The following is a 922746-nucleotide window of genomic DNA, read 5'->3' as shown; positions in this document are numbered from 1 at the left end:
CAATTGTGAAGCAGTTGAAAGAAGAAGGAGCATTTGTTTTAGGAAAAGCGAATATGTCTGAGTGGGCGAACTATTTATCTTTTACAATGCCAAGCGGGTATAGCGGGAAGAAAGGACAAAATTTAAATCCGTACGGTCCGATTACATTCGATACTTCAGGATCAAGTTCAGGATCGGCTACAGTAGTTGCAGCAGATTTTGCGCCGCTTGTAATTGGAACAGAAACGACGGGATCGATTGTTGCACCAGCGGCGCAGCAATCAGTAGTTGGGTTACGTCCATCTTTAGGTATGGTAAGTAGAACAGGAATTATTCCATTAGCTGAAACTCTTGATACAGCAGGACCTATGGCAAGAACAGTAAAAGATGCAGCAACGCTATTTAATGCAATGATAGGTTATGATGAAAAAGATATTATGACAGAAAAAATGAAAGATAAAGAAAGGATTGATTATACAAAGGATTTATCAATAGATGGATTAAAAGGGAAAAAGATAGGGCTTCTTTTTTCTGTAGACCAACAAGATGAAAATAGAAAAGCAGTAGCAGAAAAAATTAGAAAAGACCTTCAAGATGCAGGTGCGATATTAACTGATAATATCCAGTTAAGTGCTGAGGGTGTAGATAATTTGCAAACATTAGAATATGAGTTCAAGCATAATGTAAACGACTATCTTTCACAGCAAAAGAATGTACCGGTAAAATCGTTAGAAGAGATTATAGCGTTTAATAAAAAGGATAGTAAAAGACGAATAAAATACGGACAAACATTAATTGAAGGGTCTGAAAAATCTGCTATAACGAAAGAAGAGTTTGAAAACGTAGTGCAAACGAGTCAAGAAAATGCAAGAAAAGAGCTAGATAGGTATTTAGTAGAAAAAGGTTTGGATGCTCTAGTTATGATTAATAACGATGAAGTCCTTCTATCAGCTGTAGCTGGTTATCCGGAATTAGCGGTTCCTGCTGGATATGATAAAAATGGAGAACCAATCGGTGTAGTGTTTGTAGGGAAACAGTTTGGTGAAAAAGAGCTTTTCAATATTGGATATGCGTATGAACAGCAGTCTAAAAATAGAAAATCACCTAGTTTATAAAAGATTATATGAAAAATAACTGGAATCCACCTAAATTATGTTGGTGGATTCCAGTTAAACGAATCTAACAATATGAAAAGAAAAAAAGGATTCTTCTCAATTAGTAAGAAAGATTGTCTATAGGAGTTCATAAAATGTAATATATTCAATTTCCATCCATTGAAGGGGGAGGTTAATTCTTAATGAATGAAGTAAAGAGTTTTTTTCGAAGTAGAGGGTTTCAACGGTTTCTCGTTTTAATAATAGTAGCGCTTGTATTATACGCATTAAAAAGTATGATTAATTTAATATTAATTACGTTTATACTGACGTTTTTAATGGATCGATTTCAACGTTTTATTTCAAGAAAATTGAAAGTAAACCGGAAAATTGTTATTGCATGTTTATATATAATACTAGTTTCCTTTATAGGCACAACATTATATAAATATTTACCTGTGCTGACGATACAAATTTCACAATTAATTTATCAATTTAAACTGTTTTTTCAAAATCCACCTGATAATGAAATCGTTAAATATGCACTTTCGACAATTAATGGGATGGAAGTATCAAAATATATAGAACAAGGTGTAGACGTCATATATCAATCAATAGCAAATATAGGGAAGGTAAGTTTACAAATATTATTATCTCTAATTTTAAGCTTATTTTTCTTATTAGAAAAAGAGCGTATTATTACATTTACATCTAAGTTTAAAGATAGTAAGTTAAAAATCTTTTATGAGGAAATTGCATATTTTGGTGAAAGATTTGCAAGATCGTTCGGCAAAGTAATTGAAGCTCAGTTTTTAATTGCCGTGGTAAATTGTATTCTTACTGTTATTGCATTAATCGTTTTAGGATTTCCACAGCTACTTGTATTAGCTGTTATGATTTTCTTACTAGGCTTGATTCCTGTTGCAGGTGTGATTATTTCTTTGTTTCCACTTTGTATCATTGCTTACAACGTAGGCGGAGTTATGTACGTAGTATACATACTCGTATTCATAACAGTAATCCATGCTCTTGAAAGTTATTTTTTAAATCCGAAGTTTATGTCTGCAAAAACAAATTTACCAATATTCTACACATTTATGATTCTTATCTTCTCAGAGCATTTCCTCGGAATATGGGGGCTTATTATCGGGATACCAATCTTTATCTTTTTATTAGATGTACTTGATATAAATAATGAGGATGCGACTAAAAAATAAGAAATGATAGAAAATCACAAAAAGTCATAGGAGATAATGAAAATAAAAAGCAATCCAAAATAAATTGGATTGCTTTTTATTTTCATTAAAGAACCGGAGCCATTGTTTCTTTCAATACTTGAACAGAGTGGTCGAATTTTAATTCTTCATCTTCACTTAATTCAACCTCTAAAATTTCACGAACACCGCCGCGATTTAAAACAGCAGGTACCCCGATATAAACATCTTTTTGACCGTATTGACCTTCTAAGTAAGCTGATACAGTTAATACACTATTTTCGTCGTTTAAAATTGCTTTTGTAACACGTAGAAGTGACATACCGATACCATAATAAGTTGCGCCTTTACGCTCAATAATATGGTAAGCTGCATCACGGACGTTTGTGAAAATTTTGTCTAAATCTTCTTGATTATACGTGTTGTCTTTTTCAAGCAGTGTTTGTAGTTTTTGGATACCAACGGAAACATGGCTCCAAACTGGAAGTTCAGTATCGCCGTGTTCTCCGATAATATAAGCGTGAATGTTGTGTGGACCAATATCGAAGTACTCACCTAACATATAGCGGAAACGAGCAGAATCAAGCGTTGTACCAGAACCGATTACACGTTCTTTCGGTAAACCAGATTCTTTCCAAGTTACGTAAGTTAAAATATCTACAGGGTTTGTTGCGATTAAGAAGATGCCATCAAATCCGCTATCCATAATACTGCGAACGATTTGTTTGAAGATTTTAGCGTTTTTCTCAACTAAATCTAAACGTGTTTCGCCTGGTTTTTGTGGTAATCCAGCTGTAATAACTACAAGGTCAGCATCTTTACAATCTTCGTAGCTGCCTTTCCATACTCTAGTTGGAGCTGGTGCGAATGGAACAGCATGACTTAAGTCCATTGCTTCCCCTTCAGCTTTTGCCTCATTTACATCGACTAAAACAAATTCTTCAGCTACAGCCTGGTTAATCATGCAGTAAGCATAACTACATCCAACTGCTCCTGTTCCTACTAATACAACACGGTTAATACCTTTTTTCATTTCAAAATTCCTCGCAATTTCATTGATTTTATTATGTAAGATAATACGTCTTACTTCTATAGAGTCATATCTAGTTTATTACATTTTATAAAAGATATTCAAGTATTTGAAAATGTATCCGTGCAAATCCGCGAACAAAACATAGGAATTCAGTGAACCGAATATAATTCAGTAAAATCCTTTGTAAAAGGGGAAATGGCATGGGGAATCCATTAGCAATGGAAGAAATGCTTCATATTATTCATGCAGGGCTTGTTAAAAAGAATAACCCAAAACGGATTACGATTGCAGGTGCAGGGATTTCTGGATTAGTTGCAGGTTCTTTATTAAAAGAGGCTGGGCACGAAGTAACGATTATAGAAGCAAATAACAGAATAGGTGGCAGAGTGTATACGATTCGGGAACCATTTAGTGTGGGTTTATATTTTAATGCGGGACCGATGAGAATCCCTGACACCCATAAGTTAACCTTAGCGTATATTCATAAATTTAAACTACCTTTAAACCTTTTTATAAATAAAACTTTTGCAGATATCATTTATACGAATAACATTCAAACGAGATTGAATGTGTTTGAAAATGATCCAAGTGTACTTGAATATCCGGTTTTGGATAAAGAAAGAGGAAAAACGGCAGAAGAGCTAATGATTGAAGTATTAGAACCAATACTAAATTACATTAAGAAGGATCCTGATAAAAACTGGCTTATCGTTGAAAAAAAGTATAAAACGTATTCGCTTGGTTCATTTTTAATGGAGTATTATTCAGATGGTGCGATAGATATGATTGGGGTACTTCTTGATATGGAAGCTTATATGGGAATGTCCTTAATTGAAGTATTACGTGAAATGATTTTCTTTACTTCAACAACGAAATATTATGAAATAACTGGTGGAATGGATAAGTTATCGAATGCATTCTTACCACAATTAAGGGAACATATTTTAATGCCGTATAAGGTTGATAAAATTATACAAGAAGATAATAAAGTAATGTTACAAGGAAATCATGAACAAACGTTAGAGCAATTTACAATAACAAGTGATTTTGCTATTATTACAATTCCGTTTTCAGCGTTAAGATTTGTAGAAGTTCAGCCATACTATTTATTCTCTTATTTTAAAAAAAGAGCAATTCGTGAATTAAATTATATTGCTGCAACTAAAATTGCAATAGAGTTTAAAAGTAGATTTTGGGAGAAAGCGGGACAGTGTGGCGGTAAATCTATTACTGATTTACCGATACGGTTTACATACTATCCGAGTTATGGCATTCATACTCCAGGACCAGCTATCGTTATAGCAAGTTATACGTGGGCAGATGAGGCGTTAACATGGGATAGTCTCCCGCAAAGAGATCGTATTCGGTACGCATTAAAAAATTTAGCGGAAATATACGGTGACATCGTCTATAGTGAGTTTGTCACTGGAACATCTTTTAGCTGGAGTAAAAATCCGTATTCTTGCGGTGCATTTACAGCTTTCGAACCAGGCCAAGAGCTCGAGTTATTTCCGTATATTACACCACCATCTGGAAAAGTACATTTTGCAGGAGAGCATACGACATTAACACATGGATGGATGCAAGGGGCAATTGAGTCTGGAGTTAGAGTTGCATATGAAGTAAATGAACAGTGAATCTCTTATATTTACAAATGGTCATTCTTTTAATAAAATGATAAATATAAATCGTAATTATTACGCTTTGAATACATTTGAAGTAAAGAAATGGATGGTCGGTTGAATGAATAAAGTGGAGATTCATATATTAGGTGGTTTTTTAGGTAGTGGAAAATCAACATTATTACAAAATTTATTGTTAGCAGAGAAAAAGAAGAATAGAAAAGTTGCAGTATTAATGAATGAAATTGGTGAATGCTCAGTAGATACAGATATTATTGGAAAAGAGAATGTTTTAAGAGAACTTCTTAAAGGATGTATTTGTTGTACGTTAAAAGAAGAGCTTGAAATACAATTACATTCGTTATACCAACAAGAAAGACCAGATGTAATTTATATAGAAACGACAGGTGTTGCGCATCCAATTGAAGTGTTAGACGCGTGTGTCTCGCCAATTTTAGCTCCTTTTCTGGAAGTGAAATCAATTGTAGTCGTTTTAGATGCAGTAAGGTGGTTAAATCGAAGTATATTAAGTGCAAATGTACAACAGCTATTGCATGAGCAACTGAAATTTGGTAGTCACATTCTTGTTAATAAAGCAGATTTACTAACAGATGAAGATAAGAATACAGTATTTGAAGAAGTAAAGGCAATAAATGATCATGCGAAAATGTATGAGACAAAGTATTGTAATATATCTTTAAAAGATATAGAAGAAGCAGAATTTCCAAATGATGAGGAACACGAGACACTACATGTCAAACAGCATTTACATATACAAACAATGACATATCAATTTACGAAACCGATTGATCAAGACAAATTATATGAATGGCTTTCGAATTTACCAGATAGTATTTATCGAGTGAAAGGTTTTGTGAAATTCCATGGAGATAAATACCCTCACCTATTCCAATATTCGTTCGGAGTACCAACTTTATTAGAACAAGACTTCGGTTTCCCGACAAACTTAGTAGTAATAGGAGAAGGACTAGATAAGAAACAATTGGCTGAAGGGTTAGAGAAAGTAGAACTTAACTCTAATTAAGGGGAAAAGACTAACTTAAAAATAAGTTAGTCTTTTTGTATGGTCATTACTGAAATGAAACAGTATTTTCAATTGGATTGCAGAATATATATTGATTGTATGTCCGTTTCCATTACATAGGAAGGTGATTATATATTTGTGCCGAATGTAGAGGGTACTACAAGAGTTTTCCATTATCTATCGAATTAGTTAGTCATGATTACGGACAGGGGATTTTGGCGTGTTTGATTCTATCAGAAAGTAAAGTATGGGGAGGATCACAATGTCGATGAAAAAACGTAAGTGGCTAAAAACAATGTTTACTGGTTGTGTTTTAGGTTCGTTATTAATAACGGCAGCTTGTTCAGGAAAGAAAACAAGTACAGAGGATGAAAAAACGATTAAGGTAGGAGTCCTTGCTTCTTTAACAGGACCGCTAGAATCGTATGGAAAACAAACAGTGAACGGATTTGAATTAGGGTTAGATTATGCAACTGGTGGAACTGGGAAAGTAGATGGGAAAAAGATTAAGTTTGTTGTAGAAGATACAGAAACGAAAGCGGATGTAGCAGTTAAAAAAGCTACGAAGTTATTAGAAGAAGAGAAAGTTGATTTTTTAGTTGGATCGTCTAGTTCAAGTGATACGTTAGCGGTTTTACCACTGGCTGAAGAATATGAAAAGATTATGGTTGTAGAACCGGCAGTTGCGGATAGTATTACCGGGAAGAACTGGAATAAATATATTTTTAGAACTGGAAGAAGTTCCTCACAAGATGCGATTGCAGGAGCAGCAGCAATTGCGAAAAAAGATGTAAAGATTGCAACATTTGCCCCAGATAACGCTTTTGGTCGTGAAGGGATTGCTGCATTTAAAGCGGGTGCGAAAAAATTAGGTGCGAACATTGTGAATGAGCAATACGCGGATACAAATTCAACAGATTTTACAGCGAATATTCAAAATATCATTAGTTCAAAACCAGATTATTTATTTATCGTTTGGGCAGGGGCAAATTCACCTTGGAAACAGTTGAAAGATATGAATGTGGAAGCGCAAGGTATTAAAATTTCTACAGGTGCGCCAGATATACCAGCATTAAAAACAATGGATGCATTAGTAGGTATGCAAGGTTTTTCTGTATATTATCACACACTTCCAAAAAATAAAGTGAATGATTGGCTAGTTGAAGAGCATAAAAAACGTTTTAATGGTGCAGTGCCAGATTTGTTTACAGCGGGAGGAATGTCAGCAGCAATTTCTATTGTAGAAGCCTTAAAGAAAACAAAAGGTGATACAGATGTAGATACCTTGATTAAGAAAATGGAAGGAATGGAATTTGATACACCGAAAGGAAAGATGAAGTTTAGAGAGAAGGACCACCAAGCGATGCAGACACTGTATTCTATCACATTGAAAAAGCAAGACGGTGTTGATTATCCGGTGCCAGTGTTAGAGCGAGAATTAACGATGAAAGAAACAGAACCACCAGTTCAAAATAAATAGACTGAATTTTCTGTTGTTTTTGTATAAAGAGGGGGGACCCTCTTTATACATATTTCTTTCATACTCACGGTTTTAAAGGGAGGGATTTCGTGACACATTTGCTAGAGACGAAAAATCTTAGTGTATCTTTTGGTGAACATCAAGTTATTAAAGATGTAAATTTAACTGTCCAAAAAGGAAAGCTCATTTCTATTATTGGGCCAAATGGTGCGGGGAAGACAACGTTATTTAATTTACTAAGTGGACAGATTTCACCCACAACAGGTGAAGTGTATTTTAAAGGGCAAGATATTACAAAACTATCGATTTCAGATCGAACACGCTTAGGAATCGGTCGCTCTTTTCAGCTTACAAACATATTCTCAGAATTAACGGTACTTGAAAATGTCCGTTTAAGTGTTCAATCATTCGTACAAGATTACTATAGTTTTTTCCCGAGTCCAGCAAAATTAAAGCAACAAGTTGGAGAGGCGAGACGTTTCTTAAAAACAGTATTACTTCATGAGAAAGAGAACGTATTAGCGAAAGATTTGGCACATGGAGAGAAAAGGAAGCTAGAACTTGCGATGTTATTAGCTTTAAAAACGGATGTGTTATTACTTGATGAGCCGACGGCAGGTATTTCGGTTGAGGAAGTCCCTGCTATATTACAAGTGATTGAAAATATTAAGAAACATCCAGAGAGCACAATTGTACTTATCGAACACAAAATGGATATGATACTAGGTTTGTCAGATCATCTTATCGTTTTATTTCATGGAGAGTTATTGGCTGAAGGATTGCCAGAAGAAATTATGAAAGATGAGCGTGTACAAAGTGCTTATTTAGGGGGATTATATAGTGGCACTATTACAAGTGAATAATATAGAAACGTATTTAGATCAGTTTCATATTTTGCAAGGAGTATCTCTTGCTGTTGAGAAAGGGACGATTACTGTACTGTTTGGTAGAAATGGGGCAGGAAAAACAACGACATTACGTTCAGTGATGGGGTTTCACCGCATTGCAGATGGTGAAATTTATTATGATAGTGCAAAAGTGAGTGGATTACCTACACATTTAATTTCAAGGAAAGGAATAGGGTATGTACCAGAAAATCAAGGTATTTTTCATGATTTGACAGTAGAAGAAACTTTCGCTCTTGCTAGGGGAAAAGGTGAGGAAGTAGAAGGGAAAATAGAGTGGATGCTGGAACTATTTCCGGATTTAAAGCAGTTTTGGAATAAGAAAAGTGGGCTCTTGAGCGGAGGGCAAAAGCAAATGTTGGCTATTTCAAGAGCGTTTATTAATAGTGATGGATTATTACTTATTGATGAACCGAGCAAAGGGCTATCCCCGATAATGGTGGAGAAATTAATGGTAGCTATTTTGAAGATGAAAGAGAAAACAACAGTTTTACTTGTTGAGCAAAATTTTATGATGGCCAGTCAAATTGGCGATTATTTTTACATTATGGATAACGGACGAATTGTTCATAACGGTTTTATGAATGAATTAAAAAAGGATAAGGAAATGTGTCATAAATATTTAGGAATCTCTTAACATGAATCCGAGGTGAAAAGGATGGATGTGTTAATCAATTTATTTGTAAATGGGATTTCAACAGGGATGCTCATTTTTTTGTTAGCATCAGGTCTTTCACTTATTTTCGGTCTAATGAGCGTTTTAAACTTTGCACACGGTGGTTTATTTGCATGGGGAGCATTTACAGGTGTTTGGTTATTTAATATGACAGGAAGTTATATATTAGCTTTAGTTGGAGCAGTAGCCATGGGAATGTTCCTAGGATTTATTTTAGAAAGGTTTCTTATTAGACCGGTATATGGAAATCATGTTCGACAGCTGCTCGTTACGCTTGGAGGAATGCTCGTTCTTAGTGAGTGTATTAAAATATTTTGGGGGCCAAACCCTATTAGTGCAAAATTACCGTTATGGTTACAAGGAAGTTTTACATTCGGAGGTATTATATTAATTAAATATCGTCTATTCGTTATTTTAATTGGGATAATTATTTACATTGCACTACTACTATTACTCAAAAAGACGAAGATAGGTCTTATGATCCGTGCAGGTGTAATGGATAAAGAAATGGTTCAAGCGCTTGGTATTAATGTAAAAGCGATATTTTCTTTCGTCTTTTTATTAGGGGCAGGGATGGCAGCTTTGGGAGGATTCTTATTAGCGCCGTATTCGGGCGTTATTTTCGCCGAGATGGGCATGCAGTATGCAATTTTAGCTTTTATAGTAGTAATTATCGGTGGATTAGGAAGCGTTCAAGGTTCAGCTATTGCTTCTTTAATTGTCGGATTAGCTGGTGCTTTTACAGCGTATTTTATACCAGATTTATCACTTGCAATTAATATGTTAATGTTACTATTTTTCTTAATAGTGAAGCCAACTGGACTTGTTGGTGAAAAGGGGTGAAATGGTGAACAACACATCGGACCGAATTAAAGTATACTTCGGAGTATGTATGCTCATTTGTTTAAGTGGATTTCCGTTCGTAAATGATTCACGGAGCCTGTTAATTTTGTTCACTCAAATCTTCATCTTTGCTATTTTTGCAATGAGTTTTGATGTATTGCTTGGGTATACAGGAATTGTATCGTTCGGTCATTGTATGTTCTTTGGGATAGGAGCATATGGGGTAGCGCTTTTATTTGATCGACAAGGCGTATCAATAACGAACTTTTTAATTGGAATAGTAGCTGCAATTATCGTTTCAGCAATCGTTAGTTATATAATTGGTTTGCTTTCTTTACGATTGAAAAGTCATTTTTATGCAATGTTAACACTTGCTATTTCACAGTTATTTTTCGTACTTGCTGAAAAATGGCGTGGGCTTACTCACGGAGGAGATGGTTTTACATTTGGGGTACCAGACGTATTCCGTGATCGTTTTACGTTTTATTATGTAACACTTATATGTTTACTTATCATTTTTGTTCTGTTACGTCTTTTCACCAAATCTTCTATTGGAAAAGTATTAAAGGCAATTTCCCAAAATGAGCAACGTGTTGAAGCACTAGGATATAAAGTGCTTCATTATAAAATTATTGCTAGCATTGTTGCAGGAGTAGTAGCTGCGATTAGCGGTGGTTTATTTGTTATCACATTGCGTTTTGTTAATACGACTGTATTTTCAATTGAAATGACATTAAATGCATTATTGATGACGATGATTGGTGGGGTTGGAACGTTAATTGGAGCAATTGCAGGAGCTGGAATTATTGAATCTCTAAAATATTATTTATCAGAACTAGCTACAGAGTATCCGATCTTTGAACGATGGACAATTATTCTTGGTTTATTGTACATTATCGTATTGCTAGTTTTCCCGAAAGGATTAGTTGGCACGGTTAAGGGACTGAAGAATATGAAACGGAATAAGAAGGAGAAAAGTGCAGAAGTGGAGCAAAATGTGTGAAAAATCAATTGTATAGAATATGAAAATCCCTCTTTTAGATTCATAAAGGAGGGATTTTTTATTAACCAAATAGTTCATCAGGGATTTGTTTGAAAGAGTTTTGATTTGTAAAAAAATGAACAGCTAATTTCTCAACTGGAACATCTTCAATTGGTACCAATTTATCATTTTTAATCGGCAAAAAGGCTATCCCTTTTCCGTCCTGAATAAACTCTTCCATAAGCGAATAAGAATCTAATTGTTGAAGTTGACGCTGAGATAAATTATTTTCTTTTAGAAATTGTATCGTCTTATTTCTAAAAGGGCACTTTTTGTCATTGCTAACGAAGAAAATTTCTTTTGAATAATCAATGGTACATTTTTCTTTCGCTTTTAATAAGCCTACAGAAATTGAGGTCGTGAACACTTTTTTAAACGATGCGTCAGGATAATCCTCATAAGTTATGACCATATCAACTTTTTGTTGCTGCAGTAATTTTTGCAAATGACTACTACTTTCTACATATATTTGATAATTTCTAAAGTTTTCTTCAATACGCTTACTTAAATAATTTGTCAAAATAGATTGTGACGTCGCTATTATATAAGAAGAACCACTCGTTTTAATTTCATCTTTTACTTCTTCTAATAGAGTTAATATTTTATTCGTGTAATCTAATAAAATGTCACCAGCAGGTAATAAGGAAACGCCTTTGTTATCTCTATGTAGTAAAGGTGTTTCTAACTCTTGTTCTAATTTTTTAATTCGCTCAGTTACGTTCGGTTGAACATATCCTAACTCTTTAGCAGCTTTACTAATAGAACCCTCACTAGCTACAGTTTTGAATATAATAAGATCATTTATTTCCAAGTATCTCAGCCCCTTATGCACTATCATTATAAATGATACCAAACATAATTTATACCTATTTTACGTTAGCCACTTATCGATTTATCATAATGTATATAAGATTGAAAGTGAGTGATAAACATGATTGGAATGCAATATAAGGTCATTCTTCCAAAGGATTATGACATGGAAATTATTAAGAAAAGGGTAAAGGATAATGGCTATAAAACTGATGGTTTCCAAGCACTAAATTTTAAAGCTTATTTAATTACGGAAACGGAGAAAGACGGGAATTTTTATAACTGCTATGCACCTTTATATATTTGGAATGGGCATGAAGGGATGAATAAATTTATCTTTGAAGGGTATTACGATAATATTTTACAATCGTTTGGTTGGCAACAAATACATATAGGTGTTCCATTAGTTGTTAATCTAAGTGATGATTTTAAGAAATGTAAGTATGTTGTTGAATACGTGGGGAGTATTTCTCAAAAGAATTCATTGATTGAAACTCAATTTAACTTTTTTAATAAGAATGTCCAGAATACAGAAAATTGTAAAGGGAATGTAATAGTGTATAACCCAGATAAGTGGGGATATAGTCAGTTTGAATTTTATGAAGTAAAGCCTGAAATTGAAGAGATAGAGGATATTACATTATATGAGGTTTTACACATTTCACAGTAGATGCGGAATTGAAATAGAAATAAATTATTTATAAAAAATCCATTTTGATTCAAGTAATAATGTTCAAAATGGACTTTTCTTAATTATCTTATGTATATTCAAAACAAATTACTGCTTTTCTTAATTCTTTATTAAAGAATAAGTAAATACGATCGGCACCATAAGCTTGAAAATAATATCCTGTAACAAATCCAACATATGTAAAGGGATGTCCATATTCATCTTTTGGTATATATAGAAGATTCGTAAAGTCAAAAATTTCGTCTTCGTTATCGCAGTCTTCTAATAATTCTTCACCTTCTTCTGTCATAAAACGAACATCATCTAGGATACCATTTACCACAGGATAATTTAATCCCCAGCCATTTGTTTGTTTTTCAACAAACTCTTGTTCTAATACTTCTACAGATGTTATTTCTTTTCCTAAGCTAGAATAAGGATAAATTTTTTGATTACGTTGAAAATACTCTTTACGGATTTGATAATCTCTTTTATTACTCTCATAGGCTTGTTCTATTATGTCAGAATTATTTTGTTCGATTTCGAAATAATTCCAATCCGCTTCAAATTTATATTTTCCATTAATGACATCGAATCCTAATGTATCTGCTTTCGTAAAATTTGTGTGAAATGGTTTGGTGAAATCACCCACGCAACCATCATGGATTTCTTTTGCTGACACAATATGTACCCATTCGTCCAATTCCGGTTCAATACATTGTAAGTTTATAGAACAAATGGGTAAAAAGTGCTTTTTATGTTGTTCCAAATCATCATAAAATATGTCTTCATATTCAGGGAATGGTTTTATAAATTGTTTAGAAATATGCATGTTCTGCCCACCTTTATATTAGTGATTTGTTTAATTTTATCATTTTATTTTAATTTTTTCTTATTTAAAAATTTATGATACACATAGTTATGGGAATAAAGAGTTCGTAAGTAAGGTGGATGTCTTATTGTTAAAATTTTATCATATGTCGAACAGTTGAGAGATGAAGCAAAGTAAGACTTCATACTTATACATAGCTTTATTACATTCGACACATAACGACAATATGCTGTTCATTTATCTGTTAGTATAATATATAGTTTTTGGGAACTTTTATCATTTTTACATTGGGGGAAGGGAATTTATGTTTAAAAAAATCGCGACAGTCACTTTAGCAGGGACGTTAGCTTTCAGTTTATCGGCATGTGATGAGAAGAAAGAAGTAGCTAAAACTGTATCAAATAATACGAAGGAAGAGCAAAGTAGTGCCAAAAAAGAAAATACGAAGAATGAAGATACAAGAGAATATAATGTTGAAAAAACTACTCAAATTAGAAATCAAAAATTAACAGTCCATAAAGTACAAATAGCACAAGTGGCAGAATATGATAAGCTGGAAAAAGGTAATGAGTTTGTTATTGTTCATGTTACAGTAGAGAATATTGGTAATCAAAAAGTTAGAATTAATCCATTAGATTTTTACCTTGAAAGAGGAGATGGAAGTATCGTGGACCATACATTTTCAACTAGTAATAAAAACGTTTTTAAAATTAAAGATGTAGATCCAAACGGTAAGATAACAGGAGCCATAACGTTTGAAGCGAAAAAAGGTGATTCTAATCTTGAATTAATTTATAGACCTGATGTTATGTCTAAAGAGGAAGTAAAGGTAGAACTTAAATGATATATCCTGTAAAAGCCCAATTGGTGTAAACAAGGTTTTTTATGCAAACTTATACAGGTTTTACATGAAGACGGTATGCTCAAATGAATTTACGTTACGATAAAAGAAAATAATAGATTAGATGGTGTGAATTTCAAACATACTGTTTTGAAAACAAAAAATAAATGCATGATAAGGATTGGCGTTGGAGCTTAATCCTTTTTTTATGAAGATGTAGAGAATGGCAAGTAGACCTAATACTACACGAGTGATGCCTTTAGTTAAGTAAAAGTAAGTTGAGTTATATAAAAAATGTGATTTTCTCTTGCATTACTATCACTTGCGTAGTAAAGTGATAGTAAGATTCACGATAGGAAGTGATCAAACATGCGTGATAATACGATAGGATCATTAATATGGTTACGTTTAATACGATTTACGAACCAAAGTAATCAAATGTCAAATGAGTTTTTAAAACGTTTTGATTTAACGACAGCTCAATTTGATGTGCTTTTGCAAATACGTACGTATCAACCACTAACACAAATGGAGTTAGCTGAAAAGGTAACTGTTACACAAGGTGGCATTTCTCGAATGTTAACTCGTCTTGAAAAGGAAGGGTATATTGTACGAAAACAAGATTGGAAAACGAAAACAATTAGTCTTACAGAGCAAGGAGAAGCAGCTTTAGAGAGAGCATTGCCAGAGCAACTTGCATTTCAATCATCGTTTTTTGATGATGTATTAAATGAAGAAGAGCAGAAAATATTATATGAGCTGATGACGAAAGTTCATAAGCATAGTGAAAAAAAAGAATTACCGCAAGAGTAATTTTTTTTACACTATCAATTGACTAATCAAGTGATGGTGTAGGTAATACGGAGATAAACTTGACTTACCAACGTTTTTAGAAAAAAACTAATACTACTTTATTAAAGGGGAGAGTAACTATGGAAAAATACCGTATAGATACAAGAAAAGGAATTGAGTTTGGATTATATTCAATTGGTGATCATGTTTTAAATCCACATAATGGGGACAAAATTACGCCAGAGAAAAGAATTCACGAACTAATTGAAACAGCTAAGTTAGCAGATGAGGCAGGGCTTGATGTGTTTGCTGTCGGTGAAAGTCATCAAACACATTTTACAACACAAGCTCATACAGTTATTTTAGGAGCTATTGCACAAGCTACGAAAAATATAAAAATTGCAAGTTCAGCAACGATAATAAGTACATCTGATCCGGTACGAGTATATGAGGATTTTGCTACAATTGACTTGATTTCTAATGGACGTGCAGAAATTGTGGCTGGTCGTGGATCTCGTATTGGAGGATATAGTTTACTTGGTTATGACGTGAATGATTATGAAGAATTATTCGAAGAGAAGATGGATCTTTTATTAAAAATTAATAACGAGGAACATGTAACATGGAATGGACAGTTTAGAGCACCGCTCGCACATGCATCGGTTATTCCAAGAGCGAAAAATAATAACTTACCAATTTGGCGTGCAGTTGGAGGTCCACCAGCTAGTGCAATTAAAGCAGGACGTGCAGGTGTGCCAATGATGATAACAACACTAGGTGGTCCAGCTATTAACTTTAAAGGATCAGTAGATGCTTATCGTGAGGCGGCTGCGCAAAGTGGATTCAATCCAACAAGTTTGCCAGTTGCAACAACGAGTTTATTTTATACGGCAAAAAATTCACAAGATGCACTTAGTGAATATTACCCTCACATTAATGCTGGTATGCTTACACTGCGCGGTGGTGGGTATCCGAAACAGCAATTTACAAATGCAATAGATTACCGTGATGCTTTAATGGTTGGTAGCCCACAACAAATCATTGAGAAAATGCTTTACCAATATGAATTGTTTGGCCAACAACGCTTTATGGCACAAATCGATTTTGGCGGTGTATCATTTGATAAAATTGAGAAAAATATTGAATTCATTGCTACTGAAATTTTACCAGCCGTTAGAAAACATACAGCAAAATAAATAAAAAAAACTGAGAGTTTAATCGACTCTCAGTTTTTTTATTTGTTCTGGAAACATGACAAAAAAATGAACTTTTAGTCGAGGAAGAGGGAAGTTATTTTCTATTTTTGAATAACATTATTTCGAGTTTGAATTTTGGAAATACATTTTTCTCTTGACAAAAAATAAGCATTTATCGAGGTTGCTTTCGAGGACATTTTTTCGGGTAAAAGTCAAGCGTATGAAGAAAAAACGATTGTTTTATAGATATAAAAGTAAGAAGTATATTGAAAAAACACATTTTGCTAATGAGAAAAATCTGCTTCAAAAAAATGACAAAAGACATATTTCAGACAAAATGATGTCAATAATACGTCAAAAATAACCTGAATTTACTATGCAGGTATATTATACAATTCGATTAACGAATAAAACACTACAGAAATAGTGAAAAGGTAAAAAATAGCATTACAATAGTTTGAAAAACTGAAACTTCATATTTTTCGACAATACATACAAAATGTTTTTGTCTTTTCGTATTTCTTAATAATTGAGTTTGATAAGATTGCTCAATTAACTTTTATTATAAAAACTATGAAGGAAGTGATTTTAGTATGGAAACGCTCGAATTGGCACGAATACAGTTCGCATCAACAACGATTTTCCATTACTTTTTTGTTCCGCTATCAATTGGTTTAGCTTTTATTATTGCGATCATGCAAACGTTGTATGTGGTAAAAGGGCAAGAAGTATATAAGAAGATGGCAAAGTTTTGGACGCAATTATTCCTTATTAACTTTGCAGTAGGTGTAGTAACAGGTATTTTACAAGAATTTCAGTTTGGTATGAACTGGTCAACGTATTCACGTTTTGTAGGTGATGTATTTGGTCCCTCGCTTGCAATTGAAGGATTACTGGCATTTTTCATTGAGTCTACATTCCTAGGTTTATGGGTATTCGGTGAGGACAAATTACCGAAGCGAATTCACTTAATGTGTATTTGGCTCCTTTCAATTGGAACGATGTTATCAGCATTCTGGATTTTAACTGCAAGTGCATTTATGCAGTCACCTGTCGGGTATGAAATGGCAGCTGATGGTCGTGCGCAAATGAATGATTTCTTAGCCATTATTCAAAACCCACAACTATGGGTACAATTCCCGCATACAATTACAGCGGCAATTGCAACAGGTGCATTCTTTATTGCTGGTGTAAGTGCATGGAAAATTACAAAAGGACAAGAAACTGTAGTATTTAAAAAATCTTTCCGAATTTCTATCATTGTTGGAACAATTACAACGGCGCTTGTATTATTCTTTGGTCATGCACAAGCGCAACAATTAATTAAGACACATCCAATGAAGATGGCGGCAGCTGAAGCGCTATGGAATACAAGTGAGGATCCAGCACCATTTACAGTATTTTCGAAAATTGATACAGAGAAGAAAGAAAATTCGTTTGAAATTCAAATCCCTTATATGCTAAGTCTATTATCGTATGATAAGTTTAGCGGTCAAGTTGAAGGGATGAATCAAATTCAAAAACAATATGAGGAAAAATATGGACCTGGAGATTATATTCCTCCAGTGCATACAATGTTTTGGAGTTTTAGAGCGATGGTAATGAGTGGAACATTCATGCTTCTTCTAGGAGCTTACGGATGGTTCTTATCAAGAAAAGATCGTTTAGCTGAAAAAACGTGGTATTTAAAATTAATGGTGTATGCAATTTCTCTTCCATTCATCGGTAATACAGTAGGGTGGATTATGACTGAAATGGGTCGTCAACCTTGGGTAGTATTTGGTGTAATGAAAACAGAAGATGCTGTATCACCAAATGTAACATTCGGTGAAGTATTATTCTCACTTATTTCATTCACATCAATGTATTTAATTATGGGTGGAATTTGTGTGTACTTATTCGTTCGTACCATTAAGGGCCACACGAATAAGAAAACGAAAAAGGATTATCAAAGCCATGATCCATTTGATAAGGAGGAAGAGTATGTTATCTCTTAATGAGTTGTGGTTTTTAGTTATTGCAATCTTGTTTGTTGGATTCTTCGTACTGGAAGGTTTCGATTTTGGTGTAGGAATGGTTTCGAGGTTTTTAGGAAAGAATGATTTTGAAAAACGAGTTTACTTAAATACAATAGGACCGTTCTGGCACGCGAATGAAGTATGGCTTGTTTGTGCTGGTGGAGCCATGTTTGCGGCATTTCCGCACTGGTATGCAACTTTATTTAGTGGTTTTTATATTCCATTTGTATTTATGCTTCTTGCTTTAATTTTAAGAGGTGTTTCCTTTAAATTTCGTGCGAAAATAGATAATCATAAATGGAAGAGTGCATGGGATTGGGGGATGTTTATTGGAAGTATGTTACCTCCTATCCTTTGGGGAGTTGCGATTGCAAACTTTATGGTAGGTGTACCTATTGATGAGAGTAAAAATGTTGTAGGTGGCTTCTTGCAATTACTTCATCCATTTGCGTTACTTGGAGGAGTAATGTTTCTCCTACTATGTATTGTTCACGGATTACAATTTCTTACGATACGTACAACTGGTAAATTGAGAGAACGTGCACGAATTGCTGCAATAAAAATTGCACCATTTTCATTACTTACACTTCTTGTTTTTGCTGGTGTGGGGTTATGGAAAACCGACATTTTCACTGCTCATGGAACAGAATGGATTATGGTACCAATCGGAGCTTTTGTAGCACTATTAGTGTCCACTTTATTAAATAAAAGAAGAAGAGATGGTTGGGCTTTCTTTATGACGAGTTTAACGATCATTTTACTAAGTGCGAGTGTATTTATCGGTATGTTCCCACGTGTTATGATTAGCTCTTTAGGAGCAATGAATGATTTGACAATTTACAACGCAGCATCAGGAGCTTATGCATTAAAACTTATGACTTACTTTGCGATTGCTATTTTGCCTTTCGTTATCGGAAGTCAAATATGGAGTTATTATGTATTTAGACAACCTGTTAAGTCAGACAACGATTTGGAGTACTAATGAAAAGAAAAAGAGGACTTCCGTCTTATCCCGGTAGCCGTATTTTATATGTAGCGTTAACGATTATTAGTATTTTAGAAGCTTTTAGTATTATTGCGCAAACAATCTTTTTAGCACGAGCTATTACGTTTTTATTTCATGGAGAGACAGTACAAACAATATTAAGTGAAGTTGTTTATTTTGGTATCGCGTTTGCAGCGCGTAACATAGTAGTTCGAACATCACAAATATTAGTGGAACGTTTTGCTGAAAAAACAGGGTCGTTACTAAGAAAACAATTGATAGAGGCATATTTCACATTAGGTCCAAGGTATGTTCAAACTGTTGGAACTGGTCATCTGGTTACCTTATCAATTGAGGGGATTGAGAAATTTAAAACATATATTGAATTAACGATTCCTAAAATGATTAGAAGTAGTATCGTTCCAGGTCTAATTGTACTATATGTTTTTACGCTAGATATTGAGTCTGGAATCATTTTAGTTGTAACGATTCCTATCGTGATCATATTTATGATTCTTCTCGGATTAGCAGCGCAAAAAATGGCAGATAGTCAGTATGAGATATATCGTGTACTTTCGAATCATTTTGTAGATACGTTAAAAGGTTTAGAAACATTAAAGTATTTAGGGAAAAGTGAACAGCACGAAGGAAAGATTGAAAAAGTAAGTAAAAGATATAGAAAAGCAACGATGCGTACTTTGCGAGTTGCTTTTCTTTCTTCTTTTGCATTAGATTTCTTTACGAGTTTATCAATTGCGTTTGTGGCAGTTGGATTAGGGATACGTTTAATAGATGGAACGATTATACTATTACCAGCCCTTACAATTTTGATTTTAGCTCCGGAATATTTTCTGCCGATTAAACAAGTGGGAGCAAATTATCATGCGACATTAGATGGACAAATTGCGATGGAGCAAATAGAAGAGATTTTGCAACAACAAAAAGGAATACAAAAGAAAGATTTAAATGAAGATATAGTATGGAATGCCTCTAGTAGCTTGAAATTACAAGATATCAAAGTTAATAATACTGAATCTGAAAAGGCTATATTAGAAGGAATTAATTTTACTTGGGAAGGTAACGGTGCTATTGGTGTTATTGGTGAAAGTGGTGCAGGGAAATCGACGTTAATCGACGTATTAGCAGGTTTTTTATCTCCTTCGAGTGGAAAGATGTTAGTAAATGGTGTAGAAGTTGATGGATCTACTCGTGAAGATTGGCAAAAAAATATTGCTTATATTCCGCAGCAACCTTATATTTTTCCGCTTTCATTAAAGGATAACATTCGTTTTTATGAAACAAATGCAACAGATGAAGAAGTTGAAAGAGTTATTAATGAAGTCGGCCTTCGTTCACTCGTTACATCACTTCCAAATGGGATACACGAAAGAATTGGAGAAGGTGGACGTATGCTAAGTGGCGGACAAGAACAGCGTGTTGCTATGGCGCGTGCGCTTTTAAGTAAAAAACCAATCATTTTATTAGATGAGCCTACGGCACATCTTGATATTGAAACCGAATTTGAAATAAAGCAAGCGATGTTACGTCTATTTAATGGAAAGTTAGTATTTTTAGCAACTCACCGTCTACATTGGATGAAACAAATGGACCATATTCTTATTCTAAATAAAGGGGAAATGAAAGAAAGTGGGACGTATGAAGAACTTTTAGAGAATGAGACATTACATTTTCATAGGGAAGAGAGGGGAGAGAAATGAGTAACTGGGTTAAACCTTATATAAAACAAAATAAAGGTAGAATGACTTTAACTATTTTCCTTGGTCTTCTTGGAGTTAGTTCAGGAGCGATGTTACTTTTTATTTCAGGTTATTTGATCTCAAAATCTGCCCTTAGACCAGAAAATGTAATGGCTGTATATGTTCCTATTGTTGCAACAAGAGCGTTTAGTATAGGGCAAGCTGTATTTCATTATATAGAGCGCCTAGTCGGACATGATGTCGTACTACGTATATTAGAAAAAATGAGAACGAGGCTATATAGAATAGTAGAACCACAGGCGTTATTTTTCCGTTCTCGATTTCAAACGGGTGATATGTTAGGAGTGTTATCCGAAGATATAGAGCATTTGCAAAACCTATATTTACGTACAATATTTCCTAGCATATTAGCGTTAGTTGTTTATAGTATCTTCGTACTTGTTATCGGTGCATTTGATTTTGTTTTTGCACTTATTGTAGGTTGTATGTTAGCTATTATCGTTTTTCTTCTTCCGTTTGTATCATTACTTTTGATGAAGAAACATCATGTTACTTTAAAGCAAGGAAGAAACCGTTTGTATCAACAACTGACAGATGCTGTTTTTGGATTATCTGATTGGCAAGCAAGTGGTCGTAAAGATGAATTTATTAATGAGTATGTAAAACAAAATGATCAGTTGTTAAAAATCGAAAAGAGAGTGAAACGCTGGTATCATATTCGGGACAGTATCATTCAATTAGTAGTAGGTATTGTAGTTATTTCGATGATCATATGGACTGGGAATGAAGCGGCAAGTGAACAAATTGCTCCTACAGTTATCGCAGCTTTCGTATTAATGACTTTATCTGTAACAAACGCGCTTATTCCTATTGCAGATGCCATCGATCGAATACCGTCGTACGTAGAATCTACCCATCGTCTTAATGGCGTAGAAAGTGATAGTGTTTTACATGATGAAACGGATTTGCATGGAGAGAAAGATTATATTGAACCAAAACATGTAGATATTGAACTGAATCACGTATCGTATAGTTATCCAGATAGTAATGAGATTGTATTAAAAGATGTATCATTACAAATAAAAGCAGGGAAGAAAATTGCTATTTTAGGGAGAAGTGGGACAGGGAAATCTACTTTACTAAAATTGTTAACAGGGGCGTTAAGCCCAGTAAATGGCCAAGTTGTATTGAATGGTGAACGAGCTCATACGAATCTTTTATCTAAATATATTTCTGTATTAAATCAAAAGCCGCATGTGTTTGATACGACAGTTGGAAATAATGTACGAATTGGCAAACCAGAGGCGACGGATGAAGAGATATGGAAAGCTTTAGAGAAAGCACAATTAGCTTCACATGTTACTTCTCTTCCGGACGGATTACAAACAAAAATGCATGAAATGGGAAAGCGGTTTTCTGGTGGGGAAAGACAAAGGGTTGCTTTTGCTAGAACTCTTATGCAAGAAACACCAATTATTGTACTTGATGAACCGACTATCGGTTTAGATCCAAAAACAGAATTGTCTTTAATCGAAACAATGTTTTCTGCAACGGAAGAAAAGACGGTTATTTGGATTACGCACCATCTTGTAGGAATAGAACATGTAGACGAAGTTATATTCCTTGATCGTGGCCAAATTGTCATGCAAGGTAGTCATAAACAACTTCTGAAAGAAAATGAAAAGTATCGTAAACTTTATGAGTTAGATAAAGGAATATAATTTGAATAAGCAATAATTGTAAAAATAGCTACGCCTAATGGTGGAGCTATTTTTTTGTTAGATTGCAGGTGTATATGATTGTTACGAATTAAAAATGAATTTCATATTATACATATAATGGAGGGGATGTGCATGAAGGAGCAATATAAAATCATTGTTTTAAGTGATGAATTATCAGGGGAGAGGATTCGAAATACGTTAGACAAAAATAAATGTAAAACAATAGTTCATGTTGTAGACGTTTCAGATGTTGTTCGTATAGAAAGTTCTTTTCAATATATAGTCATTTGGAGAGGGGACGCAGAAAAACTTACAAATGAATTGATAAATAGGGGCGTGCAAAGTTCAAAAATTATTAATTTAACAAAATACATGTATGAATGGAAGGATAAATTAATTTCTATCTATCAAATAAATCCGGATCTTATGTCTTTATACATTTCTATGAAAAAAGCAAAGAGTGATCCGACGTATGAATTGTTTGCTACCGGTTTGTCTTATCCACATTGTGGCATAAGTACGGAGCTTCTCTCAAAAAAGTCAATAAAATTAACACTTCCATCGCAAGATCTATACTATGATTATTTAATAGCGTCACAACTTTTATCAAACAATCATTCATTTCAATATTGTTTAATAGGAATAGCCTATTTCTCGTTTTACTTTGATATGTCGTTATCATCTGAATCATATAGAATTTACAAAGTATATTATCCATTGTTTCAAGATGGTCATCATACTGTAGTTCACTCTCCTCTACCCACTGATGGATTCTCACATCTAAATACTCCGAAATCACTTCTTTCTATTTTTAATTTGCATTTTGAATATATTTTATTAGACGAACTAAAAGATGAATCATTGATACTGCCTTGGATAAATGCTGAATGGAATACTACTTCTCTTCATATTCCTTTTGAAGAACACGGGAAAATAAGAGCAGCTTCACATGCTAAATTGGCGTATCCTCATACTTTAGTTGAAAATAAAATGATTTTTAAGAAATATTTAGAATTACTGTTGAAAAATGATATAAAGCCATTAATTGTTGTGTTCCCTGTTACTTCACATTATTTCAATTGTAGTAGTAAGAAATTAAAAGAAGATTTTTATAAAGTTATAAATGATTTTCAAACTCAATATTCTTTTCAAATTATAGATCTATTTGATTCACCATTATTTTGTGATGATGATTTTTATGATAGTGATCATATGAATAAAAAAGGTGCAAATAAAATGTCCGCGTTATTAAATATGTTTATTTAGGAACGAAAAGTATGATATTTTGTTTCATGTTTGCATAAAAGTATATAGGCTCCATACAGTTAAAATAATGTGATTTTTGTGTCGCGTATATAAATAATATGCGAAGAGGTGAGAGAGTTAAAATGAGAACTCGTATTGAAAGAAATGAAGAGGTGGTAAAGCAACTTCCGTTGGTAAGTGTATTAATTCCTACGTACAATCGTCCTCTTTACTTTGAAAAGGCGTTATGTAGTGTGTTAGAACAAACGTACCCTAATATAGAAATTATAGTTGGAGATGACAGCACGAATGATGAAACAGAAAAAGTGTTACAAAAATACTTATGTGATCATTCAAATATTATTTATATAAAAAATAGATCAACTCTCGGACAATTTGAAAATGCGCTAATGTTATTTAATGAAGCGAACGGTGAATATATAAATTTTTTAATGGATGATGATGTATTTCATGTGAATAAAATTGAAAAAATGATGAAGTATTTTTTCAATGATTTAGATAATGAAATTAAGCTTGTAACATCTCATCGTCAAGTCATTGATGATAAAGGGAAAGAGCTACGACATATTTATTCGACTGTCCGTTTATTTGAAGAAGATACGATTATAGAGGGAACAGAATTAGGAAATAAGGTAATTGTGGATCAAAAAAATTATATTGGAGAACCGACAACAGTTTTATTTCGTAAAAATGATTTACAAGAACCATATGGAATTTTTGATAAGAGGCGGTATTTATGTAACGTAGATATAGCTTCATGGTTATCTTTATTAAGTAAAGGAAAAGCAGTATATATAGCAGAAACGCTTAGTTACTTTCGATTACATCCAGATCAACAGTTAAATGAATCTAATAAAATGATGGATGGGTTAGAAGATTTTTCACACAGTATTATAGCAGGCGAAAAATATGGTTTCTTATCCACTGAAAAAGAGTTAGACAAAGCAATAACTAATTTTCTAGATTATGCAAGAAGGATAGTTCCATCATCGATATTATATACATTAGACTATTACCAAAAAATTAGAGCGAAGAAAATAAACATAGAAAAGAAAAAACAACATATAAATAATAATTCTTCATTACCGAAAGTAAGTATACTTATTCCTGCATACAATAGACCTTATTACTTGGAATTAGCACTCAACAGCGCTTTGAATCAAACATATGAAAATATTGAAATTATTATTTCTGACGATAGTACAAATAATGAAGTCAATGCTATGATTCAACCGTACTTACGTGAATATGAGTGTATTACATATGTTAAAAATGAAACGCCGTTAGTTGCCGAAAACTTTAATAAGTGTGTAGAACTTGCGAATGGGGACTATATAAACTTTTTATTAGATGATGATTTATTTCATCATGAAAAGATCGAGAGAATGATGAAATACTTTTTGACGTTAGAAAATATTTCATTTGTGACGTCATATCGTGAACTGATTGATGAGAATGGAGAGATATTACCACCTTCAACATTAAATATGAAAATCGCGAAAGAAACTACACTTTTTGAAGGAAAAGAATTAGGAAATTATATGTTAAAAAACTTAAAAAATGTAGTTGGTGAGCCGACAACTGTTTTGTTTAATCGGGATTTGTTTGACGGGAAGTTTGGATATTTTAAAGGAAAGGCTTATTCTGCTATTAATGACATTGCAACTTGGCTAGATATGATGAGGAAAGGAAAAGTAGTTTATATGCAAGAACCTCTTAGTTATTTTAGACAACATAGTGGACAAAATCAAAAACAAATGCATTTTATTTTAATGACAATTGAAGAGTGGATTGAATTAATTATAGATGCATATAATAGTGGATTTTTAAGCTCCGAAAGTGAGTATAAAGAGAGTTTATCTTATTGTTTAGAAAATGCGGGATTTATAGTTAAGGATGCAGTAAGAAATGGCGAACTAGATCAAATTTATAATGAAAAGATAAAAAAAGGGTTAAACAAGTTAGTTGCTCATATGTTTGAGAAAGAATCTTGTTATTGTCAATATTGCAATCAACAATTTGAAAAATTTTCACCTTGGCCAGCGCATTATGATTTTCCGAAATATAAATTTGAGATGTGGAATAAAGATACAGGGATATGTCCAGTTTGCAATTCGATGGATCGTGAAAGATTGTATCGTGCGTACATTGAAACGGAAACGGACTTGTTAAATAGAAACTATACAATGCTTCATATTGCACCTGAAGCGAAGTTAAGAGATTGGTTTAACGAGTATAAAAATATTACGTATGTATGTGGTGACTTAGAACCAAAGGATCCATTAATGAAGGAAATTGATGTTACAAGGATTACATATGATAGTAATACTTTTGATGTAATATTATGTAGCCATGTGTTAGAACACGTTCCTGATGATGACAAAGCAATGCGAGAGTTATATAGAGTGTTAAAGCCAAATGGATGGGGAATTATTCAAGTACCGATCGTAATGAATGTAGATTTTATTATAGAGAATGAATTAATTGTAACACCACAATTGAGGAAATTAGCTTTTGGTCAAGAAGATCATGTGAGAATTTACAATCAATCGGGATTTATTCAACGATTAATGAATGCAGGATTTAAGGTAGAATTATATAACATAGCGGAAAAACAAGGAATGAAAAGTGCTAGGAAATTTGGATTATCTGAAACAGATATGCTCTATATTGTCCGAAAATGATAGGAAGGAATAGATAGATATGGAGAATATTCCTTTTTTACGTGCTTCAACTGTACCTGTAAGTGAGTATTTGGACGAATTGAAGGAAATTGATACATCTCACATATATACGAATTATGGACCTATAAATCAACGTTTTGAGGAAACAATTATGTCGTCATTTTTTCAAAACAGGGGAGCTGTTACAACAGTAGCAAACGCAACGTTAGGGTTAATGGCGGCTATTCAACTAAAGAAAAGAAGAAAGGGAAAGTATGCTCTCATGCCTAGTTTTACATTCCCTGCGACTGCCTTAGCCGCTATTTGGTGTGGACTGGAACCTTACTTTATTGATATTTCAATAGATGATTGGTATATGGATAAAACCGTACTTTTGGATAAAATAGAAGAATTAAAAGAAGAGGTTGCGATTGTTATCCCGTACGCCACTTTTGGATCATGGATGAACTTAGAAAAATATGAAGAATTAGAGAAGAAGGGGATTCCGGTTGTCGTAGATGCGGCGCCGGGATTTGGTTTAATGAATGGAGGGATGCATTACGGTCAAGATTTTAGTGGAATGATCGTATATAGCTTTCATGCAACAAAGCCTTTCGGAATTGGTGAAGGAGGGCTCATATATAGTAAAAACGAAGAAGATATACAACATATTAAAAGAATGGGGAATTTCGGATTTGATAAAAATCGTGAATGCACGATGATGGGGTTTAATTGTAAAATGTCTGAATACGCAGCCGCTATTGGGATTGCGACTATAAAAAAGTGGGATCAAAAATTAAAAGAACGCAGCCGTATTTCTGAATGGTATAAACAGTTGTTACAAAATACTGGGTTAATGAAAAAAGGGTGGAAAGTCCAAAAGACAGAAGCAGTTATTCACCAATTTATGCCTATCATTTGTCCAGAAGAAGTTCGCAACATACAAGTAATAGAAGAACTGAAAAAACAGAAAATAGAAGCTAGATTATACTTTTCACCATCTTGCCACCAACAAGTTCTTTTTAAAAACTATAAGTCTACAGATTTAACAAAGACGAATAAAATAGCAAAACGAATCGTAAGTTTACCTTTATGGGAAGGAATGACGAAAGAACTAGTAGAGCAAATTGTAATCTGTTTAGAGCAGAAGGTGGTGTCGGTAGATGAATAGTTTTTATAGTCAAGAAGAACTAAAGCAAATTGGATTTTTATCTGTTGGGAAAAATGTATTGGTTAGTAAAAAAGCAAGTATATATAATCCGAGTGCTATATCAGTTGGCAATCATGTAAGAATTGATGATTTTTGCATTTTAAGTGGTAAAATCACAATTGGAAGTTATTCGCACATATCAGCGTATACAGCGTTATATGGAGGGGAAGTTGGGATTGAAATGCATGATTTTGCAAACATCTCAGCTAAAACAATCGTATATGCAGTACTTGATGATTTCAGTGGAAATACATTAATGGGGCCAACCGTCCCGAATCAATATAGGAATGTGAAAGCAGAAAAAGTTATTTTAAAAAAACATGTGATTATTGGTGCCAATTCTATTATTTTTCCAAATGTAATTGTAGGAGAAGGTACGGCAGTCGGCGCGATGAGTATGGTAAAAGAGAGTTTAGATGATTGGTATATTTACGCTGGAATTCCCGTAAGGAAAGTAAAACCTCGTCAAAAAAAGATGCTAGAGCTAGAAATTGATTTTTTAAAAAGCATTCATTCTTAACAAAAAAGAATGAATGCTTTTTATTTTTATCCCGCTATTTGCCGATAAAGATTCGACTGGTGAGGGCTAATTAAAGTTTCACTTTATGATAGAGCAGAGTGTATCTTAACTTATTATGTTTTAAATTTTGCTGACCAAGGCAATACTGAGCCATAGTGAATGTAAAGTTGGAGGGCGAGCGTATATGTTTGATGAGGATGGGATTGTTTTAATTATGGAACCAGCTGATGAAAGAAACTTGAGGAGATTTATTTTTTCAGTGCCAAAGTCAGTGTATGAAAAGAAGGGGCTTACATTACACTATGGAACAGCTATAGGACAAGGATATATGGATATAATTGAAGATATTATAAGCGTACATATAGAAATAGATGTTGTAACGATAATAGGGCATGTAAGAGGATAAATAGCTATTTGAAAAAGGTTATAAACAATTTAGCTAGAAGTTATGTATAGAGAAAATTACAGACAATGATAAAGACGAAGGGGGTCTAAAATGAAAATAAAATCAATTTTATTAGTATTTATAGTTTCAATTGGTTTAATGGGATGTTCAATAGTGGAAGAAGGAAAGAACTCCATAGATTATGCTCAAAAGGCGACAGACTATGTAAATGAAATAAGTGCATTTGCAAATGATGCACCAGCATTAGCAGAAAAGGCCGTTAATGATAGCGAGGCTCGAAAAGAATTAGAAACGAAGCTTAGTGAAATTAAACAAGATATACCCGCATTCAATGAATTAACGCCACCTGATGTAGCAAAGGATATTCATCAACAAATCGTCGGATATAACGAAAAGTTAAATGCGTTAATTGATACGGCGATGACAAAGATAGAAGAAGGAAAAGTGGATGTAGAGCAATTTAAAAACTCCGAGCTTATGCAGACGGTAGATCAAGTTCGAGATTTGAAAGATAAAGTGCAAAATTTAGGTCAATAGTAAAAAGCTCCGTTTGTGATAAACGGAGCTTTTTACTATTGGATACAATAAACGATTACACCAACGATAATAATCATGTTGCCGATGAGTTTACGTTTCGTTATTTTTTCTCCTAGGAAATACCAACCGAAAATTAATATGATGATATAACTTAAGGATTCTAATGCTGATGCTTGTTTTAATGCCATGCCCTTCATGGCGATAACATTTAATCCGGCGTTAATTACAAATAAAGAGTAGCCGATAATAACATAAGGATTCACATATTCTTTTATTCTAGAATCGTATTGTTGCAAAGTAGCTTTTTTTAATAATATTTGTGAGTAATTAGCTAAAATTATCCCGAAAATAAATAATAACATATAACTATTCATCTTTTGTCACCACCACAATTCCGACGATAATAATAGCTGCACCAAGTAAATGATTCCACTGAATCGTATCTCCAAATAGAAATACTGACCAAAGCATTGACCACAGTATAATAATCCCGCGATGTGAATATGCTTTTGAAATTTCGAAATGTTTAATTACTTGTTGCCATAAAATTGCATATCCGAATAAAAGTATAACTAATCCGAAATAAGCAACAAAAAATGAGATGGAAGCAATGGGGAATTTAGCTGCCCATTTCATGTAAACCATAATGATAGAATATATCAAAAAAGCTACATGTAAAAATACGTAATTTTTAATAGTTGGTTTCATTTATTCACTCTCTTTTGCATATAAATATATATTTATACCTAATTTTTCTAGTGTTAGATATTGGAACATATTTTGTTTAATCTTTCACATTCCAAATTATATAGTATCATGGCTTTTATTGTAAAACAATAGAAGCTATGCATTCATTTTTTCCAAGGTTCTACAATGTGTATCGTTTTATTTGTTGCATCCAACTCTACTTGAACACCGATAGGCATGGTAATCATTGGATGTGTATGACAACAATCGAAGTCAGCTAGAAAAGGAATTCTTTGATTTTGAAGTACTTCTAGTAGTATTTCAAAAGGTTTTCGATTTGTACCACAATCATCAAATTGCTCATGTTTTCCAAGAATGATACCTGAAATTTTATCGAATACACCGTTAATTTTAAGTAATGAAAAGCTTCTTTCAATAGTAGCTGCGTCTTTTGAACTGTCCTCAATGAAGAGAATGTCGCCTTCTTGAATATGTGGCATATAGGGGCTACCCCAAATTCCTTGTATCGTGTTTAAATTCCCGCCAATAATACGCCCAGTAGCTTTTCCATCAATTACTGAAATCCAATCGTTTGGTCGGAGTTCTTTCTCCTTTGTCTTTTCTTCCCAATTAATAAATTCATCTGACCAAAATAATGGTTGTTTTATATGATAAGGAAGAGAATGATCATGTAGTAAAGTTTCAGCGAAATATTTGTATGTGCAATCAACAAAAGGTTCAAATTCGCCAAAGGAAGGGACGAGAGCTGGTCCATAAAATGTAGGGATTCCTGTTTTGGCGTAAATTGCTAGTAATAAAGCAGTTGCATCTGAATACCCAATCATTATTTTAGGGTTATTTAGAAAAGCATCATAATCAATATAAGGTAATATTGAATTTGAATTCATCCCACCAATTGTTGACATAATACAAGAAATATTAGGATTTCTTATTAAGACATTTAGCTCCTCAGCACGCTCTTGTATACTACCAGAACGATAAAAATCATATCGACCTGTTAATGAACCTTCTAATATATGAAACCCTTTCTGTTGTAAGTAAGATTTTGCTCGTTCAAATCTTTTTGGAGAAGTGTAGGTTACTGGTGAAGAAGGGGAGTAAATCCCAATTGTGTCTCCGTATTTTAATGATTTTGGAAGTAGCATTTGTATGAATCCCTTCTATTAAATAGTTTATCTCGCTATTTGACGGGTAGCCCGATTGGGGGACTGATTAAAGTTTCGCTTTATTTACGAGATTTTATTATTAAATATTCTTACGTTTCAACATTGTAAGTTTAACATAAATAAATTAAAATAATCATTGCTGTATATGAATAAATATACCTTTTACCTTGACTATATAAAGGAATTGTTGATAAGGTTAAATGTGAGTGTATAAAAGGTTTGCTAAAGGAGTTTTGAAATGAATCGGTTAAAATGGGGAAGGATGACAGTCCTATTAGTCATTATTTTAGGGATATGTTGGTTCTTATTCCAAGGAAATCAAAAGAGCGTAGCGAATGTAGAGGGACAACCTTTGCAAGTGGCAGAACTACCTAAAGCAGGATTTACTGAAAAAGTAGTCCCGCCAAAGTACATCCCACCAGAAATTAACGCAAAAGCAGCTATGATTATCGATGCGAGTGATGGAGATATTATTTATCAATATAATGAAAATGAAGCTTTTGCACCGGCTAGTATGTCTAAGATGATGACAGCGTATCTTCTACTAGAGAGTATACATAACGGGAAAGTTCGCTGGGAAGATCCAGTGAAAATAAGTGCGAAGGCGGCACAAACAGAGGGAGCGAGAATCCCAGTACAAGTTAATGACACATTAACTGTTAAAGATTTATATCATGCATTAATGATTGAGTCAGCTAATAATTCAGCTGTGGCTTTAGCAGAACATATGGCAAAATCGGAGAAAGATTTCGTTCAGCTTATGGATGCAAAAGCGAAACAGTTAAAAATGTCGGAACATGCTAAATTTGCAAATGCTTCTGGATTACAAGAGCCAGATGGAAGTGAAACAAAAATGACGGCTGGTGATGTAGCACAATTGGCATATCATCTTATAAAAGATTATCCGGAAATATTAGAAGTGACTCACTTACGTCAAAGTCAGCTAGCATTTAATAATATTAATGTTATAAGCACAAACGACATGTTAAATAAAAATAATAAAAGTTTATATATAGAAGGAATGGACGGACTAAAGACTGGATTTACAGATAGTGCAGGATACTGTTTTACTGGGACTGCAAAGCAAGGCGATAATCGAATTATTACAGTGGTCATGGGGACATCAAGTAAAACAAAACGTTTTACAGAGACAAATAAGTTAATGTCGTATGCATTTGGATTAGTTAATTAAGTAAGTAAAATACGAATCTAGATCGCTACATAAGTAAGACTGTTTGTTGTTACTAATTTTAGATAACAACAAACAGTCTTTTTATTTTCATTTTAAAAAGGAAAAAGGCTCTAAATACAAGTGTTATCATTTGAGTTTATTTGTTGCTGTGATATTATAAAGTTATAAGCTTATTAATAATAAGTTTGAGGGGGCGTAATATGATATATACATATGAAATAGCCTCAATTGAAAATTGGAGGGAATTATGATGGCAAAAGATTTTTACTCAGCAATTGAAGACAGAAGATCTATTTATGCAATTAGTAAAGAGCAAGTAGTTTCTGATGAGAAAATTCAAGAAGTGATTTATCATGCTGTAAAACATACACCTTCAGCTGTTAATTCTCAAAGTGCTCGCATTGTTGTTTTATTAGGAGAACAACATGATAAATTATGGGATATTACGAAAGAAACGTTACGAAAAATTGTACCTGAAAATAACTTTGCACCTACTGAAGAAAAAATGAATGCATTTAAAAGTGGTTATGGAACGGTTTTATATTTTGAAGACAGTGAAGTAGTGGAAAGCCTTCAAGCTAACTTTGCATTATATAAAGATAATTTCCCAACTTGGTCTCAGCAATCATCAGGAATGTTACAATTTGCAATTTGGACAGCTTTAGAAATTGAAGGGTTTGGTGCTACGTTACAGCATTACAATCCGCTAATTGATGAAGAAGTGAGAAAAGAGTGGGATGTTCCAGAGAATTGGAAACTTATTGCGCAAATGCCATTTGGTAAACCGGTAGTACATGCTGGTGAAAAAGAATTCCAACCGCTAGAGGACCGTGTGAAAATTTATAAATAATTTAAAAAGGTGAACAGGAATATAACCTGTTCACCTTTTTTTATACGTAATAAGGGTTTTTTTGTCCTGCATTTTTCATCTGATTTTTTAATTCGTTTTTACGTGTTTCAATAGCTGATACTTTTTGTAATGTTATCATTGAAACGAATTGAATAAAAGCATAGTATAGCTCTATGTTTTTTTGTATTGGATCATCTATTATATTTCTCACAAATATGCCTCCTCTTTTTATTCCAATAAAACTCCGCATTAATGGGCAGCCCGAGTGGTGAGGGTTAATAATTAGCGGAGGATGTATAAAACCCTTCCTGATTAAAGTTTCATTTTATAAGGGAATGAAACTTTAATCAATTCGCTAAAATTCTTGTTTATTAAGATATGTATATAATACTATAAATATCCTATAAATATCCTATAAATTCCATTATAAGAAAAAGAGAACAGTTGATATAGTGTGTGTTTTCTTTAAAGGAGAAATGGCTTTTGTGAAATAAATCTTACAATTCGTCAAATTATTTCAAAATTGTAGATAGTATAGAAATTTAGTTTTCTAAAAATATTATACTATTGATAAATAGAGTGATTTTTGTCATGATGAAAGTATACTTTATGTAAGGAGCTTTATAAGGAAATACATACTTGAGTTTGTATTAGGTTAATAGAATTTTTTATAATAGATAGAAAAGGGATATTTTATATTAAAATATTAAATGGAATGTCGAATTTTCATGCGATATATAAGAAATTTGAAAAAACCATTGCAAAAACACTGTGTTTAATGATAAAGTTCACATGAAGTTCACACGGATTTCACTTTGTTCATTTAAAATGAACTCTGTGTGAAAAATAAAACTCTTGCTAAAAAATGGAACTGGATGAATATTTTACTTTGATAATATTGTAAAGTATTAAAGTTTTAGTTTTTTTTAAGAGGATAGTAGGGAAAGGAAGTAAAGACAACTTATGAAAAAAGTAATTGCAGGTTTAGCAGCAGCTTCTGTAGCTGGCGTTGCAGTTCCAGGAATGGATTCTGCTCATGCACAAGTTTCAAATGAAGCGCTAAAAGAAATTAATGGACAAACTCAAACTCAAACTCAAACGACTGTAACTGAAACAAAAACTGTAGAAACAACTTCTGAATTAAAATACACAGTAACTGCTGATGTATTAAATGTTCGTTCAGGTGCTGGTACAGGACATAACGTTATTTCTAAAGTAAAATCAGGCCAAGTGCTACAAGTAGTTGGACAAGAAAATGGTTGGTTCAAAGTAAACGTAAATGGTCAAACAGGTTATGTAAGTGGTGACTTCGTAACGACTGGTGGCAAAACAGGAACGACTGTTCAACAAGGAACAGGTACTTACACAGTAAACGTTTCTTCACTTAACGTACGTACAGGCCCAAGTACATCTCATACAGTATTAGGTTCTGTAAACAAAGGTAAAACAGTACAAGTTGTAGGTGAAGTACAAGATTGGTTTAAAATCAACTTCAATGGTGGAACTGGATACGTAAGCAAAGACTTCGTAACAAAAGGTGGTTCTGCTGTATCTAACGAAACACAACAACCAACTACAAACAACAATACTACAACAGTTCAAACTGGTGGTTCTTATGTTGTTAACACTGGTGCTTTAAAAGTACGTACAGGCCCAGCTACATACAACGCTGTAATCGGTGGAGTAACAAATGGTAAAGTATTAAACGTTACTGGTGCTGAAAATGGTTGGTACAAAATTAACCATAACGGCCGCACAGGTTACGTAAGTGCAGACTTCGTTAAGTTTGTAAAAGGCGGAGTAAACAACGTTACAAATAACAATAATGTTACAAATAACGTTCAACAACCAGGTAAAGACGTACAAAAACCAACAACAGGTGGAGATACATCTTCAATCGCTGGATTCGCTAGATCTTTAAATGGTTCACCATACAGAACTGCTGGTACAACACCTGCTGGTTTTGACTGCAGTGGATTCATTCACTACGTATTAAATCAAACTGGTCATAAAGGCGCTCGTCAAACAGTTGCTGGATACTGGAGCTCTAAAACAAAAACTAGCAATCCACAACCAGGTGATTTAGTATACTTCCAAAATACTTATAAATCAGGTCCTTCTCACATGGGTGTTTACTTAGGAAACGGTCAGTTCATTAGTGCAGAAACAGATGCAACTGGTGTACGTATTAGTTCTGTAAGTAACTCTTACTGGAGCAAGCACCTATTAGGTTACACAAAAGCATACTAAGAAAAAGTAGTTTTATGTACTTTTCGTATAGAGAAAAGGCTTTCCAAGGAAACTTGGGAAGCCTTTTTATAGTTGAATAAATTGGAAGTTTAATAGTTTTTATTTTAACTTTCCATTTAAAAATCGATCATATAAGTCATGGAAATAGTTAGGACGAAATAAGTTCGCTGCATGTCCCGCTAACGGTATTTCCTTATATAGAACGTTAGGCAAAATAGATTTCAAATCAAATAGACAAGATTTATAGAGATGATCATGCTCTCCCATTACCCATAGTATAGGGTGAGGAAGTGATTTTAATTTAGATTTTAAATCGAATTCTAACCGATGTCGTAATGACTGGGCAATTATGGATGAATGTAATTGTAATCCGAAACGGTAGTAAATATTTCTTGAAATGACTGCGAACGGATTTGCTTTTAGTATACCGCTTGGAAAAATAGTATTTGCGTATTGAGAGAGCCATTTAGAGTATTCATCTCCTCGCTTCTCCCAAAAATTTTGAAATACATTATATAAACGAGAAGGGTTATTGTAATGTCCCCCAATATGACAAATACTTAATACTTTTTCTGGATGCATTTGTGCAAAAATTGTAGAGATGTAACAGCCGTAACTTAGCGCACAAATATGTGCTTTTTTAATACCTTCTTGCTCATATAAGTTTAATAATTGATCTACGAGGCGCTGTAATGAAAAGTCAATTGCTTCTCCTTTATCATCACCGTGACCTAATAAGTCATAAGTTATAATGTTGTAGGAGGAAGAAAAACGTTTTTGCTCCTTTTTGAAGGCGCGACGATTGCCAACTAATCCATGAATAAAAATAATTGTTTCCTTTTCAGAATGTATATTTGTTTGCAAAAAGGATACTCCTTTCACTAACTGGAGATTTATATCGTGTTGTAAATTATTTATCTATAATTTACATAGAATAATATTAAGTACCAGGTAATAATATCAGATGTTTATATCTGTTGTAAAGATGAGTTTTTATGTATATTTTGTAAAAATAGAAAAAGTGTGTTTACATTCAGTTTACATTTGTATCGTATTCTAATTTTAGAAAGAACAGTTTTGTTTAACATGAGGAGATGAACAGGAATGGAAGTTAGAAATGAAATGAAGAAAAAAGGGAGTTGGAGGCAGTTTTTACGCCTTATTCAAGATACAAATCCTCCGAAAGGAATTTTAGTTTTTGCGTTATTAATGAGTTTGCTTTCTACGGGAGCGAGTTTATTTATTCCTATGCTTACAAAAGGATTAGTAGATAATTTTTCGCTTTCTTCAATTAGTGCAGGACAAATTGTTGGATTAGTTGCTTTCTTTGTAATGCAAACTATTGCGGCAGGGTTGTCTATATATTTACTAAATTATATTGGGCAGAAGATTGTAGCGGGACTAAGAGAACGTTTGTGGAAAAAGGTACTTATCTTGCCGGTATCTTATTACGATCAAAATAGAACAGGTGATACGATTAGCCGTATGACGAATGATACAGGTGTTGTGAAAACGTTAATTTCTGAGCATTTGTCAAACTTATTAACAGGCGGTATTTCAATTGTTGGATCGTTAATTGTATTATTTGTTTTAGATTGGAAAATGACTGCGTTACTTTTAACGGTTATTCCGTTGTCTGTATTAATTTTAGTTCCACTTGGACGAAAAATGTATAAGATTTCAAAAGCGCTTCAAGATGAAACGGCATCTTTTACAAGTGTGTTAACGCAAGTGTTATCAGAAATTCGTTTAGTGAAATCTTCAAATACAGAAAAAAGAGAATATGAAACGGGCAATACAGGTATACAAAAGTTATTACAATTTGGTTTGAAAGAAGGGAAAGTGCAAGCATTAATTTCTCCAGTTATGTCGTTTGTTTTAATGGCACTACTTGTTATTATCGTAGGATATGGCGGGATGCGAGTTTCTAGCGGTGCATTAACAACCGGTGAACTTGTAGCGTTTATTTTGTATTTAGTTCAAATTGTAATGCCGATGAGTCAATTATCTATGTTCTTTACACAATTCCAAAAGGCAATTGGTGCAACGGAAAGAATTAGTACGATTTTAGAATATGAAGTAGAAGATCATGAAACTGGTGTGAAAGTGACAAATGCTAAGCAACCAATTGTTCTTGAAAATGTACATTTTGAGTATAACGAAGAAGAGCAAGTTTTGAAAAATATTGATTTCACAATTGAATCTGGAAAAGTGACAGCGATTGTAGGACCAAGTGGTAGTGGGAAAACAACGTTATTCTCATTACTGGAACGTTTTTATGAGCCAACTAGTGGTGCCATTAAATTAGGAAAAGAATCAATTACGAGTTATTCATTAGAGTCATGGCGACGTCAAATCGGTTACGTATCACAAGATAGTCCGTTAATTGATGGAACGATTCGTGATAATATTTGTTATGGTGTCGAGGGCGAAGTAACGGATGAAGAAATTGAAAAAGTAGCTGCAATGGCATATGTTGATGCGTTTATTCATGACTTACCAAACGGTTATGCAACAGAAGTTGGAGAACGCGGTGTGAAGCTTTCTGGGGGACAAAGACAGCGAATTGCTATTGCCCGAGCGTTACTTCGCAATCCGCAAATTCTTATGCTCGATGAGGCAACTTCAAGCTTAGATAGTAAATCTGAGTCTGTCGTTCAAAAAGCATTAAATAACTTAATGAAAGGCAGAACAACATTAGTGATTGCACATAGACTTTCTACTGTTGTAGATGCAGATAAAATTATCTTTATTGAAAAAGGGAATCTTACAGGTAGTGGTACGCATGATGAATTATTACAGACGCATGATATGTATCGTGAGTTTGCAACGCAGCAATTGAAAATTAAAGAGGGGGCATTATAAAATGAATCATCAGTGGGATTTTACTCCACTGATGATTCATTTTTAAAAAATATATTAGATGCTAAATAGAAAGGAAATGGTTCCTTTGATACCTAAAATTTTAATAGTAGACGACGATCCACACATTAGAGAACTCGTTTCTGTATTTTTAGAACGAGAAGGTTTTCAAACATATGAGGCAATTGATGGAGTAGATGCACTTCAGAAAATGGATGACGTAAAAGTCGATATGGTTATTCTTGATATCATGATGCCAAATATGGATGGATTTGATGTATGTTTTGAATTAAGAAAATACTATGATATCCCGGTTCTGATGCTAACTGCCAAAGGAGAAACATCACAAAAAGTAAAAGGATTTCACCTTGGGACAGATGATTATCTTGTAAAACCATTTGATCCTATAGAACTAGTAGTGAGAGTAAAGGCATTATTGAAACGTTACCAAATTACAGTTTCGCAATCGATTCAAGTTGGAAATGTATTATTAAATCGTAAAACATTCGAAGTTACATCTGGAGAACAAACGGTTACGTTACCGTTAAAAGAATTTGAGCTGCTCTTTACTTTAGGGGCTAAATCGGGAAGAACTTGTTCGAGAGAGCAATTAATTGAAGAAATATGGGGATATGATTTTGAAGGGAATGAACGTACACTAGACGTTCATATTAATCGGTTACGTGAGAAGTTTCAAGAAGAGCAATCGAAATTTAGTATTAAAACAATAAGAGGATTAGGGTATCGCTTAGAGGTAAGTAAATGAGAAAAAGAAAACGAATGAGTAAGTTGAAGATGCTGAAAGTATTTGGAGCGGTATTAGCGCTCTTTTCTATTCTTACTATCATTTGGTCTATCGCATTTTATGTAGCAACTAGTTTATTGAATGCTTTTGACGTAAACGTATCGCCGTTTGTTGCCTTTCTAATTAGTGATATGGTCGGTTTTGTCTTTATTATTCTTATTTGGACATTGATTGGAATATTAATGAGACCAAAACGAGAGGCGATGATTTGGACTATTATTGAACCGATACAAAGAATTGCAAAAGGAGACTTCTCCGTAAAAATAAGAAATGAAGAAAAGTATGATGGTGAAATTGGCGTGCTCGTAAAAAGTATAAATGATATGACAGATGAACTGAATACGATGGAGAAAATGAGACAAGAGTTTGTATCGAATGTTTCTCATGAAATACAGTCACCGTTAACTTCTATAAAAGGATTTGCTAGAGCACTACAAGACGATAATCTTTCTGAGGAAAAAAGAAAGCATTATCTTACCATTATTGAAACTGAAACAACGAGATTATCTAAACTAAGTCAAAATTTACTAAAGCTAACTCTTTTAGAATCAGAAGAGTATACACCAGAAAGAGTGAGCTATCGATTAGATCAACAATTAAAGCAAATTGTGTTAAATAGTGAACCACTCTGGGCTGAAAAAGAAATTGAGTTAGAACTAGATTTAGAAAAAGTATATGTTATTGCTGACCAAGAAAGTATGAGTCAAGTGTGGATTAATTTAATTCATAATAGTATTAAATTTACTCCAAGCGGTGGTACGATTACTATTCAGTTAAAGGAACATGAGACAGTAGTGGAAGTGCGTATCCGTGATTCAGGAATTGGTATATCAGAAGAACAGAAACAACATATTTTTGAGCGTTTTTATAAAGCGGATTCTTCACGAAATCGTGCCTATGGAGGAAGTGGCTTAGGTTTAGCTATTGTAAAGAAAGTACTCGACCTTCATCATGGGGAAATAAAAGTTGAGAGTGAGGAAGGAAAAGGTACTGAATTTATTGTGCGTATGCCAAATCATGAAGAGAAATAGTGTTAGAGAGAACCTTCTAACACTATTTCTCTTTAAAAATGCATTTACCGTTACTGCAATTATATTGATAAGCTTTTCCTTCGCTTTTCATACTCATACACTCTCCTATGCTGGATTTGTTTTTATTTTACATGAATAATGGTAAAAAAATGAAACTTATAAATAAAACCTTTCTATAGTTACCTACAAGTAACCTACGCACATGAAAGTGCATCATTGCCTTTTTACATAAACATAGATACAATTTTAATATAATACATAACTGAGATGATTAAGGAGTGTTATACTTGGCAGAATTATTACAAGGTAAAAATGCTTTAATTACAGGAGCAGGTAGAGGGATTGGTCGCGCTGTAGCAATCGCATTAGCGAAAGAAGGCGTAAATGTAGGCTTATTAGCTCGTTCAGAAGAAAACTTAAAAGCTGTAGCAAAAGAAGTAGAAGCAGAAGGTGTAAAAGCTGTTATTGCAACTGCTGATGTTTCTTCATATGAAGAAGTAACAACTGCGATTGAAACGTTAAAAAATGGTTTAGGATCTATCGATATTTTAATTAATAACGCTGGTATTTCTAAATTCGGTAAGTTTTTAGAACTAGACGTTGCTGATTGGGAAAAAATCATTCAAGTAAACTTAATGGGTGTATACTATGCAACTCGTGCAGCTTTACCGAGCATGATTGAACAACAATCTGGTGATATCATTAACATTTCATCTACAGCAGGACAAAAAGGTGCACCTGTAACAAGTGCATATAGTGCTTCTAAATTTGGTGTCCTTGGCTTAACAGAATCGTTAGCGATGGAAGTTCGCAAACATAACATTCGTGTAACAGCTTTAACTCCAAGTACAGTAGCAACTGATATGGCTGTAGATTTAGGATTAACTGATGGAAACCCTGATAAAGTAATGCAAGCAGAAGATATTGCAGAATTTATCGTAGCGCAGCTGAAATTAAATAAACGTACATTTATTAAATCTGCTGGGCTTTGGTCTACTAATCCATAGGAATTAAATTTAACTTTAAAAGAAGGGATATCTATTCTATAAGGGGTAGATGTCCCTTCTTTATTTTTTGTATTCAAGACAGAATTTTCGGTATAATTAAAAGTGAATGGTAGAAAGCATTGGTAAATTGAAAGGAATGGCAGTTGTAAAAGAGTGATGTAAGGAGGGAAAAGGAATGAAAAAGAAGTTTCAAAAATTATAACGTGTAGCGTGTATAACGAGACTAGCTCGTGGACCTCCAATATACATAACACTATATTGTATATTAAAAAATTGGAGGCTATAAGTAGATGAGAACTGAAAAAGAAATGTTAGATTTAATTATAAATACAGCAATAGAGGATGAAAGAATTCGAGCTGTCATCATGAATGGATCGCGTGTAAATCCAAATGTGAAAAGAGATTGTTTTCAAGACTATGATATTATGTATGTTGTAAATGATATACAATCTTTTACGTCTAATCATAATTGGATTCATAGATTTGGAGAAATAATGATTGTACAAATGCCAGAAGAAATGTCGTTAGTTCAACCAGATGAAGATGGGAAGTTTCCATATTTAATGCAGTTCATGGATGGGAATCGGATTGATTTAACGCTAGTTCCAGTTGAGTTAATAAAAAAGTTCGTTGGACAAGATAGTTTAAGTAAACTGCTTCTTGATAAAGATAATTGTATGGAAGGATTCCCGCCAGCAAGCGATAAGGATTACTTAATAAAAAAGCCTACAGAAAAAGAGTTTTTGGATTGCTGTAATGAATTTTGGTGGTGTAGTACAAATGTGGCAAAAGGGTTATGGAGAGAGGAACTTTCTTATGCAAAAGGAATGCTTGAAGGACCAGTGCGAGATATGTTCATCGTAATGCTAGAATGGCATATTGGTATGAAAACAGACTTTACAGTTAATACAGGGAAGTTTGGAAAGCATTTCGAGCAATATATTGAAGAAGATATGTGGGAGCAATTTAAAAGGACATTTTCTAATGCAGAATATGAAAACATATGGGAGTCATTCTTTGTTATGGGTGATTTATTTAGGGAAGTGGCGAACGAAATCGCTAACACATATGAATATCACTATCCGCAAGATGAGGATGATAAAGTGACGAACTATTTAAAACATGTGAAAGCTTTGCCAAAAGATAGTACATCAATTTATTAATAATATAAAGTAGTAAGGCTTTCCTAATTAAGGACAGTCTTATTTTTGTTTATGAATAACAATTTCTCTAACAAAGTGCAGATGAATCACATATGAAAATTTAGGGAGGTTTTTTATCATGTATTATTTTTATTCGCCAGAAATGTTTGCTCCATATCAATGGGGACTAGAACGAGATGTTTCGTATGCTTATATGCCATATAACTCATTTTATTATGGAGACTATATAAACTCATTGCCATACGCATATATCCCTCAAAATTATGAAGTACAAATGAAAGCAGATGATCGTGGATCGTGGACACCATTTTCATGGGTTGAAAAATATGCGTACGCATTTTCAGGACCGTATAATAAAGCGGAAGTCGCTCTTACATTTGATGATGGACCAGATTTAGAATTCACGCCAAAAATATTAGATAAGTTAAAACAACATAATGTAAAAGCTACTTTTTTCTTACTTGGTGAAAACGCAGAAAAATTTCCGAACGTAGTAAAGCGTATTGCAAATGAAGGGCATGTAATTGGTAATCATACGTACAGTCATCCGAATTTAGCGAAAGTAAATGACGCTGAGTACCGTAATCAAATTATAAAAACGGAAGAAATATTAAAACGTTTAGCCGGCTATGCCCCGAAGTTTATACGTCCACCGTATGGTGAAATACTTGAAAATCAATTGAATTGGGCAACTGAGCAAAATTTTATGATTGTACAGTGGAGTGTTGATACAGTTGATTGGAAAGGTGTAAGTGCCGATACGATTACAAATAATGTGTTAGGGAATTCATTTCCAGGTAGTGTCATCCTCCAACATTCAACACCAGGTGGGCATTTACAAGGATCTGTTGATGCACTAGACAAAATCATTCCGCAGTTAAAAACGAAAGGGGCACGTTTTGTAACACTTCCAAGTATGTTCCAGACATCAAAAGAAAGAAAGTGAATGTGTTATAAATTGGAAAAATAAGGGTTGTGTCGTATAATGAAAGTGTAAGTTAGGGGGGGATATAATTGATTGATGCACTAGTAAACATAGGAATAAGCATATTGATTGGTATTATTTTTATACTTGCGGCAATTATTCTTCAAAAAAATCCACCGACCGATATTAATGCGGCATATGGTTATCGTACGAAACGATCTATGAAAAATAAGGAATTATGGGATGCGGGTAACAGGTATAGTGCAGAAGTGATGAAGCAAAACGGATTTATCATGATGTTAATTGGAAGTGTTATTAGTATACTGTTTAGATATCCACATACAATAATAGCGATTATAGTGGTTATGCTGTTATTAATCATTCGTTTATTTATACAAGTAGAGAGTAGATTAAAAATCCTTGAACAATAATAAAAAATAGGACTCTACGCAATATTATGCTAGGAGTCCTATTTTATTTATAAACTATTATTTTTTAATAATTCTTTTCCTTGCTCTATAACAAATTCATAGTATGCAAGATCATACGGATAAATATCTTCAAATGTTATCGTAATCGGTGTATTGTTTAAGACTGAAATAGTCGTTAAAGATGAAATCTCTCCTTTTAATAGTTGTAGAAAAGAAGTTGCATGTACTTTCATCACATCGTCTACTTCTTCACCTGGTGCGAATGGAAGTGGATTGATGACGTTGTGAAAATACATATGACAAAACTCGCGATCAGTAAGATTTGAAATTTCATAATCTATTTTAAAGATTCCCTTGTATGTTAAATCATTAGTTTGAAAGGAAAGCCCTAATTCTTCCTCAATTTCACGAAGACCACCAATTTGTACATCTTCATCATGCATAATATGTCCAGCTGAAGTAATATCCCATATACATGGAGCTTCTTTTTTATTTTTAGAGCGTAATTGGAAATATAAAAACATATCTTCAGTATCTTTTTCTACAAACCAGCAATGAAATGTCTCGTGCCAATCGCCGTCACGATGCACTTCATCACGTAATTTCTTCCCAAGTGTATTTCTTTCAGGATCAAATATTGTTAACCACTCTGTCATTTTAATTCCCCTTTCCTCAAATTTTATTATACAATATTTGTATTGAATTTTGGGAAAATAAAGAAAAAGGAGTGGTTATAAGTGGGGATAGAGCGTACGGAAATAAAATCGATTATTTCAACAGAGGAAGAGTTACGGAAAATATTGTGGCAACCAAGTGAGCGAGCGTTGAAAAAAGTCATTTCATCATTAGACCACCATTGCGTAGATTTTCTTTCTAAATCTCCTTTTCTAGTATTATCCACTGGAAATCAGTTGGGGGAGTGTGACACCTCGCCGCGAGGAGATGCACCTGGATTTGTATACGTACTCAATAATAATAAAATTATCATTCCAGAAAGACCAGGAAATCGTCGTATAGACTCCATTTTGAATATTATTTCAAATCCACGTGTAGGACTAATCTTTTTTATTCCAGGTCTTGGGGAGACACTCAGAATAAATGGCCGAGCGTATATTACAAACGACGAAGAAATTTTGAAAGAAATGCAGGCGAATGGACGCAATCCGTTGCTTGGAATTGTTGTTGAAATAGAAGAGTGTTATATTCATTGTGCAAAAGCGTTTATTCGTTCTAAGATGTGGGATCCAGAATCTTGGTTAAATAAAAAAGAGTTACCATCAGCAGCAAAAATGTTGCTGGAGCATGCGAAAGTGAATACTTCAGAAGAAGATGTTGCACGTTCTTTAGAAGAAAGTTATACAAAAAGATTGTATTGAAAATTTTATTAATATAGCTTTGTGGAGCGGATATGTACGGGTTTTAGAATGGGGGATTTATCCCGCATTAACGGGCAGTAAGACCCCTACCTCAAAATTCAGCGAAAACAAAGAAGTCAGGTGGGGATCAACTGCCCGTAAAAGCCCGATTGGTGAAGGCTAATAATCAGTGGGGATGAACAAAATCCCCACTGATTAAAGTTTCACTTTATATATGAACCGTTGATTTATAAACTGGAGAAATGACAAAATAGGTAAATTGAGTGGCAGTTGCATAATGCTATTGTGAAATATAATAAAAAGTTATTTTGAAAATAGTTAGTAAAAATAGGCTTGCTTTTTAAAAAGTTGATAACTATAATAAGTTAACAAATAGACATGAACGAAAAAGTAATGATAAGGACATGAAATCATTTTTACGGTTTACAGAGAGGGAAGTCAAGGGTGTGAACTTCCTAACACGAGAAATGATTTTACCACCTTTGAACTTCAATAGTGAACGAGTAATCTAGTAATTATTGACGGTATCAGCCGTTATCTGAACTTGAGCAATCTAGGGAGAAATACGTCTAGATTGGAACAAGGGTGGAACCACGAAAACACATTCGTCCCTTTCCTAGGGATGAGTGTGTTTTTTTATGGATTTAGAGATTGAAAATTTAAAATAATTAAAAAATAGTATTGATTTTGTTTTTTATGCGAGTATAATGAGTTAACAAATAAACATGAACGAAAAAGTAACGATAAGGACACGAAATCATTTTTACGGTTTACAGAGAGGGAAGCCAAGGGTGTGAGCTTCCTAACACGAGAAATGATTTTACCACCTTTGAACTTCAATAGTGAACGAGTAATCTAGTAATTATTGACGGTATCAGCCGTTATCTGAACTTGAGCAATCTAGGGAGAAATACGTCTAGATTGGAACAAGGGTGGAACCACGAAAACACATTCGTCCCTTTCCTAGGGAAGAGTGTGTTTTTTTATTACTTTGAAAGGAGGTGCGGTAATATGAAACGATTTATAAGTACGGAAATAACCACCACCTGCATGACAAAAAAGCAGAGTAAGGTGATTTATAGGTGTAACAATTAAACTTTTAGGAGGAGATTAGAAGATGAATAACGTTATAAATGTTGGAGTATTAGGTTTAGGTACGGTCGGAAGTGGTGTTGTTCATATTTTGAAAGAACATTATAAAAAAATCGCTCTTGATACAGGATACGAAGTGAAAGTGAAAACAGTCGTTGTACGTGATTTGGAAAAAGAACGCGATGTTTGTATTGACGGGATTGCAGTCACAAGTCATGCAGATGAAGTTCTAAATGATTCGAATATTGATATTGTAGTAGAGGTAATGGGCGGAATTGAAGAAGCGAAGCAGCATATTGTTAAGGCTTTACGAAATAAGAAACATGTCGTGACAGCAAATAAAGATTTAATGGCTGTATATGGTGCAGAGCTTCTTCAACTGGCGAACGATAATGATTGTGATTTATGTTATGAAGCGAGCGTAGCAGGCGGTATTCCAGTGTTAAGAGGACTAACTGACGGGCTAGCATCAGATCAAATTGAAAAAATAATGGGAATTGTAAATGGTACAACAAATTATATGTTAACAAAAATGAGTCAAAATGGATGGTCTTATGAAGAGGCTTTACAGGAAGCGCAAAAATTAGGTTTTGCAGAATCGGATCCGACAGCAGATGTAGATGGACTAGATGCGGCAAGAAAAGTAGCAATTCTTGCAAACTTAGGTTTTTCGATGAATGTTTCATTAGATGATGTGCAAGTAAGAGGGATTCGAAAGGTCGAAAAAGAAGATTTACAAATGGCTGAAAAGTTAGGATTTACTATGAAGTTAATTGGTAAGGCTGAAAAACAAGGACCAGCCATTCATTTAAGTGTAGAACCGACGCTTTTACCGAGCCAGCATCCATTATCAAATGTGAATAATGAATTTAATGCGGTGTATGTTCATGGCCAAGCGGTAGGAGAAGTGATGTTTTATGGACCCGGAGCTGGGAAGTTACCGACTGGTTCTGCTGTAGTAAGTGATATTATTTCCATCGTTAAAAATATGAATCAAGTTCCGAAAAATAAAAGTGCGTTAAAAGAACCAGTTCCTTATGAATTACAAGGTGATGAAGAAGTAGTTTCGAAATATTTCTTACGCATTTCATTACGAGATGAGCCTGGGATGTTACAAAAAATAACAGAATGTTTCGTTAATTACTCTGTAAGTTTAAAAGAAGTTATTCAATTACCTTTAAACCGTGAACTGGCAGAAGTCGTTGTTGTGACACATCGAACTTCCAAGTATCAATTTGAACGAGTTTTAGGAGCGATAGAAGCTGTCGCAAGTGAAATAAACAGTTACTACATTATTGAGGAGGAAAAACAATATGTATAAAGGACTATTAAAACAGTATGCTTCTTATTTACCGGTGAATGAAAATACACCTGATGTCAGCTTAATGGAAGGAAACACACCACTTATTCCATTATTAAACATATCAAAACAATTAGGGATTCAGCTATACGGTAAGTACGAAGGAGCGAATCCGACAGGTTCTTTTAAAGATCGTGGTATGGTCATGGCAGTTGCTAAGGCGAAAGAAGAAGGTTCAGAAGCAATCATTTGTGCATCAACAGGTAATACATCAGCATCAGCTGCAGCATATGCGGCACGTCTTGGGATGAAATGTATTATCGTAATACCAGAAGGAAAGATTGCACATGGAAAATTAGCGCAAGCGGTCGCTTATGGAGCTGAAATTATTTCAATAGAAGGGAATTTCGATGATGCACTTAAGGCTGTAAGAAATATTGCTGCAGAAGAGCCGATTACGTTAGTAAATTCAGTGAATCCTTATCGAATTGAAGGGCAAAAAACGGCAGCATTTGAAATTTGTGACCAATTGCAAAATGCACCAGATGTTCTAGCTATCCCTGTTGGGAACGCAGGAAATATTACAGCATATTGGAAAGGTTTCTGTGAATATGAGAAAGAAAAAGGTTATAAGAAGCCAAGAATCCATGGTTTTGAAGCGGAAGGAGCAGCTGCAATTGTAAAAGGGCATGTAATTGAAGAACCTGAAACAATTGCAACAGCGATTCGCATCGGTAACCCAGCAAGTTGGTCGTATGCAGTAGAGGCTGCCGAGCAGTCTCGTGGTGAAATAGATATGGTATCAGATGAAGAAATTTTACATGCGTATAGGTTATTAGCAAAAACTGAAGGAGTTTTCGCTGAACCAGGATCAAATGCTTCATTAGCCGGCGTAATTAAACATGTTGAATCTGGAAAAATCAAAAAGGGAGAAACAGTTGTTGCAGTATTAACTGGAAATGGTTTGAAGGATCCTGATATCGCTATTTCTTCAAATCAACTAGACATCGCAAGTGTGTCAAATGATATAGAACAAATTAAAGATCATATTAAAGGGGTGATTATGTCGTGATACCATTTAGCGTTCGTGTCCCTGCTAGTACGGCGAATGTTGGTCCTGGATTTGATTCAGTTGGAATAGCTTTGTCATTGTATTTAGATGTGGTGGTTAAAGAAAAAGCTGATAAATGGCAAGTGATCCATTCCTTTGAAGAATCAATTCCGACAGACGATAAAAATTTAATCGTTAGCACGGCATGTAAAGTCTGTCCTTCTATATCACCTCATATAATAGAAGTTACTAGTAATATCCCATTAACGAGAGGGCTAGGAAGTAGTGCATCAGCGATTGTAGCTGGGATAGAGCTTGCGAATCAACTAGGCAATTTGAACTTAACTGCTGATCAAAAAGTTCAAATTGCTACAAATTTTGAAGGACATCCTGATAATGTTGCTGCTTCTATATTAGGTGGAACTGTAATTGGAGCACTTGATGGAAAGGATGTTTCCGTCGTAAGAATTGAGAGCAAGGAATTAGGTGTAGTTTCTCTCATTCCGAATGAAGAATTAAATACAGATGAAAGTCGATCTGTATTACCAAAGATGTTTCCGTTTCATGAGGCAGTTAAAGCGAGTGCGATAAGTAACGTATTAGTAGCTGCATTATGTCAAAAGCGGTGGGAAGTTGTAGGTGAAATGATGGAGAGAGACCATTTTCACGAGCCATATCGTTTAGAACTCGTACCGTTATTACCATCTATTCGTAAATGCGCAAAAGAATTTGGTGCGTACGGCACAGCACTTAGCGGTGCGGGACCATCTATTTTTATATTAGCACCATATGAGAAACGTCAAGAAATCGCTGAGCAATTAGCGAGAGTATTTACAGATATGAAAGTATGTGAGCTTGAAATCGACCATAAAGGTATTATTGTAAATAAGGAAGAGCATATTGGATCATAAAGAAAGCTGGCATGGCTAGCTTTCTTTACGTTGCAAACCTATTTTAAATTAGGTTTTTTCGGAAAAAAATATAAAACAAATGTTGATTTTGAATAATGTAAGTAAAGAGTGCATTCATTTTGGAGGTGATTACATGAATAAAGAGTCACCAGAAGAAAAAAGAGAGCGTATGAGACAAAGTGAATTAAAAAGTAATCCTACGGGTTCTTTACATGACGGACTCAATAGAGCGGAAACAGGTAGTCCAGTTGATATAGCAGGCGGTATGAATTGGAAAGGTACAGGGATAATCATTTTAGTACTACTTTTAGGATACATTGTATACACTTATTTTTTCAGTTAAAGAATGCTTGTTAAAATTTTGATTTGTTTAGTTTCATAATTGTTGAGAAAAAATGCAGTTACTGTATTACATATCTTCTAAGCAAGTTATAGTTGTTCATATCAACTTTTAATACTCCAAATAGAGCTAGCAAAATGCTAGCTCTATTATTTTTTGCCACATTCCTGTAACAAAGCACCTGTATATTCATTGGTGGAGGTGCAGAGGATGAAAAAAATGATAGCGATATGTCTTCTTACAACTATGTCGTTTTCGACTTTAGTCGGTTGTGACGTAAAAGGTAGTAATGCTGTACAAGAGTCTAAAATAAAGAAATCGACGTATAAAGATTTTACTTATGATGTAAATCCAGAAACATTCACATTAACTGTAGAACATGAGGGGGTAAAGGAACAGGCATCACAACCCCTACCGAAAATGAAGGTATCGAATGTAAAAAAAGAAAAGGATCGTACATCGTGGGAATATCCAGATCAAAAAGTAAAAATAAAATTAGAAAAGAAAAAAGACCACTTAAACATTGAAGTGGAATCGACTGGTGCAGAAAGCTTTACATGGCCGAAAGTAGAAGCTGAAAATTATACACTTCCGTTATGGGAGGGTAAGCAAATTCCGAGCAATGATGAGAATTGGAAGAAGTTTTTAAAGGATGATGCATATTCATTTGCTGAATCATTTTCTATGAAGTTTTTCGCATTAAATGGTTCGAAATATTCAATTGTATATATTGCAAACAATATGTTTAATAATGAATTGAAGTTTCATTCGGATCCGAAAATAGGATTTGATTTTACACATGAATTTCCGAGCATAAATAAAAATAAAACATATGGATTTCAATTATATGTGACAAATAATGATGCGGTAAGCATTGCTAAACTGTATAAGGATGATATTGTTCGAAAAGGTGAATTTAAAACATTACAAGAAAAGGCTAGAAAAAATAAAGAAATCGAAAAGTTATATGGAGCGGCGCATTTTTATTTTTGGAATCAAAATGGTTTATCAGAAAATAATATAAATTGGCCAAAACTAAGGGAGCAAATAAATAGCCCGCTGTTTAGTCATATAAAAGAACTTATTCAAAAGAATAGTTCAGAGCCTGGGGAACTGAATGTATTAGATCAAGTAAGTAAACAAGATTTCATTGATAAGTATCAAAAAAATGTTATTTTACGTTATATAAACGAAGTATTATCCATGAAGGAATTTTATAAAGAGGATATTTTTCAAAACGTTGATCAGGAAGCTAGTGTGCTATTAAAGAAAGGTGTAGGTCACTTAACGAACACAGAATTGTATAGCTTAAATAAGCATTTATTAAAGTCGCTACTTGGTGATGCGGTTGAAGAGGTAAGTAAATGGGGTAATGCAGATGGAACGGACATACTAAAGGAAATGAAAGAGGTAGGAATAGAAAAAGCGTGGATTGGTCTGCCGAACTGGGAACAAGGATTTATGCAACCTAATTTCGTGACAAAAGCGAAGGAAATGGGGTATTTAGTTGGTCCGTATGATTCATATCATTCCATTCACGAAAAAAGTGATAAAAATTGGAACACAGCATCCTTTAATGACCCATCATTATATGAAGAGGCTACTGTAACGAAGAAAAACGGAGAAAAGGTGCAAGGCTTTTTAGGCAGAGGTCGCAAGTTAAACCCGACTTTATCGCTGCCTAGTGTAAAGGAACGCATGAATGATATATTACAAAATGGTCCTAAATATAATTCATGGTTTATTGATTGTGATGCGACAGGTGAAATTTACGATGACTATTCAGCGAAACATATAACGACACAAGAGCAAGATTTAAAAGCACGTTTAAAACGAATGGACTACATTGCGCAAGAAAAGGGTATGGTCGTTGGTTCTGAAGGTGGAAATGATTTTGCTAGTAGTACGATTGCATTTGCACACGGGATTGAAACACCTGTTATTAAATGGGACGATGAAGATATGCGGAAAAATAAAACAAGTCCGTATTATGTCGGTGGATATTGGTCACCAAATCAAAATGTGCCTGAAAAATATGCAAAACAAGTACCATTGAAAGAAGAATATAAACAAGTATATTTAAACCCAGTATATTCGGTACCATTATATAAATTAGTATACAATGATTCCGTTATTACAACGCATCATTGGGAATGGGGAAGTTTAAAGGTAAAAGATGAAGTTGGAAATCGAATGCTGTCTGAATTATTGTATAATGTTCCTCCGTTGTACCATTTAGATGAAGTAGAGTGGGATAAGCATAAAAAAGAAATTACAGAGCATCTAAAAGTTTGGAATGAAGTTCATGAAAAAGCAGTAAAAGAAGAGATGACGAATTTTGCGTATTTGTCAGAAGATAAGCTAGTACAATCTGTTTCTTATGGAAAAGATATTAAAATCATTGTGAACTTCTCAAATGAAGACATGGAAATAGAAAAAACGAAAATAAAAGCAAAGTCGGCTTACATTGATAATCAGGGGAAGAAAAGTGTGTATACACCGTTTGAGAAATAATAAAGTTAAATATACTGTATTCATAGAGATTTTATAATTAGCTGGATTCTTTATTCATATCGTTTGTTAGGAAAAAGACATTCTAATTTAAAATGAAAGAGTTAATAAATTTGTAAATCCGCATGTTGCGAAGTGCTAAATTTTTGAAATTGGTAAATAGTGACTTGCCAAAAATAAGTACGAGAGTATAATGTGAAATGGAATACGTATTGGGTTTAAGTAGTAACCTTACAAAATTGTAAGGTTAGTGAAAGGAAATTCAATATGAAGATAAATAGACTTACATTATACTTGGTAAAGAGAAAGAGAGGCGAATGGGTATGAGCTCTGAATTAGAACAAAATACGAGAAGTAATAAAAAGCGTTCTAAAAGAAAGTCAATAAAATGGTTCATATTAATTCCATTTTTCCTACTTATTTTTGGAGGAGTAGGATATGGTTCGTTTATATATAATAAAGCAAAAGCTGTTGTAAATGATGCGTATGCAAAAATTGATAAGTCATCAAAGCGTGATAAAGAAGTCGAACCTTTAAAGGATAATATTTCAATATTAATCATGGGTGTAGATGGAAGTGAAATGAGAAAAAGCCAATATGGCGAAGCAGTTCGAACAGATGCACTTTTATTAGCAACAATTAATAAAGATGATAAGTCTGTTAAGCTAGTAAGTATTCCACGTGATTCACGTGTTTACATTCCAACTAGAAAAAAATTAGATAAAATTACTCATGCTCACGTATTTGGTGGCGTAGAAAGCACACGCGATACGGTGGAAAGATTTTTGAATGTACCTGTTGATTATTATGTGAAGTTTAACTTTGAATCATTCGTACAAATTGTCGATTCAATTGGTGGTATTGATATTGATGTACCAGTTACTTTCACTGAACAAGATAGTAAAGACCAAGCTGGTATGATCCATTTAGAAAAAGGTTACCAACATTTAAATGGAGAACAAGCTCTTGCACTTGCAAGAACGCGTAAAATTGATAGTGACGCAATGCGTGGACAGAGACAGCAACTTGTAATAGAAGCAATTGCTAAAAAAGCGATGTCTGTTCAATCAATTAGCAAAATGGGCTCTTTACTGGATGCGGTTGATAAAAATATGAAAACGAACTTAACATTTGACGATATGCTGGCCATTACAAAAAATATGGCAGGATCTAATTTGGAAATGGAAAAAATGCAAATAGAAGGTACAGATAAACGTATCGGTGGTATTTATTATTACATTCCAAATGAAAAAAATGTAAAAGATATTTCAAAAAAATTAAATGATCATTTAGGTGTAACGCCAAAATCAGTCCGAAACGAATAATAAAAAAAGATTGGCTTTTGCCAATCTTTTTTTTTGGAATGTATTTGTAACTTTTCTGTAACGATTTTTTAGTTTAGAAAAATTATACTCATATGTATGAGTATAATGGATAGGTAAAAAAGTAAAAGGACATATTCAAAATTTGTGGTAAGGAAAGATATCATATGCAGAAATGGTTAAGCATGATGGGAATTATCTTTATATTGACTGGATGTAAAATGTCTGAAGCTCCAACAAGTCTAATGGAAGCTCCTACAAATGAAAAATGGATTAATGAATTAAAGGAACAAATTGATAAAGATTTACCTGTTAATTATCGCTTACTTACTCCAATGTCTAACAAAGATAAACAGATGATTTGGTCAATGAATTTTAAACAAGATAATAAGAAAGAAGCCATCTTATTTTATAAATTGCCGAATGAAGATCATAGCGTATATTTAGCCGTATATGAAGAAATCGGAAATGGCTGGAGAATAAAGTCCACACATAAATTTGATGGTGGAGATGTAGATATCGTTGAAGTCGGTGATTTTACAGGGAACGGGAAGAGAGAGTTGTTAATCGGAATCTCTGTAAATCGTGAATCGTTAGAACATGTTATGTATGTTTTTTCGGAAGAAAATGAAGAGATGAAGGAAATATATAATCGAAGTTATACGAAGTTATTCATAGAGGATCTAAATGAAAATGGACTGAAAGATATAAGCCTTGTTACATTTGAAAAAGATGAGAAGCTGACAGTTGAGTTCATGGAACAATTTAAGACTTTATCTGAAGTGTCATACGATCCATTTATAAATAGTATTCAAAGAATACAAATGGGGCGTATATCTAAATCACTAAAGGCGGTAGTAATTGATGCAGGAGTTGGCGCTCATTCAGGTATAACTTATGTAGCAAAATTTGATCAGGATCATTATGAAGTATTACCTATAGGTGGGAAAGAAGATTTATTTAATGAATATGTTGTAGAAAGTAAAGATGTTAATGAAGACGGCATTATTGAATTTGTTCGTACTGTACGTCCAAAAGGTTGGGAGGATAAATCACATGGTGATAGTCCGCTTTTTGAACGTTACATACAGTGGAGTGAATCTGGAATTAAACCAATTGAAGAACGATATATAGATATAGAAAAAGGGTATTATATGAAAATTCCTAAAGAGTTAATAGGGAAAATTACAATACCAGATCAGCAAAAAGAATCAAATTCTCAAAAGTTTTTGGATACAAGAACAAATAAAATATGGCTTGAAGTTCATATTTTTAAGCGGAAAGAATGGTTCAATATAAAAGGCTACAGCGCAGCAATTAAAACGGCTTCTCACGTATATGCAGTACCGAAGCAATCGGAATTTGAAAAAGTGAAAGCATATATAAAACCGCTAGCGGATTATCAACAAGAGTAGGAGGTGGGAATTATGTCAAAAATTTTAGTTTTAGAAGATGAATTAACGATCCGTAGCTTTATTGTTTTAAATTTAAAACGTGCTGGATTTTATGTAATAGAAGCTACTACTGGAGAAGAAGCATTACAGATTTTGAGTGAGCAAACTGTTGATATAGCACTGCTGGATGTAATGTTACCGGGGATTGATGGTTTAGAAGTTTGTAAGGCTATCAGGAAAGAAAATAAAAAAATGGGTATTATTATGTTAACCGCACGTGTACAAGATGAAGATAAGGTGCAAGGACTAGGAATAGGTGCAGATGATTATATTGCAAAACCGTTTAGTCCAGTAGTATTAACTGCACGTATACAGTCTTTATTAAGAAGAATAGAAGTACATGAAGAAAAAACGAATATTGTTACGTCAGGTCCATTTTCGTTAAATATTATAGAAGAAAGATTGTATAAAGATGGACAATTAGTCGATTTAACACCTACAGAGTATATGATATTACAGTATTTAATGAATCAGGCTTCAAAGCCAGTTTCGCGTGATGAAATTTTAAATATGATTTGGGGAACCAATTACGTAGGTGAGACGAAAGTAGTAGATGTAAATATGAGACGGTTACGTCAAAAGATAGAATGTAATCCATCAGAACCTGAATTTATTCTTACGGTGTGGGGAAAAGGATATGTGTGGAAGGAAAGTATGAGATGAAACGGAAAGTGACTTTATATTTTATGACGGTCATTACACTTATGCTTGTATTATTTGAAGTTGTATTTTCAGTCTCAATTTATCGATACTATTATAATGGTATTGTGCAATATATAGAGTCTCATGCGAAAACGAGTACACGTTTTTTTTCAGAATACAATTCACTATACTTTATTCGATTACAAGAATATAGTGGTGACATAATTAGTAGCTTTCAATTAGAAGGAACAGAATTACAGTTAATTGATCGTCACGGCTCGGTTATACAATCTTCAAGTGGTGAAAAGGTAGAAGGTAAAGTGAATATTCCACAATCATTATTAGAAGGTGAAATGTATAATCAAGTTACTACGAAAGGTAATAAAAAACAACTAGAGGTGCTAAGCCCACTTATACATCAAGGACAAACTATTGGTGTTTTAAAATATACGACTGTTTTAACAAATGTAAATAAAAAGATTATTGAAATTATTACGTTTACTATTTCTGTAGGTATTGTTATTTCGGGAGTCGCCTTCTTAATTAGTAGACGTTTGGCAAATTCATTTGTTGAGCCAATTGAATCCATTATTCAAGCCTCTTCACAAATTGCAGAAGGCACATTAAAGCAAAAAATTAAAGAAGATTATCCTGGAGAATTAGGTGAATTGGCACATAGTTTAAATTATATGGCCTATAAAATAGATAAGGCTGAGCAGATGAAAAATGAATTCATTGCTTCTATTTCGCACGAAATACGAACGCCTTTAACAGGAATTAAAGGTTGGAGTGAGACGTTAAAAACAGTAGATCATTTAACAGAAGAAGAAATAAAGCAAGGTATGGGCATTATTTCAGGTGAGACAGATAGATTGATTCATTTAGTAGAAGAATTGCTAGATTTTTCAAGATTACAATCAAATCATTTTAATTTATATAAACAAAAGGTGCAGTTGTACGATATACTAGAGGAGACGATTTGGCAATTAACTCCTAAATCGGAAGAGAAGGAAATTCAATTTATTACTACTATAGACCGAATTGAATTGATGGGAGATCGAAATAGGTTAAAGCAAGTTTTCTTGAATATTGTTCAAAATGCAATTAAGTATTCACATAAAAAAAGTACAATACACATTGAAGCGACTAAAATAGAAGGACAAGCAGTGATTAAGGTAAGAGACGAAGGGATTGGAATTGCTAAAGAACATTTACCATATATTGAGCAATCATTTTACCAAATTAATAATCATGCTGCAGGTGCAGGTATTGGTTTAGCTATCGTTAAAAAAATGGTAGAGCTTCATGGCGGTGTGCTTAGTGTTACAAGCAAAGAAGGAATAGGAACAACAATTTTGATAAAACTCCCATTATAATACAAATAAAATCTATTTATATGGTGAAATAAAAATAAATAGATGTATAATTATATTGGGCGATTTATATATAAGATTAATAGGGAGAGGAATTCGATAGAATGGAAAAAGCTTTAAAAATTAAACAAATAGTAGTCGTTTTAATAGCGATTGCCGCAGTAGCTATTGGGTATTACATGTTTCAATCAATTACTTCACCAGCAAAAGCTGTTGCGAAACAAGAAAATGTAGTGCAGCTTGCAAGTGAACAGCCGAAAGTTGAAATGAATAAAACGGCACCAAGTCGTTTTAATGGAAAAGAAAGAAAAGTTGCTTATCTTACATTTGACGATGGGCCAGGGAAATATACGGCTGAATTATTAAATACGCTAAAACAACATGATGCGAAGGCGACGTTCTTTTTAATTGGAGCGAATGTAAAAGAATTTCCTGATTTAGTGAAACGTGAAAATGCTGAGGGTCATTATGTAGGCATGCATAGTATGACACATAATTTCGCAAAGTTATATAAAAATGGCGAGTATGTAAATGAGATGAAAGAAGATCAAGGTTTAATCGCTAATATTATTGGGAAATCACCTAAATTAACACGTCCTCCATATGGTTCGATGCCTGGATTGAATGAAGGTCTTCGAAATAAAGTGGTAGAAGGCGGATTTAAAGTATGGGATTGGACAATTGATTCATTAGATTGGAGATACAATAAAATGCCAGTTGATGCAGCTGCAGCACAAATTGCTCAAAACGTATTAACAAACGCAACAAAACCACAAGAAGTAATTTTAATGCATGATATTCACCCGCAATCAGTTGCTGCTGTGCCAGCAATTTTAAAGGGGCTAAAAGAAAAAGGTTATGAGTTTGAAGCTTATCATGAAGAGAGTCACTTCCCAGTGAACTTCTGGCATGATAACCGTATGTAATGGAGGAATGAACGTTGAAGTATGGAAAAGTAGCAGTAGTTGGAGCATTATCAGTAGGACTTTTAACAGGTTGTTTCGGTGAAAAGCCAGAAGAAAATCTATATACAGCTTTTGAAACAGCAGCAACACAAGAAAAATCTTTAGTGGATGAAGCAAAAAAATTAGAGCAGTTAGAGAAACAAGGGCAAGAATTATATGCTCAAATTTTGCAAGAAGGTAAAGATCATAATGAAGCAGTTGTGAAGAAAATAGAGCAAGCTACTGCAAATGTAGATGATCGTGAAAAAGTATTGAAAAGTGAGAAAGAAATGCTAGAAAAAGCACAGAAGGAAACGAAATCTGTTCAAAGTAATATAGAGAAGATTGAAGATAAGAAGTTACAAAAACAAGCAAAAGCAGTAGAAGAGTCGTATAAGAATCGTTATGATGCATTCCAAAAGATGAATGAAAATTACACGAAAGTGTTAGCAACTGAAAAAGAACTGTATGAAAAATTAAAAGTAAAAGAAACGAAATTAAAAGAAATCGGTGAAAAAGTTAAAACTGTTAATGAATTAAATGTGGAAGCACAAAAGTCGAAAGAGCAGTTTAACAAATTTACAAAAGAGTATAATGACAGTAAATTAGCATTCTACAAAGGTGCAGAAATTAAGATTAAAGATCAGAAATAAAGAAGAATCTAAAGTGTAATAAAAAGCCGGAGAAACATCGTTATAAATGTTTTTTCGGTTTTTTACGTTAAATGAATAGAAAAGACTGGAATTGATATCATAAAAGAGTTATAGTGAGTTATTCTAAGGGAAACATTGTAAAGTAAGGAGAATAGGAATATGTCATATGAATTTTTACTCAAATTAGGTTTAGCACTCTTTTTAGGATTATTCATCGGGATAGATAGGCAGCTAAAGAATAAACCACTTGGTGTGAAAACAAGTATGGTTATTTCTGTAGCAAGTTGTTTAATTACGATGGTTTCAATTGAATCTGTGCATGTATATTCTGTTCCAGGACATACAAATATGGATCCGATGCGACTGGCCGCTCAAATTGTTAGTGGAATTGGTTTTCTTGGCGCAGGTGTCATTTTACGAAGAAGTAATGACGTTATTTCTGGATTAACAACAGCTTCTATGGTGTGGGCTGCTTCAGCTTTAGGAATCGCAATTGGTGCGGGATTTTATTTACAAGCGACAGTTGCTATGGTTTTAATTATTTTAGCGATTAATGTACTTCCGCAACTTGTGAAAATTGCAGGACCGTATTCATTAAGACAAAAGGATTTATCTATAAAAATTACTGTTAAAGAGCATCATGAGTTAGATGGTATATTTAAGCAAATTAAAAATTTAGGCATGCATGTGAAACGCGTGAAAATTAAAGATATAGATAGTGGAGCATTTCAGCAACTGGAGATGGTTATTTTAGCTCCAGAAGATTTATATACAACAGAGTTATATAGTTCCCTGAAAGAGATTGATCGAGTAGTTTCAGTTGAAGTGGAAAGTAGATAATTGTGATAAAAAAGAGTGAATTCACTCTTTTTTATTTGGATTTTTAAGGAATGAAATTGATATAATGATGAGTAATAAAGGGGGAGAAATGATGGGAATACATATTAGAAGAGCAATAAAGGATGATATACAAGGTATAGCAAAGGTGCATGTTGATAGTTGGAAGACAGCGTATAAAGGGATATTTGCTGACGAAATTCTAGATAATATAGCATATGAGAAACGAGAAAAACAATGGGAAGATATTTTTCAAAAAGAAGGTAATCATCAATTTAGATTTGTAGCAGAGAATTTAAATGGAGAAATAGTTGGATTCATCGATGGGGGAGTAGAAAGAACTGGTACATATAATTGTGATGGAGAATTATATGCAATCTACCTTTTACAAGAGTATCAAGGAATGAAAATAGGACAAAAGTTATTTCAAGCTTTATTATCGGATTGTATAAACAGTGATATGCAATCACTTTTAGTTTGGGTCGTTACGAAAAATCCTTCTAAAAAGTTTTATGAAAAATTTAACCCTGAAAAAATTGATACGAAATTTTTAGAGAGAGTAAGGGTAGAAGAAACAGCGTATTGTTGGAGAGATTTAAATTTGTTACAAAAACAAACAGCTATATAGATTTATACATATAATACTATTATGTAAACATATCATAGGGAAAGGTATACCTCATTTGGTGTACCTTTTTATTAATCCATCAAAAAATGGATTAATAAAAAATAGTAGGTAATTAGTTTGAAAGCAAGAATTTTTCTAGTGTACTTTTAACTAGATTAAAGAAAAGAAAGAAAAAAAGAAAAATTTAATTTGATAAAAAAATTCTGAAATATACTCTTGAATTGAATATTATTATCAATTAGAATCATAATTGATAACGACATTCAATTATCGTTTATTATATAAAATTTCGATAGCTTTAATATAAAGAGGAGGACCAACATGCAGCATGCGAAACAAATCGCAGAACATGCAACATTACAAAGCTTTTTAAACTGTTATTTAAGAGAAACAGGGAGTGGAGAATGGATTACAGAGGATGAAAGAATGAAAAGTATCTTCAGTAATACGTTGAATAGAGATACAGTCCCCACATATTTATGTTGTCGGCTATCGGCACAGAACGTTACTTTGTATGGAGAAGTTATATATAAATCATCAACAGATCGCCATTTGTTTGGAGAACAATTTTATTATCAAATTGGAGATAGTAATTCCGTTATTACAGCAGATTACGTTACAGTTATTACGTTTTTAATAAAAGAGATGTCGATCAACTACGGAGAAGGAACGAATCCTGCGGAACTTATGCTTCGAGTTATCCGTAGTTGTCAAAATATTGAGGAATTTACAAAAAAGAGAATAGAAGATACATCCGCATTATACGGTTTTCATACAACTTTTATAGAAGCGGAGCAGTCTTTATTATTTGGGCATTTAACTCATCCTACACCAAAGAGTAGACAGGGGATATTGGATTGGAAAAGTGCAATGTATTCTCCAGAATTAAAAGGAGAATGTCAGCTTCATTATTTTCGGGCACATAAAAGTATAGTAAATGAAAAATCATTATTATCAGATTCTACAACAATGATTATAAAAGAAGAATTAAGTAATGATGAGATGGTTAGTAAGGAATTTATAGCGAAGTACTGTAAGGAAGATCAATATGCATTAATTCCAATTCATCCGCTTCAGGCAGAATGGCTCTTGCATCAAGCTTACGTACAAGATTGGATAGTTCAAGAATTGCTTGAGTATATTGGTCCTGTAGGTAAGTATTATATGGCAACATCATCACTAAGGACGCTATATCATCCCAATTCGAAGTATATGCTTAAGTTTTCATTTCCGGTGAAAGTAACGAATTCAATGCGTATTAATAAACTGAAAGAACTTGAGAGTGGTCTTGAAGGGAAGGAAATGTTAAATACGGCTATTGGTGAAGTACGAGAAAGATTTCCAGGATTTGATTTTATTTGTGATCCAGCCTTTATTACATTAAATTATGGAACACAAGAATCTGGATTTGAAGTGATTATTCGTGAGAATCCTTTTTATAGTGAACATGCAAACGACGCAACATTAATTGCTGGGCTAGTTCAAGACGCTATACCTGGGGAGCGTACGCGGTTATCGAATATTATTCATCGCCTAGCAGATTTAGAAAGTAAAAGCTGTGAAGAAGTAAGCTTAGAGTGGTTTAGACGATATATGAATATTTCTTTAAAGCCAATGGTATGGATGTATTTACAGTATGGTGTTGCATTAGAAGCTCATCAGCAAAATAGCGTTGTTCAGCTAAAAGATGGTTATCCGGTCAAATATTATTTCCGTGATAATCAAGGATTTTATTTCTGTAATTCAATGAAAGAGATGCTTAATAATGAATTAGCTGGTATTGGAGAACGTACTGGAAATTTATATGACGACTATATTGTGGATGAGAGATTTCGTTACTACTTAATTTTCAATCATATGTTTGGCCTCATTAATGGTTTTGGCACAGCAGGATTAATTAAGGAGGAAATTCTTCTCTCGGAATTAAGGTCTGTACTTGAATCATTCCTTCCATATAACCGGGAACCTTCTACATTTTTAAGAGAATTATTGGACGAAGATAAGTTAGCATGTAAAGCAAATTTACTAACGAGATTTTTCGATGTCGATGAGTTAAGTAATCCATTGGAGCAAGCTATTTATGTGCAAGTACATAATCCACTCGTTAGAGAAGTGGCTGTTCGTTCATAAATAACGTTAAAATTTCACGTAATACAAATAATGGTATTTTGTCATAAGGTGGAGGGTTTTATGAGAGTGGACATGTATCATACGAAAGTATTGAAGGCGCTCGAATCAGAAGATTACATTTCAGTACGAAGAAGAGTGCTACGTCAATTAGTAGAATCGTTAATTTATGAGGGGATTATTACACCGGTTCGCATAGAAAAAGAAGAACAACTTCTTTTTCTAATACAAGGACTTGATGAAGAAGACAAAAGTGTCACGTACAAATGCTATGGCAGGGAACGGATGACATTTGGACGTATTTCGTTAGACTCATTAATAGTAAGAGTTCAAGATGAACAGCAAGAAATACAGTCTGTCTCACAATTTCTAGAAGAAGTTTTTCGGGTTACTAGTGTAGAACAAGCTAAATTAGATTCTTTTATGCACGAATTAGAACAAACAATATTTAAAGACACGATTGCACAATATGAAAGAAATAATAAGAGAGAATATACTCAAAAATCTTACGATGAGTTTGAAAGCCAATTAATAGATGGCCATCCATATCATCCTAGTTATAAAGCACGTGTTGGATTTCAATATCGTGACAATTTTCAATATGGTTATGAATTTATGCAGCCAATAAAACTCATATGGATTGCAGCACATAAGAATTATGCGACTGTAGGTTATGAGAATGAAGTGATGTATAACAACCTTTTAAAAGAGGAGATTGGCGATCGTAAATTAGAAGAGTTTATGGAACGAATTCGTAATAAGGGATGTAATCCAAAACAGTACGTGTTTATACCTGTTCACCCATGGCAGTGGGAGAATTTCATCATTTCAAATTATGCGGATCATATACAGGGTAAATTTATTATTTATTTAGGAACATCAGAGGACGATTATTGCGCGCAACAGTCAATGAGAACGTTAAGAAATATTACGAGTCCAAAGAAACCGTACGTTAAATTATCGATGAATTTACTCAACACTTCAACACTTCGTACGCTGAAACCATACTCTGTTGTGAGTGCACCAGTAATATCAAATTGGTTAAATGATGTTGTAAGTAATGACGCCTATTTAATGGATGAAGCACGTTTAATCTTGTTAAGTGAGTTTTCAAGTGTAACGTATGACATGAATAAGAAAGCTATATATGGTTCATTAGGATGTATTTGGCGCGAAAGCGTTCATAAGTATTTAGATGTACAAGAGGATGCAATTCCTTTTAATGGTTTATACGCTAAAGAGAAAGATGGTACACCAATTATTGATGCGTGGTTGAATAAATATGGAATGAAGGATTGGCTACAATTACTTATTCAAAAAGCGATAATACCAGTTATACATCTTGTTGTAGAGCATGGCATCGCACTGGAATCACATGGACAAAATATGATTCTAGTCCATAAAGAAGGGGTGCCTGTTCGTATTGCGTTAAAGGATTTTCATGAAGGGCTTGAGTTTTATCGTCCATATTTGAAAGAAGTTGACAAATGTCCCGACTTTACTAAAATGCATAAAACATATGCGAATGGAAAAATGAATGATTTCTTTGAAATGGATGGCATTGAATGTTTGCAAGAGATGGTGTTAGATGCACTATTCCTGTTTAATTTAGGAGAATTAGCATTCGTACTTGCGGATGAATATGGATTGAAAGAAGAACATTTTTGGATGATGGTTGTTGAAGAAATTGAAGATCATTTAAGAATATATCCACATTTGAAAGGTAGATTTGAAAATATTCAATTATATGCACCTACATTCTATGCTGAACAATTAACGAAACGTCGATTATATATGGATGTGGAATCGCTTGTTCATGAAGTTCCAAATCCATTGTATAGAGTAAGAAAACTTATGAAACAAAAATCAATTGTTACAGGGGGAAATTATGCTAATCGTTAATAAACAAGAGTATAGCAAAAGTGATTTTAATTTGAGATTACAAGTTTATGAGGAAATGGAACAATTTCAAGAAGCAGAAGGAAATAGATTTGCACTTTGTCTGAAAGATCCATTCGATATTATTACGCTTGTGTTTTTCTTAAAAGAAAAGAAATCATCAGTATTACTTATACATGAAGATACGCCAAAAGAAACGGCTATTGAAATGGCAAAGCGTGCAAATTGTGTAGGAGTTTTATATGGAGAATATGGCGATTTTACAAAATTAGAAGTAGGGAACTTTTTACTAGAAGAGCCTTCTTTATTGCAATATAGTTCGGGAACTACGGGAGAACCGAAACTGATTCGTAGAGCATGGACGGAAGTTGATACAGAAATTACTGTCTATAATGAAGCTTTAAACTGTGAAGTAGATGAAGTGCCAATCGTTATGGCTCCTGTTTCACATTCATACGGACTAATATGTGGTACGTTATCAGCAATTACGAGGGGGAGCAAACCTGTAATCATTACGAACAAAAATCCTAAATTCGCATTAAATATAGTTCGCAATACAGAAAAACATATCATATATGCAGTACCACTTATGTTACACATTATGGGGAGTTTTCCATTAGGAACGTTCCAGTTTCATAAAATTATGACATCAGGATCGCCTTTGCCAGAAGCGCTATTTTATAAACTAAAAGAAATGACAACATATATGATGCAGCAATACGGTTGTTCTGAAGCAGGTTGTATTAGTATATGTCATGATATGAAGAGCCATTTAGATTTAGGAAACCCTCTACCTCATGCAAGTATTAGCATAGGTTCAGATGAAAATGCACCGGAAGAAATCGTCGTGAAAATGAATGATAAGGAAATCTTCACGAAAGATTTAGGGTATAAATCTGAGTGTGGCATTCATTTTATGGGGCGTATGGACGATGTAATTAATGTTTCGGGATTAAAAGTCTTTCCTATAGAGGTAGAAGAAACGATGCTTCGATTGGAAGGTGTGCAAGAGGCAATTGTATATCGAGGGAAACATCCTGTGATGGGCGAAATAGTTAAAGCGAAAGTGATCTCTCATGTTGATCCAGTGAAAATAAGAGAATGGTGTATTCAGCACTTACCTTCTTATAAAGTTCCGTATGAAATTGAAAGTGTAAATGAAATTCCTAAAAATAAAACCGGAAAAGTAAGTAGAAGGTTATTAGAGATGGGAGAGGTTACAACATGAGACGGGAAGCGTTAAAGAATGCGGTGTTAAAAATTATGATAGAAAAAATGGAACTGAAAAATGTAACGCATTTAGAAGAAACGATGCGCTTAAATCAAGATTTATATATAGATTCGGTAATGATATTACAGCTTATTGTATACATAGAAATGGATGTAAAGCTATGCGTTCCAGAGGATGAGGTAGATCCAAAGGCATTTCTTACTGTAGGATCTTTGCTTGATTTTATGGAGGAGTTAGAGCCGTTACAGGAAGTAAATGTGAATAACTAACCTTTAGGAAAGTGGATGAGAGTATGACTTCAATTAAAGTGCACTGTTTAGTGAGTTGTTTTTGTGAAATTATAAAAAGGCGTAGCGACATTGATTTTCGTCCATTTTATTTTGGACTATGGGATGGAGATTTTGATATAACAGAAGGCGGAATTATTTCATATCACTCTGAAAACATTAACCATGATCATTATTTACTTTGGTTTGAAAAATTGTACGGTATTAAAGTAAACGAATGGTATGATCATGCAAAAGATAAAGATAGCAATGTAGAAACGTTTTTAGAATTAGTAGAAAACAAGCCAGAAAATCGTTATGTCATTGTAATGGTTGATATGTCTCTATTACCAGAGAGGGAAAATAAATTTCATCAAAAACCGTTTCCACATTATTTAATGATATCAAAAACAGAGAAAGAAGAAGAGTGGTTCATGCTAGATCCTGATTTTCGTTGGGAAGGAAATATGGAAAGAGAAAAAGTACTTCACTCTATTCAAGATAACCCATTTGGTGGAGGTTATTTCATTGATATAGAAGGAATTGGGGAGCCAACGCAAGAAACAGTAGCTAGTTATTTCACAGAAACATTCAAAAAGAACGACAATGAACTGACTATGGAACTGAAAAATTTAATTGTAAAAATGGCAAATGAGGAAGAAGGATATGCGCTTTCTGGACTTGTAGCAGCAGTAAAACAAATACCAGTACTTGCAATTCGTAAATATAGCTATGAGCATGCCTTTGCATACTTCCGTGAAACGTTGCAATATTCGGAGCAAGAATTTGATTATTGGTGTGATCGGGTAGAGGATATTGTACAAGGATTTACAAATGTACAGTATCGTGCAATTAAAATGGCAATGACGAATAATAAAGGTATGCTAGTATCGATTATTGAAAAACTGGATGAAATGAATGCAATTGAACTGCAAATTAAGAAGGAATTAGAGAGACAGTTTCTATCATGGAAAGGTATGAAAACAAATCAGTCTGTCGCAACTTTTTAATAAGCTAACTGAATTTAAGATAGGGGAGTTTAATGCTATGAAATATTCGCTATGTACCATTTCATTTCGTCATCAATTAATTTCATTTACTGATATTGTTCAATTTGCATATGAAAACGGTTTTGAAGGAATTGAATTGTGGGGGACTCATGCACAAAATTTGTATATACAAGAACGCGAAACGACAGAACGAGAATTGACTTTTCTAAAGGATAAAAACTTAGAAATTACGATGATAAGTGATTACTTAGATATATCATTATCAGCAGATTTTGAAAAAACGATAGAGAAAAGTGAACAACTTGTAGTACTAGCTAATTGGTTTAATACGAATAAAATTCGCACGTTTGCTGGGCAAAAAGGGAGCAAGGACTTCTCGGAACAAGAGAGAAAAGAGTATGTGAAGCGAATACGTAAGATTTGTGATGTGTTTGCTCAGCACAATATGTATGTGCTGTTAGAAACACATCCCAATACACTAACGGACACATTGCCTTCTACTATAGAACTATTAGAAGAAGTAAATCATCCGAATTTAAAAATAAATCTTGATTTTCTTCATATATGGGAGTCTGGCGCAGATCCAATAGACAGTTTCCATCGATTAAAGCCGTGGACACTACATTACCATTTTAAGAATATATCTTCAGCGGATTATTTGCATGTGTTTGAACCTAACAATGTATATGCTGCAGCAGGAAGTCGTATTGGTATGGTTCCGTTATTTGAAGGTATTGTAAATTATGATGAGATTATTCAGGAAGTGAGAGGTACGGATCTTTTTGCTTCCTTAGAATGGTTTGGACATAATTCAAAAGAGATATTAAAAGAAGAAATGAAAGTATTAATAAATAGAAAATTAGAAGTAGTAACTTCGTAATGTGAAATGATGTGAGAGTCTCGTTTTAGAGGCTCTTTTTTTATGGTAAAAAATAACCAAAAATTTCCATGTATTTTAATTTGAATTTAACACAATTTATATATAAATAAGGAGGTGATTGGTAATGGCTAGAAATCGTAATTCTAATCAATTAGCATCACATGGAGCACAAGCAGCTTTAGATCAAATGAAATATGAAATTGCACAAGAGTTTGGTGTACAACTTGGCGCTGATACTTCTTCACGTGCAAACGGTTCTGTAGGCGGTGAAATTACAAAACGCCTTGTAGCGATGGCAGAACAACAACTTGGTGGCGGATATACTCGCTAATTGTAGAAGGTTATAGGAGAAAGGAAGGATTCTTCCTTTCTTTTTTTTTCAATTAATTGGTATGGATATATTGTGAACTGGATTCAAAGAATAGGAATAATACTATAATTTCCCCAATTTCTTTTGTTGTGAATGGGAAGTAGTAAAGATGTAATAGCCCTGGTGGAATGAAAAGTTACGTTCCAGCGGGGCTATTATATGGTAAGAAATATATGATGAAAGGTTTCGAAGCCAACATGTTAAAAAAAGAAAACTGTTGTTTAATTGCGCTTGCATCAGTTCCACTTGTTATGACATTAGGGAATTCAATGCTCATCCCAATTCTGCCGACTATTGAAAAGAAATTACATATTTCATCGTTTCAAGTATCCATGATTATTACAATTTACTCTATCGTAGCTATTCTACTTATACCGATTGCTGGTTATTTATCAGATAGATGGGGACGAAAGATGGTAATGGTTCCGAGTTTGCTGATTGCAGCTATAGGAGGAGCGATAACTGGTTGGGTATCTTGGAAAGTTGATAATCCCTACAATTGGATATTGATTGGTAGAGCGATTCAAGGTATTGGTGCTGCTGGTGCAATGCCAGTTGTTATACCGTGTGTTGGTGATTTATACAAAGACGAAAAACAAGTTAGTACAGGTTTAGGAATCATAGAAACATCCAATACATTTGGGAAAGTACTGAGCCCTATTTTAGGGTCTGCTCTTGCTGCCGTTGTATGGTTCTTACCATTTTGGGCGATTCCAATTTTATGCGTAGTATCAATTGTTTTATTACTTGTTCTAGTAAAGGCAAAGAAACAAGAAGGAGAAGTCCCACCACTTAAAGAGTTTATAAAATCTATTCTGTCTACGTTTCGAGAAAAAGGAAGATGGTTAATTGCCATTTTTGCATTAGGTGCAATTATTATGCTTATTTTATTCGGAATTCTCTTTTATTTGTCGACTATACTGGAATCAAAGTATGACATTCATGGTATATGGAAAGGGTGTGTGCTTGCTATCCCGTTACTTGTACTGTCACTTAGTTCATATATGGCCGGTAAAAAAATTGGAGATAATCAAAATGTTATGAAGAAGTGTATCTATATTGGTTTTTTAATGGCAGCTGCATCAGTCATCATTCCTTTATTTATAAAAGGGATTTATTTACTACTTCTTTGTCTCGTTATTATGGGGATAGGGATTGGTATGGCACTCCCATGTTTAGATGCCCTCATTACACAAGGAATTGAAAAGGAGCAAAGGGGAACAGTTACGTCATTTTACAGTTCAATGCGATTTATCGGTGTAGCAGCTGGACCACCTTTATATTCTTTTTTCATGAAAGGGGCGGACCATGAAGTGTTTTATTTGACAAGTATTTTCGCTGCCATTGGTGCTGTCATAGCAATCATTTGGATTAAACCAGCAAAGGATGCAAAGGCGGTAAAACAGAAACCGGAACCTACTTCATAATTTGTAAGAGAATTGCATGATGTTTTGAGTAACATGCAATTCTCTTTCGTTCATTAAGAATAAATAACTTGTTTTAACATATAAAGTGCGACACCCCATATGATGAGACCAGAAAATTTATTTAATAATAAAATTGTCTTTCCGGTTGAGTCTAGTCTTTTTAGAAATTTCCCCGCTAAAGCTAAGCTTATAAACCAAATCCAAGAAACGATAATAGTTGCAAGTGTGAAAGCCCACTTTTCACTTCCTATGTATTGAATAGAATTTGTTCCAATTACACCGATTGTGTCTAAAATAGCATGTGGATTTAATAACGAAACTGATGCTGCGAAAAGGATTTGCTTTTTTAAGGGCATACTTTTTTCTTGTGTTACATCGTTGGAAGGGCTACTTCTCCAAATAACAAAGCCCATGTATAGGAGAAAGAAAAATCCAATTATATATAATGAGTTAGTTAGCCAAGAAAAAGTAAGGAGTATAAGGGAGACACCTTGCACTGCAATCAATATGAGTAACGTATCACATATAGAGGCAGTTAATACTACAGGGGCTGCCCTCCAAATGTTTGGTTGGCTCGCACCTTGGTTAAAGACAAAAACATTTTGTACACCTAATGGAATGATAAGTCCAAATGCAAGAATGATACCATGAATAATTGCTTCACTCATCATATTACCTCCTATTTTAATTCATTATGATAGTGTATATTGTATAGAAGAAATGAAAATTTGTATCCATCCATATGGTTGGGGAGGTTACCAACCAAAAAGAATATAAGGTGATATGATGGAAAGATTCGTTTGGAAACCGGATATGTCTCTAGCGACGCCGCTGTATAAACAAATAGAAACGTATATAAAAGAAAAGATCGTTAATGGAGAATGGACCGTTGGAACGAAATTACCTTCACAAAGAGATTTGGCCCATACATTTGGTGTGAATCGAAGCACAATTGTAATGGCTTTCGATGAACTAGTTGCAAAGGGATACATTGAAGGGAATGGCAGGAAAGGAACAATTGTTGTAAATAATAATGAGAATGTTTCAACTTACGCACCCCCGCCTAATTGGCAGTCTTATGTAGAAACAGGACTTCATTATCCGAATCTCCCAGCTATTCAAGAGATTAATCAAGCTGAATTTTACCCACATGTAATTCGGTTAGGAACAGGTGAGCTCGCGCCGAGTCTCTTACCTGAGAAAAAGATGAAAGAAATTATGAATAACCTTTTAAAGTCAAATGTGACGCTTGGGTATGAAGAGCCGAAAGGAAATCTTTATTTAAGGGAAAAGATTTCCGAATACTTAAAGGAGCATGGCGTATATGTATCTACTGACTCTATATTAATTGTTTCAGGAGCAATTCAAGCGCTGCAACTTATTTCTATGGGGCTTCTTTCGAAAGGGGCATCAATCTTATTAGAGAAACCATCCTATTTATATTCGCTTAATGTTTTTCAATCAGCAGGAGTACGTTTAATTGGAATCCCAATGGATGAAAGCGGGTTACATACATCATATATTAAGAAATATAAGAAGCAATTTAATGCCTCTATTTTATATACAATCCCGTCTTTTCATAATCCAACGAACTTTAGTATGAATGCGAAGAAACGAATAGAAGTGATGGAAATATGTAATGAAATTGGATTACCTATTATAGAGGACGCAGTGTATCAAGACTTATGGTTTGATGCACCTAGTTCGAAACCTTTAAAAGCCTATGATAAAAATGGAATCGTACTACATATTGGAAGCATGTCCAAAGTAATTAGTCCAGGGTTAAGAATTGGATGGATTGTTGGACCTGAGCCAGTAATTCAAAGATTGTCAGACATAAAAATGCAAACAGATTATGGTTCAAGCACTATATCCCAGCAAATTGCAGCAGAGTGGTTTACAAATGGTCTATATGATGAGCATTTGCGCTTTGTAAGAAGTGAATTGAAAAAACGAAGAGATTTTATGTTACTAATGTTAGATAAATATCTTCGTGAAATAGCAACTTGGCATGAACCAACAGGGGGATTTTATATATGGGTACATATAAAAGTAACCATTTCATATCGCAGTTTATTTGATAAAGCTCTGCAAGAAAAGGTTTTATTAAACCCAGGTACTTTATATGATAGAAGTGCAAATCAATTTTTGCGCCTATCGTATTCATACGCAACGTTAGAAGAAATTGAAATAGGTATAAAAAAACTTGCACAACTAATGAAAAAGTAAGAGGAGAAAGTAATGAAACAATATGTAATTTGCCAAATGATCAATGGAGAAAAATATTTAGCTGCTTATGCGGAGACGAAGCAAGAAGCGATTGAAAAAGCAGAACTGTTAGGATTAAGAACGGGAAATCGTTACATAGTTATTACTGCAGAGGAAACCGAAGGGTTAACGTATCCTTAAACAATGTACGAGATTATATAATAATAAATAAGTCTAGTAATATAAGAAATTACTAGACTTATTTATTATTAAGTTGTTAAACGTTCTCGTATTTATACGCAAAGTAATAATATTATGAGTCAAGTTGACGAAAAAATCGATTTGTCTTTCGGTCTTGATTTCCTTTTCTATATTCATCGATATATTGCCTAAAGTTCCAAGCTTGTAAAAATTTATTAGCAGAGTTATAACCAGAATTGTAAAGCCATTCTTTTTCTTCCTTTGTCAGTTCAAAATTAGTACTTGTAATCGTTCCTGTTGGAATTGTAATCGTTCTTGCTTTTGATTCCTTATCTAAATGACGTAAATCATGAGCTTGCATCATTGTTTTAAATAGTCCTTTGAACATGGAAATAGGCTCGTTATAGTGAGCAGGATCAGCTTGAATCTCATCTTTTACAAAATGAAATCCGAAAGTCGGCCAGCGAGGAGTGGTAGGTGAATCGAAGATCCAAATTGGATAATTACTTAGAATTCCTCCATCAACCATATAACAAGGCTGCTTCCATTTTGGAGTTCTCCATTTTACGGGTTCAAAGAAGAAGGGGATTGTACTACTCATTCTTACCGCTTTAGCGATAGAGAAGCGATAATTTAAAAATCCGTAGTTTGGTAAGTCGTCAGGAAAGACAACCATTTTACCATTACTAATATCAGAAGCGATGATTTTGAGTTTGTTTAGATCCGGTAAATCAGTAAATAAATGAACACCTTTTTTTCGAAGTAATTCTTCAATCCATTCTTCTATAAATACATTAGAGTATATACCTAGAGTAGTCCATGCACTTAGTCCTTTTCCGATAAAGGGGATTTTGTCAATAAAGGTTTTCTTCGTAAATTTGTTATAATCGATATCAGTTATAATCGTTTTTAGCTCTGAACAAGAATATCCTGCCGCTACAAGTGCCGCGATAATTGCACCAGCTGATGTTCCAGCTACACGTTCCCATTCATAACCTTTTTCGGCTAATGCGCAAATTGCTCCAACATGTGCAATACCGCGTACACCGCCTCCTTCAAAAACACCATCGATCTTCATTAAACATACTTCCTTTCAAATAAAAGATTTGGAAATGGCAAAAAAGCACGTATTGTACGTGCTTTTTTACAATGGTTTTTAAGTTTACTAGCAGCCTATAAAGCCGCCCCAACAGCTAGCTCCGATGATGATTAGAAGGATGAATAAAACGATTAATAAAGCGAAACCTCCGTAACCACAACCACCACAGCTACCGCCGTAACCGTAACCGCCGCAACTATATCCGTAACCCATGTGGAATTCCTCCTTATATTAAAAATAAAAATGAACGAGGGGAAAATGTACTGGAAGAACTAAAGAACTATCGTGTTTGTAGGAACAATGTATAGTATGCTTTTTTAAACTTGTTCGCGTACGAAGGATAAGCCCGTTTTTGGGAGGCTTGTTGATTTTGTAAAGAATGAAGTATAATCTTTGTACTATGATATAAATAAGTATGTAAATGTAAGGAGAATTTATGAATAAAAAAATTGAAGTATTAATTGATAAATATGAACTAACACACTTGAAAGAAGAACTTATTAATACTGTATTTCCTTGTATAAAAGTTGTGCCAAAGCAGCAGGGAACTGTTGCGATAGGTAGTTCGAAAATGGGAGGAGTTCCTGATCTACCAGCTTTATTTGAATATCCAAAGCATAAAGGAAATCCACTACAATTTATCGCGCAATTTAACTTAAGTGATTTACAAAACGTTGGTATGAATCACAATCTTCCTAAGACGGGGATACTGTATTTCTTTTGCATTGAAAATTATTTTGAAGAAAATGTGAATCTAACAGAAGCTGGGCGTGTACTTTATTATGATGTTCCTGTAGAGCAATTACGAAGAGAAAATGAAATACAAGCGAAATATAACCAGTGTGCAATTACTTTTGAACTGACATACAAATTACCAGAACTTTTCATTGAAGATGAGGCTGATTCAGATCGTTTCTTGCAATTACTTGAAGAGCTAATTCCAGATAACTACGATAACCATCAAATGTTTGGTGAGCCATTCTCTGTACAAGAAGAAGTGTTATATGAGACAGGAGAATATATGGGAGTAGACCCGCAGCAAATGACTCTTTTATTCCAAATTGATTCAGATCATAAAAATTGTAATATGGTTTGGGGAGAACTAGGGATGCTATATTTCTGTATTAGTAATGAAGATTTGAAAAATCAACGTTTTGAAAATACATGCTGTGTATTACAAACATGCTAATGAAAAAAGGTTGTTCTTTTAAAAAGAACAACCTTTTTATGTGAATTAGTTAATATGCATAATCTCATATGACCTATACGAAAAAGTATTGTATACTCTGAAACTATACGATACTTTTTCGTATAGTTATAGAATATAAGGAGTGACAAGATGGGAAAGACAAGTAAGTATGTGACAGCTGCCGCACTTTGTTCAACTATAGTAATGGGAGGCTTGCAAGCGTCATCTGTATCTTATGCAGCTACAAATCCGACTACAGTGACAGCACAATCAGATGTAAAGTTATTAGATGATTTCAGAAAAGAATTAAAAAAACAGATTGATAATCGAGAAGAAAATATTACAATCACATATAAAACAAAAGATAGAAATGCTAGAAATATTATGGATCAATTGTATGGTGAGTTTAATAAAATTGTAGATGCTGATGAGTACGTAAAATATAATGTAGCGTCTACTAGATATTCTATTAAAGGAATGCCAGGGGACTATACGTTTACACTGCAAGTAAAATACCGTGAATCAAAAGAACAAACTCAATATGTAAAAGCTCAGGCGAAATCAATTGTTGGATCAATTGTAAAACCAGGGATGGATGAGCATGAGAAAGTAAAAGCTATTCACGATTACGTTGTTAAGCATGTGTCTTATGATACGTCTTATCAAGCGTATACAGCATATGAAGCATTAGCGAATCGTTCTGCCGTTTGCCAAGGATATACATTATTAACGTATGAGTTGTTAAAAGAGGCAGGTATTCAAAACCATATTGTAACAGGCACAGGAAACGGACAAGCTCACGCGTGGAATTTAGTGAACATTGAAAACAAATGGTATCACCTAGATACTACATTTGATGATCCAGTACCAGATAAAGCAGGGCGTGTAACTTACTCATATTTTAACATGTCTGACGAACAGTTAAGTAAAGATCACGACTGGGATCGTAGTAAATATCCAGCAGCAACTACAAGTTATTTTGGTGAATTAACAAACAAAATAAAAGCTGGTAGCTCAAAAACTGTCGTATATGAGCAGATGTTAAAAGAAACAAATTTACAATACTTATCTGCAGAATACGGAGCAGAAAATTATAATGAATTTAAGCAAAAGTTGCAGCAACAGTTTGCAGCCAAACCAGAAAAAGTAGAAGTGCGATATAAGCAGTCCATGGATGGGACGATGCAAGATATAAAGAAAGTATTAAATGAAATAAATTGGCCAAAAGGTGCAAAGCGTGTGTCTTATCAAGTAGCGCCTTATAGTGCATTGGCGGGTTATTCATTAGCGACAATTACATTTACGTATTAAGCAATGGGAAAAAGCACCTGTAAAAGGTGCTTTTTTTATTTATTGATTGATTACTTTTGAATATTAAGAATTATGTGATAAAATAAAAGGATAAGGATGTGAATGTGGAATGAACTTGTTCGAAAGCGATATTTTTACATTGATATATACTTGTTTAGTAATCGGACTTATCGTTTTGTTTTTCATATCATTTACTTTGTTTATTAGAAGAGTATTACAAAGCAGTGCTGCAAAGAAACACCACGTGATTAATATGAACCAGAAGCTAGATCGAATCATTGAATTGCTTGAAAAAGATAAGAAATAGCGATAGAAGAGGTATGAAAAGGGGAATGAGAATGGCGAATTATATAAAAGAATTACGTGAAAAAGTAGGACATGATTATGTTTTCTTAAACTTTGCCGGTGGTTGTGTATTTAATAAAGAAGGAGAAGTATTACTGCAAAAAAGAGGAGACTTTAACGCTTGGGGCTTTCCAGGTGGTGCAATGGAGATAGGAGAATCAGCTGCGGAAACTGCAATCCGGGAAATAAAAGAAGAAACCGGGTATGATGTAGAAATAAATGAGCTTATTGGAGTGTATACAAAATATTTTCAATCATATCCAAATGGAGACAAGGCCCAGTCAATTGTGATGTTCTTTTCATTCTCAATAGTTGGAGGTGACAAAAAAGTAGATGGTGATGAAACGTTGGATTTGAAGTTTTTCCCGTTAGACGACATGCCACCGTTATTTTGTAAACAACATGAAGATTGCCTGCAAGATTTATTGGAGAAAAGAGTAGGGGTATATCGTTAACATATAAAAAAGAAGCTAAATGAAGATTAGCTTCTTTTTTATGTTTAATTTATTTCCACCAATCATCAAACATTGACGCTGGTACTTGTCTTTTATGCTCACTCACTGTGTAACGTTTTTCAATTTTCTCTGCAACGTCAGCTGGAACTGCTTTACCTTCTAAATAATCATCTAATTGATCATAAGTAATACCTAACTCTGTTTCATCAGCTTGACCTGGTTTTTCATCTAATAAATCAGCTGTTGGCATTTTTAAGTACAGTCGCTCGTCTGCGCCTAACTCTTGTAATAATGCACGTCCTTGGCGCTTCGTTAATCCCGTTAATGGTAATAAATCTGCACCACCATCTCCGAATTTTGTAAAGAACCCTGTTACAGCTTCTGCAGCGTGATCTGTTCCGATAACAAGTAGCCCTTTTTGTCCACCAATTGCATATTGAGTAACCATACGGATACGTGCTTTCACGTTACCTTTATTGAAATCTGTTAATGATTCACCCAATAAGTTTTCATATTGATTTGAAAAAGCATCAACAGTTGAAGCAATATCAAATGCAACAGATTGATCTGCTTGAATGAATTGTAATGCTAATTGTGCATCATCTTCATCTTTTTGTACTTTATAAGGAAGACGCACGGCGATAAACGTTGCATTACCACCTTCGTTACGAATTTCTTCAACTGCAAGTTGTGCTAAGCGTCCTGCTAATGTAGAGTCTTGTCCGCCGCTAATACCAAGTACAAATCCTTTTGCACCTGTTTTTTTTACATAATCCTTTAGGAAATCAACTCGTTTACGAATTTCAACTTTTGGATCAATTACAGGCTGAACATGTAATGCTTTCATAATCTGTTCTTGTAATGTCATTATGTTTTCCTCCTATTCATATTAAAGCGGTAAATAAGTTTATATGTATAATGGTACATACTTCTATCCTTTATTATTTCGCAAAACTAACGAATATACAATAGGATGTGTGTATGAATATGAATGTAGTCATTATAAATAAAGTGCTACGTATAAGCAATTTTTTTAAACCTTTCAAAAATGTAAGGTTTTTGTCATTTGAATCGATGGAAGGTATTTCCGCACTTTACTAATATAAAAACATAGATAGTAGAAGGGCGGAGAAGTAATATGAACATTAGAGAACTAGCATATCGGAATGTAACCCGAAATAGACGGACATACTCAGCCTATTTTTTGAGTAGTGCATTTGCAATTATGGCCTTTTTTGTGTATTCATTTTTTGCGTTTCATCCGGCATTAAGTGCAGGAGAATTAGGTCAGTACGTATTCGTAAGTATGTCTTTTGCACAGTCTATTATTTACTTATTTACATTCTTCTTTATTTTATATTCGATGGGAATGTTTTTAAAAACGAGAAAGCGTGAACTAGGAATTTTAATGATGCTAGGTATGACGAAATATCAATTAAAGCGTCTGATCTTTTTTGAAAATATTATGATTGGAATAGGGGCAATTATTTTTGGTATTCTTTCAGGTATGTTATTTTCAGGGGTATTACTATTTGTCGCTCCGATGATATTGAAACTAGATATCTCCTTATCCTATTACATACCGATGAAAGCAATTGTTGTAACGGGTATTATGTTTTTTATTTTATTTATGATCATATCATTGTTTAGTGCAGGAATGATTCGTAAAAATAAGATTATGAAGTTGTTTAGAGGATCAGCAGAGGCGAAACCGGAACCGAAAGCATCAATCATTTCTTCAATATTAGCAGTAGTATTGCTTAGTGCTGGCTATGTAGGAGCTCTTCTATCACATGGAGCAATGGTATTTATTATGATGATTCCTGTTACAACGGTAGTTATTATCGGGACGTATTTGTTGTACAAGCAGCTGAGTGTCTTTATTATTCGATTATGTAAAAAAAGTAAACGTTTCTATTGGACACAGACTAATATTATTACGTTATCAGATTTAGCGTATCGTATGAGAGATAACGCAAGAATGTTCTTTATTGTAACCATTATTTCTACTGTAGCATTTTCCGCAATAGGGACATTAGTAGGCTTCGCATCCATGACGAAAGGTATAATGGAGAGACCAATTGCGTTTCATTACCATTCTAAGCAAGGGAATAGTAACGAATCACAACATATACAAATGATTGACAAAGGATTAAAGAAACATAATATAGCAGCTTCAAAAACTAATATTTCGACAAAGAAAACGGAGGAACAGTCGTTAAGAAGCGCCACTTTTATAAAAGAATCAGATTATAAGGAATATGCAAAGTTAACAGAAGAACCATTTAATACTGTAGCAAATAAAGAGGTTGTATTTTTGTCAGCTGATATACCAGGGCCAGCGATGAAAGAAAGAAAAGAAATTACTTTACCCAATATGAATGAAAGTTTAAAGGTGAAAAAAGTTACTTCATCTTCATTGGGGAAAATATTAAGAGGAAATGTTTATGTAATCTCTAATAATCAATATGATTCATTACAAGATGGATTTATAGAGACAAAAGATTATATGTATAAAACTGAAAGAACGAAAGATGAGATTGAAATTGGTAAAGAGCTTACGCATCAAATTAAACCGTATCAAGAACAGTCAACGTTTAGTGCGGAAGAGTACGAACAAAACCAAAGTTTACAAATTGCAGGACCGATTTTATTTGTAGGTTTCTTTATTGGTATAGTATTTTTCGTTTGCGCAGGAAGTTTCCTTTACTTCCGTTTATTCTCCGATTTGGAGGATGATGTTCGCTTGTTCGAAATGATTCGAAAAGTTGGATTGACGAGTAGGGAATTATCGAAGGTAGTTACAATTCGATTGGCGCTTTTATTCTTCGTTCCAATTGGTGTTGCAACATTACATGGGGCAGTAGCCTTAACGGCGTTAGGGCAAATGTTTGAGTACTCATTGTTTAAAGAAAATACAGTTGTATTAAGTATTTTCATAGGTATTCAAGTTGTATACTTCTTACTTATAAGATCCCGTTATGTAAAACAATTGAAAGAGAGATTACGTATGCATTAAATGTGTTTTTTTAACTCGAGTACAAAATTTTCTAAAAAGAGGCAAGTATTGCCAAAAAGTGATAAAATGGAAAAAGCGAGGTGAAAAAAATTAATAGAGAGAAAGGGGGGAGAAATATGAAAGCAACAGGAGTTATTCGAAAAGTAGACGAATTAGGACGAATTGTTATCCCTAAAGAATTACGCGATGTATTGGGAATACAAATCAAATCACCGCTTGAAATTTTTGTAGAAGCAGATAAAATCATTTTACAAAAATATCAACCTTACAATGCTTGCCAAATCACAGGTGATGTTTCAGAGCAGAACATATCATTAGCAAATGGAAATATTACTGTTGGGATAGAGGGAGCGGAATATTTAGTAAAAGAAATAGAAAAGTTTTTAAACAAGAGTGAGGTTTAGTCTTAATTTATATTATTTTTCAAATTACATATCATTCTTTTAAAAGACTGTAAGAGGACCATTAATTGGTCCTTTTATTTTGGTTATTAGTTGAATGACCCAGGCTGTTATTTCCTATAAATCATAGGGGAAATACAAAAGTAGTATAGAGTTAGTAAATGATGTTGAGAAATATTTGAAAAGAAGGAAAACAAAAAGAATAAAACGAATGTTACATTTACACGTATTCAAAAGTGGTCTGAAATGAAAATAATACATTTTCAGGAGGGATTACGATGAGTAGTACAGTGAATAAACAAAAAGGTATACAATTGATTCCATTTATCGTAAATAAGGTTGTAGAACAAGTAAATGAAATTCCACCAGGTGTACAACTGATTCACGCTCCACAAGTATGGGAAAAGAGTGTGAAGGGGCAAGATGTAGTCGTTGCCGTATTAGATACAGGGTGTGATACTAATCATATAGATTTAAAAGATCGTATTATCGGCGGAAGAAATTTCACAAAAGATTATGAAGCTGATCCAAATGTGTATCTTGATAATAACGGACATGGTACTCATGTCGCGGGGACGATTGCAGCAACTGAAAATGGTGTCGGTGTATTAGGAGTTGCACCGCTTGCTAAAATGTTAGTATTAAAAGTTTTAGCGGGAGATGGTTCTGGAAGTTACGAGCAAATTATTGAGGCAATTCATTATGCTGTAAATTGGAGAGGGCCGAATCAAGAGAAAGTGAGAATTATTTCAATGTCACTTGGTGGTCCGCAAGATGTTCCAGAATTACATGAAGCAATTCAAAAGGCGGTAAAGCAGGATGTTCTCGTTGTATGTGCTGCTGGGAATAATGGAGATTGTAATGATAATACAGAGGAACTAGATTACCCAGGTGCTTACTCGGAAGTAATTGAAGTCGGCGCTGTCAATTTAGAACGGAAAATCACATGTTTTAGTAATTCAAATCAAGAAATTGATCTAGTAGCGCCAGGTGATGAAATATTATCTACGTATCCAGATGGGAAATATGCAGTGTTAAGTGGAACTTCCATGGCGACGCCGCATGTTGCTGGAGCGCTTGCCTTGCTCATTAAACAGTGTGAGAAAGAATACGGTCGAAAGTTATCAGAGCCGGAAATATATGCACAACTTATTAAAAGAACTGTACCTTTAGGGTATGAACGTACATCCGAAGGTAATGGATTATTAGATTTATTAAAAGAATAGCCATATTAAAAAAACATCTCATATGAATATGAGATGTTTTTTTAATATGGCTCTGTCGCATGTAATACAACTTGTAATAAACCTGGGAATCTAGCATTTAAATCTTCTTCACGAATTGAAATGAAACGTTGTGTTCCTTCAAGGCGCGTGTACATAACACCTGACTCACGTAAAACTTTGAAATGGTGAGATAAAGTTGATTTTGCAACAGGGATGTTTAAAGCACCACAAGATTGTTCATTTTTCTCTAGTAACATATTTACAATTTGTAAACGAATTTGATCGCTAAGTGCATATAAGACAGAAGAAAATTGAATTTCTTCTCGATTTGGATGATAGAGTGTACGCATATTTCACCTACTTGTATAAGTTAAGATATTTGCACTATAACATATAAAGTGGTATATTTCTATTGTTCGAATATGTTCGAACAATAGAAATATAGGGGGAGAAAAAATGAAGTATACAAAATTGCAAAAGGCAGGATTAAATATTTCAAAGTTGGGTTTAGGTACAAATGCAGTAGGGGGACATAATTTATATGCTGATGTGAATGAAGAAGAAGGAAAGCGATTAGTAGAAGAAGCTATTCAGCAAGGGATTACATTTTTTGATACAGCAGATTCATATGGTTTCGGTAGATCAGAGGAATTAGTAGGAGAAGTATTAAAGGGAAAACGTCATGAGTTTATACTTGCTACAAAAGGTGGAATTCAACCGTTGTTAAATGGAGAAACTTATATTAACAATGAACCAAGTTATTTAAGGAATGCTGTGGAAAATAGCTTAAGAAGATTACAGACTGAATATATTGATTTATATTATTTACACTTTACAAATCCTGAAACAAGTTACATAGATTCAATCGGAGAGCTTACTCATTTAAAAGAAGAAGGGAAAATTCGTTCAATTGGAATATCGAACGTAAACATAGAACAATTAAAAGAGGCGAATCAACATGGTCATATAGATGTTGTACAATCTCCATACAATATGTTAGAACGTACAGCTGAGGAAGAACTGTTGCCGTATTGTATAGAAGCGGGTATTTCATTTATTCCATATGGGCCTCTTGCTTTTGGAATATTAGGCGGAAAATATACAGAAGATTTTAAATTAAATGAAGTCGATTGGCGTCAAAATGTAAATCTATTTGAAGAAAATACATATAAGAGTAATTTTAAGAAAGTGAATAAGTTAAAAGGGCTAGCTAAAGAAAATGATATTGAAGTGTCTCATTTAGCGTTAGCATGGTTATTAAATAAAGAAGGAATTGATACTGTTATACCTGGTGGAAAGCGGGCAGAGCAGGTAAGAGAAAGTGTGAAAGCGGTAGACGTTGCATTGAATGAAAGAGTCATGAAAGAAATCCAATCTATTTTAGAAGATTAGTTAAACAGAGGGAGAGTACCCTCTGTTTATATAAGGAGAAGGTCTAAATGAACAGAGTACTAGCTGTATTTTTTATGATAATGTTTATGATCGGTACAGATACTTTCTTAATTTCACCACTGTTGCCGACATTGCAACAGGTGTATCATGTTTCAACTGAGTTGTCAGGATGGATGGTGAGTTCGTATGCTTTAGGGTATGCTGGATTTGCGCTTATTGCTGGTCCTATATCAGATGGATTAAACAGAAAAAAAGTGATGGTACTAGGTATGAGTTTTTTTGCAATAAGTACGTTTTTGTGTGGAATTGCACCGAGTTTTTTATGGATGCTAACATTTAGATTTTTAGCAGGTGTAAGTGCAGCTTTTGTATCTCCACAAGTGTGGGCATCTATTCCGCTCCTTATAGAGAAGAAGCAAATTGTGAAAGCAATTGGGGTTGCAACAGCAGGGTTATCAATCTCTCAAATTTTAGGGCTGCCACTGGGAGCTTATTTAGCAACGATACATTATACAATCCCATTCTATTTCATTGGTATATTATCAGCACTACTTGTCATTCTTATTTATGTTGTATTACCAGAAATACAGTCGGTTCATATAGGTGGAAATAAAAAAGCGATTTTACAGCGTTATAAACAATTACTTACAGATTCAAAGGTTTCACTTTCTTATTTTGCATACTTTGTTTTTCAAACCGGAAATTTTGCTGCATTTTCATTTTTTGGTGTATGGCTTTCCATTCAATTTGGCTTACAAGTTCATGAAGTAGGTACAGCTATGCTCGTATTAGGGTTAGGAAATTTAACTGGTAATATTTTTGGTCCTAGAATCGTAAATAAAATTGGTTATAACCTTTCTTTCTATGGTGGAATTATATTTACAGCAGTGCTATATGTATTACTTCCACATGTAAAGAACATTGTATTGGTGGAGTTATCGTTCTTTGCTTTGTTTTTTTGGACAGGAATTTTGTTTGTATTAATGATGAGGCACTTACAAAACATATCTAGTGCAGCAAGAGGAACAGGAGCCGCGCTTGCAAATGCTTCTATGTATATTGGTCAAATGATTGGTGCGGCAATAGCAGGAATGTTATTTGCAGTATCTCACAATTTTATACTTATAGGTAGTTTTACTGCGTTACTATATATAGGAGCTTTATTTTTGTTTAGAAAAAGTGAAAAACTTACTGAAAATAGTGAAACAGGAATTGCATCATAAAGCTTGTATAAATATTTCGCAAATCAGAATTAATAAGAGTGTGAATACATGAATGTGCTTTTAATTAAAGTAGTTACTAAAAGTATAGAAATAGTAGAAGAAATGTATTGTAACAAAGTTATGAGGAATCAAAAAATAAAAATCCCTATAAAGATAGGGATTTATATATCGGCATATAGTTCCTTGGAAAAGGATATACTTAGTTTAGCATATCGGACTACTTATATTTGTGAAATAGATGTGAAAGTAATGTGAAAAATGCCGAAGGAAAAAACTATTTAAATAGAGGGCAATTTAGATGGGGATATGGATTTTACATAAATGTTGTGTTATATTTCTACTTATCTGTTAATAATTACATATTTTAATTTTATTAGGGATAAAAGGGAGAGGTTTAAATGCAATGGTATTTGAAAGCTCTAAAGAATTATGGGAATTTTAGTGGTAGAGCTACGCGAAAAGAGTACTGGATTTTTAGTTTATCCAATATCGTAATTTTTTGGCTACTGTTATTTTTATCATCATTTTCAGAGGTGTTAGTTGCTATTATTGCGTTGCTATTTATGTTAGTAATGATTATACCAAGTTTTTCGGTTGGTGCACGACGATTACATGATATTGGGAAAACGGGATGGTGGCAACTATTAAATTTTGTACCGTTTGGTAGCGTTGTTTTACTTGTATTTTTTATCATTGAAAGTGAAGAAAATGACAATCAATACGGACCAAATCCGCATTCAGATTTAAAAGAAGCGATTTAATAAACTTATTTAGTTTGTAGTATTACTAGTTCAATTATTTTATCTATTATTAAAATGGTTTGCGTGGGCTAATATTATTAGGTTGATCTTTAGGTCTAGATGACTTTTGAAACTGTAAAAATGGAAAGATAAAGGCGGAGAGAATATAGCATGGAAAGAAAAAAATTCTAAATAAAAAGCACTGTTTTAGCTAATGTAGCTAAAACAGTGCTTTTCTCTTTGATTGAACAGTTGCAGCATTTTCATCATGTATACCTGCATCTTTAATAATTCGTTGTTTTGCTTTATTTAATAGATGGTTTACTGCTTCACCAAAATAGTTAGCTTCGCTTTTTGTGCGGGCTTCTCGTAAACATTTATAGTTTTCTAGCAGTTCCTCTTTTTCGGAGTTTGTTAAGAAATCTTCTATTTTCTTTTTTGTCATACGAAACACCCTTTCTCCTGACAAACGACGCAATAGAAAATATTTATTTCTCATTATAACAATAATTTTAAAAGAAAGTATACACTAACGTCGCAATAATTTGTCAATTTCTTGAATCTTCTCATCAGCTTTCCCAATTTGCGTATTTTTAGCCTGTTCGCCACCAAGAGCTTGATGTAGTAAGAAAGTTTGGCCAGAAATAGCAGTTACAATGGATACTTTTATAATTTCTTTTATCGCGGTGACATCGAATAAAACGAGCCCAAGAAGTGCGGCTAGGCTACCAGTAAAAATATCAGTTAAAAATCCAAAATGAAAAAATGTTTTCAAACGGCGTGGAAGCAATAACTTACCTTGGTTATTGATTAGATGGGAAACGAAGCCGGTAATGCCACCAACGAGAACAGCGGTTAGCCATTGATACATTTCCATCGAATCCACTCCTTTTAGTGAATAAGATTCGATTATTTTATATTGATTCCTTTTAATATTTCATATAAGCATATTGAGAAAGTTTGTTTGGGTATATTTTGTATTCAATTTAATTATAACAGAAAATTTCGAAAGGTTTCAGTCTATTATATGAATCATTTTTACAATAATATGAATGCAGAAAGGGGTGCGTGATATGAAGATAGATTATCGAATAAGAAGTGTAGATGGTTATACAAAAAATATAGGGGAATTAGTAAGCATGCTGGAGCATACGAGAGCTGTAACATTAGGCGAAGTAAAAAATTTATCAGTTGAGCAATTAGATTTAATTATGCAGAGCAGCGGAAATTCAATTGGCGCCTTATTAAAGCATATAGCAGCTATTGAAAAAGTTCATCAGCTTATTTCATTTCAAAATCGTGACTTTACAAAAGAAGAATTAGAAATATGGGAAGATGCACTGTATTTAGGGGAAGCGGGTAGAGCGATCCGTGGTCATGAAATACAGTATTATGTACAACTTCTACAAAGTGTTCGAGAAGAATCTCTGAAGTATTTAAGTGAACAAGGTAATGAGTGGCTCATGTCAGAAAGAAAGTGGCCTAACGGTGTAGTATATAACCAGCACTATCTTTGGTTTCATGTGCTAGAAGATGAAATTAGTCACCGAGGACAAATTAGAATGCTCAAAAACAAGTTGTTTGAAAATTACGTTAAATGATGTAGCTTTTTATAGGAGAATTCCATATAATGAGGGTAATTAAAATAAGAACGGGGTGATGTATTATGGCGAAAATAACTTATATGAATAATAAACCAAATACAAAGGTGGATGGAAAGGGCGAAACGATATAAGTGAGCGCACTATCCTTCCACTTAGCTTACACTAGGGAGGATATCAATTTGAATCAAAATATTTTAGAATCGTATGGCTGGGATTCTTTTTTTGAGGAACAAGCTGTAGAGAACTTTGAAGTAGGGCGTATTTTACTTGAGCATAAGCATATATATCGAATTATTTGTAATGATGGTGAATATATGGCAGAACTGTCTGGGAAGTTTCGGCATGAAGCAGTTACGAAAGGCGATTATCCAGCAGTTGGTGATTGGGTGTATATAAAGAAAATAGAAGATGAAAAGAAAGCGATTATTCATCGTATTTTCCAGCGAAGAAGCTCTTTCTCAAGACAAGAGGCTGGAACAAGAACAGAAGAACAGATTATAGCAGCAAATGTAGATTATTTATTTTTAGTGAATGCACTTAATCATGATTTTAATGTTAGAAGGATGGAACGTTATTTATTATTAGCGTATGAAAGTGGCGCTATGCCAGTTATTGTTTTAACAAAGAGTAGTATATGTAATGATATAGAACAAAAAATTGTAGAAACGGAAGCTATAGCAATTGGTGTTCCTATTTTTGTTGTTGATAGTTTAGAGCATACAGGTATTGATTCGTTGAAACAATTCGTTTCTTCAGGGAAAACAATTGCTTTAGTTGGGTCATCAGGGGTAGGAAAGTCAACTTTGTTAAATGCGCTAATAGGAATTGAGGTAGCAAAAACGGGAGATATACGTGAGGAGGATAGTAGGGGAAGGCATACGACAACGCATCGAGAGTTATTTCAATTGCCAAGTGGCGCTCTCGTAATTGATACTCCCGGTATGAGGGAATTGCAACTTTGGGAAGGAAGCGAAGCGATTCAAACAACATTCTCTGATATTGAAGAACTTGCGACAACATGCCGTTTCCGTGATTGTAAGCATGAGAATGAACCAGGGTGCGCGGTGTATAGTGCAATTGAAAACGGACTTATTACGATAGATCGTTTGAAAAGCTATAAAAAATTACAAAGAGAACTGGCGTATTTTATAAGAAAACAAGATGCAATCCTTGCCAGAGCAGAGCGTGATAAGTGGAAAAAACTTTCTAAACAACATAAAAAAATGTAAAAACCAAAGGGTGCCCCTTTGGTTTTTTCTATTTGTAAATTTTATAATAATATTATTTATATATATAGACAAAGGGAAATTAATTGTTTAAACTTTACAAAGTATTCATCATAATAGGTTATGAAAATAATAATTAGGGATTGGGAAATATTCATAATTAACTCAATTTAACTTTTAAATTTGAAAATTAGGAGGTTCATAATGGGTAAACTATTAAATTTGTTTCGTGATATGAAAGTAGCAAAAAAGCTATTAATTTCATTCTTTGTAATTTTAATTGCGGCTGTGTCTATTATCGGAGGCATGTCTTATCAAACAGCCAAAAAGAATTTTGAATCGCAAATTAAGAGTAGTGCCAACGACAATATAAAAATACTGGATAATTTAATCAATCAAATGATTGATGCAAAATTTAATGATGTGAATAATTTTGCACGGGTGATTCAGGGGAATATGTATCAAGGAGATAATCAGGATGAATTAAGAAAAATGTTATCTCAATATATAAATTTAAATAAAGATATTGAACAAGTATATGTTGCCGGAAATGATAAAAAATTTGTACAAGAACCAAATATACAAATGGCAGCAGACTATGATCCAACAGAGCGTTCTTGGTATAAAGATGCGGTTGCAAAACAAGGTGGTATTGTTGTTACTGAGCCATATAAGGCAAAAGGAAATGGACATATTGTCGTAACAATCGCAAAACAAACAGAAGATAAAAATGGAGTTGTTGCGCTAGATTTAAGTTTAGATAATTTATTAAAAACATCAAAGTTAATTAATATTGGTAAAAAAGGATATGCCTTCATTTTAGATGGAAAGCAAAAAATAATTGCTCATCCACAAGAAAAATCAGGGGAAAAAGCGGCTGATTCTTGGGCAAAGAAAATTTATGAAGATAATCACGGTGCTTTTTCATATTCTTATGGCGGTAGTGAAAAGAATATGGTATTTGCTACAAATGTAAAAACAGGTTGGAAAATTGGTGGGACGATGTACTCAAGTGAAGTAATTGAAGCTGCTCAACCTGTATTTTATAATATGTTAATTGTTATGCTTATCTCATTAGTAGTAGGCGGGGCACTTATTTATTTTGTAACACTTTCAATTACGAAGCCTTTAAAGAGATTAGTTGTTACCTCTAAAGAAATAAGCGAAGGGGATTTAACGCAAACAATTGAAATTCATTCTAATGATGAAATCGGCCAACTTGCTAAAGGCTTTAATGAGATGACGAATTCGTTACGGACGTTAATTGGAAGAATTAACGATTCAGCTGGGCATGTTGCAGCGGCATCAGAAGAGCTAACTGCAAGTGTAAGGCAAGCGAGTGAAGCGACTGAGCAAATCACAATCGCAATGGATGAAATATCAAGTGGGGCAACGACGCAAACAACAAGCGTAGAAAATGGCGCTATGTTACTGTTTGATGTAACGGAAGGAATTCAACATGTAGCAAATAGTTCATCATCTATTAATACGGCTTCTGCACATACTCGTGAAAAAGCAGAAGATGGTGGGAAACTAGTAGGAAGAACAGTAAACCAGATGCAGTCTATTGCAGAATCGGTTTCACAATCAGATGCAGTTATACAATTACTAAATAATAAATCAAAACAAATTGGTGATATTTTAGAAGTAATTCAAAATATTGCAGATCAAACAAACCTTCTAGCTCTAAATGCGGCGATTGAAGCCGCAAGAGCCGGTGAGCATGGAAGAGGTTTCGCAATTGTTGCAGATGAAGTGCGTAAATTGGCAGAGCAGTCTAGCGTATCTTCTAGTGAAATTAGTAAATTAATATGTGAAATACAAGATGATATGGGTAAGACAGTCAAATCTATGAATCATGTAAATGAGGAAGTTCAATCTGGACTTGTTATCGCAAATGAAACGAAGCAAAACTTTGCTGAAATCTTACAATCTACAAATGAAATAGCTAATCAAATTAAGACGATGGTTGAAACGGCTAATGGAATGTCAAAAGGGGCAAATGAAGTATCTATTTCGGTAGGACAAATTGCAATGACAGCACAAAATAATGCGACAAGCACACAAAATGTTGCGGCTTCAGCTGAAGAACAGCTAGCTTCGATGGAGGAAATTGGATCTGCAGCAGGCACGTTATCTCAAATGGCTGAAGAGTTGCAAGGACTAATTGACAGATTTAAAGTTTAATAGAGAACAGACTATCCCCTAGTAGCATTATGCCAATAGAGGGTAGTCTGTTTTATTGTGTAAAATCAAATGGAGATGTAAACTTCCTTTATGACGTTTAAAATGGTATTTTGCATAATGTTTGTCGAAAAATAGAGGTATTTGTTAGCTTTGTGTATAATTATTAACGTATAGAATACAAATAAAAGGAGAGTATTATGGGAGTGTATTGGGGGACAAAAAGACATTCTTGGCTTAGTTACGTCTCATTTTGGCTAAGTATTTCATTTTTTATTGTTTTTCTAATTGAAGTGTTTATATTAAAAACACTTTCGAATAGCTCGGTGCAAATTGTTAAATATTTTTATTTTATATTTGTACCAGTAAATATTTTTCTTAGTTTAAAGTTACTATTTAAGAAGAATGAAAAGAAAGCGTTACCTATTTTTAGTTTCATTGTCTCATTATTATTTGCAATTTTAATAATCGTATTAGTTTTAGCAGCTATAGGGAAGGTCTTTTGAGGGGAGTGGTATAAGTCACTCTCCTTTTTTATTTGTGGTAGTCTTACTATATATAAAAGTGTGAATGCTGTGAACTAATAAAAGCAGAGAGTAGACAATATTTGCATGGATTAAAGTCTGTCGTTATTTGAACTTGTAAGAGTGTATGGAGTAATGAGGTAATATACATAATAATGGAGATAGAATTAGTTATTTTATAAGTATGTATGAAGCAAATGAATACGGTAAGAACGTTGATATATGGTACAATAGCTATGGATAGTGATAGAGATAAAGGGTATATAAAATACTCATCGTTTTTTAGTAAGAGAGGGGTTATCTTATGCTATACGAGGATTTGGAGACATTATTTCAAACAGCTCCGAAAGAAGATAGAGGCGGATGGAAATATATAATCCAAGAACAAAATAATACATTTAAAATTGTTGATGAAATACTGAAAAATCAAATGAGTGTCGAATTATATTTTAATGAATACGATGAGGTGAAAATCACTTTATATAAAGATGGAATTCCCATTACGACTATGCAAAGAATTGCGATTTCAAAAGTTGAATTAGACGAAGATGAAGAAGGTATTCACTTTGTTTTAGAGCGCATGCCTAGTCGAATGATTCGGTTGCAGTTAAAGCCATATTTAGCATTAGAAATGGGACCGTATTGGGAAGTATGTGATGATTGTGAATGAGCATAAAAAAGCATCCAATAACATGGATGCTTTTTTATGTTTTTTGAAGTTGTTTAAACGCAATGATTGGCAGTATAACAATACTTACCCATCCGATGATAGGATATAGAATGTGAAGTAAGTCACTGTAACCGATGTAGCTAAAGCAATAACTAATTAGTAAAATGAAGAAAATAATATTGTTATTTTTCCACCCAGTAATAGATTGCATCTGTTTTGTCATTCCGAACACATTACCAACTAAAGTTGTGAAAACTTCACCGAAAATAATGAGAACGAAAAAGAAGTGAAAAGTTGCATTAAATCTTCTTATGACTTCAGCCATTGGGATGTTATATTGGTAAAATTGATCGACTGATAAGATTGCTAAATGGCTGCATAATAAAATTAAAGAAAGTCCAGCACCACCTAAAATCCCACCCCAAAAAATAGCTTTTCGATCCTTTACTTCACTGGCTAATGGGACGAGAACACTTTGGGCGAGAGAAAGATTTAAGGCGACATATGTAATAGGGCTAGTAATCCATTTCATATTCCAGCTCTCTGCAGGAATAGTGTTGTTAATAGGAGTTGTACCGTGAAAAAAGGTTGTAATAGCAAGTCCGATAATAAAAATCATCATAATAGGTACGACAAGTGTATTTACTTCAAAAACACCTTGTAATCCGCGGCTACTTATAATGAGACAAGCGATAACTGTAATAAGAATACCGAGTTGTCTTGGTAAGCGAAGTTGCTCTTCAAATACTGCACCAGCCCCTGATAACATAACGCTCGTTACGCCGAATAAAACGAGTAATAATAATGTGTTTACAACATTCCCAAATACATCCCCAAATAAATATTTGTTAAATTCTTGCGCTGAAAATGCCCCGATTTGTGATGAAAGTAACATCATCTTTGTGCCAAGCCAAATAAAAAAAAATCCACTTACACATATGCCAATTGTCCCGTATAATCCATTCACTGTGAAAAATTCAACAATTTCTCGTCCAGTAGCAAATCCAGCTCCAACGACAGTTCCGATATAAGTAGCGGCTACTTTCTTTGCTACTTGCCATTGTTGATTGTCCATGTTATCCCTCTTTCTACTATGATGAGCTTGATGTACTATTATGCATATGTATGAGCTTGGACAATTAGACGTATGAAGTGTTTGAAAAAATACATGAATTTAATGATATTAGGGAAGCATTAAAGGTGTTAAAACTTTGTTACATATAAGCCAATTGTTCGAAAGGAAAGGGAATGTATGGTAAAATGTAATTAGGTTATTAAAAGATAAACATTACAAAATGATAAGAGGAGTGATTGTATGAGTACGAAAACAAATGTTGTTGAAGTATTAAACAAGCAGGTAGCAAACTGGAATGTGTTATATGTGAAACTACATAATTATCACTGGTATGTGACAGGGCCACACTTCTTTACATTACATGAGAAATTTGAAGAGTTTTATAATGAGGCTGGAACGTATATTGATGAGTTAGCAGAACGTATTTTAGCTTTAGAAGGTAAACCATTAGCGACAATGAAAGAATATCTCGCAACATCTAGTGTCAGCGAAGGGACAAGCAAAGAATCTGCAGAAGAAATGGTGCAAACATTAGTGAATGATTATTCTGCACTTATTCAAGAATTAAAAGAAGGTATGGAAGTTGCAGGTGAAGCTGGCGATGAAACATCAGCTGACATGCTGTTAGCAATTCATACAACATTAGAACAGCATGTATGGATGCTAAGTGCATTCTTAAAATAACGATAAATATAATAGAAACCCATTGAAAAATTATTTCAATGGGTTTTTTTATGATTTTTCAGTTTTCTTTTATGCTATAATATAGTAAAAAGGAGGCGATGCGATGTTTCGCTTTTTCAGAACTGGAAAAGAAGAGCGGGAAATTACGAAAGATGAATTAGAACAAGCGATGGCTCAGTTTTTAGAAACGAATGCTAATATCGTTTATACAGTATTAGTAAATGAAGATTATACAGTAAATTATGATTTGTTAAAACCGTATTTACCTGCATTTCCAACAAATGATTTTCTCATAACGAAGGAAACGCTTGAGGTATTTGAACATACAGCAGAAAATTTAAGCCTAGTGAAAGAAATTGATGTCGTACAAAAAGCAGTAGACCAATACGTAACAGAAAAAGAAATGTTCCCAATTGTTGAAGGTAGCGAAGATCGCCTCATATGCGGAATGAAGCTAGGACCTTACTTAAATCGTAGCTTAAAAAGAGACTTATATATTTCAGAAAAACATTATTTAGTTTCAAGTAAACCAGATAGAAAAAAACAAAAGAGCGGGTAGATGTAATGAAAACAACAATACATATATTGTTGTCTTTTTTTGTTTGTTAAAATATTGATTTTTCAGTCTATTATTATTTATACTAAATGTATTGGACAGGGAAGAGTAACTATTAAGCATCATTTTGAGAATAAGGTATTGTTAGCGTGGGTTATACAAAGTGGTATAAAGATTCGCAAAAAATATTATAAAAGGTTTCGGGGGAATTGGTACATGAAAAATAGCATGACTTACATTCAATTATTAAATGAAACGTTACGTTGTTATGCAAATAAAGGAAGTTTTGAAGCGTACAATTATATAATGGAAAACGCTACAGGTGTAATAGGGAATGAGGCGCAAATATATAATTTTAAGTATGCACTCGCAAGTGCATCGGGACTTGAAAAAGAAGCATTACATTTAATGAGAGAGGCCATTATAGAAAAGGGATTCTGGTATGGAAATGAGTATTTAATTTCCGACGAAGATTTAAAATCACTACATAAATTTGAAGAATTTCATACAATGGTGCAATTATGTAAAGAAAGAGAAGAATTAGCACATAAAAAGGAAAGACCAGATGTGAAATATATATACAGCAAGAAAGAGGGAAATCTACTACTTACATTGCACGGTGACCAAGAAAATATACAAATAGTAGAACCATATTGGAATTCTGTGTTGACACAAGATTATATGTTAGCTTTACCACAGTCTTCACAAATTGAGTTTTCAGATGGATTTGTTTGGGATGATATAGAGAGAGGAAAAGAGGAATTAAAAGAGCATTACAATAAGTTTATAGAAAATCATACAGTAGAAAGTGTAATCATTGGTGGTTTTTCTGCAGGGGCGAGAGTAGCTTTATATACGATTTTACAACAAGATATAAATGTAGATGGTTTTGTTTTTATGGCACCATGGCTTCCCGAGATTGAAGAATGGGATGAGTTGTTAAGAGTGCTGCAGGATAAACATATAAAAGGATATATAGTATGCGGGGATCAAGATGAAGATTGTTTCGAATCCACGCAGCAATTTGTACAACTATTAAGAGAGAAGAATATAGAACATAAGTATAAAGTTGTGCCTGACTTAGATCATGATTATCCTATTAACTTTGAAGAGCTATTAAAAGAAGCTATTGAATATATAGGAAATGAAAACAATAAGTAGTAAGAAAAAGAGATGCATCACATGTGATGCATCTCTTTTTAGAATTATAAATTAAAAGCATTTGCTAATAAGCGATAAGACTTTAATTTATGTTCAAATTGATGAGTAATCGTGACAATCATAAATTCGTCAGTATTGTATGCTTTGCTTAAGTTTATTATTTTTTCTTTTACAGAAGACGGATCACCAACAATCATACGTTGACGATTTTCTTTTATACGGAATAAATCATAAGCGCTGTATGAATAATTTTGAGCAGTTTCAATAGAAGGTGTACCAGTAGTTCGTTTTCCTTGCTCTAATAATAAGATTGATAAATCTAAACTAGAAGCAATTTTTTCCGCTTCTTCATTTGTTTCTCCGCATATAACAAAGATGGCAACGATTGAATTAGGCTTATCTCCTAAAAATGAAGGCTGATATTGTTCTTGGTAAGCCCTCATAACTTCAGGGCCTCCGAAGCCGTTAATAAATTGTGCAAATGCGAAAGAAGCTCCGTTGTTTGCAGCAATTTTAGCGCTCTCTCCGCTAGAACCGAGCATCCACATTTCAGGAGACGTTGGGATAACTGGAGTGGCTTTTAAGTTTGCATAGTGATGGTTTTCTGGTACTTGATCATGTAAGTACATTGCAACGTCTGCAATTTGTTCTGGATATTGATCAAGTGAGACCATTTTCCCTTCTTGAAGTGCGCGAGTTGCTATTGGCATACCACCAGGAGCTCTACCAACACCGAGATCGATGCGGTTCGGATACAATGCTTCTAGAACACGGAAATTCTCAGCAACTTTATATGGGCTATAATGCGGTAACATAACACCACCTGAACCGACTCTAATACGGTCCGTTTTTGCGGCAATATGAGAAATAAGTATTTCTGGACTTGAACCAGCTAAGCTTACGGAATTATGATGTTCGGATACCCAAAAACGTGTGAATCCGAGTTTTTCAACTTCTTGTGCAAGCGTAACTGTATGTGAAAAAGCTTGGGCTGCTGTGCTACCATCTGAAATAGGTGATTGGTCTAATACACTTAACTTGATCATAGAATATACCTCTCAATCTTAATGTACATCCTATTATATATTTACTTATGAAAAATGCGTAGTGAAATGCTCAAAATGAAAAGCGGATAATCTTATTTCCGCTTTTAACGAGAAAATCCGCGTTCATAATGATTCATTTCGACTAGATTTAAAATATATTCATAGTTGTCAATTTCACGTTTTAGTTGTTCACGTTCTTTTTCAGATAGTGTCATATTGCTAAGTTTTTTACATAAGTTTTGTTTCTTTAATTCTAAATGTTTTTTTGTAGCATCATAGTCATAGGTATGTTTCATTTTTAACCACTCCTTCTTTGTAGTTGCTATATTATACGAAGTATAAAGAAAAGTGAGATCTGTCTCTTATGTACTTTTAGTGAATATTCAAATTGCAATGGTGTTATGTTTATGGGGATGTATGAATAAAATGCACTAAACCACTAACGTCCATTTGATGAAGTAAGGGGTGGAATTGTGCAGAAAGATATAATGTATAACACTGAAATGGATGAAGCGTTAAAAGTTATAGATAAAGGATTGAATAAGACGACAAGCCCAAAACAGATTATTGTAGTGGGAGCTGGTATGGCTGGGTTAGTTTCAGCCTCTTTATTAAAGGCTGCAGGACATGATGTGAAAATTTTTGAAGCAAATAACCGGGTAGGTGGCCGTATAGAAACGGTTAGAATGGAAGATACCGGATTATATTTAGATGTTGGAGCAATGAGGATTCCATATTCGCATACATTAACGATGACATATATAAGAAAATTTGGGCTACAGGTGAGACCTTTTATTAATAGGAATGAGACGGATATTATATACGTAAATGGACGGAAAACGACGTTAAAACAATATGAAAAAGATCCAAGTATTCTAAGATATCCTGTGGAAATGAATGAAGTTGGAAAAACGTCAGAGGAATTATTATTGTTAGCGGTACAGCCCATTATAAATTTTATAAAAAAGAACCCAGAAAAAAATTGGGACGTTGTAGTAAAGGATTTTGGAAGATACTCTACTGGGCAATTTTTAAAGTATCATCCTTATCAGTATAATACTTACTTTTCGCCAGTAACAATTGAGATGATTGGTGTTCTATTAGATTTAGAAGGTTTTTTGGAACGATCGTTTGTAGAGACTTTACGCTTTCTATACATTATGCAAGAGGAGAGCGGATTTTGTGAAATTGTGGGCGGGAACGATAGATTGCCAAAGTCATTTTTACCGCAATTAGAAGAGAATATTATATATAATCAAAAATTAATGAAGCTACATCAACACGATAATGGTGTGACAGCTTTCTATCGGAACGAGGAAACTTTTGAATATAGTAGTATTACAGGAGATTTAGTTATTGTTACCATTCCGTTTTCGACAATGCGTTTTGTAGAAGTAGATCCGTTTGATTCTATATCTCATGAAAAATGGAAAGCAATTCGTGAATTACATTATATGCCTGCGACGAAAATAGGAATTCAATTTAAAAGCCGATTTTGGGAAGAACAAGGACAATTAGGCGGCAGAATTATAACAGATTTGCCAATTCGTTATGCCTATTATCCAAGTTATGGAATTGGGCAGAAAGGACCGGCTATGATGTTAGGTAGCTATACATGGTCTTATGACGCGTTGTTATGGGATGGTTTATCAAAAGGTGATCGTATTTATTACGCATTACACAACTTAGCAACAATATTAGGTGGTCAAGTGTATGATGAGTTCATATCTGGAATATCAAAAAGCTGGACATTGGATCCGTATGCGCTTGGAGGATTTGCACTTTTTCAAGCAGGTCAAGAATCTGAGTTGCAACCAGCGATTGTCAAACCAGAGGGGAGAATATTCTTCGCTGGAGATCATACAACGCTATATCACGGATGGATTCAAGGTGCGATTGAATCTGGAATTCGTGTAGCGGTGGAAGTGAATGAGTAAAAGGTTTTCAATTCAGAAAATTCTTTACTATATAACTTGAGATGGATATTATTATATATAAAAGAAATATAGGGAGTGTTTACAGTGAATCCGTTATTATTCGATTTTCCTTCTGAATTTTATACTGACAGGCTTTTTATTCGAATGCCGAAACCAGGAGATGGTAAAGTTGTATATGATGCAATTCAGGCTTCAATAGAAGAACTAAAACCTTGGATGGTGTTTGCACAAAAAGAGCAAACAGAGCAAGAAGTAGAAGAAAGTATTAGAAAATCACATATTCAATTTTTGCAACGTGAGGATTTAAGATTACTAGTATTTTCGAAAGAAACAGGTGAATTTATTGCTTCAGCCGGATTACATCGTATTAATTGGGATATACCTCAATTTGAAATCGGATATTGGATTGATACAAGGTTTAGCGGAAAAGGCTATATGGTAGAGGCTGCGAAAGGTATAACGGATTACGCTTTTTCTGAATTGAAAGCAAACCGTGTAGAAATTCGTTGTGATTCTTTAAATAAGAAGAGTAGAGCGATACCTGAGAAATTAGGTTTTAAGTTAGAAGGTACGTTAGAAAGTGCGAGTGTTGCGGTAGATGGAAACGGATTAAGGGATATGTGTGTATTTGCCATGACTAGAAATACATATGAAAAAGAAGAGCTGTAAGAAAATAGCTCTTCTTTTTATGCATTATGGTACAGGATGTCCATTAGAGCTTTCGAAAATTGTAAACCATTGTTGACGGTCTAAGTTAACTTTTGTAGCAAGAGCGGCAGTTTTTACGCGATCTAATTTACCAGAGCCAACGATTGGCATCATATTAGCTGGATGAGCAAGTAACCAAGCATACATAACCGTATCGATATTAGAAACACCTAGCTCAGTAGCAACTTTTTGCACAGTTTCGCGTACACGTACAGCACGTTCTGATTGACCAGTAAAGATCTCACCACCAGCAAGAGGTGACCAAATCATTGGATTGATTCGTTTTTCTTGGCATAAGTCAATTGTTCCTTTTTCAAAATGCTCAAGCTGCAATGCAGAAACTTCAATTTGGTTCGTAATAAGTGGAAAATCTAAGTACGAATTTAACATATTAAATTGTGAAGGTAAGAAGTTAGATACACCGAAGTGACGAACTTTTCCTTCTTGTTTTAATTGTGAAAATGCCTTTGCCACTTCATTTGGATCCATAAAAGGATCGGGACGATGAATAAGTAATACGTCAATATAATCTGTATGTAAATTGTTAAGTGATGCTTCTACACTTTGCATAATATGCTCTGTACTAGTATTGTAGTGAGGAACATATCGTTCTGGAAATTTCGGTGATGGGGGAGCGATTCCACACTTTGTAATAATTTGCATGTTTTCTCGTAAGGAAGGCTTTAATTGTAAAGCTTCGCCAAATAACCCTTCACACGTATATGCGCCGTAAATATCAGCGTGATCAAAAGTAGTAATTCCCATATCCATACAATCTTCAATGAAAGAAAGTAATTCTTGTTTTGTCATATTCCATTCTGCTAAACGCCAAAATCCTTGAATAATACGAGAAAATTCTAGCGTTTCAGCCATTTGAACTCGCTCCATTATAAGTACCCCCTTGATGAATAATAATGTTTTGAAAAGGCTTTCTTACTACATATTATTATATAGTTAATTAGGTGTACAGACAATAAATATGTTTTGCTACAAAAATGATTTTCTCTATATGTTATAATGTAGAAACATATAGCTATAAGGAGATGTACGAAATGATTCCAGTAACAATATTAACTGGTTTTCTTGGATCGGGGAAAACGACATTATTAAATCGTATTTTATCAGAAAATCACGGTAAGAAATTAGCGGTGATTGTAAATGAAATAGGGCAAATTGGCATTGATAATCAGTTGATTATGAATGTGGAAGAAGAAATTATGGAAATGACAAATGGCTGTTTATGCTGTACTGTACGTGAAGACTTACTTGTTGCTTTAAAACAGTTATTGGACGTAAAAGCAGAAGGGAAAATGGATTTTGATGGTTTAGTAATTGAAACGACTGGCCTTGCAAATCCAGGCCCGATTATTCAAACATTCTTTTTAGATCCAGTCATCCAATCTGCTTACCAAATTAACGGTGTTGTAACGGTGGTAGATAGTTATCATATACATAAACATTTTGAAAAAGGATTAGAAGCAAAAGAGCAAATTGCGTTTGCTGATGTTGTTTTAGTAAATAAATTAGATTTAATTGAAGAGAATGAGAAAGAAAATCTCTTGCATGAAATTCAAGGAATTAACCCGACTGCAAAGTTAATTGAGGCGACTAACTGTGAGGTAGATATACCATCTTTATTACAAATCCAAACGTTTAAAACGAAAGATACGTTGCAAATTTACCCTCATAAAGAACATAACCACTTAGAAGGTGTGAAATCATTTGTATTACGTGAAGAACGTCCGCTGGATTTACAAAAGCTTAATGAGTGGATGTCAGCTGTCGTGCAAGAGCTAGGGGAATATTTATATCGTTACAAAGGAATTTTATCGATAGACGGAGTAGATAAACGTATCGTTTTCCAAGGCGTACATACGTTATTTGCTGCTTCGTACGATAGAGAGTGGCAAGAGGGCGAAGAGCGAGTAAGTGAAGTAGTTTTTATCGGAAGAGATATTAATAAAGAGTGGTTCCAAGAACATTTCGAGGAGTGTGTGAAATAAGTCTGCGTAAATTGTAGGCTTATTTTTTATGAGCATTCTATTAGATTGTAAAACAGAATTAAATAAGGGAAAGAAACTAAAAATTGATAACTGTATAATAAAAAGCCTGTTTTCACAGGCTTGTATTTTCGTCTATTAGTAACTCCATTACAACACCTACAACTGGACCTTCATCATCAATATCCCCATTTAAGCGGAAACCAAATGATTCATACAGTCCCATTGCAAGTTTGTTGTCTGGATGTAAACTTAAGTAAATTATTTTACATTCAAATTTTTCTTGTAAGAATTGAATGAGTAAGCGAAGGAAACGTTTTGCGTATCCTTTTCCTTGATATTGTTGGTCAATCATAAAGCGATCGAGCCATACACTTTTATGTTTTACTGAATACCATCCATACATTGCGTATCCTACAATTGTTTCGCCATCATATAAACCTACTGACGTTCCGTTTCCTTCATATAATGATTCTGCTAAAGAAAACGCGTTACTTTCAATAAATTGTTGCTGATCTTTTGCGACGTCTAAAGCAACTACTGAACGCCAATTTTTTGCTGTTACTTCACAAATGTGAAGATTCATAATTCCAACTCACCTTCTAAATTAATATAGCTTTCAAGCTAATATGGATAATTTTACTTGTTATTTTGGTCAAGTCAAGGATAAATACATAAAAAGGCAGCTGAATAACAGATTCAGCTGCCTAGAAAATATAATGGATTAGTTTGTTGCTTCTTTCAATGTATTTACGTTTTCTTCCATTAAAGTGAAGTAATCTTTATTATTTTTTGCATCATCTTCAGAAATAGTAGCTAAGTGATTTAAGCGTAAAACTTTTGTACCAGTTTCTTTTTGAATTACGGATGCTACTTTTGGAGTAGAGAACGTTTCGAATAAAATATATTTTAGATTATGTTCTTTTACTGTTTTTGTAATGTCAGCAAGCTGCTTTTGAGATGGTTCATCAGAAGCTGAAATTCCAGCGATAGGAATTTGTTTTAGGCCGTATCGTTGTTCCCAGTAACCATAGGCAGCATGAGAAACTAAAATTTCTTTCGTTTTTGCGTTCGCTACAGCTGCCTTAAATCCATCGTCTAAATCAGTAAATTTAGTTTGAAGTGCTGCAAAGTTTTTTTCGAATTCTTTTTTATGTTCAGGTTGTAATTCTACAAGTGCATTTTTAATTTTTTCTGCTTGTTTCATTGCTAGAGTAGGATCTAACCAAACATGTGGGTCTTTATCGTGATGATGTTCATCTTCTTTATGGCCATCTCCATGATCATGATGCTCTTCTTCAGTAGAAGCACGAAGCTCAATACCTTTAGATGCATTTACAATTTTAACATTTTCTTTTTGTAATGTTTTTTCCATTTTTTCAGCAAATGGTTCTAATTCAGCGCCGTTATAAACAAATAAATCGGCTTTTGCAACTTGTACTGTTTGTTTTTGACTTGGTTCAAATGTATGTGAATCTGCACCAGGTGGGTAAATTGCTTCAACATTTACATAGTCGCCACCAATTTTCTTTGCGAAATCAGCAAGTGGGAAAATCGTTGTATAAACTGTTAGCTTTCCATCTTTCTTGGCATTACTTTCTTTTTTATTTGAGCAGCCAGCGAAAATTAAGGTAAAAATAAGTAAGAATGAAAATATAGTCAATCTTTTAGGCATGAAGTTCTCCTCTTTTCTTTTTTACGGATATATTTTCCCCAATTATAGAAGAAAAATATCATTTTAATACAAAACGGAATAATTACGTTTTAGTTTGCGAACTTAGTATAATACATCTTTAATAAAGTTGCAATAAATAATAATCATTCCGATTTGTTTTTGTTATAAAGTTGTCAAATATAGGTGTATTATTTTGCAAATGCATGCATATGTGACAACGCTGTTTTCATATATTGAAAAGGAGGTAAAGAGGGGGATGAGCGCTTGGGTTACTTAATGGAAGCTATTTTATTAATATTAGCGGTAGTATTGCCATTATCTTTCGTATTAATTTTTTTAAGAAGATTAATAAGTAATTTAGGGGACGCTACAACAATAACGAAATTACAAGAGAGAAATGAGAAAAAAGAGTGAGTAAAGCACTATGCGTACGCATAGTGTTTTACTTGTGGTAAAATAAGAGCAGGAAACTCCTAAAGGTTGTATTTTACTGAAGGAGAGAAAAGTAAAATAAGAGGTATATGTATATATGAATAAGCGAACAGCGTTAATACTTGGTGCAAGTGGTTTAGTTGGACAAGAGATAACGCGTCTATTACTTGAATCAGATTACTACGATTCGGTTACTATTTTTGTAAGAGAGCCAATGCAATTGCAACATGAGAAGTTACAGCAGAAACAAGTTGATTTTTCGGTATTAGAGGAATATAAAGAGTTCTTTGCTGTGGATGATGTTTTTAGTTGCTTAGGAACAACAATAAAAAAAGCAAAAACAAAAGCAAATTTTAAAAAAGTAGATTATGAATATACGTTACGAGCTGCTTGTTTAGCTGAAAAACAAGGGGTACAAAATTTCCTTGTCGTGTCTTCTATGGGAGCGAATCCTAAATCATTTTTCTTTTATTCACAAGTGAAAGGGAAAATGGAAGAAGAATTGCAAAAGTTAGTGATCGGTGGTATTCACATTTTTAGACCATCATTATTAGTAGGAAATCGACAAGAATTTCGTTTCGGCGAACAAATGGCTGAAAAGTTATCTCGTATTATTCCTTTTATCTTTAAAGGGGCTTTCAAAAAGTATAAACCAATTTCAGCTAAAGATGTGGCGAAAGGGATGTATATAACCGCGCTGCGAGAAGAATCGGGTATCCATACTTATAATTCAAATGAAATTACAACGATAGAATAAATAAAACCGAGAAGAATGACTTCTCGGTTTTATTTATTCGTATGAATTTTCCCTGGCGCTCGCTCATATTGATACGGTTCTTCTAACTCAAAGCCAAGTTCATTGGCGGCTATTCGTGGGAAGTAAGGATTGCGAAGTAACTCACGTCCGATAAAAATTAAATCTGCTTCGTTATTGTTTAAAATTTGCTCTGCTTGTACTCCGGTCGTAATTAATCCAACTGCACCAGTTGCAATGTTAGCATGCTCTTTAATATGTTTAGCATATTGTACTTGATACCCAGGATAAACATCGATGCTTGCAGGGACAACAGCTCCAGAGCTACAATCGATTAAATCTACTCCTTGTTCTTTCATCCATTTTGTATACTGAACATAATCTTGAACTGTTAACCCTTCAGGATGATAATCATTTGCTGAAATACGGACAAATAACGGTCCGTTCCAAACTTCATTTATCGAGTCAATGATTTCGCGTAAGAAACGATAGCAGTTTTCAGGTGAGCCGCCGTATTCATCCGTCCGTTTATTAGTAAGTGGTGATAGGAATTCATTGATAAGGTAACCGTGAGCGCCATGTATTTCAATAACATCAAATCCAGCTTGTTTTGATCGTACTGCAGCTTGCTGAAAAGCTAATACAGTATTTTTAATTTGGTGTTTGCTCATTTCTATTGGCATTTTCATTGTTTCATTAAATGGAATGGCTGAAGGAGCTAACGCATCTGTTTCTAATTCTGCTTTTCTTCCGGCGTGAGCGAGTTGAATGGCAGCTTTTGCGCCGTTATCATGTATAAAAGTAGTCGTTTTATGTAAGCCTTCAATTAGGTTGTCATCCCAAATACCTAAGTCTTTGTTAGAAATTCGTCCTTCAGCTAACACCGCAGTTGCTTCAACCATAACTAAACCTACTTGGCCAGCAGCGCGAGTTCCATAATGAATGAGATGAAAATTCGTAACGCTGCCATCCTCATTCCCCGAGGAATACATACACATAGGCGACATAACGATACGATTTTTTAGTGTAACGTTCTTAATTGTATAAGGTGAAAAAAGCTTGGAATTCATCAAATAGCCTCCTTGATTGAATTTTCTTATATTTTACCATTCTCTTTTTTGTTTCTCTATTAAAACGCTTATACGAAAAATTTTGTATATTCGTGTTACAATGACTAATATGAACTGAATTGGAGGATGGCATATGTACCAGGCTTATTATGAAAGCGAATTAGGTTTGCTTGAAATTACAGCGAATCAAGAAGGAATTACGTCTGTTATATTTGTTGATGAACGACAAGAAGAAAATAAAAATGAAATGATAGAACAATGTATAAATGAGTTAGATGAATATTTTAAAGGGAAAAGAAAAGAGTTTACGGTCCCGCTGTCTGCGGAAGGAACAGCATTTCAAAAAAATGTATGGGATGCACTTTATACTATTCCATACGGCGTAAGTGCTTCATATTTAGATATTGCAGAGAAAGTTGGAAATATAAAAGCTGTACGGGCAATAGGAGGGGCAAATAGTCGGAATCCAATTTCAATAATTGTTCCATGTCACCGTGTAATAGGAAAGAGTGGAAAGCTTGTTGGATATGCTGGTGGTTTATGGAGGAAAGAGTGGTTATTAAAACACGAAGGTATTTTGAAATGACGTATGGATGGGAAGAGGGATTGTTTTGAAATGTATAAATTGTGGGCAACCTTGCGAGGAGGAACAGTTAAATTGTGCAAGTTGTCAGCGAAACTTGGATAATGAACAAGAGGAAGGTAGCTCGTTAATAGATAAAGAACTGGAAGTATATGTAGGGAGACAATATCCGTATTACAAAAGGAAATGGGATCTTGAGAATAAGCGGATTGCTAGGTGGAGCTGGAATGGTTGGGCTGCTATTTTCAATATAGGCTGGCTAGGATATCGTAAGTATTATGTACCAGCTGCTTTATTTATGTTGTTATTAGTAGCGTGTGATGCATTTTCGTATTATATGGGATTTAATGTAGCGTTGCCAATCATTAATATGGTGCCTCTTACGTTTTTATTACTCATTTTTATTCTGTTTGGAATGGGGATTTTTGCAAATGGATTATACTATCAATTTGCGGAAAGACGTATATACCGAATAAAAGCAAGAGAAATAAAAGATAAATCAGTTGAAAACTATCTAATCAATGATAGCGGCGGAACGAGCAAAATGGGAGCGACAATTGTTACTATTTTAGCAGTTGCTAGCATATTTTTTAGTCATTTCTTTTTTCCGACTGATCGAGACGTTATTCAAAAGGTTCGTACAAGCTCGCTTTATGAATATCCTTTCTTTTCAATAGGTGAATCTTTCGAAAATTATTTTCAAAATTCAGGTTGGATATATTATCGTGGAACGGAAGGGTTAGAATTAGTAGAATTCCAAGGATATAACACCGGAACGCCAAGACAAAAGGTGAAGATTCAATTTGTTGTCGATTATAAATTAGGTGAAGTGGAACCATACTCACTTATGGTTAATGGTGAATCTAAAACTGAAGAAGAGTTTTTGAAGCTGATGGAAGAAATATTTAAAGTTCAAAATCCATTTGATATAGAGGATGGATTACAAGTAAATGCTATTCAAGAAAGCGGCTGGAAAGAAATTTCCGATCGCTTTTTTCTATGTTTGTTAAAATAAATATTTAAAATAATCAGAATCTTTTGTATAATGAAATATATTATATAGGATTTAACTTATACATATAGATTGGGGGAAGGAAGAATGAAGAGAAAGACAACAACAATTGCTGCACTTGCGTTAACGACAAGTGTATTGGTTGCAGGATGTGGGAATGGTGAGAAGGCTTCGACAACGAAGAAAGAATCGAATAAGGGAATGGCCGATAAACAAGTTTTAAATTTGCTAGAAACAGCTGAAATTCCTTCAATGGATACATCTAAATCAACGGATTCTGTATCTTTCCGTGTATTTGTAAATGCAATGGAAGGTTTATATCGTCTAGATAAAGATAATAAACCAACACCAGGTATGGCAAAAGATGTGAAGATTAGTGAAGATAAAAAGACATATACATTTGAATTACGTGATGCGAAATGGTCAAATGGTGATCCAGTTCGAGCACAAGATTTTGTATATGCATGGCAACGTACATTAGATAAAGCATTAGCGGCAGAATATGCATTCATTTTATTTGATGTGAAAAATGCACAGAAAGTAAATAAAGGTGAATTACCAGCAGATCAATTGGGTGTTAAAGCGAAGGATGATAAAACGTTGGTAGTAGAATTAGAGCAACCAGCACCTTATTTTCTTGAGCTTACGTCGTTCCCTACATTTTTCCCATTAAATGAAAAATATGTGAAAGAGCAAGGAGATAAATACGGATTAGAAGCAGATAAATTAGTATATAATGGACCATTTACAATGAGTCAATGGAAACATGAACAAAATTATCAGTTGAAGAAAAATCCTAATTATTGGGATAAAGATACTGTAAAATTAGACGAAATTAATGTAAGTATTGTGAAGGAAACAAGCACGGGAGTAAATTTATATGATAGTGATCAAGCAGATCGAGTTATTTTAACTTCTGAATTTGTTGATAAATATAAAAAGAATAAGCCAGATGAATTTAAAACGAAGTTAGATCCACGCATATATTTCTTACGTTTTAACCAAAAAAATGCAACATTTAAAAACCAAAAAGTACGTGAAGCGATTGATTTAGCATACGATAAAAAAGGAATTGCTGATGTCATTTTAAATGACGGTTCATTGCCAGCATATTTCTTAGTACCTGAAAAATTCACGACAGGTCCGGATGGAAAAGATTTCCGCTCTGTAAATAAAAACTTCCGTGATAGTAAAGATAATGCAGAGAAAGCAAAAAAATTATGGGAAGAAGCGAAGAAAGAGCTTGGTCAAGATACAATTACGGTTGAATTACTAAACGATGATAACGGTAGCCGGAAAAAAGTAGGCGACTTTATTAAGGAAGAACTAGAGAAAAACTTGCCTGGTATTAAAGTAAATTTGAAACAGCAACCATACAAGCAGAAGCTAGATTTAGAAAAGAAATTCCAATACGAATTCTCATTATCTGCATGGAGCCCTGATTATCCGGATCCAATGACTTATATTGATATGTTTGTTACTGGAAGCTCATTTAATGAAATGGATTATTCTAATCCGAAGTATGATGATTTAGTAGCGAAATCAAAAGGAGAGCTATTAAAAGATGATAAAGCACGCTGGAATGCACTTGCGGAAGCTGAAAAAATCTTAATTGGTCAAGACGCAGCAATTTCTCCTACGTACCAACAAAGTACAGCTTATTTAGAGAAGCCGTTTGTAAAAGGCATTGCTAACCATACGTTTGGCGGGGACTTCAGTTATAAATGGGCATATATTACAAAAAAATAGTATAATGAAAGGTGAGTGAATTTTCGCTCATCTTTTATTTGTATAAGGAGGAATTATAGTTGTTAAGGGGAATCAATCATATTTGTTTTTCGGTATCTAATTTAGAAAACTCTATTATGTTTTATGAAAAAGTATTAGAAGGAGAATTATTAGTTAAAGGAAGAAAATTGGCTTATTTTAACATATGTGGAGTATGGATAGCGCTTAATGAAGAGACGCATATTTCGAGAAATGAGATTCATCAATCTTATACGCACATTGCATTTTCTGTTGAACAAGAAGACTTTAAATGTCTAATACAGCGATTAGAAGAAAATGATGTTCATATTTTACAAGGAAGAGAACGTGATGTAAGAGATTGCGAATCTATATACTTTGTTGATCCTGACGGTCATAAATTTGAGTTTCACTCAGGGACACTGCAAGACCGTTTAAATTATTATAGAGATGAGAAACCTCATATGACATTTTATTAGGGAGGGATAGCATTTGCATGCACTTGTAATTGGTGGAACAGGAATGCTAAAGAAAGTTTCTATGTGGCTTTGTGAGAAAGGATTTTATGTTTCTATTATCGGCGAGATGAAGTGAAATTAGAAAATGTTAAGCAAATGAGTTCTGCACCAGAAAATATTACATGCCTTTCGTTAGATTATCATAATGATGAAGATGTAAAGTTAGCTACTAAAAGTACAATTAAGAAAAATGGCCCGATCACATTAGTTGTTGCATGGGTACACACAAGTGCAAAGCATGCACTATCAAATATTTGTAAAGAACTAGATTTGTCGTCTAAAACATATAGTTTATTTCATATTTTAGGTAGTAAAGCATCACGTATGCCTGCACAAAAAATAGGGAGTACGCGATGTATTTATCATAGAATTATTTTAGGTTTTATTTTAGAAGATACATATGGAAAATGGCTTACTCATGAAGAGATAGCTGATGGAGTTATAAAAGGGATTGAAAGTAAACGAGCGGAGTGGATTGTAGGGAGAGTTGAACCGTGGGAATTACGACCAACATGGTGAGGGGGAGTAAGAAATGAAAACAACTATATATGTAACAAGGCATGGTGAAACAGAGTGGAATGTAGCGAAGCGAATGCAGGGACGAAAAAATTCTGCTTTAACTGAAAATGGTATAGTTCAGGCGAAACAATTAGGAAATCGAATGAAAGATTTACCAATCCATGCGATCTATAGTAGTCCGAGCGAAAGAACACTTCATACGGCAGAGTTAATAAAGGGGGAACGTGATATACCCATTATAGCGGATGAGCATTTCTATGAAATCAACATGGGTATATGGGAAGGAGAAACAATCGCGGATATAGAAAAGCAATTTCCAGAAGAAGTACATCTATTTTGGAATGAGCCACATCTTTTTCAGTTAACATCAGGCGAAAATTTTGAGGCCGTTTATGAAAGAGTAATTGAAGGGGTGCATCTTCTTTTAGAGAAGCATAAAGGACAAAACATATTGATTGTTTCTCATGCGGCAGCAGCAAAATTACTTGTAGGGCATTTCGCGGGAATTGAAATAGAAAATGTGTGGGATGATCCATTTATGCATAGTGCCAGTTTGAGCATAATAGAATTTGAAGAGGGTATTGGTAAAGTGAAACAATTTGCAGATATAAGTCACTTTCAATAAATGTAAAAAAGGCCGCAAAACGGCCTTTTTTGGGTGGTATAAAAACTAGCAGTTACGTTTTTTATACCAGAAGTGATCAAATTTCTTATTTTTGCAAGATGGGAATTTATGTCCGCCTTTGCAATCATTCCATTTGTGTCCGCTATCGTGACAGTCTTTACCATGATCACATGAATCATCGCAAGAGCCACCGTGTCCGTGAGGGAAGAACTCGCATTTTTTACAGTAACATCGTTTAGTCCAGTAAAATTTCTTTTCAAAGCGTACACATTTTGTAACGAAAGTACAATGTTTTCTACGCGTACGTTTTGTAACTAAAACGCATTCTTTTCTACGCGTTACTTTCGTAACGAACGTCCATTTTTGAACGCGTACGCGAGTACATTTCGTAACAAATGTCCATTTTTTTACATGAGTACATTTTGTAACGAAAGTACAATGTTTCACACGAGTACATCTTGTTCTTGGGCAATTACAATCATCGCTACATTCAACTTTTGAAGAGCAATCATCATCGCATTCAAAAGTACTTGGATCTTGGTGTAAGAAATCCTCCATCCCAGCACTTTTGATTTCTTCAACAGCTTTTCTAATATCACGTTTCATAGAAATCCTCCTTATCATGTATTAAAGTGAAAAGGTATTCTTTTTCCTTAACATGATATGTATGTAGGCATCTTTCTGAACAGGACAAGAGTGTAATTTTATATAAATAGATGATTGCGGATGTATGGACAAGACAAGGCGCATACATTGAATGAAGAGAACTGAGAAGGGATGAGAAAACATGCTGCCTTCATATGATTTTTTTGTTCATCCAATGTACTTAGTGGAATTGAAAAAGGACATTTGGTCAGATAGTCCAGTGCCAGCAAAATTAACTTATGGAAAAAAGAAGTATGATATTGATATCGTATACCGAGGAGCTCATATTCGCGAATTTGAGAAAAAGTCTTATCATGTTATGTTTTATAAGCCTAAAAAATTTCAAGGTGCGAAAGAGTTTCATTTGAATTCGGAGTTTATGGATCCGTCTCTCATACGAAATAAATTATCTTTAGATTTTTTTCATGATATTGGTGTACTTTCGCCAAAATCACAACATGTATTTATAAAAATTAATGGTCAAATTCAAGGTGTGTATTTACAGTTAGAATCGGTTGATGAAAATTTTTTGAAAAATAGAGGATTACCGAGTGGTTCTATTTATTATGCGATAGATGATGATGCGAATTTTTCATTAATGAGTGAACGAGATAAAGATGTTAAGACAGAGCTCTTTGCGGGTTATGAATTTAAATATTCGAATAAAAATAGTGAAGAACAACTGAGTGAATTTGTATTTCAAGCGAATACTTTGACGAGGGAAGCCTATGAAAAAGAAATTGGGAAGTTTCTACATGTAGATAAATATTTACGATGGTTAGCAGGAGTTATTTTTACGCAAAACTTTGATGGTTTCGTTCATAACTATGCACTATATCATAACGATGAAACAAATTTATTTGAAGTTATACCGTGGGATTATGATGCGACTTGGGGGCGAGATGTACAAGGGAGACCACTTAATCATGAATATATTCGCATTCAAGGGTATAATACGTTAAGTGCAAGATTGCTAGACATACCTGTATTTAGAAAGCAGTATCGAAGTATTTTGGAAGAAATATTAGAAAATCAATTCACAGTTTCGTTTATGAGGCCGAAAGTAGAAGGGTTGTGTGAATTGATTCGCCCATATTTACTACAAGATCCATACATGAAAGAAAAATTAGAAACATTTGATCAAGAGGCTGATATGATTTATGAATATATAAATAAAAGAAGAAAGTATATACAAGACCACTTACATGAATTAGATTAATTTTGAAAGAGATTGAAACGTTATCAATCTCTTTTTTTTGTATAATAAAGATGTATCGATAAAAATGAAGTAATATATTTGATAGAGAATGGGGATGCGGATATATGACGATTAAATGGATTGATTGGGTAAAACAAATACAATCTATAGCTCAAGCGGGTTTAACGTATTCTAAGGATGTGTATGATATTGAGCGTTTCCAGCAATTACGAGATATTTCTATTTCAATGATGTCACATTACACGAAAACAGATTGGGAAGTCGTAGAGAAATTATTTGCACGTGAGACAGGCTATCAAACACCTAAAGTTGATATAAGAGCGGTTGTTTTTCAAAATGAAAAGTTATTATTTGTGAAAGAAAAAAGCGATGGGAAATGGGCATTGCCAGGTGGATGGGCTGATGTCGGTTATACGCCAACCGAAGTTGCAGCAAAAGAGGTTTTCGAAGAGACTGGTTATGAGGTAGATCATTTTAAGTTACTAGCTATATTTGATAAAGAAAAACATCAACCCTCTCCATCGGCGACGCATGTATATAAGATTTTCATTGGATGCGAGATTATTGGTGGAGAAAAGAAAACTAGTATTGAAACAGAAGAGGTGGAGTTTTTTGGTGAAAATGAATTGCCTAATTTATCAATTGCTAGAAATACAGAAGACCAAATTAAAGAGATGTTTGCCTACATGAAGGACCCGCAGAAAGAGAAATTAATAGATTAATCCTGCTTGAATTGTACATATTGTTAAAATGAAGATATTGGCAGATTGCAGCCTTTATGTAATAATGGGATGGTATGTGAAGAAAAAAGGAGATAAAAAAGAACATGTTAGCAAACATAATAGATCAGTTATTGCAATTTTTTGCAAGCTTAGGTTACTTTGGAGTAGCTCTTGCTTTAATGATTGAAGTAATCCCGAGTGAAATTGTACTTTCGTATGCTGGCTTTTTAGTAGCGAATGGTAAAATTAGTTTTGTGGGTGCAGTTATCGCCGGAACGATTGGTGGTACTTTAGCGCAAATCTTTTTATACTGGCTTGGATACTACGGAGGGCGTCCGGTTGTAGAGAAATATGGGAAATATCTACTTATTAATAAACATCATTTAGACATAGCGGAAGGTTGGTTTAAGCGTTATGGAGCAGGCGTAATATTTTCTGCGCGCTTTATCCCAGTAGTACGTCATGCGATCTCTATTCCAGCAGGACTAGCTAAGATGCCATTAAAACTATTTACACTTTATACGGTTGTAGCGATCATTCCATGGTCAATTCTATTTATATACTTAGGTGAAAAACTTGGTGGGAATTGGCGACAAATTAAAGAGTATGCATCTGATTACACACATTACATAATTATAGGAGCTGTTCTTTTTATTGCTCTATACTTTGGTTTAAAATATTTCAAAAAGAAAAAAGCAGCGCGTTAAAGTCAATGATTTTTCATTGGCTTTTTTTGTTTGTTTCGGTTCTAAAGAAAAGGAGTTGTCCATAATGTGTAATAATAAAGCGTAGCGGAGGAATGTGATGAAAGGGTCACCGTTTATACGTGGAACGATATTTTTAACGATGGCAACGATGATATCAAAAATGTTAGGGTTTATATATGTTATACCATTTACAGCGATGGTCGGTACGAGTGGTTACGTTCTATACACATATGCATATCGTCCTTATACCATCATGCTCAGTATAGCAACAATGGGATTACCGCTAGCTGTTTCAAAGATGGTATCAAAATATGATCAACTGAATGATTATCATACGGTTAAGAGAGTGTTGAAAAGTGGAATCGTGTTTATGTTTATAATGGGAGTCATTTCGTGTTTTACGTTATATATGCTAGCTCCGCATTTAGCTAAACTTGTCATCGATGGGAATGATCAAACGGGGAATAGTGTAGGAGCGGTTACTACTAATATTCGAATTGTAAGTTTTGCGTTAATACTTGTGCCAGTAATGAGTTTATTAAGGGGCTTCTTTCAAGGATTCCAATCGATGGGGCCTTCTGCATTAAGTGTAGTTGTAGAGCAATTTTTTCGGGTTTTAACCATTTTAATAGGAAGCTTTGTCGTTTTATATGTTTTAAAAGCTTCTGTTTCGCTAGCGGTTGGTATTTCAACGTTCGGTGCATTTATGGGAGCTGTAGGTGGATTAACTGTTTTAAGTGCGTATTATATAAGAAGGAGAAGGCACTTAAAGAAAAAAGAGATGGAAAGTATACCACAAACAACGAAATCTTTTTTCTCATTGTATAAGGAGCTCTTTACATATTCTATTCCTTTTGTTGTGGTGGGCTTAGCAATTCCGTTGTATCAGACGATTGATACATTTACAATTAATAAACTACTTATACAAATAGGGTATATGCAAGGAGAAGCGGAAAAAATTAATGCGATAATTGGTCTTGTTCAAATGGTTGTGCTTATCCCGGTATCCGTTGCGACAGCTTTTAGTATGTCTCTCGTACCAGAGATGACGAAAGCTTACACAGCAGGAAATACGAAGCTATTGTACAAACATTTTACGAGAACAAATGTATTAGTAGTAGCAATTACGGTACCGGCGGCAATTGGAATGATGGTGTTAGCCAAACCTGTATATACTCTTTTATTCGGTGCTGGAAATGATCCAGAAATGGGGAGAATCATTTTACAGTATTATGCTCCTGCTTGCATACTATTTTCTCTTTTTACAGTAACGGCTGCTATGCTACAAGGAATCAATCAACAGCAGAAGACGGTGCTAGGACTAGTGATTGGAATTATTGTGAAGATAGTTTTAAATATTGTATTGCTTCCGTATTTCGATTATGTAAGTTTTATCATTTCAACATACGCGGGCTATACGATTTCAGTCGGGTTTAACTTGTGGATGCTTTCTAAATATGTTATAAAGGCAACATAAGCTTTTAAGGCAGAGAGCACTCTGTCTTTTTCTATGTTTATCCCGCTTTAACGGGCAGTGAGACCCTCACCGCACAATTCAGCGAAAGAAAAGAAGTTTGGTTGGGGGCGGATAACCCGTAAAAGCCCGATTTGTAAGGGCTAATAATTAGTGAGGATGAAGCCCCCCACTGATTAAAGTTTCACTTTATAATATTTTTCTTATAAAAACGTTTTCAAAATAATTTTTCTATTGAAATTTAAACGTATGTTTCATATGCTGAGAATGGCGGTTTAAAAACTGTGATTTAAGAGAGGTAGATTCCTACATGTAAAAAGAATCGGGGTGATAGTATGTTAAATATATATTTAACAGACCGAAACGGAAAACTACAAGAGATTGAGGAAATGCAAAAGGGGTGCTGGATTAATGTACTTCATCCAACAGAAGAAGAAATTCAATATCTAGTACAAACTTTAAATGTAGACTTAGATTTCATTAAAGACCCTTTGGATGATGAAGAACGCTCTCGTATTGAAAAGGAAGACAATAATACTTTAATTATCGTGGATATTCCGACAGTTAGACATGATGAAGAAGGAAATTCGATTTATGACACGATTCCAATAGGTATGATTGTGATGCCGGATTGTTTTGTTACAATCTGCTTAGAAGAGAATCCAATTTTTGAACGTTTTATTAATCAACGTATTAAAGAATTTTATACGTTTAAGAAGACGCGCTTTGCACTTCAGCTCTTATATACGATTTCTACTTATTATTTAAGATACTTGAAGCAAATAAATCGAAAAACAATTGATTTAGAGCATCAATTAAATCAGTCAATGAAAAATAAAGAGATTTTCACATTGTTAGGCCTTGAGAAAAGTTTAGTATACTTTACAACGTCATTAAAGGCTAATAAAATTGTAATTCAAAAGTTAATGCGTAATAGTACATTTTTAAAAATGTATGAAGACGATCAAGATTTATTAGAAGATGTATTAATTGAAAATAAACAGGCTATTGAAATGGCGGAAATATATAGTCACATTTTAAGTGGAATGATGAATACTTTTAGCTCCGTTATATCAAATAATTTAAATAGTGTTATGAAACTGTTAACGTCAATTACGATCATTTTATCTTTACCGACGATGGTTTCTAGTTTCTTTGGAATGAACGTAAAGGTTCCGTTTGAAGGGGAAGCCCACGGTTTTGTAATTGTACTCATCATATGTGTAACACTATCTTTCACGTTAGCTTTTGTTTTTTGGAAGAAACGTTACTTTTAACGATAAGAAAGCTGCTCTAGCATAGTTATATAACTACGCTAGAGCAGCTTTTTTGCTATGAAATCTCAAATTTTGAATAGAATATAACTTGTACAATGTAATGTATATAAAGGGTATGTATGCCATATAAACCTTGTTCAATTAATGAAATGGGGTTAAAATTACATATTGTTAATGAAAAGTTGGAGGAAATACATCATGGAATTGTTTCAATTACCGAAAGCATTCCTGCAAATGAATACAATTTTTATCTCCATATTGATCGAAGCACTTCCTTTCGTGCTCATTGGTGTATTTATTTCAGGATTCATTCAAATGTTCGTGACAGAAGATATGGTGGCAAAATGGATGCCGAAGAACCGATTTCTGTCTGTTTTATTAGCTACTTTTTTAGGTATGTTGTTTCCAGGTTGTGAATGTGGAATTGTTCCGATTGTAAGACGATTAATTGGAAAAGGCGTTCCACCATACGCAGGGATTGCATTTATGTTAACTGGACCTATTATTAATCCAGTTGTATTATTTGCTACTTATGTTGCCTTTGGGAGTAGTATGCACATGGTATGGTATCGTTCTATTGTAGCGATTATCGTAGCCATTATCGTTGGAATTATATTATCCTTTATGTTTAAAGAACATCAATTAAGAGATGATCACTTCCCAGAAGTGAATAATAAGCGTCCACTGCGTAAAAAAATGTGGGATGTATGTACACACGCTGTTGAGGAATTCTTCTCAATGGGAAAATATTTAGTACTAGGTGCGTTAATTGCAGCAGCGGTACAAACGTTTGTACAAACTTCAACACTTCTTGCTATTGGACAAGGTCCGTTTTCTTCATCAGCTGTTATGATGGGACTTGCTTATATATTATCACTTTGTTCAGAGGCAGATGCATTTATCGCTTCTTCGTTCCAAAGTACGTTTTCAACAGCTTCACTTGTCGCGTTCCTCGTTTACGGACCGATGGTGGATATTAAAAATATGTTTATGATGCTTGCGACATTTAAAACTAAATTTGTAATTGTTGTTATAGTTACAGTTACTCTTGTTGTTTATGCAAGCTCACTACTCATTTATGCGATGGGGTGGTAGGTTATGTTTCGAGCATATATATTATTAGGTTTTACAATATTAATTGCGCAGCTTCATATTTCCGGTAACATTACGAAGTATATCAATATGAAGTATGCCTATTTATCAACAACAGCAGCAATTATTTTAGGTTTCTTAACCATTATACAAATTATCGTCGTTTTCCAAAAAGAGCACCAAAAGGAAAAAGAGAAAAATGATTGCAGTTGTGACCATAGCCATTGCGGGCATGATCATTCAAAAGATGAGAATACATGGTGGAAAAAAGCATTTTCGTACTCCTTGTTTTGTTTTCCAATTATCTCAGGGTTATTTTTCCCAATTGCGACGTTAGATTCGGATATTGTTAAAGCGAAAGGATTTCACTTTCCTGTTGCACAAGCAGAAAGTAAGGATCCATTTATGACAAGACAATTTCTAAGACCTGATACGAGCATTTATTACGGGAAAGAAGGATACCGTGGTGTAATGGAAAAAGGGAAGAAAGAGTTTGTTACGAAAGACAATATTAATTTGAAAGATGAAGACTTCCTAAAGGGTATGGAAACAATTTATAATTATCCTGGCGAGTTTACTGGGAAAAAATTATCTTTTAAAGGGTTTGTTTTTAGGGATGATTCTTCTAAAAAAGAACAATACTTCTTATTCCGTTTCGGTATTATACATTGCGTAGCAGATTCTGGTGTGTATGGTATGTTAGTGAAAAAGCCAGAAGGCGTAGAGTGGAATAATGATGACTGGATTCAAGTAGAAGGAGAGATAACTACTGAGTTTTATCAGCCGTTTCATGCGAATATTCCTGTATTAGAAGTAACAAAATGGAATAAAGTTGAACAGCCGAAAGAACAATATGTATTTAGAGGAGCCGATTGATAAAATCGGTTCTTTTTTGTGGACTAAAAGTTCTGAATGTTGTTAATATTAAACGTGTAGTTCATTTAGTATAGTGATTATTGAAATATTAGGGATAAATCATTAAAGGGGTGATAACAATGACAGAAGTAAAGGGGAAAACAGCCAATGAGTCAAGGGTGTTCAAAACGAGCCGAGTATTCCCAACAGATTTAAATGATCATAACACGCTATTTGGTGGGAAGATATTAGCGGAGATGGATATGGTTGCTTCTATTTCAGCATCCAGACATTCGAGAAAGGAATGTGTCACAGCATCTATGGACTGGGTCGATTTCTTACATCCTGTTCGTTCTTCAGATTGTGTTAGTTATGAATCTTTCGTAATTTGGACGGGAAGAACTTCGATGGAAGTGTTTGTGAAGGTAGTAGCTGAAGATTTAATTTCAGGTGAGAAGCGTATAGCGGCAACGTCATTCGTTACTTTTGTGGCACTTAGTAAGGAAAATAATCCAGTTCCAGTACCGCGTGTTATCCCTGAAACAGAAGAAGAGAAAGAATTACATCGTATTGCTGTGTTACGTGCAGAACAGCGTCATATACGTAAGGCAGAGAGTAAGAAAGTAGCCACATTGTTAACCTTTTGAGATGAATATTTAGCCATTTAAGTTACTATAGCAGTCGGAAATGGTTTTAAAATGAAAAGCGGACACCTAAAAATAGGTGTCCGCTTTTATAGTTTTTTCATCCACATATCATATGACAGTAGCTACTTAGCAGAAGCAAGCAGCACCGACGATGATTAAGAGGATAAATAATACGACTAATAGCGCAAATCCATTACCATGTGCGAAGCCCATTGTTATTTCCTCCTTTTATTTTAAGATACAACATACAATATGCAAATGAGCTATTGTTTGATATGGACATATATCATGCAATGACATATTTTCTTGAATGATAATGTAATAAAAAAGGGAAGATATAGAAATAACAGTAAGTGGAGAAAGGAATTTATCCATGAAGCACTTTTTCGCTATAATCCTTTGTTTAATAGGTGTATTCATTTGGATGAACATCGATGTGGAAATGGGGAAGGAAATGGCTAGTGAATATGAATTAGGACAAGTTCGATTAGGTGAATTTCAATTATATACGAACGGTGAAGAGTTATATAGAAAATTATTTGAGGATATAAACGATGCAGAAAAGTATATATATATCCATTTTTATATTGTAGGAAAAGATGAAATAAGCCAAGAGTTTTTACAGTTATTAGAGAAAAAAGCATCTAGCGGAGTAGAAGTGAAATTGTCAGTCGATCGGATAGGTGGATATAAGCTGAAGAAAAAGGTAATTAGCCGATTAAAGGAAAACGGTGTGAAGTTTACATTTAGTAAAAAACCGAAACTGAAAAATGTGTTCTATTCTTTGCATCAACGGAATCATAGACGTATTGTTACGATAGATGGAAAGGTATCATACGTCGGTGGCTTTAATATCGGAAAGGAGTACCTTGGACAAAATCCAAAGTTTGGGCCATGGCGTGATTATCACGTGCGTATCCATGGTGAGGGTGCAGCGGATATGGAAAGAAAGTTCGCCGAAGATTGGAAAGAAGATACAGGAGAAAAAATGCCTATACATGAAAGTATACCTACATTAGGGAATATAAAATATCAATATTTATTTTCAAATGGAAAAGGCTTATGGGAAAAGTATGGGGCACTTTTAAAAAAAGCTAAAAAGTCTTTAATTATCGCTACACCATATTTTGTACCAAGTAAAGAAATGGTGAAAGAGTTAAAAGCTGCATTAAATCGTGGTGTTAATGTGAAAATTCTCGTGCCATTTAAAAGTGATGCCATATTGTTAAAACAAGCTGCCTATCCATATTTGAAAGATATGTTACATGCTGGAGCGGAGATTTATCAATATCGAAATGGATTTTTTCATGGGAAAGTAACAATCATTGATGGAGAAATTGTTGATATTGGGACAGCGAATTTTGATAATAGAAGTTTTTATTTAAATTGCGAGTCTAACTGTATCATATATGATAAAACAGTTGTTGATGAAGTATGGAGTCGATTACAGGTAGACTTTCATAAATCAAAACGATTTTCTGAAGAAGATTTTGAGAAAATTAGTAGATGGGATTGGTTTTTAGCAAGAATAGCGAATGTTTTAGCATCATATTTATAGTATATGGACAAAAGAGAAGGGAGGCGCTTTAATGGACTGTATGAAAGAATTAATGAGATATAGTTATATGCTAATATACAAGGTTGGAGAGTATGCTGGAAAGGTCAGAGACGAAGAATTAAAAAATCTATTACAGCACCATTTACCATATATGTTACAAGCATATAATGAACAAGTAAATTTTCAAGAAGGAGAGAATGTGCAGCATATAACCTGTGAAACAACGGAGTTTGATTTGCATGAAATGGAAAAGGAAACAGTTAGTAAATATACAGGGGATATTCATATTGCAACCAGTTATATTGCGCACTTGAAACGATTAGCTTTAAAGTTTGCTCAAGTTGCAGTGGAAGTTGCTAATCCAGAGTTTCGCTCATTTTTGGAAAATTGTTTCCTGAAAATGAACCGTTACGCTTATAGTGTGTGGCAATATGTTATGAAGAAGGAATATAATATTACACATCTATATGAAAATGAAAAGTTTGCATGAGAAACTAAGGCGAAATGGTATGCGCCTTAGTTTTTTTACATCCATTGAGAGAAAAAACTAGTTTTATTGTGTATCGATTGGAAATGAAATAAAATCAGGTTTTGTTATCAGAAAATTTACAAAAATTTACCGTATATTTACTGTTTTTCAATCTCTCCTTTAAAAATAGAGAGTAATATGAGGTTGTACATATTCTATCACAAGGAGGAAACGCAAATGAACAAATGGGTTAAATCATTAACTGCTATGGCACTTGCAAGTTCTTTATTAATGGTAGGTTGTAGTAAAGGTGAGGACAAGAAGAAAGAAGACGACACAACAACACAACAAGAGGACAAAAAGGATAAAGAAACAAGCGGAACCGAGAAGTCTACTGATTCTAAAGAAAAGAAATAAAGTAATAATAAAGCTTCCTCTTATATATGAGGAAGTTTTTTTGTTGTAAATTGACTGAGATTATTGAAAAATAGAAAGAGAATGAAAGAGGGGGAAAACAAATGAAAGTATGTATATTGGGAGCAACAGGACGAGTAGGTTCAAACATAATTAATTTAGCATTAAAGGATTCAGCTGAAGTGACTGCATTAGCGCGTGATTTAAATAGAATAGAAATACAACATGAAAGGTTAAGAGTGATAGAAGGGAATGTATTGAACGAAAATGATATAAAGAAAGCGATAGAAGGAAGTGATATAGTAATTAGTGCACTTGGAACGGATCAAAATGGAACATTAGGGAAGAGTATGCCACAAATTATAAAGAAAATGGAAGAAGATGGGGTTCGTAGGATCATAACAATAGGAACAGCTGGTATTTTACAAGCAAGAACAGATCTAAATTTATATCGTTTTCAATCAACGGAATCAAAAAGGAAAACGACAACGGCAGCGGAAGATCATTTGGCTGCATATAAGGTACTAAGTAATAGTAATAATTTATGTTGGACAGTTGTTTGTCCGACACATTTAATAGATGGTGAGGCGACAGAGGTATATCGAACTGAAAAAGATATATTGCCAGAGGGTGGATCAAAAATTACAGTGGGTGATACAGCACACTTTGCATGGGATCTATGTAAGAAAAATATATATGAAAATAGTCGAGTAGGTATTGCATATTAAAAAACCATCCCGAAGTCGGGATGGTTAAAAGATGATATAACACAAGAAGATGATAATCATAATGATTTGGAGAATTGCTTTCGCTACTGTACTGCTTAAAAAACCAACTACAGTAGCGACTCCAACTAGAAAAGCATCTTTTGGCGATTTTTTATGTACTAGTTCTGTTATAAATACTGATAAGAACGGTATGATAATAAGTCCGAATGGTGGGAAGAAGAACGAGCCGACAATGATAGAAATCATTCCGACACGTTCACCCCATTTAGAACTACCGTATTTTTTTAAGAAATATCCATTTGCAATAAAATCAGCAACGAAAATGAAAAGAGTGAAAATGACTTGAATAATCCAAAAAGAAGTTGTTAATTCGCCTCCATTTATACCGAAATGGTAAATCAAATATCCAGCCCAGACAGCTAGTATGCTAGGGATAATTGGATAAATAAAGGCGAGAAATGAAACAACGAAACAGGCAATGATACAAATTGTTAATAAAACAGTCACTTTATAGCTCCTTTTTAATATCTAGTTTATGTACAGCAATTTTTTTGACTTGATGTCCATCAAGTTCTAATACTTTAAATTGAAAACCAGCATATTCAATGGAATAGCCAGCTTCAATATTTAAGTCAACTGCTTGAGAGAGAAGCCATCCTCCGATTGTATCTAAATCACTATCATCAATATGTAGGCCAAACATATCATTTACTTCAGAAATAAGCACCTTTCCATCTAAAACAGTAAGCTTAGGTGTACGCTTTTCAATCATAGGTGATTCATCAGCATCGAATTCATCTTGAATTTCTCCAATGATTTCTTCAAGAATATCTTCCATCGTTAAAAGTCCGGCAGTACCACCATATTCATCCATAACGATTGCCATCTGAACGCGATTTTTTTGAAGGTGGACTAACGTTTTACGAATTGGAACTGTTTCAAATACAGTTAGAACAGGATGTATATAAGATTCAAGTGGTTTATAAATACCTTTCGTTTGATCATGGAATACTTCTTTCGTATTGATCATTCCAATGATATCATCTTTATCTTTTTCAATGATTGGATAGCGTGTATATTTTTCAGTAGCGACGATATCCATATTTTCTTCTAACGTATTTTCAGTAGACAAGCAAATCATTTCGGTACGAGGAACCATAATTTCTTTCGCAACTCGATCATCAAATTCAAAAATGTTATTTACATATTTATATTCGGTTTGGTTTATTTCACCGCTTTTAAAACTTTCACCTAAAATGAGTCGCAATTCCTCTTCAGAATGAGCAAGTTCACTTTCCTTCGCAGGTTCTAATCCGAGTAGTTTTGTGAAAAATATAGCTGTACTATTGAGTAGCCAAATGAATGGATACATAATTTTATCAAATAAAATAAGCGGTCTTGCAAATTTGAGTGTGATTGCTTCTGCTTTTTGAATTGCGAAAGACTTTGGAACTAATTCACCTAATACAACGTGGAAAAATGTAATAACACTAAAAGCAATAACAAAAGATAAAGTGTTAGCCATTGTTCCAGTAATATTAATTTTTTCAAAGAGCGGTCGTAGTATATGTTCCACAGTCGGTTCACCAAGCCAACCAAGCCCTAAAGAAGTGATTGTAATTCCGAGCTGACAAGCTGATAAATAAACATCTAAATTAGATAGGACGCTTCTTGCAGCTAAAGCTTGTTTATTACCTTCATTTGCAAGTTGGTCAATTCGACTTTTTCGTACTTTTACAACAGCGAATTCTGATGCAACGAAAAAGCCAGAAATAAGAATAAGTACAAAGATGAGAAAAATATTTAATATGTCCAAGCGTGTTCTCCATTCCAAGGTTTGGAATAAAGATGTCACCTCCTGCAATTATGTTATACTTTTATAATAAATCCAAATGAAAAGAATAGTCAAAGGAAAAGGGTAAATATTGGTATGTTTCTGTAATAGTTTTTGAATTTGCTGTTATTTTGTCCGCTATACAAAAGGAATAACCCCCTACTTTTAGATTATAGAGGGTTATTTTAAATTAAGGTTTTGGAACACTTCTCGTTAAAGTGTATGACTGTTGCTTGGAGTAGTTTGTGGTCCATAGTGTTTGAAGGAAAGAAAGTATGCTATATGGGATATAGAGTAGTAATAAGCTGATTGTAACAATTATAGGTGAATTTCCGCCAAATTGAACGATAAATTGTAACAGTCCATTTGCATGAAAAACGCATTCCATAAAAACGAATGAAAGAATAATGGAACCTAAAATTGATTTATGATTTGAAGTAAGCGCTAAAAACAATGTGTCTACAAGAAAAGAATCATGTTTTATTTCATATTCATTTGTGTTTTTTAAGAAAGGAATCCATTTTTTTACTGCTTGCATAACGATAATCATGGAAGTACTACATACGATGATAAATGATGAGTAGTAAGGAAGGTTTATAAATTGTGCGATGTATAGAAGTAGTAATAAGACTGAACATTGTAATACTACAGTGCAAAAAGAGTAAGGTATCCATTTCAATACAGTAGTAAACTTTTTAAACGAGTTAGGTACCTTGAAAAATAAATGGCCGATACCCAAACTTATGAAAAATCCGATCGCAAGGGTAAAAGTAAAACGAACAATCGATATAAAATATATTTCCCATATGTAAGGGAATAATGGTGTTGAATGATTAGAAGTATGTATCATTTGGTTTGCTGAGAAAAAGATAGATTCATGCATCCAATCAACCTTTGGAATTGATATAGAAGAAAGCTGTGCGAAGTTTTGAAAAATGCTAATAAATCCATTTTGATAAGAGTAATTGTGTGTAATAAACAGAGCTGGAATAGGACTTATGGCAAAAATAAAAATAACACCAATTATAAATTTACATATATGTGAGCGTAATAAGGACATATAACCACCTACTCTTAGAATATTCAGAAAATTCTTATTCTTATTTTAGCTTTTTTTGAAAGAAGTTACAATATATTTTTCATTTAGTAATTCAGAGAGAAGATTTGATAGCAAAAATATACAAGTGAAGGATTCATGAATAAATTATGACAAGAAAATGAATAATTTTCAGAAAAATAAAATAAATTATTTATTTTTTTCTGAAAATATAATATAGTTATGGCACAGAAAGTATTTTAACATAAGGAGGCTTTTTATGAGGATTAAAGGGAATTACGTGCCGAAAAGGGAAGTTTTACTATGCTCAAGTTCGATTACGATTGGGGAAGCGTTAGAGCATTTAAATAAAACGGGGTATCGTTGTGTACCAGTTTTAGATGAAAAAAAAGAGAAATTTTTAGGGAATATATATAAAGTAGATATTTTAGAATATAAAGGATCACTTGATGAGAGTGTAATACAATTATTAAACGATAAAGAAGGATTTGTGAGAGAAGATTCATCTTTCTTTAAAGTATTTTTTACAATAAAAAAATTGCCTTATTTATCAGTAGTTGACGAAAAAGGGGTTTTCCTTGGAATTTTAACGCATAAAAAAGTTTTTGAGTTATTAGAGGATGCATGGGGCGTTCACTCTAGTAAATACTCTGTCATGATTGGAACGCAAGACTATAATGGAGCAATCCAAAAGTTATCGACAGTTTTAAAGAAATACACTGGTATTCAAAGTTTGATGACTTTTGATAATGATGCCTTATTAGTTCGTAGAATTATGTTTACATTAGGAGAAGAGTTTAACGACGGTGAATTAGAGACATTATTGAAAGATTTAGAAGATCACGGATTTAGAGTTGTGTATGTGGAAGAGATGAAAAATCCACGTGAAGTTGAAACGATAGAGTAACATACAAAAGCCATCTAAATTATATTAGATGGCTTTTGTATGTTACGTGTATAAAGTTATTTGAAAATAACGATTGAATAATAGGTGAGATTATAACAATATTTGTGTAAGAGAATAAAAAATGTAGATAATTTCGATTTTCAAAAAAATCAATTTGAAAATATGTTTTTATTTTGCAACTAAATATGTTACTATATGTGTGATAAAAACAAAGAGGTCTGACATCTACACTCCGCGTAATAACACTCTAATGATTTAAAAATTCAAAAAAATCAAAATTCAAAATAATAATTGTATTAATGATTAGAGTAAAAATAAGGGGAATGGAGAAATTATGGAGAAAGACACTGCTTTGTAAGGGGCATATTTTATCATCTTGAGCAGAGAGGAGGATGCATAGCATATTGTAAAATATAGAGATAAACAATGAAAAAGTGCTATGCAAATGAAGAGCATGAAGGGACGTTTAAGGCCAGGTGATACGGTAGCAATTGGTTTAATGCTATTTGCATTATTTTTAGGAGCAGGAAATTTAATTTTTCCGCCAGTTTTAGGTCAACAAGCAGGAGAGAATGTTTGGATTGCTACAATAGGATTCCTTGTAACGGGAGTCGGATTACCCCTACTAGCTGTAACAGCTGTCGCGTTTGTAGAGGGGGACTTGAAAGCGCTATCTTCTAGAGTCCACCCTATATTTGCGTTTATTTTCCCATTGATTAGTTATTTAGCAATTGGACCATTTTTCGCGATTCCTCGTACTGGAGCTGTTTCGTTTGAAATGGGTATGAAGCCGTTTTTATCAGAGGCAATGGTTTCAGAGTGGTACATGCTATTTCTTTTCACGATAGTTTTCTTCGGAATAACGTGGTATTTATCATTAAATCCATCTAAATTAGTGGATTGGTTCGGAAAGTTTCTTACACCATTATTAGTATTAATTGTCGCTGTTATTGTCGGAAAGGCAATTATTGATCCAATTGGAGAGCCAGCTGCGCCGTTAGCTGCTTACAAAGAAAATGCTTTCTTTGGTGGATTTATTCAAGGATATTTAACGATGGATGCAATTAGCGCGCTCGTATTCGGAATTGTCGTTGTACAAGTTATCCGCTCTAAAGGGATAAAAGAGAGTAGTCAAATTGCAAAAATAACAGTAGTATCAGGTATTATTGCTGTACTTGGTTTAACGTTAATTTATTTATCACTTGCTTATCTTGGTTCAACAAGTACATCACTTGGTATCTCAGAAAACGGTGGCCTTATTTTAACGAATGTTGTAAATGAGCTATATGGGACGAGTGGTAAAATTTTATTAGGGCTTGTTATTATACTCGCTTGTTTAACAACTTCTGTTGGGTTAACATCTGCGTGTGCAGGTTTCTTTACAAACTTATTCCCAAAACTTTCGCATAAAACGATTGTAACAATGGTATGTGTATTTAGTTTAATTGTATCTAACCTAGGTTTAACACAATTAATCGCAGTAACATTACCTGTGTTAATGATCATTTATCCAGTTGCAATCGTATTAATTGTACTTTCGTATTTCCATAAGTGGATTGGGAAGCGTAATACAATTTATATTGGAGCTATTTTAGGTGCATTGTTAATTAGTTTCTTTAACGGTTTAGAAAGTGCGAAAATTAAAATTGACGCGATTTCTAATGTACTACAAATGTTACCGTTATATAACGAAGGAATCGGATGGTTAATTCCATCATGTATTGGCGGGATTCTCGGTTTCTTCTTCTATAAATCAAATGAATCAAGTGAATTACAAAAGAAAGGTGCTTAAGCACCTTTCTTTTTTTGAAGGGGATTTTTGTATTTTGTCTAAGTAATAAGTGGGGGGGAATGATAAATGGCTAATTTTGAAGATTTTTTAAATTTGGATTTGAGAATTGGAACTGTAATACATGCAGAGGAATTTAAAGAAGCGAGAGTACCAGCGATTAAACTAGCAATAGATTTTGGAGAAATCGGGATAAAGCAGTCAAGTGCTCAAATTACGAAAAGGTATAGTCCAGAAGATTTAATCGGTCAACAAATCGTTGCTGTTGTAAACTTTCCACCAAAGCGTGTAGCTGGATTCAAATCAGAAGTACTTGTGCTTGGTGGTGTTCCTGAAGCTGATGATGTTGTGTTACTTCAGCCTAATATGGAATTGCCAAATGGAACAAAAATTAGCTAGGGTGAAGGTAGGGGCTAATATGGATATCGGACGAGAATATTTGCAATGTGCGATTTCGAACTTTAAAGCAACAAAGAAACAAGGGGAACGGGCACTTTCTCAATTATCATATGAACAAATACAATGGTCTTCTCATGAAGAAACAAATAGTATAGCGATTATTATTAAGCATCTGCACGGTAATATGCGTTCTAGATGGACGGATTTTTTAACGTCTGATGGTGAAAAAACAGATCGTAATCGAGATGGTGAATTTGAGGGATGCTATCATTCAAAAGAAGAAGCCCTTATAGCTTGGCAAGAAGGATGGAAATATGTTTTTAATACGATGAATACTTTAACGCCGGAACACTTATTGAAGACGGTATACATTCGCGGTGAAGCACATACTGTCATGCAAGCAATTGAAAGGCAAATTGCTCATTATGCATTGCATATTGGTCAGATTATTTACATTGGGAAGATGTTAAAAGAAAATGAGTGGGAATGTTTAAGTATTCCGAGAGGTCAGTCTGCGCGTTATGTAGAGAAAAAACGTTCAACATAATAATAAGAAAGAAACCGATAAAAAATAGGAAAAAAGAAAGTCAGCCAAATAATAGATGGTTCTGTAATCATAAGAATACTGCCAAAAATAAGTCCATATATAATAAGAAAGAAATTGAAAAGTGTATTCACAGGGAGAAATCGTGAGATAAACACTTGCTGTCGTTTAAAACAATCACTGTGAAATAAATAAAAGCGGAAGTACCATGTGGCTGTAATAAGGTCTTTCTTTCTCACAATTCTTTTTTTGCATGTATGACAGATAAATGGTGGTTGCATTTCATTACGCTCCATTTTTTATTTTCATAATAATGTGAGACAAAAGTAGGTACAAAGTGTATGTTCCTATATACGCTCCTGCAATAAGGAAAAATGGATTCAGTAAAATTCCATGAATGCTCGTCATGAAAACTAAATCTTGTATTAAAACATCGTATATATTAATGGAAATAATTGTACCAAGTACATATAGTGCCAAGTACGCAGAAATATGTAGCACAATAGAGATTTTTGGTTGCTTAGCGGACAAATAAAAAATGAATGATAGAGCGATTGGTAATATTCCTATTAATAGCTTCAATTCATTTCACCTCATTAACAATATAGCCGAAATTTTAACGGTCTATTCTCTAGGGCTTGTACATAACTTGAAATAGAGAGGTGATAGTATGAATCGGGGCTTTTTTTTTATGAAGTTTACAAATATGCGTAAGTTAGTTTTATTTGTTATTACTACAGTGCTAGCGACTTTTTTTCTTATTAGTCTGATGGTAACCTCTATGAAAGAGACAAAGTCAACGTATTTATATAATTGGTTAAATGAGTTATCGATGAATGGTTACATGTATGTACTTGGAAAAGAGAATCATTATTTTACACAGGAGTATCGAAATTTGAATCAAGATTTTTCAATTTCTTCTTTTCTCTTTTCTATGGCTACAAATATTCGCTTTAATGATGTACGCAGTTTTGTCGGGAAAGAGCTCCCGGGATTTGGTAAGTACGATACAGAAATTGTTATTGCGGGTGAGGGTACAAATTATTCTAACTTACCGATAGAGTCGAGTGTTCCTCTTGAAGAAGTAGTGAAGGAACGGACTAGTGGAACTGGACAAGCACCTAAACAAGATACGAATAAAGAGAAAAAACAGCCGTCCCAAACGACTGGGAAGAGACAAGTTGCGTTTATTTATCATACACATAGCTGGGAATCTTATTTACCTTTACTTAACTTAACGAATGACCCGAATCCGAATAAAGCAACGAGTTCTGTGTCGAATATTTCTATATTAGGAGATCGTTTCCGTGAACAACTAGAAGGTGAAGGGATTGGAGCTACTAACGATAAGAGTGATGTTGGTCAAAAGTTAATAAGTAAAGGTTTAAATAGTAATAGTTCGTATAAAATGTCACGGGAAATTGTGCAGCAAGCTATGGCTGGAAATAAAGATCTTCAATACTTTTTTGATTTGCATCGTGATAGTGCCCGAAAGAATGTAACGACAAAAACAATTGGAGATAAATCATATGCAAAGCTTGCATTTGTAGTAGGGAAAGGAAATAAAAACTATGAAAAAAACTTACAATTAGCGACAGCTTTACATGAGGCGATTAATAAGAAATATCCAGGAGTGAGCCGTGGGGTCATTCAAAAAGGGTTCCAGACAGGAAATGGAATCTATAATCAAGACCTATCAGGACAAGCGATATTAATAGAAGTTGGCGGTGTAGATAATACAGAGGAAGAATTGAATCGATCAATTGATGCACTTGCTAAAGCATTTGGTGAATATTTTTGGCAGGCAGAAAAAGTGAATGGATAAAGTGAAATTTAAATTGGTGAGAGACCTCACCTGATGAGGAGGAATTCACAGTATTTTTGAAAAAACGTAAGTGTAATGCTTGCGTTTTTTCTTTGTAATGATGAGACGTCACAGAATAGACATAATTTGTCGTTGTTATAGTAATATCGAAATTTGTCAATTTATAGCAGGAGATTTACAAAGGGATTTTCAGGAAAGTAGAGAAAATCTTTTTATAAGGAAAACTTTTTATTATGAAACTGGTAGGGTGATTGAAGTGATTAGGGAGATCGAAATAGAAGATGCATCATCATTTTTGCAATTAAGTAAGCAATTAGATGAAGAAACGAAGTTTATGTTATATGAACCAGGAGAAAGAAAAACTACAGCTGAGCAACAAGAAAAAATGATCCATCGCTTTATAGAAAATGAATATGCAACAATATTCGTAGCAGTTGAAGATGAGAGGATAGTAGGTTTTATATTAGTGAATGGAAATAACATTCAAAGAAAGAGGCATGTGGCAACCATTGTAATTGGTATTTTACAAGAGTATAACGGGCGAGGTATTGGGACGAGATTGTTTAAAGAGGTTGAGAAGTGGGCAAAATTACATGATGTATGGCGTTTAGAATTAACAGTAATGGCCCACAATACAAGAGCTCAGGCACTATATAAAAAAGCTGGATTTGAGAAAGAAGGTGTCAAAAAAGCTGCTCTTATTATCGATGGAAAGGGCATCGATGAGTATGAAATGGCCAAATTATTAAAATAAGAGGTCGTTATATGAAAAAAAGATGGGCACTACTTGGTATTGTAGCTGCAATAATTATTATTGGAGTAGCAGGAATCAATTATAAAATGTATAAGGATAAGCAGGCGCGGGAAGTAAGTGTAAATAGCATATTTCCGAAAGCGAAAGAAACGATTGCTAATATGGATGGGGATATTGCGGTAATTAATAATCCGAATTCAATGCTTGTACTTGTAAATAAAAGTAGGCGTTTACCAGATGGGTATAGACCGCCAGATTTAGTTATTCCGAAAGTGCGCTACTCTAGTGAAGGTGATCAAGAAAAGAAAAAGATGAGAAAAGAGGCTGCGAGGGCGCTTGAGGATATGTTTCAGCAGGCTGACAACGAGCGTATTTTTCTTTTTGCAGTTTCTGGATTTAGATCTTTTGATCGACAAAAAGCATTAAATACGATGTATAAAAAACAAGACGGGGAAGCAAAAACAGCAATGTCTAGCGCGGTTCCTGGCACAAGTGAGCATCAAACTGGACTAGCTATGGATATTACGTCTCAATCTGCTAAATTTCAGTTAGAGACAGTTTTTGGGGAAACGAAAGAAGGTCAGTGGCTTTCTGAAAATGCCCATAAATTTGGTTTTGTTGTTCGATACACAAAAGCGAAAGAAACAATTACGGGCTATCGGTATGAACCATGGCACGTAAGGTATGTGGGAAATCCACAAGCTACATATTTGTATGATAATCAACTGACGCTTGAAGAAGTAACAGAGTGAACAATTGAGGGGAGAGACGTACAATGACGATGTTATATAAGAAAAAAGTACATGCATATATTACAAGAGAACAAGAGGGGGTTATGCAATTACTTGTTTTTAAACATCGTGATATATATGAAGCTGGTATTCAAGTGCCAGGGGGAACGGTTGATGAAGGTGAAACGTTAGAAGCTGCTATATTGCGTGAAGTACAGGAAGAATCCGGATTGCGTCATTTATGCATAGAGCGTTTTTTAGCAGATTACATTATACATATGAAAGAAAAACAGGAGTATGAAAAACGCCACTTTTTCCATGTAACTTTACTAACAGATGTAAAGGATACTTGGGAACATATTGTAAGTGCTGGTGAGGAAGATAAAGGATTGGTATTTTGCTACGAATGGGTTGATATTGCAAAATGCCCTGAATTAGCTGGGAAACAAGGTGAGTTTTTACATTTGTTAGATGAAGTATACGCACAGTAATGTAAGAGTCTGAAGCGAAGTTTAATCCGTTTCAGACTTTTTTTATTTTTCGGGAAATTAAAGGTGTTTAAATAAGGATATTGAATTTCTTTAAAGGGATATTAATTAAGCTAGCTTATGCTTTTGAACAAGCGACAAAGCATAGAAAGATCCCCAACTTATCATGAATAGAATAAACAAAGAGGACAGGAATCTCTGTCCTCTTTGTTTTAGTGCTTAAAGTGAAATATCGTTCTGTTCTGTCTTATGATACTTTAATAAACTAAAAGATAAACACGCGGAACATAAAATAAGAATAGAAGCGATGATATAAATTGTACGAACACCGAACATATCAGTAATAATGCCAATGCTAAGCATAGATAGTCCAGAGGCTGTTGAAAGAAGTGCGCCATGTGCTGTATGCATTTTGGATAATAAAGCAGGGGCGACACTTGATTGTAAAACAGTCGTTTGGGAAATATCTCTAATTTGATAACATGGTCCCATTAGAACACATAGAAAAAGCGCAATAAATCCGCTGCTTGTCATACCGTATAAAAATGTAAGAATACTAAACATAAGAGAGCCAATCGACATAGATCGTATTAAATTGTTTTGAATATAGGAACTCATTTTCCATGCTAATAGACCACCGATTAACGTGCCAACATAATAACTTGTATTAATATATCCCCACCATTCTTCGCCCTTATGAAGGATAGTCGTAACGTATGCCATCGTAATAGCACCAATCCATATTGTCCCTGCGAAAGTTTCGATTAAGTCCATATATGTAACGGTACGGAGAGAAGGATTTTGAAATAGGAGTTTCCAACCTTCCAATAAAACAGTACTTTTGGAAGAGGGAGAATCTGCTATTCTTTCAGTATGTATGGAACGTAATGAAAAATGTAATGCAATGCATCCGAAAATCATTAAAATGTTATTAATCATGAGTGTAGAAGTAGCGCCAATGAGAAGAACGACAATACTCGTAAATGAATAAGCAACGGCTTGCACAATTTGTGTTGAAAAGGAAAAGATACTATTTACTTTTACTAATTTTTCTTTCGGTGTAAGGCGCGGGAGAATACCGTATAATAACGGAGCACTCCACCCACTACATAATGAAATGACAAAAATAAAAGTTAATAGAGCTATAATGTTTGTGGATAAGACCGGGAACAAAATCATTAATAATAGTAAAAAGACTGTTTTCAGCCATTGGAGCGTATATAACAGCGTATAAGATGGAAAACGATTTATTATAAGTGGTGCAGAGATGTTAGCAATTAGATTTGTGATAACTTGTAATAATGGAAAAAGAGCAGTAATAGTAGCTGATTTAGTTGCTATATAAATATGAGTTGTAATAATCATTACATATACGATGTCAGCGAGAGTAATGCATATTTTGGAACCTAAATAGTAGATTAGTGACAGGTTTCTCAATAAGATTATCACCTCTATAAAAAATAGTATTTAGTAATTAGAATAATTGTAATTTAAAAATTAAAATTTTTAAAGAATTTAATTTTTTGTCACTTTTTGAAAGGGATTTTCATGTATAATGAAGAATATATTGATATAGTATTATATTAATAATCATTGTAACAGTGAGTATGTACAATAGCTTGTAGCAAACGCCCAAGTGTAAGAAAGGGCGGATAAACCATTCTTTTCTTCATATACATATAGAAAATGAGAAAGAAAGTGAGGGTTGCATATGGCTGCTTGGGTAATTTGGTTTATAATAGCTGGTATTTTATTTATCGCAGAAATGTTGTCGATTACATTTTACATGCTTTGGCTTGGAATTGGAGCTGTTGTCGGAGGTCTTATTGCTTTGTTTGCTCCTGATGCACTACTGTTACAAGTTACTGTTGGTGCAATTGTAAGTTTAACTTTGACATTTTTTACGAAAAGAATTTCCAAAAACTTTCGAGAGGCAAAAGGTTTTACTGATACAGTAGATATGCTTGTTGGTAAAAAAGGGATTGTTATGCAAGCGATTACAAATGAAGCGAATGGTATTGTGAAGGTGGATGGAGATACTTGGACAGCTATTGCAGATTCTTCAATTGATGCTGGAGAAAAAGTCGTTGTTATAAAGAGGCATAGTACTATATTACAAGTAAAAAAGGAGAGTGAATAAATATGGTAGCATTAACGTTAACGATTATATTCGCGCTAATTGTAGTTACATTTATCGCATTAACAATTAAAATTATTCCTCAGCAAAAAGTTGGGGTTGTTGAAAGATTTGGTAAGTTTCAACGTATCATGCACCCAGGGTTAAATATTTTAATACCAATTGTAGATCGTGTTCGTGTATATCATGACTTACGTATTCAACAAACGAATGTACCACCGCAAAAGGTAATTACGAAAGATAATGTTCAAGTAGAAATTGATACAATTATTTTCTATCAAATTGTTGAACCAGAACTTGCGACATATGGTATTTCAAACTATGAATATGGTGTTCGTAATATTACTTCAGCAACGATGCGTCAAATCATCGGTAAAATGGAACTGGATGAAACGTTATCTGGTCGTGAAAAAATTTCAACAGAAATCCGCTTAGCGCTTGATGAAGCAACAGAAAAATGGGGCGTACGTATTGAACGTGTCGAAGTTGTTGATATTAACCCGCCAAAAGATGTGCAAGCATCAATGGAAAAACAAATGAAGGCTGAGCGTAATAAACGTGCGATTATTTTAGAAGCTGAAGCAGCAAAACAAGATAAAGTCCTTCGCGCTGAAGGGGAAAAGCAAAGTAAAATCTTGATGGCTGAAGGGGATAAAGAAGCGCGTATTCGCGAAGCTGAAGGTATAAAAGAAGCAAAAGAATTAGAAGCACAAGGGGAAGCACGAGCAATTGAAGAAATTGCAAAAGCAGAACAAAATCGTATTGAATTGCTTCGTGAAGCGAATTTGGATGAGCGTATACTTGCTTACAAATCATTTGAATCATTAGCTGAAGTTGCAAAAGGACCAGCAAATAAAGTCTTTATTCCGTCTAATGCAATTGAAACACTTGGTACTCTTGGGGCAATTGGAGAAATATTTAAAGAAAAACAAGCGAAGAAACTACCTTCAAATGATACAGGAAAAGAACAATAAAAGTGAGGAAGAGAAATGGGATACCATTTCTCTTTTTTTGCGTATATTCCGAAAAGCTTGTACATATCCATGTATAAAGAAGGTGATGCAGTGAAAAAGTATGCAACTCGAATACATGGGAAGAAACTGATTTCGTTACTCCTTTTATATGCGCTAATAGTAATTATGATAGCGTCGATTTTGACGTCATTTTTACATACAATGAAATCGAATTATGCAAATCAATGGTTTGGAAAAGTATCGATGCAAGGTTTTGTTCAAATGATAGAAAGTGAGAATCGCTATTACGGATTTGATTATTTTAAGAAGAATAAAAGAGAGTCAGTTGGGAATTTAATGTTCTCTATCGCGACAGATTTGAAAATTAAAGATTTAAGAACATTCGTCGGTAAAGAAGTACCTGGTATGTCAAAGTATTATTCTAATATTATCGTAGCTGGGGAAGGGACAAACTTGACGAATATCCCAAATGAATCTAGTGTACCGATTGAAGAAGTAACGAAAGAACGGGAAATAGCAAAAGATAAAGTTACAGAAGCGGAAAAGAATAATCCGGTTCAGAAAAAGAACGGAGCGAAAAAAGGTGAAAGTGCAGTATATATTTATCATACACATAGCTGGGAATCCTTCTTTCCATTATTACCAGGGGCAACTGATCCATCTAGCCCAGATGTAAATGTGTCTTTACTAGGGAAACGTATGAAAGAGCAACTTGAAGGACAAGGAATTCCGGTAGTTCATGATAAAACGAATATGGGTGATTTATTAGCGAGTAAAAAGTGGGTATGGTATCAGTCATATAAAGCGTCTCATGAATATGTAAAAGAAGCATTAGCACAAAATAATAAAATTGCGTTTCCGATTGATATACACCGTGACGATCAGCGTAAGAAAGTAACAACAAAAGTAATTAACGGAAAATCGTATGCAAGATTATATTTTATAATTGGGATGGAAAATGAAGGCCGTGCTGAAAATGAAAAAATTGCAAGAGCGATCAATAGTTATTTAGATGAAAACTATTACGGATTAAGTAGAGGGATTTTTCCAAAGTATAAAAAAGATGGAAATGGCGTTTATAACCAAGATTTATCGAAAAATGCGATGTTAATTGAAGTTGGTGGTGTTGATAATACGTTAGATGAATTATATAACACAATTGATGTGTTAACAGAAGCGTTTAGTAAATATTATTGGAATGATGCGGAAAAAGTGAATGGATAAGGGACGGGAGACCGTTCCTTTTTTATTTTGGAATCTTAAAATGTGATATAATGGAATTTTATGAATGTTAAATAAAGGGAGAGAGGAACATGCAAATACTACTAATACGCCACGGAGAATCAGAAGCTGATATTTTACATGTGCATGAAGGTCGAGCTGATTTTGAGTTAACTGACAAAGGGAGACAACAAGTACAAAGACTTGTACAGAAAGTGAAAAAAGATTTTTCACCAGATTTCATTTGGGCAAGCACATTAAAACGCGCTCGTGAAACGGGTGAAACATTAGCAGAAGCAATTGGTTGTCCAATTCAATTAGAAGAGGAATTAATGGAGTTTAATAATGGAGTGCAAGCAGGCTTATCATTTGAAGAAGCAAAGAAATATCCAGAGCCAAAGTTTCTTCATGACCGTTTTGAAAACGGAGAATCGTTTATTGAGTTTCGAATGAGAATAGAAGGAATCTTTTCTAAAATCGTGACAGAGAATACATATGACCGAATTGCAATTGTTGCCCATGGAGGCGTAATTAATAGTCTATTACGTGCATTTTTCAAAATGCCAATTTCAATGGACTACTATTTCAAAATGGGAGATACGGGAATAAGTTTAATTGAAATTGAGGGTGAACAAAAAACGGTGCATTTCATTAATGATACGAATCATTTGGACGGGATGTAAAGACTTATGTACAAAGTTGTATTTTTCGATGTTGACGGTACGTTATTAAGTGAGATTGATAGAAGCATGCACGAAAGTACAAAAGAAGCGGTACGAAGGTTAATAGATAAAGGAATTCACGTAGTTATTACAACTGGAAGACCGTATAGTTTATGCTCACAATTTAAGGAACTAGGTATAAATACGTTTATTTCAGCAAATGGTGCACATATAAAATGTGGGGAAGAAGTTATACATAAATCAGTACTTTCAAGCGAAATCGTTCATGATATTTCAAATTTTGCTGAATTACATGGTCACAGTGTTTCTTACTTTACAGAAGAATTTGCAATGAATAATATTGCTTCCAAAGATGAACGTGTCATGCGAGCGTTAAATGAAACCTTAAATTTAGAGCAGTATCCTGACAAAGTTAGAAACTTATCAGATGAGATGTATTGCATATGTCTGTATGCTGATGATACAGAAGCTCAAAAATTCATTGAAAGATATCCAGCACTTACGTTTGAGCGTTTTCATGGTTACGTTATAAATGTATTGGAAGATAGTAAAGTATCGAAGCTAACTGCAATTCAAAAAGTATTGGAACATTTAAATATTAGTAAATCAGAAGCCATTGCTTTTGGCGATGGTGGAAATGATATTGAGATGTTGCAGTATGTAGGATTAGGAGTTGCGATGGGAAATGGTGGAGAGGAGTTGAAGAGAAGGGCTGATTTCCTTACAACGAAGGCGAGTGAAGGCGGAATTTCTTATGCCTTAAAGAAGTTGCGCATTATTTAAAACTAATAGTTAGTCAGTGTGAAAAATCCTGTTTTAATAATGGCTTTTGTTAATATGTATACTGTTTTAGGGAATTATTTGAGCTCTCCTACTTACAATTTAACTGCAGAACAAATCCTTTATTTTCGCTTAGCAGGGCTGTTTGGTATGTTGCTGTCACCACTTGCAGGTCTTTTAACAAAGAGGTTTGAAGTAAGGAAAGTTCTTCAAGGAGGATTGTTGATTGCTATTTTTAGTCTAAGTTCAATGGGCTTTGTTTCGGATCTATCTCTACTTGTAATGATGAGTGTCTGTTTTGTAATAGGTATTGCTATATCCGTTCCGTCTTTAGTTTCTCTTGGAGGTCAATTAGGAGGGAAAGCAAGGGGAATAGCAGTATCTATTTATACTTTTATTTTATTTTTAGGTACTAGTATAGGACCTATCATTTCTATTTATCTTATGAAAATAGGAGGTTATGCTCAAACATTTATTTTATTAGGAATGATACTTTTTATTGGTTTTGTAGCTAATTAATGAATGAGTGGAAAATCACTCAAATAAAGGAATGCGAGGATCTTTCATATGCTCGCATAATAAAATATGAATTTGTCCACGATGATGATAAAAGTGTGCAACGATTTCAACTAACCATTCAAAGCGCGAATAAGAAATACCCCAATAGGCAGTCATAACTTCTGCTAATTCTATTTGGGAGTAGGAAAGAAATGTTTTAGAGAGAAGGTTGTATCCTTCAATCATCGTTTGTTGCATGTGAGCAACTGTTACGGGCGTATGTTCTATATAAAAGGTATGTAATTCTTTTTCTGAAATACCATTTAAAATGAGTAAATCAGCATGACAAATAAGAGAAAGATGTGCATACATTTCAAATAATGATCGTTTTGAGTGAATGGGTTGTATTTTTAAATCGTTTTCACTATATTGGTTAAGCATATAAATAGAAGTATCAATAGCAACTTTTAGTTGATGCAATGCAGATTGAACAAACATTGTAATTCTCCTCGTCTCCGTATATAATAGTTTCTTGAGGATATTATATCATACTCAAAATTCCGAAAATTCTAGTAGTTTGACTAGCATAATGAAAAGTATTATATTGTAAAAGGTCATATGAAACGTGAAATAGAATGGAATGCAATTATTGAGTTAGGAGTTAGACCAATGAGTTTGAAATATGGAAGAGATACAATTGTAGAAATTGACTTAAATGCTGTAAAACATAATGTAAAAGAATTTAAAAAACATGTAAATGATGAAGAAATTAAGATGATGGCTGCTGTAAAAGCGAATGGGTATGGCCATGGGGCAGTTGAAGTTGCCAAAGCTGCAATTGAAGCTGGGATACACCAACTTGCAGTTGCATTTGTAGATGAAGCAATAGAATTAAGAGAAGCAGGAATTACTGTGCCGATTTTAATTTTAGGATACACACCAGTAGCGGCTGTAGAAGATGTAATTCAATATGACGTTATGATGACTGTTTATAGAGTAGAAGATTTACATGGTATAAATGAAATTGCAAACCGTCTTCAAAAGAAAGTACAAATTCAAGTGAAAATTGATACAGGAATGAGTCGTATCGGTTTACAAGAAGAAGAAGTTAAACCATTTTTAGAAGAATTAAACCGTATGGAGTATGTAGAGGTAGTAGGGATATTTACGCATTACTCTACGGCAGATGAAATCGATAAATCATATACGAATATGCAAACAAGTTTATTTGAAAAGGCTGTTAATACAGCGAAAGAATTAGGAATTCAAATACCATATATTCATAGTTCAAATAGTGCGGGATCAATGGAATTAAGTAACACATTTCAAAATATGGTACGCGTTGGAATAGGAGTGTACGGTATGTATCCATCAAAAGAAGTGGATCATTCAGTCGTTTCTTTACAGCCTGCGTTGTCGTTAAAATCAAAAGTAGCTCATATTAAACATGCGAAGAAGAATCGTGGTGTAAGTTATGGGAATACGTATGTAACAACTGGTGAAGAATGGATTGCGACTGTACCAATTGGTTATGCTGATGGTTATAATCGTCAATTATCTAATAAAGGCTATGCGTTAATTAACGGGGTTCGAGTACCTGTTATTGGCCGTGTTTGTATGGATCAGTTAATGTTGGATGTTTCAAAAGCGATGCCAGTACAAGTAGGAGACGAAGTAGTATTCTACGGTAAACAAGGTGAAGAAAATATCGCAGTAGAAGAAATAGCGGATATGTTAGGTACAATAAACTATGAAGTTACATGTATGCTAGATAGAAGAATTCCGCGTGTCTATAAAGAAAATGACGAAATAACTGCAGTTGTAAATATATTAAGAAAAAACTGAATCATTTCGATTCAGTTTTTTTATTCATATCAAATGCGAATATACCCTCGTTATGTAATACGGAGTAAACTTTGTGAAACACACTTTTTAGTTCATCTAAATTAAGCTATCACCGGCAGAGATGACCAGTCCCGCAACAAAAATCTAATATACGAGAGTAGGGAAGAGCATCTTGTAAAACGAGGCTGGATAGGAGTATTCAACAAAATGTCCCCAATGTTTATTATAGATGTCTGCTAAAATATCATAATTAGAATAAATTGTTTTTTTAACATATGTATTCACCTAAAAATTCATTAAATTATAATAGTCATGCCTCGTTTTAATTTCAAAACCACATTGCGTATATAGTTTTAAAGCGTGGATATTTTTCGTTTCGACGTCTAACTCAATTGTTGAAACTCCTTCTGTAATAAGGGTATGTACTATATTACAAAGAATATCTTTTCCGTATCCTTTACCTTGATAAGAAGGATGAACGGCGAATCCTGATAGTGTAGTAGATTGCTCTTGTTTAGAAACTGTAATTGTTCCTATCACTTTTCCAGCAATAAGGGCACTGTAAACTTGATGGGAAGATGAATTCATCATTTTTTGTAACCATGTAGCCGTATTTTCTACTGAATCACCAAAAGCTTTACTAGAAATTTCAATAAGATCAAGAAGTGATTCTGAAGGTGCAAGAGTAAGCTGTATATTATTATCTGTTGTTTTTTGAATTTCGTTTGTTTTGAACTCCATACTATATTCACTATATAAATATGGTAACTTCATATGTTTTACAAATTCATTCCCAGAAATAGAATCCCCATTAATAATAAGAAGAGCTTCATCTGTCTCTCTATTTTCTATTTCTTTTATTGCAGTTTGTAAAAGGATAGTTCCGAAACGTTGTTTTCTAAAATGAGGATGTACAAAGCCTATTAGTTCAAGCTTTGTTGGTCTTTCGAAATCATACATATTTAAAGCGCCAATTAATTGAGTACCGTTATAAAGAAGAAAAACGTTTATATAATCTTCATTTCGATTTTTTAAAAAGTTGATATGTAAATCTGAAGAGTAATCAAGGTTATCTTGTTGTCCGCAAATATAAGCTAAATCCTTCATTTGCTGTATTTCACTTTCTGTTACAGAACGCTTTTTCTGAATATCCATTGTATACTCCCTCTCATTCGTATTTAAAAATAGGATGGGTGACTTAACCATTTCTTTAATTCCACATTACCTTGCACAGATAACAGTCGGTATAAATAACGATAAGGCTGTCTATATTCTTCTAAGTGAGGAATAGACATAATTGTTTCGTAACCACTTTTAAAGGCATGTACTTCTTTTTCGGTAAGTACATATTCTAGTCCGATAAAATCAAGCTCTCGCGGAGCAACAGCGTAAGCTTCAGTATCTACTAAACCCGTAATAGTTGTACCGTCAGATAAAAATTGAGTAGGATCCATATCAATTAAGACGAGTGTAGATTCCTTTGGTACGGACAGGGAAGAAAGTTGTGATTCAAAGGTAGGGAATGCATTTTTTATGCTTTCATCATCGGAATAAAACATATTCACAAGCTCTTTACTCACGTTTAAAATATGTGATTGGAATTCATCTAGTGGAACTTGGAACGTGCCTGACGGATTTCCTATGAAATCGGCTTTAAATTTATGTATTTCTGCAAGTCCTTTTCCTAGGCTGAATAAAATAGAATCTGGTTGCTCGATAAAAGATTGAACTGTGTTACCTACTAATTTTTCGACCACCACAAATTCACGGCTATTTAAAACATGTTTTTCTAATATTGTTGGGATAGGAAGATTCGTATGTTCTTGCAGCAATGTATGTACAGTTTCTAAATGATGGACGTTCCTTGGATCAATTCCAAATAGATTTTTACATCCCCACCAAAAATCATTATTTGGTTCTTCATTCATTTTAGAAGCACGAACGATAACTTCTGTATCTTCTGTTTGAACGAGAAAAACATCACTTGCATGATCTTCATAACCTGGGTGCAAGGCTTGAACGGATAGAATAGGTGAATTGAATAGTTGTTGTAACATGAAAAGACTCATTTTTCTGTAAATTCCATAAATTCATTATATAACAGATGATGTGTTATGAGGATAAAGATAAAAAGATAGACAGCATACTTACATTTATAGTGAAAACTCATTAAAAATATTATATTTCTCTATTTTTGTATGAATTGTCTAAAAATAATGGTGGTAATACTTGAATGTAAGACTCATATCTTTAAATCTATGAAGAGTAAAAGTAAAATTAAGCATTCATTTATAAGATTGTGAATCACAATAATGTAGACTATAGAAAATATTTCTCAATAATAAAATGAAGAGAAAAGCATGAAGAAGTAGAATGCATTCATTTATAATAGACTTAAATTAATTAATATAATTAATTGTTAATTTTATTATATTAATTGGATAGGAGAGAATGTTATGGCAAATGTACTCGTAATAAATTTTCCTGGGGAAGGTCATATTAATCCGACTTTAGCTGTTGTAAGTGAGTTAATTCAGCGAGGGGAAACAGTTGTTTCTTATTGTATTGAAGATTATAGAAAGAAGGTTGAAGCAACAGGTGCGGAATTCCGAGTGTTTGAGAATTTTCTCTCTCAAATTAATATTATGGAACGAGTAAATGAAGGTGGGAGCCCTTTGACGATGCTATCTCATATGATTGAAGCATCAGAGCGTATTGTTACTCAAATTGTAGAAGAAACAAAAGAGGAAAAATATGATTATTTAATATATGATAATCATTTTCCAGTAGGACGTATTATAGCGAATATTTTACAATTACCAAGCGTTTCATCCTGTACAACGTTTGCTGTTAATCAGTACATTAATTTTCATGATGGGCAAGAATCGAGACAAGTAGATGAAATGGATCCATTATATCAATCTTGTTTAGCGGGAATGGAAAGATGGAATAAGCAGTATGGAATGAAATGTAATAGTATGTATGATATTATGAACCATCCTGGTGATATTACGATTGTATATACTTCAAAAGAATATCAGCCGCGTTCAGAGGTATTTGATGAATCGTATAAATTTGTAGGTCCATCAATTGCTACTCGAAAAGAAGTGGGGAGTTTTCCTGCCGAAGATTTAAAAAATGAAAAAGTGATTTTCATTTCTATGGGAACAGTTTTTAATGAACAACCAGCTCTGTATGAAAAATGTTTTGAAGCGTTTAAAGATGTTGATGCGACAGTCGTATTAGTCGTTGGTAAGAAGATAAATATAAGTCAATTTGAAAATATCCCGAAAAACTTTAAGTTGTATAATTATGTCCCGCAATTAGAAGTTTTACAGCATGCTGATGTATTCGTGACACATGGTGGTATGAATAGTTCGAGTGAAGCGTTATATTATGGTGTTCCATTAGTTGTAATTCCGGTAACAGGAGATCAGCCATTCGTTGCAAAACAATTGACTGAAGTAGGGGCAGGCATAAGACTTAATCGCAACGAGTTAACTTCTGAATTGTTACGTGAGACTGTAAAGAAAGTAATGGATGATGTGACGTTTAAGGAGAATAGTCGTAAAGTGGGAGAGTCGCTTAGAAATGCCGGTGGATATCAAAGGGCAGTTGAGGAAATATTCAAATTAAAAATGAAGCCGTACGTAAAGATTAAATAGATGTTAAAAACACACTTACTTTTAATTTGTAAGTGTGTTTTTAGTATTACGCGTTACATGTGTTACATAAAAATAGCGATAAAGGAGAAACTTTTGTGTATATAAATCGATACCTTTGAATTAGTAGTAAAATTACGTTAAAATAATACTAAGAAAATATATAAGTTTTGGGGGTAATGAATGAAGAAAGTATTTGAATACGTATTATTAACAATTGGCTCAATTATAGTAGCAGGTTCATTAGAGCTTATTTTAGCACCTAATGGATTAGTAGATGGCGGGGTAACGGCTATTGCTATTATGGCAAATAAAGTCGCAGGATTGCCGCTTTATGGTGTGTTCTTAGGAATTAATATCCCAATTTTATTATTTACTGCAAAAGTAATGGGAAAGAAATTTTTTATCCGTACATCTTATGCGAATGTAGTTACAACACTCGGATTAATTTATTTAAAACCATTTCCAGCAATTACGACTTCTGAGTTATTAATTGTACTTTATGGTGGAGTACTGTTTGGAATTGGTGTTGGGATTGTTGTTAAAATGGGTGGAGCAATTGACGGTTCGGAAATGTTAGCAGTTTGGATGAATAAACACTTTAATGTACCGATTAGTACATTTTTACTTGCAGTAAATGCAGTTATTTTCATCTTTGTTGCCATTTTATTTTCAATCGAACAAGCGATGTTCTCATTAGCAATTTTCTATATTGTTACGAAGATGATTGATTTTATATTAGATGGTATTAATCAAGGTAAGAGCGTTATGATTATTTCTGGTAAGAATAAAGAAATAGGCGATTTACTTATGAAAGAATTGCAACTATCTGTTACGTATCTACATGGAGAAGGTGGTTTTTTAGGGGAGCATAAGAGAATCATTTATTGCATTACAAACCGATTCATTTATCCGAAAATGAAAGATCTCGTTCTCTCTGTAGATCCAGCCGCTATAATCGAAGCTTCCTATTCAACAGAAACGACTGGTGTGAAACGTCCGGGAAGGAAAGCTAGGTCAGGTGAATAACTAGAAGAAGGCTGTCCAAAAAGTTATTTTGGAACAGCCTTCTTTTTTATTTTGTTGAATTGTTAACATGTTACAAGTTAAATCCACTGTTAAAAAGTTTCCTTGCAACTAGGAAACCAAGCGTCTTTTAATAATCTAGCCAACGTTTCAATTTTATTTTCTGGAATACTACCAAAGCCGAGTAATACGTATGATTCCTTACGTAAATCATTCACGAAATCATATGGAGAAAGTGGGTATAATTTAACGCTTTGTTTTTTAGCGGATTCAATCAGTTCATTTTCATTCATACTGTTATGGACACATAAAACAATATGAAGTCCGGACTGTTCGCCAAGAATTTGAACATTAGCCCCCATTTCTTTCATAATGGATTTTACTAACGCATGATGTTTTCTTTTATATAGTGTACGACTCCGATTAAGGTGACGTTCCCAATTCCCGCTTTGTATAAAGTTAGCAAAAGCAAGTTGTTGTATTGTAGCGACTGTTTGTTTGAAAATTCCATGCAGTTCTTGATATGTTTTTAAAAGGTGTGGTGGTAAAACAACATATCCCATTCGTAAAGAAGGTAAAAAAGATTTTGAGAAAGTCCCCATATAAATAACGCGTTCATTTGAATCAAGACTTTGTAAAGAAGGAATCGGCTTACCAGCGTAGCGAAACTCTCCGTCATAGTCATCTTCAATAATGTATCCATTGCAATCATTAGCCCACTTTAACAATTCTAATCTTCTAGATAAAGGCATAATAATCCCGAGCGGAAATTGGTGTGATGGTGTAACGTATGCGACATTGGAATTTGTATTGTATAAACTAGAAATATCAATCCCTTTTTCATCCAATGGTATGGAATGAATTTGTCTATCACAGCTTTTAATGATTGCGTGTATACGGTGAAATCCAGGGTTTTCAATGCCGTATTCTTTTGTAGGGCCAAGCAGTTGAAGTAGTAGCCACAGAAGTGGCTGCGTTCCGGCGCCAATCACAATTTGATCAGGTGAAGAATGGACACCGCGAGAATGATATAAATATGTTGATATATGCTCTCGAAGAGCGAATTCACCTTGAGGGTCTTCTTTGGCAAATAGTGCATTTTCGTATGTAAGTATGGATTCTTGTAATGCTCGTTTCCAATTTGTAATCGGAAATGTATTTTGATCAATAAGTCCTTGGCTACAATCATATTCAAATTTTTCGTCTATCAAATTGCTCGTCTTCTTTGCTGCATTTGGCTTTTTATTTGGGATAACGTCAATATCGAAATTTGCTACAAAAACACCACGTTTCGGTTTACTTTCTACATAACCTTCAGCTAATAATTGTTGATAAGCTGATTCAACAGTAATGCGGCTAATATTAAGTTGTGATGCTAAATTTCTGTGTGAGGGTAGACGTGTGCCGACAGAAATAGTCCCTTGTATAATTTCAGCTTTAATATATTCGTAAATTTGCAAGTAAATAGGTGTGTTACTTTGTAATTGCAATGGGATAGTAAAATCCATATAAAACTCTCCTTTAAAACTGGCCTTATAAAAAACACTTAAACTGTCACTTAAGTGAAGGGCAGTTACTTTCTATAATAATGATATAACATTTAGAAAATTAAATAAATAGTTAGAGGAGAGTTAAAAATGAATGTTAAAGAAGTAGTAACAGAAGAGCAATTACATGAAGTATTACCTGTTTTACAGCAATTAAGAACGAAACTTTCAAAAGAGGAAACAAGCTCTTTATTTCGAAAAATGAAAGAAGAAGATTATAAACTATTTTCGCTGTGTAATGAGAATGATGAAGTTGTTAGTCTTGCAGGTGTAGCAATTTGTACGAACTTTTATAATAAGAAACACGTTTTCGTATATGACCTTGTAACAGCAGAAGCACATCGTTCAAAAAGACATGGGAAAGTATTACTTTCGTATATAGAGAACTGGGGAAAGGAAAACGAATGTGAGTCTATCGTCCTCACGTCAGCATTTTCAAGAATTGATGCTCATCGTTTTTATGAAAGAGAAGGGTATGATAAGGTGAGTTATTCTTTTCATAAAGAATTATAAATAATAATAAGAAGAAGTTGTCCCGCAAAAGTTGGGAGCAACTTCTTCTTATTTATTAAGTTATTATTGAACCGTAAATAGGTTGTAAGTTATGGTATATGTATTTGAAAAAGTTATATAGTGTATTTTGTCGAATTGTTTTAATTTAATAAAGAGAATGATTGGAGCGCTTATACTTGAAAAAAATAAAGAAACTATCAATCCCTAATGATGCTAGAGTTATTGTCATATCTGATATTCATGGAGAATTAAATCTTTTAAAAGAAGCACTACATAAAGTTAACTTTAAAGATGAAGATTATTTAATTATTAATGGAGATCTTTGCGAGAAAGGACGAGATAGCGTAGGCGTAGTAAACTACGTTATGAATCTTGTAAAGAACAATTCAAAGGTTCACGTTGTTGAAGGGAATTGTGAAGTTTTAGTTGATGCTCTTCTAAATGAAAATCCTGGTCTTATTAATTATTTATGTACGAGGAAGCATTCAATTTTTAATGAATGGCTAGAGCAATTGGGTTTTTCAGTTCATGAGGGCACTTCAATTCGTGAAGTGAAAGAAGCATTGTTAAGTGAATTTTCACAAGAACTATATTGGCTAACAGAGTTGCCAACAGCGATTGAAACAGAAGATTATATTTTTGTGCATGCCGGTCTAGAAGATAGAGTAGATTGGAAAGAAACTGAGCGCAAAAATGCGATAGCAATGCCGGAGTTTTTCAATCAATCACATAAAGCAAATAAGTATGTAATAGTCGGTCATTGGCCTGTCGTGAACTATTCTGAAGAAGCACCGTCTAATAATCCAGTTATTGATAAGGAGAAAAAAATTATTGCGATTGATGGAGGAAATGCAATTAAAGAAGCAGGGCAATTAAACGTATTTATTATTCAGAGGAAACAAACGGACGATACGTTTTCTTATACATATGTAGACTATTTTCCAGAGTACGAAGTAATAGCGGATTTTAATGCGAATTCAGAAATGCAGGGCGGAGTGACATATCCGTATTATTACATAGAGCCTATCGAGAAGATGCAAGATTACACCGTATGTAAACAAAAGGAAACGAATAATGTGCTCACTGTAAAAAATGAATATATGAAACAACTTAAGTCAGGTGAATATACAGTGAAAACTGATATTTCTTGTGCGCAAATAAGCGTTAGGAAGGGAGATATCGTTTCTCTCATTGATGATAGCTGTTCAGGATATGATTTAATTAAAAAAGATGGCGTAGAGGGTTGGATAGAGAAAGGGATTTTAGTTGAGATAGAAAAAGTGAAAAATAAAACATTAAGCTGAAATAGGAGGGATATAACCTCCTATTTTTTTAAAGGAGTAGATTGCTTGCTGTCTTTAATAAGTAAATAAATCGTACTCGGCAGAATGATAAGCGTCATTCCTAAAAGAATTGCTAGTATAGCATAACCTCTATAGGGAGCAGAAACGATAAAAGGAAGTATCGCTAAAAAAATACCTGCTATCATCATTGAAATACTACTAATATTTGAAGCTCTTTTTTCAAGGTGCTTATCATTCCATTCTAATGAAACGGTTGATTTAGTCGTATCAATTTTGGAACTGAAATAACCTATTAATATAAATAAAAGCCCTAATGCTAAAAATATGAAATGATCAAGAGGAAGTGAAAAGCCAAGAGCGATGAGGGCGATGACAATATCGACAAAAAATAAGAATAGTAACATTGTGTTGCCGATCCAATGGAGAAATTTCTGGTTACTCGCTGCTTTAGATAAAGCTAAAAATACAAAGAATAAGAAGGAACATATAATTATATTTACGATTACAAAAGTGCTTTTATCCATTGTTGATGTAGGCGTTCCATTAAAGTCCCATTTCGTAACAATATTTGATGGTAAGAAGAAATATAGAATAATATTTGTCGTAACAATAGTGAGAAATAAAGCAATACTAAATCGATTCTTCACTGAATCACCAGCTTTCTAAATCAATAATTGGTATCTAATAACAAAATTATACAATATAATAAATGATATTAGTTTTGATTTTTCTGAAAAAATATTATAATTATATATGAAATAAAGAGGAATGCAGGAGGGAATTATGCAAAACGTTGTATTAAAGGGAAAGAAAGTTACAATTCGTACAATAGAAGAATCGGATATAAAAACATTATGGAATATCATATTTAAAGAAGAAAGCCCAGAATGGAAGAAATGGGATGCGCCATATTTCCCGTTCTCAATGCAAGAATACTCTTCCTATAAAGAGAAGATGCAAACTCGTTTGCAAGAAGAACCACTGTCAAATTTAATTATAGAAAATAACGGTCAAATTATAGGGACGGTCGGATTTTATTGGGAGCATAAACCGACGCGTTGGTTGGAGATGGGAATTGTTATTTATAATCCAACTTACTGGAATGGTGGCTACGGTACAGAAGCGTTAACGTTATATCGAGATTTATTATTTGAAAAGATGGAAATTGGTAGAGTAGGGCTCACGACTTGGTCTGGTAACGAACGAATGATGAAAGTAGCGGAGAAAATAGGAATGAGCTTAGAAGGTAGAATGCGAAAGTGTCGTTATTATAACGGAACATACTATGATTCTATTCGAATGGGCATGATTCGTGAAGAATGGGAAGCGCTATGTGTAACGAAGGGGTGAGAAAGATTGTACGCTATTATTGCTACATTTGATCGTGTGTTTACTAATAAAATTACAGAACTGCAAAATGAATTAACAAATGTAATTGGAACAAATCAACTAGCTGGAGTAGAACCTCATATAACGATTGCGGATTATAATGAGTTAGATGTTCATTTGTATACTGAGAAACTAGGGGAGTTTGTAGCTATTCAAGAAAATATGGACGCAGTAACTTTTCCTTCTGTTGGAATTTTTCCTACTAATGGAACGGTCTTTTTAGCGCCGACTGTTACCAATGAATTGTTAAAACTTCATCATTCTTATCATGATTATTTTAAAACTTTTCATGACAACCCAAATTCATATTACGTACCGGGAAAATGGGTACCGCATTGTACAATTGCAAATAGATTACATACAAAGCAGTTTTTAAGTGTAATGGAATATATTTATGAGAAATTTGATTTTGTAACAGCTTCAATTGAGAAATTAAAATTAATTAAGGTGAATTATGAAAATGGTTCTGCCATTTCTTCTAGTATATTAGCAGAATATAATTTAAAGAGAATGGAGACATCGAGATGACATATATAATTAGAGAAATGAAGCAAGAAGATATTCATGCTGTACAATCAGTAGCAAAAATAGCTTGGCATGATACATATGAAGGCATTATTCCGAGAGAAATTCAAGATAGTTTTTTAGACGAGGCATATTCTGATGAAAAAATGAAATATCGTCTTAAAAATACGCATTTATTCGTTGCGGAAGAAGAAGGAGAAGTAATAGGGTTTGCGAACTTTTCACCTGTTAGACTACAAAATGAAGCGGAATTAGGTGCGATTTATTTGTTACCAGATCAGCAAGGAAAAGGAATCGGAAGTGCTTTATTACAAAAAGGAATTAAAGCATTAAATGGGATACGGAAATTGTACATACATGTAGAAGCAGCAAATGAAAAAGGAAAACGCTTTTATGAAGCGAAAGGTTTTGCTGAATTAGAGCAATTTGAAGAAGACTTTGAAGGACATATGATGCAGACAGTAAGGATGGTTTTATACGTATAAGGAGAACTAGTAATGAAAATTTTTGATTTTAGTGAAAAAGTAGGAAAGCACCTATCAGTATTTCAATCTAATTTCATCATGTCGAAAATATTAAACCATCGAGGAAATATACATATTGGTGCTATGCATTTACACGAGAATGGAATCATCGGTTATCCCGCATTAACGGGCAGTAAGAACCCTGCCTCAAAATTCAGCGAAAGCAAACAAGTTAGGTGGGGGATCAACTGCCCGTAAAAGCCCGATTGGTTCAACTAATAATCAGTGGGGGATGAATAAAACCCCCACTGATTAAAGTTTCACTTTATCACGAAGCAGTTGTATCTCAACTGCTTCTTATTGTGGAAGGAGCTGGATATGTATGTGGGGTAAATAAAGAAAAGATAAAGATAGAGGCGGGACAAGCTGTGTTTTGGGAAAAGGGAGAGCTCCATGAAACAAGTACAGAACACGGATTAACAGCAATTGTTATGGAAGCGGAGAATCTTGAACAAGCGATAGCAATGCCTATTATTCAAGGGGAGTTGTAAAAATGATAATTAAGGCGAATCAAGAAGATACCAATGAAATATTAAAATGTGCGGCTCAATCGCTTTTTGAAGGGACGAGAGGCAATTGTCAATTAAGTACCGAGAAAGCGATTGAAATTACAAAGCCGATTGTAGAAAAAGGAGCATACTATTTAATCGTTAAAGAAAAAAATAAAGTAATGGGATGGATATTAATAGGGGAAAATACAGACTATTTTTCTCGTGAAAAACTTGGATTTATATATGAATTGTACGTTTTCCCAGAATATCGCGGGAGAGGATTATCGCGAGAACTGATGGAAGCTGGTATTAAGGAATTAAAGGAGAAGTATTTAGAAATTCGGTTGAATGTATTTGCTGGGAATTTTGCAAAAGAGATGTACGAAGAGTTTGGGTTTGTTGAAAGGCAGGTAATTATGACTTTGAAGTGAGTAGAATAGTCTGAATGAGTGAAGAGAAAATAATGATTTAGTGGCTATTTTATCGCTGGAATTTAAAGCGAATAAGTATAAAATAGATGGTTTGCCTTTATTTTATAGTAGATTTATAGAGTGTGCTTAAAAAACAAATAAATTAGTATTATACAATATATCGTTATTATAGTAAAAGAGAAATTTTGGAAAAATATCATTTTTTTGTTTAGAAATCTTTAAATTATTGATATAATCAATTTGTAGAATTGATTATTGGTTAATTTTACTATTTTTAAATTTTAAGGGGGATTTAATAATGGCAGGACAAATTCGTATGTCACCAGAGGAGCTTAAATCGAAAGCGACTCGATATGGACAAGGTGCAAATCAAATTGAGGACATTTTACGTCAACTACAAAACTTACAAAATGAATTAAGAGGAGAATGGGAAGGTCGTGCTTTCGAAGGTTTTGACCAACAGTTCAATCAATTAAAGCCAAAAGTACAAAACTTCGCACAGCTATTACAAGAAATTAATATGCAGCTTAATAAAACTGCAGAAGCTGTTGCTAGACATGACGAAGATCTTTCTCGTAATTTCGGTCTACAATAAGACAGATAAAAAGAAATATATAATTTAGCCATGCAACCATACGTTGTATGGCTAAATTACTTTAAAACTAGAGTAAGATACGAAGTCTTTCATTAGATAGACTCGCAGTCGCAGGAGTGATAAGTAGTGAAAAAGTTCAAATGGAGCATCTTGTTGTTTATTATTTTAGCTCTTGTACTATCAACAGGGGTCTCCTATTTAGCATTAAATCAAAATGTTAAGAAAGCTAATGAGAATACTACACCAAAAATGACAGTTGCGTTGGTAAATGAAGATCAGGGCACTGTATTTGAGGGCAATAAAATAGCGTTTGGAGATCAATTTGTTAAAAATGTAAATAAAAATACGAAACAAGAATGGTACGTAGTTAGCCGCGGGGTAGCGGAAAATGGATTGAAAAATAATAATTACAATATGATGATTGTTATTCCAAATGATTTTTCTAGGAAGGCAGTTGCGATTGATTCAGAGATTCCAGAGAAATTAACGTTAAACTACAAAGTAAATGCAACTGGGAATAAGGATTTGAAAGCTGAGGCAGAAAATACAGCTTCTGTTATTTTAGAAGATTTCAATAAGCAAATAATCGACGTTTATTTTGCGAGTATTATCGGTAAGCTACAAGGTGCACAAGATAATATAGGTAAAATAATTGAAAAAGGAAACGTTCAAACAACTATGTATAAAAAAGATATACATAGTCCGTTAGCAAATTACACAAATCAATTTAAAACAGTACAAGATTATACAGGTGTTTCTGTTAATAGTTTCAAAGGATTTCAGGATGTTTTAAAAGGTTTCGGTCAAGCGTTAGATGAAGGGAATAAATCTAACAGTACGTACTTAGATGGTTTTAATAACTTTCAAAAAATGCAAACTGATAACAATTTATTAGCGAATAATTTCACAAATCAATTTAATCAATATATGAATGATATGAATACAGGCGATGCTTTAAAGCAATTAAGTGCATTGGAATCCGCTAATAAAATTATTTCAAATCAATTTACGTTTTCAGAGAAAGAACCCAATATTTTAACTGATGCTTCAGCGATTCAAAAATATTTAGCAGATGTAAAAAAACAAGTGTCTGAATATGATACAGAACTTGCAGGAAAGTTAGAAAGTGATATTCAAGAGACGGTAATTAAGAAGTTAAAGCAATCTATGTCGAATGATGGAAAGCAAGAAATCTTCATAAATACATTAATGAAACAACCAGATGCTCGAATAAAGAAACAAATCGAGAATTTAATTGCGAAATTACCTAGTTTAAACATGGAAGAAATCGGTCAAAGTGATTTGCCAGATACAACGAAATTACAACTGCAAAATGTAATTCAATTTACAAAAAAATATAATAAAGAAAATAATTTTTATTATGATCCTGTAAATAAAATATCTTTAGGAAACGCAATTAAAGAAGTAAAGGATAGACTTTATACAGAGGGAATTACATTTAGTGATACTGCGAAAGTAATTAAAATGGAATCTGCACAAACTTTGAAGATAAGTATTCCGAAAGAGTTTGAACTATATGGAAGTACAGAAGCTTTGAAGATTGATGATGTGGATTACACAAGTATGTTTCTGGAGAAAAACGGAGAAATTACTATACCTCCTCGTAATGAAGGGGATATAAAAATTAATCTGAATGTGAAGTTAAAAGATCCAAACATCAATATAGATGTTTTCTCTCCTGTAACATGGCAGTGGGAATTGAGTGGGACTCATAAACCTGAAAAAGAAAAACCTAACAAAGAAGATAAAGGAACACAAACGGAAAATAGCAAGGTGGAAAATGTGGTTCATAAATCACAGTACGGCATAATGCCGTTAGTACACAATGCTAAAACGCCTATTATTCAAAAAACAGAACAGAGTAATAATGGTGACAGTGTCAAGCCTGATGCAGGAGGAAAACCTGATACGGGAGGAAATCCAGACACAGGAGGAAAACCTGATACAGGAGGAAAACCTGATACGGGAGGAAAACCTGATACAGGAGGAAAACCTGATACAGGAGGAAATCCAGACACAGGGGGGAAACCTGATACAGGAGGAAATCCAGACACAGGAGGGAAACCTGATACAGGAGGGAAACCTGATACAGGAGGAAATCCAGACACAGGAGGGAAACCTGATACAGGAGGAAATCCAGACGCAGGAGGGAAACCTGATACAGGAGGAAATCCAGACACGGGAGGAAACCCTGATACAGGAGAGAAACCTGATACAGGAGAAAAACCTGATACAGGAGAGAAGCCAGACACTGGGACAGATAACGGTAGCAATTCAAAAATTATTGAAAGTACAACGAATCAAGTTATACATCAAAAAACAGAAAAAATAACAGATATTACTTCTAGTGTATTAATAAAAGAAGCAGTAGATACAGTCGAAAGTTATCAAGGTTTAATGAGCCTTTACGAAATGTATTATGGGATTGATTTAAGAACGAAAGATGTAGGTCCTAAGTTAGAAGAGGGAAGTTTAGATGCAATTGCGACGGATCAATCTTTGTACTACGTATTAAATAAACAAAGTTTAATTGATTTAATTTCAAATCTTGTTTCATCAAGTATTACTACAGAAATAAAGCAAGATATGTCAGGTTTAAAACAAAAAATAAACTCTTATCAACAATCTATTACTAGTGCGGATCAAAATTCTATGCTACTAGCGGAGAAATTAAATGGAACGACGCAACAAGCAACTAGTATGAATGAAAATTTAGGAGAGTATTTAAAAGGTTTAGCGAAATGGCGTGAGAATAGCTTAAAGCTAGTTGAAGAGCAGCAAGTATTAACAACAAATCATGCTGGTGAGCAAACAGCTATTTTATCGTTAGATTCTGGTATTAAATCATTAATGATGCAAAGTCAGTCATTGGTCGAAAGTTCGAAGCATAGTTTAGCAACTTCAGACGATGTATATAAAACATTTGATCAAATTAATGGACAAGCAAAAGAAATTCAAGACAGCGGAACGACAATTGTTTCAAAAGCTGATCTATTATTAAATGACTTTACGAAGAAAATGGAAGATGATAAATCATTCTCCAAAAACTTTACGAAAATTTTAGCGAATAGCCGTATTGGAGATCGTCAAAATGAGATGCTATATGACTTTTTAGCTAGTCCAGTTCAAAAGCAAAATGATGGAGTAATTGTAGCAGGAAATGCTTTTACACCTTACTTAATTGTATTAACTTGTTTCATTGTTGCATTATTTACAGCATACGCAATTGCGAATCAAGAAAAGAAACGAATGCAATCAGATCATTTTGAAGAGAAATTCTCATTAATTGATATGAATGTACCAACTACAGTAGTAGCTTTCGGTATATCAATTGTGGAAGGGATTAGTATAGGTATCATTTCTGGGCGTCTTTTAAAGTTCGGTCAGGATCAAAGTTTACTATGGATTGCGTTCATCACATTTATTATGATGGCGTTTGTATTAGTCTCAACCTACTTATTACGACAAATAAAAATGGTAGGAATGTTTATACTATTAGTATTTTTAAGCATGTACCTATTTTTAACTGAGGCAGTTGGAAGTAAAGTAGATCAAATGTCGTCTGTCGGAAAGATACGTCAATTCTCACCGCTTCAGTATATAGAAAGTTTTCTAAATGATTTTATTAGTGGTAAAGATACTGGGAAAGTTATTTTTGTCGTATTGTTTGTAATTGCCATTATTGGATTGGTTAGTAATCTATTTGTATGGCATAAGAAATGGGAGGAAAAAGAAGTAAATGATCAAACAATGGAGCATAGTGGCTAAGTTATCATTTCTCTCTATCCTTTTACTGTTTGTCGCGCTACCGATAAGGAGCGCGGCTGACAGTTATCTTGGTGATGATGGGAAGATTAAGTTTAAAGTGGATCGACTTGAAGAAAGCGACCAAGAAAAAAATAAAAAGGAACATAAGGAAACAGAATTAGATAAAGCATCGATTGAATTATTTAACAAAGATATAGAAGAAGAAATTGAGAAAAAGAAAAAGAAAGAACAAAAAGATATGGAAGCTTTGCGAGATTCTCTTTTTATAAAACAAAAAGAGAATAATAGTGTTAAAGATACGAAAAATAGCTTGTTTAGCAGTGAATACATTGTCAGAAAAAGTGCAGATGAAGTAGCGAGTAATGAAACAATGAATGAAGAGCCAATTAGTATAACAATAATATTATTATTTGGCGGCGGCATTCTACTTATTTGCATCGGTATTTATACGGTTCTTCGTAAAAGTTGGAGGTAAAGTGATGGCAATACAAACACATATCAATGTGACAGTAGATTTTAGTAAATGGAATGGAAATACATATGATTTGCGTATTCCGAATCATCAATCTATTAAATATTTATTAAAAAACTTATTAGATACGCTAAAGATTGATAATCATGAAGGTTCACATTTTGTAATTAAAGTGAAAAATAAGTCAATTGTTTTAACAGATAATGATCGTTTAATTGATCACCAAATAACAGATGGAGATATTTTGCAAGTTTTATAAAGAATATTTTTTACTTTTAGTTATTTGAAAATAAGTTATTACGGGTTATAAAGAAAAGGAGAAGAGGATAAACATGACGGAAAAAATAATTCAAATTGATGCAATGAACTATCAATTTCAAATAGAAAAAGAAAATTGGAAATTGGAGATGACCAAATCTCAAACACGTATAAAAGACTTCCGTCAATTCGATATAATTACGGGCGAATCATCTGAATTTGTACCATTAACAATAGAAGAAACGGATGATATGTTTACGTTTCTATATCAAGTAGATAAAAAATTATATAAGTGGGACGATCTTAGCCGTTTTGGAAGAAATGAGAAATTAAGACTACTTCGGAATGTTGCGCAGTTTCGTAAATATTTAAATAAACGAATCACGTTCTTTTTACATCCAGACAATATAGTTTTTAATGCTAATTTAATACCAAGTATTATACATAGAGGAATTCGAGATATTGTTCCGCCAACCCCGTTATTAGAAGAGCAATTTTTAACACAATATAAGTGTCTAATTATTGCTTTATTCTCCCAAAAACATAACTTTGATGATTTGTATGCTGGGTTACTAAAAGATGCAAAAGAAACAACATTTGAACAGACCGTTGCTCAAATGGAAAGCTTAGATGCATTACTGCAGTTTCTTGATGACAGCTTTGAGAAGGAACAAACAAAAACAGAAAAAAATATGCAGTTAGTACCTAAAAAAAGCTATAAATCATTTAAATACTTAGCTTTTTCCTTCATAGCGGCGACAGTTATTTTAGCTGCTCCTTTAATATATTTCACTTTTATAAAATTTCCTTATCAAAATAAATTGTTAGAAGCAAATGCAAGTTTCATAGCAACTGATTATGACAAAGTCATTACGCAATTGAATGAGGAGGAGTTTGAATCATTACCGATTGCATCTAAATATGAGTTAGCATTTGCATACATTACAGCTGAAAAACTAGGTGAAGCTCAAAAGAAATCGATTATGAAAAACATTAGTTTGAAAAGTGATGAAAAGTATTTGCTGTATTGGATGTATAACGGAAAAGGTAATTTTGATAAATCATTAGATTTAGCTAAGACACTTGATGATCCTCAGCTTATTATGTACGGCCTTGTTAAACAAATTGAATCACTGAAAAATAATCCAGATTTATCAGGGGAAGAACGTGATCAAAAGTTAAAAACATATGAGCAACAATTAGATGAATATAAAAAGAAATATGGCAATTCATCAAACGATAAAAATTTGTCGGACACAGAGAAAAAAGAGTAAGCACTTGATGAGACAGTTGAAAAGGAGCAGTGAACACGGATGGAGCAACTATTAGTATTGACTTATGGAGACAAAATATATAAGTGCACATTACATCCAAATGAGCAATCAATAGTGTCGATTGGAAAAGAGTGGACAAATGATATTACGAATCCAAGTTTAGAACAAGAAGTAGAGTTAAAGTGGAATAATGAAGTAAATGCTTGGATGGTACAGGATCAATTAATAGAATTCAATAAGGAAATTGAGATTGGGAAAACAAGAGATGTGAGCTTGAAAATCTTTATATCTATTGTTGGCACAACTAAAGTGTTTGATATCGGAACGAAACATTCTCTTACAGTGAGTCAAAACGATTACGATGATATTTCTATTACCGGGACTAGTGTAGATTTAATGCTATCTCGCGAAACGTTGTACGATTCTTTTAAAGTGAACGTGTATGGCGGGGATGTATTTCATAATTATACGAAGTTAAAAGATAGCGTTATGTTGGAATCAGGAGACGTATTATATTTTGATGGTATTTTATTGGAGATTGGTAGTGAAGACATTCAAGTACTTTCTTCAGAAGATAAAGTGAAATCTGCGTTACCTATTTTAGTAGAATCAGAAACGAATTATCAAAGTGGTTATCCAGACTATCATCGTTCACCACGTATTATTTACCGTGAACCAGAAGAGAAAATGACAATTGCAAAGCCTTCAAGTATGCCATCAAAACCAACGGAGCATTTAGCAAGGATCATTGCACCTTCACTTGTCATGATTGTCGTAACTGTATTACTTGCTATTTTCATGAAATATGGAATGTTTATTATCGCATCGATTGCGATGACATTAGTAACAATCATTGTTTCTGTCACATCGTATATTAAAAATTTGAAGCAATATAAAGTCGACATTGTTGAACGAGATAAAAGCTATAGAGAGTATATAAAACAAAAAACGAAAGATTTACATGCAGAAAGTGAAAAACAGCGTCACGCATTACATTATCACAATCCAAATGTAGAAGTAATACGTAATATGGCAGTTCAAGTAAATCCTAGAATTTATGAAAAAACAATGTTACATCATGATTTCTTAACATTTAGCGTTGGAACAGGACAAGCTAATACGAGTTTTGAAATTCAATTTAATGAAGAAGAGTTTAGTCAAACGAAAGATGAATTAATCGATATAGCACGTGAACTAAGACAGCGTTATCTATCATTGGAAGATGTACCAGTTGTAACAGATTTAATGAATGGACCAGTCGGTTATATTGGCCAACGCTCTTTAGTGTTAGAGCAATTACAATTATTAGTTGCACAAACGGCTTTATTCCATAGTTATTATGACTTGCAGTTTATTACTATTTTTCCGGAAGAAGAAAAAGAAAAATGGGATTGGATGCGCTGGTTACCTCATGGAAGTGTTCGCGATATAAATGTACGTGGATTTGTATACCATGATCGTAGCCGTGATCAAGTGTTAAATAGTTTGTATCAAATATTGAAAGAACGAAAATTAAAACTAGATGAAAAAAGTTCTACTAATGAAAAAATGTACTTTGCACCGCACTATGTCGTTCTCATTACAGATGAAAAACTAATATTAGACCATGTTGTTATGGAATTCTTTAATGATGATCCGAGTCAATTAGGTGTATCACTTGTATTTGTACAAGATGTTATGCAAAGTTTACCGGAGCATGTGAAAACGGTAATAGATATAAGAGATGCAAAACAAGGGAACATCATCTTAGAGCAAGGAGAACTTGTTAACCGTCAATTTAAGCTAAATCATGTGCCAAAAGGATTCAATTTAGAAGATATTTCACGGGCATTAGCACCATTAAATCATTTGCAAAACTTAAAAAATAGTATTCCAGAAAGCGTAACATTTTTAGAAATGTACGGCGTTGAAAAAGTAAAAGAATTGAATATCACAAGTCGTTGGGAGAAAAATGCAGCGCATAAATCTTTAGCTGTACCACTTGGATTACGTGGTAAAGAAGATATCGTAAACTTAAACTTACACGAAAAAGCACACGGACCACACGGATTAATAGCAGGTACAACAGGTTCAGGTAAATCGGAAATTATACAATCGTATATTTTATCTCTAGCAGTTAATTTCCATCCGTACGAAGTAGCCTTTTTACTAATTGACTATAAAGGCGGCGGAATGGCGAATTTATTCAAAAACTTACCGCATTTATTAGGAACAATTACGAACTTAGATGGAGCACAAAGTATGAGAGCGCTCGCATCAATTAAAGCTGAATTACAGAAAAGACAACGATTATTTGGCGAAAATGATGTAAACCATATTAATCAGTATCAAAAACTGTATAAAGAAGGCTTAGTAAGTGAACCGATGCCACATCTATTTTTAATTAGTGATGAATTCGCGGAACTGAAGTCAGAACAACCAGAATTTATGAAAGAGTTAGTTTCAACAGCGCGTATCGGTCGTTCACTCGGAATTCATTTAATATTAGCTACGCAAAAACCGAGTGGTGTTGTAGATGATCAAATTTGGAGTAACTCGAAATTCAAACTAGCATTAAAAGTTCAAAATACGTCAGATAGTAATGAAATTTTAAAAACACCAGATGCTGCTGAAATTACATTACCAGGACGTGCTTATTTACAAGTTGGGAATAATGAAATTTATGAACTATTCCAATCAGCTTGGAGCGGAGCAGACTATGTAGAAAACAAAGAGGATAAAGAACATTTAGACGCAACAATCTATGCAATAAATGATCTAGGACAATATGAAATATTAAGTGAAGACTTAAGTGGACTTGGTAGCAGTAAAGAAGTAATAAGCGTACCATCTGAACTGGATGCTGTTATTGACTACATTCACGATTACGCAGAAATAAATGAAATTGAAGCGTTAGCTAGACCGTGGTTACCACCACTTCCAGAAAGCGTATATTTACAAGACTTACATGCAATTCAGTTCAAAGAAGCATGGACGAAAGAAAAGAAACCATTACAAGCAACAGTTGGTCTACTAGATCAGCCTGAATTACAATCACAAACACCATTAACATTAGATATTAGTAAAGACGGGCACGTAGCGGTCTTCTCAAGCCCAGGATACGGAAAATCAACATTCTTACAATCAGTCATTATGGATGTAGCTCGTCAGCATAGTCCGGAGCATTTGCATGTGTATTTAGTGGACCTTGGAACAAATGGTCTTCTACCTTTGAAAGGATTACCTCATGTAGCGGATACGATTACGATTGATGAATCTGAAAAATGTTTAAAGTTTGTTGAAAGATTAACTCAAGAAATGAAAAATCGTAAACGATTATTAAGTGAATATGACGTTGCAAATATTGAAATGTATGAAAAGGCAAGCGGGAAAGAAATACCACATATTATTATTGCAATCGACAATTATGATGCAGTAAAAGAAGCGAAGTTCTATGAAAGCTTTGAAATGCTAATTATGCAAATTGTCCGAGATGGTGCAAGTTTAGGAATTCATACCTTAATTAGTGCAGGGCGACAAAATGCACTTAGAATTCAATTGTACAATAATATTAAAATCCAAACTTGCCTATATATGATTGATCAAAGTGAAGTAGCTAGTATTGTAGGGAGATCTGATATAAAAGTGGAAGAAACAGCAGGAAGAGCGTTAATAAAACTAGAATCTCCTACATTATTCCAGGTTGCACTACCTACGAAAGCAGAAGATGAATTACAGCAAATTCAATTATTACAACAAGAAGCAAATGATATGGATCGAGAATGGGATGGAGAACGTCCGAAGGCAATTCCAATGATGCCAGAAGTGATTGATATTGCTACTTATCGTAAAAATAAAGACGTTACAAAAGCTCTACAAGCAGCAAGAATTCCAATGGGGCTTGATTTTGCAAACGTAGAAGTTGTAGCTCATGATATTGCAGTGAATGATCATTTAATGATTTATAGTGTAGATGATAGTATGAGAAAACAAATTGTATCTAGCATCCTATCTCAATTGAATAAAGATTATTTTGAAAGTGTGACGTTGGTGGATACAGCAGAGTATAGTTTCGTTCAATATAAAGACGATGTGACGCACTACATTGTAGACGAAAATGAAATCAATATGCATGCGAAGTATTGGATGGAAGTAATTCGCGAACGAGCTCTTGAATTAGCGCAAGCAAGACAAGAAGGTAGAGAAATTCCTGCATTCACAAAACAACTCATTATCATGACAAATGTTGAAGAGTTTAGTAAATTTGTTTATTTAGAAATGGAGGATGCAGCAACTTTAATTGATCTATCTCGTACAGTAGGCATTTACTTTGTATTAGCAGGTCACCACGACTACATGGACCGAAATCGTGAAGCTCTACCTATGAAAATGAGAAGTAAGCTAACAGCAGCAATTATCGCAATGCCATTAAATGATCAAAGTATCTTCAACATAAAATATATAAGCAACGAAGCGCCATTAGGTAAAGATGAAGTGTATTACTATCAAAAAGGGAACATAATGAAACTAAAAATGCCTAGAGTAACTAACGAGGTGACAGTATGAAATTAAAGAAGAAAGCTAAGGTGATGATAGTCGTGTCAATAGTGGCAAGTTTATTGAGTGGGTGTGGTTTTGGAGAGACAAAGATAGAGTATGAGAGATTTGTTAAGGCATTAGAAGAAGAGGATATGAGTACGGTAATGTCTGCAAGTGATGATGGGTATGCGTATGTGGCTCAACGAGGTATATATAGTACATTTGAACAAAAGGAAGATGGAGAGCATAGTAAAACAATTCGTCAAACTACGGAAGGTGTATATAATACAAAAGATAAAATTTTATATGGTGACACGATACAAACAATTGCTACGGATATAGAAGATAATAAGCAAAAAAGGACAAATGAAAATTATAAAAAGGAAACTATTTATAGTACTAATGTTAAGTATGAAAATGGCCAGGTGAAAAGTCCAAATTCAAATCTGGATGTTTCATATGTGAACGTAATTGTAGATCGTTTAAAAGGGATAGGGAAACTAAATATGAAACCAGGTGATAATATAAAGAAATTTGATCAGCCTAATACTGTTGGGTATAGACTAACTGAATCAGAATTTCAAAGTATTTTAAATGACAAACTAAAAATACAATATGATGAATATGAGGGAGCAACAATTGTAATTCATCTTGATTCTGCAAAAAAACCTAAACAAATATTACAAATAAGTATTGATATAGATTATAAGAAAAAGAGTGATGAGGGGAATTTATTAGAAAATATGGTTCAAATAAAAACGTATTTTGACAAAAAAGGAGATAATGAACAAAAAGCAAAAAATGAATATTCAGATTATAAAGCGAGTTACGGAAATATAAAGTGATTAAGAAACAGGGGGAACTGGAATGAAAAACAATGAGGAGCAAGATAAGGATTTAAAGATAGCTTCTGATTGGGGTAAATTAGAACTGTCTGGAACTGATATTTATTCTTTTAGGGAAGGAAGATATCCTTATGATAAATCAGACGAAAAAAATATAAAGAGATTACAAGAAAACTTTAACGCAAAGTATATAGATCATAAAGTGGATGAAAATACTGGATTTGCAGCGTATGCTTTTGAAGATAAAACAACAGGGGAAATTATAATAACGTACGTAGGAACAGAAGATGTAACGGATGCAATAACAGATGGTGAAATTGGAGGACATAATATAACAGGTGCAAATAAAATAGTGTTAGGTGATTTGGAACACGATTTTACAGTTAGACAGTATGATCAAGGAGAAGAATTTTATTTGAAGGTTAAACATGATAACCCTTCTGCCAAAATTAGTGTAACAGGGCATTCATTAGGTGGTGGTATAGCTAATACTGTATCGCTAAGACACCAAGAAGATAATATTGAATCATTAACATTAAATCCAGCACCTGTATTAAACCGTGATGTTGATAAATTTGGTAATGGATTTGATATGAATAATATTAGGAATGTTATTAACGAAAAGGATCCATTACATCTCGGAATAAAATTGGCGGACTTTACAATACCTGGGAGAATGTATATAATTCCAAACCAAGCATGGCATTCTTATGTTTTTTCTAAGAAAGATTATGATAATCATGGCAAGTTAATATGGTTTGATAAATTAACCAGTACTAATGATACTGGAGGGGATATAATTCCAGGTTTTGTAGAGTTTACCCAATCGGCAGGTGCTTTTTATACAGGACTTATAAATAAAAAGTTTGGAAGAAAAGTTTCTTTAGCGGAAGAACAAGTCGCAGGTATAGGAATAAACTTTATCATACAAGGAACACCAATTTCATCGATTTTATGGGCGGTACTTACCTATTCAGATGCTGTACAAGCTGGGAGAGAATATAGAAAAATAAAGGGTCAAGTGACAGAAAGTATTTATAATCTCAATAAAAAGTATGAAGGACTAAAGTCTCAAATTACAGCAGAAGCAATCCAATTTAGTATAATGGCTACAGTTGAAATAAAAGGAGCGGTAGATATCGCTGTAGAATGGATTGAAACAACTTTAGCGAAATGTAAGGAAAAAGTTTTAGAAGTATTAGAGTCTGTATTTAATACTGCTATAAATTTTTTAGCTGGAAGTGTTGTAGTATATATAGCTACAAGTGAAATTTTAGATATTGCAAAAGAAGTTGCAGCTTCTTACGTGCAAGATTTACTAGATTTGTTTAAAGGAGATTTTGTAGTTGATACAAATGTAGCTGCAATTGTATCTGAACATATATTAAGTCATCGTCACTCATTGTTAAATCTCTTTATGAATGATAACAGTAGGGGGATAAACCGTTCTTTATTAGGTGAAATTGCTAAAGATGTGAAGGAGTTATCAAAAGATTTAAAACAATTAAACGACGATGTTTCAGAAGCGGTATTTTCTATGTTTGCAAAAGACGAAGAATTAGGAGCAGTTTCATATTATTAAAACTCCAAGTTTATAAATTTAAAAGAGAGGGGTATGAAGGTGGATTTACATACGATAATGTCAAGAGTTCATAGTACATTTCCAGCTAGTGGTGGACGAGAACAAATTATAAACGTTGTAGTGCAATTGGAAAAAGCAGCTGCATCTTTAACGGGAGATATTAGAAGGTTAGAGAGTAGTATTGATAGTACATTACAAGGAAAAACACGTGAGGCATTTATTGATCGTATCCGTCAATTAGAGAAAAAAAGACAAAAAATAGAAGAGAAAATTAGCGTACTAAAAGGGACAGTGAATTAATATGAAAGACTATATGGATAAAGTATTACCTTTAGGCAGTGTTGTAAGATTGGGTCTTAAAGAAGAGGAAGATGTGGAGTATGTAATCACTACGAGAGGTTTATTACTTGATGAAAACACATTCTATGATTATGGTGGAGTGTTGCATCCAGTGGGTTTAACCGAAGAGACGTATAAATTATTTAACCACACGGATATTGCAGAGGTTAAATTTGAAGGGTATCGAAATAAAATTGAAGGTCAATTCGCAGCTAAGTTTAAAATGTGGCGGAATGAGTTTGTTGAAAAAGTAATTGAAAAAAATAAAAAGCAACAACAAGCACAAGAGTTAGAAATAAAGGGAAAAAAATAAATTTAAAAGGAAATAAGCTTTCCTCTTCCAAAATGGAAAGAGGAAAGCTTATTTTGATTGAATAAGGGTGTCAGTATGAAGTTCAAGAAGAAAGCTAAGATGATGATAGTACTGTCAATAGTAGCAAGTTTATTAAGTGGATGTGGTTTTGGGGAAAAGCAAATAGATTATAAGCCATTTGTCAAAGCTTTGGATGAAGGTGACATGAGAAAGGTTATGTCTGCGAGTGATGATGGGTATGCGTATGTGAAGGAACGGGTTATTGATTTTACGACAGAAAAAAATGGTGATGACAGAGTTCATAATACACTATATCAAACTACTGAAGGTATATATAATTTGAAAGAAAATTTATTGTATGGAGAGACCACTCAAAAAATAACAAGTGATATTAAGAACATAAAAGATAGACATAAGGATAATAAATATAAAGAAGAAGAAAAATATAGCACTAGGTTCATGTATAAAGATAGAAAGGGTTACAGTACTGATTCGAGCTTGGATGTTTCACATGTAAAACTAATTTTTAATAGATTGCAAGGTGTTGGGAGTTTGCAACTGAAAATAGATGGAAATAAAAAGAAATTTAATGAACCAAATACAGTTGGTTTTACGTTAACGGAATCACAATTTCAAGAAATAATTAACGATAAATTGAATTTGCAATATGATAGTTTTGAAACAGCATCAATTGTATTTAATTTTAACGATTCTAAAGATACGAAACAGCATCCAATGCAAATAATACAATTAATAATTTCAATTGTATATGAAAAGAAAAATAGTGAGGGAAAATTATTAACGCATACTCAGCAAATATCTGTGAATTTTAGTAGTAAAAAGGATAATGATCAGGAAGCTAAGCAAGATTATATGAATTATGAAAAGTCTTTTCAAAATAATAAATCATTCTAAGGGATCTGATTTGTTTTGAAGAATTGAAGGTCAATTTACAGCTAAGTTTAAAATGTGGCGGAATGAGTTTGTTAAAAAATAAAATAGATGTTTTGAAAAATGGTATTAATGAGAATTTATACTTTTTATCCTGTACGATGAAAATGGAGATCTTTCGGTATTTTTATAGTTAGGAAAAAGTTATTCTAAAAGGAGTAAGTTGGGTGAATCATAGACGCAAGAAAAAGAAACCGAAACAAATAAGAAAAGAAGCTGTTCAGATAAAACCGATAGTAGAAGAAAAACCACTAAAGAAGAGTAGCAAAAAGTTAGTTGATATTCTTCTAGGTATTCTTCTTTTTCCAATTTTTATATGGGCTGTCTTGGAAGGTTCTACAACACAAGTAAGCAAAGGGAAGACTTTCCTTATTATCGTTTTCTTTCTCTTAATTGCAATAGGGCTATCTATGATAGGAAACAAATAAGGGGGAGTGCAGATGTTTAAGAAGAAGGAGAAAAAAAACATTTACGTTAGATTGGTAAACACACAAGGGGAAATCATTCGAGAGTTTAATTGTACAGAAAAAGACTTGCGAAAAGTAAAAGAAAATGGTACTGAAATTCGTTTGGTTGGAGATAACTCATATGAGATGGTAGCAACCGATGAACAATTACAAAAACTAGCAAGAGCTGAAGCAGAAATCGAAGCGGAAATTAAGGCATGGGAAGATGCTTTAAATGAGAGTTTGGATGAACGCGAAGAAAGAGAAGCGAGACAGAAAGAATTGAAAGAAAAGAATAAATGGAGTACAAAGAAGAAAGTAATCGTATTTGGACTGATATTTTTTGTATTTATTGGATTACCTATTATCGAAGGGTATCAAAATAGTAAATTAGTTGAAGAAGGTACATCATTACATGCAGAAATTGTAGGTAGGCATGTAGAGAAGGAATTCATGTTTACACACCCCACATTAGTAGTTGAGGTAGATGGTAAAAAGCATAATGTATGGGTAAGTGAAGAGACATATAACGGAGCAGAGTGGTTAGGTAGACTAAAAGTCATCAAAACAAAAGATGGTAAAGTTGAGAAAGACCCTAGATATGAGGGGAAAGACTTAATTACGAGTTATTAAGCAGTATGTTTTTAGTATTCGCTTCTCTCAAATTAAATAACATTATTATTTGCAAAAATCGAATCCATTAAAATAAAAAACAAATTTTAAATAACTGTAATAACCTCCTAGCATATTGTTGATGGGAGGTTATCACCTTTCTGAAGATAAAATTAAAGCTATATTATCTCGATACAATTGTGATGACAGTAACGTTTTTACTAAGTGAGTGCAATTTCAGAGAAACAAAAATAGAGTATGAGGGATATGGTTAAGTGAAAGAGAGAAGAATATTTAGAGCTTTTGAGGAGAAAGAAGGCTATTTGAACTATCAAAAGTATTCTGATTATATACGGTAATTAATATAGAGATAATATTATCTGAATATAGTTACACAAAGATGAATGTACTTAAAAAGTTAGATTACATTGGTATATGTAGGTTTCTTATTTATAGGAGCAGTGATTGTTCATATTGTGACAACGATTGATACGTTTAATCAGGCAAGTGAAGGTGCATTTAGCATGAATGAAAGATCCGCTTCCTTTTTTAGTAAAACAAAAGGAACTATGATGAAAGTAACTTCAATATACGCATTAATCCTACTTATTTTGATTTATTTTCATAATGATTATGCGATTGATACTTTTATTGGATATGTAATAGGTACTGTTTTACTGTACAAAGTAGCCGTTGGTGCAGCAGAGTTCCAGTTATTGGTGTACTGTAGATTCAAATTTAAATCATTTAATATTACGTGGGAAGAGAATGAGAGAATGCGTGGGAGAATTCGAAAGCAAAATACAAAATCCAAAACGAAAAGTAAATAAAAGTGAAATGTATTACTTTCCAAAAAGGAACATAATGAACTTAAAAATGCCTAGAGAAATCAACGGGGTGTCAGTATGAAGTTAAAGAAGAAAGCCAAGATGATAATAGTTCTGTCAATAATAGCAAATTTATTAAGTGGATGTGGTTTTGGGGAGACGAAGATAGAGTATGAGAGATTAGTAAAGGCATTGGATGAAGGTGATATGAAGACGGTTATGTCTGCGAGTGATGATGGATATGCATATGTGAAAGAAGAGACTAGCGACAGTACTTATGAAGAAAAAGAAGATGGTGAACATAGCAGGATAATATATCAAACAACCCATGGAGTATATAATGTGAAAGAAGACGACTTATATGGGAAAACAACTCAAAAGGTTGTTACTGATATAAAAAATGATAAAAACGTTGGTAGTAATCAAAATTACAAAAAAGAAACGGTCTATAGTACAAATTTAAAAAATGAAAAATCCCGTTCAGTAGCCCAGGATCAAGCTATGAATGTTTCATATGTAAAATTAATGTTTAGAGGATTAAATGAACTTAGTAAATTGAAACCGAGTGAAGGTACAAAAAGATCTAGTGAACCGAGCATAATAAGCTATGATTTAACTGAATTACAGTTTAAAAACATCATGAATGATAAGTTAAATTTAAAATATGATAAATTTGATTCTGCAATATTGATGATTGAATTTAATACGCCTAATGATACAAAAGAAAATCAAATGAGAATAACACAAATAACAATATCGGTAAATTATGAAGAAAAAAAAGAAGATAAGCTTATAAAACGCAATCAAGAGATTTCAACATATTATCATACCAGGGAAGATAATAATCAAAGTTCCAAAAAAGAATATGTAAATTATGAAAAAGAGTATATAAATCAAAAATAATATATTTTAATTGAATTTTGAGAACGATAAATGTTGTGAAGATATGAGTAAAGGGGTAGTGAAAAATAGTTACTGTGATAACAGTTATGTTTTACTGAGCGCGTATAGTTTTGGTAAATCAAAATAGAGTATGAGAGTCTAATAAAGGCATTGGATGAAGGTGACAAGAAGACGGTTATACTTAATTGAAAGAAGAATATTTGGAACTTTTGAGGAAAAAAGACACTACTTGAACCATCAAAAAGCATTCTGATTAGATGATTATGGTAATTAATATGGTAATGATATACCTAAAAGATTATCTGAATTTAGTTGTACAAAAATCTATGTACTTAAAAATATTAAGAATGGAATAGAATTTTAGTGGATGAAAATTATTTAAACTGTATAGAAGGTAAAATGTCAGGGTGTGGAAAATAAAAGAAGAAGATTTAGATAAATTTCGAATAACATGTCAAGGCCGTTTAAGTCCTGAAGGTGCTACGGGTTTTATGCTTGGAACAATATTTTATATTTCAATATTTATGTTTATTATTTTTGTAGGTGATTTGAATTACTACAACAATTTTTTTGATAGAGCAATTGTTAAAACTGAAATTGTGTTATTTAGTATTCAAATTATATTTTTAATTATATATCTATTTCCGAAAGCATGTTTTAAATTTCAAAAGTTACAAACGCTCGTTATATTATTATATGCGTTTCAGCTTGGAACGATATTATTTGTAGTTTCGATTGTCTCTGAAATGGCTGACAATTCAACTGGTAGGATGTATACTGGGCTACTATTTGTAGGGGCAGTTATTATTCATATTGTAGCAACGCTAGATACATTTAAACAAGCAAGTGAAGGTGCGTTTAGTAGTGGTGAAAGATCCACCTCTTTTTTTAGTAAGACAAAAGGAGCTATGATTAAGGGGGCTATAATATATGTATTAATACTACTTATTTTGATGTATTTTCAAAATGATTATTCAATTGATTTTTTTGTTATGTATGGAGTGGGAACTGTATTAATGTATGCGGTTGCAATTGGAGCGGCAGAATTCCAACTATTGGCGTACTGTAGATTTAAATTCAAGTCATTTAATATGTCATGGGAAGAGAATGAGAGAATGGGTGGGAGAATTCGAAAGCGAAATAAGAAATTCAAAACGAAAAATAAAGTGAAACTTTAATCAGTGGGGGTTTTCTTCATCCCCCACTGATTATTAGTTGAACCAATCGGACTTTTATGGGCAGTTGATCCCCCACCTAACTTCTTTGCTTTCGCTGCATTTTGAGGTGGGGGTCTTACTGCCCATTAAAGCGGGATAAATAATATATTAATAGAATTTTAGTGTTCGAAAAATAATTGAAACGTATAGGAGGTGAAGAGCCAGGATGTGGAATATAAAAGAAGAAGATTTAGATGAATTTCGAATGACATGTAATAATCGTTTAAGTCCTGAGGGGGCTATGGTTTTCTTTATTGGAGGGATAGTTTATACTTCAGTATTTATGTTTTTTATTTTTATGGGGGGCTTGGAGTATTATAATACTTTCTTTGACAAAACAATTGTTAAAATTGAAATTGTTTTATATAGCTTACAATTCATCTTTTTAATTCTATATTCATTTCCAAAAGCACGTTATAAATTTCAAAAGTTACAAACGCTCGTTGTATTATTATATGCATTTCAATTAGGTACAATAACATTTACAGCGTTAGTTCTTCCTGGAATTTCGGAGGATTCAATTGACAGAATTACATTACTATATGTAGGTATGTTATTCCTAGGAGCAGCCATTGTTCACATTGTGACAACTATCGATACGTTTAAACAAGCGAGTGAAGGTGCGTTTAGTAAGGATGAAAGATCCATCTCATTTTTTAGTAAAAGAAAAGGAGATGTGATGAAGTGGGCTACAATATATGTGCTAATCCTGTTTATTTTGATATATTTTCATAATGGTTATGGAATTGATGTTTTAGTTCTTTATGCGGTAGGTATTGTTTTACTGTATACAGTAGCCATTGGAGCGGCAGAATTTCAACTATTGGTGTACTGTAGATTTAAATTCAAGTCATTTAATATGTCATGGGAAGAGAATGAGAGAATGCGTGGGAGAATTCGAAAGCGAAATACAAAATCCAAACCGGAAAGTAAATAAGAGTGAAATAGAATTGAAGTGAATGAAAATTATTTAAACTGTATAGAGGGTGAAGAGTCAGGGTGTGGGATATAAAAGAAGAAGATTTAGATAAGTTTAGGATGACATGTCAAGGACGTTTAAGTCCTGTAGGTGCTACGGGTTTTATGCTCGGAACGATATTTTATACTTCATTATTTATGGTTATTATTTTTGTGGGAGGAATGGATTATTATACTACCTTGTTTGATAAGGTAATTGTTAGGATTGAATTAGTGTTATATGGTTTGCAAGTAATGTTTTTAATTCTATATTTATTCCCTAAAGCACGTTATTTGTACTTTCTGGGATGATAGAGCATTCAATTGATCTCCATACACGTGTTTATGTAGGGCTATTAGTATTAGGTGGAATTATTGTTCATATTGTGACAGCGCTTGATACGTTTAAACAAGCGAGTGAAGGTGCGTTTAGTATGGATGGATGAAAGGTATGCTTCTTTCTTTAGTAAAACAAAGGGAAAGATGATGAAGGGGGCTACATTTTACGCAGCAACTAGTTTTATTTTGATATATTTTCATAACGATTATGGGTGGGATACTTTAGGTATGTAGTAGGGCCCCTTTTAACGTATTATCCGAAAGAAGTATCCTCCCAGAGGCGTGTGAAAGACGATAGTCTAGCGGTAGGTGGGGGATGAATGTCGATTTGGCGTAGCCAAACATTTGAGTTTCCTATTTATTTCGCCCCTGATATAATCAGTCTTATAAGAGGTAAAGTTTGGTATAACAATGAAAGTAGATAATAATCTTGTAGTGTTCAGGTTGTGTGATCACCGTCATAGCTTATGGGAAATGAAGCGGAAAATGAGGTGAATGGATATGCCAAAGCAGAATAAGGCGTATAAATTTCGTCTGTATCCAACAGAAGAACAAGCACATCTCATATGTAAAACGTTCGGATGTGTACGCTTTGTGTATAATAAAATGCTGGCTGAACGGAAAGAAATATATGAAAAACACAAAGCGAACAAGGAAGAGCTGAAGAAACAAAAATTCCCTACTCCTGCGAAATATAAAGTGGAGTATGAATGGTTGAAAGAAATTGATTCATTGGCATTGGCCAACGCTCAATTAAACTTGCAAACTGCGTATAAGAATTTTTTAGTGGTCAAAGTGAGTTTCCTACATTCAAAAATAAAAAGAGTAGAAAATCCTATACAACGAATCGAGTAAACGGAAATATTATGTTATTTCATGGTTATATCAAATTACCAAAATTGAAAATGGTGAAACTGAAGCAACATAGAGAGATCCTGCCAAATCATATCATCAAATCATGTACGATTTCGATGACACCAACTGGTAAGTATTACGTGTCTATTTTGACCGAATATGAAAAAGAAATCACTCCAAAAGAAGTAGAACGTGTAGTTGGATTAGACTTCGCAATGGCTGAATTGTACGTGAGTAGCGAAGATGAGAAAGCCAATTATCCTCGCTTTTATCATCAGATATTAGACAAATTAGCGAAGGCACAACGAGTATTAGCAAGGCGTGTGAAAGGTTCAGTGCGCTGGAATAAACAACGTATTCGTGTAGCGAAGTTGCATGAAAAGGTCGCCAATCAACGTAAAAATTTTCTTCATCACAAGTCTAAAGAATTAGCTACGAATTTTGAAGTTGTAGCAATTGAAGACTTACATATGAAAGGAATGTCACGAGCACTTCGCTTTGGTAAAAGTGTAGCGGACAACGGTTGGAGGATGTTCACGACATTTTTAGAATATAAGCTGCAAGAACAAGGAAAACAGCTTCTAAAAATAGATAAATGGTTTCCTTCTACAAAGATGTGTAGTCGTTGTAGAAATAAAAAAGAAATGCCATTATGTGAACGCATGTATGCGTGTTCGTGTGGACTCACAATCGGCCGTGATTATAACGCAGCTATCAATATCAAAAAAGAAGCCATACGCTTACTAGCGTTGGCATAAATAGTAACAAAATAACCTTTGGAACAAGGGAGTTAGCTCGGCTGTCCTAGGACAAATTCGTTAGCTATCAAAAGTAGCGATGAACCGAGAAGCCCCCACTTAGGGGTATGCTCATAAGAGATACTAAGTGGGGGGGAGTTCACTGTATACGATAGCCATCGCAGCAGCAGGATTTCAGCTATTAGCATATTGCAAGTTTAAATTTCAGTCATTTAATAAAACGTGGGAGCAACATAAAAGAGAAACTCCAAGATATCAAAGGAAAAATAAAAAAGGTATATCGAAACGTAAGGCATAAAGAAAGTGTGTATTGTAAGTTTTGGTGGTAAAAAAGTAATAATTTATAGGAGAGTATTTTAACTTCTAAAATAAAATTTAATTATGTAAGGTGATTAAAGTGATTAGTAGGTCGACCTCTTTTTTATTTTTCTAAATATTACAACTTAAGTTTTTTGAAATCAATATAAAATTTTATGTTTAGTTCACAAACTTTCGGAAAAACTAGGAAAGATATGACAAAGGAGGTTATGAACGGTGGATCATCCAATTCAAGGGTTAATGAAAGCAGCAATGGAAAATTTAAAAGAAATGGTTGATGTAAATACGATTGTTGGAGAGCCTGTTCAAACGGCTGACGGTGGTGTGGTGTTAACGGTTTCTAAAGTAGCGTTCGGTTTTGGAGCAGGAGGTTCTGATTTCCAAACGAATGATGGACAAAGAGCGAACGGTAACGCTGCATTTGGTGGCGGTAGCGCGGGTGGTGTTTCGATTACACCAGTAGCATTTCTTGTGGTGAATAAAGATGGAGTAAATATTCTTCATCTACAAAATGCGACACATTTAGCAGAAAAAATGATTGAATTAGCTCCACAAACAATTGATAAAATTCAATCGATGTTCCAAAAAGAAGAAAAGAAAGAGGGAAATCATCATCCTCAAAACCCAGATGAAATCCTTTAAAAACGCCTGCTTATGAGCAGGCGTTTTTTCTTGTAATCACTATGTAATAAAACACATGAAATTGTAAATAGTTTTTGAAGTTTTTTCTATGTTTCTAAAATTTTTCATGTTAAAATATGCTATAGAATTGAAACATATAAAACGAAGGTGGCTAGGTGCTTTGTCTGGAGGATCTGACCAAGTAAAGAATATGATATATATTAATGGTAATCGTCGAGGTCATTGTTTTATTACATCAGGAATTACGTTTAAAGAGTTTGCGAGTAACATCCCTTCACCGCTTCATCAAGTGTTGCTTTTGAAGCACAACTTTGAATGGACGGATTTTCATTATCATACTTTATTTGAATATGTTGAGGAAGAAAATATACATAAGTTAATTCAAGCAGAGATTGATGAATTTGATGAATTTTGTTGGGTAGATTTTGATGATGCAAGCGATTTAGATGAATTAGAGCCGAAAGAAATTGCAGAATTATTATATTTGGCTCACAAAAAAGAACCACTTGCAAGAACATTCTTTCCGCTGTTGAAAAATCGATTTGTTTATTTTTCACATGATGACGGATGGTACAACAAAGTGTATTATCGTAGAATTGCTGATTTTGTAGGAATGTTAAGTAAAGTTATTCCGTATAAACTCGGTGCTTTCGGTAAGAAACGTTTTTCTTTCTTCCAAAAATCAAAAATTTTCCCAGCAATTTCAAAAGAATTGATCATGGGACTGATTCCACTAATGGAAGATGGTCTTTACATAGATCTAGCAGGGAAGATTGAGTCAAGAAGAGGTCTTGAAATTCCGGTATATGTAGTTGGTTCGTATGAAAGTACGGATGAGGTGTTAGATAATATCGATGAATTGAAAGAGGAAGCAACAGAAACAGGTTGGCTCATTTTTGATAAGAAAGAACAAGAGTGGCAATGGGTTGTTGACTAAGAAAACTTGGCGTATGAAGTCAAGTTTTCTTGTCATTTGAAAGGAGTACAAATGAAGAAATATTATACAATTGTGGGTATTATAAGTATTATTCTCGTGGCAATATTACTTATAACTTGTCCGAAAGAATCAGATTTTAAAGTGTATGTACAGGATAAGTATGCATTGAAATGTGATGAGAGTAGTTTTGAATGCACACAAAATGTAGATGGTAAAAAAGAAAAATTAAAATTTGAAAGTACAGATGCACGAAATGGTGTATTCTTTATGACTGTAAAGCAAACATTTAAAACAGAAGCTGATGTTACGAAAGAATATAGCGGAGTAGGAATGTTTGGTACATTTCTTTTTGTTTCAGAGAAGACTTTCTAGTAATAGAAGGTCTTTTTCTTATGCTTATGTTCATATAGATGAAGTAAGACAAGCATAGGAGGGGTAGTAATGAAGAATACATGTATCGTTTGCGGTGGTGAGGAGTTTTTTTCCTCCACTTTGTATGCACGTACGAAACAAGATTGGGCATATGCACCAAACATGTATCGATTTGAAAAAGTATTTATTGAGCATCGAGATGAAGAGAATTATCCTGTTTTCCAAGAAATTACAGCGAAACATTGTTGTGGATGCGGTCATATTATGTTGTATCATGAATGAACACACCAAGTATAACTTGGTGTGTTTTTTTAAAACGCTGACAAAGCAAGCGGATAAAGTAAAGTAAATAAAACAGAAAAACTACCAAAACCAATTGCTGTATATCCAAGTGTTCTTGCTCCGAAATTGACAGCTAATAGGCCAACTAAAATTGCTAGGGAGCCGAGCGTAACGGGATAAAAAGCAATGGAGAATAACGAAAGAAATAAGGCGACATAGCCTACCATTGCGCCGGTATTTGTACCTTCTATCTCATTTGCAATTTCTTTACGCTTATGTCTAATTGGAATGCCAGCTGGTGATATTTCAGCAGCATACTCTTCGTTTTTTTCACCACTTTTAAAATGATGATTTCTCTTTCTTCGCATGTACATCCCTCTCTTTCAATTGGGTGTATCTATAGTATCTTTCAAAATGAGAAGAGCATGAGTATGAGTTAAACCCAAGTAAAGCAAAAAATGGAGAATACGTATTCCATCGTTAACATATCCATCTCCTATTGAAGATAAAGTGAGGGATTTTTTCCATCACGACTGATTATCAGCCAGTAACAATTGGATTTTTATGAGCAGTTCTCTCCCATTAACTGGTCCGCATCCATTGAATTTTGAGGTAGGTGTCTTACTGCAAGCGGGATAAAACAGGAATTTTGGAAAATGATGTAGAATGAAATGAGTGATAAAGCGTGAAGGTAGGGGAATGTATGACGAAATTTAATTGGCATGAATCAGCAGAAAAGAAATGGGATAGTAGCGCAGAGTTTTGGAATCAAAATAGTCAAGAGATGTGGGACAGTGGTAGCAGAAGTACAATTATTCCGTTTTTTGAACAATACGTGAAGAAAGAAGCACAAGTGCTCGATGTTGGTTGTGGTGATGGTTACGGTACATATAAATTAAGTCGCGCAGGCTATAAAGCAGTGGGAGTAGATTTATCGGAAGTGATGATTCAAAAAGGTAAGGAGCGCGGAGAAGGACCGAATTTATCTTTTATAAAAGGAGATCTTTCTGCATTACCATTTGAAAATGAGCAATTTGAATCAATTATGGCAATTAATTCTTTAGAATGGACGGAAGAGCCATTACGAGCGTTAAATGAAATAAAGCGTGTGTTAAAGAAAGATGGATATGCATGTATTGCAATTTTAGGGCCGACAGCAAAGCCACGAGAGAATAGTTATCCTCGCTTGTACGGAAAAGACGTTGTTTGTAATACAATGATGCCTTGGGAATTTGAACAGTTAGCGAAAGAACAAGGTTTTAAAGTTATAGATGGCATCGGCGTATATAAGCGCGGAGTAAATGAGAAGATGTTAGGTCAACTACCTACAGAGTTACAACAATCGTTAACATTCTTATGGGTATTTATGTTAAAAAACGTATAAAGAAATGAAAGAATTTTTAGGAGGTAAATAAGTGCAGAAAATACAAAAAACTGATACAATATCATCAGAACCAATTAAAGGGGGACTAGGGTATATGACAACTACTACAACAGTGAAATCCGATATTGAAATCGCACAAGAAGCGAGTATGAAGAAGATTCAAGAAATTGCAGCTGATTTAAATATTTTAGAAGATGAATTAGAGCCATACGGGCATTATAAAGGTAAGTTATCTCTTGATATTTTTAAGCGCTTACAAGATGAGGAAGACGGTAAAGTTGTTTTAGTAACAGCGATTAACCCAACTCCAGCTGGAGAAGGTAAATCAACAGTAACAGTTGGTTTAGGTCAAGCTTTTAACAAAATTGGTAAGAAAACAGTAATTGCACTTCGTGAACCATCTCTTGGACCGACGATGGGATTAAAAGGTGGAGCAGCAGGTGGCGGTTTTTCACAAGTCGTACCAATGGAAGACATTAACCTTCACTTTACTGGAGATATCCATGCGATCACAACTGCCAATAACGCATTAGCAGCGTTTATTGATAATCATATCCAACAAGGAAACACACTTGGAATTGATACGCGTAAAATCGTTTGGAAACGCTGTGTTGACTTAAATGATCGTGCCCTTCGTAACGTAGTAATTGGTCTTGGTGGACCTGTACAAGGTGTACCACGTGAAGACGGTTTTGACATTACAGTAGCATCTGAAATTATGGCCGTATTCTGCCTTGCAACAGATATTCAAGACTTAAAAGCGCGTCTATCTCGCATCGTAGTTGCTTATAACTTTGCAAATCAACCTGTAACGGTTAAAGATTTAGGTGTAGAAGGTGCGTTAACACTATTATTAAAAGACGCATTAAAGCCGAACTTAGTACAAACGTTAGAAAATACACCAGCTATCATTCATGGCGGACCATTTGCGAATATCGCTCACGGTTGTAACAGTGTTATCGCTACAACAATGGCAGCAAAATTAGGTGATTATGTTATTACAGAAGCTGGATTCGGTGCTGATTTAGGCGCTGAGAAGTTTTTAGATATTAAAGCTCGTGCAGCTGGCATTAAACCAGAAGCAGTTGTTATTGTTGCGACGATTCGTGCGCTTAAAATGCATGGCGGCGTTGCAAAAGATCAATTAAAAGAAGAAAATGTAGATGCATTAGCAAAAGGTATGGAAAACTTACAGAAGCATGTTGAAACAATTCAAAGCTTCGGTGTGCCTTTCGTAATTGCAATTAATAAATTCATTACAGATACAGATGCAGAAGTTACATACTTACAAGAGTGGTGTAATGAGCGTGGCTATGCAGTATCCTTAACAGAAGTTTGGGAGAAAGGTGGCCAAGGCGGAGTTGACCTTGCTGAAAAAGTACTAAAAGAAATCGAAAAAGGTGAAAACAACTACGCACCACTTTATGAATTAGAATTACCCTTAGAAGAAAAAATTCGTACAATTGCTCAAAAAGTATATGGCGCAAAAGATATTGAATTTGCTCCGAAAGCACGTAAGCAATTAGCTCAATATGAAGGAGAAGGTTGGAGTAACCTACCAGTTTGTATGGCGAAAACACAATACTCTCTTTCTGACGATGCAACAAAATTAGGTCGTCCATCTGACTTTATCGTTACAATTCGTGAGCTAAAACCATCTATCGGTGCAGGCTTTATCGTTGCGTTAACAGGTACAATGTTAACAATGCCAGGTCTTCCAAAACAACCAGCAGCACTTCAAATGGATGTAAATGAAGATGGAAAAGCAGTAGGTTTATTCTAAAAGGTTGTAATTCATCTCGTTTATCTGTAAACTATATATACATCAAGTGGCGCCTTTCCATCGAAAGGCGCCTGTTTTTTGGAGGAAATTATGTTTGATCCAACTGCTTTTGACAATTTAAAAGTAATCGTAGAAGGTGCTGTGTATGATTTTGATCTACATGGAGATATTCTTGTAACAGATCGAAAAGATATGATGGATCTTGCTTCATTAAGTCGTATATATCATATCTCATTTCAATTAACAGAACCGTTTGAACCATTAGTAGAAGCAACATTTTCATTATCTGTGGATGCAAAGAACTTGTCTGGTGAAATACTAGAAGTGCCTCAGTTTACACCAGGTTGTGAAATGAAGCTAGCATTTTCATTCCCGTTAGAACAACCAGAAGTAAAATGCGAAGAAATTGAAACATTAATGCGTTCTATATGGGGAAAAGAAAGAATGATTATGCAGAAAGTTTCATACGAATATAATAAGCGAGCGATTTCATATCATAATAAGGTAGAGGTTCTATTTCAAAAAGCGATTACAGAAGACCATGTTGATGATTTAATAGCTGTTATTTCACACATGATAGAAACGGTGCGAACAATACAGCATTTTCTTCAAAAATAGAGATAAAGGAGAAAAACAAATGATAAAAGATATGCAACCATTTTTACAACAAGCTTGGGAGAAGGCTGGTTTTAAAGAGTTAACTGAAATTCAAAAACAAGCGATTCCAACTATTTTAGAAGGACAAGACGTTATAGCTGAATCTCCAACTGGAACAGGAAAAACATTAGCGTACTTATTACCACTTTTACATAAAATTAATCCTGAAGTAAAACAGCCACAAGTTGTTGTTTTAGCGCCAACACGTGAACTTGTAATGCAAATTCATGAAGAGGTTCAAAAGTTTACAGCAGGAACTGAAATTTCAGGTGCATCTTTAATTGGGGGTGCAGATATTAAGCGCCAAGTTGAAAAATTAAAGAAACACCCAAGAGTAATTGTCGGTTCACCAGGCCGTATTTTAGAATTAATTCGTATGAAAAAGCTAAAAATGCATGAAGTAAAAACAATTGTATTTGATGAGTTTGATCAAATTGTAAAGCAAAAAATGATGGGCGCAGTGCAAGATGTAATTAAATCAACGATGCGCGATCGTCAATTAGTATTCTTCTCGGCGACAATGACAAAAGCGGCAGAAGATGCGGCACGTGATTTAGCAGTTGAACCACAATTAGTACGTGTAACACGTGCAGAATCAAAAAGCTTAGTTGAGCATACGTATATCATTTGTGAGCGACGCGAAAAAAATGATTACGTAAGAAGAATTATGCATATGGGCGATGTAAAAGCAGTTGCTTTCTTAAACGACCCATTCCGTTTAGATGAAATTACTGAGAAATTGAAATTCCGTAAAATGAAAGCAGCGGCTCTTCATGCAGAAGCAAGTAAACAAGAGCGTGAAGCGACAATGCGTGCTTTCCGCGGAGGGAAATTAGAAATTCTACTTGCTACTGATATTGCAGCGCGCGGTATCGATATTGACGATTTAACACACGTAATTCACCTAGAATTACCAGACACAGTAGACCAATACATTCACCGCTCAGGACGTACTGGACGTATGGGTAAAGAAGGAACTGTCGTATCTCTTGTAACTCCACAAGAAGAGCGCAAATTACTGCAGTTTGCGAAAAAACTAGGCATCGTATTTACGAAGCAAGAAATGTTCAAAGGATCATTCGTAGAAACGAAACCGAAAGCACCAAAGAAAAAGAAACCAGCATTTACTGGGAAGAAAAAGCCTAGATAAATGATAGGGAAGGCGTAACCATTTGTAGTTACGTCTTTTTTGTTTGTAAACAAGCGATAATGGGAATTGTATTAGTGTTTTTAATGTGCCTATCATATATATGCTTCTACTGGGAGTATCGAAAAAAGGGTAGTTTATTTATTTGGTTTATACGAGGAAATAATATAAAAAAAGTCGAATATTAAACTGACACGAAATAATAAAAAGAAGGTACACATATGGATAGGAAATTAGGAATGTTTTTAAATACGAAACATATTGAAGTAAACGAAGGAATACAAAAAGCAAGGGAATGGGATTTAGAATATATTCAATTATATGCTATGAATAAAAACTTTAACTTAGCTAATATCTCAATGGTAGAATGGAATGCTTTAAAGAAAAGCTTATCTTTTAATGGAATAAAGATTCCATCATTAGCAATTAGTTTTGGAGAAAATGGAATTATGGGAATAGAAGCTGAGAGTGCAATAGATCAGTTTAAATATATTACTGACAGAGGTTTGGGGCTTGGGGCAAAGATCATAACAGCTCATATTGGAAAAGTTCCAGATGATGAAAAAAGTGCCTACTATGATAAAATGGTACGGGTTTGTTATGAGATAGGGGAATTAGCGTTCAAATTTGGGGGATTCTTTGCTATTGAGACGGGATCTGAAAAAGCAATAGTATTAAAACGATTTTTAGAAACTGCAAACTCGAAAGGACTAGCTGTTAACTTTGACCCAGCAAATTTAATAAGTGATGTAAATGAAAATCCGGGAGAAGGTTTATTACTATTAAAAGATTATATAGTACAAACTCATATTAAAGATTGTAAAGAAGTGAAAAGTGATCGTTCAACTAAGTATATAGAAGTAGCAGTAGGGAATGGTGAAGTAGATTTCGATATATTCTTCAAAGTATTAGATAAAATTGGATTCGATGGATATAACATGATTGAAAGAAATGATTATTTTGATGAACTGGATGGGATGAGTCAGTCGATAAATTTTGCAAAGAAGTACATACCAACTCAAAAGGAATAACGATAGCATCTGTAGAAAGTTACATAGAATATAAAAACAATAGGAGGAATACAAATGATTCATAAGGTCGGACAAATTATGTTATATGTAAATAATCAAGATGAGGCAGTAAATTTTTGGACGGAAAAGGTAGGGTTTCATGTAGTAGCAGAGGAAGATAACAAACAAGGAATGAGATGGATTGAAATTGCTCCGACTAACGGTGCAGAAACGAGCATTATATTACATAATAAAGAAGTTATTTCTAAAATGAGCCCAGAATTGAATCTTGGTACACCGTCCTTAATGTTCTTCTCAGAAAATCTTGATCAATTATATACAGATTTAACAAATAAAAATGTTACTGTTGGAGAAATGGTAACTATGCCTTCTGGTAAAGTGTTTAACTTTGCTGATAGCGAAGGGAATTATTTTGCGGTTATGGAGAAGAACCAATAATAATATTGCTATGTGAAAATCCCCCTCAAATATATTTGAGGGGGATTAAATTTTTGAAGTGGATTTTTCATTAGAGAGTTGTTTAATAAAAAATACTCCTTTTTCAATCGCTGTCTCAATATAGCCAACGATTTGGTCAAACGTAAATACTTGTAAGTCTTCATGCAAATGTTGCTTTGGATATAACATATCTTCAAAAAGATACTTTCGAAATTCTAAAACGTTTTCTTTAGAAACCTCTTCAATATCCACAATGTGAGCCTCTTGATTGAGAAGAGAGAAAAGCTGTTGTTCTTGATCGTAATGATGAAGCAACTTTGCATTTAACAATTTAAAATCGTTATAGTACAGGGGGCGATAGTTTCGTCATTCTCTATTCTATTTTTTAGCCAAGGTAGAAAAAATCCACTTAGCCAATTATCATCGGCAATGAGATGGGTATAATAGCCTAAAATAAATGGGGAATCTATATGTGATTCATATTTATGAAAAAATGAATCATAATCTATTCTTCTCGTATAGTTCTTCGTTGTACCGGCATAAAAATGTGAGGTTCCTTTTTCTTTTTTTGAATGAACAGCATCAGGGGCTACAGCTCCAAGTAAGAAAGAAGTCTTATCGTGAATAGATAGTTTCTCAGCAATACCACTAGCGATAATAACATGCATAATTCGTGATCCCATGAATGCCACCTCTGTTTCCAGTATTCATTTCAGGAAGAGGACTAAACAGTTAGTATTACTTTCCCTGTACTTTTTCTACTTTCGACCCATTCATGTGCTTTCCCTGCATTTTGAAGTGGAAAAGATTTCGTAGCCTTAATTTGTAAACGTCCGTCACGCAAATAACGGAAAACTTCATTTGCAGTTTCTTGGAGCAGTTCAGGACGCTTTTTTCGTGTGGTTCCAAAGCTAAAACCGAGTATAGAGCGGCAACTTGCATGTAAATCTTTCGTTTGAAAGTTACCAATTTCACCGCTAGCATTACCGAAATGAACGAGGCGACCGTAATAAGCAAGGCAGTTTAAACTTCTTTCAGAAACCGTTCCAGAAATAGAGTCTAAAATTACATCAACCCCTTCACCATTTGTCAGTTCATTGACTTTCTCTACAAAATCTTCATCTTGATGACAAATAACATAATCAGCTCCAGCATCTAAAGCAATTTCTTTTTTTGCTTCACTTCCGACAGTGCCTATAACTGTTCCAGCCTCTAATAGTTTAGCAAGTTGAATAGCAGTAGTGCCAATTTCGCCAGTAGCCGCATGAATGAGTACAGATTCACCTTGTTGAAGCCTTGCAACATTTGCGAGTAAATTATAGCTTGTAAAAGATACGATTGGACAAGCGGCTGCAGTTTGAAAGTCAACTTCATGGGGTAATACGAAAGTAAGATTTTCATTTGCAACAACGTATTCTGCGTAAGATCCATTTTGAGGAAAAGCAATGACACGTTGTCCAGGGTGAATATTTTTCACATGAGAACCGACACGTTCTACAATACCAGTGGCATCTATACCTGGAATAAAAGGTAGTGCTTTATTTCCTTTTTTGCCATAACGTGATTTAATATCAGCGAAATTTACACTAGTAGCAACTACGCGAATTAAAACTTGATCTTCTGAAATAGCCGGTATATCAAAATCTGTATATTTCATCACTTCAGGACCACCGAACGACGTTACAACGATAGCTTTCATTATATGTCCTCCTAAATTTGACTATATAAATTATTTTAAATCTTTATCAGAAATTGGAAAATTATATAATAGTTATGTGTGGTTATAAGTGAAGCTTATGAACTCAGTGGATCATTATATTAATTTATATAAAAAACTTTTTCGGAAAAATCGAACGAAATATGAATTACCTACCAATATATAGTGTAAGACAAAGGAGGGCTGGAATATGAAGGGTGAAATAGATTACGCACATTTAATTCAATTAACTTTATCAGGCAATAAAGAAGCGTATAGCGAATTGTATGATGTAACGATTCAAGAAGTATATAAAACAGCACATTTTTTAATTGAAGATAAAACGGATGTAGATGATGTCGTTCAAGAAGTATACATACAGCTATATGAATCGCTTCGTAAATATGATAGCGAGAAGCCATTTCGCCCTTGGCTAATTGGGCTTGCGATTAAACAAATTCATTCTTATAGAAGAAAGAGGTGGATGCGACTAAGAATTATAAAAAAAGCAGAAGAGCAAAGAAAGCCAGTGCAAATTGATTTTTCTAACGATGTTGTAAGTAAAATATCAAACCAAAAACTAATCGAACTCATTCATAAATTACCGTATAAATTGAAACAAGTTATTATCTTAAGATACTTACACGATTATTCACAAGAAGAAGTAGCACAAATATTACATATTCCAATCGGTACAGTGAAATCTAGAATTCATGCGGCATTAAAGAAACTACGTCAAAAAGAGCAAGTAGAAGAAATTTTTTTAGGAGAGGTAGGGAATGTGAAATGAGTTTAGATTGTAGAGTTAGGGAATCTATACAAGAAGAAGCAAAGGGTATTGTTGCCCCGCCGGATTTAAAAGAAAAAGTAATCGTGCAAATAAAAATGAAGCACGGCGGGAGTAAGAGGAAGAAACGCCTTATCGCAGGAGTACTTGCAGCAGCTCTTTTAATCCCGACGACTGGTTTTGCGTATCAATCTATTATGGCGGATGGTATATACGGATCTTTCGAGAATTTAAAAAAACATGCCGGAACGATGACATTAGAGGCGTATATGCGTTTTAGTGCAAAATTATCAGAGGCGAAAGATGAAATGGGTACGAAGGAATATGAAGAGTTTACAAAAGAACTAAAAAAATTAACAAATGCAAAACTTACGTACGGAGATTCGAACGGTAATATTGATTATGATCAATTATTACCGGCTAAAAAAGAGGAATTGAAAAAGGTGGTAATGGAGCTTCATCCGTATTTTGATAAATTAAATGGCCATAAGTCTAGTAAAGAGGTATTAACTCCTGAAGAGTATGAACAATATATGGAAGCATTAATGTCATATCAAACCGTTTTAGTAAAAACGAAATCGAGTGGGGGGATAACAATAGAAGAAGTACCTGAAGCGTACAAAGAAAGATTTATTAAAGCAGAGCAGTTTATGGAATATGTAAATGAAAGGGTGCAATAATTAGAAAAGCTCATAGCCTTAGCTTTGAGCTTTTTTATTGAAACAAAAAAGAGTGTTCAATTATACTTTTTCATATTTGCATTATCTTTTTGTATAAAACAATCTAAAAGGGAATAACCAGCTATTAAACTAATTATCGTAACAAAAGTTGTATTTATTAGAATAATATTAACTAAATAAGGTAGGTATTCTGCAAGTGGTGAAAAGAGTAGTGCTGGGGAAAAGGAAATGAATAGTGTAGGCACTGTAATAGCAATAAATTTATCCGGTTGAAAGCTCCAGTTTTGTTTACTTGTTTCGCGATTAATAGATTGAAGGAATCGTAATAAAATGCCAACTATAAGAGGGAAGAGTGTAAAGTAGAATAATCTTGGATAAACGTTAAAGTTCACTTGCGTGTCTGTATCTAAATAAAATTGAATTTTTACTCCTACAAATAATAATAAGACGATAAATAATGTAAAGCAGAGGTATAGCATCACTTTTTGCATTATATTCCACCATCCTTTACTCAAAATATATTCAAAAAAAGAAGAGATATACAATAACTCCTGTTGTATATCTCTTCTTTTACTGTTAGTTAATAGTGGAGTTTGCTTTTTCTTGCTTCGTGAAATAATCAATAATGCCCATTGCACTAATTTCTATATCTAGATGTAAAATATTATAAACGGAATGATCTGATGGAACGTTTAACTTTGTAAGATGAGAAGAGATTTTATCCATTAACAAAGTTTGTAAAGCTTTAGTAGCTTCATCGAAATCATTATACTTTTCAAAGACTTCCTTACCAGTCTGAACGAAAATAGGTAGCCAATGTTCCAGTTGATTGTATACTTCTGTAACATGAGAGGATGCGCCGTAATGACCGAAATAAATAGTATCTACATCCATACTTTGAATATGATTTTTAGAAGCAATCATCGCATCTGGTTGAAATTGTGAAGGGGACGTTGATGGTAGATACAGTTCTACACCAACGTTTGCGAGTTCTCTATAATAAATTCCAATTGTATCACCAGTGAAAATCCCGTTTGTTAATGAATCGTGAATGCTAATATGGTGCTTCGCATGTCCTGGTGTATCGTAAAATGTAAGGGTGCGGTCTTTTGCAATTTTTAACGTATCACCATGTTGTACAATACGAACACGTTCTTCTTCTATAGGAAGAATTGGATCAAATAGTTTATCAAAATCTTCTTTGTATACAGCTTTTGCACCTAAAATGAGTTTTGTTGGGTCAATCATATGACGAGCACCGCGAGAATGCACATATAAAGTAGCATTTGGGCACTTTTCCATCATTAAACCAGCAGCCCCTGCGTGATCTAAATGAACGTGTGTAACGATAATGTTTTTAACATCGTTTAAATCAATATGTAATTGTTGTAAGCCTTCTAAAATATACGGAAGAGAAGGGGCTGCACAAGTTTCAATTAAAGTAATATCGTCACCTAATAAAACGTACGTACCAGTTCGTTCATTATGTTGTAAATCGAAATCATCAATCAGATATAGGTGAGAAGATAATTGCTCTACTTTTTTCATATTTACCACTCCTTATATACTGCATGTTTCTATTATACGCTAAAATAGAAAAAAGGCAGAAAACGAAGCTCGTCTTCTGCCTTTTTGTAATATTATTATTTCGTTTGTTGTTTATTAATAGACATAATGAACAGTCCAACAATCCCGCCTACTAATGGAAGCATAATTTCTCCTGCTAAATTAAAGTAGGAGCTTAAGAATAAACCATTTACATCGATTACCCAGCCAGTAACATACAATAACATCATATATAGTACGAAATAAAACTCGCGATTTGAAATCGTTTCATGTTGTGCAGTTTTCATAATGGACACCATCCTTTTCTTTTATAATGGAATATAAACTGTCACATTTTGTTCACATTTCAATTGTAAAACTTTCCATCATAAAAGTCTAGTAGTATGTGTCGAATTTTGAACGGAAATAAAGCGTTATTATTATATCTTATAAGTACGTAATAAGAGATGTATATTCACGAATGTAGTATAGTATAAACATAGAATGATAGTGAAGAGAGGGGCAAAGACAATGACAGTTTATGATTTTTCAGCTAAAACAATTACCGGTGAAGAAAAATCGTTAAAAGATTACGAAGGAAAAGCACTTCTTATTGTAAATGTAGCTAGTAAATGTGGTTTCACACCGCAATATAAAGGATTACAAGAGGTGTATGATAAATATAAAGACCAAGGACTTGAAATACTCGGATTCCCTTGTAACCAATTTGGAGGACAAGAACCAGGTACAGAAGCGGATATTACTAGTTTTTGTGAATTAAACTACGGTGTAAACTTCCCAATGTTTGCAAAGGTTGATGTGAAAGGTGATAAGGCTCATCCTTTATATACATACATGACAGAACAAGCACCAGGTTTACTCGGTATGAAAGCAGTGAAATGGAATTTTACGAAGTTTTTAATTGGAAAAGACGGGAAAGTAGTAGGGCGTTTTGCGCCACAGACGAAGCCGGTAGATTTAGAGGTTGAGATTGAGAAGGTACTTGGAGAATAATTAGGAGTTTCACTTTATTAAAAAACGTCTCAAAGAACAATGTAGTTCTTTGAGACGTTTTCTTTAAACTTACATTTTCAAGATTAAATTACTGTATCAAAGCCATCTGATTTAGGTAGAGAAGCTGCTTTTTTCATAAGCACTTCCCATAAGTGTACGGATTTCTTCCATTCTGCTGCAGCCTGCCCCTGTTTATACATAGCGTTCTCATAACTGGCAGTAAGTTGTTGCATATCGGCCGAGTTGTAAAGTGTATCGATATGGAGAGCGTATTCTCGGAATGTTTGACTTTCACCCCGTGGTATGCCAATTCTTGCAAATTGTTTTAAAAGTGCATCGTAAGCTTTTTGATAAACAGCATCATTTTTTCGGTATTTATAGAAATGAATAATAAGAAATGTCCTCCATATCATTCTAGTGGTGAAGAGAATGTATCCCATAATACTAATTAGTATCGTAGAGAGGAATACGTACCACCAAGAAAAACTAGTTTGAGAATTTGTGACCTTTTTAGTAGAAGCTTCTTCTGTATTTTTTATTAAACTTTTAAGTCTTGCTTCATTATTTCGTTGTTGTATTTGCGTGTTATTAGAATTATTTGCTTCGCTATTTTGTGAAATAGGAGCAGGCGTATTATTTATAAAATTATAGGGATTAGTAAATCCTTTTGTTGGTTCGAATGGAATCCATCCGTATCCTGGGAAATATACTTCGACCCAAGAGTGTGCGTTATCGTTCGTGATTGTATAAACATCCTCACCTTCTGCAGAGGTAAGTGCATTGTCAAGAGTTCCTTCTGTATAGCCTTTTACCCAGCGAGCAGGAATCCCGGCAGAACGAAGTAGTACAATCATAGACGTCGAAAAATTATTACAGTAGCCGCTTTTTGTATCGAAAAGGAATTGATCTACATAATCTTGGCTTTTGGCAGGGAATAAGACATTCGTTGATTCGTATGTAAAAGAGTTGTCTGTAAAGTAATTTTCAATAGCTAATACTTTATCATATCGGTTGTCTTTATCATTTGTAAGATTGACAGCCAAGTCTTTTACGCGCTGTGGTAATGACTTGGGAAGTTGTGTGTACTTTGTCATAAAATAAGGATTTGTTTCTTGACCTTCATTTGTTTTTACAGCTTTCAAGTTTTCTATGGAAAACTCAGGGATCTCATATGTTACTTTATACGAATGTAAAGTAGTAGAAGAGTCTCCATTCATTGTATAAATTTTTTCTGAAAACGGGTCAACACTGTATGATACATCAGAAGCAGCCTCAACTGATACTAATCCTGCTGGATAGGTAAGGTGAGGATAACTTTTTTGCATGGTAATTGTTGCCTCAGTCGTTTTCATTTTTGTATTTTGTTCGTACCAGCTTACGACGTCGTTTTTATTTTTAAAAGAAATCTTTTTCGGATTTTCAGAAATTTCCCAGCCTTTTCCTGTATAAAAATCTTTTGTTTCTACTCTCCAATATTGTTTGTTTTGCGTTCGTGCTGTGAAAACAACTGTAGGATCCGCCTTAAAAGGACCGCCTAATCGCGAGTCATCTAAACCATACCCAATTGTAGAAATTTTTTGTTCTTTACTTGCTTCAGATGTGTTGAATTTTAAAAAATCCATTGGGTTTGGCCATTGAGGGCCAAATTTTGGAGCAAAGTATGCAATGGTTGCTAATAATACGATAAATATTGTAAGTGGTCTAAGTAATTTTGAGATTTCTCTAGCATAATTTTGTAAGTGTTCACGTTCTTTTATTCGTTCTACTTGAAGAAGACTAAGCATAAAAAAGCCGATGACAACAGTACGAATAATAGCGTAGTTTGCATTGTATAAATGTAAGTTATGAAAAGTTGCGATATAAATAATAGTCAATACAAGGAATAGAAACCCACGTTTTTTATGAATAATCCAAAATGAAGTGAAAGAACTCAAAAACCAAAATGAGAGAAAAAATAAAACCGTCGGAAAAACTGGAGAAATATCTAGTAAATTCCCTTGGAAAAACAGGGAGGAATTTCGAAACATATCGGAAAAGAATGTTGTTAGCCAAGATGGATTTATAAAAGCATTTTTATAATATAGGGAATGAATGATAAATAAGACTGTGACAATTTTTATAGGAATCTGCCACCTCGTTTGAAAAAAAGAGAGAGCGAAGCAAATTCCTATAAATGTTACGAAAATATCTAATCTACCTACATTTGTAATACCTATAAGAGGTCTTAGCCATTCTAGTAAAAGAAGAAATACACATGCATGCATAAAGAATCTGTTCGTATCCCACTTGTATTTTGTTTGTAATGTTATCATTTGCTCACCTCAAAAAACACGTTTGTATACCGGTTTTCATAAACCGTGTTTACAAATATTTGTCGTTTTTTTAGAGTTTCTAGTATACTGAGTTCTCGGTGTGAAAGTTGATTCGCTTTTTCTTTCACGACAAAAACCATACATTTTCTATTTCTTATAGCAGCACAATCAGCCGCCTTTTGAATATCGGGAGAAAGATTACTGGTCACGAGTATAACCGTGACGGGCTCATAAATTTTTCTTAGTTCCATGTCTACACTCTGGGAGAGCGGGAATACACTGTCTGCTTGTACTTTTGCTAAATGACAAAGGATTTGTTGTAACTGCGTATCTCCATTGTCTAAAGGGAAAATAGTTTGTTCTTTTCCGATAGACACGAATGATGCTGGTGAATTTTGTTTCAAGACAGCCCTTACGATAGAGGCAGTAAATGTGACGACTGATTCGAATAGAGGAGACTCGGTTCTGTCTATGAATATCATGATATTATGGCTGCGCTGTTGTTCAAACTCTTTTGTCATAATATTGTTTGTTCGTGCAGTTGCTTTCCAATCGATCCATGAAAAGCGATCGCCAGGTTTATAGTCTCTGACACCGACCGAGATTGTAGAGTCTTTTGCTGAATTTATATTTGCTGAAAGCGCTCCTTGTTCGAAATGATTTTCCAATTGTCGATACGCTATATCTACATACTGGGGATAGACTAAAAATGTATTTGGAACTGAAAAAGTTACTTCTTTCTCCATCATGCCGAATAAATCGCCAGTTTTGACACGAACGCTTGAAAAAGTGTGCTCGCCTCTAGGGATTGTGTCAATAACATATTGAAACGAAATATTTCGTTTCAATCCTGGGAAGAGTACTACCTTATTCATCTTTATTTGTTTACAACTTATAAATTGTGGTGGCAGTTCATCTTCTATAACTAAATAAAGTAAGGGAAAAGGAAATTTTCTTTTTATTGTAATCGTGCTTACAAATTGTTCTCCTACTACATATCCATTTTGGTTTGTTATTCGCTTTACTTCAGCGTCCCGTAAAGCGTAGAAGGGGAGTAGTAGTGAATAAAGAGCAATGGGAATTATGCTGTAAAATAAAAACCAACTGACAAACCCTCCTTGAAACATAGCGTAAACAAATGTTAAGACTAGGCATAAAGGGAGTAGCAATAACTTCATAACGTGATATAGCGCTCGCAGCATTCGTTTCATCAAGGGTTCATCGCCCTTTGAGTAGGCACGGTAGTTCGTGCAACAATTTTTGCGATAACTTGTTCGCCAGTTATTCCTTCAAATTTTGCTTCCATTTTTAGAATGAGCCTATGCGCTAAAACGTAAGGAGCTAAAAGTTTAACATCGTCTGGAATAACATAATTTCTGCCATGGATAAATGCATAAGCTTGTGAAGCTTTCATTAAAGCAATTGAGCCACGTGGACTTGCACCTAGCTGTATAGAACTGTACGTACGAGTCTGATTAACAAGCTTTACAATGTAATGCTTAATTGCTTTGTCCATACTTACTACCCGTACGCTTTGTTGTAAATAAAGTAATTCTTCTATTGTAGTAATGGTCTGTAATTGAGAGAGTGGATTTGTTTTTTCCATCCGGTTTAAAATTTCAAATTCTTCTTCTGGTGTAGGATATCCCATTTTTAGTTTCAATAAGAAACGATCGAGCTGAGCTTCTGGTAGAGAATATGTTCCTTCATATTCGACCGGATTTTGTGTAGCCATGACAAAGAACGGCTTTGGTAAAGGTCTTGTAATACCATCTATTGTAATATTTCCTTCTTCCATACATTCAAGTAAAGCAGATTGTGTCTTTGGAGATGTACGATTAATTTCATCAGCAAGTACAAAATTCCCCATAATTGGTCCAGGCTTGAACTCAAATTGGAGCTCTTTCGGATTATAAATAGAAACTCCTGTTACATCTGACGGCAATAAATCAGGTGTAAATTGAATTCGCTTATAATCAGCATCAATGGATTTAGAAAGAGCACGTACTAGCATTGTTTTCCCGACACCAGGAACATCTTCTAATAGCACATGACCTTCAGCTAAGAGAGTTGTCAAAACTAAGATGGTTTCTTTTCGTTTTCCGACCATTATTTTTTCAATATTATTGATTATTTTTTCTACAGTGGGATGTAATGAATCAAGCTGGGGCATCGTAATCCTCCTAATGTTATTATCGTTTTCTAATCTATTTAGTGGACATATTTCTAATTCTATTTGTAGATAGTAAAACTTCTACCTTTAATTCTGAGAATATTCAGATTATTTATTTCGATTACATCTAGTATAATTGTTTCCGCAACTAAGGGCAATACAGTAAATAATGATTTGTAGTTTTATGTAAAATCAGACTCGATATAAAATAATAACATTGGGAAAAATTTTTTTACATACAATTTATACTCTTTTCCTTATGGCAGTTTTGAAATAATATCAAAACTCTTTTTCTTTTGCAAAATAGTCGATACCTCAAAATAGCATTCTCCTAATAATTAAGATTAACCATAATCTTCACAACGGAACACAAGATTTTCTCACAAACTTATTTTCTACTGAATTTTTGACAATCTCTTGAACTGTGCGAAATGTCACATCTGTATTTTATAACCTCTCTTATAGTAAGGGTATGTAAGAGAGACGTATTAAAGGAGTGAACAGTATGAAGAAAAAAACTTCAGCACTAATGAGACGTTTAAAATATTTTTCACCAATAGATCGTTATAACGATAATCATACACAAGAAACATATGAAGATCGCGAATGGGAAAATGTGTACAGAAAGCGTTGGCAGCATGATAAAGTAATTCGTTCTACACACGGCGTGAACTGTACTGGTTCATGTAGCTGGAATATATATGTGAAAGATGGAATTGTAACTTGGGAAGGGCAGGAGCTTAACTATCCGACTACAGGTCCTGATATGCCAGATTTTGAACCGCGAGGATGCCCACGTGGAGCAAGTTTTTCTTGGTACATTTATAGTCCACTTCGTGTGAAATACCCGTATGTACGTGGTGTTCTTTGGAATATGTGGCAAGAAGAATTGCAAAATAACGAGTCACCATTAGAGGCTTGGAAAAGCATTGTGGAAAACCGTGAAAAGGCACGTACGTATAAGCAGGCGCGTGGTAAAGGGGGATTCATTCGTGCGAATTGGGATGAAGTGTTACAACTCGTTTCAGCTTCATTACTGTACACAGTAATGAAATACGGTCCAGACCGAAATGTTGGCTTTTCACCAATTCCAGCTATGTCGATGTTAAGTCATGCTGCTGGTAGTCGCTTTATGCAACTTATGGGTGGACCGATGCTTAGCTTCTATGATTGGTATGCGGATTTACCACCAGCTTCTCCTCAAATTTGGGGTGATCAAACAGATGTACCAGAAAGTAGTGACTGGTATAACTCTGGTTACATTATGACATGGGGTTCAAATGTACCAATGACGAGAACACCAGATGCTCACTTTTTAGCAGAGGTTCGATATAAAGGAACGAAAGTCGTTTCTGTTAGTCCTGACTTCGCTGAATCTACAAAGTTTGCGGATGATTGGATTAGTGTGAAACAAGGTACAGATGGTGCACTTGCGATGGCAATGGGGCATGTGATCTTACAAGAATTTTACGTAGATAATCAAGTGGAATATTTCACAAATTATGCGAAGCAATATACTGATTTTCCTTTCTTTGTCACATTGAAACAAAAAGGAGATCAATTCGTTGCTGATCGGTTCTTAAATGCTTCTGATATTGGACGAGAAACGAAGTTAGGGGAATGGAAACCTGTTCTTTGGAACGAGAATACGAATGATTTTGCAACACCTCACGGCACAATGGGGTCACGTTGGGATAATGAAAAGAAATGGAACTTGCGTTTAGAAGATGAAGAAACAGGTGAAAAGATTGATCCACGTCTTTCTTTACTTGGAATGGAAGAAGCGATTGGAACTGTACAAATTCCGTACTTCTCTGATGATGGAAACAAAGTATTAGAACGTACGATTCCAGTGAAAAAGGTTATGACAGAAGAGGGCGAAATGTTCGTTACAACTGTATACGACTTAACGTTAGCAAATTACGGTGTGAACCGAGGGCTTGGCGGACAAGAACCGAAAGACTTCAATGATGACATACCGTTTACACCTGCATGGCAAGAGAAAATGACAGGAGTAAAACGTGAGCTTATTATTCAAATCGCTCGTGAGTTCGCACAAAATGCTGTTGATACGAATGGTCGCTCAATGATAATTGTCGGAGCGGGTATTAACCATTGGTTTAACTCTGATACGATTTATCGCGCCGTTTTAAATCTTGTTCTTCTCGTTGGAGCACAAGGTGTAAACGGCGGTGGTTGGGCTCATTATGTTGGTCAAGAAAAATTAAGACCAGCAGAAGGATGGCAAACAATCGCGATGGCAAAAGATTGGCAAGGTCCACCGAAATTACAAAACGGTACATCCTTCTTCTATTTCGTAACAGATCAATGGCGTTATGAAGATACACCTGTTGGACATTTAGCATCACCAGTTGAAGGTAACTCTCGTTATCAACATCACGGTGATTACAACGTATTAGCTGCACGACTTGGCTGGTTACCTTCTTATCCAACATTCGAGAAAAATGGAATTGAATTATATAAAGAGGCTGTTGCTGCTGGTGCAACAACGCAAGAAGAAATCGGAAAATACGTTGCACAAAAATTAAAAGAAAAAGAACTGAAATTTGCGATTGAAGATCCAGATAACAAAAACAACTTCCCGCGCAACTTATTCGTATGGCGTGCGAATTTAATTTCGAGTTCTGGTAAAGGACATGAATATTTCTTAAAACATTTATTAGGTACAACAAACGGGTTAATGAATGACGACAGTGATTCATTACGACCAGAAGAAATAAAGTGGCATGAAGAAGCGCCAGAAGGGAAGCTTGATTTACTCATTAATTTAGATTTCCGTATGGCTGGAACAGCACTGTATTCTGATATCGTCTTACCTGCTTCAACTTGGTACGAAAAACACGATTTAAGCAGTACAGATATGCATCCATTTGTACATCCATTTAATCCGGCAATCGGTTCACCGTGGGAAGCGCGCTCTGACTGGGATATTTTCACTTCTCTTTCTAAAGCAGTGTCTGATTTAGCGAAGAAAATCGATCTTGAACCAATGAAAGAAGTTGTGGCAACACCGCTTCTTCATGATACACCGCAAGAATTAGCGCAACCACTTGGCAAAATTAAAGACTGGAGTAAAGGCGAGTGTGAACCGATTCCAGGTAAAACGATGCCACAAATTCACGTTGTTGAAAGGGATTATAAAACGATTTATGACAAAATGACTGCGCTTGGACCAAATGCCGGAAAACAACCGATTGGTACGAAAGGGATCTCTTGGTCAGCAGAAAAAGAGTATGAGCAATTAAAGAGCAAATTAGGAGTCGTTCGAACGGATTCTATCGCGAAAGGTTGTCCAGACATCAAAGAAGCAATCAATGCTGCTGAAGCGGTATTAACACTATCTTCTACAACAAACGGTCATATGGCAGTAAAAGCATGGGAAGCACTTGAAAAACAAACAGATTTAAAACTACGTGATTTAGCAGAAGAACGTGAAGAAGAATGCTTTACATTCGAGCAAATTACAGCACAACCGAAAACAGTAATTACTTCTCCGGCCTTTACAGGTTCAGAAAAAGGTGGACGACGTTACTCACCGTTTACAACAAATGTGGAACGTCTCATCCCTTGGAGAACGATAACTGGTCGACAATCTTTCTACTTAGACCATGACATGATGAAAGAATTTGGTGAAACGATGGCAACATTTAAACCAATTCTGCAACATAAACCGTTCCGTAAATCACGACCTGAAGTAGAAGGGAAAGAAATTACATTAAACTATTTAACACCGCATAATAAGTGGTCGATTCATAGTATGTACTTTGATTCATTACCGATGTTAACGCTATTTAGAGGTGGTCCAACTGTTTGGATGAATAAAGAGGACGCTGCTGAAGCTGGTGTTGCAGATAATGATTGGATTGAGTGCTTTAATCGTAACGGTGTTGTTGTAGCGCGTGCTGTTGTAACGCACCGTATACCGAGAGGAATGGCATTTATGCACCATGCGCAAGATCGTCACATTAACGTACCTGGTACGAAATTAACAAGTAACCGCGGGGGAACGCATAATAGTCCAACTCGAATTCACGTAAAACCGACACATATGATTGGTGGATACGGTCAATTAAGTTATGGATTTAACTATTATGGTCCGACTGGGAACCAGCGTGATTTAAATGTTGTAATCCGTAAACTGAAGGAGGTAGATTGGCTTGAAGATTAAAGCGCAAGTCGGAATGGTAATGAACCTAGATAAATGCATCGGCTGTCATACTTGTAGCGTAACATGCAAAAACACCTGGACAAATCGTCCAGGTGCTGAATATATGTATTTCAATAACGTAGAAACGAAACCAGGTATTGGTTATCCGAAACAATGGGAAGATCAGGAGAAATATAAAGGCGGCTGGGAATTGAAAAATGGTGAAATTCAGCTAAAATCCGGTTCGAAAATGAAACGTCTTATGAATATTTTCTACAATCCAGATCAACCAACGATTGATGATTACTTTGAACCTTGGAACTATGATTATGAAACGTTAACAAATAGTCCGCAGCGTAAGCATCAGCCAGTTGCTCGTCCGAAATCAGCAATTACAGGCGAATTTATCGACAAAATTGAATGGGGTCCAAACTGGGAAGATGACTTAGCAGGCGGACATATAACTGGATTGCAAGATCCAAATGTAAAGAAAATGGAAGAAGAAATTAAAACAGATTTTGAAAACGTCTTTATGATGTATTTACCACGCATATGTGAACATTGTATGAATCCATCTTGCATATCATCTTGTCCATCTGGTGCGATGTATAAACGTGAAGAAGATGGAATTGTTCTTGTAGATCAAAATGCATGTCGCGCATGGAGATTCTGCGTATCATCTTGTCCATATAAAAAAGTGTATTTTAACTGGCAAACGAATAAAGCTGAAAAATGTACAATGTGCTTCCCACGTATTGAAGCTGGTATGCCAACAATTTGTTCAGAAACATGTGTAGGACGTATCAGGTATATTGGAGTAATGCTATATGACGCTGATAAAGTAAAAGAAGCAGCTTCTGTTGAAGACGAAAAAGATTTATATGAATCTCAGCTTACTGTTTTCCTAGATCCAAATGATCCAGAAATAGCAGCTGAAGCGAAAAAACAAGGCATTCCTGAAGAATGGATTAAAGCAGCACAACAGTCACCTATCTATAAAATGATTATCGATTGGAAAATTGCTCTGCCTCTTCACCCGGAGTATCGTACAATGCCGATGGTTTGGTATATCCCTCCGCTTAGCCCAATTATGAACATGGTGGAAGGGAAAGGTAGTAAATGGCAAGCAGAAGAGGTTTTCCCTGCAATTGATAATATGCGTATTCCAATTCAATATTTAGCGAATTTACTCACTGCAGGGGATGAATCACACATTCGTCTTACATTGAAAAAAATGGCTGTTATGCGAACATATATGAGAGCACTGCAAATTAATAAAGAGCCAAATGAAGCTGTATTAAAAGAACTTGGTTTAACAAAACAGGATGTAGAAGATATGTATCGTCTTCTTGCCATTGCGAAATATAAAGATCGCTTCGTTATCCCGACATCTCACCGTGAACAAGTGGCAGATTTATATAGCGAACAAGGAAGCTGTGGTTTATCATTCACAGGTGGTCCAGGCTCTTGTATGACAATTTCTTAAATAAAGGGGGCAGAAAATTATGAGACAAAGTTTACAAACAGCTTTTTCTTGTTCTTCTTTTCTTCTCTCCTATCCTGAACTAGGGTGGAGAGAAGCTGTAACTGAATTGCAAAAAGAGGTTGAAACAATAAAACAGGAAGACGTTAAAGCGTCACTTACAGCCTTTATAAAGCAAGTTCTAAATAAAACGAATGATCAACTCATTGATAGTTACGTATATACATTCGATTTTGGTAAGAAAACAAATATGTATCTTACTTATATGAACACTGGTGAACAAAGAGAAAGAGGTATTGAATTACTGGAGTTAAAACAGCATTATAAAAAATCTGGTTTTGAAGTAACAGATAAAGAATTACCTGATTATTTACCGCTATTGCTTGAGTTCTTTGCAAATGCAAATGAGATAGACAGTGAACCAATTATGAGTAAATACACGGAGAATATACAAGCGTTACACGTTCAATTAAAAGAAGCAGACAGTATGTATGAACCAATTCTTGCGGCTGTTCTACTCGCTATCGAAACATGGGGTGTACAGACAAATTAGAAAGGAGAGTTGTTAAAATGATGGATCAATTTCTATGGGTATTGTTTCCCTATATCATTTTTGCAATCTTTATCGGTGGACATATTTTTAGATACAACTATGATCAATTTGGATGGACATCAAAATCTAGTGAACTATTAGAAAAGAAGATGCTCCGGGTCGGGAGTCTATTATTCCACTTTGGGATCATGTTCGTAATTGGCGGTCATGTTATGGGAATTTTAATTCCAGAAGCTGTATACCGTTCAATAGGTATCTCTGAGCATATGTATCATGTAGTAGCAATTAGTTTTGGGCTTCCGGCAGGTGTTGCTTCTATTATCGGTTTAATTATATTAACGTACCGCCGCGTAACTGTAAAACGTATCATTGCAACGAGTACAAAGGGAGATTATATTGCGCTTATTTTATTACTTATCGTAATGCTAGCAGGACTTTCTTCAACATTTTTAAATATCGATTCAAAAGGATTTGATTATCGTACAACAATTGGCCCTTGGTTCCGAAGTCTCTTTATTTTCCAACCGAAAGTTGAATATATGATGGAAGTACCAGTATGGTTTAAAATTCATATTCTTGCAGGGATGGGTTTATTCGCAGTATGGCCATTTACAAGACTAGTACATGTATTTAGTGCCCCAATTAAATATGTAAGCCGTAGTTATGTAATTTACAGAAGACGTATTCCTAATGAGTTGAAAAAATAATACTGCTGTAAACGGATAGGAGCTAATGGTTAAAACGAAACGAGGTCTAATATGGAAGGCCTCGTTTTTGTTTACATAGGGAATAACCGTTAATAAATAGCTTAAATTGAAAGAAGATTAGCATCTAAATAAGATGCTAATCAATGCTACAAACAGAAGCAGAGCAATCTTCACAAGCAATTTCACATTTTAAAAATTGTAAATCGTGGATTGTAATCTTTCCTTTATGAATTGAAATTGTACCTTGCTTTTTTAATTCATTTAACATTCGATTTACACTTTCACGTGAAGTTGCACAGAAATTAGCGAGTTCTTGATTCGTTAATGGTAAATCGATGAGAATACCATTTTCTTTTAATACACCGTAACTATTTGTCATTCGTATAAGAGTAGAGTACAGGGCACCTTTTTTGCCGTGTAATACTAAATCTCGGAACTTCGTTTGCATTCTTCTTAAATGTTCACTAATCCATTTCATAAATTCAAATACAAGAGCGGGTTTTTGGAGTAATGCTTTTTCTAACGCTTCACGTTTTATTACACCTACTTCAACATCTTCAAGACATTTTGAGTTTAATAAATATTTTGCATTATCCGTGAACAATGTTAATTCTCCAATAATGTCATATTCCGAACAAATTCGAAGTGTTAATTCTTGTCCGTCAGCACTAAGTTTACTAATTTGTACTTTCCCTGAGTGAATGATATAGAGTTCTGTTGCCTCCATACCTTCTTGAAAAATAAAACTACCTTTTTTTATCTGCATTTTATATTCAACAGATGCAAGTAATTCTTTTAAGTCTTGAGATAATGTCATACTGTTTGCCACAGTGATCACCTTTCTTCTTATAAGCAATACATTTCCTATTTTGAGTGTAAGTATGATGAAAATGCAAGAGCTATTTAAAAATAAATTGAAATTTCAATGACCGTAAGGAGGAGTGGCTAAAGATGTGAACAAAATGCGAACGGATTTGTGAAAATTTTTTGAATGGGGAAAGTGATGTGAGAAAAGTCACATTGAATATGTAGCTTCTTTTTTATAATGAAGGCAAATAAAAAAATGAAAACTTACTAAGGATTGCAGCAGAAAAGAAGGGATATAGATGCACGAGAACATGAAAGATTCTTTAAAGCGGCCACTTCAAGATTTACGCATTTCAGTTATTGATCGTTGTAATTTTAGGTGCACATATTGTATGCCTGCTGAAGTGTTCGGACCTGATTATGCTTTTTTACAGGAAGAGTGTTTATTAACATTTAATGAAATAGAAAGGTTAGCTAGATTATTTATAAGTATGGGAGTTAATAAAATTAGGCTTACTGGCGGTGAACCTTTATTGCGTAAAGACTTACCGAAATTAATTGCAAGACTTACAAATCTAGAAGGCTTAAAAGACATTGGACTCACAACAAACGGAATTCATTTAGCAAAACAAGCTAAGGCGCTAAAAGACGCGGGATTAAAACGTGTAAATATTAGTTTAGATGCGATAGAGGACCATGTCTTCAAAAAAATTAACGGAAGAAATGTAAGTACAAAACCTGTACTGAAAGGAATAGAAGCAGCAAATGCTGCTGGATTAGAAGTAAAGGTAAATATGGTCGTAAAAAAAGGGATGAATGATAGTCAAATTCTTCATATGGCTCGTTATTTTAAAGAAAAAGAAATTCAGCTCCGTTTCATTGAGTTTATGGATGTAGGCAGTACAAACGGATGGAATTTTGAAGAAGTCATTACGAAGGAACAATTAATAGAGAAAATTAATCGTGTATATCCAATTGAGCCCGCTCAGCCTCGTTATTTTGGAGAGGTTGCGAAATTGTATCGATATGTAGGGAGTAATGCAGAAGTTGGATTTATTACTTCTGTTTCTGAGTCATTTTGTTCTTCTTGTACGAGAGCTCGTATTTCGGCAGACGGCAAGTTTTTCACATGCCTATTTGGAGCGAAAGGAACGGATTTGCGAACGCTTCTTCGAGAAAATATTTCTGATGCATCACTATTAAAAATTTTAAATGATACATGGCGATATAGAACAGATCGATATTCAGATGAAAGAACGGTTGAGAATACAAGTAAACGTCCAAAAGTTGAAATGTCTTACATTGGTGGATAGTGAAAGGAGGATTTCTTATGCAAGAGCGTTATTCAAGACAAGTGTTGTTTTCTGGAATTGGTGAAATGGGACAAAGAAAAATAAGAGAAAAGCATGTGCTCCTAATCGGTGCGGGTGCGCTAGGAGCTGCGAATGCAGAAGCACTTGCTAGGATGGGAATTGGGAAATTGACAATTGCTGATCGTGACTACGTCGAATGGAGTAATTTACAGCGGCAGCAGTTATATACAGAAGAAGATGCGCAGCAGTGTAAACCAAAAGCAATTGCAGCAGCAGAACATGTAAGGAAGATTAATTCTGAAGTGGAAATTGTACCAGTTGTAACAGATGTCACAATGCGAGAAATAGAAGAGTTAACAAAAGATGTGGATCTCATATTAGATGCGACTGACAATTTCGATACGCGTCTACTTATAAATGACATTTCACAAAAAGAAAATATACCTTGGATATATGGCGGATGCATTGGGAGTTACGGTGTAACGTATACAATTCTTCCTGGGAAAACACCATGTTTTCGCTGTCTAATGGATCATCCTATGGGCGGTGCAACATGCGATACAGCCGGAATCATTCAGCCAGCTGTACAAATGGTCGTTGCTCACCAAGTTACAGAGGCGATGAAAATATTGGTGGGTGATTATGAATCATTAAGAGGAACGATGTTGTCATTTGATATTTGGAACAATCAATATCTCTCATTAAAAGTAAATAGACAGAAGAAAAATACATGTCCATCTTGTGGAAATACACGCACGTATCCAAGTTTAACATTTGAAGCACAGATGAAAACGGAAGTGCTATGTGGACGGAATACGGTTCAAATCCGTCCAGGGATAAAACGTGTTCTTCATTTAGAGGAAGTTCAAAAACGATTACAAAAAAGTGTACTTGTCCAAAAAACGCCTTACTTACTATCATTTCTAATTGATGAATATCGTTTCGTTTTATTTACAGACGGTAGGGCATTTATTCATGGAACAAATGATGTGAAAATAGCAAAACGATTATACGCAAAATATATAGGATGAACAGAAAGAGAGTTGCCCCTTATTAAAACGAGGTGAAAAAGAATGTTAGAAAAACGTATACCAATTCCAGTAGCAGAAGCAGTTGCTCGTGTAATGAAATATGCCTACCAAGGTGAAATAGAAAAGGTTTCTCTTATAGAAAGCTACGGTAGAACACTTGGAGAAGATGTTATTGCAGATCATGATGTTCCGCATTTTGATCGCTCTCCGTACGACGGGTTTGCGATTCGAGCGGAAGATACAAAAGAAGCGAGTAGTAGTAACCCCATTCAATTTGAAGTAATTGGCGAAATTGGAGCAGGCTTTGTTTTTACAGAAGAAGTGAAAGAATTTCAAGCTGTCCGTATTATGACAGGTGCGGCAATTCCTGCGGGGTGTAATGCAGTAGTTATGTTAGAGCTAACGGAAGGATTTGAAGAAAACGAAAAGACTTATATGAAATTGAAACGCTCCTTTGTTGCTGGGGATAACATTTCTTTTAAAGGAGAAGATGTAAAACAAAATAGCATTCTGGTGAAAAAAGGGACTGTTATTAAACCTGGAGTTGCAGCGCTTCTTGCTACGTTTGGTTATAGTACGGTATATGTTGTAAAACAGCCAGTCATTGGAATTGTAACGACAGGAAGTGAACTGCTCGAAGTACATGAACAATTAAAGCCAGGGAAGATTCGAAATAGTAACTCTTATATGGTAGCTGCTCAAATTGAACGAGCAGGTGGAATTGTACAGTATTATGGGCAATTCGCTGACAATTTTGAGACGTGTTATAACACTATAAAAAAAGCGATAAAAGAAGTTGATATATTAATTACAACTGGTGGCGTTTCAGTAGGAGACTATGATTATTTACCGGCTATTTATGAGAGATTACAAGCTAATGTACTTTTTAACAAAATAGCGATGCGACCAGGAAGTGTGACAACTGTAGCTGAGTTAGAGGGAAAACTATTATTTGGTCTATCTGGTAATCCTTCTGCTTGTTATGTCGGATGTGAATTGTTTGTTCGACCTGTCATTGGAACATACTTGCATAGGAAAGATCCGCACATATATCGTGCAGAGGCAATATTACAAAAAGACTTTCCGAAAGCAAATCCATTTACTCGATTTGTAAGAGGGAAAGTAGAAATTGTAGATGGAACATTGCAAGCTATACCAGTTGGTTTAGATAAATCTAGTGCAATTTCTTCACTTGCAGAGGCGAACGCATTTATCGTCCTGCCAGGAGGAACGAGAGGATTTGAAGCAGGAATAACTGTTTCCGTACTGTTATTAGAATCAAACGCTGGAAGTGAGTGGCCGTGGGAAGAACCACTTCGATCATACAAATAATAGAAAAATAGATTACTAACTTATACAAAGATAAGAGGTGCAAAATGATACAAACGTATTATGAAGTAATTGATACACCTATTTCAATTGAGGAAGTTACAAACAAAGTAATTCGTCGTGAGTGTGGCGCAGTTACTACTTTCGTTGGTACTGTTAGAGAATTTACGAAAGGACGTCGTACGCTATATTTAGAGTATGTAGCATATAAAACAATGGCAGAAAAACAACTTGAGAGAATTGGTACTGAAGTAGGAGAGAGGTGGTCTGGGACATTTGTCGCCATTACACATCGCATTGGTACATTACAAATTTCTGATCTTGCTGTTGTCGTCGCTGTTTCTACACCACACCGGAAAGCTGCATATGAGGCGAACGAATATATTATGGAGCGTATAAAACAAATCGTTCCAATTTGGAAGAAAGAATTTTGGGAAGATGGTGAATCATGGATTGGTGATCAGTTAGAGAATGTAGCATATGAGAATGGTGAACCTGAAGAGGAGATGAGAATATGATTGAAGTACTATTATTTGCACATTTACAAGAAGAAGTAAGTAAGCCAGCATTACAAATCGATTGTGAAAATATTACAGTTGCTGAACTAAAGAAGGTACTCATTAAGAAATACAACGTAGCGATTTCAAATGAAATCATGGTAGCTATAAATGAAGAGTATGCAAATGAGAATGACATCATTCAAACTGGTGATACTGTGGCGATGATTCCGCCAGTAAGTGGTGGTTGATTCTTTTCGACTTAATCATGTTACGACGTGATTAGGCTGGAGAGAATGAATATAACTATGCATACATAGGAGGGAACAGGATGAAAAGTCCTAATTTTCAATTAAGTTTACAAACTTCTAATCTAATTATAGGTTTTATGGTATGGGTCATTTTATCATCATTAATGCCTTATATTAAAGTGGATATCCCATTAACTGCGGGGCAAATTTCTATGGTCACAGCAGTACCCGTTATTTTAGGATCTGTTCTTCGCATTCCAATTGGTTATTGGACAAATCGTTTCGGAGCAAGAAAATTATTCTTTATTAGTTTTATTCTATTATTACTTCCTGTCTTTTATATTAGTGTTGCCAATTCTATGATGGATTTAATTATTGGTGGATTATTTGTAGGAATCGGTGGTGCTGTATTCTCTGTAGGAGTAACTTCTTTACCAAAATACTTTCCGAAAGAGAGTCATGGTTTTGTAAATGGTATTTACGGTGTCGGTAACGCCGGAACAGCAATTACTTCATTTTTAGCGCCTGTTATCGCAACTTCAGTTGGCTGGAGAACGACAGTACAATGTTATTTAGTTTTACTTGCAGCATTTGCACTTATGAACTTTTTATTAGGTGATCGTAAGGAGAAAAAGGTGAATACACCATTAATGGAACAAATAAAAGGTGTATATAAAAATGAGAAACTTTGGTTTTTATGTATCTTTTACTTTTTAACATTCGGATCATTTGTCGCATTTACCGTCTACTTACCAAACTTTTTAGTATCTCACTTCGGATTAGAGAAAGTAGATGCTGGTATGCGAACTGCAGGATTCATTGTACTCGCAACAATTATGCGTCCGATTGGTGGTTGGCTCGGCGATAAGTTTAATCCATTTAAAATATTAATCTTCGTATTTATCGGTTTAACACTTTCAGGTATTATTTTATCATTCATGCCTAGTATGAACGTGTATACATTTGGTTGCTTACTAGTCGCATTTTGTGCAGGCATTGGTAATGGTACAATCTTTAAACTCGTTCCAATGTACTTCTCAGAACAAGCAGGTATTGTAAATGGACTCGTTTCAGCTTTAGGCGGACTAGGAGGGTTCTTCCCGCCCCTAATTTTAACATTACTATTCCAACTAACAGGCCATTATGCAATTGGATTTATGGCATTATCAGAAGTCGCACTTGCTTGTTTAATCATTACAGTGTGGATGTATAGTCAAGAAAAGCTGTTAGTGATGTTAAAGAATCATTAATAAGGAAAAAGAACCATCCCAAAGTATTTTGGGATGGTTCTTTTAGTAATAGGCTTCAACATGTTTTTATTGCTATCTCAATAAACGCTTGTTTTCTATAAGAATGTGTTTTTAAAATGAAAAACAGAAGGCTTATGGAATTTTATTTTAAAATATAGAAGTCAAAAGTTATTCAATTAAAGGGTAGATTAGTGAAGGAAATCTTAAATCTATTCTAAAGATCGAACTCATTTTTAGAATGCAAATATTTAATTGAATCGGGATGTTTAGATGAAAAAAATATAAGTCCACTCAAGATAAACAAGTATCAGGTGTGTTAGGTAGTTTAAGCGACAAGTATGGGATTGATGTAAGTATTCTTCGCATAGTAACTGCAGTATCAGATTTTTTTAGGGCCAAATTTTTTGGTAAGGCTAACGGATATTGTGAAAAAAGTACTACACTAAAGAATACAGTTTAGTTCGATAAGATAAAATTATGAATTTGTATAAATAATCCATAATTTTCTTTATGAGTTATATTTGATATGTTAAAGAAAAGAGAGGGGAGGGAAATGAAATAAGAATTTTTGATGAGCATTTTCATATTATCGATTTCAGTTTTCTGAGTATTGAGAACTAAGGGTGTTTTCCGATGAATGAAATGTGGTCCATATTTAGTAAAGAGTTTAATCCAACTATAATATATTTGGAATGAGGTTTTACATGTTTGTTTTTATTATATTAGACGTGATATTACCAATATTAATATTGATGCTAATTGGTGCAATCTTACAAAGAAAGTTTCAATTTAACTTAAAGCAGCTATCTACACTTATTACTTATTGCTTGATGCCAGCGGCTGTATTTGTGAATATATATGATATTCGTATAGAAACAGGTTTGTTGCTCCAGATAATATACTATTTAATGCTTTATAGTCTGAGTCTGATCATAGTAAGTCATTTCATTTCAAAAATATTAAAGTTAGAAAAAGGAGAAAGTGCAGCTCTAAAAAATAGCATTTCGTTAATGAATTCCGGTAATTATGGGTTACCAGTAAGTCAATTGATTTTCAGTCACAATCCAGTGGGGGTTTCCATTCAAATTTTTATTGTTATTTTCCAGAATCTTTTAACTTATTCATATGGGATATATAACTTACTATCAGCAACAAAAACAATCGGAGGTATTATTCAATCATTTCTAAGACTGCCTGTATTTCATGCACTCGTATTAGGGGTTTTCTTTCAATCTTTTACAATTCAAATACCTAATTCTATCTTTATTCCTCTTAATCAGCTTGCGAATGGTTTTGTTGCAATAGCACTCATATTGCTAGGGGCACAATTATCCAACATTAAGCTTAATTTTTTCCATCGAGTCATAACATGGGCTTTAATTGGAAGGTTACTGATGGGACCATTATTAGCACTTGCTATGATATATCTACTAAACATGGATGGTATTGTTGCACAATCATTATTTATTGCAAGTTCTTTTCCTACTTCAAGAAATACATCAACCATTGCTATGGAATATCAAATAGAGCCTGAATTACATGCACAAATCGTTTTATTTTCAACAATTTTCAGCATTATTACAGTAACTGTCGTTATTTATTTATCATATATTTTGTTTTGAATATACGTGCAAAAACGAAAAGATTTGAGGCGGTAAATGATGGACAGAAGTCCTATAGATATGAGAAGAAAACAGTCTTTCATATATTGGGTGTCGTTTACAATTGTACCATGTTTCATAATCTAGTGACTTAATTCAAAAAAAGAAACTTATTAGGGTTTATTTCGTATGGAAATCTTTAAAGTATTTACATATAGACTTGCGAAAAAAAGACACAATCTCGCTTATAATTAAAGTTATATGAGCTTAGGGTGATAGCGATGGGGTGGGAGTGTTATGCATAATTGCCACTAAGGGAGATGATTAAAAGTTGAGTAAACAGAATATCAGCACAATAGTTTCAGGAGATTTGATTGTTACCCATCTAATTGGCCAGATTAATACAGAGGATGTGTATGAATGGTTTAATGATTTTGAGCAGGTTTGTCAGCAATTTATTTCTGAGGGTCGGAAATACAAATTGTTGGTGGATAGAAAAGGGTATACCCCAAATCATTTTTCTGTTCAAAAAGTATGGAAAGATAAGTTTTTCAATGAAACCATTTTGAATCATAGTAAGGCAATTGCATTTCTTCTTGAAGAAGGAGAGATACTGAAGTATTTGCAACAATCCAATACAAAAGAATCCGTGGAGTTTTTTAATGATTATGAACAAGCGCTAATTTGGTTGAATGAATATCCAATATAAAAACTGAATAGAAAGAGTTGCTTGTAATGTTGCACTTGTCATGAAATTTACTTGTTTACAAGTTGCAAACACCATTTATTTTCTTCATAGATTGCTTGTGAAATAAAAGAACGGAACTACAACAAAAAGAACAAACATCCCCTAAAAAACGTTTGTCCAAAGGTAATTACTATTTTAACTAAGAAATAGATTACAATTTATGTGTACGAGAAATCTTTTTTATAAGTTTAGGGAGTATAGATATTAGTTCCTGCTTCAAACGCTTCGTAAACGATGGATCTTTACCTGAAGTTGAAATCGTTACAACATATTCATTATTTCGGATGACACCCGGTGTGTGAAACGATGATTCTGTACCATCACTTACAACGTTAATCCACTGGAAATCATGAGCGGCCTGTTTGACCATCATATTTACAGCGTGTTGATTTGTAGCTGCATAAATAAGGTGAGCATCTTTAATATCATCATTACTAAAAGCTTTTTGCTTCCAAGTAATATAAGAAAGTTCCTTCATTTCCTCGCAAATTTCTGGGCTGACAACAGTGACGAAAGCGCCTGTATCTTTTAATCCAGACGCTTTTCGATATGCAATTTTACCTCCACCAATGATAACAACCACTTTATTTTGTAGATTAAACATAAGAGGGTACATGTTATACATATATGCATTCCTCCATTCGTCTTAACAATGTTAACTTCATATATGGATCAAATTGTAGGCAGTTACAAGTCGTAACGTGATTGTATTTTTTCGTATGTAACTTAATCTTTTGAAGCAACAGTCCGGTAAAGAGAAGATACGGCATGACATATACATGGGGGGCAGTCGATGTTATATCCTTGAGCTCAACAGTAAAAGAGGGAGTTCCTTTCGTTAAAAAGGAACAGGATACTGGCATACCAAGTTTTCGTTCGACAGCTGCTCCGATTAGTTGTAACTCATGTATCGGTTGTGTATCACTACTGCCTCGTCCTACGAGTAAAATACTACTATTTTGCATTGGCATAGCTTCACGTATTCTTTTCACTACAAGTTCCACCATATGTGGATGTGTACTAAAAGGAGGTACAACTGAAAATGTTATTTGTGGATATTTCTTTTGTAGTTGTTCTATTTCAAAAGGAATATCACGTTTATAGTGAGCTGCTGCAAATAATAAAACAGGTACAATCATTATTTCAGTTACTCCCTCTATTATCGTTTCTGTAACTGCATCCCAAATAGTAGGTGTCGTTAGTTCTAGAAAAGCTATTTTTTGAATTCTTTCGTTTCGCTCTTTCATAACAGATTGAATAAATTGAATGAATTGTTTATTACCTTCTTGTAGCCGGCTCCCATGTCCAACATATACAATTCCTTTCATTGTCTCACCATGTCTTTCTTCATAAGAGTTTCTTGTAATTGATGATCTACGTTATGAAACCCAACTTTATTTGCATAGTATAAAGTTGGAACGTCGGTATACGAGAATGGGAGAGTAAGAATATTGATAAAGCCAAGGCGTTTTATTTCTGCTAGAAACGTATCAATAGAAGCACGACCTTCAAATACAATGCTATCCCATGAGAATTCAGAAAGCATACGTGAATGAATTTCATCGAAGCGATGATCAATTGTGTACTCATGAGTCATCATATAGGAACCAGCACCAATTTTTTCTTGAATAACAGCAATTCGGTTAATGTTTCGTCCTAAATAAACTGTTGTATTGGAAGAGAACTCTGCTTGTTTACTTAGTAGCCCATATTGCATAAGTTTTTCTTGAGCGGCAACGTTCATATGTTGTAGTTGCGCTTGTAAAGAACGAATATCTTTTTGGTGTTTACTACATGATTGCATCAATATTTCTACACTTTCAGGTGAACAAAAAACAAGACGATTAACGTTAAAAATTTCATTGATTTGTTCAAGTGTTAATGTGTATTCTACCTTTTTGAAAGTAGGAATTTGATATATTTCTGCACCGGCTTCTTGTAACTTTTGCTTCATTAAACTTGCTTTATTCGTTGCAGATGCAAATAAAACTTTTTTCTCGTGTAATGGTTTACGTTCTTTCCAAGCGATCTGATCCCGTAAGGAAACGACATCACCAATAATTGTCATAGAAGGATTAGAAATATTTTCGTTTTTGACAATAGAAACAATGGTAGACAGTGTCCCTGTGACAACGCGCTGTTTACCAGTTGTACCCCATTCAATGACTGCTACTGGCGTATCTTCTTTTTTTGCTGCTTGTAGTAAGTTTTCACAAATTGTAGGTAAGTTTTCTATACCCATGTAGTAGGCAATCGTGTCGCTATTGTGAGATGAATTATATTTTCCATGGTCGGTTAAAGGACCTTTTGCATGTCCGGTTAATAAAGTGACGCTATTACTGTAGTCACGATGGGTGAGGGGAATACCTGCATAGATACTAGCGGCGATGCTAGATGTAATACCTGGTACAATTTCATATGGAATATTTGCTGATGCTAAAGTCTCTGCTTCTTCACCAACACGGCCAAAAATAGATGGATCTCCGCCTTTTAAGCGGACTACGATTTTTCTCTCTTTCGCAAATTGAAGGAGGTGTGCGTTAATCATTTCTTGACGCATAGTATGATTCTTTGGCATTTTTCCGCAATAAATAAGTTCACATGTTTCTTTTGTATAATTAAGAAAGGAAGGGTTTAATAAGCGGTCATATAAGACGATATCTGCACGATTTAAGCACTCTATCGCTTTTTTTGTAATAAGCCCTTCATCACCTGGTCCTGCACCAACTAAATATACATATCCGTTCATATTCGCACCTCGTCTATTTTTATTTAAAAGGAAGCCAGGGGAGGCTTCCTTTTGTAAATTACATGTATATATAAATATCCCCGTCAATAACTTCTACTTCATACGTTTGAATACAACCATCATCAGGTTTTTGAACTTCACCTGTTAGTAGTGAAATTTTCCAATCATGTAGTGGACAAAAGACGAATTCTCCAGATACAATACCTTCCGCTAATGGCCCGTTTTTATGAGGACAACGATTTTCTGCAGCTCGAATATCGCCATTTGAAAGGCGGAATAGGGCGATAGACATACCTTTCATTTGTACCTCTTTACCGATTTGAATAGGAAGGTCTTCTGCACGCATAACTTTTATTTTTTCTTTCGTTTGTATCATATAGATCACAGCTCCTTATTTCACAGTTTCTACTTCATACATCGCTTTTAATGATTTCGTTTCTAGTGCTTGTCCCCATGCTTCTTTATATGTGCCACGAGCTTTTTGGAAACGTTCATTTAACTTAGTGACCATATTTGCATCTTGCAGTATTTCCTTTATGTAATCGAAGCCTAATCGTTCTGTCCAGTAGGCAGTACGCTCTCCATAAATACCAGTTTCACGATAATATTGCATGTAAGCTGTAGCGATGCGAAGGACATCATCTTCAGTAGGGACAATCATTACAAAATCAGCTTCGCGTACTTCCGTACCACCATTTCCGCCAATATAAAGTTGGTATCCATTTTCGACACAAACAACGCCAAAATCTTTCGTCAGTACTTCCGCACAGTTACGCGGACAGCCCGTTACACCCATCTTCATTTTATGAGGTGTATCTACCATTTCTAATGATTGTTCAAGCAACATACCAAGTCCTAATGAATCTTTCGTACCGAAACGGCAGAAACGAGAGCCAACACATGATTTTACATTACGAAGAGATTTTGAATACGCATATCCAGAAGCCATATTTAATTCAGCCCATACGTTAGGTAAATCTTGTTTCTTAACACCGTATAAGCCAATTCGGCTCGCACCTGTAATTTTCACAAGTGGAACATCGTACTTTTTCGCAACTTCAGCAATTTTCATTAAATCATCTGCTGTTGTAACGCCTCCGTACATACGTGGAATAACAGAGAAGGTACCATCGTGCTGGATGTTACCATTCATTCTTTCATTCACGAAACGGGATGATTTATCATCTTCATATTCTTCTGGAATCGCCATACGTAAATAGTAGTTTAAAGCAGGACGACATTTCGAACATCCATCTTCATGTACAAAACCAAGAACGTTTCGTACTTCTTTTGGAGATTTTAAACCTTTCTCATGAATGGCCGCTACGACTTCATCACGTGATAAAGGTGTACATCCGCACATACCGGTAGACTGTGCAGAAGCATCAAAAGCATCTCCAAGTGTATGAGATAAAACTTGTTCTACAAGCGGACGACATTTACCACAAGACCCTGCGGCTTTCGTACAGGCTTTAACTTCTTCAAAAGTCTTTAACTCCTGTTCTAAAATGGCGTGAACGATTGTGCCTTTCGTAACACCATTACATCCGCAAATTGTGTCATCCGCACTCATAGTAGCAACGTCAAGTTCACATTCTTCACCAGCTTTGTGAAGAATGGAAGCTGGTGTATATTCTTGTATATCTTCTTCTTTCTTTAACATGCTAAAGAGGCGGGTACCGTCAGCTGTATCACCGTATAAAACGATACCGACGACTTTATTATCACGAATTAATACTTTTTTATAGGAACGTTTACATTCATTAAAGATGGATATTGCTTTCGTTTGATCATCTTCATAAATTTGGCCAGCAGAGAATAAATCACAACCAGCAACTTTTAATTGTGTACCGACGATACTGCCCGAATATCCATCAGTTTGTAAATTTGTTATATGTTTTGCTAATATCGCACCTTGTTCATAAAGAGGAGCAACAAGTCCATATGCGATACCGTCATGCTCTGCACATTCTCCAACTGCATAAATGGACTCATCATTTGTTAGCATATAGTCATTGACTACAATACCGCGATTTACAATTAGACCAGCATCTTTTGCTATTTGCGTATTTGGGCGTATTCCGACAGCCATTACGATTAAATCACAATCTACAACTTCACCGTCTTCAAATTGAATGCCCTCAACATGGTCTGTACCAAGAATTTTTACAGTTTTCTTTTCCATTAAAAACTTCATGCCTTGTGCTTCTAAATCTTCACGCAGAAGAGCAGCTGCTTTCGTATCTAGTTGTTGCTCCATTAAGCTAGGCATTAAATGAACAACATGTACGTCCATTCCTAAATCAATTAGACCTCTTGCGGCTTCTAAACCGAGTAACCCGCCACCAATGACAACGGCCTTTTTCTTTTCTTTAGCGGTATCTATCATAAATTGTGTATCTTCAATAGTTCGAAATCCTGTTACACCAGAAAGTGCGGAACCTTCAACAGGTAAAATAAAAGCACTAGAACCTGTTGCGATAATGAGCTTGTCGTATGTAAGAGTACGCTTCTTTTCTGTAATAATAATTTTTTCTTCTCGGTTAATACTTTGAACTCTTTCATCCGTATACAAAGTTATTTCGTTTTCTTCATACCAACTGTATTCATTCATAATGATATCTTGCATATTTGTTTTGCCTTGTAAAACATGAGAGAGCATAATGCGGTTGTAGTTTGGATGCGGTTCATCTCCAAAAATAGTAATCTCATATGAATCACTATCATGTTTTAAGATTTCTTCCATACAGCGAATGCCAGCCATACCATTTCCGATCATAACTAAACGTTTTTTCATTTTCGTTTCCCCTTTTTATGTGAAATATTGAACAAAGGATTATATTTTTATTATAGAAAATCAAATAAGGGGGAGATGTGATATTTATCACATTTTTATAATGATTCACAAATTGTTAAAATTCGGTTTTATGTGAAGGGGATGTGAATATTTTTCGCGAAACGAAAAAGCAGGCCATAAGTATTTACACTCATGTCCTGCACTTGATTTATGCTTTCGTAATGGCACGCGGAAATAAAATATTATTTTCTAAATGAATATGCTCAAATAAATCAGACTCTAGCGCTTCGAGGCGTTGGTAAACAAGTCGATAAGTACCGCAAGCACCTTCTGGAGGAGTAAAGTCATTTGTCACTTTACGAAGTTCTTTTATAATATTTCCAGCATGATTGTGCTCATTTTCTAGTTCATTTACTACTTTACGTAACTTAGCATAGTTTTCATTAGTTGGATTTTGTTCAAATTCTAAAATTAAGGGAAAATCTTCCATTTCTTCTTTAATTAAATGCTGTTCTAATTCCATTTTAAGTTCATGAAATAGCTTATGAATTTGAGCTAAATGAGGCTGACTTGCCCCATGAACACGTAATACTTTTGTCACATATGGACTTAACTGTGGTAATTCTTCATTTAAATAGCGGTGATGCTTATTTATAACATAATCAATCAATTCACGATAAGAAGCATTTTTCCAATCAATTTCCGATTCATTTAATCGTTTCGTATTATGATAAAGCGTATTTAACTCTGTAAGCACTTCAGTAGCTGATAAATTTCTTTCATGAATTGCATCAATAAGTGGCTTATTACCGCCACAACAAAAATCTATTCTATATGATTTAAAAAGATCACTAGCTTTCGGAAATTGTGTAACAATCTCACCAACAATTGAAGTTTCAGTAAATGTATGTTCCATATGAATGCCTCCATAAAGTTTTAATGTAATATCTGAATTAAGAATAGCGATAAATTAAAATCTATGTAGTGATTGAAATCACTTATTCTGTGTCGTTTTTGAGAATAATAAGAAGAATGTTATTAAAATAAGGGGGAAAGTAATAAGTGGTAATATTTTACGTTAATAAAAAAGAAGCTTAGTAAAAGCTTCTTTTTTATTACTATTTTTCACATGCAATTCCATCGCCATCACGATCAAGATGAGAGCTATAACCTGGTTGCCCTTTATGTAAAGGAGCTTTCCCAGCTGCTCTAACTGCAGCACAATTTTTGTAGTATGCACTATCAGTATTACCATTAGCTGGTTGTGTTTGAGCTTGCTGTGCTTTTTGTTCTTCTTGTTGTTTACGAGCTTGTTCATCAGCCTGACGTTTTTGTTCTTCTTGTTGTTTGCGAGCTTGTTCATCAGCCTGACGTTTTTGTTCTTCTTGTTGTTTGCGAGCTTGTTCATCAGCCTGACGTTTTTCATCCTCTTGCTTACGAGCTTGTTCTTCGGCTAGACGCTTCTCATCTTCTTGCTTTTGAGTTTTTTCGTCCGCCTCTTTCTTTTCTAGCTCTTTTTTCTGTTCGCTATCTTTTGGCTCTTCATTATTAGAGGCAACTTTTGTACTAGTTGCTGTCGTTTTTTCAGAAGAAGGAGCTGAAATACCTAATAACGCAACAAAAATGACAAATAATACAGCTGTAATAATAAATTGTTTTTTCGCTACACCTGTTTTCTTAATAACAGATAAGATTGCTAGAACAAGGAAGAATATAAATAGAATGAAACTTAAAGTAGAAAAAAACTCGACGACGGGGTGTTCCGATTTTGTTGTACCGGCCGTTATTAATATAATAGAAATCATAAAAAGAATAACGGTAGGACGTCCATATTGTTTTGCTTTTCCATTTTTCTTAAAGAATGAAATGATACATAAGATTAAAAGAATAAAAGCAATAAAAAATAAAGCTGCACCAATATTACTTAAAATCGACATTTTCATACCTCCATTTGTAAGATTCTTCTTATTGATTATATAGGAATTTATTGGATATTACACGTTTTGTATAAATTTAGAAAATTAATATTTTTAATAGACTCATAAACATTTATTTTATATATAAGGAAAAATGGATATATTTCCTATTACTTTTTGAAAGAGATTTCATAAATTATAGTATATCGATTGAAAGGAGGAGATTTGAATGGAATTTCAATTGTTGGTAACTTGTATATTACAAGAAGGTAATGCTTACTTTTTAGTAACGAAGGTAGATGATGTTATTACGTTAAAAGTACCGATTACTGCGGGAGTAGCAGGTTTATTTTTAGCTTTAGGTGTACCAAGATGTTCTTAATTTAAATCTCTATAGTAGAAGAGGAAGGGACATGCCTTCCTTTCCTACTATTACATAATATAATTATGTAAACTTAAATATCATATTTGTGATAGCACGTTTGAAATGGACATGCATATACTATAATGTTTCATTGGATGTTAGCGGTGAAAGGTAGTTTTAATAAGTGCATCCAGTGATATTTTTAAGCTATGAAAATAAAAGAGGTGCTATTATATATGAAAAGAAAAACATTGGATATTCCAGTTACATTGCGAAGAGAGTGGTTTTTAATAGAGTTAGCTCATTTAACGAAAAAATATGGAATTGAAATTGCAACTAGTAAAATGGATGCTGCACCGTTTTTAAGAGATCAAGTTACGGAGTCAAAGATAGGGAAAGGGCTACAATACGATAAATATGATGATGAGTATATAATTGAAAATTAAAGGGTAACAACAAAATTAAATTAATTTATAACAAAATATAAAATAAAGCAGATTCTAAATATAGAATCTGCTTTATTATGAAATACTTGTAGTCAACTAGCCTCTTTCTAGTGTTTTTCCTACATATTTCTCTTGCGTTATTCCAAAAGAGTCACGAAGAATGCGAGCATAATCTTTAGATTCTATTGGTCGTTTATTTTTGGTGCCTTTAAAGGTTTCTGTATAATTTTTATTTGTTAATGATATGTGACCATAAGTAGTTAATTTACAAGTGATAGCTCCTTTATTAAAAGGAGATTCTTTATGCTCTACAATCACTTTTTGAATCTTATTCACTTTTTTCTCATCTATTGGATCTACAGTGAAAGCATAGCCTATTTTCCATTCGTTTGAAGGTTCAGATTGTAAGAAACTTGTAGATTCCCCGTTAGCTCCTTTTCTCATTTCTAAAATATGCGTACCTTTTCGAGTATTTCGCTTACGAATTCGATATTCTCCTGTTTGAGAGGAGATGACTTCTCCGTTAAAAGGGACTGGATGTAAAGGGAGATGAGATGCAAAACCTGCATCCACAACATAATCTTTATCCTCATGACTTAATATGATAATGACATGACCATCATCGGGTTTCCATTTATTATCGTAAAGGTCATAAACAGTACCGGCTACTTTGTATACTTGAAACCCACAATCAATTAAAAAATAATACAATAGGGAGTTTAATTCATAACAAAGTCCACCTCGTTTTTGAATAAGTAACTTTTCTATTAAGTTATCTTTTGAGATATTTTTAATAGTACCAGCCATAATATCAAGATTTTCATAGGGGAGAATCATTCCCATTTTTAAGAGAATTTCATCTAAATCATCAAATGTTATTTCTTTTGCAGGAATTTCTAAGCGTTTAAAAAACTCCTTTTGTAATTTGGTCATCATAAAGTATTCTCCTTTCTTTTTACAGAATTTTCTTCTGCTCACCGATAGGTTAGTACTTCTAAAAAGTTAATTCAAGTGTGCGGAAATTATCATAATATATGTTTCTGGAAATATGATTTTCTATTCGGAAATTTCAGCTTAATTTTTAATCGTAGGAAAGTCTTATAATACAAGCTCCTTTAAAATTAGTTTGTATTTAATGAAAAGAAAGTACATATCTTTATTATATTTTTAAATAACTAACTAGTAATAAAATGTTTTTTTACTAAAATTTTTTCAAGATTTGTATGCTTTATATAAACAATAATGATTTAAAAAATATCTGGGTGTAGCGAAGGTAACAATTATTGAGAAACTTTTTTGTCGTATTCTATCAAAAGGAAGAGGTAGAAACAAAGAGAATAACGAGAGTTAAGAAAGAGGGTATACAACTAGTAACCTTCTAAAAATAGGGCTAACATCTTTTTAAAATAAAAGATTAGCTATTATTAAGGAAGGGAAAATATAAAATATTATAAAGAACACCTTCTTTCAAAAAAATAGGGGGAGTAATATGCGACTGATGAGAAGATGTGTGGCCTTACTAATTGTATTTTTTATCATGGCTCCAACGATTAGCACAAATGTACAGGCAGAAGTTGTAAAAGAGCTTGGAAAGGGGTTTCCTGATACAGAAGTATTCACACCTGGAGAATGGTTTTTAGGCCAAAAACCTGCTAATTATGATGAGAATAAACCGCCAATTCTCTTTGTACAAGGAAGAAATGGTAATGCTGATAGTTGGTATGGAAAGACAGTATATCATGATATAAATGATATGTATGATTATGCTTTAAAAGCAGGCTATCAAACAGTGTTTATACAATTGTATGATGCAGCGGGGAAAGGTTCGGCTAGTCAGTGGGATAACGGAAAATTGTTGGCACAAAAACTTGAAGAAATATATAATCATTTCGGTAAGAAAGTTAATATTGTAGCGCATAGTAAAGGTGGAATTGATACACAAGCTGCATTAGTTGAATATGGTGCGAATCGATTTGTTGGAAATGTTATTACACTTGCTACACCGCATCATGGCTCAAATTTAGCAGATTTGTCATATAGTTGGTGGGCAGGGTGGCTTGCTTCTATATTAGGTCAAAAAGATGATGGTACGTATTCGTTACAAATAGGTGAAATGGCAAAGTTTCGTTCAATAATAGATAACAACCCAGCAGCTAAATTAAACCGTTACTATACGGCTACTGGGACTAGCTGGGGACCAACATTTTCTGCATTATCTATGGGCGGGTTATATTTATCATCGTACGGTTCAAATGATGGACTAGTAAATGAATGGAGTGCGAAGCTATCGTACGGTACACATTTATTTACAGATTCCAGATTTGATCATGACAATATAAGAAAAGGATCAGCTGTTTTTGCACGAATTGAACCATATTTACGTACGACAAATGTGGGGTTACCAGCTTTAGTAGCATCCAGCACTAGTTCAAATGAAAATCTAGAACAATTAAATACAACTTCAAATCAAAATATTTTAGGAGGCGAATTACCACAAAATCAGTGGATAGAGCAAAGTATTTCTGTTGATAAAAAGGCTGAAGGAATAGTTTCTGTACTAACTGCTTCTTCTGATGTAGAAGTACAAATGGTATCTCCAAAAGGAGAAATCTATGCAAACAAAGATAGCGCTATAACTACTGGTGAAGGCGAATCTTTCTTTAATGGGGCGACAATTAGAACATTTAAGTTTGATAAATTGGAAGTAGGCGAATGGAAAATCAAAATGATGGCGAAGCAGTCGAAAGATGCATATTTAGTTGTAAGCGATTACAATAATAGCGCGCCATTTGTTCTTCAAATGCCTACAAAAGTTAAAGTAAATAAACCTGAGTATAAACTGAAAAAATCACCAGTGGCACCTGAAATGAAAGGGGATCTTTCCATAACAGTAAGAGTCGTTAATAAAGAAGGTAAGTTAGTCTCTGAATTTAATGAATTACAAAATGTTAATACGAATACATTTACAGGTGCTTTGAAAGATATAAAACAACCGGGAGTATATAACGTTACGATGGATATAAAAGGGATGAATAAAGAAGGAAAACCATATAATCGTACGATTGTTAAGTCGGTTTATGTAGAGAAATAAGGAAGAATAAATAAGCATAATATAAAAGTGCAGAAATCTTGTGTTAGAAAGAATTCTGCACTTTTTTTGCGTGATGAAAGATAATAAAAGTCGAAGAAAACTGTTATTCAATAAAAAAAGATGCTGAAATAGCATCTGAATGTAAAGAAATAATATTAACTTAGTTTTGTAACTGTTAATTCAACTGAATTTATACCATTGTCACAAGTTACAATACTTTGACGATTAAAGCCACTATTATTTCTAAGTTGAAGAGTTGAATTAGCTGGCACTGTAACAATCGTTTCGCCAATGAGTTGAAGACATTCGTTATTTGATGAAGTATTCATTTGAATAGCGAAGTCACCTTGACTATTAGCAAGTGGATTGTTATTTAAAAATATAGTTATGACTGGGATATGTGGAAATACAGGATTTAAAGTAGTATTAATACTGGAAATGAACGAAACTCTATAATCACCAGCTTGTCTAAAGTGTATAGTAGTAGGATTTAGTAAGGAAACACCTCCTGCTAAAGGTCCAACGTGATTAAATGGAAAAGGATCGCCAAAAGGAACAGTTATAAATTCAGTTTGCCAAAAAGTTCCGTATGCAGGACAGCTTCGTTTATGTGAATGGTCACATGAACATTTTTTATTTGAACTGGAAGAAGATTTGCATGAGCATTTTTTATACGAGTTTGAAGAATGATAGTATGAACCCAATATATTACCTCCTATTCTTAATAAATTTAAATCACATAGTAGTTTATGAAGATGAATCACAATTGGCGTGTATGCTTGTACTATAAAAGGAGATAGATTTGGAATATAAAGTGGTCAAATGATGAAGTGTAGTATTTGGGTATTACCTGTAACACCTTTTGAAGATGACAAGGTTTATAATTTAATAGAAAAATAAATGGAATTTCTAAATAGATTGAAGTAATGAGGAAACGTTTATCCCGCTATTTTCCGAGCAGTAAGACTCCCACCTCAAAATTCAGCGAAAGCAAAGAAGTTAGGTGGGGGATGAATTAAACCCCCACTCATTAAAATTTCAATTTACTATATTTATTTAGTCTGACAAAACAGCAATATTATCTTTAGCTGTATGGATGTTATCATTTGGTGAAGTTATGACATTTAACTGTATGTATATTAGGTTATTCAGTTTATTTTTTTATTTGCGTAGCTGAGCAGGAAGAAGTCAGAAAATATAGAATAATGTACATATGAAGCATCGTTTGTTTTTGGTGTGAATAGTAATTAAAGATACGCTAAAATATTTAAAATTGTAACGAAAGAGAGATTAAATAATAGAGGGAGCAACTTACATGGAAAATATATTAAAGGTATCTTCAAAATCAAGCCCAAATTCAGTCGCGGGTGCAATAGCGGGTGTACTAAGAACAAGTGGTAATGTGGAAATTCAAGCGATTGGGGCTGGAGCTATAAATCAAGCGATTAAAGCAATTGCGATTGCAAGAGGGTTCGTCGCTCCAAGTGGTATTGACTTAGCCTTCGTACCAGCATTTCAAGAGATTTCTATCAATAATGAAGAAAGAACAGCGATTAAATTAATTGTAGGTCCTAGAAAGAAAAGGTCTTAGTAGAAGAGAGTGTTACTATAAGGGGAAAAGACCAATAGACTTCCCATGTTAGATACGTTATTTTATGTAACCGATCCTTGGGTGTGGACACGGCATTATGCCGGACGCATGTCTGTTAATTTCTCCTTAAATTTAGCGTGTGTTCTAGATACTTAAAAATGCCAAATCCTTTGTGATATAAGGGATTTGGTATTTTTGATGTTTTTAAAAATAAACAACCCTAAAACTGCTCATTTAGAAGATTTAGTTTTAGTAGCGGCCATTGAACGTTTTTATGATAGTTTACCTGATAAATAGAAGAGTTTACCAATGAAAAGTAACTGGGGGATTCAAAAAATGAATCAAACTATTTTAGAGAAAGTCCTAAAATTTCGGGATGATAGGAACTGGAAGCAGTTCCACAATCCTAAAGATTTAGCTATTTCTCTTTCTTTAGAGGCGAGTGAGTTGTTGGAGAATTTTCAGTGGAAAAGCAGTGAGGAAGCTGTAGAAACAAAAAAAGAAGACATGAAAGATGAGTTGGCAGATCAATTGGATATTGACTTAGAAGAGATTATTATAAACAAAATAGAAAAAATAATAAAAAATATCCAGTAGAGAAATCTCGAGACTCTAAAAAGAAATATAATGAAATTTAAAAAAGGTGGAATTAAATATAAAATGTACCCTATAGAATAGACACTTGAAAAAAGTCTATTCTATAGGGTATTTCTTGTATAATAAAAGGAAAATTGAGATCGGAGAATGTTGAAAATGACAAAAAAACTATTTACAGAAAGAGAAATTCAAATTCTATCAAATAACCTATACGTAAAATCTGTAAGTCAGAAAGGTATCACTTATACAGAGGAATTTAAGCATATTTTTATTGAGGAAAATGAAAAAGGAAAGCTACCTCGAAATATTTTTGAAGATTGTGGTTTTGATATAGATATGATTGGAATGAAACGAGTTATGTCATCGGAAAGTAGATGGCGTGCTGCTTATAGAAAAAATGGTGTATTGGGTTTAAGGGATACACGTATCGAAAACGCTGGCAGAACTCTTGAGAGAGAGCTTACGTTAGAAGAAAAGTATGCCCGTTTAGAAGCTGAACGAAACTTACTAAAGGCGGAAAACGAATTGCTAAAAAAAATCAAACTTATGGAAGGGAGGATGAGAAGGAAATAACACTACCACCTAGTCAGAAATTCATCTTGATTCGTTCTGTCATCATGAAATACAACGTAAGGAATATGGTCAGTCATTTGTGTAAAGTAGCTGGTGTATCCCGTTCGGGATACTATAATTACTTTTCAGTTTCATCTCAAGAACAACGGAAACAAAAGAGTGATCGAGATGAAATCTTGAAGGAAACCATATTAAAAGCACTTCGATTTAGAAATAGAAACAAGGGGGCTCGTCAGATAAAGATGACATTGGCGGGTCAGTTTCAAGTTGTCTACAATTTAAAGTGTATCCGTAGAATTATGAAGAAATACGAGATTATCTGTCCGGTTCGCAAAGCGAATCCTTATAAAAGAATGCTTAAAGCTACAAAAGAACATCGAATAGTACCGAATCAATTAAATCGGGAATTTAAACAAAATACCCTAGGGAAAACACTTCTTACAGATATCACCTATTTAGTTTACGGTAAGAATCAAAGGGCCTATTTATCTACAATTTTAGACGGCTCAACTAATGAAATTTTAGCTTACCATGTTTCAGAACAGATGACATTAGAGCTCGTAACCACAACTCTCCATAAACTAAAAAGGAATCCGCGGATTCGATTGACTGAAGGTGCTTATATTCATTCAGATCAAGGATCCCACACTACACAAGCCCTACCTATCAAAAGCTAGTTAAAAAGCTAAACCTTGGACAATCCATGTCAAGAAGAGGAAACTGTTGGGATAACGCCCCACAAGAATCATTTTTTGGTCATCTGAAAGATGAAGCTCATATAAAACCTTGCGTGTCCTTTAATGAATTGAAACAAGAGATTAAGAAATATATGACGTATTATAATCATTATAGATATCAATGGGATTTAAAAAAGATGACTCCTGTTGGATGGTCTTACCCCTGTCAAGTAGACAGTAATAGATTAGGTGTCTTTTCATTAAGCAGCCTTAGTTCCAAATTCAATAGGACTAAGGTTGTTTAATCTTTTTTGAAATCTTTTGTTATTGTAATAGCCCATATATCTTTTAGTAGCCTTAAAAACTTCTGCTTTTTCATGAAACGTATGTCTATAAAAGCATTCTGCCTTAAAATGACTAAAAAAACTCTCTATACATGCATTATCGTAACAATTTCCCTTCCTAGATATACTCACAGTTATTTTGTGCTTTTTAAGTAATTGGTTATATTTTTTTGACGTATACTGATAACCTCGGTCGCTATGTAATACTGTTTCGTGGACTTTTCTTTTTCTTAAGGCTTTATTGACTGTGTCTGTAACTAATTTTAAATTGTTGTATTCGCTCATTTGGTAGGCCACAACTTCGTTATTGTAAAGGTCTAGTATCACGGAAAGATATATGCGCTTATTGTTAAAGGTAAGATAGGTTATATCTGTAACCCATTTTTCATTTGGTCTTGTAGTTGAAAACTCTCTGTTTAACAGATTTTCCGACACGACGCATTGTTCTTTTAAACCAAAATGCCTCCACTTTTTCTTTCGAATCTTAGCTTGTATCCCCATTTTCCTCATTAAACGATATACTCTTTTGTGATTTATCTGTAAACCATAATACTTTTTAAGCCATATACAAATTCTTCGGTAACCATAGCTTCCATTTATATCTGGATCTCGTTCGCATTCTACTATTTTAGACATGATAAATTGATCCTCTTTCATCTTTTCAGAGGGATCGTTGATTCTTTTTTCCCACTTATAATATCCACTTCTTGAAACACCTGCAATTTCACAAAGCAATACAATTGAAAAGTTCTGTTTTAAGGTATGAATGACTTCGTATTCTACTGATTTACTTTTGTTGACCTCATCTCCTTTTTCGTAGCTAATAGCTTTTTTAAGTATGCGTTTTCCGCTTCTAATCGTTGTATTCTAGCGTCTTGACTGACTTCATTTGTTTGTTTAGATCTTCCACGTTTTTCTTGTAGGCCCAGAATCCCCTCATTTTCATATTTTTTAATCCATCTATCTATAACTGAATATGTAACTCCTAATTCCTTTCCAATTAATTTACTTCCAATTCCTCTATGTGAGTACAATTCAATAGCTTTCATTTTAAAATCAATTGAAAAAGTTCTTCTAATTTTCCCCATAAAAAATCCCCTCCATAATAAACAGTAAGTAACTTTCTTTCAACTGTCTACTATAAGGGGATCATATCAGGATACAGAAATCATCTTCTTGATGTTGCCTAACTTTTTTCAAAATGTCCTTTACAAAGGGTACAGATTATATGAGTAGACCTTTTTTATAAGTTTCAAGAAAATAACGTACTAATAACTATTTAGAATAATTTTCAAACCCCTTGCTAATAACTACAAGTCCTATTATGAAAGAAAGTGTTCTTATTATTAATTCAGCAACTAGCAAATCACCCATAGTCTTTGAAACATCATATAATTCACCAGTAATAATAATTGGTGCCATGATTATTAGTATTCCTATTAGAATTTGAATGAACAGAATATATTTAGGTTGCAGAGAGATCACCTCCATTAAATTAGCATGTATAATGAACTTAACATGTAATTAAGAAGTAATCGATCATTTAAAAATTTATCAACTTTAAAAATATACATATCCTTCTTTATAAGTATATTTATAGTGACTCGTCGCATAAGATGCACTAAAACCTACACTTCCTGTCTTCCCTACAGTAATGGATACATTGCCATTAAAAGTAGTTGTGCCATTATTATGAAAATCACCATTAACAATATAGAAAATTCTGTTAGGATCCTCTAAATTCGCTTGAACTGTACCACTGAACGTTTTAGAAAGACCATTTGCATCTCTATTCATATTGATATGTTTTATTTCCTTAATACCCCTGAAGCTTCCACCCCATTCATTTGTTTCACAATAAAACCTTAATGAAGGGCTATAGAAAGGTGTTACTGAAAAATTGGTTGTTAGTGTTCTGTACGTAGCGGCAAGTGTTGCAGCAGATGATTGTCCACGAGCTTTCCCCTGAGCCATGAGTTGCTGAGAAATTTCTTCTCTAGGTTTATTGGTATCTGCAGCAATTTGATTAACAAGTTCCCCAAACGTTAGTACCTCACCTATTTGTACATTCGATTGATCTGTTAAATCTAATACATTACCTTTTTTTATAGTAGAATCAACTGTGTTATTCTCAGCTGCGCTTGCAATTGTTCCTCCTCCGAACATAGCAAGAGATAATCCTGCAACACTTAAAACTTTACTAATCTTTTTCATTTTTCATACCTCCTAAAATATTAATTAAGACAATATCATGCTAATTTACCTTTATTTGTTAGCATAATTCAGATATTAACCCCGAAATGATGGGAAATAAATACTTTTAAACCAAATAATTACCAAAACTTTTCGACAAATAAGGTTCACGCTATACCATTACTAGCATTACAATTAGTTTTATATAGATAATTCTTTCTTTACAATCTAACGATTTACCGATGTTTTTACGTCAATTGATAAAAATAAAATTAAATATTCTGAATATTATTTATAAAATTGTTTTTTGCAACTTATTACAATTAAACTTTGTTATGATTGTTTTTATATAAACTAAATAAAGGAGATTGTGATATGATAATTCTGAATAATGAAAAAGTTACCAGACTATTAAATGAATGGTATAAGGTTATTCTATCTAAACAAATAACAAAGGCGACAAGAATGAAAGAAGAAGTTGATGAAAAGATTAGTGTCTTAATGGTCGAACAAAATCGAGATTTACAAGATCAAAATCTCTTATTGTACTATTCCTTATTAGATTATAGTTATAAAGTGTTAATAAATAAATCATATGTAACTCGTAGTGATTTTGATGCAGTTGAAAAACTTACAACAAAAACTATTGATGAGTATTTAAGATACTACTACCATTTCTATAAAGCTGTGCATAACACTATGATTGCTAACTATATGGAAGCGATGGAGCAATTTGAAGAAGCTGAACGACTTTTAGAGTATATTCCTAATGACATTGAAAAAGCTGAATTTAATTATAAACTTGGTGAACTATATTACCACCTTCAACAACCTTTATTAACAATTAAGCATGTTATGAAAGCAAAAGACATATACAAAAAACATGAAGATTATGTAATAAATCAAATTGAATGCGATACAATCCTAGGATTGGCAAGTGTCACTTTAAGTCAGTTTGAACAAGGAGAAGAGCTTTTTGTTAAGTGCTTGGATATGGCTAAAAAACATAACTGTACTCGACTAATTACCTTAATTCAATACAACTTAGGTTTTCTTTATGCAAAACAAGGTATATCCGCAACTGCAATTCGACATTTAATGGATGTGTATAAATCTGAAAAACCATATCATAAAACTGTATTCTTACTGGCTCGAGAACATTTCAAAGTAAATGAAATTGAAAAAGTACAAGAATTTTTGACTCAAGGCTTTGAATTAGCTGATGTTGAATATACACATCATTTACGAATACTTCGAGCACAATACGATGAAAATTATAAGCAGAATCTAGAAACAACGATTGCAGATGGACTAGATTACTTTGAATCCCAAAAACTTTATGGATTTATGGAAGAGTACTCTGGAATTTTAGCGAAAAAACTTTATCAAGAAGGTAATCATGAGAAGGCTAGCCAATACTTTAATATATCTTATGATGCTAAAGAATTACTTCAGAAGGGAAGTGCGTTAAAATGAAAAAAGTACTAATAGGATTTTTTAGTTTTGCTGCTGTTTTAACTATTGGAAGTTTTACAGAATCTTTTACATCACAAGCTGATCATGGTAGACCACCTGCACCACAAAGACCAGATTATATTTCTAATGTGGCCGATTTTGATCACGGTAGACCACCTGCGCCGGCATACGAATACGGCGATACTTATATTGATCATGGTGAGCATATCTAAAACAAAAAGAGGACGTGATATATACGTCCTCTTTTTGTTTTATTTTAATTACGACCGAATTATATTTGAAATAATATAAAGGATAATGTTCTAGTATATCAATTCCATCGATAATAATCTCTGCGTGTGGCTTGCTATCAAGAAACTGTCCAAGTGTCAACAGGAAAAAGTGTTAGTTTCTCATATAAATCTCATAATTGAGAATTGGTTTAAATAACCGGTGCAACAACAGCGAAATGCGATTCGTATATTTGCACACATTTTGCACACATTTTGTTCACGTACTATATAAAAAAGTATGAAAATCTATAAAAATAATTATTTCAATAAAATTTGTTTTAGATATTAAAAAGTGTCAAAACCCTTGTGGTATAAGGGGTTTGGCACTTTTGTGTTTTTTATATTTTATCAAATAAACAATTCTAAAACTGTTCATTCTTCTCCCAAGATTCAACGATATAATGTGCGATCGTCGGATTGAAGCCTTTACCAACTAAAAACATAATCGCAGCAACTTCTGTTAATGCGTGTTCATGTGATGTATGTTTTGCTTCATTTAAACCGTAATCTACCCATGGTTTTACGAAATCTAGTACGGGTTTCTTGAAAGGTAAAAACTGTGTACCGACAACTTGTTGAATTTGTTGTTGTGTTGGTTCAGTAATTGGTCCAGGTGGTAAGATTTGTGGTTGTGTAATGTCTAGTGTTGGTCCAGGTGGTAAGATTTGTGGTTGAGTTGTGTATGGGTTTTGTGGTGCTGCATATGGATTTTGTTGATATTGTTGTTCTTGGTTTTGTGGTGCTGCATATGGATTTTGTTGATATTGTTGTTCTTGGTTTTGTGGTGCTGCATATGGATTCTGTTGATATTGTTGTTCTTGGTTTTGTGGTATTACATATGGATTTTGAGGATATCGCTGTTCTTGATTTTGTGGTGCTGCATATGGATTTTGAGGATATTCATAATTTGGACGTGTGTCATATGGATTTTGTTGAAATTCAGTTTCTTGGTTTTGCGTTGTTGCATATGGATTTTCGTCATATTGTGGCTCTTGCTGCTGTAACTCTTGTTCTTCGTATTGTTCTGTGTATCTCTGTTCTTGTTGTTGAGGATACAATGGTTGCCTTGGATAAGGCGGTTGATTATTATAGAACATGTTTATTCCTCCTTCATGATGATGCCTACCACCTAGTGTATGGGCGGACAAGAAAATATGTGATGAAAAAATGCGGGCGTGTTACAATAAGTAACTGGGTGAAGATAAAATGACAAAACAAGAAAAAATTCAAAAAACAATTACTTTTGTAAAACATATTTTAGAAAAAGATGCGAGTGGGCATGATTGGTATCATATTGAACGTGTACATAAAATGGCGATTTCTTTATCTGAGCAAGAAGGTGGAAATCGTTTTATAATTGAAATGGCAGCATTACTTCACGATGTGGCAGATGAAAAGCTAAATGAAAGTGAAGAAGCAGGAATGAAAAAAGTTTCTGATTGGTTAGAAGAGCTACGTGTTGAAGAAGAGGAAAGTAAACATATTCTTCATATCATCGCCAATATGTCTTATAAAGGTGGCCATGGCGGCACAGTAGAGTCACTTGAAGGGAAAATTGTTCAAGATGCGGATCGTTTAGATGCTCTTGGTGCAATAGGAATTGCTCGTACATTTGCATATGGCGGGGCGAAAGGGAGATTAATGTATGACCCAACTATTCCGCCGCGTGAAGAAATGACGAAAGAAGAGTATAGAAAAAATAATGATCCATCTTTAAATCATTTTTATGAAAAACTTTTGAAATTAAAAGATTTAATGAATACGAATGCAGCAAAACAAGAGGCTGAAATTCGTCATCTTTATATGGAACAGTTTATTGAACAATTTATGAAAGAGTGGAATGCACAAATATGAAAATGTTAACTGTGGAGAACTTATCAAAATCATATGGAGAAAAGCCGTTATTTGATGGATTATCATGTAGTATTACAGAAGGACAACGTGTCGGAATTATTGGTGTAAACGGAACTGGTAAATCGACATTATTAAAAATTATTGCGGGATTAGAAACTCCTGATACAGGTGATATGACGCATTCACGTGGGTATACAATTAGTTATTTATCACAGCAACCAGAGTTTGATGAAAAACTGACAGTATTAGAGCAAGTGTTCCATGGCGATACACCTTTAATTCGTCTTCTTCGTGATTATGAAAAAGCACTATTAAATATTGAAAAAGATCCAAGTAATGAAAAAGTACAGGAACAATTATTTGCAGTGCAGCAACGTATGGATGCAATGAGTGCATGGGAAGCAAATGCAAATGCGAAATCTCTTTTAACGAAATTAGGAATTACGGACTTCACTGCAATTGTTGGGAATTTATCTGGTGGACAGAAAAAACGTATCGCAATGGCACAATGTTTTATTGAAACACCGGATTTATTAATTTTAGACGAGCCTACGAACCATCTTGACCACGAGACAGTTGAATGGTTAGAAGAATATTTAGCGAGATATACAGGTTCGGTATTACTTGTAACCCATGATCGTTATTTCTTAGATCGTGTGACGAATCGTATTTTTGAATTAGATAATGGTAAACTATATAGCTACGAAGGAAACTATAGTACATTTTTAGAAGCGAAAGCACTTCGTGAAGAGCAAGAATTGGCACAAGAATCGAAACGCCAAAATTTATATCGTCGTGAACTTGCTTGGATTCGTCGTGGTGCAAAAGCCCGTTCTACGAAACAAAAGGCGCGTATTCAGCGTTTTGATGAGCTAAAGGCACAAGAAGGACCAGCTGCAAAACAGTCAGTTGATATTGCACTAAGCGGAAGTCGTCTAGGAAAGAAAGTACTTGAGTTAAAAGATGTAACGAAAAAATTTGGCGATAAGACGGTATTACATAATTTTAATCATATTGTGAAACCGGGTGATCGTATCGGAATTATTGGGGCGAATGGAAGCGGGAAATCTTCCCTATTAAATATGCTTGCAGGTAAGTTATCTCCTGATAGTGGTGAAGTGGAAGTAGGACAAACTGTAAAAGTTGCTTATTATACGCAAGAAAATGAAGAGATGAATTTAAATCAGCGTATGATTGAATACATTAAAGAGATTGCAGAAGTTATTCATACGACAGATGGAAAAGTAATTGGTGCATCTCAAATGTTAGAACGTTTCTTATTCCCGACTCATTCACATGGTACACCGCTTGGTAAACTATCTGGTGGTGAAAGAAGACGTTTATATTTATTACGTATTTTAATGGGAGAACCAAACGTACTTTTACTTGATGAACCTACGAATGATCTAGATACACAAACATTAACAGTACTAGAAGATTATTTAGAAGATTTCCCAGGTGTCGTTTTAACTGTATCGCATGACCGTTACTTCTTAGATAAAGTAGTAGATGAACTGTTCATCTTTACTGGCGGAGGCGAAGTGCGTGAGTTTCTAGGTAGTTATACAGATTATTTAGAAATGGAAAAAACGAGAGAACTTATGGAGAAAGCGGAAGTTCAAAAAGAGAAAAAAGTTGTAGAAGAAGCGCCAAAACAACAACGTAAACGTAAACTTTCATACAATGAACAGCGTGAATGGGAAACGATTGAAGATACAATTGCCGAACTTGAAGAGAAAATTGAGTCAATTGGAGAAGAACTTGCGAAAGTTGGATCTGACTTCACAAAGGCACAAGAATTATCTGAAGCACAGCAGAAAACAGAAGAAGAGCTAGAAAAAAAGATGGAAAGATGGAGTGAACTATCAGACATCGTTGAAGGATTAAAATAAAAACAAGCTGCATATATTGAAAAGTAAAGAGAAAAACTTTACACTATTGGTAGAACCTATTTTAGGAGGGAAAAAATGAGAACATCTAATCCAATGTTGAAAAAAGAGGCATTCCGTAAAGAGGGAGCAAGTGCTTCTGCGATGACGATTGGCGGAACAGTAGGCAAAACGTTCATTATGCTTATCTTGCTACTTGCAACGTCTGTCTATTCATACATACAGATGATGCAGGGGACGATGAAGATGCCAGTATTAATTGGTGCTTTAATTGTTGCGGCAATCATCGCATTTGCGTCTATGTTCTTCCCACGTATTTCACCTTTTGGTGCACCAATCTATGCAGCGGTAGAAGGGGTTGTGTTAGGAAGTATTTCAGCAGTTTATACAATGAAATTTGGCGATTCTATCGTTTTAAATGCTGTATTACTAACAATCTCAATTCTATTTGCAATGTTAGTGTTATATGCAACACGCGTAGTAAAAGTAACGGATAAATTCCGTACAGGCGTGATGGCAGCAACACTTGGAATTATGGTTATGTATTTAGTCGTATTCCTACTAAATATGTTTGGTGTAACTGTTCCATACATTCACCAAGGTGGTACAATCGGTATTATTATTAGTGCAGTTGTTATTGTAGTTGCTGCATTAAACTTATTACTAGATTTCGATTTAATCGAAAATGGTGTACGTAGTCAAGCTCCGAAATATATGGAGTGGTATACTGCGATGGGACTAATGCTTACATTAGTATGGTTATACTTAGAAATTCTTCGTTTCGTTTCTTACTTTACGAAAAATGACTAATAAAAAAATCCTGCATGAAAAATGCAGGATTTTTTTATTTTCAAAGATATATTGAATGCATGGTATAATATGGATGATAGCAACTTGAAGTGAAGGAGATGGAATATGATGAAAGAGAAGAAGGGGATTATGAAAAAACTATTTTCTAAAAGTTTTTTCATAGAACTAGATGAAGCTTTAACGTATCCATCATCAAAAGTTATTACTTCAGCGATTGAAGGATATGCAGCTGAATGCAATGAAAGACTAAAATTTGAGAGTAAAGTTAAACCGATTACTTTCTACTTAGAAAATGCAATGTACCGTGCTGAAATAAAGATGGCTCGCGGAGGATATTACATATCTTGTACTGAAGTGTAATAAATTTTGAAACCATACATGTTTGAACTATGTATGGTTTCTTTTTTTGTTTTGTAAGGTCTAAAATAATACTTTTTACTTACGGATATATCATTTTGTGCTTTTTACCATTCAAACATTTCTCCTTACAATGAAGAAAAACATGTGAGGTGGTATAACTTATGATGAATCGAGTTGTATTAATCGGTAGATTGACAAAGGAGCCAGAATTATACTACACAAAACAAGGCGTCGCTTATGCACGAATATGTGTTGCGGTGAATAGAGGATTTCGAAATAGTTTAGGTGAACAACAAGTCGATTTTATTAATTGTGTCGTTTGGCGCAAATCGGCTGAGAATGTAACTGAATATTGTAAAAAGGGATCACTCGTTGGGATTACAGGGCGTATTCAGACTAGTAATTACGATAATGAACAAGGCAAGAGAATATATAGAACTGAAGTTGTGATTGAGAGTATTACCTTTTTGGAGAGAAGGCGGGAGGGGGCATCGTAATAAAAGGTGATTTGAAGTAATAGCTTCGGAAAAAATTGTGGAAAGTATTTTAATAAACTTAAAGAGGGGATACCGCCAGCTTTTTTGAAAAAACAAGTAAAGATTATACAAAATTTTATAACGTTTTTTGGCTAATCCAGTAACAAACGAGAACCGTAAAACCCATCACAGGATAGGAATGTATAAAAAGATGAATCGAGTGATAGAAAATAAAAAAGGGATTCCTTCTGAGAGTAAGGAATCCTCCTTTTTATTGTTTCTTGCAAGTGAATTATTTAAATTCTTGTCTATATAATTTAAACGAATAAATAGCTCCAACGAAGAATACAAAGGCTTCAAATAATATAAAGATTTGACGGAAATTCTCAATATCTTTACCAACTAAAGAAATGAATATGCAATTCATTAGAATTTGAGTAGTAAACATACAAGAAATAATTTTAAAATAAATAGGAGTTGTTCTTTCATCTGGTTTACCAATTTTTTTGTAAATAATAATAAGTGCAATTACTGAACCCAAAAATAGAAGTGCTGTAAGTCCTACAACGATATTGAAATTTCCTGTACTTTCTAACATCCATTTATTTAATAAATCAATCATTATTATCTTCCTTTCCTACATAAGAGAATATTTCGTTCTTCTTTTTCACTATAATAAAAAAAGAAAAAGGAAAACATCGAACTTTCTTACAAATACTCGTGTATTCTTACAGTTTTGTCATTTTGCAAATGTATTCATAGCCTTGTCTTGCACTATTTTCTTTGGAAAACATAGTGAATTACGAGAAAGAGCGCTACAAGATCAACTTCCGAGAACGAAAAATATGTAAATAAGCTGTCTATATGGACAGCTTATTATATTTTTTTGCTTAGCGTGTTTTTTCAAAAATACTGGCGGTACCTCAAGAAATGGGTAAAAAAATCATCGGAAACGAAAGCTTTTAAAATCCCGTTCCTAATTTAAAATGTAAAAAGAATGAAATAGTATGGTAGCGGGAAGAAAGTAGTAAAATTAAGCATCCCAGTAGGAGTATAGAGTGATAACATGTTACAATACAGCTAAGAACACGCAATAAAGGAGAGTTTTTTACGTGAAGATTAAAGCAATTGAACCGACGCCAAGTCCAAATACAATGAAAGTTATTTTGAATGAAGTATTACCATCAGGAGCACGTAATAATTATACAAATGAAAATAAAGAACAAGCACCAATGCAAGTGCAAGAAATTTTGAAAATTGAAGGCATTAAAGGTGTATATCATGTAGCCGACTTTTTAGCAGTGGAGCGAAATGCGAAGTATGACTGGAAAGTTTTATTACAACAAGTTCGTGCGGTTTTCGGCGAAGAAGTATTGGAAGAAAGTGAAGAACAACAACTGTCTCATTTTGGAGAAGTGAAAGTGTTTGTTCAAATGTTCTTTACAATTCCAATGCAAGTAAAGTTAACAGATGGAACATCGGAAGAACGTGTTGGCTTACCAGATCGTTTTAAAGAATCAATTATGAAAGTGCAAATGTCTGCACCAAACGTTGTAAAAGAGCGTAAATGGGTAGAACAAAGTACACGTTACGGTAATTTTGAAGAAATTGGGAAAGAAGTAGTGGAAGAGATTGTTGCTGCTTATTCAGAAGAACGTGTAAATGAAACGGTTAAAGAATTATTAAATCAAGCAGGTGCTGTTGAAGTAACGATTCAAAAGCGTGAGCCATATAAAGTAACAGAAGAGATGATGAAAGATTCTGACTGGAAAAATCGTTTTGCAGCATTAGAACAAATGGATCCTACTGAAGAAGATATTCCAGTGTTGAAGATGGCGTTAGATGATGAAAAAGTTTCAATACGCCGTTTAGCAACAGCTTATTTAGGTATGGTAAAAGGTGATGAAGTATTACCGTTATTATATAAAGCTTTGTTAGATCGCTCTGTAAGTGTTCGCCGTACTGCAGGAGATTGTTTATCAGATGTAGGTGATCCGGCAGCGATGTTCGTTATGATTAAATCTCTGAAAGATCCAAGTAAATTAGTACGCTGGCGTGCAGCGATGTTCTTATTTGAACTTGGAGATGAAAGTGCGATTCCAGCATTAAAAGCAGCGCAAGATGATCCAGAGTTTGAAGTAGCCATGCAAGCACGTCTAGCATTAGAGCGTATTGAAGGCGGAGAAGAAGCAAAAGGTTCTGTATGGAAACAAATGACGGAGTCTCGTAAAGGGGAATAATGTATGATTGTTTTCTATGATAGTTGGTGTCCGATGTGTACGGCCGTTGCAGAACGTACGAAAAAATTAGATAAAAAGGGTAAGATGAAATTTGTTTCATTTCGAAATGAAGATGTAGTTGAGAAGTATGAGCTTTCTCAAGAACTACAAAGTAAGATGGAACAAAGACTGTATATTTTTAAAAATAATAAGTGGTATGACGGTATTCAGAGCATAGATGTATTAGCAAAGGCCGTTCCATCTTATTGGTTTGCAGTTCCTTTTATAAAGCTATCTATCGTACTTGGTTTTGGAAGTAAAGTATACGATTATATCGCTAATAATAGAAAACTTGTTCCAGTGGGACATTGCCGCGGTGGGGTTTGTGAAATCCCTACAAAAAAATGAAATCATCGTTATCTTTCTTTTGCACCTATTAATAGAGCGTGATATGATGAATTTGGAATGAAAGTTGAAGGAGAGATTACAAGATGTCAAATGCTTATGAAGAATACATGCGCCAAATGGTAATCCCAATGCGCCAAGAGTTAGTGCGTTCTGGGTTTGAAGAGTTAACTACAGAAGAAGCTGTAACAGAATTTATGGAAAATACATCAGGTACAACTTTAGTAGTTGTAAACTCTGTTTGTGGTTGTGCAGCTGGTTTAGCACGTCCATCAGCAGGTCAAGCGGTTGTTCGTGCTGAAAAACAACCTGATCATCTTGTAACTGTATTCGCAGGTCAAGATAAAGATGCTACTGCAAAAATGCGTGAATACTTCGGAGAAATTCCTCCATCTTCACCATCTATGGCATTATTAAAAGGAAAAGAAGTTGTTCACTTTATTCACCGTCATGAAATTGAAGGTGCAACTATGGACGAAATTATTACGAACTTAGAACAAGCTTTCGAAAAGAATTGCTAAAGAAGGGGGAGAGTAAATCTCCCTCTTTTCTTTATATAGAGGTGAAACAATGATCGTAACAACAGCAGGAAGAACGAACAAAGAAATGACAGATTATGCAAACGAGGTAGCAGCAGAATTAAATGCTTCTTTCGTTAAACGTAATGACATACCGGTACATAAGCTACATGAGCAGTATGAACAAGATGTGCTTGTCGTAGGGAAGAACCGATTAGCTATTTATCCAAAAGGTACGGAAGAATCGTTTTTCTTTCATCCGAACTCAGCGATGTTTCGTGTGAAAAGGTTAATGCGTGGAGAACACGATCCGTTTGTACAAGCCACGCAATTAGAGAGAGGAATGACAGTGTTAGATTGTACGCTCGGGATGGCATCAGATAGTATTGTAGCTAGTTATGTTGTTGGGGAAAGCGGAAAAGTAACAGGACTTGAAGGCAATGAGTATATGGCTTATATTATGGAAAATGGTTTGAAAACATGGTCTTCATCTGTTTCTGAAATTGATGAAGCAATGCAAAGAATCCAAGTAAAGCAAACGGAGCATTTTTCATTTTTAGCGCAATGTGAAGACAATAGTTACGATGTCGTTTACCTTGATCCGATGTTTGAAGAAACTGTCATAGAATCCGATGGAATTAAAGGATTAAAACACTTCGCTTTGTATCATGATATTACTGACGAAACAATTGCGGAGGCAAAACGAGTGGCGAGAAAACGTGTCGTTTTAAAAGATCATTTTCGTAGTTCTAGATTTGAAAAACACAATTTTTATGTATACAAAAGAAAAAGTGCTAAGTTTCACTTTGGTGTAATTGACCCTTGCTAATTGTTTGAAAAGATGTATAATAAGCAATAATTAATTAAATATACTGTCTGTGATGAAGAGAGTAGTCTTTTTTAGAAGGAAAGCGAGCTAGGGATGGTGTGAGCCTAGTACGGAAGAAAAAGATGAAGCGCACTTCGGAGATGCTTCTTGAACGAATAGTAGAGAAAGCCGAGGCCCCCTGTCCTCGTTATAAACGGGAAAGTGGTTCGTAACGAACAACAAGGGTGGTACCACGGGTTAAAACTCGTCTCTTTTTTAGAGACGAGTTTTTTGTGTTTTAAAAAATAAGGAGGTTGTATCATGGATTATAAAATGCAGTTTGCGGAAAGTTTATCTAATATTTTCACGAATGAATTAACGCAAAAACAAATTTTAGATTTAATTGAAACACCGAAACAAGATGAATTTGGAGATGCAGCGTTCCCATGCTTTTCATTAGCGAAGCAATATAAAAAAGCACCAGCTCTTATCGCAAAGGAAGTTGCTGAGAAATTCAATGATCCGTTTTTTACGAAAGTAGAAGCCGTTGGTCCTTATGTAAATGTATTTTTCAATCGTGAAACTGTAAGTGATGCAGTATTAAAAACAGTTTTAGCGGAGAAAGAAGAGTTCGGTCAAAACCACTTTGGCTGTGAAAAAACAGTAGTAATTGATTATTCCTCTCCTAATATCGCGAAACCTTTTTCGATGGGGCATTTACGTTCTACAATGATAGGAAATTCGCTGAAACATATCGCTGAAAAATGTGGCTATGAAGTTGTAGGGATTAATTATATAGGAGATTGGGGAACACAGTTTGGAAAGTTAATTACGGCTTATAAAAAATGGGGAAATGAAGCAGTAGTTAAAGAAGATCCAATACGTGAGCTATTTAAGTTATATGTCCAATTCCATGAAGAGGTAAAAGACGACGAAGAACTAGAAGAAGAAGGACGTGCTTGGTTTAAGAAACTAGAAGAAGGTGATGAAGAAGCGGTAGAACTTTGGAATTGGTTTCGTCATGAGTCCCTTAAAGAATTTTCTCGCATTTATGAACTTCTCGGCGTAGAATTTACTAATTTTCAGGGAGAAGCATTTTATAATAATTTAATGGAAGATTTTATTGGGATTTTAGAAGAACATGAGTTGCTTGAACAATCAGAAGGTGCATTAGTCGTTAATTTAGAAGAAGAAGGAATGCCGCCTTGTTTAATTAGAAAATCAGATGGTGCGACGATTTATGCAACGCGTGACCTAACGGCAGCTTTATATCGTCAAAACACTTATGGGTTTGATAAAGCGCTATATGTTGTTGGTCCAGAACAAAGCTTACATTTCAATCAATTTTTCACCGTATTAAAAAAACTTGGCTATACTTGGGTTGATGGTATGGAACACGTACCGTTTGGCTTCATTTTAAAAGATGGTAAGAAAATGTCGACACGTAAAGGAAGAGTTATTTTACTTGAAGAAGTACTCGAAGAAGCAATCGAACTTGCAAAACAAAATATTGAAGAGAAAAATCCAAACTTAAAACAGAAAGAAGAAGTAGCAAAGCAAGTCGGTGTTGGTGCAGTCATCTTCCACGATTTAAAAAATGAGCGTATGCATAATATCGAATTCTCATTAGAAAATATGCTGAAATTTGAAGGAGAAACAGGACCTTACGTACAGTACACACATGCACGTGCTTGTTCTATTTTAAGAAAAGAAAGTGTAGAATTTGAAACATGTACATTTGCTTTAAAAGACGATCATAGCTGGAGTGTCGTAAAATTACTAAATAAATTCCCGCAAATAATTGAAGCAGCTTTCAATAAAAATGAGCCATCGATTATTTCGAAATATATATTAGATGTAGCACAATCATTCAATAAATATTACGGTAATGTTCGTATATTAGAAGAGAGCAAAGAAAAAGACAGCAGACTCGCATTGGTTTATGCTGTGACGGTTGTATTAAAAGAAGGATTACGTTTACTTGGGGTGGAGGCACCTGAGGAAATGTAACATAGTAGTAAACTGACAAACTGGGTCTAGTATAAACCTGGTTTGTTTTTTTATTGGATATATATTTTTTTTGCAAAATCAATTAAAATCTTTTTAGAGAGGGTGATTCATATTGATTCGAACTTTTATTTTACAAATTCCTTGTCATAGAAGATTAGATAGGAGTTTTTTTAAACTACAAAAGTACATACCTTTATGTGCGCGTTGTACAGGCATGCTTATTGGTATTTTAATGTTTCCAATTTATTTTTATATGACACCTTCATTTCTTTTGGCAATCATACTATCATTTTTCGCTCAAATTCCGTTACTTATCGATGGGTTCACCCAAAAGTGGAAATGGAGAAGTAGCTCAAATTTGCTAAGAATAACTACTGGTGTATTAAGCGGTAATGGTATGGGATTATTCATTTCCTCTAGTGTTATATGGATATTATCTTAAGATATATAGTAATGGAGGTATTTACATAGATGTTCTGGATTTACTTAATTCTAATTTTTATTTCAGGCGGAAGTGGAATTGGTTTTATGATTCAAAATAAGTATACAGAAGCAATAATAGCTTTTGTTATTTGTATACTATTGTTTGGGCTACTGTATTATTATCTTAAAAGAAACAAAAGAAAGAGAAAAGCAGATTGTGACGATTTAGACTGTACGGATTGTTTTGATTGTGATTGTACTTGTTAAATTTTTCTTCCAAATAAAAAGCTAGTGTATTATTAAAAATACACTAGCTTTTTTGCTTTGAAATTTTAAGAAAAGTGTAGGAATACGGCTATTATATAGAGAACTTTAGTTTTGTATATAATAGGAGGCGTTAGATGTTGGAAACGTATGATTGGAACAATAAACTAACATATTTAAAAAACACGAGAGATTTATATTACAACGACGATTATGTAAGCTTTTTAGTAAATACAGTTTGGAAGATTACTAAGCCTGTACATATCGTTGATTACGGTTGTGGATATGGTTATTTAGGATTAGTATTAATGCCATTACTCCCAGAAGGTTCAAAGTATACAGGTATTGATAGTGGAGAAACATTATTAGCTGAAGCCAGAGAGTTGTTTCGTTTACTTCCGTATGATTCAGAATTTCTTGAAGGAGATGCTACAGAAATTGAACTGAACGATAAATACGATATAGCAATCTGTCATGCTTTCTTATTACATATGACTACTCCAGAAACAATGCTAGAAAAAATGATACATTCAGTTAAAAAGGGTGGGAAAATAATCTGTTTTGAACCACATTGGATTTCTAATATGGCTTCTTATTTACTAGATGGGGAGAAACAATCGGAATTTATTCAGCTAGGTGTTTTGCAGAAATTATTTGAAAGTGATACGCAAAGAAATGGTAAAGATGGCAATATAGGCATGAAAATACCGATATATTTAAGTGAATTAGGTGTGAAAAATATTGAATGTAGAGTAAGCGATAAAGTGAACTTTTTAGATTCAAATATGCATCACAATGATAAAAACGATTTGTATCAATCATTAAAAGAAGAGGGGATTGCAGGTGATCCGGGTGATAAGCAACAATTTGTAGAACGTTTAATAGCCAGAGGATTAACATATGATAATGCGCTAGCTCAATATGAAGCTGAACTACGATTTTTTAACATATTTCATGTGTATTCTTCTTTTGTATACGCTCCCAATATGAAAATTACATTTGGTGACATAGTTTGTTAAAAGGTATGATGTATAAGGATTGTCGTTTAATGTCGATAAATCGATATTCGACATATAATCGCTGATAAATGTTAAGAATCGGTCGATATAATTTGAAAATCGCCGATAAAATGAAAGAATCGCTGATATATTTGAATTATCGCCGATATAATTTTATGTACTAATTTCAGCTTCTACAAGATAAAAACCGCATGTTACGTTATTCCATATAATTAAACAAAATACGGAGAAAAACAATTGTTTTTACTATATTTTGTTATAAATTTGAATAATATTAATTAATACCATCCATTTTAAGAGATTTTAGTTGAATACATACTATATGGTGTGTAAAATCTAAGCAAGTAGCAGTTTAAATATAAATTCGAGGTGAATGCATGCTAGATTTTAAGCAATTAGAAACTTGTTTAAAAGACAAGAGATTTGTAGATGGATTACAGGAAATAAATAATGAAATTGCATATATAAAAGAAACGAATACTTTATCCTATGTGAAGAATTGGCTTGCCAATATTCCTTCGCATAAGGAGTTCGATATATTAATTCGCCTTACTGATGAAGGGCTTATGCACCAATACAGTTCATTCCTCATTCGTTACGCTTATAAAAAATTCCCAAATATGAGAACGCTCTCTTTATATTGTGATGAGTTAATTGATGAGCGGAAAATTCTTGAAGCAGAGCAGTTGTTAAAATCTTCTTTAGAAGAGTTAAGTAAAGAAGAAATAGATGCAGATTTTTTAGCGAAAACATATTTTACGTTAGTACGATGTCTTTTAGAAATGAAACGAAACGAAGAAGCGTTAATGTATATGCAAAAAGCAGAGGAGTACAGTGCGCGCGCAGTGTTTGATAAATGGGGCTACGTTTATATGCATACAGGTGAATGGGAGAAAGCGGAAGAACAATTTATTGCTGGCATGCAGCATGAAGATTGTGAAGAGTTATCTACCTATTTATTATCACAATTGTATGCGAATAAAGGAGAACAAAAACGCGCGATACAGTTAATCGATGATGCGATTGTAAAATTCCCACAAGTACCATATTTTCATTTTGAGAAGATAAAGTATTTATTAGATTTAGAGCAATATGAAGAGATGTTAGCGGTAATAGATAACATAAATACTCAGCTGCCATATCATGCCTATAATACTTACTTTGTACATTTACGTGCAGAAGCACTGTACAAAATGAATAAATTTGCAGATTTACAAAAACTATTAAAAGAAGAAAAGAGTTTAAAAGAATCTTTATATCATAATTTAGAAAAAAATCCGGATGGAAAAAAGGTTCACTTGCCGATAGTTCCAATTGTACAAAAGGATAATTATTGTGTTCCGACAAGTTTAGAGATGATGTTGCGTATATGGGGAGAGAAACGTACACAAGATGAAATAGCAGAGTTTATTTTTGATATGACAGGATCGAAGTTTTCAGATACTGTTTCTTATTTAGAAGAATTAGGTTATGAATATCGTTATTTTAAAGGGAACGAAGAGAATTATAAGAGACTGATTGACGAAGGAATTCCTGTTTTATTAAGTATAGATATTGAGCATGCTTCACACGTACAAGTTCTATCTGGATATGATGATACATTGCAAGCTTTCTATGTTCAAGATCCAAACTTTATAGAACCAGTTCTTGTGGAATATAGTAAATTACAAGAAAAATATCGTTATACAGGCTGTTTAGCAATCACGTTTGTTCCGAAAGAAAAGAAGGAGCAACTAGCGTTTCTAAGTGAGGAAGAAAATCGTTACTTTAAATCTATTTTTTCTCTTACGGATCATTTAGATGAACATGACAAAGAGGGAATTAGTAACTTAGTACAATTTTTAAAAGAAACGAGTGATAATCCAAATACGTGGTTATATACGATAAAGCACTTAGATGTTGAAGTAGATAAAAAATTTATTTTATATTGTATCGATAAGTTAATGGAAAAGTTTCCGAACTCGGACTTTGTTAAATTGCATGGTGCACAATGTTTTATTCGTCTTCAAGAAGTAGAGAAAGCGGAGCAAATGCTGACAAGCGTTGAGAAGAAAAATAATCGTGCTTTATATCATTTAATAAACGGAAGATATGCGTTTGAACAGGAAAGTTATCTAGAAGCGATTTCAAGCTTTCGTTTATCGTTACAATTAGACGCAGATCAGCCTATTGCTTGGAGTTTTCTCGCTTTATCCTATATGTATATTGATCAATCTGAAAAAGCATTGCAATACTCTCAAGTTGCATTAGAGCGTAGTCCTGAAAGGTTCACTTTAACAAATCACGGTTTAATATTAATAGATTTAGAAAGATATGAAGAAGCATATGAAATCTTTAATGACTTGTTAAAAGAGTATAAATATGAAGCGCATGTATGGTATGAACGAGCGAGATGTGCACATCAACTAGGGAAATTATATTTAGCAATAAAAGGGCTTAAAGTAGCGATTCATTTGGATAGTAATGCACCTTACATTTATACGAAACTTTCGGAAATATACGAATCTGATTTGAAGGATGAGGAAAGTGCGAAAGAAATTTTATTAAACGGTATTGAGAATTGTGATGATAAAGCACCTCTTTACGTAAAATTAGGTGATTATCATTTTCAAAATGATAGCTTGGAAGAAGCAGAAGTATTGTATAAGCGTGCTTTAGAAGAAAATGATGAGGATGTTTATTCTCACTTCGGACTTACACAAGTTTATATGGCAAGAGAACAATATAAGGAAGCAAAAGAATATATACTTGGTCTTGAGAAGCAAATTGAAAAGAGCCAAGATTTCCTCATGAATGCAGGAATGGTTTTATGGGATGCTGAAATTGAACTTGGTGGAAATGAAGAAGGGTTTAAAGTAGCACTATCTAAGTTAGAAAATGGTATAAAGAAAAGTGATTATAATGTAGTAAGTGCGTTAGATGAATATGTGAATCGAATTAAAGGAACGGAATTTGTACAACGAGGTATAGCATTTTTAAGAACGTTACACAAAGAAAGAAATGAAGTAAGTGAGTACGGTTGTTATGCAGGTATTTTATATGAATCTATTGGACAGTACGGCCAAGCGATGAAAAGATATAATAAGGCGATAGAACAAATGGAAACGGCATTACCGTATTACCGAATTGGTGAAACACTTATGGCATTAGGGCAATTGACGGAAGCAAAACAAGCGTATGAAACATGTTTAGAGCTTGATGGGAATTTCGTAGGTGTACATTTACAGCTTGCGGAAATATACGAAAAAGAAGAAAACCGTTCTAAAGAACAAAGTCATATGGTTCAGGCGATGAAAGAAGAGCCGTTGCATATTAATATGGAATATTTAGCACAGCTTTCAGTAGATATGAATCTTCAGGAAGAATTGCTGACTGAACTAGAACAATTAGCGGACGAAGTACCTGAAATATGGCGTTTAGATGCGATTGCATATGTGTACGGAGCGATGAATGAAATAGATAAAGAACAAGCACAGGTTGAATACGCACTACAATTAGATGGTGAGCATATAGAAGTTCTATATCATTATGCAAAAGTCTTAGTGAAAAAAAGAAATGTAAAAGCAATTGAAGTTGCAATGAAAGTAATACAAAAAGATTTTGATAATGAACGTATATTTGATGTTTATGTAAAAGCAGTAGAGCAACATAAAAAATTGTCTAACATACGAGATTTTCTTCATACGTTAAAGGTCAAAAAAGCAGAAAGAAGTACAGCATTCATGTATGCTGCAGCTGCGGTTACGGAAATATGGATTGAACGCCAGCTGCATGAACAGCCGAAACGATCTATCATTACGAGAGCTTTTTATCGTATGAAAAATCGTGCGAAAGAAATTTCAATGGTTACTATGATAATTGATTTATATGAAATCTCTTTAAAGTTAAATCCGAAAAATAGTATGGCAGCACAGCGATTTGCGCTATTTTATGAGAATGTAGAGATGAATAAAGAAGCAATAGAGATTCTGCACACGTCACTAGAAAATAAATGGGATTATGACGTAGCGAAGCAACTTGTAAATCTTTTCGTTGAGTGCGAGGAAGAAGATATGTTAAGAGATGCTTTGGAATTAACGAAACAAATGGTTCGAGAACTACCAGATGATTATGATACTCTTCTTCTGCAAGCACAAGTATTCTTTAAAGCAGGGGAAGAAAGAAAAGCAGAAAAGATTATCTTACAATTAACAGAGCAAACACCGTTTGTAAGTAGAGCATTTCTTGCTTTAGGAGAAATATATCAAAGTCAAGAAAGGTTTGAAGAGGCAATTCATGTATTAGAAAATGCTTCTATACATCATCCAAATGAAACAGCAATTCTTCTTTCTTTAGCATCTTCATATCATGGTGCCGGCCAAACGATAAAGGCAGAAAAAATAACAAATGAAGTATTAATAATTGACGCGAGTGATTTGTTAGCAAGATATGATCGTGCTTGTTATTTAGCGCAGTTAAATAGAAATGAAGAGGCGAAGGAAGAGCTTGAATTTGTCCTTCGTGAGGATGAATCGGGATTCTTTACTGAACTTATTGAGGATGATGAAAATTTAGCAGCATTGCGAGAATTTGAAAAGTAATTGTATAAGAATAGGGAAAAAAAATAAGGATATATTTTGAATTAGTTGACAATTAGTTGCTAAATGGCATAAAATAACTTTTAACAAAGTATACAAATCTGAAGACGAGAAAGAGTAAAATAGTGAGCTGTTCTCCAGAGAGCCGGTATATTGCTGAAAGCCGGTGTGCAGACATTATTTGAAAATCATCTCCGAGGAGCCGAGGCTGAAAGTAAGTAAGCCCGGACGGATGTCTACCGTTACAAAGAACACGTATGATAGTACGTTGCTAAGTGCTATTAGTGAAAAAGCTAATAGAATTAGGGTGGTATCGCGGGTAAACCCGTCCCTACTTTATAGGGACGGGTTTTTTGTGTGCTTTAAAATATTCAAAGGAGTGATTGTATATGGAAAAAGTAGATGTAAAAGAATCAGCTGTAGGAAGAGAAATGCGAATTCGCAAACAGTGGAACGAACAAAATATTTTCGAACAATCAATTCAGAATCGAGAAGGCGCACAGTCTTTCGTATTTTATGAAGGACCACCAACGGCGAACGGACTACCGCATGTAGGTCATGCACTTGGACGAACAATTAAAGACTTAGTAGCAAGATATAAAACGATGGCTGGTTATAAAGTGTTAAGAAAAGCAGGATGGGATACACATGGTTTACCTGTAGAATTAGGCGTTGAGAAGCAACTTGGTATTTCTGGTAAACATGAGATCGAAGAATATGGCATTGAACCATTTATTCAAAAGTGTAAAGAGAGTGTTTTCACATATGAGAAGCAGTGGCGCGAATTCACTGAAAGTATTGGTTATTGGGTAGATATGGATGATCCATATGTAACTTTAAAGAATCCATATATCGAAAGTGTATGGCATATTTTGGGGACAATTCATGAAAAAGGATTGTTATATAAAGGACATAGAGTTTCACCATACTGCCCAAGCTGCCAAACCTCATTGAGCTCACATGAGGTTGCGCAAGGGTATAAAACAGTAAAAGATTTAAGTGCAACTGTGAAGTTTAAAGTGAAAGATAGTGAAAATGAGTATTTCTTAGGTTGGACAACGACACCTTGGACACTTCCAGCAAACGTTGCGCTTGCTGTCCATCCAAATATGGAATACGTTAAAGCAAAACAAGAAAGTCATGTATACATTGTTGCGAAAGAACGTGTACAAGAAGTATTAAAAGAGAACTATGAAGTATTATCTGTTCATAAAGGCGAAGAATTATTAAACACATCTTATACAGCACCATTTCCGATGAAAGAAGTTACAAATGGTTACCGCGTTATTGCAGCAGATTTTGTAACGGGAGATAGTGGTACAGGACTTGTTCATATTGCTCCAGCATATGGAGAGGACGATTATAGAGTTGTTCAAAGTGAAGGATTGTCATTCTTGCACGTTGTAGATGAAAAAGGTGAGTATACAGAGGCAGTACCATTTTTGAAAGGGAAATTTGTAAAAGATTGTGACGTGGATATCGTTCGTTATTTAGCGAAGGAAGGTTTACTGTATCATAAAGAAAAATATGAACATAGCTATCCGCATTGCTGGCGTTGTGATTCACCACTACTTTATTATGCAGGAGAAAGTTGGTTAATCCGAACAACTGCAATTAAAGATACATTTTTACAAAATAATGATTCTGTTACTTGGTATCCGGATCATATGAAACATGGACGTTTTGGTAAGTTTTTAGAAAATATGGTGGACTGGAATATTAGCCGAAATAGATATTGGGGAACACCATTAAACGTGTGGGAATGTGAAAGTTGCAATCATCAGTTCGCACCGAAGAGCATTGCCGAATTAAGAAAGTATAGTACGAAAGAAACACCGGAAGATTTGGAAATGCATAAGCCGTATGTAGATGAAGTGCAAGTCTGCTGCGGGAAATGCGGAGGCACAATGAATCGTACACCAGAAGTGATTGATGTTTGGTTTGATAGTGGTTCTATGCCATTTGCACAATATCATTACCCATTTGAAAATAAAGAGTTATTTGAAGAGCAGTTTCCAGCGGATGTTATTGCAGAAGGAATTGATCAAACACGCGGCTGGTTTTATAGTTTATTAGCAGTATCAGCACTATATACAGGAAAAGTACCGTATAAACGAGTGTTATCACTAGGGCATGTTTTAGATGAAGAAGGGCAGAAAATGTCTAAAAGCAAAGGAAATGCACTAGATCCAGTTGATTTAGTAGATAAATTTGGTGCAGATGCGCTAAGATGGGCTTTACTTGTTGATAGTGCCCCGTGGAATGCGAAGCGTTTTTCTGAAAGAACAGTACTGGAAGCGAAATCTAAATTTGTAGATACATTAGTCAATGTGTATAGCTTCTACGTTTTATATTCAAATTTAGATGAATATAATCCGAAAGAAACGTATGATGTAAAGCTTACAAAATTAGACGAATGGGTATTATCAAGATTGCATAGTACAACGAAAAAAGTAAGAACTGCACTTGATGATTATCAATTTACGAATGCAGCTCGTGAAATTGCAGCACTTGTAGATGAAGTGAGTAACTGGTATGTAAGACGCTCACGTAATCGTTTCTGGGAATCTGGTATGAACGCTGAGAAAGCAGCTGCGTATGAGACACTTCATGAAGTGCTTGTAACAATTAGTAAATTAATTGCACCATTTACACCGTTTGTCGCGGAAGACATTCATCTAAATTTAGAAGGAAGCAGCGTTCATTTAGCTGATTATCCAGTTGTAAATGAATCACTACTTCAACCGAAATTAGAAGCGGAAATGGATGCTGTTTTACAAGTTGTTGAACTTGGAAGAAGTAACCGTAATCAGCATTCTTTAAAAGTAAAACAGCCGCTAGCAGAACTTGTATTACTTGAGCATAACGAGAATGATATGGATTGGGAATCTTATCGTGATATCGTTATGGATGAGTTAAATGTAAAAGCATTCCATGTTGAACTCGATGAAACAAAATACACATCATATCAATTGAAGCTTAATTTTAAAACAGCGGGGCCGAAATTCGGTAAAAATGTGAATGCAGTGAATGGTTGGCTAAAACAATTATCACAAGAAGAAGTACAAAACTTTGTATCAACAGGAAGAGCAGTTTACGAAGCAACACCAGGAGAAGAAGTAGTTGTAACTGCTGAAGATGTGTTAGTTGAGAAAGTTGCAAAATCAGGATTCTCTAATACGACTAACGGACAATATACAGTTATGTTAGATACGAATGTAACGGAAGAATTGTTACAAGAAGGAGTAGCGCGTGAATTCATTCGTGCGGTTCAAGAATATCGTAAACAGTTGAATTTACCAGTTAATTTACGAGTCAATATTATTCTTGATACAGAAGAAGAACTACAGCGAACGTTAACGAACCATAAAGATTTATTGGAAGAAAACTTACTCGTTAAACAATTTACATTTGGTCACTTAATGAACGAAGACGATGAACTTTCTTTAGGTGAAACAAAACTTAGAATTAAATTAAGTGCAGCTAATTAAAGAAAAAAGGAAGTTGGAATGATTCCAGCTTCCTTTTTGTATGATTAGAATTTATTTGACTATACATTCGATAGGACCACTAGCAATTGTCTTTTTTCATAGCGTGCCGAACACAATACTGTAGAAATATATTTCTACAGTATTGTGTTCAATTTATACATAAATATTGAGAAAATTTCACTTACCCTAAATGGAAAGGTAATAGAAGTGCTCATAGAGAATTACTCGTAGATTCAATTTTTATCCATCCGTTTTGCGGGGAATGATTGCCTAGTGGTAATGGGATAAGGTTGAGCTACTTTATTAGGGGGAGTGGTTCTATGTTTAATAAAAAAATGGTGGCAATGGCAATGACTGTGCCGTTAGTAATGGGGACAATTTCTACGGTTTCGGCATTGGAAAAACAACAGCAAGTAAAGTTAGAAGCTTATTCACCACAGAAAAAAGCAACTGAATATTTAAAAGAAAATGCTGCGCAGTATGGACTGAAAACAGATCTTTCAGACTTGCAATATATTTCTACAACAGAAACGTCAGTAGCTTCATATGTTAGGTTCCAACAAGTTGTTAATGGTGCACCTGTATTTTCAAAACAAATAACAGTTACGCTTAACGGAGAGGGAAAGGGAGTACTCGCTGTTTCTGATTATCAGCCTGTTACAGGTGTGAAGGAAGTAACGACAAAAATTAGTGAAAAAGATGCAATACAAAAATCAATGGCGTATGTTGGAGAAGCAAGTGAGCAAAATTTATGGGCTCCTACAGATAAAGAGTTCGGATATATTGTTGAAGAAGGAATTGCTCGTCCAGTATATAAAGTTGTAGTCCATTCTAATAATCCATTTGGTGCATGGGAAACATTTATTGATGCAGAAAATGGAAAGTTAATTAAAAAGGTTGATATAAACCGAAAAGCTGAAGGGACAGGAAAAGTATTTTTACCTAACCCTGTCGTATCAAGCGGAAGTTTAGTGGGATTAAAAGATAATAATGATGCAGATTCTACAGCGCTAACGAACCAATTAAAAACTGTTACGTTAAAAGGTTTAGATGGGACAGGTTTTTTAATTGGAGAGTATGTAACGATTTCTTCAAAAGCGAGAACAAAATCTACAAACTTACAATTCAACTATACACGTGCAAATGATAGCTTTGAAGATGTGATGTCATATTATCATATTGATACATTGCAACGTTACATTCAAAGTCTAGGATTTAAAAATATTAATAATCGTTCGATTAAAGTGAATGTGAATGGAACAACAGCTGATAACTCATTCTATTCACCGACAACGAAAGCTTTAACATTTGGTACTGGCGGTGTTGATGATGCAGAAGATGCTGGAATTATCGCACATGAATACGGACATTCAATCCAAGATAACCAAGTTCCTGGCTTTGGTAGTTCAGCAGAAGGCGGAGCGATGGGAGAAGGATTTGGTGACTTCTTAGGTGCTACGTATGAAGATGCTGTATCGACAACAGGATACGGAAAAGCATGTGTTGGAGAGTGGGATGCGGTAGCTTATTCTAGTTCAGATCCGACGTGCTTACGCCGATTAGATACGAATAAAGTGTATCCGAAAGATATTACAAATGAGGTACATGATGATGGGGAAATTTGGGCACAAGGGCAATATGAAATGGCACAAGCTTTTGGCCGTGATGTAGCAACGAAAATTATTTTACAATCGCACTGGTCATTAACACCAAACTCTAAATTCAGTGATGGAGCAAAAGCGATTAAACAAGCGGATGCTCTTTTATATGGCGGACAACATGCTGCGGAAATTGATCGTATTTGGGCAGCTAGAGGAATTAGTACGAATTAATATAAAAAGTCGTGGCATTTTATAAGCCACGACTTTTTAATTTGCTTACGAACTGGTGCTAGTAAATAAAGCTATATCAATGATAGTGTGAATATATCCGTGTTCCATTTACTTTTTAGCTTCTTTAAAAACAAAATGCTCTTTAAATTTTCTAGGCTCCACTTTTTGACCATTTCGCATCGATCGGAATGGGTGTTCTTGCCATGTAATCATTACATCAACTTCATCTGCTTTTGTAGCAACAGGTAAATTAGCCTGTTCAAATCCAGTTTTTCCACTTGCCAAACGACTTTCCTTTAGGGAGAAGAGTTCATATTTCGTTTTTGTTTTTGGCTCGTTGCGGAATACTTCGACGTTTACATTATATACTTCACTATTCCCGACATTCTTTACTGAAAAATGATATGTTTGAAATTCATTTTTTTTAGCTTGAAGCATATTCTTGTTTGTTTTTTTCGGCTTATCAATATTCACTTGCCATTGATCAGAGTTTTGAGAGATTGGTAAAGATTTTGGTGAATAGGCATACGTTTCGTTTACTACAATTAAGCAAAACAAAAGGAGAAAGAAACTAATTGCTTTTTGCATATACACACCTCGCTTTAAAATTTTTATTAATATGCGTAAATGAATTAGTTTTTATGTAAAAATTGGAAAATATTAAAGGGGTAATTTTGGATGTAATACATAAGAATATGTATTACAAAATTAACTTTTCACACTTTAGAAGAAGTTAGGAGTTATAAAATCAGAATGTTTCAAAAAAAGCTTGCGTTTTGTAAGATAAGGAGTTAGAATACTCTGTAAATATAAAAAAGTGATGATCAGGAAAAGTACATGGTGCAAAGGTCTACAGAGAGTAGCCGGTTGCTGGGAAGGTTGCGATACCGCATGATGGAAAGACACCTGTGAGTGTTGCTTTGAACGTGATTATTAGTAAAAGCAAACGGTACCTACCGTTATCAGGGCTAAGATGGTCAGTATGACAATTTGGGTGGTACCGCGGAAAAAAATCCGTCCCTATTTATAGGGGCGGATTTTTGTATTCTTTGAAAGGGGGTGAGTGACCGTGGATGATGACGATGACAACAATAACGTAAATAAATATAAAATTACTGGAGGGAAAAATAATGGATTCAATAATGAAGCGTTCACTCACAAAAGAATGTACAAAGCAAAGTGGAAAGGTTGTATTACTTCAAGGATGGGTAAAAAAGATTCGACATCTTGGAAATGTTAGTTTTTTATTATTACGGGACAGAACAGGAGTAATTCAATGTGTATTAGAAAATGAATTGGCTGGATATAAAGTTGATGTAGAAAGTGTCGTCCACGTAATTGGTGAAATAGTCGAGACATCGAAAACAGAATTGGGTGTTGAAGTACTTGCTCATGAAGTGAAAGTAATAAACGGTGCAGAGCCACTTCCATTTGAAATAAATAAAAAGAAGTTACAAGTTGGCTTAGATCAACTACTTAATGAGCGAGTAATATCATTAAGGCATGAGCGAACCGCAGCAATTTTTAAAGTGAAATCTACACTCGTTCAAAGCTTTAGTGAATTTCTTATAGAGAACGATTTCACACGAATATTTACGCCGAAAATTGTTTCGCAAGGGGCAGAAGGAGGAGCAAATGTTTTTAAGCTTCCATACTTCCAAAAAGAAGCTTATTTAGCACAATCACCACAGTTCTATAAGCAAATGATGGTGGCAGGTGGGTTAGAACGAGTTTTTGAAATTGCACCTGTATATAGAGCGGAACATCATAATTCTTCCCGTCATTTGAATGAATATATATCGTTAGACGTAGAGCTTGGTTTTATTCATGATTTTTATGAAGTGATGCAACTAGAAACGGATGTTTTACGATATATGTTTCAACAAGTAGCGAAAAAATGTGAAATAGAACTACAACTATTACAAATAGAAGTACCTATTATTACTGAAATACCTAAAATTACATTGTTAGAAGCACAAGAAATTTTGAAAAGTAAGTATCGTAAAGAATCTCCTGTAGGGGATTTAGATACAGAAGGTGAAAAGTTACTAGGGAAATATGTAAAGGAAACATATAATAGTGAATTTGTTTTCATTACACATTATCCGAAAGAAGCGAGACCGATGTATACGATGCAAAATAAAGAGAATCCAGCTATTACTGAATCGTTTGACTTATTATATAAAGGGTTAGAAATAACGTCAGGGGCACAGCGAATTCATAATTATGAAATGTTACTCGCTTCGTTTAAAGAAAAAGGATTACACCCGGATAAATTTCAATCTTATTTAAATACATTTCGATATGGTTGTCCACCACATGGAGGTTTCGGAATTGGGTTAGAAAGGGTTGTATATAAACTTTTAGAATTAACAAATGTACGAGAGGCGAGTGCTTTTCCGAGAGATTGTACTCGTCTCATACCGTAAAAAGAATCTTCGCGATTATCGCGAAGATTCTTTTTTTATAGTTCGTTTAAAAAGGTGAAAATATAGACTCTTTCTTTTTCTAATAAGCTTAGTAAAAGTCAGTTGAAATATGAACCATTTCGACAAAAAAATCAATATACCCTTGACAGTTACAAATATAACAGATATACTTCATATTAATTTCAAAAGAAAATATATTCTAAATATTACAATGTGTTGAATAGGAGTAGTAAGGTCATGTATTTGTACAGAGAGCTATGGGTTGGTGTGACATAGTCAAATGACATCCTGAACTCGCCTAGGAGCAGTAAGGTGGAACGGAATTACATTCTTAGTAAATCTTAACGGTTAACCTTCGATATTAGGTTTGTAATCAAACGATTACTACTAAGGTGGATTCATAATGGAATCAATAAGGGTGGTACCGCGTTAAGTAAATGGCTTAGCGTCTCTTTATATAGAGATGCTAGGCCATTTTTTTATTATATGGAAGAAGAAATGGAGGGTTTATTTGAATAGGTTTATAAAATTTATTTATTTGTATAAAAAGATTTAATTAGGAGGAAAATGAGATGAAACAGACGGAGCAATGGACTTCGAAATTAGGTTTTATAATGGCGGCAGCCGGATCAGCAATTGGACTTGGTGCGATATGGAAGTTCCCTTATATCGCTGGGAAGAGTGGGGGAGGAGCGTTCTTTTTAATATTTATATTATTTACTGTTTTAATTGGACTACCGCTACTTATAGCTGAATTTATGATTGGACGCAGTACGCAGAAACAAGCAGTTGGAGCATTTAAAAGCATCGCACCAAATACAGGATGGCATTGGATTGGACGCCTTGGTGTTGGAACTTGTTTTATACTACTTTCGTTTTATAGTGTTGTAGGTGGATGGGTATTAATTTATTTATTCAGAGGAATAACTGGACAACTGATTACTCCAGGACAAAATTACGGTACATTATTTACTGAAACAATTGGGAATCCTGCTTGGGCTATTATGGGACATTTCGCTTTTATGTTCATTACGATATGGGTTGTATCAAAGGGTGTACAAAACGGAATTGAAAAAGCAAGTAAATATATGTTGCCAGCATTGTTCGTTTTATTTGTCGCTCTTATTATTCGTTCGTTAACACTTGATGATGCAATGAAAGGTGTGAAGTTTTTCTTACAACCAGATTTCTCAAAGATTACTTCGGAAAGTATTTTGTTCGCAATGGGGCAATCATTCTTTGCAATTAGTATCGGGATTTCAATTATGGTTACGTATAGTTCCTATTTAAATAAAAAAGAAAGTTTACCAAAATCAGCAATAACAATTGTTGGATTAAATTTATTTGTTTCATTATTTGCAGGTCTTGCTATTTTTCCAGCCGTATTTTCATTAGGAATGGAGCCAACAGAAGGACCTGGATTACTATTTATCGTATTACCATCTGTATTTAGTCAAATTCCATTTGGTGGGTTTTTCTTAACAGTATTTCTTGCACTATTTACATTTGCGACATTAACATCAGCATTTTCTCTACTAGAAACTGTTGTTTCAGCATTAGCAAATGGTGAACAAGAAAAGAGAACGAAATTATCATGGCTGATCGGTTTCGGCATTTTCTTAGTAGGTATACCATCAGCGTTATCATTTGGAGTATGGAGTGATATTACGATTTTCGGAAAGAATATTTTTGATGCAGTAGACTTTTTATCTAGTAATATATTAATGCCGCTTGGTGCACTATTTATTAGTATTTTCGTTTCATTCAAAATGGAGAAGAAGGTACTAGAAGCGGAGTTTTTTGTAGGTGGAAATTATGGAAAGAAAGTATTTACTTGTTGGGCATTTTTACTTCGATTTGTAGCACCACTTGCAATAATTATCGTCTTCTTAAATGTAATAGGGATTATTTAATATTAAATGTTATAATATTCAGTAAAAAAGAAGATGGGGATGTTTATGGCGAATTTGATAGAAACAGGAGAGTATATGAATATTAGAGGGAAAAAGCTATACGTTGAAACACATGGAAATCCTAAAAATAAGCCAGTCTTATACTTGCATGGTGGACCAGGAGAGAGTTGTTATGATTTTTCATTTCATCAAGCGGAACGTTTAAAAGGTTCTCTATATGTAATTATGATAGATCAAAGAGGTGTTTGTCGCTCAGAAGAAATTACTGAAGACGAAGCTTTTGGATTAAATGATTTGATTGAAGACTGTGAGGAATTAAAAAAAGTATTACAAATTGAGAAGTGGTCTATAATTGGACATTCTTTCGGTGGATATGTAGCATTGCTTTATGCGTCGATATATCCAAGTTCAATAGAGAAAATAATATTTGAAGGACCAACTTTTGATTTTGCATTAACAAGTAGAGCTTTGTTGCAAAAGACAGGGCATTTATTAAAAAAGTATGGAAAAGAAGAAGTAGCAAAAGAGTGCTTTGCTTATTCATCTAGCGATGCTAGTTCAGAAGAGTTGTTAGAAGCTTATATAAGATTAAGCGCTGAATTAGAAGAAAAAAGAATGGAGATTTACAATAATAAGGAAGATAGGACAGATGAGAGTTTATACAGTGATGAAGAGTGGGAAATATTTTCAAATCGCTCCAAAATTCACTTTGATAGATTAAAATTAGAGGGAGCATGTCATACATCATTATTATCAAAAATAAAAGATGTACAAAATCTAATGTTATTAATAGTAGGAAAACATGATGTAGTAACGTGTGAAGAACAAATTAAAACATTTAATAAAGATGCCCGAAACGGCAAGTATATCGTATTTGAAGAGAGCGGTCATTCACCTCATTATGAGGAAGCAGATAGATTTGCAGAAACAGTCATACATTTTTTGAAATGAAGAAAAGGGTGCTTCTATAAATGAGAGGCACCCTTTCTAAATTTCTGGATATGTGATTGTGATGTTAGGCCACTTACTTTGCCAATTCTTTTTTATAACTCTGTTTTTGTACATATGTAATCGTTCTTTTGATTCAAGAAAATGAGCTGTTGGTCTCACTTGTAAAGAAAGGACATCTCCAATACCACATGGGGCTGTTAAGATAACGTTGTTTAGTTCATCAAGTGTAACTCCTAAAGCCGTTGCTGTTTCAGGGAATTTAGAAATAGCATTAACAGAAGAAGAATATGGTGGCATATTATTCACTACATGCATACGAGCTTGATTTTTTACAGACCAAGGGATAGTAGCATCAATATTCATTAATTTCGTTTCTAATGATTGTTCGTATATCTCATCTTGATGTAGACTATCATAATAAATCACATCAACATCAGGCATAGCCGTTTTCGCTTCATAGTCATGTAAAGTATCCCAAATTTTAGAACGAACAAATCCGGCACAAATCCACCAATCAGGTAGCTCTAGTGATTTTGCCATTTGTAATACATTCATCATCCATTCGTCGTTTTCTATTAAGCGAATTATATCTTTCTCTGTTTTGATCTTCATTGATAAATTCACCTTTCTAGTAAATTAATGCATCAGTTCAATAATCCATAAAATCCAGTAAGCACCTGGTACAAATAGCAGTTGTGCTAATAATGTGCCGAGAAGTCTAGAAATCATTAGCCAACCATACATTTTACTCATAGATTCAGCACCGCTTTCTGATTGTAGAGCACGTTCTGTTAAAAGAGCAATGCGTGGATCGAGTAATACAGTTAATAAAATAGTGGCGAAACCATTTACAAGGCCAGAAGCTGTACTTGCATTTGTTGCATAATCTGGATTTAAAAAAGAAGCGTAAAGGGCTGAAAGTACCCCTGCTGTATAAATAGCAGTAGCAAACATGTTAATAAGCATAATACGCTTTGGAATACCACCGATACGCAGTCTATGAATCATTTCTAACTTTGGAAAACGGACATATTTTTTTGTGTACTTTAATTTTTGAATGTTATTCGTTTTCATCATTCGAATGAAAGAACCGTCTGTTTCAAAGTTTTGAATGACATATCCAAATAATTTTGTCAAAGTTGGATAAAGAATGATCGCGATTAATGTACCGATAGAAGCCGATAATAGTACGAGTCGTATAATATGCTCTAAATTAATAGAAGAATCTAGTTTTGCTTCATCGACAATACCACCGATTAAAAAGGCTTGTAGTAAGTTTGATGTTCTTGAAATAAGTAACACCATTCCTACAACAGACAGGGCAACCGCAATCTTCTTTAAACGTACTCCAGCTAATCGAATACTATAAGAGCTTGTTTCAACTGCGTGGATCACAATTGTGAAAGCCATTATAAAAATTAACGTAATTGACATTTGTTTCACCAGTTTCTATTAAAATAATTGTAACTTTTTTACTGTATCATATCTATCGTATTTTGTAACTGAAAGTATGTGACATATGGAAATTGATTTTTCGAAAAAATAGATAATGATAGTATAATAGGGAGAAGTGGAAGAGATGTTAGCACTTAGTTATACAGCAAATTAAGTGGAGGAATGAAGCATGTATAAAACATTTCTATTTGATTTAGATGGAACTTTAACGGATCCGAAAGAAGGGATTGTAAACTCGGTTTTATATGCATTAAAAAAAGTAGGAATTGAAGAAGTACATATAAGTGAGTTAGATTCATTTATAGGTCCTCCTATTCAGCAATCATTCATAGAGAGATATAATATGAGTGAAGGAGAGGTTGAACGTGCTGTTTTTTACTTCCGTGAGTATTTAAAGCAGCGTGGATTGTTTGAAAATAATGTATACGAGGGGATCCTGAAGCTCTTGCAACAATTAAAAAGTTCAGGGAATCGCATATTCGTAGCAACTTCAAAGCCCACTGTATTTGCGAAACAAGTTATAGAGCATTTTCAATTAACGAATTATTTCGAAGACATCATTGGAAGTAATTTAGATGGTACGAGAATAAAAAAAGAAGAAATAATTGCTCATATTTTACAAACAAATGAAGAACTAAATAAAGAAGAAATGATAATGATTGGTGATAGAAAGCACGATATAATAGGTGCAAATCAGAATGGAATTGCTTCAATTGGTGTTTTATATGGCTATGGCTGTGAAAAAGAACTGACTGAAGTTAGTGCGACCTACATAGTGAAAGATGTTGAAGAACTGTATCATTTTTGTGTAGAGAAAAATTTAATAAAGCAGTAAATATAGATTCTAGCAATCCCTTTATAACGTATGACGATGAATTCGTTTCTGTTTAAAGGGATTTTTCATATGTAATCGAATAATTATAATTAGACATTTTTAGCATAAAAATTTGTATGAATAAGAGGAGGGATGTCAGAATTAAAAGGTTAGTAGAAATTTATCAATAAAATTTAGAATATTCCGTTTAATGGAGGGGTAAAATTGGAGTTAGTTATTATATTATTAGCACTAAGTTTACTTATGTTCGTAGCATACAGAGGTTTTTCTGTTATTTTATTCGCGCCGATATTTGCATTATTTGCAGTATTTTTGACAGAACCTAGTTATGTATTACCTTTCTTTTCTAATATCTTTATGGAGAAAATGGTTGGATTTATAAAATTATATTTTCCTGTGTTTTTATTAGGAGCAATATTTGGGAAAGTAGTGGAAATGTCAGGAATTGCAGATTCTATCGCAAAAACGATTATTGAGTTAGTTGGTGAAAAACGTACTATATTAGCGATTGTATTAATGGGGGCTATTTTAACGTATAGTGGTGTTAGTGTGTATGTAGTAGTGTTTGCTGTTTATCCGTTCGCAGCTAAGTTGTTTCGACAAGCTAATATTCCAAAGCGTTTAATCCCTGGAACGATTGTTCTTGGAGCAGTAACGTTTACAATGGATGCGTTACCTGGATCACCACAAATTCAAAATGTAATACCTACAACATTTTTTAAAACGGATATTTATGCTGCACCGATACTTGGGATTGTAGGAGCAATTTTTGTTCTTACATTAGGTTTACTATATTTAGAGAGTAGACGTAAGAAGGCAAAAACGGCAGGTGAAGGATACTTTGGTTTTAATAATGGAAATACTGAAATGGCAGCATCTTTGCAAGTAGAACAAAAAAATATGCCATTAATTAATAACATTGAAATCACAAGAGCACAACAACTTATTGCATTTATACCACTTATTTTAGTAGGTGTAATGAATAAAGTGTTTACTATTATGATACCGAAGTGGTATCCAAGCGGTTTTGATTTTTCTGCAATTGGTATGAAAGCATTTGGAAAAGTAGAATTAAGTGCAGTAGTAGGAATTTGGTCTGTAGAATTGGCACTTATTATAGGGATCTTAACAACGTTATTATTATATTGGAAGCGAGTAGTAACAGGTTTCCAAGCTGGATTGAATACAAGTATTGGTGGAGCGCTACTTGCAACGATGAATACAGGAGCTGAGTTTGGATTCGGTGGTGTCATTGCAGCACTTCCAGGTTTCTCAATTATGAGAGATGGCATCTCTGCTACTTTCACAAATCCGTTAGTGAATGGTGCAGTAACGACGAATATTTTAGCTGGAATTACAGGCTCGGCATCAGGAGGAATGGGAATAGTATTAAGTGCAATGGGAGATAAATTTATTGCAGCGGCCAATCAATTTGATATTCCATTAGAAGTTATGCACCGTATCGTATCAATGGCATCAGGAGGAATGGATACACTACCGCATAACGGGGCTATTATTACTATTCTTACAGTAACAGGATTAACACATAAACAGTCCTATAAAGATATATTTGCTATTACAATTTTGAAAACGGTTGCTGTATTTTTAGTTATCGCGTTCTATACTTTAACAGGACTCTATTAAAAATTCGAATCGTAAAGATTCATCAAATCGATAATTTATATCATAAAATATTAATTAGGATAAGAAGGGGTGGAGTACTTGCAAGAAGTTTCTGAGTTTCGTATGCCAAAGTCGGTATTATATGGAAGGAATTCGCTTGAAAAACTGGGGGAACAATCAAAAAAGTTAGGGAAAAGAGCTTTTATAGTTACTGATACAATTATGGAGAAATTAGGATATGTTGAAAAGTGTATACAACAACTAAATAAGAAAAGTATTACTGTTAGTACATATAATAAAGTAGATGCTGAGCCTACCAATATACACGTGTTAGAAGCGTTATCTCTTTGTAAAGAGGAAAAGTGTGATTTTATTATCGGTATTGGTGGTGGAAGTTGTATTGATGCTGCGAAAGCAGTAGCGGTTTTATATACAAATGGTGGAGAAGTTGAGGATTATGTCCAAAAGGATATTGAAATAGAAAACAATCCACTACCACTTATTGCAATTCCAACAACTTCTGGTACTGGATCGGAAGTTACAAGTGTAGCAGTAATTACGAATAAAAAAACAGATGTAAAAATGATGATGAAGCATCCTAGTTTTATACCGAAAGTAGCAATTATAGATCCAGTTTTGACAAGTTCATTACCACCACAAATTACGGCAGCAACAGGAATAGATGCGTTATGTCATGCAATTGAAGCGTATATTTCTAAAGTTTCACAACCACTTACAGATGTACTTGCTCTTTCAGCTATTGAGAGTATTATGAAATATTTACGTATAGCATATGAAGATGGACGTAATATGGAGGCAAGAGAAGCGATGATGATTGCTTCCTTACAAGCTGGAATTGCATTTTCTAATGCATCAGTTACATTAGTTCATGGAATGTCAAGACCAGTGGGAGCATTATTTCATGTACCACATGGAATATCAAATGCCATACTATTACCTACAGTGTTAGAGTTTACAAAAACAAGTGCAATGAAAAGGTTAGCAAAAATTGGACGTAGTTTAAATAAGGATTTGTATTCGAATTCTGATGAGGAAGTAGCAGATTACACACTTGGTGAAATAAAAAAACTTTGCTTTGATCTTCGTATTCCAAATTTAAAAGAATACGGAATCGATGAAATTGAATTTGAAAATGCTATTTCTAAAATGGCATCAGATGCAATTGAAAGTGGTAGCCCAGCTAATAACCCACGTGTTCCATCATATGATGAAATCAAAGAGCTGTATCGAGAGTGTTTTAATTATAAGTATAAAGAATTTATAAAAACATCAGATCGTTAATTTCAGAATATTCTATAAAAATTTCCTTGGAAATGAAAGTAGAATTATTCTTTATTATTCCGTTAAAACAAGACTTTATATTCCAAACTTAAAGTCTTGTTTTATTGTGTATAATATACACAATAAAACGTTGTTATTAGTTTTATAAAAATAGTTTAGGTAGGTGTTTGTGTTTATATGAAAACGATAGGTCTTATAGGTGGCATGAGTTGGGAATCAACTTCTGAATATTATCGAATTATTAATGAAGAAATAAAAGAGAGATTAGGAGGGCTACATTCAGCAAAATGTTTGATTAATAGTGTGGATTTTGAAGAGATTGAACGATGTCAGTCTAGCGGAGATTGGGATGGTGCTGGAGAAATTCTAGGGAATACGGCATATTCATTACAAAAGGGGGGAGCAGACTTTATAATCATTTGTACAAATACAATGCATAAGGTAGTTGGAAAAATAAAGGAGAAAATTGATATTCCAGTCTTACATATTGCTGATGCAACTGCAAAAGAAATTAAAAGAAAAGACATTCAAAAGGTTGGTCTGCTTGGAACTAAATATACAATGGAGCAAGATTTCTATAAGTCACGTATAGAAAAAAATAATATAAAAGTAATAGTACCATCAGAAAAAAATAGAAAAGAAATAAATAAAGTAATATATACAGAATTATGTTTAGGAAAAATAGTATCTCAATCTAGAGAATATTATAAAAGAGTCATCGAAGAGTTAGTGCAAAAAGGAGCACAGGGAATCATATTAGGTTGTACAGAAATAGGATTATTAATAAAGCAAGAAAACGTATCTGTCCCGATATTTGATACAGGTCATATACATGCAATTGAAGCGGTCAAGGTAGCTCTAAATAGAGTATAATTATATTATGTAAACTCGATTCGTATATCTGGAAAACATTCAGAAAATATTTTATAATGTAAGTGGTTACATTTAAGGGGGAATGCGTATGTTTTCAGTTCAACCAATCGCATTTGTACATAATGAAAGAAAAGAAATAAAAGATGATGAGTGGGGAGAAGTAAGATCCCGTATAACTTTAACTGAAATGTATGCAGAAGAAAGTATACAAGGGATTGAAAATTTTTCTCATATTGAAGTTGTTTTTTATTTTCATAAAGTAACTGACGAGCAAATTCAGTATTTTGCTAGACATCCTAGAAATAATAAAGATTATCCTGAAGTAGGTATTTTTGCACAGCGCGGGAAAAATCGTCCGAATCGCATAGGTGTAACAATTGTAAAGGTGATCAAAAGAGAAGGCAAATCAATTATTGTTGAGGGATTAGATGCTATTGATGGCACTCCTATATTGGATATAAAACCAATAATGAAAGAGTTTATGCCGACAGAAGAAATACACCAGCCTAAATGGGCAACGGATATAATGAGACAGTATTGGAAGGGGAATGGAGTAAAATGAGAATATATGAGGCAACAATTGCAGATTTAGATGGACTGGCATCAGTTTTTAATAACTATCGTATGTTTTATAGACAAGATTCTGATTTAGAAGGGGCAAAAGTATTTTTACGAAATCGAATTGAGAGAAAAGAGTCCGTTATTTTCGTAGCAGTTGAAGACGGCGAATATATTGGGTTCACACAACTATATCCATCATTTTCTTCCATTTCAATGAAAGAATTATGGATTTTAAATGATTTATTTGTACAAGCGGCGAAGCGTGGAGCCGGAACAGGTAAAAAATTATTAGAAGCTGCTAAAGAATACGCATTAGAAAATGGAGCAAAAGGTGTAAAATTGCAAACAGAGATTGATAATTTATCAGCACAACGATTATACGCTGAAAATGGCTATTTGAGAGATAATCGTTATTTCCATTACGAATTAACGTTTTAAAAAATTAAGTTGAAAGAGGCATTTTCAAGAAAAAGAATTTCTTTGTAATGAGAAATTCTTTTTTATTTTTGTCTAAATTAAAAAATACATTAACAAAAACGATATTTATTTATTGTTAAACGATAAACATTGTGATAAAATTATGTTGCCATTAAATAAGTGAGGTATTGTAAATGAATCTTAAACGAAGTTCAACAACGTTCTTAAAAGTAATTATTTTTCTTGCTGGAATTTCAGTACTTGCTTTATGCATATTTTTAGTGCCGGAAATGGCGAATTTCGCAGCAAATTTGTATCCTAATATTGCTCCGATGAAATATCTTGTTTTCATTGTGATGTATGGAGCAGCTGTGCCTTTTTACGTTGCTCTTTATCAGGCTTTCAATCTTTTACAGTACATTGATGAGAACACAGCGTTCTCGGAATTATCAGTAAAGGCGTTAAAGAATATAAAGCGCTGTGCAATTACAATCAGTGGTTTGTATGTATTAAGTTTGCCACTTTTTTATTTTATAGCGAAAAAAATGGACCCTCCTATTGGGTTAGTGGGACTCATTATCGTTTTTGCTTCGCTCGTTATCGCCGTTTTTGCTGTTATCCTCCAACGACTTCTACAAGAGGCAATTCACATAAAATCAGAAAATGATTTGACGGTCTGAGGTGGCAGATATGACAATCATTATTAATATTGACGTCATGTTAGCAAAACGAAAAATGAGTGTAACGGAGCTTTCGGAGAAGGTTGGAATTACGATGGCGAATCTTTCTATTTTGAAAAATGGGAAAGCAAAAGCGGTTCGTTTTTCAACATTAGAAGCGATATGTAAAGCTTTGGAGTGTCAGCCAGGGGATGTTTTGGAGTATAAAAACGATGAGAATACTCAATAAAAACAGATAACAAATGTAAATAATAGAAGTCAATAAAGAAGGGATAGCCACTAAGCTATTCCTTCTTTACGTTAATTGCTGTTACTAATAAAAAATATAATTTGAATTGCAATGTTTGCGTATCAAAAGGGAACTTGCTACCTTTTGAGGTGATCCGTTTTGTGGAAGACAATTATTTGCCAAAAAGGCTATTTAAACTATGTTTTAAATTATTTCGAGTGAATCAAAATCTTCATTTGTATTATAGTTGATTTAAAACCCAGTTCGTTGCATCTTCAAAGTTATCTGCAATGTAGTTTGGTTCAATATGTGCCCATTTGTCTCGGTACGTATGCAAAGCATCATACCCAGCGCCTGTTCGGACTAGAATCGTAGTCGCATTTACTTTTGCTCCTGCAACAATATCAGTCCAACGATCACCAACTACAGCACATTGTGTTAAATCAAGTCCATGTTTTTTTGCTGCTTTAAGCAGCATGCCTGTACTTGGTTTACGGCATTCACAACCATCACCGTGTTTATGAGGACATACATAAATATCATCAAAACCGAAGCCTTCTAATTCTTGTACAAAATCGGCTACAGTTGCTATTCCATCTGCGATACCGGGTTGATTTGTGAAAGAGAAAATTTTTATATTTTTAGCTTTTAGTTTTTGCAAGGATGTTTTTGTGAATGGAAATAATGTAAAAGATCTTGGATAATGTATTGTAGTGTCACCACCAATTGTACCGTCACGATCAATGAAAATTGCTTTAATGTTTGTCATAGTTATAGTCCCTTCACTTTATAAAGTAGTTTAAAAATATTTTACAAATCGGTAGCCATTTACTTCATAACCTAATTTTTTGTAAAAAGGATGAGCTTCTACTCTTTTTGTTCCACTAACTAGCCATGTGCCAATGCAATTATGTTTCTTTGCTAATTGCTCGGCATAATCCATCAAAACTTGTCCAATGCCTTTCCGTCGTATGTTAGAATCAACGCTAATAATTGAAATCTCTCCATAACGTGTTACATCTTCTAAATTTTCACGTATACGAAATCCAAGTAATCCAAATATAGCTTCTTCTTCCTCGTAAACATATAAAAAATCAAACGGACTCATTTGTACGAATTGTAGGCGGTTGTTCATATCTTCATAGGAAATAGAGGAACCTTTTAATTCTTTCGTTAAAGAACAAAGTGCGTCTATATCATCTATCGTTGCTTCACGAATTTGAAAAGACATATTATCAACTCCAATAAAATGTAATCAAACATTTAATATTCTGTTAAAAAATGTTTTTTCCTGCTATGAAAATAAATATTTTATAATGATATATAGATAGTTATATGTTATTCTTTTCCTTGATTGTAATAGTTATACTTTCACAGTTTTATTTATTGCCAGCTGTGATCAGTGGCATTGTTTTTATTTTATTAATTGTATGGATTGTATTTCTACCATTAAAAAAGAGCCATTGACGGCTCTTTTTCTAGTCTGTAACACATTGATAAATAAAATATACTAAAACGAGTATGCTTGCGGCGGAATACATGACGTCTAAAGTCATTCAAGTGCCTCCTCAATATCGTGGTATTAATATTGTATGAAATCTTACAATTTCATATTCAAGTGAAAAATATGTGAACGTTAACAAAATTGTAAAGTGCAAAAATTACAATCATTTTGTATAATAGAAGAAACCACCGTTATATAAAAAATAATGAGTGAAAGGGGAGGGAACATAAATGCCAAATTGGTTTAGAAAAACCTTAGTCGCATTAATTACCGTATTTACATTTGGTTTAGTGACGCCTCCTTCCATATTGCTTGATAATGCCAAAGCTGCGGACAAGCCTACGAGCACAGCTGGGCAACAAAGTTTGGAGAGTACGTCCTATACATATGAAGAAACGAATGACAGGTTAACCACCGATACTTTTATTACTTATGCGATGCAAGAAGCAGAGAAGCAGTCGATGCAAAAGTTTGGTACTAAAATTGGTCCAGTAATTGAAGATGAATTTAAAGATGTAATATTACCAAAGATTGAAGAGGCAATTGCTGAGCTTGCTAGTGATGTACCAGAAGATTCACTACAATCATTAGCGATTTCTCAAAAACCAGCTGGTGGGAATAATGAAAAGATTTTTCACGTCTACGATACGAAATCAGGAAATGATTTATTGCGTTTCCATGTAAGAAGAGATCATCCACCGCAAGATGGTTATTATTTTAATTTCCATTATCATCGTTTTGATGATGGATACTCAGGACATCATGAGTTAGGAAATATTTATTGGAATACGAATGTACCGCCGAAATGGCTTTCTTAAAAAGAACAAGAGAAAATCTTGTTCTTTTTTATTTTTATAGAAGGGACAGACAACCATGTTGTTGAATAACATAGGTTTAGAAAAAAGAAGCAAAAGGAGTATGGGAATGCAAAAATATATTGTTTTTGACTTTGATGGCACATTAGTAGATTCACAAAATATATTTGTACCAATTTATAATCAAATTGCTGAAAAGCACGGATATAAAACGGTAAGAGAAGAAGAAATTGAGTATTTACGCAAGTTAACGATGGCGGAGAGATGTAAACAACTCGATGTACCACTGTATAAACTACCGATATTAGCGCTGGAGTTTTATAAATTGTATCAACCTGCTATAAAAAATCTCGTTTTGTTCCATGGGATGAAAGAAGTATTAGATGAACTACATAAAAAAGGCTACGGAATTGCAGTCATATCATCGAACTCAGAAGAGCATATTCGGGCGTTTTTACACAAGAATGGTATCGAAAATATTCAAGAAGTGTATTGTTCTAAAAATTTGTTTGGTAAAGATAAAATGATAAAAAGATTTTTGAAATCAAAAAAAATAACAGAGAAAGATATGTTATATGTCGGTGATGAACAGCGAGACGTAGCAGCGTGTAAAAAGGCTGGAGTGAACGTAATTTGGGTATCTTGGGGATATGATGTTATTGAAACAGTGAAAAAAGATGCACCAGATTACATGGTTCATAAGCCGATGGAAATTGTGCAAGTAGTACAAGGAGCGTATTCTTAATATGAATACACTGCGAGCAGGCATTCATCATATTGAATTTTGGGTAGCAAATTTAGAGGAATCCATTTCTTTTTATAATAAGTTGTTTTCCATAATTGGGTGGAGAAAGTTAAATGAAGTAGCATATAGCACAGGAGAAAGTGAAATATACTTTAAAGAAGTAGATGAGGAAATTGTAAGGACGTTAGGGCCTAGGCATATTTGTTATCAAGCTATTCATAGAGAAGTAGTTGAGGAAGTAGCAGATTTTCTTTCTAGTACGAAAGTGAAGGTAATACGTGGTCCAATTGAAATGAATCATTATTCGGAAGGTTATTATACGATTGATTTTTACGATCCGAATGGATTTATTGTAGAAGTTGCCTATACACCAAATGCAGAAATGTAAGGGGAATAGATATGAAGATAATTACAGCATGGCAAAATAATATACAAATAGTAAAAGATGCAGTGGATATTAAAGAAATTTCTAAAGGTTTTTCGCCTGATAAGAAATATATAATTACGAGTACGAATAATGAAAAATATTTATTGCGGACAGGCGATATAAAAGAGTATGAAAGAAAGAAAATAGAGTTTCAAATTTTAAATGAAATGCAAAATCGTAGTGTGCAAGCACAAAAACCAATTGAAATGGGTTTGTTGGCAGAAGAAGGTTTATGCTATGGCATCTTTTCGTATTTAGAAGGGGAAGATGCGAAGAAGTTATTGCCTACGTATTCACCAAAAGAACAATATGATATTGGTATAGAGGCAGGGAAAGATTTAGCAAAAATGCATACATATGAAGCTCCTAATAATATACTTCCATGGTATGAAAGAGCAATGAAAAAACATAGTAAATATTTAGAGGCATATAAAACATGTGGAATAAACATAAAAAATGATGATAAAATCATAAAGTTTATTGAAGAAAATGAAATATATTTAAAGAACCGCCCAAATCGATTTCAACACGATGATTTTCACTTAGAAAATATAATTGTACGGGATGGAAAATATGTAGGTGTTGTTGATTTTAATGGCTACGACTGGGGCGATCCACTTCATGATTTTGTGAAAATTGCACTGTTTGCAAGGGACATTAGTATTCCGTATTCAATCGGACAAATAGAAGGATACTTTAATAGAAAAATACCAGAGGAGTTCTGGAAATTATACACGGTGTACGTTGGTATGACAGTTTTCTCCTCAGTTGTCTGGACATTACGAGCAGCGCCGCATATGTTAGATGATATGTTAGAGCGCCTTACTATAGTTTTAGAGGATCATAATAACTTTGAGTTATCGAAGCCAAGTTGGTTTCAACCAGATAAGATTGATATGAAATAGAAAAGGTAGGTGTGATTCGCACCTACCTTTATTTTTTACCATTAAGATACTTATTTAATTTTCTTAAATGTAAGCGGCTGAGTACTTAATGTAGCTGGTACATGTAACTGAAGGGATGGGAATTCACCACTTACATTCATTTCATAAGCGAATAATAAGCTCATTTTCATTTGGAATAAGTCAACTTTTGCAGAGAAGATGTCGTAATGATGATGCCCTAATTGAATATCCATTTCCATAAATTGTACATATAACGAATCATCTCGTTTGTATACTTGTAATGTTCCGTATGCAGGATGTTCAAAAGTACCAGTATAATCCTCTAACTTGTGCGAAGGTGTAGTCCCTTTAATTTGTTCAGGGAGGGATTCAGTTGCTTCTTTCATCATTTCCTTCATTTTTTTAGTATCTTCTACAGCACGTTTATGCCAATCAATGGATTCTAATTCAAGTAGTTCGTCATAAATTTGATTAGCGAGATAAGTAGGAAGTAATGTTCCTCCAGCATTCGTTAAAATGACAACGCCTATGTTTTCTGTTGGTATGAATGAAACAAGCGCTGAAAATCCATCGATATTACCGCCATGATGAATCACTTTTTTACCACGATAAGCGCTAATAAACCAACCAAGACCGTAACTATTTAATGGAGATTCAGGGAGTGATAAAACCGGTTGGTCTGGAATTGAATTGTGTGGTGTATACATTTGTTGTAATAATTCAGAGGAGATTAATTCATGATCTCCAAATTTTCCTTCATTTAAGTGGAGAAGTACCCAATTTGCCATATCTTCAATTGTGGAATTAATACACCCAGCAGCGCCAACTGTATCGATGTTACGGAATGGAACTGCTTTTATTTCACCGTCATTTTCAATGTAAGGTAAAGCGTAATCATCTGTAGTTTGTGAATCGTTAACAGAGAAGTTTGTATGTCTCATATTTAAAGGTTCTAAAATATGTTCTGTAGTGTATTGCTCCCACGTTTGATTTGTAATGTTTTCAACAATGTAGCTAATTGTTGCATACATTAAGTTGTTATATAGAAATGCAGTTCGGAACGGTGCATCAAGTGGTAAATGTTTTATTTTTTCAACGAGATCTTTTCGAGATAAGGCAGAACTGTACCAAAGAGCCTCATGACGACTCACTCCAGTTCGATGAGAAGCTAAATCCCGTCCTGTAACTTGTGAGCTAGCAAGTAGTTCAGATAAAGTAAAGTTAGGTATATAAGACTGGATAGGGGTATCCCAATTAAACTTTTTTTGCTGTGCTAACAAGCTTAATGAAAGTGTGCCAAATGCTTTCGTTGAGGAACCGATTGCGAATCGAGTATTCGGGGTAACAGCCTCTTTTGTTTCTATATTACGATAGCCGAAACCTTCTGAAATAATAACTTCACCGTCTTTTATAACAGCGACAGCAGCACCAGGAACATTTAAATCCTTCATCATTTTTTCAGCCGTTGTTTGTAAAGAAGTCATAACAGGTGTTTCAATTTTAGACATATTTCTAACCTCCAAATATAAATTTTGATCTACCGCACTATACTTTCGGTAATAGAAAATGAAAACCTTTTAAAATATGGAAAGTTAATAATTTTGTAAGAATTAGCATAAGAAATTTTATTAATTAAGATTATTAAATTTACCATTTTTCATGTTATGATAAATTCCATATACGATTGAAAGAAGGTTTTCCTACATATGAAACATGCTGAAAATGAATACTTAAATTTATGCCGCCATGTAATGGAACATGGTACGAAGAAAGAAGATCGTACAGGGACAGGAACTGTATCTGTATTTGGATATCAAATGCGTTTTGATTTGAGCAAAGGATTTCCTTTATTAACGACAAAAAGAGTACCATTTCGCCTTGTAGCAAGTGAACTACTTTGGTTTATGAAAGGTGATACAAATATTCGCTATTTATTGCAGCATAATAATAACATTTGGAATGAATGGGCTTTTAAGAGCTGGGTAGAAAGTGATGAGTATACTGGTCCTGACATGACTGATTTTGGTCTTCGCTCACAACAAGATGAAGAATTTAAAGTACAGTACGACGAGCAAATGGAATTGTTTAAAAAGAACGTTTTAGAAGATGATGAGTTCTCAAATAAATATGGTTATTTAGGAGACGTTTACGGTAAACAGTGGCGTGCTTGGAAAACGACAGCAGGTGAGACACTTGATCAATTAAAAGATGTAATTGAAATGATTAAAAAAACACCAGACTCACGTCGTTTAATCGTTTCTGCTTGGAATCCAGAAGATGTACCAAGTATGGCCTTACCGCCTTGTCATACGCTATTCCAGTTTTATGTAGCAGATGGAAAGCTTTCTTGTCAGTTATATCAAAGAAGTGGTGACATATTCCTTGGAATTCCATTTAACATTGCAAGTTACTCACTACTAACACATTTAATTGCACATGAATGCGGACTTGAAGTGGGAGAATTTGTTCATACAATTGGTGATGCACACATTTATACAAATCATTTTGAACAAGTAGAAAAGCAATTGGCACGTGAACCACGTCCATTCCCGAAACTTACATTAAATCCAGATGTGAAATCTGTTTTCGATTTTGAAATGGAAGATTTAACGATTGAAGGATACGATCCGCATCCAGCAATTAAAGCACCGGTTGCAGTATAATTGTAGAGGAGATGAAAAAATGATTGTTTCATTTATGGTCGCTATGGACGAAAATAGAGTAATTGGTAAAGATAATAATTTACCTTGGCGTTTACCGAGTGAATTACAATACGTGAAGAAAACAACGATGGGTCACCCGCTTATTATGGGAAGAAAGAACTATGAAGCGATTGGTAGACCACTGCCTGGAAGACGTAATATTATTGTAACTCGTAATGAAGGGTATCATGTTGAAGGTTGTGAAGTTGTTCATTCTGTAGAAGAAGTGTTTGAACTATGTAAAAATGAAGAAGAGATTTTTATTTTTGGTGGAGCGCAAATTTACGACCTCTTTTTACCTTATGTAGACAAGTTATATATAACAAAAATCCATCATGCATTTGAAGGAGATACATTCTTCCCAGAAATAGATATGACAAATTGGAAAGAGATTTTTGTAGAAAAAGGTTTAACGGATGAAAAAAACCCATATACGTATTATTACCATGTATATGAGAAACAACAATAATAAAAAAGATTGATGTGAGAATTCGCATCAATCTTTTTATTTATATTCACCAATATAAGTTTATAGATGAGATTCGATAGTGCTATAATGATAGGTAGCATGTAAAAATGCTAAAATTTTCAAAAGTACTAATATAGAAAGAGGAGGAGAATCGATTGAGAAAGATATGGGGGATTCTTTTTCTTTGCTTAACATTCATGTTAGTTGGATGTGGTAAAGAAGAAAAACCACAAGAAGCGTTTGATACATATGTAAAAGCGTGGAATAAACAAAAATTTGCAGATATGTATGATCAACTATCAAAAAATGCAAAAAAAGATATTTCAAAGAAAGAGTTTACTGAGAAATATGAAAAAATTTATTCTGGTATCGAAGTGAAAGACTTAAAGGTAGAAACAGGGGAAGTAAAAGAAGATAAAAAAGATGAAGGCCCTGTTCCTTTTAAAGTAAGCATGGATACAGTTGGTGGTAAAATTACATTTGGTCATGAAGCAAAAATGGTGAAAGAAAAAGATGGAGATAAAGAATCTTGGAAAATAGATTGGACTCCTGATTTTATTTTCCCAGGCATGACGAAAGATAGTAAAGTGCGTATGCAGACAACACAGCCAAAACGTGGTGAAATATACGATCGTAATGGAAAAGGTCTTGCAACGAATGGGAAAGCTTCTGAAATCGGATTGATTCCTGAAAAGTTAGGCGATACTGCTCCGCAAACGAAAGAAACAGTAGCGAAGTTATTAAATATGTCTGTAGAAGAAATTGATCAAAAATTAGCTGCTAAATGGGTAAAACCAGGGTATCTCGTACCAATTGGAATTTTGCCTGAAGGGGCAACACAAAATACGTACATTGATTTACCAGGTGTTTCAACAAAACCTGTAAATGTTCGTACATATCCGTTAGGGGAAGCGGCAGCTCATCTGACTGGTTATATTGGAAAGGTAAATGCTGAAGATTTAAAAACGCTACAAAAGAAAGGCTATCAAGCTGATGACCCAGTTGGTAAAGCTGGTTTAGAGCAAGTATTAGAGGAAAAGCTACGCGGTAAAAAAGGTGGCCGTGTCTTTGTAGAAGATGCGCAAGGAAAAGAAATTAAAAACTTGGCAAAAACAGATGCTGTTGATGGAGAAAATGTAACTTTAACTATTGATAGTGTTGTTCAAGAAAAAACGTATAATGAAATGAAGGGCGAAGCTGGTTCAAGTGCAGCAATTAATCCGAAAAGTGGAGAAACAATTGCACTAGTAAGTAGTCCAGCATATGATCCTAATATAATTGCACGAGGGACATCGAAGGCACAACGCGAAGCTTGGAATAATGATCCGAAAAAACCAATGACAAATCGCTTTACACAATTGTCGGTACCAGGTTCTGTATTTAAACCTATTACAGCTGCAATTGGTCTTGAAACAAAAACGATTGATCCAAAAGAAGAGTTGAAAATTGAAGGATTAAAATGGACAAAAGATTCTTCTTGGGGTAATTACTATGTAACGCGTGTGAAAGATGCAAATCCGATTGATCTTGATAAGGCGATGAAATACTCGGATAATATTTACTTCGCACAAGAAGCTTTGAAAATTGGAAAAGACAAGTTTATGAGTGAAGCAAAAAAATTCGGATTCGATGAGAAACTACCAATTGAATATGGATTCCCTGCTTCTAAAATTGCAAATGACGGCATTAAAAATGATATTCAAATGGCAGATACGGGATATGGACAAGGACAAGTATTAATGACTCCTCTTCATTTAGCTTTAACGTATGCGCCAATTGTAAATGATGGAACGATTCCGTCACCGTATATTATTAAAACAGATAAACAACCAAAAGCTTGGAAAGAAAATGTAATTTCTAAAGGAAATCAGGATATATTAAAAACTGCAATGACGAAAGTAATTAATGATCCAGATGGTACAGGGAAAATTGCTAAAATTGATGGCATGACTCTTGCTGGAAAAACAGGTACAGCGGAATTAAAAGTATCAAAAGAGGCCGAAGGAAAAGAACTAGGTTGGTTCGCTGCATTTGATTTAAATTCCCCAGATATGGTCATTACAATGATGATTGAAGATGTAAAAGGTAGAGGCGGAAGTAATATTCCAGCTGAAAAAGTAAAACATGTATTTCAAAAATAATATGTAATAGTAGGCTATCTCTATAAGTTGTAGAGGTAGCCTTTTTATATGAAAGAGTTCTTAATATCTGTATACTGAATTTTAAGGAAACAAAGTAAATCATTAACTTACGAAAAAAAAGTAGCTATTTTTTATTGACATTGATTAAAACTTTTTGTATTATACTTACATAAGGTAAGTTATTAACTTTTAAAAAACAAATCTTGAATTAAAGATAAAGAGAAAAAGGGAGAGAATACAATGACAAAAGTACTATTTATCACAGCAAATCCAAATTCAGCAGAAGGTTCTTTCGGAATGGCAGTAGGGGAAGCTTTCATCGAAGCTTATAAAAACGAACATCCACAAGACGAAGTTGTAACAATTGATTTATTCAACACTACAGTACCAGCAATTGATGCAGATGTATTTGCTGCTTGGGGTAAATTTGCAGCAGGTGAAGGCTTTGAAGCTTTAACTGAAGTTCAACAACAAAAAGTAGCAGCAATGAACACAAACTTAGAAACATTTATGAATGCAGATCGTTATGTATTCGTAACTCCAATGTGGAACTTTAGCTATCCACCAGTAGTAAAAGCATACTTAGATAACGTAGCAATCGCAGGTAAAACATTCAAATATACTGAGAATGGTCCAGTCGGCTTATTAGAAGGTAAAAAAGCACTTCACATTCAGGCAACAGGTGGCGTATATTCTGAAGGAGCATACGCAGCTGTAGACTTCGGTCGCAATCACTTAAAGACTGTATTAGGATTTGTCGGTGTAAATGATACTGAATATATCGCAGTTGAAGGTATGAATGCAAACCCTGAAAAAGCACAAGAAATTAAAGAAGCAGCAATTGCTAATGCTCGTGAATTAGCAAAACGTTTCTAATATAGAATGCTTAAAAAGTCCGAACACTTGCTGTTTGGACTTTTTTTCTTCTTTTTCCTTCGTTTGTCTAGTATAATGAAGGTCGGAATGATAATAGGTGGGGGTTCTGTATGATTCAAACGTTTTTTAAAATCTTTTATTTAATTTTAATCGTAATTGCGATTACACCGAGAATGTGGCGTCTTAAAAGACAAGTAAATACGATGGCGCCAAAAGAAAAAGATAATGCTGTGTATAAAACGACAAATTGGTTTGGTAAGAAAATGGTACGTGTAGCTGGAGGGGCAGTAGAAGTGAAAGGACTTGAAAATGTTCCGAAAGACAAGCCAGTACTAGTTGTAAGTAATCACCAAAGTAATATGGATATCCCTGTTTTACTAGGTTACTTAAATAAACCAATTGGATTCGTTTCAAAAGCAGAGATTAAAAAGTTCCCAGTTGTACCAACTTGGATGGAACTTATGAATTGTGTATTTATGGATCGTAGCGATCGTCGTCAATCTCTTCAAGCGATTAAAGATGGAATTGAACTATTAAAGAATGGACATTCTATCGTAATTTTCCCTGAAGGAACGAGAAGTAAGGGTGGCGAAGTTGGAGAGTTTAAGGCTGGTAGTTTTCATCTGGCAGTAAAGTCAGGTGTAGCAATTTTACCTGTAACGTTAGATGGTACATATAAGATGTTTGAAGCGAATGGAAATCGTATGAAGCCAGCTCATGCAACAGTAACAATTTCTAAGCCGATTACACCTGAAGATTATGCGAATATGGATATTAAAGAATTAACGAAGCATACACAGGAAGTTATCGCATCACAATTACATAAGTAATAAAAAAGGATTCAGCTTACGATAAGCTGAATCCTTTTTTATTATGCTGTAGGTAAGACATAAAAGAGTACACAGAAGAACATCATCGCACTACCACCTAAAACGAACAGGTGCCATATAGCATGGTTGAAAGGTAGCTTTTCCCAAAGGAAGAATATAGCTCCAACAGAATATAAAATTCCACCTGCTAAAAGTAGTGAAAAACCATGTCCAGTTAGATTTTCATAAAGTGGTTTAATAGCAACGATTATGAGCCATCCCATAATGATGTAACATAAAGTTGAAGCCTTTATAAAGCGACGTACAAAGAAAATTTTGAAGACGATACCTCCGATTGCTAGTGTCCATATTATAGCAAGCAACGTCCATCCTAATGGGCCACGAAGTGTAATAAGTAGAAAAGGAGTATACGTGCCAGCAATCAATAAGTAAATGGCTGAATGATCTAAAATAGTAAATATTTTTTCTACTTTAGGATGATGAATGCTATGTAGCAATGTTGAAAACAAGTACAGTAAGAACATACTTACACCATAAACAGTAAATGCAACTACGGCTGATGCGGTACCGTGCTTAGAAGCATGAATAATCAATATGATTAAGGCAGGGATGCTTAAAATGGCACCGATACCATGTGTGATTGCATTTGCAATTTCTTCTTTTACAAATTGGGTCATTCGTGTCATTTTTTCAGTCATAATGCAAATCCTTTCTACTATCATAAAATAATATGTCATTTCCCTTACCATATCATACACAAGAGCAATAGAAAATGAAATTTGTATAATTGATTATATTTTTGAATTTTTTTGACAAAAGACAATGGATTTGTTGACGTTTTCAAACTTTTTTGACAAAATAAAATTATGTAATAGTAGGACAAGGAAACTACTAATAAAGGGGATGGGGAAATGTTTTCAAATATTGGCTTTCCAGGGTTAATTTTAATTTTAGTAGCAGTACTCATTTTATTTGGACCTAAAAAATTGCCGGAAATCGGGAAGGCTTTAGGGGAAACGTTAAAAGAGTTTAAAAAATCAACGAAAGAATTGACAGATGACGCATTTCAAGAAAAGGAAAAGAAAGAAAAAATGTAGTGTATTTTCCTTGTAATGGATAAATAAAGTGTGGTGAACGAGATGGAAAATCGGGAAATGAGCGTAGTAGAACATATTGTTGAGCTTCGAAAAAGAGTAATATATACGGTGTTATCCTTTGTACTATTTTTAATTATTGGATTTACTTTTACAAAGGATATTTATTTTTGGCTTGTAAAAGATTTACCAATGAAATTAACTGTTCTCGGTCCAAGTGATGTATTGTGGATTTTTTTCTCGATTGCTACAGTATTTGCTATCGTTTGTACAATTCCTTTTGCTGCTATACAAATTTGGTTATTTGTAAAACCGGGTTTACATCCAAATGAACAAAAGATGACAATAATGTATATACCGGTATTGTCTATATTATTTATCGCAGGTTTATGTTTTGGATACTTTATTGTAATGCCGTTTCTATTTCACTTTTTAACTACGATAGGTAATGAAATGTTTAATACGATGTTTACGACAGAAAAGTATTTTCATTTTGTACTTAATTTAACAGTTCCATTTGCTGTGATTTTTGAGTTGCCAGTCGTTGTAATGTTTTTAACTAGTATTGGAATACTTACGGCGGAATTTTTAATAAAAATAAGAAGGTATGCTTACGTAGCATTAATTATCATTGCATCTTGTATATCACCGCCAGACTTTTTATCTCATAGTTTAGTTGCAGTGCCGCTTATTTGTATTTATGAAGTAAGTATTGCGTTATCAAAGGTTGTTAGTAAGAGGAAAAAGAAAAGAGAAGAAATGCAGTCGAAAAGTGCCTCGTTATAAAGGCACTTTTTTATTTATTTGTTATACTATAGCTATAAACGTATACAATATATAGAAGAAAAAAATTATAGAATCTCCAAAATTTAGACAAACTTTGCGCTTTTATAAGCTTATACTAAATGTATTAAACAATTGATGGATAATGAGATTCCCGTCTCAGAGATATTTAGAACGGGAAGGTGAATTAGGTGGAGATGAATAGAGTATAAATCTTCTAGCCATAAGGACTACAGAAATCATATAAGTCTGATTTTACTCCACTTTAAACAACGTGTTACAGCGCAAAGTAGAGGAAGTTCAAAAATCCAATGAAAAAGAGGATTGATATTGTGATTACGAAAAGTTTTTATTTCACTCATTCAACAGGGGATTGCATTAAAATATTTGAAATCCCTGTCCTACAGGCACAGCATCCATTATCGTTTCTAATTCAGTCTCGTCTTCAATTATTTATTGCAAAAATTCAAAAACAAAAACACCCAAGATTTTCGTATTCTTTCCGTGAATATTTACAAAATTGTTTGAAGTGGAATGATTATTTAAATGTATATAAAACAAATACCCTTGAAAAAAATGCATGATACGAAGTACGGACAGGGTTAGTAAACTCTGTCTTTTTCATTTTAGATATGAAAATATAATTAATTTGATGAAATTTCGTTCCAAATTGTTGAAAGCAATGGGAATACTAGTATAATAACAAGGAGAGCGTATTGGAAAGGGAAGAAGTATAGTATGCAAAAAATTAAAATTGTAACAGATTCAACGGCAGATTTATCACAAGACGTAATCGAAAAGTATGACATTCATGTTTTACCATTATCAATCTCTGTAAATGGACAAACATATTTAGATCGCGTTGATTTACAACCTGACGAATTTATTGAAGAAATGATTAAATCAGAGGAATTACCAAAAACATCACAACCAGCTATGGGTACATTTGTAGAAATGTATGACAAGCTAGGGGAAGATGGAAGCGAAGTCCTTTCTATCCATATGACAAGTGGAATGAGCGGTACTGTAGCAACTGCAAATAGCGCTGCATCAATGACTGATACAAAAGTAACAGTTGTTGATTCTCAATTTATTACACATGCTTTAGCATATCAAGTAATTGAAGCTGCAAAAATGGCAAATGACGGACGCTCACTAGAAGAAATTTTAAAACGTGTAGATGAAGTAAGAAAGAATACTCGTTTATATGTAGTAGTGGATACATTAGAAAACTTAGTGAAGGGTGGACGTATCGGTAAAGGAAAAGCGTTTATCGGTTCGCTACTTAATATAAAGCCAATTGCTAGTCTTGAAGACGGTGTTTATAATCCTGTAACGAAAGTTCGTAGCCAAGGCCAAATTGTAAAAACATTAGCTAAGTTATTTGAGCAAGATACGGCTGGAAAAGTCGTAAAAGCTGTTGCAATTCCGCATGCGAAAGCAATTCCTTTAGCTGAAAGTATGAAAGCGGCGGTTGAAAAAGTGAGTGGATTTGCTCAATCAGAAATTTTCTATACAACGCCTATTATTAGTACTCATACAGGTCCGGGCGCAATCGGATTTATGTATTTAGCAGAGTAATAAAAAAGCTACTTGAAAATATATTTCAAGTAGCTTTTTTATGTAAATAGAAAGTAAGAAATAAGAAGAGCTACAAAGGCACTACCGCTAATGATATAGCGAGTCTGTAAATATTCATTCATAGAAAACACCCTTTATCCCGCTATTTGCGGACAGTAAAACTCTCTACCTTAAAATTAGCTGGAGCAAAGAGGTTAGGTAGCGGGCTGCCCATAAAAGCTTGATTGGTGAAGGCAAATAATTAGTGGGGATGAAGAAATCCCACTCATTAAAGTTTCACTATAGGATTTTCTATATTATATGTTGGATATAGAAAATCAGTCATTACGTTACACATGTAAAGTTTCAATTTTTTCATTTATTTGCTTATCATTTGTTGGGTTACTATAAATAAAAGTTTGACCTAAAAAGAGTACATGCAGTTGTTCCCAAGGTAACATGCGCAAATTCCAATTATTTCGAAGTCTAGTTATTGCTTCACGAGGTGTTTCATCGGCGAGTGCAAAAGCTCCGTAATGCATTGGTATAAAATGTGTAGCGTTTAAATCTAAATAAGCTTGCACGGCCTCTTCAGGTGAAACATGAGATACTTTCATAAACCATTCTGGTTCATAAGCGCCAATGGGCATAAGAGCAATATCAATTAAAAAGCGTTCACCAATTTCTTTGAAACCTTGGAAATAGCCACTGTCGCCACAAAAATATATGGTTTCCATAGTCGTTTCATTATCAATAATCCATCCGCCCCAGTGAGACGTATTCATATCAAATAAGAATCTTCTCGTCCAGTGCTGAGCAGGTACGAAGTGAAAAGAAACTTCGTTAATTATCGTACTTTCCCACCATTTATACTCTTCTACATGTTTAAATTTCTTACGAGTAAATAACTTTTTTAATCCAATAGGTACAAGATATAGAACATCATCATTCAACTGACGAAGAGTTGAAAAATCTAAATGATCATAATGACCATGTGAAATAAGGACAATATCAATTTTAGGTAGTGCTTCTATAGAGAGTCCAGGTTCTGTAAGTCTTGGAACTAGCTTTAATTTATTAGCCCATACTGGATCTGTTAATATATTAAGTCCATTCGTTTGGATAAGAAAAGTGGAATGCCCAATCCATGTGATAGTCGTTTTTTCAACATTACTTTGCAAAAATGCACTTTGTTTAACGGGTGATTGTTCTACTAAGAAAGAAAAATCTTTTTTGTTTTGCTTTCGTTCTTTACGCCAGCGTAAAAAAGAGCGAATTGATTTTTTTGTACTAACATTATCCATATTTTCATAGCGCTTTGCCATGAACATCACCTCATTTAAAATCGTTGTATTTGTATTGTACCGAAATGTTGTTAAGGAATACAGTGTAAAACATGGATTAATGTTTAAGGAATTGTTAAAAAATAGGGAGAGGTATTTACAAAAGTAACAATAAAATTAGTTTTATCACTTTTATTTAGAGAAATAATAGTAAAAAAATATATTTTGTCTAGTAATTCGCTTGAAATAAAGAAGTAACATACGTAAATTCGTACGATTTCGTGAACAAATGTAGTAAACAATTTTCTCGTAGTGTTAACTTTTGTTATTATAAACATAACCTATTTAAATTTAGGATAGAGAAAAGAGGTTTATAAATGAAGCGTTATCAAAAAATAATTGGTCTTATGGTTGTATTTTGTCTCTTTGTACTTGCTGGATGTAGTGAATCAGGTTCAAAGCTTCGTAAACCATTAAATTGGGATTTAGAAACCTTCCAATTTACAAATCAAGATGGAAAGAAATTTGGTACAAAAGATTTAAAAGGGAAAGTTTGGGTTGCAGATTTTATGTTCACAAATTGTCAGACAGTTTGTCCACCAATGACTGCAAATATGGCCAAGCTTCAAAAGATGGCAAAAGAAGAGAAATTAGACGTTCAGTTTGTTTCATTTAGTGTAGATCCAGACCTTGATAAGCCAGAAAATCTGAAAGCTTTTATTCAAAAGTTTACAGAGGATACTAGTAACTGGAATTTATTAACGGGGTATTCGTTAGAAGATATTACAAAGTTTTCAAAAGATAATTTCCAATCACTTGTAGATAAGCCGGAGAACGGTCAGGTCATGCATGGGACATCATTTTATTTAATTGATCAAAACGGAAAAGTAATGAAAAAGTATAGTGGCATTAGTAATACGCCATACGAAGACATTATACGTGATATGAAGCGATTAGTGGGTTAAAAATAAGGGTGCATAGCACCCTTATTTTTTTTTATTAGTCTATCGATAAAATGTCATGTTGCTGGGGAAGTTTCGGCGCACGAATTTCTAATACGCCGTTTTGATAAGAAGCTTTTGCCGCTTTTTTATTAATTGAATACGGCAATTTAATCAATCTTGATGCTTCTGAAATGGAACGTTCTCGGCGATAATAGTTATGGGATGTTTGTTCTTCTTCCTCTTCAAGTATCTCTTCTTTTACAGAGACTTTTAAGTATTCACTTTGTATTTCAATTTGGATTTGTTCTTTTTGTATACCTGGTAGTTCAGCTGTAACAACGAGTTCTTCACCAACTTCATATAAATCTACAGGGAATGTTAATAAACGGTTTCCTTTTTGGAAAAAATGATTTAAATCAGCGATTACATTGCGAAGAGGTGTTTGCTCGAAGAAATCATCAATTTGCTTTAAGTAATTACGAACCGGTGGGCGAGAAGAATCTTTTTTTTCTTCACTCATGGTATTCCCTCCTAGAAATCAATTTGCAATATCATATGACAAAAGCGGAGAAAGGTGAGTGCCTAGTTTTCATGTTTTCATAAAAAATTGTTAAAAATGTGAAATGGAGTGATTTTTTTATAGTTTTTGGTCGCCATATTCAGTTGATTATGCTAGTATAAATAGGGTTGATATAGTAGTATAGAGACAGAATGAAAACTGAAAGAGGGTAAGAAGTATGTGTGGTTTTGTAGGATGTTTATGTGAAAACCCTAGAGAGTTTTCAGAAACAGAAAAACATCAATTTGAAAATATGAACACGATGATTTTCCACCGTGGTCCAGATGACGAAGGATATTTTCGTGATGAACATGTACAATTTGGCTTCCGCCGTTTAAGCATCATTGACTTAGAGGCAGGACATCAGCCGCTAACTTATGAAAATGATCGATATGTAATTATTTTTAATGGTGAAATTTACAACTATGTAGAATTACGTGAAATGTTACTTGAAAAAGGTGCAACGTTTGCAACGCAATCTGATACAGAAGTTATCATTGCATTGTATGCACATATGAAAGAAAAATGTGTAGACTACCTTCGTGGTATGTTTGCATTTATGATTTGGGATCGTGAGGAAAAGAAACTTTTCGGTGCACGTGACCACTTCGGTATTAAACCTTTATACATCGCACAACAAGGTGATACTACATTCTTCGCATCTGAGAAGAAAAGTATTATGCATGTGATGGAAGATAAAGGCGTTAATCCAACGTCACTACAACATTACTTTACGTACCAATATGGTCCAGAGCCAGAAACGTTAACAATTGATGTTAATAAAATCGAGCCTGGTCATTATTTCGTAAAAGAAATCGGTAAAGAGATGGAAATCCATCGCTACTGGAAACCTTATTTCAATGCTTCAAGTGCAACGAAAGAGGAGCATATCCAAGCAATTCGTGATGTGTTATATGATTCAGTAAAAGTGCATATGCGTAGTGATGTACCAGTAGGTTCATTCTTATCTGGTGGTATCGATTCATCTATCATCGCTTCTATCGCAAGAGAAATGAATCCAAATCTTTTAACATTCTCTGTTGGTTTTGAGCAACGTGGTTTCAGTGAAGTTGATGTTGCGAAAGAAACAGCTGAGAAATTAGGCGTTAAAAACCATAACGTATTCATTTCAGCGAAAGAATTTATGGATGAGTTCCCAAAAATCATTTGGCATATGGATGATCCTTTAGCTGATCCAGCAGCTGTACCATTGTACTTCGTTGCGAAAGAAGCACGTAAACATGTAACAGTTGTTCTTTCAGGTGAAGGCGCAGACGAGCTATTTGGTGGTTATAACATTTACCGTGAGCCAAACTCACTAAAAATGTTCTCTTACATTCCTAGCCCAGGTAAGAGCGTTCTAAAAGCATTAAGTGGTGCTCTTAAAGAAGGATTTAAAGGTAAGAGCTTCTTAGAGCGTGGATGTACACCAATTGAAGAGCGTTACTATGGAAATGCTAAAATCTTCCGTGAAGAAGAAAAAGCTGAATTAATGAAGTATTACAATGAAAGTGTTAACTATATGGATATCACGAAACCATTGTATAACGAGATTAAAGATTATGATGATGTAAGTAAAATGCAGTACATTGACATGTTCACATGGTTACGCGGTGACATTTTATTAAAAGCTGATAAAATGACAATGGCAAACTCATTAGAACTTCGTGTACCGTTCTTAGATAAAGAAGTATTCGATGTTGCATCTAAAATTCCAACTGAATTTAAGATTGCTAACGGAACTACGAAAGCTATTTTACGTGAAGCAGCACGCGGAATCGTTCCAGATCACGTATTAGATCGTAAAAAACTTGGATTCCCAGTACCAATTCGTCACTGGTTAAAAGACGAAATGCATGATTGGGCTATAAATATTATAAACGAAAGTAAGACAGAGCATTTAATCGACAAACAGTATGTATTAAACTTACTGGAAGCACATTGTGCAGATAAAGGCGATTATAGCCGTAAAATTTGGACTGTACTTGCGTTTATGGTATGGCACCAAATTTATGTTGAGCATAAATACGATACGAATAAGTTCCATGAAGAAACAAAACGTGCGTATAGCTTAGTTTAATTAGAAAAACCTTAAGATCGCATACGGTCTTAAGGTTTTTTTCATAAATAGGAAGTATTATTGATACAATAATAGTAAAAGGATGGACAACATATGATTACGTTTGAGAAAGTTACTGTAGAAAATGAAAGCGTTGTTAAAGAAATGTTTAAATCGCATAGTTTAGGTGAGAAAAAGGTACAGTACTGTGTGAAAGTTGATGATACATATATTGGTGTAATAGATTATAGTGTACAAGAGGAACTGGCTGTTTTATCACAGCTAATTATTCATTTTGATTACCAAGGTTACGGTTATGGTACAAATACGTATTTTACATTTGAAGAAATGATGAAACAAAGAAATGTGAAAGAAATAAAAGTGCTACAAGAGAAATTAACAGAAAAGGCGAAGTTTTTCATAGAGAGTTTTGGTTTTGCTTCAGAAGGTGAAGAGTATGTAAAGAAAATATAACGATGATTATTTATGCGATACAATAAATATAAGGCAGGTGGATGTATGTCGATGACTTCTGGTCTTGTATTAATTGGAGGGTGCTTTATAGTAGCAGAATTATGTCATACAATCATTCGGAAAAGAATGAGTAAGAAAAAAAAACCGTATGAATTACAATACATCCCTGTCTTTTTCATTATGTTTTGTATGCTTAGTACATTACAAAATTTAATGAACTTTCCACCACTTGTAAATGTTTTTTTAAAGTTTGGTTTACTTTATAGTGGTGTTGGAATAGTACTTTTATTTATTTTATTTTGCATACGTTATGTTCACTATCAATCGTATATATTTATTTTAAATTGGTTAAAGCAAGATGATAGAAACCGCCTTACATAAAGCGGTTTTTTTATTTGCAATTGTAACAGAACTTGTACATTTCACATAAAATAGGACGAGTAGAAATGCAAACATATTACAAGAAAGGGGCGGGGCAATAAAATGAAACTTGTTATAGACGCAGGGCACGGTGGATATGATTCTGGTGCTGTTGGTAATGGTTTAGTAGAAAAAAACTTAACACTTCAAATTGCTAGACGTGTTCGAGACATTTTAGCGGTAAATTACCCAATTACAATTAAAATGACACGTGATAGTGATGTGTTTATTTCTTTATCGGAACGTGCTAATATTGCTAATGCTTTCAGTGCGGATTATTTTATTTCATTTCATATTAATAGCGGCGGGGGTACAGGTTTTGAAAGTTATATTTATAATGCGTTATCCAATAGCAGCACTGCATATGCAAAGCAACAAAAAATGCATACAGCTGTCAATCCTGTATTAACAAAATACGGTCTTCGTGATCGAGGTGCAAAAAAAGAAAATTATGCGGTATTAAGAGAAACTGCAATGGATGCAATTTTAACTGAGACTGCTTTTATTGATACAGCGTTTGATGCAAATTTATTAAAAAATCCACAATTTATTGAAGATCTAAGTCAAGCGTATGCAAATGGAATAGCAGCTATTTTGGGAGTAGCTCCAAATCCACAACCTCCTAACCCACAACCGAAGGGAATCGCTTATATTCTTGGGAAAAATGTAAATTTAAGAAATGGTCCATCAACTTCTTCCTCAGTTATTCGTCAATTAAATTCTCCAGAATCTTACGTGGTATATCAGGAAAGTAACGGATGGCTAGATTTGGGGAATGGACAATGGGTGTATAATGATCCTTCGTACATTAATTTTGTAAAGACAAGCAATAGTGATGGAAGCCCGATTGGGGTTGCATATATACAAGGGATGAATGTAAATTTAAGAAGTGGTCCATCAACTACATCTGCAGTTATCCGCCAATTAAATTCTCCAGAATCTTATTTAGTATATATAAATGAAAATGGTTGGTTAAACCTTGGTGGAAATCAGTGGGTATATAATGACCCAGCGTATATTAAATATACTCAATATTAGGAATTGAAATGATAGTGCAATATGGATGCGTATCCTTGTTATGTATAACAAGGATACGCATTTTAATAACAACATTTATTTTCATACTTATGCACTATGTTTTAAAAAGAAACATTAGAAAAGCGGATAGAATCTAAATAGTATATATTAAAAAAGTTTTCTTATATACATTGACAATGTATATAAGATACATTAATCTTTAAATGTTAATGATAATCGATTTCATCTAGGGAGGACATATGATACATACTAAAAAACTAATTATGTTCTGCATTATGATACTCATGGTTGTAATTGCAGGATGTAGTAAAGAAGAGAAAAAAGAAAATAATATATCAGCGAAAGCAAAAGATTCATATACGGTAAAGCATGCAATGGGTGAAACGACAGTAAATGGTACACCTAAAAAAGTTGTTGTTTTAACAAATGAAGGCGCGGAGGCTCTCCTAGCTGTGGGCGTAACGCCAGTGGGGACTACGAAACCACGTGCTGGTGATGAATGGTATCCTCATTTAGCGAAAGAGTTAAAAAACACGGAAGTTGTAGGAACTGAACGTGATATTAATTTAGAGGCTGTAATGAAGCTTAAGCCAGATTTAATTATCGGAAATAAAATGCGTCATGAAAAAATATATGATCAGCTAAAAGAAATCGCACCAACTGTTTATGCAGAAACATTACGCGGTGATTGGAAAGAAAACTTTACACTTTATACAAAAGCTGTAAATAAAGAAAAAGAAGGGCAAAAAGCTCTTGATGATTATAAAAAACGCATTGAAGGAATGAAAGAGAAATTAGGCGATAAATTGAATTCTAAAGTTTCTATTATTCGTTTCGTGCCAGGTGATGTTCGTATTTATCAAAAAAACTCATTCTCGGGCGTCGTTTTAAATGATATTGGATTTAAACGACCACCATTACAAGATAAAGATGATTTTGCGATAAAAGGAATTACAAAAGAGCAGATTCCAAATATGGACGGAGACTACTTATTCTATTTCACGTCTGATAAAGATGCAGATAAGAATAATGAAGGAAATTCGTTAGCAAAGGAATGGACAGAAGATCCACTCTTTAAGCAATTACAGGCTTCTAAAAATAATAAAGTATTCCAAGTAGATGAGGTAATCTGGAATACAGCAGGCGGTATTAAAGCTGCAAACCTTATGTTAGATGATATTGAAAAATATTTCCTTAAATAAATGATAAAATACATCACTTTTACGAAGTGATGTATTTTTTTATTTGTGAAAATACAGAAAATTCCTTCTTTCAGGGTGTCATAAGTTGTACAATAAAATCAATCATGTGATAAAGGAGTGGGGAAGAATGAAAGCTACTCATAAAGATTGGATCTTGTTTAATGGGAGAATGATTAATACGAAAGAAGAACAGCCGATGGTAGCATTAGAAGAGAGAGGCTTCCAATTTGGTGATGGGATTTATGAAGTATTTAGACTATACGATGGCAAGCCTCATTTATTAGATTTACATTTAGAACGATTCTTTAACTCTATGGCAGAAATAAAACTAATTCCACCATTTACGAAGGAAGAATTAGTAGAAGAGTTATATCAAATGATTGAAAAAAATCAGTTTCAAGAAGATGGGAATGTATATTTACAAATATCAAGAGGTACACAACCTCGCAATCATGTATATGAATCAGATTTACAACCGACATATTTTGCAAATCTTGTTTCGTTCCCAAGACCAGTTGCTTCAATGGAGGCAGGGATTAAGGTGACAGTAGAAGAGGACATCAGGTGGAAGTTTTGCCATATAAAATCTTTAAATTTGCTTCCTAATATCATGATCAAAAACAAAATAAATGAACAAGGGTATCAAGAAGCAATATTAGTACGAGATGGTATTGTGACTGAAGGGTGTCATTCCAATTTCTTTATCGTGAAGAATAATAAGTTGATTACACATCCAGCGGATCATTTCATTTTACATGGTATTACACGTCACTACGTAATTACATTAGCAAAAGAGTTACATATCGATGTAGAGGAACGAGAGTTTTCATTACAAGAAGTATATGACGCTGAGGAGTGCTTTTTTACAGCGACGCCACTTGAAATATTCCCAGTCGTTCAAATTGGTGATGAACAGTTCGGGGCTGGTGAAAGAGGACCAATTACGAAAAAACTACAAGCTGCATACGAAGAGAGTATTCGTTTGTTTAAAGTGACAAATTAATCATGAAGAAAAAAGCTGGTATTCTTCCGGCTTTTTTTCATGATATAATTCAAGCATAGGACAAGTTTTGAAAACGCTGTAAAAAGGGGATTTAATATATGAATTATGAAGATTTTAAAGAAGTAATTCACGGAAGACGAAGTGTTAGAAAGTTTACAGATCAAGAAGTATCTACTAATGATATAAAAGAAATAATTGATTGTGCTCGTTACGCACCGAGTGATACGAATTCACAAACGTGGGAGTTCTTAGTTATCATGAATCGAGAGAAGATTAAAGAAATTGAACAAATGACATGGGATGCATTACATAAACTCGCGGCAAAAGCAGCAGAAAATGGAGAAGAGAAAGCAGGGAAATTACTTACACGTTCTTTCGGACCATATGCAACAGCTTTCTCGGAGGCACCAGTATTAATCGTATGTTTGGCAACACCATATGAATCAAAGTTCCGTGAAAAGATATTTGATCCAATTGCTTTTGTTCCAGATTCAGTTTGGGAAGAAGAAGGCATTAAGAGTAGCTGTTTAGCGGCACAAAACTTAATGTTAGCTGCACATGCAAAGGGACTTGGTACTTGTCCAATGACAGGGCCAGTATTGCTAGCTCAAGATGAACTGCGCCAATATTTACAAATTGAGCCTGAAAAACAAATAAATATGGTTATTTCACTCGGATTTCCGAAAGATAAACCGAAGAAACTTCCAAGAAAAGAAGTAGATGAGATTACAACGTTTGTTTTTTAATTGCTGTATAGAAAAGACATTGAACTAACAATGTCTTTTTATTTTTGAGGGTATGTAATTCATATGTTGGGCTAAAATGATAGATAAGAGGGAATTACTATTTATTTCATAAAAAAAATTAATGTTCTATTAAGGAAAGTATGATACATTAATCGTGAGCAAGATTCTATTTGTTCATGAAAGTGTTGAAAGTAGTCTCAAAATTTAAAAGTTATTTTTGTATAATAAATTATAATGAAGTTACAGGGGGGATGAATTTTGAAAAAATTCATAATCACTGGATTGTCTGTATTGTTATTAGTTGGTTGCGGTGCTCCACAGGAAAAAGAGGACGCGCAATCAAAACAGGAAGAACAAGTTGTAAACGCAAGTGATGAGAATATGGTTGTATTTCCTGAAGGAGCAATGTCAATTGGAGAAGGGAAAGTAAAAGTTATTACTCCAGATGGTACTTCTGAAAACGGCAATATACCGACTGTATTCATCAAAAAGGATACGTTAATTCAGCAAGTTGAATTAGAACTTTCTAATTTTCAAAGTGATAAAGAAACATTCGTATTTGTAGATCAAATGTATACGGATAAACATCAAGTAACTAGTACAACGCAGACAACAGTGCAGTTAAAAGAAAAAACGCTGGAAACAGGTAGTCATACAATTACTGCAGTTCAGTATGAAAACAATGACCCGAAAGGAAAGGTTATTAGTTTTAATCAAGCAACATTTGAGACAAAACCAGCGTCTTAATATGAATAAAAAGTACATTACTCAAAAAGTAGTGTGCTTTTTTGTTTGGACTAGAGTGTGCAAGAGTGAATAACTTATTTCATTTTCTAATACAATTAAATAGGAAGAAATCACTTGTTACTTATGACAGAGAAAGAGGCTGAATACGTGAATCGGTGTATTCGTATCATTTTGATTAGCCTAATGATGGCAGTAATTTGGTTTACGATATAAGAGTTTATGCAAATAACGCTCAATTATCAAATTCATGACTTATTAATAGGAGCTATTTGTTTTACCATTGTTTATCTATTATATGATAAACTCGGACTAAGGTAAGTTTCAGAAGAAAAATGTAGGTATTTCATTTGAAATGTCGAATAGTACATACGATGTCGTAATAACAAATTTTCTATTGTTTACTGTGAAACAGAAGAAGGAGAGATAGTGGTTATGAAACGAGCTCTTATTAATATTGATTATACATATGATTTTGTAGCGGAAAAGGGTGCTTTAACATGCGGGAAACCAGGACAGGAAATTGAGAAGGAAATTGTACATATAACGAAGCAATATATTGAAAATGGAGATTACGTTGTCTTTGCTATTGATAAACATGAAGAAAATGATGTATATCATCCAGAATCAAAGTTATTCCCGTCTCATAATATAGCTGGTACAAGTGGAAGAGATTTGTTTGGTGAAATACAAGATGTGTACGAAACATATAAAAATGCAGAGAATGTATATTACATGGATAAAACACGGTATAGTGCATTTGCTGGAACGGATTTAGAGATGAAGCTAAGAGAAAGAGGAATTGAAGAGGTTCATCTTGTAGGGGTATGTACTGATATTTGTGTTCTTCATACAGCAGTAGATGCGTATAATAAAGGGTTTAAAATTGTTGTTTATGAAAAGGCAGTTGCATCTTTTAATGCACAAGGGCATGAATTTGCACTTGGACATTTTAAATCTTGTTTACATGCAGAAGTGAAATGAAAAAGAGGCCTTTAAAAAAGGTCTCTTTTATTTGTCCTTGTTCATTGAAAACAGCTACCGCAACGCCTAATAAATTGAGTGGTCTTGATTCGACAACTTTTCTAAGTTCTTCAATATATCCCATTGTATGTAACCTCCGTAAGAAAAAATAAGAGCAAATAAACTATTCGTTATTATGTAAATATATTCCTCTTTATAAGGGGAGAGATGACATATAACTTATTTGTTTTATTTGGTAAAATATACATCAAAAAAGGTCAAACAAAAACTTTGACCTTTTTTGACCAAATGTTATAATAAAGGCAGAAAGAGATAATCTTTCATTCATAAATAATAAGGAGGAAAAAATATGCGTAATTTATTTCCAGAGATAACAAAACGTCAAAATGGCATTTTTGATTTTGGGCCTTCTTTATTAGAAGGGATGACAGATGCTTTCTTTAAGCCACTGAACATGGATACTTTTAAAGTAGATGTTCATGAGCAATCTGATAAATATACTGTGAAAGCAGATTTACCAGGTTTTCAAAAAGAAAACATTCAAGTTGATTTTGAACAAGATGTATTAACGATTCAAGCAACTAACCATAATGAAGTAGAAGAAAAAAATGAGAATGGCACATATATTCGTAAAGAACGTTCTATAGGTTCTGTAACTCGACGCTTTAGTTTTAAACAAGTTGAGGAAGAAAATGTTAGAGCGAATTATAAAGATGGCGTACTGACAATTGAATTACCAAAATTGAAAGAAGAAAAGAGCAGTAAGACAACAATTAATATCGAATAAAAGAGCTGATAAATTCAGCTCTTTTTTACGTAGTTAATGAATAAATTAGTTGAAATCGTAATGACATGAATAAAGTTTTAACGTTTAAAAAATTTCACGATTTGCTCCCTTTAGATTATTAAAAAGGGTATATTTAAAGGGAAAGGAAAAAGAACAGCTAGACATACTGTTTAAAGTGAATTAGTAATAGAGTCAAAATACATAGTAAGGGTAGTGGCATTTTAGATTAGGATAATAGATTTTTCTGGAACAAACTTAGGCGATTATGAATTTTTTAATTAGTAAGGAAGTGGTTAGATGAGTTTATTAACGTATACGGAAGAATTTTTTAATTATGTAAGAGAGTTTTTACTTTTAAGATTTTTACTATTTGCTTTCGTTCTAATCATTATTTCATTTGTAATAAACCGCATTATTGATTGGTTTTTTAGGAAATCAAGCTTTTTTGATGAAGAGGTAGAGCAGACGATTCAAAGTGTAATTCGATCTATTTTTAGATATATCATTATCATCAGTCTTATCATATATTTAATTAGCCAATTTGTAGATATAAAAAGTATTATTGCAGGTGCAGGGATAGCTGGAGTTGTCATCGGTTTTGCTGCACAACAGATGCTAAAAGATGTTATATTAGGCTTTGCAAGATTAGCGGACAAAGAGTTTCGGGTTGGTGATTTTGTAACTTTTAACGGAACAAATTCAGGAACTATTGAAGAGATTAGTATTCGTTTTATGCAAATTCGTGAATGGTCAGGAAAACTACTTACCATTCCGCACGGAGAGATTAGAACGATACAAAATTTTAATAAAGGATGGATGCGTGTAATTGAACGCATCACGGTAAGTTATCAGGAAGATCCAACAAGAGTGAAGGAATTGTTAGAAGAAGTATGTATTATATGTAATGAAGAATTGAATCAAACTCTTTATAGAGTAGAGGATGAGGCTGTTGAACCATTTAAATACGTCGGTGTTACAGACTTAAATCCTAACTTGAAATATGTTGGCTATGAATTTTGTATTACAGGTTTAATAAAGCCAGAAGATTATTTTGAAACTTCTAGACAAGTAAGATTTGAATTAATGTCTATGTTTCATAAGAATCAAGTGCAAATGCCAGCAGCGAATATGGTTGTTACTACTGAAGGTTTACAGCATATCCATGGTGGACAATCTTTATCGGACAGCTAAAGTAGAATCGTTTGTTAACAAAAATTCTGCTTCCAACATTGGATAGAATAACAATAATAAAATGATTGATATAAAGAAAGGGCTGAAGGAATTCGGTTCTTTTTTTATTTATAGAATTTAGAAATTTCTTAATGTTATAATTGTAGTTGGTGATGAGAATGAACTTTGAAGAAAAAGAGATGCGTCGTTTAGAAGCATTAAAAGAAATTGCTGAATTATTAAATGAAGCAACAAACTTACAGCATATGTTAGAAAAAGTGTTGCATACATTGTTACAAGTAATGAATTTACAAACAGGGTGGATATTCTTTATTGATGAAAGTGGAAAGCACAGCATGCTTGTAGACGAAAATTTACCAGAGGCTCTTACGTGGAAAAAGAAGAAGCCGATGTGTGAAGGAAACTGTTGGTGTGTAGAACGTTTTGTGAATGGGAGATTGGAAAAAGCGACTAATATTATTGAATGTAAGCGAATAGAAGATGCAATTGAATGTAATTGGGGAGAGACAGAAGATGTTACACATCATGCGACAATTCCGCTTAGGTCTGGATCGGAAAAATTTGGTCTACTAAATGTGGCTGCACCTCATAAGACTCATTTTTCTGAGGAAGAGTTAGCATTATTAGAATCAATTGCATTTCAAATTGGAACGACAATACAACGTATTCAATTAGTTGAGAAAGAACGTAAATATGTAGTGGTAGCGGAAAGAAATCGACTTGCACGTGATTTACATGATTCAGTAAAACAATTGTTATTTTCTATTATGCTAACGGCGAAAGGTACTCTGAATATGACGCAAGATAGAGAATTGCAAGAGATGTTAAGTTACATTGGGGAATTATCACAAGAAGCATTACAAGAGATGACGCTATTAATTTGGCAATTAAGACCTGAAGGATTGGAGAAAGGATTAGCAGAAGCAATTCAAAATTACGGGAAGTTATTAGGAGTTCAAGTGGAAGTTCGAATTGATGGGATGGTTTCAATTGGGGATGAAATAGAAGAAGTTTTATGGCGTATTAGCCAAGAGGCGCTACATAATTGTAAAAAGCATGCTTCGTGTGAAAAGGTACATATTCTTTTGAAAATAGAAAATAACCAGTTACATTTTTACATAGAAGACAATGGAATAGGATTTATACAAGAACAAGTAAGGGAATCAGCACTTGGCCTGAAAAGTATGAAGGAACGTATTCAGTTAATGAAGGGATCGTTTCAAATTATAACAGAGCTGAAAAAGGGTACAAAAATAGAAATTCAATTGCCGATTTGAAGGGGAGAATAAGGTTGAAGATTAAACTGCTACTAGTTGAGGACCATCATATCGTTCGAAGAGGACTTGTATTCTTTTTGAAAACGAGAGAAGAATTTGAAATTATTGGGGAAGCGGAAAATGGCGAAGAGGCATTACATTTCATGCAAAAAGAAAGACCAGATGTCGTACTAATGGATGTATCGATGCCGAAAATGGATGGAATTGAGGCAACAAAACGTCTAAAGCAATATGATGAGACAATAAAGGTACTTATATTAAGTAGTTTTTCAGAGCAAGATTATGTTATACCAGCACTTGAAGCTGGAGCAGATGGTTATCAATTAAAAGAAGTACAACCTGAGCAACTTGTCGCTTCTATTATTGCAGTACATCAAGGAAATGCGAATTTTCACCCGAAAGTAACACCTGCATTAATGGGGCGTTCTGCAGTAAAGAAGGAAGTAGAAAATCCTTTTTCAATGTTAACGAAAAGAGAGCAAGAGGTACTTCGCGAAATTGCGAAAGGAAGAAGCAACAAGGAGATTGCAGCAGAACTTCATATTACAGAACAAACTGTGAAAACACACGTTTCAAACGTTTTAGCTAAATTGGAAGTGGATGATCGTACGCAAGCCGCATTATACGCAGTGAAACATGGAGAGAATTATTCATAAGCATGAATAATTCTGTTATATCGTATGACAGAATACATAGGAGCAATTAAAATTTATAGTAATCCCTAATATAGGTTTTTCTTCTTTCGATAATTAGGTACAATAAAGTGAAACTCTAATAAGTGGGGGACCATCCCCACTGATGATTAGTTTAACTAATCGGTTTTTACAGGATAAAGCTACGATGGAAGGGGAGGATATGCTATGCCTGGTACAAGAAGTGGGATTGGAAAGATTCAGGCTTCGTTAAATGGTTTATCACCGAAATTGCGAAGTATTGCCGAACATATTTTGAAACATCCACAAGATGTTGTACATAAATCTATTACAGAATTAGCTGAAGTTACGAATAGTTCCGAAGCTACGATATTCCGCTTATGTAAAAACCTTGGTTTGCAAGGTTTTCAAGATTTAAAGATTACATTAGCTCGTGAAATTGTACATACACCGATGCAAAATATTCATGAAGAGGTATCAGCAGAAGATAGTATGGTAACTGTTGCTAAAAAAGTTTTTCATTCGCATATTACAGGACTGCAAGATACTTTACATTTGCTTAATGAAACGGCACTTGAGCAGGCTGTACGAGCCTTACAAGAAGCAAGTCGAATTGAGTTTTATGGAAATGGTGGCTCTGGTATTATTGCAATGGATGCGTATCATAAGTTTATGAGAACAGGTATTTCTTGTATCGCTCATACTGATTCGCATTTTCAAATTATGGGAGCAGGTTTACTCTCGGAAAATTCAGTTGTTATTGGTATTTCTCATTCTGGTAGCAATAAAGGATTACTTGAAGCGTTAGAAGTAGCAAAAGCAAGAGGAGCCAAAATTATTGCGATTACGAGCTATAAGAAATCAGCATTAAGTCAACTTGCTGATATAACGTTATATACATCAACACGTGAGACTGAATTCCGCACAGAAGCAAGTTCATCACGATTAGCACAGTTAAGCTTATTAGATACTTTGTATGTAGGGTTGTCGTTGCAGCGACAAGAGGAAACTCTAAAAAATTTACAAAGTATACGTGAAACGATTTCGATGAAGCGAATATAAAAAAAGCTCTTCAAATGAAGAGCTTTCAGACTGTAGACAAACTATTTTTGGAGAGTTCAAATGCTAAAAATAGTTTGTTTCTTATTTTAGGGATAATTTATCCAATGGAATTTATATGTAGTGCTTTCTATACTATAATTTACTATAAGTGAGGAAGATGTCTTATGAAAATATCTGTTTATGTTGCAAGTGCATTTAGCAAGGATCATAAAGGCGGAAATAAAGCAGGAGTGGTATTTATTGAGAATACAAATACATTGACCACTACTCAAAAAATGACAATAGCCAAACAACTGGGTTATGCGGAAACCGCATTTATATCAGAATCTGAAATTGCTGATTATAAATTTGAGTATTTTACTCCAAAAGAAGAAGTTGATTTATGTGGTCATGCCACAATTGGCTCTTTCGCGATACTGATGCATTTAAATAAACTTTTCAGGAATCACTATACGATTGAAACGAACAGCGGTGTTCTTACTATTACCATAACAGATGACATTATATTCATGGAACAAAATAAACCGATATTCTATGATGTTGTATCTCCAAATGAGTTCACCGACTGTTTTGATAGTAAAGATATAGACAATAAATACCCAATTCAAATTGTCTCCACGGGCTTAAAAGATATTTTAATTCCTATAAAAAGCGAAATACAATTACATGCACTGCAACCTAATTTTGAAAAAATTAAAGAAATCAGCAAGTATTATAATGTTGTCGGGATGCATTTATATACTTTTAATGACAATCGAATTATATGCAGAAATTTTGCTCCGCTATACGACATCAATGAAGAAGCAGCGACTGGAACTTCAAACGGTGCATTAGCTTGCTATCTTTATGAACAGCACTATTTGCAAAAAGAAGTCTATGTATTTGAACAAGGTTATTCTTTACACTCGCCTTCCGAAATATTAGTTAAATTAGCAACCAATAGCAAAAATAAAATAGAAAAAGTTTATGTTGGTGGCAAAGGATATTACTGTGAAACTAAGTGTTTACATGTAGAAAATATTGAGTGAAGAGCTTTTTTATCGGTGAGAAGTTTGTTAATTTATTTTGTTTTAGAAATATGTGACTTACTTATAGTTAATGATAAACTCTCATTTTTAAAAATTTAAAATAAAGACCGATTTGTGTAATAATTCAAATATTGTTCATAATTTCACAAGTTGTTTATGAAGTGTCATGTTATGATGAAGATGTAATGATGATTGAACACTTAAATTTGGTACAATAACTAGCCAAAGTAGTGAAGAAAGTAGTTGTGAGATAAACTCATTAAAATGCTAAAACACTAAAGGGGAGATCACATATGAAAGCAGTAGTGGTTAATAAAAACAGCAAAGCAAACATCGAAGTGATTGAAAAAGAATTACGTCCGTTACACTCAGGTGAAGCGTTAGTAGATGTAGAGTATTGTGGAGTTTGCCACACTGATTTACACGTTGCGAATCATGATTTTGGTAACACTGATGGCCGTATTCTTGGTCATGAGGGTGTAGGTATTGTTACGAAAATAGCTGATGATGTTACTTCACTAAAGATAGGTGACCGTGTAAGTATTGCATGGATGTTCCAATCTTGTGGACGTTGTGAATATTGCGTAACTGGTAGAGAAACATTTTGCCGTGAAGTTAAAAACGCTGGTTATTCAGTGGATGGTGGTATGGCTGAACAATGTATCGTTACAGCTGATTATGCGGTAAAAGTACCAGAAGGATTAGATCCTGCTCAAGCATCATCAATTACTTGTGCTGGTGTAACTACATATAAAGCTATTAAAGTATCAGATATTAAACCTAGTCAACCTATTGTAATCTATGGCTGCGGTGGATTAGGTAACTTAGCTATCCAATATGCTAAAAATGTATTTGGTGCAAAGGTAATCGCAGTAGACATTAATGACGACAAATTAGCCTTAGCGAAAGAAGTTGGTGCTGATATGACTATCAATCCAATTTCTCAAGGTCCTGCTGATAAAATTGTGCAAGAGGAGTTTGGTGGCGCTTATGCTGCGGTAGTAACAGCAGTCTCTAAAGTAGCCTTTAACTCAGCAGTTGATGCAGTACGTGCTTGCGGTAAAGTAGTTGCAGTAGGGCTACCAGTAGAAACAATGGACTTAAACATCCCACGACTTGTACTGGATGGAATTGAAGTAGTTGGTTCTCTAGTTGGTACTCGTAAAGATTTGGAAGAGGCGTTTATGTTCGGGGCAGAAGGAAAAGTAGTGCCAGTTGTTCAAACTTGTTCTCTAGATAAAGTACAAAATGTATTCGAAGAAATGGAACAAGGTAGAATTCAAGGGCGTATGGTAATTGATTTTAAAACACATAATTGTGATTGCAAATAATTCACTTTAAATATAAAAAGCATGAGTCTAGCAAAGGACATGTAAAAAAGTTAGACAGCATAAGAAGATGATCCCTGTATTTAATAGGGATCATCTTCTTTATTTTCTACTAATATCGATGCCAATTAATACTTCATTAATGAGAAATGATTAAAGGTTTACTTTATTGGCAAACGAAAAGGAATCTTTATGTTTAACAAATTTTTTATGATCTGGAACGTTTTGAATTGCTACAATTTGCGAATCTCTTGCTTTCAGTGCATCTTGAATCCCGATGGTCATAAGCTTAATAAATAGAATCGTAATAAAGAATGAAGCGAGAGTATAAAAAATAATCCACCATGAAAGATTCATTTCATTACGATTTAATCCAATAAGACCTGCCCAATCATTAGATAGAGAAACAGGTTTGAGCACTCCGTCATAGAGTTCACGCATTTGTATGCCGCCAATTACAATGTTAAGCAGCGCTAAATGGATAACGAGTATGAGTGTTTGGACGATATGTTCCATAAATAATACAAATAAGCGGTCAAGTAATAAGACTCGTAAGTGTTTTTTAATAATATGAAAACGACTAGCCCCCAGTAATTGTGAACTTAAGATGTAATCTTGTTTCATAAATTCATCAACCTCTGAGGATATGTATAAAGAAAGTGTAGGCAGAGCGACGAAAATAAGTACGAGTACTTGATAAAACGTAAATGAAATATTTGGATCTACCCCATCAGCATTTGATGTGATTATAATATTAACGGGCGTGATGAGTATGAATGCGATAAATAGAGTTGGAATGTAATAAAAAACTTCTGAGCATGACTGGAAAAATCTTTTGAGTTTTGGAGCAAATAAACTTAAGAGGATTCCTATACATGTTCCGCATAAAATTCGAAAGAAGCTAATTGCCATGGCTAATAAAATAGTGAATTTTGCTCCTTCTACAATTTGTAAGAAAACAGACTCTCCAAAACGATCAGATCCAAAAGGTGGAATTAACGATGGCGGAAAGGGGGCCTTTCCAAGTAATTCGTTATTGTCATTGTAAAGTAACTGAGGAGGTTTTGGGATGTTATCTTTAAAGAACCAACTATAAATAAAACTAGCTGAAATAAGTATGAATAGATAAGTAAAGCCGATTAAAAAGCGTTTTGATTTCCAAATAGATTTCATAATGATACTCCTTTCAATTGCTTTTTCCATCTATTCATCATGAATGAGACTATTTGGAAAATAGCATAAAATGGTAAAATAATCATAACAAGTATGATAAATGCAGCTGGAGGTGAAACAAACGCCTTATTAAATAAAAATTGAATAATGCCTTCCATATTAAAAACAAATTCTAAAATGAATAAATTAGAAAGTAAGAAAACAAAAATCGTTTTTAAATGGTGGAAGAAGTGGATAGATATATTTTTGAATAAATGAATGCATAGTATATAACTTGATGAAAGGCCTTTTCCATATGCAACCTCTACGTAATGTTTTCCTTGCTCTTCTTTTATGTATAACACCATCATCCGAAACATTTGTAATGTAGGTAAGACAGCTAATGATAAAATAGGGAGTAAATAAGCTCGATTTTCATTAAAGGAAATAATAGTGACAGGAGATTCCCCAAATTTCTGAAGTACCCATATGAAAAAAATTTGCAAACAAATCATCATCATCATATCAGGGACAGCTTCTAATATGAACACAATTCGGTTTATCCATTTTTTTATATAATCTTTTGCTAAAAAATAAAAAAATGCCATGCTAGATGATAAAAAGAGAGCAAGAAAAAAGGCTAAAAATAATATAGTAAATGAATATAGGTAAGGTTCTAAAACAGTTGGAAATAATGGTGTTTTTTTGAAATGGCCAAACTTCGGGTCTGATCCTATAATTACTAATGATTCAGGGGAAAAAAACTGTTTTAACATAGTAACGGTCTGATTAAAAAAATAAATTGGTTGAAAGGTAAATCCTTGTTGAGTGATAAATAAATAAGGTAAATTTAATAATAGTAAGAGTGATAAAAGAATTGATGAAAGCTTAATTGTGAATTGAGATATTTTATTTAACATTAAATCCCTCCGACATCTTTTTACAACATTATACAATAAATTTCGTGTTATTGTTTTTATTTTTCTGAAAAATAAAAATACTTTTCAATTTTATAGTATGCAAGATATATTTACAAGATAAAAAAGTGATAGTAAGGGGCCACGCTCTATATTTATCAAGATAAAAGACTAGTGAACCTAAAACAATAAATATGAGTAAAATGCACAGAATTCTCATTCTGCGGTTAGTTACTTTTCTTGGCTTGATGGTGATGTTACGTGACCGCTAAAAATGAATATTGCTTTTCAACTTTTTCTTCAAGCAAATAAGTAGAACGTATGGAGGATTATGTATGTGTTGTTAATGAGAGGAAAGAGTGTATTGCGTAACGAATATAACGTAATTTTACCGCATGGAAAAGCTAAATTTAGTATATAAGTGAAATGGAATGAGGGGATTTATTTTTGGTATGAAAAAAATTTTCTTTTTATAACTTGATAAATGAAAAAATATTTTATATACTAATTCATGTAAACGGTTTACTAAATCGTATTTTGCTAGTAATGAAGGGAAGATTCGCATGGAAACAAGGGGGAGAGTAATCGGGATTGATATCGGTACCACAAGTACAAAAACGGTTGTGTTCACAGAAAAAGGAAAAGTCATTGCATCACATGCAATCGATTACCCAATTATTCAACCGAATGTAGGATGGGCTGAGCAAGATCCTGATGTAATATGTGCCGCTGTATACAAAAGTGTAAGCGTTGCCATTGAAAAAGGTAATGTATTACCAGAAGATATTTCTTCAATCGGTATTAGTACAGCTATGCACGCATTAATTGCAGTAGATGAAAATGGTGCGCCATTAACGCGTTCTATCATTTGGGCAGATAATCGAAGTACGAAGCAATCAGAAAAATTATTACAACAAATGAATGGGCATGAAATTTATAGACGTACAGGTACACCGATTCATCCGATGTCACCACTTTCTAAATTGTTATGGATGAAAGAAGAGGAACCAGAGTTATATACAAGTGCCTATAAATTCATTTCCATTAAAGAGTATGTGATTTACCAATTATTTTCACGCTACGTAGTTGATTATTCGATTGCTTCTGCTACAGGGTTATTTAATTTAGAAACATTAAACTGGGATGAAGATGTTTTAACTATGTTACATATGTCACCAGAACAATTATCAACCCCTGTACCAACTACATATATTTTATCAGGTATGAAGCCAGAGTTAGCACAGAAGATGGGGATAAGTGCAGAAACACCAATTGTCATCGGAGCAAGTGATGGGGTTCTTGCAAATGTAGGAGTTGGTGCGATATCACCAGGTGCGGCTGCAATTACGATTGGAACGAGTGGTGCGGTTCGAACAATCTCATCAAATATAAATACAGATGAGAAAGGGAGAACGTTTTGTTACGCATTAACAGATGAGCACTGGGTAATCGGTGGTCCAACGAATAACGGCGGAATATTACTGAGATGGTTACGTGATGAATTTGGTAGTCCAGAGCAAGAAGTAGCAAGAAAGCTCGGCATTGATCCTTATGATTTATTAATTAAATATGCAGAAAGCGTACCAGCTGGAGCGGATGGGCTATTGTTCTTACCTTTCTTATCTGGAGAACGCGCACCTTACTGGAATGCAAATGCTCGTGGTACATTCTTTGGAATCAATCTTCAACATAAGCGAGAACATTTTATACGTGCAGTGATGGAAGGTGTTTGTATGAGTGTATATTCAGTAGCACTCGCAATCAGGGATTGTACAGGGCCACTTACTGAAATACGAGTTTCAGGAGGGTTTGCAAAATCTGCATTTTGGAGACAAATGTTGTCCGATATGATGGGAAAAGAATTGCTTGTACCTGAAAGTCATGAAGCATCTGCGCTTGGGGCAGCGGCAGTTGCTTTATATGCTGTAGGAAAAATTGATTCTCTTGAAGAGGTAAAGGATTGGATTGATATTGTCCATCACCATGTACCGAATAAAGAAAATACGGCTATATATTTAGAAATGTTTTATATGTATGAACGACTTTACAATCGCTTGAAAGAAGAATTTGATTGTATAGCTGCTTTCCAACGTAAACAATAGGGGGATTGGGAGAAATGGTAGTTGGGATCGTACTAGCGGCAGTTGTCATACTACTTTTACTTATTACGGTAGTAAAATGGCATCCATTTGTCGCATTAATTTTAACAGCAATTGGTGTAGGATTAGCAATGGGAATGCCTTTAATTGGAACTTCACCAAAAGATCCAGGGATTATTGATTCTATTAAACTAGGGCTTGGTAATACATTAGGGTTTTTAGCAATAGTTTTAGCACTAGGAACGATGCTTGGAAAAATGATGGCCGAATCTGGTGGTGCTGAACGTATCGCTAACACATTAATTAATCGTTTTGGGAAGAAAAGAGTTCACTGGGCGATGATGTTCGTTGCATTTTTAGTAGGGATTCCGGTATTTTTCCAAGTTGGATTTGTACTATTAATTCCGTTAGTATTTACAATTGCGTTAGAAACTGGGGTATCACTTATTACAATTGGTATTCCGCTAGTAGCAGGACTGTCAGTCGTACACGGACTTGTTCCACCGCATCCAGCGGCAATGGCGGCAGTTGGTATTTTTAAAGCAGATGTAGGGAAGACAATTTTATATGCGTTAATTGTCGGACTTCCAACTGCAATTATTTCAGGTCCACTTTACGGGAAATGGATTGGTGCTCGTATACATAAGGAAGTACCATTAGATATAGCGGAGCAATTTGTTGAAAAAGATAATAAAAAAGAGCTTCCTAGCTTTTGGAATACATTGTTTACAATTTTACTTCCAGTATTTCTTATGCTTGGTGCATCAATAGCAGAAGTTGCATTAAATAAAACAAGTCAACTAGCACAAGTATTACACTTTATTGGAGATCCGATTGTGGCTTTATTAATTGCAACCATTTACTCTTTCTTTAGTCTTGGATATGCAAAAGGTTTCTCAAAAGATAAAGTGTTACAATTTACAAATGATTGCCTTGGACCTATTGCAAACATATTGTTAGTGATTGGTGCAGGCGGCGCATTTAATAAAGTATTATTAGATTCTGGAATTGGAACGACAATTGCAGATATGGCGAAAGAATCACATATTTCACCGATATTATTAGGGTGGGGAATTGCGGCACTAATCCGAATTGCAACTGGATCGGCAACTGTTTCTATGATGACAGCAGCTGGTATTGTTGCGCCGATTGCAGCAAGCACACCAGGTGTAAATGTTGAATTATTAGCACTTGCAACTGGTGCAGGGTCATTAATTTTATCACACGTGAATGATTCAGGATTTTGGATGATTAAAGAGTATTTCGGAATGACTGTGAAAGAAACATTATTAACATGGACTGCAATGGAGACTATATTATCTGTAGTAGCACTTGGGCTAATTTCGATATTAAATATATTTGTATAGAATAGGAGATTGATTAATATGAAACTAGGTTTAATTGGATTAGGAAAAATGGGATTTCCATTAGCTGAACACTTATATGAAGACAAGCATGAAGTAGTTGTATACGATGTAAATAAAGAGCTTGTTGAAAAGGCAGGAAAACTAGGAATTACTGCACGTCATACATTAAAAGAAATGATTGCTGAACTAGAAGCTCCTCGTACAATTTGGGTAATGGTGCCTGCAGGAGAAGTTGTAGAGTCAGTACTAAAAGATGTATATCCATTATTAGATGAAGGTGATATCGTTATTGAAGGCGGAAATTCATTCTATAAAGATACGTTACGCCGTGCTGAAGAAGCAAAAAGCTTCGGATTACATTATGTAGATATCGGTACATCAGGCGGTGTAGAAGGAGCTAGATACGGTGCTTGCTTAATGGTTGGTGGAGAAAAAGAAATTTACGACCAATTAGAACCTTTATTTAAAGATTTAGCAGTAGAAAATGGCTATTCTTATGCTGGCCGTGTTGGTAGTGGTCATTTCTTAAAAATGGTTCATAACGGTATTGAGTACGGCATGATGCAAGCAATCGCTGAAGGATTTGAAGTACTAGATAAGAGTGACTTTGATTTCAATTATGAAGATGTTGCAAAAGTATGGGCTAACGGATCAGTTATCCGTGGTTGGTTAATGGACTTAACTGAAAAAGCATTTGCAGAAGATCCGAAACTAGATGGCATTAAAGGTGTAATGAACTCTTCAGGAGAAGGAAAATGGACTGTTGAAACTGCACTTGAACTTCAAGCTGCAGCACCAGTTATCGCTATGTCATTATTTATGCGCTATCGTTCTCAGGAAGATGATACATTCCATGGAAAAGTAGTTTCAGCACTACGTAATCAGTTCGGTGGACATGAAGTTGTGAAAAAATAAGGATGTTTTTGAAAAGAAACTTGTGCATAAGCGCAAGTTTCTTTTTTATAGTTTAAGAAACTACTAATTTAAAAATACCAATCAATCATCGTTTTTTTTGTCACAAATGACACTAACCTCCTCTTAGACTTTGAAATGTACGGATTCCCGCATTATGTTTTTTGTATTGATTGTATCAAATATAAAGCGCTGCATGAAATATGTCCCAACATAAAAGTAAGAATAAATAAAATGAAGTTTTCATAAATAGTAAAAGGGTGCTTATGTCATCAGTATAGCTAAGAAGTGTTGTTACATATGAGAAGAGCGTGTTAATAAAATATGAGGTGGTTAAATGGGAAATGAGCAAGTGAAGTCTGTAAAGGAAGAAAAAAAGTTATGTCTTTGTATGATCGTTAAAAATGAGTCTAGAATTATGGAAAGATGTTTAAATGCAACAAAATCAATTGTAGACTTTGTTTCTATTTGTGATACTGGATCGACGGATAATACGCCTGAAATTATTGAAAATTGGTGTAAGGAAAATGAGATACCTGGGACGGTTCATCATGAGCCGTTTAAAAACTTTGGTTATAACAGAAGCTTAGCTGTTTCGTTAGCGCAAAAAACATACCCAGAAGCAGATTATTTATTAATATTAGATGCGGATATGATTTTAGAGGTTGATCCGAATTTCGATAAAACGAGCTTAACGGAAGATCATTATCTTACATTACAATATGATGTTCATATTAAATATTGGCTTACACGTCTTTTAAAAGCTTCTTTACCATGGAAATCTGTCGGTGTTACTCATGAGTATTGGGATATAGATCGTTCAAAAGTTGGAGCGAATTACAATACGAGGGTAGCTCGGTTAGAGACTCTTGTCGTGAATGATCCCGGAGATGGCGGGAGCAAAGCTGATAAATTTGAAAGAGATGAGAGGTTGTTGTTACAGGGAATAAACGACCCAGAAACAACGCCAGATTTGCATATAAGATATTTATTTTATTTAGCTCAGACTTATTTTCATTTAAGTCAATTTGAGAATTCAATTAAATGGTATAAAAAACGTGTGGAAGCAGGAGGATGGGTTGAAGAGGTATTCTATTCGTTATTGCGAATAGGATTTTGTTATGAGCAGTTAGCAAATCGTTCAGCAAATAAACAAAATGAAGTGACAGATGCTGATGAAAAAGAAACTGTTAAAGGGCAAGAAGAGCAATATTTAGCGTTAGCTGTTTTTTATTTTCAAAAAGCTTGGGAATATAGACCAACCCGGGCTGAACCATTATACCAACTTGCAAGGTTGTATCGATTACGATCTCAAAACAATATTGCTTTGATGTATGCTCTGCAAGGGAAGGAAATTCCTTTTCCAAAGGATGATCTACTATTTGTAGATTATCATGTGTATGATTACTTATTTGACTATGAAATTTCTATTAGTGCTTTCTATATACCTCATAAAAAACATTTAGGGGCGGTGTCGCAAAAGTATTTGGAATCGATAAAAGAAAAGATTCCATTTCATATAGCAAATATAGTAGAGAATAATGCGAAATTTTATTAAATACATTTTCGATTAAAGGAGTAGTGGAGTAATCATGGAATTAATACGATGGGCGATTGAACTAGGAGAATCGGTGCATGGAAATACGTATGAAGAATTGATGCCACTACTAGACTATTATTATGATCGTGATCATTTAAAAGCGTATTGTATTGCAAATCTTCTTTTAAACATGGATGTATTAGATGAGGACCGGGAAAGAATCGAATTAAGAAGATGCATCGCTGCTTATTATGCTGGATTATATAAAGTAGCAAGAAAACATGCAAATGAGTTGGTACTTAAACATCCGGATGTAGATCTATATAAAAATAATTTAAGATTAATGGAAGTTTATTTGAATAAAGAATATGATTATTGTCTTTTTATATGCCCAAAGACATACGGTAGTTTCATAGATGTTGCGCGAGCTTTAAAGTGGAGGTTGGAGCAGGAGGGAAATACAGTAATTATATCAGAAACAATACTGGAAAATGTAAAGAATACAGTTGTTTTTGGAGCACATACATACGCATATAACCCGAACCTTCTTCCGAAAGATGCAATTGTTTATAATTTAGAACAGCTATACGAAGGAAGTCCATATGCGCACCCCCTTTATTTAATATTATTAAAAGATAGAGTGATTTGGGATTATAGTAAACAAAATATAGAATGGCTTAAACAAAAAGGGGTAGGAAAAGAAATAAAACATGTAGAAATGAACTACGCTCCAACTTTGGAAATAAAAAAAGATGCGTTTGAAGATGAGATTATTGAAGATATTGATATTCTGTTTATTGGTGCTCTTAATCCGAGGCGACAAGCTATTTTTGATCATCTAAAAGCGATTGCCCCGAATTTAAATATAGTTTTTAAAAATAATGCGTGGGGAATTGTTAGAAATGAATTGATTGCTAGAGCTAAAATTATATTAAATATTCATTTTTATTTATCAGGAATTCTTGAAACACCTCGCGTGTCTTATGCAGTCGCAAATAAGAAATTTATTATTTCCGAAAATAGTAATCCAGAAGATGAGGTAGAGTGGCCAGGAATTGTGTTTACTCCGTACGAAAAAATAATTGAAAACGTAATGAAATATATAGAATTACCAGAAGAACGGAAAAGATTAGCGGAAAAAGCATATAATCATTTTGAAGCAAATGAAAGTTTAGGTACATTGAGCATGAGAGATGAAACAAAGTAATTGTACAAAACTCATACGAAAGTATGAGTTCTTTTTTGTTTATCATACTATTTTATGAAACAAGTTAACTCTTTATATTGTGTTTTGTATAGAAATTTCTGATAATATATAAGTAGAACTTGAAAACAAAGGGGAGAAATAATCATGAAACTAGTCGTTATTAACGGTACACCAAGAAAATTTGGTCGAACTCGTGTGGTGGCAAAATATATTGCGGATCAATTTGAAGGGGAATTATATGATTTAGCAATTGAGGAGTTACCTTTATACAATGGAGAAGAGTCACAACGTGATTTAGAGGCAGTAAAAAAATTAAAAACGTTAGTGAAAGCTGCGGATGGGGTTGTATTATGTACACCAGAATATCATAATGCGATGAGCGGTGCGCTGAAAAACTCTTTAGATTACTTAAGTAGTAGTGAATTTATTCATAAACCAGTTGCGTTGTTAGCGGTTGCTGGTGGCGGTAAAGGTGGAATAAATGCATTAAACAGCATGCGAACGGTCGCTAGAGGTGTTTATGCAAATGCAATTCCAAAACAAGTTGTGCTTGATGGATTACATGTGCAAGATGGTGAACTTGGGGAAGATGCAAAACCATTAATTCATGATGTAGTTAAAGAATTAAAAGCATATATGAGCGTATATAAAGAGGTGAAAAAACAACTAGGAGTGGAGTGATATGTCCTCACTTTATCATGATTCTCGCTTGTATTACATTCTAGGAGCCAATAGTCTATCTGCTATTGGTTCCGGAATTGTTATGATAACGATTCCTTGGCTGTTAATTAAAGAGAGTGGAGGAGAGACAACATTTGGTTATGTTTCTATCATTGCAACCCTCATTATGTTTTTATTAACACCATTCATTGGGCAAAGTATTGATCGTTTTTCAAGAAAATCTTTATTGCTATGTAACGAAGGAATCGGAATAGCCGTAATCGGAATAATGGTTATATGGGGATTTGCTGGGCAACCTTATCATTCTATTCACTATATTCTTATTTATATAGCCGGATCATTCTACTATTTATTGTTTTATCCTACAATATTTGCGTTCAACCAAGAGATATTTCAAGCAGAACATTATAAAAGTTTAAGTGGAACGATGGAAATACAAGGACAGTTAACACAAGTTATTTCTGGAGCGGCTGCGAGCTTCTTAATTGAAATTGTATCTTTGAAGTGGATTTTGTTAGTAGACATGTTAACTTTTGCTGGAGCATTTTTTCTTTTCTTATGTATACCGTACGTAAAGAAAAAAGAAGTGAAAAGAAAAATAACATTTAAGAAGCAATTGTTTGAAGGAATTCACTTTATGAAAAAACGTCCTAAGCTCTTTTGGTTCTTACTGGCCACTTATATGCCGTTTATAGGTGTTATGATGGCAAATTATTTAATACCAGTTTATATTTCGGATATACTAAAAGCCAATGCCTCTGTATACGCAATAGAGGGGATGATGTACGGTGTTGGAGCGGTTGTTGCAGGAATCTGTATTCCACTCATAATGAAATATATCAAAACAGAAGTTTCAATCGTTATGACGATGTTCATTTATGTAATTTCAATTACCGCAATGATTATTGAACCTTCCGTAATTTTCTTATATGGACTTGCAATTTTTCATGCAGTTGGAAATGCGGGTACAAGAGTGGCGAGAAATGTATTGATGATGGAGGAAATTCCAAACGAAGTAATGGGACGTGTAGACAGCTTATTTCGCCTAATTGGTACTGGAATACGAATTGTATTATTAATGCTGTTTACAGCGGGTGTATCTAAAGCCGGAGTAGTGCTTCCGTTTTACATATTAAGCTGCATATTGATCTTCTCATTAGGAATCGCTATTTATTATGTACTATCACAACGTAAAGTAGCGACGAATGTTTCTAATAAATCAATCGTTTAAAAAAACACTTCTGCCGCCCTTTCTTTTTCTGTATAATAAAAAGAAAGGGAGTGCAAACTTATTTATGAACAAATGGATCTTTCTTATCATTTTATTATTACCGCCACTATACATCATTTATATGACGTTTAGAATGAACAAAGTTGCTCGTGAAAAGTTGAGCTATCACTCTCCGTACGTTCTTATACTGGGTGCAAAGTTATTTGGAGATAGACCGTCTTTATCTCTTCAAAATCGTTTGGATGTAGCGTTGGAGTATTTATTTTCCCATCCTGAATCGAAAGTAATTGTTTCAGGTGGTCAAGGAGAAGATGAAGATATACCGGAAGCTCACAGCATGAGAAACTATTTAATGGCGCGCGGTATAGATGAGAGTCGTATTTTAATAGAAGATCAATCTACAAATACGTATGAAAACTTAAAGTTTAGTATGGATTTATATAATGTGAAACATGCAGTAGTTGTAAGTAATACGTATCATTTATATCGAACGAAAATAATTGCAAAGCGTTTAGGCATGAAGATGGAGGCATTAGCTGCTGAAACACCAATTCGTTCTAAGAGAAAAATGTATGTTCGCGAATATGCTGCTATTATGAAAACAATATTGTTCGACCGTTAGAGCTCAAATGTGAGCTCTTTTTTAATTTAAAAGCGTATCATTTGAAATGAATGCCATATTCCATCAAAATAAAGGAAACAACATTAAAGGAGTTGTATTTGTGATTCAATTTAATCATGTGTCAAAATCGTATGAAGATGGCACGAAAGCAGTGGATTCATTGCATTTAGAAATTAAAAAGGGAGAATTTTTTGTTCTCATCGGTCCGAGTGGATGCGGGAAAACAACGACAATGAAGATGATTAATCGTTTAATCGAAACGACTGAAGGATCGATTTTAATCGATGGAAAAGATATTCAACAATATAATATAAACGAATTACGTTGGGATATAGGATACGTGTTGCAACAGATTGCTTTGTTTCCTCATATGACAATTGCTGAAAATATTGCAATTGTTCCTGAAATGAGGCAATGGAGCAAAAAAGAAATTAAAGCACGCGTCGATGAATTGTTACATATGGTTGGATTAGATCCGGATATTTATCGAAATCGTATGCCTGATGAATTGTCAGGAGGACAAAAACAACGTGTCGGTGTCGTGCGAGCATTAGCTGCAAACCCGAAAATCGTTCTTATGGATGAACCATTTAGTGCGTTAGATCCATTAAGTAGGGAACAGCTTCAGAAGGATATTGTACAGTTGCAAAAAAAGATTCAAAAAACAATCGTATTTGTAACACATGATATGCAAGAAGCATTATCACTTGGAGATCGCATTTGTATTATGAAAGAAGGAAAAGTGGTTCAACTAGATACACCAGAAGGAATTATACATAATCCGAAAAATGAATTTGTAGAGGAGTTTATTGGAAATCGCGGACGAACTTGGTATCAGGGGAAAAGTATAGCAGATGTATTGCCGCTTGATCAAAGTGTGCAATTAGAAGGGCAGGCGCTATCATTACATTCTTCTTTACAAGAAGCGTTAGTTCGTGTGCGTGATGAGGAGGTCGTTCCAGTTGAAAAAAACGGTCAATATATTGGAGCGTTAACAAGTCGTCATATTGTCAATTACATTGTTGAACAAATGAAGGAAAGAGGCTAAACAGTGACTAATTTTATACAAACGTTCCAAGAACGAAAAATAGAATTACTAACTGCATTAAGTGAGCATTTACAAATATCGCTTATTTCATTATTTTTTGCAGTAATTATAGCGGTGCCACTTGGCATCTTATTAACAAGAAAAGAACGAATGGCTGAATTTATAATAGGAACTTCTGCAGTAATGCAGACAGTGCCATCACTTGCATTACTCGGACTATTAATTCCATTAGTAGGAATCGGAAAACTTCCAGCGATTATCGCATTAGTTGTGTATGCACTATTACCTATTTTACGAAATACATATACAGGAATAAGGGAATTAGATGAATCTCTAATAGAAGCCGCGAAAGCTATGGGGATGAATAGTTGGAGAAGATTGTGGAAGGTAGAACTTCCTCTTGCATTGCCTATCATTATGGCCGGTATTCGTACAGCGATGGTATTAATTGTTGGAACGGCTACATTAGCAGCTCTCATTGGTGCTGGTGGGCTCGGTAAGCTTATACTATTAGGTATAGATCGAAATGATCATGCACTTATCATTTTAGGGGCCGTACCAGCCGCGTTACTCGCTTTATTCTTTGATATAGTACTTCGCATACTTGAACGACCGAAACGCTCTTCTAAGCGTGTTATATTGACGATATGTATTGTTTGTATAATGATTGCTTCTCCATTTCTTTGGAGTACAGAAAAGAAAGATATTGTTATTGCGGGCAAACTTGGATCAGAACCTGAAATTTTAATTCAAATGTATAAGCAGCTTATTGAACAAGATACAGATTTACACGTACAATTAAAACCAGGTCTTGGAAAAACAGCATTTGTATTTGAAGCGTTGAAATCAGGGGAAGTAGATATATACCCAGAATTTTCAGGAACAGCTTTATCTACTTTCGTGAAAGAAGAACCAAAGAGTACAAATCGTGATGAAGTATATGAGCAGGCTCGCATTGGAATGGAAAAGAAATATAATATGATTATGTTGAAGCCAATGGAGTATAACAATACATATGCACTAGCTATGCCGAAAAAAATAGCAGATCAAAAGAATATAAATACAATTTCTGATTTAGGGAATGTTGCGCAGGAAGCTAAAGTAGGATTTACATTGGAATTTGCTGATCGTGAAGATGGTTATAAAGGAATGCAAAAATTATATAACTATAAGTTCTCGAATGTTAAAACGATGGAGCCGAAGCTGCGTTATAGCGCAATTGAATCTGGAGATGTTAACGTAATTGATGCATATTCAACAGATAGTGAATTGGAGCAATACGGACTGAAAGTGCTAAAAGATGATAAAGGGTTATTCCCACCTTATCAAGGAGCACCATTATTAAGAAAAGAAACGTTACAGAAATATCCTGAACTTGAAAAGGTATTAAATAAATTATCTGGAAAGATTACAGATGAAGAAATGCGAAAAATGAATTATGAAGTTAACGTAAATGGTAAAAGTAGTGAAGAAGTCGCAAAACAATTTTTACAAAAAGAGAAGTTACTTCGTTAAATTTACAAGAAATATACAAATTTATATGTTTGAAATGACCGTTCATTACAAAATGAGCGGTTTTTTTGTGCATACTTATACATTTTTTCAAAAAAGTATTCCATTTTTGCTCATTTTCTTTTAGAATAAGTAATGTTTTCCTGAAAAAATATAAGAGAAACGTCTATTAGAGAAAAAGGTGACTTTAATAGTTGAACGAACATAACACCTAGAATGACAGATGGGGTGGTACAAATAGAAAAGAAGTTAGGATTTTTTCCATTAATCGCATTAGTAGTTGGAACAATGGTTGGTGGCGGTGTTTTTAGTTTACCGCATGATTTAGCAGTAGGAGCAAACAGTGGTGCAATAATAATTGGCTGGTGTATTACAGCGATGGGAATGATTCCACTTGCGCTCGTATATCAAACGTTAGCAAGACAAAAACCGGAACTTGAAGGTGGAATTTATAGTTATGCACGTGCTGGTTTCGGTGAATATATTGGATTTAATAGTGCTTGGGGATATTGGCTAGCAGGAATCTTAGGTAATGTCGCAACAATTATGTTACTGTTTAGTACATTAGGTTATTTCTTTCCAATTTTCAAAGGAGGAAATAATGTTGCGTCTATCGTTGGGGCATCACTTTTATTATGGACACTTCATTTTTTAATTTTATTTGGAATCCGTGAAGCTTCTATTATGAATGTGATCGCAACAATAGGGAAGTTAGTTCCAATCGTTTTATTTATTGTTGTAATGGTAACAGCCTTTCGCTGGGACACATTTACACATGATTTTTGGGGAGAAGGAACGATCTCACTTTCCGCTATACTTGGTCAAGTGAAAAATACAATGCTTGTAACACTTTGGGTTTTCATTGGAGTTGAAGGAGCGGTTGTATTATCTGGAAGAGCGAAGAATAGTCGAGATGTTGGTAAGGCAACAGTATTGGGACTTATTTTAGTAATGTCCATTTATATTTTAATTTCTGTCCTGTCAATGGGAGCTATGACAAGAGGCGAACTTTCTGTGTTAGAAACTCCGTCCATGGGACATGTATTAGAGCACGTTGTTGGTCCATGGGGTGCAGTTGCGATTAACATCGGATTAGTTGCTTCACTTGTCGGTACATTAATTGGCTGGTTTTTACTTGTTTCTGAAATTTCTCATGTAGCAGGAAAAGATGGCGTATTTCCGAAAGTCTTTACGAAAACAAATAAGAAGCAAACACCGCACATGGCATTATGGATTTCAAATGGTGTTGCCCAAATTATATTTATCATCGTTTTGTTTTCGGAATCAACATATCAAATTATGTATTTCATTGCATCAACATCAATTTTATTACCATATTTATTATCAGCGTTATTCCAATTTAAATTAGTCATTACAAACGAACTAAAAGACGCTAAATTAAAAAACGGAGCTTTAGCTTTAATTGCTTCTATTTACTCTGTATGGCTTCTTTATGCAGCTGGTTTAAAGAATTTACTACTCGTTTCAATTGTGTATGGAATTGGAATTATTGTTTACACATTTGCAAGAAAAGAACAAGGGAACCGTTGCTTTGTAGGTGCAGAGAAGTATGTGATGTGGGCAATTATTGTTGCGGCTATCACATCCATATATATGTTATTAACTGGAAATATAAAAATGTAAAAAGTCCTTTTCATTTAAAGGGCTTTTTTCTTTGTTTAGAGAATATTTACTACATAAGATATTCAGGAGGGATGAGAATGGAAGAAAAAGAACAGTTGTCTAGAATAATTGATTTAGCTAGTGAGTTAAGGAAAGTATTAGTGCAAGAATCTTTTTTTAATCATCATCCTGAACTAAGAGGAGTCATTGAAAATTTAGCAAGTTCTGTTGAAAATTTGGCGGAATTACAAATAAGTAAAGATGAAAACGCTGAAGATCGATTACGTTACGTACTTGCGAAAATGAAAATTGCTCATAATGCAATTTTACAAGAGAAAAAAGCATTTCCTTCTCATTAATATAAGTTTTTATTTTGAACCTGGCGGATAACGTCAGGTTTTTTATTTCTAGTTTTTCGTTTCTTTCATACACTAAGAATAGTATGAAAAAAGAAGGTGACTAAGGTGAAATTACATAAAGCTCTTCAGCCAAGTTTTATAAAACGAATGTACTATATGAGATTTTTAGGGAAATTTACAAAAGCTGAGAAAGAGAAGAGTGGAGAGAATTTTTTTGTACAATGCTTATCGCCAATACCATTCACTTTACAGGAACAATTTATAAATGAACCATATGTATTTGAAGGGTTATGTAGCAATAAAAAGAATGAAAAAATCTTTTCGGAATTAAAGAAGAGGAAATTAGAAAAGCAACTAGTAATGTTTCGTCTTTATTATGAAAGAGGAAATGTATACGTGGAGTTAATATGTACAGAAGAACCGAAAGAAATAGCAAGCAGCTATAAAATGATTCCGGCACCTAAAGTTACAAATAATAAAAAAAGAGAATCTTTAGAACGAAAACTTAGCAACGGTTATTTATCATTTCTTATGCCAAAATTTCCGAAAGACTTTGAGCCTCCCGAATTATTGTGGCACGATGGAAGACTTTACGGAAACATATCCCTAAAGTCATCAATTAGCTCAATCGCCTATTTTGAACAGAAACGTGAATGTAAATATATAAACTGCAGTGACTGGACGAAGTATGTAGAAATAGCGGTAGAAGATCAATTATATTTTGTAAGTGATTATGTGTATGAGCAATTAAAAAAACGAATGCATGAAGAAGGTAAGCTAGTTGAAGTAGAGGATATAAAAGTACAAAAAGATGAATGGGAATGGGATGAGCGTGAATCGTCTTTTTTACAGTATGTACAAAGTATGGTGCATAATAAAGGGTTATATTTGGATGAAACGGATATTTATAATTTCCATATAAGTGTAAAAACAAATATGTTAACGATTCTTGGTGGTATACCGGGCGTTGGGAAATCACGGTTTGTGCAAACTTATGCAGAAGCATTAGGGTTACAGTATGGGGAAGAGTTGGTTTGGATTCCGATTTCGCCATCGTATCAAGAACCACATGATTTACTTGGTTACCTTCATCCAAATGGTACTTTTATTGAAAGTGAAACGAAGTTAGTTAGGACGTTAATGAAGGCGAAAGAAAATCCAAATCAACTGTATATAATCGTTTTTGATGAAATGAACATGTCTCATATTGAGCATTGGTTTACTCCGTTTCTATCTGTTCTTGAACTTGAAACAAAAAATCGTATTTTAAACTTGTATGAGGGTGTACAGGATATAGAGAATTCAATTCCATCAACAATTGAAATTGGAGAAAATATTATATTTGTAGGTACTGTGAATTTTGATGAAACAACAAAAGAGCTCTCTGATCGATTATTAGATCGAACGAACCTAATAACGTTACAGAAAATTCCGTTTTGTGAGATGGACATGGAACAGGGGAAAGTCGTATTACATCCACCTTTGAAAGTGACAGCGGGAGAATTTCGGATAAATTGGATGAGAAATAAAGCGATGATTGAAGTGTTTTCTGAAGAAGAATTAGAGCTATTAGATAAGTTGCATGTCGTATTGTCATCACATGACGCGTCTAAGGGAATTTCTTTCCGATGTGCAAATGCAATTGCGACTTATTTGCAAAACATACCGTTTCAAAATAACCATACCTATATGATTAGTAGAGAAGAGGGGTTTGATTTACAAATAAAGCAGCGTGTATTGACGAAAATCAGAGGGACCGAAATGATGGTTGGGCCTTTACTTTCTGAAGAAGCAAAAAGGGGGGCGACCTTAGTACCTCTTTTGCAATCTACACTTGCAAACAGAGTATCTACATTTGAACATTCTTTAGCATATATACGAGAAAAACGTAGAGAACTGGAGTTGTATGGATATGCAAAATGAAGGGCGTTATGAAACAAAAATCGTTGATACGAATGAAACGCTCCCTTTTGTATTAAAGTTAATCATTGGAAATGAGGGGAAAGGAGATTATATTTTATTAAATCGTCTTTGTACATCTACTACAGCATTAGTTCAATGTATTTATAAAGTACAAGAATTAAAACCAATAAGATTACAGTACAATTATGAAATTCCAATGAACATTACTTTTATATGGAATAAAGTATATGAGGGACAGAAAAATATAAAAGAGGCTCAATATGAAATAAATGAAAAAAAACAAAGAGTATTAATATATGAACATGGGAAAACAGAATTCTTTTATCCATGGCGCTGTGGTCTATACCATTTTGAAGTGCGTATAGAAGATACAACGTATTATGGCGCATTTCAAATCGTACCGAAAAACTTTTTTGATGATCAATTTGAAATGATTCAAGACTATGTGAAGTCAATTTTAAATGAGTTGATTTTGGATAGAGGTTACTATAAAAAGACCTTCTCTGCACTTAGCGATATTGAGGATTCTTCTTATTTAGTGTTACTTAGAAAGTTACCGCAAAAAATGAAAATGATAAAGCAAATCTTTAAGAAAATAGAATCAAGCTCAAAATTTATAAATGAATATAAATGGGAAGGAAAAGAGCGAAAGCCAACAAGAAAAGGAACTATAGTGGCAGAACGAAAACCTTATGCCAAACATTATAATCGTAAGTTTATGGAACAAAAAAATAGTAAGGAAAATGCATTTCTTAAATATAAAGCGATGCAATTTTATCATTATTTAATTGAAGCTAAAAGTTTTTTACGTCAAACAATTGAAATCTTAGAAAGAGAAAAAAAGAAAAAATCAGAAGAGTTTCAAGCTGTAAAAACGATTATACAAACAATTGAGCGTAATGGATCAGTAACCGATAGAGAGAAGCAAAAATATAAAAATATACATTTACTAAAAGAAGCCGATTTACGAAAGAGCTCAATGAAAATACAAGAATATAAAATATTGGCGCATATTGTGCATGAAAATGTACAATACTTTCAAATGTTAATGCACTCTTCATTTTGGAGGGAAGTTACTGAAACAAGTAACATGAACTTACATGATTTACCGATACCACATCAACAATTACTACATCATTTAGAAGTACTCCCGCAATATACGGATCAATCTCCATCATTATTATTTGTTTATAAGCCAACGTTTTTAGTGTATGAATATTACGCTTTTTTTATCGTTATTTCACTTTTAGAGCAAATTGGTTTTGAGGCTAGAAACTCCATCCGTGAACAAATACAAGAACATTTTTATGTAGATGGATTACAAGATGGAACGACAGTAGTTTTAGAACGAGATGATATAAAGGTGCATGTCGCATTTAATGACTTAATTGAAACACATCCTCTTATTGCATTAAGTAAAGGTAGTAATTTTTACAATGGTGAGGATACGAAGAAGCCAGATATTCGCTTAGACTGTTATGTAAAAGAAGATGGGAAATACGTATATAAATCTTCTATTATTATTGAAGTGAAGTATAGTCCAATGTACAATATTTTTCAGCACGTCGGAAATACGAAAGCAACTGAGCAAATGTATAAGTACTGGTCTATAAAGTATGTAGAAGAACAGGATGGAAAGCGAGTCTATTATCGAAGGTCAATTTATGAAGTCATTTGTGTATATCCAGGAAGCCATATGCATAGTAAAAAAATTGAGTCTGGATGCGGTGTTTTCTTGCAGTTATATCCATATAAGACGAAACAAGGGGAAGAGAAATTAGCTGGAAAACATGGGATGGTACAAATTTTTGAAAAATGGCTAAAAAGCATTAAGAAGTAAAAGAAATCCTTTTTCATAAAGGATTTCTTTAGATTAAGAAGAATTATATGCTGTATGGAAAGAAACGTAGTGTAATTTAGATTTGAAAAGTGCTACAAATGTGTTATTAAAAGGAATGTGAGCGCGGGATAAAAGTCGATTAAATTGGAATCTAATTCATTTTGCAGAATATAATAAGTCATAAATATTTTTAGTTGCATACGAAGATTTGTTCTTATATGATAGATAGTGAAAGCGTTATCAAAAAACAGAGCGGCGATGGGAAAGGCGGTTAAATATGTTCCAGCGTGTTCAAACAAAGGAAGAACATTTTGGGTTCGAGCAACTATGGGGAGATTTTTGTGAAGAAAGAAACTTAATGTTCGTAGAACGTAATTTAAATCCATCACGATTTTTATTAATAGAAGATGAACATCCTATTGGTACAGTAGAATGTATTAAGTATACGGTACCTGAACAATCAAATTCTGAGTTTTTCTATCCGTTTTCTAAAAATGATTTAGTAAAAGATTTGAAGAATGTATATGAAATAGGCAAGTTAAGTATTTCGAAAACGTCTCGTGGAAGAGGACATTTCAAAAGGCTAACAGCTATTTTATTTATACATGCGTTAGAAACAAAAGCTGAATGGTACATTGCAGCAGTAACAAAAAGAATGTATATGTATTTACTTACACTTGGTTTTCCAATTGAACCAATAGATAATCCTTTTCAGTTTCATGATACTTTACAAGGTGTACCAGTAAGAATTCATGCTCGAAAAGGGGTTACGCATTTGTATTCTTTAAAAGAATTTCGTGATGTGATTCAAGGGAATGCTCATGCACAGGCATTAATTACAGAATACAGTAAAAATATTATGTTAACGAAATAAAGCGAAGTGAATATGTATAATAAAGAGAATAATATTTGTATAGGATATAACTCTTCATTAAAAAAGACCCTTATTATTTTAATAAGGGTCTAAAAATTATAATCCAAATATACTAAAAATCATTTTGCGGCGCTTCGGTTTCTTTTCTCGTTCATATGTTGGTTTTGAATCCGGAGTAATATAAATGGGTTCTTCTTTCGTTAGGGCAGCTTCTAACTTTTGAATTCGCTCTAACATTTCCTCCATTTCACGACGGTGTTGTAAAAGTTGGTACGTGACGACATCATTTGCCTTATCTTGCATTTGTTCTTCCATTCGATCAAGTCTTCTCGTAATAGTGTTTAATTGATTAGCTAATTGCTCAAAATCATTCGATGATATGTTTTGAACAATTGTATTAACTTGAGTTTTTAATTCCTCAACTTCATTTGAGGAAGCCTTTTGAGTAGATTGAGAATTTTGAGATTGCTCTATTTGAAATCGATGGTGTTCTAACATTTGATCGACATCCTCTTGTGTGAAAATAAAGTGGCCATATTTGTTTTTCTCTATCGTAAGATTTAATTGTTGTGCGATCCGGACAACAGCCTTTGGGCTAACACCTAATTTCTTTGCGATAAATGGTGTTTTATATTCCAAAATAATCCCTCCTATATATATCCTGTTGAATGATTTCGAGCTATGAAGTAAGTTCCCTTCTAGTGCGACAAAAGAAGTGTGGAATCGGCAAAGAAAGTGTTTTTTCACGAAATTGAGTTGAGGAGAATAGTTCTTTTAAATAAAAATGTCTTATCGTAACATTTAGAATAATTTGACGAGTGTAAATGAATTAGATTATCATAATGATAAATATCTTTTTTATGTATGCATATAATATATAAAAAGGTGGTTGCTAATGTAGAATTTTGTTAGAGTATTAGAATGCTTACTTCACTTGAATAAAATTAAGTAGGAGGTGGCTTCCTTGCTTACAAAGTAAGTAAGGAAAAGTATTTGGACATATATAGTATAAGTATAGTGATTGTTTTAATTGCCTTAACGGCATTTTTCGTTGCAGCAGAATTTGCAATTGTTAAAGTGAGAAGTTCACGAATTGACTATTTAATTGCAGAAGGAAATAATCGTGCAACATCGGTCAAAACAGTCATTACAAACTTAGACGAATATTTATCTGCTTGTCAGCTAGGAATTACTGTTACAGCTTTAGGAATTGGGTGGTTTGGTAAACCTGCGTTAAAGCAAATGTTTGATACGCTTTTTGCAAATTGGAATATCTCTACTCAACTAGCAGACATTTTTGCTGTAATTTTAGTATTTTTGTTAATTACTTTTTTACATGTTGTAATAGGGGAATTGGCCCCAAAAACATTTGCAATTCAAAAGTCTGAACAAGTGAGTTTGCTTGTTTCTAAACCGTTAATTTTCTTTTATCGTATTGCATTCCCATTCATTTGGCTATTAAATGGTTCAGCTCGAATCATTACGAAGCTGCTAGGGCTGAAACCGCCGAAGGGGCATGATGAGGTTCATTCAGAAGAAGAATTACGGTTGTTAGTTTCAGAAAGTTATAGAAATGGTGAGATTAATCAATCTGAATATAAATATGTGAATAAAATTTTTGAATTTGATGATCGGATTGCAAAAGAAATAATGGTACCTCGAACTGAAATGAATATTATAAGTAAAGAGATGCCTGTTGAAGAAGCTTTGCAAAAAATGTCTCGTGAAAAATATACAAGGTATCCAGTTGTTGATGGCGACAAAGACCACGTAATAGGTTTTGTGAATTTTAAAGATATTTTTACTGAATTTGTACAACATAAAGCTGTTAATAAGAAGACAGTAGAGCAATATATGAGACCAATTATTTTAGTTATCGATTCTATTCCAATTCATGATTTGTTTTTGAAAATGCAAAAAGAAAGAACACATATTGCTATATTGATAGATGAATATGGTGGAACATCTGGACTTGTTACTGTTGAAGATATTCTGGAAGAAATTGTTGGAGATATTCAGGATGAGTTTGATACGGATGAGCAGCCAGAAATTCAACAAGTTAGTGAAACGAAGACGATACTAGAGGGAAAAGTACTTGTTAGTGAAGTGAATACGTTATTTGGTTTAGGGATTGATGATGATGGTGTTGATACAATCGGTGGTTGGATTTTAACGAAGAATATAGAGATTGCTGAAGAGGATTCCATTGAAATTGAAAATTATAAGTTTTGTGTGAAAGAATTAGATGGACATTATATAAAAAGATTAGAAGTTACAAAGATAGTAGAATCGATTGTTATTTTAGAAGATGAAAAACAAATTTCGTTACAAGAGCAAATTAGCTCGTAAACTCTGCTATATAGCAGAGTTTTTTTGAGCATAATGTTTTTTGAGGGATAAGGGCTATGATACAATGACATAAGTCAAACCTTTCACTAGGTGAAGTATTGTTGTATGCATATATTTGGAAGGAGCAGAAGTATGAAAAAGCATTTATATATAAATGGAGATTGGAAATCTGTAAACACGTATAAACCATTATACGCACCATATTCTGAAGAAACATTAGCGGAAATTGCACAAGGCACGGAAGAAGATGTAAAAGAGGCTGTTACCGCTGCAAAAAATGCAATGACAAAAATGAATACATTATCTGCATATGATCGTGCGACTATTTTAGAGAAAGTTGCACAAAAAATGGATGAAAGAAGAGAAGAATTTGCAGAGATTATTGCAAAAGAAGCTGCAAAACCAATACGTGCTGCAAGGGGAGAAGTAGATCGTACTGTTCAAACATACAAATTTGCAGCTGAAGAAGCGAAGCGTATATATGGTGAGACATTGCCATTAGACGCCGCACCTGGTGCAGATGGGCGTATTGCATATACAATCCGAAAGCCGATTGGGGTTATAGGGGCTATTACACCATTTAATTTCCCATTAAATTTAGTAGCGCATAAAGTTGGACCAGCAATCGCTGCCGGAAATACAGTTGTATTAAAGCCAGCTGATCAAACGCCATTATCATCTTATGCATTAGTTGAGTTATTTGAAGAGGCAGGATTGCCAAATGGAGCTTTAAATATCATTTCTGGCCCTGGCTCCACGGTTGGTGAGGCAATCGTCAAAAATGATTACGTTGCTTCTATTACTTTTACCGGAAGTCCAAAAGTTGGAATCGGAATAAAACAAAAGGCTGGGCTAAAACGAGTTACGTTAGAACTAGGCTCAAATGCTGCTGTTATCATTGATGAAGATGTAGAGTTAACAGATGAAATAATTGAACGTGTAAAATGGGGAGCATTTGTTAATAATGGGCAAGTTTGTATTTCAGTACAACGTGTTTTTGTACATGAAACGAAAATGCATGAATTTCTTTCGAAGCTAAAGAGAGCGATGGAATCAGTTGTTGTTGGTGATCCACTGCTTGAGGAAACGGATGTATCAGCTTTAATTTCAAAAAGAGATGTAGAGCGAATTGATATGTGGGTTCAAGAAGCAATTAAGGAAGGAGCAACTGTTTTATGCGGTGGTAAGAAGCGGGATGCAAGAATTTTTGAACCGACTGTATTAACAAATGTTCCAGATCATGTATCTGTGCAGTGCCAAGAAGTATTCGGTCCACTCATGACAGTAAATACATTTAAAGAATTTGATGAAGCGATTGGGCAAGTAAATAATTCGCGTTACGGCTTACAGGCAGGAGTATTTACAAATAATTTATTTAAAGCAATGCGTGCAATTGATGAGCTAGAGGTTGGTGGTGTCATGATTAATGATATTCCAACGTTCAGAGTAGATCATATGCCTTATGGTGGTGTGAAAGAAAGTGGCACGGGACGCGAAGGAATTAAATATGCAATAGAAGAAATGACAGAAATGAAATTAGTATGTATTAAAAAATAAAGTGGAAAAACTTAAAACTTGCACTAAAAAACGAGTAGGAAATGTTTACGATTCCATACTCGTTTTTTACGCTTCTAGTAACTATTTAATTAAGTGTAACTTTTACTTCATTTCTTGTTTGAAAATAGTATCTTCTACATAAATTTGTTCTTTATCTATAGCAGTAGCATGAGTTAATACTAAACCGATTGGTGTTTTTGTATCTTTATTTTGAACAATTGTAAAAGGAACATTTTTTTCGTTTGCTAATTTAATGTATTTTGATAAATGTGGGTAAGCAATGCCACCATTTAGGAGGAGTTGTAATGATTGAGAAGAGCGCATGCTACCCGCTACTTCAGAGTATACATTACTTTGCATTACTTGACCGATTGTTAAAGCGATTTCCACACGCTCACGTAATGTAGTTAAATACATATTACGTTCTTCTGGTTTGTTTTGCTTTTGGCCGTAAATGCCTTCTTGGAGATAATCTTCCACATTTTTATTTACCATATTTTTCACACCTTTCATTTTCTATTGTACGCAAGAATTAAAAATGATGCAAAAAAAAGTCGTTTTGATTACGGAAATAATGAAAATATGTGAAGGAAAAAGGGGATTTGTATACAATTAGTTAAATAAGAAAGAAAAAATAATTTTATCAACAGAAATTAACAAAATGTGACAAAAATCTATTAACGAATCGTATTTTTTGTGTTAATATTCAAAATATAAAGGGTATTCGTCGTATGGAAATGGAGGGAATGGAGGTTTTTCCAATCGATAAGGATATTAAAGAAATATTTTGTTCACACTTGAAAAACAATAGGCACCAATTCGTAGAGAACTGGAAAAACAAAATGATAATTTCCGAAAAAGATCCATTTAAACTAGAAGTAGTTCAAAATGGAGAGGATTTACTAGAGTTAATTATCGAACTTACTATGGAAGATAAAGATATAAATTATCTTCAACCGTTATGTGAGAAAATTGCTATTGAACGTGCTGGAGCAGATGCGAATATTGGAGATTTTGTTTATAACGCAAACGTGGGAAGAAATGAACTTTTCGAAGCGATGTGTGAATTAGATGTTAGCGCTCGTGAATTGAAACCAATTATGGCAAAAATACATACTTGTTTTGACAAATTAATTTATTATACCGTTTTAAAATACTCGGAAATTATATCGAAGAATTTAGAGGAAAAACAGCAATATATTAACGAAACACATAAAGAAAGGCTGACGATTTTAGGGCAAATGTCAGCTAGTTTTGTACATGAATTTCGTAATCCGCTTACTTCCATTATGGGGTTTGTTAAATTATTAAAGGCGGATCATCCGAGTTTATCGTATTTAGATATTATTTCGCATGAATTAGATCAATTAAATTTTCGTATTTCGCAATTTTTACTCGTATCGAAAAAAGAAATGTGGAATGAATCGGAACGGTTTTGGCTTAATGACTTGTTTCAAGACATTATACAATTCTTATATCCGAGTTTGGTCAATGCGAATGTTTTGATTGAAAAGAATTTACCGTATCCAATTCCGCTTGTTGGTTATCGGAGTGAAGTGAGGCAAGTATTTTTAAACATATTAATGAATTCAATTGATGCTCTTGAATCAATGAAAGAAGAACGAAAAATTATCATTGATGTATTTGAAGAAGATCAAGCTATTCGAATTGTGATAAAAAATAATGGACCAATGATTCCAGCTGAAAATGTAGAAACGATTTTTGAACCATTTGTAACTACTAAAAAGTTAGGAACTGGTATTGGATTATTTGTATGTAAACAAATTGTGGAAAAACATAATGGATCCATTATGTGTCGATCAGATAACGATTGGACAGAATTTCAAATTGCATTTCAAAAATAAACAGTCTACACCAAATGAATGGTGTAGACTGTTTTAATTTGTGAGTATAAGGGCTTCTAATTTAGGATCTTTAGTTGAATAACCTACTATTGAAATTGTATAAATAACATTTGGTTCAACATTGAATTTCGGTATAGTCAATAAAACGTTTTTATTATCTGCGAGTGAAATTTCAATATCTGCTGTACCAGGGCTAACTTGCAAAAAATCTGTTATTTGTTTAAAGAGTACATTTTCAAATAAATGATCCCCATCTTTTAAATCTACGTTTACAACAGGGGTATCTGGAGAGAAATGTGCAAACCGTATTTTGGCTTGACCAGCTGGTAAATGTGTATTATCAAGTATAGGCTGTAATTGTAGGTGATTATCACTATTTATTGCAGCGAGAGTATAAGTATGATTTCCCATTATTGGTACCAACGCTGAAAAGATTGGAGTTTCATTTCCGACAGGAACAATATCTATACGGTATTTACCTTGCACTAATGATAAATAAGGGCTGAATTGCTTAAATGAAATATTTTTAATAACCGTTTGTCCGTTTACTAAAATGTCAACCGCTGGTATATTTGGATCGGCATGAAAAATTCTTATATGTGACGGTAAAGCAGCTTCTTGTGAGTCTCTTGTTTCATACGCCTGTACAAGTTTTGATAGTGCATCGTAATATTTCATATATAATTCTATATATTTTTTAGGATTACGAAACTGATAGTAACGTGCGAGTTGTTCGTATTGTGTAACTTCTTGTCCATATTTTTCGATTTCAGATTGAGACATGAACATTCCTCCTTTGTCATCATTAAAACTATATGCGAAGCAAGAAAGCGGTTATGCAAAAAAAATGATTTTATAAAGGGAAAATTAAAAATTGACAACAAATATGTTTTCATAAAGAGGTGCTGGTGCTTACGAGAATTTCGCAGAGTAAAGCAGTACATATGACTGTACGAAAGTAAAATAAATGCCAAGTTGAAAGTGCATTTCAATTAACATATTGAATACATGTCCAAAAATCGCTAGAAAACTAGGGATTTTTTTAATTATAGGCAAATACACATACAAAGTGATAATTGTCCTACATAAATTATAAAGGAAAGATACTTTGAATCTGAGGAAAGGAGTGCCACTTCGGGATAGGGATATCCCGATAGTAATTGTGAATGAAGTTATGAAAAGGTTTTGTGTTATAGGCTGTAGGATGAATTTGTAAACTTCATTTTTCTATTTATTTTAGCAATTGACAGTATTAACCCATAAGAGAGCGTCATGACGAACTGATTAGTGTGGTTAATCGGTTCTTTTTTTATAGTTTAAAACTGAAAAGTTTACATAATGAATAGGAATCTGAATTGATTAGTAAGGTGGGTGTCGAAATTTGTTTTAAAATATGCAATTTAAAGTAGGATAATAGGAAGGAGTTTAACGGGAGTTCCGTCGAAGTGTACAGAATGTCGGCATTTAAGGACAGCTGGCATTATGCTATAAAAACATTTGGTGATGTACTCATTTCATATAAAAGGGAGGGGTATTTGGGCGTATAGAAAAGGATTGGTCTTCGTTTTTAGTTCTGAATTTTCTGTTTTATAAAAATTTTTAAGCACTCATTTGTATATTTTATAATAGTTTTTTGATAAATTCACTGCTTTTGCAGAGGATTCTTTTTTATGAAAGAAACGTCAATTTTCTTCATATATATATACAAATTGGAGAAATGGGGGAGCGCTATGCGCGATTACTTAATTAAACCACTTGTTGGTCAGCCGTATCCAATGATTTCACATGGAAAAGGTGTTTATTTGTATGATCAAAATGGCAATAAATATTTTGATGGTTCGTCAGGAGCAATTACGGCAGGTATTGGGCATGGCGTAAAGGAGATTGCAGACGTTATTAAAAAGCAAGCTGAGGAGATTGCTTTTGTTTATAGATCACAGTTTACGAGTGAACCAGCTGAAAAATTAGCGAAGAAGTTAAGTGATTTAAGTGTAGGAGATTTGAACTGGAGTTTTTTTGTAAATAGTGGTACGGAAGCGAATGAAACAGCTATGAAAATTGCAATTCAGCATTTTCAAGAGCGAGGTATTCAAGGGAAACATAAAATTTTATCAAGATGGATGAGTTATCACGGTATTACGATGGGTGCTTTATCGATGTCTGGGCATCCACTACGTAGACAACGCTTCGTATCTATTTTGGAAGATTATCCGACTATACCAGCTCCATATTGTTTCAGATGTCCTGTTCAAAAGGTATATCCAACTTGTCAGCTGGCATGTGCGACTGAACTAGAAAGATCAATTGAAAGAATTGGTGCAGAGCATATTGCTGCTTTTATTGCTGAGCCGATTATCGGAGCAGCTGGAGGCGCGGTTGTTCCGCCGAAAGACTATTATAAAGTCATTAAAGAGATTTGCGACCATTACGATATTTTATTTATTGCGGATGAAGTAATGACTGGGCTTGGTCGTACTGGAGCATGGTTTGCGATGGAGCATTGGGGCGTAGAGCCGGATATTATGACACTTGGTAAAGGGTTAGGAGCGGGATATACACCGATGGCAGCGACAGTTGTAAGTGATCGTGTTATGGAACCAATATTACGTGGATCACGTTCAGTAATGAGCGGTCATACGTTAAGTGCAAATCCATTGTCTGCAGCAACGGCTTTAGCTGTTATTGAATATATGGAGAAACATAATCTTCCTGAAAAAACAGCAGAAAAGGGAGAGTATTTAATAAAAGGCTTACAGAAAGTTCAGCAACAATCGACAATCATTGCTGATGTGCGCGGAAAAGGGTTGCTAATCGGAGTAGAATTGCAACCGTTTACAAAAGCGTCAGAGCTTATTTCAGTTGCAGCTAAAAATGGTCTGCTTTTATACCAAGCAGTTTCAGGGCAAGCAGGAAAAGAAGATAGTGCACTGCTTGTAGCACCGCCAATGACAACTACATATTCCGAGTTAGATGAATTACTTTCAATTTTCTCTAAAAGTGTGGAAGAGATGATGCAAAAAGGAGGGCATAGTATCGCATGACAACTATTACAAATACATTCGGTAAATTAAAAGAAATTGAGGAAGTAATTTCTTTGTTCCATGATGATATGACATTGATGTTTGGGGGATTTGGAGGGATTGGATCCCCTCCATCTTTAATACAGGCAATTTTAGAAAAAGGCGTTACAAATTTAAATTTAATTGGAAATGACACTGGATTTCCTGATGTAGGTATCGGTCGTCTTGTTACAAATGAAAGAGTTAAATCAATAATTACTTCTCACATTGGCTCCAATCCAAATGCAGGAAGGCAACTAAACGAGGGAAGATTACAAATTGAGTTTTCTCCGCAGGGAACATTAGCAGAGCGTATTCGCGCTGGTGGCGTTGGTCTTGGTGGTGTTTTAGTTGATGTTGGTGTTGATACGATTGTGGAAGAGGGAAAACGAACAGTTGAAATGAATGGTAAGACCTACTTAGTTGAAACAGCATTAACTGCTGAAGTTTCAATTGTATATGCGAAAAAGGCAGATCCGTTTGGTAATCTTGTATTTGACAAAAGTGCACGAAATATGAATCCCCATGTAGCTATGGCTGGGGATATAACAATTGTAGAAGCAGAAGAAATAGTCCCGCTTGGAAGTTTAGATCCAGAGGAAATTGTCGTTCCAGGTGTTTTCGTAAATTATATTGTACCGTCGGAAGGAGTGAACTGGAAATGGGTATGGGCGTAGAAGTGAGGGATAAGATTGCTAGGCGTGCGGCGAAAGAAATACAAAATGGTATGATTGTAAATTTAGGTATTGGCATACCATCGCTTGTACCAAATCATTTGCCTGACGACATAAATGTTATGTTTCATGCGGAAAATGGAATCGTCGGCATGGGACCAACGCCAAGTAAAGGGAATGAAGATGAAAATTTGTGTAATGCAGCAGGTTTACCAACTTCTCTTATAACAGGAGCGAGTTATTTCGATAGCTGCACAGCGTTTGGGATGATTCGAAAAGGTTTGCTAGACATAACGATTCTTGGTTCATTACAAGTAAGTGAAAATGGTGATTTAGCAAACTGGATTGTACCTGGAAAACGTGTTCCAGGTATTGGTGGAGCAATGGATTTAGCACAAAAAGCGAAGCGGGTCGTTGTTGTAATGAATCATGTTGATAAGTACGGAAATGCAAAAATTGTTTCAGAGTGTACATTGCCATTAACTTCAAAGAAATGTGTAGATTTAATTATTACTGATATGGCAGTCATGGAGGTAACTCCGAGTGGACTTATATTACAAGAATTAATGAGCCCATACACAGTAGAAGATATAAAACGACATACAGAAGCTGATTTTCAAATTAGTTCTAACTTACTAGTAATTGAATGAAGGGAGATGTAATATATGGAGCAATTAAAAAAGCAAGTTTGTGATTATATTGAGAGCCATGAAGAGGAAAGTGTGAAATTTTTAAAACGATTAATTCAAGAAAAGAGCGTATCTGGTGATGAAAGCGGTGCGCAGGCAATTGTGATTGAAAAATTACGTGAATTAGGTTTAGAGCTCGATATATGGGAGCCTTCTTTTTCTAAAATGAAAGATCATCCTTATTTTGTATCACCCCGTACAAGTTTTTCAGATAGCCCAAATATTGTAGCAACTTTAAAAGGAAGTGGCGACGGGAAATCTATGATATTGAATGGGCATATTGATGTAGTTCCAGAAGGGGATGTGAATCAGTGGGAACATCATCCTTATAGCGGTGAGAAAATCGGAAATCGTATATATGGCCGTGGAACGACGGATATGAAGGGCGGAAATGTCGCACTTATGCTTGCGATGGAAGCGATTATTGAATCTAACATTGAATTAAAAGGAGACATCTATTTTCAAAGTGTAATAGAAGAGGAAAGTGGCGGAGCAGGGACATTGGCAACTATATTACGAGGATATAAGGCAGATGGTGTCATTATTCCGGAGCCTACTAATATGAAGTTTTTCCCGAAACAACAAGGTTCTATGTGGTTTCGTCTACGTGTAAAAGGGAAAGCTGCACACGGTGGAACGCGCTATGAAGGGGTTAGTGCAATTGAAAAAAGTATGTTTGTTATAGAACATGTAAGAAAGCTAGAGGAGAAAAGAAATAGTCGAATTACAGATCCGTTATTTAAAGAAATTCCGATTCCAATTCCAATTAACATTGGGAAAATTGAAGGAGGGAGTTGGCCAAGTTCTGTTCCCGATGAATTAATTTTAGAAGGAAGATGCGGTGTTGCGCCGAATGAGACTATAGAGGCGGCAAAAGAAGAGTTTGAGAATTGGATTGCTGAATTAAATGATGTGGACAATTGGTTTGTTGAAAATCCAGTAGAAGTAGAATGGTTTGGAGCGAGATGGGTTCCTGGTGAACTAGAAGAGAATCATGAACTCATTACGACACTTCATCACAACTTTGTTGAAATCGAAGGGAACGAACCAATTATTGAAGCATCTCCGTGGGGGACTGATGGAGGTTTATTTACACAAATTGCAAACGTACCAACAATAGTATTTGGTCCAGGAGAGACGAAAGTAGCACACTATCCAAACGAATATATAGAAGTTGATAAAATGATAGCTGCCGCAAAAATTATTGCATGTACATTACTAGATTGGTGTGAGGTGAAAAAATGAAATACTATGAATCTTTTAGAGAACAGACGAATTGTTATACAGTAGAAGGTGTTTTAGATTATTTTAATAAGCGTATTCGGGTAGATCACTATACAGGAAATGTTGAAAGTATTATACAGACAATTGACGAACTAGCAGAGAAACATTCTTTCACTAAATGTATTATTAAAGGAAAGGGAGAGCATGTTTCAACATGGCTCTCTTTCGGTTTTTTGTTGGAAGCAACGATACCTCATTATTTTCAAGGACACGATGCATACTTTTTTGTGAAATATAATAATGATGAAAGACGAAATAGTATGCATTGGATTGAGGAAGATACTATATTAAGCGGTGTAAAAGGAAAAGAAATAAAAGAAAAAGTAGTTCCAGAGAAATTTTTGCTGAGAAAAGCGACTGAAGAAGATGCAGAAGAATTAGCAACTGTATTCGGAAAAGTATTTGAAGTGTATCCGACACCTTTAAATGAAGCGAGTTATGTATTACAGACGATGAAAGAAGACGATACAATTTACTACGTGTATGAATTTGAGGGGAAAATTATTAGTACAGCATCTGCAGAAATGAACATAAAGGAAGGGAATGCAGAATTAACGAATTGTGCTACTTTACCTGAATACCGTAAACATGGATTTATGAAAAGTTTACTAATTAAATTAGAGGAAGAACTTCAAGAAAGATCTATTTTCTGCTCCTATACAATTGCTCGATCGCTTTCTTTCGGAATGAATGCTGCCTTTCATCAATTAGGCTATACGTATACAGGAAGACTGGCGAATAATTGCTACATTTTCGATAAGTTGGAAGATATGAATATATGGGTGAAAGATCTATCTAGCTATTCGAAAGCAGTAAAACTTCCACCTCAAAATTTGGCTGTAAAGCAAAACAGTTAGGTGGAGCTGGGTGTTTGAAAAAGCCGTACTAATTAGAGTTTCGAGTTATCTAATGAAAATATAAAATTGATTAAAATTATAGAACGGAATCGTCATGCTTACAATCGCACATAGGTGTGCCGAAAATTCGGCATGTAATTGCTGGATTTTCGGCAAGAGGGGGGATGACATTGCTAGCAGTTTCGACACAAGAAGTCATTGAAGCGATTTTGGGCAGTATTGATGAGGCTATACACGCTGTAGATGAAAATGGAATTACAATATTTTATAATTCTGTAGCTGCAAAACACGATGGATCGAAGATTGAAAAAGTGTTAGGGAAACATCTGTTAGAAGCGTTCCCGTCTTTATCAAGGGAAACGAGTACATTGATGAAAGTACTAGATACAAAAAAACCTATCGTACATCAGGTACAACATTATCAAAATTTAAATGGTGAAGATGTTTGTACAGTAAATACGACGTTACCTATTTTTATAGATGGGAATATTGCTGGGGCTGTTGAAATTGCAAAGGATTACTCTACAATTCAAAAGCTTACTGACACAATTGTTGACTTACAGTCGAAAATAAAGCGATCATCTAGAAAAAAAGTGATTAAAAAGCACGCTGCATTTGAGACGATAGTGACAAATGATACGCGGTTTAAACAGACGAAAGAGTTAGCACAAAAAGTAGCACCAACAGACGCGAATGTTTTAATATATGGTGAAACAGGAACAGGAAAAGAACTGTTCGTACAAGCAATTCATGAAGCTTCTAAAAGAAAAAACAAGCCATTTATTGCACAAAACTGTGCAGCTTTACCAGAGTCGCTATTAGAAAGTTTATTGTTTGGAACGACAAAAGGAAGCTATACGGGAGCGATTGAAAGAGCTGGGCTATTTGAACTTGTTGATGGTGGTACATTATTTTTAGATGAACTGAATTCAATGCCTCTTGATTTGCAGGCAAAAATGTTACGAGTGTTAGAAGATGGAGTCATTAGAAGAATTGGTGATAATAAGACGAGAAAAGTAGATGTTCGTGTTATTACCGCGATGAACCAGCCTCCAGAAATATGTTTACGAGAGAATAAAATTCGCACTGATTTATATTATCGCTTAAACGTATTTTCATTATATATCCCACCGCTTCGTGAAAGAACTGAGGATGTACTATTATTAGCATCTTATTTTTTGAAAGAATATAATAAAAGTTATAAAAAAGGTGTACTTCAAATTGATGAGGAAGCGAAAGATAGACTGCAAGCTTATCAGTGGCCTGGAAATGTACGGGAGTTAAAACATACGATTGAACATGCTGTTATTATTGCAGAAGGGAATACATTAACAGCCAATTGTTTACCACGTACATTTCGGAAAGAGAAGTTTTCGAAGAAGAAGGGTATAATGCCACTTAGAGAAGCACTTCATCAAACAGAAAAAGAATTAATAGATCAAGCGTTGATTGAAACGGAAGGGAATATATTACAAGCCGCAAAAATGTTGGGTATCCCTCGTCAAACGCTTCAATATAAACTGAGCAAGTACGACAAAACCGCCGAATAATCGGCGGTTTTTGTGTGTTTGCACCAATAAAAGAGCGTTTACATATATAAAAAGTAATGAATATGATGTTAAGTATTGATTTCATACAACGCTTAAAAATATTTTTTCGCTTATGTAATAGGGTTCTCCGCACATTTACTTATCAACAATGTAAAGTTGGCATAACTATTGCTTATATAAAGGATGAGCGTATAAAAAGGGGGAATAGCAATGTTACATGATGTATACAAACCAAATCGTCACTGGAAGGATATCGAATTATGGAAAGATGTTACTGAAGAGCAATGGAATGATTGGGTTTGGCAATTAACGAATACGATCAAAACGTTAGATGACTTAAGAAAAGTGATTAACTTAACACCTGAAGAAGAAGAGGGCGTTAAAATTTCAACGAAAACGATCCCGTTAAACATTACACCGTACTATGCTTGGCTAATGAATCCTGATGATCCACGCTGTCCGATTCGGATGCAATCAGTACCGATTTCGGAAGAGTTATATAAAACAAAATATGATTTAGAAGACCCACTTCACGAAGACGAAGATTCACCAGTTCCAGGGCTAACACATCGTTATCCGGACCGTGTACTATTCTTAGTAACAAATCAATGTTCTATGTATTGTCGTTACTGTACACGTCGTCGTTTTAGTGGACAAATTGGAATGGGTGTACCGAAGAAACAATTAGATGATGCAATTGCTTATATTCGTGAAACGCCACAAGTACGAGATGTATTAATCTCCGGTGGTGACGGACTTCTAATTAACGATAAAATTTTAGAATATGTATTAAAAAATTTACGAGAGATTCCGCATGTTGAGATTATTCGTATCGGAACGAGAGCACCAGTAGTATTCCCACAACGTATTACAGAAAACTTATGTAACATTATTAAAAAATACCATCCAGTATGGTTAAATACACATTTCAATACATCTATTGAAATTACTGAAGAATCGAAAAAGGCATGTGAAATGTTAGCGAATGCTGGTGTTCCAGTCGGAAACCAAGCAGTAATTTTAGCTGGTATTAACGACAGCGTTCCAATTATGAAAAAACTTATGCATGACTTAGTAAAAATCCGTGTACGTCCATACTACATTTATCAATGTGACTTATCTGAAGGTATCGGTCACTTCCGTGCACCAGTATCTAAAGGTCTTGAAATTATTGAAGGTTTACGTGGACACACATCTGGTTATGCTGTTCCGACATTCGTTGTTGATGCGCCAGGTGGAGGCGGTAAAATTGCACTTCAGCCAAACTATTTAATCTCACAAAGTGCAGATAAAGTTGTACTTCGTAACTTTGAAGGTGTTATTACGACGTATCCAGAGCCAGAGAGCTATATTCCAGGAAGAGCGGAAGGATACTTTAAAGAGATTTATCCGAACTACGAAGAAAAACGTTCAGATGTTGGTATCGCAGGTCTTATGAGCGATAAGAAATTTAACCTCGTTCCAGACGACTTACAGCGTATGAACCGTCGTAAAGACTACGAAGATAATGATACTCATGCATCTTTAAAAGATAAACGTGATAAGCGCGATCAATTAAAAGATAAAAAATATCAAGCACAAATGGCTAAGTTAGAAGAAAACGACAAAAAAACTGAGGGTGATGCAGTATGAATTGTATGTGGTGTGACAGTACAGAAGCGAAAGAAAGCTTGAATACTGTATATTGGGAATTACCAGATGGTACGAAAGCCATTGAAATCCAAGAGACACCATGTATTTCTTGTTCCTCGTGCGGGATGGACTATCAATCAGACCATACAGTAAAAGAAATTGAAGATCAATTATTCTTAATTTACACGAAAGATTTACCAAAACAACTAACATATGAAGAATTAATGGGAAGACCGCGTCTATTAAAAAGAAATTATTTCGACTTTTAACCAGCTTTTATGCTGGTTTTTTTCTTTTTTGCCTTGTATAATGTACCCAAGTTAGAAAGGTAGGGAATATTTTTGAAAAAGACATTTTACCATTATATGATGAAGCATCGTGCAGCTTTATTTAGAAATGAAATTTCAGATTTAGCAGAGGCGATGTATGATGATTTAAGTTTTCCGAAGCAATCTGAAGACTATGATGAAATTAGTTCATACTTAGAGTTGAGCGGAATGCTAGAAAGTATGTCTATATTTGATGAAGCCTGGGATTTATACATACAAGATAGATAAAAACTATTTGAAAACATACAGAATACATTACTTTATTTAAAGTGAAGTATTCTGTATGTTTTTTATTATGAAATTTGTTGATTTGAAGCTAGTCTAGTTACTAGCTTTTTTTTGAGTGCAATGTAAATTTTATAAGATTATATTTTTTATTGAAAAAATTTATGAATATAAGCTTCTGTGATAAGCGTTTTTATGTAGGTTGCATATACTGATATCAAAATCACGACGTCAAAAAAAGGAGAGATAGAGATGGCAAGAAAAAAACAACCTAAATACAACGTAGGGGACATAGTCGTGATTACGCTATATGGAACCGTTGGGAAAATCACAAATGTTAATTTTCTATTTTTACTCGGTGGATATATGCATTTATTCTTAATACATATATTAAGAGGTGAAACAAATGGGCTTAGCTGCAATATATTTACGCTTATCGAGAAATGAAGAACAATTGAACATAAATGAAATTTTATTGAATCATCGAAATGCATTAACTAAGCTTGCCAAACAGCAAAAATTGACTTATGACATCTATCAAGAAATCTCAAGTGGAGTAAATACGGAACGACCAGAACTAAATTTATTGTTAAGTAGATTAGATGATTATGACGCTCTTCTTGTAATGGATATAGACAGAATTTCACGTGACAATGCTCATGCTGAAGAAATAAAGAAGATGTTGATCATCCACGATATTAAAATTTTGACTCCCCAAGGTGCAATTGATTTATCACAGGAAAGTAATGAAATGCTTTTTTCCTTCCAAGCAATGATGGCGAACTTTGAATATAAGCAAATTCGTAAAAGATTGGGAAGCGGACGATTAGCAGCAGCCGAGCAAGGAAAATGGACAATGAGTAACAGAGTTCCTCTAGGTTATAAAAAGAACGAAGAAAAGCGTTTAGAAGTAGTTGAAGAGGAAGCTAAAATAATTCGGTTTATTTTTCAAAAGACGTTAGAACGAGTTAGTGCAAATGAAATTGCGAAACAGTTAGATATACTTGGATGGAGAAGTAGACAGGGAAAAGTATTAACTTCGACGCACATTTCAAATATGAGAAGAAATGTTGTTTATTATGGGGTTGTAAAAGCAGGTAGGAAAGTAAATGGTAGAGTTGTTGATGAAGTGTTTGTTGAAGATGCTCATGAACCAATTGTAAGTAAGCAAATGTTTTTAGAAGTCCAAAAAATATTGGAGGAAAATACAACTGGGAATTTCTTTAATAAGTTAAAAGCGACAAGAAAACTCCAAAATCTAATTTACTGTAATTGTTGTAAAAGGAAAAGATACATACAATGCGACGGAAATGGTATTGATTATATAAAATCATGTATCTATAAAGTTGATAATAATAAATGTAGAGATCGTGGATACAAATATGAGCCAATTGAGCAATTTGTATTACAAAAGGTTAAAGAAAAGAAACCAGCTTTTGAAAAAGAGCTTCAAATGTTGAAAGCACTTGATACGACAGAGGTAGAAAAGAAACTATCAATTCAAAGAGAGTCTTTAGAGAAACAAATAAACAGATTTAATAAACGTCAACGGAATCTTAAAGAAATGCGGATGGATGGGGAGATTTCGAAAGCTGAGTTTTATGAAATGCGTGATGAAAACGAAGAACAAATCAAACAAGTTAAGCAACAGATGGAACTTATTGATATTAAACTCGAGAATCTATCTAATACTGATGAGGAACAAGCTAGATTGCAAGATGCTATTAAAAAGTTAGATAAATTGGAAGAGCTTAAAGCAGAATCATGTAATATATTTTTGAAAAAATTTATAAAAAAGATATGGTTCAGTAGTAACACAGAAGCTAATCATGATACAACAAGACCAAAAGAAGACGCTACAATAGAAATTGAATGGTTATAAATTGATGAGGCTTCAGAATAGCTCTTAGAAGGCTTTATGTGGCTAACTGTTGAATTGAAATGTAGGTTTAATATGTAAAATATGGAGGCTGGAGCATGAGCGCAGAGGACATTTTAAGACTCATTGAGGAGATGGAAAACGGAGAACGTTGGAAACTTCTTGATAAGATGTACGACTTATATTTCAACAAAAGTGGGAATTATGAACCGTTAGATGAAGATTATTGACCTGAATGAAATCAGGTCTTTTTTATTTGTTCACAAATTTGTCACATTTTTAACTTTAAAGAACATGCGTTCGAGGTATAAGAGTAGTGTAAACAAAAACACTACTGGAGGTAATTATTATGTACAATATGTACAATATTAATGAGTTGAGAAGTATGGAAGTTGAGCAACTTATTAAACTCTTTAACGAGTGATTCGAATACTTACAAAATTGCGAGCCAGGATTAGGCGAGAGTCGTTTTCATGAGTTTCTAGCGGAACTTGAGCATGGATTGACTGTTATGTTAGAAATCATTGAGGAAAAAGAAAGGTCTTAAGGCTTGGTCTTATAAATTCTTAAAATAACTACTGGAGGTTTTACAAATGACAAAAACAACTACTATTCAAATTTCTGTATTTGATTGGAGCAACATGGAAGAAATCGTATATGAGTCCCAAATTGGGAGTGTCGCGGATTTTCTTTCTTTAACTTATCGTTTCGGTAGGAAGGTAAAGTATAAGAAGCCAACAGATAAGAATTGGTATTATGGCAAGACAATGATAAAGAGACTGTTTAAAAAAGAAATAGCTATAAAGCCTACATTAAAATTTGTGACTACTAACGACTTAAATAAAATTGAAGAAGAAAAACGAAAAGATGCGGAAGAAATCAGATTAAAGGAAGAAGAAGAGATGAGGTGGGGGAAGCAAAATGCTAATCCAAAACTCGGTATTGAAGAAATCCAATCAATGTCTGAAGATGAGCTTGTAAATCGACTGTTTGAGCTATATGTTGAAGACTATTATATTGGAAAAACTGATTTTAATTCTTATACTGGACATTTTGAGTGTAATCTTACTGAAACAACTTACATTGAGCTTCAAGTATCTTCGGAATTGGCAGACCGAGCTTACTATAACGCTATGGAATGTCTTTGTGGGGGTAAACTTACATTTGAACCGAATCGACTTCCAATGTCTAGGATTTTTAGACTTACCAATGACTATAAACTTGTATCTATAAAGAAAGATAAAGATAAAGATTTTGTCTTATCTTTTTAATTATAAAATCTTTATTTTATTATTAACAATAAAAAGGACCTAAGTGGTCCTTTTGTGGCTTCTTGAACTAAAGCAGCCATTTGTTTAAGTACAATATTTTACAAACTTACTTTGAACAAGAATAGGGCTGGTTATACAGCCTTATTTTAAGCTATCTATTTCGTTCATTGTAATAACCTTGCTAGATTTTTTGAGATTGTAGGTTTATTAGCTGATTCTCTAAACATAAGTAAGATTTCATTTTTACATGTAGTTTGTTCTTTTAAGCACTTTAATAGGTGAGTATTTGTTAAAAGCTGGTTGAGTCTATCTTCGCTAATATTTATTGCTAAGAAGATTCCTTTTTTATATTGATATTTGTTTATGAACTGATCGATTTTTAATATATCCTTTTTCATATCCGCAACAGTAAGCCCAGGGTTAGCTTTAACTTCTATAATTAAGTCTTGATTATCGAATGTTTGGGGTTCATGTATTAAGAAGTCAGGATAATATACGCCATCAGTGCTTTGCATTCCATATAATTGTTCAATTTCACTGCCTACTTGAGCTTTGCGGAGTTCAGCTTGCAAAATCACCTTTTCATTCAGCTTATTTTGTTCCATGATTTTGCGGAGTTGATGATAAAGTTCATAGCAGAAGACTCGCTCGTGATGCATACTCAAATACGGTATTAACTCTTCTCGATTCTGAGATTCAACATTATGAACATTTAGCATAGAATCGATCCAATTCTGATTTCCAAAATAAACTTCCTCAACATTATTGAGTGCTTTTCGAAGGAAATCTATATATGTAGGAATATCCATGTGCCATTTCTCCCATATTAAATTTTGTAAAGTTTATTTCCAAATTCATTGGTCATAAATTAAGTATGGTGCATATCCACTATTTATTCAATCTATTTTTCTGGGGTATTAATATTCTAGGGTAGATGGGTTTAATCCTTCTTAAAGTAAACTGCCTATTAATTTAAGACTACTAACTTCATAAACTTTTGCGCCGAACATTGAAACAGGTAATAAAATTCTCATTTTATATATGAGTTCTTCTTGGGGGAACTTGAATATAAAGTGAAATAAAAGTGATATATGTCTTCGTTCAGTGAAACTGAACAGAAGACAACGAGGTAAAGAACGAGCATAGCTCAGTTCTTTACTCGGTAGTGTTACAATCCAGTATATGAGTATATATACTGATATACCGGTTTGTAACAAGATTTATTTTCTATTTCTAAAAAGTTTCGCTATTTGATTTACGTTTTTACGATGGCGTATAAAATAACAAAAATAAATCAAATTAATGGGGGAACTTATTATGAATAGAAAATCACATAATGAGATGTATTTGCAATCTTTGAAAGAGAAAAATGGAATTAGAGCAAGGTATGTATCGGAATTGGTTACGTACTCGAAAATTATAGATGGGATCATTAATTTAATTGAATCCCCTTGTGGTACAGGAAAGACTACATTTTTTATTGATGAAGTTGTTAAGAAGGCAAAGAATAAAGAAAGAATTTTGTATCTTGTTGATACTTCAGTTCTAGAAGAGTCATTGTTAAATAAATATGAAGAATTCTTGAAACCATACACTCCGTCTGTTAAAGGAACTATGAACTACAATCTAGAACAATTACCAGAGCATGGATTTGGCGCTCAAATTAAAGAGGAAGTAAAGAAAGATAACAGAGCAATCTGTATGACGTATGCAAAGTTTGCGAGTATTTTAAGCAACAGCAGTGATGATAGCTTTTTGAATAATATTAAATTCTTATGTTGTGATGAAGTTCATAACCTAGCAAAATATATTGGGTACGACCTTCAATTGGGTGCCAAGAAAGAAGAAACGAAATTATATAAAGCATTAGAAAAGATTGTTGGTGCCACGGATAAAGGAATATTCAAGACTTTATTTATGACAGCAACACCATTTAGGATTACTAAACTTTTAAAAGATAGCTTCAATTATAGATGTAATAAGATTGTAGCAGAAAATGAATTACGAGGATTTTTGTTCAACAGCCAAAAGGTCTACACAAACATAGATAATATTTTGAATGAACTAAGGAAAACTGATTTGTGTGAAGATAAAAAAATTCTAATGTATGTTGATACTATTAAAAAGTCATTAGAAGTTAGGGAGAAGTTGGAGTTAAATGGATTCAATGTTGCATGTTTATGGAGTATCAATAATGAACGTAAAATGGACAACCTTTCTAGAAAAGTTAGAGATCATATTGTTGAAAATGAGGAAATTCCACAATACGTAGATGTAGTAATAATCAATGCAGCATATGAAACGGGATACAATATTTTTGATAAAGAAAATATGGCTCAGACAGTTATTGTTCATAGTAGGAATTCAGAAGTGATTACTCAAGTTAGGGGAAGGATTCGCCATGACATAGAGAAGTTGGTTACTTTGAACCAAAGTGGTTCAATTGAAACGATTAAGAGAGATGGCTCGGTTGTAGAATTATGTCCTACTAAAATAGAAAAGTTCGTTGGAATACCATTGACGAAAGGGAAAAAGGATGAACTTGTTCTCGAACTCAATTTAATAAATAATAATGGCAGGCAAATGAAATGGCCAGCTATAAAAAAACTTTTGGTGGAATCAGGTTTTAAAATTGATAATGGAACAACTAGAATTAATGGAAAGCAAGTAAGGTTTGACATCATTGAGCAGAACAACTAAGGCGGCCTAAGATTGCCTTTCGAAAACAAATGAAACAATTTTCAATAATACGTACAAAAATGGGTTGGAATGTATATATATTATAGAGAGATAAAAAGTGTTATAAATGTTAGAAAAACTGTCTAAAAATCGGTACTTGTTTATATTATAAATAGAGAGTCATATAAGTAATAAAGCTTACTTATACAACTCTTTAATTTCCATTTTTCATTTTCCATATTAATCTCCTTTTTAATGTAAGTTAGGAAGAATCATTGTTACGTATGCAAGTAGTTCAATTAGAGATCCAATACGCTTTTATATTTCCTTAACTCGAACTTTAAAAGTTTATTGGATCTCGCTTCCTAAAAATTAAATAAAAGATTATTAGATAAAACATTTGAAAGCATCATTTTGAATGTTTTATTTAGTAATTTTGGTTATAGAACTTAGGCGATACTCTGGTATCGTCTATTTTATTTTTTTATATTTAACTGCTTTTAAAAGCAATTTTAAGAACTCGAAAGGAAGTAATAAATAATGAAAATGGAACTTCGTGTTGCGGTCTCTGAGTTACACGCAAATACTGATGGAACAATGACAGTTTCCGGTTATGTTAATAAAACTGGTCAACTGAGTAATGTATTAGGAGTTACGAAACGATTTGTTGAGAAGATTGCTAAAGGTGCTTTCTCTCGTGCAATTCAATCAACAAGCAAAGACATTGATTTTCTTGCGGAACACAAGGGTAGCTTAATTTTGGCGTCTACTCGCAACGGCTCTTTACGATTAACAGAAGATAATCAAGGTCTTTATATGGAAGCGACAATTGCTTCTACATCGTGGGGAAAAGATTATTACGAATTAATTAATTCTGGCATTCTCAGAAACATGTCATTTGGTTTCCGCACTATTAAAGATAGTTGGAGATTACTTGAAACAAATCTTTACGAACGAACAATTGAAGAGCTTGAATTATTTGAAGTCTCTGTTGTTAAAAATCCTGCGTATTCCCAATCAACAATCGCAGCTCGAGGTATTGACCTTGTTAACGATATTGAAATCCCCAAGGAAGTTAAAATAAACAATCAATTAAAGGAGAAGAGAGAAATGGAAAAGACAATAGTTAAATATGGCATTGAGGAACGAACAAACGAACAATTAGAACTAGAACAATTTGAGTCCTTTGTTTTAGGAAAACAAAATGGACAAGAAATAGCTGAAAATCGAAATAGTGAGGTAAGATTTAATACAACGGGAACAGCTGGTGGAGCCGTAATTCCTGAATCTGTTCACAATCAAGTAATTAAGAAAGTGGAAGAGCGTTCTCCTATTTTTGAAATGGCTCGTAAATTTCCATCAGTTGCAGGTACGTTAACGATTGCAAGGGAAGACAGCTTAGATGATGCAGGTTTTGTTGGTGAAGGAATTAATTTAAAACAATTAGCTATGGATTTTGAAACTGTTAAATTAGAACAGAAGAGAGCTGGAGCGGCTATTCGAGCTTCTAATCAGTTATTAAATGATACTGCAATTTCAACATCAGATTATATTGCAGACCTATTATCACGTAAATTAATAAAAGCGATTGAAAAATCAATTTTAGTTGGTACCGGTGGAAATGAATTTAATGGTATAGTAAACGATACACTTGTTCCAACTGTGAAGGTAAAGAAAGTTGAAATTGATGAACTAATGGATTTGCATAATAGTATCCCTTACGATTATGCAGATGGAAATGCAGCATTTATTATGGCACGTAAAACATATAACCAAATTGCTAAATTAAAAGATGCGTTAGATCATTCTTATGTACAAAATGGAGTAGTAAATGGAAAACCTACAAGAACGTTATTTGGTAAAGCAATTTATATTACTGATGTTTTACCTGAATCAACTCCAGTAATTTTCGCAAATTTTTATCACGCTTATGCAATAATGATTAAACAAGCTGCAAGATTACAACCAACAGTTGATACTGAAAACGCTTTGGCAGGAACAACTGCTTTTGTGTTGGATAGTTATATGGATGGAGCAGTCTATAATCCACAAGCTATTGCTAAAATAGTTATTGCTTAAATTATTCAAAACAAAGAGTAGATTAATTATTCAAGGGATCGGCATTCGCCGGTCCTTCTTTTTTTTATTTTAAGCACTATGAGATAACAGGTTGAAACATCCAAATGAAAGTAATATTTAAAGAAGGAAGATGACCATTATCTTTTATATACTGATAAGGTGCTTATATGAGGTGCTGTATATATACTTATAGGGTGCAGCATTATATACGAATGTGAGGCGTTATATATAAGCTTATGTATATGCATCTCTATCAGAAGGTATTAGCAGATTAATAGCAGATATAAACAGAATATAATCAGCAGTTATAACTGATATATAAACAGATGTGTGAGCAGATATATAAGCAGAATATAAAGCAAATACAACAGCATATTAAACTGCATTCATAACTGTTGTGTGAGAGATTAATAAATCAGATCCTAATGCAACACCAATCGTTGTTGAAGGCAGATGAAAAGAAGCAGCAACTACATCAGATGAAGCAATCACAATGAAGTTGTTGGAGTTGTTTGTGGTTGTTGTTAAGCGAGTTGGATAGATTGTTTGAGGAAGCAATGATGAGCAGAGTTTTGGAGACAAAGTTTGGGGTGAAAAAATTTTTGAAAAAAATAAAAAAAATTTTAAAAAATAAAAGTGAGAGAAGTATCGCCTCCCAATTTCAAAAAAAAGCTAAAATCACCAGTAATTACGAGGGGAGTGGTGTTTACATCAACGGTACCAATTGGCCTATAATAAGTAAAAGCCCTATCAAAATGATAGGACTAGTTATTTGAAGTATATTTAGTTTTTTATTTCTCTCTCTATTAATAATTATATACAGTTTATTCCAAATTGTAAACACGTTTATACATAAGTTTTTTAATACTATTTATTCCGGGGTTTGTTGAAACAGAGCAGACGGTGATACACAAACTTTGTCGGAATGTTTCAGATGATCAACATTTCTTTTATTATTTCTATTATGAATGTCTTCCGCTATTAAATTAATTATATTCAAAGTATTTTAGAATAGTTTATAGCTATTTTTGAATAAAACCTTCTTTAATCTGAAAAATGATGGTAAAATTTAGATTATATTATTTTTAAAGGTAATGCAGGAAAATAATCCTGTTAAATTGATTTAAGTCAGAAGAAGGTGAAATTTTTGGCGGAAGATTTGTTTAATAGTCAAATTATACATATAAATGAAAATGCTGAATTTCATTATATTGATATAAAGGAATTTAGTGAGAAATTTATTACTCATATAAATGATAATTTTGTGAGTATTTGTAAGGGGCAAAACAATAGGAGTTCTTTAGAAATTATAAAAAAGAGAGCCTTGAGATTTTTTGAAAAAAAAGATGAGAGAACAAGGAACGGAGCAACTGCTGAGTTTTTTTTACATTTGTATTTAAGAGGTAAGAATTATAAACAAGAGTGTATGTTTTTAAATATGGAAGAGACCTCGATAAAAAAGGGGTTTGATGGTTATTATTCAAAAGAGGACGAAGAATGGATTTTAGAAAGTAAATCTGGTAATGCAAGATCTGTAAATATATCTCATTCAGAGAAAATTAGAGAGGCTTATAATAGTTTGAAGCAGCAGTTGAGTGGCGGGTCGGGAAATGATCCTTGGCAAAATGCTTATCAGCATGCGAATTCAAGAGATGTTGGGACAGAAGACTCTATATTATCTATTTTACAAGATTTTTCAGATGATTACATGGATGAGAAATATCACTCTACAAAGAAATTTAATATTATACCTGCTGGAACAGTATTTCTTAATGGCGAGTGGCAAGAATTTGATGTAGATGAGATTTATCAGAAAATCTTAAAAATATATCCGAATTTTGAATATAAAAAATTAGTTATAATATGTTGTACAAAAAAGTCATTAGATTTATTTATGGATTTCTTAGGCGTTCCGAAAAGGGAGGATGGACATGGACAGCAAGGAAAAAGCACAATTAACTCGAATAAATAAAATTCCTGCTTTCAAAGAAAATATGGAAAAATTAACGCTAGGGAAGGAATTAACTAATGAAGAAAAAACTTATCTTCTATCAGTTGCGCTTCTCTTTATAAAAAGCTTTGAAGCAGATAAAAGACATACTCCCTATCTTGAATTTGCTTATTATATTTTCTTGAAATATTCAACTACATATCAAGACTATAGGCCACTTTATGATTTTGCAATTAATTTTGGATTCTATCCAATAGCAAAGGATATTCAAGAAAAAGGTTTAATACCGGAGATGAAATTAACTGATGAACTAGCAAGTATAAAATTAGAAGAATATAATCATGAAAATTACATAGAAACTTTCGAACAACAAAAAATGAGATTGAATTTACTAAAAGATGATTCTCAGAACATCAGTTATGTAGCACCTACTTCTTATGGGAAAAGTTCTTTAATTATAGAACATATAAAAAATAACTTAGATCAAAATCTTAAGGTGGGTATAATTGTACCAACAAAGTCTCTCTTGGTTCAGACATATAAATTAGTTAGAAATGCTGAATTAGATAGAAGAATTATCACTCATGATGAGATGTATCGAGAAGATACAAGCTTTATTGGGGTATTAACGCAGGAAAGGGCGTTACGATTATTAGAAAATAATGACGTTCATTTTGATATATTATACATTGATGAGGCGCATAACTTATTTGAAAAAGATATTAGGAGTATTTTACTTTCAAGGCTTATTAGATACAATGCGCAAAAAAATAAGAATCAAAAAGTAATTTATTTATCTCCACTTATAAATAACAGCAATAACCTTAGATTAGATTTCCAAAGTGAAATCGTAGAACAAAAAATTGCATATAATATGAAGGAACCGGAAATTTTTGAGTATAGGGAAAATAACCAAATACTTTTATATAATCGATTTGTCAATGAGTTTTATTCATATGGAGAGATAGTCACAAAAGGAAAAGAACCTGGATATATAACGTATATAACGTCTAATAAGAGAAATAAGAATTTTATTTATCATAAGGCGCCGAGAAGAATAGAAGAGTTTTCTAAAGAATTATTTCTTAATTTACCTTTCATAGAATTAAAGAGAGAGACAAGAAATTTAATTCGAGAATTAGAGGAATTAGTACATAAGGATTTTCAAATGATAGAATTGTTAAAAAAAGGGATTATATACTTGCATGGGAGATTACCGGAAGTTATTAAAGAATACTTAGAGTATCAATTTAAACAGAATACGGATCTGAATATTGTCATTGCAAATAAAGTAATACTTGAAGGAATAAATCTACCTGTAGATAATCTTTTTATTATGCATTCTAATGGCCTAAAAGAAAAAGAAGTAACTAACTTAATAGGTAGGGTTAACAGGTTGAATGAAGTATTTAAGGTGGAAACGAATCAATTAACTAAGTTATTACCATCAGTTCATTTTCTGAATAGCAAATACAACAAGAAAAATATTAAGATGGAAAATCTAATATGTAAATTAAGAAGCAATATTTTTTCAGATGAAATTAAAAATCCGATATTAGCGGAATACGATATAACTAAAGTTAAAGATGAAACTGCTCAAGAAAAAATCCAATTCATTAAAGAAAATGAAGATTTAATTTTAGCTGACTCATCCGATGAACTTGAAAAGTTAAAAAGGATCTTTATAAAATCTGGTTTGGAAAACATGTTATCCATAAAAGATAGCTATTTAAAAGAACTACAAAGAAGGATTGGAATTTTAAAGGGAAATAAAGCCTGGATAAAACTAGAGGTAGTAGATAAAGTCAATGCTTTTTATTTAGCTGGATTCGATAAAGATATTATTTCTGATTTTGAAATTGGGCGTCTTAGATTAGAAAAAGCCCGTAATTATTACCGTAGACATATTTTTGCAAGGAAAGTAAATTCATTAAGAGAAAACATTACTGAAACCTATGGTTATTTTAAAAAGCGTATTGCCACAAAGGAAACGGATATGTATATAGGTGCCAGCTATGGTGAAAAACCACTTTATACAGAGAATTATCAGGGTGGAAATCAAGACGTTTTTGTTGATTTAGCGACTAAGAGTGATGCGGAGCTAATAAATTTAGCCATCATAAAATTGAAGATAGAAGATGATTTTATTAATTATAAATTAAATAGGCTAATTATAGTTTTATTCGAATTAGAGCTAATATCTGAGGAAGAATATAATAACGTGGTTTATGGAACTAATGATCAAGATAAAATTGATTTAATTAAAACAGGCCTCTCATTTAATCTAATTGCAAAATTACAAAAGGATGATCAATTAAAAAATATTGGTTTAGATGAAAACAATAATTTGATAGTGAATGTAGACTTTTTAGAATATAAAAATAGCCTAAACGGATTTTACAAGTTTGAAGTAGATAAATACTTATAACCTATTAAGTTTAGTAATAAAATATCAATTTTATTATTTGTATTTTATAAAAAGGGGATTATATCTAAGCACTTTTGTAGATGTGATTTCCTTTTTATTTATTTTGTATGAGATAGTGTAAATGATGGACTAAATGTATTAAATTTATCGAAAGCTGGATCATTAATTTAATATTATTACATATATATAATACATTTTTTGGTATAATATTCTTTGTATTAGATGTTCAATGATTGTAATACTGGAAAGTGGATATGGCAAGGGAAGAAGTAAAGTAAGTAGGCATTGTTGTATTAAGAAAACTTAATGAGAGCGGTTGTTGAAAGGGGAAAAGGTGTGTTATGAAATTAAAAAAGCTGGTCGTAAATAATTTTAGAGGATTAAAGGGAAAGAAAAATATTATTGATTTTGAAGGGTCAGATATTATTTTCTTAATAGGAAAAAATAATTTCGGGAAATCTACATTTTTGCATGCGTATAATTTTTTTGTTGAGCCAAAAGTGAAGTCTACAATAGAAGATTTCTATAATAAAAATACTTCTCATAAAATTGAAATATCTGGGATTTTCACTTGCGAAGAAAGTGATGGACAGGATGTATTATTAAATCAAGCAGATCCAGATTGGATACACAAATGGGTAGATGAAGATGGATTGATTAGAATCAAAAAAGTTTGGTCTAGCGTTGGGGAAGAGGGAAAGAAACAGACCTACAATCCTAGCACAAAGGAGTATGTAGATGGCGGGTTTGGTGGATTTGACACATTGCTTAAACGATACGCCCCTACTGCAATTCCTATAAATGCAGTTACTTCAGCAGAAGATTTAGAAAAACAGATTAATGATATTATAACTAAAAAACATATAAAAAAGCTTGAAACAGATTACTCAGTAAAATACAACAGTATTATCGCTGGTTTGAATGAGTTAAAAGACGAGATTTCTAGTTCAAGTGACATTAGTAATATTAACGAAAAGATGAACCAGTTTTTTGCAGAAGTTTTTCCGCATTTAGCTTTACAAATTTATTCTGTCCCTGAATCAGGAATAGACATTGCAAAAACTTTAAAAGCTACACATGGAATAAGCGTTACAGATAGGGCTGTAGCAGAAGAGATGTACGATTTAAAGAAAAATGGACACGGTGTTATGAGACAAGCATTTTTTAGTTTCCTTTCAACGCTAGGAACAGATTTAGAAAAAACAAGAAAAGAATATTTAATTCTTTTTGAAGAGCCTGAATTATATCTACATCCTGAAGCGATTTTTTCATTAAGAGAACAGCTTTATAAATTAGCACAGGATAGCCCCTTCCAAGTGCTGTGTGCCACGCATTCGCCTTTAATGATTGATACATCAAAACCACATGCTTCTTTAGTAAGATTGACCAAAGATACTGAGAAGAACACTAGAACGTATCAAGTTAAGTTTGATGTATATGAAGGAGATGAAAAAAACTTCTTGCAAATGATAAATCGTTTTAACCCGCACATTTGTGAATGTTTCTTCGCAGATGAAGTAGTTCTTGTGGAAGGAGATACAGAGGCAGTTATTTATCGTGATTTAATTAGTAGATATTATAAGAATGAAAAAGAAGTATTCATATTAAATACTGGTTCAAAAGCAAATATGGTATTCTACCAAAAAATTCTTACTCACTTTGGTATTAAACATGTTGTGGTTCATGATGTAGATTCTCCAACATATGAAACAAGAGAGGGTGAAACAAGAACAAATGCAATGTGGAGTTTTAATCAGAGAATATGGGAACAAATAACTGAGTCGAATGAAGTTTTCCAAGGTATTTCAAGAAGATATACTCATTATTTGAATTTTGAAGTGGCACATGAATATGAAGAAAACAAGAGGAAAGGTAAGCCTTTAAGTGCTTACGAATTTGCACAAACGATTACTAATGAATCAGAACTCCCATGTATTGAATTTCTAAATGATTTATTCAGTGAAGGTCAGATTAATCATACTCAAGAAGAAATTGAAGCTTTTGCTTCAGCTGTGATTGCGTAATATTAACAATTGAAGTATACATTATAGAAAAATCACCTTGATATTTGAGTATCAAGATTAAAAAAGGCTAAATAATAGATTACGAAGAAGCTTCCCTTTAGGGAGGCTTTTTTTATGTTTTTATAGTTTTTGATTTACACTTTTCATTCTCTCGATAGAAAAACGATAGGGACAAAGAACACAGACAAAACGTCTCGCATATCATATCGGCAGAGGTGAGAGGCATCATGAATTTTAAATACAAAGAAATTGGAAAGTTTGATGCTCGTAAAGCAGCAAAAGCCCTCCTTGAATTGGCACAAGAGATAAAACTAGAAGATGAAAAAAAACGTAAAAGTGAAGATAAAAATGACAATGAGAAAGCAAGTTAAACCCGTACATATTCATTGTGTACGGGTTTTTCTTTCTGATTTATAATTATATAAAGGAGTGATATATATGAAGGTGAACGAATATTCCGTTGATTTAGAGGATGTAAAGAAGATGTTAGAACTTTACTCAAAATTAAAGGATACGGATATTTTCAAGGAGTTTTATGAAGAAGAACTTAAGCCGATAAAAATAGAAAGATTACAAATATGAAGGTTTTAGATGGAGTTTATGTATACGAAGTCAATAATCACGATGGATTTTACGTAGAGCAAACATTGCAGCACGTTACAGAGCAAGATATGAAAAAGGGCGATACGGAGTGGATTGAATTAAATTATAATTTCACGTTTGGTGATCTTGTGCAAGTAACTGGATATGATAAAGATGTTTTCCGTATTGTTGGTTTTCGTACAGAAGTATGGAGATATAAGAATGACGCATGGGAAGATACAATTTATGAATTGTCACGGATTACGGATGGTGAATGGTTAGAAGCGGATGAATCAGATTTAACGTTACTCGCCAATGCTCAAACGGCAAATGCAATTTTGAAGAAAATGAAACAAGATAAAGCAGGTATGAATAAATTAGATTTAGGAAAGTTAAAGTCAATTAACAACTCGAAAAAAGTGAGTGTTAAGACGAATCGTCAAGAAATCATTGATGGATTACTTGATATTTATAACGATTATCAATTATTGTTCGATACATTTAAAGATGAAGAATATAAAATTGTAATGGATGTTGTTCATAATTATTTAGTTAAATTGACAGAGAAAAAATAGTTAACTAGAAAGAGAGAATAAATTGAACAACAACATATGCAGTATAAGGTATGCCTACAACTATTAAAAAAATAAAAAGCCACTTTATAAGAGAGTCTGCCCATTGATCTTCATGCATGAACTCTTCTTTTGTTTGTCCTACTTCATATTGATTTTCCATTATTATTTCCCCCTTTGAATAGCTTGTACTACAATCGTATGCATCTCGTCCAAAGCTTATGACCTATAAAAAAATAAAATCTATTTTTCTAATCTCATATACATAATTTTGAGATTTTTTCATAAAACAGAAATAAAGGAGTGATGCTCATGAAGGAAATTGAAGTCGTGATTGATACGGAAGAGATTGCGGAGTTTTTTTATGAGCAACTAATTGAAAGAGGGTACGTCCCAAAACGAGAAGAAATTGAAGATCTCGCAGATATTACATTTGAGTATTTATTAGAGAAATGTATGATTGATGAAGTTTTTGATGAAGAGGATGAATGAAAGTAACGACGGGCATAACTCGTCGTTTTTTACTCTTTACAAACCTGTCACAAATATAGTCAATAATTATTGGTATAATGAAAAGGAAATTTTACTCAAGAGGTGAAGGAATGTTCAAAAAAATTATTGATTCTTTATTAGGAAAGAAAAAATATCGTTCGTATTCAAGTAGTGATTATCGTCGTAGAGGGCGCTCGTATTCAAGTAGCGACTATAAACGACGTTCATCTGGTTATGGACATCAACATTATAAAAGAAAACGTAAAAGCCGTAGCTTCTTTTCAAGTAGCTGATGAAATGGTGTCGTGTACTAGCATTATTTGATAGACCACTGCGAAAAAATACAATTGTTGCAGAACGTTATAAAATTGAATCAGTAATTGGAATGGGCAGTTATGGGGTTACATACGTCGTTAATGATTTACAAACAAATAGATATAAAGTCTTAAAACAATTAAGACAAAGTAAACAAAGATATGAGTCTGGTAGAAAATCATTTGAACAAGAGAAAATGATTTTACAAACATTAAATCATTATGCAATTCCTAGTCTATATGATCATTTCATATGGGAGAAAAAGAGCTTCTTTGTGATGGAGTACATGCCTGGTGAAAATTTTGAAGATTATATTTTCATAGATGGGTATGTATATACAGAACGTGAAGTTTTTAAGATTTTATATGAAATATTAGAAATTGTATCGGTGTTTCATAGTGAAGGCATTATTCATCGAGATTTACGCATTCCAAACATACTAATGAAAGAAAATCAAATTAGTATTATTGATTTTGGATTGGCTAAATGGAAAGGTGAGGATGATGAGCGAGCTACAACTTACGAAGGTGAACAAGCTTTGATGCGAGAAGTTCACTTTCGTAGCGACTTTTATGCGCTCGGTCATTTCTCATTATTTTTATTATATGCAGGATATGAATCTAATGAAAAACAGGAAAAACCATGGTACGAAGAATTAACTTTGGAACATTATAATCGCGAAATTCTTATGCGAATGTTACAAATAAAAACGCCGTACTATGAGAATGTACAAGATTTAAAACAAGATGTAGCTTCTGCTTTAGAAAGGATGGAGACTCCATGTTTCAAAAGTTTTTAGCAAGCGTTGGTATTGGAAGTGCAAAGGTAGATACTGTTCTTGAAAAAGATGAGTATATTGTTGGGGAAGAAATAGTTGGAAAGGTTCATATAACTGGAGGTTCAGTTAGCCAACAAATTGAAAGCATTTACTTAACATTATCGACGTCTTATGTACGAGAAGTGGATGATAAAAAAGTAACAGCAACGTATGATTTAGAGCGAGTACGCTTAACAGAACCTTTTTCTGTAGAACCGAATGAAAAAGTTGAAATTCCATTTTCTTTTCCAATGCCAATTGAAGCACCACTTACACTTGGTATGAAAACGGTTTGGATTCATACAGGTCTTGATATTAAACGTAGTATAGACCCAAGTGACCGCGACTACGTTCAAGTGTTACCCAATGCATTATTAAGTAGTGTTTTAGATAGTGTAGATGAATTAGGGTTTAAAGCACGTCATATAGAATGTGAAGAATTACCGCACCGATTACGTAAGCAAGTTCCATTCGCACAAGAATTTGAGTTTATTCCGGTTTCTGGAGAGCACTATGGGAAATTAGATGAATTAGAATTATTAATCTTGCCACGTGCATACGACCGACTAGAAATTATTATGGAAGTAGATAGAAAATCCCGTGGTTTAGCTGGATTATTCGCTGAGGCGCTTGATCTTGATGAGAAGGTGATTCGTTTTACCGTAACAAGAGAAGATATCCCTGAGATGAAGCGGAAAATTAATAATTATATTTTTTAATAAACTATGCATAAAAAAGAAATGGAGAGGAAAACTAAAACAACCGCTCCATTTTTTTGCATAGTGAGGTTATGTATGTGAAACGATATCGACATTTATACTTGCTAAGTTTTACGTTACTCATTTGTTTTGTCGTATTATCACTTTCGTATCATACCGCTTGTATTGAGAACTTTGACAATATAGTCGCACATTTTATTCAAAGCTTTCGAAACGATTATTTGACGACCTATTTTACTTGGGTGTCTTTTATCGGTTCCAAAAGAATATATTTTCCATTACTCATTATTCTTGTAATGTATTTTCTCGTTAGAAAAAAGTTGCTTAGTGCGTTACTTCTAACAATTAATTACTACGGATCTCGTTATTTAAACAGTATGCTTAAACTATGGTATGAACGAGCAAGACCTGATGTTACGCAGCTTGTTACTGCAACTGGATATAGTTTTCCGAGCGGTCATACGATGAATGCTACTGCTTTTTTAGGATTTATTGCATACGTCACAATTACTGAAGAGCGTATTTCGTTGCATAAAAAATTGTTAATTATTCTTATAGCAAGCTTTGTTGTATTATCTATTTCAGTTAGCCGAATATATCTTGGCGTGCACTATCCATCTGACATATTAGCAGGATGGGCAGCTGGCGGTAGCTGGCTCGTTTTATGTGTTATATTCCATAAAACGTTCATAAAAAAAGAACCTATGTCATAATAGGTTCTTTTTTCATTGGCTCAACATGAATGTGTGCATGGTAAATTCCAAATTTTTTGCGCAGCATAGCTTCGATGTTGTCGGTAATACAGTGACTTTCTCCAACATCCATGCGAGCATCTACTTCAATTGTAATATCAACGTACGTTTGATTCCCATACATACGTGCTCGAATATCTACAATGTTTTCCACACCGCCAATATGCTCAATAGCATCAGCGTATTCTTCCATTTTATCAGGATCAATTCCATCTGTTAGCATATGAGAAGATTCTACGAAAATCTCCCATGCAGTTTTACAAATAATAAGACCGACAATTAAAGCGGCAATAGGGTCTAAAATAGGCATTTGGAACTGAGAACCGACAATACCTACTACGGTACCAATACTTACGAGTGCATCTGATAAATTATCCTTTGCAGCGGCTTCTAATGATTTACTTTTTGTTCGTGCTGCAATTTTTTTCGTATACAAATACACGCAGTACATAACGACAGCAGAAAATAAAGCAACCCATGCAGCGAGTACATTAGGCGCTGCTTGTTTCGGATTTAAGAAAGATTGAATGGCACTAATAACAACTTCTAATCCGACTGTTGCCATAATGAAGGACGCAACAAGTGATGCGATTTGTTCGGCACGCGAATGCCCATACGGATGATCTGGGTCACGAGGTTTACGAGATATTTTTAGACCAATTAATATCGCTAAAGAAGCACCGATATCCGTTAAGTTATTTAAACCGTCAGCGCGTAATGCGCTAGAGAGGGTGATATAACTGATGATGATTTTCATAGAGGATAAAAATATGTAGGCCATAATGCTGACAATAGCACCTTTATCAGCTTCTTTATGAGAAAGAGTATCCATTTTAATCACTCACCTTTCTTTAAAGGAATTTCTTTCTATAAATAGAGTATCAAACGAAAGTCGTGTGGGTCTATACAAACATTGTTGACGTTTTATAGCTTTTTAAGAAGGGGATAACAAAGTTTCGTAAAGGAAAAATATGTTGAAAAGTACAAAGTCAAGGTGTGAACCTAATTGGAGTTTATTTACTAAAGAGATAGGAGGGTAGATGGATGAGGAAACGAATACTTTTCTTACTACGTATTATTCTTATCATGACAAGGTGTAATTCATTAAACGATGAAAAACTTCAAAAGATAATTGTGAAAATAGATGAAAACCCTCTGAAAAATATTTTCCAGAGGGTTTTCATTTTAGTATGCTTCTAAAAACTCAGTAACTTGCTCTTCTGTTTTTGCATTAGCACTATGTAAGTGGCCTAGCTTCTCACCATTTTGGTATACAAGTAAACTTGGAATACCCATTACTTGATACTCTTCAGCGATACTTGGAAACTCATCTTTATTAATAGAATACCATTCAAATTTATTGAACTCTTCCATTACATCTCCGATAAAGTTGTCCATACGTACGCAATCTGGGCACCATGTAGTAAAGAACTTAACAACTACAGGCTCCTCGCTTGCGATGATGTCTTTGAATTCTTGTTCTGTTTTAATTTCTTTCATAAGTAAAACTCCTTTCAATATCACACGAATTTATATGCAAAATTCGTATTTGCAAACATGTTGCAAACTTATTATTTGTTTTTTAGTTTTGTAGTTCGTTCACACTTATAAAATTGTATGTAACATGACTGCGCTACTAAGTGTGAAAATAACGAAACCTCACTTTTCTTTATAAGCTTTTTCCAGGATTGTGTCAAACTTTTGAATTTTATACAAAAATTAAAGAAGCCCACACTTTGATTGAGTATGGGCAGAGCGACTAAAATTAATCGCTTATTAATTTCGAATAGATATTTAAATCGATAAGCTTTCCAGCTGATTTTTCGCTCTTTCTCAGAATCCCTTCTAGATTAATTAACTTTTATTATACAAGAAAATTACTACATTGAACAAAGGCGTTAATTGGAGGTAACGAAATGACAAACTCATCAATTGAATATTGCGTTCAGTGTGATTAAGAAAGTGGTGTATAAAGATGGGACGAGATGAGAGTTACTTCCAAACTAAAAAAAGAGTAGATAATTTAAAAACATTTTACATTCATTTAACCATCTACATACTAGTCAATCTGATGCTTTTTTTACTTTTTAAGTAGTGAATTAGCTATTTTTTATTTTAATTACAAAAATTGAATAAGGTTAGAAATTATATGGTTGTAACGGGAATTAAGGGATATGAATAAAAAAATTTATCTCGCATTAACGGGCAGTAAGATCCTCACCTCAAAATTCAGCGGAAGCAAAGAAGTTAGGTGGAGTCGGGATGCCCGTAAAAGCCCGATTGGTGAGGGCTGATTAAAGTTTCACTTTATTAGGGATTTGCCTTAAACATTTATTGCAGTTAAGAATATTTATAATAATATGAACTAAAAAAGGTCCGATTTTTGTAATGTTGGAGGGGATTATTGTGGACATAACTCAAAGCGTATCAAGAATAGTGGTTAATGGAAAAGACCTTTCTTTCACTTCAGTTCAAACCTCTGCATGGAATCATGGACCTGTAAATGATTTAATCATTACGACGAATCAGAGGGTGAATGAGCTTTTTCAATTCATGTGGTCACAAGTACCGGTTACGATGTCGATATATTTTCTGCAAGGGGCGGATTTACTTAGGTTCGTCAGGGTTGCGGGAATTAATGAGCGTGTAACAGGAGAATATGTATATCATTTCATTTGGTAATAAGAAGGAGTCAAAGTAGTCTAGCAGCTACTTTTTTATTTTGTTATTTGAATATAAGCGAGTGGACTAGCTTTATAGTACCCACTGAAATAAAGAATCATAATATAATTTGTAATAACTTATACGGGAAGGGAGCTGAAAATCATGTTTTATTCATATTTTAATTCTGAAACTGGTATGCGACCAGCGTATGGTACATCTATAACGTATAGTGGAGCACAAAGTACAGTCCAAGCTATTCAACAAGCATTGCAAATGCAACAACAATTGCAAATGCAGCAGCAAGGTGTACAACCGTATTATTCATCCGTAGAGTATTTTTACCCAGTACATCATGTTACACCGTACGGAAGTTCTTTTCTTACTATTCCATATGGAACTGTATACAACTTATAACTAGTAAGGAATGAAGTGGTGTATATAAATAAGGGTGCAGGTTAATAGCGCCCTTATGAATAATAAAAATAGCTAGTCCAAACCTTATAAATCAATCTTACATAATATGTAGTAATAAGTTTGAAAGGGGAATTAGTATGTCTTGTTATTACTACTGTAAGTATTGTAAGGAGTATAAAAAGAAGCATCATGATTGTTGTAAGAACACTAGTAAGTGCCATGATAACAAGGACAATCTTGTTAGAGCATCCGCATTTAGAGCTAGAAATACTGTGAATCAAAATGTTCCTGCTAATACTTTTGTGAAAGTGTTATTTCAAAATGAACAATTTGATTTAGCGAATGAGTATAATCCAGCAACATCTATTTTTATGCCGAAGACTAAAGGTGTATATTCTATTATTGGAACGATTGGTTTCTTTCCAAACGATCCAACTTTAAATTATAGAGCGCGTGTAGAAATTCGTGTGAATGGAAACGCAGCGATAGCTATAGATAATGACTTTTTTGGTCCAATAAGTTTTGGAAATGTCGTAAGTGTTTCGACGATTGTTCAACTGAATGCAGGGGATGAAGTTGAGATTTATGCACAAAGTAGTATAGATGGAGTTTTAAGTCCTTTAGAAGATGGTGCACATTTTGAAGCAGCAAGATTTCCTTCTCCAACTAAATAAAACTGATCATTAAATGTTTTTTAGTAGGTTTAGTTAATCCCCTTACCAAATGGTAAGGGATTATTATTGTTTTTCTAAAATATATAAGTAAATAGGTAAAGCGTAGTTTAATTTGTAGGGGCTTCAACCTTCTTCAGATAATAAACAGAATAATAAGTAACATGCTTGTAAAAACGCATTGTTAGTAAGTTTACTAGTTTTCTTATAGAACAAGAAAGACGGAATACATAAAAGATCGTATCATTATGTTTTTTCTTTACTATATAGAAATTATATATTGAACATAGATTTGTGTAGGGAATGCTAATACACTGAAAAGAATAGCATAAAGGCGATTACACTATATAAAAACAAAATCAATCCTAAGATGAGTAGTATTGGATGCAACTTGAACATATTTGACCTCCTTGAGTATATAAAGAATTTTAATATATTGTTGGTCAATTTAGAAGGGGGACGGTTACATAAAAAAAGAGCATACATAAAAAGTACGCTCCAAAGAAAGATAGGTTTTATGAGTGGATAATCTCCATACGATAATATATGTTCTTTTCATAAAAACGTGTAAAAAATCAATGAATTATCAATGGAATATCATAACATGAGTAATTTTAGTCTAGGAATGCAGTTATTTTCTTTCTCGGTTATTTTAGGTAATAAAGTTGTGAAAATCGTGCATTATGCGGACTAACAACGGGATAGCGATCGTACTTCCGTTACATATTTCTTAAAGTCTGGGTATTGCGTGATAGTTTGACATTTAGGGGTGCATAGTTGATTAATTATAGACACATTTGTAATTACTTCGTTACAAGGACCGAAAAATGTAATTTTTAGCTTTGAATTTGGTGGGATTTTGAACACGATAGGTTTTTTTTCCATGAAATCAGCTCCTAATATTGAGTATTATAATTTAATGGATATAGAGTCGTATTAGTATAATATGAAATTTCAGTGGATTTGCTTATAATAAAGAATTTTATAGTAGTAAAAGTGCTTAAAGATGTAAAGGGGAAATTGAGAATGGGAAATAAAATGTTTAATTAATATAATCAATAAATACGGAAATGGTTAATATAACTAATGCATTTTTTTGTTTGTTACATATTATGTTAGTAAGAATGGTATAAGGAGGTAGTATAAAATAGTGGAAGAAAATGTACAAGCTCAGCTTTCGCCACCGTGGATCACATATTTTAATGAATTAAAAAATTCAATAGGTGCTGATCCAACTGTTACAGTTGGGCCGCTTATTCCTGTTGGTGGTAATTATATTATTTTAGTGCATGCGTTAAGTTTGGAAGTTTTAATTTAATAATGTAGGGGGATGTTTTCTAATATCCGTAAAAATGATTGATACCTGGATTGATAGGACGAGATTACATAACAAATGAATAGTAGGGTATATTTCGAATGTTTTATGTGGCATACATGTTAAAGTTGATAGAAATATTTCTGAAAGAGAATATATTTTGAAAAACAGTAAAGATTCTTTTTATTTATATTATAGATAGCTAGTTTTAGAGAGAGGAGGCTTACAATAAAACAAGCTATGAATAAGACATTCAAGAGGAGCTGAAATGTATGGGGTATATTGTAGATATTTCAAAATGGAATGGAACTATTAATTGGGATATTGCAGCATCTCAGTTAGATTTAGTGATTGCTAGAGTTCAAGATGGCTCTAATACGGTGGATTTTATGTATCAAAATTATGTTAGTGAAATGAAAAAGCATAGTATCCCATTCGGTAATTATGCTTTTTGCCGTTTTATATCTATTGCTGATGCAAAGAAAGAGGCACAAGATTTTTGGAATCGTGGTGATCAATCTGCTAAGTTTTGGGTAGCGGACATAGAAGTTCAAACGATGGTAGATATGCAAGGCGGGACACAGGCATTTATTGATGAATTACGCCGTTTAGGTGTGGAAAAAGTAGGATTATACGTAGGGCATCACACGTATTTATCATTTGGAGCATGTAATATTGAAGCTGATTTCATATGGATCCCTCGTTATGGAGGGAATAAGCCAGCATATCCATGCGATATGTGGCAATATACGGATTCAGGGAATGTTCCTGGTATTGGGAAATGTGATCTGAATCGATTAGTAGGAAATAAGTCACTTTCTTGGTTTATAGATTCCAACAAAGCAAATCAATCTAACATAGTGTATACACAGCAACCGAATGGCATTGGTATTGCAGTTTCGAAATATCCTGATGGACACGGAATAAATTTATATGAAACTCCCATGACCCCTCAATTTACAGGTGCACTCACTCAGAAAATTCCATATTTAATCTTAACAGGTTATTGGGGAGGCGGTGAGCAAGATATGATTTGTTTAGGGAACGATAAGCAGTGGGCATATTTAAAACATTTTAATGTGAAATGGTTTTATGCAACTTCGAAATATCCTGTCGGTTACGGAGTAAATTATTATGAAGAGCCTGAATGTATGAATTATAAAGGGGATATAGATGGATCGACATCTTTTCGAGTGTGGGGTAGAGTGGGAAATGCGGTAGATATCGGGCAGAATAGTTGGATACCTGAAAAACATGTAATTATTAAGTAACTATAGCGGCAGTATTGTTTTTAAGGAGTATGTAAAGAGTCTTCTTACTATACATAATAGTAAGAAGACTCTTTACGTTTAAAAATGAAAATACATGATACATAGTCTACTCATATGAAATGAATTACATGTAGAAAACACACTGTTTTCACAATGACTGTGTATAGTTAATTTGCATAATGATAAAAGTGAGGTATTTGAATTGAAAAAGAAAAAAATATTTATTGGAACAATTATTTCATGCGTGATGCTAGCATTATCTGCATGTGGTTCCTCAGACAACGTAGTAACATCAAAAGTAGGGAATGTTACAGAGAAAGAATTAAGTAAAGAATTACGACAACAATATGGAGAAAGTACTTTATATCAAATGATGTTAAGTAAGGCATTGTTAGATAAATATAAAGTTTCAGATGAGGAAGCAAAAAAGAAAGTAGAAGAAGCAAAAGATAAAATGGGTGAGAACTTTAAATCGACTTTAGAACAACTTGGGTTGAAAAACGAAGATGAATTAAAAGAAAAAATGAAGCCAGAAATTGCATTTGAGAAAGCGATTAAAGCAACAGTTACAGATAAAGATGTGAAAAATAACTATAAACCAGAAATGAAAGTAAGTCACATTTTAGTGAAAGATGAAAAAACGGCTAAAGAAATAAAGGAGAAAGTAAATAATGGTGAAGATTTTGCTGCCTTAGCAAAACAGTATTCAGAGGATACTGGTTCAAAGGAACAGGGCGGGGAAATATCTGGTTTTGCTCCTGGGCAAACAGTGAAAGAATTTGAGGAAGCTGCGTATAAATTAGATGCAGGCCAAGTAAGTGATCCGGTTAAAACAACTTACGGTTACCATATTATTAAAGTGACGGATAAAAAAGAATTGAAGCCATTTGATGAAGTAAAGGATAAAATTCGTAAAGATATAGAACAACAAAGACTACAAGATACGACAGGTAAATGGAAACAACAAGTAGTCAATGATTTATTGAAAGATGCTGATATTAAAGTGAATAATAAAGAATTTAAAGATACATTTAAATTTCTAGAAAAGAAATAATGACTGTAATCATAATTAGAAAAGGGAACTCATATAGAGTTCCCTTTTCTAATTAGTGTGTGAGTTATAAATAGATAGTAAGACAATACAATATTACATTTAAATATTAAGAATTACAATGGAAAATTATGGTTTATAATTATTTCAACGAAAGTGGATATTCTACGCTTTTCATTATGCAAGTTTATTACATATATTTACTCTTTAATAATGAATATCGAACATAATTTAAAAAATAATACATATAATGTTTTTGAATAAATATTTAACATGGATAATTAGTAAAAAGCTGAGCATTCGATTGGAAAGGATGCTCTTTTTGTTGTGAAAATTTTAGGATAAAGAATGAATCGTTTTAAACGCATCATTTACCACATCAATAAATTAAGGTGGGGAGAATATATGAAAGTAATCTTTCAAGGAGAGGGCGGAGCGAAAATTTTTGAGTCAAATGATGAAAATATAAGTGATTTATTAGCTATATTAAAAGAAACGAAAGGGATTAAAATCGGAATTGTTGAGTATAAAGTGTTAAAGTACGAACTTAATTATTTTCGTCATCCGAAAAAAGCGGATACAGAGAGAGAGTTACATATAATAGTACAACCTAAGTATATGTAATGAAATATAATAATAAAAATCACTGATTCAGTTTTGTAAAGTTCCATAGAGTATGTAAGAAAAGAGAGTGTTGTAAATGCTCTCTTTTCTTATGCTTTGTGAGTTCGTTCATCATAGTATATGTGTTCAGTTATAGATGGTTAATAAACGAAAAAATTTAAAACTTTTTTGTTTAGGCAGGGATTTTATATTTGAGTAAATAAATATACTATGAAGTATTTTTTATACGAATATTGGAGGAGTATAAAATGAGTTTAGCAAGTTACATAGGCTGTAATGTAGAAATTCCGTTAACGGAGCCCGATTCTAATGATGTAATTGTTTTTGGACCATGTTTTGCAGATGAAAGTATGCTTGAAATTGTACAAGAGTATCAATTCCAAAAAAATTACATATATGAGGTTTCAACTAGTTGGGGAATTGAACTTGTCGAGTGGCAAAACGTAAAGGAAAAAAAAGAAGCGAAAGAAAAACTTTTAACTTTATGCAAGATTATGGAAGGTTATTTGGAAGATGGAGACTATTTTGAATTATTCAGTTGTTGGGTTGGTGATGAAGATAAGGAACGAGTAGGGGAATTGAAATTAAAAATAAATCATTTTAATATAGATGAATTATGTATTCCAGAAAGAACATTAGTTAGGATAGAAAAATAAGCTTTGAATATTTTTTAGAAAAAGGCGATTTCACTTTGTGTGAAGTCGCCTTTTAGTTTTTATATGCATTTTATATAAGAAATGAAAAGTTTATTTGATAAAGGAAAAAATATGGAGATAAATAAAATTATGTTTTTTGTTAAGAAATAATAAGTATAGCTCTTCTCAAAGGAACGTAAGTTCGTGTATAATAAGAACGAATGTTCTTTTAAGAGGTAACCTAATTATAGTTTAGAAGTAAATTCGAGTTTAGTAAGTATTAAAAATAACTAAGGGATAGCATGAATAAATAAATGTATAAATGATCAAGGAGATAAAAAATGAACGATGTAAAGATACAAAAAGAAGAAAGAGAGTGGGTTCCGTTTACAGTAATGTCCGAACAACTTTTAAATATGAGAAAGATTATTGGAGAGAAATTAAAAGTACAAAAACCGCTTTTAACAAATGAAGCAAAAGAGAGGATTTCTGATAAATTATTAACGTCATTACTGTCTGAGAAAGAAATATTGGTAACATATTTTGAAGATGGTTACATATTAACAAGCTACATGACTGTTGTACATATCAATCCGGTAAAACAAATTGTAATTTGTACAGACGCCTTTTATAAAACTTACGTATTTAACGCTATGGATATTATTGAAATAATGTAAAAGAAGCTGAATATTAAATGGCAGCTTTTTTTATTTCTGATTTATGAGACAAATAATATAAGAAAAAGCAGCTAGCTTTGTGCTAGCTGCTGAGCCCCAGGGAAAGGGAGAAAAAGATAGGGTACTCCAAAATCGATAAGAGCTGTCAAACAGCCTGATTATAGTATAGACAAATTAAAATTTTCTATACAAAAAGTTGAACATAAGATTAGGCTGTACCCACTTGGTTTTGATCTGCAAGGTCAGAATCAAATGTATTGGTCGCGCTAACACCGCTAAAAGTATTAACAACAAAACCAACGTTTGATGCGCCGGAACCATTATAAGCTTTCGTATTTTCTTTCGGAGAAACGTTGTAGAAATCACCTAAGTTAAATGATCCATTACTATTTTGTACAACTAAATTTCCTACAACTGATGGCATAATTTTCACCTGCTTTATAATAAGTTGTTAACATTACTATATGGAGTTATAGTCCAGATGGTTCATATAATAAAAATTGTGGAATAGTAAAACGTTTGGAGCATGGATTTCAATAAAAGTGTGTTAAAATTAATATAATAAAGTTGAGTAATTTTTTAAAAAAATTTGTATAATTGATATATATGAAAATAAAGGAGGCAAAATGTAATGAAAGATATTATGAAAAAAGTTGATTTAACAGATGCCAAATCAAGTAATCTTGTTGCACTAATTTATAGTAATGAAGTTATATTAGTTGAAGACGCATTTTGTCCAAATGAAATAAAATTAAAGTTTAATGAAATTGCAATTTTATCTGCAATTAAAACAGCTCATATTGCGAAAGTGTCTATTAGGAAAGAACTTGAAGCGCTTTTTCATGATACGGGTGTTATATTAGTGAAACAAAATGTTGATTATGGTAGTAGCCAATCTATTACCATGCATTTTGAGCAATTTAAAAAGTTGCAAGATGAGATTGAACATTTAAATAAAAGTATGTAATAAAGCAGCTAAATAAAGGTTCTATCATAAAGGTGGAATGTGTTGTGTTGAAAAAGTGGTTTAAAAATTATTTGGGTGAATCGCATTGTAAACATAAATATATTTTTATTAAGATGCAGGATAATGAGAATTTTAAAAAAGGGACATTAGGTGTAGTTTATATTTACCAGTGTGAGAAATGTGGAAAAGAGAAGTTGAAATGTAAAAACAATAATGAAATAAACAATGAATTTTTAGATATATAGCAAAAAGTAACCATGATGGTTACTTTTTTGGTTTATGTATACAATATCAAAACCATTACTAAAGTATGAGTTGAGTTGATACTATAGTAAATCGCTGAATAAAAATGAAGAGAGTAAGATATAGGGAAGGAGGATGAGAGAAATGAAGCGAAAAGAAATTAGTAAATCTGTAATTATTACAGGCGTGACACAAGGGTTAGGGCGTGCGATGGTTGATCGATTTCATGAATTAGGGTGGAACATATATGGTTGTGGACGTTCAAAAGATAAAATTGAAGAACTAAAAAAGCAGTACAGTAAAATACATGATTTCCAAGTAATTGATGTTTCAGATTCTCAGCAAGTTAACAATTGGGCAAATTATATACTTAATACACATACAGCTCCCGATATGATAATAAATAATGCATCGATTGTAAATCAAAATGCACAACTTTGGAAAATTACGGCTCAAGAATTCGAAAATGTAATGAATGTAAACGTGAATGGTGTAGTAAATGTAATAAGAGCATTTGTTCCAGCGATGGTAGCTAGGAAAGAAGGAATTATCATTAATATGAGTTCTAGTTGGGGGAGAGAAGGTGAGGCTGAGCTTGCGCCATATTGTGCCTCGAAATTTGCTATTGAAGGTATCACTAAATCTATGGCCCTGGAATTACCCCATGGCATGGCTGTAGTTGCTTTAGATCCTGGAGGGAGTATTAGTACTCCAATGCTGAAGTCATGTGCGCCACAATATATAAATGAATCGCCTACACCTGAAACTTGGTCACATAAAGCAATTGAATATATATTGAATATAACAATAGATAAAAATGGAGATTCATTGACATGCCCAGCATGCATATAAAAAGCACCTTTAAGGTGCTTTTATATTAGTAGCACATTATATCATTCACAAAATTACATCTAAAAAATAAAATAAAAGATTAAGGGTGAGATTTGTTTGTTTTGAAAGCTTTAGAAAATATTTAAATAGGTGATAAAAATGAATCCAAGCAGTTTAAAAGTGACAGGGGCATGGTTTCAAGTGGGAGGGAATCTTACAGCTGCTATTGGAACGACAAGAGGATTTATTGGAGAAGAGAAAGTTGAATCGGATCTTGTTATTGTAGGAAGCTCATTACAAGCCCTCGGATATATATTACAAATCATTGCGAGCAATTATGATGATGGGGAAGAAAAAAGAGAAAATCAAAATATAGGCTTAGAGAATCAAAGTAAATTACTTGATCAAATAGGAATTGAGTTATTAGCATTAGGCAATATATCAAATGTAATAGGAACATATTTTAATATAAATGAACAATTGAAAGAAAATGATTATCTTATCATTACAGGGAACAGTTTACAATCGATCGGTGCTTTTTTAGGAGTAGAAGCAGCTTTGTTGGATATAAATGTATTACAGAAAATTATTATACTGGGTAACTCCATGCAAAGTTTAGGGGCTGGATTACAAGCGTATCAAGGTGTTTCAAATGTATTGAAAGATGAGAGAGAAAATGAAGATAGTATTTTTGATAAGAAGGATGAGAGAATCATTGCACTCATTGGTATTTGGATACAAGCGATAGGAACGTTAATTTCTGCAATTGGAGTAACTGCAATAGAGGAAGAAAATAGGCTAGAAAACAATAAAAAGTCTGAAATACTTATTTAAATAGAAGGAGATACATTGATTTTAGAGGTAGGTTAAGAATAAAATGGTAGTAGGTTTTTTTGCGTATAGATAGAATATATAAAGTAAGAGATGTTATATATACTTAATGAAAATTTATGTAATGCCAACATCATAAGATTTCTTTGCGTATATTTTGAAAAGTGATATATAAAATAAAAAATAAGGAGTTTTCAAGGGATGATGTATTTATTAGCAATTCTTCTTCCACCTGTTGCTGTATTATTTTGTGGAAAACCAATTCAGGCAATCATAAATTTTATATTAACATTAATATTTTGGGTTCCAGGGGTTATACATGCAATTCTTGTAGTGCATGATAAAAAAGCTGATCGGCGTTTGAAAAAACAAATTCAAGCATATGATGAAATTAATAAGAGGAATCGAAGATAATTCATCTGCAAAATGTTTTTAAAAGGAAGGAGGATTAACCTCCTTTCTTTTTTAGTGGGTGTTAAGTTTAGATTTTTGTGTGGCGGAAAGAATTTTTAATGTAAGTATTATGATAATAACTTTTAGATTGTGCATGTAATAGGCCAGTATAAATACTTTCTGGTACATTAAAGAAATCGTACATACCATTCTTTAATTGGATTCGCAAAATCATAGAAAAAGGATTGTAGCCAACAGCAACTATATTTTTTGAAATTACGGGAGATAGCTTCATCATTACACAACTCCTCACTTTTCATTTTTAATAATTTCTTGTAGATGTTGAGGTTGTGATGTTGAAATCCTTATAATTTAAGAGGTATTATACTTATATGCAATATATTAAATGTTTGTTATACGTAATTATAAGGAAGTTCACACGAAGTACATATCGTTGTGCTATTTTTATTTCACCTTTGATTTATAAATAAGAAAATATTGACCATTTGAAAAAAAGGTATATTATTTATACGAGGTATTAAAAATTCACTTTCTACATTCTATGCTTAAAGGGGCAGCGTTATTAGGAAAAATAGAAGTGAAAATAGTTTGTATAAGAAGTATTCTAAAATTTATAATCTGTGAATTAGGAAAATATTGAATGCTCCAGGTCAATATACTTTCTTAATCAAATTCATTTTAGAAAGTGACCTCAATATTTTTAAGTAAATCAACGGGAGAATTGAAAGGCAGGAGAAAGTAACATGTCAGAAAATTATCGTTCTCGAGAGGAACGACGACAAGTTAAAAAGAAAAAACAGCCAGCTTCTAAAACACAAAAACCAAAAGGTAAAACATCATTCTTTCGCAAGTTTTTAATTACTTGTTTATTACTTGGTATTGTTGGTTTAGTGGCGGGGGTTGCTACCTTTTTCGTAATGATTAAGGATGCACCAAAACTTGAGAAAGCAAAACTTGTTAATCCGTTATCCTCAAAAATTTATGATAAAAACGGGGATTTGGTATATGAATATGGAAAAGAAAAAAGGACGAATGTTACGTATGAGCAAATACCTAAATTAGTAGAAAATGCATTTTTAGCGACAGAAGATTCACGTTTTTATGAGCATAGCGGAGTAGATTTTAAAGGTACTGCCCGTGCTGTTCTAGTAAGTCTTAAAGGGGATTATGGTTCTCAAGGTGGGAGTACGATAACACAGCAAGTTATTAAAAACTACTTCTTATCAATGGACAAAACACCAAAGCGTAAGGCGCAAGAAATATATTTAGCTTATAAGCTAGAACAACAGTATTCAAAACATGAAATATTAGAGATGTACTTAAATAAAATTAACTTAGGAAACCGTTCATATGGGATCGCAACAGCAGCACAAAACTACTATGGTAAAGAATTGAAGGACTTAACATTACCAGAAGTTGCGATGCTTGCAGGTTTACCGAAAGCACCGAATAACTATGATCCAACGAAAAAAGAAAATGTTCAAAAAGCAACAGAAAGAAGAAATGTTGTTCTAAGTTTAATGAACCGACATGGATATATAACAAAACAGGAAATGGAAGAAGCAATAAAAGTTGACGTAGAAAAGGGACTCAAGCCTGCAACTCAACTACAAACAATGCCATACCCTGCATTTATGGATGCAGTTGTGAAAGAAGTAGAAAAAGAATTACCAGATGCTAATATCGGTTCTGACGGTTTAGAAATTTATACAACGTTAGATCCGAAAGCACAGAAACTTGCTGATAATATTTTAAATAATAATATCATTGATTATCCGAACGATAAATTCCAAGGTGCATTCACATTTATGGATACGAAAACAGGAGAAGTTCGTGCTATAGGTAGTGGCCGTGGAGAAAATAAAGCTGTATTTAAAGGGCATAATATGGCAATTGAATTAGATCGTGCAGCTGGTTCAACGATGAAGCCGATTTTCGACTACGCTCCTGCAATTGAATATTTAAAATGGGCTACGTACCATCAAATTGATGACTCTCCATTTAAGTATTCAACGGGACAAGAAGTACGAAATGCAGATAGAAGTCATATGGGTCCAATTACAATGCGTGAAGCATTAAAAATGTCGCGTAATATTCCTGCAATTAAAACTGCAAAAGAAGTAGGGATTAGTAAATCGAAAGAATTCTCTGAGAAACTAGGTATTACATTTAATACAGCACCGACAGAATCGACAGCGATTGGTACAAATGAAGTATCGCCAACTGAAATAGCGGGTGCTTATGCGGCATTTGGTAATGAAGGTAAATATACGAAACCACATTTTGTTAAGAAAGTCGTTTATCCAGACGGTAAGTCACAAAGTTTTGGACAAAAACCAAAACAAGTTATGACAGATTCTACCGCATACATGATTACTGATATGCTTCGTTCTGTAGTTACATCTGGTACTGGTACATCGGCAAATGTAGGCTCCTTAGATGTAGCTGGTAAAACGGGTACGACAAACTATTCATCAAAGCAATTAGCTCAATATAAAATTCCAGAAAGTGCAACTCGTGATAGTTGGTTCGCTGGATATACACCGCAATATACGATGGCAGTATGGACTGGGTATATGAAAGATGGTAAAGACGAGTATATTAGTAGTAAGAATACGAAAATTGCACAGTTGATCTTTAAAGAAATGATGAGCGAAATGGCTACAGATAAATCACGCTTTAAAATGCCAAGTAGTGTTATTCAAGAAGGTAGTGAGCTACGTATAAAAGGTGAAAAACGTGATTCATCGCCAAATACTAGCGTACCGGATACAACGGAGCAACCAAAACAAGATCAACAGCAAAAAACTGAAGAAGAGAAAAAGCAAGAAGAATTAAAGAAACAAGAAGAACTGAAAAAACAAGAAGAACAAAAGAAACAAGAGGAACTTAAGAAGCAAGAAGAACAAAAGAAACTAGAAGAGCAAAAGAAACAAGAAGAACAAAATAATGGAAATGGCCAAGGAACGACACCTCCAGCAAATAACGGAGGAGGTCAAGGAAATACGACACCTCCAGCAAATAATGGAGGAGGTCAAGGAAATACGACACCTCCAGCAAATAATGGAGGAGGTCAAGGAAATACGACACCTCCAGCAAATAACGGAGGAGGTCAAGGAAATACGACACCTCCGGCAAATAATGGAGGAGGTCAAGGAAATACAACTCCACCAGCGACCACACAACCAGAGACTGGCGGTAATGCAGGAGAGCCCCCTGCTAATAATGGGCAATAAGAAAAATTTATAAAAAATATTAAAAAGCACTTAAGATTTGTGAAAATTACAATCTTAAGTGCTTTTTTCGTTTAAATGTAGTAGCTATGAAATGATGTGTTTTAAATGTTAAACGTACCATAAAAATTTTGAAAATAAATTGATGGGAAATGATAAAAGACTTGAGCCTGAGGTAGTGGAGCGTGGCTAGGATGATAAAAGGTAGTGCTACTTGGATGGGCACCATGATGCCAAAATGAAGGGGTAGCTTGACCTGGTGATTGGTATTGTTGCCAAATTGCTGGAAGTTCAATGCCGACATCGGAACTTGCTGTATGAACGGCGGGGGCATGTATTTCGGGTATCGAAGGAACCGCGACAGTTACTCTTGATGATAATACCCACATAAAATAATCACTCCTAAGTTGTGATAATAAATTAGTATATTCTTTTCACACGTATAAAGGTACATATATAGGACTTTCGTTTAAAATATGCGTACAAAGTCTTAAGACTAATGTAAGCTAATGGTGGACTATTTAATATGAAAAGATACGTCTATTTGCGGAGGGAAAAGAGATCAATAAAATGTACAATGAGGGTGTTAATCGTAATATTTTACGAGTGTATGGAGGTATTTTTATGGAACGATTATGGACGAAATCATTTATTCAAATGACTTTCGCAATGTTATTTTTATTTACAGGATTTTATTTACTTGTTCCAACGCTCCCGCTCTTTATTAAAGAGATAGGTGGCAATGAATCGCAAGTTGGACTTATGATGGGGATGTTTACAATAGCTGCTGTTGTAATACGACCGATTATTGGAGGAATGTTAGATCAATATGGTAGAAGATCCTTTATTATTTTCGGACTCATCTTTTTTGGCTTAACGATGTACTCCTATAATATAGCATCGACTATTGTCCTTTTAGCTGTTTTACGTGTTATTCACGGAGTAACATGGGCTGTTTCTACAACAGCTGTTGGAACAGCAATAACGGATATTATTCCAGATTCACGCCGCGGTGAAGGTATGGGTTGGTATGGGATGGCGATGACAATTGCAATGGCGATTGGACCTATGATTGGATTATGGGTTGTGCAAAATTATTCATTTGATGGTCTATTTTTATTAGCGACGTTGTTATCTTTTATGGCAGTTGTATTATCATTAATAACGAAGATCCCATTTACGCCACAAAAAGAAAAAGGGAAAATTCAGCTATTTGAGAAATCCGTATTAACAATCACGATTGTAGTATTCTTTTTATCGTTTGCATATGGAGGAATAACAACCTTTTTACCGTTATTTGCATCATCAATTCATGTAAACCCGGGAACTTTCTTTCTTGTATATGCAATTGCATTAACAATTGTAAGACCAATTTCAGGGAAACTATTAGATAAGTATGGAGAAGTATTCATCATACTTCCAGCATTATGTATTACTATTTTAGCTATAGTTGTTTTAACTATCTCAAATGGTTTGATAGGTGTAATTATCGCAGCAACATTATACGGTATTGGATTTGGTTCAGCGCAGCCAGCTTTGCAAGCGGCAATGCTTACAATTGTCGATCCGAGTAAAAGAGGAGTTGCAAATGCTTCATTTTTTACAGCGTTTGATTTAGGAATCGGGTTAGGTGCTATTTTACTTGGAGTTGTTTCACAAATGTTTGGTTATCGTATTTTATTTTCAGGGAGTGCAATTTCAGCATTGATAGCCTTAATTATTTTCGTCTTCTTTGTAAAACAACGATTAGGAAAAAAAGAGTTTGCGTAAACTGGAGGAATAAAGATGAGAATTTCAATTGATCGTAAAGCTCTGCAATGGTTCCAGGAAGAATTACGTATAAAGCACGGTGAATCTGTACGTTTTACTGTAAGGTACGGAGGGGATAGTTCAATTCAGCCCGGATATTCTTTAGGGGTTGTTGCTGAGAAACCCGATGGCGAAATAGTGTCAGTTGAGAAGGAAGGTATTATATTTTTTGTAGATTCTGATGATCTTTGGTATTTTCAAAACTATGATTTATTTGTAAGTTATCATGAGGAAATGGAAGAAATTCAATTTAATTATGTAAAATAATAACTTTATTAAAAATGAATAAGTTTTATATAAAAATTATATTTAAGAGATAGTGAAATAAATATCATATAGTAACGAGCTGTATTTATGTACAGCTCGTTTTTTCTATTTCTCAAATAAAATTAGAATAATTGTATATTTGGCGGTGTTATATGAAAAATCTTTATATCTTGTTTTTGAAAATACGCAAAGAAGTCTATCCTTTCTTTATAAAATATAAGAATTATTTTCAAAAAATTGTATTGTTACAGTAAGAAAAGTGTAGGAAACTTATCATTATAAAATAAATTGAAATCTTCTAAAAACTCTGATACATTGAAATAGAAATGTAGTTTCACAGTATTGTAAAGGCTTACAGTTATGTGCACGAAGATCTATTAGGATTGGAGGAAATAATGATGAAAGCTGAAGAGAAATTTTCCCCGGGATTAGATGGTATAGTGGCAGCGGAGACGAAAATCTCGTTTCTTGACACAGTAAAAGGTGAAATTGTAATTCAAGGGTATGACTTAATCGAACTCTCAAAAACAAAAGAGTATTTAGACATTGTGCACCTTTTATTGGAGGAACACCTACCGAATGAAGATGAAAAAGTAACACTTGAAAAGAAATTAAAAGAAGAATATGCAGTACCAGAAGGTGTATTCAACGTACTAAAGGCATTGCCTAAAGAGACGCATCCCATGGATGGATTACGTACAGGTGTGTCAGCGTTAGCTGGTTACGATAATGATATCGAAAACCGCTCGTTAGAAGTGAATAAAAGCCGAGGGTACAAGCTGTTAAGTAAAGTGCCAAACATTGTAGCGAATAGCTATCATATTTTAAATAATGAGGAGCCAATTGAACCTCTTAAAGAATTATCTTATAGTGCGAATTTCTTCTATATGTTAACTGGTAAAAAACCAACTGAACTTGAGGAAAAGATCTTTGATCGTTCCCTTGTTTTATATAGTGAGCATGAAATGCCAAACTCTACATTTACAGCTCGCGTTATTGCATCAACACAATCAGATTTATACGGTGCTTTAACAGGTGCAGTTGCATCTTTAAAAGGAAGTTTACATGGCGGTGCAAATGAAGCGGTTATGTACATGCTTTTAGAAGCTGGTAATGTTGAGAAATTTGAAGAGTTATTACAGAAGAAACTATATAACAAAGAAAAAATTATGGGCTTTGGACACCGTGTTTATATGAAGAAGATGGATCCAAGAGCACTTATGATGAAGGAAGCTTTAAAACAGTTATGTGATGTAAAAGGTGATTATACACTATATGAAATGTGTGAAGCTGGAGAAAAGATTATGGAAAAAGAAAAAGGAATTTATCCAAATCTTGATTATTATGCAGCTCCAGTATATTGGATGCTAGGTATTCCAATTCAACTTTACACACCAATCTTCTTTAGCTCTAGAACAGTGGGGTTATGTGCGCACGTTATTGAGCAACATGCAAATAATCGTTTGTTCCGTCCTCGTGTAAATTATATTGGCGAGCGACATGTACTTAGTAAATAAGAACAACTGGGGAGTTGTTAGCGCCGCCCGCCAGATGGGTGTTTGACCGACACCCATCATTAATAATAACGAATTTTCGACAGAAAGGGAAGAATAGCATGATTAAAACAAATGAAATTAAGCAAAAAGATGCATTATTAGAAGAGATTACCGATTATGTATTAAATAAAGAGGTTACTAGTGCAGAAGCATTCAGTACAGCTCGTTACGTATTACTTGATACACTTGGATGTGGAATTTTAGCACTGCAATATCCAGAATGTACGAAATTACTAGGACCAGTTGTGCCAGGAACAATCGTGCCAAATGGTACACGTGTACCAGGTACGTCTTATGTACTAGATCCAGTAAAAGGTGCATTTAATATCGGATGTATGATCCGTTGGTTAGACTATAACGATACTTGGCTTGCAGCAGAGTGGGGACATCCATCTGATAACCTAGGCGGAATTTTAGCAGTTGCAGATTATATTAGCCGTGTTCGTATTTCAGAAGGAAAAGAAGCTTTAAAAGTACGTGAAGTATTAGAAATGATGATTAAAGCACATGAAATTCAAGGCGTGCTTGCTTTAGAAAACAGCTTAAACAGAGTTGGTCTTGACCATGTATTATATGTAAAAGTAGCAACAACTGCAGTAGTTGCGAAAATGCTTGGCGGAACACGTGAAGAAATCTTTAATGCATTATCACATGCGTGGATTGATAATTCTAGTCTTCGTACATATCGTCATGCTCCAAATACGGGCTCACGTAAATCATGGGCTGCAGGTGACGCAACGAGCCGCGGTGTTCATCTTGCAATGACTGCTCTAAAAGGTGAAATGGGTTATCCAACAGCATTATCTGCGCCAGGATGGGGATTCCAAGATGTATTATTCAATAAACAAGAATTAAAATTAGCAAGACCACTAGAGTCATATGTAATGGAAAATGTATTATTTAAAGTGTCATATCCAGCAGAATTCCATGCACAAACGGCTGCAGAATGTGCAGTGAAGTTGCATCCGGAAATTAAAGAGAGATTAGATGAAATTGACCGTATTACAATTACAACTCATGAATCAGCAATTCGTATTATTGATAAAGAAGGTCCATTAAATAACCCAGCTGATCGTGATCATTGCTTACAATACATTACGGCAATTGGTTTATTAAAAGGAGATATCGTTGCAGACGATTATGAAGATGCAGTAGCAAACGATCCACGTGTAGATGAATTACGTAATAAGATGGTTGTTGTTGAAAACAAACAGTACAGTTTAGATTACCTTGACCCGAACAAGCGCTCAATCGCCAACGCTGTTCAAGTTCACTTTAAAGATGGCACAGTAACAGAAAATGTGGAATGTGAATATCCGCTTGGTCACCGCTTCCGTAGAGACGAAGCAATTCCAAAAGTTGTTCAAAAATTCACTGCAAATATGGCAGGTCATTATTCTAGTAAGCAACAAGAACAAATTCATGAAGTTTGTTTAAATGAAGAAAAACTAGAAAATATGAATGTAAACGAATTTGTAGATCTATTCTTAATTTAATAATAGGGGGGAATTTAGAATGGCTTGGGTTGTGAAAAAGCAGTCAACACAAGAGGAGCTTGCGAATCGATTCCGAGCTTTAGTAGAAGCAAATGAAATTTTGCAAATTCCAGGTGCTCATGATGCAATGGCAGCTCTTGTTGCGAAAAATACAGGTTTTTCAGCTCTTTATTTATCAGGAGCTGCTTATACTGCAAGTAAAGGCTTACCAGATTTAGGTATCGTGACGTCTACTGAAGTGGCTGAGAGAGCAAGAGATTTAGTAAGAGCTACAGACTTACCTGTTCTTGTTGACATTGATACAGGATTTGGTGGTGTACTAAATGTGGCGAGAACAGCTGTAGAAATGGTGGAAGTGAAAGTAGCAGCTGTCCAAATTGAAGATCAGCAATTACCCAAAAAATGTGGACATTTAAATGGTAAGAAACTTGTTACTACAGAAGAATTGGTTCAAAAAATTAAAGCGATTAAAGAAGTTGCACCGAGCTTATACATTGTAGCACGTACTGATGCTCGTGGCGTTGAAGGATTAGATGAAGCAATTGAAAGAGCAAATGCATATGTAAAAGCAGGTGCAGACGCAATTTTCCCTGAAGCGCTTCAATCAGAGGAAGAATTCCGTCTATTTAATAGTAAGGTAAATGCACCTTTGCTTGCGAATATGACTGAATTCGGAAAAACTCCATATTATAGTGCAGAGGAATTTGCGAATATGGGTTTCCAAATGGTTATTTATCCTGTAACTTCACTTCGCGTTGCAGCGAAAGCGTATGAAAATGTGTTTGCTTTAATTAAAGAAACAGGTTCTCAAAAAGATGCACTTTCTAATATGCAAACGAGAAGTGAATTATACGAAACAATTTCATATCATGACTTTGAAGAGTTAGATACTGGTATTGCAAAAACAGTATTATCAGAAGATCAATAGATAAAGCAGCGAAGGCGATGAAAATACATCTTTGGCAAAATAAAATGCTTGATGTGAAAAATCATCGCCTTCTATTTTCAAAAAAGATATTCCACTCATCGTAGACGAGCATAAGCAAAAAGCTATGAAAGCCGAATGATAGGGGGATACATATGGAGAAAACGAAGTTACCATGGGATGAATTTTTTTCACTTAATAAAGATATAAATCATACTTACTTTACACCAGAAGATTTTTCAGGTGATGAAGATTTAATCGCAAAAACGACAGAACAATTCGTTAAACAAGAAATTGTTCCACAAATGGAGAATATTGAACAACATAACTATAAAGTTTCTCGTCAATTATTTGAGAAAGCTGGGGAACTTGGATTATTAGGCATTGAGGTACCAGAAGATTATGGCGGGTTCGAGTTAGGAAAGGCTGTCTCAGGTCTTGTAGCAGAGAAAATGGGTTACGCTGGTGCGTTTAGCGTTTCTTTTAATATACACGCTGGTGTCGGTACATTGCCTTACATATATTATGGAACGAAAGAGCAAAAAGAAAAATATTTACCGAAAATCGCATCGGGAGAATGGATTGGGGCTTATGCTTTAACAGAGCCAAATGCTGGTTCGGATGCATTAAGTGCAAAAACAAGCGCCGTATTGAATGAAGAGGGAACAGCTTGGAAGTTAAATGGTGAGAAGCAATGGATTACAAATGCTCATATGGCAGATGTATACGTTGTTTTTGCGAAGACAAATAAAGGAATGACAGCGTTTATTGTCGAAAGAACATGTGAAGGTGTATCTATTGGATTAGAAGAAAAGAAAATGGGGATTAAAGGTTCTTCAACAGCGACTCTTATTTTAGAAGATGTTGTCATCCCTGTTGAAAATGTTTTAGGGGAAGTTGGGAAAGGGCATCACGTAGCCCTTAATATTCTTAACTTTGCTAGACTTAAACTTGCTTTTGGAAATATTGGAACAGCAAAACAAGCAATTGGTTTGTCGGTTCAATATGGAAAAGAGCGAAAACAGTTCCAAACGGAATTAGTAGACTTTACGATGATTCAAGAGAAAATTGCAAATATGATCATTGCTACATATGGAGCCGAAAGTGCAGCTTATCGTACGGCAGGTGTAATCGATGAAGCAATTCATGAGAGCGATGAAGATCTTATGAAGAAAATGTCCCAATTTGCAATTGAATGTGCACTAAATAAAGTAAATGCTTCTGAAACACTTGCTTATATCGTAGATGAAGCTGTACAAATTCATGGTGGTTACGGTTATATGCAAGAGTATGAGGTAGAACGATTATATCGTGATGCTAGAATTAGTCGTATTTTTGAAGGAACGAACGAAATTAATAGATTAACAGTTGCTAAAATGCTAATGAAGCAAATCGAACAATTAGAAGATACTGAAGTAGAAAGTGATGTAGCAAATGTAGAAAGAAACCATCGTTACATTTTATTAGCGAAAAAATTGTTGAAACAATCTTTGAAAACGCTCTCTAAAACTCCAGGCCTAAAAATTGACCAAGAACAAGAATATTCACGTGTAATTTCAAATATGTTGACGGACGTGTACGTCATGGAATCAGCATTTTTACGTACGAGAAAAGCGGTACGTAAAAATGGTGAGGAAAAAGAACGTACGAAGCAATTAATAACGGATGTTATTTGTGAAGAAGGATACCGTAAAGTAGAAGAAGCGACGATTTCTGTACTTTCAGCAGCTGTCACAGAAGAACAAGATAGACATGTGATTTTAGCTGGAATCCGTCAATTATTAGTGCCTTTATACACGAACGTATTTACGAAGAAGAGAGAAATTGCGAAAGCTATTATAAATCGCGGGAAATATATTGTGTAAATAGGAGGAAAGCGATATGAAAAAGATTGGTTTTATCGGTTTAGGTAACATGGGCCTTCCAATGTCAAAAAATCTAGTTAAATCAGGTTACACAGTATATGGCGTGGACTTAAATAAAGAGGCGGAAGCGTCCTTTGAAAAAGAAGGCGGAATTATCGGTCTATCAATCTCAAAACTAGCAGAAACATGTGATGTAGTTTTTACAAGTTTACCTTCACCTCGCGCTGTTGAAGCGGTATATTTTGGAGCAGAAGGATTATTTGAAAATGGTCACTCGAATGTAGTTTTCATTGATACAAGTACGGTATCGCCGCAGTTAAATAAACAGTTAGAGGAAGCTGCAAAGGAAAAGAAAGTAGACTTTTTAGCAGCACCTGTGAGCGGTGGTGTAATCGGAGCCGAAAACCGTACATTAACGTTTATGGTTGGTGGATCAAAAGACGTATATGAGAAAACGGAATCTATCATGGGCGTACTAGGCGCGAACATTTTCCACGTTAGTGAGCAGATTGATAGTGGTACAACTGTTAAGTTAATTAATAACTTATTAATTGGTTTTTATACAGCTGGTGTGAGTGAAGCTTTAACATTAGCGAAAAAGAACAATATGGATTTAGATAAAATGTTTGATATTTTAAATGTAAGTTACGGTCAAAGTAGAATTTATGAACGTAATTATAAAAGTTTTATAGCACCTGAAAACTACGAGCCAGGATTTACTGTGAACTTATTGAAGAAAGATTTAGGATTTGCAGTTGACTTAGCTAAGGAAAGCGAACTCCATTTACCGGTAAGCGAAATGTTATTAAACGTATATGACGAAGCGAGTCAAGCTGGATATGGTGAAAATGATATGGCTGCTTTATATAAGAAAGTTAGCGAGCAATTAATTTCTAATCAAAAATAAATTATACAAAGGAGAGAATACAATGATTACAACTGAAATTAAACGAGTAAAAAATCACATTAACGGTGAGTGGGTTGAATCGACAGGTACGGAAGTAGAAGCAGTTCCAAATCCAGCGACTGGAAAAATTATCGCTTACGTTCCATTATCTCCAAAAGAAGATGTTGAAAAAGCTGTTGAAGCGGCAAAAGCAGCATTCGAAACATGGTCTAAAGTACCAGTTCCAAATCGTTCAAGAAATTTATATAAATATTTACAGCTATTACAAGAAAACAAAGATGAGCTTGCAAAAATCATTACGCTAGAAAATGGTAAGACGCTAACGGATGCAACAGGTGAAGTACAGCGTGGTATTGAAGCGGTAGAACTTGCAACATCTACGCCAAATTTAATGATGGGTCAAGCACTTCCGAATATCGCTAGCGGAATTGATGGATCGATTTGGCGCTACCCAATCGGAGTTGTTGCTGGCATTACACCGTTTAACTTCCCGATGATGATTCCGTTATGGATGTTCCCACTTGCAATTGCTTGCGGTAATACATTCGTATTAAAAACATCTGAAAGAACGCCACTTTTAGCGGAGCGACTTGTAGAATTATTCTATGAAGCAGGTTTCCCAAAAGGCGTATTAAATTTAGTGCAAGGCGGAAAAGATGTTGTAAATAGCATTTTAGAAAATAAAGATATTCAGGCTGTTTCGTTCGTTGGCTCTGAGCCGGTAGCTCGTTACGTATATGAAACAGGTACGAAACACGGAAAACGTGTACAAGCGTTAGCAGGTGCGAAAAACCATGCGATTGTAATGCCAGATTGCAATCTTGAGAAAACAGTACAAGGTGTAATTGGATCTGCATTTGCAAGTAGTGGAGAGCGCTGCATGGCATGCTCAGTAGTAGCAGTAGTGGATGAAATTGCTGATGAATTTATTGATGTATTAGTAGCAGAAACGAAAAAATTAAAAGTAGGCGATGGCTTTAACGAAGATAACTATGTTGGACCATTAATCCGTGAATCTCATAAAGAGCGCGTTTTAGGCTATATTAATAGCGGTGTAGCAGATGGGGCAACTTTATTAGTAGATGGCCGTAAAATTAATGAAGAAGTTGGAGAAGGTTACTTTGTAGGTGCGACAATCTTTGATGGCGTGAATCAAGAAATGAAAATTTGGCAAGATGAAATTTTTGCTCCAGTATTAAGTATTGTACGTGTTAAAGATTTAGAAGAAGGTATTAAACTAACAAATCAATCTAAATTTGCAAATGGTGCGGTTATTTATACGTCAAATGGTAAACATGCACAAACATTCCGTGATAACATCGATGCTGGTATGATTGGTGTAAACGTAAACGTTCCAGCACCAATGGCATTCTTCGCATTTGCAGGAAATAAAGCTTCATTCTTTGGTGATTTAGGTACAAATGGTACAGATGGCGTTCAATTCTATACACGTAAAAAAGTTGTAACTGAGCGCTGGTTTTAATATAGAGTAAACAACCAAATCAGTTATTAGATGAAAACCACCACTATTAATAGTGGTGGTTTTCGTCTTGTTAATTATTTTTTTCAAAAGCTAGTTTAATACCAAATCCAATTAGGACGACTCCTGTTAGCCCTTGAATATAACGTTGCGTCTTCGGTTTTTTCATAAAAGCACTAATTTTATCAATTAAAAATATATAAAATGCAAACCAAATGACTGTTAAAACGAGGTAAGTAAGGCCCATTACAAGAAGTTGAATAAATGTATTATGATTTGGATTTAAAAATTGTGGTAAAAAAGTTAAAAAGAAGATTGCTACTTTAGGATTTAATAAATTTGTAAGAAATCCTTGGCGAAAGCAAGAAGTATGTTCGTTTTCATTATTCAAAGATAGATCATTTGTATCTAAGTTTTCTTTGTTTCTTACTGCTAAAAGGGCTTTAATACCGATATATATTAAATAGAGAGCCCCAACGTACTTGAAAATAGAAAATAAAAGAGCTGACTTTACAATAAGTGCAGAAAGACCAATTACAGCAGCTAAAGTATGAATTAATAGTGCAATACATGTACCAAACACTGTTTTCACTCCACCGACTTTACCAGCAACCAATGTATTTTTCGTAGCCATTGCTGTATCTGGACCAGGTAAAATGATGAGGCAAATAGACATAATGATGAAAAGAAGATAATTTTCTATCATAGCCGTCCCTCCTTTTTATTTTTAGAATATTTGATTAAAATCAGTGTAGCACAAAAATGGATTTAATAAAATTAAATTTTATTAAAAATAATTAAATAAAAAAGGCTATATAGTAGCTCTAATTACACTACTATATAGCCTCGATTTTATACCGCTATTTGCGGGTAGTAAGATTTTCACCGCACAAGATTTAGCTGAAGAAAAGAAGTTAGGTGGGGGATGAACAAAACCTCCCCTCATGACAATTTCATTTTATGCATTAAGTAAGTTAAAGAAACGATTCACATCTTCTTCTGAAACGTCACTTAACTGTTTATATTTATAATTCGGATTTTGATCTTTATCAACGACAACGGAGCGTACTCCCTCGAAGAAATCTTCATGTCTCATGAAATTTTTAGCAAGTATAAGGTCCGTAGCGAAACATTCTTCAACGGATTTATCTTTTCCATCAATAAACTGTTTTAATGTTACTTTTAGTGAAATAGGGGATTTTGATAACAGTGTTTCTTTCGTTTTTAGAGCAAAGGAACTTTCATCTTTCTCCAATGAATGGATGATTTCTTCAATTGTATCGAAAGCAAAATGTGAATTGATTACTTCTAATGAAGGAGCAAGCTCGCTTTCTAAGTTTGGAGCAGTTGCAAATGTACGAATAACTTCTTTTAAATTAGTATGTACATCATCTTCTTTATGCCAATTTACACTTTCAAGTTCAGTAAGAAACTCTGGTAATGAATCAGATGTCATAAAGTAATCAGCAGCATTAATAAATAATACGTCAGAAGCTTTTAAAATAGATGCTGTTAAAGCAACGAATCGTCCTGTATATCCAGGCGCTTTATTTAAGAAATATGCAGCTCCGACGTCTGGGAAGAAGCCGATATTCATCTCTGGCATTGCCCATTTCGTACGCTCAGTTACAATGCGATACTTCGCACCATTTGTAAGACCGACACCACCGCCCATTACAATTCCATCTAAACAAGCAATAATCGGTTTTGTATATTGATAAATATATGTATCAATTTCATACTCTTCTTCAAAAAAACGTTCTGCATGTTGCAATGCCACTTCATTGGAACGCGCTTCATAAAGAGTTTTAATGTCGCCGCCTGCACAAAAACCTTTTGTGCCAGCTCCTTTTAACACGATAAGTGCAATACGCTCATCGTGTTCCCACTCTTTAAGTTTTTGTCCGATAGGTTGTAACATGTCATAAGATAAAGAATTAAGTGCTTTTGGACGGTTTAAAGTAATTGTCGCAACGCCGTTTTCACTAACAGAAAATAAAACTTGTTCAGTCATAATGCATCCTCCCTTACATATCTTCTTATTCTTAATTCTTGATATGTACTGAAATGTCCTTTATAAATTTTGTCAAAAGTTGACGGTAAATATTAATTTGGTCACTGCATATTTTGACGAGTTATCTTTGCAGGATTTCAGAGACTGAGGGGGAATATTACAACATTACTGTAAGTGTAATTATTTGAAGTTATAATGATAAAAGCGCTATTATATAGGTGTGAAATGTTCATTATCAATTCTAAAAGTGTGTTTGAAGAAAAAAGAAATCGTACAATTGTAATAAAAAATTTTACACTGAATTAGAAATAGAGAAAGGAGAAATCGGAATGCCAGGACCTTTACTATTGTCGGTTATTATTTTGTCTTTTTTAATGATAGGAATAACGCAGTATTTTCATCATACAGATACGACAGAAGAAGTGAAGGATAAAGTACGTCTCGTATTTCCGATTTTTATAATATCTATTTCATTCTGTATTTTATTAAATAAAGATGGCTACATTGTCGCAGTGTTCTCATTTTTCGTCGCAATCGTCTTAATTACCGTTTTATATTATGTAATGAAAGACTTTATACAAAAATAAAGATGTCACAATAGGCATTTTTATTTTGGGGAAAATGTAAAATTTCACATACCGTATTTTATATAAAATACATAAAGCATATAACAATAGAAAAGTGTGTACTTTGCTGTGTATGTACTTGTCAATCTTGCATAGCCACTATACTATTAAAATGTAGAGATTATAAAAAGGGGTTGTATCTATCATGAAATTTGAGATGCACACAAAAATTATTTCAAATGAAAAAGAAGTAAGATTACATATTGAAGAAAATATATTTCAATTAATATTGGATGGTTATCACTTATTTACAGTTCAAGAAATATTGCCTTTATATAAATCAAATGAAGAAAGAATTGGAAGTGCAACGATATTGAAGCTAGAGTGGGAGAACGGAAAAACTACAATAAACTATCAACTCGTTTCACTAAAATCAGTAAATTAAAAGGAGTAGAAAAATATGAAGTTATTTCATACAGCGGATTGGCATTTAGGAAAGCTTGTTCATGGCGTGTATATGACTGAAGACCAAAAGATTGTATTAGATCAGTTTGTACAGGCTGTTGAAGAAGAAAAACCAGATGCTGTAATTATTGCAGGGGATTTATATGACCGAGCAATTCCACCTACAGAAGCAGTAGACTTATTAAATGATGTGCTGCAAAAAATAGTTATTGATTTACAAACACCAGTTATTGCAGTAGCTGGTAATCATGATAGTCCGGATCGTATCCATTTTGGAAGTAGTTTAATGAAAAAACAAGGATTACATATTGCAGGTCAATTTCAATTCCCGTACGAACCTGTTGTACTAAATGATGAATATGGAGAGGTTCACTTCCATCTAATACCGTATGCAGACCCAAGCATAGTTAGACACGTGTTGAAAAATGAAGACGTACGTTCTCATGATGATGCGATGCGCATTTTTATGAATGAGCTCTCTGAAACGATGGATAAAGAAGCTAGACATGTATTTGTTGGACATGCATTTGTAACTTCTTCAGGAGAAGCGGAGGAGAATACAAGTGATGCAGAACGACCACTTTCAATTGGTGGTGCTGAATATGTAAATAGTCATTATTTTGATAAGTTTCATTACACAGCGCTTGGACATTTACATCAAGCGCATTTCGTACGTAATGAGACCATTAGATATTCAGGTTCACCACTTGCCTATTCAATTTCTGAAGAGAAACATAAAAAAGGTTATTACATTGTAGAACTGAATGAAACTGGTGAAGTAGCAATTGAAAAAAGGTTACTTTCACCACGTCGTAAAATGCGAACAGTAGAAGCGAAAATAGATGAATTATTACAGCACCCAGTAAGTGAAGATTACGTATTTGTAAAATTATTAGACGAAAACCCTGTCTTACAGCCAATGGAGAAAATACGATCTGTATATCCAAATGCAATGCACGTTGAAAGAGCGATGCAAAGGCGAGAACTCACAGATACAAATGAAGTAACGGTTTCAAGACATAAAACGGATGATTTATCTCTTTTAAAGGCTTTCTATAAAGAAATGAAAGGGTTAGATTTATCAGAAGAGAAAGAACGCCTATTTATAGATGTATTACAAACAGTGCAAGAACGGGAAGGTGAACGAGGATGAGACCGATTCAGCTTATTATGACAGCATTCGGGCCATATAAACAGAAAGAAGTAATCGATTTTGAAGATCTTGGAGAACATCGTATTTTCGCTATTTCTGGGAATACGGGAGCTGGAAAAACAACGATTTTTGATGCGATTTGTTATGTGTTATATGGTGAGGCTAGTGGAGAAGAACGTAGTGATACGAGCATGCTTCGAAGTCAATTTGCTGATGATAATGTTTATACAAGTGTTGAATTAACCTTTCAGTTAAAAGGGAAACGCTATGAAATAAAACGACAACTTGGACATAAAAAACAAGGGAATAAGACCATTACAGGACATGCAGTAGAATTATATGAAGTTATTGATGGAGAAAACGTTCCAGCCGTCGATCGTTTTCATGTAACAGACGTAAACAAAAAAGTGGAAGATTTAATTGGGTTAAGTAAACATCAATTTAGCCAAATTGTTATGTTACCCCAAGGGGAATTCCGAAAACTATTAACATCTGAGACGGAAAACAAAGAAGAGATTTTACGTCGTATTTTTAAAACGGATCGTTATAAATTAATGCGTGAGTTACTTGATCAAAAGAGAAAACAATGGAAAGATGTCTTGCAAGAAAAACAAAAAGAGAGAGAGCTCTATTTCCGTAATGTTTTTAAATTACCAATCCGTGATGGAGCATTATTAGAGACATTAGTGGCACAAGAACATGTAAATACGCATCAAGTAGTAGAAGCGTTAGAACAAGAAACAACCGTGTATAAAGCAGAGGTTGAGCAATTACAAGTAGAACAAGATGTTCAAACGAAGCAATTAAAGGATGCAGAAACACGTTTTCATGCAGCAAAATCTATAAATGAGAAATTTATAGATTTACAACAAAAGAATGAGAAATATAACACTTTACAAGAGAACCGTGCAGCAATTGAAAGGAAAGAAAAATCCTTTAAACGTGCGGAACAAGCAAAGCGCTTATTACCATTTGAACAATGGTATGAAGAAGCGATGGAAAATGAGCAGAAAGTTGAAAGTTTGTTAAAACAGATAATTGTCAAACAAGAACAGATAATGAACAGCTTTGAACTTGCTAAGGAGAAGTATGAAGTAGTAAAGAATAAAGAAGCTGAACGAGAAGAGGCTAAAAAACTTGTTCAAAGATTAGAAGAGTTACAAGCAATCATTGAATCATTAGCTGAGAGAAAGCTGAATTTACAAAATGCCGAAATTCAAATAGGGAAATTAAAAGAAAGTATGCAAAAGTTAGATCAACAACTAGAAGAGCATACAAACCAAAAACAGAGAATGTCTGATGAATTGCAGCAATTAGAACAAGCACTTGAGCAATATGTAGCTAAAGTAGAAGAACTAACGAATATGCGAGAAGATGCAAAAGTTTTAAAGCAAGCATATGATGTTTGGCAAGAAAAACAAAAATTCGAGCAAGAAAAAGAAGCGGCAACTAATAAAATGCAAGTGGCAGTTCGTGCATATGAAAACATGGAGCGCCGCTGGTTAAGTGAACAAGCTGGTATATTAGCTCTTCATTTACATGACGGTGAATCTTGTCCGGTATGTGGTAGTACGAATCATCCGCAAAAAGCTACAGAGCAAAGTAATGCGATCGATGAAAAAGAGTTAAACAATTTAAGAGATAAGAAGAACATTGCTGAAAAATTACATGTGCAAGTAGAGGAGAAATGGAATTTCTATCGACTACAATATGAACAAGTGATAGAAGAAGTTGTGAAGCGCGGCTACAATTCGGAAAAATTAGCTGAAACATATAGTGCACTTGTTCAAAAAGGAAAACAATTAGCTGCAGACGTGAATACGTTAAAAGCAAGTGAAGAAACACGTAAGCAGATTGCTGCGAACATGAAAAGCGTAGAAGAAAAAATAGAAGAACTTCAGAAACAAAAACGAGAAGTGGAAACAATGCAGCACCGTACAGAAATGGAGTGTATGCAATTTCGTACGTCATATGAACATGATAAACGAAATATTCCAGAAAACTTACAAACAGTACAAGCTTGGAAAGCACAGTTTGACCAAGCTATGCAGGAACTTAGGTTAATAGAAGACGAATGGAAGAAAGTCCAGGAAGCGTATCAGCATTGGCAAAATGAAAATATACGTATTCAAGCAGAACAAAAAGGTGCTTCTAATCAATTTGAAAGTGCAAAATTAAAGAAAGAAGAGACTTTCGCACGCTTTATGAAAGAGCTAGAACAAAGTGGGTTTACAGATGAATTCACGTATAAAGAAGCCAAATTAAGCGATGCCGAGATGGAGATGTTACAAAAAGAAATTCAAGGTTATTATTCATCGCTTGAAGTGCTTGCAAAACAAATCGAAGAGTTAAACTCAGAATTAAAAGATAAAGAGTATATGGATATTACATCTTTAGGTGAACACATAAAAGAACTAGAAATTAATCTCGATATCATTAAAGAAAAACGTCAACGTGCGCAAAATGCGGTAACATATATTTCGGATTTACATGAAAACATTAGACGTATTGATGAGCAAATTCATGAGGAAGAAAAAGCTTTCCAAGAACTTGTTGACTTATATGAAGTAATGAAAGGTGATAACGAGAGCCGTATATCATTTGAACGTTACATCTTAATTGAGTATTTAGAACAAATTGTTCAAATTGCAAACGAACGATTACGTAAATTATCAAACGGACAATTTTATTTAAAACGAAGTGAACGAGTTGAAAAGAGAAATCGTCAAAGTGGATTAGGCTTAGATGTGTACGATGCATATACTGGCCAAACACGCGATGTAAAAACACTATCCGGCGGAGAGAAATTTAATGCATCACTTTGCCTAGCGCTAGGAATGGCAGATGTCATTCAAGCATATGAAGGTGGTATTTCCATCGAAACGATGTTCATCGATGAAGGGTTCGGTTCATTAGATGAAGAATCATTAACGAAAGCTGTAGACGCCTTAATTGACTTACAAAAATCAGGCCGATTTATCGGTGTCATTTCACACGTACAAGAGCTGAAAAACGCAATGCCAGCTGTATTAGAAGTAACGAAGCAGAAGGATGGGTGTAGTCAGACGCGGTTTGTGGTGAAGTAAGCTTAAAAAATGGAGTAGGGAATCTACCGATACTTTTAGTGTCATATGTATGAATAATAAAACGTCGTCTCTTCATATTGGAGGCGACGTTTTATTTTATAAAATATCTATGAATTATCTGTAGAAGGCGGCGTATTCTCCAAACGATTATAAGCTTTAAAAGCTGAAATTGCTGAGATAACCCCGCCTACTAAAAATAAAGTCGATCCTCCAACTAAGATGATACGACTGACATATGTTTCCCGTGCTTCTTCGACTTCTTCTTGTAACGCTGTAGGCATATGAATCCTCCCTTTATAAAAGTTGTTTTATAAATAGTATATACAAACGCCTAAAATGTGTTAAAATAACTGATGATTTTATGCAGTGGGTAATTAGATGAGTAGGATGCGAGTGGCTAAGTAAATCTTCATCACAAATTTATGTGAACTTCACATAGAGCACATATTAACATTGTATTATGTATATGTACCAAATAAATAAATAAAGTAAATGTAAGTTCTGTTTTCAAAAATTTAAAATCCTTTTATTTCTATATGAAAGTTTTAATCAAGGGTTTTAAAAAATTTGGAAATAGATCTTATGAATATGGAATTCATATAAAAGGGGAATGTCTTATGACAACATATACGAGTGAAATGAGAAAAACTTTAGTTTCAGAAGAAGATGTAGATATTTTAAAAATTATGGCGCATCCAATCCGACTGCAAATTGTAAATGAATTAAGTACGAGAAAAACTTGTAATGTAACACAATTAACAGAGTTACTGAATATTCCGCAATCTACTGTTTCACAACATCTATCAAAAATGAAGGGTAAAGTGTTACGAGCAGAGAGAAGAGGTTTAGAAATTTATTATCATATTAACAATTTAAAAGCGAGTAAGATTGTTAATGTTTTAGGGTATATAAACTAGTGAAATATTTTTATATAAAATAGCCCCTGCTGTTGAGCAGGGGCTATTTTGTGTTGTTTTATGTATTTGTATTTAAAACTTTATAGTTTTTATGATTTACAATTGTTCGATCAAATTCAAAAGTACCACCGCTTACATTTGTAATTTCAACTAAGACCGATTCAGTATAAAGTTTTAATACAGATCCTGTAATCTTTAAATTATTTCGTTGAAAAAGTATAGTATCCCCTACGTTTGCTTTCATAGTACCTCCTCATTAAAGACAGAAATATTTTTTTATTATATATATTAAACCACGGATAGATATATTAGTGAATATTTAGTTTTATTTATTGGAAAAAAATTTGTTCTCTAATTGAAGAGTATAAAGTACTCCTGTGTTAAAAGTTATATTTTATTTAAGTTTATCCCGCTATTTGCTGGGCAGTAAGACCCCCGCCTCAAAATTCAGTGGAAGCAAAGAAGTTAGGCGAGGGCTGATTAAAGTTTCACTGTATTATAAGCAAAGTAAATTGTTTTCAGCATTAGCGAAACTAAATACTGTAGAGAAACAAATTATTCAAAAGACAGACACTATGTAGCACAAAACGTAAAGTAGATAAGTAAAGTTTTTTTCAGGAGTATAAGAAAAATATACGTTTATTAATAAGATCTCTAATTGGTAAAATTCCAATTAAAAACATAGGAAAACTTTAATATAAAAAGGTAATCAATTACAAATGTAGAAGTAATATATACGAAAGGAAAGATTTATATGTCTAAAGGGAAAAAACAAGTTAGTCAACTTAGTTTTCTGGTGAATTTTATGAACGACAAGGGGAGTCTTGTGAAAATTTAATAGTATTATAGTATCCCCTTGTGAAAAAATGGTTGGGGGAATATATAAATGATAACAGAAATGAATATTAAAGTAGTTTGTGAAGAATCGTTTTCAAAAAGAGAAATAAAAATTTTAGAGACGTTTCTTTCAACTTTATCGGGACATTCTAATGCTCTCGTTACAAAAGAGGGGATGTTTTTAAACCCATTAAGTAAAGAGAAGAGTGTGATTTATTATCACAACTTTGTATTTGTAAAATCACTTACAGAACAAATGTGTGCAGAATTAAAAGAAGTTTTAACAAGACGTATTAAAAATGCTTTCATTATGATGGAATTTGTAGAGCCAATTGTTACATTTGAAGAAACAATTATAAACGTATAAAGAAAGTCAGGCTTATGAATTGACCCAATAAAACCGTCTCTTTAATAAATAGTAAAGAGACGGTTTTATTGGGTCACTTTTTAAAAAAGAGTTCAAAAATAAATGTAAATCGATCTTATACAAAAACTACTTATTAAATAACTGTTACGTATTTAATAAGTAGTTTTTGTATTTCATCCTTCGTTTTTTGTAACTGATTCTACGTTTTTGACGCTCCGCCTTGTAAGTGCTTACATAAACGAAAACATCTTATACAATGAAGGTGTCAAATCAAAAGAGGTGACCAAAATGAACATAAAAAAAGTAAATTTAGCGAATAGCATTGAAATAGAAAGAGGAGGCGGAAAGGTATGAAAAAATCAACTGTTAATCCATGGTTTGTTGTCTTTGGCACAGTTATAGTACAAATGGGGCTTGGGACGATATATACATGGAGTTTATTCAATCAGCCTTTAGTTAGTAAATACGGTTGGAGTCTTAACGCTGTTGCGATAACTTTCTCAATTACTAGTCTTTCTTTAGCATTTTCAACTTTATTTGCGAGTAAATTGCAAGAAAAATGGGGACTTCGTAAACTTATTATGATAGCTGGATTAGCATTAGGACTAGGATTAATACTTAGCTCACAAGCGTCCTCATTAATATTACTTTATGTACTAGCGGGAGTTGTTGTAGGTTATGCAGATGGTACAGCATATATCACTTCACTATCAAATTTAATAAAGTGGTTTCCAGAGCGTAAAGGTTTAATTGCTGGTATTTCTGTCTCTGCATATGGTTCAGGTAGCTTAATCTTTAAATACGTTAACGCACAGTTGATTGAATCAGTTGGTGTATCGCAAGCATTTATATACTGGGGTTTAATTGTTACAGTTATGATTGTAATTGGTGCTTGTTTAATCCATCAAGCTGCAGATCAAGGAGCAGTTCATGAAACAAAAACTAAGGAATACACAACGAAAGAAATGTTAGGCACAAAACAAGTATACTTATTATTTATCATGTTATTTACATCATGTATGAGTGGCTTATACTTAATTGGTATGGTAAAAGACATTGGTGTTCAACTTGTAGGACTTAGCGCAGCAACAGCAGCTAATGCGGTGGCTATGGTTGCAATCTTCAATACATTAGGTCGTATCATTTTAGGACCATTATCGGATAAAATTGGGCGTTTAAAAATCGTTACTGGTACTTTTGTTGTTATGGCGAGTTCAGTCTTAGTTCTAAGTTTTGTAGATTTAAATTATGGTATTTACTTCGTATGTGTAGCAAGTGTAGCGTTTTGCTTTGGTGGAAATATCACTATTTTCCCAGCTATTGTTGGTGATTTCTTCGGTATGAAAAACCATAGTAAGAACTACGGAATTGTGTATCAAGGATTTGGATTTGGGGCGCTTGCAGGTTCCTTTATCGGTGCACTTCTAGGGGGATTCAAACCAACGTTCATGGTAATAGGTGTATTATGTGTCGTGTCATTCATTATCGCAATTTTAATTCAAGCACCTAAGCAGAAAAAAGAAAAAGAAGAAGAGTATCGCAGCGTAGCATAAGTATACAAATCTTCTATAACACTATGATTACGAAAAAGCATCCTATTCTATTAATTAGGATGCTTTTTTATGAGTTATTTTAACAAGGTTAAATTACTTTTGGGATTTTTATAGATGTAAAAGTGAGTGGAATACCCATTTGGAATATAATAAATTGATACATCGTATTCGAAATATATATTAAATCTTAAATGATAAAGAAGACATTCATTAGTATTTGTAAGATATATTTTCAGAAAAATATTGAGAAAATATATACTTGAATTTTTCATAAAGCATTGTAAATGAACGTATCTCTAGTTTAGTTTTTTCAATTTTAAAAAGAGGACTTTGAATTTTATTTATAATATAAGTACTTTTAATGCGTTTACATATGATTTTATTAAGAAGCATTAAAATGGTTTATCTGAAAAATAAAAAAAGATTGACAAGTTTATTGAGAAACATTATCATTTCGGTGTAAGATGGTAAATGAAAAACATTATCAATAAAATGGATTTTAAAGTAATGCGCACTTGACCAATTAGTTTAGTAAGTGTATTATTTTTTACAACACAACTGATAATGAAAATCAATATCATCGTTGTTACTTAATGAAATTAATGTTTATGTGAAAGGATAGAGAAAATGAACTTAGGGGAATTTGATGGGAAAACAGTTTTAGTAACAGGTGCAGCACAAGGCATAGGCAGTGTCGTTGCCAAAATGTTTTTAGAAAGAGGAGCCACAGTTATTGCGGTTGATCAAAATGAAGAGGGGTTAAATGTACTCTTAAATCAAAATGAATTAAACAATACACGTATGAAAACGTTTCGTTTAGATGTGAGTGATAGCGCCGCTGTTGAAGACATGGTAAATCATATTGCAAATGAAATAGCGCCAATAGATATTTTAATAAATGTTGCAGGGGTTTTACGTATGGGACCAATTCATTCGTTAAGTGATGAAGATTGGAATAAAACATTCTCTGTAAATACTACAGGGGTTTTTAATATGTCCCGAGCGGTAAGTAAAAATATGATGTTAAGAAAATCGGGGGCAATTGTTACAGTCGGTTCAAATGCGGCAAATACGCCAAGAATGGAGATGGCTGCGTATGCTGCGTCAAAGGCCGCAACGACGATGTTTATGAAATGTTTAGGACTAGAGCTTGCGGCATACAATATACGCTGCAACTTAGTTTCTCCAGGTTCTACTGAAACTGAGATGCAAAGATTACTATGGGCTGATGAGAATGGAGCTAAAAATATAATTGCTGGTTCTCAAAATACATATAGACTCGGAATTCCATTACAAAAAATTGCACAACCTTCAGAAGTTGCTGAAGCAGTGTTATTTTTAGCCTCAGATAGAGCAAGTCATATTACAATGCACAATTTATGTGTCGATGGCGGTGCTACGTTAGGAGTTTAATAAAAATTCAGGAGGTTATTATATTATGAATGAACATATAGCTGTAAAGGAATTGTCAGAAAAACTTTTAGAAGATTATAAGACTGAATCTTCATTCTTTTTCGCTTCACCAACTCGAACTATATTAGCAGAAGGAGAGTTTACTACAGTAAAGCATCGTGAAATTGAAAGTTTCTCAGAGCTTGTACAAGCGACATTAAGTAATGCGAAACAAGCTGGAAATCCAAATCCTATCGTTGTGGGTGCTTTGCCATTTGATCGTAGAAAAGAAGTCCAACTTATCGTACCAGAATATAGTAGAATTTCTCAGCGTTTACAATTGGATACAACAAATCAGCTTGAAACAAATGAGAACGCAACATTTGAAATGACGCCAATGCCAGACCCTGAAGTTTATATGAATGGTGTGAAGCAAGGAATTGAAAAAATACAGGACGGTGATTTAAATAAAATCGTTCTATCCAGATCGTTAGATGTTAAATCTTCCGAAAAGATTGATAAGCAAAAACTTCTGCGAGAATTAGCAGAGCATAATAAGCATGGTTATACATTTGCTGTGAATTTACCGAAAGATGAAAAAGAGAACAGTAAGACGCTAATTGGAGCAAGCCCTGAATTACTTGTTTCACGTAATGGTATGCAAGTTATTTCTAATCCGTTAGCTGGTTCAAGGCCACGTAGTGAGGACCCAGTAGAAGATAAAAGAAGAGCAGAGGAATTACTTTCTTCTCCAAAAGATTTACATGAACATGCGGTAGTAGTGGAAGCGGTTGCCGCTGGACTTCGTCCGTATTGTCATACATTACATGTTCCAGAAAAGCCATCAGTTATTCATAGTGAAGCGATGTGGCATTTGTCTACAGAAGTGAAAGGTGAACTGAAGGATCCAAATACTTCTTCTTTACAATTAGCAATTGCCCTTCATCCTACTCCAGCAGTTTGCGGAACTCCGATGGAAAAAGCAAGAGAGGCTATACAGCATATTGAGCCATTTGACCGCGAGTTCTTTACAGGAATGCTAGGATGGAGCGATTTAAATGGAGATGGAGAATGGATTGTTACAATTCGTTGTGCTGAAGTACAAGAAAATACACTTCGTTTATATGCAGGAGCTGGAGTTGTTGCTGAGTCAAAACCAGAAGATGAGTTAGCAGAAACATCAGCTAAGTTCCAAACAATGCTAAAAGCTTTAGGGTTAAGAGATAGTTCACTTAATGAAAAATAGGGGGAAGAAAGAATGCTAGTAGGTTATACAGAATGGCCAAAAGAATTTGCCGATCGTTACCGAGAAGAAGGATGTTGGCTTGGTGAAACATTTGGAGGAGTGTTAAGAGAGCGGGCTGAGAAATATGGAGATCAAATCGCGGTTGTAAGTGGTAAGAAGCATATAACATATAGTGAACTTAATAAAAAGGTAGATCGTTTAGCAGCAGGTTTACTGAATTTAGGGATAAAGAAAGAGGACAGAGTTGTAATCCAGTTACCTAACATTATCGAGTTTTTCGAAATATGTTTTGCACTATTTCGAATTGGAGCGCTTCCTGTCTTTGCGCTGCCGTCACATCGAAGCAGTGAAATTAGTTATTTTTGTGATTTTGGCGAGGCGAGCGCTTACGTTATTTCAGATAAGGCTCTCGGTTTTGATTATCGAAAACTAGCAAGAGAAGTGAAAGAGAAAGTGCCAAATTTACAACATGTAATTGTAGTGGGAGAAGAAGAAGAGTTTGTGAACATAAATGATCTGTATATGGATCCCGTCTCATTACCAGAAGTTCAGCCAAGTGATGTTGCGTTTCTCCAATTATCAGGAGGCACAACAGGTCTTTCTAAATTAATTCCTAGAACACATGATGACTATATTTATAGTTTACGTGTTAGCGCTAAAATTTGTAATTTGAATGCAGAAAGCGTCTATATGGCAGTTCTTCCAGTAGCACACAATTACCCAATGAGTTCTCCAGGGACATTTGGAACTTTCTATGCGGGTGGAAAAGTGGTGTTGGCAACTGGTGGTAGTCCAGATGAGGCATTTGCTCTTATTGAAAAAGAAAAAGTTACAATTACAGCGCTCGTTCCGCCATTAGCAATGATTTGGCTTGATGCTGCATCTTCCCGTAATGCCGATTTATCGAGCTTAGAGGTTATTCAAGTAGGTGGTGCTAAGTTTAGCGCTGAGGTTGCAAGACGTATACGCCCTACATTTGGATGTACGTTACAGCAAGTATTCGGTATGGCGGAAGGATTAGTGAACTATACAAGATTAGACGATCCGGAAGAAATTATTATTCATACACAAGGTAGACCAATGTCTGCACTTGATGAAGTACGAGTTGTTGATGAAAATGACAACGATGTACAACCTGGCGAAGTAGGTAGTTTATTAACACGAGGTCCATATACAATTCGTGGTTACTATAAAGCCGAAGAGCATAATGCGCGATCATTTACAAAGGATGGATTTTATCGCACAGGTGATCTTGTAAAAGTAAATGAACAAGGATACATCATTGTAGAAGGAAGAGATAAAGATCAAATTAACCGTGGTGGTGAGAAAGTTGCTGCGGAAGAAGTTGAAAATCATCTATTAGCACACGATGCGGTCCATGACGTAGCAATTGTATCTATGCCTGACGATTATTTAGGTGAACGCACCTGTGCTTTTGTTATAGCTCGCGGACAAGTTCCAGCAGTAAGTGAATTAAAAATGTTTTTAAGAGAACGTGGTATAGCGGCTTATAAAATTCCAGATCGAATTGAATTTATTGAATCATTCCCGCAAACAGGAGTCGGAAAAGTCAGCAAAAAGGAACTACGTAAAGTCATTGCTGAAAAACTTATTACAGTAAAACAATAATAAAAACCGGAAGGAAGTGATTAGATGGCTATCCCATCTATTTCAGTATATAAAATGCCAATTGAATCAGAACTACCAAAAAATAAAGTGAATTGGACACCAGATCCGAAACGTGCAGTGCTTTTAATTCATGACATGCAAGAATATTTTCTTGATGCATATAGCGATAAAGAATCACCAAAAGTAGAACTTATTTCAAATATTAAAGTGATAAGAGAAAAATGTAAGGAACTTTGTATACCAGTTATTTATACAGCACAACCTGGTGGGCAAACGTTAGAACAACGAGGTTTATTACAAGACTTTTGGGGTGACGGTATACCTGCTGGACCAGATAAAAAGAAAATTGTTGATGAACTTACTCCTGATGAGGATGATATATTCCTCACAAAATGGAGATATAGTGCATTTAAAAAGACAAATCTATTAGAAATTTTAAATGAACAAGGAAAAGATCAACTCATTATTTGCGGTATTTATGCGCATATTGGCTGTCTTTTAACAGCTTGTGAAGCATTTATGGATGGTATAGAGCCGTTCTTTGTAGCAGATGCAGTTGCTGATTTTTCACTAGAGCATCATAAACAAGCATTGGAGTATGCATCTAATAGATGTGCAGTAACGACATCAACAAACCTACTGCTAAACGATTTACAAAGTGTAAAAGATGATGAGAGTGAAGGAATCACTATACAGGAAGTGCATGAACTAGTTGCACAACTACTTCGTGAGCCAGTAGAGAGTATTGATATTGATGAGGACTTATTAAATAGAGGGCTTGATTCGGTCAGAATTATGAGTTTAGTAGAGAAGTGGCGTCGTGAAGGGAAAGAAATCACTTTTGCACATTTAGCAGAACGTCCAACTGTTGCAGGTTGGTACAGTTTACTATCTTCACAAACAGCACAGGTGCTGTAACAAATAGACTACATAATAAAGGGGTAGTAAAGAATGCCTAACAGTCAAAAGATTCGTCATTCGTTATCATCTGCGCAGTCTGGTATGTGGTTTGCGCAACAATTAGATCCGCTTAATCCGATATATAATACTGGGGAATATGTAGAAATAAACGGGAATATTCATCAAGACATTTTTGAATTAGCTGTACGTAAAGTTGTAATGGAAGCAGAAGCACTTCACGTTCGCTTCGAAGAGGATGAAATTGGCCCATGGCAAGTTATTGAAGAATCACAGTTTCATATGCATTTTATTGACGTTCGGAAAGAAGAAAACCCTGAAGAAGCTGCTAAAGTATGGATGAAAAATGATTTATCTATGCCAGTCGATTTGAAAAAAGATACTTTATTTACTGAAGCACTTATTCAAGTTGAAAATAATCGTTTCTTTTGGTATCAGCGCATCCATCACATTGTGATGGATGGCTATGGATTTTCACTTCTTAGCCAAAAAGTGGCGAATGAGTATACATCACTTATAGAAGAAACAAACAAGAATGAAAAGCCGTTTGGTTCTCTTACAAAAGTCGTGCAAGAAGATATTGAGTATCGTGAGTCTAAAAAATTTCAGGAAGATCGTACTTTTTGGTTAGAAAAATTTGCGGATGAACCAGAAGTTGTAAGCTTGGCAGAGCGAGCACCGAGAACATCAAATGGATTTTCACGAGAAACAGCTTATTTATCTAGTTCTAGCACGAAAACTTTATTAGAAGATATCAATATTTCGTTAACAAGTTGGCCGGAATTCATTGTCGCTGTAACAAGTATTTATATGCATAAGTTAACAGGTGCAAATGATATTGTTTTAGGTTTACCGATGATGGGACGTCTAGGTTCGGTATCTATTCATACACCAAGTATGGTAATGAATTTAGTGCCACTTCGTATTACAGTAACTCCAAATATAACTCTTGCGGAATTATTGCAGCAAGTTTCTAAAGAAATCCGAGATGTACGTCGCCATTATAAATACCGTCATGAGGAATTAAGAAGAGACTTAAAGTTACTAGGTGAAAATCAAAGGTTGTTTGGACCGTTAGTGAATGTTATGCCTTTTGATTACGGGCTTAATTTTGCTGGAAATCGTGGTATTACGCATAACTTATCAGCAGGACCTGTAGATGATTTATCGATAAATGTATATAAACGTTTTGATCAAAATGAGCTAATGATTCATTTTGATGCGAATCCCGAAGTATATAATGGCGCAGAGCTAGCATTGCATAAAGAAAGATTTATGAATCTATTTGAATTAGTAATAAATAATTATGAGAAAAACGAGCCGATTGGAAAAATAAACATTACTCTGCCTGAAGAAAATCATAAAGTTTTATTGGAATGGAATGAAACGAAGGAAGACGATGAGTTAATCAGTTTACCTATATCATTTGAAAAACAAGTGCAAAAAAATCCAAATAAACTAGCGATTACTTGTGACGGTGTAATCCTTACGTATAAAGAGCTAAATGAACGAGCGAATGAACTAGCACATTATTTAGTAGAAGAAGGAATACGACCAAATCAGTTTGTAGCTTTAGTATTCCCTAGATCAATAGAAATGGTAGTTAGTATGCTAGCAGTCTTAAAGGCTGGTGCAGCGTATTTACCAATAGATCCAGAATACCCAGCAGAAAGAGTTAATTATATAGTAAATGATGCAAAACCAGTTTGTATCATAACACATTCATCTGTTTCATCTAAGTTAGTTATAGAAAAGGATATGAAAAAAATTGTATTAGATGACGAAGAAACGAAACTAGCGTTACATACATATTCTCGTATGAATATAGCATGTAAGAATGATGTATCACTTTTAAACCCAGCCTATACAATATATACTTCAGGCTCAACAGGAAACCCAAAAGGTGTAATTGTTCCTATGAGAGGTTTAAGTAACTTTTTAATGGCTATGCAGCAAAAGTTTTCATTAAATGAAAATGATCATTTATTAGCAGTTACAACGTTTGCGTTTGATATTTCTGCTCTAGAAATTTATTTACCTCTTATTAGTGGTGCAAGTTTAACAATTGCGCAAAAAGAAGACATACAAGAGCCATCAGCATTAACGACACTTTTACAAGAAGAAAGAGTGACAATTATGCAGGCTACACCGACGCTTTGGCAGGCGTTAGTAATTGATTATCCAGAGAAGCTACAAGGGCTAAATATACTTGTTGGTGGTGAAGCTCTCCCAGCGCATTTAGCAAATAAATTAAAAGAATTAGGTTGTTCAATAACTAATTTATATGGACCAACTGAAACGACGATTTGGTCTACTTTCATGAACATTGATGAAGGTGAAAAGGGTATACCACCTATTGGAAAGCCAATTTGCAATACAGAAGTGTATGTATTGGATGCAGGGCTACAACCAGTTCCACCTGGAATTATTGGTGAATTATATATTGCAGGGGAAGGACTTGCAAGCGGATATTTAGGAAAACCTGAGTTAACAGCTGAACGGTTTGTTGCAAATCCTTATGGAGAATCAGGGAAGCGCATGTACCGTACAGGAGATCTTGTGAAATGGCGTAGTGATGGTGCGTTAGAGTACATTAGTCGCGCAGATCATCAAATTAAAATTCGTGGATTCCGAATTGAATTAGCTGAAATTGAAACGGTATTACAACGACATGAAAATATTCAACAAGCGGTAGTAATGGTACGAGAAGATCGTGCAAATGATAAACGCATCATTGCGTATATCGTTGCAGAAGAAAAGGAACCGATTAATCTTTCAGAAATTCGTTCTTATGTTTCAGAAAGTTTAGCGAATTATATGATACCATCGGCATTTGTTGTGCTAGAAGAATTACCATTAACGCCAAATGGTAAGGTTGACAGGAAGAAATTACCTGCTCCTAATTTTAATGGAATGAACAACGAGAGAGTTGCTAGAAATCCGAAAGAAGAAATATTATGTGATTTATTTGCAGAAGTACTTGGTGTTTCTCGAATTAGCATTGATGATAATTTCTTTGAAATGGGTGGACATTCACTTCTCGCATCTCGTTTAATGGCAAGAATTCGTGAAACGTTAAGTGTGGAATTAGGAATTGGGAAACTATTTGAATCACCAACTGTTGCCGAACTGGCGAAACAATTAAACCATGCAAAAAGCGCAAGACCAGCTATTCAGAAAGCAAGTAGGCCAAATGAAGTTCCACTTTCATTTGCACAGCGCAGGTTATGGTTCTTAAATTGTTTAGAAGGTCCAAGTCCTACTTATAATATTCCGCTAGTCATTCGTATGAATGGAATATTGAATCGGGAAGCATTACAAGGTGCTTTTTATGATGTAGTTGAGAAACATGAAACACTTAGAACAATTTTCCCTAACGTATTAGGTAGTTCCTATCAGAAAATTTTAGATATGGAAAATTTAAATCTAGAAATGGTTATAACTAATACATGTAAAGATGAATTAGAAAGTGTACTTTCAGAGGCGGTAAGATATAGCTTTAACCTCGATATTGAGCCGGCAGTTCGTTTGCAACTTTTTACAGTGAGTGAAAACGAACATGTATTATTAATTTTATTACATCATATTGTAGGTGATGGCTGGTCATTACAGCCGTTAACGAGAGATTTTACAGCGGCGTATAAAGCACGATGTCAAGGTGACAGAGTTCAGCTGGAGACACTACCAGTTCAATACGCAGATTATGCACTTTGGCAACAGCAATTGCTAGGTGATGAAACGACACCAGAGAGTCTTATTTCAACACAATTAGATTTTTGGAAAGAAGAACTTAAAGGTTTACCAGACCAAATGGAGTTACCTACAGATTTCCAGCGTCCAATTGAGACGAGTTACCGCGGGGAAACAATTCATTTTCATATAGATGAAGGTATGCATAGTAGGTTAGTAGAGCTTGCACGTAAAAATGGAGTTAGTTTGTTTATGGTATTGCAAGCAGGGCTTAGTGCACTATTTACAAGATTAGGTGCAGGCACTGATATACCAATTGGAAGTCCGATTGCTGGAAGAAATGATGATGTACTTTCAGATATCGTTGGTTTATTTGTAAATACATTAGTGTTACGTACAAATACGTCAGGAGATCCAAGTTTTAAAGAATTATTAAATAGAGTGAAGCAGGTAAATCTTGCAGCTTATGAAAATCAAGATGTTCCATTTGAAAGGCTTGTTGAAGTGTTAAATCCAGTACGTACTCGAAACAGCCACCCGTTGTTTCAAGTTATGTTAGCTTTTCAAAATACACCAGAAGCAACGTTTCATGTACCAGATTTAGAAGCGAGCCTTGAAATTCAAAGCGTTGGTTCTGCAAAATTTGATTTAACATTTGAAATTAGTGAGAGTAACAAGGTTGATGGTACTCCGAACGGTTTACATGGATTACTAGAGTTTAGTACCGATTTATATAAACGTGAAACGGTTCAAAAACTAATAGAACGATTCATTTTGTTATTAGATGATGCAGCTACAAATCCGGATCAATCAATTGGCAGATTAGAAATATTAACTGTAGCAGAGAAAAATACAGTGTTAGAAAAGTGGAATGGTGGTTTTCAAATTGCACCAGAAATGACATTGCCACAATTGTTTGAAAAGCAGGCTCATATAAATCCAAATTCTATAGCTGTTGTCTTTGAAGATAAGAAATTAATTTATGAAGAGTTAAATAGAAAAGCAAATAAAATAGCTCGATTCCTAATAGCAAAAGGGATTGGTCCTGATCAACTCGTTGCTTTAGCGATGCCAAGATCATTAAACATGGTTGTAAGCTTATTAGCTGTTCTTAAAGCTGGTGCTGGATACCTTCCGTTAGATCCAGATTACCCAGCAGACCGTATTTCATTTATGCTACACGATGCGAAACCAACATGTGTTTTAACGAATTCAGAAGTGGAAATTGAATGTGATGAGGCACTAAAAGTTTTAGTTGATGATGTAAAAGTAATAGCAGAAGTTGAGAAATATAGTGAAGAAAATATTGATGAAGTGGAACGCATTAAGCCATTATCTCCATCACATATTGCTTACGTTATTTATACGTCAGGCTCAACGGGTAGACCGAAAGGCGTTATGATACCTCATCAAAATGTAGTAAGACTTTTAGGAGCAACTGATCATTGGTTCCAGTTTGACGGAAACGATGTTTGGACGATGTTCCATTCATACGCTTTTGATTTCTCGGTTTGGGAAATTTGGGGACCTTTATTATACGGAGGGCGTTTAGTTGTAGTGCCACATACTGTAAGTCGCTCACCGAAAGAATTTTTACAGCTTCTTGTTAAAGAAAAGGTTACGGTTTTAAACCAAACTCCATCAGCGTTCTATCAATTGATGCAAGCAGATCGTGAAAATGAAGAGATTGGCCAAAAATTATCTTTACGATATGTTGTTTTTGGAGGAGAAGCACTTGAGCTAAGTCGCTTAGAAGATTGGTATAGTCGACATCCTCATAACGCACCAAAGCTTATTAATATGTACGGTATTACGGAGACGACAGTACATGTTAGCTATATTGAATTAGATGAAACTATCGTCTCTTTACGAGCAAATAGTTTAATTGGGTGCAGTATACCTGACCTTAAAGTGTATGTGTTAGACAACTATTTACAACCAGTGCCACCTGGAGTAGTTGGAGAAATGTATGTTGCAGGTGCAGGGCTTGCACGTGGATATTTAGGAAGAGCAGGATTAACGGCTGAACGCTTTATCGCAGATCTATTTGGAAAGCCAGGTACAAGAATGTATCGTACAGGAGACTTAGCTCGCTGGCGTAAAGATGGGACGCTAGATTATATAGGACGTGCAGATCATCAAATCAAAATTCGTGGATTCCGAATTGAATTAGGAGAAATAGAAGCAGTCATAATGAAGCACCCTAAAGTTGAGCAAGTAGCCGTTATTGTACGTGAAGATCAACCAGGGGATAAACGGTTAGTTTCTTATATCGTTGCATCAAATAATGAAGCGATTGATACGAATGAAATGCGTCAGTTTGCTAGTGGTAGTTTACCAGATTATATGGTTCCATACGCTTTTGTAGTAGTAAATGAGTTACCTTTAACTCCAAACGGTAAATTAGATAGAAAGGCATTGCCAGCTCCAGAATTTATCGCATCATCTTCTAGTCGTGGTCCAAGAACACCGCAAGAAGAAATGTTATGTGACTTGTTTACAGAAGTGCTAAGTGTACCTCAAATTGGAATTGATGACGGATTCTTTGATCTTGGTGGCCATTCACTCCTTGCAGTGCAGCTTATGAGCCGCATGAAAGAGGCGCTTGGAGTGGAACTAAACATTGGCACTTTATTTGCAGCACCGACTGTTGCAGGGTTAGCTGAAAGACTTGAGATGGGGAATGGTCAAAGTGCACTTGATGTGTTGCTTCCATTACGAGCAAGCGGGGATCAATTACCACTATTTTGTGTACATCCAGCAGGTGGATTAAGTTGGTGCTATGCAGGACTTATGAAATCTTTAGGAAAAGATTATCCAATCTATGGTGTACAAGCACGTGGTATTGCTAAAAATGAAGAACTTCCAAAAAGTTTAGAGGAGATGGCGGCGGATTACTTGAAACATGTTCGTGAAGTACAGCCTTATGGACCATATCGTTTATTAGGTTGGTCGCTTGGAGGAAATGTTGTGCATGCAATGGCGGCGCAACTACAAAATGAAGGGGAAGAAGTAGAATTACTCGTTATGCTTGATTCTTATCCTGGACACTTCTTACCGAATACGGAAGCGCCTACTGAAGAGGAAGCGTTAATCGCATTACTTGCTTTAGGCGGATATGACCCAGATAACATGGATGGTAAACCACTTACAATGGAAAGTGCAGTTGAAATCCTTCGTAAAGATGGAAGTGCATTAGCAAGTCTTGAAGAAGAGACTATATTGAACTTGAAAGAAACATATGTAAATTCAGTAGGGTTGTTAGGGAAATATGTACCGAAAGTTTATAACGGAGATATCTTATTCTTTAGATCTACTGTTATACCAGACTGGTTTGATCCTATTTCTCCAAATACGTGGCTAAATTATTTAGATGGGCAAATTGTGCAGCACGATATTGATTGTAGACATAAAGATCTATGTCAGCCAGGTCCACTTACGGAAATTGGACAAGTATTAGCGAAATATTTGCAGAATAAGAAAGGGGTAAGTAGAGTATGACGAATCCATTTGAAAATGATAATTACACATATAAAGTATTAATAAATGAGGAGGGCCAGTATTCTCTCTGGCCTGCTTTTCTCGATGTACCTATTGGCTGGAATGTCGTATATGAAGAAGCTAGTAGGCAGAGTTGCTTAGAATATGTTGAATATAACTGGAAAGATTTGAATCCACAAGGTAATCAAGTTCGCGAAAAAACATTAGTAGGAAAACGATAATGAAAGAAAAACTAAATCCAAAAGTAGTTGTAAGTATCGTTTATATAACTGCGATGTTTATGGCTGCGATGGACGCAACGATTGTAAATGTAGCACTGCAAACGATAAGTAGAGAACTACAAGTACCTCCATCTGCAATGGGGACGGTGAATGTTGGATATTTAGTTAGTTTAGCTGTTTTCCTTCCGATTTCTGGTTGGTTAGGAGATCGTTTTGGTACGAAAAGAGTATTTTTAATTGCTCTTTTCGTATTTACAATTGCATCTGCTTTATGCGGAATGGCTAACGATATTACTTCATTGAATATTTTCCGTATTATTCAAGGTGCTGGCGGAGGGCTTTTAACACCGGTTGGAATGGCGATGTTATTTCGAACATTTTCACCAGAGGAAAGACCGAAGATTTCCCGGTTCATTATACTTCCAATTGCTGTAGCACCAGCAATTGGTCCTATCATCGGTGGTTTCTTTGTAGATCAAATGTCTTGGCGTTGGGCATTTTATATTAATCTACCGTTTGGAATCGTTGCATTGCTATTTGGACTTCTATTTTTAGCAGAACATGTTGAAAAATCAGCTGGTCGCTTTGATTCGCTCGGCTTTATTTTATCAGCACCAGGATTTGCGATGCTCATATATGCACTCAGCCAGGGACCATCAAAAGGGTGGATTTCTTCAGAAATTATGAGTACTGGGATAGCTGGGGTTGTATTCATTACATTGTTTATAATTGTAGAACTGAAAGTAAAGCAACCGATGTTAGATTTACGCTTATTAAAAGAACCAGTCTTTAGAAAGATGAGCATTATATCATTATTTTCATCAGCTGGTTTATTAGGAATGTTATTTGTTTTTCCTCTTATGTATCAAAATGTGATAGGAGTTTCTGCACTGGAATCAGGACTTACGACATTTCCAGAGGCGATTGGATTAATGATTTCTTCACAAATTGTACCATGGTCATATAAGAAATTAGGAGCTCGAAAGGTAATTTCTATTGGATTAATATGTACGGCGGTTATATTTGTTTTATTGAGTTTTGTAAATCATGATACGAATCCGTGGCAAATCCGGGCATTATTGTTTGGTATCGGTATTTTCTTAGGTCAATCTGTCGGTGCGGTTCAATTTTCTGCCTTTAACAATATCACGCCGCCTTCTATGGGGAGAGCTACTACTATATTCAATGTGCAAAATCGACTAGGTTCAGCAATAGGAGTAGCTGTTTTAGCTAGTATACTAGCTGGTTTTGGAAGTAATAACGCTCAATCCGATTTTTTACCATATCAAGCAGCATTAATTGGATCAGCAATATTTTTGCTCATAGCACTACTATTTTCTTTACGTATTTCCGATAAAGAGGTAATGTCAAAGAAGAAAGAAAAAACATTATCTGTATCAGAAAAAGAGAAAGTACTTGTCAATGAATAACAATATACGCATGCTTTCTTATGAAAATTGATATTCGTTGAATAAAGGAGAGTTTACATGATAGAAAGTAAAGTTGTAGATTCTATTCCAACTTTGAATGAGAATGATTGTCAAATATGGTGGGCAAGAATTTCAGATTTACAATCATGGCATTACAATTTACTAAATGATATAGAGCGAGAGAAAGCAAATTCGTATCACCATTCGGCAGATCGAGCTCGTTTTATAATAGGTTGCGTAATAAGTAGATTAGTTCTCGGTAAGATACTTTCTATGTCACCAGTCCAAGTACCAATTGATCGAATGTGCTCAGTATGTAAATTGCAGCATGGAAGACCACAATTACCAGAAGGTATGCCGCAATTATCCGTTTCACATTCAGGTGAGTGGGTTGTCGTTGCTTTTACAAAATCTGCACCTGTTGGCATAGATGTAGAACAAATGAATCCAAGTATAGATGTTATGAAAATGGCAGAAGGTGTATTAACAGAAATTGAAATAGCGCAAGTTATGAAACTGCCAAATGAACAGAAAATAGAAGGTTTTTTAACATATTGGACTCGAAAAGAAGCGGTGCTGAAAGCGACAGGTGAAGGACTAATGATTCCACCAGTACATATTACAGTATCAGCTCCAAATGATCCTCCAAACTTGTTGGTTTTTAAGGATAGACAAGAGTTAGCAAGTAATACAATGATGGAAGATGTAAGGCCTAGTTTAGATTATAGGGCTTCTGTTGCAATATTCAGTAAGGAAGTGACTGAAATTACGCAATTAGACGCGGCAGCACTTTTAAATCTTAAATAAAAAAATTATAGAAGAGGTGTTCCTCATGTTAGTAGCGGAAAATAGAAAGAATGAATTCACTTATAACGTACAAGCAATTAACAATATTTTATTTTCTGGAGATACATCATCCATTCATGCTTTAGAAAAGCTTTTAAATGATACAGTTCAGTTTGATGTTCTTGAACAAGAGGCACTTGGTAGACAGTACATTCCGAAAGAAGCAAAGAATTTCTTTGATAAAGATGGAACATTTCTTTACCGTGTATCTAATGTTAGTTATAAAGGAAAGGTGTTATCTGAAAATCTAATTTTTGCAGACACTTCGTTTTTACCGGACTCAATAAAGAGTGAATTAGAGAGTGGAAATATTCCTGTTGAAAAGCTTATAGAAAAGATGGAAGTAAGAAGAAACGTATTATATGAAGGATATCAGCCATCTGGAAATATTATTGAATTGTTTGATGGATGTTCTGTTACAGCGAATGTGTATCCAACTAGAAAGTATCAAATTGTAAGTAACTGCAAATGTGTATTTTATATTTGTGAAGTGTATCATGCAGAGAATATAAAGCAATTGCTTAAATAAAAACAAGAAACCAGCCTATAAAATGGCTGGTTTCTTGTTTATTTAACAGCTTCTTTTAATTCTTTACCTGCTTTAAATGCAGGAACTTTACCAGCAGCGATTTGAATTTCTTCGCCAGTTTGCGGATTACGTCCTGTACGAGCAGATCTTTCGCGCACTTCAAAAGTTCCAAACCCGATTAGTTGAACTTTATCTCCAGATTGTAATGCATTAGCAATTGTGTCAAATACGGATTGTACAGCTGCAGAAGCGTCCTTTTGAGAAATATCAGCTGATTGAGCTACGTTTTTAATTAATTCTGTTTTGTTCATGTTTTCACCTCATAAAAAAATTTTTGGAATGAATGTTTTAGTATAATAGATAGTAAAGATAAAGCTATCACTATGATTAGAAAGAATACTATATAATTATGTTAATTTCGTTGCAAGAGACTGAATCCCTTCTATTATTTAGGGATTAATTAAGAATCGATGCATATAAAAAGCTTTAATATGAGGATGAGGGGGAGTATACGAATGATTTTTCGTGAAAAAAATGAGAAGGAAAGTATTTTAATTCGTCAACATGATCATGGTTTTTTAGCTGGAGAGATTGCAAAACATATAAAAGAAGACTTTTTTGAAGATAAAACATATTTAAAAGAAACAGTTGATGCAATATATGAGCATGACAGAGGATGGATAGAGCTTGATAAAGTACCAATTTTGAATGATGCTAAAAATATTCCATATACATTTATGGATTGTCCAAGCCCATTACGTTTTGTTTTTTATACGATTGGTTTAAATGAAATTGAAGATTTTAATCCATATGGGGCATTGCTTTGTAGTAAACATTTTTTATCATTTCCACTAAACGAGGAAGATGAAGAGATGATGTCATTTTATAAACATGAATTAGAACGACAAAAAAGAATTTTGAAAACGTTAACAAAGGAACAGTTTGTGATGTTCGATAAGCATTATAGATTATTAAAGTTTTGTGATGAACTTTCTTTATACGTATGTATGAATAAGCCTGGTGTCAAAAAGAAAGATGAAATTGACTTATTTAAAGATGGTTTTGAAGGAACAGAAATGTTTAATAGTAAAGAGGAGAAACTTATTCAAGCTGAATGGGTGGACGAGGAAACGATTCGGATTACACCATTTCCATTTCAAACGGAATTTTATACGTATGTAAAATATAAAACGATAAATAAGCATGAAATGAAAGAAAAAGGGATTGCAAAGGCTGATAGAGAATCAGAAATGAAGAAACAAACCATTCGTTTCATACAATAAGGAGGTAATATAAGTTGAAAGATTATATATTAAAACAGTGTGATTACCATGCTTGGGCTAATACTAGATTATTCAATCGATTAAAAGAGTTACCAAACTATGAGACGATTTTTAATGAGCAGATACAGAGTGTATTCCCATCCATTAAGGATACTTTTGTGCATATTTATATTACAGATCAAGTGTGGTTACATATATTGCATGGTAAAAGTATGAATGAAGCAATACAAGACCGAGAAGATTTACGAAAACAAATTGAAACTAAATCGTTACATGAATTAGAAAAAATGTTTGAAAACATGGCAAATCAATATAAAGAGTTTTTAATTACAATACAAGATGTGAATGCTGTATTTGTTATTGAGAATCCATATGTAGGGAAATTAGAAACTTCGATTTTAGAATTAGTGCAACATGTCGTAAATCATGGTACATATCATAGAGGAAATATAACAGCGATGATCCGTCAACTTGGTCATTCGTCGACAATGATGGATTTTGTACTGTATTTACATATGGTTAAAAAGCAGGGAGAGTAATATAGTTTGTAAGAAGGAGAGGCTTTAATTATAGAAGTCTCTCCTTCTATTTTATTCCGCATTCATGGTAGATCGACTAATTAAAGTTTTCTTAAGAAGCTTTATTTTCTTGTAATTGCTTAGCGTATTGTACAGCCTTATATGCATTGACTCTACCGTTTTTCCAGTACGTACCTGTACCACTAATTTTATCAGAAGTTGACTCAATAATTTGGCGAATTTGTGTATTACTATATCCTTGATTTGCTAAAAGAGCAGCGACTCCTGCAACATGAGGTGTTGCCATAGATGTACCACTTAATGATTGATACGTGCTTCCTTTATATGTTGAATATATATTTGAACCTGGTGCTGCAACATCTACCCAGCTACCATAAGTAGAAAATGAAGATTTTCTATCTGATTGATCTGTAGAAGCAACTGCAATTACTTCGCTGTAATAAGCAGGGTAATTAGCTTTTGTATTTCCAGCATTTCCAGCAGCTGCAACTATAACAGAGCCTTTATTCCATGCATATTGAACGGCTTGTTGTAATGCAGTACCACCATTTGGAGCTCCTAAACTTAAACTAATTACTTTTGCACCCGAATCAGCAGCTTCTCGAATACCTTGTGCTACAGCATCAAGAGTACCACTTCCTTGATTATCTAATACGCGGACAGCATAAATTGAAGTTTGTGGGGCAACACCAGCAATTCCGACACTGTTATTCGTAAGTGCGCCAGTAATTCCAGCGCAATGTGTACCATGACCATTACCATCATCAGATGTATTGTCGTTATCAACATAATCATGCCCGTAAATTACTTTCGAAGCCAAATCAGGATGTGAACCTTGAACGCCTGTATCAATAATAGCTACTTTTACACCAGGATCACTTCGTTGGCTATCCCAAGCTTGTGGAGCTTGAATCTTTTGTAATCCATATTGATTTTTAAAATATGGGTCGTTTGGAGTCCAAAAGGCGTGAACGTAATAATTCGGTTCTGCATATTCTACATCTGGATTATTTTTATAACTCTTTATTTTTTCTTTTACAGTACCCTTTGAAAATTGTACGACTTCAAAACCTAACTTATCATCTTTAGATAAGACATTAGCTCCGACAGATTTATGAAAAGATTGCACATTACTTAAAGATGCATTTTGTTTGAACTTAACGATTAATTGGTTAGGAACGTAATCAGTAGATGATGTTTCAGCGCTTGAAGTATTCGTGTTAAAGAAGAAACCACCAATAATAAATGACAAAACAGATAGGAAAACGATGATTTTGTTTTTCAAAAGATTTTTCCTCCCTTTTCTTGGATGAGTTTTTCAGTGACACCTTAATGTCGCATTCCTTTTCAACTATATAGTTAGACCATACGATTTATGACATTTATGTGAAAAACTTTTGAAGGAATAAAAAGGAGTAAATATTGATATAAATATATTTTTAATGATATTTACTGAGTAAGAAAACAAAAAAAGGAATGCTCATTATGTATGAGTCATTCCTTTTTTATTGATTAACTTGCCTGTTTTTTATGACTTTCTTTTAATTTCTCTGCTTGTAAAAAGCGATTCGTTTCAGCGACAACAATACTACTTAATCCAATTAGACCAATTAAGTTTGGAATTGCCATAAGTCCATTTGCAATATCCGCAAATGTCCATACGATGCCTAATTTTAAATTCGCACCAATAGCAATCATGACAATAAAGATTGCTTTATAATATTTAACTGCACTTTCTCCGAATAAATAAGCTACACATTTTTCTCCGTAATACGACCAGCCTAAAATAGTAGAGTAGGCAAATAAAATAATTGCGATACCGAGAATCATACTACCAGCAGTACCGAATACAGATTGGAATGCAAGTGTTGTAGCTTCAACGCCAGTTTTACCTGATTTCCAAGCGCCTGTAGTAATTAATACTAGTCCTGTAATTGTACATACAATAAACGTATCTAGAAAAGTACCAGTCATTGAAACTAAAGCTTGCTTTGCAGGCGAATCGGTTTTTGCCGCCGCCGCCGCAATTGGTGCACTCCCTAAACCAGCTTCGTTCGCAAATACACCACGCGCCATTCCGATTTGGATAGCTGATGCAACTGTTGCCCCAATAAAACCACCAGCAGCTGCCGTACCATTAAATGCACCAGAAAAAATAAGTGAAAAAGCTTCTGGAATTTGGTCGTAGTGATAGAAAATAATTATAAGACCAGCAATTATATAAAAGAAAGCTTTAATAGGAACGACATATCCCGTCACTTTCCCGATTTTTTTTACACCGCCTAAAATAACAATTGCGATTAAAAATGCCATTAGTATACCAGTTAAAGCAGGAGGGAAAGAGAAATTAATTCGCATTGCCTCTGCAACTGAGTTAGATTGCACCATATTACCAATACCGAAAGAAGCAGTTGTGCCGAATATAGCGAATAATACTGCCAGCCATTTCTTACCTAAACCACGTTCTAAATAATACATTGGTCCACCTGAATATTCACCATTTTCATTACTAACACGGTATTTCACTGCAAGTATTGCCTCGGCATACTTTGTTGCCATACCGAATAAAGCGGTAATCCACATCCAAAATATTGCACCAGGACCACCAATTGTAACAGCTGTTGCAACACCGGCTATATTACCCATACCAATCGTTGCGGCCATAGCTGTCATGAGTGCTTGGAAGTGACTAATATCTCCAGAAGAAGAAGTATCTTCTGATTTTTTAAACGCTAGTTTGTGAGCGTATAATAGTTTACTAAACTGTAAACCTTTCAAACGCACTGTGAGAATGATACCTGTTCCAACGAGTAGCAACAAAGTTGGTAATCCCCACACGTATTGATTCATTTGTTCTAATACTTTACTTACTGTCTCCATCTTTATTCTCCTTTTTTAGAAAAAATAAAAACCACTTCAAGTAAATGAAATGGTCTCTGGAGAAACAAGGGATAGAAAAATAAACCGATACAATCGGCTTTTTCTTTCGCTTGTCTCTGTCCTTTTACCTGAGAGATTATCCGCTAAAGTAGCGGATTTGCTCCTTCGGTGCTCGTTTTCCTCCGCGCTCTATGAAAGCGAGAGGGAGTCTCTCCAGAGATTCGTCCCCATGCAGTTCTACTTGTAACCAAGACCTGAGAGTTTCAAAGTTGGTATAACAACTTTTTGCCCCGTCGGTAGATCAATAGACCTTCTCCTGAATGGTTCATCCGAATTATAAAATTTATAAACACATTGATTGTAAATCAATAAAAACATTATAGACATACAAATTGTGAATTGCAATCATTTTTTATTTTAAAATAGTAAATAGTTTTATTTTTTTGTAAGTCCTAATTTATCTTCAACTTCATTTAAAGTAGATAAAGCGATGACAATATGTTGATCCGCAAGTCCTAAAGCTTGTTTTGTTTTTTCAATAGTTTCATCGGTTGGAGTAGAGTTATTTGCTCCGTCTATAATCAAATTTGCTGCATTTTTCATGAAATTTGATGCGGATTTAAACTGAGTTGTGAACTGAAGTAGTTGTTTTTGTATATCTATATCTGTTATGTTTTCTTCAATTTTAAGCGTGTCTATTTCGTTCATAATTGTTTCGTACTGCTTGGAAACAGCACTCATTGTAACTAATAGTTTATTTCGATCTACTGAATCTCCATTCGTGTTAATCTCTTCCCAGGCAGGTAACCAATCTTTTTCGATGATGTCATTATAATGAGTAGTCAATTCATTAATTTTAGGTTGTAATTTAGTTTTGAAAGTTTTTGTCTCCGCTGTTTCTACAGTTGCTTTTTCGTGGTTATTTTTAACATTAGTAACGTAGAAAATTGTACCAAAAATGATGAAAATAGAAATAACAACTGTCCATTTAGTAAAAAGTAATTTCTGCAATATGTAACGCCTCCAAAATTTAAAAACTTATAATTATAATATATAACAGTAATGTTGTTTGAAGTAGAGAAAATAGGTTAGAAATGATTTAAAATATATCTTTTCTATACATAAATAATTAAAGTTAGTAAAATGATGAAAGTTATATGTGAGAAAAGAGGGTTTTTAGTGAAAATGAATAGAAGAAAACTGGTTTTAAGTATTTCAATGGCTATGCTGTTAACTAGCTTATTAATTGCACTCATATATTTAGACAAAGAATCTAAAATTGAAGATTTTCCAGTGCCAATGTCAGCAATGCATATTAACGATGATAAGGAAGAGGACTATCAATATATCAGTGTAATGCCAATTACAAAGGCGAGTGGATGGGAGAACTTAGGGGAAAACGGGCATACTGTTAGTTTTAAAAAAGGGGAGCGGAAGGTAGCAGTTAGTACATTATCCGGGAGAAATTACGTATTATTTATTTGAAAAATAATTGATGATAAAAGAGATAGGGAGTAGATGATAATGTAAGATTGTTTACTTTCTATCTTTTTTAGGTTTTAATTCTGAATTGTTTGAATTAAAATTATTATGCGTATAGAATAAAATAGTATTTCTTATGGAAATGAGTTGCTAGTTTGCCAAGCCTAAAAATAGGACGTTTTTATCCCGCATTAACGGGCAGTAAGACCCCACTTCAAAATTCAGCGAAAGCGAAGAAGTTAGGTAGGAAATCAATTGCCCGTAAAAGCCCAATTGATTCAACTAATAATCAGTGGGGGAAGAACAAAACCACCACTGATTAAGGTTTCACTTTATTAAATAATGTAGATAATCAGTAATGTATAATTATATTATGTAAACTAGCGTTAGGATAAGAAAACAAAGCAAGAGATTTTAATTTTTATATTTTAGATGTATTTTTACACGGTAAGTATTCCAATAATCAACTTACAATATTTACGGAGGGCATCAAATTTTGAGTAAGTAATGGAGTTGATAACAAAATAAATTAACGTTTGTGTATATGGAAAAATAGAAAGTATGGCGAGTGGGAAATGTATCGGATCATAAGGGGGAATTAAAAATGTTACTAAAAACAATCTACTGTAAGGTGGAAGAAGAGAAAAAGGAATTGTTTTCAAATGCGCAAGGAAAATGGCGTGATATACGGCACCTAGATGGTTTTCATGGACAATTTGGTGGATGGTATGAAGATGAGGCATGTGTATTTACTTTATGGGAAGATAGAAGTACATATCAATCATTTATGAATGGTGCTCACGATACAATTTATTTAAATAGTAATCAAGAGGATACGTTTCTTTCATGTGAAATTGAATTATTTCAAACGTTGTATGATATAACTGATACGCATTTGAAAGACGTTGTTACAGAAGGATCCTTCGTAAGAGTTGCTATATGTGATGTAAAGATGGAAAAGGAAAATCATTTTTTACATAAGCAAGAAACAATTTGGAATAAAGGAATGGAAAAAGCAAAAGGAATGTTAGGTGGAGTAGTTGGGAAGTCTTTAAAAAATGAAAATCGTTACATAGTGTTAACGTATTGGAAAGATGAAAAGACGCACCAACATTATGTGGAAGAGATTTTCACAGATTTATATAAATTAGCTAATATTCATGAAGAGATAGAAGAGATAAAAGGAAAACAAGCTGTATGTAAGGAAGAATGGTTTGTATATTAAACGCTGAAAAAGTGCATAAATGAATGTATAATAAAGATATTTTCTTATAAACAAGTAATTAATAGAAGACGTTATATACCCTTTCATGTTAATATATTTAAGTTATAATAGGAGGCTTACCCTTTTGTATTGTACGGTAGAAGCAGTGTGAGCTTGAAATTTTTTTTAGAAAAGGATGTGCCTAATTTGCGTATCAATAAATTTATTAGTGAAGCTGGAAAAGCGTCTCGACGTGGAGCGGATAAACTAATTAATGAGAGAAGAGTAATTATTAACGGTAAGGTTGCAAAAATTGGTGACCAAGTGAACCCAGGTGATGATGTACGAGTCAATGGAGAGCAGCTTCGAATTGCTCGAGATCACGTATATATCGCTTTAAATAAACCAGTAGGTATTACATGTACGAGTGAAAAATCAGTAAAAGGTAATATTATTGATTTAGTGAATCATCCTTTACGAATTAGCCACATTGGACGTCTTGATAAAGACTCTGACGGTTTAATTTTGTTAACGAATGATGGCGATATTGTTAATGAGATTTTACGTGCTGAAAACAAACATGAGAAAGAATATATCGTTTCAGTAGATAAGCCAATTACACCTGATTTCTTAGAGAAAATGGCAGCGGGTGTTAAAATTTTAGGAACAAAAACGCTTCCTTGTGAGATTACACAGTTATCAAAATATGAGTTCCAAATTATTTTAACACAAGGGCTAAATCGCCAAATTCGCCGTATGTGTGAAGCTTTAGGTTATCAAGTATACACGTTAAAACGTACGAGAATTATGAATATTGAATTGAATAATTTACCAGTTGGGCAGTGGAGAGATTTAACGAAGAAAGAGAAAAGACGTCTATTTGCAGACTTAAATTACGAACCACAAGATTGGTAAAATTGTGAAGTGAAACCAAAAAAATTTGGTTTCGCTTTTTTAAATTAAATAAATAATTTTTTTAAACACTTGCAAAAATAAAATGAATAAGATATATTAAATAACAATAAATGGATGTTTTACAAAAAGCAAAGAAAAGGACACGAGTTATTTTCCCCGGTTATACAGAGAAGGAAGAAAAGCTGAGAACTTCCTAACGCAGAAAAATAACTTACCACCTTAGAGCTGCACTAGGGAAATGAAGTATCTAGTGCCGTGTATGCGACGTTATCGCAAAAGAAGCCATTATGTTTTTGTGATGGGAATCTGGGTGGAACCACGGATATAAGCATATTCGTCCCTATATTTAGGGATGAATATGCTTTTTTGCATTCAATTTCATAATAAGCGAAGAAAAGGACACGAGTTATTTTCCCCGGTTATACAGAGAAGGAAGGAAAGCTGAGAACTTCCTAACGCAGAAAAATAACTTACCACCTTAGAGCTGCACTGGGGAAATTAAGTATCTAGTGCCGTATAAACGACGTTACCGTAAAAGAAGCCATTGCATTTTGTGATGGGAATCTGGGTGGAACCACGGGTAAAAGCACGCTCGTCCCTATTTTAGGGATGAGTGTGCTTTTTATTATGAAATGGAGAGATGAAAAATGAAAGAACAAATGATTGAAATTAAATTTCCAGATGGTAGCGTGAAAGAATTTGTAAATGGAGTTACTTTAGAAGAAATTGCTGGATCCATTAGCAGTAGTTTGAAAAAAAAAGCAGTCGCGGGGAAAGTAAATGATGGATTATATGATTTACGCCGAAATATTGAAGAAAATGCGGAAGTGGAAATCATGACTATAGATTCAAATGAAGGGGTAGAAATTGCAAGACACTCCGCGGCACATATTTTAGCGCAAGCTGTAAAAAGATTGTATGGTGATATAAATCTTGGAGTAGGGCCTGTTATTGAAAATGGATTTTATTATGATATGGATCTTCCAAGTAGTGTAAACATAGAAGATTTACGGAAAATCGAAAAAGAAATGAAAAAGATCATAAATGAAAATATAAAGATAGAACGAGTTGAGGTTTCTCGAGAAGAAGCAGCTAAACTGTTTCAAGAAATGAACGACCGCTTGAAATTAGAACTTTTAGAAGCAATTCCTAGTGGGGAAAGTGTAACACTATATAAACAAGGTGAATTTGTAGATTTATGTAGAGGACCACATTTACCATCTACAGGTTATTTGAAAGCATTTCAATTAACTCACGTTTCCGGTGCATATTGGCGAGGTGATAGTAATAACCAAGTGCTTCAGCGCATATATGGTGTTGCATTCTCTTCTCAAAAAGAATTAGAAGAGTATTTACATTTCGTTGAAGAAGCAGCAAAAAGAAATCATCGTAAGTTAGGCAGTGAGCTTGAGTTATTTATGTTTTCTGAAGAGGCTCCAGGAATGCCGTTTTATTTACCGAAAGGACAAATGATTCGTAATGAATTGGAAGCATTTTTAAGAGAAATTCAAAAAGAGTACAATTATCAAGAAGTACGCACTCCGTTCATGATGAACCAAGAAGTATGGGAGAGATCAGGGCACTGGGGACATTATAAAGATAATATGTATTTCTCTGAAGTAGATAATAAAAGTTTTGCATTAAAACCGATGAACTGTCCAGGGCACATGCTTATGTTTAAAAATAAATTGCATTCTTATCGTGAATTACCGATTCGCATGTGTGAATTTGGTCAAGTACATCGTCATGAATTTAGTGGTGCGTTAAACGGATTATTAAGAGTACGTACTTTCTGCCAAGATGATGCACATTTATTTGTAACTCCAAAACAAATTGAAGATGAAATTAAATCAGTAATGGCGCAAATTGATTACGTATATAAAACTTTTGGATTCGAGTATGAAGTAGAGCTTTCTACTCGTCCAGAAGATTCAATGGGTGATGATAAATTATGGGAGCAAGCAGAAGCGGCATTAGAAAATGTATTACAATCGCTAAATTATAAATATAGACTAAATGAAGGTGATGGTGCATTTTACGGGCCGAAAATTGATTTTCATATTAAAGATGCTTTAAATAGAAGTCACCAGTGCGGAACAATCCAGCTTGATTTCCAAATGCCAGAGAAATTTGATTTAAATTATATAGATGAAAATAATGAAAAGAAAAGACCAGTTGTTATTCACAGGGCAGTTTTAGGGTCATTAGATCGCTTCTTAGCAATATTAATTGAGCACTTTGGAGGTGCGTTCCCGGCATGGGTGGCACCAGTTCAAGTGAAAGTAATTCCAGTTTCAAATGCAGTACATGAACAATATGCCAATGAGATTGCACATAAATTAGCACAAGCTGGAGTTCGTGTTGAACAAGATGCACGAGATGAAAAATTAGGATATAAAATAAGAGAAGCACAAATGCAAAAAGTACCGTATGTTCTTGTTATTGGGGATAAGGAAATGGAAAACGGAGCTGTAAATGTACGTAAATATGGGGAAGAGAAGTCAGAAGTTATTGCGCTAGATGTATTTGTGGCAAGTATTGAAGAAGAGATAAAGAATAGAAAATATTGATTGTAAAGAAAACACACTATTAGAAATTAGTGTGTTTTCTTTTTTATCTTACAAAAATGTAAGGTAAATGTAAGCGAAATCGAGGGAACGAGTTGTAGAAAAATGAGAATATGAAGTAGGAAAAAGGTTCATGTTACAGGTGTAACTCTTCTTAAATGAATAATTAAAAAATTTTTAAGGATTCACATGACAAAATAATAAGAAATATGTGAGAAATTAATTTTATACAAAAGGGATGGAGTGAAAGAGATGTCAACAAATGTAGTTACTGTAGAAAGTGTAGAAAAAACGTATGGGAAAAGAAATGAGAATCAGTCAAAAGCATTAAGGGGTGTATCGTTAAGTATTAAAGAAGGAGAATTTGTCGGAATCATGGGGCCTTCTGGATCTGGAAAAACGACTTTACTTAATGTGATAAGTACACTTGACCAAGCGACAGGTGGTAGTGTGACGATAGCTGGTACAAATATTACTTCTATGAAGGGCAATGCGTTATCTGATTTTCGCTCTCAAAAATTAGGTTTCATTTTTCAAGATTTTAATCTTCTAGAAAACTTATCAATTTATGAAAATATAGCTTTACCACTTTCTTTGCAAGGCGTACCGTCAAGTGAGATTACTGGAAAGGTAAATGACGTTGCGAAGAAATTAGGCATCACCGAAATTTTAACAAAATATCCGACGGCTGTTTCTGGAGGACAAAAGCAAAGAACAGCGGCGGCCAGAGCTTTAGTACATAATCCAGCAATTGTATTAGCAGATGAACCGACAGGTGCGCTTGATAGTAAAAACGCAAAAAGTTTATTAGAAGCGATGCAAGATTTACATGAAAATCACAATGTAAGTATTTTGATGGTTACACATGATGCATTTAGTGCAAGTTATTGTGAGCGTATTTTATTTATTCAAGATGGTCTTCTTTATAAAGAATTAAATCGTCAAGGCACTAGAGAGAATTTCTATCAAGATATTTTAGGTGTGCTCGCTCATATGGGCTCAGCTGCTGAGTCTAAGTAGGGGGCGAAACTATGTTATTTAAATTATCACGTCATAGTATGAAAAAGATGTTAAAAGATTATATGGTTTTACTTATTGGTCTCGTTATTAGCATTAGTATTTTTTACATGTTCCAAACGATGGCGATGAATAGTGAATTTACGAAGGATAATAGTCTTATTAGTAGTATTAGACTCGTATTCTGGGTAGGTGCAATACTATTATCTTTCATTACTGTATTTTATATTATATATGCCAACTCTTTCTTACTCACATTAAGAAGAAAAGAACTCGGTATGTACATGATGCTTGGTGCAAAAAAGAAAAAAGTAGCACAGTTATTATTTATTGAAACATTCGGTATGGGGATTGTCAGTATTATTATCGGTATTTTAGTAGGGATGTTACTTGCAAGTGTAGCAGGAAACTTTTTAATGAATGGAATGGAAATTTCAGCAAAAGGTAGTTATGCATCTGTATACACACCAGCAATTTTAGTTACAGCTATTTTCTTCTTAATACTATTTTTCATTACTGGCTTAATGAACAGTGTCCGATTGTTACGTAAAACTGAACTAGAGTTAATTCGTGAAGATGAAACACTAGATGAAGTGAAGAAAAGTAAAACTCGCATTATAATAATGACAGTACTTGGTGTATTACTAGTAAGTACAGGGTACTATTTTATGATCAATGTAAAAATATATGCTGAATTAGGTTTTATTATAGCAACCATCGTTACAACACTTGGAACATATTTTATCTTTAGTTCATTACTCCCATTTTTTGTGATGAAAATTAAGGGGAATAAAAAACGAAATGAAACGGGCTTAAATAGTTTTACATATGCACAGCTACGCTTTCGAGTAAATAGTTTATCGAGAGTATTAGGCACTGTAGCGATGTTAATTGCATTAGGAGCAGGTGCGATGACGGCAGGTATGGCTTTCCAAAAAAATGTAGGTATTATGACAGACCTTTCTCGTGTATATGATGTCGTAATTCATGATCCAAATGATCAAGATAAAGCTGCCTTAAAAGAAATGGAAATTGTTGAAGAAAGCAAGTACAAGTATAAAGTAGATGGGGAAGCGGTTTATTACTTACGTAATGATTTAACAGCGAAACCACCACTAATTTCCGAACGCTTTGATACGAAAACTTTAAAAGAGCCTGCGCGTAAACGGGTGGCTGAACCTTTAACTGAACCTATATATTCTGCTTTGGAAGCTCCTGAAGTAGCAAAATTTCCTCGTATGCCAAAAGATTGGGAAGATGCGATTGTAAGAGAGATACAAATTACACATAATCAATTCAACGGAAAACCTGTAAGAATTGCAGATGAAGCGCATTATAAAGGAATTCAAGGAACAGAACACACTGTAACATTAGCAAAAGTAGATGATATGAAAAAGTATAAACCGTTGTTGATTGAAATAGATAAGAGACAAAAAGAACAAATTGAAAAAACAACAGGTACAAAAGTAGACATATTTACAAAAATGACAATTTATCAGTTAACGAGCAGTTTCATGAGCGGAACAATGTTTATGGGATTTTTCCTCGGAATTGCCTTTTTAGCAATGATGGCGAGTTCCCTTATGTTCAAAATATTAACAGGTGCTTCTCGCGACGTACGCCGTTATGAAATGTTACGAAAAATTGGTGTGAGACGCAGTATGTTAACGAAAAGTATATATAAAGAAATTTCATATTTATTTATCTTCCCAGCGATCATTGGCATTTCCCACGTATTAGTAGGGCTTAACTTATTCAGCTTTATATTAGTTGACCCGTTTGTGAAAGTGTGGGTGCCAATAGGAATCTTCTTAGTCATTTATTTCATGTATTACTGGATAACTGTTCAACTTTATAAAGGTATGGTAATGCCGAAAGAAGAGGTAGCTAAATAGTTTATGAAAAGAGTCCTTGTGTTGAGAATAAGGGCTCTTTTTTTATGTTTTTTATTAAGAAGGAAAAGATTGGATAATGGTCGAAAAATATAATGTAACTTCCAAGAAATGACTAAAACAATACTATTTTGTCGAGAGAAAGGATACGAAGTATGAAAGAAATGCTACAGTTATTTCGCAACAAAGTGTATGCACGTTTTTTTTTAGCAAATATTTTAGAGCGACTCGGTTCTATGATTGCTGGAATTTCTTTAATGTTTTATTTGCTAGATCAATACGGAAAACAACCAGTTTACGCAACGATGACACAAATTATGATTGCATTACCTGCATGAATCTTTTTTCTATTAGTAGGGACAGTAGTGAATCGTTTTGATAGACAACGTATATGTACAGTAAGTAACATATGTTGTTCGCTCTGTAATATTGGAATCCTAATTTCGCTTTATTACGGGATGATTATACTTGTCTTTATATTTTTATTTTTGGAAAATGCATGTATACAATTTTTCTCTCCATTAGAACAATCGATGATACAGGGAGTAGTTGAATCAGACCAAGCGGGTATTAATCAAATGGTAAATAGTTTGTATGCTTTGTTTGGTGTAGGAATTGCAACGATGGTGTACTGGACTTTTGGAATTTATCGTGTTTGGTTGATTATTTTTGTTACGTGTTTATTCCAAGCTATTTTACTAAGTGGGAAAAAGCGAATTCAAGGTATGGTTGAAGAGGTTTGTTTTTTCTGAATATTCTTTTTTAAAGGGGTAATAGTTATGTTGATGCGAACTGCTAAGTGGTGTGGGATTACTTGTTTACAATTATTCGCTGCAATTCTATGTATAATCTGTTTAGGTGCGCTCCCTCGATTATTTAAGGGATTACAAATTGATTTAATTGGTTTTTGGAACACGATTGTGTTTATTGGAGGAAAGTTACTCCAACCTTGGGAAATTACATATGGATTTCGAGATTCGAGGAAATTATTTCCGCAAATATGGATTCATTATTTAGAGACAATGTTTGTATTTATTTCGGCATTTTTACTGTCATTACTTATTGCGTATGTCCTCGTTGTGTGGGTATTACAACGGTCTCAATCAAAGCAACGAATGTGGAATGGGATTTTTGTTGTACTTGAAAGCATCCCAGATATTTTAATAATTTTATTATCGCAACTTCTAGTCGTAATAATCTTTCAAAAGACAGGCTTTATGCCAGTAAAACTAGCGGGGATTGGGGAGGAAAGGGCTCGCCTATTGCCAATAATATGTCTAACTTTGCCTACAACACTATTATTTATTAAGCTACTACTATTACGTTTCAGAGAAGAATTAGAGAAAGATTATAGTATATTTGCTAAAAGTAAAGGGCTTAGTTTACGACATATTTTAACAAATCATATTTCAAGAAATGTTTTGTTAACAACAATCTATTATGCAAAAACAAATATTTTATTTATGTTATCAAATTTATATATTATTGAATGGATATTTAATACGTACGGTATGTTTGTTTTTGTAAAAGAAAATTCGAAATTAGAAATATTTACAGTAAGTTTAATTATATTATACGTACCGCTTTTTATACTATTTCGTTTATTACATACGTTTTTACAAAATGTAATAAAGGAGCGTGTTTAGCATGTGGCAAGTTGTAAAAAGAGATGTGAGATTTTGGTTTGGTGTTACTTTTTTAAGCGTACTTATGATTGTTAGTATTGGAAATACTTTATTTTTCGATGGGAATATCCGTGAACTTACGATGATGTATAACGAAAAAGGAGAACTAGAGGCTGCTCCATTTTCACCGTCGAATAAATTTTGGTTCGGTAGTGATGAGAAAGGACGCGATCTTTTCCAGCTAATAATAGAAGGAGCGAAATGGACAGTTGGTGCGAGCGTAATTATAGCGATTCTACGAGTTATAGTTGGAGGAGGTATTGGTTTGCTTCTTGGTATGTATAGCAAACGTTCTTTTCCAGTTATAGCATCTTTTTTTGATCCGTTCAGCATTGTACCTATGGTTATGATTTCTTTTTTTGTGTTAAAGGAAGTTTTAGTGTTTGAAAATGGGACAGTACCAGAGCCGTTTCATTTAAGGGTAATATTTCAAATGGTTATCCTTATATGTTTAGCGGTACCAACAATTATGTTATATACAGCGCAGGAAGTCCGTCGGATAAAAAGAGAAGAATTTATGATGGCAGCAACTGTGCTTGGGGGCAGTAAATGGCATAGAGTGAAAAATCACGTATGGCCACACGTATTACCATCATTTTTTTTACTTGTTGCTCAACAATTTGTGAGTACTTTATTACTTCTCTTGCATCTTGGCTTGTTAGAGTTATTTTTTGGTGGAACAATTATCTTTGGTACAGAGGCAGATAGTGTAACAAAAGAATGGACCGGCCTAATTGGTCAAAACTTCCGTCATTTAACTACTCATACATGGATTGTACTTATACCGATTGCTTTTTATAGTATGACAATTTTAGCTGGAAATCTAATTAGTAATAGCATGCAAGATGCGATTAAGTTAGGAAATGTGAGAAAGCTAGAGAGGGAAAGTAAAGAATTACAAGTAGAGAAACAAGTACAACCAACTATGAATGACTTTTCTTTTTATAAAGAGATACAAAAATAAAAAAAGATAGCTGAAGACAAATTGTTTTCAGCTATCTTTTTTCGCCTAAAGTGGAGGTAAATCAATCTTACCTTCTTCAAATAATTCTTTTATCATATGCTTCGTATAACCAGCGGCTTGACCAAATGTGATTTTTGCTGGCATTGGTGCTTCGTTAGCATCTACAACTACATCAATAATACACGGTTTATTTTGTTTTACTGCATTTTCGAAAGCGGGAAGGAGTTCATCTAAATTCTCAACACGGTATCCAATACCTCCACATGCCTCTGCATATTTTGCAAAATCAGGGTTCGTTAAATCTGTTTCGAATTCGATATTACCCATGACTTCTTGCTCGAATTTAATCATCGCAATTTTATTATTGTTTAATACGACGACAACGATTGGTAATTTATATTTTACAGCTGTTACGAAGTCATTCATCGTCATTCCAAATCCGCCATCACCACAAACTGCAAATACTTGTTTATCCGGGAATGCAATTTTTCCAGCAAGAGCACCAGGTAAACCGCAACCAAGTGTTGCGAGCCAGCTAGAAATGACAAATTGCTGGTTTGTCATACGGAAGTGTCTTGCGGTCCATACTGTTACATTTCCGACATCGACTGATAGAATTGCGTCATCATGTGCTACTTGCTGCAGAGCATGCATAACGCGTTGTGGTTTAAGTGGAATAGAAGAATCTTCTTCTTGATCGTGTAATTTTTCTTCCCACTTTTTCATCATTTCTTGATGATGTTCTAAGAAAGAATGGTCTGTGTGTTTTTCAACATTTTCAATTAACCATCGTAATGTTTTATCAGCATCACCAGCTAAACCAATATCTGTCGCATAACGTTTTCCGATTTGGGCAGGATCTGTATCGATATGAATTGTTTTTGCTTTTTCAGGTAAGAAACCAGTGAACGGATAAGAAGTACCAACCATAATTAAAGTATCTGCATGTTTCATTGCTTCATAAGAAGGTTTCGTTCCGATTAATCCTAATCCACCGATACAAAGAGGATGCTCATCAGGAATAATTCCTTTAGCAGGTAATGTAAGTACGATTGGAGCACCAATATGTTCTGCCAATGCAAGTAAAGATTCTCTCGCATGTTTTGTTCCTTTTCCAGCTAAAATCACAGGCTTTTTCGCTTCATTTATTGCGAGTTTCGCTCCATCTAAATCTTCTTTTTGTGGAAACAACTCAGGTAAAGTAAAAGAAGTATTTGTAACACGGGCACCATTTTTTACTTCGAATTTAGGGACATCATCTGGAATTGTAAGAACGGATACACCTTTTTTCGTATAAGCCATTCGAATTGCTTGATTCACTACGGCAGGTAGTTGCTCTGCTGACATAATACGCTGGTTATAAACCGCAACATCATCAAACATTCTTTCTAAATTTACTTCTTGGAAAAAGTCCGTTCCAAGTAAATCGGTTTCTACTTGACCTGAAATTGCTAGAACAGGGGCTTTATCGAGTTTCGCATCATATAAACCATTTAATAAATGAATAGCACCAGGTCCTGCAATTGCCATACAAACGCCAAGTTTTCCTGTTAATTTTGCATAGGCAGCCGCTGCTAATGCACCAGCTTCTTCATGGCGAACTTGAATGAATTTAATTTTATCTTGTTTTTTTCTTAAAGCTTCAATGATAGAATTGATGGAATCTCCAGGCATACCGTATATGTGTTCTACTCCCCAGTCAATTAATAAATCAACTAATGCTTCACCGGCTGTTTTCCCAAACATAAGTGTTCCTCCTTATAATAGGTAGATAACATTATGTTTTGGATAAAAAGGAAAAATATACAAATAAGAAAATTTATCTGGTTATTTGTAATCTAAGAATCAGTGTGGGAGGAACAAAAGTTTTACTTTAGCAACTTTAATGATGACCAACGAATAAAGTGAACACTGTTATTAGTAAAAAACCACTAGTTGCCCACATTAGAAATGTAAGGAAAGAGAGCTGTTTCTTAGCTTTCCAAAGCATTTCATGAATTGTGACATATCCAAGTGAACCAATAGCACTTCCCATAATGAGTCCTTGCAGGTGAAGAGCTTTTCCTTCCATCAAAATGCCAAAAACTGTGCCAGTACCGAGAATAAGAGAAAGTAATAAAGTCGTTAATAAAAAGGAAATATATTTATGTTTTGTAAAAAGAAATGGAATAATTAAAGCTAATCCTTCTGGAATATGGTGAACGACAATTGCTATTAAAAAGGGAATGGCAGAGTCATTATGATTTATAAAAGCTGTACCTAACGCAAATCCACTAGGTATATTATGAATAAATATAGCGAAAGAGAGAAAAAGGAAGGTTTGCCATGCTTGTTGATCTTTTTTATGTATCATTGGATGGTGACAATAGTTATCTAATAAGCTCATAACTAAAATACCGATGGCTATACCAAGTATAGGCCCAATCATTTCGTAGCTTGAAAATGTTTCAGGAATAATTTCAAGGGATAAAAGCCCAAGTAAAATACCGCCACATAATGCGTATAAACGATGCATCTTTTCTTCAATGAGTTGGCGTGTTGCTACTCCAACAGCACCGCCTAATAGTAATCCACCAAATGAAAAAAACGTAACAATCATTGGAATCCATAATCGTTCCATAGTATCACACTCCGATTCTTCCACTTATTTTTAGCTTACGAAAAGGAAAGTTAGAATAGTCCAAGTAATTGTGTTTGAGTATAGAGAAAAAAGTAGTGATTCGTTATAATCTATATATTAAACTTAAGTGAGGAAATGAAAAGGGGAATTGGTTATGCAACAAATTAAAAAAATAGGAAACTCATTTTGGTATATGACACCTGTTTCTGAAACAGATAGACCTATCTTAGGAATGGTCGTTGGACAAGAAAAAACGTTAATGATTGATGCAGGGAATTCAGAAGAACATGCACAATTATTTTTAGAAATGTTAAAAGAACAAAATGTATCGAATCCAGATTTCGTAGCACTAACCCATTGGCATTGGGATCATATTTTTGGATTGCCTGTACTACAAGATGCATTGTCTATTGCACATTCTGAAACGAAAAAAGAGATGCGTACACTTGTTTCTTATGAATGGACAGATGAAGCTTTGGACGCACGCGTAAAAGAGGGTACTGAAATTGCATTTTGTGCGGATTGCATAAAAAAAGAGTTTGAAGAAAAAGCGAGAAATATTAACATTATTCCTCCGACCTTAACGTTCCAGAATCAAATGGAATTAGATCTTGGTGAAGTGACATGCGTGTTAAAACATGTGGGCGGAGATCATGCACATGATTCAGTTGTTATTTACGTGAAAGAAGAAAAGATATTATTTTTAGGAGACTGTATATATGCAGATATTTTTTCTTCGAAGTGGAACTATACGACGAAAAGAATGTTTGCATTAATAGATGAATTAGAAAAATTTGATGCTGAGACATATATTCTTTCTCATGGAGAAGCGATAAATCGAGAGGAGTTTTTACAAGAGATTCGTATGTTAAAAACAGTAGGAACTTATACAGAAATGCATAAAGGCGATGAAGAGAAGATAAAGGCAGCGTATAAACAAGAACTAGAAAGAGAATTAAATGAAGATGAGTTAGAAACAATAACTTATTTTGTCAATGGTTATGAAATGAATAATCAATAAGACACTACATTAATCCAATATAATTAAATTGCACAAAAAGAGTATTGAAATTTAATTCAATACTCTTTTAAATATTAAGTCCCAAGCAATTTCTAAATTTTTTGGCTGGTTCATCATCTGGATTTATACCACTTTCAAAACTAGTAGTGAAAGGTAACCACTGCCAATCTTCGCATCCTACAAAAGCTACTCTTGACCAATTCTCAATGAATTCAATGAAATTATTCGCAATCTTATACCCATGTCCTTCTCCATCGTCGTGGCTTAGGTAAATTATTGGAGCATCTATATCATCTTTCATATCAAATGCTAAATAATCTCCATTTCCCACTTCACAAAATGCTAATTTGTTGTGCCAAACTACATCATATTCATCATCTAGATTTGAAAAAAACTCGTCAATCAAGTCTTTACGTTCTTTTTCGAATTCAGAAAGACTTTCTAAACTCCAGTGGGGTGTTCCGCAAAAAATATCAGTAAGTTCATTTGGTAGCTCTACATCGTCAGGTAAAAACCAGCGTAAGCTAAAATTTCCTGAGAACTCTAAAAGTACTTTTTTGAAGCTATTTGGTAGTTTAATACCCAGTTTTTCTTCTACTTGGATTATTTGTTCAAGGGAAGATGGTTCATCTATACAAACTTCTTGAACTTCACCACCTATGTATTTAATTCTAGAAGTTATAATTTCTATTCGTTCTTTTAGTAACTCATAATCCATCTTATCACCTCATGTTATATTAATTAAAGTATATCATTCTTAATAAATTTTTTTCGTGTTATTGAGGTTTCAAGTAGCAGCTTTTTTAGCTAATTTAGTAATATATTCAAAGAAAACATCGTGTTTTACATCGTAAACGACATTTACAGGTCGTCCATCAGCAGTTTCCTCTGTACGTCCTTGGCTTGGTCCGTATGTATGAACAATACTATTAATTGTTTCAGTTTTTGCAAGGTTAGTGTTTCCGACAAGCGCGGTAGTTAGTACATCCCATAAATAGTAGGTAGAGTTCGTTGAGAAGTGAACGAGAGGGGGAACCATTGCATAGCATTGACCAAGGAAATCCATACCAATATACTTTCGTTCTTTTGCCCATTGTTCACGTATGTTTATAGTTAACGGAACTTGGTTTGTACTTTCTAGTGTCACTAAGTCGATTTTAATTTTTGCATCCCATACACGAGCCACTGCTTCAGGGTCCCAAAACGAATTCCACTCAGCTGTTCCATCATGCTCTGGTTCATGTACATTGCCTGCTGTAAGAAATGTACCACCCATCCAAACGAGACGTTCAATTTTATCTTCTATGATGGGAGTTTCATATAATGCACGAGCAAGGTCAGTTAGGGGCCCGGTAAATAATAAAGTTGTTTTTCCTTCCGTTTGTAGAAGTGTTTCTATTAAATGGTGATGTGCAGGCTTTGCCACCACGGGTGTTACAACTTTTCCAGACTCATTTAAAATTGGTAAAGCATCTACATAAAATGCATGCATCCGCCAGTCTTTCGGAAACGGGTTTTGCCCGCGAGAGTTTGAAGCGGCTACGGCAATATTACCTTTGCCGAAACGATCGATAATTTTACGACTGGCAGACATTGCGGGTTCTAAATAGCAGTCTGCTGGGATAACAGATACACCGGTAAGTTCAACGTTTTCCATTTGAAGTAATAAAAATAATGAAATTAAATCATCTACGCCGCCATCATGATTGAAGTACACTTTTTTCTTCATTGTAATCTCCATCCTATATGATTTAGTTAGAAATTAAATATGAATTGGGGAGAAGTCATCAATAATTTCCACCACTTCAATTTCTCCATTAATCAGTAGCTCAGGAAGTTCATTTCTAATATTTCCTTTCCAATACTCTCTAGCTTGTTCGATTTTTTGAGAAAAAGGAATACCATCTTCTTTCGGTAAAAGATTACCGTCACCTTCAAAAGAACTTCCGATTACTCGTAGTTTAACAATCTGTAAAACTTCTCGATTGTAAGAATCAAATAATGCTTTCCATTTTAAAGCATCTTCATAGCTTTTTGAAGCGTATAAACAAGATAACCTGGAAGGGTATTCAGGGAATTCTTGTAGTCTAACCATTTCTACAATTGTTTCTCTAACTGCTCTAATTGTTTGATCCATATAACTTATAACTACTTTAGCATTTTCATTATTTATATGTAATTCGTCATTTTTATAGTGATTATTTAAAATTTGTATGCCATCTTCACCATTAGCATTTAATTGTTCTCTTTCAAAAAAGAAGTGATATAGAGTATTGTGTTGATTTTTGTTAAAAGGAATCATTTGTCCGATATGCATTTTTTTCCTTGTTACGATGTGATATGCGTAAAATTCTGCTTCATTCATGGTTATCCTCCTAGTAATAATGTAATGCAATGTTAAATTTAGTAATTCAACATTGAAATATATAAAACCTTTATAAGTAAAAGTGAGAATTTGAGTTGAAAGTAAAGAAAATACATGAAAACGTTTTAAATTTGTTCACAAAATGTTCACTTACGAAGGGGGTTCCAATATCGATATAATGACAAAGACTCAAAGAGAGAGGATGATGAAATTTGCCAACAACAAGAAAGGAAAACCTCCAATTTGGCATGATGATGTGCCTTGGAATGGTTATCGTAATGACGTTTTACAATTTACTAATGAATGAAACAGGAGGATCAATTTATATTAAAGAGATTGCATTAGAACTATTAATTGGCTTTATTATTGCGCTATTAATTGAAATGTGTATAGTTGGACCTTGTGCGAAAAAAATTGTATTCATGTTGCCATTTGATAAATCTAAGAAAATAAATATTATCGTTGCAATGGCGACAACTATGGTAATCGGAATGGTGTTCTTTATGTCATTTTTCGGTATGGCTATGATGCATTTACATGGTGGACTACAAGGAGATTCATTAGTTTCAATTTATTTTTCAATTTTTATTAAAAATTTCATAATGGCATATCCATTACAATTAATTATTATGGGACCGCTTGTACGTTTCTTATTTGCAAAGTTCGTTATGAAAAAGAAATCTTTTAATGTAGCGTAATTTTTATTTATAAAACATTATATATAAATAATTAAAAAACACATCTCGCATTTTTGAGGTGTGTTTTTTTTTTCATTCCAAGTTATTTTCATAGTGATGTGACATTTGTCCTTTTGCCATTATAGGATTATAGCTTTTAATTAAGTCAGAAATAAAAGATGAGGAGATGATTTTTTGAAAGGTATTCTATTTGCTGTTTTTGCGGGGATATTTATAACACTTCAAGGAACCTTTAATGCGAAACTTAGTTCACATATCGGTATATGGTCGACAAGTATTATAACTCATTTAATTGGATTCCTTATTGCAACAACTGTATTTTTGTTAAAGAAAGAAGAGAAAGTAACAGATTTAAAGAGTGTGAAAAAAGTATATTTAGCAGCGGGTTCATTTGGTGGATTCATTATTTGTGCAGAAACTATGGCGATATATTCATTAGGAGTTACATTGACAGCTGGTACACTAATGGTTGCTCAATTGTTAACGGCAACAGTTATTGAAATGAAAGGACTGTTTCATATAAAAAAGATACAGATGGAGAGATATCATATTGTGGGAACGATAGTAATGATTATAGGTATTGTTTTATTTAATATGTAAATGAAAGGGGGAAATGAATATGTGGGATAGATCAAGTTTAATTACGCATTATTTAAAAAACAATAAAACGCTCGAGGTATTTTCAGAAATAGATACAGCTTATTTTCAAATAAATCACTTTGAAAAAGGCGAGCTTATTTGCAATATAGATGACGAAATGAATCGTTTATATTTTGTTGTTAAAGGTAAAGTAAAAGTTTATACGATTACACCTGAAGGGAAGAAACTAATTCTTCGCTTTATCAATCCATTGGCCATTGTTGGTGATATTGAATTAATTCAAAATAGCAAAGCACATAATGTCGTTGAAGCTTGTTCAGATGTTGTAGCAATCTCTATTTCTAATACGGTTATTAGAAACAAGTTATTACATGATCCTATATTTATGAAGTTCTTGCTTGAAAACATTGCGAACACGTTAAAAATATCGACTCGTTTTACTGCTCTTAATTTACTTTATCCTGTAGAAGTACGTGTAGCTAGTTATTTGCTTTCAATTTCAACAGATAGTAACGGGAATATGTATAAAGGGGATTTGGATGCAACTTCAGTAACGAGTATTGCAGATTTTATAGGGGTAAGTTATAGGCACGTAATTCGGGTATTACAAAGATTTTATAATGAAAAACTAATTGAAAAGAGTAATGGAGTTATTGTAATTAAGGATTTTTCTAGAATGAAGGAAGTCGCTAAAGATAATATATATGAGCAATGAAAGGGAGAGGAAGATTTTGATTGGATTTAGTTTAGCCATATTAGCAGGAATATTAATTAGCGTACAATCTGTTTTTAATGCAAAAGTAAATGAAAATGTAGGACAGTGGTTAACAACTACATGTGTCCTTGGAATAGGTCTCATTAGTTCTATTCTATTTTATATCATTACAGAAAACAGTATTAGCATTCAGGTGTATACTGCAAATTATTTGTTTTATGTAAGTGGGTTGTTTGGTATCGGGTTAATTATTTGTATAATGGGTGCAATAAAGAGCTTAGGTCCAGCATATACGGTGCTAATTAGTCTTATTACTCAATTGGTCGTTGCGTTATGCATTGATACATTCGGATTATTTGGAATGGAGAGTGTTCCATTACAAGTAAATAAATTAGTTGGTATAGGTTTATTAATTGTGGGAGTAGGAATTTTTAAAAATCTATTTTTGAATAAGAAAGCTATTCTTATAAATGAGGATAGTGTCTAAAGAATATAAAGGGAAAAGTGTAAACGGTCAGAACTTATATATTTAGATAGTAATAAGTGAGCGATGAGGAGAGAAGATAAATGAATCAGTTAATGTTGCAAGATGGTATACACTATTTGAAAATCAATGGGATTATGCATTGGTGTAAAGTTGCAGGGACAGCTCATAATACAGTCCCTCTTATTATAGTACATGGTGGTCCAGGTGGTAATCATTATGTATTCGAAAGAACGCTTGGTTTGAAGTTAGAAGGAAATATGACTGTAGTTTATTACGAACAAAGAGGTTGCGGACGAAGTGAGGCACCACAAGATGACGGTGAGTACTCAATCAATACTCTAGTCGAAGATTTAGAGGAATTAAGAAAGCAATTACATGTAGAGAAGATAAATTTGTTAGGCTACTCTTTTGGTGGACAACTTTGTTTAGAGTATGCTTTGAAATATCCGAAAAATGTTGAACAAATGGTATTACAAGCACCATCGTTAGATGATTTAAATGATATGTATACTGTGCAGATAGAAGGTTTTCTACAAGTAACGAAAGGGGAAATGAAAGAAGAAATATTGATAATAAGTAAGTCAGAAATTCCTTTAAAAGAAAGGTATAATCAAGTTTGGAGTATAGTTGATACAAAAGCTGTAGATCGATTATTGTTTAAAAATGAAGAATTTGCAAAGCTAAATCGGAGTCTTTGGGAGGAAAGTCAGTTAAGTAATACAGGGAAGATGAGCAAAGTTATTTTTGGAACAAAATCATCTTTACCGCTTATTGAGCGTATTAAAGGTTTAGAAATTGATACGTGTGTCATAGTTGGAGCGCATGACTATAACACGGGTGTAGGAATGAGTTATAGAATAACGAGACAATTGAAAAATGGTAAACTTGTTATATTTGAAAATAGTGGACATTTCCCAGATATCGAGGAGACGGATAAAGTATGTGAAACGATTATTGAGTTTTTGGAACGATAGGGAGGATCGCTAGTATTTCAGAAAACCCTCAAGCTAAGAGTATACGAAATTTTATACAGTTTTTCGGATAATTCAATAACAAACGAGATCCATAAAATGGAACCAGAATAGAAATTTATAAAAAATGTATAGATCCCTAGAATAAAAAAGGAGGAATTCTTATGAGAGTAAGTGTTCCTCCTTTTCCTTGCTACCAAAAATGATACGTTATGTTAAACAGTCATGAATAAGTATTCATCCCTATTTTCATTGTTTATAAGTGTAATTGCTAATGGTACAATCAGGATGATATAGGAATATCATCCTGATTGTGTTTTATGGAACATCATTTCTGATAATCAGTACTGCAATGGGACAAAATAACTTTCTATGAAATTATTTATATTGGAGCTGAAACACATGGATTATATATGTTATTTAAGAAATATGGTTGGACATGAAAAAGTAATTATGGTGGTCGCAGGTTGTTTTGTGTTGAATGAAAAGAATGAAGTACTTCTGCAATTACGATCTGATAATGGGAAATGGGGACATCCTGGCGGGTTTATGGAATTTGGCGAGACAGTTGAAGATACAGCAAGAAGAGAAGTGTTTGAAGAAACTGGTTTAAAATTAGGAAAACTTGAATTTTTTAATGTGTATTCTGGAAAAAAATACGAAAAAAAGCTATCTAACGGTGATCAAGTTGCCTTAGTGAAATTAACTTATATTTGTAAAGATTTTCATGGAACATTACATACTGATAACGAAGAAAGCTTACAGCTAAAATTTTTTCCCCTAGATAACTTGCCTGAACTATGGCAAAATCAACAAGAAGTTTTCGATGATTTATTAAAGTTTATGAAAATAAAAAACTAATTCCCCCTCCTTTTTTGATATTATTTTACTGCCTATGACGATAATTAGATAAATAATCTATCCTTATGGGCAGCTTATTGTAATTTTTTATTTGGGTTATTTTTCTTCAAAAATGCATTGGATTTTCATAGAAAATTGTGATGTGATGAAAATTTTAGCTAGATGGTTATGAACTGGTACCCCATAATAAAAAAGCAGGAACATTTTGTACATATCAAATATGTTCCTGCCTTTTGTTTTATTAAGATTAACATCTATGACTTAAAAATAAATTTATTGATTTTGAAGTTATGTGGATTGAATTCGATGTGTTTGAGTAGTGGTTTTAGGCAACGAGAATATAACCGAAAATAAAATATTACTAAACGTATATAACTAATGAATACAATGTCTTTTTCAGTTATTAAGTTGTAAATCATTTTATGATAAAATCTTTTACATAATTTAATAAAGGGGTAGTATTCAATGGGTTATTTCTCAAATGGTTTATTAGTTTTGTTTGTGCTAATCGTATGCAGTTGTATATTTTTTGGTTGATAATATAATGAGAGTCTTATATAAAAGAAGTTATCTTAAGTGAGATAACTTCTTTTTATTTTATATTGAGAAGGAATTCTATCTTTCTTATTGAAGTTTATTCTAGTTATTTTTACATCGATCAGATTTGTGTAAAGGGAATTTTATGAAATAAAAACAAGCCTGAGAATAGGGAGTATTGACATGGAAAATAGTATACGCTACACAAGTGAACATCCTACAGATTTTAATGGATTATTATCCTTATACGAATCTTTAGGATGGAATTCTCTTAAATTAACGGTTAACGAGTTAGAACGAATGTGTAAGCAAAGTTGGTATGCAATTTATGTTTTTGATGATAAGAGGTTAGTAGGGATGGGGCGTGTCATATCAGATGGAGTCATAACAGGCATTATTTGTGGAGTTGGTGTATTGCCAAAATATCAGTCTAGTGGCATCGGAAAAGAAATAGTGAAACGATTAATCCAGCACTGTGAACAAAATAAGGTTATTCCACAACTTATGTGTGTAGAAAAATTGCAATCTTACTATGAATCTATAGGGTTTGAAGCATTCTCTATTGGGATGACAAAACATATTATAAGATAGAGGTGCTTTATCCCGCTATTTGTCGGGTAGTAAAACCCCACGGATTAAAGTTTCACTTTATATTTTCAGTTTACTCGTACATATTTTCAAACTTCAATATAAAGGAGAATGGCTGTATGGAGATTGCTAAAGGGATAGAAATGTTACAACTTGAATTTCAAGAATTTGTTATTCATCCAATTCTTTTATGGGATGATGAAATGGCAGTATTAATAGATACGGGTTTCCCAGGACAAATTGAAGATATACAAGTAGAGATGGAAAAGATTGGGGTATCATTTGATAAGTTAAAAGTCGTGATTTTGACGCATCAGGATATTGATCATATAGGTAGTCTGCCAGAATTGTTGCAGCGCTGTCGAAGTAATATTAAAGTTTATGCGCACGAACTAGATAAGCCATATATCGAGGGGGATTTACCTTTATTGAAGGACGGAAATGTAGAGAACCGACCAAAAGGAAAAGTGAGTGATACTGTGATTGACGGGCAAGAACTTCCGTATTGCGGTGGAATACTAATTCTTCATACTCCAGGGCATACTCCGGGTCATATTAGTTTATATTTGAAACAAAGCAAAATTCTTATTGCAGGAGACTCTATGTATAGTGTGAATGGGATGTTAGGAGGAATTCACGCCCCAACAACTATAAATATTAAGGAAGCAAAGCAGTCTTTGAAGAAGTATTTAAATTTACATATTGAATCTGTAGTTTGTTACCATGGGGGATTAAGTAAGGAGAATATAAATGTTCAACTTCAAAATTTGTAAAGTTAAAATGGAGTTTTTTGTTAAGTGACGTTGAAGTATAATCTGGTTATTAGTATATAAATAAATTATAGAAGAGCATGTTTGAAAAAATTAAACATGCTCTTTTATTAAAGTAAATCAGTTTAATATGAATGACCTAACCCATTCCAATAAAAAGAAACGATTTCTTGTGCTAATTCATCTATATTTGCCAGAATAGGATTGTGATTTTCATCTTTAAAATTCCCAATTGATAATAAAGATACGAAAGCATGAGCCGCAAATTTAGCGTTTCCTTTCGGAATTTCTCCGATGTGCATCGCATTATCGAGTGCTTTTTCTAGTACTTCATACATATTATCTTCAGCATTTTTTAATTGTTTCAATTGTTCTTCAGATAACGACAGTTTTGCATCTTTCATAAAATTTTTCATATCAATATCCATCGTTGCGTGTAAGTAAACTTTAGCGAAGTCTAATAATCTTTCTTCTAAAGTTTTGTTTGTAGAGAGTATTTGAGACATATTCTCTCGTATACGTATCATCATTTGGGTCATAGTAGCGGTAAATAAATCGGCTTTTGTTGAATAGTAATAGTAGACGGTTGCTTTCGTAACACCACAAACTTTTGCGACTTCATCCATAGAAACGACTTGATAATTTTGTGTAAGAAATAAGCGAGTTGCCACTTCTAAAATGGTTTCTTTTGTAGATTTTGTATTTTTATTTTGACGTGGCCTTCCGAGAGGACGTTGTTTTTGTTCCAAATCCATTCGCTCCTGACATTTATTCTTGAGATAATTATAACATAATTTTCAATCATTCTTGATTAATTAACCTACCAGTATATATAATTAATAATGAAGGAAAAAAGGAAGGTGGGTTTTTATGAAAAAGCACCCGTTACATATGTTAGGGAGGCTTGTAGCAGGGAGAAATACGCAATGGATCACTTTATCGGTGTGGGTTCTTATTACATTATTACTTTCATTTACGTTACCACAAGTAAACAGTACGAAAGAACCGAATCCAAAAAATTTACCTGAAACAGCTATGTCACAGCAAGCGGAAGCGCTTATGAAAAAAGAGTTTCCGAATAATGCAGGGAATCCGTTGTTAGTAGTATGGTATAGAGGTGGTGGATTACAGTCACAGGATTATAAACTCATACAAGACGTTTATAAAGAGTTAAAAGCTAGTCCTTTAAAAGAACAATCAACGTTACCGCCATTTGATACAATTCCAGAGCAAGTATTATCAAAAAGTGCATCAAAAGATGGTACATCATTTGTTACACCGGTATTCTTTAATAAATCTGCTGGTACGGATATATTAAAAGGAAATCTGGAAGAGTTTAGAAAAATAGTGAATAGTAAAGTGGATGAAGATCCATTTAAACAAAAAATAAGTGAATCTGGTTTACATGTTCGATTATCTGGGCCTGTAGGTATTCAAACGGATGCAGTTAGTTTATTTAGTCAAGCAGATGTGAAATTGTTAGTGGCTACTGTACTACTAGTGTTAGTTTTGTTAATTTTACTGTATCGTTCACCAATTTTAGCGATTTTACCTATACTTGTTGTTGGCTTTGCATACGGTATCATTAGTCCTACACTCGGTTTTTTAGCTGATCACGGATGGATTAAAGTAGATGCCCAAGCGATATCAATTATGACAGTATTATTGTTTGGTGCTGGAACGGACTATTGTCTATTTTTAATTTCGAGATATAGAGAGTACTTGTTAGAAGAAGAAAGTAAATATAAAGCATTACAACTTGCGATTAAAGCTTCTGGCGGTGCAATTATAATGAGTGCGTTAACTGTTGTACTTGGATTAGGAACATTACTACTTGCTCATTATGGTGCCTTTCATCGATTTGCAGTACCATTTAGTGTTGCTGTATTTATAATGGGAATCGCGGCTTTAACGATTTTACCAGCACTATTATTAATTTTCGGTAGGATTGCATTTTTCCCGTTTATACCGAGAACAACTTCAATGAATGAGGAGTTTGCAAGAAAGAAAAAGAGGGCTGTAAAAGTTGAAAAATCAAAAGGCTCCTTTAGTAAAAAACTTGGAGATGTAGTAGTACGAAGACCGTGGACAATAATTATGCTAACTGTATTTGTATTAGGTGGATTGGCTTCGTTCGTACCACGTATTCAATACACATATGACTTATTAGAATCGTTTCCAAAGGATATGCCTTCACGCGAAGGGTTTACGTTAATTAGTGATCATTTCTCAGCTGGTGAACTAGCACCAGTAAAAGTTGTTGTTGATACGAAAGGAAAAGAGCTTCCTATTAAACAAGAACTAGAGAAATTTTCTTTCATAAATACAGTGAAAGAGCCAAAAGAGGGAAAAGAAAATAAGCAAATACAAATGTATGAAGTTTCTTTAGCGGAAAATCCATACTCAATTGAAGCGTTAGATCAAATTCCTAAATTGAAAAGTAATGTAGAAAAAGTATTAAAAGATGCTGGGATTAGTAATGCTGAAGAGCAATTGTGGATTGGTGGAGAAACAGCTTCATTATATGATACAAAGCAAATTACGGAACGTGATGAATCAGTAATTATTCCAGTAATGATTAGCATTATCGCTTTATTATTACTTGTCTACTTACGATCGGTTGTTGCGATGATTTATTTAATTGTAACTGTTGTCTTATCATTCTTCTCAGCGTTAGGAGCAGGATGGATATTACTTCATTACGGTATGGGAGCGCCGGCCATTCAAGGTGCGATACCGTTGTACGCATTCGTATTTTTAGTTGCTTTAGGTGAAGATTATAATATCTTTATGGTTTCAGAAATATGGAAAAACAGAAAGACACAAAATCACTTGGATGCAGTAAAAAATGGTGTAATACAAACAGGTAGTGTTATTACATCGGCAGGTTTAATTTTAGCAGGAACTTTTGCAGTGTTAGGTACACTTCCAATTCAAGTATTAGTTCAATTTGGTATTGTAACTGCAATTGGCGTATTACTAGATACGTTTATTGTAAGACCGTTACTTGTACCCGCAATTACAGTTGTGTTAGGCCGATTTGCTTTTTGGCCAGGTAAACTTTCAAGAAAGAGTGAAGAAATACAAAAGGTGGATGCATAGTTAAAAAAGCCAAGGATATTTTCCTTGGCTTTTTCAATGTAGTTAATTAATTTTTTGAAGTCAAATCATCAGCTGCAGCGTGATCAGCATCTTCAATTGTTGTTTCGGGCATTCCGTATAAGCCGTTCATTGCTTGTTCTTCAATAGTAAGGTTTGCAGTATTATTATTTTGAATAGATGTAGTATTTTCAGTAATATTTTCTTTTTTATTCATATTTTTGTTATTCATGTATCTATCCTCCAAATTTCATTTGATTTATCTATAGTATGTGGATGGATTTCAAGAAATATGTGAATTGATTCTTACATATGTTATATAATTAAATAAATAATTAGGGTGAAATGTAAACTGTTAGGAGTGAACAATTATGGTGAAAGCAAGGGAAATAGCCTTCTAAAATAAAAAGAAAATTTTAGGAGGCTATTAGAATGAAGTTTCATGTAATTGATAGAGAAGATTGGAATAGAGAGCAGTATTTTGAGCATTATTTAAAGTTGAAATGTACATTTAGTATGACTGTTAATGTTGATATCACGATGTTATTAGAGGAATTATATCAAAAGGGAATAAAATTTTATCCCGTTTTTATATATTTAATTTCTAGAGTAGTAAATAATCATAAAAAATTTCGAACATGTTTTAACGATGAAGGAGTTTTAGGCTATTGGGAGGAAATGATACCGAGTTATACAATCTTTCATAAAGATGATAAGTCTTTTTCAAGTATATGGACGGATTATTCAAGTGATTTCCGCACTTTCTATAAGAATTATGAAGACGATATGAGATGCTATGCTAGTGTTCATGGTTTTTTCACGAAAGAAAATATTCCACCTAATGTATTTCCGATTTCTAGTATACCTTGGACTAGTTTTACTGGATTTAATCTTAATATTAATAATGATGAAAATTTTCTATTGCCAATTATAACTTGTGGGAAATATTTTAACGAAGGAAACAAGGTTATGCTACCAGTTTCATTGCAAGTACATCATTCGGTTTGTGATGGATATGATGCGAGTCAATTTATAGAAGATTTACAGCAGTTAAGTAATACTTGCAACGAGTGGCTTAAGTAATATCTAATTTTTAATTATATAAAGTGAAACTTTAATCAGTGGGGTGTCAGCCCCCGCTGATTATTAGCCCGAACCCCACCTAAATTCTTTGCTTTCGCTGAATTTTGAGATGGGGGTCTTACTGCCCGGCAAATAGCGGAATAAAATTGAAAATGAATAAAAGAAAAGACCATGTTGATATTACATGGTCTCTTCTTTTATTCATTAATACTAAGTAATTGTGGAAAATATAGGGTGATTTGTAGTTTAATAGTAAAGAGAGTGATTAGCATTAATTTTCTTTGTTTTTAAAATTTTAAGTATGTAAATGTTTAACAGGGGGGGAATAAAGTGAAATTCGTAAGCATTGAAAAAGATGAGATCTTAATTGGGAATATGGCAAATTTGTATTGTAAAGTATTTGATAAAACAAATTTCAATGAAATGATCGAGCGAATGAACAGGCATATAAAATATACAGGTTTTAAAGGTATAGTAGCAATAAATGATGAAAATGAAGTAGTTGGTTTTACTTATGGTTATCGCTCAATGGAGGGACAGTACTATAATCAATTAATGAGAGAAGCGTTACATCTAGAGCAAGTAGACGAATGGTTACAAGATTGTTTTGAATTTGTAGAGTTAGCAGTCCACCCACAATATCAAAATGAAGGTCTTGGAACGAAATTACATAATGAATTACTAGAAGGGATTCCAAATAGAACGAGTGTTTTAACAACACAAATAAACAATGAAAAAGCACGTTCGTTATATGAAAGATTAGATTGGATAAATGTATTGGAGCCATTTCATCCAAGTACAAATGATGTTCCATATGTAATAATGGGAAAAGCATTAAAAACAAAAGTGAATTGATAATTATGCCATTCACAAAAATGGTTGGTTTGTAATAATGAAGGGGAAAACGAAAATGACGAGAATATCTATAGAAAAAGCTACAATTTTAGATGCTGAGAGATTAACAGAAATAATGAAAAGAACATTTGATGCAGAAGCAAAACAATGGCTATACGGCCAAGATGATGTCATTGATTATAACATTCAACCGCCAGGGTATTCTTCAGTTGAAATGATGGAATATTCCATTGAAGAATTGGATTCTTTCAAAGTTGTAATGGATAAAGAAATAATTGGAGGGATAATAGTTACGATTTCTGGTAAGTCGTACGGTCGAATTGATCGTATTTTTGTAGCTCCTGTTTATCAAGGAAAAGGAATTGGATCACATGTTATGAAATTAATAGAAAAGGAATATCCAAACATAAAGATTTGGGATCTCGAAACATCTAGTAGACAAATTAATAATCATCACTTTTATAAAAAGATGGGCTACCAAATGATTTTTGAATCGGAAGATGAGTATTGTTACGTGAAAAGAATAAAAACAAGCTCAAACAAAGAGAGTGTAGTTACAAATAAAGATATGAAAAATAGTCAATACGAAAACTGTAATTTAGCAAATACAGAGTATTATCAAGTGAATTTAAAAAACAGTTCATTTGTTGGTAGCAATATAATGAATATGAAGATGAGTAATTGTAATGTAAGTCAATCCAAGTTTAGAAATATAAATTTTAGAAGGTCATCATATGCAGATTTAAATCTTTCTGGAAGTAAATTTAATTTGGTGACTTTAGGTGGAGTGCAATTTAAAAATACAAGTCTCGGAGATGAGAAGGAACCTATTGTATTCGATAAATGTGATTTGGAAGGTAGCACTATAAGTAATAGTAATCTGAAAAATATTGAAATAGAAAATTGTGATATAGTCAGCATGAAACTAAATGGTATTCTGATTGAAAATTTGCTTGATTTATATAACAAGGTGAAAAGTTAACCAAATCCATATGTCGTTAATATTTTTGGAAATTAAGTATTATATCGAAATAATTATGTAAAAATGACATAAAGAAATACGGGCGAGAAGTTCATTCGTGAACGTTTCTAGAATACACACAAATATATTGTTATTTATATGGAGGAGAAAAAGATGGGAATCAACGTTAGAGCAGTAGAAATACAAGATGCTAGAGCAATTCATCGTATATGTATACAGGATGACGTTTTACCGTATATGGTTTTCTTACCTAGCATGCGTGTAGAAGCTATGGAAAATAGAATTCGAAATTTAGCACCAAATCAATTTGAATTTGTTGCAGAATATGATGGAGAAGTTGTTGGATTTGTAGGTTTAACACAAAGTCCGGGCCGAAGATCTCATTCAGGCGATTTATTCATTGGGGTAGACAGTGAATATCATAATAAAGGAATTGGGAAAGCACTTCTTATGAAGATGCTTGATCTGGCTGATAATTGGTTAATGTTAGAGAGAGTAGAACTAGGTGTGTTAGAAACGAATCCAAAAGCAAAAGCTTTATATGAAAAATTTGGATTTGTAGAAGAGGGAGTAAAGATAGGGAATTTGAAAGCTCACGGAAAGTTTATTAATGAAATTATGATGAGTCGTTTTAGACCGAATGGTTTAATTGTACATAATGAATAGTTAAAAGCATGACAGTATACTGTCATGCTTTTTCATTAGAATTTGGCTGTAATAAAAATAATACTAAACCAATAAAAATAACGGTAATTCCTAGTCCTTGTTGTAAAGAAATAGTCTCATGTAATATAAAGTACGCTAGCATACAAGTGCCAATTGTTTCACCTAAAATACTCATTGAAATTACAGTAGCACTCATCCATTTTAATAACCAATTAAAAATGGTTTGTCCTAAAATTGTAGCAATGAAAGCTAATCCAATAAAGCACAACCAAGTTTGTGTAGAGTAATGGATGAAAGATTCTTGTTGCATGAAAGCAAATATGCTAAGAAAGCCAGCACTACTTCCATAACTAATTACCGAATAGGGTATAAGTGACAAATCTTTACGAACGTGTTGGCTAATGAAAAAATAAGCAGTAATGATACCGGCAGCGATAAATGCTAAAATATCTCCATATAAAGCTTCTCCACTAATTTTGAAATCTTGCCAGCCAATGATGATACTACCTGAAATAGCGATGAGGCAACCAATAACCGCTCCTTTCGTAAATCTCTCCTTAAATAAAAAATAACCACCAATCATTGAGAACAAAGGTTGTAACGTTACGATAACTGTAGAGCTTGCTACAGAAGTATATTGTAATGATTCAAACCATAGTACATAATGTGCAGCTAAAAATAGCCCAGATACGAATCCAAGTGTCCATTGTTTTTTCGTTAAAGTTTTTAGCTCATTTCGACTATTTTTATTAAATAGTAATAACGGTAACAGAATTAGTGTGGCAAAGAATAATCGGTAAAAAGCAATGATTGTCGCAGGAGCATCTGCCAATTTTACAAAAATAGCTGAAGTTGATAAGGCGAATACACCAAAAAATAAGATGCAATATGAAAGAATAGGTGATTTCAAAGTTTGTCCCTCCGATAGAATGTTTATTATAATAAACTTAATACGATATAATGTACAAAAGTAAGTATATAAGTCCCGGAGATAATAGGGAAGGGTTATTTGCCTTTGTTTAGTATGTCAGCACAAAGACAACGAAACATGCATTATGATGGACGAAAGGAAGTTTTACTGTGATACATGATAGGCTTGGACAAACGGTATTAAGTTATCGTAAGAAAAATAATATGACAATTCGTGAATTCGCTGATTATGCAGGGATTAGTACGTCGTTAATTAGCCAAATTGAAAGAGGACATGCTAATCCTTCTTTAAATGTTTTGGAATTAATTGCAAAAGCATTAAATGTACCGCTGTTTACACTTTTTATTAACGATATTGATACAGATTCACTCATTTCTAAGAAAAAAGATCGAAAAAAAGTATATCGGGAAAACAATGATCATATTGTATATGATGTATTAACACCTGATTTTATGAAAGCACGTATTGAAATGCTAATGATGGATTTAAATAAACAAGCAAACACAACAGAAAGCCATTATTCCCATGAAGATAAGGAAGAGATTGCTGTTATTATGAAAGGGGAAGTGTATGTGGAATTGGAGGGAAAAGAATATTTTTTAGAAGAAGGCGATGTTGTACGTATTCCACCGAATGTGAAGCATCGATTTTTGAATAAAAGTGATGAATCGAATCACATTTTATTTGTCCTGACACCATCTTTAGGATGAAAATATAGTGCTTTTTATTAGGGGAGGAAGAAAATGGAAAACAATAGTATTTTAAAAGGCGGCCTTTCAATTATTTCTCAATGTAAAAAAGAAACAAATGATATTTGGCATGCGCATTTTGGAGCAGCTGCAATTGCTAGTTATTTTTTTATGAAAGATAATAATATTGATGAAGAAACAGCTCGTAATATACATTCGCAAACAAGGATGATGCTAAGCAAGAAAAAAATTGGTGAGATGATTGATGATAAAAAAGAAATAGATTTTCAAATTGCGGAGAATATGATTATAAAATCTTTAGAACAAACGATTGATGAACTTCATTGGGTCGGGCATAACGTCATTTATGCGTCATTGAGTTTATTAGCTATGAAAGAGCTACAAAAATGGGGAGATAATCAAGCAATTGAAGGGATTACTACTCTTATTTTATCATTTCGAAAAACAATTCCAGGTAGATCGTGGATTGGTTATACGATGAAAGAAGTAAAAAAATTAAGTTTTGAAGATGAGATACAAAGTGAATTGAGTAATCCAACACAAGTATCTCGATTCGTTTTAAATGAGTTATCGAAATTTAATAGTATTTATCGAGCGGAATCACATCATGATTTAATTGGGCATTTGCTTACATACTCCCACGCAATTAATATAATGTACGATTTAGGACATATAGATCTATTTCAACGAGGGATACGTCCGCTTTTAAAACTAGTATACGTACTAAGAGCTAGCCAAAAGCTCAAGCTGAATACGGAAATAACTTTACACTCACCTATAGATCGATTACCTTTAATTCAATCTAAACGTGCAAATATTTTACCAACTGAAAATATATTTTGGATAAAAGACTATAGTGAATTCGATTGGGATTTTGGTCATGTATTTAAATTCTCATATAGTTATTTTAATCATATAAAGAGAGCTCCAAATTATAAAGATATAACATTAGAAAAATTCCGGTATGTTATTCATTCTTAATGAACGTCAATAATCTGTAAAAGGAAGCTTAATCTAGTTTCTTTTTTTGTTAGTAGTATATTATTTTTTCAAATATGTAAGATTTTACATGCGTATTTTACTTTTACTAATTATGTAAGTAGGCTATACTGAAATACATACATTTTATTTTTGGAGAGATGTAAAACGACATGGAACTAGCGAAATTGGAAAAAGTAATCGAAATAAAAAAAGAAGAACTTTTATATTTAGTATCGGATTATGGAATTCAACATGAAAAAGTATTGGCATTGAGTCAAGAACTAGACAAATTAATCAATTACTTTATGTTTTTAAAATAAAGAGAACTATGACGGGTTTGTAAATGTTATAGTTCTTTTTTATTAGGTAATTTGAAAATATATTCAAATATATTGTCTAATTTCTTACAGAATGCGCAACTTGCTAGTCGAATATAAGGACTTTTGGTTATAATAAAAAGGAATTATTAATTGTATCGGTTAGGAGCGCAGCACATATGAAAACAGTTGTTGTTATCGGTGGAGGTATAACGGGACTTTCTACTATGTTTTATTTAGAAAAATTAAAAAAGGATTATAATATCGATTTAAATTTAATTCTTATTGAGAAAGAAGAGTATTTAGGTGGTAAAATCCATAGTGTGGAAGAAAAGGATTTCATTATGGAGTCAGGAGCGGATTCAATCGTTGCTCGTAATGAATATGTTATGCCACTTGTAAAAGATTTAAATTTAGAAGATGAAATGGTATATAATGAAACGGGTATTTCTTACATATATTCTGAAAACATGTTACATCCGATTCCTTCTGATACTATATTTGGGATACCGATGAGCGCCCAGTCTTTGTTTAGCAGTACGCTAGTCTCAACGAAAGGGAAAATCGTAGCTTTAAAAGATTTCATAACGAAAAATAAAGAGTTTACGAAAGATACATCACTTGCTCTATTTTTAGAAAGTTTCTTAGGGAAAGAGTTAGTGGAAAGACAAATTGCTCCTGTACTTTCAGGCGTATATTCTGGTAAATTGAATGAGCTTACAATGGCATCTACATTACCGTATTTACTGGATTATAAAAATAAGTATGGAAGTATTATTAAAGGTTTTGAAGAGAATAAAAAACAATTTCAATCAGCAGGAAATAAAAAATTCGTATCATTTAAAGGTGGACTATCTACGATAATTAATCGCTTAGAAGAAGTGCTCACTGAAACTGTCGTAAAAAAAGGTGCTATAACGACGGCTGTAAGTAAACAAGAAGGTCGATATGAGATTTCTTTTGTAAATCATGAAACAATAAAAGCTGATTATGTTGTTTTAGCAGCTCCGCATGATATAGCACAAACTTTATTACAGTCTAATGAGTTAAATGAGCAGTTTAATACATTTAAAAACTCATCTCTTATAAGTATTTACTTAGGATTTGACATACTAGATGAACAACTACCAGCTGACGGTACGGGGTTTATTGTAACGGAAAACAGTGATTTACATTGTGATGCTTGTACATGGACAAGTCGAAAGTGGAAACATACATCGGGTAAACAAAAATTATTAGTAAGAATGTTTTATAAGAGCACCAATCCGGTATATGAAACAATCAAAAATTATAGTGAAGAAGAATTAGTACGAGTAGCTTTATACGATATTGAAAAGAGTCTCGGAATTAAAGGTGAACCAGAAGTAGTCGAAGTTACAAATTGGAAAGATTTAATGCCGAAATATCATTTAGAACATAATCAAGCGGTTCAAGCATTGCAAGAAAAAATGACAAATCTTTATCCAAATGTATATTTAGCTGGTGCCTCATATTATGGTGTCGGAATTGGTGCGTGTATTGGAAATGGAAAGAATATAGCCAATGAAATAATGGCTACATTAAATAAATAATACTGTAGAATAAATAAAAACTGTTCCTTCAGCAAAATGGAGGAACAGTTTTTATTTATTTTATTTGAATGGAAATTGTATTGTTTTTTACATTGTTTTCTTTTATTGTTAATGTTATTTCTCCAGACTCTTTAAATGAATACGGTGATAGTTGATAAATATCTTTTATATCATGTTTTTCTTGTAATTTATTTACCGGTATTGATACGATATTTGGCTTCCATGTTTCTTGTTTTCCTGAAGGATATTCTATAAGTATTACCGGATTTTTTAACTGTATTGTTTTCCAAGAGACGAAATATAGTTGTACTCCTGTATCTTTTTTTAATAATTCTTCGGAGAAATAACCGAATTCGCCTACATTACCGAAAACAGTATAGTTTTGATTTTTTAATTTAATATCTAAATAACTAGGTTGATATGTTACCGCATGATAAGTTCCATATGAAAGTGAGAGTATGGCAGCGATTAAAATACCGATTGAAAATGTCCTAAAGCTATTACCTTTAAAGCTAGTCATCATGAATGAGTTTGGTGTGAATTTTTTTGCTAATAAAAAAATAAGTAATATGAGTAAGAGGGATAAGCCGATGAATATATACATAGGAAATCTTCACCTCCACAATAAAATAATATATTAACTATATTTTACCATAAATGTATGGGGTAGGTTGGTTGTTTAGAAGGAGAAAATGAAGAAACAATTTCTTTACAGTTCTTGATAATTTAAAATTCGATTTATGGAAATTATAGCGTCATGTTTGAGGTGCAATCAGAAGGTATCTAATTCGTGTATATAGAATTAAGAGAGAATGTGCCATTAGAAATGTTTGATTTATGGAACAATAAGGACTTTACTAATTATACATATTTTTTCTGATATAATGAATGAGTAGAGAGAAAGGAGTGATCCTATGGCATTTCCTATACTAGAAACAGAACGCTTACGTTTAGTTGAAATAGAACAATCTTATTGTCAAAAAATATATGAAATCTTTTCATTGGATGAAGTGACGTGTTACTACGGTATGAATTCTTTTACGGAGTTTGGACAAGCTTCACGTATGATCGAATCTTTTTCAAAAAATTACTTTGAGAAAAAGGCAATACGATGGGGAATTGTGTTAAAAGAAACGAACGTTTTAATAGGAACAATTGGACTAAACAATTTACAATTATGGAGTAAACGATCTGAGATTGGATATGATCTGCATCCTCGCTATTGGGGAAATGGTTATGCTTCAGAAGCAGCTGGAGAAATTATTAATTATGGATTTAAAGATTTAGGTTTGTTTAGAATTGGAGCTATTACATATCCTGAAAATGTTACTTCTTGTAGAATGTTATCTAAAATTGGCTTCCAAAAGGAAGGGCTATTGCGCGGATATATTCATCAAGGAAATAAGCAACACGATGCATTATTGTATTCTATAGTGCGAACTGATATTGAGGACATAAATTTATAATAAAAAAAACCTCTTAATTAAAAGAGGTTTTTTTTATTATAAATTAACCTAATTTAGGTAATAAACGTTCTCCGCTTTTCATGCTACTTTTACATAAAGGGCATTTAGGCTCTTCTTCAAATGAAAAGTTCTTTCTCATCCATCCTAAACAATCCTCTGATTCACATTCCCAAACAGGGGTTTGTTCTGGTGGTACTTCTGCTACATCGTTCTTTCGATTGCGATACATGTAACCACTCCTTTTATGTAAAAAATTTTAGTTATATATTAAAAAGGTTGTTAACCTTGCTGGTAACAACCTTTTTATTGTTTGAATTATAGCTTTACAACGTTTTTAGCTTGAGGTCCGCGGTTACCTTCTTCAACTTCGAAGCTAACTTCTTGACCTTCGTCAAGAGACTTGAAGCCGTCGCCAGTGATAGCTGAGAAGTGAACGAATACATCGTTACCGTCTGCAACTTCGATGAAACCGAAACCTTTTTCGCTGTTAAACCATTTTACTTTACCTGTTAATGTCATGGTAATGCCTCCTAAAAGTAGAAAAATTACAATATGATCGGCCTTATTTGAATGAAAATAAAATTTCACATATTATCAAAAACCCATAAGGAGTACAAACTGTCCCTGATTGATACTTGATAATATGCAAAGAAAATATAGTGTTAAATTGACCTTAATTACTATCTTACAACAAATGGTGGGAAATAGCAAGTGCTGGTAATACCACTGAGTAATCTAGGTGATAATAGTAAAGGCACAAAGGCACCTCTTTTATTTATATATTATTCCTAATTGGGATTTATGCAAAATCATGTAAGAAAAACTTAGAGTAAATATTAATAATATATTTTCCGTGGTAAAATATGGTTGTTTACTGTTGGTAGTTAAATACTATAAAAGGAGAAAAGAAAGTGAAAAATAATTCATTTATAATAATTGAAGCAGCAAAAGCAGGGAGAAAAAAGGTCCATCCAGTCTTTGCTGTAATATTAGCCATTATATTTTTGACTTTAGGCGAACTTTTTATGTTATTTATGTTATTTTTACCGAAAGCTGAAACGATATTCATGAAAGGTATTTATGACAATGTTAGAATGGTGTTAACGTTTGGCGGAGCTATATTTATTTTATTTATATGGGTTCGTTTTGTAGAAAAAAGACCTTTTTCATCCATTGGCTTTTGGAAAGAGAAATGGATGAGAAAGTATTTAAAAGGTGCGTTAATAGGGTTTTTATTTATTTCAACGCCAGTTATTCTACTATTATTAATGGGGAGTGTGAAATTGCAAGTACAACATATTACCTCAACAGTAATAGTAGGAATAGTAGGATCTCTAGTTGCATTTTTAATACAAGGGGCAACGGAAGAAATTATTGTACGAGGTTGGTTATTCCCGGTTCTTTCTGTTAGAAGTCGTATATGGGTTGGAATAATTGTAACTTCATTTTTATTTGGATTTCTTCATCTACTTAATCCGGGAATTACAATATTATCTATATCGAATATAATATTAGTGGGTGTTTTCGCAGCTTTATACGTATTGAAAGAAGATGGTCTGTGGGGAATATGTGCATGGCACTCAATTTGGAACTGGGCTCAATATAATGTATATGGCTTTGCAGTTAGTGGCACAACTGTATATTCTACTCCAATTTTTAAGTCTATAACAAATGGACCAGAAACATTGCATGGAGGCACGTTCGGAATTGAAGGTAGTATCATTACAACAATCATGCTCACTATCGCTTCAATTGTTTTATGGAGAAAGTTATGGGGAAGAAAAGCGAAACAACGAAATTTTAGTTAATGAAAGAGGGGGAAACTATGGGGATAATAGCATTTGAGGGAGCAAGCGCTGTTGGTAAAAGTACCACGTGCCGTGAATTAGAAAAGAATTATGGTGCTTATATAATACCTGAAGTGAATTCTTTATTTGAAAGGCCAAAAAATGAACATAGAACATGGTATTTTGAAAAACAAGTTGAGCGCTGGAATATAGCTGTTCAGAAGTCAGAGCAATATGAATTAGTAATACTCGATGGGGATATATATCAACCACTTAGTTATAATTGGTGCTTTCATTTTGATATATTTAATCAGCCATTATCTTTAATAGAAAATTTTTATAAAGAAAAGATGATAAATAGGGAAATTGGCTTTCCGGATCAATATTTTTATTTATATACGAACGATGAAGAACTTAGAAAGCGGAAAGTATCTGATGAGACGAAAAGAAGAAGAAACTTTGAAAAACATTTACATATATCAAAATCGTTTCAGCGTTATTATGAAAATTTAAATACTGTTACAGATGGGTATTGTAAATTAATTGAGGCGAAAAGTGTAAGAAATAATGAATTAGAAATAGTGAGAAACTCACAAAATTTGAACGTGTGTGAAGAAAGACGTTTTGATGTTTCGAAGTTAGATGCTATTACGAAGTGGTTAAAAGAAAATCGTGCATAAAGTAAAAACAACGAGTGTTGTAGAACGCGCTCGTTGTTTTTTTGTTTCTTTATAAATATAAAGGAAAAATTTGTAGAATATTTTCATTATTTAACAGAATAATCTTTCAATTTTAAAGAAAAAGAAATACAATATGAGGAAGTATATATAAATAATATGATAGGGGATGCGATATTTTGAATGAAGGAACAGTTTTTATATAAGAAATAATTAGGTAGTCAGAACAGAGATATTTGGGAGGAAACAAGCGAGATGAAAACATTTTTGAAAATAATAGGTGTTATAGCTGGTATGGCGATAATCGGAGTAGGTTTAACATATGGTATGCTGCATTATTTAAATAATAGTAAACCAGCTGCGAAAAAGGCATCACCAGCTGCTCCAGCAGTAGAAGTATTAGCTGATAGTAACGTAAAAGCAGAAGATGCAAAGATTTTAGAAAATGGCAATTATTCATTGCCAAATAGTGGTTTTAATAAAAATTTTAAATGGACAGATGAGAACATACAGACAGCATTACATGAAATGGCACATCAAAAAGCGAAAGCTGATCAAAAGTGGGGCTATATTTTTATTACACAAGAGCGGATTGAAAGCTTAATTGATATTGTAAAGAGTAATGATCTTGTACAGGGAAGTACATATGTAGAAATTTTAGAACGATGGAAACAAGGAAAATATGAAAAAGTTGATGGGGATCATAATAAGATTTGGAAATTACAAAGTGGGAATTTAGGAGAAGGAAAAGGAGTAATGTCGGAAGCTGAGCAAAAAGAATTAATTAATCAAGTGTTTATGAACAAAGGTACATATTCAGGGAGTAAATTAATTGCAGGTGGCGGACAGACTAATAAATAATATACTAATTAATGTAAGAGAGTAATTGCTTATTAGGCAATTACTCTTTTTAAATGTACTTCTTAATATCTTAATCTCGTTCAAGTAAGGAAAGAAACGACTGTAACACCGGGGAAATCCATCTGGATTTATGATAGATTACATGACTTTGAATAACGGATGGAGTTTCGATAGGCTGAAAACATAGTTGTTCTTTTTGACAACTTTCCTGTACAACGATATAAGGAAGAATTGAAATGCCTAACTCACACATGACGGATTGTTTAATGACTTCAACATTGGAAGTTTCAAATGTTTTAGCTGGAATATTTCCGCTTTGACGTAAAAAACGATCTACCATTGTCCTATAGCCGCAGCTTTGTTCTGTAAAAATGAACTGGGTTTCCTGTAATAACTGGAATGGATTTGTATGTGCAGCGGAATAAGCTGGTAAAATCCATCCAAATGTTTCATTACTAAAAGTACGCGTAATAAAATCATTATGTTCTATACTTTCTCCAATTATGAAGACAACGTCTGTTTCTCCTTCACGTAATTTTTGTAATGCTTGTTCATTTGTGTTTGTTTCAAGTACGATATTTACTTTCGGATTTTTCTGTTTGTAAGTACGTAATAATTGTGGTAATCGGTATACTGCTAATGATTCATTAGATGTAATACTTAATGTACCTTCTAAATAATCTGTATTTTGGGGGATTTCTTGCGCTTTTTCATATATTGAAAGTAATTCTAATGCATAAGGATGAAATTGATGACCGGCTTTTGTAAGTAGCACTTTTTTCCCTAACCGATCGAAAAGAGGAATATGTAAATCGTTCTCTAAAGCTTTCATATGTGCTGTAACAGTAGATTGCGCATAACCTAGCGCGTGCGCAGCTTTAGAAAAATTACCATACTTCACAATGGCGCAAAATGTTTTAACATGTCTCATTTCCATAAGCGATCCCTCTTTTATTATCATGATTTGTGAATGATTATATCATGTATTTTAATTTTCCAAATGATTAAATTCTGTATAAAATGAAATTGTAGAAATATTCATTCAGGTAATATTGGAGGAGAAAAGATGATCAAAAAGGGCTATCATGTAGCTGTTGTTGGGGCTACAGGTGCGGTAGGGCAAAAAATTATTGAACTGTTAGAGAATGAAATGAAGTTTAATATAGTTGAAGTTACATTGCTTTCGTCAAAACGATCCGCTGGTAAGAAAGTAAGATTCAAAGGACGAGAGATAATTATACAAGAGGCAAAAACAACTAGCTTTGAAGGTGTAGATATTGCCTTTTTTAGCGCTGGGGGAGAAGTATCTAGACAATTTGTAACTCATGCAGTTTCTAGTGGTGCGATTGTAATTGATAACACAAGTGAGTACCGAATGGCACAAGGTGTACCGCTCGTTGTTCCGGAAGTGAATGCGCACACTTTAAAACAGCATAAAGGTATCATTGCAGTTCCAAATTGTTCAGCACTACAGATGGTAACAGCACTTCAGCCGATTCGAAAATCATTCGGTTTAGAAAGAATTATCGTTTCAACATATCAAGCTGTATCGGGTTCTGGCATTCATGCGATTCATGAATTACGAGAGCAGGCTAAGTCTATACTTGCAGGTGAAGAAGTGAAGAGTGATATATTACCGGTGAAAAAAGATAAAAAACATTATCCAATAGCATTTAATGTACTGCCTCAAGTAGATATATTTACAGACAATGATTTTACTTTTGAAGAAGTCAAAATGATTCAAGAAACGAAGAAAATATTAGAAGATGAAAACCTGAAAATGGCAGCTACTTGTGTACGTGTTCCAGTTGTATCGGGGCATTCAGAATCGGTTTATATAGAACTGGAAAAAGAAGCCAGCGTTGCGGAAATCAAGGAAATACTAATGGATGCACCAGGTGTTATTTTGCAGGATAACCCTAGTGAACAGCTGTATCCAATGCCATTATATGCAGAAGGGAAAATAGATACATTTGTCGGAAGAATACGTAAAGATCCTGATACGCCAAACGGATTCCACCTCTGGATTGTTTCCGATAACCTATTAAAAGGTGCGGCTTGGAATTCAGTTCAAATTGCAGAGACTTTAGTGGAAAAGGGGATACTTTAATATAGTTTAAAAAACTAGGGAATCGTTAATGATTCCCCAGTTTGTATTTCATAATTGTTTTCTTTATTTCGGCCAACTTTAATTAAAATTAGTCGTTATTGAATTTTTATAAATATCTACTTTATGTGCAGTGAAGCGTAAGGTTTTGGATTCTGCATGAATTGTAAGATTAATAATAATCGATAACGGCATTTCGACCGTTTTCACAATATCTTCTATAGCAATATACTCATTTTTTGCTTCCTTATAATAAACAACAGAACGAATTACGGCCTCGTCACCTTCAATATCAATTTCACACATCATAGGGAATTTTTCACCATTATGTAAGAATAATTCGCCTAGTACGATTGAACCGTTTAATTCTTCTGTAAAATTAGTAGTTGCCGCTGGTTTTACCCATGTTTCGTCATGTTCTTCGTTTTCCTCTTCATCTATTGCCCATTCCCAAATGGGGTTTTGTTTTAGGTCCTCAATAGTTAATTTATCAATTGGTTTGCAACTACTCATACATAAATTCTCCTTTTATTTTGATAAATAAGTTTTTTGATTTCATGAATTAGATGATTGCTTATAAGTGGGTTTAACAAAGTATTTTGCTCATTTGATATCCAAACTACTTTATTTTGAAATAAAGCTATTACAGCAATATTAACAAAACTTTAATTGTCTAGTAAATAATTATTAGTGGAGATATTAAAATGGGATGGTGTTAAAGAAAGATAGTAAAAAACATCAAGGATGAATGAGATCCATTTGGTAAGATATGGATATATCCAATGTGAGGGGGAGTTTGATGTATCAAGTAAAGGGGTATTTTTCATCATTAAAAGGAAGTTATTATGAGATTGGAAAGCAACAAGGGGAATTCGTGAAACAAAATCCGTATCTCATCCCGCAATTTATACACGAAGAAAATGTAATATCTAATAACCATTGGACAGAATCGAGAAATATACTAAACAAACATTGTCCAGGCATAAATGAAGAAATTGAGGGGTTTTGTGAAGTGTTAAAAATTCCTTCAAAAAATATGATGTATTACTATCAAACACTATTGAAAGCAGGTTGTAGTCATTGTGCAGTATTACCTAAAAAGACCGATTTAGAGCACACATATGTATTAAGGAATTATGATTTGTCACCAATAATAGATGATATGCGTTTTTGTTCGACGCATGTTGAAGGTGCGTATGCACATAGTGGTTTTTCTACTCAATATTTTGGTCGAACAGAAGGGATAAACGAACATGGATTAGCTGTTACATTTTCAGCATGTGGTCAACCAGTAGGAAATATTGCAGGTTTAAGAAAGCCAATGGTGAGTGGTTTACAATGTTTTGCGGTAATTCGATTGTTGTTGGAGAAATGTAAAAATGTGCAGGAAGCTAAGTTACTAATAGAAGAAATCCCAATTGCTAGTAATATTAATTTAATAATAGCTGATCCTTTAAATGCAGCATATATTGAAATATTTGACGGTCATGAATCCACAATAACGATTGATGGTGAAAAACAAGCTTTTATTGTATCAACAAACCATGCAGTTAGTTCATCAATTCAGAAATTAAATAATAGGAAATTAGAACAATCAACAAAAAGATATCACCTTTTACATGAGCATTTAAATAGATGTGAACAAGTAAGCATAGAGTCTTTAAAAAAGTTAGTAGAAGAAGAATATCCTGCTGGACTTACTGTGCATAACTATGAAGAATGGTTTGGAACTTTACATTCTGTATTATTCGATTTACATGATCGTACAATGAAGATTTGTTTCGGATCACCACTTTTAAACGACTGGTATTCATTGAAAGTTGGAGGAAATATGCCGTTTTCTGAGGTGAACGTGAACTTTAAAAATAAAACTTATACTGACTTTTGGAAGGAAGATAAGAATGAATTGATACCTAAAAGATAAATGGGATAAGATGGTGATGTAAAGAGTGCATTTATACTGGAGGGATTATCAATACTAAAAGTTATGTTACCATTTGTTCTTATCTTTTTTCTTGTTATTGCGATGTATATTGCTTATCAAAAGAGAAAAAAGTCTGGGATAAAAGGATTGAAAAGTGCGGTAACTTCTATTTGCTTCTTTTCACTTGCAATCTTAAATATGTTTGCATATTGGTTTCATTTTGGCGGTGCTTTTACATGGTTATTTTCAATTGTATTATGGCTAGTTGGTGCATATTTTACTAAATATATTCCAATATCTAAAAAGGTACATTAAAGTTTATAAGAGTTAAATATAATGTTTACTTTGTTTTGAAAAGAGATTATTCTACTAAATTGTTGTGAAACGGTTTCATAGGATAATCTCTTTTGTTTAGTTTTGGAAAGAACGTACTGTGATTTTTAGTTGCTCAATAAATTCTCGAGTTGCAGCACACATATATTTATCTTTTCTATAAATTAGCCCTATTTCAATTATTGGAGTAGGGTTTTCTATTTTAATAGCTTGAATGTTTTTATTTTGTAAAAAGTCTATATATGGTTTGGGTAACACTGTAATTCCCATTCCTTTGGAAACCATTTGGATTAAAGATTCCATCGTACTAATTTCTAAAATTGGCCTTGGTTTAAAGTTTAACTTTTGACAATGAGATGTAATTAGTTCGGTTAAAAAGAAATTTTTAGGTAAAAGAATTAAAGGGTAGTTCTGTAATTCAGCAATAGATACATGATTACGTTCAGCTAATCGATGACCAGTGGGCACGACCAATGTAAGATCGCTTTTGTATAGAGGGATGGAGATAATCTCTTTATCTTGCACCGGGAGAAATATAATTCCAATATCTAGTTCGTTTCGTAATAATTTTTCACGAATATCTCCTGTACGAAGCCCTAATACAGAAAGCTCTATATTAGGATATAAATTATTAAAATTTAAAATAGCTGGTGGTAGTAAATAATTTACGACGGTTAACAAAGCCCCTATTGTTAAGGAACCTTGCTGTAATCCGTTTAGGTCTTGAATAGCTGAACGAGCTTGTTCGACTTCATGAAAAATGGTTTTACTATGTGATAATAAAATCTTCCCTGCTTCAGTTAATGATATTTTTTTACCAATTCGATCGAAAAGTGGCATTCCTACTTCATGCTCTAATGCACGTATTTGTTGACTTAGAGAAGGCTGTGAAATATTTAATTTTTCAGCTGCTTTTGTGAAATGTAATTCTTTTGAAACAGCTAAAAAGTATTCAAGTTGTCGTAATTCGATTGGAATCACCTCAAGTATAATAATAGGTTATACCTATCATTATTATATAAATAATTGAATTGAACAATGGTTTTAGAGGTTTTATAATCATCTTTATATAACAGAGAGGTTTGTAAAAATTAATCGAGAGAAAATACATGTAACACCTGTAAAGGAGGAAATAGAATGGCTAATGAATATCAATTATTATCTTTAAATATAGGATTACCAAAAGAGGTTACATACGGCGGAAAAGTAATTCATACAGGCATAAATAAGAAACAAGTAAAGGAACCGGTATATTTATCCTTTGTAAAATTTAATGGGGATGGACAAGCTGACTTAGTTCATCATGGAGGAGTAGATAAAGCAGTTTGTGTTTATACTGGTGATCACTATCCATATTGGAAAAAAGAATTGAATCAAGATTTTGTATATGGGGCTTTCGGAGAAAATATAACAGTTAGTGGTATGCGCGAAGAGGATGTTTGTATTGGTGATACGTTTGAGCTAGGACAGGCAATCGTACAGGTAACACAGCCAAGGCAACCTTGTTTTAAATTAGCAAAAAAATATAATATTCCAAAGTTACCACTATATTTTCAAGAAACAGGATATACAGGATTTTATTTTCGTGTATTAAAAGAAGGATGGGTATCATCAGTCGATACCTTAAAAAAACTACAGTCTGATCCAAAAGGTGTTTCAGTAGCGTTTGCTAATCGTATCATGCATAAGGAAAAACAAAATATTGAAGGGGTAAAAAGGATATTAGAAGTAAATGCACTTTCAAATAGTTGGAGAAAGTCTTTTGAAAAGCGTATACGTGGAGAAGAAATTAATACGAAGGAAAGACTTGAAGGGATAAAAGAATAAAAATATTTTATTATAAATAGTGTATTTCTATTAGTAAAAGCTAATTAGAAAGCGCTATTTTTATAAAATAAACTAATTAATATCCGAAAATCTTAATATTTTTTTATTCGACTTATTTTCAAATAGTCAAAACATAAAATTAATTAGACTTTTTTTTTATGTTTTATGATAGTATATTGATTGGTAAGACCTCTATTTTTAAGAGTAGGTCATATAAGTATATCTAATTTAATGGAATTTAACATTTGGAGGTACAACATGGGGAATGTTGAAAAATTGGCAAGTCTTCTAATAGAAGAACCGAAAAGAGAACAGTTATTTCCTTTATTTGAAGAAGTGTTTGGAATTAAAACTCAAACATTGAATGATTTTTCGGATAAAGGATATTGGGATGATACATATAAAGCTTTATCGTTTTTACAAGAAGATAAAGTGATTGCAAATGTTGCGGCATTTTCACTCCCATTATTAATTAATGGTGAAAAAATAAATGCGGCGGGTATTCAATCAGTAATGACACACCCTAATTTTCGTAGACAAGGGTTAATGACACAATTAATGGGTAAAATGATAGAAGAAATCGATAAGAAATGTGAATGTGCATTATTGTTTACGGAAAACCCTGAACTATATACAGCATTTGGATTTAAAGTTGTGCAGGAATATTTGATGACTATACCATATGATAAAAATATTAATAATAACGATTCACTACTTAAAAAGTTAGATTACTATAATATAGAGAATAGACAGTTAATACATGAAACTATTGATAGTAGCCAAAGACTTTCAAATAGTTTTTCAACTTTAAACTTCCATCCTTCATTTTATTTGAATATGTATGATTCGGAATGGAATGAGAAATTGTATTATTCAGAGAAACTAGATGCTCTAATCGTTTATGAAGTAGAAAATGAAAAGTTGAAATTATTTGGAGTATTTGCGCCAGTACTTCCGGTTTTAGATGAATTATGTGGAGAAATCAATGAAAGGTTTACGGAAATCGAATTTTATTTTTCTCCGGATCAATTAGGGGTTGAGGAAGTACAGTTTACAGAAGTACAGTCTAGCAAGTATTTAATGGTTCGAAGTGATAAAGAGTTAGATTTTAAAGGTTATAAATTCCCAGTATTAGCGGAGTTTTAAATGTCTATATAAATGCTTTATTATGGAGGAGCTATGAATATATCGTATATACCAGAACATATTGAGCAACTCACTATAATGAATGTACCTGAATACTATAAAATTAATGATAATCATGCGTTTATTGTCCGTTCGAAAGCAGAAACTGATTTTTGGCTTAAAACACATTATGGTTTTGAAGTAATGAATGGTCATGTATTTTATAATGAGATGATGACAGACTTTCAAGCTGAAGTTCAGTTACGTATGAATCCAAATTCAAAATTCGATCAAGCAGGTCTTTTTGTTATGATTTCGGAGAACTGTTGGCTAAAAACATCTTTAGAATATATCCCCGAAGGGCCATCTCACTTAGGTGCTGTCGTAACGAATAATGGATATTCTGATTGGTCAACGCAAGATTATCCAACTGAAGCAGCTAAGCAACAACTTCGTTTTCGAATTATTCGAAAACGCGGTGATTATACAATATATGTGAAAAAGAGCCATCAATGGGAACAAATAAGAATCGCTCATTTAATGGAGGATATAGGAAATGAGCCTATTAAAATAGGTTTTTACACGTGTAGTCCTTCTAAAAATAAGGGATTTGAGACTGAGTTTTTAAATTTTACAATTGAAGAATTATAGATGAAAAACCGTATTCTTTTCATTAAGAATGCGGTTTTTGTATTTACATAATATAAAGCATATGTATTGACCAGAAAGTCATTAATACTTATCATTTAATAATGTTAAATATTAATTTACATAATATAATAGAAGTAATGAAGAAATTACAAAAAATATCGCTTAAATAAGGAGGGATATGAATTATTCAGTGGTAATTTCATGGGAAAAGGAGACTATGTATGAAATCATTTCGTAAGTTATTACAGTATTTAAAACCATACATGTTCTTCGCTATTATTGGACCGCTATTTATGGTACTTGAGGTTGCGATGGACTTAATTCAACCGACTATTATGCAACATATCATTGATGTTGGGATTGCAAATCGGGATTTAAATTATGTAATAAAAATGGGGCTTCTTATGATAGGAGCAGCAGCACTCGGTTTAGTTGGAGGGCTTGGGTGTATGATGTATTCTACAAAAGCAGCTGTTAATTTCGCTACTGACATAAGAAAAGATGTGTTTGCGAAAATAGAAACATTTTCTAGTAATAATCGTGATTCATTTGGAACAGGTAAATTATTAACGATCGTGACGAATGATATCACTTCCATTCAATCAGCAATGACGATGACATTACGTGTTCTCGTTCGTGGTCCGCTGTTATTTATCGGAAGTATAATTATTGTTTTTGTAACAGCAAGAGAGTTATTTTCAATATTACTTGTAGTTGTTCCGATTTTATTACTTGCGATTATTTTAATTGCAAGTAAAGCAAGTGGTACATTTAAAAAGGTGCAAGAGGCATTGGACAAAGTGAATACAAAGCTACAAGAAAATTTATCTGGTGTACGTGTTATAAAAGCGTATGTAAGACAAAAATATGAAATCGCTCAATTTGGAAGTGTAAATACAAATTTAACGAAGATAAATATTCGAGCTGTGCAGCTTATTTCTTTAATGATGCCAATCATTATGCTAGTTGTAAGTGGCGGGATTGTCGCAACATTATGGATTGGTGGAGAAAAAGTATTCAATGGAACGCTTCAAGTAGGAGCGATTTTGGCATTTATTAATTACTTGAATATCATTTTAATGTCACTTATGTCGATTAGCATGGTATTTATTCAAATTGCGCGAGCTTTTCCATCTGCGGATCGTGTACAGCAAGTGTTAAATACCGAGGTTAATATTATAAGCGCAGCTAATGCAATCGAACCTGAGAAAATCGAGGGGAATATCGAATTTAAAAATGTTAGTTATAGCTATACGAAAAATAATGAATACGTTTTAAAAGATATTTCGTTTAGCATACAAAAAGGTGAAAAAGTAGGGATTATTGGATCAACTGGAAGTGGTAAATCTACCTTAGCGAAACTGTTACCACGTCTATATGATGTGGATCAAGGTGAAATATGTATAGATGGAATAGATGTTAAAACATATGATTTGCAAAAACTCCGTGCTTCAATAGGGTTTGTACCTCAGAAGGCTTTGTTGTTCTCAGGTAGTATAGAAGAGAATTTACGTTATGGTAAAGAAAATGCAACACATAATGAGCTGGAAGTAGCAGCTGCATCAGCTTGTGCGACTGAGTTTATCAATAAGCTGGAAGAATCTTATCAATATAATTTAACACAAGGTGCGACAAATCTATCAGGTGGACAAAAACAACGTGTATCAATTGCAAGGGCACTTGTGAGAAAACCACCGATTCTCATATTAGATGATTCTACATCAGCAGTTGATGCAAAATCAGAGGCTACTATTCAAACAGCTTTAAAAACAAAATATAAAGGCTCAACGACTTTATTAATCGCGTCCAAAATTTCTTCCATAATGGATGCGGATAAAATACTTGTATTAGATAATGGTGAATTAGTTGGCAATGGTACACATGAACAATTGTTAGAACGAAGTGAGGTTTATCAGGAAATTTATCTTTCCCAAGGTGGTAATTTTCATAAAGAAGGTGGGGAAGAACATGCGTAATTTTCAAGGGCAATTTGCTAATAAAGGTGGACGAAACACGCCAAAGATGGGGAAAGCTAAAAATGCTCAAGGAACTGTAATGCGGATATGGAACTATATGGGCTACCAAAAAGCTGCTCTAATGTTTGTTATATTTCTAGTCGTTGTTACTACTTTACTTGGATTATTAGGTCCCTATTTTATGGGAGTCATTATAGATCAATATATTGTACCGAAAGATTTAAGTGGTACAGCAAGAATGTGTATGTTACTTATCGCAATTTACGGTGTAACTGTACTGTTAACATGGTTACAAACATTTGTCATGATTAACGTTGCATTAAAAACAATTCAAAAAATACGACAAGATATTTTTGAGAAAATCCAAACGCTTTCTTTACGGTTCTTTGATGTGCGTTCCCAAGGTGATTTAATGAGCCGTGTGACAAATGATATAGATAATTTGAATCAAGCTTTGACACAAAGTGTTGTACAAATTATTTCATCAGCGTTAACTTTTATAGGTGTAACGATTGCGATGTTCGCTTTAAATTGGATTTTAGCAATTGTAACTTTAATTACAGTACCTATTATGTTTTACGTTACAAAAAAACTAGTTGCATATAGTGGTAAAAACTTTGCGAAGCGTCAAAAAGATTTAGGTGAATTAAATGGATTTATTGAGGAAGCAATTACAGGTGCGGATGTTACAACGTTGTACGGAAAAGAAAAAGAAACTGTACAAAATTTCAATAAAATTAATGAACAGCTAAGAGTTTCAGCTACGAAGGCTGATACATTTTCAGCTTTTATTTTTCCAAGTATGAACTTTATTAATAACTTAGGTATGGGGCTTGTCATTGGGACTGGATCAGTTATGGTTTTAAACGGAATGACAACAGTAGGAGTTATTGCGGCTTTTATTAATTATTCTCGTCAATTCTCAAGACCGCTAAGTCAATTTGCGACTTTAATGAATACAATTCAAGCGGCAGTTGCTGGTGGAGAACGTGTTTTTGAGATTATGGATGAGGTACCAGAAATTCAAAACAAAAAAGACGCATTTGTTGTACAAAATTTACAAGGGCATGTTGCACTTGAGAATGTTTCATTTGGCTACGCAGAAAATAAAACAATTTTAAAAGAAGTGAGTCTTAAAGCGCAGCCAGGAGAGACAATTGCTTTAGTTGGTCCGACTGGATCAGGGAAAACAACAATCATTAATTTGTTAACTCGCTTTTACGATATACAGCAAGGACAAATTCATATTGATGGAAAAGATATAAAAGATTATGATATTAATTCTTTAAGAAGTAAAATTGGAGTAGTTTTACAGGATACGTATTTATTTGCTGGTTCAATTATGGATAATATCCGTTATGGACGCTTAGATGCTACTGATGAAGAAGTTATCACTGCAGCTAAGGCAGCATCTGCACATTCTTTTATTAAGCATTTGCCAAATCAATATGAAACAGAAATTGCTTCAGAAGGATCGAATTTAAGTCAAGGACAAAAACAACTTCTTGCGATTGCACGAGCAATTTTAGCAGATGCAGATATATTAATTCTAGATGAAGCGACATCTAATATTGACACAAGAACAGAATTACAAATACAAGCAGGACTAAATAATTTAATGAGAGGTCGCACAAGTTTTGTGATCGCGCACCGACTTAAAACAATTGAAAAAGCAGATCAAATCCTTGTTATAAAGGATGGAAGAATTTTAGAAAGAGGGGATCATGAGTCTCTCATGGAAGATAGAGGGTTTTATTTTGATCTGTATACGAGTCAGTTTAAAATATAGTAAAAGCATTGATATGTTGCGGTTTCTCTTGAGAGGAGAAACCGCATTTTTTATATTTTTAAATATTACTATTCAAATGGTCTTTCACTACATATTTTAACAGCATCCTCCTGCATTCCAGGCAAAACATGTGAATAGCGATTTAATATTATGAACATATCTTTATAACTGAAGTGTTCAATTACAGTCTTTGGATGTATACCTTGTTTCAAAAATAGCGTAGCATGTGTATAACGTAAATCATAAAATCGAACCTTAAAAATCGGAATTTAAATAAAAAGAACGCTGTTAAAAGCGCTCTGAGACAAAATATATATTTAGAGAGGAATCAAGATAATATATGGATATTGTTTGAGAATGTTGTAGGTTTTAATGAAAAATAAAGCACACATATAAGTGTGCTTTTATGAACGCTTTAGATTTGTATGACTATATAGTCATACAATAAAATATGCTTGTTTAATATAAATGTGTGTCAAATCCATAAAAAGATATTGTGTATAAGGAACAATAAATGTTAATTAGCCAAGTCTTTTGTTTTTATCCTGCTATTTGCCGGGTAGTAAGACCCCACCTCAAAATTCAGCAGAAGCAAAGAAGTTAGGTGGGGGCTGGACTGCCTGTAAAAGCCCGATTGGTGAGGGCTGATTAAAGTTTCACTTTATTAACGAATTTGCGCAACTGTTAACGCTGCAGAACGAATATCTACTGTACCTATTACTTCAACGGGGACAATTTGAATTAAATCACCTGGGTTTAAGTTAATTAGAATGACGCCACTTGATACATCGACTTCACCAGTTCCGATAATATTAGAACGGACTGCGGTTCCGGATCCTGCAATAACATTAGTCGATGAATTTAATGTCAAGAAAAAGCGTGCTGCTTCTGGGGCTACTGGAACGTTATCAAGACTAATCGTTAATGTATAGCTAATTTGATAAATACCAGCTACCTGAATTTTAATACCAGTTCCAGTACTAATTGTATCATTGATTACAGGGACAGTAATGTTAGGATTTGGGCCTGTACTAGGTAATAGTAGTGGTGTAAATAATGTTGCAAATTGAGGTGAAGTAGCATTGAAGGCAAAACCTAGGGCAGGTAGTGTACTAGGTGCTTGTGCTTCACAATTAAAATTAGTGAATTTACGAATGGATGAGCGCATATTTTCACTCCTTTCTTGTATTTAGATTTCGTGAGTATTAACTTCACATTTTGGACAAGCATAATACAATATATGAAAATTTATAGTAGATAGTGCACAAGCATTACTATTACGGATAAAGCTATGAATAATAATAAATACTATATGGAAAAAGCAGTTAGCTAATTTAACTAACTGCTTAGTCGGTTCTCCAAGAGCAAATAGGCGAAAAATTATTGCGCTATATAAAAGATCGCTATAGATAAGTGCTCTTTTTGAGAGTGAGTATAAAATTCTATCATTCTATCTAGTATGTGCACTGTATTATGTAGTTGCTACTAAAATTGATGTGAATTTTTTAAAATTAGAGGTTTCTTTCAATGAAACCTCTAAAAAGACAACTAAATTTACGTTATAGTAAATTCAATTGCGATAGGAGTGCCTCCATCTAGGACTGCTCCTCCTACAATAGTAGCAGCTGTAGTAGTCACACCAGTAATAGTATCACCTGTTTGAATAACACCATTAATATAAAGTGTTAAAAAGGCATAAGAAGCAGGGAATGTTGTTACAGCACCAGTGTCATCAGTGAAGTCTGTGTTAGCAAAAGTTAAATCTGCACCAGCAGCAGTTCCTGTTGCGGCTGTACTTACAAATCGTCTTCCGGCTATAAAAGGTTTAACGATAGGCATTTATATTCACCCCTTTTTGAGAATTAACTTAGACAAGTTTTTTGAAAGTTTTGTCCTGTATCGTATATTATGCTGTGCTTCTACTAAGAGATACGGCTTGTATACTAGTAAATAAGTATAATTATTATGCGTTTTATAAGTTAGGTTCTTATAAGTAATTAAGTGGTTAAGGTTGGATTTTGTATATGGTATGTTTATGTTAAAAAAGAGAGCTCTTTTAGAAAGAGCTCTTAATCAAATTATTATCTTAGTGTTGGAGGGAAACTGGCAGCCTCAGTGACAGATGGTAGAAATAATTTACGTGGTATTGTAATAAATTCAAGCGCAATTTGCTTTGGATAAAAAAGTATTTGAGTTAAATCTAGAGCATGTATTAATAGTATCATGAAGCTTGTAAGAATGATAAAACTACCCCAAAAGAAACTTTTTGAAGTGTTGCGAAAATCTTTTATTAAAGAAAAGAATGAAAAATTTATACTTATCAGCCATTGTGATCCCCCTAAAGAACAGTAACTTATATTATACCGTATTTTTCAATATTATTATAAAAAGATTTTAAAGTGAATAATAAGAAAAAATAAAGCTATAACTTAAAACATTAGTTTAGGTTCTATTGTTTGAATTCTTTGTTTTAGAAGGTATATAATCTGAAATTGAAAATTTTCCAAATGAATTACCATTTTTTATTTCTAATCCAACATCAGGTGCTCAATGAAATGGTATGAAAGATTATAGGCTAGTGATACGAGATTAAATAAGAGGAATCTGCGTGCAGCAAGAGTTCTAGCTCAGATTTCTACTAGAGAAAAGTATTTAGTTGGAGTTGGTATGTTAATAAAAAACGGATGGATGTCGAAACTAAATATTCATGACATTAAGGACAAAGATCAGGAAATATAATTTGGTATTCTGGGAATAACCGGAGATCCGTAGTTAAGGTTGCATAGTATTTGTATTTTTTTTCTAATTTTTCAATTGTTGTTAAGTGATGAGAACCTAATCCGCGTCGTACACTATGTTGAGAAAGAGTCGGCCCAATTTGTAATTTTCGTTTTTTCATCGCATCGTTCCATGGACTATAAAAAAATTTAAAAATAAAAGCAGGTTCCATGTAAATGCTATAAGGATAATGCGAACCATGTCTCCCGACTCTATAGTTCCCGTGCGAATTATTGTGAATTAATCTACCGTTAAGATATAGTTGATTTGGATTAGGTTGAATTATTATGCCGTGATAACGTTGTTTAACAAGCGGAGAGCTATATCTTGGATTAGTGTAGCCATAAGTCGGTTCATCAATCATCATAATCATTCTTATTGAAAACATATTGCCGTCCATAGTGCTAAGTGATTTAAAAAATTGTTCTTTATTATAACAGCACAGGAATTCTGTCGTATTCAATACCATTTTCCATCCTGTAATTTCTCTTTCAATTTCCATAACTTCTTGATCAACTAAATAAGCATCAAATTCGAGTGATTTTGAGTTTCGTATTTCCCAATTAGGAGCGAATGTTTTACAGATTTCAACTGAACGATCAGTGGATCCACGATTAATAAGAATGCCATGATCAAATAGCTTTGTATGGTGCATTAACCACCATGGAAGTAAATATTCTTCATTGTAAAAATGAGAAATTAAAGTAGTCTTAATCAAAATCACCTCCGTATTTAACCTGCTTCTTATTTAATATGATATGGAAGGAAACCTATTGTTAGAAGGTTTCCTCTTAAAAGTTTTAAACCACATAGGGTATGTGGATGGATTAGTATATAAAGTAGTCTGATTGATAAAGGGTGGTATTAAAAAGTACAAAATCTAAAATGAGCATCGAATTAGTGTATAATGATTGAAACCGCACTGAAAACTAATAAAACAGCCATAATGATGTTGAATAATTGGTGATGTTTTACTAATAATTTTTGGAACATGGAACCAAAAAGGCTCCAACTAAATGTACTCAGTAAACCGACTATACCTAGAAATAATGAGAAAAGTAGAAAACTTGAATATGAATTGTAGTAAGGGAGTATAAAAGTAGAGACTACTGTGAGTCCGAATAATATTCCTTTAGGGTTAATAAATTGAAGGAAAATACCCACTGTAAATAAGTTTTTATTATTTTTTTCATTGTGACCGGCACCGCCTTTACTAGTAATTATTTTAAAGGCTAAATATAGCATATACGCGACACCTAAAATTTTTAAAGGAAATTCAATTATAGGGATAATATTAATTAATACAATATTAAAGAAACTGCATAAAGAAGTGAGGATGAAAAAACCGAATGCTACTCCAAAACAAAAGTTTATGCTTCTCTTTAATCCGTGTTGATTTGCGTATGTCATAGCTAAGAAATTGTTAGGACCAGGTGTGAAGCTACTTATAAATACAAATAACAAAAAAGAAAATATAGGCATTTCAAAACCTCCTGATTTTTTGTATGTTATAATGACCAAAAAGAACAGTATAACGTGTGCTTTTTATTATACATAACGGTCGTTATATTGTATACAGTGTAGGAGTGTTTTTTATGGAAGAAATTCAACTTATTCTGGCAAAAAATTTAAAATCAATACGTGAAAAAGAAAAATTAAGTTTAGAAAAGGTCTCTCAATTAACAGGTGTAAGTAAAACAATGATTGGACAAATAGAAAGAGGAGATTCAAGCCCGACACTAACAACAATATGGAAAATTGCTAATGGTTTGAAAGTATCCTTTACCTCTTTAATCGATAATCCGCAGCCTGATACGAAAGTAGTTTTACGAAATGATGTTCAAGTATTGTCTGAGGACAATGGGAGATATAAGGTGTATCCCTCATTTCCTTTTCGAGATGATAGGAACTTTGAAATCTATATGGTTGAAATTGATACAGAAGGGAAATTAAGTTCAGAAGCGCATAAAGAAGGAACAGAAGAGTTTATAACGGTATTTGAAGGGGAATTGACAATTGACATAAATGATTGTCAATATACGTTAAATAATGGAGACTCAATTCGCTTTAAGGCGGATAGACCGCATACTTATACTAATTCAGGAAGAACATTAACTCGGTTAAGTATGACTATTTATTATCCAGCTTTATAAGCTGGCAATAATATAAAGAGTAAAAGTAAATGTGTATTGTTAAAACCATCTATAAGAGATGGTTTTGTTTTTTTGAATATAAAAAAAGACACTCAATTGAGTGTCAATATAGTATTGCTCTCGCGTATAGGATTGGAGATGTTCCTCAAATACATATTGAGATGGTCTGTAAAGAAGAAACAATCTTCATCTTTAATGTAACATCGACATGGGTGAAGTGTAAATTGATAATATATATACGGAAAATTTAGTATAGATGTTTTCTACTATGGATATAGTAAAATTTATTTTTATTACTTAATCACTATCGTAATATTTATCAATTGAGTATTTAGATTGTTTATTATAAAAAGAATGAATCATTTTTTAATCAATTCGTATAATTGTAAGAGAGGCACCTGTTGATCCGCCTCCAACTAAATTCACGACGGATAATATACCAAATAATTGTAGTGAGATTGTATTACCAGCATTTAAATTAGTAATTAAGTTATTACTATAATTTGAAGTAGATAAAGTGGGAGAAAAAATAGAGCCAGGAATTGGCGTAGAAGCGTTTAATAGTAGTCTAGTTCCAGCAAGTAGAGCGGTTGTCGTATTAACTTGATAGGTTAAATGATATCTTCCAGTTACAGGAATTGTAAATACGTCATTTGAAGCGTTAACTGTAAAATTACCGAGACTTTGGTTATTTGCAAGTGGAATGTTTGTTCCTCCTAATACGACTGAAACAGAACCACCTGATGTATTATTAGCGAACATAGAGTTTGTTGTAACGATTGAACCAGTACTCCCGGTAGGTCCAGTACTTCCGGTAGGCCCAGTACTCCCGGTAGGCCCAGTACTTCCAGTAAATCCAGTACTCCCGGTAAGCCCAGTACTTCCAGTAGGCCCCGTAGGTCCAGTAAGCCTGTAAGGGAAAATAATGTCAAGGGCCATTGACATTATTTCTTTTTTTCTAATTTCATTATTATCTTGAATATAAATCACCTCATCTTTTTAAATAAGAATGTAATAGATTTAGTACTTTTTAAATAGAATGATTAATTTATTATATTAATTAAAGCGGTTATAGCAACGGTAAAATGTTTAATATATGTAATAATTCTTTGGGAAGAAAAAAGAGAATAGTTATAAAGTTATTCTTTAATGATAGGGGTCATAATGATGTGTATGAATTAAAAAACATGTGGAATGAGGTATTAAATTGAAACGCAATGACAATTTATCATTGAATAAGGGGATGATAGGACCAGAAAATATTGGACCTACATTTCCGATTCTTCCACCAATTTATATTCCAACAGGAGCAACAGGCCCGACCGGAGAAACGGGGCCGACCGGAATAACAGGCCCAACCGGAGAAACGGGGCCGACCGGAATAACAGGCCCAACCGGAGAAACGGGGCCGATCGGAGTAACAGGACCGACTGGAATAACAGGACTAACCGGAGAAATGGGACCGACCGGAATAACAGGACTAACCGGAGAAACGGGGCCGACCGGAATAACAGGCCCAACCGGAGAAACGGGGCCGATCGGAGTAACAGGACCGACTGGAATAACAGGACTAACCGGAGAAATGGGACCGACCGGAATAACAGGACTAACCGGAGAAACGGGACCGACCGGAATAACAGGAGAAACCGGAGGAACGGGGCCGATCGGAGTAACAGGACCGACTGGAATAACAGGACTAACCGGAGAAATGGGACCGACCGGAATAACAGGACTAACCGGAGAAATGGGACCGACCGGAATAACAGGACTAACCGGAGAAACGGGACCGACCGGAATAACAGGAGCAACCGGAATAACGGGGTCGATCGGAGAAACGGGGCCGACCGGAATAACAGGCCCAACCGGAGAAACGGGGCCGACTGGAATAACAGGAGCAACCGGGGAAACGGGCCCAACCGGAGAAACGGGGCCGACTGGAATAACAGGAGCAACCGGGGAAACGGGACCAACTGGAGAAACCGGATCAATAGGGATAACGGGACCGACGGGAGCAACAGGTCCTACTGGGGGCACTGGTCCTATAACCACAACCAATTTGTTATATTACACTTTTGCAGATGGAGAGAAACTTATATATACAGATGCTGACGGGATACCTCAATATGGTACAACGAATATTTTGTCTCCTAGTGAAGTTTCTTATATTAATTTGTTTGTTAACGGAATACTGCAACCACAACCATTATATGAAGTGAGTGCTGGTAAATTAACTTTATTGGATACGCAACCACCATCGCAAGGATCTTCAATTATATTACAATTTATCATTATTAATTAAAAGGACAGTTCCTTAATGAAAAGGAATCTGTCCTTTTTGTTTTATATTTGAATAGTTAAAATTAAGTGAAGGTACATTCAATTTCTAGCTGTTATAAATGGTTGAATGATAGGAATTTTAACTTCAATCCTTTTCATAGTGTATTGGAATAAAATATAAAATGAATTTTTCAATATAGTATATGAGAGTTCTCTATAATACAAACGGCTTCATGTTTAAAAAAGAGAACACAATCTTAGTAAAGAAATAAGGTATATTTATATGAAAAAAATGGCACTGTTAATTGTTGAGTATATTCAAATTAATATGTGTATTTAAACCTAAGAGATAAACGTGGAAAAATAAAATAAACTCTTAAGTTTAGGTATTTAATCTAAGCAGTCAATTATTAAAAACATATAATTAATATGTGAGTCATGAACATAATTAAATAGCGTTTGCAAGTTTAATTATATTTCATGTTTCCTATTTTAAGTCAATATATAACACATACTCTTTTACAACTTTATGATCCTTATAATAGGAAAAACTCAAATATAAAACAAGTAAGGAGGACATAAATGACAAGTAATAATTGTTTCGGTCATAACCACTGCAATAATCCGATTGTTTTCACTCCAGATTGCTGTAACAATCCACAAACAGTTCCAATTACTAGTGAGCAATTAGGTAGATTAATTACTTTACTAAACTCTTTAATTTCGGCTATTGCAGCGTTTTTTGCAAATCCAAGTGATGCAAACAGATTAGCTTTACTCAATTTGTTTACTCAACTATTGAACTTACTAAATGAATTAGCACCTTCTCCAGAAGGGAATTTCTTAAAACAATTAATTCAAAGTATTATTAATTTACTACAATCTCCTAACCCAAATCTAAGTCAATTACTTTCTTTATTACAACAATTCTACAGTGCTCTTGCACCATTCTTCTTCTCTTTAATTATTGACCCTGCAAGCTTACAACTTTTATTAAACTTATTAACTCAATTAATTGGTGCTACTCCAGGAGGCGGCCCAACAGGTCCAACAGGTCCAACAGGTCCAGGAGGCGGAGCAACAGGATCAACAGGAGCAACAGGATCAACAGGAGCAACTGGTGCAACAGGAGCAACAGGTCCAACAGGAGCAGGAGTAACAGGAGCAACTGGAGCAACAGGTCCAACGGGAGCGACAGGTCCAACAGGCCCAACAGGAGCAACAGGCCCAACAGGAGCAACAGGATCAACAGGTCCATCAGGAGTAACAGGAGCAACAGGCCTAACAGGAGCAACAGGAGCAACAGGAGCAACAGGAGCAACAGGAGCAACAGGTCCAACAGGAGCAACAGGTCCAACGGGAGCAACAGGTTTAACTGGTGCAACAGGCTTAACTGGTGCAACAGGAGCAACTGGTGGCGGGGCTATTATTCCATTTGCTTCAGGTACAACACCATCTGCGTTAGTTAACGCGTTAATAGCTAATACAGGAACTCTTCTTGGATTTGGATTTAGTCAGCCTGGTGTAGCTTTAACTGGTGGAACAAGTATCACATTAGCATTAGGTGTAGGTGATTATGCATTTGTAGCACCACGCGCAGGGGTTATTACGTCATTAGCTGGTTTCTTTAGTGCAACAGCTGCTTTAGCTCCATTATCACCTGTTCAAGTGCAAATACAAATATTAACTGCACCTGCAGCAAGCAATACGTTTACAGTACAAGGCGCACCTCTTTTATTAACACCAGCATTTGCCGCAATAGCGATTGGTTCTACAGCATCAGGAATCATTGCTGAAGCTATTCCAGTAGCGGCTGGAGATAAAATACTACTGTATGTTTCATTAACAGCAGCAAGTCCAATAGCTGCAGTTGCTGGATTTGTAAGTGCAGGTATTAATATCGTTTAATTTGTTACAATGTTTAGTAGGAAATTAAACAGGGGTTTGTATATAGTCCTTCCTAATAAATTTAGGAAGGACTATATTTTTTGAGGAAATAAGTAATAAATCAATTGAACAATTACTCTTTATTAAGTTCGTATAAAAAAGTATAATTTACCCTTTCTCATTTAAGGCATAAGTTATGTAACTTTAAAAATTTCCGATCAGCAAAAAAAGATGAATTCTTTTAAAAAAGAATTCATCCATAAAATAAACTATTTATTTTTATTACAGTTACATCCTTTTTTCTTTACATAGCCTTGCTCGGCTAAGTCTCTTTGCGATTGGGAATTGGAAGATTGAGAATTGGAAGATTGAGAGGATGCTGAAGAGCTACTATTTTTATTATAAGAGTAGTTTTTTCGATAGTTATAATTACTCATAGTACTATCACCTCCAATTTAATATATAAATATTATATGTATGTACACTATCAATTGTTACTATTATTAATAGGAAGAGAACATACAATAAAAAAATCTCCTCGGTATTTTCCTAGGAGATAAATGATGATTCTTTTAAAAATTTACAAATTAATAGCCCCAGTAAAGAGGAAAGTAATAAGAATCTTGGGGATACGGATTATGTTGTTGAGGGAGGGGCTGGGTTGGGTAATTTTTCATTCCACGGTTTTGATTGCAGTTTGCCGGAGGGCCAATAACAGTAGTTGATTGAATAGGAGAAACCGCTTGTTTCCATTGTTGTTCATTGAGGCAGTAAGTATGGGCCATCATATGAGCCGGAGTTAATCTTAAAATATCAGAACCGAAAATAACTTCTGGCGCTGGGGCATTGAAAATAGCTAATAAATGAGTATTATCAGCTTTAGCAATTTCATAATGCCACCACGCTTGTGGAATGTTGGCAACTTGCCCCGGTTTTATCGGTAAGTTTAATATTTGATTCGTAAATGGATTAAGTAAAGAAACAACAGCAGAGCCTGAAATACAATAAACAAGTTCAGCTGCATTTTGATGAATATGTGGTTCTACAACATTTCCTGTACTTAAATAAATATCTAATAAAGAAGTATTTTCTAAAGTGTTTAATTGTTTAATACCAAGTACATTTATATAATTTTGGGCATCTTTCCGAAAAAAATTACTTTTATTTACATCATAAGTAAAATTGGTTGAGGGGGAGGTATAGTCGATGTTGGCAGTCAATTGTATTACCCGCCTTTCTATAGGTAAGTTAGGTTACAAAATTAGGATATGTGTCTAGTCTTTGTTTTGTGCTGTTGTCGGTAGCTTAATAAATTCACTTATTCCATAAAGAATAAAGTATAAAGATTAAACTATATTCGTATTCCCATTCATACTTTGGATTGATGGAAAAAAGTAATGAAAATGTTAATTTAAAAGTACATCAATCATTTATAAGGAGTGAATGTTCATGTCATTTAGTGAAATGATTAGAAATGAAGTACTCAGCTGGGCAGGTGTTTCTGAAAAACTGCATCGATTTGGTGGTATTGAAATAAATTATGGTAAGAAAGAACTTGGCCATCTTCATGGTGATAAATTAGCTGATTTACCATTTCCGAAGTTAAAGCGAGATGAATTAGTGAAGCAAGGATTGGTAAAACCACATCACGTATTACCTGAATCAGGATGGATCAGTTATTATATAAAGAGTGAAGAGGATATTCCATTTGCAATTGAGTTATTTCGTATGCAATATGACCGAATTAAAAAGTAATGAAATAAAGTAGGGTAATAAAAATTTATTTTCATGTCACATCCCTCCTTAATCGTTCGTCTTGTATGTAGGACGATAAGGAGGGATTTTATTATGAATACATTTGATGTAGCAATTGTTGGCGGTGGGCTTGCTGGATTAACAGCATCTATATATTTAGCGAAAGCTGGAAAGAAAGTGATTGTATTAGAAAAATCCAGTCAATTCGGTGGCCGAGGGATGACTATAAATAAAAATGGAATCTGCATGAATCTTGGTGCACATGCTTTATATAGAGGCGGGGCAGCGTTTATAACTTTTAATGAGCTCGGTTTGAATCTTCCAGGTGGAATACCATCTACAAAAGCACATGGAATATGGAAAGGGGATATATTCACCATCCCAACAGATTTTCGTTCAATTTTATCAACACCACTACTTTCGTGGTCTGCAAAAGTACAATTCTCACGTCTTATGATTCGTTTAGGAAATTTAGATGTAGGAGAAGTTCCGAAAATGAGTCTAACTACATGGGCAGAAAATGAAATAAAAGATCCAATGGTCCGTAATATATTTTATGCGCTATGCCGGACAACAACATATACGTTTGCTCCTACAATACAATTAGCATCATCTGTACTAAAGCAAATACAGCTTTCTATAAAAGAAGGAGTGCTTTATGTAGATGGTGGTTGGGAGACGATAATAACAAAATTAAGAGATTTAGCGAATGATGTCGGGGTAAAATTTTTGGCTAAAAAGCATGTTTTGGAAATAGAGCATTATGAAGATAAACAAAGAATACATTGTGTTGATGATGAGGTTTTTGCAGTAGATACAGTCATCGTGACGACTCCGCCAAAAGAGGCTTGCAAAATAATAAAAGGTGCAGAAGGAACAAGTTTGCATAGATGGAATGAACAATCGGTACCGGTTACTGTTGCTGCATTAGATATTGGCTTGAGACAATTACCCAATCCTACACATCAATTTGTATTAGGATTAGATCAACCTATATTTTTCACAAATCAATCGAGAGCAGCTAAATTAAGTGAAGATGGATCAATTGCAGTGAGTCTAATTAAGTACCATAATCCTATGCTAGAGATGAATCATATTCATGAAGATAAAGAACAGTTGGAAAGTACGATGGAGTTGTTACATCCAAATTGGAAAAGAGAAGTTGTTGCACAGCAATATTTACCGAAAATAACAGTAGTACATGATTTTCCTCATATTGACCGTGTTGAAAAGCCGGGTCCTAATATACCTGAAATGCCAGGTGTTTATGTTGTAGGAGATTGGGCAGGGCATGATGAAATATTAGCTGATGCTGCGGTAGCAAGCGGGAAACGAGCAGCGTTACACATTTTAAAGCAATATGAAAGTGAGGCAGTTCATCATGGAAACGGAGCAGTTATATGAAGCGTATCAACCATTATTATTTTCGTTAGCATACAGAATCCTTGGGAGTGTTATGGATGCTGAGGATATCGTTCAGGATGTATTTATCTCGCTAAATAATATAGAAGATCCTCAATCTATAGAAAATATGAAAGCATATTTATGTAAGATGGCGACAAATCGTTCAATTGATAAATTACGATCGGCAGCGCATAAACGTAACGTGTATGTAGGGATGTGGTTACCAGAGCCACTTGTAGACGAGAGTGATGAGCCATCAAAGTCATTTATAATGAAAGAATCCCTTTCCACCGCATATTTATTACTTTTACAACAACTATCTGAGGTAGAAAGGATTGTTTTCATATTAAGAGAGGTTTTCAGTTATGAATACGAAGAAATAGCTTCAATTGTTGATAAGAGTAGTGTGAACTGTAGAAAAATCTTTCAACGTGCACGAAAAAGCATGTTGGAGAAACCGAAGCAATCAAAATTAAGCACGGAGAAAATGGCTTCTTATGTTGAAAAGTTTGTAGCATCATTACAGTGTGGGGATACGGAAGGTATGTTGGAAGTATTAAAAACAGATGCTATATTCAAAGCTGATGGTGGCGGTAAAGTTACAACTGCGATCAATCCGATTTATTCTGCAGATCGAATTATTCGCTTGTTCTTTGGGATTGCACAACGATTGACAGAAGAGTACACTGTTGATTTTAAAATGGTAAATGGTATACCAGGAGTTATAGTTACAATAAATAATAAAGTAACGTATGTTCTTTCGTTTGCATTTGAGGATGAGAAGATTTCAAATATTTATATGATGGTTAATCCTGAAAAACTTATGCATTTAAATGTAAAAATATAAAAAAGCGCATTTCTTTAGAAATGCGTTTTTTTATTATTTTTCTAACATTTCAAGAGGTACATCTTTTTCGCCAGCTACCTCAAATTTAATTTCCCCGTCTTCTTCATAAATACGTGTAATAATCGGTATAGTAATCATTAATTTTTTATGCTGCTTTCGTTTTCGAGCAGCATCTAAGCTAATCACGTTCATTTGTAAGCATCCTTTCTTCTGGAAATATATAAACAAAGAAAATGCGTCCGAAAAGGGCGCTTAATTGAATTTGAAATACCGATTCATTTAAATGGGGTTTATATAATTTAATAACTGCAATTTTAATATGAAATAATATGAATGGAATAATTGCACGTAGAAATTAACTTTACCAAAAAACGAAACAATATGCTATAAAAAATTATAAATCTTTGTCATATAACAGGAAAAAGGTTTTTGTTTCGCATATAATAAAAAGTAGACGGGCAGCAAGAGCTTTTTCATCATATTGCTTGGAAAGGCGATGAAAAGAATGGATACAGTAGATTCATTATTATTGCAACTTGAACAATATGGAGAAGAGCATGATCGAAATAAAAAAACAAGGGAAGAAAAATTACGGAATGTTTCTCGTGAGATGGGGCAATTTTTATCAATTTTAGTAAAAGGGTGTAATGCAAAAAATATCTTGGAAATTGGAACTTCTAATGGTTATTCTACATTGTGGTTAGCTAATGCGGTAGAAGAAACAAATGGAAATGTAACAACTGTAGAGCTTTCTTCAGAACGAGTTGGAGAGGCACTTGTCAATTTTGAAAAGGCAAACCTGTTACAAAGAATCGATATTCATAATCAAGAAGCCGGGGCATTTTTAGATTCGCAATTAGATCATTCATTTGATTTTATTTTCCTAGATTCAGAACGCACGCAATACATGTGGTGGTTTGAGCATATAAAACGTATGTTACAACCAAAAGGTTTTCTTGTTGTTGATAATGCAACTTCTCATGCGAGTGAATTAGATGAGTTTATAAAAATGATTGAAGAAGATGATACGTTTGAAACGGTGTTATTAGCGTTTCAAAAGGGAGCATTTGTAGCTCGCAAAAATAAATAGAAGTGAGTGTAATAGAATTATCACATTGAAAACAGGTGAATGTCAAAAGATTGAGTGTAGCACGATTGAAAGAACGTAAATTATTTAGGAAATATATGAAGAATCCGCCTTCAGCATGTTGTTCTCTAGGTCTTAAGTCTGAGGAAAATTATGTTGATTACAGGTATACTTATAGTAAGAAACAGGGAATGACTGCATAAACAGGCATTTCTAAAAAAGTCGATTTCAAGCAGTCAGAATGTATATGAAATACGATATAATTGATGAAATATAGTGCATATAAATTCGCACATATAAATAAAGGAGCGATTTTGTTGACTGAACTCGAGAAAAAAGAACCTGTATCCATTGTGAAAGATAATAATGTAGAAGTAGTAGTTGATACAGTTATAAAAGATGCAGAATTAGAGGAACTAAATAAAGAAGCGGATCTTTATGTACAAAAGTTAAATAGCGAGCAAAATACAGATTTATCAAAAGTATTGTCTCAGCTAGGAGATTTAGGGGATAAAGAGCAACAAGCAGCAGGACAAACGTTATCAGCTTTAAAACGCCCTGTAACAGCGATGATGAATGGGAAAAATGAAGAAATTCCAAATACATTGTTAGAATTACGAAAAGTGGTATCAGAGCTTGATCCCAATTCACTTAAAGCAAGTGGTATGAAGAAAATAATGTTTAAAGTATTCAAGAAAAATCCACTTGAAACATACGTGCATAAATACCAATCTATAGATAAACAAATCGAGGAAATTATTAGATCCCTTCTAATTGGTCGTGATAACTTACAAGAGGATACAGTTGGTCTTGAAATGTTAAAAGAACAATCGCACGATAAAATTCATGCTCTTGATAAACAAGTATACTTAGGGAAAAAGCTTGCTGGCATGCTTGAAGCTGAGAAACAAAACCCAGAGCGTCAAAGGGATATTCCGTTAATTAACGATGCATTAGAAAAGATACTTGTACGTACACGTAATATGCAGCAAGCGAAAAGTGTATTATTACAATCTATCGCATCTGTAGACATTATTAAGAAAAATAATGAAAAGTTAACGGAGGCAATTCGTAATGCAATTACGATGACGCAAAACGTTGTAACGGTTTCAGCTGCTATTCAGCTAGCGTTAACAAATCAACGGAAAACAATCGATGCAGTGAATGCGACAAATGAAGCAATTGAATCAATGGTATTAAGCAATTCTCAAGCATTAAAACAAAATACAGAAGAAACAACAAAACTGCTTGAAAATCCTGCAATTAGCATGGATAAATTACGCGAGTCATTCCAAAACGTATTCGCTGCAATTGAAGCTTCTGAGAAATCGTCAGAACGTATTATCGAGTCAAGTAAGAAGTTTGTTATTGAACTAGACACATTTAATGATGAAATGAAACAAAAACTCATTCAGCGCCCAAGAAAATAGCAGACTTTTAGAGGAGGTGAAAAAATGAGTTTCATTCAAACTGTATTAGTACTATTAGGTACATTGCTTTTAATCGCATTTACTGTCGTTGTATTAGTTGTATATTTCGGACGTAAACTGTATTTTTCATGGACGAAGCCATATAAAAGAGCACACGATTCTTTAGATAAGTTATCGAATAAATCATTACCGTTTCTACAAGAATTTACACAACACCCTCTCTTTTATCGTTGGATTCGTACGGAAGGAAAGAAAGAACAACATACATTAAACACTCTTTTCTGTGCATCGGGTCAACGTACGAGAGAGCAAGTCTTCTCGATGTTACCGAAAGAAAAGCAGAAAAAAGTGCATGTAATGGCAAAAACTACGAAAAAGCTTACGAATGAAGATATTGATGTGGCTGCGATGAAAGTGAAAGATTTCTTAAGACAAGAAACGCAGCAAACTGTAAAACCGACAGACTTATCATTTTACAAATTGTATTTTTATGACCGTTATCCAGACGCATTAAATACAATTCAAGCGTATAAACGCTCAATAAATCCTTCATTACAAAGAACGGTTGATGATATTACAATTTCGGTATTAAATGCACTTCCGTACTATCAAGAGCAACGCATGTTTGAACAACAACATAAACTTGAAACATTCTTAATGAAAGATTTAACGGCCATGTTATCGTTGGTAGTACAATTACCACCTTCACAAAGACCAGAGAAGGAAGAAGAACTGAAGATCTACTTGGAAAATTTCAAAAAAGAAATGGAAGTAGTAGAGCGAGATATTCGCGACTCGATTGATCACGATTTAAATGTGAAGATGAGGGCAGCGACTGAGAAGTTTAAGAATAAATAACAAAAAGCGCCTTAAAAGCTAAGTATCACAGCTTTAAGGCGCTTTTTTTATGAGGTTTTATTTTGCACTAACGGTAGTATGACTAGAAGCCACACTTTCATTATGCAATCGATCAACTGCAGTTACGACATAGGTATACGTTTCTCCGGAAATAGCGGTTTTATCTACATAAATTTCTCCAAGTTTTGTTTTTCTTACAGTAGTAAGTAAATTTTTAGGATTTTGTATATCCACTTCATTTTTCCCATTCACGCGGTAAATAGCGTAATAAGCAGAATCATTATCTCTATTGTCAATGATACCGATTGCAATACCTTCATCTCTTGGAATGGCGCCTTTTAAAGTCGGTTGTTTTGGTGGATTATGATCAATCCAAGGCATAGGCGGGATTAATGCAGGGTGTTTATATATGTCTTTTGAGAGTCTATCTTTAACTCCAAGTGGATTGTTATTAATATCTTTTAAGCTAAAATGCATACTACCTTTGATTTCAGGATATAGCCGGTTTAATGCAATTTGTCTTGGATATTCTTCTGGATCAGACCAAGCAGGGACGGAGTTATTATTAATTTTATAGGCCGCTTGACCGATGTATAGGTGAATCGGTTTGTTATTTGTTTCTTTAACCCACCAATCTACTAATATGTCATATGCAGCTGGGGTGAAACCTATATTCCAATATATTTGCGGTGTAATGTAGTCAATATATCCTTTTTGTATCCACTCACGTGTGTCAGCATAAAGGTCATCATAGTTTCTTTGGCCTGCGGTTGTGTTAGAGCCAGTCGGATCGTCAGCTACATTTCTCCATACGCCGAACGGACTAATGCCAAACTTTACATATGATTTTTCTTGTTTTATAGCAGTATTTAAATCTTTTACAAGTTCATTTACATTATTACGTCGCCAATCTTCTATATTTGTAAATCTACTGTTATTATATGTTTCGTACGTTTTCTGATCTGGAAATTCTTCACCGGCTACTTTATATGGGTAAAAATAATCATCCATATGCAGCGCATCAATATCGTAATTTTGTACGATTTCTAAAGCGCCTTCTGTTATAAATTTTTTTACTTCCGGAATACCGGGATTGTAATATAACTTTCCGCCATAAGGGACAACCCAATCGGGATGTTGCCTTGCAGGGTGATTATTTGATAATCGATTTATATCGGTGTGATTCATCGTTATTCGGTATGGGTTAATCCAAGCGTGGAATTCTATATTTCTTTTATGAGTTTCTTCAATCATAAATGCGAGCGGGTCATAACCAGGATCTTTTCCTTGTGTTCCTGTAATGTATTCAGACCAAGGACCGTAATTTGAAGGATAGAAAGCATCAGCGGTTGGTTTAATTTGTACAACAACTGCATTCATACCAGTGCTTTTTACATCGTCTAATAATCTTATAAATTCTTGTTTCTGTTTTTCAATGGGTAAGCCAGTTTTTGAGGGCCAATCAATATTCAGAACAGATGCAATCCATACAGCACGTAATTCATGTTTTTTGTATGCAGTATTTACTTCAGCATAAGTAAAGTGAGGGGGAATGAAAGAGAAAAGGATGAACAAGATGACGATACAACATATCATTAATAAACGTTTAACGATCATTTATACGCCTCCCTATCATATGATTATTTAAAATAATATATGAGGCGAGGTTGATTTTGCAATAGAGAAAATTGCATATTGAAACATTAATTTAATAGGAAAAATATTTTTAATGAAATTTACTTTCATTATAACTAAATTCATTTACTACTTCATATGCTTGTTAGTAAAGTGAAACTTCCTTTCATTTGAAGGGTAATAAATTATAAGTATAGGAGGATTAATAAATGAAAGTCTTGTTCGTCTGTTCTGGAGGAATGTCCAGTGCAATTGTTGTAAACGCTTTAAAAAAAGAAGCGGAGAAAAATGGTGTGAACATGGAAGTGCATGCAATTGGAACGAATGAGGTAGAGGAAGAAGTAAAGAATGGCTGGGATGTCGTAATGGTGGCACCTCAAATAAGACACCGATTTGACTCTGTAAAAAAATTTGCAGAGGAGGAATCTATTCCGTGTGGCATCATACCGCCGCAAGCATACACACCGCTTGGCGGCCCGACTTTATTAAAAACTGTAAATGAATTAATCAGTTAGGGGGAAACGTTATGAATAAGTTTGTCACGTTTCTTGATAAAAACTTATCTGGACCGATGGCAAGGCTTTCTGAGCAGAGACATTTACAAGCAATCCGTGATGGAGTTATTTCGGCGTTACCATTTATTATAGTAGGAAGCTTCTTTTTAATAGTAGCATTTCCACCACTGCCGAAAGATAGTTTCATATCAGTTTGGGCATTAAAGAATCAAACAAGTATATTGATACCATATCGTTTAACCATGTTTATTATGTCCTTATATATCGCATTTGGAATAGGATATAATTTAGCGAAAAGTTATAAATTAGATGCTTTATCAGGAGCACAGCTTGCGGTATGCTCACTACTTTTAACATTAACGCCTGAGTTAATTGATAAAAAAGGATTCATGCTTCCGATGACAAATCTCGGAGGTCATGGATTATTTGTGACGATGATTGTTTCTATTTTATCCGTAGAGATTTTAAGGTTTTGTAAGAAGAAAAATGTAATGATTAAAATGCCAGAACAAGTACCGCCATCTGTATCGCGTTCATTTGAAGCACTTATACCTGCAGCGTTCGTTATTATTATAATGAGTCTAGTAACTGTCGTTTTTAGCATTGATTTACACCATGTTGTTGATAAATTAGCAGCACCATTAGTAAAAGCTGGAGATAGTTACTTCGGTGTAATGATTCCAGTGTTTTTAATTACGTTTTTTTGGTCATTCGGAATCCATGGTGTGTCGGTTGTTGGAACTGTTGCTCGGCCATTATGGGAAGTATACCTAGGGAAAAATGGTGAAGCAGTTGCTAGTGGAGCAGATCAGTTGCCATTTATTTCACCAGAGCCGTTATATCAATGGTTTATATGGATTGGCGGTTCTGGTGCGACGTTAGGGCTTGTATTAGCTATGATTGTATTTGGTCGATCGAAATATTCGAAAGCATTATCAAGAACTTGTATTGTTCCGGGTATTTTTAATATTAATGAACCAGTCATATTCGGATTACCGATTGTACTAAATCCAATTTTAATTATCCCATTTATCATTACACCACTTGTAACAGCAACTGTTGCATATTCAGCAACTGCGATGGGATTTGTAACACCAACGCATATTATGCCGCCATGGACACTACCTGCTCCAATTGGTGCATATTTAGCAACAGGTGGAGATTGGCGTGCGATTGTATTAGTTTTTATAAATATAGCAATATCGTTCCTTATTTATTTACCATTCTTTAAAATGTACGACAAAAATATGCTTGAAATTGAAAAAAATGGTGACGGGGAATCTGTTAATCCTTAATCTGCACGCTGTTATTTTGAGTGATAGACTTTTTGTCTATCACTTCTTTCACATTAAAACTAGAAAGGGGGAAATAGAATGAATATAAAATTTAGTTATAAAGGCGTATTTTTATTATTATTTGGAGTGATTTGTGCAAATTTACTTTTTGTCCCTTTATTAGGCATGCTAAATTTATCACAAATGCATAGTATTTGGCTCGTTACAAGTATTGCGGCAAGCGTTTTGCTTACGGTAGTTGTTTCTTTCATTGATGGATCGTTTGCATCGAAAGCGCAGTTGTTTTTTAGATTTATATTGTTTTCGATTGGTTGTACGTTCGTTACTTACATGATTGTTTTTTAGTAAATAGGAGGTCATGCACGTTATGTATATTGCAGGGGTAATGTCTGGTACTTCATTAGATGGAATAGATGTAGCGCTCGTTCATATAGAAGGAAGTGGTGTAAATTCTAAAATCGAACTCATCCATTTTACTACTGTTCCATTTTGTAATGATATGAAAAATGAGATCCAACAAGCGTTATCAATTGAAACTTCGAATGTCCAACTTATATGTAGTTTAAATTTTAAACTTGGTTTATGCTTCGCCAATGCTGTAAAGGAAGTTTGTAAAGAGGCCAATTTTCCTTTGAGACAATTAGATTTAATAGGCTCTCACGGACAAACGATTTATCATCAGCCAAAGCAAGAAGGGAATATTATTTCTTCAACATTGCAAATTGGGGAACCAGCAGTAATAGCATATGAAACGAACACGACGGTTATCTCGAATTTCCGAACGATGGACATGGCGGCAGGGGGACAAGGTGCACCACTTGTACCATATTCAGAGATTATTTTATATCGGCATCAAACTAAAAATAGACTACTACAAAATATTGGTGGGATTGGTAATGTTACAGTGGTTCCAAGTAAACGAAGTAAAGAGAGTGTTATTGCTTTTGATACTGGACCAGGCAACATGGTAATCGATGAAGTATGTCAAAGATTATTTCATGTACCATATGATCAAAATGGTTGGATCGCAAGTCAAGGGGTAGTTGTAGATGAAATTTTAACATACTGTATGAACCATCCATTTTTGAACGTGAAACCACCAAAATCAACAGGTAGAGAACAGTTTGGAGAAGCGTTTGTGACTGAATTATTAAATCGATTTGAAAAGCATAGTAAAGGAAATATATTGGCAACTGTCACGATGTTTACAGCATGTTCAATTGTTCATCATTATAAGGAGTGTATTTTACCGTATTATGACATTGATGAGGTGATTTTAGCTGGTGGTGGAAGTTATAATAATACACTTGTTGAAATGATACGGAATGGATTAAGAGAAGAGAAATGTAGTATATGTATACAAGAGGATATTGGTCATTCTTCAGCAGCGAAAGAAGCGATTGCATTTGCTATTTTAGCAAACGAAACGTATCATCGTAATCCGAGTAATGTGCCGAGCGCAACAGGTGCTAAGAATTCCGTGGTTTTAGGGAATGTAACATTCCCTCCAATATGTAAATGAAAATGAGGCGAACATATGAAGTATATGATTGGAGTAGATGGCGGGGGAACGAAGACAGAGGCAATTGCATTTGATCAAAATGGAAATGAAGTTGTAAGAGGTACGAGCAGATTTGGAAATGTATTAATAGATTTTGATCAGGCGCTTTTGCATATTATGCAAGCAATTAATCAATGCCAGAAGAATTTAATAAATGAGCATTGCGTTTGTATTTGTTTAGGATTAGCTGGTATAAGCGGAGCGAATACAAATGAATTAACATTACGTTTAAAAAAGAAATACGGAACAAAAATTGAAATTTTTAATGATGCAATGATCGCGCATGCAGCTGCTTTAAAAGGTAAGGATGGAATATTAACTATAGGTGGTACAGGTGCAATTTGTATAGGAAAGAAAGGAGGAGTATATCAGTATAGCGGTGGATGGGGACATATTTTAGGAGATGAAGGGAGCGGATATTGGATTGCATTACAAGCTTTAAAGAAAATGACAATTCAATTCGATCAAGGAATCAGCCTTTGTCCATTGAGTTTGAATATTCAAAGGCAGTTTCAACTTTTGACACCGTCTCATATAAAAAGCTTAGTATATACTTCTTCTAAAGATAAAATTGCAGCAATCGCGCCATTAATTATTCAGGAAGCGAGAAATGGCAATGATGATGCGCATGAAATTATGATGCAAGCTGGAAAGGAATTGGCAAGGATTACAGTAAGTGTTTATAACAAGTTGAACTTTAAGCACTCAACGCCAATTGCAGTAAGTGGCAGTATATTGCGTTTAGTTCCTGAAATATTTGCTGTATTTAAGAAATGCTGTGAAGATAGTATGAAAGAAATTACATTCGTATCACAAGCAGAAATGGCAGTGAAAGGAACATATTATTTAATGAGGGATATATATTTTTAAAAATAGTGTATGAGAATTTTTGTATGATTTGTAAAAATATGATGTTAAAATGTATAAAGGGATGTATGTTAAAAACGTACAATATACGTAGTAATTGAATATTGTATATGTAATCCCATGTAGAAAGTGAATGATTACATGATTAATAGTATGCAGTTTTTGTATTTGGTGGCTTCTTATTTAATTGGAAACATATTGACCGCTTATATAGTAACAAAATTGAGACATAACGTTGATATTAGGGATGAAGGAAGCGGAAATCCTGGCGCAAGAAATATGGGGCGTGTATATGGAAAAGGGTATTTCATCGCTACATTTTTAGGTGATGCGATTAAAGGGGCAATCGTTGTTACTGTTGCAAAATATCTTTTTGAAGATCCTACATTCGTAATGTTAACATTATTGGCCGTTATTATTGGACATATTTATCCAGTTTTATTTAAAGGCAAGGGCGGTAAAGGTATTTCAACATTTATAGGAGGACTAATCGCATTTGATTATTTGATAGCGCTTACCCTCTTAGGCATTTTTATTGTATTTTATTTAATATTTAAAGGGTTTACGAAGCCAGGACTAATTACAATTGCTTGTTTACCAATTTGTATGATTCTTTATTCTTATTCTATTGTTACCACTATATTAAGTGGAATGATTATTGTACTTATTCTATATGTGAATCGAGAATAAAATGAATGTTTAATAAGTGGGGATAATCTCCACTTATCATTTTTTATTAAATAGATAAAGGAGATAAGGCATGGGGTTAATTTATAAAGTTGCTGATCAAGATTGGGAATTTGAAAGTATACATAAATTAAATTATAAAACTTTTGTGGAAGAGATACCACAACATGAAGAAACGAAAGACCGGTTTCGTATAGATCGGTTTCATAAAGAAAATACATATTTAATTTGTTTAGATGAGGATAGATTAGTAGGTATGGTCGCAGTGCGGGGAAAACGACCATTCTCGTTAGATTATAAAATCTCAAATTTAGATGTTTATTTGCAAGAGCATGGAGAAAAAATGTATGAAATTCGTTTACTTTCAGTAGAACGTGAATATAGAAATGGAAGAGCGTTGTTAGGATTAATTCGTTTTCTACATCGTTATTTGCTTCTAAATGGATATGAATTAGCACTCATTTCTGCAACAACACGTGAACTAGCTTTATATGAGCAAATGGGATTCAAATCTTTCCATACGTTAGTTGGTACAGAAGAAGCAGCCTTCCAGCCAATGTATGTTACCCCTGCTATGTTTGAAGAGTCGAGTGTTGGGGGGATTATGACGAAAGAATATACGTTTTTACCTGGTCCAGTAGATATTGAAGAGAACGTTCGAAAGGCATTTTCTACGCGGCCTATTTCGCATCGCTCTAAGTCATTTCAAGTGATGATGGACAATGTGAAAAAACGGTTACTTTACATGACAAAAGCAAAACATGTACAGCTTATGTTAGGAACAGGGACGTTAGCAAATGATGCGATTGCTTTACAGTTACGCTCTTTAAAAGGGAAAGGACTAGTATTAACAAATGGGGAATTTGGTAATAGATTAGTTGGACATGCAAAACGAGCACGGTTACATTTTGATACGTATAAAAAGGAAATGGGAGATCCATTTATTTATACCGAATTAGAAGAAATCATGACAACTGGAAATTATGAATGGATTTGGTTTGTTCATCATGAAACATCTACTGGAATGTTAAACGATTTAAACGAGCTAAATACTCTTTGTAACGAGAATCAAATAAAACTATGTGTAGATTGCATAAGCTCAATTGGAGCAATACCATTAGACTTGAAGGATGTGTATTTTGCAAGTGGTGTTAGCGGTAAAGCGATTAAATCATATACAGGAATTTCTTTCGTTTTTCATAACCACATTGTAAAAATAAACGAGGCTGTGCCGGCCTATATGGACATTGGTATGTATGAAGAAAATGAAAGCATTCCATACTCACAATCATGGAATTTAATTTATGCATTGCAAGAAGCGTTGAAGCGATTTGAAGATGAAAAGGTATTTGTAAAAATTAAAGAGACATACGAGTATGTTGAAGAAGTTATTACTGATATGGGGTTAAAGCTTGTTTCACCTAAAAAACATGCCGCGCCAATTATACTTACTATTGTATTGAGCGAAGATTATTCTTCTAAAGTAGTAGGCGATACATTAGCATTACAAGGATACATCGTTCATTATGAGTCATCTTATTTACAAAAGAATAATTGGATCCAAATTGCATGTTTAAATCATTATAAAGAACGCGATATGAAGAGGATGTTAAATTGTTTGCAAATGTGTTTATTTCAGAGTGGGGTACATATATAAAGATTTTTTCTTTTCGTATAAAGGAGCTACGACTTACGAAAACTTAGAAATAGAACTTTGGAAGAGGTGTCAGTATGATAACTAGAAAACTACCATTACATATAGACGATATTAAAAAAGCTCACAAAATTCTAGATAGAAATGCTCGTAAAACGCCATTAGTAAAATCTTTTTACTTGACTAGTAAAACGGGCGGAGAAATTCATTTGAAATTAGAAAATATGCAATTAACGGGTTCTTTTAAATTTCGTGGCGCATTTAATAAAATGTCGCGGCTCACGGATCAAGAAAAAGAAAGAGGGGTAATCGCATGTTCAGCAGGTAATCATGCACAAGGAGTTGCATTATCTGCTCATTTACTCGGTATTAAGAGTAAAATTGTTATGCCAATTTCTGCACCGCAGGCGAAAGTTGAAGCAACTAAAGGATATGGATCTGAAGTGATTTTACATGGTGAAACCTTTGATGATGCAAAGGTAAAATGTGAAGAAATTATAAGGGAAACAGGTGAAACATATTTACATCCATATGATGATGTAGAGGTAATGGCTGGTCAAGGTACAATTGGATTAGACATTCTTGATGATATGTGGGATGTAGATACTGTCATTGTACCAATAGGTGGAGGCGGAATTATTTCTGGTATTTCTGTAGCATTAAAATCTTTTAATCCATCCATTAATATAATTGGTGTCCAAGCAGATAATGTTCATGGAATGAAGGCATCTTACGATAAAGGAGCAATCGTAGAACATTATGAGGCGCCTACTATTGCAGATGGTTGCGCAGTTAAAATACCAGGAAAATTAACATTTGAAATTGTAAAAGAATTAGTAGATGATATTGTAACTGTATCAGAAAAAGAGCTGGAAGTAGCGATGAAAGATTTATTACAACGTGGGAAAGCTGTTGTAGAAGGTGCAGGTGCATTAGCAACTGCTGCACTTCTTGCAGGAAAAGTTGATAGCTATATAAAAGGAAAAAAAGTAGTAGCGGTTATATCTGGTGGGAACGTAGACTTACAGCGCATATCAAGTGTATGTGAGCACTTTTTTGTCGCTAATGAAGTGAAATAGTTTTATGAAAGAAGAGCTAAGAGAAATAGTCTTAGCTCTTACTTTTTGTCTACTGTTTACTGTAAGTAGCAATAAGCTTGCAAAATTTGCTGTTTAAAAATTATTTTATTTAAGCGCCTATTTTTACCCATATCTTTAATGTTACAATAATTATTTCAATATTGTCGAAACGTAAGCAGAAATTTAATATAATAGTTTTAATGTGCTAATGAGCGGTGAGGAGGGCAGGTCATGAATAAAGAAGAACAGGTCATGAACGGTTTCAGGGAATTATATAATAAGCTGGTTTGGCTTAATAAAGATAAGATGGAAGAAGGTCTTAAAGGTTTTAAGTCTTCTGAAGTCCACTGCATTGAATATATTGAAAACAATGCAGATTCTAACGTGACGCAACTCGCAGAGGCTTTTTATGTGACTCGCGGTGCTATAAGTAGAATGACTAAGAAGCTCATACAAAAAGGCCTTGTTGAAAGCTACCAAAAGTCAGAAAATAAGAAAGAAATTTATTTTAAGCTTACCGAACAAGGGAAAGAAATTTATAAAATCCATGAAAATCTGCACAAAGAGTTTCAAGAGCGGGATAAAGCTGTATTTGAACAAGTAACTGAAGAAGAATTCGACAGTATAATTAGCTTTGTGGAAAAGTATAGTAGACATTTGGATGCAGAAATAAAGAAACAAGGTATACATATTAAATCGTAATACATTTTAATAATAAAATGGCAGCCTTACTCTAATATGAGAATAGGCTGCTTTTTTATTATTTCATCTTTGTTGACTAATCAACAAAACAGGGTTATCATTTTGTTGACAAAGCAACAAAACATTTTAAGGAGAGAAGTTAAATGTCTATATTTAGATCACAAAATGAAAGGGAAACTGAAAAAAGCATAGATAAACATGCGTTACTATTCGGACTTATTTCTGTATTTCTTTGTGGTATAGGTTTCAGTATCATCATGCCTGTAGTCCCATTCTTAGTACAGCCATATACAAGTAATCCGGAAGAACAAGCATTGGTTGTTACACTACTAACTTCCGTATATGCGGCCTGCGTGTTTTTAGCTGCTCCAGCACTCGGGGTTTTAAGCGATAAGTATGGCCGTCGTCCATTACTTTTAATATGCTTATTTGGTTCTGCAATTGGGTACTTGGTTTTTGGCATAGGAGGAGCTTTATGGGTATTATTTGCTGGACGCATAATAGAAGGAATAACAGGCGGAAGCATAAGTACTATCTTCGCATATTTTGCAGACATCATTCCGAAAGAGCAGAGAACGAAATACTTTGGATGGGTGAGTGCAGTTGTAGGTGCGGGAACTATTATTGGACCAACTCTTGGGGGCTTACTTGCAAAGTTTGGTCATTCTGTACCTTTATACTTTGGAGCGTTCATAACTTTATTAAATGTTTTATATGGTATGAAATACATGCCTGAGAGCCTTGACAAAAATAACAGGTTAAAAGAGATTACTTTTGTAAGGTTAAATCCTTTTGCACAGCTAGCAAATATACTTTCCATGAAAAATTTAAAATGGTTACTTATCTCAGCGTTTTTACTTTGGACACCTAACGGATCTTTACAAGCAATTTTCACGCAATTTACAATGGATACTTTCAGTTGGAAACCTACATTAATCGGACTTATGTTTTCAATTTTGGGCTTTCAAGACATTGTTTCACAAAGTTTTATAATGCCAAAGCTTTTAATCAAGCTTAGTGATAAACAAATAGCAATTCTTGGGATGGTTTCGGAGATTATAGGATACAGTTTTATTGCAGCATCAGCTGTATTTTCACTCTCTCCACTACTTATCGTTGGAATGCTAATGTTTGGTTTTGGGGATTCAATTTTCGGCCCTTCATTCAACGGGATACTTTCAAAGTCTGTCAGTTCTAATGAACAAGGAAGGATTCAAGGTGGAAGCCAATCTATTCAAGCTTTAGCAAGAATGATTGGTCCGATTATTGGAGGACAAATCTATGTATCACTTGCTCATGCCGCACCTGCTTTTATGGGTATGATTCTTATAGTAGCGGCAATAGCAGTTTTGTATAAGGGGACACATGCAACTGTATAACAGATAGAAATAAGAACAAATAAAAGGGTGCCAGAACTTAGGAATAAGTGCTGACACCCTATTTGTTTACGGTTTGAGGACTAAGAGAAATTCTTTTACTGTTTAGGAATTTATTCTGCAATGCTCTCATGGTAAATGAATAGATAGTTTAATTATGCTTGTGCTGAAGTAAATAATGACTCCATCTTTACTTTGCTCTTCTCTCGAATTTCAGCATCTGCGTGTCTCATAACGTATTTATGCGCTACAGCGATTGCTAAAACATCATCTAATAAGCCAATCCCAATAATAGCAGCTATATCTGGAATGAAATCGATTGTTAATACGTAATAAGATAAAGCGGCTAATATTATGAATTTTGCTTTAGTAGGTAATTCTTTCTTTTTCATTGTGTAGAATAAAATAATACTTTCATATACGCTGGATTTACCGAGGTTTACAGAGCTTTTTTTGAACTTTTTCCAAAGTGTCTGTTTCTCCATATAAACACTCCTTTTACAAAAACATAGATTTTTTAAAAGGATGGACAAAGAAGTGAGAGATTAATCAATTTTATTGTTTTTCTTAATTATATATTTCCATAAAAATAGGGGAATACCTGTTCAAAATAATATAATGTGGATTATGCAACGATTCACAGTGTACCGTTACATAGTATATATATTGTAAGATGTATGTGGGTGATTTAGTTATTATTATGCATTTTATAAGCGGTATGGGGGAAGAAAAATGAAAATAATAGAACTACCAATTGAATTCGAATTTAACGGGCAAACACAATGTGTTTATCCAAGTTTAATTATAGTACATAATGAATTAACGTTAGTCGATACAGGATATCCAAGTTTTTTACCTTTAATTGAAAATGCAATATTAAAACATGGATATGAGATGAAAAACTTAAAGAATATAATTATGACCCATTATGATGACGATCATATAGGGGCTGTATATGATTTTAAAGTGAAATATCCAAATATTAATGTTATTGCTAGTGAAATTGAATCTAACTATATTAATGGTGATATAAAAGCAGAGAGGTTAGTTCAAGCTGAAGAAATGTTAGAACGTATGCCAAATGAAGAAAAAGAATTTGGCAAATGGTTTATACAACAGTTAAAAAATATAAAACATATTTCCGTCGATGAAAAAGTGCATGATGGTCAAATGATTTTGAATAATGAATGTCAAATAGTAGCGACGCCAGGACATACTTCGGGGCATATTTCATTATATTTTCCGAATTTAGATTGTGTAATTACGGGAGATGCGGCTGTTCAAGAGAATCGTGAGTTAGTAATAGCTAATCCGAATTTTTGTTTGGATATAGAAAAAGCGAAACAGTCTTTAAACAGGATTAAAAGTTTTAAAGCAGCAGAGTATTATTGCTATCATGGAGGAAAGCTTACTGTATAAATTAATAAAAAAACGATCTTTCCTATATCGAAAAGATCGTTTTTTTAATTCATAGATTCTGCAATTTTAATTAAATCCTTTACGTTATGTTTTCCTTGTATATAGCGTTTGTTACCAATTGCAATTGTATATTGAAAACCATTCTTCTGAAAGATAAGTTCATATGCTGAATCAAAATGAGGATTATATAATGCGTTCATATTATTTTTTAAACTGTAGAACTTAGCTCCCCTATATGTACATAGAAGCCTAATTTATTTTGAACTGGTGAAACAGTGATTTTTAAAATCCCATTAATATCTTCATTGTAGTATTGGAGGTTTAAGTAATCGTTATAGATGTACCCTTGAAATTCGTGAATTTCGAATGGGAATTTTGTAGGAGTAAGTATATGTTCCTTACAATTCATTTCATATTCTTTTACAATGGAAACATTAATAAAATCCGAGAAAAAGCAAAAAGAATTTGTTCATCTAGTACACGATGAATATAAAAAAAGAAGATAAGAATTTTTTTATTTTTCATATTTGGCGAAACAAATGGTACAATGAAAGCTAATGTGAAAAATAAGGAAAAGAAGTGGTCTATTTGAAAAACTTTTTAGAATTAGGAATTAGTGAAACTTTTAATCATACATTACGTGAAAATGGAATTACAGAAGCAACACCAATTCAAGAGAAGGCAATTCCAGTTATTCTGTCAGGTAAAGATATTATTGGGCAGGCGAAAACAGGAACGGGTAAAACGTTAGCATTCGTGTTACCGATTTTAGAAAAAATCGATCCAGAGTCTAGTGATGTTCAGGCCTTAATTGTTGCACCAACAAGGGAACTAGCTCTGCAAATTACAACTGAAATTAAAAAAATGCTTGTTCAAAGAGAAGATATTAATGTACTAGCGATTTATGGTGGGCAAGATGTAGCACAACAATTGAGAAAATTAAAAGGTAATACACATATTGTTGTTGCAACACCAGGACGATTATTAGATCATATACGACGTGAAACAATTGATTTAAGTAATCTTTCAACGATTGTACTAGATGAAGCGGATCAAATGCTTTATTTTGGTTTCTTATATGATATTGAAGATATTTTAGATGAGACACCAGGTAGTAAACAAACGATGTTATTCTCAGCAACGATGCCAAAAGATATTAAAAAATTGGCGAAGCGTTATATGGATGAGCCGCAAATGATTCAAGTACAAAGTGAAGAAGTAACGGTAGATACAATTGAGCAGCGTGTCATTGAGACGACAGATCGTGCAAAGCCAGATGCACTTCGTTTTGTTATGGATCGTGATCAGCCATTTTTAGCTGTTATTTTCTGTCGTACAAAGGTTAGAGCAAGTAAGCTTTATGATAATTTAAAAGGACTAGGTTATAATTGTGCTGAACTTCATGGTGATATACCTCAAGCGAAACGTGAAAGAGTTATGAAGAGTTTCCGCGAAGCTAAAATTCAGTACTTAATCGCAACGGATGTAGCAGCTCGTGGACTTGATGTAGATGGTGTAACGCACGTATTTAACTATGATATCCCTGAAGATGTAGAAAGTTACATTCATCGCATTGGCCGAACAGGACGTGCAGGTGGATCAGGTCTTGCAATTACGTTCGTTGCAGCGAAAGATGAAAAACATTTAGAAGAAATTGAAAAAACGCTTGGTGCACCAATACAAAGAGAAATAATCGAACAACCGAAGATAAAACGTGTAGATGAAAATGGAAAACCGGTACCAAAGCCGGCTCCGAAGAAATCAGGTCAAAATCGTCAAAGAGATAGCCGCGAAGGTTCAAGAAGTGAATCAAGACGTGATTCGAGAAATAGCTCAAGAAGTGATTCAAGAAATAGTTCTAGAAATGAAAATAACCGATCATTTAATAAACCAAGTAATAAAAAAGGTAGTACAAAGCAAGGTCAGCAAAGACGTGGTCGTTAAATAGTTATAATTGTAAAAGAGTCGCAAAATATTGTGGCTCTTTTTTTGTTTGTATACAACAAGGATAATGGCAAGAAAAAACAAAAATTTCATTCACCGTATTTGAAATTTATAAAGGAAATTTTATAGTCCAAAACCAGTAGAGCAAGGGTATTACTACCATGTCGTCATTCAAGAACAAGTGCAACTTATGCATGAAAAATATTTAAGCGGAAAAATCGAGAGAAAGCAATTTGTAACATATTCAAACGGTACGGGAATGTTATGCAGTAGCAAAAGAGAAAGGAACTTATTATGTCTACTATTTCGGCAGAACACTTTGGTTGAAAGAAAAGGTATTAAAGTGAGCGAGTATTTTCATTACACGTTCCGCAATTATCGAAAGGGAACAAGAGAAGTTTATGAAGGATTAAACTCGTATTGGTTTACGATCGTTGGAAACTGGAAAACTAATTTGTTAGTTTTGATCAATGAGGAACTCGAGAAGCACCACTGCCATCCTTATAGGGAAATTGCTTATGACGATGAAGGTAATGTAGTGATAATATGCGAAATAAGAAAAAAGGACTAGCAGTCGTACCTGCCGTCCTTTAATAGGAGAAAAAGTAATCTTGTTTAGAACTACGCATAAACAGAAAATCTGCTTGTAATTAGTTTTACCCTAAATATACGTGTCTATACAAAAAAGGGATAAGTAAAAAATACTTATCCCCGGAAGGGAAATCCCAAGCACCAAAATGGCTCGTATTGGTCTGCAGGTTCAAAAGTAGTATATGTAAAACGAAAAATCTCATACAAAAAGCAGACAACGATTTTGGTTGTCTGCCAGTGAGTTCAATGAGTTAGCTAATTGTGATAATTTGCATCCCCATTGCGAGAAGAGTGAAGCTGCTAGTTCAAACAGCTTGTTGGTATTATTTTCGATTTCTTAAAAAATATACATCAAAAGAAAGAGGTATTAGCCATGGACACGGCAGCTTGAAAGTAGTATGTATTTTTATTTGAAAAATATTCAAGGGGTGAAGAAACATGGAATGTTTAATAAAGGTGTTTGTTTTATTAATCAGTTAATTAATAAAACAAAATAGTTATTTGGGAGAAAGGGAAAATGAATATGAGATGAATTGAAGCTGTTGAAAAATTACTTGAAGTGATGAAAGAATGCTTTTGGAACGGAACATCTTTAAAGGGTGAAGCTAATGATTTTAATATTGTATCTTGGCTGATTGAAGAAGCGACGCGTAAAACAAAATAAAAATTTCATTTTGTAGCAAAGGGGAATAGATATGTGTACTTATTGGGGAAAAGTAGATAAAGAGTTCTTTAAGAGGCAAGAACCGGAACAAAATAAAAGAGCAGCTAGCAAAAGCTAACTGCTCAATACAAGGAGATACAGAGAAGACTACTTTAAATGAATGTTGGCATACAGCCCACATTCAGTATTGACCGAATATTTATTTTAAATTCAATTTATTTAAAGTAAACATCCCAACAGATAAAATGGTTGCGCCTGCTACAGAACCTAGCCAGTCTCTCCAACTTAATGTATTTAAAGATGCATCTGTTAAATCCGTAATTAAGAAGATAGCAAACATTAATACACCAAATGCTAAGCATCCCCAAAATGTTTGCAAATATTTAATCATCTTCTTTCGGAACTTGCTCATATAAATCACCCTTATTAATAATTTATATTTTTATAAATAAATTATCACATATAAAAAATTAAAAGTGCGAAATATGCAATATTACATATTGGAACTCAACAAAATACTCCATTGATAAGTACATAGATCGAACGGAGGCATCGTTCTTTTCCTAAAATGAAAGGTGACGATAAGAAACATGAGATACGTTTTAAACAAATTGAGCGGACGTTAAAAAATAAAAATTTATAAAGGAAATAGAAAGTATGGTGTTGTATATGTACGATAATAGGAAACTTTTTACAAACTAAACATATAATTTTAATAGACCGACAGTCGGTCTGGTGGGAAGGAGAACTTGAATGCGAATTGTAAAGGAGTATGAGGAGCGTAGAAAGGAAATTTTAGAAACAGCTGAGCGTTTGTTTCTTACGAAAGGTTATACGAAAACAACCGTGAATGATATTTTAAAAGAAATTGGTATAGCAAAGGGGACGTTTTATCATTATTTTAAGTCGAAAGAGGAAGTAATGGATGAAATCATTATGAGGATTATTAAAGAGGATGTCACTAAGGCGAAAAGGATTGTCTCCAATCCCGATATCCCCGTTTTAGATAAGTTATTTAAAATTTTAATGGAACAATCACCAAAATCAGGAGATGTAAAAGAAAAAATGATTGAACAATTCCATCAACCGAATAATGCAGAAATGCATCAGAAAAGTTTAGTGCAATCCATTATACATTTATCTCCTATATTAACGGAAGTTTTAGAGCAAGGAATAGAAGAAGGCATATTTTCTACTCCATACCCACAAGAAACAATTGAATTATTACTCTCTTCAGCACAAGTCATATTTGATGATGGTTTATTCCAGTGGAAACCGGAAGAAATGATAAACAGAGCTAAAGCTTATATCAAAATGATGGAAGCATCTGTCGGAGCGAAAGAGGGATCTTTTGATTATATGATGGAAGTTTTAATTAAACAGAAATAGTGATTTTCTGTTTGAGTATTATCGACCGGCAGTCGGTCTAACTAAATGAAGGATGTGATGAGGATGCCAGCAAGTATTCAATCTTCCTTGAAAGATTTTCACTTAATGGTAAGTGGTCAAATTATTACTATTTTAGGTTCAACACTATTACGTTTTGCACTGTCTTTATATGTGCTAGATATAACAGGACGTGCCGATATATTTGCAGGGTTATATGCCGTAACGAGTATCCCGTTTTTGTTAGCTCCTCTTGGCGGAGCGATAGCAGATCGTTTCAACCGCCGTAATGTAATGGTCATTTTGGATTTTATAAACGCTGCTATTGTATTAAGTTTTATAGTTTTGTTATTAACTGAATCGATATCTATTTTATTGATTGGAACAATTATGTTTTTACTAGCAGTCGTTAGTGCAATGTACGCACCAGTTGTTATGGCAAGTATTCCGCAATTAGTCCCAGAGAAAAAGTTAGAACAAGCGAACGGTATCGTAAATGGTGTGCAAGCATTATCTAATATAGTTGCACCTGTACTAGGAGGACTATTATACGGCATAATCGGTTTGAAAATGCTCGTAATAACAAGTTGTTTTGCTTTCTTTTTATCTGCGATTTTACAAATGTTTATTACAATACCATTTATAAAAAGAATACAGGAAGGCCATATCGTACCGACAATTGTAAAAGATATGAAAGAAGGTTTTCTTTGTGTTTTAAAGCAACCTTTTATTTTGAAGGCTATGTTACTTGCAGCTTTACTAAATTTAATTTTGACACCGTTATTTGTTGTCGGAGGACCTATTATATTACGAGTAACTATGCAGAGTAGCGATATGATGTATGGAATTGGAATGGGATTAATTGATTTTGCAACCATATTAGGGGCATTGTCAATCGGTTTCTTTGCTAAAAAGTTACAGATGAAAACATTATATAATTGGATGCTTATCATAGCTTTATTAGTTATACCAGTGGCACTATCAGTTACACCGTTTACTCTTAATTTAGGATACTATCCACCATTTATCCTCTTTATACTTTCTTCTTTTCTAATCGCAATGATTATGACAATTGTATCCATCTATGTGATTACTGTAGTCCAAAAGAAAACACCAAATGAAAATCTAGGAAAAGTGATGGCATTTATAACAGCGGTATCTCAATGTATGGCACCAATTGGGCAAGTCGTATATGGTTTTATGTTTGAAGGATTCAGTACGGAAATTTATTTACCTATATTTTCTATTAGTTTCATTATGATAATAATAGCGGTGGTGACGAAGAAAATATTAAGAAATGAAGGGAACTAGCTTCATATGCTTAGGAGAATGTTAAAAAGAGATTTCTCTAAAAATAAAATGATAATTATCATTTTATTTATGTTTATCAAGTTATCAAGTTTTTAATGGCTAAGTGCTTCAAGTAACGTTATAAATCTATGATCGATTGTTTAAAGTATCAAGCGCACCGCACGTCGTACAGATTCATACCGGAGAAATAAATCAAAAGTCAATGGATTCATTTGTAGAAAAAACTCCTTTTGTAAAAAAGTAGCAAACGGCAGAGATGATCCAAGTACAAGTAAACGGGTATAACATTTTTATACAAAATAAAAATAAGGCGAACATAATAGCGTAATAGATATTAGTTCCGTGAAACAAAACGCTAATTTTGATTTTTTATTAGATTTAAATAATAAAGTGATACAGATTAGTAAAGGGGAAATAGGTGTACCGATTTATTTTATGCAAAAATACAATCTGCATATTGGAGATGAAATATGAATTATAAAAAATAATATAGAACAAGAATTTACGATATCAGCATGTGTTCATAATGTTCAAATGAATCCATCAATCGTTAGTTCAAAGCGATTTGTAATAAGCAATGAAGACTTAGAAAGATTAAAACGAAATTTGGGAGAAAGAGAATATCTTATTGAATTTCAGTTAACAGATGTAAATTAGATAAATGAATTTGAAGATTTATACCAGTCATCGAACTTACCTCAAAAAGGATTAGGAATTTGCTAAATAGGAAGGGGAAAATAAAATGAACGCTATGGAAAACGATGTATATGAAACAACCAGATTAGTTAGTGAATCAATGGAAGGACAAGCTGTAATGAATATCAATCAAATTTGTGAATTAGATCAATATCAAGAAGCGACATTACGTACATGGAATACAAATAACGATTTTGGTAGAGGTGTTTTAAATGCAGCATTAGGGCTTACGGGAGAAGCTGGTGAGGTTGCTGATGTTGTAAAAAAAGCAATTTTTCATGGTCATGGATTTGATCCAGCTTATTGTCCAGGAGAAGAAGGAAATACACATAAAATCGCTTTAGAGATAGGGGACATCTTGTACTACATTTCAATCATGTCTCACGAAAGGGGATATACCCTAGGAGATATTGCTCAAATGAATATATCTAAATTAGCAACAAGATATCCAGACGGATTTAGTCGAGAAGCTAGTCAAAATCGTGTAGATGTGAAATGAAAATCGTAATAAAAAAGAGCCATGAGTGGAAAGGCTCATGGCTCCTTATATAAGGGTAATGATTTTATAGGTAAATATTATCATGAAATCCCAAAAAATTAAATCTAAGTAAATTAATTGGTATGGGATTTGGATTTTATTTAAAAGAAGGAACGGGGGAATATGTAAAAGAATTTGAAAGGTCCATAAAAAAAGAATTCAGTAAAACTCTGAATTCTTCTACACGTGATTTTATTTGTTAATCCATTTAGAAATAATAGGATAATGAAACTCTTTTTCTTGTAGCGCATATAAAATCCCTTTTATAGGTCCGAAAATTAACAAAAGGAACAGTATTAGATATAAAGGAGCTATGCCGAAAATAATCAAAGTATTATTTGAAGTCAAGTCTAAATTAGACAAGGATAGCATTAAGATTCTTATTGCGAAAAGATTCCAAATTACTGTAATCATCCAAATGAATAGTTGATAAAACACAGCTTCAAGGATATTTTTTTGAATGTTTTGTGATTTGTATACAAAATAAAAAATCAACGGTATATAAAAAATTGTGATGCTAAAGAAAATAAGAAAAAAAAAGATAATAAGGTAAGAAAATACATAATTAATTTTATGTTCTTTTCTTGAGCTAGGATCATTAAGGTCCTCCTATATGTATGAGATTTGTTGTAGCTATTATATTTTAAGATTTTCATTATGGTAATAATGCGCCACTAAAAAAATTACTACTGCCTACAGTTAAAGTTCCGCTTTCTGCTGCAGAAAATTGTATATCTATTGTTTGGCCAGCTAATAAATCAATAATAGTTGTAATTTCAAGTTGAGGTGTACCACCAGTAGTAATTGTTCCTGTTTGGCTAGCAACGGATACTAAATTTTTTCTTATAGTTATTCTTAGAGTAGAAGTCGTACCTAAAGTTGGATTAAATCCTATACTGGCACTGAATAAATAGATACCATTTATAGGGGCTGTAAATGTATTCGTTACTGAAGAATACCCTCCACCATTATTAAATATTATATTACCATACGATACTTGAATATCTGCAGGAGGAGTAAAAGACTGTGCAACATTTTTTTCTGCACGAAAATTAATGTTAAAAGTAGGCCCGGTGCTGCCAGTAGGCCCGACTAGGTCGGGAGAAATTGAAATTTCAGATTTTATTTTAGGTGAATTGAATCTGTCTTTTCTAGACATATGTATATCATCCTCTCTAAGAATATCAGATTATATCCAGTAGATGCATGATATGAATTGGGTGTGATTGTATTTTGAGATAATAAGAAACAAATTTATCTAATCTAACTATAAAAATTAGAACTAAACAAAAGCGTTAATTTATTATAAAAAATGGGTGACTCAGCAATTGTGTCAGCCGAGTCACCCAATACTATTGATCTAGATAATAATCTTTTTCTATATGTAGTTATAGTGAGTTCTAAGAGGTTAACTCCAAACCGCAGTTAAAGGACAAAGAAATTTATTTTAGAAAGTATTAGATTTAACTATGTTAATGCTACAACAGCAAGAGTCAAGCCCAACGTATTTAATGTATTAGAATATGGTCCTACATTAACAGTAAGAGCACTTGTTATACCTGAAGGTGTAGTAAAAATTGCGGGTGCTGATACAGAAGTGAATCCTGCAGTATATCCCAGAGAAGTACCAGATCCAATGATTGGATTATTATTCAGATACATAGTGATACCTGCCGAATTACCTCCTGGTTGAATGATAACTTGCACTTCATAGATTGCTAAATAGGTTCTTCCACCTTCAAGTAAAACAGTTGTTGGTGGTGCGAACGAAATTGCCGTACCATTAGAATTTACCACGGTATCTAGTGGAATCGCGGAATTTACAGAAACTATTGATGGGGTAGTTTGAACAACATTTAAACTGTTAGCCGTGGGGGATGGACAAGAACAAGGTTTGTGAATGTTAGAGTTGTTATCATTTTGGAAATTCACAAATAATCAAGCTCCTTTGCGTAAAAAATTTTTTATCTTATATAAAACGTAGCTTTTTTGTATCTAAGTTATTTTTAATAAATTTTTAAAGATAAATCGAATATTGTTGGTCAGTCGACTCATAAAAGTATTCGATACTCTGGGATTTCAAAGTGCATCTGATAAATATATATGAATGTTTTTTAAGGACATTACTGTAAGTTAGGAAAACATAAATCTGGAAATAAAACTTGATATTCCGGGTTTAACCGAAGATCAGTAGTTGAGGTTGTAAAGTGTATATAATTTTTTTCTAATTTATCTAGTGTTGCCAGATGATGAGTACCTAAGCCACGCTGGATGCTATGTTTAGAAAGAGTAGACCCAATTTGTAATTTTCGGTTTTTCATAGCAGTATTCCAGGGACTGTAAAAGAATTTTAAAATGAAAGCAGGATACATGTAAATGATAAATGGATGAGGTGACCAATGTCGCCCTGCCCAATAGTTACCATGCGAATAATGGTGGATTAATCTACCGCCATAGTATGGAGCAGGTGGATTAGGAGGGATTATTCTCCCATGATAACGCTGTTTGACAAGGGGAATTCCATATCTGAGATTGGTATAACCGTGAGCAGGGTCATCCACCATCAGAATAGTTCTAATAGCATACATGTTTTGCCCTAAATTGGCAAGAGATGAGAAAAAGGCTTCCTTATCAACACAGCAAAGAAATTCAGTGGTATTTAGTACCATTTTTCATCCCGTAATTTCTTTTTCTATGTTCATTACTTCTTGATCAACTAAAATGGCATCAAACTCTAGTATCTTTGATTCACGGATTTCCCAATGAGGTGCAAATAATTTGCATAATTCAACCGAACGATCAGTAGACCCACGATTAATAAGAATGCCATAATCAAATAATTTTGTGTGGTGCATTAACCACCACGGAAGCAGATACTCTTCGTTATAAAAATGAGAAATTAAAGTAGTGTTAATAAAAAGTCTTCCTTTCAAAATTTTGTGGAATATATCCTTATCTAGTAAGATATGTTACTTGATCTAAAAAGAATGAAGAAAGATTTTTAACAAAATAGTTATTTTAATAAAAACCGGAAAATGAGGGGGAGTGAAAGGAAAAGAACCCTTTATATAAAGGGTTCTTCTGGTGATTTAATCTATCAATTACATTCGTGGTAATATTCATCACATGAATCGTTATTATCGTTACAGCATATACAGAATGTTTTTTGAACAAATAAACTAACTACACTAGTAGAACCTTCTTGCTTTGTAAGAGTAAGACTTTGAAAATCTTCAACTTGAAATATTTTTGTTTGAACAGGTTGTAATGTAGTAGTAATTGGTACGTTAGATCTTCTTGTTAGAATAGTTACTTGAACGGGTGCACTCATACCGACAACGAATAACTGAATTAATGTTTTATTATGATTGTTTGTAAAATCCTCAAATACAGTTTGTGGAGCGGTGGTTTCAAGGAAAACAGATACAGGTATATTTCCATTTGCATTTTCTGCAGAACCAGCTATCGTATGAGTTTCAATAAAACAGTTGTTTTTTTGATTGTTGGAATGCGATTGATTTTTATAATATTTTTTACCATCTTTATAAAAGTAATCAGCCATATGAATTTAAAGCTCCCTTCTTTTAGATATCTATATAGTCTATTTAATAAAGTGAAGTAGTGCTTGTACGACATAATAAAATCCGCTCTCGTAATTACCTGAAAATGTTATTTAGAAATTAAAGAGCGCCATTCAAGGCGCTCTCGGATAAAAAATAATCTTGAAAAAGAATACCACATTATATTTTATGCATGTTCTTAATAAATGTGCAGTTTTTAACAAAATCCTTATTTGAAAACAAGAAGCCCTAGAGTTAGGGCTCTAGGGCTTCTTGTGTTGGTATATCTCACACGATTTTATAAAAAGAATAGAACGTACTGAAGATAACACATGAATGTTTCATAAATGTATCAAAAAAGTGAACAAAATCGTTATTTTAATTAGTTCAGCCCCTTGAAGGGCACTCCAAGGGGCTAAGATTCGAGAACTTGTAAACTCTTATTTAATTACATGAAAACTCCCTAAGGAGAATCTATGATATTTTAACAATCAACTAACTATTTTGACAAATATATATTGATAAAAGAAACCCCGATTGTCCGCGGGGCTTCTAAGGGTAAGTGCCAAGTAATGACGTACTCGACTAATTAACCATATCATGAATTTTTTGGTAAAAATACTGGTAAATCCGTCCAATTGTATGATCGTTAATTTGAACAAAAACGCTATTTTGTAGAGCTTTAATTCCATGGGAAAGAGCACTTCGTAAAAGTGCTCTTCTGACCAAAATCCATTTTGTAAAAGAGAGGAATAATATCATATGAATTTATTTTTAAATGTGTTTAAAATCGTATAAAAACTTCATTTTGCACAACAAAGCAGCCAGCTTAATTAGCTAACTGCTTGTTGTACAAAAGAAAATTAGGCCCTACAAGTAAATGATATGTAACTTTAAGTTACAACTATATTATAAGCAGAATTAAACATGTTATGCGGGAGTAAAAATAAGCTTAATCAAACTTTCATTTTGTATTAAGTTGGAATATAAAAAGAGCACTTAGTAAAGTGCTCTCGTGACGAGTCTCATTTTATAACGACTATTTTATAAAGAAAGGAACTCAGGATATTATATGTGCGCCAGTCAATTGAGTACCTTGTACAAATAAAGAGCAGCTAGCAAAAGCTAACTGCTCATATAAGGAAATCGGAGAAAGATAACCATGTGTCTACAGTATTGACGGAATATTGGTTTTTATTCGTGAGGAACTACGATTAACTTAATGCATAGCCCATAATAAAAGTTAGTGTTAAAAACACTGATAATAACAGTGTTAGTAGAACTGTTACTATGCTTCTAAGCATTGATATCCAATTATCTATTTTAGAGAATCCTTTAATACCAGCAAAAAAAGTTCCTATTGAAAAAATGAGTACGAAAAATAAACGGCGTTTATAAAAGATGCATTTATTTCAGGTGTACATACTTCAAGATATAAAAGAAAAAAAGTAATGCAAACGAATGAAAAAATAAAGGACCATAGATTTATATTATGTTTCATAGGTTGCTCCTTTGTTATCGGAATATTTCTATTAAATTTTAATGGGAAATATAAGGAAAAGATAGTGTTTATAAATTAGAATGAATTTTTTAACAAAATAATCCTTTTAAAGTAAAACAAACAGAATATAGTCCGGCTAGAAAACTAGAGGGCACCAATTCATTAAAGCAGCAATTAAAGCTGTTTTAGGAATAGGTGTCCTTTTTATTTTGAAAAGAGGGATGGAGAAATATGAAGGCACTAAAAGAACAATTACGCGAGTGGAAAAAGCAATCCAAGCAAGGAAAGAAGAAAAATAAGAAAAAACAAAAAGAGAAATTAAGTACTCGTGAAATTGGGGATTTAATGGGGATGCATAGACCTTGTTATGAACGAAGACGCGGAGCAATAAGACAAAAGTAATTTAAAAATAAAAAGGAGTGGTCTTACATGAATAAACAATTATTTTTCTTACCAAAAATTGATATAGTAGCAACGCAGAAAAAATTAGAAGGTGTTCTGGAAAGTGTGCGTTTGTATAGGCAGTTTGGAATGATGCGTGAAGAAATGAAAGTCACTCCTTCTTATGAAATTGGATATCACGGGCCTACAAATGATATAGGGAAGCCACTAGAAGATATAGCGATGGCTAATATTCAACAAAGTAAAAGAGAAGAGTGGATTAAGCAAACATCATTTCGTATTGACCAGTTTCTTAGTCGTTTGGGTAATGGACGTGCAGGAAAGGATCAAAGAGACATTATCATTAAGCGTTATTTAGAAGATGAAGATGTATGTAATTATATGGTATATAACGAAATCGGCATGAGCGAGCGTACTTATCGACGTGTTAAGGCTAGAGTATTTTATAAACTTGCTTTTGCTCTTAGATTAGAAGTTTACGAGACAGAAGAAACTGGAGGTAATGAATAATGAATTTTGTTCAGCCAATACGTGATCCAGAGCAAATACAACAGCTTAAAGAATATTTTAAAGAAAAGTGCTTACGTAATTACATTCTCTTCATTATGGGAATCAATACAGGCCTGAGAATCTCGGACATTTTGAAATTGAAGGTAGGAGATGTCAAAGGTAGTCATATATCTATGCGGAGCAGCGGCAGAGTTTGGGTTAGATGAAATAGGGACACATACGTTGAGAAAGACATATGGGTATCATATGTATATGCAAACAAAAAACATAGCATTGCTCATGGGGATATTTAATCACTCGTCAGAGAAAGTCACGTTACGTTATATAGGTGTAAATCAAGATGCAATGGATAAGGCAATGACTAGGTTTAAAATTTAATCATTACTTTTTCTTTTAGGATAGTTTAAATTCTTAGTCTGATTGGGACGGGATCACCACAGCAAAAGATTTGCAGGTTACGTTAAGATCCATTTTAGGCAGAAAAATATTAGTTCTCTGAAGAACTATCATCATCACTCCTGTTCGATAATCTTGAGAAAATATTCATCTGAATAAAAAATTAACATTTTTTCAATTTCCTGTAATTATAATTAAAGGTATTCTGTTAGTGTTATACAAATGTATCTGTCGATCTATTCCATGTATGAATCTAGTCTGGCAATCAACAGAATATTCCACACACCATTGAAAAAGGGGGAAAGTTTATGCAAAGAATTTTAAAATTCCTGTTCATGTCCGTTTTTTCTTTGATTTGTGTTTTGTATGTTCAAACGAATGCTTTTGCCGCACCAGCATACGAGGGAGTTGTCAAAATGAAGCAGCCTTCAGGCGAATCTTTTGAGGGCACGTTACATGGAGATGAATGGTTCCATTGGGTAAGTACAAAGGATGGCGACGTACTTTTACAAGATCAGAAGGGGTATTGGAATTACGTGGAGCTTACATCAGATGAACTGAAATCGACGGGGAAAAAATATAAAATTGATAAGAAGCCTTCAATGGCGGTAAATGAGAACAATTTGAACAAATGGATAAAGAATTACAACCCTCAAGCAAAGAAAAAACAGGAGCACATGAATAAATTACAAAAAGAATCACCAAAAAATATTGATGGAACTGTCACTCCAGTTTTAGGAAACAAAAAATTACTTGTTTTGTTAATTGGGTTTACAGATGTTGATATTGCATATAACGATAACGATTGGAGTAACAAATTCTTTTCTACAAATCAAAAGTCAGTTAAGAATTACTATAATGAAGTAAGTAACGGAAAAGTACAGATAACTCCAGCTCCTGAAACATATGGTACTCAAAATGATGGAGTGGTTAAAGTGAAATTAGATTACGCTCATCCGAGTACATCGGGAAAAAGTATGGGTACGGTTATAACAGATGCACTGGCTAAAGCTGATTCTCAAGTGAATTTTGCTAGTCTTGATACTAATAATGATCAAGTCGTTGACTCTAAAGATGGCTTCTACATTGTAAGTTTTCTTGCTGGTAATGAACAGGCTAGTGGGGGGCCACTTCCAAACATTTGGGCGCATCAGTCATATGCTCCTAATACAAATCACGATGGTGTTACAGTATCAGGCATGTATACAGCGCAGGGTGAAAAACAATATGGTCATATGGCGACAATTGGTATACCTGCTCATGAGTTAGGGCATTCTTTTGGTCTTCCAGATCTATATGGTGACAATAACCGTGTAGGTAGTCTAAGTATAATGGGGAATGGAGCTTGGAATAGTCTTCAAGGGGAAGAGTATGGAACTACCCCAGATCATATGGATGCTTGGTCAAAGGTAAAACTGGGCTTTGTAACACCAACTGTAGTAAATACCACTAATAACTTTACTCTAAATGCAATCCCAAATAACTATAATGTGTTAAAGATTCCTTTAAAGGATAATACGTATTTTTTAGTTGAGAATCGCGCAAAGGTTGGGTATGATGCGAGCTTACCAACAAATTCTGGTGGTATTGCGGTTTGGCATATTGATGAATCTATGAATAATAATTCCAGTGATCCGCATCCTTTCATTGATATAGAGCAATCAGTCAGTGAATACCAAGACCCATTCTATTACACGAATCAAAATCATGCTGCTACCTTTGGTCCAGACACTAATCCGAATAGTAATACCTACACGGGAGAAAAAACAGGAGTAACGATTACAACGACAAGTACAAGTAATTCTGCTATGAATGTAGCAGTCACAACAAAAGAAGCTAGCTTAATTCCGCAAACAAACTGGACACTAAAATATGTAGATAGCTATAATTGGTACAATTTAGGTACGTATGCCTTTGATGGAAACAAAGACACATTTTGGCATACAAACTGGAGCCCTGTAGCTCCAATGCCACACGAGATTCAAATTGATTTAGGTGCAACTTATAACCTCTCCAAATTCAGCTACTTGCCAAGGCAAGACGGCCAAATAAATGGAACGATTAAGGACTATGAGTTTTACGTCAGTAGTGATGGAGTAAACTGGGGAACAGCGGTATCCATAGGTGCTTTTGCAAACAATACTAACTTGAAAGAGGTCAGCTTTGCAAACAAGACAGGTCGTTATATTAAACTACGTGCATTAAGCGAGGTAAACAACAATCCATGGACAAGTGCCGCTGAAATTAATGTATTTGGAGTGGTTCAATAATATATTTGTGAGGTTATCTAATTAAATCATTGATACGCTAGTCCAAAGGGTTATCATCTGCTGAGAGTTCGCTCGGCATTTGATAACCTTTTTGTTCTATACTAGCCAATATGCAAAAGAAAAAGATGGATTAATAAAATTCATATTCTTAGCTTGATAGCAATGTGGTGGTACTCCTTACAGTTACTCATAAATTTTGTACTATGTAACTCAAAAAAGAAAGTATTAGAAATTCAATGATACCAAGGGATTCAGCGAAGGGGGCAGTTACACACAATATAAGATATAGGTAAGTCATAGAGAACTTGAAATGATATATTAATTACTTTGTGAAAATAGTATGGATTAAGAAGATAATGATTTCAAATCGTCAAAGTAGAGAAAAAGATACGAATGATTAAATTCAAATGGGGGTTATAAAATTATTAATATAAATATAACGATTTTAAAAATGGTCAATGACATTTTCCTCAAAAATGGAAAAGTTGATATAAAAGCACATAACCGTTTACAGCCCAATACATATAGTGTCAGTGTAGTGATAAGCAAGTACAACATGACTGCAATGAAAAATCATTTTTCTGTTAGCTTGTTTTCATTACGAGTTAAATTAATAGAACTTCTGTTAGTTATTATGAAACGCATCTTTGTTATAGGATCGGGGGGGAATATCTTGGCTGCAGAAAAAGGATATAGAAGTGGTTGTGGTTATAGCGGAGGATTTGCATTACTAGTCGTATTGTTTATCTTGCTTATTATCGTTGGCGCTGCTTGTTTCTGCTAGTTTATGAACTTCTAGAGAGGAGGAGTGTATCTTGGCTGCAGAAAAAGGATATGGAAGTGGTTGTGGTTATAGCGGAGGATTTGCATTACTAATCGTATTGTTTATCTTGCTTATTATCGTTGGTGCAACTTGTTTTTGCTAGTTTATGAACTTCTAGAGAGGAGGAGTGTATCTTGGCTGCAGAAAAAGGATATGGAAGTGGTTGTGGTTATGGCGGAGGATTTGCATTACTAATCGTATTGTTTATCTTGCTTATTATCGTTGGTGCAAGCTGGTGCGGATATGGTGGTTTTTAAGTAACAACCTTCTTATATCACCAAGAATAAATAAAGGGTTGCTTCACGTAGTGTGAAGTAATCCTTCATTAATATAGTTTAATATATGTTTAGAATATATAATGTGTTCGTTATGAAAGGAGAAAAAAATGGGATCTAGCCCATATTTTAATAAAAATGTTTCGTATCAAACTTCATCTATTCCAATAACCGCAGTAACTCAGAAGAAAAGTCGAATAATAGCGGCTGAAGCTGTTACACTTCCCAAAACGAATAATGAAACAACCAATGAAGCAATCAATGGAACGACTGATGAAAAATTAAAAAAACAGAAAAATAATTCATCTGATTATTCGCCATTCCAAATTAACATTCCTTATTTTAATATAAAAATAACTTCGACAGAGATATTAGGTGTTGCTAAATCCGTATTTATGCAAGCTCTTATTCAAAAGGTTCAAGATCCGGTATTTTTAATGAATCTTTTGAATAGTGAAGGTGGAAAGAAACTACTTAATTTAGCAGGTGATTTTTTTAAAGATACTGCTACGAAATCAGAAAATGATAAAGATGAAAACTAACATCAGCCTTTATTATATACATCTCTTTGATAGCTCTAATTTCATAAATACTACAATCAAAAAAGATAGGGATTAAAAATAATCCCTTCTTTTTTGAGCATAATTGTATTTTTTTATTGTAATTATATGTAAATAAGATGATAAAAAGTGACAGGGTTATGGCCGTTTTTTTGGCAGGAAATGTGCCGGTCGTTTTGGAGTTAACGTGATATATTTGTATTGTGAGAAGTGATGGAAAACACAACTCATAATATACCTTTATAATCTATAAAATCAATTAATGGATAATATGAGCCGTATGATGGCTAGTTCCGCAAGCCAATTAGGAGGATTAAAGACCGTCATGAGTGGTGTATATGGAAGTATGTCAAACAGTAGACAAGCCATGACAAATAGTGTATCAAATCAAGTCATTAATAATTCTTTCGGATCATCTGGCGGTGGAGTTATTCCAATGCTTGGTGGAGATTTAGTTATTGAAGTACCCGTAAATTTAGAAGGAAGAGACGTGGCACGCGGTACTTATCGCTATACAACCGAGTATCAAGAAAGAGAAGAAAAGAGAAACTCAGCCTTTTAGGTTTGGGTTTCTTTTATTTTATAAAGAAACGGAGTGTCAAAATGAGCTCTTTTACATTCAACAATCAACGAAAAGAATATATCCAACTAGAAAAAGGATGGAGCCCGCCAACATGGGCACCTCTAAAACGTAAATTTTTAAACACGCCTGGATATCCAGGCGCAAGATTATTAGGAACGGAAACAGATCCTCGTCGACTTTCTGTCCCTGTGGTAATTATCGTTCCAGATGGAACAGATTTAGAAACGTTAAAAGAAGAAATAGCGACATGGTTAATTACTGAACAAGCAGCCGAGCTAACTTTTGATACAAAACTAGATAGGACATATATAGCTGTTATTGTTGAAGATTTTAATGTTGATAATTTTGTGAGTTTAGGAAAAGGCACCTTAAAATTCATTTGTCCAATGCCTTATAAACTAGGCCCAAGGAGAAAAATAGATTTCAAATTACAAGGAAGTAGATTAATTACAAATATATCGAATAATGGGAGTGAATATTCTGATCCTACGTTCACAGTTAAGGTAGAAAATCCCTCTACTTTTATTGATATTTCACGAAAAAAGGAAGAAGAAATTCAACATTTTCGTATGGGATACCCTGTTTCTGTGGAAGAACGAACAGTCGAGAAAGAACAGCTTGTTATGCACGATGAAATGAAAACAATGGTTGGTTGGACTCAAAATGGTCCAAATACTGACGAAGGTGAAAACACAGGAACTCTAAAGTCAGATAGTGAGCGCTTTGTTATAGATGACTTTGGGGCAGGTAGTAAATGGCATGGCGGAGTGGCTAGGAAAATGCTGAAAATTATTAAACCAACAAAAGCAAACGTTTTAGCTGTACCTTTCGGAGCAAAAATAGCTAAAACGATTGAGATAGGTATTAAAATTAAAAAAGGACCAGCAAAATATAGATTGAAAAATAAGAATCCAGTTAAAAACATTGAAATGAAACCAAAGTATTCTCTCATTGTGTTATCCCTTCTTAAAAAGTGAATTATGCAGATTATACCATTGCGAAAATGAATCAAAATGATTATGTAATAAAATTTTTATTTAGGGTAAATGGAATTGTTATAAATGTATTTCAGCTAGCCCAAAACATAGCCCCGATGATAGTAGCAATAATAATGGAAAAGAAGGGTTAGAAAATACTTACAAGTATAAAAACTATAATAGCAAAATTCCTTCCTATACCTTTTGGAGCAAAAATAATTAAAACCAGTGATACAAATATTAAATAAATTAAATTACTATATATGAATAAGATTGAAGTGGAATTTTAACAAAAGCGTTATTTTATTAGAAAAGTATGATTATATGAAATATCATGCATGAAAGAAGAGGCGTTAGCAAAAATACGCCTTAACGAAATCAGCTTGATTTTTCAGTAAAGTAATCTTCTTAAGTGACTCATGTTGTATAGGTAGCAGCGAAAACAGAAAGAGTTCTTTTTATGGCGGACGGAGAAGTTGTTAGTGAAATACAACTAGGTAAGTTTAGGAATGATGATTTAAAAGCGCGAGAAGAGAAGTTGTTAAAATGGTTAGCTGTACTCGTATTTTAAAGACAAAAACTCCTATTGAATGTAGGAGTTTTTTCTTTGTTTGAAAGTTCAAAAAGATATATAATAATTTTCTGACTATTAATTCGTGGAGGGGTATTAATGAAAAATGAAACGTTACACACACAAGAAGACATTTTAAAAATGCTTGATTCATTATTAAGACCTGCAGAACCATTTTGGAATGAATTTTATGAGAATAGAGAAAAGGATGTTCCATTTTTTGAAAATGTTCCAGATGAGAACCTAGTTTCGTATATACAAAAAGAGAGAGTTTCAAAAGGGAAAGTATTAGAACTTGGATGTGGTCCAGGTAGAAATGCCATTTATTTAGCGATTCAAGGATTTGATGTAACAGCAGTGGATTTATCTGTAGAAGGCATTAATTGGGCTAAAGAAAGGGCATTGGCAAAAGGGGTAGCAATTCATTTTATTTGTGATTCAATTTTTAATTTAGAGGTTCAAAACGAATTTGATTTTGTATACGATTCGGGCTGTTTGCATCACATTCCACCGCATAGAAGAATAAATTATGTGGATTTAATTAAAAACTCATTAAAATCGGGTGGTTATTTCGGATTAACATGTTTTGCGGCAGGCGATTTAGATGAGCGAAATGGATCGGAAATAACAGATTGGGACGTATATAGAGGATGGAGTCTACAAGGTGGTCTTGCATACTCGGAAGAAAAGTTAAGAGAGATATTTAAAGAATTTGAGGTAATTGAGATTAGAAGAATGAAACAAATGAAACAACCGAAAGAAATGTTTGGAGAATCATTTCTTTGGACAGCATTATTTAAGAAGAAATAATAAAGTAGATAATTGACAAACTCATCGTTTTTATAGACAATACACTTATAGGAATATACGTTCGGTTTTTGACCGACTTATGTTTTACATAAATATATAACAAGGGGCTGTCTCCATATGAGTAACACAAATCAAAAAATTACTACGTTTTTAATGTTTGAAGGCAAAGCTGAGGAAGCAATGAATTTTTATACGTCGCTATTTGATCAATCGGAAATTGTAAGTATTTCTCGCTACGATGAAAATGGACCTGGTAAAGAGGGAACTGTAATTCATGCAACTTTTACGCTAAATGGCCAAGAGTTTATGTGTATTGATAGTTATGTAAATCATAATTTTACATTCACTCCAGCTATGTCTCTTTATGTAACTTGTGAGACAGAAGAAGAAATTGATACGGTCTTTCATAAACTAGCGCAGGATGGAGCGATTCTTATGCCTTTAGGTTCTTATCCGTTTAGTAAAAAGTTTGGCTGGTTAAATGATAAGTATGGTGTATCTTGGCAGTTAACTCTTGCTGAATAAAAAAGAAAAAGCGTAGCTTATTTGTTTAATGGATTTAGTTAAAAGCTTGAAAAATGAAATAACATAAAAAAGCGTTCCAACTGTCAACAGATTTGGAATGCTTTTTTTATGTGGAAGTGAGTTGTTTAAAACTTACTAATTCTACGATTATTTTAAATGAATGGAATGGATGTATAATTTTTTGTCTTTTTAGAATTTTTAGCGATTATTAGCGTTTATCTGTTAATATAAATATGGACAACTATGTATGAACTATCAGGCGGGTTAATAGAAAAAGGAAAGCATAAATAGTTAATAAGTTTACACTTAAAATGCAACTAGATCGTTAGGAGGACTAATCGCAATGGATACTACACAACAAAACAGTAATGCATGGGATAAGAAGGTTGAAGAAGGTTCTAGATACACGCAGCCTGTAAGTAGCGAGGTTATTGAGAAAAGCAAATCAGGTGAATGGGAGATTACAGTCACTACGGAAAAATCAGTTCCTAGAAAGTGGTTTCCAAAGTCATTAGATGGATTAAAGATACTTTGCTTAGCATCAGGTGGCGGACAACAAGCACCTGTTCTAGCTGCTGCTGGAGCAGATGTAACAGTTACTGATATATCTAAGAAGCAATTGGAACAAGATGAAAAGGTAGCAAAACGGGATGGTTTGACTTTAAAAACCGTACAAGGAGATATGTCAGACCTTGGTGACTTTGAGGATGAATATTTTGATATTGTTGTAAATCCTGTCTCTAACTTGTTTGTAAAAGATGTTCATCTTGTATGGAATGAAGTTTCTAGGGTTTTAAAGAATAAAGGTGTTCTTATTGCTGGATTTACAAATCCGTTACTATGGATTTTTGATGATAACCAAGAGCAAAAAGGTATTCTGGATGTTAAACATTCAATTCCTTCATCAACATTGGATTATTTACCAGAGGATGAAGTTCAAGATTACATCGATTCAAATCAAACAATAGAATATGCGCATACTTTAGAAGACCAAATCCAAGGCCAAATTGATGCTGGTTTTGCTATAACAGGTTTTTATGAGGATGATTTTGGTGGAACAAGGATATTGGATAAGCATATTAAAACATTTATTGCGACAAAAGCTATAAAATTAAAGATGGATTAAGAATTTTTGCTTGTCGCACGGGGCGTTAGTCGAAGAAGGCTCTTAAAATAGAAAAGGATGGTACTTTCCATCCTTTTCCTTATGTATTTTGAGTGTCGAAACTATTCTCAAAACAAGTTTTACACTACTAGTTGTATAATTAGGTTATGCTTTTATATTAAGAATTTTGCTGACCGAATCTTTTCCCGAGTTTAGCTAACAATTCAGGTTGATCGCTTTGGCTCATTATAACTTCAATAAAGATAAGTTGATTCTTATTAAAAGTTATATTTGTTAAGACTTCTGCTAATTCTACTTCATTTTCTACTTTAAATGTTAGACTTTTTTCTTCGGATCCAAATACCATTGATAGTTTATTGTAATCCCACATCTGTATGTCATTATAAGGTTGGTTTTGGCCGTGAATGGCACGTTCAACAGTGTATCCGTTGTTATTGATTAAAAATATAATCGGTTTTAAATTTTGACGTAGTATAGTTGATAACTCTTGGGCAGTTACTTGGAAAGAACCATCACCAATAATTAAAATGTTGCGCCGTGATAAATTGGCGAGCTGTGTACCAAGTAGAGCGGGCAGTGTATATCCGATAGATCCCCATAACGGTTGACCTACATATGCAGTGTTATTAGGTAGAGGGATAGCGGCACTACCAAAGAAAGGTGTTCCTTGCTCTACAACTAAGACGTCGTTTTCTTGTAAGAAATGGTACATTTGCTGCCAAAAACGTTTTTGTGTGACCATTTGTGCTTTTGGATTGAACTCTTCAGTAAAAGGTGATGATTCTAAAATAAATGGCTTAACGTCAAGGGTATCTTTATTACGATGCTCAATTGAATCACTTAAATGTTGTAAAACATCCTGCATTACAACTGGACCGTATTTTTTATCTATAATTTTCACAGTGTAGGGATGGATTTCTATAACTTGTTCTTTTGTAAAACCTTGTGTGAAGCCGCCTGTAATAGTATCAGTTAACTTCACACCAATACTAATAATACAATCAGATTCATCAATTCTTTTTCGCAAGTACGGCGAACTTACATCACCAGTATAAACACCTATAAATTGAGGGTGTTTTTCTGGGAATATTCCTTTTCCCATACTGAACGTCGCGATGGGAAACCCAGTTTTTTCTACGAATTGATGTAAACTTTCTTTAGCATGAAATCGATCTACTTCAAAATCAGCTAAAATAACAGGTTTTTTGGCACTATTTATTTTTGAAATGGCATGTAGAAGCATTTTATTTAATGCTTCTTTATTACTTAAAATAGGTTTATTTATAATAGGTTCTGTCGGTTTATTAATTGGTTTATTATACACATCAATCGGCAAATTAATATGAACAGGGCGTTTTTCATTCCAACATGCACGTAAAACACGGTCAATTTCCTCAGCAGCATGCTCAGGTGTTACATTTGTTTGTGCTATAGTGATTTCTCGATACATATTGGAAAAGTGATCGAACTTTCCATCTCCTAACGTATGATGGACGATTGCTCCATTTTCCATTACTTTTGTTGGTGGCGTACCTGTAATTTTTATAACTGGCACGTTTTCCGCATATGAGCCAGCAATACCGTTAATAGCGCTTAATTCTCCGACACCGAAAGTAGTAATAAGAGCGGCGATTCCTTTTATGCGAGCGTACCCATCTGCTGCATATGCAGCATTTAATTCATTACAATTTCCAATCCACTTTAAATTTTCATGTGCTACTACATCATCTAAAAAGGCAAGATTATAATCACCAGGAACGCCAAATATATGTTCAATTCCTAATTCGTGTAGTCTATCCAATAAATATGCACTTATAGTATATTGTTTTTTCAAATGAATCATCTCCTAATTATGCAATGAATGTTTCAATAGACTAAATAAGTTCTAATGCGTTGATTAAAATATTCATTACTAGATTGTGGTATAATTTACATACAGGGGGAAAGTAGATGACACAACATAAAGAAGAACAGATGAATGAGGCATTAGCATTATTTTATTTTGCATATAAAACATTTACTGAAAAGCCAGATGAAATTATAAAAGAATATGGCATTCAACGAGTACATCATCGAATTTTATTTTTCATCGCACGTTTTCCAGGGATAAGTGTAAATGAGTTATTATCACTATTAGAAATAAGTAAGCAAGCGCTCCACGGACCGCTACGTCAACTTGTGGAAAAGGGCTTAATTGAGAGTAATGAAGCTATGCATGATCGACGTGTGAAACAGTTGTCTTTAACAGAAAAAGGTACAGATTTAGAGAAAAAACTGAGTGATGTACAAAGACAACAAATGGGTGCTATTTTTTCAAAATTTGGTGAATCATGTGAGGACAATTGGCACCAAGTTATGAATGAAATGGCAAATAGCCGATCAGGTTTTGATGCTTGGATATCGAAACGTGAAATACCAGTCGATCAAAAATAATGAAAAAACTTCTGTTTTTATCGTTTGAAAAAGAACAAATTTTATCCATACATTTGGCAACTATCGATTGGTCATAGAGTGAATGGATAAAAAGATACATTACTAGATACTTTATACGTGTACGCAATGGAACAATAAAATTCACATTTCCGAAAGGGGAATTATAATGATAAAACTTGTACTTATTCGTCACGGACAAAGCTTATGGAATCTTGAAAATCGCTTTACTGGATGGACAGATGTTGATCTATCAGAGAATGGATTAAGTGAAGCGAGAGAAGCAGGAGCAATATTAAAGAAAAACGGATATACTTTTGATGTGGCTTATACATCTGTATTAAAACGCGCAATTCGGACGTTATGGATTGTACTTCATGAGATGGATCTTACTTGGGTTCCAATACATAAATCTTGGAAGCTAAATGAAAGACATTATGGTGCATTGCAAGGGCTGAATAAAGATGAAACTGCTCAAAAGTATGGTGAGGAGCAAGTTCATATTTGGAGAAGAAGTGTTGATGTAAGACCACCGGCTCTTACTGAAGACGATCCTCGATATGAAGCGACCGATCCAAGATATAAAACACTCAAAAAAGGTGAATTTCCATTTACTGAATGTTTAGAGGATACGGAGAAGAGAGTACTTGCTTATTGGCATTCAGAAATTGCGCCGACATTAAAAAGTGGTAATAAAGTAATTATTTCATCACACGGTAACACAATTCGCTCGCTAGTAAAATATTTAGACAACCTTTCAAGTGATGGTGTAGTTTCATTAAATATTCCAACTAGCATTCCGCTTGTTTATGAATTAGACGAAAACTTACGTCCGATTCGTCATTATTATTTAAGTATGGATGGAGAAGTACCTGAAGGGGAAATTCCGAAACATATTTCTTTTTAATACGAAAATTTGAAATGAATGCTTGTCTACATATACAATATAGACTCATGGTAAAGTGAAATTTTAATCAGTGGGGTCTTACTGCCCACAAATAACAGGATAAAAGACGTGGTACTTTCTAATATATATGCGATGTAGCTAATTTTAGAAGCTTGTCCACGTCTTTTGTCATAAAGAGAGCAGCTTGCGCATGTAATGATATCGTGAGTAGTTTTTGAATGGAGGGTGATGTGATTAATGATCTCTAACATTCGAATTGGCTTATTTGTTTTAGCGATTGTCTTTGTAGTCCTTGTTTTCTTTTATTGGAAAAATGAGGAGTTGTACGAGGAGAAAAAGCAACGTATTAGAAAGACTTGGTATGGTTTGTTTATCATATCTGTCACCGTGTATTTCATGATAAAAGGAATTGATTTAACCCTCTGGAAAAATCTTTTAATGTTTACTGCAATGGCTATTTTTGTTGATATTGCGTTCATTTTAACACCTAATATTTCTGAAATATGGGGTGCGAAATTTAGCGATATTGGCAAGACAGTTCAATCAATAAAACGATCATTAATTGCATCTAAAGCGAGAGGAGAAATATACACGACAATTATTCAAAATGTTAATCCAGCAGTATTCGGTACGATGGAATGGCATACGGAAGAGGAATATACAAAGAGCTTAAATGCATTTTTAGATTCATATGGGGAAAAGATTGGCGCGAAAATTGTTGTTTTTGAAGCCTCGAAAGAGTTAAATACAAACTTTCGTGGTATTCGCTCGCAATTTAGTATTATCGTTCCGTTAGAACATATCGAGCAATTGAATGAGCAGAAAGCGGTGCAAGTAGAAAATGTCGGGATTATACCAGCAAAAATAGTAAGTGACGTTTTCATTGTTATTGATGGAAAGAAAAATAACCTGCAAGATCGGGATTTTGAAAATGTATATAATTTAACAATACATCATAGTTATTTTAGTAAATAAGGACAGAATCTTTTTCTGTCCTTTTCTTCTATACATAAATTAAAAACAAAATCCGACAAAGTTGAATAAAATTGGACAATCATTCCTACACTAGCATGTAGAGGTGATTGTAGTGGTAAAAGATTATGACAATGATTTTTTTAAAGAAGATAACGAAGATACAACAGATTTCTCTTTAATAAAAGGGGATACGTTGCAGCAAGTAGAAGAATTAGAAGAAGAATTAAAAAGAAAATCATAAGTGTACACTCTTTCTACATTTGCTATATAATATAAATAAAAGGTTGTATCTTTTTGAAAAGGGGGAGAAGAGATGGCTGAAGTCAATGTACAAAAGTCTTCGTTTTTTAAAGAAAAAAAAGAAGAATCAAATACAGATTTCTCTCTTGTGAAAGGTGCATTAACGGAGAATATAAATCGGTTAGAGAAACTGATGAATAATAGTAGTTCAAAATATATACAGGTGAAAAGAACAAAAGAAAATGCATAGAGCATTTTCTTTTGCTCTTTTATTTAATAGTAAACTTTTCTCTTATTTTTTCAGGCAAATCTGCTTTCTGAATCTCTTCATAGGACTTTACTTCAATTGATGATATTTCATTTTTATTATTATCATCTTGATCTACATAAAGGCGTAAAAACGCGTCTTCATTTAATTTATGATTGTTTTCTTTTTTTGTACTTCTAAATGTAATTTGTTTTTTGACGCCATCTTCATCATATGCGGGCAGCGTATAGTTTCGTAAGTTTCTACCATCTACCTTTTCGATAGTTTCTTCGCCTTTTATCTGCATGTAATATACATCTTTACCAATTCTATTTAGTGACGCTCTCTCACAGCCAATAGTAAAACTAAAAAATAATAAACATGGTGTAATAATTGCTAAAAACTTTTTCATTTTCTTTATCTCCTTTAATGTGTTTCTTTAAAAAGTATACGACTATTATTAAATGTGAAAAATCGATATAGCTTACAACGCCCTTACAATGTTGTAAGAGTGTTGTACATAAAATGAACAATAAAAGTTAAAAGAAAGGTAAAATAATGAATCGTGGTATAATGATATGAGACTTACATATTATTTTTTCATTTTGAGAGGAGCTTGAAAAATGTATTCTACTTTAGAACAATTAACAAAGCACCCTGTATTTTATCATTTTGCAGAAATTTCAAAGATTCCTAGAGGATCAGGTAATGAAAAGGAAATTAGTGATTATTTAGTGGGCTTTGCAAAAGAGCGTAACTTAGAAGTCATTCAAGATGAAGCATTAAATGTCATTATTAAAAAAGAAGCAACAGCAGGTTATGAAAATGTACCAGCTATTATTATTCAAGGTCATATGGATATGGTTTGCGAAAAAAATCAAGCAACAGTACATGATTTTGAAAAAGATCCAATTGAATTACGAATCATTGGGGACATGTTATATGCAAATCAAACAACTTTAGGTGCTGATAATGGTATTGCAGTTGCGTATGCATTAGCTTTATTAGATTCAAAAGAAATTCCGCATCCAGCACTTGAAGTCGTTATCACTACTGAAGAAGAAACGACAATGGGCGGGGCTTTTGCTATTGATCCAAATCATTTTGAAGGAAAGATATTTATAAATATTGATTCTGAAGAAGATCATAAATTACTTGTAAGTAGTGCAGGTGGTGCGAAAGCTGTTGAAACAATTCCCGTAATTTGGGATGAAACGCCAGCGAATATGGATGCATACGGTCTATATGTTGGTGGTCTAAAAGGCGGCCATTCTGGTATGGAAATTGATAAACAACGCGGTAATGCGAACAAAGTATTAGGACGAGTATTACGTGATTTATCAGCACATACGGAGTTTTACATAAGTGAAGTTCACGGCGGATTAAAAACGAATGCAATTCCGCGTGAAAGTGTAGCTACAATTTTAATTCGTACAGAAGATGTAGGACAAGTAGAAGAAAAACTAGAATCATGGACACGTGTATTACAAGAAGAAATGCGTGCTGTTGATCCAGATGTTCATGTTACACTGACAAAATTGGATGAAACAGTTGAAAAAGTATTTGCTAAAGAGACACAAAAGCAGCTTATTTCATCATTATTCTTAATTCCAAATGGCATTCAAAGTATGAGCATGGATATTAAAGGCCTTGTAGAAAGCTCAACGAATTTAGGTGTTATTGAAACGTTGCGAGATGAAATTAAATTACGTAACGAAGTGCGAAGTTCTGTAAGTAGTTTAAAACAACATGTTGCAGAAGAAATCAAATATATTGCTGAATTAGTTGGTGCTACATTTGAAATAGAGTCAGAGTATCCAGAATGGCCATACAATCCAAACTCACAAATTCGTAATTTATTTGAAAAAGTACATCAAGAAAAATACAATAAAGAAATTGAAATCTTCGCTGTACATGCGGGGATTGAGTGTAGCGCATTCGTTCAAAAGATGCCTGAATTAGATGCAATTTCATTCGGACCAGACATCTTTAACGTCCACACTCCAGATGAACATATCAGTATCTCTTCTGTAGTGAATAACTGGGGATTCTTCATTGATGTAATGAAGGGTACGAAAGAATTAGCTAAGTAATAACGACGAAATAAAAAGGAGCCTATAAAAATTTATAGGCTCCTTTTTTGTATTGGAATTTATCCCGCTATTTGCCGGGAAGCCCGATGGGTTCAACTAATAATCAGTGGGGGATGAATAAAACCACTACTGATTAAAGTTTTACTTTATGAGAAGTCATTTTTCGTTAGTATGTAATATTAAGCTTGAACAATTAATAAGGATGAATTGTTGATGTTTTTTAGTACTGATGAAGGGGTGGAGAAATGAAGGAAAGAAAGCATTTTATTGTTTGTATGTTTTTATTGTTCTTCACATTTAGTTTTATTGGTGTTCAGAAAATAATAGCAGAAGAAGTTGAATTTTCAGGAACAACAGCTCCATTGAATGTAAATGTTAGAGAGGCAAAAAGTTTAAATGCAAATATTGTAGATGTGATTCCCGGAAATACAAAAGTATCTTTTAAAGGATGGGAGTATGGTGAAGCGGTTAAAGATTACTGGATAGGAAATTTAGATAATCGTTGGTTTTATTATTTTAAAGATGGAAAAAAAGTATATGTAACGTCAGCGTATATTAATGGAAATCCTCCAAATACATCAATAGATCGTAAATTATCTGTACCTAACATATTACAAGAAAGGTCAAATTGGTGTTGGGCAGGCACTTCGGTTTCAGTTTTAAATTATTTTGGGAAAACTCCATCACAAGATCAGTACGTTAGGTATGTTAAGGGTGGATCATATAATAATCCTGCAACTTCACGTGAAATACAATATGGATTATCGGGATATGGTGTTAGCTCAGCTATAAGTTCTGGAGCAAAATCTTATGATTGGTTCAAAAGTCAAATTAATAGTAATCAGCCGATGATTGCACTCATTATGTGGCAAAATGGAGCTAACATCGGACACTTTCTAGTACTTGATGGGTTTTATAAAGGGACAAATGGAACAGATTATATAACATACATGGACCCTTGGTATGGTGATCATTATAATCATAATTTCAGTACGTTCCATAACAATAATAATTTTTGGTGGAGTGAAACTGTTTATAATATCCATGCAAACTAATAATATTAAAAGCGGGGGTTCATAAATGGGAAAACTACTTAAGCTTGTGATACCGTGCATGTGCTTAATGACTGTTATTATTTTTGCTAGTAAAATTAGTTATGCATCAAAAAATAAAAGTGAACCAGTACAATCGATTGCATTAAAAGATTATCAATATAGTAAGGGAGGTTCTTCAGAAAATTTAAGTTTTGAAAAAATAACAACATCTCCATTTTCGTTACCAATCTATGAAACAATTCCAGCACAGCAAATTTTAAATAGCTCTGAATTTAAGTATTTACTATTACCAACAAATGAAAAGCTATGGTTTATTATGAAGGATGAGCAGCCAGAAGGACTAATTGTTGCGAATGATACTGAACCGATTCGAACGGGCGGAGAAAATAGAAGTAAAGATTTATATGGATTATATAAAGCAATAAAAAATAATACAAATGAAATAAAAGATATTAGTTATTTCGAATTTGAAGGGCAAGGAATATTGGTAGTAAATCAAAATAATGATCAAGAAATATACCTTAGTAAAGGTGCCGCTGCCATATTAAAACTTCCTGCTGGTCAAAAAGTATTGAGCAGTGAAGTAATACAGAAAATGAAAGAGAGAATTGTAACTGCTTTTGAATAGTTAAATATAAACTGAATAAATATATATATGTATTTAATATGAAATTTCATGTACTGTATTATTTTCGAAAATAATACAGTACATGGTATAAAAAGGATAACAAAAAAAGAGTGTAAGATATTATGAAAAAATGATGATTATAGTAGGAATAGTTGATTCTTACTTATTTTGTATAGAGTTCGATTCAAATTGCACTTCACATTTAAAATATTTAAATAATTCAAACGGAAAAGCTTGACCTTCACACTATGTAAAGGTTTACAGTAAGACAGAAAAGGAGGTTAAGAAATGAAAAAGATAACGAATTTGTGTATGAGTGCTATACTAACCACATCTATTTTCAGTGGTTATGCTCTAGGGAAAGGGATTGAGAAAGTTCAGGCGAAGGAAATTGAAAAAACGCAAAGAAAAGATATGAAGAAAGTAGAGGTACGAAAACAAGTAGGAAAGTATACAATGCCAGATGAAAAAAGCAAACATGAAGGAACATGGCTACAATGGCCTCATGAATTTACATATGGGCAAAAATATCAGCAAGAAGTAGAGCCAATTTGGATTCAAATGACAAATGCTTTAAGCAAAGGCGAAAAAGTTCATATTGTTGCATATGATCAAGAAGAAAAAGAAAGAATTACTGAGGTTTTAATAGATCACGGGGTAAATATGGGAAAAATTGATTTCTTTATCGCACCTACTGACGATGTATGGGCGAGAGATACTGGACCAATTTTTGTTTATGATAATGACAAAAATCTAAAGATATTAGACCCAGGATTTAACGGATGGGGAAAGAAAACACCATATAAGAAAGATGCTCGTCTTCGTGAGAATCTTAGTAAACAGTTAGGAATTGAAAGAATTGATTGGAATAAATTTGTTCTTGAAGGTGGCGCATTTGAATTAGATGGTAATGGAACTGCTTTACTAACTAGAAGTGCTGTAACGAATAAAAATAGAAATGCAAAATTGTCAGAAAAATATATTGAAAAATATATTAGTGACCTTGAGGTAACAAATTTTATTTGGTTAGATGGAGTACCTAACTTAGATATTACTGATTTTCATATTGATGGATTTGCAAAATTCCACGATAAATCTACTATTATAACATTAAACAAAAAAGATTTAGCTGAATGGGGAACGTCTGATAAAGATATTAACAAGTTGTTGCAGGCAAAAGATGCTGAGGGTAATAAGTACAAGTATGTATATCTGCCGCTAAGCAAGAATAATGTTACATTAGAAAACGGAAAGCAACTTGATTATAAAGGTTCATATATTAATTATTATATAGCGAATCAAGTTATCTTAGTACCTAACTATAATGACCCTAATGATAAAATAGCAAATGAGACGATTCAAAAACTTTATCCTGATCGTAAAGTGGTGGGGGTTGATGTAAGAGAGCTTTATAAAAATGGTGGTATGATCCATTGTATTACTCAACAACAACCAATTAATTTAAAATAATATATTTATAGTGTTTAGGGAAGTTTTCTATTTCTTATGAGAACCTGTTTATCTATAGGATAGGTAAAGATGCGATGGCATTTTTACCTATTTTATTTTTTATCCTGCATTAACGGGCAGCTCGAATGATTAAAGTTTCAGTTTATAGGAAAGGTATACTTAACTTATAAACTGAAGAAACCCACCCTTTTTGAAAAAGCTTAATCAAAATGGATGGATTTTCTACATTAAAAGCTATACTTGCTGTTACGGAAGAAACATTGTCTAAAGGTATGTTTTTACCTTTTAAAAGTTCCTGGTACAATTAGTCTTACTAAAATATCTAAATACAATCTATATTTTTTCTTTTAGCAAGCCATACATGCCCATTACCTTCAGAATACAGAATTACCTTAAATAATAAAAGTTCAGCAACTTTTCTGTTTTTATTTGTAAATGAACCACATTATACTTGGTCAATTATTGTGCAACCTTTTCGAATAAATGATTTTCTTTATTTGAAAATAAGGGTGCATCTATAAAACCATAATGATAAACTAAAATACCTAATTCTACTCTAGAATTAATATGCCATTTTTCTTTAATATGATTAATTATCGTTGAAATTCTTCGAGGGGTAACATATATTTTTTTTGAAATTTCTACATCTGTAAATCCTTTTGCTACATAAATAGCCACTTCTAACTCTCTTTCGGTCAACATTCTTTTCATAAAATACGCTCCTTCGAAATGATTTATATAAAAATCAAAAGAAACTATTAAAAGAAATAAAGGTGGAAAATCATATTTAGTTCTTTTAATTTCGCTATTTGCGGACAGTAAGATACCCACCTCAAAATTTAGCTGTGGCAAAGAAGTCGGACTCTCTGTAAATGCCTGCCTGGAGTGGACTAATAATCAGTGGGCATGAATAAAACTCCCATTGATTATTAGTGAACCATATTTTAATAATTTCTCGTATTGTGATACAAGTTTGTAAAAGAAACTATAAATCCATATAATTAGTAATTGTAACTATATTAATTTTACATTACATTAAAAGTTGGAAAATATTCTTATACTCATAAAGTGTTACATTTGAGGGAGGAAAGATGGAATTCTACAATCTTGGTATTATTATTAAAGAACTTAGAAAGAAAAAAAACATGTCACAATCTGAATTATGCCATGGAATATGTTCACAAAGTCAAATTAGTAAGATAGAAAAAGGTATTATTTATCCATCTAGCATATTGTTGTATCAATTATCTGAAAGACTTGGTATTGATCCAAATTATATATTTGCACTAACCAAAAACAAAAAAATAAAATATATTGAAAATGTAAAATATGTAATGAGAGATTGTGTGAAACAAAAACAATATAATGAGCTTTACGAAATAGTGAAAAAAGAGAAAAACGAAAATAATTTCCAATCAAAAGAAGATAAACAATTTCTATTATGGCATGAAGCGATTGCTATATATTATGTAAATGGAGCAACAATTAATGCTTTTGACATTTTAAATAGAGCACTAAAACAAACCTTAAGTAGTAGTAACTTTTTATCAGAAAAAGAAATAAGCATAATGAATTCAATTGCTATAATACATGCAGAAAATAAAGAGTATGAGAAAAGTATAAATATATTAAAACAAAGTTTAATTAATTTTAATAAGATAGAATTTCCTAGAGAAAAAGAAATCAAATTAAGACTCATTCATACGTTAACAAAATGTTTACACCTTGCAAATCAATATGAAGAAGCAATAAAGTATAGTGAAATAGGCATAAAATTAGCCATAAATATGAATACTTTATACTTATTAGGTGAATTATTCTTTGAAAAAGGTGCAATTTTATTAAAAGTTCAGCACTCTAATGAAGTTGGTTTAACATACATAAAAAAGGCATTATTTATATTTGAATTAACAGAAAGAAAACAATATATAAAAATGATCAAGGATAAATATATTAAAAATCAAGAATAAACAAGAAATAATTCTAACATAAGTTATTCCTAAAAAAAGTGCTGTAATACGAACTATTCCTAATTGTTGTTTATTGCTAAAATAAGTACCGTAATATTAGATAAAAATAAAGGGTGGCATTTTATGAAAACAAGAGGGATTACTCGTAAAGCAGATAGCATGGGGCGTATTGTTATTCCAATGGAAATAAGACGGAGTTTAGGAATTGTAGAAAAAGATTCTCTTGAAATGTTTATAGAAGAGGATCAGATTATTTTACGAAAATATCAATCTCCAAGAGCTTGTGCACTTACAGGGGATATTTCAGACAGCAATATTTCGTTAGCGAATGGGAAGATTATTGTAAGTCCAAGCGGGATGGAACTGTTAATAAAGAAGTTACAGCAATATCTTTTAAAATAAAAGGTAAGTAAGAAATTTAAAATAGAATATACTTGGAAAAAGGTCCTCTATCACCATTTAGGGGACCTTTTTATTGTTATCAATAAAATTGAGAGGCCGTAGTTGGTTCAATGAAATACGAATTACCTTATAAATAGTCTGACTATTTTTTATAAAAAAACTATTTATTTACATTTTTTGGTTTCGTGTTATATTTTTAGTGTCAATATATTTATCTTGAAAATTCTGATTTTAAACTCGGGAAAACTTTAGAAAATGAAATACTCTTACTTGAATTGAAAATCATATAAACATAGTTTGAAAGTAAAGTATGAAAATGAATCAGATTTTCAAATTAAATTTGCCAAATCAATGGAGGTTCGTGGGGGAAATGTAACTAAGAAGAAATCTCTTATACTCCATGTTTTTTATTTGTAAATCGGTAATTCTAATAGCTCTGACGAAAAGTAAAGGAGTAAAAAAGAAGTGGATAGTTTGTTTAATGAAGATAGGGTGTAAAAAATAAAACAACGGAGGTTTTATAATGAATAAAGGAATACTGCAGATTACAGAAATTGAAGAAATTACTATTCCGAATCTATTGAAGGATAAAATGAAGAATCTGATAGAAAATGAATTAAAAACTCATAATCCTTATACTTGTGATCAAGAAATAGCAGCATATTTTTCAAAAGAGTGGCTTAATTGTTTGATTGACTATTCAAAGAAAAATCCGAATTCAGATATGAAAAACCTACTACATATGATAAAAATAGCGAATTGTGGTGGGAACGTACCGCCTATCCTTATTAAAAATACTCCATGTGATCCTATAGAAACACTATTACCTGGGGAAAATCGCAGAGGTTTTAATTATGGTGAAGACGAACACGATAGAATGAAAAAATATTTTTATGCAGAATGGGTCACATGGCTTTTTGCCACACTTTTTAATTATGATGCTTTAATTCACCCATCCGAACATGCAGGGAAAAATAGATTTCATCTTATTTCGCCTTTAAATAACGATGAAGTTTTGCGAAATGTCGGTGCAAGCACCGGTGGCGGGAACTTTTATCAACATAACGATGCCACAGTGTATACAGATATGAAAGACCAGTCAGATATTGAAGCGAGATTGAATACATTCAATACAAATTTAGAAATTGTATCAAATAGACTTAATAAATCCGTGGAACGAATAGTGTCTGAAATTACTTGTGGAAAATTTACTAGAGTTGATGCTCTTTTATTAAAAGGAGTGTTAAATTTAAAAACTCAAACTCATATTGGAACGCCAAAATTACTTCAAAAGCATCTTGAAGAAAATCACTTCAGTAAAGATGATATATTGGCGATAAGTAAAATGCCTATTGCTCATATCGCAGGAATGGCGGATGGTGAAATATCTGGATTTGTAGGGGAAATAAACCAAATTATATTTTTGGATGATAATGGTGATATTATTGCAACTTGTTTGAATGGAGCAGAAAATAGATTGATTTATGTGGGAGAAAGTGAAGAAGAAAAATTGAAATTTGACATGTTTTTAGAACTCTTACGAACAACGCCTACTTATAAGGTTCCACTTACATCTGAAGATTTATTAATTATCCCAAATTCATACTATGGTAAACAAACAAATGTAACTCATGGTAGGGAAAGGTTATCTGAGGAAGAATATAAAATCCCGATTGGAGATAATAAGTACGGAAGAAGAATTGTTTGCAGGCAGTACGTTTCCAGCCGATTACGTGATCAGAAAGAAAGTTACTTTACAGATATCATTAACTAGTTTAAAGAGAGGAGGGGCGATGGGGAGGTTTGGGTTATAATAGCTCAAGCCTGCCCCTATTCTTTGTATGGATTTTACTATTGAATTACTCATACTACTATTTTTAGTAGCTGTATTAGCAGGATGGATAGATACAATTGCTGGGGGCGGTGGTATGATAACTATCCCGATAATGTTATTAGTAGGTATGTCTCCTTCTGTAGCGATAGCAACTAATAAACTACAAGGGAGTAGCGGAACCCTCATGGCAACAATGATTTTTATTAAGAAGAAAGAAATTAATCTCAAAGATATGCGTTTGTCCATCTTAATGACCTTTTTTGGATCCGTTTTCGGTGGATGGCTTGTTTTACAGATACGAGCAGAATATCTAATTATGATATTACCTTTTTTACTTGTTTTTATTGGCATTTATTTTCTATTATCTCCAAATATAGCAAACGAAGATCGACCGAGAAAAATAAGTATGTTGTTGTTTGCGTTAACAGTGGCTCCGTTACTGGGATTTTATGATGGTTTCTTCGGCCCAGGAACAGGTAGTTTAATTGCTTTAGCATTCATTCTTTTATGTGGATATAGTGCTACACGGGCGACTGCAAATGCTAAGATTTTGAACTTTACAAGTAATTTCGCTGCTTTGTTGTATTTTATTATTTTTGGCCAAATCGATTGGACAATTGGATTGATTATGATGCTTGGTCAAATAATAGGATCATATATTGGGGCGAAGATGGTGCTTACAAAAGGGACGGCATTAATACGACCAATAGTGGTTATTGTTTGCTTTGTCATGGCAATTAAGATTTTTTTACAAAATATGAACTAAATGTAATCAATATATTATTTGTATCAAAGTTAGAGTGTTTTCATGTTCCTATTGCAGTATTACGCTGTTTAAGATGTGTTCAAAATTACACAATTTGACTAGTGTAATGTATTGCGTTATGCTTTTTTATAGTATAAAAGAAAGGCTTGAAGATAATGATTCGTCGTTTGAGAAAGCTAAAAAATGTAGCAGTCGTAGTAAGCTTCTAAGTAAATAGCAATATATATAATACTTAGAAGCGAGGAATAAAGTTATGAAGCATCCATTATTTAATCATTGGTCAGAAACAAAGTATATAAAAGATATAGTAACAAATCCACTCATTGAAGTAGGAGAGTACTCCTATTATTCAGGCTATTATAGTCATCAAAATTTTGAAGATGGCTGTGTAAGGTATTTGTGGGGAGATGCTAAGTCTCAAGCACTGTTCAATCCAATTGAACAGATGGGATGGCACCTTGACAAACTCATTATTGGGAATTATGTTTGCATAGCAAGCGGGGTAGTCATTTTAATGGGTGGTAATCATAATCATCACTCAGAATGGATTACAGTATATCCATTCGCTGAGCAAATTAAACAATCATATGAAGCTAAGGGAGATACAGTCATTAAAAGTGATGCTTGGATTGGAATGAATGCTATAATAATGCCTGGCGTTACTATTGGTGAAGGTGCAATTGTTGCTGCAGGATCAGTCGTAAGTAAAGATGTTCCGCCGTATACAATAGTTGGTGGAAATCCTGCTAAGGAAATAAAGAAACGATTCACTGATACAGAAATAAACATGTTAATGGAAATGCGTTGGTTTGATTGGGATAGGAAATTGATTGAGAAGGCAATTCCGCTGTTATCTAGTCCATCCATCGAACCATTATTTGCTTTTTATAAAAATGAAGTGAAAAATAAATAAATCAGTTAGAAAAACTACATCCAGTATAGGGTGTAGTTTTTTATTTTTTGTAAATGTGGAACAAATGTATTATTTAGATTGTCTATTAACTGTAATCCTAAAAAAATATGAAAGTGTGAATCATTTTGAAAAATATAAGGGGATTAAAAATAAGGATATGTGTGGGAATACAAAGTATTAGCGCACCTAAAAATGTCGGATGAGATGGTCTATATGAAAGCGATTCCAACGTTTTATATGTATATACAATTTGAGAACACTTTCTATTTTTTTGCGGGATTATGTTAGAATAACGCTTTTTTTAAGCACAAAGAAATTGGAGGTAACAGAAGTGAAAGGTATGTTTTGCAATAGAGTTATTGCAATAGTAACAGTGCTTACAATATTTTGTAGCATGGTCGTTACAATTGGAAAAGCAGCAGCGGAAACAGATCCTGCTATAGACGTAGAAGCAGGGTCAGCAATTTTAATAGAAGCAAATTCTGGAAAAATTTTATATGAAAAAAATGCAGATGAATCATTGGCAATTGCTAGTATGACAAAAATGATGAGCGAATACTTAGTTCATGAAGCGGTGGATAAAGGAAAACTTAAATGGGATCAAAAAGTTAAAATCTCTGAATATGCACATAAGATTTCGCAAGATCGTTCACTATCAAATGTTCCATTAGAAAATGGTGGCTCTTATACGGTAAAAGAGTTATATGAGGCAATGGCAATTTACTCTGCAAATGGTGCAACAATTGCTTTAGTTGAACAGATTGCTGGTAAAGAGGTCAATTTTGTAAAAATGATGAACGATAAGTCAAAAGATTTTGGTATGAAAGATTATAAGTTTGTAAACTCTACTGGCTTAACAAATCAAGATTTAAAAGGATATCATCTAGAAGGGACAACTCTAGAAGAGAAAAATAAAATGTCTGCAAGGGATTGTGCAATTTTAGCACAACGTCTTATTCAAGATTTCCCCCAAATATTAAATACAGCAAAAATTCCTAAAAAAACATTCCAAGAGGGTGGTAAATATCCAATTGATATGGCGAACTTTAACTGGATGTTAAAAGGCTTAATTAAGCAATATGAAGGTGTAGATGGTTTGAAAACAGGAACGACTCCAGAAGCGGGAGATTGTTTCACTGGTACAGTAGAAAGAAATGGTATGCGCCTAATTTCTGTAGTGATAAAAGCAAAATCTCATACGGCACGTTTTGATGAAACAAAGAAATTATACGATTATGGATTTGCGAATTTTGAAGTGAATAATGTCTACGGAAAAGATTCAGTAATAAAAGGACATGAAACAGTTCGAGTGGCAAATGCAAAAGACAAAGATGTAGTAGTTCAAACGAAGCAAGCTGTTTCACTTCCAATGCCGAAGGGCAATAAAGACATTTATAAAAAAGAATTTAAAGTATCGAATATGGAACAAGAAGCGCCTATTAAAGAGGGAGTAACTATTAGTAAAATGATTATCTCTCCTAAAGATAATACAGATTCTGGTTTCTTATCAGGTAAATCATTACAAATAGACCTTGTAACAAAATCTGATGTGGAACAAGCAAATTGGCTTACACGTTTTATACGTAAAACAGGATCTTTTTTTAGTGGTATGTGGGATAGTGCGATTGATATAGTAAAAAGCTAATTTTATAGGATACAACTAAATATTAGTTTGAAACAAAAGGTTTCAAAGCACTATAGATTCTTATGTGGATAGCTTGGAATGTCAGGGTGTAATTTTTTCTTCTCACTTTGTGCATTGCAATGACAATACTTTTTTCTATAGTTTCGTATCATGTAATCGAAAAGAAATCAACTGGGCAAAACAAAGAACAACAATTTTTTTGAAAAAAGTATAATTTCTAGATAGATTTTATTTCTTTAGTAAATATATGAATATGACCGATTCCTAAGTATACTTAGGAATCGGTCAATTTTAGATTCTAAATGTAAATATAGTAAAGTGGAATATAATTGAAATCGAAAACCACTTAGAAATAACAATTACGGTGTGAGCTATTGTATAGTATAGATATGGTTAACAATAAAGGGGGAATACATATGTGGAAGCGATTTGTAGCAATTGGCGATAGTTTTACAGAGGGGATAGGGGATGAAGTTGAGGGAATTGCATTAAAAAGCTGGGTAGATCATTTTGTTCAACTGTGTGAAAATGATATAGAATATGCCAATTTTGCAAAGCGTGGGTTAGTAACTAAAGAAATTCGATTGCAGCAATTGGAAAAGGCGCTAACTTTTAATCCAGATTTGGTTAGTCTCATTGCAGGGGCAAACGATGTTTTAAAAGGACGTTGGAATCATGATGCATATAAGAACGATATGGAATTTATGATAGATACATTAAGTAAAGCAGGGGCTGATATTATTATAGCAAACCTTCCAGATTTTACAGTTAGGCTTCCTTTTGCTTCTGAAAAAAAACAAGTAATAAAAGAACAATTATTAGAGGCAAATGAAGTTATACATTCACTGAGCAGAGAGTATAAGCTTCATCATGTTGATTTTTGGAATCATCATTTAGTTAATGACAATACGCTTTGGTCTAAGGATTTAATTCATCCAAACTCAAAAGGATATGTAAAAGTTGCTGAATTAATTTTTAGTAGTTTGCCTGTACAGAAGACAAAATAATAGTTTGCAATGTAACGAATATGATATTAAGTGTATGAAGCTATGTTTTTTAGTAAATGGAAAGAACTAAACATTTAGCAAACAAAGCGTTTCTACGATATATTTCTACAGTAGTGCACAAATACAGAATCACAAAGAAAGATCACTTATGGAAGTAGGTGGTCTTTAAATGTTTTTATAACTAAATTAGTATATACTGTATTACTAACAGTTTCATACTACATAAAAATTAAGTTCTCTTATAGAAAAACTAATTTTATATTATCTTAAAATATAATAAAACGTTCAAAACATATTTTGGGTATGTATCCTAATTGTTAATGATGTGTAATTTTTTTGAAGTATAAATATCCAATAAATAAAATAGGTAGTAGGTGCAGAAGTATTAATACTATATTATTCAATTCTTGTTAGGAGTACATTAGTGATTGGTAATATTATATTTTTATTATCAACTTTAGTTATTGGAATTAATTTGCATAGAAAATATGTAGGATAAGAAAAAAATATACTTTATTGTATATTTTTTTGTTTAGTAGGATTTACGGTCTCTTTAAACTATTATGTTAATAAAATTAAAAAACTTAATTCTTGATACACTTATGGTTAAAGCTATCTATAAAATGAAAATATAAATAAATAATAGTTTGTTATGATTTGTGGATTTGGTTTTTTATCCGAATTTTCTGATTCAAATATTTCAACTTTATGAATATAGTAGGTGAAATATTTGTGTGATAGTATTTGAGATAGAAAAAAGCCAACTTTAAAAAGGATGTGAATTGAATGTGTAAACGACTGTAAAGGGTTATATTAAGGCAACGTTTAGCTGTTATTAGTGTAAGGTAAAGATATATTTTGTAACAGTTGATATAAAAATGAAGAAATAGGTACGCTTTCGTTTGTCTGACTATTTTAAATATATGAAAAACAAGACTGGTTTGAGTTTTGACGAAGTTAAATTCTAGGTGAGATGTCAATAATGATTAATTAAGTTTAATAAAGAGGTACCTTATACGCAAAAGCGTTTATATTAGTAACCTAAGGAGCTTGCTTTTATGAAAACTACTGATTCAAAAGGCCTATTAGGAAATAGGGTTTATTTACAGGTTTTCTCTGCCTATTCATTGCTTATGCTTGGTGTTTTTATTGATATGTTAGCGATTATGACTATAGTTGGGTTTGAATGGGAAGTAGATCCTACTATGATTGGATTGATTCCTGTTGCATATGCACTTCCTGGAATTATTTTTGGCTCATGGGCAGGTGTTATTGCAGATCGTTTTAGAAAAATTCCAATTATGATGTTCTGTAATCTAATGGTTGGTCTAATAACAATTGCTCTTTTATTTGTACAAGATATCCACTGGCTCTTAGTAGCATTAATGATTCGTTCCATTTTTATTGTTTTCTATTATCCTGCACAGCAAACACTAACAAGACAGATTGTATCCCCGGACTTGCTTACTAAAGCAGTAAGTATCAACGGAATAGTAGAGCAGGGTACAAAGATAGTAGGCCCACTTATAGGGGGCATGTTGCTGAGCTGGTTTCAACCAGAGTTCTGCCTCATTATAAGAGCTATAAGTTGTTTATTAGCTACCTTAGTTCTCATACCCACAATAAAATTTAAAGAAACTATATCGAAAGAATTTGTTGAAAAGCAAAAACAAAGTACTTGGACCGCTTGGGTACAAGGGTGGGGTTATGTGTTATCTAATCGGATAATATTATCAACCATGATTTTCGTTACAATAGCCATGGCAGTATTACAATTAGTAGACTCACAATTCCCAACTTTATTTAAGAGCTTATTCCCACATGATAAAAGTAAAATGGGATATATCATTTCTATTATTGGTCTTGGCGGAATACTTGGTGCATTACTAACTCAGAAATTAAAACAATTTCAATATGGCTGGGTAGTATGTGGAGGTATGGTTTTAATGGGAATTGGTTTTGGGGGGATTGGTTTGATAACGCCCGGTACGGTCTTCGTTTTAGCCTATTTAATTAGTTTTATCGCTGGTATCGGAAGTGGGCTGATGCTTGTATCTAATCAAGTCATTTTACAAATAGAATCCGATCAAGATCAAGTAGGAAGAGTATTTGGTATACAAAGCAGTTTAACAAACGCAGTTCTAATTATTTCTCCTGCTATGAGTGGTCCATTAGTGCATTTATTTGGAGTAACTCAACTCTATGTTTATGGAGGGGTTGGGCTTGTTATTATTGGAGTAATTGGAGTTTCACTGCAGAAATATTTATGGGCTAAACATAAACACGAACCTATAAGAGCAAATAATTTTTGAAGGGAAGATTTTTATGACCAATGAGGAATGTTATCCATTAAGCCATCCGCAGCGAAGAATATGGTATACAGAAGTTATTCATTCTGATAAAGGAATATGTAATTTAAGATTTTTATTTAAACTTCATCGGAAAATGAATTATTCAAAATTAAACCAAGTTGTGAATCGCGTTATCAGCGAAAATGACGGTCTGTGCATTAGGTTAAAAGAAAATGGGCATCAGGAACCGAAACAATATTTTACTAAACATGAAGAACAAGAATTTGAGTTTTTTGATTTCAGTAATGTGGAGAATACAAATTTGCTTGAGGAATGGATTGAGCAGAAAACAAAAGAAACGTTTACATTATTTAATTCGAATTTATACTATTTCGCTTTAATAAAATTAAACGATAATGAATGTGCAGTCTTTGGAAATGTTCATCATATTATTATGGATGGTTTATCAATTCAAATATTTACTGAGCAGATTGCAAAATATTATTATGACATGCATAACGAGAATGAAGAAGGCGAAATTAAAAATTCATATGTTCAATTTCTGACCAATGAACAAACATACTTGAATAGTAGTCGCTTTCAAAAAGATCAAAAATTCTGGTTAGAGGAATTTAAAACACTGCCATCTGCGACTGGATTGAAGCCTTATAATACGTACCAAGTTAGTACCAAAGCATCACGTGAGACGTTTATATTAACGGAGCATTTGAAGAGAAAGACAGAAAAATTTTCTGAAGATTACAAATTTAGTTTATACACCCTTTTTGTTGCTGCTTTCTCGTTGTCCATGTATCGGTGGACCTCATCGCTTAATATTGGTTTAGGAATGGCTTACGGCAACCGTATGACTAAAATGGAACGAAAATTGATTGGAATGATGGTGAGTACAGTTCCTTTAAGAATGGATATTGATCCAGAAGAAGAAGTACTTTCATTTATTAGTAGGGTGTCCAGAAAACAAAGTAAATCATTAAGACATCAGAAATATCCATTTGATTTGTTATTAAAGCGGATTAATAAAGAGAATAACAGTAATGTGAGACTTTTCGGAACTACGATTGATTATAGGGATCGTGATGAAAGTGGTGACTCACTATGGATTCCAAACCGTGAAGAAGTACAAGATTTTGCAGTGCATATTGAAAATCTAATTGATATAGACTCTTTACATGTACATATTGATTATCGTGAGGAGCTATTTTCTAAGGAAGAGATAAAACAGTTTTTTAACGTGATGTTAGCGATAATGGAAAACACTTTTGAAAACCCAAAGCAGAAGGTGGCTGAAATAGAAATCATTTCTGAGGAAGATAAAAGAAAAAGTTTAGTTGAGTTCAACAATCCTAAACTGGATGTCCCGCCTCAAGTAACTATTCATGAAATGTTCGAACGGCAAGCGATGATTTATCCAAATGCTATTGCAGTTACGTATGAAAAAGAAAAAATTACTTATAAGGAGCTTAATGAACGTGCAAACCAGTTAGCTCATTATCTGCAGAAAAAAGGAGTAGGACCTGATACTTTAGTTGGACTGTGCGTTGAACGTTCCTACGAGATGATTGTAGGTATTTTAGGGATTTTGAAGGCTGGTGGGGCTTATGTCCCACTTGATCCAACATATCCAGAGCAACGACTTCAATATATTTTAGAAGATGCTAGCATTCAGTTATTCGTAACGCAAGAAAGTTTAAAAGAATTGAACTGGTTACCAGAAAATGTTGAGTCGATTTGCCTGGATCGTGATCAAGATGAGATGGGGAAAGAAAGTAAGACTTTGCCGGTTTCTAGTGTCGGTCCCCAAAATCTGGCATATGTAATCTATACTTCGGGATCAACGGGAAATCCAAAGGGCGTTATGATAGAGCATCACAATGTCATTCGGTTATTTAAATCGACGGATTGTTGGTATCAGTTTAATGAAAAAGATACTTGGACGCTTTTTCATTCGTATGCATTTGATTTCTCAGTATGGGAAATTTGGGGAGCATTATTATATGGTGGAAAATTAGTTGTTGTTCCGTACTGGATTAGTCGATCACCTAAGGATTTTTATCAATTATTGGTGGAGGAAGAAGTCACAGTTTTAAATCAGACACCTTCCGCATTTCGACAATTAATACGAGTGTGTGAACAAGAAGATAAGAATAAAAATTTGCAGCTGCGTTATGTCATATTTGGCGGAGAAGCGTTAGAACCTACTAGCTTGTTACCGTGGTTTCAAAGGTATGGGGAGAAAAATCCACAGTTAATTAATATGTATGGAATTACAGAAACTACAGTTCATGTTACATATTATCCAATTACTCTAGATGATTTGCAGCATGCTTCAAGAAGTAATATTGGAAAGCGGATTCCCGATTTAGAAGTGTATATATTAGACGCTTATCAACAACCTGTTCCTATAGGTGTCGATGGTGAACTTTATATTGGCGGGGCAGGGCTTGCACGTGGGTATTTAAATAGACCTGAATTAACAGCAGAGCGTTTTATATCTCATCCATTTAGTAGTGATCTGAAAGCAAGATTATACCGGACAGGAGACTTAGCGAGGTATTTGCCAGATGGGAATCTAGATTATCGTGGAAGAATTGATCATCAGGTTAAAATACGTGGTTTCCGAATTGAGATTGGGGAAATTGAGTCTACTTTACATACATATGCATATGTAAAAGAGGCAGTTGTAATTGTAAGAGAAGATCAGCCAGGCGATAAACGATTAGTAGCATATGTTGTAGGAGATGGAGATGGAAATGTAGATGCGTGGAGAGAGTATCTTAAAGCGAAACTACCAAGTTATATGGTTCCTTCGGGATTTGTGGCGATGGAAGCTATTCCACTTACAGCTAACGGTAAAGTTGATCGTGAGGCCTTACCTATGCCGGAGGAAACGCAGATTAATAGTGAATGTGTTGGCCCTCGGAATAGTAACGAACAGATACTAACTACCATTTGGAAGAGAGTATTAGGTGTTAAAAAGGTGGGAATCTATGATAATTTCTTTGAAATTGGTGGCGACTCGATTCTCAGTATTCAAATCATATCTCAAGCAAGTCAAGTGGGGTTAAAACTTACTCCAAAGCAAATGTTTGAATGCCCAACTATCGCTGAGCTGGCACAAGTGGCTATAGAAACGCAGGGAGTACAAGCGGAGCAGGGAATTGTGATAGGTGATGTGCCTCTTACTCCAATTCAGTGCTGGTTCTTCGAGCAAGAACATCCACATACAGAGCATTGGAATCAATCAATGCTTTTAAGAGTAAAAGAAAGATTGAATGTGAAATTACTAGAGGGAGCGATATTAAATTTACTGAAACATCATGATGCTTTACGTTTCCGGTACGAACAGTTACCAAACGGAACGTGGAGGCAGAGAAATGAAGGGACTGATGAGCTGTCAGTACTCCATGTTGTAAAACGTAATCAAGTTAATGAAAAAGAGTGGAATAAAATAATACAAGAAGAGATGAACATTAATCAAGCTAGTTTCAATTTAGTTAATGGTCCGTTAATGAGAGTAGTGTACTTTGAAGATAACTTGACTAGAAATGATCGAATATTCTGGGTGATTCATCATTTAGTAGTAGATGGAGTGTCATGGAGGATTCTATTGGAAGATTTACAGGTGGTATATAACCAGATGAAACAAGGTCAAGAAGTTCGCTTACCTGCGAAAAGTACATCTTTTAAAGAGTGGTCTGAACGACTCCAGACATACAGTGATTCGGGTATTTCAAAAGAAGTACAAAATTATTGGAATGAACAGGTAGAAAAAGAAACGATGAAAATTCCAATGGACTATCCAATACAAGAAACGACAGAAGAATCGATTGATCAAGTGACGAGGACTTTAGGAATAGAAGAAACACAAACATTGTTACACGAAGTTCTAGTCACTCATAAGACAAGGATTGATGAGGTACTATTAACGGCATTAGGACAAGCTATCGTCGATTGTACAAATCAGCAAACCGTTTCTATTCATCTAGAAGGACACGGAAGAGAAGAGATGATTGAAGGTATTGATTTATCAAGGACAGTGGGCTGGTTCACGAGTATTTATCCCGTTCATCTCAATTTTCAGGGAACTCAAACACCTATTGAAGGGTTAAAGGCTGTCAAAGAACAATTACGTCGAATTCCAAATCGCGGAGTTGACTATGGTATTTTACGTTACTTGAATAAAGGATTACTTCCGTTTTATCAGCAAAAGCCTTCAATAAGCTTTAACTATTTGGGCCAATTTGATCAGGTGTTTTCAAGGGACTCTTTGTTTATGCAAGAGACAGGATTTACATTTTTAGATCATGCTCCAGATTCCAAACTATCTCATCTAATTGAAGTTATCGGAATGGTGAAAGATGAAAAGTTACATTTTATTTGGATGTATAGTAGGGAACAGTTTTCTAAATTAAAAATTCAAGTGATAGCAGATGGTATGTTAAGGCATCTCCGTCAACTTATAAATAAACCAACAACAGAGTCTGCTTTTACGGTATCAGATTTTGCTGATGCAGAGGATCTTACGGAAGAAAGCTTAAGCAAAGTATTACTTAAATTAACAAAGAAGAGGGTGTAAAAATGGGAGACGTTATTGATATATATGGTTTATCACCTTTGCAAAAAGGAATACTGTTTCATACTTTATACGATCAAGATGATGAACATTCTTTTTCCTATATTGTACAAGTAGGTTTCTTGCTCGGGGGGCAATTGGATGGTGATACTTTTGAAAAGGCTTGGGAATATGTTATTAATCGACATGAGGTTTTACGTTCAGTATTTGTATGGGAGGAAGTAGAAAAGCCACTACAAGCAGTTTACGAACGTCTTCCTTTTACTATTCATCAAGAGGATTGGAGTGCCCATTCGCATGAGGAAAGGGAGGAGAAATTACAACAGTTTTTGACTGCAGATCGTAGGAAAGGATTTTTATTGGATGAAGCACCATTGATGAGAGTCGCTGCGATTAAAGAAGCAAAAGAGGAAACGAGAATTATCTGGACACATCATCATATTTTGCTAGACGGATGGAGTGTGTCACTGGTCTTTAGTGAAGTGATGGAAGTTTATCTCAAGATGATAAAGGGAGAATTATTGAATCCTCCTAAATCTCTTCCTTATAAAAAATATATCCAGTGGATAAATAAACAAGATCAAAGTCTAGCAGAGGAATTTTGGAAAGAAGAATTAAAAGGGTTCTATGCACCTACTCCATTAGCGATGGAAAGAAAGGATCAAGGACAAGAGAAGGGTTATGGGGAGTGTGCTTATCAAGTATCTGAGGAACTTACTGAGAATTTACAAGAGTGGGTACGAAATAGTCGATTAACGTTGAATACGTTAGTACAAGGTGCATGGGCTTATTTGATGAGTAGGTATAGCGGTGACAGTGACGTCGTATTTGGCGTAACTAGCGCTGGACGTCCTACTGATTTAATGGGAGCAGAGAATATGGTGGGGCTATTTATTAACACATTACCTACCAGAATCCGATTAACGGATAATACATCAGTAGTAGATTGGCTTCGTAAAATACAAATGAAAGAAATGGAACGAAGACAGTATGAGTATAATTCGTTGATAGATATTCAAGGCTGGAGTGAGGTTCCGCGAAATAGCTCCTTATTTCATACCTTGTATGTGTTTGAAAATTATCCAATTCAAGGTGAGAGAAATGATGATTTAAGATTACTAGATGTTACAAGCACGGAACAAACAAATTATCCTTTAACACTCATTGTAATGCCCGGTAAGAAAATTACTTTAAAGTTGATGTATGATCGAAGCTATTTTAATGAAGAAACAATAAATCTGATTCAGAATCACTTATTGCAAATATTAATTCAGATGACGAAGAGCCTAGATTCAAAACTATTTGAAATTACTCATTTAACAGAAGAAGAACAGATACAGTTACTAGAGGAATGGAATCATACTCAATTTAATTATTCGGCTAAAGGCATGATTCATACGATGTTTGAGGAGCAAGTTAAAAAAACACCGGAAGCAATCGCGGCTAGTTACGAAAATGAACAAATTACCTATAAAGAGTTGGAGAAGCGTGCAAATCAGCTAGCTCATTATCTACAAAAGCATGGTGTAGGCCCAGAGTCTCTAGTTGGGGTATATATGGAACGTTCATTACAAATGATGATAGCGTTATTAGGTATTCTAAAATCAGGAGCAGCGTATGTTCCACTTGACCCTACTTATCCAGAAAGTCGACTTCGATATATATTAGAGGATGCTGGAATCGAAGTACTAGTGACGGAAGAAAATTCTAAAAATTTGTTTGTATCTGAAAAAATAGAAACGATTTGTATGAATAAAGATTACACTGCAATTGAAAAAGAAGAATCAACCCCATGCATAAGTGGTGTAACAGGAGAAAATTTAGCGTATGTTATGTATACTTCAGGATCTACAGGGAATCCAAAGGGAGTAATGATTGAGCATCATTCAGTAATTAATTATCTAGAATGGATGCAACATAAATATCCGCTTTCTGAAAAGGATGTGGTCTTGCAGAAAACGCCATTCTCATTTGATGTCTCTGTTTGGGAATTGTTTTGGGGCATTCACGTTGGTGCAAGTGTATCTTTCCTACCTCCAGGTGGAGAAAAAGATCCTTCTATTATAGCTGAAGTGATTAAACAACATCAGGTTACTATAGTTCAATTTGTACCTTCGATGTTATCTGTTTTTTTAGACCACTTCAATCATATTGAATTGAACATGAATTGTTCATCCGTACGCCATGTATTTTCTGGTGGAGAAGAACTAAGTTCAGGGTTGGTTAGACGATTTCAACAGAAATGGAATTATAGTGGACAAGTGAAATTAACCAACTTTTATGGACCAACTGAAGCCACTATTTATGTGAATGCATTTGATATTCAGCCTAATCAAGAATTTGTTTCTATTGGACAGCCAATACAGAACACGCAATTATATGTATTAGACCAAAATCAACGCTTGCAATCAATAGGAATTGAGGGTGAGTTATATATTGGTGGTGCTGGTTTAGCACGTGGATACTTAAATCGTCCAAATCTTACTGCTGAAAAATTCGTTTCGCATCCATATCGATTTGGGGAACGACTATATCGAACAGGAGATTCAGTAAGATATTTAACTGATGGAAATTTAGAATTTATAGGTAGAATGGACCACCAAGTCAAAATGCGTGGTTTTAGGATTGAATTAGGAGAAATTGAAGCGACTTTAGAAAAATGTTCGTTTATTAAAGAGGCTGTCGTATTAGTTAGAGAAGATCGTCCAGGTGATCAACGATTGGTTGCATATGTAATAAGCGATGGAAATACTGAGGAGTGGAGAGAGTATTTACAAAAACAATTACCGAATCATATGATTCCAGCGCACTTTATAGAGTTAGAACACTTCCCGCTTACTCCAAATGGGAAAATTGACCGAAAGGCCTTGCCAGCACCTGATGAGCAAGCTATTGAAGATTTAAATGTGCTACCTCGGACGCCATCGGAAGAGCTTATTGCCTCGGTTTGGAGTCAAGTGTTAGGAACAGAAAATATTGGCATTCAGGATTCCTTCTTTGAACGTGGTGGGCACTCACTACTTGCTACTCAAATTGTCTCTCGATTGCAAGAAATGTTCCAAATTAAAATTCCATTACGTGAACTTTTCAAGCACGATACAGTGGAAGCATTGGCGAAACGAGTGGATCAGTTACGAAAAGAAGATAAAAAACGAGAGGTTGCTCCTCTTGTACCTATGAAACGAGAAGAAGTTATCCCACTTTCCTATGCGCAGAAACGTCTATGGTTTATTGATCAATTAATGCCAAATAGTGCTATGTACAATATTCATGCAGCGTGTCGCTTAACAGGTAAATGGTCAATTGAAGCATTGGAGGTCGGATGGAATCAATTGTTGGAGCGTCATGAATCATTAAGGACGACAATTCTAGAACAAGAGGGTGAACCTTTTCAACAAGTTCAATCTCATGTGTTCAGGCATATTCCTCAAACGAATCTAACAGATCTTTCTTTGGAAGATAGGGAAAGAGAAATGAAACGCCTTATTCAAAACGAGGCGGAGGAACCATTTCATTTTGGACAAGGTCCTCTAATTCGAACACGAATATTGAAAGTGGACAGGGAAGAATGGGTTCTCATTTGTACGATGCATCATATTATTTCAGATGGATGGTCAATGGGAATCTTACTTGAAGAATGGATGGCTTTTTATGAAGGAGCACTAACCGGAAAACCAGTGGAATTGAAGGAGTTATCTATCCAATATGCAGATTTTGTTATGTGGCAGAAGGAATGGCAAAAAGAGGAGAGTTTGAATCAGCATCTTCAATATTGGAAGGAAGAATTATCTGGGGAACTACCGGTTTTACAATTACCGATGGATCGTCCTCGACCTGCAGTTCAAACCCATCGTGGTGCAAGTCAGTCCTTAATAGTGGCGAATTCCTTACAGGAAAAGCTCAAAGATTTAAGTTTGCAAGAAGGATGCACTTTATTTATGACATTGATGGCAGCGTATCAAAGCTTCCTTTCTCGTTATACAGGACAGGACGACATTATAGTTGGAAGCCCAATCGCTAATCGAAATGTGAAAGAGATTGAGGGATTAATAGGATTCTTTGCAAATACGTTAGTTTATCGAGCTGATTTCAGTGGAAATCCGACGTTCCAAGAACTATTGTCGCAGGTAAGAAAAAAAGCGCTAAAAGCATTCGAGTATCAGGACATCCCATTTGAGAAAGTGGTAGAATCCGTAAAACCTGAACGGAATACAAGTCATTCACCAATATTTCAAACTATGTTTACTTTACAGAATATGAAACAAGAATTTCTTCAGTTATCTGAAAGACAAATGGAACTCATGGAAAGCCATGCTTCTGTTGCCAAATTTGATTTGAGTTTATTTGCTTCTGAGACGGAAGAAGGATTATCACTAACCTTTGAATATAATACTGATTTGTTTAATGATACAACCATTGAACGTATGGCAAGTCATTTTAAACATTGGTTAAATCAAATTGTCTCTCATCCAAAATGTATACTATCAGAACTGAATATGTTATCAAAAGTAGAATATAAGCAACTACTAGAGGACTGGAATGAATCAGCCGTTATAGATATAGAAGATAGTACGATTCATAAAATGTTTGAAGAACAAGTGGAAAAAACACCAGAAGCAATTGCAGTAGTGTGCGAAGAGGAAGAACTAACATATCGAGAGTTGGACGAACGCTCGAATCAGTTGGCACATTATTTACAAAAAAATGGTGTAACATGCGAATCATTAGTTGGGATTTGCGTTACACGTTCAGCCGAGATGATTGTCGGTCTCTTAGGAATTATGAAGGCGGGAGGAGCATATGTCCCAATTGATCCAGCGTATCCGGAAAGTCGACTGCAGTACATTTTAGAAGATGCTCAAATAAAGGTACTGGTGACACAGGAAAAGTTACAACAAAAAATGGTTATACCTACATTCGTCAACGTCATTTGTATTGATCGTAATCGAGCAGAAATAGAACAAGAAGTTACTACGGTATGCACGAGTGAAGCGACGGGTGATAACTTAGCTTATATTATCTATACTTCAGGTTCCACGGGAAATCCAAAGGGAGTAATGATTGAGCACAGAAATACAGTAACAATGATTCATTGGGCACATCATACGTATTCTCGAAAGGAATTAGCGGGAGTATTAGCTTCAACTTCACTATCTTTTGATTTATCCGTTTTTGAAGTATTTGTTCCCTTAACGATGGGTGGTAAGGTGATTGTCGCTGAAAATGCTCTACATCTAGACAAGTTGTCTACCAAAGGTGTGACTTTGGTTAATACTGTGCCATCGGCAGCAAAGGAACTGGTTCGAGCAAAAACAATTCCTTCTTCAGTAAAGGTAATGAATTTGGCTGGAGAACCGTTACCATATCCGCTTGTTCAAGATTTATACGAGAGAAGTACGATTGAGAAGGTGTTCAACTTATATGGACCGTCTGAAGATACTACGTATTCCACGTATATGGAATTAGAAAAGGGTGTCATGCATAGGGTACCACCAATTGGTAAACCAATCTTCAATACAGAAGTATATGTATTGAGTGCTGAACAAAAAATGGTTCCAATTGGTGTAGTTGGTGAGTTGTACATTGGTGGATCAGGGTTAGCACGTGGATATTTAAAACGCCCTGACTTAACGAAAAATCGATTTATAACGCATCCGTTTAAAGAAGACGAGCGAGTATACCGGACTGGAGATCTAGTAAGGTATTTGCCGGATGGAAATTTGGAGTATGTTGGACGAATTGATCATCAGGTGAAAATTCGTGGGTTCCGGATTGAACTAGGAGAAATCGAAGCGGTATTACAAAAGCATACATTAGTTAACGAAGCTATTGTGATGGTGCGGGAAGATTATCCTGGCGATCCACGTTTGATTGCCTATGTTGTAGGAGACGGGGATGCTCAAAAGTGGCGTGATTATCTCAAGGAACAACTACCAAACTATATGATTCCATCCTATTTTGTTGGATTAAATGCATTTCCACTTACTCCTAATGGGAAAATTGATAGGAAGGCTTTACCAGCACCAGAGAAGCAGGAGATAGCAAGTTGTTATATTGCTCCTCGTACGTCTACGGAAAAAACAATTGTTTCGATATGGCATGAAGTTTTAGGTATGGAAAACATCGGAATTCAAGATTCGTTTTTTGAAATTGGTGGACATTCATTACTTGCTATGCAAGCTGTTTCCAATCTTAAAGAGGCTTTTGGAATCGAGATACCATTGCATGATTTATTTATGTTTCATACGGTGCAGCAATTGGCAGAACAGATTGATCAATTGCTCGATAACAAAAATCAAGAAATGCAGAATGATAGTAAGGAGAATATAAGCCTTCAAGATTATATTCAAAAAGAAGCAGAAGTCAGTAATGATGAAGAATTACTGGAACTGCTTAAGCAATTAGAAGAGTTATCAGAGGAAGAAGCACAAGGGATATTTGAGAGTAATTTGATTGAGGAAGGGGTAAAAAAATGAGAAGTGATTTACTTGCAAAGCTGAGTTCACTTTCTCCTGAGAAGAGAGCATGGCTTCAGAAGCAAATGCAAAAAAAGGAGAATAAAGAAGCACTCCCGTTGTCTTATGCACAACAACGTTTGTGGTTTATGGACAGATTTAACCCAAACAGTTCTTTATATAATATTCCAACAGTATGGCATCTAAAAGGAAATTGGATACCTGAAGCATTAGAGAAGGGATTCAATCGACTCATTGAACGTCATGAATCATTACGAACTGTTTTTAAAGAAATAGGAGAACAGCCTGTGCAACAAATTGTCGAATTCCTTCCTAGAGCATTACCTGTAAGGGATTACTCTCAACTTCCTCTAGAAGTAAAAGAAAAAGAGGTAGATAGTTTAATTGCGAGAGAAGCGCAAGAACCATTTGATTTAATGAATGGTCCTTTAATTCGTAATCAGCTTGTTCAATTAGAGAAGGATGAATGGTTATTACTGTGTACGATGCATCATATTATTTCTGATGCTTGGTCCATTGGTATATTCATGAATGAATGCCTTGCTTTCTATGAAGAAGAAACGGGCGGAAATCCTGCTAAATTAAGTTCATTATCTATTCAATATGCAGACTTTGCGAAGTGGCAAAAGGGGTGGTTACAAGGTGATGTGCTAAATCGTCAGCTTACGTATTGGCAGGAAGAATTGTCTGGTGAGCTTCCTATCTTACAACTGCCAGTGGATCGACCTCGACCGGTTAAGCAGACTTACTCTGGGGCTGCGCATCATGTGATTTTTCCTTATAAATTGCTCAGTCAATTGAAGGATATAAGTCGACAAGAAGGGTCCACTTTATTTATGACTTTAATGGCCGCATACCAGAGCTTTCTTGCTCGTTATACGGGACAAAAAGATATTCTAGTTGGTAGCCCGATTGCAAATCGGAACCATAAGGGAGTAGAAGGATTAATTGGTTTCTTTGTTAATACGTTGGTTTATCGATCAGATTTGAGTGGCACCCCTACTTTTCGGGAGATTTTGAACCAAACAAAGAAAAAGGCGTTAAAAGCTTACGAATATCAAGATATACCATTTGAAAAAGTGGTAGAAGCTGTGCAACCTGAACGAAGCATGAGTCATTCCCCTATATTTCAGACCATGTTTACGCTACAGAATATAAAACAAGAACGACTAGATTTGCCTGATAGAAGTATTGAAATGGTAGAAAGTAATATGTCTATTGCTAAATTTGATTTGAGCTTAACTGCCTACGAAGTGGAAGAAGGTCTATTCGTCTCATTTGAATACAACACGGATTTATTTGATAGTAGTACCATTGCACGTATGGCAGGACATTTTGAGAACTGGCTAAATGAAATCACGTATCATCCAGATGAATCATATACAAAGCTGTCAATGTTATCGGATACTGAGCAAAAACAACTCCTAGAAGAATGGAATGATACGGACGTAGTTTATGGTCATGATTGTATGATTCATGAGCTATTTGAGCAGCAAGTTGCACGGACACCTGACGCAGTGGCGGTAGTTTATGAGGGTGGAAAGCTAACGTATCAAGAACTAAATGAAAAATCGAATCAATTGGCACATTTTCTACAAAAACGAGGTATCGGACCTGAATCATTGGTTGGTATATGTATTGAACGTTCTCCTGATATGATTATCGGTCTCTTTGGGATTTTGAAGGCAGGTGGGGCTTATGTCCCACTGGACCCAAGTTATCCTGAAAACCGCCTGAGATATATTTTGGAGAATTCACAAATTCAAGTGCTGTTAACAAAAGAGGCACTACAGGACTGGTTACCTAAAGATATTCAAGCAATTTGTTTAGACCGGGATCAAGTGATGATTTCTAAAGAGAGTAATTTAGCTCCGGTAAGTGGAGTAACAGCAAATAACTTAGCCTATATTATATACACTTCGGGTTCGACGGGAAATCCAAAGGGGGTAATGATTGAACATCATTCCGTTATCAACCGCCTACAGTGGATGCAGAAAAAATACCCATTGTCCGAGGAGGATACAATCCTACAAAAGACACCGTTTTCATTTGATGTTTCTGTATGGGAATTATTTTGGTGGTCATTTGTAGGAGCACGTGTTTGTTTACTTCCACCAGGAGGAGAGAAAGATCCTGCGGTGATTGAGGAGTATATTGAACGATATCGCGTGTCCACCATACACTTTGTTCCGTCGATGTTATCTACTTTCTTAGATTATATGGAACTATATAATTCGAAAAGGGATGTATCGTCTTTAATTCAAGTTTTTACTAGTGGAGAAGCGTTAAACACTGAGCATGTTCGCCGGTTTAAGGGGATCTTTTACAATGTTCAGCAAACAAAGTTAATTAACTTGTATGGTCCTACTGAAGCGACTGTGGATGTGACTTATTACGATTGTGATTTAGAAAAAGAAGCAATGATTATTCCGATTGGTCGTCCAATTGATAATACAGAGTTGTATGTGTTAGATCAATATCAACAAGTGGTCCCGATTGGTGTGGCAGGGGAACTTTACCTTGGAGGAGTAGGATTGGCACGTGGCTACTTCAATCGACCGGATTTAACTACTGAACGTTTTATTCCGCATCCTTTTAAGGACGGGGAACGATTATATCGAACGGGTGACTTGGTGAGATATATGAATGATCGTAACTTAGAATATATTGGAAGAATAGATAACCAAGTTAAAATTAGAGGATTCCGAATTGAATTGGGAGAAATTGAAGCAGCTTTACATGATCACTCATCTGTAAAAGAGGCAGTCGTGTTGGTGAAGGAAGAACGACCAGGAGATAAGCAGTTAGTAGCTTATGTAGTGGGTGAAGGGGATGCTGGAGAATGGCGTGAATATCTCAAGAAGCAATTACCACATTATATGGTTCCGGCATACTTTTTCCAAATTGAAGGTATGCCACTCACTCCAAATGGTAAAGTGAATCGGAAAGCATTATTGGAATTAGAAGAACAGTTCATAAGTGAAGATATTACTTCATCACGAACACCAGTGGAGGAGCTCATCGTTTCCGTTTGGAGCCAAGTGTTAGGAATAAAAAATATTAGTGTTCAGGATTCCTTTTTTGAAATCGGTGGTCATTCACTACTAGCTACTCAAGTAGTGTCACGTTTACAGAGAATTTTTCAAATCGAATTACCAGTACGTGAACTATTTGAATATACAACGGTGGAGTCACTGGCAAAGCGATTAGAACAGTTACGTAAAGGAGATAAAAAACGAGAGATTCCGCCACTAATACCAATGAAACGAGGAGAAGCTATTCCACTATCTTATGCCCAACAACGTTTATGGTTTATTGATCAATTTACACCTAATAGTGCCCTTTACAATATGCCAATGGTATGCCGTCTTACAGGGAATTGGCTACTTGAAGCATTGGAAACGGGATGGAATCAACTAATAGAACGTCATGAATCACTGCGGACGGTCTTTCAAGAGGTGAATGGTCAACCCGTACAGCAAATTGAACCGTATGCTTTTCAATCAATTCCGAAAACGGATTTAACTATGCTTTCTTCTGAAGACCGAGAAGAAGAAGTTAAACGTTTAATTCAACAAGAAACAGAAGTACCATTTGATTTAACAGAGGGTCCATTAATCAGGACAAGTATTTTGCACGTGGGAGAGGAAGAATGGATACTCCTTTGTACTCTACATCATATCATTTCAGATGGATGGTCAATGGGAATCCTACTTGAAGAATGGATGGCATTTTATGAGAAAGCAACGGATGGAAAGATAGCGGAACTTGAACCATTACCGGTTCAATATGCCGACTTTGCTCAGTGGCAAAAAGGATGGCTAAAGGAGGAGGTGCTTGATCAACAACTCCAATATTGGAGGGAAGAATTGTCTGGGGAGCTTCCTGTACTCCAACTTCCTGTGGATCGCCCGCGTCCCGCAATACAAACTTATCACGGGTCGACATACACTATGGTTCTGCCAAGCACGCTACATGATAAATTGAATGAACTTAGTCGAAAAGAAGGGGCTACGCTCTTCATGACGCTTTTAGCTGCATATCAAAGTTTTCTATCTCGTTATACGGGACAAGAAGATATTCTGGTCGGAAGCCCAATTGCGAATCGGAATTATAGAGAAATTGAAGGACTAATTGGTTTCTTCGTTAACACGCTGGTTTATCGAGCTAATTTGAGTGGTAGACCGACATTTCAAGATGTACTGTATCAGGTTCGTCAAAAGGCATTGAAGGCGTATGAATATCAAGATATTCCATTTGAAAAAATTGTAGAAGTTGTGCAACCGGAGCGAAGTACAAGTCATTCGCCAATCTTCCAGACTATGTTCATCTTGCAAAATATGAAACAAGAGTTACCGGTGTTATCTAGTAGAAGTATTGAAATGATAGAAAGCCATAGTCCAATTGCAAAGTTTGATTTAAGTGTAATGGCAGTTGAGACGGAAGAGGGATTACTTTTTACTTTTGAGTACAATAAGGATTTATTCAATGCTACTACTATTGAACGGATGGCAGGACACTTTGAGAAATGGCTACATGAAGTTTCTCATCGCCCACAAAATCCGTTGCATGACCTGAGCATGCTATCAGAACCCGAGCGTACTTTGTTATTAGAAACATGGAATGACACTGTAATAGAAATGTCTCATCAGGGTCTTATTTGCGACAAATTTGAGGAGCAAGTAGCAAGGCGTCCTGATGCGATTGCGATAGTTGATCAAACAAAACAGTGGACTTATGGTGAATTGGATACACAAGCAAATCAGTTGGCAAATGTTTTACAGCGAAAGGGAGTAGCCCCAGAGTCAGTGGTAGGGGTTTATTTTCCGAGATCAGCTGAGCTGATGGTAAGTTTACTAGGCATTTTAAAAGCTGGTGGAGCTTATGTCGTTTTAGATCCGTTGTATCCAAAATCAAGGTTAGAATACATGATTGAAGATGCAGGAATTCAATTTGTAGTGACGGCGGAAGGACAAGAAGGACATTTCGCACACGTCGAAATGGTGAGGTTAGAAGAATTGACGGTGGAAAGCGTAATCGCACCTACACGTCAAATAAATCCAGAGAACTTAGCCTATATTGTTTATACCTCTGGTTCTACAGGAAAACCGAAGGGTGTAATGGTTGAATATCGCTCATTAATGAATATGGTTTCTTGGCATCAGGAAGTTTATCATATTTCAGCAGAGGATCGTGCGACTCAAATTGCAGGGGTTGCTTTTGATTCGGCTGTCCAGGAGATCTGGCCGTATCTAACTGCTGGCGCAGCACTCTACTTGTCAACAGAGGAACTGAGAATTAATCCAGAAGCACTAAGGGACTGGCTCATTGATTCACGAATAACAGCTAGCTTTGCACCTACGCCTATTCTGGAAAGACTCTTGAAATTATCTTGGCCAGATAAAACGGATCTTCGTTTTATCATTACTGGTGGGGATCAATTAACGCAGTATCCATCTAACGATATTCCTTTTGCGGTAATTAATCAGTATGGTCCATCGGAAAATACCGTTGTTACCACAGATTGTTATGTACCTGTAGGAGTGACAACAGGTACGCCATCGATTGGCCGACCGATTGCGAATACAGAAGTTTATGTGTTAGATTCTCATCTTCAGCTAGTACCAATTGGTGTAATTGGAGATCTCTATATCGGAGGGAAGAGTCTTGCACGTGGATATGCTAATCGTCCGGATCTTACAAAGGAAAAATTTATTCCACATCCTTTCAAGTCAGGAGAACGTCTCTATTATACAGGAGACAAAGCAAGTTATCTTTCTGATGGTAATCTCCAGTTCCATGGACGTATAGATGACCAAGTAAAAATTCGTGGTTTCCGGATTGAATTGGGAGAAATAGAAGCTGTTTTGCAGGCGCATTCTTCTGTGAAAGAAGCTGTTGTATTGGCGCGAGAGGATAATCAAGGTGATAAGAGATTAGTAGCTTATGTAGTTGGTGAAGGAAGTGTCCATGAATGGCGAGAACATCTACAAACACATTTACCTAATTACATGGTTCCAACAAACTTTATTGAGATGGAATTTTTACCACTTACACCGAATGGAAAGCTTGATTTGAAGGCATTGCCTGTACTTAGTGAACAATCCGCTGAAAATACTGTATACCCAAGAACTCCGCTGGAAGAACTTATTGCTTCAGTGTGGAGTCAAGTGCTAGGAATAAGAGACATTGATGTTCAGGATTCATTCTTTGAGCTCGGTGGTCACTCTCTACTTGCTACACAAGTGGTCTCACGCTTACAGGAAGTCTTTCAAATCAAATTGCCAGTACGTGAACTGTTCGAATATTCAACGGTCGAGGCATTATCGAAACGAATAGATCAGTTACGTAAGGGGAGTGAAAAACGAGAAATTCCACCATTGATGCCGATGGAACGAGGGGGAAATATTCCACTGTCTTATGCCCAACAGCGCTTATGGTTTATTGATCAATTTGCACCTAATAGTGCACTTTATAATATGCCAATGGCATGCCGTCTTACAGGGAATTGGTTACCTGAGGCATTGGAGTTGGGATGGAATCAGTTGATAGAGCGTCATGAATCTTTGCGGACTGTATTTTATGAAGAGGATGGCCATCCTGTGCAGCAGATTCAACCGTACGTTTTCCGTCCGCTTCTACAAATGGACTTAACTAAGCTTTTATTAGAGGAGCGAGAAAGAAAGTTGGAGCAATGGATTCAAACTGAAGTCGAATCTCCATTTGATTTAGAACAAGGGCCATTATTCCGTGGGAAACTCATAAGAATTTCAGAAGAAGAATGGATTCTTCTGTGTAATATGCATCATATTATCTCGGATGGGTGGTCGATGGAAATCTTGCTTCAAGAATGGATGGCATTTTATGAGAATGCGATTGGTGAAAAACAAGCAGAGCTGGAACCACTACCAGTTCAATATGCCGATTTTGCTCAGTGGCAAAGAGACTGGTTGAAAGATGAAGTACTATATCAACAACTTGCATATTGGAAGGAAGAATTATCTGGTGAGTTACCAGTCTTAATGTTGCCAATGGATCGTCCGCGTCCGCCAGTGCAAACCCACCATGGATTAACTCATAATGTTTTGTTGTCACGCTCATTACTGGATAAATTAAATGAACTAAGTCGTCAAGAAGGGGCCACACTTTTCATGACCTTATTGGCATCGTATCAAAGTTTCCTTGCTCGTTATACGGGACAAACGGATATTATTGTTGGCAGCCCAATTGCAAATCGAAATTATCGAGAAATTGAGGGGCTAATTGGTTTCTTTGTCAACACCTTGGTTTATCGAGCTGATTTAAGTAATGCACCGGCATTTCAAGAGTTGTTATCTCAAGTACGGATAAAAGCATTGAAGGCGTATGAGTATCAAGATGTTCCGTTTGAGAAAATTGTAGAGGTTATCCAACCTGAACGAAATACAAGTCATTCTCCGATTTTCCAAACCATGTTTACTTTGCAAAATACAGGACAGAAGCTACCAGAACTACATGGAAGAAATATAGAAGTAATGGAAAGTAATGCTCCGATCGCTAAGTTTGATTTAAGTTTAACTGCTGCAGAAGTGGAAGAGGGTTTATTACTTACTTTTGTTTATAGAACTGATTTATTTGACAGCTTAACTATTGAATCCATGGCTGAACATTTTGGGAACTGGTTGAATGTAATCGTGGAGAATCCTGATAAATCATTAGCTAAGTTGCCTATATTATCAGGATTACAGCAAAAACAGTTGGAAGAGTGGAATAATGGTGCTGTAGCATATCCACAGGAAAGTACGATTCATCAGCTGTTTGAAGAGCAAGTAAATCGTACACCTGATGCGGTAGCAGTGGTAGATGAAAAACAGCAGTTAACATATCGAGAGCTGAATGAAAAAGCTAATCAATTGGCCCACTATCTTCAGCAATGTGGGATTGGGACTGAATCATTAGTTGGAATTTGCTTTGAGCGTTCAGTTGAGATGATTGTTAGTATTATGGGGATCTGGAAGGCTGGAGCAGCATATGTTCCATTGGACCCATCATATCCAGAAAGTCGCCTACGATATATTTTGGTGGACACTAAAATTCAAGTATTAGTTACGAATGAGTCATTAGAAGGTTGGATACCCAAAGAAGTCAAGGCAGTTTGTCTAGATAGGGATCAGGCAATGATTTCAAAAGAAAGCATTTTTTCACCAAAATGTGAAGTAACAGGAGAAAACCTAGCGTATGTTATCTATACTTCGGGATCGACGGGGAATCCAAAGGGTGTCTTGATACAGCATCATTCTGTAATAAACTTGTCTCATGGTTTACAAAAAGAGGTTTTCGAACATGAGATACCATCTAACATGCATGTCGGTTTAAATGCGTCAATTGCCTTTGATGCATCTATTCAGCAATTACAAATGCTGCTTTATGGTTCAAGTTTGTATATTATTCCGAATGAAGTACGAAGTGATCCGGAACAGTTTGTAGCTTATATTAGGGAGAACAAGTTAGCAATCTTTGATATAACGCCTTCAATGCTTCAATTACTTATAGATGCCGGATTGTTAGAAACGTACGATGGTGTTCATGTTCCAAGTAAGGTATTGGTTGGCGGCGAAGCGATTATGCCGTCATTATGGGAACAGCTAGTAGAGACTGATAAAATACAGTTTTATAATGTATATGGTCCTACAGAATGTACGGTTGATGCAACATGCTATCATATTAAAAAAGATAGTAAGAGAGTAACAATTGGGCGTCCATTGCCTAACGTCCAAACTTATGTATTAGATAGTAATAGGTTGCCAGTTCCAGTTGGTGTGATGGGGGAACTTTATATCGGAGGAGCAGGTCTAGCAAAGGGGTACTTGAATCGTCCAGAGCTAACATCCGAACGATTTATTTCTCATCCATTCAAAGAAGGCGAGAGGTTATATAGAACAGGTGATCTTGTGAGATATCTTCCTGATGGTAATATAGACTACTTAGGAAGAATGGATAATCAAGTGAAGATTAGAGGATTTCGAATTGAACTTGGAGAGATTGAGTCGACCTTACAGGAGCATTACTTAGTAAAAGAGGCAGTTGTAATGGTTAGGGAAAATCAGTCGGGAGATAAGAGGCTGGTAGCTTATGTAGTGGGCGAAGGCAGTTTAGAAGAATGGCGAGATTATCTTAAAACAAAACTGCCAATCCATATGATACCTTCCTACTTTGTTGAAATGAAAGAATTACCGCTAACCATAAATAGAAAGGTTGATCGGAAATCGTTACCTATACCAGATTATCAAGGAACAAAAGAAGGATACGTGGCCCCAAGAAATGAACGTGAACATAAGCTTTCTATCATTTGGGAACGTGTGCTAGGTTCAAAACGTATTGGTATGAATGATAACTTCTTTGAAATTGGTGGAGATTCAATTCTTAGCATTCAGATTGTCTCGCGCGCGAAGCAAGTTGGTTTACAATTGACACCAAAACAAATATTTGAACACCAAACGATTGCTGAGTTGGCGCAAGTAGTCAAAGAAGAACAAGGTGTACAAGCTGAACAGGGAATTATAACTGGAGAGACGATACTTACACCTATTCAGCAAAGGTTTTTTGCACAAAATCATCCTAACCCACATCATTGGAATCAATCCATGTTCTTTAGAACGAAAGAGAAATTGGACATAGGATCACTGGAAAAGGCGGCAGGTAACCTTCTACTTCATCATGATGCTCTGCGTTTAAGATATGAACGTTTGCCTAATGGGGTTTGGAAACAGTGGAATGAAGGAATAGAAGAACAATTGATGCTTACTGTCATTTCATTAGACGAAGTGCCGGAAGCTGATTGGCATCAGGTTATTCAAAAAGAGATTAATGTTGCACAAGAAAGTTTGAATTTACATGATGGTCCGCTAATGAGAATGGTGTATTTTGATGAAGGTGAGCACGCTGGCCGATTATTTTGGACAATTCATCATTTAGCCGTGGATGGTGTTTCTTGGCGAATTTTATTGGAAGATTTGCAAACAGCATATACGCAAGTAGTCCAAGGGCAGAAAATTCAATTACCTATGAAGAGTACATCTTTTAAAGAATGGTCGGAGAAATTACATCATTACGCTGAAACTGGACTATCAAAAGAAGTGCTACATTACTGGGAGGAGCAGGCTGAACAAGACGTAGTTAAATTGCCGGTAGATGGTACTATAAGTAATCCAGTAAGCGCAGTAACTGAGGAAATTACTGTGGTGTTAAATGAGAATGAGACCCGTATGTTATTGCAAGAGACTTTAAGCACTCACCGTGTCCAAATCAATGAAGTATTATTAGCAGCATTAGTACAAGCTACGGCAGCATGTATGGGGCAGCCGATATTGAGCGTAGATTTAGAGGGACATGGTCGAGAAGAGATTATTGAAGATGTTGATTTATCGAGAACTGTGGGATGGTTTACAAGTATTTACCCAGTTCATTTAAATATTACTAGTGCTCATACGCCAATTGCAGCATTAAAAGTAGTTAAAGAACAAGTTCGCAAAATTCCTAATAAGGGTGTTGATTATGGGGTGTTGCGTTACATGAACGCAACAATGTGTGAGCAATTAAGCTCCCAATATACACCGTCTATTAGTTTTAACTATCTTGGACAATTTGACCAAATGTTTTCTAGCGATGCAATGTTTATTCCGGAGAACGAATTTAAGCGTTTAGATCATGCAGCCGGTTCCAAGCGATCGCATGTAATTGATGTAATTGGGGTTGTAACGGATGGAAAACTTCAGTTCACTTGGGTATACAATGTTGGACAATTTGCCAAATCAACGATTCAAAGTATTGCACAGAATATGCTATATCAACTGAGTACATTGATTCAATTTTCAGATAGAGAATCTGCACTGACCATTTCGGATTTTGCAATGGCTAATCTTAGCCAAGAAGGTTTGACAAATGTACTAAACAAAATGCATCGCGGAAAGAACAATCAGATTACTGATTTATATCCACTATCACCTTTGCAAGAAGGTATGATTTTCCACACATTGCATGACCAAGGGGATGAACATGTTGCACCGTATATAGTGCAATTGAGTTTTATGATTCGAGGAAAAATGAATATTCCTACATTTGAGCAGGCGTGGAAATCTGTAATTCAGCGGCATGAAATTTTTCGTACAGCATTTGTATGGGACGAAATTGAAGAACCTGTACAAGTGGTGTATGAAAATATCCCATTTAAAGTGAACAAAGAAGACTGGCGTACAATGACAAGTGAAGAGATAGAGGAAAAAAGAAAAGTCTTTTTGGCATTAGATCGAAAACAAGCCTTCCAATTTGATGAAGCACCATTGATGCGGGTAACAGTCATTCAAGAAGGTGAGGAAGAATGTCGGATTGTTTGGACCCATCACCATATTTTACTGGATGGATGGAGTTTACCATTAGTATTTAATGAATTACTTACAGTCTATCAGAAGAGAATGAATGGAGAAGCTGTGAAGTTACCTAAGTCCTCACCATATAAGAAATATATCCAATGGTTAAGAGAGCAAGATAAGGAGCAGGCGGAACAATTCTGGAGAGAGAAGCTAAAAGGTTTTACTGCGCCAACTTTGCTGGGCTTAGAAAGTAAAGAGGAAGAAAAAGGTTACACAGAGAAGGTTACGTATTTATCAGAAGAGCAGACTCAAGCGTTACAAGGATGGGCGAAACGCAATAAACTTACTTTGAGTACAGTAATTCAAGGTGCATGGGCATATCTCATGAGCCGATATAGTGGAGAAAATGACATTGTTTTTGGTGTAACAAGCTCAGGGCGTTCTACGGAGATTATTGATGTTGAAAACATCGTAGGTCCTTTCATTACAACGTCACCGACGCGAATTCAATTGGTGGATGATATAAAATTAATAGATTGGTTACAGAAGATACAAGAGGAAGAGATAGAAAGAAGACAATATGAGTATGCTTCTTTGATAGAGATTCAGGGGTGGAGTGAAGTTCCTAGAGGAATACCGCTGTTCAATAGTTTATATGTGTTTGAAAATTATCCAGTGAAAGAGGAGTCTTCAGAAAATCTGGAAATTGGTGAATTGGAAGGGGTAGAACAAACCCACTACCCATTAGGGTTAGCTGTAGTTCCAGGAATCCAGTTATCGTTAAAGTTAATGTATGACCGTAGTAAGTTTAATAGAGTAACCATTGAACGAATGCTGGGTCATTTACACCAAGTGTTAATGCAAATGCTCAAAAACATTGATCAAAATCTATCAGAGCTAGTATATATTACGGAAGCTGAACAAAGAAAGCTATTGGAAGAATGGAATAATAATACTATATCCTATCCACGTGAGAATGCAATCCATCAACTATTCGAAGAGCAAGTAAATCGTACGCCTGACGCGTTGGCAGTGGTAGATGAAAAACAGCAACTAACATATCGAGAGCTGAATGAAAGAGCTAATCAATTAGCCCATCATTTACAGAAATGTGGAATTGGGACAGAGTCATTAGTTGGCCTTTGCTTTGAGCGTTCAGTTGAGATGGTTGTTGGTCTCATGGGAATTTGGAAGGCTGGAGCAGCCTATGTTCCATTAGATCCATCGAATCCGGAAAGCCGCCTACAATATATTTTAGAAGACACAGGAATTAAAGTGTTAGTTACAAATGAAGTATTACTAGGCTGGATACCTAAAGACATTAAGACAGTTTGCCTAGATAGGGACCAAGCGATGCTTTCTCAAGAAAGCAAACTTTCACCAATATGTGAGGTAACAGGGGAAAACTTAGCGTATGTTATCTACACTTCTGGTTCGACAGGGAATCCAAAGGGGGCTTTAGTACAGCATCATTCTGTAATAAACCTATCATATGGTTTACAAAAAGAAGTTTTCTCACATGAGATACCTAGTAATATGCGCGTTGGTTTGAATGCATCAATTGCCTTTGATGTATCTATTCAGCAATTACAAATGCTGCTTTATGGTTCAAGTTTATATATTATTCCAAGTGAAGTTCGCACTAATCCAGAACAATTTGTGTCCTATATTAGGGAGAATAAATTGGAAATGTTTGATATGACACCTTCATTACTTCAATTACTAATAGATGGAGGATTGCTAGAAATAAGTGCTGATGTTCATGTACCAAGTAAGATATTAGTCGGTGGTGAAGCAATCATGCCGTCATTATGGGAACAGCTAGTAGAGACCGAAAAAATTGATTTTTATAACGTATACGGTCCTACAGAATGTACGGTTGATGCAACATGCTATCATATCAAAAAAGATAGTAAGAGAGTAACAATTGGACGTCCGTTGCCGAACGTTCAAACTTATGTATTGGATAAAAATTTGTTACCTGTTCCAGTTGGTGTAACAGGTGAGCTATACATTGGGGGTGCAGGTATAGCGAGAGGATACTTGAATCGCCCAGAATTAACAGCAGAGCGATTCATCCGTCATCCATTTAATGAAGAAGAGCGTTTATATCGTACGGGAGATTTGGTTCGTTATTTACCTGATGGTAATTTAGATTACTTGAGAAGAATTGATAATCAAGTAAAAATTAGGGGCTTTCGTATTGAGCTTGAAGAGATTGAAGCGAGTATAGAGAGGCATCCACTGGTAAAAGAAGCAGTAGTTTTGGTAACAGAGGATAAATTAGGAGAGCAGAGATTGGTTGCTTATGTAGTTGGAGATGGTAGTATGCATGAGTGGCGTGAGTATCTCAAGACACAAGTACCAAATTATATGGTTCCCGCACACTTTATTAAGGTAGACGAGATTCCTCTTACAACAAATGGCAAAGTTGATCGAAAGGCATTGAACAATTTAACTATTCATAGAGAAAATAACTTCTCTACACCAATCATTCCAAGGGATGAAATTGAATATCAGTTGATTAAAATCTGGCAGGATGTGTTACAGATAGAAGATGTCTATGTAAATGATGATTTCTTTAATAGAGGAGGACACTCTCTCCTTGTAATTAAATTAGTTTCAAAAATTAGGGAGAAGTTTGGAAAAGAGATTAAGGTTTCAACATTGATTAAGAATCCAACATTGGAAGGAATCGCATGCCTTATTCGTGATAAGCATGATATGACGAAATCAGTAGCAGCGCTAGTTCCACTACAAGAATCAGAAAAAAGCCCTTTCTTCTGTGTTCATCCGTTTATGGGGAATGTATTCTGTTACATTCAACTAGCAAGATTACTTAAGAACCATTGTTCATTTTATGGTTTACAGAATCCTCTTATAGAAAAGGGAGAAATTGATGAATTGACCTTGCCGGAAGTAATTCAACTTTACATTGAAGAAATCAAACGTGTTCAGCCAGAAGGTCCATATCGTCTTGGAGGATGGTCTTTAGGCGGTGCGATTGCTTATAAAATCGCAACTGTACTAAAGAATCAAGGTGAGGAAGTTGAGTTGTTGATACTAATGGATACTAAAGTACCTTCAGAGCAGGACTATAAAACAACGGAGGATATGCTCTCATATATATATGAGCATTTCATTTCTAGAGGTTTTACTGAGCAGGGGGAAGGCCTCTTCCATGAACAAGATATGCTTGTAGAGCGATTAATTATGGAAGGAGTACTCCCGCCTGATGCAGATCTTATGAATTTGAAGCAAGTTATCAATGCTCATAGGAAATGCCTGAACATAATGGCAGATCATGATTTAATATCATACACTGGAGAAGTTCTCTATTTTAGTGCTGAGGAAGGAAAAGAGTTGTTTACAGATTGGGGACCTTTATTAAAAGGAAGAGTAAATAAGTATTCTGTCCCTGGATCACATGAGGAAATAGTAGACTTCCCCGCAGTTGAAAAGATAGCTAAGTACCTATTAAATGAATTTGAAGGGATAAAAGAAACATCCCTTTCATTAACCGAAAAGTAGAGAGTGCAAAAGATGCAACGCTATGAACAAAAAGGGCAGCCCAATAACTGCAAATAAAGTGTAGGCAATAATGAATATATCAAGAGTATTACTTTTTAAGAGGATAATGTAAAAAGTAATTGGTAGAGACATAGAAATCTTTGTAATAGAAGCGAATGCCTGATGATATTACTGAGGAAAGGTGCATATTTTCATTGATATGTAAATATGCACCTTTTCTATTGTATTTGCAATTTAATAAAGTTAATTTGAATTTATGTAACGCACATATATGAAGCCATCTTTTAAAAAAGGAAGTGATTTATCATACACATTCAAGCTGTGAAAATACCAAAGAATATTGAAAGTCATTTGTTTAAGCAACTTAGTAACTTGGTTTCAAATGAGAAGAAAGAACGAATGAAGCGTTTATTAAACTCATGCGACGTTAATAGGACCCTGATAGGGGATTTACTAATCCGATCTCTAATCTGCCAAAAGTATAAAATTAATAATGAAGAAATTAGATTTAAATATAATGAGTATGGAAAACCTTTTGTTGAAAATTTTTCTGACTTTCATTTTAATCTGTCACATTCAGGAGAATGGGTGGTTTGTACTACTGCTAATTTTAATGTGGGTATTGATATAGAAAAGATTTCAGAGATAGAGGCGCTTAAATTAGCAAAAGAATTTTTTTCAGCGGATGAATTTTATGATATATCTAATATGAATTCTGATGAACAAATTAATTGTTTTTTTGATTTATGGACATTAAAAGAAAGCTATATAAAAACGATTGGAAAAGGGCTTTATACCCCATTAAATTCATTCTCTATAAAAAAAGAATCACGAACTTTAATTTCATACAAGAATATACCTAAAAACTTTTACTTTAAACAATATAACATTGATCCAAATTATAAGTTATCTGCTTGTGCAACAAGGGATGAATTTCCGCAAGAGATAATAATTAAAGACATTTATGCAATTTGCCAAAATATATACAAATTTGAAAGTAAGGAGAAAATCAATGCAGAAGACTAAACTTTTTTGCTTTCCACATGCTGGGGGATCTGCTTTTAGTTACGCAAAATGGAAAAATCACTTTAATCCATATATTGAGGTAGTCCCGATAGAGTTAGCTGGTAGAGGATATAGAATTGAAGAAAACTTGTACGGAAGTATGGAAGAGGCAGTAAATGATGTCTACAATAAAATAGTTATGCAGATAGATGATTCGCCCTACATTCTATTCGGGCATAGCATGGGAAGTTTGATCGCCTATGAAGTAGCCAGAAAAATAAAAGATTCTAAAAACGTATCGCCTGAATTTCTTGTTTTGTCCGGTAGAAATCATCCAAATAGTAAAATAAAAAATATCCGACATAATCTTTCTAATGAGCAATTTAAAAGAGAAGTTATTGCAATGGGAGGTACACCATCTGGGGTACTGCAATCAGAAGAATTAATGGAGATTTTTCTCCCTATTCTAAGAGCAGATTTTAAAATCGTTGAGACGTATATTCATGACAAAAATACACAACCATGTGATATTGATTTTCTTATATTTAATGGGGAAAATGATGAATTTACTACATATGATCAAGTAATAAAATGGGAACGATACACAAGTAAAACGTGTACTTTTCATTCTTTTGAAGGTAATCATTTCTTTCTAAATGAAAATATTGAAGAAATAGCAAATAGTATTAAAAGAAAGTTAGATTCTAAAAGATTATCAAATAGTTTTTAGAGTTTTAAGTATACTCATAGCTAACAAAGAAAAATATGAAAGATGAAAAATACAGACATTGCTGAAATTTTATTGAATATATGCATAGAATTCTAAACGAACTGTTTAAAGGCAGAGACTCTAAGCAAAATGTATATGAATTAACTTTAGTTTAAGTTGGCTTTACCTATAATACCATTTAGAGTCTTTATTGTACTTAGTACAAAGTACATAACAGTTAGGGATGCTGTATGTAAAGCTAATAAATATGTGAAGTGAAAAGGCCGACTCTTATAATTATGAGTGGGCCTTTTGGTTTTATGGATATCAAATTAGTGAGCAACATTTCAAAGGGTATCTTGTGATATAACTAAGTAGAATTTTTTAAACAAGGGGATGATGAGATGAATAAATTGAAGGGGAAAATTGCATTAGTAACAGGGGCTAGTAGAGGGATAGGTCGAAGTATTGCCTTACATTTGGCACAGGCTGGTGCGTTAGTCGTTGTTCACTATAGTAAAAGAAAAGAAGAAGCAGAAAGTGTAGTGGATCAAATTAAACAAGATGGCGGTTCCGCATTTGCGATTCGTGCAGACTTAAGTACTTTTAATGGCATTAATAAATTGTATACAATGATGGATCAATCTCTTCAAAAATATATAGGTGATACTACATTTGATATCCTTGTAAACAACGCTGGAATTGGGCAGGTGTTAACGTTAGAGGAATCTACAGAGGAGTCTTTTGATGAGGTAATGAATATTAATGTGAAAGCTCCATTTTTCATTATTCAAAAGGCTTTGCCACGTTTAAGAGATGAAGGCCGGATTATAAATATTTCGTCTTTTGTCACAAGGGTAGCCTCCCCAAATGTTTTTGCCTACAGTATATCTAAGGGGGCAATAAATACACTCACTCATACTTTAGCTCAACAACTTGGTGTTCGTGGTATTACAGTAAATGCAATTCTCCCAGGCATAATTAACACAGAAATGAATGCTGAGACATTGGGCAACCAAGATGGACAAAAATATGCTGCAGGTTTATCGACCTTTAATAGGTGGGGAGAACCTAATGATATAGCTGATATTGTAGGTTTTCTTTCATCATCAGACAGTCGTTGGATAACTGGTGAGTTAATTGATGCAAGTGGTGGATCTTGCTTATAATATTAGAGGAAAAGCCAACTTAAATTAAGTTGACTTTGCAATTCTATTATTTGTTTGTTAAACCAGTGAACTATGTACCATTTTTTAGTTCTTAGAATAGTCACCTTGAGATGGGGCCAAATGTAGTAAGTCGATCAGGGGAGAGAACTAATTATGCTTTAGTATGATTTATGATAAGTATAAATGGTAAAAAGCAATGAATATGCACAATTTCATATGTAAATAGGTACTTTTTGTTAACTCTTTTAAAGGGAAGGAAATGTATGAAATTATTATGATAGAATCAATTTGTATTAAATCGAAAGGGGATGAGAGTATGCTAAAAAGAATGATTATAGGAGTTTCATCATTATTAGTGGGAGCAACAGTTGGTTTAGCGACTGATGTATCCGCAGCACCTGCACCACCATTAACATCATTAAATGTGGTAAAAGTTGAATCTCAATTAGGCGGGGTTGAATTTATTGGTCCTAATAATTTAAGTACAGCTAAAGATCACGGAGGGAGCTATTTATACATTTATACAAATGAAATGGGATATGGTAGAAATCCAATTGCTCAAATGAGTGGTCAAAAACTAAAAAAAGTAGATTCTAAGATGATTGATATAAATGGGGATAGAACAGTGGATGGATGGGAATATAAATGGGATGCTTCAGGACAGCAAAATGGGCAATTTAAATATCAAAATACATCTACAAATGCACCTTGGAATACATTATCTACGACATTAAATATTAAATAAACTAACAGAAGAATTCGATGTTATTTTTTTATGTTTGTTATATATGTAACGTTTGGATACCTAAAGGAGTCTACGTTTTTAAGTAGGCTCTTTCTAACTAATGATAAGATATCAGCAAATAGATAAACTATTTTTTCTAATCGACAAATTAAAAGTTTACATAACATTTTTCTGGTAAACAATTTTAGGTTTAATAGTGTAATCAATAAAGTAAGGAAATCTTTCATAAAATCAATTAAGTTATTTAATGGGTCTTTCATCATAAATATCTAAAACTACATATTTATGAAATTTTATAAAATTTTCACTTTATATTTAGTCCTAAATCATACGATTTTAATACAAAATACTATAATTTGATTAGTAATAGCAGTGAAAAAAACATTAAATATATCTAGATTTTAAAGCTAATGTTACTTTATTACGTAATTTGTTTAAAGGGATATATAGGGTTATTATTCAATGTAACTAAAATAATTTAAAAGGAGATAGGAAGTTATGTTTAAAGTAAAAACAAGGGGAAAAATAAAAGAAATTGTTATGGTTTCAACGGCTTGTACCATGTTGTCAATGTATGGAGCACCAATTTCTAGTACAGAGGCAGCAACTCGATCTCATGCCCCATCAGTTTATGTAACACCACAGAATACTGCTGCTTCAGATATTATTAGCATAGACTGGTCACCAGTCCAAACGGCACCTTATACATATTGGGCTGTGCATAACTGGAATCAGGGAGGAGAAGGTGGTGGTTATGCGGGCTTCCAACAACAAAGTGGTTTTGATCAATTCGGTAAACGTACCCTTCACTTTGCGCTTTGGGATCCAATAGCATCAAACCAAGCAATAAAAGCTGAATATTTATCGCCGACTTCAGAAGCCAGTAGATTTGGTGGAGAAGGAACAGGTCTAAAGGTACAAACAACTTATAATTGGAAAGATAGTGAATGGTATCGAATGACTCTACGTTCTTGGCAAGAAGATGGCCATACAAAGTTTGGCCAGTGGATAAAAGATAATAAATTAAATCAATGGAAGTTAGTTGCTATTATGGATCATCCAGTTGCAAATGTGGCATTTAACTATGGTTTATCGATGTTTCAAGAGGACTGGGCTGGTAATGGACAAGATGTAAGAGAAGCACGTCTTAAAAATGGATACAGCAGAAAAGTTTCAGATAAACAATGGAATTCTTGGAATAATCAGCGTATCTCTGGGCAACATGATACGTCCTATCAATACGATGGAGGAGCAACTTCAGAATATCTATGGGTTAGGGCAGGAGGAAATACTCAATCAACTATTGGTACTGGAAAAACCTTTAATATAAATCAGCCTAGTCAACCAGAAATGGGAAATTTAGATTTTGATATTCAAAATACTCGCTTTGAAGATGGAAAATTAAATGTTTCATGGAAATTGAAAGAACAAAGTACTCCACAGTTTAAAGGGAAAATTGAAATCTATGACAATGAAAAGTTAATGGGACAACCTTTGAAAGTAATCGATAATATTAAGTCTTACAAAACTGAGGTAAGTCAAACTATGCAATTGCCTCAAACGGCTTTTGCTAAAATTACATTAACAGACATATTTGATCGAACTGTAGAGAAAAAAGTAGAAATTACAAATGGAAATTCTGATATTTTAGTAGGGAACCAATTTGCATGGTCCCTAAAAGGATATAGTGATCGAGAAATTGCAAAAGTAGATTATAATAAAACAGCAGAAGAGCTGAAAATCAAATTAGAAGCTGGTGTGCCGCATTCTTATTTCAATAGCACATATGCAAGTATTAAAGTCCAGAACTCATCTGGTAGCGTTATGTACAATAAGGAAATTATGGGAAATAGACAACAAAATGCTGAAACCCAAACAGTACCTGTAAAAGTAGGAGATTATTTAGAATTCACTCATATAGAAGGGGAAGCAGCAAAGGAAAAAACGCGCGCAACATTAACGAATCTTGAAAATAACAAAAATGAGACTATTGGAAAGTCAGCAAGGTATGAGGTTACAAAAGAGGGATTAAAGAAAGTAGAAAAAATGCCAGAGACAACAATTCTAGATGGAAAACAATTTGCATGGTCCCTAAAAGGATATAGTGATCGAGAAATTGCAAAAGTAGATTATAATAAAACAGCAGAAGAGCTGAAAATCAAATTAGAAGCTGGTGTGCCGCATTCTTATTTCAATAGCACATATGCAAGTATTAAAGTCCATAATTCATCTGGTAGCGTTATGTACAATAAGGAAATTATGGGAAATAGACAACAAAATGCTGAAACCCAAACAGTACCTGTAAAAGAGGGAGATTATATAGAATTTACTCATATAGAAGGGGAAGTGGCGAAGGAAAAAACACGAGCGACTTTAACTAACCTTGAGAATGGAAAACAGGAATATATCGGAAAGAAAAGAACATATCGGGTTACATCTACAGGTTTAATCAGACAATAGACGTATTAAAAAGTTGGGGGAATCCCCAACTTTTTTTATCATTTTAGTCAAGAGGATTCCTTCTTCAAGGAATGCGAAGTGAGTAGGTGGAGATAAATTGGCTTCGAATAACGGATAGCAGGAAGCTTTATCAATAAGTATGCAAATATTTTAAAAACTAATTTTTATACAAAAAGTGTATACTTATGACAAAAAATTTTCATTAAACCAATAATTTTGTTTTGGGTAAATTTAAGGTACGTAATTAATATGCGTTTTTTGAGAAAAATGTATAATTATGTCAAATTTTCTTCATTTACATGACCATGAACGTGGTATAAAAATGAAGCATATCCAAAATTATTAAAGGAGCTGAAAAAATGATTAAAAAACTTATTATTGGTTCTATTTTTTTAGGAACAGCAATAGGAGTAAGTAAACCTACATTTGCTTCAACAAATGATTCTCCATCACAGTTTCAAGATAGGGGAAATGCCCAAGTTCAATCAATACCATCACCATGGCAGTATTTAGGGCAAACCTCTAGGGAACTTCAAATTAAAACTAAGGATCCAAAAGTGCTTGCTTTTGAATTAGCAAAAGAGGCTCCATTTTACGAAGATGAATTAGTGGATGTGTGTTCTGCAATCTTAAGAGAAAATGTAAATGTAGTATATTGGACAAGTAAGGAATGGGCTAGATTTGAAGTAGGAAATTACGAGTTTAAACATGAAATGAAAATTTATAGAGATAAAGAACGTCAGCAATTAATTACTTCACTAGAATCATAAAAAAATAGAAGCTATCTTTAGTAAGATATGCATCCAATGTAGACAGGAAAAGAAATCACATAAAACTGTTTCGATATTGGAAAGTAAACTAAAAAAACAAGTATAATTACTTGTTTTTTTTAGGTACAGTAATTATTTAGAAGGCTTAGCTTGTGCATGGTCACCTACATTAATTGGAAAACCATAATCCGCTCTACAACATGATTGGGATACAAAAGCTAGAAAGATATCAATCCATTTATTTTTAAATTGAATTAATATTCCTCCGTCATGGTATGATTCGTTATATTTTGAAAAATCATTTCACAAGCAATATGTAATACTTTATGGGAACATTATTAAATTTGAACGATATAAACAGAACTTTGTTGATAATTAGCTAAAAAAGTATTGTACGATTAAATGCATTGTGTTACATTTGTGTTACAAAACTATTACTTAATGTTATTATTGTTTCGGTAATGTTTCTTGTTGTTTCTGTAATGTTACGAAATTTATAGATGTTTTATGTGTATAGGAGTGTGTGTAGTAAAGAGTCTGAGTTGAAAATAAGTGCACACTTTAAATTTCCTTTCTGTCTGAATGAAGAAGACTACCAACTAATTAAGGGGTTTAAAGTAAAAACTTTAAATAAAATGTGCTTCCTTTCCCACACACAATTTAGTACATATTTAAAGTACAGTCTAGTTGCTACACAGACTCTTGTACATATAAAAATTAAGGTGAAATAGAGATAAGGATTTATTACATAAAAAGCATTACTTAGCTAAACGTAAAAATATTATCTGTGCATTTTGATAAAATGTTAAAATGCCTAGATGATATTTTTTAGAAGATTTCTTGGATATGTTTATGAATAACAATTTCTAATACTTAATGATTCTCTACTGCTAAAATATCCAATAATTTATGTAATTGGATTTATAAGGTGTATGTACATTCACTTATATAGGGAAAATGAGGTTTTTCATATGAAGTATAGTTATAAAGTTTTTATATTTATTTGGACAATTATTTTATTGTTTTTTCTACTTTATTATGGTTACAGTGAAGTTTCCGACACCGAGCAGGTGCCAGTCATAACAATCAAAAAATAGAAGTGAAAAATATTGAGAAAACCAAATGAGATAAAAATAGATACAGTAGAAAGACTACTACAGGAAGTAATTAATCGTACGAAGTTAGATGAAATATTGGAAATAAAAAACTTTAATGGAAAATATGTTGATTGCTGCTTGGGGAGAAAATTGTAGATATCACAATTGGTATAAAGATATTCATGAGTTATTCAGAGGTTACGATTTACACTGCCTTAGGAAAAAAAGGATAGGTTTCCGAGACACCCTTTATATTTAAGTAACGATTCAAGCTAATAGATTACATAAAATCAGAGCGGATTGTGCATCGTCTTATTCGAACTACAAGAAACCATAAACGAACAAGTAAAGCGGGACTTAGAGTAAACTGTAATGGTGAAACAGGAGGAGACGCATGGGTGTGGTGTTCAATTTGTCATGAAGAACATCCCGTTCTTTTCTGATATGTTTCAATATAATCAAGGAAACCCCTATCATTCTTTACCATTATGTCAGCACACATATATGGTATACGCTCATTTAACAGAGAATTATGTAGGGGAAGATTTATTTCTTCTGCAAAGTGCTGCAGCATTCCATGATACAGGTAAACCGTTTTGCCGTGTATTTAAAAAGCTCAAAGGGTACCATTCGTATTATGGTCACGAATATGTCAGTACTCACATCGCTTGCCACTTTTTAATGGAACTTGGTTTCGAATGGGAGTTTATTGAGAAAGTATTAATGATTACAGAGTTTCATATGAAGATGTTACATGGCGGGGAAGAGGCAGCACGTGAAATCTATCATTACTGCGGTGATGAGATGCTTACGAAATTATATTTTTTCCGAGATGCAGATGCATTTGTGAAGTAGAGAAGGGAAAAAATGCTTGTAAATATCCACGAACATTGCACGTTCCTTGGTCGATAGGGGTAACAAGTGATGACTGTGTTCTACAAAATATGGACGGATTTGAAACTCAAGAAGTAATCGTACTAGAAAAGTTAGATGGTGAAAATACATCCCTTTATAAAGATGCTATTCATGCAAGGTCGTTATCAAGTGGTCATCACCCATCGAGAACATGGGTAAAAACGTTACAAGGAAGTATGGGGTATAGAATTCCAGAAGGCTGGCGTATATGTGGTGAAAATGTATATGCTTGTCATAGCATTCACTACACAGCACTGACTTCCTATTTTTATGTCTTTTCAATATGGAATGAGAAAAATGAATGTTTATCGTGGGATGCAACAGTTGCATGGTGTAAAAAGTTAGGCCTTGCACACGTTCCAGTGTTATATCGTGGCCCCTATAATGAAAAGGTAATTCGTTCGTGCTACAACGGTACTTCACTCTTTGGAGGAATTCAGGAAGGGTATGTACTTAGATTAATGGATGCGTTTCACTATAATGATTTTTCAAAATCCGTAGGGAAATTTGTTCGAAAAGACCATGTGCAATCCAATCAGCACTGGATGACACAAGCGGTTATCCCCAATAAATTAGCAAAATAAAAACACGCAACTCCAAATGGAACTGCGTGTTTTTTCGTTTTCTAACATCATTTGACGTTCATGTATGGTTACTCTTATCAGAGAATATACTCCCTAACACGGAAAACTATTAATTTATTAGTTTTTATTCGTAACTTTTAAAGTATCTAATACGACTTTAGTCGCGTCAGCAATAAGCTTATCATCATATTCTGCATCTTCTTTATCATGATTAGAAAGGATGGCAAGAACAATTGGCTTTTTATTTGGTGGCCAAATAATCGCAATATCATTCCTTGTTCCATAAGATCCTGCGCCTGTTTTATCAGCTACTTCCCATCCTTTTGGTACGCCCGCACGAATCAACTTATCACCAGTCGTATTTCTCTTCATCCAATCTACTAATAATTCACGTTTCTCTGTTGGAAGTGCAGATCCTAATGTAAATGATTGAAGTGTCTTAGCGATCGCTTCTGGTGTACTGGTATCGCGCGTTTCTCCAGGATGTACTTCATTTAATTCAGGTTCAAATCGTTCAGATTTAGTAACCGTATCTCCCGTTTCTCTCAAGATTTTTTCAAATGCGGATGGACCACCTAATTTTTTAAGAATTAAATTATGTGCCGTACTGTCACTATATCGAACAGAAGCATCTGCAAGTTCTTTTAACGTCATTCCTGTATCCACATGCTTTTCTGTAATTGGATTATAATTAGAAAGGTCTTCACGCGTATACGTAATCCTTTCATCAAGAGCTTCTATTGAGTTCTGACGTAAAAGAGCTCCCGCTGCTAATGATTTAGATGTAGAGGCAAATGCAAAACGATCATTTGGATGATAAGCAACAGTTTGATTTGTACCTGTATCCAGAGCATAAATACCAAGCTTAGCATTATATTCTTTTTCAAGCTTAGCAAAAGAATCATGACGTGTATTTTCTTGTTTAATTTGCTTTATTTGTTTTGTTTGCTTAGGTAGTTCAGATGGAGTATTACTATTAGAACACCCTATTAGTGTTACACATGAAAGTAATACGACAGGTACAATCTTTTTGTAGGTAAAGAACTTGTTTAAAACGTACATGAATTTTCAACCTCTTTCAACGATATATGGATTTTGTTTTGGTATTTTAAATACCGATGTTAATTAAAGTGGGTGTTGGATACCAATACTTCTGAAGTTGAATTTTAACAGGATAAGCAGAACCAAAGCGTTTATATGAATGAACGGTTACTGTTTAGGGTGTTTCTTTTTTGCTTACACTCGTAATAGTTTACCTGTGAAAGTATTAAACTCGTAACGTTTAAATGAAGTATTTCAATACACACTTTTTTTACATCACTTTACTTTTGGGAATAATAAGTCCTTTCATATTTTTAGGAATACACATAATAGACACTCTAAGTAATAAATTTGTTCCATTTTAACTTGGTGAACGGTAAAGAAAATACAATGAATTGTAAATGAAACCTGTACGGGAGTATAGTACAGTGCATATGAAACCCCCCTCAATGCTATCTCTGAAAAAATCATAATTCTCGGCTTTATAAACTGTATTTTCAAAAATATTGCGAGCTTGTAAGAAAAATGAAAGGTAATTCAATATGAGATAAACAACCTTACTACTACAATGAAAAACAGAATTATTCTTAAAAATCATGAGATACGATATCAAGTTATTTGTGTGTTTAATATATTTGACCAAATATTCCAGTTTCAATAGGAAAAGTCGAGTCAGACCATTAACAAATGGTATATTATTCGTATTTTGGAAAAGTCAAAATGTAGACAAGCATCTTCTATCAAATCTCATTCTTAGTATGTACATTTGGAGGGGATTTCTCATATGAAATTAGTAAAAGTAACAGATGTTAGTTAGGAGAAAGATGATAATGTTAACAAATTCTATGGGAAGGTGAAGAAAGAAGGTAGCGTAGGTCTATTCCTACGTGTATATCATTTAGATAAAAAAGGTGTAACAGCTTGGGAGGAAGTGCAGGAAGACAAGCTTCCTAAGAAAGTAAAAGAAAAACTAGGTGTGAAATAATCATTTATTTGTGATGGTGGATTCTCCTACGTCGAGGGTTTGCCGTTTTTTATTATATGTTATGTTGTAATTTTTTATATGAAGTATATTGAAAAGATAGGGTAGATCTTCTGGAATGATATTTCCATAATTAATAATTTGTACGTTAACCTTTCCATTATTACTAATTCCTTTTATATCAACAAATTTCCCCACATATCCCTTTGTACCAATATCTTTTAAAGTACGTATAAAAAATGCCCTTTATCTTATCTTTATCTTATCTTTACCTTATCTTTAAATTTTTATATTAAACTTGAAACCTTAAAGTATTGATGTATGAGTCTAAAAGGGTGGGAGATAGATGTTCATTACATAGTTTGTAAATAACCAATTACCTTTGAAAAATTAAATTTTTTATACGAGGAGGAATATATGAAGGATACAAGTAAAAAACAAATTATAAAAGTGTTCCTTATTAGTATTTTAGGCTTAGGAACAATACTTGGAATGCTATATTTTAATCATAAAACCAATATTCAACAAAATAAAGCGCTAGCCACCGAAAAACGTGTATTGCAATATGAGTCTACCTTAAAAAAAGAATTAGAAAAATATAATTTAAGAGAGAAAACACCAATTTTATTAGGAATTATGTATCAAGAGAGTAGAGGTGAGGGAAACGACCCTATGCAGTCATCCGAATCACTTGGATTAAAGCCAAATGAAATTCAAGAGACAAGCTTGAGCATTAAACAAGGGGTAAAGCACTTTGTTAAAATGTACAAGTATGGAACGGAAAAAGATGTTAGCATGGATACAATTATTCAAAGCTATAATATGGGGCCAGGGTATATTGATTTTATTGCTAGTCAAGAAGTTAAACAACACTCGGAGGATTCAGCCAAAAAATTTTCTAAGATGAAAGTTGATCAAAATCCAGCAATGTACACTTGTGGTGGAAATAAAAATAATTTTAGGTATCCATATTGTTATGGTGATTTCAAATATGCCGCAAAGGTAAATGAAAAAACAAAACTTATTGAAGAACTTCTTCGAAATGTACATAGCTCTTCTAAATAAGTTGCAGAATGAAATATAATGATACCCAGTTATTAACAATAATATCTAAGAAAAAACTGTTTTATTTATTAATTCACATAATTTTCAAAAATAAATTCTGTAGATGTTAATATTTGTTATATAATATATTTGTCAAAGCATTACCCTTGAAGTTTCTACGGTCAATTTGTAAGATAGTTTGTTTGGTCCTTATATTCGCCTTAAACTAAAAAGAACTTGTAGAGATTCCTACAAGTTTTTTTGTTTTAAGGGGTAAATGTGGATTTCAAATATAGTTGTAATTTTTTGAGGGGGAAAAGTAAATGTTTATAAAAACAGAAAGGTTATTAATACGGAAATTTGAGTTCAAAGATTGGCAAGCTGTTCATGAGTATACATCAGATATCAATGTTATGAAATACATACCTGAAGGGGTTTTTACTGAAGAAAATACAAGAAACTTTGTGAATGAAAACATTGGTGAAAACGCTAAGAACTTTCCTGTAGTATTAATTGATAAAGATATCCTGATTGGTCATATAGTTTTTCATAAATATTTTGGTGAGCATACATATGAGATTGGTTGGGTGTTCAATCCTAAATATTTCAATAAAGGATATGCTTCTGAAGCAGCACAAGCTACATTGAAATATGGCTTTAAGGAAATGAAATTACATAGGATTATAGCTACATGTCAGCCACAAAATACCCCATCATATCGAGTAATGGAGAAGATTGGAATGAGAAGAGAAGGCTATTTCAGGAAGTGTATACCACATGGGAATGAATGGTGGGATGAATATTATTACGCTATTTTAGAAGAAGAGTAGTGTTTCAGAATGCATCATTTAAATTGACACTCTTATTCCTAAATAGGCAAGTTGACTATCTTTATTGGGGATTCTTGCTACTAAAGGCGAAGTTTATTTTCAGTATCGCTGACGTGCAAAACTTTGTATAATCTGATCTTATCTCTAAATCACAACTGTTACCCCATCACCATCAAGTTAAAGTTTCATTTTATTTTGCTAACTTGATCGTGACGTAACCTTAATTATTTAAAAATTTTAAAAAGGCCCCTTAGTCATGTTAAAGGGACCTTGATCACGCAAATGATCTGTAAACCAATTCATTTTTTATATACAGATCATTTGTATGATAATTTTTATAAATAATTGCTAAATAGTGAATTTACATAAATGCTTTTAGTAGTTCTTGAATTAATGGGATTGCTCCACCTATAAATTTTAAAACTGCCATTGCGATTTCCATATTATTCTCTCCTCTTTTTCGTATTAAGATGTAATAAATCTTTATAACCTTATTATAGTAAGCGCTTACAATTATAACAATATATTTTCGTATGCAATATTGCATATTTATACATTAGATCTCTATTATTCATTTTTTAATGGTACTATAGCGAGGTGAGAGTCTTTAAGGGTTCTGCTTAATAGGAGGAAATATGGAAAGAGTGCAAGCGATTTACAGTAATCAAAAATTTAAGAGTTGGGTTAAACAGGTATTAGCTGTAGGAGGAGTAATAGGGTGCTGTTATTTGGTGTTATATGTTTTCTGTTTCTTAGTTATCATGTAAATAGTATACAACTAAACTAGTAGAGTCTTGCCTAGAAAGGTAAGGCTCTTTTATTGTAGTACCTGGAGATGAGCAAACTACATACAATATCTCTCAGGTTTTTCAGATCACTTTGTACGGTTTCTTGTTTAGAACACTAATTCCTATCATTGAAAACAGAATTCTATGGATAAAAAATATGTTTTTACTAGATACCTATTAAAAAGACAAGCATAAATTATATTAGATTTTGACAAAGTCTTTTTGATTTCGAAAAGGATTTAAATCTTACTTATAGATTTCATTCCTTTTTATATAATATAATCCTTATATTGATACGTAAATATAATACAGTAATAATGATTTAAAAGCAAGAATTTTAGTAGCGGTACGTTCACACATCCATCAACTTAAGATTTTAAAGTAGCTCTTAAACAAAAAAATTCTTTTTTTAATTGATTAATAGTAAACAAGAAAGATTGGCAAATTAACAACTAAAGAGATTTATTCAGGTAAAATCTATCAAAAGGTCCTTTACAAAATTTATACATAATTCAATTACAAAATAATGTAAAAATTATGCATTTTTGTAAAAGAAATTCATTGACACTTGTGTATATAAGTAACTATACTCGTTACATCAAATTGAATGCGTGATAAAATGCGTGATAATACGATTTTATTATTATTACAAACATGTAAATATAAAAATAGAAAATTTCAATTTGATAAATACAATGGTAGAGGTGTTTATTTTAATGAAGCACAAATTAATTGCAACAGGTATCCTTGCAGGAGCTATATTATCCTATTCTTCTAATATTTTAGCAGATACTCATAAATTTCCTGATGTTCCTACATGGGCTGATAAATCCGTTAATTATTTAGTTGATAAACAGGTATTAAATGGTTATCCAGATGGAACTTTTGGTTCAAATGACTCATTAGACAGAGCTTCGGCTACAAAAATTATGACAAAAGTTTTAGGTATACAAATTGATCCTAATGCAAAACCATCTTTTTCAGATTCACAAAACCACTGGGCTACTCCTTATATTGCTGCTGCTGAAAAAGCTGGGATTGTTAAAGGTGAAGGTAATGGAATCTTCAATCCATCCGGAAAAGTAACTCGCGCTGCTATGGCTACGATGCTAGTAAATGCATATAAACTACAAAGCACACCAAATCATAATGATCAGGTTAGATTTGAAGATTTAAAAGGGCATTGGGGAGAAAAATATGCCAATATTTTAATAGATTTAAAAATCTCTAATGGTACCGAGAACGGTTGGCAACCAAATAGATTTATAACACGTGCTGAAGCTGCTCAACTTACTGCAAAAACAGATATGTTACAACAAAATTTAAACGATGAAAAAGAGGTTATTACTGCTACCTCATATGAAGATTTAAATTTAACAGTGGCTTCGAAAATTACAGCTCAAGAGATTGATAGGTTTATTGCGAAATATCACTCAGATAGTCCTTTAGTTGGACATGGGCAAGATTTTATCAATGCGCAAAATCAATATGGCGTGAGTGCTCATTATTTAGCAGCGCATGCGATTTTAGAATCTGGATACGGAAAATCAGAAATCGCATATCAAAAACATAATCTATTCGGTCTACGTGCATATGATGGAGATCCGTTTAAATATGCAAAATATTTACCAAGCTACGGGGATAGCGTTGCTTATAACGCTAATTATGTACGAGAAAGATATTTGGAAGAAAGTGGTATGTATTATAACGGCCCAACATTAACTGGCATGAATGTGAAATATGCATCAGATAAAGGCTGGGCTAAGAAAATTGCGGGTATTATGGAACGTATTAAACCGTTTCATGTAGAAGACTATACATATGCAAAAAAATTACCAAAGAATCCTGAAACATTAGATGTCGACGCGTTATCGAATGAAATTCCATATAAAATGTATGCAGACGGTTCAAGCTCAAATGTTGTATCATCAGCTGCTTACTACCAGGTACCTTATCCATTTAATTTAAAAATTAAAAGTAGACCAGATGTAGCTGTCGAGGAGAATAAAGTTGGTACAGTAACCCCTGGAACAACCATCTTTATTTATCGTGAAGATCCAAATGGATGGGTAGAATTCTCTTTTAAAGCTAATGGAGAAAAATATTGGACATTAAAAAATAAATTAAGTATGTAATTAAAAAGATCTATTGCACTAGTTTTAAAAGTATGGGATTGGACAATTGATTCTCTAGATTGGAAATACAGTAAATTACCCGTTGATGTAGCAGCTGCAAAGATTATTCAAAATGTCTTAGCAGGTGCGACATCCGCATGCTTTTTCGGGAAAATGTTGCGCAAAGTAGGTTCATTTTCAGCACTATCTCCTGGTTCACCGTAATCTTTAATGATGTAATATTCCTTATCTTAAATGTATATATTGAATATATGGATATATTGTGTTATGATGTGAATTAGAAACTCGCGTGTTTCAAATACAACATTTTTATTTTCTTGATGACCTCTTATCTTTCCGTAAGAGGTCCTTTTTTCTCCCTCCGTATTGCATAGCCGCTAAAATACTATGAAAAAATACTAGAGACTACTACAATGTGATATTCTCTAGTATTTTTTCTTTATCCATATTATCTATTGTTGGGTAATCGATGAATTATTAATTTTTGTATGATTTTCACAAAATAACTTTGAACCATTATTTATTTCAATATAAAATAATAAAGGGGTATATATGAATAGGTATGTCCTTTTTATGTGATGATAATGCGAATTGAAGCGTAATACTGAAACGGTAAACGAGAAGAAGCAGTGCCGAAACAGATAGTAAGGAAAGTAAAACAGTAACAGCAGACAATACTTATAATGAAAACGTTCATAATGGACTGTCTATGGATAGAGAAAAAATACGAAAAGATAAAAGGGGCAAATGAATATGAACAGAGCCTTTAAAGGTACCGTATTAGCAGGGATAAGTGTGGGTTTCTTGCTAGCTGGTTGTACAATAGAAACATATGTCCTAACGCAGTCCAGAATATAAGCAAGTAGATTAAGTATTCTAAGCAGATAAATGAAGACTATAGCGATGAAGAAATTGAAAGACAACTAAGAGGTATAGCATCCTGACTTTCTAAATAACATGAGTGTTTCTATAGAATGAATCCTTAGGAGGGCTATTGTGGAACCTTTAATCAATGCTATTTTATACTTTGTATTTTTATTTGGAGCACTGTTTCTTATACTGGGTACTGCATTGGTTTTATTAATCGCGGCTGCATTACCAGTAATCTGGAAGAATAATCTATCATTCCTAATGATTAGTTTAGGTATAAATATACTTGTCATTCCATTGTCTTTTTTTATTGGCGGGATGGCAACAGATTCCCCTGGTAGTACGATGCACGATTTTTGGGAAGTATTTTTCTTTATTCAGGTATTTCCGTTTCCCCTAGTACTGCTATCTTTAGTTTGGTGGCTTGTGCGTCGAAAAAAAGCAAAAGTTCATGTATAGTGTTTTTAATGCAAATAAGCTGTCCGTTTGGGCAGCTTATTATATTTATTACTAAGCGTGATTATTTCCAAAATGAATGCAATACCACTATACAGTTAAATTGAAGGTGAAACATATTGAAATCTTATCAAACTTTAGCCCACTTGTATGCATTAGGACTAGGCTGCGGACTTTGGAATAGAGAGGAGGTTATTTCATGGTGCGATAGGTTGATTGAAGCAAGTGATCACCCGCCATATGAAATTATGGAGATATCTTTAATGTCTAAAGCAAAGCTGATATATATAGAATCGGCTTTACTGTCATATAGCCGCATAGTTGATGAAAAACCCTTGGTAAACATCCTTCTTTCAGTCTTAAATGAAAAGTTAGTAGCTCAGAAATGGAATATTAAACAAGCGATTACTTGCTCTACTCGATTACTAGTAAATAGAGGCCTGTATTGGGAAGAAGAATATTTTGATTTATACAGCCTTAATGATAGCTATGACTTAGCACAGGAAGGTATCCATTTTAATGAAAAAGATGTGATTTCTGCTTATATCGATACATTAGATGTTTTTCGCATCCATTTTAACGAGTTTGAAGATCTCTATTTACAAGTCATGAAACAGAAGTGGCAAGGGGAGAAGGCAGGAAAAAGAATCATTGAATCGTAAGAGTTATTTCCTGTATTTATCACCAAATTTATCTAGCCAAGACAAATCTGTCTTCGTGTTGATGAATTTTTGTCTCTTAATAGCTTAATGCTATCGTTTTTAATTTTTCCGACAGCAAGCAAAGTTAGCATGTTTAATGCATAATCAGACGCCTGTAAATGAGCATTACTATTTAAATTTTTACCCGAGAGTAATTTAGTTAATTAGTAGAAAAAGGAAGGGGCCTATTTGGCTCCTTCCTTTTTCTCATACATACATAACGCTTGTTGACAACTTATGAAATAATAGCATTCATCGCTATTAAAATATAACATTAAAAGCAATTAATTAGATATGTAATTTTGCATATATTGTACTATTTCATGAATAGGAACAAAACTATTTATTCCTTTCTGTATGGAGACAAATAGATTTAGGTTTACTTAGGGTAAGAAGACCTGATCATTGATTGCTGGTTAAACCATATTTCTACGTATTTGAAACAAATTATTTCACTGAATTGTATGTTAAAGAGAGTGCGGGATTTATGAAATGTAGATTATTCCTTGATTTCTTACTCGTGATTTTACTTGGACATCGGAAAAGAAGTTACGTTATATACGATTTCAAAAGGGGATATTATTCAGTGCATCCAAAGATGCACTCCGTTTCCTGTTTCCTATCCTACTAAATTACCATTCCAAGCAAATTTCTTCTCTTTCAAACAATTCATCCATTGAATAAAGATAATTCGGCCATACGTATCGGAGGACATGAAACTTTCTTAATACCATTTGGAATATATTTCAATATACTTCCGATACTATAACAGATCGAAAATTTCTTTATTGGAGGTATATAATGGCATATCCATTTCGTAACTTAGTATTTGAAGGTGGCGGGGTAAAGGGAAGCGCTTATATAGGTGCCATCCGTGCACTAAATGAAGAAGGGATTTTACCAGAAATACAACGATTTGGAGGGACTTCAGCAGGAGCGATTACTGCATTACTTTTAGGTCTTTCCATTCCATTCGCAGATCTTGTAAAAATCCACAAAGACATGAATTTCAAAGCGTTTAAAGATGATGATTTTTCGATTGTACAAGATAACATTCGTTTGTTTTTTGATGGTTTTGGTATCTATAAAGGGGATTTCTTCACTGAGTGGGTAGGAAAGATCGTTGAAAAGTGGACAGGGAGTAAGGACACAACTTTTCAGCAGTTGTATGACAAAACAGGAAAAGACGTGTTTTTCCAAGGAACGAACGTTTCTACACACCAGCTTCGTACGTTTTCACGCGAAACGACACCTGATGTCCCGTTAGTAGTTGCTGTGCGGATTTCGATGTCCATCCCATTCTTTTTTAAATCTGTGGAATGGGATAAAGATTATTATGTAGACGGAGGTGTACTCGATAACTACCCAATTCGTTTATTTGATCGGAAAAGTTTTGTGAATAAAGAAGAACACTTCACGACCACAGATACGATTGACGAGGTTAATAAACTGATAAGCAATATAGAGGATCATTCTACACTAAGAAGCTTACACACGAAATACAATGCATCTTTCTTTGATCCTACAGATGAAATTGTCTACAACAAAGAAACACTTGGTTTCCGTTTAGAATCTCAGGCGGAGGTTGCCATGTTAAAACATATCGCAACCTCAACAGAACATCATATTGGCCATTCTCTTATTCATTTTGCATGGAATTTGTCTCAAACCATGATCAAAGGTCATGAGAGCGGAAAAACCACCAAAGAAGATGCTGCCCGCACTGTATTTATTAATACATTCTTTACGTCGTCGTTTAATTTTGATATCACAGAAGAAGAAAAGAAAACACTCATGAATTCAGGTTATACTTCTACTAAAGACTATCTACATCAGTTTAATACGTCTGAAGTAAAATTGTTTAATCGACCATAAAGCCGAGTGCAATGCACTTGGCTTTTTTTAATCGTCCTGTAAATTCTTTTTTTAGTAGCTAATAAAAATTTAGATAGACTATGCATAGAACAAGAGAGAGGAGATAACAGAAAGTAATAAATATAAGTTTTGATGACTTCTTATTTTGTAAAACTAGGGTGTAGAAAGGGTGAAACAGGTGGAAGAAAAACGAATTATGATTTATACAATTTTTTGGCTAACACAGTACAAAAGAGAACCTTAAAACGGTGGATAGGAATGTATCAAAAAATGAATAGAGTAGCAAGGCGGATTTATTGTGGAAGTAGGGATTTTCCTTTTTCTTTCTACTGATAATAAAGCGTTATGTAGACTGGGGATGTATAAGGTATTCATTGCTATTCCTTCAAAATGCTGATGTTACATCACATTAAAATAACCTCTAATTTAAGTATTGAAATTCTCTAAATCTCGATGTATTATATTCTTGTATTTTCTCACTTTGCGAAGCCTAGAAAACATCATCATTTCTGAAAGAACTCGAACTCTAGCCGGTTCTTTGAATTTACTTGAACTTATTTTTGAATCATTGTATTATATTTTCGAGTCTTACTCATATAAATCATTATCAGGAGAATCTGCAAATTTGCAGGTTCTTTTTTATTTTATTGAAAGTAAAATTTTAGCCAGTCGTTTATTTTCATATTGTTGGTTTTTATACGTGTTTGGTAAAAAATCAATGTGTTGCAAAAAAATACTATGCTGAAATCTAGTTCGGTATAGCAATGTGCATATAAAAGATCTCACTTTGCTATATCCCCTAAAAAGAGTCATAAAAATCTATATTTTTTTAATTCAGTTGCATACTACAAAACTTCTTTTAAAAGAAATGTATGTACATACACATTATATTTTGTTCTATAACTCTCTAACTTTTGTTCACGATAGTCTGTTAAGTACAGGATTATTGGCGGGTGGTGCAATAGGTGCAGAAGATGTGAAAACAAATGAAAAAGTACAAGTTGCTGTTGCAGGTAAAGAGGGAAATATGACGTATAAAGAAATTGATAAAGCAGAATCTCCATTGTTATTTGGAATGTATCCTTTATGTTAAGATCCTAATAAGAAGTTAGTTTTTTTTTGATAATTCATATTTATACAAAATGTATAATTAATATACTAAAACGTTTTTAAATTTTATTAATGTATTCCTTTTCATCTGAATGAATTATTTATTGCAACAGGTTTCCCGTTCAAAACAAGATGTTCAAACAAAAGACAATATAAGTATCTTTATAATGATTTTTCAATATAATCAATGTGTTTATGAAAGGAACTCTGTGTTATTTTTGCTTTTTTACTAACTAATACAGCTTCAAACAAAGGACACAATTGCTACATACTAAGTATAATTTATTACCTATTCAAAATTCTGTCTATTCGATCTTTCTAAAAATAAAAAAAGATTAAACTTATAAATATACAAGTTATAATGAGGGCGTCGAGACACAATTTATTACCTCTAGAGAAAATATCAAACCTCGTTTTGGATTAAAAATTCTAAACAACTTGCCAGTAATTTTTTAAAATTGGACATACTGATATGATTACTATACGGAGGATAGCGGATTAGAAGGGAAGTTTATTCAACTCAATAAAGAAAGCGTTATCAAACAAAACTTGTTTTGAATCGATCATTCTAATAACTTAGATTCAACTACAGCTAAAAATAATAAATTATGGGGGTGCTTATATGAACATGAATGTAGCATCTATTAAAGAAAAAAAGATTGTTAAATACAAAAGTTGTTTTGATGTGATTGGGCCCATAATGATAGGCCCTTCAAGTTCACATACTGCAGGTGCTTTGGCTATTGGAACAGTTGCTAATAAATTATTTCAAGGTCTTCCCAAAAAAGTTGTGGTAAAGTATTATGAATCATTCGCTGAAACCCATAAAGGTCACGGAACTGATTTTGCAATTATTGCTGGTATATTAGGCTTAGCTGCTGATGACAGCAAAGTGCCAGATGCTATTAAAATAGCAGAGTCTAAGGGAATTGACATTACCTTTATTGAACAATTGGGTAATAGTCCTGCTGGTCATCCAAATACGGCAGATGTATATGCAGAGGATGAAAGTCGAAGTATTAGAGTAATGGGTATTTCGGTCGGTGGTGGGTTGATTGAAGTCAAAAATGTTGAAATTGATGGATTTAGCTTAAATCTGCAGGGGCCATTGCCAGTTGTTATTGCGATTTCAGAAAGAGCTGACTTTGAATTTGTTTTACGCAGGATCTTTAAACAATATGATGTGGAAATTAACAACTTTCATAGTTTGGAAGATAAAACAAAATATTTATATGCATTCGCTTTGGATTCGATATTGCCAGGTAATGCTCAGAAGGAATTAGGAGATTTAAGCAATATAGCTAATCTTATTATTCTTTAGTCACATTAAGGAGTGAAAAATATGCATATGGCCATAAAAGAAATTGTGGATGCAGCTAATAAAAGCCAAAAGCAAATTTATGAATTAGCAATCGAACAGGAAATCAAACAAACTAAAACTTCTTATGAAGAAGTATGGAGTAAAATGGAACGAAATTTAGCGACTATGCAACATGCAATAAATAAAAGTATCGAGGGCGACGGTGTATTTTCTCCAACAGGTTTGACCGGAGGGGATGCTGTAAAAATTAAAAACTATCGAGAAAATAGGAAAACTCTTTCTGGAGATTTGATGGTGTTAGGGATTCAAAGTGCTATCGGTGTTAATGAAGTAAATGCTGCATTAGGAGCTATTTGTGCAACTCCAACAGCAGGTGCGAGTGGGACGATTCCGGGAGTCCTATTTAGTATTAAAGATACGTTGCAGTTAAGTCATGAAGATATGATTCATTTTCTATTCACTTCAGCGTTATTTGGAACGATAGTCGCAAACAACGCTTGTATTTCAGGAGCGTATGGAGGATGTCAAGCTGAAGTAGGAAGTGCCTCAGCGATGGCGGCTGCAGCTGCGGTAGAAGCTGCGGGTGGAACGCCACAGCAATCTTCTGAAGCTTTTTCGATTGCATTACAAAATTTACTCGGTTTAGTTTGTGATCCGGTCGCTGGTTTGGTAGAAATTCCTTGTGTAAAGAGAAACGCCATTGGAACGGCAAATGCTTTAGCAGCAGCGGACATCGCATTAGCTGGCGTAAACAATCTCATCAATGCTGACGAAGTGATTGAAGCCATGTATAGAGTTGGAAGACAGATGCCTCGCGAATTAAGAGAGACAGGTTTAGGTGGTATTGCAGCTACACCTACAGGAATTGCCATTAAAAATAAAATCTTTGGGGAGAAACAATCAAATCAATAAGTTATCGAATATATTGTGAAGTTTTTAACAATCTTTACTCTATTGTTCGCCTAAGGATGTCTGTATATTGGGGGAGTTATCAATAAAATATACTACTATATAATTAAAATATTTTATAAGTGGTAACAAACCCTTCAGGTTGATGCTTCGCTAATTTTTTGATTTTTATTAACCTAGAAGGGGGATATTCGTTGTGGGGCACTATATAAGCTATTCATTTTTCAAGAACGGTCTATATTCCTATATCTTAAAAAGAGAATTAAGAATAGGACACAAGGAGGAATTATTATATGGATGGGAATACTGCAAAAAACATAGAATTTCAAGCTGATAACACTGCAGTAAAAAATGAGAAATATTTAGACCCTAAAAAGTGGCATAAACAGGATACTACCTGGGCATTGAGCCTTTTTGGAACAGCAATTGGAGCAGGAGTACTCTTTTTACCGATTAATGCAGGTTCAGGTGGTTTATTATCATTGCTGTTAATTACCATACTTGCATATCCTGTTATGTATTATTCACATAGGGCGCTTGCTAAAATGATTTACGCTTCGAACTCTGCCGATGAGGGGATTACAGGTACAATAAGAGAGTATTTTGGAAATAAGGCAAGTATCATTTTTAATATTGTATATTTTGTCTCCATTTATACGATCGTGCTGATGTACTCGGTCGCACTTACAAATACCGCTAGTAGCTTTATCGTGCATCAATTGCACATGTCGGAGCCTCCAAGGTCCATTTTATCGCTTGTTTTAGTACTCGGTCTTATCGCTATACTAAATTTTGGTCAAGATATAACTGTAAAGATCATGAGCATGCTAGTGTATCCTTTTATAGCTTCTCTACTTTTTATCGCAATATCTTTGATTCCACAGTGGAATACGTCAATGCTTAGTTTTTCAAGTGTTTCTACTGCTTCAACAGGAACAGGATATTTAGGAACGATATGGATGATACTTCCAATCATAGTATTCTCGTTTAATCATTCGCCTATGATTTCGTCATTTGTTATGAAACAGAGAGCTACGTATGGAATAGATGCTACTGATGCTAAATGTGCTCAAATACAAAAAGTTTGTTATATTATGACATTCGCAGTTGTTATGTTCTTTGTTTGGAGCAGTACCTTAAGTTTGACTCCAAATGATCTTAAGGTGGCAAAAGAACAGAACTTGTCAATCCTATCATATCTTGCTAATGAGCTTAATTCGCCAGTAATCACTATTGCAGCTCCTATCATTGCTTTTGTGGCTATTACAAAGTCTTTCCTTGGTCATTATATAGGAGCGTATGAGGTAATGCGTGACATGATTATCAAGTCCAGTAAAAAACGTGGGAAAGATATAGGAGAAAAAACAGTTAAGACAATGATTCTTACTTTTGTCGTATTAACATACTGGTATGTTGCTTATACAAATCCAAGTATTCTTGGAATCATTGATGCCCTTAGCGGTCCGCTAGTTGCTGCTATCTTATGTATACTACCCATGTATGCAATCCATAAAGTATCAGTACTTGCTAAATACAAAGGGAAATCTAGCAATGTATTTGTCATTATTATAGGTATTCTTACTGTCCTAGCAAGTATTAAGTCATTATTCTAATCCACTATTGTTAGTATCGATGCAAAAACCGTGGGATATGGAAAAAAGAAAGATTCTTATCGGAACTGAATTCTATATTGTTAAACTAAAGAAATCATGGTTTTGGACAAACTCCTCACATTGGAGAGTTTGTCTTTTTTTATCATTTTAGCCAAGAAGCCCCCTTCCTCAAGGAACGCAAAATAAGTAGGTGGGAGATGAATTGGCTAAAATGATAAACTGGTGACCCCGTATGTAGAAGTAAAAAAGGGGGAAACTATTGTATAATTATCGATAATTTAGGGGGCGCCAAATGAAACATAATAAAGAAGTAACACTTGGGGATTACGTTGAATTTTCATATCGTAAAAATCACAATTTGAAATTAATGGGATTTGTGGTGAATGTTTTACAAAATACAATTGTTGTAGATATTGCGGAAAGAATGGATATCGAGGTAGATGATTTTAGGCAAGTTGTAAAGCATGGTTATTATAATAAAGTGGTTCATAAGCAAATAAAGAATAGTGTTTCATAAAAAGTGCTCCTATATATATAAATTTAGGAGCACTTTTTATGGAGAGAATTTTCGCAAAAATTTTTTTGTCTGAGGTATAAAATTTTCATATAAAAATACGTTTTGAAGATATTTTCTTATTTGTTAATTAATAATTTTTTCAATCTTTATAGCTGTTATGGATTTAAAATATTATTCATAAAAATTTCACATAATTTTATTAAAAAGAAAAATACTAATACTTGTTTTAATACTTTACTTCGAGTCATTAAAACAAATTTACTAACTACGAAACAAGGAGGCATCACTGTGGACATTCGTGAAGGATTAATTCCAACAGCTTTAGGTACAGCAGTGACAGCAGCAGGTTATGCTCTTAAACAAACTCGTGGAACTAATAAAATGATTGCAAATACAGTATTTGGTTTTGGTTTAGCACACGTCGTTTTAGGTGTAATCGATCTTGTTGAACATCGTCGTTAGAACGAAAGGCAAGCATTGATATATGCTTGCCTTTTTGGGAGTACATTTATTATTCATTTTTCAAAATATGTTTGTATGACGTAATCATTATCAATGTAATTAAATAGTTACACTACAAGAAAATTAGAAAGTAAAACTGTGAGCATTGAATTTTATGAAATGAGATGGTGATGGAATGGAATTTTCTTCTGAAAGTAATACGTATCATGCTGGTGACATTGTTTATATTTTTTACCGAAATCCTCATACTCAAGACGTAGCTAACATACAAGCTGCAGCAGTTGTAAATAATCCTGAAAGACCTAATGAATTAGCACTATTTCTTTACGAAACGTATTATCCACTAACAAATGAGATGGCTATATATGCTACCGAAGGTGAAGCAAACCAAGCTTACACTTACTATTATGGTGATATTTCAGAGGGGATGTTAGAATGAATAAGCCATTTATGCCTAAGCTCGTATATTTTGAACCGAAAGCATTAGATTATCCTTTGGGGAAAGAGCTGTTTGAGAAGTTTTCAAAGATGGATGTTGAAATTCGACATACTACTTCCCATAATCAAGTAAGAGATTTGCCAGGGGATAACGATTTTCAAAAGTATCGAGTAGCAAAATCCACGCTGGTTGTTGGTGTTAGAAAAACACTGAAATTCGATACTTCCAAGCCTTCAGCAGAGTATGCAATTCCTTTTGCAACGGGATGTATGGGACATTGTCATTATTGTTATTTACAAACAACGATGGGAAGTAAGCCTTATATACGAACGTATGTAAATGTTGAAGAAATTTTAGATGCTGCTGATAAATACATGAAAGAGCGTGCACCTGAAGTAACAAGATTTGAAGCGTCGTGTACTTCAGATATTGTAGGAATCGATTATTTAACGCATACCCTTAAACGGGCCATTGAGCATTTTGGAGAATCTGAATATGGGAAATTGAGATTTGTTACGAAATTCCACCATGTAGATCATTTACTTGATGCTAAACATAATGGAAAAACAAGATTTCGCTTTAGTGTAAACGCTGATTATGTGATTAAAAACTTTGAACCAGGAACTTCTCCCTTAGCTAAACGAATTGAGGCAGCAGGAAAAGTAGCTAGAGCTGGATATCCTCTTGGTTTCATTGTAGCTCCTATTTACCTGCATGAAGGCTGGAAGGAAGGATACTATCATATGTTTGAACGCCTAAATGCTGAATTACCTCTTGATGCACGGGATGATATTACATTTGAATTTATTCAACATCGTTTTACAAAGCCAGCTAAGAGAGTAATTGAAAAAAACTACCCGATGACAAAACTAGAATTAGATGAAGAGAAAAGAAGGTATAAATGGGGGAAATATGGAATCGGAAAATACATTTATCAAAAAGAAGAAGAAGAGGATATAAAAAACTATCTGTATTCCTATATGAAACAGTTCTTTCCTAATGCAAAACTAGAATATTTTACATAAAAGAAACGAAAAAAATTCATTACATTATCAATCTAAAAAATTACTCACTCAAAAAAGTGATATTGGTCAACAATTCGCTAATAAATCATTTGAAAAATTTATATACGAAAGTCTTTTATGTAAAAATATGTTTCATTATGAACTGAATCCCAACAGTTAAACAGAAAAATACAGCGGTTGTATGAATATAAGTCCGGTATTGTACCGGGCTCATTCTTTTTAACGTTGCATCAATTCTTTTGTGAACATATTAATTTGAACATGTTTAAAAACGAACCATCTTTTGACAATGGTATTAGCGCTTTAGAAAGAACTTTCATAAAAAATGGTACTAATAATCCCTCCAAGTATTACTCCCATAGTAGAACCTAATAACAAAAATCTAATTGTTTAATTAGTAATTCTAATCTACCATTTTTTGCTGTACTATCAACTAAAGAAACAGTAAATGGTTGTTGAAACATATTAGAAAATCGAGCAATTAAAGACATAATATTATATTTAGCAAAAGCCGATGCAACTAAAGCTAATTTCGCTCCAACAAGTTGAACTCCATATCCTAAAACTTCTATAGAAGTCATAAGCATTAAAAATAAAAAGATACAAATTACTTTAAAAGTAATAAACTCCATAATCATACCCCTTAAGTTTCTATAAATACATAACTCAATAATTATATTAAAAATATTCAATATTTTCATTAAAATATAAATCGATTTCTATTTTATAATCAAAAACTATACTCCTTTATTTTGAATGATGGCATCACCTTTTATTAGAATTGTCCCTTGGTTTAGCAAATGTTTTTTTGTAAATAATATATTTGTTAAACCATTAATTAAGGGGGACTAGTATGCCGCAGGATCGAAAAGAAGAAGTGCAAAACGATACATATGAAGGAAAAGAGGTTATGCCAGATAATCCACAATATCTACCGCGTCACGTGCAAATGGAGCTGCCTCCCGAATTTTCTATAAATCCTCTTTTTGCCCGCAAAGGAGAATCAGTCGTTCCGCGCTTTCACATGCCTGATGAAGGCATGTTACCAGAAACAGCGTATCAAATCGTCCATGATGAAATGACTCTTGATGGCAATGCACGCTTGAATCTTGCAACATTCGTTAGTACATGGATGGAACCTACCGCAGAGCACTTATATGCTAAATCATTTGATAAGAACATAATTGATAAGGACGAATATCCACAGACAGCTGAAATTGAGGAGCGGTGTGTCCGCATTTTAGCCAACCTCTGGCATTCCCCCAGCCCCCTTACAACTATGGGCGTTTCAACAACTGGATCGTCGGAAGCCTGTATGCTCGGGGGGCTTGCGTTAAAGAGACGCTGGCAAAATGCACGAAAAAGAGAGGGTAAGCCGGTGGATCGGCCTAATATTGTGTTTAGTTCTGCTGTTCAAGTCGTTTGGGAAAAATTTGCGAACTATTGGGAGGTTGAACCACGCTATGTGAAGGTTAGCCCTGAGCATCCCCGATTAGATCCTCAAGGGGTCCTTGCAGCCGTGGATGAAAATACGATTGGTGTGGTACCGATTCTCGGTGAGACTTATACCGGACTTTACGAACCGGTTGCCGCCATTGCAAAAGCGTTGGACGATTTACAGGAGAGGACGGGACTCGACATTCCTATGCATGTAGATGCGGCTTCGGGCGGATTTATAGCACCGTTTCTTCAACCAGATTTAGTCTGGGATTTTCAGTTGCCGAGGGTGAAGTCCATCAATGTATCGGGACATAAATATGGATTAGTCTATCCTGGCTTGGGTTGGATAATTTGGCGGGAAGCTGATGATCTCCCCGATGATTTAATCTTCCGCGTCTCCTATTTAGGCGGAAACATGCCGACTTTTGCCCTGAATTTTTCACGTCCTGGCGCACAAGTGCTCCTACAATATTACAATTACCTGCGTTTGGGGAAAAGTGGGTACTATGATGTCCAAAGGGCTTCTCAGAAGGTCGCTCTTTTTCTTAGCAAGGCAATTCAGGAGATGGAACCGTTCGAACTTTTGTCCGATGGTTCGGATATTCCGGTTTTCGCTTGGCAACTGAAAAAAGGTTACACATTAAACTGGAACCTTTATGATTTATCTCGACAATTGCGTGTGTTCGGCTGGCAAGTACCCGCATATCCATTGCCTCCAGACCTAGAAGCAGTGACGATTATGCGCGTTGTGGTTCGAAACGGGTTTTCTATGGATCTCGCGCATTTATTTTTGAGGAACCTCAAACAGGCCGTTGCCTTTCTGGATTCCTTGGATGGACCTATGCCACATGATACGAAATGTGATAATGGGTTTCATCACTAATTGGGGAGCAGCTCTCGTCGTCGTTAAGTTGAGCTCAACACTCATAACTTTTCGAGCTATCGACTGGGAAGAGGTACAGAAAAGCTGATGGTTTCAACCAAGGGATACATGATGATAGGTGATGAACAAATTGATGCCTGAGGGCTTTACAATATCAAATCATACGCCCAGTTTTCAGAAATCTATTGGCTTTTCTTCTGGTTTCGAAAGACACAATTCAAATCTGTTGAAGAGTTAAAGAAATTTGTAGCTAGTATTTCCTTTTGGGAGGTACCATTACCTGCTTTAGGAGTTACTCCACCATTACATTGGATTTTATCGGATAAATGGGGTGAATCTATTGTATTAGAATCGACAAGGAGTAGTGACTAATAGTCCTGAGTTTAATTGGCATTTACAAAATTCAAGACAATATATAGGTCTTAAATCGCAGCCATGCGAGGGGGATATACCATTAAGTACTTTTGGACAAGGTTCAGGTTCAATGGGACTTAATGGAGATTTCACCCCACCATCAAGGTTTATACGAGCAGCGTATGGTAAATAAAATATTCAGGGTATAGATAACGAAGAAGAGGGTATATCGGTCATTTTTCGTATTTTGTAAAATTGTGAGGTTCCAAAAGGAGGAGTAATAACGGAAGAAGATACATTAGATAATACTATTTATACAAGCGCAACGTGCATGGAGTCTGGTACATATTATTATCATATCTATGATTGTAGATAAATTATTGCCCTTCGATATTAGTAACAGGATAGCTGCTTAACGATAAAAATGAATTTGCCAATTTTCTTGCAAAATGTAACGGATGCTCTACCAATTGGATATGAATATACATAATTAAGGGATTCATGTATAACCAGTGATTATGTAAAGCACTGACAATAATTCCTTGTTGTACAATTGATTTCATAAATGCAGGGATCTCTTCTTGTAGAACCGCGATTTCTCCTAAATTTAATGCATTGCCATTTTGATCCAACGATTCAAAACTTACTCCGACGGGAACTACATAGGCACTTGGTTTTCCTTGAACCAGGACCTTAAAATTGCGGTGAAAAGACACCGAACAACCACCTTGATTTATTTTACTCTTTCCTTTAAGAATTGCAGCAAATTGATCAGAAATGAAATTTAAATTAGACATAAGTTCAATTCCTTTCCCGTGCTAAATTTATCCATTTAGAAATTTAATTTAAAAAATGTAGTTCCTTCTTTTAAAGAAAAGAACTACTTATAAACAACTTTTCTCTAAAATAAACAGGCTGATATGTGTAATTTGTACCCTGTTTATTTTAGAGGAAATATAAATGTTATTTCCCAACAAACATAACTTAATGAATCCTTTCTATATATCATTATAAAAAATTCATAAAGTAGGCAATTGTACATCTTTATTTTATGTAGGTTAGATAAATATGTGTCTTAATAAGTCTGTGCTTTCTTTATGAAATTCTTATTGGTAATTAATACAACAATAAATTTAATATATTTTAATGATTGTATAGGGTAAAACTTAAGTTGTTTTTTCATTTTCTCTTTTACAATTGCTTGTGGTCCTTTGTTAAAATTGTAGTAATATATTGAACTGTATATAAAGATAGATATTTTAAATTTTTCATCCTAAAATAACTTACTATATCTAGCTAAAAATGTTGTTTTTTCAATGAAGAAGTAAATTTTGGGTGTATGGTTTTATTGGTTATATTAAGTGTTTTGTTAATGTTAAACATAACTCTTATTGCACATACATTTTTTTAAATCGAAAAGAAGAATTTATTCGTCTGTCAAATTCTATGTTAACTGGTAAAACAGACTAATTTTAGATGAAAGATTCTATAATAAATCTGGAGAAACAAAAATAATTGAAAACATTTGAGCATGGAGATAAAAAACGCTTAACGAAGGATATTTCAAAAGAGATGGAGCAAAGGATTCAAAAATCAATAAAGCTTGTTCAAAAAAATATAAGGTGGATGCATTAGCATTAGGAGAAGTATATAAGCGGAATAATTATAAAGAATGAAAGAAAATAAGTAAGAATTGGGATCAAGGTGAAAATTATTTTAGTAATGCTGACATTAATGTTTATGTTCATCCAGTAATTGAACATTCAGGCTCAGCTTTACCGAAGAGAGTGAAATAAGGTGATTTAAGTCGTTAGCGGATTACAAATACGCTAAACGATATTAATGCTGGTTCTGCATTTTCAATCAGTGCAGACTTATGTACTTTAAACGTGATTAATAAATTATATTTGGCTTATTATGATCCTTTGGTTAGCACTAGTTAGAGTTATAGTAAAAATATTAAGTAGAAACGACTTATTTTTAATAATAAGAGGAAATATGTTACTGAAAAGTAAGGAGACAAATTATTACTTTTCTAAAGGGTAATTAGGTTCGTACAATGATGCATTAAAGTGATTCATAAGGGATTCTGAATGCTAAGAGAGTGAGAATGCATTACAAAAGAAAGGTGCATAGGCGCCTTTCTTTTTTGAAGGGATTTTTTGTTACGAGTTAGTACAAAATTGGGTTCAGGGGGTACTATAAAATTTTAGCTTGATGGCGATGGGGTAGCATCCACCGTCTATCAACATCACTACACCTATATTTAATACTGCGTTACGTGCCTTTAATCAAGTGAAAAACAAGACCCATTTTGTAAAAACTGAAACCAACGTTTTCTAAACTGAACTTGAGCCATATCTGCATGAACATGGGCCTCCATTTTTAAAGCTTCTGGTATAGGTCTAGGATGTTGACTTTCTACAATAATTTGATCCTCTTTTAGTACTCTTAAACTAAATTTAGCTAAAATTTGGTCTAGTAAAGGGAAGTACTTTAAAAATGTCCTTCCGGTATATCCCATAATTAATGTCTCTTCTTCATCAATTGGTGTAAACGTAATATACTGAATAAATGACTCATTCTCCTGTTTGCCACTGTGAAGCATCCACTGATGTGGGAATTTGTATTCAAGGTAAGCATCACCATTTGAGAATATAAACTGATCCAGTGTTCCCTCCAGCTTATAATTGGTTGATTCGGCTTTTGTTTTTCTACCAATCGTTTTTTTATGTACATAAGCAAGATGAGCAATATCCAGCACAGATTCGATTGATCGAGTAAGGTGTGCATTCCAAGTGGCGTGGAAGAAAGAGAGTTTAAAAGGAGTGTTCTCCATTACATGAAAAGTTTGCCATTCAGGTGGATTTTCCTCACTATCAGGGTATATCCAAATCAACCCAATCTTTTCTTTTACAGGGTATGAGAAGGTATGAGCAAATTTCGGGATAGGTTTATTGGGTTGGGATGGAATTCTTACACAAGTACCACAACTATCGAACTCCCAACCATGGTAGGGACAGACTAGTTTACCATTTACTACTTGTCCCAGTGATAAGTCAGCGCCACGATGAGGGCAGTAAGGTGATAGAGCCTGAACTTCGCCTTTTTCATCCCGATATAATACAAAATCTTTGCCAGCAACTCTTTTTTTTACTGGAATCTTTTTTATATCTTTTACATAACTCACAGCATACCAATTACGTGGGAATACTCTATTTATATTTAGAGTCATTTATTTTCTCCTTCTTTTTATTCACCTAGTAGATATTAGTGGTGTCTACTGTATACTGTCTATTCTATGCTATAAAATATTTTAAATGTTCGTTTAAAATTAATAAATCTACAGTTTGATCAAATCATTATGAAAGCCTGTATAATCTCTCTAAATGTAACAAAAATGACTATAGTACAATAGATTTTAAAAAGGAGAAAGTCTTATTTTATTGAAAATTGAGATATTAAGCAATATTCCTATTGCTATTAAATTCACCATTAAAGAACTTCCACCAAAACTTACAAATGGAAATGGAGTACCTGTAAGAGGAAATAGTCCCGTAATACCACCTAAATTTACAACTGATTGCATACCAATCATACATCCTATACCAATTGCTATAAAACTGCCGAATGGATCTACACATAATTGTGCAATTTTTAAGGAGCGAAGTACTATAGTCAAAACTCCAACCAATAGAATAAATACACCAATAAATCCTAGTTCTTCAGAAACTATTGCCATTATAAAATCAGTGTGTGGTTCTGGAAGATAACCTGTTTTTTGTATGCTATTTCCAAATCCACGACCAGTGATTCCTCCAGAGCCCATGGCAATAAAAGAGTTTACAAGCTGGTATCCATTTCCTTGCGCATCAAGAAAGGGATTGAAAATCGTAGTAATACGTGTCTTTTGAACTTCTGATAAACTATATTGAATCAAATAATATAAAATAGGTAACCATAAAATAGAACCGATGGTAGTTCTTTTGATTAGTAGATTTATATTTATTCCTGAACAAAGAAATATGCTAAAACCTATACCTAATATTAAAAGTGCAGATCCTAAATTTGGTTGTTTAAAGATAAGAAAAAAAATTGTAGCTAAAAAAAATAAAAGTTTTCCGATACCACTCCAGTTATTTTTAGCTTGTTCTTGTCGCAATGCAAAAAAACGGGCTGTTACAAGGATTGTTCCTAACTTAAGAAATTCAGCTGGCTGTATTCCAAAGATCCATGATTGAGCATTATTTACCACTTTTCCTTTCCATAAAACCATAATTAATAAAAAAATCCCCCCAACCATAATACAGATTGAGACTATTCGTTTTTTCCATATTTCATATGGGAGTAAAGCACAAATTATTAATCCTATTGTTCCTAAAAGTAGCTTTGTTAATTGAGAATCAACAAAATGTCTACTGTTATAACCGTAATGTTGAACAGCGACAATGGAGCTTGCACTATACATCATGATAATACCTAAAGTACATGTTATGAATAGAGGAAGGAGCAATAGATAATCGAGTTTTAATATTTTTTTCATTTTAATATCCTCCTGATTTAAAACAAAACATAATATTACATTTGCTAATGAATAGAATCTTGTTCTCGTTAATTACTAAATATGACTTTTGTTTAGGAAGATTCTATCGCTTATTCCCTGTTCTTTACGCAAAAAATCCCCCTAGTATGTAACTAGAGGGATTCAAAATGGCATGACTAAATAAGGCTTTTTTCCCTCTAGTAGAGCTTTGGCACTATACAACGTAAAGTAATGAAAATTCATTACTTAGCTATCTTAAGAAGAGCCTTAATCCGACAATTCCTGTTCTACCCATTGGCGTCTTTCGACATTTTTGGGCAATAGCCTGTGTTTGCATAGGAGCCTCACCTAACAGGTTAAGCAATATAAATTTTATGTGTTTGTTTCGTGTAGCAAGCATAAATATATTTTTTTTGCTTGTCAAGCAACCATATTGCTAATTTTATTTGTTTTCTTGCTTTATAGTCCTTTGAGAAATGATATGAAAAAATGTCTGTAATCATTCTGTATAAGTACATATTTTTGACTTGTAGTGTATCGTTTGATTAAGTAGTTTAACCATATAAATTTGATAAACAGTAAAGAAGATTTTAATCATAAAAGAAGATTTTTTTGTGAATGTTCTTTTGATATACAGAATGACTAATTATTCATCTTTTGTTATAAAGTTGGAATTTGATTAAAAACAATAAGTTTCATATGTTTTATTACGTTTCTTCGAATTAAATCTATTTGAATTCTATGTTTTTTAAGGGGAATTTTAAATTTATAATAAAATATAATTTCATTTTCTATAAAAGATTTTTTTATAAATGGAATTGAAAGTCAGTTGACAAATATTAAATTCTGGTTTAAATTTTGAAGTAATTCAATAAACTTTGTTAGGTGAGGCTCCTGTATAGAGAAACGCTGCTGCCCAAAAATGTCGAGAGACGCCAATGGGTCAACAGGAACGGTCGGATTAAGGCCCTTCTTAATGTAGCTGGTTATAAAAACCTATGCTATACAGTGCTAAAACTCAACGAGGGAGTGGTATACGATTTGATAGAAAGGCACCTCTGTGATTTCGGCAGAGCTGTCTTAATAATCATTTATTTGTATTGTGAAAAAACCTTTACTCCTTTTTGAGTAAAGGTTTTTCTGTTTAATGTTATTTATTTTTATCTTGTCTATATTCAAAAAGGAGGTAATTCTAACTAATGAATTGATTGCAATGTAACTATTATTGCTCTAATAAAAAATTTAAGACAGATAAAATAAAACAAAACCACTCATGAAACTCTAGAGTCTCCCTTAGCAATATGAGGAGGAGTTAACATGAAGAAATTATTAAAGGAATTACTTATAACCAAAAATAACTTGGATGCAGAGAAAGTTTTACGTCTTCCGTCGTATGATATTGCGCAAGAAGTAAAACAGTTTTCAATTGAAGATCAAGTCATATTACTAAATACGATTCCTGTATTAAAAAGCTCTAAAGTTCTTCAATATATGAGTGCAGAAGAAAAATATAATATCTTAATTCACTTATCTGAAAATAAAGCTAAAAAGTTACTGAATTTACAACCGATTGATGAATTAGTAGATTTACTTCTAGCGGTTCATCCGGAAGAACAGGCTAAATTAATGGCGTATCTAGATAAAATTACAAAACATAACGTAAAAAAATTAATGACTTTCAAACCTGAAACGGCAGGAAGTCTTGTTACAAGTGATTTTGTTGCAGTTAGAGGAAATTGGTCAGTAAAAATGACATTGAAGTACATTAGGGAACATTCTGAAAATGTAGAATCAATATCTTATAGTTATGTTCTTGATAGTCATGGTTATCTTGAGGGAATCGTTTCCATACATGAGTTATTACTAGCAGCAGATGAAGAGATATTATCTACTATCATGATGCCAGAGGTAATTTCAGTACACGCTGAAGTTGACCAGCAAGAAGTTGTAAAAAAGCTACTGAATTATAATTTAGCAGCAATACCTGTCACAACAGCAAATAATAAAATGATTGGTATTATAACATTTGATGACGTAATGAATGTTATGGAAGCAGAAGCTACAGAAGATATTCAAAAGTTAGGCGGAAGTGAACCATTGAATCAATCTTACTTTGAAGCTAGTATTTGGAGCATTTTCCTAAAACGTCTACCATGGTTATTACTTCTTTTTGTTGCTGAGGCATATACAGGTACAGTATTAAAGTATTTTGAAGACGAAATTGAAACTGTAGTTGCCCTTGCTTTCTTTGTTCCATTATTAGTAGGTACTGGAGGGAATACAGGAACACAGGTTGTAGCAACAATTACTCGTGCAATTGGTATTGGAGAGTTAAAATTTAAAGACATTTTCCGTGTAATGAAAAAAGAATTTGCAATTGGTATGCTTCTTGGACTTGCACTTGGGATAGCTGGCCTCACTCGTGCTTATATGTTAGGAGTTGGAACAGAAGTTGCGCAAGTTGTAGCAATTACTTTATTATTTATTGTTATTTGGGCCTCTCTTGTAGCAGCTGCTTTACCTTTAATTCTAAGAAAATTAAAACTAGATCCTGCAGTTGTTTCAGGTCCATTTATTACAACATTTGTTGACGGAACAGGATTAGTAATTTACTTCATGGTTGCAAAAACGTTATTAAATTTATAAATATACACTGAAAAAACGAAATCCGGAATAAGTATGTTGCCTTAATTGCTAAAACATAGTGGGGAATTCAGGCATGGGGAAATCAAACACTTTTGTCTTTAGATAAATAATATTTTAATGGATTTATTGAATGTAATGAATGCTGGAGGATAAAACTATGAAACATCTAAGAAAAATCTTCAAACGAATTTTGCTTCTATTTTCTATTTTAATGATTATTGGCGTAGGAATACTATTTGGTACTAGCTATGGCCGAGAGCTTCGTATAACAATCGCTGGGAGTATATTAACTTCTCAGCATCCACAATATGCGAAATATACATTCCTATCCCAAAAGGAACTAGATAAATTGCAAGATAGAATTAATCATCCGAAATGGTCAAATAGTGATGAGCATATTTATAAAAAAATAGCAGGAAAAAGATTAGAAGAATTTAAAAATCAGCCATTAGAAATTGATGTAGAAACGATTAAAAGTAATAAAGATAGTCGCTTTCTTTTCGAAGGAAAGTTAGTCACAATTAGTAATCCTTTCAATGTTAAACTTGTTAGCCATCAAGGAACACAGGGTGCTAACAGGGGAGAAAAAATTAGTGTAATGGCAAAGCGTAATCATGCACTTGTTGCTGTGAATGCAAGTGGATTTGCTGACGAAACAGGAAGGGGTGGAGGAAATGTTGCTACTGGAATTGTGATAGAAAATGGGAAAGCTATTGATACAAATATGGATAGAAATGCCCCTACAATTATTACGGGATTAACAAAGTTTGGTCAAATGATAACAGGAAATTATTCTACCCAACAACTGTTGGATAAACAAGTCGTTTCCGCAGCTGGATTTATGCCACAGTTAATTGTAAATGGAGAAAAAATGATTACAGAAGGAGACGGCGGTTGGGGGTCGGCTCCAAGAAGTATTATGGCCCAAAAAGAAGATGGTACAATTATGTTTCTAGTTATTGACGGTAGACAGACACATAGTATAGGAGCTACGTTGAAAGAGTGTCAAGATATTCTATATGAAAAAGGAGCTATAAATGCAATGGCAATGGATGGAGGTTCTTCTGCTACGCTATATTTAGGAGGAAAGGTTATAAATTCACCGTCTACATTATCCCATGAAGATCGTTATTTACCGAACGCTTGGGTGGTAACAGCAAACCAAAAACAAAAAATAAAGATGACAATTGATGGGAGAAAAATAGATACCAAAACATCAGATGAATTTGATGCGAACATTTCAACGAATTTATGAATTATTAAAAATAGAACAAATACAGGATTTTTATCCCGTTAGTCGGAAAATTAAAATTGTTTTTAAAAATTAGAAATTCTTATTTCATATTCATGATTTGCACAATATCAAATGAGAGTGATGAGGATTCCAAATTTACGGAATTCTTATCACTCTTTTTTAGTTTTTTGTAAATATGGAACAATATCATTACTTTCACTGTCTATTAAGCGTTAGAACATTTTTTATTAAATAAATTAAGAAAGGAATCATCATTTTTAACTAAGGGAGAAGATTGAATTGAAAAAATTATGGATGCTGCTTTTCGTTTGTTTTGCGGTTATGTTGGTAGGATGTAATAAAAACGAACCGCCAAAACAAGCATTTGAAGAATATATCAATTTATGGAATGATAGAAAATTTACAAATATGTATGATCATTTATCAGATCATGCAAAAAAATCAATTTCTAAAAAAGAATTCACAGAAAAATATCAAAAAATCTATGAGGGGATTGGAGCTAATAATTTAAAAGTTAAAATGAAAGGAGAGAATACGAAAGATAAAGAGCTTTTTCTTTTTGAAGTTAAGATGGATACGGATGTAGGATCAGTTTCATTCATCCATGAAGCAAAACTTGTGAAAGATAAAGAGTCTTGGAAAATAGATTGGACACCAGACTTCATTTTTCCAGGAATGAAAAAAGATTACAAAGTACGTATGCAAATAGAGCAAGGAAAACGCGGAGAAATATATGATCGAAATGGAAAAGGGCTTGCAACGAATGGTAAAGCGACTGAGGTTGGAATTATTCCAGAGAAACTAGGCGAAACAGCAGCGCAAACGAAAGAAATAGTAGCACAATTACTTGATATGTCTATAGAAGAGGTCGAACAAAAGCTCACAGCAAAATGGATAAAACCAGACTCCTTTGTACCAATGGGCATTTTAAAAGAGGGAACCAGACAGAATGATTATATTGAATTAGAAGGAGTTTCATCTCACCCAGTAAATATTCGTACGTATCCATTAGGTGAAGCAGCGGCACACTTAACTGGATACATAGGAAAGGTGAATGCGGAGGAGTTAAAATCACTTCAAAAACAAGGTTATCAAGCAGATGATTTAGTAGGTAAGACCGGTTTAGAGAAAGTGTTAGAAAATAAATTGCGTGGTGAAAAGGGTGGACGCGTATTTATAGAAGATGAGAAGGGGAAAGAGATTAAAAACGTAGCAAAAAAAGAAGCAAAAGAAGGAGAAAATGTTACGTTAACAATTGATGCTGCAATTCAAGAAAAAATCTTTAATGAGATGAAAACTGAAGCAGGGTCTAGTGCAGCGGTCAATCCTAAAACAGGTGAAACAATCGCACTTGTAAGTAGCCCTGCTTATAATCCAAATATAATAGTTAGAGGAGCATCGAAAGCCCAACGAGAAGCATGGAGTAACGACTCGAAACTACCAATGACGAATCGCTTTACACAAGCATTTGTACCAGGTTCCGTATTTAAAACGATCACAGGTGCAATTGGTTTGGAAACAAACACAATAAATCCGAAGGAAGAATTTAAAATTCAAGGATTGAAGTGGACAAAAGATTCGTCTTGGGGAAATTACTATGTAACGCGTGTAAAGGATGCAAGTCCAATTGATTTTGATAAGGCAATGAAGTACTCTGATAATATTTATTTTGCTCAACAAGCTTTGAAAATGGGAAAAGATCAGTATGTAAATGAATTTAAAAAGTACGGATTTCATGAAAAATTACCAATCGAATACGAACTTCCTATTTCAATCATTGCAAAAGATGGGATAAAAAACGATATTCAACTAGCAGACACGGGCTATGGACAAGGACAAGTATTAATGACACCACTTCATTTAGCATTAACATATGCACCGATTGTGAATGAAGGGAATATTCCGTCGCCACATCTTTTAAAAGAAGCAAAAGTAGCAGGGAATTGGAAAGAAAATGTGGTTTCTAAAAAGAATCAAGAGATATTAAAGAGCGCATTAATTAAAGTCATTAATGACCCTGATGGCGCAGGGAGAATTGCACAGGTTGATGGTGTGACGCTTGCTGGTAAAACTGGTACAGCAGAACTGAAAGAGTCGAAAGAAGCAGACGGAAAAGAACTGGGATGGTTCGCAGCTTTCGATGCAAATGCGCCAGACATGATTGTTACAATGATGATTGAAGATGTAAAAGGAAGAGGAGGAAGTAACGTTCCAGGTGAAAAAATAAAACATGTATTTCAGAAATAATACTTAATTATAAGGTGAATTTTTCACTAAATTTATTACATGTTTGCTTAACTCAAAGATATAGATTGGGGGAAATATAGAACAATTAAATTTCAAAAAAGCATTCTTTCTAATCGAGAATGCTTTTTTGCTGTCATTTTAGAAAAGTTGACATTGTTAATGGTAAATAGAAGGGAATAGCAAATTGAAATGGACAAGTAGAGTGTTACGTTAAATTCAAAAAATAGATTATTGTGAGTGGATTTTTATCATTGTATGCTTTACTTGTTTTTTAGTAGTATTATTCTGCCTGAAAAAAGATAAACAATGGAACAAATGAAACTTGTATTTTGTCTATATATTGAAACCATAATAAAAAAGTGAGGGCAGTTTTATGTTTATTCAAATAAGTTTGAGGTGTGGAAATGGAACAGACGTTTATTGAAAAGTGTAATCATGATGAGCTGGACTATGTTATAAAAGACTATTGGCAAGATGTATGGAATTATTCATTTATTATTACGAAAGATCCACACTTATCAGATGATATCACGCAAGATGTATTTATAAAGGTGTTTAAAAATTGGAATTCATTTCGAAAGGAGTCATCTATTAAAACGTGGATTTTAAAAATCACAAGAAATACGGCAATAAACTATTTGAAATCCTCCTATTTTAAAAGGATATCTTTAATAGGATTTTTTAGTGACGATAAGCAATCCTTGTCAGCAGAACAAGAATTTTTTAAGCAAGAAGAAATGAATGATGTGTGGAAGGTGGTATTAGAACTACCTAAAAAGCACCGTGAAATAATTATATTGGATGCAAAATATGAATTATCTTATGAAGAAATGGCTGAAACATTAGGAGTATCCATTGGAACTGTAAAATCGAGATTAAGTAGAGCGAGAAGTAAGGTTTCAAAATTAATAGGGGAGGGTAGTAGTGATGAACAATAAACAAAATCCTGACTGGTATAGAAAAATAAAAAAAGGCCCAATGGAGAATCGTAAAGATGAAGAAGAATTTATTTCTAAAATAAAGCAGTCTATATATGAAAATAATGAAGTGGATTTTGAAAAACATAAAAGACCATTTCGTAAAAAAGCATTACCTATTGTAGTTGTTTTGGTTTGTACAATGTTATTTTTCATTGTTCAACAACCTTGGCTTGATGATAATAAATCACCGGTACAAAGTAGTACTCAAATTAAGCCTAAAACAAAAGATGAGTCTGCTCAAGATCCATCATTAAAACAATTTATGAATGAACTATATCAAAGTACGAACTCAAAAAATGAAAATAACTTGTACAAAGCGTTAAATGATGAAGTTCTATTTAAAGGAAAGAGTTATAGGAAGGATGAACTGAAGTTTGATGAAGATATCTTTCATGAGTTGCAAGTCGCCCTTACAATGGGAGGAGAGTTTGCAAAAGATACAAAGCAAGTATATAAAGTACCAAGTGGATTGACAGAAAGTAACCAACCAAACCAAGCGCATTTTATATATGCAACTGTTACTGGAAATAAAACGAAAATTTTAGCTGAACCAAAGCGAGAATCACAAGTTTTATATGAAGTATCTAATGAAATGGTAAAAGCTTGGATTCCAGAAAAAGTACAGAATAATGGATATATAAAAATATCTACAATTAACGGTAATACTGGATATGTACAGAAAGAGTATGTTTTAACTGATATTAAATATTCATTTATGTTCGAAAAGAATAATGAAGGTATATGGAAAATAATAAATATAGATTCTATATGGTAAAAGAGGAAGGTTCATTAAAGTGAACCTTCCTCTTTATTTTTATTTTCGCTTTGAAGAGTATTCCAGTACTCTAAAATTTCTGATGTAACGAGAGCGGCAATGTTTTTTTCTGAATTACTACCAGGGATAACGACAGAAACGGCAATTTGTGGATCTTCCGTAGGAGCATATGCAATGAAAAGAGAGTGATTTATCATTCTTGCTTGCTCATTTGGAAAACCTGTAATACCTGTTTTACCTGCGACGTCAAAGGGCAACTTTTTAATTTCCTCTATATTTTGACTCATCCCACCTTGCACGACACTCCAAAAGTTCATCGGGTAACGATTTGAACTTTCTAAAATGGGTTTAAACTTTTTGGTTTCCTTACCATCTTGACCAATAATCGCACTTACGATTTGAGGTTTATATTTGTCGCCTTTACTTGCCAAAGTTGCTGCATATTGAGCGAGTTGAAGAGGAGTATGCACTTCATTTCCTCCCCAAGAGGCATTTAATAAAGCTGAAATCCCATTTTCAAATTTATTAGATGGATGGAATTCATATTGTCCGTCTTCTTCAAAGGGTAAATCAATCCCAGTTTTAGAACGTAGGCCGAATTGCATTAAATAATCTGTCCATATATGTGCCACTTTTTCTATATTTCCATTATTTTGGTTGAATAAGGGCAGAGCTACTTTTGCTGTCATAAATGTGTTAGATGAATTAATGATAGCCTGCCTCGGTGTAATCTCCCCTGTTGGTGTTCCAGGCGCATTCGTAATGTTATTTTGATTATCATACTGAAAAGTACCTTTATCTAAATAAGTATCTTCGGGTTGAAAGAGTTTTTCGTTTAATCCAATTAAAATAGTAAGTGGTTTTATAGTAGAAGCCATATTTACATAAGATTCACCATACTTTAATTTTTGAATCGCTTTATTTTGCGAAAGAGATTTAATATTTTCTTTTCTAGAAGATACATGTGTATTTAATATATTTGGATCAAAAACTGCCGAGTTGACCATAGTTAAAATTGCGCCAGTTTTTGCATCGCTCACTACAGCATAACCAGCTTTAGCATCAGGTGTTTTCTTAATTTGCGATCTTAATGCTTCTTCTGCCTTTTGCTGCAACTCAGAGTCTAAAGCTAGCCGTATATCTTTTCCTTTTTGTACTTTTTGAATGTTCCATAAGAACTTTTTATTATTCAATTTAAAAATAAGAGTTTTGCCTGGTTTTCCTTTTAAATCATTTTCATATTGCAGCTCAATCCCGCTTTTTCCAACAGCCATATGCTTGGACTTAAGGTCATTTTCTACATACCCAATTACTTGTGAACCAATTTCGTGTTTAGGGTAATATCGAATCCATTCATCTTTAATTATTACATTATTGGGTTTGTTTTTGTTTATGAATGCAAGTTCATTCTCATTTATATCAGAGTATAACGGTATATCATTCATAGTCTTCTTTTTACAAGATTGTTGTAATTGAGATTTTATGTTCTCTGTAGAAATATCATGTTGAAACTCGCTTGAAAATTGGTTAAAAAAAGCTAATGTGTTTGATGTATCTTGTTTCGATAGCTTTTCATCATTAGAAGTGCAATATAGAGACTTAACTTTCTTATTTGTAGCTAGCATTACACCATTTTTATCAAAAATCTTTCCTCTTTCAGCTGAAGAAGTTGCGATAGTAATTGAAAAGAAGTTGATTTTTAATAAAATTAGTAAAATCAAACCTACAATAGAAAGAACCGCAAAAAATCTCCATCTTCTTGTATGTAACATATAACCCTCCCTTATGTAGCCTATTTCATCTTATATTTAATTATTTTTTTTGTAAATGTGGAACAACTTTATTGTTTAGGTTGTCTATTAAGTATTACAGCATGAAGAAAGGAATAATTAGCATGAAAATTTACTAGCAAGTTTATATGTAAGTTTAATAAGAGTTATTATACAGTTTAGCACTTCTAATGCAAGTGGCAAAAAAAATAGAGAGAAAACAAGAAGGGAGAGTTATTAATTCCGTAGCTAAGCGAAAAGGAATGGTTGCTTACAAGGATTAAGCAAAAAATTGAGGCGATATTTATAACCGATTATCGGTATCTAATATATAAGGAATGCTTTTAGTATTTGTAGCAATTCCTGAAAGGATTAAATGGAGGATTTATGAAAGGACAAAAAGGCAAGAAGCAGAAGACATATATATCTATTCGATTAAATATAATGTTCCTTTGCATATTTGTACTATTCTCAGCTATTATTATGCAGCTAGGAAAGGTACAAATCGTTGAGGGAGAGGCTTATAAGAACCAAGTGGAAAGTAGTCAAAATGCAATAACTAGTATTCCAGTTCCACGTGGACAAATTTTAGATCGAGAAGGGAAAACAGTTGTTAATAATAAATCTCTTCGCACAATTACGTATACAAGGGTGAAGGGAATTACGAGTGAAGATATTTTAAAAACAGCAAAAGACTTGGCGAAAGTACTTGAAATGCCTGAACAAGATATAAATAAATTAACAGATATCGATAAAAAAGATTTTTGGATGCAGTTGAATTTGAAACGTGCGGAGACAAAGATTACTAAGAAAGATATAGAAAAGTTTAAAGAAAAGGGTATAGAGGGAAAAGAGTTAGATAAAAAAATAGAAGACTTAAGACGAGGTCGTGTTACAGAGGTAGAATTAGCAGAATTAACAGCACAAGATTTAAAGGTGTTAGCTATTAAAAGTAAAATGAGTTCAGGTTATCAACTAACACCACAAATTATTAAAAAAGATGTAACAGATGAAGAGTATGCGCGGATAAGTGAAAACCTTGCGAATTTTCCAGGAGTAGATGCAACTGTTGATTGGGAACGTAATTATGTAAATGGTAATTTATTTCGTTCTGTATTAGGAAATATTACGAGTAGTGAAGAAGGATTACCGAAAGAAAATTTAGATTCTTATTTAGTACGTGGATATAACCGTAATGATCGTGTTGGAAAAAGTTATATTGAACAACGATATGAAGATGTATTACACGGCACAAAAGAAGAAGTGAAAAATATTACTGATAAATCAGGAAACATTGTTAGCACAGAAATAATCTCTAAAGGAAAAAGTGGTAATAGTTTAACATTAACGATTGATATGGAATTACAAAAGAAAGTGGAAGAAAGTATAGAGAAAAACTTGAGAGCTTTTAAGAGTTCAGAGCCACTGCTCGATCGAGCTTTTGTTGTCATGACGAATCCAAATAACGGACAAATTTTATCAATGGCAGGCAAAAAGATTGTAGAAAAAGAAGGAAGAATAGAGGTTGAGGATTTGGCATTAGGTAACATGACAACTTCGTATGAGCTAGGGTCAGCTGTAAAAGGTGCTACTTTATTAACTGGATATGAGACAGGGGCAATACATCCAGGAGATCAATTTTATGACGCGCCGATGAAATTTAAAGGTACACAAGCTAAGAAATCGTGGAATGTATCCGGATTTGGTAATATTAATGATTTACGGGCTTTACAAGTATCTTCGAATGTATACATGTTCCAAACAGCTTTAAAAATTGCGGGAGTCAATTACGTACCAAATGGCTCATTGGATATTAAACAAGGAGCATTTGATACGATGCGCTATTATTTCAAGCAATTTGGTTTAGGTGTCCCAACAGGTATTGATTTACCGAATGAAATAATTGGACAAACGAGAAAAGTAGATAGTCAACCTGGGTTTTTACTAGATTTTTCTATCGGTCAGTATGATACGTATACGCCGTTGCAATTAGCGCAATATATTTCAACGATTGCGAATGGTGGTTATAGAATGCAACCTCAAATTGTACAAGAAATACGAGAACAATCAATAAAAGAAGAGGTTGGCAAAGTTATACGTTCCATAGAGCCTGTCGTATTAAATCGAATTGATATGAAGAAAGAACATATTGATCGGATAAAAGAAGGGTTTAGATGGGTATTCCAAGAAGGTGATGGAACTGGCGTGAAATATTTCAAAAACGCGCCATATAAACCAGCAGGAAAGACAGGAACAGCCCAAACTGTATATGGTGGAGATGACCCGATTGGTAGAAATGCAAAAGGAGAACGTATGGAATGTTACAACTTAACGTTAGTTGGATATGCTCCATATGATAATCCAGAAGTAGCATTTTCCGTAGTAGTTCCATGGCTTCATGATGATAAAAATGGAATTAATTCTATAATTGGAAAGGAAGTATTAGATGTATACTTTGATTTGAAACAGCAACGTATACATGGTGAAGCTACTAGTACAGGTAGTTCTAAGCAAAATTAGAGTACTTTTCTCAGGGAAGAGACCCTGTTCATATAAAGCCATTTATAAGTAAAAAAATGAAATATGAAATAAGAGATAGAGGCGTCGTAGCTACTATCTCTTATTTTGTTAATAACTCTCATACTAGCTATAATTTTTTTAGTTTGTGGAACAAATTTGGTTCGGTGATTGTCTATTATGTGTACGTATAAAAAGGTGCTAAAAATTTGGAAGGAATGATGATTTTGAAAAATAAGAGGATGCTAAAAATAGGAATATGCGTTGGTATATTAGGTTTAAGTATTACAAGCCTAGAAGCTTTTACAGGAGGGGCACTGCAAGTTGAAGCGAAAGAAAAGACTGGACAAGTGAAACATAAAAATCAGGCGACGCATAAAGAGTTCTCACAACTTGAGAAAAAATTTGATGCTCGAGTAGGTGTATATGCGATTGATACTGGTACAAATCAAACAATCTCTTATCGATCTAACGAAAGATTTGCCTTCGCATCAACCTACAAGGCTTTAGCAGCAGGAGTATTACTACAGCAAAACTCAATTGATACATTAAATGAAGTAATCACATTTACGAAAGAAGACTTAGTGGATTATTCACCTGTTACAGAGAAACATGTAGATACTGGAATGAAACTAGGAGAAATTGCTGAGGCCGCTGTTCGTTCAAGCGATAATACTGCAGGGAACATTTTATTTAATAAAATAGGAGGACCGAAAGGATATGAAAAAGCGCTTAGGCATATGGGGGATCGGATTACTATGTCTAATCGCTTTGAAACAGAATTAAACGAAGCTATTCCAGGAGACATTCGTGACACTAGTACAGCGAAAGCTATTGCTACGAATCTTAAAGCTTTTACGGTCGGAAATGCACTTCCAGCTGAAAAACGTAAAATTCTTACAGAGTGGATGAAAGGAAATGCTACAGGGGACAAACTTATTCGTGCAGGCGTACCAACTGAATGGGTAGTTGGAGATAAATCAGGTGCTGGTAGTTACGGGACAAGAAATGATATTGCTATCGTTTGGCCTCCAAATAGAGCACCAATTATCATCGCAATTTTATCTAGTAAAGATGAGAAAGAGGCAACCTATGATAATCAACTCATTGCAGAGGCAACTAAAGTTATAGTTAAGGCTCTTAAATAGTATTTTAGTTTTCGCATTTTTAACATGAAAGTATTAAAAGTATAAAGTTAGAAAACGACTCTTTTCTTGTGATAAGAGTCGTTTTTGTATTCTTATTATTAAAAAGGTAAAAGTAAAAATATAACGAATATATATGACATATCTCATACGAAATTTCATGTACTGTATTATTATATTGATTTAAATAAATTTCAAGAAAGTATAATATAATTCAGTTAGCATATAGAAGTGTTTGATGAGAATGTAAAGGAGAAAATATGAAAAAGAAAATTAATAGAATTGTAATGATTATTTGTATATTAGTAGGTTTTACAATCTTTTTATATTTACAGAACAATTTAATAAGTATAACTGAGATTAAAATAACCTCTAGTAAAATACCATCCTCTTTTAAAGGGTATAAAATTCTACAAATTTCAGACTTACACAATAAAAAATTTGGCGATAATCAAGATGTGTTAATTCAAAAAATAAAAAGTATAGACCCAGATATTATTGCGATTACGGGTGATTTAATTGACAGTAAATCATACGATGCAGAAGTTAGTATGCAATTAATACGAGAAATGGTAAAGAAGTATCCTGTATATTTTGTGACAGGAAACCATGAACAATGGTCTGGAAAGTATAACAGTTTAGAAAAAGAGTTGAAGAAATATGGTGTCAATATTTTAAGAAATGAACATGTAGGCATTCGAAAGGGTGAGCAAGAGATAAACTTGCTAGGTATTGATGATCCAGAGTTTGGTACTGGAAACCGTGATGAAGGAAATATTATAATAGATGAAATTAAAAAAGCAAAAATTGAAATGCAGCCAGATAGATATAATGTATTATTATCCCATAGGCCTGAATTTATAAAGGAATATACGAATGAGAGGTTGGATTTGGTTTTATCGGGACATGCTCATGGAGGGCAAGTTAGATTGCCATTTATCGGTGGATTAGTTGCTCCAAATCAAGGTGTTTTACCTAAATATACAGCAGGTTTATATGTAGAACAAAATACATCAATAGTAGTGAGTAGAGGATTAGGGAATAGTATCATTCCGCAAAGAATTTTGAATAGACCAGAGATTGTAGTCGTGCAGTTAAATTAAGCTGTACGATTTTTTTATACAATAATGAGTAAAGGGGCTTTATGTATTTTGCAGGAGTTAACATTACAATTTTGTTAAAAATTTTCTACGTTACATAAAGTAACAAAATTTGACCCTGATTGTTTGTTATAGTGTAAATAATCAAAAAACTTAAAATTTGTCGAGTGAAAATTGTGATAAGTAATTCATGTAAAAAACTTAAAGGGGTGTACACATGCATAAAGAATATGAAATTGAAGAATACACGGCGATTGAGGAACAAATACATTATTATTGTAAATGTTTATTAGTAAGTCATCCTGATCAAATAATAAAGTATTTAGAAAAAAGGTTAGAAAAATATGCAGAAACATTACAATATGCACATTTATATCCTGACACAGTTATTTTACCGTTACAGCAATTAGTTATTGAATATTCTTTAGATGTTGCTAGAATTCGGAAGTATATGAATTTAAAGACGTAAAGTGAAATTTATAGTTTAAATGAAACAGAGTCGACTTTAGGAAATGAAATTCTAATGTCGACTCTGTTTCATTGTTTAATATCGTTGATTGAACATACATACTAATCAATGAAGTTTGACATATAATTAAGCAAGGGTAAAATAAAAGTGAGTACTCACTCATTTTATTGGAAAAGGAGGATGAAACATGCAACAACCTTCAATTATTTTACGGACTGTATCAAAAAGTTTTGGAAAAAAAGAAGTGTTACACAATCTTTCATTGCAAGTTGAAAAAGCAGAAATTTTTGGTTTTGTTGGACCTTCTGGATCGGGGAAAACAACGCTCATTAAAATGATTGCAGGTATTAATGAGGCAACGAAAGGTGAAGTGCTTGTTAATAATACTAATATGCCTAATTTAAATGAAATGAAAAGAATTGGTTATATGGCTCAGGCGGATGCATTATACGAAGAATTGTCAGCATATGAAAATGCAGATTTTATAGCAACGATGTATGGACTAAAGGGAAAACGTAAAAAGACAAGAATTGCAGAGGTTTTTGAACTTGTACAATTGTCTCAGTATATGAAAAAGCAAGTACAACAATTTTCAGGTGGAATGAAAAAACGCTTATCATTAGCAATAGCGCTCCTTCACGAACCAGAAATATTAATTTTAGATGAGCCTACAGTGGGGATAGATCCGCTTCTTAGAAAAACGATTTGGGAAAAATTTTATGATCTTAAAAAGAAAGGCACAACGATTATTGTAACGACGCACATTATGGATGAAGCTGAATTTTGTGAGCGTCTAGGGTTAATTAGAGAAGGGAAACTAGTTGCGGTTGGAACAACTGAAGAATTGAAAAAACGCGTGTCATCTGGACGGATTGAAGATGTCTTTTTGCTAGAAGAGGTGGTGCCATCATGAGAGTTACTGGTGTAATTATACGTATTATTCGTCAATTTTTTCGAGATAAGCGTTCGTTAGCAATGATGTTTGGAGCACCGATGTTATTACTTTGGCTTTTGTCACTAGTGTTTACACAGAAAGACTATATACCGCAAATTGCTGTTGTTGATATGCCCGCTCAAATAGTAAAAATGATGAAAAATCAAGAAGCGTCAATTTATGAATACAGTAAGGAAAAGGCGATTTCTGAGTTGGAAAAACAAAAAGTAGATGCAGTATTTCGTATAGAGAATGGAAAAATGAAACTTCTGTTGGAAGGTAGTGATTCGTCAAAAAATCGTGCTGTACTTCAAGTATTGCAAAAAAGCACAGAGAAGAATGATGTATCGATTATGAAACCTGAAGTAAATTATTTACATGGCTCTAAAGACTTTACGATGTTTGATGGGCTTGGTCCTGTATTAATTGGTTTCTTTACATTTTTCTTTGTATTTATATTATCAGGTGTATCTTTCGTAAGAGAACGTTTAAGTGGTACGCTAGAAAGGTTATTATCCACCCCAGTAAGAAGATGGGAAATAGTCGCAGGTTATATTATTGGTTTTGGAATCTTTGCCTTTATACAATCCATTATTATCGTAAGCTTTTCCGTTTATATTTTAGATTTATACGTAGCTGGCTCCATATGGCTAACGCTACTTATTACATGTATGCTCTCTTTAACTGCACTAACATTAGGTACGTTTTTATCGGCATACGCAAATAATGAATTTCAAATGATTCAATTTATACCGCTTGTTATAGTGCCACAAATCTTCTTTTCTGGATTGTTTCCAATGGAATCTATGAATAAGTGGCTCCAAATGTTAGGGAAAGCATTTCCACTCACATACGGCGCTGACGCAATGAGACAAGTGATGATTCGGAATCAAGGGTTTACAGAGATTGCATTAGATCTTACTGTGTTATTACTTTTTTCACTATTATTTGCAGTAGGAAATGTATTTGCTTTAAAGAAACATCGCAAAATATAATAATGACAAAAAGGAGCTTTATAAATGCAGAAGGATTGGCTGGAGGAATTAATAGCTGCAACTAATACGGATAAACGAAATGAACGTCAAATGCGAATATTAGAGGCGGCTGTTGATATGTTTGGAGAAAAAGGATACGCTTCAACTTCAACAAGTGAAATTGCAAAGCGTGCTGGTGTAGCGGAAGGAACCATCTTCCGCTACTATAAGACGAAAAAAGATTTATTACTAGCGGTCGTAATGCCAACTTTAACTAAGTTCGCTGCACCATTTTTCGTACAAACCTTTGCAAAAGAAATATTTAAATCAGAGTATGAATCGTATGAAGGACTTTTAAGGGTTGTAATTCATAATAGATTTAAATTTGCTCAAAAACACTTTCCTATGATAAAAATATTAATTCAAGAAGTACCATTTCAACCAGAACTAAAAAATGAAATACAGCAATTAGTAGAAACAGAACTGTTTTCACATTTCAAAAAGTTGATTGTGAAATTTCAAGAAGAAGGAGAGATTATTGAGATACCACCATCTTCCGTACTACGTCTTACTTTATCAGCTGTATTAGGTTTATTATTAACACGATTTTTATTATTGCCTGAAGAAAAATGGAATGATGAAGAAGAAATTGAAAATACGATTCAATTTATATTGTATGGATTAACTCCACGAATTTAATCGTCGAAGTGTGAATTACATGCATTACTTTTTAAGTAAAAATAAATCGCCTTTAAAAAGGCGATTTATTTTCGTTATATATTTTTGATAAATAAGTACTTGTTTATTAAAAACATTCTAAATCAGCGTGTTTCTTTGTCTCTTCTTCTAAGACCTAATAATCCTGCTAGTCCTAATAAACCAAGCCAAGCCCAATTATTATTTCTATCACGATTATCATTTAAATCATTTGTTGTATTTACATTTCGAGTTCTTACATCATTATTAACTCTGTCTAAATTATTGTCATTTACTCGAGTTGAAATATCAGTGTTATTCACTCTATTCATATTATTTCCATCGTATTCAGCTTGCGCAGATGTACCTAAAAACATAATAGAGAGTGCTAAAACACTTAAAATAGATGATAATTTCTTTTTCATAACAATTCCCTCCTTTCTTAATCATTAATTTCTCCGGAGCATCTGTGTATTATTCATTTCACAATATCTAAACCAGTATAATAGGGCGCACATTTATTGAAAATAGAGTTGAATGATTGTTAATATATTATTGGATATATATTTCTCATAAAAATAAATGAATCAAACTTTGCTTAAAATGTTAATCTTAGTACAATTTATAGTATACGGACTAGCACTAAGGAGGTAATGAGATGCGACAATTTGCAAAACCTACAATCGTCGTAAGTAAATGTTTAGAATTTGATGCTTGTCGATATAATGGAGAGATGATTCCAGATGTAACAATACGAAATTTGCAGCCATTTGTTACATTTATACCTGTTTGTCCAGAAGTGGAGATTGGATTGGGAACTCCTCGTGAAACGATACGAATTGTAGAAGAAAATGGTGAGAACAGACTTGTGCAACCGTCGACACGAGAAGATGTAACTGAAAAAATGGAGCGGTTTTCAAATGACTTTTTACAAACGATATCGGATGTGGATGGTTTTATTTTAAAGAATCGTTCGCCAAGTTGTGGTACGCGTGATGTGAAAATTTATTCTGGTTTTGAAAAAGCGCCAGCAAAGGGAAAAGGATCAGGCTTATTTGGCGGAGCAGTAGTAAAAAATTTTTCGCATCTTCCTATTGAAGAGGAAGGTAGATTGTCGAATTTTATTATTAGAGAGCATTTCTTTACAAGGTTATTTACAATCGCATATTACAAAATGATTAAACATAATAAAAATATTAAAGACCTTGTATCGTTTCAGTCGGACAATAAATATTTATTTATGGCATACAATCAAGTGAAACAAAAGGAATTAGGGCGTATAATTGCAAATCAAAAAAATGAAAAGATTGAAGTTGTATTTGAAAACTATGAGAAGACTTTATATGAATTATTTATGCGCACCCCCCGCTATACATCGAATGTAAATGTATGCGAGCACATTTTTGGATACTTTAAAACAAAGCTAAAAAAACAAGAAAAAGATCATTTTATAGAACTGTTACAAAAGTATGCAGAAAAGAAAATACCACTTAGTAGTTTACTTACAATTTTAAAATCATGGGCCATTCGATTTGATGAAAAGTATTTATTAAGACAAACGTATTTCGAACCATACCCTGAAGCATTAGTAGAAATTTCTGATTCGGGAAAAGGTAGAGATTATTAAACAATAAATTACATAATTCGACACAAAATCTCCTATGTTGTTGTAGAACAATGTAGGAATTTTTTTGTGCATTAGTACAGAATCTGTTTTAAAATTAAGTTATGACAGAATTATAGCAATTGTCTAACTAATATTCTTGTCTTTTAAGTTGTTATGTTTGTAGTAGAAACTCGCACGCTGTCGAAACTCAATATTCGATAAGGGGTGTGTAGCGGAATGGAATTTACTCTAACTCGCGAAAAACAAATGATTAAAGAAATGGTACGTGACTTTGCTGAAAAGGAAATCGCACCGAAAGCTGTATATTATGACAAAACTGCAGAGTTTCCATATGAAACATTTCAAAAAATGGGCGAACTAGGATTATTAGGCATCCCATTCCCAGAAGAGTATGGAGGTTCAGGTGGCGATACTGTATCGTATGCGTTAGCAGTTGAAGAAATTGGTCGCGCTTGTGGTGGCACTGGTTTAAGCTATGCTGCAACAATTTCATTAGGTGCTTCTCCAATTTATTATTTCGGTACAGAAGAACAAAAACAAAAGTATTTAGTTCCAATGGCGTCAGGTAAAACATTAGGTGCCTTCGGATTAACGGAGCCGAATGCTGGATCAGATGCAGGTGGTACTCAAACGAAAGCGGTACTAGATGGCGATGAGTATGTAATCAGTGGTGAGAAGTGTTGGATTACAAACGCAGAGTATGCAAATACAATTATTGTAACCGCTGTCAACGGTGTTGAAGAGAATGGTAGAAAACGCATTTCAGCATTTATCGTACCTACTACTAGTGAAGGATTAACGATTTCTAGTCCTTACGATAAAATGGGCGTTCGCGCTTCTAATACTTGTGAAATCGTACTTGATGGTGTTCGTGTACCGAAAGAAAATATTCTTGGTGATGTAAATAAAGGTTTTAAACAATTTTTATATACACTTGATGGAGGACGTATTTCAATCGCAGCATTGGCAGTTGGTATTGCGCAATCAGCCTTTGAACGTGCATTGCAATATGCGAAAGAACGTCAACAATTTGGAAAGTCAATCTCTAATTTCCAAGCGATTCAATTTAAATTAGCTGATATGGCGACTGAAGTAGAGCTAGCACGCAATTTAGTACATAAAGCAGCTTGGTTAAAAGATAATGATAAACCTTTCGGCAAAGAAGCGGCAATGGCAAAACTATTTGCATCGGAAGCAGCAAGCCGTATTGCGAATCAAGCAGTACAGATTCATGGTGGATATGGTTATATGCGTGAATATGAAGTTGAACGACATATTCGTGATGCGAAACTATTAGAAATTGGTGAAGGAACTTCTGAAATTCAACGTCTCGTAATTGCTAGACATTTAGGATGTAGATAAAAGGGAGGAATCACTATGTTTCAAAAAATATTAATTGCAAATCGCGGAGAAATCGCAGTTCGTATTATGAAAACTTGTCAAAAACTTGGCATTCGCACTGTTGCTATTTATTCTGAAGCAGATGAAAATGCCCTTCATGTGAAAATGGCAAATGAAGCTTACTTAGTAGGTGGACCGCGTGTCCAAGAAAGCTATTTAAACCTTGAAAAAATTATTGAAATAGCTAAGAAGACAAATACAGAAGCAATTCATCCGGGTTATGGTTTATTATCAGAGAATCCGTCTTTTCCGGTTCGCTGCAAAGAAGAAGGAATTGTATTTATCGGTCCTTCAGAAGAAATCATTACGAAGATGGGAAGTAAAATCGAATCACGTATCGCAATGCAAGCAGCAGATGTCCCAGTAGTCCCAGGTATTACTACAAATATTGAAACTGCTGAAGAAGCAATTGAAATTGCAAAACAAATTGGTTATCCATTAATGCTTAAGGCATCCGCAGGCGGTGGAGGCATTGGTATGCAGTTGATGGAAACTGAGCAAACGCTCACCAAAGCGTTTGAAAGTAATAAAACAAGAGCGCAAAACTTCTTCGGTAACGGAGAAATGTATTTAGAGCGATATATAGCAGACGCGCATCATATTGAAATTCAGCTTTTAGCAGATACACATGGTAACACAGTGTATTTATGGGAGCGTGAATGTTCGGTACAGCGCCGAAATCAAAAAGTAATCGAAGAAGCACCTTCACCATTTTTAGATGAAGGTACACGAAAGGCGATGGGGGAAGTTGCTGTACAAGCTGCCAAAGCACTTGGTTATACAAATGCAGGTACAGTTGAGTTTCTTGTAGATGATCAGAAGAACTTCTATTTCTTAGAGATGAATACGAGATTACAAGTAGAGCATCCAGTGACAGAAGAAATTACGGGATTAGACCTTGTAGAACAACAACTTCTGATTGCAAGTGGAGAGAAACTATCATTTACTCAGGATGATGTAAAACGTAGTGGTCATGCCATTGAAGCTCGTATTTATGCAGAGGATCCGAAAACATTCTTCCCGTCACCTGGGAAAATTACAGATTTAACATTACCGTCAAATGTACGGATTGATCACTTCTTAGAAAATCATGTAACGATTACACCTTTCTATGATCCAATGATTGCGAAAGTCATTGCACATGGCGAGACTCGTGAAGAAGCAATTTCAAAATTACATGATGCTCTAGAGGAATTAAAAGTAGAAGGTATTAAAACGAACACACCAATGCTACTGCAAGTTTTGGAAGACGAAGTGTTCAAAGAGGGTATTTATACAACAGGCTTTGTAACGAAACAACTCGTTAAAAAATAAGATTTAACAATATTAAGGGGGAAAAAATGATGACGAAAGTATACGCATCGATGGCAGGAAACGTTTGGAAGATTGTTGTAGGAGTAGGAGATACAGTAGAGGAAGAGCAGGATGTCGTCATTTTGGAATCTATGAAAATGGAAATTCCAATCATTTCAGAAGAAGCTGGCACAGTTATGAAAATTAATGTACAAGAAGGCGATTTTGTAAATGAAGGAGATGTATTATTAGAAATTGAATAGGGAGATATAGGGGGAAGCGAATTGAAACTACCTAATTTTGCTGTCATTAAAGAAGTCGGGCCACGTGATGGCTTACAAAATGAAAAAAAGATTGTTGGCACAAAAGATAAAGTAAAATGGATTCAACTACTTACAGAAGCGGGATTGTCGTATGTTGAAGTTTCCTCATTCGTTCACCCAAAATGGGTCCCTGCATTAGCGGATGCAAATGATGTATTTTCTGAGCTGAAAAGGGATCCCAATGTTACATATGCTGCGCTTGTTCCGAATCAAAATGGTTTGGAACGAGCTTTTTTGCAAAATGTAGATGAGGTGAATGTTTTTTTATCAGCAAGTGAATCTCATAATAAAAGTAATATTAATAAATCGATCAAAGAAGCATTAGTCGTAATTGAAGATATAACAAAACAGGCATTATTCGAAGGGAAAAAGGTAAGAGGCTATGTTTCTACTGTATTTGGATGTCCTTATGAAGGGAATATAAGTGTCGCAGCAGTTGACGAATTATGTAATCAACTATTTTCATACGGTATTTATGAAGTTTCTCTAGGGGATACAATCGGTGTAGCGAATCCATTACAAGTAGAACAAGTATTAGAACACCTATTAAAGAAGTATGATGCTTCGCAGTTTGCAATGCATTTTCATAATACGTATGGAATGGCTCTAGCGAATGTAGTTAAATCATTAGAATACGGTATTACAACGTTTGATAGTTCTTGTGGTGGACTCGGGGGCTGCCCTTATGCACCAGGAGCATCAGGTAATGTTGCCACTGATGACCTAGTACATATGCTCCATAAATTAGGAGTCCAAACGAATATAGACGAAGAAAAGTTATTGAGAGCTAGTCAATTTATTCAAAGTAAGTTGAATATCCAATTACCGAGTCATGTGTATAGAGCGCTTCAACATAAAACGATAAGTAGGTGAGTAGATGCTACAATTACAAAACATTTCCGTTGATTATGTAACACCTCACGTAGTAAAGATTTCGTTAAATCGTGCAAGACAAGCAAACTCATTATCTTTGGCATTATTAGATGAATTACAAACGATATTAACTCAAATAAGTGAAGATTCAAACGCACGTGTAGTTATTTTGACTGGTGCTGGTGAAAAAGCATTTTGTGCTGGTGCAGATTTAAAAGAGCGTGCCGGTATGAATGAAGAACAAGTTCGCCATGCTGTTAGTATGATTCGTACTACTATGAAGATGGTTGAACAATTACCACAGCCAGTTATTGCTGCTATAAATGGAATTGCACTTGGTGGTGGTACGGAATTAAGTTTAGCTTGTGATTTTAGAATTGCTGCTGAATCTGCAAGTCTTGGTCTTACTGAAACGACACTTGCAATTATACCAGGAGCAGGTGGTACACAGCGCTTACCGAGATTAATTGGTGCTGGTAGAGCGAAAGAATTAATTTATACAGGTAGACGTATTTCAGCGCAAGAAGCAAAAGAATACGGTTTAGTAGAATTTGTTGTACCAGCTAATTTACTTGAAGAGAAAGCGATTGAAATAGCAGAGAAAATTGCTAGTAATGGACCTATTGCTGTTCGATTAGCAAAAGAGGCAATTTCAAATGGTATTCAAGTTGATTTACATACCGGATTACAAATGGAAAAACAAGCGTATGAAGGTGTAATCCATACGAAAGATCGCATAGAAGGATTACAGGCATTCAAAGAAAAACGCAAACCGATGTATAAGGGGGAGTAAATATGTTAGACCAAAAACAACAATCTAATTCATTTGAAGAACGAGTTGAAACAATTAAACAAGGCGGGGCACCGAAATATCATGAGCAAAATAAAGCAAAAGGAAAATTATTCGTTCGAGACCGTTTAGCGCTTCTATTTGATAATGGCGAATATGTAGAAGATGCATTATTTGCTAACTGTGAACAAACAGGCTTACCTGCGGATGGCGTTGTAACGGCAACGGGTAAAATACATGGTCGTACTGCGTGTGTAATGGCCAATGATTCTACTGTAAAAGCTGGATCATGGGGATCACGCACAGTTGAAAAGATTTTACGTATTCAAGAAACAGCTGAAAAACTACGTGTTCCGTTATTTTATTTAGTTGACTCTGCTGGAGCGCGTATTACAGATCAAGTAGAAATGTTCCCAGGGCGCCGCGGTGCAGGAAGAATCTTCTATAATCAAGTGAAGTTATCAGGTAAAGTTCCTCAAGTATGCTTGTTATTTGGACCTTCTGCAGCTGGTGGTGCGTATATTCCAGCCTTTTGTGACGTTGTAATGATGGTAGAGGGAAATGCATCTATGTATTTAGGATCTCCTCGTATGGCTGAGATGGTTATTGGTGAGAAGGTAACTTTAGAAGAGATGGGCGGAGCTCGTATGCATTGCTCTGTATCAGGATGCGGAGATGTTTTATGTAAGACGGAAGAAGATGCGATTACACAAGCAAGACAATACATTTCATATTTTCCAAACAACTATTTAGAAAAGACTCCATTGGTTACACCTCAAGAACCGAAACAATTCGATAAAACGTTAGAACAAATCATTCCAGAAAATCAAAATGCTCCTTTCAATATGAAAGATCTCATTAATAGAGTTATTGATGAAGGTTCATTCTATGAAGTGAAAAAATTATTTGCTCAAGAACTAATTACAGGCTTAGCACGTATTGATGGTAAGCCAGTTGGTATTATTGCAAATCAGCCGCGTATGAAGGGCGGCGTATTATTCCATGATTCAGCTGATAAAGCTGCTAAGTTTATTAATTTATGCGATGCATATCATATTCCATTATTATTCCTTGCGGATGTACCAGGATTTATGATTGGTACAAAAGTAGAGCGTGCCGGTATTATTCGCCACGGTGCAAAAATGATTTCTGCAATGAGTGAAGCAACTGTACCGAAGATTTCTATCGTTGTTCGTAAAGCATATGGCGCTGGTTTATATGCGATGGCAGGTCCAGCATTTGAACCAGATTGCTGTCTGGCATTACCGACAGCTTCTATTGCGGTAATGGGTCCAGAAGCTGCGGTTAATGCTGTATATGCAAATAAAATTGCAACTTTACCAGAAGAAGAGCGTGCTAGTTTCATTGCTGAAAAACGTGAAGAGTATAAGAAAGATATTGATATATACCACTTAGCATCAGAGATGGTGATTGATGGTATTGTTCATCCAAACAATTTACGTGAAGAGTTAAAAGGACGTTTTGAAATGTATATGAGCAAATATCAAGTATTCACAGATCGTAAACATCCTGTATATCCAGTTTAAAAGCCCTATTTAGGGCTTTCTTGCTCAAAAAGTTAAGGAGGGGAAAACATTGAAACAAGCAGTTTGGTTTCCAACAGAAGAGTACAAGGAAAAAACACGTTTATATGGTTGGATGAAATCATTGGGATATGAAGACTATGAAACTTTTTATAATAAATCTATTGAGGAAACAGCTTGGTTTTGGGGAGAGGCAGAAAAAGCAGTAGGCTATCAATGGATGAAACCTTATACAGAAGTGTTAGATTTAGAAAATGGTACACCGTTTGCACAGTGGTATAATGGCGGAACATGTAACGTTGTAGAATCAGCTTTATCTCGCTGGCTTGCGGATGAAGAGACGAGAATACAGCCAGCACTTCAGTACGAAGGGGAAAATGGCACTTCAAAATCATTTACATATGAAGAGCTTGACAACTGGGTAAGCCGTGTTGCAAATGGTTTGAAACACGCGGGTATTGAGAAAGGTGACCGTGTAACAATTTATATGCCGATGATTCCAGAAACAGTTGTTGCGATGCTAGCTGTAATGAAAATCGGAGCAATTATTTCACCAATATTCTCAGGCTTTGCGTCTGATGCAGTTATGACACGTGTGCAAGCGGCAGGTTCAAAAATGATTATTACCGCAGATGGATTTTCACGCCGCGGTAAAATTGTTTCTTTAAAAGATGAAGTAGATAAAGCTTGTGAACATTGCCCAACTGTTGAAAAAGTTGTTATCGTTCGTCATGCAGGAAATGATTTTACACCACATAACTATGACTTTTCGTGGAGTACGCTAGAAAAAGAAAAACCATTCATACATGCAGAGGAAATGCAAAGTGATGATCCATTAATGCTCATTTATACATCAGGAACGACTGGTAAGCCGAAAGGAACAGTACACACGCATGCAGGATTTCCTTTGAAAGCAGCTTTTGATGCAGGATTTGGAATGAATATTAAACAAGGTGATCGTGTATTATGGGTAACTGATATGGGCTGGATGATGGGGCCGTTTCTATTATTTGGTTCACTCATTAATGGAGCAACGATGGTTATGTACGAAGGTGTTCCAGACTTCCCAGAAGCAGACCGGTTATGGGAGACAGTTGATAAATATGAGATTACTCATTTAGGTATTTCGCCAACGTTAATCCGAGCATTAATGGCAAAAGGTGATGAGTATGTCAATAAACATTCTTTAAAGAGTTTGGAAGTATTCGCATCAACAGGAGAACCTTGGAATCCTGATCCATGGATGTGGCTGTTTGAAACAGTTGGAAAAGGATATGTCCCAATCTGTAACTACTCAGGTGGAACTGAAATCTCTGGTGGGATTTTCGGTAATGTTCTTATTAAGCCAATAGCACCGATTAGTTTTAACGCATCTTTACCAGGAATGGCAGCTGTCGTACTGGATGATCAAGGTAAACCAATTCGGGATGAGGTCGGAGAATTATGCTTAGAGAAACCTTGGGTAGGTATGACGAAAAGCTTCTGGGAAGATGATGAACGTTACATAAACACATATTGGTCGCGTTTTGAAAATAAATGGGTCCACGGTGACTGGGTCATTTACGATGGTGAACAATATATCATCACAGGGCGTTCAGACGATACGTTAAATATTGCAGGTAAACGTATTGGACCTGCTGAATATGAATCTATTCTTGTGAAACATAACGATGTAATTGAAGCTGCTGCAATTGGTGTACCTGACGAAGTAAAAGGTGAAGTTTGTCATTGTTTTGTAGTATTAAGAGACCATGTAACATTTACAGGAGAATTAAAGAAAGAATTAATGAGTTTAGTAAACTCTCATATTGGAAAAGCGTTGTGTCCTAAAGACATCCACGTTGTAGAAGATTTACCGAAAACACGTAATTCTAAAGTAATGCGCCGTGTTATTAAAGCAGCTTACTTAGGAAAAGAATTAGGTGATTTGTCTTCACTTGTAAATCCTGAAGTAGTTCCATTTATTCAGGGGTTACAGTCTAGTAAATTATAAAATTAGAAAGGAGCTCTATATAAATAGAGCTCCTTTTTTATGTTTATAAAAAAAGAAGAAGTGAATTTGATGAAGAAGAAAAATTCTACTATTAGTGTTAAGTATGTTTTATAGTTTTAATCAAAATACGATATTATAGAATGTCTATTCAATGGGGGAATACTAATTTACAACAACAAGGTGATGACAAAGCGTGACTGCTTATATGTCTGTTTAAACCTTTACGTGTTCATATATAAAAAGCTGACTATACTCAGTCAGCTTTTTATATATTACATTCTAGTATTTATCTCGCTATTTGTCAGGCAGTAATGCCCCCCACCTAAAAATTTAGCGAAAGCAAGGAAGTAGGTGAGGGATCAACTTTTCGGAAAAGTCCGATTGGTTCCAAAAGACATATTCTTTCCTTTAAGTTGAGATTGAAAATATTACCAATTTTTTCTTTTACAATGGCAACAAATAAAGAAACATTTACAACGACACTTATTTCGTTTAGAACTCCAATCATCATTACAATGTTTTTCCTGAGAACTCCAATCGTCATCACAATGACACTTTTCTTTAGATTTCCACCAATCATCATTACAATGCTTTTTCTGAGAACTCCAGCAATCATTTTTCCATGACATTTATTTCTACCTCCTTTCAATAGTGTTCATATTATTCTATGTTTTAATAAAAAAATGGCTTGTTTATTAACCTACTATTTTATCTCTATATGATAGAGTGTTTTCTACTCGATATAGAGTTCATACAAACTATGCTAATTTTTAAGAGATAGTGGAGGGAACTACTACTAGTTATGGTATTTTTTAATAAACATTTGTTGAAGAAAGCGTTCTGATTACAAATAATATCTTATTTTCGAGTACGCTTTTTTGAATGTATATTTCACAATAACAAAGGAAAAATCCACAAATAAAGTCTATGTATATGTGAGTTAATGGGAAAATCTAGTGCGTTTTTAAGGAGCGTCTTATTTAAAAGAAAAAAGGTTTGTTTTAGAAAGCGGTGTCTAAACATTAAATGGAGTAGGACTAAATTCACGGCCGCTCATTAAACAAGCTTTTAATTAGGAGAGGTCTGTTTTTATAATGAATAATGAAAAGAAGGTTTGGTACAATTGCTTGTTTTTTTCTTTTTATGCGTTTGCCTCGTACCCTTTTAAGCTAGTGGACATACTTTACTAATAGAAATGATTAGGGGGTGAGGTATTGGGTTCTCGATTTAATAATTGTAAAAAGAAGTGTACATGTAAACAGGATGATTGTTGGGAAGTATTCGAAGAGTGTAAAAAAGAACAGCATGAGAAATGTGATAATTCTTGTGTACAAGGAATTAGAGATGAACTTAAGAAATTAATTAATCGAACAGTTCAAATTAACACAGAGGGACGTACTTATGTAGGTACTGTTTCGTCTGTAAGTTGTGATGTAGTTAAGCTTGCGGCTATTCCTGGATCGGTTGGAGTAATTATTTCCATTTGCAAAATTGAAGCAATTTTCCCACCTGTTACAACGGTTACGGCTGACTTTGATTTTAATGGTATTGATGTAGCAAACAAGGCATAATTATGCTGCTTTTTTGTAAAGCCATTCACATGAATGGCTTTATTTTAATTTCATATAAAAGGAGAATATATTCTTTATATAGAAATAAGTTTGAGGTTATAAAACATGATGTACGAAAGGAGCAAGGAAGTGATTAAACTAGAAACCTTTAAAAAATCTGATTATAAACAATTAATAAATTGGATTAATTCCGAAGAATTTCTAATACAATGGTCAGGTAATGCCTTCACATTTCCTTTAGACGAACAGCAATTAGAGAAGTATATAGAAAGTGCAAATACATTCGCTTTCAAAGTGGTAGATGAAGAGACTTCAGACGTTATTGGTCATATTTCGCTTGGGCAAATAGATAATATTAACAAGTCCGCTAGAATTGGAAAAGTATTAGTTGGTAATACGAAGATGAGAGGACGTTCTATAGGAAAACATATGATGAAAGCAGTACTTCATATTGCTTTTGACAAATTAAAACTACATAGAGTAACTCTTGGTGTGTATGATTTTAATACATCGGCCATTTCATGTTACGAAAAAATAGGGTTTGTAAAAGAAGGCTTATTAAGAGAGTCAAAAAGAGTAGGAGAAACGTATTGGAATTTATGGGAAATGAGTATGTTAGAATATGAATGGAAGAAGTAGCAACGATAGTAATTTATAATTATATTATGTTAACGAAAGGGTCTTGGTGGGTATAGTGGATAATAAAACAAAAATAATTTCAATTGCAGCTGTTTCGGGGGGAGGTAAAACTACAATTACAGAAAGATTAAAGCATAAGTTTAAAAACTCAAAAGCTTTATATTTTGATAGTTATACATTTGATAACTGTCCTGCTGATATTTGTAAATGGATTGATGATGGGGCGAATTATGACGAGTGGGTATTAACACCATTAATTCATGATATTGAGCAACTTATACAAAATAATAGCTTAGACTATATTATTATAGATTATCCTTTTGCAAACTTAAATAGTGAGATGCGAAAGTTCATTGATGTAACTATATTTATTGATACGCCTTTAGATATTGCGATGGCTAGAAGGATTTTGCGAGATTTTAAGGAAGGTACAATAGATGAAATACATAATGATTTAGAACATTACATGACATATGCGAGAAAAGCTTATTTAGAGGCAATTCATACTGTTAAGCCAAATTCAGATATCATATTGGATGGTTCTTTATCTGTAAGTGAAATAATTAATCACGCTGTAGAGGAACTTGGCCGAAGAGAAATGATTGTCAATGGTTAAATGTATAACAGATGCTGTTAGGTGGATAATTGAAGTAAGGGAGAGATAAATGTGTACACTTTATTTCAATATAATTGGCAAGTAAGAGATGATTGGTTTAAGTGGTGTGAACAACTTTCAGAGGAAGATTTACTTTGCAAACTGGGGGTATGTTAGAAACATTATTTCATATTGTAGATGTAGAGTATAGTTGGATTAGTGCTCTTCAAGGATAAGAAGATAGAGAACAGCAATTTAAAGATTATCAATCGATTCAAAAAGTGAAAGCGTTATTTAATTTATATAAACGAGAACTTGAAGTTTTTTTGCAGTCATAATTATCTAGCCTAGAATGCTAGCACACTTAAAATAAGACGTATAAAAAGTTAATCATTGTGTGCTTTGATTATATAATGTCGGCGAAATAAATAGTGTGAAGGACAGCTATCTTAACAAGTGTTTCATGTAACGTTCATATACTTTAATTTTTTATAATTAATTAAATTTGAATTTTGTTTGTTGTTAAGAAAAGGTGAGAAGAAAATAAAAAAAGAGGGCTAATGCCCTCTTTTTCTTTTAATTTGGTAATTAATCACAGATTGGTATCCCAAGCACTCTTAGAGCTAATGCTACTTGAAGGGAAATCTCTAATCTAGCAATTTCAATACCAGCTACTGAAAGAACTAAAAAAGGTTGTCCGTTTACAAATACAACGCAACTATCCATAGTTAAGCCTCCTTTCTAGTAATCTACTACAGTATATGAATAGAACTTTAATATGTAATAGTTCAATTGTTGGATTTAATAGAATTAATAGATTAACCCATTTAAACTAAACAAACGAATACAACGAAAGGAAACAGAGATGGATGTATGCCTCAAAAAACATAGGTTTTAAGACATGTAATGGGATATGAAATTCATCATATTGGTCAGCTATCTATATGGGCGAGGAAGTTAAACTTGCAACCAGTTTCAGCAAATTTGAAGAGGATGATAGAATTAAAAACCGACTTGCATCTTAAGCGCAAGTCGGTTTTATATATAAGAAGATTTCTTAATTGAAATCCTCGGATTTTTTCTGACGTATATGTAAAAACATTAAGGTGGTAATGATTAAAAAAATCATTATAGTTTGTATAATTAAATTTTTAAACTGAAGTAATATTGTCCAGGATGTAAGGGCGTCTTTAAAAGCTTGGAGTGCAGAGTACGAGGAAGGATCAAAACCATACTGTAGTAACTTTTTTGTTTCAATAAATGAAATGTTTTCTTCATCTGCATCTAATATTACTGAAATTAGTCTAGTATCTCCAAGTTTTGCTGTACTGACAAAACTATAATTACCGTTAGTTGAAAAACTAGTTTGTAAGCCATCAACACCTTGAAGTTTAATGTTTTCATTAAGGGAATATATCATTTTATTCGTATTGAAAACTTGGGAATCTTTGAAGGTAAATTGGTAAGAGGTTAGTTTCGTAATATTCAATACATCTGGAAAATCTTTTACTAATCGTGCTGCTAGTTTAGCTGCATCTATCGCTGTTGTAGTTGATTGTTTATTTGTATCATTATTAATTCCAGTAGAGTTTAGAAATGGAGATGGTTGTAATAACTTTAGTTCTTTTGCTTTTTTATTCATTAATATTGTAAAGTTATCTTCATTTCCAGCAATGTGTTCTGCTAGAGCGAGTGCAGAACGATTATTCCCTGCCAGTAGCAATGCATGAAGTAAATCACGAACCGTTGTTTTATCATTCGATGTTACTTGTATAGGGCTTGTTTCTACTCGGAAAACTTCGTTACTTATTTGTACGAAGTCATCTAACTGTATTTTTCTATCATTTAGTTGCTCCAATACGATATATTCTGTCATTAATTTAGATAAAGCAGCTGATTGTATCGGAGTTTCTTCATTTTTTTTATAAACAATTTCACCTGAATTAGCATTTATTAAAATAGCTGATTTAGCTTGAATAATCGGACCATTTACATAAAGATAAAAATATAAAACGATAAGTGCAGTAATAAAAAAAGATAATAATAAAATAGCGAATTTCTTTAAGAATTGCATAAGCGATCCTCCTATTATGACATCAATACTAGTATTGTAAAAAGGAATGCTTAATTAGGAAGAAAGAAAAGGTAAAGAATTTCTAAAGAATTATAAAGGATTATTAAATTTTGGGCATTAATGGAAAAAGTTCAATTTCTTATATGATAAGAAATTGAACTTTTTATTTATAATATTAACATTTGTATGGGAGTAGTTTTACAGTGAATGTTGTTTTTTCATCATCACTATATACTTCAATTGTTCCTTTATGCAATTCGACTATACTTTTTGCAATAGCTAATCCAAGTCCAGATCCACCAGTGTTTGTAGAGCGAGATTTCTCAACGCGATAAAAACGTTCAAAAATATGAGGTAAATCCGTACTAGGAATAGGTTGTCCGTAATTTGTTATATCAATTGTAATCATATTATTGCTTTCATAAGCAGTAAGGTCAATATAGCGACCTTCGCTTCCATAAGCGATAGCGTTTATAATAAGATTTTCAAACACACGCACTAATTTTTCACCATCAGCTAATACCATGAGCTTTTGAGATGGGAAAGAAGGTCGACATTCTATATTTGCTTCTTGAAATTGTATACGGAATTGAACAGTTAATTGTCCAAGTAACTCTACTATGTCAATAGGAACAGAATACAAGCTTAACTCTTTATTTTGAACACGTGTATATTCGAACAAGTCATTCATTAATGCATTAAGACGAGTTACTTTATCGTAAATGACTTGAATATAGTATCGCAATTCTACTTCATCTCTATAATTATCATGATGGATTAAATTTACGTATCCAACTATAGAAGTAAGGGGAGTGCGTAAGTCATGTGATACATTTGTAATAAGTTCACTTTTTGCTTGTTCCGCTTGTCTTTCTTCATCAATGGAGACTTTTAATTGTTCAACAATTTCATTGACCCCGATTGCTAATTCTTCTAGATAATTATGATTTACAATAGAAACTTTATGATTGAAGTTTCCATTTGCAATATAACGAATTTCTTCTATCATTTTTTTAATACAAGTTTCATAGTAAAGTTTTTTCTCGTGGCGATAAAAAATGTAAAGATAGGATGAAAAAATAGAAAATAAAAACAAATAAGATACAATCATCATCCATAACGATTCTTTAATCCCTTTATACTTTTCATAACCAAAAATTCGAATGAATTCTTTACCGAGTTCAGTTAGAGTAAGTGAACTCTCAATTACACTCGTAACGAGGCGATAAATAATTAATTCAGTAATAGGCGTGAGTGTGATAGCTAATAAGAGCCAAAAAATAAGTTTCCATTTAGGGATATCTTTTAATATATCAAATGCTTCATTTCTCAATTTTATAGCCAACTCCCCAAACAGTGTGAATAAATTTCTCTCCATTTATTACTGTTTCAAGTTTATCCCGTAAGTTGCTAATATGGACCATTACAGTCTTATTTGAACCGTAACCATCTTCATTCCAAACGCGTTCAAAAATTTCTTCTGAACTAAATACTCTTCCTGTATTACTTGCAAGCAAATATAAAATATCGAATTCAATAGAGGTTAGTTTAATATACTCTCCATTTACTTTAACAGTATGATTATGTTTGTGTATTTCAACAGAGCGAATACGAATAATACCATCTTCATTCTTTTGCGAAGTAGCGTTTTGGAAAGATGATCTTCGTAATAAAGCTTTCACTCTTGCTACTAATTCTAATGGATTGAATGGCTTGATCATATAATCATCGGCACCTGTCATAAGACCTAATATTTTATCCATATCTTCTGCTTTTGCACTAAGCATTAGAATTGGTACAGTATTATTTTCACGCACTTCCTGACAAACTTCTAATCCGTTTCGCTTTGGCATCATAATATCCAAAATCATAAGGTCAACTTCATATGTAGAAACCTTTTGCAATGCTTCATCGCCATCATAAGCTTTATAAATGTTATAGCCTTCATTTCGCAAATAAACAGCAAGTAATTCAACAATTTCTTTATCATCATCAATAATTAATATGTTTTTATTCATTGTGTAGTTCCTTTCCTTACAAATCATCAACATTACTATAATATCAAACATTTATGTACTTGTAGCGATGATTCTGTATAAAATTTCATGTAACGTATTAAAAAGGAGTAAAAAGATTAATAACGAATATAAAATAACGAGGATATTTAGATCCTACATTATAATGAAAGTTAGTTATAAGGGGGATTTTCTATGTTATGTAATGAGATATATTCATTTACTCCAACTGGAAAAATAGAAAATGATATTAAAGCTTTTCTACTAAAATATAATAAAGAGTTTACATATAAACATTCAATTCGTGTGGCAAATGTGGCAAAAAAGATTGCAGAAAAGTTTCACGTAGATAAAGAAAAAGCAGCAATTGCAGGATATTTACATGATATTAGTGGCATTTTTCCGAACGAGGAGCGGATTGCAGTTACTGAAGAATTTGGTGTAGAAATAGTGGAAGCAGAAAGAAAGTTTCCTATGATCATTCATCAAAAACTATCGAGAGTAATCGCAAAAGAAATATTTAAAGTAGAAGATGAAGAAATTTTAAATGCAATTTGTTGCCACACAACGTTGCGTAAACATGCAACGAAGATGGATTTAGTATTATTTGTTGCAGATAAAATAGAATGGGATCAAAAAGGGACACCACCATATTTAATAGAAATAAAAAAAGGATTGGAAAAATCTTTGGAAAAAGCAGCTTTTGTATATATTTCATATTTGTGGGAAAGGAAAGATACATTGAAAGTTATACATCCATGGCTAGAAGAAGCATACTGGGATTTAAAAGGAATTGTACAGTAGAAAGGACAAGGAAATGCAATTAAAAGAATATATGAATCAAACATTTCCAGGAGTTACATTAGTACCCTACTTATATTCTTAGTGGGAAAATCATTTACATTTTGATTTTGGAAAAGATAAATATCAAATTGTAGAAGGAACCGACAATTTAAATACGGAATACTTTTCTCAACTATATACATATAATAAATTCTTATTTGAAGACATATTTTCAAAAGAAGATGTAGTGTTTGTAGTGACAAATGTTTATAGATTTAAAAAGGAAAATATAAAAACTCCACAGAAAATAAATGTATACAATAAATATATTAAGAAAAGAGATTTAAGGTTTCATATAAGATAAGAAACGTTACCGTTCTTATTTGAAGATGAAGAAGCAGATTTATATTGTACATATCATTTTTCTTTAAAATGCCTTGCGGAACATATTAAATATGAATCGCTTATACAAGTTGCTAATCATGAGGATTTCTTTGATTTATTTCCTCGATTTGGACGAAAAAAAGAAATTTCTTATCCAGATGTATTTCTCATAAATGCAACGAAAGATATTGTCATGTTTATGTATGATGATAGAGGATGTGAAGTAATTGCGAAGAATAAAGAAATAATACGAGATTTATATAAGAAATACAAAGAATGGATTCCAGATTATGAACGAGAAAGTATAGATAACTTATTTAAATGACAATAGGGGAAGTGAAGCGTGTAATGAAACGTATTGCAATTGTATCTGCATGGGAACCAGAACTGACGTATTTGCATCAACATTATCCAAGTGAACGTGTTGAAAAAAGAGCAGCTTGGGAATTTCATTTTCATACTATTAATGAGCTGGAAATTATATCAGTTGTTACTGGTGTCGGTAAAGTAAGCTGCGCTAGTTGTGTACAATTGTTAATTAGTGAGTTTCAGCCAGATGAGTTGTTTATGACAGGAATATGCGGAAGTTTATCAAACAAGGTGAAAAACGGTCATATTGTAGTCGCACTAAACGCAATACAACATGATGTTACTGCTGCTGGTTCAGGAGAAGATGTTTTTAATTTATATAACGGTAGAACAGCACCTATTGAAACAACAAAATCACTTGTAAGAAGAATAAAAAAAATACGATCGTATGATCCGATACATTTCGGTACATTTTTATCAGGAGATCAACGTATTCGTAGTTCAGAAATGAGATATTTACTCCATACCGTATATGGAGCATTGGCAGTTGATCAAGAAGTAGCAGCTTTCGCCTATGTATGCCAAATAAATAAAAAACCATTTCTCTGTTTAAAAGCTGCTTCAGATCAAGCAAATGATAAAACGAAAGAAGAACAAAAAATCTTTAAAATGCTAGCATGTGAAAGAGCATGTGAGCATTTAATTGCTTTTTTACGTGTTTATGAGGTTAATGTAGTAAATAATAGATAGTTTGTTATAAAACAAATCAATAGTGAGTTATATGTAGGGAAATGTCCGCTCATTTCAAATTAAGAGCTGAAATTTATAATAGATGGAATATATTATATGGGTACACGTTGAGTTTAATATAAGCAGTTGGAGGGCAATTTTATATGATTCAATATAAAAGGTGTAGTGAAGTAAATATTGATTTAGTATATGAAGCTTTTAAAGATGGATTTTCAGATTACATTATTAAGATGGAGGTTTCAAAAGAGGATTTTATACAACGTTTTTTGGGACCAGAAGGTAATTTACTAGAACATTCTTTTCTTGCTTTAGAAGAAGGCAAATCTGTTGGCGTAATACTAGGTGGCATAAAGGATTATGAAAGTATAAAGACTATGCGCTGCGGAACATTAGCGGTTCATCCTAATTACCGCGGTATTGGTGTGAGTCAAAAATTATTTGAACTGCATAAAGAAGAGGCGATTCAACATGGATGTAAGCAACTTTTTCTCGAAGTCATTGTAGGAAACGACCGAGCGATTCATTTTTATACTAAGTTGGGCTATGAAAAAGTGTACGATCTTTCTTATTATAATTTAAATGATTTGACTAAAATAATGAATAAAGATTGTAAGGATATTGAAGTAAAACAATTAGAATTTCCAACTTTTAAAGATGAAATTCAGAAATGGTTAAACTTCCATATAAATTGGCAAAATGATATTGATTATATCAAAAAAACAAATAATTTATTTTATGGTGCATATGTCGATAATGACTTAAAAGGCTCTCTATGTGTAAATAAACAAGGTAAAATTAGTTTTATTTTCGTAGACAAAGATTATAGAAATATTGGTGTTGGGATGAAATTATTACAAGTAGCAAGAGAAGAATTAAATTTATCAAGTTTATCAATTGGGTTTCCTAACAATAATTTACTGGAAGGTTTTCTTAAGAAATGTGGATTTGAAAAGAATTCTTTAGCACAATATGAAATGTATTTATTACTCTAAGAGCGGAAAGATTTATTCTTTTCGCTTTTTATTTTGCTGTTATGTTGGTAAATGCTCCGCAACTATAATTTATAATGAGAGGGATTTTATGGATCCTTAAGTTATTTTTTAAATTGTCAATTTCATGCTAATAATTTTCTTTGTATAATATTCTAATTTTATGTAGAATAGATACGATGGGAGGGGATGAAATGAATAATGGATTAAAGTTTAAGATTTTTGAATTGCATTGTCTCGTTCAAAAGACTTATTCTGATATTAAAATAGCGTGTGATATTGCTATTTATCAAGAAAACACTTCTAAATATTTAATTTCATTAGGATTTTTAAATAAATCATATATGACTTATATAGAAGCAAAAAGATTCTATCGCGAAAATGAAGAGCTTGTAAGTGTAGAATTTGATAATTTCTTTGATATGTATGATAAATTAGAAAACGAATTAAAACAAGTTATTTCAACTGAAGATAAAAATCCTTCATTGTTACATAGCAGACTTGATCAGTTTCAGCAGAAAGTTGAAAATATAAATGACCTAATAAAAGTATTGCAAAATGCTCGTTAATGAATGCTTTTTTCTGTTTGTATAGAAATTATGTATTAAAAACATTTTAGGGATATTACATATTGAAGAGGTGGCTTTTGTAGATTACAAAAGTCATCTTTTTATGTTAGGAATAGATTGTATACATTTTAGCAGTTTCATATAAATAATAGAAATTTATACGAGGTAAATATCATGGGAAATAAAAAAGAAATAGCTATAGTTGCATTAACAACAGGATTCGTTTTAACAAGTGTAACACCATATGGAGTAGGTCATGCAGAGGAACCTGGTCAAATGCAAGTTGAAATTCAAGAGGATTCGTTCCGTACAGGTGATCTGACACAACCATCAAAAAAGGCACCAGAGAATGTAGTGAAAGATGCACTTAAGGAAAATACGGAGCATGCTTTGTCTCCAAAACAAGTTAGTGCAGAAACAGGAGTAGATTACAAGGTTCTTCAAAAACGTGGTTCTTATGATGGAACTACACTTGTGCGCATGCAACAAATATATGAAGGAAAAGAAGTATATGGCCACCAGTTGACTGCTCACGTAGATAAAAAAGGTATTATTAAAAGCATTTCAGGAGCTAGCGCACAAAATTTAACACAAGAAGATTTAAAGAAACCTATTAATTTATCAAAAGAAGAAGCAAAACAATATATTTATAAAAAGTACGGAAACGATACTAAATTTATTTCTGAGCCAGAAGTTAAGGCAGTTATTTTTGTTGATGAAAATCATGGGCAGGCTAGCAATGCATATCAAGTTACATTTGCTGCTACAACACCAAATTATGTATCTGGAACTTATTTAGTGAATGCTCATAATGGTGAAATGTTAAAAGATATGGTACAAGAATCAAGTTTGAAAATAAGTGAAGAGTATGTTGAATCCGTTAAGGAAAATAAAACTAGCAATTTTACATCATTAACTGGAACAGGAAAAGATGATTTAGGCGTAACTCGTACATTTGGTATTTCTAAACAGACCAGTGGGAATTATGCGCTTGCTGATTACACAAGAGGACAAGGAATTGAGACATATGATGTAAATTATAGAGATATTACAAATGAAGAAAGTTATTATCCTGGTATACTAGCAACTAGTGTTTCAACAACATTTAATGATCCAAAGGCGGTAAGCGCTCATTTCTTAGCAACAAAGGTATACGATTTTTATAAAGAAAAATATAAGCGTAATAGTTTTGATAATAAAGGAAAAAAAGTAGTTTCAGTTGTACATGCATGGGATTCTGGAGGAACAAATGATCCTGAAAATTGGGAGAATGCATTTAGTACTAATATTAATAACATTAGTATGCTTTTATATGGAGATCCTATGGTAAAAGCATTCGATATAGCGGGTCATGAATTTACACATGCAGTTACATCAAGTGAATCTAACCTTGAATTTTCAGGAGAATCTGGGGCAATTAACGAGGCATTATCGGATATTATGGGAACGGCTATAGAGAAATACATAAATAATGGGGAATTTAACTGGACAATAGGAGAACAAACTGGATCGACTTTTCGTAATATGAAAAATCCAACTGCAATTAATTTTTCAGAAGGACTACCGTATCCTGATGATTATAGTAAATATAATGATTTAAATGGAGAGGATTATGGAGGCGTTCATTTTAACTCAAGTATTATTAATAAAGTTGCGTATTTAATGGCACAAGGTGGTACTCATAACGGTGTAAATGTAAATGGTATTGGTGAAGATAGAATGTTTGATATTTTCTATTATGCAAATACTGATGAATTAAATATGACTTCTAATTTCTCTGAATTGAAATTGGCATGCCTTAAAGTGGCAACTAATAAATATGGAGCGAACTCAATTGAAGTTCAAGCAGTCCAAAATGCTTTTGATGCGGCAAAAATTACAGGAACGGTGAAAGAGAACGAAAAAACAGCAGAAAACCAAGCTCCAGAGTTAACTGTACCGTTTACGATTACACTACGTGTAGGTGATACGTTTGATCCAATGAGAAATGTAAAAGCTGTTGATAAAGAAGATGGTGATTTAACAAATAAAGTAAAGCATAAAGGCGATGTAGATACTTCAAAACCAGGTACATACATTGTGGAATACATGGTTGTTGATTCTCAAGGGCGGAATGCAACGGCAACACAGACTGTAATTGTAGAGGGAAATGGAGAAACATCAGATTTAGAACCTAAATTAACAGTGCCTGTTGGAGCGACAATTCATGTGGGAGATTCATTTGTTCCAATGGCAGAAGTATTAGCTATCGATAAAGAAGACGGTGATCTCACTTCTAAAATCAAAGTTGATGGTAAAGTAGATACAACTAAAGCCGGTACTTACGTATTAACGTACACGGTTACAGATTCTAAAGGTCATGAAGTAACGGCGAAGCAAACTGTAACGGTCAAAGTTAGAGAAGAAGTTAAAAATGATAAACCAATACTAAAAGTACCTGCTACAACTTCAATTACTGAGGGTGATCAATTTGATCCATTGGTAGGGGTATCAGCTACGGATAAAGAGGACGGTGACCTTATTTCTAAAGTAGCGTATGAAGGAACTATAGATACAAATAAAGCTGGTACTTATGAAATAATATATAGTGTTAGAGATTCCGTGGGTAATGAGGTAAATGCAATACAAAAAGTATTAGTGAAAGATAAAGAAACTAGCAAAGCTAATGGCCTTGCTAATAAGGAAAATAAGAGTAATATCTCAAACAACAGTAATAGCGATAAAAAAGAATATACATATAAGGAGCTTCCAAAGACGGGTGTAAGTACAACTAACAGTGCAGCAATCGGCATATTGATGATTATTACAGGTACAGTAATCACTTTGATTCGCAAATTTAGAAAGATACAAAAATAATAGTAGGGATTATTCATTTGAAGAAAAGAGTTCAGTATTCAAAAGAAATAAAGTAGAAAGTAAATAAAACGAAATATGGATTTTTTACTTATTAAGATTTTAATAGTTAAGCGGTACATTTGGCTTTTATAAAAATTTGCAGTTGGATACTATTCTGTCTACAGAACTATATTACATATAAAACACGTTACTATTCTTTTATTTTAATGAGAATAGTAACGTGTTTTTTGATTTGAAAATAGCATAAATCCTATAGCTCATGAATATAGGAGTACTTCTAATTTGCCATTGATAAGTTACTGAAAACACTTTGCTTTAATGGAAGTGTCACTCTAAATGACAACATGAGATTTTCGATATTTACCAGGTGTTTCATTGGTGAATTTTTTAAAAATTTTAGTAAAATAACTTTGATCGCTAAAATTAAGCGAAGCGCATATGTCTGATAAAGGATAGGTGGTGAAAGTTAATAATTTCTTTGCTTCTTCGATTCGTTCACGTTGAATGTACTCAATTAATGAAATACCGACTTCTTTTTTAAATAATATAGATAAATAATCTGAATTCACATTTGCAAATTTAGCAAGTTGTTTAACAGATATTGGATTGTAAATGTTTTTAAAAATGTAGTTTTTGCAAATAGCAATAGTCTGTGAATGTTGCTGTGTTTTTTGTGCCTTTACACGGTCTGCAAAGGTACAAAAAGCATTTTTTAATAAATCCCAAACAGATTCTTTGTCTTTTGAATCTTCTGTTCTTTGAATATATAAATCATAAATTTTGTAAGCAATTCCAGATGGAAGTCCCCCTTTTATCGCATATCTAGTAGCGAGCGTGATGGATGAAATACAAATGTTTTTATGACGTCTTAATTGATGGAATGAAGATAAAGATGAAAGAGTCTCTTGTTGGAATTCGTAATAATATTTGAGTACGGTTTCTTTATCCCCGTTTTCTATAGAACCAAGTAGTTGCTGCTCTATATATAAATTATGATAAATGGATTCGTCTTTTTGCATTGAAATATATACATCTTCGTTTAAGATTCTGCTATGACTTATATGAAGTGAGTCACTGTTATTTGAAAATGTGCTTACATCTGAATTTTTTTTATAGAGAATGTTATAGAACAATATTGCTATATTTACAAAGAAATTTTGATCTTTGACTGACAATGAAAAATAATGGTCTCTTGTTCTTTTATAATTTGGAATAAAATTAAGTTTACTATCCGCTTTACTTGTAGAAAAATTTACATGTGCCAAGGGCCCAATAATAACAGTACCGTTCACCATATAATCGCTCTTTATGTGAATTAAAATAAAGTGCCCTAGATGTTCGTGAGTTCTGAAGATGGGGGAATTATATGTATCATTTCTCTGAAAAAGCACATGTAACTGTTCTATTTTTGATGTATACAACAAGTGTGAATCATTTTTTGATGTGAATTCTAAAAGAATATTTTTGTTACAATCTAAAAAACAAACTGGAATTTCAAAATATTGGAAAAACATATTGCAAATGTACTCTATCTCAACTAGACTGAGCTTTTTAGTCATATTCTTCCTCCTTACAGTAATGCGTAATAGTTAAATAAACATATATTCCTTTTTTCATAAGTAGAAACGGAAAACCTTTATCAATAAAAAATATAAATAAAAGTTATAAACTTCTAAGAATAATACCATAATTTAACATGAACAGCACATATTATTTGAATATACAGGTAATAGTTTTGGACAGTAGCGTAAAATATGAATCGTCACACTTATTTGTTGGTTATTACTTATATGTATTAAAAAATGATTAAGATTGGATTTTAAATAGGGATAGGAAGTGAGAAATGAATAGATTGACAGTAAGTGACTAGTCAAAATTAGCAGTGAAAGCTATTATGTAACAAATGTAATGATTCTTGAAATAGGGATATAAGTGTAATTTAGGGGAGAAGATTACATATATCATGTGGAGAGACAACGTAATAATAGAAGATAAGAAAAGTGAATAAGTGATTGTAAACAATGGATTGTTGGACGACTATGTTTTATGTTATTCGTTTAAATCTGATACTTGGCACACTATTGCTTTTAAGAAGGTAATAGTAATAAAGAAATTTTTAAAATGATAGAAGTAGTAAAGGGGATAAGAGAAATGAAAAAAATATTTAGTGTGCTTTTAGTGTTATTCTTAACATTTTCTACATGGTCTAGTGTATTAGTAAAGGCAGATTCACCATCTAAAGGTACTTTAACGATTCATAAGTATGAACAAGAAAAAGATGGAGCGCAGGGACTAGAAGGTGACGGTTCTGCAAATCAAGAGGTGCCAAAAGATGTGAAACCATTAAAAGGTGTAACGTTTGAAGTGAAAAGGGTTGCTTCTTTTGAAAAAATTTCAAACGATGGGAAAATCGTAAAAGAAGACGTGAAACCTGTAATGGGAGCCACTCCAAATCAAGTAGTAACAGATGATAACGGACAAGCTGTATTAAAAGATCTTCCGCTAGGACGTTATGAGGTGAAAGAAGTGGCAGGACCTCCACATGTTAATCTAAATCCCAATACGTATACAGTGGATATCCCATTAACGAATAAAGAGGGTAAGGTGCTAAACTATGATGTTCACATGTATCCCAAAAATGAGATTAAACGTGGTGCAGTAGATTTAATAAAAACTGGTGTAAATGAAAAAGCATTAGCAGGTGCAGTATTCTCTTTATTTAAAAAAGACGGTACAGAAGTGAAAAAAGAGTTAGCAACAGATGCTAATGGTCATATTCGCGTGCAAGGATTGGTGTATGGAGAATACTATTTCCAAGAAACAAAAGCTCCGAAAGGCTATGTAATAGATCCAACTAAACGTGAGTTTTTTGTTAAGAACTCCGGAACAATTAATGAAGATGGAACTATTACTTCTGGTACAGTAGTTAAATTAGAAGTGAAAAACTATGAAGAACCAATAATTGATAAAAAGATTAACGGAAAATCGGAAGCGCTACCAATCAATCCGTTAACTAATTATAATTATGATATTAAAACATTAATTCCAGAAGACATTAAGGAATACAAAAAATATGTGGTAACAGATACTTTGGATAATCGTTTAGTGATTCAAGGAAAGCCAATCGTGAAAATTGATGGAGCAGAAGTAAATGCAAGCATTGTAGAGGTAGCTATAGAAGGTCAAAAAGTAACAGCTACAGTAAAAGATTTCACAAAATTAGATGGTAAAAACGAATTTCATTTGCAAATTAAATCTCAAGTAAAAGAAGGAGTACCATCTGGTTCGGAAATTTTAAATACAGCAAAAATACATTTTACAAATAAAAATGATGTAATTGGAGAAAAGGAATCTAAACCTGTAGTTGTTATTCCGACAACTGGAATAATTGAGTTAACAAAAATTGATGGTGCTAATAAGAATAAATTAAAAGGTGCAGAGTTTGTACTTAAAGATAAAAATGGAAAAATAGTTGTTGTAGCAGGAAAAGAAGTAACAGGTGTATCAGATGAAAATGGTGTTATTAAATGGTCTAACATTCCATATGGAGACTATCAAATTTTTGAAACGAAAGCACCAACATATACAAAAGAAGATGGTACAAAAGCTTCTTATCAATTATTAAAAGATCCCATTGATGTAAAGATTAGCGAAAATAATCAAACGGTTAAATTAACGATTGAAAATAATAAAAGTGGATGGGTTCTTCCGGTAACGGGTGGCATAGGAACGACTCTTTTTACTGTAATAGGCCTTACGTTAATGGTTACAGCGGCATTTGTTTTCTTTAGAAAAAAGTTTGCTAGAAATTAAGATTTTAGGAACATGTAACTATGGGAAAAGGGGAGAAGCAAAATGCTTCCCTCTTTTCGATATTTAAGCATATACAGAGGTGGAAATATGAAACGAAATCTTGTTTTGGGAGGTATTTTTTTATTTGGATTAGGTGTTTTTTTATATCCTACTATTAGTAATTGGTTGGCGACTCGTGCACATTATTCTGAGATTAGCTCTTACGATAAGAAGATCAAAGCGCTACAAAAGAAAGAAGTCGAACGTAGGGAAAAAGAAGCAGCCGAATATAATAAACAAGTTCACACTTCCACGAAAACATTTACTGATCCATTTTCTGAAAAAAAAAGTAATCATCAAGCATATGCTGATGCGTTAAATTTAGGAGATGTAATGGGGTATATTGAAATATCGAAAATTAATATAAAACTGCCAATCTATCAAGGGACATCTGAGGAAGTATTGAGCCGCGGGATAGGTCATTTAGATTTTTCTTCGCTCCCGATAGGTGGAGAAAATACGCACACTATTTTAACAGGGCATCGTGGTTTACCATCAGCAAAATTATTTACAGATTTAGATAAGTTGAGTGAAGGAGATCTTTTTTATATTCATTCTTTAGACAAAGTTCTTGCTTATAAAGTAGATCAAATTAAAGTAGTGTTACCACACGAAACGGACGATCTACAAATTGTAGAAAATAAAGATTATACAACTTTAATTACGTGTACGCCTTATGGAGTAAACACCAATAGGTTGCTAGTTCGAGGTGTGCGTGTGGAGTTAAACGAGAAAGAAAAACAAAAAGTGAGTACAGAGATATTTATGTTTAATAAGTGGACTGTAATAGTTCCAATCCTATTGTTATGTGTGTTTCTAGTCGTAATTTATAAGAAAAGGTTAACTCGATAGAATGTATTTATTTATCCTGCATTAATGGGAAGTGGGACCGGAAATTCAGAGATAAGTAAAGAAAGTATAGAAAGGATAGAAAGGATGAAGTAAATCCTCATTGGTGAATATGTCATTTTATTCGACTATAGAAAAAATACGGTAAAGGTGGGAACAAAGGAATTGAGGCTACGATTAAAGCTGGTAAGTATTCATTTTATTGTTTTGTTAATGTTAAGTGTAAGTTTTGTCATATATGTACCAAAAGAAGTATATGGATCCACGACAAACTTAGAAGGTCTAGGTGATATATCGCGCTATAATGCTGTTGTCTTTGGTAACCATAAAGCAATAGGTGGCGACATTGAAGGAGCAATTGCAGTTCAAGGTGATATGGATGCATCGGGGTATACAATTGTAGGTGCTGCAGCGGGAACATCTAATATAGTAGGTGAAAAATGGGTTGATGAGGGATATCCGTCCTTGTTATTGTCTGGAAAATTTAAGAAATCAAGAGAAGAATCTTTTATCATTCAAAACGGAATAGTAGTAATGACAAAAGAGAGTGATCCAGATCGCATCATACAATCCTCTTATGATCGTATCGTTTATAAAGAAAAACTAGAAATTGACGCGAAATTTAATGAATTTCGCAATATAGTGAACCAAGTCAGTAAAAATACAGGTCAATATAAAACAAATACCCCAATTCCAAATATGAGTCATGGAATCGGAAAAGATATAAACAATCCTAATATTTATGTTTCATCAGAATTGACAGGGAAAATTAATTTAGATATAAGGGATGTATTTTTACCAAATGCTAAGGACAAAGATTTTATTGTTATGCATTCGGATGCAACAGAGGTTACATTTAAAAATGGGTCTATTCTATATGACACGAACAATATTGGAAGGGCTACAGATATAGTTCCTACATCACAACCATATTCTCCCACTTCCCCGTTTACTGAGCTATACGGGAAAGTGATTTGGGTTTTTCCAAATGCGAAAAAAATTACAACAGAGGGATATGGTGTCGTTGGGAGTGTGTTTGCCCCAAATGCTGTATTAGAAACAAAAGGCGGCTCGATTAATGGACAAGCATTTGTCGGCGCGGTACAACAAACTGGTGGATTTGAATTTCACAATTTCAAATTTAACTGGCAACATTGGAACAAGCCTAGTACTGGAAAAGTAAAAATAAAAAAAGTTGATAGTAATAATGATAATAAAAAATTGGAGGGAGCAAAGTTTCATATAGAAGATTCAAAAGGAAAAATAGTTGGAGAACTAGTAACAAATAAAGAAGGAGAAGCGATATCAAAAGACTTACCAAAAGGAAACTATACCCTTGTAGAAATAGAAGCGCCAAAAGACTATGAATTATTAAAAGATAAAATAGCTGTAAAAGTAGAAAAAGATGCAGTAGTAGAAATTAAAATAGGAAATAAGAAATTGCCAGATCCAATGGGGAAAATAAAGCTTGTGAAAGTAGACATAAGTGATAAAAATAAAAAACTAGCAGGGGCAAAGTTTCATATAGAAGATTCAAAAGGAAAAATAGTTGGAGAACTAGTAACAAATAAAGAAGGAGAAGCGATATCAAAAGACTTACCAAAAGGAAACTATACCCTTGTAGAAATAGAAGCGCCAAAAGACTATGAATTATTAAAAGATAAAATAGCTGTAAAAGTAGAAAAAGATGCAGTAGTAGAAATTAAAATAGGAAATAAGAAATTGCCAGATCCAATGGGGAAAATAAAGCTTGTGAAAGTAGACATAAGTGATAAAAATAAAAAACTAGCAGGGGCAAAGTTTCATATAGAAGATTCAAAAGGAAAAATAGTTGGAGAACTAGTAACAAATGAAGAAGGAGAAGTAATATCAAAAGACTTACCAATAGGAAACTATACCTTAGTGGAAGTAGAAGCACCTAAAGGTTACGAATTATTAAAAGAAAAAATAACTGTAAAAGTAGAAAAAGATGCAGTAGTAGAAATTAAAATAGGAAATAAGAAATTACCAGATCCGACTGGACAATTTGAAATTGAGAAAGTTGATGATAAGGATATCAATTTAAAACTACAAGGCGCTATATTTCAAGTCTTAGATAAAGAGGGTAAAGAAGTGGCTAGATTAACAACGGATGAAAAAGGAAAGGTGATTTCCAGTCAATTAGTACTTGGAAAATATACGATAAAAGAAATAAAAGCGCCAAACGGATATATGTTACTTAGGGATCCAATAGAAATAGAAATTACAGAAGCAGTAAAGACACAAAAAATAACAGTGAAAAACGCGAAGAATAATTGGGTAATTCCTAATACTGGTGGGAGCGGAACAACAATTTTTTACGTAATTGGTATTATGCTAATGTTTGCTGTGCTATATTTCTGTAAGAAAAATCGTATATTATGAACTAATTTTATAGAGTTAGACAGATCGCTGCGTTAGAGAGTTTTTAGGACATGAGTTCGGTATTGTACTGGACTCATGTTACTAAATTTTGAAGGAGGAAGGATAATAGTAAACATAGAATATATTAATGAATTAAAATATTTAAGAGGTAAACATGGTGGCGATAAAACAAGACGAAATTAAAGTAGTTGTCGGAGCTGGAGTGTTTAATAATAATCCAGGTTGGATTCAAACGCAAGAAGATGAACTTAACTTACTAGATAAAGCTACGTGGGAAGGAAGATTTGAATACAACTCTATTTCAGCTATTTTAGCTGAGCATGTATGGGAACACCTTACTTTTGAAGAAGGTGTAAGAGCAGCTGAAATTTGTTATGAATTTTTAAAACCATTTGGTCATATTCGGTGCGGAGTCCCTGATGCATTCTTTCAGGATGAGGCATATCAAAATATAGTTCAAATAGGGGGACCCGGTCCGAAAGATCATCCAGCAGCAAGTCATAAAATCGTTCATAATTATATAACATTAACGAAAATGTTTGAAACTGCTGGATTCGAGGTAGTTTTACTTGAATATTGTGATGAAAATGGTCGGTTTTATTACAACGAATGGGATGCAAACGACGGTGTTATTTTCCGTTCGAAAAGGTATGATTCTAGAAATAAAGGCGATAAACTTGGTTTTCCATCGCTAATTGTCGATGCGATTAAGCGTTAATCATTCAACAAAACAGGAGTTAATCCTATGATTTCATAAGTCGCAAATGCGGCTTTTTTATTTGTACGCAAATCTATATTTAATTTTCAATATTATATAACTCGATTTAGAAAATATTTAAGTTTTTCTCAGCACCATTCACTTTAAATTAACACTTCGTTGACATAAATATTTATTTTATATTTATATTCGTGTAAAATGAGATGAGAACATATATTCTATATAAGGAGGCAATTAAAATGATAGCTGAAATTGGGAAACTAACTGGTGGATATATTGTAAAATTTGAACGCGAATTTCCATATACGGTAGAGGAAGTTTGGTCTGTATTAACAGAAAACAGTAAGCTGAAAAAATGGATGTCCAATTTACAGATTGAAAGCCTTAAAACTGGTGGAATAATAAAGTTCGACATGATGGACGGTTCATTCATAAATATTGATATTTTAGAGTGTCAACTAAACTCAGTACTTGAATTTACTTGGGATAAAGACCGTGTCCGATTTGAAATACATAAAGAGGAAAATGGTACTCTTTTATTCCTAAAAGAGTACATTCATGAATTAACAGATCATACACCGAGAGATATAGCTGGTTGGCATATTTGTTTAAATCTTTTTTCTTACGTTTTAGAAGGAGAAGAGAAAGAATTTTCTAAAGATGAATGGCAACAGTGGTTTGAAATATACAAGGATAAGATTCATGAAGTGAGAGGATAATTGCATAATAGGTAATATTTATTATGTAATTATTATATTGTAAAAATGCTTTTTTGAATAAATAAGAATAGAGGTTAATATGAAAGTAAATCAATTAATTGCTAATAACATAAATAAATTAGATGCAACTATACCGTTTAATAAATCGTTTGGAATTGCTGGTTTATCTGGATCGGGTAAAACAACTTTTTGCCAAACAATTGGTGAAGAATCAAAAAAACGATTAGTTTCTTTATTGCCAAAGGCTGAATATCAATATTTATTTCCTAACATTATGGAAACAAATTTTAGTGCCATTAAGATGGAAGAAATGCCATTAGTACTTTTTTTAGGGAAATCATCGATTTCGTCTAATCCACGTTCAACGATTGGTACACATACTGGTGTTTTTACAGAGGTTCGGGAAAAACTTGCTGAAGTATTTAATCTTTCTCCAGAGGTCTTTTCATTTAATAATCAATTAGGCTGGTGTACTGGTTGTAAAGGCCGTGGTACTACAAAAAATGTTGAGTGTAAAAAATGTAAGGGAAAACGTTATAGTGAAGAAATTGAAAAACATGAAATTGATTTGTTGGCCAAGCCACATTCAATTTCAAATATTAATGATTTAAGTGTTGAATCTATTCTTTCAATAGCAAAAGAATTAAATATTAGTGAAGAAAAACAGCATATACTGCAAAATATTATTAATATGAACATTGGTTATTTAACATTAAATCGAATTATGGGTACGTTGTCAGGTGGAGAGTTAACACGACTTTATTTGGCTGAATTCATGGCAGTAAGTGAAAATGCTGTAATTATTATTGATGAGATTTCAGTTGGACTTGATCATGAAACATTATTACAAATTTTAGAAGAGATTAAACGATTAGGGTGTAAAAATCAAATTTGGCTTATTGATCATTCAGATACGGTACTAGATACAATTGATGAGCAATTGTTCTTTGGACCTGGTAGCGGAAAATATGGCGGGAAAATTGTGAAAGAATCACCAAGACCAAAGTCAATACTGTGGGAGCGAAATAAAGAAATACCAACAGAATATTATACATTCTATGATTTATATTGCCGTAATATCCAAATGGCGGAGTTTCAAATTCCTAAAAACAGGCTTGTAACGGTTACAGGAGAATCGGGATGTGGGAAATCTACACTTGTCAACGAATGTCTAGCTACAGATTTTTTAAAACGATATCCAAAAGATAAATTAGTTATGGTAGGACAAGACCGAAATCAATCAATTACAAGTCGATCAACTGTAGCAACTTTCCTAGATATTAAAAAGAAACTCACAAAGTATAGTGAAGACATTGATGATATTTTTGAGCGCTCGATTGAGGATATTATTGATGAACTTCCAAATGAAGATATCGCTTATAAACGTTTGAGCCTACTAATTAAGTTAGGACTTGGCTATTTAACATTAGAGAGAAAAACACAAACATTATCGACAGGTGAGTTTCAATGTGTTCATTTAGTTTCGGAATTATTTGCAAACACTAGAAATCCACATACATTATTCATTTTTGATGAGCCTTCAAAAGGTTTATCACAAAATATTTTAAATCAATTTATCGATAGTATTAGAGGTATTCTGCAAGATGAATCAGTTTCTATCATTATGATTGAGCATAATCGTTACATGTTAGAAAGCTCTGATTATATAGTTGATTTTGGAAAAAGGCAGAATGAATCTGTAGAGCATTTGGATGTTGTTAATCATGAGGATTACTATCGTCAAAAGAGTAATGTGAATAGCACAGAGAAAATAAATATCTCTTCAATGCTTAAGCAGAAAAAAGGAGTTCACTATTTAGAAGAAAATCATATTAACTATTTTAAAAATGCCGAAAATGTTTATAAGGGCGGTATTTTAAAAAGTTTATCATCAATGGCTAGGTTAATTTATGGTGAATATGAATCTGATACAATCGCACCTGTTATTGCTATTGATCTTGAAAGACATTTATATAGTCAATATAGTTTCTTATATGAGATTGGTGGATTAATTAATCATATTGTAGCTGCTCATCCAATTAATAAAGATACGAGAAGTTTTGATTTCTATTCACAGGACAATCATTGTCCATCTTGTTCTGGACGTCTTCAAATTGAAGTTTTTGATAAAGATATTGCCATTCAAGATAAAAGTGTTCCATTTTGGGATGGGCTATTCGATCAAGAAATCATGAAGGTATTAAAATTTTATCAGCATGAAAAAATAGAATTTCTATTCGAAGAAATAAAAAATGAGCTTGGTCACGATTTGTCAAAGAGCTATAATGATATGTCAGAAGAAGAAAAGCATACGTTTTGGTATGGATATTTTGAAAAATCATTTTATGATAAAAAAGGAAAGACACGTAGAACATGGGTAGGGTTTAATACAATTATTGGTGGATATATTGTTATTTCAAAAGCACCTATTAAAGAAGAAATTAAGAGTTCAAAAAAAATGATGAAATGTCCAATTTGTGAGGGGACGGTTTTAAATCATCATAAACCACTTAAATTTGGTAACGTAGATATTCGTGAAATAATCAATCAGCCTATTAATAAAGTATTGAAAACAGTTGGTGATTTACCGGCACTTGTTAAATTGAAGTCTATTGTTGGTGGCGATATGGTATTGACGGAAGATATTTCTTTATTGCCAAGAAAAGCACAAGTTGCACTGAAGATGTTTGAATTAGAACAAGCAAGCTTTTCAAACTATGAAATGGTGTTACAAAATGTCTTACCATTCTGGGGCGAAATAAAAGGAAATATCGAATCCATTAGTGTTAATAATCAAGTAACTGTTTGTGATTTCCCTAATGTTTATGAAACGAGAGAAACCATTATAGATAAGTATTTCACAAATGGTAAATATAAAAAACTTACGTATGTATACGAAGCATTTGGATACAAAAAATTAGTTACCCAAATTAATAAAATTAAAAAAAGTAATCCATGTCCATTTTGTAAAGGTAAGAAAGTGATAACCGAAGATAATCTACATGATGGTGTCTTTAAACTAACAATTCCATGTGTAACTTGTAATGCAAGTGGTATTAATGACGAAGGGTTAAAAGAAGTTGTCGAGGGCGTGGATGTACAAACGTGGTTAACTGGAAAAGCAAGTGATGTTGTGAATGAAAGCTTATTAACAGAAGCTGTTGGAAAAATACCAATTTTTAATCGCATACGTGAGTTGGATAAACGAGATATGATGGCGGTTTATGAATGTTTAGAGAAAAATAACTGATGATGGATTGTCAATTGTAGTAGTTATAAAATAGGAATATAGGTTTTTAATTATGTAAATATAACATGTTAAATTATCGTTTAAATCGTCAAAAAAACGATTGACCCTCACACAATGTTATTGTTTAAGATAAAGTTGAGCTTCAAAGCAGATGTAACTTATAGGAGGAAATCATGTTTAAAATAGGGGATTTTTCAAAACTATCTTCCATTAGTATACGAATGTTGAGACACTACGATAAAGTGGAATTACTACAACCAGTAAAAGTCGATGAGCAGAGTGGATATCGATTTTATTCAGCAGACCAATTAAAAAAAGTAAATCAAATTCAAACGTTAAAAGCTATGGGGTTTAATATTGCTACCATCAAAGAAATAATAGAATGCGATAATATAGATACCATAAAAGAGCAATTTTTTAATCGTAGTGCTCAAATTAAAGAAGACATGAATAACCTCCAAAAACAATTACGTCTCCTCGAAGACTCAATGAAAACGATGAGAGAGGATGTTGTTGAGATGAATTATCATGTTTCAATAAAAGAAATTCCAGAAAGAACTGTAGCTAGTGTTAGAAAGATTATTCCATCGTATAATTGCGAAGGTGATTTATGGAGTGTATTAATGCAAGAAATTCAAATGAAAAATATTAGTATTGCCCAACCGAGTTATAGTATTGCGGTTTTCCATGATCGTGAATACAAAGAAAATGATGTGGATATAGAAATACAGCTAAGTATTCTTGGTAAGCACGAAAATACAAAAGACGTTACATTTAAAAATATGGAATCGACTAATGTAGCTTCTATAACAGTTAATGGAAGTTATGAACAGATGACAGCTGTAAATGAGGCTGCGGCAAAATGGATTGAGACAGAGGGTTACAAATTAGCAGGCCCGATGTTTAATATTTATCATGTGAGCCCAGCGATGGAATCCGATCCTAATAAGTGGGTTACAGAAGTTTGTTATCCAGTTAAATGAAGATAAAGAAAAAAGGCATTATTTATATGCCTTTTTTCTTTATAAACTTATCCATAAATATCAAGATAAATTACTTCTTGATTTGATTCGTCAACTACTAGCACGATTGAATTTGCAAATGTACAAAATGAGCGGATTATAATGGATTCCTTTAATGAATCTTCTAAAAACCAACCTGTTGGTAATAAAGAAATGCAACCATCTTTTTGGAAATTTCAGCAATGTTTACATTAGCAACAAAATCCACCGGAATAAGGGGCTTTTCTCTTAAATAATTTAATGGTATGTGTACCCTCCATCAGGAAATAATACATTACCCGTAGTAAAACTATTTTGCATTAAATATAGGACAGTATGTGCAATTTCATCATTATATCCAGCTCGTTGTACAAGTGAAAGAGATTTATAAGCTTCATAAGCAACTAGTCTATGTTCATTTTGTTCATTTTCTCTTTGTATTGTTCCAGGAGAAACAACATTAACTCTTAAAGGAGCTAATTCAACAGCTAAAGCTTTCCCTAAACTTTCAATAGCACCATTGCAAGCGCCATAAGCAGGTGCGCCTTTAAGTGGTCTTTGACTAAATGCACCGGACATTAACACGATTGATCCAGATTTTGAAAGAAAAGGAATTGCATATTTTACGGCATAATATTGAGGCCAAAACTTTCCGATGAAGCTACTTTCAGCAATTTCCTCTGTAGAGGTAATCGGTCCAAGTGTGTAAGAGGCTCCCGGTGTGAATAAATGATCAAAGTTCCCAACTATCTTGAAAAAATTTTGTAATTGCTCTTTATTTTGATTATCCAATATATAAGTTTGAAGATGATTGTTATTTATTACTTCTCGAGCAACTTTTAATTTTTCTTCCGAGCGTCCGGCAATAATAACATGTGCGCCTTGTTTAATTGCTTGTGTTGCTGTTGTTAATCCAATACCAGAACTCCCGCCAATGATAACAATACGGCTATTTTTTAATGTAGTAATAGACATATTTTAGCCACTCCTTTAATAAAAAATTTAGAATATAACTAACTGTGCTATGCTTTTATTATTCGCTAAAAGGGAGCAAGTGAAAAGTACGCACTTTATATGTACATAGTCGCAAATTTCGTACTAATTGCTATTTATGCGGATAAGTGATACGAAAAATTTCTAAATACGGTTTATCCCGCATTAACGGGCAGTAAAACTCTCACCTCAAAGTTAGGAAAATGCAAGGAAGTTAGGTAAGAGATCAACTGCCCGTAAAAGCCCGATTGGTTCAACTAATAATCAGTGTGGGATGAACAAAACCCCCACTGATTAAAGTTTCACTTTATGATATCTGAGGAGAGGTGAGAAAAATGGATTTACAAGAACCGAAGTTAAAAGGGGTAATAGCAACATTACAAATAATCGGTGGGAAATGGAAGCCACTCATTTTGTTTATTTTGCTAACAGATGGAACGAAACGTTTTGGTGAATTAAAGAGATTAATACCAGATATATCTCAAGGGACGTTAGCAAAGCAATTACGTGAATTAGAGCAAGATCAACTAATAAAACGCGAAATTTATCAAGAAATACCACCTAAAGTAGAATATAGCTTAACTGAGCATGGAAAAACAGTCAGTACTGTTTTGAATAGTATGTGTAGTTGGGGAAGAGGACATTTAGAACATATAGTTAAAGATAAACTATAAAATTGTTATGTAAACTTAATGTAGTACGAAGTGAAATGTTGTTTTAATAATTTGCATTTTATAATATATAATTAAGGAGTGTCGTAGGTTATTATACATATTTAATTTATTTTTACAAAGGGGAAGTAATAAGATGAACGAATTAGAGTATAAAAGCTTCTATGATAAAGTAGGAAGATTAAATGGATGGGATTTTAGTAAAATAAAATGTGAAACTGTAGGAGATACATGGGACTTTTATAGTGAGGTAAAAGAAAGGTGTAAACCATCACATATTTTACTTGATGTTGGTACAGGGGGAGGAGAAAATGTACTTAACATAGCATCATCAGCTAAATTGTTGATTGGAATTGATAATTCTAACGGCATGATTGCAACGGCACATTCTAACTTGAAAAAATCAGGTGTACAAAATGTTGAGTTTCTTCAAATGGGTTCTGAAGCTTTAACATTTCCACATGCACATTTTGATATTGCTTCAAGTTGTCATGCACCATTTGCAGCGACTGAATTATCAAAAGTAATGAAAAAGGGTCTTTTTTCTTAACGCAACAAGTTAGCGAACATGATAAATTAAACCTAAAAGAGACATTTGGGAGAGGACAATGCTTAGGTGAAAGAGATGGAACTTTAAAAGAAAAGTATATGGGTGAACTTATAAATGCAGGATTTGAACTCGTGCAAGTACGTGAATATGATGTTACTGATTATTACAGTACGCCTGAAGATCTTATTTTCTTATTAAAACATACACCTATTATTCCTAGATTTGGAGAAGAGGAAGAGGATTTTACTATTTTACAAAAGTTCATTGAAACAAATAGTTCTGAAAAAGGGATTCGTACGAATTCAAAAAGATTTATGATTATCGCTGTTAAATTATAATATATTTTAGTGTAAAAGCTGCTTTTCGTTTAAGGAAAGGCAGCTTTTTTATATGGAAATAATGCAGGGGAAACTTAAAAAAAATAAAAATAAGTAAAGTGTTAATCAAAAAAATGAAATATGGAGCATAATTGTTTTGAAACATTACTGTACTAGCAATGAAAGAAGCTAACATATTCATACTAAAGTTGTAGTTTCTATATAAAAAATCCATTCTTCCGTTTGATTTTATCTATTTATAAGTGTAATACAATACGAATAGATAATAAGAAATGAGGAGGAATGTAAAGTGATTACACATATATCAGATATAAAACTACAAACGGTTTCCATAGAAGGGGTAAAACAAGTTTATAAGGACATATTATCTCTTCCAATAAAAAAAGAAACAGCATCCTTCATTCAATTTGAAGTAACCCCTTATACAACAATTAGTTTTCAAGAAGTGTATGAACCAATTGCACCTGCACATTTTGCTTTTGAAATCCCATATTCAAAATTTCATGAAACAGCAAGATGGCTTGAGGAGTCTGGATTACTCATTGCGAAATGGAAAGATGGTCATATAATTGATGAAGAGGATGGTCGATTCAATTTATACTTTAAAGACGGAGATGGAAATCTACTCGAAATTATCGCGCATAGTTATGTTAAAGAAGATGTATTAGTACCGCAGTCACCTTTAAACATTTTATATGTAAGGGAAATTGGTCTTCCTGTTAAAAGTGTACCTATTTTTAGGGAATGGCTGAAATCAAATCTAAATATGAAAACGATAGAAGACGGGGATATTTTTAACTTTGTAGTTGGTGGCACTGCTTATGTCGTCGCAACTTGGTGGCAGCGACCTTGGATTCCAATCGCCATGAAAGCTTTATCACCGAAAGTACACGTTTCTTTCGGAACACCAGACGTCGCATTTTTACAGCGAATCCAAAATAACTTTAAGAAAAATGGTGTATCATTTGAATGGAAATGTAATGAAGTATCATTTATTGAGCAAGGATATACATTTTCAATTGTGCATACATCAGAGTTTCATTCTGATATTCCTAAACAATTAAACTTACCGCTTTCTATTTAAGGATGGAAAGCGGTAAGTTTTTTGTATATTTGTGAAGAAGGTTTTAGCTAGGATTATAGTGAATTTAAAGAGAGGTATAAGGTGTTATTTTAATTTATGTTAAGGGGAGAAATGAAGTGGTTTTAGGTAATCCAATTGCAAAAGGAAAACAGCAGAAATTTATTTAACTGATGATAAGGTTGTAAAATTATTTAAAGATTACCTCCCAGATACAGAGTCTATGAATGAAGCAAACAAACAAAAATATGCTTATTCATGCGGGCTGCCAGTTCCAAACGTATTTGAAGTGACAAAGATACACGATAGACAGGCAATTATTATGGAATATGTAAAAGGGGAGAACATTGGTGATCTCCTGCTTAATAATTTGAATGAGGCAGAGCGTTATATCGGCCTTTGTGTTAATGAGGAAAAGGTTAGAGCGTCAAATTAAATCTGTACATAAATTGGATGAAAGCAAAAAGAAGAATATATTACAAAAATTAGATTCTATTACATTTGATTTTAGGCTATGTCATGGAGATTTCCATCCATTTAATTTGATTTTGAGTAAGGAAGAGAAAGTGAAAGTTATAGACTGGGTAGATGCAAGTTCAGGTGATATTCGCGCAGATGTATTTCGAACATACTTGTTGTACTCACAATCTTCGGTAGAATTAGCTGAGATGTATTTACGTATATATTGCAGTCGTACCGGCTTATCAAGAGATGAAGTTTTTCAATGGGCTCCTATTATTATTGCAGCTAGATTTTCTGAAAAAGTATCACCGCAAAATGAAGTGTATTTGAAAAGATTATTGAATCAGTATTTATAAGTCATAAAAAAGGCTGTCAGCAAATTAATAAATGCTGTTGTTTAACCAAAGTTTCCTTGTAGTTAAACAACAGCATTCTTAAATATTGATAGAGGTATTCTTATTTTCGATCTTCATCCTATAAAGGTTCATAATCCGTACTTGTTCCTCCGTTAATTCTTCTTTAACCCAATACATATGCATTAAGCTATATTCAAAAATCTCCTTTAATTTAATAAATAATGGAAACTTGTCTATCATCTCTTTTGGTAGTTCATTTTCCTCTTGGTAGCCTTCAAATAGTGCTTCTGTAATAGAATGTTCATAGTCAACGATATTCCCATTTCCAGCAAATGAATATTCTATCGCACTATAAATAGGCACTGCTAAATCGAATAGGTAAAAATGTTTTTCACAGTCTTGAAAATCAATCATTGTTAAGTTTGAATTGTTTTCAACTAATATATTTTCTAACCATAAATCACCGTGAATTAAGCCGTAATTCGAAGTGGATTTTTGTAGCTTTTTTATAGAAGTTAAAACGTCAGATGCAATTTCTCTTATAGTAGTTTCTTCTTTAGGGATATACTTAAGAAAATTATACTCTTCATTTTCATACCAATCATTTATATGTTTTACTGGTTTAATCTTTTCAAAGTTTTTAGATATACGATGTAATTTTCCAATTTGTTTACCAAGCTTTTTAAACATTTTAGAATTCCATTCGCACCTTGGTAATTGTATACCAGGCGCAGCTTTATATAATGCAGCAAATAGTTCTTTGCCTAATGTTAATTTCTCTACTAAATTCCCATTAAGAGAATGTATGATTGGAGGAACTGCTAAACCATTTTCATATAAAAAGTTCGTATATGAAACTTCTTCTAACTGTTCTTCATATGTTTTGTAGTTTGTAATTCTAATGAAGTATGTATCTAGTTCTGTAAGACATTGATACATTTCATTCGTTATAGGTTTAATGTTAATAAAATTTAATGGATATCGTTCATTTATGAATTGAAGTATTTCTTTTTCTAGCTCGTTCATTGTAACGTCCTTTCCAAACTTTTATTTTTTACTAGAGAACTAAAAGATTCTTAATATACAACATTCGTGTTTTATGTTTGATTTCCTTTAAAATGAAGTAATGAACGGCTCAGGTTATAAAACACAAGAAGTATCAAAAGAAAGAAACGAACCTCTTATATACTTATAAATAAGAAATGAATGAACATATACAGCAGATAATTGATTGGAGTGAGAGCAATTTAAAAGAAGAATTTTCATTAAATAAATTATCCCGTTATATGGGCTATTCTCCTTATTATTGTTCCTTTAATTTTCACCAAGTAACAGGCATTAGTATTAGGCGCTATATTCTTTTGAGGAAATTGTATTTATCTAAGGAGGGTCTGACGAATGATAAAAAGATAATAGATATCGCATTGGATTATGATTATCCTTCGCAAGAGGCTTATAGTAGAGCTTTTAAGAATGTTTTTGGAATGAATCCAAGAGAATACCAACGAACAACATGCCTATTCAATCATTTGTTAAACTTAATATAAATAAAGAAGGGGAGTTCAAAATGAATATTTCTAGAAAATTAGAGGTTGAACAGTTACGTAATAAGAATAGTGAGCTATTTGATAAAGATGTACTTAACATATTGAATGGTCAAATGATGTATGAAGAATTTAAAACGGAGGAGCTAATGGGTGAGTCTGATTATGCCTCATTTAACGAGGCCATGTGTGTAAATAGCGCTACTGCACAAGTTTTTGATGAAGAGTTTATTAAAATAAGAGCAGAAGGTCATAACAGTTCAGTCGAAAATTATGCAAAAAAAGTTATAGATCCGTTAGAAAATCTATTTGCGAAAAAGTATAAATGTATTGTTTTATGGTTCGGTGAAGATATGTTTTGCCAAATGAATCTACTTACTTTACTTTCATACCTTGAGCAGTCGTGCTATGAAGGGAAAGTATACTTAAATAGTTTCAGGGAGGATGAATTTAAAGTAAATCAAATTGAACTTGAATTGGGGGATTATTCTACTATATACAATGAAGTATTAGTAAACCATAAAAAGACTTATCATAAAGTACCACCTGTAATGTATCAAGCTATAGATTTATATTTAGAAATGCTAAAAGAAGATAATATCGTAATGAAATTCATCTCTAAAAATAAAGGTTTATCAAATCAAGAATTATTAACAAAGTTGTTTTATCTTTTTCCAACAATCGGATATGGTGATACTCAGTACATAGAACTGATTAATAAAATGAAGAAGAAAACTACACCTAAAATATAGGTGTAGTTTTCTTCTTATAATTGCTCAAGTAATTCTAATTCTTTTTCTACAAATAGCATTAGTTCTTTAATGGTTTCACCAGAGAAATCAAAACGAATACCGGCTGCATCATATACTTCTTTTATAGATTGCGAGCTTCCTAGTGATAATGCCTTTTTATAATTTTCTAGCGCTTGCTTAGGATCCTCTTTATATTGTTTATACATTTGTAATGCCCCAAGTTGGGCAATCGCGTATTCAATATAATAAAATGGTACTTCAAAAATATGGAGTACAGGTAACCAACTCGTTGCTATCCAGTTTTCGTAGCCATCAATATGTATGACGCTAGATTGATAATGTTTTTGAAGTTGTAAGTATTTTTCATTTCTTTCTTCAGAAGTATGAATTGGATTTTCATACAGCCAGTGTTGAAATTGATCTACAATAAGCATAATAGGTAAATATGAAATAACATCTTTAAAGAAGTTAATTTTTGCTTGTTTTAAATCTTTTTTGTCTGTATAGAAGGTATCCCAATAATTAAGCGAGAATAACTCCATTGTCATACTGGCTAGTTCAGCTGTTTCAGCTGGAATTTCTATATACTGTCGTAATTTTAATGGTTTTATGAGTTCGTTATGAATACTATGACCCATTTCATGTATAAAAGTGATAATATCATCTTGTGTATAATTTAAGTTCATAAAAATATAAGATAATTGTGAAGCTGGTAAGTACTCACAAAAGCCACCAGCTGCTTTTCCTTTGCGGCTTGTTAAATCAAGACAATTGTGTTTATACATTCGGTTTAATAGTGCTGAAAATTCAACATCTAGTTTATTAAAGATATGAGTGCTCTTTTCAATTAAATCATTTTCATTTGCAATAGGTTTAAGTACTTTTTGATCTGGAGTTACAGCTGATACATCCCACGGGCGAAGCGTATCAACTTGCAGTTTTTCTTTTTTCTCTAGCATTATTTTATCTTTAAGAGGCACAACATATTTACGTATGGATTCGGCTAGTTCATAGCAATCTTTCGCTGAATAATCAAAACGCTCGTATTTTTTGAACATATAATCGCGATAATTCTCTAGTTGAATATTTTTTGCTTTTTGATGGCGAATTTCAATTAATTGATTTAATATGTTTTGGAGTTCTTTTTCAACAGATAAAAATTGTTCAGAAATAATAGTTTTTGCCTTTTTACGGATGTCACGATTCGAATCTTGTAAATAGGATTGTAATTCTGTTATCGTTTTTTCTTCTCCGTCCCAAATTCCACTTAATCCTCCAGTGATTTCAAAGTACTCTGTGACTAATTTGTCTTCCTGTATTTCTAATTCGATATTTTCCTCACAAAATAACTTTTGAGCATTTTTTATTTTTGCATCTAACAAACCATATACGTTAGAATCTAATTCCATTCGAAAAGGTGACTCTAAATATTTATTATCCAATAAATTTTGGTACCGCTTTAAAAGTGGCTTTACAAATTGTTGATCATGTTCAAAAGTATCCTTTATTCCTTCATCATCCGTATTACATTGAAAGGCGATGTAATGTGATCTTAATTGTTCTTCGATTTCCCAAATTACTTTTGACTGCTCTTTTAACCAATTTTCAAGGTCTAGTTTTGAAGAAATCATCTTATTTAATAAAGTCGAAAGAGTTTTTTCCAATTGTAGTACATTACTAATATCAATCGTATTTACACGTTGCATTATATATCCCTCACTTTTTATTTATTCATAGAGATATTCTATTTATTAATTGTAATTCCCTTGTTAAGTGGGGAAAATGTGAAATAATGTTAAATTTAATAATTATAGAAGGTATTTATATGTCAAAGTAAAAAGTTTATCGTAAATGAAAATGTGTGGAGGGGTGCTACATGAGAAAGGGAACAAAGGTACTTGTATTTTTAATTCCATTTGCTTTATTATGTGCCTGTGAGAATGAGATTGAAGATGCTAAAAGTGAAGATTCTATAGTGATGGATATTGCTACAGTAGCGGTAAAGGAGGAATCTTGTTTTAGTGCTGCTATAAGAGATGAAAAAGCAAGAATAGTAGATTTAGAGATTGCTGATAGCGAAAATCCTAACGAAATAAAAAAAGAAATTAATAAAAGATTGCAAATTCAAGGTATTATGTCCTATAAAGTAAATATATCTCAAAGAAACAAGGAGATTGTAAATGCAGAACATAGATGGGGGTTAGTTTTTGGACAGATATTTGATGACGTATTCAGGAAGAATGGATATGAAGGGTTTGGGATTCAGCAAATAAATTATAAAAAGAATCAACCTGTTACCATTGATATAAAAACTAAGATTAGCGATGATGAAGTAGGGGCGAGAGAACTTGGACAGAAAATAGAAAAAGAAGTTGAAGGGGTACTTAAAACAGAAGCAGTAAAGAAATGGATTGAAAATGATTCATACGCTATTGGGATTTACGATATAGATGATCGGAAAATTAACTAATTGAGGAATGAATGCTATATGAATGAAAAATCGATATAATTAAATATAAAATTACTGAAGGAGGTGTAAGATGTATAAGTATTTACATATTTTAAACGACATAGAAAATATGATTCAAAATGGAGAAATAAGAGAAGGAAAGAAATTACCGTCTATACGGTCACTCGTTACGCAATATGAATGTAATAAGGCAACAGTTATACGTGCTCTTCATGAATTAGAAAAGCGTCACATTATATATTCTGTCCCTCAAAGTGGATACTACGTTGTTAAAAAATCAGAGAGTACTATAGAAAATAACGAGATAATTGATTTTGCCTCCTCAGCACCAGATCCAGATGTTTTTCCGTATTTAGATTTTCAACATTGTATTAATAAGGCTATTGATACGTATAAAAATGATTTGTTTGTATATGGAACGCCGAAAGGCTTACCATCTTTAATACCAGTTATTCAAAAACAACTAGCAAATTATCAAGTCTTTACAAAAGAAGAAAATATTTTTATAACATCAGGTGTTCAGCAGGCACTTGCTATATTAACTTCTATACCATTTCCGAATGGAAATGAAACTGTATTAATTGAACAGCCAACATATCATCTATATATTGATTATCTAGAAATAAATAAAGTTCCTGTAATCGGTATTAAACGTACGAATGAAGGTATCGATTTGAATGAATTGGAGCAAATATTTCAAACTGGAAAAATAAAATTCTTTTATACGATACCGAGATATCATCATCCGCTTGGAACGTCTTATTCTAAAGATGAGAAAGAAAAAATCGCACTATTGGCTAAGAAATACAATGTATTTATAGTGGAAGATGATTATTTAGCAGATTTAGAAACTGATTCAAAAGCAGATCCGTTATATAGCTTGGATAATTGTAGTCATGTCATATATTTGAAAAGTTATTCTAAGATTATTTTTCCTGGTTTACGGGTTGGAGTTGCAGTCATCCCACCATCCATTGCAAATGCGTTCTATACATACAAAAAGATACTAGATATTGATAGTCCGATGATTTCTCAAGCGGCTTTAGAAATTTATATAAAGAGCGGTATGTTTGAACGTCATAAAAGTAAAATTAATTCTTCCTACTATAATAGATCAATAAAACTAGCAGAAACATTAGAAAAAGTGCAAAATGAAGATCCATCATTATTTACATATAATAGACAAAACACATTTGGAATACACACTTGTTTAGAAATGCAGAAAAACATAGTTACAGAAACACTTATACAAAAATTAGGTGACAGGCAAATAAGTGTCGATACTATTGATAAGAATTATATGAGGAATTTTCCTAAAGAAAAACTGTTAAAGTTAAATGTTTCGAATGTAAAAGAAGATAAGATTGAAGAAGGTATTCGTAAAGTAATTGAGGAAATCAAGCAATTAAGACAGTTTAATTTTCAGTTTAGAAAAGAATAATTTGAATTAGGAGGTTCGTTGTGAGGCGCAAAATCATTCTCTTGTTTGTATGTAGCGCTATAGTGGCAGGTGCAATTGTTGTGATTACATATTATAAAAAAGAGGATTAATGCATAGCAGTTGCAAAGTATTCAAGAGGTATTATCGTAGATTAAAATAACGAACCTATAACTAATGTGAAAATTTATGAAGATTCAATTGAAAGTAAGATGCGTAGTATTTCAAATGCACAAGGTGAATTTGAAATACCACATGGAGTTTGTGGTGAAATTGCATTAAAATTAGTTACTCAGAATGGGGAAGTCTATACGAGAAAATATGATAAGAATCATGTGTAAGAAGAAAACTAAAGGTGAATAAAATGAAACCATTACAGAGAAAAGTAGCAGTTGTGGACGGAGCAACTATATATGTAACTGAATAACTATATGTTTTTTAAGAGCGCTCTTAGAAAAGAGTGCTCTTTTTCATTAATGTAAATATTTACTTAGCATCTTTTTAAAATGATTTTTATCATAATTTACATATTGCGTAGCTGTATTTCGTATTGGATCTCCGGCATAAAATCTTTCATACAATTCGTGTCTAGATCCTAATGGACTTCCAATGATATCCCAGGCTAACTTAAATAATTTTGTGCGTTGTTCGGCATCTATATTCGTTCCTTTAAAGTGCTTTTTCAATAAATTAGCTATCGGACTTTGGAAGTCATTCGAGCTCGAAGGAAGTTGAATGAACCCACCTGCTCCAATTAATTGTAAAATTTCTATTGCACGGGGATAATATTTGGAACCAAGATTCCTTGCAGTTTCGATATATTTAAAATTCGGCAAATAAGTTTTCGTTTCATTTGTAGTACCTTCAACTTCTGCAGCAATTAAAAGTGCGCGAATTGTTTCGATTTGCATAATTAATTCCCCAAGCTTCTCTTGAATATGCAAATAAGTAGTAGCACCGATCGCTTCAGCAATTTCACAAGCAATTGCAGTTATAAATTCTAGCTTTACTACTAATCGTACAATTGCTTGGTGATAAGCTAAACTACTAGAAGCTACATCTGACTTTATTGCCCATAACGCTTCAGGGTTGTTATATAGTAAGACTCGTTCCCATGGTACAAATACATTATCAAAGATTAATAGTGCATCCATTTCATCGTACTGTGAGCTAAGAGGGGAATCAACTGTAATTGAATGTGTATTCGCAAATGGTTCTCTACAAACCATATGTAATCCAGGGGAATTGGCTGCCACGATGAGAAAGTGAGCTAAATCTTTTTGAGTATCAGTCAGTTTTGCTAATGGATAGATTAATAAATCATTTGAATAAGGAGAAGCAGTACCAATCATTTTAGCACCACTTAAATAAATTCCATCAGAAGTTTTTTTCGTAACTCTTAGTAATCCTAAGTCGTTTGTATTCAACATTGATTCTGTAGATCGATTTATTTGTGGATCACGTTGAACTACGCTTAAGAATAAGTGATTATCTCTTGCTTCTTCATAATAAGATGTAATTTTATCTGGAAACTGTGCATCGAATTTTTTATAAAAATATTTTGATACGTACCAGCCAGTAAGTCTCGATCTTGCGTAATCAGATAGTCTACTCATTACACCGTCTGTAGCATAACTCCACGTTTCAAAAGCGGTTCTCCTCATTAATAATTCGTTATAGGAATTCGGAACTAAAAAGGCTGTATGAACAAATTCTTTCGTTTTTGGACTAACATATCCAACAGAATCTCTTCGTATTGGATCATCAAACAATGTAAATAAATTAGAAATGGTACTTAATGTTCCTGCAAAATGTTTGTCTGTAGTTACATCTACTTTTTGACCATAGAGCCAAACGTTACGACCATCTTGTAAGCTCTTTATATAGTAATCTTTCAAATTTTGCATATTTCCTCCTTCTAAAGACTATTCATATATTTGGACATCTTTTAATGGTGGGGAATATACGTGGAAAGTTATTACTGCTGAATCTGTAGCATTATACATTTTATGCACAGTATCTTTTTTTACTGTGAAAATATTTCCCTCTGTAAACTCTTCAATCCGCTCGCTATTATTTTCGTACGTTATATTTTGTAACGTACCATTGACTATTAGTATACATCCTACAGATATTCCATGATTGTGCACAAGGGTCTTTGCTTTGCTGGGGAAATTTAATACTAAAATCTCTACAAATTCAGATTGATAGATAATGTTCCTTCCGTATTCAAGGTTAACTGGTGAAGTAATAAAAGGAGCTATTTTATGAAGTGAAATATTTAATGATTGAATAGTGTGTATTAAATTGAACGTATCGTAGTTACATAGGTTATTAAATGCCTTTCTTATGTTATGAATCAATTGCATGTACAACTTCCTCCTAAGCATTTGCAGTGAAAGAAAGTAATCTCCTATTATATCGTGTGTAGTCGATTACATAACATTGTATTGAATAAATTCAAAAAGGTGACTGGTTTTAATTGGGTAATATTTGCTCTAGACTACATGGAAATTAATTCCTTTTTTATGGTATGCTTGAACTATAGCCCGCTTTCTATTGGAAAGGTGATGAAATAAATGGCAGTTCTTTTAGTGGATAATCTATATCAAATGTCTATTGTTTTACTGATCTTATGTTCATTTTGTTTTTATAGATATTTAAAGAAAATAAAAAGGGAAAGAAAGCTTACAGGTTTTGAAATTACGATGTATATCGTGACGCAACTTGCGTATTTCATTTGGGCGGCAACGACTTTTCTTAAAATGTTATCAGAATAGTAATCTTAAAGTATTAGACGCTGAACAGAAAGGTACAGGAGCATTAAAGGTATAAACGTGGGCAAGGGTAATTTATCATCTATTAGGTAAATAAATTTAGTCGAAATCTAGATGGATAACAATATTACTTATAACATCTTTATAAAAAGAGAGGATATAAATGGAACAATATAAGTTAATTGTAAAAGGGCCTAAACAACTTGAGTGGGAAACAAATGAAATTAAGGACATACAGGACGATGAAATTATCGTTAAAACAATCGCAGGAGCGATAAGCATTGGGGCCGAGTTACCACAGTATAATGGATCCGATATTACGGAAACGAATCCTTCTTATCCAAGAAAAACTGGATATGAAAGTTATGGTGAAGTAATTCAAGTTGGTAATCAAGTAACACATGTAAACGTAGGTGATAAAGTAGTTTCTTTTTATGGACATGAAACGATAGGGATAGTTAAGGTACATAAAGTAATTCGAGTGCCTAGTTCTATACAACCTAAAGTTGCTTTATTATCCATTCTTTCATGTGATGCTGCTAAAGGAGTATTGAAACTAAACCCGCGACATGATGAAAAAGTACTTATAACTGGAATGGGAGTTATTGGTTTGTTCGCTTGTTATTTCTTAAAATACTATGTAGGCATTGAGCACGTGGATGTTGTTGAGCCTAATAAAAATAGAAGAGATTTTGCAAAGAAGTTTGGTCCGAAAAACATATATGATTCAGAAGAGAAAATAATAGAAACATATAATTATGGTTTCGAATGTTCTGCTACAAATAGTGGGTTCCATACTTTGCAAAAAGCTCTTAAAACTAATGGTAAAATATGTATACTATCTGATGGTAATATAGAAGAACTAACATTAACTGCTAACTTTTATCAGAAAGAATTGCAAATCATTGGATCAAGTGATGGATACGATTATCAAAAGCATGCAGATTGGTTTTTTGAAGAAATAGGAAAAACACCATTTATAGAAGAGATCTTTCAACATGAAATACATTATACTTCACTCATACAATGCTTTGATGAATTGAGTTTAGGGATAATTAAACCATTAAAAGTATATGTTTCATATGAATAACGAAAAAAATGAGCAAATATTTGTCACATACCTTACAAATGTTTCGTCACATTTATGATTACTAAATGAGGAGGAACATATATGAAAATATTTGTAGCAGGTGCAACGGGTGTAATAGGACGTTCTTTATTGCCAATGTTAATAAAAAATGGGCATACAGTTTTTGCGATGATCCGTAATACTTCGCAAGTAGAAGCAATGAAAAAGGTTGGTGCCATACCAGTAATAGCTGATGTATTTAATAGAAAGGCTGTATTTTCTGTATTAGAAGAAACAAATCCCGATGTAGTTATTCATCAATTAACGTCATTATCTTCATGGGATTTTGAGGATAATGCAAAAATTAGAACAAAAGGCACTCGTAACCTTGTCGATGCAGCTAAAAATGTAGGGGTACAGAAAATAATCGCTCAAAGTATTTCATGGGCGTATGAACCAGGGGATACATTTGCGACTGAAAAAGATTCACTACATATTACTGCTTCCATGCCTCGACAAGTCACTGTTAATGGCATATTGAAATTAGAAGAAGCTGTTACTGAGTTACCTGAATCGGTAATACTTCGTTATGGCATATTATACGGACCAGGAACATGGTATGCGGAAAACGGATTAATAGCAAATCAAGTTCGTAATAATGAGATTATTGCATCAGATGGGATAATCTCGTTTATACATGTCGAAGATGCTGCAAGAGCTACTATGCTAGCCCTTAATTGGCCTTCAGGAATCGTAAATATTGTAGATAATTATCCAGCAACTAGTAAAGAATGGTTACCAATATATGCAGCAGCGATAGGGGCACCTAAGCCTAAAGTTCAAGATGGGAAAGATAGTTGGGAAAGAGAAGCTTCCAATAATAAGGCGCGTAAAGAGTATGGTTGGATACCTTTATTTCCATCATGGTCTGAAGGGTTTAACAACTTAATAGGTAAGTAAAACACAACTTTAATGGGAATGATAGTAAAATACACCATTAAAGGATTGGGTTATTATGAATATAATTTTGGAAAGTATTATATTAACTTTTACTGGAATAATTGTTTTGAAAATGACAGGTAGTGCATCTGTCAGCCAAATGACAAGAGCTGAAATCATTATAGTTGTATCAATCGGCCGTATTATTGTGGAACCTGTATTAAGTAGAAAAGTAGTCCCATCTATATTTGCGGCTATCATATTTGCAAGCATACTACTTATCATTCATTTCTTTGAATTGAAATCAAGGAAGGTGGAACAATTTCTAAATGGAAGTAGCATTATAATTGTTGAAAACGGAGAGATTGTAAAAGAGAATTTGATGCAGGCAAAAATGTCGGAGCAACAACTATATATGCAATTAAGAGAAAAAGGAATCCATGATGTAAAGAGTTTACAGCAAGTTACAGCGGAACCGAATGGTCGTATTGGTTATCAATTAATAAAAGAAGCACAACCAATAACTTTAGAAATGTTAGAAAAAGTATTAGATCGGTACAATATAAAAAGATAATTTCTCGTGAGAAAAAGCCAATACTATAACGGAAGTATTGGCTTTTTTATTTTTCTACAAATGTAAGGATTAATAAAATAGGGTGGATTTTAAACCAATCATTATAATAGATATAGGCTTATAATTGTGCTATATTCAATGGACTTATAGTGAATGTGGTAAAAAATTAATTTGGCATAGGTAGACGCAGCGTTAAAATTTATAAGTTTTTAATGTGATACTAAAAATGGATTGAAAATAAGGAGATAGATACATAATGGAATTTTGGGAATCAAGTTTTATCGAAAAACAAACGATGTGGGGATTTGAATCTACAGAATCTGCAATTTTGACAAAAGATTTTTTTCTTGAAAAGAACGTTAAAGACATATTAATTCCGGGTATTGGATATGGAAGAAATGCAAAGGTTTTTATCGATAATGGTATAAATGTAACAGGTATTGAAATTTCAAAAACAGCCATTGATTTAGCAAAGCAAAATGGACTAGAAGATATTAGTATCTATCACGGTTCGGTAAATGAGATGCCTTTTAATAACGAACTGTATGATGGGATATTTAGTCATGCACTTCTTCATTTGTTGAATGAACAGGAAAGAGAGAAATTTATTGAAGATTGTTATAATCAGTTAAAACCAGGCGGATATATGGTTTTTACAACTGTTTCTCAAAAAGCCCCAATGTACGGAAAAGGAAAACAGCTGGAGCAAGACTATTATGAAATAATGGAAGGCGTAAAAATGTTCTTCTATGATTCTGAATCTATAAAACGAGATTTTAATCAATATGGATTAGTACAAGTTTCGGAAATTGATGAACCAAATAAGAACGTGGTAAATAAACCTTCAATCAATTTTTTTACGATAAAATGTAAGAGAGAACTATAATTAAAAGTTATTAAGAATGATTAAAGATGTTTATATATTGATTATGCACAAATAAAAAGGACAAGCATATAATAGAAGTACCTATTAACTTTAAGTAACCTTAACTTTCTTTAATAGGATATCTCAAAATCCCCAAAAAGAGCACTTGCGGAAACAAGTGCTCTTTTATTTTTTGTTTCATAAATATTTATAGTTGCAAATTTCGTGCAATAAAAATAAATCTGAGAGAAATAATCATATCTTTATTATACGATTATTTTTGAACTACAAACGTTATAGCATTTGTTTTTAATTGAATGTGTCTTTCATTATGAACTATATTATAAGCTAATTCTTTTATTTCAACTTTTACTTCTTTCCATCCTTTATAAATGCTTTTTAATAGACGTATTATTTCTTCGGTTGGGAGATTAATTTCAATTAAAGCTTCTAATTCTTCATTCGTTTTTAAATCAATTTCTTGTATATTAGAGTTAATAATCAAACAATTAATACCGCCGTTTTTTGTCCCTTTGTTCATAGAATGAAGCACGTTTTTAAAATCTTCTTCTGATTTGACATGTTCTAAACTTGATACTGCAACGATATAATCATAAGCGTTAGAGTCAATATGATAGTTTTCAATTGCTGCTTGTTCTGTTTTTATAACCTCGAATGCATCATGTTCTTTGCTATAAGTTTGTAGCTTTGTTAAAGCGGAATTAAGTAAATCAACACATGTAACAGTGCGCTAGTATTTCTTAACTTTTGTGCAATTGGAATGCTATTTCTACCGACGCCAGAGCCAAGATCAAGTACTTGCAAGTTGTTTTGTCCTTCAAAGTGATCCATCAAGTCCATAACTGTTTTAACCGGTTTGTACAGCCAAGAGCCAATTTCAAATAGTTTATATTGTTCATAGCAAAGGTCGTGATATTTCTTTTCTTCTTGTCTTATGTAATCGATACGGTTCACATTGTTTCAGCTCCAATATTTTTATTGCAAAATGAATAGGTGGGACAGCCTTTAACATTTGTTTGAATTCGAAAAATACCACCAGCATGTGGATACTCTTTTAATTCGTCATCCTTCATTCTTGTTCTGGCTGTTGTAACATATAAATCAGTTAAGTTAGGCCCACCAAATGTACATGATGTTACATATAAAGCTGGAATTGGAATGCTTAATATTTGTTCTCCAGTAGATGGATTCCATCTAGTTATTTTTGAACCTCCCCAATGTGCAATCCATAAACAACCTTCTTCGTCAATTGTCATACCATCAGGTAGACCATCATTTTCAGAGAAAATGATTACATCACTTGGATTATGAATTTCTCCAGTACGTATATTATATTGATAGCGAACCACTTTTTTAGTAGGTGTATCTATAAAGTAAAGGTATGTATGATCAGGTGACCAAGCGATTCCGTTTGAAGTATTTACATGTGAAACTTTTTTCTCTACACTTAAATTATGATGTAAACAATATAAGGAACCTGCAGCATTCATACCGTATGTATCTGTAGAACCTGCCCAGAAACGACCAGCTGGATCACATTTTCCATCATTGAAACGATTTTCTATTAAATGTGGTTCAGGGTCAAAAATATGTGTCAGTTTTTCTGTATTTACATTAATAGAATAAAAGCCGTTTTCCATAGCTAAGAGTAGTACATCCTCTAAATATGGAACAACACAGCCAATTTGTTGATTGAGAACAATTACTCGGTTCGTATTAGCGGTAGGATTGTATATGCATAATTTTCTCTCCATAATATCAACCCAATATAAAAGTTGCTTTTTTCCATTCCAACATGGTCCTTCAGCTAAACTTGCTTTAGCATCTAAAACTAATTCTATATTACTGAACAAGATGTTCACCTCGCGTTATAAGATATTAATATAATTCGATAAGAATAGAGGTAAACCTTTTAGTCAAAGGATATTAAAATTTATACTGTAGAAAAATGACCTTCTCAAGTGATTAAAAAAGTGTATAAACAAGGAGAGGAAAATGCATATGATGTTTTATGAGATTGTTTGCTTTTCTTGTAAGAATATATTTCGTGTTTACGAAGGCAGTGAAAAATATAAGCGCTTTAAAGAGAAACCAAACGGGGCATATTGTTGTGATGAGTGTAGCCACAAAATTCAATTAGAAGCGATAAAGAATTTTTTTAGATAATTTTACGATTTCGATTCGGAAAAGTTTGACAATAAAAGTGTTATAAATTATCATATTAAAAAACTAATATTTAAGGCATAGAAGAGAAGAGTAGTTAAGAAAGAATACGTACAGAGAGCTCTGGTAGCTGAGAAAGAGCGGTATACATCTTAATGAAAAAAGACTTGGAGCTGCGCAAGGAACTAATTTATTTAGGGATGGTGCGACGGGTTCTCCCGTTATAGAGATAGGGTATAAGCATATTTTGCCGTACCTGAAGAGGTTAATATGGTGACATATTAACAAACTGAGGTGGTACCGCGAAGCTAACAACTCTCGTCCTCAAGATGAATAATCTTGGGGGTGGGAGTTTTTTTTGTTGCATAAAACTGGAAATGAGAAACAAAAAATAATTGAGGTGAGTAATATATGCATTGGGCGTATGAAGTAGCACATGAATTAATTAGGAAACATCCAAATAAAGAAACGTTTGTTTGTGCATCTGGAATTAGTCCGTCAGGTTCTGTTCATATTGGGAACTTTCGTGAAATCGTAACGACTTATTTCGTAGTAAGAGCACTTCAAGATTTAGGGAAAAAGACTCGTTTTATATTTTCGTGGGATGATTATGATAGGTTTAGAAAAGTTCCAAAAAATATTGATCCATCTTTTGCGAAGTATATTGGTATGCCATACTGTGATATTCCAGATCCGTATGGATGTCATAACTCGTATGCGGAGCATTTTGAAAAAGAGTTTGAAAAATCGCTTCAAGCATTTGGAATTGAAGTAGAATTTATTTATCAACATGATGAATATAGAAGTGGAAGGTATAATGATAATATTTTAGGGGCTTTGTATAAACGAAAAGAAATATATGATATTTTAATGGGTTTTAAAACTGGAGAGTGTAGTGAAGAAGAGCGCGAGAGCTTTTATCCAGCTACATTATATTGTGAGAGGTGCGGAAAAGATACAACAACTATTACACATTTTGATGAAGTATTAAAAACAGTCCGGTATGAATGTGAATGCGGAAATGAAAAAGAGTTATCCGTATTAAATACAAATAAAATGAAACTAAACTGGAAAATCGATTGGCCGATGAGATGGATGATAGAGGATGTTATTTTTGAACCGGGTGGTAGAGATCATTCATCAGAAACGGGTAGTTATAATGTATCAAAAGAAATTGCAAGGAAAATATTCAATCGTGAAGCGCCTCATTACGTTGCTTACGATTTCATTGGTATTAAAGGGAATCATGAAAAAATGTCTAGTTCTTCAGGGAATAGTATTACACCAAGCGATTTATTGAAAGTGTATATACCAGAAATAATTCTCTTTATGTATGCAAAATACAAATCAGGCGCTGCTTTTCATATTGGGTTGGATGAAGATGTGATTCGTAATTATACAGAGTATGAGCGATTGAAAGATAGTTATGAAAATAAAACGCTCAAAAATGAAGATTTATTTGATGCAATTAAAATCTCTAGAGTTGATAGTGAGTTTAAAGAATATCCGAAATTTAATCAAGTAGCAGGAACGTTACCATTATTAAATTTTGATTCAACTATTTTACAGGGGATATTAAAGAAAATAGATAGGAGCTATGCATTAGATGAAATGAGAGCGATAAGTAATCGCGCAGAGTATTGGATAAGAAACTTTCAATCTGAAAAATTAATCGCAGTAAATGAGGAGAAAAATGCAGAGTTTTACTACACATTAGATGAAAGGCAGAAAGAATGGCTAGTAGAAGTTTGTAAAATACTTCGTTCTATTAAAGATTACTCTAACTTAATGGAGCAATTATATGCGATTTGTCATCATGAAAATAAAAAAATAATGAAAGAAAATCAAAAACAATTATTCACTATTATATATAAGCTCATTATGAATCAATCAAATGGTCCTCGTATACCATTATTAATACATGTAGTAGGTATAGAAAAATTCATCACACTATTAGATTTCTAAAACACAGTTAAAAGCAACGCAAGTACCAAAATTTCTAAGTACTTGCGTTGCAAATTTTACTATCGTGAATACATTTTTGGACATTCATCACCACTTGGCTCATAAAAACAATGGCTTTTAAACTGTCCTACAAATGGCTGATTATACCATTCAGGTGGACAAGCTCCGACTGGACGGAAATACCAAAGAGCCCATCGTGCAGGCCAGCGCCATTCACCTTGTAAAACTTTTCGTGCGATTTCTTTTTCTGATTCACGAGCGCGTTGATAAAAATATCCATATTGTACTGCTTCAAATCCGCCGGGGCTTTGATATACAGCGTCTCGTACGGTACGGAGTTGTTTAAAATCTAAGCAATCACAAAATACACGGTTTACTACAACGCATCCAACTAACTCCTCACCTTGGCGACCTTCGCCTTCAGCTTCAGCACGAATTAATCGAGCTAGTAAATCAACATCACTTTCGTTGTATGGAATAAGGGGCATAGTGATACCACCTTTCTGTTATAGTAAAGAGTGTATGTTATAAAACAATCTGCGTGCTTTTTTACATAAAAATAACATTTAATTTTAAGAGGAGCTTGTATAAAAAAAGCTAATTAGTAATAGTAGATAAATATAAAAGGGAGAGGTATTATGTATCGAATTCATAAAGACCATATCATTTACTCAATGTCACCAGAAAATAAGCCGTGTATGGAAGTAGAAATTGGGAGCAGTCTTGTATTTGAAACATATGATTGCTTTGAAAATCAAATCGATTCTGAAGATGTTGTGTTACAAGAATTAGATTGGAACCGAATTAATCCAGCGACTGGACCTGTATATGTTAAAGGAGCAGAACCTGGCGATATATTAGTCGTAACGATTGAAAAAATTGAAATTGCAGAGCAGGGCGTTTTAACTACAGGTGCAAACCTTGGTGTAATGGGTGATGAGTTAAATGAAAATACAGTGAAAATTGTCCCAATACATAATGAATATGTTTTGTTTTCAAGTGAACTACAAATCCCGATTAATCCAATGATTGGGGTAATTGGTACTGCACCGAAAGAAGAGAGCATTTCATGTGGCACACCGCATGATCACGGCGGGAATATGGACTGTAAAGAAATTAAAGAAGGAACAACATTACTACTACCAGTTAATGTCCCAGGAGCACTATTAGCATTAGGTGATTTACACGTAGCAATGGGTGATGGTGAAATTGGTGTTAGTGGTGTAGAGGTTGCTGGTGAGGTAACGGTAACAGTTCAAATTATAAAAGGAAAACAATGGCCATTACCAATGGCTATTCAAAAAGAAAAAATGATGACGATTGCTTCAGAGAAATTGTTAGATGATGCAGCGAATCGCGCTGTACGTAATATGGTGACATTTTTACATGAAGAATTAGCAATGTCTAAAGCTGATGCAACTCTTTTATTATCGGCAGCAGGTAATTTAAAAGTTTGCCAAGTTGTGGATCCGTTGAAAACGGCGCGTATGGAATTAGGGATGGATTATGTGGAGAAACTAGGATTTACTTTTAGTAAATTTCATATTAAATAGATAAGGGACGAAAAAGGATACTTTTGTATAAAAGCATCCTTTTTTTAATTTACGGATTTTGTGAAAAGAGGTAGTATTTATTTTATATAAGTATATTTGAGATTGTGGATTAAAAAGGAGTTCAATAATGGTCAAAATTATGATTGTAGAAGACGATATGAAAATTGCAGAACTATTATCAACATATGTTGCGAAATATGGTTATCAAGGAGTTATTGTATCGGACTTTCAAAATGTATTAGACATTTTTTTAGATGAACAACCAGAGTTAGTTTTATTAGATATTAATTTACCGAGTTTTGATGGTTACTTTTGGTGTCGTCAAATTCGTGGTGTTTCTACATGTCCGATACTATTCATTTCGGCTCGTGAAGGTACGATGGATCAAGTTATGGCGTTAGAAAACGGTGGCGATGATTTTATTCCGAAGCCTTTTTATTATGAAGTTGTAGTGGCGAAAATTCGTAGTCATTTAAGACGTGCATATGGAGATTATGCACCGAAATTAGAAGAACGAATGATTGAACAACAAGGTCTTTGTTTATATCCCGAAAGACTTGTATTGAAACTTAGAAATGACGAGATTGATATAACGAGAAACGAAGCCATTTTATTAGAGACATTAATGAAAAATTATCCGCGTGTTGTGAGTAGAGAAGTGTTACTTAATAAATTATGGGATAGTGAATCTTATGTTGATGATAATACATTAAGTGTAAATACAACACGTGTGCGTAAAAAGTTACAAACGTTGCATATAGAAGGTGCGATTGAAACGATTCGTAGTGTTGGATATAGATTGCATATTACTTGGGATAATGGTATAGAAAAATGATAAGGTTGTTTATACGTGATCATATACCACTTATTTGCTTTACCATAATTCAACTACTAGCTATATTTCTCGTATATTGGTTTGATGGGCATAATCATATTACAACGGCGTTATATGCAATGTTTCTAGGTGTTTTCTTTATGGGAAGTTATTTAGTGTTTCGTTATTTTACACATCGTTCTTTTTATGAGCGCCTAGCAAACCCGATGCAATCTTTGGATGAATCTGTTCAAAAATCTGATTTTGCAGCTGTATCGGCTGCTCTTCAAGAACTACTTGAGGTGCAATATCGACATTATCAAAATCAGCTGCAAATGCAAGAGAGAAAAAATAATGACCATTTAACCTTTATGAATCAGTGGATTCATCAAATGAAAACACCTTTATCTGTAATAGAATTAATTACACAGGATGAAGTAGATTCACGTTTTGAAAGTATAAATGAGGAAACTGATCGATTAAAAAAGGGATTAGAAATGGCTCTGTATGTCGCACGTTTAGAAGCATTTACACAAGATTTTTATGTAGAAAGAGTACAACTACATAAAATAGTGAATGATTCGGTACATGAGCATAAACGTTTCTTTATCCGGAATTTTGTATATCCAGAGCTTGAAATTGATAAGGACATTACTGTAGAAAGTGATGCGAAATGGTTACAATTTTTAATCGGACAAATACTATCGAATGCGATTAAATATTCATCTGGTAGTAGAGAGAAGATTAAAGTGAAAGCTTGTAAGGAAGGTAATAATGTTATACTTGAAATTGCTGATAATGGTGTAGGAATACCGAAGCAAGATTTACCAAGAGTGTTTAAACCTTTCTTTACAGGAGAAAATGGTAGAGATTTTAAAGAATCAACTGGAATGGGGTTATATCTCGTATATGAAATTACGAAGCAATTAGGACATAGTGTAGAAATCCATTCAGAAGTTGGTAAAGGTACCGTTGTACGTATTAAATTTTAAATGTGTAAAAATGACTCAGGCTAAAGAACTTTTGAAATAAGTTTTTTAGCCTTACTTTATATGGAGTAAATAAAATGATATAAAAGACTGGTATGATTCTAATAAAAGGTCGTGTAAGTATGTGTAATGACACAATAATAAATAAGGCTGTTAAATGAGAGGTTATTAATAATTTATTAATATTTAAATAGTTTTTTGTAAGAAAAAAGCTCGCCCTTTGAAAGAGCTAGCTTCATGAATTCTAATTAAGTAAACAAACTTAATAATTTATATCCAATTAATCCTAAAATAGTGATAGGAACCATCATTAAGAAAGAAGAAATTCGATTAGCATTAGAGCGTTCTAATACAAGAATCAAGATAATCCCGACTATGACTTCGGTATATCCAACAGGTAACATGTGACTATAGTCTTTAAAATTTAAAAGAATGTGAAGTCCATCCGTTACAAAAACGCCACTAATAAGCGCGCTTCCGAATTTATGAAGTGGATCCGTAGTATCTTTCCATAGAAAACCTGCAACTCCAAAGATAGTTCCTCCTATACATGCACATACAATCCATACGGATATAAAATAAATAGAGTGAGCTACATTTTTAATAACTATTGCATAACCATAGTAGCCTAATACCATACCGAGTAGTGCAAGGATACCAGAAAGTATAGCTGTACGCTTAGAATAACTAAAGCTAGCCACAAAAAAGGATGGAACTAACCAAACGCTTCCTAGATTAGCTAATGAATTCCAATGTCCAGGAAGTATACTTTGCCCCAATTTAGTTAGTATACCAACAATAATCCCTACTATAATCGGGACGAGAAAAATCCTTAAAAACATATTTAACTTTGTGATTTTTAATGTCCTGTCCATAAATTCAATCCTTACATTATTATTTTCTGTAAAGATATAATAGCTTATTACAAGGGGATAATCAATAAAAATTTATCGAAAAACAATAAGTGATTATTGGGTAATGAATAACATTTTGTTTTTATACAAAAGTTATCCCGCTTTAATGGGCAGTAAGACCCCCACCTCAAAATTCAGCGAAAGCAAAGAAATTAGGTGGGGGTCGGGTTGCCCATTAAAGTCCGATTGGTTCAACTAATAATCAGTGGGGATGAAGAAACCCCCACTGATTAAAGTTTCACTTTATATAAGAGAGAGTGCTTAGAAGTTTACTACTGGGGAAATCTAAAGGACGTATTACAATCAATGTAATTTGTGCTTATTCAATATGAAGTTAAGGAATGATAAATAAACCTAAAAGAAAGCAATCTTTTTAACAGCACATATAATTGCATTTACTCATACAGTACTAGTATGGTACAATATGGTTATTAACGACGGAAAGGAATGATGGGTGGACGATGATTAACTAATCTTATTTTTAAATGTTGAAATTCAATAAATTTCAATTTCTAAAAAATAGGATTAGTCTGCCCAATTTCCATACAACGGTATTGCTATTTATATTGCGCAATAGCTTATTTGGGTATAAATAATGTAGTGACTAATCCTGCCAAATTTATTTGGGAGGATTTTTTATTCTCCCTTAATGAAAGGGATCGATATTTATGAAAGAACTATTAAAATTAAATGATGTTTATGTTGAAATAAAAGAAAATATGTTGTTAGAGAAAATGAATGTGACAGTAAAACAAGGGGATGTTATCGGATTAATCGGTAAAAATGGTGCTGGTAAATCAACGTTACTTCAATTAATAAATGGGAAGATTGAACCTTCAAAAGGTACTGTTGAATGGACGCAAATGAATATGACAACAGCATATGTTGAGCAAGAAATAGAATCTTTTATTAGTAATGATGTAATTGCAAAAGAAGCAGAACTTCTTGCGAAATGGGGCGTGCCAACGAACGATTTTCATACTTTAAGTGGTGGTGAAAAGCTGAAAATTCGATTAGCAAAAGGATTTGCTGAAAATCCTAATGTCTTAATATTAGACGAACCGACAAATCATTTAGATGAGATCAGTACGGGATTTCTCATTAAACAAATAAAAAACATGAAAGGTACAGTTATCGTTGTATCGCATGATCGATATTTTTTAGATGTTGTCGCAACAAAAATATGGTCAATTGAGGACAAAAAATTAATTGAGCATAGTGGTAATTATACGAGCTACATGAAAGCACGTGAGCAAAAAAGAAAGTCGCAGCAGCGTGAATATGAAAAGCAGCAAAAAAAGATAGAACAAGTAGAAACACATATAAAAGAATTGAGTTCATGGTCTCAAAAGGCACACGCGCAGTCTACAAAACAAGAAGGTGTGAAAGAATTCTATCGTGTAAAAGCGAAGCGAATGGATGCACAAGTGAAGTCAAAACGAAAACGACTTGAAAAAGAGCTGGAGAAAGCGAAAGTAGAACGTGTGAAAGAAGAGTATTCAGTTGAGTTTTCTATTCAAGCGAACAAAAAAGTAGGAAAACGTTTTTTAGAAGTGAAGCAATTAAAAAAAGACTTTCATGGGAAAGTATTATTTGAAAACGTTAATTTTACAATTCAGCATGGTGAGAAAGTTGCGATTGTTGGACCAAACGGTAGTGGGAAAACAACATTACTGAAGATGATTATGGGAACGGAAAATGCTGAAGGAGAAATATGGATTTCACCATCTGCGAACATCGGCTATTTAACACAAGAAGTTTTTGATTTACCGCTTGATAAAACACCAGAAAATTTATTTTTTAAAGAGACGTTTGAAGAAAGAGGAAAAGTCCAAAATTTAATGAAACATTTAGGGTTCCAAGCTTCTCAATGGAAAGAGCCGATTGAGCATATGAGTATGGGAGAAAGAGTAAAATGTAAGCTAATGGCTTATATTTTAGATGAAAAAGATGTACTCATTTTAGATGAACCGACGAATCACTTGGATCTACCTTCACGTGAACAACTTGAAAATACATTAGCTGAGTATAACGGAACATTAGTAATTGTATCTCACGATCGATATTTTCTGGAGAAAACAACTAACATAAAACTCGTGTTTTCAAACAATACGATACAAAAGCAGCTAGAAGAACCTACGAAAACAAGAGATGATATTGAAGAGCTACGTTTAACGTTAGAAACAGAGAGACAAGAAGTATTAGGGAAATTAAGCTTTTTAACTTCTAACGACAAAGAATATAAAGCACTGGATGAACGGTTTATGGAACTTACGAAGCAGATTAAGGAGCTTTAATGTAAGTAAGGGGGATTAACATGGATGAAGAGAGATTCACTAAGTTATTTAAAATAGATTGTGGAGATATATACCTACAAGAGTTCACGGTCAAAGATGCAGAGAGTATTTATAACATATCCAATCAAACAGAAATAGAAAATTTTTTACCAGACTGGAAATCAACAAAAGAACAAAGGGTTAATTGGGTTGTAAATTATGAAATACCAGAAAATAGAGCGTTTCTTCATGCAGTGAGAACTACGACTAACATAGATGATCACATATTAAAACTAGGAATATTTAAGAAAAACACAAATGAATTTATTGGATGGTGCTGTACGGGTATTAAAGATGAACTTCCTTTACCAAATAGAGAAATTATGTATGCAGTTTCAAGTGAATATCATAATAATGGTTATGCAACGAAAGCAACTAAAGGAATGATTAACTATTTGTTTGGAAAAACGAATGTAGATCACCTTAACGCAATTGCTTTAATTAACAATGTAGCATCAAATAAAGTTATTGAAAAATGTGGGTTTATTTATAAGAGCCAACAGAGGATAGAAAATCAAATATATAATCATTATATATTGAGAAGATCTGAGTGGATAAAAATATAACGTTGGGTAGTAAAAGACCGATAAAGCAATCGGTCTTTTCTCATTTATATAATAAAGGTTTCATATACTTTGTATTTCCTGCTACTATACAATTATTATAAGATAGTTATGCGTTAATTTCAGTTTGAAAATAGTTTTATTATCAGTTTTTTTAGAAATCTTACAAGCGTGTAAGATAAATGAAAGACGAATCAATATGAGCTGTAAGACAATTCATTTACACTCTGTTATGAGACGTGCAAATGAAGGGAGAATATACATGGAAATTTTACATGCAAAAAGTATTAGTAAAGTATATAAAGGGAAAGTACCTTATAAAGCATTAGTTGATATTGATTTATCAATTCAAGAAGGTGAATTTGTAGGGATTATGGGGCCATCTGGTAGTGGAAAAACAACGTTATTAAATATGGTATCTACTATTGATTCTCCATCATCGGGAGAAATTTTAATAAATGGCACAAATCCTTTCCAATTATCATCAGAAGATTTAGCGTTATTCCGCAGAAAACAATTAGGATTTGTTTTTCAATCATTTAATCTTCTTAGCACACTTACTGTAAAAGAAAACATCGTATTGCCGATGACTTTAGATGGTGTTTCCGTGCAAGAAATGAACAAGCGATTGGAAGAGATTGCAGAGAAGTTAAATATTACAGATATCTTGAATAAAAGAACATTTGAAATATCAGGGGGACAAGCTCAAAGAACAGCAATCGCTCGTGCGATCGTTCATAAGCCGCAATTATTACTTGCAGATGAACCAACAGGGAACTTGGACTCTAAATCTTCAAATGATGTAATGGAGATGCTGGATACTCTAAATAAAGAAGAAAAAGCAACGATGATGTTAGTTACACATGATCCGTATGCAGCGAGCTTTTGCAGCCGAGTAATTTTTATTAAAGATGGTCAACTATATAACGAAATTTATTGTGGTGAAAGTAGGCAAACTTTTTATCAAAAGATTATGGATGTCCTTTCTTTGTTAGGAGGGAAAAGGCATGACTTTTCGTCAGTTCGCATTTAATAATATTTTTCGCAATAAGCGTACATATGCTGCCCATTTTTTAAGTAGTGCATTTTCTATTATGATTTTCTTTACGTATGCTCTTTTATTATTTCATCCTGATTTACAAGGTGAGTTGAAATCGACAAGTGCAACAATAAGTGCATTTGGTACATTGGGATTTTCAGTTTCGCAAGGATTGATTTTTGTATTTTCATTTTTCTTCATTTTATATTCAGTTAGTTCGTTTTTAAAAACCCGTAAGAAAGAATTTGGCGTTTTAATGATGCAAGGTATGTCAATGAGACAACTTAAGAAATTATTATTAATTGAAAATATGTTGATTGGACTTGGTTCAATTTGTATAGGGATTTTCATTGGACTCATATTTTCTAAACTAGTCTTATTGATAAGTGCAAGTGTATTAATGATTAATAATGGTTTACCTTTTTATATACCAGTGCGGGCTGTATTATTAACAATTATCACATTTCTTTTCTTGTTTTTAATTGTTTCATTATTTACATTTAAAATGATAAAAGTAACGGAACTTGTGGAACTTATTCGAGCAGAGGAAAAGCCAAAACCTGAACCGAAATCTTCAGTTTTATTATCGCTACTTTCTTTAATTAGTATAGGATATGGATATTTTTCAGTATTTCGCTTCATACCAAGTACCAATTTTATTACGCTTGGAATAGGTGTGCTCCTAGTAATTATAGGAACGTACTTTTTATATACACAGTGTAGCGTTTATATATTGCACCTTGCTAAAAGGAGAGAATCTTTCTTTTTAAAGAGAACAAATATATTAACATTTTCTGAATTAATTTACCGTATGAAAGATAATGCAACGATGTTTTTTATAGTATCTATTATTTCAGCAGTTGCTTTTACAGCAATTGGAACGACAGCTGCTCTTGGAAATAAAGATTTAGTAAGAATGACGAATCCGTATACGTTACTATACATGGCTCCTGAAAACAACAAAATAGCGGATAAACATCTCTCTATTATAAAAAAACATCTGGCTGATGCTAATATTCCATATCGAATGGCTTCATCTTCATATATATATACGGAAAGCAATGTATATGTAATGAAATTAAGTGAGTATAACGAACTTGCGAGAGCACTTGGATATCAACAAGAAATGATTGAAAAAGAAGATGAAATGTTATTAATTCCTGGAATGGTATCACAAAAACAAGAATTTAAAAATGGTGATTATAAGAAGAATATTGAAGTCATTCAAGGCGATTGGACAAAGACATTTCATGTGAAAAAAACTGTCGATAATTTAGTTTTGCCACATGATACGAAAGGGATATATATTGCTATTCAAGATCATGTATATGATGGAATTCCACTTAATAGTGGTCCAGATAATGAAGATATTATTCAATATCGTACTTACGGATTTGTTGTAGATGATTGGATAAAAACGAAAGAGGTTTCAAACCAATTAAATAATATATTTGATCAAGAACCTAGAGATATACATTTTGAATTTAGAGCACTAACAATAGAGTTGTTAAGTGCAAAACAAACGAATGGGTTATTACTTATGGCTAGTGTTTTAGTCGGAATCGTTTTCTTCACATTTGCTGCTAGTTTTATTTATTTCCGATTATATACTGATTTGAATCGTGATCAACAGCAGTATAAAATGATTTCGAAAATGGGGTTAAGTAAACGGGAGCTAAAGAAAGTTGTAACGAGACAGTTATTATTAATGTTTTTCTTACCAATTGTCGTTGCAGTAATACATACTGTAGTCGCTTATATGGCATTACAACAATTAGTCGATTTTTCTATTCTAAATAGCTCTATCGTCATTTTAATTTCATTTATATGTATACAAGTTTTATATTTCTTTATAACTCGTTGGCGTTATTTACAAAAGCTTCATAAGACAATGGAACAATAGAGAAAATCAGCAAGTAAGATTGCAGAAAAGCATGTAAAAAAACAATTTGAAGTTATGGAAGGAACTGTGATGAAAAAACAATTATCTATTTTCATATTAAGTATATTATTGTTATTAAGTGTAAGTGCATGCTCTAAAAACGAAAACAGATTTCCAGCTAACGGTGTATTAATCATTGGAGATGAGAATCATACTGGAGCAATTATGAATCGTTATAAGGAAAACACGAAAGAACAGGAAGCTTTTGCAGTGAAAACAGGTAGATTTGACCAAAAAAGGGTTCTGATAATAAATGAATCTACTGCACAAGCGATGATGAATGCAAAGCTTTTTCGTAAACGTGATCAAGCATCCCTTTCTAAAACGTTAGATACGTTGCCGAATTTTCCAAAAGAAAGTTCCCTATTATTTATAAATGAAGAAGAAAAGAATATAAAAAGTATTGAAATAGAAGGAAACAAGATACCTGTTACATATGGTAGTGATGTTTGGCTTGGCAATAAACGTGACTATGGAGCACTATGGTATATCGTTGTGGCGAAAAATAGTGTGTATAAAGAAATAAAAGCAAATGAAACGAATATGCAACTTCTACACTTGAAAAAGTCATTAGGTGATGAAAACCCTAAAATATCGACAGATAATACGTTGATTAATGAAAAAGTAAAAGTAAGAAAGTTAATTGAAGGTTATAGAGATGAGGTATCAATTCAGTTTGTAACGATTGGAGCAAAATCTTAAAAAAGAGCTCGAGGTTGATGGATACTTTATCAACCTCGAGCTCTTTTTAATACCGTTTAAATAACTTACATTACTTCATTTAATCGAGTCTCGTTTGTTTCCTCAATCCCATTTGAATTTTGAACTGAATTATTTTGGGCTTCTTTTTCTTTACGAGCCTTTTGTAGCATTTCAAGGATGATCCATAAGGGAACACCTTTATCCTTTAACATCTTCCATAAATCTAATTCATTAAATTTATGCTCAGGCTGTTTCATTTCTTTTTCAGATAAACGAATATCAAACTTGATAGGATCACTTATTTTCTTACTTTCAAGTTTAGTAGAAGAGATAGTATTATGCTCAAGATTAGATGGAGTTATTTTAGTAGGTTGAGACAATGTATGAATATTTGATCCGATTTGCATGATTTTTCCTCCTTTTCAAGCAATGAGATTAGTTTTCTTATGGTTTTTAAATCTTTTTAACATGAGGAAACTATATCTAATTATAAATCTAAATAAATAGATTCACAAGTTATATTGTAAAAAGTAAATACTCACTTGAATTAATATTTATCAACATTTATATATGTTTTCTATATATACAACGTATATAAAATACTTTACATTATGTTTAAGTTGTTAAATTATTCTGTTAATTTTTTGAAAAGAAAAATGTAAACGTTTTATTAGGGGGAGAAAGTATGGGGAAGTTATTTTTAAAAATATGTTTTTTTGCATTAGTGACCGTATGTTCATTCGCAGCGAAAATATCATACGCTGAAGAGAGGCAACAAAATAATTATCCTATCATATTGGTGAATGGATTTGCTGGATGGGGTAGAGAAGAAATGCTTGGCGTAAAATATTGGGGTGGTGTTCATGATATACAGGAAGATTTGAAACGAAATGGTTATACGGTACATACCGCAGCTGTTGGACCTGTTTCTAGTAACTGGGATCGTGCATGTGAATTGTATGCACAAATTAGCGGTGGGACAGTAGACTATGGTGCAGTCCATGCTGAGAAACATGGACATAATCGTTTTGGTAGAACTTATAGTGGTTTTGCGCCGAATTGGAGTGAAACAAATAAAGTTCATTTAGTTGGACATAGCATGGGTGGACAAACGATTAGAACATTAGTACAGCTATTAAAAGAAGGTAGTTTTGAAGAAAAGAATTATGTAAAAAATCACCCAGACACCAAAATATCACCACTATTTGAAGGCAGAAAATCATACGTTCATAGTGTTACAACATTAGCAACCCCTCACAACGGTACAACACTTGCGGATGGTAGTCTTCTACTGCCGTTCGTTAAAGATTTACTCATTACAGCTGCAAGCTTTGGAGGAAACAATAATTTATCATTATATGATTTTAAATTGGATCAATGGGGTATAAAGAAGAATGCTGGAGAGTCCTTTTTCCAATATAGTAATCGTATTCTAAATAGTTCACTTTGGAAAAATACAAAAGATATAAGTCAATGGGATTTAAGTACAGATGGTGCAAAGGAGTTAAATAATTGGGTAAAGACGCAACCAGATGTGTATTATTTATCCTATAGTGGACATGCATCACAAGCAGCACCTATAACAGGTTTACATTTGCCTCATATAACGATGAATAAAGTGTTAATGGGAAATGCATTTTTCTTAGGTTCTTATGCGAGATATGAAGAAAACCGTCCGCTAGTTGATACTTCTTGGTGGCAAAATGATGGTGTAGTAAATACAAATTCTATGATTGCACCATCTTCTAATGTTACTGTAAATAATAATGAGTCATTACAGATTGGAAAATGGAATCATATCGAAACGAAAGCGAATTGGGACCATCTCGACATGGTAGGGTTAAGTGTTTCAGACTCGTTAGGTTTTTCTAGCATTCAAGAGTTTTATAGAACAATTGCTGAAAAGCTATCACGTTTACCGAAATAGGTAATAATAAAGCGCTCTCGATGGAATTCGAGAGCGCTTTATATTATATTGAAAGAGGGATTTGGTAGAAAAATATGGGGGGATATTATGAAAATTCAAGTTGTATTATCAGGATACGGAACAGTAGGTAGAGAGTTTATAAAATTATTAAATGAAAAATATTCATATATATATGAAACATATGGGATTCAATTAGTTGTAAGCGGCGTATTAGGGAGAAATATCGCAATACATAATGAAGAAGGCTTATCTCTTCATCATTTATTGATGTATGGTGGCGGTACCGCTGCAATTGAAAAATATTTAGAGTATCATCCGAAGGAACGTGCAACAACTAGCATAAGTGGTACTGTATTGGTAGAATCAACGGTTACAAATCTTAAAGATGGAAATCCAGGGAAACAATATATGAAACAAGCGATTGAGAAACAGATGGATATAGTAGCAATTTCTAAAGGTGCGCTCGTTACAAATTGGAGAGAAATAAATGAAGCAGCAAAAGGCGCAAATATACGAATTCGATATAGCGGTGCAACAGCCGCTGCACTACCGACACTAGATATCGGACAATTTAGTTTAGCCGGTTGCAGTATTGAAAAAATAGAAGGAATATTGAATGGAACAACTAATTATATTCTTACGAAAATGTATGAGGAAGATATGACATTTGAAGAAGCACTGAAAGAAGCACAAAATAAAGGAATTGCTGAGACGAACCCTATATTAGATATAAGTGGTTCAGATAGTGCGTGTAAATTGTTACTTTTGACAAACAGCTTAATGGAAACAGAGAAAACACTTACTGATATACATATAAAAGGAATCGAGCACGTTACAAAACAGCAATTTAGAAATGCTAAGGAACAACATAAAATTATTAAATTAATAGCATCAGCATATAAGGATGAGGGTGGCAATGTCAATTTAAATGTTGAACCGTGCGAAATAGAAAAAGATCATCCGTTAGCAAAAGTAAATGGGACCGAAAAAGGAATTACGTTCTTTACAGATACGATGGGACAAGTTACTACAATTGGTGGGGCTTCTAATCCACGAGGCGCTGCAGCTGCAGCTTTAAAAGATGTAATTAACTTATATCGAAAAGATTTGTAAGAACGTACCGCCCTTTATAAAAAATACATATGTCGTGGACCTTTTGAGAATGAAATAAATATGCAAAAATGATTGCAGGGGGTAAGGAATTGTTTAAGGATTTTAAAGTTGTTAAAGATCGTCCCGTTTATATTCAGTTGAAAGATTATTTGAAGAAGATGATTATGAAAGGGCATTTGCTCGGGGATCAAAAAATCCCATCAACAAGGGAACTAAGTGAATTACTAAGTGTGAGTAGAAACACTGTACTCGCTGCTTATGCAGATTTAGAACAAGAAGGACTCATTTATGCAGTTAAAGGAAAAGGGAACTTTGTTGCGAAGGTGGATATATCTAACACTTCGTCTGTTGAAATAAATTGGAAAAATAAACTTAATACAGTGACCGCATTAGCGGATGAATTAGATTTAATGAAACATGGTGTTCGTTGGGAAAAGGGAATGATTGTCTTTAATAGTATAGCCCCGGATGAGAAGCTATTTGATGTTGAAAATTTCAAAAGAGCTTTTCTTACTCGTATGTCCATTGAAGGAGACATCGTATTGAACTACGGATATGCAAAGGGATATAGACCGTTAATGAATTATTTACTTCATTACATGGAAATGAAAGGTGTAGACATTTCAAATAAAGATATTCTAATTACAAATGGATTTACAGAAGGATTGGATATTGTACTCTCTTCTTTATCAAAAAAATCTGGTCGTGTCATTTGTGAGAATCCAACTCACCACGCTGCACTAAAGCTGTTCCGTTTACATGGACTTGAAGTTCAGGGGATTGATATGAATGAGGATGGTATTGATACGAATGAAGTTGAAAAAAGCTTGCGTGAAAAAGATTTTGATTTTGCTTATTTAATTCCTTCTTATCATAATCCAACCGGTATTGTTACGAGTTCAGAGAAAAGAACGGAATTGATGAGGTTATTCTCAAAATACAATGTTCCTATTATAGAGGACGGATTTAATGAAGAATTACGTTATTCAGGTTCACATTTAGCTCCATTATTAACTTTTGCTGGAGCTGGCAATAATGTGATTTATATTAGTAGCTTTTCAAAGGTACTTTTCCCTGGTTTACGTGTAGGTTGGATTATTGCAGATAAAGAGCTGATTCATTATTTAGAAAGCGTAAAAAGAGCAAGAACGATTCACACATCTACGCTAGATCAAGCTGTTCTGTTTCAATATTTACATGAGGGATATTTTGAAAAATATTTAAAAAAGGCAAGATCTGTTTATAAGAAAAAATATGAGTTAGCTGTCGGGGCATGTAACCAGTACATTCCTTTTAAAAGAATGACTGGAGATGGTGGACTGCATTTATTTATAGAGCTAGAAGAGCATATGAATGCCCGCACACTTTTACAAAAGTGTTATGAGAAAGGCGTTACGTTTTCACCTGGAGATGTTTTTTACTCTGATGGAGAAGGAGCGAACACTTTCCGATTAGGGTTTTCGCGCTTGAAAGAAGAAGAAATAGTTCGGGGAATTAAAATAATTGGTGATACATTAAAAAATGAAATTTGGAGTTGAGAAAATGAAAATCGGTGTTATTATGGGCGGGGTATCGTCTGAAAAACAAGTTTCAATTATGACGGGGAATGAAATGATTGCTCATTTAGATAAAAATAAGTATGAAATAGTTCCAATTACATTAAATGAAAAAGTGGATTTAATTGAAAAAGCGAAAGACATTGACTTTGCGTTGCTCGCATTACACGGAAAATACGGAGAAGATGGGACAGTTCAAGGAACACTGGAGAGTTTAGGGATTCCTTATAGCGGAAGTAATATGTTATCTAGCAGTATATGTATGGATAAAAATATTTCGAAAAAGATTTTACGTTATGAAGGTGTAGAAACACCAGATTGGATTGAACTTACAAAAATGGAGGATCTAAATCTTGATGAGTTAGATAAGTTAGGATTTCCATTAGTAGTAAAACCAAACTCTGGCGGATCGAGTGTCGGAGTGAAAATCGTTTATAATAAAAATGAATTGATCTCAATGCTAGAAACTGTATTCGAATGGGATTCTGAAGTAGTAATTGAAAAGTATATAAAAGGTGATGAAATTACATGTTCAATTCTGGATGGAAAACAGTTACCTATAGTTTCAATTCGACATGCAGCCGAGTTCTTTGACTACAATGCAAAATATGATGATACTAGTACAGTTGAGGAAGTTATCGAACTTCCAGCAGAAATTAAGGAACGTGTAAATAAAGCGTCACTTGCTTGTTATAAAGCATTAAAATGTAGTGTTTATGCAAGAGTTGATATGATGGTGAAGGACGGAATTCCATATGTAATGGAAATTAATACATTACCAGGGATGACACAATCAAGTTTATTGCCAAAAAGTGCAGAAGCAGCGGGGATTAGTTATAGCAAACTATTAGATATGATTATTGAAACATCATTAAAAGTTAGAAATGAAGAAGGGTTTTAAGGGAATTATATAACTAATTCTTTTGACAGTTTTACGAAGTATGCTATGATGAATACATTATAAAAAAAATATTTATCCACTAGGGGGGCCTTTTATAGGCTGAGATCAAATGTGATTTTGAGACTCTTAGTACCTGATCTGGTTAATGCCAGCGTAGGGAAGTGGGAAAGACGTTGCTATTTAATGAGTAAATAAATACTGTCAATTTCACTTTCTTTACGCCTGTAAAGAAAGTTTTTTTATTTTACAGCTTTAATAATTGTGGATAAATACTTATATTTTATACATTATTGGAGGGATTTAAATGACTTTTTCACAATCATTACGTAAAGAAGTAGATTCAATTTGGGAAGCGAGTTTTAACCATCCTTTTGTAAAAAAACTTGGTGAAGGAACATTAGATTTAGCTAGTTTTCGCTATTATGTGCTTCAAGATTCATATTATTTGAGTCATTTTGCTAGAGTACAAACTTTAGGAGCTGCAAAAGCTCTTGAATTAGAGACGACAGCTCGTATGGCACATCATGCTCAAAATACATATGAGGCCGAGTTATCTTTACATAAGAATTTTGCTGAAAAGCTAGGGATAACAAAAGAAGAAAAAGATAATTTTATTCCTGCGCCAACTGCATATGCGTATACTTCACATATGTATCGTGCTGCGTATGAAGGGCATTTAGGAGATATCATTGCAGCAATTTTACCTTGCTATTGGTTGTATTATGAAATTGGCGAACGCTTAAAAGAGTGCCAGCCGGAAGAGCCAATTTATAACGAATGGATTTCTGCTTATGGATCTGATTGGTTCCGTACGCTAGTTGAAGAACAAATTACACGTTTAGATACTATCGCTGAAAAAGTAACAGAGGCAGACCGCAAACGTATGAAACAGCATTTTATTATTAGCAGTCAATATGAATATTCATTTTGGGAAATGGCTTATACATTAGAAAAGTGGCCAGTGGATACAGACGTAAAAGACGTAATTGGATAAAGAATAGAAGTAATGTTATAGATAGGTATGGATCATACCTATCTATATATTTTTTTCTTGTCAAATTTGCGTAAAGTCATTAGTGCTACGGATATGGCGAAATAGAATATCGATAATTTAGCTCATTTACTTGTCTACGCATTAACTGGATAAACTTCTGTCACATTTATTTTACAATCAAAGAACATAAATGTTGGTGGTATGAAGTTAAATAAGAAAAGAAACCCGAGCTGTTAGCTGTAACGGAGTTGTTTTTTCTTTGCAGGAATTTCTAAATTATCATGGAGTGTTGTTAATACGATATGCAAATATGCATATCGTATTTTTTTGAGCTCTTTATGTGTTAAAATCAGATATAGAGATATGGAAATATAAAGAAGCAAAAGCAGGAATATCCAATGAATTTTGAGAGGTGTTATATGTTTACAAATAAGAAATTAATTCGATTTGGTTTATCGTTATTTGTATTTTTAGGGATAATTAATTTTACAATCAGCTATTTCCAAGCATATCTTGAAACAGCAGCAGATATTAAATGGATAATTCCAGAAATTTGGAAAACTATTTTGTTAGATGTTCCTCAAGGGATACTTGTTCTTTTAGGCGCAATTGCTTTATATGATTTCACAAAAGAGGCATCACAAAAAGACGCATCAATCTAATTGTGTCTTTTTTCTATTAGGAATTTCATAGAGAGTTTTGCTGGAGAAATAGAATGAAAAGCCCTAATAAGGGCTTTTTTCTTTGTAGGAATTTTTTATCCGTCATAGAAACCGGTCACTAGGAGATGTTATAGCGAAACGCATTTACATTACAGAAAAATCTAAGCGGCAGACGGAAATATATAGGATATGGCAACATAATTATTGAGAAATTAATTGAATTTATTAGGTATGAAGATATGACGCTAGAATTCATATTTTTTAATTTTTATTTATCCCGCATTAACGGGCTGTTCGTAAAAGCCTGATTGGTGAGGGCTAATAATCAGCGGGGGATGAACTCCCCCCCCACTGATTAAAGTTTCACTTTATAAAAATGAGCCCATAGTAAAAATAGGTATATGAACAAGGTGCATCATTTAATGATAAGTCATACTTTGTTGGTGTACGTATTGAACTTAGTTTATAGTGCTATTCCTACTTAGATGTAACGAACAGAAACATAGGGAAGTATCGATGAGGTTGTATTTTATAAACGGAGGTTATGAAAATGAATCAGTTTCAACAAGAACTACAAGCGTTAAGCCTTAATGATTACCGGTCTGGAAATATTGTCTATTGGGACCAGCAAAATCAATATCCATATTACTATATTGAAGATGCTGCTCGTCGCTGTGGCGGTTGTGGTCGTTGTGGAGGTTGTGGTGGAGGTCGTTGTGGTGGCTTCCGTTGTGGTGGCTTCCGTTGTATTGGTTGCTTCGGTTGTTTTGGTTGTGGAGGTTGCGGAGGTTGTGGCGGCTGTGGTGGTTGCTCTAATTGTTTTGATGGTTTTAGTGGTACTACTGATACTACTGGTACTATTGTAACGTATGAATATTAATTACATTTATCCCACTATTTGCGGGCAATAAAATCTCCCTTAAAATTCAGAGAGAGCAAAGAGAAGTTAGGTGGCGGAATGTCCATAAAAGCCCGATTGGTGAGAGCTGATTAAAGCTTCACTTTATCAATTAAAAAACATTAGTTTTATATATGTACTTGCCGACAAAGAATATAGCCATTATTAATGGATATATTCAATCATTCAAGTGAAAGAGTAACAATAAGATATATAGGTGTAATCAAGAGGTGATGGATAAAGCAATGACTAGATTTAAAATCTAATCATTGCTTTTTTCTTATGGTTTTATCATCAAATATCTGTCTGGTTTAGGGATTGATTTCTTCTAGCTAATGAATTTATTACAACTTTGTAAGGTTAATGTAATGTTAATCGATAGTAAATGAAGATGCTTGAGTGTAATTTAAATAAGATTAAAAAGTACTGTTTATCTATAAAATAATCGGGTAAATACTATGTAATTAGGAAGTGTATGAATATGATTGAACTAAAATCTATTATCCATTCGTATAAACTAAAGAGAAAAATAGCTAAAGATTTATACGGAAAAAGAGATGAATTGACACTGTTATTAAATGAATTTAATAAAATGAAATGTACAGTAACATCTGAAAAGAAGAAAAACAATATATTATCTCGTTTGCAACTAATTTATCAAAATATGAAATCGGATAAGCAGTACCCTCTAGCAGTTGCTTTTGATAGTAAATTATTGGAGCGATTAGAAAAAGAATCTGTACATACTATTGAGGATGGTGTAACATGTCTACATTTAATGTTAGATATGAATTATGAGAAGATAAAACAATATGGTTCGGGTACAAGTAGGTCATTCGTTCCATTATCGCAGTCTTCTATTTGTCTTGCTGATTGTATTTGTTTAACAGGATTTGTAGTAGGTTTACTAGGAACAATTTCATTTGGAGGATTACTGTTATCTATATGTTCAATTACATAACGCTTAATATTTGTAAAGAGAGCGCCGATTTAAGGTGTTCTTTTTTAGTTTTTTGTAAATTTTTTGTAAATGATAAGTACAATACATTATATAAATTGTATAATTTAAATGTATTAAAATACAAATATATGAGGTGCTGTATATGATAATTACTTTTAATTGTTAAAAGAGTCGATTTGATAATGTTTTATTCAGATAAATAGTTTTTACTTTTCTTTTAAATACTTGATTTAAATGGATTAGATTAAGTAACTATTGTTCTAGCTTTTTGATAATCAAGACAACTGAAGAAAGGAAGGAATCATTTTATGAAAAAATTAAGGCTGCTAACATTTGAAAATATAGTAGACCCCCTTTTAAATGAAAAGGTATCATTTATATACTTTCCTATTGAATGGTTGGACATCGTAGAGATACATTATAAGACATTTTTATTAACGAGTAAGTTGAAACGTTTGAATGAAAGATTGTATGATATGTTTTCGGATATATTGTTTATTCAGCATAATCCGTACGTATTAAATGAAAATACACCATGGATTGTATCGAAAGAACCTATTAGACAAGAGCAGCTCGATTATATTTTTCAAAGTTGGTATGAGATTATTCATGATTGGAAACCAAATAGATTAGTAGAACCACCAAAATATGAATGGCAATCCGATTTAATTTCTAATTTGCCAGTACTACATGATAATGAAACGTATTCTAAGTGGGTGCCCGCTTTAATCTCACATATTTTTTGTGAGCGTCCTATATATTTAAAAAATACAAATGAAGAAGAAATCTATTTTTCCCCTCTTAGATCACAAAATATTTGTGAGGCGATGTCAGGGCCGATAAAAGATGAAAAAACACAAGATTTTTTCTCCTATGTATATCGATTCGAATGCATAACCCGCGGTGGTGAGAACGCTCCATTATTAAATATTTCAATAGGAATTCGGAGATTTTATCAAGAATATAATCACCCAGATATTCCTTTACTTTTAAGACGGAAACGAGGCATGATATTGATTTCTACCTCAGAGTTTGCGTCAAATAATAAAAAAATACGGTTTGTAAAACTAAAAATACAACAAGCTACAACCGGTATGAAATGGATTAAAATATTTAGAAATTTAAAAGATGATTTTCAAATAGGGGGAGAGGTGGATTTAGACCATATTCTCCAATATCCGAAAGATTATATTGTAGGGGAAAATAAAAGGGTGTTATTTCCATACAATGAGAGAATTTATAAAGTTCAAGGTACTAAAATAGAACCGGGTATAAAAGTAAAGGAAAGAGAGTATTTATTTAAAGAATTTCAGCGTAAATTCTCTTATTTCACAATACTTCCAGAATGTAAAAAGATAGCAACAAATAACAAAAATGAATTATTTCCTTTATTTGCACCAAAAGGATTAGAGACATTAACATTAGAAATTTGGTCTGAAGATATAGTGCTGGAAATAGAACAAGCATTACTTGAGAGTCAAATTGTTTTGACTAAAGTTGGTGAAAATTCTTATGTATTGAATACAGATTTTCCAGTGTTATTAAAGATTGTGAGATACAATATTGAAAAGGTGTTACAAAATCCATATAAAATGCAATATTGCCAAAAATATAAAACAAATCTTGTAGATGATGTTACGAAAGCTGTCTATGCTACCGCGGGCGAGCGCAGTGATGCGACATTAGCATTAATCGCATTGAAAAATTGTGATGGACGCGAAAAAATTGATCCAAAACAAATCATTAGAGAGGGATTTTCACGAGCAAACCGTATTTCAACATTTATTAATTTATTTATAGGCCAAAGTGTATCTCGTAAAACAATTGTAAATAGTGTTTTTAGTTTATTAGAGCAAAAAGGATTTTTGAAGCGTAGTTGGAATAAGATAAATTTACCTTGTATATATGTTAATTTATCAATTGAACGAATATCGAAATTTGATTTCTTACCTATTCTTTCAAAAATAAAAGGAAAAGAAATTTTATATAAATTATATGGGAATACAGAATGGCAAACGATTGATTACGTATTATTAAATATAAATAAACATAATGCATTTTTACCACAACCATCAAAGAGAAATGATATGGAAGCTCTTTTTAAACAATATGTTTCCGAAACATTAATGGAAATTGTACAATATGCAAAAGAACAAAATGAACAAGTTTATTTCATTGTAGATGCAAATTTGAGAAGGTATTGGATAAAAGAGTTACAAAATAAAGAAATTAATACAGATATTTTACCTGATATTGTTCCAGAGGTGTTAAAGGTTCCAAATTTAAATATTATTAGAATAAATACAGGTTTTGATGTACCAAGTTACGGTGTAATAGAATGTGATGATGCTTTAGATAGCATTGGCTTATATGCAGATCAAAAAGGGATGTATTATAGCACTGGTGAATATTCACTTAATTGTAGTGGGATTTTTCAGCGATATATACTTGAAATTCTACCATTAGGTGTAAAACCTGTAGAAAGGGATTGTATCGCTAAAATGATACATTACATGTGCTGTAATTCTAGTATGCTTTCGAAAAAGAATGTACACATGACATATTCCATGCATATGGAAAAAGTAATAAAGAGTTATATTACTGACATAGATGCAAGAGAGTTTAAAGAATTTGATGATGAATTGGATGTAGATGTAGTAAAAGTAGAAAAGAAAGATTCAATTATTCTACTTTAAATACTAGTAAACAAATCCTGCTCGTTATATCGATCAGGATTTGTCATTTTTTTATGTAAATAAGGATATCCTTTGTCAAGTATCTTTTCGTTTACATATTTACTTTATGTGCAGACAGGATTAATATGTTTTTTAGAAATACAAAAACTATTTCATATGGAAAAACGATTTTTATTAATTGAAAAAATTTGAAAGGAATGGGGAATTGTGAAGAAATTAGATGTGCTCTTAATGCTACTGAGCGGCCTCTTTCCAATTGCAGGACTTACAAAGCAAATCCCTCTAGAACAATCTATATATATTGGAGGGCTTTTATTTTTTACTAGTTTCGGTAGTTATTTTGCTAAAAAGATGTATTCACGTATATGCAGTTGGATAGCGTATGCGCCATTTATAACACTACTGTTAGTTATTTGGCATCAAGATATTGCAACAAGCTCAATCATAGCAAATGCGAAAATTGCTGCATGTGTCGCGTTAATTCCATGTTTATTCCGTTTTCGTACATATGGACTTACTTTGGGCTTATTCTCATTATGGGCCGCTTTACTATGGGATATAAAAGAAGTACAGTCGTTAGTCATACTTGAACGCATAATGAGTTTAATGACAAGCCATTATGTATATATATTACTATTGATTGGAGGACTTGTAATAGGAGGATTACTTGCGATGTTCATTCACCGCAAAGAGAAAGATAATAATAAAGAAAATATAAATCTACTTGGACCAAAAAAGAAACGCAAAAGATTATCATTTAAGATTCGTCTTCCAAGATTACCGAAATTAAAGATGAAACTATTTAAGTTTGGTGGGAAAGAATCTAAAAGTAAAATGCCAGAAAAAATCCATGAGTATAAGTACGAAGAACCAGTTGCAACATATGAAATGACAGAGCAAATAGATCCATACAAAGAAAATGCAGTTCAAGGTCAAACAAGGATGGAACGCCGAAGAAATAGGTATAATGCATAATGAAGTTTAATAACCCCGTAATGACTTATCTTAATATTGATAAATCATTACGGTTTTTTTATGTAATGAAATGAAGGTTGCTATTGCGGAGGGGAATAGCATATTTTATAGATAGGAACTAAAATAAGGGGAGGATAAAATGCTTATCATTACATATATATCTGCTTGTATATTATTCTTAGTTAGCTTTTTACATGTATATTGGGCTTTCGGAGGTAATTGGGGGACAAATAGTGTTATTCCAACTAAATCAGGGGAAAAGGCGTTTACACCTCGCGCCGGAATGACATTGTTCATTGCATTATTATTAAGTATGGCAGCAATAATTTTGTTGCAACAAGCAAATGTTGTTCATTTTGCAGTTCCTAATGTTATTATTCAAGTCGGTTCCTGGATTTGTATGATCGTCTTTTCTATTAGAGTAATTGGTGAATTTAACTATTTTGGTATCTTTAAACGACAAAAAGATACGCACTTTGCAAGAATGGATACCGGTTTATATATTCCACTTTGTGCATTTTTATCTTTATCTTTCTTATTAGCAATAATTTTGTGAGTGAATAATAGTAGTTTCCGTTCTCAAAATATATGTAAACGTGAGAAATCTAAGAGTAAATAAAAAGGATGTAAGCGCCTTCTTGTCGAAAGGTAAATTATTATGAAAGGCGGTGACACTATGAAGTATGTAAAAGTTAGTATGAATGGTGGAAGTGAACATAAATTCTCAATGACTTTAGATCGGTTTGAAGAACTTATTACTACAGAGAATGGGATATTAGAAAATAAATTAGTATGTATTGAAAATGTAATGATTAATCCTACTAATATATCTTCTGTAGTTGAAAAAATTGGTGTACCGGCTAAGTTTATGGAAGCTTAAAATCGTTAGATAAAAAACATCCATTGAGGATGTTTTTTAATTTATAAATATGAAATTGTACAGTGAATATTTGAGTAGATTTTTTAGCAATGACTATGCATATATTAAGTACCTGAACATGGTGCTTAATACATGCACGAAATAATAAGTACAAGCATATATTATGTAGTAGGACAAGATCTTCGTGTCCTACTTAATACTCAGAAAAAACCTCTAATCAAATAAGAGCAGCCAATTGCAGGGTGCTCTTATTTTTTATGAAAATCTACTATGAGCCTTATTTTATAGTAGAATGCAATAATAAAGGGCTATTTTGAAATAGTGTTTTTTAGCCTTTAATTTTAAATTTATCTTTAACGTTAATAAATATTAAAAATAATATGATAGCAGAAATTAAGTTAGATAAGTAGAAATTTTGATGAAACAGTAGTTCAAAGATGACATCGAAAGTAACGAATAAGGCAATAGCAGGTAGTATGCAAATAAATATAAATCTCCAATTTTTTAAGTAATGTTTATAATTTGTAAGTACTTTATCCATAAATATAGCTCCTATATTTTTGTTTTTATATAATTATACATTTAGATACAAGGATTTTCAAAGTGAAAATATTTAGCAATTCAAAAATATAAGGAGAGCTTTTGTTGAAAATCCAGATTGCTGTAGTAATCTGGATTTGACTTTAAAGAACTATACTAAAATGATACACTATAATCTACGTTATTTTTGAAATGAATAGAGGGATTTGTGTGATAGATAAAATTAAAAATGCTGTAGAGGATATGTACGAAGATGAGGCTAAAGATTTACTTCAAAGTATTCTCATACAGTTAAACTTATTAGAAGAAAACTATAGTGAAGATACAATTAAAAATTTGATGGATATTCCGAAACAATTAACGAGTAATCCTACTTGTAAAAGGAATGTAATAGAAAGTACGCACGTACATATTGCTTTTGATGATTCAACGGCTGGTTGCTTAAAATATATGTTAAGTCAAGAAGAATTATTTGAAGAGAGTGTTGTTGCTTTTTCGGAATTTTTTTCAATTGGACCGATATATAGGTTGCATACGAATGAGGGGCAACTAGCAAGACAGGAGTGGTTAATAAATAACTTAACTGCTTATGATAGTTATTTTGAAGAAGAATATTTATCAAGATTTATAGCAACTATAGAAGAACTACATACTATTCCTGTTGAAACACCTATTACAATTTGGAAGGCTGATAATGCACATGAACATGTAGGCCTAAGTTTTGTAATAGCACAATTAAAGGATAAGAAAAACATTCGAGTTATTAATACGTCTGAAGCAAGTAGAGAAATATTAAAACAAGAGTATGATATTCGTGGAACGGGAGAATTACCACCTGAAAGTTTAGCTCTATTCCAAAAAAGTTTTATAAAGTTACCTTATTTAACTGAAGAGAAGCGAATGAAGTTTGAACATGAGTGGGATAGATTATCGGAAAGCATAGAATGTTTAAGAGTGTGGAAAGAAAATGAAGTGCATTTTGTACAAGAAGATTATTTTGATCAATTTATAATTGAATGCGCGAAAAGTGTGGGTGCTGATCGAGAGTTCCTCAAAGCTCCTAGAGTAATTGGTGAAGCACTTGGTCTTGTTGAACAATTGGTTGGAGATACCTTCTTAGAATATCGCTTGAAACAATTAATTAAACAAGAAGTATTTGAATTTGAAGGTTCGTTAGATGAAATGCGTTTTTATAGTGTGAAGTTAAGGAAATAATAAACACATTCTATTTTTGAAAGGCTCGTATTTTTAATAATACGAGCTTTTAAAGTTGAATTTGGGCTATACATAAGCTTCCCAGAGAGGGCATATCACATATGAATGATAAAGGTAATGAATGAAAAGAAGGTGATTTGTTAATATGTATAACCAACAAAATTATCCATATGATCAAGCGATGTATTACAATCCACAAAACTACGGGTATGAACCTACAAATGAAGTGAGAGATATGGAACAAGAAGACTATAGACCAGATGATGCGGAAGATGCTCCAACATCACCACCACCGTCACAAGCGCCGTCGTTACCGTCTACATTTGCTTCTCCGGCACAACCAAGCAATATGAAATCATGGATGTGTAACTGTTTAGGAAGATGGGGCTATTTACGTTTACATCGTCCTGGGCCTTTTGGAAGAGATTTATGGTTCTTTCCGACTGAAGTGAGAAGAAATGGAGTATCAGGTTACACTTGGCAAGGTGGTCGTCGTCGTAAAGTAAGTTATCGCTATCAACAAATTAGTAATTTTATGTGCTTCGCATAAAGAGAAGTGGGAGAGTAAAACGATTTTACTCTCTCACTTTTTTATTTTTCAATATACGAAGTAAGATTTTGATTAAAAATTTACAATTTTCACGTTTTTATTAGAGTATAATGCATATGTTGATTGGTTTTCAAAAACAAATGAGAGTGAGGGAATACAATGTCAATGAAAAACAAAGTTGGATTAAAAATAGAGGATGGCATTAATTTAGCTTCAGCTCAATTTAAGGAAGATGCGTATGAAATTTATAAAGAATCTAGAAAAATGCAACCTATCTTATTTGTGAATAAAACTGAACTAGGTGCGGAATGGCTTATCACAAGATATGAAGATGCCTTGCCGCTTTTAAAAGACAGTCGCTTAAAAAAAGATCCAGCCAATGTATTTTCTCAAGATACATTGAATGTGTTCCTTACCGTTGACAATAGTGATCATTTAACTACTCATATGTTAAATTCAGATCCACCTAACCATAATCGTTTACGATCACTCGTACAAAAAGCTTTTACACCGAAGATGATCACGCAATTGGAAGGAAGAATACAGGATATTGCAGATGATTTGTTAAATGAAGTCGAGCGAAAGAATTCATTAAATCTTGTTGATGATTATTCATTCCCTTTACCAATCATTGTAATAAGTGAAATGCTCGGTATTCCAAAAGAAGATCAAGCGAAATTTAGAATTTGGTCTCATGCTGTCATTGCTTACCCAGAAACACCAGAAGAAATAAGAGAAACTGAAAAGCAACTATCTGAGTTTATTACATACCTTCAATATTTAGTTGATATTAAACGAAAAGAGCCAAAAGAAGATTTAGTGAGTGCTTTAATACTTGCAGAGAGTGAAGGACATAAACTTAGCGCTCGGGAACTATATTCAATGATAATGTTACTAATTGTGGCGGGACACGAGACGACAGTGAATTTAATTACAAATACGGTATTAGCACTTCTTGAAAATCCAGATCAATTACAGTTATTAAAAGAAAATCCAAAATTAATTGATGCCGCTATTGAGGAAGGATTACGATATTATTCTCCAGTTGAGGTTACAACTTCAAGATGGGCAGCGGAGCCATTTCAAATTCACGACCGAACAATCGAAAAAGGAGATATGGTTGTCATTGCCTTAGCTTCTGCAAACCGTGATGAAACTGTATTTGAAAACCCAGAAGTATTCGATATTACTCGGGAAAATAATCGCCATATTGCCTTTGGTCATGGTAGCCATTTCTGCTTAGGAGCTCCACTTGCGAGGTTAGAAGCAAAGATTGCTATTACTACTTTGTTTAATCGTATACCTGAACTAAAAATAAAAGGGAATCGTGAAGAAATTAAATGGCAAGGTAATTATTTAATGCGTTCTTTAGAGGAATTGCCTTTAACTTTCTAGAATAGTTAAAAGTAGACATGCATACATCGAAAATGATTTACATAGAGTATGTATGTGTTATTTAAATTTGAAACGGAAGGGTGAAGACATCCCAATGATCAACTAATTCTATTTGTAAGAGATCTTCGTTAAAAAACGAAATATTCTTCTGAATAGGGTTAGTCTGTACATTTATAGAAAAGGGATGTATTTCGCTCTGCGAATATATAGTCTTTTTATATGATTTGTGCTGCCTCCTGTTCAGAACATGAAATAGGAGGCTTTTTTATGTCGACAAATGTAGTAACGAAACAAAACAATGGGGTATCACAAGTATTAAAAAATCGGTTTGTACAAGGGATTTTAGCATCAGCATTATTTTTACAAATAGGAATATGGGTTCGAAACTTTGCGGTATTACTATATGTAATGGAAATGACAAAAGGTGATGCTTTTGCTATTTCCATGATTTCAGTTGCTGAATTCGCTCCAATTTTTATTTTTTCATTTATTGGCGGTACCTTTGCTGATAGGTGGAAGCCAAAGAAGACAATGATATGGTGTGAAACGTTAAGTTCCATTTCAGTATTCGCTGTCTTAATTACGCTTATGTTTGGAACGTGGAAAATTGTGTTTTTTGTGACACTCATCTCTGCAATCCTTTCACAGTTTTCACAACCATCTGGAATGAAGTTGTTTAAACAACATTTATCAACGGAACAAATTCAATTAGCGATGTCTATATATCAAACGATATTTGCAATATTTATGGTATTAGGACCGATTCTAGGGACATTTATCTTTCATAGTTTTGGAATTTATATTTCAATCATCATAACAGGTATCTCGTTTTTACTTGCGGCAGTTGTATTGTTATTTCTTCCGAAAGATCTTGAAAACGACGTAGAAAAGAAAGATATCACTCTGCTGCAGGAGATGAAGGATGGTATTAAGTATGTCAAAAAGAAAAAAGCATTAACTTTGCTAGGGCTTTGCTTTATGGCTGCAGGACTAGGTATAGGATTAATTCAACCATTAGGTATATTTATTGTGACTGAGCAGCTAGGATTATCAAAAGAGAGTTTACAGTGGCTACTAACAGTAAATGGTGCTGGAATGATTGTTGGCGGAGCATTAGCAATGGTATTTGCGAAAAACGTTGCTCCGCAAAAGATGTTAATTATCGGTATGCTTGGTCAAGCAATTGGTATTGGCATTATAGGATATTCTACAAATTTATGGGTGACACTTACAGCTCAGCTTTTTAGTGGCTTAGCTCTTCCTTGTATCCAAATTGGTATTAATACGCTTATTATTCAAAATAGCGATACCGATTTTATAGGTCGTGTAAATGGTATTTTAAGTCCGCTATTTACCGGTTCAATGGTAGTAACGATGAGTATAGCTGGCTCATTAAAAGAGATGTTTTCATTAAGTATGATGTATGAAGGGACGGCTTTACTTTTTATAATTGGATTATTGTTTATTTTACCTATATACAATTTAAAGCCAGTAATAGCGGTAGAAAGTGAAATAAGTGGTAAAGGAAGTGCTGTACAAAATGAATCCTAATCCAAATGTTAAATACCCTATTGAAGGAAATCAAAACGTTCAATTTATAAAAAATACAATAACAAAACCTAATATACTTGTTGGTGACTATTCTTATTATGATGCGAAAGATGGAGAAACATTTGAAAATCGAGTATTACATCATTATGAATTTCTTGGGGATCGCCTTACTATTGGAAAGTTTTGTTGTATTGCATCTGGAGTTAACTTTATTATGAACGGAGCGAATCATCAGATGGATGGATTTTCGGCATATCCATTTAATATCTTTGGAAATGGGTGGGAGAAGTATACACCTAGTTTGTCTGATTTACCTTACAAAGGCGATACAGTTATAGGAAATGACGTTTGGATTGGTATGGACACAACTATTATGCCCGGAATAAAAATAGGAGATGGTGCAATCATTGCAGCTAAATCTGTTGTGACTAGAGACGTCGCACCATATACAATTGTTGGTGGAAATCCAGCAAATAAAATAAAAGAGAGATTTTCAAATGAAATAATAGAAGAATTATTGCAAATTCAATGGTGGCATTTTGACATTGAAAAAATAACTGAAAATATAGATGTGATTGTACGAGGAGATATTGAACCATTAAGAAAGCTAAAAAGGGAATAAAAAATGCATGACAAAGAGTATCATACCTCCGAATTTTGTTAATGATAATAGAACAAGGAGGTGTGATACTATGGCACAAGACGTTTTATGTGAAGTAAATAACTGTAAATTTTGGGCGAACGGTAATAAATGTAGTGCAGAGGCAATTTACGTAGTAAGTCATAAAGGTAAACATGCATCTACAACGGAAGAAACAGATTGCAAAACTTTCGATCCAGAAGTGTAAATGTTTGAAGGGTAGCCAAATCGTGGTTGCCCTTTTATTAATTATAGTATTGATAATAAATATCATTTTCATTCATTGTTTTTAACTTTTCTTGTTATTTTTTCATATTTTTTTCATAAGTGATGTAATCCAACTCAATTCATGTTCAATTCGTGATTTACTAAATTCAATGACTTCAGTAATAAAAGATGAGGTAATATCTAGAGACTGAATAGCAGTAAGCTGATTATGTAGTACGTTTTGACGTACAGTCAAAATCTCTTTTCTATCCTCATAGTCAAGTTTTTCAAATAGCGCAATACGAACAAGAAATTCTGTATTGTTTGTTGCAAGTTTTTCAGGAAACTCTCGTAACATTTCAGAAAAAATTTCTTCTCCTGTTTCTGTTATATCGTACATATTTCGGTTTGGTTTTCCGACTTGTTTATGTATTTTTTTCGTTATAGCACCCATATTTTCAAAGCGCCGAAGGGCAGGGTAAAGCATGTTGTGATTTAATTCAAAATTCTCACCTAAACGATTTTGAACATTTTTTTTGATTTCATATCCATGTTTTGGTCCTGTCGTTAATTCTGCTAGCAGTAAAATGTCAACGTACATAAAAATCCCCCTTATATATTTCTCAAGTTCTCTAATGAAAAATCCCCTTTTGTATATGTTAAAATAACATATGATAGTTTATACAACTTTGAACTGCCGACCTATCACTTTTATTGTAAAAGAAAAGGGAGGAAAGAACTATGGCTTCACCTGAAAATGTTATTTTGGTTCATGAAATTTCAAAGCTGAAAACAAAAGAAGAATTATGGAATCCATATGAATGGTATCGTTTGATGAGGGATAATCACCCAGTTCATTATGATGAAGAGCAGGATGTATGGAATGTTTTTTTATATGATGATGTAAATCGTGTTTTATCAGATTATCGCTTATTTTCAAGTAGAAGGGAGCGCAGACAATTCTCAATCCCTCCTTTAGAAACTAGAATAAATATAAACTCTACAGATCCACCAGAACATCGCAATGTACGTTCCATTGTTTCTAAGGCATTTACTCCAAGAAGTTTAGAACAGTGGAAACCTCGAATACAGGCTATCGCAGATGAACTTGTACAACATATCGAAAAATGTAGTGAAGTTAATATCGTTGAACAGTTTGCTGCACCTTTACCTGTTACCGTTATTTCTGATTTATTAGGAGTCCCAACAACAGATCGTAAAAAAATTAAAGAATGGTCTGATATTTTATTTATGCCGTATAGTAAAGAAAAGTTTAATGATCTGGATGCCGAGAAAGGGATAGCATTAAATGAATTCAAAGCATACCTTTTACCGATTGTTCAGGAAAAGAGATATCATTTAACCGATGATATCATATCTGATTTAATTCGAGCTGAATATGAAGGCGAAAGATTAACCGATGAAGAAATTGTAACCTTTTCATTAGGTTTACTAGCGGCTGGGAATGAAACCACTACAAATTTAATTATTAATAGCTTTTATTGCTTTTTAGTAGATTCACCTGGAATTTATGAAGAGTTAAGAAAAGAACCTAACTTAATTTCAAAAGTGATTGAGGAAGTATTACGCTATCGCTTTCCTGTTACATTGGCCCGGAGGATTACAGAGGATACAAATATATTTGGTCCTTTAATGAAAAAGGATCAGATGATTGTTGCGTGGGTTAGTGCAGCGAATTTAGACGAGAAAAAATTTTTACAAGCTTCTCAATTTAATGTACATCGAACAGGAAATGAAAAGCATTTAACCTTTGGGAAAGGTCCTCACTTTTGCTTAGGAGCACCACTTGCACGTTTAGAGGCTGAGATTGCATTAACTACCTTTATAAATACTTTTGAAAAAATAGAGCTATCTCCATCTTTCTGTTTAGAAAAATGTATATTGGAAAATGAACAAACATTAAAATACTTACCTATTCGTTTGAAAGCTAAATAAAAATCTTAACAAGGTGCATACATTTGCATCTTGTTTTTTGTTTCTCAATTGTGAGTTTTCGGTAATTACCTTAATATGGAATTGTATAAAACGTAGAGGAGGATTCTTATGTTGACTTGTAATGGAAGTAAATCATTTCAAAAGTTTATTAAAGGTGTTACAAATCTTATGGAAAACGGTTTATTTGAAGAAGAAATAGTGTGTGGCATTGAAAAGTTACTAGAAGAACTTTTAGAAAAGAAAACATGGCTTCCGTTAGATAAACAGAAGGCCAATTTGACTCAATATGCACGACATTTATTGTATGAAGATCCGCTCAAACGTTTTGAAGTACTAGCTCTCGTATGGAAAGATGGACAATCTACACCTTTACATGATCATGACGGCACATGGGGAGTAGAAGGCGTTTTTTCAGGAAGGATTATGGTGCAGAACTTTATACAAACGAAACAACTTGGAAATTCACTTGTTTATTTAACACATACAGGAAATCTTTATTTGGGAGAAGGAGAAACAGATAAAGTAATTCCACCAGCGGATTGTCATATTCTTGAAATCAGCAAAAATGAAAGCGTTATTACGATTCATGTCTATGGAAAACGGTTAGAAAAGTTTAAAGTATATATCCCAACTGAAGAAAAAAATGTGTACATGTGTGAGACGAAATACATTAGTTATAATTCATAGTTTAAAATCCAAAGCTTTTTTAAAAAGAAAAGCTTTGGATTTTATTTTTAATTATTTCTTGACCTGAAACGCTTTTCATAAATTATAAATAAGAAGTACCTCACGAGGATTGTATGAAAACGATACCTAATAATTAATTAGAACTCGTGTATTTATAGAAAGTGGTGAAGAAATAATGAAATTAATTGCAATTGATTTAGATGGAACTCTTCTTTCGGGGAATAAAATGATAAGTAAAGAAAATGCAGAAGCAATTCGAACATGTCAAGAAGCTGGCCATGTTGTAGCAATTTGTACAGGACGTTCTATTGTTGACATTGAGCGATTATTGTTAGAAGTTGATTTAGAGTGTCCAATCATTGCGGAAAATGGTGCTCTTATATATAAAGATAAAAAAATGATGAAGAGATATCCAATTCAAAATATGCAGGCACTTGAAATTGTAGAATATCTTGAAGAGAATGGTTTATATTATCAGCTCTATACTGATAAAGGTGTGTATGTACCGGATTATGGAGTAGAGAGTGTACGTAATGAAATTGAGCATGTGAAGAATTCAAAAGAAAATTTCGACTTGAAAGAGTTAGAAACAATCGCAGCATTATATCTTGAGCATACAGCGTTTCATAGTGCGGAAAGTTGTAAACCAATTGTAGAAACAGATATACATGTGCATAAACTATTACCATTTTCTTATGAAATTGAGAAATTAAAAAAACTAAAAGAAACATTTCTTCATAATACAGATTTAGCAATTACATCTTCATATTGGCATAATTTAGAGATTAATCATCGAGATGCTCAAAAAGGGAATGGATTATATACTTTAGCAGAACATCTTAATATTCCGGTTGAAAACACTGTAGCGATAGGTGATGGGCTAAACGATGTTTCTATGATGGAAAAAGCGAACATATCAATTGCAATGGGGAATGCAGTAGAAGAAATAAAAGCAATGTGTAAATACGAAACGTTATCAAATGAAGAACATGGTGTGGCACATGCTTTATATAAATATGTAATGTAAATAAAAAAGAAAAAAGAATCCAAATGGATTCTTTTTTCTTTTTTATTAGGGGTAAGGTATTCTATGAGATTCATAGAAGCCTTATTACATTTTATTATATAGAATATATTGGAATAAATGTTTATATTTTTCATAAAAATTGTGAATATTTTATGAACTTTATACTTAGTGCATGTTTATACCGCTATTAGTAACGTCTATGACTCTCGAGTGAAAATTCAGTGAATGTAAGGAGGAATTCAAGTTATCTAGACAATAAGTGAGGAATCAACGAAATATATATTAATTAAAGGTATATTCAGTATATATATTCTTTTCTTGTTTTAATTGAAAAATAAAATTTGTTCGAATAATTATTCTACAGCTATATACCTACACTAGCTTTCTTCGTATAATGGAGAAGTATGAATTTTAGATTTGTATTAATTTTACATATTGAGGTGAAAAAGGAATGAATTCGCGGCTAATGGAACTTATTGATGTGAGTACAATAGAAACCATGGCAGAACAATTTTATAAATTAACTAACATATCACATCAACTTCTTGATGCTGAAAAAGAGTGTGTTTTTTCATTCGGAATGAATGAGATAAAAAAGAGTAAACTTCCAAAGATTGAAATCCCCATTTTCTTATACAATCAACATTTAGGATCTTTTGTTGTATGGTCCAAAAAAAGTGAAATTTTCAGTTGTCAAAAATACTTTGAAATGCTTTCAAGTTTAATTTTAGATAGCGCAATAAAAGTATTTCAAAGTAAAAATACAACGTTGCTTTCTCAGAAAGAGGAGGAACTACATACGATTTTACAAAACATGCCTGTTATGGTCGATGCGCTTGATTATAATGGAGATTTTGTTTTGTGGAATCGAGAATGCGAAATTGTAACAGGTTATACCGCTGAAGAAATAATTGGAAATCCCAATGCACTGCAATTATTATATCCTGATCATAATTATCGCCATCAAATACAAAAGAAATTTTTAACTTGTGGAAAAAATTTCAGAGATTGGGAAATGCACTTAACATGTAAAAATGGTGAAATCAAAACAATAATGTGGTCGAATATATCAGAACAGTTTCCTGTAACAGGATATAGTTATTGGGCTGTTGGTGTAGATATTACACATTTAAAAGCGATAGAAGAGCAGTTAAAACAACAAACATCTGAACTGGAATTAATTTTTAAAGCTTTACCAGATTTATGTTTTTTAACAGAAGATGATGGCACAATTATAGATTACAAGGCAGGATCTCCTACAAAGTTTTACGTACCCGCAGAAGCTTTTATGGGAAAAAAGTTTTACGAAGTATTACCAACGTCAGTAGCACAGCAGTTTCAGGAAGCCATTAATCAAGTGAAGGAAAAAGGAACGAATGTAATTGTAGAATATCCACTCACACTTAATGGAAGTATTGACTTCTTTGAGGCTAGGTGCTTACCATTATTACATGATAAAATTATGATTATTGTACGCGACATTACAGAGCGAAAAAAGACAGAAGAATTGCTAAATAAATCAGATACGCTTGCAGCAATTGGTCAATTAGCAGCTGGCGTGGCTCATGAAGTAAGAAATCCTTTAACTGTAATTAAAGGTTTTATACAGTTATTTCAAATTAATAAAGAAGATCAAGAAAAATATTTTGATCTTATGCTCTCTGAAATTGAAAGGATAGAAGCGATCCTGCAAGAATTTCTGGCAATTGCTAAAACAGATGAGATAAATACAGAAAAGAAAAATATTTATCAAATTTTTAAAAATGTCGTATCGTTAATGAATACAAAAGCAATTATGACAAATATTCAAGTTGAACTATTTACGGATGACAAAGATATAATTATTGAATGCTCAGAAAATCAATTGAAACAAGTATTTATTAATATTTTGCAAAATTCAATCGAAGCTATGCCAAATGGTGGGGAAATTTCAATTCACATAAAAGAAATAAATGATGATGGTGTCATCATTCATGTAATAGATGAAGGAATAGGAATACCTGAAGAAAGAATTAAGAGATTAGGTGAACCTTTTTATAGTACGAAAGAAAAAGGGACTGGTATTGGATTAATGTTAAGTTATAAAATTATTGAAAGTCATCAAGGGACAATTAGTATCATGAGCGAGGTTGGCGTCGGGACAACAGTAACTATTTACTTACCGAAAGTACTAAGTAAACAATCTCTTTCTAATTGTGACGACAAATGTATAGCAATACGCACTAGTAGTAATTCTTAAATCAATTAATACCCAATAACAAAGCGATTAGTGAAAACTAAGCTTTTTGTTATTGGGTATTTTTTATATTTAATTTAGTAAACTTTACCTTTTCTTTACCTTTGTTTTAATTTCTATTAAGTTTTAAACATTATATTAATATTTGTACAAAGCAATGTATAGAAATTGTACATTACTTTTAATATAGAAATGTGATTATTATTTGAAATATTGTAAGGAGGAGATTATGACAAGGTGAAAAAGCAAGAGAAGAAAAGTGGTAGAGTAGTAGCTCTCCGGTTAAATATTTTATTCCTTTGTGTATTTTTATTATTTTCTGGCATTATTATTCAGTTAGGGAAAGTGCAAATTTTTGATGGAGAAACATATAAAAATGAAGTAGAGAAGAGAGAAAATGCAACCGTGGGCCTTTCTGTACCACGTGGGAAAATATTTGATCGTGAAGGAAATCCAGTAGTTGATAATAAGTCTTTACGTACGATTACATATACAAAGGTGAAAGGTGTAAAACAAGAAGAAATATTAAAATCAGCAAGACAACTTGCAGATATTATTGAAATGCCACAAGAAGATATAGATAAGTTAACTGAGACTGATAAGAAAGACTTTTGGATGCAATTGAATCCAGAACTTGCTCAAGACTTAGTATCAAAAAAAGAAATAGATAAGTTCCGAGATAAGGATATTACCGGAAAAAAGCTAGACAAAAAAATAGAAGATTTAAAAAGGAAACGCGTTACAGATAAAAATCTTCAAGAACTAACGGCTAAAGATATAGAAGTGTTAGCTATTAAAAGTAAAATGACCTCAGGCTTTCAAATGGCACCTCAAATTATTAAAAAGGACATTAGTGAACAGGAATATGCGGTGATTAGTGAAAATTTAGCGAACCTTCCAGGAGTAGACGCATCAGTTGATTGGGAGAGAATCTATGTAAATGATGGATTATTCCGTTCTGTCCTTGGTAACGTTTCAAATGCTGATGAAGGATTGCCACGTGAACGATTAGATTATTATTTAGTGCGTGATTATAGCCGAAATGATAGGGTCGGCAAAAGTTATATCGAACAGCAATACGAAGATGTACTTCATGGTACAAAAAAAGAAGTAAGAAGCATTGCTGATAAACAAGGAAATACTATTAGAACGGAAACGGTTTCGGAAGGAAAAAGCGGTAAAAATTTAACTTTAACAATAGATATGGAATTGCAAAAAAAAGTAGAGGAGAGCATAGAAAAAATATTAAAACAATATAAAGGATCAGAATCAATGTTAGACCGTGCTTTCGTAGTGATGATGAATCCGAAAAATGGCCAAGTATTATCAATGGCTGGGAAAAGGCTTGTAGAAAAAGACGGGAAAATGGAAGTTGAAGATTATGCTTTAGGCACGCTGACAAGTTCATATGAGCTTGGATCAACGGTTAAAGGTGCGACAGTGTTAACAGGGTTTGAAACAAATGCAATAACTCCTGGAACACATTTTTATGATGCACCTATGAAATTTAAAGGAACTAAGGAAAAGAAGTCTTGGAAAAATTTTGGTGATATAGACGATCTAAGAGCGTTACAAGTTTCTTCAAACGTTTATATGTTTAATATAGCATTAAAAATTGCTGGCGTGGGTTATGTGAAAAATAGTTCACTAGATATTAAACAAGAATATTTTGATAAAATGAGGTATTATTTCAGGCAATTTGGACTAGGCGTACAAACTGGTATTGATTTACCAAATGAAACCGCAGGGCAAATCGGAAGAAAAGATAATCAGCCTGGTTTCTTATTAGATTATTCTATTGGACAATATGATACGTATACACCACTTCAGCTTGCACAATATATTTCGACTATCGCAAATGGAGGGTATCGAATGAAGCCACAAATTGTTCAAGAGATTAGAGAACAAACCGTTCAAAAAGATGAGGTTGGTAAAGTAGTACAATCAATAGAACCCGTTGTTTTAAATAGAATCGATATGAAACAAGAATATATTAATCAAGTAAAAGAAGGATTTAGAAAAGTATTTCAAGAGGGAGATGGAACGGGAGTAAGAGCGTTCCAAAAAGCACCATATAAACCAGCTGGTAAAACAGGGACCGCACAAACTGTATATGGTGGAGAAAATGAAATTGGGCGAAATGCGAAAGGTGATCGTAGAGAATGTTATAACTTAACATTGGCTGGATATGCGCCATATGATGATCCAGAAGTAGCATTTTCTGTTGTAGTACCATGGGTTGAAAATGATAAATCGGGAATTAACTCCGATATTGGAAAAGAAGTTTTAGATGCTTATTTTGATTTAAAAAATAAGCGATTAACTGGTGAAGCGCCAAAAACAGATGCCTCTAAAGAGAATTAAAATGTACGAAACGTCTCTAGTATTTCTGTAAACTAGAGGCGTTTTTATCTGGGAATAGATTAGAAATGAGGTATATATGAAGCTGTTTATTCTAAAATATTGGCGGAACATATGTAGCTACATATTCATTATAATAGGGGTTATTTTTATTAATAAGTCCTTTTTATTTTGTATGGTAGAAGGAATTTCTATGCAACCTACTTTGAATGAAAAAGATTATATACTTGTTAATAAGGTAAACGTCTGTTTATCGTCTTTTCATCATGGAGATGTTGTCATTATAAAAAAAGAAGACGAGCCTACTTACTATGTGAAACGAATTATTGGATTATCGGGGGATAACATACAACTAAAAGAGGATGAGGTATTTATTAACGGTAAAAAGCATGATGAGTCGTATATACATTTAGATAAGTCGCAAGTATCCAATCGTTTTTCAAATTTTAGAGAAATAAAAGTTCCTACGCATAAATTATTTGTGTTAGGTGATAATCGTAATCATAGTAAAGATAGCAGGAATACACTTGGACTTATTGATGAGTCAAATATAATAGGTAAAGTAGAAATGGTATTTTATCCATTTGATCATATAAAATGGATAAAATAATTCTATTAACGATTCACGTTTTATAAAATAAATCATATATTGATAGCATAGGACAAGCAGAAAAGCTTGTTCTAACCTCACAGAACACTCCTTATCACGGTTAGGCATCTACATAGGTAGATGCTTTTTTTATGTTGATGACTGAAAATTATTTATCAATATAATGTAGCAAGCATATTAGGACTATTAGGGGAAGATTACTTGTACAAATAACAGTATGCTTAATTAAAACAATGAAATGTAAGGAGTGAGGAATAAGTGCTAAATATTTTAGTAGTTAATTTTCCAGCAGAGGGACATGTAAACCCTACATTAAATTTAGTAAAAGCCTTTACTGAACGAGGGGATAACGTACATTATATTACAACGGCAAACTTTAAGGATAGAATTGAAGATTTAGGAGCTACTGTACATACTCATCCGGATCTATTAAAAGAGATTTCTATTGATGCTGAAACCTCATCTGGGTTAAATGCTTTCTTTCATGTGCATGTTCAAACTTCTTTATATATATTAGAAATTACGAAACAATTATGTAAAAGTATGAATTTTGATTTCGTAATGTATGATATATTTGGCGCAGGAGAGTTAGTAAAGGAGTATTTACAAGTTCCAGGTGTAGTGTCCTCGCCTATATTTTTAATTCCGCCAGAATTTTTGAAGACATTACCTTTTCATCCAAATGCAGATATGCCATTCCAACCAGAGGAAATCTCTGAAAAATTACTAAATCAGATGGAACATAAATTTGGAGTAAAACCAAAGAATAATCTTCAATTTATGAATAATAAAGGTGATGTTTGTCTCGTATACACAAGTCGTTATTTCCAACCTAATAGCGAATCGTTCAAAGAAAATAACATTTTTATTGGACCGAGTATTTCAAAGCGTAAAACAAATATAAAATTTCCACTGGAATCACTTAAAGAAAAGAAAGTTATTTACATTTCAATGGGAACACTGCTTGAAGGACTCGAACCATTCTTTAATACTTGTATTGATACTTTTTCAGATTTTGATGGGATAGTTGTAATGGCAATTGGTGATAGAAATGATATTTCAAAAATAAAGCAAACGCCAGATAATTTTATAATTGCTCCATACGTACCTCAATCAGAAATATTAAATGAAGCAGATGTTTTTATTACACATGGCGGTATGAATAGCGTACACGATGCCATTCATTATAATGTCCCATTTGTAATAATACCGCATGATAAAGATCAGCCTATGATAGCGCAAAGATTAACTGAACTGGAAGCAGCACATAGACTATTGAAAGAACATGTTAATGTGTACACTTTAAAAGAGGCCGTAACAGATGTACTTTCAAATGAAAAGTATAAACATGGTATAAGAAAACTTAATGATAGCTTTTTAGAATGTGGTGGTTCAAAAGAAGCCATTGCAGTTATTGAATCTCTTTTAAATAAAGTAAAACTTTAATTGGTGGGGCTTTACTGCCTGCAAATAGCGGGATAAATAGTCATAACTGTATACAAGCATAGAGGTTCTCACCTTTATGCTTGTGTATTCTTATCCAGCAAATTGTACAGCAGTATTTGCATGTAAAAAAGCAGTATCAAAAACGGGAACAGTAAGATCATTTTGGGAGATGAGTAAAGGTATTTCAGTGCAGCCTAATAATATACCTTCAGCACCGTTTTGAATTAATGATTTTGTAATTTGTAATAACCTTTCTTTAGATGTTTCTGAAATGATCCCTCTACTTAATTCATCTAATATGACATGGTGGATAAAAGTTCTTTCCTCATCATTTGGGATAATTGTCTCAATGTTATATTTCGCTAATCTTGATTTATAGAAATCTTGCTCCATCGTTTGTTTTGTTCCTAATAGTCCGATACGTTTTATATTCTGTTCTACCATTTTTTTAGCACTTACATCACCAATGTGAAGAAGCGGGATAGATATTGCTTGTTCTACCTCCTCAGCAAATAGATGTACAGTATTTGAACACATTAATAAACATTCAGCCCCAGATTTTTCAACTTTCTTTGCAACTGTAACTAGTTCATTTTTCACTTCTTCATATTGATGGTTTTGTAATAAAGTAGTTACTTCACCAAAGTCCATACTATATAAAACTAACTTTGCATTTTGATCGTATTGAGAGAGTGTAAGTGTATTAATATGTTTATAGTATAATGATGTAGATTCCCAACTTAATCCTCCAATCAAACCAATAACTTTCATAATGCATTCCTCCCGAAACGATTTTGAATTTATTATTTCATAATTCCGATAAGAATACAATGATTTAAATGCACTGTTTAATAAAAAATAAAAATAGTTAGAAAAGTGTTGAAATTTACATTCTTTAGTGCCATAATACGAATTACAAATTAATACTTATCCAGAGAGGTGGAGGGAACGGCCCTAAGAAACCTCAGCAACCCCTATGCAATTTTATAGGAAGGTGCTAATTCCGCAGAGGACACGATGTGTTTTTTGAAAGATAAGAGGATTCTTGAACGTGAAAGAAAATGACCTCTTATGTAAGAGGTCATTTTTTTGTTGTATAGAAAGGGAGTGTCGATGCATAATTCATTTTTAAATTAAATATAGAGTAATAAAAGTTGACTAATACGAGAGGGGAATTGTCATGAACAAATTATCAACAAAGTTAGTAGTAGCAATCGGTATTGGAGCAGCATTATACGGGATATTAGGACTTTTGGGGTTTTCTATTGCACCGAATACATTTATTAAACCAGCATTAGCTATATTAACTGTTTTTGGAGCATTATTTGGTCCAGTGGCAGGACTGTTAATCGGACTTATCGGTCATACCGTAACAGATACGATTGCTGGCTGGGGTATTTGGTGGGGCTGGGTTATTAGTTCAGGTATTATTGGTTTTTCAATGGGGCTTATTCAAAAAAGAGTTGGCTTTAGTGTGAAAAACGGGTTGTTTAACAAGGGGGATATTTCTTATTTAGCAATTACTGGGCTAGTTGGTATTGTCATCGCTATTATATTTGCTGGGGCATTCGATATTATTGTGATGGGAGAACCATTTGACAAAATTGTTATCCAAGTATTAGGAGCAACAATTTCCGATGTCATCGTTTTCTTAGTACTTGGATTGCCACTTACAATTGGTTTGGCGAAATCCAATAAGAAACATACACATTTAAAAATTGAAAAGTAGGGATGTTAACATGCAACCAATTATTTCGTTTGAACAATTCACCTTTCAATATGGGCATGCTGCGCAGCCTACTTTAAGTGATATTACCTTTCATATATACCCTGGGGAAAAAGTGCTAATTGCTGGACGAAGTGGTTCAGGAAAGTCGACATTAGCTCATTGTATAAATGGGCTAATCCCATTTTCTTACGAAGGGAATAGCACAGGTAACGTTTTAATTGCCGGTAAAGACCCAAGGGAAGGAAGTATTTTTGAACAAAGTAAACAGGTAGGAACAATTTTGCAAGATCAAGATGCTCAATTTATTGGTCTGACAGTAGAAGAAGATGTAGCTTTTTATTTAGAAAATGAATGTGTAAAGCAAGATAACATGAAAAAGATTGTTTCGGATTCATTAAGAAAGGTGAAGATGCATACGTTTCATAAACAAAGTCCACATGAATTATCAGGAGGTCAAAAGCAAACAGTTTCTCTTGCTGGTTTATTAACAACAAATGCGGATATATTATTGTTCGATGAACCATTAGCGAACTTAGATCCACTAAGCGCCATACATACGATAGAACTTATGAAAGATATACATGAGCAGTATAATAAAACGATTGTTATTATCGAACATAGGATAGAAGAAATTTTAAAACTGGATTTAGACAAAGTTATATTAATTGATGAAGGTAAAGTCATTGCGATGGGAACACCAAAAGAAATCTTAGCGTCAAATATATTACCACGTATTGGCTTAAGAGAGCCTATTTACATCGAAGCATTAAAGAGATTACATTTTGATAGTAATAATGACGTAATATATCCAATGGAAAACCTTCAAAAAGAAAAGGTAAGCAACGTTATAAAAGAGTGGATGGAGAAACAAGTCATATTAAAAAGGAATGCTAAAAACAAGGAATTACTTAAAGTGGAGAATTTATCATTTTCATACCCTAATAAACAAAAAGTATTAGAAAATGTAAACCTTTCAATATATGAAGGAGAAATTGTGGCACTGTTAGGACATAATGGAGCAGGAAAATCAACATTAGCTCATAGTCTTATAGGCATAAACAAAATGAAAAATGGGAAAATCTTGTTAAAAGGTGAAGATATTAGTTCTTGGTCTATTCGTAAACGTGGGGAAATCATATCTTACGTGATGCAAAATCCAAATCATATGATTACACAGCCTACTGTTTTTGAAGAAGTTTCATTTACATTAACATTACATAATTTTTCTAAGGAAGAAATTAAGAATAGAGTAGAAGGAACTTTAAAAATTTGTGGTTTATATCCATTTCGTAATTGGCCAATTCAAGCACTAAGCTATGGGCAAAAAAAGAGATTAACAATCGCATCTGTATTAACAACAAATCCTAAGCTTATCATATTAGATGAACCGACAGCGGGACAAGATTATTATCATTATAAACAATTTATGTCGTTTATTAAAAAACTAGCAAAAAAGGGTATTTCATTTGTTTTTATCACTCACGATATGAATCTCGCACTAGAATATGCAGATCGTGCAGTAGTTCTACATGAAGGGAAAATTATTGCGGATAATACAGTGTCTAATGTATTTGGTAATCAAGAAACGTTACAAAGAGCTAACTTAAGAGAGAGTTCTTTAACCAAGCTTGTTAAATTTAGTGGGATTTCATGTCCAGAAAAATTTATGGAGCTTTATTTAGATAGTAATAGGAGGGAGGAAGGTGCATAGTACATATTTTTATCGTATGGATGGGGTAGTGAAATTGTTTTTATTTATTTTTTGTATGACGCTTACTTTTTTGTTTTTTGATTTTCGGGTGTTGCTAATATTATTTATCATTGGGTGTATCGGACTCAGCATTGCTAAAATTCCATTTCGTAAAATTTTAATTGTTTTTAGTGTCATATTTACATTTAGTTTATTAAACTCTGTCATGATTTTATTTATTACACCAACTCATGGATCTGAATTAACTGAATCATATACCGTGTTTTTACATGTTGGATATGCAACGATTACATATGAAACATTATTTTATGCAGCTACACTTTCATTAAAGTATTTTACGTTATTACCATTTACACTTCTTTTTATTTACACGACAGATCCAAGCGAATTTGTAAGTAGCTTAAGTAAACTTGGTATTCATTATAAGATTACATATGCAATAAATATTGCACTACGTTATATTCCTGACATTCAGTCTGAATATAAAATTATTAAACACGCGCAAGAAGCGAGAGGAGTGGCTTTTGAAAAAGGAGAAGCAAGTTTATGGGTTCGTATGAAGAACCGTGTTTTAATTTTCTGGCCACTAATCATTCATTCTCTAGAAAGAATAGATACGGTTTCAAATGCAATGGATTTAAGAGGATTTGGAAAGAAGGATAAACGTACATGGTTTTATACAAGTAAGGCGAAACGTGAAGATTTCATCGCTTTATTTGCCGGTATTTTCATATTTATTGTTGCGGTATATTTAAAATTAAACGTATTTCAAAATTTTTGGTATCCATTTTAAAGCACTCTTTAAACGAGTGCTTTTACTTATTTTTATGTAGACATGCTCAAAAAAGGGATATATACATAATGTATAATACGAACCAGTTAAAATGATCAACTACCTATTAGTTTTCAAACCAAAAGGAGGAGAAAATATGAGTTACGGTGGTTCTTGTGGTTTTGGTGGAGGTTTCGCTTTACTAGTTGTGTTATTCATTCTATTAATAATTGTAGGATGCAGCTGCTGGGGCGGAGGATACTAATTTTTAATTAGTCTTCACAAATGTAAACTAAAAAACATTGAAGATACTTATGTATCGAAACAAATAAAAAAGGAGCATGGTCGCTCCTTTTTTATTTGTTTTAATGCGTATTCTTACTATATTTCGGGAACGTAATCATTAAAGTCGTTCCTTTACTAACGATACTTCGGATTTTTAAACTTCCATGCATTGTCTCAATAATCTTAACAGCAACCATTGTACCTAAACCGGTTCCTTTTGTTTTTGTACTAAAATACGGTTCACCGAATCGATGTATTTGCTCCTGTGACATTCCAACTCCGCTATCTTCAATTCGTATTTCAACTTTACTATTATTGATAGATGAGGAAATATTTAAGGTACCACCATTAGGCATTGCTTCAATACTGTTTTTGATTAAGTTTAAAAAACATTGTTGAAAGTGCTGTTTATTACCAACAATGGTTGCCTCAGAAAAATCCTGTGTAATATGTATCGTATTCATATTACACAATGGCAATATCATATTAATAACTCGATTTAACTCTTGTTTTACTGAAATTTGATCTAGTTTTTCTGGAGCAGGTTTGGCAAACGTTAAGTAATCATCGATAATTTCTTGGGCACGATTTAACTCTTCAAGTATATGTTTAATATATTCGTCTCTTGATTCGGGAGTTAAATTTGATGTTTTTAAAAGCTGTGTAAATCCTTTTACAACTGTTAAGGGATTCCTTACTTCGTGCGATATACTTGCAGCGAGTTGACTAACAATCTCCATTTTTTCCATTTTAATTAATTTTGATCGCATTAATACAGCATCTTTAATAACTTCATTTATATAAACAATAAATAACATTAAAGTAGTCGGTAATACCATGAAATAAATAATATACAAATTATTCACTTCAAAATCTGATAAGGTTAATACAATTAAAGTTGTAAATATTGCTAGGAAAAAGGTTAAAAACATGGAAAAAGCTACTTTAAGTTTTCTATTATATGTATTAAATTTTGAAGATGCGAGTGCTGTAACGATGAACATTATTCCGTAAACAACAACTGTCAACATGTTAAAGCCATAAAATAAAAATCTCGTAATTAATAAAATTGCAAACAATATGATACCGACAGGGAATCCACCATAAAGCGTACCTATTATGACCGGAATTTGTCTTAAATCATGAATACAACTTTCATCCATATAGATAGGGTATCGCATACATAAAATAAGCGGGATACTAGAACAAAGGGTAATCAGTAGTATTTTATATTTCTTTAAATAGTGCCGGCTATCATATATGAAATAAAAAACAAATATACTACATAAAATGTATAGAAGATTATTTAACACGTTTTGATTAATATAAACAAAGTCCATAATATTTGCCTCGTTATTCTGAATTTCCTTTTCATATGTATTATACATGATAATAGTATAAACTATATATTTCTTTTAATAATTTAGGGTTATATCCTTTCCGCATTAGCCGCTTTTAACCACGCTTCATAGAATTCTATAACTGATGCATACCGTTCTGCTCGATTGTCACTTACAGCACGATACGCTACCTCATATAATTCCTTACTTGCTTCCCATTTTATAAAGGAACGATCTTTTTCACCGCCTAAAAGTGAGAAAGCCATTGCTCCCATATTAAATACATTTGTTCTTTCATCAATTGTTGCGTTTAGTTCAAATTCCTCTGGTGACATAAAACGGGAGGAACCCCATAGCCGGCCCATTTTATTTATGTAAGGTTTCTTACTGTATAAATCTATATCACAAATTTTAGTCTCGTTTGTATTAAAATTATATAAAATACTACCGTCATAAAAATCTAATGCTACATAGTTTTTCTTTTCTATATAAGTATGGAAAGAAAAAATGGAATGTAAGGAATGAATTCGTTCTATAGCAGATAAATGTCTAAATTTATAAAATGGTGAGTTTGGATTTTTATATTTTTCAGGAGATGGGAAACGCCAATGCGAATGAAGACACTCACCATCAAACCAATCGAAAATTAATACATATCCAGATTGAACTGGAAAATGATCAATTAATCTTATGAGCGAGTCATGCTTTAAATCTTCATAGATAGTAACTGAATTTTTTAGCCTTTCAATAGCATCACCCGTTGTTCCTTCATATGCAATTGTTTGTGCTCCTGCGTATTTGATAAATTTCTTATGCCCATCTTTTTCTACACCAAAACTTATATTACCTGAATCTTGTTGGTCAAAAACTGCAAATACGGTCCCTAATTTAATAAGCCAATCAAAATTATGATATTCTTTTAATTGGAATGTTACGTTATTTAACTGAATTTCCACGGAATTATCTTTCATAGATTACCTCACATTTAATATAATTAAGTTGTACATTCCACTATTCGACATATTTTATGGAAATCCTATGCTAATAATATAAAATTTTATAAATATAATGATAAATATTTATAGAGAGGTGAATACAATGGATCAACAAATTGTTATTAAACCGTATCAAAAAGAATGGGTTGAAGAGTATATAAAAGAAAAAGAGAAATTCTGTTCCTTGTTAGGACAAGAAATAATTGCTGTTGAACATATAGGAAGCACAGCAGTAGAAGGATTAGGAGCTAAACCTCTTATTGATATGATGATTGGCGTAACAGAATTGCAAATAACTGAAAAGTGGATTGCAGTTCTATCGGAAATTGGATATGAGTATGTTCCAAAAGATGCAACGAATTGGCGTTTTTTTAGAAAAGGAAAGTGGAGAGCAGGTACTCATCATTTGCATGTTTATATTTATAATAGTGACGAGTGGAGAAACAATATTTTATTTCGTGACTTTCTAATAAGCAATGAATGGGCACGTAAAGAATATAGAGAATTAAAAGAGATGCTTGCTATTACATATGCTTTTGATCGTGTTTCATATACAAAGGCAAAAGCGCCGTTTATTCGAAAAATATTAGAATTGGCTAGAACTCAATGAATTTATAGATTCTTATCTAACTAGTTTTGAAACCTCTTCCTATACTTTTTATAGGGAGTGGGATTTTTTGTTTTTTCATGACTAAATATATAATTTCTAATTATTGGAGTCAAACTATTTTATTTATTTTGATATTTCTAGTACATTGGAAATATTAAGGGGGAATTAAGCAATGAAAGCTATTGTACATCAATATAAAAAAGGATTAGAGGGATTAGAATATAAATTTTCACCTGAGATAAGTCCTAATGCAGGTGAAGTAAAAGTAAAGTTAAAAGCTGCAGGGTTAAATCATAGGGATTTATTTATTATAAACAATAGAAAAGAAATGGATCTACCATTAGTAATAGGGTCAGATGGCTCAGGAATTGTTACAGAAATAGGAGAAGGAGTTTCAAATATTACACTACATACAGAAGTTATTATTAATCCTAGTATTGGATGGGAACATGCTACTGAAGTACCGGAGTTACCAGAAGTGCTAGGTGGACCGAAAGATGGAACGTTTGCTGAATATGTAATTGTACCAGCAGAAAATGTAGTAGAAAAGCCGTCATATCTTACTTGGGAAGAATCAGGTGTTTTATCTTTATCTGCATTAACTGCATATAGAGCGCTTTTTACAAAAGGTAGATTGAAGTGCGGCGAACACGTTTTAATTCCGGGAATAGGCGGTGGTGTTGCTACATTTGCCATGTTATTCGCGAAAGCAATTGGCGCAAAAGTGAGTGTTACTTCAAGGGTAGAGAATAAAAGGGAACTTGCTAAGAAATATGGTGCAGATATTTCTTTTCATAGTGCTGGAAATTGGGAAGAGAGCTTACAAGGTGAAAAAGTTGATTTAATAATAGATAGTATTGGTCCGGCAACTTTTTTGAAATATTTTGATGTATTAAAACCAAACGGAAGAATCGTGAATTTTGGTGCAAGCTCAGGCGATAAAATTGAATTACCATTACGCGCGCTATTTTACAATCAAATTGATATTATGGGAACATCCATGGGTAGCCGTGAGGAATTTAATGAGATGATAAAGTTTATAGAAAAACATCAAATTAAACCAATTATTGATAAAGTTTACTCGTTAGAAGAAGCAATTCGAGCACTAAGCCGTATGGAACTTGGAGAACAATTTGGAAATATTGTACTTCAAATGAATTAAAAAATATGATTTTGCAATTAGTATATTTAAATGAACATGTTATGTATTCCAAACATGAAAAAAAATACGAATCGCCTTATTATAAAGGTTTACGAACTTTATATATAAATAGCGTATAAAATTTGCTTTATAATTGTCACATGAGTAATAGTAAAATGAGAATTAGATGAGAAAAGTTTAAGCCCATTTTCATAATGGTATTGTATACTGTGTAAATCAAGAACACTTGTAAGTAGGGAGAGAGTATTATGAATTACACAGTATTTCAGTGGTTTAATAATTTTGCTGATTCATCTAAACTATTAGATACGTTAATGGTTTCTATTACAAATAGCGCTGCATACGTAGCCATTTTATTTATGCTTATCTTATGGTTTAATAATGGAAAGAAAGAGAATGCAATTAGAAAACAATATACAGTTTTATATACGACGCTTTCGGTTATTATTGCATTAGTAGTAAATGTTCTTATACATGCGGTATATTACCATCCGCGTCCGTTTGTATCACATGATGTACATCAATTAGTACCACACGCAGCAGATTCATCATTCGTTAGTGATCATTCTGTACTTGTATTTTCAATCGCCTTCGCATTTATTCTTAGAGGAGAAAAACTGAAATATATCGCGCTATTATGGGCAGTGTTAGTCGGTATATCACGTATGTATGTAGGTGTTCATTATCCTTTAGATATACTTGGTGCAGCTTTCATAACACTTGTTACGAGCGGTTTAGTAATGCAAAGTACACGTATGTTTGAACCAATAGCGAAATTCGTATTCAAAATGTATGCATTAGTAGCGAGACGAATTCCTTTCTTAGCAAAATATAACCATATCGCATAATTTTCTTATAAAAAGTTCCCCTTTGGAAATCCAGAGGGGAACTTTTTATAGTAAATAAGAAAAGAGTTTATAGTGTTATGCAATCAAGTTTTACTAATCAATATTCTGAAATTTCACGCACCGAATTTTAATGAAATAAAGCAAAAACAAAAAATAACAACAGTTAGTTTTACATTGTTTTAAAGGAATTAAAAAGAAAACTTCGAAACATATAGTATCGCAAACAAAAACTACAAATTTTAAAACGGATCCTCGTACGAATCCATTCCAAAAGAGAGGAGATAAGTATGCAAAAACTTCAAACGAATAAAGGCGCTCGATATATGATGATTGCTTTTATTGTTTTGTTTCTTATTATGATTTTGCGTATATTCTATATTCAGGCAGTAGGAGTCGTGCATAATGTGAATGTAAAGGATCTAGCAAATGAACAACATAATAAAAAAGGTGTTTTAGAAGCGAATCGTGGTACTATCTATGACCAAACAGGAAAGGTGTTAGTACAAGATTCTACAACGTATCGAGTTGTTGTGAATTTAAAAGGAAAAGATAAAGTGAAAAATAAAGATGAAACCGCACAACAATTAGCCGATGTGCTTGAAATTGATAAAGAAGAAGTATTAAAAAACTTTCATGAAGGGCGTACACAAGTTGAAATTGGAAAAATCGGTCGGAACTTATCTAGGGAAAAGAAGGAAAAAATTAATGATTTAAAAATACCAGGTGTATCTTTTATGTCAGAAAAAGCAAGAGTGTATCCGAATGAAGACTTTGCATCTTATATACTTGGTTTTGCTAGACCAGATGATAAAGGGAATACGGAAGGGAAGTTTGGGCTTGAAAAGAGTTTGGATAAATATTTGCGCTCTACAAACGGGAATATAGAATATGTGGGTACACGAAGAGGGATTCCGCTTACAAATGATATAGGTAAAGTAGAACCAGCTAAAAATGGGAATAACGTATATTTAACGCTTGATAAACAAATTAATAGTTTTTTAGAAGAAGCGATGAATAAAGCGCAAGAACATTATGATCCTTCTATGTTAATTGGCATTATTGCTGATCCAAAAACAGGAAAGGTTTTAGCGATGTCTAGTAAACCTAGTTACAATCCTAATGTAGGTGATATCGAATACTTTTTAAATGACCCAATTGCAAATGCATATGAACCAGGCTCAACAATGAAAGTTTTTACGTTAGCAGCTGCCATCAATGAAGGTGTATATAACGGAAAAGAATATTTTCAATCTGGAAAATATTCCGTTGGTTCATCTGATATAAAAGACCATAATGGTGGATTTGGATGGGGATCAATTACATTTGATGAAGGTTTTGAAAGGTCATCAAACGTAGCTTTTTCTATTTTAGAAGATCAGTTACTGAAACCAAATAAATTTAAGCAATATATGAATAAATTTGGATTCAATCAAAAAACAGGAATAGATTTACCTGGAGAAAGTAAAAATACTTTATTATTAAATACGCAAATTCAACAGGTTACAACTTCTTTCGGTCAAGGTTCTACAGTAACTCCGATTCAATTAATCCAAGCGGCTACTGCTATAGCAAATGACGGGAAAATGATGCAACCATATATCGTTGATAAAGTTGTAAATCCAACAAACAAAGAAGTTATTATGGAAAATCAACCGAAAGAAATTGGGAATCCGATAAAAAAAGTAACAGCGGACAAGGTTAGAAGCTTAATGGAGCGTGTTATAACATCTTCAAAAGGAACTGGTACAATGTATAAAGTGGATGGTTATCCAATTGGAGGTAAGACAGGAACAGCACAAATCCCGAATCCTGAAAACGGCCGATATATGGAAGGGAAAGAGAATTACATTTTCTCCTTTTTAGGAATGGCTCCAATTGATGATCCGGAGTTAATCGTATACTTAGCTATTAAGCAGCCAAAGTTAAAAGGAGATGAGTATGGAGCTCAGCCTCTTGCTGAAATATTTAAACCTGTTATAAAAAACAGCCTTGAATATTTAAAGGTGAAACCGTATACCGAAAAACAAATAGCTGATGCAGCGAAACAATCTCAATTAAAAGTACAAAATTATGTAAATCAATCGATGGGTACAGCAGAGAAAAGGGTAGAAAAAGAGAAGCTACAGCCGGTAATTTTAGGAGAAGGAAAAATAATAAAACAATATCCACAGTCTGGCGAGGTAATGAGTGAAGGTGATCGTATATTTTTATTAGGGAATAACGCACAAATGCCAAATGTAAAAGGTTGGTCCATGCGTGATGTTATGTATTTCTCTAAGCTTTTGAAATTAGATTTGAAAACTTCTGGTACAGGTTATGTAACGAGCCAAAGTATTGAAAAAGGACAAGATTTACATGAAGGAGATACACTAGAACTAGAATTAGAACCGCCGTTACAACCGTTAACAGAGGCGAATACGAATTAATTCAGGTATTTGGAAGGAGCTAGATGCAAATGGCTCTTTCTTTAGAGCTGCAAGTAATTTCACGCACCGTATTTTTTAGAAAAAACAATGAATAAATGAATTAACAGAGACACATTATTAAATGTCTGATTATTTTTTATTTACAGTTAAAAATAATTGTGATAATATGGGAAAAATCAAATGCAGTGAAGAGAAGAGTAAATAAAATGAATTTTTCACAGAGAGCTCCATTTAGCTGAAAAGGAGTAAAAATTCTTTATTGAACCAAGCCTCTGAGCAGCGCATCGGAACCTATTATTAGGGGATGGTGTGACGGGAGCTCCCGTTATAGAGCTATGGTATAAGCATGAGTTAGAATGCAGTACCTAATAAGGTTAGTATGGTGACATATTAACAAACTAGGGTGGCACCGCGATGATAAATCTCGTCCCTAAGATTAAAAGTCTTGGGGGTGGGATTTTTTTATTGTTGTAAAACAATTTTGAAAGCGGGGGCCAAAAATGAAAAATTTACTTAAAGATTGGAAATATCCTTTATTACTATTGTCCGGAGTTGGTATTGCGAATTTAGGGGCATGGATTTACTTAATAGCACTGAATGTACTTGTCTATAATATGGGTGGCTCAGCCTTAGCTGTTGCTACTTTATATGTAATAAAACCATTAGCCACTTTATTTACAAACGCTTGGTCTGGGAGTATGATTGATCGTTTAAATAAACGGAAATTAATGATTCACCTCGATATATATCGTGCGTTATTTATCGCTATTTTACCTTTACTTCCGTCACTTTGGATTGTTTATGTATTCGTATTCTTTATAAGTATGGCCAGTGCAATTTATGAGCCAACTGCTATGACGTATATGACGAAATTAATTCCGGTAGAACAAAGACAACGTTTCAACTCATTACGTAGTTTAATAGGATCTGGTGCATTTTTAATTGGTCCGGCGATAGCAGGGGGTTTATTAATTGCGAGTACACCAGAGTTTGCTATATATATAAATGCTATAGCATTTCTCTTATCAGGATTCATTACATTACTTTTACCTAATCTTGATAAGAAAAAAGCTTCGGATACAACTAGTAATACATTATCCCTTACAGTATTAATAAAAGATTGGAACACTGTTATAAATTTTAGTAGAAAACATGTGTATGTCGTATGTGTGTATTTCTTATTTCAAAGTATGTTCGTATTAGCAACTGCTACTGATTCACTTGAACTATCGTTTGCGAAAGAGGTATTACTACTAACAGATAGTGAATACGGTTTTCTAGTTAGTATAGCTGGTGCAGGATTTATTTTAGGTGCCATAACAAATACAATTTTATCAAAGAAATTAGCACCTTCATTTCTAATTGGAATAGGATCATTATTCATCGCAATTGGTTATATAATTTATGCTTTTTCAAATGTATTTTTAATAGCTTCTATTGGATTCTTTATTTTATCTTTCTCTATGGCATATGCAAATACAGGATTTTATACATTTTACCAAAATAACGTTCCCGTTCATATAATGGGACGGATCGGGAGTATATATGGGCTTATTATTGCGTTAGTAACAATTTTTATTACAATATTATCTGGTGTTGCGACTCAGTTCATTTCTATACAACTTGTAGTTATTGTAGGGTCATTAATAATGTTATTTATCACTATCGTATTGTGTGTGTTTACTTTATTCCCATTGCAATCTAAGTTGTATTCTACTGAATCAATAAAGTGAAACTTTAATCAGTGGGGGTTTTGTTCATCCCCCGCTTAACTTCCACTGAATTTTGAGGTGGGGGTCTTACTGTCCGTTAATGCGGGATAAATTCGAAATAAACTTTGTGTTCTCATTAACAATTTATCGTATTTAATAAGAGGGTTCTTTCCTCTTTATATGGAAAAATTAATAAGAGGAAAGAACAATACCGAAAGATAAGGGTGGTTGTCGTGATAAAAACAAAAGATGAAATTGATAAAATTGTAAAAGAAATACAAAAGAAAATAGATTTCTCTGGAGTAGTTTTAGTAAAAAAAGAAAAAGATTTAGTCTATGAAACAGCATTGGGTTACGCAAACCAAAGTGAATGTATAAACAATACGATACAAACAAGATTTGGCATTGCCTCAGGATGTAAAATCTTCACTGCAATTGGCATCTGTCAACTTGTTGAAAAAGGTGTTATTTCTTTTCGTACAAAATTAAAAGATTGTCTAGAGATAAAATTTCCAAACTTCGATGAAGATATTACAATACATCAACTACTAACGCATAGTGCTGGTATACCAGATTATTTTGATGAAAGTATTATGGATAACTTCGAAGACCTTTGGAAACAAACACCTATGTATCTATTAAAGAGCGTAAAAGACTTTTTACCATTATTTCAAAACAATAATATGATGTTTGCACCTGGGAGTAAGTTTCACTACAACAACGCAGGTTTTATCATACTTGGATTAATAATAGAAGAACAGACGGGACTTAAATTTACGGAGTATATAGAAAAGAACATTTTTAATTCGATTGGCATGAATGATTCTGGCTATTTTTCATTAGATAAATTACCAAGACATACAGCTCTAGGATATATAAAGGACGAAACCAACCAAAATTGGAGAACAAACGCTTACTCTATACCAATAAAAGGAGGGGCTGATGGAGGTGCATATGTTACTGCACCAGACATGTTGAAATTTTGGGCGGCACTATTTAATAATGAAATTTTAGGAAAGGAATATACAAAGTTACTTTTAACTCCCCACATTCATGTAAATGATAAACAGTCTTACGGATATGGAATATGGATTGAAACACGAGAAAACAAGGTATTCAAATATCATGTAATGGGATATGATCCAGGCGTCAGTTTTCGCTCGGCCATATATCCAGAATTAGGAATCACTTTAGTTATTCCATCGAATAAAGGGGCAGGACCCGAAAAATTAATGACAGAAATAGAAAGAGCTTTTTAATTATATGGATATAAAAGAAGAGATACGAAAATAATTTAAACGGGTTCATGCTTGTTTCTGTTTTGAAAAATATTTTAGTTAACGAGGAACCCTATATTCATTTAATAAGGGTTTTTTGTAATTCTGCACAATTACATATAAACATATGGATTTTTAAATAAAAAACATTACTATATAGTTGTAAATTTTAATTATTAATGCCTTTAGGATTTTTAGCACCTATCCTATGGGATAAATATAAGAAATTCAAAAGTACAGTTTTATTAGGATTTTCTATATCAGCTAGTATTGAATTGCTACAATTAATTGAGTCGTTATTTAGTGGAGTGGGACGTATTACTGATATTGATGATGTGATCTGTAATGTTCTAGGTTCTATTTTTGGATATTGTATTTATAATATCTTTTTAAAAGCCATTAATAAATTTAACATTCGAGTGTTGGGTAAAACTAATTCTAAAGGTATGGAATTAGTTGATAAATAGGAGTTTAAACGAGTTATTAAAGGCGTACGAGTAAAAAGTACGTCTTTTTATTTTTATAAATAATGCTTAAGGCTGATGAGAAATCCCCTTTTCATTCCATACTTGAAAGTAGCTATCGTATTTCAAGTATGAAATGAAAAGGGGAGAATATAAGCTTTAAAGATAAACAAGTTTATAGGAGGATTCTAAATAGATATTTTACTTGTTGTTCTTATTATTGTTTTGATGCAAAGTAAAGAACGAAAAGTGAAAATAAACCGTATTTGGCTCATTTCGGCTTTGTTGTGCTTTGTAACAGTTCAGTCCATTATTCGTATGGGACAAATAACTTTGCTGCAAGGACTACTGTTTTTTGTAATGCTTGGAATTGGCTTAGGTATTGGAATTATACGGGGGAAAGCTTTAACATTTCGATTAGATAGTGAAACGGGTCATGTACTACGGAAAGGAAATTGGGTAAGTACAATAATTCTTCTTGTTATTTTAGGAGCAAAAATTATTATTAAACAAAGTATGTTTTCTGGTAGCACGCACCAGACACTAATGGTTGTAACAAATGCCTTTTTATGTATTACATTAGGCAACGTAATTAGTAGACGTTATTATATTTGGAAAAAATATAATGAATTAACACAAAAAGCGTAAATACATGCATCCCTTGTTTAACATTGTTGCGAACGGTAATACTAAATAACATTGAACTTTTACAACAAGGGATGATAATATGATATACATTTACACAGATTTTGGTGGAACACATACTACCTCACTAGCTGCAGCGTATCATTTAAATAAACTACCAACGGATCGTAAGTTAACGAAAGAAGAAATTTTGAATGTAGATTACTTTAATAAATTGAAAACAGAAGATATGGGAAAAATTATTTTTCATGGAATCGATGAACATGGTCATCCTGTATATACGATTGGATGTGGCGCATCAAAAGTTGTTGTACCAGCGATGAAGCATTTAGGAGAAATCTTGCAAAAACATTATCAAAGCCATGAAAAGATTATATTTTCTAATACATCACCAACAGTGCCTTTACCGATGACTTTCGGTGGGCTGTTTTCTAGAAGGTTCCATATTGATTTTATTGGCGTACCGTTACTCGTATGGGGAGCAAAAATTTGCTGTGATAATATACAAAGGCTTGTTAGTTATACAAAAGAAGCTGGACGATTAACGAATGATTATGTAGTAATTTTAGATAATGAAACTTTTAAATAGTATATGATAAGAAGAAAATCGAGCAAATTCCTTGATTTTCTTTTTTATTTGTGAAATAGACAAGAAATAGTCACATTTAATATGCATCTACTATAGCCAAAACAATAAAGTCCTGTTACTATTACAGGGATATTCTCTTTTCATAACATAAATATATAGAAAAATTAGAAAAGAGGAATTGAATTAAGGGAGGAACAACATGAATCGTGTTGCTTGGATTACTGATAGTACAACTGCGAGTTTTAAAACAGAAGGAGATAACTTTGTTATCCCAATTGAAGTTATTATTGATGGTGTGTCGTACAAAGATTGTGAAGAAGGTGTGCGTGAGCGCGTTTATAATGCTTTGAACGAAGGTAAAACTGTCACTACATCACAGCCTAACATAGGGGAAATGGTAGAGTTATTTTCGAAATGCAAAGAAGAATATGAAGAAGGATTTGCAGTTGCTATTAGCGGAAAAGTAAGTGGAACCTATCAAAATATGAAGTTAGCTGCAGAAATGGCAGGTTTTCCATTAACGGTATTAGACAGTGAAACAACAAGTTATCCAATGGATGAACTAATTAGAAAAGCGAAATCGTTATACAATGATGGTATGACTTTACAAGATATACACAAAACATTAGTAGATGAAAAAAGAAGACCTTTTCATGTATTCCCAAAGAGTTTAAAAGGTTTATATGCGAGTGGTCGTGTAAAGGGTATTCAATTTTTACTTGGAAGTTTATTAAGTGTGAACTTAATACTAGAAGTAAAAGGTGGAGAGCTTTTACTTGAAAAGAAAGTTCGTAAAATCCAAAAATGTCGAGAATATATTAAAAATGAACTTGAAAAAGAATTACCAGAAGTACTTCATATGTTCCATGCTAACGATAAAGCTGGAGCGGAAGAATGGATTGCAGATATTAAACAAGCATTCCCCGAAATGGATTTCAAATTATATCCATTACCAATTTCATTTGCGGTTCATGCAGGTGAGGGAACAATAGCAATTAGTTATTAAAGTAAAACCCGTGAATAGTTCACGGGTTTTTTATTTATAAATGGTGCACGCCATCATCAAGTTGAATTTTTATAGCACTCTAGAACGAAATTTGTGTTAACTTGAAACAAAAATCTTATTTTATCGTTTTGGGGGAGCAACCACAATTCCTTGACTTGATTTGAGATTAAAAATATAAACCTTTTCCTACTGGGGGTCACCATATCATTTTGGGAAAATTGTACGTTTAGACACATTTTGGACACAAATCAACCGATTCCTTGTACGTTAAGGAATCGGTTATTGATGTTGAATTCCAAGTAATTAAAATAGTATTCAAAAATATAAAGAGCCATTGTAAAACTGGCTCTTTTTCTATCCTTATTCATTATTAGTTACAACAGTTACCCAAACTTTATAAATAAAAGATTCTTTTATAGCTTCCTTTTCTGTATGGACTATAAAATGAGAAGTTGAAGCTAAGAAAAACGCAAGAGCATAGGCTATCTTATAATCAGGAGTTATATACCCATTAATTGTTTCCCCATATATTTCATTTGCAATAGAATCTGCCCATACTTCTGATTCTCTAAGAGTTTTAAAAGTTATATCTTCAGTTTTCCATCTAATTAATTTACTTGACATCTAATGTATCTATAAGCTCCTTTCGTAGGATCTGAATTTTTAGTTACTAACCAATTAAGATTAACTATATCACCTCTTCCTCAATACTTAAACTAGAGCTAAGGGAACCAGTTAATTTTCGTTCAAATAAAAAATGGATGATCAATAATTATCATCCATTTTTCTAAATTTCATTTTACATCTAGTATGCAAATGTTATTGTAATTTGTCTATTTTCCAAGCTAAATCTGGTACCCTAACATGAAGGTTTTTGTCATTTTTTATCTGTTTTATATACTCTGATGATATATCTACTAAAAAGATGTTATTATCATTTTGCATAGAGTTTAATTTATTAACTGAAAAGTTTTCCATTTCTATAATTGCACTTGTAACACCAATAAATTTAACATTTTGATTTCTTGTAACATCATCAAACTTATTTTGATCAAAAAGTTGTGTTCCTTTTTGTGTCCCAGATATAGTTACCCAATTTCCGTCTTGATCATTAGCTTTAATTTCATATGACTTTATTTTGAAGTTATATTTTTGCTGTAATTCTTGTAATTGTTCAATTGATAGAGGTTCTTTGAAAGTTATTACACCTTCTGATATTGAATCAATTTTTTGTGCAATTTCAATCTGTTTTTCCTTATATTTTTTAAATTCTTGTTTATTATTCACTTTTGGAATTACTGAAAACTTTTCTCTACCAGCTTTTTTATGCGAAATAGCCTGCATTACTTCATTACTAGCCTCTTTATCTTCTCTTGTTGTTTCTTGTGGTTTATTAATTCCTTTTCCATTTTTCGAAAGTGTTTGTTGTTCTTTAGCTAACGTCGGAGCCAAATACCACGATGTTTGATCAATTAAATCATAATGTATACCTTCCATTTCATTGTTTGTTGGATTCCATGCTGACCTTTGAACAATGAAATTAAGGGTCCCACTTCTAGCGGAATCTGTTACTTTTCGCCAAGTCGTTTGGAATGCATAATATTTATGAGCTTCAATCATCGCAGTTAGGCTGTTAACATAAACTTCAGCTTCTTCGACGAATTGATCTCCATTATCATTATCTGTATCAAAACCAGGGTCTGGTAAGTTCGTATAATACCACCCAGTATGGTATAGATTATCGCTTACATTGTTGATTTCAAGAGTTAAATAATATGCAGAGTTATGTAGATTAGTAGCAGTAGAATCAAATCGGATATTATTAAATGCTCCGACCATTTCATAAGGATCACTATAGGCAGTGAAAGAGAGTCCACTATAATCGTATGGTGACCATGGGAATGAACTACCAACCGAAAAATCAGTATCTCTAATTGCTGCACTACTTGAATTAGGGGCAGCTAACAAAGTAGCTAGTCCTAATATTGGTAAGATCTTTTTTAAACATTTAGTTTTTTTCATTTATTACTTCTCCTCGCTCTTTAATATTTACTCAGAACTATTAATTCTGTCCAAACGACAATTATCCTTTTTTTAACATGTATTTTTATGGCATTTGTCGAAATGTTTTTGATTTTAATGGAGTGAAAAATAAAATGGACATCTAATAATTTAGATGTCCTAGATTAGTATATTTAATTATTATTTCTTGATAAATCAGTTAATCCTTTCAAAAGAAATAACACACTGACCATCCAAATTAATCCAACTTCTGCTATTTTTATTGAATTATCTTCAGAAGTCATAACTTCATTCGTGGAATTCCCAGTTAATACATTGATGAATATACTTATCCCAAAGCTTAAAGTTAAAAAATGAAATATAACCCATAAATAACCCTTTTTTTTATGTCTTATCCATAAGTATATTGTATACAAAATTGCAATACATATGACGATTGAAAAACCTATTATTAAGTATGAACGTATCTCTTCTTCCATTGGTATGTGCATATTTCATCACCTCAAGGCTTTCTTATATTAAACTGTAACCTGCTTTGAAATTTCCATTTGCTTTCAAATAAAATATCTATCACTGATTTCTTCTTTTATTTCAAAATAGTCTTCCAAAGTATCTTGTACATGATACAAGGTTTCGACATTTAAAAATGTAATCCCTTTTCGCACTTTGTTTTTATAAGCGATTATTTAAATAGAGAGGAGAGGGACGTAAATAAGGATCAATAAGAAAAAGGTTAATTTTGAAAAATTACGTCCATTATGGGAAACTAAAATTAAAAGAAAGTAATAAAAACCCGATTCTTTAAATACATGAGAATCGGGTTTTGTATGTAAAATATTTCCTTAACGTGCAATTTTCTTTTTTGGGTCGTGTCGGGCCTAATAGAAAATAAGTTTCATATAGAGGTGAAATTATATGCCTAAAATTGACAATATGTTAGCAATTCTTTGGATGCTTCGTTCAGGTGAAAAAATTACTGCGAAACAAATTTCAGAAAAGTTAGAGATGAATATAAGGACTGTGTATCGTTATATTGATACAATTTCAACTAGTGGAGTACCTATAATTTCAGAACCAGGACATAACGGCGGATACACTTTATTGAACAATTTTATTGAAGCCCCTCTTTTTTTTGATTTTGAGGAGCAAACTTCACTATTTCATGCTGCTGTTTTTGCAGAAGAAGCCGGGTATTATGGAGGTGAAGCATTAAATAGGGCCATTTCAAAACTAAGTAAATACTCAAATCAAGAGCAGGAAACAAAGATAAATCAACATTTAACTAGTCTTGAAGTAATAAGTCGATTAAGTCCGCTCTCTATAGAAACTTTTTTGAAGGAGTTGGAGCAGGCCGTAGTTGACGGGTACTCAGTAAAATTTCTTTACCATAAAAATGATGAAAAGAAATTAAATTATAGATTGGTCGATCCATACAGAATTATCTATTGGAATAATAAATGGTATGTGATTGGATTTTGTCATCTTAGGAATGATATCCGTAGTTTTAGAGTAGATCGAATTGAAAGTTTAATGTTAACGGAAAATAAGTTTAACCGGCCAGAAAATTTTTCGGCACGGGACTTTTTTATAAAAAGTCTTCTTCCAACTATAGAAGATAAGAAAGATATTATTTCTTTGGTTATTAATGGGGATAAAAATGTATTAGCTGATATTTGCCAACATTGGTTTTTAGGACATTATTTACAAGAACGGACTTCAAATCAAGCTGTTTTTCTTCTTGAAAAAGATACGATACATACCTATGTACCTTATTTACTTTTACCGTACAATAAATCTATTAAAGTTATTGAGCCAATAAGTCTTAAGAAAAGACTTATTGAAGTTCTGTTGGAATTAATAAAATTTCATCAAGTATGATAACTTCCCTGACGTTAACTGTCAGGGAAGTTATATTATAATAGCTATATAAATTGTGATTGGAGTGTTATTGGATGCAAACAAAAAAAGTTTTTCTATATGTATTTAATACAATGTCGGACTGGGAATATGGATATTTAATTGCTGAACTAAATTCAGGAAGATATTTCAAAAAAGATTTAGCACCTTTAAAAGTAATTACAGTAGGAGCTAATAAAGAAATGATTACTACTATGGGAGGACTGAGCATAAAACCAGATATTTCCCTTGATGAATGTACTCTTGAGAGTAAAGATCTTTTAATTTTACCAGGAGGGACTACTTGGAGCGAAGAAATTCATCAACCTATCTTGGAAAGAATTGGCCAAGCTCTAAAGATTGGCACTATTGTTGCTGCAATTTGTGGTGCAACTGATGCCCTAGCGAATATGGGATACTTGGATACTAGAAAGCATACAAGTAATAACTTAGAATATACTAAAATGGTATGTCCTAACTATAAAGGAGAAAAGTTTTATGAGTTGGGATCTGCGGTATCTGATGCGAATTTAGTTACTGCATCAGGAATAGCTCCTCTGGAATTTGCAAGGGAGGTACTGAAAAAAATAGATGTATTTACACCAGATGCATTACATTCATGGTATAACCTAAATAAGACTCATAAACCTGAATACTTCTTCCAGTTAATGAATTCAATAAAAAAATGAAATAATTAAAAAGCGCAATTTCTCTGTTTTGATTTGCAGAGAAATTGCGCTTTTTAATTTGGAATTCCCTTATCATTGTAAATCGGCATTTTCCTGACGCTCCCCCTATGTAACCTTCTACAGTAATCCTACTCCAACAATTCAATAAAGCGATGCTATAATGTCCGTTTATAGGTACATTTCATTAAGTAGAGAGTAATAAATCTATTTAGGTTTAATAATTTTGATACTGACAATATAACATACATAAAACCAAAAGTTGCATGTTATATTATTAGGCACAACAATATAAATAATACTATTTGTTTATTCCGTAAATAATGCTGATAAAAAAAGGTGAAAGGATTTTTAAAGATAAAAATAGAAATCTATATAAAAAAATATTTAAATGGTAGGGATATTATGAAAATCGGTAAGTTTGGTGAAGTAAATAACATAAGTATTGATACAATTAGACATTATATGGATCTCAGCCTCATTATTCCTGAAAAAAAAGGAGGGCACTATTTTTTTGATGAGTATTGTCAAAGAGATTTAGAACTTATATTACATTACAAAGATTTAGGGTTTAGCTTGAATGAAATTAAAGAACTATTTTTTTATAAAAATTTAGCGAAATCTATGAATTACGAAAAAATTACCTTTTACCAATCTTTATTTAAACTAAAATATGACGAAATGGAACAGGAAATAGAACTTTTGGAGAAGAAACGGGATAAATTAAAGGAAGCGTTACATAATTTATCTATAGAAACTGAAATCTCGAGTTCAATTTTAGGGGTAGATTTAAAAGTACTTCATTTATTTAAATGTGTTAAGTGTAACGGAAATTTAATTCTTGAAGATGGGATTATTAATAAGAATCAAATTATTGAAGGAAAGTTAATTTGTAATTGTGGTGAAGAATACGCGATTATTTCAGGGGTTTTAACAGCTGGTAACTCGTTGAAAGCGTATGAAAAGACATCACTTGAAGATTCTATTTCGGATTATATTCATGAAACCGATACTGCTTTTTTGGAAAATGTTCAAAGAGGAGGAGAATGGTCAAAAAAGAAACTAATGCAACTAGATTTAAATGAAAAAATACTACTTGATTTAGGGTCTGGTATTGGGTTCTTTTTACGAAATATTTATGAAGAACTACCGGAAGATTGTTTATATATTGCTGTTGATCGAGATTTGAATAAACTTTTACTTTTAAAAGATGTAATTGAGAGAAGAAATGTGAAAAGAAATATTGTATTTATTTGTGCCGACTTTCTAAACATACCTATTCAGAGTAGTTCTATTGATATTGTAATCGATCAATCAGGTACAAGTAATTATAGTTTTGAACATGAGGAGTTCTTATTGCACGAATTAAATTCCCTTTTTAAACACAATTGTTATTTATTAAGTTCATTTATTTTATTTAATAAATTTAGTATAAATAGCCAAATTGCACCTAGACTCCGAGGGAATTTTACATCTGCAAAAGTAACGAAAGAAATCCAAAATTTACAGTTTCAATCGATTGATGAAAGCACTTCAAATTATTTAAAAAGAGGCGGAAAGTACGAAGATTTCTTTGTTCAAGGAGAAGAAATTTATACATATTCATTTTTCGGAAAAAGATGGGGTTAACTCCATCTTTTATTTATTTTCCCTTAAAACTTTTCAAATCGTACATATTGCTATTGGGCTGACCCAAGAACTTACAATGTACGTAATACAAAGTTATGCAGGGGGGGAAATGATGGGAAGTTTACGATTACATATAGAAAATAAAAATAGAAACCAAGAACTAAGAAATATTTGTTTATATTCAATTGCAAAAACAGTATCACTATTTGGTAGCTCTATTTATAGTTTCGCATTAGGATTGTATGTATTACAAATAACCGGATCTGCTTTAAATTTCGCGATTACGCTTATTTTAGGAACGATTCCAATGATTGTTATGAATCCATTTGCCGGTGTCATTGCTGATAAGGTTGATAAAAAGAAACTCGTCGTTTGCATGGATGTATTAAGCGGGTGCTTATTAATAACTGTTTATATATTAAGCAACTATTATGGATTAAACTTATTCATTATTTATACTACTACCTTTCTTATGACCGTATTTACAACGTTTTTTGGAATAGGATTAGAGGCCGTAAAACCGAATATGGTTACTAAAGAACGGTTAATGAGTATTAATTCTATAAGTAAAATTATCGATTCTATATCTTTAATTTTAGGGCCTATGTTAGGGGGCATTGTTTTTGCAGTCTTTGATATGAAAACTTTTATAATTATTAACGGTATTTCATTTATCCTTTCGGCTATATCCATATTGTTTATAAACTTTAAATTGTGCGAGCAAAACATAAATGAGGAATGTTCAATTAGAGAAATTAATTTTATTGAAGATATAAAGGAGGGATACGCTTACTTATTGGAGCGGAAAAGCTTAAAAAATACTTTTAGTATTTTAATTTCCCTTAATTTCTTTTTAGGCTTTGCTGTAACCGTTCCGTTGCCATACATTATTAACACAGTTCTCAATCTTAATTCTAAGCAATTTGGTATGATTCAAGGGACTTTTCCGATAGGTATGATAGTTGGTGCAATATTAGTGAAAAAGATAACTGATTGTTATTCTTATTCTTATCTATTGAAAAAAATAAGTTTTATGTTGGCAATTTTTATGATAGTTTCAGGGATACCTGTTTTATTTAAATCTATTGTAGTAAATAATTTGGTATATGTTACTACGTATTGCATGATTATGTTCTTTTTAGGATTTATGATAGCACAAATTGATATTCCTTTAATGTATTTCATGCAAAATGAGATTCCTGAAGAATATAGAGGAAGAGTTCTTAGTATTGGATTAAGCTTAGGTAAAATAATGCAACCAATAGCACTTGCAATATCAGGACTATTATTAAATTTCATTCCAGCCTACACGCTTCCCATTGCAGGGGGGATTGTATTTTTTACTTTGAATAAAATTTTAGCAAATAAGTTTAATTTAGAAATTCATTCAAAAGATTATAGTGTTTAACGTAACTTAAAAAGCGCAGGATGCTAATCCTGCGCTTTTCTATCGTAATTCAGCTGTTTTTCTAATAACAATCTTATCAATATCATCTTCTTCATCACCAATAAATAACCCGCGCTCTTTTAAATACGCTTCAAAATATAAATCTGCTTCTGCACGTTCATCATATGGTTTGACAGATAGAACGAAACCTAATTTGTTTTGTTCTTCTAAATGAGAAGTGGAAATGTATGCCGGTACATTGTGGCGTAAAAAGAGTTCTTTAACCGGAATAATCATATCTTTCATTAATTTCGTTAACATACCCATTTCAAACTCGAAATTAAAGCGATCTATACTAGATAAATCAGCGAATACTACACCGATAAAACCTGTATTAAATACTTCTTGATATTCTATATCTTCGTCATGGCCGCCGTAAAAATTCTTTTCGATTAAATAATTTACAAAATAAGCAACGCCATCACTTTGTTCAAATGGTTTCGTTGAAAGAACAAAACCAATTTTCTTTTGTTTATGTAAATACACACATGACATGTATGCTGAAATGTTATGTTCTTTAAATAAAGCACTTGTTGCTCCAGAGAGACCATCTAGTACGTGATGAACAATTTGAAGTTTTTTACGAGCGAAATAATAGGATTTCTTTTGTAACTCCAATGTATCAATAAAGACAGAGCCGATAAAGCCTGTATTTGAAATAATAGGTGCTTGCTTTTTTCTTCCTCTGCGCTTTAATGGAGCCATTGTTAAAATCATCCCTTCATGTACGTTTAAAATAAAAAAAGAACGTTTGTTCGTATATTTATATTTTACTATTAAAACGCTATAAAGTAAAGGGTTTTTGATGAAAATATAACAAAAAAGACACCTTATAAAAGGTGCCTTAAACGCTGTAAGGGATAGGGTTTACCCTAACTATTTATATTATGATACAGAAACAATCTCTTCTGTATCTTCTACATCTAAATGACAGTCCATAGTACGAACATCTTGATCTTCATGACTTCCGAAATAAATAGTAATTTTCATATGTATCGCTCCTTTATTCTAGGAATACCTAAAATAATTACTAGTAATGTTAATATTTATTATATACCACTTTTTTCATTCCGACAACGTTATATCATTTTTAATTATTTTAAACTATAGAGCACAATTTAAAGAGGTACTTTTTATAGAAAATGGTAAATTTCTAATATGTTATATTTAATATAGAAAAATTCGAGTGTTACTTTTTATGAAAAGGAGAACTATTGATGAATTATAAACAACTACTACTTGATAACTTTGCATTTAAAACTTCATATGTTGCACAATTTGTGCCCGGAATGAGTATAAAAAAAAACGAAAGATTATATTGCTGTTGATTGTGGATTACCTGCCGATACATTTAATATCATCACTCTACTAAACAATAATTTAACGGAAGGGATCGAGAAATTATATAAAGAGGTAGAATACTATTATCAAAGAAATTTTCCAATGAGTGTTTGGTTATGGGATGAGGAGCAAGAGCGGGATATAAAAAGTGAGTTAATTAAAATCGGTTTAAAAGAAGTGGAACAGAACATTGCGATGGTAGCAGACTTAAAAATAATTTCCCCAACAATAAACATGCCAGTAAGTTTTACTATTCAACAAGCATCTTCACCTGGACAAATAAATAAATTTGGAGAAACGTTAGCTGATCTATTCGGCACATCAGAAGAAGGTATACATGTACAAGCATTCTATAATCAAATTTCTAATCTTGATATATGTAACAGTGAGAATCTGAAATTATTTTTAGGATTTTATGAAGGTGAAATCGTAACTGTTGGTTCATTGATATGTTCAAAAGATAGTATTGGTATTTATGACATAGCAACGAAAGAAGGAATGAGAGGACGAGGGTTCGGATCTGCTATGTTCAATTTCCTGCTGCAAGAAGCACATAAATTTAAAAATACGTATTGTGTATTACAAGCTTCACCCGACGGAATCAATATTTATAAAAAATCGGGATTTCAAGCTATCGGTAAAATGACTGTATTGGAAAATCGACATTTAATTGAGTAAATCATTCAAGTTAAATTGTTTTTATATAGGAGCTTATAAATTGTTATGAAAAAGATATATCTCGTTACAATAATTTGTGCCTTTATAATAATAAGTATCTTTGTTTTTCAGAAAATTAATGAACATAAGTATACTAAAGCTATTAATCAATCAAATCATATAAAAAATATCGCACATAGAGGTGCTTCTGCGTTCGCGCCTGAACATACAATAGCGGCATATCAATTAGGCCAACAAATGAATGGAGATTATATAGAAATTGATCTCCAAATGACAAAAGATGGGCATTTAGTGGCAATGCATGACGAAACCTTAAACCGTACAACAAATGGTACTGGGCTAGTGAAAGAGCATACATTAGAAGAAATAAAGCAACTAAATGCAGATTCTTTTTTCAACGAAAAATATCCGAACTTAGCAAAGAAAGAATTTGAAAATGCTAAAGTCCCAACATTAACAGAAATTATTGAAACGTTTGGGCATAACGCAAACTATTATATTGAAACAAAATCACCTAATGAATATCCAGGAATGGAAGAAAAATTATTAGAAATTATTAATCACTATGAAATACAGGATAAAGTTATTATTCAATCGTTTAGTGAAGAAAGTCTGCAAAAGATTCATAGCTTAAATAGTAATATATCTTTAGTACAATTATTACCTTATAAAAAAGCAGTTCAATTAACAGAATTAGAGATAGAAAAGTATAAAACGTACTGCATAGGTCTTGGTATGAATTACAAATATATTGATTCAGATTATGTAAATAAAATAAAGAAAAACGGATTAGAAGTTCATCCATTTACAGTAGATAATGAAAAAGATATGAAAAAGTTACTTTCATGGGGAGTCGACGGGATGTTTACTAATTATCCGAATCGTTTACATTCAATATTGGATTTGAAAAGTCATGAATAAGAAGTGTTATTCATAAAGGGAAAATTTACACAACCTATATATTAGGATTAATAATGCAAGGTGGCATGTTGCATATAAAAAGAAAATACCAAAAACCGCAACTAGAAGACCTGGGTTGCGTTTTTTTTTATTGCTTCGATTTCAGTTTACAAAGTTTGAAGCTAGAAATGTAAATCTATTTAGATGAATTGGCTTCTTATGTATTTGTACTTCGGATCGTTCTAGGTATATGTACAACCCATGAGACGAGTTTTACATATGATAATAGAAAAGGAGATGTTGCATATTGAAATACCAAACTAGAAACGTAAATAATCTGAATAAATTAGCGGATAATACGAAAGCTGTAGCTTTTAAGTGGTATCAGTACTGTATCGACAATGGAATTGAAGTATTAATTTATGAAACAATCCGTACAGTCGAGCAACAACGTGAATATGTTCGTAAGGGAGCATCACAAACGATGCGCTCATATCACTTAGTAGGACAGGCATTAGATTTTGTTCCAATTCAGTCGAATGGTACAGAAGATTGGAATGGCTATAATAAAGAACCGTGGGCTTCAGCAATTCGTTATGCTAAACAAATTGGTTTTGAATGGGGCGGTGACTGGAAAGGATTTGTGGATAGCCCGCATTTGCAATATAACTACAAAGGGTATGGAACGGATACTTTTGGAAAAGGTGCTCAAAACGTAGTGACTCATCCCACGTCGAATGATAGTGTAGGGGTTGCTTATATTAACGGTAGTAATGTAAATTTACGAAAAGGACCTGGTACTGGATATGGCGTTATTCGTCAATTAGGGAAGGGAGAGTCCTACAAAGTATTTGGACAAACAAATGGTTGGTTAAATCTCGGTGGCGATCAGTGGGTTTATAACGATCCATCATACATCCGTTATACGGGAGGAAATGTACCAGCAACTTCACAATCATCAAACGATGGTGTAGGTGTAGTTACTATAATCGCTGATGTATTGCGTGTTCGTACCGGCCCTGGAACAAATTACGGCATTGTGAAAAACGTGTATCAAGGTGAAAAATATCAATCGTTTGGATATAAAGATGGTTGGTATAATGTTGGTGGAAATCAATGGGTTTCTGGTGAATATGTTACGTTTGTAAAGTAAAAATAAGAGCCGTCCTGTTGGGCGGCATTTTATTTTAAATATTCATAGGACGAGCATTCATAATATTATTTGTAATACATAGAGTATAATTTTTCATTCTAATAATCAGAAAGTAATCAAAATGTAATTAATTTCAACTACGCTTTTTATATTTTTTTGATACACTGGCTACGAGGGGGATACCAATTAAAGTGGGTAAAAACCAAAACCATATTGGCGGAAGTAAATTTAAAATGGGAATATGGATGCCGATATTTACTAAAAGTGTGGTGACTGCACCAATATAAGAACCTAGCATACCTCTAATGTGGTGATGGAGCCAATTTTTCCAACGTTTTTTTCGTGCAAGGTATCCATAAATCGCAAATGAATAAGAGAAGATTGCTACATAAAATAAATATGCGATTTTATCCCAGTTGATAATGGATAATATTATTGCCGTAAGGGTAATGACAACATAGGATGCATGATATATTTCGCCCCATTCGGTATGTTTTCCTTTCTTCTTTTGGGCAACCATCGCTACAATACCAGTGATTAAGCATATTGTTCCAAATAGGATGTGTATGGTTAAAAGAATGTTAAAAATGCTCATAATAATTCCTCCTTTTTTATTTTTATAGTATTGCAGTATAGGAGAAAAGTTGAAAAATATAGTTAGTTCGGCTTAATATATTGAAATAAAGGTATTCCTAGAACAAAACCCAATGATTTAAATGTTTAGTGAGATGATTATTATGTTAAATGAAGGAGAGACTTCTATGTTTACATCTATTACATATTTACAATCGGGCAATGACAAGCAACAAAAAATATATGATGTTTTGAATAGCCTAAACATAATGGAGGATTTAGCTTTATATAATCCCGTTCTTTGCGGGACAATCCCTATAAGAATTGATACTCCTCAATCTGACTTAGATATTGTAATGGAAGTATATAACTTTGATGTTTTTGAGCAGGAAATGAGATCTTTATATGGTTCTTATGGAGGGTTCAACATAAAAAAGAAAAAAATTAAAGGTACTGAATCGATAAAGGTGAATTTTGAATTCGAAGGTTTTGAATTTGAATTATTTGCTCAACCGAAGCCAGTGCGTAATCAAAATGCATATAGACACATGATAGTGGAACACATGCTATTAATGCAGCATCCCCATATAAGGGAGGAAGTTATTCGCTTAAAGGAACAAGGTTTAAAAACAGAACCTGCTTTTGCTCAAGTATTAAATATTGACGGAGATCCTTATGAAGAACTTATTTTATTAGGGCAGGAAATGAAATTGTGGTAAATAAGATACATAAAAAAATCCTCCAAAAACAAAAGAGGATTTTTTTATGCTGTTAACTTCCGAATTAATTCACTGAGCAATTTAATTCCGTTAGTCATTTGTTCTGGAGTAGCATATCCATATGATAAACGAATGTACTGATCTGATTCTTCTTCATAAATACGTCCCGGATTTAAAAGAATTCCTTTTGATAGTGCCTCTGAAAATAGTTTTTTCATCGGAATGTTATGTATAACCTTTAGCCATATAAAAAATCCACCACTAGGAATATCCCATGATGCAATATCTGCACAATATTTATTTAAAGCTCGTATCATTATTTGTCTTCGTTCTTTCAGGTGCATTCTTACGTTTGCTACATGTGCTTCATAAAAACCTTCATTTATCCATTCAGCAGCTACTCTTTGAGATAAAGAGCTGGATCCATAGTCTGTTTGCATTTTTATATCTGACAATCTATCAATAACAGGTTCTGGTCCAATTATCCATCCAATTCTAAGTCCTGGGCTAAGTGTTTTAGAGAGACTACCAATATATAATACATGTCCATGTTTATCCATCGACTTTAAAGGAGCTGGAGGTGATTCATCAAGCCATAACTCTCGGTAAATATCATCCTCGATGATAGGCAATTGCTCTTTTTCACATATTTTTAATATTTCTTTTCTTCGCTCTTTGGACATCAATATCCCCGTTGGATTTTGAAAACAAGGGATTGAATATAAAATATTATTCTTTTGACTATATTTAATTCGTTTTAATAAGTCGTTAGGTAAAATACCGTGATGATCCATTGATATACCGGATAAATTTATATTTGCTGATTGAAAAACATGAAGTGAATATAAGTAAGAAGGTTGTTCAAGTAAAACAGTTGATTTTCTATGTAAAAGACCAATTGATATTAATTGTAATGCTTGGAGTGCACCAGAGACTATTAATATAGAACCCGGTGATGCATGTATTCCAAATGATTTTACGTATTTGCTTATTGCTTCACGTAACGGGTAAAAACCTTTTTGTTCTTCGTATCCGAAATAATCTAATTCCTCACTGACGTTTTTAATTATAGATTGCATAGTTTCGAGCGGGAAAAGGTGAGGTGCAAGTTCACCTTTACTAAGATGGATAAGCGTTTTATTTGCTTCTGCTTCATTTATTTCTCGCACCATTAACTTACTTGGTTTATGAATACCGGCCTTTACATATTCACTCCAATCAGGCGGGGGATTAGTTGCTAATAATGACCATGTATTATTTGTTACAATTGTTCCTGCTCCGATTTGTCCTTGAATTAAACCATCTGCCATAAGTTCATCTAGCGCAGTAATTACAGTACTTCGATTTACATGAAATAATTTTGCTAACTGCCGCTGACTAGGGATTTTACTTCCAATTGGCCATTCTCCGTTTTGAATTTTTTCTTTCATATAGTCTATTATCTGCTGATATTTGGGCACTTTTTTATCGGTCGTCATATAAAAAACTCCTTCGTTTATTTAAAAGATTCAAAGTGGTTGGTTTTTCCGATAAATAACTGGTTGAAGACATTGTATCAACTATTAAATATGATGAAAAGAAATAATTGGTAATTTAAAAATGGTTGGTTTTTTAGGGAAGGAGAGAAAATATGCATAATAAAAAATGGGATTTACGCATTATATGTGCTCACGCTTTTACAATTCTTATATGGGGAACTGCTTTTCCAGCAATTCGTATGGGGCTTGAATCTTATACGCCTGAACACCTTACTTTACTACGCTTATTAATCGCCTCATTTATACTTTTGTTATTTTCATTTATATACAAACTACGACTACCGGATTTAAAGGATATCCCAGCAATTTTTATATTTGGTGCTCTAGGATTTACTATTTATCACATCGCATTAAACTACGGCGAAAAAACAGTAAATGCTGGATCTGCAAGTTTAATCATTTCAGTCACTCCAATAGTGACGGCAATTCTTGCTTCTGTTTTTTTGAATGAAAAAATGAAATTAAATGGTTGGCTTGGTGGTGTAATTAGTTTTGCAGGAATTGCCTTAATTTCATTTAGCCAGGGCGATGCTATTCAATTGAATAGCGGGGGATTATTTATATTATTAGCGGCGATTTCAGAAAGTCTATTTTTCGTTTTCCAAACATCTTACTTAAAAAAATACGGCTTCTTACCATTTACCATATATACAATTTTGTCTAGTACTGTATGTATGCTTATTTTCTTACCCGGAGTTTATCAAGAAATACTAGCAGCTCCTCTTGAAGTTAACTTGAGCGTTATATATTTAGGTGTCTTTCCAACAGTACTCCCGTATATTGCATTGGCCTATATTATATCTCGTGCTGGTGCTTCTGAAGCAACAAGTTCTCTATATTTAACGCCAATAACTGCGTGTTTCATTGCTTGGATATGGTTAGGAGAAGTGCCAACTTTAGTTTCGATAATTGGCGGAGGAATTACTATACTTGGAATTGTGATTGCTCATATACCGGTATTAAGAAAAGAAAAACATAGGAATTTAGCAAATAATCAATCCGTATAATGTAATTCAATAATAATTTTATGATACTTTTTTATATAGTTTCTTTCTTATGTTGATAAATATAATATTTTGTATTTCAGTTAAATATTGTATGTTACATTTTATGTAGTAAGCATTTTAAAAGGAGCTGACAACATAATGAATGGAAAAAGAAATATTTTTACATGTATTTCTATTGTAGGAATCGGACTAGCTAGTTTTTCTAATTCTAGTTTCGCAGCAAGTGTAACGGACAATTCAATACAAAATTCTATTCCCGTAGTTAATCAACAAGTAGCTGCTGCAAAGGAAATGAAACCATTTCCCCAGCAAGTTAATTATGCAGGTGTTATAAAACCGAATCATGTTACACAGGAAAGTTTAAATGCTTCTGTAAGAAGTTACTACGATAATTGGAAAAAGAAATATTTGAAAAATGATTTATCTTCTTTACCTGGTGGTTATTACGTAAAAGGAGAGATTACAGGTGATGCGGATGGGTTTAAGCCACTTGGAACTTCAGAAGGTCAAGGGTATGGGATGATAATTACAGTATTAATGGCTGGTTATGATTCGAATGCTCAAAAAATATATGACGGATTATTTAAAACAGCTAGAACTTTTAAAAGCTCTCAAAATCCTAATTTAATGGGATGGGTTGTCGCAGATAGTAAAAAAGCACAAGGTCATTTTGATTCTGCTACTGATGGAGATTTAGATATTGCGTATTCTCTTCTTCTTGCTCATAAGCAGTGGGGATCTAATGGAACAGTTAATTATTTGAAAGAAGCACAAGACATGATTACAAAAGGTATTAAAGCTAGTAATGTTACAAATAATAACCGACTAAATTTAGGAGATTGGGATTCTAAAAGTTCACTTGATACGAGACCATCTGATTGGATGATGTCACACCTTAGAGCATTTTATGAATTTACAGGTGATAAAACTTGGCTTACTGTTATTAATAATTTGTACGATGTTTATACGCAATTTAGTAATAAGTACTCTCCAAATACAGGACTTATTTCAGATTTCGTTGTAAAAAACCCACCACAACCCGCACCTAAAGACTTCTTAGATGAGTCAGAATATACAAATGCATATTATTATAATGCTAGTCGAGTACCTTTAAGAATTGTAATGGACTATGCGATGTACGGCGAGAAGCGAAGTAAAGTCATTTCTGATAAAGTCTCTTCATGGATTCAAAATAAAACGAATGGAAATCCTTCTAAAATTGTGGATGGTTATCAATTAAATGGATCCAATATTGGTAGTTATCCAACTGCTGTATTTGTTTCACCGTTTATTGCTGCAAGTATAACGAGTAGCAATAATCAAAAGTGGGTAAATAGCGGTTGGGATTGGATGAAGAATAAGAAAGAAAGTTATTTTAGTGATAGTTATAATTTATTAACTATGTTATTTATTACAGGAAATTGGTGGAAACCTGTACCTGATGATAAAAAAATACAAAATCAAATAAATGATGCAATTTATGAAGGATACGATAACTAATTAAATTTGAGAATGGTTACTCAAGAAAGGAATTAGCATAGGCTAGTTCCTTTTTAATATTTTGTAAAACATTATCCATTCTAAAATTCGCATAGATATACTTGCTTTTTTCATATACATAGTTATTGATGACTCTATGTTTTTATGAGGGGAGAGTATTTCTTGGAAAAAGTATTATTTTTCGGAGACCCAGGTATTGATGACTCATTTGCTATTATGTATGGTTTACTGCATCCCGAAGTTGAAATTGTCGGTATTGTAACCGGATACGGAAATGTTGAGCATATACATGCTGCACATAATGCAGCGTATATTTTACAGTTAGCAAATAGACAAGACATTCCTGTCATTAGTGGTGCAACAAAACCACTTACAGAAGAAATCACTACGTACTATCCTGAAATTCACGGAGCAGAAGGATTAGGGCCCATCCATGTTCCAGGAAATATATTATCTATTCCAATATATAATTTCGGCAGTATTGCTGCGATTCTTATAAAGTACGGAAAAGATTTAACGATTGTTGATGTAGGAAGATCTACCTCGTTAGCAATTGCTTTTAATTTATGGAATGATTTAATGCTAAATGTAAAAGGAATCTATTTCATGGGTGGTGTTTTTTTAGAAGTAGGAAACGTTACGCCATTAGCAGAGGCAAACGTGTATGGAGATCCGATAGCAAGTAAAATTGTTTTCCATCAAGCAAAGAATTTATTCATATTCCCTTTAAATGTAACAAACAAAGCTGTGTTAACACCAAATGTATTTAACTATATTCAAGCTAATGCAAAGAATCCATTTCATATGATAATGAAACCAATGTATGACTACTATCTATCCGCATACCAAAAACTTAATCCATCTATGGAAGGACCTTTGCTACATGATGTGGTTGCAATAAGCGGATTAGTAAATCCAAGTTTTTTTGAATTTGTGCATCGTACAGTAAATGTAGATACATACGGAGATACGAAAGGACAAACATTTGCTGATTTTCGCCCTAACTCTAAATCTGAAGGAGCCCGTATAGCTTTAGAAATAGATGCAGAAAAATTCATTCAAGATTTTATAAAAATTATGTTATAAGTTGCTGTCGAAAAAGGGAATTATTTCAATGCGTTGAATATAAAAATACATCCTCTAGATAAAGGAGCTTACAATATTGAATGTCCAGTTAAAGGTTGTTACGAGAGACAATTGGGAAGATGCATTAAAGTTACAAGTTAAAGAAGATCAAAGAAAATTTGTCCCCGCTGTAGCAGTTTCACTTGCTAAAGTATATATAAAACCAGATGGTGACAATGTAGAGTACATACCATTCGCTATATACGATGGTGACCTTATGGTTGGTTTTGTTATGCATGCTGTTGTAATAGAGACATCGGATATGTATTGGATTAACGGATTTATTATTGATCAATCGCAACAAGGTAATGGTTATGGAAAAGCAGCATTACAAGAAAGTATTAATATAATAAAAAATACGTTTAAGGCGTGTAAAGAAATTAGATTAACCGTACATAAAGATAATATCTCTGCAAAGAATTTATATGAACGATATGGTTTCATATCATTAGGACAGGAGTATGATGGTGAGCAAGTATATCGTTTATTTGTTTAACTATTAGGAAGTAAAGGTGTGAAATGAAATATGCAATTTACTGAAGTGAAAATTGAAGTGTTCATTCCTGAAGAATATATTGAAACATTAAGGGATGAATTAAATAAAATTGGAGCATGTAAAACGGGCGAATATGACCATTGTCTTTCCTATAGTTCAATGAAAGGATATTGGAGACCTTTAGAAGAGGCATCTCCTTTTAATGGAGAAATTGGTCAAATATGCGAAGGACAAGAATGTAAAGTTGAAATAAAGTGTAAACGAGAACTTGTAAAAGATGCTCTTGAAGTTATTAATGATATTCATCCGTATGAAACACCTATGATTTATATTATACCAATACTAAATGACTATTTTGAGAAACTATACATTAAATAACTAGGAGGAATATCAATTGAAAAGTAAATTTCATCATATTGTACGAGCAGTCATGATAAAAGATGAAAAATTATTAGTTGCTGAATATATCGGCCATCATTATTTTTTACCTGGTGGCCATGTTGAAATTGGAGAATCAGCAGAGAATGCATTAAAAAGAGAGTTAAGAGAAGAACTTGGAGTAAACTGTAGTATACAACAATTTTTAGGCGTCATAGAAAATCAATGGCAAGATAAAGAAGTTCTTCATCATGAAATTAACCACATTTTTGAAGTAGAGTCACAAGATTTACATACGGACTTAACACCGAAATCTAGCGAGTCTCATTTAGCATTTCACTGGATAGCTTATAATAAAGAAGCCTTAAATCATTATGAAATCATGCCAATGCCATTAGTAAAGGAATTACTAGAAAGTAAGTTAAATGATGAACTCCTAAATTGTTGGATTAGTAATTTTTAAATCACTTTATTTATAGTAAATACGTCCATCGAATGAATATAAAGAAAATAGGCTGAAAAACAAGGTACATCACCTAGTGTAAGTTCATATTTTGTTGATGTACGCATTTAGTCTATAGTCTTGTTTCTACTTTGTTTAAAAGAATTTATTAACTTTAATATTTGGACGGAATTTACATTTATAAATGGAGGGTTTCATAATGAATCAGTTTCAACAAGAACTACAATCATTAAACCTTAATGATTATCAAACTGGCAATGTTGTGTATTGGGATCAACAACAAAGTCAATATCCATACTATTACATTCAAGACGATGCACGTCGTTGTGGCGGATGTGGCGGATGTGGAGGTTGTGGTGGACGTTGCGGTGGATGTGGCGGTAGATGTGGTGGTTGTGCAGGTCGTTGCGGCGGATGCATAGGATGCGCAGGATGTTTCAGTTGCTTTAATTGCTGGAACTGGTGGATTATTTAAGTATAGAAAATTCAAGTTATTTTATATGAAAGAAAGGTGTAAAAACTATTTTGCACTTTTCTTTCATGCTGTAATTTTGATGTGTATTAAGGGGGATTTATTTGTATACATATGATAAGTTGATTTCTTGGGTAGAGGATATAAAAGAAAAAAATCATAGTTCTGCTACAGCACTTTGTATTATAAAAGATAATAAAATCGTACTAGAGCATTATAGTGGTTATCACTCAAATACATCTACAACCAAGAGAGTAACAGCATCTTCACAATTTAACGTTGCTTCTGCTAGAAAAAGTTATTTAGGATTAATGATAGCGTATGCGCTTTATGAGGGGAAAATAAACTCTATTGATGATGAAGCGATAAAATATTTTAAAGACTTTGATCCTGCATTGCTTAGTAAAACGACGATAAGACATTTAGTAACACATTCGCACGGATTAGAAGAAACGAATGACAGGACAATTTTTCGTGAATTTGCACCGGGACAATCATGGGCGTATAGAGATATTAATGTAAGAATGATGACACGTCTTATTTATCAGCTATATAACAAAAGTTTTCCTGAATTGTTAAAGGAGCGTGTGTTTAAACCTGCTAATTTTCAAGAAACAGGTTGGAGAGTTCAGCGAGATGAAAATTTAGTTGACGTTGTTAATAATCCAAATGAAGACGCAATTAGTGAAATTGGTACGGTAGATGATGGTACTGAAAAAAATTTGTTTGTCTCAGCTAGAGAATTTGCGCAGTGGGGCAATCTTCATTTAAATCAAGGTGGGATAGATGGTAAACAAATTGTTCCAAAAGAAGTTATAAAAATCGCTACGAGTTTGCAGAGTCCAACATATATAAACAAAGAACTACCACAAAATGGATTGTTTTGGTTCATCCAAAATGAGCCTGCGCAATTAAGCGAACTTGGTGAACGTGTTCCAAAAGGGTCGTATCAAATATTAGGGATTACTGGACCGACCATTTTAGTAATACCTGAATATAATGTAGTTGTTGCAAAAATGTATAATAAAAGATATAACTACGGCGGTGATAATTACTTATATTATTTACGTGAATTTAGTAATTTAGTCGCTGATACATTTAGTAACGGTAATAGGGCATAATTACTCCTATAACAAAAAGGAGTGATTGAAAGTGAAAGATAAAGTGAACAAAAATAAAAAACAAAATATAAAAGATGTAAATACAGAGCAAAATGCAATTTATAGCGATCCTAAAGATGCAGCTAATATGCAAACTGTACCGCAGCCGAAAGATTTTGATGAAATCGAATATTAATTTTTCATCCGACTATATGATGAATGAAAAATACGTCTTAAGTCTCATAACATTTAAGAAATTATTTGATAACATATATACATAAGCATTTGAAAATGTCTTATCTTAACAAAGCTTTCTTTAGAAATATCTGATATAACCTGCAAAAGGCACTTCTTTATGAAGTGTCTTTTTGTGTATATGAACTTAATTACCATTTTCCGTACAGTATCTTGCAATTTATGATGGATATACTAACTGTGAAAATTCATGTCAAGATAAAAGAAGGGGACAGTTAGTATGAAACAAACTTCTATAAATCCGTTACTAATTGTTCTAGGTACAATCATTGTTCAAATTGGACTTGGAACAATTTATACATGGAGTTTATTTAATCAACCCCTTGTAAGTAAGTTTGGATGGAATCTTAATGCAGTAGCGATAACTTTCTCCATAACAAGTTTTTCTTTATCATTCTCAACTTTATTTGCAGCCAAGTTGCAGAAAAAATTAGGACTTCGAAAACTTATTGCTACTGCAGGAATTGTTTTAGGACTCGGCTTAATACTTAGTTCACAAGTTTCTTCTTTACCACTCTTATATTTATTAGCTGGTGTCGTTGTTGGTTATGCGGATGGAACAGCTTATATTACATCACTATCTAATTTAATTAAATGGTTTCCAAATCGGAAAGGGCTTATTTCAGGTATATCTGTATCAGCGTATGGAATGGGCAGCTTAATCTTTAGATATATAAACGGAAATCTTATCGATAACCTTGGTGTATCACAAGCATTCTTATATTGGGGTATTATCGTGTTACTTTTAGTGTTAATCGGATCGTTCTTCTTACGTGAGGCAATTGTAAGTAATGCTGTAACTGAAACATTACACAATGACTATACTCCGCGTGAAATGATGCGAACGAAACAAGTATATCTGCTATTTTTTATGTTATTCACCTCGTGTATGGGTGGTTTGTATTTAATCAGTATGGTAAAAGATATCGGCGTACAACTTGTTGGACTTAGCGCAGCAACCGCTGCAAACGCCGTTGCTATGATTGCAATCTTTAATACAGTAGGTAGAATCATTCTTGGGACGTTATCAGATAAAATCGGGCGAATGAAAATTGTCTCTGCAACGTTTATTATTATAGGATTGTCAGTCTTTACTTTAAGTTTTATTCCGCTAAATTACGGAATCTATTTTGCTTGTGTAGCAAGTGTCGCCTTTTGCTTCGGCGGTAATATAACTATATTCCCAGCTATTGTCGGAGATTTCTTTGGATTAAAAAACCATAGTACAAATTACGGGATTGTCTACCAAGGTTTCGGATTTGGTGCGCTTGCAGGATCATTCATTGGAGCGATACTTGGAGGATTTCAACCAACTTTCATTATAATTGGTGTTTTAAGTGTTATTTCCTTCATTATTTCAATATTAATCCGTCCACCAAATGTAGAAAAGAAAAAGGAACTAAAACATTTACATCGGAAAGTAGCTTAATTTTAAAAAGAGTCCTAATATAGGGCTCTTTTTTGTGTAAAGAGAATAGAATTATTTAATTTAAAATGAAATGATTTGAGAAGCAATAAAATTGTTTATTTCTTGATGAACTAAGTAGCAGATACTTAGAATATTCATATTGTTTTATAAAGGAACTAACATGTTGTTAAAAAACATTTAGAAAATTACAGTTAACCAACTTTGTGATGGAACGTTCACTTCATTCATAGATCATTATTTTCTTATAAGTTTACAATGAAAGTAGTTGGCTTATATTGATTACAACCATAATTTCTTCTGTTGTGGCATTCGCTACAACAAATATTGATGACATTTTTATACTGCTTGTTTTATTTTCGCAAGTAAGAACAGAAGTACTTAGGAAAGAAGGTAGAGTTGTCCGCGAAAAAGCTATGAGAAAAAAGGTTTATATTGTTATTGGGCAATATGTGGGGTTTAGTATGATTATTTTTCTAAGTATCGTGGGGTCTTTAAGCTCTTTTTTCATTCCTGTTTCGTGGATTGGGTTATTAGGATTCGTGCCAATTTATATGGGTGTTAAAGGACTATTCTCGATTCGTTCTAACAAAAGTAATGAAGTCATTGATAACACTTCTGAGTCATTATTTAAAGTAGCTACGATTACATTAGCTAATGGAGCTGACAATATCTCAATTTATATACCAATGTTCGCTAGTCAATCCTTGGAAGCAAATATCGTTACATTAATGATCTTTTTTTACATGATAGCGATATGGTGTTTTATTAGCTACAAATTGATAAGAGCTCCTATTCTAGTTAAAGTACTTGAGAACAATTGTCATATTATTGTTCCAATTGTTCTAATCGGTTTAGGAATGTTCATTCTTTTTCGCAGTGATACAATTGAATTATTGTACTAATATGTTGAAACTTGAATTAAAAAGAATCAAACGCGGTAAAAAGCCATACTACAGATAAAATGTAGTACGGTTTTTTAAAATTTTAGTGAAATGAAACAGTGCACTACGACTATTCAGTTAGACAGGATATTACGATTATTAAATTGAATAGATACTTTAAAAGGAGCGTGACACTTAAAATGAAAATAGTACAGCAGTGGGTACAAGAAGATAGTGATTACATAAGAGAGAAAGTAATTGAATATAATCAAAAATATCTCGCAGATGAAGAAAAAACACCTTCAGAAAAGGTTAGTTTCATAGTAAGAAATGAAAAAGAAGAAATAGTAGGCGGAATAACTGCAATTACATTTTGGCACCACGTACATGTTGATTTCCTGTGGGTTTCTGAAGAATATAGACACGAAGGTTATGGAACCAAGTTAATAAAACTTATTGAAGAATTTGCAATTGAAAAAGGGTGTAGGTTAATTAATTTAGATACTTTTAGTTTCCAAGCTCCTGATTTTTATAAGAAACATGGATATAAAGTAATTGGAGTAAGTGAAGACCATCCGAAAGGACATAATCATTATTATTTAGAAAAACGGCTAAAAAGTATATAGAATTTATTAACATTAGTATTTGGAATACACATGCAATAAGGGCGAGGTTATTATTAATTTCAGTATTAATTGGATCAATTTTTATTCTAAAACTGCAAGAACGTACTTTGGATAATCTTCCTAAGGTACGTTCTTTTTTTTATATCAGTAGCCTATTCTTATTAACTCCACCAATAGTGGTAAAGGCAAGACTTAACTAACTTATATATATTAAAAGGAGTTAATGGTAGAATGAATAGAAGACAGAAAATTCCTTTTATTAAAAATAGAGGAGGTACATATGAAAAAAGTTAATGTTACATACGCGATTTTGTACGAGAAAACTAATGAAAAGATTTTAATGGTAAAAAACAAAGGGGAAAATGGTTCTTATTATACATTACCAGGTGGCGCAGTTAAATTAGGAGAAACATTGGAAGAAGCAGTAATTCGAGAAGTAAAAGAAGAAACAGGGTTACATATAAACGTAAAAGGGATTTGTTCTATCAGCGAAGCCTTTTTCGAGGAAAGAGATCATCATGCAATTTTCTTTAATTTTCTAGGCGAAATAATCGGCGGGGAGACATATATATCAAGGCCAAAAGAAATTGAAGAGATTACTTGGATGGAATTACATATAGCAGCTCCATATTTACGCATACCAGAACATTTACTATATTTATTACAAAAGAAAGAAACAGTACCTTATTTTTTTAACGGAACAATCGTTCATCAATCTTCATAAAAATATTATCTCATGTAAGGCGGGGAAAACATGGAGTTTATCGTTAATCACAAACAATTCACTCAAGCACTTTCAGAAGTCAACAAAGCAATATCAACAAAATCTTTAATTCCTATATTATCTGGTATAAAAATAACTGCAGATCAATCTGGAATTACTTTAATTGCAAGTAACTCGAATATTTTTATTGAAAAATTCATTCCTGTTTTAATTGAAGACGAAAAGATTGCAACTATTTTAAAGGCAGGAACTATTGTTGTACCTGCAAAGTATTTCATTGAAATAATAAAGAAAATGCCAAGTGATATAGCAATAAAAAGTAAGAATGAGCAAATTATTAAGATACAATCAGAAGAAATCACATTAAGTTTAAATGGATTTCCTGCAGATGAGTTTCCGAATGTACCACTTATAGACAATCATGCAGAAATCAAAGTAGAGACAGAACAATTGATTGAAGTATTTAAACAAACAGTTTTTGCGGTAGCAAAAAATGAATCTAGACCTGTTCTTACTGGGGTGCATATAGAGTTATCTAATAATAAGTTAATTTGCGCTGCAACTGACTCACATAGACTAGCGATACGTGAAACGCTACTTTCCTCAGATGTAAAAGCAAATTGTATTGTACCAAGCGCAACCATTAATGAACTTTTAAAATTAATGAACAGCAATTCGGAATTCGTATATATCTACCTTTCGGAGAGTCATATTATATTTACGTTTGGAACAACTACATTATATTCAAGACTAATTGAAGGGAAATATCCTAATATTTCTAACCTTATTCCAAATGATTTTAAAACGATTATTAACGTAGATAGAAAAAAGATATTACAAGGTGTAGACCGATCAAGTTTATTAGCAAGTGAATGGGCCAATAACAATGTTAACTTAGAAATCATAAACGAATCCACAATTAAAATTTCTTCAAACGCTTCTCAAATTGGGCAAATATCCGAAAGGCAACAAATAGATGCAATTCAAGGTGAAAAACAATTAAATATATCTTTCGATGGGCGTTTTATGGTTGATGCTTTACGAGCAATAAAAGAAGAAACGATTACTTTAAGCTTTGGCGGTTCTATGAGACCGATATTGATTGAAGCAGGAGAACAATCTGCAGCAGTACATCTTATATCACCAGTAAGAGCTTATTAGGGATAGAGGAAGGAATTACATTATGTACAAGCAGACTTTTGTTTTATGAAATCATAAATCAATACATTATAAGAATGATGTATTAGTAAAGCAAACAGTTTACTAAATCCTACATAATATAATTCAATCATAGACAAAGCAGCAATGGTAATCTGAAATACAAAGCAAAATAATAATAACCTAAATATAAAAGCATAGATTAATCGATATGGGGTGAGTACGATGAAGAAAGTAATTGTTTTACTCATTGGTATAGTTTTAATTATTTTTGCTTTTTATCAATATAACAAAAAAGACTATGCAGCTAAAAGTACTAACTTGTATGTAGAAGACTTTAAAGGGGCAAATGATTCAATAAAAATACAATCTGCTATTAATAAAGCAGCGTCTAGTAAAATAAAAACCGTATTGCTTGATGATAAAAAGTATAAAATCACGTCACCAATCACTGTTAAAAAAGGTGTGAAATTATTATTTGGTTATGGATCACAATTTGTGGTTGAGGGAAACTTTAGAGTTCTAGAACTAGAGAAAAACGCATCCATTGAAGGAGCGTATATAGCTATTGACGATCCTAAATTTAACTCTGAAGTTATTCATTTAGACGGTAAAAATAAATATTATAACACTTGGAACAAAACACAAATAAAAGATATAAATATTATCAATTGGACGGAAACGAATAAAGGTACCGGAATTTCTTTATACTCCGCTGGAAAAGAAAATGAAATTTCGTTTGTTAACTTCGAAAACATTAAAATTGTAGGAATGGAAACCGGACTAAAATTAGTAGCAAAAAAACCGAGCACCGGACAAGCTTGGATAAATGCCAATCGTTTTATGAACTTTTCTTTAGAAGACTGTGTAAATATGATTTATATGGATAGTCAAGTAACTACGCCAAATGAAATTAGTGGGAATCAATTTACAAACCTTCAAATACAGCCTTCAAATAAAACAAAAAGCATTATAAAAGTAAGTGGTCAGTATAATGAATTTCATGGAATGGTGTGGGACTTACAGAAAATCAGTCACGAAAACGAACTCATTGAACTAACTGATAAAAGTATGAATACAGTGATTGAAATGTTCAGTGTACCAGCAAATAGAATTTTAGATAGCGGGAAATCAAATATAGTGAAATAAGTTTAAATACAGAAAAAGAGCGAATTCCTTATAAGAGAGTTCGCTCTTTTTCTATTTATAATTAAATTTCTCTCCACCAAGCTGTTAAAGGATAGTTTGTAGATTTTAACGTAATAGATTCGCCAATTTGAGGCGTTGTAATTTTAACTTCTAAACGGTTAGCTTCTTTCGTAACACGCTCTATCGGATCACTCCATTCGTGTAATGCTAATGTAAAAGCACCCCAATGAATCGGAAGAAGTAATTCTCCTTGTACATCAATATGAGCTTGTACAGTTTCTTCAGGCAACATATGAATCGCAGACCACCTCGGATCATATTGTCCGCATTCCATCAATGTAAGATCGAATGGACCATATTTATCACCAATTTCCTTAAAGTGAGGGGCATAACCGCTATCGCCACTAAAGAAAATTTTAGTCTCTTGACCAAGGATAAGCCATGAACACCATAATGAACAATCTCTATCTGTCATACTTCGTCCAGAGAAATGCCTTGCAGGAGCACAAACTAACTTAATATTATCAAATGTAATTTCGTCCCACCAGTTATGCTCACTAATTTTACTAGGTGAAACACCCCATTTAATAAGGTATTGTGCAACTCCGGTTGGAACATAAAAGTGCTTTGCGCGATCTTTTAACTGCGTAATACTTTTATAATTCAAATGATCATAGTGATTATGAGAAATGATAATCGCATCAATTTCTTGAAGGTCATCACGTTCTAAAGAAAAAGCACCACTATAACGCTTACTATTAAACAAAGGAAATGGGGAAGAGGCATCTCCAAACATAGGGTCTAATAACAGTTTTTTACTTTCTATTTTCAAAAGAGAAGCAGAATGGCCAAACCATGTAACACTCTCTAACGATTCATTATCTTTATTTGATAAAACGATAGGCAAATCCTTTATAGGACGCAGCTTTGATTTTATTTTAAAGTAATCCGTCATTAAACTTATAATATCTTTCGGTTTAAAACTCATATCAGTATGAATTTGATTTGTATATTTCTTATTCATTCGTTCTCCTTTTTACGATTAACAATTTACGTATGTTGTTATTGTGGCTATTTGTAGTTTAAACTATATTATTTTACCTTTCATCTAAATTGCCTTGTATTTCATAAATTCGTCAAATTCATTATTTGTATCTATAAAGTACAAATTGCACAGTGGCAGCTAAAACAAATATTAAGTACATGTAAATTGTTTTTATTTAGTAAATTCCTTCTTATACGCAACAAAGAACATACGTTTCGTTGTATGTTATAGAAGAAAATATGTCTCTAATAAAAGAAAGGAAGGAGAGGATGTAAGTGCACATAGAGCGAAAAAAGAAATCAAAATGTAAACTATCAAAATCTGAAATCATGCATTTGTATACTGAAGGGAAGAGCACCTCAGAAATCGCCATGCTCGCTAATGTGTCTGCAAGGTATATTCGTATGGTTTTATCAGACAATAACGTACCAAGACGCGCTATAGGGAGTTGGAAGAGAAAGTATGACATAACAGAAGATTATTTTAAAACGTGGTCAAACAATATGGCTTATATTTTAGGGTTTATAGCAGCAGATGGTGTTATACAGAAAGAAAATCAATGTGTCAGTATATCTCAAAAAGAAAGTTATATTTTAGAAGATATAAAAAAAGAACTAAAAACAAAACAGCCACTTTATCAAAACAAAAAAACAGACGTATATATGCTAAACATTAATAGCAAAACAATAAAAGACGACCTTATGAACATACATGGAATCATGCCATGTAAATCATTAAATATTAAATTTCCATTCGTGCCTGAAGAATATTTACATCATTTTGTTCGTGGATATTTTGATGGGGATGGTTACGTCAAGTATGAAACGTATACAGTAAACTTTGTAGGAGGATCATATAGCTTTATGAATTCTTTAAATCAGGTACTACAAAATCACAATTTACCAGCCGATTTACTAAATCAAAATAAACATTATCGCGTCATTTTAACCGGGAGAAAATCAATACAACTATTTTCAAATTGGATTTATAAAGACAAAGATATTTATTTGCATAGAAAATATGAAGAATTTCAGAAAGAAAGTCTAAGTCTAGATCAATTAAAAGATCGAAACCTAAAAAGAACCCAAGCTGCTGTTAAGCAGAGAAAACAAAATTTCCTTAAGGAATATATGAAAAATAAATGTATCGCTAAAACTTGTTCCATTTTAGAAATAAAGGAACCAACTTTTAAAAGTTGGTTAAAAAATGATAATCAATTTAAAAAAGACTATGAAAGAATTCATTCATTATAAAAATACAAAAAACCTTAGTATATCTATGCTAAGGTTTTTAATTTGAGATTATTAGAGGATACTTATTTTCGTTTATAGAAGTTAGTAAATACATAAATCTTACAATGAATTTACTAGTAAGGGAGGGGTTATGAAGTGTTTACTAATAATATTCCGGAGAATATATTACATACAGCTTATGAAGCTAAAATGATTTTCTCTGGAGATAATTCGCCATCTATAAAAATAAAAGGAACGAAACTTCAATATTTACTTGTAATGCTTCATCTTGGATCAGTAAAGATTTAGTCTTATTGTTTAATGAAAACGATAAATCTTTAAAAGAATACTTTGCCAGCAGCAGATACTCAAAAGAAATTACTTATGAAGAGTTTTTTATCTGGTGGTATCACTTTTTCTATACAAAAGTAACTGAAGAATTAATAAAACAAGGTGTAATTATAACAAGCACAAAAAAATCAAACGTACATAATCCATCAATAACTTTAAATTAAAGTGCTAATACACTTTTACAAATAGCAGCTAAATCGATAAATAATTATTAGTAAATAGAGGATAATCTGAAATCAAAACCTAACATTAAGAAAATGAAATGTTTAAAGGGGAGAAGAGCCTTGCAAAAGAAATTTATCAATCCAGAAACGATGCCACCAACTTTTGGATACTCGCATGTAGTCGAAGTTACAAACGCTAAACGAACAATTTACATATCTGGACAAGTAGCGATTAACACTGACGGTCAAATAGTTGGAATTGACGATTTAGCTACACAAACGCGACAAGTATTCGAAAATATTAAAAGTGCATTGGAAACTTCGGAATTAAAATTTAATGATGTAGTCAAATTAACATTTTTCTTAACAGATATTTCTCAAATGGCCATTGTGAGAAATATTCGAGATCAATACATTGACACTAATAATCCACCAGCAAGTTCAGCTGTAGAAGTTAGAAAGTTAATTAACGATAACTTATTAATTGAAATCGAAGCAATCGCTGTAGCAAACTAGTTATAAAAAAATATTCGTCATCATAATACAATTCGTTTAAAATGAACAGATTAAACGAATTGTATTTTTATTATTTAAAATCTAATTTATATCCGAAAATATTATTATCAATAGCTAATAAAGCGAATAAATACATAACCAATCACACATTACTAATTCGGTGGAAAAGGGGATCATAATAAACACAACTAAAATTTAGTAAGTTTATTACTTTTTTACAGTTAACATAATATATATTATAGGCAGTTATAGAACCAAAGTAATACCAGGTATCAAAACCCAAGTAAACTATACTTAATGAGACGAAACGGAGATTTTTGGTGAGATTTACATTAAATCTTATCTAAACAAATTCCTTCAGTTTTTATCGTTTTTATTTGTTATAAATTCATCACAGCAAATCTTAATCAATAATCGCTTAAGATTTAACGAATTAAAAACATTTTTGATTGGCAAGAAATTTTTATACAGAAAATTTATTTCTATACAAAATATAAATTAGTAATTTTATTTTATGTTTTACTTAATGAATTTATTGCTATTTGCACATGTTTTACAAATTTACATTATTTGTTGTTATTTAGGCTTGACTTTCATTACACTCATTGTTTTTTATTCTAGTTAACATAACGCTTATTTTTAACATAAAAAAATCCTCCTCACCTTCAGGAAGATTTTTGTTTGCTATTATTTTATTTATATCTTCTAGTAACAATCCCAATTGTAAATGACATTGGAAAAATCTAGATTTAACAAATCTTCCTTACGTATAAAGAAATTAGCAACGCCAGAATCTCCCCACATAATATTTAATGAATTGTCTGTATCGATTTGCAGCAATAATATGTCATGTTGCTGGTATTTTTCTTCCCATTCTCTCGGATCTGTCTGTGTGAAAAATGGATATCCACCAATTTTATGTCCTTGATCTTTACATAAATCATCATACAGTTCGCCTAATTCTGTATTATTTTCTTCATCAACAATTTCTTCCCAATCAATGTTATCACTAAAAATCATTTCAAATCGATAATCTCTTGGTGTTACTGGTTGATATGCCAACTCAAACTTTAGTTTTGCTGCTTCGGGTATGATAAAATTCTCTAAATCTAAAGTGTTTAAATAACTAAAATCAGTAATAACCTTATTTAAATCTTCTATAATTGTAGAATGATAAATAATTCGAAAGTCTTTTTGGACTGTGGGATGATCAAAATCTGCTCCAAAAAGATCTTCTTCAGCACTTATGAAAAACTGTAACATTCCATGTTGAGGCATATGTTCAATGTTTGGTATTTCTTCAAGGTTTAACTGCGCAAGTAGCATCATAGGTTGTCCGTTTGAGTCTTTAGGATGCTCTTGATCTATAGGTAAATACGGATAACCACCAAACTTACTTTCAAAAAGCGTTGTTTCAGCTAATGTTCCAGACACTTTAACATACGGTTTCACACTTTCTTCTAAAATACTACGATACTGTTCTAGTTCTTTCGGAATTTGAAGTTGATACGTATTCTTCACTACATTTGCCTCCCTTTAGTAATGAATTGAAAATGCCTAACTTAATTATATAGTAAGCGATAGCTTAATTGAAAATCGTTAAAAATCCATTTTCACCCTCATTTTTTGCGCGCTTGGTGGACAAAGTAAATTATGTTCTAATACCTTTTTATTAATAGTTCGAATTAAGTCCGCTGCTTCTGCAGTATTTGTATTTTCTTTTAGTTTTTCTTTTAAATCATCAATTTCTTTTGAAAGCTCAATCCACCTAGGTAAAACATGATTATTTGCTAAAGTTCTATAAAGTTGCTTTTCAGGATTGTAAGAAAGATCTTTATCAAGATTAAGAGGTTTCCCTTTACCAGGTAAATTATCAAAAGCTCCTTTCTGTTCTGCTTGTTTAACGATAGAACTAATATGATCCACATACGTATAAGACCAAACTTTCTCATCTTTTACTAAAATCTCTTGTTTTTTTAGTTTTTTATCTAGTTCTTCTTGATTCATAGATTCTCTCTCCTTTTTATTTTCTAATGTCGTTTTTGTAAATTCTAATGCCCTTAATCCATCGAATAGCTTTTCTCGCCACCATACGCTATCATGTCCGCCTTGAAACTCTTCGTAAGTGGTTTGGCGTTTCATTTCTTCTAAAGCTTTATATAGCCGTCTATTAGCCGTTAAAAGAGGTTCGTTTTCGAGTTCACCTACTGCTATGTAAGAATGTAGATGAGTCGCATTAGAATATATTAATGAAATTTGATTTTCAATCCAAGGAATTGTATTTTCATAATTATCTTTTTTCCAATGTACGGATCCAGACAGTGACAACACATTTCCGAAAATATGTGGATTTTGAAGTGCTGCATAAAAAGCTGCTAAGCCACCAAGACTGAAACCAGCAATTGTTGTATGATTCTTTTCTTGATAAACGTGATACTTAGCTTGAATCCACGGAAGTAATTCCTTCGTTAAAAATGCATTCATTTTATCGTTATAAGTTAGCTCTTCTAATCGATCGACAGGATCTATAGCAACAGCAATACACGATGGGATTTCTTTTTCGTAAATTAAATAATTAAGTGTTTTTGTGATTGAAAGGTCATTAATGAATGAATTCCCATCAAATACAATGAGAAGTTCTTGAATATGTGAAGTGTGAGAATAATCATGAGGCGTATAAATATGAATTTTGCGTGTGTTATTTAAAATCGAACTATAAAAAGAATATGTTTCAATCTTTCCGGATGGATAATCATTTGAAGGAAAACGACTGCTATATTGCACCTCCATTCCTATGTTTAACACAGACGCTTTATTGGTACCTTCTCCAAATGTATTTCGATTAAATTGGTCTATTTCGTACTGTTCACTACGCTTTATCCAATTATTTTCGAAAAAATCATTTACTGTAAAATAATAAGTTGAAATAAAACTCTTATTTGTTCTAAACGTAACATACCAAATATCTGTCTGTAACAATCGTTGTAATTGATTTACAGACAGATCCCAACCAGGAAAACTACCGAATACATAAACATTTTCAGTATTTTGATTGCCTAACCATATATACGTTATAAGTTTATACTGATTATCTGCAGGGCATTGTTCTATTAGTGGCGTGTGATTTGACTTGATTTCATGCAAAAAAGTATAAAGAGCTTTTTTGTTTCCATTCTTTAATTGATTTTTAAGCTTCTCTAACTTAGGACTGATTATTGTAGTCACCTCTCTTTCTCCTTTGTAGTATTTATTCTATATGTAGTTTTTTTCATTAGAATCCCTATATAAAAGTAGTCGTAAGTTATTTGTTTAGCGAAGTTATTTATTAGAAAAATAATCAATTGCCTGAATAGAAAGTTCTAATGATTTTATTCTTCTTTCTAAAAGCGTTCTTTGAGGACTCCCAAGCTTTGACTTAACGTAAATCTTTTCAATTGATGGAAGCAAACCAATTAGAACATTACGAGCTTCTGCTAAATCTTCCTGAGTATAATGATGAGTTTCTTGCTTCCAAACACTTTCTAACATAGCTAAGCCGATACTAGCTGCTTTGAGTCTTTTTTTCACTAAAGTAGTATTTGATCCTTTTTGAGTCATCTGTGATAAGGCATTTTCAAGTTTACTAATTGTTGACTGTAAAGATTTTATTGATTCTACTTTATCTATATTTGATACGTTTTTCATGTTAATGTTATCCCTTCTACGTTGCTAACTTGTTTTGTTTAATGTTAATGAAATCCTTAAAAGCTTGATTTCACTCGAAATATTTTAACATAAATAACTAACTGTATTCGAGTTGGACAATAACTTAAAGTAAAACAGCTATTCCTCTCTCCTCCCCTGTATCATTCTATTATATGTTCTTCTTTCTTCTCATTAGAATTCCTATATAAACTAGTTGTTAATATTGAATGTTTTATGAACAAAAAAACGTACAAGTAATGTAACCTGTACGTTTTCGCTTTTATTCAGTAAGGTAATAAAGTAATAGCTTCCTGGTCTTCTCATAACTTATGAAATCTCTATACAAAATGGGATAATTCACAATTTCTGTTTCTAGAAAACGATATTGCGGAAACCACTCGAAAAACGATTTTCTTAACCACTTTATTTGTTGAAACGTAATGTTCTGTTCGTTTCCATTTAGTACAGAATTTAAAGTAGCTGCTGTATGCATCCAATAATGATTAAAATTAGCGTTCATACAATCATCTTCGGTAAATTTACTTTTTAGGTCTCGCTGCAATTTTGCTGTAGCACGATAAGGAAACGGTTTATGAAGTGGACTATGCATTTTCTGCAATTCCTTAAAAATAATTTGTTTTCCTAACTTCAACTTTCACCTCCTTTATTTCTCTATCCAATTTAATAAGTTTTCATAATGATATTGAGCATCGATATACCCAAGATTATATAGATTAACAAGCTTTTCCTTATTTCTTTCTATTCCGCTTATAGGAAGCTGTACACTTGGTTGAATTACATAAAAATTATCTTTTTGTTCTTCTCGATTCATATAAGATATCGTCTCATTATAACAACGATAATGGTCTACTAAATTCTCTGCGATTTTCGGATATTTTCTATATAAAATTTTAGCCAGGCCTGAAAATTTATTCCGCTGCTTCTCATATCCTTCTGGCTTTGTCATAATTACAACGTTCTTTTCATAACCATCAGTTTGAGCTTTTAAAACTGGTATAGGATCTATAATTCCTCCATCTAGTAATTTTCGATTATCATATTCTACAGCAGGTGCTATAAACGGCACAGAGCTAGATGCACGAATGATTTTTAAAATATCATTTCCGTGTTCTGCTTTATTATAATAAATGGCTTGTCCTGATTCGCAATCAGTCGTCCCTATAACAAACTGTTCATTACAGTTTAAGAAAGTTTGAAAATCAAATGGTACAATTTTATTAGGTACTTCATCAAATAAAAAATCCATTCCGAATAATTCACGTTTTCGAATTAAGTTTCGATAAGATATATACCTGTAATCTGATACTAGCTCTGTATTTACTTTCTTATTTCTACCTTTTTGACGTGACAAATAGGTTGCTCCCATACAGGCTCCAGCTGATACGCCGACTACATACGGAAAGAATAAGTTCTTTTCCATGAAATATTCGAGTACACCTGCAGTATATAAACCTTTCATTCCTCCACCCTCTAATACTAAACCAATATTCTTCATGCTATATCCCTCTGCTTCTTTTTTCTTAATTTCATATTAGCATAAGATTTTAAGATGAGGTTATATAAACTAATTACAACAATAACCAGAAACTACTAAAGTAATGTCATAATATCTTTGTGAGTAACATGTTACAATATAAGTAATTCATTCCACATATATTAAAGGAGGAATTTAATATGGGTTTATTTAGCGGTATTTTAGGAAATGCATCAAATACAAGTTCTGAAAGTGTAGAACGTGATTTAGAGAAGATTATGCTGGACGATGAAAAAGTAGAGCATGCTTATAAATTAATTCGTGATCTAATCGTATTTACAAATCGTCGTCTTATTTTAGTAGATAAACAAGGAGTAACTGGCAAAAAAACAGAATACCATTCTATTCCTTATAAAAGTATTACACAATATAGCATCGAAACGGCTGGGCATTTTGATTTAGATGCAGAACTTAAAATTTGGGTGTCTAGTATGGAGGATCCAATTACGAAAGAATTTAAAGGTGACGATAGTATTTTAAGCATTCAAAAAGCGTTAGTAACCTTTACGACAAAGTAGTGGTTTTTTGTATTTTTATTCATTTTTAAAATTACTAACCCGATTATTCTGGAAGAACATACATTATTTTTGTATATTTAATCTGAAATGACATAAAAAGGTAAAGCGTATTTTATATGCTTTACCTTTCTTTTTTGTAATAAATAAGTGTAGTTTCATCATTTAATTTCTTTATAACTTCTGTTCTTTTATACTCCATCTTTTCATACAAAAAACAATTTTTCTCTTCTTCTAAAATAGTAGCAAGTTCCCAGCTCGTTGCTTCAGGAAACATTTCCTCAATTAATGTAAGTACCTTTTGGGCAATTCCTTTTCCTTGATAACTCGGGTGAATAAACATTGGACTGATCCAAAATTTAGAGGGTGTTTCTTTTTGTGAAATGCATATCGCTCCAACAAGATTCATTGCCACTATTATTTTATAGAAGCCACCGTCTACATGATTTATTCTACAAATAGTTTTTTCGATAGTTTCATTTGCTGGATTTGTTTCATAGTCTTTATATTTATGTAATAAAGGGCTAAATGAGTCTATTTGTATTTGAAATATAACTTCTGCATCACTTTCTGTCGCCTTCTCTAATGTAATCTCCATGTTACCAATTAAGTCGCTTTCTTAACGAGGTAATATGAGCGGTATGATGACGACCATGCCATGCATATAGGCCTATTGCAACAGCAAGTTTTGTTTCACCAGTTTCAGGATGGTTAAATGTCTTTTCTAAATCTTCAATTTCTAGAGAATATAAAAGGTTAACCCATCTTTTATGTAATGAATCTAGCATTACTAGTGAAACATCTACCGGTAATTTTGAATCGGGTAACTCTGCCCACTTCTCTTCTTTATACGGCTTAATAGTTGGATTCTTTTCTGTCAGTGCTAATTTAAAGCGTATGTAGCTATTCATATGGCTATCAACAACGTGATGAACAACTTGACGGACAGTCCACCCTCCAACTCGATATGGTGTATCTAACTGCTTCTGATCTAAATCTTTAATTGCCTTTGTTAGTTCATTAGGTAAATCTTCAATTTCTTGAATCCATGTATCAATCATTTCTTCAGTTATAGGACGTTTGTATGTAAATTGGCCAATTGGATAACGTAAATCATTCATGAATAAGTCCTCCTTATTATAAGCGCGAAGTATTTCTCCAAATATAGTGTACAAACTTCACATGTTCTCCATGTAATTCTACAGATGTTATATCTGATTCGTTTTGGTAAGAAGAAAATCCGCTTTTTTCTAGTACAATTTGTGATGCGAGATTATTAGTCGTTGTTTTAGCATGAACTTCAGTAATTTCATTATTTTTCGCTACATCTAAAATTAATTTTACGGCTGCTGTTGCAACTCCTTTTTTAGTGAATTTTTCTCCGACCCGATACCCGAGCGAACTAATTCGAGTTTCCGTATCTATATCTACTAAATTAATTCGCCCTACAATTTCTTTTTCTTCATTACGAATTAAATAAAAATAAGAATCTCCATCCGCTTGTTCTATTAATAAATCGTCTAGTAGTTTTTTGAAATATTCAAATTCAAAATATTTTGAGCCACGATTTGGTACCATTGTTTCAAAAAAAGATTTATTCGTAAGTTCAAACGTAAATAAATCCTTAGCATCTTGTTTCTTTAGTTGCTCTATGTATATTTCCATCCCGTATTCTCCTTCTAGATTTACTAACTGTTATACATTCTTTTTTAATCAATTATATTCCTGCTATTACTTTCGATTAAGTAATACAGATAGTAGCACTTTCGGATGAAAAAGATGAAATGGACTACGAATTAAATTCATCACTCGTACTAACCGAATATAAACATCAGAATTACTTGCGGATAGTCGATATATTTGTTTCGTATACCATAGCTGAAATTTTTGTTTTGTAGTTAATTCTCTCTTTAGTTGCGGATGACGTGATATTTCCGTTGTTGTCATATCCCAAGGGGTTTCTATTATAGTAGCTGCCTTTTTATAAAATTGTTGTGTAAATGTTTTATCAAGTTGTTTTCTATCTTGCAAAAGTAATTGCAATTGGTGAGCCTCCATAGCAGCAACTGATACGCCTTGGCCAAAAACGGGATCAAAACGACATTGCGCATCTCCAATAACTAATAATCCTTCTGGTACATCATTCACTAAATCAAATCGCCGGCGTACTTGATAAGGAATTTTGTATGTCTTTATATCAGTAATTCCCTCGGCCTTGTTTAGGAAATCTGTAACATTAGAAATTGATAGGTTTTCAGCAAAATCATAAAACTCATCATCTGTTTGTGGTGCTTTCTCGTTTGCGTATCCACTGAAAGTAACAAAATAACGATTATCTTCTATCGTTTGAATAAGAACGCCATAAGGGTTATCAGGGAAACTCGGAGACATTAGCATATTACAACAGTCTAACTCCTCATTTTCTTTAAGTTTGAACATTTTCGTTGCGTAAAATAAATCAATACGAACTTTCTCTTCTTGTACTTCAATTTCGTATTCTCGTAGCCACTCTATACTTTTCGAGCCAAATCCACTCGCATCAACTACAAGATCCGCATGAACTTTTTCTTGTGTGTTTGTCTCTAGATATTTAACTTTTACTCCACACACTTTGTTAAGCTTTGCATCTACCAATAACCCTTTAACCAATGTTTCATATTTAATAGTAATATTTGAAATTTGATGTATTCGTTTTTGAATATGCCATTCTAGCAAAGGACGACTTTGTTGAATCATATGTACTTCCCCTATGAATGGCTGTTTCCATAAACCAAATTGATGCCATTTTAAATCACGAGTAAAGTTATTTACGATACTACCTGCTTCTATTAATTCATTCGTAATATTAGGAAACAATTCTTCAATTGCGTTTTCCCCACCTTTTAATAACACGTGAGGATGATTACTTTGTGGAACTCTTTTTCTCGAAGACTTTCCATCCCACCTTTCACCAGCTTCTATAATGATTACTTCTTTAAAAGAAGTTGATAATGCTTTTGCTGCAAACTTTCCTGCCATACTTCCACCAATAACGATAGCCTTATTAAACATATTTTCCCCCTTAATAAAAAGAGATCCTGCCTTGTATGAATGAAACAGGATCTTAAACTAATTAACTTCTTTATCATTATACTTAAAATACATCAGTAAATTGCAACATTAAAATTAAAATACCTAATCCCCATACGTAATACGCGAATACTTTTAAAGAGTGACGTTTTAAATATTGAATCATCCATGAAACGGCTATGTATCCAAAAAACGCTGCTGATAACGTTCCGACAATTAAAGATGTACTAGAAATAGATTCTGCTTTCCCTTGAAAAACGTCTACAAATTGCAAAATGATAGCTCCAACAATGGCTGGTGTCGATAGTAAAAAAGAAAAGTAAGCAGCAGTTTCACGGTCTAATTTTCTCCATAATGCAGCGACAATTGTCATTCCAGAACGGGAAATGGCTGGAAAAATAGCAGCAGCTTGAAATGAACCGATAATTAATGCGTCTTTATATGTTATGTCATCCATTTTTTTACGACCATTCTTTTGTTTATCTGCCATGTAGAGAAAGAATCCAGTCACTAAAAACTCCCAACCGATCGTGATTCCTGTTTTTGAAATATCTTCAAAGAAGTCTTTAAACAATAAACCAATAACAACTGCGGGTATTGTCCCAACGATAAGTAATAACATGAGCTTTGAAAATGGGTTTTTAATTAAATATATAAATTCTTTTTTGTAATAAATAAAAACCGCAAGTAAAGTCCCAATATGCAGCATCGTATCTAAAAATAAGCCAGCCTCATCTAATCGGAACAAATGCCTTCCTAAATAAAGATGTCCGGTACTACTGATTGGTAAAAATTCTGTTAAACCTTGAATTATACCTAGTATGAAAGCTTCTAACCAATTCATGATGGTCTCCTTTCTCTTTTGCTTGTACCAATATATGAGGGTTAAATTTTCGATATGAAAAAAACTATATTTCTCTATGAATTTACTTTTTATTTATGGATATATATGTAAAGAGGGTTAAGGAGGGTTATTATGTGGAAGCACACAAAATTCGGTAATGTATTACTTTGGGTGGGCCCTATCCTTGTATTTTTAGGACTATGTATGACAAATGTTATTTCAGATATTCCTTTCTTTGAGGGAAAACATAAAACGGTTGGTATTGTACTTATATTTATAGGTGTAATCTGTTTTGTTGCTGCTAATCATTTGAAAAAAGGAGAAAGATATGAAGAATAAATCTAAATAAAAAGCAATCCTTGCATATTAGCTAGGATTGCTTTTTATTAATGTTGATTATTTGTAGAATACTTTATCAACGTTATATTTCGCTTTGTATTCATTAATGATATATGTTTCGTAAATTTCTCTTTCTGTTGGATCTTCTACGATACATGCATCAATGCGGTATACTTCATCACGGTGATTTTTAATTGGTGAAACATTATCTTCAAAATGCTTCTTAATACGTTGTCTAATTTTACGAGCTTTACCTACGAAAAGAAGTTCGTCATTAATATTGTAAAACATAAAAATGCCGCCTTTATCTCTAGGGAACAAGTGGAAATCGATAAATCCATTAATTGGAGTAATGATTGGCTCGTCTCCTTTAATAACTTGTTTACGTTCAGTAATTGAAACATCAGCTTCAGGAATATTAATTTTAATCAAGTTCATTCACGTCCTCTTTTATTATAAAGATAAATAATAGCATACATAAGTAAGAAAAGCTATGTTCAGAGGCATATTTCATTTTATAATTCAAATATTATAGGTGTATCATGTAAACTTTTCTTCCAAATCATATGATCACTGGATTCTCCCCAGTAATCTTTCAATACATAGCTAGGTTTTCCAAACTTTTTTATCCATATACTTTGCGCATTTTTATATCCACTATCTAAACAATATTCTGTTATCCCTCTGCTAAGTAATGTAAGAAACATTGTATGTAGTAATAAACTCCCTATTCCCTTTCTCTGATACTCCGGAAGTATGAATACAGTTCCTATTTCATACAAATTTTTAAGTACACCACCTGTACAACTATTAATCAATGTACTTGCTGGACCGATTTCGATTGTTCCAATGATTTTATCGTTACTTGTATCAATTGCTAATAAAAAGTAACGACTTTCTCCGTTACTATCAAAATCACTTTTCAAATAATGCTTTTTTGAGTTAATTTCATTTTCTATGTCATCTAATAATTGTGACAATCCTTCATTTTTGTATGTATTCGTAATAACTATACGGAAAAATAAATATAGTTCATCTATATCATTCAAATTCGGTCTTCTAACTGCAACGTTAGTCATGAATTCAATCTCCAATCCTCATTATGCCATTGTCAATACAACACTTTATATAATCTATTCATCATTATTCTGCAAAAACCTGCATAAATCCAACAGTATAGAAAACTCATTATAAATATTGATAAAATAATTTTTATATCCATAGTTGTATGAACAGCAGGACCAAGTACCGGAAAACGGAAAACATCGAGAACGATCATAATACCAATAAGTAGACAAGTTGCTGAAAAGGAAACAATCCAAATTCTCCTCTTTAATTTTAAAAAAAATACTCCTAAGGCTAGACCTAATAAGCCTGTAGTAAAAGGAAAGACAATTAGTTCACTGGGCTCAATAATAAATAATAGAAAAATAGTAAGAATATAAGAAAGTATTCCCTCACGAATAGAATAGAAAATAGCAAAAAAAATCGGTAATGTCGAAAATGGACTAATGAGCAAACCTATACCAGGAACTAAGTTCCCAGCTGCTTGAAACATGGTGGCCAATGCACTCATCAAAGCTGTAAGTACTAACTTATTCGCAAGGGACAATTTTCTTTTATGAACAAAGCTCGTATCATGTTCTATCATCAGTTGATACCAATAACGTACAAACCAATTCATCAATATCTCCCCCTAAAGATGCCTCATTCATTACTTTCTATATTATTCATACACTAGTGGTTTATGAGCTGCTTTCTGCTTGTTATGAATTACTATATAATAAAAGACTTTTAGGGGGATAAATTGTGCGTTTTGAAACAAAATAAATTCCTTGGATTATTAAACTACGAGTGTGTATCGTATCAGGGAATAATTTCAAAAATGGTACCTTTGTTAAAATCAGTTACTTTCATAGAACTGTAAACTCCTAAATATAATTTAGTTTGATCCGAATTTGTTCCTAAACTCATATAATAAGCTGCTTGCGTACCAAAATCATAATTGGTTTCAATAGCATAAAAGTCAGCATGTTTACCGTCTGTACCTGCTCTAGTATAGGCTAAAACACCCTTAATTGGAGACTGGGATTCTCCTTTCTTGGCAAGGTCAGTAAAAACAACGCTACCTGTTAAATTTGGAATTGCATTTCCCATATATGGCTGAACTCCTGTAAGTGAAGTTCCTCCAAACTTATCTGTTCTAGAATCTTTATGAAAATAACTAAGTAGAGGCAGAATACGCTTCACTGAAGTTTGTATTGTTTCATCATAATAAACCATCGTTCTCTCATCCAAAGTCTGATTCTCAGAACAATGTCGTATAAAAGAAGTAGGTAAATCCCCTTCCCATCCTCGCCACCCAAAATTGATAAACCCATCTTGATTGGGAGTTAACCTCATAAAATGCATTTGAACAAGTTCTGTTACCGGTATAGGTTTATATTGAACAAATGAAAAAATAGACTCTACAATATCTTGTCCGACATTTCCGGCGTATTTGATATATTGATTATAAAACCTTTGAAATGAAATGCCGGTTATATTACGTACTCCTTTCGCAATTACTGTAAGTGTTTCTTGTATAGATAAAGGAAGTTCATTAAAGCGTGTAACTACAGGAGGGTTATTTATAAATGTATTTTTACTTACATCGATTTCAATTATTTTTCCTGCTATTTCTAAATCATCTTGGCTTAAATTAAATGGATCATAACCTGATCCACCATCTCCATTTGTAAAAACAAGTTTTCCAGTCTCAGGTGAAAAGTTTAAACTATTGACTCCGTTATGATTAAAAAATGGTCTTCTTACATTCAGTAATGTTCGTCGCTTTTGAGCTTGACCATTAGATTGTAAAGTCCATTCTTCCACTGTATCAATGTGATCATATTGCGTATTTCTATTAACCCACTTCAAATTTAACGTTTTAGGGTCACAAGGATTCGGTTTAAATTGTTCAGAAAGTGCACCTGGTCCTTGAGTTCCGGCTACTGAATAATGAAGATAAAATAACCCATTTTGATAAAATTGTGGATGGAACGCAAGTCCTAGCAATCCGCGTTCATCATAACCGCTACTAGAAACACCTTCTTCAAATGTACCTAATTTAATAATTAGGTGACGAATATCTAAAAATGTCTTTATAACTCCGTCCCCTATGTAAAAAATCTCTCCTAATTGAGTTGCGATAAATAGTCTTTCGGTCGATTCACCTGGAAGTATCGTTGTTTTCAATACAGTTGGTAAATTTATATTATGAACAATGGGTCGTAAACTAACTTTAACTTTTGTCAATTAACTGTACACCCCTTTTTCTTCTTTTTTATAGAAGAATATGATTAGAGTAGTTCTGTTAGGATCAAATAAGTCGTATTCCTTTTTATTACAATTTTGTATATAATATAATTATAAATAATATGGGGGACAAACTATGATAATCGTACTACAAATCATCTTACCACTAATTTTCGCAGTCTATTTATTTACCCTCTATCATAACGGGACGTATGGATCAGCTTCATTCATTTTAGCAGTCATGATAGGAATTTTCGGTTTAGAGAATATTTTTCAGCATGCTAGTCTAACAGATCATGCTATTTATCCATATTGGGGAAGTTTGAAGGCTGTTGTTATCGTTTTATCAGTCGTATTTTTATTTAAAAAAGGTGGTTTAACAGGAAAATATTGATTTGTAATGCGTTACATATTTTCTTGTTAAATTGCTTTTATTTTGTAAAAGAAGAAATATTTATGTGAAAACAAGAAGGGATGTGTTACATATGTCTATAAATATTATTTCAATAATCTCTATCATAATATGGATTGTGTTAATTACAGAACTTATAAAATCTTCAAAAGAACAGAATGGACGAAAAATAGTAACTTTAGTAACTGCTGGTTCCGTATCAACACTTATTTTGACGGTTTCATTTATTCAAAATATCCCGTTTTGGAATTGATAGTGATATTCATAACAAAAATATGTATAAATAAAAAGATTAGGATTCACTCCTAATCTTTTTATATTTTGAGGTAGCACCATATGCCCAGCAAGCTAAGGTCTTGGAGTAGCCCCTAAACAAAATTTGAAATTTTTCTAAAGTTATTTATGTGAATTTAACTCATTTTCAGGAACATATGTGGTCCTTTTACAATTTGAATTTCTTTTTAAGCTTCTTATATTTTCTATACGAACGTCTAACAATGTTTAACATAAAATACGGTACTTTAATAGGGAAAGGCAATTTATATATGAAAGGAAAATAAAAGGTGAAATATGCCTTTTCTAGGTCTCTCCACTTACTATCTTCTTTTGTTTTTAAGAAATCAGATACATCGACTACATATCCCCTTCCTTTTTCCATCATCACATTTTTCCCGTGAACATCACAAGGAGTTAATCCCTGTTCTCTCGCATACTCTAAAGCCTTATTGATATCAAGTATTACCTGCTTAGGAATTTTAATCCCCTTATGAATAGCATCGTATAAGGTAATTTCTTTTAAACGTTTCAATACTATGAAATTTTCTCCTTTATATATAAGCTTTGAATAAGAAGGATGATTTCCGATTCTTCGGTATACTTCTGACTCTTTTTCAATTCCTTCTCCTTCTCGCACGTAAACTTTCACTACCCAATCTTTGTATTCTTTGTGCATGAATACTGCGGCATAATTACCTGTTCCTAAACACTTCCAAAGTCTAGGAATATCTTTAACTACTACAGGCTCGAATTCATTCTCACTTCTGATACTTACCTCTTTTAATAATTCGTCATTTATCAATCCCACAAAACTATTTATACTCATCATTCCCACTCCGGTTTTGCTAAAAGGGGGCCCACCCACATTTTAACGAAAATATACACTAAGCGAATTTTAGCATAAAACGAGTCATCTTTCTTCTTAAAATAAAAAGCTAACTCGTTTTATTTAAACTGTTGAATACTTAATATTTATTCCGTTATTCATAGTCAAAAACCGTACGATATAAAAATATTTCTAATTATTTTCATTTTTTCAGAGTCAACTGTATAGGGCTTTTCTTAGTACAAATTCTCTTCATTCATTACCCATGCCAAATCTATAAAACATTGTTTAGAAGTGTAGCAAAGGTTTGTTAATGGTTCAATTCTTGTTCCACTACTATCTTTGTTAGCTAAAACTTTTATTGTTTTAATAGTCTTTTGTTTAATTCCCACAATGCTGTTTTGTTGCTATCCCATTTCAAAAGCGTTACTGCTTCCTCAAAGCATAACCATTTATAATTAAAGTGTTCTTTAGATAATGATATGTTTTTTGTAGGGACTTTAACTCCAAAAGAAAATTCTTTTATTACATAAACCTCTTCTCCCCAAAGGAATCCTCCAACTACATCCTCTACTGGTAGTGAAGACACAGAATCTAATTGTATATATGGACATTCTCTTGTAATACCAGCCTCTTCAAACGCTTCCCGTTTTGCTGATTCAATAGGAATCTCACCGTCTTCTCCGCCACCAGCTATTCCTTGCCAATAACCATAATCACTTCGGTTAAAAATGGCATATTGAATAGAATAGGCAGTTTTTATATAAGGAAATATCAATACTTGATATGACGCCCTCATTACTTAACCTCCTCTCAAAAATAAGTTTTAAATCAATATGAATAAAGAGCCGCCATCACAATTCTACATTATTAATGCAGGTTTATAATGTCGGCCCTCTATTTTTAAATAATTTTATTTTTCATAAACAGGCTTACTCTTAACAGAGGAAAAACTGATTATTTCTTGTCGAATTTGTTTAGCATGGTTTTTCCTAAATGTTAGCAGTACCCTATATTATTCAATTGCGCCAGCAACATCATAATCATTTAAATCTAATTCAATCGTTTGTCTGAGCGCTAGTTTAGCAAGTTCCGCTCCTAGATATGGACCAGCTGTTAAACCCGAAGCCCCTAATCCATTCGCAACGAGAATTCCTTCAAAGTTAGGTAGCGGTCCGATAACAGGTAAGAATCCTGGTGTAAATGGTCTGAATCCAACTCTCGTTTCAAGCATTGTAGCATTTTCTAAGCCAGGTGCAACTGCTAATGCCTTATGGAATACTTCATGTAAACCACCAGCTGTTACACGATGATCGAAACCAGTATCATTCTCATGTGTTGCACCAATTACGACATGACCATTGTCAAACGTTAAAATATATTGATCGTTTGGTGGCATAACAACTGGCATATTTTCTGTTGCTGTATTCTCGATTTGCAGATGAACAATTTGTCCTTTTTGGAATGTAACTAAGAAATTAATTCCTAATGGTTTCAAGATTTCATTCGCCCATGCGCCTGCAGTTACAATAACCTTTTCCGCTAAAATTGTTTCATCGTTTACTGTAACTCCCGTAATATGATTTCCTTCACGGACTAATATAGCATCGCCTTTTATGAAAGTTGCACCATGTTTTTTCGCAGCACTTATTAATGCATTGCGTAATAATCTCCCATTTACTCGTGCAGCACCACTAATATGAACAGAACTATATTCGTCTGATAATGCTGGGAATATTTTTTTTGTTTCTTCAGCTGATAAGCGAGTGATTTCACCAATCTCCGGGGCATCTTCACGTCGTTTATAAGCTCGCTCTTCCATTTGATCTAACTTTTTCTCGTCAGTATGTAAACTAATTGCACCTACACGATTATATCCTGTGTCAGTTTCACCGTCTTCTTCTAATTGCTGAATTAACGAAGAATAGTAACGTGCACCGCCTTTAACAATTTTATACCATGCTTTATTACGACGCTGTGATAACCATGGACATACAATTCCTGCTCCTGCATCAGTTGCTTGCCCTAATTGTTGGCGATCCACGATAGTAACATTCGCACCTGCCTTAGCAAGATGATAAGCAGTAGACGCTCCTAAAATTCCAGATCCAACTACAATATACGATTTCATTTCAAACACCTTTTCTCTTTTGCTAAGTATATAAATATAAGAACATTCCTTAGTATAATGGAAGGAATGCTTTTTTCAATGTACTCATCACAATTAATTGTTGCAGCATTGTGACTTCCTTAATCATTATTTTTTCTTCTTACGGAATAATTCAATTGTTTTATAGCCTTGTGAAAGGATTTCTATCATTTTCTCTAGACGTTTTTCACGTGTTTTTTCTTGTTTCACAGAAAAAAGATTACGTGCCCAATCTTTTTGGTATCCAGGCGTTAAACTTTGATAAAACTTAAGTTCATTCGGATGATTAGCTAATAATGCTTCAACATCTTTAATTCGATCTGCATAATCGGCAACACATTGACTCATAGCAGATGTTTTTGTTGTTTTTTTCTTTTCACGTTTTAAACCAACAACAGTAAAGACTTCATCCATACTTACCATTCGTGCAAATTTAATATCGCTTTCTCCCACATAACCATCTTCTCCAACGTTTAATGCCGGAAACATCTCATCACGGTGAATAAACGTACTATAACGAGCATTACCTTTTTTCGGATATGCAAAGAATACGTAACCTTTTTCAACTAGTAATTCTTCATTACTTATAATAAAATTCGTTTGTTTCACCATTTCATCAAGCGTTTCTACAAATATAAAGATAGCATCGTGTTCTTTTGAGAATGCAGTTTCTTTACCTGTAAAAATGTCATAATCACTTGGTTCGTTAATAACGACCATATTTGTATACTTATTAAGTTTCAATTTATCAATAACTGACATAATAATCTTCCTTTACATTCAAAATTAATTGTGCATACTTTTTCGTACTGTTCTAGTGTATTATATGTATTAAGAAAATCAAACTTTAAATCGTATTATTCTGCTGCAAAAGAACATAATTCTTTACTAGATGGGGTGGTTTTATGACATATGTAATCTGAGATGAAGGGCTAGTTTTACAAGGGGATGATGGAAAAGAACCAATTTTTCATACATATGAAGAAGCTAAGGAAACATTAACTATACCGCAGTTTCCGAAACATATTAGAAGAAAACCATTTACACCAAAAATAATAAAGATAGCCGCTTCTGAATAAGAACCGGCTATCTTTATTATTCATAACTTAATAGCAAATAAAGTATATAAAAACTCTTTATATTGATCTTCTGTAATTTCACGCTTAGTTTTTTCCCCATGAATAATTTCGGTTAAACTTGTATTCGTTAATGAAATATGGCCAGAGTTCGTCAACTTTACTGCAATTGGTCCTTTATTAAAAATAGATTTCTCATCTTCTATCACTCTTCTTTGAACATCATTTACTACTATCTCATCAATAATATGTTTATAAAAAGCATGACAAACTTTCCATTCTCCAGTAGCATCTATTCTTTCTAAAACATAATTTCCTTTACTCGTATCTTTCCGTCTCACCCGGTACGAACCATTTTTTGAAGAAACCGACTCGCCAGTAAAAGGTACAGGAACAAGAGGTACTAACGAAGCTATACCTACATCAATTAAATACTGTACATTATCATAAGTTAAAATAATTGTTATATGGCCATCCTCAAGTGCCCATGTATTTATATCGTTTTTATACACCGTACCTAATGCCAGTTGTACATCATAGCCACAGTCTCTTAAGAAATAGTAAAAAAGAGTATTTAATTCGTAGCAAAGTCCACCACGGGAACTAGTTAAAATTTTCTCTCGTAAGTTTTCCAGAGAGATTTGATTCGTATTTCGTGCTATAACATCTAAATTCTCAAATGGTATAGTGTGTGCAAATGAAAAGAGTATAGTAGGTAATTCTTCAAACGTTACTTCATTACGTTTTTTAAGATTTAATCTTGTGAAAAGCTGATTTTGTAAACTTGTCATAATTAGCACCCCTTAAAAATTTATAAGTTTAAATAATATATGCTGATTGTAAATTTTAAGGGGCACTGTAACAATGTACATTTCATTTAACTGTACCGGTACAAAAATTACGATTCACGAGGTAAATTAATAAAAGGCGTCATTACAAATGTCTTTTCTGTAATTACTTCTTTTTGGGGCAAATCAAAAGCTACGAATATAAATTTAATAGTTTATCTATAGGCAAATTATTAATATCACTTAAATCAACAAAATAGTGAAGTTGCCACGTTTGGCTCCTTTTAGCTTGATTGCTAACAGTGGTATCCCAAACAGGATAAATTCTCATTGCCATTTTCCCTGTTTGACTTTGTGTTCTCAATATTTTTTCTTTAAGAAGAATCTCTTTAGGAAAAATAAATTGTCCTAGTTTGTTATCAGCAATACAAGTGATTACTAATAAATCAGGAGCAGCTTCATAAGAGAAAGCTCTATTTCGCATATTTTCATCTTTCTCCCAAAAAGAAACAAATTGACCAATTTTATTAGGAGTAACTTTTGATTTTCTAAAACGAATGGTTTTTTTATTTAAGTGGAATAAACATCCTGCATATTCTGCGTTTTGCTTTTCTTCTTTTAGATTCGTAATCATTAAATTGTTAGGTTTGTAAACTATATTGTTTAAATCTCGGATCGTATCATTAAAATTGTTCAAGAAAACTCCCCCTTTATTCACCTCTTAGTTTACCACAAACATCAGTTCTTCTATATCGTATATAATCATGAACTAAGTGAAATGGGGGAATTTAGCAGGATATAATTATTACTTTAATGTACTTAGTTTTTCAATTGCTTGTTGTTCAGTTGCTAAGTAAAAAATATCTTTTCCTTTATTACATTCATAAATAAAATCCTTTAAGCTTTTACTAGTATACATAGAGAAATCTCCAACAATAGCAATCTTTACCTTGTAGTTTATAAACTTTTGAAGGATATCGCCCGCAAGCCGTGTTTTTAGATCAAAGAAATCTTCACTTATTAAAGATTTATGGATAATAATATGTTTCGCATCTACCTCATATTGAACTGTTGCCATAATATCTAATGCAGACTGAACATCCGATATTAATACCTTATCGTTCCTAATGACCGCAATATTGATTCCATCGATTACTACTTTCTTTATTTCCATAGTCTCACCCCTTTATAATTTACACAGTATAAGTAAAATTGTTTTACAAAACTTCGTATTAATCATAGATTAAATTAGCCTCAGCTATTAAAATGACCTCTATTTTTTGTTGTAAATATATATTTTTTATTACTAATACGGTCAATGAAATTAATGATAGTTCCTCTTTTTTTATATTTTTGAATATATATGGAATTACTTTTACTTGTTATAAAAATATTGTGGAGTAACATAACTTAACAAACTATCCAAAGTGTTAATCTCGGCATATGGTTGTATTTTGGTAGTATTCTTGATTTTCTGAGGGTTAAACCACACACCTTTTATATTTGCATTTTGAGGACCAGCAATATCCTTTTCTAAGTCATCCCCAACAAATAAAGTATTTTCCGTTTGTACATTTAGCTTATTTAATGCTAGTTCGAATATACGTTTATCAGGTTTACTAAATCCCACTTCTTCAGAAATAATGATTGTTTCAAAATACCTATTTAAATTCGTGTTAAATATTTTAGCTTTTTGCCTCTGAGTTGAGCCATTTGTTATAATTCCAACTTTACAGTGCTTCTTTATTTGATTTAAGAAATGAATAGTATTTTGGTCTATTGAAAAACATCTAGGGAAATTATTATTCCAAAAATCTTGGATGTAATTGCGTGGCAATCTATACCTTGGCGTGAATTCATCAAACAATGATTCTAAAACTGTCGTTTTATTACTTATGCCATATTCTCTTTTATCGTATTCTTTGAATTTCTGTAACATGTTGCTTTTAGCCGCACCATCTACATTTTCATAACACTTTTCTAAAACAATTAAAAATAATGCCTCTACTGCTTTATCCCTATCAAGTAATGTATCATCTAAATCAAACAGCATCGCTTTATAACCCATCAAATCATTTCACAACCTTTCTAGCATTATATAAATCTCTCCAAGTTTGTACCTTTAAACTTTTAGTTTAGCAAGAACATTGTTATGTAGTGATTAACGATTAAATAAAAACTAGATGAAAGAAATCCATAGTTCTTGGCACACACTCTAGTATTACAGTAGCTTCTTCTATATTGAAATTCCTTTTCCTCTTTTGGTAAAGAAGCAAAAGTATATTTTCGATAATTTTAAGAAACTACATACAATTCACGTTATTATACATTAGTTTTTCGTAAATATTAATCGTACATCAATTCATACGATAAGTTTTTTTAAGCAATTATTTCTCCATAAAAAAGGAATATAGCTAATAATACTTTTTGGTAGTAAACGTCCTATGAAGTTTACTACTGTATCTCCACATAAACTCCAGATTGTACGGCTATAATGACTACCAGAGGTGATATTATGAAAAATTATCATATCCTCGTGGTTGAGGACGATCAAGAAATTCAGGAATTAATTAAACAATTTTTAATGACACAGCAGTATACAGTGGTAGTCGCTTCAGATGGACTAGAGGGTATGACACAATTTAATAAGCAATCCTTTGATTTAATTCTTCTAGATGTCATGATGCCCAATCTTAATGGATTTGAAGTTTCTAAAATGATCCGAAGTCAGTCAAACGTACCAATTATTATGCTAACTGCGTTGGAAGAAGAGGAAGATCAAATGAAAGGATTCGATCTTGGGATCGATGATTATATAACAAAACCCTTTTCATTTCATGTTTTGATTAGACGAGTCGAAGCTGTACTTAGAAGAAGTTATGATAAAAATGTAAATAATCATTTGATATTTAAAGAAGTTCGTATCGATGTGGATGCATATAGAGTGTATGTAAATGACCTTGAAATTATATTAACGACAAAAGAGTTTGAAATTCTACAACTACTATTTCAAAATGAGAGAAAAGTACTTACAAGAGAAAATATCGTAGAGAAAGTTTGGGGGTACGATTATTTTGGAGAAACACGAATAATTGATACACATATTAAAAACCTACGCAAAAAATTAGCTATCCCTTATATTAAAACAATAAAGGGTATTGGTTATAAAATTGATGAATAGTATTGTGAAACTCATGAAAATGAAGCAAATCACTTATAAACTCTTTATGACTACATCTCTCATTTTGTTATCCTTTGCAGTATTGATTTATTTAACTTTATACTTCTTTCTCCCTACATTTTATGAGCAATATAAAACAGATCAACTTCAAACAGGGATAAACGAAATCATTGATAAGTCTAAAAATCTTACGTTTCAAGATGCGATACCACTTTTTGATGAATACGCAAAAAAAAATAATGCGATGCTTTACCTCCAAAATAAAGAAGGGGTAATTATTTACTCTCCTTCGTTTTCTTTTATTCAAAGTGGTACGCAAAAAACAGTAGTTACTAAAGCAACACGATTCGAGAATGCAAGTACCCTTAGCAATTCATATAACGTTACGAAACCAATTCAATTCCAAGATGGTAGTTTAACGCTTATAGTCTTTGCTACATTTCAACCGATTGATGAAGCTTCACAGGTTTTAGTACGCTTTCTCCCCTATATTAGTATCATTGTGCTCATTATTGGTATAGGAAGTGCTTATTTTTATTCCAGGTTTATTACAAAGCCACTTATTTATATTAATGAAGGTGCACAAAAGATGGCAAATTTAGATTTCTCCGAAAAAATTGAGGTTCGCTCTACAGATGAGTTGGGCGAATTGTCTAATAGTTTGAATGACATGTCTATTAACTTACAACAAGCTATGTTTGATTTAAAAAAAGCAAATGAACAATTAAAAAATGATATTGAAAAAGAAAGAGAAATAGAAACAAAACGCAGAGAGTTTTTTGCGATTGTAGCACATGAATTAAAGTCCCCTCTTACTGTAATGAAAGGCTACTTAGAAGGGATGATTTACAATATTGGCCCTTATCAAAATCGCGATCAATATTTAAAGAAAAATCATCAAATTATTGAAAGTATGGAACAATTAGTTCGTGAAATTTTAAGCGTATCGAAATTAGAACAACACACCTTCAAACTAAAAATAGAGAAAGTTAATTCTTCAAAGTTAATAGGTACAATCACAAAAGATCTCGAATTTTTTGCTTCTCAAAAGAGCATCGAAATAATAAAAGAAATTGATTCTGACCTTTCTATTTATACAGATTGTGCTCTTTTAGAAAAAGCATGTAAAAATATTATTCACAATGCGGTTATGTATTCACCACATAATGAAAAAGTCTATATAAAGTTAAGTGAGGATTCGAAACAAGGTCAAATCGAAATGCAAATTATAAATACAGGTATCAATATTAAAGATGAAGATTTACAACAAATTTTCAAACCATTTTATCGAATTGAAAAATCAAGAAATCGAAATACTGGAGGAAGTGGTTTGGGATTATATATTGTTAAACAAATTCTTGAAACGCTAGATATAAAGTATTCAATAAAAAATATGGAACATAGTGTGCAATTTCGCATGAGCATTCCATTATCTAAACACAAAAACAAACAAACTCTCCTTTAAATAGGACGAGTTTGTTTGTTTTTGTAGTAAATATAAACTTATTAACAGGTTTTTCACTTAATGGACAAATGCTGCTTCTTAAATAGCGATTATCATAAGTAGTGACAAACTGTATTCAATTTACATATTTATCTTCTACTATAACAGCAAAAAAACGAAATTCCGCTTAGCAGCAAATTAGATTCTCTTATTTGAGATGCATTTCATCTATGAAACTGAAAAGGAGGATGAAAAATGCATATTTGCCTCCATTTTTCAGATTAATTTGGAATTCTTTTATGATAAGCTATATGTAAAGATTAAACATAAAACAAAAAGGATGATTCGTATGCAAATAAGACCAAAGGTAAGTGAATATAACTCCTATTATGCAACGTATACCAACTTGGTATCAGACGGAAATATCATACATATTCTAGAACAACAAATGAAAGAAACGAATCTTTTATTAAAGGGAATTTCTAATAGTGAGGGACTTTTCCGGTATGCTCCTACTAAATGGAGTATAAAAGAAGTAATCGGTCATATAGCAGATACAGAACGGATTATGGCGTATCGATTGCTATCTATCGCTCGAGGCGAGACAGCAGAACTTCCAGGCTATAATGATGATATGTATGTTCTTAGAGCTGTTTTTGATAAGCAATCTATGCAAGATCTTCTTGAGAATTTAATAGTTGTTCGCCAATCTACCCTGTATTTACTTAGAAGCTTAGATAAAGAAGCTTGGTCACAAAGAGGAAATGCGAATAATTCTGAAGTTACAGTTCGTGCATTAGCATACATCATTGCTGGTCATGAACTTCATCATCTTCAAATTATAAAAGAACGTTATCTTGGTTCTGATGCATATCCAGCAACTTAATATTTGAAGAAAATGAGTCCTATTTATGTAGGGTTCTTTTTCAGCATTTATAACGGATTAACGCTTAGAATCATGGCAATTAAATGCATTTAGTTATAATGTCCACCACATAATATATATGCTATCCCCTTTTATTCTGTACATGAATTTCTTTAGGTTGATATACTACAAACTCAATATATCTGGAAAGGTGATGATATTATGTATGAACAACAAAATAATAGAGATAGAGATCAAAAAATGATGTTTTCTATGCAGGGAGTTCCCTCAAATAAAATTAACATGAATCAATTACCTAAATGGATTAGAATTTTTGGCTATTGTGTGTTTGGTTGGATAATAGTATTTAGTTTAATTATGATTGTAGGTTTAATTCTGCAATAACTATGTGTGATTATCCCATGATATAGGTAACCAATTATAATAAAAAGAACTTGTAGAATATCCTACAAGTTCTTTTTCAAATATTATTAAAACGGGAACAACAAACTATTTTAACATTCAGTACAGGGAGACCATTTTGGTTATGGCTTGATATTATTATAAATCAAATATAAACTTTTGAAAGGGATAGATTTCGAAAATTATGTGAATTTAATAACTACGATGTTTATATTAGATTTCATTTACGACCAACTTCTTTTTACTTAAATACACAGCACGATCTGATTTTTTTGCAACCTCCTGTGAGTGCGTCACAACAATAATGCATTTATTCTCTTTATGTGCAAGTTCTTGAAACAGTTCTATTATATCCATTGCGGTTTCCTCGTCGAGATTTCCTGTCGGCTCATCTGCAATTAGTAAATCAACATTACAAGATAGTGCTCGAGCGATTGCTACACGCTGTTGTTGCCCGCCACTTAGTTGCAGGACGTTTCGTTTCGCTTCAGCTTCTGAGAGTCCTACCCTCTCTAATAATTCTAATGCTCTTGCTATTTTATTTTGCACTTTAACACCTGTAATTTCCATTGCTGTTAAGACGTTTTGAAGAGCGGTCATATAGGTAATTAAGTTATAAGATTGGAAAATTACAGATACATTTTGATTACGGTATCGATCCAAACCAATTTTTCTAATATCTTTGCCATTATACAGTACATAACCATTTTTAGGGACATCCAGTCCACAACCTAAGCTCAGAGTTGTGGTTTTACCAGATCCAGATGGTCCTAAAATCGTGTAGAAATGTCCTTTTTGAAAAGAAAAGTTAACATTATCTAGTATCGCTACATTTTTTCCATTACTTTCATAGTAATAATCCAAATTTTTAAACTGTAAAATCGTCTCCATATCGAGCCTCCTCATTCATCTTTTAAAAGAATTTGTTTTGGGTTTAAACGTAGAATAGATAATGCTGGAAGAAGCGTTGCTATTATGGCAATAGCTAGTCCAATTCCACCCATTTTCCCTACATCTTCTCCTGTTACACTTACATCAATTTTATCAATTGGATCTTCTTTTTGATTTTGTAGAGTACCACCAGGTCCAGCCATCATTACAGTACCATGTTGCGAGGTATCTGTTTCTTCGCTTGCAGTAGCAATTTCATTCGAAAGTAAATTATCCCCGATATATTGAGAAACTTTAGCTCCTGTTGTTATGGATAATCCAAATGCTAAAATAGCGACACACACTACTTCTACTACGAATTGCGCCATCAGTTTCCACTTTTTCTCTCCAATAGACAATAAAATTCCCATTTCTTTACGACGCCCTTTAATTGATAGCATAATGATTAATCCTAAAATGATCGCACCTGCAATCGATACAATATAAATGATCATTTGAGAAGTCGAAGAGATATTTTCGATAGGACCAATCATTTGCTTGTACAATGAATCATGCGCATCTAATTTATAATAATTAAAATCAATATTAGATTTTTTTGCTTCTTTTTTAAATGCATCAATATATTGTGGATCATTCAAGAAATACACGACTTGAACACTACTTATACCTTGGTCTACTTCTAATTTTTTCATAGTTGAATGCGGCATATATAGTTTATTAGCTGGATCCATAATAGGAGGAACCTGTTGACCCATTGCTTGCTCATTTGTTTCGTAAATACCGATAATTTCAACCTCAAGGGTTTCCTTCTTATCCCCTGATTGCACTTTAACTTTGTCTCCTACTTTCAAATTGTTTAATTCCGCTAATCGTTTTTCCATTAAAGCTACATTCTGATCCTTCATTTGCTCTGTAATTGGTTTTCCATCAATGATTTTACTTTTTCCGTTTTTAAAGCTTTCTTGTAATGCAGTCTTGCGGACTCCCTCAATCATAAAAGAAGCATTCATATCTATTTCTGTACCAGAGCTTGAACCGCCTCGCACAGCCGCTATTCCCGCTTTACCTTTACCTTTTTCTCCTTCTGAAGCTCCTACTAGTTTAAGTCCATCAGAAATACCGAAAGTGTTAGCTATGTAATTATAGTCTTTTACATACTGGGACTTCGCTAATTGTTCTGTTTCTTTTGTATCGAGCTGCGGCGGATTTGGCATTTCTCCAGTTTCCTTAGCTTTTTGACCTAATTTGTCGAAATCAAGACCTAAAGTAACATCTGCACCAAGTTTTTTTCTCGCAGCATCCGCTGCTTTTTTTGACGCATTTTGGATTGTGAAACCTGAAAGAACCAAATTTGTAACAATCAGAAAAACTGCCATCAAAATTAATGATGTTCCTATTCTTTTTTTCATACTGAGAATTGCTCGTTTCATAAAATTCATTTTTCTTACCTCCTTGATAACTTGTATTCTATATAGGTTATCTAGAGTTTATATGGAGCTAATCGGTAGTTTAACTAGAGATATAAGGAGTTTATGTGTAGTTATTCATTTACCTGTTCAAGAAAAACTAGAACACAAATTCAAAAATGCAGTCGTTTTTGAATATTGGTAAGGAGTTAGTCAATTTAAGAGACTTATAGAAAAGAGAGGTTAAGCTTAATTTAATGTATATAATATAAAAAATATATTTATTGTATAATTTCTATGCAATAAATATAGAGAAGCTATTTGTGAATATCTAGATGGGAATTGTTAAGTTCCTCATAGAAATTACATCTTTTAATACGAAAAGAAGCAAGTTAACATTCTTTTATATAGATAAGAATATTAACTTGCTTCTTAAATTTTAGTATAAATTATTTATTGTAAGCTTTATAATATAATATACAAATTTATCACCTGTCTTTATAATTCAAGCACCTACTATTAGGAAAAGAGAATATTTCCTAATTAATTTAAAACATAAATTTTGTCTATGTTTTAAACAATATGTACTTTGGAGGAGGTTAATTTGATTTTTTCAAAACTCATTGATCGGTACGCCTTATATGATTTACACAAAAAAAGAAGTGTAGCGTTTCAGTTTACTTCCCTTTCTAACACCTCATTAAATATAAAGGACATAGAATCTTTTTATAAAGTAAAACCATCACATATTCATTTTGACATTAAGCATTCAAAGCAGGAAAATGAATACATGCTCGGACAATTCAACTATAAAAGCTCGGTTCAATCCGGTGATTCACGCAACGACTCTGTAACTGGGGAATTATTCTTACATGAAAATGAAAATGCACCTCATGTTATCTTTGTTCACGGTTGGAGAATGGATTCTAACGAACGTGTGAAAAAAATATTCCACAATCATATGACCACCCTGAAGTGGAATATGTATTATTTCACTCTACCCTATCATTTTGAAAGAAAACCCGATCAATCCCTATTCAGTGGAGAGTATATGGTAAGTGCAAATATTGAACGAACAGTACAAGCAACTAGACAAGCGGTAGCTGATTTACGAGCTTTGATTAAATGGATTAAAGCAAATAAAAATGGTCCCCTGATTCTAATAGGGATTAGTTTAGGCGGATTTATTACTAACTTAACCTCTCTTGTTGAAGAAGAAATTGATGTGTTAGCATCCATTTTCTATGCAAATCGACTTTCTTATTCTATTTGGAATACAATTCCGGGTAAATTTATTAGAGAAGACTTGGAACATCATGGTGTTACGTATGATGATTTAATAGATTATTGGAAAATCACTGAACCGAGTCAAGCATTGTCAAAAGTAAAAAAAGAAAATATTTTATTAATTTCAGGTAAGCATGATCTATATGTGCATTCTGAGGATACAGACTACTTGTGGGAATCTTGGGAAAGACCTACACGATATATTTATACGTGTGGGCATGCCGGGATAGTTCTTAAACGTAAAAAAATTGCCGCTGATACTATTAATTTTATTCAAAATCGATTGAACTCCCCGCACTTATCTAATGTCATGCCTTAAATCGCGAGATTACTAAGTACAAAATCTTATACTTGTATTGTTATATTTTTTACTAGTCACCTTTGTAAATCTTAGCCCCAAGCCTGACACGATTGAAAATGAAATAAAATAAATAAATAAGGAACTAATTTACCATATGGAAAAACATTGCTCAGCATTTTCACCAGTGGTCCCTGTATATGCAATATTACATACAAAAATCTTTATTTATTACGTTATTAATTTAAAAATAAATTATTCATCCATTAATCTATACCATCCGTATTTACATTTATGGATACCCTAATTACATATGAAAAAGAGAGAAGAACATTGGTTAGTTCTTCTCTTTTTGTTTATTTTTAAAATAACTATCTATAAAATTTTGCTTTTTATAATTCTTCATGAGTCTAGAAAAGAAATTTTTCTAATGTACATAATTACAACGACATTAAAACACTTTGCTCTTAAATCCGCTACTTGTATTATTAATTGCATGAAACTCCTTCTTGAGAAAGGTTTTAATTTCCGAATATTCTGTTGACCGTTATAACATATCCAATTTACAATTTAATTGTGGTGTTCTTTCACAATTAAACTACTTAGAATACACTTCATTTATTTGAAAACAATTACAAATAGAGGTGCTAAAATGAAAACTAGAGTAAATCCAGAATTATTACAAGGGTTAGAGATGTTTCCGGATCTCGATTTACGCCCAGAAAATTTGCAATCAATCAGAGAAGGAATAGCTCAAATGAGACCACCTACCGTTGTTGATGACTCTCTTTCTTTAACAGATAAAGTCATTGTTGGGCCTGATGATAATCCGTTACCATTACGAATTTATCGTCCAAAATCAAATCATGAATCTTTACCTGTCTTATTATGGATACATGGTGGAGGTTATATCTTAGGGTCGATAGATGATAACGATGATACTTGTATGAGGTTTGCAAAAGAAGCTAGCTGTGTGGTCGTGTCTGTAGACTACCGCTTAGCACCTGAACACCCTTACCCAGCACCAATTGAGGATTGTTATTCAGCTTTAAAATGGATTGCTGATAATGCAAAGTCATTAAACATTGATTCGAATCGAATTGGGGTTGCAGGAGTAAGCGCTGGCGGTGGACTAACAGCAGCATTATCATTATTAGCCCGAGATCGAAAATATCCTTCAATTTGTTTACAAATGCCACTATATCCAATGATTGATGACAGAAATGATACACCTTCAGCAAATGAAATTAAAGAGGGATTTGTTTGGAACCAAAAGGCAAATGAAGCTGGCTGGAAAATGTATTTAGGAGAAATGTATGGAACGGATCAAATCCCTGCCTATGCAGCACCTTCTCGAGCTGAGGATTATAGTGACTTACCGTATACTTACACATTTGTTGGTCAATTAGATCCATTCCGCAGCGAAACATTAACCTATGTAAGCAAACTAGCACAAGCTGGTGTTGATGTGGAGTTTCATTTATATCCAAATGCCTATCACTGGTTTGAAGGGTTAAATCCAAATGCCGATGTATCTATTTATGCTGTGAACGAAATAGTACAAGCAATAAAGACTGGTTTCAAACGAGTATCCAAGGTTGAGGCTTAATCCCATTACAAGAGAAACACTTATAAATAGTATATATGTATTTATCATTTAAATATAATAGCCGATTCTAAATAAGAATCGGCTATTAATATGTAAAATCCGCCTAATATATTAAGGTTGAGAAACAGATATAAGATGTTTAGGCGATGTGTTTATTTCTTCTGCTAATGCTTTTATGTTCATCATGATTTGAAGTATTTCTTCTTTTGTTGTTCTTGGGTTGATAGAGCAAAGTCGAATTACTACTTTTTCTTTTAATTTAGTCGTACTTAGCATAGCAAATCCTCTTTGATTAATTTCTTCCACCAATTTTTTGTTTATTTCATGAATTGTATTTGTAGATGTTAGCTCACATGGAATATAACGAAAAGTAACAATCCCTAATTGGGCAGGTGTTACTACTTCCCAATCTTTTTCTTTCCTTAAAAACTCTTCAACTTGTTCAGCTAGCATAATGCCATGATCAATTGCCTCACGAAAAGCTGTAACTCCGAATGCTTTAAAAGAAAGCCATACCTTTAATGCTCTAAATCTACGAGAAAGTTCAATTCCACGCTCCCCAAAATTCACTTTTTCTTCTATATTAGTTTCTGTATCCTTAATATACTCTGGGATCATACGGAATGTTTCACTTAAACATTGGCTATTTCGAATAAGTACACAACCAACATCATAAGGCTGAAAAAGCCATTTATGCGGGTCTAACGTTAAAGAATCGGCACGATGAATTCCACTTAATAACTCCCTTCCTTTTTCACTGAGAATTGCTGCAGCCCCATAAGCTCCATCCACGTGTAGCCATATATCTTCATCACCACATACATCAGCCAATTCATCGAGGGAGTCCACCGCTCCGCAATTCGTTGTCCCTGCATTAGCAATAACACAGAATGGTTTTTTCCCTTTTAATCGATCTTCTTTTATTTGTTTTCTTAAAGTACTAACTGAAATTTTTAAATCTTCATCTGTCTCAATTCGGCAAATTTGATGCTGTTTAAAACCTAATACTTTAAGTGCTCGATCTACAGAAAAATGAGTTTGGTTAGAAAAATAAACAATCGTATTTTCTATGTCATTATTCAGCTTGACCTGTCTCGCTACAGTAAGTGCAGTCAAATTAGCCATGGAACCACCACTGACAAATAGTCCTTCAGCTGAATCAGGGAATCCTAGCATTGATTTTAACCAGTTAATTGTCGTTAATTCAATTTGTTCGGCACCTGCACCTACTATCCAAGCTGTAGGAAATACATTAAACCCACTTGCTAAAAAATCTGCTAATACACTAACATAATTATTAGGACCTGGCACAAAAGCCATAAAATGAGGATGATCCACATGAGTAATTTGATTAAACACATTGTTATTAAGAAAATGAAGTAATTCCTTTGGATTAGATCCGTTTTCCGGAATCGTTTCAATTAGCTTGTCTCTAAAAATATTACTATCAATTGTTTCTGAAACTGGTTTACTTTTTAAATGATTCATATGATCAACAATCAAGTCAACCGCTTGATATCCTAACTGACGCATCTCTTCGGCTGATAACTGCAAGTTTTTTGTCATTTGATTTACTCCTATTCTATTTAAAAAGGCGAGTTTTTGCTCGCCTTTTCATTTTTTATAATTTGTAATCACCAATTGCTTGTATTGGATTTTGAAGAATCATGTTGATTAATCCATGGATGTGATTTAATATTTCCTGTATTTTCTCTGCTTCATATACCGTTTGATCAAATCCAAACTTTATTGTAAGTTTTTCTTCAGGGAAGCACATAATTCCATACTTTACATGTGGCTCATCAACAACTTCGTAATCCGTGATAGCAAAATGTCTGTTTTCATTTGAAGAAAAGATTGCTGGATTAGTTGGATAGTTTTCAAAAACCCAAAGATGGTCAGTCAACTCAGTTTTTAATTCACTTTGCTTTTGTATATCAACAAATGAATAGTATGCATACTCATTACATTTCAATGTCTCTAGTTGTACCTTTTGCAGAAAATCCACAAAAGATTGCGTTTCTGTCCATGCTAATCGGATAGGCAAAACATTTGTGAACAGACCGAACATATTTTCAATTCCTTCTACTTCGGGAGGTCTGACTGATACTAGATTAGGCAATACTACTTCTCTCGTTCCGTTAAATTTGCCAAGCAATATTCCCCATACAGCTAGTAATGCCGTATTCATAGTTATATTATTTTTAGTTACAAATGTCTGTAACTGATTAGTCAAATCCTTGTCTAATGTTAAATCCATAAAAGTGAAGTTTAACCCTTCACTTTTAGATGGGACTTTCTTTTTAGGAATACTAATTTTCTGATTGTATCCTGATAAATAATCTCGCCAAAAATGACGTGCTTTCTCATGATCTTGTGCCAAAGTCCAATCTATAAATGTTTCAAAAGGTTTTACCATAGGTAACTCCGCCGTAGTTCCCGAATTTGTAGTTTCGTAGAGCTGGAATAATTCGTCTATCAAAATGCTGACGCTCCAACCATCACATAATAGATGATGGGAACTCCAAATTACTTTATGCTCGTTATTACCTAGTTGGAATATACAGAGACGGGTCATAAGTTCATCATTTTTAAATCCTTGACTTAAATTTTCATTCATCCACTGATCTAGGAATTCTTGCTGTTCTTGTTTCGTCATCTCAATTAAGTTTTTTATTTCTGAATTTATTTGAACATCATATAGAACAGCTTGCCAAGGTTTTGCTTGTTCATCTTGCACAATTATTGTTCTTAAAGAATCATGACGATCAACTAATTGTTGGAAACACTGAATGAAGAGTTTAATATCCAGCTCCCCCTCAAGTGCCCAAATTGTTTGTTCAAAATATGCATTTGTATCAGGTTCATTCGTAGCGTGCTCATAAATAACTTCCTGGAAAGGTGCTAACGGATAAATACGTTCTATTTTTATATCCGGCATTTTTTCTTGTATTTTGGTAAGTGTATGTTGATTAAGTTGTTTATCTTTAACATTTAGTAATATAGATTTATTATCGTTCATTATATTTACATCATTTGTTTGTGAACTTGAAAACTGGTCTAGCTTTTTAACAAATTGAACCATGTCCCTTAATATAGGAAATGAAAATAGATTTTTTGGTTCAAGCTCGAATCCTTGTCGATACAGTCTAACGGACACTTGAATCGCTTTTATCGAATCTCCACCTAAGGCGAAGAAATGATCATTTACTCCAACTTGATCTATTTTGAGTACTTCTTGCCAAATACTAGTTAATATTTTTTCCATTTCAGTTTTTGGGGCAATAAATACTTCATTTTTTTGTTTCTCCGGAGTAGGGAGCGCTTTTCTATCTAATTTCCCGTTTGGAGTCAGGGGTAATTGTTCCAAATAAACAAAATAAGAAGGAATCATATAATCTGGCAAGTGATCTCGCAAATGCTTTCGTAGTTCTGTTGTACTAATATTTTGCTCAGTTACCACATATGCAACTAAAAATTTTATTCCGTTCTCATCTGTTTGATCAATTACGACAGCATGTTCGACTTGTTTATAAGTTAGAAGACAATGAGAGATTTCTTCTAACTCTACTCGATATCCCTGAATTTTCACTTGGTAATCTTGGCGGCCTAAAAATTCAATATATCCCTCAGCATGCATTTTTCCACAATCTCCTGTTTTATATATAAGACCAAAATCAGGATGTGACACAAACGCTTCATTTGTTTTCTTTTCATCATTTAAATATCCTTTAGCAAGGCCCACTCCCCCGATATATAAATCTCCAATTACACCAACAGGGCACATTTTCTTTTCATAGTTCAACACATAATACGTTTGGTTTGCCAAGGGCATCCCGTATGGAATACTATTCCAATGTGATTCCACCTGTTTGACTGGATAATAAATTGACCAAATCGATGCTTCTGTTGCCCCTCCGAGTGAAACTACTTCTGCAATCGGAAAATGTCTTTTTATTTTTTCTGGTAAAGAAAGCGGAATCCAATCTCCACTATGTAAAACTAAACGTAAAGAAGGATATTCAAAATGAGAACCTACTTGATCCAATGCCAAATCCATGATTGCAGGCACTGTATTCCAAATCGTAATCCCTCTACGTTCGACAGTGCGGATTAATTCTTGCATGTCTCTCGGATCACGAATCATTACTAGCATTGCACCTGTGCTTAAAGCTCCGAAAATATCGTATACAGATAGGTCAAAACACATGGAAGAGATACCAATAATACGATCATCTTCATTTACCTCATATTTTTGATTTATGTCTTGAATAGTATTTGTAACCGCATGGTGAGTAATAATTACTCCTTTTGGTTTTCCTGTACTTCCTGAAGTGTATATAATATAGGCAATATCTTCTGGACCAGCAATAGCGGGCATATCTTCTGTTGTATAAAATGACAAATGATTTTCTTCATAAAGACTAGGTTCTAATAAAAGCTTGCATGAGCTATTTTTTAAAATATATGTTTGGCGATCTAAAGGATGATCGGGATCAATCGGAACATAAGCGGCACCTGATTTTAAAATACCTAACATATTAACAATTGTCTCAACTCGCCTTTTTGCTAAAAGACCCACTTTGTCACCTAGACCAATACCTTGCTCTTTTAAGAAGTGGGCAATTTGATTAGAACGTTTATGAAGTTCCGAGTATGTTAACCATTCTTGTTCAAATACCACTGCTACTTCATCCGGCGTATGTTTTACTTGGTCTGTAAATAATTGATACAGGGTAGTTGAAGGTATTTTTTCTGTTGTTTCATTGTATTGCTTAATTAGAGTTTGATCCGATTCTTTCATCTGCAAAGATGTTATATCGCTTTGTTTCACCAATTGTTCCAATAAGTCAACAAATTGGGAAAACATTGCTTCTATTACATCAACATCAAACAACTCTTCAACATAGTTCCAGCTAATTAATAACTCTCCATTTTTTTCAATTACTACATTATCCAAATACACTTGTGGAGTCCGAGCATGAATATAGCGAAGAGAACCAAGTTGTTCCCAAGAGAAAGCACCTGCACCTGCTAACATCGAGGTGAAAACGATTGGCATAACTGCTTTTGGCGTCATTTGATGATATCGAGTAAAATCTCGAATAAAGTTAACTCCATCGTAATGACGATGTTCAAGGCCATCTAATAAAGTAGCTTGCGTTTCTTTTACTCTAGTAAAGAAAGTTTGCTCTGATTTTACATCAACATCCAATAAAATAAGTGATGTGAAATCTCCAACAATCTGTTCTACTTCATCATGAACAGGATAACGGTTAAATACAGTCAAGTTAATTGCTAATCGACGTTGATTACTCCAATATGCCAACACATCACCATATATTGTACAAAGTAGAGCGGAAGGCGTTACCTCTTTCTCTTGTGCTAACTTTCGTAGCTTTGTCCATTTTTTATTATCCAGGATTTTTGTAAGTGATTGGAATTTAGGAGTAGCAATCTCTGCTGGATCCTTTTTTAACAGCAAAGAAGGTGCAAAAGGAAAGTCAGGAAGCTTACTTGTCCAATAATCTTTTGCTGTTTTATATTCTTCGCTTTGTTCCATTTCATCATAGATAAACATATAATCTTGAAAATCAAAAGATAAAGATTCTAATTTTTGATTTGGTTTATAATAATAATGCAACAAATCCTGTCCAACAATGTTCATGCTTGCTCCGTCCATTAATAAAGCATCGTATCGAAAACATAATAAATACGTGTCTTCTTTTAAAAGAAAAGCTTTCAATTCAAACAAAGGCCATTGCCCCAAAGGGAATACATGGTTAGTCATTCGAGAACGCTCTTCTTGTAAGCGAGCATGTTGATTCCTATCATCTAAATCTATGAGACTCACTATTTCAATCTCGTAATCAGGAACGCTTTGTAATATTTGCTGTTTTCCCTCTGGTAAAATTACAGCTCGCAACATTGGATGACGATGAATTACCTTTTGAAAACTTTTTGAAAGACGATTGATATCCAATGCTGTTTCATATTCAAAATATGTTTGAGGGGAAATACCACTTAATTCAAACTGTGAATTCCGTCCTATCATATACGCTGTCTGAACTTCTGTTAAGGAAAATGGCTTAGACAAATCTTTAACATGAGTTGGTCTACTTTCAAGGTTTTCCTCTTTATGCTCTAGCTTTACACAAGAACTCAGTTGAGCGATTGTGGGGTGTTTAAAAAAATCTGTTGTACTTATTTTTAAGCAGTCTTTTCTTAATAAATTAATTACCTGAAGTGCTTTAATAGATTCTCCTTTTAATGCAAAAAAATTATCATGAATACCGATTCCCTCAATCTCCATAACCTTTTCCCATGCACGCACTAATTTTTGTTCAATTTCATTGCGCGGAGCAACGTATGGAATTGATACATAATCCGTTTGTGTTATATCCAATAACCTTTTTCTATCCACTTTTCCATTCGGATTCAACGGAATCTCTTCTACCTGAATCATTTTTTCAGGAATCATAAACTCAGGTAATTTATCACTTAAATATTTTCTGATTTCACCAAAAGACACCTTGTTATCCGATACATAGTAGGCAGCTAATAATTTCCTATTTCCATACACTTGATCAACAACGATAGCCTGGTTTATTTCTGGATATTCCCTTAATTGAGTTTCGATTTCTCTTAATTCAATCCGATACCCTCGAATTTTCACTTGATGATCCATTCGACCTAAATACTCAAGTTCTCCATTAGGCAACCAACGAACGAGATCACCTGTATGATACATCATTTCCCCTGCCGCAAAAGGACTCGGTACAAACTTTTCATCTGTCAGTTTATTTTTACCAAGATACCCTCGTGCTACCGCTACGCCAGCAATGCAGAGTTCACCGGGAATTCCAAATGGTTTTAATTGGCCATACTTATTCAATATATAGGAATGATAATTCGGGTTAGGTTTGCCAATCGTAACTTCTTTGGAAGTGCTCAAGTCTTTTACTGTTGCGCAAATGGTTGTTTCTGTGGGACCATAAATATTCAAAATTGTTGCTTCACTGATACAACGAATTTTTTCAACCAAATCAATGGAAAATGATTCTCCTGCTAATAAAATAGATTTTAAATCTTTTAGAAAATTTGCCCCTTCTGGATCACTCAAAATCACTTCCATTCGCGATGGCGTTGATTCCCATAAATCCACCTTATGTTTTTTGACTAAAAGAGCCAATTCTTTTGTTGCAAACTGGTCCTCTGTAGCAATTACTACTTTTGAACCTTGCGTTAAAGGAAGACATATTTCTAACAAGGAAATATCAAAAGATACACTAGCAAGAAACAAGAATGATTGATTAGCTTTTACTTTTTCTCTCATTACATTTAAAAAATGAACTAGCGATTTTTGTTCTATCATTACCCCTTTTGGATTTCCTGTCGATCCTGATGTGTAAATAACATAGGCTAAATCATTAGGATTATGTTCTCGTACTAAATTACTTTCTTCACCTTGAAAAAGATATTCTTTATCAAGATACAGTACTTCACCTGCAAATTGTGGCAATACTTCCTCTGTTCGCTTACTAAGTAAATATTTTGCTTGACTATCTTGTAACATATATTCAATTCGTTCAGTTGGGTAGTTAGGGTCGATTGGTAAATACGCTGCTCCTGCTTTTAAAATTCCCATCATACCAATAATCATTTCTAATGACCGATCTACCATAACGCCAATAATACTTTCTTTTGAAACACCTTTACTTTGAAGAATAGAAGCCAATTGATTCGCTTTCTTATTCAATTCTCTATATGTCAAAGATTGATCATTACAAACAACAGCAATTTGATCTGGAGTTTTTAATACTTGCGCTTCAAACAAATCTTGAAATGACTGAAACAAGTCTATGCCCGTTTGAAAAGTATTCAATCCTTCTAACAACTCTTTTTCTTCTTCTGTAATAATACAAATATCTTTCAATGCCAAATTCGGATTTTGTGAAACTTGCTTTAAAACATAACAATACGAATTGGCAAACTGTTGCAAAGAAGAGAATGAACGGGACTTGCAAGAAATTTGAAATTCAAATTCATTATGTATTTCATTCCATTTTCTTCGTATCCATAGGGCTAAATTATTCTCTGCGTATTCTTCTAGCGAATTTTCATTATGTAATCCTTCCATCCCGATTACAATTTGAAAAGGAGTTAAATTGTGTTTAACTAATAATTCAGAGAGCGGATACTCCTGATTTTCATACCCGAATAAAGTCGTTTGTTCAATCTCATTTACTAATTGTTTAAAGGTGTGATGCGGCTGGATTTCACTTCCTAAAGGAATCAACTTATTAAGATTCTCACTTTGTTCAAGATTCTTTTCAATTATAGGAATACCAATAGTAATTCTTTCTTGATCTGTATAATGTGCCAAACAAACCCTTAAAGCGGCTTGAAACCAGCTAAATAATAATAAATCTTGAGACTTACTTATTTTTTGTATACTTTTACTAAATTCTACATTCACTATGACTTGAACGTACTCACAAGGTGCTTCTTTATTTAGTTGGTAATCGCTATTAAATTTAAATACAGAAAAATCGAGAATCTCGGAAGATAATTGCTCCTTCCAAAACGCTTCTACTTCTTTATTTTCATGAATCGAACTTCGATCTTTAATGTGCATTTTTATCTTTATCCCCCTAATATTCATTTCTTCTACTCGTTAATTTTCAAGCCAACTTCAAGCCCATGGAGAAACACTTGATGATTATCCAAACATAAAAATTGCTGAATATCTTCAAATTTCATATGACCAACTGAACAAACCCCTAAATTTAATGTCTCAGCAACCATATTTAAGGTAGCAGTGATAATGCCTGACTCAATACAAGCAAATAAATATCCATCTGAACCGTATTTCGGGATGGAAGCGTTCGCATTATAAACCAAATAAACTGAGAAGGCAGATTGAGTAAATAAATCCTGATTAATTAACTCATGATCACTTTTGATTACTTGATCAATGTTGTTTACAATCACAAGACTATTTTTTGATGGGTTATAATAATAAAATCCAGCTTTCATATCCTCTATACGTTTTGGTTTTACATAAACAAAGATATCAATGGGATAGAGCCCGCCTGCACTTGCGTAATGATAGTATATTTTTTCTTCCCTAACCTGTTTTAGAGTTGATAAGAATCGGGAAAATTCCGAAAAACTAATATGTTTTTCCATATCAAATTGACGACAAGACCGACGTTCCTTGATTATAGTAGGTAGCCCATTTGTTGTTTCAAGTTGAATTTCGGTCGACCGTGCAGCAACGTGCGTGCGATTTAATTGTTCACTCATATACTTATCTAACTTTTCTTTAGAAAAGCGAATCTGGTTGCTATATGGATTTGAAAAAATCTTTTCTTGTGAAGAAAATACTTCTCTTGGGTGTAGTATATTACTTACTAACACACGATTTTTTATCATGAGCTCTATGTTTTTTTGTGTCTCTTCTACATTTCCTAACGAAAAGCGCTCTACTAGTTCACTAATTTTCACACCTTTTTGAGCCATAAAATAAAAATCTGGAAACCACTCAGACAGAATACCTGTAAATCTCATTTCCCCTATCAAAACTTCATTATGCAACTTCTCCCAATGCTTAATCGGAGACCAGTAATAAATTTTCTCGCTCATATAACCCTCCATAAACGTTTAACTTATTTTTGAAATGCAATTTTCTAATTTACAAAAATTTTTTCAGATTCTACTCCTTGTCTCATAGTGATTATAAATACATGCACTTTAACGAAACTTGAAAATAATGAAATAACTTTTTCTTCATTAAAATTTTTTATTTCATCATAAAAAATGATTTCTTTTTGGATATTTCACATCCTTTCCCATAGTATTCCTATAAGGTATAAACCATTTATAACATTGAGAATATTCATGTATTTTCAATGTGAAATTATTGTAATGGATTGGAGAGCGGTTGAATATAGTTATTAAATCAAATAATGTTGAGAAAGTTTTATTTATTATATCGATAAAATTTTATGATGTAATTTATTACAAATAGATTAAGAAAAGAGTTTTAAATTTTTCTTAATCAGTTAGTGTGAAAATATCACATACTATTACATACAATCGAGTTACTTACATTTCATATTCAAAATAGAGAAAAGACACCTTGAATGGTGTCTTTTCTCTATTTTAATTCCATATACTTTTTACGCCTTTGTTATTTTTAAACGATTTGTAGGAATTAATACAACTCGAACATCTAGTTCGTTATATGTTCGAATATACAATAAACATTATCTGAATTACGAATGTATTTCAGATAATTTTATAAATAAACTCAAAGATATCTTCTCCTCCTACTGTAACAAAAGAAATAATCTATTGCTTATTTCTTTTATTAAATTGTAATATAATTACAGTATGTGAAATTATATTACATTAACTTTAAAAACGAAGTGAGAATAATCTTCACTTCGCTTTTTTTATTTGCAATCCTTATTAAATTTGCTCAATGCAGTATTTATTTCCACATTCTTCGCTTTTATTTAATCGGTTTCTCTGTTTTTAAGACAAATGAACTTAATGCAGGAACTTTAATTTTATTGTCATGGACAACATAAAGTGGTTTACTTCCCGCCTGCTTGCTGTCTACTAGTACTTTCCAAGGCCCTTTCGATGGAAGTGTTATTTCAACAGCTTCTCTATTTGCATTGTGAGCCACTGTAAAGTATTCATTTTTATTCCCCTCTATTGTATAAGCTACAGTATTTTCCGGAGCATCAATAAATGATACGTGTGTTTTTATTTGCTCTGCAGATGTCATTCGAAAAGCTGAGTACTTTTTGCGTAATTCTATTAAACCCTTCATATAATCTACTTCATTATTAAACGTTGCACGGCGCAGCCAATCCATCTGGTTAATTGAATCTGGAGATTTGTAACTATTATGATCACCGTATTTCGTCCGCATAAACTCTTGCCCTGCATGTAAAAATGGAACTCCTTGTGATGTTAATAAAATTGAAGAAGACAATTTGTGCATTTGTTTTCGCACTTCTTCACTGTCACCTGAATTAGTTAACTCAAGTTTATCCCATAATGTATGATTGTCATGTGCTTCCACATAAGTTAATACCTGTTCCGGATCTTTATAGGTAGACGAATTTGTATCGTAGTCAATACCTGCCGTAATACCTTTTTTAATACGATCTTCCATGTTTTCCTTTCCATTTATAAAACCACTTTCCTTTTCCTCAAATACACTACCTTTCAACCCATCACGTATATTATCGTTAAAATGAGCAATCCCTTTCATTTTCTCTGCATTTTTTTGATTTGCTTTCAACTCAGCTGCAAGAGGTGTATTTAAATCCCATCCTTCTCCGTGTAGTATAATAGAAGGGTCAATTTGATTAACAGCTTTACGTATTTCATTCATCGTTTCATAATCATGAATACCCATTAAATCAAAACGGAATCCATCTAAATTGTATTCTTTTGCCCAATATGTTACGGAATCTATCATAAATTTCCTCATCATTTTTCTTTCTGAAGCAGTATCATTTCCTACTCCAGTTCCATTTGCAAATGTTCCATCTTCATTGTAACGATAATAATAACCTGGAACTAACTTATGAAAATTAGATTCAGCAGCGTTATACATATGGTTATATACTACATCCATCACTACTCGAAGATTATTATCATGTAGTGTTTGAACCATTTGCTTTAATTCAGTTATTCGAACAGTTGGCTCATAAGGATTTGTAGAATAGGAGCCTTCTGGAACGTTGAAATTTTTAGGATCATATCCCCAGTTATATTGCGGTTCATTTAAAGTCTCTTCATTTACTGAAGCATAATCAAATATCGGTAAAAACTGAACGTGAGTAACACCAAGCTCCTTTATATGATCAAGTCCTGTTTTTACACCTTTTGGCCCTTTTGTACCTTTTTCTGTTACACCTAAATACTTCCCTTTCTGTTTAATACCACTTTCAGGTTGGATGGAAAGATCGCGTACATGTAACTCATAAATAATAGCATCTTCCGGATTTTTAAATTTTGGCTTTTTGTTTGCTTTCCATTTTTTCGGATTTGTTTCTTCTAAATTAACGACTGCACCTTTATCCCCATTTACAGAAGCAGCACGCACATATGGATCAACCGCTTCAGTCCACTTATCACCAATTTTGACCTTATACGTATAAAAGAGCCCTTTTTGGTTCCCCTTTAGTTCTGCTGTCCAAGTTCCCTTTTCACCTTGTTGCATGTTTATTTCAGCACCTATTTTATCGTTCCAGTTTTTATATGTAACTAACTTCGCTTCGCTTGCAGTAGGAGCCCATAAACGGAACTTTGTATGTTGCGGAGTATATGTATTTCCTAAATCGTTGCCACCATAATAAAATAAATTATCAAATTCTTCGCTACGAATGACTTTACCAATTTCAGTATTCGTATCAGCTAAGTTTTCAATTTTAACTTTGTATGTTTGTTTTAAATCAATTTTCTGTTCCGTAATTATTTTAACCTTATTAGTAATATCTCCACTGTTTGTATCATAAGGAGTAATATTTTTAATTTTAATGCCTTCAATTTCAATTTTCTTTTCCTTAATATGAAACGGGACATTAGTCGTTACAGTAATTTCATTGAAACTATCAATAGTTGCTTTTTGAATTGAGAGATCCGATGAAGGCTTAGAGTTATATACTTTTTCATCACCCGAAAGAATCCATACTTCAGCACGACCGTCCTTTATATTTTCAATCCAACGATCCCCACCATCTTTTTCCCATTCATTTGTTCGAACTATAAATCCTACACGATTATAGTCACCGTCTATTTTTATCTTAGCGTATTTTCCAAATTCATCTTCACCAGTAAATTCATAAGATGTACCATTTGCATTTTCTCCCCATAACCAAAGATTCCAGTCTTTTGTATTTCCAAGCTTTTCTTTGTAATGAATGATAATTTCAGTTGTTTTCAAATTTGAAACTGCCTTCACACTCTGAAAAGAGAAAACAGATGATAACATAATGATTAAAGTAAGTAATAAAATTGTTTTATTAATTAATCTTTTTGTAATTTGCACCACATACACCCTTTCTTCAAATATTACTAACGATTTATTATGCTTTCACTGAATAAAACTGCTTAAATTTATCTAGAAATCTCTTTAACTTCACCTCCATATTGGCTATTTTCACGTATGTATTTCAATGACCTTTTAATACGAAAACGTTTGCATTAATGCTTAAAAAAATAGATTTGTGTATGCCCTCATATATTTGTAAATGCTAAAAGGTCAGGGAAATCATTTTAAAGCAATCGTTTGTTATCGCTTTCATTTTATAGACTTTCTATCAAGAGGTCAATATATTATTAATTTTCTGTTTTTAAACACTTTAAACCTTATTTATTTGTCGCAACTTCTTACAGATAACGCACCTAATTATTGCTTAGTCAGTTTATTTCCAACAATACATTGCTAAGTAAAAAAACAGCTAATATCCTTAAAATGATATTAGCTGTTTTTCATAATGTATTAATATATGAATGATAACTATATTTCTAAATTACTTAATTTTTGCTGCATCGAATGCCTTTTGAACTGCTTGAACTTCAGCTGTATTTGCACCATATTTATTAGTTGCCACTCGAATACATGCTGATCTCAATTCTTTGAAATTAGAAGTCATGTTTAACTCATCAGTATTTGCATAATAGAAAATATCAAACATTTTATCTTCACCAATTCCTTTAACAGTTACTCCGTTATGAGTACCGCCTTTTGCAATGAGATACGCAACTTTATTAATAATACTTGAATTAAAATGAACACCGCCTTGATCCCATCCATTAAAATCGTTAAATTCACTGTAATCATCTGGATAAGGTACTCCTAGTGAAGATGGAACAGAAGCTGGGTTTTCCATATCACGGAAAACAGATCCTGTTTGTTCTCCCATTGTCCAGTTAAAGTTTCCATTATTTACGTATTTCTCAATAGATGTTCCCATAATATCAGATAGTGCCTCATTAATCGCACCAGATTCCCCGTAATATTCAAGATTAGATTCGCTAGAAGTAACAGCATGTGTAAATTCATGTCCAGCTACGTCATATGCTTTAACAATAGGATCACCATATACAAGCATACTTCCATTATTAGCACTTAATGCATTCTGCCAATTCTTCGGATCATTCGTCTCTTCAGAATCCCAAGCGTGTACAACTGAAACTACCTTTTGTCCTTTATTATCAAAGCTATTACGCTTGTATTTATCTTTATAAAAATCAAATACTTTTGTTGCTAAGTAATGAGCACTTACCGCTTTTGGGTCGTTAAATGTTGCCGAAGTACTAGTCGCTAATGTACCAGGATAATAGCTTTCTTCTTTAGTAATATCTCTGTAATTCACATCATATGTTTCAATGCCTTGCCCTCTTGTATAATCAGCAAGAGCATATTTGCCATTACTTTGTTTAGAGATACCAAATGAACGAGAAATACCTAAATCATCTTTTCCTGTTCCAGTTAATGATGTAAGACTGCTTTGTTTACTTTTCTTTAAAGCTCCAACTAGTTTGTCACTGGCCTTTAAGTTAGATTCTTGTACCATATTTTTTAACATATCACCATTTTGTGCATTTATTAAATAAGTACCAGAAACATAGTTTGGTGTTGCGGCTTCAAAGGTAACTTGGTATGCATTTTTAGCTTGTCCATTATTTTCATCAACAAAAATAACCTCTTTAACTTCTGGCTCAGTAATAAACTTGATATCGTTCCCGTACTTCGTATAAATAAATTGTTTTGCTTCATCTTTTGATAGATTAATAGGTTTTTTCAATTCTTCTTGTTTTAAATTTTGCGCGCTATCACCTGAAACACTTTTAATAACACCATTATTATCTACATGTGCAGTTAATTGATGGCCATATACTTCTTTTCCTTCGTATGTTTGCTGCATACGTACAAGTGTAGTTCCATCATACGAACCACGTTTTTGAAGGACTTTATAGTCTACTCCTGCTTCTCCATTGACTTGTTTTTGGGACAGAGCTTGCTCTGTTTTCTCCTTAAGTGCATCCTTTACTACATTTTCTGGTGCCTTTTGTGACGGTTGTGTAAGTTCACCCGAACGGAACGATTCCTCCTGAATTTGAACTTGTAACTGATCTGTTTCCTCTGCATGACCTACCCCATATGGTGCCACAGCTGTTAAAGCTAATCCTGTTGTTAATGCTACCTTAGTTAATGTCTTTGTGTTTTTCATTATTTCACCTCGTATAATTTTTGAAATAGAAAGCTTGTACAAAGTATACTGTCTATTTCTGTCGGAAAAAAGAGAAAATACACAATTTATGTAACATTATGCAAAATTACATAAATTGTGGTCAATATTATAAATAATGAACGGAACACATATGAACATTAATTTGAATAAAAAAGAGTCCTTTTAGGCGCTCATCCAATTGGTTAATTATCTATATTCATTCTAATAAAAGTGCACTTACATCTAAATAACAACATAAAAACCCACTCTTTACTATTGTAAGAGTGGGTTTAATGCTATTAAAATAACAATTACTATAAGAAACCTTATAATTTATATTTTTTTAGTAATCCTACTAAGTTTTTTGTAAAATTCACCTTTTGTTTTTATATGCTTAAACTGATTTGGATTAATATTTGCTTTTTGTGAGAGTGCTACAATCTCTTCTTTTGTAATTGAATCTTTCGTATTTATAGATGCTATATTTGTGTATTTTCCGTCTTCTGTTTTTGGAATTTCTAAAATCCCTTTATTCACAAGATCAACTACAGCCTTATGCTCTGAAGAATGTAAATCTACACCAGTAATTTTCCAATTATGCATAACTTTCGGTGTGTATACACCGTTCTTTACCTCTTTTAAATATGTAATAGCAAGGTTACGAATGGTTCCACCTGTTTCTCCGAATGCATTCTCTTGTTTAGATGACCAAATTTGTTCAAACTTACGCCCCTCTAAAGCTCCCCCTTTTGCCTGAAGAGCCTCCATTCTATATGCATTCATTCCCAGCGTCATAACATCGCTCATTTTGATTGGTTTGTTTGTACGAATAGAGCGTAAATTTGTAATTCTGCTTCCGTATGGTTTTGTTAAGTCAATTTCGTATTTTACGCCTCCAAAGAAATCGTTCGTACTGTATTTAGATGCACGGCGGGTTTTATCAAAGCTAACGGTTACATCTCCGGCACGAGATGAGTTAAAATATCCTGCTGCCCATTCCATATAGTCTTTTAAATCTTTTCCAGAAATCTTATATACTGTAATTTCTCCCAAGGCATATTGGTAATTGTACGCAATATCTTTTTTCTTAATAGGACCTATATCCAAACGGGCATAATCATTATCAATTTGATGGGCTACTACATCCGCTTTACTGTAGTAGAGCATGACTTCATGAAAGAAATCTGATAAAGGTGTTTCTTGAATCTGAACACTTGGAATACCTTTTATTTCATTTTCAGGAACAAGATTTCTCCCCTTTAATTGAGCGACTACAACATTTGCATCTCCTCTCGCATATTCGTGAAAAGGTGTTAATGTTTCTTCAAGTGTAGGATCAGATAATATCGTTGTTCCATCAGCATTTTTTACAGGTATAGCGGTAGCAGTTTTATCTTTTAAAACCAATTTCCCATCTTGCTTTGTAAAAGTAAGGTCAATACGTGAAATATGTGTTCCATATTTATCTGGTTCTGTAATAATTACGCCATTTACAACTTCTTTTTTTACAAGTTTATGCATATGAGCCGCAAAAATAGCGCTTAGTTCCGGACAAGCATTTGCAATATCTTGAACACCAGTACCAGGGATACCATTCTCATTTTCTAATCCCATATGCATAACTCCTACCATTACATCTACTTTACCTTCTAATTCCTTAATTGCCTTTTTCGTCTCTTCTACCGGATTTTTCACCACTAAACCATCTAAGTGATCTGTCCCTTTTTCAAAATCACTAATCATTGGTGTATTCATACCAATAATCCCAACTTTAATTCCACCTTTTTCTACAATTGTATATGCAGGAAGAAAGCGCTCTCCATTTTCCTTATAAATATTTCCTGCTAACGTTTTTCCCTTATATTGCTCACTAACTTTTTTCAATGTATCTAATCCAAAGTTGAATTCATGATTTCCAAATGCCCAGGCATCATACCCCATTGTATTCATCGCTACCATCATTGGCGATTGTGGCTTATCGTTGAATAATTCTACTGAGTTTCCTTGAATTGTATCCCCAGCATCTACTAATATGGTATTTGGATTTTCTTGACGGACCTTCTTTATAACCGTATAAAGCTGCGTCAAACTTCCACTCATATTTGCTCCATCAAGCGCATAATCCCAAGGCATAAATCTACCATGAATATCTGCAGTACCTAACAATGTGATATTAACTTCAGATTCCTCAGCCTTAGAGATAGGTGGTTTGACTATTACTGCTGTTCCAAGCAGTAATAGAATTACAAAGTAACATACATAGTTCTTCCATTTCATTTTTTGCATAATAATAATATTTCTCCCCTTTTTGTACTTTCATAAAGTTGCTTGAACTTTAAAAATGTAACTTATTATTCAGGAAACTTCAACTACAAAAGATAATTTTGAAGGTGGTTCTGTTGCAAAATAAAGAGAATAAATTGCATACATCCCCTAACAGAATTGTATTTTATCGTTTCCTGACAGAATACTCCTTCCTTAAGCGTGTGAAGTGTACTTTCAAAATAAGAACATATCATTTATCATTATTTCAATTTATTAAAACGGGCATATACAATATGTTATGATGATTAATTTTTTGAATTTCGTTGCTGATTTATTTCCTTCTAAATAAAAACACTTTCAAAAAAAATAACCCCGCTCTTCATTTAAGACGGGGTTACACTTATACAGAAAATCGGATAGTTTCATATTTTCTTAAGCTTATTGGTCACTTTCAACTAATTTCATTCTATTTTTGTTTTCTTCTGAATCAATATGAATCAACCATTTTCCTTGTTTATAATACGTATCAATAACTAGGGAATAATTTTTACTTTTCAATTTCACAAAGCAATTTTATCTCTTTGATTTGTAACATATGACGCTGTTCATGCAAATAGATCAGTTCTATCCACTGATCAAGGGGCAATTCTCCAAGAGCTGGATGCATCACTGATTTTTTCGCTAATACAGACTCATCTTCTATTGTACTCAGGAAACGCATCAATTCTTTTCTTGATTCGTTTAGCATATTGAGCATTTGCTCCACTTCAAATGGTTCTATACTTGGTTCAATCATTTCTGGAGCTATAAACTTTTTCGTTCTATCTAATAAAATAGTGTGAATTTCTTTACGCTCATTTTGGGTACTATCTAACTTTTTTAATCCTGATGAAATAACTGTTATAACTCTCTCATCTAATAAAATTAAATGATGACAAACTTGTGCAATACTCCATTTATCCTTATCTGGTTTCCTATTAAATTGAGCATTACTCAACAAAGTAATTTCCTCAACTAATTGATTTCTCGTTTCATAAAACTTGTCATTTACAATTGTATCCATGTGGATTCTCCTTTCATTGCAGCCTACATACTTAAATTTCTACGCTAGAAATATTATCTTCGAAAAAAGATTTTCTTTCACTACTATTCCAATTTCATTTTAAAGCTACAAATGAAGTTATTTGTTTTTTATATATTTTTAATTGGCACAAATAAATCAACCTTTAACTTTCCTTCTAGATCTTCAGCAACATTATTTAAGCAAAACTCTAAATTATCTCTATCATAATCTGCATCATACTCACTATTTGGTAGCCACTCTGCATACATGTATTGATACGCTTCACTTAATTTATGAGGTTCATCATAGAACTGGCATACACCATATGTACCTCCATCTAATCTTTTAAATTGCACAGTATGATACTTTTCTTTATCGAAGTTTTCAGGAATCGTAATACATGCATCATGCCGGCACTTATGACTTGCAACAAGTTCAGGATTATCCAATGATATTCCGATAAATGATTGCTCTGGTGGATACAGTTTATTTTCAATTGACCAATTCAGTAACTTTCCCCAGTGATCTTGCGGTTCAAAGTAGCTACCAGTTCGTCTTATATACGCTACTTCTAATGGTGGTAATTTTTTTATAACAACTTTCATTTATATCTTCTCCCCTATAAATATGTACACTGTTTAATTAGCTTTCTTTAACATTTATTCCTTCTTAAATAAAAAGAATTCTCTAATCATATAAAGTGAAACTTTAATCAGCGGGAGATGAATTTGAATTGAAATATAATTGATTACTATTACTACTAAAGTAGTATGTACTTTCATACTTTTATTTGATTTTACATTCTTTTTAAATCGATATATTAATTGTAAGAAAATAAAAAGGTGGAGGATTTTAATTGATTAAAGGAATATACGAAGCGCATTTATCAGTATAATGTCCTATCAATTTATCATTAAATAAATGTAAAAAATGACCCTATTTATTCATTTTTAATGCGTATGTATGTACATTTGTTAATTTATTCGATATATTATGGGTATTGAATGATTACGTAAAGTGTAAAGGTCGCTTATATAACACCTTATATTTTTATATCCGTGAAAACTACAAAGTGTATGAAAATCCATTTGTCAAATGAATTTAGTGCGGAAGGAGGTTTGTGGTTACTTCATAGGGTATAATAATCAGTTTTTTACTGATAAAAATATAGGAGGCGACATAATGTTTCGTACGATTTCAAATTTCATGAGAGTATCTGAGATAAGAAGGAAAATCCTTTTTACACTAGCGATGTTAATCGTTTTTCGAATTGGCACGTTTATTCCAGTTCCTCATACTAACGCAGAGGTATTAAAAGTACAAGATCAAGCTAACGTTCTAGGTATGTTAAACGTATTTGGCGGAGGAGCATTGCAACACTTCTCAATCTTTGCTGTAGGTATTACACCATATATTACAGCTTCCATCATAGTACAGTTACTACAAATGGATGTTATACCTAAATTTTCGGAATGGGCAAAGCAAGGAGAAATGGGCCGTAAGAAATCAGCTCAATTCACTCGATACTTTACAATCATTCTCGCATTCATACAGGCCATCGGAATGTCTTATGGCTTTAATAATATAGCAGGTGGACAATTAATAACAGATCAAAGCTGGACTACATACTTATTTATTGCGACAGTTTTAACTGCAGGTACTGCATTTTTACTTTGGTTAGGCGAACAAATTACCGCTAACGGAGTTGGTAATGGTATTTCGATGATTATCTTCGCAGGTCTCGTTGCCGCCATTCCAAATGTTGCAAATCAAATTTATTTACAACAATTCCAAAATGCTGGCGATCAGCTATTTATGCATATAATAAAAATTGTTTTAATTGGACTCGTAATTTTAGCGATAGTTGTTGGTGTTATTTACATTCAACAAGCTGTACGTAAAATACCGATCCAATATGCAAAAGCTGTTTCAGGAAACAATCAATATCAAGGAGCAAAAAACACTCATTTACCGCTTAAAGTAAATAGTGCTGGTGTTATACCAGTTATCTTTGCTTCTGCATTTTTAATGACGCCGCGTACAATTGCGCAGCTCTTCCCTGATTCAAGCGTATCAAAATGGTTAGTTGCAAATCTTGATTTCGCACATCCAATTGGAATGACACTTTATGTCGGTCTTATTGTTGCTTTCACATACTTCTACGCATTTATTCAAGTAAACCCTGAACAAATGGCTGAGAATTTGAAAAAGCAAAATGGATATGTTCCTGGTATTCGTCCTGGTAAAGCAACTGAACAATATGTAACTAAAATTCTATACCGTTTAACATTTATCGGCGCAATTTTCTTAGGTGCTATTTCTATATTACCGCTCGTATTCACGAAAATTGCTACGTTACCACCTTCTGCTCAAATTGGTGGTACAAGCTTACTTATCATTGTCGGTGTAGCACTAGAAACTATGAAGACGTTAGAAAGCCAGCTTGTAAAACGTCACTATAAAGGCTTTATTAAAAAAGTGAATTAATTATCAAAAACACAGTTGGTTATTTTTCCAACTGTGTTTTTGATTTTATCAGTCCTGTAATATACAGGGCTATTGCTTTATTAAACTACATCTCCTTCTCTAATAACCGCCCTTTTTTGAAATAAGTCCGTAGTGTTGAACGATTGGCCAAAAATACACCAATCAATATAAGACAAGCCCCCATTCCCATTGTAGGATTTAAAGGTTCTCCTAAAATGATATATCCCACAATTATTGCAATTAATGGTGATACATATAACCACGTCGATGGAAATACTGGATTTGTTTTTGATAAGAGCCAGTAATATAATCCGTGTCCACCAATCGATCCGATAAATATGAGATATAAAATAGGCCATTGCACACTCCATGAAGTTAATACGGTTACATTTGGTTGTTCTACAATAATAGATGCGATTAGTAGTAAAATACCTCCATAAAACATTTGAATACCATTAATAAGAAATGGTGATACATTTGATAAATCTGACAGTATTTCTTTCGAACGAATAGAGCCTATTCCGTAAAATAACTCCCCTATAACTAAAACAATACAAGCAATACTCCATATGAAACTTACTTGTTGATGCATTCCTGGTAAAGAAACAAATATAACACCTATTAGTGCAATAACTAAAGCAACGAGTTGTTCCTTTTGTAATTTCTCCCTATTCCTCTTTGCTTGTATTAATAAAATCATCATTGGTCCCGTAGCAGAAAGAACAGCAGCTAATCCCGAAGAAATATATTGTTCTGACCAATATAAACTTGTGAATGTCATAAATGTTAAACAAAATCCAGCATACATAATGCGTTTTGAAAATATATGTGGCATAATTTCTTTTCGCTTTAATTTAAAAATAATCATAAGGATTATGCCCGCTAAAAAGAAGCGAATTCCTGCTGAAAACAACGGTGGCGCCCCTGCTTCAATTCCAATTTTTATCGTTAAAAATGTTGTCCCGAAAATAATACATACTAAAATGTAATTAAAAATGATCATTTTGCTTCCTCCTTTTTACTCTTAGAATGAGTATAGAGGCTATGGTGTATAACAGTGTATCGGTACATATAACAGTTACTTCAAGTTGTAGTTGATTCCCTGTATATTTTTCGCTTTAATTAAGTTAAAAAGAAAAATAGGTGAACCTATGAAAATTGTATTGCGTAAAGAAACAAACATACCGTATTACAAGCAAATATATATGCAAATTGTTGACAGAATACAAAGTGGTATGCTTTCACATGGTGAATCTCTTCCTTCTTTACGTTGTATGGCCACAGATTTACAAATCAATGTATTAACAGTTCGTAAAGCGTATAAACAGTTAGAAACGAAAGGGTATATACGCATCGAACAAGGAAAAGGTGCTTACATATATAAACGGGTAAAGAAAGATTTCAAACCAATTCCGTATAAATGGCAACAAACGAAAACGATTAATGTTATGCGTTCTCAATATGCAATGAATAAGCACCGTAAATATTATAATTTTTCACAAGCAATTCTGTATCCTCGTCTGTTACCAAATCCATTTTTGGCAGATGAAATGCATAAATTGCTGGATAAAAATCCGATGTTGTTAGCAACTTATGGGCCAGTTCAAGGCGATTATGAATTGCGAGTTGAAATAGCAAATTACTTACATGAACACCAGAAATTAGTGACAGACCCATCTCAATTATTAATTACAAGCGGCGCACAACAAGGAATTGATTTAATTGCTCAAACATTATTAAAACCTGGAGATATTGTATTGGTAGAAAGTCCATGTTACAGTGCTGCGCTTGATATTTTCATCAATAAAGGTGTTCAAATCATTCCCGTTTCTCTTGATAATCATGGAGTTCGCTCCGACTTAATTGATGATATTTGTCAAAGTAAAAATCCCGTTTTATTGTATACGAATCCCACCTTCCAGAATCCGACAGGTACAGTAATGAGTAAAGAACGAAGAATGGAACTTATAGAACTATCGGAGCTATATCAATTTTTTATTATTGAAGATGATTCTTTCGGAGAAATATATTTTGAGGATGCTATAATCCCGCCCCCAATCAAAAGTTTTGATAAGGATGGCCACGTAATATATATAAAAGGATTTAGTAAAACGTTAGCACCAGGACTGCGTATCGCGGCACTTATTGCCGATGGTCCTATTTTTGAATGGCTATATGCAGTAAAAGGTTCAATGGATATCGGTAGTCCTTTATTAACACAAAAGGCACTTCTACCGTTTTTACGTGCAGAACGTATGAAAAACCATTTAGAAAAATTACGTACAGCTTTACAAATGAGACGTGATTTAACAATTGATATATTATCGCCATTAAAAGAACTACACTTTGAAATACCAAATGGAGGTTTTAATTTATGGGTGACACTACCTGATTCGATAGATCCCTTTACCTTATTACAAAAAGCAAATGAAGTAGATGTCTCTTTTTTACCAGGAGCAGCTTGTCTATTAAACTACGAAACAAATGATAACCAATTAAGAATTAGCTATTCAATGTTAAACGAGAAAGATATGGAAATTGGATTAGAGAAATTACATGATACAATACGAAAAAGTATTTGTTAGAAGCAATATCACATTAGCCAACAATAAATAATACCCGAAAATGTATAGTATGGGATACTATTTATTGTTGAGCTTTTTCGTTATTCTTAACAACCGATTTTAAAACTTGTCTTTCTTTTAATTCTTCAACACTACCATATTGATCAATAACAATTGCTTTCATTTCCTCTCCTCCTTGCTGTTTATTTTAATAACATACAATTATTTCTCAAAATTTTTTGCCTTGAATTAACATATAATTATTTTTGGGGGTAATTATGCAAGAAGCATTATAAAGTGAAACTTTAATCAACCCTCGCCAATCGGGCTTTTCCGGGCAGTTGGTCCCCTCCCAACTTCTTTACTTTCCCGGAATTTTGAAATGGGACTCTTACTGCCCGGCAAATAACGGGATAAATTCCAATACGAATCTTACACACATCTTAGAATCATCCAAAACTGTTTTATTAATTAAATTCAAAAGAAATGAGGCTAACTATATGAGTGAAAAGATATTTAAAATAAACGGAATTGATATATGTACAGAAAGCTTTGGGAACCCTAAGAACCCTGCTATTTTATTAATTATGGGCGCTACATGTTCCATGGTTTATTGGGACGAAGAGTTTTGTGAGCTGTTGGCTAGTACGGGGAAGTTTGTTATTCGCTTTGATAACCGTGATGTTGGACGCTCTGTTGCCTATGAACCTAGAACTTCCAATTATACAGTAACAGATATGGCTGAAGATGCAATTGGAGTACTAGATGCTTATCATATTGATAAAGCTCACCTATTTGGTATGTCATTAGGTGGTATGATTGCTCAAATTGCTGCTGTAAAACATCCCGAAAGAATTTTGACGCTGACTTTACTAGCGACTAGTGTAATAGGATCTGATGACAATACTCACGATTTACCTCCAATGGATGAAAGGATTTTAACACATCATGTAAATGGCACAAGTATAGATTGGGCAAATAAAAATGATGTGGCAGAGTATTTAGTTTCAGGATCTCGTCTATTATGTGGATCAGAACGAATATTTGATGAAAATAGAGTTTATAAACAAGTAAAACAAGAAATAGAACGCGCAAACAATTTATTAAGTATGTTTAATCACGCTTTACTTCAAGGTGATGATGCATATGAAGGTGTACTTCAATCCATACAAGCACCTACATTAGTTATTCACGGAACAGACGATACAGCACTACCATTTGAACATGGCCTCGCACTAATTGATGAAATTCCAAACTCAGTACTATTAACCCTTAAAGGGGCAGGCCATGAAAACCATCCAGATGACTGGGAAAGCATAATTAACGCTGTTTCTAAACATACATCTAAAATTTAGATAAATAACTAATGGAAGGGGGCACAAATTGTGCCCCCTTCTAGTTACAAACAAAAACCCATCACTGTATTCGTATGTATAGTGATGGGGACTTTTTATATTTTTCTATGTTTAAAAAAATGGACAATCTAATTGATCAACAGATTCCCATAATTTTTTTTTTGCATTTTCGGTGGATGTATTTGTGTCTAGTGTCATGTTTTTAAAAGGGTTTACTTCGACTTTTAATAAGGATGAAGGCTCCACATATAATGAGAAAACATGGCTGCTTGGTAAAGCTTTTGAAACGTCAATATCTCCAACTTGTTTAAATAGTTGCTGCGCAGCAAAAAAGAAGAAATTAGTTGGATTTGATTGTTTATTCAGCCACGCAAGCATTTCAGGTGATACCGATTTATGAATATTGATTTTTACTCGATCACCACGTTTATATCGCCTAGATCGCATACTTCCACCAACTAACTTATCGTTAAGTTTGTAAATCCTAACTCTTTTTGCTTATGCTCTCTATATTTTGGCGAACAAGTATAGACTAATAATCCTCGTGCATTTGTAAATAACGGATTATCTACAAAGATTACATTTTTGAGTCGTCCTTTTTGCTTTAAAATCATTTTTAAACTGTTTTTAATAATTACTGCACCCCCGCCATAAATAAACACGTATGGATCGTCTTTCATATCATCAATTTTATTTATAATATCTGTTGCAACACGTGCTGCTAAACCTAATAGCGCTGGCTGTGATTCCTCAACTAATAAGGTATTTCTCGGATGCTTATCATTTAAATAAATTTGATTGAATTCTGTAATACTATCAATCGTTTTAGTTGGATACTTCCGGTTCCATCTCGTAATGATTTGTAGTAACGTCTCTTTTACACCATAAGATAAACCTTTACTTAGTTGCGGACGGAAATTCACCCCTAATGAAACGACTTCTTCTGTCGTCCCTGCACCAATATCAAAAGAGAGTAGAGTTTTATCTACAAAATCAATTTCAGAAACTTGATTTTGCTCACATTCTATTTTATGTTTCACAACATTTCCTTCTTCGTCGTATACAATGCCCCACGTACCAGAAGCGCCCTCAGGCAGGCATTTACAATACTCAATTGAAACATTAATTGTCACATCGCGTCCGTTCGGATAATGGAAAATAACCTTATGATTTCCCATATAACGTTTTGCATTTTCAGCAGCTATTTCTTGTGTAATAAGCTGCATAGGAAGAGCGACAGATAAATCATAACGAATATTAATATGGCTAGAAGTTGGACTTTGACGCATAGCGCTTACCGCCAAACCTGATAGTATTGTAATAACCATTAACTCATCCGTTGACTTATTCGATTTCTTCTCTACCTCAGTACCTTTTAATTGATCTTGAATAACTTTTTCTCCAACGATGTATCGTACATTATTTAGCATTAACGATGGCGAACTTATAGTCACATCAATGTGGTTTTCTAATTCAGATAATGAAACATCTACCTCATCTAAGAGTCCTGTAGGCTCACCTATATATAAAGAATAAATACTCGGAATAAAAATAGGGTCTTGCCCTTTCACCATTAACTTCAAACCGTTGTTTCCTGCATCTGCACCAGCTTTTAAAAGTATAGACATAACTACCCCCTAAATTAATCTGACATCCCTTCCAAATATATGCGAGCCCATTCTTTTACATTCAAATGTATTGTAATTTTTTATTTATCATAAAACCAAAATATTGCATACTTACATATTTCATGTAAAAATTATTTGACATGTTACTTTTCCAATTTTATACTTATGTTTGTAAAAAGTTTTTTACAATCGAGGGGGCAATTATTTATTGAATACTAAAAAAACTATTTTTATAATCATTGTTTTAGCATTAATTGCAATACTAGTACATGGCACATATAAATACATAACTGAAGGTTCTATTTTAGGTGGTACGATTTTTGCTATTTCGTTAATACTTAGTAATTTAATTAATCACATTACTTGGGGAGATCCCCACGGTGTGTCAGAAGAAAGTCAAGATGAGATGGGACAACAAATTACATATAAAAGCTTTAAAATTGCGTATTTTGTGCTTGTAGTTGTAATGTTCCTTTTATTAATCTTCTCCGAAGGATTTTCTATGGGGGCTAATTTAGATGGAGTAAAAAACCTCCCCCTGTTCATCGCAATTTGCTCTTCATTCTTTATTTATCCTATTGTCGAACTCATAGTTGCAAAACAATATAAGTAAAAAGATGAGGTTTTCTACATGTAGAAAACCTCATCTTTTTATATTTACATACTCTCTACAATTGCTTTTAATTTATTCACAGTCCGCCAATTCCTAACTGTAGCTGGTGTATGTAACTTCTGAAAATGGTTCATTAATTTAGAATTTCGAATGCTATTTTTGAAAAATAAATAAACGACCTTCTCATCTATATAGCAATCTTCAAGTTCACTTTTAAATGTAAGCAATTGACTACTCTCTTCTTCAGAAAGTACATTAGCTAAAAAAGCAATATGAACACTTTCTCCTTCTAACAATGAATGAACTTCATATGGACATTGTTTAATAATATTTATAAATTCATCATGTGTTCTTAGCATGACTGGAACATCGAAATCAAATTCTTTTTTTATTTCAGATTGTATTCGGTCCTTTAGAAAGTTTATACCTTCCTCAGATTCGAACACAATATTACCACTTTGTATATATGTTTTCACTTGTTTTAACCCTATTGATTCAAACACTCGTTTTAAATCAGCCATTTTGATTACTTTATGTCCACCGACATTGATTCCTCTTAGTAATGCAATATAAAGTGTCATATTATCCCCCCCACAGTAAAATGAACTTATCAATTGAATCGGTTTTCCCACTCATATTTCTCGGATATTTGTTTTAATTCTTCTAACATATCATGAATAGATAATACCTCAAATAAAATAATAGATTCACTTGAAAAATGGTGATGATAATGATTTGGTTTATAATCTTTTAAATCATTTTTATAACTCCAAGTTGGGATGTTAAAAAAATCACAAACTAACACTGTAAGAAAAACTGCAATTCCAGTTTTAATCACTCTTCCTCCAACGATATTCCATTTTCTATCTTGATTCATTTTTTATATCCTTCATTCCTGTTTCATTTTATATACATATATTATAGATTGTTAAAATAAAAAAACCTACTACTTGAATATTCAAGAGTAAGTTTTCTATCTCATTATTTCATTATAGGTAAATGCATTATTATTTGTTGGCCAATTGGTCCCATTCTTCTAAAACCTTTATCTTGGAAACCAACTTTTGCATATAAATTTTGTGCAGGAATATTTCTTTCATTCACAGCAAGTACAACTTCATTTTTTATTGGAAAATAACGTTTTACAAACTCTTCTAATAATAACAATGACTTTTTAGCGAATCCTTTTCTTTGTCTATTGTGATTAATAGAAAATGATGTTAAAAGTAAAGCATCCTTATTATCTGTGAACTCCTTTACTCTATCTCCCGTTTCCAATGCGAAAAGACCCACCGGTACCCCATTGTAATCTAAAATAACAATCACATTTTTTGTACGATCACTTTTTGCTTTCTCCAGTAATGCGCTTGGATCTGATGTAAACTGAACTTGTTCACTTGGTAAAGTAAATGTTTGTATAACTTCTTTATATTTCTCCTTATACGGAACTAATTGAATTTCCCCTGTGTGTATGTTCATGCTAAACTCTCCCATTTTTTAGCTTATTAACTTATACCTTGCTGTGCTTTTGAATGCACTCTTCCATCTAAAAAGGTAATTTCAACAAATGAATTTGGATTGTTTCCTTTCCAAGCAAAAATTTGTTTAATTTGTGTAGAATGTTCTACCCCTTCTTCTATAAGTAAATCTCCTTCAAAACCAATTAAATCTTTCACTTCTGTATAAGTCATCCCTTCATTTATACTCGAAAAATGATTTATATTGATAGACTCTTTCTGTTGCCTTTCCATCACAGTAGAAGAAGTTTCTGTTTGATTTTTCACTTCTTTTCTCTGTTCACACGCTGTCATACTGAAACCTAAGCATAAACTAAACAATATACATGCGCTTTTTTTCATCATAACAGTTGTCCCTCCCATCATAATTAAACCATATTTTCCCTTAAAAATAAACTGAATATTTAATATTATATTTGAAAACCTCGTACAATTAAGTACGAGGCTAATTTCATTTATTCAAATGATTATTTGATTGATCATCCTGTTCTTTTCTTAACTCTTGTTCTTCATCTTTTGGTAATTGTTTATCATTATCTTTAATTGGATTCGTTTCTCTATTTTCTATCATATCATTTGGAACTTGTGGCATTACTCGGCCCACAATAGCGGCTAATTCATCTAGTATACCTTCACCTGTTTTTCCTTTTTTAATTTGCTTTCCAATTTGTTTGAGCCGTTCATACGTATCAACATCTGCTACAACCACTGCATTAGCACCGTCAGGGTCATTTTTTAAACTTTCTGCAACAGAGTATTTAATTGATTCAACTCGAGTTCGATCAAGTTTTGCTTTTACATCAATACCTACAATAGCATATTTTCCAACAACGACCGCGGTTGCATCATTCACACCTGGCACACTTGCCGCTAAAGATGCTAAATGATCTGCTGCTTTTTCATTTGGCTTATTTGATTTATTCGTATAATTAACATTTTTCATTGAAACATTTTTTTGTTCCGGCTTTTCGTTTGGATTGTCTTTTTTTCCAATACTGCATCCAGTTATAACGAAGCAAAGCATCAATATATATATTAGAGTTTTCATTATTTTCACCACTTCACTATTAAGGTTTAATCATAAATTTTTTCAACAGCTTGCATTTTCTTTACCTTTTCCTCGGCCCCGCTATTAGCATTAATGAATATTTGGTACGTATCTTTTCCTAAAGTGCCTACAAATTCATAGCAAAGTACTTCATTATGCAAATCATTGACTACTAAAGCTTTACGTTCTTCCATGACTTTTACATCCGGATTGATTTTCTTTCTTGCTTCTGCTGCAGTTAGCTTTGCCGATGGAACTGTTCGCTTTTGATGTGACGCTAAATATTCTTTTGCGGAGAACCCAACGATAGAACCATCATCTAAAGCAATTTTCATTTGGATTGCTTCTGGATAAATTCGTACTCCATTTTGATTTACTACATACGTAAATACACCAACATTATCATATTGAGAGCTATCATAAAGCTCCATATTATTAAACTTATGGTCCTTTAAAAATTTCAAACCTTTACTACCTGCATCGTTTAAACTAACTTTCTGTTCTTTAATTTCGCGGTTATTCATAACCCAAATTGGATATCCGCCTTTTCCGGTAATATCCATATAGAACTCGTTGTTCGTTGCTTCATCTTTAATTTTCACACTATAGAAGGATTCTTTCGCACCTTTTCCGCTTTTCTCAACATCTACTTTTTCATTTCCTTTTAAATTCAAAAACGATTTGGCAATTTTCGCCGCTTCATCTTTAGAAATTGCCTTTCCTTCCGCTTCAAATCCGCCTTTTTTATTTTTTTGCGCACTTGTAAAGGTCGGTCCGAAGTTTGTAGAAGAATATGATGTTACGTTTTTCTCTACAGTTTTCAATCCATCAATAATTGTGTTATCTGCTGGATCGCGATTTGATGCAAGTGCCATTTCTACATCCATCCAGCGTAAATTATTTTTCAAAACAAGATGTTGTACTTTTCTTAGTTCATCTTGTATATTTCCTGCATTTGAATATAAAGTTTGCAACGTTTTATATTCTTGCTCATTTAACGGCTCTTTTTCTAAATCACGAATGGCTGCACGGTAACTGAAATCACCGATATTCGCTAAAAATTCTTCCGTTTTATTAAATGGCATTAATGTTAAAGGTAGTTGTCCTACATCTGAGCGAGCTTCAGATGTTAAACGCCATACATCCGCTAATGCAGGTGATAAAGATGATCGTGAATTCATCGCAAGTGTTGTGCCAATTTTATCGTGTAATAAATCGACTTCGTATGCTAAATCATGGAATGCACGTTGATAGCTATTTTCCGCTCGAATTAAAACCGCATTTTTCTCTTGGTGCTCTTTATAGCCCCAATAGCCTGTTCCTACTACACCGACTGTTAATAATACAATGATAATACCTCGTAACATTGTCCCACCTCCGCTCTATTTACAGAAAATATGTTTACCGATTTTTTTAATTTGTGGACGAGTCCAAATCCATTTACTAGTCGCAGTATCTGGATTGAAATAATATAAAGCATTTCCTGTTGGATCCCATCCGTTAATCGCATCTAAAACTGCTTTTTTTGCTGTTTCATTTGGTGTTAAATATATTTGTCCATCGGCTACCGCTGTAAATGCTCTAGGTTCAAAGATTACACCTGAAACAGTATTTGGGAATGACGCACTTGTAACACGGTTCAAAATAACAGCAGCTACTGCAACTTGTCCTAAATACGGTTCACCACGTGATTCTCCGTATACTGCGTTTGCCATCAGCTGAATATCATTTTGAGAATAACCGTTCGGAACATTTGTCCCTTTATTTTGAGGTGGTTTATTCTCTTGTGCAGTTCCGCCGCTATTTCCTTTATTCGTTGTCGTCCCTTTATTAGCAGTTGACTTGTCATACTTCGTTGCCTTCACGAGCATTTGCTTCGTTTTAGCTCCAGCTAAACCATCAACGGGTAATCCGAATTTCTCTTGAAAATTCCGAAGTGCCCAGTATGTACCCCATCCGAAAACACCATCCACTTTTCCCGTATAAAATCCGTTATATTTCAAACGAGATTGCAGTTCAATGACATCTTCGCCAGATGCTCCTCTTTGAATAACTTGATTAGAAAAAGCTTCTACATTCTTTAGTTGTATACTACTGACCATTAAAGACAGTCCTATGAACGCAAGTAAAACCGCTATTTTAAAAATAGCTTTTTGGCGCATAATTTTCCCTCCTTAATTACGGAAATGATTTCTTGGTTATGTTTTGTAAAAGCCTCGCTTTTATGTAAAGAAGACAAAAAAATCCAAACTAATATCGTTGAAAAAATATGTAAACAATATAAAAAAAGGATAAAAGGAGTTCATCATGAAGAAATCGTTAAAACGCGTCGCACTCGTCATTCTGTTCCTAACAACATGTTCAAATATATATACAGGCTCATCAATTGTTCATGCGCAGCCGCCGTATGCCAAATGGGGTAAACTTGCCGTAGAAAAGACGAAAGAACAATACCCAAAAGCAGAAATTATTGACTATCTTCATATAGGTAGAAAACCAAAAACAGTTCAAATAACTGTTGAAAAATTTAAATTGTGGTTACGTGAAGATGGAAAAGAATATGGTGTTTTTGTTGATGTAGAATTTGAAACGAAGACGGAGAAATTTATAAAGTTGTCGTTTCAGAAGACGAGTAGATAAAATGAAAGAAACCCGGCTGTTATGAATCTAAATAGCCGGGTTTCTTTCATTTCTAAAATTCTTTTCTAAAGTTTCGATTCCCTAAAAATCTTACCAATATACAAATAGTGCCAATTACAACTGCTATCCCTATACTGTATAAAAGTACTCTACCATATCCACCTATTCTCGGATCTAAAAATGGATAAGGATACCAATTCACGATTGGACCACGAATTAAGCTATATACAACGTAAAAAAACGGGAATAAGAGCCAACTTGAAGCTTGTTTCCAAGTGATTTTCTTATTTGGTGGATTTAATATCCAATCTAAAAGCATAGCAATTGGCATGATATAATGTAACACCGTATTTACCCATGGTATTGCCGTTTGAAGTGATTCTTCTAACCCTCTTAATAATAAAAAATAAATGAGTCCAGTCGTAAGTATGTATACCGTTGCTGCACCACGAAGTATACTAAACTGTTCTGATCGACCAAATGTAGCTGTTCCGATACTACTCAAAAGGAGAATACATGCAACTAAAATGTTACTTTCGATCGTAAAGAAACTAAAAAAGTTAACTGGATTGAACGGTTTCACTTGTGCCCTGATTATGAATTGCGTAATAATGGCGCTACATACTAGAAGACTTAAACAGAATCTAAATAAAGATAAAATTTTTTCATCCTTCATGCATTCCCTCCTTTTCTTATATATAATTTGAATTTCCCTGTACATGCTCAATAAATAATTTTAACGGAACGAGCCCACGTTTTGGCATATGACTACTTATAATAGATACTACTTCTAATTGAGGAATGATAACGATGTATTGTCCACCGTATCCCATAGCGAAATATATACAATACGGTATGTGAAATCTTTCATTATGTAATACCCACCAGTGATATCCATATGCGCCGACATGTTCATATGTTTCAAATTGCGCCCTACTTGATTCTTCTAACCATTTCGCTGATACAATTTCTTTTTCATTCCAATATCCATTTTGCAAACATAATTTTCCTAATTTTAATAAATCGGTAGATTTCATTTTCATACCGAAGCCACCTACATATATACCCTGCGGATCTTGTTGCCACTCGTATTCGTTAATTTTTAATGGATCAAATAAATATTTCTTTGCAAACCGCTCTGTCGACATTCCAGTAGCTTTTTGAATAATATAGCTCAGTAAATGAGAAGAACCTGAATTATAATTCATTTTTGTAGCAGGTTCTTCAATTATTGACTTTTCTAATATGTACTGTACCCAGTTCTCTGATTCTACAAAGTCATTTGGGAATACTACTCCATTCCCAAACTCTTTCCAGTCCTCACCAGTAGTCATTGTTAATAAGTGATATAGCGTTAAATCATGTTTTTCCCCAGGTACATTTTCAATCCACTCTGTAATTGATGTATGTATATCATTTATATAGCCCTTATCAATTGCAATACCAATTAATAAAGATACGATACTTTTTGTAATCGAATTTATTTTATATAAGTTATTTGCACATTCGGGTGTTTTATAATACTCAGTTGTTAATTCCCCTTTTTGATAAACAAGAAATGTATTCACTTTTTTCTTTTCGAATTTATTTTCTAGTTGCTTGAAATCCAAAAACTTTACCTCCATTTAAATAGTTACTCCATTTATTATATCTTGTTCCTTCATTTTAAACATAATTGTGCTCAAATAAAAATAAACCTGTCAGCCATAATGAACTGACAGGTTTATTTTTATAATTTCGTACGAACATTCCAAAGCTCTGGGAAGAATTGTTGATCAAGTACTCGCTTTAAATAAGAAACACCGGAGGATCCACCTGTACCCATTTTATGTCCAATAATTCTTTCTACTGTTTTCATATGACGGAAACGCCATTGTTGTAGCCAGTCTTCAATATCAATCAATTTTTCAGCAAGCTGATATAAATTCCAATATTTTTTCACATCCGCATACACTTCCAACCATGCTGCTTCTACTGTTGCATCTTCTTCATAAGGCTGCGTAATATCACGGTTTAATACATCTTTATGAATAGGGAATCCTTCTTTTACTAATGCTTGAATCGCGACATCATATAGACTTGGTGCATGTAGCGCTTTATGAAGTCGTGCATGTAATTCTGGATCCTTTTCATAAATTTTTAATGCGTGTGGCGTTTTATAGCCAAGTGCATACTCAATCATACGATATTGATACGATTGAAAACCTGAAGCTTGACCGAGTGAATCACGAAACTCAATATATTCTGATGGTGTTAATGTCGCAAGAATATCCCAAGATTGAATAATTTGAGACTGAATTTTTGATACACGTGCTAACATTTTAAAAGCTGGTTGTAATTTATCTTGTTTAATAGATTCAATCGCCGCATTTAGCTCATGTAAAATGAGCTTCATCCAAAGCTCACTTGTTTGGTGAATAACGATAAATAACATTTCATCATGATGGTCCGATAATCTTTTTTGAGAAGATAGTAAACTATCTAATTGTAAATACTCCCCATACGTCATATTCTCTTTAAAATCCGTATGAATCCCTTTTTCCATAATTACTTTTTCATTTTCTTTCATATTAGCCAAACGCCCCTTTTATATGATTCTACTTATATTGGTCTAATAACGGCTCGAACTGGACTTCCATCTGCATCAGTTAATGCAAGTGGTAATGCAATAAGTTCATAATCACCGTCTGCTACATGATCTAGTACGACATTTTCTAAAATATGAATTCCATGTTTAAACAATTGATGATGCGCTGCTAGTTCTTTATCATCTAGCGGATCAACTGATGGTACATCTACTCCGATTAAACGAATACCTTTCTCTGAAAGAAACGACGCTATGTCTGCACGTAAATGAGGGATCACCTCTGGAAATTCTTCAGCTTTTCCATGTGAAGATGTACGTAATAATAATCGTTCTACACCTTCTAAATGAAAGCTTTCTAATTCCTTTTTCCCGATGCTTTCAAGATTAGAAACGTCAATAATCCGTGCTGGGCCAACATAAACTTGAACATCTAAATCCAATACTTTCTTTCCATCATTATCAAAATGAAATGGTGCATCAATATGAGTGCCTGTATGAATACTCATCGTTAACTTTCCGACATTTACTGAGCCACTTTCTTCTTTTGACCATGAAACTTCATACGAGAACGGTGTGTCTCCTGGCCACGTTGCAATATTATTATTTAGCGGTTGTGAAATATCAATCCACTCTGATGTTTTCATATTTATGCCACAACCTCTCGCTTATTTTCAAACTGCTTATACTCTTCATTTTTCATAATTTTCTTTAATATTTGTACAGATTTCCACACTTCTTCGTATGTGTTATATAAAGCGACCGGCGCAAGTCTCACCCCATTTGGCGCTCTAAAATCTGGAATTACTCCATTTGCTTTTAGTGCTTTACATATACGTGCTGCTTCTGCATGCTCTAAATAAATGTGCCCGCCTCGTTTTTCATCCTCTAATGGATTTCCAATTGTAAATTCGAAATCTTTTAATTCATGTCCAATTAAATTCAGCATGTATCTCGTAATATGTAAAGATTTCTCACGTAAACGTTCAATACCAGCATCTTTGAAAATTTCAAGTGAACCAATTAATGGTGCTGTACTTAAAACGTGCGGTGTACCAATTTGATAAGCACCTGCATGATCAGCAGCTGTTAATGTATGCTCCATATCAAACTGCTTATCTTTTCTAGAACTAAACCATCCAGACAACCCTGGCAGTCTATTAAAATGTTTATTATTCACATAAATTCCTGCAACGCCACCCGGTCCTGCATTTAAATATTTATAATTGCACCAAACAGCAAAATCGACATCCCAATCTTTGAAATGATGCGGAATAGATCCTATTGAATGGCATAAATCAAATCCAATGTGAATGCCGCGTTTATGAGCTTCCGTTGTTAAACGTTTCATATCAAGAATTTGACCACTTCTATATAAAACAGAAGGTAATAAAATTAAAGCGATATCATCTTCCATCGCATGGATAATATCTTCTTCAGAAAGTGTTCTACCATCTCGGCTTTTCACTCTTACTAAATGCTCCTCTGGATCTAATCCTTTTAAACGAATTTGACTTTGAAGTGCATAAATATCTGATGGGAAAGTCAATTCATCCGCAAGTATTTTTGTACGTATTCCTTTCGGCTCATAAAACGTCGCAATAACTTGGTGTATATTTGTAGTTGTGGAACCGGTTACAATAGTTTCTTCCGGTAAAGCTCCAATAAGAGGGGCTGTAAGTTTACCTAATTTCTCTGAAAGGAAAAACCACGGATGCTCACCTTCTGTCCAGCCGTCAATACCATACTCTTTCCACGAATCTAGCAACGTAAGTAATGATTTCTCTGCTCTTTTTGAAAGTAGCCCTAATGAGTTTCCATCTAAATATATAGTACCTTCTTTTTTATAGAATTCAGTTTGAAAATCTTTCAGTTCATCATGTTTATCACATTCAAGCGCATATTCATAAGTTGGTTGAAATGGTTCTTTATACATGGTGTCACCTTCTCTTAATTTTCTTTTTATTCTAACTAATTGAAATATATCACCTTAATTGATACAACGTCAATGATATTATGTCAGTTGACTTTATATATGAACTTCTTTTACAATACAATTATATTTTCAGATATTTCAGTATAAAGAGGTGATTCTTTGAAAAACAGTACCCTTTCATCAAGAAAACACCGCTCCTTAGAAACGAAGAAGAAACTATTACACTCTGGTTACACTATTTTTATACGTAACGGATTTCAAAAAACGACAATTACACAAATTATTAAACATGCAGAAACCGGATATGGTACAGCATATGTATACTTCAAAAACAAAGATGATCTCCTAATTAGTTTAATGGAAGATGTTATGAATCGTTTTTATAATATCGCTGGACGCTCTTTTTCTCCACAAACAAAAGAGGAGGCACGTATAATGATCCAAAATCAAGTTAGAGCATTCCTGCAATTAGCAAATGAAGAACGCGCTATTTTGCAAGTTGTAGAGGAAGCGATAGGATTATCAAGAGAAATACGGCAAAAATGGGGTGAGATTCGGGAACGTTTTATAACAAGCATTAAACAGGATATTACTTACTCTCAAGAAAGTGGATTAGCACAACCTAATTTAAATAAAGAGATTGTAGCACGCGGTTGGTTCGCGATGAATGAATCGTTTCTTTGGACTATTACGCAAAATGACAAAAAGATTAACTTAGAGGAAATTGTGTATACGTTAACGGAGATGTATACGACCGGGTTATATAAATAGCACACCTTCAATAAGTAAGGTGTGTTATTTTACATCTATAAAAATATATTATCTGGGTATGGTAGTGCTAAAGTAGGCTTTTCAGAAAATGAGAAATATTGTAGTTTTAAAGATTCACCATCTATCGATTTCAGTTTTCCACTAATAACTTCACACTCAAACACAACAACAATATATTCTACTTGATCGCCATTCGGATATATATGACGGAACCTTTCCCCTCCAAATACCCCTTTTTGTTTTTTTACTTGCACTTTCAAACCCGTTTCTTCCCACACTTCACGAACTACCGCTTCTTCTGGAGTTTCTCCAGGCTCAATTGCTCCAGCTGGCAAACTCCAGTATTCTCCGCCAGGATATTGAAATAAGATTTCTCCCTGCTCGTTTTTAATAACTGCAGCTACACTTGGCATGAATATTAGTTCATGTCCTAATTGCTCCCGGATTTTTTTATAATATAGCGACATCGACATATAATTCTCTCCCACTCCATTAATGAATAACTGTATTTTCTGACATATATTCTATAATAATACCAATAACAATTTCTATATAGAAAGGATAAGAAAATGACCCAAGTACAACTAGTAAATAGCTTTCTATCATTTTTAGGTACGACAAAACAGCCTACTAGCTTAAAGTTTTTAAATGAGCTTATTAAAGCTCATCAAGAAAAAATAAAATGGGAAACCCTTACTAAAATAATTGACTGGGAAAAGGGTAATGAAACAGGTAATTATTTTCCTTCCATTGAGACATACATAAACCGTATTACAACAAAAGGTCTCGGGGGTACTTGTTGGACGCACTCAATTGGATTCCATTGGTTATTATCAAATCTTGGTTTTAATGTTCATTATATGTATATGGATCCCGGACATTTATGCTTACGGGTTAACTTAGACCAACCTTATTATGTTGATGTTGGTTATTGTGCACCTTTATTCCAAGCTTACCCACTTTATGAATCATTTCAAGTAAGTAATGTAAGAGAAACTTTCACTTATGAAGTCTCAAAAATAAGATTGAAATTACTAGAAATCCAGGTCCCACAAAAACCTTACACATAGAACCAATACACTTATCAAATATGAAAGAACTTATTTCAAGGTCTAATGATTGGCGTACATCTCCTGTATTAAAGAAAATTCAGATTTTCGGTTATATCGATGGCATTCCGACTTCTATAAATGATAATGTTTTAAAACAATATTTCCAAGGTAAGAAAAGAGAACAAATCATTACATCTTCTTAACTTAATTATTGGATAACAGAAAGATTTTGTGTTGATAAAGAAATATATGAAAGAGCTATTGAGATTTTCAATGAAAAATCTTCAAACAGTAAAAGCGTTACTCATGAGATTGAGTAACGCTTTTACCTTAATATATTTTTAATATTAATCTTCTTTATGATAAGCAGCTTCTACACATTCTGCTAGACGCTCCATTTGTTCCATAGTTAAACCTCGTGATATCCAGCCTGTTAACTTATACATCATTTTATAATAAAAATTACTAGGTTCATATTCTGAAATTAATGTTAGTGCTGTACCTTCCTCATCTTCTTCTAACATATAAGTCATTGCTGAATATCCTTGCTTCATTTCACTACCAAGTGAAATAATATGCGGTGCATCGTATTCAAGGATTTCTACTTCAGCCTCGAATATTTTCTTACCGACTTTTTGAACAGAAATATATTTATCTCCTACACGTGGATTCTCTTTATCCATATTTGAAGGATAGCGATTTTCTATTATAAACGTATTCCATTCTTTTATTTTTTCATCTTCTATTATATAGTCACATACAATATCCATTGGTGCTTTTATTACTATTTCAATTGCAAAACTCATTATACTGCCCCTCTCAAATACCCTATCCATTTCTATTTAACTAAATCATTATGCCATATTTTATATAGTGAAATACAAGTAGAATTTTAACTTTTTATTGTGAGGGGGATTCAATAAATAATCATTTTTTATTAATTTAAAAACTTATTCATACAAAATATTTTATTAAAGATACAACAATTAAAAAAACCACGAGTAGTAAAGCAATCCCTATACTTCTATTTTCTTTTTCGTTATTTTTTAAATTTTGCACGCCTAAGCTAACTAACATAAACCCTAAAAGCGTTTGTAAAATTAGCATACTCAGTTCCGAAGTATCATTCCAACTATAAATGGAATACCCCATTATAATAATTGCAAGTAAAACAGTTACGATCCTATTCATACGCAAATCCCCCCTTTTTAAAAAGAAACCGCTAAGTTTCCTTAGCGGTTTTATTAACAATTTATATTTAGTAAATGTGCTTTTCATGAATTTGATATAAGTCAAAAGAATTTCCTGTCCAATATAACTACGCATGTTAGCCCACTTCTTCTTTATCCAGTCTACTTACAATTCCAACTATAAATTTATATTCAATCCTCCTCTTCTTAACCTTTTTAAACCTTTCTTTCGTATCAAAAATTAAACACGTTTTCCGAAACCACACTCGTACATATAAAGACTCAAAATAAATAGGTTTTATAATTCCTCGTTCTTCAAATTCAGTCCCATCTTTATTTTCAGTTTCCGTTCGAACAAACCACCTATTCCCGATTCCAATTTCAATATACTTCACACACTAACCCCCATTAGGAAATTTTCCTTCTAACAATTCTATTATTTCCCCGGTAAGCGCACATTCCGACAGAACATGAGCCCACAAAGAAAAAGTAGATTACAAAAATCTACTTTATAACTTATATTTTTGCATTCGTTTATAAAATGTACTACGGGGTACATCTAATAGTTTTGCAGCTAATGAAACATTTCCATTTGTCTTTTGTAATGCTTCAATCATGCTATCACGCTGTATTTTTTCGCGAAAATTCAATGTATGTTCGGTTTTATTTTCAACTTGTAACTCAAGTTGTTGTTGATTTCCCATCATTGTTTGTATCAAAAGAGCGACTTGTTTTTCGCATATTTCCCGTCCTTGCGACAAAATGTAAATGCGTTCTAATGCATTTACTAGTTCTCGAATATTTCCGGGCCATGTATGTTGTAAAAATTGATTGCAAATACTCTTCGGAAATACAACATTCCAATTTTTCTGTTCGCAAAAGTGTTGTATAAAATATGGGATATCCTCTTTTCTTTCTATTAACGATGGAACATATAACGGATAAACGTGCAAACGATAATATAAATCTTGACGGAATTTCCCTTCTTCTACTAACCGTAGTAAATCTTTATGTGTGGCAGTAATAATACGAATATTTACTGGTACCTCTTTTGAACTTCCTATTGGAGTTATTGTACGTTCTTGTAAAACACGCAATAATGCTACTTGCATCTCTGGTGGTACTTCACCAATTTCATCTAAAAATAATGTTCCTCCATTCGCTTGTTCAAATTTCCCTTTATATCCTTGACGTCGCGCACCTGTAAATGCACCTTCAGCATAACCGAACAATTCACTTTCTATTAATTCTTTAGGCAAAGAACCGCAGTTAACAGCTATAAAGGGCCCGTCTTTTCTTGGACTATTTTCATGAATCGCTCTCGCGACATATTCCTTTCCCACTCCTGTCTCACCACATACATACACACTAGCATCAGTCGGTGAAACAAGCTTAATTTCTTCTAGTGTGTGTTGAAATGCTCTGCTTGTCCCAGTAACTCCTGGAAAAGTAATTCCTTTTATAAATGTGAGAGCAGAATATGTATTCATTTGTTTGTTTTCCTTTAAATACATACATTTCCCAATCATTCTTTCATTACTATATACTGGTATCTCTAATTTAGTTTCTAATCCATGGTGCATTAACTCTTCAAGTTTCATTCTTGACCAATTATTTATTCGTTCACGAACGCTCTTACTCGCAGAAACGATAACATCACGATGATTACAAATAACTACTTGTTCATCACTATCAATGACATCTAAAAAACGATGAATTAAGTGTAATTCATTTTGATGAACTCTTATGCTACATTCACGTTCAATCGCATGTGCAATTGAAGTTACCATGCCGAGCATATATGGATGCGAAAATTCAATTGGACAGGAGAAATCTAGAATACCAATTAATTTCCCGTCATCGTTATGAATGGGAGCAGCCGCACAACTCCAGCTATGAGATACCACGGAGTAATGTTCAGTACCACTTATCATAATAGCTTCTTCAATTTCTAGCGCTGTTCCTATTGCGTTTGTCCCCACAGCTGCTTCCGTCCATTTTACACCTTCAATAAAATTAATATGTTTCGCTCGCTTTAACGTTTGTTTATTTCCACTTAACGATAGAACATAACCATCTGGATCGATTAATAATGCCATCATTTGTAGTTCATCAATGGTTTTTCTCATATTTTGTATTTGAGGGATTGCGATATCTAGGAAGATTTCACTCTTTTTCTTTTGATCTTGAAAAAAATTAGAAGACAAAATTTTCTGACCTTTATTCATGTGAGGATTCACATTTGCTTGTTTACATCGATGCCATGACTCTGAAATTCTTTCGTTTATACGGTTCGAATCAAGGACTCCTTCATTAATAAACTTTTTCCATGTATGTAAGTAAAACGGTGAAGCTAACATTGTATCATCTCCCTATTCATTGTTTTGGAGATCTGTAAAAACATACTTTTATTATAAAACTGAATAAAAGCGTTTTCAATAAAACTAGAAAGACGACACAAATATGTTAATAATTTGAATATCTTAATGCACTTCTTTATTCTTTTTTAGTAGCACTATATTTTGTATAATGGACGCAAAGAAAATAAAGAACCAAAACCACTTTTGTGGATTACCGTTTATAAAGAAAACAATCACGGCTATTGCAAATAAAATAGCGGATGCTAAACTAAAATATAATTTTGTTTTAATTTCTATTATCCCTCACCCCTCTGTTACTTTACAGTACATACTAACTCTTCATTTTTCATCTCTACTATGTACTCCTGTAAAACATATTCTTTCCCGCCATGGTTTTCATACCATTCATGTATTCTTTTAATATGCCTCTCGTCACTTCTAATTTTCGATTCTATTTCATTATACTGTTCATAACTATCATATTCCCATATGGCAAATACTTCATACGTACCATTCTTATTATCTTTCATCCAGCGTCCTATTAGCCTAGAACCATGCTTTAATTGATTAGGTAAGTTCGTATTATTGAAATGATCATTAAATACTTCTATAAATTCATTTTTCACTACATAGTACTTCCTTCTGTAAAACATACTTCTTCACCTCTTTCATGAAAAGTATTAGTAAATCTTCCCATCACTACCGTATTATAATACTTTCCATCCGATAGTCTTTTGTCATTTTTCAAAATGCCTTCTACTTCAAAACCTAATTTTTTATAAAGATGAATAGCTTTCTCGTTTGTCTCTAATACTTGTAAAGATATTTTATTTACTGCATTTTCGTCAGCCCATTTAATAGATTGTTGTAATAGGCTCTTACCCATTTTATATCCCCAAAACTCTTTTAAAATGCAAACGCCAAACTCCACTTTATGAGATAATCTCTTAAAATTTGATCCTTCACACCTTGAAAATCCAACGATTCGATTGTGCACTTCTGCAACTAAAAAGAGATTCTTAGTCTCTTCACTATCTGTTTTTATTATTTTTTGAAATCCTAGATTATCTATAAATCCCTCTCCAGCATCTCTATCCATATTTTCAGTTTCTCCATCAATCTGAACTCTAATTTTCGATAACTGCTCAGCATCTTTCTCAGCTGCAGAACGAATTGTATAAGTTAATCCATTTATATAAAACTCTTGCTCTTTTACAATCATGTCAAACTCCTTTCAAATGAATATAATGGCGCTATTACAACTTGTTTACCTTGTTTCTCAAAGTCCTGAACAGTTTCTTTACTAGCCTCTTCGTCAGTTATAATAATGTCAATTTTTTTTAGAGACTCTCCTCTTATAAAACAATCTATTCCAAGTTTATTATGCGGAACTAAACAAATATTTCTTCTAGCAATTTCACTTACTCTTTTACTAAAATGAGCAACTTCAGGTGTTGCGGTACTAATACCTTGTAATGAAATGCCTCCACCTGTAGAGAAATACAGATCAATAGAAAATCTACTTATCAATTCAGAGGCAAGTGTATCAGTAATATTCCCTGAAGGTTTTACTTTTCCGCCAATTAAATACGTATCAATATTCTTATATTCTCGTAGATAACCAGCTATTTCTATAGAATTCGTAATAACCGTAAATGATACTTCCGGTAAATATTTCAGCATCGCATTATGAACGGAAGCCCCACCAATAAAAATTGAACCACCTTCTTGTATATAAGATACCGCAACTCTTGCAATTGTGTCCTCATATATTGAGCTATCACTATAACGTTTAGTTGGTTCCGCAGCTAAGTCTCTCACTCGCGTAAGTTCAATTGCACCTCCGTGCGTTCTTTTTAATAAACCATCCTTTTCCATAATAGACAAATCTCTTCTTATAGAATCAATAGACATATCAAATCTTTCCGCAAGATCCTTTGCTATTACTCTTCCATCTGTATTAAGTAGTTCTAAAATTTTCTCTCGACGTTCTTCAGTAAACATGTTATCACCACCGTTATTGAAGGTTCAGAAACTTAAACTTTATTTTAATTATATGCATGCCTCTTCCGTTTTACAATATTTTCAATTCTTATTTATTCCGTTTTATACAGTCTTCTCCCTCTTTCTATCCTGTTAACTTGACAACCAAATAAATGTATATCTGTATATTACGCAAAAATACTTCCATTTGCCTTCCTATTGATGTAAAATTATTCCTATGTTTTACTTTTTAATACAGAAAGGGATTACTATGAAATCATTAATCAAAACGACATGTACAGCATTATTATTTACTGGAATATTAACAGGATGTAATAGCAATACTACATCAAAACAAGAAAAGAGCGCTCTCGAAAAGAATGCAATGCACTATGGGGAAATATTTAAAAACGAATACTATAGAGCAACTGTTGAAAATGCTAAATTCGAAAAAATAGACAAAGAGTGGCGTCTCACAGCTCGCGTTACTATAAATAACGCTCGTGTTGACGGACAAACGATAGATCTTTCAGAAATAAAATATTTCATAAAAGATGACAAAACGGGTGAAAAATACGAAGGTAAAGTTATACAAAATGAAAATGCTAAAAAAGTTCCATCTGAATTTTCTTTAACTACTGACATTGAATTTAATATGAAAACTTCACCAAAAGATTTAAATAATATGTATTTATACATAGATAGCAAAGCAGCGCCGTTAACAGATACATATTGGAAGCTTGATAATTTAGTAGCTAAATAGAAAGACCAGTCTTACATGACTGGTCTTTTACATTCATACATTTAACTTTTATTAACACTTATAATAATTTTCTAATAACAACTTGAATAACATCAGCTAAACCAGTGTGCCCTTTCCCTTCAATTCGCTCTTGTTCGCCATTAAAGAAATGAATTACCTTATGTTCTTCACACCAAGTAAGGATATCAATTGGATCATACAGCATATCAACATCTTTTGGTCCACCAGTACCATAGTTTATTTGTTTTTTTGAGTAAACTTCAAACATAATTAAACCACCAGGCTTTATCGTTTGTATCATTTTACCTAATATCATTTTTTTATAATCATCATGAAAATGTCCAAATACCATAATTGCTGCATCATATTCATTTTCTGGCAAACTATCAGCTAATAAATCTACTTTTTTTGTATGCACGTTTACGTTATGCTTCTCTGCCAATTTTTTTGTCTTCTCTAATCCATCTTCCGAATAATCAATAGCTGTTACTTCGTTCCCTTGTCTTGCTAGAAATACAGCATTTCTACCTTCTCCCTCCGCGAAAGCTATTACTTTATTGTGATTTGCTAAACGAAATGCTTGTTCTTTAATAAATGTATTAGGTTCTTCCCCGTAAAAATATTCATCTGATTTATATCGATCATTCCAAAATTTAGTCATCATCTTCTCTCCTTCTTCATATCATTTTCTAACTACAATTAAAGATATCAAAGAGTCTTTTTATCCTTAATTAATTTAAAAATAAAAGCAGATTAAAAATCCACTTTTATTTTTTTCGCAAGATCTACGATTTTTTGATTTCGTAACTCTTCTTCCATTTTCTCTTCTGCTGCAAGCATTACTTCATTAATTAAACATCCCGGTTTGTCATGTAAACAACATTCAAACAATGATGTTTTACCTTCAATTGCATGTATAATATCTAAAAATGAAATATCTTCCCAATTCTTACTAAGCGAGTAACCGCCCTTTGGACCAGATGATGAATGTATCATCCCTTCCTTCGTCAACTTAGTTAGTATTTTAGACAAGTACGTTGGTGAAACATTTTGCATTTCTGCTAATTGGTGAACACTAACTAACTTATTTGGTGTAGCCTTTGCCAGAAAAAGTATTGTATGAAGAGCATAATTTGTAGCTTTAGAATATTTCATAGTACAGCCCCTATTGTAGACTTCATGTATCTACAATAACTTTATTTTTTTATTATGTCAAACGTTTGTAATGCTCCATAAAAAATTATTTCTTCACAAGTAATACATCTGTCGCACAAATCGTCACTTCTCTAAATGGACAGTCGAATAAAACACCTAGTTCAAAACCATCTTCAGTAAGAGCTATTTCATGATATAACCACCAAGCATTTTCAAAGTTTTCCGGCATAGAACACTTTGTTACTCCTATAAAGGTTACTTCAAATTTATCAAATTCACTAAAAGTACCACTGCAATCTAATACGATAGACAAAGTATCTTCTGACTTTCTCTTTACTACTTTAATTACACTGTCGTGTAATGATGTCTTGTGTAACTGAACGACATTTGACGGAAGTTTTTTCTCAATGGAATTAAAATATTCTACGTATGATTGATCTAATTGTGCCACTCTTTTCTCATAATCTGTTGACCACTTTCGCATACGTTTTTTCAGTTCACCTAATGGGTATTCTGAATTAGTTGTGATGTTTTGTATAATTGAGTATATCGATTCAGGAAGGAACTTTAATAAATCTATTTTCCTTTTCTCAATTTCCTCCTTTAAACTTTCTATATCCATTTCCGACCATTCTTTTATAGAATCTATAAAACTTACAAATTCTAAAACTTGCATTTCTTTATACCAATCTCTTGTAAAATATTTCAATGACACCTCTCCTAAAACATCTTTACATCCAGTAAAAACAATATATCTACTTATTATATCATTCCAATAATCATTCTTTCTAAAGAAAAAATGTAAAACTGTAAATATTCCGCCTATTATTTCTAAAACTTCAGAATATTTACAAAAGTATAAAATTAGAATACATTTTAGCTGTACAAGATTCACCTGTACAAAAATTCAAACAAAAAGGGATGGTTATATGTTGAAGAAATTAGTAGCAGGGACATTAGTAGCGGGTTTTGCACTAACTGGAGGACTAGGTGCGGTAAGTGCTGAAGAAAAAAGTAACACAATTAAATCATTTGATTATTTAAAAGTGGATGAACAAAATGTTAATTCATTTGCAAAATTAAGTGAGCAGGATAAGAAAGATATCCAAATTACTATGGTATTACCAGAGCAAAATGAAAATGGAGATTGGCTAGCTTATGGTTTTACTAGCCGTGAAACATTAGATGCGTATATTGAAAAGGATAAAAAAGCAATTAAAAATAAAATTAATCCTTTAGGTAGCGGTGCTGGTAGTACTGATTTTTATGAACATAAAGATAAAGGTGGACAATATATTTACTGGAGTAGTGGCTTTAAAAACTTACCATCTAGCTGGAATGACAGAATTTCTTCTGTAAGTACAGCGTCACCTTCTGCAAGTTATTCAACGACACTTTGGGAGCACACTTCAACACAAGGATATGGAAAAGGCGTTTTATTTAAACATGCTGATTGGTACGGTAAAACTGCTAATTTAGCTGCTGATTGGAACGATATTACTTCAGCGATTGAAATTAAATAGTAATAAGATATTTAATTTCTTCTATAAAAATTCAAACCACTATTCTCTCTTTCATTTAGAGAATAGTGGTTTATCATATTTCTATTTAAGCATGTACAGCATGTCCTACTGCTTGCATTAACGCTTCATGAATCGCCTCAGATAAAGTTGGATGTGCTGCAATATAATCTCTCATTATATCAGCGGTAACTTCTGTATGAAACATTACGGTTCCTTGACCAATAAGTTCAGTTGCATAAGGACCGATAATAGAAATCCCTACAATTTCTTGGTATTTAGGTTCCACAATGACTTTTACTTTCCCTACTTGTTCTCCTAAAATAAGAGCTTTTCCGTTCGCTGTAAAAGGAAATTCTCCGATGAGAATATCACCATATTGTTCTCTTGCACCTTTTTCACTTAACCCTACACTAGCTATTTCTGGAGCTGTGTATATACAACGGGGCACAGCGTGATAATTTACTTTCACGTCTTCTCCGCTTGCGTGTAATGCTGCTGTCGTTCCTTCATGGAAGGCAACGTGAGCAAGCTGAATTCCACCGATTACATCACCAGCTGCGTAAATATGCGATACGTTCGTTTGCATATGTTCATTCACAGCAATCCCTTTATTTGAAAACTGAACCCCTGCCTTTTCTAATCCTAATTGTTGCACTCGTGGTTTTCTTCCTACAGAAACAAGAACAAATTCTGGAGTTACTTCGTGAGTAATTCCCTCGTACTCAAATGAAGCTTGCTTCTTATAGTTATTTAATCCTTTTAAAACTGCTCCCGTAAAAATTTTCACACCATCTTTTTCTAATTTCTCTCTTAAAATATTCGCGATATCTTCATCTTCACCAGGTAGTAATTGCGGTGCCATTTCAACTATCGATACTTTTGTGCCAAGTCTACTATAAATACTTGCAAACTCACATCCTATTACACCACCGCCAACGATTAACAATGAAGATGGTACACTCTCAAGAGACATGGCATGGCTACTATTTAAAATCCATTTTCCATCGAACGGAGCGAATGGTAATTCTGTAGGTTCGGAACCAGATGCGATAATAAAGCTCTCTCCATCAACTACTTCTTCTTTATTTCCTTGTACAACTCGCACACGATGATCCGTTTCGAATTTCGCTTTTCCTTTTACAACTTTAATTTTATTTTTCTTCATTAAATATTGTATTCCTTGGACGAGTTGCATTACGATTTGTGATTTCCTCGCCTGTATTTGATCCCAATCAATTGATATACTTCCTTTATTAAGCGTAACTCCATAATCATTCGCTTTTCTCACAATGTCATGTATTTCAGCACTTTCTAACAGTGATTTCGTAGGCATACAACCAACATTTAAACACGTTCCGCCAAGTTCAGCTTCATCAATAAGAGTGACACCTTTGCCATTTTGAGCCGCGGTAATTGCCGCTACATATCCAGCTGGTCCGCCTCCAATTACAACTAGTTTACTCATTCTCTCACCTTCTCTTTATAAAAGAATTGTTATAGGTTCTTCTAAATAATGTTTAATTGTGCGTAAAAATGCAGCTGCTGGTGCACCGTCTAGTACACGATGATCGAATGTTAAACTTAAAGGTAACATACTACCTTTTTTTAATTTTTTCCCTTTATATACAGGAACATGTTCAATTGCGCCAATACCTAAAATACCAGTCTCAGGTGTATTTAATACAGGTGTGAAATATTCAATACCAAAGCTACCTAAATTACTAATTGTAAATGTCGTTCCGTGCATATCATCACTACTTAAGCTACCTGCTCGCGCCTTTTGTGCCATATCCTTAATCTCTTTAGACAATTCTACTAAAGATAAATTATTTGCAAAGCGAATAGCTGGAACGACTAATCCTTTTTCTAATGCGACTGCTATGCCTAAATGCACATGTTCAAATTGATGAATTGCATCATCTATATAAGCGCTGTTCATTCCTTTATGCTCTCCAAGTGCTAATACAACAGCACGCGAGACGAAATCCGTAATGGTTAATTTATTATCGTATCTTTTTTGTACAACTTCCGCTATTTCTTTATGTAAAGCAACTAAATCTGTTAGATCTACTTTCATCGTTAACGTTAATTGTGCGCTATTTTGTAAGCTTGCGTGCATACGATTTGCGATCGCTTTACGCATACCAGTAACAGGAATGGCTTTACTTTCTTCTTTTTCAGATATTTCCGGAACGATTCCTCTTACCTCAAGTGCTTTTAATACATCTGCCTTTGTAATCCTTCCGCCAGGACCTGTACCAACTAATGCCTTGATATCCAGATTTTCAGACTTTGCAATTTTCTTCGCTACAGGTGAAATTTTAATTCTTTGCTTCGATACTTCTTTCCCATTTGGTTCTTGATTTTGTACATTTTGTACTTCTATATTAGATGTTTTTTCTTCTATAACATGTGTGCTTTCCTGCATTTCTACTTTTTCATTCGGTTTACCGATGTAGCAAATTACAGTACCAGGCGGCACTCCTTCATCTTCACTTACAGCTATATCAAGTACCGTACCATCAGCTGGCGCTTCAATTTCCGTTTCAATTTTTTCTGAATTAATACTAGCAATCAGTTCTCCTTTTGCTACATTATCGCCTGCTTTAATATTCCAGCTCGTAATAATACCTTCTTTCATCGCCATACCTAACTTCGGCATTACAACTTCTACAGCCATGTGTCTCTCTCCCTTCTCATCGTTTTATTACACATGTAATAAAGATTGGTCTCCAATCATTTCTGATACAGTTTCAATTACTTTTTCTGGCGTTGGCAAATACAACTTTTCAAGTGGTGGTGAGAACGGAACAGGTGTATGTGGTGCTGTAATTCGTTTAATAGGTGCATCTAACAAATCAAAACCTTTATCCGCTACAATTGCCGCAATATCTGTTGCGATACTACATCTTGGATTCGCTTCGTCAATAACGATGAGACGATTTGTTTTTTCAACAGATGATAAAATAGTATCTTCATCAAGCGGTGATAAAGATCGTGGATCAATTACTTCTACTTCAAGCCCCTTTTTCGATAATTGCTTTGCAGCTACAAGTGCTGTATGAACTTGTTTTCCGATTGCGACAATTGTTACATCAGAACCTTCCCGTTTAATATCTGCTTTTCCTAAAGGAATTGTATAATACCCTTCCGGCACTTCACCTTTCATATTGTAAAGTGTTTTATCTTCAAAGAAGATTACTGGATCATCATCTTCAATTGCTGCTAATAATAAGCCTTTTGCATCATACGGTGTGGAAGGAACAACAACTTTAATACCTGGTATGCTCGTAAATAATGCGTACAAACTTTGTGAATGCTGAGCTGCTGCACTAAAACCAGCGCCATGCATCGTACGTACTGTAACGGGTACTTTTGCTTTACCTCCAAACATATAACGGAATTTCGCACCTTGGTTTAATACTTGATCAAGACAACTACCAATAAAATCATTAAACATTAACTCAGCTATCGGACGTAATCCAGTTGCAGCAGCGGCCATCGCAGCTCCCATATAACCCGCTTCAGAAATTGGTGTATCCAATATACGATTTCGACCAAACTCTTGTACAAGTCCTTTCGTAACACCAAGAACACCACCCCAGGCTTCATCATCTTGCAGATGATCAACTTGTGCACCGCCTGCAACATCTTCACCTATTAAAATTACATTTTCATCACGACGCATTGAGATTTTCATTGCTTCATTAATTGCAGTTGACATACTTACTGTTCTAGTCATAATTTTTCACCCTCCTCTTATTTGTAAAAAACGTATACATCTTTTAATAATTCTTCATCGTCTGGGTATGGACTATTTTCACTAAATTCAATGGATCTTTGTACTGCATCATCTACTGCTTTTTCCATATCAACAAGTTCAGATTCCGTTAATAAACCTTCATGAATTAAATGCTTACGGAAATTCACAATTGCATCTTTTTCATTTAAATGTTCTTCTTTTTCTTCTGATGTTTTATATGTTTGCGCTTCACCTTCGAAATGACCATAATTACGATATGTCATACATTCAATAATTGTTGGACCATCCCCATTACGCGCACGTTCTACTGCTTCTGCAGCAGCTTTATATACAGCTAGAAGATCTTTTCCATCTACTTGAACACCTGGAATATTATAAGCTTTTGCGCGATCAGCGATAGAATCACAACTTGAAGCATATTCAAATGTAGTTGCTTCACCGTAACCGTTATTTTCTGCAATAAAAATAACTGGTAACTTCCAAATCGCCGCTAAATTAACCCCTTCATGGAATGTTCCTTCATTATTTGCTCCGTCACCGAAGAAGCAAACACTTACATCTTTTGTTCCTTTATATTTAGCTGTTAATGCTGAACCGCAAGCAAGTGGGAACCCCCCGCCTACAATGCCATTCGCACCAAGCATTCCTTTATCTAAATCGGCAATATGCATGGAACCGCCTTTACCTTTACATAATCCTGTCGCTTTCCCGAAAAGTTCAGCCATCATACCATTTAAATCACAACCTTTTGCGATACAATGTCCATGACCTCTATGTGTACTTGTAATACTGTCACTATCCGTTAAGTGGGCACATACACCAACTGCTACCGCTTCTTCACCTGCGTATAAATGAACGAAACCTGGCAAAACGCCTTGCGCGAACAATTCATGCACCTTATCTTCAAACTTACGAATCTCTAACATTTTTTCGTACATCCAACGAGCTTGTTCTTTCGTAATTTCATTCCCTTTACTTTCAGTTGTTTTTAACATGTCCAGCCCTCCTATTTTCTTGTTCGTCTTTTATATTGCAAGTACCGTGCCAAATTCTAATCCTTGCTTTAATAGGTTTTCGCTTTTCTTTCATAATAAAAAGTGGACAAAATGAGACATTTGTCTCGTTTTGTCCACTTTTGTTCACCTAATTTGATAACTATTATCTTATTCATTATCAAAGCTCTGCTGTAATTTTCGGATGTAAATAATTTGCCCAATATGATATGCATTATGAGTTGTTACATTCGCTAACACTTCCCACCATTTTGCAGAAACGGGAAATCCCGCTACATCACTTTCAACCTTTTCTTCATTTATGAGAGTTTGCCATTGTAACAGTTTTTCTAGTAGCTTTTCCCGTAATTCATCGAAAGTTTGATTATCTGAAAGCATAAAACTTTTATTATTATCTCCTATAGCGGGTACTGCATTAACATGTGATTCTTTATACCTAGTTTGCCACGTAGAGTTCCAATACAGTAAATGTTGTACGATTTCGGCTATACTATTACACTCTTCATTCGGTTTCCAGAAAGCTTCCCTCTCAGATAAATCCTTAACTGCATCTGAAAATGGCATATACCAACTGGGATCATTCGCATTTGCTAATAACTGATCTGCTAATACATCTTTCACATGGACCATGTTTCTTCCCTCATTTCATTATCATATTAATATACACTACTCTATATACGCTCATTCCCTATAATCCCCTTTTTTACATACAAATTCATTTCATACTGAATGTAAGAATAATAGATTTTCTTATCATAACTCGTTATGATAAAAGAAAAAGAAAGCTGGCAGAAAATGAATAAAAAAATCGCAATAATTACAGGAGCCTCAAGTGGATTTGGACTATTAACTACACTCGAACTCGCAAAAAAAGATTATTTAGTTATCGCTACAATGCGAAACCTTGAAAAACAAGTGAACTTACTATCTCAAGTTACTCAACTTAACTTACAGCAAAATATAAAAGTTCAACAATTAGATGTAACCGATCAAAATTCTATACATAACTTCCAATTATTTTTAAAAGAAATACAAAAAGTAGACCTTCTTGTTAACAATGCAGGATATGCAAATGGCGGCTTTGTAGAAGAAATTCCAGTAGAGGAATACCGTAAACAATTTGAAACGAACCTATTTGGAGCTATATCAATTACCCAGCTTGTCTTACCGTATATGAGAAAACAAAGAAGTGGAAAAATCATTAATATAAGCAGCATTAGCGGCCAAGTTGGATTCCCTGGTTTATCTCCTTATGTATCTTCAAAATATGCATTAGAAGGCTGGAGTGAATCGCTTCGCTTAGAAGTAAAACCTTTCGGAATAGATGTTGCTTTAATTGAACCAGGTTCTTATAACACAAACATATGGGAGGTTGGGAAACAACTAGCTGAAAATCAATCTGATACAACATCTCCTTACAAAGAGTATATGGATAAAATACAAAAACATATTAATAGCGGCAGTGATACATTTGGTAATCCGATAGATGTTGCTAATAAAATCGTTGAAATTGCTGAAACAAAGCGTACTACTTTACGATATCCTATTGGAAAAGGTGTAAAATTTATGATCTTTACGAAGAAGATTCTTCCTTGGAGATTGTGGGAATACCTTGTTTTGAGAAGCTTTAAGAAGATGTAAATATAAAGAGTAACTATCAAGATAAATAATGGTAGCTACTCTTTTTAAATATTCATCATGAAAAACCAAAACGACATTAGTATGTAGAAAGAGGATCAAAATAAAGTAACATTGAAACCATAAAAACAAATGCAAAGAATCCAATTATAGAAAGAATATATTCCTTTGTCTCTCTGCTATACTTCCATTCCATCCATACGCGTAATAAGGAAATTGCTCCAAAATAAGTAAGTACAGCAATTCCTATATTAGCATTTTCTACTTTGAACAGATAAATAAAACTTACTATAAGATATACGATAAAAAGACCTATTTCTAATTTTACATGTAAACTATTTACATGCTTATATATCCAAGCATTGCCCTTTGGCATATTTAGTTTTTTTCTTAAAAACTTTTCTAAAAAATATCCTCCAATTATCATAATAATAACTATAATCCAAATAGTAGAGTTGCCCATTGCATTCCCTCCTATTAAATTAATTATGTTTTCGTAACAAAATGGATTATATATTTTTTAATATGTAGATAATGTATTCATTTTCTTTATCTTCTTTAGTAGTAGTTTTATCAACACATGTTTTATGTATTGTATAACAACAATCTATTTCCCATCCCTTTTGTTTCGGGATGTTTAATCCTTTTTCTTTCTATTTTTTCAAAAACGAATATAGATAGTACCGATAAAATTAATAGAGTTATTTTTATAATTGACAGAAAACCCTATCCTTTTATTTTCTTACTTGCATTTTCTCCGGCTGATCACTCGGATACGTAGCATTCCTTTTATTTTCTACGTCCCAACTAATAATTGTCGCACTATCACGTCCCAACTGATGATGCACGTGTTCTAAAACATTGTGAATATTTTCTTTAAGTGTTTTATCATTTCTATTCATAGCATTATACAAATTTACAGGTGTTTCATATCGGCGTTCCCCGCATTCTAATACACCATCTGTCACCATTACAATTCGGTTCTTTCCAGTACGTAATTCACGAATACCTGATGAATAGCAAGGCACAGGTAAATCAAATGTGTTTACATTTCCAATCCATTCGTAAAAATGACGTTGATTTAATGCATATTGTCCTAACTTATGTAACTCTTCATGAAATACATACACTAAACCATCACCGATAGAAAGCCACCATATATAATTTTCTTTCCTTACACATAGTAAGCAAGCTGTTTCACCTTTAATTTTTTTGCACTTTTCCTTAAATGAAGATGACTGAAAAATTGTCAGTATATGATTTTCAATAGATTGAAACACTGTATTAATTGATTCATTCAAAATTACTTTTATATTTTCATATTCTTTTTCGATTGTATTTACTACTAAATCAACACTTTCTGCACTATTATGTCCATCTAATATAGCTGCAAATTCCCAATCACCATTTGACCAAACTAACGCACCATCTTCGTTCTTTTTTGCTCCGGCACTAATATTCCCACCATATGCACCGAGCACGATATCACCATATTGCTTTACCGAAATTTCGTCTAAACACATTTCTCTACTTCCAACCCATGAATGTTGTCTATTATTTGTTGTATGCATATTCACTCACCATATACTCTCGTATTCTTTCGCATAGTTTTTTGATTTTCGCTGCGTCACCATATGGTGCGCCGGTCCATTTCGCTATCTCGGTTGGTGACCAAAACTCTTTTGGTGTATTTGCATAACGCGGTATGATATGCATATGCATATGTGGTACACCATTCCCTGAAACAAAAGTGTAAATATGCTCTGCACCTTCGCTTTCTTTTAGCGCTTTACTTACTCTACTTGTTATAAGTCCGAACGCTTTCGCTTCTTCATCTGTTAGTTCAGCGAGGCCAGGTACATGCCTTTTTATATCTATCATTACATAACCCAAGTATGTTTCTTCACTATCCCAGTGGACATGTCCAACGTAAAGCAGTTCATCTTCGTAAATAGCTTCACCTGGAACTATAATATTTCCTTTATGCTTTTCACAAATAAAACAGTTTAGTTTTACTTGATCGTTCGTTGGCATATTCATCACCATCCTTTTCATATATAATATCATAAAAAAAGGAAAAACAGGATTTATATTCCGAATATTCACTCTTTTGATACAGCAATTTTTGAAATGAATTTAAACCTCATTATTTCTTCAAAAACGCAATCCCAATTACGATCCCAATCACAATTCCGATTACTAAATTATTTGTAAAATAACCTTGGACTACACCGATTACAACTCCTATACCAATACCTATTGCCAAAGCATCATTTCTTTTTTTATTTTTAGCCAAAATTGCATCTCCTCCCATCATTTCTCGCTAAACAACATACAATTACTTGAATGTATTAATATATTCACTATCTCACTTGAACATTTCAAAAAATGTACTTTAACTTCACATATAATATTTTCCATTTTCTGTACATACTCCTTTTATATTGAAAAATTTTCAAGTAACTATTAATTATACATAGGCATTTACTATAGAAAGCTTCGTAATTTATTGAAGGAGGAACAATTCAAATGTATCCTCATTGGAATCCAAATATAAATCAACAGTATGTTTATTCCCCCCATCCCGCAAGGAATACATTGCATCATGATTCACAATATATGATGCAGCGTATCGCAAGTCTTGAAAGTCAATTAACTAAATTAATCTCATTAATTGAGGAAAATAATCAATTCATTAAATCAATGGAACAACAACAAAACCAAGTTTGTGCACCAGTTGGAGGTTCTGTTATCGTTCATATGTAATCTAGATGCAATAAAAAACACACTTTGTATTATAAAAGTGTGTCTTTTGGTCATTATTTTCTTTTCGTATGGAACCCTTGTGTAATACGGTCTAATATAATTGCGATTACTACGATAGCTAATCCAGCTTCAAATCCCATTCCGATATTAACTTGTGTTACAGAGCGATATACATCAACTCCAAGTCCTGGAGCTCCTACAAGTGATGCTGTTACAACCATCGATAACGAAAGCATAATGCTTTGGTTCACACCAGCCATAATCGTTCCGGTTGCAAGTGGTAATTGTACTTTAAATAGTTTTTGTGATGCCGTGGATCCAAATGCATTTGCTGCTTCAATTAAATCTTCTGGAACTTGTCTAATTCCTAAGTCAGTAAAACGAATTGTCGGTGGCATTGCAAAGATTACTGATGCAATAATTCCAGGTACTACACCTACTCCGAAAAATGTAATCGCTGGAATAAGGTATACGAATGCAGGCATTGTTTGCATAAAATCTAATGTTGGTTTTAAAAATTTTGAGAAACGTTCATTTTGAGATGCTAATATACCAATTGGAATTCCGACAATAATTGAAATAATAACAGACGTAAGTACGAGTGCTAATGTTTGCATCGTTTGTGCCCAGTAGTTAATATTCAAAATGAATAATAATCCAATAAGCGTAAAAATGACTAAAGATAATTTCCTCGTTGTGTACCAAATGAAGAAACACAAGATAATAATCATCAATATGGCAGGTATTATTGTTAAAAAATTAGTGAGTAAATCAACGAATCCACCAATAATATAAGAGAATCCTCGGAATAAGCCTTCAAAGTGCTCATATAAACTTGCAACAAATGAGTCGACCCATTCCCCTAATGGAATACGTGGTATACTATTCATCGTCTTTCACCTCTTCCTCAATGTTTCCTGCAAGAGCTTGAATGACACTTTCACGTTTAATAATTCCTCTTAGCCTTTTCTTCTCATCGATTACTGGTAACGGATATTTCATCTCTGCCATTTTTGCATATGTCTCTTCCAGTAAAGTATCCAAATACACATGCGGAATATCATTAAGTAATAAATCAGCAATCGGCCACTGTTTTTGTACTGCTTTACTCGCATCATCCGCAGTTAATATACCTAAAAACTCATACTTTTTGTTTACAACATATACAGTTGAGACACCTGCATTCCTCATAATTTGAAGGGCCACACGAGGTCCACGATCAATTAATAAAGTTTCTGGTCGTTTTAAAATAGACTCAGCCGTAATTACTTTTCCTAAATTCACGTCCGCAACAAACTTTTCTACAAATTCATTTGCGGGGCTCATCATAATTTCTTCTGGCGTTCCAATTTGGACGATTTCTCCATCTTTCATTAATGCGATACGATCTCCAATTCGAAGCGCTTCATCTAAATCATGCGTAATAAATATAATCGTTTTTTCCATTTTATCTTGTAACTCTAACAATTCATCTTGCATTTCTTTTCGAATAAGTGGATCTAATGCACTAAATGACTCGTCCATTAGTAATACATCTGGATTATTCGTTAGTGCCCTTGCGATTCCAACGCGCTGCTGCATACCACCACTAAGTTGACTTGGATAATTATCTTTATGATGATCGAGTCCTACTAACTGTAGCGATTCTAACGCTTTTTTCTCTCGCTCTTCGACCGGAACTCCTTGTATTTCTAAACCATATGCAACATTTTGTATAACTGTACGATGCGGAAATAGAGCAAATTTCTGAAATACCATACTCATTTTCGTTCTTCTTACTCTCCGTAACTCTTCTTTTCCCATCGTTGCGATGTCTTCACCATCTATGTATATATGACCTGCAGTTGGTTTAATCAATTGATTTAACATACGAACTAGCGTAGATTTCCCGCTACCAGACAAACCCATAATAACGAAAATCTCTCCAGAGTAAACTTCAAACGTTGCTTTTTTCACCCCAACGTTCATTCCTGTCTCTTTTAAAATTTCCGATTTACTTTTTCCTTCTTTTAATAAGGAAAGGGCTCTTTGCGGATGTTTCCCGAATACTTTTGTTACGTTTTCAACACGCACCTTTGTATTATCCATGTCACTACTCCTTTTCTACCCATCTATTCACATAGTGTTGCGATTTTACAAAGAAATATTACATAAAAATGACATTCATAAGATTTCTTTAAAATTCTCGTTTCCGTTCATAATAAGAATGCTTACTTATACATTTATTTTATAAGGCAAACGTTACTTAGGAGGTTTTCGATGCGAAAGAAAATTTGGTTTATATGCCTTGCATTATTTATTACTATGATTTTCACTTCATGTAATGCAACAAATGCAAATTCGAAAGGAAAAATTAAACTTGGTGTAACAAGTTGGAAAGAAAATATTGCAACTGCAAACATGTGGAAAGTTTTATTAGAAGAAAAAGGCTACAAAGTTGAGCTCATGTATTTAGAAAAAGCCGCAATTTGGACTGGTGTCGCTCGTGGCGATGTTGATGCGAATTTAGAAGTATGGCTACCAGTTACAGATAAACCGCTAAACGATCGTTATAAAGATGATATTGTCTTAAAATCAAAATGGTACGAAGGTACTGGACTAGGTTTAGTCGTCCCTTCTTATATGAAAAACATAAACAGTATCGAAGATTTAAATGCTCATAAAGATGAACTAGATAATAAAATTGTCGGTATCGAACCCGGTAGTAGTCTTATGAATTTAACGAATAAAGCAATGAAAGAATATGATATAAAACTAAAACTTGTCCAATCCTCTGAAGCTGCGATGATGAGTGAACTAAAGAAAGCATATACAAAAAAGAAACCAATCGCTGTTACGCTTTGGAATCCGCATTGGGGGTTTTCAGAATTTGACTTGAAATATTTAAAAGACCCTAAGAAAGTATATGGTGAAAAAGATGACATTTATTACTCCGTTCGTAAAGGTTTCGAAAAAGATTACCCAGATGTTATAAAATACTTTGATAAATGGAAAATGAACGATGAACAGCTCGGTACGTTAATGGTCATGTTAAATAAAACAAAAGATCCTGAAGAAGCTGCGCGAAAATGGATTAAAAAAAATCAAGCATTAGTTGATGAATGGGTAAAGGATTAATAAAAAGGCTAGAGAATTAACATATCCTCTAGCCTTTTTCATCTTATTTTTTCGTAACAACATCATCTACAATCCCATATACCTTCGCTTCTTCTGCAGTCATAAAATAATCTCTTTCTGTATCATGTGCTACTCTTTCAATCGGTTGGCCTGTTTTTTCTGCAATCATTTTATTAATATCATGCTTTAACTTTAATATTCTTTTCGCAGTTATTTCAATTTCTGTTGCTTGCCCTTGTGCACCACCAAGCGGCTGATGAATCATAATTTCACTGTTAGGGAGCGCAAACCGTTTTCCTTTTGCTCCTGATAATAATAACAATGCACCGAATGATGCCGCAAAGCCCATGCATAGCGTTTGCACATCTGGTTTAATTAAATTCATCGTATCTAATATTGCAAAACCTGCTGTCGTTGAACCTCCTGGGCTATTGATGTATAAATATATATCTTTTTCTGCATCTTCTGCTTCTAAAAATAATAATTGCGCTACGACACTACTCGCTACTTGATCGTTAATTTCTGAGCCGATAATAATAATACGGTCTTTTAATAACCTTGAATATATATCATAAGAACGTTCTCCTAATTTTGTTTGTTCTACTACATATGGAATTGCATTCATTTTAAATCCCTCCAATACTTGTTATGCTGCGCAAAGCATACAACTGTAGGAAGAAGGTTTTTTCACATTAAATAATAACACTGGCTGTTTAGATGGTAACTTAGTAAAATCTATTGTCGGAAGAAATTTCGTTAACAATTCTGGTCTTTCCTCACGAATAGATGTTACAACAACTTCAATATCCTCTGTGAATTCGACTATCTCAATCCCTTCTTCACTTACAGTTTTCAGCCTATTTCTACTCCGAAATAAAGAAGCCTTTACTGCACCTTCTGATACAGAACACACTTTAGCAATATCAGCGATACTATATTGAAAAACATCTTTTAATAATAAAATTGCGGATTGCTGTACATTTAATGAAGACAATACTTTCCCTACCATTTCATGCAAATCTGCAATGTTCTCATGTGGTTCTTCAAAAGTGATTTGTTCTCTTATTTTTTCATGAACAGACTTAGACTTTATCTGATCTAACCAACGATTTCTTGCTATTTTATAGACGAGTGTCATACAAATATCTTTATTTCTATATTTTTGAAGCACTTTACACACTGTTTCTTGGGCGAGATCTTCCCCATCCCATTTGTTTTTCGTTAAAAAAGTACAGTATCTTTTTAACTCTCCATATTGTTCAATTAAAAAGTTTATATTTGAATGATTCATATCGATATGGTTCTTTAAAACATGAGTTACTTTTGTGCACAAAATAACCACTCCTTTTCAGCGCTTACTTAATAAACGATTCAACATTAAAAAAAGTTACGGGGATATAAAAAAATAATGTTTATGTTCAATAATTCGCGGTCATAAATATGTTATGTACAATTTTACGTGAGGAGGAACAAATTTGCCAAAATTAACAATTGAAGGTGCGGGAACTTTTGATGTGAAAGAAGGAACAAAGTTAGTATTAGCAATTGAAGATAGCGGTGTCAACATTCTTCATCGTTGCGGCGGGAATGCACGTTGCACAACTTGTAGAGTAGAAATACTAGCAGGTGATTTCTGTGAAGCGAGTGCGAATGAGAAACATGCAATGACGGAAAAAGGAATTGAAGATCATTTACGATTATCTTGTCAAATGCGTGTACATAAAGATATAGTCGTTCGTCCGGTACTTACAGTTGAAAATTCAGGTCTTGATGCTGGGCCACGTCCGGCGGAGTAAAGCGATGAATTTAAAACAGCTCGCTGGCGAATATGCTGCTAACTTTGTAAACGATGGCATGAAAATTGGGCTTGGTACAGGTTCTACTGTATATTGGACAATACAAAAATTAGGTGAGCGTGTAAAAGAAGGATTATCATTTCAAGCTGTACCAACATCAAAGGAAACTGAAGCATTAGCACATCAACTAAATATCCCCCTAATTTCGTTAAACGACGTACAAAGTCTTGATCTTACAATTGATGGAGCGGATGAAATTGATTCAAATTTACAACTTATAAAAGGCGGTGGCGGTGCATTACTTCGTGAAAAAATCGTTGCCTCTTCCTCTAAAAAACTAATTATCATTGCTGATGAATCGAAACTTGTAACACATTTAGGTACTTTTCCATTACCTATTGAAATCATCCCTTTTTCATGGAAACAAACCGAAAATAAAATTCAGTCTTTAGGATGTCAAACAACATTACGTTTGAAAAACAATGAAACCTATATAACCGATAACAATAACATGATTATCGATTGTATATTCCCTAATCATATTTCTAATCCTGTCCATTTACACACCCAATTAAAAATGATTACTGGTGTAGTTGAAACAGGGTTGTTTATAAGTATGACGAGTACAGCAATTATTGGTACTAAAAATGGGATAAAGAAATTGTAATAAAAGCTAACTTTTTAAAGTTGGCTTTTTAGTATGTTCTTCTTCTCTTAATAGTGCTTTATTATGATATACTAGGAAAACGCAAACTGATTACACTAGAAAGGACTGAACATTTTGCAATCCAAACTTATAACAGAACTTACTGATTTAGAAACTGCCTTTCATATTCGAAAAGAAGTATTTGTAAAAGAACAAGGTGTTCCTCTTACAGATGAATTCGATACATTCGATGAAATCGGAGAGCAATGTAAACATATTTTAGTTTATTATCATGATCTTCCTGTAGGCACAGGGCGTATACGATTTGTTGATGGTGTCGGAAAATTAGAACGTATTTGTATTTTAAAAGATTATCGTACATACGGATTAGGTAAAGTTATCATTCAAACGTTAGAAGAAATTGCTCGTAACGAACAAGCTACAAAAGTGAAGCTACACGGTCAAACACAAGCTGAAGGATTTTATAAAAAATTAGACTATCAAACTTCTTCTGATATATTTATGGAAGATGGCATTCCGCACATACTTATGACGAAAGTGTTATCATAATAAAAAGGGTAGTATATGAATCTTATGTATTCATACACTACCCTTTTTTATTAATAGAAAAGTGAATTCTCAAGATTACCTTTTGCATCAAAGCCCATCATCTTTTAGTTCATACTAGGTAAAACTTACACTGTTTTCCATAATGATAATGCATAAATCCAGTTTGGATCACCATTTCCTTGATAACTCTGGACTGCTTCATATACTTTTCCTTCGTGTAGAACTCTATCTCCCTTTTTATATGCTTTTTTTGCATCCCACGCTTCATATGAAGCGCTTTCGGTTTTTGTAGTAATTGTGAATATATCACTCTGTACGGATTCATTTCCAGCTACATCAACAGCTTTCACTACATATTTATAAGTAGTATTAGCGAGCAGATTTTTATCCATATAAGAAGTTGTATTGGATGTTGCAATCTTTTTCATTGACTCTTCTGTTTCTCTATAAATATCATAATGGTCTACACCAATATTATCTTCAGATGGACTCCACATTAAATCCACACTTGATGCTGTCGTTCCCATACTATGTAATCCTTTTGGTTGTGTTGGTGCTTCTGTATCAGGAGTCTCAACTGTCGTTTTTACTGTAAGCGCTGTACTTTCTTTCGATACATTGCCAGCTGCATCAATTGCTTTTACAGTATAAGAGTATTCTGTACTTGGTTGTAACTTCTTATCAATAAAATGAGTCACTGGTACTGTATCAATCATCTCTCCGTTACGGAAGATTTGATATCCTTTTACCCCTACATTATCCGTAGAAGCGTTCCATGTTAGTTCTACACTATTCGCTGTTACTTTTTGCGCCTGAAGTCCATTTGGAATACTTGGCGCTTCTATGTCTGGTTTCACATTATTAATAAGATTAACATCAATTACATTATAGAATGCATTTGCTGTATCAGCTACATCCCATACTGCTAAAATCACATGATATCCACTACGATCAGTAGGTACATTGATTTTATGAGTTAAATTATTTGAAGCTGCAGAACCATCATGTTGTACAGTTCCAATTGGTTCAAAATCTGCTCTTGTTAGCGCTTTATTTGGATTCCATCCTTTTTTAGTAATATAGTAATGCCACTTACTCGTTAAGTGAGGCGCAGTATACTTCCAAGTAAATGTATTTTCCCCACCAGTGATTGTATTTTTAAACCAACGATTTTCTGTTTGTTGATCTAAAATACCACCAAATTTTCCGCCTGCTGAAGCAATTTGTCCATCTACTGGACCACCTTGTGGGAACCCTTTTGGAGCTTCTAAACTTTGTGGTTCATACATAACACTTCCACAGTTTACATTTAGCGCACCATAAGTTGGACTACATAAAGCGGATCGGCTACCGGGCTTTTCAACAAAACCGTGCGCATAAGCATTTTGAGGAATAAGTGTCGTACTAATAATTCCAGCTGTTAATGCTACAGCTCCTAAACTTTTTTTGTTCATTTTCATATTTTGTAGTTGTTTTAAAAATCGATTATTCATGTTCATGTCTCCTTCTTGTTATACTTTGTAGTGGAATGTGGGCTTTGATGTAAAAGAATAACAAGAGACAAACTTGTACCGATGTATGTGTTAATTATGCATACACCGCAGTGAAATTATATTTTTCTTGTGAAATATTTCACTTTATGAATATATCATGACATAGAAATTACCTGAGTATGTGCAGAAGTTGTGCAGAAACAGTGAAATTATTACTAACATGTAAAACTAAGTCCTAACATTTTAAAATAAAATTTGAATATATTTATCTATCATCTTTACTTCATAATTGACAATACATTTAACTGGTTAACTTTTATTCTTATACTTATATCTCTCAGTGCCTTAGTTTTAACCATACTAGATATTAAAAATAAGAATTATAAAGTTAAATAAAAAGCATCCTATTTAGATGCTTTTCTAATGTATAATTTCATTTTTTCACTGACCTACAAATATAAAAATTTCATCAACAGCTTCCTTATATCCACCTGATTTTTGGAAAGATTTCTTCAAATTCAAAGCAACTTCTTTAAATGACGGATTATTTAATACCATTTCTACACTTTCACTTAGTTGATCCGCAGTTAATCCTTGCATTTGTAATTTTATTCCTGCTCCAAGACTCTCCACTTGCTTTGCGACTACTGGCTGATCTGCACTTTGCGGTATTACAACGAGCGGAACCCCGCTATATAGTCCTTCATGCACACTGTTCATCCCGCCGTGTGTAATAAATAGTTTCGTATAAGTAAGCAGTTCGGTTTGAGGCACATAGTTTTTCACAATGAAGTTTTTAGGGATTTCGCCTAGATCACTTATTTTTGTTTTACTACCAATAGACATAACAATTGTATGCTCACTATTCTCAAAGGCCTTCATACACAGTTTATAAAAGTCAATCGCTTCATTAAAAACAGTACCTAATGAAATATAAATCAGACTTTTTTCTTCAATTGAAGTAAAATCAACGTCTCTGTTTTTCATTTGTGCAGAGATAGATGGTCCTACAAATTTATATGTTTCATCAAACGTATCACCAAAAGGCTGGAACTCCTTAATTGTATACACAATAGTAAGGGGTGCAGGATTACAGAAAACTTCATACGATGATTTTATTTCAACACCATATTTTTCAGCAATTCCCTCCGTTAAGTTTTGAAAATCATTCTGTATTTTATCATAAATTTCTACTGGGATATTTTTTGACAGATGACCTAACATTTGCTCAAAGGATTTTTCATCCTGCGCAAAAGATGTGCATGAATTTATGGCTGGCAGTTTAAGGATTTGAGCAATTAAATGGCCACAGCCAAACATAGAATCATGAATTATGTAATCAAAATGTTCACCTTCAATTTGTTCTAGAACGCTAGGTATTACAATATCCGCTGTATGTAGAAGGCCATTTATTCTTTCCTGTAAATAATTTCTGCCTCCAGATAGAAACGCTTTTATAAATTTTTGATCATCAATCGTTCGTACAGTAGCACCTGTCTTCTCAATCCGCTCCCTGAAAGCTTCTATTGAAAAATAAACGACCTCTTCACCACGAGAAATCAATTCTTCTACAACTTGTAAAGTTGGATTTATATGTCCTTCTGATCCAGCGTTAATAAATAAAACACGCGCCATAATAAACACTCCTTACGTTAAATCATTCCTATGTTGGCAAGAGTATAGATCCCCTTCGTATCATGTTCCTACTAAATTGACCTAGCGAGTCTAAAACCGAGATCATCTATATGAAATGTAGGATGGCTTCGACGACGACAAGTAGCGCCGCAACCTCTCGCTGCTTCAGCCCAACTACCACCACGAAAAATGCGGTATGATCCGTATACTTTTTCATCATACAAATCATAGCACCATTCCCAAACGTTCCCTAGCATATCATAGAGTCCCCATGCATTCGGTTCTTTTTGGCCAACGTCATGAATTTCTCCATTTGAATTTTCATTATACCATGCTATATCATGAAGTTTCCCGTATGTATATCCGGTTGTACTTGCTTTACATGCATATTGCCACTCTGCCTCAGATGGCAATCGGTAGCCATTTGAATCTAACTTACATTTCACAATTTGACCACCATCACTAATAGAATAATATTCTTTTAATCCCGCTTTTTTTGAAAGTACATTACAAAACGTAATGGCATCGTTCCATGAAATATTGACAACTGGTTTATGATTTTTAACAAAATTATTTAATGTACTATTTGTAATAGCATCATATAGTTCCGTTGTTACAGCATACTTTGCAAGAAGAAATGGTTGAATTTGTACTAGCCATTCTTTTTTTATTCGATCATCTCTTAATACTACCTCTCCAGCTGGAATATTGACCATTAATGAATCGATTAGTTGAATTAAATCGTTAGTCATTTTCTATTCCTCCAAACGTTCATTTTATATGAACTTATAGTCATATACTCATTACAAAATACAATTTTCAAAAAGCGTTAAATTTTTCATAATAAAAAACGATTAGTTTTATTAAACTAATCGGTAAGATCTACAAAGAAGTGTTTTGTTACATTCTATTATTATATGTGCTCTAAAAATTTCCGAACCTCATTTGGAGATTTTAAAACAATAACCTTTTTCTCTTCGGGCAATTGCTCTAACCCTTTTAAAATTGTAGGTCGTTTAGCATTAGGATATTCCCATATCCATTTAAAAAATTGCAAATCAAATCTTTCTTCACATCCCGCGCCCATATCTGGTCTTGTTTTATTTCGGTATTTTACAATTCTTTTAAAAGCCCTATAAACACAAATTGTTCTATGAATATCAAGGAAGATAATTGTATCAGCTGCATTCAGTCTGATACCCATCGTCCCGCCATAATTCCCATCAATAATCCATTTCTCATCTTTAATTAAGTTATTTTGAACTGTTATTTGTTCTTCTCTCGGAACACCTTCCCAATTCGGTTTCCAAAATAATGCATCAAGATGATGCACCTTAATATTTAATTTATTCCCTAACTGCCTTGCTAATGTAGATTTTCCTGAACCACCAGAACCAATTAATATTATTTTTTTCATATCTTTACGATACCTTCTATAATTTCTTCAATATCTTCCTTCTTAGCAAAAATCCAGAAGAACATTTCTTCATTTAACTTTAATAAATCTGGTAACTGGACAAAATAAGCAATAAAGATAATTTGAATTGAAAGCATAACATACCAAATAGCTTTTAGTTCTTCTTTCGTTAAATCATTTTGTTTATAATAACCTTCAAAGACTTTGCTAACGATATGTAACCATTTTTCTCTTAATCTTTCATCACTAAATAGCTCGCTTAATATACTTGTACAGCAATAACATAAATCAAATATCTTTACATTATTTTCTAAAATCTCGAAATCTATAAACCCTTCTAGTTTATCATCTTTAAAGATTACATTTGATAGATGCATATCACGATGAATAATTTGTCTCGGTAATGGATGGACCGTTTCCTTGAAAGCTGTGTGCATTCGCTCCATCTTTTGAATTACCTCTCGATGAGCATGCTCGTTCTTTTCTAAAATCGGTATAGCCCATTCAAATACTATCTTATATAAATCTCTTTTTATTAACTCATGGTCACTATTCACCGAATGTAATGCTTTGTGCAGATTAGCTATTTCTTCTCCAATTGTACTTGCTAGCCTTTCCAGCTTATTCGTATCTTTTATTTCTAAAACACTTCCGGCAACATACTCATATAAGCAATAATATTTTTCTTTATATAATACATATTGTTCATCATTTTCTGTCTTTACTACTTTCTGTACTTTAATTCCCTTTTCATACAGTTGCTTCAAAACATCGAATTCAACTAGAAGTTGCTTTATTGATCCTGTTTTCTTTAAAATATACTCTTTATTCTTGCATAAAACCTTCGCTACTTTTGGTTGCATTACAGTAGCTGTAACATGTTCATTTTGAAACCAAAACTTTACAATTTCTAGTGCTTGTTCCATTTACAAATACCCCTTTTGCAATTCTTATTTCTTCCGAAAAATAACCTCACACAGTATTCCCACTCCAACACCAATTGTATAAGCCACTACATCACTCCACAAAAAACCGTATCCCAACACGAGTCCGCCCAAAGTCGTTGCACGAATGCTATCTATCCATTCCGCATGATACAATTGGCTCGCTTCAATCCCGTAGCAAAACATTAAACTAATAAAAGCCAACTTCTTCGTCTCTGTTTTAGGAAACAAAAATCCAAAGCCAGTAAAAATCATTAATGCCCATAAAGCATCACCTAAATAATCATTTAATAGATGTGGTAGTGCAAAAGCAAACTTTCTTGAGCTAAGACCTAAAATAATAATAACTATAGTAAATAGTGCATATACTACTCTATTTCGTTTCGTATTCATTTTAAAGTCCCCTAATATGTAATGTAAGACTGTAAATAGCTAGTAAAACAAAGTTATTTTACTAGCTATTTATTAGTTGCTTTAATGATAAGAAAATGTGGATTCGTATTTAGATAATAATATGATTTCTCGTCTACTTCTTTCATTTTTTCAATTGCCTTCGGTTCTACTATCTCTTCTAATACAAAATAATTTGTAGTTTCATTTAGTATGTCTTGTAATGATCTTCTAAAAAACTTGACTTCAATAGTAATATTCGGTTTAACCCAAGTATCTATTAATAACTGTTTTTCAAAATAATTTTCACATGGAAACTTTGTGAAATCCATAAAAGGATGATGAATAGAATAAATAAGTTCCCCACCTGGCTTCAATACACGACGAAATTCTTGAAATACTTGATTCCAATTTTCTAAGTAATGAAGAGTTAACGAACTTACAATCACATCATAGGTATTATCTTCAAATGGCAATGTTTCTTGCAGATCATGACAAAGGAACGTTGCTTCTTCTCCTATATTTTCTTTTGCTGCTTTTACCATTTCAGGACTTACATCAATTGCTGTAACATTTGCTCCTCTTCCTATGAATTGAGAAGTATACCATCCAGCTGCACATCCAGCATCTAATATCTTTTTTCCTTCTAGTTCCTTTGGAATAAGCTCCATCATCGCCGGTCTTTCATAATAACTGTTATATGGATTTGCGAAATCTAGATTTTCTTTATATGTACTCGCTAATTTATCATACGTATCTTTAATCGAATCTTTCATTACACACACTCCTAATACATATTAATCCATTAACTCCTGCTGCTTTTTCTTTGAAAATGATTGTAGTACTAAATCATACGACCAATCAATCATTTTATTAATTTGCTCCTGCTCTATATCCTTATGAATATAAACAGTATTCCAATGTTTTTTATTCATATGATACCCTGGAATAATGGTTTCTGGATAATCTTCTCTTATTCTTAATGCGACTTCTGGATCACACTTCAATGTAATCGCAGCTTTTTCGCCTTCTTCATGATTTACTATCGCAAATACTTTATTATTAAGCCTCATACATGTTGCACTCCAGCCATCTGGAGAATCTTCTGTCGCTTTTCTTTTCGATAAACAGTACGCTCTTGTTGCATTCATTTTAATTGGCACCTCTTATTCTTTCCCTGTTTGATTACGATGCATCACAATTTGCTTCGTTGCTTGAAATTGCTGCTCACCGTAAAACTTTATTAGCTTCTCACCGCAAAATAGACTAACAATATCAATATGAGATATTTCTCGAAGTAATATTGTAAGCATTTTCTCTCCAATACCTTTATTTCTTACACTCTCATGTACGACAACATCTTCAATGTATGCTCGAAAAACACCATCAGAAACGACTCTAGCAAATCCAACTAATTCATTTTCTTCCCATACTCCAATGCCTTTACTATTCTTTAACATTTTTTCAATATCGACTTCTTTTCTTTCTGGCCACCAACCGACAGAATCATAAAGCTTCTTTATTTTTTCTGCACAGATTGGTTGTTCTTGTTGCAATTTATACGTGTACATATGCTTCCTCCCATCAACCAGTATACATAATACTATTATAATCTCTTTTCAAAAAAGTGCTGACTATGACCTTTCGGATGATCTTCAACGACACCATACTCCCTGTAACCGTGCTTTTTATAAAATTCTGGCGCTTGAAAACTAAATGAATCTAGCAATATTAATCTGCACTCTTTTTCCTTCGCAATTTCTTCAATTTTATGTAAAAGTTGGCTACCATAACCGTCATGACGAACTGATTTATCAACCCATAAAAAGTCGATATGAAGATGATAAAAATACATCGTACCTGTTACACCACCAAATATTTTTCCTTCTTCATTTTTTACTACGAGGCTTACTTCTTCCATCGGCTGTTTTACTTCATCTGTTAAGATGGACATATTATATTGAATAACTTTATTTTTAATGTATTCTCCTTCAATACGTGTACCGTTCTCTATATGTTTCATATACATTGCTTCCTTTCAACTTAGTAAGCTACATTTTATTTTTCCCCTTTAAAATACTAATCAAAACGAATCCACCATATGTAACAAAGCATGAAAAGCCAATTATCCCTGGTACAGAGACATAGCCTACCCTTATGTAACTTATAACTGCAAAACAAGCGATAGACAATAAAATAGATGGCCAAAATATAACAGCTATTTTTCTTCGTCCTCGTTTCGATGTACTTTCTTTCTCTTCAGAAACACGTGTGCCAAAAAGCAATACAATACAAATAAGGATCGCTGCAAAGTAAATTGTATCTAATGACAAATTGTGATCATATAGTGCGATTCCAACTTCAAGAGCAATAATCGTTAAAATTAAAATAATGATTGTTGAAGTCTTTAAGTTTCTTTTCAATCGCTCACTCCTAGCATGCTTTCACTATATTCTTTGTATATGTACTTTAAAACTGCTGCAAAAGCTTCATCTACCTCTTTATTTTCACGTCGATTCGGTAAATCTTTTCCCCCCATCACATAAAGAAGCGGAAATTCGTTAAACATTCCTATTATACCAATAAATTCAATATCGAATATAAAAAAACTTTTCGGCAGCTCATATCAGCTATTTAAATAAGAAAAAGGTAGCATGAATTTTTTCTTGCTACCGAAAAATATTTATTCTTCTATAGGATTTTCAGGACCGTTAAGTTCCAGCTGATAAAAAGCTAAATCTAGCCATTTATTAAACTTATAACCAGCTTTTTTTATTGTCCCTGCATGAACAAATCCATAGTTTTGATGCAAGGCAATACTTTTTTCATTCTCTGCATCAATTCCAGCAATTAAGGTCATATACTCTCTTTCCTTTGCAATTTTGATTAATTCTTTCATTAATGAAGACCCAATGCCATTTTTTCTATATGCCTTATCTACATACACAGAATGTTCAACTGAATATTTATAAGCAGGCCACGCTCTAAATGGGCCGAATGTCGCAAATCCTACTACTCTATTATCTAATTCATATACGAAAATTGGATACCCTTCAGCCTTTTTTTGTTCATACCAATCTATTCTATTTTCAAGAGTTACAGGTTTATACGCATATACAGCTGTTGTATAAAGTATCGCATCGTTATAAATATCTAAAATGTATGCTAAATCTCTTTTCGTTGCTTCCCTTATCATTGTTTTCTTCCTTTCATCATGTTCATCTTATTTCACTATCTTTTTAATAGTTTCATTTTATCGAAATTTCCGATTTTTATCTACATACGAATACTAGCTTTTCGGAAACCATCAAGTATATTTATTGCAGCAGATAACATGTAGAAGAAAATTCCTCCCCCAATGAGCCACGTTTTAAACTCCTCTGGGGAAATAGTAAATGCATTTGCCAAATACGTAATAAACCCTGCGTTAAATACATGTGGATTTACTACAATTACAATGAATACTATCGTCCCAGCTATTTGAAGAATAGCATTCCCAATCGCCAATCTTTGAGTCCATTGTCCCTGCGCTAATTTATAAAGGGATATACATATTTCAAAAACAATCATAATTATAACGATTGGCCAGTACTGCAATAAAACATCTTGATTAAAAGTTGGCGAAACAAACTTCAGTCCATTTGCCGTACCGTTATATACGCCAACAAGATGATTCGCATAAAAGTAAAGTGTAGCCCAAACTGCTGTCCACATTAAACCTGCAAAAACTTCAAACTTCGAGATTGCTTTTTTCTTTGGGATATACGAGATGTTTTTCAAATCATCTGGTGTCCATTTTTTTAAACTTGTCGTCAACGGCTCGATACCTTTGTCTTTATCTGTTCTTTCTAAAATAACAAACACAAGTGTCAACCAGAAAAATACATGGAGGCCCACTTCAAAAATTTCCCCAATGCCTTTACCTATCAATTGCAAAATAACATTTAATACCGCTTGATCACCACTATAGCCTATAAAATTTTCTGCAACCATTGATATGAGTGCAATGACAGCTGCGATTGGTATAATCATTTTTAACAACGTTGTATATACATCAAAATAACGTGGTCCAATTAAATGCATCGGTCTATCCAAATAACCATTAGCCAATGAAACCGGACTCCCCAATTTTTTGAGAACGCTCTTTACATCTTCCTCACTATAATCTTCAGGTAACATATCCTCTATAGTTGACCTTAGTTCAAGTGTAATATCTTCACGATTTTTTTCAGGTAATCTCTTCGCAACCTCTTGGATATAGAGATCAATTAAATTCATTCCCTTCCTCCTCCTTTAATAAGTTATAAAGTTCTTTCGAATCTTTTATCCATTCTTTTTTCAACTGCAAAAATATTTCTAATCCATAATTACTTAAAACATAATACTTACGAGGTCTACTCTCCGTTTTATCCCAACTACTCGTCACTAATTCCTGCTTTTCTAATCGGCGAAGTAGTGGATATAAAGTACTTTGATCAATTGTAACCCCTGATTGCTCCAATAACTGGACAAGTGAATATCCGTACTGCGGCGTTCTTAATTGACTTAAAACAGCTAACGTTAATGTCCCTCTTCTTAACTCAGTAATTAACGAGTTTAATAAAGTATCCATTCACTCACCTCATTTCCATTACTATATGTCATACAGTATGTGTTTTATACTATGTATCGTACAGTATTAATGTGACAAAAACTATAATCATTTACCAAAAAACGGATAATAAAAAGCGCAAATTATATAATTTTTGCTTTTTTAGCTAAGTTATATATCTATAGCACTCTAAAAGGTAGCAACCTTAACTACTAATTTTGAAGTTCCAGTAATGCTATATTAAGTTACAAATATCGTATACATATGATGTGAACATAACATTTCACTATAGGAAGCTAATAAAACGGAAAATCATCATGGTTGAATGATTCCTGTTTTATTCTTTAGGCACTGTTGATTTCACACCGTTTTCAGCACCTAATCAACGTTATTTCCTTCATAAACTTCATCTTGTTCAAAGTCTTTATTTTTATTTGGTTTATTAGAGAAAAATAAAAAAACAATTAAATTAGGTTAATTGTTTTTCAAATGCAAAATCTTTATTTTTTTAAATAATCTATGATATTCGAAAAGACAAACTCTCCAAATGCAAGTGGTATATAAATAAACCATAACTTTAATATTGCCTTTGTTTCTTTGTGATCAGAATCCCCCATTAAAACCAACCCTATCCTTTTTCTTCTAATATTTTCATTTTAATTCCAATAACAAGGAAATTATACCATTCATTAAAGTTGTAGTCTATTTTTTCTAAAAATTAAATAAATAAAATTCTTGTATTCCCTCAATATTCAGATAAACACAATAACTTTTTTACGTTTCATCTTCAAAGTCAATAATGAGTCCTGTTAGAACCGCTACATTACCAATCGATTGGATCCCGTGACCAATAAAACCCACCTTAAATTCTTCCCACTCTAACTGCTCTTTTGTGATTCACCGTCACATTATGATGAATCACTCATACATTATCTAGAAGTTAAAAATCCTAATTCACTTTTCTCTTAAAGAGCACAATTCAAATGTGCTCTTTTTAAGTCCGTTCGAATAAAATTCAAAATCCTACTGATAAACAAAAAAATCTCGTTTTTCAATAGGATTCATTAGCTATATATAGCGAACTCCATCGCCTATTACTAAAGTCGAACTGATTTAAGTAATATAAATTCCCCTTTTTCTTTAGAAAATGGAACAACCTCTACAATCGCCTCAACATTAATTACTCCGTAAACATGCGGATATTCTTGACCGTTAGAAGCAAGTTCATATTTTACTTCTGCTTTTAATAGAGCTGGATCAATTGTAAGTAATAAAACATCTTCTTCATGCTTGAAATATTTTTCTGCAACTTTTAAAGCTTGATCTACTAATGAACAATGAATAAATCCCTCTTCTATAAGGGAAGCTTCATTAATTTCTCCAATTATTTTTGCGATTTCCCAATTACTTTTGTAATCATAGTAACTCTCCCTTTTTAATTTATGTAATGATATAATAACACCAAATTTTCAACACGTGCTTAATAGATTGGGGACTTATAATGGATAAACCTCTCACTGCATTACAAACTATTATTATACATATGAATACAACTGAGCATTGGCATGATTTTATTTGTTACTGTCAGCATCGCGAAGCGGGACTTCGAAAATTAGCTTATAAACATTTAGAGACATTTATTACAAATGCAAAGAAATGGGAATCAAAAGATCAAGAGGAGTTTGCCATTTCACTGTTTACTATTTTAGATGCATCAAACGAAAAAGATGAGGTGTTAACTTTCTCACTAAATAGTTTTCTAATTGACATTCTATATAGATGGACAGAAAACACCCCATTTGATTCAAGGCCTTTTAGATGGATAGGAATTTATATGGACTCTAGCAATAAAGAAGACGATTTAGAAAAATCCCTTCGAAAAGCGATTGAATTAGGTGGTGATACCGAACAAGAAGCCATGATATACCTAGTTTCTAATTACATCAATACTTTAAAATTTGGTACACATGAATTCCCTTCAGGTTATTGCGGAGATTTAAGCGAATGTATAGAAAAACTTCCCTATATGCTTCAATTAACTAATAGAATTCAGAATAAGAACATAAAGGAGCAAAACATTGGTCAAATACAAGAACAACTACACTTAATTCTAGATTGGTTAAAACATACACAAATTCCAGTAGATGCTGTTCGTATATGGGAAAAAGAACAAACTAAGGAATTAGAAAAAAGCATCGTATATCATTTAAACAACAGCTCAAGTCATTAATTCGTCTACTATTTCAATATAAAAAAGAGGATTTTCATACAGTACTAGAAAATCCTCTTTTTATATTTATCCCACATTAGCTTGCAGTAAAACTTCCCACTGATTATAGTTTCACTTTATTTTAATCCTTTAATTAAAGGTGACGCTTCCCCACTATGGAAAATCCATAAGTCATGAAGTGATCTCGTACATCCGACATATAGTAATTTTGCATCATGTTTTGTGTTTTTGTAATGTTCTTCATCCACATCAATTAAAAGCACCGCATCAAATTCTAAACCTTTCGCTAAATAGACAGGTACTACTGATATACCACCTTCATATTTACTTTGGTTTGCTTCAATTACGTTGACCGTTAATCCTGCATTTGTTAATTTCACATATATATCACGGCATTCATCTTCTGTTCTTCCGATTACCGCAATTGTTTTCACATCTGCATTTTGCAAATGTTTTACCGTCTTCACAATTTCAGTAAATTGATTTTCTGCATGAATTACTTTCACATCTTCTCCACTGCGGAAGACTGGTGTTGCGAGTCCTACTGGGATTTCTGCATTTTTAATTATTTCATTTGCAAATTCAATAATTTCTTTTGTAGAACGATAACTTCTTGTCAATTCATAATAACCGGTTTCTTGGAATACTTCCTTAAAAGCATTCCAATCTTCAATTCCTTGGTAATCATAAATCGCTTGCGATAAATCACCTAATATAGTGAAAGAATTACCTAATGTAATTTCTTTTAATACATAAACTTGGAAAGGCGAAAAATCTTGCGCTTCATCAATAACAACGTGATGAAACTTCTGCCCGATTTCAATCCCTGTTATACGATGATGTATGTATATTAAAGCTGGTAAATCTTCTACATACACTTCTTTTTTACGACAACTCTTTTCTGTTTCTTTAACAAGTTCTTCAGGTAATGCCTCAAGTATTTCTTTACTTTTTACTATTGAACTATACAGTAAAAGAGCACTCATTTTCGGCCAAAACTTCATATATGCGTTCAGTCTCTTAGTCGCTTCTTTTTTTAGTAATTTTTTCTCGTTTGTTTCCCCGAATTTTTTAAGCTCAATTTCAATCCAACGCTTCATTCGTCCTACTAATCGTTCTCTTCTTTTCTGTAAAGGATAATGTTTATATTCAACTTGCATCCATTTTTTAATATCTTCTACTGGAATAATCGCTCTATCCCACGCCTCAAAATCTTTTGTCGGAACTAACTCATTTTCAAATTGGATCATTCTCTCTTCAATAAACGTCTTAAATTCCAACGTACCCTTTAATTTACCTAGCATTACCTTCTTTTCATCACGATTAATTGAAAATGCTTCTTTCAATTTTTCTTCTGTCTGCTTTAGTTTCACTGAATCATCTAACGTACGTAATGCCCAATCCGGAAACGTTGTTTGATTAATATTCCCTACACCTAATTCAGGAAGTACACTCGAAATATAGTCTAAAAACAGACTATTCGGCGCAAATACGATCATTCTTTCTGCTTCTAGTTGTTCACGATATTCATAAATTAAAAAAGCAAGGCGATGTAAAGCAATTGTTGTCTTTCCGCTCCCTGCAACCCCTTGAATAAGTAATGGTAAATTTCTTTCCGCTCGAATAATATCATTTTGTTCCGATTGAATCGTTGAAACAATATCCTTTAGCTTATTATCTTTATTCTCACCTAATCGATATAGAAGAAAATCATCGGCATGCGATACATCTTCATTTCCTTTTACATATGTATCAACAACACGTTCAAGTTCTCTTTTTCGAATGGAAATGTTTCGTTTTAAATACACATCACCTTCTACTAACCCATCTGGTGATTGATAAAATGCTAATTCGTCTCCACCGGTAAATGAATAAAACATACTTGCGACAGGTGCCCGCCAATCGATAATGATTGGCTTCATCGTGTCCATATCCGAAACCCCTACTTTTCCGATATAAATCGGCATAACTTCTTCTTTTCCATCTTCCTGAAAATCTAACCTTCCAAAGTACGGCTCTTGCACACCAATACGTAAGTTTTGTCTATTAGACTCCCTCATACTTTCAAGAATTTGCTCTTTAAAATCTTCTCCATAATAAACTGGGATTTTTTCAAGCTTATCCAATTGCTCATCCATCGTATGTAAAGTATCCTTCATTTTTTGTAACTCATCTTCAAATATGTTGCTCATTTCGACGATTCCCTCCTGTCCGTTCTAATTTTTCAGTCGAAGTATCATTGTATTAAAAATCCAATCATAAAGTCAATAGTTTCCATTTAAATTTTCCGAAAAAACTTACTTTTCATCTTTCTAATTTAAAAAGAATATGCAACATCTAAATCACACAAATACACATATAGTATAATGATGCATGCAAAAGATACTACTTTCTATTTGTCTCCTATTTAATTTATCTATTAAAAAACATTGTAAAAATTAAAGAATTTAATCAATGGGCGTTTTACTGCCCATAAATAGTAGGATAAATAAAAGTAAAGGAGGCTCTTCAAATGAATGTCGCGAAAAAGAAATCACTAAAGTTATATTTACTTATTTTTGTATTCACTGTTTTGGCCAGTGGATGGATTGGGGTATTTCTAGATTCTCTTCTAACAAATCAACCTGAAGGAAACACTTTAGGTATGGGATTATGGCTAATATTACCTTTCCTCGTAAGCATTTTACTTAGAGTTATTAGCCGAGATTGGAATGATTTTGGCATCAAACCAAATTTGAAAGGAAACTTTATATGGTATTTCACTGCACTACTTATTTATCCATTCGTTACAGTAATAACGATAAGCATATCGCTCATTTTTGGAGTAGCTCATATTTCTAGTTTTGATATATCCACGTTATTGTCACTCATAGTCATGTCTTCTATTGGTAACTTTATTAAAAACATTTTTGAAGAGTTTTCTTGGCGCGGTTATTTAACTCCAAAGTTGATTGAACTAAATCTAAACGATTGGTACATTTATATTATTTCTGGTTTCATTTGGGCACTTTGGCATGCTGCATATTATATAGTCTTTTTGCCAAATGAATATTTTGAATCTATCTCAAGATTAAATATGCTTTTATCTGGCTGTATCCTTATGGTTTGTTGGTCAATTATGTATGTTGAAATATATAGACTTACAAAATCCGTCTGGCCATGCGTTATCATGCATGCGATCGAGGATGCTGTTCCTACTGTTTTAGTTACCATAACAGGAATTATTACCCTTACAAACAGTAGTGATTTTTGGTTAAATCCTATTAGCGGGGTCGCTGCTACTGTTTTATTTCTCGGAATTGGAATCGTACTAAGAACTATAAGAATAAAAAGAGAACGACACTTATTCACACAATAAAAAGCAGATAATGAATTCGTCATTATCTGCTTTCCAATTTTTAAAACTACCTTATTATATTTTTTGATACATCAGCCAGTCACCAGAGTCTATCACTTTCTTTAACATCTTTTTATCTTGAGCGATATACACATATGCCTCAATTTCCCTATCAGCAACATATACTGTTTGCGTGATTCGATCATATAAATCAGTCTCCGCATTACCTGTATATTCTTCTAGTTCATCTAACTTACACAATATCTCATCATTTACTACATAAACTTCTCCATACACCTGTTCTTCAATCGAATAAGTCATGGCCGGATATCCTTCGTTCGTATCAAATAATTTGCCATATGTCCAAGCTCTGTCTGCGATGCATGTTGCACCTAGCATATAATGAGCATTCGTTTGTCCTCTTCTTAACGTGCCATAAACGAAAACATGATACATAAATTCTTATCCCCTTTATATGCCTCTACTTTCTTATTTGTAAATAAGCACGAATCATAAAGTAACTCACTTCATTCGGAAGCTGTTCTTTAATAGATTTCAGACCACCATCTGCATTTTGAACGGCAGTTTCAATAAGAGATTCATACTCTGCTGGAACAAAGCTTTGCCAATCTACTTCCATTCCATCCTCATAGCAGCGAATTAAATGGTTTTCGATTGTTTGTCTTGATAAGTTACGTTCTTTTGCAATCTCATTCAAATCAATACCTTGTTTATACATTTCATACGTTTCTAAATGAGAATTTGCGGACGCTTTTCCTGACTTTTTACGCTCTGAAACTACTTCTGTCTTAATCGTTTCAGCATAATTTGGATTTTCCTCAATAAAATGCTGAACTGCTTGTAAGAAGTGCGAGCCATATTTCACAAGTTTGTGTTCTCCAATACCTTTTACCGTCAACAATTCGGAATCACTTTGCGGCATTTTCACACACATATCTTTTAATGTTTGGTCAGAGAAAATAACGAACGGAGGTACACCTTCTCCTTGTGCAATTTCTTTACGTACTTCACGAAGCACTTCAAATAAAGGATGGTCTTGAACAATTTGTCTTGTCTCTACTCGTTCTTTTCGTAAAACATTCTCTTTACCAAGTAATACTTCTTTCCCTTTTTCAGTTACTTTTAACGTCGGATAAGTGCCATGCTCAACTGCAATTAACTCGTCTGAAATTAAAAACTCAATAAACTCACTGACCTCTTTTACACTACGGTTCGATAAAAGCCCATACGTTGGTAAAGTATGAAAATTAAATTCAATAACTTTCTTATTCTTCGACCCAGTTAATACTTGCGCTATCATTTGCTTTCCAAAGCGTTGGTTCGTTCTAATCATGCATGATAAAACCATTTGTGATTCCCTTGTCACATCGATGCTCTCGCGATTGTCTGTACAATTACCACAGCGTCCACAATCTTCTTTCGGTTCTTCTCCAAAGTATTGCAAAATGAATGATTGTAAACATTGTTCTGTATGACAGTAATCGGTCATATTTTGCAATTTTTCAAGTTCATTTGAAAAACGTGATTCTCCAGTTGATTGATCAATTAAAAAACGCTGTACTTGTACATCTTGAGAAGAATATAACAATATACATGTACTATCTAATCCGTCACGACCAGCACGTCCTGCTTCTTGATAGTAACTTTCCATATTTTTTGGAAGCTGATAATGAATTACGTAACGAATATTCGATTTATCAATACCCATCCCGAATGCAGATGTTGCTACCATTACACTTACTTCATCTCGTAAAAAGAGTTCTTGTTGCTCATTTCGATCAATATCACTCATACCAGCGTGATATTTTGATACAGAAACTCCTGCCTTCATTAAATCTTCATATAACTGATCGACTACTTTTCTAGTAGCTGCATATATAATCCCAGATTCCTTTTGATTTTGACGAATATAATCCGCCAAATATGCATTTCGATCTTGCCCTTTAATAACAGAAAACGATAAGTTCTCACGCTCAAACGTTGTCATAATTGTATTTTCTTTATTAATTTCAAGTGTATTACAAATATCATCACGTACTTGCGGTGTTGCTGTTGCTGTTAATGCTAATACGAGCGGCTTTTCCGGAAGATAATCTAATATGCGATGTATATGTAAATAACTTGGACGGAAATCATGTCCCCACTGTGAAATACAGTGTGCTTCATCAATCGCAATCATAGGGATTTTCATATCGATAAGTTGATCAACAAACTCCATCGAATCAAGACGCTCAGGCGCCACATAAAGTAACTTGTAATGTCCTTGTTTCGCTAATTGAATTCGCTGATTTGCTTCTGCAATAGATATAGAACTATTAATATATGTAGCTGAAATGCCATTCTGTACCAATGTATCTACTTGATCCTTCATAAGTGATATTAGAGGCGATATAACCAACGTCGTTCCTTCAAATACTAATGCCGGAATTTGATAACAAATCGACTTACCGCCACCCGTTGGCATAATACAAACCGTATCTTTCCCATCTAGTACATTTTTAATTGTTTCATCTTGTCCTCTTCGAAACGAAGAATAACCAAAGTAGGACGCTAAAAGTTCTTGTGCTTTAGTAAACAAAAAAGAGTCACCCGCTTTTCTTTATCTTTCATCTACTTCTATTATATCAATCACTTATGCGACTTGAAAGGGATGGATAAACGCTTATTGTTTTTTCATTATTCTATATTTAATATGAATTAGCATCCGTGTTTTATATGTTTTACAACATTTATAACGTAAATCCAGTACACAAGAAGAAAGAGTTTCAATTTAAATGTTCATTTTATTTCCCTTTCTTGAATACTACTAATCGTATACATATAAATTCAGGAGGTTACTATATGAAGCATCGTAATATGAGTTCCATCACAGCGAAAACGAAAACACAAAAACTCCAATTCTCTAATAATGATGCGTGGAAATATGAATCATACTATAAGTATCAGCCATTATTCTCTTATAAAAAGCTTTTTAATTTTCTTTCTCAACTTTTTAGACGTTAATATATGCGCAAAAAATATATCATTCACAGAATTTTTCTCAATATTAAATGTATAGACTTACTACAATTCAGTTGTTACCATATATAATAATCTGTTGGATAAACCCCTTAAGTTGACCTGCTTATATTAGCAGGTCTTTTTCATGATTACATACTTCTGTGTACCTCGATCTCACTTCCAAGTCTTTTCTCCATTTTATAACCATATTTAACTCCCAACAATTCATGATTATCATGAATTGTTGGGAGTTAAATTGTTCACATATAATTATGCAATTCTTCTTTCTCAATACACAAAAGGCATTTTACTTGTTACTATAAAAGTACTCCAGATGAGTTTTTTGCTCATCAACATTATCTAGTTATTGGGGCCTGCCGCGGGAAGCAGGTCCCTTTGACTGTATGAAGGTCCTAATTTCATTTGGACACATTTACCAGGTTTTTTCAAAAGAATTTTATGATAACATTACGTAGTCGAGTCCGACATCTCGGCAATACCCTTTTGAGGGTCTGCAACTTCCCTTGCAGACCCTCTTTTACTTTATATTCAATTTATTTATATATACCACAACATCATTCATTGAATTTCTCCATTTCAAATTCCCTAAAAATAATCTAGGACACGTAACTAAAAATAAATCTTCATCATACTTTGAGTTATACATGTTCAAAGGAGTGTTACTATTTATGTATTCTTATTGGCAATCGTATTACTCCCCCCACCATAACCCTTATGTAAACTATGATTTATCCGTACGGAACTACCGAATTAGTAAAAATGAGAATTTTTTAAAAGGGTATATGCGTTCTTTATGGGAACAACACGTCGCTTGGACGAGATTGGCTATTATAAGTATAGTCTTTAATTTACCAGATGTTAACGTTACTGTTGGACGACTTCTACAAAACGCAACACATATGGGACTATCACTTGAACCATTTTACGGCGAGGATGCAGTGAAAAAATATAGTGCATTAATTAAAGATCACTTAGTAATTGCAGCGGATCTTGTTAAAGCCGCAAAAGCTGGTAATCAAAATGCAGCGGCCGCTATAGAGAAAAAATGGTACGCTAATGGTGATGAAATTATTGAATTTCTTAACAGTATCAACCCATATATAGATAAAGAAGAATTTAGAAAAATGTTTTATGAACATTTAGCACTAACGAAAGCAGAAGCACTTGCCTTCCTAAATAAAGATTATGAAGCAGGAGTAAAACTTTACGATAAAATTGAAAAAGAAGCATTGGAAATGGCCGACATGATAACAAACGCAATCGTAAAACAATTCCCGCAAGTATTTCAATAAAGTGAAACTTTAATCAGAGTAGGTATTACTACTAAGTAATACTTGATAAAAATAAGTCGATTTCCAAACATAAATCGGCTTATTTAGTTTTCTCTCTATGATATTTTACCTCTCCCCTTTACATTTGGCTTATATCGATATATTTTATTAATATCCGTTTTTTATAGGAGGAAATAGTTTGATTAACGCAATTGGTCTCGTTTTTATACTTACAAATAAACACGAGAAAAAAAAGAAAGTTTACTTAAATGAAAAATTTGCACTAATAGATATTATTGATTCTAAAGAAGTATTTGATGATGAAGGGAATCCTTTAGTAGAACTAACATGTAAATACAGTATATATTTAGATGAAAAATATTACTGTAAATCTCTCGATGATTATACCGGACAAGTATTTCCTTTCTTAAGTGCAAAAATAGGAAAAGGTCTTCTAAGAAACTTAAACTACTACTTTTCTTACGTTGATGCCTATGATAAGAAACCACCAGTTAAAGAAATAAGACCACTTATGAAACAAGTAACGAACAGATAGCCAAAAATACAAAAAAAAGAAAGCATCTAACTCTGGATGTTTTCTTTTTTATTGAAAACTCATTAACTTTCATCCTCTTCTAAAAGTATGTATCCAAGCATATTTTAAATTAAAAACATTGGAGGATTAGAGTGAATGAAATACTCAGAAACAATTATAAGCAAACGACTTCGAATACTTAAAATGACGGGTATGTTTTTCATGCTAGTGTTAATAGCATGGATTGGCTATACAAAATTACTTTATGAAAACGGCTTTCTTCAAGGAAAAAAGAATTCAGTAGAAGTAATGAACACTAGCATTACAGGAGAAATAGAGCAGCTTTTTCATATAAACTTGCAAGGTTATCGAAAAACAAGCCTTGATGCTGTTATAGAAGCAAGCAAAACCGATCCAAGTGAACTATCCCTAATTGAACTGGTCAACAAATCCTGCTCGCGAGATTGCATAGGCGAACCAGTAACATATGTAAACTCAAACAATGGATATATCTTTTATAAGGAATCTAATGGAACTAATGTAGCTATAACGGTTAAAAAGAAAGACACATGGGTAATTGTAAAGAAATCTGTTCAAGATGGAATATAATCACCCAAAAAAAGAGTACGTATCGTACTCTTTTTTATTATTAATACCCTTCCTCTTCATGAATACAATGGCATTTCGGTTTTGTTTTACAATGACATTTTTCACACTCACATTTCGGTTTCTCTTTGCAACAACATTCGTGAAAATCATTGCGTTTACATCTACATCTCCCAAACATTAAAGTATCCCAAAATGTATTACAATTTCGGGAATGCCCACAATGACAAGTATTTCCCATGAATCTGCTTCCTCCTTAATAGAATTCATCATATTCTATGTTTAAAAGTATACAAAGGCTTGTTTATTAGTCTATTTTCTCCATATTATAAGTAGAGTTAAAAGATTACATAAAAATAAAAAACCGTCACATGACGGCTTTTTATTTAGCAAACTACTCTTTTGTATAAAAATATTTAATTCCTTTCATATCTAACCAAGCAGTTGCTTTGTCCAGTTCGTTCCCTTGACGATAATCTGTTTCGAAATACACAAGCCCTTGGTTATCTCCACGAGATATTATTTTAGAAGTATATCCAAGCTTATCCATCATTTGAATCATGTCAGAAATTAAATTTACACCAAATTCATAAGTAACTACTTTGCTATATTTATTCACTATAATTCCAACCCCTTCTTGTTTTTTTATCGGCTCAACAATTTGATTTGTAAACCAAGCTAACGGCTTATTTCCAATCAGCTTATTTAAATCACACTTGCCGATACCAGCCACATTGCCTGTCTCTGTGTATTGCCAAATATCACATGGATACGCCGGTTTGTTACCACCATAACGAGGAATCCATACAAAATCACAATTGACATTTTCCATTCCAAATGGAGCATACATATGATGAGCAATATATAAACCGACTTTCTTAGCTCCTAATCTGCGTAATTCATCAATAAAAGCTTGTGCACCCGCTCTCATATCGTTCATTGTTCTTACTTCTACGTCAGCAACCCAAACTGTTGCATTTTTATCACCACGGTTCCAAAAGTCTCTTGCTTCTATCCGTGCATCCTCTACTGAAACGAAACGACAGAACGCATAATTACCAAACGGAATATTCCTTGCTTTCATTGCTTGTACATAATTTTTATATAAAGGATCTACATAGTTTGAACCATCTTGCACACGTGCAATTACGAAATCTAATTGTGGTGCTGCGATATCCCAGTTAATGTCGCCATTCCATTTCGAAATATCTACAATATAACCCATTATTTAACATCTCCTTTTTCATTATTATATTCAAAGCTTGTTTTTTTGTTATTATCAACTAATAAATAGTATGAGAGGTAGTATATTATTGGGTAATAATTTAAAATTCGGCTTATGTATTGAGAAAACAAAATATTATTACGGGTTTAATAAGTAAAGATTTACAAAACTCTAAACTATATAAAGTGAAACGATAATTAGTAGGAGGCTACGAGCAGTGAAATTCCCACTTAATTTCTTAGCTTCATCCGAATTTTGAGATAAGAATTTTACTGCCCACAAATAGCTAGATAAACAAAACCACCTTTCTGACAGGTGGTTTTGTGTACTAATTTACATATACATTGTCCATATTTTTATAGTTACATAATTATTAGTTACTTAATATACTTGTTAACTAAATATAAGACAATTTTTAGTTTTTAATCAAACTAATTTTCATTTTATCTCACGTACTCATAGTACCATTTTCGTGCATCTAACCAAGCTGTAAATTTATCGATATTTCCAGACGGATAGCCATTCGTTATAGCATAACCAATGCCATCTTTCTGAACGACAATTTGTCCATCAATACCCGCATCTACCATAGCTTGAGCCAAAGCTTGTAAATTACTAAATGCTACACCACCAGTTTTTACTTTGAGCAAATCCGCTGCACCTCCTCCAGTTTGTCCTGTAAGAGCAAATACAACAGAATTAGCGATTTTATCAACATTCCATTTTGCCATATCAGATTCATTGTCAATAAATCCTAATTCTATAAGAATAGCAGGTGCTTTCGTCCCATTTAATACCGCTAAATCTGTACGCTGTTTCGCACCTCGATCACGCCATCCAATATCTTTTGCTAGTTGAGCTGAGATTTTAGCCGCCAAATCTTTCTGATCATAATACAAAACCTCAACACCCTGTCCATTTCCATCACTTGCATTAAGATGAAAAGAAATAACTAAATCCACAGCATGGGAATTGCTATTCCGAATGATATTATTTAAATTTTGTGATTGAGTTGCCCCTACCTCGTCCGTATCGTCATAAACCGTGTGTCCTAGGGATCTTAACTTAGCCGCCACAGCATCTTTAACTTGCCTATCTAGAACGTGTTCTTTCCGATTCCCAAAATTAGCACCTTGAACAATACTATTGTGTCCTCCGTGCAAGCTATATCTGGCCATTATTTATCAACATCTCCTTTCTTAATATCATATTCAAAACTTGTCTTATTGCTATTCCTACTTATAACCTCAACTGTACCCATATGTCCTACATTTTCTAAAAGTGACGGCAATTCGTTTTTGATATAAAAAAGTGATGTCACTTCACAAATCAGGTTCTTTATTCTCTAAATTGCATTAACTTGAATGGTGACACAAACAAAAAAGCATCACCTTTTTGGCGATGCTTAAAAACTCTATTTTACGTTTTAGTCCCCTAAATAAAGTTTAAGACCATGGTGACCGAAACTACACCTATACTTCCTTTCCTTCCTTCACTGCCTCTTTCAAACTTTGCAACATATACCCAATTCCTTTACACCCCTCTAGCGGATATGTAATCATTTCTTCTGGATATAACTTTGTCACTACTTTTTTATGCTTCTTCCCAGCTAGTAAGACGATTTCGTCAAACTGTAGTAAACTTTTATCTACCATCTGTTTTTGTAATTGCTCTATACTTATTACCTCATCGCTTTTTGAATCAAATGCAAGATCATAGTTTTCTAATACAATATCATTTGGTCTTAAAAATCCATGTTTCGCTGATAATATAACCCAGTTTTCGAAAAACATAGTTGCGTACGCCTGACATGCTTTTCCAAACGGACTAATATATACATCTTTTGCTTCCATCGGTCCGTAGTCTAAATGTTTATCCCAAATTTTCTTTTTTCCACATGGAATTATACATAGTCTTTTCATATATATTTCTACTCCCTTTACTTTGGTAAATAAAATTCGTTATTTTGTACATTTTTCTCTCGAAATACTATATAATAATTCTGAAAGTTAAAATTACACATTTTACCATATACGTACTATATATTACTCTCATTGCAAATATTATAATACCATAAAAATTTTTCATTTTTTCTTCAAAATAATGAAAATAAATTATAATACTATCATGTATTAATAAAACAATAAAGGAGGTTCATAAAAATGAAAAATATTATCCCTGCACTATTAGTCTATTTTATCGTTTGCGTTATTTCCGTTATCATCCCAGCATCTGAAGGCTATAATTATGTCGGCTGGAAGTTATTTGTTGGGCAAGTGTATGCGATACCTATTTTCTTCATTACTACGATAATCACATTTTATATAAACAAGAAAAAATCTTACGAATAAACGATTATAAGGATAGCTAACGCTATCCTTATTTTAATTCGTTAATCAAAACTTTATATCCTTTCTTCTAAAAAGTTAAACACAACATCTGTATTTCAGCGTTTAAACGCAGTTCCTCTGAAATCCAGCTCTCTAATTTTGAAACAGATGCAATTTTTTTCAAAAAGCCCCTGTAATTTACTTTTCAATACTTCCATATCATTAAGCATACACAATGCGACTGTTTAAAAGTTAAAAATTTCTGCTTATTATAAATAAAAAAGGACAAGCAGTCAATCTGACTACTTGTCCTTACTGTTCATCTGTACGCAATACGATTAAGCTTGGAATGCTTCTGTTAATACTGGTACGATTTGTTTTTTACGAGATACAACACCTTTTAAAGTAGCTGTGTTGTTTTCTAGTGATACGTTGTATGCTTTCTCAACAACATTTGCTGCTTTACCGATCGCAAGACCGACAGAATCGTTAGTTAAGATATCAGTTACAACGAATAAGAATAGGTCTAAACCTTTTTCTTCTACTACTGCAGAGATTACTTTTTCAAGTTCCGCTTGGTGTACAAGAACGTCGTTTGTATCAACAGCGTTTACTTGTGCGATTTCAACTTTCGCATTACCCATTTGGAATTCTTTAGCGTCAAGAGAGATTAATTGCTCCATTGTTTTTCCGCTTAAGTCAGCACCAGCTTTTAACATTTCTAAGCCGTAGTTATCTGCATCTACACCAGCGATTTCCGCTAATTCACGAGCAGCTGCTACGTCTTGTTCTGTGCAAGTTGGAGATTTGAATAGTAAAGAATCTGAAATGATTGCAGATAACATTAAACCTGCAACTTCTTTACGAATTGTTACGCCATTTTCTTTGTACATTTTGTTTAAGATTGTAGCTGTACAGCCAACTGGCTCACAACGATAGTATATAGGATCGCTTGTTTCAAAGTTAGCAATACGGTGATGGTCAATAACTTCTAACACACGAACTGATTCGATATCGTTAGCACTTTGTTGACGCTCGTTATGGTCAACTAAAATAACGTTGTCCACTTCGCTTGCTACTGTCTCAACAAAACGCGGTCCTTCTACTTTAAAATAGTCTAACGCAAATTGAGTTTCACCGCTGATTTCGCCTAAACGTACAGGCTCAGCATTCATTCCTAATTCTTTTTTCAATTCTGCATAAGCAATTGCAGAACAAATTGCATCTGTATCTGGGTTTTTATGCCCGAAAACTAGTACTTTTTCCATGTTTTCCACCTCTTCATGAAAAGGATATCTTAAAGAAGCAAATATGACAATATTTAAAGCATATTTTTTTATAAATAATTGCACTTTCTTCTATATTTTTCATCATTTTCATAAAAAAAATCATCTAAAATGAATTAGATGATCGAAATATATGTTTCAATTAAAATAGTGTAGGAGTTTGCACTACGTTGTTAAAAGCGAAATTTGAAGCTAAGCCATTATTCACAAGGTTTACATCTATAACTTGATAAAACGCATTTCCAGTGTCTGCAATTTCCCAAACAGCTAAAATAAGATGGTATCCACTACGGTCAGTTGGTACATTTGCTTCGTGCGTTACTGTTGTCCCTGGTCTAGCTCCACCGTCATTTTTCACATAGAATGGCACTAAATCTAAATCTGATCGCGTTAAAGGTTTATTTGGATTCCAACCTTTTTTCGTAATATAATATTTCCACTCTTTTGTACTATGAGGAGCCGTTAGTTTCCACTTGAATGTATTCGTTCCGCCATTTAACGTAACTTTCTTCCACCTATCTACAGTTTGAACATCTAACGCAGGAAAATGACCAGCCCCTGCAATTTGTCCATCAGAAGGTCCTAGTTGCGGAAATCCACCTATCCCTTCTACACTTTGTGGTTCATATTGAATCGGTCCACAATTTACATTTACCCCTTGCTTACATAAATAAGATCGGCTCGCTGGTGATTCTACATATCCATGAGCTGAAGCCTTTTCTGAAAATCCAAATGTTAATAATCCCGTAAGTAATACGCCACCACTTAAAATAACTTTCTTCATCTTTTGTAAACTATTCTTTTTCATTCTTTCATCCCCTTCCAATAATAAAGCGAAAATAACTATAGTTGCCTAGTCATCTTCTCTACATTTATTATAAGACGAGAATCATTACTAAAAGAACCCTCTAAAAACTTTCTCAAATTCATTTAGTGCGTTAATTAGATTATAATTAACTATTTTAACACCGCCAGAAAAATATAGACGGTGTTAAAAATAGTCGTTTATTATTCACTTACTAATAATTAAGCACTCTCCCCGTTTGATTATACCTTAAATGTTTTTATAATAAATAACCGTAGCATCTAACTTACCATTCGGAGAAATTGCATACCCTGGTATTGTTCCAACTTCTTGGTAGTCTAGTGATTTGTACAGTTTATTGGAAGGATCTCCTTCTCTAGTATCTAATACTAAAAGAGACCTGTTTTCTTGCTTTGCTCGTTCCTCTACTTTTTGCATAAGCGATCGTCCAATACCGTTACGTCTAAAGTTTGGATGAGTCATTAATTTGCAAATCTCGGCTCTATGAATTCCGTTAGGCTTAGTAACTAATTGTAATTGAATACTCCCTGCTACTTCGTTGTTTATTTTAGCCACATACAATATCACTTCTGGCGCTAATACTGTTTGCCAATACTTTGTTGCGTCTTTTTGTTCCAGTGGAGGCAAAAAACCAATTGATGCCCCATCATTTACAACCATTTTCAAAAGTTTCGAAAGTTCTTCCATATCATTTTCTAGTTGCTTTATTTCTTCAATTACTAAATTTCGCATTACTTTTCCCCCTTTTGTTTCATTGTAACAATTTTTAAAGAAGGAATAATGAAATAATAAGATGAATTTATAGAAAGATATGATTTTTTGTGAAAGGATAACGATATGAAATATATATTAGATAGAACGTACGCAAAAGAATTACTCGAATGGGCATATGAACAAAACCCGGGCCCTTGGTTTGAACATTCACTACATGTTGCTCATGCAACTGAAAACATAATTATAGAACTTATTAAAAATGGGTATAACCTAGATGCTGACATAGCATATAACGCTGCCCTTTTGCATGATATCGGAAGATACAAAGGTTTTACCAAATCGGTCATTCATTCCTATGATGGTTATATGTATATGAATGATTTAGGGTATACAGGAAACGCTGTTATTTGTGTGACACACTCATTCCCATGCAAAAATGAACATATAGATATCGCAGCGGAATGGAGTCTCGTTCCTGACCATATGAGAAGCCGGTTAGTTGAAATATTAAATGGACATTGTAACTACGACTTATACAATAAAGTAATTACTCTTTGTGACGCTCTTGCTGATGCGGGTGGCTTTACTACGCTGGAAAGAAGATTAATTTCTGTTGGTTTGCGTCATGGTACAACATCTCATACATCTTTACATTGGAAAGGGTTTTATGCGATTAAGAAAGAATTAGAAGCTTTAATCGGTAAGAGTATATACACAGTTCTTCCTGATGTAGAAAAATCTATTTATGAAGATATAGAATATTAAATTGAATACAAATTTAATTTCAAATAAAAAACGTTTTAAACATAAAGTTTAAAACGTTTTTTTATTCAATGCTTTTGATTTTTCAGTTCTGTTAAACACTCTTGCACTAAAGTTACCGCTTGACTCATCGCAGCTCCGCCAGCAAATGCTGCTGAAACACCACATGCTTCCAGAATCTCTTTATCCGAACATCCTTGATCAAGACAACCTTTTGTATGATAAATTGTACAATACTCATCTTGCGTTGCTAAACTAATTCCTAATGCAATAAGTTGCTTTTCTCTTTTTGTTAAAGCACCCTCTTGAAAACAAGCTTGCGTGAACGCATTATATGTCTCAGCGATTTCAGGAATTTGATTTGTAAAACTACCTATACCTTCTTTATAATGATGTAGAATATCATTTATCGAACTATGTTGCTCATGTTCCATCTTATTCCCTCCAGTCATATTATCCATACTTATTGTAGTATGTGATGAAATGAAGGTAATATACCTTCATTAGAATTAAGAATTTTCAGTTAACTTAAGTTATAATTTTAAATTATCATCTACAATAACTTTTTCTCTAGAACTTTTTCTTTCAACCTCTTTACTTCTTTCTTCCCAAAATGTTAATCCTTCAATCCCCACATTTTTAGGATTAAATACTGGATCTTTCCCTTCTTTTTTCTGCGTTTCATAATCTTTTAACACTTTTAATGCGGTTTTACTTAAAAGTAAGATTGCGATTAAGTTTAACCATGCCATACTACCGATTCCTAAATCTCCAAGATTCCATAAAAGCGACGCTGATTCAACACTACCAATGTAAACCATAATTAAAAATCCAAATTTTAAAACTGGTTTTAACCAGCCATACTTCAGTTGACGATCTAAATAAGTAAGTGTCGTTTCAGCGATATAGTAATAAGCGAGTAACGTTGTAAATGCAAAAAAGAAAATCGCAATTGAAATAAATATTGGACCAAACCCTGTTATCACAGTTTCAACTGCTTGTTGCGTATAAATTGGACCTGCTTCCACATTTCCTATGTTTTTTACAATAGCGCTTTTCCCTTCAGGTATAACATTATACATACCTGTAATTAATATCATAAGAGCTGTCGCTGTACATACGACAATTGTATCAATATATACGGAAAACGCTTGAACTAATCCTTGTTTTGCAGGATGCGATACTTCAGCAGCAGCCGAACTATACGTTGCTTCTCCGACACCAGCAACGTTTGAAAATACAGCGCGTTTTACACCCCATGCAATAGCTGCACCAACAATTCCACCAAACATTTCATTTACACCAAATGCGCTAGAGAAAATTAAAGCAAACATACTTGGAATCTCCGTTACATTCGCAATTAATATGATACATGTAACAATTACATAACCAATTGCCATAAATGGAACAAGCATTTGAGAAACGCCAGCAATTCTCTTTACACCACCAAAAATAATTGCTGCTAGTAACACGACTAAAAATATACCAGTTATATATTTGTTAATACCATTAGAGTTTTCGAATCCAACTGCGATACTACTAGATTGAATACCTGGTAATAACATGCCATATGAAAGTGTTACAACTACCGCTACAATGACTGCAAACCATTTCATTTTTAAACCTTTCTCAATGAAATATGGAGTACCGCCGCGATATTCATTCCCTACTTTACTTTTGTATACTTGAGATAATGTTGATTCAACAAACGCACTCGCTGCCCCTAACAAAGCCATTACCCACATCCAAAATACAGCTCCAGGCCCGCCGAAAGCAATTGCTGTCGCTACCCCTGCAATATTACCAATTCCAACTCTTCCTGATAAGGCTAAACAAAATGCCTGAAAAGATGATATTCCCGTCTCTGAACTCTTTCCTTCAAATAATAGTTTAATCATCTCTTTAAAATAACGAATTTGCAAAAAGCGTGTTGCAATCGTGAAATATACGCCTGCCCCTAATGCAAAAACAACTAAACCGATACTCCACACTTGCCCTACTAACCATTCTACTAAATTCTCCATCCAAATCCCCCTTATCATTCTTTGGAAAAGCAATTTTGTATATAAAAAAAAACGGACAACTATTATCAAACTTTCTAGTTGTCCGCATCTTTCATTATTTCATCCCTCAATTTTTATCAGTAAAACGCCCTATTATTTTATATTTACCCAAACACTTTTCACTTCTGTATAATTATCAAGCGCATATGAACCTAATTCGCGGCCAATACCTGATTGTTTATATCCACCAAATGGTGTAGCTGCATTTTCTAAGTTATAATCATTAATCCACACTGTTCCTGCTTTTAATTTATTTGCCACTTGATGACCCGTTTTGATATTTTGCGTCCATACACCCGCAGCAAGGCCATAGGATGAGTTGTTCGCTCGTTCAATTACTTCTTCTGTCGAATCAAATGGAAGTACAACAACAACTGGTCCAAATATTTCTTCCTTAACGATTGTCATATCGTCTGTAACATCTGTGAATACAGTTGGTTTAACGAAATAACCTTTTTCAAGCGCACGTTCGCCACCAGCCGCAACTGTAGCACCTTCTTTCTTCCCTTGCTCAATGTAATGTAACACACGCTCTTGTTGTTTCTTAGATACGAGTGGACCCATTTCCGTTTCTTTATCCATACCTGCTCCAAGTTTTACGTTGTTCGCCATTTTCACAAGTGCATCTACTACAGTTTCATAATGTTTACGATGAACAAATACACGTGATCCTGCGCTACAATTTTGACCGTGATTATACATAATACCTTGGAATGCACCATTAATTGCTTCTTCCAAGTCCGCATCTTCTAAAATGATATTTGGTGATTTGCCGCCAAGCTCTAACGTTACATGCTTAATCATTTCTGCAGATTGACGCATAATATACTTTCCTGTAACAGTAGATCCTGTAAAAGCAACTTTATCAATGTCATGATGATTTACAATTGCAGCCCCTGCTTCAGGACCAAAGCCTGATACAAAGTTTACAACGCCGTTTGGAAATCCAGCCTCTTTAAAGAGTTTCGCTGTATATAGTAAAGATAAAGGCGTTTGCTCTGCTGGCTTTAATACAATCGTACAACCTGTCGCCAGTGCAGCTCCCATTTTCCAAGAAGACATAACGAGCGGAAAATTCCACGGAATAATTTGTCCTACAACACCAACAGGTTCATGTCTCGTATAATTCAAGTAATCTTTTGAAATCGGGATTGTTTGCCCAATAATTTTTGTAGCCCATCCTGCGTAATAACGATAATTTTCTACAGTCGCTGAAATATCATCATCAAGTGCTACTTGATATGGCTTTCCATTATCTAAAGCTTCTAGTTGCGCTAATTCTTCTCTATGTTCTTCAATTAAATCTGCTAATTTATAAATAAGATGCGCTCTTTCGGCAGTAGTCATTTCTGCCCACGGGCCAGATTCAAATGCAGATCTTGCCGCTTTTACTGCAGCATCAATATCCTCTTCTTGCGCTTCACATACGACTGCTAGAACCTCTTCTGTTGCTGGATTGTACGTTTCAAACGTCTTTCCGCCAATAGCAGAAACAAATTCGCCATTAATAAACATTTTAATTTCTTCATTTAAAAACGCTTCCACTTTTGGTTTCAGCTCAATATTTGTCTTTAACATTATGTTCTCCTCCTTATTTAAACAGTTGCATGAGCTGCAATATTTGATAAAATCGTTTGAAGCTTTTGATCTTCTTCTACAGTTAACCCTAGTCTTGGATAGCGAGAAGGTCCTCCCGCTTGCCCATGTAATTCCATAGAACGTTTAACGATTTGAACATATTTCCCTGATCCTTCAAGAAACTCGCAAAGTGGTAAAATAGCATCGTTTATTTCCCACGCCTTTTCTAATTCACCATTTTGAAAATGCTCATACATTTTTGTAACGAGACCGGGAACGATATTTCCTGCTACTGAAACCCATCCCGAGGCACCAACTAAATATGATTCCATAACTAAATCTTCAGAACCACAGAAGACTTGGAAAGCCCCTTCACTTTGTCTTACTAAATCTCTTGCTTTTCGAATATCTCCGCTAGATTCTTTAATATGTGTAACATTTTCACACTCTTTTCCAATACGGAGCATTAGCTCTGTACTCATATCGACACCAGAAGTAAATGGGTTATTGTATAGCATAATTGGTATATTTACAGAGTTTGAGATTTCTTTAAAATGAAAATAAATCTCCTCTTCCTTCGGTTTACAATAGTAAGAGTTTATAATTAATGCACAATCCGCTCCGTGCGCTTCTGCATGTTTCGTATATTCAATTGTTTCTTTTGTGGTCTCTGCTGCAGTTCCAACAATGACTGGAATACGGCCATCAATTTCTTTCAACACAGTTTCTACCATTTTAAATCGCTCTTCTTTTGATAAACTTACAAACTCTCCTGTACTTCCATTAATGATAATACCTGCAACCTTTTGTTCGATAAAGTAATTTACATTTTGTTTTACCCCATCCCAATTAATTTCCTGAAATTCATCCATCGGTGTTATTAATACTGGAAATGCCCCTTTAATTTTTTGCATATTTATCTCTCCCTATCACATTTTATTTTAATAAGAATCCTGCCGGAAACGGATCCGTAGGGTCTAATAGAAACGTCTGCATCCCTGTAATAAATCCTCTACTTTCAAAACGGAAAATGTATCCTAGTTCCTCCTTCTTCACTTTTTCCACAGTTATAAAACTATTAAATATACTTTCATTTTTAAAAGGTTTATCCGCCATATAATCATTTTTAAATAATGCATGAACATAGGAAACGATAGTAGAAACAAAACCTGGCGAACGTACGATAAAGTTATCTTCATGAAATGTAATCGACTTTATATGGTTCTTTTCTTTTTGCGAAGGATCTACTAAAATAAGCCTTTTTATTAGCGACTGTTTTTGTATAGCCTGCAGTGTAGCTTCTCCCCATCTTTTCAATTCAGAAATGTTTTCAACACGAATTTCTGGCGAATACGCACCTTTTTCTACAACTGCATATACTTTATCTGCTTGTATGAGAGAATAACTTACATTACCAACCTGTAAATTTTCCTCAATCAAATAGCAAAGTTTGCTTTCAAACGAAACAGATATAACTTCATCATTCTCTACATACGCATGAACTAAAAATATTCCAGATAACGTTTCAATTTTGTATTGATTGGACTCTCTCTTTTTTAAATACCCACTTTCGAGTAACATCGTTATTACCGCAACAATGCCCCCATAATGAAGCGGAATCGAACCTTCATGATTAAAAAATAATACAGCTGCATCCACTTCATTATGGATAGATGGAACGACAATACACCCATTCAAACCGATAAAACCACGTGGTTCATTTAATAAAAGCTTCATCTCTTCTGCTAATTCACCTGAAAATTGTTCATTTAATTGCTCCAAACTGTAGTAGTATTTGCACGGTACGTCTTTCATTACACGAAATGCCTCACCATTTACATGTACGTCTACTGCTGTATACATTTTTTGAATGTTCATTTTATATCCTCCGTTTCATGTTCCATCGGCGGAATTAGCAAAAATCCTTCTTTGAGTGGATCCATTTCATTGTAAAAAAATTTATGCATACCCATAAGCCAAGCTGATCCCGTAATTTTCGTTATGACAGCTTCAATATTTTCAACATGTGTCGTATTCACGACATATCCTTTAAATAAAGAACCAACGATACTCTCATGAATGAACTCTTCACCAATTTTGATTTCTTTCTGAGCGTATAATACAGCTAGCTTCGCAGATGTTCCTGTACCGCATGGGGATCGATCTATTCCGCCTGGTGGTACAACAACTGTATTTTTCACATGCGCACATTCATGAGTAGCATCTGTATAAAATTCAACATGTGTTAATCCTCTAATAAACGAATACTCTGGATGAATGATTTCAAACTTCTCATTAATTGTGTTTCTTATATGAATCGCCTTATCGATGATTGTAGGTGCATTTTCTGGTATTAATTCTAGGCCTACTGACTTCGCATCAATAATGGCATAAAAATTCCCTCCATACGCAATATCAGCCTCTATAGTCCCAATGTCTTTCACTTGTACAGTAATATTTTTCAATAAAAAAGCTGGTATGTTACAGAAAGATACTTCTTTTGCTTTTCCATCTTGAACAGCAATATCTACTTCCACTAAGCCAGCCGGTGTATCTAGTTTTAAAGAAGTAATCGGTTCAACTACCGGAATTAAACCTGATTCAACTAACGCTGTACATACACCGATTGTATCGTGACCACACATCGGTAAATATCCACCTGTCTCTATGTATATAACACCTATATCAGCCTCAGGATGACACGGGTCTGTTAATAATGCTCCTGACATTACATCATGACCACGCGGTTCATTCATTAACAATTTTCGAATCCAATCATACTCCTTTTTCATATGTAACATCTTCTCTGCCATCGTCTCTCCAATCAACTTTGGAAGTCCACTAATTAATGTCCTCGTTGGATTCCCACCTGTGTGTGTATCAATCGTCGTAAAGACTCTTTGTGACCTCATCTGTTTAACACCCTTTCTGTAAAACGACTCAAACGAAGTGGTTCAATAGGAATAATTGTCTCTTTTTCATTTAATAACTCTTCAATTACTTTTCCAGTAACTGCTGCAAGACTAATCCCATCACCTTCATGTCCAGCGGCAATGAAATAATTCGGAATATGTTCCACTCGTGAAATAATCGGTAAATGATCTTCTGTCCACGGACGTAAACCAGCGTAAGAACGAATTACCATCATATCTGCCATTTTCGGATAAAAGCGAATTGCTCTATTTGCGATACATTTAATGACTTCATTATTTATCCTCGTATGAAATCCTACAAATTCACGACTACTACCAATTAAGAAATTTTGACTTTCAGTAGGCTCAAATACGAGCGCAACCCCGTATTTTTCAGTTAAAGCATCTACTTTTCGTTTTCCGCCAAATTTAGAAATTAAATAACCGAATTCCATTACTTTACGGCATCCTACGTGTTGTTGCCTTGAAGCTACAATAATATGCCCTTTTCTCGGTTCAATTGGTATATTTATATTTAACATCTGACCAATCTTAGGAGCCCACACACCGGCTGCATTTACAACTTGTTGTGCTGTAAAAGTTCCATTCGTAGTTTCTACAACAAATGAACCATCCGTCTCTATTTCCATACTCTTTACTTCCGTCTGCTTAAAAGCTTTTGCGCCAAACTTTTGTGCCTCTGACAGAAGCGAGAAAGCAAGGAGATATGGATTCACAGTTGAATCCGTCGCACATTCTAAACCGCCTAATAAATCCTCAGCAAAAAAAGGCGACTCTTCCCTTATATCTTGCCTATCAAGCATTCGAAACGGTAATCCAGCTTCTTTTTGCCGATTTACCCATTGCTGCGCAGCTTCCATCTCTTCGTCTGACTCACATACGAGAATACTTCCTGGTGCCCTATATTCAAATGAATGCTCTAATTCTTCACTTAAATCAGTTACTAATTTTTGACTTACTAAAGACATTTGACTATCAAATCCTGGGTCTTTATCAATGGCCAAAATATTCCCATCACACCGTGAAGACGTCCCGCTGACAAATTCCCCTTTTTCAATGATTGTTACGTCTCTTCCGTATTTTGAAGTGTAATAAGCGATAGAACACCCTATTATTCCACCACCTATAATTAAAACGTCGCAGTGCCTCACAATATACTCCTCCTTTCCCTAAACCTCTCACTTTCTTTTATGCAATTGACGTGCCAATTTTTCATATATACAATTTCCATAAACAATATTTTTATTTGTAAAAATAATTTAAATTTACAGTAAATAGGTGTATTATTTTTTTATCACTGTCAAAATTTTTATACATAACAGGAGGGCATTATGGCATTTTCATTTCCGACTATACAAGAGTTTTTGGAACGTGTTTTAATCGATCATACATGTAGCCTTAATCACATTAAGCAAGTAAACGAAAGGTTTTATTATCTCCCTTCTACTACAGATGAATATAATTGCGCCATTATTTATGTAGATGACTCATTCACTGCACTAATTGACGCTTTTTCTTATGAATTAGCTGTTATCATCCTTAACGAAAACGATGAGCCGATATGCTGTATAACTTCTCAGCAAATGATTCCATTTCTTTATAAGTCCTACAATGAACTACAGTCATTTTATGACACCGTAATACAAACAACTGACTCTTCTGTTACAGTCATTGATAGTAAAGAATGCGTTCGAACTTGGACAGATGGTGCTGAAAAAATATTTTCAGTCAACCATAATGAAATTATTGGGCAACCGATTACTCATTTTTTTGATTATAAAGACTTGGAAATTTTACAATCTTTACATGATGGAAAAAGCATAGTCGCTCAGTTCCATCAGCCTCGTCCCGATTTATTCGTATTAATTAATTCAAATCCAGTTTATTGTAATGATGAAATTATAGGAGCAGTCGTTTCAGAAACAGATGTTACAAATCAAGTCGCTTTAAATGAAAAACTATTTAATATGTCACATGAAATGCACCGTTTAGAACAAGAAGTGGCAAAGTATAAAGATGAATCCGATCCATTCCTTGCGATGAATGGGAAAAGTCCTGTTATACAAAGAACGATACAATTAGCTAGAAAAGTTTGTTCGGTAAAATCAACTGTTTTAATACTTGGGGAAAGCGGAGTTGGAAAAGAAGTATTTGCGAAAGCAATTCATGAAGCAAGTGAGGCAGCGAAGGCGCCTTTCATTTCGATTAACTGCGGGGCAATTCCAGAAGCGTTATTTGAAAGTGAATTATTCGGTTACGAGCGTGGGGCGTTTTCTGGAGCAAATAGTAAAGGAAAAAAAGGTAAAATTGAACTCGCGCAAGGCGGTACTTTATTTCTTGATGAAATAGGTGAAATGCCACTTGATATGCAAGTAAAACTGTTACGTGTACTGCAAGAGCGAAAGTATTACCGAGTTGGTGGTGAAAAAGAAATTAATATTGATTTCCGTATTATCGCTGCTACAAATCGTGATTTACAAGAAGAAATGAGAAAAGGAACTTTCCGAGAAGATTTATATTACCGCTTAAATGTAGTTAGTTTGCAGATTCCACCCCTGCGCGAAAGACGCGAGGATATTATTGAATTAACCTATTCTTTCTTAAACGATTTTTCAATCAACTACAACAGACCAATTCGTGACCTACCTTCAAGCATTATGCATGAACTGCTTCATTACAATTGGCCAGGTAATATTCGCGAACTTCGAAACGTTGTTGAACGGCTTGTGGTATTCGCAACAGACGGAATTATAAAACAAGAATATTTACCATTTCATACGACTGAAACTTTAGACAACCATACAGCTCATTCCCTATTACTCAGCAACAATAATACAATCCTTTCTTTACAAGAAGAGATGGATGAGCATGAGAAAAAAGTTATTGAAAGGGCTTTACGAATTTTAAATGGGAATAAATTAGAATGCGCAAAACAACTTGGTGTAACAAGGGCTACTTTATATAACCGTTTAAAGAAACTTGGACTTCAATAAAGAATCAGTATGCACCGATCAGGCGTTTACAGGTAGCCCTCTCTCCCTCCTCTATATTGGCATGATTTTTGCATGTATAATTTGTGAAAATCGAACTAGAGGAGGAATACACATGACAAATAAAAACAACTTAATCGTTTGTCGTTGTGAAGAGGTTACATATGGGCAACTTCAATCGACAATTGCTGAATATAACTGCTCGGCAAGAGAATTAAAATTAAGAACACGTGCTGGCATGGGATTTTGCGGTGGTCGCACATGCAGAATAATGATAGATCGAATGATTGAAAATGTGAATCCTGACGTAACTCTTAATGAACTACCGTTAAAATATCAACCACCAATACGTGCAGTTACTTTTGGATCAGTAGGTGAAAGTAAATGAGTAGAATTACACATCACCCTATTTTAGGTACTTTACAAAGTAGTGAGCGTATTACCTTTCAATTTAACGGTCATCAATACGAAGCATATGAACATGAAACGATAGCTGCTGCCCTGTTAGCAAATGAAATAAGGACATTAAGAGTTCATGAAGATAGCGGAACACCGCGAGGTATTTATTGTAATATCGGGCACTGTTCCGAATGCCGCGTGACAGTAAATAATCAAACAAATGTACGCGCATGCTTAACTGTTGTAGAAGAAAACATGGTTGTTGAAAGCGGGAAACAGCATCCGAATATCGTGAGAGAGATGGTGAAAAAGCGATGAGTGATGTAATTATTATAGGTGCAGGGCCAGCGGGATTATCTGCTTCTATCTCTTGTGCTCGTTTCGGACTAAAAGTGCTCGTTATTGATGAATTTATGAAGCCGGGCGGGAGATTGTTAGGACAGTTGCATCAAGAGCCTACTGGAGAATGGTGGAACGGAATAGAAGAATCGAAGCGACTTCATGAAGAAGCAGAATCACTTTCAGTACATATCAGGTGCGGTGTTTCGGTCTATAATTTAGATAGAGATGAAAACAATTGGTTTGTACATACTAATATCGGTACGTTAGAAGCACCTTTCGTACTACTTGCTACTGGAGCTGCGGAATATTCTATTCCCCTTCCTGGCTGGACACTTCCAGGAGTGATGTCAATTGGAGCAGCTCAAGTTATGACAAATGTTCATCGCGTGCAAGTTGGAAAAAAAGGAATTATTATTGGTGCTAACATTTTGTCTTTCGCCATTTTAAGTGAATTGCAATTAGCGGGAATTACAGTGGATCATATTGTACTCCCTGAAAAAAGCGAGTTAAGTCAAAAAGCTGGTGAACCTGAAGAAGTTTTAAACTCTCTTTTAAATGCAGCACATCTCGCTCCTTCTGCTATTTTACGAATAGGTAGCCACTTTATGAAATATGATTGGATTCGAAAAGCTGGATTAACATTCTATCCAAACAGCGGAATGAAAATAAACGGAACGCCACTTCACCTTCGGAAAGCAGCTCTTGAAATTATCGGAACAGATCAAGTTGAAGGTGTACGCATTGCTAATATTGACTCTAAAGGAAATGTTAGCAATAGAACAGAGAAAATATATGAAGCAGATTTTGTATGTATTGCCGGGGGATTATACCCACTTGCCGAACTTGCAGCTGTAGCTGGTTGTCCCTTCCATTACATTTCAGAATTAGGCGGACACGTTCCTCTCCATTCCGAAACAATGGAAACCCCTCTTCCCGGTTTATTTGTAGCCGGCAATATTACGGGCATTGAAAGCGGAAAAATTGCGATGGCGCAAGGAACAGTTGCAGGTCTATCTATTGCTAAATATGCAAGTGAAAAACCTGATATAGTCGACCAACAATTATCTCACGCCATTCAAAACGTTCACTTTGTTCGTCAGAAAGCTACAATTCAGTTTAATCCTATGCTAGATATCGGTAGACGAAAAATGAATGAAATTTGGCGTGATTATTCTTCTACATATGCACATACTAAAAAGAGCTGCTGAGATTATTCTCAACAGCTCTTTTCTCTACTCATCTGAGTTATTAAATTTCGCTAATGCGTAAATGCCTTCTTCATCATCTAATTCAAGTTGTAATCTCGCTGCGAATGGATTGACATTATATTCTCTGTCAAGCAATAAGCGTAAAGCTTCGATTAAGTTTGCTTGAATTAAAATTTGCTGGCGACCATTTACCTCTACTTCCGCAGAGAAACCGTAGTCGTCATCATACATGAGTTCAACTAATACTTCTTCTGGACCCACTTGTCTTTTTTCAGCGATATATATACAAAGCGCATTTATAAGCTCTTGTTCAGAAATTTTTATTGTTTCCATGCTACTTCATCTGCTTTCTTCTTACGTTGGTCTTTGAAGTATTTAAATGCACGAACTGCTAACATTACGATACCAGCCATTACTAACATATTTACCATAAACGCTAATACAGAACCAAGAGCTCCCATATTTGCAAATAAGCTACCCATTAGTAAACCACCAAGACCGCCTAGTAATAAACCTTTCATAAAGCTTCCTTTATTACTTTTTGGTGCCGTGTTTGTTGCTTTCGTTTTTGAATCTGGAGTCGTTTTTTGAGAATTTACATTTGATTCTTTTTTGTTTAAATCAACTTTTGACTTTTGACCTGAACTTGGTGTAAATGATTTTTTACCAGATTTGTAACTTTTCGCTGCTGCATGATCTACGAACATAAAGCTGCTAGCCCCAAAGATAACCATGAATGCTGTCATTATTGCTACAAGTTTTTTCAACATATTATATCCATTCTCCTTTTATATAGATATATGTGAAATCTATCTTTCTAGTAAATTCAGAATGATAGATTTGTTTTTAAGAACATTTTAAAGGTTCTTATGAACTTATTATATGAACTTTTGTCGAAATATGCAAGTATTATTTACTTTCAACAGTTTGGTCACAAAGGAAAAATTAAGCAAAACAGAATTGACTTTAAATGAAACAAAACATATTATAAGTTCATAAGAACTTTTTATTATTTTGGAGGTGAAAAGATGGAAACATTTCATCTCACACGAAACGAAATGGCTACCCTTCTTCTATCACTAAGAGGATGGAATACGAAAAAGCCTCTCGGTATTTTACAAGAAGCTTGGGCAAAGTCACATAAAAAAGATATTGAAAGCGGACAAAGCGTTACAGCTTTTATTACTACCGCACTTTCACCTATTTTTGAAAAGCTGATTAAAATTGACGATACTGATGTCGGTTTTTCTTTAAATGAAATAGTTGCGCTTGGCAATCAGATTGAAAACACAAGTTTCTCTGTAACTGCTATGCAAAACTGGGTGAAACGAGATATAAAAGAAATGATTGGCTCTCCTCAAAAAGGGAAAAAATATTCAATTGAACAAGCAGCCTTACTATTTATTGTCGAAGATTTAAAAACAGCACTTGATTTTGAATCCATTCGTAAGCTATTACGCCTTATTGTAAATGACCCAGCTGATCGAAGTGATGATTTAATCAATCCTGTTCATTTATATGTAGCATACTCTTCTTTATTTGAAGAACTCAATCAAGGGAATTGCTTACAATTAAATGCAACAGATACCGTTCATACAATTGAAAACATTGTAAAAGAAAAAGCTGATAAAATCGCAAGCAAGTTCGATCAAATTAATAACGAACAACGCGAAGCAATTCGTAACGCTATTATTATTGCGACCCTTTCTGTACATACCGCTTATGTACAAATGTTAGCAAAGCGTTACGTAACAGCAACTTTATTTTTACAGAACTTAGATGTGAAGCCTTAAAAAAACAAGCATCCCCCGTCATATACCTAGGACAGGGGGATGCTTGTTTTCAATCAATATAAAATACAAAAATCATTTTACATCTAAGTTTCATTATAAAATAACTCTTGATTATGTATTATGTAAAAAACATTACTAACCTAACATTCAACAATGTTCATTTCTTTCTATTAAATTCCTATCACATTTTCTCGATAAACTTAATTACTTCATCTTTATAATTATATTTGTCATTAATTTCTTGTAATAATTCAATATCATGCGTATGAGTTTTTCCTGTCTCTAACAGCTCACGATATAAATCAATGTAAGGAAGATTTTTATTCATGGCATTTTTATATTCCTTTTCTACATCGTAAAAAACCTTTTTAAACCTCACATCAGTAATCCCTGCCTCATCAATTTCAAGAATTGCATACTGAGCACGCAAGTCAGAGTTTAGCTTATTCCACTTGTAAAAAGGTTGTCCAACTGTTCCTGGGTTAATAATTAATTGATCATTGCTACTATAGCGCAACAATTGATGGTGGGTATGAGCGTAAATCGCAATATCATAATCACGATCAAATAGCCGATCAAACTGTTCCTGATTATTAGTGGGCCACAAATCTCCTCCGTAATTTTTATTTTGTAGATTATGACTAATACTGATTGATAAATCATTAACCTGTTTTGTTATATGTAATGGTAAATTTTTAACATGCTTAATATAGTTTTCATCCAGGTTTTCACATTGATACTGAACTAATCTAGAAACATAAATATCAGTTGCGTTATCAATATCAATATTTTTATTAAGAACGTCAAGAAAACTATCTTCCCAGTTTCCTTGTACATAAGTATCAACGTTAATACTTTCTAATATTTCAAACAAATCATTCGATCCAGGACCAGGCATAATTAAATCTCCTAAAAACCAATAATCAGTCACACCTTCTTTCATAGAATCTTCGATAACTGCTTTTAAAGCAGTTGCATTTCCATGTACATCTGCCAGTACAGCAATTTTATGTTTCATGTATTTTATTCCCTCCTCTAAATTTACGTTTCCATCTCATTCATTTTTTATTTTCGAACCAAATCAAATTGAATAGGCATATTCTTTTTTAGGCAATTTTACTATCTCTTGAATGAAATTTGATTTCTCTAAAATGTCCTCTAACTGCCCCTCACTATGGACGTAAATACCACCTGCATATGAACTGTACGCCTTTTTCTCAGTTATTATCGCTAAATTGTTATTTTCCTTTTTAAAATCACCCTCCACTCCTTTTTGAAATGATAAACTTTTAGTTGGTGAAACATAAAGTTGAATTAAAGATACTATTTCAACATCATCTGATTTTGCAAAGCACTGTATTTCATTTAAAATCATTTCATCTTGTAACGGAAGAAAGTCTTCTACTTCTAACTTCTCTCCTTTATGAAAGAAGTTTTGAAGTTCGGGAGTATAGAACGAAAGATTTTTCTCCTCTATCATTTTAAAAATTGTTTGCAGCAATATGTCTTTTCCTATCACAAACGGGTGGCCAAATCCATTATTGTAAAGCCCTTCTTTCATTTTCATTAATTGTTCGATGAAGGGGATTCCCGATTCTTCAATAACAAGTTTACCGTCAATTAAGCGCATGTTAGCAATCAATCCTTCTATCTGTAAACCTTCTAATTCAAGCGACGAATAATATAAATCTCTATTCCAAAAATCTAATTGATCCATTCCTAATGAATTAAATAAGAGCTCATCTATAATTGGAAAAACTCCATCTTCTGTTAAAGCTTTCGTTACATCATCTAATAATCTAGGTGTTTGATTTAAAATCGTACGTATTTCTTCGTCCTCTTGAATGATTCGTACCGTCCACTCACTATGATCTTCACCCGATATTTGCTGAAAACAATGTGAATATGGCCCATGTCCAACATCATGTAGAAGGGCTACAGTAGATACTAGCTTTCGTTCATATTTCGATAAATGTATGTCACCAATCTCAGTAAGATGTTCTATCACTTTATTTACTAGCACATATACACCTATCGAATGTTCTTTCCTCGTATGTATTGCGTTCTCATGTAAAAAATAAGTATGTCCTTGTTGTTTAATATTCGCCAACCTTTGAAATGCTTTTGTATCTATCAATCGAAGGATATCTCTATCACGAATAGAGATTGGTCTATAAATCGGATCTGTAATATACATACGTTCTCCTCCTATTTTTGTAAATGAAAGACCTATATCATTATACTTAATTTTCAGTCTATTATCATTGATATATGAGAAATTTTTAATAATCTTTTCATTAACCGTTCATGAAAACGTAGCTTATATACTTTACTATAATACTTATGAGAGACATAAAAGAATTGAAATAGCAATCCCCTATGTAAATAAGGTATAATCTACATATAGTGAACCTTTTAGGTAATTAAATAAAAGGTTCTTATACTCAAAAATTCATAAACTAGAAGGTGCAACAATGTTAAGTAGTTTTATTCATTCAGTATTAACGTTTTTTGAAGGATTAGGTTATTGGGGTATTATGCTTGGACTTATGATTGAAATTATCCCAAGTGAAATTGTCCTTGCTTATGCAGGATACTTAGTATTCAATGGAAGTATCTCATTTATAGGCGCAGTTGTATTCGGTACAATTGGCGGTGTTATTGCCCAAATCTTTATTTATTGGCTTGGACGATACGGCGGACGCCCTATATTAGAACGTTACGGAAAATATATTTTCATACATAAAAAACAAATAGATGCTGCAGAAGATTGGTTTAATCGTTACGGAACTGGCGTCATTTTTACAGCACGCTTCATTCCAGTAGTGCGTCATGCGATTTCAATTCCTGCTGGTATTACAAAAATGCCATTACTACGTTTCACTACATTAACAGCACTTGCGATTATCCCTTGGTCTATTATTTTCATTTATTTAGGTGAAAAACTAGGTGAAAATTGGGAGAATATAAATGATATTGCTGGTCCGTATGTGAAATCATTCGCAATTGGTGGCGTCGTACTTATACTTTTATACTTCGTTATAAAAAAATGGACAAAAAAGCGTAAAAATCTCGCTTAAGAATATAATAAAAACCGCTATAAATTCATTCGGAATTATAGTGGTTTTTTATTTATATATGAATTAATCTTCAGGAATTATATAATACCTTTCCCTCTACATTTACATGGATAAGCAACCATTTAATCATTTCTTTCGTATATTATCTCAAAAAGGATTGATTCCCCTATGCATTGGCAGCAAAAAATACCATACTTAATCGGACGCTCTATCGGTATTTCCTTCATAAATGGGCAAGGAACTTCTGGTGTATTATGTTCAGCTCATGATGGTCAATTATATGTGTATGAATACCTTTATCAAGCCCAGTTTGCAATGAAACATTATGATTATAGACAGATTCAAGATATACATGCATTCCCAAATTGTCCTCACCAAAATCCTCTATACTAAAAAAATCGGAACGGCTCATAGCCATTCCGATTTCTATACTTTATTTCTCAGAATTAAATTTCTGCACTGCTTCATCAAAATAAATCCAACCTTTCCAGCCCAAATGAATCGTATCTTTTAAGAAATACTTATCATATTCATGACCAGAGAAATCAACTACTGGATATCCTGCTTTCTCAACCTGTTCTCGAACTTTTTTATAATACACTTCACGGCGTTCTTTCGGGAAGCCAGTATAATCATACCAAGGTCCATTTACAGGTACAGAAATAAAGAGTGGTTTGACATTTTTCTCTTTAAATAAATCTAAAATAATTTGTAAATCATCGTATTCTGGTGATTCATCATATGTTTCATTTGCTCTAAAGTTTTTTAAACCTTTTAGTTTTTTCTTCAGATTATTCTTATGATAATACGGATTTTCAATTCCGAATGTATTTGTAGTAGACTCAGCTTTCCCTTCTTGTTCTGCGTGTTTACGTGCGTCTTCCCAAGAAATTGAACGAAGTCCGATATTTGTTTTCTCCTTCATCGGTTCGATTTTAAATAAAGAGTTAAATATATCTCTATGATCTAAAATATTTCGATGCATATAAGCAAGTGGTTTAACTAAACCTGCTTTTATGTTATGTTTCGTATCATTATATACAATACCTTCTAATGAATTTTTTAATATATCATCTTCTTGAACAACTTTATAATCTAATAGCCGTTTCGCGATTTGCTTCTTCATTTCTGGATTTATCTTATCATTAAAAATAAAATGATATGCTTGTTGTTTGGAGAAATTATTAGTGAAATCCCCTTGTGATACACCAGTCTTTGTAAACCATTGTGGTGAAAGAACAAAGACTACTTTTTTACCTTCTAATTCATCCATAGTAGATGTCATATTTAAAATATGAGCTAAACTTTGTGTACCACCAGTTCCAATTAAAAACGGTGTAAAACCAGCTGGATTTACTTTGAAATAATTAGACGGATGATATGCATCCATTCGTAAAAATTCTGATGAACCGTACATCGGTAAATACTGTGAATTCTCTAACATTTTTTGCTGTAAGAAAACACTTTGTAATTTCTCTTTTTGTAAAGAAGTTGCCGCATCTTCTACCTTCTTATCACTAATAAGCGATACTAAACTTTTCGATGGGATTAGAATGATAATGAAAAAAAGCACACACGCTAAAATTATAGGACCAAAAGCATGCTTCATTTTCATTTTCATCTTCTGTTCCTCTTTCTATTGCTATTAAATTGTAACCCTTGTTTTTGACACGTCATCTTTTCTCTCCTTTTTCTCTATACATGTTTCATTCTATTTATCTATTATATACATGTATGTATTTCCTTCCTTGTTCTATTAAGTCCTATATAAATAGCACAAGAAAATGTTTCCATAGAAACACGTTAATTATACAAGATTCTACATAAATTTCACACTGGAATTTTAGTAATAATTTTATTTTTTAACAATAAAAAAACATATGAAATGTCTAGAATTCTTTGGATGATGTATGAAGTTCAAAATATGATAATAAACGCCCGCTATGATTAACTTCATGAGTATATATAAACCCGAGCTTTCGTAAAAGTTTTTTCGAGCTCTCATTTGCTACTTTAACTCTAGCAATTATTCTTGTTACATTCAAAGTCTCTATTGCATATTTAATGGAAGCCTCTGCTGCTTCTAATGCATACCCATTCCTCCAATGTTCTGGGTCAAGGAGATACATAATTTCTATTTCACCTGTTTCATCTACCTTTCTTAAACCACAATGTCCTAAAAGTTTTCCTGTTTCACTATTAAATAACAACCATACCCCGAAGTCATACTGTTCCCAATGTAAGATAAGTTGCCCAATATAATCATTTGTTTCTTCCTTCGACATTCCTCTTGATTTAGCCAGCCATTTGCCAACAGTATCTTTTTTTAATATGTTATAAAACTGATCAATATCTTCTACAATTGGTTTCCTCATAAATAATCTTTTTGTATAAATTACTTTCTCTTCTTCAAACATAGACATCATTTTCCCTCCAAATACTGTTTACAGACTAATAAATTATACCATGAACTATTTTTCTAACTTTAAATAAGAAAAAACAGACTATCACATACGTGAAGTCTGTTTCCCCATTCTTTTATTTTTGTAAATCTGCCCATTTTAAACTTGTAGCTGGACCAAATTGATGTACATATAAATCTTTCACATATGGTTTTTGTAAGTAAGATAATCCACGCTGGAATACCGGTGCAATTACTGCATCATCAAGTAGCATTTTTTCAGCATCTTGCATTGCTTTCCAGCGAGCCTTTTCATCATTACCTAATTCTGTTTTAATCTTCTTAATTAATGCATCATATTCTGGATTTGCATATTCTGTATTATTAACACTGCTTCCAGAAAGGAATACTTCTAAGTAAGTCATTGGATCTGGATAATCTGGTAACCAGCGTGATAACGACATTTCATATTCTTTCTTCTTCTCAAGTGCTAATTTTTGCGTATGCGGCTGTAATTTCACATTCACTTTTAATCCTGGTAAGTTTTTCTCAAGCTGCTCTTTAATGTACTCTCCAACTTTTTTAAAGTTTTCTAAGTCATAATTTAATAATTCTAAAGTCACTTCATTTGTACCTGTCTCTTGTTTTGCTTTCTCCCAATATTCCTTCGCCTGTTTTACATTTGTCTTATTAAACTCACCAGACGTACTTCTAAAATCTTTCTTATCTGGGCCCTTTAAAAATCCTTTTGGTACGTAATAGTTCGCTGCAACCGATCCATCATTTAAAAATGAATCTGCGAGTCCCTTCTTATCAAAAACTGTACTTAGCGCAAGACGTGCATTTTTATTTTTAAGAATCGGTACATTTTCATTAAATCGGAAGAAGTACATAACTGGATCTGTATATTGTTTTAGCTCTTTATTATTTTTATATTTATCTACGAATTCTGTAGAAATAACAGCTCTATCAACTTTATCTGTTTCATATAAATTTACCGCAGTTGAAATTTCTTTTACAATTTGATAGTTTACTTCATCTAACTTCACTTCTTTTTTATCCCAATACTTATCGTTTTTCTTCATTGTAAAGCTAGCTTCATGCTTCCACTCTGATAATGTAAACGGTCCATTATATACCGCTTTATTTGCTTCTAATCCATATTTATCACCTTGCTCTTTCGCATATTTTTCGTTAATTGGATAGAAGGATGGTAAAATTAATAATTTCGTAAAATATGGTACAGGATGTTCTAGCTCTACGACGAATGTTTTATCATCCTTCGCCTTTACTCCTAATTCATCTAGACCTAGTTGTTTTTTATTTATCTTCTCAGCATTTTTTACATCGTACGCAATGTATGCATATTGAGAAGCTGTATCTGGATTAATCAATTGCTTCCAAGCGTATACGTAATCATGGGCGGTTACTGGATCTCCGTTAGACCATTTCGCATCACGCAATTGGAATGTATATGTCTTTCCATCTTTACTCACTTCATATTTTTGTGCGCCGGCTTCAATTTCTTCATCATTTTTCGATAGACGAAATAGTCCTTCCATTACGTTATTCAAAACGTTAAACGAGACTGCATCTGTTACTTTCCCTGAATTTAACGACGGAATTTCACCCGTTTCTAGTAACTGTAATACTTTCTTCTCATCTTTCGGCTTTGTTGCAGTTTTTTCTTTTGCGCAGCCAACTAAAAATGAAGAAACGAATAGAGTACTAACTAATGAGTAACGAACAACTTTTTTCATTTAAAAACCCCCTCTATTTTTAAGGTAAGTAACGACGAGCACCAGCGTATTCTTCTATATATCCTGGTGTATTTAGCGGTATAATCTCTACCGATCTTTCAGCTCTTGGTGAGTGAATCATATTGCCATCACCAATATACATTGCGACGTGATGGACACTACCTTTCCCTTGATCATGTGCAAAGAAAATTAAATCTCCCTTTTGTAGATTTTCTTTATCAACTGCAACTCCTGCTCTTGATTGCGGTCCAGAATCTCGCGGAATTGTAATGCCATGCGATTTATAGATCGTATGCGTGAAGCCAGAGCAATCAAATCCAAAACCACTTGTACCAGCCCATATATACGGTAATCCTAAAAACATTTTCCCTGTGTTAATTAAATCATCGGCCGCCGGAGTTGGAATATCAGTTTGAGATTGGTAAACTGTTCCATCATTTTTACGTATCCATGCTTTTTGCCCATTTGGCAACAATACACGGTATGAAATTGTGTCTTCACTTAATAGCGGCAGCCTTGTATTATAACTGACTTCAAGTGATTTATGTTTTTCAGAAGGGTTTATATATAAAATCGCTGTTGGTTTGGTTATTAAGACAAAAGGTTCATTTGTTTTATCTGCAAATTCTTGATTATATGTTAATTGTTTTTCAGGCATCCAGCCCGGATAACCTTCTTCATTTCGGGGTGTTGGCTGTCCATGCACTAATACCTTCACCCATTCGCCTTTCTTATCAATAACAGTTACTTCTTGACCGAGTAACGCTTGTGTTTCTAATTTATTTGCATTTGTTAACCATAGTTTCTCGTCAAGTGTCATTGATTTCGTCCATTTCCATAGATCCACTGGATTTGTTGCACTCGGTGTATCGATTGGTCTTAATGAATCAGGTGCTGTCCATAACGTTGCAGCAGATACATCTATAAATGCTTTATTATCCTTCTTTTCTTCAGCATTTGCCGATGTAAACGATGAAAATATAAATAAAGTTGTTAAAAATGCAGTTCCTACTTTTTTCATATATATCCCCCTTAAAAGATAGTTTACTTGTCTCTTCTCCTAAGATTTACTATTCACTGTCGATTGAAGGTTTACCTTTGATCCAGAATAAGTCATTCCTTCTGGCTCTTCCATTAACCAAAGCGGTGCATCAAGATCAAAATAATGAATATTAGGATGCGCTGCCGCTAAATGCGCAACAGCACTAACGGAAAGTGAAGACTCCATCATGCTGCCCACCATACACTTCACACCAGCTGTTTCTGCGATATCAGCAATACGCCATGCTTCACGTATGCCACCACATTTCATTAATTTAATATTAATGAAATCTGCATATCTTCCTTGAACGAGCTTTAATGCGTCACTTGCTGAAAATATACTTTCATCGGCCATAATTGGCGTTTGCACACGATCTTTGACGTACTTTAACCCATCCCAATCTTTCGCGTGTACTGGTTGTTCAATAAATTCTATATTTAAATTACGATTTTCCATCTCTTGAATGATAGAGACCGCTTCTTTTGGACTCCAACCTTGATTCGCATCTAAACGTAATGTCGTATTTCTTGGTACCACATTTCGAATTGCCTCAATACGTTCCAAATCTAAATGTGCCTCTTTACCCACTTTAATCTTTAATGTTTGAAATCCTTTTTCTATATGTTTCTTCGCTTCTTTTGCCATTAATACAGGCTCATCCACACTCACTGTAATATCGGTATGAATTTCTTTCTTCCCGCCTAACAATGCATATAACGGCACATTTTGATATTGGCAATATACATCATATAAAGCGATATCTACCGCTGCTTTCGCACTTGAATTTCCAATACAACTCATTTGAATGCCCTGTAGTAACTGCTGAAACTGAATGATATCTTGACCAATTAAACATGAACGCATCGGTCCTAAAATCGCTTCTTCCATTCCGCTGGTGAAATCCCCCGTAATAACTGGCGTTGCGGCTGCAGCCCCCTTACCAATCACTCCTTCGTCTGTATGAATATAAACATCTATACTTTCAATTTCTGTTACAGTACGAAGCGCGGTTTTAAACGGTGTATGCAGTTTTACACGTCTACGATTTACTTTTACATCTGTAATTTTCATTTTGTTCATCCTTTCATTCTCCAATGAAGTGAAATTTTAATCCACCGGAGATTTATACCCACGGATTATTAGGTAAACCTATTGTGCATTTACTCTTCTATCTCTCTACTTTGTTTTCGTTTACTTTTGATGTAGGACGATAATGTGAAATAAAAAAATCCAGCCATAAGAATGATTCTTACGGCTGGATTTTGTCTATGATTGAGTAGACAAAGCAGCAATCTGATTATATTTTTTCTGTGCATCTTTTAGCGCTACAAGTAACGCTTTTTGAGAAGAACCGAAATATCGGTTCTTTACTTCCATTACTAACGCCGGGTCATTTATATTTTTATGTAGAAATAAATATTTAACAAATTGAGATGTTAATGCAATTGTCGCTGAGCAGTCTGCATCTACAATTTCCCCTGTATCCTTAACAAGTATAAATGCTACGAAATAGCTTTTAAACTTTTCAGTAATGGGATTATTTTGAGGTGCTTTCGCATCCCCTACGATATAAATTGTATTTGAAGCGTACACAGCTATCTTCCTTTCTTATACGAGGATAACGGGTTTCTTAATAGTCGTATGAGCGAGGAACTCAACGTTGATTAAAAAATGTATCCGCTTACCTTGTATTATAATATAATTGACAGAATTTTAACAACATTTATTTTAGTGCATATTCCATATTTATGAAAACAGCTTAAACTCTTCATTTTTACAATATGTGATTGTTCCTTGTACCATGACATTCATACATAAAAAACTGCACCTCCAATTGTTAGACGCTGCCTAACAATTGGAGGTGCAGTTCAATGGCTAACTGTTTTTTTATTACTTTGGCATCACAAATATAGTTTCATTTGACTTAGAAAATTGATACTCTTTTCTCGCTAACTTCAAAATTTCTTCCTCATCGTCTGTTAAATTTTCTATGTTAGTCTTTAAAGAATCTTTATCTTTCTTTAAAGATACTAATTGCTTCTTTTGATCCGTAATCGTATCTTTCTTTTTATCAATTACTTCTTGTTGTTTCGTTAAAATATATTGAACGTACAGAGTAGTTGCTGCAATAAAAAGGACCATTAAAATAAGTCGCCTTAACTTCTTTTTATTTATCCTACGCTTGTCACTAGGTTGTGATAATTGCTCTGGTATATTAGGAACATTTACTCGCTCGAGTTTCCTCATTCAAATCCCCCTAACCCATATTTTTCACTACCATCGGCACGTTTTCTTACTAAACTAAATTCTATTCTTATAAAATAAACTCCTTCACAAAAATATCCCATAAATTAACCAATTAAAGATAGCATTCGACGACATTTCCATATTTACACCGTTTTTTTTTATACATGCTGCTATAAAATAGTAGTTTCTGTAATTCTTTTTCTACTATTGTAGAAGAGTTTTTTCACACACAAAATTCCTTCCCCACATATCCATGTTATAACATGCTTACAAGGAGGGGGAATATGCATTACCGCACATTAGGTAAAACTGGAATAACTGTTTCTGAAATAGGTTTTGGCGCATGGGCAATCGGCGGTGATGAATGGGGACCTGTTAACGATAAACAATCTATAACCGCTATAAAAAAAGCAATTGAGTGTGGTGTGAATTTTATTGATACTGCGGATGTGTATGGTTTAGGACATAGCGAAAAGTTGGTGGCTACCGCGATTAAAGGACATCGTAATGATATTATCCTATCAACGAAAGGTGGTTTAATCGGGCATCACTACGACCCTAATGGAGTTCCTGTATATGATACTCCCGAAAAAATCATCGCCGTATTCGAAACAAGTTTACAACGTCTTCAAACAGATTATGTTGATCTTTATTTTTGTCATATTTGGTGGCATAATCGTAGAGAAACAGAAGCATTTCTACGTGCATTTGACATATTAAAACGTGATGGCAAAGTAAGAGCAGTCGGTGTTTCGACTCATGATTTACAATACATTCATCATTTCAATAACAACAACGAAATTGATATCGTACAACTTGATTACAATATATTAAATCGAAAACCAGAAAAAGATATATTACCATTCTTACAAGAGAAAAATCTAGGAGCTGTTATTCGTGGTCCATTAAAAATGGGCATTTTAACTGGAAAATTCACAAATAAAACAATTTTTCCAGATGGAGATTTACGCAAAGATTGGCCAAATGAAACTTGGTTTCAAGAAGACTTACAAACCGTAGAGAAACTTCGGCTGCTCTCAAATAAAAATCAGACCTTAGGGCAACTTGCACTTCGCTATGTACTCTCTCATCCGGCAGTAAGTGTTGTAATTCCTGGTGCAAAAACAGGAACACAAGCACAAGAAAATGCAAACGCATCTGTTCGCCCTATTTTGAGTGATGAAGAGCTTAACTATATTCATTCAATATAAAAAGCCCAATCCGGGCTTTTTAATTTGGCAAACTAATATCATACTCCATTCGCTTCGCTGTGTCCTCCGCAACATGCATACCTAACAAGTTTTTCACAATATGAAATGCCATATTAATTCCAGCTGAAATTCCGGCAGATGTTATAATATGTCCTTCATCTACAAACTTTACATTTTCTATAACTTCAACATTTTGAAACTCATTTTTAAACTTTTCAATACTAGCCCAATGTGTTGTTGCTTTTAAACCTTCCAGTAAACCTGCTTTCGCCAGTAATAGCGCTCCTGTACAAACTGAAGTCATCAGCTTTACTTCTTTCATTTGTTGGCGAATCCATTTTATTACTATTTCATTTTTTATTTCATATTTTCTAGCACCTAGCCCACCCGGAATTATTAAAATATCCACTGGTGGTAAATTTTCAATACTATAATCTGGCTGTACCTTCAATCCATTCCTTGCTGTAATCATTTCCCCATTCTCGCTAACTGTATAAACAGTAAATGTTTTTTCTTCATTCACCTCAGTTACAGAAAAAACTTCAAATGGCCCTGCAAAGTCTAACACTTCTACTTCATTAAATAAAAATATACCAACACTCCATTTATTCATCATAAGTTCACTTCCTGTTTCAAATGATGTAAAAGGTGATTATATCCTTTTTCTAATGCAATATCATACGCTGTTTTCCCATCATTTTTCTTAATCATCTTATTAGCTCCATTTTTAAGGAGCAACATAATTATTTCTTCATTTCCTAATAATGCTGCTTCGTGGAGTCCTGTCCAGCCACCACTTTGCATAATATTTACATCTGATCCTTTTTCAATTAAGAAAGCGACAAGTTCACTTTGCTTGTTCGCAATTGCCGCTTGCAAAGGTGTATTTTCATTTTCGTTTTTTGCTCTACTATGTATATCTGCACCGCTTTCTAAAAGAAAACTCGCTATTTCTTTCTGTCCAAAATAAGCTGCTAAATGAAGTGGTGTCCAGCCATCTTTACTACATTCGTTAACAATACTTGGACTCGCCTTTATAAACTCCACTACTTTTTCCTTATCACCACTTATAACAGCTTGTGCTATTGATTGTAAATGCTCCATAATAATCTCCCATCCTTCAAAATATTTAAGCATCTCCTTCTACATGTTCTATTAATTATTATATTTTCCTTTTAAAATCTTAAGTTTACATAATAATATTATATATTACTTTTTTTGTGCTTAATGCTGAATAGCAATAATGTTAAAAATACTGCCTTTAAACAATGAAGACCATGATTTCATTAGAGTTACTGAAAAAGCAAGCAAAAAACTATACACATAGTTTTCATCATATTTGTTCAGTTGCATGAACTAAAACAGGTAATGTTTATTCTGCTATTTATGCTTTCAACATATCAAATAATATTATTCCAATAAAAAAACAATCCATTTTAAAAATGGATTGTTTTTTTATTTTTGTTTTATGCGGTTTATTTTATTTTTGTATTTTCAATGATGAAATAATTACATTTACAAAAATGAAACACTACTATCTTAGCCCCTCTTGTAGTAAGTTTTTCGTTTGAAAACAAAAATACAATTTCACCTTACGATCGAAAAAACATATGTAAAAGTTTCTAAAACAGCTGCCTTATCATACTAATCTATAGCAATTCTGTCTTCTTCCCTTACCTGTTTCCTTTAACACATACGATTTTAAAACTAGCGCCGTTAATGAATCTGTTAATGTTTTATATGATAAATTTGATAATGCCAATAGATCGTTCGTATATAACATTCTATGCTTCTCTAATAATAATAGTACTAATCGTTCAGACGGTTTTAATGCCTCATCACTTTCTAGTATAAAGTCTATATTTTTCATTTCTCTAATTATTACTCCTTATATAAAAAAATACTTTAGACGGTTATTTAATATAAAAATAATACATAACAAAATTATAAATATATTAAAATAGCACCATCTAAAAACACTATTATACTATAACATAGAAGTAGTGTTTCCCCAAATAGGAAATGCTTTTTTATATCGCTTATAAGATTCTTGCAAACCTACATAATATTTTGTACCATTACCCGCCAAGTTTTCTTCTAATTTCGCTGCTCATCCTGATGTATTTGTAATCAATGAAGTTCTTCTAAATTTATAAACAAATAAAAAACGGTTCGTCTATCATGCCCTAAACATGAATGACAACCGTTTTCCAGCTTCTTCTTAATTAACATGTTCTATCTTAAATATTTCTTGCAATATGCGGCTTACTGTAATGACTTGTTCCACCGCCACCAACTACTACTTTACCGCCTTTTTCGAAAATTAATAATTTACTTGAACCATCTGCAAGAAGCACTATTACTTCAGCATTATTACTTGTTGCTACATAAATTACATAACCACTCTTTGATATACAAGTTTCCCAATTCGAATCAAATTCTGATCTTACTACACGATTTGAATACACTTGATTTTCAATTCTATCTTGTTCTACGTTTTCCAAATTGATTCCTCCCACTTCACTAAAATAGCATTTATAGGAAAATAACAGCCCTATATAAAATAGTAGCCGACTTTAACATAAATAGTATATGTAATTAGTAGGAGAATGCTTGGACAACGAAAACGAAATAGACTTCATAAATTTCACAATTGAAACTTCTCTTTAATCATTTCCGCTACTTCTTTTGCACTCAAATACGTGTTATTAATTTTTATATACTCTTCTTTTTCAATTTCACCATGAAGAGAGTTTAATCTATGCTTTTTCATCGTTTCTTTCAAATTATTTTCAGACCACTCAATATCTCTTTTTTTCGGTTTATGTTCTAATCTATTCGGGCTTTTATTTCGTTCTAATCTTTCATCTAATTCCGCTTCCAGCTCTACAAAATACACTGTCCCACCTTTTGATTCAAAAATACTTTCTACATGATGTATATAATCCCAATCCGCTTGGAGGTCAAATGCCCATATATACGTAAAAATCATTCCAGATAAATCACTTTTAGATACTTCTTCAAATATTTCATTACGAAATAAACTTACTAGTCTTTTTGCTTCTTTCGTACTGTAATCAAAAATTGGACTTACTAAATCAATTGTCATGTGGTTATGAAAAAGTTTTAAACCGGTTAATGTTGCTAATTCTTGCCCCACTGTCATTTTTCCAACTGCTTGTGGGCCAAATATTAATATAAGTTTCATTTATTTCCCTCCAATCTTTCTCTATAAACCATTACATAAAATAAAAAATAAGGCAGCCGATTTTAAATCGATCGCCTTATTTTTTATTCATAGTTTTAGTTCTATTCTTTTCGCACAGCTTCAAAAGTAATCATTTGATTTGCATTTGACGGTTCTTTTTCATAATCATATTCAGCAGAGCAAGTAATATTAGAGAAACCTATACTTTCTAAAAGAAGTTTAAACTCTTCTATTCCATACCAGCGCAGCGCAAAGCGTTGCAATTCTGTTTGTACTAACTGTCCTTTACTCCACTTTTCATATTTCAAATATGACACAGTAACTTGGTTCAGCCAATCTATTTCAATTGATTTATTTTCTAATGTGATTCCGTCTCCACTCGGCAAAGAGAAAGTCGATGTATGAATTTCCCCAGTCTTCCAGTCATGCGGAAGCATAATATCTACGATTAATCGTCCATCTGGATTAAGATGTTCATAAAAACATTTCAATGCATTTATAGAATCCACACGATTTTCAATTAAACAAAAAGATCCAGTAGGAATGATAATTGCGTCATATTTATGCGGAAGTGAAAATTGTTGCAAGCTTCCTTCATATAAATTAGGATGTAAGCCTCTCTCTTTACAGCGCTTACGGCAAGAATCTAGCATTTCAGGTGAATAATCTATCCCATCCACTTTAAAACCAGCCTCTAGAAGCGGAATGATGACACGTCCTGAACCTACTGCGGCTTCGAGGATTCTTCCTCTACAATCTTTTAAACGTTTTTTGTAATACTCAATATCACCATTTAAAGAATAACCGACTGGTTTTGTGTAATCATACAGTTCTGTACAAAGTGTACTATAAAAGCTAAACATTTATTTTCTCCTCCGTTTTTACGTACGGAAGATTTCAATTCAACTAATCTTCCTGCACCTCTGATTTTAATGATATTTCGAAAGAGCTGACTGTCATAATATATCACTCACTTTCCATAGAATATAATGATATTGTATTACATAACCTTCCAATTTGAAATATAAAAATTAAAAATTCAGACTACAAATTAAAGAGCTTACTTTAGTAAGCTCTTTAGAAAAAATATTTATTTCACAATCGGCAATGTCACTTCACTTAATTTCACTGTAAGTTTCGTGCCAGCTTTCGGTCTAATTGTATAATCATAATCACTTGCAATTAAAACAACTCCGATTTGATGCCCCGCTTTAAATACATAATCATCTGGCTGCATGTCCCATGTAAATGTATAATCTTTGCCCGGTTGAATCGCTGTTGAATTTTCTATACTCTTTAAGTTTTGTGGGTCCATCCAGCCTCTCGTTACGATTTCCGGCTTCGCTCCTCCATAGTCAACAAGTAATGCTGTTAAATTTGATACAGATCGATCAATATTTCCTGTAATTGAAATCTTTGGTGTACCACTTATACGCGTATCTTTTTGCAGTACAGGCATTGTATATACTAATCGATTTGCTACTTCTAATTCTGGGTTTGCTACTAATTGGTTTGATTTCATTTGTGCATCATCTAAGAATGAGAAAACTTTATTAGCCGATCCCATACTTAATGGCAAATTGACTAATTTATTACTTAAATACATACGGATTTTTGAAGGTACAGCTGATGGATCTGGCCAATTTTTTATCTTTTGCCACGTTTTATTTTCTCTTTGCACATCAACCATTGGTTCATCCATAATTCCATTTTCAATTCCGTACAACCAATAATCTAACCATTTATTTTGTGTTTGCTGCCAGTTATTACTTGATGTCCCACCATGACCACCTTGATGTAGCCACATTTTACGAGGAACATTATTTTCTCCAAGTGCTTCCCACCATTGCGCGAACTGTTTTGTTTTAACATTCCAATCGTTTAAACCATGAACAACAAATACACTCGCTTTTACATTTTTAGCATCTTTTACATAGTTACGTTTATCCCAAAAATCATTATAATTACCTGTTTTTCTGTCTTGTCCAGCCGTTAACTCTTTTATAACTTGTCCGCAAACTTCAGGGTTTTCCCTTGTCAGTACTGCTTCTGCCATATTATCTGTATCTTCCCCTTGATATCCGCCTGGAGCAATGACTGCACCATTTGCACGATAATAATCATACCAACTACTAATTGCTGCGATTGGAATAATTGTTTTTAAACCTTCGACTCCAGTAGTCGCAACAGCATTTGGTAAAGTACCATTATAGGAAACTCCAGTCATACCTACATTTCCTGTAGACCAATTTGCCTGAACTTCCTCACCCTGTTCTGTAAATGCTTTCGCGCGACCGTTTACCCAATCAATAACAGATTTTGTCCCGAGTATCTCTTGTTCATCTCCAGTTGTAGGGCATCCATCTGATTTTCCAGTACCGATACTTTCGCCTAGAATAACTGCATAACCTCTTGGCACGTAATAGTTCCCATACGAACCAAGATTAACCGCTCCATACGGTTTTCCTTCATACGCATACAATTCTTCATCTACATTATATACAGGAACATCTTTTAATCCAGATCGATATGGACTCATTTCATAAATAACAGGAACTTTCACATTCGGATCTGTCTTTGGACGCATAACTTTTATCGATACTCTGTCTTTCTTACCGTCTCGATCACTATCAACTTCTGTCTCTACATATAAATTTTCGATAATAGCTTCATCGAGAGAATAAATCGGTTTTGTCATCCCATTTTCTAATTCAATTTTCGTACTTTTAGTCTCTTCCTTCTTCTCTGCATGCACATCCATAGTAAAGCTAGGTATAATTGTTGCAGATAGCATTGCTGACAGTGTAATTGCCATTTTCTTTTTACTCAAAATGTTCCCTCCCCTTATTCGTTCTCTTTTACTATATAACAAAATAACTGAAAATTCAGTTTTATTTTATATAAAAGTTGAGAAACTCAAAGATTTCTTATTAAGTAAAATTTAATGCAGGTATGAAAGTATTTTCCCGCTTCCTCCTTCTTTATAAAGTGAAACTTTAATCAGCCCTCACCAATTGGGCGTTTACGAGCAGCAGGGCCACTTCTTTGTTTTCGCTGGATTTTGAGGTGGGGTCTTACTGCCCGGCAAATAGCGGGATAAATAGAGAAAAAGACAACCGATATTTCTATCGCTTGCCTTACATTCCATTTATTATTTTTCTAACTCTTTAAAGGTATCTTTCAAGTCTTTATCAGATACCTTTATATCTGCATTTTTAAGCAGATCTCTAGTAACTTGTTGATGGAATTGAGGATCTTGTATACGTTGCTGTTCTAATTCTTTACGAATATTCTCTTTCTCTTCCTCATACGGTTTAAGCTCTTTTTTATCCGTTAGCTTAATAATATGATATCCGAAAGAAGATTTAACAGGTTCACTCAATTGACCAACTTCTAACTTATACGCAGCATCCTCAAATTCTTTCACCATCATACCAGGTCCAAATTCAGATAGTTCCCCACCTTTTTCTTTAGAACCTGGATCCTCTGAATATTGTTTAGCCAATGCCGCGAAATCTTCGCCACTATTTAATTTTTCTTTAATTTCTTTTGCTGTCTTTTCATCTTTTACTAAAATATGACTAACTTGAAGCTTTGGCTTATAATGATCTTTAATATCTTTTTCCGTTACGGTTGCTTTAATAGCTTTTTCAAAAGCAAAAGTAAGCTTTAATTTCTCTTTCAACTGATCTTCATTTTTCACACCATTGGATTCCATATATGTATTAAAATTATCGCCCATCTTGTCTTTTAATTCTTTTAGTTGTTTCGTTACCTCTTCATCCGTAACTTTATATTTATCATTTAATACTTTTTCTACTACCATTTCAGATAAATTCTGTTTACCGTAGTTTTCTTTTAATTTTTTGTTAAAATCACTTTCTGAAATGCTTCCTGATTTTGTCGTTACAATATTATCTGATGAACCACATGCAGATAAAGATAACGTCATACCCATTAAAATGCTACCAATTACTAATTTCTTTCTTTTCAAATCTGAATACCTCACTTCATTAAATTCAAATATAACTATGTAAATATAACTTTTTCCTGTGAACTTCACGTGAATTTAATGAAAGTAGAACATTTGCTAATTCTCCATTTAATACATCAATTTTGAAAATTATGGTGATTCATCCTATATCGCTAATCTCTAAAGCTGCAAAAAGGACTAATATTTTCATTAGTCCTTTTTCACATTTATATAAAATTGAATTTCTCCATCTATAGAGGAAACTCCATATTCAAAACCATGCCTTTCTAAAATACTTTTCACTATCGCTAAACCTAATCCTGTACCTGATTTTTCTTTACTACGAGAAGATTCTAGTACATAAAAAGGCTCCCAAATTTTCTCGATATCCTTAATTTTATCCGTAGGAATGCCATTTTTTATTTGGAAATATATACTTTTATTTCTATCTTCTAATGTAATTATTATGTTTTGATTTGCTGTATATTTTATCGCATTAGAAATTAAATTTTGAAACACCATTCTCATTTTATTTAAATCTGCATAAACGATTGTATCGCCCGCATTACAATTTACTTGCAAGTTAATTTCTTTCGAATCCAGTTCAATCTGATGCTTATCTAATATACTCTGGACCAGTGGTTCAATGGGGAATTCTTCTTTTTGTAAAATATCTCTTTCTAGTTTAGAAAATCGTAATAGTTCTTCAATTAAGTTTGATATTTGATCTGTTTGTTTAATAATTGTATCTACATAAGTCCCATCATCTAATCCATCTTTAATCCCCATAGAGTATGCTTTTACTAATGCGATCGGTGTCTTTAATTCATGCGTTACATCACCCATAAATCGTTTTAAATGTTCATTACGATCAGTTAAGTCTTGATGTGCTTCATGTAGTTTTTCACTCATGATATTAATACTATTGGCCAACTCTCCTATTTCATCATTCGTTTTCACTTTCGTTCTTTTAAACTGCAAATGTGAAATATCCTGAGCTACATCACTTAGCTCTTTCAGTGGCGTCGTTATTATTTTTGAAAGTATCCACACAAGTAAAATAATAAGAAGAAGCGAGAAACATACGATATATAAGTAAAATGTATTTAACGTATTTATAATTTCATTTGAATTCGCAATAGAAGTCCCAATTAAAATTATCGTATCATCTTTCGCAATATATTTAGCAAAAAAACTCGCTTTTACCTTTCCTTGATCGTACAGTTTATTCGATTGCCCTTCCGTCTTCACTTTCATAACTTCGTCTTTCGTAATCCAAAGCTTATTTAACGTTACTTTCTTTTTCGTAAGTTGCATGCGTAACGCGTCGTTCATAGCATCTTCTGACTGATTAATTGGCGTATACGCAATTGTAACATTATTTTCACTTTCAATTGTATGAATAACATCTTCTAAATCATTGACTGGCGCATTTTGTATTTGAGTTGTAAATTCATTTAAGTTTTCACGTGTTTTATAAATATTATATTTCGGTAGGAGAAAGTTAATTAATAATAAAGAAATTGTAAATATAAGAATAACGGTTAAAGAAATGCTGAGAAATAGCTTTTTCCCAAGTTTATTCACTTTGTTCCTCCAAACTATAACCCAGCCCACGATGCGTCTTAATAATATTTTCTCCAATTTTTTTACGCAGCCTTCTTACATGTGTATCAACCGTTCTCTCTTCTCCAAAATAGTCAAATCCCCATACAATGTCTAACAATTTTTTACGAGTTAAAATAGTTCCTTTATGATTTAAAAAGCATTTTATTAATTCGAGCTCTGTTTTTGTAATTTCTAACTCTATATCATTTTTATATACTTTATTTTTGGCAAAATTTATCTTTACATCTTGTACTTGAATAATATCATCATGCTGAATAAGTTTTTTCGCTCGTGTAATTAGTACTCCTGGATGAAATGGTTTTTTTACGTACTCATCTGCCCCACTTTGAAGCGCTGCTAATTCATCTTCACTTTCACTTTTCGCCGTAAGCATTAATACTTTTACGCTTGAATTCTTTTTTATTTCCTGACAGACAGTAATACCACTATGTTTCGGCATCATCCAATCCAAAATAGCTAAATCAATTTTTTCATCATAAAATATTTGAAGTGCTTCCTCTCCGTCTTTCGCTAATAATACTTCAAAGCCTTCTTTTTCAAAATAAGCTTTTAAAATCCTTAACATATCTTGTTCGTCATCTGCAATTAAAACTTTCATATTTTTTCCTCCATTGCTTTTAAACAAAAACCAATTGTATCATACAACATCTTTGTTACATGAATGTGACAGAAAAATATTTAAAGCTTTTGAGGGGATAGTAATGGTGAGGTGTTGTACTATGATAAAAAAAATCGGGGTCATTTCTCTTCTTCTATTTCTATTATCAACAAATGCGTTCGCAAATACAAATCAACAAATTGAAGTATTTGATTGTCAAAAAGAAATGGTCATTCAAAAACAATCTTTAGATCCAGTAATCCAAAAAGAAGCAGTTCAATACGCTAAATCAATTACTGGTCCATTTAAAAACTTAAATGTCGTTCCAAAAGATGGCTATATGATAAAAATCCCTTTATCTAAGCCGGTTTCTATTACTAATCAATGGTTACACACTACAATAGACGAAGTACTTATACTACTCCCACTAAAAGAAAATCCTTATATTATGCTTTATGATGATGAAAATAATCCGCATTTTTATTATGTAAAAGGTAAACCAGGATTATTATTGAAACAAATGAAGGTTAAAACGTGATTGACTGAAAAGGAGTCACCTTATAAGCTAAATTTTAAAAGCTAAGGTGCTCTTTTTTATAATAACAATTTGGTAAATGAAATTATAAAAGTTGTTTCTAATATAAGGGTCGCACCTTCATATATATCAGCGATTTTTTAAGATATATCGATTTATCAACGAAAATACCTTTCCGTAGCTATTGTTTGGATAGCAATCTCTATAATACTTTGTAGTGACTTGATCCCTTATATAATCCCCCTTTCACAAATCCATTTGCAGTATAAAACACATCCCCTTGCTTCGTGTCAGTATGTAAAACAATCACTTCAAAATACTTTTTCGCATGACATAATAGCTGGTTTAATAATAAGTTCCCTAACCCTATACGCCGATAATCCCTTAAAATATAAAATCTCCTTAACCGCCCAATCCTATTGTCTTTTATGTACGGATCTTTATTTAAACCTCCAACTCCAATTAACATATCACCTTGGAAAACACCATATAAACATTCTCCAGTTTTATTGAATACATTTATTTTGTTTTTATATTCATTTATTAGCCTTATAAGGAAACTAAAACCTTCTTCTTCACTTTCTTGAACGAGATGACTGAATTCATATTCCATTAAATTTTCTATTTGTTGAATATGTATATCTTTCAAGTCCATTCCCCCTAAGTATGAAAATACATAAAAATGCTCGAGAATCATTTATTCTGAGCATTTTTATGCTTATTACTTTATTTAATTCATAGTATGCATATACTTCACTTCATATGTAAATCGATAATACAGTTGATTAATTTTATTATGAAAATATAAGAGCCTTGTTACAATCTAGTGTGTCGTAAGGCTCTTTAAAGTTTTTTAATTCTTATTGAACTAAAGCATCTGTTTGTTTAAGTGTATACATTCACCATTTATAAATTCTCTCAAATATACTATAAGTTTATATATTTCTCATTCTTCTCTAACAGGTTCAAAATAAATTGTAATTTGTTAATCGATATGTTTGTGTAACCACTGTTCAAATATCTTTAACTGTTCTTCAGTATGAAAGTAATGTTCACCCGTCTCCATAACTTCTAATTCACAACGATGTTTTTTTGTAAAATAGTTAATAGTTTCAAATTCGCACAGTTCATCCTTGGCTCCGTACATAATATATGTATCTATATTCCATATATTAATAGGATGTTCTTTTACATAGCATAAATAATCCCAATATAACTTTTGACCAATAGGTGTCTCTATAGTCATTTCTTTTTGCAAAAGCTCTGGTGTTACATTAAACCATTTCATCATATTTTCGATAATTCGTTCCATATTAACTACTGGTGATAAAAATAATGCCTTTTCTACCACATCATTTTGATAAGCTAAAAGGCTAAAATACGCTCCCATACTACATGCAAACACGTTTATTTCTTTCCAATGTTCTTTTGCATAATTCATAATTATAGATAATTCACTAACACAAATCTGTACTTTGCAAGGCGTATTATCATCTTTTCTTTCTCCATGCTCAGGTAAATCAAAGCTTAATACTTGATAACCTTTTTGTTTGGCTTCTTCAGCTAATATTTGAATAATTGTATCTTCCTTATTTGACATATTTCCATGTACTGCAATAAAAATTTTATCACTCTTATCTCCCCATAAAACCGCAGGAATATTACTAATTTTAAAATTATTTTTAATCATATTCCCTCCATAAAATAAGACATATAGGACTTGGAAAAAATGCAAACACTTTTTATCTTTGTACAGCAGGCAGTATCCGCTTTAACTCTATTAAATCATCTATTACTATATCAGCGTGAGCAAGTTCATCTTCTTGCGCAAAATCAAAATTACACCCAATTGCAAGTAAACCGTTGTCTTTCGCTGCATTTATATCAGATAGCCGGTCACCAACTACCGCTGCCTCTTTTATATCATATTTGTTCATAATACTTTTAACTAAGTCACCTTTATTTAGCGATTGTATTTGTTCAATACTAAACGTTTCAATCACCCACTTGTCTAAAGCATAATAAGTTACGATTGCTCGTAAATATTCTTTCAAACCATTACTAGCAATGTAAATGGAACAATTATTTTCTTTTATATATGTAAATATTTCTTTTACATTTGGATATAAAGCGCCTTTTCCGCTTTTTATGTTTTCAATAAGTCTATCTAAAAAATATGCATCTGTTTGTTCTCTTATTTCAATAGAATGGTCCGGTAATAAAGCTTCCCAAACTTTCGGTAACGGCACACCCATAATTTCTCTATATTTATCAATTGGTGTTACTGTATCCCATAATTGTAATGATCTTAAGTGATCAAAAGTATCATCTAATGATAATTCTAAAATTTTATCTGTTTGAAATAACGTACCATCCATATCAAAAATTAATGCTTGTAACATTCCTATCTCTCCTTTTGGACTATGGTTTTACCAGATATATTTTTAAGCATCTCAATAATAATTTCTGAGCAATAATTCGCAGCAGTTTTCGCGAAGTCATCATAAGAAATTTGAGCTTCATCATTTGCGCTGTCAGAAATACATCTTATAATGAGAAACGGTATATCATTTATATAGGCAACATGTCCAATTGCTGCCCCTTCCATTTCTGTACAATGAGGTGCGTATTCGTCTATTAATTTCGCCTTTAACTTTGAATCTTCAACAAAACATTCACCGCTGACAATTCTTCCTTCATGAACTGCAATCTGTAAACTACTACTAATACAAGCTTTACGTGCTAACTCTACCAATTCCTTACTTGCAATAAATTCTTCTTGGAACGGAAATAAGTTTTTCATTTGAGTTTTACTTACATCATGATGAGTAACATTCGTTGAAATAACTATATCGCCGACTTTTACATCTGAATGTAATCCACCAGCAACGCCCGTATTAATGATAGAGTCTACATCAAATTTATGAATTAATGTTTGCGCGCATGCAGCTGCATTTACTTTCCCTACACCAGAACGTGTAATAATTACTTCTGTTCCCATGAATTCTCCAATATAAAAAGGCATTCCCGCTATTGTCTGTTCCTCTTGTATAACTAGTTTTTCTAAAAGTAAATCTATTTCAATTTGCATTGCTCCAATAATGCCGATTCTGTTCATGTATGTAGTCCCCTTTATTAATTAATCCCTTTAATCCGCTCAGACATAACCGATAATAAAAATTTCGGAAGTACAAGTTGTCTCTTTAATCTTTTCGGCTGTGAGAGTAACCTATACAGCCATTCAGTTCCAGTATCCCTCATTATTTTTGGTGCTCTTTTTACAGTACCAGATATTATATCAATCATGCCTCCGATACCAATAGATAGCGGAACGTTTAATGTTTGTATGTTTTCATAGATGAACTCTTCTTGTTTTGGTGAACCTAGTCCTACGAGTAGTAAATGCGGCTTGAACTGCTTAATTTTCATTTTTATTTCCTCTATTTCTTCACCATTTACAAATCCATGCTGTCCTTTAAATTGTGCTCCTGGGAACTGCTCATTTAATTTTTCTAATGCCTTGTTATTACTTTCTGGCGCAGCTCCAAAAAGAAAGACACGATATTCATTGTCGTTACAATATTTTATTAAATCGTGAGTTAAATCCGCCCCAGTAACACGTTCTTTCAAACTTCCTTTTAATATTTTCGAGCCAATTATGACACCAATCCCATCCGCTGTTATTAAATCCGCAGATAGTAACATCTTTTTAAATTCCTTTGATTTTTCCGTATTTTCCTTTGCAGACATAACAATTTCAGGATTTGCAGTTACTACAAACCTTGGTTTCTCTTGTTGTTCATGTAGCCAACCTTTTAATAAACTTATAGCTTTTGCATATTCTAAAGTTGAAAAAGGTATACCTTTTATAAACTGCTGATCCACTGTACTCTCCCCTTACATAAGCTGCAAATATTCATCAATGTCTTTAGAAATTTGAATAAAAGCTTTATTCCAAAATTCATAATTTCTTATATCTATTTCAAAATGTTTTTTCATAAGCTCCTCTACTGGAGCCTTTCCTGTTTCTCGTAAGAACTCTTTATATTTCGAATGAAAAGTACTTTTACCTTCTTGAGCTATTTCTAATAAGCTAAAACTTACTAAATATCCAAATGTGTATGGATAATTGTAAAAAGGAACATCTGCTATATAAAATTGAATATATTTCATCCATACAAACGGCTGGTATTCACTTAAAGCTTTTCCATAAGCTTCTTTTTGTGCAATTATAGATAATTTCTCAATTTCATCAGCACTTAAAGGACCCTCTTTACATTTTTCATAAAATGTTTTTTCAAACTGATACGATGCTCGTATTGCCATTACATAATTAAAACTATTTCTTATTTTCCAGCTAAGTAATGACTTTTTCGTATCTTTACTATCCGTTGTTTCAATTAGATAATTTACGAGTACCGTTTCAAAGAAAATAGATGCTGATTCAGCCGTACTCATTGGCAAATAATCATCTAAAAAAGACGTAGATTGTTCAAAACTCATATTATAAAAGTGCCAAGCATGTCCTAATTCATGAGCGAGCACTCTTACACTATCTATACTCCCATCATAACGAATGGAAATTCTCGATTCTTTCTCACTGAAAAATGGAGCACAAAACCCACCTGGTGGTTTATTCTCTCTCGGTTCAGCATCTACCCAACCACTTTCTATCGCATTACGTGCAAATTCTGCTAATTCTTCATCAATATTCTTACATGCATCATAAACGTTTTGTATTGCTACTGAAAAAGGAATCATGATCTCATTACTTTCCTTTACCGTCATAAGTTCATGCCATGTAATTGAAGCTTTTCCTTTCTTATACACGTTTAAAGCACTTACTAATTTATCAAGGTTTTCTTCTGTCGCATTCCACATTTGGAATAATACAGTTTCTGAAATGCCATTCGCATGAAAAGATTGTGTTAAAATCTCTCTATCTTCTATTTCATTACTCTTTGCATTACGCAATCTCCCTATTTGATTTAATACAGTAGCAAAGATTTCTTTTTCCTTATGTAAAGTACTTGTAAGTAACTCGAATACCTCTAATCTTTCCTTTTCATTATCACTATTCATTGCAATAGTATTTGCTTGTCCAAAAGATAATTGTTTATTATTGTGCTCTATTTCTATCCTATCCCGTAATTGTATGTACATATTTTCCCACGCATTCAGCTCATCTTTTATTAACTTAGTATTATCTGAAGTTTCCACTTCATTATGTTTTATTACTTGCTGTAATTCATTTTTTAGTTCCTTCACGTTCACGGTCAATTTAGTAAGGTCAGGTGGTACACTTTCTTCAACTGATCTACAGTACAAATAGTATTCTGCTTTTTCAATAGCTTGTATAAGCTTTGAAAGAACCTCTACATCTTTTGTTACAAAATATTGCTCTTTCAACTCCAAAATTGGAAATAGAATATCCTCATTTGAATACAAGCGATTTAAATCCCATCTAGCAATTTCATGCATTTTTATAGCCGCCTCCTATTTTTACAAATAGTTACAGATATTTCTTCCTACACAATTATATATGAAATGGCAAAATTTTGATATCTTCAAATATTTAAATTCCTATAAATACATTCTTATTTATACTCTTTTCTTCTGCTACCGAAACCTACATAACATAAGCATATGAATGATACAGCCACTGGAATAAGTATTACTCCCCCAATAAAAGGGTAAACCGCTATGCAACATGTAAAAGCCACTATAGAAAAAATTTTCCCTAACTTATTCTTTATTAATTTCATCCCGGCCGCAGTACCAACTATATATGTAATAATTCCTAATGAATTTGGTATTAATACAATTTTATCTATACTGATTTGTAAAACGAAACTTATTAACAAACCTATAATCGCGATAAAGCCTACAACTTTTACTGCATTTGTTGGCGTTTCTCTTTTTTCATCAATATGTGCCAAATAACGTGGTGCAACTTCTTCCTGCCCTAATGAATAACCTAAACGGCCCATACTTGCTATAAATGCATTTGTCGTTCCTAAACAAATGATAAAAGCTAAAAATCCAATTATCCATGCAAATTGGTCACCTAAAGTTCGCTTGATTACCAGCACTAAAGCTGTAGTATTATCAGCGTTTATATGATAAGACTTCGTTCCAATTACTGATAATGCAATACCAATATATAAAACTCCAATAATAACAATCGCAAATCCTGTGGATAAAATAATATTTCTTTTTCTAGGTGTTTTAAATTCTGGCGCTAAACTCGTAATGGCTTCCCAACCGAAAAACGACCAAAAAATTAATAATGATGCCTCTAAAATTGGGTTTATTTTTTGCATAGAAATATGTACATTTATATGCTTCATTTCAATATAAGGTAATGAACTTATAATTGTTACGATTAAAATAATGAAAGTTAATACACCTATACATATTTGAAATAATCCACTTATTTGTAACCCATATAAATTGAAACCAATTGAAATACTTAAAATAATCAGCGCTATAACGTACGAAAAATATGCTGGTAACGTAAAGACCTTCACTATATACATGCCACCAGTCAAAGATACAACGATTTGCCCAACACTACCTGCTATATAAAAAGACCAACCTATAATAGCACCTACATTTTTGCCAAAAGCTTTTTCTGAAAAAGTAGCAATTCCACCTGTACTTGGATGCTCAATCGATAAAAAAGCGAATGTGAACGCAAGTGGAATACTAAGTGCTATCATAACAAGCCAGGAAACAATCGCATTCCCTTCTGCTACACTCGCTGTCATACCAGGTAATATAAGAATTCCTGATCCTAGAACCGCTCCAACGTATAAAGCAGTTCCCCTTTTAATTGAAATTGTTTCATTAAAATGATTAGACATTACATGCACCTCCATTTATATTTTAATTATAGAAAGTTGTCAGTCTATTTGATATTCAAAATTGTATGTAGTCTGGCATTAGATTTTACATTATGTATTTATTTCAGAATTTCACTTTCGTATTTGTAAAGGAGCATAATTCATGGATGAAATTGATAAGAAAATAACCCTATTACTGCAAGAAGATGCCAGAATGACAATTACAGAAATGACTGAGCACTTACACCTCACCCGCCCTAGTGTTACCGAAAGACTAAAGAGATTACAAGATACTGGAATAATTGAGAAATATACCGCACGGATATCATTAGATGCAGTTGGAAAATCAATTCAAGCATTTTTAAGAATTGAAAATTTAAAGATTCCTTGTAAAAAATTTGAGGAAAAAATATACGGAGAACATAGAATACTTGAATGTCACCGAGTAACAGGTGAAAGTAGCTATTACTTAAAAGTAGCAGTTCACTCTATGAAGGAATTAGAAGAATTAATTGATATCGTTATTCCGTTTGGAACAGTCAAAACTTCGATGATTTTATCTTCACCAATACCATATCGACCGGTAATCACAGATTAAAGAAAAAAGGATTGATCAAAAGATCAATCCTTTACTCTACTTCATTTAAGAAAAATAACGTTATAACGCCAGGTCCTGTATGTGCACCGATTGCTGCACCAATTGTATTTACGATAAATACTTCACAGCCAAATCTTTCCGTAATTAATGATTTTAATGCTTCAGCTGTTTCTAAATCGTCACCGTGAGTCATACCGATTGTTTGACCTTTAAGGTCTTTACCACGTTCTTCCATAATATCAACAATACGGCTTAATACTTTCTTTTTCCCTCGTACCTTTTCAAGTGGTACAAGTTTTCCTTCTTCCACGTTTAAGATCGGTTTAATGTTTAGTAAACCACCGATAAATCCTGCGACTTTACTTAAACGTCCACCTCTCACTAAGTACTGTAAGTCAGCTACAGTGAAGATATGTTCCATATGGCTCATTAGAAAATCAACACGCTTTAAAATATCTTCTTTTGATGCGCCGTCTTTTGCCATTTTAGCAGCTTCTAAAACGACAAGACCTTGACCAAGCGAAGCACATTTCGTATCAATAATTTCTAAATCTAAGTTAGCATATGTTTCTTTTACTTCCTCTTTAATGACAACTGATGATTGATATGTACCAGACAGTTCAGATGAAAAAGCTAAATATATACAAGGATCACCTTCTTTTGCATAAGAAACAAATTTTTCTTGGAACGTTTCAAGTGAAGGCAATGACGTTCTATAAACAGCGCCTTCTCTCATTTTTTGTAATAATGTAACTGACTCTAATGTTACTCCATCTAAATACTCTGTTTCTGCTTCATCATATACACGGAGTGGAATTAAATCAATATCATATGCTTGCAGCAATTCTACTGGTAAATCCGCCGCACTATCCGTAATGATTTTAACACCCATTTTTAAACCTCTATTCTGTTATAAATATAAAATAATAAAATAAAAATAGTACTTTTAAATTATATACGTAAAACTTAAATGAAGAAAGGAAAACACTTTATATTGTATGCACTATTCTTCAAAACTTGAACTGTTAATGAAAATGATTCTATTTTAAACACCTTTTTCTTATTATTTTTCTAAAACACGAATAATTTTATAAGTATTTTGTATCATTATATTTTAATTCTTTATCTTAATATAATCTTTTAAAATTCATACTGTTTAAAATTGAAAAGCCAAATCCAATAAAGGAAATGGCTTTTACATTTTCATAAGATAACCAAACTTTATTTTCCATCAAATTGTTTGTTTACATTCATACTTTGGTGATGTTGAATATTAGTCCAGTTATGATAAATATTTATAGCCTGTACTATAATTAAAATAGTGAATATTCACCTGTAAGAATCACTAGATAAAAACAAGTTAAACATTTTATAAAATATTTAATTTTACTAGTAAAGCTAATAAAATTTGGAGAAGAATTTGAACATTTACTGCTATGTCTGTATCCGTAGTCGTAACTGTAACATTTCTAGAATTTCTAATAACAGTTTCTTGTTTATTAATTTGTTTAATAGATGATTTTTGAAACAATTCTTGTGCTACACGGTCAGCTTTTTCACTATCTGCTATAGAAATACTTATTATAACCACGATAGCTGCTTGT

General features: G+C 33.4%; 875 protein-coding genes, 52 pseudogenes, 5 riboswitches and 10 other annotated features (2 of these 942 cut by a window edge). Of the genes and pseudogenes, 623 read left to right on the top strand and 304 right to left on the bottom strand.

Features of this window, described 5'->3' with window-relative positions; genetic code table 11:
• Together MKY38_RS12665 and MKY38_RS12660 are read left to right on the top strand one after the other, a co-directional pair.
• Nucleotides 1-1094, top strand: partial view of an amidase family protein gene (locus MKY38_RS12665; RefSeq protein WP_114555689.1) — the 3' portion only. It extends 517 nt beyond the left edge of the window; the window shows 1094 of its 1611 coding nt (coding positions 518-1611); its start codon lies off the left edge, out of view; the stop codon is at nucleotides 1092-1094.
• Nucleotides 1095-1276: 182 nt separating this feature from the next.
• Nucleotides 1277-2290, top strand: a complete 1014-nt coding sequence (locus MKY38_RS12660; protein WP_001006597.1) for an AI-2E family transporter — start codon at nucleotides 1277-1279, stop codon at nucleotides 2288-2290.
• 85 nt (nucleotides 2291-2375) lie between these two features.
• Here MKY38_RS12660 and MKY38_RS12655 read toward each other — a convergent pair whose 3' ends face one another.
• Nucleotides 2376-3320: an L-lactate dehydrogenase gene (locus tag MKY38_RS12655; RefSeq protein WP_086388624.1), complete on the bottom strand. Its 945-nt coding sequence runs from the start codon at nucleotides 3318-3320 to the stop codon at nucleotides 2376-2378.
• A 200-nt stretch (nucleotides 3321-3520) separates the two neighbouring features.
• Between MKY38_RS12655 and MKY38_RS12650 the strand changes: the two genes are divergently transcribed.
• The 7 genes from MKY38_RS12650 to MKY38_RS12620 all read left to right on the top strand — a co-directional run bounded on the left by MKY38_RS12650 (nucleotide 3521) and on the right by MKY38_RS12620 (nucleotide 10894).
• Nucleotides 3521-4957: a flavin monoamine oxidase family protein gene (locus MKY38_RS12650; RefSeq protein ID WP_000528002.1), complete on the top strand. Its 1437-nt coding sequence runs from the start codon at nucleotides 3521-3523 to the stop codon at nucleotides 4955-4957.
• 106 nt (nucleotides 4958-5063) lie between these two features.
• A complete protein-coding gene (locus MKY38_RS12645; protein ID WP_341049121.1) occupies nucleotides 5064-5987 on the top strand; it encodes a CobW family GTP-binding protein in 924 nt (307 codons plus the stop codon).
• A 262-nt stretch (nucleotides 5988-6249) separates the two neighbouring features.
• Complete coding sequence (locus MKY38_RS12640; RefSeq protein WP_000061996.1) at nucleotides 6250-7467, top strand: substrate-binding domain-containing protein; 1218 nt, start codon at nucleotides 6250-6252, stop codon at nucleotides 7465-7467.
• Between the two features lie 89 nt (nucleotides 7468-7556).
• Nucleotides 7557-8330: an ABC transporter ATP-binding protein gene (locus MKY38_RS12635; RefSeq protein ID WP_000149339.1), complete on the top strand. Its 774-nt coding sequence runs from the start codon at nucleotides 7557-7559 to the stop codon at nucleotides 8328-8330.
• The gene (locus MKY38_RS12630) at nucleotides 8308-9009 is read left to right on the top strand and encodes an ABC transporter ATP-binding protein (RefSeq protein ID WP_001196696.1); all 702 of its coding nucleotides are present in this window, start codon (nucleotides 8308-8310) and stop codon (nucleotides 9007-9009) included. Before MKY38_RS12635 ends, MKY38_RS12630 begins: the two co-directional genes overlap by 23 nt.
• Before the next feature lie 21 nt (nucleotides 9010-9030).
• Nucleotides 9031-9891 (top strand): branched-chain amino acid ABC transporter permease, encoded by an 861-nt coding sequence (locus MKY38_RS12625; RefSeq protein WP_000382787.1) that lies wholly within the window; start codon nucleotides 9031-9033, stop codon nucleotides 9889-9891.
• 49 nt (nucleotides 9892-9940) lie between these two features.
• Nucleotides 9941-10894, top strand: a complete 954-nt coding sequence (locus MKY38_RS12620; protein ID WP_041184025.1) for a branched-chain amino acid ABC transporter permease — start codon at nucleotides 9941-9943, stop codon at nucleotides 10892-10894.
• A 61-nt stretch (nucleotides 10895-10955) separates the two neighbouring features.
• On the opposite strand, the gene MKY38_RS12615 is transcribed toward MKY38_RS12620, so the two are convergent.
• Nucleotides 10956-11744: a LysR family transcriptional regulator gene (locus tag MKY38_RS12615; protein WP_000404991.1), complete on the bottom strand. Its 789-nt coding sequence runs from the start codon at nucleotides 11742-11744 to the stop codon at nucleotides 10956-10958.
• A 120-nt stretch (nucleotides 11745-11864) separates the two neighbouring features.
• On the opposite strand from MKY38_RS12615, the gene MKY38_RS12610 reads away from it, so the two are divergent.
• Nucleotides 11865-12413, top strand: coding sequence for a DUF4865 family protein (locus MKY38_RS12610; protein ID WP_000579891.1), 549 nt, complete (start codon nucleotides 11865-11867; stop codon nucleotides 12411-12413).
• Nucleotides 12414-12501: 88 nt separating this feature from the next.
• Here the strand turns inward: MKY38_RS12610 and MKY38_RS12605 are convergent, their stop codons facing one another.
• Nucleotides 12502-13245, bottom strand: a complete 744-nt coding sequence (locus MKY38_RS12605) for a hypothetical protein (RefSeq protein ID WP_000548214.1) — start codon at nucleotides 13243-13245, stop codon at nucleotides 12502-12504.
• A gap of 304 nt (nucleotides 13246-13549) precedes the next feature.
• Here MKY38_RS12605 and MKY38_RS12600 point away from each other — a divergent pair, with 304 nt between their 5' ends.
• From MKY38_RS12600 to MKY38_RS12540, 13 genes are all read left to right on the top strand, one after another.
• Entirely contained in the window at nucleotides 13550-14089 is a 540-nt protein-coding gene (locus MKY38_RS12600) for a DUF4352 domain-containing protein (RefSeq protein WP_000473159.1), read from the top strand.
• 366 nt (nucleotides 14090-14455) lie between these two features.
• Complete coding sequence (locus MKY38_RS12595) at nucleotides 14456-14899, top strand: MarR family winged helix-turn-helix transcriptional regulator (RefSeq protein WP_001205523.1); 444 nt, start codon at nucleotides 14456-14458, stop codon at nucleotides 14897-14899.
• A 119-nt stretch (nucleotides 14900-15018) separates the two neighbouring features.
• A complete protein-coding gene (locus MKY38_RS12590; protein WP_341049120.1) occupies nucleotides 15019-16074 on the top strand; it encodes an LLM class flavin-dependent oxidoreductase in 1056 nt (351 codons plus the stop codon).
• A gap of 593 nt (nucleotides 16075-16667) precedes the next feature.
• Nucleotides 16668-18071, top strand: a complete 1404-nt coding sequence (gene cydA / locus MKY38_RS12585; protein WP_000448870.1) for a cytochrome ubiquinol oxidase subunit I — start codon at nucleotides 16668-16670, stop codon at nucleotides 18069-18071.
• Entirely contained in the window at nucleotides 18058-19074 is a 1017-nt protein-coding gene (gene cydB / locus MKY38_RS12580; protein ID WP_000950085.1) for a cytochrome d ubiquinol oxidase subunit II, read from the top strand. Before cydA ends, cydB begins: the two co-directional genes overlap by 14 nt.
• A complete protein-coding gene (cydD, locus tag MKY38_RS12575; protein ID WP_000824039.1) occupies nucleotides 19074-20795 on the top strand; it encodes a thiol reductant ABC exporter subunit CydD in 1722 nt (573 codons plus the stop codon). Before cydB ends, cydD begins: the two co-directional genes overlap by 1 nt.
• A complete protein-coding gene (cydC, locus tag MKY38_RS12570; protein WP_097862601.1) occupies nucleotides 20792-22516 on the top strand; it encodes a thiol reductant ABC exporter subunit CydC in 1725 nt (574 codons plus the stop codon). The genes cydD and cydC overlap by 4 nt, the downstream gene beginning before the upstream one ends.
• 132 nt (nucleotides 22517-22648) lie before the next feature.
• Nucleotides 22649-23782 carry a hypothetical protein gene (locus MKY38_RS12565; protein WP_341049119.1) on the top strand — a complete coding sequence of 378 codons (1134 nt, stop codon included), beginning with the start codon at nucleotides 22649-22651 and terminating at the stop codon, nucleotides 23780-23782.
• Nucleotides 23783-23904: 122 nt separating this feature from the next.
• Nucleotides 23905-26466, top strand: coding sequence for a glycosyltransferase (locus tag MKY38_RS12560; protein ID WP_341049118.1), 2562 nt, complete (start codon nucleotides 23905-23907; stop codon nucleotides 26464-26466).
• Nucleotides 26467-26485: 19 nt separating this feature from the next.
• Nucleotides 26486-27616 carry a DegT/DnrJ/EryC1/StrS aminotransferase family protein gene (locus MKY38_RS12555; RefSeq protein ID WP_000427966.1) on the top strand — a complete coding sequence of 377 codons (1131 nt, stop codon included), beginning with the start codon at nucleotides 26486-26488 and terminating at the stop codon, nucleotides 27614-27616.
• On the top strand, nucleotides 27609-28175 hold the full coding sequence (locus MKY38_RS12550; RefSeq protein ID WP_001084193.1) for an acyltransferase: 567 nt from the start codon (nucleotides 27609-27611) through the stop codon (nucleotides 28173-28175). The genes MKY38_RS12555 and MKY38_RS12550 overlap by 8 nt, the downstream gene beginning before the upstream one ends.
• Before the next feature lie 184 nt (nucleotides 28176-28359).
• Nucleotides 28360-28581 carry a hypothetical protein gene (locus tag MKY38_RS12545; RefSeq protein ID WP_000459099.1) on the top strand — a complete coding sequence of 74 codons (222 nt, stop codon included), beginning with the start codon at nucleotides 28360-28362 and terminating at the stop codon, nucleotides 28579-28581.
• 90 nt (nucleotides 28582-28671) lie between these two features.
• Complete coding sequence (locus tag MKY38_RS12540; RefSeq protein ID WP_000695199.1) at nucleotides 28672-29118, top strand: DUF6376 family protein; 447 nt, start codon at nucleotides 28672-28674, stop codon at nucleotides 29116-29118.
• A 35-nt stretch (nucleotides 29119-29153) separates the two neighbouring features.
• Here the strand turns inward: MKY38_RS12540 and MKY38_RS12535 are convergent, their stop codons facing one another.
• The 3 genes from MKY38_RS12535 to MKY38_RS12525 all read right to left on the bottom strand — a co-directional run bounded on the left by MKY38_RS12535 (nucleotide 29154) and on the right by MKY38_RS12525 (nucleotide 30971).
• Complete coding sequence (locus MKY38_RS12535; RefSeq protein ID WP_001089868.1) at nucleotides 29154-29492, bottom strand: EamA family transporter; 339 nt, start codon at nucleotides 29490-29492, stop codon at nucleotides 29154-29156.
• Entirely contained in the window at nucleotides 29485-29826 is a 342-nt protein-coding gene (locus MKY38_RS12530; RefSeq protein WP_000805125.1) for an EamA family transporter, read from the bottom strand. The genes MKY38_RS12535 and MKY38_RS12530 overlap by 8 nt, the downstream gene beginning before the upstream one ends.
• 143 nt (nucleotides 29827-29969) lie before the next feature.
• The gene (locus MKY38_RS12525) at nucleotides 29970-30971 is read right to left on the bottom strand and encodes a S66 family peptidase (protein WP_017656796.1); all 1002 of its coding nucleotides are present in this window, start codon (nucleotides 30969-30971) and stop codon (nucleotides 29970-29972) included.
• A 259-nt stretch (nucleotides 30972-31230) separates the two neighbouring features.
• Here MKY38_RS12525 and MKY38_RS12520 point away from each other — a divergent pair, with 259 nt between their 5' ends.
• Entirely contained in the window at nucleotides 31231-32184 is a 954-nt protein-coding gene (locus MKY38_RS12520) for a D-alanyl-D-alanine carboxypeptidase family protein (RefSeq protein ID WP_017656797.1), read from the top strand.
• A 247-nt stretch (nucleotides 32185-32431) separates the two neighbouring features.
• On the top strand, nucleotides 32432-33034 hold the full coding sequence (locus MKY38_RS12515; protein WP_341049117.1) for a nitroreductase family protein: 603 nt from the start codon (nucleotides 32432-32434) through the stop codon (nucleotides 33032-33034).
• Between the two features lie 40 nt (nucleotides 33035-33074).
• Here the strand turns inward: MKY38_RS12515 and MKY38_RS12510 are convergent, their stop codons facing one another.
• Nucleotides 33075-33245, bottom strand: a complete 171-nt coding sequence (locus tag MKY38_RS12510; protein WP_001244279.1) for a hypothetical protein — start codon at nucleotides 33243-33245, stop codon at nucleotides 33075-33077.
• Between the two features lie 752 nt (nucleotides 33246-33997).
• Here MKY38_RS12510 and entFM point away from each other — a divergent pair.
• Nucleotides 33998-35284: an enterotoxin EntFM gene (gene entFM / locus MKY38_RS12505; RefSeq protein ID WP_000755513.1), complete on the top strand. Its 1287-nt coding sequence runs from the start codon at nucleotides 33998-34000 to the stop codon at nucleotides 35282-35284.
• A 99-nt stretch (nucleotides 35285-35383) separates the two neighbouring features.
• Here entFM and MKY38_RS12500 read toward each other — a convergent pair whose 3' ends face one another.
• A complete protein-coding gene (locus tag MKY38_RS12500; RefSeq protein WP_001194309.1) occupies nucleotides 35384-36148 on the bottom strand; it encodes an alpha/beta fold hydrolase in 765 nt (254 codons plus the stop codon).
• Between the two features lie 240 nt (nucleotides 36149-36388).
• Between MKY38_RS12500 and MKY38_RS12495 the strand changes: the two genes are divergently transcribed.
• The 3 genes from MKY38_RS12495 (at nucleotide 36389) to hitS (ending at nucleotide 39982) form a co-directional block, all read left to right on the top strand.
• A complete protein-coding gene (locus MKY38_RS12495) occupies nucleotides 36389-38149 on the top strand; it encodes an ABC transporter ATP-binding protein (protein ID WP_000453886.1) in 1761 nt (586 codons plus the stop codon).
• 85 nt (nucleotides 38150-38234) lie between these two features.
• On the top strand, nucleotides 38235-38912 hold the full coding sequence (gene hitR, locus MKY38_RS12490) for an envelope stress response regulator transcription factor HitR (protein ID WP_000612413.1): 678 nt from the start codon (nucleotides 38235-38237) through the stop codon (nucleotides 38910-38912).
• Nucleotides 38909-39982 (top strand): envelope stress sensor histidine kinase HitS, encoded by a 1074-nt coding sequence (hitS, locus tag MKY38_RS12485; RefSeq protein ID WP_341049116.1) that lies wholly within the window; start codon nucleotides 38909-38911, stop codon nucleotides 39980-39982. Before hitR ends, hitS begins: the two co-directional genes overlap by 4 nt.
• Nucleotides 39983-40004: 22 nt before the next feature.
• Here the strand turns inward: hitS and MKY38_RS29320 are convergent.
• Nucleotides 40005-40073 (bottom strand): annotated as a pseudogene (locus tag MKY38_RS29320) (DUF3139 domain-containing protein); the annotation flags it as partial.
• A 196-nt stretch (nucleotides 40074-40269) separates the two neighbouring features.
• On the opposite strand from MKY38_RS29320, the gene MKY38_RS12480 reads away from it, so the two are divergent.
• From MKY38_RS12480 to MKY38_RS12465, 4 genes are all read left to right on the top strand, one after another.
• Complete coding sequence (locus tag MKY38_RS12480) at nucleotides 40270-40989, top strand: 3-ketoacyl-ACP reductase (protein WP_000818985.1); 720 nt, start codon at nucleotides 40270-40272, stop codon at nucleotides 40987-40989.
• Between the two features lie 290 nt (nucleotides 40990-41279).
• Nucleotides 41280-42152: an aminoglycoside 6-adenylyltransferase gene (locus tag MKY38_RS12475; protein ID WP_136363304.1), complete on the top strand. Its 873-nt coding sequence runs from the start codon at nucleotides 41280-41282 to the stop codon at nucleotides 42150-42152.
• Nucleotides 42153-42270: 118 nt separating this feature from the next.
• Entirely contained in the window at nucleotides 42271-43098 is an 828-nt protein-coding gene (locus tag MKY38_RS12470; RefSeq protein ID WP_136363306.1) for a peptidoglycan-N-acetylglucosamine deacetylase, read from the top strand.
• A gap of 71 nt (nucleotides 43099-43169) precedes the next feature.
• Nucleotides 43170-43508: an SdpI family protein gene (locus MKY38_RS12465; protein WP_025118474.1), complete on the top strand. Its 339-nt coding sequence runs from the start codon at nucleotides 43170-43172 to the stop codon at nucleotides 43506-43508.
• Between the two features lie 47 nt (nucleotides 43509-43555).
• Here MKY38_RS12465 and MKY38_RS12460 read toward each other — a convergent pair whose 3' ends face one another.
• Complete coding sequence (locus MKY38_RS12460; protein WP_000141357.1) at nucleotides 43556-44164, bottom strand: NUDIX hydrolase; 609 nt, start codon at nucleotides 44162-44164, stop codon at nucleotides 43556-43558.
• A gap of 81 nt (nucleotides 44165-44245) precedes the next feature.
• Here MKY38_RS12460 and MKY38_RS12455 point away from each other — a divergent pair, with 81 nt between their 5' ends.
• The 22 genes from MKY38_RS12455 to MKY38_RS12350 all read left to right on the top strand — a co-directional run bounded on the left by MKY38_RS12455 (nucleotide 44246) and on the right by MKY38_RS12350 (nucleotide 69152).
• Entirely contained in the window at nucleotides 44246-44884 is a 639-nt protein-coding gene (locus MKY38_RS12455) for a pyridoxamine 5'-phosphate oxidase family protein (protein ID WP_341049115.1), read from the top strand.
• Between the two features lie 384 nt (nucleotides 44885-45268).
• Nucleotides 45269-45500, top strand: a binding site (T-box leader).
• Between the two features lie 115 nt (nucleotides 45501-45615).
• Nucleotides 45616-45847, top strand: a binding site (T-box leader).
• Between the two features lie 154 nt (nucleotides 45848-46001).
• On the top strand, nucleotides 46002-47297 hold the full coding sequence (locus MKY38_RS12450; protein WP_001066902.1) for a homoserine dehydrogenase: 1296 nt from the start codon (nucleotides 46002-46004) through the stop codon (nucleotides 47295-47297).
• Complete coding sequence (gene thrC, locus MKY38_RS12445; protein ID WP_000276438.1) at nucleotides 47290-48348, top strand: threonine synthase; 1059 nt, start codon at nucleotides 47290-47292, stop codon at nucleotides 48346-48348. The genes MKY38_RS12450 and thrC overlap by 8 nt, the downstream gene beginning before the upstream one ends.
• Nucleotides 48345-49238, top strand: a complete 894-nt coding sequence (gene thrB / locus MKY38_RS12440) for a homoserine kinase (RefSeq protein ID WP_000612102.1) — start codon at nucleotides 48345-48347, stop codon at nucleotides 49236-49238. The genes thrC and thrB overlap by 4 nt, the downstream gene beginning before the upstream one ends.
• A 133-nt stretch (nucleotides 49239-49371) precedes the next feature.
• Nucleotides 49372-49581 carry a DUF6366 family protein gene (locus MKY38_RS12435; protein ID WP_001031479.1) on the top strand — a complete coding sequence of 70 codons (210 nt, stop codon included), beginning with the start codon at nucleotides 49372-49374 and terminating at the stop codon, nucleotides 49579-49581.
• A gap of 207 nt (nucleotides 49582-49788) precedes the next feature.
• A complete protein-coding gene (locus MKY38_RS12430; RefSeq protein ID WP_341049114.1) occupies nucleotides 49789-52092 on the top strand; it encodes a glycoside hydrolase in 2304 nt (767 codons plus the stop codon).
• Nucleotides 52093-52412: 320 nt separating this feature from the next.
• Nucleotides 52413-53414: an LCP family protein gene (locus MKY38_RS12425; RefSeq protein ID WP_001987131.1), complete on the top strand. Its 1002-nt coding sequence runs from the start codon at nucleotides 52413-52415 to the stop codon at nucleotides 53412-53414.
• Nucleotides 53415-53578: 164 nt separating this feature from the next.
• Nucleotides 53579-54826 carry a hypothetical protein gene (locus MKY38_RS12420; RefSeq protein WP_001174866.1) on the top strand — a complete coding sequence of 416 codons (1248 nt, stop codon included), beginning with the start codon at nucleotides 53579-53581 and terminating at the stop codon, nucleotides 54824-54826.
• A 12-nt stretch (nucleotides 54827-54838) separates the two neighbouring features.
• Entirely contained in the window at nucleotides 54839-55528 is a 690-nt protein-coding gene (locus tag MKY38_RS12415) for a response regulator transcription factor (protein ID WP_000036071.1), read from the top strand.
• Nucleotides 55525-56883 carry a sensor histidine kinase gene (locus MKY38_RS12410; RefSeq protein ID WP_000824532.1) on the top strand — a complete coding sequence of 453 codons (1359 nt, stop codon included), beginning with the start codon at nucleotides 55525-55527 and terminating at the stop codon, nucleotides 56881-56883. Before MKY38_RS12415 ends, MKY38_RS12410 begins: the two co-directional genes overlap by 4 nt.
• Nucleotides 56884-56984: 101 nt before the next feature.
• Entirely contained in the window at nucleotides 56985-57806 is an 822-nt protein-coding gene (locus MKY38_RS12405) for a peptidoglycan-N-acetylglucosamine deacetylase (RefSeq protein WP_000409484.1), read from the top strand.
• Nucleotides 57807-57820: 14 nt separating this feature from the next.
• Entirely contained in the window at nucleotides 57821-58477 is a 657-nt protein-coding gene (locus MKY38_RS12400) for a YkyA family protein (RefSeq protein ID WP_000873566.1), read from the top strand.
• Between the two features lie 159 nt (nucleotides 58478-58636).
• On the top strand, nucleotides 58637-59317 hold the full coding sequence (locus MKY38_RS12395; RefSeq protein WP_000119510.1) for an MgtC/SapB family protein: 681 nt from the start codon (nucleotides 58637-58639) through the stop codon (nucleotides 59315-59317).
• 88 nt (nucleotides 59318-59405) lie between these two features.
• Nucleotides 59406-59942 (top strand): GNAT family N-acetyltransferase, encoded by a 537-nt coding sequence (locus MKY38_RS12390; protein ID WP_065223534.1) that lies wholly within the window; start codon nucleotides 59406-59408, stop codon nucleotides 59940-59942.
• 321 nt (nucleotides 59943-60263) lie between these two features.
• Complete coding sequence (locus tag MKY38_RS12385; RefSeq protein ID WP_114555699.1) at nucleotides 60264-62072, top strand: IucA/IucC family protein; 1809 nt, start codon at nucleotides 60264-60266, stop codon at nucleotides 62070-62072.
• A gap of 60 nt (nucleotides 62073-62132) precedes the next feature.
• The gene (locus MKY38_RS12380; protein ID WP_065223536.1) at nucleotides 62133-63971 is read left to right on the top strand and encodes an IucA/IucC family protein; all 1839 of its coding nucleotides are present in this window, start codon (nucleotides 62133-62135) and stop codon (nucleotides 63969-63971) included.
• Complete coding sequence (locus MKY38_RS12375; RefSeq protein WP_341049113.1) at nucleotides 63958-65196, top strand: AMP-binding protein; 1239 nt, start codon at nucleotides 63958-63960, stop codon at nucleotides 65194-65196. Before MKY38_RS12380 ends, MKY38_RS12375 begins: the two co-directional genes overlap by 14 nt.
• Nucleotides 65193-65468: a petrobactin biosynthesis protein AsbD gene (gene asbD / locus MKY38_RS12370; RefSeq protein WP_065223538.1), complete on the top strand. Its 276-nt coding sequence runs from the start codon at nucleotides 65193-65195 to the stop codon at nucleotides 65466-65468. The genes MKY38_RS12375 and asbD overlap by 4 nt, the downstream gene beginning before the upstream one ends.
• 23 nt (nucleotides 65469-65491) lie before the next feature.
• Nucleotides 65492-66475 (top strand): DUF6005 family protein, encoded by a 984-nt coding sequence (locus MKY38_RS12365; protein WP_000200704.1) that lies wholly within the window; start codon nucleotides 65492-65494, stop codon nucleotides 66473-66475.
• Between the two features lie 37 nt (nucleotides 66476-66512).
• Nucleotides 66513-67355: a sugar phosphate isomerase/epimerase family protein gene (locus MKY38_RS12360; protein WP_000877672.1), complete on the top strand. Its 843-nt coding sequence runs from the start codon at nucleotides 66513-66515 to the stop codon at nucleotides 67353-67355.
• A 124-nt stretch (nucleotides 67356-67479) separates the two neighbouring features.
• A complete protein-coding gene (locus MKY38_RS12355) occupies nucleotides 67480-67686 on the top strand; it encodes an alpha/beta-type small acid-soluble spore protein (RefSeq protein WP_000113545.1) in 207 nt (68 codons plus the stop codon).
• A gap of 236 nt (nucleotides 67687-67922) precedes the next feature.
• Nucleotides 67923-69152, top strand: coding sequence for an MFS transporter (locus MKY38_RS12350; protein ID WP_033667350.1), 1230 nt, complete (start codon nucleotides 67923-67925; stop codon nucleotides 69150-69152).
• A gap of 53 nt (nucleotides 69153-69205) precedes the next feature.
• On the opposite strand, the gene MKY38_RS12345 is transcribed toward MKY38_RS12350, so the two are convergent.
• Nucleotides 69206-69820, bottom strand: a complete 615-nt coding sequence (locus MKY38_RS12345) for a LysE/ArgO family amino acid transporter (RefSeq protein ID WP_065223539.1) — start codon at nucleotides 69818-69820, stop codon at nucleotides 69206-69208.
• Between the two features lie 118 nt (nucleotides 69821-69938).
• Here MKY38_RS12345 and MKY38_RS12340 point away from each other — a divergent pair, with 118 nt between their 5' ends.
• Nucleotides 69939-71381 (top strand): aminotransferase-like domain-containing protein, encoded by a 1443-nt coding sequence (locus MKY38_RS12340; RefSeq protein WP_341049112.1) that lies wholly within the window; start codon nucleotides 69939-69941, stop codon nucleotides 71379-71381.
• Nucleotides 71382-71393: 12 nt separating this feature from the next.
• Nucleotides 71394-71561 (top strand): DUF3933 family protein, encoded by a 168-nt coding sequence (locus tag MKY38_RS12335; RefSeq protein ID WP_069604009.1) that lies wholly within the window; start codon nucleotides 71394-71396, stop codon nucleotides 71559-71561.
• A 112-nt stretch (nucleotides 71562-71673) separates the two neighbouring features.
• Here the strand turns inward: MKY38_RS12335 and MKY38_RS12330 are convergent, their stop codons facing one another.
• Nucleotides 71674-72639: a patatin-like phospholipase family protein gene (locus tag MKY38_RS12330; protein WP_000686794.1), complete on the bottom strand. Its 966-nt coding sequence runs from the start codon at nucleotides 72637-72639 to the stop codon at nucleotides 71674-71676.
• Between the two features lie 87 nt (nucleotides 72640-72726).
• On the bottom strand, nucleotides 72727-72873 hold the full coding sequence (locus MKY38_RS12325; RefSeq protein WP_341049111.1) for a YjcZ family sporulation protein: 147 nt from the start codon (nucleotides 72871-72873) through the stop codon (nucleotides 72727-72729).
• Nucleotides 72874-73096: 223 nt separating this feature from the next.
• Between MKY38_RS12325 and MKY38_RS12320 the strand changes: the two genes are divergently transcribed.
• The 4 genes from MKY38_RS12320 to MKY38_RS12305 all read left to right on the top strand — a co-directional run bounded on the left by MKY38_RS12320 (nucleotide 73097) and on the right by MKY38_RS12305 (nucleotide 75960).
• Nucleotides 73097-73849 carry a YwqG family protein gene (locus MKY38_RS12320; protein WP_069604269.1) on the top strand — a complete coding sequence of 251 codons (753 nt, stop codon included), beginning with the start codon at nucleotides 73097-73099 and terminating at the stop codon, nucleotides 73847-73849.
• Nucleotides 73850-73999: 150 nt separating this feature from the next.
• The gene (locus tag MKY38_RS12315; protein WP_000520862.1) at nucleotides 74000-75160 is read left to right on the top strand and encodes a transglutaminase domain-containing protein; all 1161 of its coding nucleotides are present in this window, start codon (nucleotides 74000-74002) and stop codon (nucleotides 75158-75160) included.
• Between the two features lie 109 nt (nucleotides 75161-75269).
• Nucleotides 75270-75467, top strand: coding sequence for a DUF4083 domain-containing protein (locus MKY38_RS12310; protein WP_001048091.1), 198 nt, complete (start codon nucleotides 75270-75272; stop codon nucleotides 75465-75467).
• 31 nt (nucleotides 75468-75498) lie between these two features.
• Nucleotides 75499-75960, top strand: coding sequence for an NUDIX hydrolase (locus tag MKY38_RS12305; protein ID WP_000024999.1), 462 nt, complete (start codon nucleotides 75499-75501; stop codon nucleotides 75958-75960).
• Nucleotides 75961-76009: 49 nt separating this feature from the next.
• On the opposite strand, the gene nadE is transcribed toward MKY38_RS12305, so the two are convergent.
• Nucleotides 76010-76828 (bottom strand): ammonia-dependent NAD(+) synthetase, encoded by an 819-nt coding sequence (gene nadE / locus MKY38_RS12300; protein ID WP_000174901.1) that lies wholly within the window; start codon nucleotides 76826-76828, stop codon nucleotides 76010-76012.
• Between the two features lie 270 nt (nucleotides 76829-77098).
• Here nadE and MKY38_RS12295 point away from each other — a divergent pair, with 270 nt between their 5' ends.
• The 3 genes from MKY38_RS12295 to MKY38_RS12285 all read left to right on the top strand — a co-directional run bounded on the left by MKY38_RS12295 (nucleotide 77099) and on the right by MKY38_RS12285 (nucleotide 80606).
• Nucleotides 77099-78979 carry an ABC transporter permease gene (locus MKY38_RS12295; RefSeq protein WP_049107625.1) on the top strand — a complete coding sequence of 627 codons (1881 nt, stop codon included), beginning with the start codon at nucleotides 77099-77101 and terminating at the stop codon, nucleotides 78977-78979.
• A gap of 116 nt (nucleotides 78980-79095) precedes the next feature.
• Entirely contained in the window at nucleotides 79096-79383 is a 288-nt protein-coding gene (locus MKY38_RS12290) for an AbrB/MazE/SpoVT family DNA-binding domain-containing protein (RefSeq protein WP_000648324.1), read from the top strand.
• 275 nt (nucleotides 79384-79658) lie between these two features.
• Complete coding sequence (locus MKY38_RS12285) at nucleotides 79659-80606, top strand: serine protease (protein ID WP_000099746.1); 948 nt, start codon at nucleotides 79659-79661, stop codon at nucleotides 80604-80606.
• Nucleotides 80607-80647: 41 nt separating this feature from the next.
• Here the strand turns inward: MKY38_RS12285 and MKY38_RS12280 are convergent, their stop codons facing one another.
• Entirely contained in the window at nucleotides 80648-80956 is a 309-nt protein-coding gene (locus MKY38_RS12280) for an ArsR/SmtB family transcription factor (protein WP_001259906.1), read from the bottom strand.
• A gap of 106 nt (nucleotides 80957-81062) precedes the next feature.
• Here MKY38_RS12280 and MKY38_RS12275 point away from each other — a divergent pair, with 106 nt between their 5' ends.
• The 4 genes from MKY38_RS12275 (at nucleotide 81063) to MKY38_RS12260 (ending at nucleotide 83982) form a co-directional block, all read left to right on the top strand.
• Nucleotides 81063-81998, top strand: a complete 936-nt coding sequence (locus tag MKY38_RS12275) for an aldo/keto reductase (protein WP_000877965.1) — start codon at nucleotides 81063-81065, stop codon at nucleotides 81996-81998.
• Between the two features lie 47 nt (nucleotides 81999-82045).
• Nucleotides 82046-83221: an MFS transporter gene (locus tag MKY38_RS12270; protein WP_001082492.1), complete on the top strand. Its 1176-nt coding sequence runs from the start codon at nucleotides 82046-82048 to the stop codon at nucleotides 83219-83221.
• A gap of 48 nt (nucleotides 83222-83269) precedes the next feature.
• Nucleotides 83270-83476 (top strand): hypothetical protein, encoded by a 207-nt coding sequence (locus MKY38_RS12265; protein ID WP_001101741.1) that lies wholly within the window; start codon nucleotides 83270-83272, stop codon nucleotides 83474-83476.
• A gap of 143 nt (nucleotides 83477-83619) precedes the next feature.
• On the top strand, nucleotides 83620-83982 hold the full coding sequence (locus tag MKY38_RS12260) for a DUF805 domain-containing protein (RefSeq protein ID WP_001198796.1): 363 nt from the start codon (nucleotides 83620-83622) through the stop codon (nucleotides 83980-83982).
• Between the two features lie 199 nt (nucleotides 83983-84181).
• Here the strand turns inward: MKY38_RS12260 and MKY38_RS12255 are convergent, their stop codons facing one another.
• Together MKY38_RS12255 and MKY38_RS12250 are read right to left on the bottom strand one after the other, a co-directional pair.
• On the bottom strand, nucleotides 84182-84406 hold the full coding sequence (locus MKY38_RS12255; protein ID WP_000162602.1) for a hypothetical protein: 225 nt from the start codon (nucleotides 84404-84406) through the stop codon (nucleotides 84182-84184).
• Between the two features lie 84 nt (nucleotides 84407-84490).
• Entirely contained in the window at nucleotides 84491-84838 is a 348-nt protein-coding gene (locus tag MKY38_RS12250; RefSeq protein ID WP_000426317.1) for a DUF4257 domain-containing protein, read from the bottom strand.
• 196 nt (nucleotides 84839-85034) lie between these two features.
• Between MKY38_RS12250 and MKY38_RS12245 the strand changes: the two genes are divergently transcribed.
• The 6 genes and pseudogenes from MKY38_RS12245 (at nucleotide 85035) to MKY38_RS12225 (ending at nucleotide 90169) form a co-directional block, all read left to right on the top strand.
• Nucleotides 85035-85562: a DinB family protein gene (locus MKY38_RS12245; RefSeq protein ID WP_000687337.1), complete on the top strand. Its 528-nt coding sequence runs from the start codon at nucleotides 85035-85037 to the stop codon at nucleotides 85560-85562.
• A 182-nt stretch (nucleotides 85563-85744) separates the two neighbouring features.
• Entirely contained in the window at nucleotides 85745-86794 is a 1050-nt protein-coding gene (rsgA, locus tag MKY38_RS12240) for a ribosome small subunit-dependent GTPase A (RefSeq protein ID WP_001073088.1), read from the top strand.
• A gap of 201 nt (nucleotides 86795-86995) precedes the next feature.
• A pseudogene (locus MKY38_RS29315) lies at nucleotides 86996-88036 on the top strand (HAMP domain-containing protein); the annotation flags it as partial.
• Nucleotides 88031-88978 carry a methyl-accepting chemotaxis protein gene (locus tag MKY38_RS29310; protein WP_406566133.1) on the top strand — a complete coding sequence of 316 codons (948 nt, stop codon included), beginning with the start codon at nucleotides 88031-88033 and terminating at the stop codon, nucleotides 88976-88978. The pseudogene MKY38_RS29315 and the gene MKY38_RS29310, both read left to right, overlap by 6 nt.
• Before the next feature lie 197 nt (nucleotides 88979-89175).
• A complete protein-coding gene (locus MKY38_RS12230; RefSeq protein ID WP_000539569.1) occupies nucleotides 89176-89481 on the top strand; it encodes a hypothetical protein in 306 nt (101 codons plus the stop codon).
• Between the two features lie 322 nt (nucleotides 89482-89803).
• Complete coding sequence (locus MKY38_RS12225) at nucleotides 89804-90169, top strand: DUF3979 family protein (protein WP_000965067.1); 366 nt, start codon at nucleotides 89804-89806, stop codon at nucleotides 90167-90169.
• 34 nt (nucleotides 90170-90203) lie between these two features.
• On the opposite strand, the gene MKY38_RS12220 is transcribed toward MKY38_RS12225, so the two are convergent.
• A complete protein-coding gene (locus MKY38_RS12220; protein WP_000370210.1) occupies nucleotides 90204-91244 on the bottom strand; it encodes a YkvI family membrane protein in 1041 nt (346 codons plus the stop codon).
• A 240-nt stretch (nucleotides 91245-91484) separates the two neighbouring features.
• On the opposite strand from MKY38_RS12220, the gene MKY38_RS12215 reads away from it, so the two are divergent.
• From MKY38_RS12215 to MKY38_RS12205, 3 genes are all read left to right on the top strand, one after another.
• Entirely contained in the window at nucleotides 91485-91928 is a 444-nt protein-coding gene (locus tag MKY38_RS12215; RefSeq protein ID WP_000105199.1) for a Dps family protein, read from the top strand.
• A 103-nt stretch (nucleotides 91929-92031) separates the two neighbouring features.
• The gene (locus MKY38_RS12210) at nucleotides 92032-92487 is read left to right on the top strand and encodes a DUF3939 domain-containing protein (protein ID WP_000488210.1); all 456 of its coding nucleotides are present in this window, start codon (nucleotides 92032-92034) and stop codon (nucleotides 92485-92487) included.
• Between the two features lie 213 nt (nucleotides 92488-92700).
• Nucleotides 92701-93645 (top strand): alpha/beta hydrolase, encoded by a 945-nt coding sequence (locus MKY38_RS12205; RefSeq protein ID WP_341049110.1) that lies wholly within the window; start codon nucleotides 92701-92703, stop codon nucleotides 93643-93645.
• 44 nt (nucleotides 93646-93689) lie between these two features.
• On the opposite strand, the gene MKY38_RS12200 is transcribed toward MKY38_RS12205, so the two are convergent.
• The gene (locus MKY38_RS12200; RefSeq protein WP_000594045.1) at nucleotides 93690-94691 is read right to left on the bottom strand and encodes an LLM class flavin-dependent oxidoreductase; all 1002 of its coding nucleotides are present in this window, start codon (nucleotides 94689-94691) and stop codon (nucleotides 93690-93692) included.
• 104 nt (nucleotides 94692-94795) lie between these two features.
• Nucleotides 94796-94987 carry a DUF3896 family protein gene (locus MKY38_RS12195; protein ID WP_000683359.1) on the bottom strand — a complete coding sequence of 64 codons (192 nt, stop codon included), beginning with the start codon at nucleotides 94985-94987 and terminating at the stop codon, nucleotides 94796-94798.
• A gap of 177 nt (nucleotides 94988-95164) precedes the next feature.
• Between MKY38_RS12195 and MKY38_RS12190 the strand changes: the two genes are divergently transcribed.
• Both MKY38_RS12190 and MKY38_RS12185 read left to right on the top strand, forming a co-directional pair.
• Nucleotides 95165-96628, top strand: coding sequence for a flavin monoamine oxidase family protein (locus MKY38_RS12190; RefSeq protein ID WP_001168130.1), 1464 nt, complete (start codon nucleotides 95165-95167; stop codon nucleotides 96626-96628).
• A gap of 84 nt (nucleotides 96629-96712) precedes the next feature.
• Complete coding sequence (locus MKY38_RS12185; protein ID WP_001068736.1) at nucleotides 96713-97297, top strand: GNAT family N-acetyltransferase; 585 nt, start codon at nucleotides 96713-96715, stop codon at nucleotides 97295-97297.
• 24 nt (nucleotides 97298-97321) lie between these two features.
• Here MKY38_RS12185 and MKY38_RS12180 read toward each other — a convergent pair whose 3' ends face one another.
• On the bottom strand, nucleotides 97322-98224 hold the full coding sequence (locus MKY38_RS12180; protein WP_016122350.1) for an aldo/keto reductase: 903 nt from the start codon (nucleotides 98222-98224) through the stop codon (nucleotides 97322-97324).
• A 164-nt stretch (nucleotides 98225-98388) separates the two neighbouring features.
• Between MKY38_RS12180 and MKY38_RS12175 the strand changes: the two genes are divergently transcribed.
• Entirely contained in the window at nucleotides 98389-99339 is a 951-nt protein-coding gene (locus MKY38_RS12175) for a CobW family GTP-binding protein (RefSeq protein ID WP_000613422.1), read from the top strand.
• A 112-nt stretch (nucleotides 99340-99451) separates the two neighbouring features.
• Here MKY38_RS12175 and MKY38_RS12170 read toward each other — a convergent pair whose 3' ends face one another.
• Together MKY38_RS12170 and MKY38_RS12165 are read right to left on the bottom strand one after the other, a co-directional pair.
• Entirely contained in the window at nucleotides 99452-99922 is a 471-nt protein-coding gene (locus MKY38_RS12170) for a GNAT family N-acetyltransferase (RefSeq protein ID WP_016122351.1), read from the bottom strand.
• A 138-nt stretch (nucleotides 99923-100060) separates the two neighbouring features.
• Nucleotides 100061-101011, bottom strand: coding sequence for a metal ABC transporter substrate-binding protein (locus tag MKY38_RS12165; protein ID WP_001126148.1), 951 nt, complete (start codon nucleotides 101009-101011; stop codon nucleotides 100061-100063).
• A 264-nt stretch (nucleotides 101012-101275) separates the two neighbouring features.
• Between MKY38_RS12165 and MKY38_RS12160 the strand changes: the two genes are divergently transcribed.
• Together MKY38_RS12160 and MKY38_RS12155 are read left to right on the top strand one after the other, a co-directional pair.
• A complete protein-coding gene (locus MKY38_RS12160; RefSeq protein ID WP_000540933.1) occupies nucleotides 101276-101425 on the top strand; it encodes a hypothetical protein in 150 nt (49 codons plus the stop codon).
• A gap of 115 nt (nucleotides 101426-101540) precedes the next feature.
• Complete coding sequence (locus MKY38_RS12155) at nucleotides 101541-102200, top strand: oxidoreductase (RefSeq protein ID WP_001042735.1); 660 nt, start codon at nucleotides 101541-101543, stop codon at nucleotides 102198-102200.
• 29 nt (nucleotides 102201-102229) lie between these two features.
• Here the strand turns inward: MKY38_RS12155 and namA are convergent, their stop codons facing one another.
• Nucleotides 102230-103267, bottom strand: coding sequence for an NADPH dehydrogenase NamA (gene namA / locus MKY38_RS12150; RefSeq protein WP_001086180.1), 1038 nt, complete (start codon nucleotides 103265-103267; stop codon nucleotides 102230-102232).
• Nucleotides 103268-103400: 133 nt separating this feature from the next.
• On the opposite strand from namA, the gene MKY38_RS12145 reads away from it, so the two are divergent.
• From MKY38_RS12145 to MKY38_RS12120, 6 genes and pseudogenes are all read left to right on the top strand, one after another.
• A complete protein-coding gene (locus MKY38_RS12145; protein ID WP_000283907.1) occupies nucleotides 103401-103853 on the top strand; it encodes a methylated-DNA--[protein]-cysteine S-methyltransferase in 453 nt (150 codons plus the stop codon).
• A 7-nt stretch (nucleotides 103854-103860) separates the two neighbouring features.
• A complete protein-coding gene (locus tag MKY38_RS12140; RefSeq protein ID WP_002023926.1) occupies nucleotides 103861-104865 on the top strand; it encodes a DUF2628 domain-containing protein in 1005 nt (334 codons plus the stop codon).
• A gap of 84 nt (nucleotides 104866-104949) precedes the next feature.
• Nucleotides 104950-106611 (top strand): peptide ABC transporter substrate-binding protein, encoded by a 1662-nt coding sequence (locus MKY38_RS12135; RefSeq protein WP_000824278.1) that lies wholly within the window; start codon nucleotides 104950-104952, stop codon nucleotides 106609-106611.
• A gap of 59 nt (nucleotides 106612-106670) precedes the next feature.
• Nucleotides 106671-107087 carry a FosBx1 family fosfomycin resistance bacillithiol transferase gene (gene fosB, locus MKY38_RS12130; RefSeq protein ID WP_000943774.1) on the top strand — a complete coding sequence of 139 codons (417 nt, stop codon included), beginning with the start codon at nucleotides 106671-106673 and terminating at the stop codon, nucleotides 107085-107087.
• Nucleotides 107088-107100: 13 nt separating this feature from the next.
• Nucleotides 107101-107645, top strand: a pseudogene (locus MKY38_RS12125) (short-chain dehydrogenase).
• Between the two features lie 13 nt (nucleotides 107646-107658).
• Complete coding sequence (locus tag MKY38_RS12120; protein WP_065223558.1) at nucleotides 107659-108270, top strand: phosphoserine phosphatase 1; 612 nt, start codon at nucleotides 107659-107661, stop codon at nucleotides 108268-108270.
• Between the two features lie 45 nt (nucleotides 108271-108315).
• On the opposite strand, the gene exsB is transcribed toward MKY38_RS12120, so the two are convergent.
• A complete protein-coding gene (gene exsB, locus MKY38_RS12115; protein ID WP_000817482.1) occupies nucleotides 108316-108876 on the bottom strand; it encodes an exosporium protein ExsB in 561 nt (186 codons plus the stop codon).
• Nucleotides 108877-109057: 181 nt separating this feature from the next.
• On the opposite strand from exsB, the gene cotH reads away from it, so the two are divergent.
• From cotH to MKY38_RS12075, 8 genes are all read left to right on the top strand, one after another.
• Complete coding sequence (gene cotH / locus MKY38_RS12110) at nucleotides 109058-110134, top strand: spore coat protein CotH (protein WP_000938001.1); 1077 nt, start codon at nucleotides 109058-109060, stop codon at nucleotides 110132-110134.
• A gap of 104 nt (nucleotides 110135-110238) precedes the next feature.
• Nucleotides 110239-110856: an NUDIX hydrolase N-terminal domain-containing protein gene (locus tag MKY38_RS12105; RefSeq protein WP_000153583.1), complete on the top strand. Its 618-nt coding sequence runs from the start codon at nucleotides 110239-110241 to the stop codon at nucleotides 110854-110856.
• Between the two features lie 104 nt (nucleotides 110857-110960).
• Nucleotides 110961-111563 (top strand): DedA family protein, encoded by a 603-nt coding sequence (locus MKY38_RS12100; protein ID WP_000880691.1) that lies wholly within the window; start codon nucleotides 110961-110963, stop codon nucleotides 111561-111563.
• A 97-nt stretch (nucleotides 111564-111660) separates the two neighbouring features.
• Complete coding sequence (locus MKY38_RS12095; protein WP_000678845.1) at nucleotides 111661-113040, top strand: putative polysaccharide biosynthesis protein; 1380 nt, start codon at nucleotides 111661-111663, stop codon at nucleotides 113038-113040.
• Between the two features lie 332 nt (nucleotides 113041-113372).
• On the top strand, nucleotides 113373-114314 hold the full coding sequence (locus tag MKY38_RS12090) for a magnesium transporter CorA family protein (RefSeq protein ID WP_000932389.1): 942 nt from the start codon (nucleotides 113373-113375) through the stop codon (nucleotides 114312-114314).
• A gap of 198 nt (nucleotides 114315-114512) precedes the next feature.
• The gene (locus MKY38_RS12085; protein ID WP_000418716.1) at nucleotides 114513-115409 is read left to right on the top strand and encodes a permease; all 897 of its coding nucleotides are present in this window, start codon (nucleotides 114513-114515) and stop codon (nucleotides 115407-115409) included.
• Nucleotides 115410-115412: 3 nt separating this feature from the next.
• Nucleotides 115413-116282: a TIGR03943 family putative permease subunit gene (locus tag MKY38_RS12080; RefSeq protein ID WP_000488043.1), complete on the top strand. Its 870-nt coding sequence runs from the start codon at nucleotides 115413-115415 to the stop codon at nucleotides 116280-116282.
• A gap of 119 nt (nucleotides 116283-116401) precedes the next feature.
• Nucleotides 116402-116908 carry an acyl-CoA thioesterase gene (locus tag MKY38_RS12075; protein WP_000141164.1) on the top strand — a complete coding sequence of 169 codons (507 nt, stop codon included), beginning with the start codon at nucleotides 116402-116404 and terminating at the stop codon, nucleotides 116906-116908.
• A 126-nt stretch (nucleotides 116909-117034) separates the two neighbouring features.
• Here MKY38_RS12075 and MKY38_RS12070 read toward each other — a convergent pair whose 3' ends face one another.
• The gene (locus MKY38_RS12070; RefSeq protein WP_000505094.1) at nucleotides 117035-117121 is read right to left on the bottom strand and encodes a YjcZ family sporulation protein; all 87 of its coding nucleotides are present in this window, start codon (nucleotides 117119-117121) and stop codon (nucleotides 117035-117037) included.
• Between the two features lie 160 nt (nucleotides 117122-117281).
• On the opposite strand from MKY38_RS12070, the gene cls reads away from it, so the two are divergent.
• The 4 genes from cls (at nucleotide 117282) to MKY38_RS12050 (ending at nucleotide 120077) form a co-directional block, all read left to right on the top strand.
• Nucleotides 117282-118466 carry a cardiolipin synthase gene (cls, locus tag MKY38_RS12065; protein ID WP_341049105.1) on the top strand — a complete coding sequence of 395 codons (1185 nt, stop codon included), beginning with the start codon at nucleotides 117282-117284 and terminating at the stop codon, nucleotides 118464-118466.
• Nucleotides 118467-118497: 31 nt separating this feature from the next.
• On the top strand, nucleotides 118498-118956 hold the full coding sequence (locus MKY38_RS12060) for a spore coat protein (protein WP_098607330.1): 459 nt from the start codon (nucleotides 118498-118500) through the stop codon (nucleotides 118954-118956).
• Between the two features lie 216 nt (nucleotides 118957-119172).
• The gene (locus tag MKY38_RS12055) at nucleotides 119173-119352 is read left to right on the top strand and encodes a hypothetical protein (protein ID WP_001045960.1); all 180 of its coding nucleotides are present in this window, start codon (nucleotides 119173-119175) and stop codon (nucleotides 119350-119352) included.
• A 101-nt stretch (nucleotides 119353-119453) separates the two neighbouring features.
• Nucleotides 119454-120077 (top strand): NAD(P)-dependent oxidoreductase, encoded by a 624-nt coding sequence (locus tag MKY38_RS12050; RefSeq protein WP_341049103.1) that lies wholly within the window; start codon nucleotides 119454-119456, stop codon nucleotides 120075-120077.
• Between the two features lie 24 nt (nucleotides 120078-120101).
• Here the strand turns inward: MKY38_RS12050 and MKY38_RS12045 are convergent, their stop codons facing one another.
• The 3 genes from MKY38_RS12045 to MKY38_RS12035 form a co-directional block, all read right to left on the bottom strand.
• A complete protein-coding gene (locus tag MKY38_RS12045) occupies nucleotides 120102-120584 on the bottom strand; it encodes a DUF456 domain-containing protein (protein WP_069604218.1) in 483 nt (160 codons plus the stop codon).
• A 1-nt stretch (nucleotide 120585) separates the two neighbouring features.
• Entirely contained in the window at nucleotides 120586-121893 is a 1308-nt protein-coding gene (locus MKY38_RS12040; protein ID WP_341049102.1) for a hemolysin family protein, read from the bottom strand.
• A gap of 208 nt (nucleotides 121894-122101) precedes the next feature.
• Complete coding sequence (locus tag MKY38_RS12035; RefSeq protein WP_065223564.1) at nucleotides 122102-122971, bottom strand: hypothetical protein; 870 nt, start codon at nucleotides 122969-122971, stop codon at nucleotides 122102-122104.
• A gap of 256 nt (nucleotides 122972-123227) precedes the next feature.
• Here MKY38_RS12035 and cbpA point away from each other — a divergent pair, with 256 nt between their 5' ends.
• The 4 genes from cbpA to MKY38_RS12015 all read left to right on the top strand — a co-directional run bounded on the left by cbpA (nucleotide 123228) and on the right by MKY38_RS12015 (nucleotide 126610).
• On the top strand, nucleotides 123228-123875 hold the full coding sequence (gene cbpA / locus MKY38_RS12030; protein WP_001220526.1) for a cyclic di-AMP binding protein CbpA: 648 nt from the start codon (nucleotides 123228-123230) through the stop codon (nucleotides 123873-123875).
• A gap of 454 nt (nucleotides 123876-124329) precedes the next feature.
• The gene (gene brnQ4 / locus MKY38_RS12025) at nucleotides 124330-125667 is read left to right on the top strand and encodes a branched-chain amino acid transport system II carrier protein BrnQ4 (RefSeq protein ID WP_011110049.1); all 1338 of its coding nucleotides are present in this window, start codon (nucleotides 124330-124332) and stop codon (nucleotides 125665-125667) included.
• A gap of 66 nt (nucleotides 125668-125733) precedes the next feature.
• Nucleotides 125734-126063 carry a chaperone CsaA gene (csaA, locus tag MKY38_RS12020; protein ID WP_001263015.1) on the top strand — a complete coding sequence of 110 codons (330 nt, stop codon included), beginning with the start codon at nucleotides 125734-125736 and terminating at the stop codon, nucleotides 126061-126063.
• Nucleotides 126044-126610, top strand: a complete 567-nt coding sequence (locus tag MKY38_RS12015; RefSeq protein ID WP_065223566.1) for a DUF1572 domain-containing protein — start codon at nucleotides 126044-126046, stop codon at nucleotides 126608-126610. Before csaA ends, MKY38_RS12015 begins: the two co-directional genes overlap by 20 nt.
• Here the strand turns inward: MKY38_RS12015 and MKY38_RS12010 are convergent.
• Nucleotides 126583-126888, bottom strand: coding sequence for a hypothetical protein (locus tag MKY38_RS12010; protein WP_002164560.1), 306 nt, complete (start codon nucleotides 126886-126888; stop codon nucleotides 126583-126585). The two genes, MKY38_RS12015 and MKY38_RS12010, sit on opposite strands and share 28 nt — an antisense overlap.
• Before the next feature lie 4 nt (nucleotides 126889-126892).
• Nucleotides 126893-127189 carry a hypothetical protein gene (locus MKY38_RS12005; protein WP_000770738.1) on the bottom strand — a complete coding sequence of 99 codons (297 nt, stop codon included), beginning with the start codon at nucleotides 127187-127189 and terminating at the stop codon, nucleotides 126893-126895.
• Nucleotides 127190-127277: 88 nt separating this feature from the next.
• Here MKY38_RS12005 and spoIIP (MKY38_RS12000) point away from each other — a divergent pair, with 88 nt between their 5' ends.
• The 4 genes from spoIIP (MKY38_RS12000) (at nucleotide 127278) to MKY38_RS11985 (ending at nucleotide 130408) form a co-directional block, all read left to right on the top strand.
• Entirely contained in the window at nucleotides 127278-128432 is a 1155-nt protein-coding gene (gene spoIIP / locus MKY38_RS12000; protein ID WP_001079278.1) for a stage II sporulation protein P, read from the top strand.
• Nucleotides 128433-128688: 256 nt separating this feature from the next.
• On the top strand, nucleotides 128689-129186 hold the full coding sequence (locus tag MKY38_RS11995) for a GNAT family N-acetyltransferase (protein ID WP_000617576.1): 498 nt from the start codon (nucleotides 128689-128691) through the stop codon (nucleotides 129184-129186).
• Between the two features lie 11 nt (nucleotides 129187-129197).
• Complete coding sequence (locus tag MKY38_RS11990; RefSeq protein ID WP_000747647.1) at nucleotides 129198-129938, top strand: M15 family metallopeptidase; 741 nt, start codon at nucleotides 129198-129200, stop codon at nucleotides 129936-129938.
• Nucleotides 129939-129961: 23 nt separating this feature from the next.
• On the top strand, nucleotides 129962-130408 hold the full coding sequence (locus MKY38_RS11985) for an NUDIX hydrolase (protein ID WP_070179248.1): 447 nt from the start codon (nucleotides 129962-129964) through the stop codon (nucleotides 130406-130408).
• Between the two features lie 216 nt (nucleotides 130409-130624).
• Here the strand turns inward: MKY38_RS11985 and MKY38_RS11980 are convergent, their stop codons facing one another.
• Nucleotides 130625-131842 carry an MFS transporter gene (locus tag MKY38_RS11980; protein ID WP_070180065.1) on the bottom strand — a complete coding sequence of 406 codons (1218 nt, stop codon included), beginning with the start codon at nucleotides 131840-131842 and terminating at the stop codon, nucleotides 130625-130627.
• Between the two features lie 274 nt (nucleotides 131843-132116).
• Here MKY38_RS11980 and MKY38_RS11975 point away from each other — a divergent pair, with 274 nt between their 5' ends.
• The 6 genes and pseudogenes from MKY38_RS11975 to MKY38_RS11950 form a co-directional block, all read left to right on the top strand.
• Entirely contained in the window at nucleotides 132117-132545 is a 429-nt protein-coding gene (locus MKY38_RS11975) for an NfeD family protein (protein WP_000741974.1), read from the top strand.
• A 2-nt stretch (nucleotides 132546-132547) separates the two neighbouring features.
• Nucleotides 132548-133516 (top strand): SPFH domain-containing protein, encoded by a 969-nt coding sequence (locus MKY38_RS11970; protein ID WP_000226252.1) that lies wholly within the window; start codon nucleotides 132548-132550, stop codon nucleotides 133514-133516.
• A gap of 15 nt (nucleotides 133517-133531) precedes the next feature.
• Nucleotides 133532-134740 carry a stage II sporulation protein P gene (gene spoIIP / locus MKY38_RS11965; protein ID WP_306418678.1) on the top strand — a complete coding sequence of 403 codons (1209 nt, stop codon included), beginning with the start codon at nucleotides 133532-133534 and terminating at the stop codon, nucleotides 134738-134740.
• A gap of 89 nt (nucleotides 134741-134829) precedes the next feature.
• Nucleotides 134830-135420, top strand: coding sequence for a histidine phosphatase family protein (locus MKY38_RS11960; RefSeq protein WP_341049100.1), 591 nt, complete (start codon nucleotides 134830-134832; stop codon nucleotides 135418-135420).
• Between the two features lie 6 nt (nucleotides 135421-135426).
• Nucleotides 135427-136203, top strand: coding sequence for a Cof-type HAD-IIB family hydrolase (locus MKY38_RS11955; RefSeq protein ID WP_341049098.1), 777 nt, complete (start codon nucleotides 135427-135429; stop codon nucleotides 136201-136203).
• A gap of 30 nt (nucleotides 136204-136233) precedes the next feature.
• Nucleotides 136234-136719 (top strand): annotated as a pseudogene (locus MKY38_RS11950) (MFS transporter); the annotation flags it as partial.
• 15 nt (nucleotides 136720-136734) lie between these two features.
• On the opposite strand, the gene MKY38_RS11945 reads toward MKY38_RS11950, so the two are convergent.
• Nucleotides 136735-137196 carry a DinB family protein gene (locus MKY38_RS11945; protein ID WP_078384712.1) on the bottom strand — a complete coding sequence of 154 codons (462 nt, stop codon included), beginning with the start codon at nucleotides 137194-137196 and terminating at the stop codon, nucleotides 136735-136737.
• Between the two features lie 171 nt (nucleotides 137197-137367).
• Between MKY38_RS11945 and alr the strand changes: the two genes are divergently transcribed.
• Nucleotides 137368-138543, top strand: a complete 1176-nt coding sequence (alr, locus tag MKY38_RS11940; RefSeq protein WP_341050302.1) for an alanine racemase — start codon at nucleotides 137368-137370, stop codon at nucleotides 138541-138543.
• A gap of 22 nt (nucleotides 138544-138565) precedes the next feature.
• Here alr and MKY38_RS11935 read toward each other — a convergent pair.
• From MKY38_RS11935 to MKY38_RS11925, 3 genes and pseudogenes are all read right to left on the bottom strand, one after another.
• Nucleotides 138566-138828, bottom strand: a pseudogene (locus MKY38_RS11935) (class I SAM-dependent methyltransferase); the annotation flags it as partial.
• A complete protein-coding gene (locus MKY38_RS11930) occupies nucleotides 138829-139698 on the bottom strand; it encodes a GNAT family N-acetyltransferase (RefSeq protein ID WP_341049095.1) in 870 nt (289 codons plus the stop codon).
• Between the two features lie 23 nt (nucleotides 139699-139721).
• Nucleotides 139722-140600 (bottom strand): nitrate reductase, encoded by an 879-nt coding sequence (locus MKY38_RS11925; protein WP_078439280.1) that lies wholly within the window; start codon nucleotides 140598-140600, stop codon nucleotides 139722-139724.
• Between the two features lie 399 nt (nucleotides 140601-140999).
• Between MKY38_RS11925 and MKY38_RS11920 the strand changes: the two genes are divergently transcribed.
• Both MKY38_RS11920 and MKY38_RS11915 read left to right on the top strand, forming a co-directional pair.
• Nucleotides 141000-142208: a macrolide family glycosyltransferase gene (locus MKY38_RS11920; RefSeq protein ID WP_341049094.1), complete on the top strand. Its 1209-nt coding sequence runs from the start codon at nucleotides 141000-141002 to the stop codon at nucleotides 142206-142208.
• Nucleotides 142209-142388: 180 nt separating this feature from the next.
• Nucleotides 142389-143234 carry a YitT family protein gene (locus tag MKY38_RS11915; protein WP_000755125.1) on the top strand — a complete coding sequence of 282 codons (846 nt, stop codon included), beginning with the start codon at nucleotides 142389-142391 and terminating at the stop codon, nucleotides 143232-143234.
• Nucleotides 143235-143323: 89 nt separating this feature from the next.
• On the opposite strand, the gene pdxR (MKY38_RS11910) is transcribed toward MKY38_RS11915, so the two are convergent.
• Nucleotides 143324-144739, bottom strand: coding sequence for a MocR-like pyridoxine biosynthesis transcription factor PdxR (pdxR, locus tag MKY38_RS11910; RefSeq protein WP_065223572.1), 1416 nt, complete (start codon nucleotides 144737-144739; stop codon nucleotides 143324-143326).
• Between the two features lie 129 nt (nucleotides 144740-144868).
• On the opposite strand from pdxR (MKY38_RS11910), the gene MKY38_RS11905 reads away from it, so the two are divergent.
• On the top strand, nucleotides 144869-145291 hold the full coding sequence (locus MKY38_RS11905; protein ID WP_001101115.1) for a GNAT family N-acetyltransferase: 423 nt from the start codon (nucleotides 144869-144871) through the stop codon (nucleotides 145289-145291).
• Between the two features lie 176 nt (nucleotides 145292-145467).
• Nucleotides 145468-146595 (top strand): metallophosphoesterase, encoded by a 1128-nt coding sequence (locus MKY38_RS11900; RefSeq protein ID WP_000721382.1) that lies wholly within the window; start codon nucleotides 145468-145470, stop codon nucleotides 146593-146595.
• A 20-nt stretch (nucleotides 146596-146615) separates the two neighbouring features.
• On the opposite strand, the gene MKY38_RS11895 is transcribed toward MKY38_RS11900, so the two are convergent.
• Nucleotides 146616-147242 carry a DUF1648 domain-containing protein gene (locus MKY38_RS11895; protein ID WP_003300956.1) on the bottom strand — a complete coding sequence of 209 codons (627 nt, stop codon included), beginning with the start codon at nucleotides 147240-147242 and terminating at the stop codon, nucleotides 146616-146618.
• Between the two features lie 136 nt (nucleotides 147243-147378).
• On the opposite strand from MKY38_RS11895, the gene MKY38_RS11890 reads away from it, so the two are divergent.
• The 30 genes and pseudogenes from MKY38_RS11890 (at nucleotide 147379) to MKY38_RS11745 (ending at nucleotide 174356) form a co-directional block, all read left to right on the top strand.
• Complete coding sequence (locus MKY38_RS11890; RefSeq protein WP_001181857.1) at nucleotides 147379-147945, top strand: GNAT family N-acetyltransferase; 567 nt, start codon at nucleotides 147379-147381, stop codon at nucleotides 147943-147945.
• A gap of 6 nt (nucleotides 147946-147951) precedes the next feature.
• Nucleotides 147952-148512 carry a 2'-5' RNA ligase family protein gene (locus MKY38_RS11885; RefSeq protein WP_065223573.1) on the top strand — a complete coding sequence of 187 codons (561 nt, stop codon included), beginning with the start codon at nucleotides 147952-147954 and terminating at the stop codon, nucleotides 148510-148512.
• Nucleotides 148509-148994: a GNAT family N-acetyltransferase gene (locus tag MKY38_RS11880; RefSeq protein ID WP_000221048.1), complete on the top strand. Its 486-nt coding sequence runs from the start codon at nucleotides 148509-148511 to the stop codon at nucleotides 148992-148994. The genes MKY38_RS11885 and MKY38_RS11880 overlap by 4 nt, the downstream gene beginning before the upstream one ends.
• Before the next feature lie 12 nt (nucleotides 148995-149006).
• A pseudogene (locus MKY38_RS29305) lies at nucleotides 149007-149524 on the top strand (cupin).
• Between the two features lie 2 nt (nucleotides 149525-149526).
• The gene (locus MKY38_RS11865; protein WP_000584232.1) at nucleotides 149527-149955 is read left to right on the top strand and encodes a GNAT family N-acetyltransferase; all 429 of its coding nucleotides are present in this window, start codon (nucleotides 149527-149529) and stop codon (nucleotides 149953-149955) included.
• A 298-nt stretch (nucleotides 149956-150253) separates the two neighbouring features.
• Nucleotides 150254-150550 carry a WXG100 family type VII secretion target gene (locus tag MKY38_RS11860; protein WP_000918601.1) on the top strand — a complete coding sequence of 99 codons (297 nt, stop codon included), beginning with the start codon at nucleotides 150254-150256 and terminating at the stop codon, nucleotides 150548-150550.
• 126 nt (nucleotides 150551-150676) lie between these two features.
• On the top strand, nucleotides 150677-154339 hold the full coding sequence (gene esaA / locus MKY38_RS11855; RefSeq protein WP_341049091.1) for a type VII secretion protein EsaA: 3663 nt from the start codon (nucleotides 150677-150679) through the stop codon (nucleotides 154337-154339).
• Entirely contained in the window at nucleotides 154311-154814 is a 504-nt protein-coding gene (gene essA, locus MKY38_RS11850) for a type VII secretion protein EssA (RefSeq protein WP_000595653.1), read from the top strand. The genes esaA and essA overlap by 29 nt, the downstream gene beginning before the upstream one ends.
• 4 nt (nucleotides 154815-154818) lie before the next feature.
• Nucleotides 154819-155070, top strand: a complete 252-nt coding sequence (locus MKY38_RS11845; RefSeq protein ID WP_001007571.1) for an EsaB/YukD family protein — start codon at nucleotides 154819-154821, stop codon at nucleotides 155068-155070.
• Nucleotides 155071-155143: 73 nt separating this feature from the next.
• Nucleotides 155144-156343 (top strand): type VII secretion protein EssB, encoded by a 1200-nt coding sequence (essB, locus tag MKY38_RS11840; RefSeq protein ID WP_000136611.1) that lies wholly within the window; start codon nucleotides 155144-155146, stop codon nucleotides 156341-156343.
• A gap of 39 nt (nucleotides 156344-156382) precedes the next feature.
• Nucleotides 156383-156664 (top strand): annotated as a pseudogene (locus tag MKY38_RS29300) (FtsK/SpoIIIE N-terminal domain-containing protein); the annotation flags it as partial.
• A pseudogene (gene essC, locus MKY38_RS11835) lies at nucleotides 156659-160888 on the top strand (type VII secretion protein EssC); the annotation flags it as partial. The pseudogenes MKY38_RS29300 and essC, both read left to right, overlap by 6 nt.
• Nucleotides 160885-161706, top strand: a complete 822-nt coding sequence (locus tag MKY38_RS11830) for a DUF3952 domain-containing protein (RefSeq protein ID WP_100619980.1) — start codon at nucleotides 160885-160887, stop codon at nucleotides 161704-161706. The pseudogene essC and the gene MKY38_RS11830, both read left to right, overlap by 4 nt.
• 22 nt (nucleotides 161707-161728) lie before the next feature.
• The gene (locus tag MKY38_RS11825) at nucleotides 161729-163288 is read left to right on the top strand and encodes a lipase family protein (RefSeq protein WP_341049090.1); all 1560 of its coding nucleotides are present in this window, start codon (nucleotides 161729-161731) and stop codon (nucleotides 163286-163288) included.
• A 39-nt stretch (nucleotides 163289-163327) separates the two neighbouring features.
• Nucleotides 163328-163588 (top strand): hypothetical protein, encoded by a 261-nt coding sequence (locus MKY38_RS11820; protein ID WP_000363098.1) that lies wholly within the window; start codon nucleotides 163328-163330, stop codon nucleotides 163586-163588.
• A 1-nt stretch (nucleotide 163589) separates the two neighbouring features.
• Complete coding sequence (locus tag MKY38_RS11815; RefSeq protein WP_000656383.1) at nucleotides 163590-163940, top strand: DUF4176 domain-containing protein; 351 nt, start codon at nucleotides 163590-163592, stop codon at nucleotides 163938-163940.
• 75 nt (nucleotides 163941-164015) lie between these two features.
• Nucleotides 164016-164855, top strand: coding sequence for a DUF3952 domain-containing protein (locus MKY38_RS11810; protein ID WP_114555981.1), 840 nt, complete (start codon nucleotides 164016-164018; stop codon nucleotides 164853-164855).
• A 203-nt stretch (nucleotides 164856-165058) separates the two neighbouring features.
• Entirely contained in the window at nucleotides 165059-165319 is a 261-nt protein-coding gene (locus MKY38_RS11805; RefSeq protein WP_001016543.1) for a hypothetical protein, read from the top strand.
• 12 nt (nucleotides 165320-165331) lie between these two features.
• Nucleotides 165332-165970 (top strand): hypothetical protein, encoded by a 639-nt coding sequence (locus MKY38_RS11800; RefSeq protein WP_114555982.1) that lies wholly within the window; start codon nucleotides 165332-165334, stop codon nucleotides 165968-165970.
• 401 nt (nucleotides 165971-166371) lie between these two features.
• Nucleotides 166372-166779 (top strand): annotated as a pseudogene (locus tag MKY38_RS11795) (hypothetical protein); the annotation flags it as partial.
• Between the two features lie 99 nt (nucleotides 166780-166878).
• The gene (locus MKY38_RS11790; RefSeq protein WP_341050300.1) at nucleotides 166879-167679 is read left to right on the top strand and encodes a DUF3952 domain-containing protein; all 801 of its coding nucleotides are present in this window, start codon (nucleotides 166879-166881) and stop codon (nucleotides 167677-167679) included.
• A gap of 117 nt (nucleotides 167680-167796) precedes the next feature.
• Nucleotides 167797-167868 (top strand): DUF3952 domain-containing protein, encoded by a 72-nt coding sequence (locus MKY38_RS11785; protein WP_117616460.1) that lies wholly within the window; start codon nucleotides 167797-167799, stop codon nucleotides 167866-167868.
• A 218-nt stretch (nucleotides 167869-168086) separates the two neighbouring features.
• The gene (locus MKY38_RS11780; RefSeq protein ID WP_242321092.1) at nucleotides 168087-168857 is read left to right on the top strand and encodes a hypothetical protein; all 771 of its coding nucleotides are present in this window, start codon (nucleotides 168087-168089) and stop codon (nucleotides 168855-168857) included.
• Between the two features lie 205 nt (nucleotides 168858-169062).
• The gene (locus MKY38_RS11775; protein ID WP_000267102.1) at nucleotides 169063-169833 is read left to right on the top strand and encodes a hypothetical protein; all 771 of its coding nucleotides are present in this window, start codon (nucleotides 169063-169065) and stop codon (nucleotides 169831-169833) included.
• 62 nt (nucleotides 169834-169895) lie between these two features.
• Nucleotides 169896-170417, top strand: a pseudogene (locus tag MKY38_RS11770) (hypothetical protein); the annotation flags it as partial.
• Between the two features lie 276 nt (nucleotides 170418-170693).
• A pseudogene (locus tag MKY38_RS11765) lies at nucleotides 170694-171805 on the top strand (RNA-guided endonuclease TnpB family protein).
• 534 nt (nucleotides 171806-172339) lie between these two features.
• Nucleotides 172340-172765 carry a GerW family sporulation protein gene (gene ytfJ, locus MKY38_RS11760; RefSeq protein WP_000349986.1) on the top strand — a complete coding sequence of 142 codons (426 nt, stop codon included), beginning with the start codon at nucleotides 172340-172342 and terminating at the stop codon, nucleotides 172763-172765.
• Nucleotides 172766-172925: 160 nt separating this feature from the next.
• Nucleotides 172926-173702 carry an oxalate:formate antiporter gene (locus tag MKY38_RS11755; RefSeq protein WP_000014087.1) on the top strand — a complete coding sequence of 259 codons (777 nt, stop codon included), beginning with the start codon at nucleotides 172926-172928 and terminating at the stop codon, nucleotides 173700-173702.
• A 51-nt stretch (nucleotides 173703-173753) separates the two neighbouring features.
• Nucleotides 173754-174074, top strand: coding sequence for a hypothetical protein (locus MKY38_RS11750; RefSeq protein ID WP_065223581.1), 321 nt, complete (start codon nucleotides 173754-173756; stop codon nucleotides 174072-174074).
• Between the two features lie 69 nt (nucleotides 174075-174143).
• Nucleotides 174144-174356 (top strand): hypothetical protein, encoded by a 213-nt coding sequence (locus MKY38_RS11745; RefSeq protein WP_000798747.1) that lies wholly within the window; start codon nucleotides 174144-174146, stop codon nucleotides 174354-174356.
• A gap of 29 nt (nucleotides 174357-174385) precedes the next feature.
• Here MKY38_RS11745 and MKY38_RS11740 read toward each other — a convergent pair whose 3' ends face one another.
• A complete protein-coding gene (locus tag MKY38_RS11740) occupies nucleotides 174386-174724 on the bottom strand; it encodes a hypothetical protein (protein ID WP_001253201.1) in 339 nt (112 codons plus the stop codon).
• Nucleotides 174725-175059: 335 nt separating this feature from the next.
• Between MKY38_RS11740 and MKY38_RS11735 the strand changes: the two genes are divergently transcribed.
• The 6 genes from MKY38_RS11735 (at nucleotide 175060) to MKY38_RS11710 (ending at nucleotide 180796) form a co-directional block, all read left to right on the top strand.
• Nucleotides 175060-175740 carry a class I SAM-dependent methyltransferase gene (locus MKY38_RS11735; RefSeq protein ID WP_000160043.1) on the top strand — a complete coding sequence of 227 codons (681 nt, stop codon included), beginning with the start codon at nucleotides 175060-175062 and terminating at the stop codon, nucleotides 175738-175740.
• A 94-nt stretch (nucleotides 175741-175834) separates the two neighbouring features.
• Nucleotides 175835-177523, top strand: a complete 1689-nt coding sequence (locus MKY38_RS11730) for a formate--tetrahydrofolate ligase (RefSeq protein ID WP_013141915.1) — start codon at nucleotides 175835-175837, stop codon at nucleotides 177521-177523.
• 90 nt (nucleotides 177524-177613) lie between these two features.
• Nucleotides 177614-178141, top strand: coding sequence for a hypothetical protein (locus MKY38_RS11725; RefSeq protein ID WP_000460220.1), 528 nt, complete (start codon nucleotides 177614-177616; stop codon nucleotides 178139-178141).
• Between the two features lie 19 nt (nucleotides 178142-178160).
• On the top strand, nucleotides 178161-179330 hold the full coding sequence (locus MKY38_RS11720) for a DEAD/DEAH box helicase (RefSeq protein WP_000588613.1): 1170 nt from the start codon (nucleotides 178161-178163) through the stop codon (nucleotides 179328-179330).
• Between the two features lie 218 nt (nucleotides 179331-179548).
• Nucleotides 179549-180358, top strand: a complete 810-nt coding sequence (locus tag MKY38_RS11715) for a sugar phosphate isomerase/epimerase family protein (protein ID WP_114555985.1) — start codon at nucleotides 179549-179551, stop codon at nucleotides 180356-180358.
• Between the two features lie 54 nt (nucleotides 180359-180412).
• Nucleotides 180413-180796: a VOC family protein gene (locus MKY38_RS11710; protein WP_000581478.1), complete on the top strand. Its 384-nt coding sequence runs from the start codon at nucleotides 180413-180415 to the stop codon at nucleotides 180794-180796.
• Nucleotides 180797-180841: 45 nt separating this feature from the next.
• Here MKY38_RS11710 and MKY38_RS11705 read toward each other — a convergent pair.
• Nucleotides 180842-181479: pseudogene (locus MKY38_RS11705) on the bottom strand (zinc dependent phospholipase C family protein).
• A gap of 41 nt (nucleotides 181480-181520) precedes the next feature.
• Nucleotides 181521-182495 carry a quinone oxidoreductase family protein gene (locus MKY38_RS11700; RefSeq protein ID WP_114555986.1) on the bottom strand — a complete coding sequence of 325 codons (975 nt, stop codon included), beginning with the start codon at nucleotides 182493-182495 and terminating at the stop codon, nucleotides 181521-181523.
• 208 nt (nucleotides 182496-182703) lie between these two features.
• Between MKY38_RS11700 and MKY38_RS11695 the strand changes: the two genes are divergently transcribed.
• Both MKY38_RS11695 and MKY38_RS11690 read left to right on the top strand, forming a co-directional pair.
• Nucleotides 182704-183282 (top strand): sigma-70 family RNA polymerase sigma factor, encoded by a 579-nt coding sequence (locus tag MKY38_RS11695; RefSeq protein ID WP_000675556.1) that lies wholly within the window; start codon nucleotides 182704-182706, stop codon nucleotides 183280-183282.
• A complete protein-coding gene (locus MKY38_RS11690) occupies nucleotides 183279-183959 on the top strand; it encodes a DUF3600 domain-containing protein (RefSeq protein WP_114555987.1) in 681 nt (226 codons plus the stop codon). Before MKY38_RS11695 ends, MKY38_RS11690 begins: the two co-directional genes overlap by 4 nt.
• A gap of 56 nt (nucleotides 183960-184015) precedes the next feature.
• Here MKY38_RS11690 and MKY38_RS11685 read toward each other — a convergent pair whose 3' ends face one another.
• From MKY38_RS11685 to MKY38_RS11675, 3 genes are all read right to left on the bottom strand, one after another.
• A complete protein-coding gene (locus MKY38_RS11685; RefSeq protein WP_001174543.1) occupies nucleotides 184016-184450 on the bottom strand; it encodes a hypothetical protein in 435 nt (144 codons plus the stop codon).
• 85 nt (nucleotides 184451-184535) lie between these two features.
• Nucleotides 184536-185507, bottom strand: a complete 972-nt coding sequence (locus tag MKY38_RS11680) for an MBL fold metallo-hydrolase (protein ID WP_065223585.1) — start codon at nucleotides 185505-185507, stop codon at nucleotides 184536-184538.
• Nucleotides 185508-185602: 95 nt separating this feature from the next.
• The gene (locus MKY38_RS11675) at nucleotides 185603-185812 is read right to left on the bottom strand and encodes a DUF3925 domain-containing protein (RefSeq protein WP_000844984.1); all 210 of its coding nucleotides are present in this window, start codon (nucleotides 185810-185812) and stop codon (nucleotides 185603-185605) included.
• 223 nt (nucleotides 185813-186035) lie between these two features.
• On the opposite strand from MKY38_RS11675, the gene bsaA reads away from it, so the two are divergent.
• Nucleotides 186036-186518: a glutathione peroxidase gene (gene bsaA, locus MKY38_RS11670; protein WP_000219434.1), complete on the top strand. Its 483-nt coding sequence runs from the start codon at nucleotides 186036-186038 to the stop codon at nucleotides 186516-186518.
• Between the two features lie 83 nt (nucleotides 186519-186601).
• On the opposite strand, the gene MKY38_RS11665 is transcribed toward bsaA, so the two are convergent.
• Genes MKY38_RS11665 through MKY38_RS11655 form a run of 3 tightly spaced genes read right to left on the bottom strand, consistent with a single transcriptional unit; the run spans nucleotide 186602 to nucleotide 191003 of the window.
• Nucleotides 186602-188830, bottom strand: coding sequence for a transglutaminase TgpA family protein (locus tag MKY38_RS11665; RefSeq protein WP_341049075.1), 2229 nt, complete (start codon nucleotides 188828-188830; stop codon nucleotides 186602-186604).
• On the bottom strand, nucleotides 188827-190041 hold the full coding sequence (locus MKY38_RS11660) for a DUF58 domain-containing protein (protein ID WP_070180071.1): 1215 nt from the start codon (nucleotides 190039-190041) through the stop codon (nucleotides 188827-188829). Before MKY38_RS11660 ends, MKY38_RS11665 begins: the two co-directional genes overlap by 4 nt.
• On the bottom strand, nucleotides 190041-191003 hold the full coding sequence (locus tag MKY38_RS11655; protein WP_030025451.1) for an AAA family ATPase: 963 nt from the start codon (nucleotides 191001-191003) through the stop codon (nucleotides 190041-190043). Before MKY38_RS11655 ends, MKY38_RS11660 begins: the two co-directional genes overlap by 1 nt.
• Before the next feature lie 505 nt (nucleotides 191004-191508).
• On the opposite strand from MKY38_RS11655, the gene MKY38_RS11650 reads away from it, so the two are divergent.
• The 4 genes from MKY38_RS11650 to narI are packed head-to-tail and all read left to right on the top strand — an operon-like array spanning nucleotide 191509 to nucleotide 197914.
• Nucleotides 191509-195192 (top strand): nitrate reductase subunit alpha, encoded by a 3684-nt coding sequence (locus MKY38_RS11650; RefSeq protein WP_078439265.1) that lies wholly within the window; start codon nucleotides 191509-191511, stop codon nucleotides 195190-195192.
• Nucleotides 195182-196657: a nitrate reductase subunit beta gene (gene narH, locus MKY38_RS11645; protein ID WP_341049071.1), complete on the top strand. Its 1476-nt coding sequence runs from the start codon at nucleotides 195182-195184 to the stop codon at nucleotides 196655-196657. The genes MKY38_RS11650 and narH overlap by 11 nt, the downstream gene beginning before the upstream one ends.
• Before the next feature lie 19 nt (nucleotides 196658-196676).
• A complete protein-coding gene (narJ, locus tag MKY38_RS11640; protein ID WP_070180074.1) occupies nucleotides 196677-197207 on the top strand; it encodes a nitrate reductase molybdenum cofactor assembly chaperone in 531 nt (176 codons plus the stop codon).
• Nucleotides 197208-197224: 17 nt separating this feature from the next.
• Nucleotides 197225-197914, top strand: coding sequence for a respiratory nitrate reductase subunit gamma (gene narI, locus MKY38_RS11635; protein ID WP_065223589.1), 690 nt, complete (start codon nucleotides 197225-197227; stop codon nucleotides 197912-197914).
• A 136-nt stretch (nucleotides 197915-198050) separates the two neighbouring features.
• Here the strand turns inward: narI and MKY38_RS11630 are convergent, their stop codons facing one another.
• Nucleotides 198051-198743 (bottom strand): Crp/Fnr family transcriptional regulator, encoded by a 693-nt coding sequence (locus MKY38_RS11630; protein WP_000013866.1) that lies wholly within the window; start codon nucleotides 198741-198743, stop codon nucleotides 198051-198053.
• Nucleotides 198744-199020: 277 nt separating this feature from the next.
• On the opposite strand from MKY38_RS11630, the gene moaA reads away from it, so the two are divergent.
• From moaA to MKY38_RS11585, 9 genes and pseudogenes are all read left to right on the top strand, one after another.
• Entirely contained in the window at nucleotides 199021-200034 is a 1014-nt protein-coding gene (gene moaA / locus MKY38_RS11625) for a GTP 3',8-cyclase MoaA (protein ID WP_000545029.1), read from the top strand.
• A gap of 17 nt (nucleotides 200035-200051) precedes the next feature.
• The gene (locus MKY38_RS11620) at nucleotides 200052-201065 is read left to right on the top strand and encodes a molybdopterin-synthase adenylyltransferase MoeB (RefSeq protein WP_070179284.1); all 1014 of its coding nucleotides are present in this window, start codon (nucleotides 200052-200054) and stop codon (nucleotides 201063-201065) included.
• Nucleotides 201066-201107: 42 nt separating this feature from the next.
• A complete protein-coding gene (locus MKY38_RS11615) occupies nucleotides 201108-202397 on the top strand; it encodes a molybdopterin molybdotransferase MoeA (protein ID WP_070180075.1) in 1290 nt (429 codons plus the stop codon).
• 44 nt (nucleotides 202398-202441) lie between these two features.
• Nucleotides 202442-202912: a molybdenum cofactor biosynthesis protein MoaE gene (locus tag MKY38_RS11610; RefSeq protein ID WP_070180076.1), complete on the top strand. Its 471-nt coding sequence runs from the start codon at nucleotides 202442-202444 to the stop codon at nucleotides 202910-202912.
• Nucleotides 202909-203142, top strand: coding sequence for a molybdopterin converting factor subunit 1 (gene moaD / locus MKY38_RS11605; RefSeq protein WP_000573682.1), 234 nt, complete (start codon nucleotides 202909-202911; stop codon nucleotides 203140-203142). The genes MKY38_RS11610 and moaD overlap by 4 nt, the downstream gene beginning before the upstream one ends.
• Before the next feature lie 80 nt (nucleotides 203143-203222).
• A complete protein-coding gene (gene narK, locus MKY38_RS11600) occupies nucleotides 203223-204392 on the top strand; it encodes a nitrate transporter NarK (protein ID WP_000841857.1) in 1170 nt (389 codons plus the stop codon).
• Between the two features lie 274 nt (nucleotides 204393-204666).
• A pseudogene (locus MKY38_RS11595) lies at nucleotides 204667-204795 on the top strand (PspC domain-containing protein); the annotation flags it as partial.
• A gap of 301 nt (nucleotides 204796-205096) precedes the next feature.
• Nucleotides 205097-206014, top strand: coding sequence for an AEC family transporter (locus tag MKY38_RS11590; protein ID WP_070180077.1), 918 nt, complete (start codon nucleotides 205097-205099; stop codon nucleotides 206012-206014).
• 310 nt (nucleotides 206015-206324) lie between these two features.
• Nucleotides 206325-206702 carry an STAS/SEC14 domain-containing protein gene (locus tag MKY38_RS11585; protein ID WP_341049062.1) on the top strand — a complete coding sequence of 126 codons (378 nt, stop codon included), beginning with the start codon at nucleotides 206325-206327 and terminating at the stop codon, nucleotides 206700-206702.
• A gap of 190 nt (nucleotides 206703-206892) precedes the next feature.
• Here the strand turns inward: MKY38_RS11585 and MKY38_RS11580 are convergent, their stop codons facing one another.
• The 7 genes from MKY38_RS11580 to MKY38_RS11550 all read right to left on the bottom strand — a co-directional run bounded on the left by MKY38_RS11580 (nucleotide 206893) and on the right by MKY38_RS11550 (nucleotide 214224).
• Nucleotides 206893-207366, bottom strand: a complete 474-nt coding sequence (locus tag MKY38_RS11580; protein ID WP_065223593.1) for a precorrin-2 dehydrogenase — start codon at nucleotides 207364-207366, stop codon at nucleotides 206893-206895.
• Complete coding sequence (locus MKY38_RS11575) at nucleotides 207359-208069, bottom strand: sirohydrochlorin chelatase (protein WP_341049059.1); 711 nt, start codon at nucleotides 208067-208069, stop codon at nucleotides 207359-207361. The genes MKY38_RS11580 and MKY38_RS11575 overlap by 8 nt, the downstream gene beginning before the upstream one ends.
• Nucleotides 208066-209490 carry a uroporphyrin-III C-methyltransferase gene (locus MKY38_RS11570; protein ID WP_341049056.1) on the bottom strand — a complete coding sequence of 475 codons (1425 nt, stop codon included), beginning with the start codon at nucleotides 209488-209490 and terminating at the stop codon, nucleotides 208066-208068. The genes MKY38_RS11575 and MKY38_RS11570 overlap by 4 nt, the downstream gene beginning before the upstream one ends.
• Before the next feature lie 58 nt (nucleotides 209491-209548).
• Nucleotides 209549-209866 carry a nitrite reductase small subunit NirD gene (gene nirD / locus MKY38_RS11565; protein WP_341049053.1) on the bottom strand — a complete coding sequence of 106 codons (318 nt, stop codon included), beginning with the start codon at nucleotides 209864-209866 and terminating at the stop codon, nucleotides 209549-209551.
• A gap of 15 nt (nucleotides 209867-209881) precedes the next feature.
• Nucleotides 209882-212287, bottom strand: a complete 2406-nt coding sequence (nirB, locus tag MKY38_RS11560; RefSeq protein WP_114555994.1) for an NADPH-nitrite reductase large subunit — start codon at nucleotides 212285-212287, stop codon at nucleotides 209882-209884.
• Between the two features lie 208 nt (nucleotides 212288-212495).
• Nucleotides 212496-213203, bottom strand: coding sequence for an iron-sulfur cluster repair di-iron protein (gene ric / locus MKY38_RS11555; protein ID WP_000401361.1), 708 nt, complete (start codon nucleotides 213201-213203; stop codon nucleotides 212496-212498).
• Nucleotides 213204-213405: 202 nt separating this feature from the next.
• Nucleotides 213406-214224, bottom strand: coding sequence for an excalibur calcium-binding domain-containing protein (locus MKY38_RS11550; protein ID WP_025709745.1), 819 nt, complete (start codon nucleotides 214222-214224; stop codon nucleotides 213406-213408).
• A 208-nt stretch (nucleotides 214225-214432) separates the two neighbouring features.
• Here MKY38_RS11550 and exsG point away from each other — a divergent pair, with 208 nt between their 5' ends.
• On the top strand, nucleotides 214433-214585 hold the full coding sequence (gene exsG, locus MKY38_RS11545; protein ID WP_000395679.1) for an exosporium protein ExsG: 153 nt from the start codon (nucleotides 214433-214435) through the stop codon (nucleotides 214583-214585).
• A 218-nt stretch (nucleotides 214586-214803) separates the two neighbouring features.
• Nucleotides 214804-215013 (top strand): hypothetical protein, encoded by a 210-nt coding sequence (locus MKY38_RS11540; RefSeq protein WP_000824207.1) that lies wholly within the window; start codon nucleotides 214804-214806, stop codon nucleotides 215011-215013.
• A gap of 96 nt (nucleotides 215014-215109) precedes the next feature.
• Here MKY38_RS11540 and MKY38_RS11535 read toward each other — a convergent pair whose 3' ends face one another.
• The gene (locus MKY38_RS11535) at nucleotides 215110-215949 is read right to left on the bottom strand and encodes an arylamine N-acetyltransferase family protein (protein WP_000988427.1); all 840 of its coding nucleotides are present in this window, start codon (nucleotides 215947-215949) and stop codon (nucleotides 215110-215112) included.
• 553 nt (nucleotides 215950-216502) lie between these two features.
• Here MKY38_RS11535 and MKY38_RS11530 point away from each other — a divergent pair.
• Nucleotides 216503-218104 carry an esterase/lipase family protein gene (locus tag MKY38_RS11530; protein ID WP_048567931.1) on the top strand — a complete coding sequence of 534 codons (1602 nt, stop codon included), beginning with the start codon at nucleotides 216503-216505 and terminating at the stop codon, nucleotides 218102-218104.
• A gap of 155 nt (nucleotides 218105-218259) precedes the next feature.
• Here MKY38_RS11530 and MKY38_RS11525 read toward each other — a convergent pair whose 3' ends face one another.
• Nucleotides 218260-218808 carry a hypothetical protein gene (locus MKY38_RS11525; protein WP_063245838.1) on the bottom strand — a complete coding sequence of 183 codons (549 nt, stop codon included), beginning with the start codon at nucleotides 218806-218808 and terminating at the stop codon, nucleotides 218260-218262.
• A 611-nt stretch (nucleotides 218809-219419) separates the two neighbouring features.
• Between MKY38_RS11525 and MKY38_RS11520 the strand changes: the two genes are divergently transcribed.
• The 3 genes and pseudogenes from MKY38_RS11520 to MKY38_RS11510 all read left to right on the top strand — a co-directional run.
• Nucleotides 219420-219695: a stage V sporulation protein S gene (locus tag MKY38_RS11520; protein WP_000427801.1), complete on the top strand. Its 276-nt coding sequence runs from the start codon at nucleotides 219420-219422 to the stop codon at nucleotides 219693-219695.
• A gap of 309 nt (nucleotides 219696-220004) precedes the next feature.
• Nucleotides 220005-220292, top strand: coding sequence for a hypothetical protein (locus tag MKY38_RS11515; protein ID WP_002025705.1), 288 nt, complete (start codon nucleotides 220005-220007; stop codon nucleotides 220290-220292).
• Nucleotides 220293-220439: 147 nt separating this feature from the next.
• Nucleotides 220440-221757: pseudogene (locus MKY38_RS11510) on the top strand (IS3 family transposase); the annotation flags it as partial.
• Nucleotides 221758-221802: 45 nt separating this feature from the next.
• Here MKY38_RS11510 and MKY38_RS11505 read toward each other — a convergent pair.
• The 4 genes from MKY38_RS11505 to MKY38_RS11490 all read right to left on the bottom strand — a co-directional run bounded on the left by MKY38_RS11505 (nucleotide 221803) and on the right by MKY38_RS11490 (nucleotide 224100).
• Entirely contained in the window at nucleotides 221803-222711 is a 909-nt protein-coding gene (locus tag MKY38_RS11505) for an IS3 family transposase (protein WP_341050296.1), read from the bottom strand.
• The gene (locus MKY38_RS11500; protein ID WP_000516502.1) at nucleotides 222666-222974 is read right to left on the bottom strand and encodes a helix-turn-helix domain-containing protein; all 309 of its coding nucleotides are present in this window, start codon (nucleotides 222972-222974) and stop codon (nucleotides 222666-222668) included. The genes MKY38_RS11505 and MKY38_RS11500 overlap by 46 nt, the downstream gene beginning before the upstream one ends.
• A 187-nt stretch (nucleotides 222975-223161) precedes the next feature.
• Nucleotides 223162-223377 carry a hypothetical protein gene (locus MKY38_RS11495; RefSeq protein ID WP_033665752.1) on the bottom strand — a complete coding sequence of 72 codons (216 nt, stop codon included), beginning with the start codon at nucleotides 223375-223377 and terminating at the stop codon, nucleotides 223162-223164.
• 69 nt (nucleotides 223378-223446) lie between these two features.
• Nucleotides 223447-224100 carry a hypothetical protein gene (locus tag MKY38_RS11490; protein WP_000724008.1) on the bottom strand — a complete coding sequence of 218 codons (654 nt, stop codon included), beginning with the start codon at nucleotides 224098-224100 and terminating at the stop codon, nucleotides 223447-223449.
• 354 nt (nucleotides 224101-224454) lie between these two features.
• Here MKY38_RS11490 and MKY38_RS11485 point away from each other — a divergent pair, with 354 nt between their 5' ends.
• Nucleotides 224455-225555 carry a response regulator aspartate phosphatase gene (locus MKY38_RS11485; protein WP_205208639.1) on the top strand — a complete coding sequence of 367 codons (1101 nt, stop codon included), beginning with the start codon at nucleotides 224455-224457 and terminating at the stop codon, nucleotides 225553-225555.
• A complete protein-coding gene (locus MKY38_RS11480) occupies nucleotides 225552-225767 on the top strand; it encodes a hypothetical protein (RefSeq protein ID WP_000756629.1) in 216 nt (71 codons plus the stop codon). Before MKY38_RS11485 ends, MKY38_RS11480 begins: the two co-directional genes overlap by 4 nt.
• Nucleotides 225768-226189: 422 nt before the next feature.
• Here MKY38_RS11480 and MKY38_RS11475 read toward each other — a convergent pair whose 3' ends face one another.
• Entirely contained in the window at nucleotides 226190-226924 is a 735-nt protein-coding gene (locus tag MKY38_RS11475; RefSeq protein ID WP_341049039.1) for a hypothetical protein, read from the bottom strand.
• Between the two features lie 109 nt (nucleotides 226925-227033).
• On the opposite strand from MKY38_RS11475, the gene MKY38_RS11470 reads away from it, so the two are divergent.
• The 5 genes from MKY38_RS11470 to MKY38_RS11450 all read left to right on the top strand — a co-directional run bounded on the left by MKY38_RS11470 (nucleotide 227034) and on the right by MKY38_RS11450 (nucleotide 231237).
• Nucleotides 227034-227681 (top strand): HD domain-containing protein, encoded by a 648-nt coding sequence (locus MKY38_RS11470; protein WP_000165965.1) that lies wholly within the window; start codon nucleotides 227034-227036, stop codon nucleotides 227679-227681.
• Nucleotides 227678-229573, top strand: a complete 1896-nt coding sequence (locus MKY38_RS11465; RefSeq protein ID WP_000783169.1) for an ABC-F family ATP-binding cassette domain-containing protein — start codon at nucleotides 227678-227680, stop codon at nucleotides 229571-229573. The genes MKY38_RS11470 and MKY38_RS11465 overlap by 4 nt, the downstream gene beginning before the upstream one ends.
• A 75-nt stretch (nucleotides 229574-229648) precedes the next feature.
• Nucleotides 229649-230380 carry a Bax inhibitor-1/YccA family protein gene (locus tag MKY38_RS11460; RefSeq protein ID WP_001260655.1) on the top strand — a complete coding sequence of 244 codons (732 nt, stop codon included), beginning with the start codon at nucleotides 229649-229651 and terminating at the stop codon, nucleotides 230378-230380.
• A 105-nt stretch (nucleotides 230381-230485) separates the two neighbouring features.
• Entirely contained in the window at nucleotides 230486-230740 is a 255-nt protein-coding gene (locus MKY38_RS11455) for a DUF4318 domain-containing protein (RefSeq protein ID WP_000975137.1), read from the top strand.
• A gap of 161 nt (nucleotides 230741-230901) precedes the next feature.
• Entirely contained in the window at nucleotides 230902-231237 is a 336-nt protein-coding gene (locus MKY38_RS11450; RefSeq protein WP_000982019.1) for a single-stranded DNA-binding protein, read from the top strand.
• Between the two features lie 271 nt (nucleotides 231238-231508).
• On the opposite strand, the gene MKY38_RS11445 is transcribed toward MKY38_RS11450, so the two are convergent.
• Nucleotides 231509-231838, bottom strand: a complete 330-nt coding sequence (locus MKY38_RS11445) for a hypothetical protein (RefSeq protein ID WP_000566285.1) — start codon at nucleotides 231836-231838, stop codon at nucleotides 231509-231511.
• Nucleotides 231839-231977: 139 nt separating this feature from the next.
• On the opposite strand from MKY38_RS11445, the pseudogene MKY38_RS29295 reads away from it, so the two are divergent.
• From MKY38_RS29295 to MKY38_RS11390, 12 genes and pseudogenes are all read left to right on the top strand, one after another.
• A pseudogene (locus tag MKY38_RS29295) lies at nucleotides 231978-232052 on the top strand (transposase); the annotation flags it as partial.
• A gap of 276 nt (nucleotides 232053-232328) precedes the next feature.
• On the top strand, nucleotides 232329-233456 hold the full coding sequence (locus MKY38_RS11440) for a conserved virulence factor C family protein (protein ID WP_000692566.1): 1128 nt from the start codon (nucleotides 232329-232331) through the stop codon (nucleotides 233454-233456).
• Nucleotides 233457-233459: 3 nt separating this feature from the next.
• Nucleotides 233460-233843 carry a thiol-disulfide oxidoreductase DCC family protein gene (locus tag MKY38_RS11435; RefSeq protein WP_000634884.1) on the top strand — a complete coding sequence of 128 codons (384 nt, stop codon included), beginning with the start codon at nucleotides 233460-233462 and terminating at the stop codon, nucleotides 233841-233843.
• Nucleotides 233844-233926: 83 nt separating this feature from the next.
• Nucleotides 233927-234361 (top strand): BrxA/BrxB family bacilliredoxin, encoded by a 435-nt coding sequence (locus MKY38_RS11430; RefSeq protein ID WP_000063706.1) that lies wholly within the window; start codon nucleotides 233927-233929, stop codon nucleotides 234359-234361.
• A gap of 49 nt (nucleotides 234362-234410) precedes the next feature.
• Nucleotides 234411-235187: a class I SAM-dependent methyltransferase gene (locus tag MKY38_RS11425; RefSeq protein WP_000637459.1), complete on the top strand. Its 777-nt coding sequence runs from the start codon at nucleotides 234411-234413 to the stop codon at nucleotides 235185-235187.
• A 40-nt stretch (nucleotides 235188-235227) separates the two neighbouring features.
• Nucleotides 235228-235442 (top strand) — a binding site (T-box leader).
• A 45-nt stretch (nucleotides 235443-235487) separates the two neighbouring features.
• Entirely contained in the window at nucleotides 235488-237176 is a 1689-nt protein-coding gene (gene argS / locus MKY38_RS11420; protein WP_000384910.1) for an arginine--tRNA ligase, read from the top strand.
• Nucleotides 237177-237288: 112 nt separating this feature from the next.
• Nucleotides 237289-237618 carry a DUF2085 domain-containing protein gene (locus tag MKY38_RS11415; protein WP_000621475.1) on the top strand — a complete coding sequence of 110 codons (330 nt, stop codon included), beginning with the start codon at nucleotides 237289-237291 and terminating at the stop codon, nucleotides 237616-237618.
• A 29-nt stretch (nucleotides 237619-237647) separates the two neighbouring features.
• Entirely contained in the window at nucleotides 237648-237866 is a 219-nt protein-coding gene (locus MKY38_RS11410; protein ID WP_000498601.1) for a hypothetical protein, read from the top strand.
• 137 nt (nucleotides 237867-238003) lie between these two features.
• Nucleotides 238004-238882, top strand: a complete 879-nt coding sequence (locus MKY38_RS11405) for a class I SAM-dependent methyltransferase (RefSeq protein WP_025709739.1) — start codon at nucleotides 238004-238006, stop codon at nucleotides 238880-238882.
• Between the two features lie 377 nt (nucleotides 238883-239259).
• Nucleotides 239260-243462, top strand: a complete 4203-nt coding sequence (locus MKY38_RS11400) for a tetratricopeptide repeat protein (protein WP_341049030.1) — start codon at nucleotides 239260-239262, stop codon at nucleotides 243460-243462.
• A gap of 92 nt (nucleotides 243463-243554) precedes the next feature.
• Nucleotides 243555-243795: a binding site (T-box leader), on the top strand.
• 53 nt (nucleotides 243796-243848) lie between these two features.
• Nucleotides 243849-246950, top strand: coding sequence for an isoleucine--tRNA ligase (ileS, locus tag MKY38_RS11395; protein ID WP_341049026.1), 3102 nt, complete (start codon nucleotides 243849-243851; stop codon nucleotides 246948-246950).
• 320 nt (nucleotides 246951-247270) lie between these two features.
• The gene (locus MKY38_RS11390; protein WP_065223609.1) at nucleotides 247271-248782 is read left to right on the top strand and encodes a M36 family metallopeptidase; all 1512 of its coding nucleotides are present in this window, start codon (nucleotides 247271-247273) and stop codon (nucleotides 248780-248782) included.
• 108 nt (nucleotides 248783-248890) lie between these two features.
• Here MKY38_RS11390 and MKY38_RS11385 read toward each other — a convergent pair whose 3' ends face one another.
• Nucleotides 248891-249370 carry a hypothetical protein gene (locus tag MKY38_RS11385; RefSeq protein WP_137072147.1) on the bottom strand — a complete coding sequence of 160 codons (480 nt, stop codon included), beginning with the start codon at nucleotides 249368-249370 and terminating at the stop codon, nucleotides 248891-248893.
• 223 nt (nucleotides 249371-249593) lie between these two features.
• Nucleotides 249594-249807: a binding site (T-box leader), on the top strand.
• 105 nt (nucleotides 249808-249912) lie between these two features.
• On the opposite strand from MKY38_RS11385, the gene aspS reads away from it, so the two are divergent.
• From aspS to MKY38_RS11370, 3 genes are all read left to right on the top strand, one after another.
• Entirely contained in the window at nucleotides 249913-251211 is a 1299-nt protein-coding gene (gene aspS, locus MKY38_RS11380; protein ID WP_065223610.1) for an aspartate--tRNA(Asn) ligase, read from the top strand.
• Between the two features lie 207 nt (nucleotides 251212-251418).
• Nucleotides 251419-251667, top strand: a binding site (T-box leader).
• Nucleotides 251668-251783: 116 nt separating this feature from the next.
• A complete protein-coding gene (locus MKY38_RS11375; RefSeq protein WP_000814537.1) occupies nucleotides 251784-253124 on the top strand; it encodes a sodium-dependent transporter in 1341 nt (446 codons plus the stop codon).
• Between the two features lie 45 nt (nucleotides 253125-253169).
• Nucleotides 253170-254075, top strand: coding sequence for an alpha/beta fold hydrolase (locus MKY38_RS11370; RefSeq protein ID WP_001284946.1), 906 nt, complete (start codon nucleotides 253170-253172; stop codon nucleotides 254073-254075).
• A gap of 36 nt (nucleotides 254076-254111) precedes the next feature.
• Here the strand turns inward: MKY38_RS11370 and MKY38_RS11365 are convergent, their stop codons facing one another.
• Both MKY38_RS11365 and MKY38_RS11360 read right to left on the bottom strand, forming a co-directional pair.
• Nucleotides 254112-254687 (bottom strand): nucleotidyltransferase family protein, encoded by a 576-nt coding sequence (locus MKY38_RS11365; protein ID WP_000695358.1) that lies wholly within the window; start codon nucleotides 254685-254687, stop codon nucleotides 254112-254114.
• Nucleotides 254688-254711: 24 nt separating this feature from the next.
• Complete coding sequence (locus MKY38_RS11360) at nucleotides 254712-255509, bottom strand: lipid II flippase Amj family protein (protein ID WP_000028915.1); 798 nt, start codon at nucleotides 255507-255509, stop codon at nucleotides 254712-254714.
• A gap of 190 nt (nucleotides 255510-255699) precedes the next feature.
• Between MKY38_RS11360 and MKY38_RS11355 the strand changes: the two genes are divergently transcribed.
• The 8 genes from MKY38_RS11355 to MKY38_RS11320 all read left to right on the top strand — a co-directional run bounded on the left by MKY38_RS11355 (nucleotide 255700) and on the right by MKY38_RS11320 (nucleotide 262050).
• On the top strand, nucleotides 255700-256365 hold the full coding sequence (locus MKY38_RS11355) for an HAD family hydrolase (RefSeq protein WP_000278481.1): 666 nt from the start codon (nucleotides 255700-255702) through the stop codon (nucleotides 256363-256365).
• A 204-nt stretch (nucleotides 256366-256569) separates the two neighbouring features.
• The gene (locus MKY38_RS11350; RefSeq protein ID WP_065223611.1) at nucleotides 256570-258009 is read left to right on the top strand and encodes a GntP family permease; all 1440 of its coding nucleotides are present in this window, start codon (nucleotides 256570-256572) and stop codon (nucleotides 258007-258009) included.
• Between the two features lie 78 nt (nucleotides 258010-258087).
• Nucleotides 258088-259290, top strand: coding sequence for an iron-containing alcohol dehydrogenase (locus tag MKY38_RS11345; protein WP_070180092.1), 1203 nt, complete (start codon nucleotides 258088-258090; stop codon nucleotides 259288-259290).
• Nucleotides 259291-259467: 177 nt separating this feature from the next.
• Entirely contained in the window at nucleotides 259468-260163 is a 696-nt protein-coding gene (locus MKY38_RS11340) for an aspartate/glutamate racemase family protein (RefSeq protein ID WP_070180093.1), read from the top strand.
• Nucleotides 260164-260251: 88 nt separating this feature from the next.
• A complete protein-coding gene (gene tsaA / locus MKY38_RS11335; protein WP_065223614.1) occupies nucleotides 260252-260725 on the top strand; it encodes a tRNA (N6-threonylcarbamoyladenosine(37)-N6)-methyltransferase TrmO in 474 nt (157 codons plus the stop codon).
• A complete protein-coding gene (locus tag MKY38_RS11330) occupies nucleotides 260722-261162 on the top strand; it encodes a GNAT family N-acetyltransferase (protein WP_023521824.1) in 441 nt (146 codons plus the stop codon). The genes tsaA and MKY38_RS11330 overlap by 4 nt, the downstream gene beginning before the upstream one ends.
• 173 nt (nucleotides 261163-261335) lie before the next feature.
• The gene (locus MKY38_RS11325; protein WP_065223615.1) at nucleotides 261336-261821 is read left to right on the top strand and encodes a DUF2975 domain-containing protein; all 486 of its coding nucleotides are present in this window, start codon (nucleotides 261336-261338) and stop codon (nucleotides 261819-261821) included.
• A gap of 10 nt (nucleotides 261822-261831) precedes the next feature.
• Nucleotides 261832-262050, top strand: a complete 219-nt coding sequence (locus MKY38_RS11320; protein ID WP_000152535.1) for a helix-turn-helix domain-containing protein — start codon at nucleotides 261832-261834, stop codon at nucleotides 262048-262050.
• Between the two features lie 241 nt (nucleotides 262051-262291).
• Here MKY38_RS11320 and MKY38_RS11315 read toward each other — a convergent pair whose 3' ends face one another.
• Together MKY38_RS11315 and MKY38_RS11310 are read right to left on the bottom strand one after the other, a co-directional pair.
• The gene (locus MKY38_RS11315) at nucleotides 262292-262819 is read right to left on the bottom strand and encodes an HAD-IIIA family hydrolase (RefSeq protein ID WP_070180094.1); all 528 of its coding nucleotides are present in this window, start codon (nucleotides 262817-262819) and stop codon (nucleotides 262292-262294) included.
• 30 nt (nucleotides 262820-262849) lie between these two features.
• Nucleotides 262850-263281, bottom strand: a complete 432-nt coding sequence (locus MKY38_RS11310) for a GNAT family N-acetyltransferase (protein WP_000009777.1) — start codon at nucleotides 263279-263281, stop codon at nucleotides 262850-262852.
• Between the two features lie 125 nt (nucleotides 263282-263406).
• On the opposite strand from MKY38_RS11310, the pseudogene MKY38_RS11305 reads away from it, so the two are divergent.
• The 5 genes and pseudogenes from MKY38_RS11305 to MKY38_RS11285 all read left to right on the top strand — a co-directional run.
• Nucleotides 263407-263517 (top strand): annotated as a pseudogene (locus MKY38_RS11305) (ABC transporter permease); the annotation flags it as partial.
• 267 nt (nucleotides 263518-263784) lie between these two features.
• A complete protein-coding gene (locus tag MKY38_RS11300; protein WP_001134421.1) occupies nucleotides 263785-264372 on the top strand; it encodes a YpjP family protein in 588 nt (195 codons plus the stop codon).
• Between the two features lie 106 nt (nucleotides 264373-264478).
• The gene (locus MKY38_RS11295) at nucleotides 264479-265114 is read left to right on the top strand and encodes an HAD family hydrolase (RefSeq protein WP_070180095.1); all 636 of its coding nucleotides are present in this window, start codon (nucleotides 264479-264481) and stop codon (nucleotides 265112-265114) included.
• A gap of 1 nt (nucleotide 265115) precedes the next feature.
• Complete coding sequence (locus tag MKY38_RS11290) at nucleotides 265116-265502, top strand: VOC family protein (RefSeq protein WP_070180096.1); 387 nt, start codon at nucleotides 265116-265118, stop codon at nucleotides 265500-265502.
• Nucleotides 265503-265513: 11 nt separating this feature from the next.
• Nucleotides 265514-266446 (top strand): aminoglycoside phosphotransferase family protein, encoded by a 933-nt coding sequence (locus MKY38_RS11285; RefSeq protein ID WP_070180097.1) that lies wholly within the window; start codon nucleotides 265514-265516, stop codon nucleotides 266444-266446.
• A 50-nt stretch (nucleotides 266447-266496) separates the two neighbouring features.
• On the opposite strand, the gene MKY38_RS11280 is transcribed toward MKY38_RS11285, so the two are convergent.
• Complete coding sequence (locus MKY38_RS11280) at nucleotides 266497-267954, bottom strand: serine hydrolase (protein WP_070180098.1); 1458 nt, start codon at nucleotides 267952-267954, stop codon at nucleotides 266497-266499.
• A 198-nt stretch (nucleotides 267955-268152) separates the two neighbouring features.
• Between MKY38_RS11280 and MKY38_RS11275 the strand changes: the two genes are divergently transcribed.
• The 5 genes from MKY38_RS11275 (at nucleotide 268153) to MKY38_RS11255 (ending at nucleotide 273464) form a co-directional block, all read left to right on the top strand.
• Nucleotides 268153-269109: a thymidylate synthase gene (locus MKY38_RS11275; protein ID WP_000679609.1), complete on the top strand. Its 957-nt coding sequence runs from the start codon at nucleotides 268153-268155 to the stop codon at nucleotides 269107-269109.
• Nucleotides 269110-269128: 19 nt separating this feature from the next.
• Nucleotides 269129-269617, top strand: a complete 489-nt coding sequence (locus MKY38_RS11270; RefSeq protein ID WP_000637205.1) for a dihydrofolate reductase — start codon at nucleotides 269129-269131, stop codon at nucleotides 269615-269617.
• A 155-nt stretch (nucleotides 269618-269772) separates the two neighbouring features.
• On the top strand, nucleotides 269773-271758 hold the full coding sequence (gene pbpC / locus MKY38_RS11265; RefSeq protein ID WP_001227248.1) for a penicillin-binding protein 3: 1986 nt from the start codon (nucleotides 269773-269775) through the stop codon (nucleotides 271756-271758).
• Between the two features lie 240 nt (nucleotides 271759-271998).
• Nucleotides 271999-272634, top strand: coding sequence for an FMN-dependent NADH-azoreductase (locus tag MKY38_RS11260; RefSeq protein WP_000170025.1), 636 nt, complete (start codon nucleotides 271999-272001; stop codon nucleotides 272632-272634).
• A gap of 110 nt (nucleotides 272635-272744) precedes the next feature.
• Complete coding sequence (locus MKY38_RS11255; RefSeq protein WP_000616577.1) at nucleotides 272745-273464, top strand: lysophospholipid acyltransferase family protein; 720 nt, start codon at nucleotides 272745-272747, stop codon at nucleotides 273462-273464.
• Nucleotides 273465-273505: 41 nt separating this feature from the next.
• Here MKY38_RS11255 and trhA read toward each other — a convergent pair whose 3' ends face one another.
• Nucleotides 273506-274162, bottom strand: a complete 657-nt coding sequence (trhA, locus tag MKY38_RS11250) for a PAQR family membrane homeostasis protein TrhA (protein WP_000136889.1) — start codon at nucleotides 274160-274162, stop codon at nucleotides 273506-273508.
• A 213-nt stretch (nucleotides 274163-274375) separates the two neighbouring features.
• Between trhA and MKY38_RS11245 the strand changes: the two genes are divergently transcribed.
• From MKY38_RS11245 to MKY38_RS11230, 4 genes are all read left to right on the top strand, one after another.
• Nucleotides 274376-274561 (top strand): twin-arginine translocase TatA/TatE family subunit, encoded by a 186-nt coding sequence (locus MKY38_RS11245; protein ID WP_000492443.1) that lies wholly within the window; start codon nucleotides 274376-274378, stop codon nucleotides 274559-274561.
• Between the two features lie 42 nt (nucleotides 274562-274603).
• Nucleotides 274604-275344 carry a twin-arginine translocase subunit TatC gene (tatC, locus tag MKY38_RS11240; protein WP_000431523.1) on the top strand — a complete coding sequence of 247 codons (741 nt, stop codon included), beginning with the start codon at nucleotides 274604-274606 and terminating at the stop codon, nucleotides 275342-275344.
• Between the two features lie 329 nt (nucleotides 275345-275673).
• Nucleotides 275674-275925 carry a DUF2535 family protein gene (locus MKY38_RS11235; RefSeq protein ID WP_000629012.1) on the top strand — a complete coding sequence of 84 codons (252 nt, stop codon included), beginning with the start codon at nucleotides 275674-275676 and terminating at the stop codon, nucleotides 275923-275925.
• A gap of 154 nt (nucleotides 275926-276079) precedes the next feature.
• Nucleotides 276080-276922, top strand: a complete 843-nt coding sequence (locus MKY38_RS11230) for a DegV family protein (RefSeq protein ID WP_001169470.1) — start codon at nucleotides 276080-276082, stop codon at nucleotides 276920-276922.
• Nucleotides 276923-277251: 329 nt separating this feature from the next.
• Here MKY38_RS11230 and MKY38_RS11225 read toward each other — a convergent pair whose 3' ends face one another.
• Nucleotides 277252-278226, bottom strand: a complete 975-nt coding sequence (locus MKY38_RS11225; RefSeq protein ID WP_048558274.1) for an MBL fold metallo-hydrolase — start codon at nucleotides 278224-278226, stop codon at nucleotides 277252-277254.
• Nucleotides 278227-278561: 335 nt separating this feature from the next.
• On the opposite strand from MKY38_RS11225, the gene MKY38_RS11220 reads away from it, so the two are divergent.
• Complete coding sequence (locus MKY38_RS11220; RefSeq protein ID WP_000833331.1) at nucleotides 278562-279149, top strand: SCO family protein; 588 nt, start codon at nucleotides 278562-278564, stop codon at nucleotides 279147-279149.
• Nucleotides 279150-279183: 34 nt separating this feature from the next.
• Here MKY38_RS11220 and MKY38_RS11215 read toward each other — a convergent pair whose 3' ends face one another.
• Nucleotides 279184-279648, bottom strand: coding sequence for an Hsp20/alpha crystallin family protein (locus MKY38_RS11215; protein ID WP_001288085.1), 465 nt, complete (start codon nucleotides 279646-279648; stop codon nucleotides 279184-279186).
• Nucleotides 279649-279865: 217 nt separating this feature from the next.
• Between MKY38_RS11215 and asnB the strand changes: the two genes are divergently transcribed.
• The 10 genes and pseudogenes from asnB (at nucleotide 279866) to MKY38_RS11165 (ending at nucleotide 288357) form a co-directional block, all read left to right on the top strand.
• The gene (gene asnB / locus MKY38_RS11210) at nucleotides 279866-281767 is read left to right on the top strand and encodes an asparagine synthase (glutamine-hydrolyzing) (protein ID WP_000333816.1); all 1902 of its coding nucleotides are present in this window, start codon (nucleotides 279866-279868) and stop codon (nucleotides 281765-281767) included.
• 93 nt (nucleotides 281768-281860) lie between these two features.
• Nucleotides 281861-282220, top strand: coding sequence for a GNAT family N-acetyltransferase (locus MKY38_RS11205; protein ID WP_048558275.1), 360 nt, complete (start codon nucleotides 281861-281863; stop codon nucleotides 282218-282220).
• Between the two features lie 51 nt (nucleotides 282221-282271).
• Complete coding sequence (locus MKY38_RS11200) at nucleotides 282272-282601, top strand: hypothetical protein (protein WP_048558276.1); 330 nt, start codon at nucleotides 282272-282274, stop codon at nucleotides 282599-282601.
• 102 nt (nucleotides 282602-282703) lie between these two features.
• Nucleotides 282704-283678, top strand: a complete 975-nt coding sequence (locus tag MKY38_RS11195) for an N-acetylmuramoyl-L-alanine amidase (RefSeq protein WP_065223621.1) — start codon at nucleotides 282704-282706, stop codon at nucleotides 283676-283678.
• A 239-nt stretch (nucleotides 283679-283917) separates the two neighbouring features.
• A complete protein-coding gene (locus MKY38_RS11190; protein ID WP_000581989.1) occupies nucleotides 283918-284880 on the top strand; it encodes an ABC transporter substrate-binding protein in 963 nt (320 codons plus the stop codon).
• A gap of 127 nt (nucleotides 284881-285007) precedes the next feature.
• Nucleotides 285008-285883: a D-amino-acid transaminase gene (gene dat, locus MKY38_RS11185; RefSeq protein ID WP_065223622.1), complete on the top strand. Its 876-nt coding sequence runs from the start codon at nucleotides 285008-285010 to the stop codon at nucleotides 285881-285883.
• Between the two features lie 98 nt (nucleotides 285884-285981).
• Entirely contained in the window at nucleotides 285982-286629 is a 648-nt protein-coding gene (locus tag MKY38_RS11180; protein WP_001105284.1) for a nitroreductase family protein, read from the top strand.
• 258 nt (nucleotides 286630-286887) lie between these two features.
• Nucleotides 286888-287376, top strand: a complete 489-nt coding sequence (locus MKY38_RS11175; RefSeq protein ID WP_000713496.1) for a hypothetical protein — start codon at nucleotides 286888-286890, stop codon at nucleotides 287374-287376.
• A 65-nt stretch (nucleotides 287377-287441) separates the two neighbouring features.
• A pseudogene (locus MKY38_RS11170) lies at nucleotides 287442-287694 on the top strand (hypothetical protein).
• 114 nt (nucleotides 287695-287808) lie between these two features.
• The gene (locus MKY38_RS11165) at nucleotides 287809-288357 is read left to right on the top strand and encodes a cysteine hydrolase family protein (protein WP_070179279.1); all 549 of its coding nucleotides are present in this window, start codon (nucleotides 287809-287811) and stop codon (nucleotides 288355-288357) included.
• On the opposite strand, the gene MKY38_RS11160 is transcribed toward MKY38_RS11165, so the two are convergent.
• A complete protein-coding gene (locus MKY38_RS11160; RefSeq protein ID WP_164876742.1) occupies nucleotides 288326-288481 on the bottom strand; it encodes a hypothetical protein in 156 nt (51 codons plus the stop codon). The genes MKY38_RS11165 and MKY38_RS11160 overlap by 32 nt on opposite strands.
• Nucleotides 288482-288706: 225 nt before the next feature.
• On the opposite strand from MKY38_RS11160, the gene MKY38_RS11155 reads away from it, so the two are divergent.
• The 7 genes from MKY38_RS11155 to adhP all read left to right on the top strand — a co-directional run bounded on the left by MKY38_RS11155 (nucleotide 288707) and on the right by adhP (nucleotide 295686).
• Complete coding sequence (locus tag MKY38_RS11155; protein ID WP_001245053.1) at nucleotides 288707-289144, top strand: Hsp20/alpha crystallin family protein; 438 nt, start codon at nucleotides 288707-288709, stop codon at nucleotides 289142-289144.
• Between the two features lie 297 nt (nucleotides 289145-289441).
• Nucleotides 289442-290335 (top strand): mechanosensitive ion channel family protein, encoded by an 894-nt coding sequence (locus MKY38_RS11150; RefSeq protein ID WP_070179278.1) that lies wholly within the window; start codon nucleotides 289442-289444, stop codon nucleotides 290333-290335.
• A gap of 179 nt (nucleotides 290336-290514) precedes the next feature.
• Nucleotides 290515-291612 (top strand): two-component system sensor histidine kinase CasK, encoded by a 1098-nt coding sequence (casK, locus tag MKY38_RS11145; protein WP_170956607.1) that lies wholly within the window; start codon nucleotides 290515-290517, stop codon nucleotides 291610-291612.
• A 14-nt stretch (nucleotides 291613-291626) separates the two neighbouring features.
• Nucleotides 291627-292268, top strand: coding sequence for a two-component system response regulator CasR (gene casR / locus MKY38_RS11140; RefSeq protein WP_000694623.1), 642 nt, complete (start codon nucleotides 291627-291629; stop codon nucleotides 292266-292268).
• A 204-nt stretch (nucleotides 292269-292472) separates the two neighbouring features.
• Nucleotides 292473-293327 carry a MurR/RpiR family transcriptional regulator gene (locus tag MKY38_RS11135; protein ID WP_001119646.1) on the top strand — a complete coding sequence of 285 codons (855 nt, stop codon included), beginning with the start codon at nucleotides 292473-292475 and terminating at the stop codon, nucleotides 293325-293327.
• Between the two features lie 164 nt (nucleotides 293328-293491).
• Nucleotides 293492-294355, top strand: coding sequence for a PhzF family phenazine biosynthesis protein (locus MKY38_RS11130; protein WP_070179277.1), 864 nt, complete (start codon nucleotides 293492-293494; stop codon nucleotides 294353-294355).
• Between the two features lie 293 nt (nucleotides 294356-294648).
• Complete coding sequence (gene adhP / locus MKY38_RS11125) at nucleotides 294649-295686, top strand: alcohol dehydrogenase AdhP (protein WP_070179276.1); 1038 nt, start codon at nucleotides 294649-294651, stop codon at nucleotides 295684-295686.
• Nucleotides 295687-295836: 150 nt separating this feature from the next.
• Here adhP and MKY38_RS11120 read toward each other — a convergent pair whose 3' ends face one another.
• A complete protein-coding gene (locus tag MKY38_RS11120) occupies nucleotides 295837-296856 on the bottom strand; it encodes an ABC transporter permease (protein ID WP_000836565.1) in 1020 nt (339 codons plus the stop codon).
• A complete protein-coding gene (locus MKY38_RS11115; RefSeq protein ID WP_070179275.1) occupies nucleotides 296853-297755 on the bottom strand; it encodes an ABC transporter permease subunit in 903 nt (300 codons plus the stop codon). Before MKY38_RS11115 ends, MKY38_RS11120 begins: the two co-directional genes overlap by 4 nt.
• A 560-nt stretch (nucleotides 297756-298315) precedes the next feature.
• Here MKY38_RS11115 and gntK point away from each other — a divergent pair.
• Genes gntK through gnd form a run of 3 tightly spaced genes read left to right on the top strand, consistent with a single transcriptional unit; the run spans nucleotide 298316 to nucleotide 302133 of the window.
• A complete protein-coding gene (gene gntK / locus MKY38_RS11110; protein WP_000449999.1) occupies nucleotides 298316-299854 on the top strand; it encodes a gluconokinase in 1539 nt (512 codons plus the stop codon).
• Between the two features lie 14 nt (nucleotides 299855-299868).
• A complete protein-coding gene (locus MKY38_RS11105) occupies nucleotides 299869-301218 on the top strand; it encodes a GntP family permease (protein ID WP_000260208.1) in 1350 nt (449 codons plus the stop codon).
• A gap of 18 nt (nucleotides 301219-301236) precedes the next feature.
• Nucleotides 301237-302133, top strand: coding sequence for a phosphogluconate dehydrogenase (NAD(+)-dependent, decarboxylating) (gnd, locus tag MKY38_RS11100; protein WP_000765995.1), 897 nt, complete (start codon nucleotides 301237-301239; stop codon nucleotides 302131-302133).
• 115 nt (nucleotides 302134-302248) lie between these two features.
• Here the strand turns inward: gnd and MKY38_RS11095 are convergent.
• Nucleotides 302249-302328: pseudogene (locus MKY38_RS11095) on the bottom strand (DUF2711 domain-containing protein); the annotation flags it as partial.
• Between the two features lie 139 nt (nucleotides 302329-302467).
• Here MKY38_RS11095 and MKY38_RS11090 point away from each other — a divergent pair.
• The 12 genes from MKY38_RS11090 (at nucleotide 302468) to MKY38_RS11035 (ending at nucleotide 316590) form a co-directional block, all read left to right on the top strand.
• Nucleotides 302468-303688 carry a glycosyltransferase gene (locus tag MKY38_RS11090; protein WP_000526219.1) on the top strand — a complete coding sequence of 407 codons (1221 nt, stop codon included), beginning with the start codon at nucleotides 302468-302470 and terminating at the stop codon, nucleotides 303686-303688.
• A gap of 34 nt (nucleotides 303689-303722) precedes the next feature.
• Complete coding sequence (locus tag MKY38_RS11085; protein ID WP_000420431.1) at nucleotides 303723-304877, top strand: hypothetical protein; 1155 nt, start codon at nucleotides 303723-303725, stop codon at nucleotides 304875-304877.
• Nucleotides 304878-305021: 144 nt separating this feature from the next.
• Complete coding sequence (locus tag MKY38_RS11080) at nucleotides 305022-305558, top strand: NADPH-dependent FMN reductase (protein ID WP_000780355.1); 537 nt, start codon at nucleotides 305022-305024, stop codon at nucleotides 305556-305558.
• A 1-nt stretch (nucleotide 305559) separates the two neighbouring features.
• Nucleotides 305560-306789 (top strand): MFS transporter, encoded by a 1230-nt coding sequence (locus tag MKY38_RS11075; protein WP_048558280.1) that lies wholly within the window; start codon nucleotides 305560-305562, stop codon nucleotides 306787-306789.
• 64 nt (nucleotides 306790-306853) lie between these two features.
• The gene (locus tag MKY38_RS11070; protein WP_048558290.1) at nucleotides 306854-307411 is read left to right on the top strand and encodes a YdcF family protein; all 558 of its coding nucleotides are present in this window, start codon (nucleotides 306854-306856) and stop codon (nucleotides 307409-307411) included.
• A 100-nt stretch (nucleotides 307412-307511) separates the two neighbouring features.
• A complete protein-coding gene (locus MKY38_RS11065; RefSeq protein WP_000614069.1) occupies nucleotides 307512-308459 on the top strand; it encodes an ABC transporter ATP-binding protein in 948 nt (315 codons plus the stop codon).
• A gap of 3 nt (nucleotides 308460-308462) precedes the next feature.
• Nucleotides 308463-309974, top strand: coding sequence for an ABC transporter permease/substrate-binding protein (locus tag MKY38_RS11060; protein WP_000181014.1), 1512 nt, complete (start codon nucleotides 308463-308465; stop codon nucleotides 309972-309974).
• A 213-nt stretch (nucleotides 309975-310187) separates the two neighbouring features.
• Nucleotides 310188-311615: a basic amino acid/polyamine antiporter gene (locus MKY38_RS11055; protein ID WP_000129444.1), complete on the top strand. Its 1428-nt coding sequence runs from the start codon at nucleotides 310188-310190 to the stop codon at nucleotides 311613-311615.
• Between the two features lie 77 nt (nucleotides 311616-311692).
• Nucleotides 311693-311953, top strand: coding sequence for a hypothetical protein (locus MKY38_RS11050; RefSeq protein WP_000391445.1), 261 nt, complete (start codon nucleotides 311693-311695; stop codon nucleotides 311951-311953).
• 105 nt (nucleotides 311954-312058) lie between these two features.
• A complete protein-coding gene (locus MKY38_RS11045) occupies nucleotides 312059-313876 on the top strand; it encodes an AAA family ATPase (RefSeq protein WP_048558281.1) in 1818 nt (605 codons plus the stop codon).
• On the top strand, nucleotides 313866-315716 hold the full coding sequence (locus tag MKY38_RS11040; RefSeq protein WP_001178729.1) for a hypothetical protein: 1851 nt from the start codon (nucleotides 313866-313868) through the stop codon (nucleotides 315714-315716). Before MKY38_RS11045 ends, MKY38_RS11040 begins: the two co-directional genes overlap by 11 nt.
• Nucleotides 315717-315993: 277 nt before the next feature.
• Entirely contained in the window at nucleotides 315994-316590 is a 597-nt protein-coding gene (locus MKY38_RS11035; RefSeq protein ID WP_000487796.1) for a hypothetical protein, read from the top strand.
• A 96-nt stretch (nucleotides 316591-316686) separates the two neighbouring features.
• On the opposite strand, the gene racA is transcribed toward MKY38_RS11035, so the two are convergent.
• Complete coding sequence (racA, locus tag MKY38_RS11030; protein ID WP_000456023.1) at nucleotides 316687-317229, bottom strand: chromosome-anchoring protein RacA; 543 nt, start codon at nucleotides 317227-317229, stop codon at nucleotides 316687-316689.
• Nucleotides 317230-317583: 354 nt separating this feature from the next.
• Between racA and MKY38_RS11025 the strand changes: the two genes are divergently transcribed.
• Entirely contained in the window at nucleotides 317584-318939 is a 1356-nt protein-coding gene (locus tag MKY38_RS11025; protein WP_048535183.1) for a hemolysin family protein, read from the top strand.
• A gap of 132 nt (nucleotides 318940-319071) precedes the next feature.
• On the top strand, nucleotides 319072-320496 hold the full coding sequence (locus MKY38_RS11020; RefSeq protein WP_074618892.1) for an aldehyde dehydrogenase family protein: 1425 nt from the start codon (nucleotides 319072-319074) through the stop codon (nucleotides 320494-320496).
• Nucleotides 320497-320598: 102 nt separating this feature from the next.
• On the opposite strand, the gene MKY38_RS11015 is transcribed toward MKY38_RS11020, so the two are convergent.
• Nucleotides 320599-320991 (bottom strand): YueI family protein, encoded by a 393-nt coding sequence (locus MKY38_RS11015; protein WP_000247558.1) that lies wholly within the window; start codon nucleotides 320989-320991, stop codon nucleotides 320599-320601.
• Nucleotides 320992-321227: 236 nt separating this feature from the next.
• Here MKY38_RS11015 and MKY38_RS11010 point away from each other — a divergent pair, with 236 nt between their 5' ends.
• Complete coding sequence (locus MKY38_RS11010; RefSeq protein WP_000425086.1) at nucleotides 321228-322361, top strand: BA2291 family sporulation histidine kinase; 1134 nt, start codon at nucleotides 321228-321230, stop codon at nucleotides 322359-322361.
• 33 nt (nucleotides 322362-322394) lie between these two features.
• On the opposite strand, the gene MKY38_RS11005 is transcribed toward MKY38_RS11010, so the two are convergent.
• Nucleotides 322395-323144 carry a DUF4397 domain-containing protein gene (locus tag MKY38_RS11005; RefSeq protein ID WP_000083285.1) on the bottom strand — a complete coding sequence of 250 codons (750 nt, stop codon included), beginning with the start codon at nucleotides 323142-323144 and terminating at the stop codon, nucleotides 322395-322397.
• Nucleotides 323145-324091: 947 nt separating this feature from the next.
• Here MKY38_RS11005 and MKY38_RS11000 point away from each other — a divergent pair.
• The 13 genes from MKY38_RS11000 (at nucleotide 324092) to MKY38_RS10940 (ending at nucleotide 335810) form a co-directional block, all read left to right on the top strand.
• Nucleotides 324092-325402: an aspartate aminotransferase family protein gene (locus MKY38_RS11000; protein WP_001205882.1), complete on the top strand. Its 1311-nt coding sequence runs from the start codon at nucleotides 324092-324094 to the stop codon at nucleotides 325400-325402.
• Nucleotides 325399-326097, top strand: coding sequence for an acetate CoA-transferase subunit alpha (gene atoD, locus MKY38_RS10995; protein WP_000208102.1), 699 nt, complete (start codon nucleotides 325399-325401; stop codon nucleotides 326095-326097). Before MKY38_RS11000 ends, atoD begins: the two co-directional genes overlap by 4 nt.
• On the top strand, nucleotides 326082-326744 hold the full coding sequence (locus MKY38_RS10990; RefSeq protein ID WP_000525277.1) for a CoA transferase subunit B: 663 nt from the start codon (nucleotides 326082-326084) through the stop codon (nucleotides 326742-326744). The genes atoD and MKY38_RS10990 overlap by 16 nt, the downstream gene beginning before the upstream one ends.
• Nucleotides 326745-326759: 15 nt before the next feature.
• On the top strand, nucleotides 326760-328028 hold the full coding sequence (locus MKY38_RS10985) for a peptidase (protein ID WP_000436698.1): 1269 nt from the start codon (nucleotides 326760-326762) through the stop codon (nucleotides 328026-328028).
• Nucleotides 328025-328924, top strand: a complete 900-nt coding sequence (gene ablB, locus MKY38_RS10980; RefSeq protein WP_000878594.1) for a putative beta-lysine N-acetyltransferase — start codon at nucleotides 328025-328027, stop codon at nucleotides 328922-328924. Before MKY38_RS10985 ends, ablB begins: the two co-directional genes overlap by 4 nt.
• A 164-nt stretch (nucleotides 328925-329088) precedes the next feature.
• Nucleotides 329089-330474, top strand: a complete 1386-nt coding sequence (gene rocR / locus MKY38_RS10975; protein ID WP_011110073.1) for an arginine utilization transcriptional regulator RocR — start codon at nucleotides 329089-329091, stop codon at nucleotides 330472-330474.
• A gap of 210 nt (nucleotides 330475-330684) precedes the next feature.
• Entirely contained in the window at nucleotides 330685-332106 is a 1422-nt protein-coding gene (gene ablA / locus MKY38_RS10970) for a lysine 2,3-aminomutase (RefSeq protein WP_000902142.1), read from the top strand.
• Nucleotides 332103-332375, top strand: coding sequence for a YokU family protein (locus tag MKY38_RS10965; RefSeq protein ID WP_000995763.1), 273 nt, complete (start codon nucleotides 332103-332105; stop codon nucleotides 332373-332375). Before ablA ends, MKY38_RS10965 begins: the two co-directional genes overlap by 4 nt.
• 72 nt (nucleotides 332376-332447) lie before the next feature.
• Nucleotides 332448-332663: a YozE family protein gene (locus MKY38_RS10960; RefSeq protein ID WP_000750717.1), complete on the top strand. Its 216-nt coding sequence runs from the start codon at nucleotides 332448-332450 to the stop codon at nucleotides 332661-332663.
• Nucleotides 332664-332912: 249 nt separating this feature from the next.
• On the top strand, nucleotides 332913-333107 hold the full coding sequence (locus MKY38_RS10955; RefSeq protein WP_137071783.1) for a hypothetical protein: 195 nt from the start codon (nucleotides 332913-332915) through the stop codon (nucleotides 333105-333107).
• Nucleotides 333067-334542, top strand: a complete 1476-nt coding sequence (locus MKY38_RS10950) for a recombinase family protein (protein ID WP_341048989.1) — start codon at nucleotides 333067-333069, stop codon at nucleotides 334540-334542. Before MKY38_RS10955 ends, MKY38_RS10950 begins: the two co-directional genes overlap by 41 nt.
• Nucleotides 334543-334637: 95 nt before the next feature.
• Nucleotides 334638-334769: a hypothetical protein gene (locus tag MKY38_RS10945; RefSeq protein ID WP_255289642.1), complete on the top strand. Its 132-nt coding sequence runs from the start codon at nucleotides 334638-334640 to the stop codon at nucleotides 334767-334769.
• 363 nt (nucleotides 334770-335132) lie between these two features.
• Complete coding sequence (locus MKY38_RS10940; RefSeq protein WP_341048987.1) at nucleotides 335133-335810, top strand: hypothetical protein; 678 nt, start codon at nucleotides 335133-335135, stop codon at nucleotides 335808-335810.
• A gap of 164 nt (nucleotides 335811-335974) precedes the next feature.
• Here MKY38_RS10940 and MKY38_RS10935 read toward each other — a convergent pair whose 3' ends face one another.
• On the bottom strand, nucleotides 335975-336619 hold the full coding sequence (locus MKY38_RS10935) for a hypothetical protein (RefSeq protein WP_341048986.1): 645 nt from the start codon (nucleotides 336617-336619) through the stop codon (nucleotides 335975-335977).
• Between the two features lie 508 nt (nucleotides 336620-337127).
• On the opposite strand from MKY38_RS10935, the gene MKY38_RS10930 reads away from it, so the two are divergent.
• Together MKY38_RS10930 and MKY38_RS10925 are read left to right on the top strand one after the other, a co-directional pair.
• Nucleotides 337128-338510, top strand: a complete 1383-nt coding sequence (locus MKY38_RS10930; RefSeq protein WP_341048985.1) for a DEAD/DEAH box helicase family protein — start codon at nucleotides 337128-337130, stop codon at nucleotides 338508-338510.
• Between the two features lie 519 nt (nucleotides 338511-339029).
• Nucleotides 339030-340568, top strand: a complete 1539-nt coding sequence (locus MKY38_RS10925; protein WP_341048983.1) for a phage major capsid protein — start codon at nucleotides 339030-339032, stop codon at nucleotides 340566-340568.
• A gap of 375 nt (nucleotides 340569-340943) precedes the next feature.
• Here the strand turns inward: MKY38_RS10925 and MKY38_RS10920 are convergent, their stop codons facing one another.
• Nucleotides 340944-341150 carry a hypothetical protein gene (locus tag MKY38_RS10920; RefSeq protein WP_341048981.1) on the bottom strand — a complete coding sequence of 69 codons (207 nt, stop codon included), beginning with the start codon at nucleotides 341148-341150 and terminating at the stop codon, nucleotides 340944-340946.
• 565 nt (nucleotides 341151-341715) lie between these two features.
• Between MKY38_RS10920 and MKY38_RS10915 the strand changes: the two genes are divergently transcribed.
• The 6 genes from MKY38_RS10915 (at nucleotide 341716) to MKY38_RS10890 (ending at nucleotide 348128) form a co-directional block, all read left to right on the top strand.
• Nucleotides 341716-342540, top strand: a complete 825-nt coding sequence (locus MKY38_RS10915) for a hypothetical protein (protein WP_144557074.1) — start codon at nucleotides 341716-341718, stop codon at nucleotides 342538-342540.
• On the top strand, nucleotides 342500-344947 hold the full coding sequence (locus MKY38_RS10910; protein WP_341048979.1) for a DEAD/DEAH box helicase: 2448 nt from the start codon (nucleotides 342500-342502) through the stop codon (nucleotides 344945-344947). Before MKY38_RS10915 ends, MKY38_RS10910 begins: the two co-directional genes overlap by 41 nt.
• A gap of 341 nt (nucleotides 344948-345288) precedes the next feature.
• Complete coding sequence (locus MKY38_RS10905) at nucleotides 345289-346971, top strand: ATP-dependent nuclease (RefSeq protein ID WP_341048977.1); 1683 nt, start codon at nucleotides 345289-345291, stop codon at nucleotides 346969-346971.
• 227 nt (nucleotides 346972-347198) lie between these two features.
• Nucleotides 347199-347342, top strand: coding sequence for a hypothetical protein (locus MKY38_RS10900; protein ID WP_341048976.1), 144 nt, complete (start codon nucleotides 347199-347201; stop codon nucleotides 347340-347342).
• 67 nt (nucleotides 347343-347409) lie between these two features.
• Nucleotides 347410-347553: a hypothetical protein gene (locus MKY38_RS10895; protein WP_341048975.1), complete on the top strand. Its 144-nt coding sequence runs from the start codon at nucleotides 347410-347412 to the stop codon at nucleotides 347551-347553.
• Nucleotides 347550-348128, top strand: coding sequence for a hypothetical protein (locus MKY38_RS10890; RefSeq protein WP_097850518.1), 579 nt, complete (start codon nucleotides 347550-347552; stop codon nucleotides 348126-348128). Before MKY38_RS10895 ends, MKY38_RS10890 begins: the two co-directional genes overlap by 4 nt.
• Nucleotides 348129-348132: 4 nt before the next feature.
• On the opposite strand, the gene MKY38_RS10885 is transcribed toward MKY38_RS10890, so the two are convergent.
• Nucleotides 348133-348288 (bottom strand): DUF3930 family protein, encoded by a 156-nt coding sequence (locus tag MKY38_RS10885; RefSeq protein ID WP_000431486.1) that lies wholly within the window; start codon nucleotides 348286-348288, stop codon nucleotides 348133-348135.
• Nucleotides 348289-348437: 149 nt separating this feature from the next.
• Here MKY38_RS10885 and MKY38_RS10880 point away from each other — a divergent pair, with 149 nt between their 5' ends.
• From MKY38_RS10880 to MKY38_RS10860, 5 genes are all read left to right on the top strand, one after another.
• A complete protein-coding gene (locus tag MKY38_RS10880; RefSeq protein ID WP_000658451.1) occupies nucleotides 348438-348617 on the top strand; it encodes a YozD family protein in 180 nt (59 codons plus the stop codon).
• Nucleotides 348618-348727: 110 nt separating this feature from the next.
• Nucleotides 348728-348910: a hypothetical protein gene (locus MKY38_RS10875; RefSeq protein ID WP_000473371.1), complete on the top strand. Its 183-nt coding sequence runs from the start codon at nucleotides 348728-348730 to the stop codon at nucleotides 348908-348910.
• Nucleotides 348910-349731, top strand: coding sequence for a serine/threonine protein kinase (locus MKY38_RS10870; RefSeq protein ID WP_006927693.1), 822 nt, complete (start codon nucleotides 348910-348912; stop codon nucleotides 349729-349731). The genes MKY38_RS10875 and MKY38_RS10870 overlap by 1 nt, the downstream gene beginning before the upstream one ends.
• Nucleotides 349713-350468 carry a sporulation protein gene (locus MKY38_RS10865; protein ID WP_341048973.1) on the top strand — a complete coding sequence of 252 codons (756 nt, stop codon included), beginning with the start codon at nucleotides 349713-349715 and terminating at the stop codon, nucleotides 350466-350468. Before MKY38_RS10870 ends, MKY38_RS10865 begins: the two co-directional genes overlap by 19 nt.
• 77 nt (nucleotides 350469-350545) lie before the next feature.
• Nucleotides 350546-351181 carry a phosphatase PAP2 family protein gene (locus tag MKY38_RS10860; protein ID WP_000833370.1) on the top strand — a complete coding sequence of 212 codons (636 nt, stop codon included), beginning with the start codon at nucleotides 350546-350548 and terminating at the stop codon, nucleotides 351179-351181.
• Here MKY38_RS10860 and MKY38_RS10855 read toward each other — a convergent pair.
• Together MKY38_RS10855 and MKY38_RS10850 are read right to left on the bottom strand one after the other, a co-directional pair.
• Nucleotides 351171-352052: a cation diffusion facilitator family transporter gene (locus MKY38_RS10855; protein WP_000380385.1), complete on the bottom strand. Its 882-nt coding sequence runs from the start codon at nucleotides 352050-352052 to the stop codon at nucleotides 351171-351173. The genes MKY38_RS10860 and MKY38_RS10855 overlap by 11 nt on opposite strands.
• 353 nt (nucleotides 352053-352405) lie before the next feature.
• Complete coding sequence (locus MKY38_RS10850) at nucleotides 352406-352720, bottom strand: thioredoxin family protein (protein WP_000658787.1); 315 nt, start codon at nucleotides 352718-352720, stop codon at nucleotides 352406-352408.
• A gap of 475 nt (nucleotides 352721-353195) precedes the next feature.
• Here MKY38_RS10850 and MKY38_RS10840 point away from each other — a divergent pair.
• From MKY38_RS10840 to MKY38_RS10825, 4 genes and pseudogenes are all read left to right on the top strand, one after another.
• Nucleotides 353196-353306: pseudogene (locus MKY38_RS10840) on the top strand (2TM domain-containing protein); the annotation flags it as partial.
• 320 nt (nucleotides 353307-353626) lie between these two features.
• The gene (locus MKY38_RS10835) at nucleotides 353627-353902 is read left to right on the top strand and encodes a hypothetical protein (protein ID WP_130813707.1); all 276 of its coding nucleotides are present in this window, start codon (nucleotides 353627-353629) and stop codon (nucleotides 353900-353902) included.
• A gap of 144 nt (nucleotides 353903-354046) precedes the next feature.
• Entirely contained in the window at nucleotides 354047-354298 is a 252-nt protein-coding gene (locus tag MKY38_RS10830; protein WP_000500095.1) for a DUF3947 family protein, read from the top strand.
• Nucleotides 354299-354435: 137 nt separating this feature from the next.
• Nucleotides 354436-354972 carry a C1q-like domain-containing protein gene (locus MKY38_RS10825; RefSeq protein WP_044307442.1) on the top strand — a complete coding sequence of 179 codons (537 nt, stop codon included), beginning with the start codon at nucleotides 354436-354438 and terminating at the stop codon, nucleotides 354970-354972.
• Between the two features lie 687 nt (nucleotides 354973-355659).
• Here MKY38_RS10825 and MKY38_RS10820 read toward each other — a convergent pair.
• Nucleotides 355660-355854, bottom strand: coding sequence for a hypothetical protein (locus tag MKY38_RS10820; protein WP_000412555.1), 195 nt, complete (start codon nucleotides 355852-355854; stop codon nucleotides 355660-355662).
• A gap of 265 nt (nucleotides 355855-356119) precedes the next feature.
• On the opposite strand from MKY38_RS10820, the gene MKY38_RS10815 reads away from it, so the two are divergent.
• From MKY38_RS10815 to MKY38_RS10790, 6 genes are all read left to right on the top strand, one after another.
• Nucleotides 356120-356287 (top strand): hypothetical protein, encoded by a 168-nt coding sequence (locus tag MKY38_RS10815; RefSeq protein ID WP_000392277.1) that lies wholly within the window; start codon nucleotides 356120-356122, stop codon nucleotides 356285-356287.
• Nucleotides 356288-356556: 269 nt separating this feature from the next.
• A complete protein-coding gene (locus MKY38_RS10810; protein WP_046392669.1) occupies nucleotides 356557-357555 on the top strand; it encodes a glycoside hydrolase family 25 protein in 999 nt (332 codons plus the stop codon).
• A 202-nt stretch (nucleotides 357556-357757) separates the two neighbouring features.
• Nucleotides 357758-358609, top strand: coding sequence for a peptidylprolyl isomerase PrsA (locus MKY38_RS10805; protein ID WP_000727348.1), 852 nt, complete (start codon nucleotides 357758-357760; stop codon nucleotides 358607-358609).
• Between the two features lie 402 nt (nucleotides 358610-359011).
• Nucleotides 359012-359230, top strand: a complete 219-nt coding sequence (locus tag MKY38_RS10800; RefSeq protein ID WP_341048966.1) for a hypothetical protein — start codon at nucleotides 359012-359014, stop codon at nucleotides 359228-359230.
• Nucleotides 359231-359478: 248 nt separating this feature from the next.
• On the top strand, nucleotides 359479-359886 hold the full coding sequence (locus MKY38_RS10795; protein ID WP_006925988.1) for a hypothetical protein: 408 nt from the start codon (nucleotides 359479-359481) through the stop codon (nucleotides 359884-359886).
• A gap of 320 nt (nucleotides 359887-360206) precedes the next feature.
• A complete protein-coding gene (locus MKY38_RS10790) occupies nucleotides 360207-360542 on the top strand; it encodes a YolD-like family protein (RefSeq protein ID WP_002024004.1) in 336 nt (111 codons plus the stop codon).
• A 208-nt stretch (nucleotides 360543-360750) separates the two neighbouring features.
• On the opposite strand, the gene gerPF is transcribed toward MKY38_RS10790, so the two are convergent.
• A complete protein-coding gene (gene gerPF, locus MKY38_RS10785) occupies nucleotides 360751-360966 on the bottom strand; it encodes a spore germination protein GerPF (protein ID WP_001141569.1) in 216 nt (71 codons plus the stop codon).
• Nucleotides 360967-361173: 207 nt separating this feature from the next.
• On the opposite strand from gerPF, the gene MKY38_RS10780 reads away from it, so the two are divergent.
• The 5 genes from MKY38_RS10780 (at nucleotide 361174) to MKY38_RS10760 (ending at nucleotide 363828) form a co-directional block, all read left to right on the top strand.
• Entirely contained in the window at nucleotides 361174-361509 is a 336-nt protein-coding gene (locus tag MKY38_RS10780) for a hypothetical protein (protein WP_000651907.1), read from the top strand.
• A gap of 44 nt (nucleotides 361510-361553) precedes the next feature.
• Nucleotides 361554-361754, top strand: coding sequence for a hypothetical protein (locus MKY38_RS10775; protein ID WP_000915146.1), 201 nt, complete (start codon nucleotides 361554-361556; stop codon nucleotides 361752-361754).
• A gap of 142 nt (nucleotides 361755-361896) precedes the next feature.
• The gene (locus MKY38_RS10770) at nucleotides 361897-362604 is read left to right on the top strand and encodes an SDR family oxidoreductase (protein WP_000823062.1); all 708 of its coding nucleotides are present in this window, start codon (nucleotides 361897-361899) and stop codon (nucleotides 362602-362604) included.
• 138 nt (nucleotides 362605-362742) lie between these two features.
• Nucleotides 362743-363417 (top strand): DUF6944 family repetitive protein, encoded by a 675-nt coding sequence (locus MKY38_RS10765; protein WP_001070038.1) that lies wholly within the window; start codon nucleotides 362743-362745, stop codon nucleotides 363415-363417.
• A 198-nt stretch (nucleotides 363418-363615) separates the two neighbouring features.
• Entirely contained in the window at nucleotides 363616-363828 is a 213-nt protein-coding gene (locus MKY38_RS10760; protein ID WP_000990233.1) for a YqaE/Pmp3 family membrane protein, read from the top strand.
• 67 nt (nucleotides 363829-363895) lie between these two features.
• Here MKY38_RS10760 and MKY38_RS10755 read toward each other — a convergent pair whose 3' ends face one another.
• The gene (locus tag MKY38_RS10755; RefSeq protein WP_000977081.1) at nucleotides 363896-364105 is read right to left on the bottom strand and encodes a KTSC domain-containing protein; all 210 of its coding nucleotides are present in this window, start codon (nucleotides 364103-364105) and stop codon (nucleotides 363896-363898) included.
• Nucleotides 364106-364571: 466 nt separating this feature from the next.
• Here MKY38_RS10755 and MKY38_RS10750 point away from each other — a divergent pair, with 466 nt between their 5' ends.
• A complete protein-coding gene (locus MKY38_RS10750; RefSeq protein WP_046392670.1) occupies nucleotides 364572-367064 on the top strand; it encodes a PBP1A family penicillin-binding protein in 2493 nt (830 codons plus the stop codon).
• 101 nt (nucleotides 367065-367165) lie between these two features.
• Here MKY38_RS10750 and MKY38_RS10745 read toward each other — a convergent pair whose 3' ends face one another.
• On the bottom strand, nucleotides 367166-367450 hold the full coding sequence (locus MKY38_RS10745; protein WP_000270101.1) for a hypothetical protein: 285 nt from the start codon (nucleotides 367448-367450) through the stop codon (nucleotides 367166-367168).
• A 235-nt stretch (nucleotides 367451-367685) separates the two neighbouring features.
• Between MKY38_RS10745 and MKY38_RS10740 the strand changes: the two genes are divergently transcribed.
• The 8 genes from MKY38_RS10740 (at nucleotide 367686) to MKY38_RS10705 (ending at nucleotide 377369) form a co-directional block, all read left to right on the top strand.
• On the top strand, nucleotides 367686-368831 hold the full coding sequence (locus MKY38_RS10740) for an MFS transporter (protein WP_000440662.1): 1146 nt from the start codon (nucleotides 367686-367688) through the stop codon (nucleotides 368829-368831).
• A gap of 15 nt (nucleotides 368832-368846) precedes the next feature.
• Nucleotides 368847-369137 (top strand): HesB/YadR/YfhF family protein, encoded by a 291-nt coding sequence (locus tag MKY38_RS10735; protein ID WP_001222842.1) that lies wholly within the window; start codon nucleotides 368847-368849, stop codon nucleotides 369135-369137.
• 395 nt (nucleotides 369138-369532) lie between these two features.
• The gene (mmgD, locus tag MKY38_RS10730; RefSeq protein ID WP_002041090.1) at nucleotides 369533-370654 is read left to right on the top strand and encodes a citrate synthase; all 1122 of its coding nucleotides are present in this window, start codon (nucleotides 369533-369535) and stop codon (nucleotides 370652-370654) included.
• Nucleotides 370655-370752: 98 nt separating this feature from the next.
• Nucleotides 370753-372189 carry a 2-methylcitrate dehydratase gene (gene prpD / locus MKY38_RS10725; RefSeq protein ID WP_000598123.1) on the top strand — a complete coding sequence of 479 codons (1437 nt, stop codon included), beginning with the start codon at nucleotides 370753-370755 and terminating at the stop codon, nucleotides 372187-372189.
• Nucleotides 372190-372208: 19 nt separating this feature from the next.
• Nucleotides 372209-373117: a methylisocitrate lyase gene (prpB, locus tag MKY38_RS10720; RefSeq protein ID WP_098376361.1), complete on the top strand. Its 909-nt coding sequence runs from the start codon at nucleotides 372209-372211 to the stop codon at nucleotides 373115-373117.
• A gap of 152 nt (nucleotides 373118-373269) precedes the next feature.
• A complete protein-coding gene (locus MKY38_RS10715; protein WP_098376360.1) occupies nucleotides 373270-374979 on the top strand; it encodes an acyl-CoA dehydrogenase family protein in 1710 nt (569 codons plus the stop codon).
• 16 nt (nucleotides 374980-374995) lie between these two features.
• Nucleotides 374996-375886, top strand: a complete 891-nt coding sequence (locus MKY38_RS10710; RefSeq protein WP_000719409.1) for an NAD(P)-dependent oxidoreductase — start codon at nucleotides 374996-374998, stop codon at nucleotides 375884-375886.
• A 22-nt stretch (nucleotides 375887-375908) separates the two neighbouring features.
• Nucleotides 375909-377369, top strand: coding sequence for a CoA-acylating methylmalonate-semialdehyde dehydrogenase (locus MKY38_RS10705; RefSeq protein WP_000633344.1), 1461 nt, complete (start codon nucleotides 375909-375911; stop codon nucleotides 377367-377369).
• 70 nt (nucleotides 377370-377439) lie between these two features.
• Here the strand turns inward: MKY38_RS10705 and MKY38_RS10700 are convergent, their stop codons facing one another.
• A complete protein-coding gene (locus tag MKY38_RS10700; RefSeq protein ID WP_114555646.1) occupies nucleotides 377440-378072 on the bottom strand; it encodes a LysE family translocator in 633 nt (210 codons plus the stop codon).
• A gap of 252 nt (nucleotides 378073-378324) precedes the next feature.
• The gene (locus tag MKY38_RS10695; RefSeq protein WP_000139776.1) at nucleotides 378325-379380 is read right to left on the bottom strand and encodes an enoyl-CoA hydratase/isomerase family protein; all 1056 of its coding nucleotides are present in this window, start codon (nucleotides 379378-379380) and stop codon (nucleotides 378325-378327) included.
• A 329-nt stretch (nucleotides 379381-379709) separates the two neighbouring features.
• Here MKY38_RS10695 and MKY38_RS10690 point away from each other — a divergent pair, with 329 nt between their 5' ends.
• The 4 genes from MKY38_RS10690 (at nucleotide 379710) to MKY38_RS10675 (ending at nucleotide 384650) form a co-directional block, all read left to right on the top strand.
• Nucleotides 379710-379967 (top strand): hypothetical protein, encoded by a 258-nt coding sequence (locus MKY38_RS10690; RefSeq protein WP_001119404.1) that lies wholly within the window; start codon nucleotides 379710-379712, stop codon nucleotides 379965-379967.
• A 184-nt stretch (nucleotides 379968-380151) separates the two neighbouring features.
• Nucleotides 380152-380391 carry a DUF2584 family protein gene (locus MKY38_RS10685; protein ID WP_000667346.1) on the top strand — a complete coding sequence of 80 codons (240 nt, stop codon included), beginning with the start codon at nucleotides 380152-380154 and terminating at the stop codon, nucleotides 380389-380391.
• A gap of 15 nt (nucleotides 380392-380406) precedes the next feature.
• Nucleotides 380407-381564, top strand: a complete 1158-nt coding sequence (locus tag MKY38_RS10680) for an exonuclease SbcCD subunit D (protein ID WP_000765150.1) — start codon at nucleotides 380407-380409, stop codon at nucleotides 381562-381564.
• Nucleotides 381561-384650 carry an SMC family ATPase gene (locus MKY38_RS10675; RefSeq protein ID WP_341048950.1) on the top strand — a complete coding sequence of 1030 codons (3090 nt, stop codon included), beginning with the start codon at nucleotides 381561-381563 and terminating at the stop codon, nucleotides 384648-384650. The genes MKY38_RS10680 and MKY38_RS10675 overlap by 4 nt, the downstream gene beginning before the upstream one ends.
• A gap of 107 nt (nucleotides 384651-384757) precedes the next feature.
• Here MKY38_RS10675 and MKY38_RS10670 read toward each other — a convergent pair whose 3' ends face one another.
• Nucleotides 384758-384931, bottom strand: coding sequence for a hypothetical protein (locus tag MKY38_RS10670; RefSeq protein WP_001141668.1), 174 nt, complete (start codon nucleotides 384929-384931; stop codon nucleotides 384758-384760).
• Nucleotides 384932-385267: 336 nt separating this feature from the next.
• Between MKY38_RS10670 and MKY38_RS10665 the strand changes: the two genes are divergently transcribed.
• Nucleotides 385268-385567 (top strand): ArsR/SmtB family transcription factor, encoded by a 300-nt coding sequence (locus MKY38_RS10665; RefSeq protein ID WP_000214801.1) that lies wholly within the window; start codon nucleotides 385268-385270, stop codon nucleotides 385565-385567.
• A gap of 58 nt (nucleotides 385568-385625) precedes the next feature.
• Here the strand turns inward: MKY38_RS10665 and MKY38_RS10660 are convergent, their stop codons facing one another.
• Nucleotides 385626-385811: a YkvS family protein gene (locus MKY38_RS10660; protein WP_000646793.1), complete on the bottom strand. Its 186-nt coding sequence runs from the start codon at nucleotides 385809-385811 to the stop codon at nucleotides 385626-385628.
• 642 nt (nucleotides 385812-386453) lie between these two features.
• Between MKY38_RS10660 and MKY38_RS10655 the strand changes: the two genes are divergently transcribed.
• The 11 genes from MKY38_RS10655 (at nucleotide 386454) to MKY38_RS10605 (ending at nucleotide 403726) form a co-directional block, all read left to right on the top strand.
• On the top strand, nucleotides 386454-386771 hold the full coding sequence (locus MKY38_RS10655; protein WP_000627304.1) for a hypothetical protein: 318 nt from the start codon (nucleotides 386454-386456) through the stop codon (nucleotides 386769-386771).
• A 350-nt stretch (nucleotides 386772-387121) separates the two neighbouring features.
• Nucleotides 387122-388324, top strand: coding sequence for an L-lactate MFS transporter (locus MKY38_RS10650; protein WP_065223648.1), 1203 nt, complete (start codon nucleotides 387122-387124; stop codon nucleotides 388322-388324).
• Between the two features lie 627 nt (nucleotides 388325-388951).
• Nucleotides 388952-389737 (top strand): 2,3-dihydro-2,3-dihydroxybenzoate dehydrogenase, encoded by a 786-nt coding sequence (gene dhbA / locus MKY38_RS10645; RefSeq protein WP_001048430.1) that lies wholly within the window; start codon nucleotides 388952-388954, stop codon nucleotides 389735-389737.
• A 25-nt stretch (nucleotides 389738-389762) separates the two neighbouring features.
• Entirely contained in the window at nucleotides 389763-390962 is a 1200-nt protein-coding gene (dhbC, locus tag MKY38_RS10640) for an isochorismate synthase DhbC (RefSeq protein ID WP_065223649.1), read from the top strand.
• A 12-nt stretch (nucleotides 390963-390974) separates the two neighbouring features.
• The gene (locus tag MKY38_RS10635; RefSeq protein ID WP_065223650.1) at nucleotides 390975-392591 is read left to right on the top strand and encodes a (2,3-dihydroxybenzoyl)adenylate synthase; all 1617 of its coding nucleotides are present in this window, start codon (nucleotides 390975-390977) and stop codon (nucleotides 392589-392591) included.
• A 24-nt stretch (nucleotides 392592-392615) separates the two neighbouring features.
• The gene (locus tag MKY38_RS10630; protein WP_070180107.1) at nucleotides 392616-393509 is read left to right on the top strand and encodes an isochorismatase family protein; all 894 of its coding nucleotides are present in this window, start codon (nucleotides 392616-392618) and stop codon (nucleotides 393507-393509) included.
• A gap of 33 nt (nucleotides 393510-393542) precedes the next feature.
• Nucleotides 393543-400700, top strand: coding sequence for an amino acid adenylation domain-containing protein (locus MKY38_RS10625; protein WP_065223652.1), 7158 nt, complete (start codon nucleotides 393543-393545; stop codon nucleotides 400698-400700).
• Nucleotides 400697-400921, top strand: coding sequence for an MbtH family protein (locus MKY38_RS10620; protein WP_000184059.1), 225 nt, complete (start codon nucleotides 400697-400699; stop codon nucleotides 400919-400921). Before MKY38_RS10625 ends, MKY38_RS10620 begins: the two co-directional genes overlap by 4 nt.
• Nucleotides 400921-402351, top strand: a complete 1431-nt coding sequence (locus MKY38_RS10615) for an MDR family MFS transporter (protein WP_065223653.1) — start codon at nucleotides 400921-400923, stop codon at nucleotides 402349-402351. The genes MKY38_RS10620 and MKY38_RS10615 overlap by 1 nt, the downstream gene beginning before the upstream one ends.
• Before the next feature lie 57 nt (nucleotides 402352-402408).
• A complete protein-coding gene (sfp, locus tag MKY38_RS10610) occupies nucleotides 402409-403158 on the top strand; it encodes a 4'-phosphopantetheinyl transferase Sfp (protein WP_070180109.1) in 750 nt (249 codons plus the stop codon).
• 25 nt (nucleotides 403159-403183) lie between these two features.
• Entirely contained in the window at nucleotides 403184-403726 is a 543-nt protein-coding gene (locus MKY38_RS10605) for a cold-shock protein (protein ID WP_065223655.1), read from the top strand.
• A gap of 38 nt (nucleotides 403727-403764) precedes the next feature.
• Here MKY38_RS10605 and MKY38_RS10600 read toward each other — a convergent pair whose 3' ends face one another.
• Entirely contained in the window at nucleotides 403765-404037 is a 273-nt protein-coding gene (locus MKY38_RS10600; protein WP_001043905.1) for an HU family DNA-binding protein, read from the bottom strand.
• A gap of 204 nt (nucleotides 404038-404241) precedes the next feature.
• On the opposite strand from MKY38_RS10600, the gene MKY38_RS10595 reads away from it, so the two are divergent.
• Nucleotides 404242-405009, top strand: coding sequence for a DUF3891 family protein (locus MKY38_RS10595; protein ID WP_065223656.1), 768 nt, complete (start codon nucleotides 404242-404244; stop codon nucleotides 405007-405009).
• A gap of 14 nt (nucleotides 405010-405023) precedes the next feature.
• Nucleotides 405024-405548 carry a DinB family protein gene (locus tag MKY38_RS10590; RefSeq protein WP_000656270.1) on the top strand — a complete coding sequence of 175 codons (525 nt, stop codon included), beginning with the start codon at nucleotides 405024-405026 and terminating at the stop codon, nucleotides 405546-405548.
• Between the two features lie 91 nt (nucleotides 405549-405639).
• Here MKY38_RS10590 and MKY38_RS10585 read toward each other — a convergent pair whose 3' ends face one another.
• The 3 genes from MKY38_RS10585 to MKY38_RS10575 form a co-directional block, all read right to left on the bottom strand.
• Nucleotides 405640-406833, bottom strand: a complete 1194-nt coding sequence (locus MKY38_RS10585) for a S8 family peptidase (RefSeq protein WP_065223657.1) — start codon at nucleotides 406831-406833, stop codon at nucleotides 405640-405642.
• 227 nt (nucleotides 406834-407060) lie between these two features.
• Nucleotides 407061-408428, bottom strand: coding sequence for an alanine/glycine:cation symporter family protein (locus MKY38_RS10580; protein WP_065223658.1), 1368 nt, complete (start codon nucleotides 408426-408428; stop codon nucleotides 407061-407063).
• 106 nt (nucleotides 408429-408534) lie between these two features.
• Nucleotides 408535-408655, bottom strand: a riboswitch (glycine riboswitch).
• A gap of 208 nt (nucleotides 408656-408863) precedes the next feature.
• The gene (locus MKY38_RS10575; protein ID WP_001170884.1) at nucleotides 408864-409439 is read right to left on the bottom strand and encodes a hypothetical protein; all 576 of its coding nucleotides are present in this window, start codon (nucleotides 409437-409439) and stop codon (nucleotides 408864-408866) included.
• 168 nt (nucleotides 409440-409607) lie between these two features.
• On the opposite strand from MKY38_RS10575, the pseudogene MKY38_RS10570 reads away from it, so the two are divergent.
• The 9 genes and pseudogenes from MKY38_RS10570 (at nucleotide 409608) to MKY38_RS10530 (ending at nucleotide 420154) form a co-directional block, all read left to right on the top strand.
• Nucleotides 409608-409920 (top strand): annotated as a pseudogene (locus tag MKY38_RS10570) (hypothetical protein).
• A 594-nt stretch (nucleotides 409921-410514) separates the two neighbouring features.
• Complete coding sequence (locus tag MKY38_RS10565; protein WP_061113415.1) at nucleotides 410515-411135, top strand: YdbC family protein; 621 nt, start codon at nucleotides 410515-410517, stop codon at nucleotides 411133-411135.
• A 186-nt stretch (nucleotides 411136-411321) separates the two neighbouring features.
• Nucleotides 411322-412029 (top strand): 23S rRNA pseudouridine(2604) synthase RluF, encoded by a 708-nt coding sequence (rluF, locus tag MKY38_RS10560; protein WP_001222170.1) that lies wholly within the window; start codon nucleotides 411322-411324, stop codon nucleotides 412027-412029.
• 122 nt (nucleotides 412030-412151) lie between these two features.
• Nucleotides 412152-412374: a binding site (T-box leader), on the top strand.
• Between the two features lie 36 nt (nucleotides 412375-412410).
• Nucleotides 412411-412632 (top strand) — a binding site (T-box leader).
• A 44-nt stretch (nucleotides 412633-412676) separates the two neighbouring features.
• Nucleotides 412677-414599, top strand: coding sequence for a threonine--tRNA ligase (gene thrS / locus MKY38_RS10555; RefSeq protein ID WP_061113414.1), 1923 nt, complete (start codon nucleotides 412677-412679; stop codon nucleotides 414597-414599).
• 249 nt (nucleotides 414600-414848) lie between these two features.
• Entirely contained in the window at nucleotides 414849-415616 is a 768-nt protein-coding gene (locus MKY38_RS10550; protein ID WP_000106426.1) for an ABC transporter ATP-binding protein, read from the top strand.
• An 11-nt stretch (nucleotides 415617-415627) separates the two neighbouring features.
• Nucleotides 415628-417508, top strand: coding sequence for an FtsX-like permease family protein (locus tag MKY38_RS10545; RefSeq protein ID WP_065223661.1), 1881 nt, complete (start codon nucleotides 415628-415630; stop codon nucleotides 417506-417508).
• A 152-nt stretch (nucleotides 417509-417660) separates the two neighbouring features.
• Nucleotides 417661-418206, top strand: a pseudogene (locus MKY38_RS10540) (MFS transporter); the annotation flags it as partial.
• A 78-nt stretch (nucleotides 418207-418284) separates the two neighbouring features.
• A complete protein-coding gene (locus MKY38_RS10535; protein ID WP_000929104.1) occupies nucleotides 418285-419151 on the top strand; it encodes an ABC transporter permease subunit in 867 nt (288 codons plus the stop codon).
• Between the two features lies 1 nt (nucleotide 419152).
• On the top strand, nucleotides 419153-420154 hold the full coding sequence (locus MKY38_RS10530; protein ID WP_025709640.1) for an ABC transporter permease subunit: 1002 nt from the start codon (nucleotides 419153-419155) through the stop codon (nucleotides 420152-420154).
• 45 nt (nucleotides 420155-420199) lie between these two features.
• Here the strand turns inward: MKY38_RS10530 and MKY38_RS10525 are convergent, their stop codons facing one another.
• Together MKY38_RS10525 and MKY38_RS10520 are read right to left on the bottom strand one after the other, a co-directional pair.
• Nucleotides 420200-421900 (bottom strand): pyruvate oxidase, encoded by a 1701-nt coding sequence (locus MKY38_RS10525; RefSeq protein ID WP_065223662.1) that lies wholly within the window; start codon nucleotides 421898-421900, stop codon nucleotides 420200-420202.
• A gap of 136 nt (nucleotides 421901-422036) precedes the next feature.
• Complete coding sequence (locus MKY38_RS10520) at nucleotides 422037-422774, bottom strand: ZIP family metal transporter (protein ID WP_070180111.1); 738 nt, start codon at nucleotides 422772-422774, stop codon at nucleotides 422037-422039.
• 154 nt (nucleotides 422775-422928) lie between these two features.
• Between MKY38_RS10520 and MKY38_RS10515 the strand changes: the two genes are divergently transcribed.
• On the top strand, nucleotides 422929-423795 hold the full coding sequence (locus MKY38_RS10515) for an MBL fold metallo-hydrolase (RefSeq protein ID WP_065223664.1): 867 nt from the start codon (nucleotides 422929-422931) through the stop codon (nucleotides 423793-423795).
• A 67-nt stretch (nucleotides 423796-423862) separates the two neighbouring features.
• Here the strand turns inward: MKY38_RS10515 and MKY38_RS10510 are convergent, their stop codons facing one another.
• The 3 genes from MKY38_RS10510 to MKY38_RS10500 form a co-directional block, all read right to left on the bottom strand.
• Nucleotides 423863-424513, bottom strand: a complete 651-nt coding sequence (locus tag MKY38_RS10510; protein WP_017674090.1) for an SMI1/KNR4 family protein — start codon at nucleotides 424511-424513, stop codon at nucleotides 423863-423865.
• A 69-nt stretch (nucleotides 424514-424582) separates the two neighbouring features.
• Nucleotides 424583-425536, bottom strand: a complete 954-nt coding sequence (locus MKY38_RS10505; RefSeq protein WP_085964407.1) for a nucleoside hydrolase — start codon at nucleotides 425534-425536, stop codon at nucleotides 424583-424585.
• Between the two features lie 21 nt (nucleotides 425537-425557).
• Complete coding sequence (locus MKY38_RS10500) at nucleotides 425558-426160, bottom strand: DUF2441 domain-containing protein (protein WP_065223665.1); 603 nt, start codon at nucleotides 426158-426160, stop codon at nucleotides 425558-425560.
• 212 nt (nucleotides 426161-426372) lie between these two features.
• Between MKY38_RS10500 and MKY38_RS10495 the strand changes: the two genes are divergently transcribed.
• The 8 genes from MKY38_RS10495 (at nucleotide 426373) to MKY38_RS10460 (ending at nucleotide 432390) form a co-directional block, all read left to right on the top strand.
• Nucleotides 426373-426858: a DUF2798 domain-containing protein gene (locus tag MKY38_RS10495; protein WP_341048934.1), complete on the top strand. Its 486-nt coding sequence runs from the start codon at nucleotides 426373-426375 to the stop codon at nucleotides 426856-426858.
• Nucleotides 426859-427032: 174 nt separating this feature from the next.
• Nucleotides 427033-427458 carry a DMT family transporter gene (locus MKY38_RS10490; RefSeq protein ID WP_070180113.1) on the top strand — a complete coding sequence of 142 codons (426 nt, stop codon included), beginning with the start codon at nucleotides 427033-427035 and terminating at the stop codon, nucleotides 427456-427458.
• A gap of 19 nt (nucleotides 427459-427477) precedes the next feature.
• A complete protein-coding gene (locus tag MKY38_RS10485) occupies nucleotides 427478-428173 on the top strand; it encodes a Crp/Fnr family transcriptional regulator (protein ID WP_065223667.1) in 696 nt (231 codons plus the stop codon).
• Between the two features lie 16 nt (nucleotides 428174-428189).
• Nucleotides 428190-428660 carry a DMT family transporter gene (locus MKY38_RS10480; RefSeq protein WP_114555641.1) on the top strand — a complete coding sequence of 157 codons (471 nt, stop codon included), beginning with the start codon at nucleotides 428190-428192 and terminating at the stop codon, nucleotides 428658-428660.
• An 80-nt stretch (nucleotides 428661-428740) separates the two neighbouring features.
• Complete coding sequence (locus tag MKY38_RS10475) at nucleotides 428741-429634, top strand: alpha/beta fold hydrolase (RefSeq protein ID WP_065223668.1); 894 nt, start codon at nucleotides 428741-428743, stop codon at nucleotides 429632-429634.
• Nucleotides 429635-430033: 399 nt separating this feature from the next.
• Nucleotides 430034-430492, top strand: a complete 459-nt coding sequence (locus MKY38_RS10470) for an NUDIX hydrolase (RefSeq protein WP_065223669.1) — start codon at nucleotides 430034-430036, stop codon at nucleotides 430490-430492.
• 720 nt (nucleotides 430493-431212) lie between these two features.
• On the top strand, nucleotides 431213-431620 hold the full coding sequence (locus MKY38_RS10465) for a GNAT family N-acetyltransferase (RefSeq protein ID WP_000431735.1): 408 nt from the start codon (nucleotides 431213-431215) through the stop codon (nucleotides 431618-431620).
• A 116-nt stretch (nucleotides 431621-431736) separates the two neighbouring features.
• On the top strand, nucleotides 431737-432390 hold the full coding sequence (locus MKY38_RS10460) for an MBL fold metallo-hydrolase (protein WP_000401468.1): 654 nt from the start codon (nucleotides 431737-431739) through the stop codon (nucleotides 432388-432390).
• Between the two features lie 122 nt (nucleotides 432391-432512).
• On the opposite strand, the gene MKY38_RS10455 is transcribed toward MKY38_RS10460, so the two are convergent.
• Nucleotides 432513-433136 (bottom strand): TetR/AcrR family transcriptional regulator, encoded by a 624-nt coding sequence (locus MKY38_RS10455; RefSeq protein ID WP_070180117.1) that lies wholly within the window; start codon nucleotides 433134-433136, stop codon nucleotides 432513-432515.
• A 121-nt stretch (nucleotides 433137-433257) separates the two neighbouring features.
• On the opposite strand from MKY38_RS10455, the gene MKY38_RS10450 reads away from it, so the two are divergent.
• On the top strand, nucleotides 433258-435489 hold the full coding sequence (locus MKY38_RS10450) for an MMPL family transporter (protein WP_070180118.1): 2232 nt from the start codon (nucleotides 433258-433260) through the stop codon (nucleotides 435487-435489).
• 46 nt (nucleotides 435490-435535) lie between these two features.
• Here the strand turns inward: MKY38_RS10450 and MKY38_RS10445 are convergent, their stop codons facing one another.
• Complete coding sequence (locus MKY38_RS10445) at nucleotides 435536-435718, bottom strand: DUF4021 domain-containing protein (RefSeq protein ID WP_001060656.1); 183 nt, start codon at nucleotides 435716-435718, stop codon at nucleotides 435536-435538.
• 200 nt (nucleotides 435719-435918) lie between these two features.
• Here MKY38_RS10445 and catA point away from each other — a divergent pair, with 200 nt between their 5' ends.
• The 4 genes from catA to MKY38_RS10425 all read left to right on the top strand — a co-directional run bounded on the left by catA (nucleotide 435919) and on the right by MKY38_RS10425 (nucleotide 439072).
• A complete protein-coding gene (gene catA / locus MKY38_RS10440) occupies nucleotides 435919-436569 on the top strand; it encodes a type A chloramphenicol O-acetyltransferase (RefSeq protein ID WP_000668527.1) in 651 nt (216 codons plus the stop codon).
• Between the two features lie 330 nt (nucleotides 436570-436899).
• Nucleotides 436900-437424 (top strand): GNAT family N-acetyltransferase, encoded by a 525-nt coding sequence (locus tag MKY38_RS10435; protein WP_070180119.1) that lies wholly within the window; start codon nucleotides 436900-436902, stop codon nucleotides 437422-437424.
• Between the two features lie 37 nt (nucleotides 437425-437461).
• Nucleotides 437462-438406, top strand: a complete 945-nt coding sequence (locus MKY38_RS10430; protein ID WP_114555640.1) for a GNAT family N-acetyltransferase — start codon at nucleotides 437462-437464, stop codon at nucleotides 438404-438406.
• 153 nt (nucleotides 438407-438559) lie between these two features.
• On the top strand, nucleotides 438560-439072 hold the full coding sequence (locus MKY38_RS10425; protein WP_000512617.1) for a GNAT family N-acetyltransferase: 513 nt from the start codon (nucleotides 438560-438562) through the stop codon (nucleotides 439070-439072).
• A gap of 22 nt (nucleotides 439073-439094) precedes the next feature.
• On the opposite strand, the gene MKY38_RS10420 is transcribed toward MKY38_RS10425, so the two are convergent.
• Complete coding sequence (locus MKY38_RS10420) at nucleotides 439095-439982, bottom strand: DMT family transporter (RefSeq protein WP_065223673.1); 888 nt, start codon at nucleotides 439980-439982, stop codon at nucleotides 439095-439097.
• Nucleotides 439983-440152: 170 nt separating this feature from the next.
• On the opposite strand from MKY38_RS10420, the gene MKY38_RS10415 reads away from it, so the two are divergent.
• The 4 genes from MKY38_RS10415 (at nucleotide 440153) to MKY38_RS10400 (ending at nucleotide 443582) form a co-directional block, all read left to right on the top strand.
• Nucleotides 440153-440713, top strand: a complete 561-nt coding sequence (locus MKY38_RS10415) for a helix-turn-helix domain-containing protein (protein WP_000581029.1) — start codon at nucleotides 440153-440155, stop codon at nucleotides 440711-440713.
• A gap of 33 nt (nucleotides 440714-440746) precedes the next feature.
• A complete protein-coding gene (locus MKY38_RS10410) occupies nucleotides 440747-441694 on the top strand; it encodes a hypothetical protein (RefSeq protein WP_065223674.1) in 948 nt (315 codons plus the stop codon).
• Nucleotides 441695-441864: 170 nt separating this feature from the next.
• A complete protein-coding gene (locus MKY38_RS10405; protein WP_000417698.1) occupies nucleotides 441865-442014 on the top strand; it encodes an aspartyl-phosphate phosphatase Spo0E family protein in 150 nt (49 codons plus the stop codon).
• A gap of 176 nt (nucleotides 442015-442190) precedes the next feature.
• A complete protein-coding gene (locus MKY38_RS10400; RefSeq protein WP_065223675.1) occupies nucleotides 442191-443582 on the top strand; it encodes a protoporphyrinogen oxidase in 1392 nt (463 codons plus the stop codon).
• Between the two features lie 55 nt (nucleotides 443583-443637).
• Here MKY38_RS10400 and MKY38_RS10395 read toward each other — a convergent pair whose 3' ends face one another.
• The gene (locus tag MKY38_RS10395) at nucleotides 443638-444186 is read right to left on the bottom strand and encodes a hypothetical protein (protein WP_065223676.1); all 549 of its coding nucleotides are present in this window, start codon (nucleotides 444184-444186) and stop codon (nucleotides 443638-443640) included.
• Nucleotides 444187-444496: 310 nt separating this feature from the next.
• Between MKY38_RS10395 and MKY38_RS10390 the strand changes: the two genes are divergently transcribed.
• Nucleotides 444497-445048 carry a GNAT family N-acetyltransferase gene (locus tag MKY38_RS10390; protein ID WP_065223677.1) on the top strand — a complete coding sequence of 184 codons (552 nt, stop codon included), beginning with the start codon at nucleotides 444497-444499 and terminating at the stop codon, nucleotides 445046-445048.
• Between the two features lie 43 nt (nucleotides 445049-445091).
• Here the strand turns inward: MKY38_RS10390 and MKY38_RS10385 are convergent, their stop codons facing one another.
• Nucleotides 445092-445277, bottom strand: coding sequence for a cold-shock protein (locus MKY38_RS10385; RefSeq protein ID WP_000286203.1), 186 nt, complete (start codon nucleotides 445275-445277; stop codon nucleotides 445092-445094).
• A gap of 86 nt (nucleotides 445278-445363) precedes the next feature.
• Nucleotides 445364-445567 carry a cold-shock protein CspD gene (cspD, locus tag MKY38_RS10380; RefSeq protein WP_000176366.1) on the bottom strand — a complete coding sequence of 68 codons (204 nt, stop codon included), beginning with the start codon at nucleotides 445565-445567 and terminating at the stop codon, nucleotides 445364-445366.
• Between the two features lie 392 nt (nucleotides 445568-445959).
• Between cspD and MKY38_RS10375 the strand changes: the two genes are divergently transcribed.
• The 3 genes from MKY38_RS10375 (at nucleotide 445960) to MKY38_RS10365 (ending at nucleotide 448373) form a co-directional block, all read left to right on the top strand.
• Nucleotides 445960-446856, top strand: a complete 897-nt coding sequence (locus tag MKY38_RS10375) for a CPBP family intramembrane glutamic endopeptidase (protein ID WP_070180121.1) — start codon at nucleotides 445960-445962, stop codon at nucleotides 446854-446856.
• Nucleotides 446856-447515: an AAA family ATPase gene (locus MKY38_RS10370; protein ID WP_114555638.1), complete on the top strand. Its 660-nt coding sequence runs from the start codon at nucleotides 446856-446858 to the stop codon at nucleotides 447513-447515. Before MKY38_RS10375 ends, MKY38_RS10370 begins: the two co-directional genes overlap by 1 nt.
• Nucleotides 447516-447767: 252 nt before the next feature.
• Nucleotides 447768-448373: a PRK06770 family protein gene (locus tag MKY38_RS10365; RefSeq protein ID WP_065223680.1), complete on the top strand. Its 606-nt coding sequence runs from the start codon at nucleotides 447768-447770 to the stop codon at nucleotides 448371-448373.
• Nucleotides 448374-448443: 70 nt separating this feature from the next.
• On the opposite strand, the gene MKY38_RS10360 is transcribed toward MKY38_RS10365, so the two are convergent.
• Nucleotides 448444-449310: a LysR family transcriptional regulator gene (locus MKY38_RS10360; RefSeq protein WP_000425898.1), complete on the bottom strand. Its 867-nt coding sequence runs from the start codon at nucleotides 449308-449310 to the stop codon at nucleotides 448444-448446.
• 129 nt (nucleotides 449311-449439) lie between these two features.
• Between MKY38_RS10360 and MKY38_RS10355 the strand changes: the two genes are divergently transcribed.
• Nucleotides 449440-450483 (top strand): aspartate-semialdehyde dehydrogenase, encoded by a 1044-nt coding sequence (locus MKY38_RS10355; protein ID WP_065223681.1) that lies wholly within the window; start codon nucleotides 449440-449442, stop codon nucleotides 450481-450483.
• A gap of 78 nt (nucleotides 450484-450561) precedes the next feature.
• Here the strand turns inward: MKY38_RS10355 and MKY38_RS10350 are convergent, their stop codons facing one another.
• The gene (locus MKY38_RS10350; RefSeq protein ID WP_000093107.1) at nucleotides 450562-450993 is read right to left on the bottom strand and encodes a hypothetical protein; all 432 of its coding nucleotides are present in this window, start codon (nucleotides 450991-450993) and stop codon (nucleotides 450562-450564) included.
• Nucleotides 450994-451279: 286 nt separating this feature from the next.
• Between MKY38_RS10350 and MKY38_RS10345 the strand changes: the two genes are divergently transcribed.
• Together MKY38_RS10345 and MKY38_RS10340 are read left to right on the top strand one after the other, a co-directional pair.
• Entirely contained in the window at nucleotides 451280-452404 is a 1125-nt protein-coding gene (locus MKY38_RS10345) for a C45 family autoproteolytic acyltransferase/hydolase (protein ID WP_065223682.1), read from the top strand.
• 63 nt (nucleotides 452405-452467) lie between these two features.
• Entirely contained in the window at nucleotides 452468-452719 is a 252-nt protein-coding gene (locus MKY38_RS10340; protein WP_072938391.1) for a hypothetical protein, read from the top strand.
• 96 nt (nucleotides 452720-452815) lie between these two features.
• On the opposite strand, the gene MKY38_RS10335 is transcribed toward MKY38_RS10340, so the two are convergent.
• Nucleotides 452816-453718 (bottom strand): LysR substrate-binding domain-containing protein, encoded by a 903-nt coding sequence (locus tag MKY38_RS10335; protein WP_114555637.1) that lies wholly within the window; start codon nucleotides 453716-453718, stop codon nucleotides 452816-452818.
• 156 nt (nucleotides 453719-453874) lie between these two features.
• Between MKY38_RS10335 and MKY38_RS10330 the strand changes: the two genes are divergently transcribed.
• The 5 genes from MKY38_RS10330 to MKY38_RS10310 all read left to right on the top strand — a co-directional run bounded on the left by MKY38_RS10330 (nucleotide 453875) and on the right by MKY38_RS10310 (nucleotide 460105).
• On the top strand, nucleotides 453875-454564 hold the full coding sequence (locus MKY38_RS10330; RefSeq protein ID WP_114555636.1) for an MOSC domain-containing protein: 690 nt from the start codon (nucleotides 453875-453877) through the stop codon (nucleotides 454562-454564).
• A gap of 258 nt (nucleotides 454565-454822) precedes the next feature.
• Nucleotides 454823-455710 (top strand): GNAT family N-acetyltransferase, encoded by an 888-nt coding sequence (locus MKY38_RS10325; RefSeq protein WP_070180122.1) that lies wholly within the window; start codon nucleotides 454823-454825, stop codon nucleotides 455708-455710.
• Nucleotides 455711-455743: 33 nt separating this feature from the next.
• A complete protein-coding gene (locus MKY38_RS10320; RefSeq protein ID WP_065223686.1) occupies nucleotides 455744-456340 on the top strand; it encodes a DUF1349 domain-containing protein in 597 nt (198 codons plus the stop codon).
• A gap of 221 nt (nucleotides 456341-456561) precedes the next feature.
• The gene (locus MKY38_RS10315; protein ID WP_065223687.1) at nucleotides 456562-458316 is read left to right on the top strand and encodes an ABC transporter ATP-binding protein; all 1755 of its coding nucleotides are present in this window, start codon (nucleotides 456562-456564) and stop codon (nucleotides 458314-458316) included.
• On the top strand, nucleotides 458309-460105 hold the full coding sequence (locus MKY38_RS10310; RefSeq protein ID WP_065223688.1) for an ABC transporter ATP-binding protein: 1797 nt from the start codon (nucleotides 458309-458311) through the stop codon (nucleotides 460103-460105). The genes MKY38_RS10315 and MKY38_RS10310 overlap by 8 nt, the downstream gene beginning before the upstream one ends.
• 664 nt (nucleotides 460106-460769) lie before the next feature.
• On the opposite strand, the gene exsF is transcribed toward MKY38_RS10310, so the two are convergent.
• The 5 genes from exsF to MKY38_RS10285 form a co-directional block, all read right to left on the bottom strand.
• Entirely contained in the window at nucleotides 460770-461273 is a 504-nt protein-coding gene (gene exsF / locus MKY38_RS10305; protein WP_001257881.1) for an exosporium protein ExsF, read from the bottom strand.
• Between the two features lie 386 nt (nucleotides 461274-461659).
• A complete protein-coding gene (locus MKY38_RS10300; RefSeq protein ID WP_001123247.1) occupies nucleotides 461660-461944 on the bottom strand; it encodes a DUF4183 domain-containing protein in 285 nt (94 codons plus the stop codon).
• A gap of 242 nt (nucleotides 461945-462186) precedes the next feature.
• Nucleotides 462187-462429 (bottom strand): hypothetical protein, encoded by a 243-nt coding sequence (locus MKY38_RS10295; protein ID WP_137050369.1) that lies wholly within the window; start codon nucleotides 462427-462429, stop codon nucleotides 462187-462189.
• A gap of 389 nt (nucleotides 462430-462818) precedes the next feature.
• Nucleotides 462819-463601 carry a glycosyltransferase family 2 protein gene (locus MKY38_RS10290; protein WP_070180125.1) on the bottom strand — a complete coding sequence of 261 codons (783 nt, stop codon included), beginning with the start codon at nucleotides 463599-463601 and terminating at the stop codon, nucleotides 462819-462821.
• Nucleotides 463602-463780: 179 nt separating this feature from the next.
• Nucleotides 463781-464365, bottom strand: coding sequence for a LysE family translocator (locus MKY38_RS10285; protein WP_065223690.1), 585 nt, complete (start codon nucleotides 464363-464365; stop codon nucleotides 463781-463783).
• A 56-nt stretch (nucleotides 464366-464421) separates the two neighbouring features.
• Here MKY38_RS10285 and MKY38_RS10280 point away from each other — a divergent pair, with 56 nt between their 5' ends.
• Complete coding sequence (locus tag MKY38_RS10280) at nucleotides 464422-465036, top strand: helix-turn-helix domain-containing protein (protein WP_137050368.1); 615 nt, start codon at nucleotides 464422-464424, stop codon at nucleotides 465034-465036.
• 366 nt (nucleotides 465037-465402) lie between these two features.
• Here MKY38_RS10280 and MKY38_RS10275 read toward each other — a convergent pair whose 3' ends face one another.
• Nucleotides 465403-466026, bottom strand: coding sequence for a BclA C-terminal domain-containing protein (locus MKY38_RS10275; RefSeq protein ID WP_078385345.1), 624 nt, complete (start codon nucleotides 466024-466026; stop codon nucleotides 465403-465405).
• Nucleotides 466027-466243: 217 nt separating this feature from the next.
• On the opposite strand from MKY38_RS10275, the gene MKY38_RS10270 reads away from it, so the two are divergent.
• Nucleotides 466244-467335 carry a DUF4183 domain-containing protein gene (locus MKY38_RS10270; RefSeq protein WP_341048911.1) on the top strand — a complete coding sequence of 364 codons (1092 nt, stop codon included), beginning with the start codon at nucleotides 466244-466246 and terminating at the stop codon, nucleotides 467333-467335.
• Nucleotides 467336-467895: 560 nt separating this feature from the next.
• Entirely contained in the window at nucleotides 467896-469221 is a 1326-nt protein-coding gene (locus MKY38_RS10265) for an exosporium glycoprotein BclB-related protein (RefSeq protein WP_341048908.1), read from the top strand.
• A 566-nt stretch (nucleotides 469222-469787) separates the two neighbouring features.
• Here MKY38_RS10265 and MKY38_RS10260 read toward each other — a convergent pair.
• Nucleotides 469788-470420: a cupin domain-containing protein gene (locus MKY38_RS10260; RefSeq protein ID WP_025709623.1), complete on the bottom strand. Its 633-nt coding sequence runs from the start codon at nucleotides 470418-470420 to the stop codon at nucleotides 469788-469790.
• Between the two features lie 229 nt (nucleotides 470421-470649).
• On the opposite strand from MKY38_RS10260, the gene MKY38_RS10255 reads away from it, so the two are divergent.
• The 3 genes from MKY38_RS10255 (at nucleotide 470650) to MKY38_RS10245 (ending at nucleotide 473206) form a co-directional block, all read left to right on the top strand.
• Nucleotides 470650-470955, top strand: coding sequence for a luciferase domain-containing protein (locus MKY38_RS10255; RefSeq protein ID WP_025709622.1), 306 nt, complete (start codon nucleotides 470650-470652; stop codon nucleotides 470953-470955).
• Nucleotides 470956-471048: 93 nt separating this feature from the next.
• On the top strand, nucleotides 471049-472359 hold the full coding sequence (locus tag MKY38_RS10250) for a phytoene desaturase family protein (protein WP_025709621.1): 1311 nt from the start codon (nucleotides 471049-471051) through the stop codon (nucleotides 472357-472359).
• The gene (locus MKY38_RS10245; RefSeq protein ID WP_000447147.1) at nucleotides 472337-473206 is read left to right on the top strand and encodes a sigma-70 family RNA polymerase sigma factor; all 870 of its coding nucleotides are present in this window, start codon (nucleotides 472337-472339) and stop codon (nucleotides 473204-473206) included. The genes MKY38_RS10250 and MKY38_RS10245 overlap by 23 nt, the downstream gene beginning before the upstream one ends.
• Before the next feature lie 33 nt (nucleotides 473207-473239).
• Here MKY38_RS10245 and MKY38_RS10240 read toward each other — a convergent pair whose 3' ends face one another.
• A complete protein-coding gene (locus MKY38_RS10240) occupies nucleotides 473240-473398 on the bottom strand; it encodes a hypothetical protein (RefSeq protein WP_001100984.1) in 159 nt (52 codons plus the stop codon).
• Nucleotides 473399-473702: 304 nt separating this feature from the next.
• Between MKY38_RS10240 and MKY38_RS10235 the strand changes: the two genes are divergently transcribed.
• The 3 genes from MKY38_RS10235 to MKY38_RS10225 all read left to right on the top strand — a co-directional run bounded on the left by MKY38_RS10235 (nucleotide 473703) and on the right by MKY38_RS10225 (nucleotide 476581).
• A complete protein-coding gene (locus tag MKY38_RS10235; protein ID WP_002094007.1) occupies nucleotides 473703-474296 on the top strand; it encodes an O-methyltransferase in 594 nt (197 codons plus the stop codon).
• Nucleotides 474297-474610: 314 nt separating this feature from the next.
• On the top strand, nucleotides 474611-475723 hold the full coding sequence (locus MKY38_RS10230) for a toxic anion resistance protein (RefSeq protein WP_000137396.1): 1113 nt from the start codon (nucleotides 474611-474613) through the stop codon (nucleotides 475721-475723).
• A gap of 24 nt (nucleotides 475724-475747) precedes the next feature.
• Nucleotides 475748-476581 (top strand): DUF3974 domain-containing protein, encoded by an 834-nt coding sequence (locus tag MKY38_RS10225; protein WP_070180131.1) that lies wholly within the window; start codon nucleotides 475748-475750, stop codon nucleotides 476579-476581.
• A gap of 57 nt (nucleotides 476582-476638) precedes the next feature.
• Here MKY38_RS10225 and MKY38_RS10220 read toward each other — a convergent pair whose 3' ends face one another.
• Nucleotides 476639-478198, bottom strand: a complete 1560-nt coding sequence (locus MKY38_RS10220; RefSeq protein ID WP_065223701.1) for a glycoside hydrolase family 10 protein — start codon at nucleotides 478196-478198, stop codon at nucleotides 476639-476641.
• Between the two features lie 227 nt (nucleotides 478199-478425).
• On the opposite strand from MKY38_RS10220, the gene MKY38_RS10215 reads away from it, so the two are divergent.
• From MKY38_RS10215 to MKY38_RS10170, 10 genes are all read left to right on the top strand, one after another.
• A complete protein-coding gene (locus tag MKY38_RS10215; protein WP_000865907.1) occupies nucleotides 478426-478731 on the top strand; it encodes a PTS sugar transporter subunit IIB in 306 nt (101 codons plus the stop codon).
• Nucleotides 478732-478742: 11 nt separating this feature from the next.
• On the top strand, nucleotides 478743-480026 hold the full coding sequence (locus tag MKY38_RS10210) for a PTS sugar transporter subunit IIC (RefSeq protein WP_001032280.1): 1284 nt from the start codon (nucleotides 478743-478745) through the stop codon (nucleotides 480024-480026).
• Nucleotides 480027-480104: 78 nt separating this feature from the next.
• A complete protein-coding gene (locus tag MKY38_RS10205) occupies nucleotides 480105-480371 on the top strand; it encodes a hypothetical protein (RefSeq protein ID WP_001021963.1) in 267 nt (88 codons plus the stop codon).
• Nucleotides 480372-480393: 22 nt separating this feature from the next.
• A complete protein-coding gene (anmK, locus tag MKY38_RS10200; protein WP_065223702.1) occupies nucleotides 480394-481548 on the top strand; it encodes an anhydro-N-acetylmuramic acid kinase AnmK in 1155 nt (384 codons plus the stop codon).
• A gap of 15 nt (nucleotides 481549-481563) precedes the next feature.
• Nucleotides 481564-482457: a BadF/BadG/BcrA/BcrD ATPase family protein gene (locus MKY38_RS10195; RefSeq protein WP_065223703.1), complete on the top strand. Its 894-nt coding sequence runs from the start codon at nucleotides 481564-481566 to the stop codon at nucleotides 482455-482457.
• A 138-nt stretch (nucleotides 482458-482595) separates the two neighbouring features.
• Entirely contained in the window at nucleotides 482596-483144 is a 549-nt protein-coding gene (gene plsY / locus MKY38_RS10190; protein WP_000610876.1) for a glycerol-3-phosphate 1-O-acyltransferase PlsY, read from the top strand.
• A gap of 70 nt (nucleotides 483145-483214) precedes the next feature.
• Nucleotides 483215-484798 (top strand): aminotransferase class V-fold PLP-dependent enzyme, encoded by a 1584-nt coding sequence (locus MKY38_RS10185; RefSeq protein WP_065223704.1) that lies wholly within the window; start codon nucleotides 483215-483217, stop codon nucleotides 484796-484798.
• 74 nt (nucleotides 484799-484872) lie between these two features.
• Nucleotides 484873-485874: a bifunctional threonine ammonia-lyase/L-serine ammonia-lyase TdcB gene (gene tdcB, locus MKY38_RS10180; RefSeq protein WP_000632960.1), complete on the top strand. Its 1002-nt coding sequence runs from the start codon at nucleotides 484873-484875 to the stop codon at nucleotides 485872-485874.
• A gap of 231 nt (nucleotides 485875-486105) precedes the next feature.
• On the top strand, nucleotides 486106-486576 hold the full coding sequence (locus tag MKY38_RS10175) for a MarR family transcriptional regulator (protein ID WP_001030901.1): 471 nt from the start codon (nucleotides 486106-486108) through the stop codon (nucleotides 486574-486576).
• A gap of 143 nt (nucleotides 486577-486719) precedes the next feature.
• The gene (locus MKY38_RS10170; protein WP_341048894.1) at nucleotides 486720-487955 is read left to right on the top strand and encodes an MFS transporter; all 1236 of its coding nucleotides are present in this window, start codon (nucleotides 486720-486722) and stop codon (nucleotides 487953-487955) included.
• 152 nt (nucleotides 487956-488107) lie between these two features.
• On the opposite strand, the gene MKY38_RS10165 is transcribed toward MKY38_RS10170, so the two are convergent.
• The gene (locus MKY38_RS10165) at nucleotides 488108-488437 is read right to left on the bottom strand and encodes a YkvA family protein (protein WP_000415089.1); all 330 of its coding nucleotides are present in this window, start codon (nucleotides 488435-488437) and stop codon (nucleotides 488108-488110) included.
• Between the two features lie 247 nt (nucleotides 488438-488684).
• On the opposite strand from MKY38_RS10165, the gene MKY38_RS10160 reads away from it, so the two are divergent.
• The gene (locus MKY38_RS10160) at nucleotides 488685-489371 is read left to right on the top strand and encodes an MBL fold metallo-hydrolase (protein WP_341048891.1); all 687 of its coding nucleotides are present in this window, start codon (nucleotides 488685-488687) and stop codon (nucleotides 489369-489371) included.
• 44 nt (nucleotides 489372-489415) lie between these two features.
• On the opposite strand, the pseudogene MKY38_RS10155 reads toward MKY38_RS10160, so the two are convergent.
• Nucleotides 489416-489801, bottom strand: a pseudogene (locus MKY38_RS10155) (hypothetical protein); the annotation flags it as partial.
• Between the two features lie 149 nt (nucleotides 489802-489950).
• Between MKY38_RS10155 and MKY38_RS10150 the strand changes: the two are divergent.
• Entirely contained in the window at nucleotides 489951-491315 is a 1365-nt protein-coding gene (locus MKY38_RS10150) for a DEAD/DEAH box helicase (RefSeq protein ID WP_025688173.1), read from the top strand.
• A gap of 1454 nt (nucleotides 491316-492769) precedes the next feature.
• On the opposite strand, the gene MKY38_RS10145 is transcribed toward MKY38_RS10150, so the two are convergent.
• Complete coding sequence (locus MKY38_RS10145) at nucleotides 492770-492982, bottom strand: hypothetical protein (protein WP_114555629.1); 213 nt, start codon at nucleotides 492980-492982, stop codon at nucleotides 492770-492772.
• Between the two features lie 341 nt (nucleotides 492983-493323).
• On the opposite strand from MKY38_RS10145, the gene MKY38_RS10140 reads away from it, so the two are divergent.
• The 4 genes and pseudogenes from MKY38_RS10140 (at nucleotide 493324) to MKY38_RS10125 (ending at nucleotide 496462) form a co-directional block, all read left to right on the top strand.
• Nucleotides 493324-493959 carry a TetR/AcrR family transcriptional regulator gene (locus tag MKY38_RS10140; protein WP_063536364.1) on the top strand — a complete coding sequence of 212 codons (636 nt, stop codon included), beginning with the start codon at nucleotides 493324-493326 and terminating at the stop codon, nucleotides 493957-493959.
• Between the two features lie 63 nt (nucleotides 493960-494022).
• Nucleotides 494023-495267, top strand: a complete 1245-nt coding sequence (locus MKY38_RS10135) for an MFS transporter (protein ID WP_114555628.1) — start codon at nucleotides 494023-494025, stop codon at nucleotides 495265-495267.
• A gap of 120 nt (nucleotides 495268-495387) precedes the next feature.
• A pseudogene (locus MKY38_RS10130) lies at nucleotides 495388-495984 on the top strand (ABC transporter permease); the annotation flags it as partial.
• Nucleotides 495985-496009: 25 nt separating this feature from the next.
• On the top strand, nucleotides 496010-496462 hold the full coding sequence (locus MKY38_RS10125) for a nucleoside triphosphate pyrophosphohydrolase family protein (protein ID WP_149215765.1): 453 nt from the start codon (nucleotides 496010-496012) through the stop codon (nucleotides 496460-496462).
• A gap of 231 nt (nucleotides 496463-496693) precedes the next feature.
• On the opposite strand, the pseudogene MKY38_RS10120 reads toward MKY38_RS10125, so the two are convergent.
• The 6 genes and pseudogenes from MKY38_RS10120 to MKY38_RS10095 all read right to left on the bottom strand — a co-directional run bounded on the left by MKY38_RS10120 (nucleotide 496694) and on the right by MKY38_RS10095 (nucleotide 501562).
• Nucleotides 496694-497100: pseudogene (locus MKY38_RS10120) on the bottom strand (DUF4870 domain-containing protein).
• Nucleotides 497101-497156: 56 nt separating this feature from the next.
• Nucleotides 497157-497660 (bottom strand): C1q-like domain-containing protein, encoded by a 504-nt coding sequence (locus tag MKY38_RS10115; RefSeq protein ID WP_114556226.1) that lies wholly within the window; start codon nucleotides 497658-497660, stop codon nucleotides 497157-497159.
• A 308-nt stretch (nucleotides 497661-497968) separates the two neighbouring features.
• Nucleotides 497969-498433 (bottom strand): hypothetical protein, encoded by a 465-nt coding sequence (locus MKY38_RS10110; protein WP_071740195.1) that lies wholly within the window; start codon nucleotides 498431-498433, stop codon nucleotides 497969-497971.
• 191 nt (nucleotides 498434-498624) lie between these two features.
• Nucleotides 498625-499356 (bottom strand): annotated as a pseudogene (locus MKY38_RS10105) (glycosyltransferase family 2 protein).
• 242 nt (nucleotides 499357-499598) lie between these two features.
• Entirely contained in the window at nucleotides 499599-500063 is a 465-nt protein-coding gene (locus MKY38_RS10100) for an exosporium protein D (RefSeq protein WP_114556227.1), read from the bottom strand.
• 1212 nt (nucleotides 500064-501275) lie between these two features.
• Nucleotides 501276-501562: pseudogene (locus MKY38_RS10095) on the bottom strand (hypothetical protein).
• A gap of 231 nt (nucleotides 501563-501793) precedes the next feature.
• Here MKY38_RS10095 and MKY38_RS10090 point away from each other — a divergent pair.
• The 14 genes and pseudogenes from MKY38_RS10090 to MKY38_RS10025 all read left to right on the top strand — a co-directional run bounded on the left by MKY38_RS10090 (nucleotide 501794) and on the right by MKY38_RS10025 (nucleotide 511390).
• Entirely contained in the window at nucleotides 501794-501964 is a 171-nt protein-coding gene (locus tag MKY38_RS10090) for a hypothetical protein (RefSeq protein WP_071740197.1), read from the top strand.
• Between the two features lie 27 nt (nucleotides 501965-501991).
• Nucleotides 501992-502474: an ArpU family phage packaging/lysis transcriptional regulator gene (locus MKY38_RS10085; protein WP_071740198.1), complete on the top strand. Its 483-nt coding sequence runs from the start codon at nucleotides 501992-501994 to the stop codon at nucleotides 502472-502474.
• A pseudogene (locus MKY38_RS10080) lies at nucleotides 502474-502852 on the top strand (site-specific integrase). Before MKY38_RS10085 ends, MKY38_RS10080 begins: the two are co-directional and overlap by 1 nt.
• A 326-nt stretch (nucleotides 502853-503178) precedes the next feature.
• Entirely contained in the window at nucleotides 503179-505140 is a 1962-nt protein-coding gene (locus tag MKY38_RS10075) for a M6 family metalloprotease domain-containing protein (RefSeq protein ID WP_071740199.1), read from the top strand.
• Between the two features lie 673 nt (nucleotides 505141-505813).
• A complete protein-coding gene (locus MKY38_RS10070; protein WP_080117658.1) occupies nucleotides 505814-505924 on the top strand; it encodes a YjcZ family sporulation protein in 111 nt (36 codons plus the stop codon).
• Nucleotides 505925-505955: 31 nt separating this feature from the next.
• Nucleotides 505956-506066: a YjcZ family sporulation protein gene (locus MKY38_RS10065; RefSeq protein WP_071740200.1), complete on the top strand. Its 111-nt coding sequence runs from the start codon at nucleotides 505956-505958 to the stop codon at nucleotides 506064-506066.
• A gap of 31 nt (nucleotides 506067-506097) precedes the next feature.
• Nucleotides 506098-506220, top strand: coding sequence for a YjcZ family sporulation protein (locus MKY38_RS10060; RefSeq protein ID WP_071740201.1), 123 nt, complete (start codon nucleotides 506098-506100; stop codon nucleotides 506218-506220).
• A gap of 128 nt (nucleotides 506221-506348) precedes the next feature.
• Nucleotides 506349-506780 (top strand): hypothetical protein, encoded by a 432-nt coding sequence (locus MKY38_RS10055; RefSeq protein WP_114556240.1) that lies wholly within the window; start codon nucleotides 506349-506351, stop codon nucleotides 506778-506780.
• 271 nt (nucleotides 506781-507051) lie between these two features.
• Nucleotides 507052-507360, top strand: a pseudogene (locus MKY38_RS10050) (phage tail tape measure protein); the annotation flags it as partial.
• Nucleotides 507361-507401: 41 nt separating this feature from the next.
• Nucleotides 507402-508169, top strand: a pseudogene (locus MKY38_RS10045) (distal tail protein Dit); the annotation flags it as partial.
• 619 nt (nucleotides 508170-508788) lie between these two features.
• A pseudogene (locus MKY38_RS10040) lies at nucleotides 508789-508929 on the top strand (ABC transporter ATP-binding protein); the annotation flags it as partial.
• A gap of 99 nt (nucleotides 508930-509028) precedes the next feature.
• Nucleotides 509029-509739, top strand: a complete 711-nt coding sequence (locus tag MKY38_RS10035) for a class I SAM-dependent methyltransferase (RefSeq protein WP_114556048.1) — start codon at nucleotides 509029-509031, stop codon at nucleotides 509737-509739.
• Nucleotides 509740-509856: 117 nt separating this feature from the next.
• Nucleotides 509857-510264, top strand: coding sequence for a VOC family protein (locus tag MKY38_RS10030; RefSeq protein ID WP_000072493.1), 408 nt, complete (start codon nucleotides 509857-509859; stop codon nucleotides 510262-510264).
• 343 nt (nucleotides 510265-510607) lie between these two features.
• A complete protein-coding gene (locus MKY38_RS10025; protein WP_065223709.1) occupies nucleotides 510608-511390 on the top strand; it encodes a class I SAM-dependent methyltransferase in 783 nt (260 codons plus the stop codon).
• Nucleotides 511391-511547: 157 nt separating this feature from the next.
• On the opposite strand, the gene MKY38_RS10020 is transcribed toward MKY38_RS10025, so the two are convergent.
• Entirely contained in the window at nucleotides 511548-513233 is a 1686-nt protein-coding gene (locus MKY38_RS10020; RefSeq protein ID WP_065223710.1) for an alpha-keto acid decarboxylase family protein, read from the bottom strand.
• Nucleotides 513234-513340: 107 nt separating this feature from the next.
• On the opposite strand from MKY38_RS10020, the gene MKY38_RS10015 reads away from it, so the two are divergent.
• The 5 genes from MKY38_RS10015 (at nucleotide 513341) to spoIISB (ending at nucleotide 516192) form a co-directional block, all read left to right on the top strand.
• Nucleotides 513341-513823, top strand: coding sequence for a MarR family winged helix-turn-helix transcriptional regulator (locus tag MKY38_RS10015; RefSeq protein WP_000191888.1), 483 nt, complete (start codon nucleotides 513341-513343; stop codon nucleotides 513821-513823).
• 166 nt (nucleotides 513824-513989) lie between these two features.
• On the top strand, nucleotides 513990-514727 hold the full coding sequence (gene gpmA, locus MKY38_RS10010; RefSeq protein ID WP_000594150.1) for a 2,3-diphosphoglycerate-dependent phosphoglycerate mutase: 738 nt from the start codon (nucleotides 513990-513992) through the stop codon (nucleotides 514725-514727).
• A gap of 237 nt (nucleotides 514728-514964) precedes the next feature.
• Complete coding sequence (locus tag MKY38_RS10005; RefSeq protein ID WP_065223711.1) at nucleotides 514965-515702, top strand: type II toxin-antitoxin system SpoIISA family toxin; 738 nt, start codon at nucleotides 514965-514967, stop codon at nucleotides 515700-515702.
• Nucleotides 515703-515814: 112 nt separating this feature from the next.
• Complete coding sequence (locus MKY38_RS10000; protein ID WP_000237818.1) at nucleotides 515815-515943, top strand: hypothetical protein; 129 nt, start codon at nucleotides 515815-515817, stop codon at nucleotides 515941-515943.
• A gap of 72 nt (nucleotides 515944-516015) precedes the next feature.
• The gene (spoIISB, locus tag MKY38_RS09995; RefSeq protein WP_000852629.1) at nucleotides 516016-516192 is read left to right on the top strand and encodes a stage II sporulation protein SB; all 177 of its coding nucleotides are present in this window, start codon (nucleotides 516016-516018) and stop codon (nucleotides 516190-516192) included.
• 19 nt (nucleotides 516193-516211) lie between these two features.
• Here the strand turns inward: spoIISB and MKY38_RS09990 are convergent, their stop codons facing one another.
• Nucleotides 516212-516601, bottom strand: coding sequence for a YxeA family protein (locus MKY38_RS09990; RefSeq protein WP_065223712.1), 390 nt, complete (start codon nucleotides 516599-516601; stop codon nucleotides 516212-516214).
• 211 nt (nucleotides 516602-516812) lie between these two features.
• On the opposite strand from MKY38_RS09990, the gene pepD reads away from it, so the two are divergent.
• The 4 genes from pepD to MKY38_RS09970 all read left to right on the top strand — a co-directional run bounded on the left by pepD (nucleotide 516813) and on the right by MKY38_RS09970 (nucleotide 521435).
• The gene (gene pepD / locus MKY38_RS09985) at nucleotides 516813-518282 is read left to right on the top strand and encodes a beta-Ala-His dipeptidase (protein WP_341048874.1); all 1470 of its coding nucleotides are present in this window, start codon (nucleotides 516813-516815) and stop codon (nucleotides 518280-518282) included.
• A 245-nt stretch (nucleotides 518283-518527) separates the two neighbouring features.
• Nucleotides 518528-519337 carry a papain-like cysteine protease family protein gene (locus MKY38_RS09980; protein WP_341048872.1) on the top strand — a complete coding sequence of 270 codons (810 nt, stop codon included), beginning with the start codon at nucleotides 518528-518530 and terminating at the stop codon, nucleotides 519335-519337.
• A 25-nt stretch (nucleotides 519338-519362) separates the two neighbouring features.
• Complete coding sequence (locus MKY38_RS09975) at nucleotides 519363-519965, top strand: hypothetical protein (RefSeq protein ID WP_114556049.1); 603 nt, start codon at nucleotides 519363-519365, stop codon at nucleotides 519963-519965.
• 288 nt (nucleotides 519966-520253) lie between these two features.
• On the top strand, nucleotides 520254-521435 hold the full coding sequence (locus tag MKY38_RS09970) for an agmatine deiminase family protein (RefSeq protein ID WP_025709615.1): 1182 nt from the start codon (nucleotides 520254-520256) through the stop codon (nucleotides 521433-521435).
• Between the two features lie 459 nt (nucleotides 521436-521894).
• On the opposite strand, the gene MKY38_RS09965 is transcribed toward MKY38_RS09970, so the two are convergent.
• The gene (locus tag MKY38_RS09965) at nucleotides 521895-522146 is read right to left on the bottom strand and encodes a response regulator transcription factor (protein ID WP_000827555.1); all 252 of its coding nucleotides are present in this window, start codon (nucleotides 522144-522146) and stop codon (nucleotides 521895-521897) included.
• Between the two features lie 380 nt (nucleotides 522147-522526).
• Here MKY38_RS09965 and MKY38_RS09960 point away from each other — a divergent pair, with 380 nt between their 5' ends.
• From MKY38_RS09960 to MKY38_RS09875, 18 genes and pseudogenes are all read left to right on the top strand, one after another.
• On the top strand, nucleotides 522527-523405 hold the full coding sequence (locus tag MKY38_RS09960) for a helix-turn-helix domain-containing protein (protein ID WP_016512835.1): 879 nt from the start codon (nucleotides 522527-522529) through the stop codon (nucleotides 523403-523405).
• 123 nt (nucleotides 523406-523528) lie between these two features.
• Complete coding sequence (locus MKY38_RS09955) at nucleotides 523529-523807, top strand: AbrB/MazE/SpoVT family DNA-binding domain-containing protein (RefSeq protein WP_000857360.1); 279 nt, start codon at nucleotides 523529-523531, stop codon at nucleotides 523805-523807.
• A gap of 523 nt (nucleotides 523808-524330) precedes the next feature.
• On the top strand, nucleotides 524331-525581 hold the full coding sequence (locus MKY38_RS09950) for a hypothetical protein (RefSeq protein WP_001032364.1): 1251 nt from the start codon (nucleotides 524331-524333) through the stop codon (nucleotides 525579-525581).
• A gap of 67 nt (nucleotides 525582-525648) precedes the next feature.
• The gene (locus MKY38_RS09945) at nucleotides 525649-526407 is read left to right on the top strand and encodes a TSUP family transporter (RefSeq protein ID WP_114556050.1); all 759 of its coding nucleotides are present in this window, start codon (nucleotides 525649-525651) and stop codon (nucleotides 526405-526407) included.
• A 253-nt stretch (nucleotides 526408-526660) separates the two neighbouring features.
• Nucleotides 526661-527320, top strand: a complete 660-nt coding sequence (locus MKY38_RS09940; protein WP_114556051.1) for a CatB-related O-acetyltransferase — start codon at nucleotides 526661-526663, stop codon at nucleotides 527318-527320.
• 331 nt (nucleotides 527321-527651) lie between these two features.
• Nucleotides 527652-528965 carry a D-alanyl-D-alanine carboxypeptidase family protein gene (locus MKY38_RS09935; RefSeq protein ID WP_114556052.1) on the top strand — a complete coding sequence of 438 codons (1314 nt, stop codon included), beginning with the start codon at nucleotides 527652-527654 and terminating at the stop codon, nucleotides 528963-528965.
• Nucleotides 528966-529057: 92 nt separating this feature from the next.
• Nucleotides 529058-529179 (top strand): annotated as a pseudogene (locus MKY38_RS09930) (acyltransferase family protein); the annotation flags it as partial.
• A 202-nt stretch (nucleotides 529180-529381) separates the two neighbouring features.
• Nucleotides 529382-529972, top strand: coding sequence for an SGNH/GDSL hydrolase family protein (locus MKY38_RS09925; RefSeq protein ID WP_025709612.1), 591 nt, complete (start codon nucleotides 529382-529384; stop codon nucleotides 529970-529972).
• 1058 nt (nucleotides 529973-531030) lie between these two features.
• The gene (locus MKY38_RS09920) at nucleotides 531031-532284 is read left to right on the top strand and encodes an MFS transporter (RefSeq protein ID WP_025709611.1); all 1254 of its coding nucleotides are present in this window, start codon (nucleotides 531031-531033) and stop codon (nucleotides 532282-532284) included.
• Between the two features lie 13 nt (nucleotides 532285-532297).
• The gene (locus MKY38_RS09915; protein ID WP_341048862.1) at nucleotides 532298-536860 is read left to right on the top strand and encodes an amino acid adenylation domain-containing protein; all 4563 of its coding nucleotides are present in this window, start codon (nucleotides 532298-532300) and stop codon (nucleotides 536858-536860) included.
• Between the two features lie 2 nt (nucleotides 536861-536862).
• Nucleotides 536863-543333 carry an amino acid adenylation domain-containing protein gene (locus MKY38_RS09910; RefSeq protein WP_341048859.1) on the top strand — a complete coding sequence of 2157 codons (6471 nt, stop codon included), beginning with the start codon at nucleotides 536863-536865 and terminating at the stop codon, nucleotides 543331-543333.
• On the top strand, nucleotides 543330-558212 hold the full coding sequence (locus MKY38_RS09905) for a non-ribosomal peptide synthetase (RefSeq protein WP_341048857.1): 14883 nt from the start codon (nucleotides 543330-543332) through the stop codon (nucleotides 558210-558212). The genes MKY38_RS09910 and MKY38_RS09905 overlap by 4 nt, the downstream gene beginning before the upstream one ends.
• A gap of 321 nt (nucleotides 558213-558533) precedes the next feature.
• Nucleotides 558534-559238, top strand: a complete 705-nt coding sequence (locus tag MKY38_RS09900) for a 4'-phosphopantetheinyl transferase family protein (RefSeq protein WP_000701216.1) — start codon at nucleotides 558534-558536, stop codon at nucleotides 559236-559238.
• On the top strand, nucleotides 559225-559947 hold the full coding sequence (locus tag MKY38_RS09895) for a thioesterase II family protein (RefSeq protein ID WP_078439677.1): 723 nt from the start codon (nucleotides 559225-559227) through the stop codon (nucleotides 559945-559947). The genes MKY38_RS09900 and MKY38_RS09895 overlap by 14 nt, the downstream gene beginning before the upstream one ends.
• A 383-nt stretch (nucleotides 559948-560330) precedes the next feature.
• Nucleotides 560331-561095, top strand: coding sequence for an SDR family oxidoreductase (locus MKY38_RS09890; RefSeq protein ID WP_025966186.1), 765 nt, complete (start codon nucleotides 560331-560333; stop codon nucleotides 561093-561095).
• A 259-nt stretch (nucleotides 561096-561354) separates the two neighbouring features.
• Nucleotides 561355-561840, top strand: a complete 486-nt coding sequence (locus MKY38_RS09885) for a DUF4879 domain-containing protein (protein WP_114556056.1) — start codon at nucleotides 561355-561357, stop codon at nucleotides 561838-561840.
• 498 nt (nucleotides 561841-562338) lie between these two features.
• Nucleotides 562339-564300 (top strand): DUF3472 domain-containing protein, encoded by a 1962-nt coding sequence (locus MKY38_RS09880; protein WP_341048853.1) that lies wholly within the window; start codon nucleotides 562339-562341, stop codon nucleotides 564298-564300.
• A 359-nt stretch (nucleotides 564301-564659) separates the two neighbouring features.
• Nucleotides 564660-565070, top strand: coding sequence for a hypothetical protein (locus tag MKY38_RS09875; protein ID WP_000592185.1), 411 nt, complete (start codon nucleotides 564660-564662; stop codon nucleotides 565068-565070).
• A gap of 132 nt (nucleotides 565071-565202) precedes the next feature.
• Here MKY38_RS09875 and MKY38_RS09870 read toward each other — a convergent pair.
• Nucleotides 565203-565358 (bottom strand): annotated as a pseudogene (locus MKY38_RS09870) (DUF2278 family protein); the annotation flags it as partial.
• A gap of 1181 nt (nucleotides 565359-566539) precedes the next feature.
• Here MKY38_RS09870 and MKY38_RS09865 point away from each other — a divergent pair.
• Both MKY38_RS09865 and MKY38_RS09860 read left to right on the top strand, forming a co-directional pair.
• Entirely contained in the window at nucleotides 566540-567022 is a 483-nt protein-coding gene (locus MKY38_RS09865) for an HD domain-containing protein (protein WP_065223726.1), read from the top strand.
• 89 nt (nucleotides 567023-567111) lie between these two features.
• Nucleotides 567112-567666 carry an RNA ligase family protein gene (locus MKY38_RS09860; protein WP_000348598.1) on the top strand — a complete coding sequence of 185 codons (555 nt, stop codon included), beginning with the start codon at nucleotides 567112-567114 and terminating at the stop codon, nucleotides 567664-567666.
• Nucleotides 567667-567783: 117 nt separating this feature from the next.
• Here the strand turns inward: MKY38_RS09860 and blaIII are convergent, their stop codons facing one another.
• Nucleotides 567784-568728 carry a class A beta-lactamase BlaIII gene (gene blaIII / locus MKY38_RS09855; RefSeq protein WP_000289419.1) on the bottom strand — a complete coding sequence of 315 codons (945 nt, stop codon included), beginning with the start codon at nucleotides 568726-568728 and terminating at the stop codon, nucleotides 567784-567786.
• Nucleotides 568729-569587: 859 nt separating this feature from the next.
• On the opposite strand from blaIII, the pseudogene MKY38_RS09850 reads away from it, so the two are divergent.
• The 3 genes and pseudogenes from MKY38_RS09850 to MKY38_RS09840 all read left to right on the top strand — a co-directional run.
• Nucleotides 569588-569692, top strand: a pseudogene (locus MKY38_RS09850) (YxeA family protein); the annotation flags it as partial.
• Nucleotides 569693-570106: 414 nt separating this feature from the next.
• A complete protein-coding gene (locus tag MKY38_RS09845; protein WP_114556120.1) occupies nucleotides 570107-570754 on the top strand; it encodes a lysozyme family protein in 648 nt (215 codons plus the stop codon).
• 302 nt (nucleotides 570755-571056) lie between these two features.
• Nucleotides 571057-571563, top strand: a complete 507-nt coding sequence (locus MKY38_RS09840) for a GNAT family N-acetyltransferase (RefSeq protein WP_000470146.1) — start codon at nucleotides 571057-571059, stop codon at nucleotides 571561-571563.
• A gap of 361 nt (nucleotides 571564-571924) precedes the next feature.
• Here MKY38_RS09840 and MKY38_RS09835 read toward each other — a convergent pair whose 3' ends face one another.
• Nucleotides 571925-572110 carry a hypothetical protein gene (locus MKY38_RS09835; RefSeq protein ID WP_002005090.1) on the bottom strand — a complete coding sequence of 62 codons (186 nt, stop codon included), beginning with the start codon at nucleotides 572108-572110 and terminating at the stop codon, nucleotides 571925-571927.
• A 957-nt stretch (nucleotides 572111-573067) separates the two neighbouring features.
• Here MKY38_RS09835 and MKY38_RS09830 point away from each other — a divergent pair.
• Entirely contained in the window at nucleotides 573068-574486 is a 1419-nt protein-coding gene (locus tag MKY38_RS09830) for an S-layer homology domain-containing protein (protein WP_341048846.1), read from the top strand.
• 24 nt (nucleotides 574487-574510) lie between these two features.
• Nucleotides 574511-574624, top strand: a pseudogene (locus MKY38_RS09825) (polysaccharide deacetylase); the annotation flags it as partial.
• Here the strand turns inward: MKY38_RS09825 and MKY38_RS29290 are convergent.
• A pseudogene (locus tag MKY38_RS29290) lies at nucleotides 574612-574704 on the bottom strand (peptidase M56); the annotation flags it as partial. The pseudogenes MKY38_RS09825 and MKY38_RS29290 sit on opposite strands and share 13 nt — an antisense overlap.
• Before the next feature lie 778 nt (nucleotides 574705-575482).
• Here MKY38_RS29290 and MKY38_RS09820 point away from each other — a divergent pair.
• From MKY38_RS09820 to splB, 11 genes are all read left to right on the top strand, one after another.
• Entirely contained in the window at nucleotides 575483-575815 is a 333-nt protein-coding gene (locus MKY38_RS09820) for a hypothetical protein (RefSeq protein WP_000433520.1), read from the top strand.
• A 116-nt stretch (nucleotides 575816-575931) separates the two neighbouring features.
• Nucleotides 575932-576474, top strand: coding sequence for a hypothetical protein (locus MKY38_RS09815; protein ID WP_000844538.1), 543 nt, complete (start codon nucleotides 575932-575934; stop codon nucleotides 576472-576474).
• Nucleotides 576475-577314: 840 nt separating this feature from the next.
• On the top strand, nucleotides 577315-578388 hold the full coding sequence (locus tag MKY38_RS09810; RefSeq protein WP_000331137.1) for a patatin-like phospholipase family protein: 1074 nt from the start codon (nucleotides 577315-577317) through the stop codon (nucleotides 578386-578388).
• An 838-nt stretch (nucleotides 578389-579226) separates the two neighbouring features.
• Entirely contained in the window at nucleotides 579227-579481 is a 255-nt protein-coding gene (locus tag MKY38_RS09805; protein WP_000557543.1) for a hypothetical protein, read from the top strand.
• A 639-nt stretch (nucleotides 579482-580120) separates the two neighbouring features.
• Nucleotides 580121-580819, top strand: coding sequence for a serine dehydratase beta chain (locus MKY38_RS09800; protein WP_001056999.1), 699 nt, complete (start codon nucleotides 580121-580123; stop codon nucleotides 580817-580819).
• Nucleotides 580820-580840: 21 nt separating this feature from the next.
• Nucleotides 580841-581731, top strand: a complete 891-nt coding sequence (gene sdaAA / locus MKY38_RS09795; protein WP_000550892.1) for an L-serine ammonia-lyase, iron-sulfur-dependent, subunit alpha — start codon at nucleotides 580841-580843, stop codon at nucleotides 581729-581731.
• Nucleotides 581732-582021: 290 nt separating this feature from the next.
• Entirely contained in the window at nucleotides 582022-583341 is a 1320-nt protein-coding gene (locus tag MKY38_RS09790; RefSeq protein ID WP_341048840.1) for an aromatic amino acid transport family protein, read from the top strand.
• Between the two features lie 292 nt (nucleotides 583342-583633).
• Nucleotides 583634-583858, top strand: a complete 225-nt coding sequence (locus MKY38_RS09785) for a DUF2187 domain-containing protein (protein ID WP_000682213.1) — start codon at nucleotides 583634-583636, stop codon at nucleotides 583856-583858.
• Between the two features lie 288 nt (nucleotides 583859-584146).
• Nucleotides 584147-584320, top strand: a complete 174-nt coding sequence (locus MKY38_RS09780) for a hypothetical protein (RefSeq protein ID WP_000354585.1) — start codon at nucleotides 584147-584149, stop codon at nucleotides 584318-584320.
• Nucleotides 584321-584495: 175 nt separating this feature from the next.
• Entirely contained in the window at nucleotides 584496-584759 is a 264-nt protein-coding gene (locus MKY38_RS09775; RefSeq protein WP_065223732.1) for a transcriptional regulator SplA domain-containing protein, read from the top strand.
• Nucleotides 584756-585784, top strand: coding sequence for a spore photoproduct lyase (gene splB / locus MKY38_RS09770; RefSeq protein ID WP_001039638.1), 1029 nt, complete (start codon nucleotides 584756-584758; stop codon nucleotides 585782-585784). Before MKY38_RS09775 ends, splB begins: the two co-directional genes overlap by 4 nt.
• A 368-nt stretch (nucleotides 585785-586152) precedes the next feature.
• Here the strand turns inward: splB and MKY38_RS09765 are convergent, their stop codons facing one another.
• Complete coding sequence (locus MKY38_RS09765; protein ID WP_000394421.1) at nucleotides 586153-586416, bottom strand: lipid II flippase family protein; 264 nt, start codon at nucleotides 586414-586416, stop codon at nucleotides 586153-586155.
• Between the two features lie 221 nt (nucleotides 586417-586637).
• Between MKY38_RS09765 and MKY38_RS09760 the strand changes: the two genes are divergently transcribed.
• Both MKY38_RS09760 and MKY38_RS09755 read left to right on the top strand, forming a co-directional pair.
• Nucleotides 586638-588107, top strand: a complete 1470-nt coding sequence (locus MKY38_RS09760) for a glutamate decarboxylase (protein WP_001135433.1) — start codon at nucleotides 586638-586640, stop codon at nucleotides 588105-588107.
• Nucleotides 588108-588317: 210 nt separating this feature from the next.
• A pseudogene (locus MKY38_RS09755) lies at nucleotides 588318-588834 on the top strand (linear amide C-N hydrolase); the annotation flags it as partial.
• 4 nt (nucleotides 588835-588838) lie between these two features.
• On the opposite strand, the gene MKY38_RS09750 reads toward MKY38_RS09755, so the two are convergent.
• A complete protein-coding gene (locus MKY38_RS09750; protein WP_341048838.1) occupies nucleotides 588839-589258 on the bottom strand; it encodes a DUF1259 domain-containing protein in 420 nt (139 codons plus the stop codon).
• 739 nt (nucleotides 589259-589997) lie between these two features.
• Here MKY38_RS09750 and MKY38_RS09745 point away from each other — a divergent pair.
• Nucleotides 589998-590257: pseudogene (locus MKY38_RS09745) on the top strand (Ger(x)C family spore germination C-terminal domain-containing protein); the annotation flags it as partial.
• 181 nt (nucleotides 590258-590438) lie between these two features.
• Nucleotides 590439-590507: pseudogene (locus MKY38_RS09740) on the top strand (HXXEE domain-containing protein); the annotation flags it as partial.
• 241 nt (nucleotides 590508-590748) lie between these two features.
• Here MKY38_RS09740 and MKY38_RS09735 read toward each other — a convergent pair.
• Nucleotides 590749-591696 (bottom strand): aromatic ring-hydroxylating oxygenase subunit alpha, encoded by a 948-nt coding sequence (locus tag MKY38_RS09735; RefSeq protein ID WP_000174200.1) that lies wholly within the window; start codon nucleotides 591694-591696, stop codon nucleotides 590749-590751.
• 186 nt (nucleotides 591697-591882) lie between these two features.
• On the bottom strand, nucleotides 591883-593004 hold the full coding sequence (locus MKY38_RS09730) for an FtsW/RodA/SpoVE family cell cycle protein (RefSeq protein WP_000722116.1): 1122 nt from the start codon (nucleotides 593002-593004) through the stop codon (nucleotides 591883-591885).
• Between the two features lie 186 nt (nucleotides 593005-593190).
• Nucleotides 593191-593367: riboswitch (M-box (ykoK) riboswitch) on the bottom strand.
• A 507-nt stretch (nucleotides 593368-593874) separates the two neighbouring features.
• Nucleotides 593875-594040: riboswitch (M-box (ykoK) riboswitch) on the top strand.
• A gap of 281 nt (nucleotides 594041-594321) precedes the next feature.
• Here MKY38_RS09730 and mgtE point away from each other — a divergent pair.
• The 5 genes from mgtE (at nucleotide 594322) to MKY38_RS09705 (ending at nucleotide 600907) form a co-directional block, all read left to right on the top strand.
• The gene (gene mgtE, locus MKY38_RS09725; protein WP_065223733.1) at nucleotides 594322-595650 is read left to right on the top strand and encodes a magnesium transporter; all 1329 of its coding nucleotides are present in this window, start codon (nucleotides 594322-594324) and stop codon (nucleotides 595648-595650) included.
• Nucleotides 595651-595807: 157 nt separating this feature from the next.
• Entirely contained in the window at nucleotides 595808-596905 is a 1098-nt protein-coding gene (locus MKY38_RS09720) for a phosphodiester glycosidase family protein (RefSeq protein WP_065223734.1), read from the top strand.
• Nucleotides 596906-597184: 279 nt separating this feature from the next.
• Nucleotides 597185-599152, top strand: a complete 1968-nt coding sequence (locus MKY38_RS09715; RefSeq protein ID WP_114556079.1) for a penicillin-binding transpeptidase domain-containing protein — start codon at nucleotides 597185-597187, stop codon at nucleotides 599150-599152.
• A gap of 404 nt (nucleotides 599153-599556) precedes the next feature.
• Nucleotides 599557-600090: an RNA polymerase sigma factor gene (locus tag MKY38_RS09710; protein WP_000438327.1), complete on the top strand. Its 534-nt coding sequence runs from the start codon at nucleotides 599557-599559 to the stop codon at nucleotides 600088-600090.
• Nucleotides 600080-600907, top strand: coding sequence for an SH3 domain-containing protein (locus MKY38_RS09705; RefSeq protein WP_001060751.1), 828 nt, complete (start codon nucleotides 600080-600082; stop codon nucleotides 600905-600907). Before MKY38_RS09710 ends, MKY38_RS09705 begins: the two co-directional genes overlap by 11 nt.
• Before the next feature lie 14 nt (nucleotides 600908-600921).
• On the opposite strand, the gene MKY38_RS09700 is transcribed toward MKY38_RS09705, so the two are convergent.
• Nucleotides 600922-602679: a peptidoglycan D,D-transpeptidase FtsI family protein gene (locus tag MKY38_RS09700; RefSeq protein ID WP_070180141.1), complete on the bottom strand. Its 1758-nt coding sequence runs from the start codon at nucleotides 602677-602679 to the stop codon at nucleotides 600922-600924.
• 384 nt (nucleotides 602680-603063) lie between these two features.
• Here MKY38_RS09700 and MKY38_RS09695 point away from each other — a divergent pair, with 384 nt between their 5' ends.
• The 7 genes from MKY38_RS09695 (at nucleotide 603064) to MKY38_RS09665 (ending at nucleotide 610514) form a co-directional block, all read left to right on the top strand.
• Nucleotides 603064-605196: a peptidoglycan D,D-transpeptidase FtsI family protein gene (locus MKY38_RS09695; protein ID WP_000678283.1), complete on the top strand. Its 2133-nt coding sequence runs from the start codon at nucleotides 603064-603066 to the stop codon at nucleotides 605194-605196.
• 218 nt (nucleotides 605197-605414) lie between these two features.
• Nucleotides 605415-606341, top strand: a complete 927-nt coding sequence (gene bla / locus MKY38_RS09690) for a class A beta-lactamase Bla1 (RefSeq protein ID WP_070180258.1) — start codon at nucleotides 605415-605417, stop codon at nucleotides 606339-606341.
• Nucleotides 606342-606598: 257 nt separating this feature from the next.
• Complete coding sequence (locus MKY38_RS09685; protein WP_070180142.1) at nucleotides 606599-607441, top strand: metallophosphoesterase; 843 nt, start codon at nucleotides 606599-606601, stop codon at nucleotides 607439-607441.
• Nucleotides 607442-607655: 214 nt separating this feature from the next.
• On the top strand, nucleotides 607656-607907 hold the full coding sequence (locus MKY38_RS09680; protein WP_000548621.1) for a hypothetical protein: 252 nt from the start codon (nucleotides 607656-607658) through the stop codon (nucleotides 607905-607907).
• Nucleotides 607908-608094: 187 nt separating this feature from the next.
• On the top strand, nucleotides 608095-608820 hold the full coding sequence (locus tag MKY38_RS09675; RefSeq protein WP_001187071.1) for an ABC transporter ATP-binding protein: 726 nt from the start codon (nucleotides 608095-608097) through the stop codon (nucleotides 608818-608820).
• A complete protein-coding gene (locus MKY38_RS09670) occupies nucleotides 608817-609836 on the top strand; it encodes an ABC transporter permease (RefSeq protein ID WP_001266717.1) in 1020 nt (339 codons plus the stop codon). Before MKY38_RS09675 ends, MKY38_RS09670 begins: the two co-directional genes overlap by 4 nt.
• A gap of 24 nt (nucleotides 609837-609860) precedes the next feature.
• Nucleotides 609861-610514: a TetR/AcrR family transcriptional regulator gene (locus MKY38_RS09665; RefSeq protein WP_001168193.1), complete on the top strand. Its 654-nt coding sequence runs from the start codon at nucleotides 609861-609863 to the stop codon at nucleotides 610512-610514.
• Between the two features lie 122 nt (nucleotides 610515-610636).
• Here the strand turns inward: MKY38_RS09665 and MKY38_RS09660 are convergent, their stop codons facing one another.
• Nucleotides 610637-610936, bottom strand: a complete 300-nt coding sequence (locus MKY38_RS09660; RefSeq protein ID WP_000728151.1) for a WGxxGxxG family protein — start codon at nucleotides 610934-610936, stop codon at nucleotides 610637-610639.
• A 233-nt stretch (nucleotides 610937-611169) separates the two neighbouring features.
• Between MKY38_RS09660 and MKY38_RS09655 the strand changes: the two genes are divergently transcribed.
• The 8 genes from MKY38_RS09655 (at nucleotide 611170) to MKY38_RS09620 (ending at nucleotide 620355) form a co-directional block, all read left to right on the top strand.
• Nucleotides 611170-612138 (top strand): DUF1722 domain-containing protein, encoded by a 969-nt coding sequence (locus tag MKY38_RS09655; protein WP_114556077.1) that lies wholly within the window; start codon nucleotides 611170-611172, stop codon nucleotides 612136-612138.
• Nucleotides 612139-612354: 216 nt separating this feature from the next.
• On the top strand, nucleotides 612355-613500 hold the full coding sequence (locus MKY38_RS09650; protein ID WP_000397282.1) for an acyl-CoA dehydrogenase: 1146 nt from the start codon (nucleotides 612355-612357) through the stop codon (nucleotides 613498-613500).
• Nucleotides 613501-613515: 15 nt separating this feature from the next.
• Entirely contained in the window at nucleotides 613516-614853 is a 1338-nt protein-coding gene (locus MKY38_RS09645; RefSeq protein ID WP_000486756.1) for an acetyl-CoA carboxylase biotin carboxylase subunit, read from the top strand.
• Between the two features lie 26 nt (nucleotides 614854-614879).
• A complete protein-coding gene (locus MKY38_RS09640) occupies nucleotides 614880-615095 on the top strand; it encodes an acetyl-CoA carboxylase biotin carboxyl carrier protein subunit (protein WP_001987345.1) in 216 nt (71 codons plus the stop codon).
• 21 nt (nucleotides 615096-615116) lie between these two features.
• The gene (gene mvaB / locus MKY38_RS09635) at nucleotides 615117-616028 is read left to right on the top strand and encodes a hydroxymethylglutaryl-CoA lyase (RefSeq protein WP_000775438.1); all 912 of its coding nucleotides are present in this window, start codon (nucleotides 615117-615119) and stop codon (nucleotides 616026-616028) included.
• Nucleotides 616029-616032: 4 nt separating this feature from the next.
• Nucleotides 616033-616821: an enoyl-CoA hydratase gene (locus tag MKY38_RS09630; RefSeq protein WP_000939795.1), complete on the top strand. Its 789-nt coding sequence runs from the start codon at nucleotides 616033-616035 to the stop codon at nucleotides 616819-616821.
• A 2-nt stretch (nucleotides 616822-616823) separates the two neighbouring features.
• On the top strand, nucleotides 616824-618365 hold the full coding sequence (locus tag MKY38_RS09625; protein ID WP_000886745.1) for an acyl-CoA carboxylase subunit beta: 1542 nt from the start codon (nucleotides 616824-616826) through the stop codon (nucleotides 618363-618365).
• A gap of 49 nt (nucleotides 618366-618414) precedes the next feature.
• A complete protein-coding gene (locus MKY38_RS09620; RefSeq protein WP_114556076.1) occupies nucleotides 618415-620355 on the top strand; it encodes an AMP-binding protein in 1941 nt (646 codons plus the stop codon).
• A 322-nt stretch (nucleotides 620356-620677) separates the two neighbouring features.
• On the opposite strand, the gene MKY38_RS09615 is transcribed toward MKY38_RS09620, so the two are convergent.
• Nucleotides 620678-621004, bottom strand: a complete 327-nt coding sequence (locus tag MKY38_RS09615; protein ID WP_193224761.1) for a hypothetical protein — start codon at nucleotides 621002-621004, stop codon at nucleotides 620678-620680.
• A gap of 565 nt (nucleotides 621005-621569) precedes the next feature.
• Between MKY38_RS09615 and MKY38_RS09610 the strand changes: the two genes are divergently transcribed.
• The 4 genes and pseudogenes from MKY38_RS09610 to MKY38_RS09595 all read left to right on the top strand — a co-directional run.
• Nucleotides 621570-621926 (top strand): hypothetical protein, encoded by a 357-nt coding sequence (locus MKY38_RS09610; protein ID WP_000535573.1) that lies wholly within the window; start codon nucleotides 621570-621572, stop codon nucleotides 621924-621926.
• A gap of 105 nt (nucleotides 621927-622031) precedes the next feature.
• Nucleotides 622032-622565 carry a GNAT family N-acetyltransferase gene (locus MKY38_RS09605; protein ID WP_000990086.1) on the top strand — a complete coding sequence of 178 codons (534 nt, stop codon included), beginning with the start codon at nucleotides 622032-622034 and terminating at the stop codon, nucleotides 622563-622565.
• A gap of 46 nt (nucleotides 622566-622611) precedes the next feature.
• On the top strand, nucleotides 622612-623181 hold the full coding sequence (locus tag MKY38_RS09600) for a hypothetical protein (RefSeq protein ID WP_370940960.1): 570 nt from the start codon (nucleotides 622612-622614) through the stop codon (nucleotides 623179-623181).
• A gap of 51 nt (nucleotides 623182-623232) precedes the next feature.
• Nucleotides 623233-623492: pseudogene (locus MKY38_RS09595) on the top strand (DinB family protein); the annotation flags it as partial.
• Nucleotides 623493-623748: 256 nt separating this feature from the next.
• Here MKY38_RS09595 and MKY38_RS09590 read toward each other — a convergent pair.
• From MKY38_RS09590 to MKY38_RS09575, 4 genes are all read right to left on the bottom strand, one after another.
• Nucleotides 623749-623886 (bottom strand): DUF3956 domain-containing protein, encoded by a 138-nt coding sequence (locus MKY38_RS09590; RefSeq protein ID WP_000376554.1) that lies wholly within the window; start codon nucleotides 623884-623886, stop codon nucleotides 623749-623751.
• Nucleotides 623887-624217: 331 nt separating this feature from the next.
• A complete protein-coding gene (locus tag MKY38_RS09585) occupies nucleotides 624218-625234 on the bottom strand; it encodes a D-alanyl-D-alanine carboxypeptidase family protein (RefSeq protein WP_001160043.1) in 1017 nt (338 codons plus the stop codon).
• A 175-nt stretch (nucleotides 625235-625409) separates the two neighbouring features.
• The gene (locus tag MKY38_RS09580) at nucleotides 625410-626567 is read right to left on the bottom strand and encodes a sensor histidine kinase (protein WP_001243309.1); all 1158 of its coding nucleotides are present in this window, start codon (nucleotides 626565-626567) and stop codon (nucleotides 625410-625412) included.
• On the bottom strand, nucleotides 626557-627252 hold the full coding sequence (locus MKY38_RS09575; protein WP_001038807.1) for a response regulator transcription factor: 696 nt from the start codon (nucleotides 627250-627252) through the stop codon (nucleotides 626557-626559). Before MKY38_RS09575 ends, MKY38_RS09580 begins: the two co-directional genes overlap by 11 nt.
• Nucleotides 627253-627444: 192 nt before the next feature.
• On the opposite strand from MKY38_RS09575, the gene yqeK reads away from it, so the two are divergent.
• The 6 genes and pseudogenes from yqeK to MKY38_RS09545 all read left to right on the top strand — a co-directional run bounded on the left by yqeK (nucleotide 627445) and on the right by MKY38_RS09545 (nucleotide 633889).
• Entirely contained in the window at nucleotides 627445-628053 is a 609-nt protein-coding gene (gene yqeK / locus MKY38_RS09570; RefSeq protein ID WP_341048825.1) for a bis(5'-nucleosyl)-tetraphosphatase (symmetrical) YqeK, read from the top strand.
• Between the two features lie 13 nt (nucleotides 628054-628066).
• Nucleotides 628067-628741, top strand: a pseudogene (locus MKY38_RS09565) (DUF3885 domain-containing protein).
• The gene (mtnN, locus tag MKY38_RS09560; RefSeq protein WP_001987381.1) at nucleotides 628738-629475 is read left to right on the top strand and encodes a 5'-methylthioadenosine/S-adenosylhomocysteine nucleosidase; all 738 of its coding nucleotides are present in this window, start codon (nucleotides 628738-628740) and stop codon (nucleotides 629473-629475) included. Before MKY38_RS09565 ends, mtnN begins: the two are co-directional and overlap by 4 nt.
• A 143-nt stretch (nucleotides 629476-629618) precedes the next feature.
• Entirely contained in the window at nucleotides 629619-630467 is an 849-nt protein-coding gene (locus MKY38_RS09555) for a GNAT family N-acetyltransferase (protein WP_114556075.1), read from the top strand.
• A 191-nt stretch (nucleotides 630468-630658) separates the two neighbouring features.
• The gene (locus MKY38_RS09550; protein WP_001059022.1) at nucleotides 630659-631033 is read left to right on the top strand and encodes a hypothetical protein; all 375 of its coding nucleotides are present in this window, start codon (nucleotides 630659-630661) and stop codon (nucleotides 631031-631033) included.
• 174 nt (nucleotides 631034-631207) lie between these two features.
• Nucleotides 631208-633889, top strand: coding sequence for a M4 family metallopeptidase (locus tag MKY38_RS09545; RefSeq protein ID WP_341048822.1), 2682 nt, complete (start codon nucleotides 631208-631210; stop codon nucleotides 633887-633889).
• A gap of 332 nt (nucleotides 633890-634221) precedes the next feature.
• Here MKY38_RS09545 and MKY38_RS09540 read toward each other — a convergent pair whose 3' ends face one another.
• Entirely contained in the window at nucleotides 634222-635448 is a 1227-nt protein-coding gene (locus MKY38_RS09540) for a helix-turn-helix transcriptional regulator (RefSeq protein WP_341048820.1), read from the bottom strand.
• 592 nt (nucleotides 635449-636040) lie between these two features.
• On the opposite strand from MKY38_RS09540, the gene MKY38_RS09535 reads away from it, so the two are divergent.
• From MKY38_RS09535 to MKY38_RS09505, 7 genes are all read left to right on the top strand, one after another.
• The gene (locus MKY38_RS09535; RefSeq protein ID WP_341048819.1) at nucleotides 636041-637702 is read left to right on the top strand and encodes a SpaA isopeptide-forming pilin-related protein; all 1662 of its coding nucleotides are present in this window, start codon (nucleotides 636041-636043) and stop codon (nucleotides 637700-637702) included.
• Between the two features lie 87 nt (nucleotides 637703-637789).
• A complete protein-coding gene (locus MKY38_RS09530) occupies nucleotides 637790-638593 on the top strand; it encodes a class C sortase (RefSeq protein ID WP_078385459.1) in 804 nt (267 codons plus the stop codon).
• A 162-nt stretch (nucleotides 638594-638755) separates the two neighbouring features.
• Complete coding sequence (locus tag MKY38_RS09525; protein ID WP_341048817.1) at nucleotides 638756-640993, top strand: SpaA isopeptide-forming pilin-related protein; 2238 nt, start codon at nucleotides 638756-638758, stop codon at nucleotides 640991-640993.
• Between the two features lie 154 nt (nucleotides 640994-641147).
• Nucleotides 641148-641711: a class I SAM-dependent methyltransferase gene (locus MKY38_RS09520; RefSeq protein WP_137049918.1), complete on the top strand. Its 564-nt coding sequence runs from the start codon at nucleotides 641148-641150 to the stop codon at nucleotides 641709-641711.
• A gap of 239 nt (nucleotides 641712-641950) precedes the next feature.
• The gene (locus tag MKY38_RS09515) at nucleotides 641951-642430 is read left to right on the top strand and encodes an SRPBCC family protein (protein WP_016512802.1); all 480 of its coding nucleotides are present in this window, start codon (nucleotides 641951-641953) and stop codon (nucleotides 642428-642430) included.
• 79 nt (nucleotides 642431-642509) lie between these two features.
• Nucleotides 642510-645680 carry an ATP-binding cassette domain-containing protein gene (locus MKY38_RS09510; protein WP_341048815.1) on the top strand — a complete coding sequence of 1057 codons (3171 nt, stop codon included), beginning with the start codon at nucleotides 642510-642512 and terminating at the stop codon, nucleotides 645678-645680.
• A 173-nt stretch (nucleotides 645681-645853) separates the two neighbouring features.
• Nucleotides 645854-646663, top strand: coding sequence for a MerR family transcriptional regulator (locus tag MKY38_RS09505; protein WP_137049919.1), 810 nt, complete (start codon nucleotides 645854-645856; stop codon nucleotides 646661-646663).
• A gap of 276 nt (nucleotides 646664-646939) precedes the next feature.
• Here MKY38_RS09505 and MKY38_RS09500 read toward each other — a convergent pair whose 3' ends face one another.
• Complete coding sequence (locus tag MKY38_RS09500) at nucleotides 646940-647656, bottom strand: SDR family oxidoreductase (RefSeq protein WP_044306957.1); 717 nt, start codon at nucleotides 647654-647656, stop codon at nucleotides 646940-646942.
• A gap of 353 nt (nucleotides 647657-648009) precedes the next feature.
• On the opposite strand from MKY38_RS09500, the gene MKY38_RS09495 reads away from it, so the two are divergent.
• The 4 genes and pseudogenes from MKY38_RS09495 to MKY38_RS09480 all read left to right on the top strand — a co-directional run bounded on the left by MKY38_RS09495 (nucleotide 648010) and on the right by MKY38_RS09480 (nucleotide 651132).
• The gene (locus MKY38_RS09495; RefSeq protein WP_000365530.1) at nucleotides 648010-648348 is read left to right on the top strand and encodes a winged helix-turn-helix transcriptional regulator; all 339 of its coding nucleotides are present in this window, start codon (nucleotides 648010-648012) and stop codon (nucleotides 648346-648348) included.
• Between the two features lie 133 nt (nucleotides 648349-648481).
• Nucleotides 648482-649233 (top strand): annotated as a pseudogene (locus MKY38_RS09490) (class I SAM-dependent methyltransferase).
• A 289-nt stretch (nucleotides 649234-649522) separates the two neighbouring features.
• Nucleotides 649523-650317, top strand: a complete 795-nt coding sequence (locus MKY38_RS09485; protein WP_078439918.1) for a VOC family protein — start codon at nucleotides 649523-649525, stop codon at nucleotides 650315-650317.
• Between the two features lie 116 nt (nucleotides 650318-650433).
• Nucleotides 650434-651132: pseudogene (locus tag MKY38_RS09480) on the top strand (phosphotransferase family protein).
• A gap of 78 nt (nucleotides 651133-651210) precedes the next feature.
• Here the strand turns inward: MKY38_RS09480 and MKY38_RS09475 are convergent.
• Nucleotides 651211-652158, bottom strand: a complete 948-nt coding sequence (locus MKY38_RS09475) for a phosphotransferase enzyme family protein (protein ID WP_078439917.1) — start codon at nucleotides 652156-652158, stop codon at nucleotides 651211-651213.
• Between the two features lie 176 nt (nucleotides 652159-652334).
• Between MKY38_RS09475 and MKY38_RS09470 the strand changes: the two genes are divergently transcribed.
• A complete protein-coding gene (locus MKY38_RS09470) occupies nucleotides 652335-652679 on the top strand; it encodes a helix-turn-helix transcriptional regulator (protein ID WP_251199662.1) in 345 nt (114 codons plus the stop codon).
• 20 nt (nucleotides 652680-652699) lie between these two features.
• Nucleotides 652700-653428: a hypothetical protein gene (locus MKY38_RS09465; protein ID WP_033689750.1), complete on the top strand. Its 729-nt coding sequence runs from the start codon at nucleotides 652700-652702 to the stop codon at nucleotides 653426-653428.
• 14 nt (nucleotides 653429-653442) lie between these two features.
• Here the strand turns inward: MKY38_RS09465 and MKY38_RS09460 are convergent, their stop codons facing one another.
• Entirely contained in the window at nucleotides 653443-655134 is a 1692-nt protein-coding gene (locus MKY38_RS09460; protein ID WP_001190038.1) for a M3 family oligoendopeptidase, read from the bottom strand.
• A 170-nt stretch (nucleotides 655135-655304) separates the two neighbouring features.
• Between MKY38_RS09460 and MKY38_RS09455 the strand changes: the two genes are divergently transcribed.
• The 3 genes and pseudogenes from MKY38_RS09455 (at nucleotide 655305) to MKY38_RS09445 (ending at nucleotide 657677) form a co-directional block, all read left to right on the top strand.
• Nucleotides 655305-655898, top strand: coding sequence for a DUF4030 domain-containing protein (locus MKY38_RS09455; protein WP_341048812.1), 594 nt, complete (start codon nucleotides 655305-655307; stop codon nucleotides 655896-655898).
• 70 nt (nucleotides 655899-655968) lie between these two features.
• Entirely contained in the window at nucleotides 655969-657339 is a 1371-nt protein-coding gene (locus tag MKY38_RS09450) for an aminotransferase-like domain-containing protein (RefSeq protein WP_341048810.1), read from the top strand.
• Between the two features lie 113 nt (nucleotides 657340-657452).
• Nucleotides 657453-657677: pseudogene (locus MKY38_RS09445) on the top strand (hypothetical protein).
• 132 nt (nucleotides 657678-657809) lie between these two features.
• Here the strand turns inward: MKY38_RS09445 and MKY38_RS09440 are convergent.
• Nucleotides 657810-659243, bottom strand: a complete 1434-nt coding sequence (locus MKY38_RS09440; RefSeq protein ID WP_044307270.1) for a 4-hydroxyphenylacetate 3-hydroxylase family protein — start codon at nucleotides 659241-659243, stop codon at nucleotides 657810-657812.
• A gap of 18 nt (nucleotides 659244-659261) precedes the next feature.
• On the bottom strand, nucleotides 659262-659705 hold the full coding sequence (locus MKY38_RS09435; RefSeq protein ID WP_341048805.1) for a cysteine dioxygenase: 444 nt from the start codon (nucleotides 659703-659705) through the stop codon (nucleotides 659262-659264).
• A gap of 210 nt (nucleotides 659706-659915) precedes the next feature.
• Here MKY38_RS09435 and MKY38_RS09430 point away from each other — a divergent pair, with 210 nt between their 5' ends.
• The 5 genes from MKY38_RS09430 to MKY38_RS09410 all read left to right on the top strand — a co-directional run bounded on the left by MKY38_RS09430 (nucleotide 659916) and on the right by MKY38_RS09410 (nucleotide 663581).
• Complete coding sequence (locus MKY38_RS09430; RefSeq protein ID WP_000279689.1) at nucleotides 659916-660116, top strand: hypothetical protein; 201 nt, start codon at nucleotides 659916-659918, stop codon at nucleotides 660114-660116.
• A gap of 160 nt (nucleotides 660117-660276) precedes the next feature.
• Nucleotides 660277-661203 carry a zinc-binding dehydrogenase gene (locus tag MKY38_RS09425; RefSeq protein WP_078439914.1) on the top strand — a complete coding sequence of 309 codons (927 nt, stop codon included), beginning with the start codon at nucleotides 660277-660279 and terminating at the stop codon, nucleotides 661201-661203.
• 81 nt (nucleotides 661204-661284) lie between these two features.
• Entirely contained in the window at nucleotides 661285-662142 is an 858-nt protein-coding gene (locus tag MKY38_RS09420) for an NAD-dependent epimerase/dehydratase family protein (protein WP_341048802.1), read from the top strand.
• 55 nt (nucleotides 662143-662197) lie between these two features.
• Complete coding sequence (locus MKY38_RS09415; RefSeq protein WP_001021411.1) at nucleotides 662198-662695, top strand: DUF421 domain-containing protein; 498 nt, start codon at nucleotides 662198-662200, stop codon at nucleotides 662693-662695.
• Nucleotides 662696-662951: 256 nt separating this feature from the next.
• On the top strand, nucleotides 662952-663581 hold the full coding sequence (locus MKY38_RS09410; RefSeq protein WP_086388502.1) for a class I SAM-dependent methyltransferase: 630 nt from the start codon (nucleotides 662952-662954) through the stop codon (nucleotides 663579-663581).
• A 253-nt stretch (nucleotides 663582-663834) separates the two neighbouring features.
• On the opposite strand, the pseudogene MKY38_RS09405 reads toward MKY38_RS09410, so the two are convergent.
• Both MKY38_RS09405 and MKY38_RS09400 read right to left on the bottom strand, forming a co-directional pair.
• Nucleotides 663835-664535 (bottom strand): annotated as a pseudogene (locus MKY38_RS09405) (class I SAM-dependent methyltransferase).
• Entirely contained in the window at nucleotides 664532-665434 is a 903-nt protein-coding gene (locus MKY38_RS09400; protein WP_341048798.1) for an SMP-30/gluconolactonase/LRE family protein, read from the bottom strand. Before MKY38_RS09400 ends, MKY38_RS09405 begins: the two are co-directional and overlap by 4 nt.
• Nucleotides 665435-665576: 142 nt before the next feature.
• On the opposite strand from MKY38_RS09400, the gene MKY38_RS09395 reads away from it, so the two are divergent.
• Nucleotides 665577-665747: a DUF2197 domain-containing protein gene (locus tag MKY38_RS09395; protein ID WP_000551047.1), complete on the top strand. Its 171-nt coding sequence runs from the start codon at nucleotides 665577-665579 to the stop codon at nucleotides 665745-665747.
• 69 nt (nucleotides 665748-665816) lie between these two features.
• Nucleotides 665817-666073: a binding site (T-box leader), on the top strand.
• An 82-nt stretch (nucleotides 666074-666155) separates the two neighbouring features.
• Nucleotides 666156-667709: a lysine--tRNA ligase gene (gene lysS, locus MKY38_RS09390; protein WP_341048795.1), complete on the top strand. Its 1554-nt coding sequence runs from the start codon at nucleotides 666156-666158 to the stop codon at nucleotides 667707-667709.
• Between the two features lie 59 nt (nucleotides 667710-667768).
• On the opposite strand, the gene MKY38_RS09385 is transcribed toward lysS, so the two are convergent.
• On the bottom strand, nucleotides 667769-668197 hold the full coding sequence (locus tag MKY38_RS09385) for a cell wall hydrolase (protein ID WP_001128398.1): 429 nt from the start codon (nucleotides 668195-668197) through the stop codon (nucleotides 667769-667771).
• Between the two features lie 150 nt (nucleotides 668198-668347).
• On the opposite strand from MKY38_RS09385, the gene MKY38_RS09380 reads away from it, so the two are divergent.
• The 3 genes from MKY38_RS09380 (at nucleotide 668348) to MKY38_RS09370 (ending at nucleotide 671068) form a co-directional block, all read left to right on the top strand.
• Nucleotides 668348-669262: an acetamidase/formamidase family protein gene (locus tag MKY38_RS09380; protein WP_341048794.1), complete on the top strand. Its 915-nt coding sequence runs from the start codon at nucleotides 668348-668350 to the stop codon at nucleotides 669260-669262.
• 127 nt (nucleotides 669263-669389) lie between these two features.
• The gene (locus MKY38_RS09375; RefSeq protein WP_341048791.1) at nucleotides 669390-670097 is read left to right on the top strand and encodes a response regulator transcription factor; all 708 of its coding nucleotides are present in this window, start codon (nucleotides 669390-669392) and stop codon (nucleotides 670095-670097) included.
• Entirely contained in the window at nucleotides 670094-671068 is a 975-nt protein-coding gene (locus MKY38_RS09370; protein WP_065223036.1) for a sensor histidine kinase, read from the top strand. The genes MKY38_RS09375 and MKY38_RS09370 overlap by 4 nt, the downstream gene beginning before the upstream one ends.
• Before the next feature lie 245 nt (nucleotides 671069-671313).
• On the opposite strand, the gene MKY38_RS09365 is transcribed toward MKY38_RS09370, so the two are convergent.
• Nucleotides 671314-671940 carry a DUF6518 family protein gene (locus MKY38_RS09365; protein WP_065223037.1) on the bottom strand — a complete coding sequence of 209 codons (627 nt, stop codon included), beginning with the start codon at nucleotides 671938-671940 and terminating at the stop codon, nucleotides 671314-671316.
• 707 nt (nucleotides 671941-672647) lie between these two features.
• Here MKY38_RS09365 and abc-f point away from each other — a divergent pair.
• The 5 genes from abc-f (at nucleotide 672648) to MKY38_RS09340 (ending at nucleotide 678561) form a co-directional block, all read left to right on the top strand.
• A complete protein-coding gene (gene abc-f / locus MKY38_RS09360; protein ID WP_341048787.1) occupies nucleotides 672648-674276 on the top strand; it encodes a ribosomal protection-like ABC-F family protein in 1629 nt (542 codons plus the stop codon).
• Between the two features lie 20 nt (nucleotides 674277-674296).
• A complete protein-coding gene (locus MKY38_RS09355; protein ID WP_065223039.1) occupies nucleotides 674297-674881 on the top strand; it encodes a GNAT family N-acetyltransferase in 585 nt (194 codons plus the stop codon).
• Between the two features lie 259 nt (nucleotides 674882-675140).
• A complete protein-coding gene (locus MKY38_RS09350; protein WP_000404283.1) occupies nucleotides 675141-675911 on the top strand; it encodes an ABC transporter ATP-binding protein in 771 nt (256 codons plus the stop codon).
• Entirely contained in the window at nucleotides 675886-677820 is a 1935-nt protein-coding gene (locus tag MKY38_RS09345; RefSeq protein ID WP_000144160.1) for an ABC transporter permease, read from the top strand. The genes MKY38_RS09350 and MKY38_RS09345 overlap by 26 nt, the downstream gene beginning before the upstream one ends.
• A gap of 69 nt (nucleotides 677821-677889) precedes the next feature.
• The gene (locus tag MKY38_RS09340) at nucleotides 677890-678561 is read left to right on the top strand and encodes a lipoprotein BA_5634 family protein (RefSeq protein WP_114556068.1); all 672 of its coding nucleotides are present in this window, start codon (nucleotides 677890-677892) and stop codon (nucleotides 678559-678561) included.
• A gap of 65 nt (nucleotides 678562-678626) precedes the next feature.
• Here MKY38_RS09340 and MKY38_RS09335 read toward each other — a convergent pair whose 3' ends face one another.
• Nucleotides 678627-678968: a DUF3914 domain-containing protein gene (locus MKY38_RS09335; RefSeq protein WP_001165495.1), complete on the bottom strand. Its 342-nt coding sequence runs from the start codon at nucleotides 678966-678968 to the stop codon at nucleotides 678627-678629.
• A 278-nt stretch (nucleotides 678969-679246) separates the two neighbouring features.
• Here MKY38_RS09335 and MKY38_RS09330 point away from each other — a divergent pair, with 278 nt between their 5' ends.
• The 13 genes and pseudogenes from MKY38_RS09330 to MKY38_RS09270 all read left to right on the top strand — a co-directional run bounded on the left by MKY38_RS09330 (nucleotide 679247) and on the right by MKY38_RS09270 (nucleotide 692124).
• The gene (locus tag MKY38_RS09330) at nucleotides 679247-680488 is read left to right on the top strand and encodes an esterase/lipase family protein (protein ID WP_065223042.1); all 1242 of its coding nucleotides are present in this window, start codon (nucleotides 679247-679249) and stop codon (nucleotides 680486-680488) included.
• A gap of 87 nt (nucleotides 680489-680575) precedes the next feature.
• Complete coding sequence (locus tag MKY38_RS09325; RefSeq protein WP_065223043.1) at nucleotides 680576-681601, top strand: homoserine dehydrogenase; 1026 nt, start codon at nucleotides 680576-680578, stop codon at nucleotides 681599-681601.
• Between the two features lie 89 nt (nucleotides 681602-681690).
• Nucleotides 681691-683139 carry a MocR-like pyridoxine biosynthesis transcription factor PdxR gene (gene pdxR / locus MKY38_RS09320; RefSeq protein WP_065223044.1) on the top strand — a complete coding sequence of 483 codons (1449 nt, stop codon included), beginning with the start codon at nucleotides 681691-681693 and terminating at the stop codon, nucleotides 683137-683139.
• A gap of 4 nt (nucleotides 683140-683143) precedes the next feature.
• On the top strand, nucleotides 683144-684058 hold the full coding sequence (locus MKY38_RS09315) for a D-alanine--D-alanine ligase (protein WP_065223107.1): 915 nt from the start codon (nucleotides 683144-683146) through the stop codon (nucleotides 684056-684058).
• Nucleotides 684059-684129: 71 nt separating this feature from the next.
• A riboswitch (TPP riboswitch) is annotated at nucleotides 684130-684235 on the top strand.
• A 127-nt stretch (nucleotides 684236-684362) separates the two neighbouring features.
• Entirely contained in the window at nucleotides 684363-685052 is a 690-nt protein-coding gene (gene tenA, locus MKY38_RS09310) for a thiaminase II (protein WP_078439298.1), read from the top strand.
• 398 nt (nucleotides 685053-685450) lie between these two features.
• Nucleotides 685451-685714, top strand: a complete 264-nt coding sequence (locus MKY38_RS09305) for a DUF3937 family protein (RefSeq protein ID WP_070180159.1) — start codon at nucleotides 685451-685453, stop codon at nucleotides 685712-685714.
• A gap of 550 nt (nucleotides 685715-686264) precedes the next feature.
• Entirely contained in the window at nucleotides 686265-686594 is a 330-nt protein-coding gene (locus tag MKY38_RS09300; protein WP_016512777.1) for a heterocycloanthracin/sonorensin family bacteriocin, read from the top strand.
• A gap of 152 nt (nucleotides 686595-686746) precedes the next feature.
• Nucleotides 686747-686878, top strand: a pseudogene (locus MKY38_RS09295) (site-specific integrase); the annotation flags it as partial.
• Between the two features lie 209 nt (nucleotides 686879-687087).
• Nucleotides 687088-687573 (top strand): homoserine dehydrogenase, encoded by a 486-nt coding sequence (locus tag MKY38_RS09290; RefSeq protein ID WP_065223048.1) that lies wholly within the window; start codon nucleotides 687088-687090, stop codon nucleotides 687571-687573.
• Nucleotides 687574-687881: 308 nt separating this feature from the next.
• A complete protein-coding gene (locus MKY38_RS09285; RefSeq protein WP_078385363.1) occupies nucleotides 687882-690269 on the top strand; it encodes an RNaseH domain-containing protein in 2388 nt (795 codons plus the stop codon).
• Nucleotides 690270-690476: 207 nt separating this feature from the next.
• The gene (locus MKY38_RS09280) at nucleotides 690477-691244 is read left to right on the top strand and encodes a DUF3959 family protein (RefSeq protein ID WP_000732176.1); all 768 of its coding nucleotides are present in this window, start codon (nucleotides 690477-690479) and stop codon (nucleotides 691242-691244) included.
• A 139-nt stretch (nucleotides 691245-691383) separates the two neighbouring features.
• Nucleotides 691384-691800 carry a DUF3995 domain-containing protein gene (locus tag MKY38_RS09275; RefSeq protein ID WP_065223082.1) on the top strand — a complete coding sequence of 139 codons (417 nt, stop codon included), beginning with the start codon at nucleotides 691384-691386 and terminating at the stop codon, nucleotides 691798-691800.
• 120 nt (nucleotides 691801-691920) lie between these two features.
• The gene (locus MKY38_RS09270) at nucleotides 691921-692124 is read left to right on the top strand and encodes a hypothetical protein (RefSeq protein ID WP_000878369.1); all 204 of its coding nucleotides are present in this window, start codon (nucleotides 691921-691923) and stop codon (nucleotides 692122-692124) included.
• Nucleotides 692125-692452: 328 nt separating this feature from the next.
• On the opposite strand, the gene MKY38_RS09265 is transcribed toward MKY38_RS09270, so the two are convergent.
• Nucleotides 692453-692665, bottom strand: a complete 213-nt coding sequence (locus tag MKY38_RS09265) for a hypothetical protein (protein WP_000362067.1) — start codon at nucleotides 692663-692665, stop codon at nucleotides 692453-692455.
• A gap of 209 nt (nucleotides 692666-692874) precedes the next feature.
• Here MKY38_RS09265 and MKY38_RS09260 point away from each other — a divergent pair, with 209 nt between their 5' ends.
• From MKY38_RS09260 to MKY38_RS09235, 6 genes are all read left to right on the top strand, one after another.
• Complete coding sequence (locus tag MKY38_RS09260) at nucleotides 692875-693879, top strand: DUF1835 domain-containing protein (RefSeq protein ID WP_065223083.1); 1005 nt, start codon at nucleotides 692875-692877, stop codon at nucleotides 693877-693879.
• 145 nt (nucleotides 693880-694024) lie between these two features.
• On the top strand, nucleotides 694025-694429 hold the full coding sequence (locus MKY38_RS09255; RefSeq protein WP_065223084.1) for a hypothetical protein: 405 nt from the start codon (nucleotides 694025-694027) through the stop codon (nucleotides 694427-694429).
• 159 nt (nucleotides 694430-694588) lie between these two features.
• Nucleotides 694589-695824 carry a cytochrome P450 gene (cypA, locus tag MKY38_RS09250; protein ID WP_341048771.1) on the top strand — a complete coding sequence of 412 codons (1236 nt, stop codon included), beginning with the start codon at nucleotides 694589-694591 and terminating at the stop codon, nucleotides 695822-695824.
• Between the two features lie 267 nt (nucleotides 695825-696091).
• Entirely contained in the window at nucleotides 696092-697375 is a 1284-nt protein-coding gene (locus MKY38_RS09245) for an MFS transporter (RefSeq protein ID WP_000106396.1), read from the top strand.
• Nucleotides 697365-697997 carry a Vat family streptogramin A O-acetyltransferase gene (locus MKY38_RS09240; protein ID WP_114556030.1) on the top strand — a complete coding sequence of 211 codons (633 nt, stop codon included), beginning with the start codon at nucleotides 697365-697367 and terminating at the stop codon, nucleotides 697995-697997. The genes MKY38_RS09245 and MKY38_RS09240 overlap by 11 nt, the downstream gene beginning before the upstream one ends.
• A gap of 70 nt (nucleotides 697998-698067) precedes the next feature.
• Nucleotides 698068-698223, top strand: coding sequence for a DUF1540 domain-containing protein (locus MKY38_RS09235; RefSeq protein WP_000046095.1), 156 nt, complete (start codon nucleotides 698068-698070; stop codon nucleotides 698221-698223).
• A gap of 102 nt (nucleotides 698224-698325) precedes the next feature.
• Here MKY38_RS09235 and MKY38_RS09230 read toward each other — a convergent pair whose 3' ends face one another.
• Entirely contained in the window at nucleotides 698326-698823 is a 498-nt protein-coding gene (locus MKY38_RS09230; protein WP_065223088.1) for a PadR family transcriptional regulator, read from the bottom strand.
• 140 nt (nucleotides 698824-698963) lie between these two features.
• Here MKY38_RS09230 and MKY38_RS09225 point away from each other — a divergent pair, with 140 nt between their 5' ends.
• The 7 genes from MKY38_RS09225 to MKY38_RS09195 all read left to right on the top strand — a co-directional run bounded on the left by MKY38_RS09225 (nucleotide 698964) and on the right by MKY38_RS09195 (nucleotide 708545).
• On the top strand, nucleotides 698964-700178 hold the full coding sequence (locus tag MKY38_RS09225) for a cytochrome P450 (protein WP_078439293.1): 1215 nt from the start codon (nucleotides 698964-698966) through the stop codon (nucleotides 700176-700178).
• 108 nt (nucleotides 700179-700286) lie between these two features.
• Nucleotides 700287-700865, top strand: coding sequence for a cysteine dioxygenase family protein (locus tag MKY38_RS09220; RefSeq protein ID WP_060852100.1), 579 nt, complete (start codon nucleotides 700287-700289; stop codon nucleotides 700863-700865).
• A gap of 175 nt (nucleotides 700866-701040) precedes the next feature.
• On the top strand, nucleotides 701041-701892 hold the full coding sequence (locus MKY38_RS09215) for a Cof-type HAD-IIB family hydrolase (RefSeq protein WP_000766385.1): 852 nt from the start codon (nucleotides 701041-701043) through the stop codon (nucleotides 701890-701892).
• Nucleotides 701893-702343: 451 nt separating this feature from the next.
• Nucleotides 702344-704131, top strand: coding sequence for a PAS domain-containing sensor histidine kinase (locus MKY38_RS09210; protein ID WP_001088561.1), 1788 nt, complete (start codon nucleotides 702344-702346; stop codon nucleotides 704129-704131).
• Nucleotides 704132-704365: 234 nt separating this feature from the next.
• Nucleotides 704366-706492: a peptidoglycan D,D-transpeptidase FtsI family protein gene (locus tag MKY38_RS09205; RefSeq protein ID WP_114556028.1), complete on the top strand. Its 2127-nt coding sequence runs from the start codon at nucleotides 704366-704368 to the stop codon at nucleotides 706490-706492.
• Between the two features lie 76 nt (nucleotides 706493-706568).
• The gene (gene lepB / locus MKY38_RS09200) at nucleotides 706569-707099 is read left to right on the top strand and encodes a signal peptidase I (protein WP_341048768.1); all 531 of its coding nucleotides are present in this window, start codon (nucleotides 706569-706571) and stop codon (nucleotides 707097-707099) included.
• A gap of 258 nt (nucleotides 707100-707357) precedes the next feature.
• Nucleotides 707358-708545, top strand: a complete 1188-nt coding sequence (locus tag MKY38_RS09195; RefSeq protein WP_341048766.1) for a macrolide family glycosyltransferase — start codon at nucleotides 707358-707360, stop codon at nucleotides 708543-708545.
• Nucleotides 708546-708635: 90 nt separating this feature from the next.
• Here MKY38_RS09195 and MKY38_RS09190 read toward each other — a convergent pair whose 3' ends face one another.
• Entirely contained in the window at nucleotides 708636-709316 is a 681-nt protein-coding gene (locus MKY38_RS09190) for an aspartate/glutamate racemase family protein (protein WP_000864400.1), read from the bottom strand.
• A 153-nt stretch (nucleotides 709317-709469) separates the two neighbouring features.
• Nucleotides 709470-709585, top strand: a riboswitch (SAM riboswitch).
• A 140-nt stretch (nucleotides 709586-709725) separates the two neighbouring features.
• Between MKY38_RS09190 and MKY38_RS09185 the strand changes: the two genes are divergently transcribed.
• From MKY38_RS09185 to MKY38_RS09170, 4 genes are all read left to right on the top strand, one after another.
• On the top strand, nucleotides 709726-710274 hold the full coding sequence (locus tag MKY38_RS09185; protein ID WP_341048764.1) for an ECF-type riboflavin transporter substrate-binding protein: 549 nt from the start codon (nucleotides 709726-709728) through the stop codon (nucleotides 710272-710274).
• 10 nt (nucleotides 710275-710284) lie between these two features.
• A complete protein-coding gene (locus tag MKY38_RS09180) occupies nucleotides 710285-711985 on the top strand; it encodes an ABC transporter ATP-binding protein (RefSeq protein ID WP_063264111.1) in 1701 nt (566 codons plus the stop codon).
• Nucleotides 711978-712778 (top strand): energy-coupling factor transporter transmembrane component T family protein, encoded by an 801-nt coding sequence (locus tag MKY38_RS09175; RefSeq protein WP_048535402.1) that lies wholly within the window; start codon nucleotides 711978-711980, stop codon nucleotides 712776-712778. The genes MKY38_RS09180 and MKY38_RS09175 overlap by 8 nt, the downstream gene beginning before the upstream one ends.
• Before the next feature lie 136 nt (nucleotides 712779-712914).
• Entirely contained in the window at nucleotides 712915-713022 is a 108-nt protein-coding gene (locus tag MKY38_RS09170; RefSeq protein ID WP_000120182.1) for a YjcZ family sporulation protein, read from the top strand.
• A gap of 100 nt (nucleotides 713023-713122) precedes the next feature.
• Here the strand turns inward: MKY38_RS09170 and MKY38_RS09165 are convergent, their stop codons facing one another.
• Together MKY38_RS09165 and MKY38_RS09160 are read right to left on the bottom strand one after the other, a co-directional pair.
• Complete coding sequence (locus tag MKY38_RS09165; RefSeq protein WP_341048761.1) at nucleotides 713123-714382, bottom strand: LytS/YhcK type 5TM receptor domain-containing protein; 1260 nt, start codon at nucleotides 714380-714382, stop codon at nucleotides 713123-713125.
• Between the two features lie 89 nt (nucleotides 714383-714471).
• Entirely contained in the window at nucleotides 714472-715353 is an 882-nt protein-coding gene (locus tag MKY38_RS09160; RefSeq protein ID WP_065223096.1) for a protein kinase domain-containing protein, read from the bottom strand.
• A gap of 127 nt (nucleotides 715354-715480) precedes the next feature.
• On the opposite strand from MKY38_RS09160, the gene MKY38_RS09155 reads away from it, so the two are divergent.
• The 10 genes and pseudogenes from MKY38_RS09155 (at nucleotide 715481) to MKY38_RS09110 (ending at nucleotide 726116) form a co-directional block, all read left to right on the top strand.
• Nucleotides 715481-715987: a GrpB family protein gene (locus MKY38_RS09155; RefSeq protein ID WP_078439286.1), complete on the top strand. Its 507-nt coding sequence runs from the start codon at nucleotides 715481-715483 to the stop codon at nucleotides 715985-715987.
• A gap of 172 nt (nucleotides 715988-716159) precedes the next feature.
• Complete coding sequence (locus MKY38_RS09150; protein ID WP_065223098.1) at nucleotides 716160-717149, top strand: zinc-binding dehydrogenase; 990 nt, start codon at nucleotides 716160-716162, stop codon at nucleotides 717147-717149.
• Nucleotides 717150-717397: 248 nt separating this feature from the next.
• Nucleotides 717398-717997, top strand: coding sequence for an undecaprenyl-diphosphatase (locus MKY38_RS09145; RefSeq protein WP_078439284.1), 600 nt, complete (start codon nucleotides 717398-717400; stop codon nucleotides 717995-717997).
• Between the two features lie 287 nt (nucleotides 717998-718284).
• Complete coding sequence (locus MKY38_RS09140) at nucleotides 718285-720423, top strand: penicillin-binding protein (protein ID WP_341048753.1); 2139 nt, start codon at nucleotides 718285-718287, stop codon at nucleotides 720421-720423.
• Nucleotides 720424-720599: 176 nt separating this feature from the next.
• Nucleotides 720600-720858, top strand: a binding site (T-box leader).
• A 65-nt stretch (nucleotides 720859-720923) separates the two neighbouring features.
• Nucleotides 720924-722156 carry an MFS transporter gene (locus MKY38_RS09135; RefSeq protein ID WP_065223100.1) on the top strand — a complete coding sequence of 411 codons (1233 nt, stop codon included), beginning with the start codon at nucleotides 720924-720926 and terminating at the stop codon, nucleotides 722154-722156.
• 212 nt (nucleotides 722157-722368) lie between these two features.
• Nucleotides 722369-723394, top strand: coding sequence for a serine hydrolase domain-containing protein (locus MKY38_RS09130; protein WP_139366475.1), 1026 nt, complete (start codon nucleotides 722369-722371; stop codon nucleotides 723392-723394).
• A gap of 191 nt (nucleotides 723395-723585) precedes the next feature.
• Nucleotides 723586-723879, top strand: a pseudogene (locus tag MKY38_RS09125) (VanZ family protein); the annotation flags it as partial.
• Nucleotides 723880-724068: 189 nt separating this feature from the next.
• Nucleotides 724069-724524: a DUF1453 domain-containing protein gene (locus tag MKY38_RS09120; protein WP_065223102.1), complete on the top strand. Its 456-nt coding sequence runs from the start codon at nucleotides 724069-724071 to the stop codon at nucleotides 724522-724524.
• 79 nt (nucleotides 724525-724603) lie between these two features.
• Nucleotides 724604-725110, top strand: coding sequence for a DUF3189 family protein (locus tag MKY38_RS09115; RefSeq protein WP_000639421.1), 507 nt, complete (start codon nucleotides 724604-724606; stop codon nucleotides 725108-725110).
• 199 nt (nucleotides 725111-725309) lie between these two features.
• On the top strand, nucleotides 725310-726116 hold the full coding sequence (locus tag MKY38_RS09110) for a DegV family protein (protein ID WP_065223103.1): 807 nt from the start codon (nucleotides 725310-725312) through the stop codon (nucleotides 726114-726116).
• A gap of 360 nt (nucleotides 726117-726476) precedes the next feature.
• Here MKY38_RS09110 and MKY38_RS09105 read toward each other — a convergent pair whose 3' ends face one another.
• The 3 genes from MKY38_RS09105 to MKY38_RS09095 form a co-directional block, all read right to left on the bottom strand.
• The gene (locus MKY38_RS09105) at nucleotides 726477-726725 is read right to left on the bottom strand and encodes a hypothetical protein (RefSeq protein WP_065223108.1); all 249 of its coding nucleotides are present in this window, start codon (nucleotides 726723-726725) and stop codon (nucleotides 726477-726479) included.
• Between the two features lie 210 nt (nucleotides 726726-726935).
• Nucleotides 726936-728138, bottom strand: coding sequence for a hypothetical protein (locus tag MKY38_RS09100; protein ID WP_114556017.1), 1203 nt, complete (start codon nucleotides 728136-728138; stop codon nucleotides 726936-726938).
• Nucleotides 728139-728311: 173 nt separating this feature from the next.
• Nucleotides 728312-728629, bottom strand: a complete 318-nt coding sequence (locus tag MKY38_RS09095) for a hypothetical protein (protein ID WP_065223105.1) — start codon at nucleotides 728627-728629, stop codon at nucleotides 728312-728314.
• 424 nt (nucleotides 728630-729053) lie between these two features.
• Between MKY38_RS09095 and MKY38_RS09090 the strand changes: the two genes are divergently transcribed.
• From MKY38_RS09090 to MKY38_RS09075, 4 genes are all read left to right on the top strand, one after another.
• Entirely contained in the window at nucleotides 729054-730016 is a 963-nt protein-coding gene (locus MKY38_RS09090; protein WP_341048746.1) for a helix-turn-helix transcriptional regulator, read from the top strand.
• 74 nt (nucleotides 730017-730090) lie between these two features.
• Nucleotides 730091-730723, top strand: a complete 633-nt coding sequence (locus MKY38_RS09085; RefSeq protein WP_001193598.1) for a type 1 glutamine amidotransferase family protein — start codon at nucleotides 730091-730093, stop codon at nucleotides 730721-730723.
• A gap of 402 nt (nucleotides 730724-731125) precedes the next feature.
• On the top strand, nucleotides 731126-732349 hold the full coding sequence (locus tag MKY38_RS09080) for a methyltransferase domain-containing protein (RefSeq protein ID WP_078384544.1): 1224 nt from the start codon (nucleotides 731126-731128) through the stop codon (nucleotides 732347-732349).
• 112 nt (nucleotides 732350-732461) lie between these two features.
• Entirely contained in the window at nucleotides 732462-733757 is a 1296-nt protein-coding gene (locus tag MKY38_RS09075; protein WP_065224931.1) for an MFS transporter, read from the top strand.
• Nucleotides 733758-733796: 39 nt separating this feature from the next.
• On the opposite strand, the gene MKY38_RS09070 is transcribed toward MKY38_RS09075, so the two are convergent.
• Nucleotides 733797-734501, bottom strand: coding sequence for a hypothetical protein (locus MKY38_RS09070; RefSeq protein WP_065224930.1), 705 nt, complete (start codon nucleotides 734499-734501; stop codon nucleotides 733797-733799).
• A gap of 512 nt (nucleotides 734502-735013) precedes the next feature.
• Between MKY38_RS09070 and MKY38_RS09065 the strand changes: the two are divergent.
• From MKY38_RS09065 to MKY38_RS09055, 3 genes and pseudogenes are all read left to right on the top strand, one after another.
• Nucleotides 735014-735815, top strand: a pseudogene (locus MKY38_RS09065) (GNAT family N-acetyltransferase).
• 45 nt (nucleotides 735816-735860) lie between these two features.
• Entirely contained in the window at nucleotides 735861-736736 is an 876-nt protein-coding gene (locus MKY38_RS09060; RefSeq protein ID WP_065224929.1) for a glycerophosphodiester phosphodiesterase, read from the top strand.
• Nucleotides 736737-737022: 286 nt separating this feature from the next.
• Nucleotides 737023-737868, top strand: coding sequence for an SH3 domain-containing protein (locus MKY38_RS09055; protein ID WP_065224928.1), 846 nt, complete (start codon nucleotides 737023-737025; stop codon nucleotides 737866-737868).
• A gap of 133 nt (nucleotides 737869-738001) precedes the next feature.
• Here the strand turns inward: MKY38_RS09055 and MKY38_RS09050 are convergent, their stop codons facing one another.
• Nucleotides 738002-738463, bottom strand: coding sequence for a DUF2306 domain-containing protein (locus MKY38_RS09050; protein ID WP_341048744.1), 462 nt, complete (start codon nucleotides 738461-738463; stop codon nucleotides 738002-738004).
• 166 nt (nucleotides 738464-738629) lie between these two features.
• Here MKY38_RS09050 and MKY38_RS09045 point away from each other — a divergent pair, with 166 nt between their 5' ends.
• Entirely contained in the window at nucleotides 738630-739160 is a 531-nt protein-coding gene (locus tag MKY38_RS09045; RefSeq protein WP_065224927.1) for a DUF4269 domain-containing protein, read from the top strand.
• Nucleotides 739161-739204: 44 nt separating this feature from the next.
• Here MKY38_RS09045 and norG read toward each other — a convergent pair whose 3' ends face one another.
• Nucleotides 739205-740638 (bottom strand): efflux pump transcription regulator NorG, encoded by a 1434-nt coding sequence (gene norG / locus MKY38_RS09040; protein WP_065224926.1) that lies wholly within the window; start codon nucleotides 740636-740638, stop codon nucleotides 739205-739207.
• A gap of 152 nt (nucleotides 740639-740790) precedes the next feature.
• On the opposite strand from norG, the gene MKY38_RS09035 reads away from it, so the two are divergent.
• From MKY38_RS09035 to MKY38_RS08965, 15 genes are all read left to right on the top strand, one after another.
• The gene (locus tag MKY38_RS09035; RefSeq protein ID WP_000551623.1) at nucleotides 740791-741705 is read left to right on the top strand and encodes a DMT family transporter; all 915 of its coding nucleotides are present in this window, start codon (nucleotides 740791-740793) and stop codon (nucleotides 741703-741705) included.
• A gap of 138 nt (nucleotides 741706-741843) precedes the next feature.
• Entirely contained in the window at nucleotides 741844-743205 is a 1362-nt protein-coding gene (locus tag MKY38_RS09030) for a glycosyl hydrolase family 8 (protein WP_065224925.1), read from the top strand.
• Nucleotides 743206-743367: 162 nt separating this feature from the next.
• The gene (locus MKY38_RS09025; protein WP_341048741.1) at nucleotides 743368-744291 is read left to right on the top strand and encodes a nucleoside hydrolase; all 924 of its coding nucleotides are present in this window, start codon (nucleotides 743368-743370) and stop codon (nucleotides 744289-744291) included.
• Between the two features lie 76 nt (nucleotides 744292-744367).
• On the top strand, nucleotides 744368-744826 hold the full coding sequence (locus MKY38_RS09020; RefSeq protein WP_065224924.1) for a GNAT family N-acetyltransferase: 459 nt from the start codon (nucleotides 744368-744370) through the stop codon (nucleotides 744824-744826).
• A 30-nt stretch (nucleotides 744827-744856) separates the two neighbouring features.
• Nucleotides 744857-745204, top strand: a complete 348-nt coding sequence (cutA, locus tag MKY38_RS09015; protein ID WP_341048740.1) for a divalent cation tolerance protein CutA — start codon at nucleotides 744857-744859, stop codon at nucleotides 745202-745204.
• 16 nt (nucleotides 745205-745220) lie between these two features.
• Nucleotides 745221-745667 carry an NUDIX domain-containing protein gene (locus MKY38_RS09010; protein ID WP_000836831.1) on the top strand — a complete coding sequence of 149 codons (447 nt, stop codon included), beginning with the start codon at nucleotides 745221-745223 and terminating at the stop codon, nucleotides 745665-745667.
• Between the two features lie 199 nt (nucleotides 745668-745866).
• On the top strand, nucleotides 745867-746142 hold the full coding sequence (locus tag MKY38_RS09005) for a heterocycloanthracin/sonorensin family bacteriocin (protein ID WP_137396765.1): 276 nt from the start codon (nucleotides 745867-745869) through the stop codon (nucleotides 746140-746142).
• A 101-nt stretch (nucleotides 746143-746243) separates the two neighbouring features.
• Nucleotides 746244-747260 carry a serine hydrolase domain-containing protein gene (locus MKY38_RS09000; RefSeq protein WP_000288894.1) on the top strand — a complete coding sequence of 339 codons (1017 nt, stop codon included), beginning with the start codon at nucleotides 746244-746246 and terminating at the stop codon, nucleotides 747258-747260.
• A gap of 31 nt (nucleotides 747261-747291) precedes the next feature.
• The gene (locus tag MKY38_RS08995) at nucleotides 747292-747435 is read left to right on the top strand and encodes a hypothetical protein (protein ID WP_000653680.1); all 144 of its coding nucleotides are present in this window, start codon (nucleotides 747292-747294) and stop codon (nucleotides 747433-747435) included.
• A gap of 279 nt (nucleotides 747436-747714) precedes the next feature.
• Nucleotides 747715-748923, top strand: coding sequence for an L-lactate MFS transporter (locus MKY38_RS08990; RefSeq protein WP_070180167.1), 1209 nt, complete (start codon nucleotides 747715-747717; stop codon nucleotides 748921-748923).
• A gap of 275 nt (nucleotides 748924-749198) precedes the next feature.
• Nucleotides 749199-749825 carry a cadmium resistance transporter gene (locus MKY38_RS08985; RefSeq protein ID WP_114555496.1) on the top strand — a complete coding sequence of 209 codons (627 nt, stop codon included), beginning with the start codon at nucleotides 749199-749201 and terminating at the stop codon, nucleotides 749823-749825.
• Nucleotides 749826-750004: 179 nt separating this feature from the next.
• Complete coding sequence (locus MKY38_RS08980; protein ID WP_065224920.1) at nucleotides 750005-750430, top strand: GNAT family N-acetyltransferase; 426 nt, start codon at nucleotides 750005-750007, stop codon at nucleotides 750428-750430.
• Nucleotides 750431-750710: 280 nt separating this feature from the next.
• Entirely contained in the window at nucleotides 750711-751154 is a 444-nt protein-coding gene (locus tag MKY38_RS08975; protein WP_065224919.1) for an NUDIX hydrolase, read from the top strand.
• A 30-nt stretch (nucleotides 751155-751184) separates the two neighbouring features.
• Nucleotides 751185-752315, top strand: coding sequence for a DNA polymerase III subunit beta (dnaN, locus tag MKY38_RS08970; protein WP_065224918.1), 1131 nt, complete (start codon nucleotides 751185-751187; stop codon nucleotides 752313-752315).
• Nucleotides 752316-752537: 222 nt separating this feature from the next.
• Nucleotides 752538-753461 carry a hypothetical protein gene (locus MKY38_RS08965; protein WP_065224917.1) on the top strand — a complete coding sequence of 308 codons (924 nt, stop codon included), beginning with the start codon at nucleotides 752538-752540 and terminating at the stop codon, nucleotides 753459-753461.
• Nucleotides 753462-753522: 61 nt separating this feature from the next.
• Here MKY38_RS08965 and MKY38_RS08960 read toward each other — a convergent pair whose 3' ends face one another.
• On the bottom strand, nucleotides 753523-754485 hold the full coding sequence (locus tag MKY38_RS08960) for an MBL fold metallo-hydrolase (protein ID WP_065224916.1): 963 nt from the start codon (nucleotides 754483-754485) through the stop codon (nucleotides 753523-753525).
• A 296-nt stretch (nucleotides 754486-754781) separates the two neighbouring features.
• On the opposite strand from MKY38_RS08960, the gene MKY38_RS08955 reads away from it, so the two are divergent.
• The 4 genes and pseudogenes from MKY38_RS08955 (at nucleotide 754782) to MKY38_RS08940 (ending at nucleotide 756769) form a co-directional block, all read left to right on the top strand.
• Nucleotides 754782-755759 carry an LAGLIDADG family homing endonuclease gene (locus MKY38_RS08955; protein WP_137072584.1) on the top strand — a complete coding sequence of 326 codons (978 nt, stop codon included), beginning with the start codon at nucleotides 754782-754784 and terminating at the stop codon, nucleotides 755757-755759.
• Between the two features lie 135 nt (nucleotides 755760-755894).
• Nucleotides 755895-756047 carry a hypothetical protein gene (locus MKY38_RS08950; protein ID WP_002005131.1) on the top strand — a complete coding sequence of 51 codons (153 nt, stop codon included), beginning with the start codon at nucleotides 755895-755897 and terminating at the stop codon, nucleotides 756045-756047.
• Nucleotides 756032-756242: pseudogene (locus MKY38_RS08945) on the top strand (hypothetical protein); the annotation flags it as partial. The gene MKY38_RS08950 and the pseudogene MKY38_RS08945, both read left to right, overlap by 16 nt.
• Nucleotides 756243-756373: 131 nt before the next feature.
• Nucleotides 756374-756769: a RidA family protein gene (locus tag MKY38_RS08940; RefSeq protein WP_001169714.1), complete on the top strand. Its 396-nt coding sequence runs from the start codon at nucleotides 756374-756376 to the stop codon at nucleotides 756767-756769.
• Nucleotides 756770-757474: 705 nt separating this feature from the next.
• Here the strand turns inward: MKY38_RS08940 and MKY38_RS08935 are convergent.
• The 5 genes from MKY38_RS08935 to MKY38_RS08915 all read right to left on the bottom strand — a co-directional run bounded on the left by MKY38_RS08935 (nucleotide 757475) and on the right by MKY38_RS08915 (nucleotide 761969).
• Nucleotides 757475-758290 (bottom strand): YwqG family protein, encoded by an 816-nt coding sequence (locus MKY38_RS08935; RefSeq protein WP_114555498.1) that lies wholly within the window; start codon nucleotides 758288-758290, stop codon nucleotides 757475-757477.
• A 78-nt stretch (nucleotides 758291-758368) separates the two neighbouring features.
• Entirely contained in the window at nucleotides 758369-759994 is a 1626-nt protein-coding gene (locus tag MKY38_RS08930; protein WP_114555499.1) for a DnaJ family domain-containing protein, read from the bottom strand.
• A 93-nt stretch (nucleotides 759995-760087) separates the two neighbouring features.
• The gene (locus MKY38_RS08925; protein WP_000800305.1) at nucleotides 760088-760453 is read right to left on the bottom strand and encodes a hypothetical protein; all 366 of its coding nucleotides are present in this window, start codon (nucleotides 760451-760453) and stop codon (nucleotides 760088-760090) included.
• 280 nt (nucleotides 760454-760733) lie between these two features.
• The gene (locus MKY38_RS08920) at nucleotides 760734-761105 is read right to left on the bottom strand and encodes a YxiJ-like family protein (protein WP_070180171.1); all 372 of its coding nucleotides are present in this window, start codon (nucleotides 761103-761105) and stop codon (nucleotides 760734-760736) included.
• Nucleotides 761106-761117: 12 nt separating this feature from the next.
• A complete protein-coding gene (locus MKY38_RS08915) occupies nucleotides 761118-761969 on the bottom strand; it encodes a patatin-like phospholipase family protein (protein ID WP_065224913.1) in 852 nt (283 codons plus the stop codon).
• Nucleotides 761970-762148: 179 nt separating this feature from the next.
• Here MKY38_RS08915 and MKY38_RS08910 point away from each other — a divergent pair, with 179 nt between their 5' ends.
• Nucleotides 762149-762526 (top strand): PH domain-containing protein, encoded by a 378-nt coding sequence (locus tag MKY38_RS08910; protein WP_000522472.1) that lies wholly within the window; start codon nucleotides 762149-762151, stop codon nucleotides 762524-762526.
• A gap of 121 nt (nucleotides 762527-762647) precedes the next feature.
• Here MKY38_RS08910 and MKY38_RS08905 read toward each other — a convergent pair whose 3' ends face one another.
• The 5 genes from MKY38_RS08905 to MKY38_RS08885 form a co-directional block, all read right to left on the bottom strand.
• Nucleotides 762648-763121 (bottom strand): GNAT family N-acetyltransferase, encoded by a 474-nt coding sequence (locus MKY38_RS08905; RefSeq protein ID WP_070180172.1) that lies wholly within the window; start codon nucleotides 763119-763121, stop codon nucleotides 762648-762650.
• Between the two features lies 1 nt (nucleotide 763122).
• Nucleotides 763123-763644: a YfiT family bacillithiol transferase gene (locus MKY38_RS08900; RefSeq protein WP_000999070.1), complete on the bottom strand. Its 522-nt coding sequence runs from the start codon at nucleotides 763642-763644 to the stop codon at nucleotides 763123-763125.
• A 16-nt stretch (nucleotides 763645-763660) separates the two neighbouring features.
• Nucleotides 763661-764188 (bottom strand): GNAT family N-acetyltransferase, encoded by a 528-nt coding sequence (locus tag MKY38_RS08895; protein ID WP_070180173.1) that lies wholly within the window; start codon nucleotides 764186-764188, stop codon nucleotides 763661-763663.
• Nucleotides 764189-764254: 66 nt separating this feature from the next.
• On the bottom strand, nucleotides 764255-765574 hold the full coding sequence (locus MKY38_RS08890) for an FAD-dependent oxidoreductase (protein ID WP_065224909.1): 1320 nt from the start codon (nucleotides 765572-765574) through the stop codon (nucleotides 764255-764257).
• An 82-nt stretch (nucleotides 765575-765656) separates the two neighbouring features.
• Nucleotides 765657-766436, bottom strand: a complete 780-nt coding sequence (locus MKY38_RS08885) for an undecaprenyl-diphosphate phosphatase (RefSeq protein ID WP_001104298.1) — start codon at nucleotides 766434-766436, stop codon at nucleotides 765657-765659.
• 132 nt (nucleotides 766437-766568) lie between these two features.
• On the opposite strand from MKY38_RS08885, the gene MKY38_RS08880 reads away from it, so the two are divergent.
• Nucleotides 766569-766775 carry a hypothetical protein gene (locus MKY38_RS08880; RefSeq protein WP_000265477.1) on the top strand — a complete coding sequence of 69 codons (207 nt, stop codon included), beginning with the start codon at nucleotides 766569-766571 and terminating at the stop codon, nucleotides 766773-766775.
• Nucleotides 766776-766832: 57 nt separating this feature from the next.
• Here MKY38_RS08880 and MKY38_RS08875 read toward each other — a convergent pair whose 3' ends face one another.
• From MKY38_RS08875 to MKY38_RS08860, 4 genes are all read right to left on the bottom strand, one after another.
• Nucleotides 766833-767213, bottom strand: coding sequence for a nucleotide excision repair endonuclease (locus MKY38_RS08875; RefSeq protein ID WP_001048941.1), 381 nt, complete (start codon nucleotides 767211-767213; stop codon nucleotides 766833-766835).
• A 77-nt stretch (nucleotides 767214-767290) separates the two neighbouring features.
• A complete protein-coding gene (locus MKY38_RS08870) occupies nucleotides 767291-767854 on the bottom strand; it encodes a GNAT family N-acetyltransferase (RefSeq protein WP_065224908.1) in 564 nt (187 codons plus the stop codon).
• Nucleotides 767855-767886: 32 nt separating this feature from the next.
• Complete coding sequence (locus MKY38_RS08865) at nucleotides 767887-768459, bottom strand: hypothetical protein (RefSeq protein WP_065224907.1); 573 nt, start codon at nucleotides 768457-768459, stop codon at nucleotides 767887-767889.
• Nucleotides 768460-768641: 182 nt separating this feature from the next.
• A complete protein-coding gene (locus MKY38_RS08860) occupies nucleotides 768642-770072 on the bottom strand; it encodes a PQQ-dependent sugar dehydrogenase (protein ID WP_137072414.1) in 1431 nt (476 codons plus the stop codon).
• Between the two features lie 136 nt (nucleotides 770073-770208).
• Between MKY38_RS08860 and MKY38_RS08855 the strand changes: the two genes are divergently transcribed.
• On the top strand, nucleotides 770209-770466 hold the full coding sequence (locus tag MKY38_RS08855) for a hypothetical protein (protein WP_065224905.1): 258 nt from the start codon (nucleotides 770209-770211) through the stop codon (nucleotides 770464-770466).
• A 91-nt stretch (nucleotides 770467-770557) separates the two neighbouring features.
• The gene (locus MKY38_RS08850; RefSeq protein ID WP_065224904.1) at nucleotides 770558-770737 is read left to right on the top strand and encodes a hypothetical protein; all 180 of its coding nucleotides are present in this window, start codon (nucleotides 770558-770560) and stop codon (nucleotides 770735-770737) included.
• Between the two features lie 189 nt (nucleotides 770738-770926).
• Here MKY38_RS08850 and MKY38_RS08845 read toward each other — a convergent pair whose 3' ends face one another.
• The 8 genes from MKY38_RS08845 to MKY38_RS08810 all read right to left on the bottom strand — a co-directional run bounded on the left by MKY38_RS08845 (nucleotide 770927) and on the right by MKY38_RS08810 (nucleotide 777667).
• On the bottom strand, nucleotides 770927-771586 hold the full coding sequence (locus MKY38_RS08845; protein WP_065224903.1) for a serine/threonine protein kinase: 660 nt from the start codon (nucleotides 771584-771586) through the stop codon (nucleotides 770927-770929).
• Nucleotides 771587-771944: 358 nt separating this feature from the next.
• The gene (locus MKY38_RS08840; RefSeq protein ID WP_065224902.1) at nucleotides 771945-772385 is read right to left on the bottom strand and encodes an NUDIX hydrolase; all 441 of its coding nucleotides are present in this window, start codon (nucleotides 772383-772385) and stop codon (nucleotides 771945-771947) included.
• Nucleotides 772386-772601: 216 nt separating this feature from the next.
• Complete coding sequence (locus MKY38_RS08835; RefSeq protein WP_341048724.1) at nucleotides 772602-773717, bottom strand: NAD(P)/FAD-dependent oxidoreductase; 1116 nt, start codon at nucleotides 773715-773717, stop codon at nucleotides 772602-772604.
• A gap of 126 nt (nucleotides 773718-773843) precedes the next feature.
• A complete protein-coding gene (locus MKY38_RS08830; RefSeq protein WP_065224901.1) occupies nucleotides 773844-774497 on the bottom strand; it encodes a YdeI/OmpD-associated family protein in 654 nt (217 codons plus the stop codon).
• A gap of 337 nt (nucleotides 774498-774834) precedes the next feature.
• Complete coding sequence (locus MKY38_RS08825; protein WP_046392779.1) at nucleotides 774835-775602, bottom strand: arylamine N-acetyltransferase family protein; 768 nt, start codon at nucleotides 775600-775602, stop codon at nucleotides 774835-774837.
• A gap of 190 nt (nucleotides 775603-775792) precedes the next feature.
• The gene (locus tag MKY38_RS08820) at nucleotides 775793-776296 is read right to left on the bottom strand and encodes a MepB family protein (RefSeq protein WP_070180179.1); all 504 of its coding nucleotides are present in this window, start codon (nucleotides 776294-776296) and stop codon (nucleotides 775793-775795) included.
• Nucleotides 776297-776404: 108 nt separating this feature from the next.
• Nucleotides 776405-776773 (bottom strand): DUF4180 domain-containing protein, encoded by a 369-nt coding sequence (locus MKY38_RS08815; RefSeq protein WP_065224898.1) that lies wholly within the window; start codon nucleotides 776771-776773, stop codon nucleotides 776405-776407.
• A gap of 201 nt (nucleotides 776774-776974) precedes the next feature.
• Nucleotides 776975-777667 (bottom strand): HAD family hydrolase, encoded by a 693-nt coding sequence (locus tag MKY38_RS08810; protein WP_065224897.1) that lies wholly within the window; start codon nucleotides 777665-777667, stop codon nucleotides 776975-776977.
• A 447-nt stretch (nucleotides 777668-778114) separates the two neighbouring features.
• Here MKY38_RS08810 and MKY38_RS08805 point away from each other — a divergent pair, with 447 nt between their 5' ends.
• The 4 genes from MKY38_RS08805 to MKY38_RS08790 all read left to right on the top strand — a co-directional run bounded on the left by MKY38_RS08805 (nucleotide 778115) and on the right by MKY38_RS08790 (nucleotide 781494).
• Nucleotides 778115-778780: a response regulator transcription factor gene (locus tag MKY38_RS08805; protein WP_065224896.1), complete on the top strand. Its 666-nt coding sequence runs from the start codon at nucleotides 778115-778117 to the stop codon at nucleotides 778778-778780.
• A 13-nt stretch (nucleotides 778781-778793) separates the two neighbouring features.
• Complete coding sequence (locus MKY38_RS08800; protein ID WP_070180259.1) at nucleotides 778794-780245, top strand: sensor histidine kinase; 1452 nt, start codon at nucleotides 778794-778796, stop codon at nucleotides 780243-780245.
• 328 nt (nucleotides 780246-780573) lie between these two features.
• Nucleotides 780574-781110 carry a DinB family protein gene (locus MKY38_RS08795; RefSeq protein WP_065224894.1) on the top strand — a complete coding sequence of 179 codons (537 nt, stop codon included), beginning with the start codon at nucleotides 780574-780576 and terminating at the stop codon, nucleotides 781108-781110.
• A gap of 201 nt (nucleotides 781111-781311) precedes the next feature.
• Entirely contained in the window at nucleotides 781312-781494 is a 183-nt protein-coding gene (locus MKY38_RS08790) for a hypothetical protein (RefSeq protein ID WP_000273230.1), read from the top strand.
• Nucleotides 781495-781725: 231 nt separating this feature from the next.
• On the opposite strand, the gene MKY38_RS08785 is transcribed toward MKY38_RS08790, so the two are convergent.
• A complete protein-coding gene (locus MKY38_RS08785; RefSeq protein ID WP_065224893.1) occupies nucleotides 781726-782403 on the bottom strand; it encodes an ABC transporter ATP-binding protein in 678 nt (225 codons plus the stop codon).
• Between the two features lie 11 nt (nucleotides 782404-782414).
• Nucleotides 782415-783842: an ABC transporter permease gene (locus tag MKY38_RS08780; protein WP_341048718.1), complete on the bottom strand. Its 1428-nt coding sequence runs from the start codon at nucleotides 783840-783842 to the stop codon at nucleotides 782415-782417.
• Nucleotides 783843-784413: 571 nt separating this feature from the next.
• Between MKY38_RS08780 and MKY38_RS08775 the strand changes: the two genes are divergently transcribed.
• Complete coding sequence (locus MKY38_RS08775) at nucleotides 784414-785415, top strand: alpha/beta hydrolase (protein ID WP_065224891.1); 1002 nt, start codon at nucleotides 784414-784416, stop codon at nucleotides 785413-785415.
• 631 nt (nucleotides 785416-786046) lie between these two features.
• Complete coding sequence (locus MKY38_RS08770; protein WP_000857943.1) at nucleotides 786047-787003, top strand: alpha/beta hydrolase; 957 nt, start codon at nucleotides 786047-786049, stop codon at nucleotides 787001-787003.
• Between the two features lie 111 nt (nucleotides 787004-787114).
• On the opposite strand, the gene MKY38_RS08765 is transcribed toward MKY38_RS08770, so the two are convergent.
• The 8 genes from MKY38_RS08765 to MKY38_RS08730 all read right to left on the bottom strand — a co-directional run bounded on the left by MKY38_RS08765 (nucleotide 787115) and on the right by MKY38_RS08730 (nucleotide 806202).
• Complete coding sequence (locus MKY38_RS08765; protein ID WP_114555503.1) at nucleotides 787115-788569, bottom strand: pyridoxal phosphate-dependent decarboxylase family protein; 1455 nt, start codon at nucleotides 788567-788569, stop codon at nucleotides 787115-787117.
• A gap of 55 nt (nucleotides 788570-788624) precedes the next feature.
• Nucleotides 788625-795641: a non-ribosomal peptide synthetase gene (locus MKY38_RS08760; protein WP_114555504.1), complete on the bottom strand. Its 7017-nt coding sequence runs from the start codon at nucleotides 795639-795641 to the stop codon at nucleotides 788625-788627.
• Between the two features lie 32 nt (nucleotides 795642-795673).
• Entirely contained in the window at nucleotides 795674-796651 is a 978-nt protein-coding gene (locus MKY38_RS08755) for a SagB/ThcOx family dehydrogenase (protein WP_065224887.1), read from the bottom strand.
• 871 nt (nucleotides 796652-797522) lie between these two features.
• A complete protein-coding gene (pulA, locus tag MKY38_RS08750; RefSeq protein WP_065224886.1) occupies nucleotides 797523-800081 on the bottom strand; it encodes a type I pullulanase in 2559 nt (852 codons plus the stop codon).
• A 484-nt stretch (nucleotides 800082-800565) separates the two neighbouring features.
• The gene (locus MKY38_RS08745) at nucleotides 800566-802269 is read right to left on the bottom strand and encodes a M4 family metallopeptidase (RefSeq protein WP_114555505.1); all 1704 of its coding nucleotides are present in this window, start codon (nucleotides 802267-802269) and stop codon (nucleotides 800566-800568) included.
• A gap of 333 nt (nucleotides 802270-802602) precedes the next feature.
• Nucleotides 802603-804555, bottom strand: coding sequence for a bifunctional metallophosphatase/5'-nucleotidase (locus MKY38_RS08740; RefSeq protein WP_070180184.1), 1953 nt, complete (start codon nucleotides 804553-804555; stop codon nucleotides 802603-802605).
• Nucleotides 804556-805081: 526 nt separating this feature from the next.
• The gene (locus MKY38_RS08735) at nucleotides 805082-805597 is read right to left on the bottom strand and encodes a DinB family protein (protein ID WP_114555506.1); all 516 of its coding nucleotides are present in this window, start codon (nucleotides 805595-805597) and stop codon (nucleotides 805082-805084) included.
• Nucleotides 805598-805725: 128 nt separating this feature from the next.
• Complete coding sequence (locus tag MKY38_RS08730; RefSeq protein WP_025709450.1) at nucleotides 805726-806202, bottom strand: AraC family transcriptional regulator; 477 nt, start codon at nucleotides 806200-806202, stop codon at nucleotides 805726-805728.
• Nucleotides 806203-806779: 577 nt separating this feature from the next.
• Between MKY38_RS08730 and secY the strand changes: the two genes are divergently transcribed.
• On the top strand, nucleotides 806780-808084 hold the full coding sequence (secY, locus tag MKY38_RS08725; protein ID WP_065224882.1) for a preprotein translocase subunit SecY: 1305 nt from the start codon (nucleotides 806780-806782) through the stop codon (nucleotides 808082-808084).
• A gap of 85 nt (nucleotides 808085-808169) precedes the next feature.
• Here the strand turns inward: secY and MKY38_RS08720 are convergent, their stop codons facing one another.
• Entirely contained in the window at nucleotides 808170-809087 is a 918-nt protein-coding gene (locus tag MKY38_RS08720; protein ID WP_114555507.1) for a DMT family transporter, read from the bottom strand.
• A 148-nt stretch (nucleotides 809088-809235) separates the two neighbouring features.
• Here MKY38_RS08720 and pdxR (MKY38_RS08715) point away from each other — a divergent pair, with 148 nt between their 5' ends.
• Nucleotides 809236-810669 (top strand): MocR-like pyridoxine biosynthesis transcription factor PdxR, encoded by a 1434-nt coding sequence (pdxR, locus tag MKY38_RS08715; protein ID WP_070180187.1) that lies wholly within the window; start codon nucleotides 809236-809238, stop codon nucleotides 810667-810669.
• Nucleotides 810670-811148: 479 nt separating this feature from the next.
• Nucleotides 811149-812003: an alpha/beta fold hydrolase gene (locus tag MKY38_RS08710; protein ID WP_114555508.1), complete on the top strand. Its 855-nt coding sequence runs from the start codon at nucleotides 811149-811151 to the stop codon at nucleotides 812001-812003.
• 111 nt (nucleotides 812004-812114) lie between these two features.
• Here the strand turns inward: MKY38_RS08710 and MKY38_RS08705 are convergent, their stop codons facing one another.
• Nucleotides 812115-812450 (bottom strand): hypothetical protein, encoded by a 336-nt coding sequence (locus MKY38_RS08705; protein WP_001257760.1) that lies wholly within the window; start codon nucleotides 812448-812450, stop codon nucleotides 812115-812117.
• 11 nt (nucleotides 812451-812461) lie between these two features.
• Entirely contained in the window at nucleotides 812462-813631 is a 1170-nt protein-coding gene (locus MKY38_RS08700) for a ParM/StbA family protein (protein WP_000025622.1), read from the bottom strand.
• A 208-nt stretch (nucleotides 813632-813839) separates the two neighbouring features.
• Between MKY38_RS08700 and MKY38_RS08695 the strand changes: the two genes are divergently transcribed.
• Nucleotides 813840-814244 carry a hypothetical protein gene (locus tag MKY38_RS08695; RefSeq protein ID WP_001093141.1) on the top strand — a complete coding sequence of 135 codons (405 nt, stop codon included), beginning with the start codon at nucleotides 813840-813842 and terminating at the stop codon, nucleotides 814242-814244.
• Nucleotides 814245-814288: 44 nt separating this feature from the next.
• Here MKY38_RS08695 and MKY38_RS08690 read toward each other — a convergent pair whose 3' ends face one another.
• From MKY38_RS08690 to sleB, 7 genes and pseudogenes are all read right to left on the bottom strand, one after another.
• Entirely contained in the window at nucleotides 814289-814825 is a 537-nt protein-coding gene (locus MKY38_RS08690; RefSeq protein WP_065224879.1) for a DUF1697 domain-containing protein, read from the bottom strand.
• Nucleotides 814826-815049: 224 nt separating this feature from the next.
• A pseudogene (locus MKY38_RS08685) lies at nucleotides 815050-815121 on the bottom strand (hypothetical protein); the annotation flags it as partial.
• Between the two features lie 104 nt (nucleotides 815122-815225).
• Nucleotides 815226-815738, bottom strand: coding sequence for a GNAT family N-acetyltransferase (locus tag MKY38_RS08680; protein ID WP_137049658.1), 513 nt, complete (start codon nucleotides 815736-815738; stop codon nucleotides 815226-815228).
• 11 nt (nucleotides 815739-815749) lie between these two features.
• Nucleotides 815750-816106, bottom strand: coding sequence for a hypothetical protein (locus MKY38_RS08675; protein ID WP_078384562.1), 357 nt, complete (start codon nucleotides 816104-816106; stop codon nucleotides 815750-815752).
• A 106-nt stretch (nucleotides 816107-816212) separates the two neighbouring features.
• Nucleotides 816213-816809 (bottom strand): YhcN/YlaJ family sporulation lipoprotein, encoded by a 597-nt coding sequence (locus MKY38_RS08670; protein ID WP_000854053.1) that lies wholly within the window; start codon nucleotides 816807-816809, stop codon nucleotides 816213-816215.
• Between the two features lie 26 nt (nucleotides 816810-816835).
• A complete protein-coding gene (ypeB, locus tag MKY38_RS08665) occupies nucleotides 816836-818176 on the bottom strand; it encodes a germination protein YpeB (protein ID WP_046392791.1) in 1341 nt (446 codons plus the stop codon).
• Between the two features lie 15 nt (nucleotides 818177-818191).
• The gene (sleB, locus tag MKY38_RS08660; protein WP_001249053.1) at nucleotides 818192-818971 is read right to left on the bottom strand and encodes a spore cortex-lytic enzyme; all 780 of its coding nucleotides are present in this window, start codon (nucleotides 818969-818971) and stop codon (nucleotides 818192-818194) included.
• Nucleotides 818972-819116: 145 nt separating this feature from the next.
• Here sleB and MKY38_RS08655 point away from each other — a divergent pair, with 145 nt between their 5' ends.
• The gene (locus MKY38_RS08655) at nucleotides 819117-819449 is read left to right on the top strand and encodes a DUF3889 domain-containing protein (RefSeq protein ID WP_000749154.1); all 333 of its coding nucleotides are present in this window, start codon (nucleotides 819117-819119) and stop codon (nucleotides 819447-819449) included.
• A gap of 52 nt (nucleotides 819450-819501) precedes the next feature.
• On the opposite strand, the gene MKY38_RS08650 is transcribed toward MKY38_RS08655, so the two are convergent.
• The 5 genes from MKY38_RS08650 to kynU all read right to left on the bottom strand — a co-directional run bounded on the left by MKY38_RS08650 (nucleotide 819502) and on the right by kynU (nucleotide 823969).
• Nucleotides 819502-820125: a Pr6Pr family membrane protein gene (locus MKY38_RS08650; RefSeq protein ID WP_078384563.1), complete on the bottom strand. Its 624-nt coding sequence runs from the start codon at nucleotides 820123-820125 to the stop codon at nucleotides 819502-819504.
• 16 nt (nucleotides 820126-820141) lie between these two features.
• Nucleotides 820142-821059, bottom strand: coding sequence for a serine hydrolase domain-containing protein (locus MKY38_RS08645; protein WP_078439520.1), 918 nt, complete (start codon nucleotides 821057-821059; stop codon nucleotides 820142-820144).
• A gap of 119 nt (nucleotides 821060-821178) precedes the next feature.
• Nucleotides 821179-822018 (bottom strand): tryptophan 2,3-dioxygenase, encoded by an 840-nt coding sequence (gene kynA / locus MKY38_RS08640; RefSeq protein WP_078384565.1) that lies wholly within the window; start codon nucleotides 822016-822018, stop codon nucleotides 821179-821181.
• Nucleotides 822019-822050: 32 nt separating this feature from the next.
• Nucleotides 822051-822680 carry an arylformamidase gene (kynB, locus tag MKY38_RS08635; RefSeq protein WP_000858074.1) on the bottom strand — a complete coding sequence of 210 codons (630 nt, stop codon included), beginning with the start codon at nucleotides 822678-822680 and terminating at the stop codon, nucleotides 822051-822053.
• Nucleotides 822681-822682: 2 nt separating this feature from the next.
• Nucleotides 822683-823969 carry a kynureninase gene (gene kynU / locus MKY38_RS08630; RefSeq protein ID WP_114555513.1) on the bottom strand — a complete coding sequence of 429 codons (1287 nt, stop codon included), beginning with the start codon at nucleotides 823967-823969 and terminating at the stop codon, nucleotides 822683-822685.
• Nucleotides 823970-824128: 159 nt separating this feature from the next.
• Here kynU and MKY38_RS08625 point away from each other — a divergent pair, with 159 nt between their 5' ends.
• A complete protein-coding gene (locus tag MKY38_RS08625; protein ID WP_114555514.1) occupies nucleotides 824129-824740 on the top strand; it encodes a TetR/AcrR family transcriptional regulator in 612 nt (203 codons plus the stop codon).
• Nucleotides 824741-824775: 35 nt separating this feature from the next.
• Here MKY38_RS08625 and MKY38_RS08620 read toward each other — a convergent pair whose 3' ends face one another.
• Nucleotides 824776-825213 (bottom strand): NUDIX hydrolase, encoded by a 438-nt coding sequence (locus MKY38_RS08620; RefSeq protein WP_114555515.1) that lies wholly within the window; start codon nucleotides 825211-825213, stop codon nucleotides 824776-824778.
• Between the two features lie 96 nt (nucleotides 825214-825309).
• On the opposite strand from MKY38_RS08620, the pseudogene MKY38_RS08615 reads away from it, so the two are divergent.
• Nucleotides 825310-826112 (top strand): annotated as a pseudogene (locus MKY38_RS08615) (arylamine N-acetyltransferase).
• A gap of 27 nt (nucleotides 826113-826139) precedes the next feature.
• Here MKY38_RS08615 and MKY38_RS08610 read toward each other — a convergent pair.
• From MKY38_RS08610 to MKY38_RS08580, 7 genes are all read right to left on the bottom strand, one after another.
• On the bottom strand, nucleotides 826140-826598 hold the full coding sequence (locus MKY38_RS08610) for an SRPBCC family protein (RefSeq protein ID WP_046392796.1): 459 nt from the start codon (nucleotides 826596-826598) through the stop codon (nucleotides 826140-826142).
• A 148-nt stretch (nucleotides 826599-826746) separates the two neighbouring features.
• Nucleotides 826747-826983 carry a DUF3953 domain-containing protein gene (locus MKY38_RS08605; protein WP_114555516.1) on the bottom strand — a complete coding sequence of 79 codons (237 nt, stop codon included), beginning with the start codon at nucleotides 826981-826983 and terminating at the stop codon, nucleotides 826747-826749.
• A gap of 136 nt (nucleotides 826984-827119) precedes the next feature.
• Nucleotides 827120-827377 (bottom strand): DUF3977 family protein, encoded by a 258-nt coding sequence (locus tag MKY38_RS08600; protein ID WP_078384571.1) that lies wholly within the window; start codon nucleotides 827375-827377, stop codon nucleotides 827120-827122.
• A gap of 114 nt (nucleotides 827378-827491) precedes the next feature.
• Nucleotides 827492-829342 carry a sigma-54-dependent Fis family transcriptional regulator gene (locus MKY38_RS08595; protein WP_078439517.1) on the bottom strand — a complete coding sequence of 617 codons (1851 nt, stop codon included), beginning with the start codon at nucleotides 829340-829342 and terminating at the stop codon, nucleotides 827492-827494.
• Nucleotides 829343-829656: 314 nt separating this feature from the next.
• Complete coding sequence (locus MKY38_RS08590) at nucleotides 829657-829995, bottom strand: NIPSNAP family protein (protein ID WP_025687589.1); 339 nt, start codon at nucleotides 829993-829995, stop codon at nucleotides 829657-829659.
• On the bottom strand, nucleotides 829968-830564 hold the full coding sequence (locus MKY38_RS08585; protein ID WP_078439516.1) for a GNAT family N-acetyltransferase: 597 nt from the start codon (nucleotides 830562-830564) through the stop codon (nucleotides 829968-829970). The genes MKY38_RS08590 and MKY38_RS08585 overlap by 28 nt, the downstream gene beginning before the upstream one ends.
• Nucleotides 830561-831346, bottom strand: coding sequence for a DeoR/GlpR family DNA-binding transcription regulator (locus MKY38_RS08580; protein WP_114555517.1), 786 nt, complete (start codon nucleotides 831344-831346; stop codon nucleotides 830561-830563). Before MKY38_RS08580 ends, MKY38_RS08585 begins: the two co-directional genes overlap by 4 nt.
• 250 nt (nucleotides 831347-831596) lie before the next feature.
• Here MKY38_RS08580 and MKY38_RS08575 point away from each other — a divergent pair, with 250 nt between their 5' ends.
• Nucleotides 831597-832088 carry a hypothetical protein gene (locus MKY38_RS08575; RefSeq protein WP_114555518.1) on the top strand — a complete coding sequence of 164 codons (492 nt, stop codon included), beginning with the start codon at nucleotides 831597-831599 and terminating at the stop codon, nucleotides 832086-832088.
• 58 nt (nucleotides 832089-832146) lie between these two features.
• Here MKY38_RS08575 and MKY38_RS08570 read toward each other — a convergent pair whose 3' ends face one another.
• From MKY38_RS08570 to MKY38_RS08560, 3 genes are all read right to left on the bottom strand, one after another.
• The gene (locus MKY38_RS08570; RefSeq protein ID WP_049108040.1) at nucleotides 832147-832752 is read right to left on the bottom strand and encodes a class I SAM-dependent methyltransferase; all 606 of its coding nucleotides are present in this window, start codon (nucleotides 832750-832752) and stop codon (nucleotides 832147-832149) included.
• 89 nt (nucleotides 832753-832841) lie between these two features.
• Nucleotides 832842-833243, bottom strand: a complete 402-nt coding sequence (locus tag MKY38_RS08565; RefSeq protein WP_000877642.1) for an Rrf2 family transcriptional regulator — start codon at nucleotides 833241-833243, stop codon at nucleotides 832842-832844.
• Nucleotides 833244-833328: 85 nt separating this feature from the next.
• Nucleotides 833329-833952 (bottom strand): DUF4085 domain-containing protein, encoded by a 624-nt coding sequence (locus MKY38_RS08560; protein WP_341048680.1) that lies wholly within the window; start codon nucleotides 833950-833952, stop codon nucleotides 833329-833331.
• A 220-nt stretch (nucleotides 833953-834172) separates the two neighbouring features.
• Between MKY38_RS08560 and MKY38_RS08555 the strand changes: the two genes are divergently transcribed.
• The gene (locus MKY38_RS08555) at nucleotides 834173-834766 is read left to right on the top strand and encodes a hypothetical protein (RefSeq protein ID WP_000914443.1); all 594 of its coding nucleotides are present in this window, start codon (nucleotides 834173-834175) and stop codon (nucleotides 834764-834766) included.
• Between the two features lie 85 nt (nucleotides 834767-834851).
• On the opposite strand, the gene lpdA is transcribed toward MKY38_RS08555, so the two are convergent.
• From lpdA to MKY38_RS08530, 5 genes are all read right to left on the bottom strand, one after another.
• A complete protein-coding gene (gene lpdA, locus MKY38_RS08550; protein ID WP_341048678.1) occupies nucleotides 834852-836231 on the bottom strand; it encodes a dihydrolipoyl dehydrogenase in 1380 nt (459 codons plus the stop codon).
• 15 nt (nucleotides 836232-836246) lie between these two features.
• Nucleotides 836247-837446: a dihydrolipoamide acetyltransferase family protein gene (locus tag MKY38_RS08545; protein WP_078439509.1), complete on the bottom strand. Its 1200-nt coding sequence runs from the start codon at nucleotides 837444-837446 to the stop codon at nucleotides 836247-836249.
• A gap of 27 nt (nucleotides 837447-837473) precedes the next feature.
• On the bottom strand, nucleotides 837474-838508 hold the full coding sequence (acoB, locus tag MKY38_RS08540; RefSeq protein WP_078439508.1) for an acetoin:2,6-dichlorophenolindophenol oxidoreductase subunit beta: 1035 nt from the start codon (nucleotides 838506-838508) through the stop codon (nucleotides 837474-837476).
• A 17-nt stretch (nucleotides 838509-838525) separates the two neighbouring features.
• On the bottom strand, nucleotides 838526-839524 hold the full coding sequence (gene acoA, locus MKY38_RS08535) for an acetoin:2,6-dichlorophenolindophenol oxidoreductase subunit alpha (protein WP_000921274.1): 999 nt from the start codon (nucleotides 839522-839524) through the stop codon (nucleotides 838526-838528).
• Between the two features lie 168 nt (nucleotides 839525-839692).
• Complete coding sequence (locus tag MKY38_RS08530; RefSeq protein ID WP_000233791.1) at nucleotides 839693-840172, bottom strand: DinB family protein; 480 nt, start codon at nucleotides 840170-840172, stop codon at nucleotides 839693-839695.
• Nucleotides 840173-840337: 165 nt separating this feature from the next.
• Here MKY38_RS08530 and MKY38_RS08525 point away from each other — a divergent pair, with 165 nt between their 5' ends.
• The gene (locus tag MKY38_RS08525) at nucleotides 840338-841183 is read left to right on the top strand and encodes an oxidoreductase (RefSeq protein WP_217700611.1); all 846 of its coding nucleotides are present in this window, start codon (nucleotides 840338-840340) and stop codon (nucleotides 841181-841183) included.
• Nucleotides 841184-841259: 76 nt separating this feature from the next.
• Here MKY38_RS08525 and MKY38_RS08520 read toward each other — a convergent pair whose 3' ends face one another.
• From MKY38_RS08520 to MKY38_RS08505, 4 genes are all read right to left on the bottom strand, one after another.
• On the bottom strand, nucleotides 841260-841643 hold the full coding sequence (locus tag MKY38_RS08520; protein WP_000528448.1) for a DUF4181 domain-containing protein: 384 nt from the start codon (nucleotides 841641-841643) through the stop codon (nucleotides 841260-841262).
• Between the two features lie 271 nt (nucleotides 841644-841914).
• The gene (locus tag MKY38_RS08515) at nucleotides 841915-842751 is read right to left on the bottom strand and encodes a PP2C family serine/threonine-protein phosphatase (protein WP_070180191.1); all 837 of its coding nucleotides are present in this window, start codon (nucleotides 842749-842751) and stop codon (nucleotides 841915-841917) included.
• A complete protein-coding gene (locus tag MKY38_RS08510) occupies nucleotides 842735-843226 on the bottom strand; it encodes an HIT family protein (protein WP_070180192.1) in 492 nt (163 codons plus the stop codon). The genes MKY38_RS08515 and MKY38_RS08510 overlap by 17 nt, the downstream gene beginning before the upstream one ends.
• A gap of 100 nt (nucleotides 843227-843326) precedes the next feature.
• Complete coding sequence (locus MKY38_RS08505) at nucleotides 843327-843494, bottom strand: septum formation initiator (RefSeq protein WP_065224864.1); 168 nt, start codon at nucleotides 843492-843494, stop codon at nucleotides 843327-843329.
• Nucleotides 843495-843709: 215 nt separating this feature from the next.
• Here MKY38_RS08505 and MKY38_RS08500 point away from each other — a divergent pair, with 215 nt between their 5' ends.
• A complete protein-coding gene (locus MKY38_RS08500) occupies nucleotides 843710-843946 on the top strand; it encodes a hypothetical protein (RefSeq protein WP_065224863.1) in 237 nt (78 codons plus the stop codon).
• A gap of 53 nt (nucleotides 843947-843999) precedes the next feature.
• On the opposite strand, the gene MKY38_RS08495 is transcribed toward MKY38_RS08500, so the two are convergent.
• Both MKY38_RS08495 and MKY38_RS08490 read right to left on the bottom strand, forming a co-directional pair.
• A complete protein-coding gene (locus MKY38_RS08495) occupies nucleotides 844000-844836 on the bottom strand; it encodes an ABC transporter permease (protein ID WP_001084759.1) in 837 nt (278 codons plus the stop codon).
• Nucleotides 844829-846034 carry a quaternary amine ABC transporter ATP-binding protein gene (locus MKY38_RS08490; RefSeq protein WP_000370606.1) on the bottom strand — a complete coding sequence of 402 codons (1206 nt, stop codon included), beginning with the start codon at nucleotides 846032-846034 and terminating at the stop codon, nucleotides 844829-844831. Before MKY38_RS08490 ends, MKY38_RS08495 begins: the two co-directional genes overlap by 8 nt.
• A gap of 171 nt (nucleotides 846035-846205) precedes the next feature.
• Here MKY38_RS08490 and MKY38_RS08485 point away from each other — a divergent pair, with 171 nt between their 5' ends.
• Entirely contained in the window at nucleotides 846206-847063 is an 858-nt protein-coding gene (locus tag MKY38_RS08485) for a glycine betaine ABC transporter substrate-binding protein (protein WP_065224862.1), read from the top strand.
• A gap of 43 nt (nucleotides 847064-847106) precedes the next feature.
• Here MKY38_RS08485 and clpP read toward each other — a convergent pair whose 3' ends face one another.
• Both clpP and MKY38_RS08475 read right to left on the bottom strand, forming a co-directional pair.
• On the bottom strand, nucleotides 847107-847688 hold the full coding sequence (clpP, locus tag MKY38_RS08480) for an ATP-dependent Clp endopeptidase proteolytic subunit ClpP (RefSeq protein ID WP_025687604.1): 582 nt from the start codon (nucleotides 847686-847688) through the stop codon (nucleotides 847107-847109).
• A 21-nt stretch (nucleotides 847689-847709) separates the two neighbouring features.
• Nucleotides 847710-848396, bottom strand: a complete 687-nt coding sequence (locus tag MKY38_RS08475) for an RNA polymerase subunit sigma-70 (RefSeq protein WP_070180193.1) — start codon at nucleotides 848394-848396, stop codon at nucleotides 847710-847712.
• Nucleotides 848397-848538: 142 nt separating this feature from the next.
• Between MKY38_RS08475 and MKY38_RS08470 the strand changes: the two genes are divergently transcribed.
• The 3 genes from MKY38_RS08470 to MKY38_RS08460 all read left to right on the top strand — a co-directional run bounded on the left by MKY38_RS08470 (nucleotide 848539) and on the right by MKY38_RS08460 (nucleotide 850075).
• Complete coding sequence (locus MKY38_RS08470) at nucleotides 848539-848859, top strand: 2Fe-2S iron-sulfur cluster-binding protein (protein WP_001125388.1); 321 nt, start codon at nucleotides 848539-848541, stop codon at nucleotides 848857-848859.
• A 4-nt stretch (nucleotides 848860-848863) separates the two neighbouring features.
• The gene (rpiA, locus tag MKY38_RS08465) at nucleotides 848864-849526 is read left to right on the top strand and encodes a ribose 5-phosphate isomerase A (RefSeq protein ID WP_070180194.1); all 663 of its coding nucleotides are present in this window, start codon (nucleotides 848864-848866) and stop codon (nucleotides 849524-849526) included.
• Between the two features lie 114 nt (nucleotides 849527-849640).
• Nucleotides 849641-850075 (top strand): GNAT family N-acetyltransferase, encoded by a 435-nt coding sequence (locus tag MKY38_RS08460; RefSeq protein ID WP_001190880.1) that lies wholly within the window; start codon nucleotides 849641-849643, stop codon nucleotides 850073-850075.
• A gap of 125 nt (nucleotides 850076-850200) precedes the next feature.
• Here the strand turns inward: MKY38_RS08460 and MKY38_RS08455 are convergent, their stop codons facing one another.
• From MKY38_RS08455 to MKY38_RS08380, 17 genes and pseudogenes are all read right to left on the bottom strand, one after another.
• Nucleotides 850201-851568 carry a lytic polysaccharide monooxygenase gene (locus MKY38_RS08455; RefSeq protein ID WP_070180195.1) on the bottom strand — a complete coding sequence of 456 codons (1368 nt, stop codon included), beginning with the start codon at nucleotides 851566-851568 and terminating at the stop codon, nucleotides 850201-850203.
• A gap of 441 nt (nucleotides 851569-852009) precedes the next feature.
• On the bottom strand, nucleotides 852010-853203 hold the full coding sequence (locus MKY38_RS08450) for a macrolide family glycosyltransferase (protein ID WP_065224858.1): 1194 nt from the start codon (nucleotides 853201-853203) through the stop codon (nucleotides 852010-852012).
• Between the two features lie 71 nt (nucleotides 853204-853274).
• Nucleotides 853275-853955 (bottom strand): formylglycine-generating enzyme family protein, encoded by a 681-nt coding sequence (locus tag MKY38_RS08445; RefSeq protein WP_065224857.1) that lies wholly within the window; start codon nucleotides 853953-853955, stop codon nucleotides 853275-853277.
• Nucleotides 853956-854116: 161 nt separating this feature from the next.
• Nucleotides 854117-854620, bottom strand: a complete 504-nt coding sequence (locus MKY38_RS08440; protein ID WP_000720562.1) for a DNA topology modulation protein — start codon at nucleotides 854618-854620, stop codon at nucleotides 854117-854119.
• Nucleotides 854617-855546, bottom strand: coding sequence for a phosphotransferase (locus tag MKY38_RS08435; RefSeq protein WP_114555519.1), 930 nt, complete (start codon nucleotides 855544-855546; stop codon nucleotides 854617-854619). Before MKY38_RS08435 ends, MKY38_RS08440 begins: the two co-directional genes overlap by 4 nt.
• Nucleotides 855547-855570: 24 nt before the next feature.
• Nucleotides 855571-855957, bottom strand: coding sequence for a ribosomal maturation YjgA family protein (locus MKY38_RS08430; protein ID WP_065224855.1), 387 nt, complete (start codon nucleotides 855955-855957; stop codon nucleotides 855571-855573).
• Nucleotides 855958-856022: 65 nt separating this feature from the next.
• Nucleotides 856023-856730, bottom strand: a complete 708-nt coding sequence (locus MKY38_RS08425; protein ID WP_025689368.1) for a class I SAM-dependent methyltransferase — start codon at nucleotides 856728-856730, stop codon at nucleotides 856023-856025.
• Nucleotides 856731-856751: 21 nt separating this feature from the next.
• The gene (locus tag MKY38_RS08420) at nucleotides 856752-857105 is read right to left on the bottom strand and encodes an MmcQ/YjbR family DNA-binding protein (RefSeq protein ID WP_078384588.1); all 354 of its coding nucleotides are present in this window, start codon (nucleotides 857103-857105) and stop codon (nucleotides 856752-856754) included.
• A gap of 15 nt (nucleotides 857106-857120) precedes the next feature.
• Complete coding sequence (locus MKY38_RS08415) at nucleotides 857121-857525, bottom strand: GNAT family N-acetyltransferase (RefSeq protein WP_065224853.1); 405 nt, start codon at nucleotides 857523-857525, stop codon at nucleotides 857121-857123.
• Nucleotides 857526-857560: 35 nt separating this feature from the next.
• Nucleotides 857561-857977, bottom strand: a complete 417-nt coding sequence (locus tag MKY38_RS08410) for a GNAT family N-acetyltransferase (protein ID WP_000680416.1) — start codon at nucleotides 857975-857977, stop codon at nucleotides 857561-857563.
• Nucleotides 857978-858005: 28 nt separating this feature from the next.
• The gene (locus tag MKY38_RS08405; protein WP_000827993.1) at nucleotides 858006-858377 is read right to left on the bottom strand and encodes a hypothetical protein; all 372 of its coding nucleotides are present in this window, start codon (nucleotides 858375-858377) and stop codon (nucleotides 858006-858008) included.
• A pseudogene (locus tag MKY38_RS08400) lies at nucleotides 858374-858538 on the bottom strand (serine hydrolase); the annotation flags it as partial. The pseudogene MKY38_RS08400 and the gene MKY38_RS08405, both read right to left, overlap by 4 nt.
• Nucleotides 858539-858637: 99 nt before the next feature.
• Complete coding sequence (locus MKY38_RS08395; RefSeq protein WP_065224852.1) at nucleotides 858638-859150, bottom strand: GNAT family N-acetyltransferase; 513 nt, start codon at nucleotides 859148-859150, stop codon at nucleotides 858638-858640.
• An 80-nt stretch (nucleotides 859151-859230) separates the two neighbouring features.
• Nucleotides 859231-860232, bottom strand: coding sequence for an HAAS signaling domain-containing protein (locus tag MKY38_RS08390; RefSeq protein WP_114555520.1), 1002 nt, complete (start codon nucleotides 860230-860232; stop codon nucleotides 859231-859233).
• Nucleotides 860219-860566 carry a PadR family transcriptional regulator gene (locus tag MKY38_RS08385; protein WP_065224850.1) on the bottom strand — a complete coding sequence of 116 codons (348 nt, stop codon included), beginning with the start codon at nucleotides 860564-860566 and terminating at the stop codon, nucleotides 860219-860221. The genes MKY38_RS08390 and MKY38_RS08385 overlap by 14 nt, the downstream gene beginning before the upstream one ends.
• A 756-nt stretch (nucleotides 860567-861322) precedes the next feature.
• Nucleotides 861323-861397, bottom strand: a pseudogene (locus MKY38_RS29285) (DUF6944 family repetitive protein); the annotation flags it as partial.
• Nucleotides 861398-861642: 245 nt separating this feature from the next.
• Nucleotides 861643-861999 (bottom strand): DUF952 domain-containing protein, encoded by a 357-nt coding sequence (locus tag MKY38_RS08380; RefSeq protein WP_114555553.1) that lies wholly within the window; start codon nucleotides 861997-861999, stop codon nucleotides 861643-861645.
• Nucleotides 862000-862046: 47 nt separating this feature from the next.
• Between MKY38_RS08380 and MKY38_RS08375 the strand changes: the two genes are divergently transcribed.
• Nucleotides 862047-862775 (top strand): hypothetical protein, encoded by a 729-nt coding sequence (locus MKY38_RS08375; protein ID WP_065224849.1) that lies wholly within the window; start codon nucleotides 862047-862049, stop codon nucleotides 862773-862775.
• 116 nt (nucleotides 862776-862891) lie between these two features.
• On the opposite strand, the gene MKY38_RS08370 is transcribed toward MKY38_RS08375, so the two are convergent.
• Complete coding sequence (locus MKY38_RS08370; protein WP_114555521.1) at nucleotides 862892-864967, bottom strand: UvrD-helicase domain-containing protein; 2076 nt, start codon at nucleotides 864965-864967, stop codon at nucleotides 862892-862894.
• Between the two features lie 320 nt (nucleotides 864968-865287).
• Between MKY38_RS08370 and MKY38_RS08365 the strand changes: the two genes are divergently transcribed.
• On the top strand, nucleotides 865288-866133 hold the full coding sequence (locus MKY38_RS08365; protein WP_114555522.1) for a CPBP family glutamic-type intramembrane protease: 846 nt from the start codon (nucleotides 865288-865290) through the stop codon (nucleotides 866131-866133).
• Nucleotides 866134-866187: 54 nt separating this feature from the next.
• On the opposite strand, the gene MKY38_RS08360 is transcribed toward MKY38_RS08365, so the two are convergent.
• Nucleotides 866188-866568, bottom strand: coding sequence for a gamma-glutamylcyclotransferase family protein (locus MKY38_RS08360; protein WP_000274908.1), 381 nt, complete (start codon nucleotides 866566-866568; stop codon nucleotides 866188-866190).
• Between the two features lie 25 nt (nucleotides 866569-866593).
• The gene (recQ, locus tag MKY38_RS08355) at nucleotides 866594-868711 is read right to left on the bottom strand and encodes a DNA helicase RecQ (RefSeq protein WP_017673267.1); all 2118 of its coding nucleotides are present in this window, start codon (nucleotides 868709-868711) and stop codon (nucleotides 866594-866596) included.
• Nucleotides 868712-868974: 263 nt separating this feature from the next.
• Here recQ and MKY38_RS08350 point away from each other — a divergent pair, with 263 nt between their 5' ends.
• From MKY38_RS08350 to MKY38_RS08335, 4 genes are all read left to right on the top strand, one after another.
• Nucleotides 868975-869136, top strand: coding sequence for a hypothetical protein (locus tag MKY38_RS08350; protein WP_000682743.1), 162 nt, complete (start codon nucleotides 868975-868977; stop codon nucleotides 869134-869136).
• A 686-nt stretch (nucleotides 869137-869822) separates the two neighbouring features.
• The gene (locus MKY38_RS08345) at nucleotides 869823-870446 is read left to right on the top strand and encodes an acetylglutamate kinase (protein ID WP_114555523.1); all 624 of its coding nucleotides are present in this window, start codon (nucleotides 869823-869825) and stop codon (nucleotides 870444-870446) included.
• 178 nt (nucleotides 870447-870624) lie between these two features.
• Nucleotides 870625-870981: a hypothetical protein gene (locus MKY38_RS08340; protein WP_000606231.1), complete on the top strand. Its 357-nt coding sequence runs from the start codon at nucleotides 870625-870627 to the stop codon at nucleotides 870979-870981.
• A 135-nt stretch (nucleotides 870982-871116) separates the two neighbouring features.
• Nucleotides 871117-871569, top strand: coding sequence for a hypothetical protein (locus tag MKY38_RS08335; RefSeq protein ID WP_114555524.1), 453 nt, complete (start codon nucleotides 871117-871119; stop codon nucleotides 871567-871569).
• Here the strand turns inward: MKY38_RS08335 and MKY38_RS08330 are convergent, their stop codons facing one another.
• The 4 genes from MKY38_RS08330 to MKY38_RS08310 all read right to left on the bottom strand — a co-directional run bounded on the left by MKY38_RS08330 (nucleotide 871570) and on the right by MKY38_RS08310 (nucleotide 874713).
• Nucleotides 871570-871743 carry a hypothetical protein gene (locus tag MKY38_RS08330; protein WP_000503004.1) on the bottom strand — a complete coding sequence of 58 codons (174 nt, stop codon included), beginning with the start codon at nucleotides 871741-871743 and terminating at the stop codon, nucleotides 871570-871572.
• Nucleotides 871744-871960: 217 nt separating this feature from the next.
• Nucleotides 871961-872791: a GH25 family lysozyme gene (locus tag MKY38_RS08325; RefSeq protein ID WP_000540614.1), complete on the bottom strand. Its 831-nt coding sequence runs from the start codon at nucleotides 872789-872791 to the stop codon at nucleotides 871961-871963.
• A gap of 443 nt (nucleotides 872792-873234) precedes the next feature.
• On the bottom strand, nucleotides 873235-873969 hold the full coding sequence (locus MKY38_RS08320) for an N-acetylmuramoyl-L-alanine amidase (protein WP_000135290.1): 735 nt from the start codon (nucleotides 873967-873969) through the stop codon (nucleotides 873235-873237).
• Between the two features lie 294 nt (nucleotides 873970-874263).
• A complete protein-coding gene (locus tag MKY38_RS08310) occupies nucleotides 874264-874713 on the bottom strand; it encodes a DUF6884 domain-containing protein (RefSeq protein ID WP_070180199.1) in 450 nt (149 codons plus the stop codon).
• Nucleotides 874714-874953: 240 nt separating this feature from the next.
• Between MKY38_RS08310 and MKY38_RS08305 the strand changes: the two genes are divergently transcribed.
• Entirely contained in the window at nucleotides 874954-875142 is a 189-nt protein-coding gene (locus MKY38_RS08305) for a DUF4017 family protein (protein WP_000789486.1), read from the top strand.
• 317 nt (nucleotides 875143-875459) lie between these two features.
• On the opposite strand, the gene ppaC is transcribed toward MKY38_RS08305, so the two are convergent.
• The 3 genes from ppaC to MKY38_RS08290 all read right to left on the bottom strand — a co-directional run bounded on the left by ppaC (nucleotide 875460) and on the right by MKY38_RS08290 (nucleotide 877965).
• Nucleotides 875460-876389, bottom strand: a complete 930-nt coding sequence (ppaC, locus tag MKY38_RS08300; protein WP_000416865.1) for a manganese-dependent inorganic pyrophosphatase — start codon at nucleotides 876387-876389, stop codon at nucleotides 875460-875462.
• Nucleotides 876390-876549: 160 nt separating this feature from the next.
• Nucleotides 876550-877215, bottom strand: coding sequence for a lytic polysaccharide monooxygenase (locus tag MKY38_RS08295; RefSeq protein WP_016081274.1), 666 nt, complete (start codon nucleotides 877213-877215; stop codon nucleotides 876550-876552).
• Between the two features lie 246 nt (nucleotides 877216-877461).
• Complete coding sequence (locus MKY38_RS08290) at nucleotides 877462-877965, bottom strand: GNAT family N-acetyltransferase (RefSeq protein ID WP_065224842.1); 504 nt, start codon at nucleotides 877963-877965, stop codon at nucleotides 877462-877464.
• Nucleotides 877966-878070: 105 nt separating this feature from the next.
• Here MKY38_RS08290 and MKY38_RS08285 point away from each other — a divergent pair, with 105 nt between their 5' ends.
• A complete protein-coding gene (locus MKY38_RS08285; protein WP_070180200.1) occupies nucleotides 878071-878712 on the top strand; it encodes an HD domain-containing protein in 642 nt (213 codons plus the stop codon).
• A 65-nt stretch (nucleotides 878713-878777) separates the two neighbouring features.
• Here MKY38_RS08285 and MKY38_RS08280 read toward each other — a convergent pair whose 3' ends face one another.
• From MKY38_RS08280 to MKY38_RS08250, 7 genes are all read right to left on the bottom strand, one after another.
• Nucleotides 878778-879170, bottom strand: a complete 393-nt coding sequence (locus MKY38_RS08280; RefSeq protein WP_001999958.1) for a carboxymuconolactone decarboxylase family protein — start codon at nucleotides 879168-879170, stop codon at nucleotides 878778-878780.
• A 72-nt stretch (nucleotides 879171-879242) separates the two neighbouring features.
• Nucleotides 879243-880733 (bottom strand): alanine/glycine:cation symporter family protein, encoded by a 1491-nt coding sequence (locus MKY38_RS08275; RefSeq protein ID WP_341048655.1) that lies wholly within the window; start codon nucleotides 880731-880733, stop codon nucleotides 879243-879245.
• A 132-nt stretch (nucleotides 880734-880865) separates the two neighbouring features.
• Complete coding sequence (locus MKY38_RS08270) at nucleotides 880866-882350, bottom strand: aldehyde dehydrogenase family protein (protein ID WP_341048653.1); 1485 nt, start codon at nucleotides 882348-882350, stop codon at nucleotides 880866-880868.
• A gap of 17 nt (nucleotides 882351-882367) precedes the next feature.
• Entirely contained in the window at nucleotides 882368-883264 is an 897-nt protein-coding gene (gene dapA, locus MKY38_RS08265) for a 4-hydroxy-tetrahydrodipicolinate synthase (RefSeq protein ID WP_341048651.1), read from the bottom strand.
• 22 nt (nucleotides 883265-883286) lie between these two features.
• On the bottom strand, nucleotides 883287-884228 hold the full coding sequence (locus MKY38_RS08260) for a proline racemase family protein (RefSeq protein ID WP_001025560.1): 942 nt from the start codon (nucleotides 884226-884228) through the stop codon (nucleotides 883287-883289).
• Nucleotides 884225-885262, bottom strand: coding sequence for a proline racemase family protein (locus tag MKY38_RS08255; RefSeq protein ID WP_341048649.1), 1038 nt, complete (start codon nucleotides 885260-885262; stop codon nucleotides 884225-884227). The genes MKY38_RS08260 and MKY38_RS08255 overlap by 4 nt, the downstream gene beginning before the upstream one ends.
• Nucleotides 885259-886434, bottom strand: a complete 1176-nt coding sequence (locus tag MKY38_RS08250; protein ID WP_001215265.1) for an NAD(P)/FAD-dependent oxidoreductase — start codon at nucleotides 886432-886434, stop codon at nucleotides 885259-885261. The genes MKY38_RS08255 and MKY38_RS08250 overlap by 4 nt, the downstream gene beginning before the upstream one ends.
• A 180-nt stretch (nucleotides 886435-886614) precedes the next feature.
• Here MKY38_RS08250 and MKY38_RS08245 point away from each other — a divergent pair, with 180 nt between their 5' ends.
• From MKY38_RS08245 to MKY38_RS08230, 4 genes are all read left to right on the top strand, one after another.
• Nucleotides 886615-888276 (top strand): sigma-54 interaction domain-containing protein, encoded by a 1662-nt coding sequence (locus tag MKY38_RS08245; protein ID WP_000885731.1) that lies wholly within the window; start codon nucleotides 886615-886617, stop codon nucleotides 888274-888276.
• A gap of 112 nt (nucleotides 888277-888388) precedes the next feature.
• A complete protein-coding gene (locus tag MKY38_RS08240) occupies nucleotides 888389-888661 on the top strand; it encodes a (2Fe-2S)-binding protein (protein WP_000182620.1) in 273 nt (90 codons plus the stop codon).
• Nucleotides 888658-888990 (top strand): (2Fe-2S)-binding protein, encoded by a 333-nt coding sequence (locus MKY38_RS08235; protein WP_000087063.1) that lies wholly within the window; start codon nucleotides 888658-888660, stop codon nucleotides 888988-888990. Before MKY38_RS08240 ends, MKY38_RS08235 begins: the two co-directional genes overlap by 4 nt.
• Complete coding sequence (locus MKY38_RS08230; protein ID WP_341048647.1) at nucleotides 888987-890222, top strand: NAD(P)/FAD-dependent oxidoreductase; 1236 nt, start codon at nucleotides 888987-888989, stop codon at nucleotides 890220-890222. Before MKY38_RS08235 ends, MKY38_RS08230 begins: the two co-directional genes overlap by 4 nt.
• A gap of 24 nt (nucleotides 890223-890246) precedes the next feature.
• Here the strand turns inward: MKY38_RS08230 and MKY38_RS08225 are convergent, their stop codons facing one another.
• Together MKY38_RS08225 and MKY38_RS08220 are read right to left on the bottom strand one after the other, a co-directional pair.
• Nucleotides 890247-890555, bottom strand: coding sequence for a YxcD family protein (locus MKY38_RS08225; protein WP_000447747.1), 309 nt, complete (start codon nucleotides 890553-890555; stop codon nucleotides 890247-890249).
• Nucleotides 890543-890992: a hypothetical protein gene (locus tag MKY38_RS08220; protein WP_070180207.1), complete on the bottom strand. Its 450-nt coding sequence runs from the start codon at nucleotides 890990-890992 to the stop codon at nucleotides 890543-890545. Before MKY38_RS08220 ends, MKY38_RS08225 begins: the two co-directional genes overlap by 13 nt.
• A 258-nt stretch (nucleotides 890993-891250) precedes the next feature.
• Between MKY38_RS08220 and MKY38_RS08215 the strand changes: the two genes are divergently transcribed.
• Entirely contained in the window at nucleotides 891251-892015 is a 765-nt protein-coding gene (locus MKY38_RS08215) for a DUF1836 domain-containing protein (protein WP_000447231.1), read from the top strand.
• 181 nt (nucleotides 892016-892196) lie between these two features.
• On the opposite strand, the gene MKY38_RS08210 is transcribed toward MKY38_RS08215, so the two are convergent.
• Nucleotides 892197-893033 (bottom strand): metallophosphoesterase family protein, encoded by an 837-nt coding sequence (locus MKY38_RS08210; protein WP_025709494.1) that lies wholly within the window; start codon nucleotides 893031-893033, stop codon nucleotides 892197-892199.
• Nucleotides 893034-893096: 63 nt separating this feature from the next.
• Entirely contained in the window at nucleotides 893097-894212 is a 1116-nt protein-coding gene (locus MKY38_RS08205; protein ID WP_070180208.1) for an HD domain-containing protein, read from the bottom strand.
• A 277-nt stretch (nucleotides 894213-894489) separates the two neighbouring features.
• Here MKY38_RS08205 and MKY38_RS08200 point away from each other — a divergent pair, with 277 nt between their 5' ends.
• Complete coding sequence (locus MKY38_RS08200; RefSeq protein ID WP_000952913.1) at nucleotides 894490-895095, top strand: DedA family protein; 606 nt, start codon at nucleotides 894490-894492, stop codon at nucleotides 895093-895095.
• Nucleotides 895096-895263: 168 nt separating this feature from the next.
• Nucleotides 895264-895488, top strand: a complete 225-nt coding sequence (locus MKY38_RS08195; RefSeq protein ID WP_070180209.1) for a hypothetical protein — start codon at nucleotides 895264-895266, stop codon at nucleotides 895486-895488.
• Between the two features lie 40 nt (nucleotides 895489-895528).
• On the opposite strand, the gene dltD is transcribed toward MKY38_RS08195, so the two are convergent.
• The 7 genes from dltD to MKY38_RS08160 all read right to left on the bottom strand — a co-directional run bounded on the left by dltD (nucleotide 895529) and on the right by MKY38_RS08160 (nucleotide 902545).
• A complete protein-coding gene (dltD, locus tag MKY38_RS08190) occupies nucleotides 895529-896710 on the bottom strand; it encodes a D-alanyl-lipoteichoic acid biosynthesis protein DltD (protein ID WP_000782308.1) in 1182 nt (393 codons plus the stop codon).
• A gap of 274 nt (nucleotides 896711-896984) precedes the next feature.
• Nucleotides 896985-897518: a GNAT family N-acetyltransferase gene (locus tag MKY38_RS08185; protein WP_065224834.1), complete on the bottom strand. Its 534-nt coding sequence runs from the start codon at nucleotides 897516-897518 to the stop codon at nucleotides 896985-896987.
• Between the two features lie 115 nt (nucleotides 897519-897633).
• Nucleotides 897634-899256: a peptide ABC transporter substrate-binding protein gene (locus MKY38_RS08180; protein WP_065224833.1), complete on the bottom strand. Its 1623-nt coding sequence runs from the start codon at nucleotides 899254-899256 to the stop codon at nucleotides 897634-897636.
• A 19-nt stretch (nucleotides 899257-899275) separates the two neighbouring features.
• On the bottom strand, nucleotides 899276-900277 hold the full coding sequence (locus MKY38_RS08175; protein ID WP_065224832.1) for a C40 family peptidase: 1002 nt from the start codon (nucleotides 900275-900277) through the stop codon (nucleotides 899276-899278).
• Nucleotides 900278-900316: 39 nt separating this feature from the next.
• Nucleotides 900317-901378, bottom strand: coding sequence for a dipeptide epimerase (locus tag MKY38_RS08170; protein ID WP_114555526.1), 1062 nt, complete (start codon nucleotides 901376-901378; stop codon nucleotides 900317-900319).
• Nucleotides 901379-901564: 186 nt separating this feature from the next.
• Complete coding sequence (locus MKY38_RS08165) at nucleotides 901565-901891, bottom strand: DUF3870 domain-containing protein (RefSeq protein ID WP_000271312.1); 327 nt, start codon at nucleotides 901889-901891, stop codon at nucleotides 901565-901567.
• A 297-nt stretch (nucleotides 901892-902188) separates the two neighbouring features.
• Nucleotides 902189-902545, bottom strand: a complete 357-nt coding sequence (locus MKY38_RS08160; RefSeq protein WP_001228371.1) for an FtsB family cell division protein — start codon at nucleotides 902543-902545, stop codon at nucleotides 902189-902191.
• A 284-nt stretch (nucleotides 902546-902829) separates the two neighbouring features.
• On the opposite strand from MKY38_RS08160, the gene MKY38_RS08155 reads away from it, so the two are divergent.
• Complete coding sequence (locus tag MKY38_RS08155; protein WP_114555527.1) at nucleotides 902830-903756, top strand: aldo/keto reductase; 927 nt, start codon at nucleotides 902830-902832, stop codon at nucleotides 903754-903756.
• A gap of 19 nt (nucleotides 903757-903775) precedes the next feature.
• Here the strand turns inward: MKY38_RS08155 and MKY38_RS08150 are convergent, their stop codons facing one another.
• The 10 genes from MKY38_RS08150 to MKY38_RS08105 form a co-directional block, all read right to left on the bottom strand.
• A complete protein-coding gene (locus MKY38_RS08150; RefSeq protein WP_000981430.1) occupies nucleotides 903776-904372 on the bottom strand; it encodes a DJ-1/PfpI family protein in 597 nt (198 codons plus the stop codon).
• Nucleotides 904369-904860, bottom strand: a complete 492-nt coding sequence (locus MKY38_RS08145; RefSeq protein WP_000400674.1) for an ankyrin repeat domain-containing protein — start codon at nucleotides 904858-904860, stop codon at nucleotides 904369-904371. The genes MKY38_RS08150 and MKY38_RS08145 overlap by 4 nt, the downstream gene beginning before the upstream one ends.
• A gap of 535 nt (nucleotides 904861-905395) precedes the next feature.
• Entirely contained in the window at nucleotides 905396-905626 is a 231-nt protein-coding gene (locus MKY38_RS08140; RefSeq protein WP_000789031.1) for a hypothetical protein, read from the bottom strand.
• A 370-nt stretch (nucleotides 905627-905996) separates the two neighbouring features.
• The gene (locus MKY38_RS08135; protein WP_000432429.1) at nucleotides 905997-906260 is read right to left on the bottom strand and encodes a hypothetical protein; all 264 of its coding nucleotides are present in this window, start codon (nucleotides 906258-906260) and stop codon (nucleotides 905997-905999) included.
• A gap of 143 nt (nucleotides 906261-906403) precedes the next feature.
• Nucleotides 906404-906964, bottom strand: coding sequence for an AAA family ATPase (locus MKY38_RS08130; protein ID WP_000767062.1), 561 nt, complete (start codon nucleotides 906962-906964; stop codon nucleotides 906404-906406).
• A 101-nt stretch (nucleotides 906965-907065) separates the two neighbouring features.
• Nucleotides 907066-907827 (bottom strand): class I SAM-dependent methyltransferase, encoded by a 762-nt coding sequence (locus tag MKY38_RS08125; protein ID WP_000490927.1) that lies wholly within the window; start codon nucleotides 907825-907827, stop codon nucleotides 907066-907068.
• 227 nt (nucleotides 907828-908054) lie between these two features.
• Complete coding sequence (locus tag MKY38_RS08120; RefSeq protein WP_000038302.1) at nucleotides 908055-909794, bottom strand: Xaa-Pro dipeptidyl-peptidase; 1740 nt, start codon at nucleotides 909792-909794, stop codon at nucleotides 908055-908057.
• A 321-nt stretch (nucleotides 909795-910115) separates the two neighbouring features.
• Nucleotides 910116-910958: a peptidylprolyl isomerase PrsA gene (locus MKY38_RS08115; protein ID WP_001987511.1), complete on the bottom strand. Its 843-nt coding sequence runs from the start codon at nucleotides 910956-910958 to the stop codon at nucleotides 910116-910118.
• A 189-nt stretch (nucleotides 910959-911147) separates the two neighbouring features.
• The gene (locus MKY38_RS08110) at nucleotides 911148-912524 is read right to left on the bottom strand and encodes a sensor histidine kinase (RefSeq protein WP_001037258.1); all 1377 of its coding nucleotides are present in this window, start codon (nucleotides 912522-912524) and stop codon (nucleotides 911148-911150) included.
• Nucleotides 912517-913164, bottom strand: coding sequence for a response regulator transcription factor (locus tag MKY38_RS08105; protein ID WP_000865979.1), 648 nt, complete (start codon nucleotides 913162-913164; stop codon nucleotides 912517-912519). Before MKY38_RS08105 ends, MKY38_RS08110 begins: the two co-directional genes overlap by 8 nt.
• 121 nt (nucleotides 913165-913285) lie before the next feature.
• On the opposite strand from MKY38_RS08105, the gene MKY38_RS08100 reads away from it, so the two are divergent.
• The gene (locus MKY38_RS08100) at nucleotides 913286-913702 is read left to right on the top strand and encodes a hypothetical protein (RefSeq protein WP_000591774.1); all 417 of its coding nucleotides are present in this window, start codon (nucleotides 913286-913288) and stop codon (nucleotides 913700-913702) included.
• Between the two features lie 199 nt (nucleotides 913703-913901).
• On the opposite strand, the gene MKY38_RS08095 is transcribed toward MKY38_RS08100, so the two are convergent.
• The 7 genes from MKY38_RS08095 to MKY38_RS08065 form a co-directional block, all read right to left on the bottom strand.
• Nucleotides 913902-914396, bottom strand: a complete 495-nt coding sequence (locus MKY38_RS08095; RefSeq protein ID WP_002005239.1) for a GNAT family N-acetyltransferase — start codon at nucleotides 914394-914396, stop codon at nucleotides 913902-913904.
• Nucleotides 914397-914684: 288 nt separating this feature from the next.
• Nucleotides 914685-915389: an alpha/beta hydrolase gene (locus MKY38_RS08090; RefSeq protein WP_000594617.1), complete on the bottom strand. Its 705-nt coding sequence runs from the start codon at nucleotides 915387-915389 to the stop codon at nucleotides 914685-914687.
• A gap of 52 nt (nucleotides 915390-915441) precedes the next feature.
• Nucleotides 915442-916101 carry an HAD hydrolase-like protein gene (locus MKY38_RS08085; RefSeq protein ID WP_000938412.1) on the bottom strand — a complete coding sequence of 220 codons (660 nt, stop codon included), beginning with the start codon at nucleotides 916099-916101 and terminating at the stop codon, nucleotides 915442-915444.
• Between the two features lie 2 nt (nucleotides 916102-916103).
• The gene (locus MKY38_RS08080; RefSeq protein WP_001079723.1) at nucleotides 916104-916817 is read right to left on the bottom strand and encodes a 5'-methylthioadenosine/adenosylhomocysteine nucleosidase; all 714 of its coding nucleotides are present in this window, start codon (nucleotides 916815-916817) and stop codon (nucleotides 916104-916106) included.
• Nucleotides 916818-916834: 17 nt separating this feature from the next.
• Nucleotides 916835-917584: a WecB/TagA/CpsF family glycosyltransferase gene (locus tag MKY38_RS08075; protein ID WP_000372654.1), complete on the bottom strand. Its 750-nt coding sequence runs from the start codon at nucleotides 917582-917584 to the stop codon at nucleotides 916835-916837.
• Nucleotides 917585-917596: 12 nt separating this feature from the next.
• Entirely contained in the window at nucleotides 917597-919180 is a 1584-nt protein-coding gene (locus tag MKY38_RS08070) for a M3 family metallopeptidase (RefSeq protein WP_341048640.1), read from the bottom strand.
• 116 nt (nucleotides 919181-919296) lie between these two features.
• Nucleotides 919297-920565: an APC family permease gene (locus tag MKY38_RS08065; protein ID WP_000064917.1), complete on the bottom strand. Its 1269-nt coding sequence runs from the start codon at nucleotides 920563-920565 to the stop codon at nucleotides 919297-919299.
• Between the two features lie 142 nt (nucleotides 920566-920707).
• On the opposite strand from MKY38_RS08065, the gene MKY38_RS08060 reads away from it, so the two are divergent.
• Entirely contained in the window at nucleotides 920708-921142 is a 435-nt protein-coding gene (locus MKY38_RS08060; protein ID WP_000343328.1) for an Lrp/AsnC family transcriptional regulator, read from the top strand.
• 31 nt (nucleotides 921143-921173) lie between these two features.
• Here MKY38_RS08060 and MKY38_RS08055 read toward each other — a convergent pair whose 3' ends face one another.
• Together MKY38_RS08055 and MKY38_RS08050 are read right to left on the bottom strand one after the other, a co-directional pair.
• Nucleotides 921174-922034, bottom strand: a complete 861-nt coding sequence (locus MKY38_RS08055; RefSeq protein WP_341048638.1) for a DegV family protein — start codon at nucleotides 922032-922034, stop codon at nucleotides 921174-921176.
• 477 nt (nucleotides 922035-922511) lie between these two features.
• Nucleotides 922512-922746: the 3' portion of a spore coat protein gene (locus MKY38_RS08050; protein WP_000361676.1), read on the bottom strand. Its footprint extends 218 nt past the window's final position; 235 of the gene's 453 nt are visible here — the last part of the coding sequence; its start codon lies off the right edge, out of view; its stop codon occupies nucleotides 922512-922514.

Source organism: Bacillus sp. FSL R5-0585, assembly GCF_038004545.1.
GTDB classification, from domain to species: Bacteria; Bacillota; Bacilli; order Bacillales; family Bacillaceae_G; genus Bacillus_A; species Bacillus_A cereus.
The sequence above is the reverse complement of the archived record's forward strand: the minus strand, read 5'-3'. Positions and strand labels throughout refer to the sequence as shown.

Coding starts and splice junctions, on each gene's coding strand:
- MKY38_RS11120 (WP_000836565.1), bottom strand. CDS start 296,856: ATGAAATCTATTTGGAAATCAAAACGCTTTTTAATCGGCTTTACTTAT.
- MKY38_RS09095 (WP_065223105.1), bottom strand. CDS start 728,629: ATGCACATACCAATGGAAGAAGAGATACGTTCATACTTAATAATAGGT.
- MKY38_RS08220 (WP_070180207.1), bottom strand. CDS start 890,992: ATGTTGAAAAAACTTGTAGCAATAATGACAGCATTCATGGTTATCTTT.
- MKY38_RS08415 (WP_065224853.1), bottom strand. CDS start 857,525: ATGTACACGTATAAATTGCAACAAGAACAACCAATCTGTGCAGAAAAA.
- MKY38_RS10910 (WP_341048979.1), top strand. CDS start 342,500: ATGGACAGCAAGGAAAAAGCACAATTAACTCGAATAAATAAAATTCCT.
- MKY38_RS10580 (WP_065223658.1), bottom strand. CDS start 408,428: ATGGAGACAGTAAGTAAAGTATTAGAACAAATGAATCAATACGTGTGG.
- bsaA (WP_000219434.1), top strand. CDS start 186,036: ATGACAGTTTATGATTTTTCAGCTAAAACAATTACCGGTGAAGAAAAA.
- atoD (WP_000208102.1), top strand. CDS start 325,399: ATGACAACTATTACAAATACATTCGGTAAATTAAAAGAAATTGAGGAA.
- MKY38_RS08145 (WP_000400674.1), bottom strand. CDS start 904,860: ATGGAGCATTTACAATCAATAGCACAAGCTGTTATAAGTGGTGATAAG.
- MKY38_RS12545 (WP_000459099.1), top strand. CDS start 28,360: ATGTTTGATGAGGATGGGATTGTTTTAATTATGGAACCAGCTGATGAA.
- MKY38_RS08730 (WP_025709450.1), bottom strand. CDS start 806,202: ATGAAAGTTGTTATAAAAAAATTACCACCATTAGAAGTAGCGTATATA.
- MKY38_RS08450 (WP_065224858.1), bottom strand. CDS start 853,203: ATGGCGCGTGTTTTATTTATTAACGCTGGATCAGAAGGACATATAAAT.
- MKY38_RS09410 (WP_086388502.1), top strand. CDS start 662,952: ATGGAATTTTGGGAATCAAGTTTTATCGAAAAACAAACGATGTGGGGA.
- MKY38_RS08150 (WP_000981430.1), bottom strand. CDS start 904,372: ATGATGAATAAATGGAGTGTTGGTATATTTTTATTTAATGAAGTAGAA.
- MKY38_RS12250 (WP_000426317.1), bottom strand. CDS start 84,838: ATGGAAATGTATCAATGGCTAACCGCTGTTCTCGTTGGTGGCATTACC.
- MKY38_RS09425 (WP_078439914.1), top strand. CDS start 660,277: ATGGAACAATATAAGTTAATTGTAAAAGGGCCTAAACAACTTGAGTGG.
- MKY38_RS12015 (WP_065223566.1), top strand. CDS start 126,044: ATGGAACAAAAATTAGCTAGGGTGAAGGTAGGGGCTAATATGGATATC.
- MKY38_RS09090 (WP_341048746.1), top strand. CDS start 729,054: ATGCCTAAAATTGACAATATGTTAGCAATTCTTTGGATGCTTCGTTCA.
- pdxR (WP_065223572.1), bottom strand. CDS start 144,739: ATGGATTTTACTATCCCATTGCAATTACAAAGTAACACACCTATTTAC.
- MKY38_RS11580 (WP_065223593.1), bottom strand. CDS start 207,366: ATGTATAACATGTACCCTCTTATGTTTAATCTACAAAATAAAGTGGTT.
- MKY38_RS12230 (WP_000539569.1), top strand. CDS start 89,176: ATGGGAGTGTATTGGGGGACAAAAAGACATTCTTGGCTTAGTTACGTC.
- MKY38_RS10710 (WP_000719409.1), top strand. CDS start 374,996: ATGAAAAAGATTGGTTTTATCGGTTTAGGTAACATGGGCCTTCCAATG.
- MKY38_RS11330 (WP_023521824.1), top strand. CDS start 260,722: ATGAGAATATATGAGGCAACAATTGCAGATTTAGATGGACTGGCATCA.
- MKY38_RS09685 (WP_070180142.1), top strand. CDS start 606,599: ATGAAAAAGAAAATTAATAGAATTGTAATGATTATTTGTATATTAGTA.
- MKY38_RS09190 (WP_000864400.1), bottom strand. CDS start 709,316: ATGAAAGTTATTGGTTTGATTGGAGGATTAAGTTGGGAATCTACATCA.
- MKY38_RS12255 (WP_000162602.1), bottom strand. CDS start 84,406: ATGACAAAAAAGAAAATAGAAGATTTCTTAACAAACTCCGAAAAAGAG.
- MKY38_RS11115 (WP_070179275.1), bottom strand. CDS start 297,755: ATGTTAAATAAAATATCTCAATTCACAATTAAGCTTTCATCAATTCTT.
- MKY38_RS10820 (WP_000412555.1), bottom strand. CDS start 355,854: ATGGAAAAAAAACCTATCGTGTTCAAAATCCCACCAAATTCAAAGCTA.
- MKY38_RS11355 (WP_000278481.1), top strand. CDS start 255,700: ATGTATAAAACATTTCTATTTGATTTAGATGGAACTTTAACGGATCCG.
- MKY38_RS11260 (WP_000170025.1), top strand. CDS start 271,999: ATGACAAAAGTACTATTTATCACAGCAAATCCAAATTCAGCAGAAGGT.
- MKY38_RS09885 (WP_114556056.1), top strand. CDS start 561,355: ATGTATGAAATTATTATGATAGAATCAATTTGTATTAAATCGAAAGGG.
- MKY38_RS11590 (WP_070180077.1), top strand. CDS start 205,097: ATGTTTGTTTTTATTATATTAGACGTGATATTACCAATATTAATATTG.
- kynU (WP_114555513.1), bottom strand. CDS start 823,969: ATGTATAAAGAACCATTTCAACCAACTTATGAATATGCGCTTGAATGT.
- MKY38_RS12280 (WP_001259906.1), bottom strand. CDS start 80,956: ATGCGTACACTCTATCATCCAAATCGAGAAGAAATTCAATTTTCTTCT.
- MKY38_RS10895 (WP_341048975.1), top strand. CDS start 347,410: ATGAAGGTGAACGAATATTCCGTTGATTTAGAGGATGTAAAGAAGATG.
- MKY38_RS08885 (WP_001104298.1), bottom strand. CDS start 766,436: ATGAATTGGTTAGAAGCTTTCATACTAGGTATAATTCAAGGTTTAACA.
- MKY38_RS08825 (WP_046392779.1), bottom strand. CDS start 775,602: ATGACAAGTTTACAAAATCAGCTTTTCACAAGATTAAATCTTAAAAAA.
- MKY38_RS11390 (WP_065223609.1), top strand. CDS start 247,271: ATGTTTAATAAAAAAATGGTGGCAATGGCAATGACTGTGCCGTTAGTA.
- MKY38_RS09305 (WP_070180159.1), top strand. CDS start 685,451: ATGAATTTTGAGAGGTGTTATATGTTTACAAATAAGAAATTAATTCGA.
- entFM (WP_000755513.1), top strand. CDS start 33,998: ATGAAAAAAGTAATTGCAGGTTTAGCAGCAGCTTCTGTAGCTGGCGTT.
- MKY38_RS08160 (WP_001228371.1), bottom strand. CDS start 902,545: ATGAGGAAACTCGAGCGAGTAAATGTTCCTAATATACCAGAGCAATTA.
- MKY38_RS10085 (WP_071740198.1), top strand. CDS start 501,992: ATGAATAAACAATTATTTTTCTTACCAAAAATTGATATAGTAGCAACG.
- MKY38_RS12380 (WP_065223536.1), top strand. CDS start 62,133: ATGAGAGTGGACATGTATCATACGAAAGTATTGAAGGCGCTCGAATCA.
- MKY38_RS08255 (WP_341048649.1), bottom strand. CDS start 885,262: ATGAGGTCACAAAGAGTCTTTACGACGATTGATACACACACAGGTGGG.
- MKY38_RS09625 (WP_000886745.1), top strand. CDS start 616,824: ATGTTAGACCAAAAACAACAATCTAATTCATTTGAAGAACGAGTTGAA.
- MKY38_RS09255 (WP_065223084.1), top strand. CDS start 694,025: ATGTATAACCAACAAAATTATCCATATGATCAAGCGATGTATTACAAT.
- MKY38_RS12595 (WP_001205523.1), top strand. CDS start 14,456: ATGCGTGATAATACGATAGGATCATTAATATGGTTACGTTTAATACGA.
- MKY38_RS09545 (WP_341048822.1), top strand. CDS start 631,208: ATGGGAAATAAAAAAGAAATAGCTATAGTTGCATTAACAACAGGATTC.
- MKY38_RS10905 (WP_341048977.1), top strand. CDS start 345,289: ATGAAATTAAAAAAGCTGGTCGTAAATAATTTTAGAGGATTAAAGGGA.
- MKY38_RS10660 (WP_000646793.1), bottom strand. CDS start 385,811: ATGAAAGCAAACGTAGGGGATACTATACTTTTTCAACGAAATAATTTA.
- MKY38_RS12540 (WP_000695199.1), top strand. CDS start 28,672: ATGAAAATAAAATCAATTTTATTAGTATTTATAGTTTCAATTGGTTTA.
- MKY38_RS12075 (WP_000141164.1), top strand. CDS start 116,402: ATGACAGAAGTAAAGGGGAAAACAGCCAATGAGTCAAGGGTGTTCAAA.
- MKY38_RS12600 (WP_000473159.1), top strand. CDS start 13,550: ATGTTTAAAAAAATCGCGACAGTCACTTTAGCAGGGACGTTAGCTTTC.
- MKY38_RS11285 (WP_070180097.1), top strand. CDS start 265,514: ATGAAGATAATTACAGCATGGCAAAATAATATACAAATAGTAAAAGAT.
- MKY38_RS10135 (WP_114555628.1), top strand. CDS start 494,023: ATGCCAGCAAGTATTCAATCTTCCTTGAAAGATTTTCACTTAATGGTA.
- MKY38_RS12390 (WP_065223534.1), top strand. CDS start 59,406: ATGATGGGAATACATATTAGAAGAGCAATAAAGGATGATATACAAGGT.
- MKY38_RS12640 (WP_000061996.1), top strand. CDS start 6,250: ATGTCGATGAAAAAACGTAAGTGGCTAAAAACAATGTTTACTGGTTGT.
- MKY38_RS09070 (WP_065224930.1), bottom strand. CDS start 734,501: ATGGCTCCATTAAAGCGCAGAGGAAGAAAAAAGCAAGCACCTATTATT.
- MKY38_RS09540 (WP_341048820.1), bottom strand. CDS start 635,448: ATGACTAAAAAGCTCAGTCTAGTTGAGATAGAGTACATTTGCAATATG.
- MKY38_RS11990 (WP_000747647.1), top strand. CDS start 129,198: ATGAAAAAAAGATGGGCACTACTTGGTATTGTAGCTGCAATAATTATT.
- MKY38_RS08735 (WP_114555506.1), bottom strand. CDS start 805,597: ATGGATACAATTGTAAATGACAAGTTTTATGAAACGAGAAATCAATTA.
- spoIIP (WP_306418678.1), top strand. CDS start 133,532: ATGGGATACCATTTCTCTTTTTTTGCGTATATTCCGAAAAGCTTGTAC.
- MKY38_RS11710 (WP_000581478.1), top strand. CDS start 180,413: ATGATTCATAAGGTCGGACAAATTATGTTATATGTAAATAATCAAGAT.
- MKY38_RS12070 (WP_000505094.1), bottom strand. CDS start 117,121: ATGGGCTTCGCACATGGTAATGGATTTGCGCTATTAGTCGTATTATTT.
- MKY38_RS08785 (WP_065224893.1), bottom strand. CDS start 782,403: ATGGAGACGATTTTACAGTTTAAAAATTTGGATTATTACTATGAAAGT.
- MKY38_RS08815 (WP_065224898.1), bottom strand. CDS start 776,773: ATGGAAATAAAGAAAGTAGTAATCGATGGAATCAATATTGCGGTCATT.
- MKY38_RS11520 (WP_000427801.1), top strand. CDS start 219,420: ATGGAAAATATATTAAAGGTATCTTCAAAATCAAGCCCAAATTCAGTC.
- MKY38_RS10780 (WP_000651907.1), top strand. CDS start 361,174: ATGAAAGATATTATGAAAAAAGTTGATTTAACAGATGCCAAATCAAGT.
- MKY38_RS08270 (WP_341048653.1), bottom strand. CDS start 882,350: ATGTTAAAGACAAATATTGAGCTGAAACCAAAAGTGGAAGCGTTTTTA.
- MKY38_RS11365 (WP_000695358.1), bottom strand. CDS start 254,687: ATGAAGATCAAAACAGAGAAAGATATAATTCGCTTAATAGAAAACGAC.
- MKY38_RS08485 (WP_065224862.1), top strand. CDS start 846,206: ATGCGAAAGAAAATTTGGTTTATATGCCTTGCATTATTTATTACTATG.
- namA (WP_001086180.1), bottom strand. CDS start 103,267: ATGAATTCCAAGCTTTTTTCACCTTATACAATTAAGAACGTTACACTA.
- MKY38_RS09865 (WP_065223726.1), top strand. CDS start 566,540: ATGGTGAAACAGGAGGAGACGCATGGGTGTGGTGTTCAATTTGTCATG.
- MKY38_RS08155 (WP_114555527.1), top strand. CDS start 902,830: ATGCATTACCGCACATTAGGTAAAACTGGAATAACTGTTTCTGAAATA.
- MKY38_RS09775 (WP_065223732.1), top strand. CDS start 584,496: ATGGAATTTTCTTCTGAAAGTAATACGTATCATGCTGGTGACATTGTT.
- MKY38_RS10075 (WP_071740199.1), top strand. CDS start 503,179: ATGCAAAGAATTTTAAAATTCCTGTTCATGTCCGTTTTTTCTTTGATT.
- hitS (WP_341049116.1), top strand. CDS start 38,909: ATGAGAAAAAGAAAACGAATGAGTAAGTTGAAGATGCTGAAAGTATTT.
- MKY38_RS12305 (WP_000024999.1), top strand. CDS start 75,499: ATGGCGAATTATATAAAAGAATTACGTGAAAAAGTAGGACATGATTAT.
- MKY38_RS11845 (WP_001007571.1), top strand. CDS start 154,819: ATGGCAATACAAACACATATCAATGTGACAGTAGATTTTAGTAAATGG.
- MKY38_RS12170 (WP_016122351.1), bottom strand. CDS start 99,922: ATGAATCTTCACATTTGTGAAGTAACAGCAAAAAATTGGCGTTCAGTA.
- MKY38_RS09845 (WP_114556120.1), top strand. CDS start 570,107: ATGAAGGATACAAGTAAAAAACAAATTATAAAAGTGTTCCTTATTAGT.
- MKY38_RS10675 (WP_341048950.1), top strand. CDS start 381,561: ATGAGACCGATTCAGCTTATTATGACAGCATTCGGGCCATATAAACAG.
- MKY38_RS11385 (WP_137072147.1), bottom strand. CDS start 249,370: ATGCAAAAAGCAATTAGTTTCTTTCTCCTTTTGTTTTGCTTAATTGTA.
- MKY38_RS09695 (WP_000678283.1), top strand. CDS start 603,064: ATGAAAGGACAAAAAGGCAAGAAGCAGAAGACATATATATCTATTCGA.
- MKY38_RS08085 (WP_000938412.1), bottom strand. CDS start 916,101: ATGTTACAAGCATTAATTTTTGATATGGATGGTACGTTATTTCAAACA.
- MKY38_RS08210 (WP_025709494.1), bottom strand. CDS start 893,033: ATGAAACATAAAATTGCTGTACTGGCAGATGTACATGGAAATGCAACT.
- MKY38_RS09860 (WP_000348598.1), top strand. CDS start 567,112: ATGGACGGATTTGAAACTCAAGAAGTAATCGTACTAGAAAAGTTAGAT.
- MKY38_RS09450 (WP_341048810.1), top strand. CDS start 655,969: ATGTATAAGTATTTACATATTTTAAACGACATAGAAAATATGATTCAA.
- cypA (WP_341048771.1), top strand. CDS start 694,589: ATGTCAATGAAAAACAAAGTTGGATTAAAAATAGAGGATGGCATTAAT.
- MKY38_RS10185 (WP_065223704.1), top strand. CDS start 483,215: ATGGGGTTAATTTATAAAGTTGCTGATCAAGATTGGGAATTTGAAAGT.
- MKY38_RS11455 (WP_000975137.1), top strand. CDS start 230,486: ATGATGAAAGAGAAGAAGGGGATTATGAAAAAACTATTTTCTAAAAGT.
- MKY38_RS08595 (WP_078439517.1), bottom strand. CDS start 829,342: ATGTTAGCTTCACCGTTTTACTTACATACATGGAAAAAGTTTATTAAT.
- MKY38_RS09500 (WP_044306957.1), bottom strand. CDS start 647,656: ATGTCTATTACTACATTAAAAAATAGCCGTATTGTTATCATTGGCGGG.
- MKY38_RS10390 (WP_065223677.1), top strand. CDS start 444,497: ATGGCATTTCCTATACTAGAAACAGAACGCTTACGTTTAGTTGAAATA.
- MKY38_RS09665 (WP_001168193.1), top strand. CDS start 609,861: ATGCAGAAGGATTGGCTGGAGGAATTAATAGCTGCAACTAATACGGAT.
- MKY38_RS08420 (WP_078384588.1), bottom strand. CDS start 857,105: ATGAATGCAACAAGAGCGTACTGTTTATCGAAAAGAAAAGCGACAGAA.
- MKY38_RS11090 (WP_000526219.1), top strand. CDS start 302,468: ATGGGAAATGAGCAAGTGAAGTCTGTAAAGGAAGAAAAAAAGTTATGT.
- kynA (WP_078384565.1), bottom strand. CDS start 822,018: ATGAAAGAAAATGAAAAAGTAATTATGGAAAAAGGGATTCATACGGAT.
- MKY38_RS10090 (WP_071740197.1), top strand. CDS start 501,794: ATGAAGGCACTAAAAGAACAATTACGCGAGTGGAAAAAGCAATCCAAG.
- cls (WP_341049105.1), top strand. CDS start 117,282: ATGAAGCACTTTTTCGCTATAATCCTTTGTTTAATAGGTGTATTCATT.
- cydB (WP_000950085.1), top strand. CDS start 18,058: ATGTTATCTCTTAATGAGTTGTGGTTTTTAGTTATTGCAATCTTGTTT.
- MKY38_RS08170 (WP_114555526.1), bottom strand. CDS start 901,378: ATGAACAAAATGAAAATTACAGATGTAAAAGTAAATCGTAGACGTGTA.
- MKY38_RS11360 (WP_000028915.1), bottom strand. CDS start 255,509: ATGTCAATTACGTTAATTTTTATAATGGCTTTCACAATTGTGATCCAC.
- MKY38_RS12080 (WP_000488043.1), top strand. CDS start 115,413: ATGTTTCGAGCATATATATTATTAGGTTTTACAATATTAATTGCGCAG.
- MKY38_RS11230 (WP_001169470.1), top strand. CDS start 276,080: ATGCAAAAAATTAAAATTGTAACAGATTCAACGGCAGATTTATCACAA.
- MKY38_RS10830 (WP_000500095.1), top strand. CDS start 354,047: ATGTTTTATTCATATTTTAATTCTGAAACTGGTATGCGACCAGCGTAT.
- MKY38_RS12105 (WP_000153583.1), top strand. CDS start 110,239: ATGACGATTAAATGGATTGATTGGGTAAAACAAATACAATCTATAGCT.
- MKY38_RS12625 (WP_000382787.1), top strand. CDS start 9,031: ATGGATGTGTTAATCAATTTATTTGTAAATGGGATTTCAACAGGGATG.
- MKY38_RS08765 (WP_114555503.1), bottom strand. CDS start 788,569: ATGACAAAAAACTTGCAGTTATCAGCCGAAGAGATGCGTCAGTTAGGA.
- MKY38_RS10770 (WP_000823062.1), top strand. CDS start 361,897: ATGAAGCGAAAAGAAATTAGTAAATCTGTAATTATTACAGGCGTGACA.
- MKY38_RS08680 (WP_137049658.1), bottom strand. CDS start 815,738: ATGGGAGAGTTTAGCATGAACATACACACAGGGGAAATTCAATTAGTT.
- MKY38_RS08845 (WP_065224903.1), bottom strand. CDS start 771,586: ATGAGTATAAATAGTTTTGTGGGATTGATAAATGACGAATTATTAAAA.
- MKY38_RS12200 (WP_000594045.1), bottom strand. CDS start 94,691: ATGATCAAGTTAAGTGTATTAGACCAATCACCTATTTCAGATGGTAGC.
- plsY (WP_000610876.1), top strand. CDS start 482,596: ATGATTAATAGTATGCAGTTTTTGTATTTGGTGGCTTCTTATTTAATT.
- MKY38_RS10700 (WP_114555646.1), bottom strand. CDS start 378,072: ATGATAGAAAATTATCTTCTTTTCATCATTATGTCTATTTGCCTCATC.
- MKY38_RS09355 (WP_065223039.1), top strand. CDS start 674,297: ATGGATGAAGAGAGATTCACTAAGTTATTTAAAATAGATTGTGGAGAT.
- MKY38_RS08320 (WP_000135290.1), bottom strand. CDS start 873,969: ATGGCCAGATATAGCTTGCACGGAGGACACAATAGTATTGTTCAAGGT.
- MKY38_RS09170 (WP_000120182.1), top strand. CDS start 712,915: ATGAGTTACGGTGGTTCTTGTGGTTTTGGTGGAGGTTTCGCTTTACTA.
- MKY38_RS12450 (WP_001066902.1), top strand. CDS start 46,002: ATGAATAACGTTATAAATGTTGGAGTATTAGGTTTAGGTACGGTCGGA.
- MKY38_RS12140 (WP_002023926.1), top strand. CDS start 103,861: ATGGGAAGAGGGATTGTTTTGAAATGTATAAATTGTGGGCAACCTTGC.
- nadE (WP_000174901.1), bottom strand. CDS start 76,828: ATGACATTACAAGAACAGATTATGAAAGCATTACATGTTCAGCCTGTA.
- MKY38_RS12565 (WP_341049119.1), top strand. CDS start 22,649: ATGAAGGAGCAATATAAAATCATTGTTTTAAGTGATGAATTATCAGGG.
- MKY38_RS10205 (WP_001021963.1), top strand. CDS start 480,105: ATGAATATAAAATTTAGTTATAAAGGCGTATTTTTATTATTATTTGGA.
- MKY38_RS11860 (WP_000918601.1), top strand. CDS start 150,254: ATGGCAGGACAAATTCGTATGTCACCAGAGGAGCTTAAATCGAAAGCG.
- MKY38_RS09940 (WP_114556051.1), top strand. CDS start 526,661: ATGAAGCATCCATTATTTAATCATTGGTCAGAAACAAAGTATATAAAA.
- MKY38_RS08090 (WP_000594617.1), bottom strand. CDS start 915,389: ATGATTAAAAATAATTTTAAAATTAGTAATATTCCTGCGGTTTTATGG.
- MKY38_RS09830 (WP_341048846.1), top strand. CDS start 573,068: ATGAAGCACAAATTAATTGCAACAGGTATCCTTGCAGGAGCTATATTA.
- MKY38_RS12395 (WP_000119510.1), top strand. CDS start 58,637: ATGTCATATGAATTTTTACTCAAATTAGGTTTAGCACTCTTTTTAGGA.
- MKY38_RS09880 (WP_341048853.1), top strand. CDS start 562,339: ATGTTTAAAGTAAAAACAAGGGGAAAAATAAAAGAAATTGTTATGGTT.
- MKY38_RS11880 (WP_000221048.1), top strand. CDS start 148,509: ATGACATATATAATTAGAGAAATGAAGCAAGAAGATATTCATGCTGTA.
- MKY38_RS08310 (WP_070180199.1), bottom strand. CDS start 874,713: ATGAAAAGACTATGTATAATTCCATGTGGAAAAAAGAAAATTTGGGAT.
- MKY38_RS10340 (WP_072938391.1), top strand. CDS start 452,468: ATGTTACCATTTGTTCTTATCTTTTTTCTTGTTATTGCGATGTATATT.
- MKY38_RS11315 (WP_070180094.1), bottom strand. CDS start 262,819: ATGACAAACATTAAAGCAATTTTCATTGATCGTGACGGTACAATTGGT.
- MKY38_RS09140 (WP_341048753.1), top strand. CDS start 718,285: ATGCAAAAACTTCAAACGAATAAAGGCGCTCGATATATGATGATTGCT.
- MKY38_RS08290 (WP_065224842.1), bottom strand. CDS start 877,965: ATGCGAAATTTAGTAATTGAAGAAATAAAGCAACTAGAAAATGATATG.
- MKY38_RS10600 (WP_001043905.1), bottom strand. CDS start 404,037: ATGAACAAAACAGAATTAATTAAAAACGTAGCTCAATCAGCTGATATT.
- spoIISB (WP_000852629.1), top strand. CDS start 516,016: ATGGCTGAAGTCAATGTACAAAAGTCTTCGTTTTTTAAAGAAAAAAAA.
- MKY38_RS12135 (WP_000824278.1), top strand. CDS start 104,950: ATGAAGAGAAAGACAACAACAATTGCTGCACTTGCGTTAACGACAAGT.
- MKY38_RS11300 (WP_001134421.1), top strand. CDS start 263,785: ATGCCAAATTGGTTTAGAAAAACCTTAGTCGCATTAATTACCGTATTT.
- MKY38_RS11540 (WP_000824207.1), top strand. CDS start 214,804: ATGAAAAGAAAAACATTGGATATTCCAGTTACATTGCGAAGAGAGTGG.
- MKY38_RS09790 (WP_341048840.1), top strand. CDS start 582,022: ATGGATGGGAATACTGCAAAAAACATAGAATTTCAAGCTGATAACACT.
- MKY38_RS10170 (WP_341048894.1), top strand. CDS start 486,720: ATGTCTATATTTAGATCACAAAATGAAAGGGAAACTGAAAAAAGCATA.
- MKY38_RS10945 (WP_255289642.1), top strand. CDS start 334,638: ATGAGCGCAGAGGACATTTTAAGACTCATTGAGGAGATGGAAAACGGA.
- MKY38_RS08335 (WP_114555524.1), top strand. CDS start 871,117: ATGAAATACTCAGAAACAATTATAAGCAAACGACTTCGAATACTTAAA.
- MKY38_RS12620 (WP_041184025.1), top strand. CDS start 9,941: ATGCTCATTTGTTTAAGTGGATTTCCGTTCGTAAATGATTCACGGAGC.
- MKY38_RS12090 (WP_000932389.1), top strand. CDS start 113,373: ATGTTAAATATATATTTAACAGACCGAAACGGAAAACTACAAGAGATT.
- sdaAA (WP_000550892.1), top strand. CDS start 580,841: ATGCATATGGCCATAAAAGAAATTGTGGATGCAGCTAATAAAAGCCAA.
- ric (WP_000401361.1), bottom strand. CDS start 213,203: ATGGAACATACATTTACTGAAACTTCAATTGTTGGTGAGATTGTTACA.
- MKY38_RS11810 (WP_114555981.1), top strand. CDS start 164,016: ATGAAGTTCAAGAAGAAAGCTAAGATGATGATAGTACTGTCAATAGTA.
- MKY38_RS10810 (WP_046392669.1), top strand. CDS start 356,557: ATGGGGTATATTGTAGATATTTCAAAATGGAATGGAACTATTAATTGG.
- MKY38_RS10215 (WP_000865907.1), top strand. CDS start 478,426: ATGAAAGTCTTGTTCGTCTGTTCTGGAGGAATGTCCAGTGCAATTGTT.
- MKY38_RS12515 (WP_341049117.1), top strand. CDS start 32,432: ATGATGGCAAAAGATTTTTACTCAGCAATTGAAGACAGAAGATCTATT.
- MKY38_RS10350 (WP_000093107.1), bottom strand. CDS start 450,993: ATGAGTAGTTGCAAACCAATTGATAAATTAACTATTGAGGACCTAAAA.
- MKY38_RS12535 (WP_001089868.1), bottom strand. CDS start 29,492: ATGAATAGTTATATGTTATTATTTATTTTCGGGATAATTTTAGCTAAT.
- MKY38_RS12475 (WP_136363304.1), top strand. CDS start 41,280: ATGAGAACTGAAAAAGAAATGTTAGATTTAATTATAAATACAGCAATA.
- MKY38_RS11325 (WP_065223615.1), top strand. CDS start 261,336: ATGAATCTTAAACGAAGTTCAACAACGTTCTTAAAAGTAATTATTTTT.
- MKY38_RS09910 (WP_341048859.1), top strand. CDS start 536,863: ATGGGAGACGTTATTGATATATATGGTTTATCACCTTTGCAAAAAGGA.
- MKY38_RS08655 (WP_000749154.1), top strand. CDS start 819,117: ATGAAGAAATCGTTAAAACGCGTCGCACTCGTCATTCTGTTCCTAACA.
- MKY38_RS09300 (WP_016512777.1), top strand. CDS start 686,265: ATGAATCAGTTTCAACAAGAACTACAAGCGTTAAGCCTTAATGATTAC.
- MKY38_RS08675 (WP_078384562.1), bottom strand. CDS start 816,106: ATGATGAAAAAAAGCGCATGTATATTGTTTAGTTTATGCTTAGGTTTC.
- tatC (WP_000431523.1), top strand. CDS start 274,604: ATGGAAAATCGGGAAATGAGCGTAGTAGAACATATTGTTGAGCTTCGA.
- MKY38_RS10525 (WP_065223662.1), bottom strand. CDS start 421,900: ATGTTTGGGAAAACAGCCGGTGAAGCATTAGTTGATTTATTAATTGAC.
- MKY38_RS12050 (WP_341049103.1), top strand. CDS start 119,454: ATGAAAGTATGTATATTGGGAGCAACAGGACGAGTAGGTTCAAACATA.
- MKY38_RS09150 (WP_065223098.1), top strand. CDS start 716,160: ATGAAAGCTATTGTACATCAATATAAAAAAGGATTAGAGGGATTAGAA.
- MKY38_RS09050 (WP_341048744.1), bottom strand. CDS start 738,463: ATGAGCATTTTTAACATTCTTTTAACCATACACATCCTATTTGGAACA.
- MKY38_RS10035 (WP_114556048.1), top strand. CDS start 509,029: ATGAAAAATGAAACGTTACACACACAAGAAGACATTTTAAAAATGCTT.
- MKY38_RS12275 (WP_000877965.1), top strand. CDS start 81,063: ATGAAGTATACAAAATTGCAAAAGGCAGGATTAAATATTTCAAAGTTG.
- MKY38_RS08225 (WP_000447747.1), bottom strand. CDS start 890,555: ATGGAAACAATAAAAATTTCTGAACAAGAGCTTATAAATGCGCTTTGT.
- norG (WP_065224926.1), bottom strand. CDS start 740,638: ATGACGACCGATAAAAAAGTGCCCAAATATCAGCAGATAATAGACTAT.
- dnaN (WP_065224918.1), top strand. CDS start 751,185: ATGGAGTTTATCGTTAATCACAAACAATTCACTCAAGCACTTTCAGAA.
- MKY38_RS12470 (WP_136363306.1), top strand. CDS start 42,271: ATGTATTATTTTTATTCGCCAGAAATGTTTGCTCCATATCAATGGGGA.
- MKY38_RS10220 (WP_065223701.1), bottom strand. CDS start 478,198: ATGATCGTTAAACGTTTATTAATGATATGTTGTATCGTCATCTTGTTC.
- MKY38_RS08670 (WP_000854053.1), bottom strand. CDS start 816,809: ATGAAAACTCTAATATATATATTGATGCTTTGCTTCGTTATAACTGGA.
- MKY38_RS09630 (WP_000939795.1), top strand. CDS start 616,033: ATGCTACAATTACAAAACATTTCCGTTGATTATGTAACACCTCACGTA.
- MKY38_RS09605 (WP_000990086.1), top strand. CDS start 622,032: ATGATGTACGAAAGGAGCAAGGAAGTGATTAAACTAGAAACCTTTAAA.
- prpB (WP_098376361.1), top strand. CDS start 372,209: ATGGCTTGGGTTGTGAAAAAGCAGTCAACACAAGAGGAGCTTGCGAAT.
- MKY38_RS08895 (WP_070180173.1), bottom strand. CDS start 764,188: ATGGAAATATACATAGAGCAACTAAAGAAACAAGATGCTAAGGATTTA.
- blaIII (WP_000289419.1), bottom strand. CDS start 568,728: ATGTACGTTTTAAACAAGTTCTTTACCTACAAAAAGATTGTACCTGTC.
- MKY38_RS09085 (WP_001193598.1), top strand. CDS start 730,091: ATGCAAACAAAAAAAGTTTTTCTATATGTATTTAATACAATGTCGGAC.
- MKY38_RS12215 (WP_000105199.1), top strand. CDS start 91,485: ATGAGTACGAAAACAAATGTTGTTGAAGTATTAAACAAGCAGGTAGCA.
- MKY38_RS09750 (WP_341048838.1), bottom strand. CDS start 589,258: ATGTCTAATTTAAATTTCATTTCTGATCAATTTGCTGCAATTCTTAAA.
- yqeK (WP_341048825.1), top strand. CDS start 627,445: ATGTTATGTAATGAGATATATTCATTTACTCCAACTGGAAAAATAGAA.
- MKY38_RS09710 (WP_000438327.1), top strand. CDS start 599,557: ATGGAACAGACGTTTATTGAAAAGTGTAATCATGATGAGCTGGACTAT.
- MKY38_RS29310 (WP_406566133.1), top strand. CDS start 88,031: ATGACGAATTCGTTACGGACGTTAATTGGAAGAATTAACGATTCAGCT.
- essB (WP_000136611.1), top strand. CDS start 155,144: ATGACGGAAAAAATAATTCAAATTGATGCAATGAACTATCAATTTCAA.
- MKY38_RS10760 (WP_000990233.1), top strand. CDS start 363,616: ATGATGTATTTATTAGCAATTCTTCTTCCACCTGTTGCTGTATTATTT.
- MKY38_RS09585 (WP_001160043.1), bottom strand. CDS start 625,234: ATGCAATTCTTAAAGAAATTCGCTATTTTATTATTATCTTTTTTTATT.
- MKY38_RS12375 (WP_341049113.1), top strand. CDS start 63,958: ATGCTAATCGTTAATAAACAAGAGTATAGCAAAAGTGATTTTAATTTG.
- MKY38_RS10425 (WP_000512617.1), top strand. CDS start 438,560: ATGGGAATCAACGTTAGAGCAGTAGAAATACAAGATGCTAGAGCAATT.
- MKY38_RS12060 (WP_098607330.1), top strand. CDS start 118,498: ATGGACTGTATGAAAGAATTAATGAGATATAGTTATATGCTAATATAC.
- MKY38_RS08425 (WP_025689368.1), bottom strand. CDS start 856,730: ATGAAAGATTCGATTAAAGATACGTATGATAAATTAGCGAGTACATAT.
- narI (WP_065223589.1), top strand. CDS start 197,225: ATGATGGATCAATTTCTATGGGTATTGTTTCCCTATATCATTTTTGCA.
- MKY38_RS11020 (WP_074618892.1), top strand. CDS start 319,072: ATGAAAAAGCATTTATATATAAATGGAGATTGGAAATCTGTAAACACG.
- MKY38_RS11435 (WP_000634884.1), top strand. CDS start 233,460: ATGATTGTTTTCTATGATAGTTGGTGTCCGATGTGTACGGCCGTTGCA.
- tdcB (WP_000632960.1), top strand. CDS start 484,873: ATGATAACTAGAAAACTACCATTACATATAGACGATATTAAAAAAGCT.
- MKY38_RS12460 (WP_000141357.1), bottom strand. CDS start 44,164: ATGACAGAGTGGTTAACAATATTTGATCCTGAAAGAAATACACTTGGG.
- MKY38_RS12340 (WP_341049112.1), top strand. CDS start 69,939: ATGGAAAGATTCGTTTGGAAACCGGATATGTCTCTAGCGACGCCGCTG.
- MKY38_RS08740 (WP_070180184.1), bottom strand. CDS start 804,555: ATGCAAAAAATGAAATGGAAGAACTATGTATGTTACTTTGTAATTCTA.
- MKY38_RS08805 (WP_065224896.1), top strand. CDS start 778,115: ATGAAAAATTATCATATCCTCGTGGTTGAGGACGATCAAGAAATTCAG.
- MKY38_RS10565 (WP_061113415.1), top strand. CDS start 410,515: ATGTTACTAAAAACAATCTACTGTAAGGTGGAAGAAGAGAAAAAGGAA.
- MKY38_RS08720 (WP_114555507.1), bottom strand. CDS start 809,087: ATGATCATTTTTAATTACATTTTAGTATGTATTATTTTCGGGACAACA.
- MKY38_RS09945 (WP_114556050.1), top strand. CDS start 525,649: ATGGATTTTACTATTGAATTACTCATACTACTATTTTTAGTAGCTGTA.
- MKY38_RS10900 (WP_341048976.1), top strand. CDS start 347,199: ATGAATTTTAAATACAAAGAAATTGGAAAGTTTGATGCTCGTAAAGCA.
- MKY38_RS08900 (WP_000999070.1), bottom strand. CDS start 763,644: ATGAATGATTTACGTTATCCAATTGGCCAATTTACATACAAACGTCCT.
- MKY38_RS08790 (WP_000273230.1), top strand. CDS start 781,312: ATGTATGAACAACAAAATAATAGAGATAGAGATCAAAAAATGATGTTT.
- tsaA (WP_065223614.1), top strand. CDS start 260,252: ATGTTTTCAGTTCAACCAATCGCATTTGTACATAATGAAAGAAAAGAA.
- MKY38_RS08365 (WP_114555522.1), top strand. CDS start 865,288: ATGAATGTCGCGAAAAAGAAATCACTAAAGTTATATTTACTTATTTTT.
- MKY38_RS08925 (WP_000800305.1), bottom strand. CDS start 760,453: ATGAAAAACGTATCAAATATAGATAAAGTAGAATCAATAAAATCTTTA.
- MKY38_RS08430 (WP_065224855.1), bottom strand. CDS start 855,957: ATGAATACGAAACGAAATAGAGTAGTATATGCACTATTTACTATAGTT.
- MKY38_RS12225 (WP_000965067.1), top strand. CDS start 89,804: ATGCTATACGAGGATTTGGAGACATTATTTCAAACAGCTCCGAAAGAA.
- MKY38_RS08610 (WP_046392796.1), bottom strand. CDS start 826,598: ATGAGTTTTGCAATTGAAATAGTAATAAAAGCACCAATGGATATTGTA.
- MKY38_RS11535 (WP_000988427.1), bottom strand. CDS start 215,949: ATGATGACCAAATTACAAAAGGAGTTTTTTAAACGCTTAGAAATTCCT.
- MKY38_RS09660 (WP_000728151.1), bottom strand. CDS start 610,936: ATGAAAAAGAAATTATCATCTATTTTAAGTGTTTTAGCACTCTCTATT.
- MKY38_RS10795 (WP_006925988.1), top strand. CDS start 359,479: ATGAGTTTAGCAAGTTACATAGGCTGTAATGTAGAAATTCCGTTAACG.
- MKY38_RS08065 (WP_000064917.1), bottom strand. CDS start 920,565: ATGTCTAATCATTTTAATGAAACAATTTCAATTAAAAGGGGAACTGCT.
- MKY38_RS11200 (WP_048558276.1), top strand. CDS start 282,272: ATGACTTCTGGTCTTGTATTAATTGGAGGGTGCTTTATAGTAGCAGAA.
- MKY38_RS09145 (WP_078439284.1), top strand. CDS start 717,398: ATGAATTACACAGTATTTCAGTGGTTTAATAATTTTGCTGATTCATCT.
- MKY38_RS09460 (WP_001190038.1), bottom strand. CDS start 655,134: ATGCAACGTGTAAATACGATTGATATTAGTAATGTACTACAATTGGAA.
- MKY38_RS09110 (WP_065223103.1), top strand. CDS start 725,310: ATGAATCGTGTTGCTTGGATTACTGATAGTACAACTGCGAGTTTTAAA.
- MKY38_RS11915 (WP_000755125.1), top strand. CDS start 142,389: ATGAAGAAAGTATTTGAATACGTATTATTAACAATTGGCTCAATTATA.
- MKY38_RS09365 (WP_065223037.1), bottom strand. CDS start 671,940: ATGGACAGGACATTAAAAATCACAAAGTTAAATATGTTTTTAAGGATT.
- MKY38_RS08915 (WP_065224913.1), bottom strand. CDS start 761,969: ATGAAGAATATTGGTTTAGTATTAGAGGGTGGAGGAATGAAAGGTTTA.
- MKY38_RS08590 (WP_025687589.1), bottom strand. CDS start 829,995: ATGTTTTACAGAAGGAAGTACTATGTAGTGAAAAATGAATTTATAGAA.
- MKY38_RS11685 (WP_001174543.1), bottom strand. CDS start 184,450: ATGCAAAAAGTGATGCTATACCTCTGCTTTACATTATTTATCGTCTTA.
- MKY38_RS10635 (WP_065223650.1), top strand. CDS start 390,975: ATGCTAGTAGGTTATACAGAATGGCCAAAAGAATTTGCCGATCGTTAC.
- ablA (WP_000902142.1), top strand. CDS start 330,685: ATGTTACATGATGTATACAAACCAAATCGTCACTGGAAGGATATCGAA.
- MKY38_RS10940 (WP_341048987.1), top strand. CDS start 335,133: ATGACAAAAACAACTACTATTCAAATTTCTGTATTTGATTGGAGCAAC.
- MKY38_RS08890 (WP_065224909.1), bottom strand. CDS start 765,574: ATGTTTAATAAGGCTATCGTTATTGGTGGAAGTATGGCAGGAAAGTTT.
- MKY38_RS10485 (WP_065223667.1), top strand. CDS start 427,478: ATGTGGGATAGATCAAGTTTAATTACGCATTATTTAAAAAACAATAAA.
- MKY38_RS08455 (WP_070180195.1), bottom strand. CDS start 851,568: ATGAATAATCGATTTTTAAAACAACTACAAAATATGAAAATGAACAAA.
- MKY38_RS10885 (WP_000431486.1), bottom strand. CDS start 348,288: ATGGAAAATCAATATGAAGTAGGACAAACAAAAGAAGAGTTCATGCAT.
- MKY38_RS09655 (WP_114556077.1), top strand. CDS start 611,170: ATGCGACAATTTGCAAAACCTACAATCGTCGTAAGTAAATGTTTAGAA.
- MKY38_RS11715 (WP_114555985.1), top strand. CDS start 179,549: ATGGATAGGAAATTAGGAATGTTTTTAAATACGAAACATATTGAAGTA.
- MKY38_RS11650 (WP_078439265.1), top strand. CDS start 191,509: ATGAAGAAAAAAACTTCAGCACTAATGAGACGTTTAAAATATTTTTCA.
- MKY38_RS09350 (WP_000404283.1), top strand. CDS start 675,141: ATGGAAATTTTACATGCAAAAAGTATTAGTAAAGTATATAAAGGGAAA.
- thrC (WP_000276438.1), top strand. CDS start 47,290: ATGTATAAAGGACTATTAAAACAGTATGCTTCTTATTTACCGGTGAAT.
- MKY38_RS11830 (WP_100619980.1), top strand. CDS start 160,885: ATGAAATTAAAGAAGAAAGCTAAGGTGATGATAGTCGTGTCAATAGTG.
- MKY38_RS12320 (WP_069604269.1), top strand. CDS start 73,097: ATGAATAAAAAAATTGAAGTATTAATTGATAAATATGAACTAACACAC.
- MKY38_RS12530 (WP_000805125.1), bottom strand. CDS start 29,826: ATGAAACCAACTATTAAAAATTACGTATTTTTACATGTAGCTTTTTTG.
- MKY38_RS11270 (WP_000637205.1), top strand. CDS start 269,129: ATGATTGTTTCATTTATGGTCGCTATGGACGAAAATAGAGTAATTGGT.
- lysS (WP_341048795.1), top strand. CDS start 666,156: ATGCATTGGGCGTATGAAGTAGCACATGAATTAATTAGGAAACATCCA.
- MKY38_RS12660 (WP_001006597.1), top strand. CDS start 1,277: ATGAATGAAGTAAAGAGTTTTTTTCGAAGTAGAGGGTTTCAACGGTTT.
- MKY38_RS08275 (WP_341048655.1), bottom strand. CDS start 880,733: ATGGAGAATTTAGTAGAATGGTTAGTAGGGCAAGTGTGGAGTATCGGT.
- MKY38_RS09650 (WP_000397282.1), top strand. CDS start 612,355: ATGGAATTTACTCTAACTCGCGAAAAACAAATGATTAAAGAAATGGTA.
- MKY38_RS09475 (WP_078439917.1), bottom strand. CDS start 652,158: ATGAACGAGCTAGAAAAAGAAATACTTCAATTCATAAATGAACGATAT.
- MKY38_RS08570 (WP_049108040.1), bottom strand. CDS start 832,752: ATGATGACTAAATTTTGGAATGATCGATATAAATCAGATGAATATTTT.
- MKY38_RS11945 (WP_078384712.1), bottom strand. CDS start 137,196: ATGTTTGTTCAATCTGCATTGCATCAACTAAAAGTTGCTATTGATACT.
- MKY38_RS09515 (WP_016512802.1), top strand. CDS start 641,951: ATGATAGCTGAAATTGGGAAACTAACTGGTGGATATATTGTAAAATTT.
- MKY38_RS08180 (WP_065224833.1), bottom strand. CDS start 899,256: ATGAAAAAAGTTGTTCGTTACTCATTAGTTAGTACTCTATTCGTTTCT.
- dat (WP_065223622.1), top strand. CDS start 285,008: ATGAAAGCTACTCATAAAGATTGGATCTTGTTTAATGGGAGAATGATT.
- MKY38_RS09765 (WP_000394421.1), bottom strand. CDS start 586,416: ATGGAGTTTATTACTTTTAAAGTAATTTGTATCTTTTTATTTTTAATG.
- cbpA (WP_001220526.1), top strand. CDS start 123,228: ATGAGGATTAAAGGGAATTACGTGCCGAAAAGGGAAGTTTTACTATGC.
- MKY38_RS12330 (WP_000686794.1), bottom strand. CDS start 72,639: ATGAAGATCGATGGTGTTTTTGAAGGAGGCGGTGTACGCGGTATTGCA.
- MKY38_RS08395 (WP_065224852.1), bottom strand. CDS start 859,150: ATGATAAGGGAAGCAACGAAAAGAGATTTAGCATACATTTTAGATATT.
- MKY38_RS10285 (WP_065223690.1), bottom strand. CDS start 464,365: ATGCCTATATTTTCTTTTTTGTTATTTGTATTTATAAGTAGCTTCACA.
- narJ (WP_070180074.1), top strand. CDS start 196,677: ATGAGACAAAGTTTACAAACAGCTTTTTCTTGTTCTTCTTTTCTTCTC.
- MKY38_RS09535 (WP_341048819.1), top strand. CDS start 636,041: ATGAAAAAAATATTTAGTGTGCTTTTAGTGTTATTCTTAACATTTTCT.
- MKY38_RS10475 (WP_065223668.1), top strand. CDS start 428,741: ATGAATCAGTTAATGTTGCAAGATGGTATACACTATTTGAAAATCAAT.
- MKY38_RS11575 (WP_341049059.1), bottom strand. CDS start 208,069: ATGAAAGGAATTGTATATGTTGGACATGGGAGCCGGCTACAAGAAGGT.
- MKY38_RS09325 (WP_065223043.1), top strand. CDS start 680,576: ATGAAAATTCAAGTTGTATTATCAGGATACGGAACAGTAGGTAGAGAG.
- MKY38_RS09735 (WP_000174200.1), bottom strand. CDS start 591,696: ATGACTCTAAATATAAATAGAGTATTCCCACGTAATTGGTATGCTGTG.
- MKY38_RS11815 (WP_000656383.1), top strand. CDS start 163,590: ATGAAAGACTATATGGATAAAGTATTACCTTTAGGCAGTGTTGTAAGA.
- csaA (WP_001263015.1), top strand. CDS start 125,734: ATGGCTAATTTTGAAGATTTTTTAAATTTGGATTTGAGAATTGGAACT.
- MKY38_RS10690 (WP_001119404.1), top strand. CDS start 379,710: ATGCCAGGACCTTTACTATTGTCGGTTATTATTTTGTCTTTTTTAATG.
- MKY38_RS11470 (WP_000165965.1), top strand. CDS start 227,034: ATGACAAAACAAGAAAAAATTCAAAAAACAATTACTTTTGTAAAACAT.
- MKY38_RS10750 (WP_046392670.1), top strand. CDS start 364,572: ATGTCAGAAAATTATCGTTCTCGAGAGGAACGACGACAAGTTAAAAAG.
- dapA (WP_341048651.1), bottom strand. CDS start 883,264: ATGCAAAAAATTAAAGGGGCATTTCCAGTATTAATAACACCGATGGAT.
- MKY38_RS08125 (WP_000490927.1), bottom strand. CDS start 907,827: ATGTTTAGCTTTTATAGTACACTTTGTACAGAACTGTATGATTACACA.
- MKY38_RS08195 (WP_070180209.1), top strand. CDS start 895,264: ATGCATTGGCAGCAAAAAATACCATACTTAATCGGACGCTCTATCGGT.
- MKY38_RS08525 (WP_217700611.1), top strand. CDS start 840,338: ATGAATAAAAAAATCGCAATAATTACAGGAGCCTCAAGTGGATTTGGA.
- nirD (WP_341049053.1), bottom strand. CDS start 209,866: ATGATACAAACGAAAGAAAAAATAAAAGTTATGCGTGCAGAAGACCTT.
- MKY38_RS12085 (WP_000418716.1), top strand. CDS start 114,513: ATGGAATTGTTTCAATTACCGAAAGCATTCCTGCAAATGAATACAATT.
- MKY38_RS10315 (WP_065223687.1), top strand. CDS start 456,562: ATGAAATCATTTCGTAAGTTATTACAGTATTTAAAACCATACATGTTC.
- MKY38_RS12415 (WP_000036071.1), top strand. CDS start 54,839: ATGTCAAAAATTTTAGTTTTAGAAGATGAATTAACGATCCGTAGCTTT.
- MKY38_RS11495 (WP_033665752.1), bottom strand. CDS start 223,377: ATGGAGGTGATCTCTCTGCAACCTAAATATATTCTGTTCATTCAAATT.
- MKY38_RS12265 (WP_001101741.1), top strand. CDS start 83,270: ATGAATGTGCTTTTAATTAAAGTAGTTACTAAAAGTATAGAAATAGTA.
- kynB (WP_000858074.1), bottom strand. CDS start 822,680: ATGAAAACATCAGAGTGGATTGATATTTCACAACCGCTAAATAATAAT.
- MKY38_RS12155 (WP_001042735.1), top strand. CDS start 101,541: ATGAATAAGCGAACAGCGTTAATACTTGGTGCAAGTGGTTTAGTTGGA.
- MKY38_RS08360 (WP_000274908.1), bottom strand. CDS start 866,568: ATGTATCATGTTTTCGTTTATGGCACGTTAAGAAGAGGACAAACGAAT.
- MKY38_RS09345 (WP_000144160.1), top strand. CDS start 675,886: ATGACTTTTCGTCAGTTCGCATTTAATAATATTTTTCGCAATAAGCGT.
- MKY38_RS08140 (WP_000789031.1), bottom strand. CDS start 905,626: ATGAAAAATATAGACTTTATACTAGAAAGTGATGAGGCATTAAAACCG.
- MKY38_RS10400 (WP_065223675.1), top strand. CDS start 442,191: ATGAAAACAGTTGTTGTTATCGGTGGAGGTATAACGGGACTTTCTACT.
- MKY38_RS10620 (WP_000184059.1), top strand. CDS start 400,697: ATGACGAATCCATTTGAAAATGATAATTACACATATAAAGTATTAATA.
- MKY38_RS11075 (WP_048558280.1), top strand. CDS start 305,560: ATGTCCTCACTTTATCATGATTCTCGCTTGTATTACATTCTAGGAGCC.
- MKY38_RS08235 (WP_000087063.1), top strand. CDS start 888,658: ATGAGTAGAATTACACATCACCCTATTTTAGGTACTTTACAAAGTAGT.
- MKY38_RS11050 (WP_000391445.1), top strand. CDS start 311,693: ATGGAAGAAAAAGAACAGTTGTCTAGAATAATTGATTTAGCTAGTGAG.
- MKY38_RS08745 (WP_114555505.1), bottom strand. CDS start 802,269: ATGAAAAACACAAAGACATTAACTAAGGTAGCATTAACAACAGGATTA.
- MKY38_RS11695 (WP_000675556.1), top strand. CDS start 182,704: ATGAAGGGTGAAATAGATTACGCACATTTAATTCAATTAACTTTATCA.
- MKY38_RS08975 (WP_065224919.1), top strand. CDS start 750,711: ATGAAAAAAGTTAATGTTACATACGCGATTTTGTACGAGAAAACTAAT.
- lepB (WP_341048768.1), top strand. CDS start 706,569: ATGAAGCTGTTTATTCTAAAATATTGGCGGAACATATGTAGCTACATA.
- MKY38_RS11430 (WP_000063706.1), top strand. CDS start 233,927: ATGTCAAATGCTTATGAAGAATACATGCGCCAAATGGTAATCCCAATG.
- MKY38_RS11680 (WP_065223585.1), bottom strand. CDS start 185,507: ATGAAAAAAGTAGAGCAATTATCTTCTCACCTATATCTGATTGATGAT.
- MKY38_RS09370 (WP_065223036.1), top strand. CDS start 670,094: ATGATAAGGTTGTTTATACGTGATCATATACCACTTATTTGCTTTACC.
- MKY38_RS10870 (WP_006927693.1), top strand. CDS start 348,910: ATGAAATGGTGTCGTGTACTAGCATTATTTGATAGACCACTGCGAAAA.
- MKY38_RS11570 (WP_341049056.1), bottom strand. CDS start 209,490: ATGAACGGATATGTATATTTAGTTGGTGCAGGACCAGGTGATGAAGGG.
- MKY38_RS11410 (WP_000498601.1), top strand. CDS start 237,648: ATGTTCTGGATTTACTTAATTCTAATTTTTATTTCAGGCGGAAGTGGA.
- MKY38_RS08215 (WP_000447231.1), top strand. CDS start 891,251: ATGGAAACATTTCATCTCACACGAAACGAAATGGCTACCCTTCTTCTA.
- MKY38_RS08205 (WP_070180208.1), bottom strand. CDS start 894,212: ATGTATATTACAGATCCGATTTATAGACCAATCTCTATTCGTGATAGA.
- MKY38_RS08375 (WP_065224849.1), top strand. CDS start 862,047: ATGGATAAACCTCTCACTGCATTACAAACTATTATTATACATATGAAT.
- MKY38_RS11475 (WP_341049039.1), bottom strand. CDS start 226,924: ATGTTCTATAATAATCAACCGCCTTATCCAAGGCAACCATTGTATCCT.
- MKY38_RS08100 (WP_000591774.1), top strand. CDS start 913,286: ATGATAAAAAAAATCGGGGTCATTTCTCTTCTTCTATTTCTATTATCA.
- MKY38_RS09705 (WP_001060751.1), top strand. CDS start 600,080: ATGAACAATAAACAAAATCCTGACTGGTATAGAAAAATAAAAAAAGGC.
- MKY38_RS09335 (WP_001165495.1), bottom strand. CDS start 678,968: ATGCAAATCGGATCAAATATTCATACATTGTCTCAACCTACTAAAATA.
- MKY38_RS11735 (WP_000160043.1), top strand. CDS start 175,060: ATGACGAAATTTAATTGGCATGAATCAGCAGAAAAGAAATGGGATAGT.
- MKY38_RS10890 (WP_097850518.1), top strand. CDS start 347,550: ATGAAGGTTTTAGATGGAGTTTATGTATACGAAGTCAATAATCACGAT.
- MKY38_RS08650 (WP_078384563.1), bottom strand. CDS start 820,125: ATGAAGGATGAAAAAATTTTATCTTTATTTAGATTCTGTTTAAGTCTT.
- gpmA (WP_000594150.1), top strand. CDS start 513,990: ATGATAAAACTTGTACTTATTCGTCACGGACAAAGCTTATGGAATCTT.
- MKY38_RS12010 (WP_002164560.1), bottom strand. CDS start 126,888: ATGCAACCACCATTTATCTGTCATACATGCAAAAAAAGAATTGTGAGA.
- MKY38_RS12425 (WP_001987131.1), top strand. CDS start 52,413: ATGAGCTCTGAATTAGAACAAAATACGAGAAGTAATAAAAAGCGTTCT.
- MKY38_RS10255 (WP_025709622.1), top strand. CDS start 470,650: ATGTCATTTAGTGAAATGATTAGAAATGAAGTACTCAGCTGGGCAGGT.
- MKY38_RS10850 (WP_000658787.1), bottom strand. CDS start 352,720: ATGAAAGAAATTAAAACAGAACAAGAATTCAAAGACATCATCGCAAGC.
- MKY38_RS11085 (WP_000420431.1), top strand. CDS start 303,723: ATGGAATTAATACGATGGGCGATTGAACTAGGAGAATCGGTGCATGGA.
- MKY38_RS08905 (WP_070180172.1), bottom strand. CDS start 763,121: ATGGAGATTACATTAGAGAAGGCGACAGAAAGTGATGCAGAAGTTATA.
- MKY38_RS11245 (WP_000492443.1), top strand. CDS start 274,376: ATGTTTTCAAATATTGGCTTTCCAGGGTTAATTTTAATTTTAGTAGCA.
- MKY38_RS12495 (WP_000453886.1), top strand. CDS start 36,389: ATGGAAGTTAGAAATGAAATGAAGAAAAAAGGGAGTTGGAGGCAGTTT.
- ablB (WP_000878594.1), top strand. CDS start 328,025: ATGAAATACTATGAATCTTTTAGAGAACAGACGAATTGTTATACAGTA.
- MKY38_RS11690 (WP_114555987.1), top strand. CDS start 183,279: ATGAGTTTAGATTGTAGAGTTAGGGAATCTATACAAGAAGAAGCAAAG.
- MKY38_RS12345 (WP_065223539.1), bottom strand. CDS start 69,820: ATGAGTGAAGCAATTATTCATGGTATCATTCTTGCATTTGGACTTATC.
- MKY38_RS09160 (WP_065223096.1), bottom strand. CDS start 715,353: ATGAAAGATAATTCCGTGGAAATTCAGTTAAATAACGTAACATTCCAA.
- MKY38_RS08780 (WP_341048718.1), bottom strand. CDS start 783,842: ATGAATTTTATGAAACGAGCAATTCTCAGTATGAAAAAAAGAATAGGA.
- MKY38_RS11070 (WP_048558290.1), top strand. CDS start 306,854: ATGAACAAATGGATCTTTCTTATCATTTTATTATTACCGCCACTATAC.
- MKY38_RS09210 (WP_001088561.1), top strand. CDS start 702,344: ATGAATTCGCGGCTAATGGAACTTATTGATGTGAGTACAATAGAAACC.
- MKY38_RS10765 (WP_001070038.1), top strand. CDS start 362,743: ATGAATCCAAGCAGTTTAAAAGTGACAGGGGCATGGTTTCAAGTGGGA.
- MKY38_RS08505 (WP_065224864.1), bottom strand. CDS start 843,494: ATGGGAGGAGATGCAATTTTGGCTAAAAATAAAAAAAGAAATGATGCT.
- MKY38_RS10740 (WP_000440662.1), top strand. CDS start 367,686: ATGGAACGATTATGGACGAAATCATTTATTCAAATGACTTTCGCAATG.
- MKY38_RS10145 (WP_114555629.1), bottom strand. CDS start 492,982: ATGAGCAAGTTCCGAAAGAAGATGATTAAATATTTGCAAACATTTTGG.
- MKY38_RS12245 (WP_000687337.1), top strand. CDS start 85,035: ATGAAGATAGATTATCGAATAAGAAGTGTAGATGGTTATACAAAAAAT.
- MKY38_RS08760 (WP_114555504.1), bottom strand. CDS start 795,641: ATGCACATTAAAGATCGAAGTTCGATTCATGAAAATAAAGAAGTAGAA.
- mmgD (WP_002041090.1), top strand. CDS start 369,533: ATGATGAAAGCTGAAGAGAAATTTTCCCCGGGATTAGATGGTATAGTG.
- MKY38_RS12410 (WP_000824532.1), top strand. CDS start 55,525: ATGAAACGGAAAGTGACTTTATATTTTATGACGGTCATTACACTTATG.
- MKY38_RS11255 (WP_000616577.1), top strand. CDS start 272,745: ATGATTCAAACGTTTTTTAAAATCTTTTATTTAATTTTAATCGTAATT.
- MKY38_RS10865 (WP_341048973.1), top strand. CDS start 349,713: ATGTTTCAAAAGTTTTTAGCAAGCGTTGGTATTGGAAGTGCAAAGGTA.
- MKY38_RS08555 (WP_000914443.1), top strand. CDS start 834,173: ATGTTGAAGAAATTAGTAGCAGGGACATTAGTAGCGGGTTTTGCACTA.
- MKY38_RS10265 (WP_341048908.1), top strand. CDS start 467,896: ATGACAAGTAATAATTGTTTCGGTCATAACCACTGCAATAATCCGATT.
- MKY38_RS10410 (WP_065223674.1), top strand. CDS start 440,747: ATGGAAAACAATAGTATTTTAAAAGGCGGCCTTTCAATTATTTCTCAA.
- MKY38_RS11730 (WP_013141915.1), top strand. CDS start 175,835: ATGACAACTACTACAACAGTGAAATCCGATATTGAAATCGCACAAGAA.
- MKY38_RS09415 (WP_001021411.1), top strand. CDS start 662,198: ATGAATATAATTTTGGAAAGTATTATATTAACTTTTACTGGAATAATT.
- MKY38_RS12555 (WP_000427966.1), top strand. CDS start 26,486: ATGGAGAATATTCCTTTTTTACGTGCTTCAACTGTACCTGTAAGTGAG.
- MKY38_RS08565 (WP_000877642.1), bottom strand. CDS start 833,243: ATGAAATATTCTAAAGCTACAAATTATGCTCTTCATACAATACTTTTT.
- MKY38_RS12405 (WP_000409484.1), top strand. CDS start 56,985: ATGGAAAAAGCTTTAAAAATTAAACAAATAGTAGTCGTTTTAATAGCG.
- MKY38_RS10715 (WP_098376360.1), top strand. CDS start 373,270: ATGGAGAAAACGAAGTTACCATGGGATGAATTTTTTTCACTTAATAAA.
- MKY38_RS10755 (WP_000977081.1), bottom strand. CDS start 364,105: ATGATGAAGCTATCTCCCGTAATTTCAAAAAATATAGTTGCTGTTGGC.
- cutA (WP_341048740.1), top strand. CDS start 744,857: ATGCAATTTACTGAAGTGAAAATTGAAGTGTTCATTCCTGAAGAATAT.
- MKY38_RS09920 (WP_025709611.1), top strand. CDS start 531,031: ATGAAAACTACTGATTCAAAAGGCCTATTAGGAAATAGGGTTTATTTA.
- MKY38_RS12650 (WP_000528002.1), top strand. CDS start 3,521: ATGGGGAATCCATTAGCAATGGAAGAAATGCTTCATATTATTCATGCA.
- adhP (WP_070179276.1), top strand. CDS start 294,649: ATGAAAGCAGTAGTGGTTAATAAAAACAGCAAAGCAAACATCGAAGTG.
- nirB (WP_114555994.1), bottom strand. CDS start 212,287: ATGAAAAAACGTTTAGTTATGATCGGAAATGGTATGGCTGGCATTCGC.
- MKY38_RS09645 (WP_000486756.1), top strand. CDS start 613,516: ATGTTTCAAAAAATATTAATTGCAAATCGCGGAGAAATCGCAGTTCGT.
- MKY38_RS12350 (WP_033667350.1), top strand. CDS start 67,923: ATGTTAAAAAAAGAAAACTGTTGTTTAATTGCGCTTGCATCAGTTCCA.
- cotH (WP_000938001.1), top strand. CDS start 109,058: ATGCTGCCTTCATATGATTTTTTTGTTCATCCAATGTACTTAGTGGAA.
- MKY38_RS11745 (WP_000798747.1), top strand. CDS start 174,144: ATGAAGAATACATGTATCGTTTGCGGTGGTGAGGAGTTTTTTTCCTCC.
- MKY38_RS12145 (WP_000283907.1), top strand. CDS start 103,401: ATGTACCAGGCTTATTATGAAAGCGAATTAGGTTTGCTTGAAATTACA.
- MKY38_RS11280 (WP_070180098.1), bottom strand. CDS start 267,954: ATGTCTAAAATTGAAACACCTGTTATGACTTCTTTACAAACAACGGCT.
- MKY38_RS08705 (WP_001257760.1), bottom strand. CDS start 812,450: ATGCGATCTAGGCGATATAAACGTGGTGATCGAGTAAAAATCAATATT.
- MKY38_RS08185 (WP_065224834.1), bottom strand. CDS start 897,518: ATGTCTATGTTTGAAGAAGAGAAAGTAATTTATACAAAAAGATTATTT.
- MKY38_RS08055 (WP_341048638.1), bottom strand. CDS start 922,034: ATGGGTGTTAAAATCATTACGGATAGTGCGGCGGATTTACCAGTAGAA.
- MKY38_RS09505 (WP_137049919.1), top strand. CDS start 645,854: ATGTTTAAAATAGGGGATTTTTCAAAACTATCTTCCATTAGTATACGA.
- MKY38_RS11400 (WP_341049030.1), top strand. CDS start 239,260: ATGCTAGATTTTAAGCAATTAGAAACTTGTTTAAAAGACAAGAGATTT.
- MKY38_RS10445 (WP_001060656.1), bottom strand. CDS start 435,718: ATGAATAACAAAAATATGAATAAAAAAGAAAATATTACTGAAAATACT.
- MKY38_RS09640 (WP_001987345.1), top strand. CDS start 614,880: ATGATGACGAAAGTATACGCATCGATGGCAGGAAACGTTTGGAAGATT.
- MKY38_RS12210 (WP_000488210.1), top strand. CDS start 92,032: ATGTTTCGCTTTTTCAGAACTGGAAAAGAAGAGCGGGAAATTACGAAA.
- MKY38_RS09470 (WP_251199662.1), top strand. CDS start 652,335: ATGAATGAACATATACAGCAGATAATTGATTGGAGTGAGAGCAATTTA.
- MKY38_RS11970 (WP_000226252.1), top strand. CDS start 132,548: ATGGTAGCATTAACGTTAACGATTATATTCGCGCTAATTGTAGTTACA.
- MKY38_RS08260 (WP_001025560.1), bottom strand. CDS start 884,228: ATGAACATTCAAAAAATGTATACAGCAGTAGACGTACATGTAAATGGT.
- MKY38_RS09270 (WP_000878369.1), top strand. CDS start 691,921: ATGAAGTATGTAAAAGTTAGTATGAATGGTGGAAGTGAACATAAATTC.
- MKY38_RS10790 (WP_002024004.1), top strand. CDS start 360,207: ATGAACGATGTAAAGATACAAAAAGAAGAAAGAGAGTGGGTTCCGTTT.
- MKY38_RS09395 (WP_000551047.1), top strand. CDS start 665,577: ATGCATATGATGTTTTATGAGATTGTTTGCTTTTCTTGTAAGAATATA.
- MKY38_RS12605 (WP_000548214.1), bottom strand. CDS start 13,245: ATGCATATTTCTAAACAATTTATAAAACCATTCCCTGAATATGAAGAC.
- MKY38_RS12290 (WP_000648324.1), top strand. CDS start 79,096: ATGAAAGCAACAGGAGTTATTCGAAAAGTAGACGAATTAGGACGAATT.
- MKY38_RS11425 (WP_000637459.1), top strand. CDS start 234,411: ATGATCGTAACAACAGCAGGAAGAACGAACAAAGAAATGACAGATTAT.
- MKY38_RS08690 (WP_065224879.1), bottom strand. CDS start 814,825: ATGACACTTTATATTGCATTACTAAGAGGAATCAATGTCGGTGGACAT.
- MKY38_RS09965 (WP_000827555.1), bottom strand. CDS start 522,146: ATGAAAAGAATGTTGACCGAAAGAGAGTTAGAAGTGGCTATTTATGTA.
- MKY38_RS12120 (WP_065223558.1), top strand. CDS start 107,659: ATGAAAACAACTATATATGTAACAAGGCATGGTGAAACAGAGTGGAAT.
- trhA (WP_000136889.1), bottom strand. CDS start 274,162: ATGACTGAAAAAATGACACGAATGACCCAATTTGTAAAAGAAGAAATT.
- MKY38_RS10470 (WP_065223669.1), top strand. CDS start 430,034: ATGGATTATATATGTTATTTAAGAAATATGGTTGGACATGAAAAAGTA.
- MKY38_RS10520 (WP_070180111.1), bottom strand. CDS start 422,774: ATGGAACGATTATGGATTCCAATGATTGTTACGTTTTTTTCATTTGGT.
- MKY38_RS08835 (WP_341048724.1), bottom strand. CDS start 773,717: ATGAAATCGTATATTGTAGTTGGATCTGGAATTTTAGGAGCGTCTACT.
- MKY38_RS08620 (WP_114555515.1), bottom strand. CDS start 825,213: ATGTCGATGTCGCTATATTATAAAAAAATCCGGGAGCAATTAGGACAT.
- MKY38_RS12055 (WP_001045960.1), top strand. CDS start 119,173: ATGAACAAATGGGTTAAATCATTAACTGCTATGGCACTTGCAAGTTCT.
- MKY38_RS10310 (WP_065223688.1), top strand. CDS start 458,309: ATGCGTAATTTTCAAGGGCAATTTGCTAATAAAGGTGGACGAAACACG.
- MKY38_RS09760 (WP_001135433.1), top strand. CDS start 586,638: ATGCCGCAGGATCGAAAAGAAGAAGTGCAAAACGATACATATGAAGGA.
- MKY38_RS08980 (WP_065224920.1), top strand. CDS start 750,005: ATGAAAATAGTACAGCAGTGGGTACAAGAAGATAGTGATTACATAAGA.
- MKY38_RS11080 (WP_000780355.1), top strand. CDS start 305,022: ATGAAACTAGTCGTTATTAACGGTACACCAAGAAAATTTGGTCGAACT.
- MKY38_RS11015 (WP_000247558.1), bottom strand. CDS start 320,991: ATGGTAAATAAAAATGTGGAAGATTATCTCCAAGAAGGCATTTACGGC.
- MKY38_RS08795 (WP_065224894.1), top strand. CDS start 780,574: ATGCAAATAAGACCAAAGGTAAGTGAATATAACTCCTATTATGCAACG.
- MKY38_RS08810 (WP_065224897.1), bottom strand. CDS start 777,667: ATGGGTTATAAAGCGATGCTGTTTGATTTAGATGATACATTACTTGAT.
- MKY38_RS12430 (WP_341049114.1), top strand. CDS start 49,789: ATGAAAAAAATGATAGCGATATGTCTTCTTACAACTATGTCGTTTTCG.
- MKY38_RS09915 (WP_341048862.1), top strand. CDS start 532,298: ATGACCAATGAGGAATGTTATCCATTAAGCCATCCGCAGCGAAGAATA.
- MKY38_RS11480 (WP_000756629.1), top strand. CDS start 225,552: ATGAAAAAAGTACTAATAGGATTTTTTAGTTTTGCTGCTGTTTTAACT.
- MKY38_RS12365 (WP_000200704.1), top strand. CDS start 65,492: ATGACTTCAATTAAAGTGCACTGTTTAGTGAGTTGTTTTTGTGAAATT.
- MKY38_RS11825 (WP_341049090.1), top strand. CDS start 161,729: ATGAAAAACAATGAGGAGCAAGATAAGGATTTAAAGATAGCTTCTGAT.
- MKY38_RS10175 (WP_001030901.1), top strand. CDS start 486,106: ATGAATAAAGAAGAACAGGTCATGAACGGTTTCAGGGAATTATATAAT.
- MKY38_RS09290 (WP_065223048.1), top strand. CDS start 687,088: ATGAATATGATTGAACTAAAATCTATTATCCATTCGTATAAACTAAAG.
- MKY38_RS10325 (WP_070180122.1), top strand. CDS start 454,823: ATGGGGAATGTTGAAAAATTGGCAAGTCTTCTAATAGAAGAACCGAAA.
- MKY38_RS10985 (WP_000436698.1), top strand. CDS start 326,760: ATGGAGCAATTAAAAAAGCAAGTTTGTGATTATATTGAGAGCCATGAA.
- MKY38_RS10605 (WP_065223655.1), top strand. CDS start 403,184: ATGTTAGTAGCGGAAAATAGAAAGAATGAATTCACTTATAACGTACAA.
- MKY38_RS09080 (WP_078384544.1), top strand. CDS start 731,126: ATGAAAATCGGTAAGTTTGGTGAAGTAAATAACATAAGTATTGATACA.
- MKY38_RS10020 (WP_065223710.1), bottom strand. CDS start 513,233: ATGATTCATTTGAAAAAACAATATACTATAAGTGCATATTTATTGGAT.
- MKY38_RS09980 (WP_341048872.1), top strand. CDS start 518,528: ATGAAGGAAAGAAAGCATTTTATTGTTTGTATGTTTTTATTGTTCTTC.
- MKY38_RS12180 (WP_016122350.1), bottom strand. CDS start 98,224: ATGGAGCGAGTTCAAATGGCTGAAACGCTAGAATTTTCTCGTATTATT.
- MKY38_RS11460 (WP_001260655.1), top strand. CDS start 229,649: ATGAGAACATCTAATCCAATGTTGAAAAAAGAGGCATTCCGTAAAGAG.
- MKY38_RS12035 (WP_065223564.1), bottom strand. CDS start 122,971: ATGTCCTTATTACGCTCACATATATGTAAATTTATAATTGGTGTTATT.
- MKY38_RS08285 (WP_070180200.1), top strand. CDS start 878,071: ATGAAATATATATTAGATAGAACGTACGCAAAAGAATTACTCGAATGG.
- MKY38_RS10395 (WP_065223676.1), bottom strand. CDS start 444,186: ATGTATATATTCATCGGCTTATCCCTCTTACTCATATTACTTATTTTT.
- MKY38_RS08095 (WP_002005239.1), bottom strand. CDS start 914,396: ATGATTCTCGAGCATTTTTATGTATTTTCATACTTAGGGGGAATGGAC.
- MKY38_RS08490 (WP_000370606.1), bottom strand. CDS start 846,034: ATGGATAATACAAAGGTGCGTGTTGAAAACGTAACAAAAGTATTCGGG.
- MKY38_RS11225 (WP_048558274.1), bottom strand. CDS start 278,226: ATGGCAAAGCGCTATGAAAATATGGATAATGTTAGTACAAAAAAATCA.
- MKY38_RS09550 (WP_001059022.1), top strand. CDS start 630,659: ATGAATAATGGATTAAAGTTTAAGATTTTTGAATTGCATTGTCTCGTT.
- MKY38_RS09245 (WP_000106396.1), top strand. CDS start 696,092: ATGTCGACAAATGTAGTAACGAAACAAAACAATGGGGTATCACAAGTA.
- MKY38_RS12590 (WP_341049120.1), top strand. CDS start 15,019: ATGGAAAAATACCGTATAGATACAAGAAAAGGAATTGAGTTTGGATTA.
- MKY38_RS09495 (WP_000365530.1), top strand. CDS start 648,010: ATGGATTTACAAGAACCGAAGTTAAAAGGGGTAATAGCAACATTACAA.
- MKY38_RS10615 (WP_065223653.1), top strand. CDS start 400,921: ATGAAAGAAAAACTAAATCCAAAAGTAGTTGTAAGTATCGTTTATATA.
- MKY38_RS12270 (WP_001082492.1), top strand. CDS start 82,046: ATGAACAGAGTACTAGCTGTATTTTTTATGATAATGTTTATGATCGGT.
- MKY38_RS08350 (WP_000682743.1), top strand. CDS start 868,975: ATGAAGCATCGTAATATGAGTTCCATCACAGCGAAAACGAAAACACAA.
- MKY38_RS09135 (WP_065223100.1), top strand. CDS start 720,924: ATGAAAAATTTACTTAAAGATTGGAAATATCCTTTATTACTATTGTCC.
- MKY38_RS09905 (WP_341048857.1), top strand. CDS start 543,330: ATGAGAAGTGATTTACTTGCAAAGCTGAGTTCACTTTCTCCTGAGAAG.
- MKY38_RS12095 (WP_000678845.1), top strand. CDS start 111,661: ATGAAAGGGTCACCGTTTATACGTGGAACGATATTTTTAACGATGGCA.
- MKY38_RS10685 (WP_000667346.1), top strand. CDS start 380,152: ATGAAATTTGAGATGCACACAAAAATTATTTCAAATGAAAAAGAAGTA.
- MKY38_RS10670 (WP_001141668.1), bottom strand. CDS start 384,931: ATGCCTACAGCGTTACAAGAAGAAGTCGAAGAAGCACGGGAAACATAT.
- MKY38_RS09440 (WP_044307270.1), bottom strand. CDS start 659,243: ATGCAAAATTTGAAAGATTACTATATAAAGAGCTTACAAGATGGTCGT.
- MKY38_RS08865 (WP_065224907.1), bottom strand. CDS start 768,459: ATGAATTGGTTTGTACGTTATTGGTATCAACTGATGATAGAACATGAT.
- MKY38_RS08515 (WP_070180191.1), bottom strand. CDS start 842,751: ATGCATACAACAAATAATAGACAACATTCATGGGTTGGAAGTAGAGAA.
- MKY38_RS09230 (WP_065223088.1), bottom strand. CDS start 698,823: ATGTACGTTGACATTTTACTGCTAGCAGAATTAACGACAGGACCAAAA.
- MKY38_RS08960 (WP_065224916.1), bottom strand. CDS start 754,485: ATGAATAAGAAATATACAAATCAAATTCATACTGATATGAGTTTTAAA.
- MKY38_RS11155 (WP_001245053.1), top strand. CDS start 288,707: ATGCGTAATTTATTTCCAGAGATAACAAAACGTCAAAATGGCATTTTT.
- MKY38_RS10650 (WP_065223648.1), top strand. CDS start 387,122: ATGAAAAAATCAACTGTTAATCCATGGTTTGTTGTCTTTGGCACAGTT.
- MKY38_RS11000 (WP_001205882.1), top strand. CDS start 324,092: ATGCGCGATTACTTAATTAAACCACTTGTTGGTCAGCCGTATCCAATG.
- MKY38_RS11920 (WP_341049094.1), top strand. CDS start 141,000: ATGGCAAATGTACTCGTAATAAATTTTCCTGGGGAAGGTCATATTAAT.
- MKY38_RS10925 (WP_341048983.1), top strand. CDS start 339,030: ATGAAAATGGAACTTCGTGTTGCGGTCTCTGAGTTACACGCAAATACT.
- MKY38_RS08305 (WP_000789486.1), top strand. CDS start 874,954: ATGAAAAATATTATCCCTGCACTATTAGTCTATTTTATCGTTTGCGTT.
- MKY38_RS11665 (WP_341049075.1), bottom strand. CDS start 188,830: ATGATAACATTACAAACAAAATACAAGTGGGATACGAACAGATTCTTT.
- MKY38_RS11220 (WP_000833331.1), top strand. CDS start 278,562: ATGAAGCGTTATCAAAAAATAATTGGTCTTATGGTTGTATTTTGTCTC.
- MKY38_RS11295 (WP_070180095.1), top strand. CDS start 264,479: ATGCAAAAATATATTGTTTTTGACTTTGATGGCACATTAGTAGATTCA.
- MKY38_RS11720 (WP_000588613.1), top strand. CDS start 178,161: ATGATAAAAGATATGCAACCATTTTTACAACAAGCTTGGGAGAAGGCT.
- MKY38_RS08325 (WP_000540614.1), bottom strand. CDS start 872,791: ATGGGTTATATTGTAGATATTTCGAAATGGAATGGCGACATTAACTGG.
- MKY38_RS11675 (WP_000844984.1), bottom strand. CDS start 185,812: ATGAAAACTGCACAACATGAAACGATTTCAAATCGCGAGTTTTATTTC.
- MKY38_RS08510 (WP_070180192.1), bottom strand. CDS start 843,226: ATGGTGATGAATATGCCAACGAACGATCAAGTAAAACTAAACTGTTTT.
- MKY38_RS10100 (WP_114556227.1), bottom strand. CDS start 500,063: ATGGCTGATTACTTTTATAAAGATGGTAAAAAATATTATAAAAATCAA.
- catA (WP_000668527.1), top strand. CDS start 435,919: ATGAAGTTTCATGTAATTGATAGAGAAGATTGGAATAGAGAGCAGTAT.
- MKY38_RS09100 (WP_114556017.1), bottom strand. CDS start 728,138: ATGAAAAAAACTAAATGTTTAAAAAAGATCTTACCAATATTAGGACTA.
- MKY38_RS11975 (WP_000741974.1), top strand. CDS start 132,117: ATGGCTGCTTGGGTAATTTGGTTTATAATAGCTGGTATTTTATTTATC.
- MKY38_RS11500 (WP_000516502.1), bottom strand. CDS start 222,974: ATGGGGAAAATTAGAAGAACTTTTTCAATTGATTTTAAAATGAAAGCT.
- pdxR (WP_070180187.1), top strand. CDS start 809,236: ATGAAAATTGTATTGCGTAAAGAAACAAACATACCGTATTACAAGCAA.
- MKY38_RS10115 (WP_114556226.1), bottom strand. CDS start 497,660: ATGTCTAGAAAAGACAGATTCAATTCACCTAAAATAAAATCTGAAATT.
- MKY38_RS08230 (WP_341048647.1), top strand. CDS start 888,987: ATGAGTGATGTAATTATTATAGGTGCAGGGCCAGCGGGATTATCTGCT.
- MKY38_RS09035 (WP_000551623.1), top strand. CDS start 740,791: ATGCATAATAAAAAATGGGATTTACGCATTATATGTGCTCACGCTTTT.
- MKY38_RS11960 (WP_341049100.1), top strand. CDS start 134,830: ATGCAAATACTACTAATACGCCACGGAGAATCAGAAGCTGATATTTTA.
- MKY38_RS10360 (WP_000425898.1), bottom strand. CDS start 449,310: ATGGAAATGAGACATGTTAAAACATTTTGCGCCATTGTGAAGTATGGT.
- MKY38_RS08060 (WP_000343328.1), top strand. CDS start 920,708: ATGGATGAAATTGATAAGAAAATAACCCTATTACTGCAAGAAGATGCC.
- MKY38_RS10935 (WP_341048986.1), bottom strand. CDS start 336,619: ATGGATATTCCTACATATATAGATTTCCTTCGAAAAGCACTCAATAAT.
- MKY38_RS10460 (WP_000401468.1), top strand. CDS start 431,737: ATGGAGATTGCTAAAGGGATAGAAATGTTACAACTTGAATTTCAAGAA.
- MKY38_RS12525 (WP_017656796.1), bottom strand. CDS start 30,971: ATGCTACTTCCAAAATCATTAAAATACGGAGACACAATTGGGATTTAC.
- tenA (WP_078439298.1), top strand. CDS start 684,363: ATGACTTTTTCACAATCATTACGTAAAGAAGTAGATTCAATTTGGGAA.
- MKY38_RS10210 (WP_001032280.1), top strand. CDS start 478,743: ATGAATAAGTTTGTCACGTTTCTTGATAAAAACTTATCTGGACCGATG.
- MKY38_RS11905 (WP_001101115.1), top strand. CDS start 144,869: ATGAATGTTAAAGAAGTAGTAACAGAAGAGCAATTACATGAAGTATTA.
- MKY38_RS12285 (WP_000099746.1), top strand. CDS start 79,659: ATGAGTAGTACAGTGAATAAACAAAAAGGTATACAATTGATTCCATTT.
- MKY38_RS08410 (WP_000680416.1), bottom strand. CDS start 857,977: ATGAAACATATAGAGAACGGTACACGTATTGAAGGAGAATACATTAAA.
- MKY38_RS11005 (WP_000083285.1), bottom strand. CDS start 323,144: ATGTCTCAATCTGAAATCGAAAAATATGGACAAGAAGTTACACAATAC.
- MKY38_RS11370 (WP_001284946.1), top strand. CDS start 253,170: ATGGCGAATTTGATAGAAACAGGAGAGTATATGAATATTAGAGGGAAA.
- gnd (WP_000765995.1), top strand. CDS start 301,237: ATGAAACTAGGTTTAATTGGATTAGGAAAAATGGGATTTCCATTAGCT.
- pepD (WP_341048874.1), top strand. CDS start 516,813: ATGTATTCTACTTTAGAACAATTAACAAAGCACCCTGTATTTTATCAT.
- MKY38_RS08530 (WP_000233791.1), bottom strand. CDS start 840,172: ATGGTCCATGTGAAAGATGTATTAGCAGATCAGTTATTAGCAAATGCG.
- MKY38_RS10225 (WP_070180131.1), top strand. CDS start 475,748: ATGAGTTTCATTCAAACTGTATTAGTACTATTAGGTACATTGCTTTTA.
- MKY38_RS10500 (WP_065223665.1), bottom strand. CDS start 426,160: ATGAATGAAGCAGAATTTTACGCATATCACATCGTAACAAGGAAAAAA.
- mgtE (WP_065223733.1), top strand. CDS start 594,322: ATGAAGAAATTATTAAAGGAATTACTTATAACCAAAAATAACTTGGAT.
- MKY38_RS09975 (WP_114556049.1), top strand. CDS start 519,363: ATGGGAAAACTACTTAAGCTTGTGATACCGTGCATGTGCTTAATGACT.
- MKY38_RS11310 (WP_000009777.1), bottom strand. CDS start 263,281: ATGTCTTTTCAAATTCGTGAAGCAACGATAGATGATATAGACGCACTT.
- MKY38_RS11700 (WP_114555986.1), bottom strand. CDS start 182,495: ATGAAAGCTATCGTTGTAACGTCGTTCGGTGGTCCTGAAGTGATGAAA.
- MKY38_RS08990 (WP_070180167.1), top strand. CDS start 747,715: ATGAAACAAACTTCTATAAATCCGTTACTAATTGTTCTAGGTACAATC.
- MKY38_RS12100 (WP_000880691.1), top strand. CDS start 110,961: ATGTTAGCAAACATAATAGATCAGTTATTGCAATTTTTTGCAAGCTTA.
- MKY38_RS10665 (WP_000214801.1), top strand. CDS start 385,268: ATGACAACATATACGAGTGAAATGAGAAAAACTTTAGTTTCAGAAGAA.
- MKY38_RS12645 (WP_341049121.1), top strand. CDS start 5,064: ATGAATAAAGTGGAGATTCATATATTAGGTGGTTTTTTAGGTAGTGGA.
- MKY38_RS08850 (WP_065224904.1), top strand. CDS start 770,558: ATGTCTATAAATATTATTTCAATAATCTCTATCATAATATGGATTGTG.
- MKY38_RS11160 (WP_164876742.1), bottom strand. CDS start 288,481: ATGGGATATATTGAAGAACTTAGAAAAGTTGTCGAATCAAGACCACTC.
- MKY38_RS10030 (WP_000072493.1), top strand. CDS start 509,857: ATGAGTAACACAAATCAAAAAATTACTACGTTTTTAATGTTTGAAGGC.
- MKY38_RS09435 (WP_341048805.1), bottom strand. CDS start 659,705: ATGCAATTGATTCATAACATAAGAAAGGCATTTAATAACCTATGTAAC.
- MKY38_RS09835 (WP_002005090.1), bottom strand. CDS start 572,110: ATGCAATATTGCATACGAAAATATATTGTTATAATTGTAAGCGCTTAC.
- MKY38_RS11865 (WP_000584232.1), top strand. CDS start 149,527: ATGATAATTAAGGCGAATCAAGAAGATACCAATGAAATATTAAAATGT.
- cydA (WP_000448870.1), top strand. CDS start 16,668: ATGGAAACGCTCGAATTGGCACGAATACAGTTCGCATCAACAACGATT.
- MKY38_RS09225 (WP_078439293.1), top strand. CDS start 698,964: ATGGCTTCACCTGAAAATGTTATTTTGGTTCATGAAATTTCAAAGCTG.
- MKY38_RS10250 (WP_025709621.1), top strand. CDS start 471,049: ATGAATACATTTGATGTAGCAATTGTTGGCGGTGGGCTTGCTGGATTA.
- clpP (WP_025687604.1), bottom strand. CDS start 847,688: ATGAATGCAATTCCATATGTAGTAGAACAAACAAAATTAGGAGAACGT.
- MKY38_RS09315 (WP_065223107.1), top strand. CDS start 683,144: ATGAAAATCGGTGTTATTATGGGCGGGGTATCGTCTGAAAAACAAGTT.
- MKY38_RS09950 (WP_001032364.1), top strand. CDS start 524,331: ATGAATAAAGGAATACTGCAGATTACAGAAATTGAAGAAATTACTATT.
- MKY38_RS09520 (WP_137049918.1), top strand. CDS start 641,148: ATGGTGGCGATAAAACAAGACGAAATTAAAGTAGTTGTCGGAGCTGGA.
- MKY38_RS08440 (WP_000720562.1), bottom strand. CDS start 854,620: ATGAAAAAAATAATATTAATTGGTTCTGGTGGTTCAGGAAAATCTACA.
- spoIIP (WP_001079278.1), top strand. CDS start 127,278: ATGAATCGGGGCTTTTTTTTTATGAAGTTTACAAATATGCGTAAGTTA.
- MKY38_RS09045 (WP_065224927.1), top strand. CDS start 738,630: ATGTTTACATCTATTACATATTTACAATCGGGCAATGACAAGCAACAA.
- MKY38_RS08080 (WP_001079723.1), bottom strand. CDS start 916,817: ATGAACAGAATCGGCATTATTGGAGCAATGCAAATTGAAATAGATTTA.
- MKY38_RS08800 (WP_070180259.1), top strand. CDS start 778,794: ATGAAAATGAAGCAAATCACTTATAAACTCTTTATGACTACATCTCTC.
- MKY38_RS10505 (WP_085964407.1), bottom strand. CDS start 425,536: ATGGAGATTACAATGAAGAAAAAAGTGTACTTCAATCATGATGGCGGC.
- MKY38_RS09060 (WP_065224929.1), top strand. CDS start 735,861: ATGAAAAAGATATATCTCGTTACAATAATTTGTGCCTTTATAATAATA.
- ppaC (WP_000416865.1), bottom strand. CDS start 876,389: ATGGAAAAAGTACTAGTTTTCGGGCATAAAAACCCAGATACAGATGCA.
- MKY38_RS11180 (WP_001105284.1), top strand. CDS start 285,982: ATGAATTATGAAGATTTTAAAGAAGTAATTCACGGAAGACGAAGTGTT.
- alr (WP_341050302.1), top strand. CDS start 137,368: ATGAGTTTGAAATATGGAAGAGATACAATTGTAGAAATTGACTTAAAT.
- gerPF (WP_001141569.1), bottom strand. CDS start 360,966: ATGCCATCAGTTGTAGGAAATTTAGTTGTACAAAATAGTAATGGATCA.
- MKY38_RS10125 (WP_149215765.1), top strand. CDS start 496,010: ATGAACGCTATGGAAAACGATGTATATGAAACAACCAGATTAGTTAGT.
- rocR (WP_011110073.1), top strand. CDS start 329,089: ATGACATTGCTAGCAGTTTCGACACAAGAAGTCATTGAAGCGATTTTG.
- MKY38_RS10430 (WP_114555640.1), top strand. CDS start 437,462: ATGAAGGGGAAAACGAAAATGACGAGAATATCTATAGAAAAAGCTACA.
- MKY38_RS08345 (WP_114555523.1), top strand. CDS start 869,823: ATGTATTCTTATTGGCAATCGTATTACTCCCCCCACCATAACCCTTAT.
- MKY38_RS12325 (WP_341049111.1), bottom strand. CDS start 72,873: ATGGGTTACGGATATAGTTGCGGCGGTTACGGTTACGGCGGTAGCTGT.
- MKY38_RS10930 (WP_341048985.1), top strand. CDS start 337,128: ATGAATAGAAAATCACATAATGAGATGTATTTGCAATCTTTGAAAGAG.
- MKY38_RS11660 (WP_070180071.1), bottom strand. CDS start 190,041: ATGAAACGAATGCTGCGAGCGCTATATCACGTTATGAAGTTATTGCTA.
- MKY38_RS11445 (WP_000566285.1), bottom strand. CDS start 231,838: ATGATTGATTTATTAAATAAATGGATGTTAGAAAGTACAGGAAATTTC.
- MKY38_RS10630 (WP_070180107.1), top strand. CDS start 392,616: ATGGCTATCCCATCTATTTCAGTATATAAAATGCCAATTGAATCAGAA.
- brnQ4 (WP_011110049.1), top strand. CDS start 124,330: ATGAAGGGACGTTTAAGGCCAGGTGATACGGTAGCAATTGGTTTAATG.
- MKY38_RS09115 (WP_000639421.1), top strand. CDS start 724,604: ATGATATACATTTACACAGATTTTGGTGGAACACATACTACCTCACTA.
- MKY38_RS08280 (WP_001999958.1), bottom strand. CDS start 879,170: ATGGATAATATGACTGGAGGGAATAAGATGGAACATGAGCAACATAGT.
- asbD (WP_065223538.1), top strand. CDS start 65,193: ATGAGACGGGAAGCGTTAAAGAATGCGGTGTTAAAAATTATGATAGAA.
- anmK (WP_065223702.1), top strand. CDS start 480,394: ATGTATATTGCAGGGGTAATGTCTGGTACTTCATTAGATGGAATAGAT.
- moaD (WP_000573682.1), top strand. CDS start 202,909: ATGATTGAAGTACTATTATTTGCACATTTACAAGAAGAAGTAAGTAAG.
- MKY38_RS10465 (WP_000431735.1), top strand. CDS start 431,213: ATGGAAAATAGTATACGCTACACAAGTGAACATCCTACAGATTTTAAT.
- MKY38_RS11215 (WP_001288085.1), bottom strand. CDS start 279,648: ATGAGTGAAGAAAAAAAAGATTCTTCTCGCCCACCGGTTCGTAATTAC.
- dhbA (WP_001048430.1), top strand. CDS start 388,952: ATGAACTTAGGGGAATTTGATGGGAAAACAGTTTTAGTAACAGGTGCA.
- cydC (WP_097862601.1), top strand. CDS start 20,792: ATGAGTAACTGGGTTAAACCTTATATAAAACAAAATAAAGGTAGAATG.
- MKY38_RS11550 (WP_025709745.1), bottom strand. CDS start 214,224: ATGTCGATTTTAAGTAATATTGGTGCAGCTTTATTTTTTATTGCTTTT.
- MKY38_RS10300 (WP_001123247.1), bottom strand. CDS start 461,944: ATGCCTATCGTTAAACCTTTTATAGCCGGAAGACGATTTGTAAGTACA.
- ileS (WP_341049026.1), top strand. CDS start 243,849: ATGGAAAAAGTAGATGTAAAAGAATCAGCTGTAGGAAGAGAAATGCGA.
- MKY38_RS09590 (WP_000376554.1), bottom strand. CDS start 623,886: ATGGATAGTTGCGTTGTATTTGTAAACGGACAACCTTTTTTAGTTCTT.
- MKY38_RS12195 (WP_000683359.1), bottom strand. CDS start 94,987: ATGAAACATACCTATGACTATGATGCTACAAAAAAACATTTAGAATTA.
- MKY38_RS09275 (WP_065223082.1), top strand. CDS start 691,384: ATGCTTATCATTACATATATATCTGCTTGTATATTATTCTTAGTTAGC.
- MKY38_RS11190 (WP_000581989.1), top strand. CDS start 283,918: ATGATACATACTAAAAAACTAATTATGTTCTGCATTATGATACTCATG.
- lpdA (WP_341048678.1), bottom strand. CDS start 836,231: ATGAGTAAACTAGTTGTAATTGGAGGCGGACCAGCTGGATATGTAGCG.
- MKY38_RS10160 (WP_341048891.1), top strand. CDS start 488,685: ATGAAAATAATAGAACTACCAATTGAATTCGAATTTAACGGGCAAACA.
- MKY38_RS10025 (WP_065223709.1), top strand. CDS start 510,608: ATGGATACTACACAACAAAACAGTAATGCATGGGATAAGAAGGTTGAA.
- MKY38_RS08520 (WP_000528448.1), bottom strand. CDS start 841,643: ATGGGCAACTCTACTATTTGGATTATAGTTATTATTATGATAATTGGA.
- cydD (WP_000824039.1), top strand. CDS start 19,074: ATGAAAAGAAAAAGAGGACTTCCGTCTTATCCCGGTAGCCGTATTTTA.
- MKY38_RS10545 (WP_065223661.1), top strand. CDS start 415,628: ATGTTATTTAAATTATCACGTCATAGTATGAAAAAGATGTTAAAAGAT.
- MKY38_RS10345 (WP_065223682.1), top strand. CDS start 451,280: ATGTATCAAGTAAAGGGGTATTTTTCATCATTAAAAGGAAGTTATTAT.
- MKY38_RS10330 (WP_114555636.1), top strand. CDS start 453,875: ATGGCTAATGAATATCAATTATTATCTTTAAATATAGGATTACCAAAA.
- MKY38_RS09510 (WP_341048815.1), top strand. CDS start 642,510: ATGAAAGTAAATCAATTAATTGCTAATAACATAAATAAATTAGATGCA.
- MKY38_RS10625 (WP_065223652.1), top strand. CDS start 393,543: ATGCCTAACAGTCAAAAGATTCGTCATTCGTTATCATCTGCGCAGTCT.
- MKY38_RS09675 (WP_001187071.1), top strand. CDS start 608,095: ATGCAACAACCTTCAATTATTTTACGGACTGTATCAAAAAGTTTTGGA.
- MKY38_RS09420 (WP_341048802.1), top strand. CDS start 661,285: ATGAAAATATTTGTAGCAGGTGCAACGGGTGTAATAGGACGTTCTTTA.
- thrS (WP_061113414.1), top strand. CDS start 412,677: ATGAAAGAACAAATGATTGAAATTAAATTTCCAGATGGTAGCGTGAAA.
- MKY38_RS08200 (WP_000952913.1), top strand. CDS start 894,490: ATGTTAAGTAGTTTTATTCATTCAGTATTAACGTTTTTTGAAGGATTA.
- exsG (WP_000395679.1), top strand. CDS start 214,433: ATGGAATTTCAATTGTTGGTAACTTGTATATTACAAGAAGGTAATGCT.
- MKY38_RS10950 (WP_341048989.1), top strand. CDS start 333,067: ATGGGCTTAGCTGCAATATATTTACGCTTATCGAGAAATGAAGAACAA.
- MKY38_RS08770 (WP_000857943.1), top strand. CDS start 786,047: ATGAAAACTAGAGTAAATCCAGAATTATTACAAGGGTTAGAGATGTTT.
- MKY38_RS11205 (WP_048558275.1), top strand. CDS start 281,861: ATGATTACGTTTGAGAAAGTTACTGTAGAAAATGAAAGCGTTGTTAAA.
- MKY38_RS08390 (WP_114555520.1), bottom strand. CDS start 860,232: ATGAATTTAATTGATCTCTATATCCAAGAGGTTGCGAAGAGATTACCT.
- MKY38_RS08965 (WP_065224917.1), top strand. CDS start 752,538: ATGAAGAAAGTAATTGTTTTACTCATTGGTATAGTTTTAATTATTTTT.
- MKY38_RS11775 (WP_000267102.1), top strand. CDS start 169,063: ATGTGGAATATAAAAGAAGAAGATTTAGATGAATTTCGAATGACATGT.
- MKY38_RS11800 (WP_114555982.1), top strand. CDS start 165,332: ATGTTTAAGAAGAAGGAGAAAAAAAACATTTACGTTAGATTGGTAAAC.
- MKY38_RS11490 (WP_000724008.1), bottom strand. CDS start 224,100: ATGAAAAAGATTAGTAAAGTTTTAAGTGTTGCAGGATTATCTCTTGCT.
- MKY38_RS11925 (WP_078439280.1), bottom strand. CDS start 140,600: ATGTTACAACAACTATTCAATTCACCTATTCTATCCGTTCAAGCCTTG.
- MKY38_RS08240 (WP_000182620.1), top strand. CDS start 888,389: ATGACAAATAAAAACAACTTAATCGTTTGTCGTTGTGAAGAGGTTACA.
- MKY38_RS11035 (WP_000487796.1), top strand. CDS start 315,994: ATGTTCCAGCGTGTTCAAACAAAGGAAGAACATTTTGGGTTCGAGCAA.
- MKY38_RS08585 (WP_078439516.1), bottom strand. CDS start 830,564: ATGATTGTAAAAGAGCAAGAGTTTTATATAAATGGATTAACTTATACA.
- MKY38_RS08755 (WP_065224887.1), bottom strand. CDS start 796,651: ATGAGCGAGAAAATTTATTACTGGTCTCCGATTAAGCATTGGGAGAAG.
- MKY38_RS09970 (WP_025709615.1), top strand. CDS start 520,254: ATGAAAAAGATAACGAATTTGTGTATGAGTGCTATACTAACCACATCT.
- acoB (WP_078439508.1), bottom strand. CDS start 838,508: ATGACTAGAACAGTAAGTATGTCAACTGCAATTAATGAAGCAATGAAA.
- MKY38_RS12520 (WP_017656797.1), top strand. CDS start 31,231: ATGAATCGGTTAAAATGGGGAAGGATGACAGTCCTATTAGTCATTATT.
- MKY38_RS10165 (WP_000415089.1), bottom strand. CDS start 488,437: ATGGAGAAACAGACACTTTGGAAAAAGTTCAAAAAAAGCTCTGTAAAC.
- bla (WP_070180258.1), top strand. CDS start 605,415: ATGATTTTGAAAAATAAGAGGATGCTAAAAATAGGAATATGCGTTGGT.
- MKY38_RS10855 (WP_000380385.1), bottom strand. CDS start 352,052: ATGGATACTCTTTCTCATAAAGAAGCTGATAAAGGTGCTATTGTCAGC.
- MKY38_RS12335 (WP_069604009.1), top strand. CDS start 71,394: ATGAAACAATATGTAATTTGCCAAATGATCAATGGAGAAAAATATTTA.
- MKY38_RS12610 (WP_000579891.1), top strand. CDS start 11,865: ATGATTGGAATGCAATATAAGGTCATTCTTCCAAAGGATTATGACATG.
- splB (WP_001039638.1), top strand. CDS start 584,756: ATGAATAAGCCATTTATGCCTAAGCTCGTATATTTTGAACCGAAAGCA.
- gntK (WP_000449999.1), top strand. CDS start 298,316: ATGGAAACAAGGGGGAGAGTAATCGGGATTGATATCGGTACCACAAGT.
- MKY38_RS09875 (WP_000592185.1), top strand. CDS start 564,660: ATGATTAAAAAACTTATTATTGGTTCTATTTTTTTAGGAACAGCAATA.
- MKY38_RS08245 (WP_000885731.1), top strand. CDS start 886,615: ATGGCATTTTCATTTCCGACTATACAAGAGTTTTTGGAACGTGTTTTA.
- MKY38_RS11615 (WP_070180075.1), top strand. CDS start 201,108: ATGTTAGAAAAACGTATACCAATTCCAGTAGCAGAAGCAGTTGCTCGT.
- MKY38_RS08710 (WP_114555508.1), top strand. CDS start 811,149: ATGAGTGAAAAGATATTTAAAATAAACGGAATTGATATATGTACAGAA.
- MKY38_RS09895 (WP_078439677.1), top strand. CDS start 559,225: ATGCAGAAGACTAAACTTTTTTGCTTTCCACATGCTGGGGGATCTGCT.
- MKY38_RS09330 (WP_065223042.1), top strand. CDS start 679,247: ATGGGGAAGTTATTTTTAAAAATATGTTTTTTTGCATTAGTGACCGTA.
- MKY38_RS10515 (WP_065223664.1), top strand. CDS start 422,929: ATGCAACAAATTAAAAAAATAGGAAACTCATTTTGGTATATGACACCT.
- MKY38_RS08880 (WP_000265477.1), top strand. CDS start 766,569: ATGTGGAAGCACACAAAATTCGGTAATGTATTACTTTGGGTGGGCCCT.
- MKY38_RS09265 (WP_000362067.1), bottom strand. CDS start 692,665: ATGGATAAAGTACTTACAAATTATAAACATTACTTAAAAAATTGGAGA.
- MKY38_RS08830 (WP_065224901.1), bottom strand. CDS start 774,497: ATGTCAGTTATTGATAAATTGAAACTTAATAAGTATACAAATATGGTC.
- MKY38_RS08840 (WP_065224902.1), bottom strand. CDS start 772,385: ATGAGGGCGTCATATCAAGTATTGATATTTCCTTATATAAAAACTGCC.
- MKY38_RS09925 (WP_025709612.1), top strand. CDS start 529,382: ATGTGGAAGCGATTTGTAGCAATTGGCGATAGTTTTACAGAGGGGATA.
- MKY38_RS11275 (WP_000679609.1), top strand. CDS start 268,153: ATGAAACATGCTGAAAATGAATACTTAAATTTATGCCGCCATGTAATG.
- MKY38_RS09890 (WP_025966186.1), top strand. CDS start 560,331: ATGAATAAATTGAAGGGGAAAATTGCATTAGTAACAGGGGCTAGTAGA.
- MKY38_RS10195 (WP_065223703.1), top strand. CDS start 481,564: ATGAAGTATATGATTGGAGTAGATGGCGGGGGAACGAAGACAGAGGCA.
- MKY38_RS08295 (WP_016081274.1), bottom strand. CDS start 877,215: ATGAAAAAGAATAGTTTACAAAAGATGAAGAAAGTTATTTTAAGTGGT.
- MKY38_RS08545 (WP_078439509.1), bottom strand. CDS start 837,446: ATGGCTGTAGAAGTTGTAATGCCGAAGTTAGGTATGGCGATGAAAGAA.
- MKY38_RS10005 (WP_065223711.1), top strand. CDS start 514,965: ATGATCTCTAACATTCGAATTGGCTTATTTGTTTTAGCGATTGTCTTT.
- MKY38_RS11725 (WP_000460220.1), top strand. CDS start 177,614: ATGTTTGATCCAACTGCTTTTGACAATTTAAAAGTAATCGTAGAAGGT.
- MKY38_RS12205 (WP_341049110.1), top strand. CDS start 92,701: ATGAAAAATAGCATGACTTACATTCAATTATTAAATGAAACGTTACGT.
- MKY38_RS12315 (WP_000520862.1), top strand. CDS start 74,000: ATGGGAAAGACAAGTAAGTATGTGACAGCTGCCGCACTTTGTTCAACT.
- MKY38_RS10055 (WP_114556240.1), top strand. CDS start 506,349: ATGGGATCTAGCCCATATTTTAATAAAAATGTTTCGTATCAAACTTCA.
- MKY38_RS08910 (WP_000522472.1), top strand. CDS start 762,149: ATGGGTTTATTTAGCGGTATTTTAGGAAATGCATCAAATACAAGTTCT.
- MKY38_RS11450 (WP_000982019.1), top strand. CDS start 230,902: ATGATGAATCGAGTTGTATTAATCGGTAGATTGACAAAGGAGCCAGAA.
- MKY38_RS09380 (WP_341048794.1), top strand. CDS start 668,348: ATGTATCGAATTCATAAAGACCATATCATTTACTCAATGTCACCAGAA.
- MKY38_RS10530 (WP_025709640.1), top strand. CDS start 419,153: ATGTGGCAAGTTGTAAAAAGAGATGTGAGATTTTGGTTTGGTGTTACT.
- MKY38_RS10235 (WP_002094007.1), top strand. CDS start 473,703: ATGAAAAGAATGGATACAGTAGATTCATTATTATTGCAACTTGAACAA.
- MKY38_RS09680 (WP_000548621.1), top strand. CDS start 607,656: ATGCATAAAGAATATGAAATTGAAGAATACACGGCGATTGAGGAACAA.
- rpiA (WP_070180194.1), top strand. CDS start 848,864: ATGAATTTAAAACAGCTCGCTGGCGAATATGCTGCTAACTTTGTAAAC.
- MKY38_RS09955 (WP_000857360.1), top strand. CDS start 523,529: ATGAAAACAAGAGGGATTACTCGTAAAGCAGATAGCATGGGGCGTATT.
- MKY38_RS08175 (WP_065224832.1), bottom strand. CDS start 900,277: ATGAAAAAAGTAGGAACTGCATTTTTAACAACTTTATTTATATTTTCA.
- MKY38_RS11955 (WP_341049098.1), top strand. CDS start 135,427: ATGTACAAAGTTGTATTTTTCGATGTTGACGGTACGTTATTAAGTGAG.
- MKY38_RS11620 (WP_070179284.1), top strand. CDS start 200,052: ATGCAAGAGCGTTATTCAAGACAAGTGTTGTTTTCTGGAATTGGTGAA.
- casK (WP_170956607.1), top strand. CDS start 290,515: ATGCGTCGTTTAGAAGCATTAAAAGAAATTGCTGAATTATTAAATGAA.
- MKY38_RS09990 (WP_065223712.1), bottom strand. CDS start 516,601: ATGAAAAAGTTTTTAGCAATTATTACACCATGTTTATTATTTTTTAGT.
- MKY38_RS10705 (WP_000633344.1), top strand. CDS start 375,909: ATGATTACAACTGAAATTAAACGAGTAAAAAATCACATTAACGGTGAG.
- sleB (WP_001249053.1), bottom strand. CDS start 818,971: ATGCGCCAAAAAGCTATTTTTAAAATAGCGGTTTTACTTGCGTTCATA.
- MKY38_RS11320 (WP_000152535.1), top strand. CDS start 261,832: ATGACAATCATTATTAATATTGACGTCATGTTAGCAAAACGAAAAATG.
- MKY38_RS11655 (WP_030025451.1), bottom strand. CDS start 191,003: ATGCCCCAGCTTGATTCATTACATCCCACTGTAGAAAAAATAATCAAT.
- MKY38_RS10695 (WP_000139776.1), bottom strand. CDS start 379,380: ATGACTGAACAAGTTTTATTTTCTGTTAGTGAAAACGGCGTTGCGACA.
- MKY38_RS10405 (WP_000417698.1), top strand. CDS start 441,865: ATGGAACTAGCGAAATTGGAAAAAGTAATCGAAATAAAAAAAGAAGAA.
- MKY38_RS12175 (WP_000613422.1), top strand. CDS start 98,389: ATGATTCCAGTAACAATATTAACTGGTTTTCTTGGATCGGGGAAAACG.
- MKY38_RS09530 (WP_078385459.1), top strand. CDS start 637,790: ATGAAACGAAATCTTGTTTTGGGAGGTATTTTTTTATTTGGATTAGGT.
- MKY38_RS08495 (WP_001084759.1), bottom strand. CDS start 844,836: ATGAATAGTATACCACGTATTCCATTAGGGGAATGGGTCGACTCATTT.
- MKY38_RS11040 (WP_001178729.1), top strand. CDS start 313,866: ATGCAAAATGAAGGGCGTTATGAAACAAAAATCGTTGATACGAATGAA.
- MKY38_RS10680 (WP_000765150.1), top strand. CDS start 380,407: ATGAAGTTATTTCATACAGCGGATTGGCATTTAGGAAAGCTTGTTCAT.
- MKY38_RS09375 (WP_341048791.1), top strand. CDS start 669,390: ATGGTCAAAATTATGATTGTAGAAGACGATATGAAAATTGCAGAACTA.
- MKY38_RS10965 (WP_000995763.1), top strand. CDS start 332,103: ATGAATTGTATGTGGTGTGACAGTACAGAAGCGAAAGAAAGCTTGAAT.
- MKY38_RS11010 (WP_000425086.1), top strand. CDS start 321,228: ATGGAAATGGAGGGAATGGAGGTTTTTCCAATCGATAAGGATATTAAA.
- exsF (WP_001257881.1), bottom strand. CDS start 461,273: ATGCGCTCATCCATTCGTAAATTCACTAATTTTAATTGTGAAGCACAA.
- MKY38_RS09340 (WP_114556068.1), top strand. CDS start 677,890: ATGAAAAAACAATTATCTATTTTCATATTAAGTATATTATTGTTATTA.
- MKY38_RS11890 (WP_001181857.1), top strand. CDS start 147,379: ATGCAAAACGTTGTATTAAAGGGAAAGAAAGTTACAATTCGTACAATA.
- MKY38_RS10140 (WP_063536364.1), top strand. CDS start 493,324: ATGCGAATTGTAAAGGAGTATGAGGAGCGTAGAAAGGAAATTTTAGAA.
- abc-f (WP_341048787.1), top strand. CDS start 672,648: ATGAAAGAACTATTAAAATTAAATGATGTTTATGTTGAAATAAAAGAA.
- MKY38_RS11055 (WP_000129444.1), top strand. CDS start 310,188: ATGACAGATGGGGTGGTACAAATAGAAAAGAAGTTAGGATTTTTTCCA.
- MKY38_RS10825 (WP_044307442.1), top strand. CDS start 354,436: ATGTCTTGTTATTACTACTGTAAGTATTGTAAGGAGTATAAAAAGAAG.
- MKY38_RS12435 (WP_001031479.1), top strand. CDS start 49,372: ATGAATAAAGAGTCACCAGAAGAAAAAAGAGAGCGTATGAGACAAAGT.
- MKY38_RS09180 (WP_063264111.1), top strand. CDS start 710,285: ATGCAACCAATTATTTCGTTTGAACAATTCACCTTTCAATATGGGCAT.
- MKY38_RS11290 (WP_070180096.1), top strand. CDS start 265,116: ATGAATACACTGCGAGCAGGCATTCATCATATTGAATTTTGGGTAGCA.
- MKY38_RS11135 (WP_001119646.1), top strand. CDS start 292,473: ATGCCTGGTACAAGAAGTGGGATTGGAAAGATTCAGGCTTCGTTAAAT.
- MKY38_RS09670 (WP_001266717.1), top strand. CDS start 608,817: ATGAGAGTTACTGGTGTAATTATACGTATTATTCGTCAATTTTTTCGA.
- MKY38_RS12560 (WP_341049118.1), top strand. CDS start 23,905: ATGAGAACTCGTATTGAAAGAAATGAAGAGGTGGTAAAGCAACTTCCG.
- MKY38_RS12310 (WP_001048091.1), top strand. CDS start 75,270: ATGAACTTGTTCGAAAGCGATATTTTTACATTGATATATACTTGTTTA.
- MKY38_RS11465 (WP_000783169.1), top strand. CDS start 227,678: ATGAAAATGTTAACTGTGGAGAACTTATCAAAATCATATGGAGAAAAG.
- aspS (WP_065223610.1), top strand. CDS start 249,913: ATGGATTCAATAATGAAGCGTTCACTCACAAAAGAATGTACAAAGCAA.
- MKY38_RS12385 (WP_114555699.1), top strand. CDS start 60,264: ATGCAGCATGCGAAACAAATCGCAGAACATGCAACATTACAAAGCTTT.
- MKY38_RS09700 (WP_070180141.1), bottom strand. CDS start 602,679: ATGTTACATACAAGAAGATGGAGATTTTTTGCGGTTCTTTCTATTGTA.
- MKY38_RS10595 (WP_065223656.1), top strand. CDS start 404,242: ATGATTTTTCGTGAAAAAAATGAGAAGGAAAGTATTTTAATTCGTCAA.
- cspD (WP_000176366.1), bottom strand. CDS start 445,567: ATGACATTAACAGGTAAAGTAAAATGGTTTAACAGCGAAAAAGGTTTC.
- MKY38_RS09030 (WP_065224925.1), top strand. CDS start 741,844: ATGAATGGAAAAAGAAATATTTTTACATGTATTTCTATTGTAGGAATC.
- MKY38_RS09075 (WP_065224931.1), top strand. CDS start 732,462: ATGGGAAGTTTACGATTACATATAGAAAATAAAAATAGAAACCAAGAA.
- MKY38_RS09575 (WP_001038807.1), bottom strand. CDS start 627,252: ATGAATAAAAACATATTAATTATTGATGATGATAAAGAAATTGTTGAA.
- MKY38_RS09455 (WP_341048812.1), top strand. CDS start 655,305: ATGAGAAAGGGAACAAAGGTACTTGTATTTTTAATTCCATTTGCTTTA.
- MKY38_RS10735 (WP_001222842.1), top strand. CDS start 368,847: ATGAGAATTTCAATTGATCGTAAAGCTCTGCAATGGTTCCAGGAAGAA.
- MKY38_RS08855 (WP_065224905.1), top strand. CDS start 770,209: ATGATAATCGTACTACAAATCATCTTACCACTAATTTTCGCAGTCTAT.
- MKY38_RS09840 (WP_000470146.1), top strand. CDS start 571,057: ATGTTTATAAAAACAGAAAGGTTATTAATACGGAAATTTGAGTTCAAA.
- MKY38_RS08500 (WP_065224863.1), top strand. CDS start 843,710: ATGTATCCTCATTGGAATCCAAATATAAATCAACAGTATGTTTATTCC.
- MKY38_RS11930 (WP_341049095.1), bottom strand. CDS start 139,698: ATGGATATTCAGAAAAAGCGTTCTGTAACAGAAAGTGAAATACAGCAA.
- mtnN (WP_001987381.1), top strand. CDS start 628,738: ATGACAATAGGGGAAGTGAAGCGTGTAATGAAACGTATTGCAATTGTA.
- MKY38_RS09430 (WP_000279689.1), top strand. CDS start 659,916: ATGGCAGTTCTTTTAGTGGATAATCTATATCAAATGTCTATTGTTTTA.
- MKY38_RS11130 (WP_070179277.1), top strand. CDS start 293,492: ATGAAAATATCTGTTTATGTTGCAAGTGCATTTAGCAAGGATCATAAA.
- MKY38_RS08370 (WP_114555521.1), bottom strand. CDS start 864,967: ATGAGCAACATATTTGAAGATGAGTTACAAAAAATGAAGGATACTTTA.
- MKY38_RS08605 (WP_114555516.1), bottom strand. CDS start 826,983: ATGAATAGGATCGTAACTGTTTTACTTGCAATTATTATAATGGGGTAT.
- MKY38_RS11740 (WP_001253201.1), bottom strand. CDS start 174,724: ATGCGAAGAAAGAGAAATCATCATTTTAAAAGTGGTGAAAAAAACGAA.
- MKY38_RS12165 (WP_001126148.1), bottom strand. CDS start 101,011: ATGCCTAAAAGATTGACTATATTTTCATTCTTACTTATTTTTACCTTA.
- MKY38_RS09235 (WP_000046095.1), top strand. CDS start 698,068: ATGGCACAAGACGTTTTATGTGAAGTAAATAACTGTAAATTTTGGGCG.
- moaA (WP_000545029.1), top strand. CDS start 199,021: ATGCACGAGAACATGAAAGATTCTTTAAAGCGGCCACTTCAAGATTTA.
- MKY38_RS11610 (WP_070180076.1), top strand. CDS start 202,442: ATGATACAAACGTATTATGAAGTAATTGATACACCTATTTCAATTGAG.
- MKY38_RS09185 (WP_341048764.1), top strand. CDS start 709,726: ATGAACAAATTATCAACAAAGTTAGTAGTAGCAATCGGTATTGGAGCA.
- MKY38_RS09785 (WP_000682213.1), top strand. CDS start 583,634: ATGAAACATAATAAAGAAGTAACACTTGGGGATTACGTTGAATTTTCA.
- MKY38_RS11195 (WP_065223621.1), top strand. CDS start 282,704: ATGAAACTTGTTATAGACGCAGGGCACGGTGGATATGATTCTGGTGCT.
- MKY38_RS08875 (WP_001048941.1), bottom strand. CDS start 767,213: ATGAACTTGATTAAAATTAATATTCCTGAAGCTGATGTTTCAATTACT.
- MKY38_RS11790 (WP_341050300.1), top strand. CDS start 166,879: ATGATAATAGTTCTGTCAATAATAGCAAATTTATTAAGTGGATGTGGT.
- MKY38_RS10655 (WP_000627304.1), top strand. CDS start 386,454: ATGATAACAGAAATGAATATTAAAGTAGTTTGTGAAGAATCGTTTTCA.
- MKY38_RS10365 (WP_065223680.1), top strand. CDS start 447,768: ATGAAAACATTTTTGAAAATAATAGGTGTTATAGCTGGTATGGCGATA.
- MKY38_RS09005 (WP_137396765.1), top strand. CDS start 745,867: ATGAATCAGTTTCAACAAGAACTACAATCATTAAACCTTAATGATTAT.
- MKY38_RS12220 (WP_000370210.1), bottom strand. CDS start 91,244: ATGGACAATCAACAATGGCAAGTAGCAAAGAAAGTAGCCGCTACTTAT.
- MKY38_RS12295 (WP_049107625.1), top strand. CDS start 77,099: ATGAACATTAGAGAACTAGCATATCGGAATGTAACCCGAAATAGACGG.
- MKY38_RS11340 (WP_070180093.1), top strand. CDS start 259,468: ATGAAAACGATAGGTCTTATAGGTGGCATGAGTTGGGAATCAACTTCT.
- MKY38_RS10510 (WP_017674090.1), bottom strand. CDS start 424,513: ATGGATTATGAGTTACTAAAAGAACGAATAGAAATTATAACTTCTAGA.
- MKY38_RS12655 (WP_086388624.1), bottom strand. CDS start 3,320: ATGAAAAAAGGTATTAACCGTGTTGTATTAGTAGGAACAGGAGCAGTT.
- MKY38_RS11750 (WP_065223581.1), top strand. CDS start 173,754: ATGAAGAAATATTATACAATTGTGGGTATTATAAGTATTATTCTCGTG.
- MKY38_RS12550 (WP_001084193.1), top strand. CDS start 27,609: ATGAATAGTTTTTATAGTCAAGAAGAACTAAAGCAAATTGGATTTTTA.
- MKY38_RS09155 (WP_078439286.1), top strand. CDS start 715,481: ATGGATCAACAAATTGTTATTAAACCGTATCAAAAAGAATGGGTTGAA.
- MKY38_RS11515 (WP_002025705.1), top strand. CDS start 220,005: ATGAAAAGTAACTGGGGGATTCAAAAAATGAATCAAACTATTTTAGAG.
- MKY38_RS12355 (WP_000113545.1), top strand. CDS start 67,480: ATGGCTAGAAATCGTAATTCTAATCAATTAGCATCACATGGAGCACAA.
- MKY38_RS08870 (WP_065224908.1), bottom strand. CDS start 767,854: ATGACTAACGTTGCAGTTAGAAGACCGAATTTGAATGATATAGATGAA.
- acoA (WP_000921274.1), bottom strand. CDS start 839,524: ATGTTAAAAACAACTGAAAGTAAAGGGAATGAAATTACGAAAGAACAA.
- MKY38_RS08580 (WP_114555517.1), bottom strand. CDS start 831,346: ATGTTTACTGAAGAACGTCGAGAGAAAATTTTAGAACTACTTAATACA.
- MKY38_RS11375 (WP_000814537.1), top strand. CDS start 251,784: ATGAAACAGACGGAGCAATGGACTTCGAAATTAGGTTTTATAATGGCG.
- MKY38_RS09810 (WP_000331137.1), top strand. CDS start 577,315: ATGGCATATCCATTTCGTAACTTAGTATTTGAAGGTGGCGGGGTAAAG.
- MKY38_RS10875 (WP_000473371.1), top strand. CDS start 348,728: ATGTTCAAAAAAATTATTGATTCTTTATTAGGAAAGAAAAAATATCGT.
- essA (WP_000595653.1), top strand. CDS start 154,311: ATGATCAAACAATGGAGCATAGTGGCTAAGTTATCATTTCTCTCTATC.
- argS (WP_000384910.1), top strand. CDS start 235,488: ATGGATTATAAAATGCAGTTTGCGGAAAGTTTATCTAATATTTTCACG.
- MKY38_RS11105 (WP_000260208.1), top strand. CDS start 299,869: ATGGTAGTTGGGATCGTACTAGCGGCAGTTGTCATACTACTTTTACTT.
- secY (WP_065224882.1), top strand. CDS start 806,780: ATGTTTCGTACGATTTCAAATTTCATGAGAGTATCTGAGATAAGAAGG.
- MKY38_RS11985 (WP_070179248.1), top strand. CDS start 129,962: ATGACGATGTTATATAAGAAAAAAGTACATGCATATATTACAAGAGAA.
- MKY38_RS09465 (WP_033689750.1), top strand. CDS start 652,700: ATGAATATTTCTAGAAAATTAGAGGTTGAACAGTTACGTAATAAGAAT.
- MKY38_RS10355 (WP_065223681.1), top strand. CDS start 449,440: ATGATCAAAAAGGGCTATCATGTAGCTGTTGTTGGGGCTACAGGTGCG.
- MKY38_RS10245 (WP_000447147.1), top strand. CDS start 472,337: ATGGAAACGGAGCAGTTATATGAAGCGTATCAACCATTATTATTTTCG.
- MKY38_RS09730 (WP_000722116.1), bottom strand. CDS start 593,004: ATGAAAAAAATATTAAAACTCGATTATCTATTGCTCCTTCCTCTATTC.
- MKY38_RS10800 (WP_341048966.1), top strand. CDS start 359,012: ATGAAAGTAATCTTTCAAGGAGAGGGCGGAGCGAAAATTTTTGAGTCA.
- MKY38_RS08385 (WP_065224850.1), bottom strand. CDS start 860,566: ATGGATACTTTATTAAACTCGTTAATTACTGAGTTAAGAAGAGGGACA.
- dltD (WP_000782308.1), bottom strand. CDS start 896,710: ATGAAAATGAAGCATGCTTTTGGTCCTATAATTTTAGCGTGTGTGCTT.
- MKY38_RS09960 (WP_016512835.1), top strand. CDS start 522,527: ATGGAATTCTACAATCTTGGTATTATTATTAAAGAACTTAGAAAGAAA.
- MKY38_RS08700 (WP_000025622.1), bottom strand. CDS start 813,631: ATGTCTATACTTTTAAAAGCTGGTGCAGATGCAGGAAACAACGGTTTG.
- MKY38_RS10370 (WP_114555638.1), top strand. CDS start 446,856: ATGAAAGAGGGGGAAACTATGGGGATAATAGCATTTGAGGGAGCAAGC.
- narK (WP_000841857.1), top strand. CDS start 203,223: ATGAAAAGTCCTAATTTTCAATTAAGTTTACAAACTTCTAATCTAATT.
- MKY38_RS11485 (WP_205208639.1), top strand. CDS start 224,455: ATGATAATTCTGAATAATGAAAAAGTTACCAGACTATTAAATGAATGG.
- MKY38_RS10015 (WP_000191888.1), top strand. CDS start 513,341: ATGACACAACATAAAGAAGAACAGATGAATGAGGCATTAGCATTATTT.
- MKY38_RS08575 (WP_114555518.1), top strand. CDS start 831,597: ATGAAATCATTAATCAAAACGACATGTACAGCATTATTATTTACTGGA.
- sfp (WP_070180109.1), top strand. CDS start 402,409: ATGATAGAAAGTAAAGTTGTAGATTCTATTCCAACTTTGAATGAGAAT.
- MKY38_RS09555 (WP_114556075.1), top strand. CDS start 629,619: ATGATTCAATATAAAAGGTGTAGTGAAGTAAATATTGATTTAGTATAT.
- MKY38_RS10240 (WP_001100984.1), bottom strand. CDS start 473,398: ATGAACGTGATTAGCTTAGATGCTGCTCGAAAACGAAAGCAGCATAAA.
- ypeB (WP_046392791.1), bottom strand. CDS start 818,176: ATGTTACGAGGTATTATCATTGTATTATTAACAGTCGGTGTAGTAGGA.
- MKY38_RS10745 (WP_000270101.1), bottom strand. CDS start 367,450: ATGTGGGTATTATCATCAAGAGTAACTGTCGCGGTTCCTTCGATACCC.
- MKY38_RS10550 (WP_000106426.1), top strand. CDS start 414,849: ATGTCAACAAATGTAGTTACTGTAGAAAGTGTAGAAAAAACGTATGGG.
- MKY38_RS10535 (WP_000929104.1), top strand. CDS start 418,285: ATGTTGATGCGAACTGCTAAGTGGTGTGGGATTACTTGTTTACAATTA.
- MKY38_RS12260 (WP_001198796.1), top strand. CDS start 83,620: ATGCAATGGTATTTGAAAGCTCTAAAGAATTATGGGAATTTTAGTGGT.
- MKY38_RS08130 (WP_000767062.1), bottom strand. CDS start 906,964: ATGAAACTTATATTAATATTTGGCCCACAAGCAGTTGGAAAAATGACA.
- MKY38_RS12420 (WP_001174866.1), top strand. CDS start 53,579: ATGCAGAAATGGTTAAGCATGATGGGAATTATCTTTATATTGACTGGA.
- asnB (WP_000333816.1), top strand. CDS start 279,866: ATGTGTGGTTTTGTAGGATGTTTATGTGAAAACCCTAGAGAGTTTTCA.
- MKY38_RS09720 (WP_065223734.1), top strand. CDS start 595,808: ATGAAACATCTAAGAAAAATCTTCAAACGAATTTTGCTTCTATTTTCT.
- MKY38_RS11165 (WP_070179279.1), top strand. CDS start 287,809: ATGAAACGAGCTCTTATTAATATTGATTATACATATGATTTTGTAGCG.
- MKY38_RS11530 (WP_048567931.1), top strand. CDS start 216,503: ATGCGACTGATGAGAAGATGTGTGGCCTTACTAATTGTATTTTTTATC.
- prpD (WP_000598123.1), top strand. CDS start 370,753: ATGATTAAAACAAATGAAATTAAGCAAAAAGATGCATTATTAGAAGAG.
- MKY38_RS10955 (WP_137071783.1), top strand. CDS start 332,913: ATGGCAAGAAAAAAACAACCTAAATACAACGTAGGGGACATAGTCGTG.
- MKY38_RS08070 (WP_341048640.1), bottom strand. CDS start 919,180: ATGCATGAAATTGCTAGATGGGATTTAAATCGCTTGTATTCAAATGAG.
- MKY38_RS11150 (WP_070179278.1), top strand. CDS start 289,442: ATGAGTTTATTAACGTATACGGAAGAATTTTTTAATTATGTAAGAGAG.
- MKY38_RS10320 (WP_065223686.1), top strand. CDS start 455,744: ATGAATATATCGTATATACCAGAACATATTGAGCAACTCACTATAATG.
- MKY38_RS09215 (WP_000766385.1), top strand. CDS start 701,041: ATGAAATTAATTGCAATTGATTTAGATGGAACTCTTCTTTCGGGGAAT.
- MKY38_RS09220 (WP_060852100.1), top strand. CDS start 700,287: ATGTTGACTTGTAATGGAAGTAAATCATTTCAAAAGTTTATTAAAGGT.
- MKY38_RS09240 (WP_114556030.1), top strand. CDS start 697,365: ATGAATCCTAATCCAAATGTTAAATACCCTATTGAAGGAAATCAAAAC.
- MKY38_RS08445 (WP_065224857.1), bottom strand. CDS start 853,955: ATGACTAACGATTTAATTCAACTAATCGATTCATTAATGGTCAATATT.
- MKY38_RS10385 (WP_000286203.1), bottom strand. CDS start 445,277: ATGTATCGCAATCGAAAGAACGATGTAGCAGAAGTACCACCAGAACAA.
- MKY38_RS08435 (WP_114555519.1), bottom strand. CDS start 855,546: ATGGAACAAGCACTAGAAATTGTAAAGTTTTGGTTTCAAAATGAACAT.
- MKY38_RS09800 (WP_001056999.1), top strand. CDS start 580,121: ATGAACATGAATGTAGCATCTATTAAAGAAAAAAAGATTGTTAAATAC.
- MKY38_RS09165 (WP_341048761.1), bottom strand. CDS start 714,382: ATGGACTTTGTTTATATTAATCAAAACGTGTTAAATAATCTTCTATAC.
- MKY38_RS10450 (WP_070180118.1), top strand. CDS start 433,258: ATGAAAAAGCACCCGTTACATATGTTAGGGAGGCTTGTAGCAGGGAGA.
- MKY38_RS09385 (WP_001128398.1), bottom strand. CDS start 668,197: ATGCCCCTTATTCCATACAACGAAAGTGATGTTGATTTACTAGCTCGA.
- MKY38_RS12360 (WP_000877672.1), top strand. CDS start 66,513: ATGAAATATTCGCTATGTACCATTTCATTTCGTCATCAATTAATTTCA.
- exsB (WP_000817482.1), bottom strand. CDS start 108,876: ATGAAACGTGATATTAGAAAAGCTGTTGAAGAAATCAAAAGTGCTGGG.
- dhbC (WP_065223649.1), top strand. CDS start 389,763: ATGAATGAACATATAGCTGTAAAGGAATTGTCAGAAAAACTTTTAGAA.
- MKY38_RS08105 (WP_000865979.1), bottom strand. CDS start 913,164: ATGAAAGTTTTAATTGCAGATGACGAACAAGATATGTTAAGGATTTTA.
- MKY38_RS10990 (WP_000525277.1), top strand. CDS start 326,082: ATGGGTATGGGCGTAGAAGTGAGGGATAAGATTGCTAGGCGTGCGGCG.
- MKY38_RS10880 (WP_000658451.1), top strand. CDS start 348,438: ATGAAGGAAATTGAAGTCGTGATTGATACGGAAGAGATTGCGGAGTTT.
- MKY38_RS09285 (WP_078385363.1), top strand. CDS start 687,882: ATGAAAAAATTAAGGCTGCTAACATTTGAAAATATAGTAGACCCCCTT.